The organism is Allocoprobacillus halotolerans (assembly GCF_024399475.1).
In the GTDB taxonomy this organism is placed as follows: domain Bacteria; phylum Bacillota_I; class Bacilli_A; order Erysipelotrichales; family Coprobacillaceae; genus Allocoprobacillus; species Allocoprobacillus halotolerans.
Map to the genome: position 1 here is coordinate 1,724,730 of NZ_CP101620.1, position 922,746 is coordinate 2,647,475.

The window sequence follows — 922,746 nt, forward strand, 5'->3', positions numbered from 1 at the left end:
AAGTTATGAAAAAGGGAAAGTCATTACAGGTATTGATAAGGTGAGTGATGATATTATTGTTTTCCATGCTGGAACATCATTTAATGAAAATCATGAATTAATAGCAAGTGGTGGTCGTGTTTTAAATATTTGTGCTTATGGAAAATCATTAGAAGAAACAAGAGAAAAAGTTTATCAGGCTGCCCAAATCATTGATTTTGAAGGCAAATATTATCGTAAAGACATTGGATTAAATTGAGGTGAAAAGATGAGTAAAGTCTATCGTGTATATGTAGAAAAGAAAACAGCTTACGCTGTAGAAGCCAATGAATTATTAAACAATATTCAAACACAATTAAAAATGACAAATGTAACATCTGTGCGTGTTGTCAATCGTTATGATCTTCAAGGAATTCATGAAGATGTCTTAAAACAGGGGATTCCAACGATTTTAAGTGAACCAATGGTTGATGAAGTTTATTTAGAAGATTATTCTGTAGAAGATAATGCGAGAGTGTTTGCGATTGAATTCTTACCTGGTCAATATGATCAAAGAGCTGATGCTTGTGAACAATGTTTTCAAGTTTTAACTGGAGAAAAGAATGTCAAAGTCAAATGTGCAAAACTCATTGTTTTACAAGGTGTTTTGACTGATGAAGATGTAAAACGTATTCAAAACTATTTGATTAACCCTGTTGATCAACGCCAAGCTTCATTAGAAAAACCTGAACATTTAAATGATGAAGATGTGCATATTGATCCTGTACCAGTGATTGATGGATTTATGGAAATGAGTGATGAAGATTTAAAACAATATCTTCAAGATAATGGTATGGCAATGAATGAAGATGATTTAAAAGTCACTCAAGATTATTTTAAAAATGAAGAAAAACGTAATCCAACAGAAACAGAATTAAAAGTATTAGATACTTATTGGTCTGATCATTGTCGCCATACAACTTTTGCGACAATTATTACAGATTTAGATATTGAAAATGGTGCGTTTAAAGAAATCTTAGAAAAAGATGTAGAAAACTATAAAACATCACGTCATTTGGTTTATGGTGTCGATACAAAACGTCCATTGACTTTAATGGATTTAGCGACTATTTCAATGAAAGAATTAAGAAAAACAGGTTATTTAGATGATTTAGAAGTGTCAAAAGAAATCAATGCTTGTTCTGTAGAATTAACTGTTCATACCAGTGATGGTGATGAAAACTGGTTATTGATGTTTAAAAATGAAACACATAACCATCCAACTGAAATTGAACCATTTGGGGGAGCTGCTACTTGTTTAGGTGGGGCAATTCGTGACCCACTTTCAGGACGTGCTTATGTTTATCAGTCAATGCGTATTACTGGAGGCGGCTGATCCTAGAAAATCATTGGATGAAACATTAAAAGGGAAATTACCACAACGTAAAATTTGTCAAGAAGCTGCCCATGGTTTTTCAAGTTATGGAAACCAAATTGGTTTAACAACTGGTTTTGTGCATGAAGTTTATGATGATGGCTTTTTAGCAAAACGTATGGAATTAGGAGCTGTTGTTGCAGCAGCACCAAAAGATCAAGTGAAACGTCTAGAACCATTAAAAGGACATATTGTCTTATTAATTGGAGGAAGAACTGGACGTGATGGTATTGGTGGGGCAACAGGTTCATCAAAATCACATGAATTAAAAACAACGACAACAGCTGGTGCTGAAGTTCAAAAAGGAAATCCAGTGGAAGAAAGAAAAATCCAAAGATTATTTAGAAATCCAGAAGTTTCTAAACGTATTGTCCGTTGTAACGACTTTGGAGCTGGTGGTGTCTGTGTGGCTGTTGGTGAATTAGCTGATGGTTTAGAGATTAACTTAGATGCAGTACTTAAAAAATATGAAGGTTTAACAGGAACTGAATTAGCGATTTCTGAATCTCAGGAACGTATGGCGATTGTGATTGATCCAAGTGATGAAGCTTTTATCAAAGCAGCTTGTGATCAAGAAAACTTAGAAGTTGTGAAAGTGGCAACTGTTACTGATCAAAATCGTCTCACAATGACTTATATGGGTCAAACAGTGGTGGATTTAGATCGTGCCTTCTTAGATAAAAATGGGGCTTCACGTTATCAAAAAGTCCAAGTTGAATTACCTGATTTTGATAACACACCATTTGATGAAGTGAAACAATCTTCATTTGTGGAAACATCAAAAGAAGTCTTAAGTCGTTTATCAGTATGTAGTCAAAAAGGATTAATTGAAAGATTTGACTCATCTATTGGTAATGGAACTGTTTTATCACCATTTGGTGGTAAAACATTAAGAACACAAACAGAAGGTATGGCTGCTTTAATTCCTGTTTTAGGTAAAGAAACAACAACTTGTTCATTAATGAGTTATGGATATAATCCAGTGATTTCTAAATGGTCACCATATCATGGTGCTGTTTATGCAATTGTGGAATCTATTGCGAAAATTGTCGCAATGGGTGGAAATTATCAGACAATTCGTTTCTCTTTCCAAGAATATTTTGAAAAGTTATTAGATGTCCCATCAAGATGGGGAAAACCATTTGCCGCATTACTTGGTGCTTATCGTGTGCAATCTGAGATGAAATTACCTTCAATTGGTGGAAAGGATTCGATGTCAGGGTCTTTTGAAGATATACATGTTCCTCCAACACTTGTATCATTTGCGATTACAGGGGCAGAGGTTGATGATGTGATCACACCTGAGCTTAAAGCAGCTGATCATACTTTAGTTGAAGTCATGTTACCAAAAGATCAATATCATATTTATGATTTTGATGCTTTAAAAGCGCAATATGATGGTATCATGCAGTTAATGAAAAATGGTCAGGTTTATAGTGCTTATACAATCAAAGATGGTGGTGTGATTGAAGCTGTTTATAAGATGGCTTTTGGTAATAATATTGGTGTCAAATTCGCAGATGATTTAGCTTTAGAAACATTAGTTCAAAAAGATTATGGACATATCATCTTAGAAGTTGAAGATGCCAGTGTGGTGACTTTACCACATACAAGAATCATTGGACAGACAATGGCTGAATCTGTTATGATGTATCACGGTGAAACTTTATCACTAGACGTGGCTTATCAAGTTTATGAATCTGTTTTAGATGATGTCTATCCAACAACAGAAACAGCCCCAACACAGGATATGATTATCAAAGACTGTGATCAAAGAAGTGAATTAAAAGCCAAACAGACTTATGATGAAGTTAAAGTTGTCATTCCAGTATTCCCAGGAACAAACTGTGAATATGATTCTAAACGTGCTTTTGAACGTGCGGGGCAACAGTACAGCTTGTTTTAATGCGTAACAAGACAGCTCAGGAAATGAAAGATTCTGTTGATGAATTAGAAACAGCGATTAAACAATCACAAATTATGATGTTACCAGGTGGATTTAGTGCTGGAGATGAACCAGAAGGTTCTGGTAAATTTATTGCGACAGTGTTAAGAAGTCCAAAATTAAAAGCTGCGATTGAAGATTTACTAGATAATCGTGATGGTTTGATGATTGGTATTTGTAATGGATTCCAGGCTTTAGTGAAACTTGGTTTACTTCCATATGGACATATTAAAGATATGGATGAAAATGATCCAACATTAACATTCAACACGATTGGTCGCCACTTATCACAGATGGTTGATACAAGAATCGCTTCTGTGAAATCACCATGGCTTACTGGTGTCAATGTGGGAGATATTCATACAGTGCCAATTTCACATGGAGAAGGACGTTTTGTCGCTCCTAAAGAAGTCATTGAAGAACTTTTTGAAAATGGACAAGTCTTCAGTCAATATGTTGATCCACAACATACACCAACAATGGTATCACCATATAACCCTAATGGGTCAATGATGGCGATTGAAGGTATTATTTCTCGTGATGGACGTGTGTTAGGAAAAATGGCACATAGTGAACGTCAAGGTGAAAATAGAAATAAAAATATCTATGGTGAAATGGATCAGAAATTATTTGAAGCAGGTGTAAATTATTTTAAAGGTGGTAAATAAATGGAAAGACAAGTTTTTGAAAGTATGACACTTTGTCCATTAGATGGACGTTATGCTGGAGTCAAAGATGCTTTAGCTGAATATTTTAGTGAATATGCTTTAGTGAAGTATCGTGTATTTGTAGAAATTCAATGGTTGAAATTCTTAATTGAGAATGTAGATAGTGATATTTTAAAATCATTTGATCAAGCGAATATGAATCAAATTGAAGCGATTGCGAATAACTTTAATGAAGAAGCCTTTGCAAAAATTAAAGAGATTGAAGCCACAACACGTCATGATGTCAAAGCTGTGGAATATTATATCGGTCAAACTTTAAAAGACATGGGATATGATGATTTGATTAGTTTTGTTCATATTGGTTGTACTTCAGAAGATATTAATAACACATCTTATGCTTGTATGATAAAATATGGTTTAAAAGATGTATGGTTAAAAAAGCCAATGAAGTGGTGGAAGCAATGAACAAATGGGCAAATGAACATAGTGATGATGCGATGTTGGCACATACACATGGACAACCTGCCACACCAACAACAATTGGTAAAGAATTTAAAGTTTATGCTTATCGTTTTGCTTCAAGTATTGAAAATATTGAAAATATTCAGATCAAAGCAAAATTCAATGGAGCTACAGGAAACTATAGTGCTATTTTAACTGCATTTCCTAATGTGGATTGGCCTGCTATGGCAAAGAAATTTGTAGAAGAATACTTAGGTTTAACATTTAATCCACTTACAACACAAATTGAAAGTCATGATTATACTTGTCATATTTTAGATGGTATTCGTCATTTCAATAATGTTTTAATGGATTTAGATGTGGATATGTGGCTTTATATTTCAATGGAATACTTTAAACAGATTCCTGTCAAAGGAGAAGTCGGAAGTAGTACAATGCCTCACAAAGTGAATCCAATTCGTTTTGAAAATAGTGAAGCTAATGCTGATATGTCAAACAATATTTGTGTTGCATTATCAAATAAATTACCTAAATCACGTATGCAAAGAGATTTATCAGACTCTTCTAGTCAAAGAAATTTAGGTTTAGCATTTGGTTATTCTTTACAAGCTATGAATGAAACATTGAATGGTCTAGCAAAATGTGTCGTTAACACAGAAAAATTAGCCGCTGACTTAAATGAAAAATGGGAAGTTTTAGCTGAACCAATTCAAACAATGTTAAGAAAATATGGTGTTCCTGATGCTTATGATACTTTAAAAGCTCTCACAAGAGGGAAGAGTATTTCTAAAGAAGATATCTTAAAATTTGCTGAAAGTTTAGATATTCTTTCTGATGAAGATCGTGAAACTTTAGTGAATATGACACCAGCTTCTTATATTGGAAAAGCAAGTGAACTTGCCAAAATGAAATAGTTATCAAAATAAAATCCTGTCATATTAGCAGTTTCGCTTATGTATTGGCAGGATTTTTTTAATGTATTAAAATCATAAATAAACGATAACAAATTTACATATAATAGAATGTATTATGCTATTTTGATATATTGATAAATTTTTTAAATATGCTAATATAACAAATGTTAGGAGTGATAATATGAGATTTGTTATTCAGAGAATAAAATTAATGATTAATATGTATCTCAATGCGAAAGATGATAAATACAGAAAGAATGAATTATTGAAGTCATTTATGTATTTGTTTAAACATCCTTATTTATTTTTTGTTAATTACAAACAAATCGAATGTCATCATGATTCTGTTCTAAAAAATGTGAATACAATTTTTAATCGACCATATATTTTGAGTTTAAATTATGACACAATTTCATAATCAATTTGATAAAAAAGAAATGCTCAAGACATTAAAAAATTTTAGGAAACAAATTACAAAGTAGTGGAATTGACTATGAAATATATTTGTTTGGAAGTTGTCTTGGGATGTATTTACTAGATAAATAATATCACATGAGTTTAGATGTTGATTTTCAATCAAATGATGAAATAAATTCACAAGAAATAAAAGATTTTATGAATTTATTAAATATTCATGAAATTGGAGGGGTGATGAATGTTCCTCCTTTAGATGAGTTAGTTATTGTCGATGAACTTACTTTTGGTTCTTTGACTGTCAAGATTCCAAGCATTGAGAATTTTGCTTTATCTAAACTTTTATCAAATAGACCAAAAGACTATAATGATTTAAAGTCTTATCCAATATTAGATAGCTGTGATATTGGAAAATTAAGAAAATTGGTAGATGAATATGTAAAATATACTGTTTTTGAAAATAATCCAAATTATAATTATCTTGATGATCTATTGAAGGAAAGAAACCTCATATAAGTTGAAATTTAATATTAGTTGATTTTATCTACTACATGATTAAGATTATGGACTATTCATTACGAGTAGTCTTTTTTTTAAGAAAAAACGAGGAAAAGTTTATTTTCCATTCTTAGATGAAGATCCAATGAGTGCTCAAATTTTAACAAAAGTCATCATGTTTGCAAAAGATACACAAATCAAAGACCCATCCATTTTGAAGCAGATACAAACAAAATCATCTTCATATTCTTTTGAATGAAACAAAATATAGAAAACAAAGAGCTAAGAATTTGTTTTGGCATGCTGACATTTATGTTATACTTATGATATGAAAGAAGGTGAGATAATGAAAAAAGCATTACCACCTGGAATTACAGAATACAATGAATTAATACAAAATCAATATTATTTTATTGATAAAACATTAATGATTAAAGATTATTTAGAAAGAAAAAATAAAGTGACTTTAATTACACGTCCTAGACGTTTGGTAAGACACTTAACATGTCGATGATGGCAGAGTTCTTTGATATTACAAAAGATTCAAAAGAACTTTTTAAAGATACCAAGATTATGGAAACAGAATATGCTTCTTTTATAAATCAATATCCAACTCTTTTTCTATCACTTGCGAATGCGAAAGGGGATCAAATAAGTGTTGTAAGATCTATTAAACAAAGTTTAATCAAACTTTATCAATTCAATAAATATCTTTTTCAAGATTTAGATGAATTTGATACAATCCTTTATCAAGGAATAATAGAAAGTTTAAGTCAATATAATAATGGTAGTACGAATGGGATAGAGAGTGCTTTGTCTTTTTTGATGGAACAACTGGAAAGATATTATGATAAAAAAGTCATGTTTTTTTATTGATGAATATGATACCCCATTTATTGAAGCACATGTGGGTGGATTTTACCGTGAAATCAAAAACGGCCTTGCTTCAATGCTTCATAATGCTTTAAAAACATCACGTAGTTTACAGTATGCTATGTTGACAGGAATTCAAAGAGTGGCAAAAGAAAATATTTTTAGTGATTTAAATAATCTTGTTGTCTGTACTGTGAAAAATAAACAATATGATCAATACTTTGGTTTTACAGAAGAAGAAACCAAAACATTATTAGAATACTATGGCTTATCATTGAGTGAAGAAGTGAAAGCCATGTATGATGGTTATCATATAGGAAATCAGAGCATTTATAATCCATGGTCTATTATTAACTATGCTGATAATGATAGCTTACAGACTTATTGGGTTAATACGAGTGAGAATGTTAAACCGAAAACTCTACAAAATCAATTTAGATGAAAAACCGCAGATTAATATAATCAAAAGGATATAAGATTTGCCGTTAGAAACCGCAGTTCTTATATCCTTTATCTGTTTTTTGATTTATAATATTCTATGTGTTATTTATTTTGACTGATTTTTTTAATCTTAAGAAAGGAAAAAGAGAAAAGATAGGTTCAGTTTTGCAGGCTCAATCTCATCTTTTCTCCTGGGTTCATCTTTGATGAATCCACCCGCTACTATGGTACAATCATTTTCTGTTTTAATCAAGCATATTTTTCAAACTTGTCCTATTAATTTTAACCATTCTCTCTCTGCTAGTGAATTTCAGCTTCTCGAAACCTTTTTATTAAATCATCTGGAACTCTCTGCGTTTCATATCCATGATGATCATATATGTAAGTCACCTAATTTTAAATTCTTTATCTCTTATGATCGCTATTTTATTACTTTCCGTGATAATGCCGTTGTTGAGGAAACTGTTTCGATTCCCGTGCTTTACTGTGAAAACTGCAAACATTTTCATGCTGTCCTTCCTCATCTTTTCATTGTGCCTCATTGCCAATATTCTATTCCTTTTATATTATCTGTCCTTTTTGATAAATTTTATTCTTCATTGACTGTAAATGATGTTTCAAATAAATATGGAATATCTATTTCTACAATCTACAGATGGATCAAAAAATACATGTGCTATCTACGCTACTATATGCAGCTTAGAAACAGTTACCGCATGTCTTTTTTTGTTTCAATGATTTATCTTTATGAGGATGTCATGAATGATATCTACGATTTGAGTTCCCATGCTTTATTTCAATATGACCGCAAATTATTTGCTCCTTCGTGAAATGATGATCATTAGAATATAAAAATAAATAAGATGGAAATATCTTTATCATTTTCACTGTTCTATACTTTTTTGGGAGGTAAAAAGTTATGAACAAACAGAATACTGATCGTTACGAGTACAGAAAACTCGTTGCACAGGTCAAATTTTCACTTATTGCACCTGTCGTTTCGGCTACATTTACGGATATATCCGCTGAAGCCTATTTTAGGCGTGTCTCCAAGAATGAGGTCGATTGGCCCGATGGTACCAGAAGAAAGTTTTCTGCTGTAACTTTAAAGAATTGGCTTTATATTTATAGAAATTGTGGATTTGATGAACTGATGCCTAAAGATCGTCTGGATGCCGGAAGAGTCAGGAAGCTGGACAATCGCCATAAAGATTTTATTAGCGATATGATCAAGGAATTCCCTAAAATGACAGGCGTCATGATCTATGAAAGAATGATTGAAAAGGGGCTCCTCAACGTAGGTGATGTATCGGTAGATACTGTTCAGAGGTACATTAAAAATTCAGGATTGCGTCATGGGTCAAAACCTGTCACAAAAGAAAGACGTACATGGGAATTTGCTCATTCATGTGATGGATATGAAGCGGATACCTGTCATACCTTTTATATTTTTGATGAAGCCGGTGAGTACAGAAAAACTTATCTGATTGCCATCATCGATAATCATTCAAGAATGATAGTTGGTGCTGAATTCTTTTTTAATGATAATGCCGTTAATTTTCAGAAGGTATGGCATGATGCAGTACTAAGATATGGGAGAAGTAAGATGATCATCCTTGACAATGGATCAAGCTACAAAAATAAAAGCACCAAGGAGATAGAAGCAAGGCTGGGCACAAAAATCATCTACAATCCACCTTATTCACCGGAAGGAAAGGCCGTTATTGAAAGGTTCTTTTCTACCATCAAGATGAGATGGATGAATGGGGATCATGGAAGCCATTATCATTCATTGACCGAGCTCAATATGAGATTAAAAAGTTGGATTAACGAATATAACCGTACCCCTCATTCTTCACTGAAGGATGACATTCACGACAATCACACTCCATTGGAAAGATACATGTACGATATGAAGGACGTGGAGGTATGTCAGCTATCCAATAAATCATCCGTTGAATACAGAGCCTGGCTTGACGATGTGTTCATGCATGAAACGACACGTAAGGTAAATGGAGATTCAACCGTATTGATTGAAAATGTTTTATTTGATGTTCCGTCCATTTATATCGGGATGAGGGTAATCATTCGATATGATCCAAGAACTTTTGAAAATACCTATCTGTATGATATATCCGAAAAAAGAAAGTTCCAATCAGTAGGACAGATAAGGTTGAAAACGGAAGGACAAGAAGAGAGGAGATTATTTATTAATGGAAATGACAACGTATTACGGAATGGACAGAAATCCATTTACTAAAGATACAATGATTAAAACATTATATGAATCTAATGATTTTAAACAGATGACGAACCGATTGGAATTTATCATCAAATCAAGAGGAATCGGTGTATTTTTAAGCAATCCTGGGATGGGAAAGACCACATGTCTGAGAAAAACATTGGAATCTCTCAACCCCAATCGATATGTAGTAATCTATATCTGTATGACAACGATTACAGCCATAGATTTTTACAGAATGCTTAATGATGCACTGGGGCTTGAAGAGATGACAAAAAAGTCGAAGATGTTTCAAGCTATCCAGGATGAACTGAGAAGATTGACAGTAGAAAACAAAATGGAAGTCATTATAGCGATAGATGAAGCACAATTTCTCAGAAAAGAAGTGCTTAGAGAATTCATCATGCTTATGAATTTTGATTATGATTCAAAAGATTACTGTACACTGATATTCGTAGGGCAGAATGAATTTATAAGAACACTGCGACTTAAAGTCCTGGAACCATTTAGACAACGTATCAATATGAATTATACGTTTACAGGATTCAATGAAGAAGAAGTAAAAAATTATGTGGAATCACGTTTGGAATCGGTCGGTTGCCGAACAGACCTGTTTACAAAAGAAAGCTATCATACACTTTATACACTGATGAATACCTCCGTCAGGATACTCAATCAGATCATCAGTAAGAGCCTGATATTAGGAATGCATTATAAAAAGGATATCATTGATAGCGAACTGATCATGGAAGCAGGCAAGGAATTAATGATAGGATAGGAAAGATGGATTATATATATAAAGATAGAGAAAATAAAAAACAGGTTGGGGAGATCGACTGCATAGAAATTAGACCATATTATACATTTAACATAAAAACAGAAAAAAGTATATATAGGTGTCAGATGCACGCAATAGCGGGGGAATGGGAATTGTTTATACATTACTACGATAAAATCATAAGAAAAAACCAGGATAGATTTATACCACTGGCATATCCAACAGATATCATGTGGAATACGGAATCTGTGTATGATAATATAGATGATGAATTAGAAAGCAGAAGGATTGCATACGCGATAAAAAGTATATTTGAACAATATAACTATGAGGATGTATCGATATGATATATCCTTTTTTCATTGATCACTTACTATCCATCAGCAGGTAGCAAATAATCTGCGGTTAAAAATAAAAGGACGTGATAAATCAGTATAAATTAATCTGCAGTTAACATTATCGCAGAATTTGTGGTTTAACAGTGAGAATAATATGATTAAAGAAGCCATGAAAAAAGAGATGAAACTTTTGATAGAGATTATGAACAACTCATTACAACAGAGGCTGTTGAAACAACAGTTTATATGGAAACAAGTTTTTTTGAAGTAAGTAATACAGCAAGTTTATGGGGATTGTTTGTTAATGCAGGATATATGACAATTGTGGATGAAGTTTCATCAATAGATCAAATATATAAACTGAAAATACCAAATCAGGAAGTACAAGATGAATTTAAAAAGTTGACAGCCTATTATTTAAATGTCAATGCATCTAACTTGAATGTTATGTTTAATGCTTTGAAACTAGCAAAAATGGATGATTTTAGAGATAAATATCAAGCGATGCTTTTACAGCTTCCATTCTATCATGACTTATAAAATGAAAATAGCTAGCATGTTTTGTTTTTAGGTATGTGCGCATGGCTGTCTTATGATTATAAGATTATCAGTAATCGAGAAACTGGAAAAGGGAGAGCTGATATTATTTTAGAAAGTCTAGCGGATAAACCATCATATGTGATGGAATTTAAGTATACAAAAGATAAAGAGAAACTAGATACTCTTGCAAAAGAAGCTATTCAACAAATAAAAGCTCAACAGTATGATATTTCATTAAAAGGACAAGTTATATGTAGGGATAGCTCATTGTGGTAAAAACATGAAGATAGAATGGCAGAAAAAAGAGTAGACAGAGAGAAATCTCTGTTTTTATTTTAGTGATATAAAGCCATAAAGGAGGAAACTCAAAATGGCATATAGGATTTATAATAGGGGATTAGCAAAATCACAATTAAAGAAAAAAACTTGGATATGCGTTATGATATTTATGTTGGTAGTTATTATAGGGATGGGACTATTAGGTTTCTTGAAACTTGAGGGAAAGCAATTGATGATTTATTTGGGTTCTATCGGTTTTACTGGAATAATGTGTCTTTTGATATCTTTGTATGTCAAAATAAATGTGGTAGATAAAGAGTTGAAACAATTTCAAAAAGCATTAGAAAAAGGTTATCATGAAATGATTGAAAAGTTATTACAGGGATAAGTAAATTTTGATACAGATCAACTTTTTGCTTTGAAAATATTATGTGAATAACAGAAAAAAATGTCGATAGAAATGTTAAGATTACGTTAAGAATATTTACATTAAGTTAGGAATATGTTAAGTTTTATTTGTGTATAAATAGGAGGGACATGATGGAACTGACAAATATATTCTCTTTACTTGGAGGGTTAGCTTTATTCCTTTATGGGATGACAATGATGTCAAATGGTCTGGAGCTGGCTGCTGGGAATAAGATGAAGTCAATTTTGGAAAAGTTGACAACAAATCGTTTTTTAGGTGTTGGAGTAGGGGCTTTAATTACTGCGATTATTCAATCGTCATCAGCCACAACAGTGATGGTTGTAGGTTTTGTCAATGCTGGTCTTATGCAACTTAAAAATGCTGTATGGGTGATTATGGGTGCCAATATTGGAACGACCATTACAGGTCAGCTGATTGCTTTGGATATTACAGCATTAGCACCAGTTATTGCTTTTGCTGGGGTTGTCTTGATTGCTTTCTTTAAAAGCAAGAAACTTGATGCCTTTGGTGAAATCATTGCAGGTCTAGGTATTTTATTCATGGGGATGGAAATGATGTCCACAGCCATGGTTCCATTACGTGAATCAGCTGAGTTTGCAAACATTGTATCCAACTTTGAAAATCCATTGATAGGAATTCTTGTAGGTGCTGTCTTTACAGCTATCATTCAATCATCATCTGCATCAGTGGGTATCTTACAGGCATTAGCGATGAGTGGAGTCGTGACTTTACCGTCAGCCATTTATGTATTGTTTGGACAGAACATTGGAACATGTATCACATCAGTCTTGGCATCGATAGGAGCCAACCGCAATGCCAAACGAACAACAGTGATTCATTTGTCATTCAATATCATAGGAACAATTATCTTTGTGATTATTAGTATGGTGACACCATTTGCAGCGTTTATGGCATCATTGACACCAACTAATGTGGCAGCACAGATTGCCAATGTACACACAGTCTTTAATGTTGTCACAACAATTATCTTATTGCCAATTGGTGAAAAACTAGTCAATCTTTCTTATCTGATATTACCAGAGAAACCAGAACTGGAAGGAAAGATGCAGTTAAAATATTTGGACTTTAATATCTTCACAAATGATTATCATATTGGAACAAGTGCAATAGCGAATACACAATTATTCAATGAAACACAAAATATGTTGGATGTAGCGATTGATAATGTCAGAAAATCATTTGAACTGTTGATAGAGTTCAGGGAAGATAAATATGAAAAACTACAAAAGAATGAGGAATATATCAACTATCTCAATAAAAACATCGTAGAATTTACGACAAGTGCCATTTCAACAGAGTTTCCAGTAGAAGGGGCACAGCCAATAGGACTGTTCTTAAAGGTGGCAGCAGATATTGAAAGAATCGGGGATCATGCGATAAACATAGCCAATCGCGCAGAATTGCTCTATAAAGAGGATAAGCAATTCTCACATGAGGCGATGGATGAAATCGGAATCATGAGCAGTCTATGTGTAAACATTCTAGATGAATTGAAGATCATGAACTATGATGAATTCAGTGGTATTGTTGATAAAGTTGATGTGATAGAAGAAAATATTGACAAGACACACCATCAGTTCTCAGTGAATCAGCTAGTCAGATTAAAAGAGAAGAGATGTACAACAGAGAACAGTGTTGTCTATACCAAAATCTTAACAGACTTTGAAAGAATCGGAGATCATGGATTAAATATTGCACAGGCTTTCTATAAAGCTAGAGAAACTATGAAAGCTATGAAAATGGTTAAACCAGAAATGATTGAAGAAACTGAAAATAAAGAGAATTAAGAACTTTATGCAAGAACATAAGGTTCTTTTTTTGATTGAATCAATATTCATTTTTATGGACATAATTCAACAATTCTAGAGTCGTCCAACAAATTTTAGAATATATATGCGAAAATCAATCAATATTAAAAATATTATAGGCAATCCAAACAATATTTCCTGTAAATGGTGTCAAGCAATTTTGAAAATGTCCTAAAAATTTTTAAACATTAGCACCGCAATTTCGGTGCTTTTGCTTTGCAAGATACCTTAAATAAGAATCTTGTTTCCATGGATGACTCATTGGTGGAATATATTTATTTTTTCTTTCTTTGGCTTTATTTCTTCATCAAATTCTTTAGAATATGGACTGTGTTTCGGAACTTCCTGCATCAGGTAAATTTGATTAAGAATATTCACATATAATCCTCCATCAAATGATTCTATGACCATACAATCCATCTTATTTTTCATATAGCATGGGGTCCCGTTTGATGTCACCGGTATGTATATCTTATTTTTGAATTTGATACTGTGTCCTGCATCTATCTTTCTTGGTGAAAGAACCGCCAATGTATGATTAATCTTCTCCAATGATGGTTGCATTTCAAAGACCGATTTGGTACTATTGAGGTGTAGAGCAAATCTGTCATTGAATTTTTTAGGTAGGAGTTTAAAAATTCATTGGCTGACTCTATATCTTTGATATGAGCACGTTTAAGCTCGACAGGCAATCTTGATTGAAAGGTCTGATTCAATCGTTCGATTCTGCCTTTGGCTTGAGCAATGCTCGTTGTTTTAATATCAACGCCAAGATTATGACAGGCATAGGAAAACTGTGTAAAGGTGTCTTCGTCATCAAAGGCGTTGTTTTTTCTTTTATATTCAAACACAGTGCGGCGATCAGTATAGAACATGGCAGGGATTCCATAGTTAGTGAGAATTTGATAAAAGACATGATAATAGCCATTTAATGTTTCCTGATGATCAAAACAAGCCCCAACCACCTCACCGGTAGCATCATCGACAGCAAGGTGAAGATGCCAAATTTGACCAGGAATCCACTCATAGCTGGATGCATCCATTTGAATCATCTCACCCTTATATTTACATCTGGGTCTTCTAGGATGAGCATCATTTTCATCAACAGAGGCAATGACTTCTTTGATTTGATTTTGAATTTTTCTAGAAGAAGTATTATTCAATTGAGCCTTCAGTTGATTTTTAAGGATTTTTCTAGTTTTTTTGGTAGCTTTAGGAGAAATAATATTTTCCTCTCTAAGCCATTTATTCAAGGTAGTATCACTGATTTTGACATTAAGATCATCATGAACGATTTCACAGAAATGAGTAAAATTGGCATTAGAGTAATAATCGACATATAATTTAATGATCTGATTTTTAATATCAAGAGGGAAGGTAGTAGCAGGAGCTCTACCTCTATTGCCATGAACGAAACCAGCTTTTCCATAAGTTTTATATTTAATGATCAATCTATTAATGGTTCTGACAGAGCAGTTAAGTTTAACAGCAGCACGCTTTTTATTACCATTAGTTTCAACAAGTTTTTTAATAGTCAGATATTTATTTTCTTCATTCATTCTTAAAACAACCTTTCTCATAGAATAACCTCCCAACAAAAGTGAGATTATATAATAACATGAATTTTTGAATATGTCCTGCTAGCAGGACATATTCAACTTGGATACATTAAGACATTATCATATTTGAATCAGACAATCCAAACAATATTTCCTGTAAATGGTAGTTTCCCTCATAAAAATTTGTTATAATAAATAAATCAAAAATAGGAGGTAATGATAATGAAAAAAGTTGTACAGACAACAAAAGCACCAGGTGCCATTGGACCATATAGTCAAGGAATAGATATTGGAAATATGATTTTCTTTTCAGGACAAATTCCTTTAAATCCAGAAACAGGTGAAATGCCTGAAGGAATTGAAGCCCAAACAAAACAGGCTTTAGACAATGTCAAAGGTTTACTAGAAAGTCAAGGTCTTGATTTTTCCCATGTTGTAAAAACAACAGTCTTTTTAGACAATATGGATGATTTTAATACTGTTAATAGCATTTATGCTCAATATTTTGTAGAGCCTTATCCTGCCAGAAGTGCTGTTGAAGTAGGTCGTTTACCTAAGGGTGCGCTTATAGAAGTGGAAATTATTGCAGTTAAATAGAAAAGTTGTTTTAGCAGAACGTTTCCAGCATTATATACGTTTATATTATGATGATGGACATGCTGAAGTGTTGTTTGAAGATATGCAAAGCTATCTTCAACGAAAAAGAGATAAAAAGGGATATAAGAATGCTATAATGTTACATGAAAATTGGCTCTATCCGACAATGAATCAAAAAGACTCTTCATGTCATTGGGTTAATCTCCATTATTTACGTGAATATAATGTCTATTGTCGTCATCTATTAGAAAATAAGAATTTGTATCAAAAAGTCAAAGTCATGTATATGAAACAAATACAAAAGGAAATGAATACTTATCGTATCAAAGAGCTGTAACGAAATACTTTTGAAAGGTGAATTCGTTTAGCTTTTTTATTTATGGTAAAAATAGGAAATATGAATATTTATATTATTAATTATCAACAAATTAATCAAATGTGGCTATTCTTTTTTTATTTCTAAAAACAGCATAGATTTTTCAGTATCTTTTTATAACTATCGCGAACCGTCAATATATCCCTGTTTATCAGGGCTTTCTGCTCCTTTTCTTTCTCGTACAGGCAGAAGTAGACAGGGCTGTTCTTTGAACCGATATAAAAGGTCTTTGCGGTATCTCTGTCTGCTCCCGATAACTTCCCGCTGTTTATGCCCTCATATTTTCTGGAACGTTTCCATACCTTGTTGGCGTAATAGCGTTCTCTTAGGATTGCTATGTCCAGCAGTCCGCCCATGTCATTGATTGCCAAGTCCAGACGCTTAAAGATACCCTCATAGTCCATGCAACGGCTCAGAAAATTGTACCAGTTTATCCCTCTTGCCTGTAAGACGTGTTCCAAGTGCCGACAGCCCGTAATCCTCATGGATAAAGTATTCTATCTTCATAGCCAGCACGTCTTTGATAATCTCCAATGCGTCCGTTGTAGAGAAGCAGACACGCAGGTAATCAACGTTTAGCGTAAAGGGCTGTGTACAGTTGCAGTAGTCTAAATAATGCAGGAGCGTATGCTTCATTTCTTTGCTGGCTCTTGTTTTACCGTTCTCAATATCATTTAGATTTTGCTTGCTGATATGCAGTTCCTTTGCCAGCCTGCTTTGAGAATAACCACAAGCGTTCCGTTTTGTTTTCAATGCTTCGATAAATTCCATGTCGTTCATGTTCGTTCCTCCAATCAAAAAAGGCATACGCCCATAGGAGCATACACCTTGTATCATGTGTTTTCTTGTGCCAATATGCTGTTTTCGATCTGTCGGGTAGAAAAGACAGGTTGTGAAGTACAGTAAGTCCTTATAACTTTGTAGATCGTTTCATATCGGGACTTTTGTATGTGTTTTGTCTTTTGTTTTTTGTAATAGTATCCCCTGTTAGATAACGGGGGCTTTGAACGGCTCACTCCGTCGGTACAAGCAATTAGCATAACTCATATCCAGTTAAACGGGTACAATGCTTCAATAAAGAAATTCCAAAATGTTTCCCTAAAACATATCATTCTTTCATTTCTTTTTGAGAACAATGCACGTATAAAGGCAATAATAATACAAATTATAAAATAAAGCACAATTCCGACCAGAACGCTCAATATTCCTATCATCGTCTATATTATCTTTTTCTATGCAAACTGGCTGTTATATAAATCGCATAAGAACCCTTTGCCTGTAAAAGCTCTTTGTGATTTCCCTGTTCAATGATATTGCCATTTTGCATAACAAGTATCAAATCAGCGTCTACAATCGTAGAAAGCCTGTGAGCTATCACAAAACTTGTACGATTTTTCATAAGTGCTTTCATTGCCTTACCAATCGCCATTTCCGTGCGTGTATCTACGGAAGAAGTCGCTTCGTCTAATATAAGTATCGCTGGATTACAGAGTACAACACGGGCGATCGTCAATAACTGCCTTTGACCTACGGAAATATTTTCAGCGTCATTAGTAAGAACCGTGTCATATCCGTCAGGCATTGTTCTGATAAAGAAATCAGCATGAGTCACTTTCATGCTTCTATGATTTCCTCTCTTGTTGCGTCAGGCTTTCCATAAGCAATATTTTCAGCAATCGTTCCCTCAAACAGCCATGTGTCCTGTAACACCATTCCAAAATGACTTCTTAATTCCGTACGTGTCATATCTTGTGTGCAGATACCGTCTAAAATAATATGTCCTGCACTGATTTCATAAAAACGCATAAGGAGATTGATAATCGTTGTTTTTCCTGCACCAGTGCTTCCCACGATTGCAATTTTCTGTCCTGCCTTTGCACGAAAGCTAATATCCTGCATTAAAATTTTATCCTGCGAATAGCCAAAGCGTACATTCTGAAAACCAACATTGCCTTTTACATCTGTTAAGGTCATTTTATTTTCAATATCTGATACAAGTTCTTTTTCGTCTAAAAATTCATATACGCGTTCCACAGACGCCAGTGCTGACTGCATGGAATTAATCATATAAGACATTTCCGTAATCGGTTCGCCAACCTGATTGACATATTGGAAAAATGCCTGAAAAACACCTGGCGTCATTTTTCCCTCAATCAGCATAAGCCCACCGAATACAGCAATCAGTATTTGCCCCAAACGATTGACAAGTCGAATCAGTGGATTGATTGCGTTCATGATGAAATCTGTCTTTCTTGTAGCTTTTGCCAGTTCTTCCGTAGCGTCATGTATCATTTTTGAGCTTTCTTTTTCATGATTGAACGCTTTGATGATAACACGTCCGCTGTATGCTTCCTCTATCACACCTGTGAGATTGCCTGTGCAACGTTGTCTTTCCGTTGCATACTGTAATGTCTTTTTCGCAACAATATTCGTTAAAAATAAGGAAATAGCTAAAAAGCCAAGAAATATCAAAGTTAGGCGGATACTAAATGAAAACATCATTACTAGCGAACCGATAACTGTTCCCATCGCAGTCAAAAAGCGAAGTAACCCACTTTGCAAAGCTTCTGACATTTTATCAAGGTCATTCGTTGCACGGCTCATCATCTCGCCAGTTTTATGATTGTCAAAATAAGCAAGCGGCAAGCGGTTTATTTTACTACTGATTTCTTTTCGCAACTGTAAATTCAGCTTTTCTGAAAAACTTGCCATTAAGAAGTTTTGCAAAGCATAAAAACCAGCACTTGCTAAATAAATGAGAAGAAGTATGGTCATCTGCATACCGCCAGCCTGCCATGTGATACGGAAAGCATATTCCTGACTCAAAGCCTGTTGAATGTTGCTCCAAATCAAATCAACGACCTTAGCACTGTACAAAGGTGCTATGATGGTAAAAAGCGTATAAAATATAACGGATACCAAAACGACGATTAACCGTATCTTTTGTTTCATCATCGTGCCTAAGAAACGCCACATTGTATGTTTGGCATTTTTCATTTCATAGGCTTCTTCAAATAGTTCTTGATTATTGTCCATTCTTAACACCGCCTTTCATCTGTGAATTTGCTATATCACGATATACAGAGCAATGCTCCATAAGGTCATCGTGTGTACCTATTCCTACAATTTTTCCGTCATCAAGTACGACAATCTGTTCTGCGTGAAGAATCGTGCTGATTCTTTGTGCGATAATCAGAACCGCAGCATTTTTTGTTTCTTCTTCGAGAGCTTTTCTAAGAGCGGCGTCTGTCTTAAAATCCAGTGCCGAAAAACTGTCGTCAAAAATATATAAATCTGCCTTTTTCATCAAAGCACGGGCAATAGATAAACGCTGCTTTTGTCCTCCTGAAAAATTTGTGCCGCCTTGTGCCACATGAGAGAAAATACCGTCAGGCAGTGTGAAAACAAAATCAGATTGTGCAACCTTTAAGGTGTGCAACATTTCTTCCTGTGTGGCATTCTCGTTTCCATATCGAAGATTATCTGCAATCGTTCCAGAGAACAGCCATGCCTTTTGTGGTACATAAGAAATGTGACCTCGTAATTCCTGCTGTGTCATATCCCGAATATCACAACCTTTTAACATGATTTTTCCTGCCGTAACATCATGATAACGCAACAATAATTTCGCAATCGTTGTTTTTCCACTTCCTGTTCCGCCAATAACAGCAGTTGTCTGTCCTTTTCGGCAAACAAAGTTCATTTTTGACAAGGTATCTTCGTCAGCGTCGCCAAAACGAAAGGTTGCATTTTCAAAGCGTACCATTTCATCTGTTGTTTCATCAAACGTTGTTTGTTCCTGCCCGTCTGCTATTTCGGGAGTATAGTTGATAATTTCGCCGATACGATTTAAACATACCTTTGCCCTCGGAAGCAATACCATGACCATTTGTGCCATGATGATATAAAACAAAGTCAAAATAGCATATTCTGTCAATGCTGTAATATCGCCTATATTCATTGTACCGTCCGCGACAAAATTACCGCCAAAATAAAGAATGAGAACGATACAGATATTGATAGCGAACAAAGCTCAGCTATCCAAAAGCGAAAAAAGCTGGTTTGCTTTAATCGAAGCCTTTGCATAATCTTCAAAGGATTTGTTCATACGCTCTTGTTCATGCGGCTCTTTATTAAATGCTCTTATCACACGGACTCCCGTGATATTTTCACGCAAAACAACGTTCATTCTGTCAAGAAATTTCTGTAATTTTGAAAATATGACAGAGGCTTTTTTAATAATGAACGAGGCAACTAGTACAACAAGAAACATTGCTCCTAAAACAAGAACCCCCATATCTTTGTTGATATTAAATGCAAAAACAATACCCATGATACACATGAACGGTACAGGGACAATCATCTGTATGCCGATCACAAATGCCTGCTGAATGATATTTGTATCATTTAAAGTTCTGGTAATCATAGAGCCTGTTCCAAAGCGTTCAAAGTCAGAGGACGAAAAGGCAAGGGATTTATCGTAAACTTCATCACGGATATCTTTGCCGATTCTTGAGGATAGTTCCGCACAGAGCCAGCTTCCAAGCAATGCTCCTAAACCTGATAACACAGTAACCAATAACATAAACAATCCTTTTTGTATCATCTGTTCAATCGTTCCGCCATTGACACCAATGTTTATCATATCAGCAGTAATCGTCGGTATCATCAAAGCACCGACCACATCAAAAATAACAACAATTAAAGTAATTAAGCTCATTTTCCAGTAAGGCTTTAAAAAATGTAAAAAAACTTTCATATATCTTCATAAGCTCCTTTATTCGGTTCGGTTTCGTTTCTTGTATGCTTCTTCAAAATATTGAGCATAGCGTTCATACGCAAGGATAAAATCCTCAGAAAATTCTTCAATCACTTTTTTCATAACATCATTTTCTATTTCATAGACTGGCTTTAAAACTTTTTCTGCAAATTCTTTCCCTTTTTTGGTAAGAGAAATAGTCTTTTCTTTTGAGTGTTGTTGATTTGATAAAATAATATATCCGTCATTGATACATTCTTTGACAACCGTATTAAGGGTTGTTCTGGGCATAAGCCATTCTTCGCAGATTTGTTTTTGAGAGTGTTCTTTTTCATCGCCTAGCACATACAATAACCATAGCGTATTTTCCTTTATGTGCGTGTTTTTAGCAATTTGATAATAAAGCTCATCACACTTGTTCATCGCAAGACATAACCTATAATTTGCTTCTCTGTAATTCTTCATTGAAAATCCTCCTTATTACGAATTCGTATCAAAATTATAATACGAATTCGTAATAAGGTCAAGAGAGATTTTATACTTTTTGAATTTGTTGTATAAGACCTTACCCAAAATATATGTAAATAACAGTCTTTTTCTCTAATAAGAAAAAGACGCTCTGTTTCAAGCGTCGTTTTTCCATAACTCTGTATTTCTCTTTATCAGTCGTTACACAAGGCTCTTTCATTTGTTGTAATTTTCCTTATTTTCTTTTTGCTACTTTGCTGATAGACACTGTATTTATACAGATTTCCTCATTTCTTATCCGATTTTCATATAACCTGACTTTGGTATCCAACATTAAAATATAGTGAGAGTTTTATTAAAAGAAAGTGTTTATCTTTTAAATGATTTCTACTGGCTTTTATATTTTATAATTGAATATTTGACTTATTTATCTTTCTATCAGGTAATAATTTGCTAATGATAATTTTGCCATCTTCTCAAAAATCTTTGATGAATTGACTTGATGTCTAGACGTTAATATATTGGCTTTCCAAGATTCAACAGAAGTAAGAGATTTAAAAGTATGATGTGCACCACAACGTTTTTGAGGGGAATAATCACTTTCAATGATTGATGAATAAGTATGCTCTTTATTATGGTTTTTTTAAGAAAATAAGCCATAATGCATCTCCAGAGTATATATCACTAGTATCACTATATAAAATACAATGCAAAAAAATAAACAAAAAAATAGAGAAGAAAGAAAAAAACTGATAAAATCAGCATAATTTGATATTATATAAAAAGGTATTCCTAAAAAATATAGTGAGAACTTCTAAAGACGGGTTTTTCCATAACTCTGTATTTCTCTTTATCAGTCGTTACACAAGGCTCTTTCATTTGTTGTAATTTTCCTTATTTTCTTTTTGCTACTTTGCTGATAGACACTGTATTTATACAGATTTCCTCATTTCTTATCCGATTTTCATATAAATAAAGAAAGTTTATTTGACTATCTTAAAAAATTGTCTTTATTTGGCAAGAAAGCATGTTATACTTATATAAAAAGGAAGTGAAAATGATGCTTTGTTACTATGTGGAATTTCCAACAAAACACTTAACGCAAGATATACTTATTCATATGTTATTGGATTGGTTAGAACATTCTAAAAATAAAATGGAAGGTCTAAGTTATGATGGACGTATACCTTTTCAATATCAACTTGATCAAAAATTATTAAATATTGAAATTTTTGAGCAACAGTATTTGACTTTATTTTTTTCAACAAAAGATAATCATAAAAATACACATTTTATTGTAGAAGTTATTTATGATTTTGTGAATGAAAAAATACATTTACGTTTTTTTAAAGAAACATTTAATGAATCACGTTATATATCAGCTGTTTCCATTCCATCTTTATTTAAAACCATTATCACATCTCCTTATATACAAAGTGATGTTTATCCTTTTCAAGCAAAAGCCCATCGTTTAAAAGACATTGATATAATAAAAGAAATCAAAACACAGACACCGCTTATTTATATGCGTACTAAATTTATAGATGCGAATCAATTAGCTAGAGAAGTTTTAGGATTGGCACATGTTTGTTATTGTCCACGACAAAAGGAAGAAGGCTGTATAGAGATTATTGATGAACATGGTAGTCGTTTTTATCCATTAAATAAAAAGATTGCTTACATTCATCAAATACATGAAATCAATGAATTATTGAGAAATGCTATGATTGAACGTTATAAAGATACGATGCCTTCATATGAAACATTATATCAAAACTGGGTTTATCACCAACAAAATTCAGCTATTAAAAACAGTCAGGAATATCAAGAAGAATTTAAAGAAGAAATTAAACGTCGTCAACAAGAAATACTTGAGTTGAAAGAAATTTATAATATGTTATTACAAGATATTGAAGAATTGAAAGTAAAGAATTCTAAATTATCTCAGATTCATTATCATCAAGAGTCTTCATTGTTATGTATTGATGATATTGATAAAGTTTCAAAATATCAAAAGAGTCTTTTACAATATATTCAAAACAAAGCACATAATTTAGAAACGACACATGAAATTTATCGTCGTTTAGATATTTTACATGCGTTAATTAAAAAGAATGGAGGGAAGTTATGAAATCATTTTCTACTTATTTAAGGTTGCGGAAAAATGGAGCATCTCTCAATTTGTCAAATCTTTATTTCAAGTTTACGATATCCCGTATGAAGATATCGATTTTCATCAAAAAAAGATTGAAGAACGTGATTTTGATATTTATCAATATCCTCAAGATCATAGTGTTGTTGTGCATTTGTATCATCGTATGGAGTATATCTATAACGAACAAGAAGGTGGATTGTGTATTCATAATGATGGATATCAAAAGGGATATCGCTATATTGATGAATTGTTAAGGTGCCATTTGATTAAAGATGATGGTATACCACTTACAAATCAGCCTATTATGATTAGTCAAGACAATTACCAGCAAGTTATAAATTGGTTAGAAATAAATAAACTATTACCTGTTTTATATATTAATTATGAACAAGTTGTTGATCCTATTTATTTGGCAAATCAACTAAGGGGTATTGCTTATGTGATGTATGAAGAAAATAAAGACATCAATCAACGGATGAAAAAACAATGTCAAAATATACCACTTCATGGACGTATTATGATTGATTATTTAAATCATGATTATAAGGCTTATCGTCTTTCTAAAAAAGAATCACAAGATCAGTTACAACAACGTATTTTGCATAAAATGAGTCTGTTTTTAAAACAAAGACGTTATGGTAATCGTTATGATTTTCATTATTTACAAAAAAGTTATTTAGATAGTTTAAAAAGTTTGGCTCAGGATTATGAAAAACAAACCATTGATGAGTTGGGAAAGGAAATTGATAAATTAGAAGAAGAAAAGAGAAAATATTGTGATTTGATTCGTCAATTGGAAAAAGAGTCAAGTTTATTACAGACACAAAATGATATTTTAGAAGAAGAACTTTCTTTTCAGGAATGTTATACTATTTTAGATAAAGGGGATATCAAAGAATATTACCAAGCAGAACAAAAAGATGTCCTTTTAGATATGTTAGAGGATGATGTGAAAAAGAAAAATGTTGGGGATGTGGATATAAATATATTGGAAGATATTTTAAAGCAGAATCCAAAAGATGGAACAAGGGATGAATATTTAGAGAAGATTTTTAGAGTTTTGATTAGTAGCTATGATATTCATAGATTAAAGAAATATGGGATTTATATAAAAGGTGATAAAAGCAAACATCCTATTGCTGTGTTTTTTGATGATCCTAGATATCAATCAACGATTTCTTCTACACCAAGTGATCAAAATGCTTGTCGCCAGATTTATAGACAGTTTAGAAAATTTTTCTTTTAAATAAAAAGAAGGGAGTATGGTGATAATTGAAAATTAATTATACTTATCAATATTTTATAAAACATGCTGAAACACTGAATTGAATATATTTATTTTTATGAAATTTGTAACATGCTATTTTTTAGTCAGAAAAAGATTATGTTTAAAAGTTTAAAATAGCTTATAGCTCAATTGAAATGGATTTCATGACATGATTCAAAAATTAAATAAGTATCGAGCTATTTAATATAAAGATCATTTGAAATAGTGATTGCCTATTGCTTTAACATAAAAATCATATATGTATTAATTTAGTGAATATGCCAAATTTAGTATAGTTAAAAAACATGATTGTTTATATTTTTATTCTTTGAAAGTGACAATTAAACAAAAGCTAGGAAAAAGTTTGTAGAAAATAAATGTAAAGATTTATATAAAATCCTTTTAATATAATGGGATATATAAATTCTTCTTTATTCTGTTAGATAATTTATATTATAATTATTTATAATTGTGAGGGGGATAACTAATGGATAATAGAACAAAAGTAAAGTATCTACGTATAGGCATGATAGTTGGATATGCATTATTTGCAATATTATTTATTTTTTATATGCTATGATAGCAGGACGTATAACAGCACCTCTTGGTACAGATGAGTGGAGGGAACAATTTAATTATAGACATCAATTGAATGTTAATATGCCTATATTTTTTGCTATAGGTTGCGTAGGGTGTATTATAGGAAATTTATGTTATAGACCATATAAAAAGTTAAAAAGTGGAATACAGGGCGAAGAAAGAACTCTTAACATTTTGAAAAATCTTCCAATAAACTATACTGTTCTATCAAATGTTCAAATTGAATATGATGGGAAAAGAAGTGAAATTGATAATTTGATTATTAGCACAAGAGGATTAATTATTGTTGAAACTAAAAATTATAAAGGTACGACAACTGGAAAGGAAAATGATTCAGAGTGGATAATTAGCAAAACTTCATCAAAGGGAAATACATTTCAAGATTCTATCAAAAACCCAATAAAACAAGTCAAAAGACAAACTTATATTCTTTCTCAAATACTAAAGGAAAATAGCATTTATTGTTGGATTGATGGATATGTATATATGGCGGGAGGACAATGTCATACTGATTCCGATAAAGTATATACTGAGGAAAGAAAACTTCTTCAAATCATTATTGATTCAGGAAGAGATAATGCATTGAGTGATGAGGATATGAGAAGAATTCAACAAGTGTTAAAATTATAAGGAAACTATGCATAAATGATATAACGACCTCCAAGTAGACTACGTAAAAATTAAATGTTGATATAGGAGATAATATGAAGTGACCTCCTACTTGCCAAAACGTGGATTACGATTCATAATATAAATGCAAAAAACAAATTATGAAAGTCGATACCATAACGACAATAGGAGGTCACTTATGAATAGTATAGTTTATATTGGAATGGATGTCCATAAAAATTCTTATAGTTTATGTGCAGTAGATGGAGAAACTGGTGAAATTTTAGGAGAAACTAAGATTTCTCCCGATGTTGATCTTATTATCAAATTTATCAATAACGCCAAGAAAAAGCAAACGAACCTGATGCAGATGTTCTTGCTGGTTATGAAGCAGGATGTTTAGGATACTCATTATACTGGCAATTACAAGCAAAAGGTATCAATTGTGATATATTGGCACCAACAACCATGCAGCGTTCAGCCAAGAACAAGGTTGTCAAAAATGATAGAAGAGATGCTAGAAACATTGCGACAAATTTAAACAATGGAACATATAAAGCTGTGTATGTTCCACAGGATCAGGATGTAGAAATCAAAGAATATATAAGAATGATTGATGATTTTAAAGATGAAACCAAGAGAATCAAATAGCATATCAATGCATATGTATTGAGATTAGGACATCGATATGAGGGGAAATCACATTGGATTCCCACACACATCAAATGGTTGAAAGAGCTAGAGCTAAAGGATATGTATAGAGAGATATTAGATGAGTATCTTTCACATCTAGAAGATCTCGAAGCAAGAATCGAAAGATTTCAATCTAAACTAGAAGAATTATCTCATGAAGAAGCATATGAAGATAAGATAGGGCAATTGCGCTGCTTAAAGGGTGTAGATACCTCATCAGCGATGATCTTTCATGTAGAAGTATCAGATTTCAATAGATTTCCAAATGCCAAAGCCTTTGCATCATTTTGTGGATTGACACCATCTGAGGATTCAAGTGGAGACAAGACAAAGAGATTAAGTATTACCAAACAGGGAAATACACATTTAAGAAAAACGTTGATTGAGTGTTCGCAGGTGCTTGTAAGAGGCACAGTTGGAAAAAAAGGGAAAAAATTGAAATCAAAGCAGAATGGTCAGGATGTAAAGGTCATAGATTATGCAGACAAGGCAGTACTAAGATTGCAGAAGAAATATCATAGAATGATATTGAGAGGCGTTAATAGAAATATAGCGATAACAGCAGTAGCAAGAGAGCTTGCATGCTTCATATGGGGAATTGAAACAGGACATATAGCATGAAGCTAATCATGTTTGTTTTATTCCTGAAATATATTTTATAAAAGAGGAAAGGAGGAGTTGTGGAGTAGACAAAAATCAAGACAGCATCAAAGGCATAGATGGATCCCAAAATAGCAGACAGGTTCAACTATCTAAGAAAAGCCTCTTATGGCAGTCATAATATATATAAAAAGTCGCGAGTTTATATATATACCAATATGACTGATCCACGCAAGGAGATTATAGAGTTATGCGACGAACCATTAACCTTTTGGTACCCAATCCACGAATAACAGACTGGTTAACTGTCGCTAGAACACTATTATGGGGTCTTTGTATGCCTTTGATGAAACAATTTAATAAAAATATTATGAATTGTGAATTTATGTCTTGACAAAAGTCACTTCATAACAGGTTTTTATAATTAGAAGAATCAGTTCTTATTTTAACTAAAGACATAGATTGCGTTAAATCAGTTATATTGAGATAAAAAATATCAGATATGTGGTGATTTTGAACATAATATATAACTCGTTTACAACTTTTTTCGTAGCATGTAAATTTTACAGTGAGGTTATAGTTATGTCCATTTTTATAAAATAGAGATATTTAGATTTAATGATGTATATTTAAACTTTATTTTTCTGTGGAAAAATATTTAGAGTTCATGATAATCAAGAATGGTATCCAAATATTTCTATTAGGAGTTATCTTGCTACAAATATAATAAGATGCGATTTTTTTGTTTTTTGTTATAATGTAATCAGAAATATTAAGAAAGGGGCAAGGATAATATCAGATTATCCATTCTATTTAATATGGATAAAAAAGCATTAACAAATTATTATAAGTCAAAAATAGATGAGGAAATTATCAATCGATTAAGAAATCAAAACGAAAGGATTCTAAATATTCAATATGATAATTGTTTCAAATTAATTTTAAATTTTAAATTTGAATTATTAAATACTTTAAAATATCAAATTATTAATTTTGATGAATTAATTGATAATACCAGTACTCATAATGATAAACCACTCCCAATTATGCAAGAATTATTTTCTAAATTATGTTCTTGGTATTTTTCATCGTTAATAGGTTCTTTGTATTTAGGAGCTGATCTTTTACTAGAATTAGCTTATACATTATTCAAATATAAGCTTTCTCAAAGAGAAACAGAATTGATATTGGGAAATTTGAAACCATACCATAAAAAACATAAAGAATATAAAAAAGTAAAAAAATTATTATTGTAAGAGATATTAACGCTCTAAATGATGACCAAACAAATTTATTGAATTTTATTGAATACTTAATTCATGAAAAATATATATGTAATGCCCTTTTGATAAAAACATCTTCACTGCCATTTGAAGATATAAACTATAAATTTATATTAGACCTTAATGAAATCAGAACCGTTTTTAAATTCACTTTAATAAACAAAAATAATATCGAAATATTTAAAAATTTAGATATTGATTTTTTTCCAATGTTTTATTCGTGTTTACAAAATAATAAAGATTTATCAAATGAAGAGCTCTTTAAAAAAATAATTTTTAATATTATTACTAACTCAAAAACAAAGATTGCAAAACAAGATTTATATAATTTTTTTAAATTATGCTCTTATTTGTTTCCGTTTTTTAGTCAACGTGATTTAGAAAATAACTTTAATAAATTATTGAGTAATATTGTTTTATATTTAAATGATGGTAAAAAAGCAAATATTTTAGAATCTACTGATAAGGGCTATTATTTTACAGAAATTTATATCAGAAATTTCTTTTTAAATGGTGTTCCCAATATGTTAGATTCTACTCAAAAAGATAATCTATATAAGTATTTACAAACTACATATCCAACGCAATATTTCAATTTAGCTATTGCTTCAATTAAACTTAATCAACCAACATCAGAAATATATTCACGTATTCTCATTGCATATTATTACAAAGATGAATTAGCAAATGATGAAAAAAGCATATTAATAAAACAAATTAACAAAGAATACAATACAAATTTATTTACATATATTAACAATATTGAAAAAAATATAAATATAAATCTAAACATCAGATTATTACTGATTTCTAATGATTATTCTTGCTTAACTATTGCAGGAAAACTTTCGTGCTTGGGGATAATTTTACCAAAAGCATACGAATTTTTTGGTGAAGAAAATATTAATATTTTTAATCAATATGAAGAAATTTTAAATTCTACAAAACTTTTTTCTAACCTGAACAATCATTTTTATCCTTATATAATTGATTTTATTATTTTATCAACCGCTATAGAATTGGATCAAAGACAAAGTAACATTATTAATAGACTTACTGCATTGATAGAATCTAATCAAGAGGAAATATCTAAAAAATACAAACTTAAGTTCTTAAGACTATCAAATTTAATCTCTTCTGATCCTGAAAAATTATTGAAATATGCCTTTGATATTACAATCAACAATAAAATTGAACATGAAATTTTTAGAACTAATTACTCCGTAAGTTTGCTCTTTTCTTCAAAATATGAGAAAGCTTTATCTTTATTCGAAGATAAAGATAAAATTTTAATGAAATCAATAAACGAAGACATTTATATTAGTTTGGAAAACAATAAATATGTTACTAAAAGCTTATTATATCAAACAAAAAGAAATCCATTTAAAAGAATTTTAAAACAGATTTCTATTAATAATCAAAATAGTGATTGGTTTATTATAAAAAATAATCAAATAGCTCATGATATTCTATTAGGTAATAAAAACCTTGAAAAAAACATAAAATTAATTAATGAAATAGAACAATCTCAAGACTGTTTTCATATTTTTTCTTACAATATAATTTATTAACACACGCATATATTAATAAAAATATAGATTTGTTTGATGAGTTATATCAAAAGATTAAGGTACCAACATTGTTAAAAGATTATAAAGATTATTTTGCTGATAGATTGAATAAATTAAATTCATTGAAAGAAAAGAAAATCTTTATGAATACTCATGCTTTAAAAAAGAATTTGAATTGATTGATGAGAGATACGAGACTTTACGTATTGGTCACTTTAAGGAAATTGTTTTATTTGGATTGATTGAAAGATGGTATGAATAATCCTAATCCAATAAGCTTAACATAAATTAATAATTCATATACACAACTAGATTCTGCTGATAACTTATCACAGAAGATCATATTAACTCCATTTGTTTCTGAAATTGTGGGATTAGCCCCGATATCTTCAATATATATTTGATTGTTTGATATTCGAAAATCAATTCGTGATATACCCTCAAAATTTAAAGACTTAGCTACCTCTATTGAAACGTCTATTAATTGTTCTTTTAGTTCTCCCTCATATTCTTTGAAAGAATATCCTTCTAACATAACAGTATCATAATCAAGATAGTTTTGTTGATTATGAAAAATAACTTCACTAATACCTGGACAATAATATTCCTCGTTAAATTTTAATAAAGGTACTGCCACCTCTTGTCCATCTATAAATTTCTGAATTGAAAATATAGGATATTTATTCTGATACCTATGTATGTAGTCTTCAATTTCCTGTTTTGATTTTGCTGAGAAATCTATTACATGAACACCTATGCTTGCAGATTCATCATTGGGTTTGATAACCCACTTACCATTGCTTAGCATTTTACATATCTCTTCAAAATCATTTTTTTCAACGTGATATTTTGTGATTGGAAAATACTTAGCAAGATTTTGTGATAAAATATTAAACATTAATAGTTTGTTATCGCTAAATGTTGATGCCATGAAATCAGCACTAATATTAATTAAATTATAGTAGTCACACAATAAAGGAATGAGACATCTTCTTCCAATTCCATCAATATTTTGTGCCATTGAATAAACAAGAACATACTTATGTTTTTTCCTTATTGATTCAATTTTATTGATAAATGATTCTTCTCCATCTATTGTGTATACATATTCAAATACTTTTCTAAAAGATGACTCAATCATATTTTTTTCTGCTGGTAAAACACATTCAGATAAATGTTCTTTATCTCTGACTGTTTTATCACTATTATAAACAAATATCATCCCATATTCTTTATTAAGTTTACTTTGTTTTTTTATTAAATGATAAAGTTTGATAATTACATTGAAGTCCATCATATTAATTACAGATAATCTGATATTATCTACTATTAAGAAAATAATCAAAGATATTATATGAAAAAATGCTATTGTATTTTGTTGATTGGAAAGAAAAAATGGTATATTAGTAAAAAGAGGAAGAGAGATGGAGATTGAAAAGTGTGGAGATTTTGTTGAAATATGACATGATATTAGCTATAATGACATTGATAGTTAAAATTTATATTTTATTATGGTAAAATATGATTTGGGAGAGAGATATATATGTTACATGTTTTTTTAAAAATGATATTTATAGAAAACACAGAGAAAAATTATTGCTTGTTTTAGATTTGCTCATTGTACTATTGTCTTATTTAATAGCATATTGGTCTAAAAATGATTTTCAATTAAGAACAGTACAATGGGATTTGACAGGAAATGAAGTGGCGATTGGATGTTGTATATTATTGATTGTCTATACACTTTGTTTTGCGTTTTTTAAAGTTTATAAAAGTTTATGGAAATATATTGGTGTCGATGAACTTCTTCGTTTAACAGCTTCTAATATATTAGCCATGATTATTGTGATGTTTTTATCACAATTATATTTTGGAATGTTTTCTTTAATTAGTTTGGAATTGATTGCTGGTGTTTATGCACTCATTATTATGTCTGGTGTTCGTGTATTATATCGTTTGTTAAGACGCTATAGTATTAATAGAGATGCTAAAGAAGTGAAAACAATTGTGATTGGTGCAGGGGATGCTGGTAACTTATTATTAAGAGAATTAAGACAAAATGATAGCTTAAATTATAAAATTGTTGGATTTATTGATGATTTTAAGAAAGATTTAATGATTGGTGGGTATCCTATTTTAGGAACAACTGAAGATTTAAAAGTAATTAAAGAAAAATATGATGTAGAAAGTGCATTAATTGCGATTTCACATGTTAATCAAAGAGATTTAAGAAGAATTTATGATGAATGTGTGAATAATGGCTTAGATACAAAAATCATGAATTTTCAGTTTAAGAATGATACAAAGAATAACAGTGTTGTTGCAGATATAAAGATTGAAGATTTGTTAGGACGAGGAGAAATCCATTTAGAACAAAATGAGATTAGTTCTTATTTAACAGATCAGGTTGTTGTTGTAACTGGTGCTGGAGGAAGTATTGGTTCTGAATTATGTAGACAGATTTCTAAATTTCAACCTAGAAAATTGATTATGATTGATATTAATGAAAATAGTTTATATATGCTAGAACAAGAATTTAAAAGAGATATTGAACATGGAAAGATGAGTCAAAATATTGATTTAAAATCATTGATTGCATCTATTAGAGATAAGAAAGCTATTGATGAAATATTTGATAGATATCATCCAGATGTTGTTTATCATGCGGCTGCACATAAACATGTGCCATTGATGGAAACAAGACCAATGGAAGCTATCAAAAATAATGTCTTTGGAACAAATAATGTGATTCATTCATGTATTGAACATAAAGTGAAAAGATTTATTATGATTAGTACAGATAAAGCAGTTAATCCTACTAATGTTATGGGAGCTACCAAACGTATGACAGAAATGATTTTACAATCACATGGTCATAATGGTGTGACAAAGATGGCTGCTGTAAGGTTTGGAAATGTATTGGGATCTAACGGTTCGGTTATTCCTATTTTTAAAGCACAGATTGCTGAAGGTGGACCTGTTACATTAACAAGTAAAGAAATTATTCGTTATTTTATGACAATTCCTGAAGCTGCACAGCTTGTTTTACAAGCAGGATATTATGCTGATCAGGGTGATATATTTGTATTGGATATGGGAGAACCAGTAAGAATCTTAGATTTAGCAGAAAAAATGATTAGATTGGCTGGATTAAAACCATATGAGGATATAGAAATTAAAGAAATTGGTTTAAGACCAGGAGAAAAAATGTTTGAGGAGTTACGTTTAGACGGTGAAGATACAACACGTACAAAGAATGATTTGATTTATAAAAATGCACCAATGAATATTACAGTGGAAGATATTGATGCAAGATTAAGTCAATTACATAATGTACTTTATAAAGAAGATGTGACTCCATCAGAAATAAAAGAAACGATTTTAAATCTTATTATTTCTGATAAGAATTCATAAGACTGACATTACATTTTTAGGCACTTGCAATCTTAATGAATTTGTAGTATTATGTCTTTGGTTTTATTAAAGGATAATAGAGAGTTATCCGTGAAAAGGAATGCTGTAAAGGGAAATCGTTGCCGTGTCACGTTTGTCTTGAGGTATGGTCATAGATGTGATGGCTGGATGTCATTTGATGATGTCTGGCAGGCGAAGCCTACCCTTTTTCAAGGAGGTCAGGAACATGGAATGGTATGTCATGCAGGTCAGGAGCGGACAGGAAAGGAAGATTGCCGATAGATGCAGGTTTCTCATCCCATCGGAAATCCTTCATGAGTGCTTCATTCCCGAGTTTGTCGCAAGGAAGAAGTTTCGAGGCGTCTGGAAGGATGTCAGATGCGTGCTCTTTACGGGATATGTCTTCATGATCACCGAACGCATAGAGGAGCTCTATGTGGAGCTCAAGAAGATACCAGACCTGACGAAGATCATCGGGAAGAAGAAGGATGTCATCTATCCGCTCAAGGATGGAGAGGTGGAATTCCTGAAGAGGTTTACAGGAGACGACCATCTTGTGGACATGTCGACAGGCTTCATAGAGGGAGAGAATATTCACATCAGCGAGGGACCATTACAGGGGCATGAAGGAATGATAACGAAGATAGACAGGCACAAGCGCATGGCGTACATCAGCCTGCATATCTTTGGCAGTGATACAACAGCAAAGGTAGGATTAGAGATCATAAGCAAGAATTAGGCAATTCTTGTTTTTTTATTGGGAGGAAAGAGATTTGGAAAAGTTCAAGAATAAAGTATGGCTATCCAGTCCAACCATGCATGGCGATGAGCTGAAGTATATCACTGAAGCCTATGAAACAAATTGGATGTCTACTGTTGGTGAAAATATTAATGAAATTGAAAAACAGATCAGTCAAAAGGTAGGTTGCAAATATGCTGTTGCATTGTCATCTGGAACTGCAACTTTGCATCTTGCTGTGAAACTCGCTGGCATCAAGCCAGGCGATCATGTCTTCTGTTCAGATATGACATTTGGAGCAACTGTCAATCCCGTTGTCTATGAAGGAGGAATACCTGTTTTCATTGATACGGAATATGATACATGGAATATGGATCCTGCTGCATTGGAGAAGGCATTTGAAATGTATCCTGATGTCAAGGTCGTTGTCCTTGTCCATCTTTACGGAACGCCAGCCAAGATTGATGAAATCAAAGCAATATGTCAAAAACATAATGCCATCATCATTGAAGATGCAGCTGAATCCTTAGGAGCAACCTATAAGGGTGCTCAGACGGGTACATTTGGACAATACAATGCCATTTCATTCAATGGAAATAAAATAATTACTGGATCAAGTGGTGGTATGTTTTTGACAGATGATCTTGAGGCAGCAAACAAGGTCAGAAAATGGTCAACACAGTCAAGAGAGAATGCTCCATGGTATCAGCATGAGGAAGTTGGCTACAATTACAGAATGTCAAATGTCATTGCAGGTGTTGTCAGAGGCCAGATTCCCTATCTTGAAGAGCATATCGCCAAGAAAAAGCCATCTATGAAAGATACAAAGAAGGATTCAAGGGATTGCCAGTCATGATGAATCCTTATGATGAAGAAAACAGTGAACCTAACTTCTGGCTTTCATGCATGATCATTGATAAGGATGCAATGTGTAAACAGGTACGTGGAGAAAATGAACCGTTATATATCAGTGAACCTGGCAAATCATGTCCAACAGAAATATTGGAAACGTTAGCACAGTATAACGCAGAAGGACGACCAATATGGAAACCGATGCATATGCAGCCAATCTATAGAATGAACCCATTCATTACCAGAGAAGGCAATGGACGTGCTAGAACAAATGCGTATATAGAGGGAACAGCAACTGATATAGGAATGGATATATTCAACAGAGGATTATGCTTGCCAAGTGACAACAAGATGACAGAAGAACAGCAGGATCAGATCATTGAAATCATCAAGGGGTGTTTTCATTAATGTATAAACGATTCTTTAAGAGGTTTCTTGATTTCATTCTGTCATTAGTAGCCATTATCATATTGAGTCCAGTTTATATCATCGTAGCCTTGCTCGTAAGAACAAAACTGGGAAGTCCAGTCATCTTTAAACAGGAAAGGCCTGGGAAGGATGAAAAGATATTCAAAATGTATAAGTTTAGAACAATGACTGATGAAAGAGACAAAGAAGGTAATCTGCTTCCCGACGATGTAAGACTGACATCATTTGGAAAGAAACTTAGATCAACATCATTGGATGAACTTCCTGAACTGTTCAATATCCTTAAAGGTGATATGAGCATCGTTGGGCCTAGGCCCCAATTGGTAAAAGATATGATTTTTATGACAGAAGAACAACGAAAACGTCATACAGTCAGACAAGGACTTACTGGATGGGCACAAGTCAATGGAAGAAATGCAATCAGCTGGGAAGATAAAATCAATTATGATTTGCAATATATACAAGATATTACTTTTATAAATGATTTAAAAATAATCTTTCAGACATTGGTAAAAGTATTCAAAAAGGAAGATATATCAACTGAAGGTATGGAAACAGCTGAGGACTTAGGCGATTATTTATTAAGAACTCATCAGATTAGTCAACAAGAATATGATAAAGTAATAAGGACGACGCAAACTCTATGAAAGAATTAGTAAGCATTATAACACCTTCATATAATACAGCCAATTTTATATCCCAGACTATAGAAAGTGTATTGAATCAAACCTATACTAATTGGGAAATGATTATTATAGATGATTGTTCAACAGACAATACTAAAGAAGTAGTAGCAAAATATAAAGATTCAAGAATCACGTATATTGAAAATGAAAAGAATTTAGGAGCAGCTATTTCGAGAAATAGAGCATTAAAAATCGCTAAGGGAGAATGGATCGCATTTTTAGATAGTGATGACTTATGGGATAAAAGCAAATTAGAAAAACAGTTGAAATTCATGAGAACTCATAACTGTTTTTTTCGTATACTAATTATCGTGAAATCAATGAAGATAATGATGTCATTAATCAATGTATATCTGGACCAAATTATATAAATAAAAGAAAAATGTATCAATATTGTTGGCCAGGGTGTTTAACAGTAATGTATAACGCTAAAAAGATAGGTATTATCCAAATAGGAAATCTAAAAAAATAACGATTATGCCATATGGTTAAAGGCTATAAGAAAAGCCGATTGTTTACTTTTAAATGAAACTTTGGCAAGTTATCGAAAAAGAAATGGATCTATATCTAATCAATCTTTTTATAAACTAATCAAACACCACTATTATCTTTTCAAATTAGGTGAGCATAAAAATATTTTTATTTCTTTATTGTATACATTACAGAATCTATGTTATGGATTTATAAAGAAAATAAAATATAAATGAGGAGGCATATTTGATGAAAATAGCAGTTGCAGGAACAGGATATGTAGGATTGAGCATCGCTACATTGCTGGCACAACATCATGAAGTTGTTGCTTTGGATATTATTGAAGAAAAAGTTGATATGATTAATAATCATATCTCTCCTATTCAGGATAAGGAAATTGAAGAATTTTTAAAAAACAGAAATTTGAATCTAAAAGCAACTCTTGATAAGGAAGTTGCTTTTAAAAATGCTGATTTTGTGGTTATCAGTACTCCTACCAACTATGATGAAAAGAAAAACTATTTCGATACTTCAAGTGTTGAAGAAACAATTGAATCAGTTATGGAGATTAATCCTGATGCAGTCATGGTTATCAAATCAACAATACCTGTTGGTTTTACCAGATCTATGAAAGAAAAGTATAACATCGACAATCTTATCTTTTCACCTGAGTTCTTAAGAGAAGGAAAGGCATTATATGATAATCTTTATCCTTCAAGAATTGTTGTTGGAGAAAAGAGTGAAAGAGCTGAAGTTTTTGCTGATCTACTTAAAGAAGGAGCCATCAAGGAAGATATTCCGACATTGTTTACAGACAGCACAGAAGCAGAAGCCATCAAGCTATTTGCCAATACCTATCTAGCTTTAAGAGTATCGTATTTCAATGAACTCGATACATATGCAGAAATGAAGGGACTGAATACAAAGGAAATCATAGAAGGAGTCTGCCTTGATCCAAGAATTGGCAATCATTATAACAATCCATCATTTGGATATGGCGGATACTGTTTGCCAAAGGACACAAAACAGTTGAAAGCTAACTATAAAGATGTTCCAGAAAATCTAATCAGTGCAATCGTACAGTCTAATACAACAAGAAAGGATCATATTGCACAGATGATTATAGACAGAAATCCAAAAATTGTAGGTATCTATAGATTGACAATGAAGAGCGGATCAGACAATTTCAGAGCAAGTGCAATACAAGGAATCATGAAGAGAATCAAGGCTAAGGGAATAGAAGTCGTTGTATATGAACCAGCGTTGAAAGAAGATAATTTCTTTAATAGCAAAGTTATTAATGATTTAGAAGAATTCAAACGAATCAGTGATGTCATTGTAGTAAACAGAGTAAATGAAGAATTAAATGAAGTTAAGGAAAAGGTATATACAAGAGATTTATATGAAAGGGATTAATCAGAAAAGAAATAGTGTAGAAGTTCTTATAACAACAGTTAACTGTAATGATTATATTCGATTATTAAACAAAATGAATATTCAAACGGATGCAATGATAGGTAATCAAACTTCTTATAACAAAATAGACAAATTTAATTACAATTCTTTAAATATAGCAACTTATGCCTTTAATGAACGCGTGTTGGATTAAATAGAAATAATTTGCTTATGAGAAGTAAAGCAGATTATTGCTTATTTGGAGATGATGATCTTATCTATGTAGATGGATATGAAAGCATTGTGCAAGACTATTTTGATAAATATCCTGATGCAGATGTTATTATTTTCAATCTCGATGAAAAAAGAAAACGAGATTTGTTACTAAAAAAGATTTTAAAGTTAACTATTTTAATTTTATGCGTTTTGGTGCTGCAAGAATAGCAGTACGAAGAAAAAGCATTTTGTTGAATGGTATCAGTTTTAATACTTGTTTTGGAGGAGGGACTGACCATAGTCATGGTGAAGATACATTATTTTTATCAAGCTGTCTAAAACAAAAATTAAAGATATATGCAGTATCAAAAACAATTGCCTATCTTCCTGATAATCGAGAATCAACATGGTTTGAAGGATACACAGATAAATACTTTAATGATAAAGGTGTTTTATATTTTATTATGTCTAAAAGATTTTATAAGTTATTGTGTTTACAAGACGCTATTAGACATTGTAAACGTTATGGAAAAAAACCTAAATATATTTTAAAAATGATGTTTAAGGGAGTAAAAGATGAATCTAAAATATAGCATAATTGTTCCTGTATATAATACAGAGCAATATATAAAGAAATGTATTGATAGTTTAGTAAACCAAACATATAAAAATATAGAAATTATTATTATAGATGACGGTTCTACTGATAGATCAAAATTAATCTACTCAAGTTATTCTGATACAAGAATCAAATTATTTTATAAAGAAAATTCAGGATTATCTGATACAAGAAATTTTGGATTATCAAAGGCTTCTGGCAATTATATTTTGTTTTTAGACTCAGATGATTATTATGATATTGATGCTATAGATCGCTTAAATTACGTTATTAGTAATAATAACGAACTTCCTGAAATAATTAGTATTTCATTAAAAAAAGTATTACCTAATGAAGAAATATTTGATACTTTGACCCATACCAATCAATCACATATAAATATAAAAGGTATAGACTTTTTAAAAAATGAAATGTTAAATGGAACAATGCACATGGCAGCTGTTATGAAAGTATATAGTCGTACTTTTTTAATTGAAAAAAATATTCTTTAAATCTAGGATTTTGCACGAAGATGAAGAATTTACTCCACGAGCTTTATTAGTTGCTGAAAAAATTTTACCTACATCTTTGGATTTTTACAATTATGTTATACATGAAAATTCTATTACTACCAGTAAAGCTTCTTTAAAAAATTTTACTGATTTATTTAATACTTTATCTGAATTAGAAATATTATATAAAAAAATCGATGACAATGAAACAAAAAAAATTTTTATGAATAATTTATTGGAAAAATATTTATATATGTATGCGAAAGCTAATATTTATAAAAAAGAATATATTACATTTCAGCATAAGGAGTTTGTTCATAAAAAAGCAAACAATTTAAAAAACAAAATGAAAGTATTGCTTTTTTCTATCAGTGATAGCTTATATTGCTATATTTATAGAAAAAAGGAAAACAAAAGGAGTTGATAAAATGCTAATGGAATTTAATTATAAGAAAATTTTATTTTTTCTCTTGTGCTGTTTAAATTTCTATAGTGTTATTTTTGAAGATATCAAATTTTTAGGTTATATATTTTATTATATTATACCTGTTATTTTTTGTGCATTTAACTATAAAATACTTTTAACTATTTTAAAACAAATTATCCAAACTCCTTTCATACATTTTTTTATCACATGTATTCTAATAGGTATTTTAAGCATAATTATTCCAATTGCATATGGCACATTTGATTTTTCATACTTTACAATAAGAGTAATGCAAATTACAAAAGAGTTAGTAAAAATGATTTTTTTGCTAGTGTTTTTTATAAAATATATCTCACCTAATTATGATTACAAACTCTTTATGAAATATTATGTTATCTCTACATGCACTTATGTTATGTTTACAATATTGACAATTGCTTTTCCAACATTAAGAGAATTGATTATCGATCATTTAGAGGTTTCAGCAAATACTATAAGATTATTCCATCAAGAAAATTATTTTACACGTTTTGGATGGTGTGGATTTTCAGGTTTTACCTTTACACTAAAAGCCTCATTATCAGTTATTTTTTCTTTATATTTTATTGTTATTAATCCCAATAAACATCTCGTTGAAAATTTGATTATGTTACTAGTTTCTTTTTGGGAAATCTCTTTTATGGAAGAATTGGCCTGATTGTTTCTGGAATAATGATTTTGATTACACTATTTTGCTTATATAAAAATAACAAAATGCTTGTAAAAAAATAATTCTTATTTTTACATATTCGTTTTTTGTTTTAATACTTTTTTCGTTTTATAATGAGAGATTACAAATGTGGTTTAATTGGACATTCCAAAATTTCATTAATTTCTTTACCACTGGTTCTTTTTCAACAACTTCAACAGAAGCTTTAGAAAATATGTATGTTCTTCCTTCATTAAAAACCTTTTTTATTGGAGATGGATACTATTCAACAAGTTCAGGTTACTATATGAATATTGACATTGGTTTATTGCGTCCAATATATTTTGCAGGGATTTTCTTTCAGTTACTGAGATACTATACATTATATATTCCCTTAAAACTTATACATATTTCTAAAATCAAATACGCACGATATTTCAGTTTTTGTTTATTAATATTATTTATTATATTTGAATTGAAGGGAGAAAGTATTTTTCCTGTAATAAACCTAATTCTCATAATTTCAATTATTATAACATTAAATAAAAATAAGGTGAAAATAAATGATTAGTATTATAATTCCAGTATATAATATGGAAGATTATTTAGAGCAATGTTTATCTTCTATTATTTGTCAAAAAAAGAATAATATTCAAGTAATTATCGTTGACGATGGTAGTACTGATGATTCTCAAATAATTATAAAGAAGTTTTGTGATAAATTTCCTAATATTTTTGAATATCATTATAAAGATAACGGGGGATTAAGTGATGCAAGAAACTTTGGAGTTCAATTTGTTAAAGGAGAATATATTTGGTTTGTTGATAGTGATGATTATATAGATTCCCAAGCTTTATTTCATATTAGTTCATGTATTGAAGAATATAAACCTGATCTTATTATTATGGACTATTTTGATTTATGTAAAGATGTAATATCGTCTAAAACAATCTTATCTGAAGATGCTGGTTTTTTATCTAAACAGCAATACTTGTTGTCTGTACCTTGTGCATGGAATAAAGTAATAAATGCAAAAAAATATATTGAATCCAGAGTATCTTTTCCATTAAATATTTGGTACGAAGACAGAGCTACTACTGGTCAGTATTTGAATTTTTGTAATTCCATTTTTTATTTAAAAAAAAGTTTATATTTTTATAGACAACGCTCAAATTCAATTATGAATCAAATAAAATATAATCCTAAGATGATGGATATTATAAAATCAGTAAATTTAATGCATCAAACAATTTCATCCGATAAATATTATGATGAATTAGAATATATTTCTATTACTAACCTCATTTATCAATCCGGAATAAGATTATTAAATTTTAAAAAATATAAAGAAATTGGTGAATGTATTTCATATTGTAATCAACTATATCCTAATTGGAAAAGAAATAAATTTTTTTAAAAAGAAGTTTAATATATAAATTGTTTTGTTATAGTATTTCAAAAAAATTATATATGATTGCAAGATTAATTATGTTTATTTATTCAAGACTATAATAAAAGAAAAGAGTTGAAAACGTGAAAAAAAATTATGTAATTGATGATGTTTATAGAAACTCAAAACAAAATAATGCAGGATATAAAGCTAGAGATGATATTAATGATATTCTAAAAGAAGAGTTTGAAATAACTTATTTTTTGAAAGGAAACAATAAAATTTCTAGATTAATAAATTATTTAAAAATTATATGGAATATTAAATTACATTCAAATATAGTTTTAGTTCAATATCCTTTTTACATAAAAAAATATATGTTCAATTGCTAAAACATTGGTTACCTCGAGGCAGTATTTTATTGATACATGATATAGATTCATTAAGAAATCAATGGTCTATGAAAGATATAGATAGAGAAATTGAAATTTTTAATTTGTTTGATTATGTTATTTCTCATAACACTAAAATGACATCTTGGTTAGAAAAAAATGGATGTAAATCGAAAATTGTTAATTTGGAAATATTTGATTATCTTTCATTAAATAAAATAGATATTACGAAAAAAAGAGAAAATGCGATTGCCTTTGCTGGGAATCTTTCCCAAGATAAGAGTGGTTTTCTATATCAAAGCACTTTAAATCATATAAACTTAAATGTCTATGGATCAAATTTTAAAGATTTATCTTTACAACATATAAATTATAAAGGTTCATTCCCAGCGGAACTACTTCCAGAAATTCTTAATGAAAAATATGGACTGATATGGGATGGAAAATCTATTGAAAATTGTGATGGATTATTTGGAGAATATTTAAAATATAATAATCCCCATAAAACATCATTATATTTAGCATCAGGATTACCTGTAATTGTATGGAATAAAGCTGCAATAGCCTCATTTATTGAAAAAAACGGTTTAGGTTTCTCAATTCAATCAATAAATGAAATTGAAGAAAAACTAAAAAACATTTCAAAAGAAGATTATCTAATTATGTTAAACAATGTTTATAAAATATCCGAAAAGTTGCAGCAAGGATATTTTTTGAAAAAGGCACTGAATAAATGTAGGGAGGAAAAATATGAGGTATGATTATTTAATAGTAGGTAGTGGATTGTTTGGGAGTATCTTTGCTTATGAAGCAAACAAAAAAGGAAAGAAATGTTTAGTGATAGATAAAAGAAATCATATAGGTGGAAATATCTATACAGAAAAAGCAGAAGGAATAAATGTACATAAGTATGGTGCACATATTTTTCATACTTCCAACAAAAAAGTATGGGATTATATTCAACAATTTGCTCAGTTTAATAGATATACAAATTCACCTATTGCTAATTACAAAGGTGAAATCTACAACATGCCCTTTAATATGAATACTTTTAATAAATTATGGGGTGTTGTTACACCTGAAGAAGCCAAAGCAAAAATTAATGAACAGATTAAAGAATCAGGAATTACTGAACCTCATAATCTTGAAGAGCAAGCCATTTCTTTAGTTGGAAAAGACATCTATGAAAAACTTGTTAAAGGATATACGCAAAAACAATGGGGTCGACCATGTCATGAACTCCCAGCATTCATTATTAAACGATTGCCAGTAAGATTTACATATGACAACAACTATTTTAATGATTTATATCAAGGAATACCAATAGGTGGATATACACAAATCATTGAAAAAATGCTTAGTGGTATTGAAGTGAGATTAAATTGTGATTTCTTTGAACATCGAAAGGAATTGGAAAATATTGCAGATAAAATTATTTTTACAGGAATGATTGACCAGTATTATGATTACTGCTATGGAGAACTAGAATACCGTAGTTTGAAATTCGAGGAAGAAATCTTAGATACAGAAAATTATCAGGGAAATGCTGTTGTTAATTACAATGAGTATGAAGTGCCATATACAAGAATTATTGAACATAAGCATTTTGAATATGGACCACAGCCAAAGACAGTTATTACAAGAGAGTATCCAGCCACATGGCAAAAGGGAGACGAACCATACTATCCAATGAATGATGAAAAGAATAATGCATTATATAGCAAATATAAAGCATTAGCAGATAAAGAAGATAAAGTCATTTTTGGTGGAAGATTAGGTATGTATAAATACTTTGACATGCATCATGTTATTGAAGAAGCATTGAAATGTGTAACTAAGGAATTATAATTTAGGAGGCTGTATGGAAAAAATAAAATCAGTAAAATTTAATTTCATCATGAATTTTATTTTAACAGCTTCCAATTTTATTTTTCCATTAATTACTTTTCCATATGTTTCTAGAATCCTTTTAGCAAGTGGTAATGGAAAAATTGCATTTGTCACATCTGTTGCAAATTATTTTAGTATGGTAGCTTCTTTAGGAATACCTACCTATGGAATTCGAGCCTGTGCTTCAATTAGAGATGACAAAAAAAGTTATCAAAAACTGTACATGAATTAATATTTATTCACTCTTTTATAACTATTATTTCATTATTTTTTTATTTTATATCTATTTGTTTTATAGATAAATTTTATGCTGAAAAAGAATTAATGTTCATTAATGGAATTGGGCTGTTTCTAAATGTTTTGGGTGTAAACTGGTTATATAATGCTTTAGAGCAATATAGTTATATTACTATTAGAACAATTGCTTTTAAAATCATTTCTGTTATTCTTATGTTTATACTCGTACATCAAAAACATGATTATATTATATATGGGGCTATTTCTGTTTTTGCAGCTGCAGGATCCAATATATTGAATTTTTTAATATGCGTAAATTTATTTGTTTAAAAAGATATGATAATTATGATTTAAAAAGGCATATTAAACCAATACTTGTTTTTTTGCACAAACAGTAGCTATTACTGTTTATACAAATTTGGATAATGTTATGTTAGGATTTATGAAAAATGATACTCAAGTTGGTTTGTATTCAGCAGCTGTCAGAGTCAAAACCATGCTTGTATCTTTAGTAACATCGTTAGGCACTGTTTTAATGCCTAGGTTATCATATTATGTTCAACAAAACAAAAATAATGAATTCAATATCTTGATAAAAAAATCTGTTAACTTTGTTTTGGTTATCAGTACATCGTTAACTGCTTTTTTTGTTATTATGGCAAGGCCTAGTATCTTATTGTTATCAGGAAATAGCTATATTGAAGCTACTTTAGCTATGCAAATAATTATGCCTTCTATTATTTTTATTGGATTGTCGAATATAACAGGAATGCAAATATTAACACCCAAAGGCAAGGAAAATATAGTATTAATTTCTGTTATTGTTGGTGCATTAGTAGACTTAATTTTAAATTTAATGTTTATCCCTAATTTAGGATCAGCAGGAGCATCGTTAGGAACTTTAATAGCTGAACTTTCTGTATTAATAGTTCAAGTACTATATTTAAAATCTACTGAAATTAGTATCTTTAATAAAAAGAATTTGATGAAAATAATATTTTCAACAGTGATTTCTAGCGGACTATTAATTATGATGATAGACCTAACTAATCTTTCAGTTTTTATGCAATTATTTTGTGGAGCTATTGTTTTTTTTGGAATCGAAATTATTCTTTTGATGTTTTTAAAAGAAGACTTTATTAGTTCCCAAATGAAAAGTATTTTTAGTAAATATAAATAAAATTATGTATTAAAAAGGGGGAGGCTTATAAATAAAATGCTCATAAAGTACTTCCATCGTTTTATTAATTTTAGCCCATTTAAATTATCCTTAAGTATTAATTTGTTTTTCTTAATTACTTACCTATTATTTGGCCATATAAAATATGAGGTTTCTGATGATTTTATAATGCAACTTCTCGTTTCAGGTGGATATACAGGGACTCCATCTCCTGAAATTGTATTTATGAATATTTTAATTGGATATTTTTTATCTTTTCTTTATACATATCTACCTCATATTAATTGGTTTTTTTGGATGCATATATTTGTTATCTTTATTTCGTGTTTTAGTATATGCTATATTATTTTAAAAATAAAAAACACAGCAATTATAAAATTTTTAATCGTTGTTTTTTTATGCTTTTTTAGTCCGGATTTATATCTGCTAATACAGTTCACAAAGACTTCAACCGTAGCTTTGTTAGCCTCAGCTATGTTTTTTTTGTATTGGCTAATTTATAGTACACAATTACATTATTTGATTTTTGCTTCAATGATGTCTTTTATAGGTTTAGCAATTAGGGATAAATGTATTAATATTATACTACCATATTTTATATTAATTGTTTTTTTCTATTTAATTATTAATAGAAATATTATAACTAAAAAAAGATTCTTAATATATTAATTATCTTTTCTATTAGTTTTGGTAATTTGACACTTCTAAATATTATAAATAGATATTATGAAGATAATCATGCAAATTATAAATCGTATATTCAATATAACTCCATTAGAGCTTCAGTTTTGGATTATCCATATTATGATTATTCAAAATTGCAAGAGCCACTTCAAGAGATTGGAATAAATGAAAATGATTATTTGAATCTTACCCATTGGAATTTTATTGATACGGATTTTTTTGATTATGAGAAATTGAATAACATATATGATGTTTTAAATGATTATCGTGATGAGCATCCTTTAGGAATAAAAGCAAGTATATTACAATTGATGAATCAAAATTATTATAAATATGTAAGTGTTATGGGATGTTTAAGTATTTTTTTTATTGGAATTCTTATTTGTAAAAAATATTTTGTTTATTCTTCAATAGCAATTTTAGGAACTGGTATAGTTCTTTTTTTATACGCTTATATTGGAAGGTTGATGTACAGGGTCGAATACTCGACGTTTTTAGCACTGTCTATTTATTTGATAGTTTTACAATTGTTTTTAAATCAAAGAAAATTTAAATATAAAAAAACTTTAATTATTGCTTGTTGTTTTCTTATTTTAGGAAGAACTCCTTTATATATTGGCGAAACATCTTATGCTTATCATAATTTGTTTTTTTCTATGATTAATGTTGTTGGTAAATATAGAAGTCAATTTAATCAAGAAAATCGTCATAATAATTTAATAAAGGAGTTTAAAAATAATCCTAATAATTTATATTTATTGGGCTTTCAAACGATGACACAAACTTATTATTTAAATTATAGTCCTTTTACTTCAGGGTGCTTTTTAGATTTTCAAAATACTATATATATAAGTGGAGTGGAAACTAATCATCCCGAATGGAAAGAAGCATTGATGAAATGGAAAATTAATAATCCTGCATTAGGATTATTAGAAAAAATGTATATTTGGTTGAGAATGTTGATCAAGAGAATATATTTCAATATTTAAAGATACATTTTACTGATGAAGTGAAGATAGTACTTTATAAAGAATTAGATGGTTTTAAGATTTGGAAATTTTATATATAAGGAGAAAAATAATGAAAATATTAGTAACAGGTGGAGCAGGATTTATTGGTGGAAATTTTGTTCATTATATGGTGAACAAATATCCTGAAGATATGATTGTGAATTTAGATTTATTAACTTATGCAGGGAACTTAGAAACTTGTAAACTCGTAGAAGGAAAACCTAACTACAAATTCGTTAAAGGTGATATTGCAGACAGAAAGTTTATCTTTAATTTATTTGAAAAAGAAAAATTTGATGTTGTGGTTAACTTTGCAGCCGAATCACATGTTGATAGAAGTATTGAAGATCCTGAAAGTTTTGTCAGAACAAATGTCATGGGAACAACAACATTACTAGATGCATGTAATCAGTTTGGAATCAAAAGATACCATCAGGTATCTACTGATGAAGTCTATGGCGATTTACCATTAGATCGACCAGATTTATTCTTTACAGAAGAAACACCATTACATACATCAAGTCCATATAGTTCATCTAAGGCAGCAGCTGATTTGTTTGTATTAGCATATCATAGAACATATGGTTTACCAGTAACAATTAGTCGATGTTCAAATAACTATGGGCCATATCATTTTCCTGAAAAACTTATTCCATTAATGATTTCAAGAGCATTAGCAGATGAATCATTACCTGTTTATGGTACAGGAGAAAATGTCAGAGATTGGTTACATGTTTATGATCATTGTGTTGCCATTGACTTGATTATCAGAAATGGAAAAGTTGGAGAAGTCTATAATGTTGGTGGACATAATGAAAGAACAAATCTTCAGGTTGTACAGACAATCTTAAAGGCACTAGATAAACCTGAATCATTGATTAAATATGTGGAAGACAGAAAAGGACATGATTTAAGATACGCTATTGATCCAACAAAATTAGAAACAGAACTAGGATGGAAACCAAAATATAACTTTGATACAGGAATCCAACAAACAATTCAATGGTATCTTGATAACAAAGAATGGTGGCAAAATATTCTTTCAGGAGAATATCAAAACTATTTTGAAAAAATGTATAGTAATAGATTAAAGGGAGAAAAAAATGAAGGGAATTATTTTAGCTGGAGGATCAGGAACAAGATTATATCCTCTTACAAAATCAGTTTCAAAACAAATTTTACCTGTATATGATAAACCGATGATATATTATCCATTATCAACCTTAATGTTAGCAGGTATTAAAGAAATTTTAATTATCTCTACTCCAAGAGATGTTGTAGTATTTGAAGAATTATTAGGTGATGGGAGTCAATTAGGAATATATATAGAATATGCAATTCAAGAACATCCCCGAGGACTAGCAGAAGCTTTTATTATTGGAGAAGAATTTATAGAAGATGATAGTGTGTGTTTAATATTGGGAGATAACATCTTTTATGGGGCAAACTTTACTGAAACATTACAAAGAGCAAGTCAACTAACAGATGGTGCTTTAATCTTTGGTTATTATGTAAATGATCCAAGAGAATATGGAGTTGTATCATTTGATACACATAATAATGTTATATCAATAGAAGAAAAACCACAACATCCTAAATCGAATTATGCTGTGCCAGGACTATATTTTTATGATAACGATGTTGTTGAGATTGCTAAGACGATTAAACCTTCAGATAGAGGTGAACTAGAAATTACTTCTGTTAATAATGAATATCTTAAAAGAAAACAATTAAAAGTTGAGCTTTTAAGTAGAGGCACAGCATGGTTAGATACAGGAAATCATGACAATTTGCTTGAGGCTTCACAGTATGTAGCTAGCATTCAAAAAAGACAAGGTTTATATATTTCATGTATTGAAGAAATTGCATTTGCAAAAAAATATATCAATAAAGAACAACTTTTAAAATTAGCTGAAAAACAATCAAAAACTGAATATGGAAAATATTTAAAAAGAATTTCTATTGAAAATACAATTAATGAAGACAAAGTTAAAGCAAAACAATAAGGAGATATTTTTAAAATGGAAGAAGTATATGAAAAAGCTTTAAAATTACATAAAGAATATAATGGGAAAATCGAAATCGGATTGAAAAAGGATTTTAATGAAGATGAATTAAAACTTGTTTATACTCCTGGAGTTGCGCAACCTTGTAAAGAAATTGTAAATGACAAAAAAAATATATATAAATATACTATGAAATCAAATACAATTGCAGTAATAACTGATGGAAGTGCTGTTCTTGGGTTAGGTGATATTGGTCCAGAAGCAGCTTTACCAGTAATGGAAGGTAAATGTGCTTTATTTAAAAAATTTGGAGATGTTAATGCATTTCCTATATGTTTAAATGCACATGAAGTTGATGAAATAGTAAATATTATTAAAAAAATATCAGTTGGTTTGGGAGGAATTAATCTTGAAGATATATCAGCTCCTAGATGTTTTGAAATTGAAGAAAAATTAAAAAGAGAATTAAATATACCAATTTTTCATGATGATCAACATGGTACAGCAATTGTTGTTTTAGCTTTCCTTATCAATGCTTTAAGATTAACAAAACAAGAAAAAAGTAATTTAAAAATAGTTGTAAATGGTGCTGGAGCTGCAGGCATAGCAATTGTGCAACTATTATTTGAATATGGTTTTAAGAATATAGTTGTATGTGATTCAAAAGGAACAATTAATTCAAAAAGAAACGATTTAAATAAATATAAACAAAAATTATTAAGTTATACAAATAAAGAAGATATTCATGGTAATTTAAAAGATGCTATAAAAAAAGCAGATATTTTTATAGGTGTTTCTAAAGGCAATATTGTTACAAAAGAGATGGTTGAATCAATGAATGCAAACCCAATTATTTTAGCTATGGCCAACCCTATTCCGGAAATTTTCCCAGAAGAAGCTAAAAAAGCTGGGGCATACATAGTAGGAACCGGACGTTCTGATTTTGATAACCAGATAAATAATGTTCTTGTTTTCCCTGCTTTATTTAGTGCTATATTAGAATTAGGCATTACTAATATAGATGACAGTATTAAAATCAAAGCAGCAGAAGCTATTTCATCTATTATTAGTGATGAGGAATTAAGTACAAAATATTTATTGCCTAATGCCTTTGATAAGCGTATAAGAGAAACTATATTAAAAAAATTATAATAATTGAAAATCATTTAAATTAAAAAAGTTAAATTGTTTCGCTCTTTCTAATAAATTTATTGCTGAAAATATAACAAATTAATTTTAACGCCGTTTTTTTAATATTAAAACGTTGTTTCTCTAATCATTATTATTAGTGAAAAAAGTTATTGATTTCTCATAAGTACAAAAGACATCAGCATTTAAGAATGAATTTGTATTGGCAATACTAATGCCCATATCTCTTAAAGAAGTATATTATGAATATCGTTATGATATCTTTGCAGAATAGTCACTTTAGCAACATTTTTCTTAAAAAGAGCGAATTGTTTTAATGATTTAAACAAAAACGAATCAACAAATTGAAAGAATAACACAAAAATCATATAGAAATATGTTTCTATACAGTTGAAATATCAATTTAAAATGAAAGTGTTAAATCAAATCAGTCTAAGAAGAGGAGGATATATAATGACTAATGATTGGATACGATTATTATTCGATTCTTGGAAAGATCAGGAAGGCATACTTCATACAAATGAAGAAATCGACAATTGGATAAAGGAATTAAATCAAACAATTAAAGTAAAGATAACACCCAATTGTTTATCAGAAAGTACATACTGGTATTATGATAAAGAATTAGGAATTATTACGAATAAAAATAATAGTTTTTTTCAATAAAAGGAATTCAAAAAATAAAAAATGATAAAGTTATTTATGAACAACCAATAATTATACAAAATGAGATTGGGTTTCTTGGAATTATATGTTCAATTATTCAAGGGAAATTGCATTTTTTAATGCAAGCAAAAATTGAACCTGGAAATATAAATAATATCCAAATTTCTCCAACAATTCAAGCAACAAAAAGCAATTTTACACAAAAACATGGTGGGAAAAAGCCAAAATATTTAGAATATTTTTTAAATGTAAAACCCGAAGATATTATTGTTGATCAAATTCAATCTGAACAATCTTCGCGTTTTTTTCATAAAAGAAATAGAAATATTATCATTATGTCTAAATCTGATATACCTATTGAAAATAATTTCAAATGGATGACATTGGGGCAAATTAAAAGATTAATGCATTTTGATAATATTGTTAATATGGATACGAGAACTGTTATTTCTTGTTTACCTACTTATAATACAATGACTACAAAAGAAAAATTAGTCGAAATATCACGTATAAAAAATCAACCATTGGCTAAATCTATTTTAGATTTTAGTGAGTTAAAATTGACAAATGTTTTTCATGAGATAAATAATGCAAAGATGTTTGAAGAAGCAACATTAAAATTTGTACCACTTGATAAATTAGAATCATGGAATATGTCGGATAAAGAAATTTCAAATCAAAAATCAAATTTTAAAGTTATATATTGTGATATTAGTATTGAAGGTAGAGAAGTAACACATTGGACCCAACCTTTATTTAAAGCAACAGGAATAGCAATGTTTGGACTATTAACTAAAGTCATAAATGATAAAAGAATGTTTTTGATTCACATTCATCAAGAAATTGGATGTTTTGATACTGTTGAGTTAGGTCCATCTATCCAACTGGAAGCAAATGAACTGCATAAAGAATCACAAAATATAGTAGAAAAAATCTTCTTTTCATATCTAAAAAATAAAAAAATATATTAATAGATGTACTATTATCCGAGGAAGGCGGTAGATTCTATCATGAACAAAATAGAAATATTATTATTGATATAGAAGAAGACTTCAAGATTCCTAAAAATTATTTTTGGGTAGATTATGCTACTTTAAATCAAATGATACAGTTTAATAACGTTTGTAATATACAGTTGAGAAATTTGATTTCCTTACTGGAAATTTAAATGATTTATATAAAAAATGGAAAGGAAATAACTATGTATAAAATTGGAGTTTTAGGAGCAGCAGATATTGCATACAGAATGTTTATCCCTGCTTTAAAAAAAGTGTGGATTTTGAGTGTATAGGTATTGCAGAAGAATATAATACTGAAAAGTTACAGAAATTTAAAGATGATTATGGATTAAATATATTTCATTCTTTTGATGATTTGATAAATAATCCAAGTATTGATGTATTATATATTCCCTTGCCACCTGCTTTACATTACGAATATGCAAAAAAAGCTTTGTTAAATGGAAAACATGTATTTTTAGAAAAACCACTAACAACAAAGTTAGAACATACAGAGGAACTAATTAGCATAGCTAAAAGTAAAAATCTAGTTTTACAAGAAAATTATATGTTTCAATTTCATCATCAGCTAGATGTCATAAAAAATATTATTTCATCAAAAAAATTAGGAGAAATACGATTAATACGTTCATGCTTTAGTTTTCCTAAAAGAGCTCAAAATGATTTTAGATATTCAAAGAAATTAGGTGGTGGAGCATTATTAGATGCAGGTGGATATGTTATAAAATTAGGGACACTACTCTTAGGTGACGATGCCAAGATTAATGATGCTCATTTATATAGTTTTGAAGATTATGATGTCGATATATTTGGTGATTTTACTATGAGTAATGGAAAAATTACATATCAAGGTGCGTTTGGAATGGATAATGTTTATACTTGCTCTTTGGAAGTATATGGTTCAAAAGGCAAATTATATACAAATCGTATTTTTACATCACCACCAGAAAATAAGCCAATATTGATATTGATGGTAGAAAATCAAGAAGAAATTATAGTTGATGCTGATAATCATTTTTTAAAATCAATTTTAAAATTTAAAAATGCATTAGAAAATGATGAGATAAGGGAAGAATTATATATAACACTTTTTAAACAAACACAAATGTTAATGGATTTAAAAGAATTGGGGGAAAGATATTTATGATTAAATTCAATAAACCAAGTATAACAGAACAAGAAGAAAAATGTATAGTAGATGCACTACATAATAGTATACTTTCTGGTGATGGAAAATATACAACAAAAGTATATGAAGAATTTGAAAAACGTTTTGGCATAAAAAATATGTTATTAACAACTTCAGGAACAACAGCTTTAGAAATGGCATCAATTTTGTCTAATTTGCAACCTGGAGATGAGGTTATTGCACCTTCGTTTACTTTTTCTTCTACAATCAATGCTTTTCTACTAAGAGGAGCAAGTGTTGTATTTTGTGATATTAGAGAAGATACATTTAATATTGATGAAAATAAAATAGAAAAATTGATTACTGATAAAACGAAGGCAATTTATGTTGTACACTATGCTGGTTTTCCTTGTGAAATGGATAAAATTATTGAGATTGGAAATAAGTACAATTTGTTTGTTATTGAAGATGCTGCTCAAGCAGTTGGTTCCACATATAAAGGAAAAGTAGCTGGAACAATGACTGAATTTGGTTGCTATAGTTTCCATGAAACAAAAAATTATGCTATGGGCGAAGGTGGAGCTATCATAGTTAATGAGCAAAAATATATGGAACGTGCTGAAATTATTAGGGAGAAAGGAACAAATAGAAGAAATGTTTTACGTGGACTTGTAGACAAATATACATGGCATGATATTGGGTCATCTTTCTTACCTTCAGATTTATTAGCAGCTTTATTGTATGCTCAAATGACAAGATATGATGAAATAATGGAAAAACGTATGCTTGTTTGGAACACATACTATGATGGTTTAAAATCTATTGAAGCTCAAAATAAATTAAGATTGCCTATCATTCCAGACAATGTAACACATAATGCTCATATGTTTAATATTTTATTGCCAACGTCAAAAATACGAGATCAATTGATTAATGCACTACGTGAAAAAGGAATTATTGCATACATTTGTTATGTCCCATTACATTCTTCACCTTATGGAAAAAAATTGGGTTATAAACCTGTAGATTGCCCAATAACTGAAGATATATCTGCTAGGTTACTTAGATTGCCTCTTTATGCAGACATGACAAAAAATGATGCTCAATATGTTGTAGACACTATTAAAGAGGTGTTATAGTTCATGGATTATAACAGTAACTTTTCTATTGTGATACCATGTTATAAGTCAAGTCAAACTATTGAAACAGTAGTAAAATTAACAAGTGATGAGTTATTAAAAATAGGTATTGAACATTTTGAATTTATTTTAGTTAATGATTGTTCTCCTGATGATGGTAGAACAATGACGGTGCTTAAACAATTAACAAAAAAATATAAAAATATTACTGCAATAGATTTAGCAAAAAATGGTGGACAACATAATGCAACTATGTGTGGATTAAACTTTGCAGAAGGCGACTATATTATTTCAATGGATGATGATATGCAAACTCATCCTAGTCAACTCATAAAATTAATTTCTGCAATTGACGATCAAACTGATATCGTTTATGGATACTATCCAGACAAAAAGCATAATATTTTAAGAAATTTATTTAGTATAATAAATTATTGGAGCGTTCGTATTTTGATAGGAAAACCTAAGGAATTAAAAACAAGTAGCTTTTGGATAATTAGGAGATATGTAAGAAATTATATAGTTCAATTTAAAAATAAAGACTGTTATTTACAAGGACTTTTTTAAGAACCACAAAAAATATTAAGTCGATTCCAATAGAACACTTTGAAAGAAAAATAGGAACGTCAAATTATACATTCAAAAAACTCTTAATGTTGTATATAAAAATGTTATGCTATTCTATCATCCCAATACGTATGGCATCAATTTTTGGTTTTTTATTTTCTTTTATTGGCTTTATCGCCTCAATAATCGTATTTATTTTAAAATTAATGAACCCACAAGTTGTAAGTGGTTATACATCATTAATGTTTGCAATTTGTTTTTTTCTGGATTAATACTTTTTTTATTGGTATTATTGGAGAATATATAGCAAGAATATTTTCTTCAGAGAGTAATGATCCACAATTTGTTATTAGAAAGGTATATAAATAGTTAATATTTTAAGGAGGCTTATATGAAAAAATTAATGATTTTAGGAGCAGGAATATATCAAGTTCCACTTATAAAAAAAGCAAAAGAAATGGGAGTATATACAATAGTTGTTAGTATTCCAGGAAAATATCCTGGTTTTCAATTAGCAGATAAAGTATATTATGAAAATACAACGGATTATGATACGATTTTAAAGATAGCTAAAAAAGAAAAAATAGATGGTATTATGACTGCCGGTACAGACGTAGCTGTTATTACTATAGGTTATGTATGTGACCAATTAGGCTTAAAAGGATTATCGCGTAGTGCAGCAGAACAAGCAACAAATAAAATGTTAATGAAAAAAGTTTTGAAAAAGAAGGTGTACGTACAGCTCGTTTTAGAGAAGTACATTTTAATGAAAATGAGATTGTACATGAAACAAAAGAATTAAAATTCCCATTAATTTTTAAAGCAGTGGATACATCAGGAAGCAGAGGAATCATTAGAGTAGACAATAATAATGATTTTAAAAATGCAATGGAGTATGTTCGTGCAGCAACAAAATTAGATTACTTTATTATAGAAGAATTTCTCATAGGTGATGAATTTGGTGCACAAGCATATGTACAAGATGGGAAAGTTGAATTTATTCTACCACATGGTGACTATGTTTTTACAGGTGAAACAGGTGTTCCAGTAGGTCATTATGCACCATTTGAACTTGATGAAGTGATTATCAATGATATAAAAGAACAGTTAAAAAAAGCTGTGAAAGCTCTAGGACTTAATAACTGTGCAATTAATGCAGATTTTATGCTTGCTGATAATAAGCCATATGTATTGGAAATAGGTGGTAGATCGGGTGCTACTTGTTTAGCAGAATTAACATCTATCTATTATGACTTTGATTATTACGAAAAAATGATTAGAGTATCTTTGGGAGAAAAAGTTGATTTTTCTAGCAATAAAACAATACCAAATGCTAGTAAATTATTGATATCTAATAAAGATGGAATAATTGTTGATCAAGGTATTCAAGGCAATATAAAGAAAAATGTAGTTGAAATACAATTTGATTATAAAAAAGGTGATCATATCAAAAAATTCCAAGTTGGTCCTGATAGAATTGGACATATTATTACTAAAGGAAAAACTTTAAAGGAAACAAATCAACTATTAGAGGAAACAATTAATCAAATCTATGTTAACGTGGAATAAAATTAGAAAATATTATAAGAATCATCCTTTTATTTATGCATTTATCTTAAATGTTTTATTAGTCACTATTTTTTATATATTCAATGTGCCTTATAATCAGACAAATGATGATACAGGAATGGCTGCTATAGCTGCTAATGCATATGGTAGCTATTCCACTCATTTGGTTTTTGAAAATTTTATATATGGATATATTTTAAACTTTTTTTATAAATTAGTTCCACTTATTAATTGGTATTCTATATTTGAATTATTATTAACAATAGGCTCATTTACTGCAATATTTGGTGTATATTTTAAATCAGTGACTAAAAAAGTTCATAGAATAATAGGTATTTTAATATTGGTTTGTCTTGTTAAAGATTTTTATCTTATTTTGCAGTTTACAAAAGTCGCAAGTGTATGTGCAATTGCTGGATATGTATTATCTTTTTACTATTTGAAACACAATTGTGATATAAAATACTATCCAATATCAATCTTATTTTTATTAATGAGTTGTTTTTTAAGATATAAATGTTTTTTTATTGCCACTGTATTTGCTGGGATTTATGGATTGGTTTTTATATTAATTCCTAATATAAAAAATAGAGAAAAAATCTTTTTACAATTAAAGCATTATTTTATTTATTTTCCTTTAATGTTTATTTTAATGTTTACATTTATAATTGCTGACAATATGTATTATCAAAGCAATGAAGAATGGGCAAAATATACGGAGTTTAATAGACTTAGAGCTAATTTATTAGATTATGGATGGGATGAACCATTTCCTAATTATGAAGAAAATAAGGAAGCATATGATGCATTAGACATAAATGCTAATGATGTGGAATTTTATTCAATGGGTTGTTTATCAGATGAGCAAAATCTTACAATAACAAAATTAAATGATCTCAAAGAATTAAAGAATGAAATAACATATAAAAATTTTAATGTATTTCAAGCTGGAAAAAGTTTTATAAAGAGTATATTTGATGCACCACTTATTCTTTTGTTATTAATTTTGTTTATTGATTACATTGTTGAATATCGTTTAGATAATAATTCTTTATATTCGATTCTTATATTATTAGGATATTTTGCATTTTATATGTATATGTTCATGTTAAATAGAATTGTAAATTGGCTACTTGTTTCTATTACATTAATGGCATTAATATCACTATTGATGATTTATCCAAAAATGAAAAGAAAACAAAATTTTTATCATAAAGAATGGATATTAGTTGCATGTTGTATATGTTTCTTTGTATTGACTTTTAATAAAATGACATATAATCAATTAAAGAATGATCGATATGAAGCAACAAGGCTTTATGAATATATGGAGAGTAATAATGAAAACATTTTAGTTGCTGACAGAAATGTTTTTAGATGGAATTATAAATACTTTTCAGCATTTAAACATATTGGTGAAGATTTTTATACGCATCAAGTTGACTTAGGTGGTTGGCTTGCACGAACACCATTTATGCACAAAATAATGAAAGATAACAATATATCTAATATATATACTGCATTATATGAAAATGATAATGTGTTTTTTTATACATCAGCGAGTGACCAACTTTTATTACAATATCTTCATGACCATTACAATGAAAATGTAAGTATGTCTATTGTTAGACAATTTGATGGCGTTAAACTCATTAAATATTCTACGTATCAGAAAAAAGGAAGTAAAAAGAAAGAAAAATTCAGAGTTGAAAAGATTATAACTGATACAAATTATGAATACTATAATGAAATCCAAGTATCAGTACCAATGGAAGGTATTAAAAACATTAAAGATGTATATCTAAATGTAATAGATGGTAAAAATAAACAATCTTATATGGCTTATAATACTTATTTTAGTCTAGGTGATAGAACTTATATAAGCTTTTTTATTAGAAAAGAGATATTTGAAGAACATAATTTTAATGAATGTGAATTATTGCTTATTATAGACGATCAAAATTCATATCTAAAAAAGGAGGCATTGTAAAATGAAAACAAGGAATTTGAATAATTTTTTTAAAATTCAATTTATTGTTTTTATATATTCATTAGTAAGCCTATTTTCTAAAATTTCATCTAATTTTATGGGTGAGTATGGAATTTTTTCTTTTCAATTTTTTTTATCGGTAAGTTTTATGCTACTGATGCTAGCAATATATGCTTTATTATGGCAAGGTATACTAAAAAAATCCGCTTTCTTTTGCATACATAAATAAAGGCACTCAACTAATATGGTCAATATTTTGGTCATTGATAGTATTCAAAGAAGGCATAACAATATTCAATGTTTTGGGAACTGCTATTGTATTAGTGGGAATATATATGGTGAATAAAAAATGAAAGAACTCATTAGCAATCCTAGTTTTTGGATAATGCTAGCTTCAGCATTTTTAGCTGCTTTATCACAAATATTATTGAAATTGAGTGCGAATAAAAAATATAAAAATAAACTATATGAAATTCTTAACCCATTAGTATTGAGTGGTTATGTAATATTATTATGTACAATGTTTATGAATATTATTGCTTATAGAGGGTTGGACTATAAAATTGGTCCTATATTAAATTCTACAACGTATATTTTTGTTATCTTATTAAGTCTTATGATATTAAAAGAAAAGATAGCAAAAAATAAATTTATGGGAATTATGCTTATTATTTTAGGTTTAATTGTATTTAATATGTAAAAAATCGAAAAATAGTTATTTACATTATACTATGTCAATAATTGGTTTTTTAATCTTATTGTTATATAAAGTGTTACAATTTATAATAAAATATATAAATGATATATACCAAAAATGATATTATTTTCTATACAATAGAAAAATTTACAGTATTGGTATCTATGATTATGGGAGGAAAAAATGAAACTTAAATTATTTTTTTAGTATCCATGTTATTTTGTTTAAGCATCATTGGTTATTATACAATTGTAAGTGCAAAAAGTAATGATGTTATAAATAATGTAATAAGCATAACTAGTAAATCAATTACGTACGAAATTGTAGAAACAGAAAATGGCAGATATTATTATAAAGATGGTAAACTTATAAAAGGATACATTGAAACAGATGATGGAAAAATTTATTATGCTGATGAAGAAACTGGAAAACTTTTAACTGGTATGCAAACAACCAAAAAAGGAACATACTATTTTTGTAGTGATGGAACGGTTTTAAAAGGAAAAGTTGCTAAAGTTAATGGAAAAAGATATTTGTTCTCTGAAACAGATGGAAAATTACGCAAGGGATATTCTGCTTTATCAGACGGAAGAAAATACTACTCTGATAAAACTACTGGAGAATTGCAAATAGGAATGATTTCTATTAATGATACGACAACATATTATTTTTTAGCTGATGGAACTGCGGCTAAGAATTCTATAAGAACTATAAATAACCGTAAGTATTATTTTGGTGATACCGGAAACATAAAAAAGGTTACATTCAAACATCAAATGGTGAAATTTATTGTGGAGATGCGACAGATGGGCATTTTGTTACAGGTATGCAAACAACAGCAGCTGGAACATATTATTTTTGTAATAATGGTACTGTTATGAAAGGAAAAGTTACCAATATTAATGGGAAAAGATATTTATTTTCTGAAACCGATGGTAAATTACGTAAAGGATATACTGATATGTCTGATGGTAGAAAATATTACTCAGATAAAACTACAGGAATATTACAAACTGGAATGATTGCTATTAATAGCACTACAACATATTATTTCCAAGCTGACGGAACAATAATGAAAAGTAAAGTTTATAAAACCGCTGATGGGAAAAGGTATTTATTTTCTGATACAGGAAATCTCCAAAGAGGTTATACACAACTTAAAGATGGTCGTTATTATTATGGTGATAAAGAAACCGGTGAACTGCAGACTGGTATGATACAGATTAATGATGAAACCACATATTATTTTAAATCTAATGGAACAATTATGAAATCTACTGTTTACAAAAGATCAAGCGATGGAAAACGTTTTTTATTTGCTGATAACGGCAATCTGCAAAGAGGATATACACAGCTTAAAGATGGTCGTTATTATTACGGTGATAAAATAACAGGTGTATTAAAAACTGGAATGATTGCAATAAACAGTGAAACTACTTATTATTTTAGAATAAATGGCTCTATTATGAAATCCACAGTGTACGCATCTGGAAACAAACGTTACTTGTTTAATGATACAGGCAATTTGCAAAGAGGCTATACACAGCTTAAAGATGGTCGTTATTATTATGGGGATAAAGAAACAGGTGAATTACAAACAGGAAAAATTGCAATAAATGAAGAAACAACGTACTACTTTAACAAAGATGGAACTTTAAAATCAGGACTTATTACAATAGACAACAATGAGTACTATTTTTCACCTGAAACTAAAAACATGCAGACTGGTATGCAAATTATCAATGATAAAAGATACTGGTTTAATAGAGAAAATGGTAAGGCAGAAATTGGAGTTATTTATGTTGATACTATTGATAGAAATTATTATTTTGATTATACACAACAAAGTGGTTTACGTTATGGAATCCAAAAATACAATGGAAAAACGTACTATTTTGACGATGAATATGGAATAGGTTTAAAAAATCTTCAATATGTGAAGGAAACAGAACATTTAAATGAAGGTTATGATGGCCTTTATTATTTTAATCCAGAAACATACGAAATGGAATTTAATAAAATAATAAATATTTCAGAATTAAATAAAAATGATACATTAAGTAATATAGATTTTAATGCAGGTAATGATGGTAAAGTCACAATTTCTTCGAGTGTTCCATTTTCTTCTTTAAATAAAAGAAGTCAATTTGTTTATAGTGCACTACAATGTGTTGGTGAAAAGTACGCATATACTGATTCAGAACAAGGTTATAATTGCTCATCACTTGTTTTTGATGCTACAAGGAAAGCTGCTATAAATGTTTTTGGAAATCAAGATGATATTTCCGATATGTGGAAAAGCAAAGATCAAGCAAAATATGTTTTAGAAAATAATATGACATACACAGATGAAACATTATTAAAACCTGGTGATTTAATATTTTTTAATCAAGAAGCATGTGGAAACAAAAATGTCGATGAAAATGGTCATTGTATTCATATATTTAACTATAATGGTGTAAGATATCATCCACATCATGTAGGAATATATTTAGGTAATGGGCAAGTTGTTGAAGCATATGAACCAAGGGGTGGTGTTGTTATTCAAAATATGCATTTATTAACTGAAGAAGACAATAATAACTATTATTATATTTTTTGTGCGAATATTTTTAATGACTAATATGATTTTTTTAGTTGTAATAGTAAATTTTGGACTATCAATATTGTGACAAATATTAGTATAAAAATTAGTTTTATTTGGTTATAATAATTTTTGCAATTAATTTATACTATCACTAGATGTATTTAGTGATAGTATTTTTGGTAAACAGGAAGTTTTATCTATAGTATATTCTTCCTGCTTTCTTGTAATATTATTTATTATTTTATTTATAACCGCTTATCACTTTTCTTTATGTAACAATTATTTCCATAATTTGTGTTATATGATAACTAAGAATTTTAAATTAATGCTAGATTTAATTGCTAGAAGACAAAATGATTTATCGTGGTATCTGATATAATTTAGTAATATATTACTGAAAATCGGCTATCTTTTATTTGTTGATTATTTCGTGTGTTCTGGATTCATCCTCATCTTGTGAACTTAGTGGTTGATTAACGTGAAATAATCATTGTTGCTTATTTCACTAAAAAGATAACATTATGTCATTTATTTGATGATAAAATAGAACAAGTAATACAATTCAATTTTCAAAATGAAATATTTATTTATGAAATAATATGGTGCATAAATATTTTCCCATCAACTGTATTATTAATTTAAGTATTCAAAGACTATGTAGTTAAAATATAATTTTAAAATATACTTTATAATAGCTCATTATATTAGAGTTTGGTGAAAGGAGGTTGTTATGGAAATATTAAAAAGACAAATAATTGCATTTATTTTAATGATTTCTATAATTTGTATGTCTGTATTTTATTTTACTTATCAAAAGGATGAAGTATTAATTGTTTATTTTTCTCCTGGAGAAAATAGTAAAGTAGATATAGCTTCATCTTGTAGCGTTACACAAATAAACGATAAAAATATTGGTACAATTCGTTATCTGACAGATAAAATCAATACATTTGTTAAAGGAGATGTATTTCCTATAAAAACTTCAGAAAAATATTCTGGCAATATTAACAAAGTTGTTGAAAAGGCCAAAAAAGAACAAGAAAAAAATGTCTATCCTGTGATTTCTAACAAAATTGATAATTTAGATAAATATAATATTATTTTTGTTGGATATCCCATATGGTGGAGTGATATGCCGCAAGTCATGTATTCTTTTTTTGATGAATATGATTTTTCAGAGAAAGTCATTATTCCATATTCAACAAGTAAATCAGGTAGAGGAGCACAAATAGAATCAAAGATAAAAGAACTAGAACCCAATGCCACAGTAAAACCATCTTTAAATATATTAAGTAATCATGTTAAAGATAGTGACGATGCAATACAAAAATGGTTAAAAAAATAGAATTTTAAAACGATAAATTAAAATCAAGGTGGAAAGATAACAATGAAAAAATATTTAAAGTACATCAAAACTTCTGTAATTGGTAAAGTGACATTTGTTTTGTTAATATTTATAATGTTTTTAGGAATGTATTGCTTTTCCCAAATCTCTATCTATGTGCCAACAGATATTTTTATGATATCTTTGATAGTTTTTACTATTATTATTGTTTTATTAGTATTTTCTCATTATAAAATTCCTAAAATAGCAATTGTTTTGGAAATTATTGTTTGCATATGTTTGAGTATTTGTGTGCTTGGAGTACAAAAAGTAAATACTTTTACAGACAAAGTAACAGAAATTGAAGAATTTGAATCAGTGCAAATTGTTACATTGAAAGATTCTAATATCACAAAAGAACAGTCCTTTTCTGATTTGATATTGGCGTATAGTCAAGATGATAATCAATCATATATCAAATCATCAGAAATATTAAAAGAAAATAAAAAAAGTATTAAAATTGAAAAACCTTATGAGAACATGGAAGACGCATATAATGATTTAAAAAATAAAAAAATAGATTTACTAGTTTTAACAAATATTGGAAAAAGCGATTTATCGATTATTGATGAAAATTATACAGATAAAATCAAAATTATTCTATCAAAAAATTATAGAATCGAAAGTGCCTCTACAAAAAATGTGGATATTTCTCAAAATCCATTTACTATATATTTTCAAGGAACTGATTTATCTTCAAAAAACAATATTAATTCCACAGGGAGAGGTGATGTTAATATTTTATTAACAGTTAATCCAAAAACAAAAAAGTAAACCTTCAAGTTATTCCTAGAGATTTATTTGTCTATATACCCTGCAAAAATGCCAATAGTAAATTATCTTATAGTGGATGGTGGGGAGGAGTTCAATCCTCTATTGCAAGCATTGAAGATAAATTAGATATTGAAATTAATTATTATGCTAAAATAAATTTTGATGGATTAATTGATTTAGTTGATGCTTTAGATGGTGTTAAAGTATATAGTCATTATACATACGATGCCGAAGGTTATCATTTTACAAAAGGATATAATGAAGTTGATGGAGAAAAAGCTTTAATATTTGCCAGAGCAAGAAAAATGCTTCCTTTAAATGAAAGATCAAGAGGATACCAGCAAATGGAATTGATTAAAGGGATTTTTAGTAAATTTTCCCAAGAACCTACATATAGTTATGCGCTAAATATTATTGATACATTAGAAAATAATTTTACTACAAATCTACCAAAAAAAGATTTTATTAAAGCATATCAATTAGTGGTAGACTTGTTGCCTGAACTTCAAACAATGGAAAATCATTCTATTGAAGGAGTATATAAATGGCATTATGATGAAGTGAGAACCAATTATTATCAATATTATTTTTATCCTGATAGTGGTGAATTAGAAGATGTAAAAGAAAGAATTCAATGTATTTTGGACGGTAAATAACACTATGTTATATTCTTTTTCAAAAACTAAACTATTAGTCATGATTAAATACTTTATAAAATCAAAAAGAGCTAGAATAAGAATATTAAATTCTTTTTCTAGCTCTTTTGCATTTACAAAATAAAACAGGTAAGTCCTCTATAATTCACACACTACAAAACCTCGTTTCCTTGTAAGCGTCAAATGAAATAGCACTGATATTTATAAAACAAATCATATAAAATGTAACTACCAATTGAAAAGGAGGTTTAGCTACATGAAATATGATTGGAAAAAGATCATTGATGATCAGCTGAACAGTGGACTCACTGTTAATAAATACTGTGATGAACATCATCTTGCTCTCAGCTCTTTCTATAAAAATAAAAGGAAGATTCAAAAGGATTCGGTTTCTACTGATATCTTTCTGCCTGTTGGAGTTATTGATGACATGCCAGCTCTTGTATCGATGAATATTGATGGTCATACTGTTGAATTTGATTCTTCATTGCTTGATAAAGTCATTGGTGCATTAAAATGATCATTAACACCGATGAAATCAAGAATATATATGTTTCAAGCCATTATGTTGATATGCGAAAGTCGATTGATGGTTTGACACAGATCGTGAATCTTCACTTTCAGATGAATGTTCTTGATCATAGTTTGTTTATCTTTACAAACAAAGCCAGAAACAGGATCAAGATACTCTATTATGAATCCAATGGTTTCTGGCTGTTCATCAAAAGACTTGAACATGGCAGGTTCAAGATTGAAGAACATGATGATTCCAATACAAGAAAAATAACTTCCACTCAGCTCAACTGGCTTTTGGAAGGCCTTGAATTTGAAGAAAAATTCAAAGAAAAACAGCTTCTCATCTAATAATTCATATTGAAGTATGGTACAATACTATTCGTTGAATTATTAAGATATGGAGTGAATTATACAATGGATCTGAGAAATCTAAGTCAGGAAGAACTAATCAAAAAAATCAATATGCTTGAAGAAAGAATCAAAAGACAGGATAACGAGATCAATGTTTTAAGTGAACAGTTAAACTGGTACAGTCAGCAGATCAGACTTCAGCAGAAGAAGCTTTTGGTTCATCATCAGAAAAAACTGTTCTTCCTGACCAGATTTCTCTTTTTGATGAAATTGAAATTGAATCAACTCCAATCAAAGCAGAACCAAAACTTGAAGAAGTGACATATAAACGAAAAAAGAAAAACAATAAACGTGGCATTGATATTTCATCATTACCCGCTGTAACAAAGATTTATGATCTAGAAAACAAGAACTGTCCTGACTGTGGTGAGCCATTAAGAAAGATTGGTGAAAACATCAGAAAAGAACTTGTCTATTATCCTGCAAGGTATGAGGTTATTGAGCATGTTCAATATGTCTATACCTGTGACAGATGTGAGGAAGATTCATTAAAATCAAAAATATTCAAGGCAGATATGAAAGCTTCTGTTATCTATAAGAGTTTTGCATCACCATCACTTTTATCATATATTATTGATAATAAATTCAATAAGGCATTGCCTTTATACAGACAGGAAGTGATGTTCAATCAGATTGGATTGAAACTATCAAGACAGACAATGGCCAACTGGATGATCAAGCTTCATGATGAATATTTCAAAAGAATGACTGATTATATGCATAAGACACTTCTTCAAAGTGAATATCTGCATGCGGATGAAACAACAAATCAGGTTTTGAATGTTCCAGACCAGAAACCAACAACAAAATCCTATATGTGGGTATACAAGACAGGACGAAGTGAAGACAAGCAAATTGTTCATTTCATTTATGAAAACACAAGAGGTCATGAACATGCAAAGAAACATCTTGAAGGATATCATAATATACTTCAGACAGATGGATATCAGGCCTATGACAAACTTGATGATATCAGACACATGGGATGCTGGGCACATTGTCGTCGAAAGTATTTAGAAGCACTTGATGGTGCACCATCTGATACAGATCTAAAAGGTACTGCAAGTTACAGACTTCTTCATAAGATCAATAAGCTTTTTACGCTTGAAAAGAAATTAAAAGGCAAAAGCTATGAAGAGATCAAAGACACAAGGCAAGAAGAAGCAAAGCCAATCATTGATGATTTCTTCAAGGATGTCAAGGAATGTGCAAAAGTAGCAGTTGAAAAGACCAAACTCAGCCAAGCCTTAACATACAGCATCAACCAGGAAGAAAACTTAAGATTGTATCTTGAAGAAGGTCGTATTGAAATATCCAACAATCGAGCAGAAAATTCAATTCGTCCATTCTGCGTAGGTCGTCGCAACTGGCTGTTTTCAAACACAGTTAAAGGAGCAGAAGCAAGTGCAGCAATCTATTCGCTCCTTGAAACAGCAAAACTTAATAATCTCAAGCCATATGATTATTTTGAATATCTTTTAACAGCATTAACTGAAATAGATATTAATGATGACAAGGAACTAGAAAAGATCATGCCATGGTCAAAATCATTACCAGAAAACATATATCTGACTAAAAAATCGTAGAAATACGATCTTTTAGTCGTTAAATGAAATCCAATAAATAATTACAGTCCTATTATAGTGTTTCTTCAGCATTATTTATAGGGCTTTATTATTTGACGCTTACAGATAATGAAACTATTGAGACATTAAAAGAACTAGGTTATCAGCAAATTATTAAATTTAAAAATATGAGTAGATCACGTTATATTTATCCATTTTAATACATAAGAAAATATAGGTAAAATAGTATATCTTTTATCAGTAAATAGATGTATTTCATTTTTAAAAATATTTCTTCTTTACTCATAAAAGATAACAATTTAAATCTATGCAATCAAAATTGAATAAATATGTAAAAAATTTGTATACCATATAAAATTAGAATATTCATAATTTAGATTTTTTAGATAGAAAAGACATGATACTTTAATGACTAGAGTTATTGTAAACAAAAAAAAACAATATAAAAGTATTAATATTTATTTTAAGTTTATTAAAAACATATCCAGTCAATATATATTCCAGCAAATCCACCAATGAATGATAAATCTAAATTAACTGATTTGAGAATACTATCTGGAAAATGGGCACTTATAAGTATATTTATTGTTGGATTTAAAAAATAAGCAATAACTCCTAAACATATGGGTATAAAAATAATTTTGTTGTTTGCGTATTTTTGAATTCCTATCTTTATAAATGGTATAAATAAATATACTCCTAGAATAAGAGGCATGTAGCACATTTGTTTCATTTTTAATGGTTCTAGAAATAACATTTGATAAAACATGCTTGTTATATCCAAATTTATTTGAAAAATAAAATTTTCAAATAGATTATTTATAACTATCCATATCTCAGTTATTATAAAAAGTGGAACTAAATATTTTTTATAAAATATAGCAATATCCATTTCACTATTATTCATCATAAGAATACCAGTTATCATTAAAAAGATCGGTACTCCCAATCGTGATAGAAGATATAGTAAACTTTGAATATAAAAAGATATATTTGAAGATGGTAATGCATTGCTATAAGATGATGGATAAAATAGCTCAATTGCATGGCAAAGAACAACTAATATAATAGCTAATGTTCTTAGAATATCTAAATATAATAATCTCTCTTTTTTCATATGCATCCTTTCTTATTCGTTATTTGATTAACTTTTATAATAAATGAGACACAATAAAATTATTGTGCCTCTATTCATTAATTTGTTGGACCAGTCTTTTTAGAAGAAAAATATGCATTCATATCTACTCTTCCTTTAATACCATTAATAGAACCTGAAGAAGTATATTGCCACATTCTATATGTCCCTTTATAAGTACAATGTTTGATAATAGGTTGGCTACTATGTCCATATTGAGCTACCCATTTTTCATATTTATTTAAGGAACTATCATATAGTTTATTATTCCAGTAATTTAAGTTAGCATAAATTCCTGGAGTATAACCAGCATCTCCAATAATATGACAATATGTATTTGCCATATCTGTATATGTACTAGCAGAAATATTTCCAACATTATCTGTATACTCTAAATCGTAATAAACTGGTAAAGATAATTTTCTACCTTTTATTAAATCTAAGGTTGCATAAGCCTCTTTTTTTGCTCCTTCAACATTAGTTGCATAACTAAAGAAATATACACCATAAGGAATATTTAATCTTTCTAGAGCTTGAGCATTTTTTAAAAATTGGGGATCAATAACAACATTATCATTGGTATGACTGTAATATCCACAACGTAAAATAACTTTATCTACCATTCCTTCTTTTTTTATAGTATCCCAATCAATATTACCATTCCATTTAGAAATATCAATGACAAGTGCATCAGCACCTTCAATAAGTTCTCCATAACTGTTATAAAGTTTCTTTTGACCGTTTTGTTTAACCCAACCTATTGAACACACACCTCTATCATCAAAATGATATGTTGTTCCTTCTATTGTTTTTGTTCCTACAACCATACTACCATCTGAATCAAAATAATGCATACCATCTTCATTTTGATACCAGCCAGTTTTCATAATTCCATCATTAGAAAAATAATAAGTTTTTCCATTTATAGATTGCCAAGCTTTTAGTGTGTTTCCATTCTTAAAATATCTAACACCATCAGTTGAAGAACACCAGCCATCTTGCTGAATTCCATTAGTACCAAAATTATATTCTTTTCCATTTATAATTTGGTAGCCAGTTAACATATGCCCTTCATTATTAAAATAATACTTTTTGCCATTTTGATTCATCCAGCCTTTAGTAATGATACCACGACTATTGAAATAATACCTTTTTCCATTGACAGTCTGCCAACCTACCAGCATATGACCTTCTTCATTGAAATAATGATAGCCTTCATCATTATAGTACCAGCCAATTGTATATCCACCATCACTATTGAATAAATAAGTATATCCATTTAATGATTGCCAACCATTCAATGTGTTTCCATTTCGATCAAAATATTTCCAACCGGTCTCTGTCCATTGCCATCCTAGCCCAAGTTCTCCATTTGATTTAAAGTATCTTATTTTTCCATCAATAGTATGCGTACCTGCCAACATATGTCCTTCATTATTAAAATAATATTTTTTTCCATTTTGATTCAACCACCTTTTAGTGATGATACCTCGACTATTAAAATAGTATCTTTTTCCATTGACAGTCTGCCAACCTACCAGCATATGACCTTCTTCATTGAAATAATGATAGCCTTCATCATTATAGTACCAGCCAATTGTATATCCACCATCACTATTGAATAAATAAGTATATCCATTTAATGATTGCCAACCATTCAATGTGTTTCCATTTCGATCAAAATATTTCCAACCGGTCTCTGTCCATTGCCATCCTAGCCCAAGTTCTCCATTTGATTTAAAGTATCTTATTTTTCCATCAATAGTATGCGTACCTGCCAACATATGTCCTTCATTATTAAAATAATATTTTTTTCCATTTTGATTCAACCACCCTTTAGTGATGATACCTCGACTATTAAAATAGTATCTTTTTCCATTGACAGTCTGCCAACCAACTAGCATATGGCCTTCTTCATTGAAATAATGATAGCCTTCATCATTATAGTACCAGCCAATTGTATATCCACCATCACTATTGAATAAATAAGTATATCCATTTAATGATTGCCAACCATTCAATGTGTTTCCATTTCGATCAAAATATTTCCAACCGGTCTCTGTCCATTGCCATCCTAGCCCAAGTTCTCCATTTGATTTAAAGTATCTTATTTTTCCATCAATAGTATGCGTACCTGCCAACATATGTCCTTCATTATTAAAATAATATTTTTTTCCATTTTGATTCAACCACCCTTTAGTGATGATACCTCGACTATTAAAATAGTATCTTTTTCCATTGACAGTCTGCCAACCTACCAGCATATGACCTTCTTCATTGAAATAATGATAGCCTTCATCATTATAGTACCAGCCAATTGTATATCCTCCATCTTCATTGAATAGATATGTATGTCCATTAAGATATTGCCAACCTTTTAAAGTATGACCATTTTCATCATAATACTTCCAACCTGATTCTGTCCAAGCCCAATATCCACTTTGACTATCACTGGCATAAACATCGTAGGTAGATAAAATTCCTACAAAACAGAAAATAAAGAAAATTTTAAGTATTTTTTTCATGTTAATATTTTTCCCTCCCATCATATATCTTACTTGTTTATAATAATAAAATATGTAAATTCCATTTTGCTTTCTCAATCATTAACTTTTTTAAATAGACGCAATATTTTTTAGGGTTTAAAGTTTATATCATAAAATTTCTTTTTAAGATCAATTTTGTTGCTTTTTATATTAAGTTTAATTATGTCTATCATTCTTTGACTTGTTTTTCCAAATCCATATGGGCTAGACATATCTACTAATTTGTTTCTAAATTGTTGAGAAAGTCCCAATTTCATCGCCTCATAGATTTCTCTTTTTATTGGTTTACAATTAATAATACTTATGGCTTGTTTTCTTCCTTTTTGTCTATCTCCTATATTTATGGTTGGAACTTTAAAAGAAGGACTTTCGATAATACCACTAGAAGAGTTACCAATGACCAAATCAGCATATTTCATCGAACTCAAATATCTAATCATTCCTAGACTAAATTCACTATAAAATTTATTTGGATATTCACAACAATACTGATCTATTATTTTGTTTATAATTTTACCACCTGCATCAGCATTAGATTTTGTAATGATAAATTTTAAGTCATCAAATAATAAAAATGCTTCTAACATTTCTTTTAATTGATGTTCAGCAGTATTTTTTTCCAAAGTTACAGGATGAAAAGTAACTAAAGCATATTTTCCTTTTGTAAAAAAAATATCATTTCCCAATTCTTCTCTTGATAAAAGTTTTTGTGTTAAAATATTTTCAACACCTAATGCACCAACATTAAAAACAAAATTTGGATTTTCTCCCAATTGTATGACACGTTTATAATATTCATCACAACTTGTAAAATGAAGATGACTAAATTTTGTAATTGAATGACGAATCGATTCATCGATAGCACCTTCTGTAGTCTCTCCTCCATGTATATGTGCTATGGGAATACAATGATGTCCTGCTGCAATGACTGTTCCCAAAGCTTCATATCTATCACCCAACACAATTAGTAAATCAATAGAATAATTTGAAAAAAATCATCTGCTTTCATAATCATCTTTGCTATAGAATAGTTAACGTTTTCATTCTCATCCAATATAGAAATTTTATAATAATTTTTAAATCCATCCTTGTCTATGTATTGATATGTGTTACCATACAAAGAAGATAAATGTGATCCTGTTACCATAAGCAACAAATTAAGTTCAGGATCTTGATCTATTTTTTTAATAAAGGGTAAAGAAGGTGATAATCAGCACGTGAACCCGTTAAAACTGCTATATTATATTTCTTCATAATCTAATTCCTCAGCTAAAATTAATTGATCTTCATCATAATTAAAATGTGATTTCTTACCTAGTATATTAAACCATTTTAAGGGTGAGATACCATTTCCTGGCCTTTTTACAGTTAGATTTTCTTCAGTAAAGACATCGCCCTCTCTAATACTTTTTTTGCAACAATACTTTTTCTTGCTATGCACTTATTTTTATTCTCTGATTGAGATACTTTTTTCTCTTCTAAACCTAAAGCTTTTTCAATATTTCTAATTGATGTAACCATTTCTTTCAGTTCATTTGGTTCAAGACTTGCTTTATGATCTGGTCCCTCCATATGACGACTCAATGTAAAATGTTTTTCTATAACCTTTGCACCTAAAGCGACTGCAGCTATTGGCACTTCAATTCCTTTTGTATGGTCAGAATATCCTACTCGAACATTAAATTTATCTTTCATTGTATTCATAGCTTTTAAATTAACATCTTCAAAGGGAGTAGGATACTCTGTATTACAATGAAGAAGAGTTAACTCTTGATTGTTGTATTTTCTAATTATTTTAACAATAAATTCAATTTCTTCCATTGTACACATACCTGTTGACATAATCATGGGTTCATTATATTTGGCAATTTTAATAATATATGGAAGATTTGTTACTTCTCCAGAAGGAATTTTCCAAAATGGCATATGGAGCTTAGCTAAAAATTCAGTACTTTCAATATCAAAAGAAGTTGAACAAAAATCTAATCCTTTCATTTCAGAATAATTTTTCAATTCATAGAAATCATCAAACGATAACTCCAATTTTTTCAACATATCAAATTGAGTCTCATTTTTTATATCAGTCTTTTTTTGATATTCAGCTTTTTGAGCATATTTCGATACTAATTGAGAGGTTTTAAAAGTTTGAAATTTTATGCAATTCACTCTAGCTTCAGCAGCAGCATCAATAAGTTGTCGAGCTAAATTAATATCACCATTATGATTTACACCAGCTTCTGCAATAATATATGTTTTATCCATTATTTATCTTCTCCTTAAAAAAGTTGCAGGATTTCCAGCAACATACTCATTTTGACCTATATTTTTAATAACACAACTTCCCATACCTACGATTGCATAATCTTTTATTTTGAGTCCATTCCTGATTGTGCTATTTGCCCCTATAAAAACACTATCTCCTATTTCTACGTTCCCACACAGTACACTTCCAACTGAAACATGCGAAAAGTGTCCAATAGTACATTCGTGTTCAATGATGGCACCGGTGTTTATTATGCACATATTGCCTAAAGATACATCAGCATTAATTACAACTTTTTTCCTATAAAAACACCTTCACCAATTTGTATATCATTTGCAAGTATTGAGCTTCGATCAATTACATTAATAAGTTGATATCTATACATCGTTAATTTTTTATATAATTGTTCTCTTATTGTTGTATTTTTTATACTTCCAACAGTTATAAATGCATAATGATATCCTTGAGAATATAATGCTTCTAAATAATCATCATTACCTACAACAGGTATCCCCAAAACCTCTTTCAGATGTGGAAAAGCTGGATCAAGAATAACAATGTCATCGAATTTCTTTTTATCCAAAGCGTCTATTACGCTTTTGCAGTGACCACCACCGCCTACTAATACCAGTTTTTTCATAATTTTTTTCGAAATCCATAATTAATTGAGCTACTCTTCTTACATCTTCCTGTGTTAAATTACTACTACAAGGAATATTAATGGCACTATCATAAAAAAATTGAGCTTCTTTACCACCACACATCTTATAATTTAGAAATGGTTTTTGAGTATGATTTAATTTCCAAATCGGTCTTGTTTGAACATCATTATCTTTAAAATATTGTATTAACTGATCTCTAAGAATAGCATTTGGTTTTTTTAGCATAAATGTATAAAACCAATAATTAGGTCTTATAGAAGAATTGAAATCTAATATATATCCTAGATTACTTTCTTTTAATAAATCCTTATATAATAAATAATTTTCTTTCTTTATTTGGATAAATTGTTCTAATTGCTCTAATTGTCCTAAACCAAGAGCAGCTTGTACGTTTGTCAAACGATAATTGAACCCAATTTCATTATGGATAAAATAAACCGTATCATCTTTAGCTTGTGTTGAAAGGTATCTGATTTTATCTATCAATTTCTTATTATTAGAAACAACCATACCACCACCACCAGTAGTAATAATTTTATTACCATTAAAAGAGAATACACCTACATCTCCTATAGTTCCTGCATATTTTCCACAAAAAGGTCCGTTAGTATAATATGAACCTAATGCCTCAGTAGAATCTTCAATGACATAAAGATTATATTTTTTTGCTATTTTCATAATCTCTTCCATATAGCAAATATTACCAAAAACATGGACAGGCATAATAGCTTTAATTCTTTTCCCACTTTTTGTTTCTATAACCTGATTATTTTTAATAGTACATTCATTTTCTAAATATTTTGTAATTTCTGTAGTGTTAATTCCTAGTTCTTTATCACAATCAAAAAAACTGGAGTCGCTTTTTGATACATAATTGAATTAATAGTTGCAATAAATGTTAATGATGGTACCAGTACTATATCATCTTTTTCAATGCCTAAAGCTACTAAACATAAATGAAGACCTGCTGTTCCTGATTGACAGGCACAAGCATAATCAACATCTAGATAGTTTGCAAAATTATCTTCAAATGTTTTAATATGAGGACCACCTGAAGATACCCATTCAGTATCTAGTGCTTCATTTACATATTTTTTTCATTTCCTTTAATATTTGGAACTGATAAGGGTATAAAATGATTCATAATTATTCCTCCTTTTCAATAGATTGAGCTAAAGTTAATACTTCATTTGCTTCTAAAATACTATTTGTATTGACTATTTTTTGTTCATACATTTTTAAAAAAGTTCTCATTTCTAAAATGTATTTATCATTTGTTTCTTCTTGAAATTCTATAGTTTTATTGTCTTTTAAAAATTTGATATTTTGATTTATAATATCTCCAATAATGATATTATCATTTGTGATAATTTCAACTTGTCTTCTAGGATATCTACCAAAATAATCTAAATGTAGTTCTACTAAAGAATGTTCATATTTAGCAATATAAACTGCTATATCTTCACTATCTATTTCTAAATTAGATAAACGATTATAATATCCCTTTAGTTCTTTTGGAAATCCCATAATATATGTTATATAATCAAGTTCATGAATCAAATCAATAATAACTCCTCCCCTAAATCTTTATGAGCACTATAAACTTTACGGTAGTCTACTGTAGGACGCCAATCTGGTAAATAGCTAGAGCTTATTGATCTTAAAGATAATATTTCAATTGGAGAAATATTGGTTTTAATATATTGAATAACCTTTGTATAACGTAAAGGACATGCTATATAATATTGATTAGTATTTTTAATAAATTCTAACGATTTTTGAGAAAAACCTTTATCAAAAATTGGTTTTTCAACAAAATACATTTTTGCCTTACCAATAGTATTTTTTATTGTTTCAAAATGCATTGATGTGGGATTACAAATAAAAATTATATCATAGTTAGAAGGTAATTCTTGATAGTCATAGTATACATGGTTAATTTCATGATATATTCTATTCTTATTTGAGCTTAAAACATCAACCAACAATGAGTATTTTTTTCTTTACATATTAATTTGAGATTGTTTAAATGTCTCGTTCCTATAGAGCCTAATCCAATAAAACATACTTTCAAATCCATCATATTCACCTTCAATCATCTTTTTCAATTTTATTAATAATATCTATAATATCTTTATCCTTTGAAAAAGTGTATTTTGGAATTTCCATATTTAAAATACAATTAATATAGTTTTCTAACTCTTCTTGATATGCATTTTCTATGATATTTTTAGCATATCTTTTGTCTTGATTGATATTGTTATATGTTAATATATTGACCATTTCCATACTTTTAAAATCTAATTGGTATAAAGAATCTGGTGTCCCATTCCACGCTAAATGAATATTTTCTCCATAAACACAGAGTTCTCTTTTGGCAATTCTAGAAACAATATCAACATTTATGGTTCCAATTGTTCCATTCTCATGTTTTATTATTCCTACATATGTATCATCATAATCGATTTCTAAATTTGTAGATTTCCTTTTAAAAAAGTAAAAATCTTTAATTTCACCAAATACATTTACAATCCATGGAAGTTCAATAGCAAATAATTCTCTACACCCATTTGTTCTTTTATCTCCCACAAAAAAATCTTTATAACTTTCCCAAGGATGCCAATCAGGTAAGTATTGACCAACATGATATTTGTAATTTACAATTTCATGTGAAATAACTTCTTTAATATATTTAATTTCATTTCTATATAAAAATGTTGAAGATAAAAATAAAATTTTATTCTTTTTTTGTGAAAGATTTATTATGTTCTCATAATTATCATTAATCAAATTGATTTCAGTGAAAACATGAAGATTATTTTCTAATGCCTCTTTAATGATTTTGGAGTGAGTTAATGGAGGTGTTGAAATAACAACACCATCAACATGTTTTTTTTGTAAAACTTCGAATAATGAATTATAGCAATTAATATTTAATTCATCATGTGTATGTTGTCTTCTTTCTTTTTGCGAATCCACACCATAAATATTATTAACTTTATCAATATTTTTAAGTAAGCGAATTCTTCTTTTCCCCATACTTCCTAATCCAATCACACAAATATCCATATACACTTCTCCTATAAATTATAAATATCAACTTTATATTTTTCTAAATTGTCTTTAAAGAATTTAATAGTTTCTGTAAGCCCTTCTTCAAATGTGTATTGCGGTTCCCAATCTGTTAATTGTTTAATTTTTTGATTTGCACCTAGTAAACGATTGACTTCTGACTTTTCAGGTCTTAGCCTTTCTTCTTCGCAAACAATCTTTGCTTTTGGGTTAATTTGATTAATCAATTCTTGTGCTAATTCACCAATAGATATTTCATGTTGTGTAGCAATGTTTATTTCTTCACCAATTGTCTTATCAGATTCTGCAATTGCAATAAATCCATCAGCAGTATCTTTTACAAAATTAAAATCTCTTGTTGGAGTCAAAGAGCCTAATTTAATTTCAGTTTTACCTGCAAGTAATTGTGTAATGATAGTAGGTATAACTGCTCGAGCTGACTGTCTAGGTCCATATGTATTAAATGGTCTAACAATTGTTACTGGTAAATTAAACGATCTATAAAATGATTCTGCAATACGATCGGCACCTATTTTGGTTGCACTATATGGTGATTGTCCTTGATATGGATGTTTCTCATCAATAGGTACATACTGTGCTGTCCCATAAACTTCTGATGTTGAAGTCACTAAAATTCTTTTAGTACCTAAATCACGTGCTGCTTGTAATACATTTAGTGTTCCCTTGATATTCGTATCAACATATGAATCAGGAGAGTGGTAGCTAAAAGGAATAGCAATTAAAGCTGCTAAATGAAAGACAATATCTATTCCTTTCATAGCTTCTTTAACACCATTAGGATCACGAATATCACCTGCAAATATTTCTATTTTATCTATTTTTTCTTTTGGTAATGTATCTAACCATCCCCAATTGTTGAAAGAATTATAATATACGAAAGCTCGTACATCATACCCTCTTTCTAAAAGTCTTTCTGTCAAATGAGAACCAATGAAACCATCAGCTCCAGTTACTAATACTTTAGTCATTTATATTTCCTCCTTTATAACGACTCTTTTAACATTTTCAAAATTAAAATAATGTTTTGGTGAATGAATCTCTCTTGGAAAAAAGATTATAAATTCACCTTTTTGAAATAGTAATTTACTATATTTTTTGATTCGAATAACTGATAATCATCTTTATAATTAATTTCAGATATTGCTTTTATGAATGAAGAATTTGTATAATACATATATTCGCTACCATCCATCATTATCTGGCAATCAATGTGACGATAATGACATTCGAAAATAGGATTATTGATTGTATCTTCAATGTTATATTCAAATATTGAAATGTTTAAATCATCATGATGAAGTTTACCATTGTAAACATCCTTGATAGTTTGTATCATTTTTCTACCTAATATTTTTTCATACTTATCTATGTTAATTATTTGATCGTATATCATTAGATTTCCTCATTTCGTTATAACTAAAAATAAATAATAATAAACAACATATAGTTACAGTTGTCATTGATATTGTATATGTTAGTGCTGCCCCTGTAATATTGAATAGTGATACTAACTTATTTGATAAAAAATAGACTAGAATTGAAACAAGAATATAAATTCCAATCAAGGTATTTTGTTTACGAATAGTTGTTAAAACAATAATGAGAAAGTTAGATAATGCATACATGCCACCACCCAATAATAAAATCATTAAGTCCATTTTATATGCTGTTAAATCACTTTTATATAAAACTGAAAGGATAGGTATACCTAATAAAAAACCACCAATTAGAACAATAATTGTAAGTAATAAAACATATTCAATTTGTTTAATGATTTCTTTGATAAACATTGTATAGTTTTTTTGATTTATAAAATCTGCAATTTTAGTTAAAACTGGTTGATATATAAAATTACTTAATAAGCTTATGACAAAAACAGGCATAGCAATAAAACTATAATATGCCTGTTGTTCTTGTGATAATAATGCATCAATTGCATACTTAGGTGCATTATTCAAATAAAATAATAAAAAAAGACTTATAAAAATTGGAAAACATGATTGAATAAGACTTCTCTGATTATGAAAATTAAGAGCTATTTTTTTCTTGGTCACCAAGGAATAAGAGATTTTAATAAAAAAGCCATAGTAATAATTGAGATAATTAATGTAAGTATAGTTGCTATTAAAAGATTTTTAAATATGATTAAAAAACAACTATAAAAAAATATAGTTATAATATACCTGAGACATTGACATTTTGCACCGATATCCAATCTCTCTAAATTTTGATAATAACCATAAAAAACATCTTCTATGCTATCTATTCCTTTTATCAAACACATCAAAATAATGATGCTTACTCTATCCAATTCAAATGATAAACCATAAGAAAAGAAAACAAAGATAAAAGCACTTATAATCATTAAAGAATATGTTATGATTCGTAAAGAAAAGTATTGATTAAAAGAATAAATATGTTCTCGATCAGTGACTTGATAACTTCTTACTCCAAAATTCGCAATTAATAATAACAGACTGGCATTTGAAAAGGAAAAAGAAAAAATACCTGCTTCTCTCACTGTACATGTTCTCATAATAATCATCAGTAATACAACTGATTGAAAAGCATTGAACATACCAGCCAATGTATTCCATATATAGCTATTCTGTTTTCTTTTTCTTCAGTTCCATCAATGAAATGAACAAATTTATTGTATATCATACATTAACTCTTTTAATTCTTCTTCTGAAATAAATGGATACATATCGTGTAACTGAGGTGTTTCAAATTCACCTTTATCATTAATTCTAGACATCAACTTAGGTGTTAATGGATCATCTAATCTTTGATCTATTTCTAATATGGCTTGACCATCAATTGCAAATAACCATTCAAGGCTTTTCTCTACTTCTTTATTATTGTAACAATGATGAAATTTAAAACCAAACGTATCAGCGACTTTTTTAAATGAAGGAAAACCAACTCCAGTATTGAAATCGCAACCAACATAGAAATTATTAAAAAAGTTTTTACATGTTTGCCTAAAAGCATTATATCCATCATTAGCAAAAATAACTATCTTAATTGGAAGATTATAATGTTTTATAGTCTGTAATTCTTGAATATTCATCATAATACTTCCATCACCAGTCACACAAATAATTGGTTGTTTAGAAGCAACGGCTGCACCTATTGCAGCAGGTAAATCATACCCCATTGATCCACAATTATCATTCGTCATTGTTCTTTGTCTTTCTTTTAATACACCTATTTGTACTTTAGCACTAATACCTGTATTGTTTCCCAAAATAGAAATATTGTCATTAGGTGCAATTTCATCATATTTTTTCCAAAAATAATATGAACATACTCTATCGTTATCATCCAAATTATATGTAGCTTCAAAAATATCAAATTTATTTCTTACCTTATTACAATACTCTTTCCAATCAGAATCAACATCTATCTTATAACATATATCTTTCCACACATTAAAGAAATCATTAACGTCTGCATGAATAAATTTATCTATTTTCAATCCGGGTTTTAATGGTTCATTTTCATCTGCATCAATCATATATATTTTAGCGTTAGGAGCAAAATATTCTTGTGCATAACCAGTAGTTTTAAATCCCAAACTTGATCCTATAGATAAGATAAAATCAGCATTCTGTAAAATAAAGTTAGATGCTCTCCAACCTATTATACCAGCAATTCCATAATAATTATCATCTTCTCTATATCCTACATCTGATGCTTGTGCTGCTGCTAAATAAGGAATACCTAAGATTTTAGATATTGCTCTAAAAGAAGGAATAGCTCCGGAATTTCCCACTCCATTTCCAACTAATAAAATTGGTCTTTTGGCTTCTTTCAAATTTTCTAATATATCTACTATATCATTTTGATACTCATTGTTAACACTTTTAATCTCTTCTGGATATAAATCATCAATTTCTACTTCAGCCATTTGAACATCCAAAGGTATATCTAACCAAACTGGTCCTCTTCGACCTGTTGTAGCTAATTTGATGGCCTTTAACAATTCTTGTTTAATTGATAGTGGATCAATAATCATCTTAGAATATTTTGTCATTGTTTTCACAGTATCAACAATATTAAATTCTTGGCCTCCTCTGAATCTTAAATTCAAACCAGTTTTTGCTACGGTCAAATCATAACGTACTTGACCTGAGAGAACTAACATTGGTAAACTGTCAACCCATGCACCCATCACACCAGTCAAAGTATTAGTAGCACCTGGCCCACTTGTTACTAATACTAATGGAATTTTGCCTTCTATTTTTGCATATGCTTCTGCAGCCATAGCACACGCTTGTTCATGATGGTTAAATATTTTATGAATCTCTTCTTTTTTGCCTAAAGCATTATCCAAATGCATTGAACCTCCACCAACAACGGCAAAACTATCTGTAATACCTTCTTCAACTAATATATCCATAATAATATCAGCAACTCTTTTTTCATGTTTTAATATTTCCTCCTCATAAGGTATAATGGTTCTAATACCATCTTCTAAACTTTTGAATTCGTAATTACCCATTTCATCTAATAAACGGTTAATACATGGTGTATATTCCTTATTTAATCCTTCAGATAAAACCACTATTTTTCTATCACTTTTCATTACTTTCAATACGTTTTGAGCAATTTCAATTAATGAATATCGACTTCCACTAGCTATATTATAATCATGATATTTCGGATCATGTTCAATAAAAAATGAAATAATATTTGCTAAATCATCTGTATGAATATAATCAAAATAACAATTTTGTCTAATCGTTATATCTTGATTTCTTAAAACACATCTTATGCAATGAGAAATAAATTTTGATTCATGATCAGTAGGACCATAACAAGCAAATAATCTTAAATTATAAACATTATTGGTACATTGGATTATATAATTCATTATATATTTACTAAATCCATAAACATCATGTGGTATACTTCTTCCAAATTCTTCTTCATGAATTTGGAACATATTCTTTGATTTATCCAATTCGGCTCCAGACCCTAAATAGAGAATTTTATGAACATATTTTCTACAAGAAAATATGTTCATAAATATTCTCATACTATCTTCAAACATTTTATCTTGTACATCTTGTTTATTTTTTGTTGGATTAGGATTGGCAGAATGAATAATAATATCTATTTTGTTTCCTTGTATAAAATTCTCAATATCTTTATTATTCATTAGATTTAGTTCATTTCGCTTTGGTGCATAAATATCATATTTTTTTCTAGTATAGGAACAACATTTTTTCCTACTAATCCTGTTCCTCCTGTAAATAGTATTTTAATTTTCATCATTATACTCCAATCTATAAATTCCCATATTTCTTTTTGAACCTAGAGCTAGAAAATTTCTTCTTGCTTCGAATATTTTTTCAATATGATCAATTTGAAAACGTTCTTTTATTACATCATCTATATCATAATAATCAAAATACAAAATATTTTCTTTCGTTTGCAAATAATCATTATATTTATCTTGCGTATTTAACAATGGCTTAACATCATTATATAATGTAAATCCATTAATGTATTCACCTAAAATTATTTCATTATTATATTTTGATAAAGCAATCATACAATCTTTTTCATAAAAAGTAACGTTTTTAAAGCAATATCTATATATATATGTAACATTCACTATAGTGAAAAATAAGAATGCTGCAACTATTAATTGTTTTTTATTTTTATAAAACAATAATGGTAAAGCTATTGCACTAATCATTAATAAGAAAATTAATATTTTATCATTTTGATTAAAATCTAAGTTAGTTAAATCGTTAATTAGATGTAGTCTAAAAAAGGTATAAATATTGCCAAGATAATAGAGACTAAATTAGCAATATATGATAATTCTAAATTACGATTTCTATTTATTAAACAATAATAGATTAATGTAAAATAAAAAGGTGAAATTATTATTGATTTTCTAACAACATAATCCTCACTAAACAAAGTTTGCATTAAAAATGAAAAGATTCCCAAACAACAGAAAATCAGTATATCTTTATTTTTGGTTCCTTTGATAATAGTTTTAAAATTTAAGAGAACAAAAGATAACAAGGGTAATGTATATAAAAATAAATTTGAGGTTAAAAATTTAAATAATCTTGTAATATAAACTTGTATATTAATGTGATTCACAGCATATGTTTGATCATATTGAAAAGAACTAATTTGTTCAAATGTATTTGTTATCAAATCTGTATTCCATACAGTTTCATAATAAATTTGAGAAATGATCAATCCTATAATTATACCTATACATCCAAATATAAATAGTGTTTTTACATCTTGATAATTTTTATTTTTTAATTGATATATTAAAAAAAGGAAAACCGTCAAATATAAAAAAATATTTGTTATATAAACCATAAAACAAGAAATTGTAATAAATAAACCAATCAAAAAACCTAGTATTCTTTTATCTAAATTCTTCATAGATATTAAAAATAATATAATCGATATGAAAAATAATCTTACAACGCTTGGTTCAATAACTCTTGAAGAAATATATAATTGAAATGAGCATAATAGAACCATCATCATTATTAAAATATTTTTAGATTTTTTAATTTTATACCAAGAAAAAAGCATTAGCACACATGATAAAAGCATAAATATGTAAGACGACAATCTAAAACCAAAATAGTTATCTCCAAATAATATCAAGCATACATATGTTACAATATTGCCAATAATATTTGTAATAACATGCCCTTGCATCAAATATGCATTAAAACCATAATAATTATTTGGATTTATATTTCCAAAATTAACCATATTTAAAGCCATATTTCCATATATTCCTTCATCAACAGGCTGGTAATTAATAACTCCCCAAGATGGTAAATCTGCATCAATATTAATTAAACGTATAATAAATAATAAGCAAAATAGTAAAATTAAGTAAATAAAGATCTTTTTATTCATTTGTATTGTTTTTAACCAATTAGTAATCATAAAATGTTCCCCTAATCAATATTAAATTTTTCCTTAACTTCAACTAAGGGATATCCCTTTTGATATTCCAAAATTGAATATATATATTCCCCGATTAATCCAACGCAAGCAATTAAAAAACTTATTAAAATAAGCAGTATTGATAATAAAAGATGTAAGGAATTAAAAATATTAAAAAATAATAAGCATATTAAGATATACATAAATAAAATAACAGAACAAAACATCAAAAGTAAACCAGTGTACAATACAATTTGTATAGGTTTGTTTGTATTATTTACCAATGAGTTAATTGCTAGATTTAAATAAGAAAAAAATTATAACTAGATTTACCTTCTAATCGTTTAGGTTGATTGTATTCTATGAAAGTTCTTTGAAATCCTAATTCAGACAATAAAAATCTGAAATTTGGTGATGGCTGAGGAATCTTTTTCATTTTTTCTATTATTTCTCTATCATATAATCCATAACCGGTTATTTGGTTTAATCCATCATCTTTAATAAATAAAGAAATTATTTTATAATAAAGTTTTCTGAAAAAAACATCAGTCTTTTTTCCTCGCTTGAAACTTTTCGACCTAATATTAGTTTATTTCCTTCTTCCCATTTTTTTATAAAAGAACTAATTAATTCAGGAGGATCTTGTAAATCACATGCCATAGTAATCACAGCATCTCCAGGGGTATTGTAAAACCCGAATGCTCCTGACCTTGCTGGTCCAAAGTTTTTAGTATTAAAAATAATTTTTACATTTTTATCATCCTTAGCTAAATCTTTAAGAATATCTCTTGTTTTATCAGTAGAGTAGTTATCAATAAATAAATATATAAATTCATAATCATTAAATTTATATGTGTTTTCTTTTATTGCATTATACAATTTTAATATATTTTTTTCCTCATTATAACAAGGAATGCAAAATCCTATGGTTTTTTTCATTTGATATTTCCTCCTATATTTCCACAGAAAAGTAATTTTGTGCCATACATTTTTCTTTATATCTTTTTTTATAACACTTTTACCGTCTAAACAAATAACAATAGTGTCAGAAAGAACACTTTCGTTATAAATTAATGCATTAACACCAATAGATACTCTATCACCTATCGTTTTATTTCCTATAATTTTTGCTCCTGCTGCCAAAAAGCATCCTTTTCCTATTTTTGGTACTAATTCTCCGTTTACACTGTTCCCAGTATTAATGGTGACATTCTGAAAAACCACTAAAAAATCAGAATAGTCAGCATTACCTATTACACTACCTACAGCATGATAAAATATAAAAATATCTGGTAATTTACATTTGTATGATACAAACATTCCAGAAATATATCTAATTAAATTCATTAGTTTTTGGCTAAATGTTTCATCTAAACCATTTTTCCAAGCTGTATTTGCAAAGAAATATAAAAATTGTGTATATTGATCAGAATGTAGATGTGAAAAAAATACTTCTCCATTTAAATGATATCCAGAGATAGTAACATATTGGAAACATTTTTCTAATCGTTTTAACGATTCTATCATAGACGGTAAAAAAACTTTTTTGTTATAAGAATTACAATCTGGGAAAAAATATTTATTTGATTAAAAACATAATCTAACAATTCTTCCTCTGTAAGGGTCATTATCATAGTAAATCCACCTTCTTTTTTATATTTATTAAAAAATGACTTGATTAGTAAAAATTAATGTAGATTTGATCAAGTATAACATTTATTGTTCTTTCAAATTTCTTAATCTCTCTTTAGATTCATTCAATTCTTCTATTTGCCCCATGTCTAACCATTTATCTTCAGTAATAGGATATACACCAACTTTTAGATTAGCTTCTTTTACTCGCTCTATTATATTTGGAAAATCAATGACTTCTTCTTCGTCAATAAAATCGAAAATCTTTGGTTCCACAATATATACTCCTGTGTTTACAAGAATCATGTATGTAGGTTTTTCCTTAGAACCTATAATATTTTGGTTCTCATCTGTTAAAATAACTCCATATGGTACATGTATTGATTTTAAAGACACAATCATTGTAATAATATTATCTGCAGTTTTATGATATTCATATATTTCATCATAATTTTCTAAAGTCAATATATCACAATTAGTTAGAAAAAAGTTTCTTTTATTTTATCTTTTACATAAAATAATCCTCCACCAGTTCCCAATTGTTTAATTTCTTCCCCATAATAAACATTATAATCATGCTTATTATCTTGGAAATAACTTTTTATCATTTCTTTTTTGTGATTAACAATCAAATAAAAATCATTACTACCAAAATTATAAAAAGAATCCATAATCATTTCAACCATTGGTTTACCATCAATAATTGGAACCAAAGGTTTAGGTAATACTTTTGTATATGGGTATAATCTTGTTCCTAAACCACCAGCCATGACTACTACAGGACATTTTATTTGATTTTCCAATGATAATTTTTTAGGAGGAAAAAAATATCTAATAATTGTTTGTTTTCATTAATTACAGGTATTATAGAATGACAAGACGTTAAAGATTTATCATTAATAGTATTTATTGAGTAATCGTATGTAGTATTTACAAAGGGTTTCAAACTTACATCTTTTATACCAAAAACATGAGAGCAATTTACTAAATCTCTGCGTGTAAAAACACCATATACTTTGCCATTTTCCAAAACCACTAAACCCTTAATCACATTTTTAGTCATTTGTGCAACAGCTTCTGATAAAGGAATATTTACATCAACAATATAATTATTTATATCCATATCATTGTTCCTCCAAAAATTTATTAATTTGATTTCTCATAATTGCATTGTAGTCATTATTAGCAATATATGCTTTAGACCATTCAACAGTCATTTCAATTGCATTTTTTACGTTCGTTTTAGGTTTCCAATTAAAAGTTAATTTTAATTTGGTACAATCTAATTTTAAAAAATTTGCTTCATGAGGACCGTTAATTTGTTTTGTAGTCCAATTTGCACCATCTCCCCAATATTTGCAAAATAAAGTAGCAAGCATACCTGTATTTATACAATCATCATCATCTGGACCAATATTATAATTACCAGCATACTGATAATCTTGATATTGTTTCATAGCAATCATCATATAGGCATATAACGGTTCTAAAACATGTTGATAAGGACGAATTGAATTAGGATTTCTAACTAATATTTTTTTATCTTTTTCCATTGCTCGAATACAATCTGGTACAATACGGTTAGGAGAAAAATCACCACCACCAATCACATTTCCTGCTCGACAAGTAGATACAGGTACTTTTAATTCATTAAGAAATGATTTGATATATGATGAAGTTACTAATTCACTACATGATTTACTGTTTGAATATGGGTCATATCCATTAAGCTCATCATTTTCTCTATATCCGTAAATCCATTCATTGTTTAGATAAACTTTATCAGTTGTAATATTAACAATGGATTTTACACTTGAAGATAATCTACAACATTCAAGTAAATTGACTGTTCCCATAACATTTGTTTCATATGTGTAAACAGGATTTTTATATGATTCTAATACAATAGGTTGTGCTGCTAAATGAAAAACAATTTCTGGTTTTTCTTCATTAAAAACATCTTTTAGTTGTTTTATATCTCTAATATCTGCAATATATGAAGTTATTTTATTTTCTAATTTTACCAAATTAAAAAGAGCTGGTTCTGTAGCTGGTTCTAATGCATAACCTATTACATTTGCTCCCATCTCTAATAACATTTGACACAACCAAGTTCCTTTAAAACCTGTATGACCTGTTACTAAAACAGTCTTTCCTTTATAAAAGTTTTTCATTCTTTATCCCACACTTTCCATAATGCTTGATTTTTCTCTAATAGATCTTCTAAATAATTTTTATCTCGTAATGTATCCATACATTGCCAGAAACCTCTATGCATATAAGCATCAAGTTCTCCCATTTTTGCAACTGTTTCTAAAGGATATTTTTCAAATACAGTAGTATCATCTTTGATATATTTAAAAATTTCTGGTTCCAATACCATAAATCCACCATTTATCCATCCGCCATCTTCTTTATTTTTTCTCTGAAAAAATTAATTTGATTATTGGAAGCAATATCTAATACACCAAAACGTCCTCCTGGTTGAACAGCAGTTAGTGTAGCAATATGCCCCTGTTGTTTATGATATTTGACTAATTCGTTAATATTAATATCTGAAACACCATCACCATATGTTAGTAGAAAAGTTTCATCACCAATATAATCCTTTACTCTTTTGATTCTTCCTCCCGTCATAGTATTTAAACCTGTGTCTACAATAGTCACACTCCAAGGTTCAGATACATTATTATGTACCTGCATCTGATTATTTTCCCTTAGATTAAATGTAATATCAGATCTATGAAGAGCATAATTATAAAAATATTCTTTTATAATATGTTGTTTATACCCAGCACAAATTATAAAATCATTAAATCCATAATAACTATACAATTTCATTATATGCCATAATATAGGTTGATCTCCTATTTCAATCATTGGTTTAGGCTTTAAATGTGATTGTTCACTTATTCTTGTTCCAAAACCACCTGCTAAAATTACTACTTTCATCTTTTACTTCTCCCTTATTTCCCAAAATATTTACCAAATAATGAATTATAATATGAAGTTGCAATAAAATTGTCTCCATGATCTTCTATTGAAATATTTTCTGCAACCAAATTAATTTTATGTTGAGTTCTTACTTCATGATATCCTCGATAAAATTCAATTAGAGGTGTCACAGAACCCATAACTAAACAAAAAGATAATAAAATACCTTTTACAGAAAATATTATTTTTCTTTTTTTATAATAATGTCTTCTGTCATTTGTTTGATAACAAACATCATTAAACAAAATAGAAAAGGTATTGAAGCTCGCATTTCAAAATCATTTGTTGTACCAAATCTAAATGCAGCAATAAAAGGTAAACATATTAAAATAGCCCATAAAATATAGTTGTGTTTATATGTTTTAAAAATAAAACCTACATATATTCCATATTCGACAAAAATAAATATCGCTAACATAAATAGATTATAAAAATTAATATCTCCAATATTCATATTAAACAATAGTCCATTGTTACCACCTGATTTACCATTACTAAATACAAAAGTAACTAACGTAGGAAAAAGAAATACTAATGATAAAATATTTTGCTGCGAAAAAAAATCCTGAAAAAAATTTTTAATATTTACTTTTTTGAAATAATTAAAAACAACTTTAAAAATACAAATTAAAAAACATCCTATTAATGGAAGTGGGCTAAATAACAATAATAAAACGCCAAAAAAATATCATTTCTGATACTATCTAAAGATATTAACAATAAAATTCCAATCCATGCTGGTATAGCTTGATTAAACACCCAAAAAAGTTGTGTCGTTTGTGAGCTAAATTGAAAATATACGTTCCACATTTCAATATGTTCAGAAAAGTTGCCATTTCTAATTAATAGTCCAACAACATCTAAGCCACTAAAAAAATAAAAATAAATAGAGCTATCATTATCTTCCAAATTTTATTAAGCTTTAATATAGCTATCATAAATAGAAAAGATAAAATGATTCCTATTGATGTCCAGGCTAATAAAAAAATATTTCCAATTTTCCATACAATACTTGAAGAGACACCAATAAATAGCATTATTTTTGATAAAACCATAGGTACAATCCAATGACCAAAATAATAACATAGAAAACTATCATTTCCAAAAGTAAAAGGAATATCTTTCATTACCATGTTTTTATAAATATCATTGCGTGCCCACCAATCTCCCGATTGATAATATAAATTTCCTTGTCCTCCAAGGATACACCATAGAAGAATAATTCCAACAATGATAAAAAAATATTTATAAGGTATTTTTATTTCAGTTTGAAATGTTTCTTTATGTATGTATCTTATGTATATATATGTTATTGATAATATACCAAAAAGAGCAAAATACCATTTGCACCATAATAGAAAAAAATTGATATAGGCAAAGCTAAATATAAAACACATAATTTAAATAGAAGATTTTGTTTTAATGTAATCATATCTTCCTCCTAGTCCAAATTATTCTGCACACATTTCAATGCTTCTTCAATAACATGATGCATATCAAAGTATTTATACATACCTAATCTTCCACCAAAAATGACTTTATCTTCTTTATCTGCTAATGCTTTATATTTGCTATATAATGCATTATTCTTTTCATCATTCATTGGATAGTATGGTTCGTCTCCCTTTTGCCATGTGGCTGGATACTCTCTTGTAATAACTGTCTTTGGCTGTGTTCCATATTCAAAATGCTTATGTTCAATAATTCTTGTATATGGCACTTCATACTCATTGTAATTAACAACAGCATTTCCCTGATAATTTTCTGTATCTAAGATTTCTTCCTCGAATTTCAAACTACGGTATTCTAGTTCTCCATAGCAGTAATCATAATACTGGTCAATCATTCCTGTAAAAATAATTTTATCTGCAATATTTTCCAATTCCTTTCGATGTTCAAAGAAATCACAATTTAATCTCACTTCAATACCACTAAGCATTTTTTCAATGATTTGTGTATATCCACCTATTGGTATTCCTTGATATAAATCATTAAAATAGTTGTTGTCATATGTAAATCTTACTGGCAATCGTTTAATAATGAATGCTGGGAGTTCATGACATGGTCGACCCCATTGTTTTTGCGTATATCCTTTAACAAGTTTTTCATAGATGTCTTTTCCAACTAAAGAAATGGCTTGCTCTTCAAGATTATGAGGTTCAGTAATTCCTGATTCTTTAATCTGTTCATTAATTTTTGCTTTGGCTTCTTCAGGTGTAACAACACCCCATAATTTATTAAAAGTATTCATATTAAAGGGCATGTTGTAGATTTCGCCTTTGTAATTAGCAATAGGTGAATTTGTATATCTATTAAACTGAGCAAATTGTTGAATATACTCCCATACTTTTTTGTTAGAAGTATGAAAAATATGTGCACCATACTTATGTACATTTATTCCTTCTACTTCTTCAGTATAGATATTTCCACCTATATGATTTCTTTTATCTATCACTAAACATTTCTTTCCTTTTTTATTAGCTTCATAAGCAAAAATAGATCCAAATAATCCAGATCCAACTATCAAATAATTATATTTCATTCATGACACCTCCTTCCAAATTTTGAAACAATCTATCTACTATTTTTGAATCTTTACGATAATCAAATTTGCGTATAAAAAAAGAAGAATGTATATTTATGATTTCTTCATAATCTTCTTCTAGAAAAGTATAAGGATTTCCTCTTTGCCAATCGACATATCTTCCTAATTGAATTTTTCTTTCTTCTTTTGGCAAATCATAATAATTGTTTTTTGAAAACTTTGAATTATATAATAAAGTTTGTAAAAACAATTCATCCCCACAACAAGAATGCTTAAAATATTTTTCAATCCATTTTTGCAATTCTATCACATATTTAGCAAAGTCATGTGTAATATCAAACCAATTAGAACCATATTTGAATTGTTGATTACCAATTCTATTAACGTTTAAAACTTTTTGAAATTTTAAAAAAGTCTCCCTCATAAAAGTTTGAGGTTTTCTTAAAATTGTATGAGTGTTACGAATAGAATTCATGAATATGTAATAATATTTAACGCGATCAATGACTTTATTTTCTATCGCAACTTCTTCTGGTGAGAACTCTACAAATTCCATTCCCTTATTATCTTCAAAAAAGTTTAAAAAATCTTTTTTGGTAAATAAGGGAATATCGCAACCGGAAATCAAATGATAATAATCATATTCTTTTTTTGTGGCTTCACGCAACAAAACCAATTCTGATTCAATTTGACTATATGTACCCCAATATATCTTTAATGCATCTATAAAATAAACATGAGATTTATGGCACACATTCATTATAAGATCATGCTTATAATGAACAGCTTTTTTATCAACGTGGATATAGAAGTCAATATTCTCATCATCATATGCTTTTAAGAGCTGTTGTGTAATTTCTTCATTGTTGTGTGTTGTGATCAATATTGCATGTTTCATTTTAATTTCTCCTTAAAATTATGAATTGTCTCAAAAATTAATTTATCTTTTATTAGAAATAACAAGCCAAAATATATACAAATACCTACTAATATAAGAATTAACGTCATTGTTATAGAAGACTCCAATTGAAAAGACAAAGCAAATATTAAAATAAACATGATAAATGAAGAGAACATATAATTTTTAGATTGTTTGATAACTCTCATAATATTTATTTCTTTATGGATACTACATAACTGAACGATGACTACACCTAATTCAGCAATAACTGAAGCAATTGCTGCACCAGTAGATAAAAAGATTGGTATAAAAATACAATTAAGTACTAAATTGATGCATGAGCCAACTATTGTAGAAATAGTATAAATCGCCTGACGTTGGGTAGGAATAAGATATTGAAATCCAATTATATTGCTAATACCAATGAATACAACTATTGGTGAAGTCAAAATGAGTATGTTTGCCGACTCTAGAAACTCTGGCCCTAAAAACCAAGGAATCAAATTAAACGAAATTCCAATTAATCCAAACATTATAGGAAAAGCAATTAAAAATGTATAAATTAATGAATTTTCTGTATAATGAATAATTTTTTTGATCCTCTTGAACATATAAATTTGCTATTCTTGGCAACATAACAGTGCTTAATGACGTAACAAGAGTCAAAGCGAGTTTAACGATTTTCTGTGCTTGTTCATAATATCCTATTTGAGTCGTATTGTTAGTAATCAAACCTATCATAAATCGATCTAAAACTGTATAGATTGAAATAGCGATTTGTGGAAAAAATAAAATCAACGTAGGCTTTATGTGTTTTTTTATTTGCAGAGAATGTAACGGAACACTGCATATATATTTATGTATTGTGACCCACATTGATAAGTTCCCTAGTAATAAGGAAAGTGAATATATGAATGCATACAAAGGCAAATCACTTTTCTCTTTTACAAACAAAAAAATACAAATAATTCCTAATATTTTCACAAATACATTTCTAATGACAATTTTTTTAAAGTCCTCAATTCCTTGATAAAAATATGTAATATCTAACATATTTGCAAACAAATCAATGACCTGAATATAAAATAAGATTTTATATTTATCCATTATTTGAATCGTCATTATAAAGACTATAATACTGATAGTCATAGTACACATTTTTAACAATAGAATTTCAAAAAAAGCACGACTTCTTTTTTCTTTATCATTTTGATAATAAGCAATTTCACGTTGCCCGTATAAATTTAATCCAATACATCCAAAAAGAATAAAATAAGTCACAATAGAGGTTATATAACTATATGTACCGATTCCGTCAGGGCCTAAAATACGAGATACATATGGAGTTGTTATTAATGGAAGAATAATAACAAGTATCTGATAGGAAAGATTAAAGATATAATTTACAGTTATTTTTTTCTTCATTAATTTCAACTCCTTTATTGATCAATATATTCTATTTTGGGTTTAAACTTACGTCCATCTCTTATACCCTTAAGAATAATTTTTATTTTTTTCCATTTTCCATTCTGTTTACTTTTGAGTATTTTTTTAATATCTAAAAAAATGCCATAATAGTATAAGAGCATTGATAATTTATTTCCTTGCTTTTTATTAACATAATACATATTTCTATATGAAAACTTATATCTAAAAAGTCTATCTGGAGAATCTTGTGATATATCAGTTGGAATATTGCTATTCATTTTATGGATAACTATACTTTTAGAAACAAAATATGATTTTTTTGCTTCACTGATTCTCTTTGTATATTCAGCATCATCTCCCCAAACAAAAAATTCCTTGAATGGTAATCCAATTTGTTTGACTATTTTTGATGAGAAAAAGCAAGAAACAAATGAACATTGGGATACATTTAATAAACCATATGAAAGGTATTGTGTATTTGAAATCCAATCATTTGAAATATTAGGAACATTCATTGCACAAGGATCTCCATCAATCCATTTGACATCACTACATAAAAAACCATAATCTTTTAAAATGTTGTCTGCTTTCATAAGCTCTTCCAAAGCAGTAGGAGTAGGAATTGTATCATCATCCATAATCCAAATTTTTTCGTAGTTATGTTCTACTGCTTTTTTAATTCCATAATGGAAACCACCTGCACCTCCTAAATTTTCACCTGTATTCATATAGTAAATATTTTGAAATTGATTGATTTTATCTTGAATATAATCAAAAGTTCCATCTGTACTCGCATTATCAATAATATAAATATCAAACTGATTAAAAGTTTGATTTAATAAAGCTGTGATTGATTCACTCAATAAAACTTTACGGTTATATGTTACAATTATAGCTACAATTTTGTTCATTAGTTTCAACCTTTCATTTTCATATCTATCAAAATTTTAGATAAACGATAACATTTCATACTTATGAGATAACAAAGAATCTTGTACCCTTTAGATTGTTGTTTAAAATATTTATTTTTCTTCCAATTTGGATACTGCTCCTTTAATATCAAATAACATTTTTTCATCTCTTTTATTCGCATAAAAGGAATGAGCCTTAAAGAATTTTGAAAAAGCAGATTACTTATAAATAAGTACTCTTTTTCGTCTTTAAAATATGTATCAGAAACTTGTTTATCAAAATTCTCCATTGCAGTAATTATATCTAACATTTTAGGATTATAATTATTTTGTTTCATAATTGAATTTTGCCTTTGTCTATAGTAATACAATGGTGTATGTAAATAATAGATAGATTGACAATAATTGATATAATTACCTGTTGTGGCTCTATCTTCATACCATAATCCTTTTGGGAAATACATATGATGAGATTTTACAATTTCAGCTCTAATAATTTTATTCCATGCTGCAGGATTCATTAATAAATAATCTTTTTTGCTAATGAAACCACTGTTTTGATCTGAAAGATGGACAATTTCACTTTTATCTTCCCATTTATTAAAATAATCGAATATTAATAGATCAGGATGTTTTTCATTTATGATTTTTTCTAATTCAGCAAGACTATCTTTTGTAATGGCATCATCACTATCAATAAAAAATAAGTACTCATTTTTCGCAAATGGTATAGCATAATTTCGAGCATCACTCAAGCCACCATTTTCTTTTCTAAAATATTTGAAAATATGAGGATATCTGTGTGCGTAATTTTGAGCTATTTGACTTGAACAATCTGTTGATCCGTCATCTATTAATAATACCTCTATATTTAATTTATCCTGACATAGAAGGGACTCTAAACACTCTTTTAAATAGTCTTGTACATTGTATATAGGTATAACTATTGAAAACATGATTAACTCCTTTTCAATAAATAATCTTTGAAAAATAATAACCATCTGGCAAGTGTAAACTTTCTTTTAGATAAAAGATAGCAAAACAGTTTATATAACTTCGGCTTTGCTAAATAGTACTTATTTTGATTCCAATGATCATAGAACTTTTTATGATTACATAAACACTTGTCTAATTCTTTATATCTTTTTAATGGTAATAACTTTAAAGCAGATCCATAGAAGAGATGCTGTAAAGATAAATATTCTAGTTCTTCTAAAAAGCAATTATTGAAATGCTTTCTTAAGTTATCAATTGCATCTATCATATCCAAAATTTTTGGATTATATTTATTTTGATTCATAATAGAGTTATTTCTAAATTGATAAAAATAAATACCTTCATTTATATATCCAATTTTATTTGTATATTGAGCTAGACTTGGAATAATTGCTAGATCTTCATACCAAATTCTTGTCGGAAACATAATGTTATTATCTAAAAACAACAATCTTTTAAATATTTTATTACAAGCATTAGGTGTTGATAGAATATAATCAGTTAATGAAATATCATTCATACTTTTTTCATGAATAAATTTCTTATCGTCATATACCTTGATAAAATCAAATACTAAAATATCTAAATCTTTTTCCTTCATTAAAGAAATTAATTTTTTGAGACTATATTCTTTTATATAATCATCACTGTCCACAAACATAAGATATTGCCCTTTAGCATATGGAATCGCATAATTTCTAGTATCACCTAATCCACCATTCTCTTTAATATAACCTTTGACTATATTTGGATATTTTTTTACATATTCATCTATAATTGTTTGAGAATTATCTGGTGACGAATCATTAATTAGTAAAATTTCATAATTATTTATATCTTGATTCAACAATGAATCAACACACTTTTTAAATATTTTTCTGTATTATATATTGGAACAATAATACTTACTTCAACCATTTTAATTCTCCTTTTTTATATTTTTGAGATAAAAACTTAAAAAAGACGATTAGTAATATCGCAAAACCACAATGCCATATATATTCACGATATATTGCACCAAAGTATCCTCTAATCCAGAAAAACAAAAGAGGGGTTATATACGCAAATAATAAATAAAGAAAATATTGTTTATTTTTTCGAGATACAACCATTCCATAATAAATAAAACCTAGCAAAAGACCTAATATAAATGCAAAAAGAAAACCACCCCAATGGAAGGAATAAAATAATTCACCTATATATGAACCTCCGATAGGTTGATTAAAAGTTTTGATGTGGTTCGTATATATCATTTGATTAACGACATTAGCATTGAATCCTCCTATGTTAGGTAAAACCAAGATAATTGGTAGAATATAATTCAAACCAAAAGTTGGCCCTGGGTTTGAAGCGACAGTAAAACAGGCTGTTGAAAATGTTGATCCAAATTCCGATAGAGCCATGGCAATTTGATTATTAGTTAACGAATATACAAAAACATTGATAATTTCATTTAGAGAAAATGTTGATATGTTTCTTGCGTTTGCTATAAAATTTAATAAAACCAGTCCAAAATATCCTAATAAAATTAAATAAATAATTTGTTTTCCCGTTAACTGATAAACCATGTTTTCCCAAACAATAAATAACCCAACTAAAAATACAATAGATTCACCTCGTCCACCACTAGACATCATAAGTACTTTATATATGATAGTTGAGAAAAAGATAGTATTAGCAATTCTCTTGTTATTGGAAAAACCTATAATGAAAGCAAAAATTGAAAAATTAAAAAAGTTAGCAATGACTTCTACAAAATCATGAACATTTAAATTAAAGGTATTTGTATACCCACCTTGAAAAAATAATATTAAACGTGATATATCAATATATAATGTAGGAAGAATTCCAATCAAAAAACATACGATTCCAATGATTTTTATTTTTTTAAAGACACATTAAATATTGTCTTATTCGTATAGCAATTAGAATATTTTTTAATCATATATTTATAGAAAAAAACAATCCTATAAAAAGCATAGTTTGCGATAACAATGTAAATATAGCTGTTTCTTTATAAACATCAAAACTAATATACCATAAAGGAAAAAGCACATTACTTCCAAAATCTATATTAAAAGCTTTAATTGGAATATGACCATAATTAAAGATATAACTTAAAATAAAAAATATAATTGGAAATGTCATAAGTTTTTCTTCTAATTGAAAAAAAGAACTAATATGAATAATAAGTTGAAGCAGAGTAATGAGGAAGAAAATAATAAACCATGTTTGTTGATGAGAAATCAACAATGTTCCCCAACCTAATAAGCATAAAATGATTTCAATGCTTAACAAACTTTTATATTTTAAAATATTTTCTTTTTGATTTCTTAAAAACTTTTTCATTTCAAATCTTCCTTTTATATATATTCATTATTCTCATTGGTATTAAACCAACAAATAATGGTTTTATCGCATAAAGATAATGATGAATAGAAACTTTTTCTTTTCTCATCCAATAAAATTTTAATTTTGCTTCTTGTAATCTGTATTTATACTTTCTCTTTTTTATAGAAAAAAAACTTTCTCTGTAATAGAGAAGAGGAATATCTAAATTATATATTTTAAAATTTTTTGATAAAAGTTTACACCATAAATCATAATCTTCAGCTCTTTGAGTCAGATGATTGACTGTATAACTATTCACGGTCAATAATGCTTCTTTTTTCATAAGTACAGTAGGGTGAATAACTTGAGTTTTTTTATGGCATCCAATAAATGGACTTCATTAGAATGAATTGAAAATTCTTTACAGGGTTCATCGTTCTCATTAATTGTTATGCTTTTTGATCCAACAACATCATACTCCTGATGTTCCATCAAGAAATTGTATTCAACCTCTAGTCTATTTTTAAAACTTATATCATCACTATCCATCCTTGCAATATATTGTCCTAATGATATCTCTATACATTTATTTAATGATGCGGCTAAACCTAAATTAGTTGAGTTATTAATAATTTTAATTCTTGAATCTAATTTTTGAAATTCTTGGATTATTGACAAACTAGAATCAGTTGAACAGTCATTACATATAATAAATTCAAAATCCTTAAAAGTCTGATTTAAAATTGATTGAATAGACTTTTCAAGATATTTCGCATCGTTGTATACGCTCATGATTACAGAAATCATTACCATTCATTAAAACTCCAATCCATAGATTTTATTCATTTCTTTTAAAATAGTCTGTAAACTATAAACTTCCATTGATTTTAAGCTGTTATTAATAATATTTGGAAAATTGTTGCACTGTTTTAAAACAATATTTATTACATCTTCTTGAAATGTTGATAAATCTAAAATATATCCATCTTTCTGATGTTTGATGAGATCTGTATTTCCCCTAATACGACTGGCAATACAAACCATTCCACAAGCTTTAGCTTCCATTAAAGCGACAGATAGTCCTTCTCTTTTAGATGGAAACAAAAAGATATCACATGATTTCATGATTTCAAGGATATCATGTCTATATCCTAATAAATGTAACCTATTAGAAACTTGAAGTTGCTTTGCTAATTGTTCATAATTTTCTTTCATATTGCCAATACCACAAATAAGATAGTGAAAATTATCTGGTAAATGAGGAAGACATTCTATAACAATTTTATGATTTTTATTTTCATTGAGCTCACCTACAGATAAAAGTAAAATTGAATTGGTAGGTATCTGTAAGCTATCACATAGTTTTCTTTTTTGTCCTTGAATAGAATTTATTTTATCCATATCAATTCCCACACCTGGCACAAATTCTACTTTTCCATCTTGTTTCAATTTAAATTTCTGGGCAATCTTATAATCTTCTTTATTGATAGTTATAAGAATATCTGTATAATGAGCACACAATTTTTCAATTGGATAATAAATTGTCCAGTTTTTCAATGGAGCGCCTTTAAAAAAATGGAAACCATGAGCTGTATAAATCATTTTTGTATTTTTGTAATTTTTACTCATTCTATTTGCAATACGAGCAATAACACCTCCAACAGGTGTATGACAATGAATAATATCAAAATTATACTCATCAATGATTTCTTTTAATTCTCGTAAAGCTTTTAAATTATGTGGAGCAAAGGGATTTCTTTCAAAAGGCAAATTATGTTTGACATCACAAAATTCAAAAATACTGTCTCCGTGGGAAGCTACATGAACTTCATATCCATTATCATGAAACATTTTTAAGAATGGAATATGAAAAGCGTATATATGACTGTCTACATGTGCAACAAATAAGACCTTTTTATTTTCCATATTTTAAATCTCCAAAACATTTTGTTATTAATCCAACTTTTCCAATTAAGAAGCGAATCATTGGATTGAATATTGACAGATAAATGACTTTTACATTTTCCTTTTTCATTTGGTTCTTGACTATGTCAACTGTGCACAGATATTCATCATTCTGAGGTAAAAATAAACCTGTTGCTTCTTCATCAATGTATTTTTTGATATACTCACATAGTTTTTCTACTGTAATAGAACTTCTTTCGTTTCTGAGTGTTGGAAAGATATGAAACTTTCTTACTGCCTGAAAGAGCCTACCTAGATTTCCTGGTGCTCCTTGTCCATAAACCATTGGTGGTCGTACTATGCAGACATGAAAAGAATCATCTTTCAGTTCCTTTATCATCTGTTCTGCTTCATATTTGCTTTTTCCATAATATGTATTTGGATGACATTCAGTTTTCTCATCAATAAATATGTTTGAATGAATCAATCCATAAACACTCATTGAACTCATGAAAATGAATTGTTTTACTTTTGAGTCCTTTGTCTTTTTTGCTATATTGACAGCTAAATCTCTATTGACTTTATAATAAAGATTTTCATTTTCGCTGACTTCCTTGATATGTGCAATGCCTGCTACATGATAGACAGCATCATATGCAGAAAAGTCAAACCCCTTCCAGCTGTCATCCCTTACATCCAGTTCCTTTACATAATAGTCATTTGGATACTGTTCAAGATATTTCATGAAGTTCGTTCCTATATAGCTGTCCTTTCCCGTTATCAGTATCCTTTTCATGCCTCTTCCTCCTTGTGGAGTTCTCCTGTTCCTCCTTCAACCACTCCTTCATGTTTAAGAACTGAAGTGATCGTTCCAAAGAAGCATCTGATGTCAAACAGTAATGACATCCTCTTGACATATTCTCCATCAAGTCCAGCCTTGACATCTATCTCTAGCTCATCTCTTCCGTTGATCTGTGCCCAGCCTGTCAGTCCTGGCTTGATGTCATTGGCTCCATATCTGTCCCTTTCAGCTATCAGGTCATCCTGATTCCATAATGCTGGTCTTGGTCCTATGATGGACATCTCACCTTTAAGGATGTTGATGATCTGTGGCAGTTCATCAAGCGATGTCTTTCTTAGAAACTTTCCTGCCTTTGTGATATACTGGTCTGGATTGGAAAGCATATGTGTTGGCATGTCCTTTGGCGTATCAATATACATCGTTCTGAACTTCAGTATATTGAAGTAGCTCTTGTTCTTTCCAACTCTTTTCTGTTTGAAGAATACTGGTCCCTTGCTGTCAAGTTTGATCCAGATGCACAGAATAATAAAAACTGGACTTAATATGATAAGTCCAATGAATGAAAGCGTAAAATCTATAATTCTTTTCATGAAGCGCTTATACACTTGTTTCCCCTCCAATATCCTTCTTTTGATTCATAATTAAAAAAACAAGAATCGTCTAATTCTTGCTTATGATTTCTAGTCCTACCTTTGCTGTTGTATCACTGCCAAAGATATGCAGGCTGATGTACGCCATGCGCTTGTGCCTGTCTATCTTCGTTATCATTCCTTCATGCCCCTGTAATGGTCCCTCGCTGATGTGAATCTTCTCTCCCTCTATGAAGCCTGTCGACATGTCCACAAGATGGTCGTCTCCTGCAAACCTCTTCAGGAATTCCACCTCTCCATCCTTGAGCGGATAGATGACATCCTTCTTCTTCCCGATGATCTTCGTCAGGTCTGGTATCTTCTTGAGCTCCACATAGAGTTCCTCTATGCGTTCGGTGATCATGAAGACATATCCCGTAAAGAGCACGCATCTGACATCCTTCCAGACGCCTCGAAACTTCTTCCTTGCGACAAACTCGGGAATGAAGCACTCATGAAGGATTTCCGATGGGATGAGAAACCTGCATCTGTCGGCAATCTTTCTTTCCTGTCCGCTCCTGACCTGCATGACATACCATTCCATGTTCCTGACCTCCTTGAAAAGGGTAGGCTTCGCCTGCCAGACATCATCAATTGACATCCAGCCATCACATCTATGACCATACCTCAAGACAAACGTGACACGGCAACGATTTCCCTTTACAGCATTCCTTTTCACGGATAACTCTCTATTATCTTTTATGTCTGTAAATGGGAAATTATTTTGTATTTTGTCGTATTTAATATATAATAATGTATATAGATAAGATAATATACATGTTTAAGAGAAAATCATTATATTCATGTAAAAAGAAGATAACTTTAAAATATTTTTTGATGGGAGATGAACGAATAAGTAAAGTTATGGTTCTTCTTTATGAGAGTTTTATAAAATGCTAAATTAAAAGGAGTGAAAATTTGATTATAATGAGATATTTAAAAACAGTATTAGAGCAATTATTGAAAATAGTAAAATCACAATCACTAATAAAAGAAAAATTACGAATAAACAAAATAGATAGATTGATAATGGGATATCTTTTATTTAGTTTGATTGCTTTTGATTTCTTTTTTTGATTAGAGACATAACATGGTTTATTTTATCTATTTTTCATTGTTGGTATTTATACTGTTAGCAACTGGAAAAAAGCGTAAATTAAAATTTTATATTATAATGATAAATATTGCTAAATATATATTGATTTTAAGTGCTATATTATTCATTGTAGGCATTATAAATTGGTTGGACTTCGAATTTATAAAGACTAATATAAATCTGTATATCCAAATTCTTTTAATATTTCTAATGTTATATATTTTGAGTTGGTTTGTTATACAAACTAGTGAAATGGTTAGATCTATATTATTAGAATGTGAAATAGCTTATTTTACTAAAACAAAAATTTTTGGTGTTTATTTTATAAGTCTCATAATTATTAATTTAGATACATATGTAATTGATGCTTGTAGTAGTATAACAAATACTATAGTAAATATGCTGATAAATATTGTAATAAATATTCTGGCATTTGTCATTTTAGGTTGTTGCTTTATATCTATTTTTATATTTATGTTGAAATATCATTTTTTACAGCAAAAAAAACAAAAATTTTACAATTCAACCGTAAAAATTGCTTCTTGATTATTTAGTTTGATAATTGTATTGTGAATGGAGATATGATCATGTCACAATATAATTAAGGGTTGAGTTAATTGTGTAGAGAAAACGAATTTAAATCATTGAGAAAGAAATACAAATGTTCACAAAAGACATTTGCCACACTACTAGGTATTAGCGAAAGAACGTTAAGAAAATATGAAAAAGATGAAATTGAGCCAAGCGAATCAGTCAAATTAAAGCTTTTTGAACTAAAAGATTAACTCAGAAAGAAAGTTGACGAAAATGCTATCTACTTCCATATTTTTCATGATGGATTTTCGTATGGTGGAGACACTTATTGGTTAGGATATGTAGATGAATTAACAGGTAATTTCACTGAAATAAGATTGCTAAAGGAAATAACCGCTAAAAAAGTATCAGAATATATAAGAGATGATGAAATCGTTATGAATAATTTGGAAGATATCCAGGAGTATCTTACTAATTATAAATGGGGATTCATAAAAAAATTTATGCGAATAGTTGCTTGATTGGTATTGGGATCCTTATTTTGTCACAACATGGGAACAAAGACAAAAATATCAAGACATATTTAAATAAATGCCATTTAAAAGAAATTTTTATAATTCTTGATGTTCTTGAAAAATACACATGGTTATGGTACTATGGTAACGATTAAGAAAAGAGGGATTTCATGTCAAAAACAAATAGTATTATAAAGAAAATTATTGATTGGAAAGTCATTTTAGGTATACAAGCCATCGCTTCATTAGCATTAATTGGTATTATCTTTAAATTAGGTGCTCTACCAATGCAATATGCTTTGATTGTGATTGCTGTGGTTGCCTTATTATGTGTTGGAACATTTTTCTTGATGAAACCATCAAAGAAAAAAGGACAAGGAAAAATACGTAATATAATTGGTAAATTAGTAAGTGTTTTACTAAGTGTAGCCTTGTTATTTGGAACTTTATCAATTGCTCAAGGAACATCGGTTTTGGATGCGATTACTGGTGCTAATATACAAACACAACGTTATACTGTTGTTGTTTTGGAAGAAAGTTCTTATAAACAGTTATCTGATTTAAAGAATGAAACAATTGAAACAGTTTCTTCAGTAGATGAAGAAAATGCAAAAAAAGTGATTGCGGCTATGCAAAAAGAAGAATCATCTATTAAAACAAAAGATATTGATAGTTATACAACAATCGCTAATGATTTATATGACAAAAAAACAAATGCAATTTTAGTGAATGAATCATACTATGCAATTATTGAAGCAGAGCATGAAGATTTCCAAAATGAAACACGTGCCATCTGGTCATATGAAATTGAAGAAGAAATTAAAGATATTTCTAAAAAGGTTGATGTAGATGAAGAACCATTTATCGTATATATTAGTGGTATTGATACATCAGGTCCAGTATCAACAGTATCTCGTTCAGATGTTAATATGATTGTGACAGTTAATCCTAAGACAAAACAAATCTTATTAACAAGTATTCCTAGAGATTATTATGTCACTCTTGCTAATAAAGGGAAGAAAGATAAATTAACACATTCTGGTTTAGCTGGTATTGATAATACTGTTGCAACAATGGAAAATTTCTTAGGTATCGATATTAACTATTATGCCAGAGTGAACTTTACATCATTAATTAAGATGGTTGATGCTTTAGGTGGTATCACAATTAATAATGATGTGGCGTTCACAGGATTTAATGGAACTTATTTTGCAAAAGGAAATATTTCTATTGATGGTGATGAGGCATTAGAATATTCAAGAGAAAGACATGCATTTGGTGCTGGAGATAATGAACGTGTTTTCCATCAACAAATTGTTATTATGGGAATGTTGAATAAAATGATGTCGCCATCTGTTATTACAAATTATTCAAGTGTTTTAAATGCTATTGAAGGATGCTTTGAAACAAATATGTCATCTAGTGAAATTACAAGTTTAATTCAAATGCAAATTAATGATATGTCATCATGGAATATGGTACAAAAACAGTTCTCTGGTCATGGTGTCTTACAAACTGGTGGAGCTTATATGCCAAGTTCAAAATTATATTATATGATTCCTGATGACAATAGCGTTGCTGAAAATGTAGCAGCAATTAAGAGTGTCTTAAATGGTGAAACAGTAGAATAAAAAAGTGGAAGGGAACTTCCACTTTTATGCATAAAGGGGTAGGTTATGATTGATAAAATATTAGTTGATAGAAAATATTTTAAATTATTGTTTATCTTATATGTATTTACAAATACTTTAGCATTAGGATATTTTGGGATTAATTTTAATCCATTATCTGTTATAGTTTTTATATATGGTTGTGCTATGATTTTCTATAGTATCATAAAAAAAGAATTCTTCTATTCAAAAAATCATTTATTGTTAATTGGATTATATGGTGCTTTACTTTTGATTGCAACTTTTCTCAATAAAGATTATTCCACAAAGAATTCTTTAGTAATAGCAAGTATGCAATTGCTTATTTTTACATTGATATTTGCTCAACCAAAATCAATGACTTTAAAAAACTCAAACAAGAATTACATAGTATTATTCCTTTGACATGTTTTTTAGTAGGAAGTGCTTCGCTCATTTCATTGTTTATGTATTTTTTAAATATTTCAGGCAGTCAAAATGGATGGTATATTGGTCTTGTAGGAAATCGTTTATTTGGTGTTTACTTTAACTGTAACCCAGCATCTTTTTTAGCCATTATTGTTATTTTAATGTCAATGATTGCAATTAAAAACCATTATGAATATAGTTTTCTTTACATTGTGAATATAGGTATTCAGTTATCCTATATTATTTTGACACAATGCCGAGCCGCAATTATTATTCTTGCTGTTATTTTAACAGCAGTTGCTTATTATCGCTTTTTTAGAGCCAAAGAACTTTCAACAATGAAAAGAATTGGTTTAAATATAGGTATGTGTTTATGTATGCTTTTAGGAACAAAAGTTGTACAAGAAGTTGCTTTCATTATCCCTCAAATTCAAGGTGCTAAAGAAGAATCAGACAGTCGTTTTCAATTAGAAAAAATTAAAGATATCATATCCTTAACAATGACTGGAGAACTTCAAAACATTCCTAAAATTATTGATTTAGCAGATGAAGTCAGCAGTGGTAGAATCACGCTTGCAAAAGATTCCCTAAAGGTTTGGCAACAAAGTCCAATTCAAGGAATAGGGGCTGGTAATTTTAGAAATATGCTTGTTGATGTAAGTCAAAGTGATGATTGGGGACAACAGATTCTCCATAGCCATAATGTCTTTATGGAATCATTAATTACAGCTGGTATATTTGGATGCTTATTATTTATCCTCTTTTTTATAAAAACACTCTTTATTTCAAGAGATATCTTGTTAAAATATCGTAATAAAAAATCATATTTCATTATTTTATTATTTATTATGATCGTTGTGAGTGAATTTATTGGTGGGTTCTTTGATTTTGGTGTTTTCTATGTTTATTCCTTATCGGCGACTTTAGCGTGGTTATTTTTAGGATATATTTACTGGTTAAATGATCAAAGTGATATGTCATTAGTTGATCAAAGTGATGTTGCTGTTTTTAATAAATATGAATTATTGTCTATTATTTATCATAAAGAAGATATTGATGTTTTAAAACCAGAATTTGAGATTTTAGATAGCCATTATCAAGATGACGATTATGTAATGAAAGTTCAATACTATTTAGGACAATCTTCATTTACATATGATATTTATTATACTTTATATGATAAGCAGGAGCATATCAATAAAAAACTGGCGAGAGATTTCTATTCATTAATTGAAGATGAGATTAAAGGTATTTATAATCAATCACAGATTAAGTAAAAGATAATCAAATAAATCATTTCATATGGCAAGAAAAGCTTATTTTCTTGCCATATTTTTTGTATGCCGGGCATGGCATATATCTAGGTGGTGAAAGTCCACTGTGGGGGGCGATGTCGCAACTGCCAACCACTAGCCAATATCAAGGGTGTCTATCGTGAGATGGAATCTGAAAGAAGATGGAGGCAAAGTCCTGGTCCGAGGAACACGAATCACATCAGGCATATAATAGGGACGAGTGTGCAAAACAACACGAAGTCATAAGAGGTTGCGGAATAGGACTATTATATGTAAATGTGGCGGATATATGGGAGGAAAGAGATATGACCTTATCCCGGGAGGTCTCACTAGCGATACAGCAGTAACAACGAATAGTGAGAAGTCAGCAGAAGTCGTAGTAGTAAGGAAGTGACTGTAATGGTCATGGAGCGAAGGACTGAATAAATCTATCAGTTATTGAATTTTGAATTGATTTCATTATACGAAACCGTGGAGATAGACGAGTACACTAGAAGACCCGAAAGAAGAATGTAGGGAAGGTGAGTATAATGGATAGCGAAAGAAATGGAGGTAACGAAAATATGAAAACTGATAACACATTGCTTGAGGAAATGCTTAGTGATACTAATCTAGAACTAGCATTTACACAAGTCAAACGAAACAAAGGTGCAAGTGGAGTAGATGGAATGGAAGTAGCTGAACTTAAAGACTATTTAGATAAACATCTAGAAGAAATTAAGGACAGTATACGAAACAAGACATATAAGCCACAACCTGTGAGAAGAGTAGAAATACCCAAACCCGATGGCGGAATACGAAATCTAGGAGTGCCAACAGTACTTGATAGATTTGTCCAACAAGCCATAGCCCAAGTGTTAATACCTATCTATGAACCAATATTCAGTGACAATAGTTTTGGATTTAGACCAAATAGATGTTGCGAAATGGCAATCATCAAAGCATTGGAATATATGAATGAAGGCTATCAGTGGATAGTAGATATAGACCTAGAAAAGTTCTTTGATACAGTTAATCATGATAAACTTATTTCACTTGTCATGAAAGATGTAAAGAGTGGAGAAATAGTATCCCTAATTAGGAAATATCTAGTAAGCGGGATTATGATTGATAATGAATATAAAGAGTCAGTCGTAGGAACACCACAAGGTGGAAATCTAAGTCCGCTACTCAGTAACATAGTTCTCAATGAACTAGATAAGGAAATGGAAGCACGAGGACTAAGATTCACACGATATGCAGATGATTGTATTATATTAGTGGGTAGCAGTAAAGCCGCCGATAGAGTAATGGAAAACATTAGTAAATTCATAGAAAAGAAACTAGGACTTAAAGTAAATATGACTAAAAGTAAAGTTTCCAAACCTAATGATATTAAATATCTAGGATTTGGATTCTATTATGACTCTTTTTCATCTATGTGGAAAGCAAAACCACATGAGAAATCTATCGCAACACTGCAAACAAAACTAAGGAGACTAACAAATAGAAGTTGGTCAGTATCGTGGGAATATAGAATACTTAAGATAAGACAACTTGTAAATGGGTGGATTAACTATTACCGTATTGGAAATTTTATAAAAGTCTGTAGAAAACTAGATGCACAAATAAGATTTAGGATACGTATGTACTTATGGAAGAAATGGAAAACCATAGGAAATAGAGAAAAGCAACTAAGAAAGTTAGGGGCATTACCATGGCAAGCTAAAACTTGGGCAAACAGTCGAAAATCATATGCAAGATGTGCAAGTACATTTCTTCAAACAAGAATAACTAATGATTTATTATATAGAAAAGGACTACCATCAATGGTAGCCCAATATCAGTTAAAACATATTTCAGTATAGATTTAAACCGCCGTATGCCGAACGGCACGTACGGTGGTGTGAGAGGTCGAAAATAAATATAAAATTATTTATTTTCTCCTACTCGATTATTTCACTATTTTGATAAAGATTAAAAACGATTAATATTATTCAATTCTCAACAAATACAGTTATATCAATATAAATGATATTTGTTGAACTCATATTCAATATGAATTTATATTAAACAATGAGACTTCTTAATATTTTGGTTTTTTTGTTTTATAGATGAAAATAAATGACGCTATATTATTCATATCAAAATGTTGTAAACTTATATGAGAAAAGAAAATTTCATAATGTGGATGGAATTTGTAAAATAGTGAAAAAATATGCAAAATAATAATAAACACAACTATTCATGACAAAAATCATGTAAATAAAATATATATCTAAGGATATAAGGAGTGTTTATGAAAATAAGAATAGAAGAAGATTGTGGTATGAATCATCATCAAATGAAATTAGTTATTCATCCACAAATTAGACATATTGCTGAAAAAGTTATTGAAACAATGTCTGCTTCATTAGAAAGTATACATGGTTACGATGAATATAATAATATGTATTTTATCCCAATTGTTTCTATTGTATATATTGAAACAATAGATCATAAATTATATGCTTATACAAAAAATCAAGTTTATTATCTACATTTTTATTCATTAAAAGAATTAATGCGTAAAAAATTCTTACCACAATTTTGTCAGATTAATGCCCAAACTCTTGTTAATACAGATTATGTATGTGCTTATCGTATAGATGAAAATAGCCGTAGAAAAATTATTTTAGAAAATGGAGAAATACTGATTGTCAATAGAAGTTATAAAAATAGATTTGAAAATGTCATGAATATAAAAAATAAAGTTGTAAAATAGTAAAAATATTTGAAAGAAAAGATATTTTTAAGATAATGTTTTTAAAATCATTTATAATGAAAGTATGATGAAATAACGTTATTTTGTTGAAGAGAAAAGGAGGAAGAAAACATGGCAATAGGAAGTCAATTTACAGGTTTAGATATGAAAGAATTAATTGGTGGCCCATTAAGTGCTGCAGCTGACGCAAGTGTACAACTTGCTCAAAGTACAGCTGAGTTCATTAATGAGGTTGGATTTGATGAACAAAAGAAAGTCAGAAATGTTCAATTTGGTTATACAAAAAAGAATGAGAATCCAGATGGAACAATCAGTAATGATGATATGAATGTGAATGTTCCATTACTTGCGATTGTTCCTATTCCTAACTTACAAATTGATGAAGTAAACATCTTGTTTGATATGGAAGTCAAAGAGAGTCAAAAGAGTGAATCATCTAAAGATTATGGTGGAAGTTTTACAGGAACAGCTAATTTTGGAATATTTAAAGCAACTGTTTCAGGTAGTGTTTCTGCTCATGAATCTAATACAAGAAGCAGTGACAATTCTGCAAAATATCATGTTGATGTGCGAGCAACCAATCATGGTACTCCAGAAGGATTATCCGCGTTTTAGATATGATGTCTGCATGCATTGCACCAGAACTTCTTGGAAGTACGATTGTAGGAGAAGATGGAAAAGCATTAGAAGGTCAGCGTAAAGAACGTGCACAAAAATTAAAACAATTACAAGCAGAAATTATGGTGTGTAATAAAAAAACAAATGCTGCGAAGGATTCAATGGCTATTGCTTTAGAAAGATTAAAAAAGAAAGCTACAAGCTGTGAAAATCAATATCTTGCGAATCTTTCTGTACTGATGAGTAAACTTGATGACAGTGAAGAATCAAAAGGGAAGTTAGAAAATTATCAACAAATGCAAAACCAAGTTTCAATAGAATGGGGAGATTTTATTCAAAATACACAAGATCGTGTTGATATGATTGAAAGTTTGAATCTTGAACAAGAAGATGATATTTTCACACAACATATTTTATTAACTTGTATTAATAGTGAAGGGAATACAGAAGTTGTCAATCAGGAATTTAAAAATTATTTCCATCTTGCTATAGAAGCTAAAAAACAAGTGACATTATGTCAAGAAGATACAGACAACAAACAAGAAGAATATAATCGCATGATGTATGGTGGATAATGATGGCGAAAAATAGAAAAAAGAAGATATTAATGAATTTGAAAATAACACAACAACTGAAAACAAATTTACAAATTTAAAAGATCTTGTTGAAGCCCCTTTATTAGCTATTGCGGATCAAACGTGACACTTGGCAAATCCATTGTAGATTATATTCAAACATCTGGAACACCAACGACAATTTATAATGAAAAAGTGACTGTGCTTGAAAACATTAATCTTGGATATCAGCAAGTCAAACAGGGAGATAATCATACACAAGTCATAGAAGACATGGCTTTGCAGATTCCACTATTATCAATCATGCCAATTTCTAATTTACAAATAAAAAAAGCAAAAGTGGATTTTAATGCAGAAGTGCGTGGCGTTGAGGATGAAAATCATAATATCTATTATCAGGCCAGAGTCTGTGCTCCAGAAAGTCGATCTACAGATTATCTATCTAAAATTCATTTTGAAATTGAGGTAGAATCTTCTGAAATGAGTGAGGGTATGGCAAGATGTATGGATGTTTTGAATTTACATCAAATTCCTAAAAAGATAGATACACGTCCAACTGATGCGACAGGAAATGTTTTGGATGCAAAAAGACAAGAAAGTTTTGAAAAGAAAAATCAATTAATGAAAGAAATTAATGATACACATCTTGCTATTAAAAAATTAGAAGATTTTATACATAATCAAATTATTCAATTTGATTCAGCTTTAAAAAATATTGAAGAATTAAAAGATAACAATTATGAAAGTTTTATAACAAACAATAGACAAAAAGATATTAAACAATTACTTCAAAAAGAGAAAACAAATGAAAATCTTTTAACAATTCAAACTCTTTATCAAGATATTCAAAACAATGTTGTACAAAAAGAACAACTTCAACAGCAAGCAAAACAATTAGAACAAGAGCTTCTCAATATAGATATCCAAAAAGTATTAAATACATGAAAAACACAGATTTAGAAATTCAAGATATTGCTTATGTTCATATTGTAACTATAGGAAGTATCAATCCTAATCATCCGCTATCAGATCAAGAAAGACAAAAACAGGTTGATCATTTAAATCGATGCTTAAATGAATCACCTAAGGGTCGTATTATAGCATTTGATAGAAGTGTGGGACAATTTGCTGTTGGACAACATGAGTTTATTATGGAAAAGATTACTTATCATGTTGGATTTAAAAGAAAACCTTATTGGATTAAATGAAAAACCATTATTAGAAGAGATTGTTGTAAAAGGATTAAAGATCACTTCATTTGCATACGCTTGGGAAATTTGTTTAACGAATTGTATTGTCAAAATTTATGTGAAAGAGAGGTGAGATTGATGCAAATAAAAGAGCATTTAATATCAAAAACAAAATATAAAATCAAATGTCCCAATTTAATGACAGTCAAATGGATTGTTATTCATAATACAGCTAATGATGCTTCAGCTCAAAATGAAGTCAATTATATGCAATCAAATAATAATCAAATATCATATCATTTTGCTGTTGATGATAAAGAAATTATTCAGGCATTACCCTTGAATCGTAATGGTTGGCATGCTGGTGATGGATATAAAGAAAATGGAGGAAATAAATGTGGGATTGCTATTGAAATCTGTTATTCAAAAAGTGGTGGAGACAGATTTCTACAAGCAGAGAAAAATGCCGCTTGGTTAGCAGCAAAGTTATTAAAAGACTATGAATTTGATATAACACATTTAAAAAAGCATCAGGATTTTGCTAATAAATATTGCCCTCATCGTACTATGGATTTAGGATGGTCAAGATTTGTAGATATGGTAAAAAAACAATTACAAACAATGAAACCATCATCACAATCTGGAAATAAACAAATTTCTGTAAGTTATTATCCTCAATATAAGGGTACATCTTTATCATTTGTTGATGCTTTAAATACATTACATATTGATAGTTCTAAAACATCACGACAACAAATTGCGCTGAATAATGGGATTATTGGATATAGTGGAACTGCAAAACAAAATCAGCAATTATTCCAATTATTAAAACAGGGAAAATTGAAAAAGGAGAAATGAAAAAATGAATAGAAATATTATGACTTGGAATGTACGTGGCGCTGGTCGATATGGTGAGCATAAACTAAGGATATTATCTGAATGTATAGAACATTATAATCCAATCATTATTTTGTTACAGGATGCAGGATGTGAAGATGATAATGTTTATATCAAGACTTTACTTCACAAATCTTATGAAGTTTATGATGTTGTAGCAGGAAATACAGAAAGATATCGTTTGATAACTGCAGTGAAAGTACCTGATATATCGGTGATGACAAATCATGGTAGAATTGAATATGATTCTACTTATAGAAATGATCCGGGAGCAAGACGACCTTTACTATTAGACTGCCTTTATAATCAAGTTCGCTTTCATTTATATAATGTTTATAATATAACAAATCAACAAAAATCAAAACAAGAAATTATAGATTTGTATACATATGTTCAACATGATGGAGCAGCAAACAGAATAGTAGCTGGGGATTTTAATCTGACTTCAACATTACTAAGTTTAAATATTCAAGGATATGAAACGAAAAGGAATAATTTGGATTATGTGACTTCAACATTTACTTTACAAAATTCCCATCATATTCTATCTCCAAGTGACCATGAGATATTAATATGTGAAGTTGATTTTCGATAAAAATAATGACTATTAAAATGAGGATAGATATCCTGCTTTTAATAGTCCTTTTTTATTGTATATCTTTTACTTATCTAAATGAAAAAGAATTTTGAGTTTCGGTAAAAAAATAAAAAACAGGTAAAAAGTTATTCACAAATTGCCTGTTTTGCTTTATTTATAAGGAAAATCAGCCTCTTAAATGTTATAATAATTTTAGATCAATAAACAAAATTTAGGAGGGATTTTCCATGAGTTATTTTACCACAGATCTATATGAAACGAAAAGAGAAATTGTCAATTTTTCTAATAAATTATCAGACAGTCTTGATAAACCTGCTGCCAAGTTTGTCATGGACATGATGTTTGGTCTTGCAAGAAGTCAAAGTGTTCTACTTAGCGATATTGCCAGAGCTCTTGATGAAAATATCAAGCTCAATTATACAATTGACAGATTATCCAATCATTTGGCTCAATTTGATGATGAAGCAATGAACCAAATGAAATCCAATTATAATGATATGGTTATCAAGCATCTTAGCGAAGACAGGATCATTTTACTTGATAACAGTGAAATCATCAAAAAATATGGAAGAAAATTTGAAGATCTTTGTATGGTCAGGGATGCTTCCTCACTTAAGGATGACATTTATCCTGGATACCATGTATGTGAGGCAACTGCCCTCACACAGGATCAACATCATCCAATATCTTTGTATAGCCATATCTATTCAACTGAAAGTGAAGGATTCAGGTCAATGAACGATGAAACAATAAAGAGCATAAAATATGTCAAATCTCTCATTCCTGAAAGATGTACATTTGTATGTGACAGGGGATATGATGCCAATGTATTTTATGATTACTTCATAGATGAAAATCATAATGCAGATGATTTCATCATCAGACTCAAAGAAAATAGAACATTATTGTTTAAAGGGAAGCCAAAGAAAGTAGGAGAAATCGCCAAAAGAAGAAAAGGCAAGATTAAGATGAACATGTATTTTTCTAAGGAAGATAGTGAAGTCTATGTATCACATACGAGAGTGGAACTGCCATCACAAAAGGGAAGGATATTAAATCTAGTCATTGTGTATGGATTAAGTGAAGAAAAACCGATGATGCTTTTAACGAATAGAGAGATCAGGAATAAAAGAGATGTGCATAAGATAGTGAGGGCATATATGTCAAGGTGGCGAATCGAGGAGAAATTCAGATTCAAAAAGAATCAGTACGGTTTTGAAAATATAAGAGTAAGGACAATGAAATCAATAAATGTATTGAATACGATATTGATGATGCATATAGGGCATATAACACTGTTGGCAGAGAAAGTAGACAAGAAATTACTGGTCATAAAGATGATAGAGAGAAGCAAATCGCTTAAAGGAAAGAGATATTACTGGTGCTATCAGATCAGTAAAGGGATACAGGAAATATTAAAATATGCACAAAAGGGAATCAAGGAGTTTCAAAATATAAGAGAGAAGCAGGAATACAGGCAGCTACAACTGAAACTATAAAATGAACATATAGTAAATAATAAAAAAGGTCATGAAAATGACACTTTTTCAGCTACAATAAAAAGAGAACAAAAACAAAAAAGATGATATAGATAAGAAAACAAGGGTTATGACAATAAACAACAAGACATACCCTTCAAAAAAGAATGCAAAAAACCGAAAGTCAAAAAAAGAATATGTTGTTATATGGGGAATAAATTGGTATAATTGAATTTAGATAAAATTAAGGAGTTGAAAATAATGAATAATGTAACACTTGTTGTCATGGCAGCAGGAATAGGAAGTCGCTTTGGTGGTGGTATTAAACAGCTAGAACCAGTAGGACCAAATGGTGAAATCATTATGGATTATTCTATCTATGATGCTTTAGCAGCTGGATTTAATAAAGTTGTTTTTGTTATTAGAAAAGATTTAGAAAAAGACTTTGATGAAATCATTGGACAAAGAATGAAAAAGAAAATCCAAGTTGAATATGCTTTCCAGGAAGTTGGTAATATTCCTGAACAATATAAAGAGAAATTTAAAGGACGTACAAAACCTTGGGGAACAGGACAAGCTATTTTATCATGTAAAGGTTTAGTCAATGAACCATTCCTTGTGATTAATGCTGATGATTATTATGGAAGAGAAGCTTATGAAGAAGCTTATCGTTATTTAACACAAGAACATCCAAAAACACCAATGCCAGTATGTATGGTTGGTTTTATCTTAAAGAATACATTAAGTGATAATGGTGGAGTCACAAGAGGTGTTTGTCAAATTCAAGATAATCAGCTAATTGATATTGTTGAAACACATAATATAGAAAAAATTGATGGAAAAGCTGTTGTTGATGGAAAAGAAATTGATTTAGATTCAGCAGTATCTATGAATATGTGGGGATTATATCCTGAATTTATAGATGTTTTAGAACAAGGATTCCAAACATTCTTAGAAGAAACACCATCAGATAATCTTAAAGCGGAATACTTATTACCAACAATCATTGGAGATTTATTACATAGTCAACAAGCTGTTGTTACAGCATTGAAATCAAATGATGAATGGTTTGGTGTGACATATAAAGAAGATAAAGATTTTGTAAAGGAAAACATTCAAGCATTAGTAAAAAAAGGAATGTATCCTGAAGTGTTATAAAACAAGCATTATGAATATTTAAGGAGCTGCTTTGACAGCTCTTTTCTTATTTTTTCATATTGAAAAACATCAAACCTACACATTTGACAAAATTCGTAGTAAAATAAGAATATATAACGAAGGAGGAATTGTTATGAATAATTTTAGTGAAGATTTAAAGAAGGTTTTATTAGCTGGTATTGGAGCTGTGGCAGTCACAGCTGAAAAATCTAAAGAAGTGGTAGAAGACCTTGTTAAAAAAGGAGAAATTACAGTTGAACAAGGAAAAGTCTTAAATGAAGAATTAAAACATAGCGTTGCTGAAAAATTAAGAAAACCAGTTAGTGTAGAAACTGTTGAAAAAGATTTACAGAACATGGACGTAGAAGACTTAGAAGCTTTAAAAGCAAAAATTGAAGAATTACAAAAAGCAAAGAATGAAACAAAAGAATAGTTTAAGTACCAAACGTCGTCTTGCTCAAATTCTTGCAATACTAAGAAAACATCATTTAACAAAAGGGATTGATCCTGTTAAGTTCAGGATGATTTTAGAAGATTTAGGACCAACCTTTGTCAAGATTGGTCAAATCATGGCCTCTCGACAAGATATGTTTTCTAAACGTTATTGTCGAGAATTGGTCAAATTAAGAGATAATGTTGCTCCTATGAGTATGGAAACGATACGCCATGTGATTGAAACTGAATATCAAGAAAAACTAAATGATGTTTTCTTGGATTTTGATCATACACCATTAGGCAGTGCTTCCATTGCTCAAGTACATAAAGCAACATTAAAGGATGGACGACAAATCGTTGTGAAAGTTCAACGTCCTGATATTTATGAAATGATGGAAAGAGATATTTCATTAATTCGTAAAGCTGTAAAAATTTTAAAATTAAATGATGTTTTAGGAAGTGTTGTAGATTTAAATATTGTTTTAGATGAATTCTGGCATACTGCAAAAGAAGAAATGGATTTTTTAAACGAAGCGCGTTTTGCTAGAAAATTTGCTTATTTACATCAAGATATTCAATATATTAGTGCACCAGTTATTATTGATGAATATAGTACCAGTAAAGTGCTTGTTATGGAATATATAGAAGGATATGAAATTGATGATCGTATCAGTTTGAAAGAGGCTGGCTATGATTTAAAGGAAATTGCTGCAAAGCTGGCAGAAAATTATATTAAACAGATTGTTGATGATGGCTTTTTTCATGCCGATCCTCATCCTGGTAATTTAAGGGTACGTGATGGCAAGATTGTCTGGATTGATTTTGGAATGATGGGTATTTTGAATCGTACTGATAAAGATTTAATGAAAGAAGCTGTATTAGCGATTGGTCAAAATGATACGCAAAAGCTTGTTGATGTTATTTTAACCTTGGGAGAACATGATAATCGTATTGATTATGCTTTGTTTTATGATAATATTGAAACTTTTATGAAACACTATGTGACTGTTGATTTAACAGATATTAATTTAGGGGATGTTGTCCAGGAAATCTTTGTGATTGCCCATAAACATCGTATCTCTATGCCAAAAGGTGTCAGTATGTTGGCAAGAGGTTTAGTAACAATTGAAAGTACCGTGATGCTTATTGACCCACATATTAGTATTATAGAGATTGCCGCTAATCATGTGGCGAATCATCTTTCTAAACATTTTGATTATAAAAAAGAATTAACGAACTCAGCCAAAAAATTATATGATGCTTCGCAAAATATGCTTCATCTTCCAATTCAATTATCAGAAGTCATGCGTATGATTATGAAAGGAAGATTAAAAATCAATCTTGATATGATGGAATCAAGTGTCCCAATGAACGCTATTAATCATATGGTGAATAAGCTTGTTGTTGGAATTGTCAGTGCTGGTTTGTTAATGGCAAGTAGTTTATTATGTACAACGCAAATGACACCCAAAGTGTTTGGAATTCCTGCTTTAGGTTTTATTGGTTATATGACTGCTGTGGGACTAGGAATTTGGTTGTTGTTAACAGTTCTTAAAGAAAGAAAACAGAAAAAATAAAGCTGTATTTATTGATGTAAAAATGCATACAGCTTATTTTTGTCTTTAATCACAATGGTTTTATATTGTAATAAAATCATTTTTTCTTTTTCAAATTCATTTAAAACTTTGGTCACAGTTACACGTGATAAACCAAGCAATGAGGCTATTTCTTCATGCGTATAAGAAATTTCATGATGCTTTTGGTCCATTTGATCTAATAAGAATGCTGCGACTTTTTCATAACGATTATAAGTATATGATCTTTTGATTATCGATGTTAAATAATTACAAGTCTGCGACATGGATTGCATAATGGAAATCATCAAATCTGGAGATTGCAGACAATAAGAATAAAGAGCCTCAGGATAACAGGCAATCACTTCAACGTCATTAATCGCATTAACCGTTGTAGGACGTACAGAATGTTGAATAAAAGCTGATTCACCAAATATCTGGCCACGCTGCAAGATATCCATTGTGACTTCTTTGCCATTGCTATTCATCACATAAACTCTGACTTTCCCTTTTACAATCAAAAATACCAAATCGCGTCATCTTCTTGCATATAGATAATGTCTGAGGGCTGATAGACTTGTCTTTGTCCAGCTTTTTCAAAGTATTGAAAACATTCTTTTTTGATTTTCATAAAACTTCACCACTTTTCTTTTTAATTGTAACATAGATTACATTTTATAAAAAGTATATATGATAAAGTCTTGGGCGAGGTGAGGAAATATGAAACAAAAAGTCTTAAATTTGGTTTACATTATTGTTGGAAACATTTTTATTGCTTTAGCAATCAATACATTAATCTTAGAAAATCATATTATTGTTGGTGGAACTTCTGGAATAGGAAATGTTTTAAATCATTATTTTGATATTCCTGTTTCATTAAGTGTTGGATGTTTAAATATCTGTTTATTTTTAATTGGTTTATTTTTCATTGGGAAAAGATTTGCCATGACAACGTTAATTTCAACATTCTTATTCCCAATTGTTTTACAATTCTTTGAAACTCAACCCATGTTTCATCATTATTTAGATGATCCATTATTAGCTGCGATTTTAGCTGCCTGTCTTGTTGGTGTAGGAATTGGGTTAATTCTAAAAGCCAATGCTTCAACGGGTGGAGTTGATATTTTAGCCATTCTTTTGAATAAAAAATTTGGTTTCCCAGTCCATATTGTTTTAAACTGTATTGATTTATGTATTCTTGTTTTACAGTTTACATTCAATGATACAACCCATGTCATTTATGGAATTATGATTGTTATGATTACATCAGTTGTGTTAAATAAAACATTAACACAAGGAACAAGTTTAGTTCAGTTAACAGTTATAAGTGATTATTATGAAGAAATGAAACAAACAATTTTACATGACTTTGATGCAGGTGTGACTTTATTAGCAAGTGAAAAAGGATATACAGAAGAAAAATCTAAACTTCTTTTATCTGTTTTACCTTATCGTAAACTCCCTGCTATTAAAGCAAAAATTCATGAAATTGATCCTTTGGCTTTTGTGATTGTTTCCCATGTTGAAGAAGTAGGGGGAAAAGGTTTTACATTAGAAAAATCGTAATATTTAAAGCTCATCAAGAGCTTTATTTTGATAATCTAGAATAACGTATACTCATCAATTATTTGGTTTAGGTTATCATGAGGTAAATAACACCCCAAACAATCAAACAAGTTATGATGGTGGATAATTCTTTCTGGGATACCCACTTTTATTTTATAGAATCTTATTTCATTTTGATCATAATAACTTCGATAAAAGGCACTTTTTTGATTATAGGGTTATATAAATTTGAAAAGTGCTAAGGTTGTAGATGTATTCAAGTTATAAAAAATTTATCTTTTTCTTGAATAGGATAAGAAAATCTATGTATAATATAAGTGTAAAAAAATACACTTTAATATATTGTTTGTGTAATAAATTTACAGATGGGAGATTGTGTATGTTAAAAAAGTTGTCATAAAAAATTATAAATCTTTTAAAAATGAAACAGTTATTGATTTAAAAGCAACGAAGTATAATTTTTGGAAGAAACAAATGTTGCAAATGGAATTGTAAAAGGATTGGTGTTTGTTGGTCCAAACTCTTCTGGAAAGTCTAATGCTATTCATGCTATATCAGTTTTATTAGATTTGTTATTTATAGAAAGTGAAATTTCTATTCCTTTACAAATGTGCTTCTATACTGGTGATAATTTAGAATTAAGTTATTTATTCGAAATTGATCAACACGACATATTATATGAATTTAGTTTTAACCGTAGTGGAAATGTGGTTGATGAAAAGTTGTATTTAGATAATAAAAAGTTGTTAACACGTTTGGGACAAGAGGCTGAAACTGAATTAAGTGAAACAACTCATTATCATAGTGACTCTATTGCAAAAAATGTGTTATTTTTAAGAACAATATATTTCAATACACATTTTGCAAAATTTCCAATATTAAAGAAATGGTTTACTTTTTTACAAAATTCGGTTTATTGTGATTTTTCTAATAATTTAAATATTGCTTTTAGTCCTAAAACTTTAAATAAATTACAAGAACATATTACAGAAGAAACAGTTGATAAGATGAATCAATTTCTTAAAGAATCTAAAATTGGATATAGTGTAAAATACACAAATGAATCAAAAATTAGTGAATTTTCAAATATTAATCTTGGTGATAAAAAAGAGTTTTTTGTGAAAAAGGAAGATTGTGATTATTGGATGCCATTGCATTTAGAATCGCAAGGAAATAAAGAATTCATTCCTTTAATACCTGCGATTCTTCATATTATAAATAATGATGGTATGTTCATCATTGATGAATTCAATGCGGCTTCATTTCATAATGAATTAGAAGAACTTATTATAAAATATATTTTAAAAAATTCAAAACAATCTCAATTAATCATCGCAACACATTCAACAAATGTTTTAAAAACATCACTGTTTAGACCTGATCAAATTTATTCTGTAGATTTTATTGGTAATGAAGGAAGCGTTATTAAAAGAATCTCTTCAGAAAGTCCAAGACAATCACAAAATTTAGAAAAAATGTATTTATCTGGAATCTTTGATGGTATTCCAAATTATCGAAATAAATAATCATGAATATTGTTCTTAATAAAAACAAAAAGATTGGGCAGGTTGTTTATATTGTTGAAGGTGAAAGAAAGGAATTTACTCTTTTAAATCAAATATTTACAAATATTTTAGATTATAGTTTTATTGAAGCAAAAAGTGTTGAAAATGTAAAATATACTTATAGAAGTAAAAGTGATAGAAATTCTAATGTTTGTGTTATTAAATCGATGTCTTCAAATATAAGTTCAATTGAAGATGTTACTCTATATATAGAAAACATTTATGGATTGCTTATCAGTGAATATGACATCGATATTGAAAATGCTGCAATATTTTATATATTTGATAGAGATCGTCAATCAAACAAAAATAAAGGTTTAATAAAAGACTTATTATCTCGTTTTTCTCATTCAAGAGATGATAATAATGAATTTTTAGGAAATGGATTATTATTGTTAAGTTATCCATCATTAGAAACATATATTATTTCATGTTTTGAAAAAGGGAGTCAAATAATATACAAACAATCAAACGAGTTAAAAGGATATTTAGATAAAAAACAATATCATCAAAATAAGATTACAGAAAAACATTTATTATTTGCAGCAAAAAATATGATTATGAATTTATATGAATTATGTCATTATAAATTTGATGTCAATGATCTTGATAATTTTGGAAAGATGAATGTCCAAATACTTGGCGCAGAGGAAAAATATTATCGCACAAACGGAATGGACAAATTATTAAGTTTGCTTAGTTTATCATTTTTTGATTTAGGCATATTTTGTGTTGAATAAAGATAGTAACTGCAAAGTAAAATAGTGAATTTTTAAGCAATGATTCCAATTGATTGTTGATATTTGTTAATACTTTGGAATGAACTTTATTATATAAGTTTTGAGATACAAAAAGTTAACCACCTAAATTTTATATTCAAATTTAGGTGGCCACATTATAGATAATATTTTATTTAGAATTGGTAAAGACAACCACACTATGTATAGATATAAAAGTATCTTATGGTATTGTCTTTTTTGCTTTATTTAAAATTTTGAGTGCATATGGTTTGTACTTTTGAAGTAAGTGTGTTAAACTGCATATAGTTAGTTAAAGCTAACTAATAATGAATCGTATAAAAAAGATAAAAATGTTTACAATACAATAAGGAGGTATAAACGATGTCATTAATTGGAAAAGAAATTAAAGAATTTAAAGCACAAGCTTATCAAAATGGAGAATTTAAAGAAATTACAAAAGAAGATTTATTAGGAAAATGGAATGTCTTTTTCTTCTATCCAGCAGACTTTACATTTGTTTGCCCAACTGAATTAGAAGATTTAGCAGACAAATATGAAGAATTTAAGAAAATCAACTGTGAAATCTATTCAGTATCATGTGATACACATTTCGTGCATAAAGCATGGCATGATGCTTCTCAAAGAATTCAAAAGATTCAATATCCTATGTTAGCTGATCCAACTGCTGCGATTGCGAAAGATTTAGATGTTTATATTGAAACAGATGGTTTGGCTGAAAGAGGAACATTTATTATCAATCCAGAAGGAAAAGTTGTGGCTTATGAAGTCATTGCAGGAAATGTAGGACGTAATAGCGAAGAATTATTAAGACGTGTTCAAGCTTCACAATTTGTAGCTGAACATGGTGATGAAGTGTGTCCAGCAAAATGGAAACCAGGTGAAGAAACACTAAAACCATCACTTGACTTAGTTGGAATGTTATAATGTCAAAGGTCTATGATGCAATTATCGTTGGTGGAGGCCCTGCGGGCTTTCTGCTGCGATTTATCTTGCAAGAGCAAAATACAGTATTCTGGTTTTAGAAAAAGAAAAATTTGGTGGACAGATTACAATCACATCAGATATTGTGAATTATCCTGGAGTTTTAGAAGACTCTGGTGAAGGCTTAACACAAAAGATGCGTCAACAAGCAGAAAGATTTGGTGCCACTTTTCAAAAAGCAGAAGTTAAAAAATTAAAGTTAGATCAACCTATTAAAAAAATAGAAACAAGTCAAGGCACATTAGAAAGTATTGGTCTTGTTTTAGCAACCGGTGCGCATCCTCGAAAATTAGGTTTCCCGGGTGAAAAAGAATATCAGGGTAGAGGTATTGCCTATTGTGCAACATGTGATGGAGAGTTTTTGAAGGTTGTCAATTGTTTGTGATTGGTGGTGGATTTGCAGCCTGTGAAGAGGCTATTTTCTTAACACAATATGCTTCCAAAGTGACAATGATTGTCAGAGAAGAAGATTTTACATGTGCGAAAACAATTGCTGATGAAGTTCGTGCTCATGAAAAAATTGAAATTATTTTTGAAACAGAAATCATTGAGGCTGGTGGTCATGAAACTTTAGAATATGCCGTTTTTAGAAACAATAAAGATCAATCTTCATGGCGTTATGATGCCAAAGAACAAGGTCGTTTTGGAATCTTTGTTTTTGCTGGATATGTTCCAGAAAATGAACTGTTTAAAGACCAACTTACAACCAATCTCCAAGGCTATTTATTAACAGATCGTCACCAAAAAACAAATATGGATGGTGTCTATGGAGCAGGAGATATTTGTGAAAAAGATTTGCGTCAGGTTGTCACAGCAGTCAGTGATGGTGCCATTGCTGCGACATCTTTAGAAAAATACATTACTGCAACAAAAGAAAAACATCATATTGAAACAGTTGTTTATCAAAACCAAACAGTTTCAAAAGAATCTTCACAAACAAATGATTCACAAATGTTTATTAGCGATGATATTCGTGAACAGTTAAAACCAATATTTGAAAGATTAACACAAGATGTTTATTTGATTGGGCAACTTGATCAAGATCGTTTTTCTTTAGAAATGAAAAATTTTATGGAAGAATTGGCTTCTTTAAGTTATCATATTCATCTTGATTATCAACCATTAGAAAAAGAAGTACAAATGAAAATCTGTGATGCCTCAAAGCATGATTTAGGTGTGCATTATCATATGGTGCCTGGAGGTCATGAATTTAATTCGTTTATTTTGGCTATTTATAATGCTGGAAGTGCTGGTCAACCAATCGATCAAGATATACTAGCAAAAATAAATGCTTTAACTCCTCATCAAATCCAAGTGTTTGTATCATTATCATGTACAATGTGTCCTGAAGTTGTACAAGCAACACAACGCATTGCTTTATTGAATCAAGATATTCAAACTTCTATTTATGATTTATCTCACTTCCCTGAATATAAAGATCAATATCATATTATGAGCGTACCATGTATGGTGATAGATCAACAACATGTTCTTTTTGGAAAGAAAAATCTTGAGGAAATGGTACAAGTATTAGAAAATATTTCTAAATAAAATCAAATTGAAAAAGACAATGAACCTGATTATATATATAACCATTGTCTTTTTTTATTTGTTATCAATTGTTATTTGTTTTATGCTATTTTTATAAATATAAATAATATAAAAATATGTTATTGTATTGCTTTTGAAGATACATTTGCATATAATATATGAAGAAGAAACTATGAAAGGAGTTTTTATAATGGCTACAAAATCATCTAGTTTTTATGCAAGGATTGATCCGGATATAAAGTTACAAGCAGAAAATATTTTATCGGGTTTGGGTATTTCTACATCCTGTGCAATAGATATTTTCTTTAGACAGATTGTATTGCACAAAGGTTTACCTTTTGAAGTCAAATTTCCATATGAAAAACCAATAATAGTCAGTTCGTTAACTCCAGAAGAACTTAATACAGAAATTCAAAAAGGATATGAAGATATATTAGCAGGGCGTACGAAAATGATTGATGAAGCCATAACTGATATGCAAAAAGATTTTCAATTATGATAAATTATCAAATTGTACTTTCTCAAGAAGCTGATAAAAATCTAAGAAATATCTTTTTGAATATTGCAAGCAACTTGCATTCTCCTGAAAATGCGAGAAGATTATGGAAAGAAATGAAATCACTTCTATTGATGTAAATGATAGGTATATATAATAAAAAGATGGGTAAAATCATCTTTTGACACTGATTTTAAAATTTATTTTATATTGATATATTTTTGTTTATTCACCCAGACATTTGAAAATCTTAAACATAGATTATATTGAGGTGAATAAAATTGGATTTTAATCAAAATGAATATGATATGTATGATTTTTATAATCAAAATCAACAACGCACTATCTTTCAGCCTTGGTTATGGTGGTTCTTTTTCCCACCACATATGATGCCACCTATTTTTCCGCCAAGGCCACCACAACCACCTAGACCGCCAAGACCTCCTGGACCTCCAAAACCACCGGGGCCACCAGGTCCACCATGGACACCTGGACCACCACCTCCTCGTCCAAGAGAATATATGTAAAAAGGCACTTTTTATGTGCCTTTTTAGATATTTTTTGTTTTTTTCTAATTTTTTATATTCAATACAAGCAACACCAATTGCTCCAGCTAAATCTAACATTAAATCTTTCATTGTATCGTTGAGTGCTTCATGTCCTTGCAAAGGAATATCATCCTCATCATAAAGAGTTGAACGGGTTGACTCCATATATTGTTGGTTATTGGTATCAAAAATATCATCAACTGTATATTCGCCAATTTCCCAGACTGCTCCAATCGCTAAAGCCACACACACGACAATTAAACTCATAAACAGTGGAGATACGGATAAAGGAATGGTGTATTCTTGATCGAGATATTCAATGACGATAAAGCCAACATATGCAATCACGACACCAGAAAAAGTATGTAAAATAGAGTCCCAGTAGGGGATACGTCCATAAAAATTCAAAACATCTCCTAAAATAAAACCACCAAATGCAAAGCTGATTAAGACAAAATCTAATAGATGTGGGATTTCAAAATGGTATAAGTCTTGAATAAATTTGGGAATACGCAAGACAAAAAGCATAGCGACTAACTGCACAATTGTAAATATTAAGCGTCCTTTATTTCCGTTTTGACGTGTGAATAATAAATAAATCGCAATCATCAACATCAAAACAACACTCCAAAAATAAACTTTCTAGCAATAATTAAATAATAAGGTTTTCTTTCTTTTAACTTCGTTTTCATAACTCCTCCATAATGTTTTCAATCATATCTTATGATTATGAACTTTCTATAAATTCATGACATATTTTTTGCCATTCTTTTAATAATTGTTCTAAAGAATAAGCAGCATTGGCAGGAGAAGTTGAAGGCAAACAATAATCTTTAATTCGTGTCATAGGATAACAATATTTCATATAGAGTTGATGCGCTTTTTTACCATTGGTATAAATATGTGTGATTTTTGTTTGTTTGAGTAAACTATTCAAATCATTGACTTGAACATTTTGAATCGAACTATCACTAGAACCTTGAATATCACAACTTTCAATGACATCCCATAAAGCAATATGATTAGCTAATAAAAAAGCTTTCTTTTCTTCAATGGAATTCAAAGATTGATGATGATACAACAAAACTAAGACTTTCCAAAAACGATTTTGCGATGATGATAAAAAAACATCGCTTCTCGTGATTTAACAGAAGGGAAAGAACCTAAAATAAGAATTTGAGAATCTTGATTATAAACAGGTTGAATATTATGTTTGGCTAACATATCCCCACACTCCTTTCTTTATCTTTTTTTATTATGAATCAAAATGAATGATTTCACAACAAAATTGCCTATTTTCTTAGGATTATGATAATCTTTATTTACAAAGGTTCAAAAAAGGTATATGATTAAAAACATAGATGATGTCAATTCTATAACCGGTTTTCAAAACTGAATAACGTCTTTGTGGCAGGGTGTAAGTCCCTACCGATGGTGATAGTCCATGACTCGCTTAACAGCGACTGATCTGGTGAAATTCCAGAACCGACGGTATAGTCCGGATGAGAAAAGACAAATTCTATGCGACTTAGACATTTTTTATGTTTAAGTTTTTTTTAGAAAAAGGAGATAGAAGAAAATGAAAACAAAAAAATGAATGTGAAAACAATGGCTCTAATTGGTATTTTAGGAGCGCTTGGTGGGATTTTGATGTTGTTGAAAACACCATTACCATTTATGCCACCATTTATGGACTTTGATTTAGCGGCATTGCCTGAAATTATAGGTGGTTTTGCTTTAGGTCCAATTGCAGCAGTTTTGATTATTATTGTTAAATTACTTGTAAAACTAGTTATTTTAGGAACAAGTACCGCATTTGTTGGTGAAATTTCTAATTTTATTGTTAGTTGTGCCTATGTTCTACCAGCCATTTTGATTTATGATCATCAAAAATCAAAAAAATCTGCTTTAACGGGAATGATTATTGGAACACTTGTTTGTACATTGGCTGCAGTCATTTCCAATGTCTATATGATTATTCCTTTCTATACCCATATGATGAATTTGTCTTTAGAAGCCATCATTGAAATGTGTCATGCAGTTTGTCCACTTGTTAATAATATTTGGACATTGGCATTATTTGGAGTTGTCCCTTTTAATCTGATAAAATGTGGTGTCACTTCCATTATCACTTTTATTGTTTATAAAAAAATCAGTGTCCCATTAAAGAAATTTGCTGGTAATTAAAGGGGAAAAAGAAAATGAAAGTCAAACAATTAGCAACCATAGGTATTCTTTGTGCTTTAGCCATGATTTTAAACTTATTTGCATTTATTCCACTTGTTCCAACAGTCAGTTGGTTAACATATGATCCTAAAGATATCGTTATTGTTATTGGGGGATTTATCTATGGTCCAATGACAGCCTTTTTGATGAGTGGTATTTGTTCTGTATTAGAAATTATGATAAAAGGTGGAAGCATCATAGATGTGATTATGAATATGATTTCCACTTGTTCATTTGCCTGTGTTGCTGCAACAATCTATAAACATCAACATACGAAAAAAGGAGCGATGATTGGTTTATTAGCTGGGGTTGTTTTAACAGTCATTAATATGACAATTTGGAATTATATTGTTACACCAATCTATTATGGTATGCCTCGAGAAGCTATTGTTGCCTTACTGTTACCGGGAATTATTCCTTTTAACTTATTAAAAGCAGGACTCAATGCAGGAATTACATTATTTTTATATAAGAGTATTGTTACAATTTTAAGACAGACTCATTTTGTAGAAGACACACATCAAACTTCACAAAAAAATATGTCTTTAGCTTTGATTGGTTTATTTATTACTATTTCAATGATTTGTATCATTTTAGCAATTCAAAATATTATTTAGGAGGACGAAAAGATGAATTTTATTGAAGCCAAACAGTATTTATTTGAAAAATTAGCACCATCAAAAATTATGGCCTTAGCATCAAGTGTCAATAATCATGTGATGGTTAGAAATGTCAGTTGTTTGATTTATGATGATGCAATTTATTTTAAAACTGATAAAAACTTTAGAAAAACAAAACAATTATATGAAAATCCACAAGTGGCTTTATGTTTTAGTGGTATTCAGGTGGAAGGAAAAGTTCAGATTTTAGGTTTAGTTGTGGATGAACCAGATCGTAAATTTGAAAAACTTTATCAAAAATATTTATGGGGAAGCTATAATGCTTATAGTCATGAAGAAGATGAAATTCTTGTCAGAGTAGAACCTTCTTTTGTAGAAATCTGGGATACTGATGAAAAAAATCAAGCTTTTCAAATCTTTATTGACTTTGAAAAAGAATCTGTGGAATATCGTCAATATGATGATAAAAAATAAAAATTTTGAAGAAACTTATTGAATTTTCTTTTTTTCATAAAAAATACACACGTATTTTCTATAATGAATATGCACTTTTGATTTGTAATTAGTGAAATAGTGTGTATAATGTTAATATTAGAATTGAAGAAGAAAGAGGGATTCAATGAAAAAGCTTATCAAAATATTACTTTCAAGAAGATTATTATTGATTATCACACTCATTGCAGCTTGTGTCTTTACTTTTGTTGCATTTGAGTTAAGTATACTTCCATTAAAATATTTTATACCACTGATTGTTGTGATTTTTCTTGGGGCATTTTTGTTATATCGTTTATCAAGAGATAAAAATGATCGTCATCCAGTTAAAGTTGCGATTGTGAAGTTAGTCAATGTGATTTTAGCTATTGTTTTAATTATTGCTTCATGGTCTTTGATGAAAGGTTCAAACTTTATTTCTTCAATTACCGGTGGCGGTGAAGAAATCATTGAAATGGATGTTGTGGTTTTAAAAGATTCTTTATATGATACAATTGATGATTTAAAAGGACAATCTTTTGGTGCCTTACATGGTGATGCTGTGAATATCAATAAAACTGAAACCATGATTGAAGATGATATTGGTGATATTACTGTTACTAATTATGCAAGTAATAATGAATTGATTCAATCTTTAATGACACAGGAAATGAGTGCCATTATTGTGAAAAATGTGGATTTAGAATCATTTGACTCGATTGAAGAAAATTTTAATGATAAGATTAGAATTATTCAAAAATATGAAATCAAATTACCAAAAGTGACAGCTGATAGTGCAAAAGTAACACAGGAACCATTTATTGTCTTTATTAGTGGGCGTGATAAAAAAGGACCAATTAATACCTTCTCATTATCTGATGTCAATATGATTGCGACAATCAATCCAACCACAAAACAAATTTTACTTGTAAGTATTCCTCGTGATTATTATGTGGATATTCAAGGTATTGATGGAGTGAGCGGGAAGGATAAATTGACGCATAGTGCTAAAGGTGGGATTGATGCGACAATTCAAACTGTTGAAAATTTGATGGACATTAATATGAACTACTATGCAAAATTTAATTTTACTTCATTTTTAAATGTCATTGATGCTTTAGGTGGCATTGAAATAGATGTTCCTAAATATGATGTGATTGGTAGAGATGATGGTGTCTTTGTGACACGTTTAGATAAGTATACGATTAAACCTGGAAAACAGACATTTGATTCAAAACATGCCTTATCATTTGTACGTGAAAGATATGCTTTTGTTGATGGGGATGAAATTCGTGGTAAAAATCAGATGTTGATGATTAAAGCAATTGTAAAAAAATGCTGTTCACCAAGTTTAATTACAAGTATGGATAGTGTATTTGAATCATTATCTGATAGTTTTGAAACCAATTTAAGTGCTAGTGATATTAAATCATTGATTAATATGCAAATTAATGATATGGCTCCATGGGATGTGCAATCATTCCGTTTAACGGGAGATGCCTCTCAAAGAACATTGGAACTAGCAACAGTAGGTGATGTCACATCAGTGAATCCTCATGGTGTTTTTGTCACACAACCTGATGAACAAGCTATTGCACAAGCAAAAGAATATATTCAACAGGTTATGAATGGTGAGATTGTAAAAGTGGAAGATGATTCAAATGATGATGTAACAGATCAAACATCAACGAATACAACAAATTAGTAGCTTTATGATTCAAAATATGGTATGATATAAAAAATACAATGAAAAGAAAGAGTAAATGGAAAGTCTTAGACGTAGAGAGTTCTTGGCTGGTGAAAAAGAAATCAAGGCACCATTGAATACATCTTGGAGTAGGTGGCTGAAAGTAGTAGGCTAACACGGGAATGCCCGTTACAGCATCAGAGTATGAACCTGATTGTCAGGCGTACTTGCTAAGGCTTATATAGTGATATATAGGTAAATTAAGGTGGTAACACGATGGGTTTCTCTCGTCCTTATGGATGGAGAAACCTTTTTGAATATAAGGAGGAAAAAAGATATGATAATTGTATTAAAACCAAAAATAAGTGAAAATGATGTTCAAGAATTAGTGAACAAAGTAGAAAGTTTTGGATTAACCGCACATGTTTCTAAAGGAGCAGAAACAACGATTATTGGAATGGTTGGAGATGTCACAAAAGTTGATCCAAAACAATTAGAAGTCTCTCCAGTCGTTGAAAGAGTAATGCATGTCAGTGAACCTTATAAATTAGCCAATCGTGCTTTCCATCCAGAAGACTCCATCATTGATGTTGATGGTGTCAAGGTTGGTGGTGATCATTTGGCCTTGATTGCTGGACCATGTTCTGTGGAATCAAAGGAACAAGTTATTGCAATCGCTAAAGAGGCTAAAGCAGCAGGAGCGAATATGCTAAGAGGTGGCGCATTCAAACCAAGAACATCACCTTATGCTTTCCAGGGAATGGGAACAGAAGGATTGGATATTCTTGTCGCAGCGAAAAAAGAAACAGGACTTCCAATAGTCTCTGAATTGATGAGTGCAGACTATATTGAAGAATTTAATGAAAAGGTTGATTTGGTACAGATTGGTGCCAGAAATATGCAAAACTTTGACTTGTTAAAAGAAGTTGGAAAGAGATGTACAAAACCAGTCTTACTAAAAAGAGGATTAAGTGCAACCTATGAAGAATGGATCATGAGTGCTGAATACATCATGGCTAGTGGAAATCCAAATGTCATCTTATGTGAAAGAGGAGTTAGAACATATGAAACATACACAAGAAATACATTGGACTTACAGGCTATTCCAGTGATTAAAAGATTGACACACTTGCCAATCATCATTGATCCATCACATGCCGGAGGAAAATGGTGGTTAGTAGAACCAATGGCCAAGGCAGCAGTAGCGGCAGGATGCGATGGTTTGATGATAGAAGTGCATAATGATCCAGAACATGCTTTATGTGATGGACCACAATCATTGAAACCTGCAAAATATACAGAGTTATTAAAACAAGTTGGCGCTATTGGTGAAATTGTTGGAAAGTCTTTGTGATAAAATAATGATTAATACCATCAAAGCCTTAACTTAATCATATTGGTTTAGATTCTTCTTTTGTTCATTTTAAAATAAGGGTATAATAAGAATGATTCATACTGAAAGGAGTATTTGATTGTGGAAAATAATATACTAAACAATGAAGCCTTAGTAGATGAAATTGCTAGAATTATTACAAATGCTAGAAATAATGTTATTAAAAATGTTAATAATGAGTTAATTCATGCGTATTGGAATATAGGACGTATTATAGTTGAGGATGAGTTGAAATCAAAGCGTGGCGAATATGGAAAAAAACAATTGTTGACACTATCGAAGACTCTTACCAAAAAATTTGGTAAAGGATTTTCTCGAGCAAATCTTCAAAATATGAGATTACTTTATTTGAAATATCCAAATTACCAGACACTGTCTAGCAAATTAAGTTGGTCACATTATTGTGAGTTATTATATATATCAGATGATGATAAACGTCATTTTTATGAAAAGGAAGCAATAAATGCCAATTGGTCTGTAAGAGAGCTAAAAAGACAAATTAGTACTTCATTATTTGAAAGATTGTTATTATCAGATGGTGAAGCTAATAAAAAGAAAGTTCTTGAATTAGCGTTAAAAGGAAATGAAATTGCAAAACCAGAAGATATAGTAAAAGACCCTTATGTTTTTGAATTTCTTGGATTACCAGAAAATAAGCCGATGATGGAATCTGATTTAGAAGAAGCACTTGTCAGACAAATTGAAAAGTTTCTTTTGGAACTTGGAAAAGGATTTATGTTTGTAGGAACACAACAAAGGGTAACATTTGGGAATACTCATTATTATGTTGATATGGTTTTCTATAATAAGATTTTAAGGTCTTATGTATTGATAGAATTAAAAACTATTAAATTGATGCCTGAAGCCGTTGGACAACTTAATATGTATTTGAATTATTATGAAGCAGAAATTAATGATGAAAATGATAATCCACCAATTGGTTTGATTTTATGTACTGATAAAGGTAATGTTGATATGCAATATGCAATAGGTGGTTTGAGTAATAAAATCTTTGCTTCTAAATATATAACATATATGCCTGATAAAGAACAATTAATTGCTCAGGTTGAAGCCGTATTATTGGCTAATGATCAGGCTCAATAGATGGATAATAAGTAATAAAATTTACTTTTACAATTAAGCCTATTGTAAAAAAATTATGGAAATTTATAAAAATGATTGACTTTTTTGTATTTATCGCATAATATATTAACATATTAAAACTACTGTTATAAATACTGTGAAAAGAAAGAGTAGATGAATGAGCTTGTGCAGAGAGTTCTTGGCTGGTGAAAAAGAATCGAGTGAACTCATTGAATTCCTCTTGGAGTAGGTGGCTGAAACAAAAGTAGGCTAACACGGGAATGCCCGTTACAGCATCAGAGTATGAACCTGATTGTCAGGCGTACTTGCTAAGGCTTATATAGTGATATATAGGTAAATTAAGGTGGTAACACGGAAGTAATATCTCTCGTCCTTATAGGGTGAGAGATTTTTTGTTTATACAGTAGCAGAAAGGGGATATGAAAAATGATTATTGTATTTAAACCAAAAACAAAAGATGAAGATGTTCAAAAAATTGTAAAACAAGTTAAAAACAAAGGATTAACAACACATATTGTTGTGGGTACAGAAACAACAATTTGTGGGGTTATTGGAGATGTCACAAAAGTTGATCCAAAACAATTAGAAGTATCACCAGTTGTTGAAAGAGTAATGCATGTCAGTGAACCTTATAAATTAGCCAATCGTGCTTTCCATCCAGAAGATTCCATCATTGATGTTGATGGTGTCAAGGTTGGTGGTGATCATTTGGCCTTGATTGCTGGACCATGTTCTGTGGAATCAAAGGAACAAGTTATTGCAATCGCTAAAGAGGCTAAAGCAGCAGGAGCGAATATGCTAAGAGGTGGCGCATTCAAACCAAGAACATCACCTTATGCTTTCCAGGGAATGGGAACAGAAGGATTGGATATTCTTGTCGCAGCGAAAAAAGAAACAGGACTTCCAATAGTCTCTGAATTGATGAGTGCAGACTATATTGAAGAATTTAATGAAAAGGTTGATTTGGTACAGATTGGTGCCAGAAATATGCAAAACTTTGACTTGTTAAAAGAAGTTGGAAAGAGATGTACAAAACCAGTCTTACTAAAAAGAGGATTAAGTGCAACCTATGAAGAATGGATCATGAGTGCTGAATACATCATGGCTAGTGGCAATCCAAATGTCATCTTATGTGAAAGAGGAGTCAGAACATATGAAATATATACAAGAAATACATTGGACTTACAGGCTATTCCAGTGATTAAAAGATTGACACACTTGCCAATCATCATTGATCCATCACATGCCGGAGGAAAATGGTGGTTAGTAGAACCAATGGCCAAGGCAGCAGTAGCGGCAGGATGCGATGGTTTGATGATAGAAGTGCATAATGATCCAGAACATGCTTTATGTGATGGACCACAATCATTGAAACCTGCAAAATATACAGAGTTATTAAAACAAGTTGGCGCTATTGGTGAAATTGTTGGGAAAAAGATTTAGGAGTTAGAAAATGGATTTAAGAGTTAATTTAGGAAAAGACAGTTACAATATATATATACAACAAGGTTTATTAGATCATCTTTTAGAATATCTTTTACCATTATGTCAAGGAAAACAGATTATGATTATTTCTGATGATCAAGTGTTTTCATACTATGGACAAAAAATAGAGGAACAACTTCAATCCCATTATCGTGTAGGTCATGTCATTCTTCCTCATGGTGAACAGTCCAAACGTTTTGATATTTTACCTGAGATTTATCATCAACTCCTTTCTTTCCACTTAACGAGAACCGATGCAATCATTGCTTTAGGTGGTGGTGTGATTGGTGATTTGGCTGGATTTGTCGCAAGTACCTTTTTAAGAGGAATTCAATTGATTCAAATTCCAACTTCTTTGTTAGCGCAAGTTGATTCCAGTGTTGGAGGAAAAGTGGCTGTTGATTTACCTGAAGGAAAAAATCTTGTCGGTGCTTTTAAGCATCCTGCCTGTGTCTTTATTGATCCTTTGACATTAAAAACTTTGGATCAAAGATATATTAATGATGGAATGGGTGAAGTGATTAAATATGGTTGTATTTTTGATAAAGATTTATTTCAAAAATTAATTTCTTATCAGTCATTTGAAGATTTATATCAGGATATTGATGAAATTATTTATCGCTGTGTAGATTTAAAACGTATTGTGGTTGAAAAAGATTTACTTGATTTTGGTGATCGTTTGGCACTGAATTTTGGACATACATTAGGACATGCGATTGAACAATATTATCATTATGAAACGTATTCACATGGTGAAGCTGTTAGTATCGGCATGTATCAGCTCAGTTTAATCAGTGAGGCTAAAGGTTTAACCCAAAAAGGGACAGCCAATCAAATCAAAAAAGCTTTAGATTTATATCATTTACCAAGTGCTAGTCATGTACCTACACAGGAATTAAAAAAAGCAATGGCTTTAGATAAAAAGAATATTCATCAAAAATTAAATTTTGTCTTATTAAAAGAGATTGGTGATTGCTTTATTTATCCAAGTGATTTATCATTTATAGATGAAAGTCAGGAGGTTTAATATGGCATTAAAAATAACACCACATACTTTATCAGGAGGGGTTAAAGTCCCTCCTTCAAAGAGTTTAGCACATCGTGCAATTATTTGCGCAGCTTTAGCACGAGGAAAAAGTGTGATTACCAATATTGAGTATTCTAAGGATATTCAAGCAACGATTGGGGCTATGAAAAGTTTAGGAACCATGATTTTTGAACATGAAGATTATCTTGAAATTGATGGTACAACAACTTTTATGAAAAATCAATGTGAAATCAATTGTTTTGAATCAGGTTCAACTCTTCGTTTTATGGTGCCTATTGCACTTATTTGTGAAAATAATCTTCATTTTATTGGGGAAGGAAGACTAGGAAAAAGACCATTACAAGTTTATTATGATATTTTTGAAAAGCAGGGTATTTCTTATTTGTATCGTGAAAATGTTTTGGATTTGTATGTCAGAGGAAGAATGCATGGTGGTGAATTCGCAATACCTGGTGATGTATCTTCACAATTTTTCAGTGGTTTATTGTTTGCTTTGCCATTGATGGATGAAGATTCACGTATTGTGGTGACTTCACCGATGCAATCTAAAGGATATATTGATTTAACTTTACAGATGTTAGAAAAATTTGGAATTCAGATTGAAAATCATGATTATCAGGAATTTATCATTCGTGGAGGTCAACAGTATTGTCCATGTGATTATCATGTAGAAGCAGATTTTTCACAGGCAGCTTTTTTCTTGGTTGCTGGTGCTTTGCATAATCAAGTTGATTTACAAGATTTAAATATTGATTCTTATCAAGGGGATAAGGTTGTGATAGATTTATTGCAGCAGATGGGATGTCAGTTTGGAAGAACAGTGAGTGGCGATCGCATGATTTGCAATCATTTAAAAGCCATCCATATTGACGGTTCACAATGTCCTGATATTATTCCTATTATGGCTTTAGCTTGTGCTTTAAGTTCAGGAACTTCTTATATAAATAATATTGGACGTTTACGTATCAAAGAATGTGATCGTTTAAGTGCAACCGTTGAAGTTATTAATCAATTGGGTGGTCAGGCTCGTGAAATGGAAGATGCGATGGAAATATATGGAGTTAAAAAACTTCAAGGTGGACATGTTTCTTCTTATCATGATCATCGTATGGCAATGATGGAAGCCATTGCTTCAACTGTATGCTCACGACCAGTCATTATTGATGATGAACAATGTGTTGAAAAATCTTATCCACGTTTCTGGAATGATTTTCAACAGTTAGGAGGTGTTATTGATGAGTGCGAATTGGGGGAATAATATTGAATTATCGCTATTTGGTGAAAGTCATGGTGAAGCGATAGGAATTGTCATTGGTCATTTACCTGCTGGCGTGCGTTTAGATATGGAACAGATTCATTGGCATATGAAACGTCGTGCACCAGGACAAAATAAAATGTCAACACCACGTCAAGAAAAAGATGAAGTGCATATTGTCAGTGGTATACAAGATGGTATCACAACTGGTGCCCCAATATGTGCCATGATTTATAACAGTAATTCACATTCTAAAGATTATAGTGAACTCAAGGTAAATATGCGACCTGGTCATAGTGATTATCCGGCTTATGTGAAATATCATGGCTATAATGATGTGCGTGGTGGAGGTCATTTTTCAGGACGCTTAACGGCACCTCTTGTTTTTGCAGGAAGTATTGCTCGACAAATTTTATTGCAAAAAGGGATTAGAATTGGAGCTCATATTAAAAGTATTCATGATATTCAAGATACATCGTTTTCCGTTGATATTGATGAATCACTCTTAAACCAATTATCATCAAAGATGTATCCAACCCTTGATGAACAGGCTTTTATAAAGATGCAGGATGAAATAGAAAAAGCTCGTATGGCTCAGGATTCTGTAGGTGGGATGATTGAATGTGCAATCATCAATATGCCTGCTGGCATTGGTAATCCTTTCTTTGATTCTGTAGAAGCTCATTTATCACCATTATTATTTAGTATTCCAGCAGTAAAAAGTGTGAGTTTTGGCAGTGGTGAAAAAATAACGCAAATGTATGGACATGAGGCTAATGATGCTTATTATTATCAAGGTGAACATGTGAAAACGAAAACCAATCATAATGGTGGGATAACTGGTGGTATTACGAATGGAATGCCTATTGTTTTTCAGGTTGGTATTAAACCTACACCATCTATTTCTAAGCTTCAAGATACCATCAATGTTCAAACAAAAACAAATACGCAAATTCAAGTGAAAGGGAGACATGATCCATGTATTGTGCCTAGAGCTGTTGTGGTGGTGGAATCTATGGCGGCTTTAGCTATTTTGGATATGTTAGGTTAATATGAAAGATTTAAAACAATGTCGTTATGAAATAGATGAAATAGATGAACAGTTAATGGCTTTATTTGAAAAAAGAATGCAGGTTGCTAGAGATGTCGTGAATTATAAAATGGCTCATGATATGGAAATTTTTCAAAGTGCTAGAGAAATAGAAGTTATTGAAAAAAATATATCACGTATTCAACATAATGATTTAAAACCTTATGCGAAACACTTTTTAACATCAATGATGAATATTTCTAAAACTTATCAGTCAACTTTTTTATCTTTTGATAAAAATTTAGAATTTTATACACCAAGAATGGAAAATATTACGGTTGGTTTTCAAGGTGTGCCTGGTGCTTTTTCTCAAAAAGCTTTAGATACTTATTTTGGTCCACATACCAAAAAACAACATTATGACCATTTTAAAGATGTCTTTGAAGCTTTAAAAAATGATGAAATTGATTATGGGATTGTCCCTTTAGAAAATTCATCCACAGGGGCTATTAATGATAATTATGATGCCATGAGAGATTATGACTTTTATATTGTGGGGGAACAAAGTCTTTCTGTTTCTCAGCATTTACTAGGAATCAAGGGAACACATCTTGAGAATATTCAAGAAGTTTATTCCCATCCTCAAGGCTTATTACAAACATCTTTATTTTTAGAAAAACATCATATTCAACCTCATACTTATGAAAATACCGCAATGGCAGCAAAATTTGTAGCATCTTTAAACAATCCTCATATTGGAGCTATTGCATCTTCGCAGGCAGCGAAACTTTATAATTTAGATATTCTTCAAGAAAATGTTCAAAATGTTTCCAACAACGCAACCAGATTTATTATCTTTGGAAAACGTTTAGAGATTTCAGATGATGCATCATGTATCAGCATTGTGTTTACATTACCACATCAAGTCGGTGCTTTATATCAAATTACTAAAATTATTAATGATTACGCAATTAATATGTTACGTATTGAATCAAGACCTTTATTAGAAACACCATGGGAATATTATTTCTATGTTGATTTAGAAGGAAGTTTAAAAAATCCTTCTATGATACAAGCTTTACAAGATATCAAAGCTCATACCCAGACCATGAGAGTGTTAGGAAATTATGCCAAAAGATAGTCGTAATATTGTCTTGATTGGCATGATGGGATGTGGCAAAACGACGATTGCTCAGTTATTGAAAGTTCGTCTTGGGAAACAATGGATTGATATGGATATGTATATTGAAGAAAAATATCAAATGCGTATTTCTGATATGTTTGATATTTCTGAACAATATTTTAGAGAAAGAGAAACAGCATGTTGTCTAGAAATTGCGAAAATGGAAAATATGATTATTTCAACTGGTGGTGGTGTGATTAAAAATCCCCAAAATATCGAAGCATTACATCAACATAGTTGTATCATTTATATAGATAGACCAATTCCTTTAATATTAGAAGATGTAGAAACAGCTTCACGTCCATTATTAAAAGAGGGTGCACAAAAATTATATGAATTATATGATCAAAGACACCCTTTGTATTTAGAAGCGTGTGATTATCATCTTCAAAATGATGGGACATTAGAGGATATTTGTCTCAAAATTATAAATATATTAAAAGAGCTATAATGGAACTATTCTATTATGGTTTTTTTATAAGTTTAAAGATAGATATATTTTCTTATCTATAAAATATAAAAGAAATGGTCATCACAAAATCATAGCGAGTTTTTAATCGTTTTGCACAAAATCATGTTTTTTCATGAAATACTGTCATTTTTAAGCGATTTCAAATTATCTGTTCACAGAGCAGTTTGTTTGATGATATAATATGAAAAGAGATGGAAAGAAAAGGGTGAAGATTATGAAAAAATATTTATGTGTGGATGTTGGTGGAACATCAATGAAAATGGCTGTTTTAGATGAAGAAGGTCAGATTCATGAAACAAAGAAAGCGAATGTACCACCAACAATGGAAGATATGTATCAGGTAATTGTAGATACATTTAAAAGCTATCAAGGGTTAGAAGGTGTGGCTTTAAGTATGCCTGGTGCGGTTGATAGTGAAAAAGGAATTATTGGTGGTTCAAGTGCGATTGATTATATTCATGGACCGCATATCAAAGAAGATTTAGAAAATCGTTTGCATGTTCGTGTAGAAATGGAAAATGATGCTAACTGTGCTGCATTAGCTGAAGTTTGGAAAGGAGCTGCCAGTGATGTGCAAGATTGTTGTTTTATTGTTAGTGGAACAGGTATTGGCGGGGCTGTGGTCAAAGATCGCCGTATTCATAAAGGGGAACATTTACATGGTGGAGAATTTGGTTATATGATTGCTGAATTTGATTTTGATACGCATCTTATGAAAACATGGTCAGATGTTGGTTCAACAATGGCTGTTGTTCGAAGTGTTGCAAAAGAAAAGGGTGTGGATGTTTCTTCATTAGATGGTAAAGATATTTTTGATCATTATCATGATGATCCTATTTATGAAAAATACGTGGATAAATATTATTATGTATTAGCTAATGGTATTTATAATTTACAATATGCTTATGATCCACAAAAAATAGTGATTGGTGGAGGAATTAGTGTTAGAGATGATTTATTAGATGAAATCAATCAACGTTTAGATGTGATTTTTCAAACATTTACACATGCAAAAATACGTCCAGTTGTTTTGACTTGTCAATATCATAATGATGCGAATTTATTAGGGGCACTCTATCATTTCTTCACAGTCAATTCATAAAAATAAGATATAATTTCATAGAGGTGATGATAAATGGAAAAAGTGACACCTAGAGTGGATTCAAAATTAAGACATATTGTAGAAGTACCAAAGTGCATTTACGATGTTTCAGGTATAACAATTAATGGAAAAAGAGTGAAATCTTTGGTTTTTTCAACAGATGTTGCAATTATTGCAAATTGTAATGCAGATGCAGTAATTGCGGTCTATCCTTTTACACCAACCATGCAAATTACAAATGCCATTATTGAAGTGGCCCAAAAACCAGTGTTTGCAGGAGTAGGAGGAGGAACAACTGCTGGTCCCAGAGTTCATAAAATAGCGTTGGATGCTGAATTACATGGAGCCACAGCCGTTGTCTTAAATGCACCAACGAAAACAAAGTTTGTGCAGGATTTGGCATCTATTATTGATATTCCCATTGTTTTAACAGTTGTTTCTACTGATGAGCCATTAGAAGAAAGAATGCTTCATTCTGGCGCAAGTATTATCAATGTATCTGGTGGCAAAAAGACAGTCGAAATTATTAAAGCGTTACGTGAAATTGATAAAGATTTTCCAATTATTGCGACTGGTGGTCCAAATGAAGAAACCATTCAAGAAGTCATTAAAGCTGGTGCCAATGCAGTGACTTATACACCACCAACAAATGGGGAAATATTTAAAGAAATGATGGAACGTTATCGTATTCAATGTTCTCATCATGAAGAATAATAGATAATTGAATAGTTATGTAAAGGAGTCTATGTTTGAAGGAACTCCTTTTTTATTTTAAGAACAATTCTTATTGAAATGATAAAAATAATGACTTTTTGAATGTTATTCGTTATAATAAGCGAGAGGTGAAAAAAGTGAAACAATATTTAGATATGTGTCAATATATATTAGAACATGGAGAAGATCGTGAAGATCGTACAGGAACGGGAACACGCAGTGTTTTTGGCTATCAGACACGTTATGATTTACGTGAGGGTTTTCCCTTACTTACAACGAAAAAAATGTTTTTAAGACCGATTGCTGAAGAATTATTATGGTTTATTAAAGGTGATACCAATATTAAATATCTTGTTGATAGAAATGTGAAAATATGGAATGAATGGCCTTATGAAAACTTTAAAAAATCACCTGATTTCCATGGTGAAAGTTTAGAAGAATTTATTAGTAAGATCAAAACATTACCTGCAGATGATCCTTTTGTATTAAAGTATGGAGAACTTGGGCCAGTCTATGGTAGACAATGGCGTAATTTTAATGAACAAGGTGTTGATCAGTTACAAAATCTCATTGATTCATTAAAAAACAATCCTTTTTCAAGAAGACATATTGTTAGTGCATGGAATCCTGTGGAAGTTGATCAAATGGCTTTACCACCATGTCATGCTTTCTTACAGTTTTATGTGTCAGCTGATCAAAAGTATTTATCTTGTCAATTGTATCAAAGAAGTGCTGATACATTCTTAGGTGTGCCTTTTAATATTGCTTCCTATGCATTGATGACAGCTATGTTAGCTCAGGTTTGTGGATATGAACCTAAAGAATTTGTGCATACAATTGGTGATGCACATATTTATAAAGATCATTTCGATGTTGTCAAAGAACAAATTTCAAGAGAACCTTTACCACTCTGTCAATTAAAATTAAACCCAGAAATCAAATCATTATTTGATTTTACAATTGATGATATTCATATTGAAAATTATCAAGGTCATGGAAGATTATATGGAAAGGTGAGTGTCTAATGATTAGTATTATTGTGGCTATGGATGATGATCGTTTAATTGGTAAAAAAGATTCATCAAATGGAATGCCTTGGCATAATCCAGAAGACTTAAAACATTTTAAAGAAACAACAATCCATCAAACGATTTTAATGGGTTATACAACTTATCAGGCGATTGGTAGACCATTACCTAATCGTCATACAATCATTGTTAGTTTTGAACCTTTTGAAGACAAGCGTGTGGAAGTCAGAACATCTTTAGAAGAAGTGATTCAAGAATATCAAGCAAGTGGAAAAGATTTATATATTTCAGGGGAGCTTCTATTTATAAACAGTCATTACCATTTGTCGATCAATTATTGATTTCTAGAATTAAAGGAAGTCATGAAGGAGAAACTTATTTTCCTGATTTTGAAGACTATGGCTTTGTTTTAAAAGAAGTGAAACCATTTGAAACATTTGATTTAGAAATATATCAAAGAGGTGTCCAATGAAAAGAATTATATTTTTAGTCATTAGATTAATATATAGAATACCAGGATGGCTAATGACAATACATCGTTATAATAAACATAAAGAAGAAGTGAGTTTTGAAGAAAGATTTGATTTTACACAAAGATTAATTAGAAAAGTGAATGAAAAATCAAGAGTCAATATTCATTGTTATGGTCAGGAGAATTTGCCTGAAGAACAAGGCTATTTAATGGCGCCTAATCATCAAGGATTATTTGATGCCTTGATTTTAATTGGAACACATGATCGACCATTTCGTTTTGTAATTAAAAAAGAATTAATGAATGTTTTTGTATTAAAAGATGTCTTACGTATGATTGATGCTTTAGCCATTGATCGTGAAAATATCAGAGCATCAGTGAAAGTTATTAGACAAGTTTCTAAAGATATGAAAAGTGGTATCAGTTATGTCATTTTTCCTGAAGGAACAAGATGCCGTCAACAAAACAAAATGCTAGAATTTAAGGGTGGAACATTTAAATCTGTCATGGATGCGAAAAAACCAATTGTTCCAGTGGCATTGATTGATTGTTATAAGGTGTTTGATAATAATTCTATCGAAAAGGTAGATGCTCAAATTCATTATTTGCCACCTATCTTTTATGAAGAATATCAAGATATGAGCAGTATGGAAGTGGCTCGTCTTGTTCAATCAAAAGTAGAACAATGTATTTTAGAAAATGAGAATAAATTTTAAAAAAGCGACATTATAAAATATGATGAGGGTTCGATATGTAAATTTCGAATCCTTTTTAAAATTGAATAAGGATAAATATTTGTGCATTATATATTAAACATGTCAATTGCATCATCAAAATTAAAGGGATGAATCAAGGTTTTTATTAATAATTATTGATTATCGAATAATATTTTCAAAGATATCTTTCTCTTGTCAGATTTTATAATACTCAAAAATATAAGTAAAAAAGATTTTTTTGAAGATAGCTAAAATAAGTAGAACTTTGTAAAGCATAAGAAAAATGATACAAATGATAATAAATAAAAGATATAATAGTATTTGAAAAATAAAGGAGGCTTACTGAATGGATAATATTTCAAAAATGATTATTTATACAACCGAAGATGGATTAGTGAAAATAGAAACAACATTTAATGCTGAAACAGTTTGGTTATCATTAGATCAAATGTCATCTTTGTTTCAAAGAGATAAATCCACTATATCAAGGCATATTAAAAAAATTTTTGATGAAGGTGAATTAGTTCGTGAAGCAACTGTTGCAAATTTTGCAACAGTTCAAAATGAGGGAAATAGACAAGTAGAAAGAAATATAGAATATTATAATCTTGATGTTATTATTTCAGTGGGCTATCGTGTGAAATCAAAACGAGGAGTGCAATTTAGAATATGGGCAACTAATCTTATTAAAGAATATATGAGAAAAGGATTTGTGCTTGATGATGATCGTTTAAAAGAATTGGGTGGTGGAGGATATTTCAAGGAGTTGCTTGAAAGAATACGTGATATTCGTGCATCTGAAAAAGTGTTTTATAGACAGATACTAGAAATATATGCAACAAGTATTGATTATGATCCAACTGCTGATGTTTCTATCCAATTTTTAAAAAAGTACAAAATAAGGTTCATTATGCTATTCATGGTGAAACTGCAGCTGAAACTATCTATCATAGAGCAGATGCCAAAAAAGAATTTATGGGACTAACGACTTTTATGGGTAATCAGCCAACATTAAAGGAAGCAAAAATAGCAAAGAACTATCTCAATGAAAAGGAGTTAAAAGCAATGGGGCAACTTGTTTCAGGATATCTTGATTTTGCTGAAAGACAAGCACAGCGTGAACAAGCTATGACAATGGAAGATTGGGCAAAGCACCTAGATAATATTCTCACAGCGACTGGAGAACAATTGTTGGTTGGTAATGGTTCAATTTCTCATCAAAAGGCTATGGAGAAAGATGAAACAGAGTATAAAAAATATAAAGCAAGAACATTAAGTGACGTAGAAAAAGATTATTTAGATGCGATTAAGGAGTTAGAAAATTTGAAGGATAACGATAAGTTTTGAGAAATGTCCTTTGATTGTATTTGTATTGAAAGATAATGAATGGCAAGTATGAATAGATATTATTAAAAATATTCTTATATTCGTGAAAATTATCATATAGATAAGATGATGTGGTATTGACCGCTAGAAATTTAATACAATAAATAGTATTTATTCTTTGTAGTATAAGTATGATAAATTATGAAAATTATAAGATGGCTAGTGAAAAATAGTAAGGTTATAGTAAATAAATTAAAAAAGCGTTATAAAATATGATGAGGATTCGATATGAAAAATTCGAATCCTTTTTCAAATGTTATAAAGAAAAATGTTTGTATATTATACATTAAGCATGTCAAGTACATCATCATGATAAAAGGTATGAATTAAATTTTTTTATCCATAACACTAAATAGCTAAACAGTAAAATTATACGGATTATATATAGTATATTTGTTTAATAGTAAAAAAGAGACATTTCCATATATTTGATTTTATAATACTAAAAAAATTTTCTTACGAATTTTTTCACAAAAGCATTGATAAATTCAAAATAATTTGTATTTGCATCCATGTTTAAAAGAAAAAACTACACGCAAAAGGTAGAAAAAAACTTGATATATAAACGCTTTCAAGCTATAATATATGTAGTTCAAAAAAGGAATGGGAAGGAGATTTTTTATGAACAAATTATTAAAAGTTTTAGCTGCATCTGCTTTAGTAGCAACTGTATTAGTTGGATGTGGTAAGAAAGGTGAAACAGGCGGAGATGCAACAACTGCTGCAAAATATGCAAAAGCAGGTTTAGGAGTTGTTAGTAGCTATTCTGAAGATGGTCAAGTAAATACAACAATGGCTGCAGTAGGATTAGATGCTGACGGTAAAGTTCAATACATTGATATTGATGTTGCACAATCAACACCAGGTGGTGGAGATAAAGAAAAAACTCAAACTAAAAAAGAATTAAAAGAAAAATACGGTATGAAATCAGTTTCTGCTAGCATGGGTGTTATCAAAGATGGTGGAGAATGGTATGAACAAGCTGAATATCTTGAAAATTACTGTAAAGGTAAAACAGCTGAAGAAATCGCTAACATTGAAACTGAAAAACGTGATGAAGAACATACTTCAGTACCAAAATCTGGTTCTGATTTAACTGCTGGATGTACAATGGATATTGGAACATTTAAAGAAGCAATCGCAAAAGCTATCGCTAATGCTCAAGATGCTAATGCTGAAAAAATTGGTATTGGTGAAGTTATGTCAAATGGTGATGCTCAATTAGATACAACTATCGCTTTAGTAGCTACTGATGCCGATGGTAAAGTTGTTTATTCAAAAATTGATGTTGCACAAATCAATAAAGATGTTACAGCTACTAAATCTGAAAGAAAAGATGATTATGGAATGAAATCAGTATCTGCAAGCATGGGTGCTATCGAAGGTGGAGCTGAATGGTATCAACAAGCTGAAGCGTTCGAAAAATACTGTAAAGGTAAAACAGCTGATGAAATTGCTAAAACTGCAACTGAAAAACGTGATGAAGAACATACTTCAGTACCAAAATCTGGTTCTGATTTAGCTGCAGGATGTACTATGGATATTGGTGCTTTCTTAGAAGCTATGTCTGAAGCATTTTCTAGTGCTAAATAATTTAACAACGTGATAAGAAAACCATGAAAAAATTCATGGTTTTTTTCATATTTATTGATATAATGGATAACGGTGATGAAATTGAAAAAAGGAATTTTAGGTTTACTTGCTTTATCAATGTTAAGTTTAACTGTTGGATGTCAAAAGAAATATGAATTAATGAGTCATAATTTTATGGGACCATTTGATACAGTTACGACATATATGTCTTATGCTAATAATGAAGATGATTTTAATGAACAATGTGATTATATTGATGAACAATTAAATTATTATGATCATTTGTTTGATAAATATAGTACATATGATGGTATGAATAATTTAAAAACAATTAATGATAATGCAGGAAAAAAGCTGTTGAAGTTGATCAGACATTAATTGATTTATTAAATGTGAGTATTGAACGTTATCAAACAATTTCTTCTAAAGTGAATATTGCTTTTGGAAGTGTGATTAGTATTTGGCATGATTATCGTGAAGAAGCAGAGGCAAATGGTGGCGTTGGTACAATACCAAGTGATGTAGCACTTGAAAAAGCCAATCAGCATACTAATATACAAAGTATTCAAATTGATGAACAAAAGAAAACAGTGTATATTGATGATGCTTTGGTTTCTATCGATGTAGGAGCAACTGCCAAAGGTTATGCGATTGAACTGATTAAAGATGGTTTAATTGAAAAAGGTGTGGATAATTTCTTGTTAAGTGGTGGTGGTAATGTTGCCAGTCATGGAGAAAGAAAGATTGTTAAAGAAGGAGATTTTTACCTTGATGAATGTGCCAATAAATTCTGTGTTGGTATTGAATCACCTCAAGATGGAAATTATTCAGCAAGTGCAGATGATCCAGATAGTGAAAATGAAGCTGTTTTGGTTGTACAAGGTGAATCCATTGTCACAAGCGGTGACTATCAACGTTTTTATCAAGATATTAATGGTGTGAAATATCATCACTTGATTGATCCTGATACATTATATCCAGCTGTTCATTTTAGAAGTGTCAGCATTATTACTGAAGATAGTGGGTTAGCTGATTTTTTAAGTTCAGCAGTCTTTTTAATGGAATATGAAGAAGGATTAGAATTAATTCATTCATTAGATGGGGTTGAGGCTATTTGGCTATTGGAAGATGGAAAAATCAAAATGTCGGATGGTTTAAAGGATAATGACAATATTTATGTCATTGAAAAATCAAGATTAGAATAGGAGGAATGAAGGATGCAAAGTTATAAAACAAAAGGAACATGTTCATCACGTATTGATTTTGATGTTGTGGATGGAAAAGTGACAGGTGTGAGATTTATTGGAGGATGTGCTGGTAATACGCAAGGTGTGGCACGACTTGTTGAAGGTATGAGTAAGGAAGAAGTGATTGCAAGACTAGAAGGTATTCGCTGTGGAGCGAAACCAACGTCTTGTCCTGATCAATTAGCACAAGCTTTAAAACAAGCTCAATAAATAATATGTATAGAGTACCTTTGATTGAGGTACTCTTTTATATGTTTTGATACTTTTTTATACATTTTTTTCATATGATAAATTAGGTGATAGTTATGATGATACGTAGAATGAAAAAAATGCAGCTATTATGTGGAGTCTTTTTGATATTGCAGTTACTTTGTTTTCAATGGATTATTCCTTTTCATTTATTAGCTGTTTTAGTTAGTTTGATTATTATTTTGAATCAAAGATGGTTTAGAGTCATTCAATTACAATATCATTTTTATTTAATTTTATTATATTTTTATCGTTTGTGGATTTTGAGTATTGAAGGCTTTTATTTTTTAGATTTGATTTATGTGGTGTTTTGTTTATATATTGCGATTATGTTAATTCTTTTCTCTTTTCATTGTATCTTATAATGAATTTTTTTGTTATAATGTAGCATAAAGGAGGCGATAGGATGTTTGGACATTTGCAGATTTATAGTGGTTATAGTTTTCAACAAAGTACAATTTTAATTAAAGACTTGGTTTTTGCTGCAAAGGAAAAACATTTGGATGCCTTAGCTTTAACGGATAAAAATAATATGTTTGCAGCAATGGAATTTAGTGAAGCATGTTTAAAAAATAATATAAAACCTATTTTTGGCATGGAAGCAAGTGTTTTGATTGAAGGCAATATTTATCCATTTATTATTTTAGCTATTGATGATCAAGGATATTTTGATTTGGTGCATATCTGTTGTGAAATTAACTTGAGTCCTGATCGTGCGATTGCGTTAGATAAATTAGCAAAGTATTATCAACATCTTTATATAATTTCAGGATTAGAAGATGGGATTGTGGAACGCCACGTGGCTAAAGAGATGGAAGATGAAGCGATAAAATATATGCGTTTATTTCAAGAACTTTTTCATGATCATTATTATATCATGTTGCAAAATCATCATTTGAAATTACAGGAAAAACTCAATGAACGCATCATGTCTTTAGCGCGTTATGTCAAAGTTAAAGTGATTTGTTCTAATGAAGTACGTTATTTAAAAAAACAAGATGCTTTAGCAGTTGATTTAATGCAGGCATCATTAAGTGGAATGGTGTTAGAAGCCAATTATGAACCATTAACACAGGAAAAATATTTAAAAGATGAACAAGAAATGAAACAATTGTTTTCTCAAGAAATTATTGAAGAAACAAGACATGTTTTATCAACTTGTAAAGCAACCATTCCTTTAAATGAAAAATATTTACCGACTTATCCTGTGCCTCATTCTGGTAAAGCCGTGGATTATTTAAGAAGTTTATGTCATGTGGGATTAAAAAAACGTTTTCAAAATCAACAGATTCCTACATCGTATAAACAACGTCTACAATATGAACTTCAAATTATTCATGATATGGGATTTGATGATTATTTTTTGATTGTCTGGGATTATGTGCGTTGGGCAAAAGTCCAAAAGATACAAGTTGGACCAGGAAGAGGAAGTGCTGCGGAAGTCTGGTGGCCTATGTTTTAGGTATTACGAATATTGATCCACTTCATTATGACTTGTTTTTTGAACGTTTCTTAAATCCTGGACGTGTATCCATGCCTGATATTGATATTGATTTTCAGGATAATCGACGTGATGATGTGATTCGTTATGTTATTGAAAAATATGGACAGGAACATGCTGCTCAAATCGTCACTTTTAATACATATGGGCCTCGAGTTGCTATTAAGGAAATGGGAAAAGTCATGGGTGTTCCTTTACCAAGATTAGAATTAATTGCCAAAATGATACCGACTTCTCCTAAAAATAAAAAAACTATTACACAAATGTATCAATCTTCAGCTCAGTTTCAATCGCTTATTAATCAAGATCAGCGTTTAAAGAAAATTATTGGTGCAACAAGTGTGATTGAACATTTACCACGTAATATTTCGACTCATGCGGCAGGTATTATTTTATCAAAACGTGTTTTAAATGAAGTTGTGCCTTTAGTGATTGGTCCAACTTCAACCTTAATGAGTCAGTATTCTAAAGATTATATTGAAAAAGCTGGATTTTTAAAGATGGACTTTCTAGCTTTAAAAAATTTAACAATGTTAGATTATATTTGTAAAGATATTGAACAGAATCAAAACAAAAGAATTGTTTTAAATGATATTCCTCTTGATGATGAAAAAACATATCGTCTAATTTCAAGAGCAGATACTTTTGGTATTTTCCAGTTAGAATCTTATGGGATGCGTCGTTTATTAAGACAAATGAAACCATATTGTTTTGATGATATTGTGGCTGCGATTGCTCTGTTTAGACCAGGACCAATGGAAAATATTCCAACTTATCTCAAGCGTCGTAGTCATCAAGAAAAAATCGTATATCCTTTAAAAGAACTTGAACCGATTTTAAAATCAACTTATGGAATTATGGTTTATCAAGAACAAATGATGCAAGTTGCCCAAAAAATGGCAGGTTTTTCACTCGCAAAAGCTGATACACTAAGAAAGGCAACTTCTAAAAAGAAACTACCTTGATGTTATCAATGAAAGAAGAATTTATTAAAGGTTGCTTGCAAAATGGTTTTTCTCAAGACAAAGCTGAGGAAGTTTTTGGATTGATTGAAAAGTTTGCGGATTATGGTTTTAATAAATCGCATAGTGTGGCTTATAGCTATGTAGCTTATCAGTTAGCTTATTTAAAAGCCAATTATCCACTTTATTTCTTTGCCTCTATTTTATCTAATGAATTATCAAGTGAAAATACCAAAGTTCATTGTATTCAAGAATGTAAAGCATATCACTTGAAAATATTACCACCATCAGTGAATCATTCCCATGCGCGTTTTATGGTCGAGAATGGCCAGATTCGTTATTCTTTATTAGCAATTAAAAATGTTGGTTATGCAGGCTATAAAGCAATTATTGAAGAACGTCAAAAGGGAATGTTTAAAGATATTTATGATTTTATGATGCGTATGGAACATTCTCATCTTTCTAAAAAAATGTTGGAATCATTGGTGGATGCAGGCGCTTTAGATGAATTTGATATGTCACGTCAGACAATTCTTAAAAATTTAGATGCGATTAGGGATTATGGGCATTTAAAAGAAAATCTAGGGATTGAAGAAAAACCGGTTTTAACGATTTATAAAGATAATCAAGAAGAAAAATTAATGCGAGAAAAGGCTGTTTTGGGTGTGTATTTATCCATGCATCCTCTTGAATTAAAGAAACAAAAAATTAATGTAGCTTATGTGGATGTCTCACGTTTAGATGAATATGTTCAAAAGACAGTGAATGTTGTTATTCAGTTACAACGTGTAAAGAATATTACTGACCGTAAAGGTCAAGAAATGTGTTTTATTGAAGCAATGGATGAAACGGGAAGTTTAGATGGTGTTGTGTTTGCTTCAAGGTACAAAAATATAGGAATGATGTTAAAGAAAGGAAATATTTGTCTTGTTCAGGGAAAAGTAGATATGAAAGATAAATTATCTTTGATAGTGGATAAGGCAAGGGTGATTGAATAGATATGGAAGAATTAGTTTTGATTGATGGAAATTCATTGTTGTTTAAAGCCTATTATGCGACTGCTTCAATGGGAAATTTAATGGTCAACAAAGATGGTATTCCAACCAATGCAGTGTTTGGCTTTGCCAATATGTTACAAAAAATATTAGAACGAGAAAGTGCTTATGTCGTTGTGGCTTTTGATTATGGGAAAAAGACGTTTAGAAATGATTTATTGGATCAATATAAAGCAACCAGAAAAGAAACACCAGATGAATTAAAATGTCAATTTGCGATGGTTCGTGAATTTTTAGATGCCTATCAGATACCTTATTATGAAATGGAAGGATATGAAGGGGATGATTTGATAGGAACATTGTCTAAGTTAGGTGAACAACAAGGATTAAGTGTATCTATCTTTACGGGAGATAAAGATGCTTTCCAACTTGTTTCTAGTCAGACAACAGTTTATCGTACAGTGAAAGGTGTGACACAGCTTGATATTTATACACCTGACACTTTACAGGAAAAATATGGTTTAGCACCTGATCAAATTCGTGATTTTTTAGGATTGATGGGTGATAGTGCTGATAATATTCCAGGTATTAAAGGTGTCGGTGAAAAGACAGCTTTAAAACTACTTCATGAATATGGCTCAATTGAAAACTTAAAGGAACATATGCATGAAATCAAAGGAAAAATGGGTGAAAAAATTCGTGAGAATATTGATTTAGGTCTTCAGTCTAAAAAAATTGCAACGATTTTAAGAGATATTCCGATGACTTTAGATTTAAATCAAGCACGTTATGATGGTTATGATTTTGAAAAATTAAAAGCTTTCTATACGCATTATGATATGAATTCATTATTGAAAAAGATTTCAGTTGAATCACGTGTGGTTCAAAAAGCAGATTTTCATTATGAAATTGTCAAAGAAATGCCACCTATCCAAACCAATAGTAGTATTTTAGGGGCTATCTATGACCAAAATTATCATAAATCCATTGTTTTAGGTTATGCATTATATAATGAAAAACAAGCTTACTTTATCACTTTTGAAGATGCTTTAAAAGATCAGATGTTTTTAGCTTATTTAAAAGATCCACACTATCATAAATACAGTTATAATATCAAAGCTCAACTTTTATCTGCCAAATGGAATGGTATTGATATTCAAGGTATGGATTTTGATTTACAGTTAGCCTCTTACATATTAAACCCAAGTTTAAAAGATGAAATGAAGTATATTGGAGATTATTATGGTTATACGTCTTTACAATATGAAGAAGAGGTTTTTGGTAAAAATGCGAAAAAGCATATTCCTGAATTAGACTTATTAGCCAAACATACAGTTTCTAAAGCCAAAGCTATCTATGATTTAAAAGATCAAGTGATTGAAAAATTAAAACAGGAAGAACAGTATGATTTATACCAAAACTTAGAACTACCTATCACTTATATTTTAGCTGATATGGAATATGTAGGGGCAAAAATTGATGTTGATGTTCTTAAAAAATTGGAACAGACTTTTGACGTACAAATTAAAGATATTGAAGAAGATATTTATACTTTGGCCGATGAAAAGTTTAATATTGCCTCTCCTAAACAATTGGGTGATATCTTATTTGGTAAATTAGGTTTACCAAATGGGAAAAAGACAAAGAGTGGTTATTCAACATCACAGGATATATTAGAAAAAATTGAAGATTTACATCCTATTGTACCATTGATTCAACAATATCGTATGTTGACAAAACTCTCATCAACTTATGTTAAAGGTTTACAAGAACAAGTATTTCCTGATGGCAAGATTCATACCATCTTTAATCAAGCTTTAACACAGACAGGACGTTTATCTTCGATTGATCCTAACTTACAAAATATTCCTGTTCGTCAAGAAGAAGGAAAACTAATTCGTCAAGCTTTTGTAGCGAGTCATGATTATTTGATTTCTTTTGACTATTCTCAGATTGAATTACGTATTTTGGCTCACTTAGCTAAAGTCAAATCATTGATTGATGCTTTCCATCAAAATAAAGATATCCATACTCATACGGCTGCGTTGGTGTTTAAAGTTAAAGATGAAGATGTGACACCACAAATGCGACGTCAAGCAAAAGCAGTCAATTTTGGTATTATTTATGGCATGGGTGAATTTAGATTATCTAAACAAATTGGTGTGAGTTTATCAGAAGCTAGAGAATTTATTCGTCGTTATTTTGAAGAATATCCTGAAATTAAAAAATATATGGAAAATGTGGTTGAGGATTGTAAACGTGATGGCTATGTATCCACTGTTTTAAATCGTAAACGTTATATTCCAACGATTCATGATAAAAACTTTATGGTGCGTGAACAAGCCAAACGTTTTGCGATGAATTCCCCAATTCAAGGAAGTGGTGCGGATATATTGAAACTGGCAATGATTCAAGTGGATCGTTTAATGAAAGAAAAACATTTAAAATCACAAATGATTTTACAAGTCCACGATGAATTGATTTTTGATGTATATAAAGAAGAATTAGATGAGATGATGACCATTATTAAATCTGCGATGGAAAATGCTTTCCAGATGGAAGTGCCATTAAAAGTAGATGGAACTTATGCAACCAACTGGTATGATTTAAAATAGGTGCTATATGCCAGAATTACCAGAAGTCGAAACGGTCAGAAGAACATTAAAAAACTTTATTTTAGACCGTCCTATCTTAGGTATTGATGTCTATTATAATCGTATCATTCAAGGTGACGTTTCACAGTTTATAGAGACTTTTACTGGTGAAGTGTTCTGTGATATTGATCGCGTTGGAAAATATTTGATTTTTAAATGTCAGCATCATGCCTTTGTGTCACATTTACGTATGGAAGGAAAGTTTCATATTGTTGATTGTGACGAACCAGTAACGAAACATACCCATGTTGTGTTTCATATGGATCATCATCAAGATTTAAGATATATTGATACAAGGAAATTTGGGCGCATGGAAATGGTCGATCTTCATGATTATCGTCATCAATTGCCCTTAAAGAAACTAGGGCCTGAACCCTTTGATATCACAAGTGAAACGTTGTATAAACGTCTGCATCATTGTTCATTACCGATTAAAACAGCATTGTTAGATCAAAGTATCATGTGTGGTATTGGTAACATTTATGCTAATGAAATCTGTTTTTATATGCATATCGATCCCCGTACCAGAGCTTCACGTTTATCCAAAAAAGAGTGGATGAATTAAGGCAAGTGGCGATAGATGTTTTAAATTCAGCCATTGAACAAGGTGGAACAACGATTCATTCCTTTGATGCAAATGGGATTCATGGATTATTTCAGGTCAAACTTAAAGTACATGGGCAAAAAGAATGCCCTGATTGTCATCATGAGATTAAAAAAATCATGGTGCATCAGCGTGGGACTTATTTTTGTCCACAATGTCAAAAGAAACGTTATTAGAGGTGTTGAATATGAGTCGAGTGATTGGAATTACTGGATCAATTGCAGTTGGAAAAAGCACAGTTACCAATTATTTAAGAACACATGGTTATTGTGTTTTGGATGCTGATGAGATTTCTCATCAAGCTTTAGAAAAAGAAAGTGACTGTTATCAAAAGATTATTGAGAGTTTTGATTGTTTAGATGATAATCAAAATATTTCTCGTCAAAAACTGGGTCAGATTGTTTTTCGTGATGCCAACAAGAAAGCTTTATTAGAAAGTATTATTCATCCTTTTGTGAAAAAGATGTTAGAAAAAGGCATACAGGAATGCCAAGAACCATTGATTTTTTTGGATGTTCCATTATTATATGAATCCCATATGGATGAAATGTGTGATGATGTGATGGTTGTGTATGTGGATGAAAAAACACAGTTACAACGTTTAATGAAACGTAATCATATGGATGAAAAACAAGCAAGATTGTTGATAAATCAACAATTGTCAATAGAAAAGAAAAAAGCATGGGCAGATTATATTATTGATAATTGTCAAAACTTTGAAGATTTATATCAAAATATAGAAAGGGTATTGAAGGTTTTAAAAGATGAAATTGTATGTCACTGATCTCTATCGTGTTGAAATACGTTATCCATTGGATGAAATTCAAATGGATACGCTTTATTATCTCTATCAGCCATTGATTGGTTCATCAGCTCTGCAGCTTTATATGATGTTGATGATGGAAGGAAAGCGTATGCGACGTTTTATTGCTCCATGTGCTCTGTCACGTTTACAGTCTTTTTTATCCATGAATATGATGGATTTAGAAAAAGCATTACGTAGTCTAGAGGCCATTGGATTATTAAAAAGCTATGTCAAACATGAAAATGATATCACTCAATATATTTATCGTGTCTATGCACCTTTATCATTAAAAGCTTTCTTTAAAAATCAAATTTTATCATCATTATTACAATTATCATTGTCACAAGAAGATTTTCAAAAGACTTTACAGTATTTTAAAATCTCTTTAGAAAATTTAGAAGGTTATGAAGAAGTGACTGCTAAGTTCCAAGATGTCTTTACCATTCAGCATCCTCGTACAAGTACCCGTCTTTTAAAATATCAGGAAGATTTTGTTCATCAGGAATCACAAAATATTTCTATTTCGTATGATCGTGATTTGCTTTATCAAAGTTTAGCAGATTATCAGGTCAATCGCTCTCTTTTAAGTCAAGAAGATTTAGCCTATGCAATGGAACTGGGGTATGTTTATCAAGTGGATGCATTAACACTGGCAGGATTTATTAAAGATGCGATGGAATCACAGGGACTCAATCGTTCCTGTATCAAACAGGCTATTCAAAAATATTTTGATGTACAACAATCATCCAAATTAGAAGAAGTCTATCATAAACAACCCATCCAGTATCAAACTCAAGATTCCAATAGTTCACCCCTTGTTTTACATATGAAATATTTAGATTCTTTAACACCATATGAATTGTTGAAAGAAAAACAAGGTGGTAAAGAACCGGTTTATCATGATTTAATGATTGTGGAAACTTTGATGGTACAACTAGGATTAAAACCAGCCGTGGTCAATGTTTTGATTGAGTATGTGTTAGGTAAAAATGATAATCGTTTATCGAAACGTTATTGTGAAGCGATTGGGGCATCGTGGGCACGTAAAAAGATTATAACAGCAATGGATGCTTATCGTGAATTGATGAATCCAGGAAACGAAGAAAAAGAAGAAGACGTTCAAGAAGATGTCAAAGTTCAACCTGTACAAGAAACTTCATCTCAAGAATTACAAGACTTATTGAATCAATTGAAGGAGGGACAATTATGAAAAGAGTATCGGATATGATTTTTCAAAATGAAAATATCGAAAAAATAAAGTCAGAAAGCCAATATGCCCTGCTGAAAGAAAAGACTATTCAAGATTTTTTAAAACAACATCATTTGGATGCATCCATAATGGAAGATTATTGGGTTGAGTTTTTAGATTATAATGATGATTTTCATATTTGTCAGTCTTGTCAAGGATTAGCACATTGTCCAAAGGATACAGTAGGGATGCAAAAAGTATTACGTTATTATGATGGACAGGTTGTTTTAGAATTACAAAGCTGTCCATTTGGAAAAGCACTTGAAGAAAAAAGACAGCTATTGGATCATTTTATAATGAGTAATGTGAGTGAAGAATTGATGTTGACAGATCTATCGTCTTTAGAAATGATTCGAAATCCTGAAGGTCTATCACCACTTCGTCAACAGGCATTGGTTCAAATTTTAAAGTATTCGCAATCACCTTCAACGCAGGGTTTGTTTTTACATGGTCCAATGGGGGTAGGCAAAACAACATTGCTTGCAGGACTGATGAATAGTTTAGCTAAAAAAGATAAGCAGATTGGGTTTATTCATTTTCCAACTTACTTGATAGATCTAAAAGCTAGTTTTTCTTCAGGAGATAATGAATATGCGATGGATCGTCTTTTAAAAGTAGACTATTTATTTTTAGATGAACTTGGTGAAGAAAATATCACAGCCTGGTCTAGAGATGAAATTTTACTGACGATTTTATCATATCGTTTATTGAATCATTTACCTACTTTTTTACAAGTATGTATGGTTATAATGAATTGAAAAAGGTGTATACTTTAAAGAAAGGTGATGAAATTCGTACAAATACAATTATTTCAAAATTGAAAGCGTTAAGCATTGAAATAATGCTTGACTGAACGAATTTGAAGATATAGAATGTAGTCGAAAGTGTAGAACATAACGTCATTTTATGATAAAATAATAAGTAATAAAGCGAGAGGAGAGTAGTTATGGTTAAATGTATTGGAGTTTTAACTTCTGGTGGAGATGCACCGGGAATGAATGCGGCGATTCGTGCTGTTACAAGAACTTGTTTAAATAAAGGAATTAAAATTTATGGGGTAAGATTAGGATATAAAGGACTTCATGACGGAGAGTTTATTGAATTTGATAGCCATAGTACACGTAACATTATTAATATTGGTGGAACATTCTTAAAATCTGCACGTTTCCCTGAATTTAAAGACCCTGAAGTGAGAAAAGAAGCCATTAAACAAATGCAAAAAGTTGGTATGGAAGCTTTGGTCGTTATTGGGGGAGATGGAAGCTATAATGGTGCTTTAAAATTAACAGAAATGGGAATTAACTGTATTGGTATTCCTGGAACAATAGATAATGATATTCCTGATACAGATTTTACAATCGGTTTTGATACAGCGTTAAACACAATTGTAGATGCTTTAGATAAATTAAGAGATACATCAAGTTCTCATCAAAGATGTACAATTCTTGAAGTTATGGGAAGAAGATGTGGAGATTTAGCTGTTCATGCTGGTTTGGCTGATGGTGCTGAAATGATTATTACAAGTGAAACTGGTTTTAATGAAGAAGAAGTCATTGAAACATTAAAACGTTCAAAAGCAACTGATAAAAAACATGCTTTGGTTGTTATTACTGAACATATTACAGATGTTCATCAACTTGCTAAACGTGTTGAAGAAGCCACTGGTTTTGAAACACGTGCCAATGTTTTAGGACATATGCAAAGAGGTGGACGCCCATCTGCAAAAGATCGTGTTTTAGCAACTCGTATGGGAATTAAAGCTGTAGAATTACTTGAAGAAGGTAAAGGTGGACTTTGCATTAGTGAAGTCAAAGGAGAAATCGTTGGATTACCAATCCAAGAAGTTTTAGGACACAAACGTGAAGTTGATAAAGGTATTTACGAAGATGTATTGAAACTTCGTTAAATATAGAAACTAAATTATAGGAGATTAATTGAGAATGAAAGATAAAATGAAGAAAACAAAGATTATTTGTACAATTGGGCCTGCTTCAGAAGATCCAAAAATGTTAAAAAAATTAGTTTTAGCAGGTATGAATGTTATGCGTTGTAATTTCTCTCATGGTGATTATGAAGAACATGGGAGAAAGATGCAAACAATGCGTGAAGTGAATGCTGAACTTGGAACAAATTGTGCCATCTTATTAGACACAAAAGGTCCAGAAATTAGAACTGGTGATTTTGAAGGTGGAGCCACTGAGTTTAAAAAAGGGCAAGTTTCTACAATTTGTGTAGAAGATATCGTAGGAACTGCAGATCGTTTTACAATCACTTATAAAGATTTATATAAAGATGTAAAACCTGGTGGATTTATTTTAGTGAATGATGGTCAAGTTGAATTATTAGTTGACCATGTTGAAGGTACTGACATTGTTTGTGTTTGTGCAAATGATGGTAAAGTAAAAAACAAACGTGGTATCAATGTGCCAGGTATCGAACTAGGATTTGATTTCATTTCTGAAAAAGATAGAGCAGATATCGAATTTGGATGTCAACAAGATGTTGATTACATCGCAGCATCATTTGTACGTCGTCCTCAAGACGTTTTAGATGTAAAAAAGTTTTAGTTGAAAACGGAAAACCTGAAATTCAAATTATCGCTAAAATTGAAAATAGCGAAGGTGTTGAAAAAATGGATGATATCATCAAAGTAGCTGATGGAATCATGGTTGCACGTGGAGATTTAGGTGTTGAAGTTCCTGCTGAAGATGTTCCTTTAATTCAAAAAGAATTAATTAGAAAATGTAAAGCAGCTGGAAAAGTAGTTATTACTGCAACTCAAATGCTTGAATCTATGCAAGAAAATCCAAGACCAACACGTGCTGAAGTGAGTGACGTTGCTAATGCGATTTATGATGGAACTGATGCAATTATGTTATCAGGTGAATCTGCACAAGGAAAATATCCTGAAGAAGCTGTTATGGTGATGAATAAAATTGCGATTAAAACAGAATCAACACTAGACTATGCTTCATTACATAGAAAAGCTGTTAGAACTGCATCTAATGATACTTCTGAAGCTATCTGTATGTCAGTTGCTGAAATTGCAACTAAATTCAATGTGGCAGCTATCGTTGCTTTCACTGAATCAGGATTTACAGCAAAGAAAATGTCTAGATATAGACCAGAATGTCCAATCATTGCTGCAACTCCAAATGCTAAAACAACTAAGAAATTAGCAATTAACTGGGGTGTAAAATCAGTAACATGTAAACACATGGATACAACTGAAGGTTTATTAAACTTAGCTGAAGTTATCGCAAAAGAAAATGGTGTTAATGCTGGTGAAACAATCCTTGTCACTGGAGGAACTCCTGGTGTTGAAGGAACAACAAGTTATTTACAATTAATCACTGTTAAATAAGTTTTCAATCAATTTCTATTTATGAAAGTATTACTCAAAGAGTAGTACTTTTTTTCAAAAAATAAAAAAAGTCATAATTTATACACAACGATATGCTATTTTAAATGTAGAGAAGAAAAAATATTTTCTTTTTATGAAAAAAGTAATTATAAAATGAAAAGAAAGGTATGATAATTATGTTTCATCATGTTGGAGAAAAATTGCAAGTTTTTGCATTTATATATATGATTCTTTATACATTTAAATCTGTTTGTATTCAATTTCATCATATTTTTTCATGGAATACTCTTTTTATATTGATTTATGATTTGATTTTTGCTTTATTAATTTCGTTGATGATTTATGGTAGTGGATACATTGTAAAATTGTATGAAAATAAAAAAGTTTGATAAAATGGTCAAAAAATGACGGGGGGGTAAAAACCGTGACTTGTAAAATATCAAGAGTTTTGAAAATCTGTGCTTATATCTTTTTGATTGGAAGTATACTTCGTCAAGGATATTCGATAGCTGCTAGTACTTCTTATTTAAATACAGGACAATTGATGGGAGTAGAATCTATGTTGATGATGTTGTGGTCTTGTTTTATCTCCTTTCTTCTTTCATTTGTTATTTATGGATTTGGTGAAATTGTAGAATATTATGAACTCAATAAAACAAAAAGAACAGATGTCTTGACAAATATGAATAATGATGTAAAATAACTTTACAAGCAATGATTTAGGATATGTTTTTATAAGTGATTGTTTAGAGAAAAGATGGTTGGTGAAAATCTTTGATAGCTTATAAAGATACTCCCTAATAAGCTACACTCGAAAGAGATTGTCGTAAAACTGCGTTAAAGTTTTTGAGGTTATCTAACGATAATGAATAAAGGTGGTACCACGAGATTTCGTCCTTTGGATGAAATCTCTTTTTTGTAAGGAGGCGGTGAGTGATGAAAAAGGGATATTTAAAATTTCCTGAACTCCAAGATGAAGAATCTATGAAGATGTTGATTCAGACCATGAAAGATGAAAATAATCCTTTTGGAATCAATGGTGCAGGTGCTTATGAAAGTTGTGATACTTATCAACAATGGCTAACAAGGGAGAAAAAGAATCATCTTGGTATTGAATTAAAAGATGGTTTCGTGCCAAGTACAGAATTGTTATATATATTCAATAACAAGGTGATTGGTTGTATCAATATTCGTCATTGTTTAAACGATGCACTTTTACGTCATGGTGGACATATTGGCTATTCTATTCATCCTGATTATCGTCGACAGGGTCATGCGACTGCAATGGTGCAAGAAGCTTTGAAATTTTGTCAACAATGGGAAATTAATCCTGTTTTGATCACCTGTCACAAAGACAATGTAGCTTCTAGAAAAACGATTGAAAAATGTGGTGGACAATTCGATAGTCAATGTGATGATATTTTAAGATTTTGGATAGGAGGAAAAGAAAAATGAGAGATTTTAAAAACGAAGAAGCTTTAAATACTTTAAATCATTCTTGTGCTCATGTGATGGCACAAGCTGTTAAACATTTATATCCACAAGCTAAATTCTGGGTAGGTCCAGTTGTCAGTGAAGGATTTTATTATGATATTGATTTAGGAGATCAAGTAATTACTGATGATGATTTACCTAAAATTGAAAAAGAAATGAAGAAAATCTGTAAAGATGGGAAAAGAATTATAAGAGAAGAAATTTCTAAAGAAGAGGCTTTAGAAATGTTTAAAGATGATCCTTATAAATTAGATCTCATTCAAGGTTTAGAAGATGGACAAATTACTTGTTATCGTCAAGGTGATTTTGTTGATTTATGCCGTGGACCTCATGTGGAAACAGTAAAACTTTGTAAGAACTTCAAGTTATTAAAACATTCTGGTGCTTATTGGAAAGGTGATAAAAACAATAAAGTATTGCAAAGAATTTATGGTGTTTGTTTCCCAACAGCTGAAGAATTACAGGAACATCTAGATTTTCTTGAAGAAGCTAAGAAAAGAGATCATAAGAAATTAGGAAAAGAACTTGATATATTTATGATGAGTGAATATGCTCCTGGTATGCCATTTTTCTTACCACATGGTATGTTATTAAGAAATACATTAGAACAATACTGGTATGAAGAACATGCAAAAGAAGGATACCAATTCATTAAAACACCAATTATGATGTCAAGAGAATTATGGGAAGTTTCAGGACATTGGGATAATTATAAAGAAAATATGTATACAAGTGAAGTAGATGAACGTGAATTTGCAATTAAACCAATGAATTGTCCAGGAAGTATGCTTGTTTATAAAAATGGTTTACATTCTTATAAAGACTTACCATTACGTATGGGAGAACTTGGACAAGTTCATCGTCATGAAGCCAGTGGTGCTTTAAATGGTTTATTTAGAGTACGTACATTTACACAAGATGATGCGCATATCTTTATGACACCAGATCAAATTGAAAGTGAAGTTGTCCGTTTGATTTCATTTATTGATCGTGTTTATTCTAATTTAGGTTTACCTTATGATATTGAATTATCAACACGTCCAGAAGAAAAATATATTGGTGATTTAGAAATCTGGGAAAAGAGTGAAGCTGCTTTAGCTGCCGCTTGTAAGGCAGCTGGTAAAAACTTTAAAGTCAATCCAGGAGATGGTGCTTTCTATGGACCAAAATTAGATTTCCATGTGAGAGATTCTTTAGGTAGAGTATGGCAATGTGGAACAATTCAATTAGATATGAATTTACCTGAAAGATTTGATTTAACTTATGTTGATCATAATGGTGAAAAAGTAAGACCAGTGATGTTACATCGTGTTATCTTTGGTTCTATTGAAAGATTTATTGGTATTTTAATTGAACACTTTGCCGGAGCTTTCCCATTATGGTTAGCACCAACACAAGTTAAAGTGATTCCAGTTAAAAATGAATATCATTTAGACTATTCAAAAGAAGTTTTCCAATTATTAGAAGATAAAGGTATTCGTGTAGAACTAGATGATCGTGAAGAAAAATTAGGTTATCGTATTCGTGAGGCACAAATGAAAAAATTCCTTATCAGTTAGTATTAGGTGATAAGGAAAGAGATGAAAGAACTGTGACTTATCGTCAATATGGTGAACAAAAACAAATTACTGTATCATTAGATGAATTTGTAGATATGGTTTTAAAACAAATTGCAGAAAAGACAAGATAAAAGAAACCCGCTAAGGGTTTCTTTTATTCATATAAATCCGTTGATAAATAACGATCTCCACCATCAGGAAGTAAAACCACAATGTTTTTATCCTTGTTTTCAGGTTTTTTTGCCAAAATTTTTGCAATGGCTAAAGCACCACCAGAAGAAATACCTACTAATATACCTTCTTTTTGTGCTAATTGACGTGCAGCTTCGTAGGCTTGTTGTGTAGAGACAGTCATCACACAATCATAAAGTGATGTGTCTAGGATTTCAGGAATAAAATTGGCACCAATGCCTTGAATTTGATGAGGACCAGCTTGACCTTTTGAAAGTAATGGGGAATCTGCTGGTTCAACAGCGACAATTTGAATATCAGGATGTTTTTCTTTAAGATAGCGTCCTGTTCCAGTGATTGTACCACCTGTTCCAACACCAGCAACAAAAATATCAATTTGACCATCCATTTGTTCATCAATTTCAGGACCTGTTGTGATATAATGAGCTTCTGGATTACTTGGATTGGTAAATTGGCTTGGAATGAAGCTTTCAGGAATCTCTTTAGCGAGTTGCTCAGCTTTTTCAATCGCTCCACTCATTCCTTGTTTACCAGGAGTTAAAACTAACTTGGCTCCAAAAGCAGTCATTAATTTTCTTCTTTCTTGACTCATAGTATCAGGCATAACAATAATGACTTCAAAGCCCATGGCTTTTCCAATCGCACATAGACCAATTCCTGTATTTCCACTTGTTGGTTCAATAATGGTTGCTCCAGATTTTAACTTACCATTCTCTAATGCATCCAATAACATTTTTTTAGCGACACGATCTTTCACACTTCCAGCTGGATTATAATATTCTAATTTGGCAAATAAATGTGCCTGTAATAGTTCTTGTTTTTCAATGTGATGTAATTGTAAAATCGGTGTTTGTCCGACTAATTCTTGAATACTATGATAAACTTTCATATCATCAACTCCTTTTTGTTTTACTCATTATAAAAATTATAATGAAAAAAAGCAAAGAATATGATAAAAGTTTTCAAAGCTCTTGTCAGAAAATCTTAATATTCTTTACCAAATTATCATATTCTATGTTATAATGAAAAAACATAAAGGGAGGAATAAAAATGATTTATTATGATAAAAATGATATAAGAGATTTAAAAAATCATGAAGATAAATACTATATGCCAAGTGCATTATTTGATACTATGCAATATAAACTTGTACGTTTAGAAGTGAAATGGGCTTATGTTGCTTGTTTAAATGTGATGTTAGAAAGTGCATTATATGATAATGATGGAAAGGCATATATTAAAGATGATCATCCTCAAGTCATTGAAGTGTTAAAAGATCTAGCACATAAAAAAGTTGATCAGGAAAAGATTGATGGTTATCTTCAAGAATTAGAAGATTGTGGATTGGTTCAAAAAGAAGGAAAAAACATTTATTTGAAAAAAATATCAAATATTTTCTAGGAGGCTTTTATGTTTCAGTTGATTGTGAAAAAGACAATTTCAAATTATCAAGCTGCACATTTGCCAGAAGTGAGAGAAAAATATGGAACACTATGTAGTGTTCTTTCTATTATATGTAACTGTATAATGGTTGTCTTTAAATTATTATTTGGTTTTATGACACATTCTGTGGCTATTCAGGCTGATGGTTTAAACAACCTTTCTGATATGGGTAGCAATTTAGCAACTTTATTTGGTTTTAAATTAGCTGGCAAGCATCCTGACAGTGATCATCCCTATGGTCATGGACGTTATGAATATATTGCTGGTTTAATCATTTCTTTTTTGATTTTATTAGTGGCTTTTTCATCTTTTAAAGAATCACTGATGAAAATCATTGAACCTGAAAAGTTATCTTTTACATGGGGTGCAGTGATTGTTTTAATAGTATCAATATTGATTAAATTATGGATGGCATCTTTTAATAAAAAAACAGGGAATTTCATTGATTCAACATCCTTAAAAGCGGCATCACAAGATAGTTTAAATGATGTTTGTGCTACTTTTGCTACACTTGTTTCATTATGTTTAAGCCTTGTGACAAGTTTTCCAGTGGATGGTATCATTGGGGTTATTGTATCCATTGTTGTTTTCAAATCGGGAATTGATATTTTTAAAGATACGGTTGATCCATTATTAGGAAAAGCACCGGATAAAGATTTGGTAGAAGATATTTATCAATATGTTTTATCTTTTGATAAGGTTTTGGGTATTCATGATTTTATGTTGCATGATTATGGACCTGGTCGTCAGTATATGACTTTTCATGCGGAAGTGGATTGTGATGAAGATATGATGGAAATTCATGATCAGATTGATAATATTGAAAGAAATTTATTAGATAAATACAATATTTTAACAACGATTCATATGGATCCTATTGATACAAAAGATGAATTAACAAATGATTTAAAACAACAAATAGAAAGCATAGTCAAAGGTATTCATGAAGAATATAGTATTCATGATTTTCGTCTGATCAAAGGACCAACGCATACAAATCTCATTTTTGATGTTTTATTACCAGCTGATGATGAAATTTCCCATCATGAATTAAAACAACAAATTGCCCAGGAAGTTCAAAAAATCAATACCCATTATTTCTGTGTCATTCAGATAGATCATGCATTTTTATAAAAAGTGTTTGACAAATGTTTATAGACACGATAATATATTATTAACAACAGTGAAGAGAAGAGTAGTTTATGATGATTTGATAGAGAGTTCTTGGTTGGTGGAAAAGAATATTGAGTCATAAATGAAGATGGTCTTGGAGTTTCATTAGTGAATGATTAGCTAATGGCGGGTGTACCCGTTATCGTACTAGAGTATGTTGGTACTCGAAGAGGTTGTTATAGTGATATAACAATAAATTAAGGTGGTAACACGGGTGATAACTCGTCCTTAGGGGGACGAGTTTTTTTATTTGTAAGGAGGGATAAGATGATTGAATTAAAACATATTCAAAAAGTTTTCCATACACCTAAAGGTGATATTCATGCTTGTCAGGATGTCTCTTTAACGATTCGAAATGGGGAAATCTTTGGTGTTATTGGTTATAGTGGTGCTGGAAAATCAACATTGGTACGTATTATAAATCAGCTTGAACCACAAACAAATGGTGAAGTCATTATTGATGGTGAAGATATTTCTTTGTTGAATCCTAAAGATTTAAGAAAGAAAAGAACAAAGATTGGGATGATCTTTCAACATTTTAATTTGTTGTGGTCAAGAACAGTTCAAAAAAATATTGAGCTTCCATTAGAGATTGCAGGAGTAGATAAAGCCAAACGCAGTCAAAAAGCAAAACAACTCATTGAGTTAGTTGGTTTACAGGGACGTGAAAATGCCTATCCAAGTGAATTATCAGGTGGACAAAAACAACGTGTAGGAATTGCACGTGCTTTAGCCAATGATCCAAGTATTCTTTTATGTGATGAAGCAACAAGTGCTTTGGATCCTGATACAACTGAACAAATCTTAGATTTACTCAAAGATATTAATCGTCAATTAGGAATTACGATTGTGATGATTACCCATCAAATGGAAGTTGTTCAAAAAATATGTCATCGTGTCGCAGTCATGAGTGAAGGACGTGTTGTTGAAGAAGGACGTGTCAAAGATATTTTTGAACATCCTCAACACACAGTGACAAAACGTTTTGTCAGAGATATTGCTAGTAAAATTGATGATGATAAACAAAATGAAAATCTAAAACAGATTTATCCAGATGGAATTTTATTAAGACTCACTTTTGATGAAGATATATCTCGTCAACCGATTGTTTCTCGTGTCATGAAAGAAACAGAATTAGATATCAGCATTGTATCTGGAAATCTAACCAATACAATTGATAGTTCTTTTGGAGTCTTGATTGTCAATGTTTTAGGTGGAAGTGCACAAGATTATGAACAGATTATTCAAAAATTTAAAAACTATCAAGTCATTGTGGAGGTGATATAGGATGAATGAATTTTTAAGCCAGATTGATTGGGATGCGATGTGGGTAGCCATTCAGGAAACATTTATCATGACAATCATTTCATTAGTGATTGCTGTGGTTGTTGGATTTGTTTTAGGCATTATTCTTTATATTACCAAAGAAGATGGACTTTATCCTCAAAGAATTGTGCATCGTATTTTAGATTTTATTGTCAACCTCTTTAGAGCGATTCCCTTTATTATTTTGATTTTCTTACTTTTAGAAATCACAATGGCATTAATGGGAACAATGCTAGGTGTGAAAGGGGCTTTACCAGCACTGATTGTATCAAGTGCACCATTCTATGCACGTATGTGTATGATTGCCTTGAGTGAAATTGATAAAGGAACGATTGAAGCCAGCAAAGCAATGGGTGCAAGTTCATGGCAGATTATTACAAAGGTTTTGATTCCTGAAGCTAAACCAGCTCTTATTTCAAGTATTACAGTAATGGGTATTTCGTTAGTCGGTTATACCGCTATGGCGGGATGCATTGGTGCTGGTGGTTTAGGAAACCTGGCTTATATGTATGGTTATGTCAGACAAAATATGCCAGTAATGTATACCGCAACATTCTTTGTATTGGTGATTGTCTTTATTATCCAAGGTATTGGAGATTTGATTGTCAAAAAAATTGATAAAAGATAGGGGAGGAAAAAGAAAGATGAAAAAATTATTGATTGGTGTTTTAGCATTATTTTTAGCAGTAGGACTTACAGGATGTGGAAGTGGAGGTAACAGTGATGCGAAAACTTTAACTGTTTCAGCAACTTTAGATCCACATTCTAAAATCTTAGAGGAAGCCAAACCAATTTTAAAAGAAAAATATGATATTGATTTAAATATTAAGGTATTAGATGATTACTATATCTTTAACAAAGCTTTAGATGCCGGAGAAGTCGATGCCAATTATTTCCAACATCGTCCATTCTTTGAAGGAGAAGTTGAAGAACATGGTTATAAGATTGTTGAAGCAGCTGGTATTCACTTAGAACCATTTGGTTTCTATTCTCAAACAATTAAAAATATTCAAGATATTCCTAATGGTGCAGAAGTGATTATTTCTAACTCTATTGCGGATCATGGACGTATTTTAGGAATCTTAGCTGATGCTGATATCATTGAATTAAGTGATGATGTTGAAACACTTGATGCCACAGTAAAAGATATTGTGTCAAATCCTAAAAACTTAAAATTTACTGAAATTAAACCTGAATTATTAGCGACTTCTTATCAAAATGGTGAAGGTGATTTGGTTGCGATTAATGGAAATTATGCATTACAAGCAGATTTAAATCCAACACAGGATGCTTTAATTATTGAAACAGTGGATGAAGATAATCCATATATTAATATTGTGGCAGTCAAAAAAGGTAATGAAAATGATGAAAGAATTCAAGCTTTAATTGATGTCTTAAAATCAGATGAAATCAAAACATTTGTTGAAAAAGAATATAAAGGTGCTGTTTTAATGGTAGATTAGATAAGAGAAATCTTATTTAAAGCATGAACTTAAGATGAATTGATCTTAGGTTTATGCTTTTTTAATCTTTTCTTTTTTGACTTCATTGTATTATTTAGATATAATATGATTAGAATTTGAGTATAATTTTAATATAATATATAAGGAGACGTTGTTATGATTATTAAACCATCCGCAGCAATTAGACAAAATTACAATGAAATTGCAGATTTGTGTCGTGAAGCGAAAGAACCTATTTTTTTGACAAAGAATGGCGAAGGTGACTTGGTTGTCATGGATATTGACACTTTCAACAGAAGAGAGAAGATGTTAAAACTTCGTGAAGAACTTCTTGTGGTTGAAGAAGCAAGAGCAATGGAGGAGAAAGGATATTCAATTGATGAAGTTGTTAATATGATGAAAAAATCAGTGGATGGAGTAGGAAATGGGAAGTAAATATCATGTGATTATTTCCTCAAGAGCTACTCAAATGCTTGTTTCTTATGCGACGTATATTTCTCAATATGATAGTGCTGCAGCTAATAAATTCATAGAAGAATTTGAAAAGGCATCGCAGTCATTAGAGGAATTTCCTAGAAGATGTCAATGGCTTGAAGGGGATTATATTCCAGCTAAGACATATAGGTATCGCATATTTCATAAGCATTATATGCTTATATTCAAAATTGAAGATGATAGCGTTTATGTTGATTATGTAATCAATTGCAGATAGGATTATCAGTGGTTGATTAGATAATTTAAAAAATATTGGAAATGATGAAACGATAAAGTATAATAACGAAACATTAAGAAATTGAGCGCTTCGTTTATGTTTTTGGTTGAATGAGTTCAAAATCAAAAACATCATGTTTTTCAAACAATCTTTTGTTGAAAAGAATATAAAGCTGCTGTTTTTGAAATCTGTATTCTTAAAATTTTAGCAAAGAAAAAAGTCAAAGTCACGGGAATTTAAGATAGAGCGTGTAAGATAAATATTGAGGGATAGGATATGAATAAGACGATTCTAGAAATGGCTTATCGCCATATCAAACATCATCAACGTCAATATTTATTTCTATGTGCTTTTATCTTTATTATGTCTTTTAGCTTTTTTTATGTATATTCTCTGTATGCGCTCCCATGATCAAATGCAAAAATATGCCTATGAATTAGAGTATGGTTCATGGTATGAAGATTATCATGATGAAGATATGGAAGCAACCAAAGAACAATTGTCACATACAAAGAATATTGAATATCACTTTTTGTATCAAATGGCTTATGACAAGAATAATATGACAGTTGGGTTTGGAGATGAAGGATTCTATGACTTTTGTCAAGTGACACTGACAGATGGTCGTTTTCCTGAAAGTGATAATGAAGTTGTTGTGAGTGATGAATTTTCTTATGAAATAGGACAGCATATTTATATTGCTATATCTGACCAGCTTCAGGAAATGGAAATTGTCGGTGTTGTCCATAATTCACAACCGATTTTCTATGATATATATGTTGCAAGCCAACAACATTATGATGATGCATATTTTTATAGTGATACAGCTCTTTTACCAGGCGTTGCTTTTTCTCTATCTGATGAAAATCAATATGGTTATGATCATAATCCAGCATGGGTTGGTTTTTATACAATTGTTAGTTGTGTTGTTGTTATGATACAGGCAAGTTGTTTAATGGCATTGGCTTTGATTTTATTATCGACAACACTTTTGAAAAAAGTGTCAGAGAATTTGCCTTATTGCGTGCCATTGGCATGACCACTAAACAATTATTTTTAATGATTCTCTATGAAATGATTTTTTGTAGTCTGATTTCTGTTTTCTTAGCTGCAATTCTTGCTCCCTTATTAAGTTATCCTATTATTTATTATATATCATTATCATTAGGTCTTTATGAATATGTTTTTTATTTACTAGCTTATTGTTTTTATATTTTTATGCTTTTATTGAGTATTTTGATTTTTCTTTACTTATCCGGCTATTCGCTCATCTTCTCAAGCATTAAGTGGTGCCTTTGATGGAAAACAATTCTATTATTTTGATATCAGAGCGAAAACTTTAAAGTATCTTTATAAATGGCGAATTGCATGGCGTGAATGGAAAAGCTATAAGAAAATGAATATCATTTTTGTGATTTGTCTGTGTCTATGTTCGGTGCCTTATTTAGCGAATCAAATTATTGATTATCATAATGAATATATAGGATCAAAGCGTATTTTAACATACGACAGAAAAGATACGTATTTTATTGAGGCAAATGGTTCAAAAGACATGTTAAATCTGATTTTAAATATGGATTTACCGGATGTGGACAGTTATGAATATAAAAGTACTCCCTTTGTATCATCTTTAGGTTCTGGAACATCTTCACGTATCTGTCAGCTTAATGAAACATTGCTTAGAAATGTTGAAATTGAGGGTATGATTCCACAAAATGATTATGAAGTATTAATTGATGCTGATTATGGAAATATTGGCGAACAGGTCATTGTAGAAAATCAGGAATTTATTGTTTCATGTATTATTCATGATAAAGTAGCAGAACTAGAAGATTTGGATTTTCCTTATTGTCCAATTCGTACAACGTTTGTCATGTGTCCTCAGCCATTTGAAAAACTTGCAGATGATGCTCATACGATTTTATGTATCTGGTATGAAGATATCAACCAAAGAGATGAATGGATGCATGATATCAATGTAGAAACGAAAGGAAATATTGATTTGGAAGATTGTGGATTGATGATTATAGAGTTATATAAAGGTGGACATGAACGTATTCCACTTATGGTAGATAATGAATTATTGATGGTAGGCATTGTATTGATTTTCTTTGTTTGTTATTTCTTGAATAAAAATTATATCATAAATCATCAAAGAGATTATCAAATGTTAAGATGGATTGGTATGACAAAAAAGATATGCTGATTAAAGAAATTTATAAAGCATTATTTTCATTTTTATTTATTGCATTATTGAATGGCATCATTCCTTTGATGGAAAAACAATATTTAAGTGTCAGTTATTTTCCATATGTGAAATATGGTATTGTGAATATTATTTGCTTATTCGTCTGTTTGATTATTTATGTGTGTCCAATATTGAGATTGTGGAAAGCTTTTATGGTTATAGATTATGGAGGCGAGAATGTATGATTATTTTGGAAGGAAAACATTTGACAAAAACTTATGGCTATAATGAAAATAAGGTGATTGCGTTAAATGATGTTTCACTAGAAATTGAAGAAGGTTCATTTATGGCTGTTGTTGGAACAAGTGTCAGTGGAAAAAGTACTTTATTAGATGTTTTAGCGGGATTGGTGAAACCAGACAAAGGAATGGTCTATTTACAAGGAAAATTACTTTATGATATGAATAATGATCGTTTAACACATTTAAGACGAAGAAAAATGGGTTTTGTGTTTCAGTTCTTTAACTTGATTTCAACACATAACGTGATTGAAAATATTGTTTTACCTATCCATTTGGATAATCGACAGGTTGATGAAGAATATGTCCATGATATTGTAGAAACACTGGGCTTAACAGAGAAAAAATATGCCTTTATTCATGAATTGTCAGATGGTGGACAACAACGTGTCGCTATAGCAAGAGCATTAGCTTCTAAACCAGCTATCATATTTGCGGATGAAACAACAGGAAATCTAGATGCAAAAAGTTCTCAAGAAGTGATTCAATTGTTAAGTATGGCACAAAGAAAATATCATGAAACAGTGATTATGGTGACACATGATGAAATGATTGCCCAGGTGGTTGATAGAATTTTACGTATAGAAGACGGTAAAATCATACAAGATACAAAAAATGACGAATGATTAATTTCATTCGTCATTGTCTTTGTATGCCGGGCATGGCATATATCTAGGTGGTGAAAGTCCACTGTGGGGGGCGATGTCGCAACTGCCAACCACTAGCCAATATCAAGGGTGTCTATCGTGAGATGGAATCTGAAAGAAGATGGAGGCAAAGTCCTGGTCCGAGGAACACGAATCACATCAGGCATATAATAGGGACGAGTGTGCAAAACAACACGAAGTCATAAGAGGTTGCGGAATAGGACTATTATATGTAAATGTGGCGGATATATGGGAGGAAAGAGATATGACCTTATCCCGGGAGGTCTCACTAGCGATACAGCAGTAACAACGAATAGTGAGAAGTCAGCAGAAGTCGTAGTAGTAAGGAAGTGACTGTAATGGTCATGGAGCGAAGGACTGAATAAATCTATCAGTTATTGAATTTTGAATTGATTTCATTATACGAAACCGTGGAGATAGACGAGTACACTAGAAGACCCGAAAGAAGAATGTAGGGAAGGTGAGTATAATGGATAGCGAAAGAAATGGAGGTAACGAAAATATGAAAACTGATAACACATTGCTTGAGGAAATGCTTAGTGATACTAATCTAGAACTAGCATTTACACAAGTCAAACGAAACAAAGGTGCAAGTGGAGTAGATGGAATGGAAGTAGCTGAACTTAAAGACTATTTAGATAAACATCTAGAAGAAATTAAGGACAGTATACGAAACAAGACATATAAGCCACAACCTGTGAGAAGAGTAGAAATACCCAAACCCGATGGCGGAATACGAAATCTAGGAGTGCCAACAGTACTTGATAGATTTGTCCAACAAGCCATAGCCCAAGTGTTAATACCTATCTATGAACCAATATTCAGTGACAATAGTTTTGGATTTAGACCAAATAGATGTTGCGAAATGGCAATCATCAAAGCATTGGAATATATGAATGAAGGCTATCAGTGGATAGTAGATATAGACCTAGAAAAGTTCTTTGATACAGTTAATCATGATAAACTTATTTCACTTGTCATGAAAGATGTAAAGAGTGGAGAAATAGTATCCCTAATTAGGAAGTTTCTAGTAAGCGGGATTATGATTGATAATGAATATAAAGAGTCAGTCGTAGGAACACCACAAGGTGGAAATCTAAGTCCGCTACTCAGTAACATAGTTCTCAATGAACTAGATAAGGAAATGGAAGCACGAGGACTAAGATTCACACGATATGCAGATGATTGTATTATATTAGTGGGTAGCAGTAAAGCCGCCGATAGAGTAATGGAGAACATTAGTAAATTCATAGAAAAGAAACTAGGACTTAAAGTAAATATGACTAAAAGTAAAGTTTCCAAACCTAATGATATTAAATATCTAGGATTTGGATTCTATTATGACTCTTTTTCATCTATGTGGAAAGCAAAACCACATGAGAAATCTATCGCAACACTGCAAACAAAACTAAAGAAACTAACAAATAGAAGTTGGTCAGTATCGTGGGAATATAGAATACTTAAGATAAGACAACTTGTAAATGGGTGGATTAACTATTACCGTATTGGAAATTTTATAAAAGTCTGTAGAAAACTAGATGCACAAATAAGATTTAGGATACGTATGTACTTATGGAAGAAATGGAAAACCATAGGAAATAGAGAAAAGCAACTAAGAAAGTTAGGGGCATTACCATGGCAAGCTAAAACTTGGGCAAACAGTCGAAAATCATATGCAAGATGTGCAAGTACATTTCTTCAAACAAGAATAACTAATGATTTATTATATAGAAAAGGACTACCATCAATGGTAGCCCAATATCAGTTAAAACATATTTCAGTATAGATTTAAACCGCCGTATGCCGAACGGCACGTACGGTGGTGTGAGAGGTCGAAAATAAATATAAAATTATTTATTTTCTCCTACTCGATTATTGAATTGGTTCAAAATCAGCTGCGCCATGTTTACATAAAGGACAGATAAAGTCATCAGGTAAAGTATCTCCCTCATAAACATAACCACAGATTTTACATACATATCCTTTTTTACCTTCTGTTTGAGGTTTTGGTTTGACATTGTTTTGATAATATGTATAAGTCATTGTATCTAAATCAGAAATGACACGTGCTTCAGTCACTTTACAAATAAACATGCCATGTGTATTTAAATCAACATAACTTTCTACTTCTAATGACATAAAAGCATTAATATAACGTGGTAAGAAAGCTAAACCATTATCAGAATGAAGAGGTTCAAAACCTCCAAATTTATTTACTGTACGTCCACTCTGGAAACCAAATCTTTCGAAGATACTAAATGGAGCATCTACAGATAAACAATTGACATTTAATTTTCCTGTCTGTTTAATGACATGATGTGAATAATTTTGTTTATTAATATTGACAGCAATACGATTAGGAGTATCACTGACTTGTGTAACAGTATTAACAATCAATCCATTATCTTGTTTACCATCATGACTTGTCACAACATATAAACCATAACCAATTTTAAATAAAGCACTCATATCATGTTTATTGGCTTTTTCATTAGACTGGGCAATATAATCACGACATAATTCATCAGCTAATTTTTCAATCGCCTCTTGACTATCACTATTCAGTGCTGATTTGATTGTGACATTGTTTTCAGTATAAGTTAAATCTTTACTATTTTCAAGCATTCCTTTCATGACTTTTATAGCCATTGGTGCCCATGAACCATTTTCCATAAAAGCCACAGTACGTTTTTGGAAATTTCTTTCTGTTAAGTGATGAATAAATTCTTTCATGAATGGGAAAATATCAGCGTTATAAGTCACAGATGCCAATACAATTTTGCTGTATTGGAAAGCATCAGCTACACATAAAGCCATATCATCACGTGCTAAATCATGAATAACGACTTTTGGACAACCTTTTTCAGTTAATTTGGCTCCTAATAACTCAATCGCTTTTTGAGTATGTCCATAAATAGAATTATAAGCAATGACAACACCATCTTTTTCTATATTATAAGATGACCATGTCTGATAAAGATCAAGATAGTGATCAATATTCTCTTTTAAAATAGGACCATGTAATGGACAGATTGTTTGAATATCTAAAGCACTCGCTTTTTTAAGGACTGCCTGTACTTGTGCTCCGTATTTTCCAACAATGCCCATATAATAGCGACGGGCTTCATCATCCCAATCTTCTTCAACGTCATTGGCACCAAATTTACCAAAAGCATCAGCTGAAAATAAGATATGATCTTTTTGATCATAAGTCATCATGACTTCAGGCCAGTGAACCATTGGTGCAAACACAAATGATAATGTATGCTTTCCTAAACATAATTCTTCACCATTTTTCACAACCAATCTTTGATAACTTGCATCAAGTGAGAAGAATTGTTCCATCATCATAAATGTTTTCGCATTACCAACGAGTGTTGTTTGAGGATAAACTTTCATAAAATTCAAAATATTTGCTGAATGATCAGGTTCCATATGCTGGATGATTAAATAATCAGGAGTTCTACCATCCAATGCATCCGCAATATGATCAAGCCATTCATGTGTAAAATGAATATCAACTGTATCCATAACAGCGACCTTTTCATCTAAAATCACATAAGAATTATAAGCCATTCCATGAGGGACATGATATTGTCCTTCAAATAAATCAATATGATGGTCATTGACACCAACATATTTTATATCTTCTGTTACTAACATACTTTTTATTCCTCCATTTCTTCTTTCATTATAGTCATATTGATACAAAAAATCAATCTTGATACCCAAAACATAAAATTGTTTATTTTGAATTTAAAAAAGTGTAAAATAAATATATAAAGCTGACGTAAAGAAAATCTTAAGTTTTTGTAAATTCATGAAAATGGTCTTGATTATATGATAAAGACATATTATTTTTTTAGTGATAAATAAAGGAGGATATTATGAAAGGTTGTAGAGAAAATAGAGAATTATCGTGGTTGAAATTTAATGACCGTGTTTTAATGCAGGCAAAGGATAAAGAAGTGCCTTTAGGAGAACAGTTAAACTTTGTGTCTATCTTTCAATCAAATATGGATGAATTTTTTATGGTGCGTATAGGAACATTATATGATCAAATGTTATTTTACCCATCATCTAAAGATAATAAAACACAAATGACAGCAGAAGAACAATTAAAAGCATGTTTAATGAGAGTTGGTTTTTTAAATCGTAAAAAAAATCGTATTTATACACGTATTATGAATGATTTAAAAGAATATGGTTGGGGTATTTTAAAATATCACCAATTAAAAAATAAAGAAGATCGTAAGTATTTTGAAAAGTATTTTGATTCAGAGATTTTACCTTTGATTTCACCACAAGTGGTGTCTAAAAGACAACCATTTCCTTTTTGAATAATAAGGAATTATATATTATTGTACAATTGGAATCTAAAAAAGGAAAACGTAAAATGGGAATTGTATCTTGTGGTAATGCGATAGATGAAAGAATGTTGGCTGTTCCAAGTATGCAAGGACAATTTATTTTGGTAGAAGATATTATTTTGCATTTTGTTTCTAAAGTCTTTAGTAAATATACAATTAAAAATAAAGGTTTTATTCGTGTGACAAGAAGTGCTGATATTGATGAAGATGATCATTCTTTAGAAGGACATGATGATTATCGTGAAATGATGGAAACATTGATTAAACAACGTCGTAAATTATGTCCAATTCGTTTGGAAATCTCTGAAGGTTTGGAAGAATTAGAAATCATGATGTTGATGAATTTCTTGAATTTAAAGAAAAATCAGGTGTTTTTATCACAAGTACCATTGGATTTAGGCTTTATTGGAACATTGCGTGATCATTTACGTATGTTGCATCCTCAGTTGTTCTATAAACGTTTAGAGCCTAGAAACAGTCCAATGGTTGAAAATGCGGTTCCAATGATGAAACAAATTGGGAAGAAAGATATTTTATTGGCATATCCATTTGAATCGATGTCACCATTTTTGAGATTGCTTGATGAAGCCAGTCGTGATCCACAGGTTGCTAGTATCAAGATGACACTTTATCGTGTGGCTAAAAATTCAAAGATTGTTAAATCTTTAATAAGAGCAGCTGATAATGGCAAAGAAGTTGTTGTTTTGGTGGAATTAAGAGCACGTTTTGATGAAGAAAATAATATTGACTGGTCAAAACGTCTAGAGGCTGCTGGTTGTCGTGTGATTTATGGTTTAGATGGTTATAAAGTGCATTCTAAATTATGTTTGATTACTTATAAAAATAGTCAAGGTGTTCAATATGTTTCACAGATTGGTACAGGTAACTATAATGAAAATACCGCTAAACTTTATACTGATTTAGCTTTAATGACACATAATCATGAATTAGGGGAAGAAATTAATGATGTTTTTAATCATTTGAGTTTAGGAGAAACAATGAGTGAAACACAACATTTGATGGTTGCACCTCATTGTATGTTATCTAAGATTTGTGAATATATTGATGAACAAATTGCTTTGGCTAAAGAAGGTCAAGAGGCTTATGTTGGTTTTAAATGTAATTCAGTAACTTCAAGAGTCATGATTAACAAATTGATTGAAGCCAGTCGAGCAGGCGTTAAGATTGATATGATTGTCAGAGGTATTTGTTGTATTATTCCTCATGTGGAAGGTTATACTGATAATATTCGTGTAATTTCTATTGTGGGACGTTATTTAGAACATTCACGTATTTATATTTTTGGTGTTGGGGATAATCGTAAAGTTTATATTTCTTCAGCGGATTTAATGACAAGAAATCTAGAAAGACGTGTAGAAGTTGCAACACCAATTTATGATAAGAAAATTCAAAGAATTATTTGTGCAATGTTTACAACAATGTTGAAGGATAATGTCAAAGCTTGTGAATTATTAGGTGATGGAAGTTATAAGCGTATTAAAAATAAACAGGCAAGTATGAATAGTCAGGAGTATTTCTTTAAAAAAGGTATTGATGTAAAGGAGTGAGATGATGAGGGTTGGTCTTTTAACGAGTGGAGGTGATTGTCAGGCTTTAAATGCGACAATGCGTGGGCTTGTCAAAACACTCTATCAACAAAGAAAAGATATTGAGATTATTGGTTTTCTAGATGGTTATAAAGGTTTGATGTATGAAAATTATCAAATTATGCAACCTCAAGATTTTGAGGATATTTTAAATAAAGGTGGAACGATTTTAGGATCTTCTAGATGTCCATTTAAAAAAATGCGTGTGATTGAAAATGGTTTTGATAAAGTGGCAGCCATGAAAAAAACATATCAAAAGTTAAAATTAGATTGCTTAGCTGTTTTAGGTGGTAATGGTTCATTAAAGACTGCGAATTTATTATCACAAGAAGGGTTAAATGTTATTGGTTTACCTAAAACAATAGATAATGATACATGGGGAACTGATTATACTTTTGGTTTTCAATCAGCCGTTGATATTGCTTCAAGATATTTAGATGAAATTCAAACAACAGCTTCAAGTCATAGTCGTGTCTTTATTGTTGAAATTATGGGACATAAAGTGGGGCATTTGTGTTTGTCGGCAGGTTTGGCTTCAGGGGCAGATATGATTTTGTTGCCTGAAATTCCTTATGATATAGAAGTGGTTGCCAGAGATATTGAAAAAAGAATCAAGACAGGTAGAAGATCGATTCTCATTGCTTGTGCTGAAGGTGCTATTTCTAAAGAAGAATCGATGCTTTCTAAAAAACATTATAAGTTAAAAGTTGCAAGTCGTGAAGGTCAATCTGTGGTTTATGAGATTGCTGAAAAATTATCTCATTATATAGAGAAAGAAATTCGTGTGTCTTGTGTTGGACATGCTCAGCGTGGTGGACAACCTTGTGCTTATGATCGTGAAATGGCGACATTGATGGGTGTCGAAGGAGCAAAATTGATTCTCAATAAAAATTATGGACAATTGGTTGTTTTGGTTGATCATCATTTGACATCTATTCCTTTATTGGAAACAGCTGGACAATTAAAATATGTAGATATTGAAGGAAGTGCTGTGCAAAATGCACGTTTAATGGGTATTTCTTTTGGTGATGTATAAAGAATCTCTTGAGATTGATTTCTCAAGAGATTTTTGTTAGGCTTCAATTAATCCAAAATGAACAAAAGCATTATAGAGTCCATCTTGATCGACATCATCAGTGACATAGTCAGCCATGGCTTTGATTTCGTCACCACCACGACCCATCGCAACACCTACCTGGCAGTATTCAAGCATAGGAATATCAATTTTAACATCTCCAAAAGCAAATGTATCTTCGATGCTGGCATCAAGATATTTCAATAATTTATCAATCGTATGAGCTTTGGTAATGTTTTTACTCCTAAATCACCAAATAAAGCAATTTCACCTTTGCCACTCCAAGTTCCTGGTTTCAAATCTGGGAATTCTCCAATAGAATCTAAATGATCTTGATAGCTTTCTAAGATAAAGCTAACCTTATGTAAATCATCACGATATAATTCAACACCATAGATCATTTCAGGGAAAATATCACGTACTGTCATTTCTTCAGCATGATCTTTTCCTTTTCTTTTACAATATTCTTTAATAACAGGGTTTCCTCTTTCTTCAAAGTTTTCACTGGCAAATAAACCATTATTACTTTCAAGATAAAATTCTAAATGTCTAGATTTAACCAATCTACAATATGACGACATTGTTCTTTGGTAATCAATTGCTGCATCACAATATGATCTTGATGTTCTACATAACTTCCGTTTCCACCAATCATACCATCCAATCCAATATCCCAGATATAATCATAAACTTCGGCTTTACTTCTTCCTGTACAAATATAAACTTTGTGTCTATTGGCATGGGCTTTTTGAATCGCTAACGCAGCTGATTCAGGTAATTTGTTTTCATAGTCTAATAATGTTCCATCAACATCAATAAATATAATTTTACTCTTGATTTCCACTCCTTTACTTGTTTTCATTATAAAAGAAAATCAAAAACAAAACATGGATTTAAAGAGAAATGTAAAGAATATGCAAAAAAAGAGAAAAAAATATTATCATTTCTTTAATGTTTGCGAAAGGAATAGATTTATTTTAAAATAATATAAAGGTGGTATATATGTATATTGAAACAAAACAACAGTATTCGCAATTTCAAGGAGATGAATTAACTGATTTACTTGGCAAAATGACTTTTCAGATTAATAATTTTGGTTTATGGCAAAGTGATGAAGATACCAAAGCCAGTTATATATCCAATGATATAGAAATTGTCTATTATAAAGATGGAGGTTCTACAACGATTATTGGTGATAAACAATATGAATGTCCAGTTGGCAGTTTTTTAATTTTAGAACCTTTTCAGTTAAATACGTCTATTAATCATGGGCATGATCATTATGCTTATTATTATTTTCATTTTGAAATTGAACCAATATATTTAAAAACACAGTTTTTATCCATGTTGACGTATCATGGACATTTGATTTATCCTGATGAAGTGCGTGATTTTCAAGAAATGTTGGAGCGATTGTTGATTGAAGCGCGTGAAAAGGAAATTGGTTATTCCAGTGTTATTACTTCAGCATTAATAAGAATTATTGTTGATATTATGAGGGCTCAAATCAAAAGAGGGAATGATTTACAGATTGAAGTCAGTCAATCTTCTTATGCTGGATTAATTAATGAAAGTGTGAAATATATCCAAAAACATCTTTATGAACCGATTCGTTTACAGGTTATGGCACAATCTTTAGGCGTATCCACAAGTGTTTTGTATAAAGCTTTTATCAATGTTTTACATACTTCACCTGCTTTCTATATCCAACAACAAAAGATTGCCTATGTCCAAAAACAGCTTTTGCTTGGAAAAAATGTGAATACCTTATCGCAGGAACTTGGTTATTCATCAGCCTATCATTTATCAAAGGCTTTTAAAAAGATCGTGGGGATGAGTCCTCGTGATTATAAAAAGCAAATGACATTCAAGAAAACTTTGTGAAATAAAAAACATATATGAAAAAGTATATGTTTTTTAGCTAAAAGCGTATGTTTTATATATTTGTAAGTGCTATCATAGGTGTGATAAAAACAAGGAGGAAAAAAGAATGAATTTATTAGAACCTATTCAAGTAGGAAAAATCACATTAAAAAATAGAATTATGTTTCCACCGATGACAACAGGATATGAAGAAAGAGATGGAAGCATTGGAACACAAAGTTTTAATTTTTATAAAAGATTGGCTGAAGGTGGTGTCGCTTATATTGTATTAGGTGATGTTGCACCCGTGAATACTGTATCTCCAACACCAAAGCTTTTCCATGATGGACAGATTGAAGCTTATCAAAAATTAGCTGATGCTTTACATGTATATGATTGTAAATTAGGGATTCAATTATTCCATCCAGAATATGATGTAGATGCTTTAGCTGAACTCTTTAGAAAAGGAGATATGCAGGCTGCACGTGCAAAATTACATCATGATATGTTACATTATATTGATGAAGTGACAGAAGAACAATTAAATACAATTTTAGAAAAAATGGGTGATTGCGTGAAACGTGCTTATCAGGCAGGTGTTGATGTGATTGAAGTCCATGGAGATCGTTTAGTAGGTTCTTTATGTTCAACAATCTTAAATCACCGCAATGATCAATATGGTGGGGTTTTTGAAAATAGAATTCGTTTTGCATTAGATGTTGTGAAAACTATTAAAGAATATGCACCAGATATTTGTATTGATTATAAATTACCAGTTGTCACAGTGAACCCAGATGGAACGCTGAGAGGAAAAGGTGGTTTATTAATTGAAGAAGCAGTGAAGTTTGCGAAAATCTTAGAAGAAGCTGGCGTTGATATGATTCATGTTGGTCAAGCCAATCATACTGGAAATATGAATGATACAATTCCTGCAATGGGAACAACACCATATAGTTTTATGGCATCTTATACAAAACAAATTAAAGAAGCTGTAGCTATTCCAGTTTCTGCTGTTGGACGTATTATCACACCAGAAAACGGTGAAGCATTAATTGAAAATGGTGTTTGTGATATAATTGGATTAGGTCGTTCTTTATTGGCTGATCCTGATTATGTTAAAAAATTAGAAGCCGGTGAAGGTACACGTATTCGTCATTGTATGATGTGTAATAAAGGATGTACAGATTCTATTCAAAACAGAAAATTCTTAAGCTGTGTTTTAAATGCTGAAAATGGATATGAATATGATCGTGTTATTACACCAGCAACTGATAAGAAAAAGTTGTTGTTGTGGGTGGTGGACCAGCAGGTATGGAAGCTGCCAGAGTGGCCAAAACAAAAGGACATGATGTCGTTTTATTTGAAAAAGAAACAACTTTAGGTGGACAATTAAATATTGCGGCTGTGCCACCTAGAAAATATGAAATGAATCGTGGTATTCATTATTTAACAAATGAAATGAAAGCATTAGATATTGATTTAAGATTAGGACAAGCAGTGTGCGCTAAATGTGTCCTTGATGAAAATCCAGATGCAGTGATTGTCGCTGTTGGAGCATTTAATGTCATTCCAAATATTCCAGGTTGTGATTTACCACATGTTTATGATGCATGGAAAGTGCTTAACCATGAACAATTACCAAGTGGAAAAGTTGTTGTTATTGGTGGTGGATTAGTTGGTGCTGAAACAGCTGAATTATTAGCTCAAATGGGAGCTGAAGTCACAATCGTTGAAATGATGGATACAATCGCTAAAGAAGAATCTACAACAGTTCGTCCAACAATGATGGCTGATTTTGAAAAACATGGTGTGAAACAATATGTCAATACAAAAGTGACAGCTATTACACCAACAAGTCTAGAAGCCCAAAATGAAGAAGGTCAGTTATCTATTGACTGTGATTATGTTGTCTTAGCTGTAGGTGCAAAACCAAATACTTTTGATACATCATTATTAGAAGAAAAAGGTATCAAAGTTTATGTTGTCGGTGATTGCCATGACAAAGCAGCAGATATTAATCATGCCATTGAAGAAGGATATTTAGCTGCTAATGGTATTTAAGGAAGTGAATACAATGAATCAATTTCCACATTTATTTGAACCTATTCAAATAGGAAATCAGATAGTTAAAAATAGAATTTTTATGCCTCCTTTATCAACCAATTTAGGAAATAAAGGTTATGTGACAGATGAACTTGTAGAACATTATAAAGCACGTGCAAAAGGTGGCGTTGGATTGTTTGTGACAGAAGTGGTGACAGTGGAACCAACTTATGTCTATCTACCTGGTGATATGTCTATTTATGATGATTCTTTCATTGAAGGATGGAAAAAATTAGTTGATGGTGTCCATGAATATGGAGCAAAGATCTTACCACAGCTTTTCCATCCTGCCTATATGGCATTTCCTATTCCAGGAACACCACAATTGATTGCACCATCACATGTTGGTCCTTATTATGCTAAAGAAGCACCTCGTCCTATCACAAAAGAAGAATTGAAAGTTATTATTCAACAATTTGCCCACGCAGCTTTAAGAGTCAAAAAAGCTGGTGGTGATGGAGTTGAAGTGCATGCAGCACACGCCCATGGATTGTTAGGTGGATTTTTATCACCACTTTATAATAAACGTACAGATGAATATGGTGGTAATATTGATGCCCGTTTAAAATTGACTTTAGAAGTCATTGAAGCGATTAGAGAAACATGTGGATCTGATTTTATTATTGATGTGCGTATTTCGGGAGATGAATATAGCGATGGTGGTTTGAATATCAATGATATGATTTATGTTGCTAAAAAATTGGAAGCACATGGTGTGGATATGTTGCATGTTTCTGGTGGAACAACGATTGCTAGAGGAAGTTCTATTCCTGCACCTGGAACACCAATGGGAAGTCATGCAGCTTTATCTGCTGAAATTAAGAAGTATGTATCTATTCCAGTTGCTACAGTTGGTCGTATTGTTGAACCTTGGGTAGCTGAAGAATTAATCGCTAATGGTAAGGCTGATGCTTGTATGATGGGACGTGCCAACCTTTGTGATCCAGAATTTGCAAATAAGGCGAAAGCTGGAGAAGTGGAAGATATTCGCCCATGTATTGGCTGTCTACGTTGTTTAAATGGCATTATGTTTGGTAAACCAGTTGCCTGTACAATGAATCCATCATTTGCTTTAGAAAACGAAGATACCATTCAACCATCTTCAGCGAAAAAGAAAGTGCTTGTGATTGGTGGTGGACCTGCTGGTATGGAAGCTGCGTTTATTGCGAAAAAACGTGGTCATGAAGTTGTCTTATGCGAAAAAGAAGATGAACTTGGTGGCGCATTAAAAATAGCTTCTGTTCCAATTGGTAAACAAGACTTATGTCAAGTGATTAAATGGATGAAACGTCGACTTGTTCAATCAGGTGTTGATATTCGTATGCATACACCAGTGACTTTGGATATGTTACAAAACGAATTTCATGATTATGAGGTTATTGCTGCACCAGGAGCGAAACCGCTTATCATTCAACCTTTTACAACATTTAAACAATGGATGACTGGTGATGATATATTATCTGGACGTGCTTTTCCAGGTCGTAAGCTTGTCATTATTGGTGGAGGTTCAGTGGGTTGTGAACTAGCAGATTATTTAGCGCCATTAGTCAATGACCGTTTTCCTAGAAATCGTGATATTACGATTATTGAAATGGGTCAAGAAGTGATGTTGAAAGAGTCTGGGCCAGGTCGTTCTTTACTTGTTCAAAGATTAATGAAAAAAGGTGTCAAGATGATTGTCAATGCGAAAGTTGAAAGCGTAACAGACAATCAAATTACATATATCCAAAATCAACAATCTTATACGATTGATGATGCTGATACGTTAGTTCTGGCCTGTGGTTATCAACCAGACGTTACTGTTGAAGAAATGTTGAAATCTGCGAATGTATCTTATCATTTGATTGGTGATGGACATCAGGTAGGAAATATTAAAGATGCAGTGAGTGAGGGTTATGAAATTGCACGACATATATAGAAACTGTTTTATAGCAGTTTCTTTTTTCGGACATAGAATGCATTTTCAGGTGTTTATATATAAAATCCTTTTGACCCATGAAAACATTCGTTTTCTGATATGTTTTGTTGTATAATAGAAAAAAGGGGTGAAACGATGGAAATATTAATATCACGTATTTTAAAGTATTTGAATGGTTGTTTAAATGATGATTATATGTATCGTATTGGAAGTTTTGTCGTCAAACATTATCATCAAATTTGTCATTATGATTTTCAAAAGTTTATTGATGAAGTTAAATGTAGTCAAGAAGATGCTATGTCATTTTTCAAGCATCTAGGATTACATTCCTATGAAGAATTTCATCAACAGATGAATTTAGATAAACAGCTTCGTTTAGATCAAATAGAAGCCAGAATGTTACAGACTGATGTAGAAAAGTTTTTATCTCATTTACAAATTAAAGTGGAGAAAGAGAAATTTTTAAATAATATTGATGAGATTTGTAATTTGATTTTTGAGAAAAAAGAGTAGTGATTGTTGGAGCATTATATCCTAGCTGTATTGCAGTTGATTTTCAGACGGATTTAATTACTTTAGGAAAAGAAGTTATTGAATATCATCATTTTGATGAAGAATTTGAATTTTCTGATGATGATGTCGTATTGTTTATTACAGCAACTGGACGTACGATGGAAGAAAATGCTAAAAAAATGGTGAAACAGAATTTATGTGAAGCTTATGTTGTTTTAGTGACACAAAATAAAAAGTATATTCAATTTGAAGATGTTTGCCCTGATTATGTTGTTCATGTTTCAGGAACATTTGATGGATTAGAATTTAATTATCAAACAATGATAATTTTTGATTTATTAAGAATTCGTTATTATAAAAAATTTTATATAGAAGATGAATCATAGGTGGTATTTATGAAGAAAGGAATACAATATTTATTGGTGATATGTTTTACATTGATGTTGATAGGATGTCAAAGTGAAAAGCCACAAGTAACACAAAATGAAGAAGAAAAAGTAGAAACGAAAGAACCTGAAGTGAAAAAGACAGAAATCACTTTATCTTTTGTGGGTGATATAACTTTAGGAAATTATGCTGGTCAAGGTTATGATGGGTCTTTTGATCAGGAATATGAAAAACAAGGTAAAGATTGTACATATTTTTTAAAGAATGTCAAATCTGTTTTTGAAGCTGATGATTTAACGATTGCCAATTTAGAAGGCCCATTAACAACAAGTCAAGATTATGCCCAAAAGACTTTTGCGTTTCAAGGGAAACCAGAATATGTTAATATTTTAACTGAGGGTGATATTGAAGCTGTCACATTAGCCAATAATCATTCAAAAGATCATTTTGAACAAGGGATGCAAGATACGAAAGATATTTTAGATGAAAAAGAGATTGCACATTTTGGTTATGATGAAAGTTCTGTAATAGATGTCAAAGGGATTCAAGTTGGACTTTTAGGTTATGCTTTTCCTAGTGAGGTCACTACTGATATGAAAAAGGCGATTACAGAATTAAAGGAAAAATGTGATTTGGTTATTGTTTATTTTCATTGGGGAATTGAACGTGATAAGGCACCAATGGAATCACAGCGCAGTCTTGCAAAACAGACAATAGATGCTGGAGCTGATTTGATCATTGGTTCACATCCTCATGTTTTACAGGGTATTGAAACATATAAAGGGAAAAAGATTGTTTATAGTTTAGGTAATTTCTGTTTTGGTGGAAATAAAAATCCAAGTGATAAAGATACCATGATTTATCAACATACTTTTTCATTTGAAAATGATGAATTGGTTAAAGAAGAAAGTAAAGTCATTCCTTGTATGATTTCTTCTACATCTTCACGTAATAATTATCAGCCTACAATTGTAGAGGGTGATGATGCATCACGTGTTTTAAAGAAAGTCAATGACATAAAATAGCATGTTTATGCTATTTTTGTTTTGGAGATTTATTTGATGTTTTGATATCTCAATGATACAATAAAGATAAAGAAAAAGTGAGGAAAGCTTATGGATATGAAAAAAACAGAATTATCTTTTGATTTTCAAGCATGGATTCAAAAACATCATAGTGATGATTATCGAATTATTGTGGATAATGATAAACTGATTCGATTAGTAACTGATTATGGAGAAGCTTCTATTCGTTTTACAATGATTGAGGACAGTACGATTGTTGAATTTTCGATTGTGTCTCAAAAAGATGATGAAGTCAAATTTTATTTGCATTTTGAATTGAATGATGAAGAACATGCTAAACAATTATATGATGAAATGGTAGAAACACTCATTGGATTAAAAGATAAAAAGACTTTACAAGTTTTATTATCATGTTCTGCAGGTTTGACAACGTCAATGTTTGCTGAGAATTTAAACGAAGTTGCGAAAATGTTAGGGTTGGATTATCATTTTGATGCAGTGTCTTATTTGAGTATTTATGAAGAAGTGGAAAAATATGATGTGGTCTTGATTGCACCACAAATTGGTTATATGTTGAATCGTTTAAAAGAAAGTTTAACAGATAAACTTGTTTTACAGATTCCTACCTCTGTTTTTGCGACTTATGATGCATCAGGAGCCTTAAGATATATTCAAAATGAAGTCGAACAATATTATGCAAGTAAAGCCAAAACAACTCAGAAACATCATAGTCATTGCACGGAATATGAAAATCGTATTTTATCTATTGTGATTTCAAACAATAAAGCACAAACACGTATTTATTATCGTTTGAGTGATAAATGTGAAATTATTGATCATAATATGATTATTAAGCCATCTTTGAATATTTATGATCTTTATGATATTATTGATACAGTTTTATTAAAACATCAATATGTCGATATAATTGGAATTGCGACGCCAGGAGTCGTTAAAGATGATCAACAGTTAAGAAATTCCATAGATGAGAAGATTTTAGATATCAAAAATGACTTTGAAAAGAAATATGGTGTCAAAGTATTGGTTTGTAATAATGCCAATGCAGCGGTCATGGGCTTTGCTTTGGAACATCCAGAATACCAAAATATTGTCTTCCACTCTCAGCCATTTGGCTTTGCGATAGGTGGTCAAGGTGTGATTTTTCATGGAGAGATTGTTCATGGACGTAATGGAGTGGCAGGTGAAGTGAGATATTTTCTGCGTCGTATGCAATTCTCCGATGACTGTTCAAAGTTAGCATGGACACAAGCAGGTGTTTTAGAACTCGTTACAAAATCATTGTTACCAACACTATGCATTATGGGACCAGAAGCTGTGGCACTTTATTCTCCAATGGTACAGGATATGCATGAAGTCAAAAATAAACTCTTATCATTTTTACCTGAAGATTTTATGCCAGAATTTTATTCAATTAAAGAAGTCAGTCCTTACATGTTAGATGGTTTAACAAAGCTTTGTGTTGATGTTTTAGAAAGCAAAAATAATGAGGATTAAAAGAAATATAAAAGGAGTTCAATGTTATGAAAGAAAGAATTGTATTTATGGGAACAGCTTCTTTTTCATTAGCTGTTTTGAAAATGTTGATAGATAATGATTATCATATTGTAGGGGTTGTCACACAACCAGATCGTTATGTGGGAAGAAAAAAGTTTTAACAATGCCCGATGTGAAGGTAGAAGCTTTAAAATATGATATTCCAGTTATTCAACCAGCACGTATCAAAGAAGATTATCAGGCAATTATTGATTTACAACCAGATTTGATTATTACTGCAGCTTATGGACAAATTATTCCCCAAGCACTTTTAGATACGCCACGTTTAGGGTGTATCAATGTCCATGCGTCTTTATTGCCATTGTATCGTGGTGGTGCGCCAGTTCACCAGGCCATCATTGATGGACAAGACAAAACAGGTGTGACGATTATGTATATGGTGAAAAAGATGGATGCAGGAGATATGATTGCTCAAAAAGAAACACCTATTAATGATGAAGATACAGTGGGGGTATTGTATGATCGTTTAAGTGATTTAGGTGCTCAGTTGTTAAAAGAAACATTACCAGATGTATTGAATGGAACAAATGCGCGTATTCCTCAAGATGAAAGTAAAGTGACTTATGCACCAACACTTTCAAGAGAAGATGAACGTATTGATTGGAACTTATCTGCCAAACAAGTTTATAATAAAGTTCGTGGAACAAATCCATGGCCAGGGAGTTATACAACTTATCAGGGAAAGACTGTTAAAATTTGGGCAGGACAAGTCCATCATTGTGAAAATGCTATGAAACACCATGCCCATCAAGATAATGGAACAATTGTTAAAATTTTTAAAGATGCCATTGGTGTCAAAGTTAACGATGGTGTGTATTTAATTACAGAATTACAATTAGAAGGTAAAAAAAGAATGTCTGTGAAAGATTATTTGAATGGGCATTGTATTTTTGAAGTGGATACAAAGTTTGAATAAAACTTTGTATTTTTTTGGAGGAGAAAAACAATGAAAACAATATTAGTAACCGGTAGTACAGTTTTTGTCAGTCGCTTTGTCAGTGAGTATTTTGTGAAAATGGGATACAAAGTCTATGTTTTGAATTGTGGCACAAAATCACAACCTTAAGGCGTTCATTGGATTCAAGCAGATAGACATCATCTACAAAATCAGCTTCAATCCATTGATTTTGATGTTGTGGTAAATGTATGTGCCTATGATGAACAAGATATTTTAGATTTGCTTCAAGCATTAGGACATTTCCAACAATATATCATGATCAGTTCAAGTGCCGTTTATCCAGAGCGTGCAAAACAGCCATTTGATGAAAAGACACCACTTAGCTTGAATCGTTATTAGCAAGATTATGGCATCAACAAAATATCTGCTGAAAAAACTTTGCTTCAATATGTACCAAATGCTTATATCATCAGACCATCGTATCTTTATGGACCGATGAACAATGTTTATCGTGAAGCCTTTGTTTTTGAATGTGCCAATTTGAATCGCCCTTTTTATATCCCTAAAGATGGTTCTATGAAATTACAGTTTTTCTATATCGAAGATTTGAGTCATTTTCTATATCATCTGATGATTGATTCATCATTTGAACACATCTTTAATGTTGGCAATCCTCAATCTGTAACGATTAAAGACTGGGTAGAATTATGTTATGAAACTTGTCATCAAAAACCAAACTTCATTCATGTGGATTCGACCATTGAACAAAGACAATATTTTCCATTCTATAACTATGAGTATGCTTTAGATGTTCAAAAACAGAAATTAATCTTAACAACAACAAAGTCACTTGATAAAGGATTACAAGAGTCTTATGATTGGTATCAAAATCATAGTCAGCTTGTTATGCGTAAACCATTGATAGAATTTATTGATAAACATTAAAAAAATGATAGATTTTCCCATGAATTTATGGAATTCTACTTTTACGGGGCGTTCCTCTTTTGATAAAAAGATATAATAGAAGTAGGAGGAATCATTATGGATCAAAAGAAAATAGGATTAACCCAAAAACAATTGGTTCAACAACTATCAGTGACAGATAAATCTGTATCCAAAAGGGAAAAGGGAGTTTCCCGAACAAAAGGATATTAAGGAATAACCTGTGTTTACCTGCTTGCGAATAAAAGAATAATACTATTAAGTTAGAAATACTGCATAAATGTGCTGGTATCTCTTTTTCGTTGGCTTGAAACAACAGACTATTTCATTTCTGCTTAATTACTTTAAACTTATCAGGATATGATTTGTCAAGGGCTTGTTGCGTAAGCAATGCTGAACAGCACCCTTAACAAATCATAGACGGATAAGTAACCTTTTTGTACAAGAAAAAATAGTAATCTTAAGATTTTGAAATATTGTAGCAGATAGTGGAAAATGGTATAATGTAAATACAGAGAAACATATAAATTGGAATTTAAGGAGAATTATTAGATGAATATATCAGAAAATAAAAAGAAATTACCGCAAGGTATCCATCAGAGTATATTTATATAATGGTTGGTCTTATTGGTATAGGATTTTTCTGTTTGCTTATTTGTTCCCTCATTGCACCGCCAGAACAAAAGGAAGAAATCATTTCGTTAATTTTAGGAATTTTAGTTCTTTTATTGATATTGAGCATTGGATTTAAACGATATAAAATAATCCTTAGCAGAGATGAAATTATTGAAGTACCTATTCTTGGTAAAAAGAAACAGATACAATTTAAAGAAATCGAAAGTGTCAAAATTAGACGGTCTAAAGCAATTTCTATCTTTGGTAAAAAGAAAAAATATATATAGACCCTGCTGTAACAGAATATAAGCAAATTTTTTTATTTTATCTGACAAAGGATTTATCCAATCTGTGTTACCTCATTTATAAATTTCAGGTTGTAGAGGTGATTAGAATGAAGAAACTATATTGCATGAACTGTGGTACTGAAATAAAAGGCGGAATACCTAACAAATGTTCTTGTGGAGCTGAATTTGATTTAGCAGATACAAAAAAACATAAAAAAATAATTACAAGCATTATATTCTTTGTAATATTAATGTCTCCACTGATTATTCTTATTCACTTTGGCAGACAATATTTACAAGCGTCAATTATTTTATATGCTTTACTTCTGATTCTAGGTATTTTTTGGTATCGTATCGTACAAACTATTTTAGTTCGTCTTGGGTTAGTAACTATGACGAACATTGAAATTAAATAACAACAACATCTTCGCAACTCTACTGAGCAGGAAATCTGAAAAGGTCTCCTGTTTAAAATAAAAAAAGGCAATTCTTTTTTATTTTCCGATAAAAAAGATTAAAAATCTGATTATCTGCATAAACACAAGTACTTTAAGTAATAAGAATGAAAATACAAAAGAAATTTACCACAAATTCACTACGATTGAAAGAACCTTGATACGACAAAGAAAAATTGCATAAAAAAGAAAACAGGCATTTCATACAAGATATGAGATGTCTTTTTGTTGCTGTAACACAGCATAATTTGTTCTTTTTTCTGCTTGATTATCTATCATTTTTTAGAGCATGAATTGTCAAGAGCTTGTTGCGTAAGCAATGCTTGCACTCTTGATAAGGCATGGGATAAAAAATATTCTGACAGATAGCAGAAAAATAATGACTGTTTAAATTCGTGATGATATAATTATAAAAAATATTTTTTATCAAAGGAGAAGATTGAATGGAAAGGAAAATCATAAGAAATAAAAAATATGTGAAAATTATAGGTATTATAACTACTGTTGTATTTTCAATGATGAGTATATTTTTTGGCATAGTAGCAGGTATGATTGCTTCAATATGTTTTTTGCCATTTGTAGCACTTGGAATAATTCTACTGATAGGATATGAAAGAGAAAAAATTATCATAGAAGAAGATACACTGACTTTTTGCTATCCATTGAAGAAAACACGTGTAATAAAATATCATGATATTCATTGTTTGCTTTTTGTTCCATTGGGCAATAAGACATCAATGGTCTTAATTGATAATAATTACAACAGATTAAACGAATTGGACTCTACGCTGGACAACCTAGATGTTTTATTTGAGATGCTTGCAGAAAAAGGTGTCTCGATTATTGATTTTGAGGAACTTGTTGAACAAAATAAGAATGTATCAAAATATATTTCTGCTTTGAACTGGATAGAAAAAAATTATTATAAATCTATATTTGATGAAAAGGATACGACTGAGAAACTGCAAAGAACAGTAGAAAAAGATAAAATTGAAAAAGTAAGACAAAGACTAAAGATTTTCGGCTGGGGATTCATAATCGCTGATGCTTTGGCATTTTTGTTCGGTGGCAAATCAATGTATATTATCTATATCCTTGTTATCCTATCCACCTATGCATTATATGTATGGTATTACCCATATATTTATTTTGAAACCAAGAGTAAAAAAGTTGAAGATGTCATACTGCAATTACCTTTATTCGGTGCACTTATAGCGTCACTATTCTGTATGTTTGTTTTTCAGATATGTGACTGTGACTTTTATGATTTATTGAAATTTATTTTTATCAGTGCGGTTATCCTATCTATCCCTTTTATCTTCAAATCTTTAAAACTCAAGATACATCAAAGAAAAGCACGAATAATATCAGTATTATTCGCAACATTGTATATATCATTTATCATTGCCATGCCTGTCAATATTTTATTGACATTTGATAGAGCAACACATGAAGAAATCGTCGTTATTGATAAAGATATAGATACAGGAAGCAGTCTTACAGACTATGAACTGATAGCAAATTGGCGTGGAGAAAAACAGAGCTTCAATGTGTCAAAAAACGAATATTTGAAAACATCTGAGGGAGATACACGTAGGGTTTGCGTTCGTAAAAGTTTATTTGGCTTAGAGTATTATACTGTTCACGAATAGATTGTGTGTTTGTAATAAATTCATGTTTGAATTATGCAGACGGAGTGATCCAGACACGGTGGCAGGAAAATCTCTCGGATTTTTCTGCCATGTCTTGCAAGTGGCTGGTTCACTTCGTCTGTGAGCGAGCCATGGCGAGCGAAGATTAAGCCCCGTTATCTAACAAGGGGCGGAAAAAACAAAAGATAATGGGCATTTACAAACGTAAAACGTTGTATTTACAAGGTAAAACTGCATTTTACATGATGTGATATAAAAAGTATCTATTTCACATGGCAAATATATATAAACTTATCAAGGAGGATTATATAAATGAATATTGCAATGATTTTAATAGGTGTTCTTATTTTTCTTTCTTTTCCATTTATTGTTTTGCAAAAAATCAAAAAAACGAAACAAGAAGATACAGACGAGGCAAAGAAAAAATTAAATTTATTTCTTATTTGCACAATTCCAGTTCCAGTAGTTGCTATTATACTTTTCTTAATGGGATTGAAAGCATTATTATAACTGAAAATCAATGATTTTTATAAATAGTGAAAACGGAATGCTTGAAAGAAATTTAATGAATGGGGGATAAAGATGTTAATATCAAAATTTAACAATGAAGATATTGAGAATGCTATTCAAGAAATAGAAAATCGTTATGGTTTTATTTTTCCTACGGAATATCGAATATTTTTACAAAAATATAATGGTGGAAAAACTCCTAACACAACCTTTCATCTTCAAGGAATTTCATCAGATATTCAAGCGTTTTATGGTCTTGGTAAAGCAGATATGAATTATAATATTTCAATGCTTGAAAATACACTATTGTTTTCAGATATGATTGATAACAACCTGTTTCCTATTGCAATCAATTCATTTGGAGATTATCTTTTAATCGGATTATGTGGAGATAATACAGGGAAAATATATTTTTGTTACCATGATATGTCAAAAAATGATATTGAATTATCATCAAGTTTATCTGCCTTTTTCTCCTGTTGCAGAAGTCAAAAAATCGGGCATATCCGAACCGTAGAAGAACGAATTACTGATATGAAACGATTGGGAAAAGGACATAAAATTACAGAAGAAAAATTGAAATGCTGGCAAAAAGAAATTGATGAGTATTCAAAAATCAAACAAGAGAAAGTTACTTTTGAAATTTAGATGTTATGTAATATCAAGGAAAGTGAAGTATCTGTAAATCTCATATTCATACGCATAAGCAGTTAGTCTTAGGATTGACTGCTTTTTCTATACAGATTTTTATTAACAGGCAATTATCAGTAAATGGTAGTTGTCTTTTTTGATTGGAGGAATTTTAGAATGAATGATAAAAACTTTATTGAAGAATTAAGGAAAAAACGTGAAAAATACGGTGTAACACAAACAAGGCTTGCGGTTGCCTGTGGTATCAGCCGTGAGTATTACAACCGCATTGAAAAAGGCAAACAGCCATTGAATGATGAATTAAAGGAAATCATAGAAAAACAGATTGAGCGTTTCAATCCACGAGAGCCGTTATTTTTACTAATTGATTACTTTCGTGTCCGCTTCCTACTACGGACGCATTAAAGATTATTCGTGATGTATTGCAACTGAAAGCAGATTATATGCTGTATGAAGATTATGGAAAATACGGGTATGAAAGCAAATATGTGCTTGGCGACATCAATGTCATGTGTTCCATGCAGTAACATTTAGGTGTTCTATTGGAACTAAAAGGCAAAGGCTGTCGGCAACTGGAAAGTTATCTGCTGGCACAGGAACGCTCATGGTATGATTTTATGCATGATTGTATGACGGCTGGCGGTGTGATGAAACGGCTTGATTTGGCTATCAATGACCGAGCAGGAATATTAGATATTCCAAAGTTAAAGGAAAAATATATGGCTGGGGAATGTGTTTCCTATTTCCGTAAACAGAAAAATTATGGCAGTACAGAAAAATGCGGTGATGATATGCCAAAGAACACAGGCGAAACTTTATATCTTGGCTCAACAAGTAGCAAACTATATATGTGTGCTTATCAAAAGAACTATGAGCAGTATGTCAAGAATGGCACAGAAGTTGAAGATACCGAGATTAAGAACCGTTTTGAAATACGCATGAAGAATGAGCGAGCCTATTATGCGGTTGTAGATTTACTGACTTATCGGGACGCTGAACGTACTGCTTTTTCTATCATCAATCATTATGTCCGTTTTGTAGATAGAGAGGAAGATAAACCGAAAAGTCAATGGAAAATGAATGAAAATTGGGCGTGGTTTGTAGGGGATAACAGAGAAACGATACGCTTAACTACAAAGCCAGAGCCTTACACCTTGCAAAAGGCATTACATTGGCTACAAAGGCAGGTTGCACCGACCATAAAAATGATACAGGCATTAGACAGAGAAAATCATACAACGATACTGAAAGATATGATTGAGCAGGCAGAACTCAAAGATAAGCATAAACACTTATTACAATTAGAAAAATCAACCATAGAAGAACGTATAGATACCGCTATTCCACAAGAGAATGACGGTATTTTTTAATTTCTTCAAAAAATCTGCAACAAAACAAGGTGTTTATTCCCTATATGAAGTGGAAGTTGAGAAAATCTAAACTTTTTTTGAGAAATATGACGGAAATTCATGATTAGTGGACAGTGTTATGCGAAAAGAAGAAAATCTTTTCATTCTCAACTTAACATTTGGTAGTTGCCGTTCCCTATATGGAGCAAAGAAAATCTTTCATTCCACAGTTGGCAGTTACGGCGTTGCATGGGTAGTTAGGGTGTGAAAAGAAAATCGGATTTTTTCATCATCAACTTAGCAGAATGACACTTTCTTTCCCTATATGGTACAGGATAAGAAAAAAGTTTTGAAGATTGGCTACGCTTCTGCTCTTTTCCAATGCGGTATATAGGAAAGACGATTTTCTTCTTTCGTGTTCTTTGACAACTGAATAAAGCAGTTCAATACGTTTGACAGACAGCGAGCCGTCGAAACAGATACGCCATGACCTTTCCCCTGCAAAAGCGAGCGACAACCTATCTGTGTTCCTGTAAAAGATTTGTTCTCTTTTATCGCCATGACCTGTCCTGTCTGATAATGATACTCCCGTACAGCCACAGCTTGAGCGTTCAGAGCGTCGCACGCAATGGGTACGGCTACATAAGAACTATGCAGAGGTGGAACTCCTGTAGGCTATGACAAAAGCCGTTGAATTACTTAGAAAAGATTTTTACAGAAAGGGGGTATGTGTTATTGCTGATATTGTAAAAACAAGGTAGGAAAAGACAAATAATAAGCGTGGCATTGGCAACAGAGGAAAAACAAAGATTGTTGTAAAAGAGCATTTTTCCGAAAAGGGAAAGACAATGGAAGAACTTCTGACGGATGTTATGCTGGAAAAAGCAAAGCAGACAATCGCATAAAATCGGTGCAGTTGTAAGAAATAGATTGAATGACAAAAAGTACCCATGTTATACTTTACTTGCAAGCAGGTATTGTAAACACGGGTTAGTTATAAAGGAGGATAACTGACAATGAAACAACAGATTTACAATACTGCACTTTATCTTAGGTTAAGCCGAGATGATGAATTACAGGGCGAAAGTTCCAGCATTACCACACAAAGAAGTATGTTGTGTCTATATGCAAAAGAACATCATTTGAATGTGATTGATGAATATATTGATGACGGCTGGTCGGGAACAAATTTTGAAAGACCGTGTTTCCAGAGAATGATTGAAGATATAGAGGCAGGAAAAATCAACTGTGTTGTAACGAAAGATCTTTCCCGACTTGGCAGAAATTATATTATGACAGGACAATATACAGAATTGTATTTTCCCAGCCATAATGTCCGTTACATAGCGATTGACGACGGTGTAGACAGCGAAAAAGGCGAAAGTGAGATTGCACCATTTAAAAATATTATCAATGAATGGGTGGCAAGAGATACAAGCCGTAAAGTGAAATCGGCATTCAAGACAAAATTTGCAGAGGGTGCATATTATGAGGCTTATGCTCCGTTAGGATATAAGAAACACCCCGACATCAAAGGAAAACTGCTGGTTGATGAGGAAACAAAATGGATTGTTGAAAAAATCTTCTCCTAGCCTATCAAGGTTATGGTAGTGCCAAAATCACAAAGGTACTGCGAGAAGAAAAAGTTCCGACAGCGTCTTGGCTGAATTTCACAAGGTACGGTACTTTTGCACATATCTTTGAGGGAAAGCCCGACAGCAAGCGTTATGAGTGGACGATTGCTCATGTTAAGGCAATTTTAAAAAGTGAAGTCTATATCGGAAACAGCGTTCATAATCGACAATCAACAGTTTCATTCAAGAGCAAGAAAAAAGTGCGTAAGCTCGAAAGTGAATGGTTTCGAGTAGAAAATACCCACGAACCGATTATTGACAAAGAAGTGTTCTATCGTGTGCCGGAACAGATAAAATCAAGGCGTAGACAGACAAAGAAAAAAGCAACGCCAATATTTGCAGGGCTTGTCAAGTGTGCGGATTGTGGCTGGTCTATGCGGTTTGCGACAAATAAGGCAAATAAAACACCATACAGTTATTATGCTTGCAGTTACTACGGGCAGTTTGGCAAAAGTACTTGTTCTATGCACTATATCTGTTATGATGTGTTGTATCAAGCCGTATTGGAACGATTGCAGTATTGGGCTAAGGCAGTACAGCAGGACGAAGAAAAGGTGCTGAATAAGATACAAAAGGCTGGGAATGCAGAGCGAATACGAGAAAAGAAGAAAAAGGCAAGTGCTTTGAAGAAAGCCGAGAACCGTCAAAATGAGATTGACCGCTTGTTTGCGAAAATGTACGAAGATAGAGCCTGTGAGAAGATAACGGAACGAAATTTCATCATGCTGTCGGGAAAATATCAGAAAGAACAGATAGAACTGGAACAGCAGATAACCGACCTAAGAGAAGAATTAAGTAAAATGGAACAGGATATGATAGGTGCTGAAAAGTGGATTGAGTTAATCAAGGAGTATTCCGTACCAAAGGAACTGACAGCACCGTTATTAAATGCAATGATAGAAAAAATCCTTATTCACGAAGCAACAACGAATGAGGACAATAAAAGAATACAGGAAATAGAGATATACTACCGATTTATTGGAAAAGTAGACTGATAATGAGGGTTCATATCTTTAACTAAGGGAAAAGGGTATTCATTTACCTGATGCTTCCTTGTATATGCCTTTGTGTGAAATATTGGGGATTAGACTTAATGAATTTTTTTATAGGAGAATATGAACAACATCATGAAGACATCGTGCCAGAAATATTAAAAGAAAATTATCATCATATGTTGAAAATAGAAAGATGGAATTTCATTATCTTTATTGTTGCCATGTTAAGTGTTTTTTGGACCTCTTTTGTCTGGGCTGTGCATTTAGGTTGGTTGATATTAGAACCAGATTTAAAACCTTATAGTCATTTATATTATTTATCTTATGGTTATTGGCTGGCTTACTTTCTTATTTTTAAAAAAGTGAAATTAGGTTATCTTTTGATGTGGATTATTTATTTTATAATGGTTAGTGGTATTATTGCTTTCTTTGGTTATCAATTTAATCGTATGTTACTTCATCTTGATTTTTGGATAAATAGTGCATTAACGCTTTGGGGAGTGTATAATAGAGATATAAGATTTCGTAATCTTTTAAATCGAAATGAAAAGTGAGGACAAAACAATGCGAATGGTTGATTTAATTGAAAAGAAAAAAGAAGGTAAAAAACATACTCCGGAAGAAATTCATTTTATTATACAAGGCTATACCCATAATGATATTCCTGATTATCAGATGAGTGCATGGCTGATGGCTGTTTGTTTTCAAGGATTAGATAAAGAAGAAACAGCCATTTTAACAAAAGAAATGATGCATAGTGGTGATGTGATTGATTTAAGTCGTATTCAAGGTATTAAAGTCGATAAGCATAGTACGGGTGGTGTTGGTGATAAAACATCAATGGTTTTAGGACCAATTGTTGCTGCTTGTGGTGTACCCGTTGCAAAAATGAGTGGTAGAGGACTGGGACATACAGGAGGAACATTGGATAAACTAGAATCTATACCAGGACTTCATATTATGATTGATGAAGATGATTTTGTAAAACAAGTCAATGACTGTGGTCTAGCAATTATTGGGCAAAGTGGACATTTAGATCCAGCGGATAAAAAAATGTATGCCCTACGTGATGTCACAGCAACTGTTTCTTGTATTCCTTTGATTGCTTCCTCCATTATGTCTAAAAAACTAGCGGCTGGTAGTGATGCAATTTTATTGGATGTCAAATATGGTGATGGTGCTTTTATGAAAACTAAAGAAGAAGCAAAAGAATTAGCCCGTACAATGATTGAGATTGGTGATTCTTTAGGTAAAGATACGCGTGCTACGATTTCTAATATGAGTCAGCCTTTAGGTTATGCGATTGGCAATATTCTAGAAGTTAAAGAAGCAGTGGATACACTAAATGGACATGGACCAGAAGATTTGTTGGAACTCTGTTTACAAGCAGGTAGTCATATGTTGCTTCAAGCCAAAAAAACGGATTCATTAATAACAGCCAGAAAAATGTTGCAAGATGTCATTGAGAGTAAACAGGCATTAAGAACTTTTTGTGCGATGGTCAAAGCACAAGGAGGTGACGAGGCTTATATTCGTCATCCTGAAATGTTTCCAAAAGCAAAAGATGTTATTCCTGTATACAGTTTAAAGACAGGTTATATCAAAGATTTAAAAGCCAAACCTTTAGGAATTGTCAGTATGAAATTAGGTGGGGGACGTGAAACAACTGAGGATGAGATTGATTATAGTGTAGGTTTAGTCCTTCATAAAAAAATTGGTGACTTTGTGAAAAAAGGTGAAGTGTTAGTAGAGGTGCATACTAACAATGGACTTTCCCAAGAATTAGAACAAGATATTTTAAATGCTTATGAATTAACTGATGAATTTGTGAAAAAACCATTATTGATTGAGGAAGTTTTATCATGATTATTTTCAAAAAATGATAATTTTATACCAGAGTTAAAAAAACATGTATAATAAAAGTCGGTGGTGAAAATAATGGGAAAATTTTTATTTTTTGATATTGATGGGACATTAGTTGGAAAGTCTAAAATGGTGACTGAAAAAACAAAACAGGCGATTCAACAAGCAAGACAAAATGGGCATCGCGCCTTTTTATGTACTGGACGTGCACCAACTTCACTTGTTGGTGATATTCGTGAAATTGCTTTTGATGGAGCAATTTGCTCTGCTGGTGGATTTGTGATTGTTGATGGTGAGTATATCTTTGAAAACTTTATGAATCAATATATTTTATCAGAAGTGATGACTTTATTTATCAATAATCATATTTTGTTTACATTAGAAACTAAAGAAGCGCTCTATCAGACACCTGGTGTTAATGAATTTTTTGATCAAAAACATCAAAAAGACTGTGAAAACAATTTAGAATTAATGCGTTTTTTCCAGTTAAGACGTATGGGAGAAAATCGTTTACCAATTAAAGATTTTGATATTTTAAAAACAGGTGTCACTAAAGTTTGTTTTATTGCACCGAATAAACAAAGTTTTTATGATTGTGTTCCTTTTTTAGAAGAGTTCTTTAATATTGTGACTTTCTCTAAGGAAGAAGATGATTTTATTAATGGTGAAATTATTTTAAAATATTGTACCAAAGCAGATGGTATTTTAAAAGTTGTCAATCATTTTAAAGGACAAATGAAAGATACAATTGGTTTTGGGGATAGTATGAATGATTATCAAATGCTTCAAGAAGTGGAAACTGGTGTGGTCTATGAAGGTGCATCAGATAATTTAAAGGCATTAGGAAAATATTTCTTTACTGATCCAGATCAAGATGGTATTTATAAAGTGATGAAAGAAATGGGATTAATTGATTAAAATATTGAAAGATTATTTTCAATATTTTTTTCATTTAGAAATAAATACGAGAATATTGTTTCATTTTAAGAAAGTTTGCTTTTTTTATTTGTGTTTTTGTTATGATATGGTTGGTAAGTATCTATTTGAGAAAAAACATTGTTTTGAATCAAAAAGAACTATAATAAAATTATGAGGTAAGGAGGATGAGTTATGGATATTGTTTTATCAAGAATTTTAAAGTATTTAAATGGCTGTTTAGATGATGATCATATGTATCGTATTGGTTTGTTTGTTGTTCATCATTATGTTGAAATGGAAGATTATTCTTTGCAAAGAGTGATGGATGAAGGAAACTTTACAAAAGATGATATTTTAGATTTTTGTAAGCATTTAGGATTTGATACTTATGAAGAGTTTCAAAGTGAATTGGTTGGGGATTATATGCTTCGTGTGTCTCAGATTCGTGCAAGGATGCTTGGTGTTTCAGCCTCACAATTGATTGAACAATTAGATTCTTCTTATGATAAAGAAGCTTTTGTCAAAGAGTTGGAATTGATTTGTGAATTGATTTTCAAAAATAAACGTGTAATTGTGATAGGAGCGTTGTATCCAACAAGTATTGCAGTGGAATTTCAGACAGATTTCATTACTTTTGGCAAAGAAGTTATTCAATATCATCATTTTGAAAAAGATTTTCAATTTAAAAAAGATGATGTCGTTATTTTCATGAGTGCAACCGGAAGAACTTTAAATGATTATCTCAAAGAAAGTGCTGACCAGAATATTCATAGTGCTAATATTGTATTAATGACACAAAATGTAAAATATAAAAAGAATAATGATTTAGGTGCCAATTATGTCCTTCAAGTACCAGGACGTTTTGATGGTATTCAGTTCAATTATCAGATAATGATGATTTTTGATATTTTACGTATCTATTATTATACAAAATATTATATTTAGGGAGAATAAAGATGGATGTAAAAGCAATTATGTGTGATGTGGATGGAACTCTTCTAACAAGTGAAGGAATTGTTTCACCAATGACTGTAGAAATGATTAAAAAAGCAAGAGAAAAAGGTATTTTATTTGGTTTATCAACTGGACGTGATGTGCATAGTGTCAAAACACTTTTAAAAACATGGGGTATTGATGGTTTGGTTGATGCGATTGTTGGAACGGGTGGTGCTGAGATTTATGATTATACCCTTCAGGTAGAAAAATCAAGCTATCCATTAGCTGGTGAATTAATCCAAGATGTAATGCGTCATTTTGAAGATATGGATGTCAATTTTGCAATTCCTTATCAAGGTATTTTATATGCACCAAAAGATGATGAACATATTCAAATGTTATCAGTGGCTGATAAAGTACCTTATAAAGTTGTGGATTTTGATGAATTTTTAAAAGAATCACGACCAAAATTAATTATTATTTGTCATCCTGAAGAAATGGATCAAGTCGTTGCCAGAAGTCAGACTTTCTCAAATGATCAATATAAATCAGCTTCTTTAAAAACAGCGAGTGAATTATTTGAATATATGGATCCAAGAGTGACAAAAACGCACGGCTTACAGGAAGTCATGGCTATGCATGGCATTGACATGCAACAGCTTTGTACATTTGGTGATGCTGATAATGATTATGATATGACTCTTCATGCTGGTGTAGGTGTTGTTATGGCTAATGGAAGTGAGAAAACAAAAAGTGTTGCTGATTATATCACTGATGATCATAATCATGATGGAATAGGTCAATTTATAAAAAAATATATTTTATAAGCTTTCATTTTGATGAAGGCTTTTTTCATGTATAATAGAATTAAGAGATAATATGAATATAGCATTCATTGCACATGATCGAAAAAAGGATGAAATGATTACATTTGTTAAAGAGTATGAAGAGTTTTTAAAACATCATCAGCTTTATGCAACAGGCACAACAGGACTTAAGATTATGGAAAATACTGGATTAAAAGTTCAATGCTTTTTATCTGGTCGTTATGGCGGCACTATACAAATGGAAGGATAAGTTGCTGAAGGAAAAATAGACATTGTTATTTTCTTCAGGGATCCTTTGACGGCTCAATCCCATGAACATGAATGCATTAATGCGTGTTTGTGATATTCACTAAATCCCTTTGGCCTCGCATATTCAAACAGCAAGGCTTATTTTAAAATCTTTTATGCAGGAGGAAAATCAAGATGAAGTATGAAATTCAAGGAACACCTTTCCCAGTTGTGATTTGTTATTTAGAAAAAGGTGAAAAAATGATTAGTGATAGTGGAGCTATGGCTTGGATGGATCCATGTATGAAAATGGAAACATCAAGTGGTGGTATTGGTAAAGCCTTTGGAAGAATGTTTTCAGGAGAAACAATGTTTTTAAATATTTATGAAGCAACGGAAGCTGGAAAGATTGCTTTTGGTTCATCTTTTCCAGGGGAAATTAAAAAGTATGATATAGCCCCTGGACAAGAAATCGTTGTGCAAAAATCTTCAGTGCTTGTATGCGAGGAATCAGTAGAAAGAAGTGTTTTCTTTAATAAAAAAGTATCAACAGGACTTTTTGGTGGTGAAGGTTTTGTCATGAGTCGTTTATCAGGGCAAGGAGTTGCTTTTATTGAAATAGATGGTGCAACAATAGAATATCAGTTAAATCCAGGTGAGCAGATTATTGTCGATTCTGGTAATTTAGCTTTGATGGATGCCACTTGTCAATTAGCAACACAAAGTGTACCAGGAATGAAAAATAAGTTATTAGGTGGTGAAGGATTCTTCAATACTGTCATTACCGGTCCAGGACGTGTTGTTTTACAAACAATGCCAATATCTACAGTTGCGAAAAGTATTATTCCTTTTATTCCAACTGGAAAATAAATATGATTTTAAATATCAGTGGTCGCAGTGACATTGTTGCTTTTTATAGCGATTGGTTATTTCAACGCATTAAAGAAGGATATGTTTATGTTAGGAATCCTTATTATCCAACACAAGTTTCTAAATATCTGATTAATCAAGATATCATAGATGGTATTGTTTTTTGTACGAAAAACCCTCATCCACTTTTGACACGTTTAGAAGAACTTTCGTCTTATCCTTCTTTCTTCTATATAACAATCACACCTTATGATCAGTGTATTGAGCCATTTGTTCCTCATTACGATCAAGTTATTCAAGATGTTCAACAATTATCCTTAAAAGTCGGACATCAGGCAATTGGTATTCGTTATGATCCAATCTTTTTAAATGAGGACTATACGATTGAAAAGCACATATTTTATTTTGAAGATATTTTATCAAAGTTACAAGGATATAGTCATCGCTGTGTTTTAAGTTTTATTGATTTATATCAAAAAACAAAAAGAAACTTCCCTGGGATTCAGGAAGTTTCTTTCAAAGATCAACAAATCATTATCAAAGCATTTGTAGAAATTGCGAAAAAATATCAGTTTGAACTACAAATGTGCGGGGAACCTTATGATTTTTCTAAGTATGGTGTTATTAATCGAAGTTGTTTAACCCCACAGCTTTTAAAAGAAATAATTGGCTATGATATGGTTATACCATCATCCAAATCATTAAGAAAGTATTGCCATTGTTATCCAAGTCGTGATATTGGTGAATATAATACATGTCCACATGGATGTTTATATTGTTATGCTAATGAAAATAAGCAGCAAGTATGGCAGAATTATCGTCGCCATGATCCTTTTTCCCCATTATTGATTGGACATGTCCATCATGATGATGTGGTTAAACAAGCAAAACAAAAAAGTGATAAAAATATACAGTTATCATTGGATTTATAAGCAAAACACTTTTATGGATGTCGATAAAAGTGTTTTTATTTATCTTAAGGTATGCTTTTTAGCTATGGGAAATGATATTATATAAGTATTAGACATTTTTAGTGATGCGTTATATAAATATATTGAGAGGAGTGGATCAATTGAAAAATGGACGAAAGATTTTTATAGTTACAGCAATATTTATACTTTTGATAACAACTTATTTGATTATTGTAAATCATCAAAAAGTCAATAAACAAGAAGAAATACAAGATATACATAAGGAGGATACTCACAATATGAAAAGACAAATTTCAATAATAAATCATCATATTACAATTCTTTTTGAATTAAATGACAGCCAGGCATCACAAGATTTATACAATCAATTACCATTAGAAGTCAATGTAGAAAATTTTAGTGATAATGAAAAGATGTTTTATCCTGAAAAATTGAATACGACGAATACGCCACTTGCTGATGCGAAAAAAGGAACACTTTGTTATTATGTACCATGGGGTGATGTCGTTATGTTTTATAAAGATTATGGAATGGGAAGTCAGTTGTATGAACTGGGAGAATGTATTTCTGGTAAAGATGATATTGAAAAATTATCAGGTGTTATCAAAGTAGAAAAAGCAGATTAAAAATAAAAATTGAAATGAAACACCTTTTTATTCATATAATGAATAGCATAAAAAAGATTTATTAAGGAGTATAGGCATTGTTCTAAAACAAGCTATATCATAAATATTAATATAAAAAGACAGATATTTAGTTATCTTTTGAATATGATTTTAAGTTATTGGAAACAATATATAAATGTGCATACAATATATAAAAACAGGAATAAAAATTATTGTTTTCTCCCTGTTTTGGGTATACGTACAATTGTTTTTCTTTGAAACTTTTAATATTGATTATCATGATAATATCTTCTTTTATCATGTAATAAAGATTGTATTTTATTGACATCATTTCTATCTTATAAATTTTATTTTCATAATCGTAAAGATTGAACATCTTTGGATTGTCTTTTTAATAATGTCTTTATATAAGTAAGTTCATCATAAAATAATTTTATAAAATGATTATTACCAAATTTTTCAAACTAGTAATCAGCAATTGAATAGATTTTTTCTTCTGTATAATCTGAAATTCTAATTTTATAATCCATATCTTTTTTGAACCTTTCCTCAAATGTATCAAATGAAATAGAGGTGGATTCTACATCGTTAAAGATTCGTTTACTCTCATTTTTAAAAAATTCTATATGTTTAATTTTTTCAAGTTCTTCATCAGTAATGAGATTATATGTTATACCATCAACAATCATTTTTTTATAATCCATATAGCTAACCTCCTTTATCATAGGGTAGTGTCAAAAGTTGCTATATGACAACACAAATGCACTACTCTTGATTTGTTTTATTTGTTCTATTTTAATAATAATTTGTATTCTTATTTTTTTACTATTTCTCTAAAATTTGTATTAAAAAAGTGAAATATCCATGTTATAGTATTCTTTACACAAAATCTAACGAAAGGATATTTCACATGAATACTATAACACATATCTTAAATAATTTAAATTCTTTTTCTAAATCTAACTTTAAGTTTTCCAAATATATTGATTTCTTTCAGTTGATAAAGTCTATCCCCGTCTTTAGGAGTTCTCACTATATTTTTTAGTAATCCTTTTTCATCAAATATCATATTACGCCGATTTTATCGGCTTTTTTTGTTTTTTATCTTTTTTTTATTTATTTTTTATGTTATAATTTATATAGTGATACTAGTGATATCTATTATGGAGGTTATTTATGGCTTATTTTCTTAAAAAAACTCATCGTAATGGGCGTACTTATCTTTCTATCGTGGAAAGTTACTATTCCCCTCAAAAACGCTGCGGAGCTCATCGCACCTTTAAATCTCTCGCTTCTGTCGAATCTTGGAAAGCCAAAGGAATCGAGGATCCTATCGCTCATTTCCAAAAAGAAGTCGATGCTCTTAATGATGAAATTTCTAACAGTCAGGCTCTCAAAATTTCTGAATCATCTCCTGAACTTTATTTAGGATATTTTCCTTTTGTTTCTTTATTGAATAAAATGAACATCAAAAAGTTTGTTGACTATTTCAATATTTCCAATTCCTTTGAATTCGATCTGTATGAATTGCTTTCCTCTCTTGTTTTTGCCCGACTTGTGAATCCCTGCAGTAAGCATAAGACTTTTCACGAGGTTCTTCCCCAGCTGAAGGATCCTGTCCATTTTTCTTATGACCAACTTTTAGACGGTCTTGCCTTCATGGGCAATGATTACGGCAAGTTCATCGAGATTTTTAATGAGCAGATGAAGAAAGTCTATCATATCAATACTTCAAAGACTTATTTTGATTGTACCAATTTCTATTTTGAAATCGACAAGGAAGATGATTTTAGAAGAAAGGGGCCATCAAAAGAAAACAGAAAAGACCCTATTGTGAGTTTGGGGCTATTGCTCGATGCCAATCAAATCCCTATTGGCATGAAGCTGTTTCCTGGTAATGAAAGTGAAAAGCCAGTCTTAAGAGATGTGATTCATGATCTTAAAAAGAAAAACCAAATTTCAGGAAAAACTATACATGTAGCTGACAAGGGATTGAACTGCACTCAAAACATTGCTTTTTCTAAAGAAAATGGAGATGGCTATTTATTCTCCAAATCTGTCAAGACTCTCCCTGAAAAAGAAAAGATATGGGTATTGTTGAATAATGAAGACTGGAAAGAAATAAAAAATGATAATGGTACATTATTATACAGATATAAGTCATGCATTGACAAATTTCCTTATCATATAGAAATTGATGGGAAAAAGAAGACTATATATTTTACTGAGAAACGAGTAGTGACTTATAATCCAAAGCTTGCATCTAAAAAAAGATATGAAATCAGCAAACAGGTTGAAAAGGCAAGAAGCCTATGTTACAGTCAGGCAAAAAGAGCCGAATATGGAGATCTAGGAAAATACGTTAATTTCACTAATGAAAATGGAGAAAAAGCAAAGGCAACAATCAATGAAGACATCATAGAAAAAGAACTTGAACTGGCAGGTTATAATTTATTGATCACATCAGAAACAAATATGAAGTCAACAGACATCTACAATACCTATCACAATTTATGGAGGATAGAAGAATCATTTAGAATAATGAAATCCGATTTGGATGCCAGACCAGTATTCCTTCAAAAAGAAAACAGTATAAAGGGACATTTTTTGATATGTTACCTGGCAGTATTATTGGAAAGAATATTCCAATTCAAAATCTTGAACAATAAATATAGTACACAGGAAATTATGAAATTTGTAAAAAGTTTTAAGATAGTCAAGGGAGAAAGTAAATATATCAACGTAACAACATCAAGCAAGTTCATAAAAGACTTTGAGCAAATGACAAAATTACCGTTAACAAATTATTACTTGACAGAAAGGCAAGTAAAACAAATATTCAGGTACAAAATATAAAAAAGCAGTAGCAATCACTTAAAAGATTACTACTGTTTTTCAATGAAAGTCTCACTATATTTTAATGTTGGATACCAAAGTCAGGTACTATAACACATATCTTAAATAATTTAAATTCTTTTTCTAAATCTAACTTTAAGTTTTCCAAATATATTGATTTCTTTCAGTTGATAAAGTCTATCCCTCATTCTGTTGAGTATCATCTTAATTCCTCTGATTTTATTTATCACCTTGAGCAGGTGACAATCCATCTCGACTGGATGATTGATTTCTTTGATAAATACATCAATCCCACTCTTAAAAAAGAGTTTAAGAAATTAAAGAAATCCAATAAGAATGATCATACCATTCCTTATGCCGACTTTAAAATTGACGAGCCTCCTGTCTTCAAAAAGGAAGCACCTGTTCAGCTGAGTTTTGAAGATATTCTTAGAAATGCATTAAAGGATGGTCGTCCTATCAAGCCTGTCAACAGAAGAAACAATAATTTTGACTTTAAGGGTGTCTGCCCTTTTTGTGGTGCTCCTCATGAATATATCTATGACAACAATAGTCGCGGTCAATTCATGTGCAAGGTATGCTGCCAGACATTTTCCCTGAAGATCTCTCTTTCCGGTGAAACGGGCATCTTCTGTCCTCATTGTGGCAAAAAGCTTGATATGAAGCACGACCGCCAGGGATATCTTGTTTTTGTATGCCCAAGCATGAAATGCCCCTATTACATCAAAAACAAAAAGCTTGTCGATGAAGGAAAGGGAGAACACCTTCTGACTTCAAGCAATCAGTACAGGCTTCGCTATCACTATCGTGACTTCAAGTTCAATCTTGACAGTCTTAAAAAGGCTGAAGAAAACATCACAACTCCTGTCAATCTTTCAAGAATTCATTTTGATCACAGAATCCTTGGATTGGCATTGACCTATTACGTCAACTATGGTCTTTCTTCAAGAAAGACTGCACTGATCATCAGGGAAGTCCATGGCTTTAAAATATCACACCAGACAGTCATCAACTATGCGACAACTGTATCACGTCTGGTCAAGCCTCTTGTTGACAGGTATCCATACAGGCTTGGCTCCATATTGTTCGGCGATGAAACCTATATTAAGATAAGAGGCAAGAATCATTACGTGTTCTTCTGGTCTGATCCCAAGACAAAGATCATCACTTCTTACACAATTTATCCCGTAAGAGATACAAAATGTGCCTGTACATCTATTTATGAGTGTCTAAGTCATTACAGTGAAATCCCAGATGACATGACTCTTATAACAGATGGGAATCCAATCTATAATGCAGCACAGGTTTTCTTTGAAATCAATGGAATCAAGTTTGACTTGCATCAGGTCATCGGTGTAAAGAATCTTGATGAGGAATCACAGAAATACAGACCTTTCAAGCAGATTGAGGAGCGCCTCAACAGGACATACAAGCAAAACTATCAGGGAACAAATGGCTATGACAGGCTTGAATGTGCAAATAGTTATATGGTCCTGTTTGTATGCTTCTTCAATTTCTTAAGAAGGCATTCAGCACTGAACTATAAGACGCCTGTTGATGACGGTCTGTTCAAAAAGGATATGCTTATGCCTGACAGATGGCTGCAACTTATCGAGTACAGCTCACAATATCACGCAGCATAGAAAGTTCACCATTTTTAAAAAAATGACGTGAGAAACGATACCCTCATTGCGCCCAAAAATGGGCTTTTTTATTGGAAAGATGGCAGTCCGTAAATTTTGGAAAAAGACAAAGAAAGATTTTCAAATAAATGCATCCTGCCAGAGTCATCGTACACTTTGTAAAGTTGCAAAGAGTAAAACTTTCATAGATTTTTGACTCTACCTATCATAGTATATCATTTTTTGATTTTTTATCTATAAAATAATTTTGACTTTCGGTTTTTTGCATTCTTTTTTGAAGGGTATGTCTTGTTGTTTATTGTCATAACCCTTGTTTTCTTATCTATATCATCTTTTTTGTTTTTGTTCTCTTTTTATTGTAGCTGAAAAAGTGTCATTTTCATGACCTTTTTTATTATTTACTATATGTTCATTTTATAGTTTCAGTTGTAGCTGCCTGTATTCCTGCTTCTCTCTTATATTTTGAAACTCCTTGATTCCCTTTTGTGCATATTTTAATATTTCCTGTATCCCTTTACTGATCTGATAGCACCAGTAATATCTCTTTCCTTTAAGCGATTTGCTTCTCTCTATCATCTTTATGACCAGTAATTTCTTGTCTACTTTCTCTGCCAACAGTGTTATATGCCCTATATGCATCATCAATATCGTATTCAATACATTTATTGATTTCATTGTCCTTACTCTTATATTTTCAAAACCATACTGATTCTTTTTGAATCTGAATTTCTCCTCGATTCGCCACCTTGACATATATGCCCTCACTATCTTATGCACATCTCTTTTATTCCTGATCTCTCTATTCGTTAAAAGCATCATCGGTTTTTCTTCACTTAATCCATACACAATGACTAGATTTAATATCCTTCCCTTTTGTGATGGCAGTTCCACTCTCGTATGTGATACATAGACTTCACTGTCTTCCTTAGAAAAATACATGTTCATCTTAATCTTGCCTTTTCTTCTTTTGGCGATTTCTCCTACTTTCTTTGGCTTCCCTTTAAACAATAATGTTCTATTTTCTTTGAGTCTGATGATGAAATCATCTGCATTATGATTTTCATCTATGAAGTAATCATAAAATACATTGGCATCATATCCTCTGTCACATACAAATGTACATCTTTCAGGAATGAGAGATTTGACATATTTTATGCTCTTTATTGTTTCATCGTTCATTGACTTGAATCCTTCACTTTCAGTTGAATAGATATGGCTATACAAAGATATTGGATGATGTTGATCCTGTGTGAGGGCAGTTGCCTCACATACATGGTATCCAGGATAAATGTCATCCTTAAGTGAGGAAGCATCCCTGACCATACAAAGATCTTCAAATTTTCTTCCATATTTTTTGATGATTTCACTGTTATCAAGTAAAATGATCCTGTCTTCGCTAAGATGCTTGATAACCATATCATTATAATTGGATTTCATTTGGTTCATTGCTTCATCATCAAATTGAGCCAAATGATTGGATAATCTGTCAATTGTATAATTGAGCTTGATATTTTCATCAAGAGCTCTGGCAATATCGCTAAGTAGAACACTTTGACTTCTTGCAAGACCAAACATCATGTCCATGACAAACTTGGCAGCAGGTTTATCAAGACTGTCTGATAATTTATTAGAAAAATTGACAATTTCTCTTTTCGTTTCATATAGATCTGTGGTAAAATAACTCATGGAAAATCCCTCCTAAATTTTGTTTATTGATCTAAAATTATTATAACATTTAAGAGGCTGATTTTCCTTATAAATAAAGCAAAACAGGCAATTTGTGAATAACTTTTTACCTGTTTTTTATTTTTTTACCGAAACTCAAAAAAATAATTATTGAATCAAAGTATGTATAAAATGAAAAGATATTTTTATTTTACAATGAAATATCTTTATAAAGAAAATGATTTGAATGAGAGAATGAAATAAAAAAAGATGATATTGAAAAATGATCAGGTGTTTTCAGAGTAGAAAAAGCAGATTAAAAACGAATGAAAATTGGACTGAATCATTTTTTTATTCATATAATGAATAGAGGTGTTTTGATGATAAAAAAATGGTTCATTTGTTTATGTGTTTGTTTATTATGTATTTCTATTTCACCAGTTTATGCAACTGAACTTCAACTTGCACCTAATGCTTCAGCCTCGCTCTTGATGGAATCCTCGTCTAGACAAGTTCTTTATGCAAACAATGAAAAAACAAAATTATTTCCTGCTTCTACAACAAAAATTATGACAATGATTTTATTATTTGAAGCGATTGAAAAAGGGAGTTTAAAATGGGATGAGGAATTAACATGTAGTGCTTATGCTGCCAGTATGGGAGGAAGTCAGATTTATCTTGAAGAAGGCGAAAAAATGAATGTTGAAGATTTGTTTAAAGCCATTAGCATAGCTTCGGCTAATGATGCTTGTGTCATGGTGGGAGAACGCATTGCGGGAACGAATGATAACTTTGTCAAGATGATGAATGAAAAAGCGAAAGAACTCAAACTTGTGAATACGCATTTTGTGAATTCAACAGGTTTACATGATGATGAACATTATACCTGCGCTTTAGATTTAGGTACAATGGCAGCTTATTTGATTGAAATAGGTGGGGAGCGTTTATTTCAGACGACATCATTATATGATAGCTATATTCGTGAAGATACAGCTCATCAATTCTGGCTTGTCAATACGAATAAATTATTAAAATCTTATCAAGGTGCAGATGGACTCAAAACTGGTTATACCAAAGAGGCAGGATATTGTATTGTATCCACAGCAAAACGTAATGGTTTAAGATTGATTGGGATTGTTTTAAAAGAAAGTGATCCAAAAGTCAGAAACCAAGAAGTTTCTCAACTATTAGATTATGGATTCTCATTATATGAAAATAAGATCTTATTTCAAAAAAATGATGTTATTGAAAAAATCAAAATTGACCATGCAAAAGTACCTGAAGTTGAAGTCATTGTCAAAGAAGATGTTCAATATATTCAAGATAAAAATGATACAACAAAGGTGACTTATCAAATCAATTATACCAATCTTGTTCCACCACTTAAAAAAGGAGAAATAATCGGACATTTATTATTAATGCGAGGAAGTGTTAATATTGGTTCATTTGATGTGACAGTTAAAACCGATGTTGAAGCTTTGTCTTTTGGGGAGAAAGTTGTACAACAATTAAAAGAATTTATTTAAAAATCTATCTTGGGATGGATTTTTTTATTTTGCATAAAAATTCTAGTTTTGTTGAATAAGTTCTAGTTTTAGCGAAACGATTTTTTTCATTATGAATTGGTATATGATACCTACGAAGGAGGAAGAGAAATGGATAATTATATAGAAATTGAAAAGACTAATCATCTGCTTATTGTTCATTTTTATGGTGAAATTGATAGTGTCATGGCACCTGTTTATCGTGGACAATTAAGTGATTTGATTGATGAGAGTGAAGAAGATGTGATTTTTGATTTTACGAAAACGTCTTTTATAGATAGTTCAGGCATTGGGCTGGTTTTAGGTCGTTATAATCAATTGAAGTTCGAGCATCGTACTTTAATTTTAACAGGCTTAAATCCCGTTGCTTATCGTTTATTTGAATTAACAGGTATGTTTCAAATTATGCCTTATTATGAATCAATAGAAAGTTTAAAGGAGGGGACACTATGAATCAAATGGAAGTCAGTTTCAGTGCCATATTGGATAATGAAAACTTCGCAAGAACAACTGTAGCGACCTTTTTAACACCTTTAAACCCAACAATTGATGAAATTATTGAATGGAAAACAATTGTTTCAGAAGCTGTCAGTAATGCGATTATTCACGGATATAATCAAAATAGTGAATGTTTTGTCGTTATAAAAATGAAAATAGAAGGACGACAGATTCAATTGACTGTTCAAGATTATGGTAAGGGGATTGAAAATTTAGAAGAGGTGAAAACACCTTTTTATACAACTGCAAAAGACCTTGAACATGCAGGAATGGGATTAACAATTATCGAGACATTAGCTGATCGTCTAGAGATAGAAAGTGTTATCAATATAGGAACAAAACTTATCATCACAAAGAATCTCAAAGATCATGACACAATCTAAAACATTAGATCTTTTAGAAAAAGTCCGTTTAGGGGATGAACAGGCAAAAGAACAAGTTGTAAAAGATAACTTAGGTTTGGTATGGTCGATTGTGCATAGATTTAAGAATAGTTATTATGATAAAGAGGATTTATTTCAAATTGGTTGTATTGGTTTGATGAAAGCTATTAATCATTTTGATACATCTTATCAGGTACAGTTTTCAACATATGCGGTACCAATTATCATGGGTGAAATTAAACGTTATTTTAGAGATGATGGCACAATCAAAGTTTCCCGTTCTTTAAAAGAATTGAATATCAAGATTACTAAAGCTAAAGATTATCTTCAAACCCAGAATAATCAAGAACCAACGATAGAAGATGTCGCAACATATCTTGGTGTTGAACCACAAGAAGTTGTTGAAGCTATTGATGCATCTTACTATCCTACATCATTAAATGAACCAATTTATGAAAAAGATGGTTCAACTATCAGTGTTGAAGATCGTCTGGTTGATAAAAGTGATGATATGTGGTTTGAAAAAATTGCTTTAGAAATGGAAATGGAAAAACTGGATGATAAAGAAAAAATGATTATATATATGCGTTATCAGCTTGATTATAATCAAGATAAAATCGCTAGGTATTTAGGCATTTCACAGGTTCAGGTATCACGATTAGAAAAGAAAATTGTGACAAAATTAAGAACACGCTTAAAAGATGGAAAATAGTATGCTATAATACATCAGAGGCGAGAAAAATGGAAAAAAACGATTTTAAAAAATCTTTATTTGAATATATCAAAGTCATTATTATAACAGTCGTGTTAACACTGGGGGTTCTTTATTTTATACAAATTTCTAGAGTTGTTGGTTCTTCTATGGAACCAACCTACCATAATGGTAATATCATTCTGGTTGATAAATTCTTTTATAAACGAGGTAGTCCTTCTTATAATGATATTGTTGTTGTGAAATATCATGTAGCCAAAGGTGAAGATCAGATTATTAAACGCATTGTGGGATTGCCTGGTGATCATCTGGAAATGAAAGATAACCAGCTTTATCGTAATGGTCAATTATTGGATGAAGATTATATTCAGGAACCGATGTTACAAAATGAGGATTTTTCTTATGATATTCCTGAAGGAAAGGTATTTGTCATGGGAGATAATCGTAATCATAGTGTTGATTCACGAAATATTGGATATATTGATTTTGATGATCAAGTTGTTGGTCGTGTCTTTTTTAAGGTCTTTTGATAAGACCTTTTTTATTTGATGGAGGGATTATGAAAAAATTAAGATATAAACGTGTTATTATGGTTATTGTTGTTTTCTTATTGATTGTTGGAATCATTAGTTATATGTATGCAAAAAGAAGTCGTTATTATGAATATCAAGGAACAGTCACAACCTATATTGGAACCTATCAACAAGATGAAAAGATTTATACTTTTGATTTAAAAGGGTTTCAAATAGATGAGCAATATTATTTATCTTTAAATGATTTATATAATTGGTTTGTTATTCAAGATGAAGATGCAAAAGTCTATGTTGATTATGGCAAGCATACGATGGTTTATCAATTCAATCAAGAAATTTATTATATTGATTTTGGTAGGGATGAAATTAAATATAATAATGATTGTATAAATGTTAATAAAAACAATCAACATATTTATGTTTCTCATAAAAATATATATCTTTCTGTATCTTTTATAGAAAAAATATTGTTAAAAAGTGAAAATAATATAAAAATAGAAAATAAAAACGCTATCATTTCATAAATTTTATGATTTTTGTAGTCAAGATGGGATTTTTTGATAGAATTGTTTCATATTTGAAAGATGGAAAGCATCTCTCAAAGGAAAGGGTGAAAATATGGCATATAAATTTAATATTACACGAGGTAATGCAATTTTAAATTTTTCTGAAGAATTTTGTCAAAGCCGTTGTCAATTAATAGAAAGTGAGTCTTTTGCGAAAGTTTTAGAAAAATATATTAAACATATAAAAAGAACGGATACAACAGTATACGAATATCTTCATGCTATTCAAGATGATGATGTAGACTTATTAAAAGATTTAAGAGATGTTTTTAAATTATTATTAGTCATGTCAGTAGAAGAAGTCTGTGCAATGCGTTCTCAAATGAAAGCTTATTTTAAAGATTGTGATATGTTTATTGCTTTAGTGGAAGATGTCTATTTATATTGGCGTCGTTTACAAAGATATGCAATTGTTTTTAATGAAACAAAAAGAGCAGGTTATCAAAATGTGCAATTTGCTGATGCACAAACTGAATTTGAAGAATTGGTGTTAGAAGTTTATCGTTCTATTCAATCAGCGGTTGGAAAGAAAGATAAAGTTTTACGTCAGATTACAGCTGGTGTCAATGCTGGTTTAGCTGTGACTCATATGCGTCCATTTTTACCATATGAATATCGTAATCTTGATGAAATTCCATTTATTGAATCTGTTGTTATTCATCCACCATTTATTGCTTATTCTAAGCGTAATAAACGTGATGGTGTTTTCCCAGAAATTAAAACAAATCCAATTGAAGATAAGAAATTTGATGCTGATTCATGGTTATGTTATCCAGCTAAAGTTGGAGATTTGTTATGTTTTGTATACTTTAATACCAAATTCATGGCACAAGGTGTGACTTTATGTAACTTATTTGATTTAGCTGATGAAACAGAATATCGTAATCGTAAACCTGATTTGATTTATGTTTATGGATATGAAGATGGTGAAATGAATCAGGCTTTCTATCAAGATGAATCAAATGATATGATTGTGGCTTTATTATCAGCAAGTGATGATTTTGATTATTTTGGATATATGAAAAAAATGTGTTTAACTTTGCATAATGTACAAAAGATTAATCACAGAGAATTGCCAGTTCATGGAGCTATGGTGAAAATGACACTTCGTAATGGCGAAACAAAGAATATCGTTGTTATGGGAGATAGTGGTGCTGGAAAGAGTGAAACGATTGAACAAATTAAAGTTCTTGGAGAAGCTTATATTACTGATTTAAAGACTATTTATGATGATATGGGATTATTGTCTTTAGGTGATAAAGGCAAAGTGAAAACGTCAGGAACTGAAATTGGGGCTTTCGTGAGATTGGATGACTTGGATGCTGGATATAGCTTTAAGGAATTAGATAGATCTGTCTTTATGAATCCTGATAAAGTCAATGCACGTATTGTTATTCCAATTACAGATTATAAAGATGTTGTTGCAAAACATGATGTTGATTTATTCTTATATGCGAATAACTATGATGAAGAAGGTGAAGCCTTAAGTTTCTTTGAAACACCTGATGAAGCTTTAAAAGTCTTTAGAGCGGGAAATCGTATGGCGAAAGGAACAACAACAGAATATGGTTTAGTTGGAAGTTATTTTGCTAATCCATTTGGTCCGGTTCAAAGAAGAGAACAGACAGAACCTATTTTACAAGATTATTTTAAAAGAATGTTTAAACAAGGTGTCAAAGTAGGTCAATTACGTACACGTCTTGGTATTAAAGGAAATGAACACCAAGGACCTAAAGATGCTGCTATGGCAATCTTAAAATATGTGACTGGTGAAGAAACATTAAAAGAATTACCAGTTGAAGAATAAAGAGCATAAAAATGCTCTTTTTTGACCATCAAAATAGATGATGGATATGAATTGTTCCTTTAGATAGAATATATGACTAATGTTATATCAAAAATAATCATTCAACAATAAAATCGATGGACAGTATTCATAAAAACAAATTATGACAAATGATATTGAAAAAGATGATTTATCAATATTATTGATTTTATCCAAAATTTATTTATATAAATAGGTTCATTACGAATTTAGGGACAATTTACCCTTTTTTCGTAATAGAAATGTCTTATTGATTTAAAGGACTATGTTTAGTGTATATTATTAAAGAGTGATGAATAATAAAAAAGGTTGTTAGATTTAATCATCCAACAACCTTTATTTTGTATTAATAGATTCCTTGAGAAATCATTGCAGCTACAACTTTTTCAAATCCAGCAATATTTGCCCCTTTGATTAAGTCATAACCTAAACCATATTTTTCAGCCGCTTTGACTGAAGAATTATGAATATCTACCATAATATCATGTAATTTTTGATCAACTTCTTCAGCTGTCCAGCTATAACGCATAGAGTTTTGAGCCATTTCTAATGCAGATACAGCAACTCCACCAGCATTAGCTGCTTTAGCAGGTCCTAATGTTCCACCATTTTCTAAGAAATAAGCGATAGCTTCAGGTGTTGTAGGCATATTTGCACCTTCAATAATATATTTGACACCATTAGCCACTAATTGTTTAGCTTCTTCTAAACCAATTTCATTTTGTGTTGCACATGGGAATGCCATATCAACTTTTAATCCCCATGGTTTTTCACCAGCATGGAATTCACAACCGAATTTTTCAGCATAATCTTTCAATTTAACATCATTTGATCCTCTGATTTGTAATAAGAAATCAATCTTTTCATCAGTTGTAATACCTTCAGAATCATAAACATAACCATCTCTACCAGAAATAGATACAACTTTTGCGCCATATTCTCTTGCTTTTAAGCATACACCCCAAGCAACGTTTCCATATCCAGAACAAGCAATTGTTTTTCCTTCATAAGAATCATTGAAATGACTTAATACTTCTTTACCATAATAAACGGCACCAAATCCAGTTGCTTCAGGTCTAATTAATGAACCACCATAAGGCAATGGTTTACCAGTTAAGACACCATTTTCATAAGCACCTCTGATTCTTTTGTATTGTCCATACATATATCCAATTTCTCTTGCACCTGTACCAATATCACCAGCAGGAACGTCTACATCAGGTCCAATATGACGATATAATTCAGTCATAAATGATTGGCAGAAACGCATAATTTCATTGTCTGATTTTCCTTGTGGATCAAAATCAGAACCACCTTTTGCACCACCGATTGGTAAAGTTGTTAATGAATTCTTAAAGATTTGTTCAAAACCTAAGAATTTAATAATTCCTAAGTTAACAGATGGGTGTAATCTTAAACCACCTTTGTAAGGTCCAATTGCATTTGAGAATTGAACACGATATCCTCTGTTCACATGAACTTTTCCTTGGTCATCTTGCCAAGGCACTTTAAACATAATTGCTCTATCAGGTTCTACTAATCTTTCTAAAATTGCCATATCCTCATATTCAGGATGCGCTTCAATTACAGGTTCTAAGCTTTCTAAAACTTCTTCGACAGCTTGAATAAATTCAGGCTGATCAGCATTTTTTGCTTTTACATCTTCTAATACTCTATCAATATATTTCATAGTTTGAATCCTCCTTGAAACTTATTATATACAATGATAAATAAAAAACAAGCATTTTAATAAAAAATTATTATAATTTTTGAAATTTAGATAATAAATTCTTGTTTTTTTAGCTTAATTAGAATTAAAAGGTTATATTTCTTAAGAATTAATAAATTTTTATAATCTTTTGTTTAAAGTTTTCATTCTTTATAAAATATGATAAACTACTAATGGTGATGAAAATAATGAAAAAATTTAAAGAGTATAGAACATTTTTATTGTGTCTTGTGTTATTTATTTTATTTATTGGGATTGGTTTTTATGCCTATATGCAAAAGGCTTATGCGCAGTCTATTGGTTGTTTTTTACTGGGCTTGATTGCTTTGGTATTAATGAGTGCTAGATATAAGATTATATTGTTTGATGATGAAATGATGATTTATGAATGGAAGATTGCTGCTTTTTTACCTGTTTTAATTCCTTATCAAAATATTCAATCTATTCAAACAAAATCAAAGCATCATGTCGTGATTCAACATCAAAAAACAAGTCATGTTTATGTTTTTAATAGTGAAGCGTTTATCAATGCTTATCAGGAGTTTAAACAATCTGTATGAATTTAGTTGTGATGTCACTTTTAGATTGGATGGCACATCCACAAATATCATCTGTTGACAAAATAATTGTGAAATATATATTAGAAAATGATGAGAAAGTCCAAGATATGACGATTGTTGATATGGCTGATACATTACATGTTTCATGTTCACAAATCAGTCGTTTTGTTCGTCATATTGGTTTTTCATCTTTTTCTACTTTTAAAGAATCTTTATCTTATCATGGCAATCCTCAAAGACATTCAATGGTACAAAGAAGAGTTGAACAACGTTTTTTTCAACAATATCTTCATGAAGATATTGATTATTTTTAAACTCATTTTGACTATCAACAAGGTGAGTGTTTGATTGATATTATTCAAAATCATGAAGTTGCCCTCTTTGGAATTTTTAATAGTGAAAATTATGCGAGAGAACTTCAATATAATTTAGCGTTTCATCAAAAAATATGTTTCACTTTTTTAGATATTCATAAACAGATTGAATATCTACGTGAAAGTCAAGGCTGGGTTATTATTTATTCAATGTCTGGAGAATATGTTTTAGATAATGGTTATTCACGATATTATGGGATTTTAAAAGCTTTAAAAGAAAGTCAGGCACATATTGTTGTCATAACTTGTCAGCCAAAAGTAGCGACTTTGGATTACATTGATGAAGTCGTTATGATTCATTCGAAGCATGGTTATCATTCTTATTTGGTTCATTGTTTAAATGATTGGATTCTTGCAAGCTACATAAAAAGAAATAAACAATTTCCAAAAGTTGGAAATAAAAACTGAGAGAGAATCAATATGTTATCCTAAGTAAGGAAGGTGATCAGCTATATGAAAATGAATAAACAATGTTTACCATGTTTGATGAATCAAGTCGTCAAAATGGCAAAAATGACAAACTGTCTCAATCAGGATGCATTATTTCATCAAGTCTTTCAATATATGAGTCAAGTTGATTTTGATAAAACAAATCCTGAGATTATTGGTGAAGTTTTTGCGATAGTGAAAGAGTATACACATCATGATGATCCTTATCAGTCATTAAGAACTTATTATAATCAGTTGTTTTTAAAACAGTTGCCTCAAATAGAAAAGCAAATTCATTCTTTTGAAGAGGCAATAATTTCTGCGATTGTGGGCAATATTATAGATTTTAGTCCTATGCATCAAAATGTTGAGCAGGATATCACAACATATTTTCAAAATGTTCATCAGTTATCGCTTGCTATTAATCATGTAGAAAGATTGAAAGATGATTTAAAGAACAGTTCTTCTTTATTGTATTTAGGAGATAATTGTGGTGAGATTTGTATGGATTTACTTTTTATCAAAACAATCAAAGCTTTCTATCCACAATTACATATTTATTTTGCGACTAGAGGAAAACCCGTTGTTAATGATTCGATATTAGAAGATGCATATTTTGTAGGTATGGATCAATATGCAACGATTATTTCTAATGGAGATGGCTCATTAGGAACGGTTTTATCACGTGTCAGTCAAGAATTTCTAGATATTTATCAACAGGTGGATATTGTCATAGCAAAAGGGCAAGCGAATTTTGAAAGCTTGAGTGAAGAAAAACACAACATTTATTTTTTGTTAATGGTCAAATGTGAAGTCATTAGTCAATATATAGGTGTTCCACAAAAGTCATTGGTATGTATGTCTAATCTCAATAAGGAGTTAGAAAATGAAAATAACAATTAAAAGAATAATGGATTCATCATTGTGGCAAAAAGAACTTCAAAATACAAAAAAGAGTATATTTTTAATAGTATCAGACTGTTTGATGGTTGTGGGATATCATTATAATATTTTGACTTTCGGTTTTTTGCATTCTTTTTTGAAGGGTATGTCTTGTTGTTTATTGTCATAACCCTTGTTTTCTTATCTATATCATCTTTTTTGTTTTTGTTCTCTTTTTATTGTAGCTGAAAAAGTGTCATTTTCATGACCTTTTTTATTATTTACTATATGTTCATTTTATAGTTTCAGTTGCAGCTGCCTGTATTCCTGCTTCTCTCTTATATTTTGAAACTCCTTGATTCCCTTTTGTGCATATTTTAATATTTCCTGTATCCCTTTACTGATCTGATAGCACCAGTAATATCTCTTTCCTTTAAGCGATTTGCTTCTCTCTATCATCTTTATGACCAGTAATTTCTTGTCTACTTTCTCTGCCAACAGTGTTATATGCCCTATATGCATCATCAATATCGTATTCAATACATTTATTGATTTCATCGTCCTTACTCTTATATTTTCAAAACCATACTGATTCTTTTTGAATCTGAATTTCTCCTCGATTCGCCACCTTGACATATATGCCCTCACTATCTTATGCACATCTCTTTTATTCCTGATCTCTCTATTCGTTAAAAGCATCATCGGTTTTTCTTCACTTAATCCATACACAATGACTAGATTTAATATCCTTCCCTTTTGTGATGGCAGTTCCACTCTCGTATGTGATACATAGACTTCACTGTCTTCCTTAGAAAAATACATGTTCATCTTAATCTTGCCTTTTCTTCTTTTGGCGATTTCTCCTACTTTCTTTGGCTTCCCTTTAAACAATAATGTTCTATTTTCTTTGAGTCTGATGATGAAATCATCTGCATTATGATTTTCATCTATGAAGTAATCATAAAATACATTGGCATCATATCCTCTGTCACATACAAATGTACATCTTTCAGGAATGAGAGATTTGACATATTTTATGCTCTTTATTGTTTCATCGTTCATTGACTTGAATCCTTCACTTTCAGTTGAATAGATATGGCTATACAAAGATATTGGATGATGTTGATCCTGTGTGAGGGCAGTTGCCTCACATACATGGTATCCAGGATAAATGTCATCCTTAAGTGAGGAAGCATCCCTGACCATACAAAGATCTTCAAATTTTCTTCCATATTTTTTGATGATTTCACTGTTATCAAGTAAAATGATCCTGTCTTCGCTAAGATGCTTGATAACCATATCATTATAATTGGATTTCATTTGGTTCATTGCTTCATCATCAAATTGAGCCAAATGATTGGATAATCTGTCAATTGTATAATTGAGCTTGATATTTTCATCAAGAGCTCTGGCAATATCGCTAAGTAGAACACTTTGACTTCTTGCAAGACCAAACATCATGTCCATGACAAACTTGGCAGCAGGTTTATCAAGACTGTCTGATAATTTATTAGAAAAATTGACAATTTCTCTTTTCGTTTCATATAGATCTGTGGTAAAATAACTCATGGAAAATCCCTCCTAAATTTTGTTTATTGAGATAAAATTATTATAACATTTTAGAGGCTGATTTTCCTTATAAATAAAGCAAAACAGGCAATTTGTGAATAACTTTTTACCTGTTTTTTATTTTTTTACCGAAACTCAAATATAATATAACACTGGCTGGTTCAGGAATGCTCTGTTTTTTTGGCGCTCTCATTTTTATAGTGACGCAACTGATTATAAAACAAATTCATTTTTTATGCATAAAAGGACAAACTATAGAGATTCATCAAAATCAAGATTTTATTTATCATAATAAGACTTTCCAAGATAATCAACTCAAACGTATTTATTTTTTCCTTTAATATTGGATATTTAGAATTTAAAAATGAAGTTTTATCTTTTCAAAGTTCTCGTCAAATCAAAAATCAACTGAGATTATTTTATCCAAAACAGTTTCAAGCAGGAGAATTATTATATAACGAAAGACTGATAACACAATTGACATATATTCTATTATTTTATGGAATGGTTATTTTATTAAATAATGTGGCTGGTATTTTTTATTGTCTACAAAAGAATACAATGTTGATTGATATCAGTCAGTTGTTAGGTGACTTGTTCATTTTAATAATGATAAGTGTGAGTCTGATGCTTTTTAAAAAGTTTAAAAAACAGCGTTGGACAATTGGATGGTCAATTCTCTTTTTAGCTGTATTTATATCTATTTTTCAACTGGTCATATCAAGAAAATTATTGTGAATCAAAAAATGATAGGATATTGTCAAGTTGAAGAGGGTATTCAAATTTATCGTGATGTTGCTTATGTTTATGGAAAAAAGAAACAATCATTCCTTTAGAACAATTGAATGATATTTATGCTTTTCAAAATCTTATTTGTATTGAACATGATGATCAGTATACTTTTTATAGCTTGCAGTCAATCACACAATCATTAGACGATATTTATGAAAAATATGATGGATATACATATAAAAATCAAACAAGTCGAATCAGTATTCAAGATAAAGTGATGAAGATCAATGATATAGAATGTCCAGTGAAAGTTGTCGGAGAAAATATTTTGTATACAGATGCTTTACAAACACCATTACTGATATACTTGAATCATGAAAAAACAGATTTAAATGTAGGAAAATGTGAGCTTTTTGATTTGAATACTCAATCATCAAAAACTCTATATAAAAGTTATAACACATCTATTCAAATGCCAAAACAAGATCAGGAAACTTCTGATCAAGATGAAGTGATCAATGAACAGCCTGAAGTCAAAGAAGATGAAGTTGTAGAACCTGAAGTTGATCCTTATATGGAAAAAATAGAGAAAGAAAAAGCCCAAAAAGACCAAAACAATTATCAGGCTTATCAGGAAGTCATCAAAAAACAAGATATATCATCATTTGAGTCTAATCAAAATGTTGTGAAAATCCATAATGAAAGTGATGATATTTATCAAGTGATTAAAGCATTGGATAGAGAATATACACGTATCAATAATGATAAGGATACGATTTTAGATGTCCAAATCTTATCCATGTTGATTTATTCACAGTATGACAATCAGTATGGGATTTATATAAATAGAAGAGTTGATTCTTCAACATCGGAAAGTCAAACTTTCAGTGAAGTGATTGTGATGAAAAAATATGGCAATGATTATGTAGGTACGAGATTTTATGATAGTCAATATATGCCAATGGATCATCCAACTAATAATGGAAGTTATAAAACACGACAGACCACAGAATATCTCTATCGTATTGAAGGGAATCGGGTTGGAGAAAATGCGTGGTGAAATGATATGAATATTGAAAAAGAATTTGAAAAAATTCTTTTTTTATTGATTGAAATATGGTATAATGATAAAAAATGAGGTGATATTTATGAAAAAGACAATTTTAAACAAACAATTTCATCACCATCATCATTGGAACACTTAGGGTTATATCTATGAAAGATACAGCCCATTTTACATATAGTTTATAAATGGGTGTATCTAATGACTTAATATTTGATGGACGAGTCATTAAGACTCGTCTTTTTTGTTGAAGGGGGATTAAGATGGAAGAATTTAAGTATTTGATACCAGAAGAAAGTATTGATGCGATTATGGATAACGTATCGAAGTTAAGAGAGATTGAAAAAGATTTAAGAGCTATTTTTGTAGAACATGGTTATTTAGAAGTGTTAATGCCTTCTTTTGAATATGTTGATTTGTATAATGATATGGATATTGGCATAGATGAAGAAAAGATGTTTCAATATGTCAATTATGAAGGAAAGCGTGTTGCATTAAGAGTTGATTATACAGTGCCTTTAGCGAGATTGTATTGTTCACAAGATGAAAATGGTGAAAAAAGATATTGTTATTTTGGGAAAGTTTATCGTAAAGAAAAAGACATAAAGGTAGAAGCAGTGAGTTTTTTCAGGCTGGAATTGAATTGATTGGGAAATCTGGAATGTTTGGTGATTTAGAATGTTTGGAACTTGTTTTACAGACAATGAAATGTTTAAAGTTACAAAATATTCGTATTGAAATGGGTTCAGCCAAATTTTATAACCGTTTGGTAGAGATTGTTGATGATGAGCAATTTGTAGATATTTTAAAAAGACGTGATTTAAGTGCCATGAAAATATTTGTTGAAAGTCATGATTTTGATAAGAGTTTGCAAACTTTGCTTATGCATTTACCTCAGGCATTTGGTGATGTACAAGTTTTATATGATGTCAAAAATCAAATTCAAGATCAATTATTAAAAGAGGCCATTGAAGATATGATTCAATTATATGAAAAAATACCTGCCAAAGAGCTTTTGACTTTTGATTTGGCGATGACACCGATGATGAAATATTATACGGGTATCATGTTGAAAGGTTATTCTCCATATAGTGCGCAACCCATTATGAATGGTGGACGTTATGATCATTTGATGAATCGTTTTCATCGTAAAGTGCCAGCAATTGGGTTTAGTTATGATTTAAGTCATATTTTAAAAGCGTTAGAAAAAGAGGAGGAAGAGTCATGATTAAAATAGCCATTACAAAAGGACGTATTGAAAAACAAGTCTGTCAACTCTTATCAAAACAAGGTTTTGATATGGAACCCGTTATTCATAAAGATCGCGAGTTAATGATTGAAACCCAAGATGGTCTTTCAATGATTTTTGCGAAAGCTAATGATGTTTTAACCTTTTTAGAACACGGGATTGTTGATGTTGGTTTTGTTGGTAAAGATACTTTAGAAGATAGTGATTTTCAAGATTATTATGAAATGCTGGATTTAAATATTGGGAAATGTTATTTTGCGTTAGCCGCTTATCCTGAATATCGTGATAAAGTTTTTAAACGTCGTCAACGAATTGCTTCTAAATATACAAAAGTGGCGAAAGATTATTTTCATCAAAAACAACAGGATGTCGAAATTATTAAATTAGAAGGTTCGGTGGAACTTGGACCAGTTGTTGGGTTAAGTGATGCGATTGTGGATATTGTGGAAACTGGTTCAACCCTTAAAGCTAATGGTCTTGAAATTATTGAAAAGATTAGTGATGTATCAACGAAGATGATTGTTAATAAAGTGAGTTTAAAATTTAAAAAAGATGAGATATTTCATTTGATTCAAATGTTGAAGGAGGAAGAAGAATGTTAAAGGTATATGATGTACAAGGACAATTAAAAGATGTTGTGAAAAAGTTTTCAACACGTAAAACAGAGATTTCTAAACAAGTCAATGATACAGTGATGGAAATGATTGATAATGTTGAGAAAAATGGAGATCAGGCCATTATGAAATATTGTCGTCAATTAGATGGCTTTATGATTGAAAATCCACAAGACTTACTTGTTTCTAAACAAGAAATTTTAGATGGTGTGACAGCTGTTGGTAAAGATTTTATGCGTATTTTAGAACGTACCAAAGAACAGTTGACAGATTTCCACCAACATCAAGTTGATCGTTCATGGTCTATCTATAAAGAAAATGGTGTGATGATGGGGCAGGTTGTACGTGGTTTGGAAAAGGTGGCTTTATATGTACCAGGTGGTACAGCAACATATCCATCAACAGTTATGATGAACGCTATTCCAGCAAAATTGGCTGGTGTAAAAGAATTAATCATCATTACACCAGTGAAAGCCGATGGAAAAGTCAATCCTTCAATTTTGGCAGCGGCTTATGTCTGTGGTATTGAACGTATTTATAAAGTAGGAGGAGCTCATGGTGTAGCTGGTGTTGCGATAGGAACAAACACCTTACCAAAAGTCGATAAGATTGTTGGACCAGGAAATATTTACGTTGCGACGGCGAAAAAATGTTGTTATGGACGTGTGGATATTGATATGATTGCAGGACCAAGCGAAATCTTGATTGTTGCTGATGAAAAAGCCAATCCAAAATATATTGCGGCTGATTTAATGAGTCAGGCTGAACATGATGCTTTAGCCAGTGCGATTCTTGTTACAACATCTTTGTCTTTAGTCAAAAAAGTTAATGAAGAACTCAAAAGACAGATTCAAACATTATCAAGAGCGAAAATGATTGAAGAATCACTAACAAATTATGGTGGAGCTTTTTTAGTGAGTTCTATTGAAGAAGCTTTTCAAGTATCCAATGAATTTGCACCAGAACATTTAGAAGTGCTGGTAGATAATCCAATGAATACTTTGCCATTGATTTATAATGCGGGTTCTATCTTTTTAGGGGAATATACACCTGAACCATTGGGTGATTATATGTCAGGCACAAACCATGTGTTACCAACTGGTGGAACAGCTAAGTTTTATAGTGCTTTAGGGGTTTATGATTTTGTGAAATATTCATCTTATAGTTATTATCCAAAACAAGTTTTAAAGACTTTTAAAGATGATGTGATGACATTTGCGAAAAAAGAAGGATTAGATGCACATGCTAATAGTATTGGTGTGCGTTTTGAGGAGGAAGAATAATGCGACAGAGTCAAATCAAACGTCAAACGAATGAAACAACAATAGAAATGTCCATCAATCTTGATGGACAAGGACAAGCAACCATTGATACTGGTGTTGGTTTCATGGATCATATGTTAGAATTATTTGCTTTTCATAGTGGTATTGATTGTACCATTACGTGTATAGGTGATTTAAAAGTAGATAGTCATCATACTGTTGAAGATTTAGGAATTGTTTTAGGTGAATGTTTAAAAGAAGCATTGGGTGATAAAAAAGGTATTTATCGTTATGGACAAATGGCAATTCCAATGGATGAAACATTAGTCACCACAACCTTGGATTTGAGCGGGCGACCTTATCTTGTTTATCAGGCCAATTTACCTTGTCAGCAGTTAGGTAATTATGAAACAGAAATGACCAAAGAGTTTTTTAAGGCTGTTAGTGATCACGCATTGATGACTCTACATATCCAACAAAACTATGGTGAAAACACACATCATATTATTGAAGCTATGTTTAAAAGTTTTGCCAGAGCTTTAAAACAAGCTATTCGTATTGATGAAAACCATAAGGAACAGATTGTTTCTTCTAAAGGGGTTTTATAATATGATTGTGATTATTGATTATCATGTAGGGAATTTGATGAGTGTCCAAAATGCTTTGATGAAACTTAACATGGATGTTATCGTGAGTCGTGATCATGATGTTATTCGCCAAGCCAAAGGGATTGTTTTACCAGGTGTAGGAACTTTTCCGGTCGCTATGGAACATTTAAAACGATATGATTTGATTGATATTTTAAAAGAAAGACAACAGGCTGGGATTCCGATTTTAGGTATTTGTTTAGGAATGCAAATTCTATTTGAAAAAGGATATGAAGTCTATCCTACAAAAGGCTTAGGTTTTTTAAAGGGTGAAGTCAAACGTATGGAAGTTCAAGCAAAAATTCGCATATGGGATGGAATGAATTAAACATCACAACACAATATCCTTTAATGAAATATATTCATAACGGCGATTATGTGTATTTTGTCCATTCTTTTATGGCATATCCTAGTGATGATGAACTGATAGCCTATTGTGAGTATGGGCAAGAAAAAATTACCGCTGTTGTTGCGAAAGACAATGTCATGGGCTGTCAGTTTCATCCTGAAAAAAGTGGAGCCATTGGCAAGAAAATTTTATTAGCGTTTAAGGAGATGGTGCAATGATTATAATTCCAGCAATTGATTTAAAAAACGGTGAAGCTGTCCGTTTATATAAAGGTGATTACAAACAAAAAACAGTTTATAGTAGAACTCCAGAAACATTAGCTTTACAATTTCAAGACATGGGAGCTAAATATTTACATGTTGTGGATTTAGATGGAGCCAAAGAAGGTAACACAACCAATTTACAGACAATTCAAAAAATCCGTCAGACAATTACCATCCCTATGGAAGTTGGTGGTGGGATTCGTGATGAGAAAACTGTGTCATTATATCTTGATGAAATAGGTGTTAATCGTGTGATTTTAGGAACAGCAGCCATTGAAAATCCTGATTTTTTACAAGCTATGTTAAAACGATATGGATCAGAAAAGATTGTGGTTGGGGTGGATATTCAAAATGAATATGTGGCTACATCTGGATGGTTAGTGACAACCAAAGTGCATTACTTAGATTTTTTAAAAACACTAGAAACAATGGGTGTTCGTTATATTATTTGTACGGATATTTCTAAAGATGGCACATTACAGGGACCAACATTTTCCATTTATCAAAAGATTCAAGAAACAACATCTTTACAATGTATTGTATCAGGTGGTGTCAAAGATCAAGATGATATTCTAGAAGCTGCAAAACAAGGCTATCATGGATGTATTGTTGGAAAAGCTTATTATGAAGGAAAAGTGGATTTAAAAGAGGTGATAGGATGCTTGCCAAAAGAATCATCCCTTGTTTAGATATTAAAGATGGAAAAGTCGTTAAGGGTGTAAATTTTGTAGGATTAAAAGATGTTGGTGATCCTATTGAAATCGCTAAAAGATATGATGAACAATGTGCTGATGAAGTGGTTTTTTGGACATTACTGCCACTTATGAAAATCGTGATATTATTAAAGATTTAATTCAAAGAGCAGCCAGTGAACTTTCCATTCCTTTAACAGTTGGTGGTGGCATTCGTACACTTGATGATTTTCGTATGATTTTATCAAGTGGTGCTGATAAAGTTTCTGTTAACTCGGCTGCCATTCAAAATCCACAGTTAATTCAACAGGCATCGGATGAATTTGGAGTTCAATGTGTTGTTGTGGCTATAGACGCTAAAAAACGTGAAGACAATTCAGGTTATGATGTCTATATTGCTGGTGGTAGAAAAAATACGGGATTAGATTTGATTGAATGGGTCAAACAATGTGAAAGTTTAGGTGCTGGAGAAATTTTACTCACTTCAATGGATAAAGATGGCACAAGAGATGGCTTTGATATTGATATGTTAAATGCAGTGCTTGATGTTGTGTCGATTCCAGTCATTGCCAGTGGTGGCTGTGGAGATCAAAATGATATTGTTGAAGTTTTTGAAAAAACAAATTGTGATGGCGCATTAGCAGCTTCCTTGTTTCATTATCAGGAAGCCACGATAGATGATGTCAAAGCCTTATGTGCCAAACATCATATACCAGTAAGGAGGAACATATGAAACCAGATTTTCAAAAAGGAAATGGCTTAGTTCCAGCAATTGTCCAAGATTATCAGACAAATGCTGTATTAATGTTGGCTTATGTCAATGAAGAAGCCTATGAAAAGATGTTAGAAACGAAGGAAACTTATTTTTATTCACGATCACGTCAAGAATTATGGCATAAAGGAGAAACATCAGGTCATTTTCAATATATTCAAGGAATGTATTTAGATTGTGACAAAGATACTTTATTAATTATTGTTAAACAAATTGGGGTGGCTTGTCATACCGGTGCTTATTCATGTTTCTTTCATGAAATCATGCCTTATGTGACTTCTCGCAATATTTTCCATGAAGTCTATGATGTCATTGCTGATCGAAAGGAACATCCTGTTGAAAAATCATATACCAATTATTTATTAGATCAAGGTGTTGATAAGATTTGTAAAAAAGTTGGTGAAGAAGCCAGTGAAACAATTATTGCAGCAAAAAATCAAGATAAAGAAGAATTAATTGGTGAAATCAGTGATTTATTTTATCATGTACTTGTTTTGATGTATCAACAAGGAATTCAAGTAGAAGATATTGAAAGAAAGCTACAAGATAGACACCAAGTGACGGGAAATAAAAAAGATTTTCATCAACGTGGAGATTATTAGAATTTCTAATAATCTTTTTTTATTTATAAAGTAAATAAAAAGAGTGATATAAATGTAAAGAGTCTAAATCTTAATACAAAAAGAAAATGCAGATGTGATACTTATGATATAGCAAGAAATTGTTTTTTCATTAAATTTTTTATATTGTTAATAATTGTATATGCTGTTTCTTTTGATTCGAATGTGTTAGATCGATAGTGTTTAGTTTTTGAGTTTCGGTAAAAAAATAAAAAACAGGTAAAAAGTTATTCACAAATTGCCTGTTTTGCTTTATTTATAAGGAAAATCAGCCTCTTAAATGTTATAATAATTTTAGATCAATAAACAAAATTTAGGAGGGATTTTCCATGAGTTATTTTACCACAGATCTATATGAAACGAAAAGAGAAATTGTCAATTTTTCTAATAAATTATCAGACAGTCTTGATAAACCTGCTGCCAAGTTTGTCATGGACATGATGTTTGGTCTTGCAAGAAGTCAAAGTGTTCTACTTAGCGATATTGCCAGAGCTCTTGATGAAAATATCAAGCTCAATTATACAATTGACAGATTATCCAATCATTTGGCTCAATTTGATGATGAAGCAATGAACCAAATGAAATCCAATTATAATGATATGGTTATCAAGCATCTTAGCGAAGACAGGATCATTTTACTTGATAACAGTGAAATCATCAAAAAATATGGAAGAAAATTTGAAGATCTTTGTATGGTCAGGGATGCTTCCTCACTTAAGGATGACATTTATCCTGGATACCATGTATGTGAGGCAACTGCCCTCACACAGGATCAACATCATCCAATATCTTTGTATAGCCATATCTATTCAACTGAAAGTGAAGGATTCAGGTCAATGAACGATGAAACAATAAAGAGCATAAAATATGTCAAATCTCTCATTCCTGAAAGATGTACATTTGTATGTGACAGAGGATATGATGCCAATGTATTTTATGATTACTTCATAGATGAAAATCATAATGCAGATGATTTCATCATCAGACTCAAAGAAAATAGAACATTATTGTTTAAAGGGAAGCCAAAGAAAGTAGGAGAAATCGCCAAAAGAAGAAAAGGCAAGATTAAGATGAACATGTATTTTTCTAAGGAAGATAGTGAAGTCTATGTATCACATACGAGAGTGGAACTGCCATCACAAAAGGGAAGGATATTAAATCTAGTCATTGTGTATGGATTAAGTGAAGAAAAACCGATGATGCTTTTAACGAATAGAGAGATCAGGAATAAAAGAGATGTGCATAAGATAGTGAGGGCATATATGTCAAGGTGGCGAATCGAGGAGAAATTCAGATTCAAAAAGAATCAGTATGGTTTTGAAAATATAAGAGTAAGGACAATGAAATCAATAAATGTATTGAATACGATATTGATGATGCATATAGGGCATATAACACTGTTGGCAGAGAAAGTAGACAAGAAATTACTGGTCATAAAGATGATAGAGAGAAGCAAATCGCTTAAAGGAAAGAGATATTACTGGTGCTATCAGATCAGTAAAGGGATACAGGAAATATTAAAATATGCACAAAAGGGAATCAAGGAGTTTCAAAATATAAGAGAGAAGCAGGAATACAGGCAGCTACAACTGAAACTATAAAATGAACATATAGTAAATAATAAAAAAGGTCATGAAAATGACACTTTTTCAGCTACAATAAAAAGAGAACAAAAACAAAAAAGATGATATAGATAAGAAAACAAGGGTTATGACAATAAACAACAAGACATACCCTTCAAAAAAGAATGCAAAAAACCGAAAGTCAAAGTTTAGTTATATTGAAAAAAACAAAAAATATGTTACAATTCAGTTGCAAGTAAATATATATCATGAGTACCATAATATATTATGGAGGTGATAATTATGGCTACTGAAAGTTTTGAAAAAACTTTTATTGTCAATCATGAATCTGAAGAGTGCATGGAAAGAATTTTAAAAGAAACAAACCCTTTGATAATTAACAGAAAAAAAGTTGTAAACAAATTTCAAATGAAGAATTAATTGAGTTATTTAGGAAATGATAAAATTAGAGAAAACTGATTTTATTAAATTTAGCTTGAGTGATTTTTTGAATAAAATCGGAGAAGATGCTTTTAAAGAGCTTGTCTCCGATTTTTCTTGCCCATATGATAAGGATATTGAAGATTTTTTAATTCATAAAGCAATTCCATTTGAAAAAGCAGAATATCAGTCAAGTAGAACGTATTTAGTTGGGTTTGCTAATGATCAACAGCAATTTTCATTGTGTGGATATTATACTTTAAGCAATAAACCTTTTATTTTATCTGAAGAGTTAAGCAAATCGAAAAGAAAGAGTTTAACTGGAGGAAAGACAAATCAGGATGCGATTTCGGTTGTTTTAATTGGTCAATTATCTAAAAATTATAATAAAGCATTAAATTATACAATAGAGGGTTCTGATTTATTGGCTTTTGCATTAGAAACGATTTTTTAGGTATATAATTCAGTTGGCTTAGACTTGGTTTATCTTGAATGTAAAGATGCTCTTGCATTAAGAGATTTTTACAGTCGTAATCATTTTGAATTATATGTTAATTCAAAAAATGAGCCAATATATACTGGAAAGAATAGCAATCTTTTATGTTATATTGCTAAGTATAAAAACATAAAAATTTTTGAATAAAGATGACTCAAAATTATCTTGAGTCGTCTTTTTTATCTCATTTAAGAATTGATGATTTTGGTGAAATCAGTGATTTATTTTATCATGTACTTGTTTTGATGTATCAACAAGGAATTCAAGTAGAAGATATTGAAAGAAAGCTACAAGATAGACACCAAGTGACGGGAAATAAAAAAGACTTTCATCAACGTGGAGATTATTAGAATTTCTAATAATCTTTTTTGTAAAGAAATAAATTTCAAGCGCTTTCAAATTATGTTATAATATCTCTATAAAGATGAAAGGAGTATGTGTATGGGTGGTTTAAAACAAGAGTATTTAGATAAGATTGATGCGATTGTTGATAAGCATAAAGATCAAAGAGGTCCCATGAAATTAATGCTTCATGATATTCAAGATGAACTTGGATATATTCCTTTTGAAGCGATGCAAAAAATAGCAGAAACATTAAATGTTCCCGTTTCTAAGGTTTATGGTGTTGTGACTTTTTATTCACAGTTTACAACTGAACCTAAAGGAAAACATGTCATTTCTGTATGTTTAGGAACAGCTTGCTATGTTAACGGGGCACAAACAGTATTAGACTTACTTTGTGAAATGACGGAATGTGAAGTCAATTCAACAAGTGAAGATGGTCTATTTTCCATTGATGCGACACGTTGTGTAGGCGCTTGTGGGTTGGCACCAGTTGTGAGTGTGGATGGAACTGTTTTTGGCTGCAATAAGCAATTGGAAGATTTGAAAATGTTGATTCTTGATTATTTAAAGGAAGAGAGTCATGCTAGTTAAAGAAATTGTGGAAATTTTAAATGCAAAAGAAGTTTATATTGCTAATCAGGATATTTATGAAAAAAATTATGATAAGGCTTTTGCAACAGATTTGATGTCAGATGCTCTTGCTATGTTGAAAGATGAAGTTGAAGATCTTCTTTTTTAACTGGATTAGCTAATGTGCAATCTTTAAGAACAGCAGAAGTGTTAGATTTAGATACTATTTTTTTGGTCAGAGGAAAACCTATTGACATGAATATCATAGAAACTGCCAAAGAATTGCATATTAATCTTTTTCAAACAAATCAAACAATGTTTGAAGCTTGTGGAAAGCTTTATGGTAGAGGAATGAGAGAATGAAAAAAGTCTATCAAGTTGAAAAGGATAATTTTGAAGATGCAGGTAAGGCATCTACAGATATCAAGAGAACTTTAAAATCAATTGGGATTGATCGTAAAGTGTTAAAAGCAGTGGCAATTGCCTGTTATGAAGCCGAGATGAATATTGTGATTCATTCTGATGGTGGAACAGTGACATTTGATATTGATGATAATGGTGTGATTTCTTTAGCATTTGATGATGTTGGACCTGGTATTGAAGACCTTGAATTAGCACAGACACCAGGATATTCCACAGCTTCTCCTAAAGCACGTTCCTTAGGTTTTGGTGCAGGAATGGGTTTATATAATATGAAAAGTGTGTCATCTTCTTTTGACATTCATTCATCCCATGAAGGGACACATATTTATATGACATTTCAATGAAACCAGTCATTCATTTTTTAGGAGAAAACTGTAAAAACTGTATCAAATGTGTGAAATCATGTCCCACTGAAGCTATTTCTCTGATTAACGGAAAAGTTATGATAGATGATGCTCATTGTATCAATTGTCATGTCTGTGTTCAGTCCTGTGATTATAAACAGCTCAAAATTAGAGAAGTGAATCTGGAAAAAGCTTTTCAGGAGCATGAATATAATATTGCATTAATTCCCACATCTATATTGTCAGATTTTAAAGAGTTTAATGAATTAAAAGAATTTGTTTATGCGATTAAAAAGTTTCATTTTGATGAAGTCGTTCAATACAGTGATATAGAAGGAGAGCTTTATCATCAGGCAATGATTGATAGTTTGAAAGCTGATAAGGTGATGTTGACATCTTTTTGTCCAACTATTAATCGTCTGATTAAACGTGAATATCCAACTCTTTTGGATCATTTATTGCCTTATGATTATCCTGTTGAGATTGCTGCAAAACGTTTAAGAAAAAGTATCAGGACAAGGATATTGGTATTTTTTCACTTTGTGAATGTGTTGGAAAACTCACTCTAGCCAAAGAGCCTTTAGGGAAAATAGATTCACAAATTGATTATGCTTTAAGTATTTCACGTATGTTTCCACATTTTAATAAAAGAAAAGGGAAAGAAAAAGAGGAAATGGTTATCAATCGTGATGGTGTAAAAAGTAATGTGAGTGATTTGTTTGGTGATCATCAATTATCTATTATGAGTGTGGAAGGATTATCACAAATTCGAATGGTATTAGATTTAATTGAATTTGATCAATTAAAACATATTCGTTTAATTGCTTTATATCATTGTTATCAGGGGTGTATTGGTGGTTATTATCTATGGAACAATCCCTTTGAAGGACGTTATCATATTGAAAGTATGTTAGATCATTGTGAGGGAGAGCGTGTTCCCTTAGAATTAGAAGAATATTATAAAAAACGTCATATCAATGAACAGAAACAAACGTTTAAAGAACGTATGGCATGGTTTCAAAAAGTCAATGCGATTTTAGAAACATTACCACAATATGATTGTGGCAGCTGCGGTTTTGCTAATTGTCGAGGTTTAGCAATGCGTATTGCCAGTGGTGAAGTCGATGATTCATTGTGTCGTATTAAAAGAAGGTGAAAACATGAAATGCCAAGATTTATTAACATTATCCTTAAAACAAGTGAATGATGTTACATTGGATGGAGACATTGAAGATGTTTATATTGGTGATTTATTGAGTGAAGTCATGGCAAGTGGACAAGAAGGGATGTTGTGGTTGACGGTACAAAAGCATTTAAATGTGATTGCGATTGCTCATTTACATGATTTTGCTGGTATTGTTTTTGTACAGGACCATTATCCTGACGGAGATGCTATTGATAAAGCGACTGATTTACAAATCCCTTTATTTGTCAGTGATAAGGATGCCTTTACTTTAGCTAAAGAGCTTATCACTTTGGGGTTATAAAATGTTTTATGATTTGCATATTCACTCGGCTTTATCGCCTTGTGGTGATGATACCATGACCATTTATAATATATTCAACATGGCTTATATTAAAGGTTTAGATTTGATTGCGATTACTGATCATAATTCTTTGAAACAACAATATCATTTAGAAAAAGTCATTCAAAGTCCAATATTACAAGGCAAGATTAATTTTTTACATGGTGTAGAGTTACAGACATGTGAAAATATCCATGTTTTGGCTTATTTTCAAAGAGGAACAGATTTAAAACCTATTCAACAATGGATTGATAAACATCTTATCAAAAAAGTCAATGATTCTTTGTATTATGGTCATCAGTATATATTTGATGATAATGATGAAATTGTTGATGAAGAACCACATCTTTTATTAAGTTCTTTAGATGTTGATGTCTATGAAGTTGTTAATATGATACATCATTTTCAGGGACTTGCTGTTTTGGCTCATGTGTTTGCGAAAAAATATAGCATTTATGCTTTCTATCATGATATTCCTGACAATTTAGATTATGATGGTCTAGAAGTAGGCAGTATCAAAGAACAGCGTGAATTAAAAATAAGATGTCCCCATGCTAGAGATGAATTTGTTTTGATTAATAGTGATGCACATCAATTAGAAGATATTAATGAACCTGTTTATCAAATTCAACAGGCTCAATTCAATCAATTATGGAGAAAACGATTATGCAGGAAATTGCAATGACAATTTTAGATATTGTTCAAAATGCAATACGAGCCAAAGCCACTTTGATTCGTATTCATATTATAGATAGTTTTCAAAACAATAAAATTCATATTGAAATTAGTGATAATGGTTGTGGAATGAGTCAGGAAATGTTAGAGAAAGTGATTAATCCTTTCTTTACAACTCGTACAACACGTCCCATTGGATTAGGTATTCCAATGTTTAAAGAAAGTGTGGAAGCTACGGGTGGTACATTTTCCATTCATTCTCAAGAAGGATTGGGTACCACAATTATTGGTGTTTATACTAAAGATCATTTAGATACGCCACCTATGGGAAATCTGGTGGAAACAATGATTACACTGATTCAATATGATGAACATATTCGATATGTATTCAAATATCAGGAAAATGATTTTGAATTTGATTTGGATACATTAGAGATTCAAGACATTCTTGATGATGTTCCTATCAATCAACCAGAAATTATACTATGGTTAAAAGATTATATAAAGGAGGGTATGCGTAAATGAAATCATTAGATGAATTAAAAAAGATTAGATATCAAGCCAAAGAAAGAATGGCTATGCGTGGTCAAGAAGACCAGGATTATCGTGTTGTTGTTGGTATGGCCACTTGCGGCATTGCAGCGGAGCTAGACCAGTTTTAAATACATTGGTTGAAGAAGTTGCCAAAGCACATTTAGCTGTGACAGTGATGCAGACTGGATGTATTGGAATGTGTGCTTTAGAACCTATTGTGGAAGTTTTTGATAAAGATAATCAAAAGACAACTTATGTATTGATGGATGAAAAGAAAGCAAAAGATGTTGTCTTACGTCATTTGATACATGGTGAAGTGATAGAAGAATATACTGTTGGACAATATCAGAAATAGGAGGGTAGACGATGCCGTATAAAAGAACACAAGTATTGGTTTGTGCAGGAACAGGCTGTACAATTGGAAATTCTGGCGAATTAATTGAAGAATTTGAAAAAGAAATCAAGTCAATGGGACTTGATAAAGAAATTGAAGTTTTAAGAACGGGATGTTTGGGTTTATGTGGAGCTGGTCCTAATATTTCTATTTATCCTGATAACATTATTTATAAAGGAGTCAAAAAAGAAGATGTTAAAGAGATTGTAATGGAACATTTTTATAAAGGACGACCTGTTCAACATTTGATGTTAAATGAAGCCGATCAAGAAACAAAGGAAATCCATGATATTAATCATACCCGTTTCTATGAAAAACAAAAACGTGTTGCGTTGCATAATTGTGGTGTGATTGATCCTGAAAATATTGAAGAATATATTGGTCAAGATGGTTATTTTGCATTGGGACAAGTTTTATCACAGATGACACCTCAAGAAGTTGTTGATGTCATTAAGGCAAGTGGTTTAAGAGGTCGTGGTGGAGGAGGTTTCCCAACTGGACTCAAGTGGCAATTTGCATTGGATGAACCTGGTGATGAAAAATATGTGATTTGTAATGCTGATGAAGGAGATCCTGGTGCCTTTATGGACCGTTCAATTCTTGAAGGAAATCCTCATAGTGTTATTGAAGCCATGATTATTGCTGGTTATGCCATTGGGGCACATCATGGATATATTTATATTCGTGCTGAATATCCAATTGCCGTAGAACGTTTGAAAACAGCGATTTCACAAGCTAAAGAACTTGGATTATTAGGTGAAAATATTTTTGATTCAGGTTTTGATTTTGATTTAGAAATTCGTTTAGGTGCGGGAGCCTTTGTCTGTGGTGAAGAAACAGCGTTAATTCAATCTATTGAAGGTGAACGTGGTATGCCTATCTCTAAACCACCATTCCCTGCCCAACGTGGAGTATGGGGAAAACCAACCATTATTAATAATGTTGAAACATATGCCAATATTGCGCAAATTATATTAAATGGTGCTGATTGGTTCCGTTCAATTGGAACAGAATCGTCACCAGGAACAAAAGTCTTTGCATTGGGTGGAAAAATTACCAATACTGGATTAGTTGAAGTTCCAATGGGAACAACATTACGTGAAGTTATTTATGAAATTGGTGGCGGTTGTCCTAATCATAAACGTTTTAAAGCGGTTCAAACCGGTGGACCATCTGGTGGATGTTTAACAGAAGAACAATTGGATACACCGATTGGTTTTGATGAACTTGTCAAACTTGGTTCGATGATGGGATCAGGTGGAATGATTGTTTTAGATGAAGATAACTGTATGGTTGATGTAGCACGTTTCTATATGGACTTTATTGTTGATGAATCATGTGGAAAGTGTACACCATGTCGTGTGGGAACAAAGCGTATGTTAGAATTGCTTGAACAGATTTGTGATGGTGAAGGGACAATGGAAACATTGGATGAACTTGAAACTTTAGCTATGACAATTAAAGATACGGCATTATGTGGTTTAGGTCAATCAGCGCCAAATCCTGTTCTTTCAACAATTCATCAATTTAGAGATGAATATTTGGCACATATTGTTGATAAACGCTGTCCTGCAGGTGTTTGTAAGAAGTTATTACGTTATGAAATTAATAAAGACGAATGTCGTAAATGTGGTCTTTGTGCAAGACAATGTCCAGTTGGAGCTATTAGTGGAAAAATTGGTAAAGAAGCCTTTGAAATTGATCCAGAAAAATGTATCCGCTGTGGTTTATGTATGAAAGCTTGTCACTTTAAGGTTATAGAAAGAAAGTAGGTGTAAAATATGTCAAAAATAAAAATAACTATTAATAATAGAGAAGTTGAAGCTTATGAAGGACAAACAATCCTTGAAGCTGCCAAAAACAATGGCATTCATATTCCTACTTTATGTTACTTTAAAGATATCACTGGAGCAGGTGCTTGTCGTGTGTGTCAAGTTGAAGTAGAGGTGCCAAAACATTATGTGCTGCTTGTGTTTATCCCGTTAGAGCAGGCATGGTGATTAAAACCAATTCACAACGTGCATTAGATGCCAGAAGACGTGTTGTTGAATTAATTGTTTCTAATCATTCAAAAGACTGTCTTTCTTGTATTCGTAATACCAACTGTGAATTACAACGTTTATGTCAAGAATTAGGTGTACGTGAAGATGCGTTTGCAGGTGAAAAGAGCGAACCAACATTTGATACCGTTTCACCAGGAATTGTTCGTAATACATCAAAATGTGTTTTATGTGGACGTTGTGTGGAAACATGTACAAAAGTACAGGGATTAGGTATTCTTGGTTATATGAATCGTGGTTTTAAAACGAAAGTTGCACCAATTTATGATAAAAGTTTTGCTGATGTGAACTGTATGCAATGTGGTCAATGTATCAATGTTTGTCCAGTTGGAGCATTACATGAAAAAGAAGAAATTCATTATGTGATTGAAGCTTTGAATGATCCTCAAAAACATGTTGTGGTGCAAACAGCACCAGCTGTTCGTGCTGCATTAGGTGAAGAATTTGGGATGAGTATTGGGACAAGAGTCACAGGTAAAATGGTTCATGCCTTAAAACTTGTTGGTTTTGATAAAGTTTATGATACAAACTTTGGAGCTGATTTAACAATTATGGAAGAAGGTTATGAATTTTTAGGACGTTTGAAAAATCAAGGAACTTTACCAATGATTACATCATGTAGTCCAGGTTGGGTAAATTATGTTGAACATGAATATCCAGATTTATTAGACCATCTTTCAACTTGTAAATCTCCACATATGATGCTTGGAGCAATGGTAAAATCAGTCTATGCTCAAAAAAATGGAATTGATCCACGTGATATTTTTGTTGTATCAATCATGCCATGTGTTGCTAAAAAAGGTGAAAAAATACGTCCCGAAAATAAAACGGCTGAATATCAAGATGTTGATGCTGTTTTGACAACACGAGAACTTGCCAAATTGATTAAAATGTTTGGTATTAATTTTAGAGATTTAAAAGATGATGACTTTGATCAGGATCTTTTTGGAGAATATAGTGGAGCTGGTGTTATCTTTGGTGCCAGTGGTGGTGTTATGGAAGCTGCTTTAAGAACAGTGGCTGATGTGATGGCACATGAAGATTTATCTATGATTGATTATTATGCTGTAAGAGGTGTTGAAGGTGTCAAAGAATCAACAATTAAAATTGGTGATCAAACATTAAAAGTAGCGGTTGTACAAAGCATGTCATTAGCTAAACCTCTATTAGATGATATTAGAGCCGGTGTTTCTCCTTATCATTTTATTGAAATTATGGGATGCCCAGGTGGGTGTATTAATGGTGGTGGACAACCATATGTCAATGCTACCATTAGAAATAATGGCTTTGATTTTAAACAGGCAAGAGCAAAAGCTTTATATGAAGAAGATGTTGCTTTACCAGTTCGTAAATCTCATAAAAACTCACAAATACAAGAGTTATACAAAAGCTATTTAGGTGAACCAAATAGCGAAAAAGCTCACCATTTACTTCATACACATTATTCTAAAAAAGCTAAGTTTAAATAGCTTTTGGAGGTTTTTATGAAAAAGTTTTTAAAAATAAGTTTATGTATTTTGATGAGTTTACTCATCACAGGATGTCAACAAGAATCATCAGTGCATATTTTATGTCCAACAGGTGCTCCCGCTTTAGCCCTTGTTGGAGAATATGAAAAAATAGTTGAAAATGGACAAATTCAATTGGTCGATGGAACAGATCAGTTGATTGCTGAATTAGCCAAAGCTGATAGTGAATATGAAATCATTATTGCACCTATTAATGTAGGCGCAAAATTAATCGCAAGTGGACAGACTGAATATCGTTTACAAAGTGTATTAACATGGGGTAATTTATATTATGTGGGAACATCTAAAGAAGCTTTGACACATTCAGGTGAATTGGCTTTATTTGGTGAAGGGGCTGTGCCTCAAAAGATTGTTGAAACAGTCAATATGGAAACCAATCTTGAACCACATTACTATTCTTCAGCAACCCTTGTTCAACAACAGTTATTATCAGGTAAAGTGGAAGTTGGATTGTTGGCAGAACCACTTGCTAGTGCAACAATCGCAAAAGCGAAACAAAATAATTTAAAATTATCAATTGTTGCTGATTTACAAACAGAATATGGCAAATCTGGTTATCCACAAGCAGCTATGTTTGTAAAAAAAGACTATCAAAATGATGATTTGTTTCAAGCTATTGAGGATTTTACAGAAAACAATTATCCTGATTTAAAAGAAAAATTAGAAAGCATTGGGATTGAACAATTAGGTTTACCAAGTGTTGATATAACTATTGCATCAATTGAACGTCAAAATGTTCACTATGTTCCAGCCAGTCAATGCGAAGATAACATTAAAGATTTTCTTCAATTATTTAACATCACTTATGATTCAAGTATGTTAGCATCATGAAAAGAAAATTGATTCTCTTTCTTATTGTTTTAACCATATGGCAGATGGCTTCTTTAATGATTCAAAAAGAAGTCATCTTACCATATCCAAGTGATGTTTTTATGCGTATGATGAGTGATTTTACGCAGAAAGATTTTTATATCGCTATTTTTTATACAGTTATACGCATTATGATAAGTTTTTTCTCGCCATGATCATAGGTGTATTTTTAGGCATTATGAGTGGAATTTCACATCGCTTATGTCAATATATAGAACCTGTCATGACCTTTTTACAAACCATTCCTCAAATTGGCTATATTTTGATTTTACTTGTTTGGTTTCATAGTACAACAGCTTTGATATTGATTGTCTTTTTGATGTTAGTACCAGTCTTTTATTTTAATGCTTTCCAAGGAATTTTGCATATAGATAGTGATTTGCAGGATATTATTCAATTATATCATCACTCTTTTTTCTATAATTTGCGTTATGCTTATTTACCTTTGATTCAAGGATATATTCAATCTGCCATTCAAACAACATTACCATTAAGTTTTAAAGCAGGTGTCATGGCAGAAATTTTTGTATCTACTCAATATGGCATTGGAAAAAAATTATATTATGCTAGAGTTCAAATTGATATGGTTGGTATCTTTGCATGGATTCTTTGGATGGTGATTATTGTTTTTGTGATGACAAAATTATCTGATTTATGGATTCATTATTTACAAAGGAAAAAACATTCTCTTTAAAAAAGAAGAATGTTTTTTGATGATTACGTCCATACTCTTAACGAGGTGAGAATATGGACTTTCGTAATAGTCAAACAAAAGATAATTTAATGAGAGCCTTTGCAGGTGAATCACAAGCGAGAAATCGTTATACTTTTGCTGGTGCTTTAGCAGCTAAAAAAGGTCATCATATGTTAGCTGATGTATTTTATTTTACAGCCAATCAGGAAAAGGAACATGCTGAAATTTTTTACAATCATTTAAAGGAATTAACTGGTGAAACGATTGTTATTGATGGTGGTTATCCAGTAGATACTTATGATGATGTTTTATCATTATTAAAGAGTGCCAGACACAATGAGTATGAAGAATACGAAGATGTCTATCAAAATTTTGGTGAGATTGCTAAAGAAGAAGGATTTCATAAGGTTGCACAAGATTTTTTCAATATTGCAGAAATTGAAAAAACTCATGGTGATCGTTTTGAAAAGATGGCAACTCTTTTGGAAAATGGACAACTCTATGCATCTGATCAACCTTGTTATTGGATGTGCTTGAATTGTGGTTTTATTTTTGAAGGTACACGTGCACCACAGCTTTGTCCAGTATGTTCACATGATCAAGGATATTTTGTTAGATTAAAAGATGCACCATTTACTTGTGAACCGTCTCAATGATAACGATTGATTATTTTACTATGATGAAAAAAGAGTTCATGAAGAAAAAACTATTGATTGTTAACTGATAAACTTGAAGAATATGTTTTCACAAATGATTTTGATAAATGTTGTAAACAGGTATCAAAATCATTTTCAATGTTATGGAATAAGATTAAAAACAGATTCACAAAATTTAATGTCTTTGATCAATCAATGGAATGTGAGTCATCTTTATATTCATGAATAAATTTTTGTTAAAGAGCTTCTTTAAATATAAAGAACTCTTTTTGAGTTAGCACAGTTAGGCTATACGTATCTTAAAATTTAGTATATAATAGTAGTAATACTGTATGAAAAGGAGGCCTATATGAAACTTATATTACATTATTTAAAAAGATATAAAAAGTTGTTAGTGTTGAATATTGTATCTGTCTTTGGTTTTGCCCTTGTTGAACTAGGTCTACCAACGATTATTGCAGATATGGTTGATAATGGAGTAACAATGCAAAATGAGAGTTATCTTTATTCCATGTGGTTTTTAGCCATTGTAATTTCTATTTTAGGTGTAGCTGGAACGATTATTTTAGGGTATTGTTGCGCTAAAATTTCGACATCCATTACAAGAGATATGCGTAATGATATTTTTAGCCATATTCAAAGTTTTTCACCACATGAATTTAATCATTTTGGAATCTCATCATTAATTACACGTACCAACAATGATGCTTTTCAAATTCAATTGTTTGTTAATGTTCTTTTAAGAACGGCATTATTAACACCGATTATGGTCATTATCAGTGTTTTTATGACCATGCGTACTTCATTAGAATTGTCGTTGATTATTGCTGCGACTTTACCGGTGATTGTGATAGGCGTTATTGTTGTTGCAAAGATTTCTGAACCTTTATCACAAAAACAACAATTATCTTTAGACCGTTTAAATCGTATTACAAGAGAAAATTTATCAGGATTAAAAATTATTAGAGCATTTAATAATGATGACTATGAACAATCACGTTTTAATTCAACAAATGATGAATTTACAGGATATACAAGAAAGATTTTTAAATTAATGTTATTAACGCAACCGATTTTTTATTTCTTAATGAATTTAGTGACATTAGTGATTTTTTATGTAGCGAGTCATATGATTGATATGGGAACATTACAAGTTGGAAAGTTAATAGCCTTTCAGGAATATCTTTTCCATGCGATGTTTTCGATGATGTTATTTTGTAATGTTTTTGTAATGTATCCTCGTGCGGCTGTTTCAGCAAAACGTATTATGGATGTTCTGTCTACAAAAAGTGTCGTTGAAGATCAAGGAACGAAAGGACAAGTAGTTTCTCATGGTGAACATCATCTTTCTTTTGAAAATGTGACTTTTGCATATCCAGATGGTGAAGAAGCAGTTTTAAAAAATATTTCTTTTGAAGCCCATGAAGGTGAAACCATTGCGTTTATTGGAAGTACTGGATCAGGTAAGAGTACATTGATTAATCTGATACCACGTTTCTATGATATAAGTAGTGGAAAAATTCAAATTGATGGTTTGGATATACAGAACTATCATATTGATGATTTAAGAAATAAAATAGGATTTATTCCTCAAAAAGCCATGTTGTTTACTGGAACGATTGGAGAAAATATAAAATATGGAAAAGCTGATGCGTCTTTAGAAGAATTGGAACATGCAGCGAAAGTTTCACAAAGCTATGATTTTATTATGGAAAAACCACTCGGTTTTGATGAAATGATTACCGAAAGTGCAACCAATGTTTCTGGTGGACAAAGACAACGTTTAAGTATTGCTAGAGCGTTAATTAGAAAACCGGAAATTTATATTTTTGATGATTCTTTTTCAGCTTTGGATTACAAAACTGATGCTGTTTTAAGACAAGCTTTAAAAGCGTAAACGAAACATTCTATTGTTTTGATTGTGGCTCAAAGAATTTCTACTATTAAAGATGCTGATCAGATTATTGTTTTAGATGAAGGACGTATTGTTGGACATGGGAAACATCATGAGCTTTTAAAGAATTGTTCTATTTATCATGAAATTGCTTTATCACAGTTAAGTGAGGAGGAATTGAATTATGAATAAGAAATGGCAAACATTAAAAAAATCAATCCAACAGATTTCTCCTTTTTTAGCACCTTATAAATGGGGATTTATCATTGCAATTATGATGATTGTTGTGACATGTTTTTCATTATCTACATCACCTATGATTGAAGGGATGATGACATCATTATTGATGGAAAATGCGATGGATATGATGCAAGGGATACCGGGTGCTCATGTAGAATATGATCGTGTTATTGAAATTATTATCATGTTGTTAGGAATATATTTATTAAAAACTTTTTCACAATCTATTACGATTGTCACATTAACAAATTCTATTCAAAAAACAATGCATGATTTAAGAAATGCTTTGCAAGATAAGATTAGAAAATTACCTGTGAGTTATTTTGACCAACATAAATATGGGGATGTTTTAAGTCGTATTACAAATGATGTTGATACATTGTCTAATGCTTTGCAACAGACTTTAACAGAAATGATTAGAGGCATTTTGATGATGATTTTAGCTATTGTTATGATGATGCGTATCAATATCACGATGACTTGTATTGTCTTATTGATTATTCCTGCGGCTTTATTGATTACAAGATTTATTGTCAAGCGTTCCCAAAAGAAATTCCAGGCTCAACAAGATGCATTAGGAAATTTAAATGGAGCCATTACTGAAATGTATAGTGGTTATCGTGAAATTCTATTGTTTAATAAGCAAAAAGATGCGATTGAAAAATTTAAAGGTATTAATCAAACATTATATCGCAATGCTTTTCAGGCACAATTTATGTCTTCTATTATTTCGCCATGTATATCATTAGTCACTTATATCATTATTGGTACAATTGGTTTTGTGGGAAGTTTATCTGTCTTAAATGGGACATTGCTAGTAGGAGAATTGCAGGCTTTTGTACGTTATATTTGGCAAGTCAATGATCCGGTTTCTCAAGTCAGTAACTTATCTTCACAAATTCAATCAGCTTTTGCAGCCTTACATAGAATTTCTGAAGTCTTGAATGAACCTGAAGAAAAACCAATAGATAATCCTCAATCTCTTACAAACACAAAAGGTCATGTCACGTTTGATCATCTTTGTTTTGGTTATCATGAAAAAGAAGTTCTTCATGATATTGATGTTGATATTCAAAGTGGACAGATGGTCGCTATTGTAGGACCAACTGGTTCTGGAAAAACAACGTTAATCAGTTTATTGTTACGTTTTTATGATGTGACATCAGGAAGTATTCGTATTGATGGTGTGGATATTAGACAAATTCCTAGAGAACAATTGCGTTCTATGTTTGGAATGGTTTTACAGGATACATGGTTATTTCATGGAACGATTTATGAAAATATTCATTATGGACGTTTGGATGCAAGAAAGGATGAAGTGATTGAAGCAGCTAGACAAGCTAATGTTGATCATTTTATTAGAACGTTACCAGATGGATATGACATGATTGTTAATGAAGAAGCTAATAATATTTCACAAGGTGAAAAGCAGTTATTAACGATTGCAAGAGCAATGTTAAAAAATCCTCAAATTATGATTTTAGATGAAGCCACTTCATCAGTTGATACACGATTAGAGAAACGTTTGCAAGATGCGATGCAAAAAGTTATGAAAGGACGTACTAGTTTTGTCATTGCACATCGTTTATCAACGATTAGAAATGCTGATTTAATTCTTGTAATTAAAGATGGTTATCTTGTAGAACAAGGGAAACATGAAGATTTATTAGCAAAGAATGGTTTTTATAGTCAGTTGTATAATGCCCAGTTCCAAGAAACAGCGTAATATGTGAAAATATGTGAAATGAAAACAAAAAAAGAAAAATGCCCTCTTACTTTCGTATATAAAAAGTAGGAGGGTTATTTTATGTTAAAGGAAAAAAGAAGAATTGAAGATTTTAAGAATGATGTTTTGTTTAAATTTACTTTAAGGGATGATCAGGACCCCGACTGCCTTTATCTTTTAAAATTGATTATTGAAAATATTGCAGGAATTGAATGTTGTTCATTGAAAGTGCAAAATCCTGAATTGAATCCCCAGCATGTTGAAGATAAGGATATGATTCTTGATGTAAGAGTTACAAATGAAAAAGATGAAATCTGTGATGTAGAAATGCAAAATTCATCACTGGACCAGGAACAATATCAAAGATTTCAAATCTATGGAGCCAGATTGCTAGTTGAACAGCAAAAGCGAGGACAGGATTATGTGTCCAATATTCATCATGTATTTCAATTGATTTTTATCGATGATCTAGATAAGGATAATCTTGTTTTGATAGACAGATATGTGAGCAAAAATGAAGAAGGGCATATAGAAAAATATCATTTAATAACAAGAATCTACATATATTTACCATATATCAATCTTTTGAAAAAAGAAAAGGGATTGGATAAATTTAATGAATTGGAAATCGCCATCTACATATTCAAAAATGGGATTGATGATGATATAATGAAAACGAAGAAAAAGGTGGTGGAGATCATGGAAAAGAAAGTAGAAAAGTTTAATGAAGATATTATTTTGCAGGATATGGCATTCAATCGTGACTTGAACAGAAGGGCGAGAAAGGCAAAGGAGAAAAGAGAACACGAGGAAGGATTGCGTATTGGAAAAGAAGAAGGGAGAAAAGAAACCTTAAAGTATAATGTCGTTAAATTATTTATGAAAATGAATCCTAATCATGAAACAGATTTCCTTGATCACTTGTCATTAGAACAATATGAAAAGATATTTGACCTTTTGCTTGAAGAAGCAAGTTTAGAAGATATTTATAAAATAGCACAAAAAAAGCTTGATTAAGGTGTTATGTTAAATTTGTTTTATTAAAATGATTTTAATTTTAAGATTACTGATAATAAATGGAATGAACGAGGGCTAAATAATTATGAAAACACAAATAGAACAAATTGATGAAGATATATTCCAGTTCTTTTTTCGTGGTATGAGCTTGTATCCTTGCCATCTTCAAGGTCCAGATAGGCATGTAAGATTGGATGGGAAGGAAATATATTATATTCAATAGATAAAGTGAAATAAATTCTTAAAGTTGCTGATTTTCTATAGTTTGGAATGGATTTTAAAGAGATTTCTTAAATGACAGATATAGTCGTTTATGAAATCTTTTTATTTTAAATATTGTATTAAGTTTTTTTATCTTTTACTTTTAAGAATAACTTGTGTATAATGTTTTCAACGAGGAGATTAATATATGAATATTCAAGAGATTAAACAACAATCAAATCAACTCTATCTTCGCTATCGACATCAGATTATACCAGAATTCTTTTATGTAGGATATGTGGGTATTTTGGCTCAATATTTACAAAGTGGTATTTTTTCTTTCTTTGTATCACTCTTTTTATGTCCTATTAGTCATGGATATGTTAAATGTGCAATGAAGTTAGTGGATACAAAGCAACCAATATTAGATTATCATGATTCATTGGATGGCATTTTTAGCTTTGTTAAAGTAGCACCAGCATATTTAATGAGAAAGGCGATTATTTTGATGTGTATTTTGATTTGTTTAATCCCGTCTTTTTTGACAATTCAAAATTTAATTCCAGAATTTTCTATTGAATGGTTTTCATCATTAGGAAATGCTTTAATTCAAACAGAATATTTTATACCACAATTTGAATATATATCTTTAATTTTAGAAAATACATTTTTAGTTGTGAATATAATTGTGTGCATTTTTATTTATCTTTTTTTAACAACATTATTTATACCTGTTCCTTATGTAATGGAATTAGAAGAATTTTCTTGGACAGAATGTATCACTTATTCTATTCGTTTGATGAAAAAATATTTTTTTCAATTTATTTACTTATATATTTTATATATGCCACGCCATATATTGTATTGGATGGTAACGGGGTGTATTGTTTTATGGATTGGTCATTTGAATGAATTTTTAATGCTATTTTGTATTGTTTCATCTTTATTTTTTTATATAGAAGTTTTTAAAGGAAGATTTGAAATTGCAAAATATTTGTTTTATCAAAAGATGAGAGGGGAATATCATGAGGAAGACGAAAAATATCAAGAGAGTGATTATTAAAGTAGGATCATCATCTTTATGTCATCAAGATGGCTATATTGATCAACAAAAAATATTATATTTAGTTATGCAGGTTGCCAAGTTAATTGAACAAGGAATGACGGTTGTCATCGTTTCATCAGGGGCGATTAGTGCTGGAATGGGAGCGATGGAATTGCCACGTAAACCAGAAACATTGCCTCAAAAACAGGCTTTAGCGGCGATTGGACAAGCTAAATTGATGCAGATTTATGAAGAAATCTTTCAATTATTTCATTTAAAATGTTCACAAGTTTTATTGAATCATGGAGATTTTGATGATCGTCAAAGACTTTTAAATTTATCTCATACAATGAATGCTTTAATTGATTATGGGGTTATTCCTATTGTCAATGAAAATGATGCTTTAGCAGTGGAAGAAATTAGAGTAGGGGATAATGATACTTTGTCAGCTTTACTTGTTCCTGTGATTGATGCTGACTTATTAATATTAGTGAGTGATATTGATGGGTTATATACTGATAATCCACATGTCAATCCTCAAGCGAAACTTTTAAAATATGTTGAACATATTGATGAAAAGATTGAAAAGATGGCATCTGGTTCGACTTCAAAGTTAGGAACGGGTGGTATGGCAACTAAAATTAAAGCTGCTAAGATTGTCAATGATTATGGAAAAGATATGGTTATTGTGAATGGGCAAAAAGCCAATAGTATTTTACATGTTTTTGATGAACATGAATCAGGAACATGGTTCAATGGTGGTAGTGGACAAAATCTGAAAGCTAAGGCACATTGGTTAACTTATCGTAGTCATTCAAAGGGTAAAATTATCGTTGATGATGGCGCTTGTCTGGCTTTAAAAGCACATAAAAGTTTGTTGCCCTCTGGCATTGTTGATGTCAAAGGACAATTTTTAGCGGGACAAGTTGTGGATGTTGTCAGTCAAAAAGGACAAAGAATCGCAAAAGGGATTGTGCAATATTCAAGTTTAGAAATTATAATGATTAAAGGACATCAAAGCTATGAGATTAAGCATATATTAGATCGTCATGATTATGATGAGGTTATACATGTCAATAATATGGTGATTTTAGGAGGGGATACCAATGAATGAAAAACTTTTAGAACAGCTTCATCAAGCAAAGAACGCAGCACGTCAAATGATGAATATGTCTACAGAAATAAAAAATCAAGCATTAAGAAATATAGCTGAAACATTACAAAAACATGTTTTGGATATTATCAAAGAAAATCAAAAAGATATTGAAAATGCAAAAGCATCAGGAATGTCAGAAGCAATGATTGATCGTCTTTTGTTGAATGAAGAACGCATTATATCCATGTCACAAGATGTTTTAAAACTGATTGATTTAAGTGACCCAGTGGGAGAAATAATCAGAGAAATCAAAAGGCCTAATGGTTTACTCATTCGTCAAGTCCGTATACCGATTGGAGTGTTTGGTATTATTTATGAGTCACGTCCTAATGTGACAGTTGATATAGCAAGTTTATGCATCAAATCTGGAAATGTCTGTATTTTAAAAGGTGGAAAAGAAGCTATTCATTCCAATCTCTTTTTAACTCGTTTGATGCAAGAAGCTATTGATGGAATTCTCCCTGTTGAATGTGTTCAATTGATTGATTATGGAGGACGAGAAATGGTGGATGAATTGATTCATGCCTATGGTTATGTGGATGTCGTTGTGCCTCGAGGAGGAGCAGGATTAATTCAACATGTCGTTTGCAATGCAACTGTTCCAGTTATTGAAACAGGTGCAGGAAACTGTCATTTATATATTGATAAAGAAGCCAATATGAAAAAGGCTATTGATATTACGATTAATGCCAAAATACAAAGACCATCAGTTTGTAATGCGATTGAAACGATTTTGGTTCATCGAGATATTGCTGATGTTTATTTGCCTTTGTTATATCAACATTTTCAAGAACGTGTAGAAATACGTGGTGATGCTTCTGTTCAAAAAATCATTCCATGTCAACCAGTGACAGATAAAGATTATGCAACTGAATATGATGATTATATTGTGGCAGTTCATGTTGTCAAAGATGTACAGGAAGCGATTGAACATATTTATCAATATTCAACAAAACATTCAGAAGCTATCGTGACTGAAAATTTAGAAACAGCATGTTTATTTTTAAAAACAGTGGATTCGGCTTGTGTTTACCATAATGCTTCTACTCGTTTTAGTGATGGAGGACAATTTGGTTTTGGGGCAGAACTAGGCATCAGTACCCAGAAATTACATGCCAGAGGTCCACTAGGACTTTTGGAAATGACATCTTATCAATACCAGATTCATGGCCAAGGTCAAGTTCGTGAGTAGGGAGGAAAAAGATGATTTTAATACTTGCGCCAATTATAATCATTGTGTTGTTGATTGCTGCGATTGGGTTTAACAAACAATTTTTGATGCTGTTATCATTAGCATTACTGATGGTTTTCCTTATATTTTATGGTGATATAATTGAACAATATTAGCAAATTTTTTAGAACGTTGTTTGTTTTGGGTTATTGGAGCATTGATTTTATCATTGCTTATCAGTTTTCGCTGGCAGATGGTGCCTCGTTTAATCTTTTGTTGTGTTGTATGTGTCATAGGATGTGCGATTCCAATTATCCTTTCAAATCATTATATAACATTAACATTTGTCGTTGAGCTTCAGGATATTCAGGAAGTGAATGTGTATCGTTCACAAAGAGATAGTGTGACACTCAATGAAACGCAAATTGAAGAAATGACAACGATGTTTGAAAATTTAGATGTCAAAGAAGATATCATGGAAAAAAGTTTAAATATGGTTTTAAATAATTAGCATAGCTAGTCTTATGCGACTATCAATTTCTCTAATGGTGAAACGATGCGTATTGTTTTCTTTTCACAAAATGATGATCAGCCTGATCTTATACGTGTAGAAGTTGATGATAAAAGAGATGTTATGTTGCCAGTCAGAATAATGTGGGTTCTGTAAAAACATGGATTAATCAGCAAGTCAATCAAGCCTTAAGAGATACGACAAAAAATCAATATGGAAGTGCATTAACATCATTAAAGAAAAGTTTTACAATCAATGGAACAAATTGTTCATTTGTTGTTCCAACTGGCTTACCAGATGATTTAGAAATCACAATTGTAGGATTGCCTGATGAAAAAATACAGTTGTTTATTTTTTAGATGAAAATAACGAAGAACATACATGGAAAGCAAAACAAACTTATCGTTTTGATATTTCTCAATATCAATCTTATCGTTATCCTTATCTAGCAGTTAAAATCAATGGTCAAGGCTTTGATTTGGTTAATATTTTTGATATGTTACCAGATAATACGCAAAGCCGAAATCCTCAAAATCGTTTCTTTGATTCAGGATTTTAATAAAAAATAAAATCATAAAGTATAAAGGGTATCCTAAAATGGGTACCTTTTTAGTATGAAATCTATTTCTAATGACCAAAAATGAATTTTTTCAATTTTAGTCAATAGGTTTAGCAAGTTAATATCAGGTAACAAGATTTGTGTTTATTGCTGTTTTGATTCTAATTGCTTGAAATCATAATGCTAAAAACATTAAATAATATGTGGAAAGAGCATAAATATGCTAAATTTTAAATAAAATCAATTAATGAATTGTAGTAGGTTATAGATTGGGTTATACAATAATCATATTAATTATCTAATGCAAAATGACATATTTAGAGCTGTTTGTAAAAAATTATAAATTGGTATGCTCTATTATAGATGAAAAGAAGATTTACACGAACATTTGTCAATTCATAAAGAGATAAACATGAAAGAGTGAGGAGTTGAATAACTCCTCATAATTATTTTTGGAAAGGTTCTATATCAAAAATAATGATTCTCATGAGTTCCTTAAAGCTATACCATAAAAAATTCTAGAGCCTTTATTGATGCTTAATATAAAATATCGTTCTTTTATATTGACAATAGTTAGTCGACTAAGTATAATGGTTAGTGCGCTAAGTAATAGGAGGAAAGAATATGGAATATGAAAATTTTGGTCAATTGATGGAAGAAATGAGAGATATTCATAAATTGCTTCAAAAATTGACTTCACAAAAATGTCATCATTTGACAATGGAACAGGTGAAATTGATTTTTTTAATAGCACAAAATCAAATGAATCAAAAGGAAATTGCTCAAAGACTTCGTATTACTGAGGCAACTCTTTCAGTAAGGATTAAACGTTTAGTGGATATGGGACTTATTGAAAGAAAAATGAATGAAGATGATAAACGTTATTATCAGATTATTTTATCTTCCAAAGGGAAAGCTGTTATTGGTGAAATGAAAAATGATTTTCATCATGTTCATGATGTTGTCTGTAAAGATTTAACAGAAGAGGATTATCAGGCTGTTTTAAAAGTGATTAAAAAGATTAAAAGAAATTTAAAGGAGGAAATGCAGTGATAAAATTACGCAAGTTTGCCTATAAATTTTGGTTACCTATTCTTTTGTGTATTGGATGTGTTTTTATTCAATCACAATCAGAATTAGCCTTACCGGATTATATGAGTGATATTGTCACAAATGGGATTCAGGCAGGTGGATTTGATACATCTATTGGAGATGTTTATAGTCCAGAAACTTTTGAACATTTATTGCTTTTTGCTGATGAAAAGCAACAAGAAACAATTCAATCAAGTTATACTTTGACATCTTATGAAGACTTATCACAAGATTTAAAAGATACGTTTCCAAAATTAGAAGATGCTTATGTTTTAAATGATTTGTCAACAAAACAGACAGAAGAATTAGAAAGTGCATTGATTAAACCAATGTTGATGGTTTCTTCTATTGATGCGATGGATCCTGAATCTACTCAGTATCAACAGATGTTTCAAAATATACCAGAAGGTATGGATATTTATCAGGTTTTTGAAATGATGGATGAACAAACCAAAAATCAGATGACTGCTGATATTGATGCTCAAATTGATACAATGGGTGAATCAACAATGTTAGTGGCTGCTGGAAATGGTGTCAAAAGTGAATATATAGCACTAGGTGCTGATGTCGATCAAATGCAAACAGAATATATTTTCTTTGCTGGTTTTAAAATGTTAGGTATTGCATTATTAGGTTCATTAGCGGCGATGGCTTCAGCATTTTTATCATCAAGAGTTGGATCAGGTTTTGCCAGAAATTTAAGAAAAGCTGTATTTAAGAAAGTTGAAAGTTTTTCTAACAGTGAATTTAATAAATTTTCTACTGCTTCATTAATTACCCGTACAACAAATGATATTACCCAAGTACAGATGTTGATGATTATGTTATTGCGTATTGTTTTATTTGCACCAATGATGGGGGTAGGGGCTTTAATTAAAGCTTTTACACATTCTTCATCTATGACATGGATAATATTGATGATTTTAATTGTCATTACAGTTGTCATTGGTGTATTGATGAAAGTTGTTTTACCAAAATTTAAAATCATTCAATCATTAATTGATAAATTAAACTTAACAATGCGTGAAAATTTAACAGGGGTTCTTGTTATTAGAGCTTTTGGTAATGAAAAACATAGTGAAGAACGTTTTGATAAAGCCAATAACGATTTAACAACTGTCAATTTATTTGTCAATCGTGCAATGGCAACATTAATGCCAATTATGATGTTTATTATGAACTTTGCAACTGTTTTAGTTGTTTGGGTGGGTTCACAACAATTAGATTTAGGAAATATTGCGATTGGTGAAATGATGGCATTTATTCAATATGCAATGCAAATTATTATGTCATTTTTATTCATTGCGATGATTTTCATTATGATACCTCGTGCCAGTGTCGCTGCTGATCGTGTTTATGAAGTATTATCAACAGATTTAACAATTCAAGATCCTAAGCAACCTGTTGATTTTGATGACAGTCAAAGAGGTGTTGTGGAATTTAAAGATGTGTCTTTCCAATATCCAGGAGCGCATGAAGCTGTTTTAAGTCATATTAGCTTTCAAGCAAAACCTGGTCAAACGACAGCCTTTATTGGGTCAACGGGTTCAGGAAAAAGTACATTGATTAACTTGATTCCAAGATTCTATGATGTCAGTGAAGGTGAAGTGCTGGTAGATGGTGTCAATGTCAAAGATGTTGTGCAACATGATTTAAGAGAACGTATTGGTGTTGTTCCTCAAAAAGGTGTTTTATTTTCAGGAACCATTCGTTCAAATTTAAAATATGGGGCACATGATGCAACTGATGAAGAATTAGATGAAGTGATTCGTGTAGCACAGGCTAAGGAATTCGTAGATGAAAAACCACAGGGATTGGACGAACCAATTTCGCAAGGTGGAACGAATGTGTCTGGTGGACAAAAACAGCGTTTAGCAATTGCCAGAGCGTTAGCCAAAAATCCTGAAATCTTAATTTTTGATGATAGTTTTTCAGCATTGGATTTTAAAACCGATGCGACTTTAAGAAAAGAATTAAGTCAGTTAATGGAAAAGAATAATAATACTGTTTTAATTGTTGGACAAAGAATTGCTTCTATCATGGATGCAGATCAAATTATTGTTTTAGATGATGGAAAAATTGTTGGAAAAGGAACACATGATGAATTGATGAAAACTTGTCAAGTTTATCAGGAAATTGCTTATTCACAACTTTCAAAGGAGGAATTAGCCAATGCCTAGAGGACATATGGGTGGTAGACAGATGTCTAATGAAAAAGCTAAGGACTTTAAAGGAACAATGAAAAAATTGTTTGCTCATTTACAACCCTATTATATTAAATTTATATTTATTTTTATCTTTGCTGGTGGTTCAACAGTCTTTTCAATCTTTGGACCAAAGGTTTTAGCTAAAGCAACAGATAAATTAAGTGAAGGAATTATGGCGAAAGTCACACATACCGGTGGGATTGATTTTGATGCAATCTTTGAGATTTTGTTTTTCTTGGTTTGTATTTATTTATTAAGTGCTTTATTGAATTATGTCCAAGGATTTTTAACTTCAGGCATTTCTCAAAAAGTAGCTTATGATTTTAGAAAAGAAATTTCAGAAAAAATGGATCGTTTACCACTCAGTTATTTTGATACTCATTCCAGTGGTGATACTTTATCGCGTGTGACAAATGATGTGGATTTGATTGCACAATCATTAAATCAAAGTTTAACGCAGATTGTCACTTCTACTGTGACTGTTATTGGTATCTTTATTATGATGTTGACCATCAGTGTACCAATGACATTATTGGCCTTATGTGTTTTACCTATTTCTATGTTTTTAATGTCTAAGATTATGAAAAGAACACAGAAGTATTTTATTTCACAACAAACTAATTTAGGAAATGTTAATGGACACATTGAAGAAATGTATGGGGCTCATCAAGTGGTGAAAGCTTTTAATGGAGAAGAAGATTCCATAACAAAGTTTGAACAATATAATGATGAATTATATAATTCAGCATGGAAATCACAGTTCTTTTCAGGATTAATGCAACCATTAACAACTTTTGTAGGAAACATTGGTTATGTTGGTGTCTGTTTATTAGGTGGTTTTTTAGCAAGTGGTGAAATGATTTCGATTGGTGATATTCAAGCGTTTATTCAATATGTCCGTCAATTTAATCAACCGATTACACAATTGGCACAAATTATGAATCAGCTTCAATCAACGGCAGCGGCTGCTGAACGTGTCTTTGAATTCTTAGATGAACCAGAAATGGAAAAAGAACAGGCACTAGTAACCACTGAACAAGTTCAACAAATGCAAGGAAGCGTAACATTTAACCATGTGAATTTTGGTTATACACCAGATAAAACAATTATTTATGATTTTTCAATGCATGTTCATGCAGGACAGAGTGTTGCGATTGTAGGACCAACGGGTGCTGGAAAAACAACTATCGTGAAGTTGTTAATGCGTTTCTATGAATTAAATGGTGGTCATATCTTAGTTGATGGTGAAGATATTACTCATTTATCAAGAAGTGATTTAAGAAGTTTATTTGGTATGGTTTTACAGGATACTTGGTTATTTGGTGGCACAATTCGTGAAAACTTGAAATATGGAAAACTAGATGCAACGGATGAAGAAATGTATGAAGCTTGTCGTTTGGCTTATGCCGATCATTTTATTAATACATTAGAAGATGGTTATGATACTATCATTAATGAAGAATCTAGTAATATTTCACAAGGACAAAAACAATTGTTGACAATTGCTAGAGCTTTTTAGCCAATCCAAAAATCTTGATTTTAGATGAAGCAACATCTTCTGTTGATACAAGAACGGAAGTGCTCATTCAACGTGGAATGGATAAATTGATGGAAGGCAGAACATGTTTTATCATTGCACATCGTCTTTCAACAATTAAAGATGCCAATACGATTATTGTGATGAAAGATGGAGATATTGTCGAATTAGGAAATCATGAATCTTTATTAGCTAAAGCTGGATTCTATGCTGATCTTTATCAATCACAATTTGAATCTAGTCATGAGTAAGAAAGATGGAATGATCTAAAATACTGATAAAATCAAATAAATTTTATTATTAATTGTATAAAGCAATAAAAACAAGGTGAAAAACCTTGTTTTTATTTACTTTAAAAAATTTATATAAAAAATTTTAAATAAATTAATAAAAACCTATTTACAAATCATAAAAAGAGGTGTATAGTAACATTACTTCAAAAATTTGAAGTAAGAATATAAAAATTTTTAACTAAATACAGGAGGACATATCATGTTTGAACAAGTAAAAGATGCATTAGTAGAATCTTTAAATATTGATGGAGAAGGAATTACATTAGAATCTAAATTAAAAGAAGATTTAGATATTGATTCTTTAGCAGCTGTTGAATTGTCTTTAGATTTAGAAACAGAGTTTGATGTTGAAATTTCTGATGAAGAATTAGCTGCATTAGTTACTGTTGAAGATATCGTGAAATTAATTGAATCTAAACAATAAGCTAAGGTTTCACTTAGCTTATTTTTCTAAGGAGGAATAGATATGGATACGGAAAAAATTAAATCAATTATGAAGATGTTTGAAGAAAGTCAAATATCAAAGATGGATTTAACTGATGGTGATTTACATATCACATTAGAAAAAGATATAGAAGTGAAGCAGGTTGTGGCACCTGTAAATATAGAAACACCTGTTCAAGAGCAAGAAGAAAAAGCTGGAACACCTATAAAAAGTCCAATTGTTGGAACATATTATCAATCAAGTGGGGCTGAAAAAGAACCTTTTGTTAAAGTGGGAGATATGATTCAAGAAGGAGATACGATTTGTATCATTGAAGCAATGAAAGTGATGAATGAAATCAAAGCAACTGTTTCTGGAAAAGTTTTATCTATTGAAGTTCAAGATGGTGAAACTGTTGAATATGATCAAACTTTAATGATGATAGGGTAAGGTGATAGCGTGATTGAAAAATTATTAATTGCCAATCGTGGTGAGATTGCAGTCAGAATTATTCGTACATGTAAAGAAATGGGAATTCAAACAGTGGCTGTTTATTCGACTGCTGATCGACAATCTTTACATGTGCAATTGGCTGATGAATCAGTGTGTATTGGTGGACCACTCGCCAATGATTCTTATTTAAATATGAATGCGATTATTCAAGCTGCATGTAATATAGGCTGTGATGCGATTCATCCAGGTTTTGGGTTCTTAAGTGAAAATAGCCAATTTGCTAGATTAGTTATCCAATGTGGGTTGATTTGGGTTGGACCATCACCAGAAATTATCGATATGCTAGGAAATAAGTCGGCGGCTAGAAAAATGATGAAAGAGGCTGGTGTTCCAGTAATCCCAGGTTCTAAAGAAGTTGTTGAAACTGTAGAACATGGAAAAGAGATTGCCAGTCGCATTGGTTATCCAGTCATGATTAAAGCCAGCAATGGTGGCGGTGGACGTGGTATGCGTGTTGTAAGTCATGAAGATGAATTTGAAACACAGTATCAAAATGCCAAAGCAGAAGCTAAAGCATGCTTTGGGGATGATGATGTTTATTTAGAGAAGTTGATTGAAAATCCTAAACACATTGAAGTTCAGGTGATTGGAGATCAACATGGTAATGTTATTCATTTATTTGAAAGAGATTGCTCATTCCAAAGACGTCATCAAAAAATGATTGAAGAAGCACCATGTCATATCTTAAAGAAAGATGTACGTCAAAAGTTATTTGAAGATGCTTTGAAAGCTTGTCGTCATGTTGGCTATAACAGTGTGGGAACAATTGAGTTTTTATTAGATAAACATGGAAATTATTATTTCGTGGAAATGAACACACGTATTCAAGTTGAACATCCAATTACAGAAATGATTTGTGGTGTTGATTTGATTAAATTACAGTTAAAAGTGGCTGGTGGGTTGAAGTTACCTTATAAACAAGAAGATATTCAACAAAATGGTTATGCTTTAGAATGTCGTATTAATGCTGAGGATATGAATCGTGATTTTGCACCAACACCAGGAAAAATTACATTTATGCATTTGCCAGGTGGACGTGGTGTCCGTGTGGATAGTGCTATGTATAGTGGTTGTGAAATATCGCCTTATTATGATTCAATGATTTTGAAATTAATCACTTTTGCCCCAACACGTTTAGAATGTATTAAAAAAATGCGTGCAGCTTTAAGTGAAGTGATTATTGATGGTATTTCTACCAATACAAAATTTCATTACTATGTGCTTCATTCTAAAGAATTTATTGAAGGAAGTTATGATACAAGTTTTTGTGAAGCGTTTATAAAGGAGTTGAAAGAGAATGGATCAATTGTTTAAAAAACGAAATGAAGAATTAAAAGAATTCTCATCTTGGTTAAAAAGACATAAGGTCAAAGAAAAAAGAAATTCCAGAAAATATTTTTAAGCAATGTGATCATTGTCATGAATCTATTCCTTATTTTTCATTGATTGAAAATGATTATGTTTGTCCAAAATGTGGTCATCATATGAAAATTAGTGCCAGACAACGTATTCGTGACTTCATTGATGAAGGGTCTTGGCGTGAATATTTTGAAAAAGATATAACAAAGAATATTGAAAATTTTCCAGGATATGATAGTAAATTAAAAAAAGCTCAAATGTCAACAGGTATGAATGAAGCTGTGATTTGTGGAATTGGTAAAATCAATCAAAGTGGTGTTGTTTTATGTGTCATGGACTCTCGTTTTATGATGGGGAGTATGGGAAAAGTTGTTGGTGAAAAGATTTGTAAAGGTGTTGAACTTGCATCACGTAAAAAGTTGCCATTAATCATCAGTTGTACAAGTGGTGGAGCCAGAATGCAAGAGGGTATAGACTCATTGATGCAAATGGCAAAAATCAGTGCTGCTTTAAAACGCTTTTCTAATCAAGGTGGTTTATATATTGCTTTATTAACACATCCAACAACAGGTGGAGTCAGTGCCAGCTTTGCCATGTTAGGTGATATTATTATTGCAGAACCACAAGCTATGATTGGTTTTGCTGGAAAACGTGTGATTCAAGATACAATTAAACAAGAATTACCTGAAGGTTTTCAAACAGCTGAGTTTTTACTCGAAAAAGGTTTTATTGATATGATTGTTCAAAGACATGATTTGAAAAATGTTATTTCAGATTTATTAAAGTTACATGGAGGAAAATTATGAGCCTCATAGATAATGAAAAGAAGATAAAAGAGTTACAGGCCAAAAGAGCCTTAACGCAAGATCAAAAAGAATTTGATGAATTATCTTTACAAATAGATAATTTAACAAAAGAAACATATCAGAATTTAACGGCTTGGGATCGTGTGTCTATTGCTAGACATCCATCACGACCTAAAGCCAGTGATTTTATTGAGGGATTGTTTGATCATTTCTATGAATTGCATGGGGATAGACGTTATGGAGATGATCAGGCCATTATTGGGGGAATTGGTTGTTTTCATTCAATGGCAGTGACAGTGATTGCACAGGCCAAAGGAAAGACTTTGGAAGAAAATTTAAATAGACATTTTGGAATGTGTAATCCAGAAGGTTATCGTAAGGCTTTAAGACTTGCGAAACAAGCTGAAAAGTTTCATCGACCAATTATTACTTTTGTCGATACAGCTGGAGCTTATCCTGGTATTGAAGCTGAGGAGAGAGGTCAGGCACAGGCCATTGCTGAAAGCTTATATGTTTTCTCTGATTTAAAAACACCAGTGATTTGTGTGGTTTTATCAGAAGGCGAAAGCGGTGGGGCTTTGGCTTTAAGTGTTGCCGATCGTATTTGTATGTTAGAAAATGCCATTTATTCAGTGTTATCACCTGAAGGTTTTGCAAGTATTTTATGGAAAGATGATAGTCGTGTTCAAGAAGCAGCTGAAGTCATGAAATTAACATCTTATGATCTTTATGAAAAAGGGATTGTTGATCATTTGGTGAAAGAACCAACAGGTGGTATGCAAAATGATTTAAAACTTGTATTAGATAATATAGATCAGTATTTACAAAAAGAATTAGATATTTTAACACACACAAAAGAAAAAGATTTATTGGAAAAACGTTATCATAAATTCCGTAAAATGGGATTGATGTCATGAATTCAATTGAAATCTTAGGAACAGGGTTTGTCAGAGCCCAAAAGAAAATATCTAATTTAGATTTAGAAAAAGAGTGGACACAAGTGATAAATGGATTATACAAAGAACGGGTATTTCATCACGTTATGTCAGTGAAACTGAAAATACAAGTGATTTAGCCTATCAAGCAAGTTTACAGGCGATTGAAGATGCGAATATTCAAAGAGAAGATATTGATGTGATTATTGTTGCGACAATGACACCGGATTGTATGACACCTTCAACAGCTTGTCTTGTCCAAGCGAAGCTTGGTTTAAATGATTGTCCAATTTTTGCATTTGATATTAACGGAGCTTGCAGTGGCTTTTTATATGCTTTCCAGATTGCCAGTGATTTATTAAGCAGATATGAACATATTCTGGTGATTGGAAGTGAAACAATTAGTAAAATGATTGATTGGAATGATCGTTCAACTTGTGTTCTATTTGGGGATGGAGCCGGTGCGATGATTCTTGGTCGTGGAGCAACTCAGTTATATCACTATGCTAATAGTGAAGGAGATACTCAGCAAGTATTACAAGCTGATGGTTTATCATTGGTTCAAGATTTACAAAACAATGAACCATCAACACATTATTTAAATATGAAAGGTAATGATGTGTTTAGATTTGCAGTGAAGGTTTTAAAAGAATCGATTGAACATGTTTTGGCACAGTCTAATCTAACAATGGATGATATTGATTTGGTCATTCCACATCAAGCTAATTATCGTATTATCAGTCATGTTGCGAAAAAGATGAAAGTTGATCTTTCCAAATTTTATATGAATCTTCAAGAGTTTGGAAATACTTCAGCAGCAAGTATTCCAATTGCCTATGCCATGGCACAAAGAGAAGGAAAAATACCAGCCAATGGACGTGTGATTCTGGTTGGTTTTGGAGCTGGATTAACTTATGGTGCAACTCTTATTGACAATAGAGGAGGACAATAAAGTGTTATTAAATCAATTATTAAATATTAAATATCCAATTATTCAAGGAGCGATGTCAAACATTGCAATCGCATCTTTTGCGGCTTGTGTTTCTAATAGTGGTGGTTTAGGAATTATTGCGACAGGATCAATGGATGCCAAACAAACACGAGAAGAAATTCGTAAATGTAAAGCATTAACAACACAACCTTTTGGTGTCAATGTGATGTTGATGAATCCTTATGCTAGTGACATTATTGATGTCATTGTTGAAGAAGGTGTGTCAGTGGTTACAACAGGAGCAGGGAATCCTGGGCCTTACATGGCTAAATTAAAAGAAGCTGGGATTAAAGTCTTTCCAGTTGTGCCAAGTGTTGGTCTTGCCAAACGTATGGAAAGAGCTGGGGCTGATGCTTTAATTGTTGAAGGTGGTGAATCAGGAGGTCATGTTGGTGAAATGACAACAATGGCTTTGGTGCCACAAGTTGTTGATGCAGTCAATATTCCGGTTGTTGCTGCTGGTGGAATTGCCGATGGACGTGGGATGATGGCGGCTTTAAGTTTAGGTGCCATTGGTGTTCAGATTGGAACTTGTTTATTAGTGGCTGATGAATGTCCAATTCATGAAAACTACAAAGAAGCTGTCATGAAAGCTAAAGATACGGATACTGTTGTAACAGGAAGAAGTGTCAATACGCCAGTGCGTATCTTAAAAAATCAAATGGCTAGAGAATATTTGAAATTAGAAGGTCATTTTGAAAGTCGTGAAGAATTAGAAAAATTAACATTGGGTGCTTTAAGAAAAGCTGTTCAAGATGGTGATGTCAAAACTGGATCTGTCATGATGGGACAAATTGCTGGAATGGTCAAAGAGAAAAACCATTAAAACAGATTCTTGATGAAATGATGACTTCTACAAAAACTGTTTATCACAACTTACAGAAAGTCATGGAGGAAATGGAATGATTCAAATACAAGAACGTTTGATGAAACTTCCCATTATTCAAGGTGGTATGGGTGTTGGTATTTCTTTATCATCACTAGCTGGACACGTGGCGAAATGTGGAGCAATGGGTGTGATTAGTGCCGCTCATCCTGGTTATAACTATGAAGGATTTAGAAAAGACCCTGTAGGTGTGAATTGTCAAGCATTAAAAGATCATATTCATCATGCCAAAGAAATTGCCAAAGGCAATGGTTTGATTGGTGTCAATATTATGGTAGCCAGTCAAAATTATGAAGCTTTTGTGAAAGCTTCAATTGAAGGTGGTTGTGATGCGATTATATCAGGTGCAGGATTACCTTTAGATTTACCTAAACATGCCAAAGGAAAAGCTTTGCTAGCACCGATTGTATCAAGTGGTAAAGCGATAAAACTGATCGCGAGAGTTTGGGATAAACGTTATCAGTATACACCTGATTTTGTAGTGATTGAAGGCAGTGAAGCTGGTGGACATCTTGGTTTTAAAAAAGAAGATTTATTAGCGAAAACATATCAAAAACTAAGTGATATTTTATCAGATGTGAAAAAAGAATTAAAAGTCTGGGAAGAAAAATATAAAAAGACAATTCCTGTCTTTGTGGCAGGTGGTATTGATTCAGGTAAAAAAATGGCTGAATTCATTAAACTTGGTGCTACCGGTGTTCAAATAGCTACACCATTTATTGCCACATACGAATGTGATGCTTCGCAACCATTTAAAGATATGATTATTCAATGTAGTGAAGAAGATATCGAACTTGTTTCTAGTCCAGCTGGACTTCCTGGTCGTGCGATTGTCAATGACTTTGTGAAAAAAACAAGACAAACGGGCGATATTTGTATGAAAAACTGTTTACATTGTATGATTCCTTGTACGCCTGAAAAGACACCTTATTGTATCAGTGAGGCTTTAATTCAAAGTGTCAAAGGAAATGTGCAACAAGGACTTGTCTTTGTGGGAAGTCAGGCAGCACGTATTCATGAAATGAAACATGTTGATCAAGTGATTCAAGAATATATGGATGAAATGGAGGAAAATCTATGAAAATAGGAATGATTTTTGCCGGACAAGGCAGTCAATATGTTGGTATGGCCCACGAATTCTATGATGCTTTTCCAGAAGCAAAAGATGTTTTTGATCAAGTTAACATCGATATTGATGTGAAAAAAGTATGTTTTGAAGGACCAGAAGATGTTTTGAATGAAACATCATATGCACAACCATGTATTTTAACAACATCTTTAGCAATTGCGAAAGTCATTGAAGCACATGGTATTCGTCCAGATTATGTAGCTGGTTTATCTTTGGGTGAATATTCAGCTTTAGCTTATGCAGGAGCTTTTGATATTCAAGATGCGATTTCAATCGTTAGACGTCGTGGACAAATCATGAGTGAAGCCTTACTGGCAGGAACAACATCAATGGCAGCTGTTTTAGCCATGGATGCTTTGAAGATTCAAGAAGTGATTGAACCTATTGATGGTGTGACTATTGCGAATTACAATTGTCCAGGACAAATTGTCATTACAGGGACAAAGGAAGCTGTTGAATTAGCTTCAGAAAAATTAAAAGAAGTTGGAGCAAAACGTGTTATTCCATTAAAAGTATCTGGTGCATTCCATTCTCCATTATTAGAAGAAGCTTCTCATCAATTAAAAGATGAATTAGAAAAATATGAGATTCATCAGCCAAATATTCCAGTGATTTATAATGTATCTGGAAAAGAAGAAGATCGTGATTTAATTGAGATTTTAACTCAACAAATCAAATCAAGTGTTTATTTTTATCAATCTATTCAATATATGATTGAAAATGGAGTAGAAGCTTTTGTAGAAATTGGACCAGGAAAAGCATTGAGTGCATTTGTGAAAAAGACAGATAGAAGTGTTCCAGTTTATAGTGTTGATAGTATTGAAGGATTAAATCAAATGTTGGGAGCGTTAAAAAATGGGTAAAGTTGCATTAATTACAGGAGCTAGTCGTGGAATTGGAAAAGCCATCGCTTTAAAATTTGCAAATGAAGGTTATGATATAGCGATTAATTATATTGGAAATCCAGATGAAGCTTTAGAAGTCCAAAAAGAATGTCAAGCTTTTGGGGTACAGGCCATCATTCATGAAGGTGATGTTACTGATTATGAAGCAATGGATGAAATGATGAAAACAGTTTTAGAAAAATTAGGGTCTATTGATGTTTTGGTTAATAATTCAGGGATTACAAAAGATCAATTATTATTAAAAATGAATACACAATCATTTATGGATGTTATTGATGTGAACTTAAAAGGAACTTTTAATGCGATTAAAGCTGTTTCACGTATTATGATGAAACAAAGATCTGGTGTTATTATCAATATGGCAAGTGTGATTGGTATTATTGGAAATGTTGGTCAAGCCAACTATGCAGCTAGTAAAGCAGGTGTTATTGCTTTAACAAAATCAGTGGCTAAAGAATTGGCTCCTCGTCATATTCGTGCCAATGCGATTGCACCAGGGTTTATTGCGACAAAAATGACAGATGTTTTAAGTGATGATACAAAAACAGCAATTTTAAATAATATTCCTTTACAACATATGGGTGAACCTGAAGATGTTGCCAATGTCGTATACTTTTTAGCAAGTGATCAGGCAAAATATATTACTGGTCAAGTCATCAATGTGGATGGCGGAATGGTCATGTAAGGAGGATCAATGATGAAAAGAAGAGTTGTCGTTACAGGTATGGGTGCTGTGTCACCTATTGGAAATACTGTTGATGAAACATGGAATGGAATTTTAAATCAAGTATGTGGAATAGATGAAATTACACATTTTGATACAAGTGATTATAAAGTCAAATTAGCAGGAGAAGTCAAAGGTTTAGATTTTGAAAGCTATTTTACAAAAAGAGAATTAAAGTTTAATGATCGTTTTACACAATTTGCTAGAATTGTTGCGAAACAAGCCATAGCTGATGCGAAGTTAGATTTAGAATCAATCAATCGTCAACGTTTTGGTGTCATAATTGGTAGTGGTATTGGTGGTGTGGAATCTATTGAAAAAGCCGAGCAAAATTTATTAAATAGAGGATCATCAAAAGTTTCACCATACTTTATTCCAATGACTTTAATTAATTTGGCAGCTGGTAGTGTTGCGATTGATTTAGGAGCTAAGGGTTATGTATCTTCTGTTGTTACAGCATGTGCTGCTGGAACAAATGCGATTGGAGAAGCTTTCCATAAAATTAGAGATGGCTATGAAGATGTTATGGTAGCAGGTGGAAGTGAAGCTTCGATTACACCATTATCTGTAGCTGGATTTGCTTCAATGAAAGCATTACACACAGGTGATGATAAAGAACGTGCTTCTATTCCATTTGATAAAGATCGTAGTGGTTTTGTCATGGGTGAAGGGGCTGCTGTTCTTGTGTTAGAAGAATTACAACATGCATTAGATAGAAATGCAACAATCTATGGTGAAGTTGTAGGTTATGGAGCAACTTGTGATGCGTATCATATTACAGCTCCATTAGCTGATGGAACAGGTGGTGGCGAAGCGATAAAACAAGCTTTAAATGATGCCTCTTTACAACCATCTGATATTGATTATATTAATGCGCATGGAACTTCTACACCATTAAATGATAAAACAGAAACAACTGCTGTCAAATATGCTTTTGGTGAAGATGCATATCATCTTGCAATGTCTTCAACAAAATCATATACAGGACATTTATTAGGTGCCAGTGGTGCTTTAGAATCAGTGATTTGTGTCAAAGCTTTACAGGATGGATATATTCCAGCAACGATTCATTATCAAAATAAAGATGAAGATTGTGATTTGGATATTGTCGCTAATGAAGGTAGACAACAAGATATTCATTATGCAATGAATAACTCTTTAGGATTTGGTGGACATAATGCTTCATTAATCTTTAAAAAATGGGAGGATTAAAGATGTTATATAATTCTAATGATATTCAAAAAATTATTCCCCATCGTTATCCATTTTTACTTGTTGATTGTATTGAAAGCATTAGTGAAGATGGAAAAACAATTGTTGGGAAAAAATGTGTCACAGCAAACGAAATGCAGTTTTTAGGGCATTTCCCTGAAAAACACGTGATGCCTGGTGTTTTAATTATTGAAGCATTGGCTCAAACAGGATGTGTATTGTTGCTTTCTAAAGAAGAAAACAAAGGTAAAATTGGATTCTTTGCAGGAATTAATAAAGCACGTTTTAAAAGACAAGTGATTCCTGGTGATGTCTTAACAATGACTGTCACTTTAACTAAGGAAAAAGGTGGTATTTACTTTGCATCTGTTCAAGCAAAAGTTGAAGATGAAGTCACTGTAACAGGTGAAATTATGTGTGCTGTTGGTGAATAGCCAAAATAAAATAATCAAAATCATGAGAAGATATTCTGGTGAATGTATCAGGTTTCTTCTTTTTTATATAAATCATTATTTTATTCATATATGTAAAAGTTGAATTTTATATGTATAATTGAGGAAGAAAATACGCAAGATGGAGGCGATTCTATGAGTGAATATAAACCATCTTTTACGTTGTCAAATGAGATACTTTTATATGTATCATCTATTAGCGAAAAAATTGGACGTATAACAGCTATCAATCATTTGAAATTGAAACCACATTTGAGAAAAAATAATCGCATAAGATCGATTCGTTCATCTTTGAAAATTGAAGCAAATTCGCTTTCTTTTAATCAAGTGAGAGATGTTATTAAGGGCAAAATTGTATTAGGTGAACAAAAAGAAATACAAGAAGTTAAAAATGCTTATAAAGCTTATGAACGCATTTTAGAAATTGATCCTTACAACATTGAGCATTTAAAAATGTTTCATGAGATTATGACAAAATATGTTGTAGAAGATTCGGGTGATTTTCGTAAAGGAGAAGATGGTAATGGACGAATGGCAAGATTGTGGCATACGGCTATTCTTTCTCCGTGGAAACCCATATTTGAATATATTCCTATTGAAAGTCAGATTGAAAAATTTCAGGAAGACTACTATGATGCCATTGCAAAGTGCCATGAGGCAAGAGAATCAACGATTTTTATTGAATTTATGTTGTCACAAATTGATAAAATTTTAGATGATATTGCTATTCAGTTTCATGATGAAAATGAATATTTGCCTGAATCAATTAAAATGTTGCTTTCTGTAATGGAATATGATGTTCCATATACGAGTAAAGCATTAATGGAAAAGCTGGGATTGAAATCAAGAGAAGGGTTTAGGAGAAATTACTTGCAACCGGCAATTGAACGAAATCTTGTTTATATGACAATTCCAGATAAACCAAATAGTAAAAATCAAAGATATGTAAAAGTTTGATGATAAAATTACAGTTCTATTTTTAGGCAATACTAAGTTATCATATTATAAAGTCGCAAGTTAGTCGCAAGTTAGTCGTGAGTTCGTTAATAAAGTTTTATAGAGAAGAATCAATTTATTGCAATGATGATAATGATAAAAAATCAAACAGGCAATAAGCCTGTTTGATATAATAGAAATTGTTTTCTATGACTCATCTAAATATTTTTTAATTCTTGGACAAGTTCATGGACTTTTGTACCTGGATCATATTCAGATGGTTTGTCAATACCTTCACGAAATGAAGCCATTCGTCTTTTGGCATTTTTGATAGCATTGTTGACACCGTCAAAAGTATTGACAAGATCATATATGTTTTCTTCATTTTTTCTATAAGTGCAATTACCCAAATGATATTCTTTAAAAATTTCATCTAACTTATTGGTCCAAATATCTCTATGAAGTGCAGAATCACTATATTGAAAATGAAGATATAGCCAATATTCAAATGACTGATTGCTCCATGCTATGTTATAGCCTTTGTTTTTACCTTTATAAATTGCTTGATCAAAATCATGAAAATCATCTTTATCAAAGACAAGCCATATGTTTTGATAAATGAGTTTAGCATTTTTGATGATTTGATCAGCAATATCTATAAGTTTTTCTGTTGAACTCCCACTCCCACAAATATTAATAAGAGGTGCTTCTACAATATCTACATGTCCACCTATTTTCTTTTCGATTTGCTTTTTCAGTCCTTTGAAATATAGTGGTTCAGTGCATTCACCTTCAGTGACAATTAACAAAGAATTGATTTTAGGTTGTTTATAATCATGTTTTCTTTTCTTTCGTTCTTGTCTTCTTTTTTAAATAAATCGTCAGAACCCATATTTATTCACCAACTTCCATATCAAATTCTTCAAAAGTTGGAATGCCTCCATATACACCAGCGAGATAATCCTTTTCAAATGATGCATCTGATCTCACTTTGAAATCAGCTAATGATGATAATTGTGAATAGCCATATTCATCTTTTTGTACAAACCAAATTTGATCACGTCTAAAAAATCTTTTATCCATTAATGTTGTATCATGTGTTGTATAAATAAGTTGAGCTTGAGATTCTTCATTATAAAATAAGTCAATAAAGAATTTTAACATTAATGGATGTAATTTGACATTGAGTTCATCAATGAATAGCGTTTTGTGAGAAGTGAATGTAATTTTTGCATAAATAAATAAAAGAATACTTTTTATTGTTCCTTGTGATTCATTGTATAGATTTAATGGATATTTTTTTGGTCTTTTCCTTGATGGGATGTGATAAAGATAATATTGTTTTGAGTATCAATATAGTCAATATCTTTAATACCTGTATCAATTGCAGTCAAATATTCAATTAATTCATCTTTATTTGAATCGATTATTTTAGGGAGAAGTTTTTCTAATAATTGTGTATCTTCACAAAAGTCGCTAGGAACAATCAAAATATCCATGATACCAGAATATACAATTTTAAATTGATTGTTTGTTAGATTTAATCTATTAAAAAATGACAGGACAAGAGTGTCTTGGGGAATTTGATCTTTATATAAATCACATTCTTTTCTAATGGAAGCACCAAAGTCAATATTTTTGGTTGATCTTTCTAAAAGTGTTATTGTTCTATTTGTTGTTAAATTTTTACGATATAACCATTCCATAACAATATGATGAGAATTGTATTCAAATCCATATTTATATTCGTCATTATTTAATAATAAAATGATTTCAAATTCAGAATTTTCCATTTTTTCTTCAAAAGAAAAGGGATTATAATATTTTTCTAAGACAGTATGATCATTATCGTTTGTATTATTGAATGATTCCTTAACGATATTTTGAAAATACTTCATAGCATAGTATAAGTTGGATTTACCACTAGCATTAGCCCCATAAATAGAAGCGACTTTTACTAGATTTTCATGATTTTTTGTTTGAATTAAATTGCAAGGATATTCTTTATAAGCATGAATTGCTGTCATATCAAAGACTGTTTCCTCTTTAAAAGATAAAATATTTTTTAACATGAATTGTATAAGCATTGTCATCATCTCCTATAATTATTATACCATTGATAAAATCTATATCAATATTTTTGTGAAAAATTCACAATTTTATACGTTTTATATTAAAAATAATACTTTTTTCGTGATTATAAAAGCTATTGATAATATATTGAAGTATATCACCAATAGCTTTTATTAACGTTTTTTAAACTTGTAAATAATCCTGCTGGCATATGGAATAGAAGAGAGTTCCTCAGGATGATCTGAATAGAAATAGAAGATAATCACAAAGTATATAATGACTCCCACAATAACAGCGAGAACTAACGGAATGAAAACTTTTCTTGTTAAAGCAAAGATGCCGTAATAAACAATAGCCACAACAATTCCCATTAATAGAGAAGAAATAATAGGAATGAGATAAGTTTTCTTGATTTCTTGTCTATACTTAGTCATTTTGCGTAACATTTTTTGATTTAAATAACAAACTTGTAAACCATAGAAACAGTTAGCAATCATTAAAGAATACAATCCTAATGGTGTAAACTTCAATAAAACAATAGCAATCACAATATGATAAATCAAAGCAATTGCAGCATTTTTTAAAGGCGCATTGACTTTACCTAAGGCTTGTAAAATACCGTTTGTTAAAGTTGATAAACCAAAGAACACAATACCAGGTGTTCCTAAAGCTAACATCATTGTTGAAACAGCAACAGTTTCTTCTTGTGGGAAAAGAATACCAATGATAGGATGGGCTAAGACACTCATTCCAACAGATGCAGGAATTAAAAGCATCATTGTCACACGAATACCTGAACGAATATGTTCTCTTGTTTCACGATAATTTTTTAATGACCATGATGAAGAAATGGCTGGAATAGAAGCTGTGGACATTGCTGAGGCTAAAGCTACTGGTACATTTTGTAAAACAATATATTGTCCTGAATAAACGCCATACATCGCAGCAGCATGAGGATCAGTTCCAATAATGAAAGAATAAATATATTGATCAACAACAGTAATCAAATTATAAACACATGTAGCAAAGATAATTGGGGTAACGATATGCATAATCATTTTAAAGATATCTTGATAAGAATCTTCATAATCATCCGGTGTGTCTTTAATAATTAAATGATTGTGATTCTTTAAATACATAATCGCCATAAAAATCAAACCAACTAGAACACCAACACCTGGTCCAACAGCACCACCAGCAGCACCAGCGGCAGCCATTTCACTACCACCAGTTTCCATTAAAGGACGAACAAACAAATAAGCACATCCAATTGCAACAATAGCATTGAAGATTTGTTCAACGATTTGTGATACAGAAGTATAAAAAGTTGTCTGATGAGCCTGGAAATAACCTCTAAATACACCTAACAAGCCTGATAAAAAGATGGTTGGACAAAGGATTCTTAAAGGTAATACAGCATGTCCAGTTACCAAGTATGGTGCTAGAATATAAGCAATAAGAGAAGCACTTCCACCTATAATACAAATATAGATAAATGAACATTTTAGAATTTTTTGAACATTATTATATTGATGAATGGCTAGTTTTTCAGCAATCAGTTTTGAAATCGCTGTTGGAATACTATATGAAGACAAAAGTAAAATCAAAGCATAAATATTATATGCCATTGAATAATATCCAATCCCTTCAGCTGTAATTAAAGCTGTTAATGGACTTTTATATAAAGCACCAATAATTCTGACTAATATGCCTGCCACAGCAAGTATGGATGCCTGTTTAACAATTGAACGTGACATTGATAGACCCCACTTTCGAATATTTCTTTGTTTATTATAACATTAATTCCAATAATTGCAAAAAAACTTATGGTTTTATACCGAAAATGACTTTTTTCATAGGTTTTACACATGATTATGGCAAAATGTTTGATAGAAAAATAGTGAAAGTGCAGGTATATATATGAAAATAAAAAAACATAAAATTTTTACGCATACAATGATTGTGGCTTTATGTATAGGTGGTTTATTTTATTTTAATCGTCCAAAAAATAAAGTAGCTTTTAAAATTGAAGAATCACCAATTCAAGAAAATAATCAATCTGAACAAAAACCAATTATACAAGATCAAAGACGAAAGCTTTCATTGCTTTCCATTGGTAATAGTGACTTATATAGTGGACTCAATCCCATGCAATTGTGGCATGATTATGGTATCACAGCTTTTAATATTTCTGCTCCCATGCAAAATATGAAATTATCTTATTATATGTTAAAGTATGCTTTGATGGTTCAAAAACCAAAATGCTTGCTGATAGAAGTTGACCAGTTTTTGAAGAAAGAGAGGCTCTTGAATATGATGGTTATGAATATACAGCATTAAGTTGTTGTTATCCATTATATCGAGGAAGTAAACAATGGGATAAAATAAAAACTGAAAAATTCATCAAAGAAGAAAATTCTACGCATCGTATTAATTATCTAGGATTTTATGACAATCGTGAAATTAAAAAATATCGTGGTGGCTTTGATTATATGAAAAAAACGAATAAACGAGAAAAGTTACCCTCACTTACCAAAGAATATTTACCACAAATTATATCACTAGCTAAACAAAATGATTGTCAAGTTCTATTTGTGCAATTTCCATCTCAATCTTCTTGGAACTGGGCAAAATATAATACCGTTAAAGATATAGCGCAAGAATATCAGATTTCTTATTTGGATTTTAATGTTTCACAGTATAATACTGGTTTTAGCTGGTTGACTGACTCACGTGATGGTGGGAATCATTTGAATTATTATGGTGCTCAAAAGATGACAAAATATATCGGAGAGTATTTAAAAGAGTATTATACGTTGGAAGATGATCGTCACAATCCTGAATATCAAGATTATGAGGAAATTTATAAAAAATATCAGCAAAATTTTATGAAATGAGCTGAATTGTAAACAAATGTGAATTTGTTTATAGATTTTTAATAATTTGTGCTATAATATATAAAAATATGTCTTGGAGGAAGGTTATGAGCGAAAGTAGAATTTGTATTGCTTTAGATTTTCAAACAAAACAGGATGTAAAAGATTTCCTAGATAAGTTTGAAAATGAAAAATTGTATGTCAAAATAGGAATGGAATTATTTTATGGTGAAGGAATAGAAATGATTAAAATGATTAAAGAAAAGGGACACAAAATATTTCTTGATTTGAAATTACATGATATTCCTAATACTGTAAAAAGTGCTATGAAACAATTAGCAAAATTAGATGTTGATATGGTTAATGTTCATGCATCTGGAAGTATTGCTATGATGAAAGCAGCTATTGAAGGATTAAATGAAGGTGCACAAGGTGGAAAACGTCCTTTATGTATTGCTGTGACATGTTTAACATCATTAGATCAAAAAGTTTTAGATGATGAGTTATTAATTCATGAACCATTAGAAAACGTTGTTTTAAAATGGGCACAAAATGCTAAAGAAGCTGGTTTAGATGGTGTTGTCTGTTCACCATTAGAATCAAAAATTATTCATGAAAATTTAGGAATGGACTTTTTAACAGTGACACCAGGAATTCGTTTAGCAAGTGATAGTGTCAATGATCAAAAACGTGTGACAACACCAGCTATGGCTAAAGAATTAACATCAAGTTATATTGTTGTCGGAAGAACAATCACAAATGCTGATGATCCAGTTGCAACATATAAAGAAGTCTATAAACAATTTCAAGGAGAGTAAGAACATGGAAAAAACAATCGCAAAAGATTTATTAAGTATTAAAGCAGTCTTTTTAAGACCAAATGAACCATTTACTTGGGCATCAGGTATTAAATCACCTATTTATTGTGATAATCGTTTAACATTATCATACCCTGAAGTGAGAAAAGATATTGAACAAGGATTAGCACAGTTAGTTAAAGAAAACTATCCAACATGTGAATGTTTAATGGGGACTGCCACAGCTGGAATTGCTCATGCTGCTTTAGCAGCTGATATTTTGGATTTACCAATGGGTTATGTTCGTGGTGGAGCTAAATCTCATGGTAGAAATAATCGTATTGAAGGATTAGTCAAACCAGGAATGAAAGTTGTTGTTGTGGAAGATTTGATTTCAACAGGTGGTTCATCTTTAGAATGTGTTGATGCTTTAAGAGAAGCAGGATGTGAAGTTTTAGGTATGGTTGCTATCTTTACATATGGATTAGAAGATGCATTGAAAAACTTTGGTACTAAAGAATGTAGTTTTCATACATTAACAAATTATGATACTTTAATTCAAGTGGCTGTTGATCATGAATATATTGAAGCAGCTGATTTAGAAAAATTAAAAGCTTGGAAAAAAGATCCTCATGATGAGTCTTGGATGAATAAGTAAATAAAGATGCTATATTGGGCATAAATATAAGGGGAAAATGCTTAATGAAGTTGCATTTTTCTTTTTTTCGTGTATAACAGTAAAGAGTTATATCATCTTTGAGGAGGATAGCTATGTTTAAGAGTATAAAATATGTGTTACAAGAGAATTTTCATAACTTATTTAGAATTTATTCTATCTCTAAATATGAACTTCTTGGTGATATGAGAGATTCTAAATTAGGACTGTTTTGGAATTTTGCACATCCATTAATTCAAGTCTTAACATATTGGTTTGCATTTGGTATTGTTTTTGAAAAAAAGCAGTAACTTCCTATGGAGTTACAGTTCCTTATATTTTTTGGATGATGGGTGGAATGGTTGTCTGGTTTTTTATTTCACCATGTATTACGAATGGTTGTAATGCTGTTTTTTCAAAAGTCAATGTCATTACAAAAATGAAATTTCCAGTAAGTATTTTACCTGCTACTGTTGTATTAAAAGAATTATTTAATCATTTTTGTTTGATGGTTATTTTACTTATTATCTTTTTATTTGGTGGCATTTATCCAACATGGCATTGGATAGGTTTAATCTATTATGCACTATGTGCTATTATTTTTTCAATTTCATTATCAATGACAACATCAGTTTTAAATATGTTAGCAAGAGATACAAGAAAACTCGTTTTAGCGTGTATGCGTTTATTATTATATTTAACACCCATTTTATGGGATATTAAACAATTAACACATATGCCAAAAATTGTTGGATTAGTTATGAAAGCCAATCCTATTTATTATGTTGTACAAGGATATAGAGATTGTTTCTTTTATCATAAAGGAATTTTATTTTATTCTCATTCAATGATTGCTTTTTGGGTCATTACATTGATATTGTTTGTTTTTGGAAGTTATATGATGTATAAATTTAAACATAAGTTTATTGATTTGATTTAAGAGAGGTAAATCATGGAAAAAGAATATGCAATAGAATTTAAACATGTTTCTAAAATATACAGTTTAAAATCAAAAAATAAAAAGAATTCAAACGATAAAAGATTTTATGCCTTAAAAGATATTAATTTTAAAATTCCTAAAGGTGAAGTCGTAGGAATTTTAGGAACGAATGGATCTGGAAAATCAACAATGTCAGTCATTTTGGCAGGTATTAGCGAAGTTGATGAAGGAGAAATGATTGTTAATGGAGAACAGGCATTAATAGCGATTAATACTGGTTTAAATCAACAGTTAACGGGTTTAGAAAACATTGAATTAAAAGGTGCTTTATTAGGTTTAAGTAAAAAGAGAATACAAGAAATTACAGCAGGAGTTATTGAGTTTGCAGAAATTGGAGATTTCTTATACCAACCAGTTAAAAAATATTCTAGTGGTATGAAATCAAGATTGGGATTTTCTATTAATTTATGTCTAGATCCTGATATTTTAATTGTTGATGAAGCTTTATCAGTAGGTGATAAAGGTTTTGCACAAAAATGTATTAATAAAATGAAAGAATTAAAAGCACAGGGAAAAACAATTGTTTTTATTTCACACTCTTTGCCACAAGTGAGAGATTTTTGTGATACAGCGATGTGGATTGAGGGTGGAATGTTAAAAGAATATGGAGATATTGATGAAGTATGTGATCATTATGCAGAATATGTTGATTATTATAATTCATTAAGTAATGCTGATAAGAAAAAAGAACGTGATGAGAAATTTAATAAAAGAATCATTCCTCATACAAAAAGAAAAGGTTTTTTTGATAGAATATTTGGATAGAAAAGAGGTATATCTAAAATGAAGAAAGTTATTACATATGGAACATTTGATTTATTTCATGTTGGTCATCTTAATATTTTAAAACGTGCAAAAGCATTAGGAGATTATCTTGTTGTGGCTGTATCAAGTGATGCTTTTAATGCTATTAAAGGGAAAAAATGTGCGATTCCTGATACAGAAAGAATGCAAATTGTAGAAGCCATTAAATATGTTGATGAAGTCATTCCTGAAAATTCTTGGGATCAAAAAATAGATGATATAAAAAATCATGATATTGATGTATTTGTCATGGGGGATGATTGGACAGGAAAGTTTGATTATCTTAACGATTATTGTGAAGTTGTTTATTTACCAAGAACACCTGATATTTCTACAACGCAGATTAAACATGAGTTGAAGTTGAAGTGATTTGAAATAATCTATATTTGGAGGTCATGAAAATGAGTAATATAAAAGTTTCTGTTATAGTTCCAATTTATAATGTAGAGGAATATTTAGAAGAATGTTTAATGTCATTGGTAAAACAAACATTAGAAGGCATAGAAGTATTAATGATAGATGATGGTTCTACAGATCATTCTGCTTTTATAGCTAAAAGATTTGAAGAAAAATATTCTAATTTCCATTATTTTTATAAAGAAAATGGCGGTTTGGGAAATGCAAGAAATTATGCTATTCCTTATGTTAAGGGAGAATATTTAATTTTTTTAGATTCAGATGATGTTGTTCCTGAATATGCTTATGAAAAAATGTACAATTTAGCAATCAAAACAGGAAATGATATGATTATAGGAAATGTTAAAAGATTTAATTCGACAAAAGTTTGGGATTCAGGACTTCATAAAAAGGTTTTTGATGATGCTTATGAACATACACACATACTTGAGAAGCCTGAATTGGTGTATGATACCACTTCTTGGAATAAACTTTTTAAAACAAGTTTCTATAAAAAAATAATTTTCAGTTTCCTGAAAAAATTCTTTACGAAGATATTCCGGTAACTATACCTGCGCATTTTAAGGCTAATTCAGTAGGTATTATAACAGATATATGTTATTTATGGAGAACAAGAGATGGAGTTAGTAAATCTATTACTCAGAATAGAACAGAAGTGAAAAATTTTACTGATCGTATTAAAATCATGGATATGGTTAATAGCTTTTATGATAAAAATGTAACAGATAGAACTGCTTTATTAATGAAAGATTATAAATGGCTTGATGTCGATTTGAAATTATATGTAAACCAGTTTCCAGATGCAAGTGATGAATATAGAAAAATTGCTACTAAAGAAATTCAAAGGTACTTAGACTCTATAAATCCTGATGCTTTTCAAATGTTAAGAAGTATTGATAAAATGAAATACTATTACATTAATAAAAATAAGATAGATAGATTATTAGATTTATTGGAATATCAAAAGACTACATTTAAATCATTATCAATTCACAAAAAACAAAACTCATATATTGGAAATTTTCCAATGAAAGATATTCCTGATGATTTGAAAAATATGACAAAGGAATTAGAATTTTATCCACCTGTTGAAGCTGTTAGAAAGATTGAATTTTCTCAAAATACCCTTAAAATCCAATGTGTTTTTTATATATCAAGATTAAAAAAACAGGATGATTTCGAAGCTAAAGCATATTTATATAATAAAAAAAGGAATCAAAAAATACCTTTAAATATCATTAGAAAGTCATCTAAAGATTTGACAAATAAAAGAGGATACCGTTTTTGCAGGAAACCAATAAGAGTTGTTAAATATGATTACTCTCATTGTGCATATGAAATTATGATAGATTTAAATAATGAAAAAGTTATTGATTTATTGAAAGAAAGTTGCTTTATTCAAATAAATTATACTAATGGGATTATCAATCAAACATTTCTTTTAGGCAAGTCCGATTCAGAGAGTATGAATTTAATACAACATTATGGATTGGATTGTAGCATAATAAAAACTCATTTGATGAATAATGGGAATTTACAGATACAAAAAGAAGAGAATATATTATACGTTGATAAATATAATATTGAAAAAGGAAATGTTGTTTTTGAAAATATTCAGTCTCTAAATTTATATCATAATTATTTGAATATAGAGTGTAATAGTATGATACCTCTTAAAGATTTGGATTGTGGAACGTACGATGTTTTAGCAGATTCAAAGTTTATATCTATAAAATGTCAATCACAACAATTCAAAGATGAAAATAATATATATTTTATTGAAAATGGCTTGAATGGAAATTTACAAATTAAAAAGTACGTCTCACAAATTTTAGTTGACGACATTCAATTTCAGAACAATAAGATAATTTTTGATCTTCAATATTCTAATTACTTATTTGATGAAATACCAAGTTTAGTTCTGTCTAATAAAAAATATAATTATGATATATATATCGAACCTAAAGAATATGATAAATTTAAGGCAAAATTTTTAATACAATTAGATGATTCTGCTTTTATATCACAATTGGCTAATGGTGAATATACTTTTACTCTTCACAATAAATTTAAGAATGTTTATCCGTTGAAAGTATTATTGAAAGATAATGTATATAAATATAAGATATTTGATAGAATATTATATTTCTCTTTTAGTAATAATGAAATAAATTTAAAAGTGGACCATGAATGGAAAGCATATGAAAATACGAGAAAAAAGAGAAGAATATTGAAGAAATACATCTATCCTTTATTAAGACTATTGCCACTTAATAAAAAAACAATTATATTTGAAGGATGGTGGGGTGCCAAGTATCATTGTAATCCAAAATATTTATATGAGTATATAAATAAGCACTATCCTAAATATAGGTGTATTTGGTTCTTAAATGATAACTATATTCCTATTCATGGAAATGCAAAAAGAGTTCGTAGAAAATCATTACAGTATTATTATTATTTATCAGTTGGAAAGTATTTTGTAAATAATGTTAACTTCCATGATGAATATGTAAAAAGAAAAGGTCAAATAGAGATTCAAACTATGCATGGAACACCTTTAAAAACACTTGGGTTGGATGTTCCAGGTGAGTTAGATGATCCTCAAGATAGAGAGAGATTTTTACGTAGACGTGCTAGATGGGATTATTTAGTAGTTCAAAGTCATAGAGCTTCACAAATTACATCAAGTTGTTATGCGTATAATAAAGAATTTTTACGTACGGGGTACCCAAGAAATGATATTTTATTTGAAAAGAATAACTTAAATGATATTAATAAGATTAAAGAAAAAATGGGAATACCTCTAGATAAAAAAGTTTTAATGTATGCACCAACATGGCGAAAACGAAATTTTTTTGATATGCATATGAATATTGAAGATATGAAAAAAGCTTTAGGTGATAAGTATATTCTTATATTAAGAATACATCCTTTTGCCTATAAAGGATTTGATGAAACTATCTTAAATGATTTTGTTTATAATTTTTCTACATATGAAAGTGTTGAGGAATTATATTTAGTATCTGATATAGTAATTACTGATTATTCATCGGTTATGTTTGATTATACTATATTAAATAGACCAATATTATTTTATACATATGATTTAAAAGAGTATCGTGATTATTTGAGAGGATTTAACTTTGATTTTGAAAAAGAAGCTCCTGGTCCATTGATAGAAAATTATGAAGAATTAAAACAAGCTATCTTGGATATTGAGAATGTTTCAAAGAAATATGATAATGCTTTACAGAAGTTTAGAAAAACATTCAATGAATATGAAAAAGGGACTGCTTCTGAACAGATATTTAAAAAAGTTTTTGAAAAATAGAAGTACATTTATAGTACTTCTGTTTTTCCATATTTTAAGATATATTTTTAACCAATTATGGAGGAATTATGAGTCATCAAAGAATAAAATATATTGATATCGCAAAAGGGATAGCAACGTTGTTAGTGATTATAGGACATCTTTCTTATACACCACCAGGAATCAAGGCATGGTTATATACATTTCATATTCCGTTATTCTTTTTTTATCAGGTTTTGTACTGAATTGTAATTTTCCTAAATTACTAGATTTTTTAAAACTCAAGATAAAAAGGATTTTGCTACCTTATTTATGGTTATCAATAATTACATGGATTTTTGTAGAATGTATCTATCAATCTGTACTCAATTTAGATTACCATTCTTTTCAAAAAATTTTAGGGATTTTTATATGTGCTAAAAGTACACCATATTATTTAACTTTATGGTTTATTATAAGTTTATTTTTTGCGCAAATAATAATATATTTATTGAGTAGGCTAAAAAACAAAAAAATAATATTAATGTTTTTAGCTATGTTGTTTTTGTTAGGGATATATATATCTAGTATCTATGAACCAGGTTGGATTTTAGTAAGTGATACAATTCCTATGGCTTCTTTTTTTGTTGGGTTAGGTTTTTCTCTAGGCAATATTATGATATAATCAAAAATTTTTTTAATATACCTTGTTTGATAATTTGTACTTGTATAAATTATATGGCAGGTATGGTGAATTTGAATTATGTATCACGAGTCGATTTGTTTTATCAGGATTTAGGTAACCCAATTTTATTTTTGAGCTCTGCTATTAGTGGTATTTATATGATTATTATTTTTTCTAAATTTATTCAAAATTTTAAACCGATTCAATATGTTGGTAAGAATAGCCTTTTATTTTATGCTTTTCATAGTCCTATATTTATCCCTATAGCTGATAAAATTGTAGAGATACTAATTATACAAAATATTCCTTTAATATGTTATGATACTATAAAGATGTTTATTGCTTTGTTTACTGTGTGTATTGGAATGGTTATTGTATGTGAGATTGTTAACCGATATTTTTCATTCGTTTTAGGAAAAAAGAAATTAGTTTAAAAAGTACTATAAGTATATAAATGATTTAAAAGTACATCATAAATGAGGTGAGATAATGTTTATTTTAAGGAAAATAAAAAAATTAGCAGGAAAGATTATTAGAATATTATATAAATTGACTTATAGATTTATTTCTATTGATGATAAATTAGTTATATTTATATCTTTTCATGGTAGAGGATATTCTGATAATCCAAGAGCTATTTATGAACAAATGAAAAAGGATGAAAGATTTAAGGATTATAGATTTATTTGGTTTATTAAAAATCATAAAAAGAAAGATATACAGATTGATGGGGCAGAAATTAAAGAATATTTTAGTTTACCTTACTTTTATTATATGTCTAAAGCAAAGTATTGGATTATTAATTGTAAAATGCCTACATATATATGTAAAAAAGAAAATCAAGTTTATTTACAAACTTGGCATGGGACACCTTTAAAAAGATTAGCACACGATATAATTGCACCGGAAGATGCTACATTTTATAGATCAGGTGTGTCATTTGAACAAATGACAAGATCATATGATATAGATGTTGAAAGATACAATTATATGATTTCTCCTAATGCTTTTTGTACAGAAGTCTTTCAAACGTCATTTAGAATTAATCGCAAACGTTTAATTGAAACAGGTTATCCAAGAAATGATTTTATTACGAACGCAACTGAAGATGATATTAGAAATCTAAAATTAAAATACAATTTACCATTAGATAAAAAAATTGTTTTATACGCTCCAACATGGCGTGATAACTCATACGTGGCTTCTGGCTATACTTTTGAATTAGAAGCAGATTTCCATAAATGGAAAGAAATACTTGGAGATGACTATATTGTTGTTTTTAAACCACATTATTTGATTATTAATAAATATGAGAATGATGATTCTTTAACAGGTTTTTTATATTCTATGAAAGCTGAAGCAGAAATTAATGAATTATATGTTTTAAGTGATATTTTAATTACTGATTACTCTAGTGTATTCTTTGATTATGCAGTTTTAAATAGACCAATTTATTTTTATATGTATGATTTAGAACAGTATAAAGGTGAATTGAGAGGTTTTTATTTAGATATATATACTGAATTGCCTGGTAAGATTTATGAAGATGAATCAAATTTATTATTAGATATTAAAAATCAAGTCTATGATTATTCTCATTTAGAAACTTTTAATCAAAGATTTAGTGCATGGCAAACAGGTGACTGTGCGAAGAAAGTCATTGATATTGTATTTAAAGAATGTTTATAAATAAATCTAAATGCGATGGATAAGAATAAATGAACTATTCTTATCTTTTCGCTCTTTTTAATAAATTTATTGTTGAAAATATAACAAATTAATTTTAACGCCGTTTTTTTAATATTAAAACGTTGTTTCTCTAATCATTATTATTAGTGAAAAAAGTTATTGATTTCTCATAAGTACAAAAGACATCAGCATTTAAGAATGAATTTGTCTTGGCAATACTAATGCCCATATCTTTTAAAGAAGTATATTATGAATATCGTTATGGTATCTTTGCAGAATAGTCATTTTAGCAACATTTTTCTTAAAAAGAGCGTATCTTTTTTTATTCTCAAAGAATATTAGAATTTTTAATTTGTACACAAATTTTACAAATCTTCTGTGTATACTTACTTTGGAAGTGTTTTAAGGAGAGTTATTATGATAAAGAATTTTTCAAAATTAAAGATAAAAAATATATTGATTACCTTCTTTATTGTTTTGAGTGTCATATGTTGTATTTTTGTTCTATTTAAAAGTGTTAATCGTTTTTTTCTTTGAATCATCTTAAGATAGAATTGAAATCCACAAATTTAGATTTGTATGAGCAAGATGTTGGAAAGTTGGATGTAGAATTATCAGATAATCAATTTATAGATAATTTAAAATATACGGTTGATGATAACGAAATACTTCAAATAGATAATCAAGGAAATTATAAGGCATTAAAAGCTGGTACGACACATATAAGTGTTCAGGTAGAAGGGACAAATCAAAAAGTGGATTGTTATGTTCATATTTTTCCTTTTATTAAAATACAAGATATTCAATTAAAAGATGTACCGCAATATGATTTATATCCAGGTATGAAATTTTCTTTAAAATTTAATATTTTACCTGAAGGAGCAACTCAAAAGGATATACATATAGTTTCCTCTAATTCTGATATTTTTGAGGTAAATAATCAGGGAAATATTGAAGTTAAAGGAATTGGAGAAGCCACAATAAAAATTTCTGTTAATAAGACATCTGTTAGTAAAGAAGTTAAGCTAAAATCAATTGAAAAGCCTAAAGTTGATGAAACATTATATTGTCGTCATAATGACGAATTAAAAATAGAAACTCATAAAGGTTATCAGCTATCTTATAGTCATATAGAAAAAAATAAAGATATAATTTATGAGTCAGAAAATAATGATATAGCAAGTGTGTCACCAGAAGGTTTATTATATGCAAAAAGGCCAGGTTATACTGTTATTAAATGGAGAGTAGGTAACAAAACATATAGATGCCAATTGATTGTAAAATGTGACAATGGGCTGATTAATCTTTCTGATTTATCTCAGGCTGGCATTAACGAATCTCATAAACTTATGATTGTAGCTCATCCTGATGATGAAACGTTATGGGGTGGAGGACATCTTTTAGATGGAGGATGGTTTGTTGTTGTATTAACAAATGGATATAACAATCAAAGAGTTAAGGAATTAACAAATGCTCTATCAATAAGTCATACTCATTTCATTATTCTTAATTATCCTGATTTAAAAAGTAAAAAAGTCAAAGATGATTGGAATTATGTTCAAAAAGGAATGAGTAAAGATATTGAAACTCTTTTAAAATATAAGCAATGGGATCAAGTTGTTACTCATAATCCTAAAGGAGAATATGGACATATACACCATAAAATGACAAATCAACTAGTAAAAAAATTAGCTATAAATTTAAAAATTTATGATAAACTTTATTATTTTGGGAAGTTTTATAGTAATGATGGTAAATTTTATGGAAATCCAAAGATGCCCGATGGGTTGAAATCGACCTATAGTGGTGAAAAATTAAAAATGAAAAATATGATGATTGATAAATTTACTTCACAAAAAAAGCTATTCAAAAATATTGGGAACAAATGATTCCGTTTGAAGAATGGATAAAAGCATCAAGATGGGAGAATAACTAATCATGATAGAGAAAATAGAAAAAATAAGTATGAGTAAAAAAACAGAAATTATAAGATATGTTATTGTTGGAGGATGCACTACATTAGTTAATGTAATGATGTTTGCATTTATGTGCAAGGTTTTATATATTGATGTAACGATAAGTAATTTTATTTCTGTAATGATTGCTATTTTGTTTGCCTATATTACAAATAAAATATTTGTATTTCAAGCAAAATGTAGTAATTTTAAAGAATTATTGAATGAAGCTTCAAAGTTTATTGGAGCAAGGTTATTAACGATGATTATAGAAGTTGGAGGAGTTTTTTTACTTGTCAATATTATAGGACAAGATGAACTTCTAGGAAAATTAGAAACACAAATTATTGTACTTATTTCAAATTATCTCATAAGCAAATATTTAGTCTTTAAATAGCGAGGAGGATGTACATGAAATTATCAGTTATAGTACCATGTTATAATGAAGAAAATAATGTAGTACCATTTTATAATGCTGTAATGAAAGAACTAAAAAACATTGATTTAGAAATTTTATTTATTAACGATGGAAGTAGAGATCAAACCTTTAATAAGCTTAAAAGTTTATTTTTGAAAGATAATGAACATGTGAGAATTGTTGATTTTTCTCGTAATTTTGGTAAAGAAGCAGCATTGTTAGCAGGACTTAAAGAATCTAAAGGAGATTTTGTTAGTATCATAGATGCTGATTTACAACAAAATCCAAAATATATTATTGACATGCTAAAAATTTTAGAAAATAATCCCGATTATGATTGTGTGGCCGCATATCAAAATGTGCGTAAAGAAGGAAAAATATTAACTTTTTTTAAAGATTGTTTTTACAAACTTATTAATCGTATGACAGAAATTGAAATTGTTAGATCTGCGAGTGATTTTAGAACCTTAAAAAGGTGTATGGTAGATGCAATTCTTTCATTACCAGAACAGTGTCGATTTTCTAAAGGAATTTTTTCGTGGGTTGGTTTTAATACATATTATATGCCTTATACAGTAGAAGAAAGAGCGAGTGGAGAATCAAAATGGTCTTTTTGGAAACTATTTAGATACGCTATAGATGGTATTGTAGCTTTTTCAACGACACCACTAGTTATATCTTCTATCATTGGAATTATTCTATGCTTTGTGTCATTTATTTTTATAGCTATAATTGTTATAAAGACACTGTGTTTTGGTGATCCAGTAGCTGGTTTTCCAACTTTAGCAACTATTATTTTATTGTTCTCAGGATTGCAATTGTTTTTTATAGGCGTGTTAGGACAATATTTAGCGAAAACATATACCGAAAGTAAGCATAGGCCTGTTTATATTGTGAAAAATATATTAGAAAAGGAAAGTTTTAAAGATGAGTAATTATTTATTAAAATGGAATGAATATAAAGAAAAACGTCCATTCAAAGCATATTTTATAATGTTTACTCTTTTGTTTTTTATAACTATTTTTCTGTTTTATGCATCATTTATTTTTAATGAGAAATCATTTATTTGGAAAGGCTCAACAAAAGATGGATTAGTTCAGCACTATAATGCTTTAATGTATTTTGGAAGGTATCTTCGATCAATTTTATACAATTTATTTGTTAATCATCAGTTTGATATTCCTTTATATGACTTTAGTATTGGCTATGGTTCTGATATTTTGACGTCTTTACATTATTATGTAATGGGTGATCCGTTGAATCTTTTATCAGTATTTGTTAGTTCAAAATACACTGAATATTTATATGCTTTTTTAGTTGTTTTACGCTTATATCTATCAGGATTATCTTTTTCGTATTATTGTTTTCAATTAAAAAAAGATAGTAAGTCAACTTTAGTGGGTGCATTAACATACATTTTTTGTGGATATGTAATTTTTGCAAGTGTAAGACATCCTTATTTTATTAATCCAATGATTTATTTACCTTTATTGTTATTGGGAACTGAAAGAATATTACATAATCGATCTCCAAAATTGTTTATAATTGTATTGACAATATCAGCAATTAGTAATTTTTATTTTTTGTATATGTTATGTTTAGTGGTGTTTATATATGCTGTGATACGTTTCTTATTTATTTATCATTTTAAAGTTAAGCTTGGTATAAAATATTTTTTTAAATTTGTAACGAATGGAGTTATTGCTTTATGTATGTCAGCATTCATTTTGTTGCCTGTAATATATTTTTTCTTTCAAACAGCAAGAAGTGAGTATAAAATAGCTTTTGATAGCTTTTATAGTTTATCTTACTATTTATCATGTTTTTTAAATTTTAATTCATACAATTTTGCTGAATATTGGACGATATTTGGTTATAATTCTTTAAGTTTATTATGTGTATTTATACTTTTTATAAGAAAAGGAAATTATTCTTTAAAAATAGGGTTTATTATATCAACGTTATTTATATGTTTACCATATGCTGGATATGTGTTTAATGGTTTTTCTTATGTGAGTAATAGATGGGAATTTGCATATTCATTTGTGATTGCTTTGATTACTTGTTCTATGTTTCAACGTCTTTTTACAATGGAAAAGAAGGAATGTATATTAACAGGACTTTTTGTTTTCATCTATATTTTTATAGCCGGTTTATTTTCGGAAACAAGAAATTTTAATTTTATAATATCTGCTATTATTTTGATTATGACATACATTATACTACTTATTAGAAATAGATTATGGTTTAATCAGAAAATAGGTTTATCTTTAAATCGTATATCTTTGATCTGTATTATTGCTTTATTAATATCAAATGTTTCTGTTAATGCTTATTATAAATATTCACCACAACATTTAAATTATATAAAGGAATTTGTTGATGCGAAGAAGGGATTTTCAAATCTCACAAAGACAAGAGCTCAGGTTATTAAGAAACTTAATGACTCTACTTTTTATAGGTATGATGAAACGAATTTTGGTAAATATTATTTAACAAATACTTCGTTACAGCAAAGACAAAAATCTATATCCTTTTTTTATAGTTTAGGAAGTGGATATATTACAGATTATTTTATGGAAATGCAAAATATAAATGCGTTGAGTTCAATATATACAGGAGTGAACTATCGTGCTTATTTAGATGCATTAGCATCTGTAAAATATTTTGCTGCAGAAAAAAATCAAGAACAGTATAGACCTTATGGTTTTGATAAGAAAGTTTATGATTCAGAGAAATTTTCTGTTTTTCAAAGTGATTTATATTTACCATTAGGCTATACATATAATCAACAAATTTCACAAAAAGATTTTAATAATGCTTCAGCTATAGAAAAACAGCAGATGCTTATGCAAGGTGTCTATATTGATGATGATATTCAGTCATTTCAGTTAAATAATGCTCAAGTGTCTTTAGCTAATCAACAAGTTCCTTATCAAATTGTACATAGTGATGGTATTAGAAAAACAACGCAAGGTTTTGATGTTATAAAAAAGAATGCTAAATTAACAATACGTTTTAATCCTGTTGTAGAAAGTGAACTTTATTTATTATTCCATGATTTATCATTTTTGCCTTATAAGAACGAAAAAGAAAAATATGTAAATCAAGCTAAAATAAGTATTTCGTCACATAATATCAAGGATACGATTATACTGAAGAATAAATATCATACATATTATAATGGAACGGAAAATTTTTTAATGAATTTAGGATATTCAAGAGAGAATAGGAATGAGATAACTATTGAGTTTAAGACTATAGGAAGTTATATTTGTAAAGATATGAGTGTAGAAACTTTACCAATGAAACAGTTTGATTATCAAGTCAAAGAATTAAAAGAAAATTGTTTAGAAAATGTAGAGATGGGCGTAAATACCGTTTCAGGTACTATTCATACAGAGGAAAATAAATTTCTTTGTTTTTCTATACCTTATAGTGATGGCTGGAAAGCATATGTTAATGGCAAAGAAGTTGAATTATATCGAGCAAATATAATGTACATGGGATTACCATTAGAAAAAGGTAAACATACGATTCAATTAGTCTATTCTACTCCTTATTTAAAACAGGGAGTTATTATAAGTGGTATAGGTATTATAAGTTTTCTTGGAATAATTTATTATGAAAGAAAAAAGAAAATTATTCGTATTTGTTAAATGTATGGGTTATTCATAAAAAGTTTTTGATAACAATTTTTGAATAAGGATATTGTATGAGAATCCTTTTTATTCAGAAATCTTATAAAATATTTCATGTAAAATTTAATTGATAATCAGCCAATATATACTAAAGAGATAAGAAATTATACTTTTCTTGTCTTTTTATTTTCTAGTGTAGCTATGATATTTTATATGAATTGTTTATTTTATTTAGCATATGTTTTAAGAAGAGTCATAGGAAATCATGTGAATTCATAATAAGTTCTTTTTTAATCATTCAAAAGATGTTAAAATAGATATAAAGTTATAGGAGATTGAATATGGGATTACAGAAAATCATATTAAATATTGTTTTAAAAATCGAAGCTTTTTTTATTTCTTTTTTAAGATAAAAAATAATAGAATAACATTCATTTCTTTAGAAGCAGATCACCTGGTATCTGACTTTTTAAAAATTTATCAACAATTACCTCAAGAAGATTATGATATACGTTTATGTTTGATTCATTATCATAAGAATTTATGGGGACAGTTTTTATATTTTATAAATTGTATGAAACAATTATATTATGTTTATACTTCAAGAATTATCTTTTTACATGACAATAACTATGTTGTTTCACACTTTAAAAGAGAAGGCGTTCAAGTCATTCAAGTATGGCATGCCTGTGGTGCTATTAAAAAGTTTGGAAATGTCATTGAAAGACAATACCCAATTCGTAACTATGATTATGTTTTAGCAACGTCATTATTTTGGAAAGAGCCTTATCACCAAGCTTTTTCTGTTGATGCTAATCATGTTTTACCTATTGGATTACCAAGAACAGATGAATTATTCGACCAAGAATGGATAGAAAAGAAAAAGCTTGAATTGTATCACAAATATCCATCTTTGAAAAATAAGAAAGTTATTTTATATGCACCAACATTTAGGGGAAACATATATAAAGGTTTTTCTGCTATTGAATTTGATGCCAAAAAAATAATGGATTGTTTAGGTCATGACTATGTCCTTATCTATAAATTTCATCCTTTAATGGGAAATTATATGTTAGGGGATGGAGATTCAATTATCAATATGAATCATGAAGATACTCATGAATTGTTTTGTATCAGTGATTATTTGATTTCTGATTATTCGTCTATTGTTTTTGATTTTATGATTTTAGAAAAACCAATTCTTTTCTATGTCCCAGATTTAGAACAATATTCAAAGGATTTAGGTGTTTTTGTAGATATTAGAGAATTGGGGTATCCAGTTTGTTATAGTGAAAAAGAGGCTGTTCAAGCCATTCAATCAAACTGGCAAGATACACATATATTAAAAACAATGAAAAATCGATTTTTTGATATTCAAGATGGTAAAAGTACATTACGTGTTAAACAATTGGTAGAAAAATTATGTGGAATGGAGAATGATGAAAATGAGTAAAGTAGCAATCATTGGGACAGGCACTTGGGGTATAGCTCTCGCAAATATGTTAAGTGAAAATCACCAAGTGAAAGCATGGTCAGCAATTCCAGAAGAAATTGAATATATTCAAAAATATCACAAACATCCTAAATTGAAAGATGTTCATATTTTTGAAAGTATTGAACTTTCTTTAGATTTATCTCAAACATTGGATGATGTTGAGGTCATTGTTATGGCTGTTCCTTCTGTATTTGTAAGACAAACAACTCAAAAAATTGTACCTTATTTGAAAAAAGAACACATTATTGTAGATGTCGCTAAAGGAATGGAAGCTAAGACATTGATGACAATGTCAGAAATTATATACTCTGAAATATCTAGTCAAATGGAGTTTGAGTATGGACATATTGTTGCTTTATCAGGACCAACTCATGCTGAGGAAGTTTCAATAGGGTTACCATCCACAATTGTATCGGCTTCAACTAATGAAAATATCGCCAAAAGAGTACAAGATATTTTTACAACGCCTTATATGCGTGTTTATACGAATCAAGATATTAAAGGTGTAGAAGTTTGTGGCTCTATGAAAAATATTATCGCATTGGCAGCCGGAATTTCACATGGCTTGGGTTATGGTGATAATGCTATTGCAGCATTAGTGACAAGAGGTATTCATGAGATTTCACGTTTAGGAATTGCCATGGGTTGTTCGATTCACACGTTTTATGGCTTGGCAGGATTAGGTGATTTGGTTGTTACTTGTACCAGCAAAAATAGTCGTAATAATCAATGTGGAACATTTATTGGACAGGGATATGAAGTGAGTGAAGCCATACAAAAAGTTGGGATGGTTGTAGAAGGGATTAATGCTTTAGATGCAGCTGAACTTTTAAGTGTTCGCTATCATGTGGAATTACCTATTATTCGAGCAGTTTATGATGTTGTTAAATTTGGATTGAATCCAAAAGTTTCAGTACAAAGATTGTTCCAACGTAGAAGTAAATCTGAAATTCCATTTTCTATTTTGGAACTTGTTCATGAAAATATGGAAATGAAAAATAAAAGAGGTGTAAAAATGAAAAGAGTGATTACATATGGAACATTTGATCTTTTGCATTATGGACATATCAATTTATTAAGACGTGCGAAAGCTTTAGGAGATTATTTAATCGTTGCTTTATCAACAGATGAATTTGTCAAACTCCAAAAATATAAAGATTGTTATTTTAGTTATGCTGAAAGAAAATCTTTATTAGAAGCGATGAGGTATGTTGATTTAGTTATTCCAGAAGAAAATTGGGATCAGAAAAAGAAGATTGTCAACAATATCATATTGATGTTTTTGTGATGGGAGATGACTGGCAAGGACAGTTTGATTATTTACAAGATCAAGGCGTTGAAGTTATTTATCTGCCAAGAACACCAGAAATATCAACAACACGTATTAAAAACGACTTACATGAATAAAGACTTTTCGAAGTCTTTTTTATATACAGATAATTATTCATTGTGTTCTATTTTTTGCAATTCTTCATATACTATTTGTATGACAGGAGGACATTATGAATAGGGGAGAAATATATTATGCAGATTTATCACCAGTAATAGGCAGTGAGCAAGGTGGATATAGACCAGTTTTGATACTGCAAAACAATAAAGGAAATAAATATTCTACAACTGTTATCGTGGCACCCATTTCTTCAAGAATGACCAAAAATGATTTACCAACACATGTTATTATTGAAACACCTTTTTTAGAGAAAAAATCAGTCATTCTTTTAGAACAAATTCGTACTATTGATAAAAAAAGAATAGATGAACGTTTAGGCATATTATCAGAATCATTCATGGAAAAGGTTAATCAGGCTATTAAAACAAGTTTAGACATTAAATAGCAGATATGCTATAATGTTAGAAATACGAGGAGTGATAAAATGAATATACAAAAAATAAAAGCAAGAGCCGGGCAAATTCAAAATCTCAATAGAGCTCAATATATGCGTATTCTCTTAATGCTTGTCTTACTTGAGTTAATACCTAATTTATTTGATATAGGAGAAGATATTTTATCTCGCTTGCTTTATCTTATAATCAGCATTGCTTTTATAGCAGTGGCTCATGGTTATGTTATAAGTTCACTAAAGATGGTTAGAAATCAATCACAGATGTTAGCAGATGATGATGCTTTTGTAGGATTCAAACGTTTTAAAGAATTGTTTTCTACATATTTATTAACAAATATCGTTACAATTGTATTAGGAATGGTTGCGATGTTTATTTTAACAGTTTTTTTAGGTATCATTATAGGTTCTACTGCAGGATTACCTAGTGAAGCTGTTCTTTTGAATGATTATACACAGATTGTTTCTTATTTAACAAATTTACCTGTTTCAATTTTAGCAACTTTTATGCTATTTTACTTGTTGTTAATTGTTATTGTTTTTGTCATATCTTCATATATGTTTGCAGTTCCATATTTATTAGAAAGATATCATATGACAAACTTAAATGCGATTAAAGAATCATTCCGTTTGATGAAAGGTCATATTTTAGATTTCATTAAATTGAATCTTTCATTTTTAGGATGGATGGTATTGATTATCTTGGTTCAAAGTTTCATAGGAGGATTTTTAGCTTTCTTGCCTGTTTTAGGTTCACTTATAGCAGCTATTATCGCAGGTGTCATCAGTGTTTATACTTATATGCCACGTTATCAGTTATCTAGAGCTATTTTCTTTGAAGAATTAGCATATTATCGTTATGAACAAAATCAGTCATATGATGGAGATGAACAACATGTTTAATAAAAATTTTAGTAGAAGGGTTCCTTCACAAGCCAAATGGATGTTTATTCTTGTTATTTTACCTCTTTATGTTTATTGTGGTTCACTGATTTTAAGTGCTTTGTTTAAATTCTTGATTATACAATTTCATTTTGAATATGATTATAACCAGATTAATGCTTATCTAAATCTTGTTTTTGATCTTATTTTGCTGCTTTTAGCAGGATGGCTACTTAAAGATAGTATGATAGCACAATGGAAGGACTTTAAGAAAAATATTAAGAATAATTTACTTCAAGGCTGTGTTATAGGTGTTTTACTGATTTATGCTTGTCAAATTATTGGAGGATTATTAACACTGGCATTAGGTGGAAATCAATCAAGTGAGAATCAAGAACTGATTGAATCTATCACAGCATCTTATCCTATTTTAATGATTTTTGTATCGTGTGTTTTAGCACCAATTGTAGAAGAAATGTTATTTAGAGGTATTGTTTTTGGTTGGATTTATGAATGGAATCCTCAAATAGCCCATTTCATTTCGTCATTTATATTTGGATTTATTCATATTATGGCAGCTGTATTGACTGGAGATATGTCTGAGTGGGTACAGATTTTCTCTTATTGTTTTATGGGATTTGTATTAAGTTATTTATATGAAAAGAATAATAATATTTATGTCCCTATATTATCTCATATGATGAATAATATCATTTCTATGTGCATTGTTTTACTTTAGAAGATAAGGTTTTTGAATTATATCAAAAGCCTTTTATTATATCTAAAAAAAGAAACCAGCAAGGTTTCTAAATACAATAAATAATGATACCAATACTGATACCTAAAATCATTCCACAAATAACATCACTTAAAAAATGAACAAATAAATAAATTCTTGAAAGACCAGTTAAAAAAGCAAAGAGATAAGCAAAAATACCTAAAGTAGGAAAGAAGAGAAAAAGAACTGTACTACAAGCAAAAGCTGAAGTTGTATGACTGGAAGGAAATGAAGTGTCATGAGGTGTTGGGATAAGTAATTGGATATCTGGATAAAGATGACAAGGACGTTTTCTTTGAATCAGTGATTTGATTGTGATTTGCCCTATCAGTGCAGAGGCTATTAGAGCCATTAATATATGAATAGCCATGGAACGCATAGCAGGATTCAAAAAAGAGATGCCCGTTACAATCAACCATATAATACCAAAATTTCCACAAGAACTAATAAATTTCATGGTATTATTTAAAATAGAATGCTGGTATAAATGGGTCATATAAAATGATAAACGAAGATCAAGGCGATGGATATTATGAAGTATGGTTTTCATTGTCAGAATCTCTCCTTAAGATATAAATGATGATTTTAATAAAGCTAATAAGAATAATTTGGAAGATAAAGATGTTAAAGAGTTGAACACCATCTAAAGAAAACATTTGATTATGGATTAGATAATTCTGATAATCTGGAATCATAGGAATTAATGTATGTAAACTATTGAAAAAGACTCTAAAACAAGATTCAACCATAGCATAATAACCTTGAAAAATCAAAGTGAGAATATGGAAAATATGTTCTTGGTTTTCAAATTGTGGAATAAAGGCAATATAAACAATAATACCTATAAAAATGATTAAAAAAGAAGTTGCTATAATATAAATCAAATTAAAAATAATATCAAGCCATGAAAAAGATGATTCTTCATCCCATTCTTCTTCATCTTCACTTAAATTAGTGAATTCCTCATCTTCTGTTTCAATAACAGGAGGTGATTTTTTCTTATAATTAATCTGTGATAATAGAGCTGTTAATTCCTCTTCTTCTTGAGCATTTAAAGCAGAAAAAGTTTTGGTTTTCATAGGTTCATCAGGCTTTTCATTGCTAGTTGTTTCTTGTGTTTGAATAGAAATTTCAGGCTCTTGTTCAACTTCCTCATCATCAAAATGAAAAGTTTTTCGAGGATGTGTTTTTTGCATATAAACACTTCCATCTTTAACAACAGGTTCATTTAAATGTGATAAATGATAAGCATAAGTTTGATGAACAATCTGATTTAATTGAGAATCATCAGGATAATCATTCTCCCATTTATCTTTGACTTGATCTAATTCTTTTTTAGACATATGTTTATTCATTCCTAAAAGCGCTGAATACATATCTATTTCATTATATCGGTCAAACAACAAAGTATTAAAAACTTCAAAAAAATTATGACAAGTCTGATAAGATGTTTCTTTTTCATATGTACCCGCTGACTTTAAATCCTCACAGAAAATAACATTCATATGTAATCGATTGCTAGCTTTATTTAAAGCTTCAAATGAAGAAATAACTAAAGTGTTTTCAGGTTTTATTTGAAAATGTTCTATAACATTTTCAAGTATTTCAGTACTTGGAAGAGGCATACTAATCATGTCACTTCCAATAATATAGTCAACTTTACGCACGATATTCGCCATTGATAAATATTTTTTGGCATCTTTACTACGATGGGTTGAGATAATTGCCACAGGAATATTTTTTTGATGAAGATATTCAACCAGCTCCAAGAATCCTTCTTTAGGTTTCAATCCTTTATATGTTAAATATTGCAACATTTCTCTTTCTATTTTCGCATTAAAGAGTCCTTCGCTCATGACTTGTTGGATAGGAGTGTTATGATACATATCATACATATTTGAAAGATGATGATAGAAATCATCAAGGGAATATTGAAGTTTATGACTTTCACAAAAATGGTGTGTGTAATTATATCTATATCTATTTAAATCAAAAATAGTACCATCCAATGGAATAATCACCAATTGAATATTTTCAATAGATTGCTTATACATCATCTCACCACCTTTATGTGTAACATTATATCAAATATTATATAAATATTCCATTTAAATATCTTGATTTTTAATGAAGTTTAGTGTATTATATATTCGTTAATCATCTCTCCGTAGCTCAGCTGGCAGAGCATCTGACTCTTAATCAGAGGGTCCACGGTTCGATCCCGTGCGGGGAGACCAGTAAACAAATACCGAAAAACATTGTTTATATCAGTGCTTTTCGGTTTTTATTTGCTTAAACATAACACGTGAAGTAGACTAAAGTTTATGAAAACTTGCTATTTTTTAGCTATTTTCCTTAAATGTTTTCTTATTTTTATAGAAATAATTTGAAATAAACAATAAGTAATGAATCTTAGATATTTACATAATCTTAATATAAAATTTATAAAAAATCGCTTTATATAAAATCTAGTTTTGTTAGAATAAATATGGCTATTGTTAATCATCTTTTGTCAGTTCTATTTTACAATAGCCTTTAATCAAGAGAATACAGATTCTCACTATCTCATGTTGTCAAAATCAATCTCTTAACACACATTAGGCAACCTTTAAAAAATCAGATAATTCTGATTTTTTATTTTTTTATACGAATTTATTTACAACTATGAAAAAGAAGTTTAAACTATAAGTTAGCAATATTTAACTAAAAGAAAGAAGGATTATATGAAAAAATTAAGTCATGATGAATGTTGGTGTGGGAGTCATAAAAAATATAAAAAATGTCATGAAAAATTTGATAAAAGATTACGTTATTTCAAAAAACAGGGATATGTGATTCCTAGTCATGCGATGATTAAAAATGAGAAACAGATTGAAGGCATTAAACAGGCCGCATTGATTAATAATGGTTTATTAGATTATATAGAAAGTCATATTTGTGCAGGAATGTCAACTTTACAAATAGATGATATGACAGTAGAGTATTTAAAGGCGCATGATGCGACTTCTGCTGATCTTCATTATCAAGGTTATCCCAAAAGTATATGTACTTCAGTCAATGATGAAGTTTGTCATGGGATTCCTAGTGAGGATGTGATTTTAAAATCAGGAGATATTATCAATGTGGATGCAACATCTTGTTATAAGGGATATTATGCAGATGCATCGCGTATGTTTATGATCGGTGAAGTGAGTGAAGAAGCGAGAAAACTTGTCGCTGTAACAAGAGAATGTTTATACAAAGGAATAGAAGCTGTGCGTCCATTTAAAAGTACGATTAGCGATATTGGTAAGGCCATTGAAACACATGCCCATCAACATGGTTTTTCTGTTGTAAGAGAATTTTGTGGACATGGTGTAGGTTTATCCATGCATGAAGATCCCTATGTTTTACATTATGATCCTCATTATCCAACAACGTTGCTTGTTCCGGGCATGGTTATCACTATCGAACCGATGATTAATGCTGGAAAACGTTATGTTCATATAGGACCAAATGGTTGGTCAGCTTTTACGGATGATGGTTCATTATCAGCTCAATGGGAACACACTATCCTTGTCACTGAAACAGGTGTAGAAATATTATCTATGTAAAGTACCGAAATGATTCGGTATTTTCTTTTTATGAAATTATTTTCATCCTAATGAAAAAAGAGTACAATAGATAATAGTTAAGGAGGTAGAGAAAATGAGTTTTCCTAAAAATTTCTTATGGGGAGGAGCTATTGCTGCTAACCAATGTGAAGGAGCGTGGCTAGAAGATGGAAAAGCTCCTAATGTCACTGATATTATGGTTGGAATTATGTCTAAAGAACCAGGTTTAAAATGGAATCAAGAAACAAAAAATATGAAATGTGTCTTGATCCACATAAAGCTTATTTAAGTCATGAGGCCATTGATTTTTATCATCGTTATGAAGAAGATTTAGAATTAATGGCAGGAATGGGATTCAATTGTTTTAGAACATCTATTGCTTGGGGAAGAATTTTTCCTAATGGAGATGAAACAGAACCTAATGAAAAAGGATTAGAGTTTTATGATCGTTTAATTGATAAAATGATTGAATTACATATGGAGCCAGTGATTACATTAAGTCATTATGAAACACCTTTACATTTAGTAACAGAATATGGTGGTTGGAGTCATCATCGTTTAATTGATGATTGGAAACGATATGTGACGACTGTTTTTAATCGTTATAAGGGGAAAGTCAAATATTGGTTGACTTTTAACGAAGTTAATAATTTATTAAGAAATCCATTAGTTGCTGGTGGTGTTTTAACATTAAATCCTGAAAATCCTGATGATCCTATTGGTTCAACAACTTTTGAAGATAAATGGCAGGCTTATTATCATATTTGTGTAGCGAATGCATGGACTGTAAAACTTTGTCGTGAAATTGATCCTCAAGCCAAGGTAGGATGCATGATGACATCTTCTTCAGTCGCAACCTATCCATATAATTGTGATCCGGATAATGTCTGGGGTGCTTATGATACAGTCAGAATGTCAAATTTCTATTTTGCTGATGCTTTTTGTTTTGGTGAAATTCCTGGTTATGTTAAACGTGTTTGGAAAGAACATGATTTTCAACCAGTCATGGACAAACAAGAACTTGAATTGATAAAAGAATATACTGTAGACTTTTTCTCATTGAGTTATTATCGTTCATCAACATATGATAAAGAAAGTGTGATGTCAGGAGATACAGGTGGTATTTTGGGAAAAGAAAATCCTTATCTTGAAGGATGTTCCCCAGAACCTTGGTGCTGGCCTATTGATTCTAAAGGAATCCGTTATGTCTTGAATGTTTTATATGATCGTTATCATTTACCTTTATTTATTGTTGAAAATGGGATTGGCTTAGATGAAAATATTGATGAAAATGGACAAATTGATGATGCTTTTAGAATGACTTATGTAGAAGATCATTTGAAATATGTTCATGAAGCCATTCAGGATGGTGTTGAAGTGATGGGATATCTTTATTGGGGACCTATTGATATTGTTTCGGCTGGAACGGGAGAAATGAAGAAGCGCTATGGTTTTGTCTATGTTGATCGTTTTAATGATGGACATGGTACATTAGAACGTCATATTAAAAATTCATATTATCGTTATAAGGAAATTATAGAAAGCAATGGTGAAATTCTTTTATAATAAAAAAGTTTTAGGCGAACCTAAAACTTTTTTATTCAAATAAAGTAAATCCTAGATAATACACAAGTTCATGAAACATTTTGGTATTAAAACCATAACAAATGCAATCATCTGGTTCACCATCCCAATCGTTATTTAATTGATCTAATAAAGGTTGTACCTGTTCAGGTGTTATATCTCCTGTCGCATAAAATTCACTATGATCTTTCATTCCAGCATATTCTCTAGCTGGAGAAATAGATAAATCTGGTTTGATTTGATACAGTAAATCTTTAATCAATTTTTCATCTTTTGCATCTTCACTTGAAATAATCACATGAAGTCTTAAAAACATAATATCCCTTCTTTCATCCCTATTTTATCATATTTTTAACACATGAAAAGATGTATTTGATAAAAAAATAGTGTATAATATTTTTTCAAGATAGGAGGTCCATATGAAGAAAATTGTTATTGGTATATTAGCTCATGTTGATGCGGGAAAAACAACACTTTGTGAGAGTATATTGTATCATTCAGGACAGATTCGACAATTCGGGCGTGTTGATCATCAAGATACTTTTTTAGATTATGATAGGCAAGAACGTTCACGTGGTATTACGATTTTTTCTAAACAAGCTTATTTTCAATGGAAAAATACACAGTTTATTTTAATGGATACACCGGGTCATGCTGATTTTTCGGCTGAAATGGAAAGGACATTACAAGTTCTTGATTATGCGATTATTGTGATTAATGGCATGGATGGTGTACAAGCTCATAGTGAAACAATTTGGCATTTACTTGGGCATTATCATATTCCTACTTTTATCTTTGTCAATAAAATGGATCAGACAACTTATCATCAAGATGAACTTCTTTTCAATTTAACACAAAAATATAATGATCATTGTTTCGATTTTACTTTACCTATCAGTCAGCTTTATGAAAACTTGGCTTTGGTTGATGATGCATTGTTAGAAGAGTATATGGAAACACAAAAGATTTCTTTAGAACATATTCAAATAGCAATCCAACAACGACAGCTTTTTCCAGTGTTTTTTGGCTCAGCTTTAAAAAATCAAGGGATAGAAACTTTTCTTGATACCTTAGACACATATACTATAGAGTCTACATATCCACAAGATTTAGATGGTTTTGTCTTTAAAGTGACTCATGAACAAGGAAGTCGTTTGACGCATGTTAAATTAACTGGTGGTGCATTGCATGTCAAAGATATGATTGGTGATGAAAAAGTGGATCAGATTCGTTTTTATAATGGTTTGAAATATACTTTGGTGTCAAGTGCTAAAGCAGGTGATGTTGTGGCTTTAAAAGGATTAAAAAATTTTTTACCAGGAATGTCTTTAATGAATCAAACATCAATCAAACCGGTTATGATTCCATATATGAATTATCGGATTGTTTTATCTCCTCAATGTGATCAGCATCAAATGTTGAAAAAATTACAAATGTTAGCTCAAGAAGATCCAACTTTACAAATTTCCTATATGCCTGAAACTCAGGATATTTATGTTCAATTGATGGGTGAAATTCAAATTGAAATCTTACAAAATATCATTCGTGAAAGATTTCAAGAAGAAGTGCATTTTGATCATGGTGAGATTTTATATAAGGAAACTTTAGCAAAACCAGTTGAGGGAGTCGGACATTTTGAACCACTGCGTCATTATGCTGAAGTCCATGTTTTATTAGAACCACTAGAAAGCGGCAGTGGTTTGGTATATGAAAGTCAATGTTCAACAGATATATTACCACTCAATTATCAGCGTTTAATTGTGACTCATTTTCAAGAAATTGAGCATCGTGGTGTTTTGACAGGTGCACCAATTACTGATATGAAAATAACCTTATTAACAGGAAAAGCCCATCAAAAACATACGGAGGGTGGAGATTTTCGTGAAGCGACTTATCGTGCGATACGTCATGGTTTAAAACGTGGAGAATCTATTCTATTAGAACCCTATTATGATATTCAGATGCGTATTCCTCAAGAATCCTTGAGTCGTGTGCTTTATGATATGGAAAAAAGGCATACAAAAGTGACGATGGAAGACAAACAAGGCATGGTGAATCTATATGGTGAAGGACCAGTTTCTTGTTTACAAGATTATCAACAAGAAATTATTGCATTGACAAAAGGTAAAGGCTATATGTCTTGTTCATTAAAAGGCTATTTCCCTTGTCATAATCAAGAAGAAGTGATTCTACAAAAACACTATGATAGTGAAGTTGATCAAGAATATCCTACCGGTTCTGTATTTTGTCAACATGGTGCAGGATTCTATGTGAAATGGCAGGATGTAGAAAAATATATGCATATTCCCTATCAATATAACAAACATAAAAAACGTGAAAATATATCTCAAGAAATGAAATCTTATCAAAATGAAGATGAAGAACTGGATGCTATTTTTCAACGCACCTATGGGCTAGTCAAACGTCGCTTGGCAGATGATTATTATCGTCCTCAACCTAAACAGGAATCTATGCAAGTTCAAGTGAAACCAGAATGCCTTTTGATTGATGGATATAATGTGATTCATTCTTGGTCGACATTAAAAGAAATCGCCCACGAGAATTTGGCTGTTGCTCGTGATCGCTTGATTGATATTTTAGGTAATTATCAAGGATATAAACAATGTCTTATGATTATTGTTTTTGATGCCTATAAAGTTAAACAAAATCCAGGGCATCAAGAACGATTACATAATGTTTATGTTGTTTATACTAAAGAAGCACAGACAGCAGATATGTACATCGAGCGTGTGACACATCAGTTAGCAAGTGAATATCGTGTCGTTGTTGCGACTTCTGATGCATTGGAACAATCCATTGTGATTGGAAGAGGGGCACGTCGTATGTCATCAAGAGAACTAGCTTTAGAAGTAGAAGCTGTCAGTCGTGAACATTTTCAGGAGTTTCAAAGAAAACAACCAAAACATCATGAATTTTTATTAGAGGATGTTAAAAATTATAAAAAATAAAAACGCATAGTGCTATGAAGAATAAAGTTTTCTTATAGCATTTTGCGTTTTTTTAAAAGATTTGTAAAAGAATACCCATTAGTGAAGCACTGATAAACATAATAAACATGATTCTTAAAATATCTTTTTTATTATCATACATACGTAACAATACAAGTAATCCTAAACCAGCACTTGTCATTAATCCAGCAAATAAAGTTCCAAAACTTAAAACACCATCAAGATAAAGTTGAGAAAGAATGACGCTGGCAGCACAGTTTGGAATAAAGCCAGTGATAGCACCCAAAATAGGTTGTAATAATGAACCATGAACAAAAATATAGTTAAGAGTCTGTGTACCAATTTCCTCCATGAGCCATGTTAAAGCAAAATTAACAATGAAAATAAAGATAAAGATTTTTAAGGTATGCAACAAAGCTAGATAGACAATTCCATGACCATGTTCTTCTTCCTGACAATGTTCATGGATATCATGTAAACTATGGTTTTGATGAAGATGATGCGATTGGATTAAAGCATCCACAAGATATCCAACACTTATCGCTACAATTATTTTTAAAAGAATAATCAAGAATAATGTTTGTGATTGTTGTGGTTGAGCAATCAAAATAGGAATAGCGTCATCACTTGTCGCAATAAAAACTGATAATAATGTTCCTAAACTAATACTTTGATTCATATATAAGCCACTGGCAATGACAGAAAATCCACATTGTGGAATAATACCTAAAAAACTACCAATCAAAGGACCAAGTCTTTGTGCTGATGCAAGAAAGGTTTGAAATCTTTGATTATTTTTATGTTCAATGTATTCCATTAATAAATATGTGAAAAATAAAAAAGGAACCATTGGGATTAAATCATGTAAAGAATGTTCTAATATATGTATCATATTGACCTCCAATAGGCTACTATCTTAGCATAATTTTAAAGAAAATGCTAATGATATGATGTTCAAATTTTTATGGGCATATCAGTGGTCAAATGAATTTTTGATATGATAGAATGCATTCAAGGATGTGAAATAAATGAATACAAATAAAGAAATGATAGATGCTTTTTTAAAAGTCTTTCATCATCAAAAATTTGCTTGTGTTTTGAATAAAGTTAATCAGGACTTTTGTCAAAACAATGATTATTTACAACGTTTATATCAAAGGTGGCATCATTTTTATCATGTTTCCATGACAGAACATGATGCTTTGACAGCTTTGATTCAAGTGAGTTTAGAAATGATCAGTGTTGAAGAACCACAATGGGAAATGATAGCAGCAAGATTTTTAGCTTATGATATTCATCAACAAGTGGCAAAACAGATGAAATTACGACAAATTTCTTCTTTTTATCAGAAAATAAAATATTTAACACAGGAAGGATATTATGGCAGCTATATTTTAGAACATTATACTTTACAAGATATTGAGGTATTGGAAAATTATTTACAAAATGAACGTGATGAATTATTTAATTATAGTGGACTTGATTTATTATACAAACGTTATTTAATTCACGATTATTCTCATCAGGTGTTAGAAACGCCACAAGAAATGTTTATGGGAATGGCAATGCATCTGGCAATGAAAGAAAAACAACGTGTGTTTTGGGCAAAACAGTTTTATGATATTTTCAGTACTTTAAAAGTTACGATGGCAACACCAACCATGGCTAATGCCAGAAAACCATTTCATCAAATGAGTTCATGTTTTATAGATGTTGTGGATGATTCTTTGCAAGGTATTTATCAAAGTTTAGATAATTTTGCACAGGTTTCTAAGTATGGTGGTGGTATGGGATTATATTTTGGTAAAGTCCGTGCCAATGGAAGTTCTATTCGTGGATATAAAGGGGCAGCAGGTGGTGTCATACGTTGGCTCAAACTCGTTAATGATACTGCCGTTGCGGTTGATCAGTTAGGTGTGCGCCAAGGTGCAGCAGCGGTTTATTTGGATGTATGGCATAAAGATTTACCAGAATTTTTACAAATTAGAACAAATAATGGTGATGATCGTATGAAAGCACATGATATTTTTCCAGCCGTTTGTTATCCTCGTTTATTTTGGAAACTTGCTAAGGAAAACCTTGATGCACCATGGTATATGATGTGTCCTCATGAAATTTATGAAGTCAAAGGCTATCATTTGGAAGATAGTTATGGGGATGAGTGGCAACGACGCTATCAAGAATGTATTGAGGATGAACGTATCTCTAAAAGAGTCATGAGTGTTAAAGAAGTTGTGAGATTGATTATTCGTTCACTTGTGGAAACAGGAACACCATTTGCCTTTAATCGTGATGAAGTGAATGAAATGAATCCTAATCATCATCAGGGTATGATTTATTGTAGTAATCTATGTAGTGAAATTGCTCAAAATATGCGAGCTATGACTTTTTGGGCCAAGAAGTCATAGAAATTGATCATGAAAGCATTGTCGTAGAAAAAACAAAACCTGGGGATTTTGTAGTCTGTAATTTAGCTTCATTAACACTAGGAAGAATTCAGGTTGATGACGAAAATGAACTTCAACACATTATTCAAACAACAATACGTGCTTTAGATAATGTTATAGATTTAAATTATTATCCTTTACCTTATGCGAAAATAACCAATCAAAAGTATCGTGCTGTTGGTTTAGGAACAAGTGGTTATCATCATTTGTTATGCCAACAAGGAATTCCTTTTGAAAGTGAACAACATTTACAATTTGTTGATCAATTATATGAAAAAATCAATTATTATGCTTTAAAAGCATCTTGTGCTTTAGCCAAAGAAAAAGGAAGTTATGCTTATTTTTCAAAAAGTGATTATGATACAGGTGATTATTTTCAAAAACGTCATTATCAATCTACAAAATGGCAAGAATTACAGAAACAAATTCATCAATATGGTTTACGCAATGGTTATTTAATGGCGATTGCACCAACATCATCAACATCTATTATAGCAGGAACAACAGCGTCCATTGATCCTATCATGAAAAAGTTTTTTATTGAAGAAAAGAAAGGAACGATGATGCGACGTGTTGCACCGGATTTAAATCCTCAAACTTTTTGGCTTTATAAAAATGCTCATTATATAGATCAAAGCTGGGTTATTCAAGCTGCAGGAATACGTCAACGTCATCTTGACCAATCGCAATCCGTCAATATTTATATGACTCAAGAATTTACTTTTAGAAAGTTATTGGATCTCTATATTTTGGCTAGTGAATGTCATGTGAAGACACTTTATTATGTGAGAAGTCAATCTTTAGAGGTTGAAGAGTGCGAATCGTGCAGTGCATAAAGGAGGATATATGGAATTAAAAACAAAAGCATTATTTAATGAAAAAGGTGATATAGATGTTAGAAAACGTCGTATGATTAATGGGAATACAACCAATTTAAATGATTTTAATCATATGAAATATCAATGGGTTCATGACTGGTATCGACAGGCTATGAATAATTTCTGGATTCCAGAAGAAATTAATCTTTCACAAGATATCAAAGATTATCGTTTATTAAAAGAAGAAGAAAGACAGGCCTATGATAAAATTCTTTCTTTTCTTGTTTTTTTAGATTCCTTACAAACAGCAAATTTACCCCATATTGGTGAATATATAACAGCTAATGAAATTAATCTTTGTTTAACCATCCAAGCATTTCAAGAAGCTGTTCATTCACAAAGCTATAGTTATATGTTAGATACGATTTGTTCTCCAGCTAAACGAGATGAAATTCTTTATCAATGGAAATATGATAAGCATTTATTAAAACGTAATCAGTTTATTGGTGAACAGTATAATGCATTTATTCAGCAATCTGATGCTTTTACATTGATGAAAACAATCATGGCAAACTATATATTGGAAGGTATTTATTTTTATAGTGGTTTTATGTTTTTTTATAATTTGGGTCGTATGGGAAAAATGCCGGGATCAGCACAAGAAATTCGTTATATTAATCGTGATGAAAATACACATCTATGGTTATTTAGAAATATGATTATTGAATTACAAAAAGAAGAGCCACAACTTTTTGATAAAGACAAAATAGAAGTTTATCGTGATATGCTTAAACGTGGTGTAACAGAGGAAATTGCTTGGGCACAATATGTATTAGGGGATCGAATTGAAGGACTTACGCTTTCTATGATTAGTGATTATATTCATTATTTAGGTAATTTACGTGCGACATCATTAAATTTTGAACCTCTTTTTGAAGGATATGATCAAGAACCAGAAACGATGCAATGGGTTCATCAATACAGTCAGGCGAATTTGATTAAAACAGATTTCTTTGAAGCAAAGTCAACAGCTTATGCTAAAGCAACTGCAATTGAAGATGATTTGTAATGAAAAAAGGGCAGCTTATTGCCCTTTCTTGATTTTCTTCGCTTCTAACCAAAGCATATGTAAAACTTCTAATAACATATTACGTGTTTTAGGTTTTAATAAAGTAATTTCTTTAATGGCAGTCATAATATGTTTATAAGAAATATGTGATAAATCAGAAAAATTATATATATTTAAACTATCAAATAATGAAAACATAGCTTCCACAAATTGATGTTTTTCTTCATGGCTTAGTTTTTCTAAAAAAGAATGACTTTAATCGCAAATTGAACACTTTCATAAGAAAGTTCATCCTGTTCAAAATGCTGGGCATTGATTTGCCATGAAAATGCATTGTGTTGCATCATACCAACTTCTTGACTTTGGACAACGGTATAATTTTCTTCATGACCTAAAACGATACCAAAGAAAGAATAATGTGGAATATAGCTGTGTATACGTGGGAGCATTGTTTGATAGGCGGTTGATTGTAAAATCTCGTCTTGAAAGCCTGGACCATCAAAATTATCAATCTGTTGAATGCGATTTTGGATGGTTTGATGACAAAAACATCCAGCAAAAATAGCGAGATTTCCACCTTTAGAATGACCCACAAGCCATAGGGGACGGTGCTGCTTGTATTCAAAATGTTTTTTGAAACGTTGCCATATAGAAGAAGATAAAAAAGGATTTTTTAAATCTTGAATGAGTGAAAAAGAAAGTGGTAGTTGCGCAACATGTTCTAAAAAGCGAACCGAAGATTCTTGGGCAGGAACAGTTTTTTCACAAAGCATTAAAAAATCTTCATGCCAGCCTATCAAAGAATCATCTGTTCCACGATATGTAATCACAATACGACCATCTTCTAATAATAAAGCCATTGCAGCAAATTGTTTGACCAGTTCTTTATTGACATCATTGACATAAGCAAGAATTTGAATGTTTTGATAACGAGGACTTTGTGCCATCTTTTCAAAGAGTTCATGACTTGGAATTTGAATTTTTGAAAGTTCTTCAACAGAAAGCGTTTGATTTCTTTGGTGATATTGATCATAGACTTCTTGTAAAGTTGGATAATCTAAATGATTGATAAGATCATCTAAATAAACATAGGCGAGTTCACTAAAAATTAATGCATCAATTTCATTGTATGGAAATTGATTGGCTAAAAGATCGCCACGTAAATCTACATAATTTAAAATTGTATTGACGTTCATTTTATCACCCTTTTCTTTATGTAGGTGATTATTTTACATGATTTTTATGATAAATGCAAATGACAATGATATAATAATTCATTGCGAAAGATGTCGAAATATGATACGCTAACAAAAAGGATGTGGCATTATGCAAAAAATAGATAATAAATATTTACGTCGTATTGTATATAGTATTCAATTTTTAATGTCTATTGTTTTACTAGCAACAATGTATTTTATTCAATTTGTGCCTATGAAATATTTCATAAGTGCTGTTGTTGTTTTACTCGTATTTATGGTTGGAGAGTATTTCTTAATTTTTTATAAGAAAAAGGAAGCAAACGCTCATTATTAACACAATTGTTAAGTCTTTTATTGAGTTGTTTCATGGCAGTAGGTTCATTTTATATTTATAAAACTGGACAGGTTGTTGATTTATTAGCTGATGAACAATTTCAGACACGTGCTATTTCTGTCGTTGTTTTAAAAGATTCAACGATAAAAAATGAACATCAATTACCTAAACATTTGCTTTCACATGTTTCTTATGTTGATGAATCGACTATGGATTATACAATTGCACAGATTGAAAAAGAAGTAGGAAAGATTTCTTTAGAAGATTCTTCAGATTTTCATCAGTTAGTTACTAAGCTTTATCAAAAAGATGTGGATGCGATTATTTTAGATGAAGCTTTTAGAAGTCTTGTGGAACAGGAAAAAGAAAACTTTAGTCAGGAAACACGTGTTATTTATCAAGTGAAGCGTGATGAAGCAGCTGTCAATGCTAAAAATGTTGATGTAACACAAAAGCCATTTCTTATTTATATGAGTGGAAATGATGAATATGGCGATTTAACGGCAGTATCACGTAGTGATGTTAATATGTTAGTCGGAATTAATCCTGTAACAAAGCAGATTTTGTTAATTAGTATTCCACGAGATACGTATTATCCACTTCATCGTAATGGACAATATGATAAATTTACACATACAGGTATGTATGGTTTACAAGAAAGTATTGATACTTTAACGGATATTATTCATCAAGATATTAATTATTATGTTCGTATGAATTTTACTTCTTTTATGGATATTGTTGATGCTTTAGGCGATATTACTGTTAATTCAGCTGATGAGTTTACAACGAAGATAGGTGGGTATCATATTCAAAAAGGAGAAAATCATTTGAATGCAAAACAGGCGTTAGCCTTTGTAAGAGAAAGAAAATCATTTTTAGATGGAGATTTTGCAAGAGGAAGAAATCAACAACGTATGATTTCTGCCATTGTGAAAAAAATGTGTTCACCAGCGATTTTAACATCTTTTTCTGATGTTTTAGATACAGTGAGTCAAAGTATTGAAACAAATATGTCAAGCGAGGAAATGAATGCTTTGGTTCAAATGCAATTGGCCGATATGCCTCAATGGGATATTCAGTCTTATCAGATTACTGGTGATAGTGCTTCTATGCCTTGTTATTCATTAGGGATGAATGCATCTGTTATTATTCCTCATGAGTTATCAATACAACAGGCAAGTGAGTATATTGATCAATTCATGGCTAATGAAAAAATAGAAACACAATTAGGAGATTTACAACAATAAAAGAAAGGATTTTATAATGAAAGATACGATTTTGGTTTATTGTTTACCACAGGATATAAAGACAAAAATAGAAATGATTGGAAAAGATTTAAATATTTCTGTTAGTGAAATAGCAAGAGAAGATGTCAATCAGACAATGGGATATTTACTTCAAATGGATGGTTATTCTTTTCAAGAAGGAGCAACACCATCCATGAAGATGGAAGACCCTTTTGTATTCTTTGCCTTAAACAATGATGAACAACTTGATTTATTATTACAAATGTTTCGTATGAAAGGAATTCCATTTATTCCTTATAAAGCTGTTTTAACACAACACAATGTTCATTATCGTTTTGTTCAATTATATCAAAGTGTTGCTGAAGAATATTTATATATGACAAATCAGAAACCTCAATAGCAGGTTTCTTTTTTATAAAGAAAATCCTAAGCACTGGCATGCTTAGGATCACAAGTTAAGTTCATTTTTAATTTTCTTAATGTTTCATTATCTTTATTGCTTAAAATAACTGTTGAATGAATTTCGCAATCTTTTAATAATGTTAGAGCTTCAAGACATTTTTTAGCATTTTGATCATGTGCAGAAGCAATTGTTAGTGTTAGTAAGACTTCATCAATATCTAATAATGGGGTTTTCATATTTAAATAATCATTTTTTAGTGAAAGAATAGAATGTAACATTGTTGGTGAAATCAATTCAATATCTTGTTCAATACCTGCTAAATATTTTAGCGCATTTAACATAGCTGCACTAGATGCACGTAATAATGATGATGTTTTACCACTGATTAAATGACCATCATTTAATTCAATCGCACAAACAGGACCTTGACGTGTTTTCGCAACTTCTCTGGCAACAATGGCACATTTACGATTTTTAGCGTCAACACCAGCTTGAGATAAAAGCATTTGCATTTTTTCTAAAGATTGATCATTGATTTTTCCCATTAAATAATCAACTTGTGCATGGTAGTAACGGCGTACAATTTCACGGCAGCTTGCATCTTTTGCAGCTTCATTATCAATAATTGCGTAACCTGCCATATTGACTCCCATATCTGTTGGAGAAGCATAAGGTGATTCACCAAAAATCTTTTTGAACATTGTATTCAAGACAGGAAAAATTTCAATATCACGATTATAATTGACAGTTGTTTCACCATATTTTTCAAGATGAAATGGATCAATCATATTGACATCATTTAAATCAATAGTTGCAGCCTCATAAGCCAAGTTAACAGGATGCTTTAATGGTAAATTCCAAATAGGAAAAGTTTCAAATTTCGCATAACCAGCACGAATACCATGTAAATGCTCATGATATAACTGTGATAAACAAGTGGCCATTTTTCCTGAACCAGGACCAGGAGCTGTAACAACAACTAATGGTTTCGTTGTGATAATATAATCATTCTTTCCAAATCCTTCAGGTGAAATAATGTGGTCAACATTATGAGGATATCCTTCAATAGGATATTGCATAAAGACTTTGATACCACGTTTTTCTAATTTTGTTTTAAAAGTATCAGCAGAATTTTGATGTTGATATTGCGTGATTGTAACACTTCCAACATATAATCCTACATGTTCATATTCATTAATTAATCTTAAGACTTCATCATCATAAGAGATTCCTAAATCTCTTCTCATCTTGTGTCTTTCTAAATCTTTAGCACATACAGCAATAATGACTTCAACTTTATCTTTTAAAGTCAATAACATTTTCAGTTTACTATCAGGTTCAAAACCAGGTAAAACACGAGAGGCATGGGTATCATCAAAAAGTTTTCCTCCAAATTCCAAATAAAGTTTATTGTCAAATTGGGCAATTCTTTCTTGAATGTGTTTAGATTGTAATTCTACATATAATTCATTACTAAATGCTTTTTTCATTTTCTTCTCACTCCTAGTCAACATTATATAGAAAATGAATTGAAGATAAAGAAAATAATAAAAAAATATTATGTCGATAAATAATGGTAATTATTCAATAAAGATGAGCTTTTTTGATTGTTGTTATTGTGTAAAAAATATGATATATTGTAAAAAGATAAAAGAGGTAAAGGAGTCTTATTATGTTTAATATGGTCTTTTTAAAAATTGTTTTGAATTTTTTAGTGGGATTTATTCTTGTTTTAGCAGTGATGCCTAAAGCGATAAGTTATTTAAAAAAACTAAAATTTGGGCAAGTAGAAAGAGAAGAGGGTTTACAGTCGCATAAAGCAAAAGGTGGAACACCAACGATGGGGGAACAGTTTTTATTTTATGTGCGATTGTTGTTGTGTATATTTTAAATTTTACTTCATTCAATAATCCTTATATTCATTTATTAACATTTGCATTTTTAGGTTTTGGTTTGGTAGGATTCATTGATGATTATTTAATTGTTGTAAGAAAAACAAATGAAGGATTAAAGCCTTTATATAAATATGCTTTACAGTCTGTTGTCGCAATTGCTTTTTATGTTTTAGCAAAGATTTTTATACCACAGTTTGATACAGCAATTTCTATTCCTTTATTACATATGGAAGTGGATATTGGATGGCTTTATCCAATTCTGGTTTATTTTATGTTTACAGCTGGCAGTAATGCAGTTAATTTAACAGATGGTTTAGATGGTTTAGCAACTGGTTTATCAATGATTGCTATTTCTGTATTTGTTATTTTTGCGATTATGAATAAAAATTATGAAATTGCAATTTATGCAATGGCGGTTATTGGAACATTGCTTGGATTTATGTGCTTTAATTATCATCCAGCACGTATTTTTATGGGTGATACAGGATCGCTGGCCTTAGGTGGATTATTAGCAGCTTTAGCGGTTTTAACACGTCAAGAATTATTATTTATTTTAATTGGCGGGGTTTTCTTGGTAGAAACATTATCTGTCATTATTCAAGTTGTGTCTTTTAAAACAAGAGGAAAACGTGTGTTTAAGATGGCACCGATTCATCATCATTTTGAAATGCTTGGATGGACTGAACAACAAGTTGTTATTTCATTCTGGTTTTTAGGATTTATTTGTGGAATTATTGGAATTGTTTTAGGAGTCATGTAATATGTTGAAAGGAAAAAAGTTTTAGTTTTAGGACTAGCAAAAAGTGGTAAGGCGGCAGTTGAGCTTTTAGATGCTTTACATGCTTCAATTACTGTTAATGAATTTGCTAAAAAAGAAAAAATTGATTGTTATGATGAATATGTTAGTCGAGGTATAGAAATGATTGTTGGGGGGCACCCCGATGAATTATTTGAAAGAAATTTTGATTTTGTTGTAAAGAATCCTGGTATTAATTATCATAAACCTTTTATTTTAAGATTAAAGGAAAGAGGAATTCCTGTATATACCGAGATTGAATTAGCATATCAAGTTGCGAAGATGCAAAATTATATTGCGGTTACAGGAACGAATGGAAAAACAACAACAGTCACTTTAATTGATACAATTTTAAGACAAGCTAATCATCAAGTTTGTTTGGCTGGAAATGTGGGAACACCTTATGCTTCGCTTGTTTTAGAAAATGATTTAATCAATGAAGAAGGCTATGATGTTGTTTTGGAAATGTCAAACTTCCAATTGTTGGATATTGATAAGTTCCATCCTCATATTTCTACAATTATCAATTTAACACCAGATCATTTAGATTATATGGCTTCGTTAGATGAATATTATGCATCGAAAACGCGCATTTATATGAATCAGGATAGTCAAGATTATTTTATTGAGAATTTAGATGATCCTATTTTACAGGATTATTTAAAACGATACCCTGTAAAAGCTCAACGTGTGACTTTCTCATTGTCTCAAGAGGCTGATTGTATGATTCAAAATCAGGCTATCTATTATAAAGGAAAACATGTGATTGATTTAGATGAAATCAAAATTGTTGGTCAACATAATGTTCAAAATATGATGATTGCGATTATTGCCTGTGCTTTAAGTGGTGTTTCACTTGCCAGTATTCATCAATCATTAGTTTCTTTTCAAGGTGTGGAACATCGTATTGAGTTTGTTAGAGAATATCAAGGTGTTAAATATTATAACGATTCTAAAGCAACCAATACTGATGCAGCTATCATTGCTTTAAAAGCTTTCCAACAACCTGTTATTTTGTTAATGGGTGGACATGAAAAAGGATTGGATTTATCTGAAATGGCGACATATCAATCGCAGATTTCAGCATTGATTTGTTTTGGTGAAGCCAAAGAGAGATTTGCAAAAGAAATGCATTGTCCTCATACTTATGTTGTGGAACATATGAAAGATGCCATTATGAAAGCAAAAGAAATTGCTCATGAGGGAGATATTGTTTTACTATCACCTTCAACAAGTTCATTTGATGAATTTAGTGGCTATGAAGAAAGAGGAAGAGTTTTTAAAGAAATTGTTTATCATTTTTAATGATGAAAAGAATCTGAAAGCGTTGACAAGAAAATTGAATAATGCTATGATTATGTTGTAATTTATGGATAGTCATTGCATAGATAAGGCAACACTAAACCTGTTTACAGATATTTTTTCTGTGGCAGGTTTTTTCTATTTTAGAGAGGTGATGGGTATGATTATAAAAAAGATTTTAAATAATAATGTTGTTGTGACGACAAATCAGCAAAAAGAAGAGATTATTGTTATGGGGAAAGGTTTAGCATATGGTAAACGTACAGGAGATAATATTGATGTAGATAAAATTAATAAAACTTTTGAAGTGTGTTTGAAGCCTAATCAAAAGAAGATGATGAATATGCTGAAAGATATTCCAATTGAATATATGGAAATATCAGATTTTGTTATTCAAAAAGCAAAACAGGATCTAAAAGTGGATGACTCTCTTTATATTAGTTTAACAGATCATATTCATACCAGTATTGAACGTTATAAGGAAGGAATACCTTTAAAGAATCATATGCTTTTTGATATTAAACATTTTTATCCTAAGGAGTTTGAATTGGGATTGTTGACTTTAAAATTGATTGAAGAAAAATATCATATTTGTATGGAAGAAGATGAAGCAGCTTTTTTAGCATTACATATTGTCAGTAGTGAAGTCGGTAAAAATATTAGTGATGTATACGAAATTACAAATTTTATTTTGGAAATTGTAGACATTGTAAAGAAATATTCTCAATTGGAATTGGATGAAGATTCATTGTCTTATCAACGATTTGTAACTCATCTTAAATTCTTTGGGTTACGTATTTTTAATAAAACAAAATTGGATGATGATGCATCTTTGAATAATGATTTATTAGAAATTATGAAAGAAAAATATGTAGATCCTTATCTATGTGCATCTCAAATACAGGCCCATATCGAAAAGACTTATCATTATGAATTGGATGATGAAGAAGTATTATTTTTAACGATTCATGTTGCTAAAATTATTTCTAAGAAATAATTTGCAAATATATTGGATGGTAACATTAAGTTGGCCAAACCTTCACATTTTGAAGTTTTCAAAGGAATGGAGGAAAAGAAAATGAAATATGAAAAACTTTCAAAAGACATTATTAAAGCTGTGGGAGGAAAGGAGAACATTGTATCTTTACAGCATTGTATGACACGTTTGAGATTTGCTTTAAAAGATGAGTCAAAAGCAAATGATCAACAAATAGAAGCGATTGATGGCGTGCTTTCTTTGATTAAAAAAGGAGGACAATATCAAATTGTTATTGGAACACATGTTCATGATGTTTATCTTGATGTTTGTCAGTTGGCAGATATTCAAGAAGATGGCAATGATGGTACAGAAAAAGAAAAGAAAGGCATTTTTAATGCAATATTTTCAACGATTATTGGGTGTATAGGGCCTATTATTCCTATTTTAGTAGGAACGGGACTAGGTAAATGTATTTTGCTATTTGTTTCTATGATGGGTTGGGCAGATGCTGAATCATCAATGACATATTATGTTTTTAATTTTGTGTTTGATTCAGGAATTACATTCTTACCTGTTTTTACAGCAGTTGCTGCAGCTAGACATTTTAAATGTAATATGTATATGGCAGCTGTACTTGGTTGTGCTTTAGTTCATCCAAACTGGAATGCGATTGTTTCGGCTACTGACCCAAAGTTTATCGGTGATATGTTTGGCTTTTTACCATTGTATGGCATGCCTTATACATCAACACTCATTCCATCTATTTTGATTGTTTATGTGATGAGTAAATTAGAATTTGGTTTAAATAAAGTTTTGCCTGAATTAGTGAAAGGTATGTTAACACCATTATTAACTTTACTTATTATGACACCAATTGCATTTATTGTATTAGCACCAGCAATGGGAATTATTTCTATTTATTTAGGAGAAGCTTTATTATGGGTTTATAATACTTTTGGAATGTTTGCGATTGCGATTATGTGTATTGTCTATCCATGGATGGTTGCTACAGGTATGCATGCAACTTTAGCGATTGCAGGTATTCAAATTTTATCTCAATCAGGTTATGATCCATTTTCAAGAACATTGACACTAACAGCGAATATGGCTCAAGGCGCTGCAGCATTTGCTTGTGCCGTGAAAACCAAAAATAGTGATTTTAGAAACACATGTCTTTCAGCCGGATTTACAGCATTCTTTGCAGGAATTACTGAACCTTGTATTTATGGTGTCACAGTTCGTCTAAAAAAACCAATGTATGCAGTTATGATTGGATGTTTTGCAGGTGGTTTATATGCCGGATTTTGTGGATTAAAAGCTTTTGCGTTTATGACACCAAGTATTGTGAATTTTCCAATGTGGATTGGTGGAGATAATCCAAACAACTTAATGAATGCTATTATTACAATGATTATTTCTGCTGTTGTGACTTTTATTACGACTTTACTCATTGGTTTTGATGATATTGAAGAAGAGCATCAAAAAATTGAAAATAAATTCAATCAGGTCAATTGTCCTGTCAAAGGAAAAATTATTTCTTTAGAAGAAGTTCATGATGAAATGTTTTCTAAAGAAGTTTTAGGAAAAGGTGTTGCTATTATTCCATCAGAAGGAAAAATTTATGCACCTGCAAATGGTGTAATTAGTGCCACATTTGAAACAAAACATGCGATAGGAATGACAACGGATAATGGAACTGATATACTTATTCATGTCGGAATAGATACAGTTAAGTTAGAAGGAAAACCTTTTGTTCAACATGTTGAAAAAGGTGAATATGTCAAAGCAGGAACTTTACTATTGGAATTTGATATGAAAGCTATTGAACAAGCAGGGTTTGATTCTACAACAATGGTTGTGGTGACAAATTCTCAAGATTATTTGGAGGTGATTCCTACAAAATTAGAGAAAATAAATAAAAATGATCCAATTTTAACAATTATTTAAGAGGAAGTGAGATTATGGTCTGGGCAGATTTACATGTTCATACAGCTTATAGTGATGGTGTTCATTCTATTGAAGAAACCGTCCGCTTTGCAAAGACACAAGGAATTCAAGCCATTGCCATTACTGATCATGATACTGTTTTTCATTATGAAAAAGTCAAAGCAGTATGTAAGCAGTATGGTTTAGAAACAATTCGTGGTGTAGAGATGAGTTGTTATGATTGCGATGTTCATAAAAAAGTTCATATTGTTGGTTTATGGCTTGATGAGTATCCTCAATATGTAGAAAAATTATGTCAAAATACGTTGCAATGTAGAGATTGTTATCATCATGAAATGATTCAAAAGTTAAATCAAAAGGGATTAGATATAACATATGAAGAAGCTAAACAGTATGCTCCTTATAACATTGTCTTTAAAATGCATCTTTTTATGGCTATTGTTCATAAGTATCCTGAATATAATAACCTTCAAAAATATCGTGAATTATTTATGGAAGAAACTTCTCAGGACATAGATGCAAAAATGGGGTATATTGATGTTAAAGAAGGTATTGAAGCGATTCGCCAAGATGGTGGCATAGCGATTATTGCGCATCCATGTGAATATCATAATTATGATGAAATAGAAAAGTATGTCAGTTATGGTTTGCAGGGAATTGAAATATCACATCCTAGTATGGAAGAGGAAGATTATGATTTAACACAATCATTTGCTCGAAAGTATAATCTTTTGAAAAGTGGTGGTAGTGATTTTCACAATATTCAACTAACACCAATCGGTCATCATGGATTAACAAAACAACAATTTATGGAATTAAAAAGGCAGGTTAATAGATAGTATGAAGAATTTAAATGTGAAAAACTTCAGAGATATTAAAGGTTATGTTAATCATGAAGGACTTGTCATGAAAGCTCGTATGATTTATAGAGGTGGACCACTTAATGGATTAAGTGAAAAAGAAAAGAAATTGATAGAAAAAGATTTGAATATAAAATACATTCTTGATTTTCGAGATGAACAAGAAGCACAACTCATGCCTGATTGTTCTTTTGATAATATTGTTTATGAACGTATTGGAGCCTTAATTGGGTCATTCAAACATCAAGGGTTTGATTTTGGAAACTTGTTACAAGGAAAAATGACTGAAGATAAATTACATTTTTTATTGGATTATATTAAAGATGGTTATAAACATATGGCATTTGATAATCCGGCTTATCATCGTTTGTTTGTTTTGTTATTAAAAAATGATGGCGGTGTTTATTTCCATTGTAGTGCTGGTAAAGATAGAACAGGAGTGGCTGCGTTCTTGATTATGATGGCTTTGGATATGAATGAAGAAGATGCTATTCAAGAATATTTATTATCTAATGAATATTTAAAAGAAAGTAATGACACTCTATGTGAACAATTACAAATACCTTTTGAACTCAGAAAAAATGTGAACCTTTACTCTATGTTCAAAAAGAGTTTATTGATTTGACGATTGAATCTATTAAAGAAAAATATCAAAATTATCATGAATTCTTTTTACAGGAATATCATTTAGATTCAGGAAAGAGAGAAAAATTAAAAGAAATATATTGTGGTTAGGTGGTGATGGATTTGCCATTGACTATTAAGGATTTATTTGTACATGGTCTATGGGTTATCAGATTAATTGTGGCGATATTATGTGGATGTTTAATTGGATATGAGCGAAGTAATCGAAACAAAGGTGCAGGTGTACGTACACATGCTATATTGGCACTTGGCTCTGCGTTGGTGATGCTCATTTCTAAATATGGTTTTTTAGATGTTGGAAATATTGATGGCTCTCGTATCGCTGCTCAAATTGTTAGTGGTGTTGGCTTTTTGGGTGCTGGTGTTATTTTTGTGAGAAATGGAAATGTTTCAGGATTGACGACAGCAGCGGGTTTATGGGCTACCTCAGGAGTTGGTATGTGTATTGGGGCAGGAATGTATGATATGGGAATTACAACAACTTTACTTTTAATTGGACTTCAAATTTTATTTCACAAAGGTTTCTTTTTGAAATTAACACAAAACAGTCAAAGTATGCATATGGAAATTTATTATGAAGAATATGCTTTAAAAGATATTCATTTTGTTTTTAAAAAATGTGGTATTGATATTTATTCTATGAAAATAGAAAATTTAAAAAATAAGTATATGTATATTGAAATGGAAATATCAGCAAGTCAAAATTTTCAAAAAGAATGTCTATTAAATGAGATGATGAAAAAAACATATTTTAAAAAACTGAATTATTGTTAAAGTGACTAATGAAGGACTTGACGAATATATAGAATATGTTAGAATAGTGGTGCTTGCTCGGAGGGTGAGTCATTCATTGGAAATGGCGAACTGGATAAGGCTACAAGTTGAAATACTTGTGACTTATCCAGTTTTTTGTTTCATGTCAAAAAGGAGGTTGAATATATGGATTTTATCAAAGGAAATATGAAAAGTATTTATTTGAAATATTTAGGTGCAGCTTTTGGTAGTGCCCTAATTACTTCGATTTATTCTATTGTAGATATGGCGATGGTTGGACAGTATCAAGGACCAGATGGAACTGCAGCATTGGCAGTTGTTGCACCGATATGGAATATTATTTATAGTTTGGGATTATTAATGGGGATTGGAGGAGCAGTTATTTTTAGTACGCTCAAAGGACAAGATGGTCATAAAGCATATGAAGCTCAGGAAGTCTTTACCGTTTCATTGATAGGTTCAGTTGTGTTGGCTATGATTTCATGGATAGTAATTATTGTTTTTGATCAGCAATTATTAATGTTATTTGGAGCACGGGAAAGCTTATTGCCATTAGGTTTAGAGTATTTAAAGCCAATTCAATATGTCATTCCTTGTTTTTTAATCAATCAAATGTTAGCGTCATATTTGCGCAATGATAACGCTCCTACTCTAGCAACCATCGGTGTTCTTTTAGGTGGTGTCTTTAATATTTTTGGTGACTACTTTTTTGTGTTTGTGATGGATATGGGAATTGCGGGAGCTGGTTTAGCAACCGCTATGGGTGCCGTGATTTCGACAATAGTTATGTTGATCCATTTTGTTAAAAAGGAAAATTCATTAAAAATTGTACCACCAAAACATTTTTTTGAAAATCTTCAAAAAATCACAGTGACAGGTTTTTCAACATTTTTCATTGATGTTGCAATGGGTATTTTAACAATCTTTTTTAATCGCCAAATTATGAAATATTTAGGAACGGAAGCTTTATCTGTATATGGAATTATTGTCAATATATCAACTTTTGTACAATGTTGTGCTTATAGTGTTGGACAAGCCTCACAGCCTATTATTTCTGTTAATTATGGAGCACATCAAGTGAGTCGTATTCAACTTGTCTTAAAATATGCTTTATTGACAGTTGCTTTCTTTAGTTTGTTGTGGACATTATTATCATTATTGACACCCATGTTATTGGTTTCTATTTTTATGACACCAACACCTGAAATAACTACCCTTGCTCCACAAATTATTCGTTGTTATGGTTTATCATTTTTGTTGTTGCCATTTAATATTTTTTCAACTTATTATTTTCAGGCTTTATTACAGCCAAAAGTTTCATTTATTGTGGCTGTTTCAAGAGGATTAGTAGTCAGTGGCATTCTCATTTATATTTTGCCATTGATTCGTCCAGATATGTTGTGGTGGACCATGGTTGTGACTGAAATCGTTGTTGCTTTTTATGCAGGATTGCATATGTTTCAATATACAAGACAATTATCTGTTGAAAGTTAAAAAATGAAATTTTTATCAGAAGGTACTATAAGGTATCTTCTTTTTTTGAGTTTTTTCATATAGTAAAATGATGGAGGTGCCAAGATGAAAACAAAAAAGATAGTCATACTTACAATTATTATTGTTATTTTTGGATTAATGAGTGTTTATAGTTCTTCTCATATTTGGGCACTTTATAAATATAATGATGCTTTTTATTATATTAAAAGACAAGTGATTTTTGCTTGTTTGGGTTTGATTGCTATGTATGTGACATCGCATATTGACTATCATTTATATAAGAAATATTATAAATTGATTTTAATGGTATGTTTTTTACTTTTGATTCTTGTTTTAATACCTGGATTAGGTGTTGTTCGAGGCGGAGTCGCAGTTGGTTTAATTTTGGTGTTTTTGCTTTACAACCAAGTGAATTATTTAAAATTGGAATAATTATTTTTACGGCTGTTTATACTGAAAAAAATTATTATCATATGAAAAAAATCAAATATAGTTTGCCTATTTTATTAATGATGGGATTAGGTTTTCTTTTGATTATGTTACAACCTGATTTTGGAAGTGGTGTGGTTATGGCGTGTAGTATCATTGTGATGATGATTGTTTCGCCGTTTCCGTTTCGTTATTTTGTGGGATTAGGAATTATTGGCGTTATAGGGATTGTTATCATGATATTGTCAGCACCTTATCGTATGGAACGTATTCTATCATTTTTAGATCCGTTTCAAGATCCTCTGGGCAGTGGGTTTCAAGCTATCCAGGCTTTGTATGCAATTGGACCAGGAGGACTTCTAGGTGTAGGATTTGATCAAAGTATTCAAAAACATTTTTATTTACCTGAGCCTCAAACTGATTTTATTTTTGCTATTATTGCTGAAGAATTAGGGTTTATTGGTGGTGTGATATTGATTGGTTTATATATGAGTCTATTTAAAACTGTTTTAAAAGTCAGCCAGAATGCTCCTGATTTGTTTGGTAGTTTTTTAATGATTGGTATTATTTCAATGATTGGAATTCAAACATTGATTAATTTAGGTGTGGTCGTAGGATTGTTTCCTGTTACCGGTGTAACCTTACCATTGATGTCATATGGTGGAACCAGCTTGGTTATTACATTAATGAGTATAGGAATTTTAATTAATATATCAAAATATTGTCGGGATGTGTTATAATGAACACTAGGAGTGATGAAAGATGAAAATTATTGTAAGTGCAGGGGGAACAGGTGGACATTTATATCCTGCCTTGGCCCTTGTTGAATATATAAAAACACAAGATAAAGAAGCTGAATTTTTGTTTGTGGGGACAACCGATCGTTTAGAATCACAGGTTGTACCTCAATTAGGATATGCGTATCGTGGCTTGGCGGTTAAAGGACTTGTTGGCAACCCCATTCAAAAATTGAAAAATGCTTTGATTTTTATAAAATCATTAAAGAAATCAAAACAGATTTTAAAAGAATTTCAACCAGATATTGTCATTGGATTTGGTGGTTATCCAAGTGCTTCCATTGTGATGGGGGCTTCTCAATTAAAAATACCAACAATGATTCATGAACAAAATTCAATTATTGGTTTAACTAATAAAGTTTTAATAAAAAAAGTAAATAAGATTGTATGTTGTTATGAAAAAGCGTATAATGAATTCCCAAGCAATAAAACTGTTTTGTTAGGAAATCCAAGAGCGAGTGTTGTGGCTCATCAGGAATTGAAAAATATTCATGATTTATACCATATTCCTGCGAGCCGTCAAACAGTTGTTATCGTGATGGGAAGTTTAGGTTCATCATCAGTGAATCGTGTTATGAAAGAAGCATTACGTCAAATGCAATATGATGACTATGATGTAATTTATGTAACTGGAAAGAATTATTATGAAGACATGCAAAAAGAGTTGGGTGATCTTCAAGATTCTATTCATCTGGTTCCTTATATTGATGATATGCCTAGTTTGATTTCGAGTTGTGATGTGATTGTTTCACGTGCTGGAGCGACAACTTTAGCTGAGATTACAGCGCTAGGGGCGGCAGCTATTATTATTCCAAGTCCTTATGTTGTGGCAAACCATCAAGAATATAATGCGATGGAACTTGTACGTGCCAAAGCAGCTCGTATGATTTTGGAAAAAGATTTGAATGCTGATGCTTTTGTAAGTGAAATTAGACATTTATTAAAAGATCAGACGTTATTACAATCATTAAAGGCTCATGCATGTCAATTAGGAAAACCACATGCTTGTGAAGATATATATCAAGAAATCTTAAAAACATTAGAAAGGAAATAAGCATGGATTTTGAAAATATATTTTATGATTTAGTTGATTTACAGTTAGGTGAAATTTTAGAAAATGAACCTTTATATAAACATACAACATTTAAAGTTGGAGGACCTGCTAGACTCTTTGTATATATTAAAGATGTTGAAGCATTAAAAAGAGGTGTTCAATATTGTCGTCAAAACCAGGTTAAACATATGATTATTGGAAAAGGTTCTGATTTATTATTCTCTGATAAAGAATATGAAGGTGTTATCTTTTCTTTGAAAAAATTAAATAAAGTTCATTTTAATGGTGTTGAAATACGCGCTCAAGCTGGTGTCAGTATGATTTATTTGGCTTATGAATCAGCCAAAGTTGGATTATCTGGTTTTGAATTTATGGGAGGTATTCCAGGAACAATTGGTGGCGGTGTTTATATGAATGCTGGTGCCTATAAATATTGTGTCAGTGATGTTTTTACATCGGCTTTGGTATTGAATGAAAATGGTGATTTGATAACTTTAGATCGTGAACAGATGCAGTTTGATTATCGTCAGTCTATCTTACAAAAACACAAAGACTGGGTACTCGTAGAGGCAACTTTTACAATGACATCACGTGATCCTAAAGATATTATGCAAGTTTTAGATAAACGTAAGGAAAAACGTATGGCAACCCAACCATGGAATTTTGCTAGTGCTGGAAGTATTTTTAGGAATCCTGATGAAAAACCAGCTTGGCAGTATATTGATGAAAGTGATTTAAGAGGTTATGAAATAGGTGGTGCTCAAGTGTCACCAAAGCATTCTAATTTTATTGTCAATAATGGTTATGCTAGTGCGAGAGATATATTAGATTTGATTTTATTGGTTGAAAAGACGGTGTTTCATCGTTTTGGTGTAGAATTAGAAAAAGAGGTTATTTTGATTAACTGGGAGTAGGTGATTCATGTGGCTAAAAGTCAATATTATTTTAATGAGCATGATGAAAATCAGACACAGCTCCTTAGAAAAAAAGAAAGAAAAAAATTAAAACGTAAAATGAAGATTGTTTTTGTTCTTTTTGTTTTATTATTAATTGTAGGATATTTTGTGAGTGATTTTTCGCGTATCCAAACAATTGAGATAGAAGGACAACAGGAAATTTCTAAAGAAGAAATATTAGAAACGATTTCTGTACATAAAGGTGATATTATTTTCTTGGTCAATACAGGTCATATAGAAGATGAGGTGGCAAAAATGCCATTTATCAAGAAAGTTAAGGTCACTAAATCTGTGCTTGGTCACGTCTATATCGAAATTGAAGAAGCTCAAAAAGTTGCTTATTGTGTGATTGATAAAACCACATATGTGATTGATGAATTAGGAAATGTTAGTGAAACAACTGATAAAAATCTTATTGCGTCATTGCAAGCAACACCACGTATTACAAATTTTAAAGATTTAGATTTATTGAAAGAATTTGCTAAGGAATATGTTAAAATTCCTGAGATTGTAAAAAGTCAAACAAGTGATATTTTATATGATCCTCAAAAAGCGGATGAAACACGTTTAAAATTTCTTATGGATGATGGTAAAATTTTATATTTGCGTATTGAAGATATGGCTGATCAGTTAAATAATAGATATGATTATGAAGCGAATAAAGAAGTATATAAGGATAAATGTGAATTTAGCTTTGAAGGAAATCATGTTTATATGAAAGATTGTAAATAATGCATTTTGAAAATGCATTATTTTTTTGTCATGATGACTCTTTTTTCATCATTTATATATTTTCTTATGGCTAAAATTATGCTACAATAATAAAGAAGTATTTTTGAAGGAGAATCGTATATGAAGAATATCTATGCTGTATTAGATATAGGAAGTGCAACGGTTAAATTGCTTGTGGGTGAGGTTGTGAGTGCAAATATTAATGTGCTTTTTGCCAAGAAAATAACAAGCCATGGCATTCGTAAAGGTCAAATTGAAAATATGCCTGTTGTGGTAAGTGAAATTAAACAACTTGTAGATGAAGCTTCTAAAGCATTAGGGGCAATGATTTCAAAAGTGGCTTTATGTATACCGTCTTTTCATGCCCATATCTATCAAAGTGATGGGATTACAAAAGTTAATTCTCCTTTGGATCAGATTACAAGTGAAGACATTGTTCGTGCATTAAAACTTTCCAGACGTTTTACTTTAAAAGAGGATGAAGAAGTTATTTCTGTTATCCCGGCAATGTTTTATTTAGATACGAAATCAATGAAAGATATTCCAATTGGTGAAAAATCGGCATCATTAAAAGTAGAATCGTTAATTATCACTTCAAAAAGAAGTTGTTATATGGTTATATTAATGCTGCTGAAAAAGCCGGAGTGGAAGTTTTGGATATTACAATTAATGCTTATGCTTGTGCCAAAGAGGCGTTTGATGCAGTCTATCTTCAAGAAGGTGCGATTTTGATTGATATTGGTTATCGCAGTTCAACTGTGGCTTTCTTTGAAGATGGCTATTTGAAATATATTGCTCAAGCGCATGTTGGGGGTTATGATTTAACAAGAAAAATTGCGACATCATGGCAGATTCCAATGGATAAAGCAGAGTTATATAAAGTGAAATATGGAACATGTGATCTTCGTATTGGAGATGAAGATGTCATACATACGACGAGTCAAAATGATGTAGAAAAACATTTTACTCAAAAAGATTTAGCTCAGGTTTTAACTGATGGTGTTAAAGAAATTATGGAAATCATTAAAACGAAAATAGAGGTCATTAATGATGGAAGAAGTTATGAAACTGTGATTGTCGGTGGTGGTGGAGAATTACCAGCAATTGATGAGGTTGCAACACAGGTATTGAATAGTGCGGTAAGAACGTATCGCCCTGATACGATAGGCGCACGTGATATGTCATTTGTTTCTTGTCTTGGTATGATGTATTATCTGAATGATCGTTTGAAGATTTTTGGTCAAATGGATTCATCTCTTGTTTTACCTGATATTTCGAATACAATGAGTATTCGTTTTAAGGGGTTAACAAAGACAAAAACGGCTTATAATTCAGATACAAAGAAAAAAGGAAAATTGACAAAAGTAATTGAAAATTTATTTAGTGAAGAAGATTAATATAAAAGTGAGGATAGAAATATGGATGGGAATTTAGATTTTGTTCAAGTTGCAAAAATTAAAGTCATTGGTGTCGGTGGAGGTGGTTGCAACGCTGTAGCTAGAATGGCTAAAGATGGTGTCAAAGGCGTTGATTTCTATGTTGCAAACACTGATGCACAAATTCTAAAAGGAATTGATATTGAAAATAAGATTATTTTGGGTAAAGAATTAACACATGGTTTAGGAGCTGGTGGTAATCCAGAAGTAGGACGTAAAGCAGCTTTGGAAACTGAAGAAGAAATTAAGGCAGCTTTATCTGGAGCCAATATGGTCTTTATCGCTGCTGGTATGGGTGGTGGAACTGGAACCGGAGCTGCTCCTGTTGTTGCTAAAATATCACGTGAATTAGGTGCTTTGACTGTTGGTGTTGTGACTTCACCTTTTACATTTGAAGGACCAAAGGTTTTAAGACAAGCTAAAAGTGGTTTGGCAGAATTAAGAGAAAATGTGGATTCTATCATTATTGTTTCTAATGATCGTTTACTAGAAGCTATTGGACGTAAACCAATGGGAGAAGCGTTTAGAGAAGCAGATAATGTATTAAGACAAGGGGTACAGACAATTACTGATTTGATTGCTATCCCAGCATTTATTAATCTTGACTTTGCTGATGTTTCTTCAGTTATGAAAGATAGAGGTTCTGCTTTAATTGGTATTGGTATGAGTGATGGAGAAAATAAAGCTGAAGAAGCTGCAATGCGTGCGATTTCATCACCATTATTAGATGTTTCTATTGCAGGAGCAAAAGATGCTATTGTGAATGTAACAGGTGGAACAAATATTACTTTATATGATGCTAATACTGCTTTAGCAACAATTAGAGAAGCTGTTGGAAATGATGTGAATACTGTTTTAGGTGTAGCTATTAATGAGCAATTAGATGATCAGGTTATTGTAACTGTTATTGCAACTGGTTTTGAAGATGAAGAAGAACCAGTTGCACCTGTGAAACAGACTTCATCATTTGAATCAGTTGTCAAACCATCTATGTATGAAGATGAAGATGATGACGATGATGTTCCAGCATTTTTAAGAAATAGAAAATTATAAGCTAACACTTTTGTTAGCTTTTCTTTGTATGGAGGTTAAGATGAAAAAGATTGGATTTATTGGCTTTGGAAATATGGCAGGAGCCATTGCCCAAGGAATTATCACATCAGGTTTTTTAATGGCTGATAACTTAATAGGATATGATATTGATAAGCGTATGATTGATAAAATGAAATCATTGGGTATAGAAACTGCGAGTGATATAACGAATCTTATTGAAAAAAGTGAATATGTTTTTATTGGAGTGAAACCACAAGTTGTGGAATCAGTTTTGCAACCTTATGTTAATTGTTTAAAAAATAAGGCGATTATATCTATTGTTTTAGGGTATGATTTTGAAAAATATCAAGGTCTATTAGATAGTTCTACACGTCATATCTTTGTAATGCCTAATACGCCAGCACGTGTTTTACAAGGAATGTCGTTGATTGAAAAAACACATTCTTTAACAGAAACAGAATTCAATTTTGTGAAAAAAATGTTTGAATCTATAGGTTGTGTTGAAGTTGTTCCATCACATTTAATGGGAGTAGCAGGAACACTTAGTGGCTGTGGACCGGCATTTGTTTATATGATGATTGAAGCTTTGGCAGATGGTGCAGTAAAAGAAGGAGTGCCTAGAGAAATGGCCTATAAATTGGCATCGCAAACTTTACAAGGAGCGGCTAGGATGCAAATGCAGACACAATTGCATCCTGGTGTTCTAAAAGATCAGGTGTGCTCGCCAGGTGGTTCAACAATTTGTGGAGTTGAAGCATTAGAAAAAGGAAATTTACGTGCAACTTTAATGTCTGCTATTTTTGCTGCAGCACATTATAATAAAGGAAAATAATCTGTGAATGAACCTCTATTTTATATTAGGGGCTCTTTTTTTAAAAAAATATAATGCAAAAAAAGTCGATGAAAAGGGAGAAAAAAGGAAAGTAAAGAAAAAAGTGAAAAAAATTAAAAAAAAGACTTGCAAAGGGGAGATAGAGATGGTATTATAGATGGGCACTCGAGAGAGGGCGACAGGGACATTGAAAACTGAACAGTAAACACGTCAATAGAAGATAAAGAAAAGAAAGAAGAGTCAAGAAGACAGGAAGTTGTCTTTAGATAGAGACAATGGAGAGTTTGATCCTGGCTCAGGATGAACGCTGGCGGCGTGCCTAATACATGCAAGTCGGACGCAGTGCCAAGAGCACTGAGTGGCGAACGGGTGAGTAAGACATAAGCAACCTGCCCCTGTGAGGGGGATAACTGCTGGAAACGGCAGCTAAGACCGCATAGGCATCGAGGTCGCATGACCATGATGTTAAATGTCCCACGGGACAGCACGGGGATGGGCTTATGACGCATTAGCTAGTTGGCGGGGCAGCGGCCCACCAAGGCGACGATGCGTAGCCGGCCTGAGAGGGTGGACGGCCACACTGGGACTGAGACACGGCCCAGACTCCTACGGGAGGCAGCAGTAGGGAATTTTCGGCAATGGGCGAAAGCCTGACCGAGCAACGCCGCGTGAAGGAAGAAGTCATTCGTGATGTAAACTTCTGTTATGAAGGAAGAACGCTGGATGGAGGGAATGCCATGCAGGTGACGGTACTTCATGAGGAAGCCACGGCTAACTACGTGCCAGCAGTAGCGGTAATACGTAGGTGGCGAGCGTTATCCGGAATCATTGGGCGTAAAGAGGGAGCAGGCGGCAGTGCAGGTCTGCGGTGAAAGACCGGAGCTAAACTTCGGTAAGCCGTGGAAACCGCACAGCTAGAGAGCATCAGAGGATCGCGGAATTCCATGTGTAGCGGTGAAATGCGTAGATATATGGAGGAACACCAGTGGCGAAGGCGGCGGTCTGGGGTGCAGCTGACGCTCAGTCCCGAAAGCGTGGGGAGCAAATAGGATTAGATACCCTAGTAGTCCACGCCGTAAACGATGAGTGCTAAGTGTTGGGGGTCAGACCTCAGTGCTGGAGTTAACGCAATAAGCACTCGCCTGAGTAGTACGTTCGCAAGAATGAAACTCAAAGGAATTGACGGGGGCCGCACAAGCGGTGGAGCATGTGGTTTAATTCGAAGCAACGCGAAGAACCTTACCAGGTCTTGACATGCCGTCAAAGGCTCCAGAGATGGAGAGATAGTCATGGCGGACACAGGTGGTGCATGGTTGTCGTCAGCTCGTGTCGTGAGATGTTGGGTTAAGTCCCGCAACGAGCGCAACCCCTGTTGCCAGTTGCCAGCATTAGGTTGGGGACTCTGGCGAGACTGCCTCTGCAAGGAGGAGGAAGGCGGGGATGACGTCAAATCATCATGCCCCTTATGACCTGGGCTACACACGTGCTACAATGGACGGATCAGAGGGCAGCGAAGCCGCGAGGCGGAGCGAAACCCAGAAACCCGTTCACAGTTCGGACTGCAGTCTGCAACTCGACTGCACGAAGCTGGAATCGCTAGTAATCGCGAATCAGCATGTCGCGGTGAATACGTTCTCGGGCCTTGTACACACCGCCCGTCACACCATGAGAGTTGGTAACACCCGAAGCCGGTGGCCCAACCGCAAGGAGGAGCTGTCTAAGGTGGGACTGATGATTGGGGTGAAGTCGTAACAAGGTATCCCTACGGGAACGTGGGGATGGATCACCTCCTTTCTAGGGAGAAGAGAGAAGATGTGGATACTGTTTGGTTTTGAGTGTATCTGTAAAGATGCATTCAAGGCAGGAACATTGAAAACTGAACAGCAAACTTTCTACAAAGAAAGCGAAGAAACGAAAGATGAAAGAGATCAGGAAAGAAAAGAAGAAGGTCGAAATCATCTAGTTGCAAACTAAGAAAGCACGAAAGAGAACTTGAACACTTTAGGTTAAGCGAAGAAGAGCGTATGGCGGATGCCTGGCCACCAGGAGGCGAAGAAGGACGCAGCAAACGGCGAAACGCGACGGCGAGCAGTAAGCATGCTAAGACCCGTCGATATCCGAATGGGGGAACCCGTCATCCAAGGGGATGACATCGACAGAAGTCGAGGCGATACGCAGGGAACTGAAACATCTCAGTACCTGCAGGAAAGGAAAGTAAGAACGATTCCGTGAGTAGTGGCGAGCGAAAGTGAGGAGCCCAAACCATCAGATGATGGGGTTATAGGGGTGCCGATAAAGCCAATGTGACATGACAGGAGAAGCGCAGGGGAAGGCGCAGCGAAGAGGGTGAAACTCCCGTATCCGAAGTCGTGGAGCGAGGCGAGGCAGGCCCTGAGTACGTCGGGACACGAGGAATCCTGACGGAAGGATCGAGGACCATCTCGAAAGGCTAAATACTCCCTGGTGAGCGATAGTGGACCAGTACCGTGAGGGAAAGGTGAAAAGAACCCCGGGAGGGGAGTGAAAGAGAACCTGAAACCATATGCTTACAAGAAGTCAGAGCCCGTTAAGGGGTGATGGCGTGCCTTTTGTAGAATGAGCCGGCGAGTTATGATATGGAGCGAGGTTAAGCAGGAGATGCGGAGCCGAAGCGAAAGCGAGTCTGAAGAGGGCGACAGTTGCATGTCATAGACCCGAAACCGGGTGATCTAGCCATGATCAGGTTGAAGTCGGGGTAAGACCCGATGGAGGACCGAACCGACCCCCGTTGAAACGTTGGCGGATGAATTGTGGCTAGGGGTGAAATTCCAAACGAACCCGGAGATAGCTGGTTCTCCCCGAAATAGCTTTAGGGCTAGCGTCGCGAGGAAGTCGCATGAAGGTAGAGCACTGAATATGTGATGGCCTCATCTCGAGGTACTGAGCATAATCAAACTCCGAATGTCATGAGGACATGCGCGGCAGTCAGACCATGGGTGATAAGGTCCATGGTCAAGAGGGAAACAGCCCAGACCATCAGCTAAGGTCCCCAAATGCATGCTAAGTGGAAAAGGATGTGGAGATGTACAGACAACCAGGAGGTTGGCTCAGAAGCAGCCATCCTTGAAAGAGTGCGTAACAGCTCACTGGTCGAATGACTCTGCGCCGAAAATTTACCGGGGCTAAGCATGATACCGAAGCTATGGATTTACGGAAGTAAGTGGTAGGGGAGCGTTCCAGACAGCGATGAAGCGGCATCGGAAGGAGCCGTGGAGCGTGTGGAAGAGAGAATGCCGGTGTGAGTAGCGGCACGTGGGTGAGAATCCCACGCACCGGAGACCCAAGGTTTCCAGAGGAAGGTTCGTCCGCTCTGGGTAAGTCGGGACCTAAGGCGAGGCCGAAAGGCGTAGTCGATGGACAACGGGTGGAGAGTCCCGTACCGGAGTGCAGGCGAGGGAGTGACGGAGACGGCTAGGCTGACCAGCTGCTGGAAAAGCTGGGGCAAGCGAGGTAGGGGCCATCCAGGCAAATCCGGATGGCATAACCCGAAGGCGTGATGCGGATGGAACATTGCGATAAGTACAGAAGATGCCAAAGCCGGCTTCCAAGAAAAGCTTCTAGCATAACTGCACTCTGCCCGTACCGAAAATGGACACACATGGGTAAGGAGAGAATCCTAAGGTGAGCGAGAGAACTATAGCCAAGGAACTCTGCAAAATGACTCCGTAACCTAGGGAGAAGGAGTGCTCAGTGAAAGCTGAGCCGCAGTAAAACGGCCCAAGCGACTGTTTACCAAAAACACAGCTCTCTGCGAAGACGCAAGTCGAAGTATAGGGGGTGACGCCTGCCCGGTGCTGGAAGGTTAAGGGGAGTGGTCAGCGCAAGCGAAGCCATGAACCGAAGCCCCAGTAAACGGCGGCCGTAACTATAACGGTCCTAAGGTAGCGAAATTCCTTGTCAGGTAAGTTCTGACCCGCACGAAAGGCGTAACGATTTGGGCGCTGTCTCGGCTGTAGACTCGGTGAAGTCTTAGTACCTGTGAAGATGCAGGTTACCCGCGACTAGACGGAAAGACCCCATGGAGCTTTACTGTAGCCTGATATTGGACTCTGATGCATGATGTACAGGATAGGTAGGAGGCAGTGAGACGGATACGCCAGTATTCGAGGAGCCGACGTTGGGATACTACCCTTGATGCATTGGAGTTCTAACCGGGCCTCATGGAGCTGAGGACGGGACAGTGTCAGGTGGGCAGTTTGACTGGGGCGGTCGCCTCCCAAAGAGTAACGGAGGCGCCCAAAGATACCCTCAGCATGGATGGAAACCATGCGCAGAGTGCAAAGGCAAAAGGGTGTTTGACTGCGAGACAGACGAGTCGAGCAGGGACGAAAGTCGGGCTTAGTGATCCGGCGGCACCGAATGGAAGGGCCGTCGCTCAACGGATAAAAGCTACCCTGGGGATAACAGGCTGATCTCCCCCAAGAGTTCACATCGACGGGGAGGTTTGGCACCTCGATGTCGGCTCATCGCATCCTGGAGCTGAAGTCGGTTCCAAGGGTTGGGCTGTTCGCCCATTAAAGCGGTACGCGAGCTGGGTTCAGAACGTCGTGAGACAGTTCGGTCCCTATCTGTCGTGGGCGCAGGAAGTTTGAGGAGAGCTGCCCTCAGTACGAGAGGACCGGGGTGGACGGACCGATGGTGCACCAGTTGTCACGCCAGTGGCACAGCTGGGTAGCCAAGTCCGGAAGGGATAAACGCTGAAGGCATCTAAGCGTGAAGCCCCTCCAAGATGAGACTTCCCATTCGTAAGAAGGAAGGTCCCTCCAAGACGAGGAGGTAGATAGGTCATGGGTGCAAGCATGGCGACATGCTGAGCTGAATGATACTAATAGACCGAGAGCTTAGCCAGGGAAGTGTGAAAGGAAAAGCTGTTCAGTTTTGAGCGTTCGTGCTCTAAGGGGATCTGGTGGCGAAGGCATGATGGACACACCTGTAACCATGCCGAACACAGAAGTTAAGCATCATAGCGGCGAAGATAGTGGGCAACTGCGACAATAGCACGCTGCCAGTCCATTCGGGAAGGTTCAGTTCTTCTGTTTCCTTCCCTTTTTTATTCTCTTTTTCTCCCTTTTGTAGTAAAATGATTATAGGAAATATATCCTTGATTCTTTATGGTAATATAGAAAATAAATAAGAAGGGAGGATTTAATAATTGCTTGCAATTATTAGCAAATATGATGAATGGAAAGAAAAAATATCTTTTAAATATCGCCATAATATTAATTATTGGAGGAACGGTTATTTATGTATCTATTGGCGATCAATGGCAACAAGTTATTGATTCATTTGCCCATGCTAAGCTTTTTTGGATTATTTTAATGGCTATAATTATGTTTTTATATTATGTTTTTGATGCTTTTTCTTTGTTATATTTTGGAAGGACATATAAAAAGGATTATACTTATAAACAGTCTTTTGTAAATGCTATTAGTGGAACTTTTTTTAATGGTATCACTCCTTTTGCTAGCGGAGGACAATTTGCTCAGGTTTATATTTTTAATAAGCAAGGGATTCCACCAACTTATTCAGCAAGTATTCTTTTGATGTGTTTTATTTGTTATCAAAGTGTACTTGTCATTTATACAGGTGTTGTGTTAATATTTAAATATCAGTATTTTATAAGTCAACCAGCTATTTTTAGTTTAGTTATGCTTGGGTTTCTTATTAATTTTGTTGTTATTGTCGCTTTATTTGGAGGAGCAAAATCACGCATTCTTCAAAATTTTTTAACGCATACGGTGCTTAAACTTTTGTATAAAATTCATATAGTTAAAGATTATGAATCAACTTGTTTTAAAATTAAAAATTACTTGGCTGATTTTAGAAATCAATTAAATTTCTTACAAAAAAACAAACCGGTTTTAATAAGGTCATGCGTTTGTAATTTTATTAAATTGACGATTATATATAGTATGCCTTTCTTTACTGCTAAAGCTTTAAATTTAAATGTAACAATGGCAGATTTTTTAGATTTTATTGGACTTTGCTCATGCATATATTTGATTAATGCTTTTTTGCCTATTCCAGGTGCAAGTGGTGGAAGTGAAGGTGTTTATCTATTATTATTTAGTTTTTTAGGACCTGTTGGTGTTTCATCATCGATGTTTTTATGGCGTTTTATGTCTTATTATATGGGTCTTATTATAGGAGCGTTAGTCTTTTCATTTAATAAAGAAATTAATCAAACAAGATTGGAGTAATGATATGAACATAGCTTTATTTAGTGATACGTACTTACCTGATATTAATGGTGTAGCAACATCTACACATATTTTGAAAAAGAATTAAAAAAACATGGTCATCATGTTTTAGTTGTGACAACTATTTTACCACATCATAGTGACTATATTGATGAAGATCAAGATGTTTTGCGTTTACCAGGTATTGATTTAAAGAAATTGTATGGGTACCGTGCTTCCAATATATATTCATTTAAAGGAATGAAAGAACTAAAAGAATTTCAACCTGACATTATTCATATTCAAACTGAATTTGGTATTGGTATTTTTGGCAAAATCGCAGGTGAAATTTTAAATATACCAGTATGTTATACTTATCATACTATGTGGGCTGATTATTCACATTATATTACACCTGGTAATTTAAAGGCTGTCGATCAGGCTGCCAAAAAGATTATTGAAAAGATTTCTAAAATATATGGAAACAGTTGTTCTGAATTAATTGTGCCTTCTCAAAAAACAGCTGATGCACTTATAAATTATGGGATATCTAATTCCATTCATGTCATTCCAACAGGATTGGAATTAGAATCATTTGCTACTGAAAACAAAAATGATCAACTGATTAATGAAATTATTCAACAGTATCATTTACAAGATAAGTTTGTTGTTATTTTTTAGGTAGAATTGCTCCTGAAAAAAGTATCGAAATATTAATTGAAGCGATGCAAGACGTCACTAAAATAAATGATCAAATATGTTTAATGATTGTTGGTGGTGGACCACAATTAACTGAATTACAAGAAATTGTTCAACACAAGAATTTACAAAACTATATCTTTTTTACAGGTCCAAAAGAAAGTGAATATGTTCCTTCTTTTTATCATGCGGCTGATCTTTTTGTTTCTGCTTCAATCACAGAAACGCAAGGCTTGACATTTATTGAAGCAATGGCCAGTGGTTTGCCAGTTTTAGCGCGTTATGATAAAAATTTGGATGGAGTTATTTTAGATGGGAAAAATGGATATTTTTTCGAAGATCGAAAAGATCTTGTGGAAAAGATTTTACATCTTTCTCAAACAGACTTAAGTATACTTTCACAGCAGGCTAAACAAGAGGCACAAAAATATAGCAGTGAGAATTTTTATCAGAAAATTCTCAAAACTTATGAGCAGGCACTTTCAAAACATCATTATTGTTATAGGGTGGTATCTATTAGCCCTGAAAATCAACAACAATATACTGTTGCATTTCAATTTGATCATCATCAAATTTTATTAACTCTTTCTGGACAAGTGATTGAGCGCTATGGCTTGTCTGTTGGACAAGTTGTTGATAGAGAAGAGTTAGATGCTTTAAAGGATCAGGAGCAAGTTTCTAAAGCTTATAAATTAGCGTTAAAGTATTTAACTTACAAGGATTATACTTATGCAAAAATGCAACAAAAATTAATAGACAAAGGCGATTTTGATGATATTCAAGTCGAAATGACAATGGATTTACTTATGCAAAAAAACTTAATAGATGATGTAGAATATACACAAAGTTATTTTCAAAAAGCGACACGCTTAGGAATGGGAATGAATAAGATTATTCATCATTTGAAAAAAGAAGGTGTTTCTCCTTTTATCATTGATGCATTTTTAGAAGAGTATTCTCAAGATTTAGAATATGATAAAGCCATTGAACTTGTTCAAAAACTTTATAATGAAAACACAACAAGACCTCAATACGCTTTGATTCAAAATATTAGAAATAAATTATTTAATAAAGGATTTTCACAAGATGTTGTGGATAAGGCTATTGAAAACTTTGATTTTTCAATACCTAAAGAACATACGATGAATTTATTAACAAAGGAATATCATCGTGTTTATAATCGTTATAAAAATAGATATCAATCACATATTCTTAAAAGTAAGATTATAACTTTCTTAGTACAAAAAGGATATGAATATGATGATGTTCTAGAAATTATAGAACAATTATGGGAGGACACAAATGATCAAAATTAAAGATATGAAATGTGGTGATGACAATGTGGAATTTACAGCTATGATTTCACATATCACTTTAGGAAAAACAAATGGATCACATAAAAGTAATTATTTAAGTATTACTTTTCAAGATGAAACTGGGACGATAGATGCTAAATTATGGAATGCTAGTCAAGAACATATTGATTCATTAAAAGCCGGAGCAGTTGTCAGAGCAAAAGGTGATATCATTAAATACAGTGATAATCGTCAAATGAAGATTATCTCAATTGATGATGTTTCCTATCAACATTCACAACAACTTCAATTTTTAGCGAAAGCTCCAATTGATCATGATGTGATGATGAAAGAACTCAAACAATATATTCAACGTATATCCAATACAAAACTTTATGTTATTACAAAACATTTATTTGAAAAAAACTTTGAGAAATTAAAAGTTTATCCAGCTGCTAGTAAAAATCATCATGAATTTGCATCAGGATTAGCTTTTCATACCTTATCTATGTTGAAGGTAGCAGATGCTTTAATGACAGTCTATCCAGAGCTAAATGCTGATTTATTATATGCTGGTATCTTACTTCATGATATAGGAAAGACAGTAGAATTAAGTGGTCCTGTTGTTCCAACATATACTTTTGAAGGACAAATGCTAGGACATATTTCGATTGCACAATCCATGGTCTATGCCTCAGCACAAGAGTTAAATATTGAAGGTGAAGAAGTCACTTTATTACAGCATATGATTTTATCTCATCATGGTAAAAATGAATACGGTTCACCTGTTTTGCCACAGATTAGAGAAGCTGAAATGTTGCATATGATTGATAATATGGATGCAAGAATGAATATGTTTAATAAAGCTTTAGAAACATTGGAAGTTGGTGAAACTTCAAAACGTGTTTTCTCACTTGAAAATAGAACAGTTTATAAACCTAAAATGTATGAATAAAAAAGCTTTTATAAGTGAATTGATGACTTATAAAAGCTTTTTCTTATTTATCAGCAATCTTTAAATAAAAATCTTTCCACATTTCTTTGACATGTTCTTTAGAATAATATTGACTTATTTCAAAAGATGCATTTTGATATTTTTGATAGAATGATTGATCATTTTTTAATTTTTGGATCATTTCAGCAAATCCTTCATTATTATTGGCAACTAGATATTTTTTAAATAAAATATCTTCGTAAAGCTCTAAATCCCTTAATAAGAGAGGCTTTTGACTATTGATAGCCTCTAATATAGACATTGGAAAAAGTTCATTATATGATGGCATAAAAAGCATGTCAGCCATATTATAAATATCATTCATCGTTTCACGAGGAATAATTCCAATAAAATGAACATTATGTGGTGGGTTTTCATATAATTGTTTAAGTTCTTCATAACCGTCAGTGATTTTTCCAAAAGAGAATCCACCCGCCCAAACAAAAGTAACATCAGGTAGCATTTTCGCAACTTCAATAAAATCTTTGACCCCTTTGCGTGTTTGGACTTGTCCAACCCCTAAAACAACAAAATCTGTAGGTTGAATTTGATATTGTTTTTTTGTTTGAATAACTTTTTCATTTTCCTGTTTATAAAAAGTTTCTTTGGAAACAAAATTAGGAATATATTTAATTTTATTTTCATCAATCCCAAAATGAACCAAATCTTTAATGAAAATAGGATTAACAACAATTAAATAATCAGCAGTATTATAAAAATGTGTAATATATTTTTTAAATACAGTTAAAGCTGAACTAGGCAATTGAATACTGCCATCTAAAGTATCAGGTAAAAAATGAACATATGCCACATTAACACCTTTGTTTCTTTTCATTTTCATTAAATATTGTGGCAAGATAGTATGACAATGAATAATATCAGCAGGTTTAGAGTCATTAATCACAACATCAAAAAACTCATTGAGTTCATTTTTAATTAAAGCTACTTGTTCTAGATAAGCACTACCGACACCTTGACCATGAACCTTATCAGCATTTGATAACATATTAATTCTTATTTTATGCATAATCTTCTCCTTTTTGATGGGGTATAAAGTACAAAACAAGAGTTATAACACTCTTGCTTACTTCAATCCTGTTATCTTGTGGTAAATATCATCTAAATTGACATCTTGACTACGATCTTGATAATGTGCTTGATATCCATCTTGATCACTATAACGAGGGATGATATGAATATGGAAATGATGAACTGTTTGACCAGCAATTTCATTCATATTTGTAAGAACATTGAATCCTTTTGCATGAAGTTGTTTTTCGATTTGTAAAGCGACCTTTTGCACAACTTCCATCATATGTGCTAAAGTTTGACTATCGACTTCTAAAATATGAGCAAAGTGTTTTTTAGGAATGACAAGCGTATGTCCATCAGTTGTTTGGCTTAAATCAAGAAAGGCCATACAAATATCATCTTCATAAATGATTTTGCCAGGAATTTCATGATTGGCAATTTTACAAAAAATACAGCTATCCATTTTATATACCTCCTATTTTTTATATTTTACAATAAAAAAAGAATAAGGGAAAGCCTTATTCTAAATAATTATCAGAAATATCTTGGATTTCTGTTTTTAATAAATCATCATAAACATCAAAATGATATTGTTTTAGATAAGCTCCTTCAACTTTTTCTTGGACTTCACCATCACTAGCAAGTGAAGAAATGATACCATCAGTATTTTTATGAGCTGTATCATAAAGATAAATAACTGCATAATTATCATCACTGAGTTTAATAGCTTTGTCATAAATACCATCTTTTTCAACTTGACTGAGATCAGATAACTTGTCTTTTAAATTATCATCTAAAGTAGAGTCCCGTCTTTAGGAGTTCTCACTATATTTTTTAGTAATCCTTTTTCATCAAATATCATATTACGCCGATTTTATCGGCTTTTTTTGTTTTTTATCTTTTTTTATTTATTTTTTATGTTATAATTTATATAGTGATACTAGTGATATCTATTATGGAGGTTATTTATGGCTTATTTTCTTAAAAAAACTCATCGTAATGGGCGTACTTATCTTTCTATCGTGGAAAGTTACTATTCCCCTCAAAAACGCTGCGGAGCTCATCGCACCTTTAAATCTCTCGCTTCTGTCGAATCTTGGAAAGCCAAAGGAATCGAGGATCCTATCGCTCATTTCCAAAAAGAAGTCGATGCTCTTAATGATGAAATTTCTAACAGTCAGGCTCTCAAAATTTCTGAATCATCTCCTGAACTTTATTTAGGATATTTTCCTTTTGTTTCTTTATTGAATAAAATGAACATCAAAAAGTTTGTTGACTATTTCAATATTTCCAATTCCTTTGAATTCGATCTGTATGAATTGCTTTCCTCTCTTGTTTTTGCCCGACTTGTGAATCCCTGCAGTAAGCATAAGACTTTTCACGAGGTTCTTCCCCAGCTGAAGGATCCTGTCCATTTTTCTTATGACCAACTTTTAGACGGTCTTGCCTTCATGGGCAATGATTACGGCAAGTTCATCGAGATTTTTAATGAGCAGATGAAGAAAGTCTATCATATCAATACTTCAAAGACTTATTTTGATTGTACCAATTTCTATTTTGAAATCGACAAGGAAGATGATTTTAGAAGAAAGGGGCCATCAAAAGAAAATAGAAAAGACCCTATTGTGAGTTTGGGGCTATTGCTCGATGCCAATCAAATCCCTATTGGCATGAAGCTGTTTCCTGGTAATGAAAGTGAAAAGCCAGTCTTAAGAGATGTGATTCATGATCTTAAAAAGAAAAACCAAATTTCAGGAAAAACTATACATGTAGCTGACAAGGGATTGAACTGCACTCAAAACATTGCTTTTTCTAAAGAAAATGGAGATGGCTATTTATTCTCCAAATCTGTCAAGACTCTCCCTGAAAAAGAAAAGATATGGGTATTGTTGAATAATGAAGACTGGAAAGAAATAAAAAATGATAATGGTACATTATTATACAGATATAAGTCATGCATTGACAAATTTCCTTATCATATAGAAATTGATGGGAAAAAGAAGACTATATATTTTACTGAGAAACGAGTAGTGACTTATAATCCAAAGCTTGCATCTAAAAAAAGATATGAAATCAGCAAACAGGTTGAAAAGGCAAGAAGCCTATGTTACAGTCAGGCAAAAAGAGCCGAATATGGAGATCTAGGAAAATACGTTAATTTCACTAATGAAAATGGAGAAAAAGCAAAGGCAACAATCAATGAAGACATCATAGAAAAAGAACTTGAACTGGCAGGTTATAATTTATTGATCACATCAGAAACAAATATGAAGTCAACAGACATCTACAATACCTATCACAATTTATGGAGGATAGAAGAATCATTTAGAATAATGAAATCCGATTTGGATGCCAGACCAGTATTCCTTCAAAAAGAAAACAGTATAAAGGGACATTTTTTGATATGTTACCTGGCAGTATTATTGGAAAGAATATTCCAATTCAAAATCTTGAACAATAAATATAGTACACAGGAAATTATGAAATTTGTAAAAAGTTTTAAGATAGTCAAGGGAGAAAGTAAATATATCAACGTAACAACATCAAGCAAGTTCATAAAAGACTTTGAGCAAATGACAAAATTACCGTTAACAAATTATTACTTGACAGAAAGGCAAGTAAAACAAATATTCAGGTACAAAATATAAAAAAGCAGTAGCAATCACTTAAAAGATTACTACTGTTTTTCAATGAAAGTCTCACTATATTTTAATGTTGGATACCAAAGTCAGGTTTTACAATAAAAAAAGAATAAGGGAAAGCCTTATTCTAAATAATTATCAGAAATATCTTGGATTTCTGTTTTTAATAAATCATCATAAACATCAAAATGATATTGTTTTAAATAAGCTCCTTCAACTTTTTCTTGGACTTCACCATCACTGGTAAGTGAAGAGATGATACCATCAGTATTTTTATGAGCTGTATCATAAAGATAAATAACTGCATAATTATCATCACTGAGTTTAATAGCTTTGTCATAAATACCATCTTTTTCAACTTGACTGAGATCTGATAACTTGTCTTTTAAATTATCATCTAAAGTAGAATTTGTTGTAACAACACCGGCATCTTCTGCGTCACTTCCATAGTCTTTCATCAATTGATCAAAAGTCTCTTCATCAGTTGCTTTTTCAATAATATCCAAAGCTTCAGATTCTTTTTCTACAACAATTTTTTTGAAACTACAAACATGATATTCTTTAATCAAATCATTTAAATGTTCTTCAATATATTTTTCACGTAATAACTCTTGTTTAACTTCAGGAATTAAAGCTTCATTTAAGTAATCTTCTTTTGATTCATAACCAAGATTTTTGGCATACTGATCTAAATTCCCGTCAGCATACTGAGCATATTCTTCTTCTCTTTCTTTAACCAGTTGATCAATTTTATCTTGATCAGTAATTTCTTTATCAGCAATTTCATCAAGTAAAGTAGAGACGATTGTTTGCGCACCATAGTATTGAAGTAAATATTCAAAATAATCTTGTTTCGTAATATTTAATTCACTTCCAGTGACTAAAGCATCTTGACTATCAGAAACTTTAACACTGTATTTTGTAGAAGAACAACCATATAATAAGCTACTACATAAAAGGAACATCACAATTTTTTTCATTATGCGTTCTCCTTTCTTAAATCATCACGAATCTTTAAATTTTCATCAACGATATCTTGAATGGTTTGTTTGATTGTATCGTCATGATATTCAATTTCATAAGTTTGAAAAGCCAAGTAAACCATGTAATCATCATAAGTTAATAGTGGGGAATCTACATCGACTGTTTTCAGTTCTTTTTTTATCGTTTCCTGACTTGTACTTGTGCATTTCAAGAAATAGTTTCCATCACTTCCTTGAACCATTTCACTTACTTCACCCTCTTTGAGTGTTAAAGCCATTGTTTGCACTTCTTTACCATAAGTGCTAGATAAATCTGTAGAAGTATCAACAATGCCTAAATTTCCTTTAGCACTTTTGGTATTGTCATCATCAGAATAATCATATGCAATTTCATCAAAACTTTTATTTGTTTTTAATAATGACTGTACCTCTTTAAGTTTCTCACTTTCTTGATCAGTTGGATTTTCTGAATCACTTATTGAAACTTTAATTAAAGAAATAGTACGTGGAGTAGCCTGTTGGTAATAATCCTCAAAGACTTCATCAAAATGATCATTAACATATTTCTTTAAAAATTCAGCATATTGTAAGGATTGAATTAAAGAATCTCTATACTCAGCCATATTTTTAACACCAGCTGATTCTAAAGCACTTTGTAATTCTTCTTCGGCACTATCTCCATATTGATTTTGAAAATTTGTTTCAATATTTTCAACTAATTCATCAGCATTTTCTTCCATATCATCAGTTGCTGGAAAGTTTTGACGAATTAACTGGTCTAAGACATAAGAAAATAAAGCTTGTTTTCCCTGTGTAGATGAAGCTAAATCTTGATATAAATCATCTGCTAAAAGATTTGATTCATCAATTGAAGCAACAACATCTTTACCATCTTCTTGAACTGTTTTTGAACTACAGCCACTTAATAACAGAAGGCTTGCAAGAGCCAAACTCATAAGCTTTTTTTGTTTCATAAGAACCTCCTTGATATAAACAATATTATTATACACAATCTTTAGATTTTTTCAACTTTTGTAGGCAAGAACACAAAATTTACGATGATTTTACCATAATATATAGTGTGCATAGGAGGAATGATGATGAAAGAGCATTTGAATGATTTCTCCATGGAAATCATTTTAGTTTTATTTATTTTATTGATTATTTTATTTTTTATGAATGTGAAGGGGGAATGGATATGTTAGCACATCAAGGATCATTTACACTTATTTTAGTCTTGTTTATTCTTTTGGTTATTATTTGTGGGATTTGTTAAGACTGAAAGACAGCAAACTTTTGCTGTCTTTTTTAGGAAAGTTTTTGAGGAAAAAAGGATATAATAAATTTAATTATCGTATTGCTTGACTGAATGAGTAAATTACGTAAAATATATCTTCGAAAGGGGCGATTTTATGTCGACTTTAAAAATAGAAAATTTACACGTTGAAGTAGGAGAAAAAGAAATTTTAAAAGGATTGAATTTAGAAATTCATACAGGTGAAATTCATGCGATTATGGGTCCTAATGGTAATGGAAAGTCTACATTGCTTTCGACTATTATGGGACACCCTAAATATAAGGTTACTCAAGGAAGTATTACATTTGATGGACAAGATGTACTAGCCATGAGCGTTGATGAACGTGCCAGAGCTGGTTTGTTTTTAGGAATGCAGTATCCTCAAGAAATTCCAGGGATTACAAATTCTGATTTTTTAAGAGCAGCTATCAATGCCAAAAGAGAAGAACCTATCTCATTATTTAAGTTTATTAGAATGCTTGATCAAAATATTGAAGAGTTAGGAATGGATGAAAATTTAGCTCATCGTTATTTAAATGAAGGTTTCTCTGGTGGTGAAAAGAAACGTAATGAAATCTTACAGATGAAACTTTTACAACCACGTTTTGCTTTGTTGGACGAAATTGATTCTGGCTTGGATGTTGATGCTTTAAGAGTGGTAGCCAATGCAATTAACTCTATGCGTAGTGATGATTTTGGTTGTATTATGGTTTCACATTATGAAAGAATGTTTGAACTTGTTCAACCAACACATGTTCATGTTTTGGTGCAAGGACAGATTGTCATGAGTGGTGGATATGAATTGGTTGAAAAGATTGATCAAGAAGGTTATGAATGGGTCAAAGAATTAGGTTATGAGATTGAACAAAATGAAAGACAACCGATTATTTTAGAGGCTTGTGGAAAAAAGGACAATAAGATGATTTCTGAACAATTATTAGCGAAGATAAAACCCATGATTGATCTTCAACAAACACAGTCTTATTATTTGATTCTTTCATCAAAAACATCAAGTATGCATTTACCTCAAGATGTCTTTTATGATGATGGTATTTTAACTTTTCAAAATAAACAGCCATTAACATTTTATATCATCTATGATGGTCAAGATGATTTACATATAGAAATGCATTTTCAAGCTTATTGTCAGGTTGATTTAATTGAAGTAAAACTGCTTGATACAGATTGCAAACTTCATAAAGTGATGCATCTTAACGAAGGAGCAACTCTTCATGTTTTTAGTGAAAATCTTTCTCAATCTGCCAAAAGTCAGGAAGATGTTTATTTGCAGTCTTATGCAAATTTACAATATGGTTATTCAGAATTATCTGATGATGCTTTTGAAGGTATATATCATTTTTATTTAGAAGGTGAACAAGCATCAGCTAAAGTCAGAACAGCGATTCTTTCTAAAAATCAGGAAAAGAAACATTATGAGATTTTAATTCAACACAATCGACCTATGACTTATGGACAAATGGATAATTATGGTGTCGTCAAAGACCAAGGACGACTTGTGATTGATGGTATTGGGACAATTACAAAAGGTCAACACGGTTCGGCTGCTCATCAGACTAATAAAATTATGATGTTTGATGAATCTTGTCAGGCTTGTGCCAATCCATATTTATATATTGATGATTATGATGTACAGGCATCACATGCAGCAGCAGTAGGAAAAATGGATGAGGAACATCTATATTACTTACAAAGCCGTGGTTTAAGTAAAAAACAAGCGATGCATTTAATTACTTATGGTTATTTAATGCCAGTTGTTGAAGTGATTGATAATGAAATGATTAAAAAACATTTTGAACAGTCCTTATCAAAGGTAGGTGCTTAAAATGTTAGATGTGAATCAGATTCGTAAAGATTTTCCTATGTTAAATGGAAAAACTATGCAAGGACATCCACTCATCTATTTAGATAACGGTGCAACCACTTTAAAACCACAGGTTGTGATTGATAGCGTTTGTGATTATCTTTCTCATTATTCAGGCAATGCTCATCGAGGAGATTATGATTTATCTCATGAAGTCGATGTTCATTATGAAAACAGTCGTGAGATTGTACGCCAGTTTATCAATGCCAGATGTAAAGAAGAAATTGTTTTTACTTCTGGTTCAACTGATTCATTAAATATGATTGCTTATGGATATGGGTTAACACATTTAGAAGCCAATGACGAGATTTTAATCACAGTTGCTGAACATGCTTCTAATACTTTGCCTTGGTTTGATGTGGCGCGTATCACAGGAGCTGTTGTTAATTATATTGAATTAGATGAAACAGGACGTTTAACTTTAGAAAATGTGAAAAAAGCGGTAACGGATCAAACAAAAATTATCGCAGTAGCTGAAGTGACAAATGTTTTAGGATATCAGGCACCAATGACAGAAATTTGTCAGTTTGCTCATGAACGTGGCATCGTTGTCGTCGTCGATGGAGCACAAAGTGTACCGCACCAAGTTACAGATGTTCAAAAATCTGATATCGATTTTTTAGCTTTTTCAGGACACAAAATGTGTGGCCCAACAGGGATTGGTGTTATGTATGGAAAATATGAACTTTTAAAAGAAATGCAACCAACACGTTTAGGTGGTGGTTCTAATTCACGTTATAACAGTTGCGGTGTCGTTACTTTAAAAAATCCACCTTATCGTTTTGAGGCTGGAACACCTCATATTGAAGGAGCAATTGGTTTGGCAGCTGCTATGCAATATTTAATGCATATCGGTATGGAAAACATTCACCAATATGAACAGGAATTAAGACAATATTGCATTGATCAAATGTTGAAACTTGATAATATAGAAATATATAATCCAGATTCAAAAGGTGCTATCGCATTTAATATTAAAGGTGTTTTTTCACAAGATGGAGCAAGTTTATTTAATAGTTATGGCATTGCGATTAGAGCAGGACAACATTGTGCTAAAATTTTAGATGAATTTTTAAAAGTAACAAATACATTACGTGCTTCGTTTTATTTTTATAATACGAAAGAAGAAATTGATGCTTTTATTGAAGTATGCAAAAAAGGAGATGACTTTTTAGATGCGTTCTTTAAATGATCCTCAACTATTGAGAGAAATTATTATGGATCATTATGAACATCCACGTAATCGTGGTTTGGTTGATGATGATTCTTACCATAAAATCAATATGAACTCTGAAACATGTATTGATAATTTAGATATTCAAGTTAAATTTGATGGTGATAAAATTGCTGATGTCCGTTATGATGGTGAGGCATGTGCCATTTGTACGTCATCAACATCTATTATGAGTGAGCTTGTGAAAGGAAAAACAAAACAAGAAGCTCAAGAAATCATTGATAACTATATGAATATGATTTATGAAAAGGACTATGATCCTGATATTTTAGAAGAAGCGATTGCTTTTCAAAATACGCATAAACAAGCCAATCGTATTAAATGTGCAACACTTGGCTGGAGTGGACTTGTCGCATTGATGAAAGAAAGTGAGGAATAGCTATGGCAACAGTAGATATTGATATTCCTACAATCAATAACGAATATGATTTTAAAGATGAAGATGTTTCTGTTTTTAAAACACCTAAAGGTTTAAATGAAGATATTGTCAGAGAAATTTCGGCAATAAAAAAGAACCAGAATGGATGTTGGAATATCGTTTAAAATCTTTAAAATGTTTTTTAGAAAAACCTATGCCAACATGGGGTGTAGATTTAAGTCAAATGAATTTTGATGAATATACATATTATAATCGTCCTAGTGATCATTTATCTGATAAATGGGATGAAGTTCCTGAAACGATTAAAAATACTTTTAATAAATTAGGAATTCCAGAGGCTGAACAAAAGTTTTTAGCTGGTGCCTCAGCCCAATATGAATCAGAAGTTGTTTATCATAATATGTTAGAAGAAGTCAAAGAAAAAGGGGTTATTTTCTTAGATATTGATAGTGGTTTAAGAGAATACCCAGAAATCTTTAGAAAATATTTTGATACTGTTATTCCTTATAACGATAACAAGTTTTCAGCATTAAATGGAGCTGTATGGTCTGGAGGATCTTTTATCTATGTTCCTCCTGGAGTGAAACTTGATAAGCCTTTACAGTCTTATTTTAGAATTAATAGTGAAAGAATGGCTCAGTTTGAAAGAACTTTGATTATTGTTGATAAGGGTTCTGATATTCATTATGTTGAAGGATGTACCGCACCATCTTATTCTAAAGATTCTTTACATGCTGGGGTTGTAGAAATCGTTGTTTTAGAAGGTGCAAAATGTCGTTATACAACCATTCAAAACTGGTCTAAAAATATTTATAACCTTGTTACACAACGTGCCAAAGTGTTTAAAAATGGATCAATGGAATGGGTTGATGGAAATATTGGTTCAGCTGTCACAATGAAATATCCAACATGTGTTTTAGCTGGTGAAGGAGCGAAAGGGACATGTATTACAATTGCGGTTGCAGATAGTCATCAGATATTAGATTCTGGCGCAAAAATGATTCATTTAGCACCTCATACATCAAGTCAGATTATTTCTAAATCGATTTCTCGTCATGGTGGTAAAGTGAACTATCGTGGACTTGTTAGACACCAAAAAAATGCTATAAATGCAAAAAGTAAAGTAGAATGCGATACTTTGATTTTAGATGATCAATCAACCAGTGATACGGTTCCAACGAATATGATGATGAATAATGAATCCATCATCGAACATGAGGCAACAGTATCCAAAGTTTCAGAAGATCAATTATTCTATTTGATGAGTCGTGGTTTAACAAAACAACAGGCAACTGAAATGATTGTGATGGGCTTTATTGAGCCATTTTCAAGAGAATTACCAATGGAATATGCGGTCGAACTCAACCAGTTGATTAAACTAGATATGGGAGAAAATAGTATTGGATAAACACTATTTACGCTCTTTAATGAAAGAAAAACGTCTTGCTTTAACACCACAGACGTTTTCTTTATATAATCAAAAGATTCTGTCAAAAGTTTTATTGCATCCGCAAATTCAAAAAGCTCAGACGATTGGTTGTTATGTTTCTTTGCCTCAAGAAGTCGATACTTTCAAGATTATTCAAGCTTTACTGCCATCAAAACAAATTTGTGTACCTAAAGTTAGAGGAGAAGACATGGAATTTTATGTGATTCATTCTCTTGATGAACTCCAGCCTGGGTGTTTCCATGTTTTAGAACCAGTCACATCTCAGTTGATTCAACCCCATCAAATTGATTGTATGCTTGTTCCATTATTAGCCTATGATCATCAAAATTATCGTGTTGGTTATGGTAAAGGTTATTATGATCGTTATTTTCAACATCATTTTAATGGATATAAAATAGGATTAGCATTTTCTTTTCAATATGTTGACCGCATTGATTATGATCAATATGATCAGCCTTTAAATGAAGTTATTCATGAAATGTCATAGAAATATGACATTTTTTAATTTGTGAAACATATAATATTTTGGTGAAATATGATGAAAAAATGGATAATCATTGCCATATGTATCAGTGTGCTTTTGATGGTTGCTTTTGGAATTATTTATGTTCAAATGATTCCTTTATTAAAAGAATATGGAAAACTAGAAATAGAACGTTTTAATCAATTGGTTATTACACATAGTTATTTTACTGATCAAAAACAATATGATGATTTGGTCATTATTGAAAGAAATGAAAATAATGAGATTGAACTTATTGATTTTGATATGATTCAAGTCAATCAACTAGCCAGTGCCATTGTTTTAGATATTGAAAATACGTATGCCAAAATAGAAGAGGGGAGTTATCAAGCCAAAGATGAGAGTTCTTATCAAAGACGCTTAGAAGAAGTTAGCCAAACAGGTATTGTGGCTACACTTTCACTTAATACGCTTTTTCATCTTCCTTCATTTCTATTGCTGCCAAGTATTCCATTAGCTTATAAACATCTTTCCAGTGTAGGAAGTTCAGTTGTGAAAAAGGTTGAGAATTATGGGGTCAATCATGTCATGATTGAATTATCTATTGAAATTAAAATGAACATTGCGATGGTTTATCCATTTTTTGAACAATATCATACTCAAGTCATCTCTATTCCTATTTTATTAGAAATTTTTCAGGGACAAGTACCGCTATTTTATTCCTCATAGAAAGAAGAGTGTGCATGCAAGATTTTTTAAAAATGTATTATCATATAGATTGTTATTTAGAAACCACAGGTTATTTTTATGTCGGTCAACAGCTTTATTACTTATCACGTATTCAAGATCCACAAGAATTTTTTAATCGTTATCATTATTATCGTTATTTAATGCATCAATGTGGTATACGTGGATATGAAATTGTTAAAAATATTTATCAAGAGTTATTAACACAAGATTATGTTTTATTACTTTATCAAAAAGATAATTTCTCACGAGAACAATACATTCATCAAACCATGGTCATCTATCCTTTTCCCAAATTAAAAGTTCAACAAATTAAGGAACAATGGATTTGTAAAATTGATCAGGCAAGAGAAAAAGTTAAAGATTATGCTTATAGTTTTAAACATGATCAGGATATTTTATCATTAATTTATTATTATTGTGGATTAGCTGAAAATAGTATTAACATCTTAAATTATTTATTGCAAGTTGATAATCAAGCATCACTACCAGTATCTCTATCTTTATCACAACCAGTTTTTGAATATGTATATGAGCTTTTAAATCCCTGTTCCTATATTTTTTCAACCCGTATGAGACATCTTTCTTGTTTAATGAAAAGCCAGTTATTAACATATGATCAATTACAAAATTTATTAGAAACACATTATTTTGATGTTTATGAAATTATATATTTTTATGCTCGTATGTTGTATCCTTCTTATTTTTTTGAATGTTTATTTCAAGAAAGTCTTGATGAAAAAATAATAAACTTTTTTATCAGCAATTGAAACAGGAACGCGATATGTCTTGTCAAATTTATCATATTTTATCTTTTTATGTGACACTACCTAAAATAAGTTGGATAAATCGCTGAAATATGGTATAATATTGCACAGTGAATTGAGAGGGTTGTCGTATGGATTTAATAAATAGTATGAAAAGAAATGAAAGTATTAGAGAATCATTGATTCGTTTAAAAGCATTAGCTCAATGTGACTCTTTACTTCAAAAAGATCAACAATTTAAACAAAAATTAATTGAATTTTTATCACATGAAGATCCAAAAGTTCGTAAAAACAGTGCTATTTTATTAGGAAAATATGCAAATACTGTTGATATATTATTAGATGCCTATGATCAAGAACAAACAGAATATGTCAAAGAAGCCTATTTAACAGGAATATCTCAACACGATTGCCGTGCTTATATTCAAAGACTCAAAGATATTCAAAATCAATTGATCCAGGCACCAGAAATGACGAAACATATTCAGGCACAATTAAAAATACTCAATCCCCTGATTTTAAAAAATCAGGTACATAAACGTAAAATTATTAAATTAAAACATGAACCAGTGGATGTTGTTTTGACATCTTTACCTTATTATCAGTTTGTTTTATTTGAATCAGTTTTACATTTAAAATATAAACCTGTGACACAAGGCGTTTTGGTACGCAGTGATTCTTTATATGATTTATTAAATATTAGAACCTATCGTGATATGTTGATTCCTTTGGCTGGAGCAACGGGTTTAAGTATTGATTTAGAAAGTATTATAGAAGGATTTCAAAGATGTCATTTGGAAAATATTTTAGATAAACTTTATGATGATCAATCTGTTTTTTATTTTAGAGTTGCAGATGAAACGCGAGAAAAGCATCCGGTTCTAATCAAAAAAATCTCACAAAAGATATTTGAACTTTATCCTCATCGCTTATTAAATACAACAGATAGTTATGATATTGAAATTGTATTGAAAGAGATGAAAAAAGATAAGGTTAATGCTTATTTACGTTTAACACATTTAAAAAGTTCTCGTTTTGAATATCGTCGTGAAGTGATTTCTAATTCTATGCAGCCTTATATTGCAGCTACGCTTGTTCAACTTGCGAAACCTTATATGAAAGAACAAGGCAAAGTATTGGATCCTTTTGTGGGTTGTGGAACATTATTGATTGAAAAGAATTATATCGTTCCATCAAAGTTTTCAATGGGAATCGATGTCTTTGGAAAGGGTATTGAAGCAGCTAGAAAGAATAGTAAAGCAGCAGGACAAAATATTTATTTTGTTCATAAAGATGCTTTGCGTTTTGTCAATAATGAAATGTTTGATGAAATCATTACAGATATGCCTACATTACATCAAATGAATGATGCAAAACAACTTCAGGAACTTTATGATCGCTTTTTTGAACGTATTCACCGTTTAGTAAAACCTAAAGGGTATGTGTTCCTTTATACAAGTGAAATTTCATTAGTACGTAAAAATTTAAGATTACAAGAAGGATATTTAGCACTTGTTGAACATTATGAAATTCCCCGTGGAAAAAATATGTTTTATTTCTTTATTATGCAGTTGAAGTAACCTACATCAAGTAGGTTATTTTCCATATTCAAGGAAAGGAAAAAAGAAATGTTTATATTATTCTTTTTAATTATGATACCACTTATTATTTATTTTACATTTTATTTTCAAAGAATTATTTTATATTTTTATCCATACCAAAAGCTATGGGTACGCTTGATCAGTTTTGCTATAGCTATTTTATTTGTTTTACCCGCTTATAATCTTTTTGGATTTTGGGCCGTGGTTGTTTTACATTTGTTTGCTTTTGCCCTTATAGTAGATTTGATTTTATGGTTGTTTTCTCAAAAAATATCCCTTCATTAATCAAAACAGCACAACGTTTAGGGGTCATTCCAATCCTATGTTTATTGATACTTTTGGGGTATGGTTATATGCATATGAAGGATGTCAATCCTATTTATTATACTGTCACAACACAAAAGCAGTTATCTCAGGATTATAAGGTGGCTTTTATAAGTGATTTGCATTTTCCAAATACAATGAATGAAAAGGAATTACAGAGCTATTGTCAAGATATATCTAGGGAGAATCTAGATATTGTTTTATTGGGTGGGGATATCGTAGATGAAAGAACATCATTAAAAGATATGCAACATACTTTTGAGATTCTTTCTACGATTGAAAATCAATATGGTATCTATTATGTTTATGGTAATCATGATCAGGCTTTATATGCCAGTCAACCAGCATTTACACCAGAACAATTGCAACAGACAATAGAAAAAAATCATATTCATGTTTTATGTGATGAAAAAACTTTTATTAATGATGATATTGTTTTAATAGGACGTGATGATCGTAGTCATCCACGTGATTCCTTACAAAATATTATGCAAGGAACATCTTCAACAGATTTCTTATTGGTAATGGATCATCAACCAGTGGATTTAGAAAAAATAATCAATTACAGGTAGATTTGCAAGTATCAGGACATACACATGGTGGTCAAATGTTTCCAGTGGGTATTTTAAGTCAATGGCTTGGATTTGGTGAAATGAATTATGGCTATTGTCAACTTTCTCATATGCAAGTGGTAGTATCGTCAGGTATTGCTGGTTGGGGTTATCCTTTAAGAACGGGTTCTCAATCAGAGTATTTAATATTGACTATTCAAAATGAACATTGATGAAAAAACATAAGTCATGATTGTCTCATTTTAAAACGCAACTTCAACAAATAATATATATCAAAAAATGATATGTTATAATAAAGGTAGGAAGATAACTAGGGACCATTCAATTTGCCTTATCATAAAGATTATAGAATTGATAAGAAATAAAGGGAAAGTGAGGAATGTACAATGAGCGAAAAGGTTATTCATAGGGTTGAAGTTGTTACTAATGATGAAAATGAAAATATAGGAACAGCAGGGCGATTATTATTTTCTAATGGAAAAATCATATATGGCGATCAGTGTTTTCAAAGTAAAGATATTGATGAAATAGAGCTTTCTATGTGTAGTATGGCATCGAGTATAAAACTACAGGTGCTTTACTTTGTAGATTTGAATATCACAGCTCATCGACAAAAACACTATTTTCAAATAGATAATACATCTATGATTCTTGATGTTATTGAGTGGATAAAAAAGGACCATATTTCCTATACAGATGTTTTAGAAGTTGAAAATATTTTTAAACAATATCCAGATGAACTTGCACGTTGGAAATATATTAATAGACATTTTCATCAATGGGCTAAACAATATCATTTAGATAATCCTAGAGATAATTATTTTAAAAATTATTACAATGAGATTGTAGAGGTTATTAATGATTTTATTGAGACATATAAAAAGTAATTGTGTGCACCGCCAATAGTTATCAGTTTATATGTGAAATTGTATGAAATGGGAAGAATCGTTAAGATTCTTCTTTTTGATTATTATTCAGGGAGTTGAGTATTTTCATGAGAATGATTAATATCTTCATTGTTATTGTCTGGATTTTGAGAATTTTCTGGGAGTTGTTCATTATCCAAAGGAGGTGTTATAGGCTGTTGATTTTGATTTTTAGTTTCTTCATTGTCTTTTTGAGGCGTTTGAATGGATTGATTTTGTGAAGATTGCTCATCAAGTTGTTTTTGTAAATCTTCAATTTGATTTTGTTGTTGGAGATAATAGCGATATCCTACATATCCTGCCAGACATAAAGCCGTTGTTATAAGAATAATAAATAAAATAAGAAAGATATTTTTGAAAAAAGAATGTTTTTTCTTTTCTTTGATAACTCTTGTATGATGTTTTGTTTTTCTTTTGACTTTCGTTTTCACTTTTGTTTTTGGTTTGATGTTTTTTGTTGAAAATGATTGTATTGATTGATTTTGTAATCTGTTAGCCAAGTTTTTATCTTCTAATAAATCATCATTTTCATCATCAAATGTAAATTTTTTTACCATGTCTATCACCTGTATATAGTATGAACAGAAATTATGACTTTTATATTCACTCATCTATTGAAAATGTTATTATTATGTATTAATATATATTTAGTAATACTAAATAAAAAAGAAGTGATTGAATGAATGAAAGATATGAAAGACAATTAAAGAAGGGGATTTTAGAAATTTTAGTTTTACAGCTTCTTTCAAAAGAAAAAATGTATGGCTATCAAATGATTTTATGTATGAAAGAGAAAAGTCATGGGATGTTTGAAATGAAAGAAGGAACTCTTTATCCTATTTTATATCGCTTGGAAGAAGACGAATGTGTTCAAAGTCAATGGAGTCCACCACAGAATAAAGAAGTTTCAAGAAAATATTATTGCATCACTGAAAAGGGACTGACACAATTAGATGTATTAAAAAAATTGTGGAAAAGATATGTTGATGTCGTGGATGAAATATTGGAGGAAAATGAATATGAATAGAAATCAATATATTAAACAAGTTTTAAAATTATTGGGATGTTCTAAAGAGCAGAAAAAGAAGATTCGATTAGATTTAGAAAATGATATTGATATAGCATTAAAAAATCATGAAAGTTTTGATGAAATCATAAAAAGAATGGGTGCACCTGAAGAATTGGCGTGTGAATTTAATGAGAATATGGGTGTCACACCACCTCGTTCTCATAAAAAAATGATTTTGATTATTGTTGGAATTGTGTTGATTATCATTCTGGCAGCTTATTTGTTTGTGCTTTCTTTGATGCCTTAATATCAAAATCTTCAAGATTCAAAAGTTTTTCAACAGGCTAAAGTAGAAGAAATAATGGAAGATGTTATTTTAGATGTTTTTCCTTTAGATGAGCAGGGAATTATCCAACGTTGTGATGAAAAAATGGCTCAATCTTTAAAAGAAAATTCATTAAGTGATGCTTTAAAACAATTAGGTGAACTAGGAGATTTTCAACGTATAACAAGTGAAAGATATGTTGAAGTTAAACAAAATGGAACGATTTGTGTCGTTGGAGAAATTGTCGCACTCTATCAAAATAGAAGTGTAACATATACTATTACTTTGGATGAAAATTATCAATTAGCTGGTCTCTATATGAAATAAAAAATGAAAGCGAGAAAATCAAATGTTGTGGTTTATTATTAGTGTTTTTCTTGTAATTTCAATCGTTTTATTAATGGGAAAAGGAGCATTTTTCATTGCTGGTTATAATACTGCTAGTGATGAAGAAAAGGCACAATATCATGAAAAAAGCTATGCCGCACCATCGGATTAGGATTTTTGATTATCACTTTAGGTTTATGGTCTTTGGTATTTAATGAATCATGGGGATTGTATATAATGATAGCTTCAATCATGATTGGACTTGTTGTTATTTTAGTAGGAAGTGAGATGGCTAGAGTCTCTTATCGTTTCAACCAAAACAAACGTTCACTTGTTGTCAGGATTGTCTTATCACTAGCAATGGGAGGATTCATTTACTGCATTATGTTTAGTGGTAATATTCATATTGAATTTCAAAAGTCATCTTTAGCTTTATCAGGCTCATTTGTTTCATCTTCACTGATTGATTATCAAGATATCATTCAAATTGAATATCGTGAAGATTTGAAGATAGGAAAAAAGAAAAATGGTATTAATAATGCCAAAATTGAAGCTGGACGTTATCATAATGATGAATTTGGAAATTATCGTCTTTATAGTTATACAAATAGCTTATCATATGTTGTTATTGAAACGGAAAATGACCTGTTTGTTGTGAGTGGATCAACCAAGCAACAGACACGGGATATTTATCGAAAATTAAATGCTTTACAAAATAAATAACGTGGCTAGGCCACGTTATTTAACTTTTATTATTTGTAGAAGAAAGGGAAAAACTTAGAGAAACTAGCACAGTTAAAATAATGTTCACATTTTACCCAAGAAGGGCAAGTTGTAGGTTGTTGTGCTAATGAAAAATAAGCAAAAGAAACGTTCATGATTTTACCTCCTCTTTGATAATGGCTTTTTATTTACACTTTTATTATATGATTTTTTAAGCAAAAGAAAAGGAGCCGAGAATATAAATATGAATATCGATTTTTGTGCAAATTGCACAAAAGAAAGTGTATAATAACAATAGGTAGGTGAGAATATGGGATTTACTATCGAAGATGCATTGAATGAAACTCAAAGTTTATATCAATTAACTTTATTGTGTGGTAAAAATGGCTGTGCAAACGCGATGAGTTGGGTTCATTTGATAGAAGATACAACCACAATTCAGCAATTATGGGGAAAAGAATTGATTGTGACAAGTGGTTTAGGATTTCAAAAAGAAGGTGCTTTATTAAAGCTTGTTGAGTATTTAGTCAAATATCATAGTGTGGGTTTAATTATTAATACTGGAAAATATATTTTTGATGTGCCTCGGGATGTTCTTGATTACTGTGAGGCGAATGATTTTCCATTGCTTGTCTCTCCTTGGCATATACATATGGTCGATTTAATAAAAGATTTTTGTATGCGTTGTTTATTCTCACAAAGAGAGGATTATCAAATTACGCAGTATTTTCAAAATATTTTTAGTGATCCCCGAACAATAGAAGAAAACAGAATTGAATTAATGCGTAGTTTTGATGTAGATGGCGATTTTCAAGTTTTGTTGGTAGATATTGAAGATGCCAGTCAATATAGTGAAATTGAAAGAAGAAGATTGTCCATGCAATTGCAATTATATTTTGAAAAAATAGAGTGTCCGTATAGTTTTTTTGGTATGATGGTTATTATGTATTGATTGTAAATAATTTGTTAGAAGATGTCTTTTTGAAACTTGTTCATTCGATGTATCGTCGAGCTAAAGGAAGAATGAAAGTCAAATCGTTGTTTGTAGGTATTGGAACGAAAATGAAAGATATTCGAGAACTTCATTTAAGTTATCAAAGAGCATTGTCAGCTGTATCTCTAGCAAGAATGTTTCATCAAAATATTATGTGTTTTGATGATATGGGAATCTATCAGATTTTATTTTCAATTCAAGATAAAAAAATACTATCAGATATGTATCATCGTTTATTGGATTGTCTTATTCAATATGATAAAAAACATCATGGAGAATTGGAAAAAACATTTTATTATTATTTAAAATATGATGGCAGTCCTCAAAAAATAGCAAAGGTGACATATACGCATCGTAATACGGTTAATTATCGTATAGATAAAATAAAAAAACTTTTAAATAATGATTTGGCAACTTTTGAAGATAAGTTTCCATATATGATGGCTTTCTATATAGCGAAAATGATGGAATAAATGAAAAACAGAAATTTTGAACAAATGAAATTTCTGTTTTTTATTTTCATTTTTTCTTGACGAGGGTATGGTCGTATGCTATTATAAGAGGGCACTAGAAAATGGAGGTTTAGCTCAGTTGGGAGAGCATCTGCCTTACAAGCAGAGGGTCAGCGGTTCGAGCCCGTTAACCTCCACCATTTGCCGGCTTAGCTCAATTGGTAGAGCAACTGACTTGTAATCAGTAGGTTGAGGGTTCAAGTCCTTTAGCCGGCACCATATACGGGGAGGTAGCGAAGTGGCTAAACGCGGCTGACTGTAACTCAGTTCCTTTCGGTTCGGTGGTTCGAATCGCCCCTCCCCACCATCTTTGTTGGGATATAGCCAAGCGGTAAGGCAACAGACTTTGACTCTGTCATTGCGCTGGTTCGAATCCAGCTATCCCAGCCATTATTTGACCCGCTAGCTCAGTAGGTAGAGCATCTGACTTTTAATCAGAGGGTCAGGCGTTCGAGTCGCCTGCGGGTCACCATTTCTTTGCGGTGTAGTTCAATGGTAGAACTTCAGCCTTCCAAGCTGACTACGTGGGTTCGATTCCCATCACCCGCTCCAATGAATTTAGCGCATAAAATCAATCTATTTGGATTGATTTTTTTGTTTTCAATATTATAAAAAAGAAGTGATTTCTCACTTCTAAGCACCTGGTTTTCCAAGTAATTTAAACATATTTTTCTTATAAACTTCAACACCTGGTTGGTTAAATGGATTAACACCTAATAAATAAACTGATAATGCACAAGCTTTTTCAAAGAAGTATACCATGTATCCAAATGAATATGGAGTTAATTCATCAAGTGTAATTTGAATGTTTGGTACATTTCCAGTATTGACATGAGCATCAATTGTTCCTTCGCATGCTTTTTTGTTAACATAATCCACAGTTTTACCAGCAAGATAGTTTAAATTATCTAAGTTATCTGGATCACTAGGGATTTCAAGATCAGCAATTGGATTTTCGATTTTTAAAACAGTTTCATATAAAACTTTGCTTCCTTCTTGAATGAATTGTCCAAGTGAATGTAAATCAGTTGAGAAAGTTGCACTTGTAGGTAAGATACCTTTGCCTTCTTTTCCTTCAGATTCACCAAATAATTGTTTCCACCATTCAGCAGTTTGAGCTAATTGTAATTCATAAGTCACAAACATTTCAGCAGGGTAACCTTGTTTTGATAACATTTGTCTAGCGACACCATATTGATAAGCATTGTTTTCATCTAAGTTAGGATTGTTGTATTCTTTTCTGGCATCAGCTGCACCTTGCATCATGGCATCAATATCAATCCCTGCCATAGCGATAGGGAATAAACCAACAGCTGTTAAAACAGAATAACGACCACCAACATCATCAGGAACGACAAATGTTGTATAACCTTCATTTGTTGCTAGAGTTTTTAAGGCACCTTTTTCTTTATCAGTTGTTGCCACAATTCTTTTTCTAGCCACTTCTTTACCTTTTGTTGACTCAAGTAATTCTTTGAAAATTCTAAAAGCAATAGAAGTTTCAGTTGTTGTTCCAGATTTAGAAATAACATTGATTGCAAATTCTTTATCTTTTACATATTCTTTGATTTGAGCTAAATAATTTGATGAGAATGTATTTCCAATGTAAATAATTTGGATAGGGTGAGCAGAATATAAACCATTTAATGCTTCAATTGCAGCTCTGGCTCCTAAATAAGAACCTCCAATACCACAAACTAATAAAACATCAATTTCATCTTTTAATTCGTTGACTTTTGCTTTAATTGCTTCAACTTCGTCTTTATCATAATCAACTGGTAAGTCAACCCATCCTAAAAAGTCACTTCCTTGACCAGTTTTGTTATGAATCATATCATGAATTTGAGCAACTTGTTCTTTGTATGAATCCATACTTTCAGCTAATTTTGCTTTTGATAAATCAACTTTAATCATCATTCTTCCTCCTTGATTACGCCTAGCTTTATCCACTCAGGCAATTTTTCTTTTAATGGATTAAATCCTAAAGGTGTTTCTTGTATCTTTTCTCGCTGGTTCTTATATGCTCTTTTATACTTTCTTTTGGCTAAATGAACAGCTTTTAAAGACAGTTTTGCTTGATGTGTCTGATGATCAATATCAATCACTTTCACACGAATCACTTCACCGACATGCACAAAATTTTCCACATTTCTAACAAATTTATCAGAGATTTCAGAAATATGAATCAAACCAGAAGATTGATCGGGTAAAGATGCAAATGCACCATAAGGTTGAATTCCCGTAATGGTTACATCAATTATATCACCGGTTTTGACACGATGTTCCATTGACAGCCCTCCAATCGCCCTTATTATATCATAAACTCAAATAGGTGGAAAGCAAAATCAAAATCATGATACTTTTATTTATGAAAATTTATGGTATAATAAGTAAAGGTTTAAAAAAGGAGGCAAAAATCATGGATCAAGAAGCAGAAATCAAAAAGGTTATACATAAATTAAGACCCTATTTACAAAGAGATGGTGGGGACATCGAATTTGTTAAATTTGAAGATGGGATTGTTTATGTGCAAATGCATGGTGCATGTGCAGGATGTATGATGTTGGATGCAACCTTAAAAGATGGTGTCGAACAAATTTTAATTGAAGAAGTTCCAGGTGTTCTGGAAGTTCAGGCGATTTAAGCAAATTTGAGAAAAAATTGAGAAAAAATGAAGAAAAACGTGCTATAATCATATTATGTGATAATATCACTTGATTTATAACAACTATTCATATATACTATGAAAAGTCTTGTTTTGTAGAATAATGTCTATTGATTCCGGTTAAAATAAGACTGGTGATAAAAGTGGACAGAAAACAAGAACAATTCAAAATCGCATCTATTCTTTATGATTTAGGTTTGGAAATGGAACTGATTGAGGCTATGACATCTTTAAGTCATGAAGAATTAAAAAAATTATATCAATAATAGAAGCTCTTATTAAGAACCACGAGATGAGGATCGATGAAGTGGTGGCAACCCTTGTTTTGAGAAGGTGCCTTACCTAGCAAGTTTAACTTGAACAATAAGAGGAAAGGAAAGCTTTCCTCTTGAAAGCTTTTTTATTGGGAATATGGGAGGAAAGAAAATGGAAAGAATTTTATTTACATCTGAATCCGTTTCAGAAGGACATCCTGATAAGATTTGTGATCAGATCAGTGATGCTATTTTGGATGCCTGTTTAGCACAGGATCCTTATTCACGTGTGGCTTGTGAATGTTTTATTACAACAAATTTATTAGTCATTGGTGGTGAAATTACAACACAGGCTGTTGTTGATTATGAAGGTATTGCTCGTGATGTTTTGAAAAGAATTGGTTATACAAGCAGCGATATTGGGATTGACGCACAAAACTGTGAAATTAGAAATGTGATTGGTGTTCAATCAAGTGATATTGCTTTAGGAACAAACAAAGAAGTAGGTGGAGCAGGGGATCAGGGAATCATGTTTGGATATGCTTCTCGTGAAACTGAAGGTTATATGCCTTTACCTGTTTCTATTGCCCATCATTTAGTCCGTTATGCGACAGAAAAACGTCATCAAGGTGAGTTTCAATGGGCAAGACCGGATATGAAATCACAGGTAACTATTGATTATACGGATGCATCTCATCCACGTATTGATACGATTTTAATGTCCATTCAACATGATGATGACTTTGATGAAAAAGTATTTAAAGATTATATTCAAGATGTCATTATGAAAGATGTTGTGAAAAAATATGGTATGAATACAGATTATAAAGTATTTATTAATCCAACTGGACGTTTTGTGATTGGTGGACCACATGGTGATACTGGTTTAACAGGTCGTAAAATCATTGTTGATACATATGGAGGAAGTGCACGTCATGGTGGTGGAGCTTTCTCTGGAAAAGACCCATCTAAAGTCGATCGTAGTGGAGCCTATATGGCAAGATACATGGCAAAAAATATTGTTGCTGCTGGACTTTGTGATTGCATCGAAATTCAGTTATCATATGCAATAGGTGTTAAAGAACCAACAAGTGTCTATATCGAAACTTATGGAACTGAAAAAGTTTCTCGTGACGTGATTTTGAAAGCGATTAACAATGAATTTCATTTAACACCTCAAGGTATTATTGATACTTTACAATTGTTACGTCCAATCTATCAAAAAACTGCTGTTTATGGTCATTTTGGTAGAGGAGATATTAATCTTCCTTGGGAAAAATTAGATCGTGTAGACAGTTTGAAAAAATATTTATAAGCTCCCATCGGAGCTTTTTTAATTTTTGAATGAAATCAGTGTTTTTTATAAATGAAAAATGGTATAATAATATTAACGAAGGAGGAATATTTATGAAAGTCAGTATAAGAGGAAAAAATATTGCACTAACTGAAGGGATTGAAACAAAAATCAGCAAAAAGCTCAATTTATTAGACAAGTATTTTATTATGAGTGAAAATGTTGAAGCCAAAGTTTTAATTAGAACTTATCCAGTTGGTCAAAAAATTGAAGTGACTATTCCAACAGAATATGTATTATTAAGAGCGGAGGTTGTTGATAATGATCTTTATAATGCGATTGATTTAGTTATCGACAAGCTAGAAGGACAAATTAGAAAGTATAAAACGAGATTAAGTCGTAAATCAAAAGATAATAAACTCGCATTGAACGTTGCTTCTATTGAACCTTTAGAACACGAGGAAGAAGATGTTATTGTCAAAACAAAATCAATCAGTCCAAAACCTATGGATATGGAAGAAGCGATTATGCAAATGGAATTGATTGGACATTCATTCTTTGTTTATCGTGATGTAGAAACAAATGAAATCAGTGTTGTTTATAAAAGACATAACGGTGGTTATGGATTAATTGAAACACAATAAAAAAGCTCACTAAGAGCTTTCAAGAAGATACCCTTGATGGGTATCTTTTTCTTTCATTAACTTATCGATATCATTGAGTATTGTCACTTTTTTGATAGACCATAATGGGGCAACTAAATCAGCAATAGGCCCATCACCTGTTAGTCTTTCAATCACAACATGAGGTGGAATGTATTGCAGTTGATCAACAACCAAAGAAATGTATTGTTCACGTGTTAACATATCAAATGGTTGTCGGAGATACATACGATGCAAGGCTGTATTTTTTAACATATAGAGATTATGAATCTTTAATCCCTGAATATCAAGTTGACCTACCTGTTTGGCTGTTTCTAGCATCATATCATAAGTTTCGTAAGGTAGACCATTGATAATATGAACACAAACATCAAGATGTCGTTGTCTTAAACGTTGTAGGCCCTCTAAAAAGTCTGATAATCATGACCACGATTGATGAGTTTTGCTGTTTGATCATGAATCGTTTGAAGTCCCAGCTCAATATATAAATCACAGCGATGAGATAATTGTTCTAAATAATCACAAATGTCTTCACTTAAGCAATCAGGACGTGTTGCTATTGCAATGCCAACAACATCTTTTTTATTGGCAAATGGTTCAAATCTTTCTTTTAATTGTTCAACTGTACCATAGGTATTGGTATTTGCTTGAAAATAAGCAATAAACTGACAGTCAGGCCATTTTTGGCGCATAATGGAAGAAATATCTTCGAATTGTTTTTGCAAGGAATCTTTCACATGACCAGCAAAATCACCAGAACCTGATTCGGAACAGAAAATGCAGCCACCTTTGCCACAAGTACCATCACGGTTAGGACAGGTGAACCCAGCATTTAAAGACACTTTAGCGACTTTACCATGATATTTTGTTTTTAAAAAGTAATTATAAGTATGATAACGCTTGTTATCAAATGTATATGGAAATTTATTCATGACATCACCTGCCAAGATTATAACATAAAGGAGAATACAATGTTAGCGTTAAAAAATATTTCTAAACAATATAATCAAACAAAAGTTCTTGATGATATTTCTATTTGTTTTCCAGATACGGGATTGATTGGGATTCAAGGACAAAGTGGCTGTGGGAAAAGTACACTTTTATATATTATGGGTATGCTAGATGATGATTATCAGGGTGAAATTTTTTATAATGGTGATAAAATTATGAATTCGCAACAATTTATTTGTGAACATGTTTCATTTATGATGCAAAATAAAGATTTTATTTCCGCTCTAACAATCAAAGAAAATATGATTTTACCTTGTCATATTAGTCACCTTCATTACAATGTGTCTTTTTTACAAAAGATTGTGACCCAATTGGATATTCAAGATTTATTGTCACGCTATCCCCGTCAACTCTCTGGTGGACAGATGAAAAGAGCTTCACTTGCTAAAGCACTACTGAAACAATCAGATATTATACTTTGTGATGAACCAACTGGCGCTTTATATCATCAACAGGCTCAAGATGTCATGAAATATTTAAAAAAGATTTCAAAAAATGTTTTAGTTATTATTGTATCCCATGATCCTCAATTATTAAAGACTTATTGTGATGATGTTTTAACATTATTTCAGGGAAAATTACAAGGAGAAATTAAAAAACAGAAAACATCATCTATTCAGGTAGCACCAGCACATCAACGTCATACACTATGGTTTTATCCGATTCGTCAGATTATTCATCAAAGAAACAAATTGATGTTTCTTTTTTATTTCAATGGATTGTTATTGTGGCTTTCTTTTTGATTGTGACGGCTATTTTTGGCGCTTTTGATGCGACTTTACAAAGTCAACAACAGGCTGTATTAAAAAATATCATCAATGTGGAAAAGAAAGATGGAACACCTTTTGAAAGTCTGCTGACAAATGAAAATATAGCTTACATAGATTATGGTTATCATTTAGAACAATGCCAACTTCAAGCAGCTAATCAGGATATTGAAGCAACAAAATATTTTTTACCTCAACACAATAATCATGTATCTTTAATACAAGGACGTATGCCTCAAAATGATATGGAAATTCTTGTCAGTCAACCCTTTTATCAAAAATATCATAATCAAAATCTCACTTTAACCTATCAACAAAAAACTTTTTCATTGGTGATTGTTGGGGTTCTTCCACAAGATTTTTTAGTCAAGATGAAATTTATTTATCCAATACTTTTAAAAATAATATTCCAGAACTTGTCAATCATCATGAATGTATTGTTGAAACCAAAGCAACACAAAATAAATCCGTTTATCAAACATTATCACATGATTATATTGTTTATAATGAAATACAAGAACGTGTCAATAGTTATCAATCTTTACTTTCATTAGCTCAAATTGTTGCAGGTGTTTTTATTGGTATGAGTTTATTGATTTCGTTATTATTGTTGGGGATTGTTGAATCTATCATTTATTATGAAAGAAAGCATGATATGGCTTATTTATTGTCGCTTGGATTATCATCTTCAAGATTATTCTTCTTATCACTTTGTGAAGCTATTTTGTTAGGTAGCATAATAGCATTAGGAGGTTGTTTATTATCCATGATCGCTTATGAATATGTGAATCATGTTTTATGCATTCAAGATTATTTTTCGTTTTCACTATTGTTAAAACCTATTTTCTTTTCACGCTATGATTTATATATTATTATTTTCTTTATTTATCTTGTTATGAGTGTTTTGTCTGTTTTAAGACCGATTCAAAAAATGATGAAGATTACAAAAACAGATGTTTTAAGGGAGGAATAGGATGCTTGAAGTTCAACATATTTCCAAACGTTATCATTATCAAAAGGTGTTAAATGATATTTCTTTATGTTTTCCAAAAGCAGGTATCGTCGCAATCGTTGGACCAAGTGGTTGTGGGAAAACAACATTATTACATATTTTGGGTGGTATTGATCGTGATTTTCAAGGTGAACTGTTGTGGAATGGACGTTCAGTGAAACATCGTTTGACACGTTATCGTCGTCGCCACATCAGTTTTATTTTTCAACAATTTCATTTGATTATGTGGCTATCATTAAAACAAAATATCAGTTTGCCTCGTTTTTTTCATAAACAGGAAAAGGCCGATTTCGCTTTAGAAATGGATGCATTGAAACAACAATCATTAACTTCACTTTCAATGGGACAAAGACAACGCTTGGCTTATTTACGAAGTCATTACCATCATAGTGATATTCTTTTGTGTGATGAACCAACCGGTTCACTTGATCCTCAATATGCCAAAGCAGTGATGGAATTGTTGAAGAATGAAGCCAAACATCGTCTTGTCATTTTGGTATCTCATGATGAAAAATTAGTGAAAGAATATAGTGATGAAATTTATTATATGCAAGATGGTGAAATTATCAATCATGATATTTTATCATCACAAAAACGTATCGAACATTTTCCTACAATTCATCATCAATATGTCTTTTCTCATATGCGCTTGGCATTTGCTTCCTTATGGTCCCATAAAGGGCGTTCTTTACAACTTATCATGGGTTTGCTTTTGTCTTTGTTATGTATTGTGACGGCTCTGACTTTAACACGCCATCTTGAAGAACAGTTTCATCAATATATTTATTCACTTGTACCAGCATCTGGAATTAGTTTTCAATCTCGTTATCAACAATCACTCTCATTGGAATTGTTAGATCAAATGCAAAATCAAGCAGGTATTATCAAAAGTGAAATGTTTTTAGATGATTATGAATGTTTAGGTATTGGTTTTGAATCTGATCATTATGAACAATCTCAAACACTATTTATTGGTGATGATACATCGCCCTATACTTATCTCTCATTACAATATGGACAATATCCTCAAGCCAATAATGAGATTCTTTTATCATTATCAACAGCTAGACATCTTTATGGTGAGCAGGATGTATCGTCTTTAATTGGACAAAATGTTTATGCCTGGTATCAACATGACTGGGAAGTGAAAGGTATCTGTTATAAAATTGTTGGTATTACCAATCAAACAACCACATTAGATACACTTTATCAGATGAATCATGCCTATATTCATCTTTTAAAAGATGTCTATACTTATGATGTGAATCAGGTTACTTCACATCTAGGAATTCTCTATGTCCATCCAGATTATCAAAGAGAAGATGTCATCAAACAACTACAAAAACAATATCCTGATTATGAGTTTATGGAAATTGGAAAATCAACAACCCAGAATGTTTCAAAGACTCTTGAACAGGTAAATATGATTTTAGCTATTTTTTCTTTATTGGCTATTTTATCTTCTTTATTTTTGATAGGTGAAGTAATGTTTTTGAATGTTGTACAAAAGAAAAAGGATTTAGCAATTATGAAATGTTTTGGAGCCAGTTCTTTGGACATTATGAAAATTGTTTTTTATGAATCTTTACAGATTTTGTTTATCGCACAAAGCTCATGTCTGATTTTATATTATCAGATTATTCAAATTTTGAATACTTTTATGAAAGATGTCTTTGGAAGTGAAATGTTTTCTTTGCAGATGGATATGTATGTTGTAGGGGTCGTTTTTGTGTTATGTGCCTTATTGGTTTTTATCAGTCAATGCCCACCGCTCTTTTATATTTTAAAAATGAATACCGTACAAGCTTTAAAAGAATAAAGAAAAACTTGTTTTTCATCAAAAAGTTAGTTATAATATTACCGTTAATACGATGAAAAGGACAAGTAGGTAAAGAATTTGTATCAGAGAGGAAAACAAAGGCTGGAAGTTTTCTTACAATGCATTTATTGAATTCACCTTGGAGTGCGACTAATCATCGCCGTAGAGCAACGTTACTGCTTTAAAGGGCATAACTTATTAAGTTATGAATTAGGATGGTACCGCGATATAATCGTTCCTATGTGGAACGGTTTTTTTATTTTAAGGAGGATATTATGGACGAATTATTAAAGATTAAAGAAGAAGCTTTATTGAAGATTCATGATTGTTCATCGTTGAAAGCATTGAATGATTTGAGAGTTTTCTATTTAGGGAAAAAAGGACCAATGCAATCAGCTATGAAATCAATGAAAGATATGACAAAAGAAGAGCGTGCCTCTTTTGGACAGGTTTCTAATAAAGTCAAACAAGAAATGACACAAGCGATTGAAGAAAAGAAAAAGTTTTAGAAGAAGCAGAGATGCTTGAAAAAATTCAAAATGAAAAAATTGATATTAGTTTACCAGGAAGTCAGTTACCACTTGGAACAATTCACCCATTAACAATGATTAGAGAAGAATTAGAAGATTTATTTATTGGAATGGGTTATAGTGTTGCGAAGGACCAGAAGTGGAAACAGATCATTTTAACTTTGAATTAATGAATTTACCAAAAGATCATCCTGCTAGAGATATGCAGGACACTTTCTATATTGATGAAAATACATTATTAAGAACACATACATCACCAGTACAGGCTCATGTTATGTTAGCAGCCAATGGACAAGGACCAATCAAGGTTATTTGTCCGGGAAAAACATATCGTCGTGATGATGATGATGCGACACATTCACATCAATTTAGTCAATGTGAAGGTTTGGTTATTGATAAAAATATTACTATGGCTGATTTAAAAGGAACATTAGAATTATTTGCGAAGAAGATGTTTGGTGAAAAACGTGAAATTCGTTTAAGACCATCTTATTTCCCATTTACTGAACCAAGTGTAGAAGTTGATATTTCTTGTTATAACTGTAATGGGAAAGGTTGTGCAATGTGTAAACAGACTGGATGGATTGAAATTTTAGGAGCAGGTATGGTCAATCCTAAAGTTTTAGAAATGTGTGGTTTTGACAGTCAAGTTTATCAAGGATTTGCCTTTGGAATTGGCTTAGAACGTGTGGCCATGTTGAAATATGGTATTGACAATATTAGAGATTTTTATAGTGGTGATTTAAGATTCTTAAATCAATTTGTAAGAAAGGATTAGGCATATGGAAGCAAGTTTAAAATTATTAAATCAATATGTAAAAGTCGATGATTTTTCGGCACAGGAAATTGCTGATCAATTAACATCTATTGGTCATGAAGTAGAAGGAATGCATACTTTTGCAAGAGGAGATAAACTTGTTGTAGGGTATGTCAAAGAAAAAGTTCCTCATCCTGATAGTGATCATTTAAATGTTTGTCAGGTAGAAGTTGGAAATGGCGTGGTTCAACAGATTGTTTGTGGAGCACCGAATGTTGATGCTGGACAAAAAGTCATTGTGGCATTGCCAGGATGTGATTTAGGTGAAGGTTTTAAGATTAAAGAGGCAAAGATTCGTGGTGTTGAATCAAATGGTATGATTTGTTCAATTGCTGAACTCGGTATTGATCAAAGATTATTAAGAGAAGAAGATAAAGCAGGTATTCATGTTTTAGATAAAGATGCTCCAGTAGGTGAAGAAGCTTTAAAATACATGGGATATGATGATACAGTTTTAGAAATTGGATTAACACCAAATCGTGCTGACTGTATGGCTATGATTGCCTTGGCTTATGAGGTAGGTGCTTTATTAAAGCGTGACGTTCATGTTCCTGCCATGAAAACATTGAATGAATTAGAGAGTGATATTGAAGTTGATGCTCAAACTGATTTATGCCCATTATTTGGTGCAAAATTAGTCAAAGGGGTACAAACAAAAGAATCACCTGAATGGTTAAGAACATTCTTGATGGCAAGTGGTATTAAACCAATCAATAATATTGTTGATATTTCTAACTTTGTGATGTTAGAAACAGGTCAACCTATTCATATGTATGATTATGATAAATTAAAAGAAAAACGTTTTGTCATTAAAACTGGATTCCATCAAAAAGCCACTTTATTAGATGGTAAAGAATATGATATTTTGCCTGAAGATATTATTGTTTCAACTGATGATGGTATCGGATGTATTGCAGGTGTCATGGGTAGCGATGATACGAAGATTGATGAAAATACTGTTAATATTGTGATTGAAGCAGCGACTTTCCATGGAGCGACTTTACGAAACACAGCACGTCGTTTGAATTTATTAACAGATGCCTCACAGCATTATATTAAAGGTGCTATTGATACAGCGAATACAGCAAGAGTTTTGAATCGTTGCGCTGCTTTACTTGAAGAATTAGCTGACGCCAAAGAAATTTATAAAAGTGTATTGACTGATTATGAAGTTGAAGAAAAAGTGATTACACTCACAACAACACGTGTGAATGGTTTATTAGGAACAACAATTTCTACGGAAGCTATTGAAGATATTTTAACAAGTTTGCATTTTACATACACATTAGAAGGAGAAACATTTACAATTCAAGTACCAACTTATCGTAATGATATGTCTATGGATGCTGATGTGATTGAAGAAATTGCCAGAATGTATGGCTATAATCATATTCCATCAACATTACCATTCATGGAAATGACAAAAGGTGCTTATACACCAGTTCAAAGTTGTGTGAAAATGATTAGACATTTATTAACAGATTTAGGTTTACATGAAGTGATGACTTATACTTTAACATCACCAGCAATGGTTGATGATTTCAATCTTTTCCATCATCAAGATAATGTATCTTTAATGTTACCGATTGGTGAAGAAAGAAGTGTAACAAGAAAATCATTGATTCCATCTTTGTTGCAGGCTATTAATTATAACCATGCTCATGCTCAAAAAGACGTCATGATTTATGAAATTTCACATACTTATTCAAAAGATACAGAAATTCAAAATTTAGCGATTGCATGTTCTGGAATGTATCAAAATGTTGCATGGCAACAACTCCAACAAAAAGCTGATTTCTATTTATTAAAAGGTTTTGTAGAAACAATTTTTGAAAAATTAGGTATTAAAGAATCACGTTATACATTAAAACCAGTAGAAGCCAATAATTCTGATTTCCATCCTGGTAGAAGTGGATATATTATGATGGGAAAAGATATTGTTGGTGTGATTGGTGAAATTCATCCTCGTCAAGCGAAAAAATATGATGTGAAAGATGTTTATGTGGCTGAATTGAATTTATCTGTTTTATTAAATTTAAAGAAACCAGCGATTAAATTTACAGATATTCCACAATATCCATCAGTAACAAGAGATATTGCTTTGGTTATGGATAAAGATATTCCAGTTCATGATGTAGTACGTTCTATTTGTAAAGCTGGTCAACGTTTAATTGTTGATACACAGATTTTTGATATATATGAAGGGGAACATATCGAAAGTGGTAAAAAGTCAGTGGCTATCGCTTTAACATTCCAGGATGCTTCAAAAACATTGGATGATGCTTCAATCAATGCAACAATGGAACAGATTTTAAATGCTGTATCAAAAGATTATGGAGCGCATTTAAGAGTTTAATATGGCAAGAAAACTTTCAAAAAAACGTGTTGGAATCGCTGTGTTTGGGGTTGTTCTTCTCTTTATTGCAGTCTATATTGTGATATGGAGAATAGAGTTAAAGTTGGCAGATGGCGGAGATATCACTTTAGAAGTTGGGGAAGAACTGAGTCATGATGTCGCAGATTATTTGAATTTAACTTGGTATCTACCTTCAGAACGTGAAGATATTATTGAAAATTGTCAATTATCATTAGAAGATATTAAATATCTGGATGAAAAGGAACAATATCCTGAAATTGGTGAATATCATGGAACAGTTACTTATGATGATGAAACTTATGCGATTCATATTGAAGTTGTTGATGAAACAGCACCAACTATTGAATGTCAGGAAACAGTCGCTTATGGAACTGAAAATTTTCAACTTTCAGATATTATTACCGTCAGTGATAATTCACAAGATGATTGTGATGTTCAAATTGAAGGAAAAGTGGATGTTTCTAAAATGGGAACTTACAGCGTTGAAGTTAAAGCCACCGATCCTTCACAAAATGTGGTTGAAAAGTCATTTGAAGTGCAGGTTGCAGACTTAACAGCTCCTGAATTGACAATCAAACCAATGATTGCTTATTTGAATGAAAAATTCGATCCATTAAAAAATGTTGAAGCACAAGATAATGTGGATGGTGATTGTACAGCTTCTATTCAAGTATCAGGTGAAGTAGATACCCAAAAAGCAGGGACATATACTTTAACTTATGCAGCCAAAGATCAGGCAGGTAACGAAACAAAAGTTGAACGAGAAGTTGTGGTCAAAGAAAAAGAAACATCTTATCGTATTTCTAATGTTCCAATGGTTTTACAATTACCAGATTATCATAATGGTTGTGAATCAGCATCTTCAACGATGTTGTTACAATATTATGGATATGATGTAACTATGCCAGAAGTCATTAAAAAAGTTCCAATTGTACCACTTGAGTATAAAGATGGACGTTTATATGGCGCAGATCCACATGTTGCTTTTACAGGTAGTATGTCTTCTCGTGGCTATGGTATTTATGTTGAACCAATGGTTGATGTTTTAGAAACAATCATTAAAGAACAAAATGGAAAACATCAAGTCAAAAATTTAACAGGTTCATCGTTAGAAGATTTATTAACTTATGTAGAAATGGGACATCCTATTCAAATATGGGCAACGGCTTCTTTACAAACATATGAACAATCAGGAAAACAACAATGGTATATTAAGACATTGGATGGAAAGTATACGGATGAAAAAGTCACTTTCCCAGTTAGTGAACATTGTCTTGTTTTGATTGGTTTTGATGAAGATCGTGTTGTTTTAAATAATCCTTTACAAGGATTAACAATTTGGGATAAAGATGCTTTTGAAAAAGCTTATGAAGGTATGGGCTCACAAGCAATTATGATTGAAGAATAAAAAAAGAGAAGTGAATGTTATCATTTTAACATTTCACTTCTCTTTTTTATCCCATATCAACAAAATTTCTAGTTTTGATACGTTTATATATTTGGAAAGTTGTTGATGAAATTAAAATCGCTAAAGCGAGTGATAGACTTGTTCCTAATGTTGATAAAAAACTTTCCATAAACAAATCATTCATACCTTGCACAGCATAAAGCATGGTATAATAGATTCCACTACCAGGTACCAAAGGAAAGCAACCAATAATGATAAAAATTGTTGCAGGTGCTTTAAAGAAACGAGCAAAGAACTCGGCTAATAAGGAAACACAAAGCATGGCGATAAAACTTTGTAAGAAAATATTATTTAAAGAATCAGAAATTAAATAAATAAACCAACCTAAAGCTCCAATCAATGAACCGATGATTGAAAAACAAATATTTTTTGAATTCTAAATATAAATGTAAAACCAAAGCAGCCTATAAAAGCGGCTAAACATTGTATCAAACTTTCCATACTAAACTCCTTGTAAAATCATCATCATAATACCCACTCCAATAGCGATGCTGGCAGCAATTAAAATGGCTTCAATCATACGTGACAGCCCAGAAACAAAGTCACCACCAATAATATCTCTTAAGCTATTTGTAATCGCAATACCTGGCACAAGAATCATTAAAGTTCCAGTGATGACAGATTGTTGATTAGAAATGATATTCATTTTTTGTGCAATAATGGCAATACTTGCTAAAACCATGCTAGAAAGAATTGTACGCACGATACCATTGACATCCAATCTCTCTAGTAAATATATAAAGTAATAAAGAATCAAACCAATAAAAGCGTAAACAATCATTTCAGGGATATGTCCACCAAAAAAGACACAGAACATCGCAGCCGATACAATATACCCCATCAAAATCAAATGATAATTGAGTTTTTGACTTTCAATATTTTGAATTTTTTCTTTGATTTCATCTAAAGATAGTTCTTGATTGCTGATTTGACGGACTAAACAATTCAGTTCATAGAGATGGTCTAAATGTGTTCGATTACTGCGAGAACGCTTAGAAGACTGATAAGGTGTTCCATCATGTAAAGTTAAAGATAAGGTAAAATATGTTGGAATCGCAAAAACTTCTATATTTGTAAAACCAAAGCCTTCACACATTCTTTTTAAAGATTCTTCAACACGATAGATTTCTGCCCCATGTTTTAAAAGCAATTGTCCAATTTTATTGATCTGTTGTAAAACATCTAAATCATTCATATTTTCACCCCACAGATAAATGTTATATCATAAATCAGATATTTGAATCAATGGAATATGTGAAAATTCTTCTTGAATTAATTTTTGAGGAGAAGAAGATAATAAGGAAAGTAGACGTGAGGCTTTGAGTTCCATATCTAAGGCAGGATGGTGATATTTAGAAAAGTTCGTGACAAGTGCATAAGGACATGTTTTTTGATTAGTGATAAATATTCTCGTCCTTTTTCATTCATTGCCAGAATACGTATATAATCTAAATTCATTGCTTTTTGTATATCTTCTTTGGTATTTTTCATTAATATATGAATAAGCATACGAGAAATACGAGGACGGGTATAACGTTTGGATGATAGTTGTTCAATGAATTCTTCCATTGTCTGACATTGATTGATGGTTTTATATAAAGTGTTTTCTAACCCCTCATCCACCATATGATAATTTTTCAGTTCTTCAGGTGTTGATGTATAGATTTGATAACGAAGATAAGGAAAGAAATCTTCCATGAAATAAAGTTCATCTTTATATAGATTTTCATAAGGCAAGGTATGTGAAAAGTCCTGTTGATTTTTTATAGCATATCTAATCGCTGAGGCACTGGCAATATGTTTTAAATCTAAACCATGATAAGTGTTTGTTCTTAAAAAACAATGGGGTGTGATAGAATATTGATGTGCAATGATTTCTTTGACATAACTTAAACCCAGTAAATCATTGGGGGTTTTAACTTCTTTATGCATGATTTTTTGTAATGCCTGATTGCATGCATCCGCATAGCGTAACCCTTTTTCATTGCTTGTTGAACATAGTCATCATAACTTTCCTGATGTTCAAAAAGAGTTTGAGCAATTTCAATAAAAGTTGAAATCTCACCATTTTCACTTCCAAAACAAATGTCAGTTACACCTATTTTTGCAAGCAGTTCAATTGCTCCTTTGGCAAAGTAATCAGCACTTTGACAAGCATAAACAAAAGGTAATTCAATCACAAGATCAATACCATATTCAATCGCTATCTGACTACGTTTCCATTTATCAATGATAGCGGGTTCGCCTCTTTGTACAAATGAAGAAGACATAATCGCAATTGTATAATCAAATTGATCAAGGGATTGAGCTTTTTGAATATGATAGATATGTCCATTATGAAATGGGTTATATTCAACAATTAATCCAAGTATTTTCATAGTTTTTACCTCCATTGGATAGTGGTAGTGTCAAAAGTTGCTATATGACAACACAAATGCACTACTCTTGATTTGTTTTATTTGTTCTATTTTAATAATAATTTGTATTCTTATTTTTTTACTATTTCTCTAAAATTTGTATTAAAAAAGTGAAATATCCATGTTATAGTATTCTTTACACAAAATCTAACGAAAGGATATTTCACATGAATACTATAACACATATCTTAAATAATTTAAATTCTTTTTCTAAATCTAACTTTAAGTTTTCCAAATATATTGATTTCTTTCAGTTGATAAAGTCTATCCCTCATTCTGTTGAGTATCATCTTAATTCCTCTGATTTTATTTATCACCTTGAGCAGGTGACAATCCATCTCGACTGGATGATTGATTTCTTTGATAAACACATCAATCCCTCTCTTAAAAAAGAGTTTAAGAAATTAAAGAAATCCAATAAGAATGATCATACCATTCCTTATGCCGACTTTAAAATTGACGAGCCTCCTGTCTTCAAAAAGGAAGCACCTGTTCAGCTGAGTTTTGAAGATATTCTTAGAAATGCATTAAAGGATGGTCGTCCTATCAAGCCTGTCAACAGAAGAAACAATAATTTTGACTTTAAGGGTGTCTGCCCTTTTTGTGGTGCTCCTCATGAATATATCTATGACAACAATGGTCGCGGTCAATTCATGTGCAAGGTATGCTGCCAGACATTCTCCCTGAAGATCTCTCTTTCCGGTGAAACGGGCATCTTCTGTCCTCATTGTGGCAAAAAGCTTGATATGAAGAACGACCGCCAGGGATATCTTGTTTTTGTATGCCCAAGCATGAAATGCCCCTATTACATCAAAAACAAAAAGCTTGTCGATGAAGGAAAGGGAGAACACCTTCTGACTTCAAGCAATCAGTACAGGCTTCGCTATCACTATCGTGACTTCAAGTTCAATCTTGACAGTCTTAAAAAGGCTGAAGAAAACATCACAACTCCTGTCAATCTTTCAAGAATTCATTTTGATCACAGAATCCTTGGATTGGCATTGACCTATTACGTCAACTATGGTCTTTCTTCAAGAAAGACTGCACTGATCATCAGGGAAGTCCATGGCTTTAAAATATCACACCAGACAGTCATCAACTATGCGACAACTGTATCACGTCTGGTCAAGCCTCTTGTTGACAGGTATCCATACAGGCTTGGCTCCATATTGTCCGGCGATGAAACCTATATTAAGATAAGAGGCAAGAATCATTACGTGTTCTTCTGGTCTGATCCCAAGACAAAGATCATCACTTCTTACACAATTTATCCCGTAAGAGATACAAAATGTGCCTGTACATCTATTTATGAGTGTCTAAGTCATTACAGTGAAATCCCAGATGACATGACTCTTATAACAGATGGGAATCCAATCTATAATGCAGCACAGGTTTTCTTTGAAATCAATGGAATCAAGTTTGACCTGCATCAGGTCATCGGTGTAAAGAATCTTGATGAGGAATCACAGAAATACAGACCTTTCAAGCAGATTGAGGAGCGCCTCAACAGGACATACAAGCAAAACTATCAGGGAACAAATGGCTATGACAGGCTTGAATGTGCAAATAGTTATATGGTCCTGTTTGTATGCTTCTTCAATTTCTTAAGAAGGCATTCAGCACTGAACTATAAGACGCCTGTTGATGACGGTCTGTTCAAAAAGGATATGCTTATGCCTGACAGATGGCTGCAACTTATCGAGTACAGCTCACAATATCACGCAGCATAGAAAGTTCACCATTTTTAAAAAAATGACGTGAGAAACGATACCCTCATTGCGCCCAAAAATGGGCTTTTTTTATTGGAAAGATGGCAGTCCGTAAATTTTGGAAAAAGACAAAGAAAGATTTTCAAATAAATGCATCCTGCCAGAGTCATCGTACACTTTGTAAAGTTGCAAAGAGTAAAACTTTCATAGATTTTTTACTCTACCTGGATAGTTTAACATAGTTTGAGAAATAAACATAGTTTTACTTAAAAATAGAGGAAATATTCAATGAAATATTGAAATTTAGATTGACATATTTCTTAGTTTTATATATAATTGGCTATGCGATGTAAAGGGTGATTTTTTTGAAATGGAATTTACAATGGATTATTAAACAAAAAGATGGACGTTTTCACTTCGATGAAACGTTAAGTTTTCCACCTGAAATGTTCCATAATTTATCCCAAATTAATGGATTAAAGGACGTTCATGTTCAAGGACAGGGACGTTTGGATACAAAAAATCATCAATTATACGTTGATTTCCAAATAGATGGTGAAATGATTCTACCATGTGCAATATCATTGGAAGATGTGGATTATCCATTCCATATTGAATCAAATGCTATTTTTGCCTTTTATAAACCTTCAGAAGATGAAGAAGTTATAGAAGTCAAAAGAAATACAGTTGATTTAACACCTGTGATTTTTCAGGAAATTATGATGGAAGTTCCAATGAGAGTGGTTAAAGAAGGTGCTTCTTTAAAAACACATGGTCAAGGTTGGAAAGTATTAAGTGAGAAAGACGAATGTGAAGATGAGGACTATATTGATCCTCGTTTAGCGAAGCTTAAAGATTATTTTAAGGATAGGGAATAAGGAGGTGTACCTATGGCAGTACCACAAAGACGAGTTTCAAAAACAAGAAGAAACAAAAGAAGAACACATGACAAGTTAACAGTACCAAGTGTCGTAGTTTGCCCAGAATGTGGAGAATATAAATTATCTCATAGAGTATGCAAACATTGCGGAACTTACAACGGACAAAAAGTGTTATAAAAACTGCCCCTTATTTCAAGGGCTTTTTTTATTTTTATAAATATTATAACTTTTATTTTTATTGAATTAAAAGTATAAGACAAAAACCATCTTTGAAATAAAGATGGTCTGCTTATTTTTTCTTCTACGATTTTTTCTTGTTGCTTGACGTCCTTCTACTCGTTCATGATAATTTAGAAAACTTCCTAAGTCATAAACATTATAATTAAGTTTCATTAATTTTTTACATCCCTTTTCACTAATTGCTTTATTGAAAGAATAAAGATAATACTTCATATCTTTATTAGGATAGGCTTCTTCAAATTTATCTAATAAGCGAAATGGAAAACATTGTGCATCAGCAACATGCAATTCATCATAATCTTTTAATTCGTCAAGACAGATAATTGTGATTTGATCAGGATTTTTTTCATATTGACGAAATCCTTCATTAATATCTAAACTCTTAATTATTTTTTCTTTTTAAAACCAAACATTTTATTTCCTCCAATACTTATCTATAATATCACTATTTCTTTATTTTTTCTATTGCTTTTCTATATTTTATGTGCTATTATTACAAAGCAACATTACTTGGCCTGTTGGAGAAACGGTTAACTCACATGCCTTTCACGCATGCATTCACGGGTTCGAATCCCGTACAGGTCACCATAGGGGCGTGGTTCAATGGTAGAGCATCGGTCTCCAAAACCGTGGACGCGGTTCGATTCCTGCCGCCCCTGCCATGAGCAAACTAAGAGTCATAATGACTCTTTTTTTCTAAAATATAATTAATTTATATTTGATTTCTAAAATTTGATATAATGAGAAATGAGAGAATGACTACATTATTAAATATATGAAAAATCATAAAAATTGATATTGAATTATTCAAAGATGATAAGGGGTGATATTGTAATGGAAAGTTTTTCAGAAAAGAGTTTACAAGCACTAGGAGATTACTATGTTTATGGATTAATTGATCCAAGAAACAATGAAATATTTTATATTGGTAAAGGAAGTGGAAATCGTGTTTTTGAATATGGAAAAGAAAGTTTATTAAGTCCAAATAGAGAAAAATTGAAACTTAAAATAATAAGCCAAATAAAGGAAATGCATTTAGAAGTTAAAAAATTAATTATTATAAGCAATCTATCAGAAAGTGAGCTTTTGCGGCTGAAGCTGCTCTAATTAATATATTTCAATTTATTGATAAATTCAAACTAACGAATATAGTAGCTGGTCATCATTCAAAAGAAGCGTTAACTGTTGAGGAATTTGAAAAAGTTTATGGGGCTCAAGAACTATGTGAAAATGATATTCATCACAAAATTTTAATTATTAAAATTAATAAATTGTATCTTAGGAATATGTCTAAAGATGAACTTTACGATGCAATGAGAGGTGTTTGGAGAGTATCAAGAAAGAAACTACAAGAGATTGAATATGTATTTGGTGTATATAACTCATTAATTGTTGCAGTCTATAAACCAACAAATTGGTATATTTGTAAAGAGGCACAAAATAGGTTACCTAGACAAGATGCTATATTAACACCACGAACAGAAAATCGCTTGTTTTTTGTTGATGAAAATTTTGAAAATGGTTTGTTTACTGATGTGAATCAGAAATATTACTATGGAAAATCACGAGTCATGTGTTATACTTTAATAAGTATATTAAATTCTTAAAATTTATTATAATGTGTATATAAGAAGGGGTGGGATTATGGGTGAATCTAAAGGTTTTGGATATTGTGGTTTGGCTTGCGATTATTGTCAGGATAATGAAGATTGTGTAGGTTGTAAACAAGGTGGATGTTCCGAAAAAGATGTATGTAAAAACTATCAATGTTGTGTATCTCAAAATTATAAGTATTGTTTTGAATGTCATGATTTTCCATGTAATGATAGTATCTTACATAAGTTAAGAATACGAACATTTTGTCAGTATATTCAAAAATATGGGGAAGAAGATTTAACAAAAAGATTAAAAGAAAATCAAGATAAAGGGATTCAATATCATTATAAAAATCAACATATTGGAGATTATGATCAATTTGAAACAGAAGATGAAATTATTGAATTCATTCTAAATGGAATCAAGTAAGTTATAAAAAAGTCATAAAATCATATGTATACCATATGAATGTTTATGACTTTTTGTTTAATAATTCATTTTTTCAGGAATAACACCTCTTACACCACCTTTAGGATGTGCTGTGTCACCATGATAGCGAGGAATAAGATGAATATGTAGATGCATGATGGATTGTCCTGCATCTTGACCACAATTCATACCAATGTTGTAACCTGTTGGATGATATTTTTCATCTAATAATTGTTTAGCTTGATCTATTAATGCAAATAAATACGTTCTTAATTCTTGGTCTGCTTCAAAAAAATGTGAAACATGTTTTTTAGGAATAATCAACATATGTCCTTGACTCACAGGAAATTCATCAAAGATAGCATAAGCATAATCATTCTCTAAAATATAATCTTTCTTTTGACAAAATAAACATTCTTTCATTTGAATACCTCTTTTATGACTTTTTCTTTTTTTCAAACATAGGTTCTTTTAAAGCTTTTTTAATAACACTCCAACCAAAGAAATCTTTCTTCTTTGAATTTTTTTCATTATTTTCTTGATGACAGTAGTTTAAAAAAGAATCTCGGGGATTATCAAGATGATATATTTTTGCCCATTCTTTAAAATGATGATGAATATAATTATATAAAGCGACAGGATCTCTTTTTTTATGATAAAGCTTTATAAGTTTTAATGGATCATCAACGATAATTTGGTGATTTAAAAAATAATCAAACATATGACAAACAGAATCGTTATTAAGAATAGAAAAGGAATATGTATCTTGGTATGTGATGATATCTATATCAACATAATATTGAAAATAAACACTACCCATGCCAAATGCTCCGGCACCAGCATGAAGTATTCCTGTTGCACTATACATAGAAATCTGAATTATTTTGATTTGAGATAGTTCAATCATGATTTCGTTATATTTTATATGATGATTATTAAAATAAAGAGTATCATATCCTTTCCATTGATCAATCATTCTATCATCAAAGGAAACTTTGACTTTTCTTCTTTTGATGTAGTCGTTAATTCTTTGATCTATTCTTTCTAACTTTTTTGTGAATCATGAATAAAATCCTTTTTTTGTTCTAAAACATTTCTAATAGATAATTGATTATTCAAGATAAGCTTAATTTCATCTATTGTTACTTCCATAGAACGCAACAATAAAATTAGTTTCAAAAGATCAATATCTTTTTGTGTATAATCACGATAATTGTTTTCTTGACGTAAAGGATGAATCAATCCTTCTTTTTCATAATAAATTAATGATTGTTTTGTGATACCTAGCATTTCTTCAACTTCATGTGTCTTCATAATCTTACCTCCTACCGGTATTTTAGACTATATGCTAAGAATACAGTCAAGTCTTTAAAGATTATTTATTTAAAATAATATTATTATAGTAATTCTCTACGTTGAAATTCTTCAATGAGTAAAGGTTGAATCAAAGGATAAGTCCAATTTTCAGGTAAATTGTCTAATAAAACAATTTTTTCCATTTCACTATGTAATTCATTATCAAGTTTTTGGATACAAGCATAATACAACATTCCAAAAGATTCTTCACTTGTCTGATTTACTCTGTTTTTACCAATCACTGAATAAACACAGATAGGTTCGATAGAAAAATCTAAAGCTCCTGTTTCTTCATACAATTCTCTTTTAGCACAATCTAAAATACTTTCATGTGATTCTCTATGTCCACCAGGAATCTCAAAAGTTTGTCTTTGTTTATGTTTACAAAACACCCATTTATCATGATATTTAGCAATAATCACTGCAAATTTTAATAAATCATCATTGACACTTTCATAAAACTGTACTTTCATTTCTAATATCCCTCCTGAATATATAATTATTCTATCATAAATATCTATTTTGATAAAATAAAGAATATCTAGCATTTTGATAAGTTCATTGTATAAGTCATAATAGATAGAACAGAAATCCCGTCTTTAGGAGTTCTCACTATATTTTTTAGTAATCCTTTTTCATCAAATATCATATTACGCCGATTTTATCGGCTTTTTTTGTTTTTTATCTTTTTTTATTTATTTTTTATGTTATAATTTATATAGTGATACTAGTGATATCTATTATGGAGGTTATTTATGGCTTATTTTCTTAAAAAAACTCATCGTAATGGGCGTACTTATCTTTCTATCGTGGAAAGTTACTATTCCCCTCAAAAACGCTGCGGAGCTCATCGCACCTTTAAATCTCTCGCTTCTGTCGAATCTTGGAAAGCCAAAGGAATCGAGGATCCTATCGCTCATTTCCAAAAAGAAGTCGATGCTCTTAATGATGAAATTTCTAACAGTCAGGCTCTCAAAATTTCTGAATCATCTCCTGAACTTTATTTAGGATATTTTCCTTTTGTTTCTTTATTGAATAAAATGAACATCAAAAAGTTTGTTGACTATTTCAATATTTCCAATTCCTTTGAATTCGATCTGTATGAATTGCTTTCCTCTCTTGTTTTTGCCCGACTTGTGAATCCCTGCAGTAAGCATAAGACTTTTCACGAGGTTCTTCCCCAGCTGAAGGATCCTGTCCATTTTTCTTATGACCAACTTTTAGACGGTCTTGCCTTCATGGGCAATGATTACGGCAAGTTCATCGAGATTTTTAATGAGCAGATGAAGAAAGTCTATCATATCAATACTTCAAAGACTTATTTTGATTGTACCAATTTCTATTTTGAAATCGACAAGGAAGATGATTTTAGAAGAAAGGGGCCATCAAAAGAAAACAGAAAAGACCCTATTGTGAGTTTGGGGCTATTGCTCGATGCCAATCAAATCCCTATTGGCATGAAGCTGTTTCCTGGTAATGAAAGTGAAAAGCCAGTCTTAAGAGATGTGATTCATGATCTTAAAAAGAAAAACCAAATTTCAGGAAAAACTATACATGTAGCTGACAAGGGATTGAACTGCACTCAAAACATTGCTTTTTCTAAAGAAAATGGAGATGGCTATTTATTCTCCAAATCTGTCAAGACTCTCCCTGAAAAAGAAAAGATATGGGTATTGTTGAATAATGAAGACTGGAAAGAAATAAAAAATGATAATGGTACATTATTATACAGATATAAGTCATGCATTGACAAATTTCCTTATCATATAGAAATTGATGGGAAAAAGAAGACTATATATTTTACTGAGAAACGAGTAGTGACTTATAATCCAAAGCTTGCATCTAAAAAAAGATATGAAATCAGCAAACAGGTTGAAAAGGCAAGAAGCCTATGTTACAGTCAGGCAAAAAGAGCCGAATATGGAGATCTAGGAAAATACGTTAATTTCACTAATGAAAATGGAGAAAAAGCAAAGGCAACAATCAATGAAGACATCATAGAAAAAGAACTTGAACTGGCAGGTTATAATTTATTGATCACATCAGAAACAAATATGAAGTCAACAGACATCTACAATACCTATCACAATTTATGGAGGATAGAAGAATCATTTAGAATAATGAAATCCGATTTGGATGCCAGACCAGTATTCCTTCAAAAAGAAAACAGTATAAAGGGACATTTTTTGATATGTTACCTGGCAGTATTATTGGAAAGAATATTCCAATTCAAAATCTTGAACAATAAATATAGTACACAGGAAATTATGAAATTTGTAAAAAGTTTTAAGATAGTCAAGGGAGAAAGTAAATATATCAACGTAACAACATCAAGCAAGTTCATAAAAGACTTTGAGCAAATGACAAAATTACCGTTAACAAATTATTACTTGACAGAAAGGCAAGTAAAACAAATATTCAGGTACAAAATATAAAAAAGCAGTAGCAATCACTTAAAAGATTACTACTGTTTTTCAATGAAAGTCTCACTATATTTTAATGTTGGATACCAAAGTCAGGTATCATAAATATCTATTTTGATAAAATAAAGAATATCTAGCATTTTGATAAGTTCATTGTATAAGTCATAATAGATAGAACAGAAATGCTTTTTTAAATGATGTAAAGGGAACATTTAGTTTATCAATAACAGCGTTTAGAAAATCAATAATTTTAATTTAGAAAGTCATATTTTTTCAAATATCCCATATCTTTATGTTATAATAAAAATATAAGTAAAGGAGGAATCATATATGGCTCAAAGTTTAAAATTTACTGTTACAGACCCGGTTGGACTTTATGCGACTCCTACTACCGAATTAGTCGATACAGTCAAACAATTTTGTTGTCATGTGACATTAAATTACGGAAATAAAAGTGTTAATTTAAAAAGCATGATGGGAGTTTTATCTTTAGGTATTCCTACGAAAGCTCAAATTGAAATTATAGCTGATGGAGAAGATGAGAAAAAGGCAATTGAAATGATTAAAGATAAAATTAATGAATTAGGTATTTCAACAATTGAATAATCATATTGGGTATTCTTCGGAATACCTTTTTACAGCAATCATTCAAATGATTTGAGAAAGATTTCTAGATATGAGATACTTAGAAAAAGGGGTTTGATTCATGATTGAATATATTAGAAAAAGAGATGGACGAATGGATCAATTTGATGTTAATAAAATTGCAGGGGCAATATATAAAGCTTTTCAGGCAACAGAAGCCAAATATGGTTTAGATGCAGCCATTGATTTAGCTCATGTCGTTGAACACAAATTAGAAGATCGTCATACTGAACTTCCAACAGTAGAACTTGTTCAAGATACAGTGGAAGAAACTTTAATAGAAAAAGGATATGTGCGTATTGCGAAAGCCTATATTTTATATCGTGCTGAACGTACACGTTCAAGAGATCGTAAATCTCGATTAATGAAAACACTTGAGGAAATTACTTTTCAGGATGCTAAAGATAGTGATTTAAAAAGAGAAAATGCCAATGTTAATGCTGATGCACCAATGGGAACAATGTTGAAATACGGAGCTGAAGCAGCAAAACAGTTTAATGAAATGTTTGTTTTAAATCCTTTGCATAGTGCAGCACATCGTTCAGGAGATATTCATATACATGATATGGATTTTTTAACATTGACCACAACATGTACACAAATTGATATTATTGATTTATTTAAAGGTGGCTTTTCAACGGGACATGGTGTATTACGTGAACCTAACAGTATTACAACTTATTCTGCTTTAACATGTATTGCGATTCAATCTAATCAAAATGACCAACATGGTGGACAGGCGATTGTTAATTTTGATTATGGAATGGCTGAGGGAATTAAAAAATCTTACAGCAAGTGGTATTATAAGGCTATTGATAAAGCTTTGAAATTATTAACGAATATAGATACGAAAACTGTTTTAGAACAATTAAAAGCTTTATCAGTCAAACCATCTTTAAGTAATGAAGATTATTTCAAACAGGAAAAAACAATACTCCAAGACAATGATTTATCATTAGAAACAATTGAGCGTATTCAAAAATTTGCCAAAGATGAAGCCTATCAGGATACGGATAAAGAAACATATCAGGCAATGGAAGCCTTGATTCATAATTTAAATACAATGAATTCCCGTGCAGGAGCACAAGTGCCATTTAGTTCATTAAATTATGGGATGGATACATCAGTAGAAGGGCGAATGGCCATTCGCAATGTTTTACTAGCAACAGAAGCTGGTCTTGGTGGTGGCGAAACACCTATTTTCCCCATTCAGATATTTAGAGTCAAAGAAGGTATTAACTATCAAAAAGGAGAACCTAACTATGATTTGTTCCAATTAGCTTGTCGTGTATCTGCTAAACGTTTATTTCCAAACTTCTCTTTTGTTGATTCATCATTCAACAAGCAATATTATAAAGGAACGCCTGAAACAGAAATTGCTTATATGGGATGCCGTACCAGAGTTATGTCAAATGTATATGATCCAACGCGAGAAGTTTCGCCAAGACGTGGAAATTTAAGTTTTACATCTATTAATCTTCCTCGTTTAGCTATTAAGTCTAAAGGAGATATTGATGAATTTTTTACAAAACTTGATCAACTTATTGATTTATGTATTAATCAGTTATTAGAAAGATTTGAAATTCAATGTAAAAGAAGAGTTATGAATTATCCGTTTTTAATGGGACAAGGAATCTGGATGGATTCTGAAAAATTAAAACCAACAGATGAAGTAAGAGAAGTTTTAAAACATGGAACATTAACGATAGGTTTTATTGGTTTGGCTGAAACATTGAAGTCATTGATTGGATATCATCATGGAGAAAGTGAAAAAGCTCAAATTTTAGGTTTACAGATTGTAGCACATATGCGTCGACGTGTTGATGAAACAACTCAAAAATACCATTTGAATTTTTCTTTAATTGCGACACCGGCTGAAGGATTATCAGGACGTTTTGTGAAATTAGATCGTAAACTTTATGGAAATATTGAAGGTGTAACGGATCGTGAATATTATACAAACAGTTTTCATGTGCCTGTTTATTATCCAATGACGGCTTTTGAAAAGATTCAAATTGAAGGACCTTATCATGCTTTGACAAATGGAGGACATATTAGCTATATTGAAATGGATGGAGATCCAACAAAGAATTTACCAGCATTTGAAAAAATCGTTAGAGCTATGCATGATGCCAATATGGGGTATGGAGCAATCAATCATCCAGTTGATCGTGATCCTGTCTGTGGTTACAATGGAATTATTAATGATGTTTGTCCAAAATGTGGACGTACAGAAACAGCACATGAAGGTTTTGAAAGAATTAGACGTATTACCGGTTATCTTGTTGGTACATTAGACCGTTTTAATGATGCCAAAAGAGATGAAGAAAAAGACCGTGTTAAACATGATGCCAACAAAGATTAGGCTCTATGGTGTTGTCAATGATTCCATAGTTGATGGACCAGGTTTACGTTATACCATTTTTACGCAAGGTTGTCCTCATCATTGTCCAAGTTGTCATAATCCTCAAAGCTGGGATGAAAAAGGTGGCTATGAAGAAGATATTGAAAAAATAGTTCAAGAGATTATCAATAATTCCTTGTTGGACGGTGTCACTTTATCAGGTGGTGAACCTTTTATGCAATGTTTACCTTTAATCACATTACTTAAGCAATTAAAACAACAAACCTCTTTACATATCATGATTTATAGTGGTTATACTTATGAAGAAATATTACAATTAGGAGAATTAGCACTAACGCTTTTATCATTATGTGATACCTTGGTTGATGGTCGTTTTATTCAATCTTTAAAAAGCCTAGAATTACTTTATAAAGGTTCATCTAATCAAAGAATCATAGATGTTCAAAAGAGTTTAAAAAATGGTTATGTATGTAAGCAAAAAGTGAGTGAGTATGGAGAATTTGTGGAATAAGCAATTTCTCTTCTTTATATATGAAATGAATTTTTGTATAATAAAAAAGACGAGGAGGCTGAATAATGAAACCTTTATTATGTTTTGATGTTGATGGAACATTAAGAGATAATGTCCATCATCAAGTTTGTCAATCGACTCAAAAAGCATTGCGTTTATTAAAGAAGAAAGGTTATCATATGATTATTTCTTCAGGACGAGGAATAGATTCATTAACCAAGACGGGGCTTATGGAAATGTTTGAATGGGATGGCTTTGTCTGTAATAATGGACAACGTGTTTTAGATGCCAAAAGAAATGTTATTTTTCATGCGACAATGGAACCACAGGCTGTTTTAGAAGTTTTAGAAATTGCCAAATCATATGATTATGCAGTGACCTTAAAATCAAAACAGCGTGTCATTACCAAAGAACCGGATGCCTATGTTTTACAGACGCAACAATATTTTCAAAATATGATTCCACCAGTCGGTACATATCATGGTCAAGAAATAGAAGCAATGATCATCTATGGACCAATGGGTTATGATTATGCACCGTTTCAAAAAGTAGCAGGGGTTCAAGTCTTACCTGGTGAATCGACATATGCAGATGTTACGATTGCTGGATTGTCTAAGGCTACAGGAATTCAAAAATTAATGCATTTATTGGGAAATGATGAATATATTGCTTTTGGAGATTCATTAAATGATGTTGATATGTTTGCTCATGCGAGTCAAAGCGTGGCAATGGGACAAGGAAATGAAAAATTAAAAGCAATGGCTACGTTTGTCACAAAACCCATAGATGAAGATGGCATTTATCATGCCTGTGTTTATTTGGGATTGATTCAGGAAGGAGAAGGACAATGACGAAAGATGAAGCAATAAAAAAGCCCATAGGATGGGGGCTTACATGGAAAGTGAACAAGCTGATGAAAAGACACATGATTTTGATGATCTCTGGCAAAGTCTTTATGATGTCTGTCAATTAGCGACTTATGGAATTGTTGAATTGACACAAGAAGAAATAGATGAAGCCATCGCATGGTTAAAGCAAACACAACCTTTAACTAAGCAGTATCAGGAAACAGATATTTATTTTTCATAGGAGGTTTGATGATGAAAGTTGTAGATATGCATTGTGATACAATTTCAGCGATATATCTTCAAAGAAAAGAAGGTCAAGATGTATCTTTAAAACAAAATCAGCTTCATATCAGTTTGGATAAGATGCAAAAAGGGGATTATCTCTTACAAAATTTTGCAATGTTTACACCTTTAAGCATGACCGATAATCCTTGGCAATATGCCCATGATTTGATTGATACATTCTATCAGGAAATGAATCAGTTCTCTGATTTAATAGGAGTTGTCAAAAATTATCAGGATATGATGGATAATATGAAACACCATCGCATGAGTGCGTTGTTGACATTGGAAGAGGGCGCTGTGATCCAAGGTGATCTCAAAAATTTACAACATTATTATGATTTGGGCGTTCGTATGATAACACTCACATGGAATTTTCCCAATGGCATTGGTTATCCCAATTTTTCTATGGATGACGACCAGCATGGCTATCATACTTGTGATACCATTCATGGTTTAACAGATTTTGGCAAAGCTTATGTCAAAGAATGTGAACGTTTAGGCATCATCATTGATGTTTCACATCTAAGTGATGCAGGGTTTGAAGATGTTTATCAGTTAACGACTAAACCTTTTGTGGCTTCTCATTCTAATGCGCGAAGTGTATGCCCTCATGCTAGAAATATGACAGATGAAATGATTTTAAAATTAGCCAGTCGTGGTGGTGTGATGGGAATCAATTATGCAGCTGATTTTTGTGTGAAAATCATCAAGAACATGCGCTTTCTAAAATTGAAGATATTGTCAAGCATATCCTTTATATTAAAAAATTGGCAGGAATTGATTGTATTGGTTTGGGTAGTGATTTTGATGGTATACCACCTTACTTAGAATTAAAAGATGCTTCGTATTTATCTTTATTGGAAAAAGCATTAAAACAAGCTGGTTTATCATCATTGGAGATAGAAAAGATTTTTTATAAAAATGTTTTAAGAGTATATCAAAACATTTTGAAATCATAAAAAAACAGATGGGTGGGAGACTCATCTGTTTTTTTGATATCAGTTTGGGAAAGGATATCATGAAGTAGTCAAATTTGAAGGGAAAACAAATTATTTTTGACTACACTTATAATCTAACAGATTAATTTGTTTAAAATTCCATGTAATTGTCAAAAAATATGTGATTGAAACTTATTGTTGAAGAATGGGACTATATTTCATAGTGTGTTTTGTGCTATAATCATATAAAGTCGAATTATGGAGGACAAAAGCTTTATGAAAAAGTTTGGAATGTTATTAATATGTACATTATTGTTGATGGGATGTCGTTATCAGGTTTCTCAATCTGCATCTGTGCAAAAATATAAAGAACCACAAATAAAAACTATTTATCAATATCAAGATTTCTTATTATATATTGTTGAAGATCAACAAAAAAGTGATGGTTTTTCATTTCAAATTGAACTCAATGGAACCGGAATAGGAGATTATGCAAAATATACAGATGCATCGCATCATCAAGCAGCATGTACTCTTTCTATGCAACCAGATTGTCAATTGACATTTACTTTTGAAAAGAATGAAATTATTGTCAAAGCTACAGAGGAAGATAACTTTTTAGGAACTGATTTATCAGGACATTATGTTTTACAGGAGGATTTATCGTGAAGAATTTGTTTTATAGATTGATTATCTTTTTAGATACTGCCCAAGAAACAGATACGAATTATAATATTGCATGGTTTATGGCTAATAATTTTTATCGTATTGCCAATATGCGTATTAGTGAACTGGCCGCAGAATGTTTTGTATCTCCAGCCACGATTTCTCGTTTTTGCAGAGCCTTAGGCTATGAGAATTTTGCCCATTTGAAGCAGGAATGTTACACATTTCATTCACACGATAAAAAATTTAATAATTTGATTAACATTCCTTTAGAAACAATGAAAGATTATCCTCAACAAGCAACGCGACAATATATTCAACAGGTCATTCAATATATTTCAGATTTGCCAGAATTTTTAGATTGGAATGAAGTTGATGCGATTTTAAAATTGATTCATGATAGTGATTCTGTTGCTTTCTTTGGAACGCAGTTTTCACAAAGTGCGGCTTTACATTTACAGACAGATTTATTAATGTTAGAAAAGTTTACAATGGCTTATATGGATTCTTCGCGACAATTAGAATGTGCGAAACAATTAGATGAAAAGAGTGTAGCTATTATTATGACAGTTAATGGTTATTTTACAAACAGTCATTCTAAGTTACTACAATATATAAAAAAATCAGGCTGTCAGGTGGTTTTAATAACTTGTCATCCTCATTTGGATTTAAAAATACCAATCCATCATCAATTGGTTTTGGGACGTTCTAAAAATAGAAAAACAGGAAAACATAGTTTATTGACAGCTGTAGAGTTAATGTCATTAAGATATTATTGTTTATATTATCCTTCACTTCAAGAATTAAAGGGACATCTTCTTTAATTCTTTTTTCTTGTGATAGCTTCGAAAATTATATATAATAAACATAATAAAAGAGGGTGGTACAATGAAGGAAATCAAACAAGAAGAAATTATTCAAGCAGTCAAGACATTATGCAAAGAAGCCAACTATCAATTGCCTGAAGATGTTCAAAAAGCATTACACCAGGCAAAACAAGTGGAAGATAGTCTTTTGGGGCAACAGACATTATCAATATTAGAGAAAAATGCTAATATGGCTCAAACATCTTGTATGCCCATTTGCCAAGATACAGGAATGGCTTGCTTGTTTGTTGAAATAGGTCAGGAAGTCCATGTGCAGGGATCTTTAGAAAAAGCTTTACATGAAGGCGTTCGTCAAGGTTATCAGGAGGGATATTTAAGAAAAAGCGTTGTTGATGATCCCGTTTTTGAACGTCGCAATACGCAAGACAATACACCGGCTTTGATTCATTATGAAATCGTTGAAGGAGATCAGTTGAAAATAACAGTGGCTCCCAAAGGTTTTGGTAGTGAAAATATGAGTCAGGTAAAAATGTTGAAGCCAAGTGATGGAATAGAAGGTATCAAAAACTTTGTTTTAAAAGTTGTTGAAGAAGCTGGACCTAATGCTTGTCCACCAATGGTGATTGGTGTAGGAATTGGTGGTTCTTTCGATTATGTAACTTATCTGGCAAAAAAGCAATGTTGAGAGAAATTGGAACACATCATCAAGATGAAAAATTTCAACAATTAGAAGAAGAATTATTAGAAAAAATCAATCAACTTGGAATTGGACCAGCTGGTTATGGAGGAAAAACAACAGCTCTATCATTAAATATTGAAACTTATCCAACGCATATTGCTGGTATGCCAGTGGCTGTTTCTATTTGCTGCCATGTTGCCAGACATAAGGAGGTTATTTTATAATGAAACAAATCATAACACCTTTAACAGTTGAACAGGTTCAAAGTTTACATGCAGGTGATCAGGTTTTGCTTTCAGGAGTGATTTATACAGCACGTGATGCGGCTCATAAACGTTTAGTTGCATTGGTTGAAAAAGGTGAAGCTTTACCTTTTGATGTGCAAGATCAAGTTATTTATTATGTGGGGCCAACACCAGCTAAACCAGGACAAGTTTTTGGCAGTGGGGGACCAACAACAGCGGGACGTATGGATGCATATGCTCCAACATTAATGCAATTAGGATTACGTGGCATGATTGGAAAAGGGTATCGTCAACCTGTTGTAAAAGAAGCTATTCAAAAATATCAATGTGTTTATTTTGGAGCTATTGGTGGAGCTGGAGCTTATATTTCACAATGTGTTGAATCAAGTGAAGTCATAGCGTTTGAAGATTTGGGACCAGAAGCAATTCGCCGTCTGGTTGTGAAAGACTTGCCACTAACAGTGATTATTGATAGTCAAGGAAATGATTTATATGAAATAGGAAGAAAACAATATTTAAAGGAGCATAGTGATGCCAATTCATGATTATAATGAAGTCGATATTTTATATACATTGATGTCTTATGTGAATGTATCTTCACCACAGGATATGTATTATTCTATCGCTCATACGATTTTAACGCATATAGATCAAATTCCAAGTATCAGCATTAATGATTTAGCTGATCTTTGTTATACTTCACCAGCAACTATTTCACGTTTTTGTAAAGATATGAATTGTAAAAGCTTTGTGAATTTTAAAAATGAAATTGCAATAGCTTTAGAAATTGCGAGAAATGAAATTCATTTATCGCCATCAGATAATCAAAATGTTTTAGAAAATCCTGAATATTTAAAGAAAAAATGTATCAAGAAGCGATTGAATCTTTAGAACTTGTTCAAAATTCTCTTTCTATGAATGATATTGACCGTATTTGTGATATGATTTATCAGGCCAAAAAAGTTCATATGTTAGGGTATCAATTTAATAAAATTATCTCTAATGATTTTCAAATGAAAATGTTGAAACATCGTAAGTTTGTTTATGCCTTTGTAGAACGTGGCGATGAAATTCAAAGGTTAGATATGATTGATGAAGAAAGTCTGGTTATTATTATAACTGTTCGTGCCAGAGAGCAGTTAATGAATGCATTGATTAATAAGATTAAGGAGCATCATCCTAAAATTCTTTTATTAACAATGAGCCAAACTTATCAAAATGACGATGTTGACTGGATTTATCGTATTGATGGAACAGAAAGTCAATATAGTGAATCATCATTACAAGGAACAATGAACTTTTTAAGTTTATTAAATTTAATATATGTACGATATGGATTGTTGTATCGAGAATAGGAGGCAGTATGTATAGTTTTTTAAACGATTATAGTGAAGGCGCACATCCACGCATTTTAGAAGCTTTAAATAGTACAAATACAATACAGACAGTTGGCTATGGTGAAGATGAATATTGTCGTCAAGCTAAAGCTATGATTCAAAAAAGATTGGTCATCCTCAAGCTGATATCCATTTTTTAGTAGGTGGAACGCAAACGAATATGCTTGTGATTTCTTATGCTTTAAAACATTATCAGGCAGTGATTGCCTGTGATGAAGGACATATTCATGTTCATGAAACAGGAGCAGTGGAAGGAGCAGGTCATAAAATACTCATACGTCCTCATGTGCATGGTAAAGTGACTTGTCAAATGATTGAAGAGATATGTCAACAACATCAGGATGAACATATGGTACAACCACGTATGGTTTATATCTCACAAACAACAGAATTAGGAACTTATTATACACGTGATGAATTAAAAGCTCTCTATCAAATGACACGTCGCTATGGGTTATATCTTTTTATGGATGGTGCACGTTTAGGTAGTGCATTGGCTTTACCAGATGCACCAACATTACAAGAAATTGCCCAAAATGTTGATGTTTTCTATATTGGTGGAACAAAAATGGGAGCCTTATTTGGTGAAGCTTTAGTGATTATGCATGATGATTTGAAACCACAATTTCGTTATCATATGAAAAATAAAGGAGCCATGCTAGCAAAAGGACGTCTTTTAGGTATTCAATTCTATGAATTTTTTAAAGATAATCTTTATGAAGACATTGGACGTTATGAAAATGATATGGCTGACCAGATTCGACAAGCTTTGATTCAAAAAGGTTTTTCAATTTATGAACCTTCTTCAACAAATCAGATTTTTGTAGATTTTCCACAAGAAGTTCTTGAAAAAATCGAAAAAGAATTTATGGTAACACATATGGGACGCATTGGAGACAAAGAAAGAGTCCGAATTGTGACATCATGGGCAACTGCTCGAAAAGCTGTAACATCATTTATTCAGTTGATTGAAAATCTTTAGAATAAACCTACTGTACAAGCGGTAAGAGTTGTATTATAATAGGTTCTAGGGAATAACCCTAATATACATAGAAATGGAGATTATAGTATGAATAAAAATGAATTATTGGAAAAAGTTTCTCAAGCATCTGGTTTGACAAAAAAAGAATCTGAAGCTGCAATTAATGCTTTTTAGAAACTTTAACTGATGTTTTAAAAGCAGGAGATAAAATTTCTTTAAAAGGTTTTGGAACTTTTGAAGTACGTACAAGAGATGCTAGAACTGGACGTAATCCAAGAACTGGAGAAACAATGGAAATTCCTGCAAGTAAAGTACCTGCTTTCAAAGCAAGTTCATCTTTAAAAAATATTGTTAATGGAAAATAATGGAAAAGCCGTGAAATTCACGGTTTTTTAAATTATGTTTAGATGAATATAATTTAAATACAAAAAAACCTATAAAGTTGAATTCTTTATAGGTTTCTTTTTTATTTAATGATTGTTCCTTCAGATGGTGCACCTGCAGCATTTGATTCATCAGTGTCAATATGCATAGCTAATGCATAGCTATCACTTACACGACAAACAACATCTCCAAAGACTAAAGAACGATCAGCTGATTTTACTTCAACACTAACAACATCTTTATCTTGCACACCAAATTCTTTTGCATCAGCAGGTGTCATATGAATATGACGTTTTGCAGCAATCACACCACAAGTGATTTCTACTTCCCCAGCTGGTCCGATTAATTTACATCCAGCAGTACCTTCAATATCTCCAGATTCTCTAATCAATGCTTTGATTCCTAATGATCTGGCATCAGTTAAAGAAACTTCAACTTGTGTTTGAGCACGTGTTGGACCTAAGATAGACATTTTTGTTTCACCTTTTGGACCTACAACAGTCACTTTTTCCTGACAAGCAAATTGCCCAGGTTGTGATAAATCTTTTTTGTTTGTTAAAACATATCCTTTACCAAATAAAGTTTCTAAATCTGTTTGTGATAAATGAACATGTCTTGCAGAAGTTTCGACTAAAATTGTTTTTCCCATAAATTATCCTCCTATACCATACATATATTACAACTTTTTTACATATTTGCAAAGGAATTTATTTCTTTTTATTGAAAAACAAGTTGTTATCTTTTCATGATGAGATATTTTCAGGAAATGAAAGAGGTAACGTTTTACTTTTGATAGAAAACTGATATAATAAAAAAGAAATGTAGGTGATAGAGATTGAGTCTTAGTATTGTGGTTAACTTTATAAGATCAGCGATAGATTTAATTGCCGTATGGTTTATTCTATATTACTTAATTTCAATGTTTAAGACAAATATGAAAACCATGCAGCTTTTTAAAGGTGTCCTTTTCATTTTAATCGTTAAAATTTTAACGAGTTTATTAGGGTTGACGACATTAAATTATCTTGTTGATAGTATTATCAATTGGGGTGTTTTAGCTATTATTATTATTTTTCAGCCAGAGATTCGTATCCTGTTAGAAAAAATGGGACAAACAAAAATGAGTGTAAAAAAAGAAATCAGTAATGATGAAAAAGAAAGATTAATGGATGAATTGGTAGATGCAATATCAACGTTAGCCAAAGAACAGACAGGCGCTTTGATTACTTTTGAAAGAACACAATCCATGATAGATTATATTAATACTGGAACCAAGATTAATGCAGATATTCGTAGTGAACTCTTTTTAACGATTTTTTGGGAAGGAACACCATTGCATGATGGGGCAACAATTATTCAAGGGGATCGTGTGGCATGTGCTGCAGCTTTTTACCCACCAACGAATAAAGAATTGAGCCCTAAATATGGAGCACGACATCGTGCGGCTATTGGAATTAGTGAAATCACTGATTCTTTAACAGTGGTTGTGAGTGAAGAAACAGGAACAATTTCATTTGCGACAAACGGTGAATTGAAAAAATCCCACTGAAAGAATTAAGAGCATCATTGGTTAATGAATTACAATGGTATAAATCTAGCGATGAAGGAGGTCAGGCTCATGAGTCCTAGAAATCAAAAAAATAACAAGCCGTTAAAAGATACAACAACAGATTTCTTTTTAAAAATTGTTGAAAAAGAAAAAGAAAAATCAACAAAAGAATCAACCAATAAAGAAATTGTCAGTGAAAAAAAGTCAAAGCTATTGATACGGGTGCACGCTTTTATAACTATATGAATCAGATTTTAGATAAAATCCTTTCTAATAAAGTTTCTATTATGATTTTATCTTTTATGATGGCAGCTGTATTGTTTTATAGCGTTTCTGGTAAAGATATTTTAACCAGTCCAACTTCAGGAGCAACTTTGGAAAATGTTCCTGTCAATGTTGAAAATCTAGATGATTCTCTAGAAGCTTCAGGAATTCCGGAAAATGTTTCGGTTGTATTGGTTGGGCCATCTTTAGATATTTATAAAACAAATTTTTCTAAAGATTATGAAGTCTATCTGGATTTACAGGATTTAAATACCGGAGATTATGTTTTAAATTTACGAACACGTCATTTTCCAGAGTCATTACAAGTTGTTTCTATTCCAAGTTCAATTAAAGTGACATTAGCTAAAAAAGTGACACGTACATTTGATTTGGGTTATCGTTTTATAAATGAAGATGAACTTGATAGCAAATATTCTATCAGTGTCAATCAAATGGATTTGGATACAGTTGATATTCGTGCGAGTGAGGAAACTCTATCCAAAATTGATAAAGTTGATGCTTGTATCGATGTTTCTAATCAAACAGAAGATTTTGAACAAAACGCAAAAATTAGAGCGTATGACAGTAATGGAAAAGAACTGGATGTAGATATCAAACCAACAAATGTTCACGTGATATGTCAGGTTTCATCTTATAGTAAAACTGTGCCGATTCATGTGAATTTTGTAGGTAATCTACCAACGGGTTATCAAGTTTCTGGATATACATTATCACAAAATGAAGTGACTATTTTTGGATTGGAAGATCAATTAAATCAAATCCAACAAATCGAGGTTGATGTTGATGTGAGCGATTTGAAATCAAGTACAACCATTAATAATCTAACTTTAAAAAGAGTAACGGGTATTAACAAATTTTCGCAGGATACAGTAGATGTCAGTGTGGAAATAGAAAAAGTGATTACTAAAAAATTCGATAACATTCCTATTAAGGTTTTGAATAATTCTAAAAATTATCAAGTGTCATTTGCTGGGCAAGGACAATATGCATCCGTTTCAGTAACTGGAACTGAGGAAAAAATCAATACTTTAAAAGATGATAACATTCAGGCAACAATTGATATTGATGGCTTGAAGGTTGGAACACATCAGGTGAATGTTAGAATAGCAGGCGATGATGAAACATTAATTATGAAATTATTATCGTCATCAAAAGTAACAATTAATATAGAAAGGAATTAAAAACAATGGGAAAATATTTTGGAACAGATGGATTTAGAGGAGAAGCAAATATTGATTTGACAGTAGAACATGCCTATCAGGTAGGTAGATATTTAGGATGGTATTTTTCACGTTCACATCGTGCAAGAATCGTAATTGGAAAGGATACAAGAAGAAGTTCATACATGTTCGAATATGCACTTGTTGCTGGTTTAACTGCTAGTGGTGCAGATGCTTATTTATTACATGTGACGACAACACCTTCAGTATCTTATGTAGTAAGAAGTGAAGAATTTGATTGTGGTATTATGATTTCAGCATCACATAATCCTTATTATGATAATGGGATTAAAATTATTAATGGAAAAGGACAAAAATTGGAGGCAACAATTGAAACATTGATTGAACAATATATTGATGGTTTAACTGATCCAATTCCATATGCTACAAAAGATAAGATTGGAAGAACAATTGATTATTCAATGGGTAGAAATCGTTATATTGGTTATTTAATGAGTATTCCAACACGTGCTTTTAAAGATATTAAAGTAGGACTTGATTGTGCTAACGGTGCATCTAGTGCTATCGCAAAAAGCGTTTTTGATGCTTTAGGGGCACAGACACATGTTATTAATAATCAACCTGATGGTTTGAATATTAATACAAACTGTGGTTCTACACATATTGAAGTATTACAGAAGTATGTGGTTGAAAACGGATTAGATGTTGGTTTTGCTTATGATGGAGATGCTGATCGTTGTATTGCAGTAGATGAATTTGGTCGTGTTGTTAATGGTGATTTAATTCTTTATGTTTGTGGATTAGAAATGAAACAAAAAGGTGAACTTTTAAATAATACGATTGTCACAACTGTTATGAGTAATTTTGGTTTATATAAATCATTGGATAAAGTAGGTATTCAATATGAAAAAACAGCAGTTGGTGATAAATATGTTTATGAAAATATGGTGAAAAATGGTCATTGTATTGGGGGAGAACAATCTGGACATATTATCTTTTCTAAACATGCTACAACAGGTGATGGTATTTTAACATCATTGAAGATTATGGAAACAATGGTTGAAAATAAAAAAACCTTAGCTCAATTAACAGAACAAGTAGAAATTTATCCTCAGTTATTAATTAATGTTCGTGTGAGTGATAAAGCTTTAGCTCAAAATGATCCTGATGTTCAAAAAGCTGTTAAAGAAGTGGAAGAGGCATTAGGAGATGAAGGACGTATTCTTGTTCGTGAAAGTGGAACTGAACCAGTTGTGCGTGTTATGGTTGAAGCACAAAGTGATGAAATTTGTCATGAATATGTTTTAAAAGTTGTTAATACAATCAAAGAAAAAGGATATGCTGTAGAAAAATAATACAATTTCACATATTATCACAAAATATTGCCATTTTATATGGCAATATTTTGTATATAATGAAAGAAGAGGTGAGTGAATGTGAAATACCGTATAAATATTATTGATGATGAAAAAAATTTAAATGATCTTGTCAGAACTTATTTGGAAAAAGAAGGATATATTGTTTATTCTTTTTATACTTATGAAGAAGCCTTTTTACATAAGGATGATGATGTACATTTATGGATTGTTGACATTATGCTTGATAAAAACAGTGGATTTGATTTGTTGAATGAAATCAAAGAATGTAAACCTGATATGCCAATTGTTTTTATGAGTGCTAGAGATCAAGAATTTGATCGTATTATTGGTTTGGAAAAGGGTTGTGATGAATATATTACAAAACCATTCAATATTAAAGAATTGATTTTAAGAATTCATAATGTTTTAAAGCGTGTCTATAAAGATGATCCAGCACTTATTAATATTGATGGTTACGCTATTGATGAAGAAAAGAGAAAAGTTTTATTCCAAAATAATGAAATAGAATTAACAACAAAAGAATATGATTTACTGCTTTATTTTATTAAAAATAAAGGATTGGCTATTTCCCGTGATCAAGTATTATCTAAAGTGTGGGATGAAAATTATTTTGGCAGTGATCGTGTTGTTGATGATACATTACGTCGTTTAAGAAAGAAAATGCCTGATTTAAATATTAAAACAATATATGGATTTGGATATCGATTAGATTAATATGGAAAAAATAAAATCACGTTTATCTTTTTTTAAGAAATTATCATTAGTACAACAATTGATTGTTGTCCTATGTTTGATTGGTTTATTATTGGTTGCGGTTGTTATGCCAATTATTGATTATAATTTATCTTCAATTGTTGATAAACAGATGTATGAGCGTTTAACAATATCACAATATTCAATCGTTTATAGTAATGTTATGCCTTATAAACAAGAAAAAGAAGTTTATCATATTATTTATGAAAGTACAGAAAATACTTTTATAGATACCAATATTAATAATAATCAAGTTGTTTATGATTTTTATTCTTTTCTTTTTAGAGAGGACTTATCAAAAGCTGTTAATACCAATCAAGATGTTATTAAAAATAAAGGGCAGTATAATGGTAATACGTATTATTATATGATTACAAAAATTAATAATACATCGCAATATTTGATTTCATTAGTAGATAGTGATTATTCTGTTTCATTAGTGACTTCTTTACGTAATCAAATTATTTATATTCAATATGGGTTCTTTGTTGTTTTTGCTTTGGTTATGATTTTATGGGTTTTGACATTAATCAGTCCATTGAAAAAGATAAAAAATTATATTGATAATATCAAAGATAGAAAAGATAGTGAATTAAGTATTCAACGAGAAGATGAAATAGGTATTGTTTTTAAAGCATTGGTAGCTATGAAAGAAGATTTAGAAAAACAAGAGAGTATTAAAGAAGAAATGATTCATAATATTTCTCATGATTTAAAAACACCTATTGCTTTAATTCAAACCTATGCTCAAAGTATTAAAGATGATGTTTATCCTTATGGCGATAAAGAGAGTTCTATTGATATTATTTTAGAAAATGCTGATCGTTTAGAACATAAAGTGAAATCATTCTTGTATTTGAATCGTTTAGATTATTTACAAGGCGAGGATAATGAACTCGCTACTTTTGCAATTAAAGAGTTAATAGAAAAAATAGTATCACAAATGGATTTATTAAAACCAAATATTCACTTAGAAACAGAATTAGAAGATGTAACCTTTGTTGGGGATGAAGAGCATTGGCGTGTAGCTATTGAAAATATTATTGAGAATGCTTCACGTTATGCCAAGACACTTATCAAAATTACATTAAAAAAAGGTTATTTAGAAATTTATAACGATGGGGAAAAGATAGATGAAGCCACTTTACCATATTTGTTTGATCCATATGTTAAAGGTGTAAAGGGACAGTTTGGTCTAGGGTTATCCATTGTTAGTAAGATTGCTACTATGTTTCAATATCATGTTGAAGCACGTAATCAGGATGTGGGTGTCAGTTTTATTTTTGAAAAGAAAAAATAATAAAAAGCATTTCAGCGATTTGAAATGCTTTTTTTGGCGATTAAATATATTTATGATAGAGGTAATAGCTTTTCTTCGATTAAATCAACTAATATACAATCAATTCTTTGAGAATCATTATGGTATAAATAGTTTATAATGTTATAGTTATCTAAAAAAACAATTCCCTCATCTTTTAAAACTTCATAGGCTTGTAAAAAATCTTGTTTAGATGCATCTATATTTCCATGCATAAAATATTTTTAACCAGAATTTGTATGAACTACCAATACAAGTTCACTATCAATTCCCCAAATTGTTTTATCGCTTGCATTATAAGTAATATCAATATGCTTAATATCTGAAAATGGTATTTTTATATGCTTCAATTTATTTTGAATTACATTTTCATAGAAACTGTTAAGAAAATTGATTATGAGAGATTTCTCTTCTAAATCAATAATATATCCATTTCTTTTTGATCCTACAATGATTGTATTACTCATAGATTATTGGGGACCTTTCGTTAATTATGTTCTTTTTTAGGATCTTTAATAATTTCAGCAATTGATGTCACAGCACCAGCGATTCCTTGTAAATCAGTAGGAATAATGATTTTTGTGGCATCACCTTTTGCAAGATTTTCTAAAGCTTTGAATCCTTCTAGTGTAATATAAGGTTGCTGAGGTTGAGAATTGTTAATGTATTCAATACCTTTTGCTTGTGCTTCATAAACTAATCTTAAGGCTTCTGCTTCACCTTCAGCACGAGCAATCTGTGCTTCTTTTTCAGCAGTAGCTTCAAGAATCATAGATTCTTTTTTACCTTCAGCCGTTAAGATAGCGGCTGTTTTCTTACCTTCAGCTTGTAAGATAGCTTCACGTCTTTCACGTTCAGCACGCATTTGTTTTTCCATAGCTTCTTGAATATCGCGAGGTGGAATAATATTTTTAACTTCTACACGATGAATTTTAATTCCCCAAGGATCAGTTGCTTCATCTAAGATGGAACGCATTCTTGAATTGATGATATCTCTAGAAGTTAATGTTTCATCAAGTTCAAGATCCCCAATAATATTACGTAAAGTTGTTGCAGTTAATGTTTCAATTGCATTTAATGGTCTGACAACACCATAAGTAAATAATTTAGGGTCAGTTATTTGGAAATAAACAACTGTATCAATTTGCATTGTGACGTTATCTTTTGTGATAACAGGCTGTGGAGCAAAATCTAAGACTTGTTCCTTTAAAGATACTTTATTTGCAATTCTATCCAACAAAGGAATCATAATATGCAAACCAACAGTGCAAGTACGATTATAAGCGCCAATTCTTTCAACAACATAAGCATATGATTGAGGAATAATACGAATTGTTTTTGCAATAATGATAATAATTAAGATCAAAAGCAATATAATCCATAAATAATTAAAAATATTGTCTAACATGAAATATCATCTCCTTTATCCATTTTTTTAACGACAACATGTGAACCTTCAATAGAAACAATTTCAGCATATTCACCAGCTGGAATTATGACATTATTAAGACTCGTAGCTGACCACAAATTTCCCATGACTTTGACTTCACCTTTTTGATCAGCAGTAATCATTTCTGTGACAAGACAGTGTTTTCCAATCATTCTGTCAAGATTTGTTTTAACTGTATTTCCACGTAGGTATTTTTTAGCAAGTGGTCTTGTAATAAGAATACATACAACCGATATAACAGCAAAAACAATAACTTGAACAATTTCATGCATTCCTAAAAATCACAAATAAGAGCCCCAATGGCACCAATTCCAAACCAGATGCTAACTAAATCAATCGTTATAGCTTCTACAATTATTGCAATCACAAGAATAATCGTCCAGATAAGATTTGTTGACATGGTTTTGTTCCCCTTTCCATTATAATTGAATAATCATTATAGAATGCACAATATCATAGGTCGCTTTATACTTATAACATTGTTGCTTTGAAAAATCTAAATCAAATTCTACACTGAGGTCTAATACAAATGATTTATTAGAAATTCTTCCATAGCTTTTCCCAAGTGAAATACGATGCAATTGACTTTTAGGATAAATATTTTCATCAATTTCCTGTTTGGATACAGGTTTAATTCCTATTTGTTGTGTTGCTCTATCAATCCCTAAAAGAACATAATTTACGTCTTCGAAATGAACACATGCTGCTTTGTTTAAAGTTAAATTTGTTTCATAAATGGTAACAGTCATTGTGGCTATATCATTTGTTGACCATTCAAAGTTCATTCATATCCTCCTCCTTAACTCTATTATATTATTAAAATTATTTTTTTCAATAAAATTAATGAAAAGTTTTTAAATCAGTCAGTATACAATCTCACACGAATAGTTTATAATACAAATGAAGGAGAAAAGAATGAAAAAGAAAATATTATTTATATTATCAATGATGTTGTTATGGGGTTGTCAAAATGACAGGACTTCGATAGAAAAAATAACATTATCCAAACCTGTGACAATGCTTTATTTTTATATTGAAACTTGTTCAGAATGTCAAGCCTTTAAAGAAACAGCTATTCCTTATTTAGAAGAAACATTCGGTGATTCTCTGACAATCCAGCAATATGATCTAGATGATGATTCTACTCAAGCTGTTTATGAAGATGTGATTGTCAAATTAGATCAATTTGATCAATCTCTTTATGGCATGGGACCAATGTATGCGATAGAAGGATATTATGCAAAAGTTGGTTATACTTCAGGCGATGAAGAATACATTGTTCAAGATATTCAAAATGCAGTTGAACAAAAGACATTGAGTGATGAGTTAAGTGGATTACGTTTTACATATCAATAAAATGAAAAAAATATTATTAGTTTTATTGATGTTTATCAGTGGTTGTCAAGTGAAACCACAATATTATTTATATGTTTATTATGCGAAAACTTGTCCTCATTGTCGTTCATTTATGCAAGTTGTGATTCCAAAATTGGAAACAGAGTATGGAAGTCAAATGGAAATTATCAAGCTGGATATTGATGAAGAATCATCAATAGAATCCTATGCCAAAACATGTCATCTATTAGAAGACTATGTTGTCAATGATCAATCAGGAAGTGTTCCGTTTATTGTTTTAGATGGCTATTTTGCATGGGTTGGATATCAGATGGGAGAAGATCAGTCATTTTTAGAAATGGTTCACCAGGCGATTGCTGGTGAAGATGTAGCGGTTGATAATCATGAAATATATTTTTTAAAGAGGGTCAGACATTTCACGAAGGAGGATGATTATTATGTCAACACCACATAATCAAGCACAAAAAGGAGAAATTGCTAAAACTGTTTTAATGCCAGGAGATCCTTTACGTGCAAAATTTTTAGCAGAACATTATTTAGAAGATGTTCATCAATTCAACACTGTGAGAAATATGTTTGGATATACAGGCTATTATCATGGTAAACAAGTTTCTATTATGGGTTCTGGAATGGGACAACCATCAATTGGTATTTATTCACATGAACTTTATACACAATATGATGTTGAAGCTATCATTCGTATTGGGTCTTGTGGTTCTTTACAAAAAGATGTCCATTTAAGAGATATCATTATTGCACAAGGATCTTGTACAGATAGTAATTTTGCACATCAGTTTGAACTTCCTGGAACATATTCAGCAATTAGTTCTTATGATTTACTAGAAAAAGCTGTAGAACAGGCAAAATTAAAAAATGCAAGTTATCATGTAGGAAATGTCATTGCTTCAGATATTTTCTATCATGCTGATAAAGATGCAGGCAAGAAATGGGCATCAATGGGATGTCTTGGTGTCGAAATGGAATCTTATGCTTTATTTGCGACTGCTGCTTATTTAGGGAAAAAAGCATTAACATTATTAACAGTTTCTGATTCACTCGTTACCCAAGAAGAAACAACTGCTCAAGAAAGAGAACAAACATTTACAACCATGATGGAAATTGCATTGGAGATTGCTTAATGTTACAACGTGTTGCTTTATATGATTTTGATAACACCATAGCTTCAGGTGATTCCATTGCACGATTATTGGCTTATGATTTAAAGAAATATCCTTATCACTTTTTCTATTTCTTTAAAGTTGCTTTCTATTATGTTTTATACTTATTACATTTAGGAAGTTTTGAAAAAGCAAAATCAGCTTTATTGTTTCCTTTAAATCATATGGATAATGATCAACTCAAAGCTTTTTATCAACAAGAAATTGAACCAACATATTATTCTCATATTGTCAAACAAATGGAACAGGAAAAGCATCAAGGTTATCTCGTTATTATTTGTACGGCTTCATGTGAGGCTTATATGCAATTTCAACAGTTGCCTTGTGATTGTTTATTGGGAACAAGAACAATAGAGAAAAATCACCAACCAACTAGCCAGGTGATTGGTAAAAACTGTAAAGGTCAAGAGAAAGTGCCACGTATTCAAGAATATTTAAAATCAAAAGATATAGAAATTGATTATGAACATTCCGTTGCTTATTCTGATTCATCATCAGATATACCAATGTTATCATTAGTCAAAAATCGTAAAAGAATTGCCTTGAAAACTGGTCAAATCAGTGATTTTGAAATAAAATAAAAAAAGATTGTCCGTCTGAAATAGTGGATACTATTCATTCGTGACAATCTTTTTTTATTGATCTAAATCAGTAAATAATAACATAATATTAATAATACCAGCAATACCAACAATCATATAAATAATGGCACTTAAAAGGGCATAGCCAAAAATAGCTTCTACAAGATTAAAATTAAAGAGGCCAATGAGTCCCCAGTTGATTGCACCAATGATGGTAAAAACTAAAGCAATTTTCTGTATCATATTCATTTTTTCTATCCTCCTAATGATATTATAACCAAAGCAATAATCTTTATTCATAAAAAAATTGACAAATCATAAAATGTGATGAGGAGGAAGAATCATGAATAAAAAAATCATTGCAATAGCAGTGAGTGTGATTGTTGTTATTGTAATAGCAGTTAGCTTTTTTCTTTAAATCATCATCATTGGATGATTTGATTAAGGAGGCCAATGAATGTCAAAGTTATCAATTGGTTGGAAATATGGAAATGTTGGAAAATGATGAATTAAAATCTTATCAGGTTACATCGACTTATGCACGTCTTGATAAGAAAGATTATTATAAAGTAGAACTTTATGATAAATCTTTAAATCAATCACAAGTCATTGTTAAAAATGATGAAGGTGTATTTGTATTGACGCCATCTTTAAATCAAGCTTTCCAATTCCAAAGTGAATGGCCGAATAATTCACCAAAACCATACATCTATCAATCTTTAATTTCATTTTTAAAAGAAAATCAATCAGAAAAAATTAAGGATGGATATTTAGTGCAAGGAGAAATGGCTTATGAAAATGATGAACGTGTCAAAAGTCAGGAAATTAAATTTGATAAAGATTTAAAGCCAGTGTATATTAGTGTTTTTGATCAGGATGGAACTGAAATCATTAAAGTTGAAGTGACATCTTTTACTATGAATGAAACGATGAAGAAAGATGACTTTTTACAAAAAAATATCATCAAAACAACAAAAACACAATATACTGATAGTGTGGCAGCATCTTTACCACTTTATCCAGTGTCTTTGATGGGATCAACTTTAGAAAATGAAAAAGTTTCAACAATTGATGATGAAATTAATCATATTTTAAAATTTACTGGTGAAAAATCTTTTACGATTGTTGAAAAAACATCTAAAGATAATGAAGAGTTAAAAATGGAAACTATTGATGGATATATGATTGATATGATTGATGGTGTTGCTTTTGAAAATGATCAACAGATGACCTATATTTCTTCTGGTATTGTGTGTTCACTTTATTCCAATGATTTAACAACCCAAGAAAAGTTAGCGGCTTTATCAAGTATGCAATCATCTCAAGTGAAATAGGGGAAAACCCTATTTTTCTTGAAAAAAGGATATGATGGATTATACTAAAACATTGAAAAGGGGTGAAAATGTGACACATTATCGTAATACTTATGCTTGTATTCGTTTAGATTATTTACAAGATAATGTTGAAACATTATATCAAAAAGTACGTAAACCATTTATGGCGATTATTAAAGCAAATGCTTATGGACATGGTTACCAGCAGGTGGCTAATGTTTTAAAGGATAATCCACATATTTCAATGTTTGGTGTCGCAACATTAAAAGAAGCGATTGATTTAAGAAATATAGGAATTCAACAGGATATATTGGTTTTGGGAGCTATTCCCATTGAAGATTTAGATTTAGTGATTCACTATGATATTACTTTATCATTATTTTCAAAAGATTATATGAATGAAATCAAAAAACTATACCATCATCAAAAAACAGTGAAAGTGCATATAAAAATTGATACTGGAATGAATCGTATTGGTATAAAATCACAAGAGGAATTTGAAGATATTTTGACTCATTGTCAAAATTCTATTTTTCAAGTTGATGGTGTTTTTACACATTTTGCAACAGCTGATGATCCTTTGCAAAAAGAGGCTTATCAAAGCCAAATTGACATGTTCTATGATATCATTGGTCAGCATTCTTTCAAATATATTCACTGTCAAAATTCAGCAGCTATGATGTATCATCATGATGAGCGTTCTAATTTAGGACGTATTGGTATTGCTATGTATGGTATTGATCCTGCTGGTGAAGAATGTAAAGAATTAAAACAGGTGATGTCTTTATATACACGTGTGGCGATGATTAAGAAAGTAAAAAAGGTGAACGTATAGGATATGGTTTGACTTATACAGCTTTAAAAGATGAATATATTGCAACTTTGCCAATTGGCTATGCTGATGGCTTAATTCGTGCTAACCAAGGTAGACAAGTGTATATTCAAGGACATTATTATCCAATTGTCGGAAGAGTTTGTATGGATCAGATGATGGTAAAAATTGATGAAAATGTTCATTTACATGATCGTGTTGAAATCTTTGGTGAACATATATCACTTGCTCGTATGGCGAAAGAGTTATCAACCATTCCTTATGAAATTGTATGTTTAGTGAGTGAACGTGTAGAAAGAATTTATCAAAAATAAAAAATCCCATTTGGGATTTTTTATTTGAAGTTTTCTTTAATGAAATCATATAAAGAATAGTATTGGCTATAACCTTCTTTTTTTGCAGTGACTTTTCCATCTTTAATAATAAATGTAATTGGATAAGTGACATTCGTATCAAAAGTCTTTTCAACATAGCTATCAATATCTTCTATTTCAGAAGTATCTAAATAATAGAAAGGTGTTGAACGATTCTTAGTTGTGTATTTTGTCATCACTTCTTGATAACTTGTCATTGTAGAGTTTGTAGAATCACCTAATACCACAACGAAATCTTCTTGATCTTCTACCATTTGTGTTAATTGACTTTGTGAAATCGTTTTATAATCTTTAAATGTTGCCTGACGATATATAAAGAGTCCTAAGAATATCAAAAGCACTAATCCAAAGACGCTAATTTCTTTTGCAAATTTCTTTATAAAATTCATATTTTATGCCTCCTAATGCTCATATTCTAACAAATTTCAAAACATATGACAATAAGAATATTGTGTGAATGTTTGGGCTTGTTTCAAGATAATGTTTCTTTTATAATAAAAATGAGGTGGAATTCATGAACGAACACGATTCAACACGATATCTTTTTGCACAAAGTATTAAAGATTTAATGGCAAAACAATCATTAGATAAAATGACAGTTACAGATATTGTCAAACATAGTGGTATGACAAGACAAACTTTTTATCGTTATTTTAAGGACAAATATGATTTGGTCAATTGGTATTTTGAAAAACTGGCAGATAAGTCTTTTCGTCAAATTGGAAATTCTTCAACTTTACGTGAAGGATTGATTAAAAAGTTTACTTTTTTATTAAATGATAAAATCTTTTTTATGCAGGCTTTTCAATCTAAAGATTATAATAATGTTGAAAACTACGATTATCAATGTATTTTAGAGTTTTATCAAAATATTATTCATAAAAAGATAGGAGAGATTCCAACAGATATTATGTTTCTATTAGAAATGTATTGTCATGGTTCAATTACAATGACTGTGGAATGGGCAATATCAGGAATGACAAAGACACCTGAAGAAATGGCAGATTTGTTGATTGCAGCCTTGCCGCCTAAGTTAGAACAACTTTTATCTGATTTGTAACAGGCATGATGCCTGTTTTTATATAGAATATATTGAATTAATTATTTTGATATATTTACTTTTTCAATAATGCATTTGATAAATTGCTAGCCATATAGTAAAATATTATTTGGGAGTGAGAGTATGAATGTTTTAATGTTAGCACCTTTAAGAGAAGAAAATTTTCGTAAAATTGAAGAAGCTTTTCCAGATTTTCATTTTACTTACAGCAAGAGGATAGATGTTACACAAGAAATGATTGATAATAATGATATTATTGTTGGAAATCCACCATTTTTTGTTGATTTCAATAAAAGCCATCTTAAAGCTATTCTTTTAAATAGTGCTGGTAGTGATGAATATGTGAGAAAGGGATTGTTACATCCTCAAACGATCCTTGTTAATGCTAGTGGAACATATGGTAAAGCTATTGCTGAACATACGATTGGTATGATTTTAGCACTAAATAAGAATATAAAAACATATGTTAAACAGATGAATGAACATTTATGGCAAGTTGTACCTACGGGTAAAGAAATCTATCAAAGCTGTGTCGTTATTGTTGGTTTAGGGGATTTAGGTTATGAATTAGCAAAAAGATTAAAAGCTTTTGAATGTCATATCATTGGTATAAAGAGGACAAAATCTGATTTATTACCTTGTGTTGATGAAATATATACAACTGAATACTTGGATAAAGTATTACCACAAGCTGATTTTGTGATATCAACATTACCTCAAACAAAAGAAACGATTCATTTATTTAATAAAGAAAAGTTTTTAAAAATGAAGAAAGATGCTGTATTTGTAAATGTAGGAAGAGGAAGTGCAGTTGATACAAATGATTTAATGGAAGTCTTGGATCAAGGACATTTGTATGGTGTTGCATTAGATGTTTTAGAACAGGAACCATTATCTTTATATCATCATTTATGGGATTATGGCAATGTTATTATTACTCCACATGCTTCTGGTGGTTATGTATGGGAAAGTACAAGACAATATTATACTGATTTAGTTATAAGAAATATCAAACATTTATTAAATAATGAAGAATTAGAAAATGAAGTTGATTTTGAAACAGGTTATCGAAAAAAGTAGTAAAAAAATGACAAGTGACCATGCTTGTCATTTTTCTTTGTATGCCGGGCATGGCATATATCTAGGTGGTGAAAGTCCACTGTGGGGGCGATGTCGCAACTGCCAACCACTAGCCAATATCAAGGGTGTCTATCGTGAGATGGAATCTGAAAGAAGATGGAGGCAAAGTCCTGGTCCGAGGAACACGAATCACATCAGGCATATAATAGGGACGAGTGTGCAAAACAACACGAAGTCATAAGAGGTTGCGGAATAGGACTATTATATGTAAATGTGGCGGATATATGGGAGGAAAGAGATATGACCTTATCCCGGGAGGTCTCACTAGCGATACAGCAGTAACAACGAATAGTGAGAAGTCAGCAGAAGTCGTAGTAGTAAGGAAGTGACTGTAATGGTCATGGAGCGAAGGACTGAATAAATCTATCAGTTATTGAATTTTGAATTGATTTCATTATACGAAACCGTGGAGATAGACGAGTACACTAGAAGACCCGAAAGAAGAATGTAGGGAAGGTGAGTATAATGGATAGCGAAAGAAATGGAGGTAACGAAAATATGAAAACTGATAACACATTGCTTGAGGAAATGCTTAGTGATACTAATCTAGAACTAGCATTTACACAAGTCAAACGAAACAAAGGTGCAAGTGGAGTAGATGGAATGGAAGTAGCTGAACTTAAAGACTATTTAGATAAACATCTAGAAGAAATTAAGGACAGTATACGAAACAAGACATATAAGCCACAACCTGTGAGAAGAGTAGAAATACCCAAACCCGATGGCGGAATACGAAATCTAGGAGTGCCAACAGTACTTGATAGATTTGTCCAACAAGCCATAGCCCAAGTGTTAATACCTATCTATGAACCAATATTCAGTGACAATAGTTTTGGATTTAGACCAAATAGATGTTGCGAAATGGCAATCATCAAAGCATTGGAATATATGAATGAAGGCTATCAGTGGATAGTAGATATAGACCTAGAAAAGTTCTTTGATACAGTTAATCATGATAAACTTATTTCACTTGTCATGAAAGATGTAAAGAGTGGAGAAATAGTATCCCTAATTAGGAAATATCTAGTAAGCGGGATTATGATTGATAATGAATATAAAGAGTCAGTCGTAGGAACACCACAAGGTGGAAATCTAAGTCCGCTACTCAGTAACATAGTTCTCAATGAACTAGATAAGGAAATGGAAGCACGAGGACTAAGATTCACACGATATGCAGATGATTGTATTATATTAGTGGGTAGCAGTAAAGCCGCCGATAGAGTAATGGAAAACATTAGTAAATTCATAGAAAAGAAACTAGGACTTAAAGTAAATATGACTAAAAGTAAAGTTTCCAAACCTAATGATATTAAATATCTAGGATTTGGATTCTATTATGACTCTTTTTCATCTATGTGGAAAGCAAAACCACATGAGAAATCTATCGCAACACTGCAAACAAAACTAAGGAGACTAACAAATAGAAGTTGGTCAGTATCGTGGGAATATAGAATACTTAAGATAAGACAACTTGTAAATGGGTGGATTAACTATTACCGTATTGGAAATTTTATAAAAGTCTGTAGAAAACTAGATGCACAAATAAGATTTAGGATACGTATGTACTTATGGAAGAAATGGAAAACCATAGGAAATAGAGAAAAGCAACTAAGAAAGTTAGGGGCATTACCATGGCAAGCTAAAACTTGGGCAAACAGTCGAAAATCATATGCAAGATGTGCAAGTACATTTCTTCAAACAAGAATAACTAATGATTTATTATATAGAAAAGGACTACCATCAATGGTAGCCCAATATCAGTTAAAACATATTTCAGTATAGATTTAAACCGCCGTATGCCGAACGGCACGTACGGTGGTGTGAGAGGTCGAAAATAAATATAAAATTATTTATTTTCTCCTACTCGATTTCATACCTATTGTAATATTCTAAAGCAATCATATTTGATAGTAACTGGAATAAGATGGTTGAGGAAGAATAGTTGTAATTTGTATCTAATATAATATTTTTATAAACAAATTTACTCTTTTTTAATTGATTCGTAGTTACAAAATATATTTTAGGATAATGGTTTTTATCTAGGATCCTGATTCTTGGTAAGATGATATCAAAAAAGTATCCTCTAGCTGAAAAGATGATGATCAGATCATTTTCATTAGCATTAACGATCGTATCTTTGATTTGAACTGCATCTGTTGTACAATAGACAAATTTACGTAAAGATGCGAGATCATCTTGAAGATTCATTAAGATATGTCCTGATTGCATCATACCTAAAAATGAAACTTTTTCATATCTATGAATGTCATGGACTAATTCTAGGATGATCTTTATATCAATATTTTGATTAAATTGATTGATTTTATCTGTAACACTTTTAACATAGTCACGAAGATCATGACTATTTTGATGTTGATAGTGAAATTTATGTTCTGTTAATGAAACATAACTCTTTATTAAAATTTGTAAATCTAAAAAATCTTGTAAACCAATACATCTACAAAAACGACTTACTGATGCTTTGGATACATTACATGCTTTTGCAATTGAAGTCACAGAAAAGTTTTCACGTGACCCTAGATGGTTAAGAATGTAATGAGCAATAATATAATTAGTACTTCCTTTTTTTCTTTGTCTATAACCGCAAATAACAGCATTAATATATATCCCATTGTTGTTCCTCTCTTATTATAAATTGATTCCTATATTATATTATAGCGTCTTATTATTTTTTGTATCAATGTTTCATAAATTGAAACGATAACACTACTTATGAAATAAACAAATATATTCAATAGAATCATTTATAATGGGGGTCAGAAAGGAGGAACTTATGTTTAATAATCAAAAATTTCCTCAAGATTTACTCTGGGGAGGAGCGAGTGCGATTTTCAATATGAAGGAGGTTTTAATGAAGGAGGTAGAGGTTTATCAACTCAAGATTTTGTGACTAATGGAACAAAAGATTCGCCACGATTAATAACTTATATTTCTAAAGATGGAATTGAAGAATCTATGCCAATTAGAATTTCAATGCCAGAAGGAGCTGTACCTTCATTACAGGATCAATATTATTATCCAAGTCATAAAGCATCAGATTTCTATCATCATTATTTAGAGGATATTCATTTGTATGCTCAAATGGGTGCGACAACAATGCGTTTTTCAATTTGTTGGAGTCGTATTTTTCCTAAAGAGGGAGAAGTCAATGAAGAAGGTTTAAGATTTTATGACAGTATTATTGATGAATGTTTAAAGTATCATATTCAACCATTAGTAACGATCTGTCATGATGAATTACCAGCTGTTTTAGCAAACCAATATCAAGGATGGTTAAATCGTCATGTCATTGATTGTTATTTAGATTTGTGTAAAGTTCTTTTTGAAAGATATAAGGGTAAAGTCAAGTATTGGTTAACATTTAATGAAATCAATGTATTATCTGGATATTATCAGTTAGGTGCTATGCAATGTGATGATCAAACGTTGTATCAGTGTTTTCATCATATCTTTATTGCAAGTGCTTTAGCTGTCAAGTTAGGTAAATCTATTAATAAAGACTTCATGATTGGTTGTATGTATGCTTCATCACCTGGTTATCCAGCAACTTGTGCACCTAAAGATATTTGGGCACATATGTGTCAGGAAAGAAATGTATATTATTTTTCTGATGTTATGATGAGAGGATATTATCCAAGTTTTGCTTATCAAATGTGGAAAGAAAAAGGTATTCATTTAGATATCCTTGAAGGTGATGAGGATATTTTAAGGAATGGTGTATTAGATTTTTATGCTTTTAGTTGTTATCGTTCTTCTATTGTTTCTAGTGAATCAAAGATCTATGCGGTATGAGCTTTGAAACAAATCCTTATTTAAAGACAACGTCATGGGGATGGGCAATAGATCCTTTTAGTATTCGCTATGTCTTGAATAAAGTCTATGATCGTTATCAAAAGCCTTTATTTATTGTAGAAAATGGTTTGGGTGAAATTGATAAAGCTGATGAGAATGGTTATGTTGAAGATGATTATCGTATTGAATATCTTCAAACACATTTTGCAGAGATAAAAAAGCAGTAGAAATTGATAAGATACCAGTTATTGGTTATACGATGTGGGGTGGTGTTGATCTTGTTTCTTTATCAACAGGAGAAATGAAAAAAGATATGGATGGATCTATGTTGATTTTAATGATCTTGGTCAAGGAACAGGAAAAAGGACACCAAAGAAATCATATTATTGGATGAAAGAATTTTTACAAACAAATGGAGAAAATATAAAATAGAAGGGAAATATGAGAATGGAAAAATTTACAGAAATTTTTACAAAAATAGCTGCTAAGATTTCTACTAATAAATATTTAGTTGCTATTAGAGATGGTTTGATGGCTTTAATGCCTATGTTGATCGTTGGTTCTATTGGAACATTACTTGGTTCGGTTGTTTTTTCAACAAATGGTCTAGCTCAAATCAAGGGGTTAGAATTTTTACAAAATTATTCACAGGTTTTCTTGAAACTAGCAAATAGTACAACTGATATTTTAGCTTTACTTGCAGCTTTTTCTATAGGTAGAGCTTATGCAAAGAACTTTAAATCTGAAGGATTTTTAGAAGGGGTTCTTGCGGTTGTATGTTTCTTGATCGTTTCACCAAATACATTAAATGTTGTTGTCGATGATAAGAGTCAAGTTGTTGCTGGAGTTTTATCAACGAATGTTATTAATTCTAGAGGATTGTTTGTAGCAATGATCGCAAGTGTTGCCTGCGTAGCAGCTTATAGTCATCTTGTGAAAATTGATAAATTAAAAATCAAATTACCTGATAGTGTTCCACCAAACGTAGCAGGAGCATTTACAGTTATTATTCCTACTTCAATCGTATGTATCGCAACAACTTTATTTGCAGCTATTTTTGAAGGATTAGTAGGTTCTAATATGGCTGATTTTATTTATAGTGTATTACAAGCTCCTATTCAAGCAGCTTTCCAACATCCACTTGGAATTTTGATCGTAGTATTCTTTGCAGGATTATTCTGGTTCTTAGGTGTTCATGGTTCTTCATTAGCAATGACGATCGTTGGTCCTATTATGTACGCTTCTTTACAAGTCAATATGAGTGCATTTGCGAATGGTCAACCAGTTACTGAGATTGTTACTTACCCATTCTGGAATTTATTTGCAACAATGGGTGGATTTGGATGTACTTTGGGATTGATTGCAGCAATCTTTATTGTTGGTAAAAAAGAAGAAGATAAAGCTATTGCTAAGTTATCATTGCCTGCAGGTATTTTTGGAATCAATGAACCTATGATTTTTGGATTGCCAATTGTTATGAACCCTATTATTGCAATACCATTTATCTTAACACCAATTGTAACATGTATTATTGGATACTTAGCAATGTATTTAGGAATATGTTCTAAGTTTGTATCAGCAGTTCCATGGGTCGTACCTCCTTGTCTTAATGGTTTTATAGCAACCGGTGGAGATATAAGGATGGCTCTTGTTCAAGCAGTTTGTTTAGTTGTATCAACATTGATTTATATCCCATTTGTAAAAATTAGAAATAATGTTGATAAGTAGAGGATGAGAATTCATCCTTTTTTTGCATATATGTTCACTTAAAGCTGAAATAAAGTATAATAGATATATACTCCATAGGGGTGGGAAGTGTATATGTGAAAAAGAAATTTGATGTTATTGGCATGACTTGTAGTGCTCATGTTGATAAAGCAGTGAGAGGATTAGATGGAGTTCTTATTAGGAAACTAACATACATAATGATAGGAATTAGTGGATTGCTTAATCTTATTTAAATGAAAAGACATCTTTCTTATTATATAAGAAATGATGTTTTTTCATTATTATGTTTGAGACTACTATAGTAATGATTAAAATATGATGAATAAGTATGGATGATTTCATATATCTATATATTGTTGATTTTTAAATATTATAGAAATTGTAAATGTTATTTTGAAATTAATGCTATTAATATATATTTTTTGTAAATAGCATAATAGATTGTTGGGATAATATTTAACTTTTAAATAAACATGATAGACTTTACTTAAATTATAAGGGGTAGAGTAAAAAATCTATGAAAGTTTTACTCTTTGCAACTTTACAAAGTGTACGATGACTCTGGCAGGATGCATTTATTTGAAAATCTTTCTTTGTCTTTTTCCAAAATTTACGGACTGCCATCTTTCCAATAAAAAAGCCCATTTTTGGGCGCAATGAGGGTATCGTTTCTCACGTCATTTTTTTAAAAATGGTGAACTTTCTATGCTGCGTGATATTGTGAGCTGTACTCGATAAGTTGCAGCCATCTGTCAGGCATAAGCATATCCTTTTTGAACAGACCGTCATCAACAGGCGTCTTATAGTTCAGTGCTGAATGCCTTCTTAAGAAATTGAAGAAGCATACAAACAGGACCATATAACTATTTGCACATTCAAGCCTGTCATAGCCATTTGTTCCCTGATAGTTTTGCTTGTATGTCCTGTTGAGGCGCTCCTCAATCTGCTTGAAAGGTCTGTATTTCTGTGATTCCTCATCAAGATTCTTTACACCGATGACCTGATGCAGGTCAAACTTGATTCCATTGATTTCAAAGAAAACCTGTGCTGCATTATAGATTGGATTCCCATCTGTTATAAGAGTCATGTCATCTGGGATTTCACTGTAATGACTTAGACACTCATAAATAGATGTACAGGCACATTTTGTATCTCTTACGGGATAAATTGTGTAAGAAGTGATGATCTTTGTCTTGGGATCAGACCAGAAGAACACGTAATGATTCTTGCCTCTTATCTTAATATAGGTTTCATCGCCGGACAATATGGAGCCAAGCCTGTATGGATACCTGTCAACAAGAGGCTTGACCAGACGTGATACATGGTACTATGTCAAGATTTCGGACAACTTAAATTGCAGAATTTGTAATAAAAGTTGTTTGATTTTTGTTAGTCACTGCTAACATATAGTTTTTCTCGTATTCGTTGGGTGACTGATACCCACAATGTGAATGAATCCTTATTGTATTGTAGAATCCCTCTATGTATTCAAATACAAGTTGATATGCTTCTTCATAATTCATTATCTTATAAAAATTCAACCACTCCCTTTTGATTAATGCATGAAATGATTCTATACAGGCATTATCCCATGGTGTTCCTTTTCTTGAGTAACTTGTTACAAATCCTTCTGTCATCTCCTGATATTTAGTTGATGTGAACTGCACGCCCCTGTCACTTTGCACCACTAATGGTTTTTCTACCTTCCTTCTTTCCTTTGCCTTTTCAATACTTTTTAGAACTTCATCTGTTTCCATCGTTTTTGTCAGCACCCATGATATGATTTTTCTTGAGTATAGGTCCATGACGCTTGTCAAATAGACAAAGCCTTCATCAACTGTTCTTATATAAGTTATATCTGTACACCAGGCACAATCAGGTCTTGATGGATTAAAATGTCTATTGAGCAGATTTTTAAGCCTTGAAGAGAAATCCTCACTTATTGTTGTTTGAACGTATGGCTTTACATATCTAGCCTTCCAGCTGTTTTCTCTCATGATGGAATAAATGTATCTTTGACTGACTTTTTCACCATTTTGATTGAGCATCTCTGTTATTTTTGGTGAGCCATATATTTCATGAGAATTTCTATAAATTTCCTCAACTTTCTTTGTAATTTTTCTCTTCTTTGTTTTGTATAGCTTGGCTTTCTATTAATGTAATCATAATAACCTGATTTGCTGACATCTAACTGTTTTAGCACACTGGAAATCGAAATTGTTGAATCTTTCTTTTTTGATTCTTTAACACTTTCGTAGATGTCCTTTTGGTTTATTTTCCCAGTATGCCAATAGCCTTTTTTAGGATTTCTAATGCATCCTTTGTATCTTTAAGTTCTTTTCTTAATTTGGCTATTTCCTTAGCTTCATCACTTGAATAATTTCCACTTCCTCTTATAATCACTTCATCATTATTTTTCTTGTAACTTTTCATCCATCCACCAATCGTCGTATCATGAATTCCAAATCTTTTTGATACACTTACATATGATTCATCTGGATGATCTAAACAGTACTGAATCACTCCTTCTCTAAAATCTTTATCATAAGTATGTTTTGCCATATGTTTCTTCCTCTCATTCTGTTTGTTTTATAATTCATATGACATTGTACCATCAATGATTTTCTCTGTCATTTACCTTGTACAGTTTTTATTCTACCATCAACAGTTGTCGCATAGTTGATGACTGTCTGGTGTGATATTTTAAAGCCATGGACTTCCCTGATGATCAGTGCAGTCTTTCTTGAAGAAAGACCATAGTTGACGTAATAGGTCAATGCCAATCCAAGGATTCTGTGATCAAAATGAATTCTTGAAAGATTGATAGGAGTTGTGATGTTTTCTTCAGCCTTTTTAAGATTGTCAAGATTGAACTTGAAGTCACGATAGTGATAGCGAAGCCTGTACTGATTGCTTGAAGTCAGAAGGTGTTCTCCCTTTCCTTCATCGACAAGCTTTTTGTTTTTGATGTAATAGGGGCATTTCATGCTTGGGCATACAAAAACAAGATATCCCTGGCGGTCGTGCTTCATATCAAGCTTTTTGCCACAATGAGGACAGAAGATGCCCGTTTCACCGGAAAGAGAGATCTTCAGGGAAAATGTCTGGCAGCATACCTTGCACATGAATTGACCGCGACCATTGTTGTCATAGATATATTCATGAGGAGCACCACAAAAAGGGCAGACACCCTTAAAGTCAAAATTATTGTTTCTTCTGTTGACAGGCTTGATAGGACGACCATCCTTTAATGCATTTCTAAGAATATCTTCAAAACTCAGCTGAACAGGTGCTTCCTTTTTGAAGACAGGAGGCTCGTCAATTTTAAAGTCGGCATAAGGAATGGTATGATCATTCTTATTGGATTTCTTTAATTTCTTAAACTCTTTTTTAAGAGTGGGATTGATGTATTTATCAAAGAAATCAATCATCCAGTCGAGATGGATTGTCACCTGCTCAAGGTGATAAATAAAATCAGAGGAATTAAGATGATACTCAACAGAATGAGGGATAGACTTTATCAACTGAAAGAAATCAATATATTTGGAAAACTTAAAGTTAGATTTAGAAAAAGAATTTAAATTATTTAAGATATGTGTTATAGTATTCATGTGAAATATCCTTTCGTTAGATTTTGTGTAAAGAATACTATAACATGGATATTTCACTTTTTTAATACAAATTTTAGAGAAATAGTAAAAAAATAAGAATACAAATTATTATTAAAATAGAACAAATAAAACAAATCAAGAGTAGTGCATTTGTGTTGTCATATAGCAACTTTTGACACTACCTTATAAGGAAAGGGGAGATAGTTATGGAACTAAGAAAAGATTTTTTGGGGGTGGCGCTACGGCTGCTAACCAATATGAAGGCGGATATTTAGAAGGTGGTAAAGGTTTAAGTATTGCTGATGTAGAAAGAGGAGCAAGACATGGCATCAAATACTCTAAAAATATTATTATGTTGTACGTCAGGATTAACAACTTCTTATTTTGCATATTTAATGCAGGAAGCATTAAATCAAACTCATCATTGTGTAGATGTTGATGCTATTAATTATTTAGAATTGGATGCTATTCAAAATCAATATGACTGTATATTATTAGCACCTCAAATTGATTATCATTATTGAGAATTAAGACAAAAATATGGTGAGAAGGTCATGATGATTGATACGATTGATTTTGCAAGCGGAAATGTAAATAGACTATTAAAACAATTGATTTAATATTTAAAAGATGAAATTTAAAATTTATCTTTAAGCATGATATTATCAGTAATCTGAAATTCGTCAATTAAAGAATTCATTTATTTAATAATGATTTATCTTTATTAGTGATGATAATGGATTGCTTTTTTAGTTGTAGTTGTGTCTTCAATATCATCAAATGTAAATAAAAAATATTATCTAATAAAACGTCTGAATTTTTAACTAATGTTATCTGATTTACTATATTGTGTATTTTATTTGCGATACTTGTATTACTTCACATAGAGGTATCCATAACATATATTGTTTTAGCTAGTTTATTTTTATGTGAATTTGTTTATATTTTGAAAAAACAATAGAATATTTTAAATATTAGTCATTTTTCTTTCTTTGTTAGATATGACTTTTGAAATTTGTTTAGGTACATAATTGTTATATAGACGTCAATCATATAAATGAAGTTTGTATATAACTTCTTCTCGTATAATATGTATAGAAGTTTGAATTAAGGATTTCTCTTTTTAAACAACTGAGATATCTCAGTTGTTTAAAAAATCCTTGCTTCTACACTCTCTTTTAAGATAATAGTTTCGTTTTGAATCAAGGTTTTATTCTTTTCTCCTGCGGCCATCTTGTTATGTTCCACTTCTAAAAGACTTAATCCTCTGTTCAAGGCGTACTTTATACCCGAATGAGTTTGTTGCAGCAGTGTATTCTCACTTGTCTCCGCATTTACGAGGTTGCGTTTGTCTTGATTTAGAGGTGCAATTCAAAACCATTTACATACTTTAGAAAGAAGGTCATTTTTTATGAAAAATTACAATTACAATCTTTATGTTGGCATTGATGTCTCTAAAGGCAAGGCTGATGCTGCTGTTCTGGCTGTCCCTGAATTAAGATCGGTCAAACCTCATTTCCTTAGAAAAAAATTATCTTTTAAGTTTATTAAATCTGAAGTTGTTGAGTTTTTAAATACTGTTAGAAAGTATTCCAGTGATCAGTACTGTCTCCACACTTATTTTGCTTTGGAAGTCACTGGCATATATTCTACTAATATCTACACCTTTATTAAACAAAACTGTAATAGCGATGAAGAAATCCATCAGCTTAATACGGATTTCGTTAATAAATGGAGAGAAAGCCATAATATATCTAAATCTGATCCTTTGGATGCTCAAACCATCTGTTCCATTATCGGTACTGATGATCAGGTCAAATATGTTTCAGATTCTGTTTTTGAAAACAAAAACGGATATCAAGATCTTAAGGCTCTCGTTCACAGACACTATCAGATTAAAAAACTCTATTCTCAGGAAACTAACCGTCTCATTGCCCTTTGTGATTGTTATTTCCCTGAACTTCAGTATGTTTTTGAACCTAAATCAGCTGCTTTCCTGGCTGTCTTATCTCAATATCCTACTTCGCATGATATCATAAATGCTTCCAAAAATGAAGTGTTTCATCTTGTTTACGAAGCAACTAAACATCGCTGCAGTATGGATAAGATTGATAAGCTTTTCAATTATGCTCAGGATACACTGGTTCCACATGTATCCGATCATATGAGATATGTTATTTCCAACACTGTTGAAAGCATCATCCATATTCGTACACAATTGAAACTGATTGAAAAAGATATCAGAAAGCTTGCTGCCACTTTTAATGTTTACAGTCTGCTGTTGACCATCACTGGCTGTGGTCCTTTGACTGCCGCTGTTATCATCGCTGAAACCGGAGACATCTTCAGATTCAAAAATGCTGATCATTATGTCTCTTACAGTGGTTCATCACCACGTAACAAGCGTTCTGGCAAGTCTGTGGAAATCATGGGCAAGATTTCCAAGAAAGGCTCAAAATACCTGAGACACGCTCTTTACATGATTGCCGAATTTGCCAGACGACATAATCCTGTTCTTAAACACTTATTTGAAAGAGTGAAGAACGGAAATAAAAAGCGTCATAAATTAGCGGTCATTGCAGTTGCCAATCGCATTGCCAGATATATCTATTCAATCATGAAAAACGAAAGCAGTTTTATAATCATGCATGAAAATATCATGCGATTACCAGAAGAAACCCGAAATACGTTCTTCAATTCAATATCTTTAGATTTTCCAAAGAATACCAGAAAACAGATTTATCAGTATTCTGATATCAATGGTGAAATCCATCGCTTTGTTTATAGGAACGAAGCAACGGAATCAGTAGCTTAAAAACAAAGAAAACCTAAAATGTAAGAGCTTTCAAACACTGGGTTTTGAGAAGTTGTTTTTAGTGCACCCAAAAATCCACTAAAAACATCAAAGAACATCGGATTGCTCCTCTAAATCAGGACAAACACTATTAAAATCATTTTTTTAAATTAATTATTGACATTTAATAGTTTGTCTTTTTATTGATGACAATTTTAAACAAATAATTACATAATATGTCTTATATCGAATAAAAATGATTATTTTTTGAAAAAAATCTACAAGAATATTATCATTTATCAAGCTATATTTATAGTTCGACAAATTAAACATAAAGAATATTGTAAGTTTATATCCTATATTAAATATTTTAGGAGAAGTGTGTCTATGAACAATATTCGTTTACCTCCTTATTTTTCTTTTTTGGAAAATATACCAGGAAAAATATGAACTATAAAATTTATGATTATGCAAAGAATGATTTTAAAAGGCAATTAGACGACAGGGGAAATTTGAAATATTACATAAGAGTCAATAAAAAATTTATTGAGGTTACAAGATAACAATATTTAGTTTGTTTTCGAAGCTATATGAAAATTAAATATGACAGAAAGAGGGAAGTAGCAAGATCAGTCCAATATTTTGGAGATATTGATCAGGCTACTTCCTTTATTTTGTCCAAGACTACAACTTATTGTATAAATCAAATATACATAAAAGATTTAGTAAATCTTGCAATTCAAGAGATACATAAACTGCCTGATAAATATAAAGATATAGCAATCTGTATATTTCTGAATGAAATGACTATTGCTGAAACATCTTTGAAATTAAGAATACCAAAATCTGCAATTTATGACAGAAAAATAAAAATACAAAAAATATTACAAGAAATTTTAAAAAAATTCGGATAAATATTTTCAAGTTTCTGCGGCAAAGGGTGAAGGGACATTTCCATTAAGGAGCTAACTGAAATGAAAGAATTAAAAGCATTTATTTATTGTAGAGTATTAGATGAAAAAGCAAGAAGTTTGCTTGACTATCAGGAAAAGAAATTAACTGAGTTATCACAATATCTTGATATGAAAGTCATAGCATGTGCCAAAGAAGTAGGTAGTTGGAAATATTTTGGTACTTTTGCTATACAAAAACTTATTCATCATATAGTTGTTGGAAAGATTGATGTTGTTCTCGTTTATGATGAAACGAGATTAGCTATTTATGATGATTTCTATGCGAATTTCAAATGATATGTGATCAACATGATGTTGATATTCTTACAATCAATGATTTAAAATCAATGATTTTTGCAAATTCAATATTAAAATGCCATGACTAACAATCATGGCTTTTTGCGTTGCTATTGTAGAAGTCCACCATGATCTTCTTTTTCGAAGAAAAGGAGGTAAAAAATGAGCTACAATTATGCAAAAGAATTAGCAAAATGGACAAAGTGGAAAGAACAGGAAGAACAATTATTAAGGTCATTGAATGTTGAAAAAATATAATCAGTCAATTACATGAATATGATTGGGAAGCATTTAAAACAGACAGAAGAATAAGAAGAAAACAAAATGTAACATTAGACAGTTTGTTTTACAGTATTCCCTGTTATGACAAAAAAGATATTTTAACAGTTGAAGATTTATTAGATGAAATAGAAAATGAGGCATTGCTTCATTACTTATCTCAAACAGATTAAACAACTTTAAATATTATTTTGATGAAGATGTTAGGTTATTCAACTAGAGAAATATCAGAAATATTGAAAATAAGTTCTTCAGCAATTTATGTTCGTATACATCGTTTGAAAAATAATTTAAAAAAATTACAAGATGATGTAAGAAAATAATGATTGAAATGGACTATATAGTGTAAGGTTCAAAAAGACACCTAAAAAAGTACCTTGATAACTGAATAACAGCCATTGGATACGTTCCTGTTAAATGAGCCTTTCAACAAATACGCCATGACTATTAGACAATCTAGTAAGAGCGATGAAATATTGAGTTGTAAAAATAGATCAGCACCTATTTGGCAATGATACTTAACAGCAATAATGATACTCCTGTTAATTCATAGTCCGAGCGTTAGAAGCGTCGCAGGCATTGATAGCAGTTGCATGAGAACCATGCGAGGGTGAGATTCCCGTGAGAACTTTGCTAGAATTCGTCTAAATGGTATCCCTTGTTTTTTGGGTGGTCAGCGACAAATAAAAAAACAATAACTGAGTGTAGAAGAAATATGCTCAGTTTTACATAATGAATTTGATAAAATGTTACAAACACTTTCATCTGTAACTTGTTTTTATTTTCACATGAATGATAAAATAGAAACAGTTAAAAAAGGAGATAGATAAAAATGGCAAACAGATTTGTATTAAATGAAACAAGTTATCATGGAAAAGGAGCAATCAATGAAATCCCTAATGAAGCTAAAGCAAGAGGATTCAAAAAAGCATTAGTTTGTTCAGATCCAGACTTGATTAAATTTGATGTAACTAAAAAAGTTACAGATTTATTAGATGAAGCAGGATTAGCTTATGAAGTTTATTCAGATATCAAACCTAATCCAACTATTGAAAATGTTCAACATGGTGTTGAAGCATTACATGCAGCTGAAGCTGATTATATTATTGCAATTGGAGGAGGATCATCAATGGATACAGCTAAAGCAGTTGGTATTATTGATAGAAACCCTGAATTTGCAGATGTAAGAAGTCTTGAAGGTGTCGCTGATACAAAGAATCCTTGTACACCAATTTTTGCTGTACCTACAACAGCTGGAACAGCTGCTGAAGTGACAATTAACTATGTTATTACTGATGCTCAAAAAGATAGAAAAATGGTATGTGTAGATGTTCATGATATTCCAGTTGTTGCATTTGTTGATCCTGATATGATGGCTTCAATGCCAAAAGGTTTAACAGCTGCAACTGGTATGGATGCTTTAACACATGCAATTGAAGGTTATATCACAAAAGGTGCATGGGAAATGAGTGATATGTTCCATTTAAAAGCTATTGAAATCATTGCAAAAAATTTAAGAGGAGCTGTTGACAATACACCTGAAGGTAGAGAAGGTATGGCTTTAGGTCAATATATCGCAGGTATGGGATTCTCTAATGTTGGTTTAGGATTAGTTCATAGTATGGCTCATCCTTTAGGGGCATTATATGATACACCTCATGGTGTTGCTAATGCAATTATCTTACCAACAGTTATGGCATACAATGCACCATATACTGGTAAAAAATATAAAGATATTGCTGAGGCTATGGGTGTTGATACAACAGGTATGACGCAAGATGAATATCGTCAGGCAGCCATTGATGCAGTGAAACAATTATCTACAGATGTTGGTATTCCAGCAGATTTAAAAGAAATTGTCAAAGTAGAAGATTTAGATTTCTTAAGTGAAAGTGCATTGGCTGATGCTTGTTGTCCTGGTAATCCTCGAGATACAACTGTGGAAGAAATCAAAGCATTATATCAATCTTTATTATAATAATGAATCAGTACATCTATCATGGATGTACTTTTTTTGTTATAATGATTATGGAGTGTGAATAACTATGGTTATAATTAATCAAACTTTGATCATGTCATTTTTAGGTATTATTGCGACAAGTAGTATTGTTTTTCCTGTTTTATTTCTTGTTCAAAGAAAAAAACATCATCGTGAATGGATGGAATTGATCAAAAATAAAGAGAATCATCAATCTAAATAAAGAAATCTATTAATGAATAGAGTGGTTGTTTGACAATTCACTTATTTTATAGTAATATTTAGGAAATTTATGTGATAAAAAGGAGATATGTATTAAAATGGACTCGAGTCATATAGTCATGATTTTTGCTTTTATTGCGCTTATTTCTTTATCGGCTCTTTTTTCAATGAGTGAAACAGCGTTTATGTCTATTAATAAAATAAGAATAAAAACTTTGGCAGAAGAAAATAACAAGAAAGCCATTCTTATTCGATCATTACTGGATGATCAGACACGTTTATTAAGTTCAGTCTTAGTGGGGAATAACTTAGTGAATATCGCTGCATCTTCATTAACGACATCTTTTGTGATTAGTCTTTTAGGAAATGAGGGAACAGGTGTTGCTATAGCAACTGGAGTTGTAACATTAATTATTTTGATTTTTGGTGAAATTACACCTAAATCTTTAGCTACTCAAAATGCGGAATCTATTGCATTTGGAGTTTGTCGTTTTATTAAACTTATTACAATTATCTTTACCCCAGTCGTTACGATATTAAACATTGTTTCAGGGCTTTTTATTCGCTTGTTTGGTGGAGATGCCAACAATGGTCCAACAATGACAGAAGAAGACTTAAAAACAATTGTGACGGTATCTCATGAAGAAGGCGTATTAGAAGATGAAGAAAAAGAAATGATTCATAATGTCTTTGAATTTGGTGATACTGAAATTAAGGAAGTCATGACACCAAGAATCCATGTTGAAAGTATTTCTACAGATACAACATATGATGAAGTGATTGAAGTTTTTAGGGAATCTCAATTTTCTAGATTACCTGTACATAATGATTCATATGATGAAATTGTAGGTGTTCTTTATATTAAGGATTTATTTATGTATGATGTCAATCGTGATGATTTTGATGTCACCAAAATCATGCGTGAAACATATTTCGTTTATGAATTTAATCAAATTTCTGATGTTTTTGAAGCTATGCGTAAAGATCATGTTTCATTAGCTGTTGTTTTAGATGAATATGGTGTGATGAGTGGAATTGTAACATTGGAAGATATTGTTGAGGAAATTGTTGGTGAAATTGATGATGAATATGATGAAATTTTACAGTCTATTGTAGATTTAGGACATGGTGAATATTTAATAGATGGAAGTTTAAATATTGATGAAGTCAATGATGTTTGTGATACAACTTTTGATTCTGAAGATTTTGAATCAATTGGTGGACTTGTTTTGGGACAATGTAATGGAAGTCCTGAAATGAATCAGGTTATAGTCATTGATGGAATTGAGTTTACAATTAAAGAAATTGATAAAAATAGGATTGTATTGTTGCATTTGAAAAAGGTTTTAGAAGATGAAGAAGAGAAAGGAGAGGAAAAACAGGATTAATTTTTTCCTCTCTTATTGGTGGAGAATATGATGAGAGAATTCTATGAGCGCTGTACAATTATATACGATGATTATCGCACTGCTATACCACCATATGCTGCAGCGGCATTATCGTTTTATCTGTTGTTGTTGCTGATTCCAGCTTTTACATTAATTGCAATTGGAACTTCACTTTTTAACATTGATATGACGGTTTTACAAAATATTATTGAACAATTTGTTGTCAAAGAATATGCTTTGATGTTAATTGATATATTGCAATCCCGTTCTTTTAATACTGTTGCCTTTGTTACAATTATTGTTTCTGTCTATACGGTATCACGAGGAATTGGTAATATTTATGAAATTAGTAAGCGTATGTATCAACCTGAAACAGAAGAAAGTATTTTAGGTTTTTATATCTATACGATTAAAATTACGATTTATTTACTGTTATTATTGATAGGTGTGATTGCGATTACTGCGATTGGACCATTGGCTTATATATTTAACTTTTTATATTCATATGCAGGCATTCGTCATATTTTATTATACGCTTTGATTTGTTTTTGTTTGACAGGTATATATATGATTGTTCCTAGAATGAAAATTCATTACAGTGATGCTTTTCAAGGAGCTTTGATTGCTAGTGTTTTATTGTTGATATTGTATTATGCTTTAAGTTTTTATTTACAGATTGCTGATTATCAGTCTGTATATGGACCTTTAGCGTCTATTGTCATTGTTTTGTTTGTGTTTAATTGGACTGCCGAATTTTTCTATATCGGCATGTATATTACAAATATATTATATTTCAGGAGGATCTCTGATGAGAAAAGAAAGAGTAGAAATAAAGAAATTGGGAATTAATGGTGAAGGAATTGGATATATTCATAAAAAAATATGTTTTGTTCAAGATGCTTTACCAGGGGAAATTGTGGATGTAGAAATTATTCAAGAAACACGTCAATTTTTAAAAGGAAAAGTGATGAACTTTATTGAAAAATCTCAATATCGTCAATCTTCATTTTGTAAAGAATCTAAAAACTGTCAAGGTTGCGCCTTAACAACTCTTGAATATAGTCAACATCTGACATTTAAAAAAGGATTATTAAAAGATGCTTTGAAAAAATATACGCATTTTGATGTAGAACGTTTACCTATTCAAAAAACTGTAAAAGCACCATTGACTGAACATTATCGTCAAGTTGTTTCTTTACCAATGACTTATTTTAAAGGAAAGGTTTATGCAGGTATTTTTCAACGTGAAACAAAATATCTCACTTTAATGGATCAATGTCCAATGCAAAATCAATTCATCAATGAATGTATTCAAAAGGTTGAAGAGATTTTAAATGCTTATCATGTCAGAGATTATAATGATAAAGTTAAAAAAGGATTACGTTTTATGCGTATGCGTCTTATTGATGGACAAATTCAAATTTTATTTGTAACGGGACAGGATGGGATGAAACAAGAAGTGATAGATGCGATTAGTCAAATCCCAGCAGTTAAAAGTATTTGGTATACAATTAATACAACACGTTATCAGCAATTTGAAATGCAGGGATATAAGAAAGTTTATGGACAATCTTATTTACCATTTGAATGTTTTGGTCAAAAATATTTATATTCGGTTAAATCAGAGTTTCCAGTTTATCCAGAAATGGAAAAAGAAAGCTTGAACTTATTCGTTCATTATTATCTGATCATTCCAACATTTTATCATTGAATTGTGGAATTGGTTTATTAGAACTTTCACTTGATCAAGATATTGTTGCGATTGATGAAAAGAATTATCATATTAAAGATGCTAAGGATAATGCCAAGTTTTTAGGTAAGAATAATGTGCAATGGATTTGTCAAAATGTTGATGAAGCAACAATTTTACAATGTAAAAAGAAACGTTTTGATGAAGTTATCGTGAGAAGTTCTGAGTTGAGCGATGCGATGAAACAAAGCTTTATTTTATCTAAAGTCAAACATATTATTTATGTTAGTGATCATCCTTCATCTTTAGCAAAAGATTTAGAACAATTGGATAAGTATTATCGTATTGATAAAATGATTCCAATGGATACTTTTCCATATTCTGCCAAATTTGATACGATTGTAAGTCTTATTAGAAAATAGTTCTCAAAAAGAGAACTTTTTTGTGTATTTTTTGTGAACAGAACAGATAATAGTGTTTCCAAATGTCAAAAAAAATGCTATACTATATAAGTATTTTAAAGATATGGAGGGATATAATGTCAATTTTATCTGGAAAAGGAAAAGTTAAATTAGATGGACAAAAAGGTTTAACAAAAGATAAACCTATTTTGACTATCGAAACACCTGACGTTATTTATGTTCCCCTTGTTTTAGGAGTTGCGACAGACTTTGATGTTCATGTCAAAGAAGGAGATCATGTTTGTATTGGAACAAAACTTGCGACACGTAAGAGTATGTATGTTCCAATTTATTCTCCTGTGTCTGGAACAGTAAAGGGGATAGAAAAACGTATGCATGCTTCTAAGCGTTTGCAAAATCATATTGTGATTGAAAATGATCATAAAGATGAAAAAGTAAAAGCTTATGAAGTGAGTGATCCTGATCATATGAGTCAGGAAGATATTATTAAAGCCATTAAAGAATTGGGAATTGTTGGATTAGGTGGTTCAGGATTTCCAACATATGTGAAATATGAAAATGTTAAAAATATTGAAACAATTTTGATTAATGGTGTAGAATGTGAACCATTCTTAACAAGCGATCATGTGGCTATGAAACGTGATATTAAAGCTTTGTTTGATGGTGTTCATTATATGATTCAAGCTGCTGGAGCTAAAAATGCAATTATTGCGATTAAAGAACATAAACCTGATTTAATGGAGTTATTAGTCGAAGAAGCGAAGAATTATGACAATATTAAACCACGCGAAGTTCCTGACCGTTATCCAATGGGATGGGAAAGAGTCTTGATTCGTACTGTCTTCAAAAAGAATATGATCGTTTACCAGCAGAAATAGGAGTTATTGTCAATAACTCATCAACTGCGATTGCACTTTCAAAAGGAATCCGTAATGGAGAAGCAATTACACGTCGTGTTGTTACATTCTCTGGAAATGGATTGAAAGAACCACAAAACGTTGATGTGGCAATTGGAACACCAGTGAATTATATTGTTGAAAAAATTGGTGGATACATTGATGATGATTGTGATGGTTTCTTAGTTGGTGGTGGACCAATGATGGGAAAATCTATAGTCAATGATACTTTCGTGATTTATTCTCATAACAATGCAATTACAGTTATGAAAAAAGAAAACATTCAACCATTACCATGTTTAAAATGTGGTGAATGTACTTTACATTGTCCAATGCATTTACAACCAGTTCGTATTATGCAGGCAGAAAAAGCAGCCAATGTGGAATTGATTGAAAAATTAGATACTGATCGTTGTGTTGAATGTGGTATGTGTACATATATTTGTCCAAGTAAAATTGAAGTGACAGATATGGTAGCAAAAGCAAAACGTCGTATGCAATTAGCTCAAAGAAAGAAAAATGCGTAGGGAGGTTGAAAACTGATGAAAATTACTTTACAAAGAACATCACCAAATTATCGCCAAAAACTCTCTACACATCGTATTATGAGAGAATTAACAATTGGTTTATTGGTGCTTGTTGCTTATTCTTTATATTTTTATTACTATAACTATACAACAAATGATGCCTTAATCCATGTGGCATTAATGTATGTTGTATCTGTTGTTGTTGCTTTAGCAACAGAAGTTGTATGGGCACTTGTCCATAAAGAAAATGTCTTAAATTATTTAAAAAATAGCTTTGCATGGGTAACAGCGATTATCTTTACATTAACATTACCTGCTGGAACTCCATTATATGTAACTGCTATTGGTTCATTTATTGCGATTTTCTTTGGAAAATTAGTATATGGTGGTTTTGGACACAATATCTTTAACCCAGCGTTAGTAGGGCGTGTGGTTGTACATTTAGCGTATGGAGCACAGCTTGTAGCGACTATTCCTGATAGTATTGATATAGTTTCTTCAGCGACTCCAACAACAATGTTAGCAGGAACTTCATGGTTAGGTGGAGATGCTTTCTCTTATACTTTAATGGATTTATTTTTAGGAAATCATACAGGAGCATTAGGAGAAACTTGTATCGCATTAATCCTTGTGGTTGGTGTTATCCTTGCCTTAAGACGTGTGTTTGATGCGAGAATTCCAGTGGCTTATATGGGTACAATTCTTGTCTTAAGTGAAGTCTTTGCTTTAGTGAATGGTTTAGATCCAATTACTTATCCAATTATTCATTTATGTTTAGGTGGAGCTATGTTTGGTGCTGTCTTTATGGCAACAGATCCAGTGACATCACCTTCAAGTCCATTAGGAAAAATTATTTATGGTATTTGTTTAGGATTTTTAACAATGATTATTCGTTTAAAAGCGAATTATCCTGAAGGTGTTTTATTCTCAATTTTAATGATGAATATGTTAACACCATTAATTGATTCATTTGTTTTAGGTAGAACAGACCAAAACGTTGGTAAACAATGGGCTTCTATTGGTGTGAGTTTAGTAGTGGCTATTGCTTGTGTCTTTGGTATTAGTACAGGTATTAAAAATGATATTGCTGCAGCTGAGCAAGAAGCTATTGAAGCACAAAAAGAAAAAGAAGAAGCTGAAAAGAAAAAGCTGAAGAAGAGGCTAATAAAGTGCAATGGACATATCTTGAAACAACAGATGATGGATATGTAATGCAAGTGAGTGGATTTGGTGGAACAGCAAATCCTATGAAAGTGGCAGTTAAAATTGATGGAGATACTGTATCTTCTGTAAAAGTTCTTGAATATGCAGGAGAAACTGCTGGATATGGTAAAGACTTGATTGAAGCGGGAACAGGTGGCGTTTTAAATGACAAAGCTAAAGCTTTCTATGATCAAATCTTAAATGGAAGTTTTGCCACAAGTGATGTGGATGGTATTGATACATCTACTGGAGCAACAATGACGACTAAAGGTATTGTCAATGCTATTAAAGGAGCTATTGAACAAGCTCAAAAAGCACCTGTTGTTGATGGGGATACTTACACTTATACTTTAACTGCGAGTGGATTTGGTGGAGAAGCTAATCCAATGAAAATCAAAGTTTCAGTTGATAAAGCTAAACAAACTGTAACAAAAGTGGAAATTGAAGAATATGCAGGAGAAACTGCTGGATATGGTAAAGATTTAATTGAAGCGGGAACAGGTGGCGTTTTAAATGATAAAGCCAAAACATTCCATGATAATGTTTTAAATGGTGAAACAAAATGGGATGATGTTTCTGGTATTGATACATCAACAGGAGCAACAATGACTTCTAAAGGTATTGTAAGTGCTATTCAAGAAGCCATTGATCAAACAAAGTAGGAGGAGAATAAGATGAAGAAAATTTTACAATTAACTGTTTTCCTTGCAATTGTTGCTGGCCTAGCTGGTGGAGCTTTATCATTTGTAAATGGCATGACTGATCCAATTATTCAAGAACAGAAAATTGCCAGTGTTAAGGAAAACTTAGTCAAAATTTATTCTGGTGGAGAAGAATTTAAGGCTTTAGAGGTTTCATTGAGTGATTATCCTGCTTTGGTTTCTGTATATGAAGCTGATAAAGGTGGTAGTGCCGTTGGTTATATTTATGAAACATCTGCACAAGGATATGGTGGTGCAGTGAAAGCTTTAATTGCTTTAGATAAAGATGGAACATATAAAGGATTACAGATTATCGATTGTACATCTGAAACAAAAGGTATCGGTGATCAAATTACTGGTGAATCATTTATTAATAGTGTTGTAGGAAAGAATATTGGTGATTCTGTTGATACAATTTCTGGAGCAACTTATTCTTCAAAAGCTGTTATTGAAGGAATTGATCAAGCTACACAACATTATAATGAAAACTATAAATAAGGAGGGAACATAGATGAAGAAATTTGATGTATTTAAAAAAGGATTATTTGCTGAAAATCCAATCTTTGTTTTATTGTTAGGTCTATGTTCATCCCTAGCAATTACAACTTCATTAACAAATGCGATTGGTATGGGAATGGCTGTTATTTGTGTTTTGTTGATGAGTAACTTTATTATTTCTTTATTAAGAAAAATCATTCCTAATGAAATTAGAATTCCAGTATTTATTGTTATTATTGCAACACTTGTTAAATGTGTGCAAATGATTATGAATGCTTATACACCTGCATTGTATGAATCTTTAGGTGTTTTCATTCCATTGATTGTTGTTAACTGTATTATTTTAGGAAGAGCTGAAAGTTTCGCTTCTAAAAATGGTGTAGTTGATTCAATTTTAGATGCTTTAGGAATGGGAATTGGATATACATTTGCAGTTGTCATTATTTCATTCTTTAGAGAATTGATTGGTACAGGTGGTTTATCATTATACAACCCATTTGATGCAAGTCAAATTATTTTCCAATTCAATTTCTTTGGTGATTATGCAGTTAGCTTGTTTACACAACCAGCTGGAGCTTTCATCACTTTGGGTACAATTCTAGCCTTTATTCAATTCTTAAAAGTAAGAAAAGCAAAGAAAGTGAGGTCAAATAGTTTATGGAATTAGTGAGTTTATTTATTGGATTAACGTTTGTTAATAACGTTGTATTAAGTAAGTTTTATGCTATTTGTCCATTGTTAGGTGTTTCTAAAAAACCTAAGAATGCTTTGAATATGGGATATGCTGTGACATTTGTTATTTTCTTAGCATCTATTATCACATATCTTATCTATTATCATGTATTAGTACCATTAAAAATTACTTATTTAGATTTAATTACATTTATTTTAGTCATTGCGTCTTTGGTACAATTTGTTGAAATGTTCTTAAAGAAAACAAGTCCAGAAATCTATAAATCTATGGGTGTTTATTTACCATTAATTACAACAAACTGTGCTGTACTTGGAGTTGCATTAGATAATATCAGTGCCGGATATACACTCATTGAAGCAATGGTAGCTGGTCTTGCTGTGCCAATTGGATTTACAATTGTTATTTATGTATTTGCGACAATTCGTGAAAGATTGGATATTGCCAATGTACCAGAAAGCTTTAAGGGAACACCAATTGCTTTAATTACAGCTGGTATTATGGCATGTGCTATTGCCGGAATCGCAGGTCTTGTTTAATGTCGATTTGGGCAATTATATGGCTAGTTATTTTAATAGCCATCTTTATTGGAACTTATTTATTAAATAAGCATACCCCTAAACCTGAGGGATGTGAAGATATGAGTGAATGTACAGGCTGCAATAATATTGCATGTTCTCATCATAATGCTCATCATAAGGAGGAAGTAAAAGATGCAAATTAGTGCTATATTCGCATTGCTTGTCATTGGTGCTGTACTTGGATGTGTTTTAGGTATTGCTAATCAATACTTGCGTGTAGAAGAAGATAATCGCATTGGTGATGTGACAGAAATGTTACCAGGTGCCAATTGTGGTGGATGTGGTTATCCAGGTTGTGCAGGTTTTGCTGGTGCTTTGGTTGAAGGAAACGCTCCAAAAGTCTCTGCGTGCGTTGTCAGCAATCAGGAAACAAGAGAAAAATTGCACAATATTTAAATGAAACACCTGGTCCAGATGGACAAACTGTAAAGGTTTCAATTTAATAAGTAGAAGGAATTGGCTTATAGTCAGTTCCTTTTTTGATAAAAATATTTTCTTTTTATTATCTCTTTACATTAAAAAAAATGTGTATTATAATACTGTTCGTAACCGAACAATAAGGAGGTGGTCATGTGTTTAGAGATCCTTTGGGATATCGTTTGAAAACATTAAGTAATCTGATGAAGAAAAATATGGATAAACATTTTGGTCCTCAACATGACCGTGCGACCATGATGCAAACATGGATTATTGGATTTGTTCAATTAAGAGATAGCGAAGGCAAAGACACATTTCAAAAAGATATTGAAGAAGAATTTTCTATTAATCGTTCAACAACTTCTGAAATGTTAACTTTGATGAGTAAAAGAAAACTAATTGAACGTGTTCCAGTTGATTATGATGGACGTTTAAAGAAGATTGTTCTGACACAAAAGAGTTTAGAAATTCATGAATGGATTAATCAGACAATGAAACAGGTTCATGAAAAATTGACTGAAGGTTTATCATCTGAGGAAATTGAAACTTTTATTCGTATTTCTGATAAGATGATTCACAATTTATCCAAAGATGATGTGAATCAAGAGGATAAAAATTGACTTGGTTACAAAATGTTTAGAAAAGGAGTGGTTAAATGGTTATTAAAACATTGATGAAACAAATTAAACAATATAAAAAGGATTCTTTTTTAACAATCTTTTTTGCTATTGTGGAAGTTATTTTAGAAATTTTGATTCCTTTAATGATGGCAAGAATTATTGATTTAGGAATTGAAGCGGAAATATCAATGCTGTGTATAAATACGGTTTGATCATGTTTGTGATTGCAATAGGAACATTATCAACAGGTTTCTTAGCTGGAAAATATGCTGCGAAAGCTTCAACAGGGTTTGCAGCTAATATAAGAGATGGAATGTATACGAATATTCAATCTTTTTCATTCTCTAATATTGATAAGTACAGTACAGCGGGGCTTGTGACACGTTTAACAACGGATATTACAAACGTTCAAATGGCTTATCAAATGATCATTCGTATGTGTATTCGTGCACCAATGAACTTAATCTGTGCTTTAACAATGGCTTTTATGATTAACCATGAATTAAGTTTAATCTTTGTAGGAGCTATGGGATTCTTGATTATTGTTTTAGGTTTTATTATGATTACAGCAACACGTTATTTTAATCAAGTTTTCCCTAAATATGATGATTTAAACGAAAGTGTTCAAGAAAATGTTGTCGCTATTCGTGTTGTCAAATCTTTTGTCAGAGAAAAATATGAAGATGAAAAATTTAAAAAAGCAGCGCAAAATATTTATCGTTTATTTGTAAAAGCAGAATCTATTCTGGCTTTAAATAACCCTGCTATGATGAGTGCGGTTTATGGATGTATTTTACTTTTATCATGGCTTGGAGCAAAAACAGTTGTTGGTGGAACACTTACAACTGGAGAATTAACAACACTATTTAGTTATATTATGAATATTTTGATGGCTTTAATGATGTTGTCTATGGCTTTTGTTATGATTACAATGTCATTTGCATCAGCAAGACGTATTGCTGAAGTATTGAATGAAAAATCAGATTTAGTTTCTCCTGAAAATGCTTTAAAAACAGTCAAAAGTGGTTCTGTTACATTTGATCATGTGACTTTTTCATATAAACATGGAACAGGTGAACCCGTTTTAAGAGATATTGATATTCATATTCACTCTGGTGAAACAATTGGTATTATAGGTGGAACTGGAAGTGCTAAAAGTACGCTTGTTAGCTTGATTAGTCGTCTTTATGACGTTGATCGAGGAAGTGTTATTGTTGGTGGAGAAGATGTTAGAAATTACGATTTGGAAGTTTTAAGAAATGAAGTTGCAGTGGTTTTACAAAACAATGTTTTATTCAGTGGAACAATCTTACAGAATTTAAAATGGGGTAATGAAAATGCGACTTTAGAAGAATGTCAGGAAGCTTGTCGTTTGGCATGTGCTGATGACTTTATTCAAGATTTCCCTGATAAATATAATACTTATATTGAACAAGGTGGTACGAATGTATCTGGTGGCCAAAAGCAACGTTTATGTATTGCAAGAGCCTTGTTAAAGAAACCAAAGATCTTAATCTTAGATGACTCAACAAGTGCTGTTGATACTGCAACGGATGCAAGTATTCAAAAATCATTTGATGAACGTATCCCTGATACAACGAAGATTATTATTTCGCAACGTGTTTCAAGTGTACAAAATGCTGATCGTATTATTGTTTTAAATGATGGTATCATTGATGATTTTGATTCACATGAAAACTTATTAAAAACAAGCGAAATTTATCGTACAATCTATGAAACACAAACAAAAGGGAAGGAGGAAGCATAATGAAAAAACAAAGTATCATGTTTCGTCTTTTAAAAGAAATATTTAAGCGTTATGGTGTGGCCATTGTGATTGTTTTGGTATGTATTATTGGACAATCTATCTGTACTGTGCAAGGAACAATGTTTATGCAAAGATTGATTGATGATTATATCATGCCATTAATTGGACAACCATCACCTGATTTCTCTGGATTATTTTCAGCTCTTAGTGTTATGGCTTGTTTCTTTGTTGCTGGAATTATCTTTGCTTATACTTATAACCGTATCATGGTAACTGTGACACAAGGGTTCTTACGTGATTTACGTGTAGATATGTTTGAACATATGGAATCATTACCAATTCGTTATTTTGATAGAACGACACATGGTGATATTATGTCAGTCTATACAAATGATATTGATACATTAAGACAATTGATTAGTCAGTCTATTCCGCAATTAACATCAAGTGCTATTACAATTGTGACAGTCTTTATTTCAATGTTAACACTAAATGTGACATTAACAGCTCTTAGTGTTGTGATGGTTTGTGTGATTCTTTTCATTTCTCGTTCAATTGGTAGTCGCTCAGCCAAATACTTTGTTAGACAACAGGAAACATTAGGAAAAGTCAATGGTTATATTGAAGAAATGATTTCAGGACAAAAAGTAGTTAAAGTCTTTAACCATGAAGAAAAAGCTATAGAAGGCTTTAGAAAAATTAATGAAGAATTAAGAGAAAGCTCATATCAGGCTAATAAATTTGCCAATGTGTTAATGCCTGTCACGATTCAGACAGGAAATATGTCTTATATTCTTTGCGCTGTTATTGGTGCAATTTTAGCCCTTAGTGGTTTTGATTCATCATTGACGATTGGAACACTTGTAGCATTTATGACTTTAAATAAAAGTTTTAACCAACCGATTGGACAAGTTTCTATGCAAATTAACTCTATTGCGATGGCACAAGCCGGAGCGAAACGTATCTTTGATTTATTAGATCAGGAAAGTGAGGTTGATGAAGGTTTTGTCACTTTATGTCGTGTGGAATTTGTTGATGGTCAAATGGTAGAAACAGATAAACGTACTGGACATTGGGCATGGCGTCATCCTCGACCAAATGGAGAAATTGAACTTGTGGAAATGAAGGGTGATTTAAAATTAGAAAATGTGGATTTCGGTTATTTTGATGATCATATGGTTTTACATGATATCAGTGTATTTGCAAATCCTGGTGAAAAGATTGCCTTTGTTGGAGCAACCGGAGCTGGTAAAACAACAATTACAAACCTTATTAATCGTTTCTATGATATTCAAAGTGGAACAATTACTTATGATGGTATAGATATTAAATTAATTAAGAAAGATGATTTGCGTCGTTCTTTAGGTGTTGTTTTACAAGATACACATCTATTTACAGGGACAGTTATGGATAACATTCGTTATGGACGTTTGGATGCAACGGATGAAGAATGCATTGAAGCTGCTAAATTAGCGAATGCTGATGCTTTCATTAAACACTTACCAAATGGTTATGAAACAATGTTGACAGGGGATGGAGCAAATCTTTCTCAAGGTCAACGTCAGTTAATTGCGATTGCGCGTGCTGCTGTTGCCAATCCTCCAGCATTAATCTTGGATGAAGCAACTTCATCTATTGATACAAGAACTGAAACACTTGTACAAAAAGGTATGGATGGATTAATGGAAGGTAGAACAACACTTGTTATTGCACATAGATTATCTACAATTAAAAACAGTGATTGTATTATGGTTCTTGAACATGGTCATATTATTGAAAGAGGAAATCATGAAACATTAATGCAACAAAAAGGAAAATACTATCAGTTATATACTGGTGCTATTGAAATGGATTAAGGTCAAAAGATCTTTCAGGTTGTTGACAAAGTTGGTTTTTCAAACTGACTTTGTTATACAACCTTTTATATTTCTTACAAAATTAAAAAAGAGTGATTTTAGGGATTTAATATCTAAAATCACTCATATTTTTAAATTTTCAAAATAAGTCGTTTTTCTTTATGTCTTATTTTTCTCAAACAAAGAAAACATTTCTACAATAAAGTCGTTATCATACATTTTTTGTTCAACATAATGATAAAAATTATCTTGATTCACAATATCATTGGTTTTGATTATTTCATAATCAGGATAATTTTCTTCTATGACTTGTCTTGTTATTTTATAATGACTGCCACTAAATTGGAAATCAATATATTCAAGATTATCAATAAGTGTAAACATCGACACAGCATTATAGACAAGTGATTTTTCAATGTAAAGATTTTGATTGTCATACCAATCTGTAAAATGATAGCTGATGATAATTCCATAATTTTGAGAATCAATTTCAAAGACATATCCATGTTCAGAAAGTGGTAAATGATCAATCAATGCTCCTGCATTACTGTTGTTTCCAATATAATGATTTTGATAATTGATGATATTGTCTATACCACTTTTTTCTCTATTAAATGGACTAATAGGAACGGTATCAATGGTATATTGTTTTTTTGTATCAATCACAAAATATTCATTAGGTGTATCTGCATTGATTTGATAGACATGATAAAATGGATTTTTATAGACGATGATTTTTGCGTTGTCCATAAATGTTGTTTCTGTAAAACATCTATAAATAGGTGGTCTTTTTGATGTTGATACACCCATAAAATCTATGATAAAAAAGTTGATAATGTAGCGAAAAATAAACAAATACAAATAAGTAATCTTCTTTTTAAAGATGATATTTTTAATTCTCTAAAGATACCAATGATAACGAATACCAGACCAATAATAGAATAAACAGCACCCCAGTTACTTTCCGGTTGACTGATTCTAAGTGCTAAAAAGCATAAATAAAGTCCTATCGCTATCATAAAAATAGAAATTTTTTTATGTTCATTTTGAATCTTTTTGGTACTATAATCTAGCGTATTGATAATGTTTTTTTCAGAATATTCAATAACTTTTTCTTGCTCAACAAACTCTCCAGCGAGCAGTTCATTAAGTGTAATATCTAATTCCTTGCTTAATGGTTCTAACATGGAAAGGTCGGGCATGTAATTTCCATTCTCCCAACGTGAGATGGTTTTATTGCTGACACCTAATTTAGCTCCTAGCTGTTCTTGCGTTAATCCCTTTTTCTTACGATTCAAAGCAATAAACGCACCAATTTTTTTGCTATTCATATTTATCATTCCTTTCACTCTTATATTAACGATTTTATATTTAAATGAACACCCCACAAATAGCAAATGTTAGTTTTTTTATGATATAAACAGATTTTTTATAAAAAAATAGTGAACATGATGTACCATGCTCACTATTTCATTGACTTTCAAATGGTGCCTGAGGTCGGACTCGAACCGACATGACAGAGGTCGCAGCATTTTGAGTGCTGTGCGTATACCAGTTTCGCCACTCAGGCAAATCAAATTGCTTATTTATTATATTATATATTTTTTAAAAATCAATAAAAATCGCAATTTATTTCATGATCATAAAAATCGCAATTTATTTCATGATCATTGTAAATACCGATAGCTTGTAAATAACTATATATAATTGTTGGTCCTACAAAACGGAAACCATGCTTCTTTAAATCTTTAGATATTTGGGTAGATAATTCATCAAAAGCGGGAATATCTTGAGATGATTGATAGTGATGTAAAACAGGTTTATGATGGACATAAGACCATATAAAATAATCAAAACTCCCATATTGTTTTTGAATATCAAGAAAAGCTTTGGCATTTGTAATAATGGCTTGCATCTTTAAATGATTTTTAATCAATCCTTCTGTATGCATAAGTTCATTGTATTTATTTTGATCATATAAAGCAATCAGATGATAATCAAAATGGTCTAATGCCTGTTCATAAAGGGGTTCTTTTTTAAAATAATATCCCAACTCAGTCCTGCCTGTAATCCTTCAAGTATTAGCATTTTATATAATTGTCTTTCATCATGTTCAGGTTTACCCCAGACATGATCATGATATTCTCTTAATCGTTCATTATAAGCCCATTGACATCTTTTCATAATCTCACCATTTTCTATTTTAACATATGATTTCTGGTTTACACAAACATTTTTCACTTGTATAATAAAAATGGTGAAAAAAATGAATGAAATATTTGAAAAAGAAATGCAAACAATTTTAAAAGATGAATATCAGGATTTTATGAAAGCTTTACAGCTTCCACCTGTCAAAGCCTTTTATCTTAATCCATTGAAGAAAAATGGTTTGAATTATTTCAATCAACAATATATTCAACCCCATCCTGTTGTAGATGGAGGCTATTATTTTGATTATGAAAAATATCCATTAGGGAAATCTCCGTTCTTTTCTTGTGGACTTTACTATATTCAAGAACCAAGTGCAATGTTAGTCGCTGATTTCTTGGATGTGCAAGCAGATGATTATGTTTTAGATATGTGCGGGGCACCTGGAGGAAAAAGTTGTGCTATAGCCAGTCGTTTATCTAATCAAGGCTTAATGATTACTAATGATATCAATACTTTACGTGCGAAAATTTTATCTGAAAATATTGAAAGATTTGGGTTAAAAAATACCATTGTGACAAATAGTGATCCTGTTCAATTCACGAAAATATTACCTGAATTTTTTGATAAAATTATTTTAGATGCACCATGTAGTGGGGAAGGGATGTTTCGTAAAGATGATCAAGCAATTGAAACATGGTCGCCACAAAAAGTACAAGAGTGTGCTTATATCCAAAGACAACTACTTGATTATGCAATGGGGTTATTAAAACCTGGTGGAACATTAATTTATTCAACATGTACATATAATACTGTTGAAAATGAAAATCAGATTCATTATCTTTTAAGCCATTATGATTGTCATTTAAAGCCACTACCAAGAAGTCACGGGATGGCAAATGGAATCGGTTTAGATGGTGTAATTCGCTTATATCCACATCGTTATCATGGGGAAGGGCATTTTATTGCTTGTATTCAAAAAAATGGTCAACCTGAAAAAAGAAAATATAAACCTATGAAATCCCGTATTTCAAAACAGAATCAAAAACTTGTAGATGATTTTTATAAACAATATTTGAATATTCCAACACCTCATTATTTATATGATAATCAAAATCATATATATGCCCTGCTACCTCAGTTTCCTGAACTTCAAGGTATTCGTGTGTTAAGAAATGGATTATATTTAGGAGAATGTAAAAAGAATCGCTTTGAGCCAAGTTTAGCATTAGCTTTAACACTTACAATACCTGATGTGAAACAATATTATCGTTATCATGAAAAAGATAGTGAAGTCAAAAAGTATTTACATGGTGAAGCCATTCCAGGAGGTCATCAAAAAGGATATGGTGTTATTTTTGTAGAAGATTATCCTTTGTCTTTTTATAAAGAGAGTCAAGGTTTGGCTAAGAATTTATATCCAAAGGGGTTAAGAAGATGAATCGTTATGAAAATTTAAAAGATTATTTCTTTATGCAAATAGATGAAAAATGTCATGGTATGTATAAACAAAGAGCCTTGTTGCATAGTATTCAAGTCAGTACGTTATGTCAAAAACTAGCTTTAGAAAAACATCTTAATGTTGAATTGGCTGGGATCATGGGATTATTTCATGATTATATTCAATTTACACAACATTCTTCTTTTCAACATGGCGTTCGTTGTAAAGAATGGATTGAAAATATTTTAGATGATTTTTCTCAGGAAGAAAAACAAATTATCCAACAAGCTATTGGACATCATAGTGAAAAAGACAAACTCCATGATTTATATAGCGAAATATTAAAAGATGCTGATGTTTTGGCACAGTATTTTGCTGAAATGGATATGGTGTTATCAGATACAAATCAAAAAAGAATAAAAAAATATCTCCCAGATGATTCAATCTAGGAGATTTTCTTTATTTTAACATACTTTCTAAAGTGTCATAAGGCACAAAACCAAGTTGACGATTAACAGCTTGTCCGTTTTTGAAAACAATAAGTGTTGGAATAGATTGAACACCAAATTGCATTGCAAGTGATGCTTCTTGATCAACATCTACCTTCACAACTTTTGCTTCTGGGTGTTCACTTGCTAATTTATCAATACTTGGAGCTAACATTTTGCATGGACCACACCAGTTAGCAAAGAAATCAACAAGGACTAAATCATTTTGTGCAACAACATCTTGAAATTCTTGACTATTAACATGTAAAACTTTTGACATATCTTTACGCCTCCTCTATTTTATTATAGTATTCTTTTTTGATTACATACAGAGTTTAACATATGAATTACACTTTTACAATTTATATGCTTATGTAAAATACAAAACAGAAAGAGTTTATTAAACTTTGGTGAATGATTTTCAATCATTTAGAAGTTTTCTATCACGTTCATATATACAAAAGTATTGTTTATTGCTCAATGACATTTACATTTTTTTGAATCTTTCTTGGTAGTCAATAAGAATTCTTATTCACTAAAAATATGAAAATTATTGATGTTTAACAGATTTAAAATTGATGTTATCCTCATTTATGCATTGATAACAAATTGATAATGCTTTTCAAAAGTATAGGCATGAATAGATTTTCTTCTTTTATAGAAATATTGATTGAAAATTTGATGAATTGTGATAAATTTTGACAGATATCAACAAATCATGATTTAAGAAATTGACGAATAAATAAAAAAATGAGATAAAATTATACAAAATTCTATCATTATTTTAGAATTACTGTAAAATGTAAGCAGGAGGTGTAGAAATATGTTGATGGAACGTGTTTTTCAATGTGTGGATGATATTTATGATGATATCATGAAAGAAGGGTCACAAGACTTAAAACAGAAAATACAGGAATTAGAAAATGTTGTTGGTACAAATCATCCTGAAATTTTGAAGAAAGGAATTATGCTTTCAATGACATTTTGCTTGAATCAACTTCAATTCCATGATGAATTATTTGAAGCGTTATTGATAGATAACATAGATTATATGATTGAAAATATTCCAGATATGAAAAAATCAATTCAATTACAAGTTTCTTTAAGAGGTTTAGAACAGCATGTTCATCGTCAAATTGTTTTACCATATTATATGACACTAGCTGATATGGCTTATGCTATTTTGGCGATTTTTCAGGCTGATGGAAGTCATTTGTTTTCTATTGAATGCCAACAAGGAAGATTTGGCTGTGAACAATGTGATGAGGAAATGATTGATGATTATGCAGCCAATGTTTTCTTGAATGATTTGCAGTTGAAAAAAGGAAGTCAATTGTCTTTATGGTATGATTTTGGTGATGATTATTTCTTTGATATTCAAGTCATTCATATTCAAACAGAATCAGATTTAAATGAGATAGGGGATGGTCAAATTCTTTCTGGTCAAGGCTATGGTATTTGGGAAGATGAACATGCTTTATTAGAAATGTATTATAAGGATTATGATGAATTTATTGAAAAGATTCATGATTTTGGATTAGATGAAGATGATTTTATATTTGATGATTTTGATGTAGACGTTGCTAATGAAATGTTTTTAGAAGATTTTGAATTTTTAAGACGTAATTATGAGGATAGTGAATCAATATGATAGAAAAATTGCATATACAGTTTGAGGCGATGAACAGTTTACGTACAATTCATGTATATTTACCACCATTTTATCATGAAAGTCAGGAACGTTATCCTGTTATATATATGTATGATGGACATAATTTATTTCATGATGAGAATGCCACTTATGGTTATTCATGGCATATGGAAGAATTTTTAGACCAATATGATAAACCATTTATCGTTGTTGGCATTGAATGTCCACATGAGGGAAATCAGCGTTTAGAGGAATATTGCCCTTATGATGTAGAAAATAGCTTTTTAGGAACGATTCATGGTTATGGACAGCTTTTTATGGATTTTGTGGTAGAGGTTGTCAAACCTTATATAGATAACCATTATCGTACCATTCCATTTCGTGAATGTACGATGATTGGTGGGAGTTCAATGGGTGGTTTAATGTCCTTATATACAATCATTGCTTATAATCAGTATTTTTCTAAAGCAGCTTGTTTATCTAGTTCAATTGGTATATGTATGGATGCTTTAACTAATGAAATGAATCAACATGATTTAAATGTCGATACACGTGTTTATTTAAGTTGGGGTAGTGAAGAAAGTAGAAACAAACGTGGTTTAGCCTATGCATCAATGCATAATCTTGAAATATCCCATTTATTGAATCAAAAACATATCATGACTTATCCTTATTTACAGGTCAATGGTCGTCATAGTGAACAGTCATGGCAACAGCAAATTCCTATATTTATGGATTATTTGTGGAAATCAAAGTAAAAAATTTGTGGAAATCAAAGTAAAAAATGTTTGACAATATCAAAGAAATTGCTATAATGTACTAGTGCAATAAATGATAGCAGCACATAGAGGGTTAGCCCATGCGTTTGTGACAATGGGATGTAGAGTATCTTGCTGCAAAGAGAAATACTTAATGCAAACACACCCTAACTGATCTATGCATGTTATTGTTTTATGCCAAATAAAACAATAGGAGGAAAGAAAATGTCACGTTATACTGGACCACAATGGAAAAAATCTAGACGTTTAGGTTTTTCTACATTAGAAACTGGTAAAGAATTATCAAGAAGACCATATGCACCTGGTCAACATGGTCAAAAAAGAAAAAAATTAACAGAATATGGATTACAATTAGCTGAAAAACAAAAAGTAAGACATATGTATGGAGTGAATGAAAAACAATTCCATAATACTTTTAAAAGAGCAGGAAAAATGGAAGGAGTTACAGGTTACAATTTCTTCTGTTTATTAGAATCAAGATTAGACAATATGGTTTATAGATTAGGTTTTGCAACAACAAGAAGACAAGCAAGACAATTAGTAAACCATGGTCATATCTTATTAAATGGAGTGAAAACTGATATTGCTTCATGTCAAGTAAAAGTTGGAGATGTTATTTCTGTAAAAGAACGTTCTCGTTCATTAGAAATCATCAAAAATGCTTTAGCATCTCAAACTCATGTACCAGGATTTGTTGAAGTTGATGCTGATAAAATGGAAGGTAAATATTTAAGATTACCTGAAAGATCAGAATTAAATCAAGAAATCAATGAATCATTAATCGTAGAATACTACAACCGTTTAGGATAAGAGATTCACATCAAAAGTGTTGGACTTATGTTCAATGCTTTTTTTGTTTTATTTGCAATCGTCAATATAAATAACATTATTTAACAATAACTTCTTGTTTGTATAATATAACTATCCAATTATATTAATCTGCGGTTTTTCATCTAAATTGATTTTGTAGGGTTTTCGGTTTAACAACATGAACTGCCTTATAGGAATTGTGCATTAAATTTGTCGCAATATTAAAGGCATCCATTTTGTCATTTTTGATCTTTTTGTTCTTGACTGATCCATGCATGGTTGAAGGTGCAAGGCTGACACATGGAATATCATGAAAGTTAAGATCATGATATAAGGAAAATCCCAAGCATCTAGCTTCATATCCTGCTAGGATTTTAGTATCTTCCCCGATTCCTGATTTTTCCTTGACAGATTCAATGAATCTCAATACATTTTTAATGTTAGCTTCACATTTTGCTTGACCTAATATTTCTCCTGTTGAATTGAAAATTGCACATAAACTGTATGTATTTTTATGGACAGCCATCCCAATATAGATTATACTTTTCATAGTGATCTCCTATTACCGTTGTGGCATCGAATTTCATAATTTTTTTCCACAAATCTTATTATGAATCGTAATCCACGTTTTGGCAAGTAGGAGGTCACTTCATATTATCTGTAAATTTATCGCATATAGAATACTACAATGGCTATATTAAATAAAATGATTGATTTTTAATCACGATATTTGACATAGCTGTTTTAATTAATTTGAATAATTTTATTATTTTTTGAATCAAATAATTGATTGGAGTCATATTTATAAAAATCTGTTTTTATCAACAAATGTTTAATTCAAATATTTTTGATAAATTGGATATGGTACTCATACATTACTCATCATTATTACTCTTAAATATATTAAATACTTTTAATTTAAACGATAAAGTGATATAATTTAAATAGATAAATCAACGTGTTTTAATTATTAGCAAGGCATAGCTAATATTTGATTTTATGCTATATCAAACAAATAATAATAAAAATAATTTTAATAACTTTTTTAATCTTGATACTTTGAGCTATAGATAAAAGGATTTTTAATTTATGGAGGTGAGATTTATAATAGAAAAGATTTAGATTGTAGATTTAATATTTAATATAAATGCTCTTTTTGAACAAAACTGTCTAACAGCTGAAAATTCGATTATGTATAGCAGAAATAAAGACTTTATCGGTATTTATGTAAATGACATATTAAAAAATAATTAACTATATATTTAAGAGACTGGATTTTAGCAAAATAAATATTAAACTAGTTATAATATGTTTTGAATTTATATAATGTATATTCGGCAGTTGGAAGGTTACTAAAATTTCTAAATAAACATTGCATCCAATTTATCTATTTCTTAAATGAGTTATATTCATTAAAATTTAAAGAAACAAGTATATTATGTGCTTCAAAAAAATTATAAGATTTGAATTTATTTTGAATATTAAAATTTTAATAAAAGGAAGTGATTATTATGATTAGAAATAAATTGTTTAAATTGGGTGTGTCCATTTTTACTGTATGTTCTTTGTTGTTGAGTTTTTACATTAATCCTGTTGTTGCTGGTGATGTAAAGACTATTGAACCAAGAGCTGTTGAAAGATATACTAAAAGTGTGAATGTTGCTTGTCATGATCCTAGTTGGGGATATTTTACTGTCACTGCTACAATTTCTCACAATATGACAACTGGACGTTTTACTCTTGATTCGGCAAAGGCAACGAGTCATTTTAATTTGTCATGGCCTGGAGTAACATACAAAAGTTTTTCTACAAGTCCGGCAGTAGGAAGCATTATTAATGGTTCATCTATTAAAGTTACAGTTTATTATACAAATATTTTTGACCTTAGTAGTACAACTTATAGTGCTTCTGATTATATTTATTTATAGAAGAAAAGCAGTAGTGATTTTTCATCACTACTGTTTTCATAAGAGAGGTGAATGGATGTGTTAAAGATTGATAAATTAAATATTGTTTATAATAATCACAAAAAGATTTATGAAGATGTTTCTGTTGAAATTCCTCATTCTTCTTTCGTTTCACTCACAGGAGTCAGTGGCTCAGGTAAGACAACATTTCTTAAATTTATTCTTGGTGAAATTAAAGATGCAAGTGGTTTGTTTATTTATGATGATCAAATTATTGATGAATCAAATAAAGATAGTTTCATTTTTAACGAAGTGAGTTATATAGATCAAGAAGGTCATTTCTTTGAAAATATGAGTATAAAAGATTATTTTGAATTTGAATGTCAAATTCATGGTGTGACTTTTTCTAAAGAAGAAATGATAAAATGTCTTGAACAGGTACAATTAAAAAATATAGTGTATCATAAATCACCAAAACTATTATCTACCGGAGAAAGAAAAAGATTTTTTATATCTGTAGCACTTATGATTAAGAAAAATATTTTGCTTATAGATGAACCAACGGCATCCCTTGATTATCATCATAAAACCATTTTGTTAGATATTCTTCAAAAATTATCTCATCAAGGTATGACTGTTATTGTGACAACGCATGATGAAGATGTTCTTGAGGCGGCTCAATTTATTTATGAAATTCAAGATTATAAATTGATTGAGAAGAAATCACAAAATATTGTAGAGAAACCGATCCATAAAAAATGAAGATACCACAATTTATCAATTATGTTAAATATAAATCATTGAAACTTAAACTTTTATTTATCATCTGTATATGTATTGGTGGTGCTTCAATAGGATTTATTTCTCAAAATATAGCGACCTTCATATTATTAAATACAACAACGCAAATGAGTGAAGTTTTAGAAGATACTAATTTGTTTTTAGTCAAAAAATTAGAACCTAGGTATATTCTTGAAAATTCAAATATTTTTGATTATCATCCTTTTTCAGAAGAAATAGATTACATTTCAAAAGACGAATTGACAAAAATTCAAAATATTCCAGGAGTAAAAAATATCTTACCATGCATAGACGTACGAAAGGCTGATCAAATGGTTCCCTTTAGTCTTTATCAAAATAATCAATTTGTTAAATTAATTGAGCCTATTGCTACAACATCCCAGACATATCAACGTTATATTTATTTATCAGTTTATTATCCTGAGGAACATATTTTAAACAATGGGGATAATATGGAAGGAATCTATATTAATAATATTTTATACAATATGATGGAAACACAAGTTGATTCATTAAGTTCTATGGATCAGCTCTCTATTGGTTTGAATGTTCTGATGATAGAAGATTATGAAAGATCAATGACTGAAGAAAAAATGTTACAAATGAATCCCATAATAAACAAAAAACAGATTACTGTTCCTATTGATGTTCATAAAATTCTTGATGCTACAAATGTATTAGATACAAGACATCAAGAAGAAGGATGTATTTATATTCCTATAGATATGTTTGAGGCAATGTATAATGATGGAAAAGAGTATCCAACAAGACAATATCAAATTATTTGTGAAGCAGGTAAAGAGGAAGATATTAAAATGGAAATTGAAAATATGGATAATCTTTATTATGCATCCAATTTAGCATTATCTAATCATGAATACGTTCAGTTTTTTCAAAAACATAATCAAACAAATCAATCTCTAACTTTGGTTATCTCTTTGATTTTATGCTTAGCTTTATTTATGTTAATTTATGCATATTGTCAAATCAGAAAAAAGAGATTTCTTTATTAAAAAGAGAAGGAATTCATCAAAAAACTATCAAAAAATATTTAAGTAGAGATTTTCTTTATATGTCTATTGGATGGTTGATATTGGCCATTGGATGGATTGGTATTTATGGTTTTTACTTTTTATCATTAATGTATATGTCTATTTCATTGTCTTTATATATTGCTATTGCAATTATTATCGCTTTATCTGTGATAGGTTTTGTCTATATGTTATCTTCACTAATGATAAGAAAGAATATAAAGGATGTGAGTTAAATGATTCATATCAAAAATATACAACTTTCATTTCCTTCAAAAGTACTAATAGAATCAGGAAATATGGAAATTCCATATGGACAAATTACAGGAATTATAGGTGAAAGTGGTACAGGGAAAACAGCGTTATTACAAGAAATAGGGCTTTTAAAAAAGGACTGTTCATTTGATTATGTTTTTGATGATATGCATCTTCATGAATATGATGATAATCAACGTGCTATGGTTAGATGTCAAAATATATCATTCATATATCAGGAAGTTTGTTTCTTTCAAAAAATGAGTCTAAGAGAGAATATTGAGTTTTTTGCAATGCTTGCTCATAAATCATTAACTGAGGAAGACATTTACAAATTATTAGATATGGTTCATTTGGACTTCGATCTTTCAACATCTATTGAAACACTTTCTGGAGGAGAAAAACAGCGATTAGCCATTTTATGTGGACTGATTAGAGAAGCAGATTTGTTTATTTTTGATGAACCAACTTCTTATTTGGATGCTACAAATACAGCAATTATTATAGAGCTTCTTAAAGATTTAGCTTATCAAAAGAAAAAATGATTTTGGTAGCAACACATGATCAACGTATTATTAATATTTTTGATAATATTTATCAAATTGATTTTTTGAAATTAAATCTTTTAAAAAAAGCAGAAGATAATCATATAAAACATACTCACTCGTCTTTTAGAGTACCTTTTAAGATTTTAAAAAATATCTTTATTTAACTTATTTTAGATATAAATCAAAATTTATAATGATTTTTTTAACAACGAGTATAATTTGCACATTGCTTTCTCTTATATTAACATATTCAAAAAATTATCAATCCATTATGGGTGCTCCTTTACTGGATATTTTACATCATGAAGTGACTATCATAAAAAATGAATATCAAATGATAACCCCTTATGAACAGGCACTTATTGAAAGAAATCTTATAGATTATGAAGTTTATAATGGATATATTTATAATGTATCCATTGGTTCTACAAATGTATCTTTAAAAGCATATTATCCTCATGAAAAAGAAACTCTTCCTACAATAAAAGAAGAATTTTTCACGGCTTCTTTTTACAATAAGCAAGTAGAAGATATTTATTTGAGTTATGAACTTTATCATACCCTTTTAAATAATTTTGATTCTTTGATATTGACAAATCAACAACACCAAAATATTGAAATTCAACCAAATAAAGTTTTGAATCCACACTTTGATTTATCTTTAAGTATATATCTTCCTTATGAAAATTTTATGGAATATCTTTATGCAACTGATGTGGATTTATCTCAGGAAAATGTGCAATCTATTTATGTTCATATACAAAATCTTTCAGATATTCAAGATATTCAAAAAAGACTTCCTGAAGATTATGAAATCCTTAATGAAAATAATTTGATGTTTCATATTAATTCTGCAAAACTTTTTGATTCAAATTATATTTTGATGATAGCTATTGTTGTATTCATTGCGTTTGTTATTTATAAAATATATAGATTAATGCGGGAACAACGAAATATAGCATTATTTTCATCGTTAGGTATAAGCTATTCACAATTGATAAAAATGCTTGTCTATAAAGAAGGTATTAATTTTCTCTTTTCTTTCATTTTCAGTTGTATTATGAGTTTTCTTGTATTGTTTTTGCTTGATTTATTGTCATTTCATACATGGGGTTATATGCTTTTGATGTCTGCCTTTTGTTTGATAATGATATTCATGATTATTGTCATTTCATTTTGTATTCTATTGAAACTGATTCCTCTATATAAACTATTAAAATAGCAATTATAATAATGAGTATAAAATTCATTTTATAATATATTCAAACATTATTTTTCTTGCTTTATAACAACATTGTATAGAAATTGAATTTTTAGTTGCCATCATGTAGTATTTTGGAAAAAGATGATGAAATAGCTTTCTATTTATGATAAAATATAACCTAGGAAAAGAGAGGAATTTTAAGTTATGGATAATGTCATGAGATATATAGAACAAATTGGTATACGTAATCTCATTTTTATAGGTATGGGTCTGGTTGTATTTATTGTTCTTATGCTATTTTGCAGGGGAATGAGATTAAGGAAATATAGAAAATTGATTGTAGATGTAGAAAATCGTATGAATGGGATTAAATCTTTACCTTTACAGTATCGTTTAGGAAGAGTGCATAGTATTTCTAAGAATATGCCTGAAGTGTTGGAAAAGTATGAGGAATATGCTCAAGAGTTTGAACGTATCTCTGATTACCAGAAAAATGAGTTAGGTGTTTTAGTTAATGAAGTTGATGAACAACTTTTTTATGGTAAACTAAGAAAGATTTCTTCAAAAATGAAGGAATTAGAAAATATGTTAAAGATTTATGAAGATGATTCACAGGCTTTATTGGAAAAGATTGAAAAAATTACGGAAATTGAAAATATTCAAAGAATTGAAATTATTCGTGTCAAAGAAAAGTATCGTCAACTCATAGATCGTTATGAAACTATTCGCTTTAAAGTAGAAGATTTTGTCAAAGGAATAAAAAATATTTTCAACAATTTAGATGATTCCTTTGTTAAATTAGAAGATATGATGAATAATCAAAGATTTGAAGATGCGAAAACTTTAACGCAGGACATTGATAAAAAAGTTGACTGGTTAACAGAACGTTTACAGGAATTACCGGATTATATTGCGATTGTCAGACAATATATTCCTAAGAAAATACATCATCTTGATATGTTGATTAAAGATATGTCAAATGGTGAATTTTCATTAGATCAATTAAATGTTTCTGATCGTTATCAGGCAATTCAATCAACTTTAGAAACAACGACACAGCATATTCAACAATTACAATTAGAAAATGTTGGAGAAGTCTTGCAGAAACTGGTTGATGATATTGATGTTCTCATGAAAGATTTAGAAGTAGAAAAGCAATCTTATGAAGAATTTAAAACAAAATGGGAAGATGCTTATACAAAAATTACACATATTTATGATCAATATAAGCAAGCTCTTATTGATCAAAATCGTATTGAAAATTTATATTTAATTAATGAAGATTATGTGGATATTCAAGAAAAATATAAAGATTTTGATCAAATTTTAAGAACTTCTTATGAATTAGAAGAAGAAATGAATGTTGGGAATTTCTCTTATTTACAAATGATTGACAAAGTGGAAAAAGTGAAAAATGAAGCTTTGTCCCATCAAGATGATTTGAATTCTTTCTTTGCTTTTAGAGATCATTTATATTTACAGGAACAACGCGCTATTGATGAATTAGAAAATATTAATATTGTTTTATTAGAAATTAAATCAGAAATCAAGAATAAACATTTACCGATGATTAATGAATCTTATAAAGATTATATTCAGGATTCTTATGATAAAGCTGCTCAAATTCAAGCTTATCGTATGCATCGTCCTGTTGAATTATCAGAGCTTTCTAAACGTGTAGATAGTGCTAGAGATATCATTTATAAATTATATGATAATGTACATAATTTGATTGTGACTGCTGAAATGGTAGAAGAAGCGATTGTTTTTGGAAATCGTTATCGTTCTAGCTTTTTGGAAGTGAATACTGAACTCACAAAAGCAGAAGTTTTGTTTAGAAATGGTGAATATACAAAGGCTTTATCGACAGCGGTGGATATTATTGAAAAGATTAAGCCTGGTTCTTATGAAAATTTAATTAAAAAACAAGTGAAAAGTCCTAATTTGGACTTTTTTAGTGGCTTTTTCTTAATAAAAATGGTATATATACATATAATGAACTATGGAGGAAAGATATGATTTATTTAGATTATGTATCAACAACACCTTTAAATCAAGAAGTGAATCATATGTATCAATCACTTTTAAATGATTATTTTGCGAATGCAGATTCATTATATTCTTTAGGATTAAAAACCAGTGCCTTGATGGAAAAATCAAGAGAATTGACTGCTCAAATGTTGAAAGTTCTACCTGAAGAAATTATTTTTACAAGTGGTGCCAGTGAATCAAATAGTACGGCGATTAAAGGATGTGCTTTTCAATATCAAAATCGTGGAAAACATATTATCACGACGGCTGTGGAACATTCCAGTGTTTATCAGTCATGCATACAGTTACGAGATGTTTTTGGGTTTGAAGTTGATTTTATATCAGTGAATCAAAATGGTGAATTTAATTTAAAAGAATTGGAAGAAAAAATAAGAGATGATACGATTTTAGTGACACTGATGTATGTCAATAATGAAGTAGGAATGATTTTTCCTATTCAAAAAGTTTATCAAATTATTCAAAAGAAGAATCCAAAAGTCAAATTACATGTTGATATGGTTCAAGCTTTGGGAAAATTGCCTATTGATTTGAGCTATGTTGATCTTGCAAGTTTTTCAGCTCATAAGATTTATGGATTAAAAGGAAGTGGTGTCTTATATAAAAAAGCTTCGACTTCACTTGTTCCTTTAATCAATGGCGGTCAACAGGAACAACAATTACGTGGTGGCACATCTAACACTGCAACGCATACAATGTTTGCGAAAACATTAAGGTTAGCTTTAGAAAATTTAGATCAAAATTATCGTTATGTGACTTCGTTGAATCAATATGTCAGAAATCAACTTGATCAAATACCTGATATTGTCATCAATACACCTACCCAAAATGTATCTCCTTATATTTTAAATTTTTCATGTGTGGGATATAAACCAGAAGTTATTTTACATGCTTTAGAAATGCATGAATGTTATGTATCAACCAAAAGTACATGTGCTTCACATAAAAATGATGTTTCTCGTACTTTACAGATGATGGGCATTGATGAAAAGATTGCGAAAAGTGCAATTCGTATAAGTTTTTCGCATCAGACAACACAGGAAGAAATTGATGAATTTTTATTTTATTTAAAACAAGTTTTAAAAACAATTAAGAAACAGAGGTAGTTATTCATGGAATGTAATCATATTTTAGTAAGATTTGGAGAATTGACAACCAAAGGAAAAAATCGTAAAATTTTTATTCGTAAATTGACTCAAAATACAAAAGAGATATTAAAAGATTTTACTCATTTGAGATATGAGATGTCATTTGATCGTCTATATATTTTGTTGAATGGTGAAAATCCAGAGGCTGTATGTCAAAAGTTACAGACAGTCTTTGGAATTCATTCATTTTCGTTGTGTTATAAAGTAGAAAGTGATATAGAAAAGATTAAAGATGTTTGTTTAGATATTATTGAAAAAAATGAGGGAAAAACTTTTAAGATTCAAACGAAACGTAATGATAAAGATTTTCCACTTCACTCCCATGATGTGAATACCACAATTGCTGGACATATCTTTCATCATACGACAAAAGATTTAAAGGTTGATGTTCATCATCCAGATATTTTGATTAAAGTGGAATTACGTAAAGAATGTACATATGTGATGGATAATGTGATCAAAGGTGCTGGAGGTTATCCGGTAGGCATTGGTGGTAAAGCCTTATTGATGTTATCAGGTGGGATTGATTCACCAGTTGCTGGATATCTAACAATGAAACGTGGGGTTGATATTGAATGTATTCATTATGCCTCACCACCTTATACAAATGCACTGGCAAGAGAAAAGGTGCTGGATCTTGTGGATGTATTAAGACGTTATACACATGGCAAAATCACTGTTCATATTATCCCTTTTACTGATTTACAATTAGCTGTTTATGATCACTGTGATGAAAGTTATGCGATGACAATTATGCGACGTATGATGTATCGTATTGCAGAAGGTGTGGCTCAAAAAAATCAATGTTTAGCGCTTGTGAATGGGGAGAGTATTGGACAGGTGGCCTCACAAACATTAGAAAGTATGTCAGTTATTAATGAAGTTATTCGTATGCCGGTAATTAGACCAGTGGCTTGCATGGATAAATTAGAAATTATTGATATTGCTGAAAAAATTGGAACTTATGATATTTCGATAAGACCTCATGAAGATTGTTGTACAATTTTCACTCCTAAACAACCTGCAACAAAACCAAAAAGTTATAAGGCTGAAGCTTTGGAAGAAATTTGGGATTTTCAATCAATGGTTGAAACATGTATTGAACAATGTGAAACTATTGTGATTGATGATCATTATCAAGAAGTTGATGATTTATTTTAGAAGGTGCAACAAATTTGATTTTTATAAAATAAAAAAATTTGAAAATTAATGAATAATTTTGTCATCCTGACACAAACTAATTGTGTCAGGAGGTGAAAGCAATGAACTCAAAAAATTCAAGCAAAAACAGATTAGTTGTTCCTGGTGCTCAAAATGCAATTGATCAAATGAAATACGAAATCGCTAATGAATTTGGTGTCAATCTTGGACCTGATGCAACAGCTCGTGCAAACGGATCTGTTGGTGGTGAAATCACTAAGAGATTAGTTGAAATGGGACAAAATCAGATGGCAGGTAGACAATCTCAAAGTCGTTAAGCTATGATAAAAAATCCTAGTCATAATGAATATTATGAGTAGGGTTTTTTTATATTTTAAGCAATCTTTCATGAAATGTGTATTCGCTTTCAAATTTTTGTTGTGTTTATTCTACAATTTATGTAAAATAGATATATGCTAGTATTGTAGGAGGAAAAATATATGACAAAAATTATGGCAGTAAATGCTGGAAGTTCATCATTAAAATTTCAATTATTTGAGATGCCAGAAGAAACAGTCATTACATCTGGGATTGTTGAAAGAATTGGGATGGATGATGGTATTTTTACAATAAAATATAATGGAGAAAAAAGACAACAACTTGTCCAATTCCTGATCATCAGGTTGCTGTTGAAATGTTATTGAAGGCATTGGTTGATGAAGGTGTTGTAAAAGAATTAAAAGAAATTGATGCAGTAGGACATCGTATTGTTCATGGTGGAGAATATTTCAGTGATAGTGCAGTGGTTGATGACGATGTTGTTGCTAAGGTTGAAGAACTTTGTGAATTGGCACCATTGCATAATCCAGCACATTTGATTGGTTATCGTGCGTTTAAAGCTGAATTGCCTGAAGTGAAACATGTCTTTACTTTTGATACAGCTTTCCATCAAACTTTAGATAAAGAAAGATATTTATATCCACTACCATTAGAATATTATACAGATTTAAAAGTGAGACGTTATGGTGCTCATGGAACAAGTCATAAATATGTATCAGAACAAGTGATGGATATGTTAGGAAATCCAACAGATTCACGTATTATTGTTTGTCATTTAGGAAATGGAGCTAGTATTTCGGCTGTTTTAAATGGTGAATGTATTGATACATCAATGGGATTTACACCTCTTGCTGGAGTTATGATGGGAACACGTTGTGGTGATGTTGATCCATCTATTATGCCTTATTTATGTAAGAAATTAAATAAAACAGCTGATGAAGTTTTAGAAATCTACAATAAAAAATCAGGAATGCTTGGTATTTCTGGTATTTCATCTGATTCACGTGATATTGAAAATGCTTTATTTAATGATGGTGATGATCGTGCTTTATTAACAAGTTTATTATATGCACGTATTGTTTCTAAATATATTGGTGCATACTATGCTGAATTAGGTGGTTGTGATGCGATTGCCTTTACAGCGGGTGTTGGAGAAAATGCTGCTTATTTAAGAAGACTTATTATTGATGATGTATCAAAAGCCTTTGGTGTTTTCCTTGATGAAAAGTTAAATGCGATAAGAAGTGATGAAAATAGAGTGATTTCTCACCAGTTCTCACAAATTAAAGTTATGGTGATTCCAACAAATGAAGAAGTGATGATTGCTAGAGATACAGTCAGATTATTAGAATTATAGGAGTTGAGTTCATTCAACTCTTTTTTATTAACAGAAATATAGCTAAGAATTAGTTTTTTATAAGTTCATATTTATATGATAATATGGTATTATGATAGACAAAGGTGATGGAAAGATGGAAAAAATATTAAGAATTAGAAAAGAATATGATCAAATTATTATATATCGACATGTTAATCCGGACTTGGATGCATTTGGTTCACAGTTTGGTATGTATTGGACTTTAAAGGCTTTATATCCTCAAAAGAATATTGTATTGGCAGGGCAAATGGAAAGTGATTTATTAAAATACTATCCAGCTTTTAATAGAGGAGAAGTACAAAAAGGATATACATTAGGTATTGTTTTAGATACTGCGAATCGTGAACGTATTGATGGTGATATCACTTTATGTGATCAAATTTTAAAAATTGATCATCACATTGTTGTGGATTCTTATGGTGATGTGAATATTGAAGATGAAAAAGCATCTTCATGTAGTGAAATTGTGACTTTGTTATTGAAACAGGCGCAAGTTAGGATACCTATAGAGGCAGCTAATGCTTTGTATTTAGGAATTATTGGAGATAGTAATCGTTTTTTATATCAATCAACATCACAAAAGACATTTGAAGCAGCCTCTTATCTTTTGGATATGAAAATCAACATTGAAGATTTATATCAACAATTATATATGCGTACAAAAAAAGATTTAGAAATTACAAAATTTATTTATAATCATTATCAAGAAGATGGAGCGATTGCCTGGTATTATTTAAGTGATGAAGATTTACAATCTTTACAGATGAGTCGTGAACAAGGTTCATCTTATGTTAATACATTAGCTAATTTTGAAGAATATCAAATATGGTTAGCTGTTACTCAAAATAAAAAAGACAATAACTATCGTGTCAGTATGCGTAGTCGCAAAATTCCTGTTAATGAAGTGGCGGCATTGTTTCATGGGGGTGGACATGCATATGCCTCAGGAGCCACTTTAGAATCTTTAGATGAACTTAATCAACTTATAGAAAAATTAAAGGAGAAAATCAATGGAAAACATATTTGAAAAATTTTTTACAAGAATGACAGAAAATAGACAACGTCAGTTTTTTCATCAACGTCAACCTCAAAAAGGAGGCACATTAAAAGCGTTGATTATTGTTTTTGTGGTCTTTTTAATCGTGGAATATTTTGTATTGATTCCTATTAATTTAAGATCACCAGATTTTATTTTCTTTTTAAGTATTGAAATGGTTATATTTATTGCTTTAAGATCTTTGTTTCAGGCTTCATTTGATAAAATAAACAAAATCTTAAGTGCTATCGTTGCATTATTGTTGGTTTATGTATTTGCGGGACAATTAATCAGTTCACCTGTCTTTTTTGCATCAAGTTATCAACAACAATTAAATGTTGATAAAAATGCAGATTTTTATCAAGATAATCCTAAAGTTAATTTTCAATCGATTCCTGTTGTAGATAAAGAAAGTGCTCAACGTTTAGGAGATCGTAAAATGGGTGAAATTGTGGATTATGTTTCACAATTTGAAGTTGACAATGATTATGTTCAAATTAATTATCAAGATAAACCTTTTAGAGTGACAACTATATCATATAGTGATTTGATTAAATGGTTTACCAATCATAGTGAGGGTTTACCTGCTTATATTCGTGTGGATATGGTAACACAGGAAAGTGAAGTCGTACGTTTAGAAGAAGGTATCAAATATTCACATTCAGATTTATTCTTTAGAAATATTGATCGTCATTTACGTATTCATTATCCAACGAAGATGTTTGAAACGCCTTCTTTTGAAATTGATGATGATGGTCATCCTTATTGGGTAGCACCAACTTATACTTATAAAATTGGACTGTTTGGTGGAAAAGACATTACTGGTGCTGTTTTAGTTGATGCTATTAGTGGAGAGTGTCAATATTATGATATTCAAGATGTTCCAACATGGATTGATCGCGTTTATCCTTCTGAACTATTACTAGAACAATTAAATAACTGGGGAAAATATACACATGGTTTCTTTAATACTATTTTTTCTCAAAAGGGTGTGTTAAAACCAACGGATGGTTACAATTATATTGCTTTAAATGATGATGTCTATTTATATACTGGTTTAACTTCAGTTTCTAATGATGCTTCGAATGTTGGGTTTGCATTGATCAATATGCGTACCAAAGAAGCTAAATATTATGCGATTAGTGGGGCTGAAGAATTCTCTGCTATGTCGTCTGCTGAAGGAAAAGTCACAGATTTAAAATATACAGCGACTTTCCCTATCTTGATTAATGCAGGTGGCGAACCAACTTATTTTATGTCTTTAAAAGATAGTGCCGGATTGGTTAAAAAATATGCTTTTGTGAGTGTTGGTAATTATCAGATTGTTTCAGTAGGAGATAGTGTTGCTGAGGCTGAAAAAGAATATTATACATTATTAAAAGATAATGGAAAAACACAGGTGGAATTTGAAAATAGTGAGTTAACATCACAAATCACTGCGATTCAAGAGGTTGTGGTGAATGGAAATTCTCAATATTATTTCCAACTTCAAGATTCTCAGCAGATTTATATAGCACCAGTATCACTCAATGCACAGTTACCATTTTTAAAGGTTGGTGATACGGTTACGATTGAATATGTTAATGATGAGTCAACTTCACAAACTGTGTCTTCCATTACAGTGAAATAGGAGGGGGATAATATGGAGGAGTTATTGAAACGTTTAAAGTTGTATGAGCCTCTTTTTGGAAAATGGAAAGTTGATTTTGTCGCAATGGATTATCCTGATATGGCATGGGTTTATTTGAAAGATGATTATGGTCAGGATGCTTTAATGAAAGTTAAAACATTGTTTTGTGAAGAAGGAGAAGTTGAAAATGCCGTATATGATTTAATGAATCAATATGATATTTACAGTTTTCCTGATTTAAGTCAGTCACCTTATTTACAAGAAGAACATTATTATATTGAAGATAATCATGTTGTTAAAGGTGTGGATGTCTGTTTATTATCAGCTTATCCTTTAGAGGAAGATAATGAATTTATGTTGTCAGATGAAGAATTGTTTCGTCTTGGCTTGCAATATATGAATGGACAGGAAAAAGTTCAGGATGAATATCGTGCCTATCAATTGTTTACCAAGGCAGCTTATCACTTGCATGCTAAAGCAATTTGTTCATTAGGATATATGAATGAGATAGGTTTAGGTGTTGAAAAAAATCAGCAGCAGGCTGTCATCTATTATCGTCAAGCAGCTGATTTAGGTGATAGTCTATCCGCTTGTAACTTTGCCTATTGTTGTTTAGTAGGAATTGGATGCCCAAAAGATGAAGTGTTAGCTTTTGAATATTTTGATAAGTCAGCTCAAGATCGGTATCCTCGTGCTTTATATTATTTAGGTGAATGTTATTGTTATGGATATGGGACAGAAAAAGATGAAGTCAAAGCCATGACATATTATAAACAGGCAGCTGATTTGGGTTATACGCAAGCGAAATATAGTATTGGCTATTGCTATGAAATGGGCATGGGTGTACCTAAAGATTATGTTCAGGCGGCTTCATGGTATTTGGATGCTGCCAAAGAAGGTTTAGCAGTCGCACAGCTCCAACTGGGTTATTTTTACGAGGTTGGAGAAGGTGTTGACAAAGACCCAGAACAAGCTGTTTACTGGTATCAACAGGCATCTGAGCAAAACTATGCTCCAGCACATTGTTATCTTGCTTATTGTTATGAAATGGGAATTGGTGTTGAAGTTGATTTGAATCGTGCCAAAGAATTGTATTTGCAAAGTGCTCATATGGGTTATCCACGTGCTATGATGGCTTATGGACATATGATTGAAAATGAACAACCACTTTTGGCATTAGAATATTTAAAACGCAGTGCTGATTTGGGTTACCCTTATGCAATGAATAAATATGCTTATTATTTAGAAAATGGAATAGATGTTGAAAAAAATGAAAAACTCGCTTTTGAATATGTGCAAAAAGCTGCTGATATGGATGATCCACAAGCATTATGTACACTTGGTTATTACTATGAGATGGGGATTGGCGTTGATAAGGATGAAAACAAGGCTTTTGCATATTATCAACAATCTGCTCAGGCTGGTAATTTGCGTGGTATGACGAATTGGGGTTATTGTTTTGAAGCAGGTATTGGTACAAAACAAAATTTGACAAAAGCTGTTGAAATTTATCAACAGGCAGCTGATTTGAACTATGATGTCGCTTTATGCAATTTAGGATATTGTTATGAAATGGGAATCGGTGTTGAAAAGAATCTTCAAATATCAGAGGAATATTATTTAAAATCTGCTGATCAAGGTAATTTAAGAGCTATGTGTAATTTGGGTTATTTGTATGAACAAGGCATTGAAGACAAGCCTGATTATCATCAAGCTGTTCAATGGTATGAAAAAGCTGCTTCTTATGAATATCCTCGTGCTCTTTGTTGTTTAGGATATATTTATCAAGAAGGATTACTGGATGGTCAGGTAGATGAGAAAAAAGCTTTTCATTATTACCAAAAAGCAGCCTTGTTGAAAGATGGGGCAGCGATATGTACACTTGGTTATTATTATGAAAATGGATTTGGTTGTGTGAAAGATGAGTTAAAGGCAGTTGAATGTTATCAAAAATCAAGTGAATACGGCAGCTTGCGAGGTTTAACAAATCTAGGGTGCTGTTATGAATTGGGAATTGGTGTAGAGATAGATTTAACAAAAGCCATTGCTTGTTATCAACAAGCTGGTGATGCAGGTTTTGATGTGGCTTTATGGCGTTTAGGTTATTGTTATGAAGATGGGATTGGCGTTGAACAGGATTATCAAGCAGCATTGCATTATTATGAACTAGCAAGTCAACAAAATAATCCACGTGCTTTATGTTCGCTCGGCTTGATGTATGAAGAAGGACGTGGTGTTTTAGAAGATCCTTTCAAAGCTTTTGATTATTATTTAGCCGGAGCTAATCAAGACGATGAAGTGTGTCAATGTAATTTGGCATTCTGCTATGAACAGGGCATTGGTGTTGATCAGGACTTTGAACAAGCTAAACATTATTATGAGTTGGCTGCCCAAAAAAATTATCCTCGTGCTTTATCTAATTTAGGAATTCTTTATGAAGAAGGACGTGGCTGTCCAAAAGATACTAAGAAAGCTTTTCAGTTATATGAATTAGCTAGTTATTCTCGATATTGGCCAGCTTATTGTAATTTGGGTTCTTGTTATGAATATGGAATTGGTACAGAAATTAATTTATTATTAGCTTTTGAAAAATATAATGAGGCAGCTCAAGGTCAATGGCCTCGAGGATTGTATCATGTGGGACGTTGTTATGATGAAGGATTGGGTGTTGAACAAGATGTTCAAAAGGCTTTTGATTATTATTTGGCAGCTGGTAAAAAAGGTGTTGCTGATGGATATATTGAAATTGGAAAGATGTATGAGTGGGGTGTTTTAGAACAATCTTATAGTGAAGCCCTAGCTTATTATCAAAAAGCCTTAGAATTGCAGTCACCAAGAGCTTATTATGCACTTGGAAATCTTTATAAAGAAGGAAAAGGTGTTGATCAAAGCTATCAAAAAGCGATTGATTATTTTCAACAGGGTGCAGATATGAATCATCCTTCTTCAATCTATAATTTAGCTGTTTTATATGATTTTGAAGCTGGCGAAAAATGGCAGAATAAAGAAAAAGCGATTTATTATTATCAAAAGGCTATCAAATATGGACATGCTGGAGCTATGAATAATTTAGGTGTTTGTTATAAAGAGGGCGATGGTGTTGACAAAGATTTTAAGAAAGCCTTTGAACTATTCTTAGAAGCTGCTAAACTTGATAATGATAATGCTTATTTGAATCTTGCTAGAGCCTATGTTTATGGACAAGGCACAAAGGTGTCACTTCAAGACGCTAAATACTGGTGTCAAAAAGCATTGGATGCACATGTTGATGGTGCTAAAGAATTGATGAAAGTGATGAAAAGAAAATCATTTTTTAGACCATTTCAAAAGAAATAAGAACAACACGCTTGTGTTGTTTTTGTTTTGGAAACAAAGTGTGGTATATTTGTCAATGAATGACAATAAATATAGGAATTCACTGATAATTATGATATAATTACAAAATGAATTGAGGTGGAAAGATTATGAAATCAAAAATTTTAATTGTTGATGATGAAGAACATATTAGAGAATTAATACGTTTTTATTTGGATAAAGAAGGTTTTTCAGTAGTTCAGGCTGCAAGTGGAGAGGAAGCTTTGGAAATTTTAGAAAATGAATATATTGATTTGGCTATTGTGGATATTATGATGCCAGTGATGGATGGGTTCCAACTTGTTGAAGAAATGAAGGAAATGAAAGATATTCCTGTGATTATGTTGACAGCTAAATCACAATCAGCTGATAAATTAAGAGGATTTTCATTAGGTATTGATGATTATGTGACAAAACCATTTGATCCTGATGAGTTATTAGCGAGAGTTAAAACAATTTTAAAAAGATATAGTATTAATAGTCAAAACATAGTTACATTGCGTGATGTGATTTTTGATGGTGATAAATATGAAATTCGTTACAAAGATCAAACAATTCATTTACCTTTGAAACAGTTTGAATTGGCTTTTGAATTAGCTAAAAATCCAAATCAGATTTTTACCCGTGAACAATTGATTGAGAAAATATGGGGAATGGATTATGATGGCTTTGATCGTACAGTTGATGTTCATATTAAACGTATTCGTGAGAATTTGGGGCATTTACCTGGATTTAAAGTTGTGACAGTGAGAGGAATAGGTTATAAGATTGAGGTTGAGTCATGAAATCCATTTATGGAAAATTAATCATTGGATTTTTAGTCAGTATTTTATTTAGTTTTTCAATTGCAGGATATTTTTCATTGCGTAAAAATGCAAATGAACTGGGATTGTTAGCAGTTGAAGAATTAAAGAATTCTACGGAATTAATTGAAGATTTTTTGAGTATGATTGATGAAAACGATCTTGATAAGATCTTGCAAGGTTATGCGGCAACATCTGAAGTGAGTTTTTATATTGAAACAGACAATCAAAAATATGTTTATGGAAATATAAAAGGACAGCATTTATCAACACAAGATACACAGTTTCTTGAAAATAATAATGGGGAAAGTTTGATATTAAAAGATTCATCTATTCGTATTTATGCAAAATCTTTTGAAATGAATAATCAAAAATATATTATTTATGTTCAAAAAGATATGAGTAAAAGAGAAATGATTTTTTTAGATTCAGCATTGATTGCAGTCTTTTGTATGTTGATTGCTGGTAGTATTACTTTTTTAGTGATTGCTGATATTATTGTTAAACCGATTTCGCGTTTGATTAAAGCGACGAATGAACTTTCAAAAGGAAACTATCGTGTTCGTGTTAATTATACTGGAAAAGATGAGATTGCCCGATTAAATCGTAGTTTTAATCAGATGGCACAACAATTGGCTAAACAGGATGAAACACGTCAACAATTTATTTCTGATGTTTCTCATGAGTTTCAGACGCCTTTAACAGCTATTCAAGGTTTTGCAACTATTTTAAAAAATGAACAGTTAAGTGATGAACAACGTCAAAAATATGCGGATATTATATTGTTCCACAGCAAACGTTTATCTACTCTCTCTAAAAATATGTTACAGCTTACTTTATTAGAGGGTGAAGATGTCAAACTGGAAACAAGTGAATTTTCATTAATTGAACAGTTAAATCGTGTTGTGGAAACACAGGATAATTTTGCGTTAAGTAAAAATATTGAGATTGAATTTGAAGTGCCTAAAAATGATATTCGTATTGTGGGTGATGAATCACGTTTAGAACAAGTATGGATTAATCTCATTAATAATGCAATCAAATATACACAAGATAATGGGGTTGTTATGATTCATGTCAAAAAAACATCTAGAGAGATAGAAGTGAGTATTGAAGATACGGGTGTTGGTATGAGTAAAGAGGCTATTTCACATATTTTTGAACGTTTTTATCGTCAGGATAAATCAAGAAGTGTTGAAGGGAATGGCTTAGGATTATCCATTGTTAAAAGAATTGTTGATTTACATCATGGACGCATTGATGTTGTATCACGTGAAGAGGGTGGAAGTCGTTTTACAATTTATTTACCTCAAAATAAAACATTTTATATTAGTGAAAAGCTCATGAAAAAAGAGAATCATTCTTAGAAAGGAATTTATCTATGTATTTAAAAAGAATTGAATTACATGGTTTTAAATCATTTGCAGATAAATCAGTTATTGAATTTCAACCTGGTATTACTGGTATTGTTGGACCAAATGGTTGTGGAAAATCAAATATTAGTGATGCAGTAAGATGGGTTTTGGGAGAACAATCCGTGAAATCACTTCGTGGTTCGAATATGGCAGATGTTATTTTTAACGGAAGTGAGGATCGTAAAGCCCAAAATGTGGCAGAAGTCACACTGGTTTTTGATAATGAAGATCGTTTTATGAATGTGGATTATAATGAAGTGGAAATTACGAGACGTTTATATCGTCAAAATAATGAAGGGGAATATTTGATCAATAAAGAGCCATGTCGTTTAAAGGATATTGTTGATTTAATTATGGATACGGGTTTAGGAAGAGATTCTCTTTCGATTATTTCACAAGGGAATATTTCAACCTTTGCTGACAGTAAGCCAGAAGAAAGACGTGGGATGTTTGAAGAAGCAGCAGGTGTAGCGAAATATAGGAAAAGAAAACTAGAGTCTATTAGAAAACTTGAACGTACGAAAGATAATTTGGATCGTGTTGAAGATATTTGTTTAGAACTTGAAAAACAAATTACACCTTTAAAACGTCAAAAAGAAAAAGCTGAAATTTATGTTGATTTAAAAGATCAGTTACAATCTATTGAAGTGAATGTGCTTGTTAAAGGAATTGAAAGTTTATCTGATTCATTAAATGAATTAAATCAATCTTTAGATTTATTAGATAAAGAAAAAGTAACGATTGAAGGACAAATCTTAATCAATGAACAACAAAATGAAAGTTTAAAGAAAAAGATGTTTGATTTAGATCAGGAAGTCAATGGTTTACAAGGACAGCTTTTAACAGCAATGAATAATGTCAATCAATTAGAAACACAAAAAGTTGAAATTGATGCCAATCGTAAACATATTTTAGAGACAACGAATAAAGAAGATTTAGAGGCACGAATGGAACAGCTCAAAGCTATTTTACAGGATGCTATTAGTGAATATAATGATCGTGTGAATCGTTATAATGAAACAAAAGAAGAAAAATTGACTTTAGAGGCTTTTCAAGAAAAAATCGTGCTGAAATGAATAATTTAAGACAGAATATTGAAAATTTAAATTTAAAGTTACATAATGATCGTCATCGTAAGGAACAGCTTGTAGATTTGGTCGAAAATAAATCGGGATATAGTTATGGTGTTCGTTCGATTTTAAAAGCTAAAGATTCTTTACCTGGCATTGTGGGTGTTTTAGGAGATTTATTAGAAACAGCGCCTGAATATGAAACAGCTTTAGCTGTAGCATTAGGAAATGCAATGCAGTTTATTGTCACTGATCATGATGAAGATGCAAGAAATGCAATTCATTTTTAAAAAATAATAAATCAGGTCGTGCTACTTTTTTACCAATAATAACAATGAAAGAGCGTCAGTTACGTGAAGAACATCAATTGGTTTGTCAAAATACGCAAGGTTATCTTGGGGTGATGAGTGATTTTGTTCAATATCCTCAAAAGATTCAACGTATTGTATCAAATCAATTAGGACATGTGATTTTAGCTGATACTTTAGAAAATGCTTCGTTGTTGTCGAAAGCCACTTTTGCAAGATATAAAGTTGTGACATTAGGTGGTGAAGTTATTAATGTTGGCGGTTCATTAACTGGTGGGAGTTTTAAACAATCCTCTTCCATGTTAACCAATAAAAGAGAATTGGAACTTTTAGAAAAAATATTCGTCAAAGTGAAAAAGATATGACAATGAAAAAAGCGAAACTTAATGAACTTGATAATCAGGCTAGAGAGATTTCACATAACTTACTACAAAAACAAATGTCTTTTGCTAAATTGGAACTTGTTGTTACAAATAAAAAAGTGAATTACAGATTGCTAAAAGTGAGTATGAAAGTTTAACACATCAAAGTGTTGAATTATCAGAAATAGAAAAAGGAACACAGGATAATCAATTACTTCAGGAACTCAATGAAGCAAAGAAATTAAGAGATCGTTTAACGGAAAGCATTCAGGCTAAACGAGAATTACGTATGAGTTTTGTCAATGAAAATGATCAGTTAGAAGATGTCTTGAAAATGACACGCCAGCATTTAAGACAGATTCAAAGTGATATGACACAAAAACAAGTGGATAAAGCTAAACAAGAAACAGAACTCAATAATCATTTACAGTGTTTAAATGAAGAATATAAAATGACCTATGAATTTGCTAAAGAAGAATATTCACAAGATATTGATATGCAAAAAGCCAAAGAAGAAGTCCGTTTGTTAAGACATCAGATTGATTCTTTAGGACATGTCAATTTACAGGCGATTGAAGATTATGAAGAAGTGTCAACACGTTATGAAACTTTAAATCATCAACGTTTAGATTTGATTCATGCACAAGATAGTATTTTAAAAGCCATAGATGAAATGGATGAAATTATGGTTTCACGTTTTAGTGAAACGTTTGAAAAAATCAATCATGAATTTAATATTGTCTTTAGAAACTTGTTTGGTGGTGGAAAAGCTGAGCTAAAATATAGTGATCCCGATAATATTTTAGAAACGGGTATTGATATTGATGTGCAGCCACCAGGAAAAGCTGTCCAAAATATTACGCTTTTTTCAGGTGGAGAAAAAGCATTGATTGCGATTTCATGTTTGTTTGCGATTTTACGTGTGAGACCAGTACCAATGTGTATCTTGGATGAGGTTGAAGCTGCATTGGATGTTGCCAATGTTGAACGTTTTGCAAAATATTTACGAGAGTTTTCAGGACAAACACAATTTATTGTTGTGACACATCGTGAAGGAACAATGGAAGAATGTGATTTACTTTATGGAGCAACAATGCAACAAAAAGGTGTTACAAAATTAGTGAGTGTCAAATTAAAGGATGCCATTGATTTAGCGTCAAGTGCATCGTAAAAAATATTGACATATCATCAAGAAGTGTTATCTTTATGATATGTCAATAAGTTTGAGGAGGGTGTTTATGGGCTTTTTTAGTAAAATTAAAGAAACATTAGTGGGAAAGTCTGCGAAACAAAATGATAAGTATGTTGCTGGATTAGATAAATCTAATACATCTTTATCATCAAAAATTAATGAATTAGCAGCCCGATATCGTGAAATAGATGATGATTATTTTGAAGAATTAGAAAATATTTTGATTATGAGTGATGTTGGTGTCAATATGGTGATGACCATCGTAGATGAAATCAAAAAAGAAGTTCGTCTACAAAATATTAGAGATCCTAAAGAAATTAATGAAATCATTATTGATAAAATGTTTGTCATTTATGCCAATGATTCTTATATGACAACAAAGATAAATTATGATAATGAAGACTTGACAGTGATTTTAATGATTGGTGTCAATGGTGCTGGAAAAACAACAACGATTGCCAAACTTGCTCATATGATGTTAAATGAAGGCAAAACTGTTATGGTAGCTGCTGGTGATACATTTAGAGCAGGAGCGATTGATCAGTTAGATGTTTGGGCGAAACGTTTAGGGATTGAATGTGTCAAAGGAAAAGAGGGTGGCGATCCATCATCAGTTGTTTTTGATGCTTTAAAACGTGCCAAAGAACAAAATGTTGATGTCTTGATTTGTGATACTGCAGGTCGTTTACAAAATAAGGTTAATTTAATGAATGAGCTAGAAAAAATGAATCGTATTATCAAACGTGTTGTGCCACAAGGACCACAGGAAACATTGTTGGTTATTGATGCAACAACTGGTCAAAATGGTGTTTCACAAGCGCAAGAATTTTCTAAGATTACAGATATTACTGGCTTGGTTTTAACAAAAATGGATGGAACAGCCAAAGGTGGTATTGTTTTATCTATTAAAGATGCTTTGAATATTCCTGTCAAATTTGTTGGTTTAGGGGAACAAATGGATGATTTACAGGAATTTGATCTTGAACAATATATCTATGGTTTATGTAAAGGATTGTTGGAGAAATAACATGGCATCAGATTTAGAAAAAACCCAAAAAGTTAATCTGTTAATGGATTGTTATGAAGATTTGTTGACAGAAAAACAAAGACAGTATTTGTCTTTATATTATGAAGAAGATTTGTCGTTATCAGAAATTGCTGAAGATTTTAATGTTTCTCGTAATGCTGTTTATGATCAAATTAAAAGAGCAGTGGCAAGTTTAGAAGAATATGAAACAAAGCTACATTTAATGGAGAAACATATACAGCGTTTGCATTTGATTGAAAAAATTGAAAATCAGTCCATTGGAAATCAACAAATGCAGGATTATTTAGAAATGTTAAAGAAGATATAGGAGGATGAAATATGGCTTTTGAATCTCTATCAGAAAGATTGCAGGAGAGTTTAAAAAAGATTAGAGGGCAAGCAACTTTAACAGAAGAAAACATGGATGAGATGCTTCGAGAAATTCGTTTAGCTTTACTTGAAGCAGATGTCAATTTTCAAGTTGTCAAAGAATTTATTGCCAATACAAAACAAAAAGCTTTAGGACAGGATGTTTTAGGTTCTTTAAAACCAGGACAAGTTGTTGTCAAAATTGTCCATGATGAATTGGTGGAATTATTAGGAACAACTGTCAGTGAATTAGATTTGTCTCGTAAACCGACAGTGATTATGATGGTTGGTTTGCAAGGTTCAGGGAAAACCACAACATCTGGAAAGATTGCTAAATTATTAGCCAATAAATACAGTAAAAAACCATTACTTGTCGCAGCAGATATTTATCGTCCTGCTGCCGTTGATCAGTTAAAAACATTGGGAGAACAATTAAATATTCCTGTTTTTGAAAAAGGAACAGATGTCAAAGCTGAACAAATTGTGACAGAAGCAATGGATTATGTTTCTCAAAATCACCATGATGTGATTTTAATAGATACAGCTGGGCGTTTACATATAGATGAACCTTTAATGAATGAGTTACAGAATATTAAAGATATTGTTCATCCAAGTGAAATTTTATTAGTTGTTGATGCTTTAACAGGACAAGATATTGTCAATGTAGCTCAATCATTCCATGATCATTTACAAATTACAGGTGCTGTTTTAACAAAATTAGATGGTGATTCACGTGGTGGGGGAGCTTTATCTATTCGCCATATTACACATGTTCCTATTAAATTCATAGGGACTGGTGAAAAATTAGATGCTATTGATTTATTCTATCCTGACCGTATGGCTGATCGTATCTTGGGAATGGGAGATGTTGTTTCATTAGTTGAAAAAGTTCAAGATGTTTATGATGAAAAAGAAACAATGAAAACTTTTGAACGTATGAAACGTGGAACATTTGGTTTAGATGATATGCTTGAACAGATGCATCAGGTTAAAAAACTAGGACCTTTATCAGGAATTTTAAAAATGATTCCTGGTATGCCTCAAATGCCACAAATTAATGATGAAGATACGGATAAGAAATTAAAATTAACTGAATCTATCATTTATTCTATGACATTGCAAGAAAGACGTGATCCATCTATTTTGAATGCGAAACGTAAAGAAAGAATTGCAAAAGGATGTGGGCGAAGTGTTGCTGATGTTAATCGTTTATTGAAACAGTTTGAGGCTTCTAAACAGATGATGAAACAAATGGGAAATATCGATCCAACAACAGGTATGCCAACCCAAAAACCACAAAAACGTATGCCTATTAATCCAAATCGTAAAAAAGAAAGACATAAGAAGAAAAAGAAAAGATAGTTAATGGTAAAAGACAATGAAAATCTTTTGATAAACATTGTCTTTTTTATCTTTCATATCATGCATTTCATGTTCTTATGCAATAAATCAAGGAACGATATTATCCTTAATAAATGATTTATCTTGTTAAAAATAGGCATTTTAAGTCGTTAAACAAAAATATAACTTGTGATTAGGGTTATATTTTATTATAATAGTGAGTAAACTGTAAAGGAGAATATAAAAATGTTAAAGAATATTATTGGTGGTATTGCAATTGGTATTGCTAATGTGATTCCAGGTGTGAGTGGAGGAACTATGATGGTTATTCTAGGAATCTTTAATCGCATGATGGATGCTATTAGTGGTGTCTTTAAAAAAGAAAATTCTCATCGTAAAGATGATATTATTTTTATTTTACAAGTGTTAGTTGGAGCGGCAATTGGAATTATTGGCTTTGCTAAAATTCTAGAAGTTTTATTTGAATATTATCCAACACAAACGATTTATTGGTTTATTGGTTTGATTGCCTTTAGTATCCCTTTATTTATTAAAAATGAAATGAAAGGGGAACGTTTAGCCATTATTCCATTTATAGCTGGTTTGGTGATTGTCTTTGGTTTAGAATATTTAAATCCAGGTGAAGGAAAAACGATTGTTAATCCTGATTTTCCTGCTTTAAGCAGTAACTTATTTATAAAAATGATGGTTATGGGAGCAATTAGTGGGGCTACAATGATTATGCCAGGTGTGAGTGGCAGCATGGTGCTATTGATTTTAGGTGAATATTATTTATTTAAATCATATTTAGCAAATGTAACGAGTTTTCGATTAGATGTTATTATGCCTTTAGGTTTTATGGCCATTGGTATTGCTCTAGGTATTGTCGTTAGTGCTAAATTATGTCAATATTTTACAAAGACACATAAAGCTGGTTTTTTAAGTTTGATTTTAGGTTTAGTCATTGCCTCATCTTTAGTATTGATTCCTTTTGATGTAAGCTATGATGTGGGATTAGTAATGACATCTTTAGTCGCAGTTCTTTTTGGTGGTGCGATTGTTTATGGGTTGTCAAAACTGCAATAGTTAAAGAAACTATTTTTTAAGTTGTTTCATGCTTGATGTGTTATCTAAACAAATCAAATCTTGGAAGGATTGTTTCTCATATAGACAATCCTTTTTATAATACAAATTTTGACATTTTGATGAAAAACATGATGATTTAAGCTAGCATATTATTATTTATGTAAGACAAATGAAAATTTACATAAACAAAAGATAATCTTAACAAAATCTTAAGATAAAAATAATAGTCAAATGAAATGATAGGTGCTATAATCAAAAAAATATTTTGTATATGAATATAAATTTTGGAAATGAATGGAGATTTAATCATGGAACAAAATCAAAAGTATGGTTTGACACAACAAGAAGTTTTACAACGCCAAGAAAATGGTGAAGTTAATCAACAACAAAAAACAATTAGTAAAAGCTATTCACAGATTTTTCGTGAAAATATATGTACATTATTTAATTTATTAAATGTTTTGATTGCGATTGCTTTAGCGCTCGTTGGAGCATGGACGAATCTTGTTTTTATTGTCATTATTATAACCAATATATGTATTGGGATTATTCAAGAGATTCATGCTAAAAAATTAGTTGATGAATTATCATTATTGATGATTCCTCATGTAAAAGTTTTAAGAGATGGTCATGAACAGACGATTAGTGTTGATAAGGTTGTTTTAGATGATGTCATGATTTTAGAGGCAGGAGATCAAATCTGCTGCGATAGTGTGGTTTTAGATGGTGAAATTGAAGCCAATGAATCATTATTAACAGGAGAATCTGATGCGATTCATAAAATATCTCAAAGTGCTTTGCTTTCAGGAAGTAGTGTTATAAGTGGAAAATGTTATGCTCAGGTCATTCATGTTGGAAATGATAACTATACTTCTCGTTTGACAAGTGAAGTCAAAAAAGCCAAAGAATTGCAATCAGAACTGCTGAATTCTATGCGTCAAGTGACAAAAGTAACGAGTTTTATGATTGTTCCTTTAGGAATTATTTTATTTTTAGAAGCTTATTTTTTAAGACAGGATATTTTATTTGATGCTGTTGTTGGTAGTGCAGCAGGGTTACTAGGAATGTTACCAAAGGGTCTGGTTTTATTGATGAGTGTGAGTCTGGCAGCTGGAGTCACAAAACTTGCAAAACAGAAAATTTTGATTCAAGATATCTATTCTTTAGAAACATTGGCACATGTTGATACATTGTGTTTAGATAAAACAGGGACAATTACCAATGGAAAGATGAAGGTTGAAAAAGTAGAAACTTTATCAACGAAGCATTTAGAACAATTTCAAAGCTATTTTGGTTCTTATTTACATTACAGTGATGATAATAATGCCACTTATCAAGCGATATGTGAACATTTTACACTCAATGATAGGCATCAGCCCAATCAAAAAATAGCTTTTTCATCTCAAAGAAAATGGAGTGCTATGACCTTTGATGGTTTTGGAAGTATTGTGATGGGAGCACCTGAACGTTTAATGAAAACTTTGCCTGATTCACTTTTAAAAGAAATAGAATCAGGGAAACGTGTGATTATTATTGCTTATACAAATCATGATATTGATGCCAAAAAAACATTACCTGAAGTGACACCCATATTAGCGATTGTTTTAACAGATATGATTCGTAAAGATGTAGAAAAAACATTGCAGTATTTTGATAGTCAAGGTGTGGATGTGAAAGTTATCTCTGGTGACCATGTGTTGGCTGTTTCTAAAATTGCTCAAATGGCAGGGCTTAAAAACTATGATCGTTATATTGATATGAGTGAATTTCATAATGCGAAAAATCATATGGATGAACTGGTTAATCAGTATTCTGTCTTTGGACGTGTGACACCCCAACAAAAAAGTGGCTAGTTGAAGCCTTAAAAAGGCAAGGGCATATTGTGGCAATGACGGGTGATGGTGTCAATGATATGTTAGCACTCAAAGAAGCAGATTGTAGTATTGCAATTGCTGAAGGAAGTGAAGCTGTCAAACAGCTATCACAGATTGTTTTATTGAATTCAGAATTTTCATGTTTACCTGATGTTGTTTTAGAAGGGCGACGTGTTGTTAATAACTTAACACGTGTGGCAAGTGTTTTCTTTATCAAAACGATTTATTCGCTAGTTTTAACAATTGCTTGTGCCATTTGCAACATTCCATTCCCGTTTATTCCGATACAAATTACTTTGATCGACTTAGCAATTGAAGCTTATCCATCATTTCTTACTTTATTAGAACCACAAACAGAGAAAATTAAAGGAAAATTCTTACCAACAGTTTTTAAAAATACACTCCCACATGCTTGTGGTGTGTTATTGTGTTTCTTATTGGTGTATACTGGCTCTCCATTATTTCATATTTCAATGGAACAAAGTGTTACAATGATGTATTTTGCCTTGGCTTGTATCAGTATGCAAGCTGTTATTGTTGCTAGCTTTCCAATGACAAAATTACGTTTGTTTGTTTGTGTGACAATGGTTTTAGGGTTTGTTTTAGCAGTTGTTTTATTCCATCAGTTATTACATTTAACAATGTTAACTTATTCTCAATTTATTTTAACAATGATTATTACATGTATTGGTTTGTTATTGAAAGAAGTTATTAAACATATGCTTTCATTAAAAATAAAAGATGTTAAGTAAAAATACTTGACACATTATGAAAATATGCTATACTAGGATAGCAAAATCAATAAATGGAGGAAAGATTATGGCAGTAAAAATTAGATTAAAAAGAATGGGTGCCAAAAAAGCACCATATTATAGAATTGTAGCAGCAGATTCAAGAATGCCTAGAGATGGACGTTTCTTAGAACAATTAGGAACTTATGATCCTAGACAAAATCCTGCAGCCGTTACAATCAAAGAAGAAGAAACTTTAGCATGGTTAAGCAAAGGTGCACAACCATCTGATACAGTAAGAAACTTATTAAGCCAAAAAGGTATTATGAAAAAATTTGCTGATTCAAAAGCAAAAAAATAAGCTGGTGATATAAAGTGGATTACGTCAAAACTTTACAAGACCTTGCAAGAGAACTTGTTGTTGAAAAAGATAAATTAGAAGTAAGACAAATGCCTTCTTTAGATGAAGATACAATTGTTTTATATGTTTATGCATCAAAAAGTGATATTGCAAGACTTATTGGTAGAAAAGGTATGATGGCTAATTCTATTCGTCAATTTATGTCAGTAAGTGGACGTTTAAATCATCAAAAATTAGACATCAAATTTGAATCTTATGGAGAATAGATGTGGTTCCACATCTATTTTTTATTAAAGGAGGATATTATGGAGCAGGTTATTGTTGGAAAGATTGTCAATACACATGGTATCAAAGGTGAATTAAAAGTCAAATCATCAACTGATTTTGTAGAAGAAAGATTTGCAAAAGGTGCCAAACTTTTGATTGCTTATCAAGGTCAGGAAATCGAGGTAACAGTCGCAACACATCGTTTTCACAAAGGACATGTTTTAGTGACTTTTGAAGGTTATCATGATATTAATTTGGTAGAAAAATATAAAGGTTGTCTACTTTATGGATATAAAGATGAGAGTCTGTTAGATGAGGATGAATACTATATCAGTGATATTATTGGTTGTGAAGTTTATAATGATGGAAAATTGATTGGGCGTGTTCAAGATGTGCAATTATATGATCATCATGATATTTTGGTTGTCCAAGGTTCACAAAAGATTATGATTCCTTATGTAGATGCTTTTGTCAAGGAAGAAGATATTGAAAATAAGCGTATTGATGTTCATTTAATAGAGGGATTCTATGATGAAGATTGATATTTTATCATTGTTTCCAGAAATGTTTGATGGATTTTTAAAGACTTCAATTATTAAAAGGGCAATTGAATCAGAGGTTGTAGATGTTCGTATTCATGATTTTAGAGAATTTGCTGATAATAAACATAAAAAAGTAGATGATTATCCTTATGGTGGGGGGCAGGGAATGGTATTAATGTGCCAACCGATTATTGATTGTTTAAAGTCTTTAACGACACCGGATAGTTTAGTCATTTTGATGTCTCCACAGGGTCAGACCTTTCATCAAGAATTAAGTTATCAGTTGTCTTTAGAAAAACATTTGATTTTTATTTGTGGACATTATGAAGGTTTTGATGAACGTATTCGTGATTATGTAGATATGGAATTGTCAATAGGAGATTATGTTTTAACGGGTGGAGAACTTGCCAGCATGGTGTGTTGTGATGCAATTATTCGTTTATTGGAAGGAGCCATTCGTGAAGCCTCTCATGAAGATGATTCATTTAGTCAAGGATTGTTGGAATACCCACAATATACTCGTCCTTACGAATATGATGGCAATTGTGTACCCGATGTTTTGATGAGTGGACATCATGAGCATATTCGTCAATGGCGTTTAGAACAATCTTTAAAGAAGACATATTTAAAACGCCCTGATTTATTGAAAAATAGAAATTTTAGTGATGAAGAATTAAAAATGTTAGAAAAAATCACAAAAAAAGATTGATTTTTATAATAAAAAATGGTAGTATTTCTTAGTCTTTGGACGCAGAAGCTCCGCTGGTTAGAAAACGTATGAACTTCGTAGATAAATATTGTGAAGGAGGAAGTCATATTATGAATATGCAATTAGTACAAGAAATTACAAAAAAACAATTAAGAAATGACATTCCAGATTTTAAACCTGGAGATACTTTAAAAGTTTATGTTAAAATTCAAGAAGGTGACAAAACACGTACTCAGTTATTTGAAGGTGTTTGTATCGCTAGAAAAGGTGGAGGAATTTCTGAAACTTTCACAGTTAGAAAAATCTCTTACCAAGTTGGTGTAGAAAGAGTTTTCCCACTTCATTCACCAATCATTGATAGAATTGAAGTTGCTAAAATTGGTAAAGTACGTAGAGCTAAATTACATTACTTACGTGGATTATCAGGAAAAGCTGCAAGAATTAAAGAAATTCGTAAATAAGAGTATGGGATTTTCCCATACTTTTTTCTAGCCTTTTTTATATTTTAAAGCTATAATAAAAAAGAATTGAGAAATGATGAGGAGCGATAGCTATGAATAAAAAGAAAATTTATATTTCCATTATTGAGATTATCGTTGTCATTGCACTAACAATTGGTATTTTTAAGTTTGTTGTCATACCAGTTAGAATTGAAGGGGTATCGATGGAAAATACCTTACATAATCATAGTATAGCAATGATTAATGCTACAGGAATTAAAGAGGATCATATTCAAAGATTTGACATTGTTGTGTTAGAAAGTCAACAACTCAATGAAAAAATTATTAAACGTGTGATTGGACTTCCTAATGAGACAGTGAAATTTTTAAATGATGAGTTATATATTAATGGAGAACATATTGAACAGGATTTTTTGGATGATGATTTTGTAGAAAAGTCTAAAATCACTTATAATGTTGAACAGTTTACAGATGATTTTGAAGTGACTTTACAAGATGGTGAATTTTTTGTGATGGGTGATAATCGTTTGCGTTCAACGGATTCAAGAGATTTAGGTCCTTTTACTTTGGATGATATTGTGGGTATGAAAGGTTTAGTGATTTATCCGTTTTCGGATATTCAATGGATTGATTAAAGGTGGTGAAAATATGGCTAATCAAAATGCAAAAATGAATATCCATTGGTTTCCTGGACATATGGCTAAAGCCAGAAGAGAAATCAGTGAAAAAATCAAGGTCATTGATATTGTGATTGAACTTGTTGATGCACGTGCGCCTTATTCATCTAAAAATCCAATGATTAATGAGATTACCAAAAACAAACCACGTCTGATTGTTTTAACAAAAAAAGATATGGCTGATGATCGTTATACAAAGCAGTGGGTTCAATATTATGAACAATGTGGTTATCAGGCTATGAGTGTCAATTTAAAGAATTTTAATGAATATCAAAAAGTCATTGAAAAATGTCGTCATGTTTTAAAGGAAAAAATGGAAAAAGAAAAAGCACGAGGTTTAAAACCAAGAGCTATTCGTGCTATGGTTTTAGGTATTCCTAATGTAGGAAAATCAACTTTTATTAATAAATTGGCGAATCGTAAAGCAACTGTAACGGGTAATAAACCAGGTGTCACAAAAGCGCAGCAGATTATTAGAATTGCGAAAGATTTTGAATTATTTGATACACCGGGTGTATTATGGCCAAAATTAGATGATGAACATGTGGCTAAAAATATTGCGTTGTTGGGTTCGATTAAACAAAGTATTTTGCCGTTGGATGATTTATTTATTGCAGCGATGCGTTACTTGACTGAAAATTATCCGCAGTTATTAAAAGAACGCTATCAATTAGAAATAGATTTAGATGATGATAATTGGATTGTTGAGACTTTTGATCATATTGCAAAAGTTAGAAAAATTAAACCTTTAAGAGGTGAAACCGATTATGATCGTGTCATGGAACTTTTCTTTAGTGAAATTAATGATGGCAGCATTGGTCAAATAACATGGGAGAGTCCAACATGTGTGAACGTTTAAAATTTGAACAAGAAGCTTACGCATTAGGTAAGAAATATATTGTTGGTTTGGATGAAGCAGGACGAGGCCCTATGGCAGGACCATTGGTCGTTGGTGCCGTTATCTTTCCTCAAGGTTATTATAATGAAAAGATTAATGATTCTAAAAAATTAACAGAGAAAAAACGTGAAGCTCTATATGATGTGATTATTCAAGATGCTTTAGCATATCAAATTGAAATCATTGACGTAGAAATGGTTGATCGTTTGAATGTCTATCAAGCAAGTAAAAAAGGGATGCTTGATGCGATTCAACATCTTTCTATTCAACCTGATTATGCTTTAACGGATGCTATGCCTTTAGGTGATGTGATTGAACATCAATCCATTATTAAAGGGGATGGAAAGTCATTAAGCATTGGGGCAGCGAGTATTCTTGCGAAAGTAACACGTGATCGCATTATGAATGAATATGCTCAGATTTATCCTGAATATGGTTTTGAAAAACATAAAGGTTATCCAACCAAACAACACAAAGTTGCTTTAAAAAGATATGGAGTGACACCTATTCATAGACGTTCATTTCAACCAGTTATAGATGTTTTGAATCAACAATTAAGTTTATTTGATGATGAAATCTAATGTTTTGAGGCGATAGTAAAAAAGCAATTCATGGAATATGAGTTGTTTTTTTAATTTTTTGAAAAAATTTCATTGAAAAAAAGAAAAATGAAAAATTTTTGCGTATATAAATAATAGGAGGATAATTATATGGAAGAATTAGTATTATATTTTTCTTTAAAGTATGATGGGGATTTTCAAAAAATCTATAATGCTTTAATGAATAAAGAAAGAGTTAATGAAAATTTAAAAGTAGAATTGATGAAAGGAATGAAGTGTCAGTACATAACCATCTTTAGTGATGCGTATCCTGAATTATTGAAACAGATAAACTGTCCACCATTTGTTTTATATTATTATGGTGATTTATCATTGTTGAATACCAAAACAATTGGTGTTGTAGGAATGCGTCAAATGAGTGAGTATGGTAAACGTGCAACGCATATATTTGTGAAAGATTTAGTACAAAACGGGTATACCATTGTCAGTGGGATGGCAAGAGGCATTGATACTGTTGCACATCAAAATGCGATTGCTTATGGTGGCAAAACAATTGCGGTTTTAGGAACGGGAATTGAATATTGCTATCCTAAGGAGAATAGATTATTATATGAAGAGCTTAAAGAACATCAACTTGTCTTAAGTGAATATCCGTTTTTTACAGCTCCTCAAAAACGTTTATTTCCATTTCGTAATCGTATTATTGCCGGTTTATCTCATAGCATATTAATTAGTGAGGCTAAACAAAAAAGTGGTACGATGATTACTGCTGGCTATGCTTTAGAACAAGGCAAGGACATATTTTGTATACCGGGACGTTTTGATGATTATGAAGGTTGTAATGAATTGATTAAACAGGGTGCTAAACTTGTCATGAATGTAGCTGATATTGTGGAAGATGAAGATTATGGTTGACAAATTCAAAAAAGACTTAATAATAGAGAACACGTAGGAGGTAATATGATGGGTAAGAATTTAGTGATTGTCGAATCGCCTTCAAAATCAAAAACAATTCAAAAATATTTGGGGGCAGATTTTGAAGTGACTTCATCAAAAGGACATATTAGGGACTTGGCAACCACTGGAAAAGGTGGACTAGGAGTCGATGTAGAAAATGATTTTAAACCTAACTATGTCATTAATAAAGATAAGAAAGATGTCGTTAAAGAATTAAAGAAATGTGTCAAAGAAGCTGATTATGTTTATTTGGCTACCGACCCTGATCGTGAGGGGAAGCAATTTCTTGGCATCTTGCGGAAGTCTTAGGATTGGATGAAAGTTTAACGAATCGTATAGTTTTTAATGAAATTACACATGACGCTGTCATTAATGCTTTAAAAAATCCTCGTACAATTGATCAAAACCTTGTGAAATCTCAAGAAACAAGAAGAGTTTTAGATCGTATTATTGGATTTAAACTTTCTAAGCTTTTACAAAAGAAAATTAAATCTAAGTCAGCTGGGCGTGTACAATCCGTCGCATTAAGATTGATTTGTGAAAGAGAAAAAGAAATTGAAGCTTTTATTCCTGAAGAATATTGGAAAGTGAAAGCTGTTTTTGAAAAAGATGATATTTTGTTTGAAGCCCAGCTTGCAAAACATGCAGGGCGTAAGATAGAACTTCATAATGAAACTGAAACAAATGCAGTTTATGAAGCATTAAATAAAGAATTTATTGTTGGTGATGTTAAAAAATCAAAAAAGAAACGTGCATCAAAACCACCTTTTATCACATCAACGTTACAACAGGAAGCATCTTCAAAATTGAATTTTAAAGCGAAACGTACAATGATGATTGCCCAAAAATTATATGAAGGTGTAGATATTGGTCATGAAACAGTTGGTTTGATTACGTATATGAGAACCGATTCAATTCGTTTGTCAGAAAGTTTTATTAATGAAACAAAACAGTATATCGGTGAAAAATACGGAAAAGACTATGTGGGAAGTGTGAAAGTATCTAAGAAAAAGATAATGTACAGGATGCCCATGAAGGGATACGTCCAACAAGTATTATGCGTACACCTGAAAGTGTGAAAGAATATTTGAATCGTGATGAGTATAAATTATATTCTTTAATTTATGCAAGAGCGATGGCTTCATTAATGGCACCAGCACTGTTGAATGCGACAACTCTTTCGTTAGAAAATAATGGTTATGAATTTAAAGCCAGTGGTTCAGTGATTCAATTTGATGGTTATTTAAGAGTTTATGGGGCTTATGAAAAACAAAATGATGAACTTCTTCCTGAAGTTGTTGTTGATGAAAAACTTTTAAGTCAGGATATTAAAAAATCTCAACATTTTACGAAACCACCAGCTCGTTATACTGAAGCAAAGTTAATTAAAGAACTTGAAGATTTAGGAATTGGGCGTCCAAGTACTTATGCAAGTATTATTGATACGATTGTTACAAGACAATATGTAGAAATGGTGGATAAGGCTTTTAAACCAACGGAATCAGGAGTGCTTACAAATGAGAAACTTGTAGAATTCTTTGATAGTATTATTAATGTTGAATATACAGCTCAAATGGAACAAGAACTTGATGAGATTGCTGAAGGACATGATAATTATGTTCATGCTTTGACAGCATTTGAAGATAAATTTGAACCTTTATTAGAAAATGCTTATGAAAAGATGGAACAAATTCAACCACAAAAGACAGGTGAAACTTGTCCAGAATGTGGTGGTGATCTTGTGATTCGTAAAGGACGCTATGGTACATTTGTGGCTTGTTCGAATTATCCGACATGTAAATATATCAAAAAAGAACCTGAAACAGTTGAGTATACAGGTGAGAATTGTCCAAAATGTGGGAGTCCAATGGTCTATAAAACAGGTCGTTATGGTAAGTTTGAGGCTTGTTCAAATTATCCTGAATGTAAGTATATTAAAAACGAAAAGAAAAAAGCTGAACCTGTAATGACGGATGAAGTTTGTCCCAACTGTGGGAGTCCAATCGTGATTAAAAAAGGACGTTTTGGAGAATTTAAAGCTTGTTCAGCTTATCCTAAGTGTAAAACAATCATTAAATAAAAGTCCCGTAAGGGACTTTTTAGAAAGGAAATGAAAATGAAAAGAGTCAATATTATTGGTGGTGGTTTAGCGGGAGTAGAAGCAGCGAATCAACTTGTTTCACGTCAAATTCCTGTACGTTTATATGAAATGCGTCCACATCAGACAACAGGAGCACATAAAACAGCTGATTTTGCTGAGCTTGTTTGTTCTAACTCGTTAAGAGCTGATGGGTTGAATAATGCAGTTGGGGTGCTCAAAAAGAAATGGAAATGAATGAAAGTGTGATAATCAAATTTGCTAGAGCACATCAAGTACCAGCTGGTGGATCTTTAGCGGTGGATCGTGAAGGTTTTTCTAAAGCAATTACTGAATATATTGAATCACAACCTTTGATTGAAGTTATTCGTGAAGAAGTGACAGAGATTCTAGAAGGACCTACAATTATTGCATCTGGCCCTTTAACAAGTGCAGCTTTATCTAAGCAAATTCAACAGTTATTGCAGGAAGATTATTTCTATTTTTACGATGCTGCTGCACCAATCATTGAAAAAGACAGTGTTGATTTTTCGATTGCTTATATGAAATCAAGATATGATAAAGGTGAAGCTGAATATATTAACTGTCCAATGACAAAAGAACAATTTGAAGCTTTCTATGATACATTAATTCATGCTGAAGTCGTGAAACCAAAAGATTTTGAAGAAAAGTTTTTTGAAGGTTGTATGCCATTTGAAGAAATTGCCAGACGTGGTCAACAAACATTGTTGTTTGGACCAATGAAACCAGTGGGATTAGAGAAAGAAGGTCAAAGACCTTACGCAGTTGTACAATTAAGACAAGATAATGCTGTGGGAACGCTCTATAATATTGTTGGCTTTCAAACGCATTTAAAATGGGGTGAACAGGAGCGTATTATCCATATGATACCAGGCTTAGAAAATGCGAAAATTGTTCGTTATGGGGTTATGCATCGTAATTGTTTCATCTGCTCACCACGTTATTTAAAACCAACGTATCAATTTATTGGTCGTGATGATCTGTTTTTGCAGGACAAATGACGGGTGTAGAAGGCTATGTTGAGTCTGCTCAAAGTGGTATGGTCGCAGGTATGAATATGGCTAGATATTTACAAAATCAAGAATTACTTGTTTTTAGCGTGAAACAGTCATGGGGGCATTGGCTTATTATATTACCCATGGTGATGAAAATAATTTCCAACCCATGAAAGCCAATTTCGGTATTTTGCCAGAACTAAAAACACGTGTGAAGAAAAAGGAACGAAAAGAAGCTTATGCTAAACGTGCTTTAGAAACAATGGAGAATTTTTTAAGTCATGTCTGATTTTCATAAGATGATTAAAGATTATTTGCATTATCTTCAATATCTTAAAAATTATTCTGATTTAACCATCAAGGGTTATCAAAGAGATATTGATGAATTTGTTGAGTATTGTAAACGTGAAGGTATTGAAAATTTTGAAACAGTCAAATATTCTTTTTAAGAGGTTATCTGGCTTATTTACATACTAAGAGCTTATCACCTAAGACGATTAATCATAAAATGAGTAGTTTAAGGGGACTTTATCGTTATTTACAAAAAGAAGAACTGGTAGATGATAATCCTTTTCTTTTGGTGGAATCTTTAAAAGAGCCACAACGTCAGCCTGATTTTCTTTATATGGATGAAATGTTGGATTTATTAGATAGCATTGATACCCATACACCACTTGGACGACGTAATAAAGCAATGCTGGAATTAATGTATGCATCTGGTTTGCGTTGTTCTGAAGTCGTAGAATTACAAATATCACAGATTGATTTTTCTAGACAACTGTTATTTATTCATGGAAAAGGTGGGAAAGATCGTTATGTTCCTTTTCATGATTATGCAAGTGATTTATTAGAAGATTATATAGAGAGTGATCGTCAAGATATCATGATGAAATCACAACAGGAACATGATTATGTTTTTGTAAATAAATTTGGAAAACCTTTAACCAATCGTGGTGTCGAAGATATTGTCAATCGTATTGTTAGAGATTACGATCCAACGAAAAAGATTCATCCTCATACGATTCGTCATTCTTTTGCGACTCATTTATTAGAACAGGGTATTGATATTCGTGTGGTTCAAGAGTTACTGGGACATTCCAATTTATCTACAACACAAGTTTATACACATATTACCAAACAACATTTGAAAGAGGTTTATGATCATTCCCATCCTCGAAATCAACAAAATCATTGAGGAAATGAGAATAATTAAAAAAAGATTGACGATAGGGAGATAAAATGATAATATACCTATGTTGTAGACCTCTAGCTACAACCGCACATACAAGGTATTAAAGCAACGCTGCCTTGGTTGGCGAGTCTGAGATTATATAAAAAGAAGGAGGTACATCATGTACGCAATTATTGAAACTGGTGGAAAACAATTAAAAGTTGAAGTTGGAGATACTATTTTTGTTGAAAAATTAGATGTTGCTGAAGGAGAAGAAGTTGTTTTAGACAAAGTTTTATTTATTGGGGATAAAACAAGCAAAATCGGGAATCCTTATATCAAAGGGGCAACTGTAACTGCTCAAGTTGAAAAACATGGAAAAGAAAAGAAAGTATTAATTTATAAATACAATCCTAAGAAACATTATCACAAAAAACAAGGTCATAGACAACCTTATACAAAATTAGTTATCAAAGATATTAAAAAAACTGCTAGAAAAGCAAAACAAGAAGCTACTGAAGCTGCTGAATAATGATTAAAGCTGTTATTAAAAAGTATAATCAATCCATTTTACAGATAACAGTTTCCGGTCATGCACAAAGTGCTGAATATGGAAAAGATTTGGTATGTGCTGGTGTCAGTACAGCGTGTATTGGTATTGCAAATGCATTAGTACATTATCAGTTTTTATCAAAGAATTTAGGAACTATTGAGATAAAAGATGGATTTATTGATATTAAGGTTCATCAGGACAATGATCAGATTCAAGTGGTGCTAGGGACATTTGAAGTGATGTTGAAAACTGTTGAAGAATCTTATTCAAAATACATGAAAATTGAAAAGATGGAGGTATGAAACCATGATGTTTAAATTAGATTTACAATTATTCGCTTCTAAAAAAGGTGTTGGATCAACAAAAAATGGTCGTGATTCTAAATCAAAAAGATTAGGAGCTAAATTATCTGATGGGCAATTCTGTACTGCTGGTTCTATCATTTACAGACAAAGAGGAACTAAGATTCATCCAGGTGTAAATGTTGGAAAAGGTGGAGATGACACTTTATTTGCAAAAGTAGATGGTGTTGTTAAATTCGAAAGAGAAGGAAGATCAAGAAAGAAAGTTTCTGTTTACCCAGCTGCTTAATAGGAACCCCTTATGGAGGGGTTCTTTTTTTGAAAAATAGAAAGAAGGTGAAAGAATGAAATTTATTGATAAAGTTCATATCTATGTAGAAGCTGGAAAAGGTGGCGACGGTGTTGTCGCATTTCGTCGTGAAGCCTATGTTCCTAAAGGAGGACCTGCTGGTGGTGATGGTGGAAAAGGTGGAAGTATTATTTTTGAGGCCACAACTTCATTATCAACATTATTAGATTTTAGATATCATCGTGAATATAAAGCTAAAAATGGTGGACAGGGAATGGCTAAAAAGATGCATGGAGCCGATGGTGCTGATATGATTTTAAAAGTCCCTGTAGGAACTGTGATTTATGATGAGGATAGTGGTCGTGTTTTAGCGGATTTAACTCATGATAAGCAAAGAGCAGTGATTGCTAAAGGAGGACGTGGTGGACGAGGAAATGCGCGTTTTGCAACAAGTCGTAATCCTGCTCCAACTATTTGTGAACATGGGGAACCTGGTGAAAAATATAATTTAATTTGTGAGCTAAAATTACTTGCTGATGTAGGATTAGTAGGTTTTCCATCAGTAGGGAAATCTACATTATTATCTGTTGTATCACGTGCTAGACCAGAAATTGCTGATTATCATTTTACTACAATTGTTCCTAATTTGGGGGTTGCGCAATCTAAAGATGGGCGTTCTTTTGTGATGGCGGATTTACCAGGATTAATTGAAGGAGCAAGTCAAGGAAAAGGATTAGGACATCAATTTTTACGTCATATTGAAAGATGTCGTGTGATTGTTCATGTGATTGATATGGGCGGTACTGAAGGACGTGATCCTTATGAAGATTATCTAGCAATCAATAAGGAATTAGGTGAATATAAGTATCGTTTGTTAGAAAGACCACAAATTATTGTCGCTAATAAAATGGATGAACCTGAAGCTGAAAATAATTTAAAACGTTTTAAAGAACAGCTAGGTGAAGATATACCTGTTTTTCCTGTGATTGCATTAATTCAAGAAGGTGTGGATATGGTATTATATGCGATTGCTGATTTATTAGATCGTACACCATCATTTGCAACTGAGGAAGAAGAAACGGAAAACAGTGTGCTTTATACATATCAAAAACCAGATGAAATTGGCTTTGAAATTCATAATATGGGTAATGGTCAATGGCATGTCACTGGTGAGCGTGTAGAAAAAATTGTTCAAATGGCATCACTTGGCAGTGATGATGGTGTTAAACGTTTTGCCCAAAAAATGCGTAATATTGGTTTAGATGATGCTTTGCGTGTGGCAGGGGTACAAGCTGGCGATACTGTTTCTATTTTAGATTTTGAATTTGAATTCTATGAATAAATCTTTTATACAAAAAAATGAGAAAATTGCTTCTCATTTTTTTATTTATTTTAAAAGTATGTTATAATGATAGGGATATTATGAAATAGGAGTTGTGACATGTATAGTTATATTAAAGGTATGATTGTCGATATGTCTAAAGATCATATCGTGGTAGATAATCAGGGAATTGGATATTTGATTTATGTTTCCAATCCTTATCAATTTAAGCGTGGACAGGAAACGCAGGTTTATGTTTATCAGCAGGTTAAAGAAGATGGCATTGCATTATTTGGTTTTTTAACACCGGAAGAAAAAGATTTGTTTTTAAAATTGATTCTTGTTAAAGGGATTGGTTGTAAGACAGCGATTGGTATTTTAGCTACTGGAGATGTGGAGGCTATTATCACAGCTATTGAGTCAAAGAATATTGCTTATTTAAGAAAAATCCCTGGTATTGGGCCTAAAGCAGCTCAACAGATTGTTTTAGATTTGCAGGGTAAATTCCAAAATACAACTTCACCAATCGTTTTAACTTCGGTTGAATTTGATGAGGCGATAGAAGTTTTAATTGCTTTAGGATATAAAAAACAAGATGTTGATCGTGTCATGAATACACTTACTCATGAAACATTGGATACGAATGGCTATGTCAAAAAAGCACTTGGTTTATTAGTCAAATTATAGGAGGATGATTATGGATTTAAATCATGATATTTTAGATACAAAGGAACATGTAGAAGATGAAGAAAATCAATTAAGACCTCAATCTTTTGATGAATATATCGGACAAACAGACTTAAAAAAGAATTTAAAAGTATTTGTTGGTGCAGCAAAATTAAGAAATGAAACTTTAGATCATGTTTTATTATATGGACCACCAGGTTTAGGAAAAACAACGATGTCCATGATTATTGCCAATGAAATGGGAACACATTTAAAAGCAACAACCGGACCAAGCATTGAAAAAACAGGTGATTTGGTTGCCATACTGACATCATTAGAACCAGGGGATGTTTTGTTTATTGATGAAATTCATCGCTTAAATAAAGTTGTTGAAGAAATTTTATATCCAGCTATGGAAGATTTTTATGTTGATGTGGTGATTGGTAAAGAAGCCTCAACACGTTCTATTCGTATTGATTTACCACCTTTTACATTAGTTGGGGCCACAACAAGAGCGGGTGATTTATCTGCACCATTAAGAGATCGTTTTGGGATTGTTTCTAAATTAGAATATTATAATGAAACAGAATTAACAGCCATTATTGACCGTACAAGTCAGGTTTATCGTATTGATATGGATGATGAGGCTAAAGTGGAACTAGCCAGACGTTCTCGAGGAACACCAAGAATTGCTAATCGTTTGTTTAGACGTGTCAGAGATTTTGCACAATATAATGGAGATGACATCATTACCAAGTCAAGAACAATTGAGGCTCTGCAATCTCTAAAAGTTGATGAATTAGGTTTAGATGATGTTGATCATAAATATTTATTAGGGATTATTCAACGTTTCCGTGGTGGACCAGTTGGTTTAGAAGCAATTGCTGCAAGTATCGGGGAAGAACCTTTAACTTTAGAAGATGTGTATGAACCTTATTTATTACAGACTGGATTAATTAAAAGAACACCAAGAGGACGTGTGGTGACAGAACTTGCTTATCAGCATTTTCATATTTCAAAAGAATCTTAGGATTCTTTTTTTATTTGAAGGAGGTTATGATGAAAAAGAAGTATCAGATAATTGGACTGCTTGTTTTAATGGTATGTTCCATTATTTATGATTTTCAAAAACCAGAAGTTCAAGAAAAAGAAGTGATTTCATTATCATATGTGATTTTAGAAGGCGAATTTTTAACGAATGGAAAATATGAATTTGAGGGTCAAAAAACAATCCAAGATTTAATTGATGAAATTGGTGTATCTTCAAAAGCCAATTTACAATCTTTAAATACTGATAAAATCGTTGAAGATGAAAGTCGTATTTATTTACCACCCATTAATGATCATGCGATATCTTTAAATCATGCGACTAAAGAAGAATTGATGACTTTACAGGGCATTGGTGAAAAAACAGCATTAAAAATCATGGACTATCGTAGTCAACAACCTTTTGAATCCATTGAAGATATTATGAATGTGAGTGGTATTGGTGAAAAAACATATTTGCGATTGAGGGAAAATTTATGTTTATAAGATATCATCTTTTTTATTATGCATTAGGATTGTTATGCTTTGTTTTGGCCCGATTTTTACATCCTCTTTTTTATTTGGTTTATCTTTGTTATGGTGTTTTTATTTATCATAGATTATCTTTATCACATTTGATAATCTTGATTGTTCTTTGTTTGTGTTTATGGATGCGCCCCATGTCTATCAATGCTTTACCTTCTCATCTTGAAGGAAGTGTGAGTAAAGTTGGAGAAAATTATTGTTATTTAAAAACAGATGCAGGAACTGTTAAACTTTATCATGATAACATTGATATAGAGTATGGGGATTTATTAAAGGTTGAAGTTAAGGAATTAGAACTCTATGAAAACAGTAATGATAATGCTTTTTGTGAAAAAGATTATCTTTATGGTCAAAAAATATTTCATAAAGCATATGTTGAAAAACTCATTTCCCAACAAAAACAACCTACTTTTTATCGTTGGCTAGAACAACGTTTTTCTACCAATCAGGATATTCAGGATTATCAACGATTATTTATTTTAGGACAAAAAAGTGCAACAATTGGTGAAGATTATCAGTTATTAACGGATCTTTCTCTTGTGCATATGTTTGCTTTATCAGGAATGCATATCCATATTTTATATGCTTTTATCAAAAATAGCTTGTCTTTATTTTTACCACGTCATGTCGCCAAGCTCATTACTTTTTTGATGATTGGTTTTTATATTTTCTCGATTCCAATGCTTGTGTCTTTATATCGTGCTTTTTTTGTTTTACTGCTATATGAAATCTTTAAAAAATGGTTTCATCAGTTAGATATTTTTGCATTTCTTTTGATTTGTTCTTTGTTTTATAATCCCTATATCATTTATAATATTTCTTTTGTTTTTTCATATTTTATCTATTTTATTGTTTTAATCACAAAACATTTATGTTATTCATCTTTTTGGATTTATTTATCATCATTACCTATTATTTTAACTTTGAATGCCCAAATTCCTTTGATTACTTTTGCAGTCAGTGATATTTTAAATGCTTTTATTGAATGGTTTTATAGTTTGTCTGTTCTTTCTGTATTTTTTCCAGTGTTAGAAATGGTATTAAAATATATGGTTATGATTTTTCAAAACATTCTTTCTTTTTTAACGTCATTGAATAATTTTATTGTTTTTTCAAAACCAACTCTAGCCTGGTTGGTTCTTTTTTATTTTTTCTATTTTCGTATCATCATTCTTCAGGAATTGAAACGTTCCTATCGAAAAGAAATCTTAGCATTATTTTCATTAATGATTGTTTTGCAAGTATGGAGTCAATATAAGATTTATGGAGAAGTGACCATGATTGATGTGGGACAGGGTGATTGTACGTTGATTCGCTTACCCATGAATCAAGGGAATATTTTAATTGATACGGGTGGCACACAGGATTATGATTTAGCAACCAAAACCATTATTCCTTATCTAAAATCAGTGGGTATTTCCCATTTGGACTATATTTATATTTCTCACGATGATTTTGATCATTGTGGCGCTTTAACATCTTTGTTAGAGCATTTTTCAGTTGGTGAGGTCATTGATTCCTTTGAAGAAAGTCGACAAATTGGCTGTGCCACAATACAAATGATTAAAAGTGACAAAGTTTACAGTGATTCTAATGATCAATCTTTAATTATGTATGTATCTTTACCATCGATGAATATTTTGTTTACTGGTGATGCTTCTAGCGTTGTTGAAAAAGATATATTGGAACAGTTACGGACATTGGATGTCGATGTTTTAAAAGTTTCACATCATGGAAGTGCGACTGCGACTTCTCCAGCATTTTTATCAACTGTGCATCCTGATATTGCGATGATAGGAGTCAAAAAGAATAATATGTATCATCATCCTTCTACGCAGGTTATTGAACGTTTAGAAAGAAAAGGCATAACGATTTTAAGAACGGATCAAGATGGGATGTTTCACATTCGATTTTATGGAAAAGAACGTTACATTTTGCGTTGATTCATGTATAATGGTAAACGTGAGGTGATGTTATGAATTTTGTCATCTATGGTGAAGATAAATTATTAATGGAGCAAAGATTAAAGACATTAAAAAAGAAATATCATATTCAAGAAGAAGATATGAATATGGTGACATATTGGTGTCAGGAAACAAGTATGGCAACCATTATTGAAGATGCTTTAACACCACCATTTTTAACAGAATATAAGATGATTGTTTTAAAGAATCCCCTCTTTTTAACAACTCAAAAACAAAAAACAATGAGTGAAGAAGATATTCAAAAATTTATGGATTATTTAAAGCTGGATAATCCCACAACTGTGTTTGTTATTTATCATGATCAACGTAATTTTGATGAACGAAAAAAGGTTGTCAAATCATTACGTAAATTGGCTCATTTTTATGAAATTGAAAAGATGGATGAGCATCAGTTATATAAAGCAACACATCAGGCGATTAAAAGTCGAGGATGTGAGATTGAAGAAGATGCATTGAGATTATTTTTATCACGTATGCCTTCAAATCTTTTAGAAATTTCACAGGAAGTTAATAAACTTTGTTTATATACAAAACATATTACAGTAGAAACAATAGATTTATTAGTGACAAAACAGGTTGAAGAAAATGTTTTTGAACTCAGTCAGGCAATATTAAATAAAGAAACAGCTCGTAGTTTTCGTATTTATAAAGATTTAATTGTCAATAATGAGGAACCGATTAAATTGATTGTTTTGATAGGTAATGCAATGCGTTTGTTATATCAAGTGAAATTATTAGATAGAAAAGGTTATAATGATAGAGAAATTGCGCAAATTTTATCTATGAATCCTTATCGTTTAAAATATATTAGACGTGATGGACAAGATTTTGATTTAAAAGAATTATTAGCACATATTGATGAATTATCGCAGTTGGATATTGCGATTAAAACAGGAAAAATAGATAAATATAAAGGTTTAGAACTTTTTTAATGCGAATGGGAGGAAATGAATCATGGAATCAATGAGAGAATTATTTAAAATCGGGTTTGGCCCTTCATCATCACATACAATGGGACCACAAAGAGCAGCCTTAAAAATTAAAGAAATGTATCCTGAAGCAACACATTTTCATGTTGACTTACATGGATCATTGGCACTTACAGGAAAAGGCCATTTAACAGATTATATTATTGAAAAAACATTGGCTCCTAAGCCGGTGGAATTTTCTTTTAAAAGTGATGAATTACCCGAACATCCTAATGGAATGTTAGTACATGTTTTTCAAGATGATCAGGAATTAAAGGTCATAGAGGTGTATTCTATTGGTGGAGGATCTATTTTATTTAAAGGAGATTTGGCACAAGAACCTGTACAAGTTTATCAACAAAAAACAATGAAAGAGATTTTACATTATGTTGATGTTCATGGTATTTCTTTATATGATTATGTTTTAGAAAATGAAGGTGATGATTTTGATCATTTTCTTTCTGATATTTTAGAAGCAATGTTTGAAAGTGTTGAAAATGGCTTGAAAAAAGAAGGTGTGATTCAAGGGCGACTCAAATTAAAAAGAGTTGCGAAATCTATGTATCAACAAGCTCAAAATACGCGTCGTGAGGCTGATCGTGAAAGATTATTTATTTCTAGTTATGCTTATGCTGTTTCAGAAGAGAATGCCGATGGTGGAAAAATTGTGACAGCTCCAACTTGTGGAGCGAGTGGCATTTTACCAGCTGTATTATATTATTGTTATAAGCAATTACATATTGAAAAGAAGGATTTAATTAAAGCCTTAGCTATTGGGGGACTATTTGGCAATGTTGTCAAAACCAATGGTACAATTTCAGGAGCTGATGGTGGTTGCCAGGCAGAGGTTGGAACAGCTTGTGCAATGGTAGCTGCCACAATGGCATGGATATATGAACTAAATAATTCTTTAATTGAATATGCTGCTGAAATGGGGTTGGAACATAATTTAGGATTAACTTGTGATCCGGTTGGAGGTTATGTCCAAATTCCATGTATTGAACGTAATGGTTATGGGTCTTTACGTGCCTTAGATGCCGCTATGTTAGCTAAACAACTTGGTTATTTAAGAAAAAATAAAGTGTCTTTTGATACCATTGTGAAAGTGATGAAAGAAACTGGAAAAGATTTATCAAGTGATTATAAAGAAACATCATTAGGTGGATTAGCGAAAGAATTTGGTTTATCATGAGTTCTTTATATGTACATATTCCTTTTTGTAAGCATATATGTAGTTATTGTGATTTTTGTAAGGTTTTCTATCATGAAAAGTGGGCGTGGCAATATTTAGAAGCATTGGCCTATGAAATACAACAAAAGGATTTAAAACAAGATTATCAGACAATTTATATTGGAGGAGGAACACCTACTACTTTAACATATGAACAGCTCCAATATCTCTTTGATTTGTTGAAACCATTTGCTTATCAAGTTCAGGAATATAGTATTGAAATAAATCCAGAAACAATGGATCATGAGAAGTTAGCGTTATGTTTGCAAAATGGTGTCAATCGTTTGAGCATTGGTGTTCAAACCTTTCAAGATGATTTACTCAAAAAAATAGGGCGTGTGCATACATCGAGTCAAGCTAAAGCATTTATTCAAGAGGCTCAAAATATGGACTTTCAAGATATAAATATTGATTTGATGTATGGTTTGCCTGATCAAACATTAGAAGATGTTTATCAAGATATGGAAACTCTCAATCAATTAAATGTGGGACATGTTTCCTATTATTCATTAATTTTAGAGGATCATACAATTTTAAAGAATATCAATTATCAGCCTTTAGATGATGAAGAAGATGCCAAATGGTATGAAATTATTCGCCAGCAAATACAGCAATATGGTTACAAGCAATATGAAGTGAGTAATTTTTATCGTTTCAAACCTTCCTTGCATAATTTAGTTTATTGGCATTATCAAGATTATGATGGGATAGGGGTATCTGCACATTCTTTAAAAAATGGTCATCGCTTGGAAAATACAAAATCATTAACGCGATATCTTAAACATGATTTTTTAGCAAGTGATATTTCATTGACATTACAAGATCAATTGTTTGAAAAAATCATGATGGGATTACGTTTGAATCAAGGTCTATCCATTGAAGAAATGAACCAGCTTTACCGAATAGATTTTTTGAATCAATATCAAAAAGTGATTACAAAATATCAACAAATGGGTTTTTTAGAAATCGTTGATGGTTATTTAAAAACAACATTTTCTGGAATCAATTATTTAAATAATATTTTAATAGATTTTTTGGATGAATAAATGAAATGTATTAATTTCTACTGAAAGTAATTATTTTATATGAAAATGCATTTCTAAAAACGACTGTGTATCATAATAGTTGTATATAAATAAAGTATAATATAGATGAGGTGAAAGTGATGGAAAATATTATCATTAGACCAATATCTGATTTACGTACAAAATTATCAGAGATTTCAAAAACGGTACATGAAAATAAACAGCCTATTTTTTAACAAAAAATGGATATGATGATATGGTTATTATGAGTATGACGGTATATCAAAATATGCTTAAAGAAAATGAAATATATTTAAAAATGAAAGAAGCTGAAATATATGCTGAACTCTATAGTCACCGATTGGAGCAGTCTGATGTCTTTGATGATTTGCATAACATGATTGATAACATTGAATGAATCATTATAAAATGGAATATTTACAAACCTTTAAAAATGATTTAAAGGAGATTGTTAGATATATTTCAGTAGAATTTGATAATAAAATAGCAGCTCATCAGTTATTGAATAGTTTAGAAAAAAGATTGAACTATTAAAAACAAATCTTGAAATTTTTCAATTTTATGATTTTGTAAAACCTCTAAAAAGAAAGTATAGATATTTTGTGATAGGGAATCATATTACATTTTATTATGTAGACGTGAAAACAAAAATTGTGGTTATATATAGAATCATATACAGAAAAAGAAATATGTCTTATATATAAAATATCTGAGGATATTGTTTAGAAATCAATTGTTTAAATAATATTTTAATAGATTTTTTGGGTGAACAGACTTAGGTCTGTTTTTTCTTTGATTTTTAGCACAAAAGTGTTGACAGTGCTAAAAAGATGAGTATAATGTAATTAGCACAAAGGGAAAAGGAGTGCTAAAGGAGGTTGAGATATGCTGACAGCTAGACAATTACTGATTTTAAAATGTATAGTTGAAGAATTCGTGGAAACGGCTGAACCAGTAGGATCAAAAACCTTGATGACAAAATATCAGCTTCCTTATTCAAGTGCGACAATTAGAAATGAAATGTCATTCCTTGAAGAACATGGATATCTTGAAAAAACACATACATCATCAGGACGTGTTCCTTCCACAGATGGGTATCGCTTCTATGTTGATACATTAATGCAACCCAATGTAGATGATGAAGTGAAGAATCAAGTGTCAATGATTTTAGGCAATCGACATCGTTCACTTAATGAGATTATTAAAGAAAGCTGTCAAATTTTAAGTCAGCTCACTCATTTAACAACTGTGGCATTGGGGCCTAACGCGATTTATGAACATTTACAGAATATTACACTTGTTCCATTGTCTGAACATACTGTAACAGCAATTATTGTGACAGATAAAGGGCATGTTGAAAATCGTAATTTCAATATTAAAAATAATGCCTATATGGAAGACTTGACAAGTTGTGTCAATGTAATGAATGAATTGTTAGATGGGACTCCAATTAATCAGGTTGCCTTTCGTTTAGAAAGAGATGTCAAACCAATATTGAGTGCACGCATTAAGGAGCATGAGGTTTTGTTTAATGCTTTTTTAGAGGCATTTATGAAGTTTGCGAACAATAATGTTTACTTCTCAGGTAAGGAAAACTTATTGTATCAACCAGAATATGATGATGTGAATAAATTACGTCGTTTGGTTAGTGCCTTTGAAAATTCGCAATCTTGGAAAAGTTTAGAACCGATTGCTTTGGAAGATGGTGTGACAGTAAGAATTGGGAATGATTCCCCAATTCAGGATTTAAATGATGTGTCCGTTATTTCGGCTTCATTTAAAACAGGGAATAAGTCTAAAGGATCTATTTCAGTCATTGGGCCGACACGTATGCCTTATGAAAGAGTTGTTTCTTTAGTTGAGTATATTTCAAAGAGCTTAGAAGAAGTTCTTGTTGATTACGATGATAAAGATGATGAATAGAGGTGAAATAATGGCAAAAGAAAAAGAAACTGCACAAGAAGAAATGAAAGAAGAAGTTGTTGAAGAAACAACAGAAGATGTTGAAGTGCAAAAAGAAGAAAATTTACAACAACAAATGAAAAAATTGGAAGAAGAAGTTAATAACTGGAAAACGGATTACTACAAAGTTTTTGCAGATATGGAAAACTTAAAAAGACGTTTAGAAAAAGAGCATCAAAATTCATTGAAGTTCATGATGCAATCGTTTATTGAAGAATTGCTTCCAGTTGTGGATAATTTTGAACGTTCATTGAATGTTCAAAATCCAAGTGATGAAATTCAAACTTTCTTGAAAGGTTATCAAATGATTTTTGATCAATTGATGGCTATTTTAAAGAAAAATGGTGTAGAAGTGATTGAGGCACAAGGTCAAGAGTTTGATCCAAATCTACATCAGGCAGTGATGACAACACAGGATGAAAATTATGATCATAATGTAGTTGTTGAAGAACTTCAAAAAGGTTACAAATTGAAAGATCGCGTTATTCGTGCATCTTTAGTCAAAGTGAATGAATAAAATTTAGGAGGATGATTATTATGGGTAATAAAATTATTGGTATTGATTTAGGAACAACAAATTCATGTGTCAGTGTCATGGAAAATGGAGAAGCAAAAGTTATTGCGAACCCTGAAGGTTCAAGAACTACTCCATCTGTTGTTGCCTTTAAAAATGGAGAAATTATTGTTGGTGAAGCTGCAAAACGTCAAGCAGTTACTAACAAAGAAACTGTTATGTCTATTAAAAGACATATGGGTACAGGTTACAAAGAACAGGTGAATGGTAAAGAATATACACCTCAAGAAATTTCAGCAATGATTTTACAAAATTTAAAAGCAACAGCTGAAGCTTATTTAGGTGAATCTGTGAATCGTGCCGTTATTACTGTTCCTGCATATTTCAATGATGCACAACGTCAAGCAACAAAAGATGCAGGTAAAATTGCAGGGTTAGAAGTTGAACGTATTATTAACGAACCAACTGCTGCTGCTTTAGCATTTGGTGTTGATAAATTAGATAAAGAACAAAAAGTATTGGTCTATGACTTAGGTGGAGGAACATTTGACGTTTCTATCCTTGACTTAGCTGATGGTATGTTTGAAGTTTTAGCAACTGCAGGAGATAACCATTTAGGTGGAGATGACTTTGACCAAGCTATTATGAACTGGGTTGTTGCTGAATTCAAAAAAGAACAAGGTGTTGATTTAAGTGCTGATAAAATGGCTATGCAACGTGTTAAAGAAGCAGCTGAAAAAGCGAAAAAAGATGTTTCTGGTATGATGCAAACACAAATTTCATTACCATTTATTTCAGCAGGCCCAGCAGGTCCATTACATCTTGAATTAACATTAACAAGAGCTAAATTTGATGAATTAACACATGATTTAGTTATGCGTACAGAAGGTCCAGTAAGACAAGCATTAAGTGATGCAGGTATGTCACCAAATGACATTGATCAAGTCTTATTGGTTGGTGGTTCTACACGTATTGTTGCAGTTCAAGATTCAGTGAAAAGATTACTTGGAAAAGAACCAAATAAATCTGTAAACCCTGATGAAGTTGTATCTATGGGTGCAGCTATTCAAGGTGGAGTTATTGCTGGAGATGTGAAAGATATTGTCTTATTAGACGTTACACCATTATCATTAGGTATTGAAACAATGGGTGGAGTAATGACAGTCTTAATTGAAAGAAATACAACAATTCCAACAACAAAATCACAAATCTTCTCTACTGCTGCTGATAATCAGCCAGCTGTTGATATCAACGTTTTACAAGGTGAAAGAACAATGGCCAAAGATAATAAACAATTAGGTTTATTTAAATTAGATGGTATTGAACCTGCACCTAGAGGAGTACCTCAAATTGAAGTTACTTTCAGCATTGATGTTAATGGTATTGTTAATGTTAAAGCAAAAGATATGAAGACTCAAAAAGAACAATCTATCACAATTCAAAACTCAACTGGTTTAAGTGATGAAGAAATTGATAGAATGGTCAAAGAAGCTGAAGCAAATAAAGCTGATGATGAAAAGAAACGTAAAGATATTGAAACAAGAAATAAAGCTGAACAAATGATTAATGAAATTGATAAAGCCTTAGCTGAACAAGGAGATAAGATTGATGCTAATCAAAAATCTCAGGCAACAGCTTTAAGAGATGAATTAAAGAAAGCTTTAGATGATAATGATATGGCTACACTTGAAGCAAAAATGACTGAATTAGAACAAGTTGCACAACAAATGGCAGCGTATCAATATCAACAATCACAAGGAGCTAATCCAACAGGTGATGCTTCAAATACAGCAACTAACGATGATGACGTTGTTGATGCAGACTTTACAGAAAAGAATTAACATAAAATAAGGCCAAGGCTTTGCCTTGGTTTTATCTAGTCGAGAGGTGAAATTATGGCTGAAAAAAGAGATTATTATGAAGTGCTTGGTGTATCAAAGAGTGCCAGTGCTGATGAAATAAAAAGAGCTTATCGTAAAATGGCTAAAAAATATCACCCTGATGTCAATAAGGATCCTGGTGCTGAAGAAAAATTTAAAGAAGTTCAGGAAGCTTATGATGTTTTATCTGATGAAAATAAAAAAGCTGCCTATGATCGTTATGGTCACGCTGCATTTGATCAAGCTGGTGGATTCGGTGGTGGTGCCGGAGGCTTTGGAGGATTCGGTGGCTTTGAAGATGTTGACTTAGGAGATATTTTTGGTTCATTCTTTGGTGGTGGCGGATCACGTCAAAGAAAAAGTGGTCCAATGCGTGGAGAAGATCGTTTTGTTCAATTAGAAATTGATTTCATGGATGCTATTAAAGGAAAGAAAACAGAAATTAAAATCAATTATGATGAACAATGTTCTCATTGTCATGGAACAGGTGCAAAAACACCTAATGATTATCAGACGTGTTCTCGTTGTGGTGGAACAGGTACAATTCGTACCCAACAACGTTCTCCATTTGGAACATTTGTGAATCAGACAACATGTCCAGATTGCCATGGAACAGGTAAAGTTGTGAAAGAAAAATGTTCACATTGTCATGGAAATGGATATGTTAATAAAAATATTACAGTAGAACTAAATATACCTGCTGGTATTAATACACATCAACAGTTACGTGTGCAAGGTAAAGGACATCGTGGTACAAATGGTGGACCTAATGGTGATTTATATGTGGAAATTTATGTGAAACCACATCAACACTTCCAACGTGATGGCAAAAACATTTATATTTCTATTCCAATTTCAGCAGTTGATGCCACACTAGGTTGTGAAGTTGATGTACCAACTGTTTATGGTGATGTGACATTAAAAGTTCCTGAAGGAACTCAACCAGGAACAACATTACGTTTAAAAGGTAAAGGTGTAAAAGATTTACGTAGTGATAATTATGGGGATCAGTTTGTAAAAATTGATGTTAAAATTCCTACAAAATTATCTCGTGAAGAAAAAGATCTTTATCATAAACTTAAAAAAGCCACAAAAAAAGAATCGATCTTTGATCAATTCAAAAAGGTTTTAGAAGATAACAATTGTTATCTTCTTTTTTTGCATAAAAGGGCAAAATAAACATAAAATAAAGAGTATAAAAAAAGCATCCAGATGGATGCAATCTTTATCATTAAGCACTCTTTCTAAGACTTCTTAATTCTCTTGCTGAAATTTTTACTTTTTTTGGTTTACCATTGACTAAAATAGTAGCTTTTTGTAAGTTAACATTCCATTTTCTCTTAGTTGCATTTAATGCATGAGAACGAGAATTACCAGACATAGGTCCTTTTCCGCTCACTTCACATTTTCTAGCCATTATATTCACCATCCTTTACAAAGTGTCATTCACATACCTAAGTATAATATCATTAATAAAAAGAAAATGCAAATACTTTTTCATATAAATATAAAAAATAGTTGTATTTGAACGTTAATATAATATATGAAAAGAACGAATATTTCAATATTTTTTTAAATTTTATTTACAAGATATTATAAGTGGGTTATAATGCGTATGCATTGTTATGAAATAATTGTCAATAATTTAAAAATAAGATATAATATAGGTAACTATTTATAAATTTATGATAAGAACGGAGGAATAGTTATGATAACAAAAACAACTGATTTAGGAGATATACATCTTTCATTAGATGTTGTTGCAAGTATTACTGGAGGTGCTGCAACAGAATGCTATGGTGTTGTTGGAATGGCAAGCCAAAAGATTATGAAGGATGGATTTTATGATCTTTTAGGTAAGGATAATTATGCTAAAGGGATTGTCGTAGAAGATGGGGAAACAGGAATCATTTTAAATGTGTATATTATCGTTGGATATGGAGTTAAAATTTCTGAGGTTGTTTATGAAGTACAAAAGAAAGTGAAATATGTTTTAGAAACAACTTTAGATATTGATATTGAAGCTGTGAATGTTTTTGTACAAAGCATTCGTGTAACAGATTAGTGGAGGGTTAACATGAAAATCATTGATGGTAAACTGTTTAAAGAGATGGTTATAACAGGTGCAACTGTTTTGCATAATAATCATCCTGAAATTGATGCATTAAATGTCTTTCCTGTGCCAGATGGGGATACAGGAACAAATATGTCTTTGACATTTAGTTCTGGCGCAAGTGAAATTGAAAAATTAGATTCTAACGATATATATGAAATTTCTAAAAAGTTATCTAAAGGATTATTGATGGGGGCAAGAGGAAATTCTGGGGTTATCTTGTCACAAATCTTTAGAGGAATTTCGATGGCTTTTGAAGGGAAAAAACAAGTTGATGCAGTTGAATTAGCACAAGCTTTACAAAATGGTGCAAAAATTGCTTATAAAGCTGTTATGCGTCCAGTTGAAGGGACAATTTTAACAGTTATTAGAGAATCAAGTGAAGCTGTTGTTCAATATGCCAAACCAGGAATGGAAATTGAAGATGTCTTTTCTTATTTTGTTAAAGAAGCTGAAGAATCATTAGAAAGAACACCTGAACTTTTACCAGTTTTAAAAGAAGTTGGGGTTGTAGATAGTGGTGGAGCTGGTTTATTATTAATCATGACTGGATTTATGGCAGCTCTTGCTGGTGAAGAAATTGAACGTGTTGATATTAAAGGTGAGGCTGCTAAAGAGGCACTTGTTGATGTAGAATCAGATAGTGAAGATGCATATGGTTATTGTACTGAATTTATCTTTAGATTAGATCCTGGAAAGATGAAAGTCTTTAAAGAAGAAAATTTAAGAAATGAATTAGAAAGATTACCAGGAAATAGTATTGTTGTTGTACAAGATGAAGATATTGTCAAAGTCCATGTGCATACATTAAAACCAGGTAATGCTTTAAATACAGCTCAAAGATATGGTGAGTTTATTAAATTAAAGATTGAAAATATGCAAGAACAACACAATTCTATTTTAGAAGCTAACAGTACACCAGCAGCGAATGCAAAAGCAACATTAACAGCTCCTAAAGAAGAACCAAAAGAAGTTTCTATTATTAGTGTAGCAGCTGGTGATGGTATTAAAGATATGTTCTTGGAGTTACATTGTGACTATGTTGTCAGTGGTGGACAAACAATGAACCCATCTGCTGAAGATATTGTTCAAGCGATTAGAGATGTTAATGCGAAACATGTGATTATCTTACCAAATAACTCTAATATCGTGATGACAGCACAACAAGCAGCTATTATTTTAGAAGATGAAGTTGATGTTCAAGTGATTCCATCTAAAACAATACCTCAAGGTTTATCAGCATGTATTATGTTCAATCCTGAAGTATCTTTAGAAGATAATTTATCAGAAATGAATGAAGCAATTGCATGTGTCAAAACAGGGCAAGTGACTTTCGCAATTAAAGATACAAATATTGATGGTGTAGATATTAAAGCTAATCAATATATGGCATTATGCGAAAAAGATATTATTGCTTGTGTTCCAGATAAAGTTGATGCTTTAAAAGAAACTTTAAAAGGTTTGGTTGATGAAGATTCAGAAATCATTACTTTAATCTATGGTGAAGATGTGACTGAAGATGAAGTTCAAGACATTGAAGATTATGTAGAAGAAAATTTTGAAGCTGAAATCGAATGTGTGAATGGAAAACAACCTGTATATTCATTTATTGTTGGTGTTGAATAATAAAGCTATTGAAAAAGCGCCCTATTTATCGGCGCTTTTTGCATGTTGGTAAATTTTTGGTGTTTATTTGGTGTTTAAAATCGCTGAACCCAACTAAATGTCAGTAAATTCCAGGTCATATATACTAGATTTCAAGGTTAAATTCAATCAGTTGTGCTACCATCTGTTGTTGAGATTTTAAGACATCAATATAGATGTTAGCAGTGGTTTGAATATCATTATGCCCTAGATGTGCTGATACAATTTTTAAATCAATACCATTTAAAAGAAGTAAAGTTGCATTTGAATGGACTAAGGAATGAACGGTGATGTCTTCATAGTTTGTTCCTTTTTATAATGGGTTTAAGCGATTGTTAATGTTTGCTTTTTGAATGTAACCACCAGTATCTTGAGTAAATACTAAATTTAAATTTTGCCAAACATCTTTTAAATCGTCTTTCATCTTATTTTGATAATCTTTTACTTGGCTAAGAAGTTTATAAACAGTTTCATTCATTCCTAACACTCTGTAACTGTTCTCTGTTTTAGGTGGACCAATTTTAAATTCACCTTTCACAAAATTTACTGTTTTATTGATATGGATAAGACGTTGGCTGAAATCGATGTCATCCCATGTAAGTGCAAGCGTTTCCCCAATTCGCATTCCAGTGTATAGTTGAAAATGAATAACAGCATTATAGGTATTGAAATCTTCACTTCGTTTTAATAAATCTTTAATTTGATCAATTTCTAAAGGTTTAATCTTTTTAGGTTTATTTCGTTTAGGTTTAATAGCATTAGTACAGGTGTTGTCTTTTATGCAGCCTTGTTTAACAGCAGCATCAAAAAGTGTGTGCAACTTTGAAAATATCAATTGAGTATATGAATCTTTATAGTATTTAGTAGGTTTTATAGGATTGCCATCTTTGTCTTTGTATACTGCTGCATCATAAAGAAACATGGTAATTCTATTCGGTGAGAAGTCATCAAGTTTTATATGTCCAATGTCAGGAAGAATTTTTGCTTCTACAATGCTTTGCATGGTTTAGATGGTAGATTCTCTAAGATAGTTTGGTGGATAGTATTTTTCAAACCAATTCCATACTTCACTTAATCTCATATTGATTCCACTAGCTTGATGTTTTTATATTGATCACAAAAGTCTAAATCCATTTGTTGTGCAATTTTTCTTGCCTGACGCAATGGCATATCTTTTGGAGGTTTATAGGTCATAGTTTTTCTTACTTGTTTATATTCACCGTTTTTATCAGGTTTATATCCATCATAGGCAGAATTCTAAAATTAATTCCATATTTAGATTTTCGTTCTTGTATTGACATATTATTCTTCACTCCTTGTCATGCTGTTTTGTATAAATTTTTTGAGTATGGTATTGATTGATGTATGTTCTAAATTAGATTTCAAAATTGAAATTGATTTTTCATTTAATCCTAATTCAGATATTGTAAAATCTTCATTAAGTAAATAGTCTAATGAAACATGATAAAGTTTAGGCAGGGAATATAAAACCATGTTACTAGGAATTCTCTTTCCTTGTTCATAAAGAGATAATGCTTGAAAACTTAGAAAATCAAGAATACGTGATACATCTCTTTGAGAATAACCAGCATTTATACGTGCGACTTTAAAGCGATTATTGGTTGTCTTTATTTTCATAAATTTTGATCTCCTTTAGCAATTGATGTTGAATGAAATCATTTAATTTCATATTTAATTCTTGATGGGTAGAAAGTTCTAGTAACAACTGTATAGTTTCATCATCTAACCCGAGTTCATTTTTTGTATAATCTATATGTGTTAGATAATCATCTAAGCACAGCAAATAATCTAAGGATACTTGGAAGATGTTTTTCATTTTAATTAAGGTTGCTACATTCGCAATGTCATTAAGTTAAAGGATAGTATGCAATCATAACGATTAAGTTAAGGTATCAATTCAATTGAGAGTTGGTACCTTTTAGAATATTTCGAAACTATAAACTTATTTTATCTATTTCATGCGCACTCGAAAAGAACTAAACATTTAGCTCAAAAAATTTCTTGTTATTCTAAAATAACGTGCTATAATGAATCATGTCAGGACGTTCTATTATTAAACGGTTTGACTGATTTCGGTTTTATAGAACGTTTATATGATCTTTCTGGTCGTTCAGGGACCAGAAATTTTTTTATTCTTGAAACAAGAACATCTTCTTCCAATAGATCCCTGAGATACAATCGTATGTTTGTCACTGCATTGGCAAAATTCGCCTTGTAGCGGTATCTGCAGTTCTGTTTCATCTCGATATTATTGATGATGATTTCAGAAACATTATACATCAGGAATGTTGCATTGATTTCCTGCTGGATCAGCTGTCTTTTTCTTGCATGGAAATAAATCATTCCAAGTGTATTCTTTACCTTATTGAAGGCTGTTTCCTCATTCCAGCGAAAGTGGTACAGCTCCCTGAAGTCATCAAGCGAAAATTCATCTTCGCTAAGGTTCGTGATGATTGTCACATAGTTGTTTTCAGTGGCTTCGAAACGTACGATGCGAAGTGTCATTTCATAATAATCCTGAGTTGGACCCAAAAATCAAATTTGGATGTAGAAGGAACAAAGACATATTTTTCCTTGTTGGCTTTTATTTCCTTTGTCTGAAGTCTTGTCAATGTGCGTGTGACAGTCATGTCAAAAGAGCCTTCAGGTGTAGATATGTTTGTCATGATGCCACTTTTTGTATTGATATCCTTGACACGAATGGCGAACTTGAGATTGTTTTCAATGAAATGGGCAAACAGATTGTAATTCTCATAGCCACGATCAGCAGTAAATATAGCATTTCTAGGATAATGCCCATTATTGATGATGGAGATGAGGGCGTCGCATTCCTGCTTTTTCGTTGCCGAATCAATACTCCAGTCGAGAAAGACGTGATTCAGGCAGTCATATAGAGCGTTGATATGATACTGACAGCAGGGGCTGCCAAGAGAGTTATAAAGAATTTTGGTATCATCATCCTCAAAAGGGATGTTGATGTCAGAACCATCCTGAGCCAGTATGCGATAGCCATTGATGGTGGCATAATTATCAAAACTTGACAGAAACAGCTGATTGATACGCTTAAAGATGACAGGATCCAGCAAACTTCTTCGCTGACAGAGAGCGGAAGGAGAAGGCATATCCTTAATGTCATAAAAGAAGTTTGACATTTCACAGACAGTGGAATGACTGGAGAAGTTCATAATGCATTCGATTAGTGTTCTGGCAGTAATCTTGCGATTGCGGTAAAATTGGAAACGGGATCAGGGCAGTAGTTTTGGATGCCCTCAAGAGTAAAATCAATGGATTTGTCCAAGTTGTTTTTGATAATACTTGGTGAATAGTAGATGTTAGATTTTGATTGATTCAACATGATAAGTACCTCCTAAAAAACACATCTACTAAAAAGGGCTAAAAATTATAGAACATTATAATTTTTAGCCCCACAAACCTTTCAGTTTGTCAATAGAAAAATAAAAAAGAGCCTCAATATTTTAGAAATATCAATATTGAGGTTCTTTAGGCTTAACTTAATGACATTGGAAAAAAGGTAGACATTTTATTCCATTAAAATGAGAAGTTTTTCTAAATGGAATAGCTATAAAACTTCTGTTTTTCTTCATATTTTAAGAAGTAAAATACAAAAACATTTCATATTATCTCAATTCTTGATTTTATCACTACTGGTAACAAAAGTCTGCTTTTCTTACCATTTCATGTATCTCTTAATTTACATTTGGTTAAAAAAGATAGATAAGGAGGAAAAAGGGTGAATTTAACAAAGAAGATCGTTGCTTGTTTTCTTGTATTAGTTATGGCGTTGGGATTGATAAAACAGACTATATATGCTGTAGAGATTGAAAACTCTCCTCTACAAAAAGAGATCTTACAAAATGAAGATTTGTATGATAAAAAAATAACAGCTGATATTACAAATATCAGTAATCCAACAGAGGTGTTCCAAGGTGATAACACAGAGATTGAATTTAGCTTTGTGATCAATGCCTCATTAGGAACATCGTTCGTTATAGGGGAAAAAATAGAAATTCCTACAAATGTAGGCGATTTATTTGATGCTAAATGGAATGAGGTGAATGCTCAAGAAATTAAAGATAGTGAAGGTAATATTTTAGCAACAGGACTGATCACGAAAGATAAAGTAATTTTTGAGATCAAAGAAGATTCTAATGGAAACAACGAATTATCTGGAATGATAAATTTTGCTACCCATTTCGTTGCTAAAGATGTTGGTGCATCAAAAGATAAAGATGTTGTAAAAGAATTGGTGATTGGTAATGCTAAAAAAAGTGTAACTTTTAAGTATAAGAATGAGGATAAACCTACTGTTCAACCGGGATCTGTTGATATTGATACTTTCTGGAAAATAGGATGGTCAATGAATGATTATAAGGGTGCAGGAATTGGACTTGAAGTAAATCCGATTGGTTCTATGGACTTATATGGATCCACTTCATATAATGATAGAAAACCCAAGATACATGATACATTTTTTGTCAAAGATATAATTCCAGAAAATGGATTTATCAATCCAAGCAGTATGAAAATATATGCAGCAGTTCCCAGATTAGTTAAAAGTACAAGTGATACTAAATTTAATGGCTGGTACGACGTTCCTGAAGGAACATACTATGCAGGGAGACAAGGTACGCAAAGATATCTCATAAATGAGCGTATGCAGCGTTTATATCAGCAAGAAAATGAAACATATGAGGATTTTGAAGCCAGGGTGAAAAACATCTCACTTAGCTGGGGGATTTATGAAGATTCAGATAAGATTCAAACGTTTATTTGTAATTTTGGACGTATAGGCGATCCTAATAATAATAACGGCATTATGTATAAAGATTTCGGTGTAGATAAATGGCCGGAGGCTGACCAAGTTAATATTTGGTCTGAAACAGGAGCTTCTGGAGGTAATGTAGTTAGTTATTATATTGAATTTGATACTTATTATCCGGATGTTGAATGGAAGAAAGAAGTTACCAATTATGCTAGTAGAACATCTTATGAAAACAACTCTTCTAAACCTAGCTCTAACGGAAACAGTGTTACCTATATAATAAACAATGGAGGGGGTATAGGAACTGTTAGAAAAAATGAGCTTACTATACAGCTGTTAGATGAAACTACAAAACAGCCGATTGAAAAAGCTGATTTTAAACTTCAGCAATCAGTTGATAACCAGTGGATAGACACTGCTCTTAATGGTACCACAGATACAAATGGTAAACTAACATTTGGCCCATTAAGTGATGGTAAATACAAGGTAGTGCAGACGAGTACAGCAGATGGATATTTGTTTGATAATACTACTTATAGAGATAGCGACAATGATTTAGTAGGGAAACTTTCAAATACTGGAGAATTTACAGTTAGTGCCAGTGATAGGTTTGGATATGGAGCTATTGTAACTAATAAGAAACTGGATACCTATCATGTACTATATAAGTTTGTGAGCGGGAATGAAGGTAAAGGACTTCCAAAAGAAATTACAGATCAGTTACCAGAAGCAGGAAATGTTGAGCACGGAAAAACAGCCAAACCATCAATAGAAACATTTACAAATGTAAAAGTAACAGATGGTGTATGGAAGTTCAAAGGCTGGACACCTGCTGAGTACGAAAATGTAACAGAAGATGTAGAATTTGTTGGGACATGGAAATTTGAGAAAAATGCAAGTATCATCAATAATATTCCGGCGATCAATGCGAATAATAAGACATTGACGGTTGGAGATGAATTTGATCCATATAAAGATGTAATGGCAACGGATAAAGAAGATGGAGATATTACAAAGAAAATTGAAATCTTAAAAAATGAAGTTAATACAGGCAAAGCCGGAGTATATGAAGTTACATATAAAGTAACAGACAGTCAGGGTGTTTCTTCAACTAAGACAGTCTGTGTAACAGTTAATCCAAAAATGGAAGACCTGAATGAAATTCCTGCAATCAGTGCAGATGATAAGACATTGACGGTTGGGGATGAATTTGACCCGTTAGAAGATGTAACAGCAACGGACAAAGAAGATGGAGATATTACAAAGAAAATTGAAATCTTAAAAAATGAAGTTAATACAGGTAAAGCCGGAGTATATGAAGTTGCATATAAAGTAACAGATAGCAAGAGCGCTTCATCGGTTAAAACGGTTAAGGTTACTGTTATAGAAAAAGATACACCAGCAGTTCCAAATGAACCAACTAAGCCCAATGATACTGGAAGTGTAGACACAGGTGATAAAACAAATATGAAATTATGGACATTACTGTTGACTGTATCATGCATTGGAGCTATCGGTGTATATCGAAAAAAACGAAAAACAAATTAATATTTATAAACGGTTTAAGTCATCTTTTAAATAGAAAGTTGAAAAAATGCATATTTAACACTTTAAGGTGAAAGTTCTTTATGTGGTTTTTCATTTTATGATATTTATGCTTTTATTACTACAAGTAAATTTATAATTCCTCCTATAAAGTTAATATATAGGAGGAATTATTATGATAAATAAATATGCATATATTCGAGTTTCAAGTAAAGATCAGAATATTGATAGACAGGTAGAAGCAATGCGAGGAATAGGGATTCTAGATAAAAACATGTATATTGACAGGCAATCAGGTAAAAATTTTGACCGCAAGCAGTATCAATCATTATTAAAACAATTAAAATCAAATGATGAAATATATATCAAGTCGATAGATCGCTTAGGGAGAGATTATGATGAGATTCAGGAACAATGGCGATATCTTACAAAAATAAGAAACATTGATGTTATTGTTCTGGATTTGCCATTGTTAGATACAAGAAATCAGGTAAATGGAATTACAGGCAAGTTTATTGCGGATTTAGTGTTGCAGATACTTTCTTATGTGGCGCAGGTAGAACGCGAAAATATAAAACAACGACAAGCTGAAGGGATAAGAATAGCAAAAGAAAAAGGAGTTCGGCTTGGTCGACCACCCCTTCCTGTTCCAAAAGAATTTGATGAAATTTATAAATTATGGAAAGAAAATAAAATTAGTAAACGTGAAGGTGCAAAAATGTTGCATACAAATCATAATACATTAACTAATTGGATAAAAAAACATGAAAGTTGACATAATTTAATACGATTTCTGTAAAAAAAGTACACTTTTCTTACCATGTTTTTTAAGACATAAATAAACGACTTGTTAATTCTTTTAATATGATATTACATAATTTTCCAAAAATCAATAGTCTGGTAATTTGACTTTCGGTTTTTTGCATTCTTTTTTGAAGGGTATGTCTTGTTGTTTATTGTCATAACCCTTGTTTTCTTATCTATATCATCTTTTTTGTTTTTGTTCTCTTTTTATTGTAGCTGAAAAAGTGTCATTTTCATGACCTTTTTTATTATTTACTATATGTTCATTTTATAGTTTCAGTTGCAGCTGCCTGTATTCCTGCTTCTCTCTTATATTTTGAAACTCCTTGATTCCCTTTTGTGCATATTTTAATATTTCCTGTATCCCTTTACTGATCTGATAGCACCAGTAATATCTCTTTCCTTTAAGTGTTAAACCACAAATTCTGCGATAATGTTAACTGCAGATTAATTTATACTGATTTATCACGTCCTTTTATTTTTAACCGCAGATTATTTGCTACCTGCTGATGGATAGTAAGTGATCAATGAAAAAAGGATATATCATATCGATACATCCTCATAGTTATATTGTTCAAATATACTTTTTATCGCGTATGCAATCCTTCTGCTTTCTAATTCATCATCTATATTATCATACACAGATTCCGTATTCCACATGATATCTGTTGGATATGCCAGTGGTATAAATCTATCCTGGTTTTTTCTTATGATTTTATCGTAGTAATGTATAAACAATTCCCATTCCCCCGCTATTACGTGCATCTGACACCTATATATACTTTTTTCTGTTTTTATGTTAAATGTATAATATGGTCTGATTTCTATGCAGTCGATCTCCCCAACCTGTTTTTTATTTTCTCTATCTTTATATATATAATCCATCTTTCCTATCCTATCATTAATTCCTTGCCTGCTTCCATGATCAGTTCGCTATCAATGATATCCTTTTTATAATGCATTCCTAATATCAGGCTCTTACTGATGATCTGATTGAGTATCCTGACGGAGGTATTCATCAGTGTATAAAGTGTATGATAGCTTTCTTTTGTAAACAGGTCTGTTCGGCAACCGACCGATTCCAAACGTGATTCCACATAATTTTTTACTTCTTCTTCATTGAATCCTGTAAACGTATAATTCATATTGATACGTTGTCTAAATGGTTCCAGGACTTTAAGTCGCAGTGTTCTTATAAATTCATTCTGCCCTACGAATATCAGTGTACAGTAATCTTTTGAATCATAATCAAAATTCATAAGCATGATGAATTCTCTAAGCACTTCTTTTCTGAGAAATTGTGCTTCATCTATCGCTATAATGACTTCCATTTTGTTTTCTACTGTCAATCTTCTCAGTTCATCCTGGATAGCTTGAAACATCTTCGACTTTTTTGTCATCTCTTCAAGCCCCAGTGCATCATTAAGCATTCTGTAAAAATCTATGGCTGTAATCGTTGTCATACAGATATAGATTACTACATATCGATTGGGGTTGAGAGATTCCAATGTTTTTCTCAGACATGTGGTCTTTCCCATCCCAGGATTGCTTAAAAATACACCGATTCCTCTTGATTTGATGATAAATTCCAATCGGTTCGTCATCTGTTTAAAATCATTAGATTCATATAATGTTTTAATCATTGTATCTTTAGTAAATGGATTTCTGTCCATTCCGTAATACGTTGTCATTTCCATTAATAAATAATCTCCTCTCTTCTTGTCCTTCCGTTTTCAACCTTATCTGTCCTACTGATTGGAACTTTCTTTTTTCGGATATATCATACAGATAGGTATTTTCAAAAGTTCTTGGATCATATCGAATGATTACCCTCATCCCGATATAAATGGACGGAACATCAAATAAAACATTTTCAATCAATACGGTTGAATCTCCATTTACCTTACGTGTCGTTTCATGCATGAACACATCGTCAAGCCAGGCTCTGTATTCAACGGATGATTTATTGGATAGCTGACATACCTCCACGTCCTTCATATCGTACATGTATCTTTCCAATGGAGTGTGATTGTCGTGAATGTCATCCTTCAGTGAAGAATGAGGGGTACGGTTATATTCGTTAATCCAACTTTTTAATCTCATATTGAGCTCGGTCAATGAATGATAATGGCTTCCATGATCCCCATTCATCCATCTCATCTTGATGGTAGAAAAGAACCTTTCAATAACGGCCTTTCCTTCCGGTGAATAAGGTGGATTGTAGATGATTTTTGTGCCCAGCCTTGCTTCTATCTCCTTGGTGCTTTTATTTTTGTAGCTTGATCCATTGTCAAGGATGATCATCTTACTTCTCCCATATCTTAGTACTGCATCATGCCATACCTTCTGAAAATTAACGGCATTATCATTAAAAAAGAATTCAGCACCAACTATCATTCTTGAATGATTATCGATGATGGCAATCAGATAAGTTTTTCTGTACTCACCGGCTTCATCAAAAATATAAAAGGTATGACAGGTATCCGCTTCATATCCATCACATGAATGAGCAAATTCCCATGTACGTCTTTCTTTTGTGACAGGTTTTGACCCATGACGCAATCCTGAATTTTTAATGTACCTCTGAACAGTATCTACCGATACATCACCTACGTTGAGGAGCCCCTTTTCAATCATTCTTTCATAGATCATGACGCCTGTCACTTTAGGGAATTCCTTGATCATATCGCTAATAAAATCTTTATGGCGATTGTCCAGCTTCCTGACTCTTCCGGCATCCAGACGATCTTTAGGCATCAGTTCATCAAATCCACAATTTCTATAAATATAAAGCCAATTCTTTAAAGTTACAGCAGAAAACTTTCTTCTGGTACCATCGGGCCAATCGACCTCATTCTTGGAAACACGCCTAAAATAGGCTTCAGCGGATATATCCGTAAATGTAGCCGAAACGACAGGTGCAATAAGTGAAAATTTGACCTGTGCAACGAGTTTTCTGTACTCGTAACGATCAGTATTCTGTTTGTTCATAACTTTTTACCTCCCAAAAAAGTATAGAACAGTGAAAATGATAAAGATATTTCCATCTTATTTATTTTTATATTCTAATGATCATCATTTCACGAAGGAGCAAATAATTTGCGGTCATATTGAAATAAAGCATGGGAACTCAAATCGTAGATATCATTCATGACATCCTCATAAAGATAAATCATTGAAACAAAAAAAGACATGCGGTAACTGTTTCTAAGCTGCATATAGTAGCGTAGATAGCACATGTATTTTTTGATCCATCTGTAGATTGTAGAAATAGATATTCCATATTTATTTGAAACATCATTTACAGTCAATGAAGAATAAAATTTATCAAAAAGGACAGATAATATAAAAGGAATAGAATATTGGCAATGAGGCACAATGAAAAGATGAGGAAGGACAGCATGAAAATGTTTGCAGTTTTCACAGTAAAGCACGGGAATCGAAACAGTTTCCTCAACAACGGCATTATCACGGAAAGTAATAAAATAGCGATCATAAGAGATAAAGAATTTAAAATTAGGTGACTTACATATATGATCATCATGGATATGAAACGCAGAGAGTTCCAGATGATTTAATAAAAAGGTTTCGAGAAGCTGAAATTCACTAGCAGAGAGAGAATGGTTAAAATTAATAGGACAAGTTTGAAAAATATGCTTGATTAAAACAGAAAATGATTGTACCATAGTAGCGGGTGGATTCATCAAAGATGAACCCAGGAGAAAAGATGAGATTGAGCCTGCAAAACTGAACCTATCTTTTCTCTTTTTCCTTTCTTAAGATTAAAAAAATCAGTCAAAATAAATAACACATAGAATATTATAAATCAAAAAACAGATAAAGGATATAAGAACTGCGGTTTCTAACGGCAAATCTTATATCCTTTTGATTATATTAATCTGCGGTTTTTCATCTAAATTGATTTTGTAGAGTTTTCGGTTTAACACTTTAAGCGATTTGCTTCTCTCTATCATCTTTATGACCAGTAATTTCTTGTCTACTTTCTCTGCCAACAGTGTTATATGCCCTATATGCATCATCAATATCGTATTCAATACATTTATTGATTTCATTGTCCTTACTCTTATATTTTCAAAACCGTACTGATTCTTTTTGAATCTGAATTTCTCCTCGATTCGCCACCTTGACATATATGCCCTCACTATCTTATGCACATCTCTTTTATTCCTGATCTCCCTATTCGTTAAAAGCATCATCGGTTTTTCTTCACTTAATCCATACACAATGACTAGATTTAATATCCTTCCCTTTTGTGATGGCAGTTCCACTCTCGTATGTGATACATAGACTTCACTATCTTCCTTAGAAAAATACATGTTCATCTTAATCTTGCCTTTTCTTCTTTTGGCGATTTCTCCTACTTTCTTTGGCTTCCCTTTAAACAATAATGTTCTATTTTCTTTGAGTCTGATGATGAAATCATCTGCATTATGATTTTCATCTATGAAGTAATCATAAAATACATTGGCATCATATCCTCTGTCACATACAAATGTACATCTTTCAGGAATGAGAGATTTGACATATTTTATGCTCTTTATTGTTTCATCGTTCATTGACCTGAATCCTTCACTTTCAGTTGAATAGATATGGCTATACAAAGATATTGGATGATGTTGATCCTGTGTGAGGGCAGTTGCCTCACATACATGGTATCCAGGATAAATGTCATCCTTAAGTGAGGAAGCATCCCTGACCATACAAAGATCTTCAAATTTTCTTCCATATTTTTTGATGATTTCACTGTTATCAAGTAAAATGATCCTGTCTTCGCTAAGATGCTTGATAACCATATCATTATAATTGGATTTCATTTGGTTCATTGCTTCATCATCAAATTGAGCCAAATGATTGGATAATCTGTCAATTGTATAATTGAGCTTGATATTTTCATCAAGAGCTCTGGCAATATCGCTAAGTAGAACACTTTGACTTCTTGCAAGACCAAACATCATGTCCATGACAAACTTGGCAGCAGGTTTATCAAGACTGTCTGATAATTTATTAGAAAAATTGACAATTTCTCTTTTCGTTTCATATAGATCTGTGGTAAAATAACTCATGGAAAATCCCTCCTAAATTTTGTTTATTGATCTAAAATTATTATAACATTTAAGAGGTTGATTTTCCTTATAAATAAAGCAAAACAGGCAATTTGTGAATAACTTTTTACCTGTTTTTTATTTTTTTACCGAAACTCAAATCTGGTAAGAAAAGTGTACTTTATAAACCATTAAATAAAAATATAAAAAGTTCTTTTATTTTTCACGGAATATATACCATGACTTGTCAGGCTATAAAATATGGGAGGAATTATATGCAACTAAACATGACAACAGACTACGCGATTAGGATTGTTTTATATCTATCTAGATCAGAAGGGAAATTAACATCAAAAGAGCTATCAGAAAATTTGTGTATCCCTCAGCATTATATATTAAAAGTAACTAAAAAATTAGAAAATGGAAAATTGATAAATGCATATAATGGAAAAAATGGAGGTTTTTCCATTGCGAAAGACAAAGCACAGATTAGTTTATTAGATATTATAAAGTTGACGGAACCTACCATCAAGATAAACCGATGTTTAGAATTAGATAAGTATTGCAATAGATGTGCAACAGAATATTGTTCTGTTAGAAAAACTTATTGTTTTCTTCAAAAAAATATGGAGGAAAGATTATCTTCAATTACTATTGAAGAAATATTGAATCAATAGGTCTTTATAAGGGGAATTAAGAGATGAAAAAGAGAAAAGTGAAAGATTTATTATTATTGTTGTTATGTTTAGCAATAACATTCTCTTCAGTTACAGTATATGGATTTTCAGAAACAAATATATATGCTGAAGTAAATGAGGGTGAAGATCATATTGTTCCAGTTGAACTATCTAAGGACTATTCACATTTATATAAGGACGAAGCAATTCATATTTATAATCTTGAACAATTAAAAGCTGTAGGTACGAATCAAAAAGTAAAAGATTTAGATGAGACAAAAGATGGTTTTGGTTTGGGAAAAGATATTGTTGTTGCTAATCAAACAATCACATATGCATTAGACGCAACTTATATATTAGAAAATGATATTGCATTAAATGGAGAAAAATGGAATTTGCCAGAAGGGTTTAATGGTTCTTTTATTCATAAACAGGAAAGTGAATCTCCTCAATTATATGATGAAGATACAGATACTATTTACCTATATAATTCCTACCAATTAGATTTGATAGAAAGTGATAAAGCTTCCTTGGAGCCTATATTATCATTCGATTATGATGTAACTCAATTTGGAAAAGGACAATTGATTTATCCGAATGATTCACAAGAGTATCTAACATATAGCAATGAACATAATTATGTTCTTTCAAAAAACTTCACTGCTTTACGTCCTGCCACTGAGGCAATCAAAGTACAAAAAGAACAAGAAGAAAAGAAACAAGAAATAGAGACTCTGCAAAATAGTAAATGGGGAAATGCAGAGTTATCCGGTAGAGATTATATAGGACAGGTTTATAAAGAGTTAAACGGCGTTAAATATATTCTTGTAGGAAACAAACAACAGTTGGCTGCTATCGGATCAAATAAACAGGTGACACCAACATTGGTTCTCGCAAAAAACCTGGTCTTTTAAATCCCACGAACAAATACACACCTCTTTATCCGGGAGATGCGATTTCAAAACGGATATAACGTTGAAATTGGATAAATCGGATAGTATAAATTTTAAATACTTTGAAGGAAATATAACCGAATTGATGAATGTAGATTTCTTAAACGAAAACGGTTTACTAGGTAGTGTTAACGATATTTTAGGAGGCTTGTTAGGGAGCTTATTGGGAGGAGATCATGAAATTTTAGGTTATGATAGTCAAAATGGAACATATATTTCAGAATCAACTTTAAAATCAGAATATTCAGGTTTAAAGTATTCTAGTGATGCGAATTATATTATTTTTAGAGATATTGACTTGAATAATGTTGATTGGAAGCCGTTGATGTTTAGTGGCACAATGGTCGGTGCTGTTTCTGAAGATAGCAATGCTGAAAGTACTTTATGGAAGGATGGCGGAATCGTAAATACAAGTCAGCCTGTCATTTCTAATATTACAGTGAATCAAACTTCTCCGATTGACATAAAAAAACAATCAGGAGTGGGCTTTTTGGAAGTATCATGTCAAAGTCTACGAAAACAATGGGTGTCGCTGGTCATCATGTTTCTGTAAAGAATATAAAACTTCAAAATATTTCCGTGACAAATGCAACTAGTGATATTGTGGATCATAGAGGATTGATACAAGGACTTTTAGATATTTTGAAGCCAATTTTAGGCGGTTTGTTAGGAAATCTTGGAGATGTGTTAGGAAATTTACTAAATCCTAATGGCGATGGAGATCCAAGCGTTTTTGCGACCGGTTCATTTGCAGGTAGAATTAGTGGTGATGTATCTGTTGAAGATTGTGTTGTAGAAAATGTAATAAAGATAAGTAATGTAAATGACTTAACCGGTGGCTTTGTAGGGCATGTTGAAGGAATTACGGAATATGGAAATTTACAGGATGCTTTAGGGGATGTAACAACTATTTTAGAAAAACTCTTAAATATTATTCCATTTGTAGATTTAGGTACATTGATTGAGGTACTTTTAGATGGAAACATTATTGATTTAAGTAAGCTTATCCCGACAGGCTATAAAAGTCCAATCATTTCAAATTCTCACCTTGATAACAGTGGTAAAGATTTATCCGTTGGAAATACAGCATATAATTTTCAAGGTGGTTTTGTTGGAAAAGCAGTTGGAACACAAATCAAAAATTCTTCAATCAAAGCAAACAGCTTAGCTGTAGCAGGAAAGAATATGGCAGGTGGATTTGCAGGATATAGTGCAAATGCCGAATTGGTGGGTGTATTAAATGGTTTAGGTATAGAATTGTTTAATGCATTCCAGCTGAATACATTCTTATTAAATTGTCGTGTAGAAACCAAGAACTTAAATGTTCAGGCAAATGAAAGCTATAGTGGCGGTATCAGCGGTGCATTGGCAAACAGCTTTATTGTTGATGGTACTGTATCTGGAACAATCAATATTACAGCTCATTCTTATGCTGGTGGAATAAGTGGGATTGCGGCTTTAGGGCAATCTATTGCGTTAAAAGATTTTTATACCGGTAGAAAAGACTTAACGGGATTATTGGGGAATTTACTAAGTGGACTATTAACGCAAGATCAAGAAAACGTACTACTGTCTTTAACAGGTATTAGTCCAAGTGTTTTAGCTGGAAATGAAATAACAGGTTCGTTAACGGTGAAAGCAAAAGATAAGTATGCCGGAGGTATGGTTGGTCAAGGCGATGGAGTTAAAATTATTTCTTCTTCTGACTTAGAAACAAAATCCTATGTTTGGAAAAATCTTATCGATAAATTAAATTACACAGTATTAGGAAGAAAAAATACAATATCTAATTTAAAAGAAATTTCCGTTCAAGCTTGTAGTGGTGGAGTCATTGGAGAAGCAAAAACAGCAAGTGCCGGGGGACTCTTAAATACAACTTTAGGAATCGGAAATTTCTTAGGATTTGAAATTGAAAATATAACAGTATCGAGCATTGATACACCGGGAATTATTCATGCAACCCAGGATTATGCCGGTGGTTTTGCAGGTAAAGCGATGGGTGGAAAAGTTTCGAATGTGCAGATCAGTGAACTTCAAAAAGTGGAAGCAAACAATTATGCCGGAGGATTTGTAGGCTATGGTGGAACCGGAAGTTTAGCTGAAACCGGGGCATTGAATATACTTGGTTTAGTTAAAATATCAAACCTGCTGAATCTAGCACAAGGACTTGTATTAGATATTAACGAATGTAATGTAAAAGGAACACTAAACGGATTTACAGTGAAGGCATTAGGAAGACGGACATCGGATGCTGATGTAACAAAACATTATGTTGGTGGGTTTATCGGAAAATCAACAAGTGTACACATTCGCAATTCTCACGTAAAAACATTAAAAAATGTAACAGCTGATGAGATAAGCGGATATGCCGGTGGTTTTGCAGGTGCAACGGAAACCGGAGGCTTAGCCGATGCTGCTAATAAGGATACAGAGGCATTAAAGCTTTTAGGAATCGATGGCTTATTGAATGCTGTTCCATATCTGGTATCTGATTTTAAAAACACAACAGTGGAGTATCAGCCGGAATCTGAAGAGGCTGTACAGGTACGTGCAGCGTATGCCGGTGGCTTTATTGGAGAAATGCAAAGTGGAAATATAAATAACAAAGATTTAGAGAATCCATATGCAGTATCGAATATATTCCATGTCCAAGGTACATATTATGCCGGTGGATTTGGTGGAAAGATCTATTCAGGTGGGTTAGCGACAGCCGGTGATTTATCCATTTTAAATGGACTCTTAAATATTAATGCCAGTAACCTGTTAAGTGTTTTAAATGTTTATATCCCAATCATTCATTCAGCAGGCGTTTCTTCAAAAGGACTTATTGTTGAAGTAACCGCAATAAATAAAGATGACAGCAATTCCGGTAGTGCCGGAGGTTATGTCGGATATGGAAGCGATTGAAAATCAGCAACTCGCATGTTGAGAAGTTAAAACATACAACGGTCAAAGCACCAAGTGATTTAAATAGCAGTGATGGTTCTTCCTATTTTTCTGATCAATCAAAGTATGCAATCAAAGGATTGCGATATGCCGGAGGGTATGTTGGTAAATTAGATATAGGAAGCTCAGCTGCGTTAGGCTCGGGATTAGGTGTTCTTGGAGATATTTTAGGTTTAAATGATGTAACGCAAGCGTTGGATGTTGTAGCATCTCAAATTGAACATTCGAATGTTTCAGGTGCAGTTGGGGGATATTCCGTACTTGCGAACTTCAAAGATGGCAATGATTTACAAGGTCATGCCGGAGGATATGCCGGAGCGATTGATGGTTCATCACTTCAGGATTGCAATGCTTATAATTTCGAATATATTATCGGTCAAGAAACAGCCGGTGGATATGTTGGAAGAATGCAACCGGGAGATGTGGCAAGCGTTGTAGGAGATGCCAAAATATTAGGTGGATTGTTAAATGTTGAAGGAAATCTGTTGTCCGTTCTTCAATCGTTTATTCCGATGATATACAATTCAGAAACAACATCTGTTCCATGTGGTGGTGCAGTTCGTGCTGATGCTGCTAGTGATGGAATACGTGAAAGAGGATTGGCTGGTGGGTATGTTGGACATAACCTAGGTGGAAGAATCGAAGGAATGTCTGACAGAGAATGGAATAACGAGAAACCTACGGCTTTAAAAGAAAATGCAGCAGTACGTATTCGAAATGTTTATGGATATGAATTCGCCGGTGGTTTCAGCGGTCGAACAGAAAATACAAATGTTGCAGATACCGGAAATCTGAATGTATTATTTGGTATTATCAATATCAGCAATCCACTGTCTGCACTTGGGGCTGTTTATTCTGCGGAAACAAACACAGCAGTATATGGTCCATTAAGAAAATTAACCGTTGATGTATGGAATGCTTGGGTTGGAGCAGTCGGAATCAATGGAGCATACGGTCAACAACTACAAGAGATAGGTAAAGTAGATACGCAAGAACAGTTAAATGAAATTATTGAAAAATATGCTTATGGATATGATGTTAAGGCTGCTAGAGAAGTCGTTGGTACATTGGCAACCCAAGGTGGCAGTGCCGGTGGCTATGTTGGAAGAATGGACGGAGGAGTTGTAACTTCTGGACATGCACATGATATAAAATTAGTTACTGCTTATCGAAGCAGTGGTGGATTTGTCGGTGAGATGTCAAGTGCCGGTGTAGCCAATGTCGGTGGCATTCAAATAGGAGATCTTGATGTTGTAGGCTCCTTACCGGTGTTGCAGACATTCGTACCGGTAATCAATACTTCCTCTGCTTATGGCTATCGTTCAGGAGCAACGATTCTTGCGAACGGAACGGATTTAAATAACCAGCAAGGTCATGCCGGTGGATTCGCAGGAATTATCATTGGTGGTCAAATTAAAGGAGAGATAGATGATTTCTGTTCCATTGAGAAATTAAAAACAGTCAAGGGAACAAATACAATCGGTGGATTTGCCGGAAGTATCCTTTCAGGAAGTGCTGCTGAAGTAAATGTTGGATCAAGCAGTGGTTTGCTTCCAATATTATTAAAGCCTATTTTAGGAAATCCGGATAAGTTAGCTTCTTTATTAAATGCAACGGTATCTACAATAAAATATGCGAAAGTAGATGCATGGGATCCTTGGGGTATTACTATTGATGGAAGATACCAAGAAGGTAACGATCCAAACACACAATATACCTATGCAAGTGGCGGTTTTGCAGGAAATATAAGTGGAGCGGTAGTAGGAGATAAAGATAGCAATCAAGATTCATTGATTGTAAACAACGTAAGAAAAGTAATCGGCGGGGAACATGTCGGAGGTTTCTTTGGACTAGCAGATGTGGCAGCCGTCGCTGAAGTAGGAGACAATGCATCAAATGGTATTTTAGGTCTCATTAAGCTTGGTGAGTTGGATGTACTGGATGCTTTCCGAACGTATATTTATCATGCATCAGTGCGTGGTTCAACGGAGAATGGACTAAGCGTTAATGCCAATACCCAAAACGAAGCAGGAGCATTTGAAAACATAGTACAAACAGGAAATGCCGGTGGTTTTGGCGAAGCTTATTAAATGGGTCTGTAAAAAATGCAAGCGTTACGAATCTGAATCAAGTGAATGCATTGAATTATACCGGTGGTTTCATCGGGCATCTTGGAAAAAGCGGTGTTGTTGATTTAGATAAAGCAAGCACCGGAGGAGCACTTAGTGGCTTATTAAATGCCACAGCTGGTGTGTTGGATAACTTTGGTTCACATTGCGATCATTGTAAGGTTGAAGGAATACAAGCAGGCTTTATTGTCAATTCAAAAAATGGAAAAGAAAGCATTGCCGGAGGATTTACAGGACTTGCGGATCTTGCAAAAATAGATGATAGCCATGTTACAAATATCAAGAAAGTAAGTAGTGATCAAATTGCCGGTGGATTTGTTGGAAGAACGACATTCTCTTACCTAGCAGATATTGATGCAGGTTCCAACACATTGCTAGATCCCGTTTTGAGTATTGTAAATAAATTATTGGATTATTTATATATTGATAATTTAGAAAACTTAGGTGCAATTGATATAGGATTGGGAAAACTTTTAGAAGTCAAGTTGCTAAGTGATGGCAAAACACTTTCTGTAACTCTTCTAGGATTACCGATTTCGGTTGCTTTAGTAAAAAATAACGGAGATGGAACAAGTGATCTAGCCCAAATTCACATTGGAGACAGTTATATTGAGGTGCCTTGTACCAATACAGAGGGAAATCATATAAGCGAGGAAGATAAGAAAAATATCAATATTAGTCTAATTAAATCCAATCGTACAAGTATTAAACATTCTTCAGTTACAGGAATTTCAATTGGCTATGATGTTTTTGGTGGTGGTGCAAATGATGAAAAAGACGGTACACATGAAAAAGGTCATGCCGGTGGGTTTGTAGGATATAACGATGAAGGATTGTTTGAAAATAATCAAATGTATTATGCAGATACCATTCGTGGTATTCGAGATAAGGTCGGTCCGTTCGCTGGTAAAACTTCTTTAGATTCAGCATACGATTTTAATACAGTTGAAAATATCGAAGGAAATCAGAATGGATATCGTGTTTATCGTAATCATAATGACTTAACTTCTCTTATAGTCGATAGTAAAACGATAACTGCAGAATTATCCAATAAGAATTGGAATGAGTTTGTAATCTCACATATTAAAGATATAGATATATATGATAAGTTCAAAAATGCTATTCTTTCTAGCGTTGATATAACAGAAGATGCAGGGGTTTATGTTTCATCAGCGAAAGCAGTATTGATGGAAGATAAAAAAACATCAGAGAATGAGGAAAATTTATCCCCACCTCCATCTGATATGCAAGATCCTTGCGATGAGTTAATCAATTTAACAATCAACAAGATTTGGAAAGATTTTGGCAATTTTGAAAATATTCGCCCAGCTCAAATCGAACTTCTTTTAACAAGAACATACAAAGAAAATGGTTCAGAGATTAAAGATGCACAATTTGAACAGACGATTATAGTAACACCATCAGATGATATGCAAAATATATGGCGAGAGACTGTGAAAGGATTAGAAGCCTATAAAGTATTAGATGATGGTACGCAAGCTTATTATACCTATCAATTAACTGAAAAAGCGGTAGATGGCTATTCGACAACAATCGAGAGTTCAGAAGATGGATTCACTATTACGATTACCAATTCACATATTCCGTTTTTACCGGATACAGGTGGGATAGGAACATTAGCATTTACCCTTATAGGAATGATAGGTATAGGAGCAGTATTGTATAGTTTAAGGAAAGGAAGAAAGAAAAATGAAAAATATGCTTAAAAAATTAGGAACAATTGCGTTTACATTTTTTGTTATGTTTTCAATGGCAACAAATGTATTCGTGCGCAACACAAGGAACAATCACCCTACACACAGGAAAACACAATGTTAACGGAGTAACATTTAAAGTTTATAAGATGATGGATGCCACTGTTACAGCAGATGGAACAGCAGCAGCGTATACAATCGGTAGTGATTTTAAAGATTTCTTTGTAACAAATGCCAATCTAGGTAGCAATGTTACTGATGAACAGGCATATAACTACATTAGAGATAATGTAAAGAATGCAGAATTTCAAACGAAAGTGAAGGAATATGTTAAAACTAAATCATTATCACCTGTTGCAACATTAACTGGAAAAGAAGGAACGAAAACATATACTACAAGTGCATTAGATACAGGTTATTATGTTATTATTCCAAGTGATGAAAGCTTTACTCCAATGTTTACAACCGTAGCAAAAGCAAACCAAGACGTTTATCTAAAAGGAAAAAACCTGATGTAGATAAAACCGTTAATGGAAATGATTGGACTTCTGCACAGGTGGGAGATACTATTCGATTCAAGGTGGAATCTATGGTTCCAAATATGACAGGATATACTGAGTACCACTTCCAATTAACAGATACAATGAGTTCAGGGTTAACCGTATCAGCAGATACATTGAACGAAAAAGTTACGATTGGTAATCAAGTACTTACAAAAGATACTAATTATACAGTAGAAATTGCAGATCAAACAATTACCATTAAAATCAAGGATTTTATTAAGTATCAAGCTCAAGCAAATGAAGCTATCGTATTCGAATATAGTGCAGTGTTAAATGAAAAAGCAGTTGAAAAGGATAAAGAAACCAATACTGCAAATGTCGAATATGGAAATGATCCAAATCAGTTAGATAAGGGAACTCCTGATACAGTCATTGTAAGAACACATAAGTTAACTATTACAAAGACAAATCAAGATGGTAGTGAAAAACTAGCAGGAGCACAATTTAAATTGTATAAAGGAGATGCTGCGAGCGGTGATCCAATTAAATTTGTGAAACTTGGAGATGGAAAATATAGAGTAGCTATTAAAAATGCTCTAAATGCTACAGATACACTGGAGTCACCGAATGGTAATGATGGTGTTAAAGGTATCATTACTATTTCCGGTTTAGATGCTGGAACTTATACATTGGTCGAAACCAAAGCACCTGATGGATATAACAAATTAGATAATCCTACAACAATCACGATTCAAGCAACGTCTAATAATAACGGAACTGATGTTACCGTAAGTGGAAATGAAGTGACTGTAAAGAACAATAAAGGTTCTTTATTACCGGAAACCGGTGGAATGGGTACTGTGTTATTTACCGTTGTTGGTGTAGGTGGAATCTTAGCAGTAGGATATTCATTTATGAAGTCAAATAAAAAGAATAGATTACATGAAAAGAAATAACCTATACTTATGAGTAGGAAAAAGAGAATTTTTGATGGAATTAGGATCATAGCATTATTGTTTTTTGTTGGTGTATTGCTCTATCCCACAGTTAGTGATTATTTGTCAAGAATTCATAGCTCCAAAGTTATTCAATCGTATGAAAAATCTATTGTAGGATTGGATCAAGAGACAAAAAATAAAATGCTTCAAGAAGCACAAGCATACAATTCCTCTTTGATAGGAAAAGAGGAATTGTATGATCCTTTTATGAGTATTGAAAAAGTAGATAAGTATTATATGAGTTTGCTAAATTCTAATGGTGATGGAGTCATGGGATATATTCAGATTCCTAGAATTGACGTTAAATTACCAATCTACCATACTACTTCAGACAAGGTCTTACAAAAAGGAGTCGGACATTTACAAGGAACTTCTTTACCGGTTGGGGGTAAGAGTACCCATGTGGCTTTATCAGGTCATAGAGGCTTGCCAAGCTCCAGTTTGTTTACGGATTTAGATTTGTTAGAAATCGGAGATATTTTCTATATGGAAGTGCTGGGAAATACAAGTGCTTATAAAATTGATCAAATCAAGATCGTTTTACCAACAGAAACAAAAGATCTTGAAATTGTAGATGGAAAAGACTATGTAACATTGATTACTTGTACTCCTTATTCTGTCAATACTCATCGATTGTTAGTTAGAGGAACAAGGATTGATTATCAAAAAGCGATTAAAGAACAAGTCAATGAAGTTAATAACGGAATTCATATACCGTTTGAAATTCAAATTCTTCTCATTGGGTTTACAGTTTTAGCACTAATCTTTTTATTATGGAAGGTAAGGAGGAAAAAACATGAAGTGGTTAGTAAATAAAAATCATTTAAAAATCATAATCATTTGTATGTTATTTATCTTTTTGCCTACAAGAACAGTTTTTGCTAAAGAAAATATAGGCTCCATTTCTCTGTGTGCTCATTATCTTGATGATGGTAAAGTTATTGAACTTAGTGATGTGCCATTTCAGATTGTTAAAGTTGCGGATGTTGTTAGCGGAGAAGTTGTCAATGTTGGTGATTTTAAATATTTTAAGAAGATTTCGACAAATATGAATGCATCACAGATGAAAGAAGTGAGTTATGAATTACAAGCATATATGAAAAGTAAGAATATTTCGTTTACTGATGAAAAAAGTACGAATAAGAATGGAATCGTTCAATTTTCTAATTTAAATTTAGGTTTATATTTCGTTTCTCAAAAAGAAAAAGAGGATAGTAAATATTATTCGGAACCGTTTTTACTATCCGTACCTATGGTTGAGGATAGTGATGAAGTATTTAATGTCTATTCTAAGCCAAAATTTATTGAGAAAGATGATAATGAGATTCCTATTTCTCCTAATATTCCAGATAGTTCGGTAAGAACAGGCGATAATACAAATGTAATATTATGGACAGTATTATTGTTAGTTTCAGGATTAGCTATGTTAAGTGTTACAAGAAAACGAAAAAAATAATTGTTTTAATCAAGGGTAGTTGCTTCATAATAGCATTACCCTTTTTTAGTTAATACTGCTATATATGGAGATATTTTATAAAGACATTATTCTTTGGGTAATAGATAAAGTGTAGAAAACATTTTTAGAATTACCATGATTAGACACAGTCTATCCCATAAGTATCTTTCTAATTATGTGGGGCTATAAAAGTCTCTAGAATTAAATAGCGAATTCATAACTATAAGGGAGAGAAAAGTTATGAACAATAATCGTGCTCCTCCTTTTTCAATTTTTATCAATTAAATATGAGGAGGAAATTATTTAGGGACCTATGCAGTCATCAAGTGAATGAACTAAAAGTCTCTGCTATTCAAAATCATATGATCACTGTTAGTGCAAAAAGATTTTTAAAGAGGAAATGGACGGATTCATTTAAAATGAGTAGATTTATGACTTCTATCATAGAAAAAGAAACCACAGTTTTTTTTGTAAATTACTCTACTAGAATTTCAGTATTTCCAGATACTTATGATGAATTAGACAATTATTGTTATGCTCATGATGTAATTATTTTGAAAGTATAATATGGAGTTTAAAATTAGATGTCGCAGTCCTCCTATTCTAAATAGTTTATCTTTTACGTAAATGGAGGATTATCATATGGATTACGATTATAAAAAAGAGTACATGCGTTGGAAAGAATGGAAAGATGAAGAGGAAAAGCTTTTAAGACAGCATCATTTCAACGAACAAAAAATAGAAGAATTACATGAATTTGATTTGAAACAGTTTAATGCAGAGCGAAGATTTAGACGAAATCAAAATGTTACAAAAGATATTTTTTGATATGCAGCCAGTGCATGACAGAAAAATCTTTATTCAATAGAAGAGGTATTAGATCAGTTAGAAAATGAAACATTATTTGAATATTTAAAACATGCCGATCCAATTGTATCAAATATTATTTTATTAAAGCAACAAGGCTATAACGTTCGAGAAATTTCACAAATTCTAGGTATTTCTATGAGTTCAATCTACCGTAAAATAAAAAAAGTAAAAAAACTTTTAAAAATGTGAAAAAAAGATGTTTTCATGGCATATATAGTGAAGCCAATTGATGAAATGGTTTCAGACAGTTCCTTGAAAACAAAATAACAACTATTAGATACGTTCCTATTAAATGAGCCTTTCAGTCAATACGCCATGACCAGTGATATGAGAGCGAATAAGATTGAACTGTAAAAACATCTAGCAATTGTTTGGCAATGAAATTTATTAGGTATAATGATACTCCTGTAATGAAGTTGTGTGAGATACCACACAAAGGTGAAATTCCTGTGAAAGCAGTGCTAATGCTTGTCTAATAGTATCCTTAATGTTTTCGGGTATTCAGGGAAAAATAGAAAACAATGATTCATATGATAAATAACCAGATTCAATTTTGAGTCTGGTTTTACATAGGAGGTAAAAAATGAAAATTAAAAGAGGGCAGATTTATCTAGCTGATTTAAGTGAAAGTTATGGTTCTGAACAAGCTGGTGTTAGACCAGTATTAGTAATACAAAATAATAAAGGAAATAAATATAGTCCAACAGTTATTGTTGCTTGCATCACAAGTCGTTATCAATATAAGCACCACTTACCTACCCATTACTATATTCCTGATTCAGCTGGTCTTAGATATCGTTCTATCGTTATGATGGAGCAAATCAAAGTCATAGATAAAACTAGACTAATTAAGCATATAGGAAGTGTATCACCAAGATTTATGAAAATACTAGATAAGCGTATATTGATCAGTTTAGGTATTCCTAAAAAATGATTTTAATGAATTAATGATAATAGCAGATACATAAAGAAAGTAGGTGAAGAGGATATGCTAAGAATTAAGAAAATAGAATTAAAGCAAGAAGAAAATTTAATAAACGAATTAAAAAAATATCGTAGTTTATAATGAGGATATAGATATTGTTTTAATTCCCCTATAGATGAAACGAATTAATTTAAAATACCTATATCCTGATACTTATCAAGAAGATATATTAGTTGAAGTTGAGGATAATGTATATAAAGTATTGCGAAAAAGGAAAGAAATATGTTAATTAATTTGGATTGTACTAGCAACGAACAAGCAAATTATGAAAGTCTACTTAATTTAATACATTTAAAGGATATGAAAGAAATTATATTTTTAGCATTAAATCAGTTACCATTGCGACAAAGTAACAGAATATTTTGAGTTTCGGTAAAAAAATAAAAAACAGGTAAAAAGTTATTCACAAATTGCCTGTTTTGCTTTATTTATAAGGAAAATCAACCTCTTAAATGTTATAATAATTTTAGATCAATAAACAAAATTTAGGAGGGATTTTCCATGAGTTATTTTACCACAGATCTATATGAAACGAAAAGAGAAATTGTCAATTTTTCTAATAAATTATCAGACAGTCTTGATAAACCTGCTGCCAAGTTTGTCATGGACATGATGTTTGGTCTTGCAAGAAGTCAAAGTGTTCTACTTAGCGATATTGCCAGAGCTCTTGATGAAAATATCAAGCTCAATTATACAATTGACAGATTATCCAATCATTTGGCTCAATTTGATGATGAAGCAATGAACCAAATGAAATCCAATTATAATGATATGGTTATCAAGCATCTTAGCGAAGACAGGATCATTTTACTTGATAACAGTGAAATCATCAAAAAATATGGAAGAAAATTTGAAGATCTTTGTATGGTCAGGGATGCTTCCTCACTTAAGGATGACATTTATCCTGGATACCATGTATGTGAGGCAACTGCCCTCACACAGGATCAACATCATCCAATATCTTTGTATAGCCATATCTATTCAACTGAAAGTGAAGGATTCAGGTCAATGAACGATGAAACAATAAAGAGCATAAAATATGTCAAATCTCTCATTACTGAAAGATGTACATTTGTATGTGACAGAGGATATGATGCCAATGTATTTTATGATTACTTCATAGATGAAAATCATAATGCAGATGATTTCATCATCAGACTCAAAGAAAATAGAACATTATTGTTTAAAGGGAAGCCAAAGAAAGTAGGAGAAATCGCCAAAAGAAGAAAAGGCAAGATTAAGATGAACATGTATTTTTCTAAGGAAGACAGTGAAGTCTATGTATCACATACGAGAGTGGAACTGCCATCACAAAAGGGAAGGATATTAAATCTAGTCATTGTGTATGGATTAAGTGAAGAAAAACCGATGATGCTTTTAACGAATAGAGAGATCAGGAATAAAAGAGATGTGCATAAGATAGTGAGGGCATATATGTCAAGGTGGCGAATCGAGGAGAAATTCAGATTCAAAAAGAATCAGTATGGTTTTGAAAATATAAGAGTAAGGACAATGAAATCAATAAATGTATTGAATACGATATTGATGATGCATATAGGGCATATAACACTGTTGGCAGAGAAAGTAGACAAGAAATTACTGGTCATAAAGATGATAGAGAGAAGCAAATCGCTTAAAGGAAAGAGATATTACTGGTGCTATCAGATTAGTAAAGGAATACAGGAAATATTAAAATATGCACAAAAGGGAATCAAGGAGTTTCAAAATATAAGAGAGAAGCAGGAATACAGGCAGCTGCAACTGAAACTATAAAATGAACATATAGTAAATAATAAAAAAGGTCATGAAAATGACACTTTTTCAGCTACAATAAAAAGAGAATAAAAACAAAAAAGATGATATAGATAAGAAAACAAGGGTTATGACAATAAACAACAAGACATACCCTTCAAAAAAGAATGCAAAAAACCGAAAGTCAAAAGAATATATCTTGTATATTTTTTAGGTTTTTCTAAAGCAGAGCTAGCACGTATTGAGGGTTGTACTGAAGGTGCAATTAGAAAATCAATTAAACGTAGACTCATACAGTTAAAAAGAATGCTTAGAAAATATTATGAATGATGTATTTACAAATTATGATTATGATATAAAGGAGTGATGACACTATGGAAGATAATGACAAGAATATTCTTGCTATAAAACAATTTAGTTCTAGAACTGGATTGAGCATTAAAGTTGTGAGAAGATTAATCAAAGAGAAGAAACTTGTATTTTTTATGAGTGGGAAACGAGCCTATATCAATTATCAACTTTCGGTAAAAAGATTATTGGCAAGTGAGAATAAGTAGTATGCGAAGTTTAACATTTTTGTGTTAAGAAAATTAAATCTCTCAAGAGCTAAAATAAAGGTAAGGATATATTCATAGAGTACGATAATTCTATTAAAATATTAGCGTGTAAAATTGAAAATCATTGACTTAAATATCAATCAATACTCATTAAAATGAAATTGAAGGATATAGATGAATATTTATTTATATCTGGACATACTATTAAATGAAAAGTGATGTTCAAATATTTTCCGCTAGCTAGCTTGCGGATATAAAAGGCCAGTGTTCAAATATTATCCGTTAATTCGTGTACGGGATATAAAAGACGAATGTACAAATTGCCCCTAATTGGGGCATTTTATTTAGGAGTATAATTTTATGGTTCAATTAGGAAATTTATATTTTATAAAACAATCGTTTTTTAATTTGGTTCAAGACAATAATTTGTCTATCAATAAACCAGACGATGAAAATGGAAAGCATGGGCGTCCTGCTTTTTGTGTTATCAAGATTGATCAAAGTAACTACTACTGGGTAATACCATTTTCTCATCAAATAGAAAAGTACCAGAAAATATATGATAAGAACATTCAAAAATATGGTGGTTGTGATACTATCGAATTTGGATATGTTTTAGGAGAAAAGAAGGCTTTATTGTTACAAAATATGTTTCCAGTTACTGAACAATATTTTGAAAAAGTATATATAGATAAAAATACAAAAAAGCCCATTGAATTATCAAATAAGTTAAAACATAATTTTAATAAAATAATATCTTTATATAGTAGAAAAGGGGTAAAACTAATATTTACTGATATAAATAAGATACTGCAAACATTAAACATTATTTAGATTGTTTGATCCTATAAATTTTTGAATTTCTTGTTTTATCTGGATCTTAAACTTTCAAAAACTACTCAAATACAGTAAATTATAGGCAATACAAATATTCAAAGCAGTTAGTATTTATCGACGAAAATTAAAATCACTTAATTCTAGAATAAGAGTTATAAAATGGGGATAGAGTAAAATAATATATGATACAATTGAAGATTAAAAGTTTGATTTTTTTGTTTAGGCTTTTTTATTATTCAATATTTTAAATATCGAAAATTTCTGACAATGAATATGATATGTTTGAAAATTATGTTTTAATGATTTTTATTTGGGTTTAATGGAAGAAGAAAATGTTGTTTTAAAAAATGCTTAAACAAACATCAATGATTGATGAAAAATCAATGAGATAAAATGAATGGTTTTCATAAAGTTAAAAAAGCAGAATTCTTAAAAATGCTTGAAATTTATATATATTTTCATAGAAATATGTTATGATAAAAATAGCTTTCGATAAGACTTGACGAAAGAATAGAAAAGAGTGATAATTTGTCAAAAGTGAATGATTTAAAGTACATGAATATTCAAAAAATAAGGAAGTGTTTTTATCAGGGAAAAGTTTGGACAAAGAATGAACTTGCGAAAGCAACACATTTATCGTTAGCCTCTACAACAAATATTTTGCAAGAATTATTAAAGAATGAAGAAATATTTTTTATTGGTGAAAATGATTCAACAGGTGGAAGAAAATCTAAACAATATGTTTTAAATAAAGATTACCATCATATTTTAAAAGTCATATTAAAAAGACAAGAAGATTGTTATGAATTTATTTGTCAAGATGTTAACTTATTAAATCAAATTATTATGACACAATCTTTATCTTCTTTACAGGGAACAAAAGAAGAATTAATGATATTATTAAAAGATATTTTAAATAAAGATAAGTGCATTAAGATGATGAGTTTAAGTATTCCAGGTGTTTGTTATCAAGGAAAGATTGGTGTCTGTGATTTTGAACAGTTTGAAAATTTTGATTTTAAAAAGTCTATTCAGACTTTTTACCAACATCAAATGATTTTAGAAAATGATGTCAATATTGCAAGTATTGGTTTTTCTTGTCATTATCCAGAATGTTCTCATATGATTCTTGTTTATCAGCCGTTAGTAGAATATATTGGTTGTGGAATTATTGTTAATGGTAAGCTTTATAATGGATTTACGCATTTTGCAGGAGAACTGAGATTCTTGCCATTTTACACACCACAAATGCAGGATGAAATGTTAAAAAAGAATCCAGCTGAATTATTAGAAAAACAATTATCAACACTTTGTTGTGTGTTAAATCCTGAAATGATAGGTGTTTGTAGTGATGCAATCGATGATATTAAAAAGATTCATTTATCCACAATCCCAACAATGCATCAACCACGAATGATTCATGTCAAAGATTTATATCCACTTATAGAAGATGGACTTTATCAAATGAGTATAAAAGGAATATTGGAGGAAGAAAGATAATGAAGAAAAGTTACATTGATTTACACATGCATAGTTTTTATAGTGATGATGGAGAATTTACACCGATTGAACTTGTTGATATGTGCCATGAGGCTGGTATTCAAATCATGGCTATCGCTGATCATAACTGGGTAAAAGCAAACAAGGAGGCAGCTAAACATGCCAAAGCATTAAACATGACGTATATTCCAGCTATTGAAATTGATTGTACATATAAAGGTGTGAATTTACATGTGTTAGGTTATGGCATTGATAATGATGTGTGTTTTAATCAGCTAGGGGAAAACATTGAAAAACAAGAACTTACTTGCAGTATGAAAAAGTTAGAACTCACAAATGCTTTAGGTTTTGATTTAAAAAAGAACAACTTGATGCACTTTCTAGCAATGGTGTTTATACCGGTGAAATGTTTGGAGAAGCTTTGCTTAATGATTCAAGATATACTGATCATGAATTATTAAAACCTTATCGTGAAGGTGGAGCGCGCAGTGATAACCCTTATGTTAATTTTTATTGGGATTATTATGCACAAGGAAAACCATGTTATACAGAAATTCATTTTCCAACTTTAGAAAAAACGATTGCCTTAATTCAACAACATGGAGGCGTTGCAGTTTTAGCACATCCAGGTAATAATTTAAAAGGAAAATATGAATTGTTTGATGAAATGGTGGCTTTAGGTTTACAAGGAGTGGAATGTTTCTCAAGTTATCATGTACCTGAAACCAATGAATATTTCTACAATAAAGCCAAAGAGCTTAAGCTTTTATATACTTGTGGAAGTGATTTTCATGGTAAAACAAAACCAGCTATCCATTTAGGAAAAAATGGTTGTCAAGATCCTCAAGAGATTGAAAAACTTTTAAAAGATTATCATCTTATTTAGTAATACACCCTTTGGGTTGTATTATTTTTTAAACCTCTACTTTTTATTTGAACGCTTACATAAAAGTGATAAAATAAAAATATGTAGGTAGGAGGAAAATTATGTTAAAGAATTATAAATTTGAACAAATTGAAATTGCACCCGATATTGAAGAATGTTTAGAAAATGCAAAACTTGAACTTTCAAAAAAACAGATGTTATTAAAAGAAAAGAAATTACCTGTTGTTGTTTTATTTGAAGGATGGGGAGCATCAGGAATTGGAACAACACTTGGAAAAGTGATTCAAAACATGGATCCTCGTTTTTATAATGTTGAAACAATGAATAAAATCAGTGAGGATGAAAGTCGTAGACCATTTTTATATCGTTATTTTTTACGTATTCCTGAAAATGGAATGGCAACTTTTTATGATCATGGTTGGATGAATGATCTTACAAAACAATATATGCATCAAACAATTTCTAAAAAGACATATCATCAACGTGTTGAAAGTATTCAAAAATTTGAAAGAAGTTTGGTTGATAATGGTTATATTGTGATTAAATTCTTTTTTCATATTTCTAGATATGAACAAGCTGAGCGTATGCGTAAATTATTGAAAAACAAAAATACTAAGTGGCGTATCAGTGATGAAGATTTATGGCAAAATAAACATTATGAAGAATATTTGGAATTATATGATGATTATATGAATGATACCAATGCTAGCTATGCACCGTGGTATGTTATTGATGCAACAAATAAAAAATTGGCACAATTACAAGTTCTAGAGACATTAATGAGCTGCATTCAAGAACGTTTGGATCATGAAAAACAAGATGCTCCATTGATTGAAAATGTTTTTGAAATGAGAGAAATGATTCATTTGGATGATTATGATTTAAGTGTAGGCATCAGTGATGAAACATATCGTAAAGAATTGAAGAAATGTCGTAAAAAATTAATGAAATTGCATAATAAATTATATCGTAAAAAAATCCCAGTTGTGATTGCTTATGAAGGATGGGATGCAGCTGGAAAAGGTGGTAATATTAAACGTGTGGCTTCTGGACTTGATCCAAGAGGTTATACAGTTTATCCAATTGCTGCTCCTGATAAAAGTGAATTAAATAGACATTATTTATGGCGTTTTTATAAACGTTTGCCAAAAGATGGTCATATTGCGATTTTTGATAGAACATGGTATGGACGTGTCATGGTAGAAAGACTAGAAGGGTTCTGTAGTGAAAATGATTGGCAAAGAGCTTATAATGAAATGAATGAATTTGAAAAAGAATTACATGATTGGGGTGCTATTGTTATTAAATTTTGGGTACAGATTGATAATCAGACACAATTAGATCGTTTTACAGAACGTCAAAATACACCAGAAAAACAATGGAAGATTACTGAAGAAGATTGGCGTAATCGTGAAAAATGGGATTTATATGAAAATGCAATTACGGAAATGCTGCAAAAAACAAATACGATTTTTGCCCCTTGGTATGTCCTAGAATCTGTTGATAAAAAATACGCTCGTATTAAAGCGATGAAAATTGTGATTCGTGAGATTGAAAAAAGACTTGGATAAAAAATAAGAATAAGGTTTGTTGCCTTATTCTTATTTTTATAACAATTGAAAATGTTTACAAGCTTTATAAATACTATCATGATCAACATCGTCTGTCACATAATCTACAATAGCTTTGACTTTATCATTCGCATTTTTCATTGCAATGCTTAAAGCAACATGTTTTAGCATGGGTATATCATTGCCACCATCACCAAAAGCCATGGTATGAGCTAAATCAATGTGATAATATTTTAAAAATTGATCAATGCCATGTTGTTTAGATCCACCTAATGGGGAAATATCACAAAAAGTTGGATACCATCTTGAAGCATGACAATGAGGCATCACTTTCAATACTTCTATTTCTTCTTTTTCATCTACAAAACACATACATTGATATATTTTTTGTTGAGCAACATCACGACAATCTCTAGCTGGATGATTATCATTATGAGTGATTTCATGGATTTCATCAACTAGATGATTACGCATATTAAAATATTTTGTATGTTCTTCAGTGAATCCACAAGGAAAAGGTTTCTTGTCTAAATAATTTAATAAATTCTGAATATCTTGTGAATCAATTGTATTTTCATAGATGACTTCTTCATCGGTAAAGCAATACTGACCATTTAAAGTGATGTAGCCATCAAAAGGGAAACCTTGTAAAATGTCCAATCCATCTTTGCCACGACCAGTTGCGATAAATAATTTGATTCCGTTATTTTTAAGTGTTTTTAAAGTTTCAAATGTAGATAAGGGGATTTGATGCGTCTGAAAACTTGCAAGAGTCCCATCAATATCAAAAAAATTGCCTGAATCATAATTGCCTCCTTCATTCTTTTTTTATTATAGCAGTCATTTCTATAAATACAAAAATTTTTTTCATATTTTGCTTGTTTTTTCTTTTTTATACAAGACATGTTATAATGCATAGAGAAGGAGAGGACCAAACATGTTTGACGTTTTTATAACATCTTTAACTTTTGTTTTGATTATTGTTATTGCCTATACACTTAAAAAGTTAAAAGTCTTAAAAAGAGTGATGCGAATATTCTTGCAACTATTATTATGAATGTGACTTTACCCTGTGCCCTTTTAACAAGTGCCAATGGTATATCTTTAGATGCAACGATTCTTATCTTGATTGCAGTAGGGATTCTTTCTAATGTATTGATGATTTGTGTAGGATATTTTGCTGCTTTTAAGGAACGTCCAATCTTAAAAGGAACATATATGATTAATGTTTCAGGGTATAATATTGGAAATTTTGTTTTACCTTTTGTGCAAGCCTTTTTTCCAGGCATGGGTGTTGTTTATTTATGTTCATTTGATATTGGAAATGCATTAATGGGACTAGGAATCACTTATGCAGTGGCTGATCATGTTGCCAGTGGTGAAAATTCATTTTCACTTCTGGAAGTGTTTAAAAAACTTTTTTCATCTATTCCTTTTGATGTTTATTTGTTGATTTTTATCATGGCTATTTTTCATATTCAATTTCCATCGTTTCTTTTGTCTATGGCTACTACGATTGGGGCTGGCAATAGCTTTTTAGCAATGATGATGATTGGATTGATGCTTGAAATTAAAGTTTCACCAAGTGAAGCTTATCATGTTATCAAAATTATGATTTTAAGAATTGTTGGAACTATACTTGTGGCAGGATTGATTTTTGTAGCATTGCCATTACCAATACTTGCTAAGCAAATCTTAATCATGGCCTGTTGTGCCCCTTTATCCACAGTATCAGCTGTTTTTAGCCAAAGAATAGGATATAGTGGTGATATGCCTGCAACAACTAATTCTTTAAGCATTATAGTTTCCATTGTTTGTATGGTTATTTTGTTATTGATTTTTATTTAATGAAGATATTCTTATTGAGAGAGTATCTTTTTTCAAAATTATGATACAATAGACCTCAGGTGGTGCGAAAATGACAGATATTCGATTATTAAAGACAACAGCCAAACGTATAGAACTTTTAGAACAAATGAATATTCATACTTTAGAAGATTTGATTACCCAATATCCCTATCGTTATGAAATTATTGAAGAACAATATCCAACTGAAGAAGATGACCATATCATCATTGAAGCAAACGTCATTTCACCAGTAAAAATCTTTTTAAAGGAAGAATGTCAAGAATGACTTTTGAGGTTGAAGATCGTTATTTACAACATTTTCAAGTAACAATCTTTAATCGTCATTATTTAAGGCAATATTTAAAAATAGATACAACGATTACAATCATTGGAAAATGTCAACATCACCGTATTACGGCTTCAGATATTAAAATTAAGTCATTGAAGGATATGGGAGGTATTTATCCTGTTTATTCATTAAAAGAAGGATTAACTCAAAAATCTTATCGGCAATATATAAAAAAAGCACTCCATCTTTTACATCAACAAATTGAGGAATTTATTCCAGAAAAATATTTAATTCAACACCATCTAATACGTAAAGAAAATGCATTGTATTGTATTCATTTTCCAGAAAATAAAAAAGATATTCAAGAAGCTTTGAAATATTTAAAATATGAAGAATTTTTAAGGTTTCAATTAACGATGCAGCTGATTAAGCAACAACGTATTCAAGAAATTGGCATAGCCAAAGTTTTTGATATTGAAAAATTTCAAAACTGGATACTTTCCTTGCCTTTTGCTTTAACACAAGATCAACAAACATCTATTAAAGAAATCGTTGAAGATTTAAAGAGTCCTCATATGATGTATCGTTTTTTACAAGGTGATGTTGGTAGTGGTAAAACAGTTGTCAGCTCAGCAGCTTTGTATGCCAACTATTTAGCAGGTTTTCAAGGGGCTTTAATGGCACCAACAGAAATTCTAGCAACCCAGCATTATCAGACTTTGATACAGTTTTTTGAAAATACAGATGTTCATATTGAATTGTTGACAGGATCTTTATCAGTCAAAGAAAAAGAGGAAGTTTATCAAAAAATCATCAGTGGTGAGGCTGATATGATTGTAGGAACCCATGCTTTGTTTCAAGAAAAAGTAGTTTATGGTAATTTAGGTCTGGTGATTACAGATGAACAGCATCGTTTTGGGGTTATGCAAAGAAAAGCGTTGAAAAATAAAGGACAACAAGTCGATTTTCTGATTATGAGCGCTACACCAATTCGCGTACTTTGGCCATTTCGATGTATGGGGATATGGATGTATCTACGATTAAAACAATGCCTCAAGGACGTTTGCCCGTCATTACACGTTATATTTCTTCTTCATCAATGAAACCAATATTAAAAGATTTAAAAGAATATCTATCACGTGGTGGACAATGTTATGTGATTTGTCCATTGGTTGAAGAAAGTGAGAATTTACAAGCCAAAAGTGCTATCCAAATTGCTGGAGCAATGCAAAAATATTTTCAATCGCAATATCAGGTTGGTCTTTTACATGGACAAATGAAAGAAGAAGATAAAGAAAAAGTTATGACTGGTTTTTTAAACAATACAATTCAAATTTTAGTTTCGACAACTGTAGTAGAAGTTGGTGTTGATGTTAAAAATGCGAATATGATGGTGATTTATAATGCTGAACGTTTTGGGATGAGTCAACTTCATCAATTACGTGGACGTATTGGACGTGGAAAAGAACAAGCCTATTGTTATTTGATGAGCTCATCTACAACATCAGAGGCTAAAGAACGTTTGAGATATTTAGAAAAAAGTCATGATGGTTTTGAAATTTCATTATATGATTTAAAATTAAGAGGACCTGGAGAAGTTTTAGGACATCGTCAAAGTGGTTTGCCAACTTTTTTGGTGGCTGATTTGATGAAAGACTTTCCCATCTTGTCTATTGCCAGAAAAGACGCTGATAAGATTATTCAAGACTATGTTCAAAAACATGAATATCAAGGGATTATTTGTAAGATTCAAGAGAAATTGAAAGTGAATAATGAATATGTTGATTAAATATGTTATACTTACAGACGGGGAGTGAATGAAACATGTATAAATTATCAATAGATGCAATGAGTGGTGATTTAGGAAGTTCAATTGTTGTAGAAGCTTGTGAAATGTTTATGAAAAAACATCAAGATGTAGAACTTTATGTCACTGGAAAAAAGAAGAATTAGAAAAATTATCTAAATATGCCAATATTCATATTGTGGATGCCAGAGATATTGTGAAAATGGATGATGGCATTATGTCAGTTCGTCGTAAAAAAGAATCAAGTATGGTTAAAGCTGTCATGATGGCAAGAGAAGGTGTTGTGGATGGTGTGGTTTCATGTGGTTCCACAGGTGCATTCTATACGAGTGCCATGCTATTTTTAAAACGTATTGAAGGGGTAGAAAAATCATGTTTAATGGTCATGATGCCAACTTATAATGGGAAAGGAATGGCGATGCTTGATGTTGGAGCTAATGCTGAAAATACTGCCCAGCAACTTTATGACTTTGCAATTATGGGAAATATTTATGCGAAAAATATCAGAGGAATCGCAAAACCACGAGTTGCTTTATTAAATATTGGAACAGAGTCTAAAAAAGGTGATGAAGCCCATCAACAAGCCTTTCAATTATTAGAACAAAGTGATCGTTTGCATTTTGTGGGAAATGTTGAAGGACGAGATATCATTAGTGGTGATTATGATGTTGTGGTCACTGATGGTTTTAGCGGGAATATTGCTTTAAAAACATGTGAAGGTGTTGCAGCAACTTTAATGAAAATGATTAAAGAAAGTATGATGTCATCATTAAAGGGAAAACTAGGAGCATTATTAGCGAAATCTTCATTATATAGTTTAAAAGAAAAATTTGATTATAAATCTGTAGGTGGCGCTTTAATGATGGGGTTTGAAAAAGCTGTTGTCAAAGCTCATGGTGCCAGTGATGCTAAAGCTTTCTCTAATGCAATGGAGTTAGCATACCAGATGGTTAAATTAGATGTTGTGGGACAAATGAAAGAAGGATTAAGTCAAAAATGAAAATATTAGATTTTTTACAGAAAGAAAAGATACCATTTCAAAATATAGCACTTTATAAAGAAGCTTTTACCCATGCTTCTTATGCAAATGAATCGCATTTTGTACATAAAGATTATGAACGCTTAGAATTTATGGGTGATGCTGTTTTACAATTATTTGTATCAGAATTTTTATTTCAACTTTTCCTTGATGTTCCTGAAGGAACATTAACGACTTTACGAAGTAAATTAGTTCGTGAAGAATCTTTAGCTCGTTTTTCCAAAGAATTAGGTTTAGGTGAATTGCTTTATTTAGGAGTTGGAGAAGAAAAAGTGGAGGACGCACACGTGAAAGTGTTTTAGCTAATATTTTTGAATCTTTTATTGGTGCATTGTATTTAGATTGTGGAAAAGATGAAGTTTTAAAGATTTTAGAACAAACTATTTTTAAACATGTCAATGATTTAGATTATGATGATATTACTGATTATAAAACAACTTTACAAGAATTAATACAAGCTGATCAGCGTCGTACAGTTACATATGAATTATTAGAGACATCTGGTCCATCCAATGCTCCTGAGTTTAAAGTGGCTGTCATGATGGATGACATGTGTTTAGGTGTAGGAAAAGGAACAAGCAAAAAACGAGCTGAACAACAAGCTGCAAAAGATGCTTTAAATAAATTAGCAACAAAATAAAAATACTGAGGATTATGCCTAGACATTTTTGTGAGAATACACATACATTATCTTGGGAGTGATAATGATGTATAATCCATATATGTATGATGATGAAAGAATTGTGAATCCACGTGTTGGAGAAATTGTTTTGTATACGGTTCATAAAGGAGATAATGTTTATCGTATTGCAAAAACTTTAAATAGTGAGGTGGCATGGATTCAAGCAATGAATCAATTGGATGATGATTTGTTAATTCATCCTCACCAGCAATTGTTGATTCCAATTGTTTTTCAAAAAGTTCCACCAATACCACAACCTTATCAAAGAGAAACCTATGATTTATATTTTTAAAAAATGCATAAGATTTGAAATTAAGCAAAAACTATAAATAGGAGGTTTGGAAAATGAAAAAAATAATCATCCTATTTATGGTTGCTTTGTTGTATGGATGCTCAAATGAAAAGCCAACAGAAGAAAAGAAAACCCAATATAAAGATGGCACTTATACAACAACGGCGATGGGATATGGTGGCGAATTTGAAGTTGAAACAACATTAAAAGATGATAAAATTCAAGATATTGTTATTAAAGAACATAATGAAACACCTTCTATTGGTGGTGTAGCTTTAGAACAAATGATTGAAACAATGAAAGAAAAAATCATTATGATGTGGATACAATTTCTGGGGCAACCAAATCATCACAGGCGTTGAAAGAAGCTGTTGCGAAAGCTTATGAAAAAGCCAAAAATGAATCTTGATATTCTTTATTTGTCGAAAGTAGTTACAAAAAAATGTAGCTACTTTTTTTATCTAGGAAGAATAAGTCTTTATTTTTTATAAAAAATGGTATATGATAATGAAAATGATAGGGGGCTAAATAATGGAAGAAAACTATGTTGGTCGTGAAAGAAATATTACTTTAATTATGGATTTTTATGAATTGACGATGTCATATAATTATTTTAAATTAGGAAAACAGAATGAAATTGTTTATTTTGATATGTTTTATCGTAAAAATCCTGATCAAGGTGGATTTGTGATTTTTGCTGGTTTACAGCAATTGATTGAAGCTATTGAAAATATGCATTTTAGTGATGGAGATATTGAATATTTAAGATCTTTAAATGTTTTTGATGAGGATTTTTTCACTTATTTAAAAAATTTCCGTTTTACTGGAACGATTTATTCAGTCAAAGAGGGAACACCTGTATTTCCTTATGAACCATTAATTACTGTGAAGGCAAAATTAATTGAAGCACAATTAATAGAGACATTTTTGTTAGTAACAATTAATCATCAATCTTTAATTGCAACAAAAGCAAGACGTATTGTTCAAGAGGCCAAGGGACGTGCTGTCATGGAATTTGGTGCTAGACGTGCACAAGGTTATGATGGGGCTCATTACGGAGCAAGAGCAGCTTATATTGGCGGTGTTGTTGGAAGTGCTACAGTATCAGCTGGAAAAGATTTTCATATGCCGGTTTTAGGAACAATGGCTCATTCATTTGTCCAATCTTTTGATTCTGAATATGAGGCTTTTAAAGCTTATGCTACAACATATCCCGATAATTGTGTTTTATTAGTAGATACATATGATACTTTAAAGAGTGGTGTTCCTCACGCTATTCGTGTCGCTGAAGAAGTTTTAGCACCAATGGGGAAAAGATTAAAAGGAATTCGTTTAGATAGTGGGGATATTGCCTATTTAACAAAGAAAGCTAGAATGATGTTGGATGTAGCAGGGTTACATGATTGTCAGATTACTGTTTCTAATTCATTAGATGAATATTTAATTCGTTCAATATTGGAACAAGGCGCTCAAATTGATTCTTTTGGTGTCGGTGAAAACATGATTGTCTCTAAATCTTCACCAGTTTTTGGAGGCGTTTATAAATTAGCTGCTGTTGAAAAAGATGGAGAGATTATTCCTAAAATTAAAATTTCTGAAAATACTGAAAAAATTACGAATCCAGGATTTAAGAAAGTCTATCGTCTAATCGAAAAAGAAACAAATAAAGCCATTGCTGATATTATTGCTTTCCATGATGAAATATTGGATGAAAATCAAGATTTAACGATTTATCATCAATTAGATTCTTGGAAACATAAAACACTTTTTGCTGGTACATATGAGATTCATCCTTTACAGACACTTGTTTTTGATGAAGGAAAGAATGTCTATCCGCATTATTCATTAGATGAAATTAGAAAGTATTCTGAGCAACAGAAACGTCTATTATGGGATGAAATCTTCCGTTTAGAATATCCTCATATGTATTATGTTGATTTGACACAAAAATTATTAGATTATAAGCTAAAAATGTTAGCGAAAGGAAAAAAGGACATTAGTCCTTTCTTTTTAAAGGATTTGTTTTATGATAATTACAGTTGTTGGTTTAGGTGTTATAGGTGGTAGCTTTGTAAAAGCGTTGAAAGGCAAAGGATATGATGTATATGGTGTGGATTGTGATTTAAAGACTTTAGAAATGGCAAAGGCTGAGGGGTGTATTATAGAAGGATACCAAGATGGACATGAGATTATTGCTCGAAGTGATTTAACGATTATTTGTTTGTATCCTTCTAAAGTTTTAGAATTTATTGCTAATCATCAATTTAAAAAAGGTAGTATTGTGACAGACGTGGTTGGAATTAAATCTTATTTTTGAAACAGGCATTGGCTATTATAGATAAAGATGTCGAGTATATCAGTGGTCATCCAATGGCTGGACGTGAGAAAAAGGATATCTTTATGCCAGTCAAGAAGTGTTTTATAATGCCAATTATATTGTCATTCAACATGAATTCAATCAATTAGATAAAATTGAATGGATGCGTCAATTTGTTGGAAAGTTAGGTTTTAAAAGTGTCAAAATTATGAGTCCCTATGATCATGATGAAATCATTTCATTTACTTCTCAGTTACCACATACATTGGCAGTTGCTTTAATGAATAGTAATGATGAAAAATATGAAACTGGAAAGTATATTGGAGATTCTTTTCGTGATTTAACAAGAATTGCTAATATTAATGCAGACTTGTGGTCAGAACTTTTCTTCCACAATAAAGAATATCTATTGGCATCAATGGAACGATTTGAAAAAGAGTTTGATCAGTTAAAACAAGCTATTGCTAATGGTGATGAAAAAACTTTAAAAGCTAAGTTTTTAGAATCCTCTAGACGACGAGAGAAATTAGAAAAATAGAAAGAAGAGACTTCATTGCATGAATAATCTTCTTTTTTGTATGCCGGGCATGGCATATATCTAGGTGGTGAAAGTCCACTGTGGGGGGCGATGTCGCAACTGCCAACCACTAGCCAATATCAAGGGTGTCTATCGTGAGATGGAATCTGAAAGAAGATGGAGGCAAAGTCCTGGTCCGAGGAACACGAATCACATCAGGCATATAATAGGGACGAGTGTGCAAAACAACACGAAGTCATAAGAGGTTGCGGAATAGGACTATTATATGTAAATGTGGCGGATATATGGGAGGAAAGAGATATGACCTTATCCCGGGAGGTCTCACTAGCGATACAGCAGTAACAACGAATAGTGAGAAGTCAGCAGAAGTCGTAGTAGTAAGGAAGTGACTGTAATGGTCATGGAGCGAAGGACTGAATAAATCTATCAGTTATTGAATTTTGAATTGATTTCATTATACGAAACCGTGGAGATAGACGAGTACACTAGAAGACCCGAAAGAAGAATGTAGGGAAGGTGAGTATAATGGATAGCGAAAGAAATGGAGGTAACGAAAATATGAAAACTGATAACACATTGCTTGAGGAAATGCTTAGTGATACTAATCTAGAACTAGCATTTACACAAGTCAAACGAAACAAAGGTGCAAGTGGAGTAGATGGAATGGAAGTAGCTGAACTTAAAGACTATTTAGATAAACATCTAGAAGAAATTAAGGACAGTATACGAAACAAGACATATAAGCCACAACCTGTGAGAAGAGTAGAAATACCCAAACCCGATGGCGGAATACGAAATCTAGGAGTGCCAACAGTACTTGATAGATTTGTCCAACAAGCCATAGCCCAAGTGTTAATACCTATCTATGAACCAATATTCAGTGACAATAGTTTTGGATTTAGACCAAATAGATGTTGCGAAATGGCAATCATCAAAGCATTGGAATATATGAATGAAGGCTATCAGTGGATAGTAGATATAGACCTAGAAAAGTTCTTTGATACAGTTAATCATGATAAACTTATTTCACTTGTCATGAAAGATGTAAAGAGTGGAGAAATAGTATCCCTAATTAGGAAATATCTAGTAAGCGGGATTATGATTGATAATGAATATAAAGAGTCAGTCGTAGGAACACCACAAGGTGGAAATCTAAGTCCGCTACTCAGTAACATAGTTCTCAATGAACTAGATAAGGAAATGGAAGCACGAGGACTAAGATTCACACGATATGCAGATGATTGTATTATATTAGTGGGTAGCAGTAAAGCCGCCGATAGAGTAATGGAAAACATTAGTAAATTCATAGAAAAGAAACTAGGACTTAAAGTAAATATGACTAAAAGTAAAGTTTCCAAACCTAATGATATTAAATATCTAGGATTTGGATTCTATTATGACTCTTTTTCATCTATGTGGAAAGCAAAACCACATGAGAAATCTATCGCAACACTGCAAACAAAACTAAGGAGACTAACAAATAGAAGTTGGTCAGTATCGTGGGAATATAGAATACTTAAGATAAGACAACTTGTAAATGGGTGGATTAACTATTACCGTATTGGAAATTTTATAAAAGTCTGTAGAAAACTAGATGCACAAATAAGATTTAGGATACGTATGTACTTATGGAAGAAATGGAAAACCATAGGAAATAGAGAAAAGCAACTAAGAAAGTTAGGGGCATTACCATGGCAAGCTAAAACTTGGGCAAACAGTCGAAAATCATATGCAAGATGTGCAAGTACATTTCTTCAAACAAGAATAACTAATGATTTATTATATAGAAAAGGACTACCATCAATGGTAGCCCAATATCAGTTAAAACATATTTCAGTATAGATTTAAACCGCCGTATGCCGAACGGCACGTACGGTGGTGTGAGAGGTCGAAAATAAATATAAAATTATTTATTTTCTCCTACTCGATTATATTTATGGAAAGAAAAGTGAAAAAATATGATTTTTTATAAAACGAAAAAACATTGAATTAAAGAAGAAAAAATAATTTATAGTATGAGATGTAGTAAGGGAATTATAAAAAAAACAAAAAAAGGTATTGCATAAATGTGGAAAATATTATATACTATTTGAGCAACGAGTTAAGGAAGTTGGTTCCATAGCCAAGTTGGTAAGGCTACAGACTGCAACTCTGTCATCGTCGGTTCGAGTCCGGCTGGAACCTCCATCGTTGCCCAGGTGGCGAAATTGGTAGACGCACAGGACTTAAAATCCTGCGGACCTTAAAATCCGTGCCGGTTCGACTCCGGCCCTGGGCACCAGTTATAAAAATCGGCTCTGAAAAGAGTTGAAAAAAATAAAAAAAGTGTTGCAATTGAATATGAAATGTGATACTATTGAATGGCACTGTTAAGAGGCGCTAGTAGCTCAACTGGATAGAGTGCTTGACTACGGATCAAGAGGTTGTGGGTTCGATTCCTGCCTAGCGCGCCAATCAATTATGTTAACGGGAAGTAGCACAGCTTGGTAGTGCACCTGGTTTGGGACCAGGGGGTCGCAGGTTCGAATCCTGTCTTCCCGACCATTGTAATGGGGCTTTAGCTCAGCTGGGAGAGCGCCTGCTTTGCAAGCAGGAGGTCAGCGGTTCGATCCCGCTAAGCTCCACCATTATGTTGCGAGGTTTACCCAAGTCCGGCTGAAGGGATCGGTCTTGAAAACCGACAGGGGATGAAAGTCCCGCGGGGTTCGAATCCCTCAACCTCCGCCATTTTATTTAATTTCATATCGCGGGATGGAGCAGTCTGGTAGCTCGTCGGGCTCATAACCCGAAGGTCGTTGGTTCAAATCCTTCTCCCGCAACCAAATGGTCTGGTAGTTCAGTTGGTTAGAATGCCGCCCTGTCACGGCGGAGGTCGCGGTTCGAGCCCCGTCCAGACCGCCATTATGGTTCCGTAGCTCAGTCGGTAGAGCAGAGGACTGAAAATCCTCGTGTCGCTGGTTCGATTCCGGCCGGAACCACCATTCATTTAAAAACGATTCACTACATGGCGGGGTAGCTCAGTTGGCTAGAGCAATCGGTTCATACCCGGTGGGTCGGGGGTTCGAATCCCTTCCCCGCTACCATTAAGTATCGTAGTGGTGAATACCACTTTTTATTTTATACGGACCCTTAGCTCAGTTGGTTAGAGCTATCGGCTCATAACCGATCGGTCGAAGGTTCGAGTCCTTCAGGGTCCACCAATTGTCATTAACCTCAATTCTTGAGGTTTTTATTTTTTATAGTCTTATTTATGTTATAATGGTTTTGTTAATATTCATATATATTTCATAACAATATGATATATTCAGTGAGAAGTAGGTGATAGAATGGATAATATAAAATTAATGGGATTAACTCATCAACAAGTTGAACAACGTGTACAACAGGGATTGATGAATATATCCCATGACAATATTTCAAAAACAAAAAAACAAATTATATTAGAACATACTCTTACATATTTTAACTGTTTAAATCTCTTTTTAGCAGCTATTATTATTTCAACAGGACGTTGGACGAATTTAACATTTATGGTTGTTATTTTTATTAATGCTTTTATTGGTATATATCAAGAATTAAAAGTAAAAAAGATTATAGATCAGTTAACAGTTGTTACAGTTAAAAAAGTAAAAGTTATCCGTGATCAACAAGAAATGATTATTCCGACTGAAGAACTTGTAAAAGATGATATCGTTTTTTAGAAACTGGCAATCAAATAGGAAGTGACTGTATTGTTTTAGATTCACATGGGATGGAAGTCAATGAAGCTTTATTGACAGGTGAATCAGAACCAGTTAAAAAAATCTAAATGATGAACTTTTATCAGGAAGTTTTGTGGTTGCTGGAAGTGCCTATGCAAAAGTTATTCGTGTGGGTAATGAGAATTATTCTACAAAACTTGTTCATAAAGCAAAAAATAAAAATAATGCTTCTTCAGAAATGAAAGATTCTATTGAAAAAGTTATTAAAATATTAAGTGTTGTTATTATACCTGTTGGATTGGTTTTATATTTTTCACAACGTAGTGCTTTTCCTAATGATTTAGCAAGCGCTATTGTTAAAACAGTAGCTGGTGTTATTGGAATGATTCCCGAAGGACTTGTTTTATTGACAAGTTTGTCATTTATTATTGGAGTGGGAAAGTTAGCACGTAAGAAAGCTTTGATACAGGAGATGGAAGCCATCGAAGCTTTAGCAAGAGTTGATGTTTTGTGTCTTGATAAAACAGGAACTATCACAACTGGAGAATTAAAAGTTGAAAATGTTTTACCAATTAATTCTCATACTCTTCAAGATATTGAATTTATAATGGGGGTTATGGCTCATGAATGTGATGATGTCAATGCAACGCAGTTAGCACTCCAAAATTATTTTTCTAAGCAGTATCATGTCAAGATTGATAACTCTATTCCATTTTCATCACAACGTAAAATGCGTGCTTTAACGATTGTGGGAAGAGGTAACTATGTTTTAGGGGCACCTGATTTCTTACTGATGCCTGATGATGAATTTTTGATAGAGGCTGAAAAGTATGCTAGTAAAGGATATCGTGTTTTATTATTAGGACAAACGGATTCCATTGATGTTTCACAGTCACAAATTGGTGCAGTGAAAGCTATGGCTTTGATTGTTATTTATGATTGTATTCGTCCTGAAGCCAAAGAAACATTACGTTTCTTTGAAAATGCTCATGTTGATATTCGTATTTTATCAGGTGATAATCCAACTACAGTTGCGCGTGTGGCACAATTAGCGGGTTTAAAAGATGGACATCTTTATATTGATGCTTCAACATTACCTGAAGATGATTTGGAAATGGAAAAAATTGTTTCACATTATCATGTTTTTGGACGTGTCAAACCAGAACAAAAACAACGTATTATAAAAGCATTACAAGCCAATGGACATGTTGTAGGGATGGTTGGAGATGGAGTCAATGATGTTTTGGCTTTGAAAGATGCTGATTGTGGTATTGCGATGGCGGCTGGTAGTGATGCTGCTAAACAAGCTGCTCATATTGTATTATTGGATTCTTCATTTGCCTCAATGGTTGATATTGTTAAAGAGGGAGAGCGATTATTGCAGATATTGAAAGAGTCAGCTCACTTTATCTTACAAAAACAATTTATTCTACAGTTCTTTGTCTTGTCTTTGCTGGATTACAAATGAGTTATCCTTTTACCCCTTTACAATTAAGTTTAATCAGTGGATTAGCTATTGGTTTACCAAGCTTTTTATTGACTTTAGAACGTTCTTCATCATTATCATCACAAGGTTTTTTAAAGCATGTTATTTCAACAGCATTACCATGTGCTTTAACAATGATTATTTATATGCTTTTGATTACTTTTATTGGATATCAGTTTCATTTTAGTGATCGTCTATTATCAACATATTATTATCTTGTGGCTGGTTTTATTAGTTTTCTTGTTGTTTTTGTTGTATGTCTGCCTTGGAATCGCTTAAGAGTTATTGTCGCTAGTGTGATTACTGTTGTTTTCTACTTGATTTTAATGGTTATGCATGATTTCTTTGAAATCAATTCTTTATTTTCTGTGTCGATGCTTTTTATCATTCCTATTTGTGCAACAACACCTTTTGTTTTGTTTGCATTGAAACGAGGTATTGTTCATATTTATAAATATCTAGGAAAACATTAACGTAATAGCTTTAAATTATAAACGGAAATATGCGTATTGGTTTTAGAAAGAATTTGTTGGCATTGTTCCTTTGAAAGATCAAAGAGTTTATAAGGATGAATATTAATGGTGGATACATAAGCACCACATTTGATTTGAAATGAACATTTCTTATGTAAATAATCAAAAGTTTTATCTTGTAGATAATGATAAAGATCAATGAATGCTATTTCAATCAAATCTTCGTTCGTATTAAACATGACCATAAAGAAAAAATTAGATCTTTCATAATAAAGACTAACATCTCCGAAATCAAAATACTCTTTCATTTTTTCCATGAGATGCTTAGAAACATGAAAATAGAGTTGAGGATATTCTTCAATCAGGTAAGGTATAATTTGAAATTCAATATAAATACCTGTTAAAAAGCGAACGGATTGGGGAATGTGGAGTTGTTTAAAAAAAGGATAAAGATTTTTTTGATAATCTATATGTTGATAGGAAAAATCTGGATCTAAGATTGGAAATTGATATTGATTATGTGTTATATCATATATGTACATTATTACTCACCATATTTATTCTAACATCATGAAAATAAGAAAAATGTCGATTTATGTCATCATTTGTATAAATAAGTCTGAAAGGACTTATTTTTTGTTTTTTAACATATATATGATTAGGTGAGTCTATGAATCGAAAGAAATATATTGTGATTGGATGTAGTTTATGTCTTTATATCATTATTCTAAAATATATGTTTTCATTGTTTTTTCCTTTTATTTTAGCGATTCTTTGCTTTTTTATATTGAAACCGATTGTTGATCGTATTCAACAGAACATACCCCTTCAAAAAAGTGCTATCGGTATTTCGTTATTATTATTTATTTATCTTCTGTTTGCCTTTTTATTGGCTTTATGTATAACCGCTTTATTTTGTTTATGTATGCATTTTTTTCAAATGCTACCAGTCTATTATGATTCTATTTTTTTACCATTTATTTATAAAACGACAAAACTTTTTCAACAAATATTTTCTTTTCTGCCACAAGATTTCGTTATCATTTTTCAAAACTGGATTCATCAAAATATGTTAGATCTCATTGCCTTTGCCTCAACATTTATTAAATCCATACCATCTTTTTTATTTTCCTTTTTTATGTTTGTGATTTCAACTTTCTTTTTGATGTTAGATTATGAAGATATGAAAGATTGTTTCTTTAAATTAGTTCAAAAAAAGACCTGTTATCAATTGGCACAACTCAAAAATAAGGTTTTAAAAAGTCTATGGATTTATATCAAATGCCAACTTATTTTAATGATGATTACGTTTTTTATATTACTCATTGCATTTTTTATTCTAAAAATAGAGCCAGCATTTCTTTATGCTTTCGCTATTTGTCTATTAGATAGTCTTCCTTTTATTGGTGTTGGGATCATCTTAATTCCTATGATCATTCTTTATATTTTTCAAGGTATTTATATAAAAGCCATTTATTTACTTTGTTTATATGTCATCATTAATATGATTCGTAGCTTTTTAGAACCCCATATCATGAATAAAGAAATGAAAGTTCCAGCTTTTTTATTGCTTGTTTCGATGGTTTTGCATATACATTTTTTTGGTATTGTGGGAATTGTCCTTTCGCCTTTGCATATGAGTTTTTTATATCAGTATTTTCATAAAAGTGGAGATTTGATATAATAAAGCAAGGGAGGAAGATAATGATGCATAAAAAGTATTTTTTCTTTGATATAGATGGAACATTGACTCATAAACAAACAGGAGAATTAATAGAAAGCGCTAAAATAACGATTCAAAAATTGCAAGAACAAGGGCATTTTGTTTGTATTGCGACAGGAAGAGCTTATTATAAAACAAAAGAATTTGCAAAAAAAGCTGGTTTTCATCATATTGTCAGTAATGGTGGAGCAGCAATTACTATTCATGATCAATTGATTGAAAATAGACCACTTGATCGTCAAAAAGCCATTGCCTTATGCCAGGAGGCGCATCAAAAAGGTTTTGGTTTATTAATTTCACCCAATGATAACATTGATGTTATTATGAATGATGAACTATTTATTCAACAGGTTGGTTATCGTCAAGAACCAACACGTTATTTTTATGATTCATCTTTACAATATCAAGATATTAAGGATTACTACAAAATATATATTGCGATTGAACAAGAACGTGAACAGGAATTGACACTATTGAATTCTTTAGGACATATTCGTTTTATGAAAGAATATTTAACATATCAACATGATGCTAAAGATGAAGGTATTTTACGAATGTTGGAGTATGTCGGTGGACAAAAAGAAGACGTAGTGGTATTTGGTGATGACTATAATGATTTGATTATGTTTAAGCCAGAATGGACATGTATAGCTATGGGAAATGCCTGTGATGCTTTAAAAGAAAAAGCAACTTTTGTAACGAAGGCAAGTTATGATGATGGAATTGAATACGCTTGTCAGTATTTTGGATGGATTTAAATAAGAAATAATTGTATACAATTATACAAAAATATGATATACTATTAGTTATACAGAAAAAGGGGTGAATAGCATGGATAATCAAATTCAAGATTTTTTTGATAAATCATTAATAGAAAATCAAATTGATAATGAATTATATCAGACTTATTCCGTAAAAAAGGTTTACGTAATGAAGATGGTACAGGAGTTTTAGTGGGTTTGACAAAAATATCTGATGTTGTGGGATATAAAAAGGAAAATGGTGAAAAAAGGATGACTATGGAAGTCTTTATTATCGTGGAATAAATGTAGAAGATATTATTCGTTATCCTCAAAAAGAAAAGCGATATTTATTTGAAGAAATTTGTTTTTTAATTCTTTTTGGTTATTTACCATCACAGGAAGAATTTGAAAGATTTAAAAATATTTTAAGTGAACAGTATACATTACCAACTCATTATTTGGAAGCCAATATTCTCGGTTTTCCAGCAAAAAATCTGATGAATAAACTCCAACAAGAAGTTTTGATGTTGTATAGTTATGATGATGATCCTGATAATGTAGAAATTATTGAAACATTAAATAAAGGTATTAATTTATTAGCTAAAATTCCAAGTATTGTTTGTTATACATATCAAACAAAAATTCATTACTTTGATGAACAGAGTTTGGTTATTCATCATGTTCAAAAAGATTTAAGTATTGCTGAAATGATTTTATCATTACTACGACCTGATGGGCAATTTACAGCTCAAGAAGCCCAAACGTTGGATATTGCATTAGCTTTACATGCTGATCATGGGGGAGGAAATAATTCAACTTTTACTAATGTTGTCATTTCTTCAACAGGAACAGATATTTATTCAGCGGTAGCGGGAGCTATTGGTTCTTTAAAAGGTCCACGTCATGGTGGTGCTAATTTAGCCGTTAAACAGCAAATGGAAAAAGTTATTGAAGAAATTTCAGTTCATGCTTCAAATGAAGAGATAGAGCGAATTGTTTGTCGTATTTTAGATAAAGATTTTAATGATAACAGTGGTTTGATTTATGGTATTGGTCATGCTGTATATACGCTCAGTGATCCTCGTAGTGAAATTTTAAGTGAAAAATGTAAAGAGTTGTCTATTGAAAAAGGCCGTTATGATGAATATATGTTATATAAACGCTTTGGTGAAATAGCTGTGCAAGAAATATATCGTCGCAAAGGTATTCATGTTTGTACCAATGTTGATTTTTATAGTGGTCTTGTTTATAATATGTTAAATATTCCTAGTGATCTCTATACTTTATTATTTGTTGTTGCAAGAACAGTGGGTTGGATTGCTCATAATATTGAAAACAAACTGTATTCTAATCGTATTATTCGTCCCGCAACAAAATATGTTGGGGAATTAAAAGAATATCAACCAATTGAAAAACGTTCATAAAAAGCTATCTTTAGATAGTTTTTTTATGAAAAAATAATCCAGAATAATCTGGATTATTTAACCATTTTTGTCCAATGATATTTATCTTCTAATTTACCCCATTGAATACCTGTTAATGTATCATAAAGTTTTTGGGTTAATGTTCCTGTCTTGAAATCATTAATTGTAATCATTTCACCTTTATAACAAAGTTCTCCAATTGGTGAAATAACAGCAGCAGTTCCTGTTCCCCAAGCTTCTTTTAATTGTCCAGTGCGACCAGCTTCCATTAGTTCATCAATACTTAAGTCACGTTCTTCAACTTTATATCCCATGTCTTTTAAAATATGAATAATAGAATCTCTTGTTACACCTGGTAATACAGATCCCTCTAAAGCAGCAGTAACAACCGTATCATTAATGAGGAACATAACATTCATTGTACCCACTTCTTCGACATAACGACGATGAACGCCATCTAACCATAGTACTTGTGTATAGCCGTTTTCTTCAGCTTTTACCTGAGCAGCAATGCTGGCAGCATAATTTCCACCACATTTTGTAAATCCAGTGCCACCTTTGACAGCTCGTACATATTCATCTTCAACCCAGATTTTGACAGGATTTACACCTTCAGGATAATAAGCACCAACAGGTGAAAGAATAATAATAAAACGATAACTGTTTGCTGGATGAACACCAACACCTGGCTGAGAGGCATATATGAATGGACGAATGTATAATGATGTATCTGGAGCAGTTGGAATCCAGTCTTGTTCATATTTTACTAAAGCTTCAACTGCTTCTACAAACATGTCTTCAGGCAATTCCGCCATGCAAATACGTTTATTTGAGTTAATCATACGTCGAGCATTCATTTCTGGTCTAAATAGTAAGACATCTCCTTGAGGATTACGATAGGCTTTTAATCCTTCAAAAGTTTCTTGGGCATAATGTAAAACCATTGTTGCTGGATCCATTGCAATTGGACCATAAGGAACAATACGAGCATCATGCCACCCAATGTCTTTATCCCAATCCATCATAAACATGTGGTCAGTAAAATACTTACCAAATCCTAAATGATTTTGATCAGGCTTTTCTTTTAATGTTTTTGCTCTTTCGATTTTGATTTCCATAAAAATCCCCCTTTTTATAATTAATGAAATTATACTCTTTTTTAATCTTGTATACAATATCTTTTTGAGAATACTCATAAAATTTTCATTATATTTTATGAAAATACAAATATTATCAAAAATAATTTTATAAAAAAGACAAAAGTTTCTAACTTTTTATGGTTTGTATAGGTGCTTTGTTGCAACAAAATTCATTTTCATATATAATAGTGGATATTAGATTATGGGAAATGGATTTGCAGCTTTTTCAGTTATAACAGTGGGAATTGGGATTCCTTTCTTGATTGCACAAGGGGCTAATCCTGTTGTTGTCGGTGCTTTAGGTTTAACAGCTGGATATTGTGGCACACTTATGACACCAATGGCTGCAAACTTTAATATCATGCCAGCAGCATTATTGGAAACAAAAATAAATACGCAATTATTAAATCACAAGTCCCTGTAGCAATTGTGATGTTGATAATTCATATTGTTTTAATGTATGCTTTAGCATTTTAATGAAAGGATGATGTGAAATGAAAATTTTGGTTACAGGTTTTGATCCTTTTGGAGGAGAAAAAATTAATCCGGCGATTGAATCAGTTAAGAAATTGCCTGATGAAATTGCAGGGGCAGAAATTGTAAAATTGGAAATACCAACGGTTTGTCATCAGTCTTTAAAGGTCATAGATGCAGCTATTGCTCAATATGATCCAGATGTGATTTTATCAATTGGACAAGCTGGAGGACGCAGTGATATTACTGTTGAAAGAATTGGAATTAATATTGATGATTGTCGTATTCCTGATAATGCAGGTCAACAGATTATTGATGAACCTATCTATCCAGATGGACCAGCAGCATATTTTTCTAATTTACCAATTAAAGCAATGGTAGCAAAAATTCAGGAATTACATATTCCGGCATCTGTATCTCATACAGCTGGTACATTTGTATGTAATCATGTTTTATATGGTGTCAGACATATGATTGAAACAAAATATCAAGGAAAAAGAAGTGGTTTTATTCATATTCCGTTTTTACCTGAACAGGTCGTTGATAAAAAGAATATGCCAAGTATGAGTTTGGATACAATTGTACAAGCACTTATTGGGGCGATTGAAGTCATTGCTACAACACAGGATGATTTAAAAGTAACAGGTGGTGCAACACATTAATGATACGTGTCTTTGTATATGGTTCTTTAAGAAAAGGTATGTATAACTATGATATTTATTTAAAAAATCAAAGTGTATATTGTGGTAATGGATACATTCAAGGAAGTTTAATGACAATTACTGGTGTGATATATCCAGCGTTTTTACAAGAAGGACAGGACTTGGTTTTGGGTGAATTGTATGATGTCGATGAACAGACTTTTAAACGTTTGGATGAGCTAGAAAGCTACTATGGTGAACATTGTCAGGATAATGAATATAATAGAGTTTGTCTGGATATTTTGGATAAAGATGGTAAAAAAATAGATCAAGCCTATGTCTATGAATATAACATGGATAATCCACATAATGTTACTGTTTTAGGTGAAGATATTTTGGAATTAGATTATGTTCAATATATTCAAAAACAAAAATTAAGAACACAAAGTGTGTTTGATGATGATATGATTCTTTTTTAAAGATAAGAGTTTTAAACATTACGTTTAAAACTCTTTTTCATATTTTCATTGTTAAAAAAATGCGTTATAATGGATAAGTAATGAGGTGAGGGTATGACTTTAGATGAAATGAGTCCACAGACATTGGTACAGATAGTTGCAGTCAATGGGAAAGGACTTTTAAGGAGACGATTATTAGAAATGGGGCTAACACCCCATACTTTGGTTAAAATTAGAAAAGTAGCACCAATGGGTGATCCAATAGAAGTCTATTTAAGAAGTTATGTATTGACTTTAAGAAAAGAAGATGCTTCTTTGATTGAAGTAAAGGCGGTGGAACATGAGTAAAAAAATTGCTTTGATTGGAAATCAAAATTGTGGAAAAACAACATTATTTAATGCCTTAACAGGTTCATCACAACATGTTGGAAATTTTCCAGGGGTAACTGTAGAGAAAAAACAGGATTCATTAAAAAGCATAAAGATGAATTGGAATTGATAGATTTACCGGGTATTTATTCATTATCTCCCTATACTTCAGAAGAAATTGTATCTATTCGTTATTTATTGGAAGAAAAACCATGTTTAATTATCAATATCATAGATGCAACGAATATGGAAAGAAATCTTTATTTAACAACTCAATTGTTGGAATTAAATATTCCTATGATTTTAGTATTAAATATGATGGATGAAGTTATAGTTAGTGGTAACAGTATTGATATTGATGGTTTAAAAGAATGTTTAGAAATGGATGTTGTGCCTATTTCAGCAAGTAAAAATGAAGGAATTGAAGATGTCATTACAGCTATTGAAAATAATTTAAATAAACCATCACATCATATTGATATTTGTCATGGTGTTGTGCATAAGGCCATTCATTCTATTTCTCATATTGTGGAACAAAGTGTACAATCTTCACATTTACCATTACGCTATTGTGTGACCAAAATAATTGAAGGTGACGAAGATATGTTTGATCAGTTACGTATTGATCAAGGAGATCGTCATATTATTGAGCATATTTTAGAAAAAATGGAGGAAGAAGCAAAAACAGATCGTGAAGCGGCTTTGGTTGATATGCGTTATTCTTTTATAGAAGATGTTTGCCAACATACTGTTTTTATTGAAAGTGAAACCAAGGAGCAAATTCGTTCTGAAAAAATTGATCAGTTGTTAACGCATAAATACTTAGGAATTCCTATTTTTATCTTTATTATGTTATTGATTTTCTATTTAACTTTTTCATTAATAGGAGCGCCTTTACAGGATTTGATGGATATGCTTATCAGTCAATTTTCTGATATGATCATTCGACTTTTAGAAAAGAATGATGTTGCTTTTTGGTTGCGTTCTTTAGTCGGTGATGGTATTCTTGCCGGTGTTGGAAGTGTTTTATCTTTTTTACCAGTCATTGTCATTTTATTTTTCTTTTTATCAATGTTAGAAGATAGTGGTTATATGGCAAGGGTGGCTTTTGTTATGGATAAGGCATTAAGAAAAATTGGACTTTCTGGTCGTTCGTTTGTTCCTATGTTGATTGGATTTGGATGTAGTGTACCAGCGATAATGGCCACACGTACTTTGTCCAGTGATAGAGATCGTAAGATGACTATTATTTTAACACCTTTTATGTCCTGTAGTGCTAAATTGCCAATATATGGAATGATTATTGCTGCTTTTTTCCTCATAAGGCAGCGCTTGTAATGATAACAATATATTGTATTGGTATATTGGTTGCGATTGTTTCGGCCATATTGCTTAAAAGTACTATTTTTATAGGAGAACCAGTACCCTTTGTTTTGGAGTTACCAGCTTATCGTATACCAACTCTTAAAAATGTTTATTTAAATGTTTTAGATAAAGCCAAAGATTTTATTCATAAAGCTTTTACTATTATATTTATGGCATCCATTGTGATTTGGTTTTTACAAAGTTTTAATTTTACATTTGATTTTGTATCTGATAGTTCACAAAGTATGTTAGCAACCATAGGATCTTTTGTCTCACCTATTTTTGCTCCACTGGGATTTAATGATTGGCGTGCTTCAACGGCTCTTATGACTGGTATTACAGCAAAAGAATCAGTTGTTTCTACTTTAACTGTTTTAACACAGTCTTCATCTACAGCAGCTTTCAATCAAGCTTTGGTTGGTATTTTTACACCTTTATCTTCTTTTACATTTTTAGTTTTTACAGTTTTATATATGCCTTGTATTGCCGCTTTTGCTGCAACGAGACGTGAACTTCATTCGTGGGTGCAGGCAATTTTAACAGTATTGTTTCAAACTGGAATGGCTTATCTGGTAGCGTTGCTTATTTATCAGATTGGACATTTTCTCATTTAGGGGGATTAAAATGGATAAAAATTATGAAACATTATTGCATATCAAAGAAAATCAGTTAATCAAAGCATTTGAAAAAAATAATATGAGTTGTATGGTTGTTAAAAATAAAGAAGAACTGCATCATTATTTAAAAAATATTTTAATAGCACAAAAGAAAGTAGCAGTGGGTGGAAGTGTAACCCTTACTAAGTTAGGTGTCCTTGATTTGATTCAAGAAAGTGATGTTCAGTTTATTGATCGCTATGAAGAAGGATTATCTGATGAACAAGTTTATGAGAGATTACGTGAAGGGTTATTATCTGACATTTTTATCACAAGCACGAATGCTTTAACGATGGATGGATGTCTCTATAATGTTGATGGTAGAGGAAATCGTGTATCTGCAATGATTTTTGGGCCACGTGAAGTTTATGTGATTGCAGGATTGAATAAAATTTTTAATAATGAACAAGAAGCGATGACACATATTCGTGAGTATAGTGCTCCAGCTAATGCGTTGCGTTTAAATAAGAAAACACCATGTACAAAACTTGGTAGCTGTCAGGATTGTTTCAGTGAAGGACGAATTTGTTCAAGTTATGTTAAACTTGGTTATCAAGGTCAAAAGAATCGTATACACATTATCATTATTGAAGAAAATATTGGATATTAGGTGAAAATTATGAAAAAAACAGGAATACTTTTTCCTATTTCAGCTTTGCCAAGTGCATATGGAGTAGGGGATTTTGGAAAAAATGCATATCAATTTATTGATAAAATTGCTCAAGCAAGAATAAAGATATGGCAAATCTTACCCTTGAATCCATTAGGTTATGGTAATTCTCCATATCAACCGTTATCAAGTCACGCAGGAGATGAATTGTATCTTGATCTTGATACTTTTATTCAAAATGGTTTGTTGAAGGAAGAGGAAGTAAAAAAGAAATATCACAAAATTTATATGTTGACTACACAAAAATCAGAAAACAAAAACAAGAATACTATCAATTAGCTTTCTCGCGTTTTGTGCCTGATGATGATTATTATGCTTTTGTTGAAAAAAACAAGTCATGGCTCTATGCATATGCAGTTTTTAGAGTCTTTAAAACATATCATCATGAACGTTCATGGATAGAGTGGGAAGAAGAATATAAAAATTTTCAGCAAGATCAAACATTTTCCTTATTACCATTTACAAAAGATATGGATTATCATATGTTTTTACAATATTTCTTTTTCTTACAATGGCAACAATTAAGAAATTATGCCCATCAAAAAAATATTGAAATTATTGGTGATATGCCTATTTATGTTGGCTTGGATTCAGCGGATGTTTGGCAGAATCGTGAAAGTTTCTTATTAGAAGAAGATGGAACACCATCTTTTGTGGCGGGTGTACCACCAGATTATTTTAGTAAATTTGGTCAAAGATGGGGAAATCCTCTTTATGATTGGGAATATTTAAAAAAACATGATTATACTTTCTGGGTGGAACGTATGAAAGCATCGCAACAAATGTATGATTGCGTACGCATTGATCATTTTAGAGCTTTTGATACTTATTGGGAAATTCCAGCTAGTGAACCAACTGCGGTTATTGGAAAATGGATTGAAGGACCTGCTTATGATTTGTTTGATGCTTTATATGCCAAAGTTCAGAATTTATCTATTTTAGCTGAGGATTTAGGTGATTTAAGAAGTGAAGTTTATCAATTAAGAGATTATTATCATTTAAAAGGAATGTATGTTTTTCAATTCCATTATGCCTCAGATTTTGATTTTTCTAAGGTCGTTGTTTATAGTGGAACTCACGATAATGATACATTAAATGGCTGGTTAAAAACACTTAAGAAAGCAGAATATAAAAAGTTAGAAACATTATTAAAAGATTATTCAGAAACATGGATGTATCAAAAAATCTTGCATTATTGTTTGGATTTAGAGGCTCAAGAAGTCATTATTCCAGTGTGGGATATCATGGGAAAAGACAGTGATTGTCGTTTTAATGTTCCTGGGCAAATTGGATCACCTAACTGGGAATACCACTTAACGGATTTTAAAGAATTTGATGTCTATTTAGAACAGTTCTCTCATATGATAAAAGAGAGTCAAAGGGGTGATGAATCATGAAAAGAGCGATTGTTTTAGCTGGTGGAGGAGCGAAAGGAGCTTATGAAGCTGGTTTTATCAAGGCTATTCATGAAGCCAAAATGGATTATCAGATTGTGACAGGAACATCTATAGGTGCTTTAAATGCCTGTTTATTAGCACAAAAGGATATAGATGTTCTTTTGCATTTATGGGAAAGTATAGATGAAAAAGATGTTTTTGCTGGTGGATTACCTAATTTGGCTGGTGATTTGGAGCATATGTTAGATCAATCTCATCTTGCTGTATCATTTTTTAAAGCTTATGTGAAAGAAAAAGGTGCAGATATTAGTCCATTGAAACAATTGATAAGAGATTTACTAAACGAAGATAAATTATTGAAATCACCGATTGATTTTGGTTTATGTACAGTTCATTATCCTTCATTAAAACCATTATATATCACTAAAGAAGAAATGCCACGTCAACATATCTACGATTATTTATTAGCCAGTGCCTCATGTTTTCCTTTATTCCCGATTCATCATTTTGCGAATCAATCTTTTATTGATGGAGGCTATTATGATAATGTTCCTATTGATTTGGCTTTTGCAATGGGAGCAGATGAAGTGTTAGTTATAGATATGGCTTATCCTGTTAAGCATCCCTATTATCTTCATCGCCCAAATATTCACTATACTTATCCACCCGTTCCATTGAATGGTTTTATGGATTTTTCAAGGGATTCTCTTGATTGTTTGATGCGCTTAGGCTATCTTCAAGGTCAAAAAACTATGCAGAAATATGTTGGGAATCGTTATACTTTTTTACCTTTTCAAACTTCATTGTTTGAAACAGTTTATCAAAATGTCTTATATACGGAAAGAAGAATAAGAGAATATACAAGTAATAGCAGTAAAGATCATCTTTATCAACAATTTCTTGAAAGCCATTTTCAACAGCCGCTCTCTAAACAGGATTATTTATATGTTCTATTAGATTGGATTTGTGAACTGTTAGACAGAGATATTAGTTATGCTTATCATTTTGATATGTTAGTTGATGATATTATAGAGGATTTTCAGGAGTATCAAAAGAGTGATTTTTCAGGAATTCTTAATGGTGATTTGCATATTTTAGAACATTTGCATAATCGTGGTATTGTGGGAATGCTTTTACATTTTTTGTTTTATCCTGAACATGATAAGATTGGTATGGATAGATTAATGAGTTTATTTGATAAACAATATATGATGGCATTATTTATAAAAATGTTGTATTTAAAAAAACAAAGTCTGTTATAGACCTTGTTTTTCATATAAGTTTCTTTTTGTTTTATCATAAATAATTTTTAATCCTTTAAAAGTGAGATCAGCATCATAAATATCAATCATATCTGTTTCTTGAGCAATCATTCTACCTAATCCACCAGTTGAAATGACTTTCATATCTTGTTGATATTCTTTTTTGATTTGTTTAATTAAATACTCTGTCTGTCCAATATATCCAAAAAAACACCAGCTTGCATACTTTTAATTGTATTTTTAGCAATAATACGATCAGGTTTTTTGATTTCAATTTCTGGAAGTTTGGCTGCGTGTGAAGATAAAGCATTGGCACAAATACCAATTCCAGGAGCAGTCGCTCCACCTAAGAATTCACCTTTATGACTGACAACATCATAAGTTGTTGCTGTGCCAAAATCAATCACTAAACATGGACCACCATAAGTATAGTAGGCACCAGCCGCATCAACTAAACGGTCAGCCCCCAGTGTTGAAGGATTATCAATACGAATATCAATGCCAGTTTTCACACCAGGACCAATAAAAATTGGATTTTTGTGTAAATATTTTTTAATACAGTTTGTAAAAGAATAATTGATTTTGGGAACAACGCTGCTAATGATGATATCTTCAATATCTTGAGTCGATATTGAAGAGGCATTTAAGAAGGATAATAACATAAAACCGTATTCATCAGATGTTCTTTGAAATTTCGTAGTTAAGCGATAAGTCCCAATTAATGCATCTTGATGATAGATTCCCATTGTAATATTTGTATTTCCAATATCAATAACAATTAACATTTTTCATCCTCCCATTGTTTCATTTGATTTAAAATTAAAACAGACAATTCATTTTTAGACATCAATTCATAATGTTGAATATCATCTGGAGTTAAAATACTGACAACATTTGTATCTCCTTGAAAACCAGCACCTTTTGTTTTTAAATGATTGGCAACAATCATATCACAATTTTTCTTTTTTAATTTTTGTTTAGCATTTTGAATTAAATCTTGAGTTTCCATCGCAAAACCACAAATAACTTGATGAGAACTTCTTTGTTGACCGATTTTGTAGAGTATATCCTGATTTTTTTGTAATTGTAAAGTGAGTGTATCATCACTCTTTTTTATTTTTTCTTGGGCAATTGTTTGACAACTATAGTCACCCACAGTCGCTGCCATAATAATATAATCATAATCATGAACACGTTGCATGATTTCATCGTGCATTTCTTTTGCACTGACAACATCAATCACTTCCACACCATAAGGTTTGGCTAATGATGTTGGACCACTGATTAATGTGACTTGTGCTCCCAATAAAAAGGCATGACGCGCTAAAGCATAGCCCATCTTTCCACTTGAATGATTGGTAATAAAACGAACAGGATCAATGCTTTCCTGCGTTGGGCCGGCACTCACTAAGATCTTTTTGTTTTGTAATGTTTTAGGCATCAACATATATTCAATCATTTCTAATAGAACAGATTCATCAGCCAACTTTCCTTTTCCTACATCACCACAGGCAAGAAGTCCAGCTATTGGTTCAACAAAAACAACCCCTGTATCTTTTAGAATTTGCATATTTTTTTGTGTTATTGCATTTTCATACATATGAACATTCATAGCAGGAGCTATTAATTTAGGACAAGTTGCAGCTAGAAAAGCACTTGTCAACATATTGTCAGCCATCCCATAAGCCATCTTAGCAATCGTATGAGCACTCGCTGGAACAACCATAAATAAATCTGCATCTTTGACGATATCTATATGAGTAATAATGGCAGGATTTTCATCATCGAATGTATCAACATAAACTTTACGTTTTGTTAATGATTGAATACAAACAGGTGTAATAAAACGCGTGGCACTCTCACTCATCATAACTTCAACCAGATATCCTTTTTTTACTAAATCACTAATCAACTGAACACTTTTAAAGGCAGCAATGCTACCAGTTATACCAATAATTATTTTTTTAGACATTTGATCACCTTATTTCTTAATTTGAATTAGAATACGTGAAACAATAACCGCAATAATTGTTCCAACAATGGCTTCTAATAAACTTGTTGTCGCAATAAGCGTTAAAAGGTAGGGGAGTAGTTTTGAAAAGGTCATACCAAGTGCACTAGCATATTGATGACCAAAGAACAGATAAATCCCACCTAAAACAAGAATTGTATTTGTCATTGCTCCTAAAAAGCACCTAGCCCCATTGCGATGATTGTGTGCTTTTTCAATTTTTCATAAATAAAACCTGCAACATATCCAATGCATACTCTTGGAATAATTGCAACGACCATACTCCAGAAAGAACCACTGATAAAAGGAGAAAAGACAAAAGATGTAATAGTAGGCTGAATAGTATTGATAACTAAGCTAGATAAGCCAAAAACCAGACCAATCATTGCACCTTGTTTTTTTCCTAGAACGATTCCTGCAATAATAACGGGAATATGCAAAGTAGTAGCACGTAACGGGCCAATTGGAATAAATCCTAAAAAGGGAATCATAACCATTAAAATCTCAATGGCTATAAAAAGCGACATCAATGCTAAATTCTTTGTTTTTTGTTTATTCATTTGTACCTCCACTGTCATTTCGTTACCGAATACGACGTTTCTTTATTTTGTAAAAAAGAATAGTTAGTGCTATAAAAGTCACTACTTTCAGCATTCTTTTTTTCATTTCACATTATACATGGTTATATAGACAAAAGCAATCATAGAATATTATCAATAATGATTACTATTATTGAAAAGTTATTGAATTAATTTTTAAAGGGTGTATAATGAAAGTAGATGAATAAGGAGGAAAAAAATTATGGCAAAATGGGTTTGTATAATTTGTGGGTATGTTCATGAAGGAGATGTAGCTCCAGAACAATGTCCTATTTGTAAAGCTCCAGCTAGTCAATTTGAAAAAGTAGAAGAAAAGAAATCTAAATATGCTGGAACAAAAACTGAAAAGAATTTAATGGAAGCTTTTGCAGGAGAATCTCAAGCAAGAAATAAATATACTTACTTTGCAGAAATGGCAAGAAAAGAAGGTTTAGAACAAATTGCTGCGATTTTTGAAGAAACAGCGAATCAAGAAAAACAACATGCGAAAATGTGGTTTGCTGAATTTCATGGGATTGGGGCAACTGATGAAAACTTAGAAGTTGCTGCTGCTGGTGAAAATGAAGAATGGACTGATATGTATAAACGTATGGCTGAAGAAGCAAGAGAAGAAGGATTTGAAGAATTAGCTATTAAGTTTGAAAATGTTGGTAAAGTAGAAAAATCACATGAAGCACGTTATTTAAGATTATTGAAAAACTATAAAGAGGGAAAAACATTTAAAGGAGATGCACCAAAAGGATGGAAATGTAGACAATGTGGTTTCATCTATGAAGGTGAAGAAGCTCCTGAAAGATGTCCAACTTGTGGCTATCCAAAAGCTTATTTTGAAAGAATGGCTGAAAATTATTAATCTAGATGACAAAATGGTGAGGGAACTCACCATTTTTATTTGTTGACACATAATACTATGTAATATATAATATAATGCATAAGGAGGTTTTGCAATGGATCCGCAGCTAAAGAAAGGTTTTTTAGAATTTTGTGTTTTAGCCAGTCTGGTTCAAAAAGATTCTTATGGTTATCAAATTGTAAAAGATGTGAGTGAGTGTATAGAAATTTCAGAATCAACTTTATATCCTATTTTAAAAAGATTGGAATCAAAACAATTGGTCACAACATATAGTATTGAACACAATCATCGTTTACGTCGATATTATCAAATGACGGAACTGGGAAAACGCCGATTATTAGAATTTATGGAACAATGGCAGGATATAGAAAAAATTTATCATTATATTGAAGGAGAGTTGAAACATGACTAAACAAGAATTTATCGCTTTGCTAACACAAGCATTAAAAGAAGAAAGCTATGAAACAGTTGTGCAATCAGTATCTTATTATGAAGAAATGATTGATGATTTAATGGAAAATGGTTATAGTGAAAAAGAAGCTATTCATAAGTTGGGAAAATTAGAAGATATAGTTGCCCAAATGAAAGAAAGCGATGAAATCATTGAAATGAAACCGATTCAAAAAAGTCATTCGATTGTTTTGATTATCGCTTTGGTTTTGACATTTCCATTATGGGGTAGTCTATTAGCGACTTTTCTCATTTTACTTTTATGTGCATATATGTGTATATGGTTGATTCCATTTGTTGCCATTATCTTAACAGTCATGGGAGTTATTTGTTTTATCATTGGGATTTTTGGAACATTTCCACTTTTTGTTAAGAGTATGGCACTCGGTATAACTCAATTAGGTGTCAGTGCTATTTTTGGTGGTATTGGGATGCTGGGAATCTGGCTTACGATGAAAACATATCATGTTATTACACAAAAATCTATTCAACTTGCAAAATGGACAAAAAATATCTTTATTTTAATGTTAAGAAAGGTTGGTTACGTATGTTAAAAAATGAATTCATCAGTCGTATTTTATTAATAGCATTTGGTTTTTTGATGACAATGGGTATTGTTTTAAGTGGTATTGGTTTTGCTATGGGTGGAGGCATTGATTATTTAAAAGAAGAAGATCATCAATGGTATCAGCTTGTATCTGTTCAGGATGATTCTATTTATATTGGTCTTTCTTTTAGTGAAGATATGATTATTGGTGGTATTAATATTCCTTTGCCTTAATTTATTTTTATTAAATTCATTAATATTGAGCGTGAGATAAGTAAATATATTAAGACATTTGTTTAATCAATGATGATAAAGTAAAGTGGTGATAGATTTCATCACCTTTTTTGTTTTCTTTTAATTGGAAACAGTGTAAAATAAATCTATGTGGAGGAAGAACGATTTATGGAAAGGGAAAAATTTTCATCACGTTTTGGATTTATTTTAATTTCTGCTGGCTGTGCTATTGGACTAGGAAATGTCTGGCGTTTTCCTTATATCGTAGGAGAATATGGTGGAGCCATTTTTGTTTTGATTTATTTATTGTTTTTGGTGATATTGGGTGCACCAATTATGACAATGGAATTTGCGGTAGGTAGGGCCAGTCAAAAAAGTGCTGTGAAAGCTTTTGAAACCTTGACCCCTGAACGTAAATGGTGGCGATGGTTTGGTTATTTTCAATCATTGGATAATTATGTCTTAATGATGTTTTATACAACTGTAGGTGGTTGGATGATTTCTTATTTTGTAAAAATGTTCAAAGGGGAGTTTCAAGGTGTTTCTCCAACATCGGTAGCACAAATCTTTGATCAGTCTTTACAAGATCCTTTTTTACAAGTCTTTTGGATGTTTTTTGTTGTTCTATTGGGATTTGGTATTTGTTCAATGGGTCTTCAAAAAGGTGTTGAAAAAATGACAAAAATCATGATGTCAGCATTATTTTTGTTTTGGTTATTCGTGCAATCACATTATCAGGTGGAAGCAAGGGGTTGGCATTTTATTTAATACCACAAATTGAGATGATTCAAAAACATGGATTATTAGAAGTGATTTTTGCTGCTATGGGACAAGCCTTTTTTACTTTGAGTTTAGGTATTGGTGCCATAGCCATCTTTGGTAGTTATATTGGTAAAGAAAGACGTTTATTTGGAGAAACGCTTAGTGTTTGTACACTTGATACACTTGTTGCATTTTGTTCTGGGTTAATTATCTTTCCAGTATGTTTTGCTTCGGTGTAAATCCAGAAAGTGGTCCTAAACTTGTCTTTGTCACTTTACCAAGTGTTTTTAATGAGATGTGGTTAGGACAGTTCTGGGGATGTTTGTTTTTCTTGTTTATGGCTTTTGCAGCCTTATCAACAATTATTGCTGTATTTGAGAATTTGATTTGTTTTGGTATTGATCTTTTTGGCTGGACTAGAAAAAAATCTGTAAGTATTCATTTGATTGTTATTCTTGTTTTATCTTTACCTTGTGCTTTAGGATATAATATCTTTGCTGATTTTAATCCTTTTGGGCCAGGAACTTTTGTACAAGATTTAGAAGATTTTTTAGTCACTTATAATTTCTTGCCTTTAGGTTCATTAGCTTATCTTATTTTTTGTACATCAAGATATGGCTGGGGATTTGATGCCTTTTTAGAAGAAGCAAATGCAGGTAAGGGGATTGTTTTTCCAAGATGGTCACGCATTTATCTTAAATATATCTTACCAGTGATTATTGTTGTGATTGTTATACAAGGTTATTGGACAATTTTTAGTTAGATGTTTTCTAAAGAAAGGATGGGAATATGACACCAAAAATGCATACATATACAGGTTTGCAAATTGATCCGTTAAAAATTTGTGAAACAGATATAAATATTAAAGATATCGCACACGCTTTGAGTTTATTATGCCGTGGCGGTGGACATTTGAATACTTTTTACTCTGTTGCACAACATAGTATCAACTGTGCCAAAGAAGCAATGAGTCGAGGGTATCGTCACGATATTGTTTTAGGCTGTTTATTACATGATGCCAGTGAAGCCTATCTTTGTGATATTATTCGTCCTGTTAAACAGTATCTTGATTTGTATTTACAAATTGAAACACAAATCATGAATGTGATTTTTCAAAAATATAATCTTTATCTTTTATTTGATGATTTACAGATAATCAAAAGAATTGATGATGAAATGCTTCAACATGAATTATATGAATTGATGAACAATCAAACAAAACCTGTTGATACATTAAAGATACAACCAGATTTAAAAGAAAAAGATTATCGAGAAGTTGAAAAAAATTTTTAGAATTATTTCATCAGTTAGAATATGAAAAAAGCTAATTTTGTGCATTAGCTTTTTTCATATGATTTAATAAGTGGTCTTTTTGATAAACCGACTTTCTTTCTTAATGTTAAAAACATGACTAGAAAACCTATTAGTGTCATCGTACCAGCAAAAATTAGCATACTACTTAACCCAAATGTATCTTGTAAAACACCGCCAAAAATATTACCGACGGCAGAACCTAAACCAGTAGACATCATACCAATCAATGTTTGTCCCATCATCTGATCACTTTCTTTTAAATAATCATTTACATAATAAGTGATTGTAGCTGTAAAAAGACCATAAGAGAATCCTTGAAACATCATTCCAATCAGTAAGATTGGTAAAGATGGTGCAAGACAGATAGTGAAATTCCTTATTAAATAAAATCCTGCACTCACTAAAATAAGTGTTTCAGCACGATATTTTTTTAATAATCTATAGGTTATAGACATGACTGGCATTTCACTGGCAGCCATACAAAAGACAGCAATCCCATATAATGATGTACTTCCACCTAAGTTTTTAACAATATTAATTAAATAAGTTGATAAAGTTGTAGAGGCTGCTAACATAAAAGCAAAAGCAACGAGAATCATAAAGAAAATACGATAATTTTTGATGATTGTAAAGGCAGAAGATTGATGTTCTTGTTGATTTTGTTCTTGTATTTGATAAGGAGGCATTGAAAATAAAACCACTAACAATAAAAAACCTGATAATAAATGGGTATAAATAATGACGGTTGGATTTAACCATTCAATCAATCGACTCACAACAACAGCTCCAATAGCATAAGAAATAGAGCCTAATCCTCGTGATATACCAAAATTAATATATTGTCCATCTTTTAAATAATCCATACAAATCATTGATAAAAATGGAACGATAGAAACAACCAAACTCAATAATAAAATATAAAATAACATAATAATAACCAAAGGACTCGTTATAAAATATAAACTGATAAACATGAAAAACATAATGATATATAAAATAAGAATTAATTTTCTAATACTTAAATTTGGAATTTTTGTAAGCAAAGATGAAATAAATGGTGACAAAAAGATGGATAAAATAGCACCTCCACCACTGACAATACCAATATCAGTATTGCTTAAGCCACGATACTGTAAGAAAATTGCAATATAGCCATAAATAGATAAATAAGATACCCAAAAAAGAATATGTAAAAAGTTATATTTCATTTGTAAAGATTTCATTGCTGTTTCCTCCTTATATAGCGATTTTATCATATCAAAAAATAAAGTATACAAGATTTTTTTCATATTGTGAAACTATTTTCTTTCATCACTGACAGGACTAGATAATGGATGTCTGGAATCATTCTTTTTATCATGATCAACTTTATTTTGGATGTTTTGTTCATAATCTTTTTGAAAGATGCATGAAAAAATAATATTTAATAAATATTCAATAGAAATTTGTGATGCAAAAGGGGCAATCTTTGTAAAGATTTTTTCTCTTGAACCAATATTTAAAATATAATTGGCATAATGAGATAAACGATTATCACCAATTGAGGTTAAAACAATAATAGGTGTGCCTTTTTCTTTAAGTGTTTTAGCAATTTTAATATTTTCATTAGTTTCTCCTGAGTAAGAAATAATCATCGCAATATGATCTGTATTGGAATTATAGGATTGAAAAATCTGTTCTCCATGTAAGATCTTTAAGTTCACATTTCGAGAAATACGCATCATTTTATGTTGAAAACTCATTGCTGCTAAAAGGGAGTTTCCAGAACCATAAATATCAATATGATTATTATGATAAAGCAATTCAACAATCTTTTCTAACATCGAAAAATCAATCAATTTAATCGTATCAGCTATCACTTCCTGATATAAAGAAGAAAGTTTATGACAAATCATTGGATAACTATCATTTTGCTGGAAAGGAAAATTCACATCAATACGATTAGTATGATGCAAATCATATTGTAATTCAGCCGAATATTTAATTTTAAAGTCATTATATCCTTCTAATCCTAATTTTTTACAGAGTCTTACAATAGTAGCAGGAGAGGCGTATGTCTGTTTGGCTAAATCTTTCACCGACATACTTAAAACATCATCACCATGATTTAAAATATATCTGGCAATTTGTTTTTCTGATTGGGAAAACTCTAATTCAAATTCTAATTGTGTCATTATACTCATTCTTATCACCAAAACTATTATATCATGAAACAAAGTTTCATAGAAGTTTACATTTTAAAGTTTTATATGAAGCTATAAATATGGTAAAATAAATAAGAACAAAAAAGGAGAAAGTATTTATGGATTTAAAAGAAGTAATCAAACAAAGACATAGTGTTCGTCAATATTTAGATCAACCTTTGGCTATAGAAGATATAAAAGCATTGAAAGAAAAAATTCAGGAGTGTAATCAAAAAGTGGTTTACATATTCAATTCATAACAAATGAACCTAAAGCTTTTCAGAGTCAAATGGCTCATTATGGAAAGTTTGAAGGCGTTAAAAACTATATTGCCTTAGTGGGAAAGAAAAGCAAAGATTTAGAAGAAAAATGTGGTTATTATGGTGAACAACTTGTTTTATTTGCACAACAGCTTGGATTCAATACATGTTGGGTAGTTCTCACATATAAGAAAATGCGTTCTCGTATGCAAATAGAACCAGATGAAAAGTTAGTGGCTGTGATTACAATTGGTTATGGCGCCAATCAAGGAAAACCACATCGTAGTAAAACTATTCAGGATGTTGTGAAAAGTGATGAAGAGTTGCCTGATTGGTTTTGCAATGGGGTGACTTATGCCCTTTTAGCACCAACTGCTTTAAATCAACAAAAATTTGAATTGTCTTACAATCATCATAAAGTCTTTTTAAAAGCTAAGCGTGGTTTTTATACACGTATTGATTTAGGAATAGTAAAATATCATTTTGAAATTGGAGCAGGACAAGAACATTTTGAGTGGGATGAATGAAAAAGAGGTGAATATAATGAATGAAAAAATACTTGTTGTTGATGATGAAAAGGAAATTGCTGATTTATTAGAATTTTATCTAACCAATGAAGGCTTTGAAGTTTATAAATTGAATAATGGACAAGATGCTTTATCATGCATTGATAATCATCCCATCGACATGGCTATTTTAGATATTATGCTCCCTGATATTGATGGTTTCCAGATTTGTCAAAAAATAAGAGAACATTATTTCTTTCCCGTTATGATGTTAACCGCAAAAATTGAAGATTTGGATAAAATTATGGGATTGACACTAGGAGCTGATGATTATATTACAAAACCATTTAATCCATTAGAAGTTGTAGCAAGGGTTAAAACGCAGCTGAGACGTTATAAAAAATATAATACAATGACAAAGACAAAAGAAACTACGGAATATGATATTCGAGGTTTAAGCATTAATAAGGAAACACATAAATGTTATTTATATGGACAGCTCATAGATTTAACACCGATTGAATTTGATGTTTTATGGTATTTATGTTCTAAGCAGGGAAAAGTTGTTTCAAGTGAAGAGCTATTTGAAGCTGTGTGGAAAGAAAAGTATATTGATAATAATAATACAGTTATGGCACATATTGCTCGTTTAAGAGAAAAATTAAATGAATCAACAAAAAAACCAAAATTTATTAAAACAGTATGGGGAGTGGGGTATCAAATTGAATAAATCAAAACAATTATTAAGAAAAGCTATGATACGTATTATTATTTATGCTTTTATCTATACTTTTGGATTATTAGGTGTGATTGTGATTGGGTGGCAATTGGCATCTCGAATAACATGGTATAATAGTAATCCAATTTATGAGTTCCTGATATTGATTCAAAATGGTTTGATTATTTTATTACCCGTTTTATTAATATGTGGTTATCTTGTGATTGTCTTTTTTGAATTAAGAAAACCCTATACCTATTTAGATGAACTGGCTTATGGTATTCAAGAAATCAATAATCGTTCAACATATGCCATTCGTTTAGAAGATGATGAATTAAAAGAATTGAATGATTTATTGAATCAAATCAAATCTGAAATTGAATTTAATGAACAGGCAGCAAAAGTTGCTGAACAAAAAAAGAATGATTTAATTGTTTATTTAGCACATGATTTAAAAACACCTTTAACATCAATGATTGGATATTTGATGATTCTTAAAGATGAAAAAGAACTTCCTCAAAAATCTCATGATCATTATGTAGAAATAGCCTTGGATAAAGCACAAAGATTAGAAGATTTAATCAATGAGTTCTTTGAAATCACACGTTTTAATTTAACACAACAAGCTTTAGAAATTTCTCAAATTGATCTTGTGAGAATGTTGGAACAACTCATTTATGAATTTAAACCAATGTTTCAAGAGAAGAATCTCAACTGTGAATTACAAGCACCAAAATCATTGGCTATCAAATGTGATGTACAAAAAATGCAACGTGTTTTTGATAATCTATTGAAAAATGCTGTAAACTATTGTTTTGAAAATAGTACAATCCATATTCAATTGACAGAAGAAAAACAAGGTTATCATATTGTTTTTGAAAATAGTGGCTATACGATTCCACAAGCAAAGCTTGATCATATTTTTGAACAGTTTTTTCGATTGGATCAATCACGTGGAACGAAAACAGGTGGAGCAGGGCTAGGGCTTTCTATTTCTAAAGCAATCATTGAACAGCATCAAGGAACAATTCAAGTTCAAAGTTATGATGAAAAGATTATTTTTGATGTCTTTTTACCTCAGTTGTAAGAAAATTTTAAGAATTTATTAATGAAATCGTAAGTGGAAGATAGGGAAATATTTAAAAAGAAGATTTTCTATTTTGATAGAATGAATTTATCAAAATAGAAAATTTTTTATTTATGGAGGATAAAAAGATGAAAAAGAAAATTGCAGTCATTTTTGGAGGTCAATCAAGTGAATACAGTGTGTCATTAGAATCAGCCTATTCTGTTTTATCGCATATTGATCAAGAAAAATTTGATGTTTATATGATTGGGATTACATCACAAGGTGAATGGAAACATTTTGAGGGTGATATAACCTTGATAAGAGATAATCAATGGAATAATGCGGCTTTAAAAGAAGTTATTTTTTCTAAAAATTGTGTATTAGAAATTAAAAATCAAAATATTCAGAAAGTCAAAATAGATGCTGTGTTTCCTATATTACATGGAAAAAATGGGGAAGATGGTTCGATTCAAGGGGTGATTCAGTTGTCAGGTATACCTTTGATTGGCTGTGATGTTTTATCATCAGCTTTATGTATGGATAAGTATCGTGCACATGAACTTGTAAAAGGGGCAGGTATTCGTGTTCCCAAAAGTGTTTATATAGATGGATGGCAAGAATATGTTTTTAAAAAAATCAGATTCTTCAATTACAATTACCTATTTATGTTAAACCCGTTAGGTCTGGATCATCTTTAGGTATTTGTCGTTTAGAAAGTTTTGAGCAGTTAGATAAAGCGATTCAAAAAGCTTTCTTACATGATTTACATGTCTTGATTGAAGAAGAAGTGAAAGGTTTTGAAATTGGTTGTGCTGTGATGGGCAATGATACGCTTTTGACAGGACGTGTAGATGAAATTGAATTAAGTTCAGGATTCTTTGATTTTGATGAAAAATATACCTTGGAAACATCAAAAATTCATGTACCTGCTCGTATTAGTCCGGCCTTAGAAAACCAAGCACAACAACTGGCTCAAAATATTTATCGTATTTTAGGTTGTCGTGTGTTTGCTAGAGTGGATATGTTTTTAACAAATGACCAGCAATTTGTTTTTAATGAAGTCAATACAATACCAGGTTTTACGGCTCATAGCCGTTATCCAATGATGATGGAAAAACAGGGGATTTCTTTTCAAGAATTATTAACACAATTGATAGAAATGGGGATGCAAAATGCAAATCAAAGAACTATATAAAAAAGATATTTATCGGGGAAATTTGATTCTTGTTAATGATCAATATCCAGTGCGTTTACCAGTTATTCAATTAGAATCATGGATGGATTCAACATATCAGAATCAAAAAACAGTCAGTTATTTATTGAAACAATGTTTTTGTAAATTAGGATTAAAAGATGAAATTGTGTTGACAAGTGCTTATCGTACTTTTCAAGAACAACAACAGCTTTACGAAGGATCTTGTAAAGAAAATGGTAGAGTATGGACCAAACAATATGTCGCGAAAGCTGGACATAGTGAACATGAAACAGGATTGGCTATTGATTTATCTATTCGTCATGATCAACAAAATATGATTTGTCCTGATTTTCCATATGATGGAATTGCTAAAAAATTTCGTGATATTTGCAAGGATTATGGTTTTATTGAAAGATATCCTCAAGATAAAGAAAAGCATACGCATATAGCTAGAGAATCATGGCATTTTCGTTATGTTGGTTTTCCTCACTCATATATTATGCAAAAAGAGAATTTATGTCTGGAAGAATATCATCAATTTTTGAAACAATATTCTCTTTATCAACCATATATTTATGTGATTAAAAATAAATTATTTGAAATTTTTTATGTACCAATGATCCAAGAGAAAACTGTTATAGCTTTAAAAAATGAAGCACTCTATCAAGTGTCTGGAAATAATCATGATGGATTTATTGTGACAGTCTGGAGGAAACAAGTGTGAAAAAAGGTTATCCAGTGATAGATTTTTTAAGAGTGATAGCAGCTATTTTTGTTATCGCTATTCATATTTATCCATTTGCCTCGATTTCACCTTTTTTAGATTTTATATGTACACGGGTTGTGGGTAGGATCGCGGCTCCATTCTTTTTTATGGTGATATCATTTTTCTTGTTTCAATATGGTTATCCTACTTATAAGCATATCAAAAAAACAATTCTTTCTTTATTGAAATGGTATGGCTATGCCATTATGATTTATATTCCTTTAATGCTTTATAATCATTATTTCACGCAACCACATTTATACTTAGAAGTCATAAAAGATTTATTCATTGATGGTACATTTTACCATTTATGGTATTTTCCAGCAGTTATAGTAGGACTGATCATTGTTCTTCTCTTGAAAAAAGGGCTAGTACTACTAGCATGGGGAATTGTTGTGATTTTATATATAGTTGGATTAATGGGTGATAGTTATTATGGCATGATTGTTCATATACCAGCTTTACAAACCTTTTATGATTATTTATTTGTATATATGGATTATACCAGAAATGGTTTGTTTTTTGCGCCTATGTTTTTAATGCTGGGAAGTGTTATAAGTGAAGAATACTCTATTCATCAAAAGACATTTATTTTTACGGGTTGTATAAGTTTTGTATGTATGTTTATCGAATCTTTGTTATTGCATACAATGACTTCAATAAGACATGATGCGATGTATGTATTTTTACCTGTTGTTTGTTTTTGTCTATTTTATTTATGTATTCAATATCAGGGCAACAGACATCCGCTTTGTCAAAAATTATCCCTATATGTTTATATCTTTCATCCATTGATGATTGTTGTGGTAAGGATGATAGGAAAGTTTACACATCTCATGGTCTTTGTAGATAATAATTTTATTCAATTTTTACTTGTTGTTTGTGGTTCATTTGGTGTGGCTTACATGATTGTTTATTTATTGGAAAGGAAAAATGGATATGGTAGAAAAGTATAGCGATAGTCATAGAAGTTGGATTGAGATTGACCTATCAGCGTTAAGATATAATGTAAAACAATTATGTCGTTTTCTTGACACTCAGGAACAATTTATGGCTGTTGTGAAAGCAAATGCTTATGGTCATGGAATGATACGTATTTGTCAGGAATTAAATGCTATAGGTATAAAACAGTTTGCAGTAGCAACACTAGGAGAAGCCATTATATTAAGAAAACATCATATTGAGGGTGAAATATTGATATTGGGATATACAGATCCACAAAATATTGAAGAGATTAGACATTATCATTTAACACAGACATTGATTGATGATCATTATGCCTATCTTTTAGAACAACAACATGTCCACATTCAAGTTCATCTTGCCATTGATACAGGCATGCATCGTCTAGGTGTAGAAAGTTTAGAAACTCTCAAGAGGATTTTTGAATATTCCTATTTACATATCACAGGAGTATTTTCACATTTATGTGTTTGTGATGAAATCACTCCAGAACGTCAAGATTATACATATCAACAAATTGAATCTTTTCTACATAATATTCAACAACTTCAAAAAGCAGGTTATGACATTGGTAAAGCACATCTTTTAAGTAGTTATGGTTTATTACATTATCCTCAATATTGTTTTGACAATGTCAGAATGGGAATTTTAATGTATGGGGTAGATTCGTCATTTCCTAAACAAACTATTTGTTCTTTAAAACCAGTTCTTTCATTAAAATCAAAGATTGTGTTGATACGAGAAATTAAGAAAAATGAAACTGTTGGTTATGGTCGTAGCTTTCAAGCTCAACATGATATGAAAATAGCTGTTGTGCCAATCGGTTATGGTGATGGTTTACCACGTCTGCTTTCTAATCAGGGACATGTGATAGTCAATGGACAGTATGCTCCTATTATAGGACGTATTTGTATGGATCAGATGATGATAGATGTCAGTGATATAACTGATATACAAGTAGAAGATATAGTGACTGTTATTGGAGAAGATAAAATCAGACAAGATGTTGAAACATTAGCCAAACAGACTCAAACGATTTCTAATGAAATTTTATGTTGTTTAAGTCCTCGTTTGCCAAGAATTTATAAATATTAATATTTTATGAAACATAGTTTCATATTAATGATGCATTTTATATAAATTATGAAACTATTTTATAAAGTAACAAAAAGATATTTACTCTATAGTCAATATCTTTTAAAATGCAATTGTAAAAGAAATGGAGGACTTATCAATGATGAAATTACCTAAAGATTTTTTCTTTGGTGCAGCAATGTCTGGACCACAAACAGAAGGAAGTTATAATGTAGGAGGAAGACTTCGTTCTTATTGGGATATGTATTCTGATATGGAAATTAATGCTTTCCATAATAATGTCGGTTCTTATGTAGGAAATGATATGTATCACAAATATGAAGATGATATCAAGTTATTAAAAAGTATGAACTTTGAATCATTTAGAACATCAATGCAATGGACTAGATTATTAGATCAAGATGGAAATATTAATCCAGAAGGAGCAAAATGGTATCATCAATTAATTGATTGTGCGAATGAAAATGGTATTGATATTTTTATGAATATGTATCATTTTGATATGCCTGAATATTTAGTAAAACGTGGTGGATGGCAAAATCGTGAAGTTGTTGAAGCCTATGCAAATTTTGTAAAAAAAGCAATGGAAGAATTTGGTGATAAGATTAAATATTGGTTTACATTTAATGAACCAATTGTTGAACCTGAACAACAATTTTTACATGGTGTATGGTATCCATATCAAAAAGATTTTAAACAATCTATTAATGTACAGTACAATATTACTTTAGCTCACTGTTTAGCTGTGATGAATTTTAGAAAACTTCAAAAAGAAGGAAAAGTAAGAGCGGATGCTAAAATTGGTATGATTAACTGTTTTGCACCACCTTATACAAAAGAAAATCCGACTCCAGAAGATTTGGAAGCAGTGAGAATGACAGATGGTTTACACAATCGTTGGTGGTTAGATGTTGTGGCTCATGGTCATTTACCTGAAGATGTTTTAGATACTGTTGAAAATGATTGGAAAGTAGAATTGAATCGTCGTGTTGGAGATGAAGCCATTTTAGCACAGGGAAAAGTAGATTGGTTAGGATTTAACTATTATCAACCAACACGTGTTCAAGCACCTGATTCAAAATTTGATGAAAATGGTTTACCATGTATTTCAAAACCATATATCTGGCCAGAAAGAAAAATGAATGTTCATCGTGGATGGGAAATTTATCCTAAAGGAATCTATGATTTTGGTATGAAAATTAAAAAAGAATGTCCTGATTTACCTTTCTTTATTTCTGAAAATGGTATGGGTGTTGAAGGTGAAGAAAAATTCATGGATGAAAATGGTGTGATTCAAGATGATTATCGTATTGAATTTGTTAGAGATCATTTGGAATGGATTGCAAAAGCTATTGAAGATGGAGCTAACTGTTTAGGTTATCATTATTGGGGAGCTATTGATAACTGGTCTTGGTGTAATGCCTTTAAAAACCGTTATGGATTTGTTAGAGTTTGTCTTGATGATGGATATAAACGTAAAGAAAAGAAATCAGCAAACTGGATCAGAGAAGTTGCTCGTACAAAAGAATTTGAATAATAGATTAAGATTGTCTTAACGGACAATCTTTTTTATGAAACATTGTTTCATATTATATGAATAAAAAGTGAGTTTTATGAAACTTCATTATAAATTAAGTAGACTTCATTTACTCTTAAAACGATTTGTTATAAAATAAAAGATAGAGGAAAAAGGAGGAAATTATAGTGGAAAAGAAAATGCCAAAAGGTTTTTATTGGGGTGGTTCAGTATCATCATTCCAAACTGAAGGAGCAAGAAATGAAGGAGGAAAAGGTGTTTGTATTTATGATGTGAGACCTATGAATCCTGAATTTTCTGATTGGAATGTAGCAATTGATGAATATCATCGCTATGATGAAGATATTGCATTAATGAAAGAAATGGGATTTAATTTTTATCGTTTTTCAATCTGTTGGTCAAGAATTATTCCTAATGGAACTTTGGATGAACCTGTTAATGAAGAAGGTGTGAAATTTTATAATGAATTAATTGATAAATTATTGGCTGCTGGTATTGAACCAATGATTACTTTAGTTCATTTTGATATGCCTTATCATTTGGTTAAAAATTATAATGGGTTTGCATCTCGTTATGTTGTGGACTGCTTTGAAAGATATGCGAGAGTTTGTATTGAAAGATTTGGAGATCGTGTGAAACATTGGATGAGTTTCAATGAACAAAATTTACATGGCATGATGTTAAGAGTTTCTAATGCTGAAGAAATTCCTGAAGGTGTCAGTGAAGCAAAACATTTATATCAAGTGAATCATAATGTTTTCATTGCTCACTGTAAAGCTGTGAAAGCTTTAAGAGAATTACAACCTGATGCTAAGTTCTGTGGTATGGCTGCTGTAACAAATATTTATCCATACACAAATACACCTAAAAATAATTTATTTGCATGGCAAGCTTATCAATATATGAATGGTTTCCATGTTGATGTTTTTGCGAAAGGTAAATACCCTGATTATATGGTGGCATATCTTGAAAATAGAGGATGGATGCCTCATTTTGAAGAAGAAGATGAAGAATTATTAAAATATACAGTAGATTATATTGCATTTAGTTATTATCGTTCTAATACAATTACTGAAGGTGAATTTGATTTAGATAGACCATATCATGAAGTTGTCAATGAACATATTATTAAAAATCCTCATTGTGAAGCTAATGAATGGGGATGGGAAATTGATCCAATTGGATTTAGATGGACATTAAATGATTTACACAATCGTTCTAATTTACCTGTCTTTGTCTTAGAAAATGGTGTAGGTTGGCGTGAAGATATGACTCAAGAAGAAGTTGATGCCATGTTAGCTGCTGGAAAAACAATTGAAGATGACTATCGTATTAACTATCATAGAGATCATATTAGAGAAATGGAAAATGCGATGTTTGAAGAAGGTGTACCATGTTTAGGATATATTACATGGGGACCAATTGATATTCTAGCAAGTATGTGTAATATGGATAAACGTTATGGTTTTGTTTATGTTAATAGAACAAATAAAGATATTAGAGATTTAAAACGTATTCCTAAAAAATCATTCTATTGGGTTTCTAAAGTCTTTAAATCTAATGGAGAAGATTTAGATTAAATATTTTAAGTAAAAAGATTCGTTATCATTTATAGCGAATCTTTTGTTATGGCTATATCTTTTTGAAGATGGTTAAATATAATTTGCAAAGCAGAATCAATAGAAATATTTTTATCAAATATATATTCATTTATTTGGGAAAGTAAATCTTTTCCTATTCACCATCTACGCATTTCCTTTTCTCCAAACTCCAATTTTTTATCCCTTGTTTGATGATGTTTTAAAGTTTCATCAAAAGAAAGATCATAATAATAGGCCAAAATATCTGATTGATAAAGTTGTAAAGCTATTTGAAATAATGGTTCATACCAGTTACTATTGAAAATACCTTCAAAAATAGTATATTCACAATGCTAAAAACCATATTGAATCAATTCAGTAAGGAGAGGGATGGATAAATTATTCTTACCATCTCCAACCCATAACATTTCATGTCTAACCATATCTTGAGAAATAAGTAAAGTGTTTCTTCCTAATTTTTTTGTAATAGTTTTGCTAGAGTGGATTTTCCATTTCCAGAATTACCACGCATAATAATAAGAGTAGGCATATAGAAATATCCTTTTTCTTTTATTTTACATTCAATGATAGATAAAGTAAAATGTTTATAATGAATGATAGAATAAAGATAGGGAATGATAAAAGATAAATGAAAGAAAGTAGACTTTTTAAAATACTATATTATTTATTGGCACATAAACAAGCAACAGCTGTTGAATTAGCACAAGAATTTGAAGTATCAGTGAGAACGATTTATCGTGATATTGATAATTTGAGTGGTGCGGGTATTCCTGTTTATGCATTGCAAGGTAAAGGTGATTATTTATTAGTAGAAACATCACTCCCACATAATCACGTTCTTTATTCTTATATATTATCTTTTGGTGAGCATGTGGAAATTATCAAACCACAAGAAATAAGAGAAGAAATGCATAACCATTTAAAAAAATTACAAGAAAAATATAACACATGACATATGGTGTCAAGTTCTGTTTTGTATAATTGTCTTGAAAGGAAGATGATATATGAAATATGAGTGGAGAAAACATGAAAAAGAAGTATATGGAATGAAACAAACACCAATGGTGATAGAAGTGCCTGCTCAACAATTTATTATGATTGATGGTATTAGTAATCCTAATCATCAAGCATTTTCTGATCAAGTGTCAGCGTTATTTTCATTGGCTTATGCTATAAAAATGGGGTATAAAAATATTCAAGATTATACCGTTTATCCTTTAGAGGGAATATGGCGACAAACACAAGATAACGAGAAATTGGATAAAAATTTATTAGAATATACATTAATGATTCGTCAACCTGATTTTATAACACAGGATATGTTTTTTGAATCTTTAGAAAGAGTCAAAAGAAAAAGCCTAATCCTTTATACAATGTCATTAAGTTAAGCTTAAAGAACCTCAATATTGATATTTCTAAAATATTGAGGCTCTTTTTTTATTTTTCTATTGACAAACTGTAAGGTTTGTGGGGCTAAAAATTATAATGTTCTATAATTTTTAGCCCTTTTTAGTAGATGTGTTTTTTAGGAGGTACTTATCATGTTGAATCAATCAAAATCTAACATCTACTATTCACCAAGTATTATCAAAAACAACTTGGACAAATCCATTGATTTTACTCTTGAGGGCATCCAAAACTACTGCCCTGATCCCGTTTCCAATTTTACCGCAATCGCAAGATTACTGCCAGAACACTAATCGAATGCATTATGAACTTCTCCAGTCATTCCACTGTCTGTGAAATGTCAAACTTCTTTTATGACATTAAGGATATGCCTTCTCCTTCCGCTCTCTGTCAGCGAAGAAGTTTGCTGGATCCTGTCATCTTTAAGCGTATCAATCAGCTGTTTCTGTCAAGTTTTGATAATTATGCCACCATCAATGGCTATCGCATACTGGCTCAGGATGGTTCTGACATCAACATCCCTTTTGAGGATGATGATACCAAAATTCTTTATAACTCTCTTGGCAGCCCCTGCTGTCAGTATCATATCAACGCTCTATATGACTGCCTGAATCACGTCTTTCTCGACTGGAGTATTGATTCGGCAACGAAAAAGCAGGAATGCGACGCCCTCATCTCCATCATCAATAATGGGCATTATCCTAGAAATGCTATATTTACTGCTGATCGTGGCTATGAGAATTACAATCTGTTTGCCCATTTCATTGAAAACAATCTCAAGTTCGCCATTCGTGTCAAGGATATCAATACAAAAAGTGGCATCATGACAAACATATCTACACCTGAAGGCTCTTTTGACATGACTGTCACACGCACATTGACAAGACTTCAGACAAAGGAAATAAAAGCCAACAAGGAAAAATATGTCTTTGTTCCTTCTACATCCAAATTTGATTTTTGGGTCCAACTCAGGATTATTATGAAATGACACTTCGCATCGTACGTTTCGAAGCCACTGAAAACAACTATGTGACAATCATCACGAACCTTAGCGAAGATGAATTTTCGCTTGATGACTTCAGGGAGCTGTACCACTTTCGCTGGAATGAGGAAACAGCCTTCAATAAGGTAAAGAATACACTTGGAATGATTTATTTCCATGCAAGAAAAAGACAGCTGATCCAGCAGGAAATCAATGCAACATTCCTGATGTATAATGTTTCTGAAATCATCATCAATAATATTGAGATGAAACAGAACTGCAGATACCGCTACAAGGCGAATTTTGCCAATGCAGTGACAAACATACGATTGTATCTCAGGGATCTATTGGAAGAAGATGTTCTTGTTTCAAGAATAAAAAAATTTCTGGTCCCTGAACGACCAGAAAGATCATATAAACGTTCTATAAAACCGAAATCAGTCAAACCGTTTAATAATAGAACGTCCTGACATGATTCATTATAGCACGTTATTTTAGAATAACAAGAAATTTTTTGAGCTAAATGTTTAGTTCTTTTCGAGTGCGCATGAAATAGATAAAATAAGTTTATAGTTTCGAAATATTCTAAAAGGTACCAACTCTCAATTGAATTGATACCTTAACTTAATCGTTATGATTGCATACTATCCTTTAACTTAATGACATTGTCCTTTATATGAAAATATTCATTTTGAAAAAGTACATGATGGTAAATGTATCCAAATATTACATATTGGTAGTTTTGATGATGAACCAGTATCTTTTCAAAAAATGGATTTATATATAAAGGAAAATGGGGTGAAACGTATTGGTGATTTACATAGAGAAATATATTTAAGTCATCCTCAACGCGTTCAAAAAGAACGTTTCAAAACAATTTTACGTTATTTTGTAGACTAAAAATTCCCCTTATTTTGATTGATGAGGAGAAATATTATTTTATATAGGTTTGAATAAATTGAGATATATTTTTATTTTTTAAAGAAACTGCTTTTAGAAATGTTTGCGTATCTTTTGTTGTGATACGATCAAATGTTTGTAAAAGTATTTTTATATTGTCAATACTAAATTTTTGATAAATCTGATAATAAATGTTTGTACCTGTTTCATGAACATCAGCTGGTCTATGACCATCAAGAGGCTTTAATGATGGAGGCAATGAATGGGTAAGAAAACGAGAAATAGACTTTTGAAATAATTCAGGTTCATTTTCTAATTCATATAATAATGCTGACCATTCAGCATGTGTTTTATTTAACTAATCTTCCCATGATTGCGTATTTGCTCCACAAGCATAAGCGTGAGCCATTTCATGGGCTAAACGATGAAGTTCTTCATCAATGTTTTGAGAAAGTTCGCTAAATACAATCAGATGATCACGTTTGTATCCACCGATTTGATATTTTTCTGGTAAAAAGACGATTGTTGTATCTTCAATTGCGTTTCTTGAATAAAGTTGAAGATAATATTGTCTGATAGCTGCATATTTTTGAATGAATTTTTCCATTTTAACTTGATAATGTGGTTCAAAATAATAAAGTTGAATTCCATCGTTTTCAATATGATATGTATCTTGACAAACCAAAATGATATTACAATCTTTAAAGGTTTTTGATGTTTGGTCATGTAATACCGGCATTTTTGATCAGGCATATAAGTTCCATTAATAAGTTGATAAGTATCATCATGATAAAGAAAAATATCATAATCTTCAAGAATATCAAAATCAGTAGGATACCAGCCGTTATAATAACTAAAATGATAAATGTTTTCTTGCATAAATAAAAAATAGCCATCTAATGATCCATGATAATGAAAGGAAAGATGCCATCTGTTAAATGATGAAATTGATACTTTGTCATTGCTGGATGAAATAATAATAAGCATTGTTCCTCAATTTCTGGTGTTATGATTTTCTCATTGTTTTTAAATTGTGTGATTGAAAGAGAAGATGCTAAAGCAAATGAAAAATCAGCTTTTTGAACATGAATTTGACAAGTGACATTAATTTTTTGATTGATAATTTGTATATGAAGTTCCATAATAACACAATCCTTTCTATATTTTCATTATTATATAATTTTATGGTGTGAAAGTAAAATAAAAACTTTAGCACATTCCTCTTGACAGTGCTAAAAGATAGGTGTAATATACTATTAGCACAAAAAACACGAGAGTGCTAATGAAGGAGATGTAATTATGGCAGAAAAGAAACAGTTTAAAGCTGAGTCACAAAGATTATTGGATTTAATGATTAATTCTATTTATACACATAAGGAAATCTTTTTAAGAGAATTGATTTCTAATGCAAGTGATGCTTCTGATAAATTATATTATAAAGCACTAACTGAAAATTTAAATGGTATCTCAAGAGAAGATTTATCTATTCAAATCGTGATAAATAAAGATCATCGTATGTTATCTATTATTGATCAGGGAATTGGAATGAACGAAGAAGAATTAGAAGAACATTTAGGAACAATTGCTAATAGTGGTTCTTTTGAATTTAAAAAAGCTTTAGAAAAAGGACAAGATGATGTTGATATTATTGGACAATTTGGTGTTGGTTTCTATTCAGCATTTATGGTTGCTCATAAAGTAGAAGTCATTTCTAAAAAATATGGTGAAGATCAGGCATATATCTGGGAATCTGATACAAGTGATGGTTATACAATTAAACCTATAGATTACCCAAATTATGGAACTAGAATCAATTTATATTTAAAAGATAATACGGATGATGAAAACTATGATCAATACTTAGATGAATATGAAGTTCAAAGATTAGTTAAGAAATATTCAGATTATGTGCATTATCCAATTCAAATGGATATGACAACTTCTAAGAAAAAAGAAGATAGTGATGAATATGAACAAGTCATTGAGCATAGAACATTAAATTCAATGGTTCCATTATGGAAAAGACCAAAGAAAGAAATTACACAAGAAGATTATAATGAATTCTATAAAGATAAATTTAATGATTTCAGTGATCCAATGTGTGTTATGCATAACAGTGTAGAAGGAACAATCTCTTATGATTCACTATTATTTATTCCTTCAAAGCCACCAATGAATTATTATTCACAAGATTATGAAAAAGGTTTACAACTTTATTCACGTGGTGTCTTTATTATGGATAAAGCCAGTGATTTAGTGCCTGAACATTTTAGATTTGTCAAAGGATTAGTTGATTCACAAGATTTATCATTAAATATTTCTCGTGAAATGTTACAACATGATCGTCAATTAAAAGTTATTGCTGATAAAATTGAAAAACGTATTCAAAGTGAACTTGAAAAGATGTTAAAGAATGATCGTGAAAAATATGAAGAATTCTTTAAGAGCTTTGGATTACAATTAAAATTTGGTATTTATAACAGCTATGGTATGTTGAAAGATAAGTTACAAGATTTATTGCTTTATTATAGTGCTAACCAAAAGAAAATGATTACTTTTTCAGAATATGTTGAAAACATGAAAGAAAATCAAAAGGAAATCTATTTTGCTAGTGGTGAAAGCTATGATAAGATTGATTTATTACCAACTGTTGAAATGGTGAAAGATAAAGGGTTTGATATTCTTTATATGATTGATAATGTTGATGAATTCTGTATTCAAATGTTAAGAGATTATAAAGAAAAACCATTTAAAAATATTAATCAAGGTGATTTAGATATTGATAGTGAAGAAGAAAAGAAAGAATTAGAAAAGTCAATGAAGATAACAAGGATTTATTATCTTCATTAAAAGAAATCTTAAAAGATAAAGTTCAAGATGTTAAAGTATCTTCACGTTTAAAAACGCATCCAGTATGTTTAGTCAGTGGTGAAGGTGTTTCTTTTGAAATGGAAAAAGTTTTGAATCAAATGCCTGATGGACAAAATATTAAAGCTGGAAGAATTTTAGAAATCAATCCAAATCATGCAATTTTTACAGCGTTGCAATCTTTATATGAAAAAGATCAAGATAAGATTAAAGATTATGCATCGTTATTATATGATCAAGCTTTATTGATTGAAGGATTTACAATTGAAGATCCAGTTGCATTCTCTAATAAAGTTTGTCAATTAATGGTAGATGCTAATAAATAATTATGAAAGGAACAGTTTTATGTGAACTGTTTCTTTTTTTACGATATAATAACAACAAAGGGGATGAATGACATGAAAAAAGAATTTTCATTTTGATAGCGATATCTTTTACAATGTTATTATCAGCTTGTCAAAAATAAGACAATACACCAAAAGAAGATGTGACTTTATATCGCTTTGCTGATTATTATTCATGGTTTTTAGGACAGGAATATTATCAAGATGTTATGAGTTATAGGAACAATGATAAAACAATTGAAATCAATTCTAAGTATGGTAACTCAGCTTATCGTATGGAAGTGAATGAGGATTATTCAACGATAACAATTCAAATCAGTGATAAACATTTTCAAGATGTTTTGATAAAACAAACTTTTGAATATGGTGGCAATCTTTTAGGAGTAATCAGCATTGTTAATGCCAATCGTGTATTAGTGACAAAAGATTGTAACAGTGCGGTTGATATTCATATTGTGAATGCCAATCGTTAACATCAAGTTGCACAGGCATTGTTTCCTTATGAATCTATTCAAATCACATCTCAAGACTGGCAAAGAAGTTTGATGGAGGATGTAGAAATATCATCACAAAAGGAAGGCTATTCAAGAGTTTTGGCTCAAATCGTTGAAATCAATGATCAACGGATTCTTTTTAGACCATTAGAAAATAATCTTTATACTGATGAACAACTATGTTTATGTTTAGAAAGTAATTATGCCAAAGATGTGCATTTGGCTTATCAGTTTCAAAAGGGTGATGAGGTTTATTTGACTCTAAATGGAAAATATGTTTTGCATGATGATGGGGATAATATCAATGATATTGCACCACTATCCATTATTTCAACTCAATATATCAATGAATAATGGCTTTACAAATAACAATCGTTCAGTTTATAATAGAAATAGGTGATAAAATATGGAGTTACAAGACGTTTTAGAAAAAAGGAAAAGTATCAGAAGACATTATCTTAACAAAAATATTGATGAAGATGTATTAGAACAGTTAATTGGGGCAGCTATTTTAGCGCCTTCATGGAAGAATTCACAAGTGACACGTTATTATATTGCTAAAAGTGAAGAAGCAAGAAAAGCAGTGAAAGATGCATTGCCTGAATTTAATCAGGAAAATGTGGGAGATGCGCCTGTGTTTATCGTTTCAGCGATTATTTTAAATCGTTCTGGCTATAATAGAGATGGAACACCAACTAATGAATTAGGAAATGGATGGGGTTATTATGATTGTGGTTTACACAATATGAATCTTTTATTAAAAGCCACTGAACTTGGTTTATCAAGTCTTGTTATGGGCATTCGTGATGAAAAAGCAATTCAAACATTTTTTGAAATTCCTGATAATCAATCAGTTGTCAGTGTTATTGCTTTAGGCTATGATGATGGTCAAAAAGTAGAAAGACCACAACGTAAGACTTTTGAAGATATTGTTGTAATGAAATGAGGATGAATATGATAATTTTATATATTATAGGTGGATTCTTAGGGTTAATTGTAGCTATATATTTGCTTGATCGTAGAGAAAAGATGTCAGCAAAAATTAAAGAAATCAAAGAACAAAAAAAGGAAATTGAGGCTATAAATCAGCAATTAGATGAACTTCAATATCAATTAGATGTGATGGAAGAACCCATTCAAAAAGCGAATCAAATCAGTTCACAGATATTATTTTATATGAAAAAATAGTGTAAGAATAAAAAAGTATTGACATGTTTATGCAAATGCATATAATAAAAGCATATAAAAAATTCGATGAAAAAGAGAGTAGTTTAAACAAATATCAAGCGAGCTGATGTTGGTGTAAGATCAGTATAGGCGTTTAAATGAACCGCACTTTGGAGAACGATATCTGAAATTAAGTAGGGTATTGAGTGAATCTGCTTTAAGGATAGAGGTGGATATATCTTAGATATATCAAAAAGAGTGGTACCGCTGAAACATTTCGTCTCTTAGTTTGACTAAGAGGCGTTTTTTTATAGGGAGGGGATATTATTTGATAAGGATGATTTTACGGTAGGATTAATAAAAAAATAAGAATAAAAATGAAATAAAAATAAAAAGAAAGAAGAGGGAAAAAGATGAAAAAATTATTTAAAGGATTATTAGTTGCCGCTATGGCATTAACAGTTACAGCTTGTGGAGGAAATGATAATGGTGCTGACAATACAGCTGATTCAAAAAAGAAGTGAAAGAAATTAATATTGCGGTTTCTCCAGATTATGCACCATATGAATCATTAGATACAGAAGGAAATATTGTGGGATTTGATCCAGATATGATTGCATTATTTCCAAGTTATTTAAATGATGAAAATACTGAATACAAATTTACATGGCATCAAATGTCATTTGAAAATATTGTGACTCAAGTTCAAAGTGGACAAGTTGATTTAGGAGTTTCAGGTTTTACTTATGATGAAGAGAGAAAAGTAGAATGGTCTAAGCCATATACTGCAACTGCTCAAGTTGCTGTTGTTAATAAAAATTCTGATATTAAAACAGTTGATGATTTAGAAGGAAAAGTTATTGCAGCACAAAGTGGTGCTACAGGTGAAGATGCGGCTAAAAGTATTAAAAATGCAAAAGTTGTTTCAGTTTCTAATGTTCAAGAAATCTTTAGTGCATTAACAAGTCAACAATATGATGCTGTTGTTGTGGATTTAGCTGTTGCTCAAAATTATGTTAAAGAACAAGGTTTTGTTATGTTAGAAGAATCATTACTTGATGAAAAGAATTATATTATTGCTAAAGAAGGAAATACTGAAATGATTAACATGGTTAATGGATGTTTAGATAAATTCTTAGCGAGTGATGATTATTCAAAATTATGCGAAAAATATGGTTTAAAACAATTAGAAGAATAAAAAAGAAAGGGGATAGATCATGTTTACTGCATTTTGGGATATAATGACCATCGAGAACTTTATATATCTTTTTAAAGGGGCAATGGTGTCATTAAGTATGGCAGCTCTATCCCTTTTTATAGGTTTGATTTTTGGTGTGCTGGGGGCTTCTGCAAAAATATCAAAAAATAAATTTTTAAGAATTCTTGGTAATATTTATGTAGAAGTGATTCGTGGAACACCGATGTTATTACAGATTTTATTGATTTTTAATGTTGTGCCAATCATTATTACACAAATAACAGGTAATGTTTTTAGGATGGATTATTTCTTGATTGGTGTTGTTGCGATGAGTATTAATAGTGGTGCTTATACAACAGAATTGATTAGAAGTGGTATTAATGGTGTGGATAAAGGACAATGGGAGGCTTGTGAAACTTTAGGGTTATCTCGTTGGCAAACCATGCGTTTGGTTATTTTACCTCAAGCATTTAAAAGAATTGTCCCTCCATTAATTAGTGAGTTTATTACTTTAATTAAAGATTCTTCTTTAGTCAGTGTAATTGGAGCTGTTGAATTATTGAATTCGGCAAAAGTTTTAGGAAATCAATATTACGAATTTATGTCACCATATTGTATTGCTGGGGTTTATTATTTAGTGATGACATTAACGATTTCATATATAGCAAAGAGATTAGAAAGGAAGTTGGCACTCAGTGATTAAGGTTGAAAATATCGTCAAACAATTTAATAAATTAAAAGCTGTTGATGGCGTTTCTTTGGAAATCAAAAAAGGTGAAATCGTTTGTTTGATTGGTCCATCTGGCTCAGGAAAAAGTACAGTTTTAAGATGTATCAATGGCTTAGAAAAACCAGAAAGTGGACAGATTTATATTCAAGATGAATTACTTGATGAAAAGAATAAAGAGTCATATAAGAACTTAAGAAGTTTAATGGGATTTGTTTTCCAGCATTTCAATCTTTTCCCTAATATGACAGTTTTAGAAAACTTAACTTTAGCACCTATTCAAGTGATGAATAAAAGTAAAGAAGAAGCACAGGAAATTGCCTGTAAATATTTAGAAAGAGTTGGACTTTTGGATAAGAAAGATGAATATCCAAATAAATTATCTGGAGGGCAAAAACAAAGAGTTGCTATTGCTAGAAGTTTGTGTATGAATCCTCAGATTATGTTGTTTGATGAACCAACAAGTGCATTGGATCCAGAAATGGTTATTGAAGTGCTTGAAGTTATGCAAGAATTAGCTAATGAAGGAATGACAATGGTTGTTGTGACACATGAAATGGGATTTGCGCGTACAGTTGCTGATCGTGTGATTTTTTTAGAAGATGGAAAAATTGTTGAAGAAAATAATGCTGAGGAATTCTTTAAACATCCTAATACACAAAGGGCTCAAGAGTTCTTGAATAAGGTTATGCATTAATGAAAATTAATGAATTTAAAGTAGAAACGTGGATGACTGATCATGAAAATGACTGTCAATATAATTTGACAGAAACATGTGTGTCATCCTTATCTTTATCAGATCTTCAACAATTCGTCAGTGAAAATATTGTCGAGTCAATGATGTCTATGAAAATGGACTATGGACCAATTGTTGGTTCTAAGCGTTTAAAAAAGCCATTTTATCATTATATGAACAAGGTGATTTAGAGAATATTACGATAACACATGGGGCAATTAATGCCAATGAATTGGTATTAATGAGTTTATTAGAGGCTGGTGATCATATTGTCAGTTTATTTCCAACCTATCAACAGATGTATGATTTCCCATTATCTTTAGGTTGTGAAGTTTCTTTGATTCATTTAAAGGAAGAAAAGAACTGGTTACCAGATATTGAAGATTTTCGTTCTTGTATGCAAAAGAATACCAAAATGATTTGTTTAAATTCACCTAACAATCCAACTGGAACAACTATTCCAATACCATTAATGAAAGAAGTCATTGCTCTTGCAAAAGCATATGATTGTTATATCTTGTGTGATGAGATTTATCGTGGTGTTGATACTGAAAACCAAGAATTATATCCATCATGGAGTGATTATTATGATAAAGCGATTGTAACACAGAGTTTGTCTAAAGTCTTTTCTTTTGCTGGATTAAGACTGGGATGGGTTAAAGGGCCTAAAGATGTGATTGATTTGATTAATTATCGTCGTGATTATCATATTATCAGTTCTGGGCCATTGGATGATTATTTGGCTTGTCTTGTTTTGGAAAATAAAGATGTGATTTTAAAACGTAGTATTGCTATTTGTCAAAGAAATAAAGATATTTTAAAACAATGGTTAGCACAAGAGCCACTTGTATCATGTGTTATTCCAAGACATGGAACGGTTTGTTTTTTACATTATCATTTGGATATCCCATCTGCTTATTTCTGTGAAAAATTACAAGAAGAAACAGGGGTATTCTTTGTACCAGGCAGTGCCTTTGATAAAGAATATCATTTAAGATTTGGATTTACACAAGATGAAAAAACAATGAAAGAAGGTTTAATGACTTTCTCACATTGGTTAAGACAGTTTGATCAAAAGCCTATTGAAGTAATTTTATAGGCTTTTTTTCTTTTTATAGACAAGTTGATAAACAAAGTAGAAAGAGAAAACAAGTGTTGAAAACAAACCAATTAACATAACTATTGCAACACTTTCAACCTGAAATCGAGGGATTAAAATAATCAAACAAACAAGTTCAATCAAAACTTCAAAAGTACTCATCATAAACATTTCTTTATTTTTATTAAATGCTTGAAGGGTTGCGCTTAAAGGTGTTTGTAAATAAATAATAGTAAAAGGAATACACATATACTGGAGGTATTGATAACCATTTGGGGTATTGTACATAATCTGTAGGCAAATATCACCATAAAAATAAAATAATAGAGTAAATGGTAAACTGATGAGAAAGCAGATAAGAATACCATAGAAAACATGTTTTTTTAGAGCTGTTGTACGTTGATAGGCAATATCTTTATTTAAAATAGGGAGTAGTAATCTTAAAACAACATTATTGAAAAAAGTAGGAGTGACTAATAATGAAATCACATATCCATTGATGATGGCATATTGAAGATGAATTTGATTTTCATTGATATGCAGTTTTGTGAGAATAGAAACCAGTAAAATAGGTTCTAAAAAGTTATAACACACATGTAAGAGCCTTGAACCTGTTAAAGGCAATGCAATATTCATCATATCCTTAAAAATAAAATGTTCTTGAAAATAAGCGATGGGATGATAATGCCAATTGACTCTTCTTTTAAGACGAAACATTAAAAAAAGAATGGAAGTGAATTCTCCAATACTCATTGCAAGAATTGCGATAGCAACAAGATAAGTCATGGCTAAATGAGAAAAATAACGAATGACAAAATAAGTAAAGAGGATACGTGCCAGTTCTTCTAAAAATTGTGCCAATGATAGATTCCATACATCTTCCTTACCTAAATAATAATTTTTGATAATACCACTGATTCCTACTAAAGGAATAAAGGGGAGCATACAAAGTAGAGGTAAATACGCTTGACTTTGTTTTAGAAAATATACAGCAATAATTTTTGAAAAACATAAAAGTGTACCCATGATACATAAACAAGTTACAAAGCAGATACATATGGCTGAAATGATGACTTTTTTATTGTCGTAACGAGGATGTGAGACAAGGCGAAAGACGGCTGAAGGTACAGAAAATTGTGCTAAGGTAATACATAAAGATAATGTTGGAATAACCAAAATATAGAGAGCCATTCCATTTTCATCTAAAAGGCGAGATAAAAGCATGCGATTGAGTAAAGAAAAGACTTTTGTGATAAGAGTACTGCTGGTTAATATGAGAAATGAATTAATCAATTTTCTTTTCATAAAATACTTCCTTTATTGTCGAATTTCCTTTATAATAAATATGTTGAAGATTTAAAAAATATGTTAGGAAGTGCAGTCAATGGAAATCAATATGAAGAATAACTTGCCATTAGATATTCTTTTTTTAATTCGTATAAAAGCTAATGAATTTAAAAATGAAGGTGTTCATGAAATTAATAGCTATGATATTAAAGATTATCTTTATTCTATTAAATGGAAAGATGTGGAGACAAAAGCTATGTGTGATGTTATAGATGATATTATGTCATTACGTTTTTCTGAGGTTTTTGATTATTTAAAAATGAAAGTCATTAAAGAGGCTTCAACAATGAATATTGATGATTTTAGTGACTTAATTGCCAAATAATATAACCATGATGAAATCCTCTAACTTTGATTGTTGTTAGCAGGACTTTTTTATTTTTAATGGGTATGGGCTTGATAGGCAGAATATTTGAAATTAAAAATAAGTATATGTTATAATTAATCCATATGATTTAAAGGAGATAGATGTTAGTTATGAAATATAAAATCATAGAGCCACTGCATTATCAACAGATTCAGGCTCAATATCATGTCAATTCTTTATTGGCAAAAGTCATTGAAAGTCGTCATTATGATGAAAAAACACTTAAAGATATGATGAATCCACGTTTGATTTATCACGATTTTTCATTATTTGAAGAAGCTGATATGACTTTAGAAAGAATTCATGAAGCCATTGAACAACAAGAAAAAATTTGTGTTTATGGTGATTATGACTGTGATGGTATTTTAGCCACAGTCATTCTGGTACAAGCTTTTTGGAATTGGGAGTTGAAGTGGGATATCATATTCCCCATCGTTTTGATGATGGCTATGGTTTGAATGTTAAGCGTGTGGAACAAATGGCTCAAAAAGGTTATTCTTTAATTATTACAGTTGATAATGGTGTGAAAGCTTTTGATGCTGTGGAAAGAGCAAACGAATTAGGGATAGATGTTATTATTACTGATCATCATCAATTTGATCAAGACTTACCTGATGCTTGTACATTTATTCATACAAAATTATCTCCTGATTATCCTTTTAAAGAAATTTCAGGTGGTTTTGTAGCATATAAATTAGCGAGTGCCCTGTTAGGACATCAAGACAAATATTTGTTTTGTTTGGCAGCTATTACAGCTATTTCAGATATGATGCCATTGTTGGATGAGAATCGTTCTTTAGTCAAAAGAGCTTTGATGTTTATGAAGGAAGCTAAATACCCTTCTTTAGAATTATTATTAGGGGATCAACAAACTTATTCCACACAAAGTATTGGTTTTGTGATTGCACCTAAAATCAACTCTTTTGGTCGCTTACCTGAACTATGTTCACCGAATGTTCTGGTTAAATATTTCTTAAAAAATGCGCCACGTGAATATATGATGAAAGTGGCTCAAATGGCCTCGTCTTTAAATACCAAAAGACAAACCTTGACTAATCAACAATATGAATTAGCTAAAAAAGAAATGAATGATGATTTTTTGTGTTGGGCAAGTGATCAAGTTCATGAAGGAATCATGGGATTGATTGCTGGGAAATATACACGTGAATATGAAAGACCAAGTTTTGTAATGAATTATGATCGTCAAAAGGGAATATATAAAGGCAGTGCAAGAAGTGTTGAAGGTTTTTCTTTGCATCAGTTTTTTACAGAGCATCAAGACCAGTTTGTTGTATGTGGAGGACATGCTTTGGCTGGAGGATTTACAGTGGATGAGGCTCATTATGATTCGTTTTGTCAATGTGTTAGTGCGGCTTTGCAAGGACATCATTTACAACCAACGACTTCTGTGTTACAGATTGATGAAAATGATATTCATTTATCAAGTGTTGAATCTCTTTCATTACTTGAACCTTTTGGTATGAAAAATGAAGAACCACTCTATTTATTAAAAAATGTTCCTGTTGCTAAGGTGCAACAATTAGGGCAAGGAAAACATTTAAAAATGGAAAGTCAATTTCCACATAGTAAAATGTCTATGCTATATTTTCAACATGGTGATTTATATGGCGAATTAAAAAATATAAAAACAGTGAACGTGATTGGAACACTTCAAATCAATGAATATCGTCATCAAAAAAGTTTGAATTTTATTATTAAAGATATCGTATAATATCTTTATAAAAATGATAGATTTTGTTATAATAGACAAATAAGGAGGGCTTTTAAGCTATGGATTTAAAAAAGTATATTAAAGATATTCCTGATTTTCCAGAACAAGGTGTAATCTTTAGAGATGTGACACCACTCTTGGCTGATAAAGATGCTTATCAAGAATCTATTCGTTTATTATGTGAGTTTGTAAAAGAGAAAAAGTGGATGTAATTGTTGGACCTGAGGCAAGAGGTTTCTTGTTTGGATGCCCAGTTGCTTTAGCATTAAACTGTGGATTTGTTCCAGTGAGAAAACCAGGTAAATTACCTCGTGAGGTGATTAGCCAATCATATGATTTGGAATATGGTTCAAATGAAATCCAAATGCATAGTGACAGTATTCAGCCAGGTCAAAATGTTTTGATTGTGGATGATTTATTAGCTACAGGAGGAACTGTTGAAGCTGCCATATCTTTAATTGAAAAAATGGGTGGAAACGTTGTAGGAGCTGCTTTTTTGATTGAACTTGAAGCTTTAAAAGGGAGAGAACTTTTAAAAGAATATGACGTTTATTCAGTCTTAAAGTATTAAAAGGGACGCAGTCTCTTTTTTTACATAGTAAAGGAGGAAAGATATATGAAATATAAAGGTGCACATGATCAAGTAACGTTTGATGATGTATTAGAAAGTTGTTCGACTTACATTACCAAAAAAGAAAGTATTGATTTGATTCAAAAAGCTTATGATTTTATCATGGTGAAACATGAGGGACAAAAGCGTAAAAGTGGAGAACCTTATACCATTCATTTGATCTGGGTTGCATATATTTTGACGACTTTACAAACCGGACCAACAACGATTGCAGCAGGGCTTTTACATGATGTTATGGAAGACTGCGATGTGCCTCATGATGAAATGGTAGAACGATTTGGTGAGGAAATTACAAGTCTTGTTGAAGGCGTAACAAAAATTAATAAAATGCCTTTTAAAGATGAAGCCGATGTCTATGCTGAAAATCATCGTAAGATTTATATTGCTATGGCAAAAGATATTCGTGTCATTTTAATTAAGTTGGCTGATCGTTTGCATAATATGCGTACTTTACAATATATGCCACCAGCTAAACAACAGCGTATTTCCAGAGAAACATTGGAAGTCTATGCACCGATTGCTCATCGTTTAGGGATTAATGATATTCGTATTGAGTTAGAAGATTTATGTTTACATTATTTAGATCCAAAAGCCTATCTTGAAATATCTGAGTTATTAGAACAAAAACGTAGTGAACGTCGTGAATCGGTTGAAAAAATGATGAAATCTGTAGAAACATTATTGGATGAAAATCATATTGAATATCGTATTAAAGGACGTGCTAAACATATTTATAGTATCTATAAAAAAATGGTTATTAAACATAAACGTTTTGATGAACTTTATGATTTAAATGCATTGCGTATTATTTTAAAAGATAAAATGAAATGTTATGAAGTTTTAGGAATTATTCATGATCATTATCGTCCGTTACCAGGACGTTTTAAAGATTATATAGCGATGCCTAAGCCTAATATGTATCAATCTTTGCATACTGCTGTGATTGGTGAAGATGGGCATATTTTTGAAATTCAGATTCGTACTGAAGAAATGGATGAATTGGCTGAACGTGGGATTGCCTCACATTGGCGATATAAAGAAGGCAAAGACTATTCATCGAAACTAGAACAAAAAGATATTGTTGAAAAATTACAGTGGTTAGGAGATTTTATCACTTTAAGTGATGAAATTAAAGATGGAGATGCTAAAGAATATTATGATTCTTTAAAACGTGATATTTTTGAAGCCAATGTCTACGTCATGACACCACAAGGAAAAATTGTTGAATTGCCTAATGGGGCGACACCAATTGATTTTGCTTATCGTATTCATACAGAAGTTGGACATCATGCCGTTGGAGCGATTGTCAATAATGTGATGGTTCCTATTAATACCAAATTAAAAACTGGTGATGTTTGTGAAATAAAAACAAATAAGAATTCTGGGCCAAGTGAAGACTGGTTAAAATTTGTCAGAACTGCTGGTGCCAGAAATAAAATTAGACAGTATATCTCAAAGAAAGATGCTGAAACACAAAAAGAAGCGATTGAAGAAGGGAAAAAATTATTAAAAGAAGAAATTCGTAAGCGTGATTTGGATGAAAAGAAATTTATGGATCCAGAAACTTATAAAGCTTATTTTGGTTCTTTTGGTGCTAGAAATTTCGATGATTTAATGTTGGTTATTGGTAAAAAACAAGCAATGGCTTCAACGCTTATTGATAAAGTTTTACCAGCAAAAACTGGTTTCTTTGATAACCTTTCTAAAATTCTCAAGAAAAACAACAATGCTTTAAAAAATCAAAAGAAAAGCAGTTTAGGAATCAGTGTCAAAGGTGTGGATGGATTAAAGGTTCAATTATCTAAATGTTGTAATCCAATACCAGGTGATGATATTGTTGGTTATGTTTCTAAAGGTCAGGGAATTAAAGTCCATCGTGCAGATTGCCCAAACCTAAAAGGAGTGGAACAGGGACGTTTGATTGATGTTTATTGGGATTATACCAATATCATGCAAAAACGTTTTGAAGTAGATATTGATATTCGTGGTTTAGATCGTCCAAATATGTTGAATGATATTATTACCGTATTAGGACAAGTGAAGGTCAACATTTTAAATATTAATGCTGGTGTTGAAGATACTGAAGCACGAATTCAGTTGAAACTTTCTGTTGAAAATGCAGAACTATTACAATTAACTATTGATAACTTAAATAAAATACAAGGTGTTTATAGTATCACAAGAGTGATTCATTAATTCATAAATGGAAATTTCCATTTATGAATTTTTGGAGATATAAAGGGGGGATATGGATGAAATTATCAGAAAAAGCAATTATGATAGCTATTGTAACATTTGTTGTTTTTATTCTTGGAACAATGTTATTAGGAAATCTACTAGGAATTATCTTTTCTGGTGGGGAAGATGCTATTAATTCTTTTTTTATTTTTTACTAGCAGGGGAAGCCTTATTGGCTTCATTACTTGTAGGATGTACTTATTATATGGTAAAAAAGAAATGATTTAATCAATTTTAATGGATTGAGAAGATTTGCATTTATCATCTATAAAAAATTAAAAAATCATGATAAAAAGAAGATAAATTTTAAAAAAATATTTTCATAATACGAAAATGAAAAGGCTTCCAATTTTATAAAAAATGTGTTATTATATAGATGAAGAAAAGGAAAGGAAATGAAAGGAGGTCTTAAAGATGATGAAAGAAAAATTAGAAATGAAAACTTTATATTTAGGACCTAAGTTCATGGAAAATCTAAATCTTCCAAAAGAATATAGATTAGAAAGAGATCTTCTACCCCCTAACATATGTTAGGCCTGGTAAAGATAGGCCATAGATATAAAAAAGTTCATGATATAATAAAGAATGATTTCAATGGGTGAATGAGAAAGGTTGATAATTATTTGATTCATTAATTTAAATTATATGAAATTGATGATAAATAATGAATTGAAGATATTTGATATAAAAAAGTATGAAATATAAATTATCAAGGAGTAAAAAAAGACATAGAAATATCGCTTTATCGAAAATATGGAAACATTAGTCATGAGATTATCAATATGGAAATAAGTTTTATTGAATATTTCTAATGATATGTATGAAATAAGTTGTAGAAAAAGAAATAAAGCAATAAGACAAGTGGAAGTAATGATAAGAAAATAGATAATTGAGTGTCATCGTTATTTATAATATTCATATAAATGAATCACATTGAAGATAATATTTCTTCTTTAAATAATAGATAGAAATCAAGAATTATCTTGATTTCTATTTTTATTGTTGTGTTTTTTCCAAAAATAACATAAACTTTGTCAAATATGTCATTAAATTGATATATAAGCAAAAAATAGTTAGAATAAAAAACTAGGGTGATATATATGCTGAGATTAGCTGTCTTTGATGATCAAGAGGAACATTTGAATTATATTGTAGAAGTATTATCCAATGCTTTGGATAATACAAATTTAACTTTTGAAATAAAAACAATGATTCAGTGTGATTCTTTATATGCGCTTCTAGACTTAGAGACAATTCCTTTTGATTTCCTTTTTATAGATATTTGTACACAAGAAGGGACAACTTTAGATTTTACAAGAACGATGTATCAAAAATATCCAGATATCCAAATTGTTTATATAACGAACTATGATAATTACTATAAAGATATTTTTTATTCATCTGTATTTTATTATGTTGAAAAGAAAGATTTGTCTTTAAAGATTGATCAAATTATTGAGAAAATATTAGATTATTATGCATCAAAAAAGTTCATGATTCATACAAAAAATAAAGATATTTATTTTCAACAATCGCAAATTATGTATTTAGAAAGAAAATTAAGAATGACTTATATTGAAGATTGTTATGGTGAAATTTATACATGTAACGAAAAATTATCTGATTTGGCTTTGCGTTTAAATCATCGCTTTATTAGAGTTCATGAAAGTTATATTGTCAATTCTGATTATATTGCTGTGATGAAAAGAACATCTATTGAACTAACAAATGGTAAAGAGATTCCTGTCAGCCGTAAATATCATAATCTCTTAAAAGAAAGGCTGTTCTTATGAAAAAAGACATTTATTTGCATCTAAAAAATTAAGATATTACTATTTTACTTTGTGCCTTATGTTTTTTGTTTTTGGTGTTATGAATTATATCATCATGTTTTATTTTAAATATATATATAACATGTTTGATCCTAATATTTTTACTTTTATTACCTCGCTCGTATCTATTATAGTAGGATTCATTTTTATTTTCGTTATTTATCGTATAGGACAATACTATCGAAATCTTTATGATTTTTTCTTTCGTCAAATCATCAATCTTATTTACAGGAACAAACAGATTTACAAGATAATTTTCAATATATAGAAAAACAGTATTATGAAAATATCTATCAGGAATTAAAAAGGCTGGAAAAGGATGATTTTCATCAAAGAATGTTATCTTTAGAAGAAGTCATTCAAACATATAAAAATACCTATTCTCGAAATATGATTATTAATAGTTTGTTGTCCTATAAATTTCAAACACCTCAATATCAACATATATCTATTTATACAAATATTCATGTGCCATCAAAGTCTTTTGTATCAGATATTGATTTATCAGCATTATTATTTAATTTAGTAGATAATGCTTTAAAAGGCGCAAGCCAAACAACGCAACCAGAAATCTATTTATCTATGGAAGAAAAATATCGTTGTTTAAAAATTCATATTCATAATAGTTATATTAAAAATCAAACGGTTTTACCTCGTCATCATGGATATGGTATAAAAATTATGAAAGATATTGTTGAAAAATATCATGGTGAGATGATTATAACGAAAAATCATCATTTTGATGTGATGATTTATCTATATGAGGAGGATGGTTTATGATTTTTGTCTATTCTTTAATTATGTGGTTCGATTTTTCTTTTTGTTTGGTATATTATACAAAATCTTTTTTTCAACCAAAATATAATTTGATGAAATCATTTCTTATATCCCTTATTATCCATTTGCCTTATTCCATTCTTTCATGGTATGGGACATATTTAAGTTATTATCATTCATCACAGGAAATCTTATTAACAATCGTTGGATTTATAGCGTTAATCTTTTTGTATGTTTCAAGACAGATATATCTTTGTTTTTTAACAGACGCCCATTTTAAAGGGGGACTTATTTTTCAATTTATATATCTTTTTATGAATATTATACGTTTAGGATTTGAAGATTTGACAATGTTTATAGGTGGAATTTTCTTACAGTCACATCAGCTTGTCTATTTAGATTTGATTTATAAAATCATTTCTTTAATTGCCTTGTATTATTTTACAGGTGTGTTATATCAAAAGGTCAATATTATTTTCTTTAAAATGAAAACTGTTTTTGTCTTTGTTTTAGAGTTCTTTTTTATACAATGTTTGGGTGCGTTTGAATCTGTTTTGATAAATTTACTTGCTTTTGTTTTGAATATGATTTTGTTGTCTGTTTTATTAAAAGAGATTGACCGTGATTATGGATTAAAAACATATCGTGAAGCGATTGATTATCAAAATCAAAGAATTTCATCCATGTTAGAAAAGCAGAGTCAATATAATGAAATCTTGTCTAAAATCAGACATGATGAAAATAATCATTTATTAACATTACGTTTGTTGTATCAACAAGATCCAAGTCAGGCCAAATCTTATCTCCAACAATGGCAAAAAGATATTGAAGAAAAGAGAAATGCAAATCTTTATCAAGAAAAACAGGATTGAACTTGATTTTTATGAATGAATCTTTTATAATGATGTCAATCCGTTGAAGAAGATTAAATAGTGATAATCTTGTAGAGAGTCTGTGGGTGGTGAAAACAGATAGAGGAAGCTATGGGACACTTTGGAGGAAGTTATGAAAGTAACCGTCAGTCGCGTTAAGACATAAGAGGGCATACAATGTATGAACTAAGGTGGTATCACGTTTTGAACGTCCTTAGAGAGGACGTTTTTTTATTTATAAGGAGGGAATAAAGATGGCATATAAAGCACCAAGAGGAACAGTAGATATTTTACCTGCGCAATCAGGAAAATGGCAGGAATTAGAACAATTGTTAAGAACAATTTGTGCAAATTATAATGTAAAAGAAATGAGAACACCGGTATTTGAACATACAGAGTTATTTAACCGTGCAGTTGGAGATACAACGGATGTTGTATCTAAAGAAATGTATACTTTTGAAGATAAAAAAGGGCGTTCAATGACATTAAGACCTGAAGGAACAGCCGGAATTGTCAGAGCTTATGTTGAAAATAAGTTATATGGGTTACCAGAAAAGTTACAGAAGATTTATTATATGGGACCAATGTTTCGCTATGAAAGACCACAAAATGGTAGACAAAGACAATTTCATCAATTTGGTGTAGAAATGTTAGGTGTGGAATCACCTTATGTTGATGTTGAATGTATGTTGATGGCTATTACAGTTGTTGAGGCATTAGGTTTAAAAAATATTCAATTACATCTCAATTCATTAGGTGATCAAGAATCACGTGATGCTTATCGTGAAGCTTTAAGATTACATTTTAAACCAGCTTTAAATGAATTGTGTCATGACTGTCAAATGCGTTATGAAAAAATCCTTTACGTATTTTAGATTGCAAAGTGGATAAAGTACATCCATTAATGGAAACTGCACCACGTACAATTGATTATTTAAGTGAAAGTGCGAAAGCTCATTTTGATAAAGTCTGTGCTTTATTAGATGATTTAGAAGTGGATTATGTTGTAGATACAAACTTAGTGAGAGGTTTGGATTATTACTCACACACAGTTTTTGAAATTATTTCTGATGATCCAAAACTAGGTGCTGGTTCAACTGTTGGTGGTGGAGGTCGTTATAACGGTCTTGTTGAAGAATTAGGTGGACCACAAACACCAGGTGTTGGTTTTGCATTTGGAATGGAAAGATTAATGATTGCTTTAGGTAATGAACCACAAGAGGAAGAAGGTATTGATGTATATATTATGCCTTTAGGTAGTGAAGCCAAAGATTTAGCTATGCAGATTATTACAATGCTTCGTGCCAATGGTTTTACTTGTGATATGGATCAATGTGATCGTGGTTTAAAAGGACAATTTAAATCTGCAGATCGTTATCACGCTCATTTTTCAATGATTATTGGTGATGAAGAAGTGCAAAAAGAAGTTGTCAATATGAAATGTAATCATTCTAAAGAACAAGTGGAAGTTCCATTAGAAAATATTGTTGAATTTATTGAAAATCATTTTGAAGGAGAACACACACATGAATAGAACACATAATAATGGTGAATTACGTATAGAAAATGTTGGTGAACAGGTTGAATTAATTGGTTGGGTAGCAAAAAGAGAAATTTAGGTGCTTTGGTTTTTATTGATTTAAGAGATCGCTATGGGATTACACAGGTGATTTTTGATGAATCATTTGAAGAACAAGTCAAAGAAGTCAAAAATGAATATATTTTATCAGTACGTGGGACTGTCATTGAAAGATCATCAAAAAATCCTAAATTGCCTACTGGAGATATTGAAATTCAAGTATCAGATTTTACAATTGTGAATACTGCTAAATTAACACCAATGATTGTTAGTGATGAAACAGATGCCTTAGAAGAAAAAAGAATGCAATATCGTTATTTGGATTTAAGACGTCCTATCATGCAAAAAAATATCATGACAAGACATCGTATTACAAAAAGTATCCGTGATTATTTAGATGGTTTAGATTTTGTGGATATTGAAACACCTTACTTAAATCGTTCAACACCTGAAGGAGCAAGAGATTTCTTAGTACCATCACGTGTGCATAAAGGATCATTTTATGCATTACCACAATCACCACAATTATTTAAACAATTGTTGATGGTAGCTGGCTTTGAAAGATATTATCAAATTGCACGTTGTTTTAGAGATGAAGATTTACGTGCAGATCGTCAAATCGAATTTACACAGGTTGACGTAGAAATGAGTTTTATGTCAACAGACCAGATTCTTGAAATTGGTGAAGGTATGATTCAAAAATTAATGAAAGATGTCAAAGGTATTGATGTAGAATTACCTTTAAGACGTTTAACATGGCATGAAGCGATGGAAAGATATGGAATTGATAAACCAGATACACGTTTTGGTTTAGAATTAGTGAATTTAAATGAAGTTGTCAATGATGTGGATTTTGCAGTGTTTAAAAATGCATTAGAAGCAGGTGGACATGTTAAAGGGATTAATGTTGTAGGGGAAGCTGCACAGTTCTCTCGTAAAAAGATTGATCAGTTAACAGAATTAGCCAAAACATATAAAGCCAAAGGTTTAGCGTGGTTAAAAGTTAATGATGATGGTGTTCAAGGACCTATCGCAAAATTCTTTAATGAAGAACAGCTTACAAGATTATTAAAGGCAATGGATGCTCAAAGCCAAGATTTACTTTTATTTGTTGGTGATGTGAAATATGAAGTTGTTTGTGATGCTTTAGCTGCTATTCGTAATTATTTAGGAAAAGAATTGAAATTATATGATCCAAGTACATTTGACTTCTTATGGGTTGTTGATTTCCCAATGTTTGAATATGATGATGAAACACAAAGATATTATGCTAAACATCATCCATTTACAAAACCTAAAGATGAAGATTTAGATAAATTAGAAAGTGATCCAGAACATTGTTTAGCTGACGCTTATGATATTGTCTTAAATGGATTTGAATTAGGTGGGGGATCACAAAGAATCTATGATCAAAGTGTTCAAGAAAGAGCTTTTAAAGCTTTAGGATTTACACAAGAACAAATTGATGCTCAATTTGGATGGTTTGTAGAAGGATTGCAATATGGAACACCTCCTCATGGTGGATTTGCATTAGGATTAGATAGACTTGCCATGTTATTATGTGGTTGTGATTCATTAAGAGATGTGATTGCTTTCCCTAAAAATACAAGTGCAACTTGTCCAATGTCAAAAGCACCAACACCTGTTGCAGACAGTCAATTAGATGAATTAGGAATAGGGGTGAATGACAATGAATCAAACGAGAATTAATCGTGTTTTAAAACAAATGGAAGAAAGAGGGATGGATCATTTGATTATCAGCGATCCTAGCTCTATTGATTATTTAATTGGTTATGATAATCATCCAGGTGAAAGAATGTATGCTTTGTTGTTATCATTAGATGGTAATCATACACTTTTCTTAAATCGTTTATTTTATTTGGACCAAGAATTAGATTTAGATATTGTCTGGTATGCTGATATAGAAGATGGACCAGCCAAGATTGCTGAAAAATTGCAAAATGGACATGTTGTGGGAGTTGATAAAAATTGGGAAGCCAAATTCTTAATGCGTGTGATGGAACTTGCAAGTGAAGAATGTTGTTTTGAATTGGGTTCTATCTGTGTGGATTATGTCCGTATGCATAAAGATGAACATGAAATTGAATTAATGAGAAAATCAAGTTTACTTAATGACCAGGCCATTGATCAGGTGATTCAATTATGTGCGAAAGGAATGTTAACTGAAAAACAAATTGGTTTACAACTTGATGGTATTTTCCAATCATTAGGTTGCAGTGGTATTTCATTTGAACCCATTATTGGATATGGTCCTAATGGTGCTGATGGACATCATGGTTGTGATGATTCGACTTTAAAACCAGGAGATAGCATTGTTATTGATATGGGTGGTTTATATCAAGGATATTGTAGTGATATGACAAGAACAGTATTTTATAAAGAGGTTTCTGAGAAACAAAGAGAAGTTTATGAATTGGTTAAAAAAGCTAATGAAACAGCAGAAACGATGATAAAACCAGGTGTGAGATTATGTGATATTGATAAAGCAGCTAGAGATGTGATTAGTAAAGCGGGTTATGGACCAAACTTCAATCACCGCTTAGGACATTTTATTGGTAAAGATGTTCATGAATACGGTGATGTATCTGCATCTTTTGATATGGAAGTACAACCAGGTATGATTTTTTCTATTGAACCAGGTATCTATATTCAAGGGGAATTCGGTGTCAGAATTGAAGATTTGGTTTTAGTCACAGAAGATGGTTGTGAAGTTTTAAATCAGTATTCAAAAGACTTAATGATTATTGGTTAGAGTGAAAAGCTCTAGCCTTTTTAAAACAAAAAAGCTATGAAATGCAAATGACATTCCATAGCCTGATTGATTATTCTTGAGCATTTGAATTTTCTTTGTATTTTTCACTCAATAATCCATCTTCACCACTATAACTCGCTTGTTGATTTTGGTTATATCCTTTGTATTGGTTTTGTTTTTGTTTGTTTTTAGATTTCTTGTGACTCATAAATTTCTTTCCTTTCTTTCTATTGACATTATTAGTTTGTGTCAAATTGCAAAAAATATAAAAAAATAAAAGGATAGAGGATACTTTTTTTAAAATTTATGCTAGAATAAAAGACGAGGTGAATAAGATTATGTATTATTTTATTGGTATAAAAGGATCTGGTATGGCATCACTTGCAACAATTTTATTTGATTTAGGATATGAGGTTGCTGGAAGTGATATTGATAAATATATTTTTATTGAAGAAGATTTAAGAAAAAGAGGAATTCCTATTTACTCTTTTGATAAAAATAATATTAAAGATGGTTATGATGTAATTATTGGAAATGCTTTTGATGAATCTAATGAAGAAGTGAAAGCAGCATTGGATAATCCACAAGTTAAAACACATACGTATTATGATTTTTTAGGAAATTTAATGGATCAATATATTTCTATTGGTATTGCAGGAACGCATGGAAAAACAACGACAACAGGAATGGCTTATCATTTGTTTAAGGATTTTGATAAAACATCAGTTTTAATTGGTGATGGAACAGGTCATGCTGTAGAAGATAGCAAGTATTTTATTGCTGAAACATGTGAGTATCAAGATCATTTCTTACATTATTATCCAACTTATGCAATTATTAATAATATTGAAATGGATCATGTGGATTATTTCCATTCAATGGAACAATATGAAAAATCTTTTGAACAGTATGCTAATCAAGTTAAAGATACGGTAATTATTTGGGGTGATGATCCACATTTACCACATCTTCATTATCAAAAACGTGTTTTAAAATTTGGAATAGGTGAAAAAAATGATGTGATTGCAAAAAATATTATTAATAATGATCATGGTTTATCATTTGATGTTTATATTCATCAAGAATTGTTTGGACATTTTGCATTGCCATTTTATGGAATGCATATGTTATATGATTCTTTAGCTGTCATTACTTTAGGGTATTTGGAAAATATGAGTGCTGAATATATTCAAGAACGTCTTTCTACATTCGATGGTGTAAAACGTCGTTATACAGTGAAGACAGTTGGGAATAATGTGTATGTGGATGATTATGCACATCATCCAACAGCGATTCGTTATGTCATTGAAGCAACACGTTCTCGTTATCCACATAAAAAGATTGTGGCGATTTTCCAGCCTGATCGTTTTTCAAGAGGACTAAGATTTGCAAAAGAGTTTGCTGAGGCAATGGATTTAGCCGATTATCCATTCTTTGTCCATTTTCCAGAAAACGCCAAGAAAGAACCTGATATTGATATTGATATTTATGATATTGCTAAATACAATCCACGTGCAAAAGTCATTCACGAAGATGAAGCGGCAGTTCAAGAATTAGGTCAATATGAAAATGTTGTGTATCTTTTTATGAGTAGTAAAGATATTTATAAACTTGAAGATCAAGTGATTGCTTATAAGGAATCTCAATAGGGTTATCTTTCAATAACGTGTAATTTATGGTATAATATGGAAAATTGACAGAAAGGAGTATTTATGGATGCAAAATTAATATGCTATTGCATTTTGATATTATCAGGGGCTTTTGCTTTATTGAGTTTAGGTCTATTACTGATAAGAATGTCTTTAGCTGTCAAAGAAACAACTGTTTTAATGACAATGTTAGAAACAACCATTCAAAAAGTTGATCATATTTTAGATGATATCAATAATAAAATGGAGATGCTAAACGCACCTGTTGAATTAGTGAGTGGAATATTTTCTAGAGGTGGCATGAAATCTGGTTTATTTGGTGTTTTAGGATTTTTAACTTCATTTTTTAGAAGAAAAAATAGAAAAGAAAGGTGAGAAAAATGAAATTAGGAAAGTTTTTAGTTGGTTTAGGTATTGGGGCTGTTGCTGGATTATTGTTAGCTCCTAAAAAAGGGAGTGAATTAAGAGAAGATATCAAACGTGAATCTTTAAAGGCTTATGATAATTTAAAAAACATGACAAAAGAAGATGTAGAAGCTTTATTAGGTCAAACAATTGAAACTGTCAAAAAATCAGTAGATGAATTTGATATGGATACTTTTAAAGCAACAACAAAAGACAAATTATATGAATTAGAAGCAAAATTAGAAGATTTTGCTCAAAAGGTTAAAGATAGTGATCAATATCTAACAATTCGTGAAGGTGTTGTTGATCTTACAAAAAAAGTCAATGATAAAATTGAAGAAGTAAAAACAAAGGTTTTAGATTCATCATTAGATGATCAATACTTTGAAGCTTTTGAAGATGAAATCGAAAATGTTGAAGAAAAATTAGATGAAATGATTGAAGAAATCAAAGATTAATTTATGGGAAAGAATGTAACGATTTATGATGTTGCTAGAGAGGCAGGGGTTTCTCTAGCAACAGTTTCACGTGTTATCAATGGTTCAAGTGTTGTGAAACCTAAAACACGTGATAAAGTTCTTGAAGCAATTCAACGTTTAGATTTCAAACCTAATCAAATTGCAAGAGGTCTTGCAACAAGCAAGACGACAACAATTGCCATTGTTTTTCCACAATCTCTATTTGCTCATGTTAAGGATATGATTGGAGGCATTGGTGATACAAGTCGTCGTTTAGATTATAGTGTCAGCATTTATACAACGGATGAAATAGGTGATGGAAATCCTATTGAAACAGTCATCGAAAAAGTTGTGAAATCACGTGCTGATGGTGTTATACTTTTTAATAATGAAGAAATTGAAAAAGAAATTACTTTAGTTAATAAATATAAAATACCAGCAGTTGTCATTGGAACACGTGTGACTGGTGACTATATGGGATCAATTTTTGCTGATGCGAAGAAGATTGCCTATGAGGTGGTTGATCGTTATTTGGCTCAAGATAAAAGTGATATTTTATTTGTTTCACCAAAACAGAATTTAATTAATGTTGAAGAAATGATTGTAGGTATTCAAGAAGCTTATCAAAAATATCATATGAATTTTGATGCTACAAAACAGGTTGTTAGAACATCATCACATTATGAAAAAAGTTATCCGCAATTTTTAGAATATTTTAAAAATCATAAACATGATCTTGTTTTTACAAGTTATGATAAAGAAGCTGTGGCTGTTGTCAATGCTGCCATTGATAATGGTATTCAAGTGCCAGATGAAATGGATGTTATTGGTATGATGAATACAAGTTATGCTTTAATTTGTCGTCCATCTTTAACTTCTATTCATGTTCCAGTTTATGATATGGGCGCTTTAGCAGTACGTTTATTAACAAAGATTTTAAATGAAGAAGAAATTGAAGATAAGGCAGTTGTCATTCAACATTTATTAATGCCACGTGACACAACAAAGAAAGACTTCTAATTGATTTAGAAGTTTTTTTCAAAGGGGAGTATTTATGTATGTTAAACAATTTTTTATGGATTTGAAATTCAATATATGTTTTGTCTTAAAATGGGTTTTGATTGCGTTGTTTTTAGGAATAACTTGTGGGGTTGTTGGCGCTTTGTTTCATATTTCTATTGATTATGTGACAGAGTTTCGTTTGTTCCACTCATGGATGGTTTGGGGATTACCGATTGGTGGCTTGTGTATTGTTTATTTGTATCGTTTGGTTCATTTAACGAATGAACCAGGAACCAATACGATTATTCAATCCGTCCGCCAACAAGACCATGTTCCAGTATTATTAGCTCCAGCTATTTTTCTAGCAACGGTGATTACACATTTGTTTGGTGGTTCAAGTGGGCGAGAAGGTGCAGCTTTGCAGATTGGCGGTTCATTAGCAACTTCCTTTGGTAAGCTAATCCATGCAGATCAACGTGAAATGTCAATGTTGATTATGTGTGGGATGAGCGCTGTCTTTTCCGCACTATTTGGCACACCATTAACCGCGACCTTGTTTTCCATGGAGGTCGTTAGTGTAGGCGTCTTTTATTATGCGGCTTTAGTCCCTTGTTTATGTAGCAGTTTGATTTCATTTGGGATTGCACAATGTTTTGGCTGTCAACCAACTTTTTATGCTTTGTCCATTCCTTTTCAATTAACGCCGTTATTCGCTTTTCAACTGGTTATCTTTGCTTTGTTGATTGCTACAGTATCTATTCTTTTTGTCTTGATGATGCATTATAGCCATAAATGGTTTCATTACTATTTTGATAATCCTTATTTACGAGTTGTTGTTGGGTCTGGATTCTTAATGATTCTTGTTTTGTTTTTTCATAATCGTTATTTAGGGGCGGTATGGATGTTGTTGAGTCTGCTTTATATGATCAGGTTTTACCCTATGACTTTTTCTTAAAAGCGCTTTTTACAGCTATTACAATTGGTTGTGGTTTTAAAGGTGGAGAGATTGTTCCAACATTTGTGATTGGTTCAACATTAGGATATGTCTTAGCTATGTTGCTTAGTTTTGATCCTCATTTAGGAGCAGCTATTGGAATCGTCGGGATGTTTTGCTGTGTCATTAATTCTCCTTTGACAAGTCTAATGCTGGGCGCAGAAATGTTTGGCATTGAATATTTAACTGCTATGGCGATTGTTGTAGCGTTTTGTTATGTGCTATCTGGTTACTTTAGCTTATATCAGGCACAAAAGATTGTTTATTCTAAAACATCAGTGGAATTTATTAATCAAAACGCAAAGTAAAAATTTAAGTTGACTTCAATTTGAAAATCTAATATTATATACATAAGCGTTGAAGAAGACAAGTAATTATAAATGCATGTAATAGAGAGTCTATGGCTGGTGGAAATAGATCAGAGTTTATAATGAATACACTTTGGAGCAGCTAAATGCAAAGTTTAGCCGGTGGCAACATCGTTATCAATCAAGAGTGTATGCGTAAGCATAAATAAAGGTGGTACCGCGAGAATTCGTCCTTTGTGATGGATTCTTTTTTTAATAAAAGGAGGATATTTATGAAAATTTATGATGAATTGGTATGGCGTGGTTTAATTAAAGATGTCAGTTCACCTGATATTGAAGAAAAATTAAATGAAGGAGGAATGACATTTTATATTGGAACGGATCCAACTGGTGACAGTTTACATATTGGACATTTTTCATCTTTCTTAATTAGTAAAAGATTAAAAGAGGCTGGTCATCATCCTATTTTATTAGTTGGAGGAGCAACAGGGTTGATTGGTGATCCTAAACCTGATACAGAACGTCCAATGATTACTAAAGAAGAGGTTCAACACAATTTTAATTGTCTGAAAAAACAAGCACAAGATTTATTTGGTTTTGAAGTTGTTAATAATTATGACTGGTCAAAAGACTTAAACTTTATTGACTTTTTAAGAGATTATGGAAAATACTTCAACGTTAACTATATGTTAAATAAAGATATTGTCAAAAGAAGATTGGACTTAGGAATTACATATACAGAGTTTTCATATATGATTATGCAGGCTATGGATTTTTATTGGTTATATGAAAATAAAGGTTGTCATATGCAAGTGGCAGGACAAGATCAATGGGGAAATATTACAGCTGGTATTGAATTGATTCGTAAAAAGACTGGAAAAGAAGCTTATGGATTTACAATGCCATTACTCACAAAATCTGATGGGACAAAATTTGGAAAAACAAATGGACAGGCCATCTGGTTAGATCGTAAAAAAACATCACCATATGAAATGTATCAATTCTTTATTAATTCAGAAGATGATAAAGTTATTGATTACTTGAAATTCTTAACTTTCTTATCTAAAGAAGAAATTGAAGAATTAGCAGAAAAGAATCGTACACAACCTCATTTAAGAGAAGCACATAAAGCACTTGCAAAAGAAGTTATTACTTTTATTCATGGAGCAGATGCTTATCAGGAAGCTTTGGATATTAGCCAAATGTTGTTTTCTGGAAAAATCCAAGATTTAACATTAGAACAAGTGCAATCATGTTTCCATGGTGTTCCAAGTATTGACATGGAAGAAGATACACAGATTTTAAATGCTTTGGTTCAAGTAGGTGCTGCCTCTTCAAATCGTGAAGCTCGTCAATTTGTAACAGGTGGCTCAGTACTTGTGAATGGAGAAAAGATTACGGACGTTGGTTTTGTTGTGAAAAAAGATAATGCTTTTGGAAAACAAGCAACAGTTATTAGACGTGGTAAGAAAAACTATTATGTAATTAACCATAAATAGGAGGGTATATGAAAAAACTATTTGTAAGTTTATGTGTTGTATCATTATTATTTGGATGTAGTTCACAAGAAACAAAACAAGAAACAAAGACACCAACACAGGAAGGTGTGGCACAAAATGGTGATTATGTGAATATTGATTTTGTAGGAAAAGTAGACGGAGAAGAATTTGAAGGTGGAAGCACTGAAGATTATGATGATGGTTATGAATTGAAATTGGGTTCAAATACAATGATTGATGGTTTTGAAGATGGCATTGTCGGTATGAAACTTGGAGAAGAAAAAACAATTACAGTGACATTTCCAGACAATTACTATGAAGAACTAGCTGGTAAAGAAGCGACTTTTGATATTACATTAAATAAGATTTATCGTGAAATTCAATAAAACTGAGTCTTTAGACTCAGTTTATCTCATTATAATGAAGGAGGTTTGAAGATGGATGGAATCTTATTAATCAATAAACCTGCCGGTATGACAAGTCATGATGTCGTGAATCAAGTCAGAAAAATCTTGCATACAAAAAAGTTGGACATTGTGGAACATTGGATCCTGATGCGACTGGCGTGCTAATTTTATGTATTGGTAAAGCAACAAAAGCTTTACAATTTTTGATGAGTGAATCAAAAGTTTATCAGGCTACTTTAGCTTTGGGACAGGCAACAGATACATATGATAGCAGTGGACAAGTGGTGGAGGAAAAAGTTTTTCAAGGTGTTGAAAATGTGACTGAAGTTTTGCAGTCTTTTATTGGTCCTCAACAACAAATCCCACCCATTTATTCCGCTATTAAAGTGAATGGAAAGAAATTGTATGAATATGCCAGAAACCAAGAAAAAGTTGACATTGAACCAAGAGATATTATTATTCATGATATCAGTTTATTACAACAACAAGATCAATTCATATCTTTTCGTGTCCATTGTTCTAAAGGAACTTATATTCGTTCATTGTGCGTGGATATTGGTCGAAAACTTGGCTATCCAGCACATATGACACAATTGATACGTTTGGCTTCTGGAGATTTTCATTTGGAAGATTGTTTTAGCTTGGAAGATATTAAACAGGGGCATTTTCAATTAATGAGTCTGGAAGAGGCTTTTAAACATTTTGAACATTATGTTGTAGAAGATGAAAACATTGTTTATCATGGTAAAAAAATTAAAAGTGATATTGATCATCAGGTTGTGGTATGTAATCAACAGGGGCAGGTCTTGGCTGTCTATGGACCGGACGGTAATGGTTATTTAAAAAGTATAAGAGGGTTATTTTAATGGAAGTCATTTATTTAAAAGAAGGCGAACAATTTTATCAAGATCAACCTGTTGTAGGTGCCATTGGCTTTTTTGATGGTTTACATGTCGGTCATATGGCATTGGTTCAAGAAGTTGAACGTGTTGCTAAAGAAAAAAATATCGTAAAGCACTCATTACTTTTGATCATTATCCTTTATATGTCTTAGGACGTTTGAAAGAAGAAAAATGTTTAACAACAATTGATGATCGTCAAGCTATTTTACAACAAAGAGATTTTGATTATTTGTTTGTGATTGAATTCACGAAAACAGTAGCGGCTTTATCACCACAAGAGTTTATTCAAAAATATCTCGTACGTTGTGGGATTCGACATGTGGTTTGTGGTTTTGATTTTCGTTTTGGAAGTCGTAATCAAGGCAATAGTCAAACTTTAATGGATTGTCCTTATTTTGATGTCAGTGTGATTGATGAAGTGATTTATAAAGGTGAAAAGATTTCATCATCACGTATTCGTCAACATCTTCAAAATGGACAAATGCAAGATTTGAATGAATTATTAGGACGACATTATCGTATTCATGGACAGGTTATTCATGGTAGACATATTGGACATACGATTGGTTTTCCCACGGCGAATATAGATTATAATGCTTATTTTTTACCATGTGGTGGTGTTTATGTTGTGAAAGTTTATATCAATCAACAAGATTACATGGGTATGTGTAATATTGGTTATAATCCTACTTTTGATGTATTAGAGAAGGCCTCTTTAGAAGTTTATATTTTAGATTTTGATCAAGATATTTATGGTCAAGATGTATCAGTTGAATTTTATGAATTAATTCGTAAAGAAAAAACATTTCAATCAAAAGAAGAACTGATTCAACAGTTGACACATGATCAACAATATGTAAGAGATTATTTTAAAGGATAGAAAAAGAAGATTTCAGCAATCTTCTTTTTTAGTGAAATGAAAATATAAAGCTCCTAGTAAATTAGCAACGTTATGAAATTGACAGGCTTTAATAACCGGTGTATGTTCATCTTCTTGGTATTGTTCTCTTAAGAAATGGAATTGTTTTTGAACGGTTTGAATCAATAGCGGTTGTTGACTCATACCACCACCAATAGTAACCACATCTAAATCTAATAAATAATCTAAATTATAAATCATCACAGCCAATTGATGACAATATTTTTCAAAGTATTGTAAAGCTTGAGAAGATGAGGGAGCTGTTGAAAAACAGTGACACCATCATTCTCACATTTTAAGATTTGGCTTAAATCAAAGATAAGCTTGACAGCGTTATATTCTCTTCCAAAATTAGAATAGCCGTCTGTTTGAGCAACTAAAAAAGAACCCACTTCACCGGCTTTATGATGTTTTGTTTCTAATATCTTTCCATGCAGTAAACAAGTACCACCAATTCCAGTTCCTAAAACAAGCATAAAACCATTATCAACATCTTGTAAACTGCCTTTCCACATTTCTCCTAAAGTCGCACATTTAGCATCATTTTGAATAGTGATAGGAAGATGAACATATTCATAAAACTCTTGACAAAAAGCTGTTTGATTAAAAAAGGTAAAAGTGTAATTGCGTGGATATAACCTTTTTGACTATCAATTAATCCTGGCATACTGATGGCGATGCCTTCAACATCATCTTTGACAAGTTTTTGTAAACAACGATAAAAATCTTCTTTATTTGTTTTGATGGTAGGCATTTTATCCTGATTTATACAAGTTCCATCTTTTTGATAATAACCATATTTCATATATGTCCCACCAATATCTATAACCAAATACATTCTAACCACCTCATTATCATTATTTCATTGATTCAAAAACAATTCAATCTTTATCGTTGTTTTTCATTCTTTTTTGATGAATTATGATATAATGAATAAACTGAAAGGATGTGGTATGATGGATTTAGATAAATTATTGAACCCAAAGCAAAAAGAGGCAGCAACTTATCTTGATTCTCATTTGCGTATTATTGCTGGAGCTGGAAGTGGGAAAACACGTGTTTTAACGTATCGTATTGCTTATTTGATTGAAGAAGTTGGGATAGAACCACGTCATATTCTAGCGATTACATTCACTAATAAGGCGGCTAATGAAATGCGTGAAAGAGTTGTGAATCTCTTAGGTGAATATGCATCAGGTGCTCTGTTATGTACAATTCATTCTTTATGTGTCCGTATTTTAAGACAACATATTCATGCTTTAAATTATCCACATCATTTTGTGATTATGGATGAAGAAGATCAAAAATCTTTATTAAAGAAGATTTTAAAAGATAAAAATGTGGATACCAAAGCTATCAGTGTCAAAAGCTGTATTCATTATATTTCAGCTTGTAAAATGGCTGAAGTTTCACCAGAAAAAGCTTATCAGCTGGCAGGTGATTTTGTCGGTGAAGAAAAGAAAGCTTTGGCTTATCAGGAATATGAAAAATATAAAGAAGAACATTTTATGTTAGATTTTGATGATTTGTTGTTGAAAACAGTCGAACTTTTTGAAAAGTTTCCAGAGATTTTACAAAAATGGCAACATAAATTTCAATATATTCATGTAGATGAGTTTCAGGACGTGGGGAATATTGATTATAAATTGATTCATATGTTATCGAGGGAATCTATTCTTTGTGTTGTTGGTGATCCTGATCAAACAATTTATTCATTTAGAGGTTCTGATGTTAATTATATTATGAATTTTGATAAGGATTATCCTCACGTTAAAACGGTGATTCTTGATCAGAACTATCGTTCAACCAAAACAATTTTGGATATTTCCAATAACTTGATTAGAAAAAATAAAAATCGTTTAGAAAAAGATTTGTTTACTGAATTAGAAAACGGTGATAAGGTTGTTCATTATTCAGCTATTGATGAAGAGGCTGAAGCTGAATTTGTTTGCCAAACGATTGAAGATATTATTCATAATATTGAGGGTGTGAATTATCATGATTTTGCGATTTTATATCGTGCTAATTATTTATCACGTCCTTTTGAACAAAAACTTATTCAACGTCAAATTGATTATAAAATATTTGGTGGTTTAAAGTTCTTTAATCGAAAAGAAATTAAAGATGCTTTAAGTTATTTGCGTTTAATGGTTTTTATGGATGATCTATCTTTTGAGCGTATTATTAATGTGCCTAGTCGTGGGATTGGACAAAAGACGATTGAAAAAATTCAATTAAAAGCCATTGAATATGGACTGAGCTGTTATGAGGCTGTATGTTTATATAGCGATGAAATTGGTTTAAAAGGTAAAGTCAAAAAAGCAATCAGTGAATTTGTTCAAGCTATTGAAAAGGCCAAACAATCACGTGCTCCTTTGGCAGAAGTCTTTGAACAGCTTTTAAAAGATATGAGCTATTTTCAGATGTTAAGAAATGATGAAGATGAAAATCGTATTCAAAATATCATGGAGCTAAAAAATTCAATTGCAGGATATATGAATACCCATCCTGATAGTGCGACTTTTGAAAGTTATTTACAAGATATTGCCTTATATACATCACAGGATGATATGAGTCATGATGAATATGTTTCTTTGATGAGTATTCATATGGCTAAAGGATTAGAGTTTAATTATGTGTTTGTTGTTGGATTATCACAGGATGTTTTCCCGAGTTTTAGAAGCGTTTCTGAAGAAGGGGAAGAAGGTATGGAAGAAGAACGTCGATTGGCTTATGTTGCCTTTACACGTGCGAAAAAAGATTATATTTGACAGATAGTCAAGGTTTTAATTATATGACCAATTCGCCAAAGATGGCATCACAGTTTGTTGATGAAATTGGTAGTGATCATGTTGAACATGTAGGCAAACCTTCACCATTTAAAACAAAACAGTTTATTCATTTAGGACCAACAGTTGATGAGATGATAGGTGATAATGATATTCATGACTGGAAGAAAGGTGATTTTGTTGAACATGATGTTTTTGGAAAAGGGGTTATTGTCAAGGTAAATGGCAATACTTTAGATATAGCCTTTTCAATGCCTTATGGTCTCAAAACATTAATGGCACAACATAAAGCATTAAGACGTTTATCATCATAAAAATGATGGGAAAATAAGGCTAAATTTGGGTGATGAATTTGATTGTTTTTATTTGATTCATCATCTTTTTTTGATATAATGAGCAAGTGAATGGAGTGTGCAAAAATGACATTGGAAAGATTGAATGAAATCAAAAAGTTATTAAATGAATATAATTATCAATATTATGTTTTAGATAATCCAACGGTTTCCGATCAGGAATATGACCGTTTAATGCAGGAATTGCAAAGTATTGAAGCCAAACATCCCGAATGGATCACAGCTGATTCACCAAGTCAACGTGTAGGTGGAGAAGTCTTAGATGGTTTTCAAAAAGTGACACATCAAAGAATGATGTTGTCACTTGGTAATATTTTTAATGAAGATGAATTAAGAGAATTTGATGATCGTATTCGTGAAATCTATCCACAAGTGGAATATGTCTGTGAACTCAAAATAGATGGTTTAGCTGTTTCCTTAGTCTATGCCAATGGACAGTTAAGCTATGGGGCAACACGTGGTGATGGAACGATAGGTGAAGATATTACCCATAATGTGAAAACTATTAAATCAATTCCTTTGGCTATTGATTATCAAGGTGATTTTGAAGTGCGTGGAGAAATCTATATGCCTAAAAAGTCTTTTGAACAATTAAATGAACAAAGACAAAAGGCTGGTGAACCTTTATTTGCCAATCCTCGTAATGCAGCTGCTGGAAGTGTGAGACAATTGGATTCACGTATTGCGGCAAAACGAGGTTTAGATGCCTTTTTATACATGGTACCAACTGCTAGTGATGTTGGTTGTCAAACCCATAAAGAAGCATTGGATTATATTAGCAAATTAGGTTTTAAAACTAATCCAATGACACGTGTCTGTGCCAATATTCAAGAAGTTTGGCAGTTTATTATGGAAATGACGGAAAAAAGACAATCATTACCTTATGAAATTGATGGTATTGTGATTAAAGTCAATCGTTTAGATTGGCAGGAACGACTTGGTTATACAGCAAAAGTTCCAAAATGGGCTATTGCCTATAAATTTCCAGCTGAAGAAGTTATAACAAAACTCAAAGATATTATTTTTACGATTGGAAGAACTGGACAAATTACACCCAATGCGGTTTTAGAACCTGTGCGTGTAGCAGGAAGTACAGTTCAACGTGCGACTTTACATAATGAAGATAATGTGGTATCTAAAGATATTCGTGTTGGGGATTATGTTGTGATTCGTAAAGCTGGTGATGTTATTCCTGAAGTTGTTCGCTCATTAAAAGAACGTCGTGATGGCAGTGAACAGGCATTCAAGATGATTGACGTTTGTCCATATTGTGGAACAGCATTAGTAAGAAAAGATAATGAAGCAGCATATTATTGTATGAATGAACATTGTGATTCTAAAAAGATTGAACGTATTATTCATTTTGCATCACGTGATGCGATGAATATTGAAGGTTTAGGTGAAAGAATCATTGAACAGTTCTATAACTTAGGTTTTGTTCGTTCGATTGAAGATATTTATAGCTTATCAAAACATGAACAGGAAATTATTGATATTGAGGGTTTTGGTCGTAAATCAATGGATAATTTATTAGAAGCGATTGAAAAAAGTAAAGGCAATTCAATGGAAAAATTACTGTTTGGTTTAGGAATTAAGGGTATTGGTGCGAAGATGGCTGATAATTTATCTAAGGAATTTAAAACGATGGATGCTTTGTTGAATGCATCCACAGCAAAATTGCTTTCGATTCGTGATGTGGGAGATACACTTGTCCAATCATTAAATCGTTTTAGAAGTCAACCTCAATCTATGGCTTTATTAGAACATCTAAAAGAGATTGGTTTAAATATGACTTATTTAAAAGAAACATCATTATTACAGGAAAGTATTTTTAATGGCAAAACAGTTTGCGTGACAGGAACATTAGAATTGATGACGCGTAAAGAAATTAAAGAATATTTAGCTAGACTTGGAGCTAATGTGACAGGTAGTGTTTCAAAGAAAACAGATTATTTGATTTGTGGAAGTGATGCTGGAAGTAAATTAGAAAAAGCTAGAAATTTAGGTGTCACTGTTTTAACTGAAGCCCAATTTAAAGAGGAGGTGGACTTATGAGAAAATTAGCATGTGCCCTATTAGCATTATTATTGCTTGTCGGTTGTCGTTCTTCAAAAGAGACAGTGGAGGAAGAAACAACAAACAATACAGCCTCAATGGATTCTTTTGATGATACATATTATAATATTGTCAAGTTTGAAGATAGTCAGTTAAGAGAAGACTTTTATTTGGACTATGGTTCAACATCTGATTTTACATCAGTAGGACGTGGCTTACAGATTTTATCTTCTCAATATTTTTCAACTTCAGACTATTATATGAGTGAAGGACAATATTTAAAATTGGCTTTAAAACAAGAAATGGTTGCACGTAGTAGTGACTATTCTTTGCAACCTGCTGCTGGTACAGAAATTGGTGGTGTTCAAGATCCGACGATGGTTCAAAGCATTCTAGAACAGGATTTTTGGGAAAAATCTGGTGATAAATATACTTTGGCTGGGGCATCTTTTGTAGTCGTTCTTGATCCACGTGATAAGACAAATACACGTTTAGAAACACCTATGGATGATCAGTCTATTTTGAATTATGGATATAGCTGTACAGAAACTTTATACAATATTATTCAATCACATGAAGATTTTGAAAAATTAAAAGATTTACCAGTATTAATTACGATTTATCAGGCTACAGATTTAACAGAAAGTACAGTAGATGGACATTATATTTTAAAGAATTACTGTGATGAATCTTATGGAAAAAATGAAACTGTTGATTTTGAAACAGTCCTTTTTACAAGTGCTAGAGCAAAGGAAATAGATGCCACAACCTCTAATGAATTTGATATTATTAAAGCTAATCTAAAAGAAGGAGCAACAGAAGCTGCAGGACTTGTAGGAACAGCCAGATATCAGGATGGAAAAATTCAATCAATGGTGATTGAAGCTCATTTAAATGTGAAAACAGCAACTGAATTGATGTATTTATCTTCGATTTTAGCGGATGGAATTGATACCCGTTTTTCATCAGAATTTGATATTAAAGTCCTTGTTTATTCACAAGATGAACTAATGACTGTGATTATAAAAGATGCAGGACAAGAAGTGAAGAGTTCTTATTTATATTAGAGGATGCATATGGAAGAAAGAGAATTATTAAAACAATTGGCTAAAGATGTGAAATTATCTATCGATGATGAAGAAATGGAATCTTTATGTAGTAGGTATCATGCATTTATAAAACAGGTTGAAAGCTTAGAAAACATACAAACTGAAGGTGTAGAGCCTTTGGTTTTTCCTTTTGATAGAGAGATAACGGATTTAAGGGAAGATGACATAGAAGAAGTTGAAAGTGCTGATGATTTATTAAAAAATGCGAAAAAAACAAAAAATCAACAAGTTTTGATTCCAAAGGTGGTGGAATCATGAAAGTTTACAGTATTGAAGAATTGCATCTAGGATTCATTGATCAGACGATTGATATATCTTCTTATTATCAAGAACTCTATCAAGAAACCATTTTTCAACAAAATCGATGTCATGCATTTGTAACAATCACCAATCAAATTGAAAAAAGAAATTTCTCGAGATTTATTACTAGATGGTATTCCTTATGTTTTAAAAGACAATATCAGTACTCACAATATATATACGACAGCCTCTAGTAGGATGTTGCAAGATTACTTACCTCTTTATGATGCACATGTTGTTCAATTATTGAAACAATCTGGCGCTTGTTTGATTGGTAAAGCATCAATGGATGAATTAGGAATGGGTTCGACGAATATGACGGCATTGACAGGTCCAGTTTATAATCCTTGGGATATACGTCGTATTGCGGGAGGGTCATCAGGTGGATGTGCAGCCATTGTTGCCAGTGGTTTGGTTCCTTTTGCGATAGGAAGTGATACGGGTGATTCTATTCGTCGTCCTGCTGGTTTTTGTGGTATTGTTGGAATGAAACCAACATGGGGACGTATTTCACGATATGGATTGATTCCTTATGCCACAAGTTTAGATACATTAGGTGCAATGACAAGAAGTGTTAAAGATATGGCAATTGTTTTAGAAAAAATAGCTGGTCACGACCAACATGATATGACTTCTAGCCGTGTCGAAGTCCCTCAATATAAACAATGTCTATCTTTAGATATTTCCAATTTAAAAATCGCAGTTATTCGAAATGTATATGAAAGATTAGAAGATACTAGAATTAAGGATATTTTTAAAAGCTGTGTCTCATTGTTGAAAAAATCAGGAGCTACAATCTATGAGATTGATTTTCCTGAAAACTATCTTCAAGTTCTTTATCCAGTTTATCATATTATCGCTAATGGTGAAGCCACAAGTCATCATGCTTGTTTAGATGGAATAAAATATGGTTTTCAAGATAAGGGAAAAACAATAGAAGAACTGATTGTCAATACACGAACACATGGTTTTCATCCTCATACAAAACAACGTTTTATCTTAGGTGCTTTGGCTTTAAAACAGGAAAATCAGAATAAAATGTTTAGAAAAGCACAAAAAGTTCGTCGTTTAATTGTAGAAGAAGTTCAAAAAATATTTCGTGATTATGATATTATCATAGTTCCTAATGGTGAAGGGATTGCTCCATTGGTAGATGAAGCTCAAGATTTATCGCATACAATTGTTGATGATTTTTTGATAATGGCTAATCTAGCAGGTATTCCCAGTTTAACATTACCTTGTGGTTTTGTAGATGGGATGCCTGTTGCGATTGGGATAATGGGACGTTGTTTTGATGAACAGACTGTTTTGAATTGCGCTTACGCCTTAGAAAGTCAAATGCCTTATCGTCATCAATATGCTAAAGGAGAATCAACGTATGTTTGAGGCTGTTATTGGAATAGAAGTTCATTGTGAATTGAAAACAAAGACAAAAATGTTTTCTGGTGCACCAGTTACTTTTGGAAATCCACCTAATACACAAGTTCATGTGATTGATATGGCTATGCCTGGAACTTTACCTTCAGTGAATAAAAAGGGTGTAGAAATGGCAATACGTGTCTGTCGTGCTTTACATATGAAAATTGATGACTTATTACGTTTTGATCGTAAAAATTATTATTATGCTGATTTGCCTAAAGGCTTTCAAATAACACAATATTTTCATCCTATTGGACAACATGGCTATCTTGATATTGAGGTTAATCAACAACTTTTACGAATTGATATTGAACGTTTGCATATCGAAGAAGATACAGCAAAAATGACACATTATGATGATTGTACATTGATTGATTATAATCGCTCAGGAATCCCTTTGATTGAAATTGTAACATTACCACAAATGCACAATAGTCAACAAGTATGTGCTTATTTAGAGGCATTAAGAATGATTTTAATTTATACAGATGTCAGTGATGCGATTATGGCTGAAGGATCGATGCGTGTCGATGTCAATATTTCTTTAAGACCACAAGGTAGCCATACACTTGGTGAAAAAGTAGAAATTAAAAATCTCAATGCATTATCCAATGTTCAAAAAGCTATTGATTATGAGATTCAAAGGCAAACGTATTTATTAGAACAGCATCGTCCTGTTTTAAGACAGACACGTCGTTTCGATGAAAAAAGTCAAACGACTGTTTTGATGAGGGAGAAAGAATCATTATTAGATTATCGTTATTATCCCGAACCTAATATTTTACCCGTTCGTCTTGATAATCGCTGGATTGAAAATATAAAGCAACAATTACCTTTGTTACCAAACCAGAAAAAATCACTTTATCAAGAAACATATGGTTTATCATCACAAGATACAAAGATTCTTTTATCACATAAAGATATCTCTTTATTTTATGATCAAGTGATATCTATTTATCCATACTATCACACATGTTGCCATTGGCTCATAGGGGATGTGATGGCTTATATTCGCCAGCATAAAAAGCATATTAATGATTTATTGACAGTTCAGGATTTTGCTGAATTAATGAATATGTTAAAACAAGAGAAGGTTTCATCTAAGCAGGCAAAACAAATTTTAGAGTTCATGATTTTAGAAAAGAAAAGCCCATTGATAGTCATGAAAGAACATCATATGCAATCATTAAATGATGAGAATATGCTGAGGTCTTTGATTGAAGAAGTGCTTGATGAATATCCTCAATTGGTATATGATTATCATTGTGGCAAAACAAATGTCTGTGGTTTTTTTGTAGGACAAGTCATGAAAAAAACATCTGGTCAGGCACATCCTCAAAAAACAAATGAACTTTTAAGACAAATGCTAGAAAAAAGAAAAATATAATCTTCTATACATTAGTCATGAATTTTGATACAATAGAAAAAAGTAGGTGAATAATGATGGCAAAACAGTTTCATTTTGATGATGAAGACGATATTCAAGAAGATTATCAATCATCATATCTAGATGAATTAGAAAACAAAAAAGAAAATGCGCCTTATATTTCAATAGATGAAGAAGATGATAACGAGGAAGAGGAACCAATGAAGAAAAAGAAAAAAGGTTTTGTAATGAAATGGTGGCATTATGTATTGATATTATTTGGTGTGCTGGCGATTGCTTTTATTGTCTATATTGCGGTTTTATCATTGCATGATGGACCAGTATATGGAAATCGTTGTGAAGGCATGGTCAGTATTTCTAAAGATGCACGAGATTCTACCATTTCAACAATAGAGGAAAAGTATGATGAAATTGAGTCTATGACAGTTTCAACGGAATGTCGTCAATTAAAAGTAGATATTATTTTTAAAGCAAAGATGGATACTGATAAAGCTAAGAAAATTGCTGAAGAAACCGTTCAGACACTTGATGAAATTGTTGGTAGAGAAAAAGCAGATGGTAAGACATATAGTGATTTGTTTGGAATAATTGATGGTGTTACTCAATATGAAGTGAATGTCTTTATGATGTCATCTGATAGTAAGGATTTTCCAATCTATGGAACAAAAAATGTTCAAAATGATGAGTTTTCATATACTTTAGCATCTGTTAAGGATGAAGAAAGTGCTAAGAAAGCACAAGAAACTTTAACGGACGAATAAACGAGCTAGGCTCGTTTTTTTATAGGAGGATTAACTATGCAAAAAAATGAGTATATTATCGCTCAGTGTGTTGATTACACACATGATGGTTTAGGAATTGTGAAATATCAAGGATTGCCTGTTTTTGTGAAAAATATGCTGATTGATGAAGTAGGTAAAGTAAAGATTATTAAAGTGTTGAAAAAATATGCTGTAGGTCGTTTGATTGAATTGCATGAAATGAGTCCTTTCAGACAAGAACCAAGATGTCCATTGTTTAAACAATGTGGTGGTTGTCATTTACAGCATCTTCAGCCAATTGCTCAACAACAATTTAAAACAAAAAGAGTGCAAGATACATTATCAAAGATTGGTCATTGTCATGTACCAGTTGAACCTTGTTTAATGATGGATGATCCTTGGTTTTATCGTAACAAAGTGCAAGTGCCAGTAGGCATGCATCAAGGACATTTGATCAGTGGTTTTTATAAGCAACATAGTAATGATATTGTAGCAATGGATCAATGTTTTATTCAAAATGAATTTTCAAATCGCGTGATTCCTTATGTAAGAGAGTTATTAGAAAAAGTAGGAGAAAAACCTTTTGATAAAATCACACATCAAGGAAATATCAAGCATATTCTTGTTAAATATGGTTATCACAGTCATCAGGCTATGCTTGTATTGATTACATATCAACGTACACTTCGAAAAAAGATATGCTTGTCAAAATGGTAAAAGAACAATTTCCTGAATTAAAGACAATTGTTCAAAATTATAATCCACGTCATGATAATGTGATTTTAGGAGATGAAGAGATAGTATTAGATGGTGATGGTTATATCGAAGATCAGTTATTAGGCAATACTTATCGTATTTCTTTGAAATCTTTTTATCAGATTAATCCTTTTCAAGTCGAAGTCCTTTATCAAAAAGCCATTGAATATGCAAAACTGAAACCAACAGATGTTGTGATTGATGCTTATTGTGGCATAGGGACGATTTCTTTATCACTTGCTAAACATGTTCAAAAAGTTTATGGTGTAGAAATTGTTGAACAGGCGATTTTGGATGCAAAAGAAAATGCCATAAGAAATCAGATTGATAATGTTGAATTTTATTGTCAGGATGCTGGTGAATTTATGGTAGAGTTTGCAAAAAAGAATAAACCTATTGATGCAGTTATTGTTGATCCACCTAGAAAAGGATGTTCATCATTGTTTTTGAATCAACTTTTACAATTATCACCAAAAAAATTGTCTATATATCATGTGATGTGGCAACTCAGGCAAGGGATATTGATATTTTACAACAACATGGTTATCAAGCAGTGAAATGTCAACCTGTTGATATGTTCCCACAAAGTTATCATATTGAAAATATTGTTCTGCTGACAAAATGAGAGAAAACATAGTGTATATGTTGACAAAAAAGTTTAGTGTGCTACAATTGAGTTCGAATAAGTGGTGGAGTCTGTCATAAAGCTATTATGCTTTATTTATTCGATGTGTTTTATTTTATGAGTATAAAATAATCTATCCGACAGATTCTTTGAAGAATCTGTTTTTTAAACAGATTTGAAAGGAGTTGTCTGCAAGGAAAGTTATGATTTTATAGTGAAAGAGAAAAATGAATTTTATAAAAAATATATATTGAAATATGTGGAGGGAAATATGGAAACGGTAGATTTTCATAAGTCGAAGAAAAAGAGAGTCTTTTCACCTATGCGACGTATTGCCTTTAGTTTCTTTATGGTTATATTGGTAGGTTCTTTCTTATTAGCTTGTCCATTTTCAAATCATGGAGTTGCTCCTTATATTGATCATTTATTTGTTGCAACTTCAGCAACTTGTGTGACAGGGCTAGTTCCCTTTGTTGTTGCAGATCAATATACTTTCATTGGACAGTTGGTTATTATATTACTCATTCAAATAGGTGGTTTAGGTTTTTTAACATTATTAAATATGTTTATCTATGCCTTGAGAAAGAAATTAACATATACAAATAAAATTATTATGCAAGAAGCATTAAATCAAAATTCTATGGCATCTATTGGAATTTATATTAAAAGAGTTATTAAATATACAGCTTTCTTTGAGCTTGTTGGAGCATTATTATTGAGTATTGTTTTTGTGCCAGAGTATGGAGTGCTAAAAGGCCTTTATTATGGATTATGGCATTCTATTTCAGCATTCTGTAATGCTGGATTTGATATTTTGGGAGCAAATTCTTTGATTCCTTATCAAACCCATATACTGATGAATTTCACTATTGCAGGATTGATTATTGCTGGTGGTCTTGGATTTGTTGTTTGGATTGATTTAAGAATGTCATGGCAACACTATAAAGAAAATTTTAAATTCTTTAAACTCAAAACATTTTTTGCCTCATTGTCATTGCATACAAAAATTGTTTTGTTTTCAACTATATTGTTGCTTTTGAGTGGGACACTGGTTATTCTATTTTTAGAATATAATAATCCTGGAACATTAGGTCCGTTATCTTTAGGAGATAAGATTCTAGCTAGTTTTTTCCAATCAACAACAACGAGAACTGCAGGTTTTGCATCTGTCAATATGGTCGCTTTACATGATTCAACAAAATTATTTATGTCCATTTTGATGTTTATAGGTGGATCGCCAGCAGGAACAGCTGGAGGTATTAAAACAGTCACATTGGTTATTGCTTTAATGTATATCTACTCATTACAAAATGGTAATGAAAATGTGACAATGTTTAAACGTCGTATTGATAATCAGGTTGTCAAACGTTCATTAACGATTGCTATTTTGAGTTTCTTTATTTGTTCACTCGGATTATTTATCTTATCAATGAATGAAGGTGCTGATTTTATAGATTTAATTTTTGAAGTCTTTTCAGCCTTTGGAACAGTTGGGCTTTCAGCATCATTAACACCGACATTAACGGTATTAGGAAAGATTGTGATTATTATATTAATGTTTATTGGACGTATTGGTCCATTAACAATGGTATTCGTTTTTGCTAAGAAATATAAACAAAAGAAAGGACAGGACATCATGTATCCAGTTGGTGATGTCCTCATAGGATAAAAGAAAATGCAAAATAAACAGGTAGTAGTTTTAGGATTAGGTGTTTTTGGTTCGACTATAACCAAAACATTATCACAATATGGTTGTGAAGTTGTTGCAGTTGATAAAGATCAGGAATGTGTACAGAGAGTTTCAGAATTTGCTACTAAAGCTGTTATTGGTGACATTACTGATAAACAATTTTTAATTGATTTAGGTATTGAAGAATTTGATGTTGGTATTGTTGCGATTGGGAATCATTTGGAAGAAAGTCTTTTAGGCGTTTTGAATCTTAAAGAAATAGGAATTCCACACATTATTGCCAAAGCGAAAAATAAACGTTTTAAAACGATTCTAGAAAAAATTGGAGCAGATCGTATTATCCGTCCTGAAAAGGAAATGGGTGAAAGATTGGCACGTGTCTTACTTAGAAAAAATATTACTGATTTAGTAGAACTTGATGAAAATTATAGTCTTGTGGAAATGAAAGTACCTCAAGCTTGGGTAGGGCATACGTTAGCTTCATTGGACTTAAGAAAAAATATGGAATCAATATTTTAGGTCAGCGTGATATGGAAACACAAAAAATTGAATTATCGGTTAGTCCTGAATATATGTTATGTATGAATGATCATTTTTTGCTGGTTGCAGAAACTGAAAAGATTGAAAAATTTGATTATTTGATAGTTTAAGGTATTGCTTATGTCTATTGATGTGAAAAAAATATTGGGTAAGGCTTTACTAGAACTTTGTCATAAGCAGTCTTTACAATCTATAACAATATCACAACTTCTTAAAGAAACGGGTGTTAGTCGTCAAACTTTTTATAATCACTTTAAAGATAAGAATGATTTGATTTGTTATATTTATGATACTTTTATTGTACCTGATTTTCATGATGATAATATGCGTATGAATTTTTCTGATTCATTATTACAAACATTTGAAAATATTCAAAAATATCATGTTTTTATGAAACAGGCTTGTCAAATGGAAGGTCAAAACTGTTTGAAAGATTATATAATAGAGCATTGCCAGCATTTTGATTTAAAATGGCACCAAGATCTCTATGGATCAAAACCTATGCCAGATGAATTGAAATTTGCGACAATTTATCATGCGCATGCTTCAAGCAGTATGACTTTATCATGGATTCTTTCAGATATGCCAGTTCCCTGTGTTGAAATTGTAGATATGATTGTACAAATGCGTGGTTTAGGAATGGATAAATTATTTGAAGGTAGTGAAAATAAAATTCAACCTTACCATAAATAGACAAATATTTAAAAATGTCCATATATGGACATTATCAATAAATCATAAATAGAAATCTCCTCTTTTTTACGATAAGATATAAGTAGAAAAGAAAGGAGTTTTTTTGATGCGAGAAATTATAATGAATGAAAAAGGGCAAGCTGTTGCGCCAAAAAGTATTCCTATGACAAATCAAGCTTTTATGGTAGATGAACAAACAAGAATTTATTGGCTAGGTGGGGCTGGTGTTATGATTCATAGCCATCATACCAATATTATGATTGATCCTGTATTGGAAGGTTTTGATATTCCTTTATTATATCAAGTTCCACTTTTATCACAGGATGTTGTTGATTTAGATGGTTTATTAATTACACATATTGATAACGATCATTTTTCAAGACCAACATGTAAACATGTTCAAGATGTTTGTCAAAAATATTATGCACCAAATTATGTGGCTGATGTGATGAATGAAGAAGGATTTGATACAAAGAAATGTGATATTGGAGATTCTTTTGATATTCATGATATAACAGTTCAATTAACACCAGCTCAACATAATTGGCAAAATAGTTCAAAAAAATGGCAATATCGTTATTGGGAAGAAAAGGATTATTGTGGCTATTGGATGGAAACGAAAGAAGGAACAATCTGGTTGCCAGGTGATTCACGTTTATTAGATGAACATTTAAATATGCCAGAACCTGATGTGATTTTATTTGATTTTGCAGATAATGATTGGCATATTACATTAGATGGTGCCATTCAATTAGCGAATACTTATCCTAATGCAGATTTGATTTGTATTCATTGGGGAAGTGTAGATGCTCCAAATATGACACCATTTAATGGAAACCCTGAATCATTGTATAATACTGTTATCAATCCTGAAAGAATTTGTGTATTGGCTCCTGGTGAAACATATGTATTAAAAGGAACAAACAAATGAAAACATTATATTTAATGAGGCATGGTGAAACACTTTTTAATGCTTTACATAAGATTCAGGGATGGTGTGATTCACTTTTGACAGAAAAAGGAATTAAACAAGCTTTAAAAGCAAAACAGTGGTTTGAAAGTCAAGGAATTACTTTTGATCATGCTTATAGTTCGACAAGTGAAAGATGTTGCGATACATTAGAGCTGATAATTTCACAACCTTATCAAAGATGCAAAGGCTTAAAAGAAAATAATTATGGTTTGTTAGAAGGGGAACCGGATTATTTAGCAGAAAATGATCCTCAAAAATGTGCTACTTATTATTTGCAGTTTGGTGGTGAATCTAATGAAACCTTGAAAGAACGTATGGTCAAAACATTAACAGAAATCATGGATAAAGATGATCATCAATCTGTCTTAGCAGTGAGTCATGGTGGTGCTTGTTTTAATTTTTTAAGAGCATGGCAAGATCCACAAGAAGAATTAAAAAAGGATTTGGAAATTGTTGTATATTTATTTACGAATATGAAAACGATTGTTTTTATTTAAAAGATGTAATCAGACAGGAGAACATAAAATGAAATATATCCAATTAGGGACAAGTGATTTAATGGTATCAAAAGTATGTCTTGGATGTATGGGATTTGGCGATGCGACGAAGGGTAAGCATTCTTGGACATTACCTTATGAAGATTCAAAAAAATTATACAATATGCTTTAACACAAGGCATTAATTTTTTTGATACTGCAATGGCTTATCAAGGTGGGACAAGTGAAGAATATTTAGGTCAAGCCATGCGAGAATGTGCTAAACGAGAAGATGTTATCGTTGCAACAAAATTTCATGGTCGTACATTAGCGCAAATTGAACAAGATATCAGTGCAAAACAACATATTGAAACCTGTCTTGATATGAGCTTAAAAAGATTGCAAATGGATTATGTAGATTTATATATTTTACATGCATGGGATGAACATACGCCTATTGAAGAAACATTAGAAATTTTAAATGAAATGATAAAAAAAGGAAAAGTTCGTTATATTGGTGTTTCTAATTGTTATGCATGGCAAATTGCTAAAGCAAATGAAATTGCGAAACAAAAAAATTTACAGCCTTTTATATCAGTACAAGGACATTATAATTTGATTTTTAGAGAAGAAGAAAGAGAAATGAAACCTTATTGTGATTTACATCATGTCGCAATGACACCTTATAGTGCTTTGGCATCAGGAAGATTAGCGAAACATCCTGGTGAACAATCTTTGCGTTTAGAAGAGGACAGTTATGCGAAAGGAAAATATGATCAAAGTGTCAATATAGATTTGCCAATTATTCTTCGTGTTGAAGAATTAGCCAATCGTCATCAGGTGTCTATGAGTGAAGTGGCCTTATCTTGGTTAATGCGTCAGGTAGCCACACCTATTGTAGGTGCAACCAAAATCTCTCATATTGATACTGCTGTTCGTGCTGTTGATTTTGAATTGACTCAAGATGAAATGAAATATCTTGAAGAATGTTATCAGCCACATCCTCTAGTTGGTGTGATGGCAGAAAAAAGTGATTTGGCAAAAGTCAAATCATCTTTTTTATGTGTTGAAATATATAATTATTTTGATATTTATCATGATAAATAAAGTAAGCTAGATTAATGAAAATAAGAATTGATAAAAACCATATAGCATTGAATGCAAAGAAAATATGCAATATATAAGCCAAAGCTACACCACTATGGAAACAAAAAAGAGTTCCACCAAAGAAACAACCTTTTTTTAATTTTCCTTGCTTGATTTGAGGATCTTCAATTAAAAAATACTCTGTGATTGAAAGAATTGTTTGTTTGAGATTATTTGTAGAAAAAATTGTAGAACTGGTATATCCTAATGCCCCTTTAAAAACACACCATTGAAAAGCCGTTACAAAAAAGCAAGGATATAAAGCTATAATGGGATTAACACTTTCAGGTATAATTCCTAAAACAATGATACATGCTAATTCTAAATATAAAACCAAATACTGTAGTTTCCATTTTGTACGATATGTTAAAATGGTTGCAATAATCATTGCTGAAATATAAATAAGTAAAGCACCAATTCTAATCATTGATTCAATATAATTACTGCCTAATATGTCTCGTACAAGATCTATCAAATTGGCTGTCTGTGCTGAACCAAAAACATTCATTCTTGTAAAAATAGCATAGCCACCAAAAAAACCACCAACTATCGCCATTAAATAATGAACAATGACTTCGTGATAATTATTTTCCACTTTTCATACAACTCCTTTAAATGCGCTTTTTATTATAGCACTACTCATTTTTTTGACAATCCTTGTCTATAAAAAAATAAAAAAAATAACAACTTTTTATTGTTGAAAGGGCTTTTATTTTATATAATAGTATTATGAAAAGAGGCGAGATGGGTGTATTATATTTCAACATATGCTTTATATGAGCTTGTAAAGCAATTGTTTCGTGATGTCCAAGATGTGGATGATATGACATTATATGCTTATCGAGAAAACAAATGTTGGAAAATTGGTTTTTCTAATGAACATTCAGTTCAAATTCCTGATGACTCTGTGAATCTCCGTTATGAATTTAAAGATGGCTTTTTAAAAAACAGTCCACGTCAGGCAACGGAAGCTATCATGAAAAGTATCAGACGTTATGAACAGGATATGATTTCCATATAAGCATAGTTATGAACTGGTTACAGAATTTGTAATCAGTTTTTTTCAACAAAAAATGGTAGCTATAAACAAAAAGAGCTATCACTGGATAGGTCAAAACAAAATGGTAGGGGATATAATCTTTTTTATATTATTTTTCTTTTTTGCTCATCAAAGAGCAACTCATTGCGATGAATAACCCCATGAAAATCCAAGGCAAGGCGGCTTCTATAAATAAACTGACCATATTTCATTTCCCCTTTCCTTATTATAAATTATAACATTCAAAAAGAATAGACACAATCATTTGCATATAAGTCATAATCTTTTTTTGATAGAGATTCTATCATAGAAGATTTATGAATATGAAAGAAAAGGTATAAAAATGATGATTTTTTTAGTACAATAAAATAAGGGGAAGAAAAATGGAAATAAGAGTTTTAAGATATTTTTTAACTGTAGCAAGAGAAGAGAATATTACAAGAGCAGCATCTGTTTTACATATTACTCAACCAACCTTATCAAGACAATTAATGCAATTGGAAGAAGAGTTAAATACGCAATTGTTTATCAGAGGTAAAAATAAATTAACATTGACGGATGCAGGAATGTTGTTAAGAAGACGTGCTGAAGAAATCATTGATTTGGCTGATAAAACTGAAAAAGAATTTTTAAAAGCTGATGAGTTGATTGCAGGAGAGATTTTTGTAGGTGCAGGGGAGATAAATGCAATGCATCTTTTGGGTGAATTCATGATGCAGTTTCAACGTCGTTTTCCTCAAGTTCAATATCATTTATATAGTGGAAATGCTGATGATGTCAAACAAAAAGTAGATCAAGGATTTATGGATATTGGTTTGTTGACTGAACCTGTGGATGTTGAAAGATACGATTTTGTACGTTTGGATTATAAAGAGGCTTGGGGGATTATTGCTCCAAGAGATAGTGAAATAGCAAAAAAGAGTATGTGACTCCCAAAGATCTTCAAAAACTTCCATTGCTTATTGGACATCGTTTGATTGTCCAAAATGAATTGGCACATTGGATGGGTATTGATGTGAGTGAATTGAATATTGTTGCGACTTATGATTTGATTTATAATGCGGCTATTTTGGTAGAAAAAGGACTAGGCTATGCTTTATGTTTAGATAAAATTGTGTATATGTCCAATGAATCACTGGTTCGCTTTATTCCTTTAAAGCCGGCTTATGAAACAGGAGCGATTATTGTATGGAAGAAACATCAGGTTTTCTCGGCAACTGCTACACGTTTTATCCAAGAACTTTATGATTATTTTCATCAATAAAATATGCTTTTTAAGCATTTTTGAAGATACATTATAAGTATTAGACAGTTTTTATAAATCGTTTTAAAATTGAATTATCAAGGAGGAAGAGTTATGAGAGATATACAAAAAGCAAAAACCTTATATCAACAGTTACATGATGGACATATTTGTCCAGATGATTTATCTTTTGAAGATATGATGATTCATTATATTCATGGTGATGTTTATCAACATGGTTCTTTAGATTTAGGATTAAGAGAATTAATTTTAATTGTTGTTAATACAACAAATATGACTTTGAAAGCTTTAAAAGAACATGTTTATGCTGCTTTAAAAGCTGATGTAACACCTATTAAAATTAAAGAAGCTGTTTATCAATGCACACCATATATTGGAATAGGAAAAGTGATGGAAGCATTGGATGCAGTTAATACTGTTTTTAAAGAAAATCATATTGATTTACCATTGGATGATCAATCTACAGTTCAAGAAAAAACAAGGTTTCAGGCTGGTTTTGATGTTCAATGTGCAGCTTTTGGACATGATAATATTCAAGCCAATCATGATAATGCACCAACAGATTTAAAACATATTCAAAATTACTTATCGGAATACTGTTTTGGTGATTTTTATACGCGTCAAGGACTTGATTTAAAGACTAGAGAAATATTGACTTTTGTCATGTTAGCTACTTTAGGTGGTTGTGAAAATCAGTTACGTGGACATACAGTGGCGAATTTAACGGTTGGAAATAATCGTAAAACTTTGATTGAAGTCATTACGCAATGTCAACCTTATATTGGTTTTCCAAGAACATTGAACGCTATTAACATTATTAATGAAATCACAAAAAAATAAAAGAAAATTTTCTTTTATTTTTTGTGTTGGCGTTTCCATTGTTTAATTTGTTGAAGTCGCAAAGAGACTTTTTTCATTTCCTTGTTGGGTAGGATGATAATATTCTTTATCTTGTAAGCTTTCTGGCAAACATGTCATAGTTGTTATTTTGTCTTGAAAATCATGAGCATATTGATAACCTTTTCCATAATTAAGTTCTTTCATTAAACGTGTTGGGGCATTACGTAAATGCAAAGGGACAGGTTGAGCAATGGTTTTTAAAGCATCTTTTTTGGCTGTTTCATAAGCCATATATAAAGCATTGGATTTCACTGAAAGTGATAGGTAAGTGACAACATGTGTTAAATGAACGCTGCATTCAGGCATACCAATAAAATGACATGCTTGATAACCTGCTACAGCAATTTCTAAAGCACGACTATCAGCCATACCAATATCTTCACTCGCAAAGCGGACGAGTCTTCTTGCGATGTATAAAGGATTTTCACCTGCTTCTAACATCCTGGCTAACCAATAGATGGCTGCATCAACATCACTATTGCGCATAGATTTATGTAAAGCAGAAATAAGGTTGTAATGTTCTTCACCATTTTTATCATAAAGTAATGATTTTTGACTTGTGATTTGTTCAACAATATCAGTTGTGATTGTTATTGTCTGGTCATCATGCGAAGCATTATATACTGCCATTTCTAATGTGTTTAATGCAATACGTGCATCACCATTTGCAAAATGAGCTATCATTGAAAGTGCAGCAGGTTCAATATTGATATTGAAATGACCAAAACCTCGTGAATCATCAATGGCGTGATGTAAAAGTTCTAAAATATCATCTACATTTAAAGCATGTAATACAAAAACTTTACAACGTGATAAGAGGGCTGAATTAATTTCAAAAGAGGGGTTTTCAGTGGTTGCCCCAATAAGAGTGATGCTACCTTGTTCAACATAAGGTAAGAAAGCATCTTGTTGCGCTTTATTAAAACGATGAATTTCATCTATAAAGACAATAGTTTTGATGCCTTCAAGCTGTGTTTGCATAGCTTCTTGCATGACTTTTTTGATTTCTTTAATACCACTATTCACTGCACTAAAATCAATAAAATGAGCTTGCGTTGTTTTGGCTATAATTCTTGCAAGTGTTGTTTTTCCTACTCCTGGTGGTCCCCAGAAAATCATAGAGGGAATCTGATCATTTTGAATAAAATGCCATAAAACTTTACCTTTTCCAACCAGATGTTTTTGTCCAACATATTCATCCAAGGTTGTAGGTCTTAAACGATTAGCTAAAGGTTCTATGAGAGTATGATCTTTTTGGTTTACCATATTTTCACCTGCTTTCTTTTTTTATTTTAACATTTTTAAATGAAAGTTTCTATAAGTTCATGTTTCGTTCATATCTTCATTTTATACTAAGCGTGATTTATTGAAATGGGGAGATTATCATGTTTGGATATATAGTCATCAATAAACCTGAAATGAAGTTTAAAGATTTTGATATTTATCAGTCATATTACTGTGGTTTATGTCGCACAATGCATGATATATATGGTTTGAAAGGACGTGTGGCTTTAAATTATGATATGACCTTTTTAGCTATATTATTTTCTGGTTTATATGAACCAGAAAATCATCAAACAATGCGTAGATGTTTTTTACATCCAGTCAAAAAACATTTAGAAGTTCATAATCAATATGTTGATTATGCAGCCAAAATGACCATTGCTTTAACTTATCTAAAGTGTGATGATGATTGGATTGATGATCATAAAATAGGACAAGAAGTTTATAAAAAAATCTTAAGTCGTAGCTATCATAGTGTAAAGCAGGAATATCCACAAAAACTTCAAATTATTGAAGAACAGTTGGCTTTAATACATCAATATGAACAAAGAGATGATGTGCATATTGATGAAATTTCGGGATGTTTTGGAAAAGTGATGGCTGAAATATGTTGTTATCAAGATGATGTATGGAAGGATTATTTATGGGAATTTGGTTTTTTCTTAGGTAAGTTTATTTATTTATTGGATGCTTATGATGATATTGAAAAAGATATAAAACATCATAGTTATAATCCTTTTATGAAAGATTTTGGTAATCATGATTTTGAAGAGAAATGTTATGATTTATTGGAAATGATGATTTCAAGAGCTGCAGAGGCTTTTGAATATCTCCCAATTGAGGAAAATATTGAAATTTTAAGAAATATCATATATAGTGGTGTTTGGAGTCAATATGAATTACGTAATCAAAAAAGAATGGAGGATAAGAAGTAAATGGATCCATATCAGATATTAGGGATTTCTCCAAATGCATCGGATGACGAAGTCAAGCATGCCTATCGTACTTTAAGTAAAAAATACCATCCTGATGCGAATATTAATAGTGCCCATCAGGCAGAATATACAGAAAAATTTAAACAAGTTCAAAATGCTTATAAAACGATTATGGATAATCGTAAAAAAGGTTTCACAAATCAAACATATGGGCAACAAAGTTCGCAGTCAACTTATCAGTATCAAGGTAATGATCAGGCAGCGTTTCAAGATGTTGCTGCTTACATTCAGGCAGGGCGTTATCAGGATGCTTTGTCAATTCTTGATCAAATTCGTACTCGCTCAGCACTTTGGTTTTATTATAGTGCGATTGCTATGAATGGGATAGGAAATAATGCGACAGCCCTAGAATATGCTAGAACAGCTGCACAAATGGAACCAGGCAATTTACAATATCTTTTCTTGGTTCAACAGTTGCAGGCGGGCAGTGGCCAATATCGTCAGACACAACAAACTTATACATCACCATATGCTAATATGGCAAACTGTTGCTATTCATTATTATTGTTTAATATTTTTATGAATTGTTGTTGTAGATGTTATTAAAGGAGAATGATTTATGAGTAAAATTATTGGTATTGATTTAGGAACAACAAATAGTTGTATGTCTTTTATTGAAAATGGAAAAACATCCATTATTCCTAATAGTGAAGGAGCCAAGACAACACCAAGTATTGTTGCTTTTACAAATGATGGTCAAAGACTTGTTGGAGAAAGTGCCAAAAGACAAGCAGTGACGAATCCAATGGGAACTATTTCATCTATTAAACGTGAAATGGGAACAAATTATAAAAAGAAGATTGGTCAACGCGAATATACACCTCAAGAAATTTCAGCGATGATTTTACAGAAATTAAAAATAGATGCTGAAATCTATTTAGGAGAATCTGTTAAGCAGGCCGTTATTACAGTTCCAGCTTATTTTAATGATGCACAACGTCAAGCAACGAAAGATGCCGGGAGAATTGCAGGTTTAGAGGTTTTAAGAATTATTAATGAGCCAACAGCTGCAGCATTGGCATATGGCTTAGAAAATAGTTATGGACAGAAGATGATGGTCTTTGATTTAGGTGGAGGTACATTTGATGTTTCTATTATTGAGATTGGTAATGGTGTCATTGAAGTTCTTTCCACTTCTGGGGATAATCATCTTGGCGGTGATGATTTTAATGAAGCATTAGCTCAATATATTTTGACTGAATTTCAAAAAAGTTCAGGAATTTCATTAAAAAATGATTTAATGGCGATGCAACGTGTTAAAGAAGCTGCTGAAAAAGCTAAGATTGAATTATCATCAATGGTTTCAACAGTTGTATTACTACCATTTATTACGACAACTGCTGCTGGACCACAGAACTTAGAAATGACAATTACAAGAGATGTTTTTAATCGTATCACTAAAGATCTAGTAGAAAGAACAATCTTACCAATGCAAAATGCTTTGAATGATGCACGTCTATTACCAGCTGAATTAAATAAGATTATTTTGGTTGGAGGTTCTTCACGTATTCCTGCTGTTCAAGATAAAATTAAAGAAGTGACAGGAATTGTTCCGAGTAAATCATTGAATCCTGATGAATGTGTAGCAATGGGTGCAGGGATTCAAGGTGGTAAATTATCAGGTGATGTCACAGCAATGGGAAATTATGATGTTTTATTGCTAGATGTTACACCATTAACATTGTCTATTGAAACAGTGGGTGGCGTTGCAACACCTTTGATTGAACGTAATACACCTATTCCTACAAGTCATAGCCAGATTTTTACAACTTCATCAAACTTTCAAACACAGGTCGAAATTAATGTTTTACAAGGAGAAAGACCTTTGGCTAAGGACAATAAGAGTCTTGGGAAATTCAAATTGAAAAAATCAAACGTGCAATGCGAGGTGTTCCACAGATTGAAGTCACTTTTGATATTGATGTCAATGGAATTGTGAGTGTTTCAGCAAAAGATTTAGCAAGTGGAAACATGCAAAGTATTACGATTGAAAATGGTTCACATATGTCAGATGCAGATATTGAAAGAGCTATTCACGAAGCCCAACAGTATGAACAACAAGATGCCAAAACAAAAGAAAGACTTGTATTTAAAAATGATTTAGAAACTTTAATGTTACGTGTTGAAAATGGGTTAGCGAAACATCATAAAGAAATAGACAAAACAGTAAAAACACAAATCAAAAATGAATTAAGTCAATTAAAGAAGATGACAAAAAAAGTTCAATTTGAAACATGTCCAGATGCCAATTTCCAAGAAATTAAAGAAGCAAAACAAAGATTAGAAGATAGTGCAGCTTTCTTATTGGCAATGGGCGAATAAAGACGTTGGTATAAAATCAATGTCTTTTTATAAGGAGAGAAATATTTATGGAAATAAGATTTGCAAGAAAAGAAGACTTAGAACAATTGGCCAAAATTGAAAAAGAGTGTTTTCCTATACAGGAAGCAGCAAATGTAACCCAGTTGATAGAACGCTTACAAGCTTTTCATCAATGTTTTTTAGTAGCTGAAATAGCAGGGAAAATCACTGGTTTTATCAATGGGGCGATGATTTCAAATCAAACAATATCAGATGAAATGTTTACAGATGTATCATTTCATCATATTCATCATCCTAATCAAAGTGTGTTTAGTTTAGCGGTTTTACCAGCTTTTAGGCATATGGGTATTGCTCAAAAATTAATGCAAGCTTTTATTGATTTAGCTATGACTCGTCAAAAAAAGGCAATAGTCTTAACTTGTAAAGAAAATCTCATTTCTTTTTATCAACAATTTGGATATATAAGCCTAGGAATTTCAAATTCTACACATGGCGGGGCTATATGGTATGATATGATTTTAAAATTAGATCAGAAATACCATACCTTTATTCCTATGCAATTTTATCATTTAAACGATTGCGTACGCTTGTTTCAGCAATGTTTTGAAAAGGAACCGTGGCATGAAAAATGGACATACGAACAATCCTTTCAACGTTTAAAAGAAATGATTGTTGCACCATATGTTTTTTCATATGTTCTTTATCAAGATGGACAATTAGCAGGAATGATTATAGGACGTCAAATGACCTATATGGAAAGAAAAGAATTATGGATTGATGAAGTTTGTATTTCACCACAATTTCAAGGACACCATTTAGGAAATAATTTACTTGATTTCGTAAAAGAAGAATGTAAAAAAAGAAATATAAAAACTTTAGTATTACAAACTATACGTGGTTTTTTAAGTGATCATTTCTATAGTCAAAATGGTTTTCATATACAAGAACATTTAGTAAGCATGAAATGTGATATATAAAAATTCTCATATCAAATATGAGAATTTTTTAAAAATATGTTTTTGTATAAACAACTTTTCCAATAATGTGAACTGGTAAAGTAGCGACTTCTTCATTTGAGAAATATCGATTTTCAACAAGTGGATTGGTTGCTTCTAAAATGAGCATATCTGGCTTTTTGATAATACGTTTTACTGTGACTTCTTCGCCACCAATCATAACTACAGCAATATCACCAGTTGAGGCATATGAGCACTGTTTGATAAGAGCCAAATCACCATCCATGATACCTGATCCTGTCATTGAATCACCTTGGATTTGTAAAAAGTAATCACCTTTATAAAAATCTTCCTCAGTAACTTCTTCTTCACCCATATAATTATTTTCACCATACATATCATAGCCTGCTTTTGCATAACCTAAAATAGGACGCTTCAAATGCATTGAAGTCCCTTTGATAATGGGTTCTACATCATATCCTAAAAGTTCATTTAAACGCTTTAAAGTATCATCTTGAATTCTTTTGACATCACCACTAATCCAACGACTTACAGTTGATTTAGTCACACCAAGTTTTTGAGCAATTTCATCATTTGTCAACTGAAATCTATATTTGTAATCTTTTATAATATCTTTTAGCTCCATAGTATACCTCCTATATGCATATTATAATATAAAATACATCAAAAATAAATAAAAAATAAAAAAATATAAAATAAGTTGCATAAAATAGTTGAAATATGCAACATTATCCTTTATAATAGAAAACGAGGAGTGAGAGCTATGTTAAAAACATTCATTGGTTATATTTGTTTGGAAGATGTGATTTGTCAATTAGAGGAGAAAAGAAATCAATATTTAAAAAAGAGATTTCATCAACAGCAACTTAACAGTTTTTATGATTGTTATGAAGGTGATTTTTACAAAGAAAAAATAAAAAATATTTTATTCGAATATTGTAATGATATCTTTGAAGAAAACACATATGATATTTTCTTTGATTTAACAAAATCTCAATATTTTTTAGATGAAGATTGTTTACAATTGATGAAAACAATTGAAAAAAGAATTGCTGATGAATGTCGTATGGAAATTCATATAGCAATGAGTTTTCATAAAGATTTTGCAAAATGGATTTATCATCATGGTTGTGATCAACATCGTATTTTAAGTTATCAACAAGCTAAAAAGATATTTGGAAAGAATTTTTGTCAGGAAAAATTAAAAGAAACAACTTTGCCTGTAAAAGAGAAAATGACCCTTCCTCAATTATATGGTCAAGTTTCACAAACTGAATTTACGCATTTTCGTGAGGCGTGTTCTATTGCTGAAAAGTTAACATTGGACTTGGTAACACAGCTCAAAGATAAAGACTATGGAATTCGTCATATTCAGATAATTTTACTTGATTCAAAACTCCATTTTTATAAAAAGGAAGAAATATTAAGAAATTATACTAATATATATAGTAATATTTATCATACAGTTGTTAAACTTTTACAAACTATCTCTTATCAGAATCAATATTTAGAAATGAAAATATTATTATGCGACTTTAAAGATTATCAAGAGGAAACATCATTATTATATAAAGATAAAAATACGCGTTTTGATAAATGGAAATTTTTGAAACCTCACTATCATTATTCGTTAGAAAATCATTCATTACTTGGAAAAACAGTTTAGTTCTTGATGATTTCTCAGTAAGGAGAAAAGAACTATGTGTGATATGGATAATGTTTTAAAAGATATATATACTTCTGATACGATTTTAAGTCATGATGAAGAAATGATGCTTGAACAAGTGCATATTCGTTATTTTGATTTTATGGATCGTCTACATGAACATGTCGTTAATGGACAAGTCACTTTAAATGAAGAAGAAATTGACGATTTGGAAGATTGTGTAAATGAATTTATATTTGAATATGGTTTTATTCAGTTTAAGCGTGGAATTCATTTAGCAACAGCCATTGAACATGCATAAATAGGGAAAAAGGAATATTGATTGAATATTCCTTTTTTTATATAATGTAAATAAAAGGGGGATGAATATGTTTTGTGATTATCATGTGCATAGTGAATTTAGTGATGATTCCACACGTCTAGTTGAAGATATTGTTTTAGATGCAATAAAAATGAATATGCAGGAAATTTGCTTTACGGATCATGTTGATTATGGCATTAAACCTGATCATTGTGAGTTTCTTGATGCTTGGGAGGATATTGATTTAACAATTTCTATGAATGTCAATTATCCAGTTTATTTTCAATCATTAAACGAATTGAAAGAGAAGTATAAAAATGAAATCAGTATTAAACAGGGATTGGAATTTGGGATTCAATCACATAGATTAAAAAGCTATGAGAAGTTATATCAACAATATAAAGATAATCTTGATTTTGTGATTTTATCTATTCATCAGGTCAATGATCTTGAATTTTGGAATTATGATTTTCAAAATGGAAAAACGGAACATCAACATTATCAGGCTTATTATCAAGAGATGTACCAATGTGTTCAAAATTTCCATCATTATAGTGTTTTAGGACATATGGATATGTTGAAACGTTATGATGATCGTGAAGATTATGATGCTTTTAAACAAAATAAAGAGATTATTACAGATATTTTAAGATATATTATTGCTGATGGAAAAGGAATTGAATTAAATACATCTTCTGTAAAATATGGTTTAGATGATACAATGCCATCTCAAAATATTTTAAAATTGTATTATGATTTAGGTGGTAGAATTTTAACAATTGGCAGTGATTGTCATAATAAAGGTGAATTAGGTGCGCATATTGAAGAAATGAAAACATTATTAAAAAATATTGGTTTTAAAGAATTTTGTACTTTTGAAAAAATGCAACCTATTTTTCACTCGTTGTAAAAAGAAAGAAAATGAGGTTAATTCACTTCATTTCCTATTTTTATATTTTTATAAACTTTTTGATAAAGAATAAATGCGATTATAGTTGCGATAAGTTCAGACAGTGGGAAAGTTAACCAAATACCTGTTAAGCCCATTGATGGTAATAACATAAATGATAAAGGTATAATGATGATGAATTGTCTTGTAAGTGTGATAATTAATGAAACAGAGCCTTTGCCTAAAGATTCAAATACACCAGACATCACAATCGCAAATGTTGAAAAGATAAAGCTTAGTGATAAAATACGCAACCCACTTGTACCAATAGATAACATATCCTGGTTGGCATTAAAAAGTTGTAAAATAGGAGCCGGGAAGATAAAGAATAAACATGTTCCAAGCAATAGAATAGTTCCAATCGTTAAAGTTGCCATTTTTAGTGTTTGATTCATACGTTCTTTTTGATGAGCACCATAATTATAACTCATAATAGGACGCATACCTTGAATAACACCTGTTGTCGGCATATTAACAAAAGTTTGAAGTTTATAATAGACACCAAAAAAAGCTACTGCAGTTTGAGAAACAGATGCAAGAATGCCATTAAGGACTGAAACCAATATAGAAGGTAAACACATCATAACACCTGAAGGGATAGCTATAGAATAGAGATGTTTGAATGTTGTCCAGTGGAAGCGAAAATGACGGAAAGAAATATGAATATGGGAATTATAGCGTGAAAATAAATAAATAGATAAAAAGCATGCACTGAATTGTCCAATAATAGTTGCAAGAGCAGCACCGCTAACTCCTAAAGCTGGTAATCCAAAATAACCAAAAATCAAAATAGGATCTAAAATGATATTAACAATTGCACCAACCATTTGCATAATCATAGGAATAATCATGTTTCCACAGGCTTGAAACATTTTTTCAATGGCTAAATGAATGAAAGTTGAAAAAGTGAATGTAATAACAATCATACCATATTCTTGTCCATAACGCATAACATCAGCATTTTGAGTAAAAAGACTTAAGAACGGTTGAATAAAAAATAGTCCCAATACAATAAACAATAAAGAGTGTAAAAGTGTCATCACAATACCTTGACTCGCAACAAATGAAGCTTCTTTGTCGTTATGTGCTCCTAAATGTCTAGCAATAATAGCGTTCATTGCAATTCCCACACCACAAGAAAAAGCTAATGATAGATTTTGTAAAGGATAGATAAGTGAAACAGCAGTTAAAGGAGCTTCACCTAACTGTGCAACAAAAATACTATCAATGATATTGTATAATGATTGAATAAGCATTGAAATCATAGGCGGAAATGCCATTGACATCAAAAGGGGAAGAATGGGTTTATAACCCATTGGATTTCTTTTTTCATAAATAAATTCTCCTTCCATAAAAAAAGCTATAGATCTTTCTATTTATAAATCAGAAATAGAGAAATCTATAGCTTTTCAGCATAAAATATTTTATAGAAAAAATGAAAAATGTCAAATACTTTTTGTTGGAAAAGAGATGTTTTTATGGTAAAATAATGTCGAAATATGAAACAAAACCAACTATAAAAATATCGATGAAAGGGGTAATGAAGATGTTTTTATATGTGTGGTTTTTTATTTTAGGAACGATTATAGGAAGTTTTTTCAGCTATGTAAAGATCGTTTGCCTTTAGGGTTGGATATTATAAAGGGTAGAAGTTTTTGCTTTGAATGTTTAATGCCTTTAAAATGGATGGACTTAATACCAATAGTTAGTTATTTTATGTTAAAAGGAAGATGCCGTTATTGTCAACGTCGTATATCACTGTGGTATCCACTTTTTGAAACATTTAGTGGCTGTTTGCTTGTATTTATGATTGTCAATGAAAAACAAGTATTGAAAGCTTTATTGATTTATTTATTGATTATGGATTTTATTACGGTGTCTTTGATAGATCTACAATGGCAGATTATTCCAGATGAAACCATCCTATTAGAAATCATTTTAGTGATTTTGTTGTCATTTTATATAAAGATTCCATTGCTTGATAGAATCATTGGGATGCTTGCTGTAAGTATACCAATGCTTTTGATGAATCATTGTATTTCAGAGAGTTTTGGTGGTGGTGATATCAAACTGATGATTGTTAGTGGTTATTTACTTGGTTGGAAACAGATTGTTTTGGCTTTTATTATTGCTGTTTTAACTGGTGGTCTTTATGCGAGTTATTTACTTTTATGTAAAAAGGTTCAACGTCAAAGTCATATGGCATTTGGTGGTTTCCTTTGTTTTGGTGTTCTCATTTCGTTGTTTTGGGGACGACAGCTTTTAAGAATATATGGATTATGATTTTGTTTATTCCAAAGAATATTTTAAATCATTTATTTTTATACTAAATATATTGACATATTTTAAAGATTATGATAAGTTATAAAAAAGAAACCAATGAGTGGGAGATAAAACTTAAAGATGTACTTCAAGAGAGTCTAGGATGGTGGAAGCTAGATAGTGGCAGTTAGGTAAATGGACCCACGAGGGCAAAGGGGAAAGGTAACGAGTATCCTGCGACGTGAGCTTACGTTACAAAGCAAAAATGTGTTGGCATTTTAGTGAGTGGGTTATTTTATATAACCAATAAAGGTGGTACCGCAGATGATAACATCTGTCCTTTGATGGACAGGTGTTTTTTGTTTATATGCCAATCGGAAAGGAGAATGATTATGTTATTGAAACGATGGTGTCCTTCTTTTTTATAATCATTGAATAGAATATAAATAAGGAGAGATAGGACTATGAAAAAATTATTTAAATATTTATTAATAGCATTATGTGTAGTTTCATTAATGACAGGTTGTCAAAATACAAATTCTAAAATTAAAAAAGTAGCAATTGTTCAATATATAGAACATACATCATTAGATACAATAAAAGCTGCTTTTGATCAACAAATGGAAGATTTGGGATATGAAGATGGTGAAAATGTTGAGTACATTTTTAAAAACGCTCAAGGTGATAACAATATTGCAGCAAGCATTACCCAAACATTTCAATCTGAAGATCCAGATGTTGTGGTAGCAATCGCAACACCTGTTGCCCAATCTGTTGCATCACTTTCAAAAACGACTCCGATTGTTTTTGCAGCAGTCAGTGATCCAGTGGGTGCAAAATTGACATCATCTTTAGAAAAACCAGATAAAAATATAACAGGAACAAGTGATGAAATCCAAGTTGATTTGATTTTAGATAAAGCTTTAGAAGTGAATCCTGATTTAAAAACTTTAGGTGTGATTTATAATAAAGGTGAAGCAAATTCAGTAACCAATATTCAAAAAGCTAAAGATTATGCAAAGAAACATGATTTAACAATCAAAGAAGCAACAATTACAAATGTGAATGAAGTTCAAAGTGCTATTGATGTTTTAGCAAGTCAATGTGATGCTGTCTTTGCACCTAATGATAATACTGTAGCCAGTGCTATGAATGTTGTTAGTCATGCTTGTATTGAGGCTAAAGTTCCACTTTATGTAGGAGCTGATTCAATGGTTCAAGACGGAGGTTTTTTAAGTGTTGGTATTAATTATGAAGAATTAGGAAAAGAAACAGCCAATATGGTTGATCAAGTATTAAAAGGAACAAATGTGAGTGATATACCAGTGAAAGTGTTTAAAGAAAATTTAAATATTTATGTTAATGATGATGTAATGAATCAAATAGGTATTTCATTACCAGAAAGTATTTTACAAGACGAAGCATTACAAATGATGTAGAGGTGATACATTTATGAATCAGATTGTTATTATAGGAGCATTAGAGTTAGGTGGTATCTTTGCAATCATGTCACTTGGCTTATATATAAGTTATAAAGTTTTAAACCTTCCAGATTTAACTGTTGATGGAAGTTTTACTCTAGGTTGTGCAGTCAGTGCTGTATTGACTTTATCAGGTCATCCATTTTTAGGATTATTATTAGCTTTTGTATCTGGTATGATGGCTGGACTTATCACAGGACTTTTAACAACCAAGTTAAAAATCGCATCATTGTTAGCCGGTATTCTAACTATGACAGGGCTGTATTCTATTAATTTAAAAATCATGAATGATTCACCTAATATTTCATTGTTTGATTGTTCAACTATTTTTACTTCTTTTTCATTCTTTAAAGATTATACACAACTGATTTTAATTGTCATTTTTGTTTTCATTATTTTTCTTTGTCTTAACTATTTTTTAAAAACGCAGTTTGGACTGGCCTTACGTGCTTGTGGGGATAATGAAGATATGGTCAAAGCGTCATCTATTGATGCTGATTTGATGAAAATCATTGGACTTACACTTGCAAATGGTTTAGTTGCATTATCAGGAGCTATCTATGCTCAACATCAATCATTTGCTGATAGTCAAAGTGGAACAGGCATGATGGTTATTGGATTAGCAAGTATCATTATTGGAATGGCGTTTATTAAAAAAGATCAGATTTTTTATCAGTTATTAGCAGTCATATTAGGTGCTGTGATTTATCGAGGAATATTGACAATTGCTTTACAAATAGGAGTTCCTTCAACAGATTTAAAATTACTGTCAGCACTTTTGGTTGTGGTCGCTTTGATTTTCACAAAATTGAAAAAGGGGAGGGTTAAATAATGTTAGAACTACAAGATATTTCTGTTGTTTTTAATCCTGATACGATTCATGAAAAAGTTGCTTTATCACATATTCATCTGCAAATACAAAAAGGTGATTTTGTCACAATTATTGGAAGTAATGGTGCAGGAAAATCTACGTTGTTTCAAACAATCTGTGGCGCAATTACTCCCCAACAGGGACGCATTTATCTTGAACATCAAGACATTACATCTTTAAAAGAACATAAGCGTTCACGTTTTATTGGTCGCCTTTTTCAAGATCCTCTAAAGGGAACAGCTCCTTCAATGACAATTGCAGAGAATTTATCACTGGCAAGTTGTCATGGACATTATTTTCGTTTAACTCCTATTTCATTAAAACAACGTCATCTGATGCAAGAAGCCTTAAAAGAATTGGATCTTGGATTGGAAGAACGTATGGATACAAAAGTGGGTGTTCTTTCAGGAGGACAACGTCAGGCTTTATCGTTATTGATGGCAACTTATGGGAAACCACAACTTTTATTGTTAGATGAGCATACGGCTGCATTAGACCCTCAAACTGCTCAAAAAGTTTTAGATTTAACAGCAAAGATTGTGAAAAAAGAAAAAATGACAACATTAATGATCACACATAATATGGAAGATGCTTTAAAGTATGGTCAAAAGATATTGATTATGAAAGATGGAAAAATCATAGATTTCATTGATGAAAAACGTAAACAGGATTTAACAGTTGACAAACTGATTCATTTGTATTCATCTAAAACACATGATTATAATGATCGTTTATTATTATAAGATAAAAAGGTATAACTGATAAAAGTTATACCTTTTTTGCAAAAAAGACTGTTATATATAACAATCTTTAAAGATAATACTGTTGGAAATAGTGTAAACGAATCAAATCACAAATTGTCATAATTTGATAATTGAAATTAATACTATCAAACTTACCAGGAACATAAATGACTTTACAATTAGGTGATGTTTCAGATTTTAAATATTTCTTATTTTGTGTAATTAAAATTTGTTGTGATTTATCAATATGAACATCAGCTTTTGATTTTTTGAATCCTTCAAGATAACGACCTGTTGCACTAATAACGATAGCGACATCATGTTCGTCCATCACAATAGGATCATAGTTATGATATTGGATAAATGGTTTACCAAAGGTAATCATATCAGTTTGTAATTCAATTGCAATAGAAATAGGATATAAGGCACCAAAAACAACAATTCTTTTAGCGCGATATAATTTTTGACAAATATCACTAATGATTTTCTGCATTTCATCATCACTACAATCTTTATCCATTTTTTCAATGAATTCACGACTATCGACACCAATCATTCTGACACGAATTTGATTTAAACGTGTCTGATGATGATTGACGAGAGTTTCTCTAAATTCTTCGTATTCATAAAAACCTAATAAAGCAATAAATGCATATAATTCTTCTTTTTTAAAGCATCCTTTTTTTAAAAATTCTTCTTCGCTCATATCTTCCATTTCTAAATAATGAAAAATAATAAATGTACAGATTTTATAATTATAGTCATGGAATAATGTTCCATTTAAATAAGTTAAAATACGGCTTAATAATATGTTCATAGAATACCTCCTTATACATCATTATAACATGTTTAAAAAGAAATACATAAAGATTTTGCTTTTTTGAAAAAAATGATATAATCAATAAAAATATAAGGAGATGGTTGTATGCGTATAAATAAAATTGATATTGCTGATATTCATTTTGATTATCAAAAATATCCACAAACACTTTATCAATCGATACTAAGAATTGGTTTTTCATTTCCCATAACAATTAATCAAGAAGAACAATATTATGAATGTATTGATGGACATAAACGTTTATCAGTTTTGCATGATATTTTAAAAGATAATCCCCAATATAAGCGTGGTTCACTTGTGCCGGTGATTATTAAAAATAATGGTAATGTTCGTTCTAATGATTGTTGGAAAGGAAGAAATAGTCATTAAACATTTATATCTTGTGCTAATGAAAAATCAGCTTGGCAATGTGAAAGTATGTAAAAATTTGATTAAAAAGGGATTTGTTCAAGTCAATGGACAATGTATCAAAGATTTTCGTTATCTTGTACAAAAAGATGATGATATTATCGTGAATGGTCAAAAAATAAGCGCATCACCATTTGTTTATTACATGATGAATAAACCAGCAGGTTATATTTGTGCTTCGCGTGATGAACATACTCCTTGTTTATTAGATTTCATTGATGAAAAAGATTGTTATTGTGTGGGAAGGTTGGATAAAGATACAACAGGTTTTATATTGATCACAAATGATAAATCGTTATCAAAAAAACTTTTGTTACCTCAAAATCATGTAGAAAAAATGTATGAAGTCAAAACAAAATATCCCATAGGATTAGAATATGTTGAAAGCTTTCAAGCAGGAATCATAATTGATCAAAATATTCAATGTTTACCTGCGCATTTAGAAATTATAGATGAATATCATTGTCGAGTGACATTGAAAGAAGGCAAGTATCATCAAATAAAAAAATGTTTTTATCCATGTCTAATCAAGTTGTTTCTTTAAAACGTATTTCCTTTGCAAATATTTCTTTAGATTCAACTCTTGAATATGGACAATATCGTGCATTAAATGATCAGGAAAAGGATATTTTATCACAGGCTTTAAGATAGACATAAGAAATGAAAATTGATATAATTGTAGCAGAAATTGGAGGAAGAAATATGACTGTATTAGATACAAATAAACTTATATATCGTTATTTTGAAGAGATTTCACAAATACCACATGGTTCTTATCATGAAGAAAAATTGGCTGATTATATTGTTGATTTAGCCAAAAAACATCATTTACGTTATCAACGTGATGAAATGCATAATGTGATTGTTTTTAAAGAGGCTTCAAAAGGTTATGAAGATCATGAACCTGTGATGTTGCAGGCACATATTGATATGGTGAATGAAAAAACAAAGAAAGCGACCATGATTTTGATAATGATCCATTGCAATTATATGTGGAAGATGGTTTTTTACATGCATTTCAAACAACTCTAGGAGCAGATGATGGTTGTGGTGTTTGCTATATGTTAGCATTACTCACTGATGAAACATTATCACATCCAGCTTTAGAATGTGTATTTACTGTACAAGAAGAAATTGGGCTTTGTGGGGCAATGGAATTAGACACAAGTTCATTAAAAGCTAAACGTTTGATTAATTTGGATAATGAAGCTGAAGGAGAAACATGTGTTTCATCATCAGGTGGAAATGACTTGTTGATTACAAAAGAAATTATGGGTGAAGATAATCAAACACCTGTTTATGTTTTAGAAATCAAGGGATTACTAGGTGGGCATTCTGGAGGATGCATTCATTTAGGACGTGGAAATGCCAATAAAATTGCTGGACGTATTTTGTTTCATTTATTAAAAGCAGGTATGGATATTCGTTTAGTTGATATTACTGGAGGATTAAAAAATAATGCGATTCCTCGTGAATGTACAGTTGCTTTTGCTAGTGTTCAATCTTATGATGAGTTAGCTTATCATATAGGACAAATGGAAGAAACAATCAAAAAAGAATTAGAAATCACTGATTCAGGATTCTATGTTGATTTGCATCAAGATGAATGTGATGTCTGTGTGACAGCCAAAGATAGTGAGGCTATGATTTCTATCATGTATTTATGTCAAAATGGGATGTTAGAAATGTCACCAGTCATCGAAAAATTACCAACTTTATCATTAAATATGGGTATTATTCGTACACATGAGAATAGTTTTACAATTGATTACTCATTACGTTCTCCAGTAAAAAGTTTACGTGATGAATTAAGTATGCAATTAGAAACGATTGCTCATTTATACGGGGCTTCTGTTCAAATTTCTAATGAATATCCCGGATGGGATTATGATCCTCATTCACGTTTAAGAGAACAATTTCAAACATTCTATCAACAATATGCACATCAACCATTAAAAGAAGTGGCAACACATGGTGGATTAGAAACAGGTGTCTTTAAACAAAAAATTCCTGATTTAGATATTATTACTTATGGTCCAAATATGGAAAATGTACATACACCTGATGAAAAATTAGATTTAGCGTCTTATTTAAGAAGTTATGAATGTCTTGTGGCATTTTTAGAAACATTATAGAGGTGAATATGGATTGTCCAATCAAGAAACAATGTGGTAGTTGTCAATATATTGGAATGGATTATGCTAAACAATTGTTGTTAAAAAAGAAAAATGTCAAAAGTTATTTCCTCATCTTTATGTTCATGATGTGGCAGGAATGAAAGAGCCTTATTATTATCGTAATAAAGTGATTGTGGCCTTTAATCAAAAATATGAATATGGCCTATATGAAGAAACATCCCATCGTATTGTACCAATGAAATCCTGTTTGTTGCATGATGAAGTGACACATCAGGTTTTGTTGCAGATTCAAAAGATATTAAAGAAATATCGTGTTTCCATATATGATGAAAAGAAAAATAAAGGTTTTTTAAAACATGTTTTTATTCGTCGTGCTATTTCAACCAATCAGACACTTGTTGTATTGGTTGCCAGAGAACCAGTCATGAAAGGCAGTAAAAACTTTTGCCAGGAACTGATTAAAGCATGTCCAACTGTAAAATCTGTTGTTCTTAATATTAATAGTAGACAAACGAGTGTTGTTTTATCTAAACAGGAAAAAGTTTTATATGGAAAAGGTTTTATTGTGGATGAATTATGTGGATTGACTTTTAAAATATCAGCACAATCTTTTTATCAAGTGAATCATGAACAATGTACTTATTTATATCATAAACTTTTATCTTTGTTAGACTTACATAAAAATGATGTCATTTTAGATACTTATTGTGGTATTGGTACAATTGGTATGTTTTTAGCTCAATACGTAGATACTGTGATAGGTGTTGAATTAAATAAAGAGGCTTATAAAGATGCTCTTAACAATGCCAAGATGAATAAGATTGAAAACATTCATTTTGTTAATGATGATGCATCGCATTTTATGCATGAATTATCAAAACAAAAGCAAAAGATAGATTGTGTTGTGATGGACCCACCACGTGCTGGGAGTACAAAAACATTTATTGAGGCAATCAAGGTATTACAGCCTCGTCAAGTGATTTATGTATCTTGTGATCCAACTACACAAGCACGTGATTTAAAGATGTTTGAAAAGATTGGTTATAAAGGAAAAGATGTATATCCTGTTGATATGTTTCCTCACACAAATCATGTGGAGACTTGTATGTTGCTACAAAGACGAACTATGTAGAAATCCTTAATTTTAGGCACTTTTTCAAGCATATCGTCTTTACGAGCGAGGGCGATAAAATCAGAAATAAAGAGATAAAAAACTATATCAATGTTTCAGTAGTTGTTGATATAGAGTGTGGGAACACAAACAATTAAATACTAAACTTTAGGGGTACTTGTTAAAAAAGTATCCCTTTTCAATGTAAAACGTTCAGAAATGAGCGTCTATTTTTTTACCCAAAATGAAAGGAGCATTAGATTTATGAAAAAGATGTTAAAACGATTGTGTACGGGCTTCTTAGCTCTTGCAACTGTCGTTACTGCTTTACTGAGGACACCCGTTCATGCAGAAAGCAAGCAATACTGGACGGAGTCAAAAGAGCGTGTCGGTATCGTTGAAAAAGTAATGAATGACGGTTCGATTGGTTCTACTTTTAACGAGGGACATTTGACCGTTGAGGGCGAGGACGCTTACTGTATCGACATTAATACAGATTTTAGGAACGGCTACAAGACCAGAGCTGACGCAAGCACCCGTATGAGTGCCGACCAGATAAGCGACGTTGCGCTATCTATCGAATATGTAAAACAGTACACAGACAGCCACAGCGGAATAAGCAACAATCACGCCTACCTTTTAAGACAGCTTGTTGTCTGGCAGAGATTGAGCGTACATCTTGGCTGGCAATGTGATAACGTGCGAGCTTCTTATGATGAAATTCCAAAGGCAACGCAGGACGAAGTTTTCTCTGGTGCGAAAGCCTTTGTCAAAGAAAATAAAGGACGCTATGAATGTGGCGGTTATATCTACTCTGGCGAGGGGCAGGAATTGGGACAATTCTGGGCAAAGCTGAATGTCGGAAATGCGAAACTTAAAAGGTTTCCAGTAATACAAGCATTACAGACGGTAACGGGAATTACTCTATTGCTGGTGCAACCTATGGTGTCTTTTCTGATAAGGACTGCACGAAACAGCTTGCCACCCTTACGACTGATGAAAACGGAAATACAGATGTTGTAGAGGTAAAAGCAGGAACAGTCTATATCAAGGAACTATCCGCACCAGCAGGATATAAAGTGGATAAAACAGTTTATCCATTAACAATCATAGCTGGCGAAACAGCAACTTTGAATGTATCTGATACACCAAAGGTAATAGACACTTTGATTGAACTTTTCAAGATTGATATGGAAACACAGAAAGACAATCCGCAGGGGAACGCTTCTTTAGCAGGAGTAGAATTTACATGGAAGTATTATGCAGGCTTCTACAAGAAAGACAATCTCCCTGATGAAGCTACTCGTACATGGGTTACAAAAACAATCGCTGAAACAGACAGCAATGGGAGAACCCACTACATCACAAAATTAGCGGACGCATACAAGGTGTTAAACCGAAAACTTTACAAAATCAATTTAGATGAAAAACCGCAGATTAATATAATCAAAAGGATATAAGATTTGCCGTTAGAAACCGCAGTTCTCAAAATATGCTAAAACCAACACTCTGAAACAGAGAGTGGAACGCCATACCTGTGAACTTTGTAGAAAGGATTGCAGAAATCTAGAAATCCATCAAGTAAAGAAACTAAAGGACTTAAAGGGCAATGCGGAGTGGGTACTCCTTATGCGCAAAAGGAGACGGAAAACTCTTGTGGTATGCCCCGAATGTCATAAACTGATTCATTCTTAATACCGCAAATATAATAAGCGGAAAGCCGTATACATCGAGAGGTGTACGTGTGATTTGGGAGGAAGGGGATGCAAGTCCTGCAAAGGATGAGCTGAACCTTACCTCATGATAGTACTTTGTTTTTAGGTGGTAAAGAAAAAACTACACTTAAAGAATTATCAGAAACACTAGGGAAAGAAACGATTGATTTATATAACACTTCTGAAACAAGATCGAATGCTAATAGCTATGGATTGAATTATCAAAAGACAGGTAAGGACTTGATGAGCCAAGATGAAATCACAGTTATGGATGGAAGCAAATGTATCTTTCAGCTAAGAGGAGTTAGACCGTTTTTATCCGAGAAGTTTGATATGACTAAGCATAAGAATTACAAGCTACTTGAAGATTTTGATAATAAAAATGCTTTTAATATCGAAGATTATATAAGTTGAAAAGCTAAATAAGAATAGTATTGTTACTAGGCTGTAATAAAAGTATGTAATAAAGATTTTTATGCTTTCATAATTTGTCTGTTTGAAGTTTTATAATCCATAAAATTTATAATTTCTTTTATAACTAAACTTTTAGGAGGAATTATAATGAAAAAATATGCTTATATTCGTGTTTCAAGTAAAGATCAAAATATTGCAAGACAAGTAGAGGCAATGGAAGGTATAGGTATTTTAGAACAGAATATGTTCATAGATAAGCAATCTGGTAAAAATTTTTATCGTGAACAATATCAATTATTATTAAAACAATTACAACCAGGTGATGAACTTTATATTAAATCAATTGACCGTTTGGGGCGAGATTATGATGATATACAAGAACAGTGGCGTTATCTCACAAAAAAGATTAACATTGACATTATCGTATTAGATTTTCCGCTTTTAGATACTAGAAATCAAGTAAATGGGATTACAGGGAAATTTATTGCAGATTTAGTTTTACAGATACTCTCTTATGTGGCGCAGATAGAACGAGAAAATACTAAACAGCGACAATCAGAAGGTATACGGATTGCTAAAGAAAAAGGAATCAAATTTGGAAGACCGCCTATACCTATTCCAAAAGAATTTGAAGAAATCTATAAATTATGGAAAGTAAATAAAATTAGTAAACGCAAGGCAGCAAAGATGTTAAATACAAATCATAATACTTTTTCTAATTGGATAAAGAGATATGAAAAAAATGATGAAACTACTAGGCTTTCGTGCAATAAAAAGTAGACATTTTATTCCATTAAAATGAGAAGTTTTTCTAAATGGAATAGCCATAAAACTTCTATTTTTCTTTATATTTTAAGCAGTAAAATACAAAAACATTTCATATTATCTCAATTCTTGATTTTATCACTACTGGTAACAAAAGTCTGCTTTTCTTACCATTTCATGTATCTCTTAACATACATTCGGTTCAAAAGATAGATAGAAGGAGGGAATAAGAATGAGCCTAACAAAGAGAGTGACTACATGGTTTCTTACGTTGGTTATGGCACTGGGATTGGTACCACAGACTGTATTTGCAGAAGAAACAGACGCTTCTTCATTTCAAACTTCTTCGCTTCAATATGAAGTCTTACAAGAAGTAAATGAAGATAAAACAGAAGCAACAATCTCTATAAAATTTACAGAAACAGAAACGATTCAGTTAGAAAAAGAAACATTACCAGATGGCACTGAAAAAGTAGAGGATTTATCGAGCGTTACTTATGTAGTAACTGAAAATGGAAACTATGATTTCAAGGTGAATTATTCGCTAGAAGGAACGCCAAAGGAAGAAACAATTCCTGTTGAGGTATCTAGATTAGAAGAAAAAGGCAATATTGCTTCTAATGAAAATAATGAAGATCCAAAGCAAAAAACAGACAGTAAAAATTCTAATGAAGTAAGTCCTAAAAATGTAAAGCATATACATTTAAATAGTCATGATGGAAATGATCAAAATGATGGACTTACAGAAGAATCGAGTGTTAAAACATTTGCAAAAGCGAAATCGTTAATTCAAGATGGAGATATTATTTTACTTGATAGTTATGTAGAGGTCACTAATGATGAAACATGGACTTTGTCAGAATTTCCAAATTCTAAATTGCAAAGAAACGCAGGTGGAGATATGATAGTAGTCAATCCAAAGGCTACTTTAACTCTGCAAAATATTGTAATAGATGGAACACATTATAGCGATGAATCCGTAGATATTCATTCAATTGTTAAGTTAGGTAAACTAGCAGGAAATGAAGCAGATGGTTCAAATTTAATTTTGCAATCTGGTGCTATCTTGGAAAACAATTGTAACAATAGAGGCATGGGTGGAGCTGTTAGTGGTTTTAGTTATGATACAATCACAATGGAAGACGGAGCTATTATTCGAAATAATGGTACTTTAGATAAGACTGCTCAATTCGGTGGTGCGATACATTTAGAAAATCATGGTACATTTACAATGAATGGTGGATTAATCAAAAATAATCATGCTGTTCGTGGCGGTGGGGTATGTTTAATTGCCTCATCAATGGTTATGAATGATGGAAAGATTATAAACAATTCTGCAAATAGTAAAGATAGTTATGCAGGTCATTATGGTGGTGGAATTTATGTTGCGAATTTCCAAGATTGGCCGGCTGTAGGAGGAGATTACTCTCGTGAAATTGCAGGAAAAGCAAGTTTTACAATGAATGGTGGTACAATCTCAGGAAATGAAGCAACTTATCGTGGTTCTAACAGAGATAAGGGATTAGGTGGTGCTATTGCAACTTATCCGGCTTTTTATGCACAATATGAAAAGGAGCCTGCTATTACTATTACCATTAATAAAGGTGATATTACCCAAAATAAAGCAATCAATGGTGGTGCAATTTCTGCATACTTTGAAGCTACAGATGTAATACTTTCAAATACAAACATTTCTAACAACGAAGCGAAATCTCAAGGTGGAGCTATTTACGGAGTGTTTAATTCAAAAATAAATCTAGAAAATACTGTTATTTCACAAAACAAAGCATCAATAGGTGCAGGAGTATATTTACATTCTTCAGAAATGCAGATGAATTCTGGAGAATTGAAAGAAAATACGGCTACTTCAGCAGGTGGTGGTATCTACATTGATGCTAGTTCTTGGAATAATAAAACTGCAAAATGTACGATACTAGGTGGTACAGTTAGTGGAAATAAAGCTAAGGCAGGTAAAGGTAGTGATGGTATCTATCAAAATAGTAAATTAAATATCGGTGAAAAAGCCTTAATTGATAAAAATAACGATGTATATCTTCCAAGCAATCGTGTAATTGATGTTATAAAACCATTAGAGAATATCACGCAAGAAAATAGTGTTTCTATCACAAGTAAAGATTGCGTTGTAGAAGATGAACAAACAAAAGGAACTCGTTTAGTTAATTATTATGATGAAGCTGGTGGAATAAAAGCTGCTGAAAATGCTGAATATCAACAATTATATATTCCAAGTAATTATATGCAAGAAGGTTTAGTTATTGGTAAGAGCCAAGCAACCGATCAATTAAATTACATGACTTATATACAAAAGGAAAAATATCCTGTTGTTTATGAGTTTATCAATGGAACAGATGAACAAAAACTTCCAAAAAAGTAACTGATTTACTTCCTACAGACGATAAGAAATATCTTGAGGGAGTAACAATCAGTGTAATTCAACCAAATAAAACAGAAGTTATTGTATCAGATGGCGTTTGGTTATTTAAGGGATATGATGCTAACAATAAATTATCAAGTGCAGACAATCTAAACGAAGATGGATATATCCAGTTTACAGGAACATGGGAATTTAAGAAAAACGCAAGTATTATCAATCAAATTCCAGTTATTAACGCAGAAGATAAAACGATATATGTTGGAGATGAATTTGATCCATTAAAGGATGTCACTGCGACAGATAAGGAAGATGGAAATATTACATTGACAATTGAAAATGTCATCAAAAATGAAGTAGACAATACGAAAGTCGGTGTTTATGAAGTCACATATAAAGTGACGGATAGCCAAGGTGCTTCTACAGTTAAAACAATCAAAGTTACAGTAAAAGCCAAAAATGGACCAGTAGTTCCAAGCGAACCTAATAAACCTAATACACCAAATGATTCAAATAAGCCAATTATTGTACCAGACACATCAATAAATGATAAAAATTCTCAAACAGGAGATAGTACAAACATGACACTTTGGTCATTACTATTCATCGCTTCTAGTGTTGGTTTAGTTGGTATATATCGTAAAAAAGAAAAACGGATCAATAAATTTCTCAAAGCTAGGAGGAATGATTTATGGAACGAGATATTTTCGAAGACATGAGAGCTAAAGTTAGTTGTATGTAATATTTCGGATTTATCATCTTCAAAAGACCAAGTGTAAAAAGAACTATTTAATTTATCGTTAGATCAATATTCAGAAAAACAAGTCTTTTGTGAATATGTTTATGGTAAAAATAATTTAGTTTATAAGTCTTTAAAAGATAAAACAAATAAATAAATTATTATATTGGTAGCACATATAACGATGTCAACGATATGATAAACATAGTTTTAAGGGTAGTAATCAAACATGAGAACTGCCCTTTTTTCGTATTCAAAGAGATTGAAGGTAATGGGAGATAGACTATGAACGATGGTTATGTTCCAATTCCCAAAGATTTAAAAAAGGTAAAAACAAAGGTCGCATTTAATCTTACTAGAAGGCAGCTTATAGGATTTACACTTGCAGTATTTGTTGGAATACCAGTGTATTTATTTATGAGAAAGTTTGTGCCTAATGATATCGCTATCTTCTTTCTCATCATTTCAACACTTTCTATCTTCTTTGTAACTTTATTTGAAAAAGATGGACTTACCTTTGAAAAGTATTTTAAATACATCTATTTGCACAAGTTTTATCAGCCACCAACAAGGGTGAGAAAGGAGGTTTGCCTTGAACAGAAAAAGAGAAATGCAAAAGCAGAAGCCAGAAGAAAATCAAAAGATACTAAAGGAAAACAAAAAGCATTTAAAGAAGGAAAAGAAACCAAAGATTAATCATGGCTCACTATTAGATTTAATATTAAAAACAGAGCCTAAAAAATATACAGTTGAAGATACAAGTCCCTATCTTAGAATGTTAAAAAGTGGTGTTTGTCAGCTAGATGAAAAGTACTTTAATAAATGTATCTTATTTCAAGATATTAATTATCAACTTGCAGTAAAAGAAGATAAAGATTTGATTTTCAATCAGTTTGCTAATTTCTTAAATTCATTTGATCCAAGTGTTGATGTAGAGTTTTCATACATTAATCAGCTGGGAAGAAATAGTGTTCATAATTTTATTGCGCAGTTATAATTGACTTTAATAAAGAGGTTTGCTAGAATATAATAGACGTTGATAAGGAGGAGTACATTTTGTATTCTTATAGAGAGTCTCTGGTAGGTGGAAAGGGATAGAAGAAGAAATGGAAGGTAGCCTTGGAGTTTGTTTTCTGAACATGAAAGTAGGTAAACACGTAGAACTGCGTTAAAGTTTTGAGGTATACGGTTAGTATATAAATTAAGGTGGTACCACGAACATTCGTCCTTATGCGAGTGTTCTTTTTTATTGAAGGAGGAGAAAAAATGGCTAATTATATTGTATGGGGATTATTTATTGCAGCATTGCTTTTTTTAGGTTTTTTCTTTATGAAAAGGATTAATGAAGGTAAGGCACAACGTCAAAAAGCAATGTTGGAATATGAAGAAAAGAAAGAAAGATATTCTTATTTAAGACCAGGAGTGTTAGATGTCTGTCCAAGAGAAGATGTGACAGCAGCGGCTTTATTTCATTGTATGAGAAAGGAAAATGATGATTTTGATCATTATTTTGAAAATATGAATGAAAGTGAAAAAACAGTTTATGGAATTTATATGTTGACGACATCTTTAGAAGGACGTAATCCTTCATTGCATAGTTTCTTTTTAAGTCCAGCCACTCAACCATATGTTCCAATAGTTGTTGATATTTTCGAAAGAGTTGGATCACATGAATTGGCAGATTTAATGAAAGCCGCAAAACGTTTTGCTGAAATTATTGAAAACGATGAAGATGATGATGAAGATGATCCGGAAATGGGAGATTATGCACGTTATAATTTTTCTGATTTTACAAATGAATTTATCACACTTGTGAGCACAACAAATCTTAATGAGAAATTAACACAATATGTTTTAGAACACAAAGAAGATTTTTATGATAATGATATTCCTGAACAGGAATCAATTGAGGGAGATGAAGATAATGAAGAAAGAGTTAGCGACGAAATATAACCACAAAACGGTTGAGGAAGGAAAATATCGTACATGGTTAGATCATCATTATTTTGAAGCTGGTGATACTTCTAAAAAACCATATAGTATTGTTATTCCACCACCTAATGTTACTGGAAAACTTCATTTAGGTCACGCTTGGGATACGACTTTACAAGATATGATTATTCGTTATAAAAGAATGCAAGGTTATGATGCTTTATGGTTACCAGGAATGGATCATGCTGGTATCGCAACGCAGGCAAAAGTTGAAGCGCGTTTAAGAGAAGATGGAATCTCTCGTTATGATTTAGGACGTGAAAAATTTCTTGAAAAAGCATGGTCTTGGAAAGAAGAATATGCGTCTATCATTCGCAGTCAATGGGAAAAATTAGGACTTTCGCTTGATTATACAAAAGAGCGTTTTACATTGGATGAAGGATTAAGTGAGGCTGTTAAAACTGTTTTTGTTATACTTTATGAAAAAGGTTATATTTATCAAGGTGAACGTATTATTAACTGGGACCCAGTGCAACGTACAGCATTATCGAATATTGAAGTTATCCATAAAGAAATTGAAGGACATATGTATTATTTTAATTATGAAGTTGTTGAAACTGGCGAAAATTTGATTATCGCAACAACACGTCCTGAAACAATGTTTGCTGATCAGGCTATCTTTGTCCATCCTGATGATGAAAGATATCAACATTTGGTTGGTAAACATGCGATTAATCCGGCTAATGGAGAATCTTTGCCAATTATGGCTGATAGCTACATTGATATGAGTTTTGGGACAGCAGTTATGAAATGTACACCTGCTCATGATCCAAATGACTTTGCCTTAGCTAAAAAATATCATTTAGCAATGCCAAAATGTATGAATGATGATGGAACAATGAATGAAATGGCAGGACCATATCAAGGTATGGATCGTTTTGAATGTCGTGAGGCTTTGGTTAACGATTTTAGACAAAGAGGTGTTGTTGATCATATTGAAAAACATATGCATCAAGTTGGACATTCTGAAAGAAGTAATGCGATTGTTGAACCATATTTATCTAAACAATGGTTTGTAAAAATGAAACCACTAGCAAATGCTGCATTAGAAAATCAAATGAAGGATTCTAAGGTTTCTTTTGTTCCGCCACGTTTTGAAAAAACGTTTAAACAATGGATGGAAAATATTGAAGATTGGTGTATTTCTCGTCAGTTATGGTGGGGTCATCAAATTCCAGCATGGTATCATAAAGAAACCGGAGAAATCTATGTTGGAAAAAATCCACCAGCAGATATTGAAAACTGGAAACAAGATGAAGATGTTCTTGATACATGGTTTTCAAGTGCTTTATGGCCATTTTCAACAATGGGTTGGCCTAACACTGAAAGTGAACTTTATAAGCGTTATTTCCCAACGAATACATTAGTTACTGGATATGATATTATTTTCTTCTGGGTATCACGTATGATTTTCCAATCATTAGAATTTACTGGACAAAGACCTTTCCAGAATGTTCTCATTCATGGTTTGATTCGTGATGAACAAGGAAGAAAAATGTCTAAATCATTAGGAAATGGTGTTGATCCAATGGATGTTATTGAACAATATGGTGCGGACACTTTACGTTTCTTTTTAACAACCAACTCAGCGCCAGGAATGGATTTAAGATATATTCCTGAAAAATTAGATGCATCATGGAATTTTATTAATAAGATTTGGAACAGTGCTCGTTTTGTTTTGATGAATATTGATGATGATATGTCATATCAAGATTTATCATTTGAACACTTAAATTTAGCAGACCAATGGATCTTAAATCGTTTAAATGAAGTCATTACTTCAGTTGATGAAAACATGGACAAATTTGAATTTGTGAATGTTGGAAGTGAATTATATAACTTTATTTGGGATGATTTCTGTTCATGGTACATTGAATTATCTAAGGTTCATTTAAACAGTGAAGATATGAATGAAAAACAGGCAACGCAAAATACTTTGGTTTATGTCTTGAATGCAATTGTCAGATTATTGCATCCATTTATGCCGTTTGTGACAGAAGAAATTTATCAGTCAATTCCACATTTAGAATCATCTATCTGTATTGCAAAATGGCCTACAGTAAATCAAGCGTTTAATAATACAATGATTCAAGATCAATTTGTTTATTTGATTGATATCATTAAAGGAATTAGAAATCTAAGAGCGCAATATGTTATAAAAAATGCGATTGAAATTACGTATTCTATTCAAACACAAGATGGACAGCTTGAAAGTTTATTAGAAAATCTTTCTCCATATATTTATAAACTCTGTCATGCGCGATGCTTTGGCTATAATGTAGAAACATCATCTAATGTTGCGACAGAAATGATTAAGGGTGGAAATGCCTTGATTATTGAATTGGGTGATTATATTGATTTAGAGGCTGAAAAGAAAAAGATGGAAGATGAAATTCAAAAATTAGCAAGTGAAATTAAACGTTGTGAATCTATGCTTTCTAATCCAAACTTCGTTTCAAAGGCACCGGCGCAAAAAGTTGAACAAGAAAGAAAAAAATTAGCGGATTATCAATCAAAATACAATACAATGAAAGAAAAATTAGAACTTATGTAAAGTGAAATTAAAAAAATTTCACTTTTTTTCATTTTTTAAAAGAAAAATGCGAAAAAAATGTATATATAATAAATAGGGGGCTACTGATGAAAGGAAGGGTCAACATGAAAGAATTAACAGTACAACAACAATGTGAAATTCAAGGTGGAGGTTTAATCGCTACGGCATTGCTTTATTTGATTTTAGGAGCAGCTGCTTATAAGATTATCAAATCCAAAAAGGGAAGAATTTCAATACCTAGACTTATCAGTATCGAATGGCGCGATTGATAATATGAAAGGCATTTTGCCTTTCATATTTTTATCTATCAAAGCATAGAATAGAAGGGGTGATGAAAATGAAATTTGAATTGAAGGTTGTTATGATGGCTATCATTTGTTCTTTGGCTTTTATGTTAGTATTTACATATGGATGTTCATTAGGACAAAAGACATTATATGCTTATCAAGTTGGCATTTATAAGGAAGAAAGTAATAAAGAACAAAAATTATCTGAACTTAAAGAAATGGGAATTGAAGGATATACTTATACAAAAAATAATCAATATTATGTTTTATCTATGATTAGTGAGCAAAAAGATGAAGTTGAAAAACACGCTACAAAAGTAAAGGGAATTATGAAAACATATATTGTTCCAAGTGCTACAACCAAAGAAATGCTTTTAGAAACATTGTCAAAAGGGGATGCTCTATGATTAAAACGTTACCATTAGAAGAAAATCCACGTGAAAAAGCATTGACTTATGGCATTGAAACATTAAGTAATATTGAATTATTGGCTTTGATTTTAAGAACGGGTCATAAAAGTGAATCTGTTATTCAACTCTCACAACGATTATTAAAAGAAATAGGAGGTTTTGCTCAATTGACAAATGTTACTTATAGTCAATTAACGGCATTAAAAGGAATTAAACAAGCAAAAGCTATTGAAATTTTAAGTATTATCGAAATTGCAAAAAGACTCAAAGATGTTTCTTCAATAGAGAAACCTCTTTTAAATCCTTATGATATTTTTGAAAGAGTGCATAATCAATTAATGTTTTTAAAACAAGAACATTTTTTATTGTTATGCTTAGATAATAAAAATAAAGTTATAAAAGAAAAAACAATTTTTATAGGTTCTTTAAATATGAGTGTTGTCACACCTAGAGAAGTCTTTAAAGAAGCTATAGCTGTTAATAGTGCTAAAATTATATTGGTACATAATCATCCTAGTGGTGATGCTTTGCCAAGTAAAGAAGATTTATTGTTAACGGAGCAATTCCAAAAGTTAGGGCAAATGATGTCTATTGAAGTGGTGGACCATATTATTGTTGGATGGAATCAGTTTTATAGTATTCAAGCAAAACAAATTTTTTTATGAATAATGATGTGAAAATATAGAGATTTGATAAAACATTTTTTATGAATTGCTTTTTTATATTGAGATATTATAATGTATGAATGATAAGAGGTGATATCTTTGTATAGAAAAGGCAATAAATGGACAAAACAAAAAAGAAGAATCGTTATTATAACAGTGATACTTGTTTTATTTTCTGTATTGACACTTGTAACGAGTCGTTCAGCTTCAAATATAGAAATTATTTTTAAAGATACTATCGCAAATCTTGAATATTATATTATTAAAGCACCTATTCAATATGTGACAGGATTATTTGAAGAATATAATGACTTAAAAGATGTCTATGAAGAAAATGCTAAACTCAAAGAACAATTAGACAATTTAGCACGCGAAAGTGCGATGAATGAAGTTTTAACAAATGAATTAAATGATTTAAAAGAGATTATGGATATTGATCACTTACCAACAGAATATCAAGTGAAATATACAAATGTCATTGCTAGAGATGCCCAAAATTGGAATAATCAGGTTACAATTAATCTTGGTAAACTTTCAGGTGTACAGGAAGGAATGGCTGTTGTGAACGCTCAAGGAATGATTGGTACAGTCACGAATGTGAGTGAAATTTCTTCAACTGTTTCTTTACTATCGAGCGAATCAGCAAAATCACAATTACCGGTGATGATTTTAAGTGGTGAAGAACAATATTATGGCTTATTAAATCATTATGATATTAATACACATAAGTATTCAATTACTTTATTAAGTGATGTTGAAAAAATTGAAAAGGATGCAAAAGTTGTAACAAGCGGGTTAGGTGGTGTAGGAAAAAGTCCTAAAGGTATTTTAATAGGAACTGTGGAAAGCTATACCAGTGGTGATGATGCAACAGAATCAGTCTGTGATGTTACACCAAGCGTTGATTTCAATTCATTAAATGATGTTGCAGTTGTTCAAAGGGTGAATGAACAATGAGAAGACGTGTTCAAGATAGTTATTTAGTTAAATGTTTTTTAATTGTTTTTCTTTGTTTTGTTGTTGATAGTACAATACATTATTTTTTACCATATAATTTTACAAAGACAGGTATAACAATCATTCCTTGTTTAGGATTAATGATGTTTGCTTTACTTGTTAGAACAATTGAAGCTGGAGCAGAACGATATTTTTTTGCAACTTTATGCAGTGTCTATTATTCGATTGTTTATGCTAATTCTTTAGCCATATATATTCTTATTTATTGTTTAATCGCCTTTGTTCGTTCTTATCTTTTTAAATTAGACACACTAAATATCGTTGAATCTATGTTATTTTGTATTTTGACAATATTCGCTCAAGAATCTATTGTATATTGGTTAATGTGGATTACCAATATGACAAGATATCCTATGGTTTCATTTGTTGTGATGCAATTGTTACCGACATTATTGTTTAATGGAATTTTATCAATTGGAATTTATTGGATCTACAATAAAGTTAAAATTGAGGTGGAATAATGAATATTGAGGTCAAAGGAATTAATGGTATACTTGTGATGAAGGTTCAAGAAAATTGTTCTTTTCATCAATTTTTAGAAGATTTAAATCAGCTTTTGGGTCAATCTCTGTTTTTACAGGAGGGATATTATCCAAGAGCTTTTTTGATTTTGGTTGTCGAGTTCTGTCTGATGATGAAATGGAGCAATTTTTATTTTTATTAACAAATAAAGAAAGAATCCTATTTGATGGAATGACACTTCCTCAACAACCCCATCACATTCATATGAGAAAAGAACAATTACATAATGGTGAAGAGATTTTTATTGATCAAGAAACTTTGTTTCTAGGTATTGTCAATCCGGGAAGTTATGTTTATTGTTATCAAAATGTCTATTTTCTCAATACTGTGAAGGGAACAATTATCGCTATGAATGAAGATGTTAAAATTTTCGGACATGATTTTCAAAATGCCCAAATTATAATAAATCAACAGACATTACATGATTTGACAACTTCTGCGCTTACAAGCGTCTATTATAAAGATAACCAGATTATTTTGGCGAAGGAGGAAAAATATGTGTCGAACTATTGTGATTACGTCGGGTAAAGGAGGCGTAGGAAAAAGCAGTATGACGATTAATTTAGGTTATGCTTTAGCAAATACCAATAAAAAAGTTTGTTTAATAGATGCTGATTTTGGATTAAAAAATTTGGATGTCATGCTAGGTTTAGAAAATCGTGTAATTTATGATTTGAAGGATGTGATTTCTAATAAATGTTCTTTACAACAAATACTCGTTAAAGATAAACGTATGCAATCGCTTTATCTTTTACCGGCATGTAAATCATTATCTTTTGAAAACTTGAATTTAGATTATATGATGAATATGGTTGAACAATTAAAAAAAGATTTCGATTATATTTTAATTGATAGTCCAGCGGGAATTGAAAAGGGATTTCAATATGCTAGTGGTTTATCTAAAGAAGCTATTGTTGTTGTGAATTTGGATACAGTTTCATTAAGAGATGGCGATCGTGTGGTGGGATTACTTTTAAAACAAGGTGTGGATCAGCTACATATGTTAGTTAATAAATACAATGAATCAGATGTTTTAAAAGGGCGTTGCCCTTCTTTGAAAGAGGCGTATGATATATTGTCGATTCCCTTAATTGGCATTGTTTATGATGAACATGATATGATTGAAGCCAATAATAAAGGTATGCCTATTTATATGAATAAAAAAGAAAATCTTTATCGTTGTTTTGATCGTATTGTCAAAAGATTAGAAGGACAAGAAGTTCCTTTTCAAAAAAATAAAAGAAAAGCTTTATTTGAACGTTTTTTGGATAATATTTTTATCATTTTATTCATAAGTTAAAATGAGGTGAAAACTTGTGAATGATATTGATGAAATTAGAAAGCGAATGGAAAAAAGAAGGGTCCATCGTCATCCTGTCTTAACTGATCGTCATTTTAGTAAAATTTATAATGGAATGATTAAAGCGATGGTAGCTTTGCTAGTTGGCATAGCTATTTGTGCATATGTAAAAGCCAGTCCAAATGGTGATTATATTAAAGATTATGTTTTAAATGATTTACAGTTTTCAAAGGTCACAAAATGGATCAATCAACAGTTCCTATATTTTCAAAATCAAGATGAAGCAGCAACAGTTTCTTCAAAAGTCAGTTATACGCATGTCAAAGATAACTATTATACGAATCAGTCTAATGAAGTCTTAAATTTTGGCAAGGGGCGTGTTATCTATGTGGGTAAACAAAATCTACTAGGAAACTATGTCACAATCCTTTTAGAAAACAATGTCGAAGTGACTTTTGGTAATATGCAAGACATCTTTGTAGGACTTTATGATCAAGTTGAGGAATCGACTATTTTAGGAACATATGAAAATCAAGTATTAATTGTTTTTACACAAGGTGAACAGGAAATTGATTATTCAACATTTGAAGAAATTATATCTTAAAATATCCATTCATCCTATAACGCTCCTATATTTTCTTTTTTCTTGGTTAGGAGGATATTTAAAATGGTATCTTTCAACATTGTGTATTGTGTGTTTACATGAATTATGCCATCTTTTGATGGCATATTATTTTCATTTTCAAGTTTATAAGATTGAAATCCTGCCTTTTGGTGCTTATTTATCATTAGAAGATTTTTATTTCCAACCAATCTGGAAAGAAATGTGTGTTGTTTTAGCTGGTCCTAGCAGTCATCTTTTTATATATATAGGAATCTGTTTATTAACCAAGGGTGTTTATCAAGACTATCTACTAACGATGAATATGTTTGTTTTCTGGTTTAATTTATTACCTCTTTATCCAATGGACGGAGGACGTTTTTTTAGTTTACTTTTACAAAGTATTATGGATTTAAAAAAGCTTTAATATTGACATTGAAGTTTTCTGTTTTTGTATATTGCCTATTATTTCTCTTTTATTTACAAACCAATACATTTGTTATATTGAGTTATCTTTTTTATCAATTAGTCTGTTTTTATCAATTTATTTATATTTATTTAAGAACATACTATAGTAAAATACCTTCTTTTTCTATATATCGTCCACCAATTGTTCATCAACAATTATGTTATCGTAGAGGTTATCATAATTATTATTTAATCAATTGGATTTTAAAAGATGAAAAAGAAATGGTAAGTATTCTTTTAAAAAGTATAAAAAAATAGGAAATCATCTTGTATTTTTTTGATGTTATGGTATTATACTACGGGTATTAAAAATACACACATTGTGAATTCATAAACCGAGTGCCGCAAGGTGGGTTATGTTAGAAGCAATGGAGGAAAAAACGAAAAGGAGGAAGTTACAATGGCAGTAATTTCAATGAAAAAATTATTAGAAGTTGGTGTTCATTTTGGACATCAGACAAAAAGATGGAATCCAAAAATGGCTCCATACATTTTCACAGCTAGAAATGGTATCTATATCATTGATTTAAAGAAATCATCTGATAAAATTGATGAAGCTTATGCAGCTTTAATGGATATCGTTGCTAAAGGTGGAAAAGTTTTATTTGTAGGAACTAAGAAACAAGCTCAAGAAGCTGTTCAAACTGAAGCTGAAAGATCAGGAAGTTTCTATGTGAATTCTCGTTGGTTAGGTGGAACTTTAACAAACTTCAAAACTATCCAAAAGAGAATTAGAAGATTAAAAGAATTAGAAAAAATGGAAGAAGATGGAACTTTAGAATTATTTACTAAAAAAGAAGCAGTTCTTCTTATGAAAGAAAAGGCTAAGTTAGAAAAGAACTTAGGTGGTATCAAAGAAATGAGAAGATTACCAAATGCTTTATTCGTTGTTGATCCTAAAGTTGAACATAATGCAGTTGCAGAAGCAAGAATCTTAGGAATTCCAGTATTTGGTATCGTTGATACAAACTGTGATCCTGATGAAGTTGATTATGTTATCCCAGCAAATGATGATGCAATTAGAGCTGTTAAATTAATCGTTGCTGCAATGGCTGATGCTGTATGTGAAGCAAAAGGTGAACCAGTGACTGTTGCATACGTTAAAGATGAAGATGACAAAGAAGTATCTATGAATGATGCTGTTGCTTCTGTAGAAGAAAATAAACAAAAAGGACCTAGATATAAAAATGCTGGACGTCCTAGAAATAACAGAAATGCTGAAGTAAGCAAACCAGCTGAAGTTAAAGAAGAAAAAACTGAAGCATAATTAATAAGAGGGAAGCTTATGCTTTCCTTTTTTATAAAAAAGATGGAGGAGAAAAAAATGGCTATTAGTGCAAAATTAGTAAAAGAATTACGTGAAAAAACTGGTGCTGGAATGATGGATTGTAAAAAAGCACTTGAAGCTTGTAATGGTGATTTAGAAGCTTCTTTTGACTGGTTAAGAGAAAAAGGAATTGCTAAAGCAGCTAAAAAGGCTGATCGTATTGCTGCTGAAGGTTTAACAGCTTTCGTTGTTGATGGAAATTCTGCTGCAATCGTTGAAGTTAACTCTGAAACAGATTTCGTTGCTAAAAACGCTGAATTCCAAGAATTAGTTGCTTTAACAGCAAAAGTAATTGTTGAATCAAAACCTCAAGATGTTGATGCTGCATTACAATTAGATGTTGAGGGTAAAGATTTAGGAACAGTTATTGCTGAAAAAAGTGGTAAAATTGGTGAAAAATTAAGCTTAAGAAGATTTACAGTTATGACTAAAAATGATGATGAAATCTTTGGTGCTTATTCACACATGGGTGGAAAAATGTGTGCTTTAGTTAAAGCTTCTGGTGTTGATGAAGTGAAAGCTAAAGATATTGCTATGCAAGTTGCTGCAATTGCTCCACAATATATTGATAGAACTGCTATTCCTGCTGAAATTTTAGAACATGAAAAATCTGTTTTAAAAGCTCAAGCTATGGAAGAAAATGCAAACAGTGCAAAACCAAAACCAGAAAATATTATTGAAAAAATGGTTGAAGGTCGTTTAAATAAAAACTTAAAAGAAATGTGCTTAGTAGATCAAGCATTCATTAAAGATTCTGATCAAACAGTAGCTCAATATTTAGGTAACGGTAAAGTATTAGAAATGGTACGTTTTGAAGTTGGTGAAGGAATGGAAAAACGTGAAGAAAACTTTGCTGAAGAAGTTGCTGCTCAAATGAGAGGATAATTTTAATAATTAGAGAGGACACACTTTTTGTGCCCTTTTCTTGTAAAATGGAGGAGAGATCATATGAAGTACAAAAGAGTTTTATTGAAGTTAAGTGGTGAAGCTTTAGCTGGAGAACAAGGTTTTGGAATCAATCCAGTTGTTGTAGCTGATGTTGCAAGACAAATTAAAGATGCGAAAGATTTAGGTGTAGAAATTGCAATTGTTTGTGGTGGTGGAAATATCTGGCGTGGAAAAACAGGTAGCGACATGGGTATGGAAAGAGCTGCTGCTGACTATATGGGTATGTTAGCGACTGTTATGAATGGTATGGCTTTACAAAATGCTTTAGAAGCCATTGGATTAGATACGAGATTATTATCAGCAATTGATATGAAAGAAGTGGCTGAACCTTATATCAGAAGAAGAGCTGTTCGTCATTTGGAAAAAAATCGTATTGTTATTTTTGGAGCTGGTACCGGAAGTCCATTCTTTACGACAGATACAACGGCTGCATTACGTGCTGCTGAAATGAATGCTGATGTGATTTTAATGGCAAAAAATGGAGTTGATGGGGTTTATTCTGCTGATCCTAAAGTTGATCCAAATGCAAAGAAATATGATCATATCACTTATTTAGACGTTTTAAATGAAGATTTACATATTATGGACCAAACAGCTATTACATTATGTAAAGATAATGGAATTGATCTTTGTGTATTTAATATGCAAGAAGATGGAAATATTGCACGTGCATGTAATGGCGAATCAATAGGTACAATTATTTCGAAAGGAGGAAAAGAATAATGTTAGATCTAATTTTAGAAGAAACAAAAGAAAAGATGGAAAAATCTATCGAAGCTTTTAAACATGAACTTTCTTCTGTAAGAACGGGTCGTGCGAATCCAACAATGCTTGATAGAGTTAAAGTGAACTATTGGGGTGAAATGACACCTTTAAATCAAACAGCAGGAATTTCTGTTGTTGAAGGGCGTCAATTAGTTGTAAAACCTTATGATAAAAATATCTTAAAAGATATTGAACATGCTATCTATGAAGCTAATCTAGGATTAACACCACAAAATGATGGTGAAATTATTCGTATTAATGTTCCAGCACTTACTGAAGAAACAAGAAAAGAATATGTTAAACAAGCTAAAAAATATGCTGAGGAAGCAAAAGTGGCTTTACGTAATATTCGTAGAAGTGCTAATGATGATGTTGAAAAAGCTGATTTATCTGAAGATGAAGTGAAATTAGGTAAAGAAAAAGTTCAAAAATTAACTGATCAATTTGTAAAAACAATCGATCAGCTTACAAAAGAAAAAGAAACAGATTTAATGACTGTTTAATTTCTTTAGACTCTTGCATAAGTGCAGGAGTTTTTTTATACATGAAAAAATATAATAAAATCAAATTGCTATATTTTTAGTAATATATTTATTAAAAAGAAAGTAGTGTTATGTTATAATAATGAAAGAGATACTCAGTGAAAACAAAGAAGTTATAAAATATCAAAATCAATATCTTGATATCTTTTTATATTAAAAGATATTACGATTAAGAAAATATTAGTAGAATAAACAAAATTTTATTTCTTGTTTTCCATTTTACAAATGAGAATAGGAGGTATATGAAATGAAAAAGTTTGCTGTTTTATTATATCCAGACTTTTCTTTACAAGAAATTACATGTTTGACATCCTCACTAACGCTTTGGTTTGGTGAGAAGATTGATTATATTGCGAGTGAAAATAAAGAATATGTTAGTGAAGATGGATTACATGTCATTCCTGATAAGATAACGACAGAAATAGAAATAACAGATTATGATTGTGTTATTCTGCCAGGAACGATTAATCCTTTACCAGCATTATTTGATGATAAACTCATTGAATTTCTTAAAAATGGAATGAATTCAAATATTCTTTTTGCAGCTATTTCATCATCTCCTATTTTACTTTCTAAATCAGGGATACTTGATGGTAAAAAATTTACAGCTGGCTATTTTATGCAAATGACTGAAATTTTTCCGTTTATTGAGAAAGAAAATTTTATACATAAAGGAATAGTGGAAGATGACAATGTCATAACAGGAATAGGTATGTTTTTTAGAGAATTTGCGGCAACGGTATTACGTAGGCTAGGTTATGATATTGGTCATAATTTTATGAGAAAACAATCTGATGATTATGCACAAGATGAACTCACTTTTTATTGGTCTGATGAAGATTACAAAGAATTTTTAGAGGAGCTAAAAGGATATAATGACAAAGAGGATAAAACTAATAATAAATTAAAATTTGCCGAATTAAATATAAGAAATATGAGAAATTTTGATATAGAAAAAGAAATGTATAGACTGGCTGTTGAATTGATTGAAAAACGTTATCCTGTTGGATGGGGTGGCGCAGGGGTTATACATACAGCTAAGGGACATTATTTTACAAGTGTAAGTCTAGATAGTGCTAATGCTTCTGCTGTCTTATGTATTGAAACAGGTGCAATGATAGAAGCTCATAAATTTAATGAAGAGGTAACTCATTGCATGTGCCTTGTTCGTGAGGATGAAAATGCTCCTTATCAAGTTCTATCTCCTTGTGGAATATGTCAAGAGCGTCTTGCGTTTTGGGGTAGAGATGTACAAGTAGCCGTGACCACCGAAGATAATTCGTTACTTTTTGTGCCATTGAGTGAATTGCAACCTTATCATTGGTCTAATGCTTATTTAGATGATGAGTTAGAACATTTCAAAGATTAAATTTAATTGATTATCTATAATTGATGAAATAAAAAATATTCCAAGTAAGGGTTATGGCTGAACGAAAGGATAATTATTTAGATATATGTATGATATAAGATTAACAAACATCTATCATTGATTCTATCAACCTACTTTGTTGTATTGATAAAAAAATGAAATTCTTATCTGACTTACTGATATATCTTTAAAATTTAATATCTTTTAACAATTTGTCAAACTTTAAGGAATTCTACTATATCTTGTATTTGTTAATCTTTTTGCAAAAATTAAAAGATTATCATACTTTTCTTTAATGAAATGGAGAATTGTTTTTATCTTGTTTCTTATTGAAACTCATACATGTTTAGAGAGTGTCAATATATTATAAAGAAATCGTTATTATACCAATGGTTAAAGTTGATTCAATGTTATATCATTGTTTTTAAAATTAATGTCATAATGCTCCTTTGGTTTTTCATAAAGTCAAAGACCGAAGCGTGATAAACTTATTACATAATCATACCATTATCATCGAATAATGAAAATATGAAAATCATGTTATAACCTATCTGTTGATGGGTTATTTTTATTTTGAATAACTAATTTATAAAATAGATGTCTATTTTATAGAATATTTTTTGATAAGAGTTCGCATGTTGAGTGCTTTTATGTTATAATACAAAAAGGTTATGAGGTGACAGTATGCTTTTTAAGAAAAAAGAGAAATCTATTACGATTTAGATATGAATAACATTCCTAAACATATTGCTTTTATTATGGATGGGAATGGACGTTGGGCTAAAAAGAGAAAAATGCCACGTACTTATGGGCATCATGAAGGTACAAAAACGATTCGTACGCTAGCGTTAGAGGCCAATCGTTTAGGTATTAAAGCAATGACTGTATATGCTTTTTCAACTGAAAACTTTAAAAGAGAAACGAGTGAAGTGGAATATATTTTTAAACTTCCTAAAGAGTTTTTTAATTTGTATTTAAAAGAGTTAATGGATAACAATGTTCAAATTCGATATATTGGACATTTGGAAATGGCTCCTTTAGAAACAAGACAAATAATTGAAGAAGCTGTACTACAAACATCAAAAAATAACGGCTTGATTTTAACATTTGCATTTATTTATGGTGGACGTGATGAAATTATTGAAGCAACCAAAACAATATGCGAGCAATACAAAAATGGAGATATTACATTAGATGATATTTCTGAAGATTATTTTGAAAAGCATTTAATGACAAAAGATTTACCACCAGTGGATTTAATGGTAAGAAGTAGTGGCGAATATCGCTTATCTAATTTTTGCTTTGGCAATTGGCATATGCTGAATTTGTTTTTGATGAAACGTTATGGCCTGATTTTGATGAAGAAAGATTACATCGTGCTATAGCTATTTATCAAGGCAGAGAACGAAGATTTGGAGGTGTCATCAAATGAAAACACGTATTATTACAGGAATCATTCTTTTAGTTGTTATTTTGCCATGTGTTATTTTTGGTGACCTTCCATTTAAGATTTTACTAGGCATTGTTGCAGGAATAGCAGTTTTTGAAATGCTTTCTATCTGTAATCGCCCTAAAGCCAATTTTTATCTTTATCCAATTGTTGCTTTATTTGTTTTTTATTCATTATTTTTTAATCAGTCATTATTAATTTCTAGTGAAATCATCATTTTATATATGATTATTTTAATGGCTTGCAGTATGTTTGATGATGGTATGAATTTTTTAAGACTCTGTTATTATTTTACGGCTGGTGTTTTAATTGCAATGGGATTGCATATGCTTTATCAATTACGATTGACATATGGCTTTGATTATATTTTGATATTAGCTTTAGCTACTTTTGGAACGGATACAGGCGCTTATTTTACTGGTATGTGTTTTGGTAAACATAAGTTGAATCCTCGTCTTTCTCCTAAAAAAACAATTGAAGGATCAATTGGTGGAATCATTTTAGGAACAGTTCTTTCTGCTGGTTATGGTGCATATATTCAAATAGATATGCCTATAATCTGGTTTGTTTTTATGTGTTTTGTTTTAACAATCACGAGTCAAATTGGAGATTTAACTTTTAGTAGCATGAAAAGAACATTTGAAGTCAAAGACTTTTCTCAACTATTACCCGGACATGGTGGTATTTTAGATCGTTTTGATTCAATCTTATTTAATGCAATGGTGTTTGGCATTTTTATTCATTTTATAACAATGGTGGTGGCTTAATATGAAAAAAATATGTGTTTTAGGAGTGACTGGATCGATTGGTCAACAGACTGTTGATGTTGTGAAACATCATTGCGATGAATTTGAAATTGTCGCAATGAGTGCTGGAAAGAATATAGATTTATTAGAAAAAATAATGACTGTTATACATGCTAAACATATTTGTGTACAAACTCAGGAAGATCAAGAATATCTTCAAAGAAAGTACAAAGATATTCATTTTTATTGGGGGCAAGAAGGATTAATTCAAATTGCAACTTTACAGCAAGTAGATATCGTTTTAAATGCAATTGTAGGATTTGCTGGGCTTATGCCTACAATGAAAGCTATACAAGCACATAAAGATATCGCTCTAGCAAATAAAGAAACATTAGTGGTTGCAGGACATTTAATTATTCCTCTTGTAAAAGAATATGGTGTTAAACTATTACCTGTTGATAGTGAACATTCTGCCATTTTTCAATGTTTAAATGGAGAATATCATGGTGAAATTCATAAAATTATTTTAACCGCAAGTGGAGGAAGTTTTCGCCAAAAATCAAGACAAGAACTAGAACATGTTACTGTTGAAGATGCACTTAAACATCCTAACTGGTCAATGGGTGCGAAAATCACTATTGATAGTGCGACACTTTTTAATAAAGGTTTGGAAGTTATGGAAGCTAGGTGGCTCTTTGATGTGCATTATGATGATATCGAAGTTTTAATTCATCCTGAAAGCATTATTCATTCAATGGTTGAATATGAGGATACAGCAGTTATTGCTCAACTTGGTACACCTGATATGCGTTTACCAATACAATATGCCTTGACTTATCCTCATCGTTTCCCACTTCTTGGTGGAAAACGCTTATCATTAAGTGATATTGGAACTTTACACTTTGAAAAACCTGATTTTCATCGTTTCCATGCTTTAGCATTAGCTTATGAAGCAGGACGTAAAGGTGGTTCTATGCCATGTGTTTTAAATGGAGCAAATGAACAAGCCAATGCTTTATTTTTAGCCAAAAAAATTTCTTTTTTGGATATTGAAAAATATGTTGAAGAAGCTATGCGTGCACATCACTGGATTGACCATCCTTCTTTAGCTCAGCTTATTGAAATTGATCAATGGGCAAGAAATTTTGTACTAGAAAGAGTAGGAGAAATATAGATGCAGACAATTATTACAGTCATAGTCTTTTTATTAATTCTGGGTTCAATTATCATTATTCATGAATTTGGACATTTTATTGCAACAAAAATTTTTGGTGTTTATTGCGCTCATTTTTCGATTGGGTTTGGACCTAAAATATGGTCGAAAAAAGGAAAAGAGACAGAATATGAAATTCGTGCTTTACCATTCGGGGGATTTGTTTCAATGGCTGGTGAAGAACAAAATGATGATGAAGAATTTAAAGATGTTCCCATTGAACGTACATTAAAAGGTATTAAAACATATCAAAAAGTTATCATTTTTCTAGCTGGAGTTTTTATGAACTTTGTATTGGCAGTTGTTGTCACTTTTGGTGTCAATGTTTTTAGTGGTCAATTACCTGTTCAAAACGCTCAAATTGGACAAGTTATGGAAAACTCTGCAGCCAAGCAAGCTGGTTTAAAAAGTGGTGATATTATTCAAGAAATGACAGTTCAAGAAACTGGACAAGTTATTCTTGTTTCTAGCTATGATGATATTCAATTAACCCCAAGTCATCTTCAAACAACCGCATCCACAATACATGTACAAATAAAAGTTCAACGTGATCAACAGATTGAAACAGTTGATGCAACATTACAGCTTGATGAAACTTCACAAGCATATAAATTAGGAATTTATCAAGCAACACGTTCGATGAATATAGCAGAAGCTATTCAATATACTTTTATTTCTATTGGTGAAATGAGCGTTGCTATTTTTGCGGCTTTAAGCAAACTTATTACACGATTTAGTGAAACAGTTACTCAATTATCCGGACCAGTGGGTATTTATCAAGTGACATCACAAGTCACTGAAACAGGTCAAATTAGTTATATTTTAAATTTATTAGCTTTACTTTCTGTAAATGTTGGAATTTTTAATCTATTACCTATTCCTGGATTAGATGGATGCCAAGTTATTTTTGCATTAGTTGAAAAGATTATTGGTCGCGAATTACCTGAAAAAGTAAAAATGGCTTTGCAACTCTGTGGTTTAGGATTAGTAATGTTATTGATGATTTTTGTCACATATCAAGATGTTTTAAGAATATTTCAGTAAAAGGGATTTTCATCCCTTTTTGATATAGGAGGTTTTTTTATGGATAAAATGCTTATATTGTTGAAACAACTTCATCTTGAAGATGATGTTTCAGCTTTAAAACGTGCATATATTGAACGTGTTATTGTGCATAAAGATAATGCTTATACATTTTATATTGGTTCCTCACACATTGTTCCTCTAACAGAAATTCGTTTATTATTTGCGGCTAAAAAGGAATTTCCTTATCCATGTGAATTCCTTTTTAACTGGGCTTCTTCCTATACAGCTCAAGATGTGATTGAATATGCTTTGTTTATCTTTGATGGTTTGAAACAACGCTTTCCACAAATTGATTTCATTGATAAGGAATTATTGACATTTGAAAATAATACATTACAAATTGAAGTTGTCAATGAAATACAGTTTCAACAATTAGAAAAGCTATATAAAATTTTTGATAAGTATTTTAATAAATTTGGTATGCAAATTGGTTTTCGTGCTTATATTGATCAAAATAATCAAACTTATCAATCGATTCAAGAAGAAATGGATGCTTTAAATGAGGTTAAAGTAGATATGAAAACTTTTGATCAGGTTGAATCAACTCCCAAAAAGGAAAACAAACCCAAATATCAATCTTATAAAAAAGATTATTTTTCATTATCTATAGATGAAATTGATGATACTGTTAAAGAAGTTATGATTCAAGGTTATATTTTTAAAGAGGATTCTAAAAAAGTCAAATCAGGAAAAACAATTCAATCTTTATATGTAACAGATTATACAAACAGTATTGTTGTAAAACGCTTTGAAAACAAAGGTGGAAATAGTCTTGAAGAAATGAATAAGGTGAAAAAGGGTGATAAATGGGTACGTGTGAAAGGGACTGTAGAATATGATACATATATGAAAGATACGGTCATTATTGCTAGAGAAGTAGAAGTCATTCCATCACCTAAAATTCGTCAAGATCAAGCTGAAAAGAAACGTGTTGAATTGCATGTTCATTCAAAAATGTCTGCTATGGATGGTATTGGAAGTATTTCTGAATATATCGAAAGAGCGGCTTATTGGGGACATCAAGCTATCGCAGTGACAGATCATGGGAATGTACAGTCTTTTCCTGAGGCACAAATGGCGAGTATCAAAAATAAGATAAAAATGATCTATGGTGTAGAAATGTATATGATTGATCCTTCTTTTACAGTTGTTTATAATGAGAAAAAAGTATCTTTGAAAGATTTGACATTTGTTTCATTTGACCTTGAAACGACAGGATTATCAGTCATGGATGATGATATTACAGAATTTGGTGCTGTTAAAATTAAAAATGGGCAAGAAATTGATCGTATTCAAAGCTTAATTAAGCCTAAGAAGCGTATTTCTCAAAAGATTACAAATTTAACACATATAACGAATGAAGATGTTAAAAATGCACCTACAATAGAAGAATTTATTCCTCGTATTTTGGAATTTTTAAAGATGATGTGATTGTTGCACACAATGCTACCTTTGATGTCGGTTTTTTAAATGAAATCTTAGTACGCTATGGATATCAAAAATTCACAAATCCAGCGATTGATTCATTAACTCTTGCATGGAAACTTCTACCTGATTTAAAAGGTTATCGTTTAGGAAATGTTGCGAGACATTATCGTATTCCTTATGATGGCGATGATGCCCATAGAGCTGATTATGATGCAGAAGTTTTAGCTGGTGTCTTTAATATGATGTTGCATGATTTAATGCAACAGGGATATTATGACTTGATTGATATGAATGCAATGGAATGTCCACAAGCCTATAAAATTGTGCGACCAAAACATATGTGTGTACTTGCTAAAAATAAAACTGGGTTAAAGAATATGTTTAAACTTGTTTCTGAAGCAAATACAACATATTTTGAGAAAGTTTCACGTATTCCACGTGAGCGTCTTGAATTTTATCGTGAAGGATTACTATTTGGAAGTGGATGTTATAACTCTGAAATATTTGATTTGGCGATGACAAGAAGTCTTGATGAATTAAAACAAGCCATGGCATTTTATGATTATATTGAAATTATGCCATTAGATATATGTCAATATTTTGTTGAAAGAGGGCGTATTGATACTCAAGAAGATTTAATTCGTATTTTACGTCGTATTGTTGATACTGCTAAAGATATGGGAAAAATGATTGTTGCGACGGGTGATGTTCATTATTTAGATCAAAAAGATAAAATATTTAGAGATGTATTTACTTGTAATCCAAAGATTGGTTTGGGTGGAGCTTTACATCCTTTAACGGATAGAAATAATCCAATGGCTTGGACACCGGATGAGTATTTCAGAACAACTCAGGAAATGATGGATAGTTTATCTTATTTAAATGAAAGTGAAAAATATGAATATGTTGTTGAAAATACAAATAAAATTGCTGATATGATTGATGGAACATTTCATGTTGTTCATGATAAATTATTTACACCTCATATTGATAATGCTGATGAAAATTTACGTCAGTTATGTTTTGATAATGCACATAAGCAATATGGTGAGGTTTTACCTGAAATTGTTGAAAAGCGTTTAACCAAAGAGTTGGACAATATTATTAAACATGGATTTGGTGTTATTTATTATATTGCTCATAAGCTTGTTAAAAAATCTAATGAAGCCGGATATCTTGTTGGAAGTCGAGGTTCTGTAGGATCATCCTTTGTTGCGACAATGGCGAATATTTCTGAAGTTAATCCATTGCCACCGCATTATTATTGTCCTCATTGTCAATATAATGAGTTTATGCCAGAAGGATATATTGCTAATGGATATGATTTGCCTAATAAAACATGTCCAAAATGTGGACAACCATTAAAAGGTGATGGTCATAATATTCCATTTGAAACTTTCTTGGGATTTAATGCTGATAAGGTTCCAGATATTGATTTGAACTTTTCTGGCGATTATCAACCAACAGCTCATGCCTATACAAAAGAAATATTTGGTGAAAGTCATGTTTATCGTGCCGGTACGATTTCGACTGTTGCTGAAAAAACAGCTTATGGATATGCGAAAGGATATGCCGAATTAATGGGCAAAGAAAATAGTATCAGTCAAGCTGAATTAGAAAGAATTGCTAAAGGATGTACGGGTGTTAAGCGTACAACAGGACAACATCCTGGTGGTATTATTGTTATTCCTGAAAGTATGGATGTCTTTGATTTTACACCTTATCAATATCCTGCTGATGATTTGAGTGCTGAGTGGAAGACAACGCATTTCGACTTCCATGCTATTCATGATAATGTCTTGAAATTTGATATCTTAGGTCATGTTGATCCAACTGTTATTAGAATGTTACAGGATTTAACGGGAGTCAATCCAAAAGATATTCCAACAAATGATCCTCAAGTCATGAGTTTATTTAACTCTACTGAGGCTTTAGGCATTGATTTGAGTTTTCTTAATTGTAAAACTGGTGCATTAGGATTGCCTGAATTTGGTACTAAATTTGTGCGTGGGATGTTAGAACAGACGCACCCAACATCATTTAGTGATTTAGTTATTTTATCAGGTCTTTCTCATGGGACAGATGTTTATTTAGGAAATGCTGAAACGTTGATTAGTTCGGGAACTTGTACACTACAAGAAGTTATTGGTTGTCGTGATGATATTATGGTTTATTTGATTGAAAAAGGATTACCAAATAAAGATGCTTTTGATATTATGGAGTGTGTTCGTAAAGGAAAATCTCCTGCAGTCTTCCCAGAAAAAAATATGAAGAACTAATGCGCAAATATGATGTTCCAACATGGTATATTGAATCATGTAAAAAAATTAAATACATGTTCCCAAAAGCTCATGCTGCAGCCTATGTTTTAAGTGCTGTCCGTGTGGCCTGGTGGAAACTTTATTATCCAAGAGAATACTATGCTGTTTATTTTACAACACGTTGCGATGCCTATGACATTGAAACTATGATTCAAGGACGTGATGTTGTTTATAACAAATATCAAAGTATTTTAAATGATAAACAAAATGGTGTTAAAATTTCCAATAAAGAAGAAGCTTTAATTTCAGTTTTTGAAATTGCTTTAGAAATGTTTGAACGTGGTTATCATTTTAGTAATATTTCTTTAGAAAAATCTGATTCTCAAAATTTTATTATGGATCCTGATGATGATATGGCTTTATTGCCTCCATTTGTATCTATTGATGGTTTAGGAACATCGGTAGGTGATAGTGTTGTTGAAGCACGTCAGAAAAATAAATTTTTATCTAAAGAAGATGTTATGAAACGTACTAAACTAACAAATAATCAAATTGAATTTTTAACGAAACTTGGAGCTTTTGAAAATATGTCTGAAGAAAATCAATTATCATTATTTGATTTATAGTAAAAATAGTGATGAAAGCATTGTTTTTTATGATTGATTATGTTATATTATAGAAGTAATCAGTGATTTACGAGAGGGGTAACCCTCTCGTTTATATTTGTAAATGGAGGATTATATGCTAGAAAAAATCAAACAACTTATTCAACCCATACTTGATGAACATGATGTTTACCTTGATGATATTGAATACGTCAAAGAAAAAAATGAGTGGTATTTGCGTATCTTCATTGAAAAAAATAATGGTCATCTTGATATGGACACATGTGTGGCTGTAAGTGAAGCAATTAGTGAAATGTTAGATAGAGAAGATTTGATTGATGAAGAGTATTATTTAGAAGTCTCTTCTCCAGGTGCTGAAAAACCTTTAAAAACATTGGAAAAGGTACAAGAAGCAACAGGGGAATATGTGTATATTCAATTCAAGAATCCTACTCAAGGCATGAATGAGGTTTATGGAACAATCAACAGTGTTGAAGACACGCGTATTGAATTGCAATATATGGTTAAAAATATTAAGAAAAAATGCGTCATTGATTACAATGATATTGCATTTATTAGGTTAGCTGTTAAATTTTAAGGAGGATAATAAAAAATGGCTAGTAAAAAATTTATTCAGGCACTTGATCTATTAGAAAGTGAAAAAGGAATCAAGAAAGAAGTTGTTCTTGATGCTTTAAAGGAAGCTTTAGAAAAATCATATAAAAAGAATTATGGTGGTCCTGAATCTATTATTCGTGTTGAGATTAATGAAGTTACTGGAAAAATTCGTTTATATGAAATCAAACATGTTGTTGATGATGTGAATGATGAAGATTATGAATTATCTTTAGAAGAAGCGCAAATGATTAATCCTAAATATCAAATTGGTGATGATGTTGTGACTGAAGTTGATCCTGAAGTTTTTGGACGATTGGCTGCTATTCAAACAAAACAGTTGTTAAAGCAAAAAATTCGTGAGGCTGAAAAGGAAACTTTATACAATGAATATATTGATAAAAAAGATGATATTATTAATGGAACTGTTGATCGTGTAGAAGAACGTTTTGCAATTATCAACATTGGTAGAACTGGAGCTTTATTACCATTAAATCAACAAATTCCAGGTGAAAAAATCTATGAAGGTCAACGTATCAAAGTTTATGTCAGTGATGTTGAACGTAATACCAAAGGTACCCATATTGGTGTTTCTAGAACTGAACCCGGATTAGTAAAAAGATTATTTGAAATGGAAGTTCCTGAAATTTATGATGGAACTGTTGAAATCAAATCAGTCTCACGTGAGGCTGGAGATCGTAGTAAAATTGCTGTTTACACAAGTCATGAAAACATCGATCCAATTGGTGCTTGCGTAGGTCCAAAAGGTGCGCGTGTACGTAATGTTGTTAATGAATTGAATGGTGAAATGATTGACATTATTGAATGGAGTGAAGATCCTGTTGTTTATATCTCACATGCTTTATCTCCATCTGATGTTGAATATGTAGATGTAGATGAAGAAAAACATAGTGCTTTGGTTATTGTGCCAGATAATCAATTGTCTTTAGCTATTGGAAAAAGAGGTCAAAATGCACGTTTAGCTGTTCGTTTGACAGGATGGAAAATTGATATTAAATCAGTGACTGAAGCTGCAAATGAAGGAATTGTTTATGGTGAAGATGCTGAATTTGAAAAATCATTTGAAGCTCAAATGACACAAGAAGAACCACTTGTTGAAGATGATTTTGAAGAAGAAATTTTTGATTTTGAAGAAGAAACTCCAGAAATGGTTACTGATCATGAAGAAAGTGATATAATAGAAGAAGATAGTCAAGCTATGGCTGAACAAGATAATCAAGATTTCGAAGAATTTGATGATTACGATGAGGATTATGATGATGAGTATGAAGATTATGATTATGATCCAAAATATGATGAAGATATTGACTATGATGAATTTGATAAGTATTATGATGAAAAATAGGGGTGATTTTGAATGCGAAAGATACCTTTAAGAAAATGTGTAGCAACACAAGAACAACTCCCTAAAAAAGAACTTATTCGTGTTGTGAGAAATAAAGAAGGTGAAGTGTTTGTTGATCCAACTGGAAAGATGAACGGACGTGGAGCTTATTTGAAAAGAAGTTTAGAAGCTATTGATTTAGCTAAGAAAAAGGGCGTTTTAAAGAAATCATTGGAAGTGGATATCCCTGATGATATTTATGAGGAATTAAAGAAGTATGTTGGATAAAAATAAGGCATCTTTATTAGGATTGGCAATGCGTGCCAGAAAAATTGTGACGGGAGATGTTTTATTGAAAAACATTCGTCAAAAAAAGTTTATTATGTAATGATTGCAGAAGATGCAAGTGAGAATACTAAGAAAAAGTATGTTGACAAATGTACTTATTATCATGTTGATTATCAGATTCTAGGAAAGGTTGAAGAGATTTCTCAAGCTATTGGAAAGGACAATCGTGTTGCTTTAGGTATATTGGATAAAGGTTTTGCAAATAAAATCAAATCAAAATGAGGAGGTTGATATTATGGCAAAAAAGAATACATCAGCAAAAAAGAAAGGAAACCATCATAAAAAGAAATTAATTTCTAATATTCCTCAAAAAAAGGAAGAAAAGAAATTAGGGGATGGAATTGTTGAATATGAAGAAGGAATTACAGTTGGTGAATTAGCTGAAATGATTGGACAGACACCAGCCAATGTTATTAAAGTTTTATTTATGCTTGGTACAATGGTGACAATCAATTCATCACTCAGTGATGAACAAGTTGAATTGATCTGTCTTGAATATGGCTATGAAGTGAAAAAGAAAGTCATTGTCAGTGAAATTAATTTTGAAGATATTGAAATTGTTGATGATGAAGCTGATTTGGTCGGGCGTCCACCTGTTGTTACAATTATGGGGCATGTTGACCATGGAAAAACAACATTGCTTGATTATATTAGAAAATCAAGAGTAGCTGAAGGTGAATTTGGTGGAATTACGCAACATATTGGTGCTTATCAGGTTGAAGTGAGTGGTAAAAAAATCACATTCCTTGATACACCTGGTCATGAAGCTTTTACAGCTATGCGAGCTCGTGGAGCACAATTAACAGATATTGTTATTATTGTTGTAGCTGCAGATGATGGTGTGATGCCACAAACAAAAGAAGCTGTTGATCATGCTTTAGCGGCTGGTGTGCCAATCGTTGTTGCAATTAACAAAATTGATAAAGATGGTGCTGATCCTGAACGTATTAAAGGAGAAATGAGTGAACTTGGACTTATGCCTGAAGAATGGGGAGGAGAAACAGTTTACTGTAATATTTCTGCAAAAAAGGAATTGGTATTGAAGAATTGTTAGAGACTTTAACTGTCGTTGCTGAATTAGCGGACTTAAAAGCGAATCCAAAACGTTATGCTTATGGAAGTGTCGTTGAAGGACGCTTAGATAAAGGACGTGGACCTGTTGCTACTTTACTTGTTCAAAATGGAACATTAAGAGCTGGAGATCCAATTGTTGTTGGAACAGCTTTTGGTCGTGTTCGTCAGATGCTTGGTGATAATGGTAAAGAATTAAAAGAAGCTGGACCATCAACACCAGTTGAAATTACCGGTTTAAATGATGTTCCTGTTGCCGGAGATAAATTTATGGCATTTGAAACTGAAAAAATGGCACGTCATGTTGGTGAAGAAAGACAAAAAGCAAAACAAGAACAAGATCGTGGTATAAGTTCTGCAATGAGTTTAGATGATTTATTTAATCAAATTAAAGAAGGACAAGTTGCTGATTTGAATATTATTGTCAAAGCTGATGTAAACGGAACAGCTGAAGCTGTCAAAGGTTCATTAGAAAAGATTGATATTGATGGTGTCCGTGTCAATGTCATTCGTTCAACTGTTGGAGCTATTAGTGAATCTGATGTTTTATTAGCAAGTGCTTCTAAGGCTATCATTTATGGATTTAATGTGCGTCCAGATGCTAATGTAAGACGAAAAGCTGAAGAAGAGGGTGTTGAAATCAGACTTCATAACATCATTTATAAAATGGTTGAAGAAATTGAAGCAGCAATGCGTGGTATGTTAGCTCCTGAACTTGAAGAAGTTGTTACTGGTCAAGCTGAGATTAGACAAGTTATTAAAGTTTCTAAAGTTGGAAATATTGCTGGTTCATATGTAACAGATGGTTATATTCGTAGAGACTGTGGTATTCGTTTGATTCGTGAAGGTGTTGTCATTTATGAAGGAAAATTAGCTTCATTAAAACGTTTTAAAGATGATGCTAAGGAAGTATCGACAGGATATGAATGTGGTATGACAATTGAAAACTATAACGATATTAAAGAAGGAGATATCATTGAAGGTTTCATTATGGAAGAAGTCGAAAGAAAATAGGAGATGATCTTTTATGGTATTGAAAAAGAAAAATTAAATAATATTATTCAAAGAGAATTATCCGATATTATTCAGATGGAAGTTAAAGATCCAGCCATTGGTTTTTGTACGATTACCGGTGTTGAAGTGACAAATGATTTATCAATTGCGAAAGTTTATGTTTCCTTTTTGAATAAAAATTCTCAAAAAAGAATGGATGCATTACAACATTCTAAAGGTTTTATTCGTAGTCTTTTAGCCAAACGATTAACAATTCGTAAATGTCCTGAACTTCATTTTGTAATGGATACATCTTTAGAATATGGTAATAAAATTGAAAGTATTATTGAAAAATTAAATGATCAAAAAAAGGTTTCTAATGATTAGAAATCTTTTTTATATATTATTTGAAGATTATCAATAATAAGCATATAATAAAGAAAGGAGGACATAAAAATGAAAAAATGTATTGTAAACGGGAAAGTTATTCTACATGATGAAATTGTAGAAAAAAATGTATTTATTGATGATGATAAAATTATAGAAATCAGTCATCGTCAGCCAGAAGATGAAGAAATTATTGATGCAAAAGGATACTATGTGAGTCCAGGATTTATTGACGTACATACACATGGACGTGGTGGTAGTGATACGATGTATGCAACTTTTGAAGATTTAAATACCATTTCAAAAGCAACCCTTCAAACAGGCGTAACATCTTTTTTACCAACGACAATGACAATGCCTGTTGATGACATTGCAAAAGCTATTGATAATATAGCAACTTATAAAGATAAAGTAGAAGGTGCTCAGGTTTTGGGAACACATTTGGAAGGACCATTCTTCAATAAGAAATACAAAGGAGCACAACCAGAAGAATGTATGATCTTACCAACAGTTGAGAATTATTTATCATTTGTGAAAAATCATCAGGATGTTGTTAGAAAAATCTCAATTGCGCCTGAATTAGAGCATTCATTAGAATTGATTCAATATTTGCAAGATAAAAATACGGTTGTTTCATTAGGACATACGAATGCAACATATGAACAAGCGCAAGCTGCTATTGATGCTGGAGCTACTTCAGGAACACATACTTATAATGCGATGACACCTTTAACACATCGTGCCCCTGGTGTTGTTGGCGCAGTGATGATTAATGATACTGTTTATGCTGAATTGATTTTAGATGGTGTTCATGTTAATTATGCAGCTGCGAAAGCATTATTACGTACAAAAGGTAAAGATAAATTAATTTTAATTACTGATTCTTTAGAAGCTGCTGGTTTGGAAAATGGAAAATATCTTTTAGGAAATCAGGATGTTTATGTGAAAGATGGAGAAGCAAGATTGATTGATGGTACACTTGCTGGAAGTATTGTTTCAATGAATGTTGCTGTAAAAAATGCATATGAACATCTTGGACTTAGTTTAAATGAGGCTGTTAATCTTGCAAGCTATAATCCTGCACAAAGTTTAAATGAACCATTATTAGGTGAAATAAAAGTTGGCAATTATGCTGATATTATTTTCTTTGATGATCAGATTCAAATTCAACAAACATTGATTAAAGGACAAATGAAATAGGTGGGTAAAAATATGGTGATTTTAAAAAATAGTGAATTAGAAGTAGAATTAAATGCTAAGGGTGCAGAAATTATTAAAATAATTGGTCAACATGATCATATTAATTATATGTGGAAAAGAGATCCAGCTTTGTGGGCAAGTAGTGCACCTATTCTTTTCCCTATTATTGGTGCGTTACATAATGATGAGTGCCAAATTGAAGGAAAAACATATCATATGACACAACATGGATTTTCAAGACATAATGAGTATTTGGTTCATCAATTATCTGATACATGTGTAGAATTTGAGTTGACACCAAATGAAGATATTTTAAAACAATATCCTTATTTGTTTAATTTAAAAGTTATTTATACATTAAATGACAATAAACTAGCATGCCAATGTGTTGTTAAAAATACTGATCAAAAAACAATATATTTCCAAATTGGTGGGCATCCTGCTTTTGCTTGTCCATTTATGGAAAATGAATCAAGTAATGATTATTATGTAGAATTTGAAAAAGAAGAAACACTTCATCAAAAAGTAATTGATGTTGCTCATCGTGCTATGTCGCGTACAACAAAGCCTTTCTTTGATCATGAAAAACGTTTCTTTGTTAGACAAGCTTTATTGGATAATGATGCAATTGTTTTTAAAGATTTCCAATCTCACTATGTGGCTTTAAAATCAATTAATCATCAAAAAGCCATTTATTTCCATATGGAAAATTATCCTCATTTAGGTATTTGGGCAAGTAAACATGTTGGTGGTTTATTAGCCTTAGAACCATGGAATGGACATGGTGATTATATCGACTTTAATGGTGAATTTAAGGATAAAGAAGGTATGATTGCTTTAGCACCAGACCAAGAATTTTCTTGTCAATTTACTATTGAAATTCGTCAATAGATGACAATGTTTTCATGAAGATGATGTTATGATATTGATATGAAAATAAAAATTATAGAAAAAAGTCATGAATTGGATTTAGAGGATGCTTTAAATGAATTTATTGAAAAAGAAAATCCTAAAATTCAAGACATTCAATATCAGGTTGCTTTAACATCTTGTCATGGAAATCTTGAATACAGTTTTAGCTGTCTTATTGTATATTCATAAAAAAATAAGGCATAATAATATATGGAGGTGAAACTATGGCTAAAGATGTCAAATGTAGCGTAGATAACTGTAAATATTATTGTGATGGGTGTTGTGAGGCAAACTGTATTCATGTAGGAAATTGTCATTGTGTGGAAGCAAAGAAAACTGCCGAAACAGCTTGTGACACATTTGAGTGTCGTCAATAACAGAACAATATAACATGAAATAAAGGTGTTGTTATGGAAACATAATGATACCTTTTTTTGATATAGCTATCTTTACATAAATTTGTTATAATAGAAATGGTGATGATATGAAAAAAATATTAATATGTATAATGATTTCATTATTTTGTGTAGCATGTCAATCATCATCTTCAAATGAACAATTTCAAGAATATTATCAAGTGAAAGAACAACTTGTCACTCATCAAAATTTTGATCAGGATTATCCTTTTCATGTTAAAGTTGTTTTTAATCATATAGAAGAAACTTATCGCTATGATGTGATTATAGATCAACCAGAGGTTGATATGTATTATATTGAAGCTATGGCTTATGCTCATGAAGATGATCGTACGATGTGTCCTGTTCTAGGAATTGTTGATGATTCAATCAGTCATTTAAAAGTTGATTATGTAGATAAAACACAACACTTTTATAAAGGGGTTCAACTTTCTGGAGAGACTGAAGAAGTTCAAAATATCAAGCTATATATAAGTTATTATTTAGATGAAGAAAAAAACGAAAAAGTTGAAAAATATATTGAGGTGAAACCATGAGATTAGATAAATTATTAGCCCATTGTGGTTTTGGGACACGTAAAGAAGTCAAGCAATTAATCAAAAATGGATATGTAAAAGTAAATGGCGAAATCATCAAAAAAGACAAACATCATGTTGATCCAGTTGGTGATAAGGTTTATGTTGATGATGAAGAAATTTTTTATCAAGAATATGTCTATTATATGTTAAATAAGCCTGCGGGTTATGTCAGTGCTACTGAAGATAATCTTTATCCTACTGTCATTGATTTGATTGAAGACAACTATCGTCAAGATTTGTTTCCAGTAGGTAGATTAGATATTGATACTGAGGGGTTGCTTTTAATTACAAATGATGGTGTTTTAGCTCATCAATTATTATCACCTAAAAAGCATTGCCCTAAGGTTTATTATGCTAAAATTCGTGGTGTAGTAACAAATGATGATGTACAGACTTTCTTATCCGGTGTTATCATTGATCAAGAATATCAATGTCAAAGTGCTCATTTGAAAATTTTATCAACCATAGAAAATGAAAGTGAAATTGAAGTGGAAATTTATGAAGGAAAATTTCATCAAGTTAAAAAGATGTTTCAAGCTGTTGGCAAAGAAGTTCTCTATCTCAAAAGAATACGTATGAAAAACTTAATTTTAGATGAAAATTTACAATTAGGGGCATATCGTCCTTTAACGGATGAAGAATTAGATAGATTAAAAAGTGAAACTGTGCTACAATAGATAAAAATATAGGAGGAGTATATGCGTTTAAGAAACAATCCTAAAGCGAATGATATTTTAGCCGACCATAGTGATATTGTTGTATTAGATGGAAAGCAATATAAAAATCAATGGGATAAGCTTTTTGGAAATCAAAATCCCATTTATATAGAAATTGGAATGGGTAAGGGTGATTTCATTATTGAAAATGCCTTACGTCATCCTGATATTAATTTTATTGGTATTGAAAAATTTCCTAGTGTTATGGTAGGAGCAATTAAAAAGTTGGATCAACTTGAAAAAGTTTTGCCGAATTTGAAATTACTTAAAGAAGATGCTATTTTTTAAGAGATATTTTTGCCTTTCAAGAAGTTAGTCGCATTTATTTGAATTTTAGTGATCCATGGCCTAAAAAGCGTCATGCAAAAAGACGTTTAACGTCACCAGCATTCTTAGCGGTTTTTCAAGATATTTTAGTTTGTAATGGTGAATTAATTTTAAAAACAGATAATCGTTCATTGTTTGAATATTCTTTAGTTTCTTTTCAAAATTATGGACTTCATTTTGAAGATGTCTGTTTGGATTTACACCATAGTGAGGGATATGAAGATAATATTCAAACTGAATATGAAAGAAAATTCTCTCCTTATGGTCCAATTTATCAAGTAAAAACAAGATTTAAAGGAGATAAAAAAATGGATAATTTAGTAAAAATTAGCGATTTAGAATCATTTGAACAAGCAATACAAGGAAATAATGCGATGTTTGTTTTTTCAACAACATGGTGTCCTGATTGTCATTTCTTAAAAACATTTATTGATGATTTAGTAGCTCAAAATCCAAATTGGACTTTCTATTATATTGATAGAGATGAAATGGTTGATTTATGTATTGATCTTGATATTATGGGTATTCCTTCATTTGTGGCTTATCGTCATGGCCAAGAAGTTGGACGTTATGTTGATAAATTAAGAAAAACACAACAACAAATTCAAGCATTTATTGATCAAATTTCATAATTTTGGAAATAGAAAGAGTTTGTAAGGAGGAAAGTAAGATGTTTAAAAAATTTTTCAAAAAAGAAGAGGAAGAAGAATTATTTGAAAAAGTTGATCCTGTTTTAGAACAAAGACGTAAAGAAAAATTTAGTACACCTCTTATCTATAATGATGATGAAGAGAGTCAAACAAAACAAGAAACAAAAAAAGAAGAACCAAAGAAAAACGAACCTAAAAAAATACAGTTGTTGAAACAAATTATCGTATGAGTGAAATCATTTCACCTATGACAGGATTAAAGGAAGCCAAGAAACCTGAAGTCAAAAAAGCAGTTAAACCAAAGGTCAAAAAAATAAAAAAAGATTCAGATGAATTGATTCCTATTATTAGTCCGTTTTATGGTCCTTTTGATCATGTAGAAGAAAAAACAAAAGAAACTGTGAAAGTGGTTGAACAAGAACCAAGTGTTGAACAGAATCTCAGAAATATTGCAAATATTGTCGAAGAAGAACAAGATCAATTAAAAATTATTGAAGAACGTACTGGAGAATTTAAATTAGATTTTCAAAATAAAGATGAGGATTCTTTTATTGACGAAATTGATGATTCTATGAGTTTAGATGAATTAATGAGTCTTTATGAAAAGAAGTTTAAAGATTAATGAAGGGAATAGGTGTTGATATTGTTGATCTTGAACGTTTAGATATAGATAATGAACGTTTTATCAAACATATCTTATCTTCTCGTGAATATCAGTTATTTACTGAAATGAAATCAGCTAGAAGAAAGCTTGAATTTCTTGGTGGACGCTTTGCTGGAAAAGAAGCTTATATGAAGGCTTGTCATGTTGGGATTGGTGCGATTTCTTTTCAAGATATTGAAATTCTCAATGATGAAAGTGGAGCACCTTATTTACATGATCCTCAAGCTCAAATTTCTATTTCACATGAAAAAAATATGCAGTTGCATTTGTATTGATTGAAAAGTAAAGATTTTCTTTACTTTTTTCTTATTATGTTTTATCTAAAATATATAAATTGGCTACGATTTTAATATGTATCTTTAAGATTTTAATCATAAATGAGTTTTTTACTTTCCAAAATGTAAAAAAATAGCACAAAATAATGTAAAATAGACAATTTTGGTTATTTTTGTATTTTCATATATACTCTCATTGAGGAGGAAAATATAAAAAATGTTTAACGAAATTATTTTGATAGGCAGATTAGCCGAGAATCCAAAAATCAAGGAAACGCCAACAGGTGTCAAATTAGCAACACTCATTCTTGATGTTGAACGTCCATATCGTAACAATCTGGGAATCAGAGATCATGATTATATCAGTTGTGTACTTTGGAAGGGTATCGCTCAAGAAGTCATGGATTGTTGTGAGGCTGGGAGTTTTTTAGGTATTAAAGGTCGATTGCAATCGAAGACTTTTGAATCAGCTGAGCATCTTTCAACAACAATCATGGAAGTTAAGGTTGAACATGTTGAATTTTTGGATAAGTATTTTTGAAAAAATAGTCATTTGACTATTTTTTTGTTTTCATTTAAGATAGAATTGTGTAAAATAGATAAGAATAGAAAGGGGAGATAACAATGAGTATTGATCAGTCACATATTAGAAATTTTTCTATTATCGCTCATATTGATCATGGAAAATCGACTCTTGCAGATAGAATATTACAACTGACCGGAGCAGTAAGTGACCGAGATATGAAAGACCAATTACTTGATAGTATGGATTTAGAAAGAGAAAGAGGAATTACTATTAAGTTGAATGCTGTTCAGTTAAACTATACTGCTAAAAATGGTGAAACTTATCTATTACATTTGATAGATACACCGGGTCATGTTGACTTTACATATGAAGTTTCACGTTCTTTAGCTGCCTGTGAAGGTGCTGTTTTAGTTGTTGATGCTGCTCAAGGAGTAGAAGCACAAACTTTAGCAAATGTTTTTTAGCTTTGGATAACGATTTGGAAATTTTGCCAGTTATTAATAAAATTGATTTACCAAGTGCCGATCCACAACGTGTTATTCATGAAGTGGAAGATATCATTGGTTTACCAGCGGATGAGGCACCTTTAATTTCTGCCAAAACCGGATTAAATGTAGGAGATGTTTTAGAAGATATTGTTAAAAATGTTCCTGCTCCTCGTGGAGATGTTGAACATCCTACACAAGCTTTAATTTTTGATTCGTATTATGATAGTTATCGTGGCGTGATTGTTTTTGTATGTATCAAAGAAGGACGTATTCGTGTGGGCGACCATATTCGCTTTATGGCCACAGATGCTGCCTATGAAGTTCTTGAAGTAGGAGTGAGAACTCCAAAAGAAGTAAAAAAGAAGAACTTGTAACAGGGGAAGTTGGTTGGATTGCGGCCTCAATCAAATCAATTAGTGATGTCCATGTTGGTGATACCATCACAACTTTAGAACAACCCGCACAAACACAATTACCTGGATATCGTCAATTAAATCCGATGGTTTATTGTGGTTTATATCCTGTTGATAATGCTAAATATAAAGATTTGCGAGAAGCATTAGAAAAAATGAAACTTAGTGATTCATCTCTCGTCTTTGAACCAGAAACTTCACAAGCTTTAGGCTTTGGGTTCCGTTGTGGTTTTTTAGGTCTTTTACATATGGATGTGATTGAAGAACGTCTAGAAAGAGAGTTTGATCTGGAATTAATTGCAACTGCACCATCTGTTATTTATCATTGTTATTTAACTGATGGCACAATGATTGAGATAGATAATCCATCAGCTTTACCAGGTCCTCAACGCATTGATCACATTGAAGAACCATATGTGAAAGCATCTATTATGACACCTAATGAATATGTTGGACCAATTATGGAATTATGCCAGTCAAAACGTGGTGAATATCAGGATATTGAATATATTGATGACTTACGAAGAAATGTGATTTATTTGATTCCATTAAGTGAAATTGTTTATGATTTCTTTGATAAGTTAAAATCTTGTACAAAAGGTTATGCGTCATTTGATTATGAATTAGATGGTTATCGAGAAAGTCGTTTAACACGTATGGATATTTTATTAAACGGCGATGTTGTTGATGCATTGTCTACTATTGTTCATAAAGACTTCGCATATAATCGAGGACGTATTATTTGTGAAAAATTAAAAGAAATTATTCCAAAACAAATGTTTGAAGTGCCTATTCAAGCAGCAATTCAAGGAAAAGTCATTGCCCGTACAAATATTAAAGCAATGCGTAAAAATGTTTTAGCTAAATGTTATGGTGGTGACATTTCGCGTAAGAAGAAACTCTTGGAAAAACAAAAGAAGGAAAAAAACGTATGAAAGCTGTAGGAAGTGTAGAAATACCTCAAGAAGCTTTTATGGCTATTCTATCTGTTGATGATGATTAAGAGAATTTGTGAAATTCTCTTTTTCTTATGGGTTGATTTACTTTCAAGATTGTATATAATATAATAAGTCGAGGAGGTGCATTGATATTGAATTTATTTAAAAAAATCCTATCAGATTTGAAGGTCAAAAAGAAATTGAAACTCAAATCAAAAATCAAACTGATAATGTCATCTCAAGAAGATTTAAAATATTAATGGGTGCTATCGGTGTGATTGGTATCATTTTGTTGATTCGTTTGTTTATAACACAGATTTCTCAACAAGAATATTATGTCACAAAATTAGCACAGTATAATACAAGTCTTTTTACGGCAGATACATTTCGTGGAAATATTTATGATCGTAATTATAAAAGATTGTCATATAATAAAAATATAAATTGTGCGACTTATTATGCTGTACAAAATATTACTGAAGATGATATCAAAATGATTGCTAATTTTTTAGTTAAAAATGTTAATGTTGATATTGAAAAAGTGACAGAAAGAGATAAAAAAGATTATTTAATCATGAAAAATAAAAAACTTGTTAATAGTTTAATTAGCGAGGAAGAAAAATCTACATATAGTAGTGATGAACAATATCAATTACAGTTAAAACGTATAACAAGTGAAATGCTTAAAGAAAATTTATCTGATGATGATATTAGATATTATATGCTTTATGCGAAAATTCAAAATTGTACAAGTGGTTCTGTTGTGTTATTAGAAGGTTTAACAATCAAAGAAGCCAGTTTGATTGGTGAAAATTCGGATATTTTACGTGGTGTGAAAGTGACTAATGACTGGTCTCGAGAAACAACATATGGGACTGATTTTAAATCTGTGTTAGGTAAAGTGACAACGAAGAAGGAAGGATTACCTGCCAGTACAAAAGATATTCTTTTATCAAAAGATTACAACAATGATTCACGTGTTGGAATCAGTGGGTTAGAAAAACAATATGAGGATATTTTAGCAGGAACACCAGCCACTTATTCATTAAGTTATGATGAAGAAGGCAATCCTGTTGTTGATACAGTAACAAGTGGTACAAAAGGCGATAATATTCGTTTAACAATTGATTGGGACTTGCAATCAGGTATTACAGAACAGATTATCAATACAATGAAATCACATAGTTCCTCTATTTATCGTTATGCTAATAACATATATCTTGTTTTGATTGATCCTAATACCGGGGCTATTTATGCGATGGCAGGAGCTCAAAGAGATAGTAAAGGAGAAATATATGAATTAGCTGGTGGAGCTGTGCAAAACGCCTTTGAAATTGGTTCGGCTTTTAAAGGTGGAACGATTTATGCCGGTATTAAGCATGGAGTTATTAATCAATATACTGAATTTAATGACACAAGTGCAGGTTTTAAAATTGCTGGAACAGCACCAAAGTATTCTTGGAACAGAGGTGGATTAGGACGTTTAAATGCCGCTGAAGCATTATCACAATCATCTAACATCTATATGTTCTATACAGCCACATTGCTTGGTGGAGGGACTTATGAATACAATCAGCCTTTATCTATTAAGGATTCTGCCTTTGACCAAATGCGTTTGGATGTGGGTGAATTGGGTCTAGGTGTGAAAACAGGTATAGATTTACCTAGTGAAGCCTTGGGTTATCGTGGTAAAGTGACTCAGCGTCAACCAGGTAACTTTTTAGACTTTTCGATTGGACAATATGATACTTATACGCCTATTCAGATGGCTCAATATGTTTCATCTTTAGCCAATGGTGGTAAAAGAATTCAACCTCATTTATTTATGGAATCTTTTACAGAAGATGAGGATGGTACAAAGATTTCATTATTACAACATCAAATCAAAGTGCTTGATGATGTTTCAAGCTATAAGTTGGCTTTTCAGACAATCCAAACAGGGTTTAGAATGGGGTGTGTTTCTGGACTGGCGAAGAGAGTCAATGGTGACTATGAGGCTGCTGGAAAAACGGGTACAGCTCAACGTAATTTAGAGGGAACAAGTGATGTTTGGGCAAACCGTGCTTTTATTGGATATGCGCCTTATGATGATCCAGAGATTGCGGTAGCCTGCATTGCTGAAGCATTACCTGATGCAGCTGGAAATACATGTCAAACGCTGTCTAAATATGCATTTGAAAAGTATTTTGAAAAATATGGATAAAAAGTGAAAAATTTATGGTAATTTTGAATTGTTTATGCTATTATATTATGGCAAAGTCGTGATGGAGGTGTAAAAATGAGAGAAAACATCATTTTAAAATGTACTGAATGTGGTGAAGAAAACTACATTAATACAAAAAATAAAAGAAATCATCCAGAAAGAATGGAAGTCAAAAAGTACTGTCCTAGATGTAATAAAAAAACTACTCATAAAGAAAAGAAATAAGCCTTTTGGCTTTTTTCTTTATACGAAAGGAAATGAATATGATAAAAAAATTAATATTAGGGACAATGCAAACCAATTGTTATGTTGTTTATAATGAACAACATGAATGTTTTTTGATTGACCCAGGTGCACAAGGTCAAAAAATTGTTCGTTTTTTAGAAGAAAAAGAATTAAAGCTTAAAGCTATTTTATTAACGCATGGTCATTTTGATCATATTGGAGCTGTAGATTATCTATATGATAGATTTCATTGTCCAATTTATACTCAAAAGGAATCTTTTGAAATTATCCAACAGCCTCAAATGAACCTTTCTGCCATGATGGGAGAACCTTTTGTTCTTAAGTCACCTATTATGGCGTCACAACCAACAATGCAGATTGCTGGTATGACAATTCAATGGTTGTTGTTAGAAGGACATTGCTATGGAAGCAGTATGATTTATGTTCCTCAAGAAAATGCATTATTTAGTGGCGATGTTTTATTTGCTGGATCAATTGGACGTTATGATTTTCCGACATCATCCCATTTGACTACAAAAGAAAGTTTAAAAAAGATTAAAACATTACAATTTGATGCGCGTTTATTACCGGGACATGGTGTGGAAAGTTCTTTAAAATATGAACAAATGCATAACCCATTTTTAAGATCATAAAAAAATATGATCTTTTTTTGTTAAAAAAAGAAAAATTGAAAAATAATGCGTATATATATAATAGGAGGGTTATTATGAACGAATTATTTGAGAAGATGATTTATCGTGCGCTCAATCAAAATGCAACTGATATTCACATGTTATTAAAAGAAGATTTGAAAATTCAATTTCGTATTTTTGGTGTATTAAAGAACTATGAGGTTATGGAAAGTGAGAAGGGTTATAAGCTTATGAATTTTATTAAATATCAGTCCATGATACATACAAATTATCGTTTGATGCCACAGACTGGTAATATTTCCATTGAAATGAACCAAAAAACATATTTTTTAAGAATTTCATATTTACCATCACTAGAATTTGAAAGTATTGTCATTAGAATTCTAAACAACCATGAATTACGTTCGATTCAAGAATTAACGTATCAAAAAGAAATTCAAGATTATCTCTATTGGTTATCACGTCAAAACAATGGCTTGTTTTTAATTAGTGGCGCAACTGGATCAGGAAAGTCAACAACACTCTACACTCTTTTAAAACAGATTTTATCTGATTCTCGTAAAAATATTATCACAATTGAAGATCCTATTGAAATTCATTTGGATGGATGTTTACAAATAGAGTTAAATGAGAAAATCGGTATTACATATCATGATACTTTAAAACAAATTTTAAGACATGATCCAGATGTGATTATGATAGGTGAGATTCGTGATGAAGAAACTGCGAAAATCGCTTTGACTTGTGCTTTAACGGGGCATTTGGTATTAACAACAATTCATGCGAGTAATGCACCATTATCTATTAAAAGATTTATGAACTTAGGCATTCATGAAGCTGATATTTTAGATGTCGTAGTTGGGGTCATTTCACAACGTATGAAATATGATATCCAAAACAAAAAAGCCGTTGTTCTTTCTGAATTAATGAAGAAAAAGAAATCGAACATTATCTTTTACAAGAAAACTATTCATATTTATCTTTTCGAAAGGGCGCTTTGCAATTAGTAGACCAAGGGTTTTCAGTGAATTTGTTTCAAGAGGAGTTAAGCGATGAATAAAGATTATCTTTTATTAAAAAATCTCTATAGTTTATTGGAATCAGGATATAGTATTGAAGAAACACTTTGTTTATGTCAACAAATGATCCATCATCCTGTTGTTGATGATATGTTGAAACAGTTAAATCAAGGTGAAGCAGTTGAAACTATTTTACTACAATCTTCATTACCTGATTTATTTCAAGAATATTTTCGTTTCTTTCAAAATAAGAATTGTTTATCAGAAGCAATTAAAAAAAGTTTAGATATTTGCATGATGAAAGAAGATTATCAAAAGAAATTAAAGTCGCGATTAACATACCCTTCTATATTAATGACATTTTTATTTCTCTTTTCTTTATTTGTTGTTTTTGTTTTATTGCCTAATGTCAATCAACTTTTTATATCATTTCAGATTGAAAAATCTCTATTGATTCAAGTTTTATTTGCTTTCTTTTACATAATGCCTTGCTTTATTATTGTTTTTGTTTTTTTGGCTCTATATCTTATTATAAGGCTCGTTTATGGATTAAAGCATAAATTATATAGAGTTATTGAACTTTATCTAAAATGGCCTGTATTTAAAACAATTTTACAAAAGTATTTCTCATTAAAATTTGCTTTATATTTTCATGAATTATTAAATGAAGATATGGATAGTACAAGTGTTATTAAAGTTTTAAATGAACAAATGACGAATAGTGATTTAAAAATAGTCTTATATGAAATGAATAATCGTTTATATGGAGGTGAAAATCTAGAAGAAATTTTGGAAGATTTTGAATACTTTGATGGTTTATTTATTTCTTTTTTCAAATGTATATGAAAAATCCTCAACAAAAACATTCTTTATCTTATTACATTCAAGTGACTTTTGAATATCTGGATTATTGGATAGAAAAATTTTTAAAATATCTTATTCCAGCTATTTATTGTTTTGTCGCTATATTTGTTATTACGATTTATATCGCTATTATTATTCCAATGATGAATTCTATATCAAATATATAACAGAAAGGACAATAATTATGTTAAATAAAAAAGGATTTACTTTAATAGAAATGATCTTCTGTATTAGTGTTATTCTCATTATTTTATTACTTGTTATTCCCAATGTGACATCCAAAAATACTGTCGTCAAAAATAAAGGCTGTGATGCTCAAATTGAGGTTGTTAACTCACAGATACTTCTTTATGAAATAGAAAATGGAAAATTACCAACTAAGATTTCTGATCTTACCAGTGGCACACAGCCATATCTTACAGAAAAGCAAGGTATTTGTCCTAATGGTAAAAAGATTGCTATTAAAAATGGGCAAGCCTATGTTAAATAAATCTGGTTTTACAATGATTGAAACGCTTTTTGTTTTGATGATTATGTGCATGTTATTTTGTTTATCTATGAATATTCATATTCCACAGAAAAGTCATACCAAAAAGATTGAAGAAATAACACATTTTCTATATCAGGCTAAATTGTCAGCTATGTCACAAAAACATACTGTGACTGTAACCTTTTCTTCAAATGATATTTCTTTTGAATCAAATGATGTTTCTCACTCTTTTTGCTTGACGATAATGATTCATTTGAAGAATATCAATTGAGTTTTAATTTAAATGGAAATATTTCAGGGGCAAAAACATTAACTTATCATTGTGGGAATCAGACATATGAGTTTGTTTATCAGATTGGAAGTGGAACATTTTATGTGCGATAAAAAAGGGTCAACTCTTATAGAAAGTTTATTTGCATTTGAAATTTTTATCACTGTTATTATTCTTTTTGTTGGTTTGTTTTCAGGACTTTATGAAAAAGAAAGCACAATTCAAAAGAATTATCAGATGCTTTTAGAAAAGGAGCGTGAGTTCACATATTCACAAGATTACATAGATATCATCGAGATGGCTTTACATTAATTGAAGTCTTACTATCGCTATCCATTACACTTATAATTGTTTTAACACTTACGAGTTTATTTCATCTGATCCAATATGGATATGGTTCACATGATCAAAATAATGAAGATATTTATATTGCTGCTAAACAATGTAGTCAATACACGATTGGTACGACTTATATAGAAGCAGGCGATGTATTACGTTATAGAAATTTTGAAGGAGAAGAAACAACTTTAGAATGGAATCAACAAAGACTTGTTAAAAAACCTGGATATGAAATATTATTGTTTGATATTGATGATGTTTCATTTTCTATTGAAAATGATTTTATTTATATGCATGTTATTAGAAATCGTCAAAATTATACGTTTTTATTGACATATGCCTCATTGTGGCAGGAAGAAGGGGATAATAATGAAACTTTACCATCAGATATTCAAGAATAAACAGGGCTCTGTTTTACAAATTGTTTTAATTCTTTTTATGATTTTAACTTTATCATTATCTATGACAACTTTTTCACTGCTTCAATCTGCCCGACAATTACAAACAATTGATATTTTAATGAAACAAAAAAGATTGGAGATATCACTTGTGAAGTATTATAGTGATTGTGTACAAACAGATCTTTTACTAAGTGACAGCTATGATTTTCAAAATTATCAAATTGAAACCACTGTTGATGATTTAGGGGATTATTATGAAGTGACGACAAATATTGAAGCGCCTACGTTTCAATATTCATTCTTAACAAAAATAGAAGTACAAACCGGTGTTATTTTAAATTTTGAATATATTTAAGGAGGTCTATATGATTTATTATATTGTTTTTGGTATTTTACTACTTTGTTTTTTATTAACTTGTTATCGTGACAAAGCACCTATTGATGAAAACAAGAAATCTAAACTTAAAATTTTAACTTATAGCTTATTAGGTATTGACTTTTTAATTATTCTTTTGTTTTAAATGATATGAAAGCATGATTTGTTTTACAAGATGAAATTATTTTGCTATAATTCAAAAGAAATAATAGCAAAGGAGAGAAAATTATGGCTGTTAATATCAAAGAATTAAAAGCAGGAAATGCATATACTGAAAACAATGATTTATTTTTATGTATTTCTAACGAGCAAAACAAACAAGGTCGTTTATCAGGAAAATATATGGTAAAGAGAAAAAACATGAGAACAAGTGCGATTACTGAAGTTTCTTATAATCCAACTGCAAAAGTTGATATTGCTTTAATTGAAAAAGAAAAATGCAATATTTATATGATTCAGGAGATATGCTTGTTTTCATGGATAATGAAACATATGAACAAATAGAAATTCCTGGTAGTCGCCTTGAATGGGAAAAGAACTTTTTAAAACCATCCGATGAAGTGGAAGTGACAAGCTATCAAAGCGAAGTTTTAGGTGTTCAATTACCAATTAACGTTGCTTTCCAAATCACAGAAACAGAACCTGCAGTGAAAGGAGATACTGCTACTGGTGCTACAAAGAATGCAATCATTGAAACTGGATATCAAATCAAAGTTCCTTTATTTATCAATGAAGGAGAAATTGTTCTTGTCAATACAGTAGATGGTAAATATCAAGGAAGAGCGTAAGCTCTTTTTTCATAATTAAGCCTGTTGAATCATATAGTATATAGAAAAAGGAGAATGAATATGAATAAACAGGCTTTTACATTTTTAACATTATTTAGTCTTATCCTTGTATTATCCATCTATTATATTATGTTGCCCCCAACAGCCCAAAATGAAGTTGTCCAAAATGATATGTCTACAATTGAACAATTACAAAATCAGTTAGATAAAAAAAGAGAAGATATTATCACTAAGAACAATGAAATCATTGCAAAAGAGTCCAGTACATCCGAATCCATCAATGAAGCTTTAGAAACAATTAGTGAAACAAAGAATGTAACAGAAAAAGAAAAGTCAATTGTTACAAAACTTAATGAAATGGGATATCAAGAAAGTTATGTGGAGATTGATAATCAAACTGTGAAAATAACGATTTTAAAAAAGGAAGCAACACAAAGCGATGCATCTCAAGTGATTAAGGAAGTTTTAAATTTAGTGGGTGATTCTTATCAAGTAGAAGTTAAATTTATTGAAGAATAAAACTTGTATTTTTGTCACTTTTTATATACAATAGTAGATAGAAGAGAGGTAATGTTATGGCACATAATGAATACTATACTTATACGCAAGGTCGTGTGAATGGAAAAATTCTCATGAATGTCCAAGTGTTTGATGAAATTACAAAAAGAACTGTTAATGAAATGAAAAATGTTTCTTTAGATACATCTAAGGGAATTCAAATTCCTGGAACAAAGAAGGTTGTTAACTGTACTATCAAAGATAATGAAGTTTATATTTGTATCCATGTTCGCATTAAATATGGTGTTAATATTTCATCAATAACAAAAGAAATTCAAGAAAAAATTGCAGTAGCAGTCAAACAGATGACGGATGTTGATGTAAAACACATTAATATTGAAGTCGATAATATTGAATTCGATTAAACAAGTAAGAAATAATTTTCTTACTTTTCTTTTGTTTATTTTTAGATGTATTTGTGGTAGAATGTAATATATTTGAAAATTGTGGAGGCAACTTATTGATATGGAAAAAACACATCGAAAAACAGCAAGAGAAATTGCTACAATTTGTATTTATCAAAATTTATTAGTTGAGGCATCTCTTGATGATATGCATACTTATATATCAGAAAATGAAAAACTGGCATCAAGCGAAGATTCATTGAAATTTGCAACATGGTTAGTAGAAACAACTTTGCAAAATAAATCGTCTTATCAGGAGTTATTAGAAAAATATTTAAAGAAGGGTTGGACTTTTGAACGTTTAAGTGTCATGGAAAGAGCTATTTTACTCATTGCAACATGTGAACTCTTAGAATCAGATCTTCCTAAGACAATTGTTATTAACGAAGCAGTTGTAAATGCTAAAAAGTTCTGTGATGATGATTCTTATAAATTTATTAATGGAATTTTAGGACATATTGGATAATGGATACTCAAAAATATATCAGTGTCCAAACCTTAAATAAATATATTAAAGCTAAATTTGATCAGGATGCGTCGTTACGAAATATCTATATTACAGGAGAAATTTCAAATTTTAGACCACATCCAAGTGGTCATCTTTATTTCACTTTAAAAGATGATCATGCAAAGATTTCAGCAATTATGTTTTATTCAAATGCTAAAAAGCTTTCTTTTCAGATTGCAAATGGCATGAAAGTTTATATTCGTGCCTTTGTTTCTGTTTATGAACCAAACGGTGAATATCAGTTATATGTGCAATCTTTAGAACAAGATGGATTAGGGAAATTATTTATAGAGTTTGAAAACTTAAAAAAGAAGTTATCTAACGAGGGATTGTTTGATCAAAAACATAAAAAACCAATTCCTAAATATCCTAAATCCATAGCAGTGCTAGCAGCAAAAAACGGGGATGCAGTTCATGACTTTATCAAAATTGCTCATGATCGTTTTCCTTTTGCAAGAATTATTTTATTTCCAATTCCAGTGCAAGGAAAAAATGCATATTTAAAAATTATAGAAGCACTCAAGAGGGTTGACCAACTTGGATTTGATATTGTAGTGATAACACGTGGTGGTGGTAATATAGAAGAATTATGGAATTTTAACGAAGAGGCATTGGCACGTCAAATTTTTCAATGTCAAACTCCTATTATGAGTGCTGTAGGCCATGAAATGAATTTTACAATCTGTGATTTTGTTAGTGATATGCGTGCTGCAACTCCTTCAGAAGCAGCATTGTTTGCAACCCCTGATCAAAATGAATTAAAAAAACATTTAGATGGATTGCAACAACAACTCAAATATCGCATAAATCAGTATTTAAAGATTCAGCAACAAAAATTAGTGAGATTAAAACATTCATATTTTTTAAATACACCAGAAGCACTTTATTCACATGAAATTTTACGTGTTACACATCTTAAAGATCAATTATTTTATCATTTCAAAATGTTTGATATGAAGGTATATCAACAACTTTTACAATATCAAGAACTTTTAAAACAACGTATGGATCAAAATATCCAAAAGCAAAACTATAAAACACAACATTTGATTGTTCAACTTGATGCATTAAGTCCTTTAAAAATTATGCAAAGAGGTTATACTTTAATTAAAAAGGATGAACAACTAATGAAATCTAAAGACGATGTTAAAACTGATGATATTATTGATATTCAGTTTTATGATGGTATTAAAAAAGCACAAATAAAGTAGGTGAGAAAATGGAAAAAATGACATATGAACAGGCTATTCAACGTTTGGAGGAAATTGTTAATTCACTTGAGAATAATGAAATTGCTTTGGAAGATAGCATTGCTTTATTTCAAGAAGGTATTGCTTTATCACAGTATTGTGATAGTAAATTGAAAAATATTCAAGAAAAAGTCGCTCAAATCTACGAAGATGGTCAACTTAAAGAATTTAAAGATGGAGAATAATCGTGATGGAAAGAATGAAAGATGAAATTAATCAGCGTTTACTACAATTATGTGAACCTTTAAAAGCAGGTAAAGTTAAAGAAGCTATGATTTATTCATTATTGGCTCCAGGAAAACGTTTAAGACCTCTTTTGTTTTTGACAGTTCTTAAATCTTATCAGCTTGATTATCATCCATACATGGATATAGCATGTGCTATCGAAATGATTCATACCTATTCACTTATTCATGATGATTTACCAGGTATGGATAATGATGATTTAAGAAGGGGAAGAAAAACATGTCATAAACAATTTGATGAGGCAACTGCGATTCTTGCTGGTGATGCTTTATTAAATTTAGGTGTAAATATCATCTTAGAAACATCACTTAACGATGCTTTAAAGCTTCAACTTGCTTATTTGCTTTATCAAGCTAGTGGAGTTAATGGCATGATTTATGGGCAACAACAAGATTTATATTTTGAAAATCATAAAGCGTCTTTAGAACAATTACAAGATATACATAAACATAAAACTGGTGAACTGATTTCGGTAAGTTTACAAATGGCTGCTTGTATTGCAAAAACAAGTGATATCGAGCATTGGAAACAAATAGGGTATGATTTAGGATTAGCATTTCAAATCCAAGATGATATATTAGACGTGACTGCATCAACAGAACAATTAGGGAAAAATGCAGGTAGTGATTATGAAAATCATAAATCTACTTATGTTACGCTTCTAGGAATTGATGAATCACAAAATAAAGTAGAAGAATTATTTGAAAAATGTTATGAACGTATTTATGCTATGCAAATTAATCATGGATTGATTTTAGAATTATTCATAAAAATTTTGAAAAGGGTGAGTTAAATGAAGCTTGAACAAATCAAAGATCCTCAATTTTTAAAACAATTGAATATTGAAGAACTTGAAGATCTGGCACAAGATATCAGAACCTTTATTATTCAACATGTTTCTCAAACAGGAGGGCATTTTTCTAGTAATTTGGGGATCGTTGAGTTGACAATTGCTTTACATTATATTTTTGATTCACCAACCGATAAAATCATTTTTGATGTTGGACATCAATCCTATGTCCATAAAATTTTAACAGGACGTGCTAATCAATTTACGACATTGCGACAATTTCATGGTTTAAGTGGATTTCAAAAACGCAAAGAAAGTCAACATGATGTTTGGGAAGCCGGTCATTCATCAACTGCTTTATCAGCCTCTGTGGGGATGGCTATTGCTAGAGATTTAAATCATGAAAAAGGAGAAATTATTTGTGTTGTTGGTGATGCCGCTTTAATGAGTGGAGAATCTTTTGAGGCGCTTAATTATCTAGGATCTGTTGATTCTAAAGTTATTATTATATTAAACGATAATAATATGTCTATTTCAAAAAATGTTGGTGGATTAAGTAACTTTTTCTCTGATGTTCGTATGTCTACTCAATATAAAAATGCACGTAATAATTATATTTCTTTTCTAAATAAATCTAATTTAGGAAAACATGTTTATAAACTAACTAAAAAAATTAAAGATCAAATTAAAAATAACGTTATTAATGATCATATTTTTGGTGAATTTGGCTTAGATTACATCGGTCCTATTAATGGTCATGATTTTCATGATCTTTTCAATGCTTTCATTTTGGCAGCAGAAATGGATCATAGTGTTGTCGTTCATGTTCATACCATTAAAGGAAAAGGTTATCCATTGGCAGAAAATGATCATTATGGGCTCTATCATGGTGTTGCTCCTTTTGATTATCGTCAAGGTATATGCAAACAAGAGAGTAAGACTATTAGCTGGAGTGAAGTGATTGCACGCCAAGTTGAAAAATGGATGTATCAAGATCAAGATATTGTGACGATTACTCCTGCGATGATTTCTGGTAGTTGTTTACGCCATATTTTTGAAACATTCCCTCAACGTGCTTTTGATGTGGGAATTGCTGAAGAACATGCTATGACATTTGCGGCTGGGTTATCTAACGCGCATAAAAAACCATTTATAACAATTTATTCATCTTTTTTACAGCGCTGTTATGACCAAATTAACCATGATATAGCAAGAATGCAGTTGCCATGTTTAATTGGTGTGGATCGCTGTGGTTTAGTTGGTGCCGATGGAGAGACACATCATGGTGTTTTTGATATTGGGATTTTATCAGCTATTCCTCATATCATCATGATGACTCCCAAAGATGCACAAGAATTGAAAAAAATGGTTAATACTGTTTTTCATCATTTTGACCATCCTTATATTTTAAGATTTCCTAAAGGTACAATTGAAGATATTGATGTCGATCTTCATGAAGAAATTGAATTGGGAACATGGGAAAAAGTCATTTTCAACCCAGACAATACTCTTACTATTTTAACATATGATAGCAAAGTCAACACTGTTGCGAATTATCTTATTAAAGAGCAATTACCAGTTAATTTAATTAATGCTAGATTTATTAAACCAATGGATGAAAAAATGTTGGATGAATTATCACAATGCCAACAACGTTTACTTATTTATGAAACAGATCTCATGACAGGGTCACTAGGAAGTTTAATTGCTCATTATTATTCTCAAAAGCATATATCTATGGATATTGATTATATGGGAATTGATGATCGTTATACACCTCAAGGAAGTTTAGATGAATTATTAAGACTTGAACACATTCATTTAGATGATTTAAAACAAAAAGTAAAGGAGATACTTAATGAAAAAAGAAAGAGTTGATGTTCTTTGTGTTGAACAAGGTTTGTTTGATTCACGTGAGAAAGCCAAACGAGCAATTATGGCGGGCATTGTCCGTGATGATTATGATTATATTGATAAACCTGGAACAAAGATACCTATTGATTCTCATTTGTATATTAAAGGTGAAAAACTTCCTTATGTATCACGTGGTGGTTTAAAATTAGAAAAAGCTATTAAAATATTTGATTTAAATTTGGATGGACTTTTGATGTTGGATATTGGTTCATCAACAGGTGGCTTTACGGATTGTGCCTTACAACATGGTGCTAGAGAAGTCTATGCTTTAGATGTAGGGACGAATCAACTCGTTTGGAAACTCAGAAACGATTCACGTGTTCATGTCTTAGAACAAACTAATTTTAGATATGCAACATTAGATTTATTTCAATATGGACAACCTGAATTTGCGAGTATTGATGTTTCTTTTATCTCCTTAAAGCATATTTTTCCACCTTTATCAAAAATTTTAAAAAAGATGCATATTGTGTAGCACTTATTAAGCCGCAATTTGAAGCAGGTAGAGAAGATGTAGGAAAACATGGCATTGTTTCTCAGCCTGAAATTCATCATCGTGTTATTCAAGAAGTTATAGAATATGCGCATGAACAAGGATTTTCTTTACAAGGCTTAACTTACTCGCCTATTACAGGTGGGGAAGGAAATATTGAATTTTTAGGTTGTTTCCTTTATCAAGATAAAAAAGATATAGAAATTGATATTCATCAAGTTGTTGAAGAGGCACATAGCCATTTTAAAGGGTAGGTGAAAAACATGTTAAAAAGTTTATATGTTTCATCATTTGTAATTATTGATCAAATAAAAATTGATTTTTTAGAAGGAATGAGTGTATTAACCGGTGAGACTGGTGCAGGAAAATCAATTATTATAGATGCTATTGGTCAATTGTGTGGAAATCGTTCTTCTGCATCTTTTGTAAAAAAAGGATGTCGTGAAGCAGTGATTGAAGGTGTTTTTGAGGTAGATATAACACCTCAATTAGAAGCTATATGTCAACAATTACATATTGATATAGAGAATGAATTTATTATCACAAAACATATTCAAAGTAATGGAAAAAGTCAGGTAAAGATTAATTACCAGACTTCAACTCATAATGCCTTAAAATTACTGATGCCCTTTTTTATTGATATCCATTCTCAATTTGAAACTCAAAAACTTTTTGAAGAAAAAAGCATATTCATCTTTTAGATGAATATGCTAAAAACAGTTTACAAACACTTTTCAATGATTATCAAAAGGAATATCAACAATATAAAGATATTCAACATCAATTAAACCAAACTATTCAAGAAGATATGTCAGATGAACAACTCGATTTTTTAAAGAGTCAATTACAGGAAATAGATACATGTTCTTATACTGATGAAGAAGTTGATCAATTAGAAGAAGAATTAAAAGTTTTACAAAATTTTGAAAAAATGAACGAACATATTCAAAACTTTGAACAATTAATGAATAATCATCAAGGTGTTTTGCCAAAATTAAAAGAAGCTACTTTTGAAATACAAACACTATCAACATATCATGAATTTGAAAAAACTATTGAACACATTCATAATATTTATTATAACTTACTAGATGAAGTAGAAACTATCCTTGATACTTATCGTTCTTTTCAATTTGATGAATATCGTTTTAATGAACTCCAAGATATTTTATTTCAAGTCAATCGTTTAAAAAGAAAATATGGTTTTACAATGAAAAGTATCCAAGACTATCGAGAAGATTTAGTTCAGAAAATCACAGCTATAGAAAATCGTGAAGAACATATTTTTCAATTACGACAACAACTTTCTACACAAGAAAAGAAAACGAAAGAATTGGCACTTCAATTACATCAAGTAAGACAAGAATATGCAAAAAAATTTGAATCTGAAATTCAAAAAGAGTTAAAAGACCTTTATTTAGATAAAGCTATTTTTAAAGTTCAAATCAATGAAACAGATTTACAACCATTTGGATGCAGTGATGTTAAATTGATGGTTGCGATTAATCAAGGACAGGATTTAAGTTTAATGAATGAAACAGCAAGTGGTGGGGAAATCTCTCGTTTAATGCTTGCGATTAAAACAACTATTTTAGAATATAATAGTATTGATACGATTATATTTGATGAAATAGATACTGGAGTGAGTGGTAAAGTCGCAACTAAAATAGGTGAAAAAATGAAAAAAACGGCTATGAAAAAGCAGGTGATTTGTATTACTCATTTACCTCAAGTTGCAGCCTTAGCGAATTATCATTATTGTATTGAAAAGCAATCTCATGATGATGAAACAGTCACTTCAATACATCTTTTAAATCATGAACAAAGAATAACAGAAATTGCAAAAATGTTGTCAGGTGAAGTCATGACACTGGAAGCAGTTGCTAATGCTAAAAAATTATTAAATGTATAAAATCAAGCATATATGCCAAAATAAAATGTAATCACTATGATTACAGGGAGGTGTATATGCTTTGCTTTTGAAAAAGTTGAGTATATCACTCATCACAGTCGTTTCATTATTATTGCCATCCTTTCAAGTCTTTGGAGCAGATGTCATTCTTGGTGGACAGTCGATTGGCATTGAACTTGATTATGAAGGTGTTATGATAACTGGTACTTATGAAATTTCTATTGACAATCATACATATGATCCTGCCAGTGATGGTTATATGACAGGAGATTTAATCACTCATGTCAATCATCAAAAAGTTGAGTCTATCAGTGAACTCATGCAAGCTGTTAAAACAAATGTAGAAAGTAATCAAGACATTATTTTAACATTAAAGCGTGATCAGCAGACCATTGAAAAAGGATTAAAATTTCAAACAAAAGATAACCAATTTACCACTGGTTTATACGTTCAAGATGGCTTAACTGGAATTGGGACTATGACATACTATAATCCTGAAAATCATCATTTTGGAGCTTTAGGACATATGATGTATGATACTTCATTATCTAGTCAAATGGTTATTAAAAATGGAACTATCTATAATTCTTATGTTAAAAAAATCAAACCTTCTCAAAATGGAAATCCAGGAGAAAAAATTGCTGATATTGGTTCTATTGAAATAGGAACATTATTTGATAATAACAACTATGGAATATATGGACAATATACTGATATTACTGAACAATTGCAAACGATTTCCACTGCTTCGATGGATGAAGTAGAACTTGGAGAAGCATATTTTTTAACGGTTTTAGATGGCCATCAGGTAAGTCGCTGTTCTATACGTATCACAAATTTAAAAAAACAAAATGAACCTGCTGTAAAAGGAATAACTTTTGAAATAACAGATAAAAAAGTTCTGTCATTAACAAATGGTATTGTTCAAGGAATGAGTGGTTCGCCTATTATTCAAAACAATAAACTCGTTGGGTGTGTAACCCATGTTGACATGAACAATGTTCATCAAGGTTATGGATTATACATTGATTGGATGCTCAAAAACGACAAATAGAAAGAGAATCCTGCTAGATTCTCTTTTTCTTATTTCAACATAATTAGACTTTTAAACTATCTTTCTGTCGAAAAAAGCAGTGAAAATTTTGACGAATTGATTTAAATTCATTTTTTCACATTTATTTTTTGTAGAAAGACTAGGAATCTGTTTTTGACACATATATAATAAAATTGCTGATGGGAATAAATCAAAAGGGAAAATTGGAAATTATGAAAACATTTATAGCCATTGATCAACCAGAATTATTGGAAAATATAAAATTTAATTTAGAAAAAACAAATAAATTTACAATTGTAGGATCTGCACATAATGGTATAGATTGTTTGAATTTCTTTAACCAAAAAAACTGTGATTTATTAATACTTGATTTGATGTTGTCTGAAATTGATGGGATTGGAGTTCTCAAAAAACTCAAAGAAATGAATAAACAAACATATCATAAGGTTGTATGTATCACACAATTTACTAATCAGACAATTTGTAATATGCTTGAAGAATTAGGTGTTACATATTGTTTTAAATATCCTTTTGATATTCAACATTTCATTCAATCAACATTATATATCACAGCTTCTGAATTTCAAAAGCAAGAATTAATGGATCAGGATGAATCAGAAAAATATAAAAAAGTTAAAATTGAAAATGAAATTACTGAAATCTTACATGAGGTAGGGATTCCTGCTCATATAAAAGGATATATGTATCTCAGAACTGCAATTTTAACAACTTATTATAACATTGAAATTCTTGGACAAGTTACAAAAGTTTTATATCCTGATATTGCTAGAATGTACAATACAACATCATCACGTGTAGAAAGAGCCATTCGTCATGCTATTGAAGTTGCATGGAATAGGGGAAATACAGATGCTATTGATGATATTTTTGGATATACAGTTTCAGCTGTGAAAGCAAAACCAACAAACTCAGAATTCATTGCTATGATTGCTGATAAACTGAGATTAGCTCATAAAACTGATAATGTTAAAAAAGAAAGTCTTTATAATTATAAAAACTATATGTTAAAATAGTGATGAAAGTTGAGGTGATTTCTTTGCAGATTATTTTTCATATAGATTTAAATGCTTTTTATGCAAGTGCAGAAATCTCTCAAAATCCTCATCTTATGGGCAAACCAATTGTTATTTGCCGTGAATCACGTCGTAGTATTATTACGACTGCTTCTTATGAAGCCAGAAAGTATGGAATTCATTCAGCTATGCCATTATTTCAAGCTAAAGAGCTATGTCCTCAGTTGATTATCATTCCGCCCCATTTTGCATTATACAAAACACTTTCTCAAGCATTTTTTCAAGTCATATCTTCATTTTCTCAAAAGTTAGAAGTTGCCAGTATTGATGAATGCTATGTGGATATGACTGAATATATTCAAAAACATCACATGCATCCTTATCAAACAGCTAAAAACATTCAAGAAACTGTTTATAAAACATTAAAGCTACAATGTTCAATAGGTATTGCTCCCAATAAGTTTTTAGCTAAAATGGCAAGTGATATGAAAAAACCAATGGGAATAACAATGATTACAAATAGAAATTTTAAAGATAAACTTTGGGCTTTACCAGTAGGAGATATGCATGGTATTGGTAAAAAAACTGTTCCAAAGCTCCAACAATTAGGTATTTACACTATTGGTGATTTAGCAAAATATGAGAATTATGAAAAAATAAGGTCAATTTTTCAAAAAAATACATTTGTTGTTTATCAAAGAGCTAATGGCAAAGATTTTTCAAAGATTAATTATGAAAGAAATGAATTAAAATCGGTTGGTAATTCCACGACTTTTGAAAAAGATAGTCACGATGAAGAATTTATTAAATCTGTTTTTCGTTCTTTGTCTCATGAAGTCTCATCAAGAGCTAAAAAAAGAGATCTTGTTTCTAATTCTATTTCAATCACATTAAAATATACACGTGAAAAATCTAAAACAAAGCAAACCATTATTGATCAATATACAAATGATTTTGATGTTATTTATGCAACAGCATTATTGTTGTTTGAAAGCATATATAATGGTGAAAATTTAAGATTAGTGGGTGTGAGTTTGAACAACGTTGTCCATCTTGAAGATATAAATATTCAATTATCTTTATTTAATCAAACTCATACACAGCATAATATTCAAAATCAAACTGACGAATTGATTCATCAACTTAATGAAAACTTTCCTGACATGAAAGTTATGAAAGCATCATCGCTTATCAAAGATAAAGAAATCCAAAAAAATATCTTAAAAATAATGAATAATTTTAAAGAACGCTCATAGACTTTATAGAGGTGATAACATGAGTGTTTTTTTACAGCGTTTTATTCAAGATAAAAGATATATATTAATATTAATAACGGTAACAAGCTTTATAGGTTTTTTATTTGGGTTTTATCAATATTCTCATACGCAACCTGTCATTCAAGAATTTTTTCATTTTTTATTTTATTTGAATATTGAAAATTATCAAAATCATTATCAGTTATATTTAATACAAAGTGGTTTACTTATTTTTATATGTACATATTTAAGTACAAGTTATATTGGACAAATCGGTTTATTGTTTATAACCTTCTTAAAAGGTTTACAAATTTCATTTTCTATTCAATATACTTTAGCAACCGTCCAATTTAATTTTATTATTATTCTTTTAATGTTTTTTGAAATTATTTTAGAACTTCTCATTGTTTTTATTATTGTTTATATTGGTTTATATATTTCTAGCTATGTGTCTTTAGTTAATTTTTATATTGAACAAAATTTTAATATAAAAAGTATTTTAAATTATCGTTTAAATTTTATTATTGCTTCTCTTATTGTTTTGACAATTTCATTGGCTTTTCGTCTTTATATTGTCCCACTATTTTAATAAGTACTTTTGTAGTTTTTTGTACCAAAAATTGTTATAATAGTAGTGGTGATGTATTTTGAAATGCAAAGATGCAATGAGAGAATATCGTGAATATATGATTGTTGAAAAAATTATAGTCAACATACTGTTGAAGCCTATCAAAGAGATATTGAACAATTTCTTGATTTTACTTTCCAAACATTTCAAGTTCAGCAAATCGAAGATGTGACAAAAGATCATGTTCATGCTTATTTAAAAAAGAACGTCAAAAACTCAGTGATACAACTATTGATCGCCATATGATTTCATTAAGACAGTTTTATCAATTCTTAATGAAAGAAAGATTTGTAACACAAAATATAATGAGTTCATTTGATATGCCTAAACGTAAAAAAATTTGCCACAGGTCTTAAGTGAACAGGAAATCATAACATTATTAGAATCAATTGAAGTCAAAGATGCTATTTCTTCACGCAATCGTTGTATGGTAGAAATTTTATATGGCTGTGGTTTGCGAGTTAGTGAAATGTGCCATTTGACAATTCAAAACATTAATATTCATAAAGGATTTGTAAGATGTATAGGAAAAGGTAATAAAGAAAGAATTGTTCCTATGAATGATAACTGTGGGTTCTTATTAAAGGAGTATGTTGAAACTTATCGTGATGAATTATGTTTAAGTGGTGCAACACCATATTTATTTGTAACACAAAAAGGAAAACAGATGACAAGAGATGATTTTTATCATATTCTTCAAAAAATTGTAAAAAAAGTCATTTATCCAAACACATAAGTCCACATACATTACGCCATACTTTTGCAACACATTTATTAGAGCATGATGCTGATTTGCGATCTATTCAGGAAATGTTAGGGCATAGTGATATTTCAACAACAACAATATATACACATGTTTCTCAAAGTAAAGCCATACAAGATTATCGTCAATTACATCCTAGAATGCAAGAAAGGAATAAGAAAAATGGAAAAATATAAACGTGTATTTTTAATAGTTTTAGATTCATTAGGAATAGGAGAGGCACATGATGCTGAAAAATTTGATGATTTAGGAGCAAATACATTAGCTCATATTTGTGAAAAAGTAGGGGGATTGGATGTTCCATGTATGGAAGGCATGGGATTAGGTAATATTGGCCAATTTCAAGGCATTCATGCTTTAAAAAAGCAACTTGCTTATACAGCTCGACTTGAAGAAGTTTCTAATGGAAAAGATACAATGACAGGTCATTGGGAAATGATGGGATTACATATCACAAAACCTTTTAAAACATTTACTGATACAGGTTTCCCTCAAGAATTCATTGATTTATTTGAAGCAAAAACAGGACGTAAATGTGTTGGAAATTATGCAGAAAGTGGAACTAAAATCTTAGATGACTGGGGAGAACATCAAATTAAGACAGGAGATTGGATTGTCTATACTTCAGCTGATTCTGTATTCCAAATTGCTGCTAATGAAGAAGTGATACCATTAGAAGAACTCTATAAAGCTTGTGAAATAGCAAGAGAAATTGCAATGGATGATAGATGGAAAGTTGGACGTATTATTGCTAGACCATATATTGGAAAAAAGAAAGGTGAATTTGTAAGAACTGCCAATCGTCATGATTTAGCTTTAAAACCGTTTGGAAAAACAGTTTTGGATAGTTTAAAAGAAAATAAAATTGAAGTCATTGGTATTGGTAAAATACCTGATATTTTTGTAGATCAAGGAATAACACGTAAAGTGAAAACTGTTTCTAATCATGATGGTATGGAAAAGACTATTGAAATTGCTAAAGAAGAATTTACTGGTTTAGCTTTCTTAAATTTAGTAGATTTCGATGCGGTTTATGGACATAGAAGAAATCCCGAAGGATATGGACAAGCAATCGTTGAATTTGATCAACAGCTTGAACAATTATTATATCATTTAAATAGTGATGATTTACTTATGATTACAGCAGACCATGGAAATGATCCTACATATAAAGGAACTGATCATACTCGTGAAAATGTACCATTAATTATTTATAGCAAATCATTACAAATGCCAAAACATTTGGGATTACAAAAAAGCTATGCAGTAATTGGTGCAACAATCGCAGATAATTTTGGTGTAGAAAATCCAGGTATTGGAACTTCATTATTAGATAAAATTATCTAGGAGAAGGATCTCATGGAATTTCAAGAAATAAGACGTGCCATCATGATGACTCTTGGTGGCACTTTGATTGGTGCATTACTCTATATTTTTAGCATATCTCTCGCTAACCAAGGAATAATTATCACACATTATTTGATTGCAATGATTTTATATATTTGTTCATTTTTAGCAGCTTTTCGTCAATCTAAAAAAGCTAACACTTATATTTTTACATATATTTTCATTCTTATCGCTATAATAGCCTTTATAACTACGTATTCATTTATTACAATATGTCTATAAAAATCACATAATATATATTATACGAAGTTAATGATATATTTAGTTTTAATGATGAAGTGATAATATGTTTAAAAAAGACTATAGCTATTGCATTGGTAATTATAACTATAATTATTTTAGGTTCAGCATTATTTATATCTTCTCTTTTTGTCAATGTTAATGATATTCATAATTATGATAATGTCACAACTTTTGAGAGATATGCAAATATACCCTATTACGAGTTATATGACTTTGATTCATACATGAATGATAAACAAAAAAATTATTGTTGAATCAAAATGATAAATTTGTCCTTCATTATGTCGATACAATTCCCTATGAATACTATTATCAAGAAGAGGATTGTTATACAACATATTTAGTAACTTATGCTACACCTAATCATTCTTAAACGTAGATGTAAGTTCGTGTACACAAATTGGCAAGTCCTATCTTTCTTACTATCTTGATGAAGATATTGACGAATTGCAATTCACGGTCTATGTTGATCAGCTAAAATATCGTATTGTATTTCAAAATAGTCATAACTGAACAGAAGAAGAACTTTTTCAAATTGTAAAAGAATATGTCCAATTAAATAATACTTTACACTAAAGGCTGTAACATTACAGTCTCTTTTTATTTATTCAAGTCATTGATATCCCTCTACTATCACTGTATTTAAGATAACGTTTTTAAATTCTTAATAAAACAAGAAGCATGATGCTTCTTGTTTAATAAACTTCATTAATATATTTTGCAGGTTCTATACAATCTTGAGTAAGTTGATTATTCATCATTGTAATAACATTTTGAGATTCAGAGTTAAAATGAACAGTCATATCACATTCTAGTATAATTTTTTTAGAAATATTCTTAAAATAAGATAACATTTGTAAAAGAGCCTCTTTTTTAAATAAATAACCTCGTTTATAAAAATACTGTCTTCATCTTCGTGATATATCAAATAGCCTAAATCTTCAAATATAACAATTTGATCATCAAAACTTTCACATCGTTTTAATAATAAATCCCAATAAGAAAGTGAACGTATACGATATTCATCAAAATTTTTAACAAATTCATTATAATATATTTCCAACAGATTCAAATCATGACTTATTTTTAAATCAGGACAATCCTTAAGCATCTCTTGATGAATAGGCATAACTTGATGATAATGTGAAGCATAGAAGCCAAAAGGACGATAAATTTCAGGATGATAAGCCTGTAAATATATATTTTGCCCTTCATATTCATTTAAAACGAATTGTAGTAGTTTTTTCATCATTCCCTGTTTTTGACAATATGGATGTGTACAAACGCCTAATATAAAATAACAATCTTCAACAATGCTGTTTTTCATGATAGACATTGGAACAATTTGCAAAGCTGAAATGATTTGAGAATTATTTTTTAAAACATAGGTATTCTCTTTTTGATATAATTCTTGAAAATAGAAATGAGTTGATTTCTCTGTTTCATCTTGAAAACATGTTTTCCATAAATCAATAATTTGTTGTTGGTCTTCAGCTTCAGCCTTTTGAATCATTGTTTGATTTTCATAAATACGATATTTATAAATCATCTTAACAGGGTGCAGTGATTGTTTAGAACGACGTAAGTTTTCTAATCCCATATCTTCTTCTCTATTCACCCATTTTTCATCATGATAATGATGATCAAGAAATTCTTTTAAAATAGCTGGATAAAGACCTCTAATATCTTTGTTCGCTTTTTCCACGTGGATTTGAATAGTCGAATGATTTAATTGCGATGCTATAATAAAGGCTTCTAATTGATCATGAATAAAAATACCTCCGATATGAAATGGTAAAAGATTTTGAGATGATAATAATGACATAATACCTCTGACTTCACTTATCATAGATTCACTCATTTCATCTTTATCCCCTTCCCACTTATTTAAACAAGTGAGAATAGTGTCAAAATCCTTGATTAAATCTAAATCACGATACTGGTAATCAGGATAGTTTTTGATAAATGCATTGTAATGATTACGTCTTTTTTGCATTTTCTTACCTGAAAGTGTTTGAAGCATATTTTTATCATAAATATAATCATCATTATAAGGTGTTCTTTCAAATAAATATTGGTTTGAAAAATCACTTTTTTAATATTTGCAACAAAATCTTCTACAGCACAATCAATCATAAATGGAAAATTATGTTCATGACTATATTGTTTCATATACATCAATGCTTCTTTGTAATGTTCAGGAGTTGTAAAAGGCATAGCCCAAAAATATATATTTTTATAGCAATGTAACATGATAAGAAAATTTTCATGGATTTCATATTGAATATGATATTCATGGTTCCACATCATCATTGTCACAAAATTTGAATTATAGCCTTCATAATTGGCTTTTTCTAAATAAGGTTGAATAATTGAATAATCTTCTAATGTTAATTGTTTCATGATTGTTGAGAAAGCAGCATATGAATAAACTGTTTTGCTGTTCTTCCTGAAAAACCTCCATTTCTTATTTCCCATTGTAATGCTAATTCATGTAACTGATCAATAGGCATTTCTAAATGATAACTTTTAGCTAAAGCATCAATAATATCCAAATAATGTTGTTTATTAGGATGAATATACATGATTTGAACTCCAAAGCGAGAAACTAATGATAGTTTTTCTTGCATTGCATCATTGTTATTAATTTCTTGATCATGATTACGATCATTCCATGTTTCTTTGATTAAATGTCTTCGATTGCTTGTTGCATAGATAAGAATATTATCAGGTTTCTTTTCCAATCCACCCTCAATAACTGCTTTCAAATACTTGTATTCGACTTCAAATTCTTCAAATGATAAATCATCCATAAAAATAATAAAGCGATAATGCCTATTTTGCAGTTCATTGATAATTTGTGGTAATGATATAAATTGATGCTTATAAACTTCCACCATTCTTAGTCCATCTTTGTAATAGCGATTCAAAAGTGCTTTAATACTACTTGATTTTCCAGTCCCACTATCACCATATAATAAAACATTATTGGCTTTCTGTCCTTTTAAAAACGCTTCTGTATTGGTCATCAAACGTTCTTTTTGACTTTCATAACCTATTAATTGTTCTAAAGTATTATTACCAATATGATCAATTTGTATAATTTGATTATTTAAATAACGGAAAGCTTTATTTAAACCATATTTTCCTACACCATATTGATAATAATGATTATATAATATTTGATAGAATTCTTCCACTGAAGTGCTTTGTGAAAGTCTAATTTGTAAATTTGTTAATAAATCAAAAATTTCTTGATTAATAATTGTTGAACTATTAGTAAAATCATAAAATAAATCATTATATAATGAATGGAGAGATGAAAAATCATGATGATAAATATGATAAAGATATTCAAAATCATGGCAGACAACCTTTTTTAATGAAACAGAAATGTCCTTTTTTCTTTCCAATGCTAAAGTAAAAGTATTTTCATGATAAGCTAATAAATACGTTAATAAACTTTGAAATAATTGTCCATGTAATTCATATTTTTCAGCTAGAATTAATAAATCAGATATAAATTCAGATTCATCAATAAGTGATTCATCTTCTACAAAAGATAAACATTTTAAAACAATTGGATCTTTTGAAATATTTTTATAAATAATAAGTTGATCATTTAACATCATTATTCTCCCTTGTAAAAAAAGACGAATATATCGTCTTTTTGTTAATTTTTAAAACTATGGATAGGCGCAGGAATACGTCCACCTCGATCAATAAATTCGTCACATGAAAATGGATTGACAGGCATAATAGGTGCGTACCCCAATAGACCACCAAATTCGACTCTTTCCCCTACATCTTTTCCAATGACTGGAATAATACGTACAGCTGTTGTTTTTTGATTAATCATACCAATAGCCATTTCATCAGCAATAATACCAGCGATTGTTTTCTTTGATGTCTTTCCTGGAATAGCAATCATATCTAAACCAACTGAACAAACACAAGTCATAGCTTCTAACTTTTCTAATGTTAAAGCACCTGCTTCCACAGCATCAATCATTCCTTGATCTTCACTCACTGGAATAAATGCTCCTGAAAGTCCTCCAACATAAGAGGAAGCCATAACTCCACCCTTTTTCACTTGGTCATTTAAAATAGCTAAAGCAGCTGTTGTACCTGGCGCACCAACTCTTTCTAGTCCCATTTCAGTTAAGCAATCAGCAATACTATCTCCTACAGCAGGTGTAGGTGCTAAAGAGAGGTCAATAATCCCAAATGGAATATTTAATGCTGCCGCAGCTTCTCTAGCAACAAGTTGTCCAACTCTTGTAATTTTGAATGCCGTCTTTTTCACAATTTCACATAACTCACCAAAGTCTTTTCCTTTTGCTGTTTGAATTGCTTTTCTGACAACGCCTGGGCCACTAACACCCACATTAATAATAGCATCCGTTTCACTGACACCATGGAAAGCACCAGCCATAAAAGGATTATCATCAGGTGCATTACAAAATACTACAAATTTTGCACAACCAATGGAATCTTGCTCTTGTGTAAGCAAAGCAGTTTCTTTAATAATTTCTCCAACTAATTTTACTGCATCCATATTAATTCCTGTTTTTGTTGAACCAACATTTACAGAACTACATACTAATTCTGTTTCTTTCATCGCTTGAGGAATAGATTGAATTAATAATTTTTCGGCAGCTGTCATTCCTTTTGAAACAATAGCACTATATCCTCCTATAAAATTCACACCAACAGTATGTGCACAACGATCTAAAGTTTTAGCAATCTTGACAAAATCATCTGTTGTATGGCATGCAGCCGCACCTATAAGTCCAATTGGTGTGACAGAAATTCTTTTATTGACAATAGGAATACCATATTTTTTTCAATACTTTCTCCTGTTTTAACCAGATCAGCTGCAACGCTTGTAATTTTTTGATAAATATTTTGACATAAAACATCTATATCGGCATCGATACAATCAATCAGACTAATTCCAATCGTGATGGTACGCACATCTAAGTTTTCTTGTTCAATCATCTTATTTGTTTCATTAACTTCAAATAAATTAATCATTCTATGCCTCCTTAGATTCTATGCATTTTATTAAAAATATCTTCATGCTGTAATTTAATATAAACGCCAATATGTTGACCTAGCGTTTCTAATTGATCACTCACATCAGCAAATGATTCTTTTGACGAAGACATATCAACAATCATCATCATATTAAAATATCCATCTAATATTGTTTGTGAAATATCTAATATATTAATATTTGTTTTTGCTAAAGCTTGACAGACTTGAGCAATAATTCCTACCTGATCTTTTCCCACAACTGTTATAATTGCTTTTTCCATTTTTCATCCTCCTGATTTTTTTAACATTATAACAAACAATATATAAAAAAGAAAGAAAAAAGGAGCCTAAGCTCCTTTAAGGGATTATTTTAATAAAGATAAAGCTTTTTCGAATACGGCTTTACCGTTCATTGTTCCATAATCTCTCATATCGATGACATCTACAGGAATTGCACCAGCTTTTCTACCAGCAGCTAATTTTTCAATAGCAGCTTTTTGGAATCTAACTTGTGGGCCAAGTAAGATGACATCAACTTCTTCTAATACTCTAGGTGCATCAGAGAATGGTAATGCAAAGATTTTGCATTCAACACCAGCATCTTTAGCAGCAGCTTCCATTTTAGTAACTAATAAACTTGTAGACATTCCTGCAGAACATACTAATAAAATAGTTTTCATATTTCTTACTCCCTTTCTTATTATTACAATATATATTGTAACAATTTTTACGGGAATTGTAAACACTTACGGGCAAAAATTTTCTATTTGAGAAAATCATTTGATTTCATCAATATAAAAATGATTTTATGAAACAAATATGATAAAATATTGATAAAGAAAAGAGATGATAAAGTGAAATTATTAGTTATAAGTGATAGTCATTTATATGGAAACCATTTACAGCGAGTTGTTGATCAATATCAATCACAAGTAGATTATATGATTCATTGTGGAGACTCATCATTACCTATGGATGATCCCTATATTCAAAAGTTTGATATTGTTGTAAGAGGAAATCATGATGATGCTCCCTATCCTATTTATCAAACATTTCAAAACATTTGTGTCACACATGGTCATTTTTATGGTGTTTATTTTGGATATGATCAATTGATTCAATTATGCCAACAAGAACATTGCTATCTTTGTTTACATGGTCATACACATGTTCCAACATATCAAAAACATCAAGATATCCTATTTGTAAATCCTGGTAGCTTAATGATGAATCGTGGCAGCTACGGCTATGGTACATATGCTTTAATTGATATGCACGAAAAAAATATTCAAGTAGAATTCCATCATTGTCAAACTGATGATTTGTGTAAACAGGATATCATAAATGAAGGACTTGAACTTTTAGAAGAATTTAAAGAATTATTAAAATAAAAAGAAATTAGTATTTTCGCTAATTTCTTTTTATTCTAATATTCATACTAGTATGAATATATTGACATTAGTTAGTTGAGCGTACAAAGTATACGAAATAAAAAACCATCTGCTATGAGGGTGGAGCTATAAAAAGTTATACAAAAATATCACCTTTCCATTATAATGATAGCTTTAACACTTTCATTTTAATGGAAAGGTGATAAAGTATGGCTCAAAAAACAAATTCTTTAGCATGTACGAAGTGGATGTGCAAATATCACATCGTCTTCACTCCAAAGTATAGACGAAAAGTGATTTATAATCAACTAAGAAATGACATAGGATAGATATTAAATAGAAGACATCTTGAGGGATAGTGAGAGTCAAAAGCGATAGCTTGAACGAAGTGAAAGCAGCGTCTTTAGACGCGAGCAAGTAACAAAGGCTTATAGTCGCAGAGAAAACCACGCCTAAAAGGCGTGGTTTTTATTGATGATTTTTATTTTTTCTTCAACCCTTTTACGTTTATACTCAATGATAAACATAACTTCTTTTAAGTCATCATCAGGTAATTCAGTAAGTAAACGTGCAATATTTGCAATATTATAATAATCATATTTTTTTCCACTCATAATTTCTTCCACACTTCTTCCATAAAGATGTGAAAGAATTTTTAATTCACTGACAGTGACATCTCTTTTTCCGTTTTCAATATCTGAAATAGCAGAATGAGGTACATTCAAATGGGAAGCCACTTCTTTTTGAGTGAGATGTTTAAAATTACGATAAACCTTCAATCTTTTTGCCAAATCCATATCTATTGCCATAAAGTCACCTCCATGTTTTTATTATATCATGAATAAAAAACGATAGCAATTTAGAATATGAAAAAAATATTTTTATGAAAGACATAAATAGAACCTTTTCAACATTATTCTTTAAAATATCCAAAAGTGAATTTTATTTTTTGTCGAATATTGTCTAATGATTGATAATTCATAAAATTATCCATAATCCATTTTACCCTTTGTTTATCTTCATTAGTAAATTGAATAAAATATCCTCCCACTGATAGCTGTTTCCAATGTTCATAATACAAAGTATGTGCATTTAATAAATGCATACGACACTGTTCATCAACCATGATATCAAAAATTTCTCTTTTACGATCTTTTAAAGCAAATGATCCCTGTTTACACATTTGGCAATTTTTATTTTGATATCCAAAATAATATTGTGAAATAGGACAATATTCACTGATCATATTTGTTGTTTTACCAAATATTTCAACTATGCAATGAGATAAATCTGTTTTCAATTGTTTCATTTCTTGTGATGACATTTCTAAAGAAACAAGAAATGGATGTTGATAGTGGTTTGTGGCATATGAATTATAGATATTGAGTCCATGTCCAGCTATTAAATTTTTATCATGAAAGGCTTGATATGCACCATAATCATTAACAATAATTGTTTGTATTTGAGAATAAATATCTGATTTCAAGATAGTTTGAATATCATTATCCTTCATAACTTGTGAAGTCATCATTATTAATGTTTTATGATGTTTTAAACAGACATCATAGGCTTTATCAATATCTTTTTGATAGGGATAAACAATATTATCAATAGGATATTCAATAACAACTTCTAATTGTTCAAGAGAATGAACAGCTACATAGAATTGAGGTTGATTGAAAGACCCATGATATGATAATTGTGGTGTGTTTTGAATGGAATGATGATGAATTTTTTGAGTGGAAAGCTGATTTATTAATAAATCACAAGCATTTCTACGCATTTCGTTCAATTCTTTAATTGGCATTGATAAGCCTTCATCACAATCACTATAAAAACTGTTAAGTTCAAAAGGAGTTGATCCAAGTTTAGATAATTGTTGATAAATACGTTGTTGATCTAATGGTGTTTGTTTCGCTTTTTCAACATTTTGTGTTGATTTCACAATAACATGATGGTTATCTTTTTCTATAGTGAGTTTAGCAAGCTCACCTATCTTCGCTTCAAAATTCATCGTTACAGGAATTTTACGCATTGCTTTTTGATAAGTCTTTTGCATTCTTTCCATAACAATTTTATCTAATGTCTTTCTAACAAGTCCCTTATCAACATAATAATCAAATTCAATTTCAATAACCTCATCTGGATTCGCTTCTTTTACTAATTGATTTTTTAAATATATTTTATTGACTGGACGTCCCTTATCAATGTTTTCAAAGACAATGCTATCACCTTGTAGAAGTGATTTGTACAAACGAATTCCTACTCTTTTTTGTTTTTTATGGTAATATAAAACTTCCCCGATAACATAACCTTTATGTCCAGAATAATCACCATCAACAATCTTTACATCATGTTGTAAATATCCTGAAGTATAATTACGATTAAACATGGCTTGCATATCTTGAATATAGGGTTGGAAATCAATTTTTTCTTTTGATAATATGCATCGATAGCTTGACGATATGCTCTTGTCACACTAGCAACGTATTCTGGTCTTTTCATTCGCCCCTCAATTTTTAAAGATGATACACACGCTTCAATCAATGAATCAATATGTTCAATCGTCATCATATCTTTTGGTGATAATAAAAATGGGTATCGTTCTGGTAAAGTTTTTCCATCTTTTAATAATTGATATTGCAAACGACAAGGTTGTGCACATTGTCCCCTATTGCCACTACGCTTTCCAATCATACTACTCATTAAACATTGTCCTGAATAGCAAACACACATTGCTCCATGGACAAAAACTTCAATTTCAATATCGGTTTGACGACATATTCTTTGTATTTCTTCAATAGTATTTTCACGTGCCAAAACAACACGACTAGCCCCACATTTTTCAAAATAATGAACACCATAACTATTCATAATAGATGCCTGTGTACTCATATGAATTTCAAAATCAGGAAATAAGGAACGTACTAAATCAAACAGACCTATGTCTTGAATAATGAGCGCATCAACTTGATAATCATATAGCTTTTTTAGATAAGATATTAAAGCATCCATCTCACTATCTTTGTACAATGTATTCATTGTTACATAGATTTTTACACCATATAAATGAGCATAGGAAACAGCCCATTGTAATTGTGCATCATCAAAGTTTTTCGCATAAGCTCGCGCACTAAATAATGTTCCACCCAAATAAATAGCATCAGCACCATTTTGTACTGCCGCTATCAACGATTCCTGATCACCTGCAGGAGCTAATAATTCAATCTTTTTCATGACTTCTCCTCCTTAAAAAAGCAATAACCATGGTTATTGCATCCATACTGAAACAAGACGATAACACATTTTTGCTGAAGCTTGACTTGCTTTTTTCAAATATTCATCAAATTGAATGTGATTATCACCTTTTTGAAAAATATCACTTAAAGATCGTGTAATAATAAATGGTATTTTGAAAACATGACAAACCTGAGCGATTGAAGCAGCTTCCATTTCTGCACACATAGCATCAGGGAAATGTTTTTGAATCGTCAAAACCTGATCTTCACGACAAATAAACTGATCTCCAGAAACAATGAGTCCTAGATGATAAGGTTGTTGAGAATTTTGTAAAATCATTTCTACTTGTTTTAAAGCACCTTTATCTGGTTGAAAAACACATGGCATACCTGGTACTTCTCCTAATGTTCGTCCAAACGCTGTAATATCAACATCATGATGCAAAACACCAGTTGATACCACCACATCACCAACATTTTGATTCAACTTAAGTCCTCCTGCTGAACCAATATTAATCACAAAATGAATATCATATTGTGATAATAATAGAGTTGTTGAAACAGCGGCATTAACTTTACCAATACCACCTTGAACAAGAACCACAGGTTTTTCATTCATTGTTCCTTCATAAAAAGTATAGCCTTGATTAACTTGCGTTTGAGAGACTTGCATAAGTTCTAAAATAGCTGCAACTTCTTCTTCCATCGCACCAATTATTCCAATCATTTCTCATTCCCCTTTCGACACACAAAAATGATTCTTTCACAATCATCATGATAGCTTGAAAAATCACTAAAATATTCAACTGCTTTAAAACCAACCTCATTTAACCAATATAAATATTGAGAAACTGGATATGTTTTTTGATAATGATCTTCATCAACAATATCTCCATTCAATTTATCTTCGATATAAACATGATGATGAACATAACCATCATCAATTTTTTCAACTTTCCATTCAAATACAAATTCTTCATCTTCTTCTTTTTCATGATAATCTTTTAAAATAACATTCATTTTATATAAACTATCAATATCAAAAATAAACGTTCCCTGATTATTTAAAGACTGAAATACATTTTGAAATGTTTGAATAATCTGTTGTGGTTCTAACAAATAATTCATCGAATCACATAGACATAAAATCAAATCAACGGGACGAGATAAAGTGAAATCAGACATATCTACCCTTTGTAAAACAAGATTAACATTTTGTTCAATGGCTTTTTGCTTAGCCACTTCCAACATATCACTAGACAAATCAGAAGCATAAACAGTTTTGTGATTTTTAGCTAGACGAATGGCCATTTCTCCTGTTCCACAACCTAATTCAAAAACCTCTTCAAACTGGCATTGTTGTAATATAAACTGGTAGTAATCCTCGTAAAACTGGTCATCCATTAAACTATCATAATAATAGGCAAAATTTTCATAACTCATTTTGCTAACATTCCTTCAACATTAATACGTGGCATATCGCCCCATAATTTTTCTAGATTATAGCTTTCTCTTTCAGAACCTTCAAATATATGACAAACAATATCTCCTAAATCAATCAAAATCCATTTTGAATTTCTTAAACCTTCAATACTCTTGACTTCATAGTTATGCTTTGCACATTCCTCTTTAATATTTTCTGTAATAGCCTGCATTAAACGTTCATTGCTGGCAGTACATAGAACAAAAGTATCAAACATAGGACTCACATCACGCATATCAATCGCTGTGATATGCGTTGCTAGTTTATCATCCATCGCTTTAACAACACATTCTAATTTTGTCATTTATTTTTCCCCTTTCGCAACATAAAAATCGTAAATTTCATAAAAACATTCATCAATCTCTCTGTTCTTCTTTTTGAGAATTCATAAAAATCAATTAAAGAATTTCTAAATCCTTGATGAATATCATGAAGACATATTTCAATTTGTTTAGATGAATCATATCCTCTTAATGGATCTAATTTATCAGCAACATATAAGCATTTCCCAATTGGTGATATGCCTATAGAAGCAGTTGTATGATCTTCAATTGCTTTTAAAACAACTGCATCATCTATCAAAAATTCATGTTCACTGACATAACGTGACAACCATTGATGCCAGATAGGATAAGGTTTGGCTAAATATTCAGAAAAATGCTTTTCCATTATTTTTTGTGCCATATCTTTATCCATTTCTTTAGCTACATCATGCATTATACCAGCAATATAGGCTTGCCTTGAATCCAAATGATTAGCCTTAGCAATCTTTTTTGCCAACTTTGCAACACTACATGTATGTTTCCAACGTTTTTCTTTCATTCGTGAACTGACCATTGTTTCCAAATATAAACCATGATAAGAAATATAACGTAATACATTGCTGTCGAGCATTTCGATATGTCCATTTCTAACATCACTGCTTGAAGCATACACAGGTTGATTCTCTAATAACTGAAAATGATATTTATTTATAATATCTAAATGAGGTTGATATCCTCCTCTTTGAAATGCTATAAGATGAACAAGTTGAGATATTCTTTTGGCTTTTTTCCATTGATCAAAGGCATTCGCTTGATCCATCCCCATAATATAGTAATATTGAACATCAGGATGCTGGTGAATTAATTTTTCAATTGTATGAATTGTATAATTTTTATCTTCTCCCCCATCTTCTATTTCAATTGTATTGATTGTTAGAGAGGGATAATCTTGAATCGCTATACGAATCATTTCTATTCTATCTTGAGCACTTGCACAGCTTTGATTCTTCCATGGATTATGACGAGTTGGAATCAATTGGACTTCATCTAAATGAAGTTGTTCAATCGCACACATAGCAATTTCTACATGAGCTTTATGAATGGGATCAAAACTCCCACCAAACAATCCTATTCTTTTCATGGCAAACGATAAATTCTTTCATCACTTTGTTTATATAAAACGATTGTACGACCAATAATTTGAACAACTTCAGCTTTTGTATGCATACTTAATTCTAACGCTACATTATGAACATCCTCTGGACAATTATCTAATATTTTTACTTTCAATAATTCATGTGTTTCTAAAGCTGCTAAAATTCCTTTTATTTGATTTTCAGAAACACCATCTTTTCCAACTTGAAAAATAGCTTTTAAATGATGGGCTTCGTTTCTTAAATATCTTTTTTGCTTACCTGTTAACATATCTCTCTTTCCTTTCTTTATATAATTGCTTCTCTTATTGTCACTAGAATCTGAGGTGGAACATGTACTTTCACTTTTCCACCTTGTGAACTGATTGTGATAAATCCTAAACCTGAAATCACAATATCACATTTTCCAGGTTTCAAGCTAAAATCATATGTTTTCATATCTTTTATTGTTTTCATGCCATCAAGCTCTAGCGTAAAAGTCTTATGTCGATCATATAACGCATCAGCATTGATTGTTTTCGTACGATGAATTTTCAGTTGACGAGAAAAATATGTAATAAAACTTGCCTGGGCACCACTTATATAATCTATTCTTCCCAATCCATCAAAATAAATCGTTTGTTTTTCTTGTAATTGGAAACCTATTGGTCTTAATTCACTTTGTGGCATCATTTTCTTTAAATCTTCAGGTTCTATAAAATGCGTCATTTGATTTTCATTGATAATACCTGGTGTATCATATAAACAAGAATTTTCATCCAATGGTATTTCAATAAAATCAAGAGTTGTTCCTGGAAATTCTGAAACAGTAATTAAATTTTGATCTTCTACTTGTGCATAATGTTTCAATAAAGCATTAATAAAAGTTGATTTTCCAACATTTGTAACACCCACCACATAAATATCACGATGCTTACGATATGCCATCATAGCATCATAAATCTTATCCATATTCATGTTTTTCTTAGCACTGGTAATGATGACATCAACAGGTTTAATCCCCTCTTCTTTTAATTGTCTTCTTACCCAGTGTTCAAGCTTACGTTCTTTGACTGATTTAGGTAAAAGATCGCGTTTATTTGCTAAAACGAGGACATCATTATAACCAATATGTCGAAGTAATCCTGGTATACGACTACCTTCAAAATCAAATAAGTCAATCATATAAACAACTAGACAATCTTTTTCACCAATATGATCTAATAAATTTAAAAAATCATCTTTTGTGAGTGTTGTTGTCTGTAACTTATGATAATTCTTTAATTGAAAACATCTTTGACATAAAATATGTTCTCTTTGTGATGCATTTTTAGGAACATAACCAATATGTTTTTCATTATCACTTTGAATAATGGCTCCACAACCATAACATTTTTTTATTTCTTCCATATATACCTTCCTTCTTGATTATTGTATACCATTTCCTTTTTTATGAAAAGAGATAAACATAAACATCGACAAATTTCATATAATATTGTGAGGTGACTTATGTTTACGACCATTTTTGCATTACTTCAACAATTTTTCTTTGTATCCTTTATTAAAACACAGGCTTTTAAACCTCAATTAACTCCCCAGCAAGAAAATGAATTATTAGAAAAATATTTTCAAGGTGACCAGAATGCTAGAAATGCATTGATTGAACACAATCTCAGACTAGTTGCACATATTGCGAAAAAATACGAAAGTTCTAAAGATTTACAGGAAGATTTAATCAGTATTGGTACAATTGGACTGATTAAAGCAGTAGACAGTTATAATGCAAGTAAATCTACAAAACTGGGAACCTATGCTGCAAAATGCATTGAAAATGAAATTCTAATGCATTTACGTCATCATAAAAAAACAGCACTTGATGTTTCACTTAATGAAGTTTTAGGCGTAGATAAAGATGGTGGTGAAATGACCTTGCTTGATATTATTCCTGCTAAGGAAAAAGATATTGTTGATCAGATTCAAACAAATGAACAGATTCAAAAACTACAAGATTATTTCACCTTACTGACTCCACGTGAACAAGAAATCCTAATTTATCGTTATGGCCTTAATCATCAACGTATTTATACCCAAAAAGAGATTGCAGCCAAAATGAATATTTCACGTTCCTATGTATCACGTTTAGAAAAACGTGCATTAATCAAGTTATTAAAAGCCTACATTCATGCCAATTAGAAATCATCTTTAAATAAGTCATCAAAAGAAATAGGTTCAAAATGTTTATCTTGTTGTGGGTTTTTCTCTAAAGGTTGATGCTTATCAACCTTTTCTTTATTTTGATTATTTTCAATTTTATCTTGATATAAGTTTGTAGTGAGAACAAAATCACGATAAACATCTGTTATTATTTCATTTTTTAAAGACTGAATCACACTTGGTTTTTGTCCAATTTGAGATATCGAGAAATCTTTAACTATCATAACTTCTTTTTTCTGCTGTGTTGTTATTACAAACTTATCTTGTATGTCTAATACATAAGATATCACTGCATGAATTGGATGAGTTTTCGGTGATTTAAAAATTAAAGTTCCTTTTGTTGCACGATTACAGCTAGGTATATCAGAAACTCGCATACGCTTGATTCCTGGCTGATCACTGACTAATACATATGAATAAGAATAAGTTGGATCAAAGGTATTCATTGAAACCAAAACATCTTCTTTTAAATTCATAGCTTTAATACCAGCAGCTTTAAGTCCTAGAATAGAAATTTCCTGTTCACTATATAATGAAACATAACCTAAAGACGATGTTAAAACAATGGCTTGATGATCATTTGTAAGTGAAACTTGTAATAATTGGTCATCCTTTTTTAAATTCATACATTTAAGAGGTTTACTATAACGAGCCACTTCAAAATCTTTTAAAGCAACACGTTTAATTTGTCCTAAACGCGTCACCAGTAAAACATAATAAGGAAGTTCAAATGATTTAATAAGGATTGAACCAATCATTTTCTCTTCTGGTGAAACCTTAATGAAATAACTAATATGTTTTCCTAGTTCCTTCCATTTAAATTCTTCTAACTTATGAATTGGAATAAACAAATAATTTCCTTTATCCGTAAAAATCAATAATTTATCTAAAGTACTTGCAAAATGTAAATCCAACAAAACATCTTCATCTTTCTTACCAAATGCAATATTTTCACTGGCTTTATAAGATCTTTGAGAAATTCTTTTTACATAGCCATCACGCGTAATAGAAACATAAATATCTTCAGGTAGAATCATTGCTTCTTCATCAATCACAATTTCTTGTATTTCATCTTTTATTTCAGTTAAACGTGGACTTGGATATTGTTTTTGAATTTGTTTTAATTCATCAACAATCACTTTTCTTAAAACCTTATCACTTTCTAAAATATCATTTAATGTTTGAATCAATACTTCAAGTTCACTTTTTCTTTTTCTAAAGAAACAATATCTGTGTTTGTTAAACGATATAACTGTAACATCACTATAGCTTCTGCCTGATTTTGTGTAAAATGATATTTTGATTGAAGATTATTTTTTGCATCTTGTTTATCACGTGAATGACGAATGGTATGAACAACTTCATCTAATATAGAAATGGCTTTTATCAAACCATCAACAATATGTTTACGTTCCTGTGCCTTATTTAAGTCATATAAAGAACGTTTTGTAATGACTTCAATTTGATGATCAATATAACCATCCAAGATTTCAACAATCCCCATACAGATTGGTCTTTTATTTTTAATAGCCACCATATTATAATTATAATTCTTTTGTAAATCCGTATTTTTATAGAAATAATTAAGCGTATTTTGCACGTCAACATCTTTCTTTAAATCAATAACAATACTTAATCCATTACGATCAGATTCATCACGCACTTCAATAATACCATCAATATTTTTTTGAAAACGTATTTCATCTAATTTTCTCACTAATTCAGCTTTATTCACTTCATAAGGAATTTCTGTGACAACTATCTTATTGATATTTTTTCTTCAATAATTTTTGTCTTTGAACGAACAACAACTTTTCCTTTACCAGTTTCAAATGCTTTTTTAATACCATTTAACCCTTCTACAATGGCTCCGGTTGGAAAGTCTGGACCTTTGATAAATTTCATTAAATCATCTAAAGTACAATGAGGATGTAATATTCTATAAATTGTTGCATCAATAACTTCTTTTAAGTTATGCGGTGGAATATCAGTTGCATATCCAGCTGAAATTCCAGTCGCTCCATTAACAAGAAGATTAGGAAATTTAGCTGGTAAAACAGTTGGTTCATATTCAGTATCATCAAAGTTTAATGCCATTTGAACAGTTTCTTTATCTATATCTTTTAATAATTCTGAAGCAACGGATGACAATCTCGCTTCAGTGTAACGCATCGCAGCTGCAGGATCATTATCAATCGAACCATTATTTCCTTGCATATCAATAAGAGGGATACGCATTTTCCATTCTTGTGATAAACGAACCATTGCCTCATAGACAGATGTATCTCCATGAGGATGATAATTTCCAATAACATTACCCACTGTTTTAGCAGATTTACGATATGGTTTTTGATAAGTATTACCATCTTTATACATAGCATAAAGAATTCTACGTTGAACAGGCTTTAATCCATCTCTTACATCAGGCAATGCACGATCTTGAATAATATATTTTGAATATTTTCCAAAACGATCACCCATAATCTCATCTAATGATTGTGTTATGATTTTTTCTTTCATGATTAACCCCCTTATTGATTAATAAAGAATGAATCTTCTAATGAGAATTGTACATTATCTTCAATCCATTCACGTCTTGGTTCTACTTTATCACCCATTAAAACGGATACACGACGTTCTACCAAAGCAGCATCTTCAATAGATACTTGAATTAATGTTCTTGTTTCAGGGTTCATTGTTGTTTCCCATAGCTGATCAGCATTCATTTCACCTAAACCTTTATAACGTTGTACGGCATAACCGCGACCGATTTGCTTTTTGGCTTCTTCTAATTCATCATCATCCCATGCATAAACAGCATCTTCATGTTTACCATTTTTCTTAGAAACTTTATACAATGGTGGTAAAGCAATATAAACTTTCCCAGCTTGAATCAAACCACGCATATATCGATAAAAGAAAGTTAAAAGCAAAACCTGAATATGCGCCCCATCCGTATCTGCATCGGTCATAATAATAACTTTAGAATAATTAGAATCATCAGCATTAAAATCTGCTCCTACACCAGCACCAACAGTATTAATGATGGTACTGATTTCTTCATTCTTCAAAATATCATTCATAGCTGCTTTTTCAGTATTGATGACTTTTCCTCGCAAAGGCAAAATTGCCTGATATTTACGATCTCTTCCTTGTTTTGCACTACCACCAGCAGAATCCCCTTCGACAAGATAAAGCTCTTTTCTTTTCTTATCTTTGGATTGGGCTGGAGCTAGTTTCCCACTTAATATTTTCTCAGCTTTTTGCCCTTTTCCTTTACGTGCTTCTTCACGTGCTTTTCTAGCCGCATTTCTAGCTTGCGATGCTTTGATCATCTTTTTCACTAACTCATTAGCTGTTTCTTTATTTTCTTCTAGAAAATAGTTCACTTGTTCATAAACAACATTTTCAACAATATTTCTTGCTTCTGGCGTTCCTAATTTTGATTTTGTTTGACCTTCAAACTGCAATAAAGATTCAGGTATTTTCACAGAAATAATGGCTGTTAAGCCTTCTCTAACATCACTACCTTCAAGATTTTTATCTTTAGATTTTAATAAACCATATTTTCTTGCATATTCATTAAAAACTTTAGTAAAACCAGAACGAAAACCCGTTTCATGCGTCCCACCATCGCCTGTTCTTACTAAATTGACAAAAGAAATCAGATTTTCCTGATAGCCATCAGTAATTTGAAAAGAAACTTCAACTTCGATAGGATTAGAAACATCATCAAATGAAACTGTTGTATGTAATGTTTTTTTATCATAATTCAAATATTCAATAAAAGCTTCTAATCCATTTTCATATTGAAAAGATTCCTGTTTTCCACTTCTTTCATCTATAACATTCATTTCAATTCCTTTTAATAAAAAGGCACTTTCTCTTAGTCTTTCACAAATAGTTGAATAGTTAAACTCAATTGTAGAAAAAATATGAGAATTCGGTTTGAAATGAATAATTGTTCCTGTTTTAGATGTTTTTCCTAATTTTTTTAAAGGGGAGATAATTTTTGCACCATCTTCAAAACGTTGTTGATGAATATAACCATCACGATAAACAGTGACTTCTAGCCACTCACTTAAAGCATTCACGACAGATGAACCAACTCCATGTAAACCTCCTGATGTTTTATATCCACCATCTTCACTAAATTTACCTCCAGCATGAAGAATAGTTAAAATAACTTCAGTTGTAGGTTTTCCAGAGGCATGCATACCCGTTGGCATCCCACGTCCTTCATCTTCCACACGAATGCTATTGTCCTTTCCAATGGTAACTGTAATCTTTTTACCAAATCCAGCTAACGCTTCATCAATCGCATTATCGACAATTTCCCATACAAGATGATGAAGTCCTCTGGCATCAGTTGAACCGATGTACATTCCAGGACGTTTTCTAACTGCCTCCAACCCTTCAAGTATTTGAATATTAGACTCATCATAATGATTTGTTTTCATATCTGATTTCCTCCTTTTCAACTTTTTCAATTATAACAAAAACATTGATGTATTGCTAGAGAATTCATATCATAGCAAATTTCTTAAATTTTCGCAAATCTTTTAAAAAAATTGATTTTTCTTCTTTTTTATGTATAATTAGTGGCGGGGAAGTGAGAAAATGGATATATTGGTATATTTATTATTAATCATTATGGGATATTTATATGGTTCTATTCCTTTTGCTTTAGTCATTGGAAAACTTTTTTATCATACTGATGTAAGAAATAGTGGCTCAGGAAATTTAGGAGGAACCAACGCCGGAAGAGTTCTAGGCAAAAAAGCTGGTTTAAGTGTGATTATTTTAGATACCTCAAAATGTTGCATTTCTATTTTTATTGCTGGATTGGTAGCAAATGCATGCAACCTCAATCACAATATTGTTTATTTATGTGCGCTGGCTTGTGTCATTGGACATTGTTATCCAATATTTGCTGGATTTAGAGGTGGAAAAGCTGTATCAGTTGCCCTTGGATATGCCTTAATGACAAACATTTATGCATTTTTGATTGCTTTAGTCATTTTCTTAATCACATTAAAGCTTTCTAAATATGTATCATTAGCGTCTATCCTGGCTTCTATTTCAATTGTCGTGATATCACCATTTCTTGGCTACAGTACAGTTGGAATTATCACAAATATATGCATTGTTGCTTTACTTGTCTATAAACATCTAAGCAATATTCAAAGAATAAAAGATGGTACAGAAAATAAAATTACATGGATGTAAAAACCTGAATGTCAAAAACACTCAGGTTTTTATTTTGCAAAGCTAGCATGCATAACATGGGGTAAAAACTGATGCTCATTATAATAAATAACTTGATATGAACCATTTTTTTCTTCAATACATGTTAAAGAACACCCTTCTACTATTTGTTGATTAATCTGAACTAAATCTTTTTTAGATATATGCAAAAAGATAGACATAAAAATCACAAAACACATCCCATGAGTTACAACCATCACTTGACTATCATGAGGTAATTGTTTTAAATCATCTAAAAAACTTTGAACCCTAGCTATGACTTCTTCATAACTTTCACCATGAGGAATACGTTCAAAACATTCAGGGTGATTCCATAATTGATCATAAAGTTCATAATGATTTTCTAATAAATCAGATATTTTTTGACCTTCAAAATCACCAAAATTCATTTCCATGAGACGTTTGTCTAATGTTATTGATTGCTGATCAAATAATAAATGAGCTGTTTGATTGGCACGAGGAATGGGACTTGAAAACACATAATCAAATTGCAACGAATTATCTTGAAGATATTGTTTTAAAGCAAGTGCATTTTCAATGCCTTCTTGTGACAAAGGCGAATCCAAACGTCCCTGCAATCTTTTTTCTTCATTCCAAAGTGTTTTAGAATGACGCGTTATATATATCTTCATATATGAAAAAATAAGGGATATCCCTTATTTATATTGGTCATTAATGCTTTTCATAATTCGTTTGATTTGAGTTTCGTTTGGTTTACGTCCCATTTCCATAAACATAGCACGAATCATTTTTTCATTAATTGGTGGATTCTTCTTTAAGTTTTTCTTGAATAAATAACGAGCAACAAAGAATCCTATAACAAGACCTATTAAAAGTCCTAAAACGCCATACAACATCTTTCTATCCTCCATTCAACTACCATAATATTATAGCATAGTCTCATCTCTTTTGCAAAATTATTTCGTTATCATATAAAAGTTTTTAGAAAAAGACGATATAATATCATAAAGACAATGATTATTTCCCTCTTCTTCAACATCTAAATCATATTCATTCATAACCATTGTCATCTTTTGACAAGTAATTGGATTTAATAATTGATGTGTCCCATGATAATAAGAATAATCCTCACGAGATTGAATATGATGAAGTAGCTTTTCCTTTTCAGCTGACATACTTGAAAAAATCAATTCAATTTGCTTTGTTTTATACATATTATCCTGCTTTTGATAAATTTGTTTTAAAAACACTGGATATTTTTTTACCAATTCAACATAGCGTTCTTTAACACAAACTATTTTATATTTCATATTCATCACCAATGTTATTATACTTCTATATAAACAAAAAATATGTCAAAAAAAGAACCTTTTAACAGGTTCTTAAAGTGATAAATATGTTTGAACAATATGATCAACAGTAAATCCATATTTTTCAATAATAACGGATGCTGGTGCACTCGCTCCAAATTGATTAACAGAAATAACCTTTCCATCTAAACCAACATATTTATGCCATCCAAAATCACAAGCCATTTCTACAGCGACACGTTTTCTGGCATGAGTTGGTAAAATCATTTCTTTATATGATGCATTTTGACAATCAAATAATTCCATAGAAGGCATTGATACAACACGTACATCATGCCCTTGTTCTAATAAAACTTTTTGTGCTTGTACAGCTAATTCTACTTCACTACCTGTAGCAATCAAAATACCGTCTAAATGCTCCTTTTCTTTGGATACAATATAAGCTCCATGACAAACATCATCATAAGTTGCATGAGTAAAGTTTGTGACATTTTGTCTTGTTAAAATTAAAGCTGTTGGACGATCATTTGTTTCAATAGCTTTTTTCCATGCCGCACACATTTCATAAGCATCAGCAGATCTAATGACTTGTATATTTGGCAAAGAACGCAACATTGCTAATTGTTCAATAGGTTGATGTGTAGGCCCATCTTCTCCTACTGCGATAGAATCATGTGAAAGTGGTAAAATAATTGGTAATTTCATTAAACATGCCATTCTTAAAGCTGCCTTAAAGTAATCACTGAAAACCATAAATCCTCCAGCAGCAACTTTAATTCCTTTATGCAATGTCATTCCGTTCATAATGGCTACCATTGCAAATTCACGAATACCAAAGAATAAATTACGTCCACCATAATTTTCACAACTGAAACGTTCTGCATTTTTTATAATTGTTTTTGTTGAAGATGCTAAATCAGCTGTTCCTGATAAGAATGTAGGATTTTGCGCAGCAATAGCGTTAATTAATTTTTCACTTGTTACACGTGTTGCTTCACTTAGCCCTTCCTGATATGCTTGCATAAATGTTTCTTCGTCAAAAGCATATTCATCATTCATATTTTGGAATAATTCCTGATATAATTCAGGATATTCTTCTTTATATGAATCCATCATTTTATTCCATTTATTGTAAGCACGTTTTCCTCGATTAAAAACATTTTTCTTAAAATCATCATAAACTTCTTCTGGCACAAAGAAATTATCATATTCAAAACCATATTGCTTTTTAGCATATTGTCCATCTTCCTCACCAAGAGGCGCACCATGAACTTTACTTGTTCCTTGATTTTGAGAACCAAATCCAATAATTGTATTAACAATGATTAATGATGGTTTATAAATTTCTTTTTTAGCCTTTTTAATAGCTTTCGCAATAGCTTCATAGTCGTTACCATCTTGAACGCAAATAACTTGCCAGTTCATCGCTTCATAACGTTTTTTTACATCTTCACTAAATGAATAATTCAATGGTCCATCTAATGTTACATTATTTGAATCATAAAGAACAACTAACTTTCCTAAACAAAGATGTCCAGCAAGAGATGCAGCTTCATAAGTAACCCCTTCTTGCATATCTCCATCACCACATAATACATAAGTGTGATGATTTATCACTTCATAATCTTTTTGATTATATCGAGACGCTAAATAAACTTCAGCCATTGCCATTCCTACTGCCATTGGAATTCCTTGACCTAAAGGCCCGCTTGAAGCATCAACACCATCAGTCAATTCAACTTCAGGATGACCAGGTGTACAACTTCCCCATTGTCTAAACTGTTTTAAATCATCCATTGTTAATTGAAACCCTGATAGATGTAATAAACTATATAATAATGAAGATGCATGTCCACTTGCTAAAACAAAACGATCACGATTTAACCACTGTGAATGTGCTGGAAAAACTTTTAACTCTTTTGTAAATAAAGAATATAAAGCCGGTGCAGAACCTAACACCATCCCTGGATGTCCTGAGTTTGCTTTATTAATCATATCTATTCCTAGTGATCTAATCGCAGCAATTGATAATTCAGATTGATTCATTATCTCATTCTTCCTCCTTATAACACATTAACATTATACACAAAAACACATGAATATCAAACAAGATTTGACATAATCTAGCATTTCTTTATGTTTTTATGCTTTGATGGTGTCACATCTTGTCCTTTTGAATCTACTACTTTGATATTTTGAAGTTGTTGTTTAAACCCTTTTCTAAACAAACGCAAATACTCTTGTCTCAGTTCTTGTTGTCTTTTTTCTCTTTTTCAGTTAAACCTTCTGTTTTGCTTTTTCTTGCAAGCTCATTGATTTCATGAATCATCTCATCTGTTATTTTTTCCATGTTTCCTCCTCAAAAAGAAAAACCTAAGAGTTTTTTAGATTAATCCCTGGTATATGCAGGTGGGTATCTTGTGCTCGATTTTAGGATCCCTATTCATGACAGGTTTTCAACACCACCAAGCAACAATCAGATTCCCTTATCTATCGTGTAGGAAATACATATATCTCTTAGGTCACTCACATTATAACATAAAATTGAAATGTGTAAATAGTGAAATCTTTCATTCTATAAAATGTCTTTTGTTTCTTTAATTTGTTTTTGGTAAAATTGTAAAAGAAGTTGTATATTGAATATCAAATAAGTGCTTTAATTCATTTAAATCTTCAATAGTTAAAGTATTTAAATAATCAATCAAATCAAAAATCATAATTCCTTCAAAATAATAACGACTAAACATATTCGCAATACTTTCAGGACTATTAAAAACAGAAATAAGAATTCCCATTGTTTTTTTCTTCAAACGTGAAAAACTTTCTAAGTCAATGGCATAATCTTGCATATGTTCAATAAAATCAAAGATTCTTGCTTTAAGCTTTTCTGGATAAAGTGTATCACCACCAATTTGAAGAAAACAATAATCCCTTTCTTGAGTAAACTGAGCACTAAAACTATCATTGATGATTTCTTCTTTTAACCATTGTTCATAAAGCGATGAACTTTTCGCAAAGAAAATGTCAAGTAATAAATTCATGCCTAGCTCTCTTTTTAAACGTTCTTGTGGATTTGTCAAAATCTCATTAATTTTTAAAGAAACAATAATCTTTGGCATTGTGACATCCATGTGTAAAGTTGCATCCTTTTGAGCTACATCCTTTGGTTCTTCAACAATTTCTCTTTGAATAGACTTTTCATTAGAAAACTCTTTTTGCTGCTGATTTTCTCTAATCAAAGCCATTGTTTGTTTTGGATCAATATTGCCTACTACAAACAACATCATATTACTTGGATGATAAAAAGTATGATAACATTTTTCTAAAGTTTCTTTATCAATAGACCTAACTGTTTCAACAGTTCCTGCTATATCAATTTTGACTGGATGTTTCTGATATAAATTTTGAATACTTCCAAAATAGCAACGCCAGTCTGGGTCATCGTCATACATTCCAATTTCCTGATTGATAATTCCCTTTTCTTTTTCAACATTTTCATCTGTCAAATAAATATCTTGTACAAAATCAAGTAATAATTGAATACATTCTTTTTCATGACTTGTGGTACTAAATAAATAAGCTGTACGCGACGATGAAGTAAAAGCATTGCTGCTTGCTCCTAACTTTGCAAAAGCCTCACTTGCATCGCCCTCTTCCATTTCAAACATCTTATGTTCCAAAAAATGTGCGATACCATCAGGAACTTTTAACATTTGTGTTTCATGTAAAGGGACAAAAGTAGTATCTATAGAACCAAAACGCGTGGAAAATAAACCATAAGTTTTAGAAAAACCGATTTTTGGTAAAAGATAAACTTTTAAACCATTTGACATTTCTTCAAAATATATTGTTTCTTGAAGAGTTGGATAATTAATTACTTTCATGGAACTCCTTTCCTGTAAGGAAGTAAATTGTATCAAGCTTTACCTTTTTAGTAACTTCTACAATTTCTTCTAAAGTTACATTCATTAATTTTTCAATATATTCTTCATTTGTTTCTTGCTTATGTGTAATATCACGATTATATGCTAAAGCAATCATACTTCCTGCTTCATCATTTGTTTTCTTCAATGCATTGACAAGCATCATTTTCGCAAGATGAATTTCATCTTCAAGAAGATGTCCATTTTGAATATCTGATAATTGCTGTTGAATGAGATCTAAAGCTTTTTGATAATCTTTTGCTTCTATCCCCGCATTGACAATCATCATACCATTAAAAGCATCATAACTAGAAGAAACATAATAACATAAACTATTTTCTTCTCTTACAACTTTAAAGAGACGTGATTGTGAAAAACCACCAAATATTGCATTAAAAACAGTAAATGCATAATGTGACGGTGATTGAAAATCACATTGAATTTGATAACCTAAATTTAATTTTGATTGAGTAATATCTTGTTTCTCAATTACTTCTAAAACCTCAGGTCGTGGACTTTCAAACATATAAGAAGATGCATAATCATGATGTCCATCTGGGAACTTTAAAAGACGATCAAAAACATCAACGATATTTTCTGGAATATCTCCAACGATATATACATGTTTTTCATCTTCTTCAATACATTTTTTCATATATTGATAAAGTTGTTGAGGCGTAATATCTTGAATTTCTTCTTCATATCCTGTACTTGGAATTCCCAACACCTGATTTCTTCCCATATACTCAAATAATTTATCTAAAGAGTATGAGAATTTATCATCTTTATGTGCTTGTATTTTTTCTTTAAATTCTTTCTTTTTTAATTGTACGATTGTTTCATCAAAACCATCCTGATGAATACAAGGACGATAAAACAAATCACTTATAAGTTGCAATTGTTTTTCAAGTAAATGTTCAGGTGATGGCAAATAAGTATCATTAATAAAACTTGTCGTCACATTCATAATATGTGACTGCCCTTTTGTTGTAATATGTGTTGATAAACTGGCACCATAATTTTCATCAAGATAGGTTGCTAATGTTTTTGTTGATGGATACTCTTGTGTAGCAGCTACCAAAACAAATGTTAATAAAGTTCTAATTGTTGTTGTTTCTTTCAACAATGGACTTTGTAATCTTAAAGAAATTGTCATTGTTTTAAATTTCTTTGTTGGAATAAGATGTAATGTATATCCCGACATTTGATAGACGTTTTCCATAAATGACCTCCAATTCTTATACACATATATTATACTCATTTTTCTACAAATTAAAATAAAAAAAGACCAAGAGTTCTCTTGATCTAACGTTTTCCTTTATCAAACGGTTCTCCTTCTGCACGAGGTGCAGCAGAATTTTTAGATGTAAAGGCTAAAACAATAAGTGTTGCAACATATGGTGTAATTTTATAGAAATAATTTGGAATAGATAATGAAGCTAAGAATGGTAACCCAGCTGAAGCGATTGTTTTCATAAATCCAAAGAAGAATGCAGCACCAGCAATATGCCATGGTTTCCATTGACCAAAAATCAAAACAGCCAATGCCAAGAACCCGTATCCAGCAACATCTGCATTAAAGTTTGTACTTGTTGGAACAACGAAAATTAATCCACCAATACCAGCTAAAAAACCTGAAATAAGTGTTCCTGAATAACGAATCTTATAAACATTAATTCCAGCACTATCTGCAGCTTGTGGTAATTCACCACAAGAACGCAATCTTAATCCAAAACGTGTCTTATATAAAATCAACCATGATAAAACCAAAATCAAAATACCTAAAAAATTTGTAATATACGTATTTTGGAAAAGAAAATCTCCAATGATAGGAATATCACCTAATACAGGAACTTTCGTAATTCTAAATGTATTTGAAAATTCCACTTGTTGTGTTTGTTGTACTAATCTGGCAACGAATATACAAAATGCAGGAGCAAACATATTTAATGCTGTACCACTAATTGTCTGATCAGCTTTCATATTAATAGAAGCAATGGCATGGAATAAGGCAAACAAAGTCCCAGCCAAACCTGCTATGAGAATAGCAATCAATAAGCAAATTTGCGGATTCATTGATTGTTGGAAAAAATGGATGAAAAAAATACCTGCAAAAGCTCCAACAATCATCATTCCTTCCAAAGCGATATTGATAATACCACTACGCTCTGAAAATAACCCACCTAATGCTACAATTAAAAGTGGAATAAAGAAGAACATTGTCTGTTGAAACAAGAATAAAACATCACTCATTTTATTGTCCCTCCTTTATCTTAGACTTCTTTTTAAAAGAAATACCATTTGCTATAATGCCTTTAACCATAAGTGCAAAGGCAGAGAAATAAATAATAATAGCTACAATAATATCAACAATTTGTGGAATAAAGCCATAAATTTGCATTAAAGAACCACCAATAGTTAAATGTGCAATAAATAGCCCTGCAGCTAATATCCCAAAAGGACTTGAAAGACCTAATAATGCAACTGCAATTCCATTAAATCCTTCAGGAGCCAATGTATCAACAACAGCTAAACACTTACCAGTTCCGCCCAAATAAACTAATGCACCACCAATACCAGCTAAGGCACCAGCAATCATCATAGAGCAAACAACTTTTTGTTTAGAATTAATACCTGCATATTTACTTGCATCTTGATTAAAACCACAAGCTTTTAACTCATAACCAAGAACCGATTTATTAAGAATAACATGCATAACAATAACAAGAATAATAGCAATAACTATACCACCATTAACATTAGGAATCAAATGCTCAATCCCAAATTGTGGAATCTCTGCACTTGAAGCAACCGGTAATGTTTCATTCTTATTAATATTAAATACAGTCAAAGGAATGATATAATTAATTGTATACATTCCAATATAATTCATAATAATAGAAGCAATAACTTCGTTGACATTCAAATAAGCCTTCATTATACCTGGCACACATCCCCATATAGCTCCTGCTAAAGCAGCAAATAGAATAGCTACAAGCCAATGAATCGCACCTGGAAGGAATGTCCATTCAACCCCAATATAAATTGCAACAAATGCACCCACAACAAATTGACCAGGAGTACCAATGTTGAATAGACCTGTCTTAAAGGCAAATCCAACCGATAAACCAGTTAAGATAATTGGAGTTGCATTGTTTAAAACCTGCCCGATTCCACGTGTTCCATTGCTGAAACCACCTTGAATTAATGTCAAATACCCATTAAGCGCATTAGATGGATTGGCAATAATAATAACAATTAAACCGATAATCAAACCAGCAATAATAGCAGTAACAGAAGAAGCAAAATTAAGTGATGCTTCAGAATTAAATATCTTTTTCATTTGTATCACCTCGCTTACTTCCTGCCATATAAAGTCCTAATTCCTGAACAGTAATTTCTTTAGGATTTAATTCTCCTACAATTTCTCCTTCATATATAACTAAGATTCTATCTGATAAATTCATAACTTCATCTAATTCTAGTGAAATAAGCAAGACTGCTTTTCCCTCATCTCTTTCACGAATAATTTGTTTATGAATATATTCAATCGCACCAACATCTAAACCACGTGTTGGTTGTACAGCAATCAGACATTCAGGATTTTTATCTATTTCTCTTGCGATAATTGCTTTTTGTTGATTACCTCCAGACATACTTCTCGCTATAGTCTTTGAACCTTGTCCACTTCTTATATCATATTGTTCAATAAGTTTTTCTGAATATTTTTCAATTTCATCAAATTTTAAAAAGCCATTCTTTGAAAATTGTGGTTCAAAATATCTTTGTAAAACCAAGTTATATGATAATGGATAATCTAAAACCAAACCATGCTTATGACGATCTTCTGGAATATGTGATATCCCACTTATATTACGTTGACGTATTGAAGCATGTGTAATATCTTTTCCATTTAATGATACTGTTCCGTTTAAAACAGGCATTAATCCTGTAATCGCTTGTACAAGTTCAGTTTGTCCATTACCATCAATCCCTGCAATACAAACAATTTCACCCTTACGCACAGAAAAACTCACATTATTGACAGGATTTTTATGTCCTTTTTTACCAACTGATAAGTTTTTCACAACCAAGATATCATCAGTTGGATGAGCCTCAGTTTTTTCAGTTTGTAAATTAATTTTTCGCCCAACCATCATTTCAGACATTTCTTCTTTTGTCGTTGATGCTACATCAATTGTTCCAATATACTTCCCTTTTCTTAATACTGAACAACGATCAGCAACTTCCTTAATCTCATTAAGTTTATGTGTGATAAACAGAATAGATTTTCCTTCTTTTGCTAAATCTTTCATAATCTGCATTAATTCATCTATTTCTTGAGGTGTTAAAACAGCCGTCGGTTCATCAAAGATTAAAACTTCGTTATCACGATATAGCATCTTGATAATTTCTACACGTTGTTGCATTCCTACAGTAATATCACTAATCAATGCATCACAATCAACTTTTAAATTATATTGACGAGAAATCTCTTCTACTTTTTGACGAGCTTTTTTCATATAAAGAAAACCATTTTTTGTATCTTCAGCTCCCAAAACGATATTCTCTAATACTGTAAAATTATGAACTAATTTAAAATGTTGATGAACCATTCCAATTCCTAAACTATTTGCATCATTAGGATTATTAATTTTAACGACTTGACCATTTTTTAAAATTTCTCCTTTTTCAGGTTGATATAACCCAAATAAGACACTCATTAAAGTAGATTTTCCTGCACCATTTTCCCCTAACAATGCATGAATTTCACCTTTTTTTAATTCAATAGTCACGTCATCATTAGCTATAATTCCCGGAAAAACTTTCGTAATATGTCGCATCTCGATAACGTTTTCCATTTTCTTCCTCCTTCTACAATTTATTTACACTATTTATTATAACTTAAATTTCAAGAAAATCACAACTGAAAATATTTTTATTTGAAAAATAAGGCTTGAAAACATTTATCAAGCCTTGTTCATGTGTGCCATGCATGGCATAAAACTTGGTGGTGAAAGTCCACTGTGGGGGTTTCGTACTACCAACCACTAGTCAAAGACAAGGTATCCATCGTAAGGTGAGAACTGAAGGAAGTCGGAGACAAAATCCTGACCCAAGGAATACGAACTATTTAAGGCATATGCTTATTGGATGAGATTGCATGACAAATCAAAGTCCAATAGTACGACGGAATAAGCGGTGTAAAGATAGTGGGTACATGGGATGAAAGTGTTATGTCTTACCGTGGGAGGTCCTAGGGACATGATGAAAATGTAATCATGGTGGAAATGTTTGTCCTAGGAAGTCAGCCGAGGTCATAGTAGTGATGATGATAACTGTAATGGTTATCTAGCGAAGGACCGAACATAAGGAGGTGAACTGGAAATGAAAGATACTCAGGATAAAATTGGATACTGTCAACTATCATTAGGCTTACTCTATGAAGATAGTACGGAATACGACAATAATGGAGAAGTGTATCCTATATCAAAACAAGAGATATCGCATACGAAGAACACCAATAGATTTGTAATACATGAGAAGTTACTTGAAACAATCGTAGAAGATGCCAATATAGAAAAGGCAATCCAAAGGGTTGTGAGCAATAAGGGAAGTGGTGGTGTAGATAAAATGCAAGTCGCAGAAGTTCGTACGCATTTCGCACAGCACTGGTCTTATCTAAAGAAACTCATCATGGAGGGACACTATAGTCCACAAGCCGTTAAAAGAGTAGAAATACCAAAAGATAATGGAAAGAAAAGAGGACTAGGAATTCCAACTGTGACTGACAGGGTCATTCAACAAGCGATAGTGCAAATACTTACGCCTATCTTTGAGCCACTATTCAGTGAAAACAGTTATGGATTTAGACCTCGAAGAAATGCTCATCAAGCAGTAAGAAGAGTCGTAGACTATGCCAATGAAGGATATCGATACACAGTAGACTTGGACTTGGAGAAATACTTTGATACAGTCAATCATTCAAGGCTTATACAGATACTGTCACAAACGATTAAGGATGGAAGAGTCATATCACTCATACATAAATATCTCAATGCAGGAGTCGTAGTAAAGCATAAATTCGAAGAAACGACTAAAGGCGTACCTCAAGGAGGACCACTAAGTCCATTACTATCAAATGTCTATCTTAATGAACTTGATAAAGAAATGGAAAGAAGAGGCAATAGATATGTAAGATATGCAGATGACTGTGTCATACTATTCAAAAGTAAAAGAAGTGCAATGAGAGTCAAGGAAACAGTGAGGAGGTATCTTGAAGAGAAGTTATTGGTTAAAGTCAACCAGGAGAAAACAAAAGTAGCCTATATTACTGATATAAAATTTCTAGGATTTGGATTTTATATAGAGAAGAGTGGTAACGTACGAATCACTGTTCATAAGAAATCAAGAGAAAAGATGAAAAGAAGAATCAAGGAAATCACAAAAAGAAACAGACCTGTCAGTAGTAAACAATTAGGCCAAGAATTAAAACTCTATATGACGGGATGGATAAACTATTACAGGGTAGCCGATATGAAAGTGTATCTTGGTAAAGTTGACTCATGGTTAAGACGAAGAATACGAATGATATACTGGAAGAGATGGAAACTGGTAAGGACGAGATATAAAAATCTACAAAAGTTAGGAATAAACAGGAAAAAGGCATGGGAATGGGCAAATACAAGAAAAGGCTACTGGCATATAGCCAATAGCTTTATACTCTCTAGAACACTGACAAACGAAAGACTGAAAAGCTTTGGGTTTATCAGTGCACTAGACTATTACAATTCTATAAACTTATGAAACGCCGTGTAGGGGACCCTATGCATGGTGTTGTGAAAGGGGCGAAAGATATTAATTCTTAGCCCCTATTCGATTTCCATTAATTTTCAACTGTTAATTCCACATTTTCACATTTTAAATCAGCAGGAGATTTAGCTGCTTTATTGTTTTTAATTTCAACAGTTTCATTTACAATTTTATCGTAAATTGCATTATAATCTGCTTCAGTGAATTTTTCAAATTTAGAAGTTTCTAATGGTAAACCAACATCACCATCTTTAGCACCTAAAACAATGTTTTGTTCACCTCTAAATTGTATGCTTCCATCATCAGTTTTATCAAAATCACCACTATAAATAGAAGCTAATGCTTTTTGAACAGCATCTCCTAATTTTTTGTATGCTGAAGTGATAACTGTATTAGATTCAGAAGATTGATCGACGTCAACACCAATCACTTTACCAACAGGGTCGCTTGCTTCAGCCGCAGCCATAACTGAGTTACCTACTGAACCACCACATCCAAATACAACTGTAACTCCATCTTTATACCAAGAAGAAGCTTTTGTTTGAATCTCTGGAGTTGCACTAAATCCACCAGTATAATGATACTTCATTTTCACTGTAATTCCTAATTCTTTAGCTGCATCATTTGCTCCTTGAACATATCCATATCCAAAGTTCATAACAGCTGGAACAGCTTGTCCACCCATGAAACCTAAGCTTGTATTTCCATCTTTAACAGCAGCATATCCTGCAAGATAGCCAGATTGTTCTTCTTGGAAAGTAATACCGATAGTATTCTTTTCAGTTTTATAAGTTTTATAACTTGCATCATGAGGATTACCATCAATTAAAACAAATTTAACATCAGGGTATTCAGTTTGTTTTTCATAAATTGCTTCTTCAAACAAATATCCTGGACAAACAACAACTTTTGCCCCTTGTCTTACAGCCTGATCAATAGAGTTTTTATACTCATCAGTTGTCGCATCAACAGGTTTAATGTATGTACATTCAATGTTATTTTCCTTAGCATATGCTTGTACACCTTCATATGTACCCTGATTGAAAGACTTGTCATCAATTGTTCCTTTGTCAGTTAACATAACGATTTCAGGATTTTTTGATTCTTCTTTAGAACCATCACCACTACCACATCCAACTAGCACCATTGATAATGCTAATAAAGACGCAAACATTTTTTTCATATTTTGTTTTCCTCCTTTAACATTCTAACAACATTTTAACATCATTTTCACAAAATAAAAAGAGAAAACGTCAAATATCTTCACATTCATCATTTTCTCTTTTATATAATTTTAAAATAATATTGATATATTCAATATTTTATAAATCTTCCTCATGATATTGTCGAATATAAACTTCACGTGGTTTACTACCAAGTTGTGGTCCAATAACACCATCTTCTTCTAATCGGTCTATAATGCGAGCCGCTTTATTATAACCAATTCTAAACTTTCTTTGTAATAAAGATGTTGATGCTTTTTGAGCTTGAATCACAAATTCACGACACATTTCATATTCTTCGTCTTCCTCATCAAAACTATCATTTGACTGAGATGAAGAAATAGATTTCACATTCACATATTTATCTTCATAAATAGCTTCCTGTTGCGATGAAACATAATGTACAATAGAAGCCACCTCATCATCAGTCACAAAGCATCCTTGAACTCTCGTTGGCGATGATGATCCCATTGGCGAAAACAGCATATCACCTTTGCCAAGTAATTTCTCAGCTCCAGAAGTATCTAAAATTGTTCTTGAATCAATACTTGATGATACAGCAAAAGCAATACGTGAAGGAATATTGGCTTTGATAACTCCTGTAATAATGTCTGTTGATGGTCTTTGAGTAGCAACAATTAAATGAATCCCAGCTGCACGTGCCATCTGAGAAATACGCATAATACAATCTTCTACATCTTTGCTGGCAACCATCATTAAGTCTGCAACTTCATCTAAAATAATGACATGATAGGGTAATATTTCTTTTGGTTCATCTCCATGTTTATCATTATATTTTTTAACAAATTCATTATATGTTTCAATATTTCTTGCACTTACACTTGCAAATAAATCATAACGTCTTTCCATCTCTGACACAACTTCTCTAAGAACAGCTGCCGCTTTTTTGGGATCAGTAACAACTGGTGCCAATAAATGAGGAATTCCATTATAAACAGACAATTCTACTTTTTTGGGGTCGACCAAAATCAATTTGACTTCATCAGGTCTAGCACGCATTAACAATGAAGAAATAATTGTATTCACACATACTGATTTCCCAGATCCTGTAGCTCCAGCAATTAATAAATGGGGCATTTTATCCAATTGAGCAAAAACTGGTTTTCCTGAAACATCTTTACCTAATGCGACAACAAGAGGATTATTTTGAAATTTAGATTGAGATAATAAATTTTTTAAAACATCTTTAAAACCAACGACAGCTCCACTTTGATTAGGCACTTCTATTCCAACATAAGGCTTACCAGGTATTGGTGCTTCAATTCTAATATCAGCAGTTGCTAGTGCTAATTTGATATCATCTTGTAACTGTAAAATTTTATTAACCCTTGTTCCAATTTCTAATTTTAATTCATATTTTGTAATAGTCGGACCAATGAAAGCATTTTCAATTGTTGCATTAACACCAAATTGTTTTAAAACTGTTGTTAATCTTGTTGCATTTTTTGAGTCGCACTTCTTTCTTTAGAAGCGTTCTGTGTTGATTTTGTTGATAGCAATGAAAGTGGTGGTAATTGATAATGCGATAAATCTGTTTGTATAGGTGTTTCAATAATTGTTTCTTCTTTGATTTCTTCTTTCTTTTCTTTTTTCTTTTTTAAAGGTTGTTTCTCTTTAATATCTATTTTCATATGCTCTTGATCAAACTCAAACGCACTTGTTATTTCAGGATCCATTTTTTCTTCAACATCATCAAAAGCCGAATCAGGGAAAAGTGGAATTTCTTTATCTTTAGATAAGAAATCAAAGAAATGTGATTTTTTCTTTAAAACAATAGTTTGAACTGGTGGTTCTTCTTGTTTTTTTATTTTTGTTTTCTTTTTGTTGTTTTTTTGATATTGTAAATAAACTTTACTTGTAACCAATGCAAAACCAATAATCAAAATAACAATTGATAAAATCAAAGCGCCTAAACTTTCAAATAAAGCACTAAATAAACCATAAAGAGTGACACCTATCAAACCACCTTTGTTCATTTGTTGACTTTGAATATATGTGGAAATAACTCCTAATCCACTCGTTTGAGGTTGACCAGGAATAGATGCAATCGTTAAAACACTCATAAAAATAGCATATAATCCAATAGCTTCTGGTCCATTAAAACGTGGAAACTGAGCTTTCCATAAAATATAAAGACATAACAACAATAAAGTTAAATAAACAACTCCATATAAATTTCCTGTTAAAAAAGCCACACAATTATGTATTCCTTGTCCAATAAATCCCAAACGCAAAGCTGATACAATAATAGCAAAAATAATCAATAACACAATAATTCTTAAACGCAGTTTCTCTTCTAAAATCTGATTCTTAGATTTTTTTGAACGTTTTGTTTTCGCCATTACGCTCACCTTCTTTCAATTTTTCATTATAACAAAATCTCACATTAATGAAAAGAAAAAGCAAGATTTCTCTCGCTTATATTTCGACAACAACACCAATAAATACAGGTTTCTTGCCAGTTTCTTTCACAATATATTTCATTGATTGATCTTTCATCATACTTCTTATTTCAGCAATTTCCATTTCAGGATTCTCTTTTAACTGACCAACAACTTTTTCACAAATTTCAATAACATGTTTAATCACATATTCAGAATCTTTCAAATAGACAAAACCGCGTGTTTGACAATCTGTTTGTGCGACAATTTCTTTGGTTTCTCTAGATATTGTTAGACCAACAATAACGACACCATCGTTAGCAAGTTGGATACGATCATCAATAACTTTTTCTCCAACATCACCAATCCCAATACCATCAATCATCACATCATCAATTTCAAAAACATCACGTGTATCTAAAAGCTTTCCTTTTTCAAAAGTTATACGTTCGCCATTATCAATAATGATAATATGATCATTTGGAATATCCATGTCTTGAGCAATTTGTTGATTAAAAATAAAATGTTGATATTCGCCTTTCATTGGAATATAGTATTGAGGTTTAAAAATTTGAATAATAACTTTAATATCTTCTTTTGAAGCATGCATTGAAAATAAATCTTTATTTTTTAATAAATGCACATGGGCATCTGTTTTATATAATCCATTATGTGCTTTATTGGCAATCTTTTCAGTTCCAGGTAAAACTGGAGATGCTACAATAAAAGTATCACCTTTTCTAAGTTTCAACAAATCATCCCCACCATCAATAATATCACAAATATCATGATAGATACGTTGAGGACTTCCACTCAATAAAATAACATAATTACTATCATATTGAGGATTACCAATTTTTTCTTTATCTCCTAGCAAATGCTCTGGAACATTTAAAACCGGTTTTTTTGATCTTTGTGCTATTCTTAATAATGTATTGGTATTATCATATTTATCACGGCCATAAAAAACAATTTGTCTTTTATACTTCTTTGTTAATTCTATAATTTCTTGTGTTCTAAAAACATTTTGGGCATAGCTTGAAATAATAATTCTTTCATAGCTATCTTCAAAAATATGATCAATTTTATTCGTTAATTTATGATTTGGTGAAGTATATCCATCATGTTTAGCACCTGAAGATTCAACTAACAAAGCCAAAACACCTTTTTTACCAATTTCCATCATTTTTTGAATATCACATTGAAATTCTTTAGGAGCTCCAAAATCAATAATAAATTCACCACTATAGACAAGATAACCATAACTTGTCCATAACGCCACACCCACACTTCCTGGAATAGAATGAGTTACTGGGAAAAATTCAACTGGTACGCCTTCAATATCAATTGAAGCATTACGATTTACAGGATGCAAATCTAAATTAATCTTGACGCGATTATGACGTTGGAAACGTTCCACCATTTGTTTAATTAAAAGTGCCGTTAATTTTGGTGCATAGACTGGTGCATGAATCGTCTGTAATAAGTAAGGTAATGCAGCCATCGCATCATCATGACCATGTGTAATAATAATCGCTGCAACTTGATCTGCCCTTTCTTCTAAATATGTAAAACTAGGAATGATGATGTCAACACCTAGTTTATCGGAATCAGGGAAACGGAAACCTGAATCTATTATAAAAATCTTATCATTAATTTCAAAACAATACATACTTTTACCCATTTCTGCTTGTCCACCCATGGGTATTAGTTTTATAACATCATTTTTCATTCTTTCACCCTTTCTTTTATATTGACTCTTTAATATCATTATACATTTGTTTTTTCATTGTGTATAGATTTTTTCAAAAGTATGATTATCATATCATATTCTGTTTAATGCTTCAAATCATTTTGCTTATATTTTTCAATAAGTGGTACTAATTCTTTTTCTAATTGTAAACTTACTGATGTTAATGGTGGTCTTAATATATTTTGAATATAGCCCATTTGACTTAAAATATACTTTATGGGAGCTGGATTAGATTCCTTAAATAAAAATTGACTTAAAACTTTTAAACACCAATCATCAAAAGTCTGTTCTTGTTGTATGATTTTTTCAATCAACGGATAATCAATATGACTAGCTACAGAAATTAAACCATCTATTTGCATTTTTAATCCTTCTAATAAAAGATGGTCATCTCCTAAATAGATTTTAAACAGTGGTAAAACTGTTTTTATAGCTGCAATATCTTCTAATGGACCACATTGTTTCATTCCAATAATATGTGAATGCTTTTTGGCTAAACGAATCACAGTTTCTGGTGTAATAGCAACACCACAACGACTAGGAATATTATAAATCAATAACTTCTTATCAGTTGAAGAAGCAATCATATCAAAATGTTTATATATGCCTTCTTGACTAGGTTTGATATAGTATGGAACAATAATCAAAAAGGCATATATAGCTGGATTGTCATGATACATCTGAATATGACGGATGACTTCAGCTGTATTATTGGAACAGATACCTACAATAACACGTATACGTGGATATTTATTTAAAACTCTTTCAACAAGAACTCGTCTTTCATCTAATTTTAATGTTGATGTTTCACCTGTAGTTCCACATAAAACAAAAGATTTATTACCTTCATGAATTAATTTATCTAAGACACGATATAGTCCAGGATAATCAATGGATAGATCTTGATTAAACGGTGTCATTAATGCTGTATAAATATCTTTCATTTAAATCTTCCTATATCCTAATAGAAATGGTTGGTATTGTTGATGTTGAAGAGCTACTTTTAAGGTATCCAAAACTTTATCTTTTTTAGCAATCATACTATGTGGTTTACGTTGATAATCATCCTGAAACATGGGCACAAAATAATAATTTTTCTTATTGAATAATGATAAGAGATGAACACCACTGTTTGATAAGACATCGTTTGAATAAACACCTAAAACAATAGGAATTTGATTACGTACACAAGATTTCACTAACATAGTCACACAATTATCATTAATTCCTAAATCAATCTTATTGAGCGTTGAGGCATCACATGGATAAACAACAACAGCGTCTAATTGTGGATGTGGTCCATATACTTCAGCTTCTTGAATGCTTGTATGAATATCTTTATGTGTTATTTCTTTGATTTTTGTTGCTAATTCTAAATGCGAATAAAAACGTGTATCCATATCACGTACATGTGGTGTCATAAACACTTCCACTTCACAATCTTGGCAAAGAAGTTTTAAAACTTCCAACATATCATCCATGCTGCAAAAAGAACCCGTTATAGCAAAACCAATTTTATTCATTGTTTATTTTCCTTTCCATTATATCTGCCATCATTTTTCCTGCAAAACCATATGCATATTTACTAGGAATTGATGGTAAAATAATACTATTAAAACCTTTGGATAATGCATAATGATGATCAACACCATAAGGATATGATGCAATATCTAAAATCATCATATGGGCATTAGCATGATCCAAATGCGTCGATGACACAATCTGAGATGGGACTGTATTAATTAAAATATCACAAGCAGATAAATCCATATCAGCCATTATATAACCTTTTGCTCCTTGATCATTTATCTCATCTAAAATTATAGGATTTCTTATTCCCACATAAACATCAGCCTGTAAAGCCACTAAATCCCTAACAATTATTTTTCCACAATGACCATACCCTAAAACATGAATTTGACTTCGATAAATTGGAAAACGACGATGTCCAATCAAATAAGCCAAAACACCTTCAGCAGTTAAAATACTATTTTTACATACAAAATCCTCATCATCCAAAAAGCAAAATACTCGAATCCATATTGTTTTGACAAAGCTTCTAAGTAATCATTATGCACTATCGTAAAAATTTTCGTATGGGGTTGTAATTGTTTCCATACTTGATCTTCAACAACAATCGTATCATGATGTAAAAACAAACGATTTTTTCGGTCAATTCCTTTCATCCCTAAATAAATCATTTGACAATAACGCAAATCACTCCATTCATCAGTTACATAAAAACCTTTCCTAGTCATTTCTTCCATGACTTCTTGTCCACGTAAATCATCATGATTAACAAAAATCAGCATTCCTCGTCACCTCATCTTAAAATATGAATTTTTTTCTATTTGGTGACATCTTTTATGAACAAAAAATATTCTCTTGTTTTTCAATCTGTTCATCCAATATTTGAATAAACAAATACATTTGTGGCAAAATAAAATCAGCTGCCTGTTGTACCATTTCATCTATATCCATATTTTCATCTTTTGTTTCAATACCAAAAAAAGCAATCACTAAATAATTATAATCTTCTTCATCAACACCTACTTTCGCTTCAACAATGATTTCCTTAATATTCGTCACTGTCGTTGGTTCAACATAACAAGTCATAAATGTTTTTTTAGATTGAACCTCTCTGTTTTTTGTTTCAATATGCATTTCTTTTAAATAAGCTTTCATTTTTCTACCCTCCTATTATTTATATATACATTTTTTGGATTTTTTCTTTTTATTTTTAAAAAAAAGTATATAATTTTTCAAGAGGTGTCCATATGTCTTATTTTTTTATTCTATTTTTCACAATTTATGTTGCTACTAGAAAAGATATTATATATGAAAATATTACAGGTGTCTCAACCGCACCAGAATATCGAATACTTGTTATTATTTATACTCTTATATGTGCTATTTATTTTGCTTATCAGATGAATCGTCACTTTCATTATTTAAATCGATATCCAAGATACATTCCAACCTTGATTTTTCTAGCGGCACTTTTCATGTCTATTGGTGCTTTTTGTCCTTATTCCAAAGACAATTCATGGTTATCGTCTATTCATGTCTATGCTTCAATGACTGCATCACTTTTATTTATTATTATCTTACAAATTTATACCCACCAGCTTTCTATTCAGTGTCCTGCTATTTATTTCCAAACCCATTGGCTTTTTCATTTAGGATTACAAATTCTTGTTGTTATCTTTTTTGTAAGTGGAGCAATTAATGGTATTATTGAAATCTTATATGTTTTATTTATTTGTTTTTATCTTTTTTCTATTGATCGTCAAATGAAAAAAGTAAGTCGCATGACTTACTTAACTAAAAATTTTAGGAATAAATATTATCAAACCTATAATTACAGAGGCTATAGCACTTACAAGCACAGCTCCAGCAGCTGTGTCTTTTGCTATTTTTGCAAGAGGATGAATCTCCTGAGTGCATAAATCAACCACTGCTTCAATAGCTGTATTAATAAGTTCCAAAGAAATAACAAATGCAAACAATAAAATACAAATAAACCATTCTATGACAGATAAACGAAAAAGAAAACCACATATAATAACAAGAATCATAAAGACAAGATGGATTTTGATATTTCGCTCTTTATGAATACATTGTATAATACCTGATAAGGCATAGCCTAAGCTTTTATAAAATGGATCTTTTTTCATATTAACCGACTCCTTTATAAAATTATAACATAGAATAATCTATGACTCTAGTCGTTTGATTGAATTTATATAACCTAAAAAATGTAATATTTTCTAATGTTAAATTCCTATATTTGTAAAACAATGACTTTTCAATTTCGTGCCTATATGTGGTCAAAAGTACTTTTGCAAAATAAAAACCCTGATAAAATCAGGGTATTTTTCAAATGGCGTCCACGGAGGGATTCGAACGCATGACTGCACGCTTAGAAGGCGTGTGCTCTATCCAGCTGAGCTACGTAGACATCTATTTTTCAACTGCCCATATATAATAGCATAACATTTTATAACATGCAAGAGTTTTTTTATATTTTTATCAAATTTTATTATTCTTATAAAAGCAGCTAATCATTAAAAAATTAACTGCTTTTATTTCATTCAAACTATATATATTTCTTTTAGCTTTTATTAGCAAATTTTTTAACAAGTTTATCCATTACACTTTTAGAAATGCCTAAACGCTCACATAATAAATCCTCAATTTCATCCATTGATTTTCCTGCCAAATCACTTTCATTGATGCCTAATTGTGACATCATTGATTGAACTTGATCATACATTTGTGTATTGCCTTGACTATATTGATTCATCATATCATCATAAAATCTTTTCGCATCTTCTATTTTCTGTTCTGCAATATTATCTGATTGCTCAAATGCCTCTTGTATTTTATATAATTCGTCTATTTCTTCACTATCCAAACCTAATTCATCAAAGAAAGTCATTACTCGAGGATATATTTTTTCTAATTCATAACAATAATTTTCTTCATCTAAATCTTCAATAATTTCAAGTTCCTGATTGAATTCCTTTATCAAAGTCAATTGTTTTTCAGTTAATTCAATATCTTCATAAGCATCATCTTGGAGATCTTGAAGAATAATTGGTACATAATAAGCCACTTTTTCATGAGTTGTCATTATCATTTCGATATTTAAACCAGTTATCTCAGACAAAAGTAAAACCAACACTTCTGGATTAATAGTCTTATTACTTAATGCATAATTTCCACTTTTGGTTCTAATAACTGTTTTAACTAGTGGATCATGATGATGTTTTTGTAAAGATAAGCTTGTTACTTCATCATAACGAATACATCCTGCTTGTCCAAATTGGAAATATATTGCCTGAGGTGTGATAATCATCCCTTTGCTGCCATCTTCTTCATCACTCGCATCAATAAACGCAATAATCTCAAAAATATCACGGTTTCCAAATTGATAAATCGCATTGCTTATTTGACTAGGTAAGTGATTTTGGTCGTAGAAATTTCCTTTTATCACTAACTTTTCACTGATATCCATCCATTCTTTATTTTCTATCATGATTTTCCTCCTCATTTTCTATTTTTGATATATCACAGTATGTTTGAACAACACGACTGATTTCTTTCATCCTATCCTGAAAATCAAGATGCTTTTTTATCCAACCACGATTTAAAGGTGAAGGATGTGGTAAAACAAATGTACGTTTTCCATGAATCATTTGATCATTAAAAACTAAATCATCTAATGTTTGATCAGGGAAAAACACTTTCGCCGCATAGCTACCAATAATAATATAGATTTGATTATGAACAGAGTCCATTTCTTTAAACAACCATTTTTCATAACAAATATGAGGTGGTTTTTTATCTCCTCCATATTGAGATTTGCCTGGATAACAATGCGCTAAAGATGTTATATAAAAATTATCTTGATTATAAAATGTTGTTTCATCTATCTGATACCATTCTCTTAATTTTTTACCACTTTGATCACTAAAAGGTCTCCCAATCTGATGAACTTTTAAAGAAGGCGCTTGACTGATTTGCATAATTTTAGCATTCTGATGCCCCCAAACAATAGGAACAACATCATGTTCAAAAACAGATTGACATTCACGGCAATGTTTAATCTCTTTCATCAATGCTTTAAATGTATCCATACTACACCCCTATTCATCTTTTTTAACATATCTTATAACTAAAATGTTTTTTTTGTCAATATTTATCACACAAAAAAAGATACATTTTATTTGTGTATCTCTTTAAGACAAAAATCTAATTTTCCAGCATCAATAAACAAAACAGCGTAACTTCTTGCACTACCCCTCGTGGTAAAGTTGTAGAGCCTGGATTGATATAATAAAATGATCCATCTTTTTCAAACATAGGCATATGTGTATGTCCTGAAATTAATACTTGGCATTCATTTCTTGTAAGTAAATCATTCATCGCTAATTCTCTATTAAAGTAGCCAAAATATTGTCCATGAGTAATTAAAATAGGTACACCCTCTACATTTAACTTTGCCTCCTTAGGCAAATTTAATGACCAGTCATTATTTCCTTTGACACAAATAAACCCTTCTAATACTCTTACATCATAGGCTTCACTATCCCCACAATGAATATAATAATCAGCTCTAGGCTCCTGCTGTTTTACATACTCAATCATAGATTGATCTCCATGATTATCTGACATAATTACAATTTTTTTCATCTTCATCACCTGAACACTATTATACCAAAAATTTTCACATTTTAATATAATTATAATGAATTTGTGATGTTTCTTGACTTCTTACATTTTCGCTATTAATCAATAATTCTACATCTTCTACCCCATCCAATGACTTTAATGATAAAATGATTAATTCTTCTAACGTACGATCGATTGTTTCATTATCCAATAAGACATTATCATCTAGTTCCAATGTTAAAACTTGGTCTTTAAGCGATGCCTTCAATAAATGTATTTTACTATTAATATGACTTAAAATGGTTTGAACTTGTTCATTTAAATCATCATTTTCATTTATCCTTAATGTTGTTGGAACATAATAAAGATAATCAGCTATAGTTTTTTCCTGATAAATCATGACAGGTATACTTTGATGTAAAAAAGTAGAAGCTTCTTCAAAATTATTAAGCCCTAACTTTTTTGTAAGATGGTTTAAAGGAATCGTACTATTAGGCAAATGACTCACTTCTTTTCCATCAATTTGTAAGTTTAATTGTTCAACTTCATCATAATCAGTCAAAACATATGTCAATGCCTCTAATATATTTAAAGCATCTTGATTAGAATAAAGATTATCATTAAAACTTACTGTTAAAGTTTGATCGTTAAGTTCAATAGATTGAATTTCTAATTGAGGATCAATCACTGGGTATAAACCATATGTCTGCAATTGAGAAGACTGCATCAAATCAATTTTATTTCTAATATCAGTTTCCATTTCCATTTGATTATGCACATTCAAACTCACTGGCACTAAATCATGATCCTGATCTTGAAAGATAACAGTTTGTATATATGTTTCTTTCAAGTCCTGAGATTCATCATTTTTCAAATATGCCAATGAAACAAAAGTTAAACAAACAATAAATATAGCTATGATTACAATCTTCTTATTCATGTTTCCACCTCATCATAAGATATGTACATGATATAAAATTATGACAAAACAAAAAAAGATTCATGACGAATCTTTTATAAATCAAGATGCTCAACAGATAAATTTTGAAAATCAAAAAAGCCTTGAGATGATTGAAAGAAAACTTGAGGTTGTCCAGTCGTATAGATTTTAATATTTCCAGCTGTTAATTGCGTATTCTCCATTTGATGATTTTTTAAATATGAAGCCACTTCATGACATATTGAAGCACTACTTGAAATATAATCAATATCTTTAAGAACATCCTGAATTTGTTTAAGTAAAACAGGATAATGTGTACACCCTAAAATAATAGCATCAACTTTCTTTTGATAATCTAATAAATATTGGCGAATTAAATCATGAACACCTGCTTTGTATTCACCAGATTCAATCACTGGAACGAGTTGTGGTGTTGCAAGTTCATGCACAGTTATATCAGGATTATATTGTAATATCATTTGACGATATTTATGAGATTGAATCGTAGCATTTGTTGCAATCACTAAAACGCTTTGATGATGACGAGCCAAAAACTCATGAACAGTTGAATGGATGACACCAACTATAGGTATATCTGGATAAGATTGCTGTAATTCTTCTAAAACATTCGCACTTGTTGTATTACAAGCCAAAACAATCATCTTTACATTTTGACTTACAAAATAATCACAAATCTTACGAGTGTACTCTAAAAGCTGTGTCTTTGTTTTATCGCCATAAGGACAATGTGCATTATCACCAATATAAATCATATTTTCCTGAGGACATTGTTGACGCATATAGTCTAAAACGGTCAATCCTCCTACTCCGGAATCAAAAACACCTATGGGATTATTCATATTTACTCTCCTTCATTTTGTAATTGATATTCTTCTAATGTTAACTCAGAATCATGTAAAGATTTTGCTAGAGATTTTCCTACATACCTATAGATATGAGCATCATAAGCATGATTTGTTATAGAGGCTTTACGCTGTGGATATCTTAAAATAAAACCATATTCATAAGCATGTTCTTCTAGCCATTGAGACATCTCAGTATTCGTAAACTGTTGGTAAGGCAATTCAGTCTGTGTCACGACAATAGTTAAACCTAACTGACTTTCATTATAGCCCACTTCATCTTCAGCCAATGTCTGAGGTGCCTGATAAGCACCGCGCAACAAGAAACCTTTATACTCTTGACTCAAATCATTGTATAGTTTTAAAAGGGCATTATAAGCATCCTTTTGTAAATACATTGTATAATTAATTCTAGGAATATCTTGCACAAGAAGTAATTCTTTAGGTTCATATTGTCCAATATAGTTTTGAGCATTAACCAAAGTATCTAATTCATAAGGATTAAAAACAATGTTTACATCAGCCGGTAATGAAACAGTTAATAAATTCATTAACGTCTCTTGATTATAGGCTTGTGTCAACATTTGCATAATCTGACTGATTTGTTGTAAATCTTGATAACCTCTAGCCTGCAAGTTTAAAATGTATTGTTCACTATCTTGAACAAAGGAATAATCATGTTCTTGATATAATGTTTTAACAGAAACATAAACATCAATATAATCAAAATTAAAATTCTCTGTATTTAAAAAGCTTCTTCTAAGGCATTATGTACTAATATTTTTGCCTGATCATAGGCTTGTTGATGGTAAAGATAGGCTAAGCGTGTGGATAGCGAATTACCAGTTTCTAATATATCCTCAATCTTGTTATAACGATTTGTTCCTTTTAATAAATTATAATATTGATAATTAACCAATTGAAAATCATCATATTCAATATAATCAATAAATAAATCAAGAGATACTTGATTATCTATTAAATATTCCTGTTCATCATCACTTAAATATTTTTCAATCAAAGCACGATTATCATTATTTACACCATTAACACGATAGAATTTATCAAAGTGTAAATTAACAACATAAAAAGAACAACCAAATAAAATAATAATTACAAGAAATAAGTGCCATGTTTTTAATTTCATGCCATCACCCTTTCTCGACTATTATAATACATATCTTATGATTTTTAAAGAAAAGAAATTGATTTCTAATAATCAATTTCTTTCATTTTCATCAATTCCAAAACTGCTTGAATACGTGATTCCACTCCCAACTTTTGAATCACATTTGAAATATGATTGCGTACAGTCTTTTCACTAATATATAATTTTTTAGCTATATCTTTTGTTGTATAAGATTGTATTAAGAGTGTAAAAATCTCTTTTTCACGTTTTGTTAATAAGGAATGCATCATATCCCTCCCACATTAATATATGAGAGAAGTTTAAGAGCTGTGCTCATTTGTATGTAAAGATTCAAAAAGTTCTTTAGCTACCTTTTCTGGCAATACTTCCATTAATTGTTCTAAGGTTGCTTCTTTCATACGTTTGACACTTTTAAAATGATATAATAATTGTTGCTTACGTTTTGGCCCAATGCCTTCTATATCATCCAAAGTTGAAGCAAATAAAGATTTTGAACGAACGTTTTTATGAAAACTAATCGCATAACGATGAACTTCATCTTGCATGCGTGTCAATAAGAAAAAGAGTTCACTTTTAGGATGAATGGAAATAGGATGACCTTCTCCATCCAACAACATGGCTGTTGAGTGTTTATCATCTTTAGCTAAGCCATATACAGGTATATTCATTGCTAAGGACTCGATAACCTCCTTAGCTACATGAATTTGTCCAAGTCCACCATCCACAATAATCATGTCAGGAGGTGTAAGATTTTCCATTAAAACACGATAATAACGACGATAAATCACTTCACGCATACTACCATAATCATCAGGACCATCAACCGTTTTAATTTTAAATTTACGATAATCTTTTTTGAAGGCACACCATCTTTAAAACAAACCATTCCAGCCACAGCATAAGCACCTTGAATATTAGAGTTATCAAACAACTCAATAACATATGGTGGATGATCCATATGCAATAATTCTCCTAATTGCTTAATAGCACCTAAAGTCGCAGCCTCATTTTTTTCCATTAACTGAAATTTCTTTTCTAAAGATTCTTTCGCATTTTCAATAGCCATTTGAACAAGTGAGGCTTTATTACCCTTTTGAGGTTTTAATATTTTACATTCAATAATTTGTGAAACCAAATCAATATCCATATCCAAAGGTACAAGTATTTCTTTCGGTAATGTATTATTTTGATAAAATGAAACCATAAATTGTTGTAAGCTTTCTTGGACTTGTTCTTCAATTGGAATCAAATTCAAATCACGTGATAATAACTTTCCACTACGCATAAAAAACAATTGAATACTTAAATATCCATGATCAACATAATAACCCAATATATCACGATCAATCTGATCATTGAATTGAACATGTTGCTTTGCTGTGACATAACGAATATGTGAAATTAAATCACGATATTCTTTCGCTTGTTCAAAATTTAATTGTTCACTGGCTTGCATCATTTTTTCCGTTAACTCATTGACTTTATCTTTAATATCGCCATTTAAAAGTTTAGTAATTGATTTTTTGATATCATTATAAACATTTTCATCAACATCTTGAATGCATGGAGCCAAACATTGACCCAAAGAATAATAAAGACAAGGCTTTTTGGGAATATGATTGCATTTACGTAAAGGATACAGACGATTCAGCAATTTATAAGTTTCTCTTGCTGCTGTCGCATCAGGAAATGGTCCAAAATGCTTTGCTTTTCTTTCTTTTGCATGGCGAACAATTCTTAATCTTGGATGTGTTTCATTTGTCATTTGAATATAGAGATAATATGTATTATCCATAAACATAATATTATATTGTGGAGAATAGTCTTTAATTAAATTAATTTCCAATAATAAAGCTTCTTTTTCACTATCTGTCACAATATATTCAAAATCTTCAATTTCACTCACCAATTTTGTTGTTTTGTAATTATGCGCACCAACAAAATAAGAATGAACACGATTTTTTAATTTTTTTGCTTTTCCAACATAAATCACTTTTCCCTCTTTATTTTTCATAAGATAACATCCTGGCGAAGATGGCAATAAAGAGAGTTTATTTTTAATCAAATCATTCATTATTCAAAATACACCAATGTTGCACCTAATCCGCCTTCATTAGGTCCACCATCTCGATAGGACACAACTTGTTTGTTTTTTTCCAAAAGTTTTCTTACGCCTTTACGAAGTACTCCTGTACCCATTCCATGAATAATACGAACATGGGGATATCCTAAAACCAAAGCATCATCTAAAAACTTATCAACCATTGCCATGGCTTCTTCATATCTTTTCCCAATAATATTAAGTTCATATGTTCCCGTTTTAGAAACAGTTGATTTTTTAATTTTTGCTTTCTCAACTTTTTTAATCTTCGTTTTGGGATGTAAATAAAACACTTCATCTTCATGTAATTTAACATTCAATCCAGATAAAGACACCATAATCGTATGATTCTTTAATATTTCAACAATGTCCCCTTCTCTATTCATTTTGATCACACGAACATGATCACCAACTTGTAAATGATGTTCCTGTTTATGAACAACTTCCTGCTCAATATATTTTAAATGATCTAAATCATGCTTTGTTTGAAGTAATTCATGTTGTTTCATTGTTGATTGTTTGACTGTGTCTAAAATTTCTTGTACTTGAACTTTTGCTTTTTCAACAATTTCATTTGCTTCATTTTTAGCTTTTTGAAGCATTTGATCTTTTTGATGATCTAATTGATGTAACATTTTTTCATATTTTTTTGTAAATGCGTTGCCTCTTCCATCATCTTTTGCATATCTTTTTCTTGTTGTTCTAAAAGTTCTTCTTTTCCCTGTAGAACTTCCATTAATTTTTCATGTTCACTCATGGATGCATCTTTGATTTGTCTTGCTTTTTGAACAATGTTTTTATCCAAACCTAAAAGTTGTGCAATTTCAATCGCATAAGATTGTCCAACACTATCTAATTTCAAATGATACGTTGGTTGCATAGCCTCTAAATCAAAAGCCACAGACGCCATTAAAATTTGGTCATGCTCACTAGCAAATGTCTTTAAGCGACCATAATGTGTTGAAGTCAACACAAAAGAATGTAAATCAATAAATCGTGACAATATCGCCTCTGCTAAACTTTCTCCTTCTTGTGGATCTGTTCCTGAACCAATCTCATCTAAAATAACTAAACTTGAAGATGAGGCATGATTAAGGATATCAATAATTTTCATCATATGACTAGAGAAAGTAGAAAGAGATTGTTCAATCGATTGTTCATCACCTAAATCTACATAAATTTGATCAAACAAAGGAATGGTCGCTTCACGAGCCGGTACTGGCAAACCACATAATGCCATAAAAGAAAGCAGTCCAGCTGTTTTTAAAGTCACAGTTTTCCCACCTGTATTACTTCCCGTAATTAATAAAACACGATGTTTATTTAAAATTATATCATTTGCAACAACCTTTTCTTGATCAATACAAGGATGTCTGGCTTCTAAAAGAACAAGCTGACTTCCATTTTTTTGAACAACTGGACTAACACAATGATATAGAACACCAAACTGCGCTTTTGCAAAAATAAAATCCAATTCCGTTAATAATTCTAAATTAAAATGAAAATGATAGTAATGATTTTTAACAAGTTGTGAAAGCTGATATAAAATACGTTCTATTTCTTCTTTTTCCTGCGATTCAAATAAACTGATTTGATTATTCATTCCAACTACTTCAGCTGGTTCAATATAAATCGTCTGCCCTGTTGCACTTTGAGCATGAATGAGACCTTGAATTTGATTTTTATGATGAGATTGCACTGGCAAAACAAGACGATTATTACGTGTTGTCATTTGATTAATAGACAAATAATCATGACTTTCTTTTACAAGATGATCCATCTTTGTTCGCATCTGAGCTTGAAGATTTTTAATTTGACGACGAATATGGGCTAACTGTGGACTCGCATGATCATTGATATTTCCATCTAAAGCAATACATCTTATGATTTCTTCTAACAAGTAAGGTTGTGGAACTAAACCATCACAAAGTTCTTGAAGATAATGTAAAGTCATTTCACTATGATGAAAATAATTTTGAACATGAACAACACATTCAAGATGAGCTTGAATACGCAATAATTCCTCTCCTGTTAAAGCACCATCACGATTTGCTTTTTTAAACTCAATGAAATATCACTTAAACCACCCAAGGGAATACGACCTTGACGTTCAATAAACTGCATACCTTCTTCAACTTTATTTAAAGCCTCTTGAAGATCATCTTCATCATCAAACATCTCTAATGTTTGGATTTTCTCTTTTCCTAATGACGAAGCACAGAAATGAATCAATTGGTCTTGAATGCGATTCATTTCTAATGTTTCATAGATTGTTTTCATCAAATCACTCCTTTATCTGAGATATAAAATCTTGAATTTGTTGTTTAGAATATTGTGAATTTTCAAGTAATGCTTGCAATTGTTCTAATTGAGAAGGACTTAATTCAATAGATTGTAAATCATTTTGATTCAAAATATTTTCCTCAAATATCTTTAAAGCATCTTCATGATTAATCAACCCCGATTGTAAAGCCTGTAATGTTAATCTTGTGAGCATATCTTGAGAATAACCTTCCATACTTTGATTCTGTTTGAATAGACTTGTCATATCCAGCACCGATTGACTTACATCAGGAATAAAATTCACGATTGTATGTGCAATATATGATTTTTCTATCATTTGTCTCCCTTGGTCAAAGAAAGGAATAAACAAAAAAACCAAGACAAGATAGATTGTGAAAAAACCTTCTAAAACATGTATGATTAAACCAAGTATACTATCTACAAAAGAAGTCGTTTCAAAGGAATGCATGAATCCTTTTAAAACTGGTTTTACAAATAAGCCAATAATTTTTTTAATAATCATAAGTCCAATAAATAATAAAAGTCCAACCAATAAGCGATTAATCATAGAACCAACCATTGATGCAATATAATCCGTCGCATCATAAGGATAAACCATCCATAGCGAAGCTAATGGTTCACTTAACCAATATACTAAAAACAAAACCAATAGAAAACTTGCAATATCATAAAGCTGTCCAACAAAGCCTTTTTTATAGCCAATTATCGCAGTTATTATTAAAAATACGACACAAATGATATCTATAATTAAAAAATTCAAGAAAAACCCTCCTTATAAACGCCGATATTATAACATTTGAAAAATGTTCTGTCAAAATTCACAAAATTATGTTAAAATAATAATGAGGTGATTAACGTGGAGCCAATTATACTAAAAGTTGAAGAAAATACATTGGAAAAAATGAAAAAATATTATGATAGTCAAATGGTTCCAGTTGATGACACAGACCTTGTATTTAAAGCCCATGCTATTGGTTGCGAAATTATCGCAAAAGATAATCAAACTGTTGAGTTTTCAGGTTCTAATGCTTATCAAGAGGCCAAACATTGGTCTAAGAAGATTGCCAAGAAATTAGCCAATATGACAACAGACATAGAAGATGTTTTCCCATATCATCATATTGGATGTGCTGAAACCGGCTCAACTGATTATTTAGGTCCAATATGTGTTGTATCTTGCTATGTTCAAGAAAAAGATATAGAACTATTAAAAGAATTGAATATTGATGATATAACAGCTTTAAGTAATCGTGAAATTATTCAATGTGCTAAACTTATAAAAGATAAACTTGTTTATAGTTTATTAATTTTAGATAATTCACATTATAATAAAATGGTTAATGATGGTTTTAATCAGGCTAATATTAAATCTAAACTCTACAATCAGGCAACTGTCAATGTCATGCAAAAAGTGAAACAAAATGTAAAAGTAAAAGTTATTAATCAATTTGTTTCTCCAAAAACATATTTTAATTATCTGAAAAACGAAGTTATTGTTGTCAAAGACTTAATGTTTGTCACTGAGGCTGAAAAAAATACATGGCAGTGTTGGCAGCTGAAATTTTATCACGATATGCCTATTTACAATATTTTGCCAATATGACGAAAAGTTTAAAAATGAATTTGATGCGTGGGACAAGTTCACAAGTTGATGTTGTTGCTGCAAAAATTGCATCAAAATATGGTCAAAACATTTTAACAAAAGTCGTAAAACTGAATTTTACAAATACAAAACGAGTCAAAGCCCTATTGAAAGAACAGTAAGAATGGATTAACCATTCTTTTTTTATTATAGACAAAGTCCGTTTAAGATATAAAAAAAGCTATTTACGAAATAGCTTTATCTTCTCTATTTGATGTCAATATCAAATGGAGACATTTTTTGATAAACGACACCAGCTGCATCAAGCATACGTTTAGCAGCACGATCACTTGGTGTATCATTATATTTATCATCTTCATATATAATTTTTTGAATACCACTTTGAATAATGGCTTTCACACATTCATGACATGGAAATAATGAGACATAAATACGACATCCTTTTAAATTTTGAATACTGTTTAAAATAGCATTCAATTCGGCATGAACAACATATGGGTATTTTGTATCATACATGTCCCCTTCACGACTATCCCAGGGAAATTCAGTATCTTCACATCCCCAAGGTAATCCATTATAACCGACACCAACAATTTTATTTTCTTCATTTACAATACATGCTCCAACTTGCGTATTAGGATCTTTAGAACGATAAGCTGATAACTTGGCAATTCCCATAAAATATTGATCCCAGCTAATTACTTTTGGCATTTTTTAACCCTCCATTTCTTGTCGTAACTGTGTTAATTTTTCTAAAAAATAATCTGGTAATTCACTTTCAAAATACATTTCTTCCTGTGTTCTTGGGTGAACAAATCCTAAGATTTTCGCATGAAGATATTGTCCATGTGATGTATCATCACGTCTTAATCCATACTGTGGATCCCCATAAACAGGATGTCCAATATATTGCATATGCACACGAATTTGATGTGTACGTCCAGTTTCTAGACGACATTCTACTAGACTCATATTCTTAAAACGTTCAATTACCTTAAAATTTGTAATTGCTTCTTTAGCATTTTTATCCGTACATGTCATTTTTTGACGGTCACGTGGATCTCTTCCAATGGGTGCTTCAATGCGTCCATATTCATGAGGAATTAAACCATGTACTAAAGCCAGATAACGTCTGATAACTGTATGTTCCTGCAATTGTTCACTTAAACTTTGGTGTGCTAAATCATTTTTAGCAACCATTAATAAACCACTGGTTTCCTTATCAATACGATGAACGATACCTGGACGCATCACTCCATTGATACCAGATAAATCTTGACAATGATATAATAAGGCATTAACCAATGTTCCTGAATAAATACCTGCTGAAGGATGAACAATCATCCCACTTGGCTTATTGACCACAATAACATCGCCATCTTCATAAACGATATCTAAAGGAATATCTTCAGGTAAAATATCAGTATTTTCAGGCTCTGGTATAAAAACTTCACACACATCTTCTGTTTCAACTTTATAACTAGATTTAATCTTTTGTCCATTGACTTGAACATGTTCTTGGCGAATCAACTGCTGAATTTGTGTCCTAGACATATTGTCTAAATAAATCATTAATAACTTATCAATTCTTTGACCATGTTCATTTTCATTTACTGTGATTTTGACAGTTTCCATGCTTTATACTCCTCTATACTTATTTCTAAAATAATCAAAGCCATACCAATGGTAATAGCCATATCTGCAACATTGAAAACAGGAAAATTATATCCAAAAATAATAAAATCAATAAAATCTCTTACATAACCAAAAACAACACGATCAATTAAGTTTCCAATCAGTCCACCAAAAACCAAAATCAAACCAAAACGTGTTAATTTTTGATAAGGTTCACATTTGATAAAATAATAAACAATTCCTACACTTGCCACTAAGGCAACAATAAAAAACAAACTCATTTTACCAGATAACATGCCCCATGCAGCTCCAGTATTATGAACATAAGTAAAATAAAAGAAATTATCAATAATGGAATAACTAGCTCCTAATGACAATGTATGATTGACAATAATCTTCGTGACTTGATCACCTATCACAATAACTAGAAACGTGATAATGTATAAGATTAAAGCCTGATATGTTAATTTTAATTTTTTCATCCTTTATCACCATCCCTATTATAAGCAAAATTGCAACATAAAGCAAAGAAAAAAGCATGGATATGCTTTTTATAGAATAAAAATAACAATTGCTAAATAATGAAAGACAGAACCCATGATCACAAAGATATGAAAAAGTTCATGAAAACCAAAATCTTTTGTGAAATTTGGTTTTTTAAAAATATAAATAAATGCCCCAATGGAATAAGCAATCCCACCACACGCTATCAACATGAAACAAGGCATTGTAATGCATTGAAATGATTGAAAATCAAATACAATAGACCATCCTAAAATCAAATATATTGCTGTCGCAATCGCACGTGGAGCATTTAGCCAACAAATCTTTAAAACAATACCTAAAATCGCTACACTCCATAAAATTGCTAAAAAATAATAAGCATGAGGCACAGGCATACATGACATAACAACAGGTGTATAAGTTCCTACAATCAAAACATAAATCATAGAATGATCAAGTTTTCTTAACATTGTCTTGACCTTATCACTTCCACTAAAGTAATGATAAATTGAACTCGCACTATACAAGGCAATTAATGATAGTCCAAAAACAATAGCTGCCCATAATATAGATGGTGACGTTTCCTTTTGAATACCAATAAAAATCATAATTAATAAACCTATCAATGAAAGACAAGCGCCTATAAAATGCGTTTCACTACTAATTGGATCCATAGCTTTTCTAAACAATTTATTCATAATGTCCACTCCTTTATATATAGTATTGAATACTATTTTATATATTTATTATATTTTATTTTGCTCATTTGTCAACGAGATATTGTCATTTTATATAAATTATTGTATATTATTTATGAGGTGATCTTATGAATAATGAAAAACTAGATACGATTTTAAATCAAATTGAAAATATGAGTCATTTAAAATCAGAAGAAATACCTTCTTTAGATTTATATATGGATCAAATTATGACTTTATTCGATGTTAATCTTGCTGATAATAAACGTCATGAAGATGATAAATTATTAACGAAAACAATGATTAACAATTATTCTAAAGAAGGATTACTTAAACCTATTAAAGGAAAAAATATTCTAAAAATCATATTTTACAGATGTTATTGATTTATTCTTTAAAAAATACAATTTCTATTCAAGAAATCAAAAAAATATTACAACCATTTCATGATCATATGGAAGAAATTGAACCAATATATAATGATTATCTTCAAATTACAGAAGAATTATTTCATGATGTAACACTTTCTACTGAAAAGCTTATTGAAAAATATCAGATGAATTTAGATGATTCTCATCATCTGGTTTTATTACTATTGTTGATTTGTTCATTAAGCAATCAGTATAAAATGATTGCAGAAAGAATGCTAGATACTTTTTATTGTGAAGATGAAGAAAAATAAACCCATAGTGAGCGTAAAACTCTATTATGGGTTTTTACATAAGAAAAACGATCGCAATAAAATGGAAAATACTAGCACAATTGATGAAAAGATGCCAAATAAAATGAAAGAACTTTTTATGTTTGGCATAGAAAAAAACACCTACTGAATACATGACACCACCAAGCACAATGAAAAATAAAAACCAAAACGATGAATGGATAAGAAATGGAATAAAGATAATAGCAATCCATCCCATGACTAGATAAATCGTTGTTGATAAAACTGGAAATGATCTTTTAGAAATAGCTTTCAATAATATACCAGCTAAAACTGCAGACCATTGAATAACCAAAATGATGATACCTACCCACCCTTTGACAACACATAAAGCAACTGGTGTATAACTACCTGCAATTGCTAGATAAATACAAATATGATCCAGTTTTCTAAATACATATTTTTGCTTCGAATCATAGGCCATGCTGTGATAAATGGTAGATATCAAAAACATTAAAAATAAACAAATGATAAAAATTGAAACCCCAACACTACGAACAACTCCGCCTTTGATATATGAATAGACAGATACAAATGGCAAAACAAATAAGCACAATATGGCCATAACACCATGACTGATGGCATTCCCTACTTCTTCACCAAAGGTTAATTTAAACATGTCTTTCATTGTTTTTTCTTTCATACATATCACTCCCCTTTAATCAATAATTCCTACTTGTTTCAATAAAAATTGTCCATTGCTTGACTGTGATATTCCTTTTTTATCTTATAATCAAAATATATGTGTTCATCCTGATAGTATTCATCAAAATGATAATTCTGTTTTTTGAGTTGTCCAAGTTCTAAATCGTGCGTTGTTAAAAAGGTATAGGCATACGGTAAAGATAATTTTTCAATGGTTGCTTTTGCACCAGCAATTCGATCTAATGAATTGGTTCCTTTAAAAATTTCATCAATCAAACAAATCATGGGTTGATGATTTTTAGAAAACGTAATCATAGCTTTAATACGCAACAATTCACCATAAAAAGTAGAGACACCTTCTTCAACATTATCTTTAATACGCATAGATGTCATAATATGCATAGGTGTACATGTCATTGACTTGGCAAAAACAAATCCTCCAGCATATGCTAAAACAAGATTCAAACCAATACTACGCATAAATGTTGTTTTTCCAGACATATTTGAACCGGTAATTACACATAAAGGCTCATTCATTGAAAAATCATTACCGACAACTTGCTGTGGAGCAATGAGTGGATGTCGTAAATCTTCAAAATCAAGTACTTTTTGATCTTGAATATGTGGTAATACAACATCAAATTGGTCAATCTTTAGTACTGATAAACTCATTAAAGATTCAAATTTTGCTAAAACATCAAACCACTCAGGTACAATTTCTTGATATTGTTTTAACCAATGAGCATATTGAAAATGAATATAAAAATCAAATAAACCTAACCCATTTAAAACAATAAAAGCAAAAATATTATGACGATAAATGACTTTTTGAGAAATTCTGGAAAGTTGGCGAATCGCCAAAACAACATCTTCTTGTTTAATAAGTTGTTGTTGTAAATTTTTTAAATAATCTGAAGTAAAGGAGTTATTCACAATTTGTGCATAACTATGTGCATAACTCTCTAATCCTGTGGATAAGTAAGAAATAGGTTCAAATATTTTTTGATGTTTTCCATAAAATAGAAAAGCTAAACAAAGCTGAAATACTACTCCTATTTCTAATATCACTTGACTATAAGGCATAAACCAATGAAAACAAACACCAAGAAGACTCAGGCATATAACCACTGGTAAAATAAAAATTAACGGGGAAATAGACGTTATTGATAGTGTTTGAAGACTCTCAAGCCAATGGTCAATTCCATTCTTTTTTGATGCGGAATAAGTAAGCCAGATGTTTCTAATTGAACAACAAACTCAGGCATATTCGCAAGTTCTTGAACGGCTTTTTGACGTTTTTTCATATTTTCATAGGTCTGATCTAAAATTAAATCTTTCGCCAATTGTTTCTTCCCTTTAGATGTAAACGCAACGCATATCATCTGATACAAAGAATTCTTTCCTAAAATATCTAAGTCAAGACTTTTATAATCATGTTCTTCTAAAAATTCATCACCACATTCTAAAAATCTTTCCATTCATCCTTTTGACGCTGAAGATGTTTGAAATAAGTCTGTAATAATGCTTGTATATAAATATCTTGTTTTTTATAATCACTATGTTTTTTCACAATAATAACAAAGAGAACTAGGCTTATTCCTGATAAAACATAACATCCATTTATCCAAAAATACCCTAACAGTAAAAATATAATCATCAAGCTAAACAATAGAAAACGCATCATAGCTAAAACATTACAGCGTTGATGAATGTGAATACTTTCATTTTTTGTTGTTTCATATTTTGTTTGAAAATCAATTGTACTCATAAAATCTCCTTTGTCTGTTTTTCAAATATTACAACTTCTTCATGACCCGAATATGAACGTGCTATTTCTTGAAAACCCATCGCCTGCCAAAAGGTTATACCATTTTTATTTTGAACCAGACACGCTAACTGGATGGTATAGTCTTGATATTGTTGACATAATTTTGAAATAATTCTTTTTCCATAATGTTGCTGCCATAAACTTTCTTCTACTAGAAACAAACCAATCCATAAATAATGTGAGTCATGTTGCATCGAAAAACGATAGCCTAATATATAATCAAGATAGGCAACCATTTGATTATGTTCATAAATTTTATAATGATAATGCTGCTTTTCATCAAAGCCAGCAGGTCCAAGCATATCTTCTTGAATAGATTGATAAGTGATTTCTTGTGGAATCAATGAAAAATAAGTTTTTTGACGTAAATAAAACTGATAAAGTTCTTCATCACATTGTTTAATCAATTGATATTTCATATAATCCTCCCAAAAGAAAAAACACGATAGACATCGTGTTATCCTAAAAATAGAAAATATAATAAAACAATAATACCTAAAACAATACGATACCATCCAAACACTTTAAAATCATGTTTTTTAATATAATCCATTAAAAATTTAATTACAAAAATTGAAACAATAAAGGCAACAACCATACCAACAAGTAAGATAATTACTTCTTGTGTTGTAAATGCAAAACCAAACTTAACAATCTTCAACAAAGAAGCTCCAAACATAACAGGGATGGCTAAAAAGAATGTAAACTCTGCCGCAACTGTTCTTGAAACGCCTAATAATAATGCTCCTACAATTGTTGCTCCTGAACGTGAAGTACCAGGGAATATTGCCGCTATTAATTGAAAGACTCCAATGAGTAAAGCTGTTTGAATTGTAATATTGCGTAAAGAATGAATACGACTACGCTGATGTGCATTACGATTTTCAATGACAATAAAGGCAATACCAAACACTATCAATGAAATTGCAACTGTTTGATAATTATAGAAGATTGCTTCTAACTGTTCATCAAAAAGTATTCCTACGACTGCAGCTGGTATACAAGCCACAAGGATTTTAATCCACAAGACAATCTTATCTATTTTGACATAAGACAAGATACCATCTTTTGCTAGAGGATAATGATTATCCTTTTTACCAAACGGAAAGAAATCATTCCAAAACAAAATGACAACTGCTAGGATTGCTCCAAGTTGGATTACAACTTGAAACATACTATAAAATTCTGGTGTAACATCTAATTTAATAAACTCATCCAATAAAATCATATGTCCAGTACTGCTGATAGGCAACCATTCTGTAATTCCTTCAACAATTCCAAACAATATCGCTTTTAATATTTCAATCATTTTTAAACCTCCTGATTGATTTTCTATACTTGTATTACTATATATGAAATCTTTACTTTTGTATATGTTTTTTTTAAAATTTATGAAAATTACGTACTTTTTTTATAATTTTATACTCTTATTTATACTTATTTCAGTTATTAAACATAAATATCCAAAAGCCCTTGATATTTTAACTTTTGGATATTTTTATGAACATTTTGATATACTGAACTTTCGAAAATCTTTTTTTATTATTGTTAATAAATAATCTCTAAAAGTTTTTATCTCATCTCTATTAAGTGTTATTGACAAATAATTGTCCGTAATACCTTCATTCCAAAAGGCCATCGCTTCCGTCGATGATGCTACCGGTGAGGTGGTTGGGGCTTGTTTTGATCATCAGGAAACATTAAATGGCTATTATCATGTCTTTTATCAAATTCTCACTAACTATGGAATCCCTGCCATGTTCTATACTGATCGCCGCACTGTGTTTGAATATAAAAGAAAAACAACGCCTTTGATGACGAAGACACCTTTACACAGTTTTCCTATGCCTGTCATAATCTTGGCGTTGATATTAAAACAACGAGCATTGCTCAAGCCAAAGGCAGAATCGAACGATTGAATCAGACCTTTCAATCAAGATTGCCTGTCGAGCTTAAACGTGCTCATATCAAAGATATAGAGTCAGCCAATGAATTTTTAAACTCCTACCTAAAAAATTCAATGACAGATTTGCTCTACACCTCAATAGTACCAAATCGGTCTTTGAAAAGCAACCATCAATGGAAAAAATTAATTCTACACTGGCTGTTCTTTCGCCAGGGAAGATTGATTCTGGTCACTGCATCAGATACAAGAATAAGTTCTATATACCCGTTTCTGATAGAGGAGTGCCATACTATCTGAAAAAGAAAACAGACTGCATGGTCATCGAGTCATTTGATGGTGAGCTATATGTCAATGTATTGGACGAACTATTCATCATGAAGGAGATACCACAGCATGAAAGGCATTCCAGGGAGTTTGATGGCAAAATCAAAGAAAGAAAGCCAAAAAAGCAATATATTCCTCCAATGGAACATCCTTGGAGAAATGATGACTTTCTTGGCTTTCTGGCAAGACAGAAGCATCGTACAAACGGTGCTAATATTTAACTTTTTAGGACATTTTCAAAATTGCTTGACATTATAACTGAGCTATAAAGTTATGAATAGAATCTAAATAATATAATAAACGTGATAGTTTAATAATATTGTCAATTTCATCATGTTCTAATTGTATAACCGGTACAATATTCATCAAACAACATAAAAGTAATTTTTCTTCTTCACGTAAGGCAAATTTTTTTAAATAAGATTGACTTAAACAATCTAAATCAAACAGAATATCTGGTATTTTTTGATACATATCAAATATATCATAAATTGGCAAATCCATTTCCAGATAATCTAATGAAATCAGACATTTCGCTTTTAATGAAATATGTTGATAATCAAAGTTTTTATAAGTGATACATATACGTATAGAACGACATTCTTTAATACAGCTCATATACTGTGATAAATACTGTCCAGCCAAACAAAGAGCATCATGTATACGATAATAATTCATGACTAGCATCCATTGACTGGGTGAACGATAGACTTCATTTTCATAATTTTCTATCATTTTTTCATAATATCTCATGCGCTCATGAATCACTTTTAAAACATCTTTTTCAAGCGTTTGGAAATATTGCTGATTTACTTTCATATCATAAAAACTATGGCTATGCAAATAAGCTAATGTTTCAAAATAAAATTGAATTTTCATTTCCTTTAAGTGATGTGAACCACTTTCAATAAAAGGCATTAAATAAATATACTGTCGCTGATACAACGTTAAATACTCATGGTGGTTATTAGGTATAATATGAACAAAACATGATAAACTTAATGTTTCTATTGAGTCATACATATTTTGTAAAGATTTCTGTGATGTGATTTTTGCCACATAATAACCTTCTTGACACTTTAGCTTAAAAACATGACTACTGAGCTTTATTTCTCCAATAACATGAAATCCATAGTTTTTTAAAATAACTTCTTTCATATCACATAAGGTATAATAACGATTGTTCCTGGTGTTAAAGAACGTTCATGATTATACGTTTTTAATGCATATTCATCCATTCGATAATGTCTGGCAATGGTTTCATAACTATCACCATCTTGTACAACATAAAAATAATATGTGCCTAAATCCTCATCAATATCATCAATATCCTGTACTACAACTTCTTCTGGTTTTGTTTCTTGTTCTATCACCTGTTGTTTAACAGCAGTTTTTTCATTTTGAACAACATCTGTAATCTTTTCTTCTTCACGCAATAACTTTTCAATTTCTTCAGCCGGATCCATACTTTCCCTTTGTTCAATTGTATCAACAACTCGATCTTCATCATCTAAAACACCATATACATATGCTTGTATAACAAGTGATAAATCTCCATCAACAAGATGATAATCAAAATCTTCTACTTTGACATGAAAATCTCTTTTATCCGTAATTTTTTCAAACAAAGCAAAAATATCCAAATCTATTGTTTCATGAAACTGATGTTTTTCTTGAGTATCCTTGTACTCACCATTAATCATAATACTTCCAATGGCTCTCATTCCATTTGTTTCCATCTTATAACGAATAGATTCATCAACAGATATAGAAATCAACTCATGAAGTTGATGATTTAAATCAACCTTTTTTTAAAATATATCTTTTGCATACAATCCCTCCTAACAAACTGTATGCTTTTATCGAAAGAATATGAGTATAAAAATCTTATCTCAACAAAAAAGTAGAACTGAGAAGTCTACTTTCTACTTTTGGATTAGCTGAATTGCCTGTTTTAAAACAGATTTTCCATTCATCATTCCATAATCTTTCATATCTATATGCGCAACTGGTATTCCAGGTGCTTCAGATTCAATTTTACGTTGTGCATAACGAACTTGAGGACCTAATAAAATCACATCTGCCTTATCAGCATTTGCTTTCACTTCATTTGCTCCAACTGCCCAAATTTCAGCATCAATCCCTTGTTCAGCTGCTGCCTTAAGCATTTTTTCAACCAATAAACTTGTTGACATACCAGAAGCACAACATAACATAATATGTACCATCTTTTTCCCTCCTTGAAAATCATTATACATAAAATTTTGCCATTTGTTAAGAAATTTTCTTATACATGATATGAGCTCAATATGAATCAGATGATTTTTTAACGAGTTTTTATTAAATGAGCTGTAATAATTGTATAGCTATGTGCGTTAACAGTGATTTTGATATTGTCTAATTCACAATACCAGTTTTTCCCTTGTTTATAAATTTGACAATCTTTATTTAAAATTATCTTTTTACAGTAATCAACAACATCATCATTCGTTAATTTCAAATTTCTTATAATTCTTTCTTGCCCCAACTTTGTTGTATGTAATTGTTCAATATGAGTGAATAAAATATCTGGATTATCCATGTAAATTCTCCTTAGTCATAATAGAATATTTCCATTACTTATCCGTTGGTAAGTGACAAAGTTTTAAGATGTCTTGCCATAGCTCTTCAATACCTACTTTATTTAAACTTGAAAAACGAACAAACATATCTCCTTTTTGAAAATCTAAAGTTTCTTTAATACGCTTTTCATTTTTATTTAAATCATTGCGTTTTAATTTATCTTCTTTGGTTGCTACAACAATAACTGGAATTTGATAATATTTTGCATATTGATACATTTGAATATCATCATGAGTTGGTTTATGACGATAATCAACAATCAAAATCAAGCCTCTCATTAATTCTCGATCTCTTAAGTATGTATCAATCATATCAGCAAAGCTTTCTTTTATCGCATCGCTGACTTTTGCATAACCATAACCTGGCACATCAACTAAACAGATTTCATCGTTAATATTAAAGAAATTTAATGTACGTGTTTTACCAGGTGTTCCAGATACTTTGGCTAATTTTTGATGGTTTGTTAATGTATTAATTAAACTTGATTTCCCAACATTACTACGACCAGCCAAACAAATCTCAGGTAATTGATGATTTGGCCATTGTGATTTCCAAGCCGCACAAAGTAGAAATTGGGCTTTATTGACCTTATACATATTTTCTCCTTTCAAAAAAAGCTACTGAATAAATCAGCAGCTTTATTGTTTCACTAAAGCATTTTCTAAAACAGTATCAATGTTATCTGCTAATATAATATTTAAGTCTTTTTGGACTGACTGTGGAATGTCTTCAATATCTTTTTCATTATCCTTAGGAATAATAATTGTACGAATACCACTACGATGAGCAGAAATTGATTTTTCTTTAAGACCACCAATTGGTAAAACTTGACCTCTTAAAGTGATTTCCCCAGTCATAGCAACATCATCACGAACTGGACGATTGCTAAAAGCTGATAAAATTGCAGTTGTAAGAGTCACTCCAGCACTTGGACCATCTTTCTTTACAGCACCTTCAGGAACATGAATATGAATATCCTGTTTATCAAAAGCTACATTTTCTAAGCCGTATTTTTGAGAATTAGCTTTCATATAGTCCAAAGCTATAGATGCAGATTCTTTCATAACATCACCAAGCTGTCCAGTAATAATAAATTTACCACTTCCGGCAAAATGATTGACCTCAATTGGTAAAATATCTCCACCATATTGGGTATAGGCCATTCCTGTTACAACACCAACTTGTGGTTTATCCATTTTCTTTGTATGTTCAAATGGAGCTTTACCTAAGTACTCTTCTAAATCTGATACATTTAATGAAAGTACTAATGATGGATCTTTTAAAATCTTTAATACAGCTTTACGACAGATTTTCGCAATTAATCTTTCTAACTGTCTCACACCTGCTTCTCTCGTATAATGACGAATCACAAACATCAATGTTTCATCTGTTATTTGTAATTGTTCAGATTTCAAACCATGCGCTTCAAGTTCTTTTTTAACAAATGTCTTTTTGCAATTTCTAATTTTTCTTGTTCAGTATATGAAGAAATTTCAATAATTTCAAGACGATCTCTCAATGGTCCCGGAATACTTCCAAGATCATTAGCTGTTGCAATAAATAAGACTTTTGATAAATCATATGGTTCTTCTAAATAGTTATCAGAGAAAAATTGATTTTGTTCTGGATCAAGAACTTCAAGCATCGCACTTGTTGGATCACCTTTATAATCACTTGACATTTTGTCAATTTCATCCAATAAGAAGACAGGATTAATAACACCTGCTTTTTTCATACCTTGAATGATACGCCCTGGCATAGAACCAAGATATGTGCGACGATGTCCTCTGATTTCTGCTTCATCTTTAACACCACCTAATGAAGCTTTTACAAACTTTCTACCCAACGCTCTCGCGATTGATTTAGAAATAGAAGTTTTTCCAACTCCTGGTGGACCAACTAAACAGATAATTGGAGCATTTAATGATTGTGTCATTTGTTTAACTGCCAAATGTTCAACAATTCTTTCTTTAGGTTTTTCTAACCCAAAATGATCTTCATCTAAAATTCTTTCTACTTCATTAATATCTTGAGTATCTTCTGTTTCTTGATACCAAGGTGTTTTCATGACCCAATCAATATATGTTCTCACAACATTGGCTTCTGATGAAGCCGCTGGCATCATATCATAACGCTTTAATTCCTCTTCAACCTTATCTTTAATATGTTGTGGATATGGTTTTGATTGGATTTCTTCACGAATATAATCTGTATCATCTTCTTTGTTTGGAGTATCACCAAGTTCTTCTTTAATAGCACGAAGTTTTTCTCTTAAATAATACTCTTTTTGATTTTCATCAATGCTTTCTTTTACTTTAATGTTGATTTTTTCTTCAATTTCATTAATTGTTTTTTCTTCTTCCATGCTGGCAAGCACTAATAAAAGACGTTTATTAATATCACACTCAGCTAAAAGTTGTTGTTTTGTTTTTAACTCTACATTGATGTATTGCCCAATTGTATCAGCTAATGCACTGGCACTCATTCCTTGAGATAAGCTGGCAAAAACTTCACGTGGGAAAACTTGAAGATTTTTATGCATTGTTTGCATCTGATCAGTAATTTTTCTTACTAACGCAATTTCTTCTGTACGATCTCCATGAATATCTTCAAGATATTTTGTTTTCGCAAAAAGACAACCATTTCTTTCTTCAAGATTTAAGATTTCAATTCTTTTTTGACCTTCAACAGTCAATTTAATTGTGCCATGGTTATCTCTTTTAATTCTTCTTTTGATTTTACACAATGTTCCATAGTGGTAAACATGATCAAAATCAGTATTTTCATCAAGTGGATTCTTTTGTGAAATAAAAACCACATTTTCATCAAATTCATTAACACTTAATTCTATCGCCTTAAGACTAAAACTTCTTCCTACATCTAAAGAAATTTCATGTGATGGAAAAACAACCATCCCTCTGGTACAAATGACAGGTAAATCAACGACAATATCTAATTCATCCATAATTTCATGACCTCCTTTGTATTTTCATTATTATATATAATAATGAGTCACTTGTCTATTCATTTGTCTTAATAAAACAAGACGCTTGAAGCGTCTTATTTTACATTATCTTTAATCAATTGAACAGCTTTACGAGTTGCTAAATCAGCTTTAATTTGTCCTAACTGTCCTTCAAATAGTTTCTTCACTTCATCAAATTCTCTACCATAATAAGTGGCAATTTCTTTGACTTCTTCATCAACTTCTTCGTCACTTACTTCGATATTTTCTACTTTTACGATTTCAGATAAAATCAAATTAAATTTCACACGCTTTTCAGCTTGTTCACTCATTTCAGCTTTCATGTCATCTTGAGTTTTACCAGTTAACTGTTGGAATAAATCCATTGTTAAACCTTGTTGAGATAAGTTTTGTTCAACTTCTCTAAGCATTTGTTGAAGTTCTGTTTCTACCATTGCATCAGGAACTTCAAGTGGTGTATTTTCAATCACTGCATTGAAAATATCATCACTGAATTTTTGTTCAGCTTCATTTTGTTTTCTGTTTTTAATTTGTTCTTTTGTATAAGTTTCTAAATCAGCTAATGTTTCAATACCATCGATATTAACATCTTTTGCTAATTCATCATCAATTTCAGGTAAAACTTTTGATTTAATTTCATGAACTTTTACTTTGAATGTTGCTTTTTGACCAGCTAAATCAGCTGCTTGATAATTTTCAGGGAAAGTCACTTCGATCTCTTTTTCTTGACCAACACTCATTCCAATTAATTGTTCTTCAAAACCAGGAATAAATGATCCTGAACCAATTTCTAATGGATGGTTTTCACCTTTTCCACCTTCAAAAGCAACACCATCTTTAAATCCTTCAAAGTCGATAACAGCTGTATCTCCGTTTTCTACTTGACCTTCTTCTTTAATCACTAATTCAGCAAATTGATTTTGATAATTTTTTAATTCTGCTTCAATTTCTTTCTTTGTCACTTTGACTTGTGTTTTTTTCACTTCTAAACCTTTATATTGACCTAAATTCACTTCAGGAGCAACTGGTGCAGTTACTGTTAATTTTAAAACTTCATCAGTGATTTCATCAATTTTTACTTCAGGTTGTCCAACTGGATGAATATCATTATCCAATAAAATACCTGAATAATTTTGTTGTAAAATCATATCAGTTGCTTCTTCTAAAATTGCACCTTTTCCAAGTCTAGCTTTAATCATTTGTTTTGGGACATGCCCTTTTCTAAACCCATCAATTTTCACTTGTTTTGCTAATTTGTCTAATGCTTTTTCTTGTGCTTTTTTCCATTCTTCAGTTGTGAAAGTAACTTTCACTTCCATCATTGATTTCTCAAGTTTATTACAAACTGTTTCCATTTATACTTCCTCCATTATTTCAACACGCTTATTATACATGAAGCAATCTTATAATGCAACAGTTTTTAACACTCAACTTGCTTAAGTGCTAAAATTTGTTCTTCGATAGCTTCTAAATCACAATAATATAAAATTTCTAACTCAGACAAGTCAACATCTATTGAGAGTAATGTTGCTACATAATAGTGTATAGCAGCTGCCCAGACATTAAAATCCATCTCGTCAATTTCTTGAGGATAAAAAGAATATAATAGATATTCTAAATACTCTTGACATTGTTCAAACAGTGATGGGTTTTCACTTTCTAAAGCATTTTCAAGATATTTGAGTATTCCATTATATGCAAGCTGTTCTAAAACAAGCGGCATATAACTTGGATTAAAAATGTAAGATTGTCCAAACTTCTCAACATCCATATCTTCATCAACCTGTTGGTCAATTAAGATTTCCATTAATAAAGTTTTCGCAAAGAAATGCTTTGTGGAATCAGCTAAGTATTCCTTGATTGTTGGAATAATCATACGAACATTTAATTGCTGTAATTGATCGATAGCCATATATAACAAATCTTCATTACAATCTTTTTTATTTAATAACTGATTGATTTCTTCAATTGAGAAGATTTGATTTTTACTTTCTACTTCATATCTTGCATCTTTCTTCTCTAATAAGATTTCATCATAAGCTGTATTAAACAAATTTTCATACTGATAAGGAATATAAGGCATTGATAATTCTTCAATTAAAATATCAATTGCTTCTTCATATTCTCCCAGTTCTTTTAATGCCATAATATACATAGATACAACATCATAATAAGTTTCCTTGGCTAGCCCCTTAGCATGACGTCCTTCCTGCTTTGCTTTTGCAAATTCACCTAAGCCAGTTAAGCAGACAAGTCTTAAATATCTTGTTTTTTCATCATTCATATCACGAAGAAAATTCAAAGCTTCAAGGTACTCACCATTTTCAATTAATTCTTCAACCATTTTTTCTCACCTCTTTTGACTTGTATGTGATATTCTACCAAAGTTCTGGTATTTAAGCAAATCATTTTTTATTCCTTGTTATAATCTTTTGATAAAAAACTGTTATACATGTTCCTGTATAACAGCTCCTTTTTATTCATCTCCGAAGCAAACACCAATAGCTTTGGCTGCACGAACCAATTCACCATTAGGATCAACACGTTTTTGTTTTCCAAACTTCGCATCACCAATAACTTCTTCTAATGAAGTATAATCCATTTGTTCACCATGTAATGTTACAACATTTCCAAATAATCCTTCATCAATCAATTCACAAGCTTTCACACCAAAACGAATTGATAAAATACGATCATAAGGACTGATATCTCCACCACGGATAATATGTCCTGGATTGACAGAACGAACTTCATGATTTGGAATCACTTTTTCCAAATCATCAGCCACTTTAGCAGCTAAACCACTGTAACGAACTGGATCTGGTGAATCTTCAACAATTTTTCCAATGACCTTTGTACCATCAGCATATTTTGCACCTTCTGCAACAGCAATCACAGTATAAGGTAAACCTTGTTCATCACGTTTAGCAACATGTTTAGCAATATTTTCAATAGTAAATGGAATTTCTGGAATCAAGCAAACACCAGCATTTCCAGCTAACCCTGAATATAAAGCAATCCATCCAGCATCTCTACCCATCAATTCACAGCAAATAACACGATGATGAGATTTAGCTGTTGTTTGTAAACGATCAATAAATTCAGTTCCAACGCTCATAGCACTAATAAAACCATATGTTAAATCAGTACTAGATAAGTCATTATCCATTGTTTTAGGCACACCAATCACTTGAACACCTTTTCTTGAGAAATCTCTCGCACTTGTTAAAGTTCCATCTCCACCTAAAACGACAAGAACATCGACACCAGCTTTTTTCAAGTTTTCAACACCTACATCGCTGACATCTTGTTTGACTTTTCCACCTTTTCCATCATCTACTAAATAATCAAAAAGGTTATCTTTATTAGAACTATATAAAATAGTTCCTCCTTCTTTATAAATTGCTTCTACTTTTTCCTCAGTTAATTCAATATAGTTATTGTTATATAAACCACGATATCCGTAAACATATCCAATAACTTCCCAACCATATTTACGAATAGCTGTTTTTGTAATTGTTCTAATCACAGCATTTAATCCTGGACAGTCACCACCACCAGAAAGTAATGCAATTCTTTTCACTTTCTTTTCCATATCAATATCCTCCACTTTTATTTTCCATTCTTCATTATAATAAAAATCAACACAGAAAACAACAAAAAATGAATACGTTTACAAACTTTTCTTAAAAAGAAAAGCTAAAAATGCTATTTTTTCAATAAACATTCTTTAACTTTTGTTATGGGTAACCCAATCACATTATCCAAATCGCCAACAATATGATCAATAAATACACCTGCTTTTCCCTGAATACCATAAGCCCCTGCTTTACCAACCCATTCATTTGAATCAAGATATTCCTGAATCATTGGCTTTATATCTTTAAAATAAACTTCAGTCTTTTCACAAAAAGTTTGCAAGTCTTGTCCCTTATAAATCGCAACACCTGTATAAACAAGATGTTTTTGATCAGAAAGACGTTCAAGGATGGCTCTGGCTTCTTGGCAATCTGTGGCTTTACCAATGACTTGATTATCAAAATAAACAATCGTATCTGCTCCAATCACAATATCATCAGGATATTTTCGATGAATAGGATCTGCTTTTCGTCTAGCTAAGTCACAAAGTCTATCTTCAATAGACAAAGAAACATCCAATGTTTCATCAATAAAAGAAGCATCGACAAAAAAGTCAATGCCTTCTCTTTGTAGCAATTCTTTTCTTCTTGGAGAAGTACTTGCTAAAATAATCTTTTTATTCATGTTCCTTATCTTTTTTCTTCTTTATGTATTGGTTTAGGTAATAATGCTTTTCTTGAAACATTAACACCTTTATCAGTGATCTTTGTGACTTTAACTTTAATAATATCACCAAGTTTTAAAACATCAGAAGCCTTATTCACACGTTCATAAGCAATATCTCCAACATGTAAGAAACCGTTTGTTCCTTCAAATAATTCTACAAAAGCAAATTTATCTTCTACACGTACAACTTTACCATCATAAATTTCACCAACAGCAGCACGTCTAACAATATTTTCAATTAATTTTGCAGCTGTTTCAATAGCTTCTTGATCATAATGATAAATTGTCACACGACCATCTTGTTCAATATCAATCTTGACATCATTTGATTTTTCGATGATTTCATTAATTGTCTTACCACCTGTCCCAATGACATCTTTAATTTGATCTGGTTCAATTTTCATCATATATACTTTTGGTGCATATGGGCTTAAATGATCTCTTGGCTCATCAATTGCTCCCATCATACAATCCATAATTTGTTGACGTCCAACTTTTGCTTGAGCTAATGCTTCTTCTAAAATTTCTTTTGTGATTCCATCAATTTTTATATCCATTTGTAAAGCACAAATTCCATTTTTTGTTCCAGCTACTTTAAAATCCATATCTCCTAGATGATCTTCCATACCTTGAATATCTGTTAAAATTGTATAATCATCACCTTTTTTAACAAGACCCATTGCTACACCACTAACTAGATTACTGATAGGCACACCAGCTGCCATTAAAGCCATCGATGATGCACAAATAGAAGCTTGTGAAGATGAACCATTAGATTCTAAAACTTCTGAAACAACTCGAATTGTATATGGAAATTCTTCTTCACTTGGAATAACTTGAGCCAACGCTCTTTCACCTAAAGCACCATGTCCAATTTCACGACGACCAGGAGCTCCCATTCTTCCTGTTTCCCCTACTGAATAAGGTGGGAAATTATAATGATGCATAAAACGTTTTTGATCTTCCAATCCTAGTCCATCAATTTTTTGATGTTCACCTAATGCCCCTAATGTACAAACAGATAATACCTGTGTTTCACCACGTGTAAACAAAGCTGAACCATGAACTCTTGGTAATAAATCAACCTGCGCATTTAAAGGACGCACTTCATCAATACGACGACCATCTGGACGAACTTTATCTTCTGTAATTAATCTTCTTACTTCATCTTTTTCTAAATCATGTAAAACAATTTTCACTTGTTTAATAACAAATTCTTGTTCTTTCAAATCTGTATAATCTCTATTTTCAAATATAGAAACAACTTCATCATTAATTTGATCAATCGCTCCATATCTTTCCAATTTACCAGGAATAGAAACTGCCTGAATCATTCTTTCTTTTGCTAAAGATTCAACTTCTTCAACAATATTTTGATCTAATTCAAATAATGGAATTTCAATTTTTTCTTTACCATATAAAGCAACAATTTCTTCTTCAAAGGCAATTAACTGTTTAATCGCTTCATGACCAAACAACAAAGCATTTAACATAGTTTCTTCATCAACTTCTTTGGCATCAGCTTCAACCATATTAATCGCATCTTTAGTTCCAGCCACTTCAAGATTAATTAAACTTCTTTCCATATCTTCTGGACCAGCATTAATTGTGAATTCACCATCAATCAAACCAACATTCACACCAGCGATAGGCCCATTAAACGGAATATCAGATAAGCATAATGCAAGTGATGCACCTAACATTGCTGCCATTTCTGGAGAAGCATTTTGATCAACTGATAAAACAGTATTAACAACTTGCACTTCATTTCTAAATCCATCAGCAAACAATGGACGAATTGGTCTATCTATCATACGTGCCGTTAATGTTCCATGTTCACTTGGACGTCCTTCACGTTTTAAAAATCCCCCTGGAATTTTTCCAACTGAATATAATTTTTCTTCATACGTTACAGTTAAAGGAAAGAAATCAACATCTTTAGGTTCTTTTCCGCTACTGCAGTAGATAAAATCACTGTATCATCATATCTTACCAAAACTGAACCATTCGCTTGTTTTGCAAGTTCCCCTGTTTCTACAGTGATTGTTTTTCCATAAAAATCTAAACTCATTACATGTTTCGACATATTATCTTTTCACCTCATTTATTATCTTTGTCATTATAGCATATTTTTATTTAATAACAAAACATTTCTTCACGATATTTTCACATATATTCCTAAAAATTGAGTTCTTTATTACAAAAAGAAAAGATATTCAAAGTGAATATCCTTATCTTCTTAATCCTAATTTGTCAACTAATGCTGTATATCTATCAAGATCTTTATTTTTTAGGTATTTTAATAAATCTCTTCTTCTACCGATTTTCTTTAAAAGACCTCTATTTGAATGATAGTCTTTTTTATGAACTTTGAAATGTTCATTTAATTTGTTGATATCAGCAGTTAAAACAGCGATTTGTACTTCTGGAGAACCTGTATCTCCTTCTTTAGTTGCATATTCTTTCATAATAGCAGTTTTTTCTTCTTTAGTTAACATTGTTATTCCTCCTTGTATTAAAACTTAGCCATGTCCAAGAAATAGGTCGAGGACTCTTATATCCTAGATATAGCCGCATTTGTAATTATAAAGTACCAACTAGAAAAGTCAAGGACTTTTTAAGAAAAAATAAAAATACTCCAATAATTCATTTTAATCAAGACTAACATGACCATTATCAAAAATAAAACAGCTATTTTGAAAACTTAAAAACTAATCTATTTTCTTTTTTCTTATAGTGATTAAAGCAATAATCAATAATAAGAAACTTATAAAATGCAGAAAATCAAAAGACTCATCTAAAAATATCAATGATTCAAAATACGTAAAAAGAGGATTCAAACTTAAAAAGAAACTTGTTTGAATGGCTCCAATTTGACGAATAGCTTTCATATATATCACTTGAATATAAGCAAATCCAATTCCTGAAATGACTATAAACAAAAACCATTGCCAAGCATTCAAGGCTAAAAGTTTATCAAATTCAAATTGTCCATCTATTAAACAATGAATCAATAGAAAAATAGATCCATATAACAATTCATAAAAAGTAAAACAAATACTATGTTGAATTTGCCATTTTTGAATTATAATATTTCCTGATATATATAAAATCATACCTAACAACAAATACAAGAAACCTATTTGAATGGAAAAAATCTGAAAACGAATAGATAATAAAAAAGCAAAAGAAGATAAAAATAATCCTATCCATTCACGAACGGATAAATGATGTTTCAAAAACACAAAAGACAATAAAAATGTAATAGTTGGTGATAAGGCGTTCATGAGCGCATTATCAATACCCTTCACTTCATTCATACCAATAAAAGTAAAAAAGAAATTAAGATAAATAGATAAAAGAGAAATAATGATTAATTTCTTTTTTCAGGGCAAGGATTTGGAATATGGCGAAAATAAATATAGATTCCAAGACATAAAAAAGATAAAAAAACACGTAAAAACGCTAAAAATAAAAAAGGAATATGAGGAAGTAATGATTTCATCACAATAATATTACTTCCCCAAAAGAAACTTGCTAAAAAAAGTTGAAAATAAATGGACATACGATTCACCCTATCTAGTATGTCCATTTTTTATCTCTCAATTCAATTATTTATATTGATGTGATTTACCAATGATTTCATGAATATCTACAATACCCATTTCATCTAAAATTTCATTCATTTCTTCAATGATTTTTGGGCAGGCATAAGGATCAACAAGATTTTGGCAACCCACAGCTACTGCACTGGCTCCTGCAATCATCATTTCAATAGCATCTTTTCCACTAGATATACCACCCATTCCAATAATTGGAATCGAAACAGCTTGACTCACTTGATAAACCATTCTTAAAGCAACCGGGAAAATAGCTGGTCCACTATATCCACCAGTTTTATTTGTTATAATTGGTTTTCCAGTTTTTATATCAAAACGCATTCCAATTAAAGTATTAATCATTGTGATACCATCAGCTCCTGCTGATTCCACAGCTTTTGCCATCGCAACAATATCCGTTACATTCGGCGATAATTTGACATAGACTGGTTTTTGACTCACAGCTTTGACTGCTTTGGTCACTTGAGCAGCCATTTCAGGATTTGTTCCAAATTGAATTCCACCGGCATGAACATTTGGACAAGAAATATTTAATTCTAATGCTCCTACCATATCATGGGATGATAAACGTTTGGCTGTTTCAACATAGTCATCAATGGCACTTCCACCAATATTAGCAATGACTTTATCTGTATATAATGGTCTTAATTTTTCTAATTCTTCATTCATGACTGCATCAACGCCTGGATTTTGTAAACCAATCGCATTCAACATACCACTCGGCCCTTCAGCAATTCGTGGCAAAGGATTCCCATAACGTGGTTCAAGCGTTGTTCCTTTCAACATCATAGAACCTAAACAATTAATATCATAAAATTTTGCAAATTCATAACCAAAACCAAATGTACCACTGGCTGGAATAACAGGGTTCTTCATATCTAAACCTGGTAATTGAACTCTTAAATTAGCCATTAACAATCACCTCACTTGACATTAAAACTGGACCTTCTACACAAATACGTTTGTATGGTTTAGTTTTGACTTTGCATGAACATCCCATACATGCTCCAAAACCACAACCCATTCTGGCTTCAAAAGATAAATAACCATTATCTGGATAAGCCACCACACAGGCATCCAACATTTTTTCAGGACCGCAGGCATAATATTTATCAAATGTAATTTGATGATATTTTAATGCATCTAAAACAGTTCCTTTGACACCTACACTACCATCCATTGTTGCGATATATGTTGGACAAATTTCTGTAAATTCTTTTTGATAAAACACATCACTTTGACTATTGAAACCTAAAACCGCCTCTACTTCAATTCCTTTTGCTTTTAACTCTTTCGCCAATTTATACATAGGTGGAACACCTAATCCACCTCCAATAACAACAGCTTTCTTAGCCTCTAAATCAACAAAACCATTTCCTAACCCTGTTAAACAATCTAATGTATCACCAACATTTTTTTGTGATAATATTTTTGTTCCTTCACCAACAACTTTAAATATCATAGTGATATGATTTTCATCATAATCACAAATACTCATCGGTCTTCTTAAATAAGGCTGTAGAGAGTCATTAATTTTAATATTAATAAATTGTCCAGGTGCCTGAATAAAATGTGTTGCTTCACCTTCTAAAACCATTTCATAGACATCTTTTACCAGCTCTTTTTTTGAAACAATCGTCATCATTCCTTGAAAATTTCTCATCTATTTTTCCTCCAAATTGATATATTCACCATTGATAATATTAGCCAATATACGTCCATAACATTTTGCACCTAGAAAGGGTGTATTGGCTGATTTAGATTTTAAATCTTTTTCTTCTATTTCAAACTGTTCCTCTAAATCAAAAATACATAAATTTGCTAAAATTCCTTCCTGCACAAGACAATCCAAATGTAAAACCTGTGCAGGTCCAATTGTTAAAGCATCTAAAATTGTTTCTAAAGACACAAGATTCTTTTTCACTAAATATGTATATAACAATGGAAAAGCATGTTGTAAACCAATAATACCAAAAGGTGCTTTTTGAATCGTTGTCTTTTTTCTTCTCTTGCATGTGGGGCATGATCAGTAGCTATAACAGTAATTGTTTTATCATTTAGTCCCTGTATTAAAGCTTGATGATCTTCTTGACTTCTAAGTGGTGGATTCATCTTATATTGTGGTGAACAATCCTGAATATTATCTTCTGTCAAAATCAAATGATGAGGAGAAGCCTCACCTGATACTGATAATCCCTCAGCTTTCGCCTGTTTCAATAAAGCTACCGTTTCTTTTGTAGAAATATGACAGACATGATAACGATTATGATATTGCCTAACAATATCTAAATCTCTAGCTACCTGTTTATATTCAGAAGCATTGTTGATCCCAATCAATCCATGTTCCTTAGCATATCGTCCTTCATGAATGCAGCCGCCATGCAATTCACTTTCATCTTCACAATGTGCTACAATAATAGAATCCAAATTACTTACCAATTGCATTGCTAGATCCATTATTTCATCACTTTGGACACCTTTCCCGTCATCAGAAAAACCTAATACAATATCTTCCTCAACTAAACGTGCCATATCCACAAGTTTTTTCCTTTTAACTCTTCAGTAATCGCACTATAGGTATAAACATTAACACAAGCATTATCAACAACTCTTTGTTGAAAATCTTCCACCGTCTCCATATCATCCATACATGGCAATGTATTTGCCATCGCTACGATTGTCCCATATCCTCCATATAAAGCACTTAAACTACCTGTACGAATCGTTTCTTTATGTTCATATCCCGGTTCTCTTAAATGTGTATGTATATCTATAAAGTTATGCGAAACAAGTTTTCCCTGTAAATCAATAACAGGTACATCTGCTTGAATATTGGTATCTATTTTTTGAATATAACCATTTTCAATCAATATATCGTTTTTTTGAAAAATACCTTGATGATATAAATTTGCATTTTTTAATAAACAACTATTCATCTTCTAATACCTTATGAAGCATTGCCATTCTTACAAAAACACCATTTTGCATTTGTGTAAAAATACGACTCTTCTCACTTTCTACCAATTCATCTTTAATTTCTACATCACGATTTATCGGTGCAGGATGCATAATAATAGCATGTTCTTTCATACGCTGATATCTCTCTAAAGAAAGACCATAAATTTGATGATATTTATCTTTTGAGAAATTTTCATCACCTGCATGTCTTTCATGCTGTACTCTAAGTAGCATCACAACATCCATATCTTCAATGACATCATCAAAATCAACATAATGGTAACCATCCTGTTTATATTCCAAAGGTCCTGAAGTATAGACATTCATCCCCAATCTTCGCATCACATGATAATTAGAATGAGCAACACGAGAATGAAAAATATCTCCTACAATAACAACATTTAAACCTTCAAAATATCCAAATTCCTCTTTAATTGTCATTAAATCCAACAATGATTGAGAAGGATGATTTCCTCTTCCATCACCAGCATTTAAAATAGGTACATTCAATTTTTCTAATTGCTTGAAATAATCTTCTTCAGGATGACGAATAACCAAAGCATCACAACCAATACTCTCAAATAATTTACATGTATCGTATAATGTTTCACCTTTTTTCAAACTTGAATTACTTGCTTCAAAATTTTGGGTACGACATCCTAAATTTCCAGCTGCCATATCGAAACTATAATGCGTTCTTGTTGATGGTTCAAAGAAAAGATTAGCAACAACTTTTTTTGATGATAATCAACAATTTTACCATTTTTAAAAGCAATGGCTTCATCAAGGATGTCTTGAATTTGTGCTAAAGACAAATCATTTAAATCAACTATTTTTTTCATAGAGCCTCCTTATTTATTTCAAATTTTTTTGTAAAGCTGTTTCAACAACCGGAGGAACAAGCCCCGTTACAAGATGATGATGAGAAGCCATTTCTTTAACTGACGAAGAGGATATAAATGAATGATTTGGTCTTGTCATAAAGAAAACCATATCTACACTATCATCCAAGTATTGATTAGAAAAAGCCATCTGCAATTCATATTCAAAATCCATTGTTGCACGTAATCCTCTTACTAATATAGGTGCATTCATTTTTTTAGCATAAGATACCGCCAAATCATTACTAAAATCGACACGCACATTACCCAAAGATTGTGTAACTTCTTTTAATAAAGCAATACGTTCTTCTAAAGAAAACAAAGTTGTTTTTTGTGGATTCACAAAGATAGTAACATATAAAATATCATACATTTTACTGGCACGTTCAATAATATCTAAATGACCACTTGTGACTGGATCAAAAGTTCCCGCATAAACTGCATTCATGATTCTTTCTCCTTATAAATTAATATTTGCAAAGATGTTATTCCATAATTTTGTTGTTTTTTTAAAACAAAAGGTTCTTTTACTTCAATCGCTTCCTCTTTTAAATCTTCAATAACAATCATACATTGATCATCAAGCATATGATGTTCAACCATAAAATCTAATATTTTCTGATGAACTTTCATACGATAAGGTGGATCTAGTAAAACCAAATCAAAGCGAATATTTTCCTGCGATAATTTCAATAAAGCCTTACTATAATCCATCTTATAAATATGAACGCTATCTTCAATGTGTAATGCTTTGACATTTTCCTGAATAGTCAAAAAAGCACGATATTGTTTATCGATACTATATAGTTCATCCATTCCTCGACTCATAGCCTCAATACCTAAACCACCACTTCCAGCAAACAAATCTAGACATATTCCTCCATCAAAATAAGGACCAATCATATTAAATAAATTTTCTTTATTTTTATCTGTTGTTGGTCTAGTCAGTTTAGAATCAACACTTTTAAGTTGACGGCTTTTAAATTTTCCTGCAATGACTCTCATTTTTCTACCTCATAACCGAAAACGTTCTAATTTCAAATCACAACTGATATTTTCAAAAACAGTTTGTGTAACTTCTTCTAATAAATCATTAAATTGATAATAAGCCTGATAATAACATTGAATATCAGGATGCTGGTTTATTTCACGTTGAATATTTTGTATTTGTTTTTTCAATGTTTTTTGTCCCACATCCATTGTATAATCTCTAATTTTTAAATAATCTTCCATTAAACTTTGATACTTTGATAATAACGCCATTGTCTCACTTTGATATAATTGGCATTGAGCTTGATGGTAATTTATAAACTCCTCACTCTTCAAAATAGCTGCAATCAATTCATCAATCTTTTCGTACATAATTTCACCTATAATAACATATCTAACATCTGTAATAACGTCCCGACTCTTTCAATACGATCTGCAAAAGTCATTTTATTTTCAACTTTATATTGCTGAATAAGTGCTGGAAACTCCTGCGGATAACGTGATAAAATCAAATACCATTTAGGATGCAATCTTAAGTATTGACGTAATTCATCATTAATCATCATACCACTGACGATTCTGTGATTGAGTTTGATCTTTTACCACAAATGTACTGACAAGATCTAATATTTTCTGTAAACCCTCAAAACTTTTTGATAAAGCATCTAAATCAATATTTTTTAAAATATCAAGCATCCCTGTTAAATCAGTTTTACTTTTTTATAAGGTTCCCACATTGGGTCATCTTTACCATATAAAACATAAAATTCATAAAGTTGTTGCCATGTATAACGTCCATTGACAACTTCTTCTCTAATTGCCGGAATTGTTTTAACAAAAGTTTTAAACTCATCTATTTGCATAATCTCACCATTAATAAGATATGCAATTTTACTCTAATTGTTCTTTTAAAAGATCACGATTATATTTTGCAATTAAAGATTGTGCAACACCTAGTCCCATCATAGCCGCTAAAGTGGATGAACCACCTGAAGAAATCAACAGCAATGGAACACCAGTCATCGGAATCAATCCAGATATTCCACCAACATTAACAAGTAAATGAGTAAAGAAATATAGACCGACTCCATAAAGAATCAATTTACTTTTAGTATCTTTTATTCTTAAACCATAATGAAACATCTTATAAATAATAATGACATAAGGAATTAAAAACAATAAAAAACCTGCTAAACCTAATTCTTCATAAATAATTGCCACAATAAAATCGTTATGTGATTCAGGAATATAACCATATTTTTGTGTAGAAGCACCAAAACCTTTACCAAATAAACCACCTGAAGTAAAAGCAACCAATGAATTAATTAATTGCCAACCATCACCTTCAATATCTCCTAAAGGATTCAACCATGTATAAATACGTCCTAATTGGTAAGGTTTTAATATGAGTGTTGCTGTCAATAAAATAAAAACAATCACTACTACTAATAAAATCAATGCAAGTTTTTTATACTTTGAATAATAAGGACGAGGTGTAATAAAAAACAACATCATACATATAAATGCAAGTATCAATGAACTTCCCATATCTTTTTGCAAGAAAACACCCACAAAAAAGACGACAAAAATAGCTAATATGGGTCTAAATATACAATACCATGCCTTACGTTTTTGAAGTTCTTCTCGTTTACGACGACTGATATTTCGGGGAATCTGACAATACTCTTCGATTTCTCCAAAATGAAATGAAAGAAAGAGAATCATGATAATTTTCATTATTTCAGCAGGTTGCAATGAAAATGGACCTAAACGAATCCAAGCATGTGAACCTTTTCCATCTTCAAAGAATAAACACACTAACATCAAAACTAAGCCTATACCATAATAAACCCATGTCGAATTGGCTTCAACCCAACTCTTTTTAAAGCAACGGGTCAAAAAAATCATGATGCAAAATCCTATCAAAACAAAAACAGCTTGTTTAATCATATTCATTGAAGCATATGTTGGTCCCATTTTAGCAGATTGCCCTACCGAAGCACTTCCAATCATGACAATTCCATAAATAGATAAAATCACAACACAAAAATAAACAGTCTTATCAACTCCACGTCTTTTAAAAATTCTTTTTAATAAACTAATCATCGCATGTCAATCCAATCACGATCTTTCGCTTTTTGAAAAACTTGATATATAGAATAATGCGAAACTTTTTGAAAAGCAGCATCAATTTGTTTTTGTTCACTTTTAGAATCAACAACTTTTGTATATTGACGATAACATTTCATAAACTCATCTTTAGAGATGCCTTCTTCATATGCCTTTTCAACAGCGTTGTATAAAGCCATAACATCAATAATATCCTGAGTATCCCAAAATGGACTTAATGGATAATCGTACATTTTCTTCACTTCCTATCTTTTTTCATATTATACATGATATGGATTAAAAATAAAATAAGAATTGGGTAGAAACACTAGCAAATTTGTAAATAAAGAATAGTTTAAAGTGAAAGGAGGTAGTTCAATGAACTCTTGTTATAATTATGGAGGGTGTGGATGCAATAGCTTTATGCCAACATTTGGATGTAATCCATTTGGTTGTAGTGGATGTTGCAGCTGTAATAGCTTCCCAGTCATGACAACAAACTGTGGTGGCTTTGGTTATGGTAATGGATGTACTTGGTTTGCTATTGTGTTAGTTGTCTTTTTATTGCTCATTATCTGTGGTTGCACAAAAATCTGTTAATCTAAAAAATATGCTAGATTTCTAGCATATTTTTTTAGTTTATGATACAATACATGGCGAGGTGATTAACAACATGATTTTAATGAAAGATATTATTGACGATCACCATCCTTTGATTCGTGAAATTTCTCAACCTGTCACTATGCCTTTAAGTCAGGAAGATGAACAATTATTACTTGATATGCATGAATTCCTAGTTAATTCACAGGATGAAGAAATTTCTGAAAAATATCAATTGCGCCCTGCAGTTGGGATAGCTGCTGTCCAACTTGGTATTTTAAAAAGAATGTGTGCAATTCATGTGCTCACATATGATCAGGATGGAAATATAAAAAAAGCTGATGACTATGCTCTTGTTAATCCTAAAATTGTATCTTACACTGAAAAACAATCTTATTTAAAAGATGGTGAAGGATGTTTAAGTGTTAATGAAGAAAGAGATGGCTATGTTCCTAGACATGCCAAAGTCACAGTCAAAGGTTATGATGTTTTAACACATCAAGATGTCACAATTGTTGCTAGAGGTTTTTTATCAATTTGCCTCCAGCATGAGCTTGATCATTTTGATGGTGTTCTCTTCTATGACCATATTAATCAAGACAATCCAAAAGCACCTATTATGAATGCAATGATTGTAGAATAAAAAAATCATATCACAACGATATGATTTTTTTATTTATCCAATTTGTGCAAATGCCTGATTCAAATCATCAATTAAATCATCAACATTTTCTAAACCAACTGAAATACGAATTGTTCCTTGCTGAACGCCTCCAGCCAATCTTTCTTCTTCACTCATTTGAGCATGTGTTGTAGATGCTGGATGTGTTAATAAACTTCTTGAATCAGCAAAATTAGTGACATGTGTAAATAGTTGAATGTGATTAATAACAGATTTTCCAGCTTCTAAACCACCTTTTACTCCAAAAGTGAATAATCCACCAAATCCTTTTGGAAAATATTTTTGGCATAATTCATATGATGCATGTCCTTCTAATTCAGCATAACTTACCCACTCTACTTTTTCATGATTTTGTAAGAATTGAGCAATCTTACGTGAATTTTCAACATGTTTTTCCATACGTAAAGATAATGTTTCTAGTCCAAGCAAAGTCATATATGCATTAAATGGTGACATACATCCACCTAAATCTCGCAATGTTTTTGCAACAGCTTTTGTACAAAATGCACTCTGACCTAAATTAGCATAAACAATATCATGATATGCTTTATCAGGAGTTGTCATCAATGGATATCTTTCATTATGCCAATCAAAATTTCCACTATCAACAATAATCCCCCCATAACATTACCATGTCCAGCAATGTATTTTGTTGTTGAATAAACAACTAAATCAGCACCATGTTCGATTGGTTTAAACAAATATGGCGTAGGTGTTGTGTTATCAACCACAAATAATAAGTGATGGCGATGACAGATTTCACTAATCGCATCAAAATCCAACATATCTCCATTAGGATTACCAACAGATTCAACAAAAATCATTTTTGTCTTATCATTAATCAATGCTTCCATTGTATCTAAATCACGTGGATCTACAAAATGAGAAATAAATCCCATACCTTGCATTGTACCAGATAATGAGCCAATTGTTCCCCCATAAAGATTATTAGCAGCGATAATTTCATCACCACTTTGACAAACTGTCATAATTAACCCCATAATTGCAGCAGTTCCTGAAGCAAAAGCAACGGCCCCTACTCCTCCATCTAAGGCAGCCATTCTTTGTTGAAGAACATCAACAGTGGGATTAGATAAACGTGAATAAAAATATCCACTTTCTTCTAAGGCAAAAATATTTTTAGCCTGGTCGGCATCATCAAAAGTAAAGGCATTAGATAAATAAAGTGGAACACCCGTTGCTTTTGTAATAGGATCAGGCTTTTGTCCAGCATGTATTTGTAAAGTTTCAAATTGATATTGTTTTGACATTTCTGTCCCCTCCTTTTATGAGGATTATTGTAACACAAATTAAATACAAAAAAAGCTATTCATTCTTAATAGCTCAATAATAGTGATTACATATGTTCACCATATCCTCGATATAAACACGTCCCCCAGAAAGGATATCATCATCCAAACAATGTTTTGTTTTCAATGATTTTTTACATGAATAAGTTTCTCGCATCAATGGTAAATCCTGTTTTAAACAAAGTTGAATGACTTTTTCCATTTGCTTACTTTTAAAACAAAAAAGATTAAATAATGCTAAATTATGAATATGATGACGTGACAACTGGCAAATGAAATTCTCTAATTCCTTATCTTTTATACATGGATATTCTTCAAATCCAATAACCAACAAATCAATATCTTCTTGAAAAGAAAAATCTGTTATTGGTTTTGCATAAGTTCTAGCATATCTTGCCATATCTTCAGCAAGAAGTTTTGCATCTTTACAATGAGATGTATAAACAACCTGAACTTTCATATAACCAGCCACCTTTCTTTTCTATTATAAAAATAAAATGTGAACTGAAAATAAACATGTGTCCTTATCATTTCATAAATAAATTCATAAGTTATGATGGAAGGAGGTTATTATGAGTATTTTCCAAGAAGATAAAAATTATTTTTCACCTTTCTATATGCCTAGTCAATCTCGACAATGTCAACCCGTTCTTTTTGATCCTCAAGAGGCCATTTCATTAGGTAACTTGTTTAAAGACCTTTATATGTCTTATCAGGGATTTTCTAATTATTGTTTACAACCTGAAAATGCCAGACAACAAGCTTTATTAGAAGTACAAATGTATTATTTTGTAGCTCATGAAATCAATCTATACTTAGATACACATCCTAACGATGAAAAAATGATTCAGCTTTATCAAGACTATATCCAAAAAGCCAAACAAGCCCAAATGGCATTTGAAAAGAGATATGGACCATTAGAGGTCCAAAACAGTGAAAATAAAGTCCCATTTGAATGGATACAAGGTCCTTGGCCTTGGGAATATCAAACAGATTAAGGAGGTTAAAAAATGTGGATTTATAGTAAAAAATTACAATATCCTATTTCAATAAAAAATAAAGATTTGTCTATGGCAAAGTTTATTATTACGCAATTTGGTGGACCTAATGGAGAACTTGCTGCTTCAACACGTTATATTACACAACGTTATACAATGCCTGATGAAAAAGGAAAAGCCTTATTAACAGATATCGGCACTGAAGAACTTGGTCATATGGAAATGGTGTCAACTATGGTTTATCAGTTAACACAAGGAGCGACAATGGAAGAAATCAAAGCCGCTGGTTTACAAAGTTATTATACTGAACATGGTTGTGCTCTCTTTCCAAATGATGCGAATGGTGTTCCATTTAGCGCAATGGTTTTTGCCTCAACTGGTAATCCCGTTGCTGATTTAGCTGAAGATTGTGCTGCCGAACAAAAAGCCAGAGCAGTCTATGAAAACTTAATGAATCAGACTCAAGATCCTGATTTACTTGCTCCTCTATCTTTCTTACGTCAACGCGAAATCGTTCACTACGAAAGATTTAGAGAACTTTATGAAGAATATGTTCAAAAATACTATCAACCTGATTTTCCATCAAAATGTTAAAAACCCGAGAAATCGGGTTTTTATTTTGCATTAGCATAAGCGATAAGTAAACCAATAATAGCAACAAGAGTTGTAAACAAATCACCTGTTAGTAAAGTTTTAATACTTAAAGTAAACACATCAAAGAATGGAACAGATTGCATACTAACACCTAATTCATGTAAAGGTAGATAGATCATTGTCATTTCTCCAATCAAATAACATACGACAGTTAAGATAACACTTAAAATAGCCATTTGTTGGGAGTGAATTTGAGATATTTTTGTAACTGTAGTAGATACAACCAAAGCACAAATCACATAAAATAATGATGATGTAATCTGTAAAGAATAAATCACAAGACCTAAAACTGCACCAGCTACTATTGCAGCAACCAAACCAAAGCCAATAACTTTGCTCCACTGAGCTGAATTTAAAAATTGATCATTGTTTGAACGAAAATATTTTTTTGCTTCTTGCTTTTCTTTATACTCTTTATATTTATCTTGAAACGACATAAGTAACTACCTCCTATTAATGTATAAGACGTTTTTGATGTTTAAACATCAATAATAAATATGTACAAACAAAACCACCAATTAAACCAGATAAATGACCAGATAGAGAAATAGATGGAACAAGAAATGAAATGACTAACATCAATACGATATTAGGAGCCAATTGTTTAAAAATATCCATATAAACATATCGATAATGAAGCGCTAATGCCCCTAAAGCTCCAATCAAGCCAAATATCACTCCACTAATTCCACCACTAACAACATTCGCTCCCTGCCCTGTTAACATGTAGAAAAGATATGGCAATCCTGTAGTTGATAAAGCACTCACAGCAATTAAAATTAAGTATTTTTGAATACCCAATGATTTTTCAATAAACATTCCCAAGCCATATAAAGAATAACAGTTCATGGCAAGATGAAGAAAACCAAAGTGAATAAAATTAGCTGTGATAAAACGATAATATTCATGTGTGATAACCATATAAATAGGATTAAATCCACCAAAATATAAACCTTCTAATGCATCCATTTCTTCACCAAATAAAAAGAAACTAATCAAATAAACAATCACACATATAACAATTAATGAAATTGTTATCGGATATTTTTTATATTTCCATAAAAAGCGATTTAACATATTACTCATCCAAGAATTCATAGATAGACATTTGATCTATCAGAACTTCTTCTACCTCCTTAACCACTTCATTTTTTTCAATAATCTGATCAAGCGTCAACAATGATAAAATATCATCATAATTCATTTTAATAGCTCCCATTTCTAACAAACGAATATTTCCACCATAGCGGCTATCATCCAAAACCATTTGTTTAGTCCAATGATAATGGAAATTTTGAATCGTTGTAAACCAAACAGCCCCACTATTAATATGTGTTGCTGTAATAATTTGAACATCACTTAAGCCACAAACATAAATATTACGATCCAAAGCATTTGTAACATTAAAATACGCAAAAGGATCAACAGCACTTAACAATAACATACGTCCATCCTTAATATACTTAGAAAAAGATTTTTTCTTATCAAACATATGATCACTTACAAAACAAACGGCCTGACCTCCTAAATTTAAAAACGTTTTTAAAGCATAGGCATCTGTTCCTTTGGTTCCATTAGCAACCAGTACTTTTTCTTCATCATAAATCTTTGTGACTATATTTTTTGTATATGTGTTTAATCTTTTTTCAAGTTCTTGTGGTCCCACAACCGAAACCATATGATGCTCAGTCAACGACATATTCCCAACATAATATAAATATAAAGGCGCACGTTTTTTCAAGGTTGTAGCCAAAACTTTTGGATAATTTTCTTCATATTTAGTTGTGATAAAAATACCTTCATTTTCCAAATTAGCCAACGCAAATAACAAGTCATTAAGAGTTGTTAAACGTGCTATCATTTTATAAGCAATATATTCTTCTATTCCTAATATATCAATTAATGTATCTTTATTCATTCCAAATAATTTAGACGGCGTTTTTTTTGATGAACTCCTTAATTTGCGTTCAACATTATACCATTCATCTTGTGAAAGAGGTGCCGTATTATCTACAACTAAATCACCACAAAATAAAAGAACAGCTAAGCTATCTAAATTCAACTGTATTTTCATCAATACCACCTGCACTTTGAAATTATTATATCATAGTTAGTGTGATACGTCGATAATCGAGTAGGAGAAAATAAATAATTTTATATTTATTTTCGACCTCTCACACCACCGTACGTGCCGTTCGGCATACGGCGGCTTAAATCTATACTGAAATATGTTTTAACTGATATTGGGCTACCATTGATGGTAGTCCTTTTCTATATAATAAATCATTAGTTATTCTTGTTTGAAGAAATGTACTTGCACATCTTGCATATGATTTTCGACTGTTTGCCCAAGTTTTAGCTTGCCATGGTAATGCCCCTAACTTTCTTAGTTGCTTTTCTCTATTCCCTATGGTTTTCCATTTCTTCCATAAGTACATACGTATCCTAAATCTTATTTGTGCATCTAGTTTTCTACAGACTTTTATAAAATTTCCAATACGGTAATAGTTAATCCACCCATTTACAAGTTGTCTTATCTTAAGTATTCTATATTCCCACGATACTGACCAACTTCTATTTGTTAGTTTCTTTAGTTTTGTTTGCAGTGTTGCGATAGATTTCTCATGTGGTTTTGCTTTCCACATAGATGAAAAAGAGTCATAATAGAATCCAAATCCTAGATATTTAATATCATTAGGTTTGGAAACTTTACTTTTAGTCATATTTACTTTAAGTCCTAGTTTCTTTTCTATGAATTTACTAATGTTTTCCATTACTCTATCGGCGGCTTTACTGCTACCCACTAATATAATACAATCATCTGCATATCGTGTGAATCTTAGTCCTCGTGCTTCCATTTCCTTATCTAGTTCATTGAGAACTATGTTACTGAGTAGCGGACTTAGATTTCCACCTTGTGGTGTTCCTACGACTGACTCTTTATATTCATTATCAATCATAATCCCGCTTACTAGATATTTCCTAATTAGGGATACTATTTCTCCACTCTTTACATCTTTCATGACAAGTGAAATAAGTTTATCATGATTAACTGTATCAAAGAACTTTTCTAGGTCTATATCTACTATCCACTGATAGCCTTCATTCATATATTCCAATGCTTTGATGATTGCCATTTCGCAACATCTATTTGGTCTAAATCCAAAACTATTGTCACTGAATATTGGTTCATAGATAGGTATTAACACTTGGGCTATGGCTTGTTGGACAAATCTATCAAGTACTGTTGGCACTCCTAGATTTCGTATTCCGCCATCGGGTTTGGGTATTTCTACTCTTCTCACAGGTTGTGGCTTATATGTCTTGTTTCGTATACTGTCCTTAATTTCTTCTAGATGTTTATCTAAATAGTCTTTAAGTTCAGCTACTTCCATTCCATCTACTCCACTTGCACCTTTGTTTCGTTTGACTTGTGTAAATGCTAGTTCTAGATTAGTATCACTAAGCATTTCCTCAAGCAATGTGTTATCAGTTTTCATATTTTCGTTACCTCCATTTCTTTCGCTATCCATTATACTCACCTTCCCTACATTCTTCTTTCGGGTCTTCTAGTGTACTCGTCTATCTCCACGGTTTCGTATAATGAAATCAATTCAAAATTCAATAACTGATAGATTTATTCAGTCCTTCGCTCCATGACCATTACAGTCACTTCCTTACTACTACGACTTCTGCTGACTTCTCACTATTCGTTGTTACTGCTGTATCGCTAGTGAGACCTCCCGGGATAAGGTCATATCTCTTTCCTCCCATATATCCGCCACATTTACATATAATAGTCCTATTCCGCAACCTCTTATGACTTCGTGTTGTTTTGCACACTTGTCCCTATTATATGCCTGATGTGATTCGTGTTCCTCGGACCAGGACTTTGCCTCCATCTTCTTTCAGATTCCATCTCACGATAGACACCCTTGATATTGGCTAGTGGTTGGCAGTTGCGACATCGCCCCCACAGTGGACTTTCACCACCTAGATATATGCCATGCCCGGCATACAAAAAAGGTATGATAATCATCATACCTTTATTGCAAATTATTCAATTCCCATTTTTTCTTTAACAGCAGCTTGAGCAGCAGCTAAACGTGCTAATGGCACACGGAATGGAGAACATGAAACATAAGTTAATCCTAATTTATGGCAGAATTCAACAGTTGAAGCTTCTCCACCATGTTCACCACAGATACCAAGCTTGATGTCTGGACGAGTTTTACGACCTTTTTCAATGGCAATTTTCATTAATTCACCAACACCTTCTTGGTCAACTTTAGCAAATGGATCAGATTCGAAAATTTGTTTACTATAATAATCACCTAAGAATTTAGCTGCATCATCACGGCTGAATCCATAAGTCATTTGAGTTAAGTCGTTTGTTCCAAAGCTAAAGAATTCAGCTTCTTCAGCAATTTTATCAGCAGTTAATGCAGCTCTAGGAATTTCAATCATTGTACCAACTTTATATGGTAATTCAACACCAGCTTCTGCAATAATCTTATCTGCTGTATCACATACAACTTTCTTTACATATTTTAATTCATGAATATCTCCTACAAGAGGAATCATGATTTCTGGAACAACATTTTGTCCTTCTTTATTAACAGCAATTGCAGCTTCAATAACAGCTCTTGTTTGCATTTCAGCAATTTCAGGATATGTTACAGCTAAACGGCAACCTCTATGACCCATCATTGGGTTAAATTCTTTTAATGATTCAACACGTGCTTTTAAAGCATCGAAAGTCATTCCTAAGCTTTCAGCAAGTGGTTTAATTTCTTCATCAGTATGTGGTAAGAATTCATGTAAAGGTGGATCCAAGAAACGAATTGTTACTGGATAGATTTCCATAGCTTTAAATAATTCTTTAAAGTCACTTCTTTGATAAGGTAAAATCTTTTCAAGTGCTTCTCTTCTTGCTTCTTCTGTTTCAGCAGTAATCATACGTCTAAAGTTGAAAATTCTTTCTTCTTCAAAGAACATATGTTCTGTTCTACAAAGACCAATACCTTCAGCCCCGAATTTACGAGCTTGTAAAGCATCTCTAGGTGTATCAGCATTTGTACGTACTTGTAATTTACGTGCTTCATCAGCCCATTCCATAAATGTTTCAAAGTCACCACTAATTTCAGGTTCAACAGTTTTGATTTGTTCACCATAAACATTACCAGTGCTTCCATCTAATGACATATAGTCACCTTCATGATATTGTTTACCATCAGGTGTAGTTAAAATTTTGTTTTCTTCATCAATTTTTAATGAACCGCATCCACATACGCAGCAAGTTCCCATACCTCTAGCAACAACCGCAGCATGTGATGTCATACCACCACGAATAGTTAAGATGCCATGTGCAATGTTCATACCTTCAATATCTTCTGGTGAAGTTTCAAGACGAACCAACAAGATATCTTGAACACCATTTTTAGATGCTTCAATAACATCTTCAGCAGTAAAGTAAATACGTCCAGTTGCAGCACCAGGTGAAGCAGCTAAACCAGTTGCTACGACATGTGCACAACGTAATGATACATCATCAAAGTTAGGATGTAATAATTGATCTAATTGTTTTGGTTCAACTTTTAATAATGCTTCTTCTTTTGAAATCATTCCTTCGTTAACTAAATCAACAGCAATCTTTAATGCTGCAGCAGCAGTTCTTTTTCCGTTACGAGTTTGAAGCATGAATAATTTACCATCTTCAATTGTAAATTCCATATCTTGCATATCTTTATAATGATCTTCAAGAATTTTATTGATTTTTACGAATTGATCATAACAATCAGGCATAACGTCTTTTAATGTATCAATTGTTTGAGGTGTACGAATACCAGCAACAACGTCTTCACCTTGAGCGTTCATTAAGTATTCACCATATAATTTATTTTCACCAGTAGCTGGGTTTCTTGTAAAGGCAACACCTGTACCAGAAGTTTCACCACGGTTACCATAAACCATTTCCTGAACGTTAACAGCTGTTCCCCAGCTTCCAGGAATATCATTTAAACGTCTATAAGTAATCGCACGATCATTATTCCATGATCTAAATACAGCTTTGATAGCTTCCATCATTTGAACTTTAGGATCTTGAGGGAAATCTACACCAGCGTGTTTTTTATATTCCCCTTTATAAATTTCAACAACTTCTTGTAAATCTTCAGCTGTTAAATCAGTATCAAATTCAACACCTTTTTCTTCTTTAACTTTATCAAACATACGTTCAAATGAGCTTTTTGGGAACCCCATAACAACATCAGCAAACATTTGAATAAAACGACGATAACTGTCATAAACAAAACGAGGGTTTTGAGTAGCTTCAGTAAATCCTTTAGCCACTTCATCATTCATCCCTAAATTTAAAACTGTATCCATCATACCAGGCATTGAAGCTCTTGCTCCAGAACGTACAGAAACAAGTAATGGATTTTGAGCATCACCCATTGTCTTTCCTGTGATCTTTTCTAATTCAGCAAGTTTTTCATAAACTTGGTCTTCAATTTCTTTACTAATCATTTTTCCGTCTTCATAATATTTAGTACAAGCTTCAGTTGTAACAGTAAAACCTTGAGGTACTGGTAAACCAATATGTGTCATTTCTGCTAAGTTAGCCCCTTTACCACCAAGTAAGTTACGCATGTCTTTATTACCTTCACTAAATAAATAGACATATTTTTTCATATAACTTCCTCCTTTGTTAATACTTCACATATTATACACTATGTGAGTGCTTACATTCAATAAAAAAATGAAGAAATTCAAAAAAGTGATATTGCCTTCTTTTATGCAATATCACCCTTTTTTGTATTTTAATTGATTTATTCATCATTTTTTATTCTTCTTGAGCCAATTCCAAACGTACACGTCTTCCTTTTATTTTTTGATTATAACAATAATCAAGCACTTGTTTGGCAGCAGTAGGCGTTAAATTAACAAACGTAAACTTTCTTTTAATTGTAATATCTCCAATATCTTTTTTAGAAATTTGAGCATAGCGAATAAAAAACTCAATAATATCTTTAACATTCACTTTATCCATTGAGCCCACACTCATAAATAAACGTTGTTCTGTTTTATTTATATCATCCATTTCCTGATAATCATAACCAATACGCTGTGAATAGCACATCGCAAGTAAAGCAGCTAAAGCATCATTTTTCATATGCGAAGGAATATCTTTAGCAATCTTTTGAAAAGGCTCCAGATGTCCTTTCAACATTTTCTCTTGCACATCAAATAAAAGTTCTTTCATTTTTTGATTAAAAATATCCTCAATGGCTGGAATATCTAATTTTTCAATATGACTATGTGTATGCTTTTCAATGGCTTTTAAGAAATTCTTTTCACGAGGTGTGATAATTGAATAAGCTTCCCTTTTTTGTTAGCACGTCCAGTTCTTCCAATACGATGAATGTAAAGTTCTTCCTCTTGAGGTAATTCATAGTTAATGACATGAGAAATATTATCAACATCAATCCCTCTCGCTGCCACATCAGTCGCTACTAAATATTGAATCTGTCCTTTTTTAAATCTTTTTAATGTGTTCATTCTTTGATTCTGTGATAAATCACCATGCATTGCTTCAACATTATAATGTTTTTGTTGCATAGCAGCCACCACTTCATCTACAGAACGTTTTGTTTTACAGAAAATAATCGCATTATCCATTTCACGTGAATCCAAAATACGACACAACACTTCAAAACGACGATTGAGTTTGGTTTCAAAATAATATTGTGAAACAGTCGAAGCAGTCATTGTTTTAGCTTTAATTTGAATATGCTGATAATCTTCCTGCATATAAAAACTAGCAATCTTTTTAATATCATTTGGCATTGTTGCTGAAAACAAAACAGTGTGTCTTTGCTCAGGAACAGTTTGCAATATAGTTTCAATATCATCAATGAATCCCATATTCAACATTTCGTCAGCCTCATCTAAAACAAGCCATTCAACACAATCTAACTTTAATACTTTACGACGCATTAAATCTAAAACACGTCCTGGTGTTCCAACCACGATATTTGCACCTTTTTTAAGGTACGAATCTGTTTTTCAATTTCACTTCCACCATAAACACTCACAATTGATAAATTCGTATATTTTCCAATACGTCTTAATTCCTCATCAATCTGCAAAGCCAATTCACGTGTTGGTGATAAAATTAAAGCTTGAACATCTTTATTATGCTTTTCAATGCATGAAAGCAAAACACTTCCAAATGCTAATGTTTTTCCCGTACCTGTTTGTGCCTGACCAATAATATCATGTCCTTCTAATAAAACTGGAATAGCTTTTTCTTGAATAGGTGAAGGAATAACATAACCCATCATTTCAATTCCCTGTAAGACTTGTTTTGATAAACCTAAATCATAAAAAGTTTTTTGTTGCATATAAACCTCTCTTTCATCTACTCTTCATTACATTCACCTTCATTCGACAAAATCAAGGCAAACGTCATGCAAACTTTCAAAAGAAAAGTCAGGAAAAGATTTTCCCGACTGACTTTTCTAAAGGATAATACCATACTCTTGTCAAAAACACAACTTTTTTATTTTATTTTCTTTGCATATTGTAAAATATAGGGCCTCACTTGTGCTAAAAAATAAAGTGAGCCTGTTATAAAAACAACACCTTGATGCAAAAAAGCCTCGTCAATCGCTTGATGCCAATCTTTTTGAAGTTTAACCGGAAAATCTTCTGCCAGTTTTTCAACTGTCTGAGCACGGTAAAAATCAAACTCACAGACAGTAATATCATCCGTTAACTTTAATAATAATTCCATCATCGCATGAGTATCTTTATCTTTTAAAGCACTAAAAATAATCTTAATATTTGAATACTTACGTGCTGATTGATAAAAAGCTTCCATGCCTTCTTTATTATGGGCACCGTCAATAATCATCAATGGCTGTTTACAAACAATCTCAAAACGTCCAGCCCACATTGCCTCCTTCAAGCCATCTAATAATTGCTTATCACTAAAAGTCAAATAATCATATTCTTTTAAATACTCTAATATTTCTACTGCCAATGCACTGTTTTGACATTGATAAATAGCACTTGTCTGTAGAGTAATATGATGTCCTCGGTAATCATAAGTTAAAAAACCATCATGATTTTCAATATTTTGAATTTCTTGCACTTGTATCAATGGACTATGGTGCTGCTGACAAATATCTTCAAAGACATCTAGGCAAACTTGTTTTTTTCACCAGTTACAAAAGGTATCCCTTCTTTTACAATCCCTGCTTTTGTTCGTGCTATTTTTTCATATGTATCTCCTAAATAGTCAATATGATCCAATCCAATGTTAGTATTCGCACAAATCAAAGGAGAAACAATATTAGTTGCATCTAATTCGCCTCCCAATCCTACTTCAAAGATCGCAAAATCAACACGATGTTTTATAAAGAACATAATTGCAATAAAAACTTCTATTTCAAACATAGATAATTCATATTCCAACCATAAATCCATATATCTATTTGCATAAGTAATAATTTCATCTTCTTGAATATGTTGATCATTGATACGCATAATTTCTAAACGTGTGACAAGAACCGGCGAAGTAAATGTAGCAACTTTATATCCTGCTTTTTGTAAAACAGATCGCATATAATTTGTTGTTGATCCTTTTCCATTTGTTCCACCAATATGAATCGTCTTCAATAAAATTTGAGGAGTGCCCATATCTTGCATAAAATGTCGAAAATTATCCAAAGCATAAACACGCTGTTTTTGACTTGCAATAAAGTCATGGACTTGTTTATATTCAGTAAAACGTTTCATAATCTTATGATGATAAACAAGTTGATTATCTCTATCTGTCCTTTGAAAACCTAAAGATAGACATAACTCTTTCCACTGTACAAATGATTCAATATACAAATCATCCTGTGTTAATGTTATTGCCATATTTATCAATTGTCTGGCAATATCAACTCGTTGATTTTGTATCCAGAAATAAACAATCTTTTTAAAATCATAAATTCCGATGGCTCCAACAAGTTTTTGATCAAAAGCCCCAATAAACAATATATCTTTATGATAAGAAGCCATCATGATGTCCATTGAAAACTTTTGGTCATCATTAAATAACTGAGCAAATTCTTTGATTTCATGCCCTCTTAATACTCTTAATTCCACACTATTCTCCTTTACAAAGAAAAAACAGCCAAAGCTGTTTTTTAAATTTTTCAAAACGGTCGACATCAACAACAAAAACAGTTGCTCCACCAACCAATACATCTACCATGATCGGAGTAAAAAATTCTCCCATTTCAGTAGGTGGAACTGTAGGTTCCTTTTCTACACGTTTTCTTGCATGAGCCTTGATAATTTCAAGGGCTGGATCTACCTTATCATCGTTTGTTCCAATAAAAAAGTCGTATTTCCTTTCTTTAAAAAACCACCAGATGTTGCTAACTTCGTTACAAAGAAACCACCTTCAGTTAATGCTGTTTGAACTGAATTACTATCATCATTGTTTACAATTGCAATTATGAGTTTCATAGTCTTGCTCCTTTCTTTCTTCTATCTTATCACTTTTTTAAGATAAGTACAATTTTTTTAATAGTCTTCAATCATTTCACCATGTTGTCGTGGTAAAAAACGTTCTTCATAAAAACGCAAGGCATAACTGTCCGTCATACCTGAAAGATAATCACTGACAATTAATTCAATAGGAGTTTGTTGATAAACGGCACTCATTTTTTGTACATGAGCACAAATTCCCTTTTGAGGATAATGTTGATATTTTAAATCATCATATAAAACATTGTATAATTCCTTGACCATACGGGTTAATTTTTCATTTTCCTTTAATAATGTAGGATGATGATGAATATGTGTAGAAATAAAAGTAAATAAAACTTCTAATGCCTGAAAGACTTCTTTGGAAAACTCAAGATAAGGTTTATGATAACTATGAATGACCAAATCTCCAATCAAGCGATTAATAATAGCTTTATTATCTTTACCTAGCACCCTGATCACTTCTAATGGTAAATCTTCACTTGAAATAATCCCTACTTTTATAGCATCTTCAATATCTTTACCAACATAGGAAATAACATCAGAAATACGCACCACACAACCTTCTAATGTCATTGGTAGAATTTTCAAAGAATAATCTTTTTCATGCCAGCATTTTTCATATTCATTCCAAAATTGTTCAACTGTTTTTTGACAATCAGGACGATAAACTGGTGATAATATTTCTCCATTATGACATAAAATACCATCAATAACTTGTAAAGATACATTATATCCCATTCCATTTCTTTCAATAAAAAGCAAATTTCTAACACTATTAGCATTATGTGTAAAATAACCAAATTGTCTTTCAACAAGACAATCATTAATAGCTTTTTCACCAACATGCCCGTAAGGTGCATGTCCTAAATCATGTCCTAAAGCAATGGCTTCAATTAAATCAAGATTTAAATTCAAACCTCTACCAATTTGTCTGGCAATACGAGAAACCCATTGAACATGTAAAGAACGTTTCGTAATATAAACATTACTAAAAAATGATAAAGCTTGTGTTTTATCAACATAACGACTATAACTTTTAGAATATAAAACACGATCAATATCTTCTTCATAAGGCCATCGAATATCAAATTCTGTCCTTTCTTTCTTAGTATTTTTGACTTTAATACATTCACTGTTACGTGTTGCATAAGGTGATAACCTTTCATCAGCACGTTTTGTTTCCTTTAAAGAATCATGAATAATACGATCTTCAGCTTTCATTTATAAACACATCCTTTTTCTTTTTACATTTTTTATAGTATAATACAAGCGGTGATTTGATGCAAAACAATATACAAAACAATTTAATTTCATGGTACAACCAAAATCATCGTCATTTTCCATGGCGAGAAACAAATAATCCTTATTACATCTGGATTAGTGAAATCATGTTACAACAAACAACAACCGAGGCGGTCATTCCCTACTATATACGTTTTATTGAAACATTTGATACCATTGATAAACTTGCACAGGCTCCATTAGAAGAAGTTTATAAATTATGGGAAGGACTAGGATATTATCGTCGTGCCAAACATATTCATGAAACAGCAAAATTTATTGTAGAAAACTATCATGGGCAATTTCCAACAACCTATCAGGAAATTTTAAAATTAAAGGGAATTGGTCCTTATACTGCTGGAGCCATTTGTTCCATTGCATATGGTTTTTCAACACCTGCCATAGATGGTAATGTGTTAAGAATTATTTCGCGTCTATATGCCTTAACAGACAATATCGCTCTTAGTAAAACTCAAAAGAAGATTTCTCAAATTGTCAGCGAACTATTAACAGGATATGATGCATCAGCGTTTAATCAGGGATTAATGGATTTAGGAGCAACTATCTGTCGTCCTTTAAACCCACAATGCCAACAATGTCCAATCGCCTCTTTTTGTAAAGCAAAACAAACTGGACAAGAGAAAGTATTGCCCATTTCTATTAAAAATATAAAACATAAAGAACTGCAATATATTACAGGAATTATTACTTATCAAAATCAATATTTTATGGTTCAAAATCCTGCTGGATTATTAGAAAATCTCTATGGTTTTGTCCAATATGAAATAGAAAGTCCTTATCGTTTCATAGAAGAATTTGAGAAAGAATATGATATTCCCTTATCTTTGATTTCCTATCACGGACAAGTAAAACATGTTTTTACACATCGCACATGGCACATGCATATTTATCATTTTACACTTTCTCAACCATTACTTTCCATGTATGAATTAGATGATATTGCTAAAATTCCTGTTTCTACTGCTCATTTAAAAGTTTTAAAACAATATCTTAAACAGATTTAAAAAGTGGTTATTTTCATTTAAAATGGTACCTATAGAAAGGACAGTATGTTAACAGTACTGGCACCATCTATAGGTGCTTTTTTATTATCAACATTACTGATAGGTGCAACAATTATGGCAAAAGTATTTTCACAGGAAGAAATTGATATTTTAAACAAATCTCTTTTCATACTTTATAAAATAAAAACTGCTGAACAACGTCAACAGTTTACATATCATCATTTCTTTCATCATTTTCATAACATTCAATAATTCTTTGTACAACTGGATGTCTAACGACATCTAAAGCAGTTAAATGTACAAAACGAATACCTTTCACATCTTTTAAAATATGCATAGCTTTCTTTAAGCCACTACCTACACCTTTAGGTAAATCAATTTGTGTAATATCACCAGTAATAATCATTTTAGAATGAAAACCAAGTCTTGTTAAAAACATTTTCATTTGAGCATCTGTTGTATTTTGCGCTTCATCCAAAATAACATAAGCATCTTCTAGTGTACGTCCACGCATATAAGCCAGTGGTGCAATCTCAATAATACCTTTTTCAATATAACGTTCTGTTTTCTCTTGTCCTAACATATCATACAAAGCATCATAAAGTGGTCTTAAATAAGGGTCAACCTTTTCTTTTAAATCACCTGGTAAAAAGCCCAAACTTTCTCCAGCCTCAACAGCGGGTCTTGTCAAAACAATTTTTGGACTTCGTTATTCTTTAAAGCCTGAACTGCAAAAACAACTGCTAAATATGTTTTTCCTGTTCCTGCTGGTCCAATCCCAAACACAACATCATTGCGTTTCAATGCCTGATAATATTCTTTTTGTCCTAAGGTTTTAGGATAAATCAGTTTTCCATTAGAAGTACGTGCAATTTTAATTTGATACAGTTCATCAATCTTATCTAATTGATGATGTTTTGCTAGATTTAAAGAATAAATAATATCTCTTTGAGAAATTGTTTTACCCTGTTTAACAAGTGTCAATAAAGTACGAATCATATCTTCTACTTGTTGATTTTTTCTTCTGTATCATCCAATACAATTTCATCCCCACGAACAATCAGCTCGCATTGCATGGCTTCTTCTAATAAATGTATATTTTCTTCCTGACGACCAAATAATCTTGATATTTCATCCATCGTGCATGTTTGTAGTTTTAAGATTTTCTTCATTCTTTTCTCCTTTGACTGCAATATCTTCAATAAGAGTATAATGCATCTTTAACGTTATTTTACTACGACTCCTTGTCATTTGTAAAACATTTTCTTTATCAATAATAGCTCCTATAGGAATTTGACTTCGTATTTTTAATAAAAGCTGATAAAAGGCTTCAGCTCTATCTTGTTTAACATCACTCATACTTGCTTCATATTGATGAAAAGTATAAGCATAGACATGTCCTTCAACTGGAATAATCTTGGTTTTATTTTGTGTAGAAATAATCGTATTTTCAACTAATAAATCACCTTTTTTAACATAATCATTCTTTTTAACCACAACATTTCCACTTTTAACATCTAAAGATTGAATCATGCCATCTTGATTAGCATATAAATTACGATAATCATCTTTTTTAACACTTTCTTGTTTACGTTTTGTATATTCAACGTGAAAAACACTCCCCGTTTGATAAACATTTATATATTCAACCTTATTTTTATATATATCCTTTAATTGTAATAATAAATCATTTAATTCTTGATAATTTTGAAGTGGTTTAAAAAAAGTAATATTTTCTTTTTGTAATGTCTTTTGAATATCATGATTAAGTTCAGGTAAAGTTCCATCTATTTGTATATCAAAAATAAGATATGAAGATAGAAAAAGACTGATGAAGAAAAAAGCACACCAATAAAATTTAAGTGCTGTCTTGATAAGAAAAAAACATATTTCAATAATCCTACAGTTTTGATATATTGATAAGGATATTCCCATTTTCTTAAACTATATCTTTGATAGACGGGTAAATAAAAGAAAAAATGTGTATCATGTTTTTGCAAATGTAATAATTTCAGTTTCTTCTTTTTAACAAATATTAATAAAGCATAGATAAATGTTTCATCAACACTATAATAATCATACCCTATTTTCATCATACTCAATCACTTTCACATGTCCATGCAAACGGATTTCTTTTTGATCATAGTATTCCATCTGTAAATGATGTCCTCTAATAATCAAAGTATAATCACGCATTTGAATTTTAAAAACATGACTATCCATCAAGAAAACCTCAAGAAAATCATATATACATAAACTTTCCTTATCAACAATGAGCACAATACCACCTCAGTGGAATATATGATAAAAAACAAAAAAGAAGAACCAAAAGTTCTTCTTATCTTTGTTTACCTTTATTTTTTCTAGCAGCTTCTGATTTCATTTTACGTTTTAAACCAGGCTTAACATAAAATTCTCTTTTACGAGCTTCTGCAAGGGTACCTGTTCTAGAAACTTGTCTTTTAAAACGACGTAATGCATCATCTAATGATTCATTTTCTCTTACTACAGTTTTTGCCATATTGAACTTCCCCCTTTACTGACACGAAATACAAGCGTTATTATACCTTGATACTCACAGAAAATCAAGTTTTTTTATATATTTCACGCTTGATATTTTCATTTTTTTGCTTTATTCATGATTCATCAATGAAATCCCTGATGAAGTTCCAATACGTGTCGCACCAGCTTCGACCATAGCTTCCATATCAGCAAATGTTTTTACACCACCACTTGCTTTGACTTCACATTGATCTCCTACTGTTTTTTTCATTAAAGCAACATCATAAACAGTGGCACCACCTGTTGAAAAACCAGTTGATGTTTTTACAAAAGCCGCATGTGCTTTCATTGCTTGTTTACAAGCTATGACTTTTTCTTCATCTGTTAATAAGCATGTTTCAATAATCACTTTCACACAATGCCCTTGACTCGCATCAACAACATCTTGAATATCTTGATAAACCATTTCAATATCACCAGCTTTTAAAGCACCAATATTAATAACCATATCTACTTCATCAGCACCTTCTTCAATAGCTTTTTGAGTTTCAAATGCTTTCACAGTAGAAGTATTGGCTCCTAATGGGAATCCAATCACTGTACACACTTTGACATCGCTATCTTTTAAATATTCTGCACAATAGTTAACCCATGTTGGATTTACACAAACAGATGCAAAATCATATTGCTTTGCTTCTTCACATAATTTTGTAATATCATCTTTTGTTGCGTTTGCTTTTAAAACTGTGTGATCAATAAATTTGTTCCATTTCTTTTCCATCATCATCTTCTCCTTTAAAAATTTTATAAATTGCTTCTAAAGCAACATATTTATCTCCAGGATAAGGATCATTTCCAATGGCAGATGCCATAAACTGTTCATGTCCTTTCCCAAGAATCAAAATAATATCATTGCGATTAGCTATTTCAATAGCCTGTTCAATCGCAATACGACGATCTTCTATAATAACACTTACAGGTTTTTCAATATATTTTTGAATATCTAAACAAATATCTTGAATATCTTCATCTCGATTATCTTCAGCCGTTAAAATGACCTGATCACAATACTGATTTGCTAATTTACCAATCTTTTGTCGTTTATTGTAATTCTTTTTACCCGGTGCCCCAAATACAGCAATAATACGACCATCTTTTTTTACTTTTTGGGCAAATTGAAAGACTTTTTCAAAGCTTTTAGCATGTTGACAATAATCAACAATCACATGAAATGGATAAGGATGTTTTAAAAGTTCCATACGTCCATCTACACCTTGAACATTTTCAACCATATTAATGATTTGAGCTATTGGTATTTCTAACGCTAATAAAGCAGTAATGACAGCTAACACATTGGAAATATTGAATCGGCCCAAAATAGGTACAGAAACATGTCTCATTTCTTCATTAACCTGTAAATCAAATTCAGTATGATCAATAAAAATCTCAATATTTCTTGCCATGACATCTGCCCTATGTTCTATTCCATAAGTCAAAATATGACATTTTACTTCATCTTTAACCAGATTATAAAAACGTACTTCATCCGTATTTAAAATAGCATATCCTTTTTCATCAAGTAATGAAAATAATTTAGCTTTAGAAGCCATTAGATTTTCCATAGTTCCATGAAAATCAAGATGTTCTTCATAAACATTTGTAAAAATACCTATATCAAAATGAACACTATCAACTCTTTTTAATGCTAAACCATGACTGGAAACTTCCAATGTTACACCTTTCACATCTTTTTTAACCATATCATTTAAATGTCTTTGAAGGAAAATTGTTTCAGGTGTTGTATAAGGGCATTGTTCAATAATGCCAGCATATTCAATATTGTTAGTTCCAATATAGCCCATTTTTAAATATTTTGATAACGCATTTTTAATCATTAAAGCCACGATTGTTTTGCCACTGGAGCCAGTCACACCAATCATTGTCATCTTGTAACTAGGATGATCATAAAATAAATCGCAACCCTATTCAATTCATCTAAAACATTATCAACTTTAATATACAAAACATCTTTATGCTTAAATGTGAGAGGTTTAGAATAAACAATACATTTGGCACCTTGAAAAATAGCATCTTCAATATATTTATGTCCATCAACACTTAAACCATCAATACAAAAGAATATCGAATCTTTTCCAACATAACGTGAATCACTATAAATGGATTGAATTTTAAAATCAGCATCAACTGCAAATAATTCATTAATTTTCTTCACTCACAACACTTCCTATCAATATCGTATCTTGACATTCTTCAATCAACACACGATAAATATGCCCTACTGAATCTTTTGATAATTTTGTTTTCACTTTTAAATAATTCGATGCATGACCAATCATTGCATCACCATCAGGTTCTTCAATTAAGACTTCTAAAGTTTTTCCAATTTGCTTATAAGCAAAATCATGTTGTAATTGATGTGATAACTCCATCAATGTTTTCACTCTTTGATGTTTGGTTTTTCCATCTACCTGTTCTTTCATTCTAGCAGCTGGTGTGCCTTTTCGTGGTGAGTATGGAAAAACATGTAATTGGTTAAAATGCATCTCTTCAATCCATTTATATGTAGATTGAAAATCTTCATCTGTTTCACCAGGGAAACCAACAATCACATCAGTTGTAATAGATAAACTTGGTAACTTAACTTTAAGTTCCTGAATTTTTTGAGCGAATTCTTTCGTTGTATAATGACGATTCATCTTCTTTAAGATTTTATCACATCCTGATTGAATAGGAATATGTAAATGATCAACAATGATTGGAGATGTCGCAATTAAATCAATGATTTCATGAGTGATTTGACTCATTTCAATAGATGAAATTCTCAGTCTTTTTAACCCTTTAACTTGTGTAGTTAAATCAACCAATAAATCATAAAAACTATAATCATCAAAATCTTGACCATAGCCAGCTGTATGAATACCTGTTAAAACAATTTCAACAAAACCATGTTCCACTAATTTTTGAGCTTGTTTTAAAACACTATCTTTATCTCTTGAACGAATTCTCCCCTTGCATAAGGAATAATACAATACGTACAAAAGTTATTGCAACCATCTTGAATCTTTAAAAAGGCTCGTGTATTTCTTGTAAATTCATCAATATCTAAATCTTCAAAACGTGATAGTTTCATCACATCTGCCACATGAATAACAGTTTGTTTCGTACGTCTATATTCTTCGACAAATTCCACAATACGATTTCTAAACTGCGTTCCTAAAACAACGCCAACTCCTTCAATTTGAGCGACCTCTTCACTGGCTACTTGACTATAACATCCCACAACACATACTGTCGCTTGAGGGTTTTGTCGAATCGCTTTACGAATCATTTGACGTGATTTAGAATCACCCGTATTGGTTACAGTACATGTATTTATCACATACACATCAGCCAATTCTTTAAAATCAACACTCTCATATCCGGCATCATGAAAAAGCTTCAGCATTGCTTCCGATTCATACGTATTGACTTTACAACCCAATGTTAAAAATGCAACTTTTTTCATAAAAATCCTTTCTACTTATATTTCTTAATAATTTTCTTATAATTTTTTAAAGATATATATTCTAAATCTTTCAATTTTTCTAAACAATCACGATATAAATAATTTTCAATATCATAAGCAATCTGTTTCACATCATCTAATAATACATCACATTTAGCTTTATCATCTTGAATAATCACTTTATTTAAAAATTCATGATTATCTTTTTTAAAGATATAAATTGTTTTTAACGGATCAAAATACATACAAATATGACGTTCATCTTCATAAACATTTTGCAAAGATGTAAAACCTGTTCGAAAAATACCATAACCATACATATCAATAGGTGTTTGCAGATTAACTTGAAAATTTTGAACATATTCACGATGTTGTTTTAATAATAACATTTGATAATCATGTGTATATCGTTGATTGACAAAAGGTTCAAGATATGGAATATAAATCGTTACTTGACTTTCTTGATCAACAAAATGTGGTGCTGTTTCTAGTAATTTAGCAATATCATTATTAAACATTTTTCGTTTTTCATCATAATTTAAATAATCTAATAAATCATAATGTTGATTTAAAAAAGCTTCATATATATTTTCAATTTGATTTTGTGTTAATAAACCACGATAAATAATTTCATATGAAAATAAATCAAATGCAGATTTGATCTTAGAAGATAAACCCATCTTTTCTAGAAAAGAACGATGATTTTCTATATCTTGATATAATTGTGTTTGAGAAAGTAATATCAACTCCTATCTTATTCAAACTTTCTATAAATCCCATGATGACATCAACTCCCTACTAAATCCTATGACACTTAACATGTATAACGGCGCTGTTTCACTGCGTAAAATTCTTTTTCCTAATGCACAGCTTTCAAAACCATAATCCTTCATTTTTACAATTTCACTTTCATCAAAGCCACCCTCAGGCCCAATCACAATGGTGATAGATTGATAATTCTTTTGCAATGCTTTTTCAAAGGTCGTTTTTTCACCTTGACGACTTTCTTCTTCATAAGCGACTAGATTCACATCACTTAAATAATCTTTTAATTGTGATAGTTTCGCTAATGATGTTAATTCAGGTATTCTTTGACGACAAGATTGTTCACTCGCTTCTTTTAAAATACGTAAATAACGTTCACGCTTTTTTCAAAGTTTTTTTCATCTGTTTTAATAACACTACGCTTTGATAAAAATGGAACAATTCTTGAAACACCTAATTCTGTAGCTTTTTGTAATACCCATTCAAATTTATCATTTTTAGGTAAGCCATAGATTAAAGTCACTTCAACATCTAATTCGTTATTCTCTATTAATTCTTCTTTTTGTTGGAGAATACCTTTTTCTATATCCATAATTTCATATATGTAAACATGCTGATCAGGTAAAATACAAATCACTTGATCACCTTGACGATAACGCATGACACGTTGCATATGTTTATGATTATAAGGGTCAATATGAATCAATGTTCCCTCTATATTTTTATCATCTATAAAATATCTTTGCATAACTTCCTCCTTTGGCTATTTTAACATATTTTATAAGATATAAAAAGGAAAAAGAAATGCTCTTTTTCTATGAATCGACCTTTTCTTCATATGAAACTTTTATTGAATATTATTTTTCTGTATTTTTGGAATATTCAATACATTTTTGTTCTAATAACTTTAAATCACAACATCTGTTTTTTATTCTTCGTGGTAGTGTATCATTTATTCTATTTTCATAGAGTTTCTTTGCTTTATATCTTAGATTCACACCATGACGATTCAACCAATGTAATTGATTTCTTAATAAAATTCTATACTTTCTCTCATGTGTCATCAATATGAATATTTGCATACTTATACTCACCATCGATTACAGGTATCATATTATTGAGATTAATAGCTCCAAGTTTACCACGATCAATCTTATAAAAATCTATTTGATTTTTCATAAGCATATGTTTTGCCTTAGGAGATGAAAGAGGCGCAAAATATTTACATGAATTGATTTCAAACAAAACACCCACAAAACGTCTCAATTTTTTTGTACCTAAATTATAACTCACTCTATAATCAAATTGTCTTAAATAGTCACAATATTGACTACTACTAACCTATACATTTCATTATTTTTGCTCATACTGTTTTTCCTAATAAATAAGGACTAGAGTTTATTTCTCTAGTCCAACTTTTTTGTTCCCTCTTTATGATGGTGGGGATCACCGCTTTTTTGATACATTTTGTATCTTTTTTAGAACTGTTTTTAATTGGAACAGAAAAACCAATTTTGATACATTCCAATACCTCTATCAGTATACCCATAATACTACAAAATTTCTCAGAATTCAAAGATCTATATTTTAAATTCATTATAATATTTTAAGCCAAATAAAATGTTACCACAAATTTTATCAATTCTTTCAACATACATAATATCATAAATAATCAATATTATTATTCAATTTCAATAATAGTTGATAACAAATTTTGTATTTTATGAACTTATAAAATAAAGGTTAGTAAAATCATCTTCTACTAACCTGTTTATCTTATACCTTTTGAATCACAAATTGTTGATTTTGATAATCAATCATAATGTTATCATCTTTTTGAATTGTTCCTTTAATCATTTCTTTTGCGACTAATGTTTCAATATGACTTTGAATAAAACGTTTTAAAGGTCTTGCACCAAATGTTGGATCAAATCCTTCTAATGCAATTTCTTCTTTCGCTGCCTGAGAAACTTGAACAGAAATATTTTGTTGTTCTAGACGAGAAGAAAGTTGCCCAATAAACTTATCAATAATCTTATAAACAATTTGATGATCTAATGAGTTAAACATAACAATTTCATCTATACGATTTAAAAATTCTGGTTTAAAATGGGCTTTTAATTCCATTTCCACTTGTTTTCTTGTTTCTTCATTATTACCTTGTAACAAATATTGAGAACCAATATTAGAAGTCATAATGATAATGGTATTCTTGAAGCTAACAACATTTCCTTTAGAATCAGTTATACGACCATCATCTAAAACTTGTAATAAAACATTAAAGACTTCAGGATGAGCTTTTTCAATTTCATCCAATAAAACAATACTATATGGTGCACGTCGAACAGCTTCTGTTAACTGTCCGCCTTCTTCATAACCAACATATCCTGGAGGTGCTCCTAATAAACGAGATACACTAAACTTTTCCATATACTCACTCATATCAATACGGACTATATTTTTCTCACTATCAAATAATTGTTCAGCTAAACTCTTTGCGACTTCAGTTTTTCCCACTCCTGTTGGACCTAAGAACATGAATGAACCAATTGGTCGATTTTCATCATTAATACCAGCACGTGATCTTAAAATCGCATCACAGATTTTTTCAATCGCTTCATCTTGTCCAATGACTCTTTTTCTTAATGTATCATCAAGATGTAATAATTTTTCTCTTTCGGATTCCATTAATTTTTGAATAGGAATACCTGTCCATCTGGCAATCACTTCACTAACTGTATCAACACTGACTTTTTCTTGTAACAAGGCATCATCTGATTCTTGAGATTGATAATCAGCAATTTCTTTATTAATACGAGGTAATGTTTCGTATTTGATTTTTGAAGCTTCTTCTAAATTACCTTCCGTTTCATATTTATCCTTTAAAGCTTCATATCTGACTTTTTGATCTTTTAATTCTTTAATATGATCCAAAGCCTTCTTTTCGTCTTTCCATTTGTCTGTTAATCCTGTCACCTGTTCATCTAAAGATGCAATACGACTTTTAATTTCATCTAAACGTTTTTCATTATCTGCATTTTTATCTTCTTTTTCAATGGAAATACGTTCCATTTCCAAACGATTCTTTTCTCTTGTAATAACATCTAATTCTTCAGGTAAAGAATCAATTTCCATACGTACAGAAGCACAAGCTTCATCAATCAAATCAATCGCTTTATCTGGTAAAAAACGATCAGTAATATAACGTTCACTCATATTCACAGCTGCCACAATAGCACTATCTGTAATTTGTACACCATGATGAGATTCAAAACTATCTTTTAATCCACGTAATATTGCGATTGTATCATCACTATCAGGTTCATCAACTTGAACTTTTTGGAAACGTCTTTCTAAAGCAGCATCTTTTTCAATATACATACGATATTCATCTAAAGTTGTGGCTCCAATACAATGCAATTCTCCACGTGCTAACATTGGTTTTAATAAGTTTGCTGCATCCATAGCACCATCTGTTTTTCCAGCACCAACCAATTGATGAATTTCATCAATAAATAAGATGATATTTCCTTCAGATTTTTTAATTTCATTTAAAACTGCTTTTAATCTTTCTTCAAATTCACCACGATATTTTGCTCCAGCGACTAATGCGCCTAAATCAAGTTCATACAATGTTTTATTTTGTAAGCTGACAGGCACATCATTTTTAAAGATACGCCATGCCAAACCTTCAACAATAGCTGTTTTCCCTACACCTGGTTCACCGATTAAAATAGGATTGTTTTTTGTTTTACGTGAAAGAATTTGAATGACACGTCTAATTTCTTCATCACGTCCAATAACTGGATCTAATTTTCCATCTTTTACATCTTGAATTAGATCTCTACCATATTTTGTTAAAACTTCATATTGATTTTCTGGTTGTGGATTATCGACCATATTGCCACCTCGCATTTCTTTAATAATCTTTTCAATTTCTTTTTTATTTAAATGATATTGGCGAATCATATCTTGAATAAAACTTGATTGCACTTCAAACATTGCCATAATCAAATGTTCAACACTTGTATATTCATCTTTATAGTCACTCATCACTTTTTGAGCTTTGATGAATAATTGATTTAAATCATATGAAATTCTCATTTGACTTTCATCAATACCATTGACTCTTGATTTTTGTTGTTGTTTATTTCTTAAAAATGTTGTTAACTGCTGAATATTTACATTTGCTTTAGAAAGTACACGATAGAAGATACCACTTGTATCTTCTAATAAAGCCAAAAGAAAATCTTCCACATCAACAACTTGACAAGACATACCTAAAGCTTGTTGCATTGCCTTTTGCATAGCTTCTTGCATGGCTGTTGTCCATTTTTCAATATTCATATCGATCACTCCTTTAGCACTCTTTATACTCAAGTGCTAACTATAGTATAGCACGTTTTTTAGCACTGTCAACAATAAAGTGCTAAAATTATATTTCTTTTTTAGCTTGTTTCGTTTTTTGAAAACTATACAAAAAATCTTTAGGAATTATTCCTAAAGATCATATTTTTTAATATACCGACTCCAATTGGATAAGGTCCAGTATGCACACCAATGGTAGCACCAATTTGTTGAATCAAAATAGGCACATCATAATCAGGAAAAGCTTGCAATAAAGCTGTCTGTAACTTTTCTTTGAATACTTCTCCTTCTACACGATCATAACCATAGCCAACACAAAAACGATAATCACAAGGAGAAAGTTGATTGTCTTTAAAATATTGAATTGTTTTTTCTAATACTTTCTGTTTAGATTTTTCTCGACCACGTGTGACACCCACCGCAAAGATTTCACCATCATGAAGAACAATCAAGGGACGAATGCCCAATGTTTTTGCTGCTACACCTGCAACTTTTCCAATTCTACCACCATGAATCAAATATTCAAAATTACCTACAGTAAAGAAAATACGTCCTGTTGTTTTGATTTCTTCGATTTTTTGTATAACTTCATCATAAACAAGACCGTTTTCTTTCATTTTAGCAGCTTCAATCACTAATAATCCTTGTAAAACAGTATTTACAGTTGCATCGATAATTGTGATACGACGTTCTGGGTATTTGTCTTCTAGCATCATTTTGGCATTCATGGCACTATTATATGAACCAGAAAATTTTGTTGTAATACAAATGCAAATAATATCTTCTTGTTGATCTAAAATTTTAGTAAATGTCTGTATGTAATCTTCAATGGAAGGCATGGATGTTTTAGGAAAGACATCTTTATGATCAACCATGTATTGATAAAAAGCATGCACTTCAATATCTTTTTTCTTTTTGATGGTGAACACCATCAACCGTAATATAAAATGGTACAACCTGAATATGATATTTTTCAACAAGTGATTGTTCTAAATCACATGAACCATCTGAAACTATTTGATACATATTTCCTTCCTCCTTTATGATCGAGATTGAATGAAAAGTATGGTTTGACTATTTTCAATATAAGCATATTCGCCATTCATTTGATTAGATACACATAGTGGATCATTTCTTTTTAAATGATAGTGCTGTAATGGATAATGACAATCAGTTAAAGTTATAACACTTTCATCAAAGGCAAAGATAGAAAAATAATAATACTGTTCCTTAAAAATTTGATGCTTACCAGGTTTTAAAACAAAGATTTTATTCCATTCATCATAAACAGTTATTGCTATATCCTGATATTTTTCTAATAGACATAAAACAGCCATAAAATGATCCATTCTTTGATGTGTAACACCATATAAATCAATACAATCATAACCATGATCAATAGCATATTGAATAGCTAAAGCTGTATCTGTGTCATCTTTAATGCTGGAATAACGTCGAATCTGAAGATGATTTAAAATATTATCATCTTCAATTGAATCCATATCTCCAATAGCAATGATTGGTGTAATACCTTGATGATAAAGATGGTAGACACCTTGATCAACCCCAATATAATCAATTGTATCATCATGAACACAACCAACATTCATGCTACCATAAATTCCTATTTTCATTTTAATGAATCAATTGCAGCCTTTCGATTTTCAGCATGAAAAACATAACTTCCAGCTACTAAAACATCTGCTCCAGCTTGTTTACATAATAACCCTGTAGAATCATTGATACCACCATCCACTTCAATCAAAAAGGAATGATTTTGACGCAACTTGCAAAGTTGTTGAATCTTGGCTAATGCCTGTTCTTGAAATTTCTGTCCACCAAAACCTGGTTCTACACTCATAACCAAAATCAAATCCAACATATCTAAATACGGAAGCAGTGATTCAACTGGTGTAGCCGGTTTGATACTTAAACCAACATCAATACCTTGCAAATGTACATGTTGAATAAACGCTTTGACTTCTTCTTCACTATCAAATGCTTCTATGTGGGCTGTTATTAATGATGCATGAGCTTGAATAAATTCATCAACATATTTCATTGGCTTTTCAATCATTAAATGAACATCAAGATATAAATCTGTCACTTTTGAAATATCATTTAAAATACTATATCCAAAAGAAATATTAGGAACAAAATGTCCATCCATGACATCATAATGGATCCAATCAGCTCCACATTCTTTGATAGAGTCTAAATTTTTTTTAACTCAGCAAAATTTGCCGATAAAACTGAAGGTGCTACCTTAACCATATTTTTTCTCCTTTAATAACTTACTTTCTTTTAAGAATGTTAAATAGTGTTCATATCTTGAAGCAGCAATCTCACCATTTTCAACTGCTTCTTTAACAGCACAATGAGGTTCGCTTTCATGTAAACATCCTCGAAACTTACACTGTTTTGAAAGTTTAGCAAAATCATGATAACTTTGGGCTAATTCAGTTGGTTCAATCTTTAATTCCAATGATGAAAAACCAGGTGTATCAGCCACATAACCATCATACATCGCAATTAATTCCACATGTCTAGTCGTATGTTTCCCTCGACCTAAAGCTTTAGAAATCTCATTGGTATCAATCTGTAAATGAATATCTAAAGCATTCAGTAAACTTGATTTTCCAACTCCACTTTGCCCCGTAATCACTGTTATTCGATCTTTAAAAATCTTTTTCACTTCTTCTATTCCTTGTTTTTCCTTAGAACTCACATAAATAACATGATATCCAGCCTCTTCATAAGGCTTCATTAAACTATGAATATGACTTTCATCAACCAAATCCATTTTGGATATACAAATCACTGGTTGAATTTGAAGATGCTCAATTAAAATCAAGAAACGATCCAACAACAAAAGATTCATATCTGGCTCTTTTGCTGAAAAAACAAGTAAAGCTTGATCAACATTACAGATAGGTGGACGAATCAAACTATTTTGACGTGGCAACAGACGTAAAATATAGCCCTCAGTTTCATTTTCAATTGAGAATTCACAATAATCTCCAACTAACGGTTTTAATGCATCTTTTCTAAATTTCCCACGTGCTTTACATTGATAGACCTGTCCATTAGATTCTACATAATAAAATCCTGCAAGTGCTTTAATAATTTGTCCTTTTTGCATTTATCTCCCTCATTGTCCTGTTGTTGTTTGTTCACCTGCTGGCTGCGTATTAGCAGGTGTATCTGTACTTGGTGTCGTTGTATTGTTATTGTTGTTATTATCTGTTGGTGTTTCAGGTATTTCAGGTTTCGTATTATAATAATACAGTGTAATCTTTTCACCTTTTTTATATACCGTTGTAAAAGCATCTAAAGATTGTCTTTCAACAACATTTAATTTCATGGTTTTGATAACTTCCACTGAAGTTGGAGGATCTAATACACTTAAGTTCACCACAAAACCAGCATCTTCTAAAATGCTTTTAGCTTTTTGAATATCTTGCCCATAAACATTAGGAACGACTGCACTATATCCTTTTGACACAACAAAAGATATGGTTTTATTTTGACTATTTGGATCTATTTTTTCGCCTACTTCAAGCGATTGCTCTAGGATTGTTCCCTTAGTTTGTTCGTCTATTCTTTCTTCTTTCTTAACATCAAAACCAAGCTCTTTTAATTCCTCAGCTACTGTATCATAATTTTTCCCAACATAATTACCAATAACAACATATTGTCCTGATGATACAACCAAACTGATTTCGTCACCTTTTTTCACTTGTGTTTTAGCGATAGGATCACTGGAAATAACTTTTCCTTCTTCTACATCATCGCTTAATTCATAAGTAATATTTTTATCCACTTGGAGTTCTTTTTGTTCTAATAAAGTGATAGCTTCCTGTTCAGTTAAATTCAAAACATCAGGCATTTCAAAAGATTGAGATGGCTGCATAAATAAGAAATATACAGCTAATAAAATAGCCAAAACCCCAATAACACTCGCTCCAATAATCATTATCATTTTCTTATGAGAACGTTTTGGTGCCTTTTCTTCATCTTCTTCAATAGGAAGATGTGTATGTGACTGTGTTTGAGTGAAAAAATCTTTATCTTCAGCCACAATTGTTGCTAATTCCTGATCTTCTTCATAATCAAACGATATTTTTTCGTCATTAATATGTTCAGCCTCTAAACAATGAACTAAGTCTTCTAACATCTGTGAAGCACTATAATAACGATCTTTTATATTTTTGGCTGTTGCCTTAATAATAATATTTTCTACTGATTGAGGAATTGATGGATTAAAAGCACGTACAGACGGCATATCATCGCGCATATGTTTTAAGGCAATATTGACGGGTGATTCACCATTAAAAGGAACTTCACCTCTTAATAACTCATAAAATACAATTCCTAAAGCATAGATATCGCTTTGTGCTGTTGCTTTTTCCCCACGTGCAATTTCTGGAGCCAAGTAATGAAGCGAACCCATAATCGTATCAGTTTGTGTTACTTGAGATAATGATTGAATAGAAGCAATTCCAAAATCACCAATTTTTACAACCCCACTATCTGTTACCATGATATTTTGAGGTTTTAAATCACGATGAATAATTCCTGTAGAATGAGCTTTTGCTGTCGCACTGACAACCTGTTTCATAATATCAACAGCCTCAACATAATGCAAAGCCCCACGCTTATGAATCAATTCTTTTAACGTTTGCCCAGGTACATATTCCATAACAATATAATAATCGTCTTTTTCATCACCGACATCATAAATTTCAACAATATTTTTATGTGATAAAGCGGCAGCTGCACTCGCTTCACGATGGAAACGTGTCACATAAACAGGATCTCCAGTTAGAGAAGAACGCATAATTTTAACAGCTACTGTTCTTTGTAGAATCATATCCTCAGCCTCGTAGACATCTGCCATTCCACCTTGTCCAATGAGTCTTTTTAATTGATAACGTCCAGCTATTTTTTTATTGACTAAACTCATAAATCAACAACTCCTTTTGTGATAATAAGTGCAAAACTGATATTGTCCTGACCTCCATATGTATTAGCTGTATCAATTAATTGACAAGCTTTTGTTTCAAGATCGTCAGGCAAATGTAAAATATCTAAAATTTGTATATCACTTAATGAATTATACAAACCATCAGAACAAATCAATAACATACCCTGATTCATTTGTTTTGTTATGAATGAAGGATTTAAAGCATCACTGACACCTACTGCTTGTAATAATATATTCTTTTGTGGATGAACTTTTGCTTCAGCTTGCGAAATAGTTCCTGAATCAACAAGTACATTGACAAGCGTATCATCTTTCGTTAACTGGATTAATTCATCACTAACCTGATAGACACGTGAATCTCCAACATGAGAAATATAAACCTGATCATCAACGCATAAAACCAAAGCAATCGTTGTTCCCATACCTTCATAGGCAGGTGATTCATGACTTTTGGTTGCTACCATATGATGAGCATGATAAATAGCTGATAACATCCAGTCATGAATATGCTGTTCATCTGTAAGCAGCTCATGATTACGATAATTGTCAATAATATCATCACATACCATTTGCGATGCAATCTCACCAGCATTATGCCCACCCATACCATCACATAAAACAATCAAGCATTCATGATCATTTTTTTGATAAAAACGGACATCATCCTGATTGACTTTTCTGACACGTCCAATATCACTTTTAACGATGATTTGCATTTTGTTCACCTACTTTCATGGCACGTAACTGTCCACATGCTCCATCTATATCACTACCATGTTCTTTGCGTAATGTCACATTGATTTTTAAACGTAACAATTCACTTTTAAACGCTTCTACATCCTGAGGTCGAGATTGTTGATAACCATGCTCATCCACTGCATTATAAGGAATCAAATTGACATAGGCATTGAGTCCTCTGATATAGTGTGCCAATTGTCTGGCATGTTTCAATTCATCATTAACCCCTCTTAAAAGAATATATTCAAAAGTCACACGTCGATTCGTTTTTTTAATATAATCATCGATTGCTTTTCTTAAAACATCCATTGGATAGCGTTTATTGATTGGCATTAACTGATCCCTAATTTCATCATTAGGGGCATGTAAAGAAATCGCTAAATTGGTTTGAATGCCTTCATGACTATAACGTTCAATAGCTTCACATAAACCACAAGTTGAAATCGTAATATGTCTAGCCCCAATCGCTAATCCTTTGGGATGATTGATAATACGTACAAAATCCATCACAGCATCATAGTTATCAAAAGGTTCCCCCGTTCCCATAACAACCACATGACTGACTCTTTCATTCGTATCTAGCATCACAGTTAAAACCTGATTAACCATTTCACCTGCAGTTAAATTTCTTTGTTTCTTCAACAAACCACTGGCACAAAAACGACATCCCATATTACAGCCTAATTGACTAGTAACACAAAGACTTCTACCATAATCATGAATCATCAAAACTGTTTCAATCAATCCTCCATCACTTAATTCCAGAAGATATTTGATTGTCCCATCTTTTGAAACCTGTTTTTCAACAATCTTAAAAGGTCCAATACAATAAGTTTGAGATAATTTATCTCTTAAACTTAAAGACAAATTATTCATTTGTTCAAAAGATTGTACATTTTGACGATATAGCCATTCAAAGACTTGAGTCGCTCTAAATTTCTTTTCACCTAATTCTTGAAAAGCATCAATCATTTGTTCTTGGGTATAATCATAAATCAATTTCATATTTTCATTCCTTTTCTAATAAACACATATAAAAACCATCACTATGATACTTATATGGTAAAATCGTTAATTCTTTTCTTTTTTCATATCAGGATACTTTATCATGAATTTTTCTATTTGTTTTTCATTTTCTTTTTTATTGATTGTACAGGTACTATATACAATATTACCACCTTTTTCAATAAAAAATATGCATTTTCCAATAATTTTTCTTGAATCGCCATAATTTCATCCATAGCACTGCTGTCATGATACTTAATTTCTGGTTTTCTAGCTAAAACACCAAGTCCACTACATGGTGCATCACATAAAATTTTATCAAATGTTTGTGCTGGATAAATCTCTTTTAACATTGTTGCATCCCCAACATGTGTTTTCACATTTATCACATGTAGACGTTCCATTTGTTGTTTGATTAATTCTATTTTATGTTCGTATAAATCATAGGCTTCAATACATCCCTGGTTTTGCATTAACATCGCTAAATGTGATGTCTTACTCCCTGGTGCCGCACACATATCCAAAACATAATCCTCAGCGTTAGGATTTAACAACCTGGCAACAAGTTGACTTGATTCATCTTGAATCGTCACATAGCCTTTTACAAAAGCTTCTGTTGAGGCAATATGATGTTCCCTGTAATAAAGACCATCCGGTGATAATTTGGCTTTTTGCCATTTATCATCTTGTAACATTTCAACTTGTGAAGTTAAAAGTGTATTGACTCTAGCACAATGGCCTGGCACATCTAAAAATGCTTGGCAGATACGCACTGTTTCCTCATAGCCATATTGTTTATTCAACATCTTTACAAGCCATAGAGGATGACTTGTTTCAATGGATAATCTTTCTAATGGTGGTAAATCATCCAATTGATAAGACGATTGAAAAACATTTTGTAGAATCGCATGAATAAAACGTGCTGTTTTCATTCCTTTTTCTTTTTCGCAAGTTCGACAGCTTCATTGATAATTGCATAATCAGGAATATTATCCATCATTTCATGTTGATAAATGCTCATTAATAAAAGCATTTTTTCAAAAGCTTTGACACGCATATGTAAATGTGGTTTTAAAATATATTCCAACAACAACATATTTTGAACTGTTCCATAGACAACTCTTGTTATAAAATCTTTTTGTTGGCGTGTTAATGAATAACGTTTAAAATACTGATTAATCGTTAAATTCAAATAACTTTGTTCTTGTTTGAATTTTAATAATATTTCTAATACTAATTGTCTTTCCATAATTATATTTGTGAATAAGGGTTAAAATCACACACAACCCTAACCTTTCCTTTTTGTTGTTTATTATAATAATCATTAACAGCATTTAATGCCTCATAAATATCTTGTAAGTGTAAAAACTTAACTAATATACGTTCACGATAAATATCCTGCATTTTATAGATTGTACTTTTGGCTGGACCTAGGATAATTGTTTGTTGACTATGACTCTGTAAATAATTTTTCACATCCATTGCTACTTGATGAATCCATTTTTCTTGTTTCGACTGAATTAAAATACTGACCATATGACAATATGGAGGGTATTTTGCTTTTTGACGATATTTCATTTCCTGATGAAAGAAAGATACATAGTCATGTTTGGCTGCACAGGTTAAAGCGTAATGGTCAGGATTATAGGTTTGAATAATCACATGTCCCTGTTTTTGCCCTCGACCACTTCTGCCAGAAACCTGGCATAACAATTGAAATGTTCTTTCACTGGCACGAAAATCAGGAATATTCAAACTTAAATCAGCGTTCAAAACACCAACAAAAGTGACATCTTCAAAATCTAATCCCTTCGCAATCATCTGCGTACCTAGTAAAATATTCGCTTCTTTATTTCTGAATTTTTCTAATAATTTTAAATGACCATTTTTTTGACGAGTCGTATCCACATCATAACGAATCACACTGGCACCATGAAACATCTTTTCAATTTCTTCTTCAATCTTTTGCGTTCCATAACCAACACTTTTTAAATGTGTAGAACCACAATGAGGACAAATATCAGGATAATCCATCATATACTCACAATAATGACATTTCAATTTATGTTCACTACGATGATCTGTCAATGTCACATCACAATGAGGACATTTTAAAACCTCACCACAATCTTGACATTGAACATAGGTTGCATAGCCTCTTTTATTCAATAAAAGAATGACTTGTTCCCCTTTATCAATCGTTTGTTGAATACTTTGTTGCATCTTTTTTGAAAATAAAGAATAGTTACGTTGACGGGTTTCTTGAATCATATCAACAATTTCCACCTGTGGTAATGGTTTTTGATTAATACGTTCAGGTAACTCATATAAATCATAAACACCTTTTAAAGCTCTCGCGTAGCTTTCAAGAGAAGGTGTTGCACTTCCTAAAACAACACTGGCATGATGTGTCTTCGCACGTATTTTTGCTAATTGAGATGTTAAATAACGTGGTTTACTTTCTTGTTTATAACTTGAATCATGTTCCTCATCTAAAATAATGATACCAATATTTTCTAATGGCGCAAATATAGCGGATCTCGCCCCCACCACAACGCCAACTTCCTGACGCTTAATACGACGGTATTCATCATATTTTTCACCTTGTGATAATCGCGAATGCAAAATAGCGACCTGATTACCAAAACGCTCTCTAAAAACTTCTACCATCATCGGTGTTAAAGAGATTTCTGGCACCAACATCATCACAGTTTGATTTTGTTTTAAATAATGAGCAGCTAATGTTAAATAAACTTCTGTTTTTCCTGACCCAGTAACACCATGCAATAAAGCCACTCTTCCTTGATGTGCAATAATACCATCTACGACTTTTTGTTGTTGTGGAGTGAGTTGAATATGTTTGGCTTGATGTTTGATGGAAAAAGGTTGGCGATAAACTTCTTTTTCAATGATTTGAATACAGCCTTGTTTTTCTAAATTCTTTAATAAAGCTCGACTATAAGGTACTTCTTTTAAAGGAATATCAGAATGTTCTTTTAAATAAGTCATACACTCTTGTTGTTTGGGTGTCTTTGCAACTTTATCTATAATAACTTGAACACATAGCTGAGTTTTAACGCCAACAGATTGATGTGTCGCTGGTTTTAACTGCGTCGGCAACATCGCCTGTAAACATGAAATACGTGGTGATAAGGTCATACGTGATAATTGGTAGGCTAGTGCCTGTAATTCATCATTTAATAATGGTTCTTCGTCAATCACTTCTAAAATATATTGATAGCGAAAACCAGATTGCGTTTCTAATTCTTCTTTAGACAATTTTGTTTCTTCAATACTTTCCACATATCCCATAATCTTTTGATAACCAAAACGAATCCATACACGAATACCTTTTAATAATGGTTCATGACTTAAATAATCAAATGTCGTATCTAAAGAATGTACAGGATGTTCAACCAATACTTTCACAATATACATAGCCTCACCCACCTATTGCCCTATTCTATCATAAATTCACTCTTTTTAAAATATTTCCTGATATTTTCATATAAAAAAACAGACTTCATGTCTGTTTAATATTATTGATTTTGATATTTCTCTTCACCCCACCATAATGGTATCAGTTCTTTTAATGTCACAATTTGACGTGTCTGATAATCCACCATAATTTCCATATCCTGTTTTTTTCATTTAACTGCATAAAGAACTCTCGACAAGCACCACAAGGCATACCACTGCCTTCTCCATAAGGAGGCTTATCACGAAAAGCAATCATTCTTTTGACAACGGTCTGACCACTTTGCATATACATATTAAGTCCTGCAACCCTTTCAGCACATAAATCCATCACACCAGAACAACTTTCAATACAAAACCCAGTATAAATATCACCATTTTCACTTTGTAAAGCACATACAACATGATGGGCATAAAGAAATGGTGACACAACTTCTGGATGATATTGTTCCTTTGCTTTTAAATATAATTCTTCCTATATATCCATATCAGTCACTCCCCTTACATTTTTTAAATCATTTTCAACAACATAAGATTCTATATAGCCACAATCCTGACAAATATATTTATCCACATCCACAGTATGATAACCACTTGTAATCCGATGATAACTATTACGTTTCCATAATCCCTTATTATGAACATGTAAAATATGTTGACTACCACATTTTGGACAAAGACCAGTTTTTTTCATGGCATTGACTCCTTAAATATCCATTTTTTATAAATCATTCCACTCATCATTCCTACACCAAACGCAATCAAATGGATAACTAATGTCGACATATTCATAACATAAATAGGAACTTAACAAAAAACAATATAAACAATAAGCCACAAGCTATACTTTGATGAAATCTGAAAAACAGGTAATCTAGAATACATGATACAAATCAATCCTAATAAAACAAAAATAGCTGGTGAACCGCCAACGCTTGTCATTTCAGGATAAATATAGCTAAATATAAAATTCGTTATTATGCCACCAATAAAAGAAATAATAAACAAATGCCATGCCTTGATATAATGATCAATATAAATATCAAGATAAGTCATAGTTATCGCATTGAGGAACATATGAAAAATATTGACATGAAAAAAAGACTTGTCACGAAACGATAATATTCTCCATTGATGAGATGCAATCCTTTATTACTTAATAAATCTACCCAAGGATCATTCATCAAACACACTAAAAGTAAACACCAGATAACAATCCATAAATAACTCATTTTCATTTTCATCAGCTTCACCCACCCTATGATTAGGGGGACATAAATCTTATAAATTTGTTAATTCATTCATAAAAAAACACCAGTAAGGTGTCTTATAAATTCTCTTGAATGATTTGAGCAATTTTTTCTTTGGCTGCCACAACATCATCATTTTCTACAACATATTTATATTCGTCTTTTGTTGCAATTTCTTTTCTTGCCTTTGCAAGTCTTTCCTGTACAATACTTTCTTCTTCAGTACGACGACCACGAATACGACGTTCTAATTCTTCTAGTGATGGAGGTACTAAAAAAATCGTTAAAGCATGTGGGCATTTTGCCATAACTTGCAATGCTCCTTGCACTTCAATCTCTAAAACGACATTTTTACCTTCATCTAATAATTTTTCAACATAAAATTGCGGTGTTCCATAATAATTCCCTACAAACTGGGCATATTCCAATAATTCACCTTTTTCAATCTTATCCTTAAATTCTTCTTCACTAACAAAAAAATAATCAATTCCCTCTTTTTCAGTTGGACGAGGTTTTCTTGTTGTCATTGAAATAGAATAAGCTAAATTTAAACTTTCATCTTTAAAAAGTTCCTGACGCACTGTTCCTTTCCCAACACCACTTGGTCCACTTAAAATAATCAAAAGTCCCTTTTTCAATCTCTCCACCACCTTTTGAAACAATGTTACATGAATGTAACTTTAATGTCAATTCTTTTTGAAATATGTTATACTATTTATCGGTGATGAAAGATGGCTTATGATGGAATGATGTTATCTCGTGTTGTAGAACAACTACAAAACCAACTGACACGAGGAAGAATTAATAAAATATATCAAATTTCACAATATGAACTATTGTTTCATATTCGTTCACAAAGGGAGAATTATAAATTATTGATTTCCATTCATCCTGTTTATGCAAGAATTCAATTAACACAATTAACTTATCCAACACCAGCTACCCCAAATGCTTTAACGATGTTATTAAGAAAACATTTAGAAGGTGCTTATATTGAAAAGATTTCACAGGTACAGTTAGATCGTATTGTGGATATTGAACTGATAGGAATGAATGAACTCAAAGATACAGTCAAATACCATATTTATTTAGAAATCATGGGAAAACATTCTAATGCAATTTTAACCCATGACAACAATAAAATCATTGACTGTTTAAAACGCGTTTCTCCTTCTATGAGTACACGTATTTTACAACCAGGAGCAACTTATCAAAAACCTCCGTTAATTGATAAATATAATCCTTATACAAGTGGTTGGATTGAAACTGATAATTTAACCAAAACTTATCAGGGATTTTCTCCCGAATTATCCAAAGAAGTTTTATATCGCCTTCATCAAGGTGAAGATTTTCAGGAAATTATGAACTTATGCAAACATTCTCAAACACTTTATATTCATAAATATCAAGATAAAGAATATTTTCATATAATTCCTTTAACTCATTTACAATGCGATTATACAACTTATCCATTGTTTGAAGGTTTAGATCAGCATTATGATTTAATTGATGAAAAAGATCGTATTAAACAACAAACTTCTGATTTAGCAAAATTTATTCAAAATGAATATCAAAGAAATATTAATAAATTGAATAAACTTCAACAAACATTGTTTGAATCACAAAATAGTGATGATTTACGTATTAAAGGAGATTTATTATTTGCTAATCTACACTTAATTTCTAAAGGACAAAAAGAAGTAATAGTTGAAAATTATTATGATGGAACAATGATGACTATTGAATTAGATGAAAGATATGATGGAAAAACAAATGCCAATAAATATTATGCGAAATATCAAAAAGCGAAAAAAGCTTTATCACATCTTCAAGAGCAAATCAATATTACAGAAAATGAAATTCGTTATTTTGACACTTTAATAACATTGATGGATAATGCCTCTTATTATGATGCTTTAGAAATGAAAGAAGAATTAGAAAACTTAGGTTATTTAAAGAAGAAAAAATCAAAGCAAGTCCATCGTCCTAAAAAACTACATGTAGAAACCTATATCACAAAAGATCAGATTCCTATTTATGTAGGTAAGAATAATCTACAAAATGATTATCTTACCTTTAAGATGGCTTCCAAAAATGATATGTGGTTTCATGTCAAAGACATGCCTGGAAGCCATGTCGTTGTGCATAGTCAAAATTTAGATGAATATACAATTCGTCTTGCTAGTCAAATGGCAGCATATTTTTCTAAAGGAAAACATAGTTCTTCAGTACCAGTCAATTATACTTTAGTCAAAACCTTAAAGAAACCACAAGGTGGTAAACCTGGTCAAGTAATATTGTCACATTATTCAACAATATATATTGATCCTGATGAAAGTCTTTTTAACGACATCCAAAAGACGAATTCATAGGGGTATTGACAAAAGTTTGTTCATAAACAGGATAAAATACTGGATAATGCATACAGTGATTAACACGACGACATTCGATTGGACAAATAATTGGTTGTGGAACTGGTGTGATTTGATTTGTTACGCAAACTCTTTTAGGTGCAACTAAAGGTTGTGGACGAGGACAACCATTCACGTTTCCAAAATTCATTTGTTGTGCTTGGTATGAACATCCGTTCATATTTCGACAACCGCAAGATTGACAACCACAAGATTGTTGAAACATCATTAATCCCTCCTTCAATACTTAATGTATGTAAAAATCAAAAAAAGGTAGGGCATATGAAAGGAGTTATATTATGAAATTAATAGAATGGAAATGTTTTGATGAAATAGAAGCTTATACAACTTGCAGTTATGATGATAAGTATCTTATGAATATGAGTTTTAATGGCATTGATGATCAACAAGTTTTAAAAAATCGTCAACAACTCGCAAAAACTTTAAATACAGATTTATCTCAAATGGTAGCAACTTTACAACAACATACAACCCATTTTATTGAAGTACATTCCAATGATGGAGGTAGAGGCATGTTCAGTCGTGATGATGCCTTGATTGGCTATGATGCTATGTATACAAGAGATCGTCATTTATGGTTATGGACATTTCATGCTGATTGTTGTCCTGTTTTACTTTATTGTCGTGATCAAAAAATTGTTGCTGCTATTCATTCTGGTTGGAAAGGAACGGTTGGTGAAATTGTTAAAAAAGTTGCTCAGCATTTGATTGAGAATGAACATTGTCATCCTCAATATATGTATGCATATATTGGACCATCCATTGAACAAAGAAATTTTGAAGCCAAAGATGATATTATTGATTTGGTCAAAAAAATGTCTTTTGATACTCGTGATTTTTATATTCAAAAAGAAGATGGAACTTATTTATTAAACAGTAAAGGACTTATTCAACAACAATTATTAGAATTACAAGTCCCCAAACAAAACATAACAATATCACCCTATTGTACAATTGAAAATGAGGACCTTTTTTCTCATATCGTAGAAATAAAAGTCCTCATCGTAATATTACATTGATTTCGTTAAAGTAACTTTCGGGTTACTTTTTATAATCTTATTCATTGTATTAGGAAGATATTCAATTAAGCGAGATGGAATCACAGTATAATCATTTTCAGCCAATATATCACCTGTATAGCCATGAATAAATACACCTAACATAGCAGCCTGCAACGCACTGTATCCTTGTCCTAAAAAACTAACAATAATACCTGCCAAGACATCCCCCATACCACCTGTCGCCATAGCCTTATTACCCGCCATAATACGATAGGATTCTTGGCCATTTGTGACAATTGTATAAGGACCTTTTAAAACCAATGTGAGATGGTATGCTCTTGCAAAGCTTTGAGCCACTTCTAACATATCATCCTGATCATCAAAAGCACATAGACGTTTAAATTCACCTAAATGTGGTGTCAAAATAATATCTCGTTTTTGTTGTTTCAACAAATCAATATGTGCTGATAAAATTGTTAAAGCATCACCATCAATAACCAATGGTTGATTTGTTTTTTCTAATACATCAATCACACAACGATAACTATCTAAACTTTGTCCTAACCCACACCCAATCAATAAAGCATGATAACGTGAAAAATCTTCTTTTTGTACAATCGGTGGCCTTAATACCGTTGTTGCTTCTGGACAATAATGCGATAAAGCCTGAATGACACTTTCTTCACTCATCACAGTTGTAATGCCACTACCACTATATACACAACTTTTCGCACTTAACAATGCCGCTCCTTTATACTCCTGGCATCCTGTTATTAAACAAGTATAACCATAAGTTCCTTTATATCCATCAAACACCCTTTCCTTCAATAATGGAAATATAACTGTCTGATCTGCCATCTGATATAAACCAGCATCCACACTCACATCTTTAGCCTCTAATTTTTCAAGTATTATTTCACCTGTAAAAAAACGACTATCTGGATTTAAAAAGCCATTTTTCAAAGCACTTAAAGTAATAGTTTTTGTAGCATAAACAACACTTTGATAAGGTTTTCCAGTATTACAGTGTAAACCAGTTGGAATATCTACTGCGATGACTTCTTTGTCATATAATTGATTCATGACTTCAATAACACTTTGATAGATACCTCTTGGTGAGCTATTCAATCCAAATCCAAAAATCGCATCAACAATTGTATCACATGACTCCATATACTGCATCATTTCATCCAAGTTTTCCTGTTTAAATAAATGTACGCAAAGAGATAAATCATAGCATTTCTGTAAATAATAAGCATTGGCTTTAGAAAGATGTTGACTATTTTCAAAAATAAAAACATGAACATTTTTTTCTTGTTGATAAAGTTTAATGGCTAACGATAAACCATCGGCACCATTATTACCCGGACCACAAACAATCGCAAAAGCATTTCCTTGCATATGTTTTAATAAACAGTCACTAGCTTTATCAACCAGTTCTTCTATGGCATAACCTTGTTTCAATAAACATTCATCGTATTTTTTCATTAAAAATTGACTTCCAATATACATATATCTCACCTCTTTTGCTTATATTATAACAAAATAAAAACTGTAATGAAATCATTCATTACAGCTTTTATTCATTAATATCTTACGCCACAAGTGAATCCACTTAAACTTGTATAGCTAACAACAGCTCCACTATGAGGTGCGTGAATAACTCTTCCACCACCTACGTAGATTCCTACGTGACCTGGTCTCCATACAATATCACCTGGTTTAACACTAGATAGAGAAATTCTTGTTCCTCCACTCTTTTGAGCTCCAGATGTACGTGGGATACTCTTACCATTTTTACGATATACCCATTGAGTAAATCCTGAACAGTCAAATGAACTTGGTCCAGTCGCACCCCATTTATATGGACAACCTAATCGTGATTTAGCAGTAGCTACCATTCCCTGATTAGGAGCGATATCATCCGGATTAACAACTGTGACTTTCAAAGATTTAGAAGTTGAATTTCCAGCTTTGTCAGATACACTATATGTGACTGTATATTTACCAGCTTTTTTCGTGTTAACTGAACTACTGATTTTGACTTGAGAAGCCAGATTTCCATCTTTGTTGTCAGTTGCGCTTTCTAGATAATTCTTCGCATCAAAGCTCTTACCTTTAGTAATTTGCACTGAAGATTTAGATAAACTAATCTTTGGTGCACTTAAGTCTCCAACTTTAACTGTTAATGATTTTTCAGATGTATTACCTGATGAATCCTTAGCAGTGATTTTTAAAGTTGTTTCACCATCTTTTTTCGTATTCACTGTACCATCTACATCAATAGATTTTACAGTCTTATCAAAGTTATCAGTAACTTTGATATAATCTGAATAGTCAAACTGAGAACCATAGTCTACTGTAACTGTAGATCCCTTCTTGTAACTAATAGTAGGTGCAGTCGTATCAGAAACATAGAATTCATATGTTTGCTCTGTTGTATTTCCAGCATTGTCAGAAACACTCAATGCAATCATTTGTGATCCTAGTTTTGATGTGTCAAGTTTCTTGTTAGATTCAATGAACGCTGTGACATCTCCATCAACATTATCAGATGCACTGACATATTGAGTAATGTTTTGACTTCCATTTGCTTCTACATCAATCACATAACCTTGACCTTCTCCTACTGGCTTCAATTCAGGAGCTGTTTTATCAACAACTTCTACTTGAACAACCTTGGTATTTAAATTTGAAAACATATCGGTTGCAGTTACTTCGACGTTATATATACCTAATTGATATGCATCATATGATGTATCATCAATCTTAACATCCATAGCGTCTAGGGAATCACGATTATCAGAAATAGCGAACATCGTTTTGTCTAGCTTTGTCCCATAAAGAACTTCAATCTTATTTGCTTCGATTGTCGGTTTTTCTTTATCGACAGCTGCATAACCAACTAAACCAAATGTTGAAATACATAACATCGGAATGAACATAGCTTTACGTTTTAAAACATGTTCTTGCATGATTTCTAATAAATTCGTCTTAATATTACTATCCATTCGTTGCCTCCTTTCAATAATATACCCATTTAGAATTATAAAACAATGTTCACAAAAAGTCCACAACTTTCTTAAGAAATTCTTAAGAAATTAAAATTATGTTGATTATATCAGTGTTTTTTTAATTAAGTTTTTTTGATGTTTTTTTATTTTCTCCCAGTTTCCATACAAATTATGGACTTTTTAGTTATTGTTTAGACATATTTTTACATCTCTTTTCATAAAATAAAAACACCAAAGGAGAATGTCATGATCATTGTTTATTTTTCAATTTATTGTTTTTTAGGTTATTGGATTGAATCTTTTTATATTTCATTGTTCAAGAAAAGATGGTTTTCATCAGGTTTATTAAAAGGTCCATTTATACCCCTCTATGGTTTTGGTGCTTGTCTTTTAATACTGAGTCAACCTTTCCTTATCAAACTACACCCTCTTTTTTCAAGTCTTCTAGGTGGCTTACTTATGACGCTTTTAGAATTATTGAGCAGTTATTATATTGAAAGATTTTTTCATACCCATTGTTGGGACTATTCACATCATCATTTACACTATCAAGGAAGAATTTGTTTAGTATATTTTTTATTATGGTGTTTATTAAGTGGGGTATTTTTATATTTTATTCACCTCTTCATCCTTTCCCTTCATTTCCCTCGTGATGCTTGTTATTTAATAAGTCTTATTTATATTTCTTTTATATTAAAGGCTTATAGTGAACGCCTTTTTGCCAATCAGCAAGACGGTGTGAAAATTCATTAAAAAAAGAAGATTTTTCAATCTTCTCTAACCTAAATAAGCTTCTTTTACTTTTGGGTTATCAGCGACTTCTTTTGCTTGACCAGATACGATAACATTTCCTGTTTCTAACACATAAGCACGATCTGCAATAGAGAGTGCTTTATTTGCATTTTGTTCAACCAAAAGCACAGTGACACCATCTTTATTAATACTTTTGATAATATCAAAAATTTCATTGACCAAGATAGGTGATAATCCCATTGATGGCTCATCCAATAATAATAATGATGGCTTAGACATTAAAGCACGCCCCATCGCTAACATCTGTTGTTCACCACCAGATAATGTTCCAGCAAGTTGATTTTTACGTTCTTCCAAACGTGAAAAGCGTTTAAAAACTTTTTCCAAATCTTTTTGAATATTTTCTTTATCTTTTCTTAAATAAGCACCCATTTCCAAATTTTCAAGAACTGTCATTTCCGTGAATACATGACGGCCTTCAGGAACTTGAACCAAGCCCAGTCCAGGAATTTTATGCGATGCAACTTTAGAAATATCTTTTCCATCAAAATGAATAGATCCACTACGAGAACGAATCAAACCACTGATTGTATGCATAATAGAAGTTTTACCTGCCCCATTGGCTCCTATCAAAGCCACAATTTCTCCTTGATTAACTTCAAAAGAAACATTCTTAATAGCATGAATCACACCATAATAAACATTAATATCTTTAACTTCTAATAACATATTATTCCCCCTCATCGCTACCTAAATATGCAGCAATAACTTCTGGATTATTTTTGATTTCATCAGGTGTTCCAGTTGCTAAAACCTGTCCAAAATTTAATACTGTAATTTTTTCACATATACCCATGACAAATTTCATATCATGTTCAATTAATAAAATAGCTAAAGAAAATTTGTCTCTAACAATTTTAATTGTTTCCATTAATTCAGCAGTTTCAGTTGGATTCATTCCTGCTGCTGGTTCATCTAACAATAAGAGTTTAGGATGCGTTCCTAAAGCACGAGCAATCTCCAATTGTCTTTGCTTTCCATAAGGTAAATTACTAGCCTTGACATTGGCAAACTGATCAAGACCAAAAACACGTAATAAACTCATTGCCATTTCTTCAATTGCTTTTTCTCCATTACGGAACTTAGGAAGTTTTAAAATACTATCCAACAAGTTATAGCGAACAGAATCATGCAAAGCCACTTTAACATTATCTATAACTGTTAAATCCTTAAATAAACGAATATTTTGAAAAGTTCTGGCAATTCCTAAACGATTCACAGACACAATAGATTCTTTTGTAATATCTTGTCCATTAAGATAAATATGGCCATGAGTTGGTTCATATACTTTCGTCAACAAATTGAAAACAGTTGTTTTTCCAGCCCCATTGGGACCAATTAAACCATATATTTGCTGTGGTTTCATTTCAATATCAAAATCTTTAACAGCAGTTAGACCACCAAATTCAATACCAAGATTCTCTGTTTTTAATATTAATTTTTCATTAGTCATTGTCCAACTCCCCTTTTATTTTATTCTTTTTGAATATTTTCTTTATGAATTGGCTAATTGTTGGATTGTTTGTTACAATCATGATAACAATTAAAACAATAGCATAAATTAACATACGATAATCTGCCATAAATCTTAAAAGTTCTGGAAGTAAAACAAGAATAAATGTTGAAATAATTGTTCCCAACATATTTCCTAGTCCACCTAAAACAACATAGACGAGAATTAAAATAGATTGGTTAAAATCAAATTTAGCAGGAACCAAAGTAGAAAAGTTCAAACCATAAAGAACGCCAGCCGCTCCAGCAATACCTGCTGATAATACAAAAGCAATTGTCTTGGTTTTGACAATGTTGATACCTACAGATTCAGCTGCAATACGATCATCTCTTGCCGCCATAACATTACGACCATAACGACTATTAATAAAATGGAAAATAACAAATAGTGTAATAATTAACATAATCACACCCACTGTAAAAGTTGAGATACGATCAGTGGCAGTAGCACCAATTGGGCCATTAATTAACATTTTTCCACCTGGTGCTAAATCAACTGTATTAGTAATAAAACTAAAATGGAATCCAGCTGAATCAAATCCTAAAAAGTATTATTAATTAAACTTTTAATAATTTGACCAAATGCTAATGTAACAATCGCAAGATAGTCTCCTTGTAGTTTTAAAACTGGGATACTGATTAAAAAGCCAAAGAAAGCAGCCACAATCGCTCCCATAATAATAGAAACAACAAGTCTTAAAATATCATTAGGAATAATATTAGCCATAACATTAGATACAATAACACCTGTAAAAGCACCAATACTCATAAAGCCAGCATGACCTAAACTTAATTCTCCAGAAACACCGACAACTAAGTTCAAAGCTAAAGCAACAATAATATAACTTGTAACAGGAACTAATAAATTAATAAATAAACTTTTTAAAGACCCTGTGTACATTAATATTTCTATAATAATGTAAGCAAGCAAAACAACGCCTACACAAATATGACATTTTTTATTCTGACCAAGAAAGGCAGTTTTTATTTTCTCCATAAGATTCCACCTACACTTTCTCACTTATTTTTTTACCTAATAAACCAGTTGGTTTAATCAATAAAACAATAATCAATACTAAAAAAACAATCGCATCAGACATTTGTGAAGAGATATAAGCTTTTGCAAGGGTTTCTAAAATTCCCAATAACAACCCACCAATAAAAGCACCAGGAATAGATCCAATCCCTCCAAACACAGCCGCTGTAAAGGCCTTAATACCAGGCATTGATCCTAAAGTCGGATTAACCGCTGGGTATGTAGCACACAATAAAACAGAGGCAATGGCAGCTAATCCAGAACCAATTGCAAATGTAATAGATATTGTTGTATCAACATTAATACCCATTAATTGAGCTGTTGGTTTATCTTCTGAGCAGGCACGCATCGCTTTTCCAACCTTTGATTTATTAATAAATAAAGTTAAAACAATCATAATAACAATACAAATCAATATGGTAATAATTGTTAAAATAGAAATTTGTAATTGATTATTAAACAAGCTCAAATTACCAAAATTAAACTTTGCAGGAAAAATCTTTGTATCAGTTCCCCATAAAATCTGTGCCGCATTCTGTAAAAAATAACTAACACCAATAGCCGTAATCAATACTGATAAAGCAGAGGCTTTACGCAATGGTTTATAAGCCATTCTTTCAATCAATACACCTAAAGCTGTACATACAAAAACCGACATTAAAACTGCAACAAGAGCCGGCATATTATATTTTCCAACTGCAAAAAAAGCAACATAGGCACCAACCATAATGACATCACCATGTGCAAAATTCAGCATTTTCGCAATTCCATAAACCATTGTGTACCCTAACGCAATAATCGCATAGACACTTCCCAGTCCTAAACCTGTAATTAGAAACGATAGAAAGTCCATCATCTATTTCCCCCTTCACATAAAATTCTTCTTTTTCAGCCTTAAAATTTGATAAAAGAAGAGGTTAACAATTTTCATGCTAACCTCTTTTCATACTATAGATTAGTCTTCTACACCTACATATACACCATCTTTAATCATAACAGCTTTTGGTGATTTGCTGACTTCACCATTTTCAGACCATGTTACATTATTACCTGTAATTCCATCAAAAGTCATTGTTGTAAACTGTTTGATTAAAATATCAGCAAGTTCAGAATTTGTCATATCTGGTGTTGCTTTTCCAGCTTCTAATGCATTATAGATTGCATAAATACTATCATAAGCGTCAGCAGCAAATTGATTAGGTGTTTCTCCATACTTTTCTTTATAATTCTTAACAAAATTAGCAGTTAATTCATCAGTAGCATCTGCAGAGAAAGGAGTTAATAAATAAACACCTTCAGCTAATTTTGTATCAAAACCATCTAATGTTAAAATACCATCCATACCATCAACACCAAAGAATGTTGGTTGGTATCCCATTTGGTTCGCTTGTGTTAAGATTAATGAAGCTGGTTGATAATAAATTGGTAAATAAACAATGTCAGCTCCTTTTGATTGTGCATCTTTTAATTGAACATTGAAATCAGTTGCACTTGAGTTATCAAAAGATGTTTCAGAAACAACATCCAAACCAACTTTTTTAGCCTCAGAAACAAATTTTTGATAAATACCTGTTGAATAGTTATCATCACTCTTATAAATAACAGCTACTTTTGTTCCTAATTCAGTATGTTCTTTTAAATAATCAGCTGAAGCAAGTCCTTGGTTAGGATCAGTAAAACACATTTGATAAACATATTTATATGATTGTGTATTGTCAGCATCACTATAAATAACTGTTGTAGATGAAGATGATGGTGTTAAAGCAAATGTTTCATCATCTGTATAGTTTTGAGATACCGCTGCACCAGCACCTGAAGTTACAGTTGCTAAACCAATTTGCATACCCCAATCTTTTAATGTTCCATAAGCTGTTGGTGCTTTTTCTGGATCAGCCTGATCATCTTCCATTTTAAATTCTAGTTTGATATCACCTTTTGCATTGACTTCTTCAACGGCTAATTCAACTGCATTTTTAACAGCGTTCCCATAAACAGCGTTATCTCCTGTTAATGGACCAGAAGTCCCAATTTTAAATGATGTATTTCCACTTGATGTATCATTACCACCACAAGCAACGAGCATACTTGCAACAGCAAGTGTGGAAAAAATCTTTTTTAAATTCATATTTCTCTCCCCTTTTTTTAAATATATTCAATATTATACTTAACATTTTATACAAGTCAATAAAAAAATAACATTATTTTTTAAATATTCTAAAAATCATAAAAATATTTATCTATTTAATAAATATATAGATTTTTTATATAAAAAGAGTGATTTATACCACTCCTTTTACTATTCAATACTCTTTAATGATTCAACCATATCTACTTTATTTAAAACATGACGCATTGTCAAATTAATAAAATAAGTAAAACCTAGAGTAATGAAAACAGCATATATATAACTGCTTATATTCAATTGTCTTACAAACATTGTCATATCCAATTCAACAGTCATAATAATAAATTTGTGTAAGAAATACCCAAACACTATACCTACTAGTGAACCAATGATTGACAATAAGACGTTTTCTCTAAAAATATAATCATAGACTTCTTTACGCCTAAAGCCTAGCACCTTAATTGTTGCAATTTCACTTTTACGTTCCTGTATATTAATGTTTGTTAAATTATAAAGGACAATAAAATTTAAAGCACCTGCACAAACAATCAAAATCACTACAACCAAATTCACACTTTGAACCTGTTTATCAAATTCTTCACCAATCGTAGATACATTTGAAATATTGCCATACCCTTTATCCTTCATATAATTTTCCAAAGTTTTTAGGCTAGACTGATCATCATCTTGCAAAATCATAAAGGCATTATTGACTTCTAAATCCTGTAATGTTATAGATTCATAAAGCGTTTGTGACATATAAATATAATTCATAAAGTAATTTTCAGTAATTCCTGAAACTTTCACATTATATTTCGTTTCATCCAATTCAATATCAATCGTGTCGTTTTCTTCAACTCCTAAGAGTTCGGCTGCCTTTGCAGTCAAAATAACACTTTCATCATCCAAGACTAAATCTTTATAAGTTTGATAATTTCTAAACTGCACAAAGTTTTTCATATTATCCATAGATTGATAAACAATCAATGAACCATATAAATCTTCTTTATCTTTTAAAAGATTGACACTTTTATTGAAAACATATTCCACCTTAGCCACTTCACTACGATTAAGCAGATCATTTTGATAGTCTTGAGCGGTATTCGTTGATACACTTTCTTCCATACGAACAAGGAGATCATATGTGAAAACATCCTGATATTGTTTATCCACAACTTGTGATACTGATGACTTCACACCAAACCCCGTAATAATCAAAGCTGTACATCCAGCAATACCAATGACAGACATAAAGAAACGTTTCTTATATCTAAAAATATTACGCATTGTCACTTTTTGATTAAATGATAATCGTTTCCAAAGCCAAGTTATTCTTTCTAAAAGAATACGTTTTCCAATCTTAGGAGCCTTTGGTCGCATTAAAACAGCTGGCATTAAATTCAATTCACTCATACAAACAAATAATGTCACTGCCAAAATAACAATAACTGAAATAAAGACTGTTTCAAATGAAATCCACAAACTGGAATATATCAAAATTGGAGCCTCTACAGAAAACAACATCAAATTATATAAATAATAAATAATTCGTGGAAAAAACTGTGTCCCAGAAACAATTCCTAAAAGCGAGGCAAAGAAAGTAGCAAAAGTCACATAAACAATATATTGTTTCACAACATCCCATTTAGAATAACCTAAAGCACGTAAAGTCCCACTTTGACTTCTTTGTTCTTCGACCATTCTTGTCATTGTTGTTAAAGAAACAAGGGCAGAAACAAGGAAAAACATCAATGGGAAGATATCTGCTATTGAAGCAATAGAATCTTTATTAGAATCAAAATTAACCAATCCAGCATTTTCATGACGTGTCAAAGTATAGAGTCTGCCTTTAGGAATCTGATTCACTTGTTCTCTGGCATCATTTAATTGCCCTTTAGCATCATCTAGCTGTGTTTGTGCTTTTTCTAGCTCGTTATTTGTTTTCAATTCTTCTAAAGTTAATTTGTTTTCCTGTTGTTGAATTTCTAACTTTGCTTTTTCAATCGCAATAGAAGCTTCATTTAATTGTGATAAACCATCTAATGAAGTTGAAGCATTCTGTAATATATTCCCCATCTTTTCAAGACTTTCAATAGATTTTTGAACTTCAGGAGAAATGGTTTCAGTATTATCGTTTTGATAATTTTCAAGTTCCTTTTGTAAACTTTCTAAATTCCCTTTTAATTCTTGACTTGTACTTTCAATTGTTCCAAGCATTTCTTGAATTTGTGAAGATGCAGTTGATTGCGCTTTAAGATATTCTGATTCTTTAGTAGCCAGTGTTATTTTCGCATTTGTTAACTGAATTTTCGCTTCTAAAATCTTTTCATCAAATAAATTCTTAGAATCATTATATGTTTTATATCCTTCATCATATTCTTTTTGGGCTTTATCTAGCTTTGCTTTTGCATCACTTGTTAAATCTTCGTATAAACGACTCATTTTTAAAGATAAAGTACTTTTTATTTTTGTATTAACATCTTCAATATAATCATCATATTCCTCACTAAAAACATTGTATGACTGTGCACCTTTGACACAAACAGAAATCTGATTATATAAAACATCTTCCTCACGTAAATCATATAAATCTTCAGGCATCGCTAAAAATGCATTGTTTTCATTTAAAATTTCAATATACCCTGAATTTGTTCCATCCCCAAGAGAATTCGTTCCACGATCAGTCACCGCAATATAACGCACATCATTAACAATTCCTACGATTTGAAAACTTTTTTCTCCCTGATCATTATGAATCAAAATTTTATCACCTATTTGGTAATCTTCAGCCAACATTTCCTCATCTATCACACATTCATCATCTTTTTGTGGATAACGTCCCTCAACAAGATAAGGCTGATTAATCATATCCTCACTATATTGTTGACTGGCATAAACCGTTACACCAGAAAGCGAATCATTATGATTTATTAAAGCATCAAACTGATAACCATATTGAATATTTTCAACATCTTCTATATTTTGGATTTCCTTTATATCATCTTCAGCAAATCCTAACGAAGCCATATAAGTCAAATCAGCATAGTGATATTTATCTAAATAATGATCCATCGATTTTGTCATTGTACCAGGAGTATTCCTTAAACCTGCAAAAAAGGCTGCACCTAAAAACACAATCGCAAAAATAGAGAAAAATCTCGCTTTAGAGGCAATAATGGACTTTCTGAGATTTTTCCAATATGCTTTTTTCTTTCTTTTTACCATTCAATTTCCTCGATTGGTTGAGGATTTTCATTTAATTCAATGCCATTCACTTTACCATTTTTTAAGTGAATCACACGATCTGCCATAGGTGCCAAAGCAGAATTGTGTGTAATAACGATAACTGTCATTTGATACGTCAAACACATTTCTCTTAATAACGCTAAAATAGCTTTTCCGGTCTGATAATCCAACGCTCCAGTAGGTTCATCACATAATAAAAGTTTTGGATTTTTTGCAATCGCTCTGGCAATGGCTACCCTTTGTTGTTCACCACCAGAAAGTTGTGCTGGAAAGTTCATCATACGCTCAGATAAACCCACTCTTTCTAAAACATGTCGTGCATCTAATGGATTTTGAGAAATCTGTGATGCCAGTTCGACATTTTCTAAAGCGGTTAGATTTTGAACAAGGTTATAAAATTGAAAGACAAAACCAATATCATTACGACGATATTCAGTTAATTTCTTTTCATCATATAGTGCTATATTTTCACCATCAACAAGAATTGAGCCACTGGTTGGTGAATCCATACCACCTAATAAATTTAAAATTGTCGTTTTCCCGGCCCCAGAAGCACCAACAATCACGACAAATTCCCCTTTATTCACAACAAAATTAACACCATTGCTAGCATTAATTGTTATATCCCCCATTGTATAGCTTTTCACTATATTTTTAAACTCAATTAAAGCACTCATATTCATACCACCTTTCTATAAGTTTAACACATTTTTTGCTAAAAAAAACAATGACACAAGAATAACGTAAATTTCCATAAAAAAGAAACTGCCCAGTGACAGTTTCTTACTTTGATATTATAAAATGGACAATGATATCAATCAATTTATACATTACATTTTTCAAATAACATTATCATCCATTTATTTTTTATATTCTTAAAAATTACAATTAAATATCCAATCATAATCTAAACATGATGATAAAAATCATTATGACAATATATTTTATTCATTTTTCTATTTGTTAGATTGAATAACTTCTAAAACTCGATCTGTACTAGCATCATCATAATATAGCACAAGATAACGCTCTTGATTCATACGGACATAAATGTAAGTATCATCATCTTGATTGACATAAACATCTCTATTCATATATCCTAAATCATAGGTTGATAAATCAGGATAATCGTCTTTCATTGAAAAATCTACATATTCGTTGATTGTTCCATAATATGTAAAGTTTTTTCAACCTGATGGACTTCATCTTCTTCTCTATCATAGCGTGTATAATAACCATGATTCAGTACATAGCATGCTGGAATTGGTAAGCCAGCTTCTGACTCTTCCTCTTTTTCGTTTGTTGGATTCAAGAAAAGATAAATCATACCTCCTGATAAAATCATCAACCATATCAATATCACTATTATCACTTTTTTCATATATCTTTTATCCTCCCATTTTCATTAAATACACTATAGACACCTTTACTTAAAACAACAATTATTTTTTTGTTACTATTATATAGCTATTTTGATTTTAATAAATTTATCAATTCCCTCTTTTCATTGTCTTTTCATATAATTGATTAAAGCCAAAACATTTGTCTTTTATCATTAATTTAAGTATAACATATTATTTCTTAAATAAAAAAGAAACTGCCTAGTGACAGTTCCTTATTTTTTCCATAATGAACGAGAAAAGAACATCAACAATGGGAAAATTTCTAAACGTCCAGCTAACATATCAAGTGATAATACAACCTTAGATAAATCAGTTAAACTTGAAAAATTACCCACTGGACCAACAATTCCTAATCCTGGACCTACATTGTTAAAACAAGTCGCAACAGCACTAAAAGCTGAAATAAAATCAATATTTTGTAAAGATACAAATAAAAATGATAATCCAAACAATAAAAAGTATAAAACCCAATAAACATGAATATTGCTTAATGTATTAGAAGATAAATACTTATCTTCAAATTTTACAGAAACAACACTATGAGGATGAATCATACGTTTCATTTCAGCCATAGCACTTTTGACACCAATAATAATACGTGAAACCTTCATCCCACCACCAGTAGAACCGGCACTAGCACCAATAAACATCAATAAAACAAGAATTGTTTGTGAAAATAATGGCCATTGTCCATAATCAGCAGTCACATAACCAGTTGTGGTAATGATTGAACCTACCTGAAAAATCGCATAACGGAAAGCTTCAAAGATAGAGTTATATAACGGTAAAATATTGAATGAAATAGCAAATGCTGCCGCAAAGATAATGATTAAATACCAGCGTAATTCTTCACTTTTTAATGCTGCTTTGAATTTTTTTATCGCAAAGAAATAAATCAAATTGAAATTAATACCAAATAAAATCATAAAGAATGTAATGATACCATCACAATAAGCACTGTTATAATAGGCTATGGAAGTATTTTTAATTGCAAAGCCACCTGTTCCAGCAGTTCCAAAACTATTTAATAAACTATCAAAAAATGGCATACCACCTAACATTAATAAAACCACTTCAATAATTGTGAGAACCGTATAAATTTGATAAAGAATACGTGATGAAACAGTAATTTTAGATACCAGTTTTCCAACAATTGGACCTGGCATTTCAGCTTTTAAAATATGTAAAGTGGAACCACTAGCATCAGGCAAAAAGGCAACAACAAAGACCAAAATTCCCATTCCACCAATCCAATGTGAAAAACTTCGCCAGAAAAGACTTGCATGGGATAAAGATTCAACATCTGTTAATATGGATGACCCCGTTGTCGTAAAACCTGAAACAGCTTCAAACAAAGCATCAATATAAGATGGAATTTCTCCTGTCATACAAAAAGGAATAGCACCAAAGACAGATAGAAAAATCCAAGCTGCTGCAACAACAACAAAGCCTTCTTTTGCATAAATGATTTTATTGTGTGGCTTACGTAAACTCATCAGATGTCCTAATACCAAAAGCATCATCGCAACAATCAAATAAATCCAACATTCTTGTTCCTGATAAATCACTCCTGTTAAAAATGGTAAAAGCATTAACAATCCCTCAATCATTAACATTTTTCCAAGAGTGTATAAAATCATTAACCTATTCATGCGTATTCTTCCTCAAAAATATCATTAATATCTTTAAGAGGGGTATGATAAGCAATTACAATAATACGATCTCCCCTACGTAAAACATCCTGACCTTTAGGAATAATCGTTTGATTTTGACGAATAATACTACCAATCAATAAATCTTTTTTTGTATTCACATTAGCTAATGGAATATCACAATATTTTGTCTTTTCATCAACAATAAATTCTACAGCTTCCACTTCCTCATTAACAATCTTATATAATGTTTGAATACTTGTAGAACGATTATCATTTTCTTTGACACGAATATAACGAATAATCTGCGATGTAACTAATGCTTTAGGTTCAACAATACTATCAACATCAAGATGGTCAATAATGCCATTAAGATTCATACGATTCACTTTAGCGATAGATTTTTTGACACCTAACTGTTTCGCTGCCAAGACTAAAACAATATTTTCTTCATCTATTCCTGTCAAACCAACTAAAGCATCACTTTTATGAATACCTTCTTCTTTTAAAATATTTTCATCACTACCATCACCTTCAATAATGATTGAATAAGGTAAAAGTTCTGATAATTGAACACAACGTTCATGATTTTTTTCGATAATTTTTGTTTTAATACCGTGAACAGATAATTGTCTAGCCAAATAATAAGCAATTTTACTACCACCAATAATCATGACGTTTTTAATTTTCTGTGATGCAAAACCAGTTTCTAAACAAAATTTTGTTAAATCCTTATGTGAACCAATAACACAAATATGATCTTGAGCCTTTAAAATGAAATCTCCATCAGGAATAAAAACTTTATCTTCTCGCTTGACAGCACAAATTAAAACTTGTGAATGACACACACTTGAAAGTTGATTTAAAACCAATGAATCTAAAGGCATCCCATTAGCAATACGCAATTCAACAATTTCTACCCTACCTTTATCAAACGTATCAATACGCATTGCTGATGAAAACATAATTGTTCTTCTAATATCATTCGCCGCCTCTAATTCAGGATTAATTAACATTGAAAAACCTAACTGTTCTTTTAAAATTTGACTCTGTAAAGAATAATCTGGATTTCTAACACGAGCAATGATATGTTTCGCTCCAAGTTGTTTGGCTAACAGACAAGAAAGTATATTCAATTCATCAGAAGTTGTCACTGAAATCACAACATCTGCCTGCTCAACACCAGCTTCCTGTAAGACATGGAAATTGGCACCATTTCCACTAATACCTAAAACATCGTCCTGATTCACAACATTTTCTACTTTTTGATTATTTTGATCAATAACGACAACATTATGCCCTTCATTAGATAAATAACGCGTTAACATCTGGCCAACTTTCCCCAGACCAATAATAACAATATTCATAATTTCTCCACCTATTTATAGCTTTTTAAAATATTTTCAGCACACATAATACCATCAATCGCTGATGACATAATACCACCAGCATACCCAGCACCTTCGCCAATAGGATATAATCCTTTGAACGTAGATTGATAATTTTCATTTCTTAAAATACGAACAGGTGCACTACTTCTCGTTTCAATACCCGTTATAATAGTATCTTCATCAATAAAACCAGGCATTTTTTGATTCATTAATTGTAAACCAGTATGCAAAGCCTGATTGATAAACTCAGGAAAAAGTGCATTCAAATCACAAATTTGATAACCGGGCTGATAAGTCGGTTTAATTTTCCCCAATGGCTGTACTTCATGATGAAAATAATCGACAACTCTTTGCACAGGAGCTTGATAGTTGCCACCACCTAGCAAGAAAGCTTTATGCTCCAATTCTCTTTGAAATTCAATACCGGCTAAAGGATGATCACTTGCAAAATCATCAGTTGAAATAGTAACCAAAATAGCACTATTAGCATTTTGACCATCACGTGCATAATAACTCATTCCATTAACACAGATTGTTTTGTCTTCATGATGTGATGGAACTACCACACCACCAGGACACATACAGAAAGTATAAACACCTCTTTTACCACTTTGAACAGCCAGTTTATAACTAGCCGCCTTTAAATAAGGTGATGAAGCACTTTTCTTATATTGAATCTGATTGATTTTTTGTTGTGACTGTTCAATACGAACACCTATCGCAAAAGCTTTTTGGTCTAAAGGAACACCTTTTTGATACAACATTTCATAAGTATCTCTAGCACTATGACCAATCGCAAGAACAAGCAAATCTGTATCCAATTTTTGAATGTGTTGATGCTGTGAAACTGTCACTTGATAGCCTGAATCTAAGACTTCAAAATCAACCATTTTGGTTTCAAATAGAAAAGTGACACCCTTTGAAACCAAAAATTGACGCATGTTTTGTATCACTTGACGTAAATAATCTGTTCCAATATGTGGTTTATTTAAATACAAAATATCTTTTGGTGCACCAAATTGTACAAATGTTTCTAAAATATAGCGAATACGCTCATTTTTAACACCAGTTGTCAATTTACCATCAGAAAATGTTCCAGCGCCTCCTTCCCCAAAAGCAATATTACTCTCATTATGCAAAATTCCATGTTCCAGTAAATCATTAATAGCTTTTTCACGTTGATGAATTACCTGTCCTCTTTCAATCACTGTTACTTTTTGACCACTCATTGCCAGCACATAGGCACAAAAAAGACCAGCCGGGCCACTTCCAACAATCAAAACGCTTTGATTATTGGATGGCAAATATTGATAATGATAAGGTATGACTTTTTGTAGTTGTGGAAATTTTCTTAAAAAGCCTCTTCATCTTTCACTGTGAAATCAAAACTACAAATCAAATGTACATTTTGTCGTCTTGCATCAATAGATTGTTTGACTAATGCCACGTTTTGAATTTCTTTTTCACGCACATTTAAACTCTGTGATATGATTTTAGCATAGCGTTGTTCACCAAGTTTAACTTTGATATTATGAATTCTTAACATACTTTTCCCTCTCTATCGCTTCTACAACATGACAAGCACTTGCTAAAGCAAAATGTAAATTATAACCGCCACACATTCCTGCAACATTTAATATTTCCCCTATTGCATAAATATGTGGATATTGTTTTAACTCTAAATCTTCTGTCACATTATCCAAAGATAATCCACCTTTCATAACTTGAGCATAACTTGCCTCTCTCACGCCTTGAATATTTAATGGATAATGTTTTAATAAAGAAGCCAGTTTTTCAATAGAAAGATGCTGATATTTTTGAAAGTACACAGCAAGTTTATGATTGATAAGTCCCTCTAAAAATAAAGAAGTTTGATTGGATAATAACTGACATAATTGATTGTGACTGATTTCGTCAAAAAAATCAATATATAATTGATAATTATGATGTTTTTTATAAAAAGATGATAATTGCATAACGGCAATTCCACTAACCCCATAGTCTGTAAATAATAATTCTCCTTTTTCCTTATGAATACATTGTTGATTTTCGATAAGTGAAAACGTTCCTTTGACCCTGACTCCTTTTAAAGATTTTATCGCAGGAGAAGTATAGAACTGGACAAGTGATGGCATGGGTTCAATAATCTTTAATTGAAGTTGCTTTAAAAGATCATAACGTGAGTGATTCATGCCAGATAATTTACCAGCTTCACTTCCCATAGCTAAAACAATAGCATCAGCTAAAATTTGTTGAGATGTTGTCGTTATCAAATATTGGTGTTTGTGTTTTTGAATTTGAGTAACCTCTTGGTCATAGGCAAAAATAACACCCTTTTCTTCACTACGTTGCATGAAAACATTTTTAACGGTTAAAGCTTGTTCACTTTTAGGATAAAGTAAATCTCCTTGATATGTACAATAAAGACCTATTTTTTGCATTTGTTGAACCATATCAAAGTCTTGAATAATAGATTGTACAAGTTCTTGATTATCGCTTTGGTAATATTTTGAATTCATCTTTTGATTTGATAAATTACAACGCCCATTACCAGTTGCAAGTAACTTTTTTAAAGGCGCTTTATTTTGTTCTAAAACAATAACTTCATAACAAGGATTTTTTTGTTTTAATAAAATAGATAGATAAACACCTGAAGCCCCAGCTCCAATAATGACTATTTTCTTCATGTTTTCTCCCTTCTTCAATTTCTTTATGATGAAATATAGTGATTATACCATTTTTTATTGAAAAATCACTAAAAAATGTTTATAATACAAAAGGAATTTTCAAAGGAGGAGTTTTATCATGGGTAGAGCACATGAAGTGCGTAAAGTCGCTATGGCAAAAACAGCGGCAAAAAAAGCAAAATTATATTCTCGATATGGAAAAGAAATTTATTTAACAGCGAAAGCTGGTGGACCTGAATTAGATGGAAACTTAGCATTAAGACGTTTAGTTGATAAAGCAAAAAAGGAACAAGTTCCTGCAGATGTTATTAAACGTGCTATTGATAAAGTCAAAAGTGGTGTCACTGAAAACTATGAACCTATTCAATTTGAAGGTTTTGGTCCTGGTAATTCAACATTAATCGTTAAATGTTTAACTGATAATATCAATCGTACAATTTCTCAAGTTCGTCCTGCTTTTACAAAATCAAAATCTAAATTAGGTGCTGAAGGTTCTGTTGCTTATTTATATAATGTAGAAAGTACTGTTATTTTAAATGGTATGAGTGAAGATGAAGTGTTAGAAGCTTTAGTAATGGGTGATGTTGATGCTAAAGACATTACAACATTAGAAGATGGACGTATTAAAATCACTGGTGAACCAACTGATTTAAATAAAATCAAAACAGCTATTGAAACCATGAAAGAAGATATTGAATTTGACGTAGATGATATTACAACAACACCTCAAGAATATGTTGAACTGAATGATGAAGATATGGCAATGTTTGAAAGATTAATGGGATTATTAAATGATTGTGATGATGTTGATGATATTTACCACAATGTTTCAAATTATGATGATGGAGAAGAAGAATAACATGTAATCATGTTATCTCTTTTTTATATGAAAGTTACACATTTGTATCATAGTGGCTGTCTTATTGAATTAGAATATCATCAACTTCTCTTTGATTACTATCAAGGAGAACTTCATCTTAACAATGACAAACCACTCTATGTCTTTGTTTCCCATCGTCATTATGATCACTACAATCCTGAAATTTTTCAATTCAATCATCCTCAAATCACTTATATTTTATCCAATACATTACGTCATAAACATGATGCTTATTATGTTGATGTGCATCAAACATATCAAATTGATGATTTATCTATTTCAACATTATTATCGACCGATGAAGGTTGTGCTTTTCTAGTGCACGTAGAAAATCAGACTATTTATCATGCTGGTGATTTAAATTGGTGGCATTGGCAAGGTGAACCACAAGCTGATAATGACTATCAACGTAACACCTACCTTCAAGAAATTCAATCTATCAATGAACCCATTGATTTAGCCTGTGTCGTTGTAGATATTCGTCAAGAAAAAGATTATCTTTTGGGATTATCAGCTTTTTTAAAGCATGTACAAACAAAGTATATTTTACCAATTCATTATTTTGACCGTTATGAAACAACCCAACTTTTATTAAAAGAAACTTTAGATAATCCTTATCATGCAAAAATATTACCTGTCATACAACAAAATCAAAGCTTTGAAATTGAATAAATTATTAAAAAATGGTGTCAAAAAATAAAAAAGGCTGAAAAAATCAGTCTTTTTATTTCTTTGGTACAATTTCAATCCAATAGTCATCAGGATCATGAATGAAATATAATCCCATTGCTTCGTTTTCAAAACAAATACAATCCATTTGTTGATGCAATTGATGATAAGCCTCATAATCATCTACAACAAAACATATATGGCTTTCATTTTCACCTAAGTCATAAGGCTGAGGATGATCTTTAAGCCATGTTAATTCGATTTGAAATGGTGAAATTCCATCTCCTAAATAAACAAGTTTAAAACTACCATCACTCGCCTCTTTCTCTCTAACAATTTGCATACCTAATGCTTCTTTATAAAAAGCGATACTCTTTGATAAATCAGTGATATTAATATTACAATGATTTAATACTGCTTTCATAGAATCCTCCTATTCATCATCTGGAAACACTGTTGTAATGACTGGTTTCCCTTCTCTATCAACAAGTACTGTCAATCCTGACCCAACTGAATTACTGTGAAAAAAATAATTCACACCAGTCTCTTTATCAACCCATATTTCAGAAATTTGAAAAAATTTATCTGAACCATAAGTTTTTATAAATCGTTCATCTTTTTTTGCCATAACATTTCTCCTCGTATAATATGTATAGAAGTTTGAATTAAGGATTTCTCTTTTTAAACAACTGAGATATCTCAGTTGTTTAAAAAATCCTTGCTTCTACACTCTCTTTTAAGATAATAGTTTCGTTTTGAATCAAGGTTTTATTCTTTTCTCCTGCGGCCATCTTGTTATGTTCGCTTCTAAAAGACTTAATCCTCTGTTCAAGGCGTACTTTATACCCGAATGAGTTTGTTGCAGCAGTGTATTCTCACTTGTCTCCGCATTTACGAGGTTGCGTTTGTCTTGATTTAGAGGTGCAATTCAAAACCATTTACATACTTTAGAAAGAAGGTCATTTTTTATGAAAAATTACAATTACAATCTTTATGTTGGCATTGATGTCTCTAAAGGCAAGGCTGATGCTGCTGTTCTGGCTGTCCCTGAATTAAGATCGGTCAAACCTCATTTCCTTAGAAAAAAATTATCTTTTAAGTTTATTAAATCTGAAGTTGTTGAGTTTTTAAATACTGTTAGAAAGTATTCCAGTGATCAGTACTGTCTCCACACTTATTTTGCTTTGGAAGTCACTGGCATATATTCTACTAATATCTACACCTTTATTAAACAAAACTGTAATAGCGATGAAGAAATCCATCAGCTTAATACGGATTTCGTTAATAAATGGAGAGAAAGCCATAATATATCTAAATCTGATCCTTTGGATGCTCAAACCATCTGTTCCATTATCGGTACTGATGATCAGGTCAAATATGTTTCAGATTCTGTTTTTGAAAACAAAAACGGATATCAAGATCTTAAGGCTCTCGTTCACAGACACTATCAGATTAAAAAACTCTATTCTCAGGAAACTAACCGTCTCATTGCCCTTTGTGATTGTTATTTCCCTGAACTTCAGTATGTTTTTGAACCTAAATCAGCTGCTTTCCTGGCTGTCTTATCTCAATATCCTACTTCGCATGATATCATAAATGCTTCCAAAAATGAAGTGTTTCATCTTGTTTACGAAGCAACTAAACATCGCTGCAGTATGGATAAGATTGATAAGCTTTTCAATTATGCTCAGGATACACTGGTTCCACATGTATCCGATCATATGAGATATGTTATTTCCAACACTGTTGAAAGCATCATCCATATTCGTACACAATTGAAACTGATTGAAAAAGATATCAGAAAGCTTGCTGCCACTTTTAATGTTTACAGTCTGCTGTTGACCATCACTGGCTGTGGTCCTTTGACTGCCGCTGTTATCATCGCTGAAACCGGAGACATCTTCAGATTCAAAAATGCTGATCATTATGTCTCTTACAGTGGTTCATCACCACGTAACAAGCGTTCTGGCAAGTCTGTGGAAATCATGGGCAAGATTTCCAAGAAAGGCTCAAAATACCTGAGACACGCTCTTTACATGATTGCCGAATTTGCCAGACGACATAATCCTGTTCTTAAACACTTATTTGAAAGAGTGAAGAACGGAAATAAAAAGCGTCATAAATTAGCGGTCATTGCAGTTGCCAATCGCATTGCCAGATATATCTATTCAATCATGAAAAACGAAAGCAGTTTTATAATCATGCATGAAAATATCATGCGATTACCAGAAGAAACCCGAAATACGTTCTTCAATTCAATATCTTTAGATTTTCCAAAGAATACCAGAAAACAGATTTATCAGTATTCTGATATCAATGGTGAAATCCATCGCTTTGTTTATAGGAACGAAGCAACGGAATCAGTAGCTTAAAAACAAAGAAAACCTAAAATGTAAGAGCTTTCAAACACTGAGTTTTGAGAAGTTGTTTTTAGTGCACCCAAAAATCCACTAAAAACATCAAAGAACATCGGATTGCTCCTCTAAATCAGGACAAACACTATTAAAATCATTTTTTTAAATTAATTATTGACATTTAATAGTTTGTCTTTATGAATCAATTATAACAAAAAGAAGTCTAAACAAAAATGATTTTCATATAATTTAATGATTTTAGCACTACATTTATAAAAGTGCTAAAAGTTCATAATGAGTTCATATATCAGGTTATAATAGAAGTTGTTAGCAAACAAGATATATGAGTGCTAAAATAAGGAGGAATATAAATGTTAAAACCATTACATGATTATGTGATATTAAAAAAGAAAAAGCTGAAACACAAACAGCAAGTGGTATTATTTTAACGAGTCCAAAGGAACAAGCCAGTAATCAAGCAACTGTTGTATCTGTTGGACCTAAATGTGATGATCATTTAAAAGCAGGCATGACAGTTATTTTTAAAGAATACTCTGGAACAAAATTTAAAGATAATGATGATGAATATATGATCTTAGAAGAAGAAGATATTTTAGCTATTGTTGAATAGGAGGAATAAAAAATGAGTAAAGAAATTCGTTTTTCTAAAGATGTCAGAGATGCAATGTTAAGTGGTGTCAATACCCTTGCAGATGCAGTGAAAGTAACAATTGGTCCTAAAGGACGTAATGTTGTATTGGATAAAGGTTATGGTTCACCTTTAATTACAAATGATGGTGTATCTATTGCTAAAGAGATCGAATTAGAAGATGCTTTTGAAAATATGGGAGCTAAACTTGTGTATGAAGTTGCCAACAAAACAAATGATGTTGCAGGTGATGGAACAACAACAGCTACAATCTTAGCTCAAAGCATGATTCAAAACGGTTTAAAAGCTGTTGAAAAAGGTGCAAACCCAGTTTTAATGCGTGAAGGTATTGATTATGCAAGCAAAGAAGTTGCAAAATATATTTTAGATAAATCTCATAAAGTAGAAACAAGCAATGATATTGAAAGTGTTGCAACGATTTCTTCTGGAGATAAAGAAATTGGTCAATATATCGCTCAAGCAATGGAAAAAGTGGGTAGAGATGGTGTCATCAGTGTTGATGAATCAAATAGCTTTGATACAGAATTAGAAGTTGCTGAAGGTATGCAATATGATAAAGGTTATGTTTCTCCATATATGGTTTCAGATAGAGAAAAAATGACAATTGACATGGATAATCCATTAATTATGGTAACAGATCAAAAAATCAATACAATTCAAGAAATATTACCAATTCTTGAACAAGTGATGCAATCAAATAAACCATTATTGTTAATTGCTGAAGATTTTGAACAAGAAGTCATTTCAACATTAGTTGTTAATAAATTAAGAGGAACATTTAATGTTGTTGCTACAAAAGCGCCTGGTTTTGGTGACAATCAAAAAGAAGTTTTACAAGATATTGCCATTTTAACAAATGCCAAATTCTTTAGTAAAGATTTAAATATGAACTTAAAAGATATGCAAATGACAGATTTAGGTTCTGCTAAAAAAGTGCATATTACAAAAGACCATACAACAATGATTGGTGGTGCAGGTGATAAAGCAACCATTGATCAACGTGTGAAAGAAATTACTGAACAAATGAATAATTCTAAGAGTGATTATGATAAGAAGAATTATGCAGAAAGATTAGGTAAATTAAGTAACGGTGTTGCTATCATTAAAGTTGGTGGTGCTACTGAATCTGAATTAAAAGAAAAGAAATTAAGAATTGAAGATGCTTTAAATGCGACTAAAGCTGCTGTTAGCGAAGGTATCGTTATGGGTGGTGGTGTCACATTAGTGAACGCTTATGTTACCCTTAAAGATCAATTAAAAGATGAAAACGTAGATAAACAAAAAGGTATCAAAGTTGTCTTAGATGCATTACTTGCTCCAATGGGACAAATCGCTGAAAATGCTGGTTTCAACAGTGATGAAATTGTTGAACAACAAATGAAAATTGCCGATGGACAAGGTTTCGATGCCAAAGATGGTGTATGGGTAGATATGTTTGATAAAGGTATCATTGACCCTACAAAAGTCACTCGTAGTGCTTTATTAAATGCTGCAAGTATTTCTGCATTATTTATTACAACAGAAGCTGGTGTAGCTCCAATTAAAGAAGATAATCCTGCACCTGCTCCAATGGCACCTGGTGGAATGTATTAATTTTATAAAAAACACAAAGGATGTATTAATGTCCTTTGTGTTTTTCTTTTTTCTTTTGCTGTTTTTGTTGATAATGTCTTTCTTTTAACTCTGCTTTCACTTGATGTTTACAATGTTTTTGCATCTTTTTTGTCTGTTCATATTGCAAAGTCAAAGCCATCTGTGATTTTGTAGACATACGAATTTGAGAAACTTCCTGATGAATCATTCTTTGTCTTTTTTAGGATTCACTTTACAACTCTTAACAGCATAATCAATGGATGGACTAAAAGCAAAAGATTGATAATGTTTTAAAATCATTTGATAAATATCTTGATCTTGTGGTTCTAATCCAAAAGTGATTTTGTAGACAGAAAGTTGTTGATTTTCTATTCTTTCAAAAACACCTACCCAAAAAGGTTCTTCATAATAAACCTTTAAAGTTATAGAAATAGAATCCATTGATACCCTCCTTTCTTTCAATAAACAAAGAACGGACGACCAAAGGAGGAAGGTTACTGATAAGTTGAAAACTTACGTTTGGACTACCAACCAAACTGTGTTTTTATCTTTGCCAAATCATCATAATATAATTAAAAAAGGCTGTCAATAGCCTTTTATAAGTGTTTCATCTTCATATTCCTTTTCTTTTTTAGAATATTGAAACAAAACGTAACATAGCCAAATTGTCACAAATATATGAAATAAAGTAATGATAATTTTCATATATTGAATAATGAGCCAATAAGTAGGAAATACAACTAAAGTTATAGAAATAACTTGCATTGTTCTTAAAATCAAAAAACGTTTGGCAAAGTCATCATGGTGATGGAAAGAGGCAATTTGAGAAATATTCGTTAATAACTGAAATTGAAAATAAATAGAAATAATCGCAATGAATATTTGTAATAATGTCATTGATTCTAAAGATATGCCAATAATCTGTAAAAGCCATGCAATCCCTTCATATACACCTAATATAAGTGCAAAAGGTCTTAATAAACTTGCACTTTTTTCATATTTTTCAATGACGAAAATGGCTTGATAGTAAAGATAATAACCAATCCAATCAGGTAGAAGATTGATTGTATTTATATTGAGATGAAACAAAATAATAAGTTGAGCCAAAGCAATTTTTTCAATAGTAGCTGATAAATTCATTTGTTTCATACCATTCACCATCCTCCACATTGATTTTGATAATTTCTTTCTTTCCATTGATGATGATTTGTAAAGCGTAGGCTCCAGGTAAATTAATTTTGTAAGTATCATCATAAGCAGAAATATGCTGTAATGTCATCTCTTCTTCATATTTTAGACTTTCTGATCCTATCAAGACATGACTTTCTTCATTACTACTTCCACCACTTCTTCCATAATGATATTCTGTATCATCAAAAGGGGAAATTCCACTTTATCATCCATATCATCTAAATTTTGAATACACATATAAATATATTTGTTTTTTTCTTGAGATGTATAAAATTCTTCATTTTCATAAGTCACTTCAATATATTGATAACCACTATTAAACTGTGCACGTGGGTTTAATTCATAAGCATGATAAGAAGGCATATCATCAACGCTATCAATATTGTTCACTTGATAACCGTTTCTTATTGTCATATTGATTTGTCCATCATGATAAGGAAAAGACATTGTTTGATAAATAGGTATTTCATAAACTTCACTATTCATAAATGTTTGGATGTAATTCGCATCACCTTTTAAAATATCACCTATTTGTTGCACTTTCCAGTCGCGCTCTTTTATAATTTGAATAGGAATAATTGTATAATGAGCAATCACACGTTCATTTTCTACATCAAAATGATCACTTTTATCATAAAAACATAATTTTGCCTGATATTCATCTTTACTGATTTTTTCTAAATGTGTTACATCATATAAATAGCCTGGTTGATTAGAAACAATCCCATCCGGTCTTTGACTTAAGACTGTTTGATAATTGACATAATATTTTTGTGGCATAACTGATAATAAAAACTGTTCATCATTGGAGAGAATTCCTTTGGCATAAGCGTCAATAGCTCCGGCTACTGTTGGATATTCTACTATTCTTGCTGAGGCAAGAGAAAGCTGATAAGAAAAATTATCATATTCATAGGGATTACCTATTAAGCTATAAGAATGAAAATATCCTATTGATAAAGGTGCTAATAAAACACATATACACACTGAAACAATAGCCATGCCTTGAGGATATTTTTTAAATCTAGCAATCGCTTCAATACGTTTTTTTATATTTTGTGCACCATTAGAAAGAGAAGTTGTTCCAAAAGCATGAGGATATTTTTCATTTGTCATTTGCAGCAAGATCTTACCATATTCTCTTCTTTGTACTCCTTCTAGTCTTTCTAAAACTCTTTGATCACATAGACTTTCCATATCATTATTAATTTGATCAAAAACATATTGTAAAAAAGGATTACACCAATGTAGACATCTCAAACAAGACCACATCACACAATGAAATGAATCTTTATATTTCAAATGCAATAATTCATGTAAAATAATTTTATCATCTAATAATGTTTGACTAGGTAAAACAAGAACTGGTTTAAAAATACCAAATACAAAAGCTGATGGTATGCCTTCTAAAACAATTGCTTGACATGGTGAAAAATGATATTGTCTGATGACTTGTTCTATTTGTGTCATTAGGTGATTACTTGGTTTTTGACCATATTGTAATATTAATTTTTTTAGTTGGAAATACTGAATCAAATATCTGCCTATCCAAAAGATAACACCACAGACATAAACAACAAATAAAACATCTGTTACACTGCTAGGTATATCTTTAATCAATGGGAAAAAGGTATAATTTTGAATAGGAAGATATATGTCTGTATAAGATGATTGCCACATTTTTTCAACAATTGTCTTGATTGCTTCAATAAAAACACGTAAGGAAGGAAAAAGCGTATAAGCCAGTAAACCTGTTGGTATCAATAATGAGAAAAGAAAAACAATCCAAACGCCATATTGCCATCTTGGTGATAATTTGTCTTGAAATAATCTTTTTAAAATTAATAAAACAACCGCAATAAGAGATACTTCTATTGTTTGAACAAGAAAGCCCCAAATATTTATCATAATTAGACCTCCATTTCATCAAGAATTTGATTCAATTGTTCTTTTTCTTCTGGTGTTATTTTTGAATCCTTTAAAAAAGCACTCATTAAATCAGTGACTGATCCTTGATAGACCTTATTTAATAAACGACTTCTTTCTTCTTTTTGATAATCTTCTAGAGTCAAAGCATAACGATAGCGATGAGGTTCGAGATTTCTATCAATCTTGACTAAGTTTTTCTTTTCCATCCTCGTTAAATAAGTATGAACAGTATTACGACTCCAATGATTCTTAGCTTTTAAAGCATCAACAAGTTCTCCTAAAACAAAGTCATCACCACTCCATAAAACTTCCATCACTGATAATTCAGCATCAGATAACTTTTGCATACTTTCATCTCCTACACTTGTAGTCTTTCTATTATTATACTACAGCTGTAGTCATTGTTTGTCAATAAAATATGCGATAACAAAATTATTTTTAAAAAGAAAAAAGGCTTTAAGCCTTTATTTTGCAAGTCCTTCTTCCTTTGCTTTTTGTGCCACAGCTTTTGCGACCACTTCGCTAACACGTGGATCTAAAGCATGAGGAATGACATAAGTTGGTGATAATTCTTTTTCATCAACAAGTGAAGCCAAACCATAAGCTGCAGCTAATTTCATGCCTTCACTGATTTTTCTTGCTTTGACATTCAAAGCACCTCTAAACAATCCAGGAAAAGCCAAAACGTTATTAATTTGATTTGGATAATCAGAACGTCCAGTTCCCATGACTGCCACTCCAGCATCAATAGCATCTTGATAAGGAATTTCAGGTTCTGGATTTGCCATTGCAAAAACAATTGGATTTTCTTTCATACTACGAATCATGTCAGGTATTAAAACACCTGGTGCAGACACACCAATAAAGACATCTGCTTCTTTCATAGCTTCAGCCATTGTCATGCGTTTGGCCTGAGAATTTGTAATTTCTGTTAATTCTTGTGTTAAAAAATCATACTGATCATAATCTTCTTTTGTGACAATACCATTGATATTGAAACCATAGATTTCTTTAACGCCTAAAGCATGAATCATCTTAATAATTGAACTTCCAGCTGCCCCTGTTCCACTCACAACAACAGTAATATCTTCAATTTTTTTGTTGACAACTTTTAAGGCATTGAGTAAACCTGCTGTAACAACAATTGCTGTTCCATGCTGATCGTCATGGAATACAGGAATATCAAGTTCATCAATTAATGTTCTTTCAATTTCCACACAACGTGGTGCACTAATATCCTCTAAATTAATACCACCAAACGATGGTGCAATCGCTTTAACAATGCGGATGATTTCTTGAGGATCTTTCGTATCTAAACAAATCGGAACTGCATCTATTTGCCCAAACTTTTTAAACAAAATAGATTTTCCTTCCATAACTGGCATGGCTGCTTCAGGACCAATATCACCTAAACCTAAAACGGCAGTCCCATCACTAACAACAGCAACACTGTTTTGTTTCCATGTATATTGATAAACAGCATCCTTATTTTTCGCAATCTGACGACATGGTTCAGCCACACCTGGTGTATAAGCCAATGATAAATCATGGCTTTCGTTTAATGGTACTTTTAATTGAACTTCTAATTTTCCTTTTGCTTTTTCATGCATTTCTAATGCTTCTTGATATATATCTTTCATCTTTTTCCCTCTTTCCCTATTTATTATGACATAATTATGAACAAATGAAAAGCAGATGTTTCCATCTGCCCTGTTTTTATAGTGTTGTAATCATAACAGTCATGACACCATCATACGTTACTTCTTTTTGATCGCTACATACAATAAAATGATCACCTTTTTTAACTTCCATATCTTCAAGTGTTCCTTCTCCTTCTAAAACACTGACTAATTGGAAAGGTTTATCATTTGCAATTGTATTTACCCCTTCCATTCTATAACAATCTACTGTAAAGAATTCACTTTCTACATATCTTGTTTTAGAACCATGATCCAAATGACTATTTGTAAATAATTTGTTTGTTGTTAAATCTGCAGGTACATTTGTCACATCAATAGACTGTTGAACATGTAACTGTCTTTCATTTCCATCTTTATCTTTACGATGGTAATCATATACACGATAAGTAATATCAGATGATTGTTGTGCTTCATATATCAATGAACCACTACAAATCGCATGTAAAGTTCCTGAAGGAATATAGAAAAAATCTCCTTTATTGATTTCAAAAGAATTTAACAATTGATCATAATCATCATTTTCAATTGCTTGAATAAATTCTTCTTTTGTTTTGGCATGATGTCCCATTACCATTTTTGTTCCTTCATCAGCTTGTAAAACATACCAACATTCTGTTTTTCCTAATGAATTTTCATGTTTTGCAGCATATTCATCATTAGGATGAACTTGTACAGATAAATCATTTTTCGCATCAATAATTTTAACTAATAGAGGGAACTGATCCCCTTGAATATCACCAAAAAGTTCACGATGGTTTTGCCATAATGATGAAACAGTTTGTCCTTGATATTCACCATTTGCAATCATACAATCACCATTTTGATGACCTGAAATAGCCCAGCATTCTCCAGTCTGATCACTAGGAATATCATATCCATAAACATCTCTGAGTTTATGTCCACCCCAAATCATTTCTTTAAATACCGGTTGAATCTTTAAAATATGTCCCATAATCATCATCCTTTCCTATATATTTTAAGAATTCTTCTATCTGATTTTCATGAAAAAGTTGAATGCCGTGTTCTTGACACATTTTCGCAAAAACACCTTGTCCTTCAATGAGACGATGTTGAAAAGTGCCATCATAAACACCATCACAGCCACAGCTTGGACTTCTAAACTTCAACAATGCGACTGTTATATCATTTTGAATAAATATATCTAAAGCTTTTTTAGCTCCTGTCAAATATTCCTGAGTCACATCCTGATGATGAATAGTTTTGACAATCAATGGATCATTGGATTGAATCTCTGCTGGATCACGTGGGATAGGAAGTCCCCCTAATACCTCTGGACATACAGGTATCACTTGATTATTTTTATTCATTTCAATGATGACATGAACAGGATGACTTTTTCCATTATATGTACATTGTACACCTAATAAACATTGACTGACACCAATCTTCATTTTTCGATAATCTCCATAATTTGTTTAGGTTCATCAACAATATAATCAGCACCTGCTGCTTCTAATTCCTGACGACCACGAAAGCCCCATGTTACACCTACAGAATCCATACCGCAAAATATCCAGTATCAATATCAACTTGACTATCACCAATAAATAAACAATCTTTTTTATCTAGTTTCATAGCCATTAATGCATAATATGTTGATTGTGGATCAGGTTTAACAGGATACAGTTCTTGTTGCCCACATATAGCAACAAATGTATCAGGAAACAATGTTTCAACGATTTCGATTGCTAAAGCATGTGGTTTATTTGTCACAACAGCCATTTTTATCTCTTTTGTTTTTAAATTTTCAATCAATTCTTTCATTCCTGGGTAAGGACATGTATGATCTAAACAATGTTGACGATATATTTGTTGAAATTCTTCAAGACATTCATCAAGCAAATGTAAATGATCTTGCCCTAATGCTCTTTCCATTAATTTTTTAACACCATTTCCAACAAACATACGATATTTAGAAATATCATGCATTGGTAAATGATGTAATTTTAAAACTTCATTTGTTGAAAATGCTAAATCTTCTATAGAATTTACTAAAGTTCCATCTAAATCAAATAAACAACCTTTTTTCATAGAAACCCCCTTGATATTATAACAGTATTGAAAAAATAATAAAAGATGTTATAATGATTTTATGTCAAATGGGGTGAATTTATGCAAAATAATCAATCAAGAAAATATACTGATATTTTTACATTTATTGGTTATACATTAGGCTTTTTATGTATTATCTGGTATTTTGTAGCTGGTGGAAGTCCATTCTTACCACTAATTGGTGTCATTATTATTTTTATTGGACGTTTTATTGGTTATGGAATTGATCGTATGATTGATTTAAAACAAAAAAATAAAGTGATAGATTCTTATGAACCTATCACATTTTTATTTTTGACTTCTTTTTCTTTTCACAACTACAAGTACTGTTATCATTCCACCCACAATCACAACAATACTACCATAATAAGCTACTCTTTCTAACATGGAAAATGACAAATCTTGTGATAAATGCATATCAAAAGTATAGAGTAATTGTTGGTTATCATAAATTGAAATAGTTCCAATCTTCTCTCCTTTTTCCATTGGTGCAATCAAATAAGAAGATGTATCTATCTCAAATTGAAGATCATTGACAGAAAGATTTTTATCAACAATCAGTGAAATCGTTTCAGGTATCTGATACTGATAATGAAATTGAAAGGATTGGAAAACCCAGTAATCAGCAATATCTTCATCTTTTTTATAAACAATCACCTCATGATAATTGTCATGAAGATACTGACAAACAGTAATCGCATCACGAACATGATTTTGAGTATACTGCCCTTTTGCATATGCTGTAACTAAAATAAACTGATGTCCATCAACTGTCATTGAACTTGCCAGTGTTAATTGGGCTTCATCAGTAAACCCACTTTTTGCGCCATCAATTTGTGAAATATCAAGATTATAACTGTTTTTTCCTCTCTGCAGCGAAGATGCCCATGTGTGATTTTCCATCGAACTTGTATAAGTACGGGCATTAAAAACTTCTTCAAAAACTTGATTTTCTAAAGCATGATGTAAAATCATAGCCATATCATAAGCAGTTGTATAATGATTATCATCATGAAGTCCAGTTACATTTGTAAAATGTGAGTTTTCCAGTTCCAATTGATTGACTAATTGATTCATCGCTGTGACAAGACCATCAGTTGAACCATATGTCAAACGCGCTAAAGCATTACAGGCATCAGCCCCTGATGGAAGTAATGCCCCATATAATAAATCTTCATATGTAACCTGTTCGCCTGCATAAAACCCCGCTACAGAAGCTCCAGCTTCATATAATCCTTTTAAATCTTCATCACTGATACGTACTTTTTCATGCACATCTTCAATCTGATCAAGTGCCAAACTCACGGTTAAAATCTTTGTCATACTGGCCGGATATATTTTTTCTTGACTGCCTTGATCTAAATAGACAATCTGTGTTGCTTGATCATATAAATAAGCATAGTTTGAATGTAAGGACAACTGTATATCATCACTGGCAGATACAGGAACAATCTGTATCGCAAACAGAAAGGCAACAAGAATACCTATGATTTTCTTCATTTCACAATTCCTTTCTTTAAAAAACTCAATTTCGTTTCAGAAATAATAATCGCTACAAAAATCAAGATAAAGCCTAGTAAAATTTTAAATGTTAAAACTTCACCATAAAAAGCGATTGAAAAAGCGACACCAAAGACAGATTCTAATGATAAAATAAGTGATGCATTACATTCACTTGTATATTTTTGTCCAGTCGTTTGACAAAACATTGTTAATGCCGTTGCAAACACAACAAGATAAAGAATCTGTAGATAAATAGATGGTTGAATATTTGAAATAATACCAATGTTTTCTGTTGTTAAAGCTAAAATCAAAGCGACTATTGCTCCACCAATAAACTGTAATGAAGTAAAAGCACCCCCATCAATACCTTCTGAAAACTTTTTAATCAATAAAATATGTCCAGCGTATAATAGTCCTCCACATAAGGTTAGAAAATCACCAATATTCATTGTTAAATTGCCATCTAAAGATACACAGCCAATTCCTAAAATACAAATAAAGGCAGCTATAAAATTATAAATATCAGGTCGTTTATGGTAAAACAACCAGACAAGAAAAGGAACGATTGCGCAATAAACAGCTGTTAAAAAAGCATTTTTACCAGGCGTTGTATAATTCAATCCCCATGTTTGGACATAATAAGCTCCAAACAAACAACTTCCAGTGATTAAACCACCTTTGATTTGTTGAAAATTTAATGTTTTTATCTTTTTGATAAATAGAAGTGATAATAAGATGGCAGCTAAAGAAAATCTTAAGAAAAGTAAAACTGCAGGTGTTAAAAAATCAACAGCACTTTTCATAACAATAAAAGAACTTCCCCAGATTAAAGCTGCTAAAAGTAATAATAAACTTCCTTGAATATTTTTTCCCATTTCAATCTCCTTTCAAAAAGAAATGGTACAAATTGTACCATTCTTTATTTATCATTAATCACATCATGGCAGCGATGGCATAATTCGCCTTCCATTTGAGATTCTTCATAATAATTCCAGCATCTTGGACATTGTACACCATTGAATTTTTCACTATGGATATATGCTGTTTCATATTCTTCAAGGTTTGTTGTATCATTGACAAGAACAACCTTTGCAACAATAAATAATTGTTTTAAAACATCTTTTAATGCATCCATATCTTGATATGATTCTTTTAAACAAATTGTCACTTTAGCTTCCATATTTGATTTGATGACTTTTTCATTTCTTAATTCTTCTAATGATTTTAAGACATCTTTTCTTAATAATAAGAAACGATCATAATATGCTTTGATTTCTGTTTCATTTTCAATTGGCAATAATTCAGGTTTTGCTTCTAAGAAAATAGATTCAGCTTTGTTATCATCACAATGGAAATGATCATGTAATTCTTCACTTGTAAAGACAAGAATTGGTGATAATAATTTCATCATTGTTTTGGCATAGTGATAAAGCACCGTCTGAACTTGTCTTCTTCTTAAGCTATCAGCTTTTTCAATATAAAGAATATCTTTTGTAAAGTCCATATAGAAAGCACTTAATGTATTTGTAAAGCAATTTAAAATCAATTGGTTAGCTTCTGAAAAATCATAACGATTCATCGCTTCTTCATAAGCTTTCATCAAACGATTTAACTCAACTAACATATATTGGTCTACACCTTCAAGTTTTGATACTTCTACAACATTACTTGCTTTAAAATCAGCAAGATTTCCTAATACGAAACGCATTGTATTTCTAATCTTACGATAGTTTTCAGCAATCTGTTTCATGATTTCATCAGAAATACGGACATCTGACTGATAAGCCACAGATGTTGCCCAAAGTCTTAAAATATCTGCCCCATATTGATTCACAAGTTTAATTGGATCAACTGTATTTCCTAAAGATTTAGACATCTTGTTTCCTTTACCATCTAAAACAAAACCATGTGATAAAACTGTTTTATATGGCGCTTTGTCATAAACAGCTGTTCCAATAATCAATGATGAGTTGAACCATCCACGATATTGGTCACTACCTTCAAAGTATAAATCAACAGGATAACGATAACCTCTTTCTCCCATACATCCTGTATGTGATGATCCTGAATCAAACCAAACATCCATAATATCTTTTTCTTTCTTAAAGATACCATTTGGTGAATGTTCATTTGTATATCCTTCAGGTAATAAGAATGTTTCATCTTTTTCAAACCAGATATTTGAACCATATTGTCTAAATAAATCAGAAATATGTTTAAAGACTTTTTCTTCCATAATTGGAGTTCCATCTTCACAATAGATAATAGGAATTGGGACACCCCAACTTCTTTGACGTGAAATACACCAGTCACCACGATCTTTAATCATATTATAGATTCTAATATGACCCCATTCATTTAACCATTCGACTTGATCAATTTCATCTAATAATTTTTGTCTGATTTTATCAATTGAACAGAACCATTGATCAGTAGCTCTAAAGATAATTGGTTTCTTTGTACGCCAATCATGAGGATAGCTATGTGTAATAAATTCAAGTTTTAATAAAACACCTAATTCATCAAGTTTTAATGTCACTGTTTTATTCGCATCATCAACATATTGACCAGCTAACCAGTCTCCACAATCTTCCATCATACATCCATGTTCATCTACATTACAATAAATATCTAAACCATATTTTTGTCCGACAATAAAGTCATCCATCCCAAATCCAGGTGCTGTATGAACGCATCCTGTTCCGGCTTCAGCTGTAACGTGATCACCTAAAATAACTAATGATTCACGATCATATAATGGATGCTTACAAGTGATCATTTCTAATTCTTGACCTTTAAATCTTTGTAAGATTTCTTTTTCTTGTAATTCAAATTTTTCCCATAAAGTATCAACTAATTCTTCTAAAACAATTAATTTTCCTTTTTCACTTTGTACCAAAGCATAAGTGTAATCAGCATTTAAACAGATTGCTAAGTTTGCTGGAATTGTCCAAGGTGTTGTTGTCCAAATGACAAAACTTGTATCTGTATCTAAGATACCTTTACCATCTTTAACTTGGAATTTTACAAAGATAGTTGGACTCTTGACATCATGATATTCTACTTCAGCTTCTGCTAAAGCTGATTCACTTGATGGTGACCAATAAACAGGTTTTAACCCTTTATAAATTAAACCATCCATTGCCATTTTAGCAAATACATCAATTTGATTGGCTTCAAATTCAGGTAAAAGAGTTAAATAAGGATGATCATAATCAGCAAATGTTCCAACACGAATACATTGTTCTTTTTGTTTGGCAACTTGTTCTAAAGCATATTCATAACATTTCTTTCTAAATTCTGCCGTACTTAATTCTTTACGATTGACACCTAATTTTTGAATAGCATTTTCAATTGGTAAACCATGTGTATCCCATCCAGGTACATAAGGTGTATAGAATCCCTGTAAATTTTTGTAACGACAAATCACATCTTTAATAATTTTGTTTAACATATGTCCAACATGCATATTTCCATTAGCATATGGCGGACCATCATGGAAAACAAAATCATCATGTCCTTGATTTTGTGCAACAACTTTTTCATACATTTTGTTATCTTGCCATCTTTGAACATAACCTGGTTCCTTTTTAGGAAGATTTCCACGCATTTCAAAATCTGTTTTTGGCATTAATAATGTGTCTTTATAATTCATTTTATTCCTTCCTTTCTCAAATAAAAAACGTCCTGTTAAAGGACGTGATGACATGATACCACCTTTATTCATATCACATGATATGCTCTCTATATCTTAACGCGATGAACGTCTTATCCTACTCATTTCAGATAAGCTACTCTCAGGATGATTCATTATAAGTTCCACTTATTTGCTTTTCACCAACCGCAAACTCTCTACAAGCTTTCCTTATAAACTGTCCTTGTCATTGTATTTGTTTTCTTGTTCCTCTTTAATTAAACTGAAAATTTCTGATTTGTCAATAGTTTCTAACATTTCTTTACTCATTTTCACAACATTTGTTCTAAAATCAATGGCTTCTTGCTTAAATGTATCCATATCTTTAGACAAACCACGAACATATTCCATAGATTCTTTTAAAATCATGTTAGCATTTCTTTTCGCTTTTTCTATCAATTCACTTGCCTCTTTTAAAGCAAGTCTTGCAATTTCTTCATTCGTTTTTTCATGAACTGATATTTGCTTTGTAAGTAAAGTGTTTTGTTCTTTTAAATCAGTCATTTCTTCTTTCATAGACTGAATCAATGCTTTTTGTTTATCAATTTCTTGTTTCAATTCTTGAATACGATCATCTACTTCAGCCTTGTTATAACCTCGAAATTGTTTATCAAATTGTTCCAATCCTTCCACCTCACTTATAAAAATATCCACTCACCACATAATTTCCTTGCCTTGTTTGTCGATTTTCATCAACAATTTTGACACGACCATGATGTTTAAAAGATATCATATCACTATTATGACACAAATAACTGACTTCTTCAACAATTTTATAATTGACTTTCACATGACCACTACGAATTGCATCACTAGCTAATTGACGTGAAACTTTAAACATAGCTGATACAATTTTATCCAAACGCATACTTGATAAAATAAATGAACGTGATGTAAAATCATGTACAATTTCAATATCCTCATGACATTCAACCAAGCGTACTTTTGCTTTTTTAATTTGTTTTAACGTTTGAATGATATAGGGATATGTTTGTTGAGTACAGGCAAAAAAGCAACGCTCACCATCATCAATATCGCCAATACACTCTCTTTTAATACCTAAATTCATTAAAGCACCTAAAATATCTTTATGTTTAATTCGACCAAATTGTTGATGGTATACAATTTCTACAACCTTTATTTCGAAATCCTCTTTATCAATCATATAAAAATCAGGACAGATAATCATTCGTTGACTTTCAGCATTCACAAAGCCACCAAAACTTTCTACTTTTAATTCTTTCCCTATCACACTTTTAACAATATCTTGTTCATGAGGATTATAGAAAGGTGTTAAAATCATACGCTGATGATGTAATGCCTGAAATTGATAATCTAAAATTTTCTTAACAAAAACTTCGTCGCCTTTAAAATGTTCTAACATCATTCAAAAAGAAAGTATTAGCAAGTCAATACTTACTAATACTTGTTTATTCTTCGCCTTCAGATTCATCCATTGTAATATTGCCAGATACGCCAATATTTTTAGGAGTACATAAGAAAATTTTAGGTCCGATTTGTTGAATATCTCCTTCAATCGCAAAAATCACACCACTTAAGAAATCAATAACACGTTTAGATTGTTCTTTTTGTAAACGATGTAAATTGACAACTGCTGCTCTTTTTTGTTTTAAATAAGTTGCAATTTCCTGTGTTTCACTATATGCACGAGGTTCAAATAAAATCAAATGACTATCTTTATTTGCACTCAATGCTTTCATTGCATCAGTTGTTTTTGTAGATTTTGCTTTTTCAAACAAACTTGTAGATTTTACATCTTCTTCAGCATCTATTTCTTCATTTTCATAAACGTCTTCATCGTCTTCTTCAAAAACCATTTTTTTACTTTTTCACCGTATCCCATGAGGTAACCTCCTTACATCTATACATCATTATACCATATAATGTGTATGAAAAAAAGAGAAAAATAAGCGAAATATCATGTTGTCAACAGCTTTTAATGACATTCGACATGAACAAGAATCACATCCTCGCCTATTGTAATGATATGTTGAATAGGAATAATGATAGCTGGTGGACCTTTAAAAAAGCAGATGAATTTAAAAGCAGAAAAACGTTCAACAATTAATGCCTGTATGCATTGACAGAGTGTATCAATTTCTAAATCAACAACATAACCAATTTTACATCCTGACGAGGCATCAATAACATCTTTACTTTGCAACGCTAAAAAACGCATTCTATCACCCCCTACAATATATGCTTTTATCCGCTCATATATTTCTTTAATTGGGATAAAGCTTGTTTTTCAATACGTGAAACCTGTGCCTGTGAAATCATTAAATCCTTGGCTATTTCACGTTGTGTCAAGCCTTTAAAATAGTGTTCATGAATAATCTGCATTTCTTTTTGATCTAAATAGCGCATCGCTTTTTGTAAATCAATCGATTTTTGAATATCCATCATCTCACTACGGCGATCAGGTATTTGACTTTCTAAATCTATTGGACCGTTTCCATCATTTTGTACTTCTTGAGATAGAGATGTCACATTATGCGTTGACGACAAAGCTTCAACCAATGTGTATTCATCAATATCAAGAGATTTTGACAATTCTTTAAAAGTCGCTTCACGATTATATTTTTTCATATACTCTTCATTCATCAACAAAGCCTTATATGCAATATCACGCAAAGAACGTGGAATACGCAAGGGAGAACTTTCTCTTAAATAACGTTTTATTTCTCCTGATATCAAAGGAACAGCGTATGTTGAAAAACGCACATCTAAAGATGTATCAAAGTGATCAATAGCTTTCATTAAACCTATGACTCCAACTTGAAATAAGTCATCTAAATTATTGACACGTTGTTGATATTTTTGTACAAGCGATAAAACGAGTTTTAAATTCGAAAGGACTAATCTTTCTTTTATCTTTAAATCATGATTTTGTTGATATAATTCCAATAATTCCATTGTTTGTTGATGAGATAATTTCTCATATTCTTCAATGTTATTTCCATTTAATTCTACTTTATATTTTGACATGGATTCAACTCCTCATATCAGAGTTTCTCCATTTTATTTGACATTATTCATCATCTTTCAATTTATTTCTTAATTTTCTAATAATCTTTTTTCTAATCTGGAAATATAAGATTGTGATATACCTAATATTTCCGCAACATCTTTTTGTGTCAATTCATCATGACCAATCAAACCATATCGCATCATTAAAATCTGTTGTTCTCTTGGATTTAAATAATGCAGGGCACGATAAAACTTTTCTTTTTGATCATTATGTTCAATTTCATCCTGAACAATATCTTTATCCGTTCCAATAATATCTGACAACAACAACTCATTACCATCATAATCAACATTTAATGGTTCATCCAATGAGATTTCTTGTCTCAATTTATTGTTTTTTCTTAAAAACATTAAAATTTCATTTTCAATACAACGTGAAGCATAAGTTGCAAGTTTAATATTTTTATCCATATTAAAAGTATTGACAGCTTTCACAAGTCCAATCGTTCCAATACTAATCAAATCTTCAATACTGCCATTTTGCATAGAATCATATTTTTTCGCAACATATACAACCAATCTTAAATTATGTTCAATTAATAAATCTTTAGCTTTTTCATCACCATTTTGTAATTGGATCAAGGCTTCTTTTTCCTCTTTCCCTTTTAAAGGCGCTTTTAAGACATCATGCCTACCAATATAAAAAAGAGATTTCTTTTTCCATAACCATTCTTTAATTGTTAATAAAATCATAATAATCCTCCCATTAACTGTTGATTTAAAATACAATCATATTGTGTTGAAGTGATAATACCTACATAAACATCATGTAATTGATAATGATGAATTGTTATATCTGGTAAAAGAATTAAATCAATTCTTTCTTGTTGACTGGCTGTTTCAATCCATATCTGATCAATCACTGGATAATCTTTCACTAATTTTTGATTCAAAAAATAACTGGATAACCATGATAAGTCACTTGATTGCCATTATCAATAAACCCATAACATGATTTATCTTCAAAACTCACTTTTACCATTGAATGGTGAATACGACGACGACAGAGCTCAATATAAAAATAACTTATCACAATAGTGAATATGGCTATGAGTAGTAACGAGTGTAAATGGTACCCTTCTATCAATAAAACACCCTGAAAAATAATTGATGAAGGCAATAGCCATTGTATAAAAGAAAGAATTGAAAAATAAATAAAAAGAAAAACAGGATAATAAATATAAATCAGTCGTCTAAAATAAAAAAGCGTTAAAACAAAATCATATAAAAAAAGAAATCCAATAAACAAATCAACAAATAAAAAAACAATCGAAATATTATATGTGAAAACATATAAAAATAATTTTCTCTTTGTCATTTGAATATTTAATAAAAACGATAGTATTTCAAAACTAAATAATAAAATAAATGCATTCATCACATATGTGATTTCAATATAGACTTTCATTATTTTTCCACCCTCTTTCATTATAGAGAAGTTAGAATAAAAATGATGTCAAAAAAAGATCGAAAGCGCATCACTTTCAATCTTTCATTTTCATTATTCACTTGCCATGACATCAAGACGACGACGACGTTTCATCGCATCTTTTTCACATTTATCCATTAATCCTTCAGCATGTTCTGGATTGACTTTAGATAATTGTGCGAATCTGTTTTCACTCAATAAGAAATCTTTGAATTTTGTGAAATCAGGTTCTTTAGAATCAACTTGTAATGGATTCTTTCCTTGTTCTTCTAAACGAGGATCATATCTTAATAAGTTGAAGTATCCACATTCAACAGCACGTTTTTGTTGTTGTTGATGATTTGCTAAACCACCTTTAATACCATGTTCCATACATGGAGAATAAGCAATAATTAATGATGGTCCATCATAAGCTTCAGCCTCTTTAAATGCTTTAATTGTTTGCATTGGATTAGCCCCCATTGCTACTTGTGCAACGTAAACATGACCATATGCCATCGCAATTTGTGCTAAATCTTTTTTCGCTACTGTTTTACCACCAGCTGTAAATTTAGCGATAGATCCAGCTTGTGAAGATTTAGAAGATTGTCCACCAGTATTTGAATAAACTTCTGTATCAAGAACTAAGATATTGACATTTTGATCATTCGCAAGAACATGGTCAACACCACCGTAACCGATATCATAAGCCCATCCATCACCACCAATGATCCATTGTGATTTTGTCACAAGCTCACCTTTCATATCTAATAATTCTTTAATACCTTCACATGTTGAAGCTTCAACTAATGATACTAATTGATCATATAATTTTCTTTCTTCAACTCTTTGTCCTTTCACAGAAGCATATTGTTCTAAGACAGTTTGAAGTTCAGGTTCACAATCAGCTTTATTCGCTTCAATGATTTCTAAGATACGTTTTGCCATATAGTTTTCAGCTAATTTCATACCAAAACCATATTCAGCATTATCTTCAAATAATGAGTTAGCCCATGCAGGTCCTTGTCCATTTTCATCAATTGTACATGGCGTTGAAGGTGTAGAAGCACTATAAATAGAACTACATCCAGTCGCATTAGCAATTCTCATATCAGCTCCAAATAACTGAGAAGCTAAACGATAATATGGTGTTTCACCACATCCACCACAAGCTCCAGATACTTCAAAATATGGACGCATAAATCCAACACCTTTAACTGTTGTTGTAGGATAACGATCAGCTTTATATGAAACTTTTGAATACATATGATCAGCTAAAGAAGCATGTGGTAATTCTTCTTTAACAGGTACCATAGATAATGCTTTTTTACCAGCTTTACCTGGACATTCAGTCACACATAATCCACAACCAACACAGTTGTCAGGAGAAACTTGGATACGATAAACTAATCCATCAACATTTCTACCAATTGGTTTTAATACATCATTAGAAATGTCTTCTGGCATAGCTTTCATTTCTTCTTCGTCAATTAAGAAAGCACGAATTGTCGCATGAGGACATACCATCACACAGTTATTACATTGAATACAGTTTTCTTTTTCCCAACGTGGTACATCAATTGCAATCGCACGTTTTTCTTTAATAGCTACACCTGATTTCATAGAACCATCAAGTTTATCCATGAAAGCAGAAACAGGTAAGTCATATCCATCTAAAGCATTGATTGGTGCGACAAAATTATCGAAGTAATCATCACCAGTTCTTGTTCTTGTACTTGTCACAGTTAAATCAGACCAGCTTGCATCAACTGGAACTTCAACAATCGCATCTTTACCAGCATCAATAGCTTTATAGTTCATTTCAACAACAGCGTCACCTTTTTTACCATAAGTTTTCTTAGCCATTGCTTTCATGTATTCAACCGCTTTATCAACTGGTAAAATTTGTGGGTTTAAGGCAAAGAATGCAGATTGAAGAATTGTATTTGTATGTCTTCCCATACCAATTTCACTGGCAATCTTTGTCGCATTGATAATATAGAATTTTGCGTTTTTATCAGCTAATTGTTTCTTTAATTTATTTGGTAAATAATCAATAACTTCTTTTTCATCAAACTCTGTATTTAATAAGAATGTTCCACCATTCTTTAAGTTTTTCAACATATCATATTTTAAAACATAGTTATCTAATGAACATGAAATAAAATCAGCATTATTGACATAATATGTTGCACGAATTGGTGTATGACCAAATCTTAAATTAGAACGAGTCGCTCCACCAGCTTTTTTACTATCATAAGCAAAATAAGCTTGTGAATATAAATCAGTATGATCTCCAATAATTTTAATAGATGATTTATTGGCAGAAACTGTACCATCTGATCCTAAACCATAGAATAAGCAAGATGTATAATCAGCATCAACATTGAAGTTTTCATCTTCTTTTAATGATAAATGAGTCACATCATCATTGATACCAATTGTAAATGATGTAAATGGATCATCTTCTAATAAATGATCGTAAACAGCTTTGATTTGACGTGGAGTTGTATCTTTAGAACCCATACCATAACGTCCGCCAATCACTTTGATGTCAGTTTCTTTTAAGACTGAACATACATCTAAGTATAAAGGTTCACCAGTTGCACCCATTTCTTTTGTACGATCTAAAACAGCCACTTTTTTCACTGTTTCTGGTAATACTTCTAATAAGTATTTTGGTGAGAATGGACGATATAAATGAACTTTAACCAAACCAACATGTTCACCATGTTTATTCATTTCATCAATTGTTTCTTTAATTGTTTCTGTTACAGAACCCATAGCGATAATCACACGTGTAGCATCGCTTGCTCCATAATATGTAAATGGTGCATAATGACGACCTGTAATTTTTGAAATCTTTTTCATGTAATCAGCGACAACTTCCACAACAGCTTCATAATGTTTATTTTGTGCTTCTCTACCTTGGAAATAGATATCATCGTTTTCTGCTCCACCACGTTCAATTGGATTAATATGTGGATTTAATGCTTGAGTTTTAAATTTCTTTAATGCTTCTTTATCTAATAAGCTTTCTAATACATCATAATCCATCACTTCTACTTTTTGAATTTCATGAGAAGTTCTAAATCCATCGAAGAAATGAATAACAGGAACACTTGCTTTAATAGCTGTTAAATGAGCAATCCCTCCTAAATCCATAACTTCTTGAACACTATGGGAACAAATCATAGGTGCTCCTACTTGACGACATGCATAGATATCTTGATGATCACCAAAAATATTTAAGGCACGTGTTGCTAAAGCTCTGGCAGCAACGTGGAATACACCAGGTAATAATTCACCTTGTATTTTATACAAGTTTGGTATCATCAATAATAAACCTTGTGACGCCGTAAATGTTGTTGCTAATGCACCACCTTGTAAAGCACCATGAACAGCTCCAGCAGCTCCAGCTTCTGATTGCATTTCAATCACATTGACTGCAGAACCAAAGATATTTTTCTTTCCTTGTGCAGCCCATGTTTCAGCATTTTCAGCCATTGGAGAAGATGGTGTAATTGGATAGATACTTGCAACTTCACTAAACGCATAAGCGACATGTGCAGCAGCTGTATTTCCATCCATTGATAAATACTTTTTAGACATAATTTTCTTTCCTCCTATATCATATAGTATACTCTTATTGATAAGAAATTTCCATATGAAAAATTTATTTTCATTATAAACAATAGAAAACTTCAATATTTTCTATTTCTTCTAAAATCCACTTTTTTTAACTATAAAAAATGATAGAATAGTGTCGAAAAACGAAAGGAGAAACACATGAAAAAAGAAACTGTTTTATTGGTCAATCTGGTGGTCCAACGGTTGCGATTAATGCATCACTAGCTGGTATTATTCATGAATGTATTGAAACAAAACAATACGAACATGTTTATGGAATGATAAATGGTGTTATGGGATTATTGGAAAGCCGTTATATAGATTTATTGGAACTTTTTAGTGAACAGGAGGCTTTAAATCAATTAAAACATTCTCCTGCCATGTATTTAGGATCATGTCGTTATAAATTACCTGATGTTCAAGATGATCCACAAACTTATGAAAGATTGTTTCATACTTTTGAACAACTTCAAATCACTGATTTTTATTATATTGGTGGTAATGATTCAATGGATACAGTTGCCAAATTATCGTCGTATGCACGTTCAATTTCATCTTCTATTCGCTTTATTGGTATTCCTAAAACAATTGATAACGATTTAATGGGAACAGATCATACCCCTGGCTTTGGTTCAGCTGCTAAATATGTTGCGACATCAATGCTAGAAATCGCTTATGATAGTTCTATTTATAAATTAAACGCAGTCACAATTGTTGAAATCATGGGAAGAAATGCAGGTTGGTTAACAGCTGCCAGTGCGCTTGCAAGAACACAATGCAATGAAGCTCCAGACTTAATTTATCTACCTGAAGTGCCATTTTCAACTGAAAAATTTTTAGAAGATATTCGTCAAGTTTTCCGTCATAAGAAAAATATTATTATTGCTGTAAGTGAAGGGATTAAAAATGAAAATGGAGATTATTTAGATTCTGATTCTAAATATACAAAACGTGATGCTTTTGGTCACATTCTCCATTCAGGAACCGGAAAAGTGCTTGAGACTTTGGTTTATCAGGAATTTAAATGTAAAGTCCGCAGTATTGAATTAAATGTTTTACAAAGATGTGCTATGCATATTGCTTCAAAAGTTGATTTGGATGAATCTTTCCAAATTGGACAGGCCGCTGTCCAAGCAGCATTGTCAAATCATACGGGTGTTATGATGACTTTTAAACGTAAACAAAATTATCCTTATCAAATTGAATGTACATATAAAGATGTCAGTGAAATTGCTAACTTGGAACAACGCATTCCAGTTGAATGGATCAATAAAGATCATAATGATATTACCCAAGAACTATATGATTATTTAATTCCTTTGATTCAAGGCGAAGTCACTATTCAATATGAAAATGGTATTCCATGTTATAGCAATATTTCTCATTTACGTTATAAATAGGCAAAGAGATTGAGATTCATTGAATCTTCAATCTCTTTTTATTTGTACCCTAAAACATATCTAAAAATGAGTTTTTGATACCATTTTAAACTTCGATCATATTCTTGAATCCATTGTTGATACAACTCATAAAAACGTAGCCATTCTTCATCACTGATTTTATGTGATGAATATTTTGCTTTATAAGCAATAGCTTTGCATTCATCATCTATTTGATGTTGTGGTGTTAATTTCCATCTTTGTTGATAATAAGTTAAAACTTTTTGATTATTATTCATACACCTTGTTTTCAACATCAACCAATGAGTTGTTATATAACGATAAACAATGATAAAAATCAAAATAACAGCTACTTGTACAATGATTTCAATATATGGATATGATGATGTTGATTCTTGTGGTATAAAAGGATTATCTGTTGTATTTTGTGGTATTTCTTGATCAGATTGAATCGTTGGTGTTTGGCTATTATTTGAAGTTTGTTGATTTTGACTTACAGTATCATCAAGTAACGTGCTAATACCTTCAATGTTGCCCGTTAGTGTCATTTCATAAGGTATCCATCCTTTCCCTTCTTCATAAACCTCTATCCAGGCATGTGAGCGATATTGTGGTATCTTGGCTACACCGTTATCAAAATCACTAGCCAACATTGTATAACCACGTACAAAACGTGTTGGAATACCTAACTCCCTTAACAACAAAGCTCCAGCTGTCGCAAAATGCGTACAGCTTCCTTTACGATTTTCAAATAGAAAATATTCTACAAAATCTTTATCATTGGGTAGTGTACCGGCATTTAAATCATATTCCGCTTGACTTGCTAAAAGATTGCGTATACTTTCGACTGCGCTCAGCGCATCAAAACGAATGGAATCATCAATACCATTGTCGGCTAAAAAATCAGATAACTGTATGCTTAATTCCTCAGGAACATCTAAATAATGACGTTTCACATATTCTTCATAGTCATCATCATAACCAACAAAATAATAGCCATCGCCATAATAATATACATTTTGATAAATAACTTCCAAGGGATAATTTGTGTGTTCTATATAGGAATCATAAAGAACAGGATATTGTTGTTCTCGATCCATCAAATAATAAGGAACAAATTGAAAATCATACTGACGTTGAGTTGTGATTTCTACATTTTGAGTTGGAAGTGAAGAATTCAATCTTAAAAATTCACTGTATATTGTAAGTGAATGACTATTTTCATAGTTTTCAGTCACTTCATGCCATTCATTATCACTATAATTAGCTAGTGAATAAGCTCTTAAATAAGAAGAAAATGGAATATCTGCTTTCACTGTCACTGCCAAACTACGACTTAATTGTATGTTACCCGTTGGCAATGATCCATCAACATCCCCACTCATTCCAGTTCGCAAAAAGTTTCCAAAAGGATTCCCCTTTCCATGAGAAAACCAGTCTGTAATCTGTGAAAGAACAGAAGACGTTTCTTGTTGAAAAATGGGATTACCTTCCATATAACTAGAAGCCAATAAAGACATAACACATAATAGTGATAAAATCATTCCTTTGAAAGTATAAGTATAGGTATATTTTAAAGCAACTGTAAATAAAAATTGAAAACAGATAAAAATAATAAAACAATAACTATTCAAAGACGTTAATTCATGTCTAATAAAGATAGGAAACATAAATAGAAAAATCATACTTAATATTTTCATAAATGAAAAACGCATTGAACAGATGGATGATACAATCAAATAAACAATTGGTAAACCAATGAATAAGAAAACCATTTGAAAGAATAAAGAACGACTGTACATATCAGTTGGCAATAATTCATCAAAATTTAAAAAATAATCTCTTTCAATAACTGTTTGAAGTGCGTCTATAAAATAAGTCAATTCATTTTGAAATAATAAGATCATCCCTAATAATAAAACAATTATAATAATCATTGCTAGTTTTTTAGGCATGATTTGATATTTAACAAAATAACAATAAAAGCCAATACCCATCATACATAAAATAAATAAACTTATCAAAACAGATTCAGGAAAACCAAGGGAATGATAATAATTTCCAACAAGTCCCAAACTTCCTAAAATAATCATTATGATATTGATAATATGTCCACTATAATTTTTCAAAAAGTGTAAATTTCTTTTCATGAATGAGACACCTCCAAATTCTGACCGTGAATTTGATAAAAACTCTTCGGCATCAAAGTACTATTGAAAGTCTGAATAGGATTTTTCATAAGCCATCTGGTTGTTGTTATGACTTCTTCAAGAGAATGAATAGATTCTATATGTAATTGTTGTAAATCGCATACTGTCACAACATCAAAAACAATATTTTTCTTAACCAATAATAAACACAATGAATAGAAACAATCAAACTGCAAATCATAAAAAGCATTGTTTGTTTTATATTCCATTGCTAAAACAAGTTTATGTTGAATAGGTTGACTTCCTACTTTCACAAAAAGATCCTGAAACTTCGATGATACATTCCAATGAATATGTTTTAACGCATCTCCCTCACGATAAGATCTAATTTCAAAAACTTCACTATAGTCATCACCTTTTTGATTTGCTAAATAGCTCTGTCCCTCTTCATCAAATTGATAAGCCTGTTCAACAGAAGTTTCCATCTCTTGATAATGAGGCATAACATCAAATGCTTGTTCTAAAGTAATAGATTGAGAAAAAGAGAAACATTGTAATAAATCATAACATTTTATTTTTTGAACTTGAATGATATAATGACCACAATGTGAACAAGGAATTTGAATTTCTACTTGTTGTTCTAACAAACATACACTTTGGCTCAATACCATATGTGAAAAAACATCCATCACCTGATATTCGATCACAATTTGACCACATGGAATATACGTTAAGTTTTGTCGAGAAAAAGTGACTAATATTGTGTCATCACGTGTACAATAATCTTGAGAAAGCGACATGGATACAGTTGTTTTTCGCATGGAAATAACACTTAATAAAAAACATATCACAATTAAACAAAAAAACATAAAGAATAATAAAAATGAAAAGTATCCTAAAACGATATACCAAAGTCCATATAAAAATGCCAAAAAAGCTATGTATTTGAATAAATTTTTCATACTTTTAATTGAGGTTCCCCAACTGTTTCTAAAATTTCATCAACCAGCTGATATGGAGAAATTTTATCCATTTTGGCGTCATATGTCAAAATAAAACGGTGAGCTAAGATCATTGGGGCAACATATTGGACATCTTGAGGAATTACATAATCTCGTTCATTTAAGAAAGCATAGGCTTTGGCTGTTTTCATAAGGGCTAGAGAACCACGTGGTGATGCACCTTGTTCAATATGAGGATGCTCTCTAGTAGCGGTAATGATTTGCATAATATAATCATAAATATCATCATGTACATAAACTTGATCAATCTTTTTTGAAATTCTAAAATCATCTCTGGTGATAATATAGCTTGTATTTCATCTAATGGATTAGATGTTTGACGTTTTTTCATTATTTCAATTTCTTCATGAAATTGAGGATAACCTAAGCTTAAACAGCTCATAAAACGATCCATTTGAGAATCAGGTAATAATTGAGTTCCAGCTGAACCAAATGGATTTTGAGTAGCAATGACACAAAAAGGCTGTGGTAAAATATATGTTTTACCATCTACTGTCATTTGTCCTTCCTCCATTAATTCTAATAAAGCTGACTGTGTTTTGCTTGAAGTACGATTCATTTCATCGGCTAATAAAAGATGACAAAAGGCTATTCCTTCTTTATATTCAAATTTTTGTGTTTGAGGATTATACATGGTAAACCCAATAATATCACTAGGCATAATATCCGGTGTCAACTGAATACGATGATAGTCAAGCTGTAAGCTTCTTGATAAAGCTAAAGCCAGATTAGTTTTTCCAACACCAGGAATATCTTCTAATAATATATGTCCTCTAGAAAGAAGAGTCACTAATATTTTTGTAATGACTTCATCCTTTCCAATAACTGCTTTTTTGATTTCATTGATTGTCTGTTTGATTTCTTGATTCATTTCTTCCACCTCATTCTTTCTTTTAGTATAACAGATATACAGTTATTTCAAAATAGACAATAAAAAAAGGAATCTATTTTTCATAGATTTCCTTTTGATAACCAATAAAAATATGTTCTTCATCAATAAGTAATGGACGTTTAATCAGCATTCCATTTTGTGACAACAATAAAGCCGCTTCATTTTCATTCATGTCTTGAATTTTATCTTTTAAATTCATTTCACGATAAAGTTTTCCTGATGTATTGAAAAAAGGTTTAATGCCTTTTCCATTCTTTTGAATCCAATGAAGTAATTCTGCTTGCGTTGGTGTATCTTTGACAATATCTCTTAATTGAACTTCTATACCCTGTTCTTTTAATTTTTTTAATGCTTTTAAACACGTACTACAACGTGGATAATAAATAAATTCCATTAAGCCACCTCCAGCAAAGATAAAGCAACTCTTTTTTCTTTAAATCAATATCATAAACATAAACATCTAAAATATCTCCAACATTACATACATCCAAAGCGTGTTTAACTTTATGAGTAGACATTTTAGAAATATGCACAAGCCCATCATTTTTTAATCCAATGTCAACAAATGCACCAAAGTCAACAACATTTCTAACAACACCTTGTAATTTCATTCCCTTTTTCAAATCTTCAATTTTTAAGACATCTTTTCTTAAAACAGGAACGTTATATTCATCACGTGGTGAACGATGCGGAGAAACAAAAGCTTGTATTAAATCATCAACAAGATATGAATCTAAATGTAAATCATCTTGAATCTGGCTTGATGGTGTTTCTTCAATGACATCTCGAGCCTGTTTTGAACCTATATCTTCTTTATGTAAATGTAAATATTCTAAAAGATTCATAGCATCCTGATAATTATCAGGGTGAATACTTGTTTCATCTAATTTTTCATTTCCTGATAAGATTCTTAAGAATCCTACTGCCAATTCATAAGTCTTATCACCTAATTTTTTGACATTTTTAATTTGTTCACGAGAAGTGAATTTTCCATGTTCCTCACGATATTGTACAATGTTTTTGGCTGTCGCCATAGAAAGACCTGAAACATATTGTAATAAGGATGGTGAAGCCGTATTGATATTCACCCCTACTTGATTGACAACTTTTTCTACAACAAAGTCTAATTGTTCAGTGAGTTTCTTTTGATTCATATCATGTTGATATTGTCCTACAGATATCGCCTTTGGTTCAATTTTAACAAGTTCAGCTAATGGATCTTGTAAACGTCTGGCAATAGATACAGCAGATCTTTCTTCTACCTGATAATCAGGAAATTCTTCTTTAGCAATTGAACTTGCTGAATAAACACTAGCACCAGCTTCAGATACAATAACATATTGTACATCTAATTGATATTTCTTAATCATTTCAGCAATAAAGTTTTCGGTTTCACGACTAGCTGTTCCATTGCCAATCGCAATAATTTCAATTTGATATTTTTGAATCATTGATAATAAGACTTTTTCATCTTTTGTATAATCTTTTTTAGGAATTGTGATAAAGACTTTATCAATATCTAATACCTTTCCTGTTGGATCAATAGCGGCTAATTTACATCCTGTTCTAAAAGCGGATCAACACCTAAGACAAATTTATCTTTCATAGGTGCTTGTAATAAAAGACTTTCTAAATTGATAGAAAAGACTTTTAATGCCTGTTCTTGCGCTTTTTCAGTTAATTCATGACGGACTTCTCTTTCTACTGAAGGGAAAATCAAACGTTTAAATGCATCTTTAACTGTTTCTTCAATAAAAGGTCCTAATGATGATTCACGTCTATGCATCACACCATTATAGATATATTGAATAAAACGATCTGTATCAATGTCAATGGAAACAGTTAAAACTTTTTCTTTTTCAGCACGATTGATTGCTAAAATACGATGTGAAGCAATATACTGTACTTTTTCTTGATAATCATAATACATTTCGTAAATACCATCTTCTTCATCTGGATTATTTTTCTTGACATGTGATGATACCATTCCTGTTTTATAAATCATATCTTTTGTATATTTACGATAACGTGGTTCATCACTGACTTGTTCAGCAATAATATCTCTTGCACCACTGATAGCTTCTTCAATGGTTAAAACTTGCTCATTTAAATATTTTTGAGCCTCTTTTTTAAATCAAAAGTTTTAGGTAATTTTAAAATAGCTTGTGCCAAAGGTTCTAATCCTTTTGCCTTTGCCATTGAAGCTTTGGTTTTCTTCTTCTCTTTAAATGGTCTATAATAATCTTCTACTTCACTTAATTGAGAAGCTTTTAAAATGTTTTGTTTTAATTCTTCTGTTAATAATCCCTTTTCATCAATTAAACGAATAACATCTTCTTTACGTTGTTGAAGATTTAATTGATATTCATAAACTTTTGAAATTTCTCTAATCTGATCTTCATTTAATCCACTTGTTTTTTCTTTACGATAACGAGCAATAAAAGGAACTGTTGCCCCTTCTTCTAATAAAGTTAATACATTTTGAATTTGTTGATTTGAAATAGACAATTCTTCTGTCATTTTTTGTATAATTTCCTGATTCATAAAATCCTCCAATAATAAAAAACACATTGATAAACAATGCATAAAATTGGTGCATCTGATGAGACTCGAACTCACACGGAAATACTTCCACTACCGCCTGAAGATAGCGTGTCTACCAATTCCACCACAGATGCATCAAAATAAAAATAGTGTTGGTAATAAAATGTAAACCAAACACTTCGTTTTTTCAAATAACCATGCATAAATCTTTGCACAAAATATTCTAGCATAATTCTTATCAAATAGCAAATCATTTAAAACTAAAGGTCATAAATAGTTATATCATCTATGACCTATACATCAAAGTTATAGTATATTCATGTAGGATTGTAATGAACCATCTCCTAGAACACGTACTCTTTTTAATTTGGTCGGATCATCACCCTTTTTCACTTTACCATATTGAGTTGTAAAGGCACATAAGATATTAGCTTTTTTGATAGCAACTTGTGCCTGTGATGTGACATCTCCATAAGGATATGCAAAAGCCTCACTATTTTGAACAATTTTTTGAGCTTTCAATAAATCCTCTGTAATTTGTTCAGTATTTAATGCACTGATAATACCTCCATGTCCGATTGTTCCACCTCCTTTATGCATATCATAGGAATGTGATTGAAAACTAATATATTCACTCGCATATCTTAATATTGTTTTATCTCCATCTTTTGAAGAAATAAGAAAGGATGTTGCTGGAATTTGATATTTTTCTAATAAAGGAATTCCATACTCTAAGAAACCTTTTTGTCCATCATCAAAAGTCAAGATAACACTTTTTTGAGGAAGATCTATTTTTCCATGAATATAAGCAGAAAGTTCTTGATAAGATGGGAAGTAATAATTTTCTTGTTTTAAATATTTTAATTGCTCTTCTAATTTGGTATCTTCAATATAATTTGTATTTAATTGCTTAGGAAGATCATTTTTTGTATAAACATAATGATACATCAAAACAGGTATTCCTTTTGTATTAGGTATAAAATCCTTCTCACCTACAACATGAACTATTCGTTTTTTGGCACATATGATATGATTCTTATTTTCAACAGTATATATAATTTCATAATCACCAATTTTCGATGTGTCTACTTCTCCTTTTATTTGCACCTCTTTTGTCAAGTCTCCATCATCTTGATCAATGACATGACATCCTGATTCAATATAAGGTTGTCCTTGTTTAACATATGTATTTTGATCACCATTTAAATTCATCACTATTTGTTGATTATCCAAAACTTCCACTTCACGTACTACATTTTGATGTTGATATGTATAATGTATTTGATATTGACCAGCCTTATTTGTATTAACCTCACCTTCTATTTTTACATCTTTGATATTCGTCCCATATTCAATATAAGGCGAATGCAACATGAGGGTCATTTTTTGATCTCCTAATATTTCTAATTTTTCTTGAAAAATAAAGGATATACCTTTATAAACACAGATGAATAGAGCAATTAATATAGCTAATGTTATAATACAATGTTTCTTATTGATTTTTCTTTTTTCTTCATATGTCTCCCCTTCAAACCCTAATTATTACCATAAAACAAAAATCATTTATATCACTAATAAAAAATGCCCTGTTAAAATACAGGGTTGATTTCATTTGGTGCAGGCGATGAGATTTGAACTCACACGGAAACACTTCCACTACCCCTCAAGATAGCGTGTCTACCATTCCACCACGCCTGCAACTAGCTAATATATTATAACAAAAATCACATTTGTATGCAATAAGGAATAGAGAATTCACTCTATTCCTTAATTAGATCGTAAAGTGCTTTTGCATAGATTGCTGTTGCTTTCATTAAATCATCAATAGATATTTCTTCATTGTTTTGATGTATTTTATTATCACCACCAGGAAATTCCACACCAAAGGCAACACAATTTGGCATTGTTTTAGCATAAGTTCCTCCCCCAATAGCTTGTGGCTGATGAACATTATCACTAGTAAATTCTACATAGGCATTGTGTAATTTTTGAATTAATTCACTTTGTGGATCAACGTATAATGCCTTACCTAATTCATGTGTTTCTTTTAATTGATAGAAATCAAGGCTTTGATGCATTTTCTTAGTTAATTGCTCATCAGTCACTTCATGAGGAACACGCATATCAACAATCATACTGACATTTCCATTTTTATAATTTAAGACACCCAGATTAACAGTGAGTTGACCCATTAATCCTGTATAAGCAATCCCAAGTTTTTCTCCATAGCAATCATTATAAAAATACTTATCAATAAATTCAACCAATTGATTTTGGGAAACAGTTCTTAAATAATGACACATATAAACTGCACCATTGATACCTAATTCCGGTGTAGATGCATGTGCTGATTTTCCAATTAAAACAAGTTTTGTATGATTGCCTTCTTCTTCCACATGTCCTTCTAAATGATGTTTCGATAAATAAGCTAAAAACGATTCTCTATATTGTTTATATGAACCAGTTAAATAAGCTTCACAAACCTCAGGAACAATATTAGCTCTTGTCCCAGAGTATAAACCTATCAAATTATCATTATCTACTGTTCCCGTAATTTTAAAATTCACACCGGCTTTTTCTCCATAAACAACTGGAAATTCTGCATCAGGAGTAAATCCCATTGCTGGATATGGTTTTTTTGTGAAATAATACTGCATACATTTTGAGCCATTTTCCTCATTGCATCCAAAAATAATTCTTGTTTTCATTCGAACTGGTAAATTTAATTCATGAATAATTTTAGCAGCATAATATCCAGCAATCAAAGGTCCCTTATCATCAGCTACACCACGCCCATATAGTTTTCCGTTTTCTAAAGTTGCTCCATAAGGTTCAGTATTCCATCCACTTGCATTGCAAGGTACAACATCTAAATGTCCCAAGATACCAAAAGTTTCTTCATGATCACCTATATCAATATGTCCAGCATATCCATCTACATTTTCACAAACAAAACCATCTCTTTTGCCAATCTCTAACATTGCTTCTAGAGCTTCACGACATTTTATACCAAAAGGTTGTCCTTCATTAGTCGTTGTTTCATCTAAAACTGAAGGTATTTGGCATAATGTTTGAATATCCTCAATCATTTCATTTTTTCTTTTATAAACCTCTTCTAAAAAATCAATCATAGTTAATCACCTCGTAAAAATATTATAACAAACATTTTCAATATTACGATACTTTTTATAAAAAAATGATATGATATATAAAATGGAGGAAATAAATATATGGAAAATATCAGATTTCATATTACTGTTAAAGCAATTGTTATTTATCGTCAAAAAATACTTATTCTTAAAAGAGTACGCCCTTCAAGCGATGGTCTAGGTTATTGGGAACTTCCTGGCGGTGGATTGGAATATGGGGAAACACCACATGAAGCGCTTATTAGAGAACTCAAAGAAGAAACTAATTTAGACATTAAAATTATTAAACCTATCTATACTTTTACGGCTATTCGACCTGACTATCAAACTGTTGGTATTGGATTCTTAACAATTCCAACAAATGATCATGTGAAATTATCTGAAGAACACACTGATTATCAATTTGTATCAAGCGATAATTTATTGAATTATGTTGATCAAAAAATTTATGATGATATTATTACAACTCTTAAAGAATATGAATCAATGAATATTGAGGACTAAGCAAAAAAATCAAGGTTACCCTTGATTTTTTCTTTCATAATAATCTTTAATTGCTGAAATTGACTTTTTCTTAAAACTTAAGTATAAATATCCCATAACTGCTGTTGATACAACAAATACAGCAGTTGTACCTATAAATACATAAGTTAATGTATTATCTCTTTTTCTTCAACTGGTGTATATTTTTGTAATGTACCTTCAGTATCTTCATAAGTGTATAAACCTGATTCACCTACATCATTCATTAAATAAACAAGTGAATAATGAGATAATGCTTCATTTTCAAATTGCCATCCACTTAACTCAATATCGCCAATCTTAATTGTGCTTGATTTTAAATCTTCAACACCTTTTAATGAATCAGGAGCATTAACAATAACATATGTTTTCCCATTAACAGTCAAAGTTTGATATTTGCTAATAACTTTTTCATCAGATACTATATAAAAATCTTCATTTCCTTTATCATCAGTTAAATACACTAATGATAAATTTAAATCTTTATTAATAAAAGCATCCACTTCTTGACCATCTAATTTTGTTGTTCCTTTTTCAAAATTTTTAGGCGCTTTAACATCATCTAAAATCCTAACAACACCTAAACTCACATCATTATATTCTGTATATATAAGTGGTGTTTCATCGACATGAAAAGTTAAAGTATAAGTTTTCGTGCTTCCATTTTCAGCAGTACAAACCACTTTATATGTAGTATCGCCTACTTTTACACTTTTCGTTCCAGTACCAGACACTTTTGCTTTACTATCATTTGCTTTTGCACTAATCTTTACCTCAGTTACTGTTCCTGATAAATCAATGTCATATTTAGTTTTACTTGAACTAAATTTTGGAGATAATGTTCCTTCAGAAACTGATAAACTTGATAAAGTATTATCTTTCGATCTTGTATCTTCAGTAGTAGTATTCGTTTGGTTTGAATTACTACTAGAATTATTACTTGATGACGAATTACTATTTGAGGAACTGTTATTACTTGATGAAGAATTGCTTGAAGATTTAATAGTTACAGTTTTACTTACACTACTTGTAACTAAAGTTCCATCAATTGTTGCTGTATCAGTAGAAGTATCAGGTGAAACCGTTATTTTTACATTACCTGAACTTCCAGCTTTAATTGATATTGTTTGACTAGAAGATCCATTAGCAAAGAAACTACTAGGTGAACAACTACCATTTTCTACACTCACATAAAATTTTCCTCTAATATTAGCTAAACCTGTTACGGTCACATTAAAACTTGAATTTGGCGAAACTGAACTTGCACCAGAAATTCCTAATGCATCAGCATTTTTTAAATTTATACCAATTAACAAAGTGAATATAGTTATAACTAAACTAAATTTATAAATTAATTTTTTTAACATCCTATTCTCCTTTAAAACAATAATTTTCTTCCCATAATGTGATTTTCAATTGCTATATAATCTAATGTAGATACCTTGCCATCTTCATTCACATCTGCTCTTTTTAACTTATCACCTGATAATTTAGAACGTTCCATAATATGATTTTCTATTGCAATATAATCTAATGTAGATACCTTACCATCTCCATTCACATCACCTTTTTTATATGTAGGAGTCGTATTATCAGTTGTAACATCAATAGATGAAGAATTACTTCCCTTAGAAATAATAACAACATTTTTATTACTTATATAAGCATAATTCTTAGAAAATGAATATTCAGATTGTGTTACAATTCCTGTTCTATTAGCATTTATAACTGCATCACTTTGAATTTTATAAAAACCATTTGATGAAGAATTGTTTAAATTAATAAACGCATAATTTGATAATACGCCATCTTTCTCAGCTTTGTATAAAGTCGTACTACTATTACTAGAACTACTTTTTATATTAGCTTGTGTAAACTGATAATTATAAACATCTTTGATCCCAATTGTATATTTAAAAGAATCCTTATATCCAAAATATTCATCTAATTTCCATGCATAATGAGCAGCTTTTTCTCCCCAATATGGATCAGAAGCATATTTCAAATTAACACCACTTGCTTTATCACCTAAGTAATTTCCATGATATTTCCAATTAGTTGGATTAGAATACTGTTTAGACATAAAAGAACTAGTATGATAATAGATACTAAATGATGGTGTAGAATATTTGTTAGCACTTCCATTAGGATCACTATCATAAGCCTCATGTCCAAATAAATTATTTTTATTTTGGGCAATACTACTCGTTCCCCATGCACTTTCATTAATAGCTATTCCTAAAGTCATCATAGCATTTACACCATATTTATTTTGATTTTCTATTAAACTTTGACCAAGATTACGTAATTTTGAATTAGAACTAGTATTTTTGTTAATAAATTCATTAAGTTGATTAGCAGTATATACCGATTGACTTCTCTGTGGTAAATATTGATAATAATTATAATATGGATTATTAGGATTTACAGAATTTTTTCTTGTATCATTTCTATAATCGTTTAACATAACAATGTATCCATTTGTATTATCATAATCATAAAAATAATGTCCATCATAGCTGTAATATTGTTTACCCTCTTTTAAATAAGATGGTTTTGGTCCTACATCTAAATTAGATGAATAATTTTTACTTGACAAATTTGTCACAATACCATGATACAATCTTCCATTTTTAACATAGTATTTACTCAATGTTTGAACAGCGGAATCACTGAAATCTAAAACTTGAACTTCACTTGCATTTACCCATCCAATCACTCCTGCAAGCATAAATTTAACTTTTGTTCTATCACTATTATGTCCTAAATAAGCCGCATCCGCAGCATATGTTCCATTTGTATAACCCTCACGACCTGTACTATCTTCAACATAAAGTGTATTAGAACCAGAAGATTTTGTTCTAAAATTAACTACTCCTCTTTCTTTTAATATATCATCTCTTGAAACAGCTGATCTAAATTTATATTTTAAAGGTTCTTCAACGATAATTCCTGATTCTTCTAATTCTTCATCATCAACGATGACAGTATTTCCATTTTCATCAATTTTTGTAAAAATTGCATTCTCAGATAACTGTTCAGTAGCGTATGTATTTTCACCCTCATCCTCAGCCTCTACCTGATTTTGATTAGATATATTTATAAATAACCCCATAACTAATGTTAAAGAGATAACTAACATGCTTAATTGAAAAAATTTTTTCCTCATTTCAACACCCCTTCTTTCATTGCATTTCATCAAAATTATATATGAAGTACATCCAAAATTCAATTCATTTTCTTCTATTTTCATACAAAAAAATGAATTTTATAACAAAATTCCCATAATATGTTATAAAATGTCATCTTTCTGTTAAATCATCCAAATTATATGGTGTTTGTTGATAAACATAGTAATTCAACCAGTTTGCAAAGATTAAATAAGCGTGTGAACGCCACTTCACTTGTATTTCATTATGAATATCATCATTTAAATAATAATTCTTAGGCATTTCACTAACAATATCCGGATTAGCTAAATCTCTTTTATATTCTTTATCCAAAGTATCAGGATCATATTCAGGGTGTCCTGTCACAAAAAATCTTGATCCATCCTTAGATGCAACAATATAAACTCCGGCATCCTGTGACTCAGCTAAAATATCTAAATCATCAATCTTTTCTATGTCTTCTCTAGAAACACTTGTATATCGTGAATGAGGAGCATAGAATTGATAGTCAAATCCTCTTAATATTTTTCTTTGCATCTTTTCTACATTGGTATGGTGTAAATATACACCCGTTAATTTATGTGGTAATAAATATTTAGAAACCCCATAAAAATAATGTAATGCTGCTTGTGCTGCCCAACATATAAAGAAAGAACTAAAGACATGGGTTTTTGACCATTCTAATAAAGTTGTCAATTCATTCCAATAATCAACATCTTGAAAATCCAACTTTTCTACTGGAGCCCCTGTAATAATCAATCCATCGTATTTATTGTCTTTAATATCATCAAATGTTTTATAAAAAGCAAGTAAATGTTCTTTTGATACATTTTTTGATTCATGACTCGCCATATGTATCCAATCGACTTCGATTTGTAGAGGAGTATTGGATAATAGTCTTAATAATTGTGTTTCAGTAACAATTTTTGTTGGCATAATATTTAAAATCAGAAGTTTTAACGGACGTATTCTTTGTGTTGTCGCACGTGTTTCATCCATAATAAATATATTTTCATCTTTTAGTATTTTTGCAGCCGGTAAATTATCAGGTATCTTTATTGGCATAATTATCCCTCATTTCATTGAACATTGTATCATATTTTGTCAAAGACTTGAATATGCTTTTAAAAAGAAATCAGTTCATTAAAAACTTGAATAATAAATGCATCACTCATACCTGCTAAATAATCTATAATACTTTTTTCTAAGGCTTGTTGATCATGATGAAAATCATAAATGATTTGATTTTTATATATATTTTGTCTAGGATATTGAGGAATATCAGCATATTTTTCTAACCAAGTTAAATAATGTCCGATTAGTTTTGGATATTGTTTTAAATCTTGTTTTAAAGCTTGGATAAAATCATCATGCTCTTTATAGTCATATAAAAATTCAAATATAGAATGTAAAATCAAGGAAACATATTTTTCATGAATCTGTACTCTTTTAATTAAATAAATGTTTTGATAATTAAATTTCATAATCACTTTCATTTTATCAAATGCTTCTTGTGATAAGCCAATCCCTTTTTCTACTGATGAATTTTCAACGACATCATGAATAAAATAATTGACAACAGATCCATTATTAATCGCATGAAACTGATAAGAACCCATTTGATTCAATTCATTTCTTAATTCATCAATTTGTGATTGAGATAATACATTTAGTCTCAAAGCATCTTCAATATCTCTAGCTAAATAAGCAATTTTATCTGCCATTTTTACAACACACCCTTCATATGTCCAAGGGTTATATTCTCCAGCATATTGATAATCATTGAGATTAATATAATTATCTCTTTTTTGAATATATTTTTGGTTCATTTCACCACAATGAGAAATAATACCATCACGTACAGCATATGTTAAATTGAGATTATGTTGATTATGATTGTTATCTTCTAATAATTCAATGTGATCAACAAAATGCAAACTATTTTTTTCATGCCAGAATTTATGTAAATGATGAGTTTTAGCTATTTCTGTTAAAATTTTTTCACCACCATGACCAAAAGGAGCATGGCCTAAATCGTGTCCTACTGCAATAGCTTTTGTTAATTCAGTATTTAATCCAAGTTGATGAGCAATTGTATAAGAAATAGATTCAACCAAATTGACATGTTCACTACGTGTACAAACATGATCATCTTCTACTGCAAAAAAACTTGTGTTTTATGTTTTAAACGTCGATATGCCTGAGAAAAAATAATACGTGTATAATCCCTAGCAAAATCACTTCTTAAATCATATCTTCTTTGATATATATCTTCATTTCGTTGAATAGCTTTTTGATAATCTGGATGTTCTTCAAACATTCCATAACCTTCAAATTTCTTTTTTCCATTTTTGTTACCTCTTATCTATGATATACTTATGTTATAATAAAAAAGAGGTGAAAGCAATGGATACACAATTATTTTTACAACAAGCTTATGAGCTTGTCAAAGATGAGGAAAATGTTGTTGCTAATTTAGCAAATATATCAGCATTTCTAAATGATATTCTTTCTGATATCAACTGGGTAGGGTTTTATTTATTAGAAGATAAAGAGCTTGTCTTAGGCCCTTTTCAAGGTAAAGTTGCTTGTTTAAGAATTCCTGTAGGTCAAGGTGTCTGTGGAAAAGCTGCTTTATTGCATCAAACGATATGTGTTGGTGATGTTCATCAGTTTAGTGGACATATTGCCTGTGATGCACGTAGTAAAAGTGAAATCGTTATTCCTATCATCGTCAATCATCAGCTCATTGGTGTTTTAGATGTTGATTCTCCCTATTTCAATCGCTTTACTGTTGATGATCAAAAGTTTTTAGAAAAAATGGCACAGATTGTTGCGAAGATATCTTCCAAAAGGTAATGCCTAAAGAAAATATACCTAAAATATAAAAAGACAATGTATCATTTCAATTTATTGAATATGTAACATTGTCTTTTCTTTGTTATGAATTTGTTATTTTTTAATCACTTTTTCAACCAATTCAACAACTTCTTCCATTGTTGTACAGTTGATTGCTTGATTAGCTAAATCAGCCATTTCTTTTTGAGATAATTCTCTAATTAATTTTCTTTGAGCTAAAATTGAAGTTGCAGACATTGAGAATTCATCTAAACCTAATCCTAATAATAATGGAGCAGCCATTGGTTCTCCTGCCATTTCTCCACACATTCCAGCCCATTTTCCTTCTTTATGAGCAGAATCAATAACATGTTTTACTAAACGTAAAATTGATGGGTTAAATGGTTGATATAAGTAAGATACACCAGAAGACATTCTGTCAGCTGCAAATGTATATTGAATTAAATCATTTGTTCCAATTGAGAAGAAGTCTACTTCTTTAGCAAACTGATCAGCTAAAACAGCAGCTGCAGGAATTTCAATCATAATACCAACTTGTAATGTATCAGATACTTCTACACCTTCAGCAATTAATTTTTCTTTTTCTTCCATTAAGATACATTTAGCTTTTCTAAATTCACCTAAAGCAGCAATCATTGGGAACATAATTCTTAAATCACCGTAAACAGATGCTCTTAATAATGCTCTTAATTGAGTTCTAAAAATATCTTCTCTTTGGAAACATAAACGAATTGCACGAACACCTAAGAATGGATTCATTTCTTTAGGTAAATCAATAGCTTCGATTTCTTTATCTCCACCAATATCTAATGTTCTTACAACAACTGGTTTACCAGCCATTCCTTCTAAGATTTCTTTATAAACTTCAAATTGTTTATCTTCACTTGGTAATTCAGCAGATTCCATATATAAGAATTCAGTTCTAAATAATCCAACACCTTCTCCACCATTTTCTTTAACACCTTCAAGGTCTTTTGGTGAACCGATATTTGCTACTAATTCAACATGATGTCCATCTGTTGATACAGTTTTTTCGTTAACTAATTTCTTTAATTCTTCTCTATAAGCAATATATTCATCGCGTTTTTGAGTATATTCTTTAATAGTTTCTTCATCAGGGTTAATCATGACAACACCTTCAATACCATCAAGGGCAATTATGTCACCATCTTTCACTTCATCAGTAATTGTTTTACAAGCAACAACAGCAGGAATTTCTAAACTTCTAGCCATAATAGCTGAATGTGAAGTTCTACCACCAATATTTGTTGCAAATCCTCTTACAAGATTTTTGTTTAATTGAGCTGTATCAGAAGGTGTTAAATCATCAGCAATAATTACAACTTCTTCATCAATTAAAGCAGGGTTAGGTAATGATTTACCTAAAAGATTTGCTAAAAGACGACGAGAAACATCTTTAATGTCAGCAGCTCTTTCTCTAAAATATTCATCACCCATTGATTCAAACATTGCAACGAAAGTATTAGCTACTTCTTCTAAAGCAGCAGCTGCATTACATTTTTCATTTTTAATTTTGTCTTCAACTTGAGTTTTTAATTCAGGATCAGATAAAACTAATGCATGTGCATCAAATACAGCAGCTTCTTCAGCAGATAAATTTTTTGAAGCAGCTTCTTTGATAGCTTCTAATTGCTTACTTGTGCAATCCATTGCATCTTCATAAGATTTAATTTCTTTTTCAACATCATCAACAGTTTCTTTTGTTACTGTTAAATCAGGCATAACTAATTTGTATGCTTTCGCAATTGCAATACCATTAGATGCCGCAATACCTTTAATCATTGTCATTTTGACCTACCTCCATATAGGTTTATTTTACCTTATTTTCCATATAAAATAAAGATTAAAGTTCTTTATTTAATAAATTTTAAATGTTGGGTTAATTGTAAAAGGAAATTATACTTTCATAAAAAAGCAGAATTTAGTCTAAAAAAAGAATTTACTTTTCAAAAACAAGTCAAATTTTCAAAATATGAAAATATAACTTTTCATTTGACAATGCATGTTATATAATAAAAGTATATTATAGGAGGGACAAAGATGAAAGTCATTATTGTAAAAGATTATGAAGAAGCAAGTCATAAAGCTTGTGAAATTATGTTGGATGTTATCAAAAACAATCCATCTGCAAATTTAGGTTTAGCTACGGGATCTACACCTATTAGGCTTTATGAATTAATGAGAGAAGACCATAAAACAAATGGAACTTCATACAAACAAATCAAATCATTTAATCTTGATGAATATTTTGGTTTGGATCAATCTCATCCACAAAGTTATCATTATTTTATGTGTCAGAATTTATTTAACGAATTAGACATAGATATGAATAATGTTCATGTACCAAAGGGAAATGGTGATATTGATGAAGAATGTAAAGCATATAACCAATTATTAGAAGAAAACCCTATTGATATTCAATTATTAGGTATTGGTTCAAACGGGCATATTGGATTTAACGAGCCAGGAACTGCTTTTGATTCTGTAACTCATAAAGTTGATTTAAAGCAATCTACTATTGAAGATAATGCACGTTTATTCTTCAACGGGAAAATTGAAGATGTACCTACTCAAGCAGTTAGCATGGGGATTGCCAATATCATGAATGCAAAAAAAGTGCTTCTTATTGCTTCAGGTGAAGGAAAAGCAAAAGCTATTCAAGCTACTGTTGAAGGACCTAAAACAACTGAAGTTCCTGCTAGTGCATTACAGGATCATCCAGATTGTATCCTTATTGTTGATGAAGCCGCTGCTACTTTGTTAAAAAAATAAAATATTTATTTGAATAAAAATGCCACCAGTTTTCTGGTGGTTTTCTTTTATAGGGAGAAAAAGAGAATAAAAAAAGGGAAGGAAACAGAAGAACTGAACCTTCCCGAATGGACTGGCAGCGTGCTATTGTCGCAGTTGCCCACTATCTTCGCCGCTATGATGCTTAACTTCTGTGTTCGGCATGGTTACAGGTGTGTCCATCATGCCTTCGCCACCAGATCCCCTTAGAGCACGAACGCTCAAAACTGAACAGCTTTTCCTTTCACACTTCCCTGGCTAAGCTCTCGGTCTATTAGTATCATTCAGCTCAGCATGTCGCCATGCTTGCACCCATGACCTATCTACCTCCTCGTCTTGGAGGGACCTTCCTTCTTACGAATGGGAAGTCTCATCTTGGAGGGGCTTCACGCTTAGATGCCTTCAGCGTTTATCCCTTCCGGACTTGGCTACCCAGCTGTGCCACTGGCGTGACAACTGGTGCACCATCGGTCCGTCCACCCCGGTCCTCTCGTACTGAGGGCAGCTCTCCTCAAACTTCCTGCGCCCACGACAGATAGGGACCGAACTGTCTCACGACGTTCTGAACCCAGCTCGCGTACCGCTTTAATGGGCGAACAGCCCAACCCTTGGAACCGACTTCAGCTCCAGGATGCGATGAGCCGACATCGAGGTGCCAAACCTCCCCGTCGATGTGAACTCTTGGGGGAGATCAGCCTGTTATCCCCAGGGTAGCTTTTATCCGTTGAGCGACGGCCCTTCCATTCGGTGCCGCCGGATCACTAAGCCCGACTTTCGTCCCTGCTCGACTCGTCTGTCTCGCAGTCAAACACCCTTTTGCCTTTGCACTCTGCGCATGGTTTCCATCCATGCTGAGGGTATCTTTGGGCGCCTCCGTTACTCTTTGGGAGGCGGCCGCCCCAGTCAAACTGCCCACCTGACACTGTCCCGTCCTCAGCTCCATGAGGCCCGGTTAGAACTCCAATGCATCAAGGGTAGTATCCCAACGTCGGCTCCTCGAATACTGGCGTATCCGTCTCACTGCCTCCTACCTATCCTGTACATCATGCATCAGAGTCCAATATCAGGCTACAGTAAAGCTCCATGGGGTCTTTCCGTCTAGTCGCGGGTAACCTGCATCTTCACAGGTACTAAGACTTCACCGAGTCTACAGCCGAGACAGCGCCCAAATCGTTACGCCTTTCGTGCGGGTCAGAACTTACCTGACAAGGAATTTCGCTACCTTAGGACCGTTATAGTTACGGCCGCCGTTTACTGGGGCTTCGGTTCATGGCTTCGCTTGCGCTGACCACTCCCCTTAACCTTCCAGCACCGGGCAGGCGTCACCCCCTATACTTCGACTTGCGTCTTCGCAGAGAGCTGTGTTTTTGGTAAACAGTCGCTTGGGCCGTTTTACTGCGGCTCAGCTTTCACTGAGCACTCCTTCTCCCTAGGTTACGGAGTCATTTTGCAGAGTTCCTTGGCTATAGTTCTCTCGCTCACCTTAGGATTCTCTCCTTACCCATGTGTGTCCATTTTCGGTACGGGCAGAGTGCAGTTATGCTAGAAGCTTTTCTTGGAAGCCGGCTTTGGCATCTTCTGTACTTATCGCAATGTTCCATCCGCATCACGCCTTCGGGTTATGCCATCCGGATTTGCCTGGATGGCCCCTACCTCGCTTGCCCCAGCTTTTCCAGCAGCTGGTCAGCCTAGCCGTCTCCGTCACTCCCTCGCCTGCACTCCGGTACGGGACTCTCCACCCGTTGTCCATCGACTACGCCTTTCGGCCTCGCCTTAGGTCCCGACTTACCCAGAGCGGACGAACCTTCCTCTGGAAACCTTGGGTCTCCGGTGCGTGGGATTCTCACCCACGTGCCGCTACTCACACCGGCATTCTCTCTTCCACACGCTCCACGGCTCCTTCCGATGCCGCTTCATCGCTGTCTGGAACGCTCCCCTACCACTTACTTCCGTAAATCCATAGCTTCGGTATCATGCTTAGCCCCGGTAAATTTTCGGCGCAGAGTCATTCGACCAGTGAGCTGTTACGCACTCTTTCAAGGATGGCTGCTTCTGAGCCAACCTCCTGGTTGTCTGTACATCTCCACATCCTTTTCCACTTAGCATGCATTTGGGGACCTTAGCTGATGGTCTGGGCTGTTTCCCTCTTGACCATGGACCTTATCACCCATGGTCTGACTGCCGCGCATGTCCTCATGACATTCGGAGTTTGATTATGCTCAGTACCTCGAGATGAGGCCATCACATATTCAGTGCTCTACCTTCATGCGACTTCCTCGCGACGCTAGCCCTAAAGCTATTTCGGGGAGAACCAGCTATCTCCGGGTTCGTTTGGAATTTCACCCCTAGCCACAATTCATCCGCCAACGTTTCAACGGGGGTCGGTTCGGTCCTCCATCGGGTCTTACCCCGACTTCAACCTGATCATGGCTAGATCACCCGGTTTCGGGTCTATGACATGCAACTGTCGCCCTCTTCAGACTCGCTTTCGCTTCGGCTCCGCATCTCCTGCTTAACCTCGCTCCATATCATAACTCGCCGGCTCATTCTACAAAAGGCACGCCATCACCCCTTAACGGGCTCTGACTTCTTGTAAGCATATGGTTTCAGGTTCTCTTTCACTCCCTCCCGGGGTTCTTTTCACCTTTCCCTCACGGTACTGGTCCACTATCGCTCACCAGGGAGTATTTAGCCTTTCGAGATGGTCCTCGATCCTTCCGTCAGGATTCCTCGTGTCCCGACGTACTCAGGGCCTGCCTCGCCTCGCTCCACGACTTCGGATACGGGAGTTTCACCCTCTTCGCTGCGCCTTCCCCTGCGCTTCTCCTGTCATGTCACATTGGCTTTATCGGCACCCCTATAACCCCATCATCTGATGGTTTGGGCTCCTCGCTTTCGCTCGCCACTACTCACGGAATCGTTCTTACTTTCCTTTCCTGCAGGTACTGAGATGTTTCAGTTCCCTGCGTATCGCCTCGACTTCTGTCGATGTCATCCCCTTGGATGACGGGTTCCCCCATTCGGATATCAACGGGTCTTAGCATGCTTACTGCTCGCCGTCGCGTTTCGCCGTTTGCTGCGTCCTTCTTCGCCTCCTGGTGGCCAGGCATCCGCCATACGCTCTTCTTCGCTTAACCTAAAGTGTTCAAGTTCTCTTTCGTGCTTTCTTAGTTTGCAACTAGATGATTTCGACCTTCTTCTTTTCTTTCCTGATCTCTTTCATCTTTCGTTTCTTCGCTTTCTTTGTAGAAAGTTTGCTGTTCAGTTTTCAATGTTCCTGCCTTGAATGCATCTTTACAGATACACTCAAAACCAAACAGTATCCACATCTTCTCTCTTCTCCCTAGAAAGGAGGTGATCCATCCCCACGTTCCCGTAGGGATACCTTGTTACGACTTCACCCCAATCATCAGTCCCACCTTAGACAGCTCCCTCCTTGCGGTTGGGCCACCGGCTTCGGGTGTTACCAACTCTCATGGTGTGACAGGCGGTGTGTACAAGGCCCGAGAACGTATTCACCGCGACATGCTGATTCGCGATTACTAGCGATTCCAGCTTCGTGCAGTCGAGTTGCAGACTGCAGTCCGAACTGTGAACGGGTTTCTGGGTTTCGCTCCGCCTCGCGGCTTCGCTGCCCTCTGATCCGTCCATTGTAGCACGTGTGTAGCCCAGGTCATAAGGGGCATGATGATTTGACGTCATCCCCGCCTTCCTCCTCCTTGCAGAGGCAGTCTCGCCAGAGTCCCCAACCTAATGCTGGCAACTGGCAACAGGGGTTGCGCTCGTTGCGGGACTTAACCCAACATCTCACGACACGAGCTGACGACAACCATGCACCACCTGTGTCCGCCATGACTATCTCTCCATCTCTGGAGCCTTTGACGGCATGTCAAGACCTGGTAAGGTTCTTCGCGTTGCTTCGAATTAAACCACATGCTCCACCGCTTGTGCGGCCCCCGTCAATTCCTTTGAGTTTCATTCTTGCGAACGTACTACTCAGGCGAGTGCTTATTGCGTTAACTCCAGCACTGAGGTCTGACCCCCAACACTTAGCACTCATCGTTTACGGCGTGGACTACTAGGGTATCTAATCCTATTTGCTCCCCACGCTTTCGGGACTGAGCGTCAGCTGCACCCCAGACCGCCGCCTTCGCCACTGGTGTTCCTCCATATATCTACGCATTTCACCGCTACACATGGAATTCCGCGATCCTCTGATGCTCTCTAGCTGTGCGGTTTCCACGGCTTACCGAAGTTTAGCTCCGGTCTTTCACCGCAGACCTGCACTGCCGCCTGCTCCCTCTTTACGCCCAATGATTCCGGATAACGCTCGCCACCTACGTATTACCGCGGCTGCTGGCACGTAGTTAGCCGTGGCTTCCTCATGAAGTACCGTCACCTGCATGGCATTCCCTCCATCCAGCGTTCTTCCTTCATAACAGAAGTTTACATCACGAATGACTTCTTCCTTCACGCGACGTTGCTCGGTCAGGCTTTCGCCCATTGCCGAAAATTCCCTACTGCTGCCTCCCGTAGGAGTCTGGGCCGTGTCTCAGTCCCAGTGTGGCCGTCCACCCTCTCAGGCCGGCTACGCATCGTCGCCTTGGTGGGCCGCTGCCCCGCCAACTAGCTAATGCGTCATAAGCCCATCCCCGTGCTGTCCCGTGGGACATTTAACATCATGGTCATGCGACCTCGATGCCTATGCGGTCTTAGCTGCCGTTTCCAGCAGTTATCCCCCTCACAGGGGCAGGTTGCTTATGTCTTACTCACCCGTTCGCCACTCAGTGCTCTTGGCACTGCGTCCGACTTGCATGTATTAGGCACGCCGCCAGCGTTCATCCTGAGCCAGGATCAAACTCTCCATTGTCTCTATCTAAAGACAACTTCCTGTCTTCTTGACTCTTCTTTCTTTTCTTTATCTTCTATTGACGTGTTTACTGTTCAGTTTTCAATGTCCCTGTCGCCCTCTCTCGAGTGCCCATCTATAATACCATCTCTATCTCCCCTTTGCAAGTCTTTTTTTAATTTTTTTAAAAAAATTTTTTTCAAAGCATAAACTTATTGCATTTCACAATAAAAACAGTCAAGATATTTATTTACAAATTTCTTGACTATCTAAAAGGATTGTGACTGGACCATCATTAACAAGTGCAACTTTCATATCTGCACCAAAAATTCCTGTCTGTAAATGAACTCCATGTTCTCTAATCTTTTCATTAAAATAATCATAAAGCGGAATCGCCAAATCAGGTTTAGCTGCACTTATAAAGCTTGGACGTCTACCTTTTATACAATCTGCGTAAAGCGTAAATTGTGAAATAGATAAAATACTTCCATTGACATCTTGTAAAGATAAATTCATTTTTCCATTTTCATCTTCAAATACACGAAGTCCTATCACCTTGTCTACCATCTTATCAACGATTTCCTTTGTATCATCTGGGCAAAAACCCACCAAGACCATAAATCCTTTTTGAATACTTCCTTGCACACAACCATCTATCGTTACAGAACTTTCACTCACTCTTTGTACAACGACTTTCATAACTTTCACCTACCCATATTCTGATAAATTTGTTATAATCATTATATCAAATTTATGAAAAAAGGAAAGATTTTATGGCAACAACATTAGCACACCGTATGCGCCCAACATGTCTAAATGAAGTTCTTGGGCAAAAACATATTATTGGAGAAAATGCTTTATTCACCCAATTCGTTAAAAAGAAGCATCCCATGTCGACCATTCTTTATGGTCCCCCTGGATGTGGAAAAACTACTTTAGCTTCTGCTTTAGCCAATGATTTACATATACCTTATAGACTCTTCAATGCCTCTACTGGAAATAAAAAAGAAATGGACATCATTATCGAAGAGGCTAAAATGTCTGGGGAACTTTTTGTCATTATTGATGAAATACATCGTTTAAATAAAGATAAGCAAGATCACTTACTACCACATATAGAAAATGGTTTAATTATTATCGCTGGATGCACAACAGCTAATCCTTATCATTCTATCAATCCAGCCATTCGTTCACGCTGTCAAATCATTGAAGTCAAACCGTTAAATCAAGAGGATATTATCAAAGGACTCCATCTTGCCTTGAATTCTCCAAATGGGTTAAATAATGAATACCAAGTTGAAGAAGGTGTCTTCCAATATATTGCTCAATTAAGTAGTGGTGATATCCGCTATGCCTACAATTGTTTAGAAGTCGCATCTATTTTGGCTCAAGATTCACTGATTACACTCAATACTATCAAGCAATCCTTACCAAAAGCAAATGTGCAATTTGATAAAGACGAAGATCAATATTATGATACTTTAAGTGGATTACAAAAATCCATTCGTGGCAGTGATCCCAATGGAGCTATGTATTATTTAGGAAAATTGATTGAGGCTAATGACCTTGAATCATTAGAACGCCGTGTCATAACAACTGCCTATGAAGATATTGGTCTAGCAAATCCCAATGCCTGTATGCGAACAGTCATAGCTTTTCAAGCTGCAAAAACAATTGGTTTTCCAGAGGCACGTATTCCTATTGCTAGTGCCATTATCGATTTATGCTTATCACCTAAATCAAAATCATCAGAAACGGCGATTGATGCAGCATTAGAATCGTTGAAAACACATCCTTATCCTGCACCTTCTTATTTAAGATTAACTCCTGTAGGATTAGAAGAAGATGAAAGATACAATTACAATCGTCCTGAACTTTGGGAATATATTCAGTATCTTCCCGATGCCATTAAAAACGAACAATTTTATATTCCGTGGATGACAAGTTCCTATGAAAAAGCTCTAGCCGAAAATTACCGACGCATTCTTAAACACGGACGTACAAATCAAATGAAAAAGTTAAATCAAAAAAGTAAAAACATTTATTCTCGTTTCTAAAGAATAAATGTTTTTTGATTTATATATTAAGACATATATTTAGCCACAATACGATTCATCTCATCCCATTTCTCTTCCATGTCTGCAACAAGTTTAAACTGTGTACGACAACGATCAAGATTATGAGTAGGATATTGCGTTTTGAAATAAGTATCTCCTTGAAGATAGTCTGTTAAAAAACGCATTCCACATTCAAATGTCATCACTTTTGCACCAATTGGTAAAGCCTTGATTTCAGCCAATGATAATTGACCCTGACATCCTTCAATAAATCCCTTCGTATAGACTTCAAAAAGATGCATATCACATGAAATTTTAGATAAATCTTTTTCGTCTTCAGCCCCTGTACTTGCTCCAAAACGAATTGAATCACCAAAATCATTTACTGCTAACCCAGGCATAACTGTATCTAAATCGATAATACATAATCCCTGATGAGTTTTATCATCAATTAAAATATTATTGAGTTTTGTATCATTATGTGTCACACGTAATGGAAGTTCTTTAGATTCTTGCATATCTGTTAAAATATTAGCTACATCTTCTCTATGTAAAACAAATTGAATTTCTTCTTGAACATCTTTGGCACGTCCCATCACATCTTCTTTCACCGCTTTTTTAAATACTTCTAAGCGTGCTTTTGTATTATGAAAATCTGGAATTGTTTCATATAAACTTTCAGCTGGGAAATCACTTAATAAACTTTGAAACCTTCCAAAAGCCAATCCACTTTGATAAAAATCTTCATCCGTTTTGACTTCATCATAGCTTGTTGCTCCAACAATAAAATGATATCCTCGCCAATAATTGCCTTCACTATCTTGGCAATAAGGTTTCCCATTTTTATTTAAAATCACAGTCAATGTTTCACGTTCAGGATTACCACCATATTGAATAATCTTTTCTCTTAAAAAAGTTGTAACATTTAAAATATTCTCCATTAACTGCTCAGGATTTTTAAAAATACTGGTATTCATACGTTGTAATATAATGGGCACAACACCCATATGTTTAATTTTAAATTCAATCAAATAAGTATCATTAATATGTCCACTTCCATATGGTCGCATTTGAACAAGAGCCCCAGCAAAATCAAACTGCTCAATGACTTCATTTAAAAGTTTATCATTATTCATCACTCTCACCCCATAACTTTGATGTATAAATACCTTGCTGTTTCATATTTTCAATAGCCTTTTCAACAACAGGTTTATCTTCTTTATATGTCACACCATACCACTTTGCAGTTGTTTTCAAAACTTGAACTGTTGCTTTTTGATGGAGTAATAACTGACTAACAACACTTGGAATAAAATATTCACATTTTAATGGATTGTCTTTAACTTGTTCATCTAAAAACAATGGGAATCCTTTGATAATTTCTTCGATAATGCCTTGACTGAATCCCCAAAGGTTCATTGACACAATTGTTCCTTTGTTGAGGGCATGCCATTGTCCATTATCTTCATAAGCAATGCCATTTTGATTTCCTTTGATTTTTGTACGTTCAGTAATATCAACCAAATATCCTTGTTCATCAACTTCACAGATACCTCTTGCTACGGTTCCATTTTCAGTTAAAGTCTTTTCAATATGATAACCAACCATTGCTAAACGATAATACTTGTCATCTTGATGCGTAGATAAATAATCATAAATCATTTGAAAGGATTCTACCCCATAGTAATCATCAGCATTAATCACGGCAAAAGGACCATGAATCCATTGACGACAACAATAAATTGCATGAGCTGTTCCCCATGGTTTTTCACGACCTTGAGGAACACTATATCCCTCTGGTAAGTCATTTAATTCTTGAAAAGCATAATGAACAGTCATAATCTTTTCAATACGTTTACCAATGACTTCTTTAAAAATCTTTTCATTTTCTTTTTTAATGACGAAAACAACTGTTTCAAAACCAGCGCGCTTAGCATCAAAGAGTGAGAAATCAATGATGATATGCCCTTCTTTGTCAACAGGATCAATTTGTTTTAAACCACCATAACGACTCCCCATACCAGCAGCCATAATAATAAGAATTGGTTTTTCCATTGTCTCCCTCCTTTTAAATTTCAACCCAACGTAATTCCATTGGTTCAAGGTCTAATGTTTCCACTTTTTGTCCTTGGATATATAAATCAGTTGATAATGAATCTGTTGTATTATTAATAACAGCAATTTTTCCAACTTTTTCAAAGGCAGCAACTTCTGTATTGACATTGCTGACATAGAATTTTTTCATTTCACTTTCTTTACCAGCTGCCCAATAAATCGTACGAAGTAAAAGACGACAATTTTGTGGTGAATATGGTAAACCTGCTAAATAAACACTACGTCCTTTGCCATAAGTATTTGTCACAAGTTGAGCATAACCATGATATTGACTCAAAATTTGATAATTCTCACCATGGGCATAAATACCATCCATTCCTTCACCAAAATCAATTGTATCTTCAATATCTTCTAATAAGAAATGTTTAGAGTTCACTTCATTATATTTATCGTGACTTAAAGTAAAGCCAATTTCTTTATCAACACCTAAAACATCACTTAATTGGAAGAACTGTCCTTGATGTTGATAAGCTGTTGGATCTCCAACACCAATAAATCCTCCACCTTGGTCTACCCATTGTCTGACTCTTGTCACAACATCTTCATCAATCCAGTTTTGAGCTCCTGACCATGATGTATATTGTGCCCCAGCATTAATAACAACTTTATACTGATCTAAAGCACCATTTTTTACATCTTCAAAATTAATGAAATCAATATCAATAGGCATCCCACTTAAACATTCAATAATTCCAACATATGAATAGATTTCACGATACCATATCGCATGATGAACTTGATTATTCATCCAACGACGATTAGCACCCCAACAGTTTAAAATAGCAACTTTAAAAGGTGAAACATAGGCCTGTGTTCCTTGAATTGTTTCATGAATATCTCTAAATTCATCAATCACATGACGAATTGTATCAATAAATCCTGGCCATTCTAAAGCTAATTTTAAATATCCACCATAGCCAATACGATCTAATGGACTCCTTAAAATCGCACGACGAGCTTTTAACCAATTGGTATGTGCCTCTCCAATAGGATCGCCTCCTTCACAGAAAACATCTGGGAAGAAATAAGGAAGTAGACGTCCTTCTGTATATTTGACACCCTTGATATCAGAAATCATACGCATAGTTACCCCATCACCAACAGAACCAACCACTGCATCTAAACCAATTGTTTCAAAATATGGTCCATAAGGTTCTGTTCCAATCCAATGATCCCCTAAAAACATCATGGCTTCTTTACCATAGCTATGCACAATATCAACAAGTTCTTTAGCTAAGTGACAAACTTCCTGTTGTTGGAAATCAATAAAATCTTTAAATTCTTTGGATGGTACTCTAAAGAGTGAGTTATGATAGCCTTGATCAACAATAAATTCAGGACGGAATTTATAACCTGCCCATTTTTCAAATTTCCTTAAAATATATGGAGAAACACTGGCGCTGTAACCAAACCACTCAACAAATTTTTCTCTTTTTCGATCATCAAATGTCAAAGTAAATTGATGGAAAAAAGTTGTAAAACGAATCACATCAACATGTGGATGTTCTTCACAGAATTTTTTTAATTTTTCTTTAACATAAGCTTGAGTTTTAGGTTGACGCACATCATATGTTAATTGATGTGGTGCATCCTTCCAGTCATTCGTAATAAAATTATACATGTGTACTGGATCCCAAATTAAAAAGGCTAAAAAGCTAACTGTATAAACATGATAAGGCATTGTCTGAATTGTGACTGTTCCTTTTTCTTCACTATAATCCCATTTATCAACAGGTACAATATCTCCCGTTGTACGGTCAATAACTTCCCACCATTCTTTTGGATCATCAATAAAATTTGGTTTTAATTGTTCAGTATGAAAACCTTTCATCAATTCAATTGTTAATGATGTTTCTCTAGCAGTATAACGATCAGTTATTAAATATTCTTGTTGTATTTCTTCTGGATTAGCCAATGCCCATTCATTATCTTTTCGAGTTGTATAATAAGTTGCATAAACTTTTGCATCTAAATTCAATAATTCTTCTGGCATTTGTGTACCATCACAATCTCTAATTGCATCTGCTCCTAAACTTTCTTTGAGTGCTATTGTTTCATCAATAACATCTAAATCAGTAGGAAGCGTGAGTCTTCCATAATTTTTCATGATTCATTTTCTCCATTTTCTAATATATTTTGTTCATTATCAATATCAAAGAAATGTGCTTTATTCATAAGATACGTAAATGAACCTACATCTCCTGAACGAAGTTCTGTACTTCCAGGTACTTTTACAACAAATGGTTGTCCATCTTTTGTCATATGCACAAAGCTTTCTGCACCCATTAATTCCACAACATCAACTGGACTTTGGAAAGAAGATTCAGGATG

972 protein-coding genes, 23 tRNA genes, 6 rRNA genes, 1 other RNA gene, 85 pseudogenes, 2 riboswitches and 12 other annotated features (2 of these 1101 running past the window's edge) are annotated in these 922,746 nt (G+C 31.4%); of the genes and pseudogenes, 739 read left to right on the forward strand and 348 right to left on the reverse strand.

What is annotated here, in order from left to right; translation table 11 throughout:
* The 16 genes and pseudogenes from purD to NMU03_RS10305 all read left to right on the forward strand — a co-directional run.
* Positions 1 to 238 carry the 3' end of a phosphoribosylamine--glycine ligase gene (purD, locus tag NMU03_RS10235; RefSeq protein ID WP_290138100.1) on the forward strand. It extends 1,019 nt beyond the left edge of the window, so only the last 238 of its 1,257 coding nucleotides appear in the window; its start codon lies beyond the left edge, outside the window; the stop codon is at positions 236 to 238.
* Positions 239 to 247: 9 nt separating this feature from the next.
* Positions 248 to 4,006, forward strand: a pseudogene (locus NMU03_RS10240) (phosphoribosylformylglycinamidine synthase).
* Positions 4,007 to 5,382 (forward strand): annotated as a pseudogene (purB, locus tag NMU03_RS10245) (adenylosuccinate lyase).
* A gap of 181 nt (positions 5,383 to 5,563) precedes the next feature.
* A complete protein-coding gene (locus NMU03_RS10250; RefSeq protein WP_290138102.1) occupies positions 5,564 to 5,800 on the forward strand; it encodes a hypothetical protein in 237 nt (78 codons plus the stop codon).
* Between the two features lie 134 nt (positions 5,801 to 5,934).
* A complete protein-coding gene (locus tag NMU03_RS10255) occupies positions 5,935 to 6,312 on the forward strand; it encodes a DUF6036 family nucleotidyltransferase (RefSeq protein ID WP_290138103.1) in 378 nt (125 codons plus the stop codon).
* A gap of 58 nt (positions 6,313 to 6,370) precedes the next feature.
* Positions 6,371 to 6,553: a DUF7737 domain-containing protein gene (locus tag NMU03_RS18045; protein ID WP_435372951.1), complete on the forward strand. Its 183-nt coding sequence runs from the start codon at positions 6,371 to 6,373 to the stop codon at positions 6,551 to 6,553.
* Between the two features lie 87 nt (positions 6,554 to 6,640).
* A pseudogene (locus NMU03_RS10260) lies at positions 6,641 to 7,170 on the forward strand (AAA family ATPase).
* Entirely contained in the window at positions 7,142 to 7,609 is a 468-nt protein-coding gene (locus NMU03_RS10265; protein ID WP_290138104.1) for an AAA family ATPase, read from the forward strand. The pseudogene NMU03_RS10260 and the gene NMU03_RS10265 overlap by 29 nt, the downstream one beginning before the upstream one ends.
* Before the next feature lie 205 nt (positions 7,610 to 7,814).
* Positions 7,815 to 8,438: a DUF6431 domain-containing protein gene (locus NMU03_RS10270; protein WP_272595462.1), complete on the forward strand. Its 624-nt coding sequence runs from the start codon at positions 7,815 to 7,817 to the stop codon at positions 8,436 to 8,438.
* Between the two features lie 89 nt (positions 8,439 to 8,527).
* The gene (locus NMU03_RS10275; RefSeq protein ID WP_290138106.1) at positions 8,528 to 9,868 is read left to right on the forward strand and encodes a TnsB C-terminal domain-containing protein; all 1,341 of its coding nucleotides are present in this window, start codon (positions 8,528 to 8,530) and stop codon (positions 9,866 to 9,868) included.
* A complete protein-coding gene (locus NMU03_RS10280; RefSeq protein WP_272595460.1) occupies positions 9,822 to 10,628 on the forward strand; it encodes an ExeA family protein in 807 nt (268 codons plus the stop codon). Before NMU03_RS10275 ends, NMU03_RS10280 begins: the two co-directional genes overlap by 47 nt.
* 5 nt (positions 10,629 to 10,633) lie before the next feature.
* Positions 10,634 to 10,975, forward strand: a complete 342-nt coding sequence (locus NMU03_RS10285) for a hypothetical protein (protein ID WP_290138108.1) — start codon at positions 10,634 to 10,636, stop codon at positions 10,973 to 10,975.
* 237 nt (positions 10,976 to 11,212) lie between these two features.
* Positions 11,213 to 11,506, forward strand: a complete 294-nt coding sequence (locus NMU03_RS10290; protein ID WP_290138109.1) for a hypothetical protein — start codon at positions 11,213 to 11,215, stop codon at positions 11,504 to 11,506.
* A 21-nt stretch (positions 11,507 to 11,527) separates the two neighbouring features.
* On the forward strand, positions 11,528 to 11,782 hold the full coding sequence (locus NMU03_RS10295) for a PD-(D/E)XK nuclease domain-containing protein (protein ID WP_290138110.1): 255 nt from the start codon (positions 11,528 to 11,530) through the stop codon (positions 11,780 to 11,782).
* A gap of 94 nt (positions 11,783 to 11,876) precedes the next feature.
* A complete protein-coding gene (locus NMU03_RS10300) occupies positions 11,877 to 12,173 on the forward strand; it encodes a hypothetical protein (RefSeq protein WP_290138111.1) in 297 nt (98 codons plus the stop codon).
* 152 nt (positions 12,174 to 12,325) lie between these two features.
* The gene (locus NMU03_RS10305) at positions 12,326 to 14,023 is read left to right on the forward strand and encodes a Na/Pi cotransporter family protein (RefSeq protein WP_290138113.1); all 1,698 of its coding nucleotides are present in this window, start codon (positions 12,326 to 12,328) and stop codon (positions 14,021 to 14,023) included.
* Positions 14,024 to 14,302: 279 nt separating this feature from the next.
* Here NMU03_RS10305 and NMU03_RS10310 read toward each other — a convergent pair whose 3' ends face one another.
* Positions 14,303 to 14,476 carry a hypothetical protein gene (locus NMU03_RS10310; RefSeq protein ID WP_290138115.1) on the reverse strand — a complete coding sequence of 58 codons (174 nt, stop codon included), beginning with the start codon at positions 14,474 to 14,476 and terminating at the stop codon, positions 14,303 to 14,305.
* A 71-nt stretch (positions 14,477 to 14,547) separates the two neighbouring features.
* Entirely contained in the window at positions 14,548 to 15,624 is a 1,077-nt protein-coding gene (locus NMU03_RS10315) for an ISNCY family transposase (protein WP_290138117.1), read from the reverse strand.
* Positions 15,625 to 15,825: 201 nt separating this feature from the next.
* Here NMU03_RS10315 and NMU03_RS10320 point away from each other — a divergent pair, with 201 nt between their 5' ends.
* Positions 15,826 to 16,200 (forward strand): RidA family protein, encoded by a 375-nt coding sequence (locus tag NMU03_RS10320; protein WP_290138119.1) that lies wholly within the window; start codon positions 15,826 to 15,828, stop codon positions 16,198 to 16,200.
* Complete coding sequence (locus NMU03_RS10325) at positions 16,187 to 16,537, forward strand: hypothetical protein (protein WP_290138122.1); 351 nt, start codon at positions 16,187 to 16,189, stop codon at positions 16,535 to 16,537. The genes NMU03_RS10320 and NMU03_RS10325 overlap by 14 nt, the downstream gene beginning before the upstream one ends.
* Before the next feature lie 122 nt (positions 16,538 to 16,659).
* On the opposite strand, the gene NMU03_RS10330 is transcribed toward NMU03_RS10325, so the two are convergent.
* The 7 genes from NMU03_RS10330 to NMU03_RS10360 all read right to left on the reverse strand — a co-directional run bounded on the left by NMU03_RS10330 (position 16,660) and on the right by NMU03_RS10360 (position 21,800).
* Positions 16,660 to 16,980, reverse strand: coding sequence for a replication initiation factor domain-containing protein (locus tag NMU03_RS10330; RefSeq protein WP_290138123.1), 321 nt, complete (start codon positions 16,978 to 16,980; stop codon positions 16,660 to 16,662).
* The gene (locus NMU03_RS10335) at positions 16,970 to 17,356 is read right to left on the reverse strand and encodes a helix-turn-helix domain-containing protein (protein WP_290138125.1); all 387 of its coding nucleotides are present in this window, start codon (positions 17,354 to 17,356) and stop codon (positions 16,970 to 16,972) included. The genes NMU03_RS10330 and NMU03_RS10335 overlap by 11 nt, the downstream gene beginning before the upstream one ends.
* Before the next feature lie 442 nt (positions 17,357 to 17,798).
* The gene (locus NMU03_RS10340) at positions 17,799 to 18,194 is read right to left on the reverse strand and encodes an ATP-binding cassette domain-containing protein (protein ID WP_290138127.1); all 396 of its coding nucleotides are present in this window, start codon (positions 18,192 to 18,194) and stop codon (positions 17,799 to 17,801) included.
* Complete coding sequence (locus NMU03_RS10345) at positions 18,191 to 19,612, reverse strand: ABC transporter ATP-binding protein (RefSeq protein ID WP_290138129.1); 1,422 nt, start codon at positions 19,610 to 19,612, stop codon at positions 18,191 to 18,193. Before NMU03_RS10345 ends, NMU03_RS10340 begins: the two co-directional genes overlap by 4 nt.
* The gene (locus NMU03_RS10350) at positions 19,602 to 20,537 is read right to left on the reverse strand and encodes an ABC transporter ATP-binding protein (protein WP_290138130.1); all 936 of its coding nucleotides are present in this window, start codon (positions 20,535 to 20,537) and stop codon (positions 19,602 to 19,604) included. The genes NMU03_RS10345 and NMU03_RS10350 overlap by 11 nt, the downstream gene beginning before the upstream one ends.
* A 72-nt stretch (positions 20,538 to 20,609) precedes the next feature.
* A complete protein-coding gene (locus tag NMU03_RS10355; RefSeq protein ID WP_290138131.1) occupies positions 20,610 to 21,335 on the reverse strand; it encodes an ABC transporter permease in 726 nt (241 codons plus the stop codon).
* A gap of 18 nt (positions 21,336 to 21,353) precedes the next feature.
* Positions 21,354 to 21,800 carry a MarR family transcriptional regulator gene (locus NMU03_RS10360; protein ID WP_290138133.1) on the reverse strand — a complete coding sequence of 149 codons (447 nt, stop codon included), beginning with the start codon at positions 21,798 to 21,800 and terminating at the stop codon, positions 21,354 to 21,356.
* 1,063 nt (positions 21,801 to 22,863) lie between these two features.
* On the opposite strand from NMU03_RS10360, the gene NMU03_RS10365 reads away from it, so the two are divergent.
* The 8 genes from NMU03_RS10365 to NMU03_RS10400 all read left to right on the forward strand — a co-directional run bounded on the left by NMU03_RS10365 (position 22,864) and on the right by NMU03_RS10400 (position 30,581).
* Complete coding sequence (locus NMU03_RS10365) at positions 22,864 to 23,934, forward strand: hypothetical protein (protein ID WP_290138135.1); 1,071 nt, start codon at positions 22,864 to 22,866, stop codon at positions 23,932 to 23,934.
* Positions 23,918 to 25,204, forward strand: a complete 1,287-nt coding sequence (locus tag NMU03_RS10370; RefSeq protein ID WP_290138137.1) for a hypothetical protein — start codon at positions 23,918 to 23,920, stop codon at positions 25,202 to 25,204. The genes NMU03_RS10365 and NMU03_RS10370 overlap by 17 nt, the downstream gene beginning before the upstream one ends.
* A gap of 597 nt (positions 25,205 to 25,801) precedes the next feature.
* On the forward strand, positions 25,802 to 26,455 hold the full coding sequence (locus NMU03_RS10375) for a nuclease-related domain-containing protein (RefSeq protein ID WP_290138139.1): 654 nt from the start codon (positions 25,802 to 25,804) through the stop codon (positions 26,453 to 26,455).
* Between the two features lie 178 nt (positions 26,456 to 26,633).
* The gene (locus tag NMU03_RS10380; RefSeq protein ID WP_290138141.1) at positions 26,634 to 26,837 is read left to right on the forward strand and encodes a hypothetical protein; all 204 of its coding nucleotides are present in this window, start codon (positions 26,634 to 26,636) and stop codon (positions 26,835 to 26,837) included.
* A 50-nt stretch (positions 26,838 to 26,887) separates the two neighbouring features.
* Complete coding sequence (locus NMU03_RS10385) at positions 26,888 to 27,085, forward strand: hypothetical protein (RefSeq protein WP_290138143.1); 198 nt, start codon at positions 26,888 to 26,890, stop codon at positions 27,083 to 27,085.
* A 102-nt stretch (positions 27,086 to 27,187) separates the two neighbouring features.
* Positions 27,188 to 27,748 (forward strand): transposase, encoded by a 561-nt coding sequence (locus NMU03_RS10390; RefSeq protein WP_290138145.1) that lies wholly within the window; start codon positions 27,188 to 27,190, stop codon positions 27,746 to 27,748.
* A gap of 797 nt (positions 27,749 to 28,545) precedes the next feature.
* Complete coding sequence (locus tag NMU03_RS10395; protein ID WP_290138146.1) at positions 28,546 to 28,983, forward strand: hypothetical protein; 438 nt, start codon at positions 28,546 to 28,548, stop codon at positions 28,981 to 28,983.
* A gap of 38 nt (positions 28,984 to 29,021) precedes the next feature.
* Positions 29,022 to 30,581 carry a hypothetical protein gene (locus NMU03_RS10400; RefSeq protein WP_290138148.1) on the forward strand — a complete coding sequence of 520 codons (1,560 nt, stop codon included), beginning with the start codon at positions 29,022 to 29,024 and terminating at the stop codon, positions 30,579 to 30,581.
* 229 nt (positions 30,582 to 30,810) lie between these two features.
* Here the strand turns inward: NMU03_RS10400 and NMU03_RS10405 are convergent, their stop codons facing one another.
* A complete protein-coding gene (locus tag NMU03_RS10405) occupies positions 30,811 to 31,878 on the reverse strand; it encodes an ATP-grasp domain-containing protein (RefSeq protein ID WP_290138150.1) in 1,068 nt (355 codons plus the stop codon).
* A 299-nt stretch (positions 31,879 to 32,177) separates the two neighbouring features.
* Here NMU03_RS10405 and NMU03_RS10410 point away from each other — a divergent pair, with 299 nt between their 5' ends.
* From NMU03_RS10410 to tnpC, 42 genes and pseudogenes are all read left to right on the forward strand, one after another.
* The gene (locus NMU03_RS10410) at positions 32,178 to 33,995 is read left to right on the forward strand and encodes a polysaccharide biosynthesis protein (RefSeq protein WP_435372899.1); all 1,818 of its coding nucleotides are present in this window, start codon (positions 32,178 to 32,180) and stop codon (positions 33,993 to 33,995) included.
* A 226-nt stretch (positions 33,996 to 34,221) separates the two neighbouring features.
* On the forward strand, positions 34,222 to 34,734 hold the full coding sequence (gene loaP, locus NMU03_RS10415; protein ID WP_290138152.1) for an antiterminator LoaP: 513 nt from the start codon (positions 34,222 to 34,224) through the stop codon (positions 34,732 to 34,734).
* A gap of 34 nt (positions 34,735 to 34,768) precedes the next feature.
* On the forward strand, positions 34,769 to 35,590 hold the full coding sequence (locus NMU03_RS10420; protein WP_290138153.1) for a DegT/DnrJ/EryC1/StrS family aminotransferase: 822 nt from the start codon (positions 34,769 to 34,771) through the stop codon (positions 35,588 to 35,590).
* Positions 35,578 to 35,994 carry an aspartate aminotransferase family protein gene (locus NMU03_RS10425; protein WP_290138155.1) on the forward strand — a complete coding sequence of 139 codons (417 nt, stop codon included), beginning with the start codon at positions 35,578 to 35,580 and terminating at the stop codon, positions 35,992 to 35,994. The genes NMU03_RS10420 and NMU03_RS10425 overlap by 13 nt, the downstream gene beginning before the upstream one ends.
* The gene (locus tag NMU03_RS10430) at positions 35,994 to 36,662 is read left to right on the forward strand and encodes a sugar transferase (protein WP_290138157.1); all 669 of its coding nucleotides are present in this window, start codon (positions 35,994 to 35,996) and stop codon (positions 36,660 to 36,662) included. Before NMU03_RS10425 ends, NMU03_RS10430 begins: the two co-directional genes overlap by 1 nt.
* Complete coding sequence (locus tag NMU03_RS10435) at positions 36,659 to 37,072, forward strand: glycosyltransferase family 2 protein (RefSeq protein WP_290138158.1); 414 nt, start codon at positions 36,659 to 36,661, stop codon at positions 37,070 to 37,072. The genes NMU03_RS10430 and NMU03_RS10435 overlap by 4 nt, the downstream gene beginning before the upstream one ends.
* A gap of 349 nt (positions 37,073 to 37,421) precedes the next feature.
* A complete protein-coding gene (locus NMU03_RS10440) occupies positions 37,422 to 38,588 on the forward strand; it encodes a nucleotide sugar dehydrogenase (RefSeq protein ID WP_290138160.1) in 1,167 nt (388 codons plus the stop codon).
* Positions 38,575 to 38,781, forward strand: coding sequence for a hypothetical protein (locus NMU03_RS10445; RefSeq protein WP_290138162.1), 207 nt, complete (start codon positions 38,575 to 38,577; stop codon positions 38,779 to 38,781). Before NMU03_RS10440 ends, NMU03_RS10445 begins: the two co-directional genes overlap by 14 nt.
* 17 nt (positions 38,782 to 38,798) lie before the next feature.
* On the forward strand, positions 38,799 to 39,011 hold the full coding sequence (locus tag NMU03_RS10450; protein WP_290138164.1) for a hypothetical protein: 213 nt from the start codon (positions 38,799 to 38,801) through the stop codon (positions 39,009 to 39,011).
* 20 nt (positions 39,012 to 39,031) lie between these two features.
* Entirely contained in the window at positions 39,032 to 39,376 is a 345-nt protein-coding gene (locus tag NMU03_RS10455) for a hypothetical protein (protein WP_290138165.1), read from the forward strand.
* Positions 39,360 to 39,893: a glycosyltransferase family A protein gene (locus NMU03_RS10460; RefSeq protein WP_290138167.1), complete on the forward strand. Its 534-nt coding sequence runs from the start codon at positions 39,360 to 39,362 to the stop codon at positions 39,891 to 39,893. Before NMU03_RS10455 ends, NMU03_RS10460 begins: the two co-directional genes overlap by 17 nt.
* A gap of 10 nt (positions 39,894 to 39,903) precedes the next feature.
* The gene (locus tag NMU03_RS10465) at positions 39,904 to 40,317 is read left to right on the forward strand and encodes a hypothetical protein (RefSeq protein WP_290138169.1); all 414 of its coding nucleotides are present in this window, start codon (positions 39,904 to 39,906) and stop codon (positions 40,315 to 40,317) included.
* Between the two features lie 10 nt (positions 40,318 to 40,327).
* Positions 40,328 to 41,017 carry a hypothetical protein gene (locus NMU03_RS10470; protein WP_290138170.1) on the forward strand — a complete coding sequence of 230 codons (690 nt, stop codon included), beginning with the start codon at positions 40,328 to 40,330 and terminating at the stop codon, positions 41,015 to 41,017.
* 554 nt (positions 41,018 to 41,571) lie between these two features.
* The gene (locus NMU03_RS10475; RefSeq protein WP_290138172.1) at positions 41,572 to 42,426 is read left to right on the forward strand and encodes a glycosyltransferase family 2 protein; all 855 of its coding nucleotides are present in this window, start codon (positions 41,572 to 41,574) and stop codon (positions 42,424 to 42,426) included.
* Between the two features lie 116 nt (positions 42,427 to 42,542).
* Positions 42,543 to 42,791: a hypothetical protein gene (locus tag NMU03_RS10480; RefSeq protein ID WP_290138174.1), complete on the forward strand. Its 249-nt coding sequence runs from the start codon at positions 42,543 to 42,545 to the stop codon at positions 42,789 to 42,791.
* 29 nt (positions 42,792 to 42,820) lie between these two features.
* A complete protein-coding gene (locus tag NMU03_RS10485) occupies positions 42,821 to 43,552 on the forward strand; it encodes a glycosyltransferase (protein ID WP_494337157.1) in 732 nt (243 codons plus the stop codon).
* Positions 43,542 to 44,639 (forward strand): UDP-galactopyranose mutase, encoded by a 1,098-nt coding sequence (gene glf, locus NMU03_RS10490; RefSeq protein ID WP_290138178.1) that lies wholly within the window; start codon positions 43,542 to 43,544, stop codon positions 44,637 to 44,639. The genes NMU03_RS10485 and glf (NMU03_RS10490) overlap by 11 nt, the downstream gene beginning before the upstream one ends.
* A gap of 13 nt (positions 44,640 to 44,652) precedes the next feature.
* Positions 44,653 to 44,913 carry an oligosaccharide flippase family protein gene (locus tag NMU03_RS10495; RefSeq protein ID WP_290138180.1) on the forward strand — a complete coding sequence of 87 codons (261 nt, stop codon included), beginning with the start codon at positions 44,653 to 44,655 and terminating at the stop codon, positions 44,911 to 44,913.
* 393 nt (positions 44,914 to 45,306) lie between these two features.
* Positions 45,307 to 46,098: pseudogene (locus NMU03_RS10500) on the forward strand (oligosaccharide flippase family protein); the annotation flags it as partial.
* A 788-nt stretch (positions 46,099 to 46,886) separates the two neighbouring features.
* Positions 46,887 to 47,771, forward strand: a complete 885-nt coding sequence (locus NMU03_RS10505) for a hypothetical protein (RefSeq protein WP_290138182.1) — start codon at positions 46,887 to 46,889, stop codon at positions 47,769 to 47,771.
* Positions 47,772 to 47,862: 91 nt separating this feature from the next.
* Positions 47,863 to 48,984 carry a dTDP-glucose 4,6-dehydratase gene (gene rfbB / locus NMU03_RS10510; protein WP_290138183.1) on the forward strand — a complete coding sequence of 374 codons (1,122 nt, stop codon included), beginning with the start codon at positions 47,863 to 47,865 and terminating at the stop codon, positions 48,982 to 48,984.
* Positions 48,896 to 49,798: a glucose-1-phosphate thymidylyltransferase RfbA gene (rfbA, locus tag NMU03_RS10515; protein ID WP_290138185.1), complete on the forward strand. Its 903-nt coding sequence runs from the start codon at positions 48,896 to 48,898 to the stop codon at positions 49,796 to 49,798. The genes rfbB and rfbA overlap by 89 nt, the downstream gene beginning before the upstream one ends.
* A gap of 15 nt (positions 49,799 to 49,813) precedes the next feature.
* On the forward strand, positions 49,814 to 50,950 hold the full coding sequence (locus NMU03_RS10520) for an NAD(P)-dependent malic enzyme (protein WP_290138187.1): 1,137 nt from the start codon (positions 49,814 to 49,816) through the stop codon (positions 50,948 to 50,950).
* A 450-nt stretch (positions 50,951 to 51,400) separates the two neighbouring features.
* The gene (locus NMU03_RS10525) at positions 51,401 to 51,613 is read left to right on the forward strand and encodes a hypothetical protein (protein ID WP_290138189.1); all 213 of its coding nucleotides are present in this window, start codon (positions 51,401 to 51,403) and stop codon (positions 51,611 to 51,613) included.
* Between the two features lie 47 nt (positions 51,614 to 51,660).
* On the forward strand, positions 51,661 to 52,584 hold the full coding sequence (locus tag NMU03_RS10530; protein WP_290142319.1) for an NDP-hexose 2,3-dehydratase family protein: 924 nt from the start codon (positions 51,661 to 51,663) through the stop codon (positions 52,582 to 52,584).
* Complete coding sequence (locus NMU03_RS10535; RefSeq protein ID WP_290142320.1) at positions 52,584 to 52,781, forward strand: NDP-hexose 2,3-dehydratase family protein; 198 nt, start codon at positions 52,584 to 52,586, stop codon at positions 52,779 to 52,781. The genes NMU03_RS10530 and NMU03_RS10535 overlap by 1 nt, the downstream gene beginning before the upstream one ends.
* Positions 52,782 to 52,885: 104 nt before the next feature.
* Positions 52,886 to 53,779, forward strand: a complete 894-nt coding sequence (locus tag NMU03_RS10540; protein ID WP_290138191.1) for a Gfo/Idh/MocA family protein — start codon at positions 52,886 to 52,888, stop codon at positions 53,777 to 53,779.
* A complete protein-coding gene (rffA, locus tag NMU03_RS10545) occupies positions 53,776 to 54,900 on the forward strand; it encodes a dTDP-4-amino-4,6-dideoxygalactose transaminase (protein ID WP_290138192.1) in 1,125 nt (374 codons plus the stop codon). The genes NMU03_RS10540 and rffA overlap by 4 nt, the downstream gene beginning before the upstream one ends.
* 3 nt (positions 54,901 to 54,903) lie before the next feature.
* Entirely contained in the window at positions 54,904 to 55,467 is a 564-nt protein-coding gene (locus NMU03_RS10550; protein WP_290138194.1) for a glycosyltransferase, read from the forward strand.
* A gap of 391 nt (positions 55,468 to 55,858) precedes the next feature.
* The gene (locus tag NMU03_RS10555; protein WP_290138195.1) at positions 55,859 to 56,269 is read left to right on the forward strand and encodes a hypothetical protein; all 411 of its coding nucleotides are present in this window, start codon (positions 55,859 to 55,861) and stop codon (positions 56,267 to 56,269) included.
* Complete coding sequence (locus tag NMU03_RS10560; RefSeq protein WP_290142321.1) at positions 56,245 to 57,036, forward strand: ATP-grasp domain-containing protein; 792 nt, start codon at positions 56,245 to 56,247, stop codon at positions 57,034 to 57,036. The genes NMU03_RS10555 and NMU03_RS10560 overlap by 25 nt, the downstream gene beginning before the upstream one ends.
* Entirely contained in the window at positions 57,020 to 59,026 is a 2,007-nt protein-coding gene (locus NMU03_RS10565; RefSeq protein ID WP_290138197.1) for a hypothetical protein, read from the forward strand. The genes NMU03_RS10560 and NMU03_RS10565 overlap by 17 nt, the downstream gene beginning before the upstream one ends.
* 349 nt (positions 59,027 to 59,375) lie before the next feature.
* Positions 59,376 to 59,726 carry an EamA family transporter gene (locus tag NMU03_RS10570; protein ID WP_290138198.1) on the forward strand — a complete coding sequence of 117 codons (351 nt, stop codon included), beginning with the start codon at positions 59,376 to 59,378 and terminating at the stop codon, positions 59,724 to 59,726.
* Positions 59,727 to 59,935: 209 nt separating this feature from the next.
* Complete coding sequence (locus NMU03_RS10575) at positions 59,936 to 60,604, forward strand: N-acetylmuramoyl-L-alanine amidase family protein (protein WP_290138200.1); 669 nt, start codon at positions 59,936 to 59,938, stop codon at positions 60,602 to 60,604.
* Entirely contained in the window at positions 60,550 to 62,346 is a 1,797-nt protein-coding gene (locus tag NMU03_RS10580; RefSeq protein WP_290138202.1) for an NlpC/P60 family protein, read from the forward strand. Before NMU03_RS10575 ends, NMU03_RS10580 begins: the two co-directional genes overlap by 55 nt.
* A gap of 694 nt (positions 62,347 to 63,040) precedes the next feature.
* The gene (locus NMU03_RS10585; RefSeq protein ID WP_290138204.1) at positions 63,041 to 63,655 is read left to right on the forward strand and encodes a flavodoxin; all 615 of its coding nucleotides are present in this window, start codon (positions 63,041 to 63,043) and stop codon (positions 63,653 to 63,655) included.
* A 42-nt stretch (positions 63,656 to 63,697) separates the two neighbouring features.
* Positions 63,698 to 64,468, forward strand: coding sequence for a hypothetical protein (locus NMU03_RS10590; RefSeq protein WP_290138206.1), 771 nt, complete (start codon positions 63,698 to 63,700; stop codon positions 64,466 to 64,468).
* A gap of 35 nt (positions 64,469 to 64,503) precedes the next feature.
* Positions 64,504 to 65,124: an LCP family protein gene (locus NMU03_RS10595; RefSeq protein WP_290142322.1), complete on the forward strand. Its 621-nt coding sequence runs from the start codon at positions 64,504 to 64,506 to the stop codon at positions 65,122 to 65,124.
* 256 nt (positions 65,125 to 65,380) lie between these two features.
* Positions 65,381 to 65,644 (forward strand): IS66 family insertion sequence element accessory protein TnpA, encoded by a 264-nt coding sequence (tnpA, locus tag NMU03_RS10600; protein ID WP_290138208.1) that lies wholly within the window; start codon positions 65,381 to 65,383, stop codon positions 65,642 to 65,644.
* Positions 65,641 to 65,988, forward strand: a complete 348-nt coding sequence (gene tnpB, locus NMU03_RS10605; RefSeq protein ID WP_290138069.1) for an IS66 family insertion sequence element accessory protein TnpB — start codon at positions 65,641 to 65,643, stop codon at positions 65,986 to 65,988. The genes tnpA and tnpB overlap by 4 nt, the downstream gene beginning before the upstream one ends.
* 66 nt (positions 65,989 to 66,054) lie before the next feature.
* Positions 66,055 to 66,312 (forward strand): hypothetical protein, encoded by a 258-nt coding sequence (locus NMU03_RS10610; RefSeq protein ID WP_290138210.1) that lies wholly within the window; start codon positions 66,055 to 66,057, stop codon positions 66,310 to 66,312.
* Positions 66,309 to 67,637, forward strand: a complete 1,329-nt coding sequence (gene tnpC / locus NMU03_RS10615; RefSeq protein WP_290138212.1) for an IS66 family transposase — start codon at positions 66,309 to 66,311, stop codon at positions 67,635 to 67,637. Before NMU03_RS10610 ends, tnpC begins: the two co-directional genes overlap by 4 nt.
* A 472-nt stretch (positions 67,638 to 68,109) precedes the next feature.
* Here tnpC and NMU03_RS10620 read toward each other — a convergent pair whose 3' ends face one another.
* From NMU03_RS10620 to loaP (NMU03_RS10810), 41 genes and pseudogenes are all read right to left on the reverse strand, one after another.
* Positions 68,110 to 68,760: an acyltransferase family protein gene (locus tag NMU03_RS10620; protein WP_353956609.1), complete on the reverse strand. Its 651-nt coding sequence runs from the start codon at positions 68,758 to 68,760 to the stop codon at positions 68,110 to 68,112.
* 71 nt (positions 68,761 to 68,831) lie between these two features.
* Entirely contained in the window at positions 68,832 to 71,297 is a 2,466-nt protein-coding gene (locus tag NMU03_RS10625; protein WP_290138214.1) for a GH25 family lysozyme, read from the reverse strand.
* Positions 71,298 to 71,407: 110 nt separating this feature from the next.
* Positions 71,408 to 72,298: pseudogene (gene neuC / locus NMU03_RS10630) on the reverse strand (UDP-N-acetylglucosamine 2-epimerase); the annotation flags it as partial.
* Between the two features lie 260 nt (positions 72,299 to 72,558).
* Complete coding sequence (locus NMU03_RS17670) at positions 72,559 to 72,759, reverse strand: SAF domain-containing protein (protein ID WP_353956610.1); 201 nt, start codon at positions 72,757 to 72,759, stop codon at positions 72,559 to 72,561.
* A complete protein-coding gene (gene neuB, locus NMU03_RS10635; RefSeq protein ID WP_290138215.1) occupies positions 72,687 to 73,580 on the reverse strand; it encodes an N-acetylneuraminate synthase in 894 nt (297 codons plus the stop codon). The genes NMU03_RS17670 and neuB overlap by 73 nt, the downstream gene beginning before the upstream one ends.
* 3 nt (positions 73,581 to 73,583) lie before the next feature.
* Positions 73,584 to 73,841, reverse strand: a complete 258-nt coding sequence (locus tag NMU03_RS10640; protein WP_290138216.1) for a DapH/DapD/GlmU-related protein — start codon at positions 73,839 to 73,841, stop codon at positions 73,584 to 73,586.
* A 26-nt stretch (positions 73,842 to 73,867) separates the two neighbouring features.
* Positions 73,868 to 74,221: a PglD-related sugar-binding protein gene (locus NMU03_RS10645; protein ID WP_290138217.1), complete on the reverse strand. Its 354-nt coding sequence runs from the start codon at positions 74,219 to 74,221 to the stop codon at positions 73,868 to 73,870.
* Positions 74,157 to 75,065 (reverse strand): DegT/DnrJ/EryC1/StrS family aminotransferase, encoded by a 909-nt coding sequence (locus tag NMU03_RS10650; RefSeq protein ID WP_353956696.1) that lies wholly within the window; start codon positions 75,063 to 75,065, stop codon positions 74,157 to 74,159. The genes NMU03_RS10645 and NMU03_RS10650 overlap by 65 nt, the downstream gene beginning before the upstream one ends.
* A 2-nt stretch (positions 75,066 to 75,067) precedes the next feature.
* Positions 75,068 to 75,325 (reverse strand): annotated as a pseudogene (locus NMU03_RS17675) (DegT/DnrJ/EryC1/StrS family aminotransferase); the annotation flags it as partial.
* 64 nt (positions 75,326 to 75,389) lie between these two features.
* On the reverse strand, positions 75,390 to 75,803 hold the full coding sequence (locus NMU03_RS10655; RefSeq protein WP_290138219.1) for a hypothetical protein: 414 nt from the start codon (positions 75,801 to 75,803) through the stop codon (positions 75,390 to 75,392).
* Positions 75,800 to 76,231, reverse strand: coding sequence for a Gfo/Idh/MocA family oxidoreductase (locus NMU03_RS10660; protein ID WP_353956611.1), 432 nt, complete (start codon positions 76,229 to 76,231; stop codon positions 75,800 to 75,802). The genes NMU03_RS10655 and NMU03_RS10660 overlap by 4 nt, the downstream gene beginning before the upstream one ends.
* 103 nt (positions 76,232 to 76,334) lie before the next feature.
* Positions 76,335 to 77,312 carry a Gfo/Idh/MocA family protein gene (locus NMU03_RS10665; RefSeq protein ID WP_290138221.1) on the reverse strand — a complete coding sequence of 326 codons (978 nt, stop codon included), beginning with the start codon at positions 77,310 to 77,312 and terminating at the stop codon, positions 76,335 to 76,337.
* A gap of 11 nt (positions 77,313 to 77,323) precedes the next feature.
* Complete coding sequence (locus NMU03_RS10670; RefSeq protein ID WP_290138223.1) at positions 77,324 to 78,304, reverse strand: NAD-dependent 4,6-dehydratase LegB; 981 nt, start codon at positions 78,302 to 78,304, stop codon at positions 77,324 to 77,326.
* An 86-nt stretch (positions 78,305 to 78,390) separates the two neighbouring features.
* Positions 78,391 to 78,729 carry a YhcH/YjgK/YiaL family protein gene (locus tag NMU03_RS10675; protein ID WP_290138225.1) on the reverse strand — a complete coding sequence of 113 codons (339 nt, stop codon included), beginning with the start codon at positions 78,727 to 78,729 and terminating at the stop codon, positions 78,391 to 78,393.
* Positions 78,707 to 79,294 (reverse strand): lipopolysaccharide biosynthesis protein, encoded by a 588-nt coding sequence (locus tag NMU03_RS10680; protein ID WP_290138227.1) that lies wholly within the window; start codon positions 79,292 to 79,294, stop codon positions 78,707 to 78,709. The genes NMU03_RS10675 and NMU03_RS10680 overlap by 23 nt, the downstream gene beginning before the upstream one ends.
* A gap of 92 nt (positions 79,295 to 79,386) precedes the next feature.
* Positions 79,387 to 79,923, reverse strand: coding sequence for a polysaccharide biosynthesis protein (locus NMU03_RS10685; protein WP_353956612.1), 537 nt, complete (start codon positions 79,921 to 79,923; stop codon positions 79,387 to 79,389).
* 63 nt (positions 79,924 to 79,986) lie between these two features.
* Entirely contained in the window at positions 79,987 to 82,599 is a 2,613-nt protein-coding gene (locus NMU03_RS10690; RefSeq protein ID WP_353956697.1) for a thiamine pyrophosphate-dependent enzyme, read from the reverse strand.
* Positions 82,600 to 82,605: 6 nt separating this feature from the next.
* On the reverse strand, positions 82,606 to 83,019 hold the full coding sequence (locus NMU03_RS10695) for a hypothetical protein (RefSeq protein ID WP_290138243.1): 414 nt from the start codon (positions 83,017 to 83,019) through the stop codon (positions 82,606 to 82,608).
* Positions 83,020 to 83,105: 86 nt separating this feature from the next.
* Positions 83,106 to 84,284, reverse strand: coding sequence for a glycosyltransferase family protein (locus tag NMU03_RS10700; protein ID WP_290138245.1), 1,179 nt, complete (start codon positions 84,282 to 84,284; stop codon positions 83,106 to 83,108).
* Positions 84,285 to 84,797: 513 nt separating this feature from the next.
* A complete protein-coding gene (locus NMU03_RS10705) occupies positions 84,798 to 85,811 on the reverse strand; it encodes a glycosyltransferase (protein WP_290138247.1) in 1,014 nt (337 codons plus the stop codon).
* A 189-nt stretch (positions 85,812 to 86,000) separates the two neighbouring features.
* A pseudogene (locus NMU03_RS10710) lies at positions 86,001 to 86,686 on the reverse strand (sugar phosphate nucleotidyltransferase).
* A gap of 17 nt (positions 86,687 to 86,703) precedes the next feature.
* Positions 86,704 to 87,039: a CBS domain-containing protein gene (locus NMU03_RS10715; protein WP_290138248.1), complete on the reverse strand. Its 336-nt coding sequence runs from the start codon at positions 87,037 to 87,039 to the stop codon at positions 86,704 to 86,706.
* 1 nt (position 87,040) lies between these two features.
* Entirely contained in the window at positions 87,041 to 88,090 is a 1,050-nt protein-coding gene (rfbG, locus tag NMU03_RS10720) for a CDP-glucose 4,6-dehydratase (protein WP_290138249.1), read from the reverse strand.
* Complete coding sequence (locus NMU03_RS10725; RefSeq protein ID WP_290138251.1) at positions 88,087 to 88,299, reverse strand: glycosyltransferase family protein; 213 nt, start codon at positions 88,297 to 88,299, stop codon at positions 88,087 to 88,089. Before NMU03_RS10725 ends, rfbG begins: the two co-directional genes overlap by 4 nt.
* A gap of 11 nt (positions 88,300 to 88,310) precedes the next feature.
* Complete coding sequence (locus NMU03_RS10730) at positions 88,311 to 88,868, reverse strand: sugar phosphate nucleotidyltransferase (RefSeq protein ID WP_290138254.1); 558 nt, start codon at positions 88,866 to 88,868, stop codon at positions 88,311 to 88,313.
* Positions 88,869 to 89,091: 223 nt separating this feature from the next.
* Complete coding sequence (locus NMU03_RS10735; protein ID WP_290138256.1) at positions 89,092 to 89,577, reverse strand: hypothetical protein; 486 nt, start codon at positions 89,575 to 89,577, stop codon at positions 89,092 to 89,094.
* Between the two features lie 774 nt (positions 89,578 to 90,351).
* A complete protein-coding gene (gene glf, locus NMU03_RS10740; protein WP_290138258.1) occupies positions 90,352 to 91,452 on the reverse strand; it encodes a UDP-galactopyranose mutase in 1,101 nt (366 codons plus the stop codon).
* Positions 91,442 to 92,353 carry a beta-1,6-N-acetylglucosaminyltransferase gene (locus NMU03_RS10745; RefSeq protein ID WP_290138260.1) on the reverse strand — a complete coding sequence of 304 codons (912 nt, stop codon included), beginning with the start codon at positions 92,351 to 92,353 and terminating at the stop codon, positions 91,442 to 91,444. Before NMU03_RS10745 ends, glf (NMU03_RS10740) begins: the two co-directional genes overlap by 11 nt.
* The gene (locus tag NMU03_RS10750; protein ID WP_290138261.1) at positions 92,350 to 92,889 is read right to left on the reverse strand and encodes a polysaccharide biosynthesis C-terminal domain-containing protein; all 540 of its coding nucleotides are present in this window, start codon (positions 92,887 to 92,889) and stop codon (positions 92,350 to 92,352) included. Before NMU03_RS10750 ends, NMU03_RS10745 begins: the two co-directional genes overlap by 4 nt.
* Positions 92,861 to 93,781, reverse strand: coding sequence for an oligosaccharide flippase family protein (locus NMU03_RS10755; protein WP_290138263.1), 921 nt, complete (start codon positions 93,779 to 93,781; stop codon positions 92,861 to 92,863). Before NMU03_RS10755 ends, NMU03_RS10750 begins: the two co-directional genes overlap by 29 nt.
* A gap of 14 nt (positions 93,782 to 93,795) precedes the next feature.
* Entirely contained in the window at positions 93,796 to 94,695 is a 900-nt protein-coding gene (locus NMU03_RS10760; RefSeq protein ID WP_290138266.1) for a glycosyltransferase family 2 protein, read from the reverse strand.
* Positions 94,696 to 94,700: 5 nt separating this feature from the next.
* Positions 94,701 to 95,651, reverse strand: coding sequence for a glycosyltransferase family 2 protein (locus NMU03_RS10765; protein ID WP_290138268.1), 951 nt, complete (start codon positions 95,649 to 95,651; stop codon positions 94,701 to 94,703).
* A 2-nt stretch (positions 95,652 to 95,653) separates the two neighbouring features.
* Positions 95,654 to 96,565: a glycosyltransferase family 2 protein gene (locus NMU03_RS10770; RefSeq protein ID WP_290142327.1), complete on the reverse strand. Its 912-nt coding sequence runs from the start codon at positions 96,563 to 96,565 to the stop codon at positions 95,654 to 95,656.
* A gap of 31 nt (positions 96,566 to 96,596) precedes the next feature.
* Positions 96,597 to 97,574, reverse strand: coding sequence for an O-antigen polysaccharide polymerase Wzy (gene wzy / locus NMU03_RS10775; protein ID WP_290142328.1), 978 nt, complete (start codon positions 97,572 to 97,574; stop codon positions 96,597 to 96,599).
* 58 nt (positions 97,575 to 97,632) lie between these two features.
* Positions 97,633 to 98,040: a hypothetical protein gene (locus tag NMU03_RS10780; protein WP_290138270.1), complete on the reverse strand. Its 408-nt coding sequence runs from the start codon at positions 98,038 to 98,040 to the stop codon at positions 97,633 to 97,635.
* 1 nt (position 98,041) lies between these two features.
* The gene (locus tag NMU03_RS10785) at positions 98,042 to 98,365 is read right to left on the reverse strand and encodes a glycosyltransferase family 2 protein (protein ID WP_290138272.1); all 324 of its coding nucleotides are present in this window, start codon (positions 98,363 to 98,365) and stop codon (positions 98,042 to 98,044) included.
* The gene (locus NMU03_RS10790) at positions 98,362 to 98,835 is read right to left on the reverse strand and encodes a glycosyltransferase family 2 protein (RefSeq protein ID WP_290138274.1); all 474 of its coding nucleotides are present in this window, start codon (positions 98,833 to 98,835) and stop codon (positions 98,362 to 98,364) included. The genes NMU03_RS10785 and NMU03_RS10790 overlap by 4 nt, the downstream gene beginning before the upstream one ends.
* Before the next feature lie 3 nt (positions 98,836 to 98,838).
* Entirely contained in the window at positions 98,839 to 99,948 is a 1,110-nt protein-coding gene (locus NMU03_RS10795) for a glycosyltransferase family 4 protein (protein WP_290138276.1), read from the reverse strand.
* Positions 99,938 to 100,723 carry an NAD-dependent epimerase/dehydratase family protein gene (locus NMU03_RS10800; protein WP_290138279.1) on the reverse strand — a complete coding sequence of 262 codons (786 nt, stop codon included), beginning with the start codon at positions 100,721 to 100,723 and terminating at the stop codon, positions 99,938 to 99,940. Before NMU03_RS10800 ends, NMU03_RS10795 begins: the two co-directional genes overlap by 11 nt.
* On the reverse strand, positions 100,720 to 101,334 hold the full coding sequence (locus NMU03_RS10805) for a sugar transferase (RefSeq protein WP_290138281.1): 615 nt from the start codon (positions 101,332 to 101,334) through the stop codon (positions 100,720 to 100,722). The genes NMU03_RS10800 and NMU03_RS10805 overlap by 4 nt, the downstream gene beginning before the upstream one ends.
* A 55-nt stretch (positions 101,335 to 101,389) precedes the next feature.
* Positions 101,390 to 101,959: an antiterminator LoaP gene (loaP, locus tag NMU03_RS10810; protein ID WP_290138283.1), complete on the reverse strand. Its 570-nt coding sequence runs from the start codon at positions 101,957 to 101,959 to the stop codon at positions 101,390 to 101,392.
* Between the two features lie 1,139 nt (positions 101,960 to 103,098).
* On the opposite strand from loaP (NMU03_RS10810), the gene NMU03_RS17680 reads away from it, so the two are divergent.
* The 16 genes from NMU03_RS17680 to NMU03_RS10885 all read left to right on the forward strand — a co-directional run bounded on the left by NMU03_RS17680 (position 103,099) and on the right by NMU03_RS10885 (position 118,124).
* Positions 103,099 to 103,239 (forward strand): helix-turn-helix domain-containing protein, encoded by a 141-nt coding sequence (locus tag NMU03_RS17680; protein WP_353956698.1) that lies wholly within the window; start codon positions 103,099 to 103,101, stop codon positions 103,237 to 103,239.
* A gap of 434 nt (positions 103,240 to 103,673) precedes the next feature.
* A complete protein-coding gene (locus NMU03_RS10815) occupies positions 103,674 to 105,134 on the forward strand; it encodes an LCP family protein (RefSeq protein WP_290138285.1) in 1,461 nt (486 codons plus the stop codon).
* A gap of 45 nt (positions 105,135 to 105,179) precedes the next feature.
* Entirely contained in the window at positions 105,180 to 105,557 is a 378-nt protein-coding gene (locus NMU03_RS10820) for a hypothetical protein (protein WP_290138287.1), read from the forward strand.
* Complete coding sequence (locus NMU03_RS10825) at positions 105,554 to 106,837, forward strand: O-antigen ligase family protein (RefSeq protein WP_290138289.1); 1,284 nt, start codon at positions 105,554 to 105,556, stop codon at positions 106,835 to 106,837. The genes NMU03_RS10820 and NMU03_RS10825 overlap by 4 nt, the downstream gene beginning before the upstream one ends.
* 548 nt (positions 106,838 to 107,385) lie before the next feature.
* Positions 107,386 to 108,702 (forward strand): group II intron reverse transcriptase/maturase, encoded by a 1,317-nt coding sequence (ltrA, locus tag NMU03_RS10830; RefSeq protein WP_290138291.1) that lies wholly within the window; start codon positions 107,386 to 107,388, stop codon positions 108,700 to 108,702.
* Between the two features lie 431 nt (positions 108,703 to 109,133).
* Positions 109,134 to 109,598 carry a LytTR family DNA-binding domain-containing protein gene (locus NMU03_RS10835; protein WP_290138295.1) on the forward strand — a complete coding sequence of 155 codons (465 nt, stop codon included), beginning with the start codon at positions 109,134 to 109,136 and terminating at the stop codon, positions 109,596 to 109,598.
* Positions 109,599 to 109,709: 111 nt separating this feature from the next.
* Positions 109,710 to 110,213, forward strand: coding sequence for a DUF2589 domain-containing protein (locus NMU03_RS10840; protein WP_290138298.1), 504 nt, complete (start codon positions 109,710 to 109,712; stop codon positions 110,211 to 110,213).
* Between the two features lie 2 nt (positions 110,214 to 110,215).
* Positions 110,216 to 110,791, forward strand: coding sequence for a hypothetical protein (locus NMU03_RS10845; RefSeq protein WP_290138299.1), 576 nt, complete (start codon positions 110,216 to 110,218; stop codon positions 110,789 to 110,791).
* Between the two features lie 123 nt (positions 110,792 to 110,914).
* Entirely contained in the window at positions 110,915 to 111,736 is an 822-nt protein-coding gene (locus tag NMU03_RS10850) for a DUF2589 domain-containing protein (RefSeq protein ID WP_290138302.1), read from the forward strand.
* A complete protein-coding gene (locus NMU03_RS10855; protein WP_290138304.1) occupies positions 111,733 to 111,999 on the forward strand; it encodes a hypothetical protein in 267 nt (88 codons plus the stop codon). The genes NMU03_RS10850 and NMU03_RS10855 overlap by 4 nt, the downstream gene beginning before the upstream one ends.
* Positions 112,000 to 112,119: 120 nt before the next feature.
* The gene (locus NMU03_RS10860) at positions 112,120 to 112,839 is read left to right on the forward strand and encodes a peptidoglycan recognition protein family protein (protein ID WP_290138306.1); all 720 of its coding nucleotides are present in this window, start codon (positions 112,120 to 112,122) and stop codon (positions 112,837 to 112,839) included.
* 4 nt (positions 112,840 to 112,843) lie between these two features.
* Positions 112,844 to 113,473, forward strand: a complete 630-nt coding sequence (locus NMU03_RS10865) for an endonuclease/exonuclease/phosphatase family protein (RefSeq protein ID WP_290138308.1) — start codon at positions 112,844 to 112,846, stop codon at positions 113,471 to 113,473.
* Between the two features lie 230 nt (positions 113,474 to 113,703).
* Positions 113,704 to 114,975 carry a transposase gene (locus NMU03_RS10870; RefSeq protein ID WP_272595458.1) on the forward strand — a complete coding sequence of 424 codons (1,272 nt, stop codon included), beginning with the start codon at positions 113,704 to 113,706 and terminating at the stop codon, positions 114,973 to 114,975.
* 240 nt (positions 114,976 to 115,215) lie between these two features.
* A complete protein-coding gene (locus tag NMU03_RS10875; protein WP_290138312.1) occupies positions 115,216 to 116,112 on the forward strand; it encodes a nucleotidyltransferase family protein in 897 nt (298 codons plus the stop codon).
* A gap of 133 nt (positions 116,113 to 116,245) precedes the next feature.
* On the forward strand, positions 116,246 to 116,545 hold the full coding sequence (locus NMU03_RS10880; RefSeq protein WP_290138314.1) for a phasin family protein: 300 nt from the start codon (positions 116,246 to 116,248) through the stop codon (positions 116,543 to 116,545).
* Positions 116,529 to 118,124, forward strand: coding sequence for an ABC1 kinase family protein (locus NMU03_RS10885; protein ID WP_290138316.1), 1,596 nt, complete (start codon positions 116,529 to 116,531; stop codon positions 118,122 to 118,124). Before NMU03_RS10880 ends, NMU03_RS10885 begins: the two co-directional genes overlap by 17 nt.
* Before the next feature lie 8 nt (positions 118,125 to 118,132).
* On the opposite strand, the gene NMU03_RS10890 is transcribed toward NMU03_RS10885, so the two are convergent.
* On the reverse strand, positions 118,133 to 118,651 hold the full coding sequence (locus NMU03_RS10890; protein ID WP_290138317.1) for a Crp/Fnr family transcriptional regulator: 519 nt from the start codon (positions 118,649 to 118,651) through the stop codon (positions 118,133 to 118,135).
* Positions 118,652 to 118,841: 190 nt separating this feature from the next.
* Here NMU03_RS10890 and NMU03_RS10895 point away from each other — a divergent pair, with 190 nt between their 5' ends.
* The 7 genes from NMU03_RS10895 (at position 118,842) to NMU03_RS10925 (ending at position 125,044) form a co-directional block, all read left to right on the forward strand.
* Complete coding sequence (locus NMU03_RS10895; protein ID WP_290138318.1) at positions 118,842 to 119,687, forward strand: YitT family protein; 846 nt, start codon at positions 118,842 to 118,844, stop codon at positions 119,685 to 119,687.
* 461 nt (positions 119,688 to 120,148) lie between these two features.
* A complete protein-coding gene (locus NMU03_RS10900) occupies positions 120,149 to 121,213 on the forward strand; it encodes an AAA family ATPase (protein WP_290138319.1) in 1,065 nt (354 codons plus the stop codon).
* A gap of 2 nt (positions 121,214 to 121,215) precedes the next feature.
* Positions 121,216 to 121,992, forward strand: a complete 777-nt coding sequence (locus NMU03_RS10905) for a hypothetical protein (protein WP_290138320.1) — start codon at positions 121,216 to 121,218, stop codon at positions 121,990 to 121,992.
* 381 nt (positions 121,993 to 122,373) lie between these two features.
* On the forward strand, positions 122,374 to 122,937 hold the full coding sequence (ahpC, locus tag NMU03_RS10910; RefSeq protein ID WP_290138322.1) for an alkyl hydroperoxide reductase subunit C: 564 nt from the start codon (positions 122,374 to 122,376) through the stop codon (positions 122,935 to 122,937).
* 88 nt (positions 122,938 to 123,025) lie between these two features.
* Entirely contained in the window at positions 123,026 to 123,379 is a 354-nt protein-coding gene (locus NMU03_RS10915; protein WP_290142329.1) for an FAD-dependent oxidoreductase, read from the forward strand.
* Positions 123,376 to 124,545 carry an FAD-dependent oxidoreductase gene (locus NMU03_RS10920; RefSeq protein ID WP_290142330.1) on the forward strand — a complete coding sequence of 390 codons (1,170 nt, stop codon included), beginning with the start codon at positions 123,376 to 123,378 and terminating at the stop codon, positions 124,543 to 124,545. Before NMU03_RS10915 ends, NMU03_RS10920 begins: the two co-directional genes overlap by 4 nt.
* A 190-nt stretch (positions 124,546 to 124,735) precedes the next feature.
* Positions 124,736 to 125,044, forward strand: coding sequence for a type II toxin-antitoxin system RelB/DinJ family antitoxin (locus NMU03_RS10925; protein WP_290138323.1), 309 nt, complete (start codon positions 124,736 to 124,738; stop codon positions 125,042 to 125,044).
* A 356-nt stretch (positions 125,045 to 125,400) separates the two neighbouring features.
* Here the strand turns inward: NMU03_RS10925 and NMU03_RS10930 are convergent, their stop codons facing one another.
* From NMU03_RS10930 to NMU03_RS17685, 3 genes are all read right to left on the reverse strand, one after another.
* Positions 125,401 to 126,204, reverse strand: coding sequence for a DUF2238 domain-containing protein (locus NMU03_RS10930; protein ID WP_494337173.1), 804 nt, complete (start codon positions 126,202 to 126,204; stop codon positions 125,401 to 125,403).
* A 112-nt stretch (positions 126,205 to 126,316) separates the two neighbouring features.
* Positions 126,317 to 126,673 carry a DNA-deoxyinosine glycosylase gene (locus tag NMU03_RS10935; RefSeq protein ID WP_353956613.1) on the reverse strand — a complete coding sequence of 119 codons (357 nt, stop codon included), beginning with the start codon at positions 126,671 to 126,673 and terminating at the stop codon, positions 126,317 to 126,319.
* 2 nt (positions 126,674 to 126,675) lie between these two features.
* Positions 126,676 to 126,813, reverse strand: a complete 138-nt coding sequence (locus tag NMU03_RS17685) for a uracil-DNA glycosylase family protein (protein WP_353956614.1) — start codon at positions 126,811 to 126,813, stop codon at positions 126,676 to 126,678.
* A 173-nt stretch (positions 126,814 to 126,986) separates the two neighbouring features.
* Positions 126,987 to 127,107: riboswitch (FMN riboswitch) on the forward strand.
* Between the two features lie 90 nt (positions 127,108 to 127,197).
* On the opposite strand from NMU03_RS17685, the gene NMU03_RS10940 reads away from it, so the two are divergent.
* From NMU03_RS10940 to thrS, 37 genes and pseudogenes are all read left to right on the forward strand, one after another.
* Positions 127,198 to 127,776, forward strand: a complete 579-nt coding sequence (locus NMU03_RS10940) for an ECF transporter S component (protein WP_290138325.1) — start codon at positions 127,198 to 127,200, stop codon at positions 127,774 to 127,776.
* A gap of 14 nt (positions 127,777 to 127,790) precedes the next feature.
* Complete coding sequence (locus NMU03_RS10945; protein ID WP_290138326.1) at positions 127,791 to 128,432, forward strand: ECF transporter S component; 642 nt, start codon at positions 127,791 to 127,793, stop codon at positions 128,430 to 128,432.
* Positions 128,433 to 128,444: 12 nt separating this feature from the next.
* Positions 128,445 to 128,909 (forward strand): pyridoxamine 5'-phosphate oxidase family protein, encoded by a 465-nt coding sequence (locus NMU03_RS10950; protein ID WP_290138329.1) that lies wholly within the window; start codon positions 128,445 to 128,447, stop codon positions 128,907 to 128,909.
* Between the two features lie 145 nt (positions 128,910 to 129,054).
* On the forward strand, positions 129,055 to 130,611 hold the full coding sequence (locus NMU03_RS10955; RefSeq protein ID WP_290138330.1) for an LCP family protein: 1,557 nt from the start codon (positions 129,055 to 129,057) through the stop codon (positions 130,609 to 130,611).
* 32 nt (positions 130,612 to 130,643) lie between these two features.
* Positions 130,644 to 130,891 (forward strand) — a binding site (T-box leader).
* 39 nt (positions 130,892 to 130,930) lie between these two features.
* Entirely contained in the window at positions 130,931 to 131,947 is a 1,017-nt protein-coding gene (aroF, locus tag NMU03_RS10960; protein ID WP_290138332.1) for a 3-deoxy-7-phosphoheptulonate synthase, read from the forward strand.
* 120 nt (positions 131,948 to 132,067) lie between these two features.
* A complete protein-coding gene (locus NMU03_RS10965) occupies positions 132,068 to 133,090 on the forward strand; it encodes a PDDEXK nuclease domain-containing protein (RefSeq protein WP_290138334.1) in 1,023 nt (340 codons plus the stop codon).
* Between the two features lie 127 nt (positions 133,091 to 133,217).
* Positions 133,218 to 133,468 (forward strand) — a binding site (T-box leader).
* A gap of 48 nt (positions 133,469 to 133,516) precedes the next feature.
* Positions 133,517 to 134,533, forward strand: a complete 1,017-nt coding sequence (gene aroF / locus NMU03_RS10970) for a 3-deoxy-7-phosphoheptulonate synthase (RefSeq protein WP_290138336.1) — start codon at positions 133,517 to 133,519, stop codon at positions 134,531 to 134,533.
* Between the two features lie 10 nt (positions 134,534 to 134,543).
* Complete coding sequence (aroB, locus tag NMU03_RS10975; protein ID WP_290138338.1) at positions 134,544 to 135,602, forward strand: 3-dehydroquinate synthase; 1,059 nt, start codon at positions 134,544 to 134,546, stop codon at positions 135,600 to 135,602.
* Position 135,603: 1 nt separating this feature from the next.
* On the forward strand, positions 135,604 to 136,881 hold the full coding sequence (gene aroA / locus NMU03_RS10980) for a 3-phosphoshikimate 1-carboxyvinyltransferase (RefSeq protein ID WP_290138340.1): 1,278 nt from the start codon (positions 135,604 to 135,606) through the stop codon (positions 136,879 to 136,881).
* Entirely contained in the window at positions 136,859 to 137,929 is a 1,071-nt protein-coding gene (gene aroC / locus NMU03_RS10985; RefSeq protein WP_290138342.1) for a chorismate synthase, read from the forward strand. Before aroA ends, aroC begins: the two co-directional genes overlap by 23 nt.
* A 1-nt stretch (position 137,930) precedes the next feature.
* A complete protein-coding gene (locus tag NMU03_RS10990; RefSeq protein WP_290138344.1) occupies positions 137,931 to 139,049 on the forward strand; it encodes a chorismate mutase in 1,119 nt (372 codons plus the stop codon).
* Positions 139,036 to 139,542 (forward strand): shikimate kinase, encoded by a 507-nt coding sequence (locus tag NMU03_RS10995; protein WP_290138345.1) that lies wholly within the window; start codon positions 139,036 to 139,038, stop codon positions 139,540 to 139,542. The genes NMU03_RS10990 and NMU03_RS10995 overlap by 14 nt, the downstream gene beginning before the upstream one ends.
* 235 nt (positions 139,543 to 139,777) lie before the next feature.
* Positions 139,778 to 140,665: an ROK family protein gene (locus NMU03_RS11000; RefSeq protein WP_290138346.1), complete on the forward strand. Its 888-nt coding sequence runs from the start codon at positions 139,778 to 139,780 to the stop codon at positions 140,663 to 140,665.
* A gap of 33 nt (positions 140,666 to 140,698) precedes the next feature.
* On the forward strand, positions 140,699 to 141,379 hold the full coding sequence (locus NMU03_RS11005) for a hydrolase (protein ID WP_290138348.1): 681 nt from the start codon (positions 140,699 to 140,701) through the stop codon (positions 141,377 to 141,379).
* Positions 141,380 to 141,516: 137 nt separating this feature from the next.
* Positions 141,517 to 142,404, forward strand: coding sequence for a thymidylate synthase (gene thyA / locus NMU03_RS11010; protein ID WP_290138350.1), 888 nt, complete (start codon positions 141,517 to 141,519; stop codon positions 142,402 to 142,404).
* Positions 142,404 to 142,748: a dihydrofolate reductase gene (locus tag NMU03_RS18050; RefSeq protein ID WP_435372900.1), complete on the forward strand. Its 345-nt coding sequence runs from the start codon at positions 142,404 to 142,406 to the stop codon at positions 142,746 to 142,748. The genes thyA and NMU03_RS18050 overlap by 1 nt, the downstream gene beginning before the upstream one ends.
* Positions 142,709 to 142,879 (forward strand): hypothetical protein, encoded by a 171-nt coding sequence (locus NMU03_RS18055; protein WP_435372952.1) that lies wholly within the window; start codon positions 142,709 to 142,711, stop codon positions 142,877 to 142,879. Before NMU03_RS18050 ends, NMU03_RS18055 begins: the two co-directional genes overlap by 40 nt.
* Positions 142,876 to 143,595 carry a lysophospholipid acyltransferase family protein gene (locus tag NMU03_RS11020; protein WP_290138352.1) on the forward strand — a complete coding sequence of 240 codons (720 nt, stop codon included), beginning with the start codon at positions 142,876 to 142,878 and terminating at the stop codon, positions 143,593 to 143,595. Before NMU03_RS18055 ends, NMU03_RS11020 begins: the two co-directional genes overlap by 4 nt.
* A gap of 448 nt (positions 143,596 to 144,043) precedes the next feature.
* A pseudogene (locus NMU03_RS11025) lies at positions 144,044 to 144,942 on the forward strand (virulence RhuM family protein).
* A gap of 660 nt (positions 144,943 to 145,602) precedes the next feature.
* On the forward strand, positions 145,603 to 146,574 hold the full coding sequence (locus NMU03_RS11030; RefSeq protein WP_290138355.1) for a hypothetical protein: 972 nt from the start codon (positions 145,603 to 145,605) through the stop codon (positions 146,572 to 146,574).
* Positions 146,575 to 146,649: 75 nt separating this feature from the next.
* The gene (locus tag NMU03_RS11035; protein ID WP_290138357.1) at positions 146,650 to 146,952 is read left to right on the forward strand and encodes a hypothetical protein; all 303 of its coding nucleotides are present in this window, start codon (positions 146,650 to 146,652) and stop codon (positions 146,950 to 146,952) included.
* 14 nt (positions 146,953 to 146,966) lie between these two features.
* A complete protein-coding gene (locus NMU03_RS11040; protein WP_290138360.1) occupies positions 146,967 to 147,779 on the forward strand; it encodes an FAD:protein FMN transferase in 813 nt (270 codons plus the stop codon).
* A gap of 12 nt (positions 147,780 to 147,791) precedes the next feature.
* Positions 147,792 to 148,031 (forward strand): TIGR03905 family TSCPD domain-containing protein, encoded by a 240-nt coding sequence (locus tag NMU03_RS11045; protein WP_290138363.1) that lies wholly within the window; start codon positions 147,792 to 147,794, stop codon positions 148,029 to 148,031.
* 95 nt (positions 148,032 to 148,126) lie between these two features.
* Positions 148,127 to 148,435 carry a hypothetical protein gene (locus NMU03_RS11050; RefSeq protein WP_290138365.1) on the forward strand — a complete coding sequence of 103 codons (309 nt, stop codon included), beginning with the start codon at positions 148,127 to 148,129 and terminating at the stop codon, positions 148,433 to 148,435.
* Between the two features lie 41 nt (positions 148,436 to 148,476).
* Positions 148,477 to 150,536: pseudogene (gene dnaE / locus NMU03_RS11055) on the forward strand (DNA polymerase III subunit alpha).
* Between the two features lie 8 nt (positions 150,537 to 150,544).
* Entirely contained in the window at positions 150,545 to 151,531 is a 987-nt protein-coding gene (locus NMU03_RS11060) for a helix-hairpin-helix domain-containing protein (protein WP_290138368.1), read from the forward strand.
* 2 nt (positions 151,532 to 151,533) lie between these two features.
* Positions 151,534 to 154,143, forward strand: a complete 2,610-nt coding sequence (gene polA / locus NMU03_RS11065) for a DNA polymerase I (RefSeq protein ID WP_290138371.1) — start codon at positions 151,534 to 151,536, stop codon at positions 154,141 to 154,143.
* A gap of 7 nt (positions 154,144 to 154,150) precedes the next feature.
* The gene (locus NMU03_RS11070) at positions 154,151 to 154,747 is read left to right on the forward strand and encodes a DNA-formamidopyrimidine glycosylase family protein (RefSeq protein ID WP_290138373.1); all 597 of its coding nucleotides are present in this window, start codon (positions 154,151 to 154,153) and stop codon (positions 154,745 to 154,747) included.
* Between the two features lie 5 nt (positions 154,748 to 154,752).
* On the forward strand, positions 154,753 to 154,962 hold the full coding sequence (locus NMU03_RS11075) for a zinc finger domain-containing protein (RefSeq protein WP_290138376.1): 210 nt from the start codon (positions 154,753 to 154,755) through the stop codon (positions 154,960 to 154,962).
* Between the two features lie 11 nt (positions 154,963 to 154,973).
* On the forward strand, positions 154,974 to 155,570 hold the full coding sequence (gene coaE, locus NMU03_RS11080; RefSeq protein WP_290138378.1) for a dephospho-CoA kinase: 597 nt from the start codon (positions 154,974 to 154,976) through the stop codon (positions 155,568 to 155,570).
* Complete coding sequence (locus NMU03_RS11085; RefSeq protein WP_290138380.1) at positions 155,551 to 156,801, forward strand: DnaD domain protein; 1,251 nt, start codon at positions 155,551 to 155,553, stop codon at positions 156,799 to 156,801. The genes coaE and NMU03_RS11085 overlap by 20 nt, the downstream gene beginning before the upstream one ends.
* Positions 156,798 to 157,598 carry an ATP-binding protein gene (locus tag NMU03_RS11090; protein WP_290138382.1) on the forward strand — a complete coding sequence of 267 codons (801 nt, stop codon included), beginning with the start codon at positions 156,798 to 156,800 and terminating at the stop codon, positions 157,596 to 157,598. Before NMU03_RS11085 ends, NMU03_RS11090 begins: the two co-directional genes overlap by 4 nt.
* A gap of 188 nt (positions 157,599 to 157,786) precedes the next feature.
* On the forward strand, positions 157,787 to 158,746 hold the full coding sequence (gene pfkA, locus NMU03_RS11095; RefSeq protein WP_290138384.1) for a 6-phosphofructokinase: 960 nt from the start codon (positions 157,787 to 157,789) through the stop codon (positions 158,744 to 158,746).
* 34 nt (positions 158,747 to 158,780) lie between these two features.
* Positions 158,781 to 160,204 (forward strand): annotated as a pseudogene (pyk, locus tag NMU03_RS11100) (pyruvate kinase).
* 424 nt (positions 160,205 to 160,628) lie between these two features.
* Positions 160,629 to 160,907 (forward strand): hypothetical protein, encoded by a 279-nt coding sequence (locus tag NMU03_RS11105; protein ID WP_290138385.1) that lies wholly within the window; start codon positions 160,629 to 160,631, stop codon positions 160,905 to 160,907.
* A 2-nt stretch (positions 160,908 to 160,909) separates the two neighbouring features.
* Positions 160,910 to 161,106 (forward strand) — a binding site (T-box leader).
* A 34-nt stretch (positions 161,107 to 161,140) separates the two neighbouring features.
* Positions 161,141 to 161,659 carry a GNAT family N-acetyltransferase gene (locus NMU03_RS11110; protein WP_290138387.1) on the forward strand — a complete coding sequence of 173 codons (519 nt, stop codon included), beginning with the start codon at positions 161,141 to 161,143 and terminating at the stop codon, positions 161,657 to 161,659.
* Positions 161,656 to 163,388 (forward strand): annotated as a pseudogene (gene thrS / locus NMU03_RS11115) (threonine--tRNA ligase). The gene NMU03_RS11110 and the pseudogene thrS overlap by 4 nt, the downstream one beginning before the upstream one ends.
* Before the next feature lie 23 nt (positions 163,389 to 163,411).
* Here the strand turns inward: thrS and cysK are convergent.
* A complete protein-coding gene (gene cysK / locus NMU03_RS11120; protein WP_290138389.1) occupies positions 163,412 to 164,338 on the reverse strand; it encodes a cysteine synthase A in 927 nt (308 codons plus the stop codon).
* A 161-nt stretch (positions 164,339 to 164,499) separates the two neighbouring features.
* Between cysK and NMU03_RS11125 the strand changes: the two genes are divergently transcribed.
* The 13 genes from NMU03_RS11125 (at position 164,500) to ltrA (NMU03_RS11180) (ending at position 174,507) form a co-directional block, all read left to right on the forward strand.
* A complete protein-coding gene (locus tag NMU03_RS11125) occupies positions 164,500 to 164,850 on the forward strand; it encodes a hypothetical protein (RefSeq protein WP_290138392.1) in 351 nt (116 codons plus the stop codon).
* Positions 164,851 to 164,859: 9 nt separating this feature from the next.
* Positions 164,860 to 166,026 carry a cation diffusion facilitator family transporter gene (locus NMU03_RS11130; RefSeq protein ID WP_290138395.1) on the forward strand — a complete coding sequence of 389 codons (1,167 nt, stop codon included), beginning with the start codon at positions 164,860 to 164,862 and terminating at the stop codon, positions 166,024 to 166,026.
* 40 nt (positions 166,027 to 166,066) lie between these two features.
* Positions 166,067 to 166,298: a binding site (T-box leader), on the forward strand.
* Positions 166,299 to 166,332: 34 nt separating this feature from the next.
* Positions 166,333 to 167,352, forward strand: coding sequence for a methionine ABC transporter ATP-binding protein (locus NMU03_RS11135; protein WP_290138396.1), 1,020 nt, complete (start codon positions 166,333 to 166,335; stop codon positions 167,350 to 167,352).
* A 1-nt stretch (position 167,353) separates the two neighbouring features.
* Entirely contained in the window at positions 167,354 to 168,019 is a 666-nt protein-coding gene (locus NMU03_RS11140; protein WP_290138397.1) for a methionine ABC transporter permease, read from the forward strand.
* A 16-nt stretch (positions 168,020 to 168,035) separates the two neighbouring features.
* Positions 168,036 to 168,854: a MetQ/NlpA family ABC transporter substrate-binding protein gene (locus NMU03_RS11145; RefSeq protein ID WP_290138398.1), complete on the forward strand. Its 819-nt coding sequence runs from the start codon at positions 168,036 to 168,038 to the stop codon at positions 168,852 to 168,854.
* A 156-nt stretch (positions 168,855 to 169,010) separates the two neighbouring features.
* The gene (locus NMU03_RS11150; protein WP_290138399.1) at positions 169,011 to 169,289 is read left to right on the forward strand and encodes a type II toxin-antitoxin system Phd/YefM family antitoxin; all 279 of its coding nucleotides are present in this window, start codon (positions 169,011 to 169,013) and stop codon (positions 169,287 to 169,289) included.
* On the forward strand, positions 169,279 to 169,566 hold the full coding sequence (locus NMU03_RS11155; RefSeq protein ID WP_290138400.1) for a type II toxin-antitoxin system RelE/ParE family toxin: 288 nt from the start codon (positions 169,279 to 169,281) through the stop codon (positions 169,564 to 169,566). The genes NMU03_RS11150 and NMU03_RS11155 overlap by 11 nt, the downstream gene beginning before the upstream one ends.
* A 397-nt stretch (positions 169,567 to 169,963) precedes the next feature.
* A complete protein-coding gene (locus tag NMU03_RS11160; RefSeq protein WP_290138401.1) occupies positions 169,964 to 170,605 on the forward strand; it encodes a hypothetical protein in 642 nt (213 codons plus the stop codon).
* Positions 170,602 to 170,865, forward strand: coding sequence for a hypothetical protein (locus tag NMU03_RS17690; RefSeq protein ID WP_353956615.1), 264 nt, complete (start codon positions 170,602 to 170,604; stop codon positions 170,863 to 170,865). Before NMU03_RS11160 ends, NMU03_RS17690 begins: the two co-directional genes overlap by 4 nt.
* 97 nt (positions 170,866 to 170,962) lie before the next feature.
* Complete coding sequence (locus tag NMU03_RS11165; RefSeq protein ID WP_290138403.1) at positions 170,963 to 171,772, forward strand: hypothetical protein; 810 nt, start codon at positions 170,963 to 170,965, stop codon at positions 171,770 to 171,772.
* Positions 171,766 to 171,999, forward strand: coding sequence for a hypothetical protein (locus NMU03_RS11170; RefSeq protein WP_290138405.1), 234 nt, complete (start codon positions 171,766 to 171,768; stop codon positions 171,997 to 171,999). The genes NMU03_RS11165 and NMU03_RS11170 overlap by 7 nt, the downstream gene beginning before the upstream one ends.
* On the forward strand, positions 171,996 to 172,679 hold the full coding sequence (locus NMU03_RS11175; RefSeq protein ID WP_290138407.1) for an ABC transporter ATP-binding protein: 684 nt from the start codon (positions 171,996 to 171,998) through the stop codon (positions 172,677 to 172,679). Before NMU03_RS11170 ends, NMU03_RS11175 begins: the two co-directional genes overlap by 4 nt.
* 511 nt (positions 172,680 to 173,190) lie before the next feature.
* Entirely contained in the window at positions 173,191 to 174,507 is a 1,317-nt protein-coding gene (gene ltrA, locus NMU03_RS11180) for a group II intron reverse transcriptase/maturase (protein ID WP_290138409.1), read from the forward strand.
* A gap of 86 nt (positions 174,508 to 174,593) precedes the next feature.
* Here ltrA (NMU03_RS11180) and NMU03_RS11185 read toward each other — a convergent pair whose 3' ends face one another.
* Positions 174,594 to 176,384 (reverse strand): flavin reductase, encoded by a 1,791-nt coding sequence (locus NMU03_RS11185; protein ID WP_290138411.1) that lies wholly within the window; start codon positions 176,382 to 176,384, stop codon positions 174,594 to 174,596.
* A gap of 224 nt (positions 176,385 to 176,608) precedes the next feature.
* Here NMU03_RS11185 and NMU03_RS11190 point away from each other — a divergent pair, with 224 nt between their 5' ends.
* Genes NMU03_RS11190 through NMU03_RS11200 form a run of 3 tightly spaced genes read left to right on the forward strand, consistent with a single transcriptional unit; the run spans position 176,609 to position 179,734 of the window.
* Complete coding sequence (locus NMU03_RS11190) at positions 176,609 to 177,061, forward strand: polyphosphate kinase (RefSeq protein WP_290138412.1); 453 nt, start codon at positions 176,609 to 176,611, stop codon at positions 177,059 to 177,061.
* A gap of 29 nt (positions 177,062 to 177,090) precedes the next feature.
* Positions 177,091 to 178,659, forward strand: coding sequence for a polyphosphate kinase 1 (gene ppk1 / locus NMU03_RS11195; RefSeq protein ID WP_290142331.1), 1,569 nt, complete (start codon positions 177,091 to 177,093; stop codon positions 178,657 to 178,659).
* Between the two features lie 4 nt (positions 178,660 to 178,663).
* Positions 178,664 to 179,734 carry a 6-phosphofructokinase gene (locus tag NMU03_RS11200; RefSeq protein ID WP_290138413.1) on the forward strand — a complete coding sequence of 357 codons (1,071 nt, stop codon included), beginning with the start codon at positions 178,664 to 178,666 and terminating at the stop codon, positions 179,732 to 179,734.
* A 36-nt stretch (positions 179,735 to 179,770) separates the two neighbouring features.
* On the opposite strand, the gene NMU03_RS11205 is transcribed toward NMU03_RS11200, so the two are convergent.
* The 3 genes from NMU03_RS11205 to NMU03_RS11215 are packed head-to-tail and all read right to left on the reverse strand — an operon-like array spanning position 179,771 to position 180,635.
* Positions 179,771 to 179,977, reverse strand: a complete 207-nt coding sequence (locus tag NMU03_RS11205) for an HAD hydrolase family protein (protein ID WP_290138415.1) — start codon at positions 179,975 to 179,977, stop codon at positions 179,771 to 179,773.
* On the reverse strand, positions 179,974 to 180,336 hold the full coding sequence (locus NMU03_RS11210) for a hypothetical protein (protein WP_290138417.1): 363 nt from the start codon (positions 180,334 to 180,336) through the stop codon (positions 179,974 to 179,976). Before NMU03_RS11210 ends, NMU03_RS11205 begins: the two co-directional genes overlap by 4 nt.
* Positions 180,315 to 180,635 carry an HAD-IIB family hydrolase gene (locus tag NMU03_RS11215; RefSeq protein ID WP_290138419.1) on the reverse strand — a complete coding sequence of 107 codons (321 nt, stop codon included), beginning with the start codon at positions 180,633 to 180,635 and terminating at the stop codon, positions 180,315 to 180,317. Before NMU03_RS11215 ends, NMU03_RS11210 begins: the two co-directional genes overlap by 22 nt.
* 140 nt (positions 180,636 to 180,775) lie before the next feature.
* On the opposite strand from NMU03_RS11215, the gene NMU03_RS11220 reads away from it, so the two are divergent.
* The 32 genes and pseudogenes from NMU03_RS11220 (at position 180,776) to NMU03_RS11360 (ending at position 206,345) form a co-directional block, all read left to right on the forward strand.
* A complete protein-coding gene (locus NMU03_RS11220; RefSeq protein WP_290138421.1) occupies positions 180,776 to 181,657 on the forward strand; it encodes a helix-turn-helix domain-containing protein in 882 nt (293 codons plus the stop codon).
* Between the two features lie 106 nt (positions 181,658 to 181,763).
* Positions 181,764 to 183,017, forward strand: coding sequence for a bilirubin reductase (gene bilR, locus NMU03_RS11225; protein WP_290138423.1), 1,254 nt, complete (start codon positions 181,764 to 181,766; stop codon positions 183,015 to 183,017).
* A complete protein-coding gene (locus NMU03_RS11230) occupies positions 182,948 to 183,697 on the forward strand; it encodes an FAD-dependent oxidoreductase (protein WP_290138425.1) in 750 nt (249 codons plus the stop codon). The genes bilR and NMU03_RS11230 overlap by 70 nt, the downstream gene beginning before the upstream one ends.
* 13 nt (positions 183,698 to 183,710) lie before the next feature.
* Entirely contained in the window at positions 183,711 to 185,657 is a 1,947-nt protein-coding gene (locus NMU03_RS11235; protein WP_290138426.1) for an oxidoreductase, read from the forward strand.
* Positions 185,658 to 185,792: 135 nt separating this feature from the next.
* Entirely contained in the window at positions 185,793 to 186,170 is a 378-nt protein-coding gene (locus NMU03_RS11240) for a hypothetical protein (RefSeq protein ID WP_290138428.1), read from the forward strand.
* A complete protein-coding gene (locus NMU03_RS11245; protein ID WP_290138429.1) occupies positions 186,170 to 186,556 on the forward strand; it encodes a hypothetical protein in 387 nt (128 codons plus the stop codon). Before NMU03_RS11240 ends, NMU03_RS11245 begins: the two co-directional genes overlap by 1 nt.
* A 9-nt stretch (positions 186,557 to 186,565) precedes the next feature.
* Positions 186,566 to 187,582, forward strand: coding sequence for a CapA family protein (locus NMU03_RS11250; RefSeq protein ID WP_290138430.1), 1,017 nt, complete (start codon positions 186,566 to 186,568; stop codon positions 187,580 to 187,582).
* Positions 187,583 to 187,672: 90 nt separating this feature from the next.
* Positions 187,673 to 189,097 (forward strand): ROK family protein, encoded by a 1,425-nt coding sequence (locus NMU03_RS11255; protein WP_290138432.1) that lies wholly within the window; start codon positions 187,673 to 187,675, stop codon positions 189,095 to 189,097.
* A gap of 26 nt (positions 189,098 to 189,123) precedes the next feature.
* Entirely contained in the window at positions 189,124 to 189,258 is a 135-nt protein-coding gene (locus tag NMU03_RS18240; RefSeq protein ID WP_290138434.1) for a hypothetical protein, read from the forward strand.
* A gap of 2 nt (positions 189,259 to 189,260) precedes the next feature.
* Entirely contained in the window at positions 189,261 to 190,073 is an 813-nt protein-coding gene (gene fmt, locus NMU03_RS11265; RefSeq protein WP_290138436.1) for a methionyl-tRNA formyltransferase, read from the forward strand.
* 219 nt (positions 190,074 to 190,292) lie between these two features.
* Positions 190,293 to 190,454, forward strand: a complete 162-nt coding sequence (locus NMU03_RS11270; RefSeq protein ID WP_290138438.1) for a hypothetical protein — start codon at positions 190,293 to 190,295, stop codon at positions 190,452 to 190,454.
* A 12-nt stretch (positions 190,455 to 190,466) separates the two neighbouring features.
* Positions 190,467 to 191,000, forward strand: a complete 534-nt coding sequence (locus NMU03_RS11275; RefSeq protein ID WP_290142332.1) for a Rossmann-fold NAD(P)-binding domain-containing protein — start codon at positions 190,467 to 190,469, stop codon at positions 190,998 to 191,000.
* Between the two features lie 602 nt (positions 191,001 to 191,602).
* A complete protein-coding gene (locus NMU03_RS11280; RefSeq protein ID WP_494337174.1) occupies positions 191,603 to 191,899 on the forward strand; it encodes an EbsA family protein in 297 nt (98 codons plus the stop codon).
* A 107-nt stretch (positions 191,900 to 192,006) separates the two neighbouring features.
* The gene (locus tag NMU03_RS11285) at positions 192,007 to 192,315 is read left to right on the forward strand and encodes a hypothetical protein (protein ID WP_290138441.1); all 309 of its coding nucleotides are present in this window, start codon (positions 192,007 to 192,009) and stop codon (positions 192,313 to 192,315) included.
* A gap of 482 nt (positions 192,316 to 192,797) precedes the next feature.
* Entirely contained in the window at positions 192,798 to 194,006 is a 1,209-nt protein-coding gene (locus tag NMU03_RS11290) for a hypothetical protein (RefSeq protein ID WP_290138443.1), read from the forward strand.
* 312 nt (positions 194,007 to 194,318) lie between these two features.
* A complete protein-coding gene (locus NMU03_RS11295) occupies positions 194,319 to 194,516 on the forward strand; it encodes a hypothetical protein (RefSeq protein WP_290138444.1) in 198 nt (65 codons plus the stop codon).
* Positions 194,517 to 194,588: 72 nt separating this feature from the next.
* The gene (locus tag NMU03_RS11300; RefSeq protein WP_290138446.1) at positions 194,589 to 195,164 is read left to right on the forward strand and encodes an SMI1/KNR4 family protein; all 576 of its coding nucleotides are present in this window, start codon (positions 194,589 to 194,591) and stop codon (positions 195,162 to 195,164) included.
* Positions 195,165 to 195,323: 159 nt separating this feature from the next.
* Complete coding sequence (locus NMU03_RS18245; protein ID WP_494337158.1) at positions 195,324 to 195,572, forward strand: helix-turn-helix domain-containing protein; 249 nt, start codon at positions 195,324 to 195,326, stop codon at positions 195,570 to 195,572.
* Positions 195,573 to 195,589: 17 nt separating this feature from the next.
* Positions 195,590 to 195,730 (forward strand): annotated as a pseudogene (locus NMU03_RS18250) (Cro/Cl family transcriptional regulator); the annotation flags it as partial.
* Between the two features lie 84 nt (positions 195,731 to 195,814).
* Entirely contained in the window at positions 195,815 to 196,537 is a 723-nt protein-coding gene (locus tag NMU03_RS18255) for a replication initiation factor domain-containing protein (protein WP_494337175.1), read from the forward strand.
* 995 nt (positions 196,538 to 197,532) lie between these two features.
* On the forward strand, positions 197,533 to 198,108 hold the full coding sequence (locus tag NMU03_RS18060; protein ID WP_435372901.1) for a recombinase family protein: 576 nt from the start codon (positions 197,533 to 197,535) through the stop codon (positions 198,106 to 198,108).
* Positions 198,109 to 198,125: 17 nt separating this feature from the next.
* A pseudogene (locus NMU03_RS18260) lies at positions 198,126 to 198,656 on the forward strand (recombinase family protein); the annotation flags it as partial.
* 48 nt (positions 198,657 to 198,704) lie between these two features.
* Positions 198,705 to 199,145: a DUF4368 domain-containing protein gene (locus NMU03_RS18265; RefSeq protein ID WP_494337176.1), complete on the forward strand. Its 441-nt coding sequence runs from the start codon at positions 198,705 to 198,707 to the stop codon at positions 199,143 to 199,145.
* 98 nt (positions 199,146 to 199,243) lie between these two features.
* The gene (locus tag NMU03_RS11320) at positions 199,244 to 199,699 is read left to right on the forward strand and encodes a hypothetical protein (RefSeq protein ID WP_290138447.1); all 456 of its coding nucleotides are present in this window, start codon (positions 199,244 to 199,246) and stop codon (positions 199,697 to 199,699) included.
* Positions 199,700 to 199,709: 10 nt separating this feature from the next.
* Positions 199,710 to 201,011 (forward strand): pyrimidine-nucleoside phosphorylase, encoded by a 1,302-nt coding sequence (locus tag NMU03_RS11325; RefSeq protein WP_290138449.1) that lies wholly within the window; start codon positions 199,710 to 199,712, stop codon positions 201,009 to 201,011.
* Positions 201,012 to 201,083: 72 nt separating this feature from the next.
* Positions 201,084 to 201,926 (forward strand): Cof-type HAD-IIB family hydrolase, encoded by an 843-nt coding sequence (locus NMU03_RS11330; protein ID WP_290138451.1) that lies wholly within the window; start codon positions 201,084 to 201,086, stop codon positions 201,924 to 201,926.
* A 192-nt stretch (positions 201,927 to 202,118) separates the two neighbouring features.
* The gene (locus tag NMU03_RS11335) at positions 202,119 to 202,871 is read left to right on the forward strand and encodes a MurR/RpiR family transcriptional regulator (protein WP_290138453.1); all 753 of its coding nucleotides are present in this window, start codon (positions 202,119 to 202,121) and stop codon (positions 202,869 to 202,871) included.
* Between the two features lie 11 nt (positions 202,872 to 202,882).
* Positions 202,883 to 203,689: an HAD family hydrolase gene (locus tag NMU03_RS11340; RefSeq protein ID WP_290138455.1), complete on the forward strand. Its 807-nt coding sequence runs from the start codon at positions 202,883 to 202,885 to the stop codon at positions 203,687 to 203,689.
* A gap of 52 nt (positions 203,690 to 203,741) precedes the next feature.
* A complete protein-coding gene (locus tag NMU03_RS11345; RefSeq protein WP_290138457.1) occupies positions 203,742 to 203,939 on the forward strand; it encodes a methylglyoxal synthase in 198 nt (65 codons plus the stop codon).
* A gap of 173 nt (positions 203,940 to 204,112) precedes the next feature.
* Positions 204,113 to 204,787, forward strand: coding sequence for an AIM24 family protein (locus tag NMU03_RS11350; RefSeq protein WP_290138459.1), 675 nt, complete (start codon positions 204,113 to 204,115; stop codon positions 204,785 to 204,787).
* Between the two features lie 2 nt (positions 204,788 to 204,789).
* Complete coding sequence (locus tag NMU03_RS11355) at positions 204,790 to 205,719, forward strand: DUF1848 domain-containing protein (protein WP_290138461.1); 930 nt, start codon at positions 204,790 to 204,792, stop codon at positions 205,717 to 205,719.
* 140 nt (positions 205,720 to 205,859) lie between these two features.
* Entirely contained in the window at positions 205,860 to 206,345 is a 486-nt protein-coding gene (locus NMU03_RS11360) for a cyclophilin-like fold protein (RefSeq protein ID WP_290138463.1), read from the forward strand.
* A 464-nt stretch (positions 206,346 to 206,809) separates the two neighbouring features.
* Here the strand turns inward: NMU03_RS11360 and NMU03_RS11365 are convergent, their stop codons facing one another.
* Positions 206,810 to 207,049 (reverse strand): hypothetical protein, encoded by a 240-nt coding sequence (locus NMU03_RS11365; protein WP_290138464.1) that lies wholly within the window; start codon positions 207,047 to 207,049, stop codon positions 206,810 to 206,812.
* Between the two features lie 472 nt (positions 207,050 to 207,521).
* Between NMU03_RS11365 and NMU03_RS11370 the strand changes: the two genes are divergently transcribed.
* Positions 207,522 to 209,201 (forward strand): IS1634 family transposase, encoded by a 1,680-nt coding sequence (locus NMU03_RS11370; protein ID WP_290138466.1) that lies wholly within the window; start codon positions 207,522 to 207,524, stop codon positions 209,199 to 209,201.
* 167 nt (positions 209,202 to 209,368) lie between these two features.
* Positions 209,369 to 210,844 carry a DDE-type integrase/transposase/recombinase gene (locus NMU03_RS11375; RefSeq protein WP_290138467.1) on the forward strand — a complete coding sequence of 492 codons (1,476 nt, stop codon included), beginning with the start codon at positions 209,369 to 209,371 and terminating at the stop codon, positions 210,842 to 210,844.
* Between the two features lie 414 nt (positions 210,845 to 211,258).
* On the opposite strand, the gene NMU03_RS11380 is transcribed toward NMU03_RS11375, so the two are convergent.
* On the reverse strand, positions 211,259 to 212,530 hold the full coding sequence (locus tag NMU03_RS11380; RefSeq protein ID WP_290138468.1) for a transposase: 1,272 nt from the start codon (positions 212,528 to 212,530) through the stop codon (positions 211,259 to 211,261).
* Positions 212,531 to 212,889: 359 nt separating this feature from the next.
* Between NMU03_RS11380 and NMU03_RS11385 the strand changes: the two genes are divergently transcribed.
* The 7 genes from NMU03_RS11385 (at position 212,890) to NMU03_RS11415 (ending at position 218,552) form a co-directional block, all read left to right on the forward strand.
* Entirely contained in the window at positions 212,890 to 214,035 is a 1,146-nt protein-coding gene (locus NMU03_RS11385) for a D-alanyl-D-alanine carboxypeptidase family protein (protein WP_290138469.1), read from the forward strand.
* A gap of 129 nt (positions 214,036 to 214,164) precedes the next feature.
* Positions 214,165 to 214,506 carry an STAS domain-containing protein gene (locus tag NMU03_RS11390; protein ID WP_290138472.1) on the forward strand — a complete coding sequence of 114 codons (342 nt, stop codon included), beginning with the start codon at positions 214,165 to 214,167 and terminating at the stop codon, positions 214,504 to 214,506.
* Complete coding sequence (gene spoIIAB / locus NMU03_RS11395; RefSeq protein ID WP_290138474.1) at positions 214,503 to 214,934, forward strand: anti-sigma F factor; 432 nt, start codon at positions 214,503 to 214,505, stop codon at positions 214,932 to 214,934. The genes NMU03_RS11390 and spoIIAB overlap by 4 nt, the downstream gene beginning before the upstream one ends.
* Positions 214,921 to 215,646: a SigB/SigF/SigG family RNA polymerase sigma factor gene (locus tag NMU03_RS11400; RefSeq protein ID WP_290138476.1), complete on the forward strand. Its 726-nt coding sequence runs from the start codon at positions 214,921 to 214,923 to the stop codon at positions 215,644 to 215,646. The genes spoIIAB and NMU03_RS11400 overlap by 14 nt, the downstream gene beginning before the upstream one ends.
* A gap of 29 nt (positions 215,647 to 215,675) precedes the next feature.
* Positions 215,676 to 216,176, forward strand: a complete 501-nt coding sequence (lepB, locus tag NMU03_RS11405; RefSeq protein WP_290138478.1) for a signal peptidase I — start codon at positions 215,676 to 215,678, stop codon at positions 216,174 to 216,176.
* A gap of 29 nt (positions 216,177 to 216,205) precedes the next feature.
* The gene (locus NMU03_RS11410) at positions 216,206 to 216,703 is read left to right on the forward strand and encodes a hypothetical protein (protein WP_290138480.1); all 498 of its coding nucleotides are present in this window, start codon (positions 216,206 to 216,208) and stop codon (positions 216,701 to 216,703) included.
* Between the two features lie 94 nt (positions 216,704 to 216,797).
* Positions 216,798 to 218,552 (forward strand): phosphoenolpyruvate carboxykinase, encoded by a 1,755-nt coding sequence (locus tag NMU03_RS11415; RefSeq protein WP_290138481.1) that lies wholly within the window; start codon positions 216,798 to 216,800, stop codon positions 218,550 to 218,552.
* A gap of 364 nt (positions 218,553 to 218,916) precedes the next feature.
* On the opposite strand, the gene gdhA is transcribed toward NMU03_RS11415, so the two are convergent.
* The gene (gene gdhA / locus NMU03_RS11420) at positions 218,917 to 220,260 is read right to left on the reverse strand and encodes an NADP-specific glutamate dehydrogenase (RefSeq protein ID WP_290138483.1); all 1,344 of its coding nucleotides are present in this window, start codon (positions 220,258 to 220,260) and stop codon (positions 218,917 to 218,919) included.
* Between the two features lie 227 nt (positions 220,261 to 220,487).
* On the opposite strand from gdhA, the gene NMU03_RS11425 reads away from it, so the two are divergent.
* From NMU03_RS11425 to NMU03_RS11440, 4 genes are read left to right on the forward strand one after another with little or no spacing between them, the layout of a single operon-like run.
* Positions 220,488 to 220,859 carry a hypothetical protein gene (locus NMU03_RS11425; protein ID WP_290138484.1) on the forward strand — a complete coding sequence of 124 codons (372 nt, stop codon included), beginning with the start codon at positions 220,488 to 220,490 and terminating at the stop codon, positions 220,857 to 220,859.
* Positions 220,856 to 221,173 carry a MurR/RpiR family transcriptional regulator gene (locus NMU03_RS11430; protein ID WP_290138485.1) on the forward strand — a complete coding sequence of 106 codons (318 nt, stop codon included), beginning with the start codon at positions 220,856 to 220,858 and terminating at the stop codon, positions 221,171 to 221,173. Before NMU03_RS11425 ends, NMU03_RS11430 begins: the two co-directional genes overlap by 4 nt.
* Positions 221,174 to 221,203: 30 nt before the next feature.
* Positions 221,204 to 221,641, forward strand: coding sequence for a phosphoheptose isomerase family protein (locus NMU03_RS11435; protein ID WP_290138488.1), 438 nt, complete (start codon positions 221,204 to 221,206; stop codon positions 221,639 to 221,641).
* Between the two features lie 45 nt (positions 221,642 to 221,686).
* On the forward strand, positions 221,687 to 222,565 hold the full coding sequence (locus tag NMU03_RS11440) for a damage-control phosphatase ARMT1 family protein (RefSeq protein ID WP_290138489.1): 879 nt from the start codon (positions 221,687 to 221,689) through the stop codon (positions 222,563 to 222,565).
* A 276-nt stretch (positions 222,566 to 222,841) separates the two neighbouring features.
* Here NMU03_RS11440 and NMU03_RS11445 read toward each other — a convergent pair whose 3' ends face one another.
* On the reverse strand, positions 222,842 to 224,113 hold the full coding sequence (locus NMU03_RS11445) for a transposase (protein ID WP_290138468.1): 1,272 nt from the start codon (positions 224,111 to 224,113) through the stop codon (positions 222,842 to 222,844).
* Between the two features lie 668 nt (positions 224,114 to 224,781).
* Here NMU03_RS11445 and NMU03_RS11450 point away from each other — a divergent pair.
* The 58 genes and pseudogenes from NMU03_RS11450 to NMU03_RS11735 all read left to right on the forward strand — a co-directional run bounded on the left by NMU03_RS11450 (position 224,782) and on the right by NMU03_RS11735 (position 271,437).
* On the forward strand, positions 224,782 to 224,949 hold the full coding sequence (locus NMU03_RS11450) for a hypothetical protein (RefSeq protein WP_290138491.1): 168 nt from the start codon (positions 224,782 to 224,784) through the stop codon (positions 224,947 to 224,949).
* Positions 224,950 to 224,954: 5 nt separating this feature from the next.
* Entirely contained in the window at positions 224,955 to 225,905 is a 951-nt protein-coding gene (locus NMU03_RS11455) for a hypothetical protein (RefSeq protein ID WP_290138493.1), read from the forward strand.
* 314 nt (positions 225,906 to 226,219) lie between these two features.
* Positions 226,220 to 227,136, forward strand: a pseudogene (locus tag NMU03_RS11460) (ATP phosphoribosyltransferase regulatory subunit).
* Positions 227,133 to 227,759, forward strand: coding sequence for an ATP phosphoribosyltransferase (hisG, locus tag NMU03_RS11465; protein WP_290138495.1), 627 nt, complete (start codon positions 227,133 to 227,135; stop codon positions 227,757 to 227,759). The pseudogene NMU03_RS11460 and the gene hisG overlap by 4 nt, the downstream one beginning before the upstream one ends.
* Positions 227,753 to 229,054 carry a histidinol dehydrogenase gene (gene hisD, locus NMU03_RS11470; protein ID WP_290138497.1) on the forward strand — a complete coding sequence of 434 codons (1,302 nt, stop codon included), beginning with the start codon at positions 227,753 to 227,755 and terminating at the stop codon, positions 229,052 to 229,054. The genes hisG and hisD overlap by 7 nt, the downstream gene beginning before the upstream one ends.
* Positions 229,054 to 229,641 carry an imidazoleglycerol-phosphate dehydratase HisB gene (gene hisB, locus NMU03_RS11475; RefSeq protein ID WP_290138499.1) on the forward strand — a complete coding sequence of 196 codons (588 nt, stop codon included), beginning with the start codon at positions 229,054 to 229,056 and terminating at the stop codon, positions 229,639 to 229,641. The genes hisD and hisB overlap by 1 nt, the downstream gene beginning before the upstream one ends.
* Position 229,642: 1 nt before the next feature.
* Positions 229,643 to 230,008, forward strand: a complete 366-nt coding sequence (hisH, locus tag NMU03_RS11480; protein WP_290138501.1) for an imidazole glycerol phosphate synthase subunit HisH — start codon at positions 229,643 to 229,645, stop codon at positions 230,006 to 230,008.
* Positions 229,990 to 230,247, forward strand: a complete 258-nt coding sequence (locus tag NMU03_RS11485) for a glutamine amidotransferase-related protein (protein ID WP_290138502.1) — start codon at positions 229,990 to 229,992, stop codon at positions 230,245 to 230,247. The genes hisH and NMU03_RS11485 overlap by 19 nt, the downstream gene beginning before the upstream one ends.
* A complete protein-coding gene (hisA, locus tag NMU03_RS11490; RefSeq protein ID WP_290138504.1) occupies positions 230,244 to 230,981 on the forward strand; it encodes a 1-(5-phosphoribosyl)-5-[(5-phosphoribosylamino)methylideneamino]imidazole-4-carboxamide isomerase in 738 nt (245 codons plus the stop codon). The genes NMU03_RS11485 and hisA overlap by 4 nt, the downstream gene beginning before the upstream one ends.
* Positions 230,951 to 231,717: pseudogene (gene hisF, locus NMU03_RS11495) on the forward strand (imidazole glycerol phosphate synthase subunit HisF). The gene hisA and the pseudogene hisF overlap by 31 nt, the downstream one beginning before the upstream one ends.
* On the forward strand, positions 231,714 to 232,358 hold the full coding sequence (hisIE, locus tag NMU03_RS11500) for a bifunctional phosphoribosyl-AMP cyclohydrolase/phosphoribosyl-ATP diphosphatase HisIE (RefSeq protein ID WP_290138506.1): 645 nt from the start codon (positions 231,714 to 231,716) through the stop codon (positions 232,356 to 232,358). The pseudogene hisF and the gene hisIE overlap by 4 nt, the downstream one beginning before the upstream one ends.
* 347 nt (positions 232,359 to 232,705) lie before the next feature.
* Positions 232,706 to 233,977, forward strand: coding sequence for a transposase (locus NMU03_RS11505; protein WP_272595458.1), 1,272 nt, complete (start codon positions 232,706 to 232,708; stop codon positions 233,975 to 233,977).
* Positions 233,978 to 234,241: 264 nt separating this feature from the next.
* Positions 234,242 to 234,379: a hypothetical protein gene (locus NMU03_RS11510; RefSeq protein ID WP_290138507.1), complete on the forward strand. Its 138-nt coding sequence runs from the start codon at positions 234,242 to 234,244 to the stop codon at positions 234,377 to 234,379.
* Between the two features lie 67 nt (positions 234,380 to 234,446).
* Positions 234,447 to 234,833, forward strand: coding sequence for a hypothetical protein (locus NMU03_RS11515; RefSeq protein WP_290138508.1), 387 nt, complete (start codon positions 234,447 to 234,449; stop codon positions 234,831 to 234,833).
* Positions 234,834 to 235,024: 191 nt separating this feature from the next.
* Positions 235,025 to 235,225, forward strand: coding sequence for a phosphoribosyl-ATP pyrophosphatase (locus tag NMU03_RS11520; RefSeq protein ID WP_290138510.1), 201 nt, complete (start codon positions 235,025 to 235,027; stop codon positions 235,223 to 235,225).
* A gap of 91 nt (positions 235,226 to 235,316) precedes the next feature.
* Entirely contained in the window at positions 235,317 to 235,811 is a 495-nt protein-coding gene (locus NMU03_RS11525) for an NADH-quinone oxidoreductase subunit NuoE family protein (RefSeq protein ID WP_290138512.1), read from the forward strand.
* Positions 235,801 to 235,959, forward strand: coding sequence for a hypothetical protein (locus NMU03_RS11530; protein ID WP_290138514.1), 159 nt, complete (start codon positions 235,801 to 235,803; stop codon positions 235,957 to 235,959). Before NMU03_RS11525 ends, NMU03_RS11530 begins: the two co-directional genes overlap by 11 nt.
* 14 nt (positions 235,960 to 235,973) lie before the next feature.
* Positions 235,974 to 236,153, forward strand: a complete 180-nt coding sequence (locus NMU03_RS11535; protein WP_290138515.1) for a hypothetical protein — start codon at positions 235,974 to 235,976, stop codon at positions 236,151 to 236,153.
* Positions 236,150 to 236,557: an ATP-binding protein gene (locus tag NMU03_RS11540; RefSeq protein WP_290138517.1), complete on the forward strand. Its 408-nt coding sequence runs from the start codon at positions 236,150 to 236,152 to the stop codon at positions 236,555 to 236,557. Before NMU03_RS11535 ends, NMU03_RS11540 begins: the two co-directional genes overlap by 4 nt.
* Positions 236,554 to 237,126, forward strand: coding sequence for a [Fe-Fe] hydrogenase large subunit C-terminal domain-containing protein (locus NMU03_RS11545; protein ID WP_290138519.1), 573 nt, complete (start codon positions 236,554 to 236,556; stop codon positions 237,124 to 237,126). The genes NMU03_RS11540 and NMU03_RS11545 overlap by 4 nt, the downstream gene beginning before the upstream one ends.
* 59 nt (positions 237,127 to 237,185) lie before the next feature.
* Entirely contained in the window at positions 237,186 to 237,713 is a 528-nt protein-coding gene (locus tag NMU03_RS11550; RefSeq protein WP_290138521.1) for a (Fe-S)-binding protein, read from the forward strand.
* Positions 237,682 to 238,044: a hypothetical protein gene (locus NMU03_RS11555; protein WP_290138523.1), complete on the forward strand. Its 363-nt coding sequence runs from the start codon at positions 237,682 to 237,684 to the stop codon at positions 238,042 to 238,044. The genes NMU03_RS11550 and NMU03_RS11555 overlap by 32 nt, the downstream gene beginning before the upstream one ends.
* Position 238,045: 1 nt before the next feature.
* The gene (locus NMU03_RS11560; protein WP_290138525.1) at positions 238,046 to 238,768 is read left to right on the forward strand and encodes a PHP domain-containing protein; all 723 of its coding nucleotides are present in this window, start codon (positions 238,046 to 238,048) and stop codon (positions 238,766 to 238,768) included.
* Positions 238,750 to 239,283: an ATP-binding protein gene (locus tag NMU03_RS11565; RefSeq protein WP_290138527.1), complete on the forward strand. Its 534-nt coding sequence runs from the start codon at positions 238,750 to 238,752 to the stop codon at positions 239,281 to 239,283. The genes NMU03_RS11560 and NMU03_RS11565 overlap by 19 nt, the downstream gene beginning before the upstream one ends.
* Positions 239,280 to 239,420: a hypothetical protein gene (locus NMU03_RS18070; protein WP_290138529.1), complete on the forward strand. Its 141-nt coding sequence runs from the start codon at positions 239,280 to 239,282 to the stop codon at positions 239,418 to 239,420. Before NMU03_RS11565 ends, NMU03_RS18070 begins: the two co-directional genes overlap by 4 nt.
* A gap of 5 nt (positions 239,421 to 239,425) precedes the next feature.
* Positions 239,426 to 239,647 carry a (2Fe-2S) ferredoxin domain-containing protein gene (locus NMU03_RS18075; protein ID WP_290138531.1) on the forward strand — a complete coding sequence of 74 codons (222 nt, stop codon included), beginning with the start codon at positions 239,426 to 239,428 and terminating at the stop codon, positions 239,645 to 239,647.
* Between the two features lie 11 nt (positions 239,648 to 239,658).
* Positions 239,659 to 241,458 carry an NADH-quinone oxidoreductase subunit NuoF gene (locus tag NMU03_RS11580; protein ID WP_290138534.1) on the forward strand — a complete coding sequence of 600 codons (1,800 nt, stop codon included), beginning with the start codon at positions 239,659 to 239,661 and terminating at the stop codon, positions 241,456 to 241,458.
* 9 nt (positions 241,459 to 241,467) lie between these two features.
* Positions 241,468 to 241,686 carry a 2Fe-2S iron-sulfur cluster-binding protein gene (locus NMU03_RS18080; RefSeq protein ID WP_290138536.1) on the forward strand — a complete coding sequence of 73 codons (219 nt, stop codon included), beginning with the start codon at positions 241,468 to 241,470 and terminating at the stop codon, positions 241,684 to 241,686.
* Positions 241,680 to 243,215, forward strand: a complete 1,536-nt coding sequence (locus NMU03_RS11590) for an NADH-dependent [FeFe] hydrogenase, group A6 (protein WP_290138538.1) — start codon at positions 241,680 to 241,682, stop codon at positions 243,213 to 243,215. Before NMU03_RS18080 ends, NMU03_RS11590 begins: the two co-directional genes overlap by 7 nt.
* 15 nt (positions 243,216 to 243,230) lie before the next feature.
* Positions 243,231 to 244,106 (forward strand): hypothetical protein, encoded by an 876-nt coding sequence (locus NMU03_RS11595; protein ID WP_290138539.1) that lies wholly within the window; start codon positions 243,231 to 243,233, stop codon positions 244,104 to 244,106.
* Positions 244,103 to 244,300, forward strand: a complete 198-nt coding sequence (locus NMU03_RS11600; protein WP_290138540.1) for an ABC transporter permease family protein — start codon at positions 244,103 to 244,105, stop codon at positions 244,298 to 244,300. Before NMU03_RS11595 ends, NMU03_RS11600 begins: the two co-directional genes overlap by 4 nt.
* Before the next feature lie 23 nt (positions 244,301 to 244,323).
* Positions 244,324 to 244,839: an ABC transporter permease gene (locus tag NMU03_RS11605; RefSeq protein ID WP_290138541.1), complete on the forward strand. Its 516-nt coding sequence runs from the start codon at positions 244,324 to 244,326 to the stop codon at positions 244,837 to 244,839.
* A 53-nt stretch (positions 244,840 to 244,892) separates the two neighbouring features.
* The gene (gene rbr / locus NMU03_RS11610; protein WP_290138542.1) at positions 244,893 to 245,495 is read left to right on the forward strand and encodes a rubrerythrin; all 603 of its coding nucleotides are present in this window, start codon (positions 244,893 to 244,895) and stop codon (positions 245,493 to 245,495) included.
* Between the two features lie 349 nt (positions 245,496 to 245,844).
* Positions 245,845 to 247,581, forward strand: a pseudogene (locus tag NMU03_RS11615) (ABC transporter ATP-binding protein).
* The gene (locus NMU03_RS11620; protein ID WP_290138543.1) at positions 247,574 to 249,355 is read left to right on the forward strand and encodes an ABC transporter ATP-binding protein; all 1,782 of its coding nucleotides are present in this window, start codon (positions 247,574 to 247,576) and stop codon (positions 249,353 to 249,355) included. The pseudogene NMU03_RS11615 and the gene NMU03_RS11620 overlap by 8 nt, the downstream one beginning before the upstream one ends.
* Positions 249,356 to 249,436: 81 nt before the next feature.
* On the forward strand, positions 249,437 to 250,372 hold the full coding sequence (locus tag NMU03_RS11625) for a PD-(D/E)XK nuclease family transposase (RefSeq protein WP_290138544.1): 936 nt from the start codon (positions 249,437 to 249,439) through the stop codon (positions 250,370 to 250,372).
* Between the two features lie 409 nt (positions 250,373 to 250,781).
* Positions 250,782 to 251,636 carry a hypothetical protein gene (locus tag NMU03_RS11630; protein WP_290138545.1) on the forward strand — a complete coding sequence of 285 codons (855 nt, stop codon included), beginning with the start codon at positions 250,782 to 250,784 and terminating at the stop codon, positions 251,634 to 251,636.
* Positions 251,599 to 252,732, forward strand: coding sequence for a glutamate 5-kinase (proB, locus tag NMU03_RS11635; RefSeq protein WP_290138547.1), 1,134 nt, complete (start codon positions 251,599 to 251,601; stop codon positions 252,730 to 252,732). The genes NMU03_RS11630 and proB overlap by 38 nt, the downstream gene beginning before the upstream one ends.
* A complete protein-coding gene (locus tag NMU03_RS11640; RefSeq protein ID WP_290138549.1) occupies positions 252,725 to 253,966 on the forward strand; it encodes a glutamate-5-semialdehyde dehydrogenase in 1,242 nt (413 codons plus the stop codon). Before proB ends, NMU03_RS11640 begins: the two co-directional genes overlap by 8 nt.
* 11 nt (positions 253,967 to 253,977) lie before the next feature.
* On the forward strand, positions 253,978 to 254,121 hold the full coding sequence (locus tag NMU03_RS11645) for a hypothetical protein (RefSeq protein WP_290138551.1): 144 nt from the start codon (positions 253,978 to 253,980) through the stop codon (positions 254,119 to 254,121).
* 20 nt (positions 254,122 to 254,141) lie between these two features.
* Complete coding sequence (locus tag NMU03_RS11650; RefSeq protein ID WP_290138552.1) at positions 254,142 to 254,456, forward strand: hypothetical protein; 315 nt, start codon at positions 254,142 to 254,144, stop codon at positions 254,454 to 254,456.
* A 143-nt stretch (positions 254,457 to 254,599) separates the two neighbouring features.
* On the forward strand, positions 254,600 to 254,815 hold the full coding sequence (locus tag NMU03_RS11655) for a hypothetical protein (RefSeq protein WP_290138553.1): 216 nt from the start codon (positions 254,600 to 254,602) through the stop codon (positions 254,813 to 254,815).
* A gap of 824 nt (positions 254,816 to 255,639) precedes the next feature.
* Positions 255,640 to 256,068, forward strand: a complete 429-nt coding sequence (locus tag NMU03_RS11660; RefSeq protein WP_290138554.1) for a MarR family winged helix-turn-helix transcriptional regulator — start codon at positions 255,640 to 255,642, stop codon at positions 256,066 to 256,068.
* A complete protein-coding gene (locus tag NMU03_RS11665; RefSeq protein ID WP_290138555.1) occupies positions 256,065 to 258,287 on the forward strand; it encodes an ABC transporter ATP-binding protein in 2,223 nt (740 codons plus the stop codon). The genes NMU03_RS11660 and NMU03_RS11665 overlap by 4 nt, the downstream gene beginning before the upstream one ends.
* A pseudogene (locus NMU03_RS11670) lies at positions 258,280 to 260,102 on the forward strand (ABC transporter ATP-binding protein). Before NMU03_RS11665 ends, NMU03_RS11670 begins: the two are co-directional and overlap by 8 nt.
* A 241-nt stretch (positions 260,103 to 260,343) precedes the next feature.
* Positions 260,344 to 260,568, forward strand: a complete 225-nt coding sequence (locus NMU03_RS11675) for an acyl carrier protein (RefSeq protein WP_290138556.1) — start codon at positions 260,344 to 260,346, stop codon at positions 260,566 to 260,568.
* Positions 260,569 to 260,610: 42 nt separating this feature from the next.
* A complete protein-coding gene (locus tag NMU03_RS11680) occupies positions 260,611 to 261,018 on the forward strand; it encodes an acetyl-CoA carboxylase biotin carboxyl carrier protein (protein WP_290138557.1) in 408 nt (135 codons plus the stop codon).
* A 9-nt stretch (positions 261,019 to 261,027) separates the two neighbouring features.
* Positions 261,028 to 262,395: an acetyl-CoA carboxylase biotin carboxylase subunit gene (gene accC, locus NMU03_RS11685; RefSeq protein ID WP_290138558.1), complete on the forward strand. Its 1,368-nt coding sequence runs from the start codon at positions 261,028 to 261,030 to the stop codon at positions 262,393 to 262,395.
* Between the two features lie 68 nt (positions 262,396 to 262,463).
* A complete protein-coding gene (accD, locus tag NMU03_RS11690) occupies positions 262,464 to 263,246 on the forward strand; it encodes an acetyl-CoA carboxylase, carboxyltransferase subunit beta (RefSeq protein ID WP_290142333.1) in 783 nt (260 codons plus the stop codon).
* Positions 263,243 to 264,163 carry an acetyl-CoA carboxylase carboxyltransferase subunit alpha gene (locus tag NMU03_RS11695; protein WP_290138559.1) on the forward strand — a complete coding sequence of 307 codons (921 nt, stop codon included), beginning with the start codon at positions 263,243 to 263,245 and terminating at the stop codon, positions 264,161 to 264,163. Before accD ends, NMU03_RS11695 begins: the two co-directional genes overlap by 4 nt.
* A gap of 73 nt (positions 264,164 to 264,236) precedes the next feature.
* Entirely contained in the window at positions 264,237 to 265,133 is an 897-nt protein-coding gene (locus tag NMU03_RS11700; RefSeq protein WP_290138560.1) for a beta-ketoacyl-ACP synthase III, read from the forward strand.
* Between the two features lies 1 nt (position 265,134).
* Positions 265,135 to 266,078, forward strand: a pseudogene (locus NMU03_RS11705) (nitronate monooxygenase).
* Complete coding sequence (locus tag NMU03_RS11710) at positions 266,075 to 267,139, forward strand: NAD(P)H-dependent flavin oxidoreductase (protein ID WP_290138561.1); 1,065 nt, start codon at positions 266,075 to 266,077, stop codon at positions 267,137 to 267,139. The pseudogene NMU03_RS11705 and the gene NMU03_RS11710 overlap by 4 nt, the downstream one beginning before the upstream one ends.
* Complete coding sequence (gene fabD / locus NMU03_RS11715; RefSeq protein WP_290138562.1) at positions 267,136 to 268,050, forward strand: ACP S-malonyltransferase; 915 nt, start codon at positions 267,136 to 267,138, stop codon at positions 268,048 to 268,050. The genes NMU03_RS11710 and fabD overlap by 4 nt, the downstream gene beginning before the upstream one ends.
* The gene (fabG, locus tag NMU03_RS11720; RefSeq protein WP_290138563.1) at positions 268,043 to 268,777 is read left to right on the forward strand and encodes a 3-oxoacyl-[acyl-carrier-protein] reductase; all 735 of its coding nucleotides are present in this window, start codon (positions 268,043 to 268,045) and stop codon (positions 268,775 to 268,777) included. Before fabD ends, fabG begins: the two co-directional genes overlap by 8 nt.
* Positions 268,778 to 268,786: 9 nt before the next feature.
* Entirely contained in the window at positions 268,787 to 270,028 is a 1,242-nt protein-coding gene (gene fabF, locus NMU03_RS11725; RefSeq protein WP_435372902.1) for a beta-ketoacyl-ACP synthase II, read from the forward strand.
* A gap of 2 nt (positions 270,029 to 270,030) precedes the next feature.
* Positions 270,031 to 270,462: a 3-hydroxyacyl-ACP dehydratase FabZ gene (gene fabZ / locus NMU03_RS11730; RefSeq protein WP_290138565.1), complete on the forward strand. Its 432-nt coding sequence runs from the start codon at positions 270,031 to 270,033 to the stop codon at positions 270,460 to 270,462.
* 153 nt (positions 270,463 to 270,615) lie between these two features.
* A complete protein-coding gene (locus NMU03_RS11735; RefSeq protein WP_290138566.1) occupies positions 270,616 to 271,437 on the forward strand; it encodes a Fic family protein in 822 nt (273 codons plus the stop codon).
* Between the two features lie 197 nt (positions 271,438 to 271,634).
* Here the strand turns inward: NMU03_RS11735 and NMU03_RS11740 are convergent, their stop codons facing one another.
* From NMU03_RS11740 to NMU03_RS11755, 4 genes are all read right to left on the reverse strand, one after another.
* Positions 271,635 to 272,225, reverse strand: coding sequence for an RloB family protein (locus NMU03_RS11740; protein WP_290138567.1), 591 nt, complete (start codon positions 272,223 to 272,225; stop codon positions 271,635 to 271,637).
* 85 nt (positions 272,226 to 272,310) lie between these two features.
* Positions 272,311 to 272,739 carry an AAA family ATPase gene (locus tag NMU03_RS11745; RefSeq protein ID WP_290142334.1) on the reverse strand — a complete coding sequence of 143 codons (429 nt, stop codon included), beginning with the start codon at positions 272,737 to 272,739 and terminating at the stop codon, positions 272,311 to 272,313.
* Positions 272,703 to 273,503 (reverse strand): AAA family ATPase, encoded by an 801-nt coding sequence (locus NMU03_RS11750; RefSeq protein WP_290138568.1) that lies wholly within the window; start codon positions 273,501 to 273,503, stop codon positions 272,703 to 272,705. The genes NMU03_RS11745 and NMU03_RS11750 overlap by 37 nt, the downstream gene beginning before the upstream one ends.
* 159 nt (positions 273,504 to 273,662) lie before the next feature.
* On the reverse strand, positions 273,663 to 275,246 hold the full coding sequence (locus NMU03_RS11755; protein ID WP_290138569.1) for a putative polysaccharide biosynthesis protein: 1,584 nt from the start codon (positions 275,244 to 275,246) through the stop codon (positions 273,663 to 273,665).
* Positions 275,247 to 275,409: 163 nt separating this feature from the next.
* Between NMU03_RS11755 and NMU03_RS11760 the strand changes: the two genes are divergently transcribed.
* The 23 genes and pseudogenes from NMU03_RS11760 (at position 275,410) to NMU03_RS11870 (ending at position 296,676) form a co-directional block, all read left to right on the forward strand.
* A complete protein-coding gene (locus NMU03_RS11760; protein WP_290138570.1) occupies positions 275,410 to 275,829 on the forward strand; it encodes a hypothetical protein in 420 nt (139 codons plus the stop codon).
* Between the two features lie 152 nt (positions 275,830 to 275,981).
* The gene (locus NMU03_RS11765) at positions 275,982 to 276,386 is read left to right on the forward strand and encodes an SGNH/GDSL hydrolase family protein (protein WP_290138571.1); all 405 of its coding nucleotides are present in this window, start codon (positions 275,982 to 275,984) and stop codon (positions 276,384 to 276,386) included.
* 86 nt (positions 276,387 to 276,472) lie between these two features.
* Positions 276,473 to 277,183 carry an orotidine-5'-phosphate decarboxylase gene (gene pyrF / locus NMU03_RS11770; protein ID WP_290138572.1) on the forward strand — a complete coding sequence of 237 codons (711 nt, stop codon included), beginning with the start codon at positions 276,473 to 276,475 and terminating at the stop codon, positions 277,181 to 277,183.
* A gap of 4 nt (positions 277,184 to 277,187) precedes the next feature.
* Positions 277,188 to 277,820 carry an orotate phosphoribosyltransferase gene (pyrE, locus tag NMU03_RS11775; protein ID WP_290138573.1) on the forward strand — a complete coding sequence of 211 codons (633 nt, stop codon included), beginning with the start codon at positions 277,188 to 277,190 and terminating at the stop codon, positions 277,818 to 277,820.
* A 113-nt stretch (positions 277,821 to 277,933) separates the two neighbouring features.
* Positions 277,934 to 278,757, forward strand: a pseudogene (locus NMU03_RS11785) (ABC transporter permease).
* A 12-nt stretch (positions 278,758 to 278,769) separates the two neighbouring features.
* A complete protein-coding gene (locus NMU03_RS11790) occupies positions 278,770 to 279,582 on the forward strand; it encodes an ABC transporter ATP-binding protein (protein ID WP_290138576.1) in 813 nt (270 codons plus the stop codon).
* An 18-nt stretch (positions 279,583 to 279,600) separates the two neighbouring features.
* Complete coding sequence (gene tagD / locus NMU03_RS11795) at positions 279,601 to 279,990, forward strand: glycerol-3-phosphate cytidylyltransferase (protein ID WP_290138578.1); 390 nt, start codon at positions 279,601 to 279,603, stop codon at positions 279,988 to 279,990.
* A 32-nt stretch (positions 279,991 to 280,022) separates the two neighbouring features.
* The gene (locus NMU03_RS11800) at positions 280,023 to 280,583 is read left to right on the forward strand and encodes a glycosyltransferase family 2 protein (protein ID WP_290138580.1); all 561 of its coding nucleotides are present in this window, start codon (positions 280,023 to 280,025) and stop codon (positions 280,581 to 280,583) included.
* 110 nt (positions 280,584 to 280,693) lie between these two features.
* Complete coding sequence (locus NMU03_RS11805) at positions 280,694 to 283,372, forward strand: CDP-glycerol glycerophosphotransferase family protein (RefSeq protein WP_290138582.1); 2,679 nt, start codon at positions 280,694 to 280,696, stop codon at positions 283,370 to 283,372.
* A gap of 68 nt (positions 283,373 to 283,440) precedes the next feature.
* Positions 283,441 to 283,596: a hypothetical protein gene (locus NMU03_RS11810; RefSeq protein WP_290138584.1), complete on the forward strand. Its 156-nt coding sequence runs from the start codon at positions 283,441 to 283,443 to the stop codon at positions 283,594 to 283,596.
* Positions 283,542 to 284,015: an acyltransferase family protein gene (locus NMU03_RS17700; RefSeq protein ID WP_353956617.1), complete on the forward strand. Its 474-nt coding sequence runs from the start codon at positions 283,542 to 283,544 to the stop codon at positions 284,013 to 284,015. The genes NMU03_RS11810 and NMU03_RS17700 overlap by 55 nt, the downstream gene beginning before the upstream one ends.
* Before the next feature lie 62 nt (positions 284,016 to 284,077).
* Positions 284,078 to 284,449: a hypothetical protein gene (locus NMU03_RS11815; protein WP_290138586.1), complete on the forward strand. Its 372-nt coding sequence runs from the start codon at positions 284,078 to 284,080 to the stop codon at positions 284,447 to 284,449.
* Between the two features lie 55 nt (positions 284,450 to 284,504).
* A complete protein-coding gene (locus tag NMU03_RS11820; protein WP_290138587.1) occupies positions 284,505 to 285,704 on the forward strand; it encodes a CDP-glycerol glycerophosphotransferase family protein in 1,200 nt (399 codons plus the stop codon).
* Positions 285,705 to 286,258: 554 nt separating this feature from the next.
* The gene (locus NMU03_RS11825) at positions 286,259 to 287,593 is read left to right on the forward strand and encodes a PIG-L family deacetylase (protein WP_290138589.1); all 1,335 of its coding nucleotides are present in this window, start codon (positions 286,259 to 286,261) and stop codon (positions 287,591 to 287,593) included.
* A 76-nt stretch (positions 287,594 to 287,669) separates the two neighbouring features.
* The gene (locus tag NMU03_RS11830; protein ID WP_290138591.1) at positions 287,670 to 288,056 is read left to right on the forward strand and encodes a GtrA family protein; all 387 of its coding nucleotides are present in this window, start codon (positions 287,670 to 287,672) and stop codon (positions 288,054 to 288,056) included.
* A gap of 14 nt (positions 288,057 to 288,070) precedes the next feature.
* The gene (locus tag NMU03_RS11835) at positions 288,071 to 289,012 is read left to right on the forward strand and encodes a glycosyltransferase family 2 protein (RefSeq protein ID WP_290138592.1); all 942 of its coding nucleotides are present in this window, start codon (positions 288,071 to 288,073) and stop codon (positions 289,010 to 289,012) included.
* The gene (locus NMU03_RS11840; protein ID WP_290138594.1) at positions 289,005 to 291,737 is read left to right on the forward strand and encodes a YfhO family protein; all 2,733 of its coding nucleotides are present in this window, start codon (positions 289,005 to 289,007) and stop codon (positions 291,735 to 291,737) included. Before NMU03_RS11835 ends, NMU03_RS11840 begins: the two co-directional genes overlap by 8 nt.
* 436 nt (positions 291,738 to 292,173) lie before the next feature.
* Positions 292,174 to 293,172: a CDP-glycerol glycerophosphotransferase family protein gene (locus tag NMU03_RS11845; protein ID WP_290142335.1), complete on the forward strand. Its 999-nt coding sequence runs from the start codon at positions 292,174 to 292,176 to the stop codon at positions 293,170 to 293,172.
* Positions 293,165 to 294,502 carry an NAD(P)H-dependent glycerol-3-phosphate dehydrogenase gene (locus NMU03_RS11850; RefSeq protein ID WP_435372903.1) on the forward strand — a complete coding sequence of 446 codons (1,338 nt, stop codon included), beginning with the start codon at positions 293,165 to 293,167 and terminating at the stop codon, positions 294,500 to 294,502. Before NMU03_RS11845 ends, NMU03_RS11850 begins: the two co-directional genes overlap by 8 nt.
* Positions 294,451 to 294,621: a hypothetical protein gene (locus NMU03_RS18085; RefSeq protein WP_435372904.1), complete on the forward strand. Its 171-nt coding sequence runs from the start codon at positions 294,451 to 294,453 to the stop codon at positions 294,619 to 294,621. The genes NMU03_RS11850 and NMU03_RS18085 overlap by 52 nt, the downstream gene beginning before the upstream one ends.
* Positions 294,622 to 294,716: 95 nt before the next feature.
* On the forward strand, positions 294,717 to 295,049 hold the full coding sequence (locus NMU03_RS11860) for a type II toxin-antitoxin system PemK/MazF family toxin (RefSeq protein ID WP_435372905.1): 333 nt from the start codon (positions 294,717 to 294,719) through the stop codon (positions 295,047 to 295,049).
* 39 nt (positions 295,050 to 295,088) lie between these two features.
* A complete protein-coding gene (locus tag NMU03_RS11865; RefSeq protein ID WP_290138596.1) occupies positions 295,089 to 295,958 on the forward strand; it encodes a DUF975 family protein in 870 nt (289 codons plus the stop codon).
* Positions 295,951 to 296,676 carry a CPBP family intramembrane glutamic endopeptidase gene (locus NMU03_RS11870; RefSeq protein WP_290138598.1) on the forward strand — a complete coding sequence of 242 codons (726 nt, stop codon included), beginning with the start codon at positions 295,951 to 295,953 and terminating at the stop codon, positions 296,674 to 296,676. The genes NMU03_RS11865 and NMU03_RS11870 overlap by 8 nt, the downstream gene beginning before the upstream one ends.
* Positions 296,677 to 296,743: 67 nt before the next feature.
* Here NMU03_RS11870 and NMU03_RS11875 read toward each other — a convergent pair whose 3' ends face one another.
* Positions 296,744 to 297,265, reverse strand: coding sequence for a phosphatase PAP2 family protein (locus NMU03_RS11875; RefSeq protein WP_290138600.1), 522 nt, complete (start codon positions 297,263 to 297,265; stop codon positions 296,744 to 296,746).
* Positions 297,246 to 298,769, reverse strand: a complete 1,524-nt coding sequence (locus NMU03_RS11880) for an HAD hydrolase-like protein (RefSeq protein WP_290138602.1) — start codon at positions 298,767 to 298,769, stop codon at positions 297,246 to 297,248. Before NMU03_RS11880 ends, NMU03_RS11875 begins: the two co-directional genes overlap by 20 nt.
* A 107-nt stretch (positions 298,770 to 298,876) precedes the next feature.
* Between NMU03_RS11880 and NMU03_RS11885 the strand changes: the two genes are divergently transcribed.
* The 4 genes from NMU03_RS11885 (at position 298,877) to NMU03_RS11900 (ending at position 301,874) form a co-directional block, all read left to right on the forward strand.
* Positions 298,877 to 298,952, forward strand: a tRNA-Lys gene (locus NMU03_RS11885).
* 486 nt (positions 298,953 to 299,438) lie between these two features.
* Positions 299,439 to 300,308: a type I methionyl aminopeptidase gene (gene map, locus NMU03_RS11890; protein WP_290138604.1), complete on the forward strand. Its 870-nt coding sequence runs from the start codon at positions 299,439 to 299,441 to the stop codon at positions 300,306 to 300,308.
* Between the two features lie 94 nt (positions 300,309 to 300,402).
* Positions 300,403 to 300,597 (forward strand): family 1 glycosylhydrolase, encoded by a 195-nt coding sequence (locus NMU03_RS11895; protein ID WP_290138605.1) that lies wholly within the window; start codon positions 300,403 to 300,405, stop codon positions 300,595 to 300,597.
* On the forward strand, positions 300,540 to 301,874 hold the full coding sequence (locus tag NMU03_RS11900) for a glycoside hydrolase family 1 protein (RefSeq protein WP_435372906.1): 1,335 nt from the start codon (positions 300,540 to 300,542) through the stop codon (positions 301,872 to 301,874). The genes NMU03_RS11895 and NMU03_RS11900 overlap by 58 nt, the downstream gene beginning before the upstream one ends.
* Before the next feature lie 31 nt (positions 301,875 to 301,905).
* Here NMU03_RS11900 and NMU03_RS11905 read toward each other — a convergent pair whose 3' ends face one another.
* Positions 301,906 to 302,208, reverse strand: coding sequence for a hypothetical protein (locus NMU03_RS11905; protein WP_290138606.1), 303 nt, complete (start codon positions 302,206 to 302,208; stop codon positions 301,906 to 301,908).
* 103 nt (positions 302,209 to 302,311) lie between these two features.
* Here NMU03_RS11905 and NMU03_RS11910 point away from each other — a divergent pair, with 103 nt between their 5' ends.
* Positions 302,312 to 304,861 (forward strand): translation factor GTPase family protein, encoded by a 2,550-nt coding sequence (locus NMU03_RS11910; protein WP_290138607.1) that lies wholly within the window; start codon positions 302,312 to 302,314, stop codon positions 304,859 to 304,861.
* Positions 304,862 to 304,913: 52 nt separating this feature from the next.
* On the opposite strand, the gene NMU03_RS11915 is transcribed toward NMU03_RS11910, so the two are convergent.
* Positions 304,914 to 305,753, reverse strand: coding sequence for a putative manganese transporter (locus NMU03_RS11915; protein WP_290138609.1), 840 nt, complete (start codon positions 305,751 to 305,753; stop codon positions 304,914 to 304,916).
* Between the two features lie 154 nt (positions 305,754 to 305,907).
* On the opposite strand from NMU03_RS11915, the pseudogene NMU03_RS11920 reads away from it, so the two are divergent.
* A pseudogene (locus NMU03_RS11920) lies at positions 305,908 to 308,144 on the forward strand (ribonucleoside-diphosphate reductase subunit alpha); the annotation flags it as partial.
* A gap of 10 nt (positions 308,145 to 308,154) precedes the next feature.
* Entirely contained in the window at positions 308,155 to 309,195 is a 1,041-nt protein-coding gene (locus NMU03_RS11925; protein ID WP_290138611.1) for a ribonucleotide-diphosphate reductase subunit beta, read from the forward strand.
* A gap of 15 nt (positions 309,196 to 309,210) precedes the next feature.
* On the opposite strand, the gene NMU03_RS11930 is transcribed toward NMU03_RS11925, so the two are convergent.
* Positions 309,211 to 309,393, reverse strand: coding sequence for a hypothetical protein (locus NMU03_RS11930; protein ID WP_290138612.1), 183 nt, complete (start codon positions 309,391 to 309,393; stop codon positions 309,211 to 309,213).
* Between the two features lie 41 nt (positions 309,394 to 309,434).
* Entirely contained in the window at positions 309,435 to 310,391 is a 957-nt protein-coding gene (locus tag NMU03_RS11935) for an Mbeg1-like protein (RefSeq protein ID WP_290138614.1), read from the reverse strand.
* Positions 310,392 to 310,521: 130 nt separating this feature from the next.
* Between NMU03_RS11935 and NMU03_RS11940 the strand changes: the two genes are divergently transcribed.
* The 3 genes from NMU03_RS11940 to NMU03_RS11950 are packed head-to-tail and all read left to right on the forward strand — an operon-like array spanning position 310,522 to position 312,378.
* Complete coding sequence (locus NMU03_RS11940; protein ID WP_290138616.1) at positions 310,522 to 310,728, forward strand: hypothetical protein; 207 nt, start codon at positions 310,522 to 310,524, stop codon at positions 310,726 to 310,728.
* Between the two features lie 32 nt (positions 310,729 to 310,760).
* Positions 310,761 to 311,978 carry an LCP family protein gene (locus tag NMU03_RS11945; RefSeq protein WP_290138617.1) on the forward strand — a complete coding sequence of 406 codons (1,218 nt, stop codon included), beginning with the start codon at positions 310,761 to 310,763 and terminating at the stop codon, positions 311,976 to 311,978.
* A gap of 16 nt (positions 311,979 to 311,994) precedes the next feature.
* Positions 311,995 to 312,378 (forward strand): DUF3783 domain-containing protein, encoded by a 384-nt coding sequence (locus tag NMU03_RS11950; protein WP_290138619.1) that lies wholly within the window; start codon positions 311,995 to 311,997, stop codon positions 312,376 to 312,378.
* Between the two features lie 26 nt (positions 312,379 to 312,404).
* Here the strand turns inward: NMU03_RS11950 and NMU03_RS11955 are convergent, their stop codons facing one another.
* The gene (locus NMU03_RS11955) at positions 312,405 to 313,871 is read right to left on the reverse strand and encodes a DUF1846 domain-containing protein (protein WP_290138621.1); all 1,467 of its coding nucleotides are present in this window, start codon (positions 313,869 to 313,871) and stop codon (positions 312,405 to 312,407) included.
* Between the two features lie 182 nt (positions 313,872 to 314,053).
* Here NMU03_RS11955 and mraY point away from each other — a divergent pair.
* The 25 genes and pseudogenes from mraY to NMU03_RS12080 all read left to right on the forward strand — a co-directional run bounded on the left by mraY (position 314,054) and on the right by NMU03_RS12080 (position 339,529).
* A pseudogene (mraY, locus tag NMU03_RS11960) lies at positions 314,054 to 315,036 on the forward strand (phospho-N-acetylmuramoyl-pentapeptide-transferase).
* A gap of 12 nt (positions 315,037 to 315,048) precedes the next feature.
* Positions 315,049 to 316,377 (forward strand): annotated as a pseudogene (murD, locus tag NMU03_RS11965) (UDP-N-acetylmuramoyl-L-alanine--D-glutamate ligase); the annotation flags it as partial.
* 157 nt (positions 316,378 to 316,534) lie between these two features.
* The gene (gene licT, locus NMU03_RS11970; protein ID WP_290138622.1) at positions 316,535 to 317,371 is read left to right on the forward strand and encodes a BglG family transcription antiterminator LicT; all 837 of its coding nucleotides are present in this window, start codon (positions 316,535 to 316,537) and stop codon (positions 317,369 to 317,371) included.
* An 81-nt stretch (positions 317,372 to 317,452) separates the two neighbouring features.
* Positions 317,453 to 319,300 (forward strand): beta-glucoside-specific PTS transporter subunit IIABC, encoded by a 1,848-nt coding sequence (locus tag NMU03_RS11975; protein WP_290138624.1) that lies wholly within the window; start codon positions 317,453 to 317,455, stop codon positions 319,298 to 319,300.
* Positions 319,301 to 319,314: 14 nt separating this feature from the next.
* Positions 319,315 to 320,139 carry a PHP domain-containing protein gene (locus NMU03_RS11980; protein WP_290138626.1) on the forward strand — a complete coding sequence of 275 codons (825 nt, stop codon included), beginning with the start codon at positions 319,315 to 319,317 and terminating at the stop codon, positions 320,137 to 320,139.
* A 1-nt stretch (position 320,140) separates the two neighbouring features.
* Positions 320,141 to 320,785 carry a tyrosine-protein phosphatase gene (locus NMU03_RS11985; RefSeq protein ID WP_290138628.1) on the forward strand — a complete coding sequence of 215 codons (645 nt, stop codon included), beginning with the start codon at positions 320,141 to 320,143 and terminating at the stop codon, positions 320,783 to 320,785.
* Entirely contained in the window at positions 320,782 to 320,895 is a 114-nt protein-coding gene (locus tag NMU03_RS11990) for a hypothetical protein (protein ID WP_290138629.1), read from the forward strand. The genes NMU03_RS11985 and NMU03_RS11990 overlap by 4 nt, the downstream gene beginning before the upstream one ends.
* Before the next feature lie 6 nt (positions 320,896 to 320,901).
* A complete protein-coding gene (locus NMU03_RS11995) occupies positions 320,902 to 321,579 on the forward strand; it encodes an MgtC/SapB family protein (protein WP_435372907.1) in 678 nt (225 codons plus the stop codon).
* Positions 321,580 to 321,744: 165 nt separating this feature from the next.
* Positions 321,745 to 323,073, forward strand: coding sequence for an MATE family efflux transporter (locus NMU03_RS12000; RefSeq protein WP_290138633.1), 1,329 nt, complete (start codon positions 321,745 to 321,747; stop codon positions 323,071 to 323,073).
* A gap of 84 nt (positions 323,074 to 323,157) precedes the next feature.
* Positions 323,158 to 324,242, forward strand: a pseudogene (gene ftsW, locus NMU03_RS12005) (putative lipid II flippase FtsW).
* 22 nt (positions 324,243 to 324,264) lie between these two features.
* A complete protein-coding gene (murG, locus tag NMU03_RS12010; protein WP_290138635.1) occupies positions 324,265 to 325,353 on the forward strand; it encodes an undecaprenyldiphospho-muramoylpentapeptide beta-N-acetylglucosaminyltransferase in 1,089 nt (362 codons plus the stop codon).
* 2 nt (positions 325,354 to 325,355) lie between these two features.
* Complete coding sequence (murB, locus tag NMU03_RS12015) at positions 325,356 to 326,267, forward strand: UDP-N-acetylmuramate dehydrogenase (protein ID WP_290138637.1); 912 nt, start codon at positions 325,356 to 325,358, stop codon at positions 326,265 to 326,267.
* A gap of 9 nt (positions 326,268 to 326,276) precedes the next feature.
* Positions 326,277 to 327,041 (forward strand): cell division protein FtsQ/DivIB, encoded by a 765-nt coding sequence (locus NMU03_RS12020; protein ID WP_290138639.1) that lies wholly within the window; start codon positions 326,277 to 326,279, stop codon positions 327,039 to 327,041.
* Positions 327,042 to 327,161: 120 nt separating this feature from the next.
* Positions 327,162 to 327,773: a cell division protein FtsA gene (locus NMU03_RS12025; protein WP_290138641.1), complete on the forward strand. Its 612-nt coding sequence runs from the start codon at positions 327,162 to 327,164 to the stop codon at positions 327,771 to 327,773.
* Positions 327,695 to 328,438 (forward strand): cell division protein FtsA, encoded by a 744-nt coding sequence (locus tag NMU03_RS12030; protein WP_290138643.1) that lies wholly within the window; start codon positions 327,695 to 327,697, stop codon positions 328,436 to 328,438. Before NMU03_RS12025 ends, NMU03_RS12030 begins: the two co-directional genes overlap by 79 nt.
* Before the next feature lie 21 nt (positions 328,439 to 328,459).
* On the forward strand, positions 328,460 to 329,530 hold the full coding sequence (gene ftsZ / locus NMU03_RS12035) for a cell division protein FtsZ (RefSeq protein ID WP_290138645.1): 1,071 nt from the start codon (positions 328,460 to 328,462) through the stop codon (positions 329,528 to 329,530).
* Positions 329,531 to 329,570: 40 nt separating this feature from the next.
* Entirely contained in the window at positions 329,571 to 330,362 is a 792-nt protein-coding gene (proC, locus tag NMU03_RS12040) for a pyrroline-5-carboxylate reductase (protein WP_290138646.1), read from the forward strand.
* A gap of 272 nt (positions 330,363 to 330,634) precedes the next feature.
* Positions 330,635 to 332,156: ribosomal RNA gene (locus NMU03_RS12045) — 16S ribosomal RNA — on the forward strand.
* An 18-nt stretch (positions 332,157 to 332,174) separates the two neighbouring features.
* Positions 332,175 to 332,336: a hypothetical protein gene (locus NMU03_RS12050; RefSeq protein ID WP_290137913.1), complete on the forward strand. Its 162-nt coding sequence runs from the start codon at positions 332,175 to 332,177 to the stop codon at positions 332,334 to 332,336.
* A 30-nt stretch (positions 332,337 to 332,366) separates the two neighbouring features.
* Positions 332,367 to 335,250 (forward strand): 23S ribosomal RNA (locus tag NMU03_RS12055).
* A 53-nt stretch (positions 335,251 to 335,303) separates the two neighbouring features.
* Positions 335,304 to 335,412, forward strand: a 5S ribosomal RNA gene (gene rrf, locus NMU03_RS12060).
* A 145-nt stretch (positions 335,413 to 335,557) separates the two neighbouring features.
* A complete protein-coding gene (locus NMU03_RS12065) occupies positions 335,558 to 336,601 on the forward strand; it encodes a lysylphosphatidylglycerol synthase transmembrane domain-containing protein (RefSeq protein WP_290138648.1) in 1,044 nt (347 codons plus the stop codon).
* Between the two features lie 114 nt (positions 336,602 to 336,715).
* Entirely contained in the window at positions 336,716 to 337,261 is a 546-nt protein-coding gene (locus tag NMU03_RS12070) for a glycosyltransferase (RefSeq protein WP_290138650.1), read from the forward strand.
* A 44-nt stretch (positions 337,262 to 337,305) separates the two neighbouring features.
* Complete coding sequence (locus NMU03_RS12075) at positions 337,306 to 338,595, forward strand: glycosyltransferase (protein WP_290138652.1); 1,290 nt, start codon at positions 337,306 to 337,308, stop codon at positions 338,593 to 338,595.
* Complete coding sequence (locus NMU03_RS12080; RefSeq protein ID WP_290138653.1) at positions 338,582 to 339,529, forward strand: 3'-5' exoribonuclease YhaM family protein; 948 nt, start codon at positions 338,582 to 338,584, stop codon at positions 339,527 to 339,529. The genes NMU03_RS12075 and NMU03_RS12080 overlap by 14 nt, the downstream gene beginning before the upstream one ends.
* A 43-nt stretch (positions 339,530 to 339,572) precedes the next feature.
* Here the strand turns inward: NMU03_RS12080 and NMU03_RS12085 are convergent, their stop codons facing one another.
* Both NMU03_RS12085 and NMU03_RS12090 read right to left on the reverse strand, forming a co-directional pair.
* A complete protein-coding gene (locus NMU03_RS12085) occupies positions 339,573 to 340,595 on the reverse strand; it encodes a glycosyltransferase family 4 protein (RefSeq protein ID WP_290138654.1) in 1,023 nt (340 codons plus the stop codon).
* A 57-nt stretch (positions 340,596 to 340,652) separates the two neighbouring features.
* On the reverse strand, positions 340,653 to 341,063 hold the full coding sequence (locus NMU03_RS12090; protein ID WP_290138655.1) for an HIT family protein: 411 nt from the start codon (positions 341,061 to 341,063) through the stop codon (positions 340,653 to 340,655).
* Between the two features lie 505 nt (positions 341,064 to 341,568).
* Between NMU03_RS12090 and NMU03_RS12095 the strand changes: the two genes are divergently transcribed.
* Positions 341,569 to 343,248 carry an IS1634 family transposase gene (locus tag NMU03_RS12095; RefSeq protein ID WP_290138466.1) on the forward strand — a complete coding sequence of 560 codons (1,680 nt, stop codon included), beginning with the start codon at positions 341,569 to 341,571 and terminating at the stop codon, positions 343,246 to 343,248.
* A gap of 116 nt (positions 343,249 to 343,364) precedes the next feature.
* Here NMU03_RS12095 and NMU03_RS12100 read toward each other — a convergent pair whose 3' ends face one another.
* Positions 343,365 to 344,222, reverse strand: a complete 858-nt coding sequence (locus NMU03_RS12100) for a peptidylprolyl isomerase (protein ID WP_290138657.1) — start codon at positions 344,220 to 344,222, stop codon at positions 343,365 to 343,367.
* Positions 344,222 to 345,199 carry a peptidylprolyl isomerase gene (locus tag NMU03_RS12105; protein ID WP_290138658.1) on the reverse strand — a complete coding sequence of 326 codons (978 nt, stop codon included), beginning with the start codon at positions 345,197 to 345,199 and terminating at the stop codon, positions 344,222 to 344,224. The genes NMU03_RS12100 and NMU03_RS12105 overlap by 1 nt, the downstream gene beginning before the upstream one ends.
* 224 nt (positions 345,200 to 345,423) lie before the next feature.
* On the opposite strand from NMU03_RS12105, the gene NMU03_RS17705 reads away from it, so the two are divergent.
* From NMU03_RS17705 to NMU03_RS12165, 13 genes and pseudogenes are all read left to right on the forward strand, one after another.
* On the forward strand, positions 345,424 to 345,501 hold the full coding sequence (locus NMU03_RS17705; protein ID WP_081652836.1) for a YjcZ family sporulation protein: 78 nt from the start codon (positions 345,424 to 345,426) through the stop codon (positions 345,499 to 345,501).
* Positions 345,502 to 345,637: 136 nt separating this feature from the next.
* Positions 345,638 to 346,435, forward strand: a pseudogene (sufC, locus tag NMU03_RS12110) (Fe-S cluster assembly ATPase SufC); the annotation flags it as partial.
* A 291-nt stretch (positions 346,436 to 346,726) separates the two neighbouring features.
* A complete protein-coding gene (locus NMU03_RS12115) occupies positions 346,727 to 347,365 on the forward strand; it encodes a SufB/SufD family protein (RefSeq protein WP_435372954.1) in 639 nt (212 codons plus the stop codon).
* Position 347,366: 1 nt separating this feature from the next.
* A complete protein-coding gene (locus NMU03_RS12120) occupies positions 347,367 to 348,596 on the forward strand; it encodes an aminotransferase class V-fold PLP-dependent enzyme (protein WP_290138660.1) in 1,230 nt (409 codons plus the stop codon).
* Positions 348,580 to 349,017, forward strand: a complete 438-nt coding sequence (gene sufU / locus NMU03_RS12125; RefSeq protein ID WP_290138661.1) for a Fe-S cluster assembly sulfur transfer protein SufU — start codon at positions 348,580 to 348,582, stop codon at positions 349,015 to 349,017. The genes NMU03_RS12120 and sufU overlap by 17 nt, the downstream gene beginning before the upstream one ends.
* 2 nt (positions 349,018 to 349,019) lie before the next feature.
* Positions 349,020 to 350,425 (forward strand): annotated as a pseudogene (gene sufB / locus NMU03_RS12130) (Fe-S cluster assembly protein SufB).
* The gene (locus NMU03_RS12135) at positions 350,418 to 350,954 is read left to right on the forward strand and encodes a 5-formyltetrahydrofolate cyclo-ligase (protein WP_290138663.1); all 537 of its coding nucleotides are present in this window, start codon (positions 350,418 to 350,420) and stop codon (positions 350,952 to 350,954) included. The pseudogene sufB and the gene NMU03_RS12135 overlap by 8 nt, the downstream one beginning before the upstream one ends.
* A gap of 51 nt (positions 350,955 to 351,005) precedes the next feature.
* Complete coding sequence (locus NMU03_RS12140) at positions 351,006 to 351,659, forward strand: sporulation protein YunB (protein WP_290138664.1); 654 nt, start codon at positions 351,006 to 351,008, stop codon at positions 351,657 to 351,659.
* Between the two features lie 14 nt (positions 351,660 to 351,673).
* Positions 351,674 to 352,447 (forward strand): hypothetical protein, encoded by a 774-nt coding sequence (locus tag NMU03_RS12145; protein ID WP_290138666.1) that lies wholly within the window; start codon positions 351,674 to 351,676, stop codon positions 352,445 to 352,447.
* 128 nt (positions 352,448 to 352,575) lie between these two features.
* Positions 352,576 to 354,024, forward strand: a complete 1,449-nt coding sequence (locus NMU03_RS12150; RefSeq protein ID WP_290138668.1) for a methyltransferase domain-containing protein — start codon at positions 352,576 to 352,578, stop codon at positions 354,022 to 354,024.
* Positions 354,025 to 354,296: 272 nt separating this feature from the next.
* Positions 354,297 to 354,941 (forward strand): metallophosphoesterase, encoded by a 645-nt coding sequence (locus NMU03_RS12155; RefSeq protein WP_290138670.1) that lies wholly within the window; start codon positions 354,297 to 354,299, stop codon positions 354,939 to 354,941.
* 2 nt (positions 354,942 to 354,943) lie between these two features.
* On the forward strand, positions 354,944 to 355,153 hold the full coding sequence (locus NMU03_RS12160) for a metallophosphoesterase family protein (protein WP_290138672.1): 210 nt from the start codon (positions 354,944 to 354,946) through the stop codon (positions 355,151 to 355,153).
* A 174-nt stretch (positions 355,154 to 355,327) separates the two neighbouring features.
* The gene (locus NMU03_RS12165) at positions 355,328 to 355,828 is read left to right on the forward strand and encodes a hypothetical protein (protein WP_290138673.1); all 501 of its coding nucleotides are present in this window, start codon (positions 355,328 to 355,330) and stop codon (positions 355,826 to 355,828) included.
* A gap of 83 nt (positions 355,829 to 355,911) precedes the next feature.
* Here the strand turns inward: NMU03_RS12165 and NMU03_RS12170 are convergent, their stop codons facing one another.
* Positions 355,912 to 356,424: a hypothetical protein gene (locus NMU03_RS12170; protein ID WP_290138675.1), complete on the reverse strand. Its 513-nt coding sequence runs from the start codon at positions 356,422 to 356,424 to the stop codon at positions 355,912 to 355,914.
* A gap of 122 nt (positions 356,425 to 356,546) precedes the next feature.
* On the opposite strand from NMU03_RS12170, the gene NMU03_RS12175 reads away from it, so the two are divergent.
* From NMU03_RS12175 to NMU03_RS12235, 13 genes are all read left to right on the forward strand, one after another.
* Positions 356,547 to 356,894 (forward strand): PadR family transcriptional regulator, encoded by a 348-nt coding sequence (locus NMU03_RS12175; RefSeq protein ID WP_290138677.1) that lies wholly within the window; start codon positions 356,547 to 356,549, stop codon positions 356,892 to 356,894.
* On the forward strand, positions 356,887 to 357,183 hold the full coding sequence (locus tag NMU03_RS12180) for an HAAS signaling domain-containing protein (protein ID WP_290138679.1): 297 nt from the start codon (positions 356,887 to 356,889) through the stop codon (positions 357,181 to 357,183). Before NMU03_RS12175 ends, NMU03_RS12180 begins: the two co-directional genes overlap by 8 nt.
* Positions 357,184 to 357,237: 54 nt before the next feature.
* Positions 357,238 to 357,528 carry a DUF3887 domain-containing protein gene (locus NMU03_RS12185; RefSeq protein WP_290138680.1) on the forward strand — a complete coding sequence of 97 codons (291 nt, stop codon included), beginning with the start codon at positions 357,238 to 357,240 and terminating at the stop codon, positions 357,526 to 357,528.
* Positions 357,529 to 357,550: 22 nt separating this feature from the next.
* Positions 357,551 to 357,700, forward strand: coding sequence for a DUF3784 domain-containing protein (locus tag NMU03_RS12190; RefSeq protein WP_290138682.1), 150 nt, complete (start codon positions 357,551 to 357,553; stop codon positions 357,698 to 357,700).
* 65 nt (positions 357,701 to 357,765) lie between these two features.
* Positions 357,766 to 358,251: a hypothetical protein gene (locus NMU03_RS12195; protein WP_290138683.1), complete on the forward strand. Its 486-nt coding sequence runs from the start codon at positions 357,766 to 357,768 to the stop codon at positions 358,249 to 358,251.
* A gap of 310 nt (positions 358,252 to 358,561) precedes the next feature.
* Entirely contained in the window at positions 358,562 to 359,203 is a 642-nt protein-coding gene (locus tag NMU03_RS12200) for a PucR family transcriptional regulator ligand-binding domain-containing protein (protein WP_290138684.1), read from the forward strand.
* The gene (locus NMU03_RS12205; RefSeq protein WP_290138686.1) at positions 359,200 to 359,718 is read left to right on the forward strand and encodes a PucR family transcriptional regulator; all 519 of its coding nucleotides are present in this window, start codon (positions 359,200 to 359,202) and stop codon (positions 359,716 to 359,718) included. Before NMU03_RS12200 ends, NMU03_RS12205 begins: the two co-directional genes overlap by 4 nt.
* A 103-nt stretch (positions 359,719 to 359,821) precedes the next feature.
* A tRNA-Val gene (locus NMU03_RS12210) sits at positions 359,822 to 359,897 on the forward strand.
* Positions 359,898 to 359,900: 3 nt separating this feature from the next.
* Positions 359,901 to 359,976: transfer RNA gene (locus NMU03_RS12215), tRNA-Thr, on the forward strand.
* 5 nt (positions 359,977 to 359,981) lie between these two features.
* Positions 359,982 to 360,064: transfer RNA gene (locus NMU03_RS12220), tRNA-Tyr, on the forward strand.
* 7 nt (positions 360,065 to 360,071) lie between these two features.
* A tRNA-Gln gene (locus tag NMU03_RS12225) sits at positions 360,072 to 360,147 on the forward strand.
* 6 nt (positions 360,148 to 360,153) lie between these two features.
* Positions 360,154 to 360,229, forward strand: a tRNA-Lys gene (locus NMU03_RS12230).
* 7 nt (positions 360,230 to 360,236) lie between these two features.
* A tRNA-Gly gene (locus tag NMU03_RS12235) sits at positions 360,237 to 360,309 on the forward strand.
* An 81-nt stretch (positions 360,310 to 360,390) separates the two neighbouring features.
* Here the strand turns inward: NMU03_RS12235 and NMU03_RS12240 are convergent.
* Together NMU03_RS12240 and NMU03_RS12245 are read right to left on the reverse strand one after the other, a co-directional pair.
* The gene (locus NMU03_RS12240) at positions 360,391 to 361,671 is read right to left on the reverse strand and encodes a glucose-6-phosphate isomerase (RefSeq protein WP_290138688.1); all 1,281 of its coding nucleotides are present in this window, start codon (positions 361,669 to 361,671) and stop codon (positions 360,391 to 360,393) included.
* On the reverse strand, positions 361,671 to 362,045 hold the full coding sequence (locus NMU03_RS12245; RefSeq protein ID WP_290138689.1) for a CvfD/Ygs/GSP13 family RNA-binding post-transcriptional regulator: 375 nt from the start codon (positions 362,043 to 362,045) through the stop codon (positions 361,671 to 361,673). Before NMU03_RS12245 ends, NMU03_RS12240 begins: the two co-directional genes overlap by 1 nt.
* A gap of 131 nt (positions 362,046 to 362,176) precedes the next feature.
* Between NMU03_RS12245 and NMU03_RS12250 the strand changes: the two genes are divergently transcribed.
* From NMU03_RS12250 to hpf, 4 genes are all read left to right on the forward strand, one after another.
* Positions 362,177 to 362,401, forward strand: a complete 225-nt coding sequence (locus NMU03_RS12250) for a NifU family protein (protein ID WP_087243082.1) — start codon at positions 362,177 to 362,179, stop codon at positions 362,399 to 362,401.
* A gap of 164 nt (positions 362,402 to 362,565) precedes the next feature.
* On the forward strand, positions 362,566 to 362,688 hold the full coding sequence (locus NMU03_RS12255) for a hypothetical protein (RefSeq protein WP_290138694.1): 123 nt from the start codon (positions 362,566 to 362,568) through the stop codon (positions 362,686 to 362,688).
* A gap of 6 nt (positions 362,689 to 362,694) precedes the next feature.
* Positions 362,695 to 362,792: riboswitch (SAM riboswitch) on the forward strand.
* A gap of 56 nt (positions 362,793 to 362,848) precedes the next feature.
* Entirely contained in the window at positions 362,849 to 363,991 is a 1,143-nt protein-coding gene (metK, locus tag NMU03_RS12260) for a methionine adenosyltransferase (RefSeq protein WP_290138696.1), read from the forward strand.
* Between the two features lie 92 nt (positions 363,992 to 364,083).
* Positions 364,084 to 364,614, forward strand: a complete 531-nt coding sequence (gene hpf / locus NMU03_RS12265) for a ribosome hibernation-promoting factor, HPF/YfiA family (protein ID WP_290138698.1) — start codon at positions 364,084 to 364,086, stop codon at positions 364,612 to 364,614.
* A 9-nt stretch (positions 364,615 to 364,623) separates the two neighbouring features.
* Here hpf and mnmL read toward each other — a convergent pair.
* A pseudogene (gene mnmL, locus NMU03_RS12270) lies at positions 364,624 to 365,564 on the reverse strand (tRNA modification radical SAM protein MnmL/YtqA).
* Positions 365,565 to 365,603: 39 nt separating this feature from the next.
* Here mnmL and NMU03_RS12275 point away from each other — a divergent pair.
* From NMU03_RS12275 to NMU03_RS12305, 7 genes and pseudogenes are all read left to right on the forward strand, one after another.
* On the forward strand, positions 365,604 to 366,386 hold the full coding sequence (locus NMU03_RS12275; RefSeq protein WP_290138700.1) for an ABC transporter ATP-binding protein: 783 nt from the start codon (positions 365,604 to 365,606) through the stop codon (positions 366,384 to 366,386).
* Complete coding sequence (locus NMU03_RS12280; RefSeq protein ID WP_290138702.1) at positions 366,383 to 366,964, forward strand: hypothetical protein; 582 nt, start codon at positions 366,383 to 366,385, stop codon at positions 366,962 to 366,964. Before NMU03_RS12275 ends, NMU03_RS12280 begins: the two co-directional genes overlap by 4 nt.
* A gap of 29 nt (positions 366,965 to 366,993) precedes the next feature.
* The gene (locus NMU03_RS12285; protein ID WP_290138703.1) at positions 366,994 to 367,383 is read left to right on the forward strand and encodes an FtsX-like permease family protein; all 390 of its coding nucleotides are present in this window, start codon (positions 366,994 to 366,996) and stop codon (positions 367,381 to 367,383) included.
* Between the two features lies 1 nt (position 367,384).
* Entirely contained in the window at positions 367,385 to 369,241 is a 1,857-nt protein-coding gene (locus tag NMU03_RS12290; RefSeq protein ID WP_290138705.1) for an ABC transporter ATP-binding protein/permease, read from the forward strand.
* 43 nt (positions 369,242 to 369,284) lie between these two features.
* Positions 369,285 to 369,484 (forward strand) — a binding site (T-box leader).
* A gap of 32 nt (positions 369,485 to 369,516) precedes the next feature.
* Positions 369,517 to 370,549, forward strand: a pseudogene (gene pheS / locus NMU03_RS12295) (phenylalanine--tRNA ligase subunit alpha).
* Positions 370,550 to 370,553: 4 nt separating this feature from the next.
* On the forward strand, positions 370,554 to 372,944 hold the full coding sequence (gene pheT / locus NMU03_RS12300; RefSeq protein ID WP_290138707.1) for a phenylalanine--tRNA ligase subunit beta: 2,391 nt from the start codon (positions 370,554 to 370,556) through the stop codon (positions 372,942 to 372,944).
* Between the two features lies 1 nt (position 372,945).
* Entirely contained in the window at positions 372,946 to 374,373 is a 1,428-nt protein-coding gene (locus NMU03_RS12305; RefSeq protein ID WP_290138709.1) for an immunoglobulin-like domain-containing protein, read from the forward strand.
* Between the two features lie 46 nt (positions 374,374 to 374,419).
* Here the strand turns inward: NMU03_RS12305 and NMU03_RS12310 are convergent, their stop codons facing one another.
* The 4 genes from NMU03_RS12310 to NMU03_RS18095 form a co-directional block, all read right to left on the reverse strand.
* Positions 374,420 to 374,773 (reverse strand): threonine/serine exporter family protein, encoded by a 354-nt coding sequence (locus tag NMU03_RS12310; protein WP_290138710.1) that lies wholly within the window; start codon positions 374,771 to 374,773, stop codon positions 374,420 to 374,422.
* Between the two features lie 102 nt (positions 374,774 to 374,875).
* A complete protein-coding gene (locus NMU03_RS12315; RefSeq protein WP_290138712.1) occupies positions 374,876 to 375,628 on the reverse strand; it encodes a threonine/serine exporter family protein in 753 nt (250 codons plus the stop codon).
* A gap of 137 nt (positions 375,629 to 375,765) precedes the next feature.
* Positions 375,766 to 376,365: a nucleotidyltransferase family protein gene (locus NMU03_RS18090; protein WP_290138713.1), complete on the reverse strand. Its 600-nt coding sequence runs from the start codon at positions 376,363 to 376,365 to the stop codon at positions 375,766 to 375,768.
* A complete protein-coding gene (locus tag NMU03_RS18095; RefSeq protein ID WP_290138715.1) occupies positions 376,323 to 376,811 on the reverse strand; it encodes a nucleotidyltransferase family protein in 489 nt (162 codons plus the stop codon). Before NMU03_RS18095 ends, NMU03_RS18090 begins: the two co-directional genes overlap by 43 nt.
* 206 nt (positions 376,812 to 377,017) lie before the next feature.
* Between NMU03_RS18095 and NMU03_RS12330 the strand changes: the two genes are divergently transcribed.
* From NMU03_RS12330 to rpmF, 3 genes are all read left to right on the forward strand, one after another.
* Entirely contained in the window at positions 377,018 to 378,580 is a 1,563-nt protein-coding gene (locus tag NMU03_RS12330) for a DDE-type integrase/transposase/recombinase (RefSeq protein ID WP_290138717.1), read from the forward strand.
* Between the two features lie 335 nt (positions 378,581 to 378,915).
* A complete protein-coding gene (locus NMU03_RS12335) occupies positions 378,916 to 379,437 on the forward strand; it encodes a YceD family protein (protein WP_290138719.1) in 522 nt (173 codons plus the stop codon).
* A 12-nt stretch (positions 379,438 to 379,449) separates the two neighbouring features.
* Complete coding sequence (gene rpmF / locus NMU03_RS12340) at positions 379,450 to 379,617, forward strand: 50S ribosomal protein L32 (protein WP_087243058.1); 168 nt, start codon at positions 379,450 to 379,452, stop codon at positions 379,615 to 379,617.
* A 66-nt stretch (positions 379,618 to 379,683) separates the two neighbouring features.
* On the opposite strand, the gene NMU03_RS12345 is transcribed toward rpmF, so the two are convergent.
* Positions 379,684 to 379,968 carry a hypothetical protein gene (locus NMU03_RS12345; protein WP_290138721.1) on the reverse strand — a complete coding sequence of 95 codons (285 nt, stop codon included), beginning with the start codon at positions 379,966 to 379,968 and terminating at the stop codon, positions 379,684 to 379,686.
* A gap of 224 nt (positions 379,969 to 380,192) precedes the next feature.
* On the opposite strand from NMU03_RS12345, the gene NMU03_RS12350 reads away from it, so the two are divergent.
* From NMU03_RS12350 to NMU03_RS12370, 5 genes are all read left to right on the forward strand, one after another.
* Positions 380,193 to 380,268 (forward strand) — tRNA-Glu (locus NMU03_RS12350).
* Between the two features lies 1 nt (position 380,269).
* Positions 380,270 to 380,342 (forward strand) — tRNA-Trp (locus NMU03_RS12355).
* Between the two features lie 172 nt (positions 380,343 to 380,514).
* The gene (locus tag NMU03_RS12360) at positions 380,515 to 380,787 is read left to right on the forward strand and encodes a GIY-YIG nuclease family protein (protein ID WP_290138723.1); all 273 of its coding nucleotides are present in this window, start codon (positions 380,515 to 380,517) and stop codon (positions 380,785 to 380,787) included.
* 179 nt (positions 380,788 to 380,966) lie between these two features.
* Complete coding sequence (locus tag NMU03_RS12365; RefSeq protein WP_290138724.1) at positions 380,967 to 381,287, forward strand: hypothetical protein; 321 nt, start codon at positions 380,967 to 380,969, stop codon at positions 381,285 to 381,287.
* A 37-nt stretch (positions 381,288 to 381,324) separates the two neighbouring features.
* Entirely contained in the window at positions 381,325 to 381,705 is a 381-nt protein-coding gene (locus NMU03_RS12370) for a DUF3795 domain-containing protein (RefSeq protein WP_290138726.1), read from the forward strand.
* Between the two features lie 57 nt (positions 381,706 to 381,762).
* On the opposite strand, the gene NMU03_RS12375 is transcribed toward NMU03_RS12370, so the two are convergent.
* The 4 genes from NMU03_RS12375 to NMU03_RS12390 all read right to left on the reverse strand — a co-directional run bounded on the left by NMU03_RS12375 (position 381,763) and on the right by NMU03_RS12390 (position 383,534).
* The gene (locus NMU03_RS12375; protein WP_290138728.1) at positions 381,763 to 382,128 is read right to left on the reverse strand and encodes an HIT family protein; all 366 of its coding nucleotides are present in this window, start codon (positions 382,126 to 382,128) and stop codon (positions 381,763 to 381,765) included.
* A 13-nt stretch (positions 382,129 to 382,141) separates the two neighbouring features.
* Positions 382,142 to 382,681, reverse strand: a complete 540-nt coding sequence (locus tag NMU03_RS12380) for a hypothetical protein (RefSeq protein WP_290138730.1) — start codon at positions 382,679 to 382,681, stop codon at positions 382,142 to 382,144.
* A gap of 68 nt (positions 382,682 to 382,749) precedes the next feature.
* Positions 382,750 to 383,019, reverse strand: a complete 270-nt coding sequence (locus NMU03_RS12385; RefSeq protein WP_290138733.1) for a MerR family transcriptional regulator — start codon at positions 383,017 to 383,019, stop codon at positions 382,750 to 382,752.
* Positions 383,020 to 383,102: 83 nt separating this feature from the next.
* Entirely contained in the window at positions 383,103 to 383,534 is a 432-nt protein-coding gene (locus tag NMU03_RS12390) for an NUDIX hydrolase (RefSeq protein WP_290138734.1), read from the reverse strand.
* Between the two features lie 282 nt (positions 383,535 to 383,816).
* On the opposite strand from NMU03_RS12390, the gene NMU03_RS12395 reads away from it, so the two are divergent.
* From NMU03_RS12395 to NMU03_RS18100, 17 genes and pseudogenes are all read left to right on the forward strand, one after another.
* On the forward strand, positions 383,817 to 385,496 hold the full coding sequence (locus NMU03_RS12395) for an IS1634 family transposase (protein WP_290138466.1): 1,680 nt from the start codon (positions 383,817 to 383,819) through the stop codon (positions 385,494 to 385,496).
* 318 nt (positions 385,497 to 385,814) lie between these two features.
* Complete coding sequence (locus tag NMU03_RS12400) at positions 385,815 to 386,090, forward strand: HPr family phosphocarrier protein (protein WP_290138736.1); 276 nt, start codon at positions 385,815 to 385,817, stop codon at positions 386,088 to 386,090.
* Between the two features lie 100 nt (positions 386,091 to 386,190).
* Positions 386,191 to 388,494 carry an anaerobic ribonucleoside triphosphate reductase gene (locus tag NMU03_RS12405; protein WP_290138737.1) on the forward strand — a complete coding sequence of 768 codons (2,304 nt, stop codon included), beginning with the start codon at positions 386,191 to 386,193 and terminating at the stop codon, positions 388,492 to 388,494.
* Positions 388,475 to 389,005, forward strand: coding sequence for an anaerobic ribonucleoside-triphosphate reductase activating protein (gene nrdG / locus NMU03_RS12410; RefSeq protein WP_290142339.1), 531 nt, complete (start codon positions 388,475 to 388,477; stop codon positions 389,003 to 389,005). Before NMU03_RS12405 ends, nrdG begins: the two co-directional genes overlap by 20 nt.
* 65 nt (positions 389,006 to 389,070) lie before the next feature.
* A complete protein-coding gene (locus NMU03_RS12415; protein WP_290138738.1) occupies positions 389,071 to 389,856 on the forward strand; it encodes an HAD family hydrolase in 786 nt (261 codons plus the stop codon).
* Between the two features lie 43 nt (positions 389,857 to 389,899).
* Positions 389,900 to 390,094, forward strand: a complete 195-nt coding sequence (locus NMU03_RS12420; protein WP_290138740.1) for a hypothetical protein — start codon at positions 389,900 to 389,902, stop codon at positions 390,092 to 390,094.
* 11 nt (positions 390,095 to 390,105) lie between these two features.
* Positions 390,106 to 390,966 (forward strand): dipeptidase, encoded by an 861-nt coding sequence (locus tag NMU03_RS12425; RefSeq protein WP_353956618.1) that lies wholly within the window; start codon positions 390,106 to 390,108, stop codon positions 390,964 to 390,966.
* On the forward strand, positions 390,906 to 391,097 hold the full coding sequence (locus NMU03_RS17715; protein WP_353956619.1) for a membrane dipeptidase: 192 nt from the start codon (positions 390,906 to 390,908) through the stop codon (positions 391,095 to 391,097). The genes NMU03_RS12425 and NMU03_RS17715 overlap by 61 nt, the downstream gene beginning before the upstream one ends.
* 255 nt (positions 391,098 to 391,352) lie before the next feature.
* Entirely contained in the window at positions 391,353 to 391,745 is a 393-nt protein-coding gene (locus tag NMU03_RS12430) for a hypothetical protein (protein WP_290138742.1), read from the forward strand.
* Entirely contained in the window at positions 391,742 to 392,566 is an 825-nt protein-coding gene (locus NMU03_RS12435) for a MurR/RpiR family transcriptional regulator (protein WP_290138744.1), read from the forward strand. Before NMU03_RS12430 ends, NMU03_RS12435 begins: the two co-directional genes overlap by 4 nt.
* Before the next feature lie 64 nt (positions 392,567 to 392,630).
* A pseudogene (locus NMU03_RS12440) lies at positions 392,631 to 393,472 on the forward strand (fumarate hydratase).
* Positions 393,472 to 394,038, forward strand: coding sequence for a Fe-S-containing hydro-lyase (locus tag NMU03_RS12445; RefSeq protein ID WP_290138746.1), 567 nt, complete (start codon positions 393,472 to 393,474; stop codon positions 394,036 to 394,038). The pseudogene NMU03_RS12440 and the gene NMU03_RS12445 overlap by 1 nt, the downstream one beginning before the upstream one ends.
* Positions 394,025 to 394,384 (forward strand): MurR/RpiR family transcriptional regulator, encoded by a 360-nt coding sequence (locus tag NMU03_RS12450; RefSeq protein WP_290138748.1) that lies wholly within the window; start codon positions 394,025 to 394,027, stop codon positions 394,382 to 394,384. Before NMU03_RS12445 ends, NMU03_RS12450 begins: the two co-directional genes overlap by 14 nt.
* Positions 394,357 to 394,848, forward strand: a complete 492-nt coding sequence (locus tag NMU03_RS12455) for a MurR/RpiR family transcriptional regulator (protein WP_290138749.1) — start codon at positions 394,357 to 394,359, stop codon at positions 394,846 to 394,848. The genes NMU03_RS12450 and NMU03_RS12455 overlap by 28 nt, the downstream gene beginning before the upstream one ends.
* Before the next feature lie 8 nt (positions 394,849 to 394,856).
* Positions 394,857 to 395,030 carry a hypothetical protein gene (locus NMU03_RS12460; RefSeq protein ID WP_290138751.1) on the forward strand — a complete coding sequence of 58 codons (174 nt, stop codon included), beginning with the start codon at positions 394,857 to 394,859 and terminating at the stop codon, positions 395,028 to 395,030.
* Positions 395,031 to 395,050: 20 nt separating this feature from the next.
* Positions 395,051 to 395,872 carry a threonine aldolase family protein gene (locus NMU03_RS12465; protein ID WP_290138753.1) on the forward strand — a complete coding sequence of 274 codons (822 nt, stop codon included), beginning with the start codon at positions 395,051 to 395,053 and terminating at the stop codon, positions 395,870 to 395,872.
* 209 nt (positions 395,873 to 396,081) lie between these two features.
* On the forward strand, positions 396,082 to 396,237 hold the full coding sequence (locus NMU03_RS18100; RefSeq protein ID WP_435372955.1) for an HU family DNA-binding protein: 156 nt from the start codon (positions 396,082 to 396,084) through the stop codon (positions 396,235 to 396,237).
* A 101-nt stretch (positions 396,238 to 396,338) separates the two neighbouring features.
* Here the strand turns inward: NMU03_RS18100 and pduL are convergent, their stop codons facing one another.
* Positions 396,339 to 396,905 (reverse strand): phosphate propanoyltransferase, encoded by a 567-nt coding sequence (gene pduL, locus NMU03_RS12475; protein WP_290138754.1) that lies wholly within the window; start codon positions 396,903 to 396,905, stop codon positions 396,339 to 396,341.
* A 186-nt stretch (positions 396,906 to 397,091) separates the two neighbouring features.
* Here pduL and cdaA point away from each other — a divergent pair, with 186 nt between their 5' ends.
* The 6 genes from cdaA (at position 397,092) to NMU03_RS12505 (ending at position 402,703) form a co-directional block, all read left to right on the forward strand.
* The gene (cdaA, locus tag NMU03_RS12480) at positions 397,092 to 397,805 is read left to right on the forward strand and encodes a diadenylate cyclase CdaA (protein ID WP_290138755.1); all 714 of its coding nucleotides are present in this window, start codon (positions 397,092 to 397,094) and stop codon (positions 397,803 to 397,805) included.
* A 69-nt stretch (positions 397,806 to 397,874) separates the two neighbouring features.
* Positions 397,875 to 398,051 (forward strand): hypothetical protein, encoded by a 177-nt coding sequence (locus NMU03_RS12485; protein ID WP_290138757.1) that lies wholly within the window; start codon positions 397,875 to 397,877, stop codon positions 398,049 to 398,051.
* Positions 398,048 to 399,271, forward strand: a complete 1,224-nt coding sequence (locus NMU03_RS12490; RefSeq protein ID WP_290138758.1) for a CdaR family protein — start codon at positions 398,048 to 398,050, stop codon at positions 399,269 to 399,271. Before NMU03_RS12485 ends, NMU03_RS12490 begins: the two co-directional genes overlap by 4 nt.
* A gap of 5 nt (positions 399,272 to 399,276) precedes the next feature.
* Positions 399,277 to 400,626, forward strand: a complete 1,350-nt coding sequence (gene glmM, locus NMU03_RS12495; protein ID WP_290138759.1) for a phosphoglucosamine mutase — start codon at positions 399,277 to 399,279, stop codon at positions 400,624 to 400,626.
* An 81-nt stretch (positions 400,627 to 400,707) separates the two neighbouring features.
* A complete protein-coding gene (locus NMU03_RS12500; RefSeq protein ID WP_290138761.1) occupies positions 400,708 to 401,364 on the forward strand; it encodes a response regulator transcription factor in 657 nt (218 codons plus the stop codon).
* 1 nt (position 401,365) lies between these two features.
* A complete protein-coding gene (locus NMU03_RS12505; RefSeq protein ID WP_290138762.1) occupies positions 401,366 to 402,703 on the forward strand; it encodes a HAMP domain-containing sensor histidine kinase in 1,338 nt (445 codons plus the stop codon).
* A 50-nt stretch (positions 402,704 to 402,753) separates the two neighbouring features.
* On the opposite strand, the gene NMU03_RS12510 is transcribed toward NMU03_RS12505, so the two are convergent.
* Genes NMU03_RS12510 through NMU03_RS12535 form a run of 6 tightly spaced genes read right to left on the reverse strand, consistent with a single transcriptional unit; the run spans position 402,754 to position 404,956 of the window.
* A complete protein-coding gene (locus tag NMU03_RS12510; protein WP_290138764.1) occupies positions 402,754 to 402,936 on the reverse strand; it encodes a hypothetical protein in 183 nt (60 codons plus the stop codon).
* Between the two features lie 9 nt (positions 402,937 to 402,945).
* Positions 402,946 to 403,188, reverse strand: coding sequence for a hypothetical protein (locus NMU03_RS12515; RefSeq protein WP_290138765.1), 243 nt, complete (start codon positions 403,186 to 403,188; stop codon positions 402,946 to 402,948).
* A 20-nt stretch (positions 403,189 to 403,208) separates the two neighbouring features.
* Entirely contained in the window at positions 403,209 to 404,129 is a 921-nt protein-coding gene (locus NMU03_RS12520; protein ID WP_290138767.1) for an SPFH domain-containing protein, read from the reverse strand.
* Positions 404,123 to 404,443, reverse strand: a complete 321-nt coding sequence (locus NMU03_RS12525) for an NfeD family protein (RefSeq protein WP_290138769.1) — start codon at positions 404,441 to 404,443, stop codon at positions 404,123 to 404,125. The genes NMU03_RS12520 and NMU03_RS12525 overlap by 7 nt, the downstream gene beginning before the upstream one ends.
* Before the next feature lie 2 nt (positions 404,444 to 404,445).
* Positions 404,446 to 404,571, reverse strand: a complete 126-nt coding sequence (locus tag NMU03_RS12530) for a hypothetical protein (protein WP_290138770.1) — start codon at positions 404,569 to 404,571, stop codon at positions 404,446 to 404,448.
* Positions 404,572 to 404,590: 19 nt separating this feature from the next.
* Positions 404,591 to 404,956, reverse strand: a complete 366-nt coding sequence (locus tag NMU03_RS12535) for a hypothetical protein (protein WP_290138771.1) — start codon at positions 404,954 to 404,956, stop codon at positions 404,591 to 404,593.
* Positions 404,957 to 405,086: 130 nt separating this feature from the next.
* Between NMU03_RS12535 and NMU03_RS12540 the strand changes: the two genes are divergently transcribed.
* From NMU03_RS12540 to NMU03_RS12555, 4 genes are read left to right on the forward strand one after another with little or no spacing between them, the layout of a single operon-like run.
* The gene (locus tag NMU03_RS12540; protein ID WP_290138773.1) at positions 405,087 to 405,527 is read left to right on the forward strand and encodes a hypothetical protein; all 441 of its coding nucleotides are present in this window, start codon (positions 405,087 to 405,089) and stop codon (positions 405,525 to 405,527) included.
* A complete protein-coding gene (locus tag NMU03_RS12545; protein ID WP_290138775.1) occupies positions 405,502 to 405,981 on the forward strand; it encodes a thioredoxin domain-containing protein in 480 nt (159 codons plus the stop codon). Before NMU03_RS12540 ends, NMU03_RS12545 begins: the two co-directional genes overlap by 26 nt.
* The gene (deoD, locus tag NMU03_RS12550) at positions 405,965 to 406,666 is read left to right on the forward strand and encodes a purine-nucleoside phosphorylase (RefSeq protein ID WP_290138777.1); all 702 of its coding nucleotides are present in this window, start codon (positions 405,965 to 405,967) and stop codon (positions 406,664 to 406,666) included. Before NMU03_RS12545 ends, deoD begins: the two co-directional genes overlap by 17 nt.
* The gene (locus NMU03_RS12555; protein ID WP_290138779.1) at positions 406,666 to 407,286 is read left to right on the forward strand and encodes an HAD family hydrolase; all 621 of its coding nucleotides are present in this window, start codon (positions 406,666 to 406,668) and stop codon (positions 407,284 to 407,286) included. The genes deoD and NMU03_RS12555 overlap by 1 nt, the downstream gene beginning before the upstream one ends.
* Positions 407,287 to 407,340: 54 nt before the next feature.
* On the opposite strand, the gene NMU03_RS12560 is transcribed toward NMU03_RS12555, so the two are convergent.
* Positions 407,341 to 407,535, reverse strand: a complete 195-nt coding sequence (locus tag NMU03_RS12560) for a DUF378 domain-containing protein (RefSeq protein WP_290138781.1) — start codon at positions 407,533 to 407,535, stop codon at positions 407,341 to 407,343.
* 188 nt (positions 407,536 to 407,723) lie between these two features.
* On the opposite strand from NMU03_RS12560, the gene NMU03_RS12565 reads away from it, so the two are divergent.
* Genes NMU03_RS12565 through NMU03_RS12575 form a run of 3 tightly spaced genes read left to right on the forward strand, consistent with a single transcriptional unit; the run spans position 407,724 to position 409,766 of the window.
* Positions 407,724 to 408,620, forward strand: coding sequence for a LolA family protein (locus NMU03_RS12565; RefSeq protein ID WP_290138782.1), 897 nt, complete (start codon positions 407,724 to 407,726; stop codon positions 408,618 to 408,620).
* 34 nt (positions 408,621 to 408,654) lie between these two features.
* Positions 408,655 to 409,455, forward strand: a complete 801-nt coding sequence (gene alr, locus NMU03_RS12570) for an alanine racemase (RefSeq protein WP_290138784.1) — start codon at positions 408,655 to 408,657, stop codon at positions 409,453 to 409,455.
* A gap of 8 nt (positions 409,456 to 409,463) precedes the next feature.
* Positions 409,464 to 409,766, forward strand: a complete 303-nt coding sequence (locus tag NMU03_RS12575; RefSeq protein WP_290138785.1) for an alanine racemase — start codon at positions 409,464 to 409,466, stop codon at positions 409,764 to 409,766.
* A 20-nt stretch (positions 409,767 to 409,786) separates the two neighbouring features.
* Here NMU03_RS12575 and NMU03_RS12580 read toward each other — a convergent pair whose 3' ends face one another.
* Entirely contained in the window at positions 409,787 to 410,215 is a 429-nt protein-coding gene (locus NMU03_RS12580; RefSeq protein ID WP_290138787.1) for a monothiol bacilliredoxin BrxC family protein, read from the reverse strand.
* 125 nt (positions 410,216 to 410,340) lie between these two features.
* On the opposite strand from NMU03_RS12580, the gene NMU03_RS12585 reads away from it, so the two are divergent.
* The 3 genes from NMU03_RS12585 to ltrA (NMU03_RS12595) all read left to right on the forward strand — a co-directional run bounded on the left by NMU03_RS12585 (position 410,341) and on the right by ltrA (NMU03_RS12595) (position 413,808).
* Positions 410,341 to 410,886, forward strand: a complete 546-nt coding sequence (locus NMU03_RS12585; protein ID WP_290138788.1) for a TetR/AcrR family transcriptional regulator C-terminal domain-containing protein — start codon at positions 410,341 to 410,343, stop codon at positions 410,884 to 410,886.
* A 123-nt stretch (positions 410,887 to 411,009) separates the two neighbouring features.
* Entirely contained in the window at positions 411,010 to 411,966 is a 957-nt protein-coding gene (locus NMU03_RS12590; RefSeq protein ID WP_290138790.1) for a D-2-hydroxyacid dehydrogenase, read from the forward strand.
* A gap of 525 nt (positions 411,967 to 412,491) precedes the next feature.
* Entirely contained in the window at positions 412,492 to 413,808 is a 1,317-nt protein-coding gene (gene ltrA, locus NMU03_RS12595) for a group II intron reverse transcriptase/maturase (protein WP_290138291.1), read from the forward strand.
* Between the two features lie 78 nt (positions 413,809 to 413,886).
* Here the strand turns inward: ltrA (NMU03_RS12595) and NMU03_RS12600 are convergent, their stop codons facing one another.
* On the reverse strand, positions 413,887 to 414,654 hold the full coding sequence (locus tag NMU03_RS12600; protein ID WP_353956699.1) for a MurR/RpiR family transcriptional regulator: 768 nt from the start codon (positions 414,652 to 414,654) through the stop codon (positions 413,887 to 413,889).
* Between the two features lie 166 nt (positions 414,655 to 414,820).
* Here NMU03_RS12600 and NMU03_RS18105 point away from each other — a divergent pair.
* The 3 genes and pseudogenes from NMU03_RS18105 to NMU03_RS12615 all read left to right on the forward strand — a co-directional run bounded on the left by NMU03_RS18105 (position 414,821) and on the right by NMU03_RS12615 (position 417,800).
* A pseudogene (locus NMU03_RS18105) lies at positions 414,821 to 416,271 on the forward strand (glycoside hydrolase family 1 protein).
* A gap of 15 nt (positions 416,272 to 416,286) precedes the next feature.
* Positions 416,287 to 417,567: a PTS sugar transporter subunit IIC gene (locus NMU03_RS12610; RefSeq protein WP_290138792.1), complete on the forward strand. Its 1,281-nt coding sequence runs from the start codon at positions 416,287 to 416,289 to the stop codon at positions 417,565 to 417,567.
* Positions 417,568 to 417,662: 95 nt separating this feature from the next.
* Positions 417,663 to 417,800 (forward strand): hypothetical protein, encoded by a 138-nt coding sequence (locus tag NMU03_RS12615; RefSeq protein ID WP_290138793.1) that lies wholly within the window; start codon positions 417,663 to 417,665, stop codon positions 417,798 to 417,800.
* 470 nt (positions 417,801 to 418,270) lie between these two features.
* On the opposite strand, the gene NMU03_RS12620 is transcribed toward NMU03_RS12615, so the two are convergent.
* The 4 genes and pseudogenes from NMU03_RS12620 to NMU03_RS12635 form a co-directional block, all read right to left on the reverse strand.
* Positions 418,271 to 418,831 carry a DDE-type integrase/transposase/recombinase gene (locus NMU03_RS12620; RefSeq protein ID WP_290138794.1) on the reverse strand — a complete coding sequence of 187 codons (561 nt, stop codon included), beginning with the start codon at positions 418,829 to 418,831 and terminating at the stop codon, positions 418,271 to 418,273.
* A gap of 85 nt (positions 418,832 to 418,916) precedes the next feature.
* Positions 418,917 to 419,687 (reverse strand): annotated as a pseudogene (locus NMU03_RS12625) (IS3 family transposase); the annotation flags it as partial.
* 151 nt (positions 419,688 to 419,838) lie between these two features.
* Entirely contained in the window at positions 419,839 to 420,129 is a 291-nt protein-coding gene (locus NMU03_RS12630) for a transposase (protein ID WP_290137672.1), read from the reverse strand.
* Between the two features lie 68 nt (positions 420,130 to 420,197).
* Positions 420,198 to 421,178 (reverse strand): hypothetical protein, encoded by a 981-nt coding sequence (locus tag NMU03_RS12635; protein WP_290138795.1) that lies wholly within the window; start codon positions 421,176 to 421,178, stop codon positions 420,198 to 420,200.
* 172 nt (positions 421,179 to 421,350) lie between these two features.
* Here NMU03_RS12635 and NMU03_RS17735 point away from each other — a divergent pair.
* The 24 genes and pseudogenes from NMU03_RS17735 to NMU03_RS12750 all read left to right on the forward strand — a co-directional run.
* A pseudogene (locus NMU03_RS17735) lies at positions 421,351 to 421,506 on the forward strand (family 1 glycosylhydrolase); the annotation flags it as partial.
* Positions 421,502 to 421,702: a PTS sugar transporter subunit IIB gene (locus NMU03_RS12640; RefSeq protein WP_290138797.1), complete on the forward strand. Its 201-nt coding sequence runs from the start codon at positions 421,502 to 421,504 to the stop codon at positions 421,700 to 421,702. The pseudogene NMU03_RS17735 and the gene NMU03_RS12640, both read left to right, overlap by 5 nt.
* An 887-nt stretch (positions 421,703 to 422,589) precedes the next feature.
* Complete coding sequence (locus NMU03_RS12645; protein ID WP_290137985.1) at positions 422,590 to 423,993, forward strand: IS110 family RNA-guided transposase; 1,404 nt, start codon at positions 422,590 to 422,592, stop codon at positions 423,991 to 423,993.
* A gap of 569 nt (positions 423,994 to 424,562) precedes the next feature.
* The gene (locus NMU03_RS12650) at positions 424,563 to 424,886 is read left to right on the forward strand and encodes a sigma-70 RNA polymerase sigma factor region 4 domain-containing protein (protein ID WP_290138798.1); all 324 of its coding nucleotides are present in this window, start codon (positions 424,563 to 424,565) and stop codon (positions 424,884 to 424,886) included.
* Positions 424,887 to 424,946: 60 nt separating this feature from the next.
* Positions 424,947 to 425,222 (forward strand): recombinase family protein, encoded by a 276-nt coding sequence (locus NMU03_RS12655; RefSeq protein ID WP_290138800.1) that lies wholly within the window; start codon positions 424,947 to 424,949, stop codon positions 425,220 to 425,222.
* 479 nt (positions 425,223 to 425,701) lie between these two features.
* Positions 425,702 to 425,824, forward strand: a complete 123-nt coding sequence (locus NMU03_RS12660) for a sigma factor-like helix-turn-helix DNA-binding protein (protein ID WP_290142341.1) — start codon at positions 425,702 to 425,704, stop codon at positions 425,822 to 425,824.
* A gap of 509 nt (positions 425,825 to 426,333) precedes the next feature.
* Complete coding sequence (gene fucO / locus NMU03_RS12665; protein WP_290138801.1) at positions 426,334 to 427,479, forward strand: lactaldehyde reductase; 1,146 nt, start codon at positions 426,334 to 426,336, stop codon at positions 427,477 to 427,479.
* 67 nt (positions 427,480 to 427,546) lie between these two features.
* Positions 427,547 to 427,702 carry a hypothetical protein gene (locus NMU03_RS12670; protein WP_290138802.1) on the forward strand — a complete coding sequence of 52 codons (156 nt, stop codon included), beginning with the start codon at positions 427,547 to 427,549 and terminating at the stop codon, positions 427,700 to 427,702.
* 97 nt (positions 427,703 to 427,799) lie between these two features.
* Entirely contained in the window at positions 427,800 to 429,089 is a 1,290-nt protein-coding gene (locus NMU03_RS12675; protein WP_290138803.1) for an HlyC/CorC family transporter, read from the forward strand.
* Between the two features lie 30 nt (positions 429,090 to 429,119).
* Positions 429,120 to 429,938, forward strand: coding sequence for a YihY/virulence factor BrkB family protein (locus NMU03_RS12680; protein WP_290138804.1), 819 nt, complete (start codon positions 429,120 to 429,122; stop codon positions 429,936 to 429,938).
* Complete coding sequence (locus NMU03_RS12685) at positions 429,898 to 430,800, forward strand: TRAM domain-containing protein (RefSeq protein ID WP_290138805.1); 903 nt, start codon at positions 429,898 to 429,900, stop codon at positions 430,798 to 430,800. The genes NMU03_RS12680 and NMU03_RS12685 overlap by 41 nt, the downstream gene beginning before the upstream one ends.
* A complete protein-coding gene (locus tag NMU03_RS12690) occupies positions 430,797 to 431,201 on the forward strand; it encodes a class I SAM-dependent RNA methyltransferase (RefSeq protein ID WP_290138806.1) in 405 nt (134 codons plus the stop codon). The genes NMU03_RS12685 and NMU03_RS12690 overlap by 4 nt, the downstream gene beginning before the upstream one ends.
* A gap of 116 nt (positions 431,202 to 431,317) precedes the next feature.
* Positions 431,318 to 432,079 carry a hypothetical protein gene (locus NMU03_RS12695; RefSeq protein ID WP_290138807.1) on the forward strand — a complete coding sequence of 254 codons (762 nt, stop codon included), beginning with the start codon at positions 431,318 to 431,320 and terminating at the stop codon, positions 432,077 to 432,079.
* Entirely contained in the window at positions 432,016 to 432,624 is a 609-nt protein-coding gene (locus NMU03_RS12700; RefSeq protein WP_290138808.1) for a 4Fe-4S dicluster domain-containing protein, read from the forward strand. The genes NMU03_RS12695 and NMU03_RS12700 overlap by 64 nt, the downstream gene beginning before the upstream one ends.
* Before the next feature lie 15 nt (positions 432,625 to 432,639).
* Positions 432,640 to 433,836 (forward strand): RnfABCDGE type electron transport complex subunit D, encoded by a 1,197-nt coding sequence (locus NMU03_RS12705; RefSeq protein WP_290138811.1) that lies wholly within the window; start codon positions 432,640 to 432,642, stop codon positions 433,834 to 433,836.
* Positions 433,794 to 434,489, forward strand: coding sequence for an FMN-binding protein (locus tag NMU03_RS12710; protein ID WP_290138813.1), 696 nt, complete (start codon positions 433,794 to 433,796; stop codon positions 434,487 to 434,489). Before NMU03_RS12705 ends, NMU03_RS12710 begins: the two co-directional genes overlap by 43 nt.
* A gap of 12 nt (positions 434,490 to 434,501) precedes the next feature.
* On the forward strand, positions 434,502 to 435,026 hold the full coding sequence (locus NMU03_RS12715) for an RnfABCDGE type electron transport complex subunit G (RefSeq protein ID WP_290138814.1): 525 nt from the start codon (positions 434,502 to 434,504) through the stop codon (positions 435,024 to 435,026).
* A gap of 13 nt (positions 435,027 to 435,039) precedes the next feature.
* A complete protein-coding gene (gene rsxE / locus NMU03_RS12720; protein ID WP_290138815.1) occupies positions 435,040 to 435,693 on the forward strand; it encodes an electron transport complex subunit RsxE in 654 nt (217 codons plus the stop codon).
* Complete coding sequence (locus NMU03_RS12725; protein WP_290138816.1) at positions 435,684 to 436,256, forward strand: electron transport complex protein RnfA; 573 nt, start codon at positions 435,684 to 435,686, stop codon at positions 436,254 to 436,256. Before rsxE ends, NMU03_RS12725 begins: the two co-directional genes overlap by 10 nt.
* A complete protein-coding gene (locus NMU03_RS12730) occupies positions 436,256 to 436,441 on the forward strand; it encodes a hypothetical protein (protein ID WP_290138818.1) in 186 nt (61 codons plus the stop codon). Before NMU03_RS12725 ends, NMU03_RS12730 begins: the two co-directional genes overlap by 1 nt.
* Positions 436,431 to 436,694: a (Fe-S)-binding protein gene (locus tag NMU03_RS12735; RefSeq protein ID WP_290138820.1), complete on the forward strand. Its 264-nt coding sequence runs from the start codon at positions 436,431 to 436,433 to the stop codon at positions 436,692 to 436,694. Before NMU03_RS12730 ends, NMU03_RS12735 begins: the two co-directional genes overlap by 11 nt.
* 176 nt (positions 436,695 to 436,870) lie before the next feature.
* The gene (locus tag NMU03_RS12740; protein WP_290138821.1) at positions 436,871 to 437,335 is read left to right on the forward strand and encodes a MarR family winged helix-turn-helix transcriptional regulator; all 465 of its coding nucleotides are present in this window, start codon (positions 436,871 to 436,873) and stop codon (positions 437,333 to 437,335) included.
* A gap of 35 nt (positions 437,336 to 437,370) precedes the next feature.
* Positions 437,371 to 439,103: pseudogene (locus NMU03_RS12745) on the forward strand (ABC transporter ATP-binding protein).
* On the forward strand, positions 439,103 to 440,959 hold the full coding sequence (locus NMU03_RS12750; RefSeq protein WP_435372908.1) for an ABC transporter ATP-binding protein: 1,857 nt from the start codon (positions 439,103 to 439,105) through the stop codon (positions 440,957 to 440,959). The pseudogene NMU03_RS12745 and the gene NMU03_RS12750 overlap by 1 nt, the downstream one beginning before the upstream one ends.
* A 159-nt stretch (positions 440,960 to 441,118) precedes the next feature.
* On the opposite strand, the gene NMU03_RS12755 is transcribed toward NMU03_RS12750, so the two are convergent.
* The 4 genes and pseudogenes from NMU03_RS12755 to NMU03_RS12770 all read right to left on the reverse strand — a co-directional run bounded on the left by NMU03_RS12755 (position 441,119) and on the right by NMU03_RS12770 (position 443,143).
* A complete protein-coding gene (locus NMU03_RS12755) occupies positions 441,119 to 441,820 on the reverse strand; it encodes a DUF4825 domain-containing protein (protein ID WP_290138823.1) in 702 nt (233 codons plus the stop codon).
* The gene (locus NMU03_RS12760) at positions 441,775 to 442,290 is read right to left on the reverse strand and encodes a helix-turn-helix domain-containing protein (protein ID WP_290138824.1); all 516 of its coding nucleotides are present in this window, start codon (positions 442,288 to 442,290) and stop codon (positions 441,775 to 441,777) included. The genes NMU03_RS12755 and NMU03_RS12760 overlap by 46 nt, the downstream gene beginning before the upstream one ends.
* 154 nt (positions 442,291 to 442,444) lie before the next feature.
* Positions 442,445 to 442,529 (reverse strand) — tRNA-Leu (locus tag NMU03_RS12765).
* A gap of 42 nt (positions 442,530 to 442,571) precedes the next feature.
* Positions 442,572 to 443,143, reverse strand: a pseudogene (locus tag NMU03_RS12770) (DNA-3-methyladenine glycosylase I).
* A gap of 82 nt (positions 443,144 to 443,225) precedes the next feature.
* On the opposite strand from NMU03_RS12770, the gene NMU03_RS12780 reads away from it, so the two are divergent.
* Together NMU03_RS12780 and NMU03_RS12785 are read left to right on the forward strand one after the other, a co-directional pair.
* Positions 443,226 to 444,548 carry an RsmF rRNA methyltransferase first C-terminal domain-containing protein gene (locus tag NMU03_RS12780; RefSeq protein WP_290138830.1) on the forward strand — a complete coding sequence of 441 codons (1,323 nt, stop codon included), beginning with the start codon at positions 443,226 to 443,228 and terminating at the stop codon, positions 444,546 to 444,548.
* Positions 444,545 to 444,997 carry an HD domain-containing protein gene (locus tag NMU03_RS12785; protein ID WP_290138832.1) on the forward strand — a complete coding sequence of 151 codons (453 nt, stop codon included), beginning with the start codon at positions 444,545 to 444,547 and terminating at the stop codon, positions 444,995 to 444,997. Before NMU03_RS12780 ends, NMU03_RS12785 begins: the two co-directional genes overlap by 4 nt.
* A 10-nt stretch (positions 444,998 to 445,007) precedes the next feature.
* Here the strand turns inward: NMU03_RS12785 and trxA are convergent, their stop codons facing one another.
* Positions 445,008 to 445,316 (reverse strand): thioredoxin, encoded by a 309-nt coding sequence (gene trxA / locus NMU03_RS12790; RefSeq protein ID WP_290138834.1) that lies wholly within the window; start codon positions 445,314 to 445,316, stop codon positions 445,008 to 445,010.
* A 543-nt stretch (positions 445,317 to 445,859) separates the two neighbouring features.
* Between trxA and NMU03_RS12795 the strand changes: the two genes are divergently transcribed.
* The 3 genes from NMU03_RS12795 to rpsD all read left to right on the forward strand — a co-directional run bounded on the left by NMU03_RS12795 (position 445,860) and on the right by rpsD (position 448,276).
* Entirely contained in the window at positions 445,860 to 446,687 is an 828-nt protein-coding gene (locus tag NMU03_RS12795) for an IS1096 element passenger TnpR family protein (protein WP_290138835.1), read from the forward strand.
* A complete protein-coding gene (locus NMU03_RS12800; RefSeq protein WP_290138837.1) occupies positions 446,684 to 447,445 on the forward strand; it encodes an alpha/beta hydrolase in 762 nt (253 codons plus the stop codon). Before NMU03_RS12795 ends, NMU03_RS12800 begins: the two co-directional genes overlap by 4 nt.
* Before the next feature lie 225 nt (positions 447,446 to 447,670).
* A complete protein-coding gene (rpsD, locus tag NMU03_RS12805; RefSeq protein ID WP_290138839.1) occupies positions 447,671 to 448,276 on the forward strand; it encodes a 30S ribosomal protein S4 in 606 nt (201 codons plus the stop codon).
* A gap of 139 nt (positions 448,277 to 448,415) precedes the next feature.
* On the opposite strand, the gene NMU03_RS12810 is transcribed toward rpsD, so the two are convergent.
* Positions 448,416 to 448,826, reverse strand: coding sequence for an IS110 family transposase (locus NMU03_RS12810; protein ID WP_290138840.1), 411 nt, complete (start codon positions 448,824 to 448,826; stop codon positions 448,416 to 448,418).
* A gap of 961 nt (positions 448,827 to 449,787) precedes the next feature.
* On the opposite strand from NMU03_RS12810, the gene NMU03_RS12815 reads away from it, so the two are divergent.
* The 55 genes and pseudogenes from NMU03_RS12815 (at position 449,788) to dnaJ (ending at position 502,859) form a co-directional block, all read left to right on the forward strand.
* Positions 449,788 to 450,204, forward strand: a complete 417-nt coding sequence (locus tag NMU03_RS12815; protein WP_290138842.1) for a hypothetical protein — start codon at positions 449,788 to 449,790, stop codon at positions 450,202 to 450,204.
* A 57-nt stretch (positions 450,205 to 450,261) separates the two neighbouring features.
* Positions 450,262 to 450,945: an ATP-binding cassette domain-containing protein gene (locus NMU03_RS12820; protein ID WP_290138843.1), complete on the forward strand. Its 684-nt coding sequence runs from the start codon at positions 450,262 to 450,264 to the stop codon at positions 450,943 to 450,945.
* The gene (locus tag NMU03_RS12825; RefSeq protein ID WP_290138845.1) at positions 450,942 to 451,997 is read left to right on the forward strand and encodes a hypothetical protein; all 1,056 of its coding nucleotides are present in this window, start codon (positions 450,942 to 450,944) and stop codon (positions 451,995 to 451,997) included. Before NMU03_RS12820 ends, NMU03_RS12825 begins: the two co-directional genes overlap by 4 nt.
* Before the next feature lie 59 nt (positions 451,998 to 452,056).
* Entirely contained in the window at positions 452,057 to 452,251 is a 195-nt protein-coding gene (locus NMU03_RS12830; RefSeq protein ID WP_290138846.1) for a hypothetical protein, read from the forward strand.
* On the forward strand, positions 452,252 to 452,815 hold the full coding sequence (locus NMU03_RS12835) for an ATP-binding cassette domain-containing protein (RefSeq protein WP_290138848.1): 564 nt from the start codon (positions 452,252 to 452,254) through the stop codon (positions 452,813 to 452,815). It begins immediately after the preceding gene.
* A 229-nt stretch (positions 452,816 to 453,044) separates the two neighbouring features.
* Positions 453,045 to 454,040, forward strand: a complete 996-nt coding sequence (locus tag NMU03_RS12840; RefSeq protein WP_290138849.1) for an ABC transporter permease family protein — start codon at positions 453,045 to 453,047, stop codon at positions 454,038 to 454,040.
* Between the two features lie 186 nt (positions 454,041 to 454,226).
* Positions 454,227 to 456,041 carry a septation ring formation regulator EzrA gene (locus NMU03_RS12845; protein WP_290138851.1) on the forward strand — a complete coding sequence of 605 codons (1,815 nt, stop codon included), beginning with the start codon at positions 454,227 to 454,229 and terminating at the stop codon, positions 456,039 to 456,041.
* The gene (locus NMU03_RS12850; protein WP_290138853.1) at positions 456,038 to 457,177 is read left to right on the forward strand and encodes a cysteine desulfurase family protein; all 1,140 of its coding nucleotides are present in this window, start codon (positions 456,038 to 456,040) and stop codon (positions 457,175 to 457,177) included. The genes NMU03_RS12845 and NMU03_RS12850 overlap by 4 nt, the downstream gene beginning before the upstream one ends.
* A gap of 6 nt (positions 457,178 to 457,183) precedes the next feature.
* A complete protein-coding gene (gene thiI, locus NMU03_RS12855) occupies positions 457,184 to 458,380 on the forward strand; it encodes a tRNA uracil 4-sulfurtransferase ThiI (protein ID WP_290138855.1) in 1,197 nt (398 codons plus the stop codon).
* A 101-nt stretch (positions 458,381 to 458,481) separates the two neighbouring features.
* Positions 458,482 to 458,697, forward strand: a complete 216-nt coding sequence (locus tag NMU03_RS12860; protein WP_290138857.1) for an alpha/beta-type small acid-soluble spore protein — start codon at positions 458,482 to 458,484, stop codon at positions 458,695 to 458,697.
* Between the two features lie 162 nt (positions 458,698 to 458,859).
* Positions 458,860 to 460,055 (forward strand): annotated as a pseudogene (locus NMU03_RS12865) (acetate/propionate family kinase).
* A gap of 115 nt (positions 460,056 to 460,170) precedes the next feature.
* Positions 460,171 to 461,103, forward strand: a complete 933-nt coding sequence (locus NMU03_RS12870) for a DHH family phosphoesterase (protein ID WP_290138858.1) — start codon at positions 460,171 to 460,173, stop codon at positions 461,101 to 461,103.
* Positions 461,087 to 462,742, forward strand: coding sequence for a CvpA family protein (locus tag NMU03_RS12875; RefSeq protein WP_290138860.1), 1,656 nt, complete (start codon positions 461,087 to 461,089; stop codon positions 462,740 to 462,742). The genes NMU03_RS12870 and NMU03_RS12875 overlap by 17 nt, the downstream gene beginning before the upstream one ends.
* Positions 462,743 to 462,754: 12 nt before the next feature.
* A complete protein-coding gene (locus tag NMU03_RS12880) occupies positions 462,755 to 466,078 on the forward strand; it encodes an SEL1-like repeat protein (protein WP_290138862.1) in 3,324 nt (1,107 codons plus the stop codon).
* A 128-nt stretch (positions 466,079 to 466,206) separates the two neighbouring features.
* Entirely contained in the window at positions 466,207 to 466,881 is a 675-nt protein-coding gene (locus tag NMU03_RS12885; RefSeq protein ID WP_290138863.1) for a response regulator transcription factor, read from the forward strand.
* Positions 466,878 to 468,266, forward strand: coding sequence for a sensor histidine kinase (locus tag NMU03_RS12890; RefSeq protein WP_290138865.1), 1,389 nt, complete (start codon positions 466,878 to 466,880; stop codon positions 468,264 to 468,266). Before NMU03_RS12885 ends, NMU03_RS12890 begins: the two co-directional genes overlap by 4 nt.
* A gap of 14 nt (positions 468,267 to 468,280) precedes the next feature.
* A complete protein-coding gene (locus tag NMU03_RS12895) occupies positions 468,281 to 469,390 on the forward strand; it encodes a chromosome segregation SMC family protein (protein ID WP_290138867.1) in 1,110 nt (369 codons plus the stop codon).
* Positions 469,387 to 470,057: pseudogene (locus NMU03_RS12900) on the forward strand (hypothetical protein). Before NMU03_RS12895 ends, NMU03_RS12900 begins: the two are co-directional and overlap by 4 nt.
* The gene (locus tag NMU03_RS12905) at positions 470,054 to 470,212 is read left to right on the forward strand and encodes a hypothetical protein (RefSeq protein WP_290138869.1); all 159 of its coding nucleotides are present in this window, start codon (positions 470,054 to 470,056) and stop codon (positions 470,210 to 470,212) included. Before NMU03_RS12900 ends, NMU03_RS12905 begins: the two are co-directional and overlap by 4 nt.
* A gap of 131 nt (positions 470,213 to 470,343) precedes the next feature.
* Entirely contained in the window at positions 470,344 to 471,225 is an 882-nt protein-coding gene (locus NMU03_RS12910; RefSeq protein ID WP_290138872.1) for an AAA family ATPase, read from the forward strand.
* Between the two features lie 67 nt (positions 471,226 to 471,292).
* Positions 471,293 to 472,273, forward strand: a complete 981-nt coding sequence (gene ftsY, locus NMU03_RS12915; RefSeq protein ID WP_290138873.1) for a signal recognition particle-docking protein FtsY — start codon at positions 471,293 to 471,295, stop codon at positions 472,271 to 472,273.
* A gap of 1 nt (position 472,274) precedes the next feature.
* Positions 472,275 to 472,601 (forward strand): YlxM family DNA-binding protein, encoded by a 327-nt coding sequence (ylxM, locus tag NMU03_RS12920; protein ID WP_290138874.1) that lies wholly within the window; start codon positions 472,275 to 472,277, stop codon positions 472,599 to 472,601.
* An 11-nt stretch (positions 472,602 to 472,612) separates the two neighbouring features.
* Entirely contained in the window at positions 472,613 to 474,004 is a 1,392-nt protein-coding gene (ffh, locus tag NMU03_RS12925) for a signal recognition particle protein (protein WP_290138876.1), read from the forward strand.
* A 225-nt stretch (positions 474,005 to 474,229) separates the two neighbouring features.
* Positions 474,230 to 475,069 carry a DUF368 domain-containing protein gene (locus tag NMU03_RS12930; protein WP_290138878.1) on the forward strand — a complete coding sequence of 280 codons (840 nt, stop codon included), beginning with the start codon at positions 474,230 to 474,232 and terminating at the stop codon, positions 475,067 to 475,069.
* Between the two features lie 308 nt (positions 475,070 to 475,377).
* On the forward strand, positions 475,378 to 476,922 hold the full coding sequence (locus NMU03_RS12935; protein WP_290138879.1) for an HAD-IC family P-type ATPase: 1,545 nt from the start codon (positions 475,378 to 475,380) through the stop codon (positions 476,920 to 476,922).
* Positions 476,923 to 476,957: 35 nt separating this feature from the next.
* Positions 476,958 to 477,695, forward strand: a complete 738-nt coding sequence (locus tag NMU03_RS12940; RefSeq protein ID WP_290142343.1) for a hypothetical protein — start codon at positions 476,958 to 476,960, stop codon at positions 477,693 to 477,695.
* Positions 477,696 to 477,762: 67 nt separating this feature from the next.
* A complete protein-coding gene (gene rpsP, locus NMU03_RS12945; RefSeq protein WP_290138881.1) occupies positions 477,763 to 478,035 on the forward strand; it encodes a 30S ribosomal protein S16 in 273 nt (90 codons plus the stop codon).
* Between the two features lie 14 nt (positions 478,036 to 478,049).
* A complete protein-coding gene (locus NMU03_RS12950) occupies positions 478,050 to 478,301 on the forward strand; it encodes a KH domain-containing protein (protein WP_087357373.1) in 252 nt (83 codons plus the stop codon).
* Positions 478,302 to 478,340: 39 nt separating this feature from the next.
* A complete protein-coding gene (gene rimM, locus NMU03_RS12955; protein WP_290138886.1) occupies positions 478,341 to 478,844 on the forward strand; it encodes a ribosome maturation factor RimM in 504 nt (167 codons plus the stop codon).
* Positions 478,834 to 479,553, forward strand: coding sequence for a tRNA (guanosine(37)-N1)-methyltransferase TrmD (trmD, locus tag NMU03_RS12960; protein WP_290138888.1), 720 nt, complete (start codon positions 478,834 to 478,836; stop codon positions 479,551 to 479,553). Before rimM ends, trmD begins: the two co-directional genes overlap by 11 nt.
* Before the next feature lie 110 nt (positions 479,554 to 479,663).
* On the forward strand, positions 479,664 to 480,014 hold the full coding sequence (rplS, locus tag NMU03_RS12965; RefSeq protein WP_087242903.1) for a 50S ribosomal protein L19: 351 nt from the start codon (positions 479,664 to 479,666) through the stop codon (positions 480,012 to 480,014).
* 92 nt (positions 480,015 to 480,106) lie between these two features.
* Complete coding sequence (gene lepB, locus NMU03_RS12970; RefSeq protein ID WP_290138892.1) at positions 480,107 to 480,649, forward strand: signal peptidase I; 543 nt, start codon at positions 480,107 to 480,109, stop codon at positions 480,647 to 480,649.
* A gap of 13 nt (positions 480,650 to 480,662) precedes the next feature.
* Positions 480,663 to 481,550, forward strand: a complete 888-nt coding sequence (gene ylqF, locus NMU03_RS12975) for a ribosome biogenesis GTPase YlqF (protein ID WP_290138893.1) — start codon at positions 480,663 to 480,665, stop codon at positions 481,548 to 481,550.
* Complete coding sequence (gene rnhB / locus NMU03_RS12980) at positions 481,535 to 482,170, forward strand: ribonuclease HII (RefSeq protein ID WP_290138895.1); 636 nt, start codon at positions 481,535 to 481,537, stop codon at positions 482,168 to 482,170. The genes ylqF and rnhB overlap by 16 nt, the downstream gene beginning before the upstream one ends.
* Positions 482,171 to 482,299: 129 nt before the next feature.
* Positions 482,300 to 483,064: a DNA-processing protein DprA gene (dprA, locus tag NMU03_RS12985; RefSeq protein ID WP_290138896.1), complete on the forward strand. Its 765-nt coding sequence runs from the start codon at positions 482,300 to 482,302 to the stop codon at positions 483,062 to 483,064.
* A gap of 48 nt (positions 483,065 to 483,112) precedes the next feature.
* Positions 483,113 to 485,186: pseudogene (gene topA / locus NMU03_RS12990) on the forward strand (type I DNA topoisomerase).
* Between the two features lie 36 nt (positions 485,187 to 485,222).
* Positions 485,223 to 486,509 (forward strand): annotated as a pseudogene (trmFO, locus tag NMU03_RS12995) (methylenetetrahydrofolate--tRNA-(uracil(54)-C(5))-methyltransferase (FADH(2)-oxidizing) TrmFO).
* Positions 486,502 to 487,415 (forward strand): annotated as a pseudogene (gene xerC, locus NMU03_RS13005) (tyrosine recombinase XerC). The pseudogenes trmFO and xerC overlap by 8 nt, the downstream one beginning before the upstream one ends.
* A gap of 69 nt (positions 487,416 to 487,484) precedes the next feature.
* Positions 487,485 to 487,553 (forward strand) — a sequence feature (ribosomal protein L21 leader region).
* A gap of 19 nt (positions 487,554 to 487,572) precedes the next feature.
* Entirely contained in the window at positions 487,573 to 487,923 is a 351-nt protein-coding gene (gene rplU / locus NMU03_RS13010) for a 50S ribosomal protein L21 (protein ID WP_290138902.1), read from the forward strand.
* Positions 487,923 to 488,246 carry a ribosomal-processing cysteine protease Prp gene (locus NMU03_RS13015; protein ID WP_290138904.1) on the forward strand — a complete coding sequence of 108 codons (324 nt, stop codon included), beginning with the start codon at positions 487,923 to 487,925 and terminating at the stop codon, positions 488,244 to 488,246. Before rplU ends, NMU03_RS13015 begins: the two co-directional genes overlap by 1 nt.
* Before the next feature lie 4 nt (positions 488,247 to 488,250).
* A complete protein-coding gene (gene rpmA, locus NMU03_RS13020) occupies positions 488,251 to 488,535 on the forward strand; it encodes a 50S ribosomal protein L27 (RefSeq protein WP_290138906.1) in 285 nt (94 codons plus the stop codon).
* 55 nt (positions 488,536 to 488,590) lie between these two features.
* Positions 488,591 to 489,877, forward strand: a complete 1,287-nt coding sequence (gene obgE / locus NMU03_RS13025) for a GTPase ObgE (RefSeq protein WP_290138908.1) — start codon at positions 488,591 to 488,593, stop codon at positions 489,875 to 489,877.
* A 99-nt stretch (positions 489,878 to 489,976) separates the two neighbouring features.
* The gene (ruvA, locus tag NMU03_RS13030; RefSeq protein ID WP_290138910.1) at positions 489,977 to 490,543 is read left to right on the forward strand and encodes a Holliday junction branch migration protein RuvA; all 567 of its coding nucleotides are present in this window, start codon (positions 489,977 to 489,979) and stop codon (positions 490,541 to 490,543) included.
* Positions 490,544 to 490,553: 10 nt separating this feature from the next.
* Entirely contained in the window at positions 490,554 to 491,552 is a 999-nt protein-coding gene (gene ruvB, locus NMU03_RS13035) for a Holliday junction branch migration DNA helicase RuvB (RefSeq protein ID WP_290138911.1), read from the forward strand.
* Between the two features lie 29 nt (positions 491,553 to 491,581).
* On the forward strand, positions 491,582 to 492,055 hold the full coding sequence (locus NMU03_RS13040) for a ComEA family DNA-binding protein (RefSeq protein WP_290138913.1): 474 nt from the start codon (positions 491,582 to 491,584) through the stop codon (positions 492,053 to 492,055).
* A gap of 173 nt (positions 492,056 to 492,228) precedes the next feature.
* On the forward strand, positions 492,229 to 494,037 hold the full coding sequence (locus NMU03_RS13045) for a ComEC/Rec2 family competence protein (RefSeq protein WP_290138914.1): 1,809 nt from the start codon (positions 492,229 to 492,231) through the stop codon (positions 494,035 to 494,037).
* 32 nt (positions 494,038 to 494,069) lie between these two features.
* Positions 494,070 to 495,011 (forward strand): DNA polymerase III subunit delta, encoded by a 942-nt coding sequence (gene holA / locus NMU03_RS13050; RefSeq protein WP_290138915.1) that lies wholly within the window; start codon positions 494,070 to 494,072, stop codon positions 495,009 to 495,011.
* Between the two features lie 22 nt (positions 495,012 to 495,033).
* Positions 495,034 to 496,239: an L-serine ammonia-lyase, iron-sulfur-dependent, subunit alpha gene (locus NMU03_RS13055; protein WP_290138917.1), complete on the forward strand. Its 1,206-nt coding sequence runs from the start codon at positions 495,034 to 495,036 to the stop codon at positions 496,237 to 496,239.
* Complete coding sequence (gene hemW / locus NMU03_RS13060; protein ID WP_290138918.1) at positions 496,236 to 497,324, forward strand: radical SAM family heme chaperone HemW; 1,089 nt, start codon at positions 496,236 to 496,238, stop codon at positions 497,322 to 497,324. The genes NMU03_RS13055 and hemW overlap by 4 nt, the downstream gene beginning before the upstream one ends.
* Before the next feature lie 244 nt (positions 497,325 to 497,568).
* Complete coding sequence (locus tag NMU03_RS13065; protein ID WP_290138919.1) at positions 497,569 to 497,721, forward strand: hypothetical protein; 153 nt, start codon at positions 497,569 to 497,571, stop codon at positions 497,719 to 497,721.
* The gene (locus tag NMU03_RS13070; RefSeq protein ID WP_290138921.1) at positions 497,718 to 497,858 is read left to right on the forward strand and encodes a type II toxin-antitoxin system RelE/ParE family toxin; all 141 of its coding nucleotides are present in this window, start codon (positions 497,718 to 497,720) and stop codon (positions 497,856 to 497,858) included. The genes NMU03_RS13065 and NMU03_RS13070 overlap by 4 nt, the downstream gene beginning before the upstream one ends.
* Positions 497,859 to 498,209: 351 nt before the next feature.
* The gene (gene hrcA, locus NMU03_RS13075) at positions 498,210 to 499,247 is read left to right on the forward strand and encodes a heat-inducible transcriptional repressor HrcA (RefSeq protein WP_290138923.1); all 1,038 of its coding nucleotides are present in this window, start codon (positions 498,210 to 498,212) and stop codon (positions 499,245 to 499,247) included.
* Between the two features lie 10 nt (positions 499,248 to 499,257).
* Complete coding sequence (gene grpE / locus NMU03_RS13080; protein WP_435372909.1) at positions 499,258 to 499,803, forward strand: nucleotide exchange factor GrpE; 546 nt, start codon at positions 499,258 to 499,260, stop codon at positions 499,801 to 499,803.
* A 20-nt stretch (positions 499,804 to 499,823) separates the two neighbouring features.
* A complete protein-coding gene (gene dnaK, locus NMU03_RS13085; RefSeq protein ID WP_290138925.1) occupies positions 499,824 to 501,641 on the forward strand; it encodes a molecular chaperone DnaK in 1,818 nt (605 codons plus the stop codon).
* 54 nt (positions 501,642 to 501,695) lie between these two features.
* On the forward strand, positions 501,696 to 502,859 hold the full coding sequence (dnaJ, locus tag NMU03_RS13090; protein ID WP_290138927.1) for a molecular chaperone DnaJ: 1,164 nt from the start codon (positions 501,696 to 501,698) through the stop codon (positions 502,857 to 502,859).
* A gap of 52 nt (positions 502,860 to 502,911) precedes the next feature.
* Here dnaJ and rpmB read toward each other — a convergent pair whose 3' ends face one another.
* Positions 502,912 to 503,097 (reverse strand): 50S ribosomal protein L28, encoded by a 186-nt coding sequence (gene rpmB / locus NMU03_RS13095; protein ID WP_087357353.1) that lies wholly within the window; start codon positions 503,095 to 503,097, stop codon positions 502,912 to 502,914.
* Between the two features lie 291 nt (positions 503,098 to 503,388).
* Between rpmB and NMU03_RS13100 the strand changes: the two genes are divergently transcribed.
* Both NMU03_RS13100 and NMU03_RS13105 read left to right on the forward strand, forming a co-directional pair.
* Positions 503,389 to 503,745 carry an Asp23/Gls24 family envelope stress response protein gene (locus NMU03_RS13100; RefSeq protein WP_087242856.1) on the forward strand — a complete coding sequence of 119 codons (357 nt, stop codon included), beginning with the start codon at positions 503,389 to 503,391 and terminating at the stop codon, positions 503,743 to 503,745.
* A 12-nt stretch (positions 503,746 to 503,757) separates the two neighbouring features.
* The gene (locus NMU03_RS13105) at positions 503,758 to 505,419 is read left to right on the forward strand and encodes a DAK2 domain-containing protein (RefSeq protein WP_290138931.1); all 1,662 of its coding nucleotides are present in this window, start codon (positions 503,758 to 503,760) and stop codon (positions 505,417 to 505,419) included.
* A 124-nt stretch (positions 505,420 to 505,543) separates the two neighbouring features.
* Here NMU03_RS13105 and NMU03_RS17740 read toward each other — a convergent pair whose 3' ends face one another.
* From NMU03_RS17740 to NMU03_RS13135, 7 genes are all read right to left on the reverse strand, one after another.
* Complete coding sequence (locus NMU03_RS17740) at positions 505,544 to 505,729, reverse strand: tyrosine-type recombinase/integrase (RefSeq protein ID WP_353956701.1); 186 nt, start codon at positions 505,727 to 505,729, stop codon at positions 505,544 to 505,546.
* A gap of 21 nt (positions 505,730 to 505,750) precedes the next feature.
* Positions 505,751 to 506,440, reverse strand: coding sequence for a tyrosine-type recombinase/integrase (locus NMU03_RS13110; RefSeq protein ID WP_290138933.1), 690 nt, complete (start codon positions 506,438 to 506,440; stop codon positions 505,751 to 505,753).
* A gap of 299 nt (positions 506,441 to 506,739) precedes the next feature.
* On the reverse strand, positions 506,740 to 507,075 hold the full coding sequence (locus tag NMU03_RS13115) for a helix-turn-helix domain-containing protein (protein ID WP_290138934.1): 336 nt from the start codon (positions 507,073 to 507,075) through the stop codon (positions 506,740 to 506,742).
* Positions 507,053 to 507,274, reverse strand: coding sequence for a hypothetical protein (locus tag NMU03_RS13120; RefSeq protein WP_290138936.1), 222 nt, complete (start codon positions 507,272 to 507,274; stop codon positions 507,053 to 507,055). The genes NMU03_RS13115 and NMU03_RS13120 overlap by 23 nt, the downstream gene beginning before the upstream one ends.
* A 221-nt stretch (positions 507,275 to 507,495) precedes the next feature.
* A complete protein-coding gene (locus NMU03_RS13125; protein ID WP_290138938.1) occupies positions 507,496 to 507,963 on the reverse strand; it encodes a transposase in 468 nt (155 codons plus the stop codon).
* Positions 507,960 to 508,544, reverse strand: a complete 585-nt coding sequence (locus tag NMU03_RS13130) for a transposase (RefSeq protein WP_290138940.1) — start codon at positions 508,542 to 508,544, stop codon at positions 507,960 to 507,962. Before NMU03_RS13130 ends, NMU03_RS13125 begins: the two co-directional genes overlap by 4 nt.
* 110 nt (positions 508,545 to 508,654) lie before the next feature.
* Complete coding sequence (locus NMU03_RS13135) at positions 508,655 to 508,813, reverse strand: hypothetical protein (protein WP_290138942.1); 159 nt, start codon at positions 508,811 to 508,813, stop codon at positions 508,655 to 508,657.
* Between the two features lie 396 nt (positions 508,814 to 509,209).
* On the opposite strand from NMU03_RS13135, the gene NMU03_RS13140 reads away from it, so the two are divergent.
* Together NMU03_RS13140 and NMU03_RS13145 are read left to right on the forward strand one after the other, a co-directional pair.
* On the forward strand, positions 509,210 to 511,789 hold the full coding sequence (locus NMU03_RS13140) for an immunoglobulin-like domain-containing protein (RefSeq protein WP_290138944.1): 2,580 nt from the start codon (positions 509,210 to 509,212) through the stop codon (positions 511,787 to 511,789).
* Between the two features lie 175 nt (positions 511,790 to 511,964).
* The gene (locus NMU03_RS13145; RefSeq protein WP_290142345.1) at positions 511,965 to 512,561 is read left to right on the forward strand and encodes a recombinase family protein; all 597 of its coding nucleotides are present in this window, start codon (positions 511,965 to 511,967) and stop codon (positions 512,559 to 512,561) included.
* 572 nt (positions 512,562 to 513,133) lie between these two features.
* Here the strand turns inward: NMU03_RS13145 and NMU03_RS13150 are convergent.
* The 5 genes from NMU03_RS13150 to NMU03_RS13170 all read right to left on the reverse strand — a co-directional run bounded on the left by NMU03_RS13150 (position 513,134) and on the right by NMU03_RS13170 (position 517,674).
* On the reverse strand, positions 513,134 to 513,475 hold the full coding sequence (locus NMU03_RS13150; protein ID WP_272595459.1) for a DUF6618 family protein: 342 nt from the start codon (positions 513,473 to 513,475) through the stop codon (positions 513,134 to 513,136).
* Positions 513,476 to 513,480: 5 nt separating this feature from the next.
* A complete protein-coding gene (locus tag NMU03_RS13155) occupies positions 513,481 to 514,287 on the reverse strand; it encodes an ExeA family protein (protein WP_272595460.1) in 807 nt (268 codons plus the stop codon).
* Entirely contained in the window at positions 514,241 to 515,581 is a 1,341-nt protein-coding gene (locus NMU03_RS13160; protein WP_290137768.1) for a TnsB C-terminal domain-containing protein, read from the reverse strand. The genes NMU03_RS13155 and NMU03_RS13160 overlap by 47 nt, the downstream gene beginning before the upstream one ends.
* Positions 515,582 to 515,670: 89 nt before the next feature.
* Positions 515,671 to 516,294, reverse strand: coding sequence for a DUF6431 domain-containing protein (locus NMU03_RS13165; RefSeq protein ID WP_272595462.1), 624 nt, complete (start codon positions 516,292 to 516,294; stop codon positions 515,671 to 515,673).
* Between the two features lie 171 nt (positions 516,295 to 516,465).
* Positions 516,466 to 517,674 (reverse strand): transposase, encoded by a 1,209-nt coding sequence (locus tag NMU03_RS13170; RefSeq protein WP_290138945.1) that lies wholly within the window; start codon positions 517,672 to 517,674, stop codon positions 516,466 to 516,468.
* Positions 517,675 to 517,928: 254 nt separating this feature from the next.
* Between NMU03_RS13170 and NMU03_RS13175 the strand changes: the two genes are divergently transcribed.
* The 20 genes from NMU03_RS13175 to pap all read left to right on the forward strand — a co-directional run bounded on the left by NMU03_RS13175 (position 517,929) and on the right by pap (position 537,988).
* Entirely contained in the window at positions 517,929 to 518,330 is a 402-nt protein-coding gene (locus NMU03_RS13175) for an RrF2 family transcriptional regulator (protein WP_290138947.1), read from the forward strand.
* 23 nt (positions 518,331 to 518,353) lie between these two features.
* A complete protein-coding gene (locus NMU03_RS13180) occupies positions 518,354 to 519,244 on the forward strand; it encodes a hypothetical protein (RefSeq protein WP_290138949.1) in 891 nt (296 codons plus the stop codon).
* A gap of 187 nt (positions 519,245 to 519,431) precedes the next feature.
* Positions 519,432 to 519,836 (forward strand): hypothetical protein, encoded by a 405-nt coding sequence (locus NMU03_RS13185; RefSeq protein ID WP_290138951.1) that lies wholly within the window; start codon positions 519,432 to 519,434, stop codon positions 519,834 to 519,836.
* Entirely contained in the window at positions 519,785 to 522,190 is a 2,406-nt protein-coding gene (locus NMU03_RS13190) for a hypothetical protein (RefSeq protein ID WP_290138952.1), read from the forward strand. Before NMU03_RS13185 ends, NMU03_RS13190 begins: the two co-directional genes overlap by 52 nt.
* Positions 522,187 to 524,319: a hypothetical protein gene (locus NMU03_RS13195; RefSeq protein WP_290138954.1), complete on the forward strand. Its 2,133-nt coding sequence runs from the start codon at positions 522,187 to 522,189 to the stop codon at positions 524,317 to 524,319. Before NMU03_RS13190 ends, NMU03_RS13195 begins: the two co-directional genes overlap by 4 nt.
* A gap of 50 nt (positions 524,320 to 524,369) precedes the next feature.
* On the forward strand, positions 524,370 to 526,085 hold the full coding sequence (locus tag NMU03_RS13200) for a Cna B-type domain-containing protein (protein WP_290138956.1): 1,716 nt from the start codon (positions 524,370 to 524,372) through the stop codon (positions 526,083 to 526,085).
* A gap of 14 nt (positions 526,086 to 526,099) precedes the next feature.
* Entirely contained in the window at positions 526,100 to 526,591 is a 492-nt protein-coding gene (locus NMU03_RS13205; protein ID WP_290138959.1) for a hypothetical protein, read from the forward strand.
* A gap of 38 nt (positions 526,592 to 526,629) precedes the next feature.
* Positions 526,630 to 527,532, forward strand: coding sequence for a SpaH/EbpB family LPXTG-anchored major pilin (locus NMU03_RS13210; protein ID WP_290138961.1), 903 nt, complete (start codon positions 526,630 to 526,632; stop codon positions 527,530 to 527,532).
* A gap of 9 nt (positions 527,533 to 527,541) precedes the next feature.
* Positions 527,542 to 528,390, forward strand: a complete 849-nt coding sequence (locus NMU03_RS13215; protein WP_290138963.1) for a class C sortase — start codon at positions 527,542 to 527,544, stop codon at positions 528,388 to 528,390.
* Complete coding sequence (locus NMU03_RS13220; RefSeq protein ID WP_290138965.1) at positions 528,371 to 529,030, forward strand: pilin N-terminal domain-containing protein; 660 nt, start codon at positions 528,371 to 528,373, stop codon at positions 529,028 to 529,030. Before NMU03_RS13215 ends, NMU03_RS13220 begins: the two co-directional genes overlap by 20 nt.
* Before the next feature lie 642 nt (positions 529,031 to 529,672).
* Complete coding sequence (locus NMU03_RS13225; protein WP_290138966.1) at positions 529,673 to 529,858, forward strand: hypothetical protein; 186 nt, start codon at positions 529,673 to 529,675, stop codon at positions 529,856 to 529,858.
* A gap of 36 nt (positions 529,859 to 529,894) precedes the next feature.
* Complete coding sequence (locus NMU03_RS17745) at positions 529,895 to 530,089, forward strand: helix-turn-helix domain-containing protein (RefSeq protein WP_353956702.1); 195 nt, start codon at positions 529,895 to 529,897, stop codon at positions 530,087 to 530,089.
* A 394-nt stretch (positions 530,090 to 530,483) separates the two neighbouring features.
* Complete coding sequence (locus NMU03_RS13230) at positions 530,484 to 530,834, forward strand: type II toxin-antitoxin system PemK/MazF family toxin (protein ID WP_290138968.1); 351 nt, start codon at positions 530,484 to 530,486, stop codon at positions 530,832 to 530,834.
* A 552-nt stretch (positions 530,835 to 531,386) separates the two neighbouring features.
* On the forward strand, positions 531,387 to 532,658 hold the full coding sequence (locus NMU03_RS13235) for a transposase (RefSeq protein ID WP_290137744.1): 1,272 nt from the start codon (positions 531,387 to 531,389) through the stop codon (positions 532,656 to 532,658).
* A 353-nt stretch (positions 532,659 to 533,011) separates the two neighbouring features.
* On the forward strand, positions 533,012 to 533,194 hold the full coding sequence (locus NMU03_RS13240) for a hypothetical protein (protein ID WP_290138970.1): 183 nt from the start codon (positions 533,012 to 533,014) through the stop codon (positions 533,192 to 533,194).
* A gap of 360 nt (positions 533,195 to 533,554) precedes the next feature.
* Positions 533,555 to 534,028, forward strand: coding sequence for a type III toxin-antitoxin system CptIN family toxin (gene cptIN, locus NMU03_RS13245; RefSeq protein ID WP_290138971.1), 474 nt, complete (start codon positions 533,555 to 533,557; stop codon positions 534,026 to 534,028).
* A 540-nt stretch (positions 534,029 to 534,568) separates the two neighbouring features.
* Positions 534,569 to 535,531: an ROK family protein gene (locus tag NMU03_RS13250; RefSeq protein WP_290142346.1), complete on the forward strand. Its 963-nt coding sequence runs from the start codon at positions 534,569 to 534,571 to the stop codon at positions 535,529 to 535,531.
* On the forward strand, positions 535,531 to 535,992 hold the full coding sequence (locus NMU03_RS13255; protein WP_290138973.1) for a PHP domain-containing protein: 462 nt from the start codon (positions 535,531 to 535,533) through the stop codon (positions 535,990 to 535,992). The genes NMU03_RS13250 and NMU03_RS13255 overlap by 1 nt, the downstream gene beginning before the upstream one ends.
* Complete coding sequence (locus NMU03_RS13260) at positions 535,938 to 536,417, forward strand: PHP domain-containing protein (protein WP_290138974.1); 480 nt, start codon at positions 535,938 to 535,940, stop codon at positions 536,415 to 536,417. The genes NMU03_RS13255 and NMU03_RS13260 overlap by 55 nt, the downstream gene beginning before the upstream one ends.
* 101 nt (positions 536,418 to 536,518) lie before the next feature.
* The gene (gene pap, locus NMU03_RS13265; RefSeq protein ID WP_290138976.1) at positions 536,519 to 537,988 is read left to right on the forward strand and encodes a polyphosphate:AMP phosphotransferase; all 1,470 of its coding nucleotides are present in this window, start codon (positions 536,519 to 536,521) and stop codon (positions 537,986 to 537,988) included.
* A 36-nt stretch (positions 537,989 to 538,024) separates the two neighbouring features.
* On the opposite strand, the gene NMU03_RS13270 is transcribed toward pap, so the two are convergent.
* Positions 538,025 to 538,771: a Cof-type HAD-IIB family hydrolase gene (locus tag NMU03_RS13270; RefSeq protein ID WP_290142347.1), complete on the reverse strand. Its 747-nt coding sequence runs from the start codon at positions 538,769 to 538,771 to the stop codon at positions 538,025 to 538,027.
* A 270-nt stretch (positions 538,772 to 539,041) separates the two neighbouring features.
* Here NMU03_RS13270 and NMU03_RS13275 point away from each other — a divergent pair, with 270 nt between their 5' ends.
* From NMU03_RS13275 to NMU03_RS13410, 28 genes and pseudogenes are all read left to right on the forward strand, one after another.
* Positions 539,042 to 539,836, forward strand: coding sequence for an AEC family transporter (locus tag NMU03_RS13275; RefSeq protein WP_290138978.1), 795 nt, complete (start codon positions 539,042 to 539,044; stop codon positions 539,834 to 539,836).
* A 70-nt stretch (positions 539,837 to 539,906) separates the two neighbouring features.
* The gene (locus NMU03_RS13280; RefSeq protein WP_290138980.1) at positions 539,907 to 540,122 is read left to right on the forward strand and encodes a hypothetical protein; all 216 of its coding nucleotides are present in this window, start codon (positions 539,907 to 539,909) and stop codon (positions 540,120 to 540,122) included.
* Positions 540,110 to 541,228: a DEAD/DEAH box helicase gene (locus NMU03_RS13285; protein WP_290138982.1), complete on the forward strand. Its 1,119-nt coding sequence runs from the start codon at positions 540,110 to 540,112 to the stop codon at positions 541,226 to 541,228. Before NMU03_RS13280 ends, NMU03_RS13285 begins: the two co-directional genes overlap by 13 nt.
* Positions 541,189 to 541,914, forward strand: a complete 726-nt coding sequence (locus NMU03_RS13290) for a helicase-related protein (protein ID WP_290138984.1) — start codon at positions 541,189 to 541,191, stop codon at positions 541,912 to 541,914. Before NMU03_RS13285 ends, NMU03_RS13290 begins: the two co-directional genes overlap by 40 nt.
* Positions 541,915 to 541,949: 35 nt before the next feature.
* The gene (locus NMU03_RS13295; protein WP_290138986.1) at positions 541,950 to 542,078 is read left to right on the forward strand and encodes a hypothetical protein; all 129 of its coding nucleotides are present in this window, start codon (positions 541,950 to 541,952) and stop codon (positions 542,076 to 542,078) included.
* Between the two features lie 56 nt (positions 542,079 to 542,134).
* Positions 542,135 to 542,932 carry a phosphate acyltransferase PlsX gene (gene plsX, locus NMU03_RS13300; protein ID WP_290142348.1) on the forward strand — a complete coding sequence of 266 codons (798 nt, stop codon included), beginning with the start codon at positions 542,135 to 542,137 and terminating at the stop codon, positions 542,930 to 542,932.
* A pseudogene (gene rnc, locus NMU03_RS13305) lies at positions 542,929 to 543,611 on the forward strand (ribonuclease III). The gene plsX and the pseudogene rnc overlap by 4 nt, the downstream one beginning before the upstream one ends.
* 67 nt (positions 543,612 to 543,678) lie before the next feature.
* Positions 543,679 to 543,945: a LysM peptidoglycan-binding domain-containing protein gene (locus NMU03_RS13310; protein WP_290138988.1), complete on the forward strand. Its 267-nt coding sequence runs from the start codon at positions 543,679 to 543,681 to the stop codon at positions 543,943 to 543,945.
* Positions 543,946 to 543,998: 53 nt separating this feature from the next.
* A complete protein-coding gene (locus NMU03_RS13315; RefSeq protein ID WP_290138990.1) occupies positions 543,999 to 544,307 on the forward strand; it encodes an FMN-binding protein in 309 nt (102 codons plus the stop codon).
* Entirely contained in the window at positions 544,274 to 544,354 is an 81-nt protein-coding gene (locus NMU03_RS13320) for a hypothetical protein (protein WP_290142349.1), read from the forward strand. The genes NMU03_RS13315 and NMU03_RS13320 overlap by 34 nt, the downstream gene beginning before the upstream one ends.
* 122 nt (positions 544,355 to 544,476) lie before the next feature.
* The gene (locus NMU03_RS13325; protein WP_290138992.1) at positions 544,477 to 546,012 is read left to right on the forward strand and encodes a nicotinate phosphoribosyltransferase; all 1,536 of its coding nucleotides are present in this window, start codon (positions 544,477 to 544,479) and stop codon (positions 546,010 to 546,012) included.
* Positions 545,972 to 546,262 (forward strand): NAD(P)-binding domain-containing protein, encoded by a 291-nt coding sequence (locus tag NMU03_RS13330; RefSeq protein ID WP_290138994.1) that lies wholly within the window; start codon positions 545,972 to 545,974, stop codon positions 546,260 to 546,262. The genes NMU03_RS13325 and NMU03_RS13330 overlap by 41 nt, the downstream gene beginning before the upstream one ends.
* Positions 546,263 to 546,359: 97 nt before the next feature.
* Positions 546,360 to 546,800 (forward strand): prephenate dehydrogenase, encoded by a 441-nt coding sequence (locus NMU03_RS13335; protein WP_290138996.1) that lies wholly within the window; start codon positions 546,360 to 546,362, stop codon positions 546,798 to 546,800.
* A gap of 525 nt (positions 546,801 to 547,325) precedes the next feature.
* Positions 547,326 to 548,642 (forward strand): group II intron reverse transcriptase/maturase, encoded by a 1,317-nt coding sequence (gene ltrA, locus NMU03_RS13340; RefSeq protein WP_290138291.1) that lies wholly within the window; start codon positions 547,326 to 547,328, stop codon positions 548,640 to 548,642.
* Between the two features lie 270 nt (positions 548,643 to 548,912).
* Positions 548,913 to 548,987 (forward strand) — tRNA-Cys (locus NMU03_RS13345).
* 5 nt (positions 548,988 to 548,992) lie between these two features.
* A tRNA-Leu gene (locus NMU03_RS13350) sits at positions 548,993 to 549,081 on the forward strand.
* A gap of 95 nt (positions 549,082 to 549,176) precedes the next feature.
* Positions 549,177 to 549,253: transfer RNA gene (locus tag NMU03_RS13355), tRNA-Arg, on the forward strand.
* A 14-nt stretch (positions 549,254 to 549,267) separates the two neighbouring features.
* Positions 549,268 to 549,344, forward strand: a tRNA-Pro gene (locus NMU03_RS13360).
* A 7-nt stretch (positions 549,345 to 549,351) separates the two neighbouring features.
* Positions 549,352 to 549,427 (forward strand) — tRNA-Ala (locus NMU03_RS13365).
* A 118-nt stretch (positions 549,428 to 549,545) separates the two neighbouring features.
* Positions 549,546 to 549,622 (forward strand) — tRNA-Met (locus NMU03_RS13370).
* Positions 549,623 to 549,625: 3 nt separating this feature from the next.
* Positions 549,626 to 549,701: transfer RNA gene (locus tag NMU03_RS13375), tRNA-Asp, on the forward strand.
* A gap of 4 nt (positions 549,702 to 549,705) precedes the next feature.
* Positions 549,706 to 549,781: transfer RNA gene (locus tag NMU03_RS13380), tRNA-Phe, on the forward strand.
* A gap of 25 nt (positions 549,782 to 549,806) precedes the next feature.
* Positions 549,807 to 549,883: transfer RNA gene (locus NMU03_RS13385), tRNA-Met, on the forward strand.
* Between the two features lie 40 nt (positions 549,884 to 549,923).
* A tRNA-Ile gene (locus NMU03_RS13390) sits at positions 549,924 to 550,000 on the forward strand.
* A 126-nt stretch (positions 550,001 to 550,126) separates the two neighbouring features.
* The gene (locus tag NMU03_RS13395; RefSeq protein ID WP_290138998.1) at positions 550,127 to 550,501 is read left to right on the forward strand and encodes a hypothetical protein; all 375 of its coding nucleotides are present in this window, start codon (positions 550,127 to 550,129) and stop codon (positions 550,499 to 550,501) included.
* A 29-nt stretch (positions 550,502 to 550,530) separates the two neighbouring features.
* A complete protein-coding gene (locus tag NMU03_RS13400; protein WP_290142350.1) occupies positions 550,531 to 550,608 on the forward strand; it encodes a hypothetical protein in 78 nt (25 codons plus the stop codon).
* A gap of 26 nt (positions 550,609 to 550,634) precedes the next feature.
* Entirely contained in the window at positions 550,635 to 551,969 is a 1,335-nt protein-coding gene (locus NMU03_RS13405) for an HAD-IC family P-type ATPase (protein WP_290139000.1), read from the forward strand.
* The gene (locus NMU03_RS13410; protein ID WP_290139002.1) at positions 551,966 to 552,460 is read left to right on the forward strand and encodes a hypothetical protein; all 495 of its coding nucleotides are present in this window, start codon (positions 551,966 to 551,968) and stop codon (positions 552,458 to 552,460) included. Before NMU03_RS13405 ends, NMU03_RS13410 begins: the two co-directional genes overlap by 4 nt.
* On the opposite strand, the gene NMU03_RS13415 is transcribed toward NMU03_RS13410, so the two are convergent.
* Positions 552,457 to 553,002, reverse strand: coding sequence for a hypothetical protein (locus NMU03_RS13415; protein WP_290139004.1), 546 nt, complete (start codon positions 553,000 to 553,002; stop codon positions 552,457 to 552,459). The two genes, NMU03_RS13410 and NMU03_RS13415, sit on opposite strands and share 4 nt — an antisense overlap.
* Positions 553,003 to 553,130: 128 nt before the next feature.
* Here NMU03_RS13415 and NMU03_RS13420 point away from each other — a divergent pair, with 128 nt between their 5' ends.
* The 3 genes and pseudogenes from NMU03_RS13420 to NMU03_RS13430 all read left to right on the forward strand — a co-directional run bounded on the left by NMU03_RS13420 (position 553,131) and on the right by NMU03_RS13430 (position 556,350).
* A complete protein-coding gene (locus NMU03_RS13420; RefSeq protein ID WP_290139005.1) occupies positions 553,131 to 554,144 on the forward strand; it encodes an AI-2E family transporter in 1,014 nt (337 codons plus the stop codon).
* Between the two features lie 23 nt (positions 554,145 to 554,167).
* Positions 554,168 to 554,941 carry an HAD-IIB family hydrolase gene (locus NMU03_RS13425; protein WP_290139007.1) on the forward strand — a complete coding sequence of 258 codons (774 nt, stop codon included), beginning with the start codon at positions 554,168 to 554,170 and terminating at the stop codon, positions 554,939 to 554,941.
* A 73-nt stretch (positions 554,942 to 555,014) separates the two neighbouring features.
* Positions 555,015 to 556,350 (forward strand): annotated as a pseudogene (locus NMU03_RS13430) (citrate synthase).
* Between the two features lie 53 nt (positions 556,351 to 556,403).
* On the opposite strand, the gene NMU03_RS13435 reads toward NMU03_RS13430, so the two are convergent.
* Positions 556,404 to 557,468, reverse strand: a complete 1,065-nt coding sequence (locus tag NMU03_RS13435; protein WP_290139009.1) for a branched-chain amino acid aminotransferase — start codon at positions 557,466 to 557,468, stop codon at positions 556,404 to 556,406.
* Between the two features lie 220 nt (positions 557,469 to 557,688).
* Here NMU03_RS13435 and NMU03_RS13440 point away from each other — a divergent pair.
* From NMU03_RS13440 to NMU03_RS13485, 10 genes and pseudogenes are all read left to right on the forward strand, one after another.
* Positions 557,689 to 557,966 (forward strand): annotated as a pseudogene (locus NMU03_RS13440) (5-oxoproline transporter, DUF979 family subunit); the annotation flags it as partial.
* Between the two features lie 17 nt (positions 557,967 to 557,983).
* Positions 557,984 to 558,625, forward strand: coding sequence for a pyroglutamyl-peptidase I (pcp, locus tag NMU03_RS13445; RefSeq protein ID WP_290139011.1), 642 nt, complete (start codon positions 557,984 to 557,986; stop codon positions 558,623 to 558,625).
* Positions 558,625 to 559,083, forward strand: a complete 459-nt coding sequence (locus NMU03_RS13450; RefSeq protein WP_290139012.1) for a gamma-glutamylcyclotransferase family protein — start codon at positions 558,625 to 558,627, stop codon at positions 559,081 to 559,083. The genes pcp and NMU03_RS13450 overlap by 1 nt, the downstream gene beginning before the upstream one ends.
* Positions 559,084 to 559,176: 93 nt before the next feature.
* Positions 559,177 to 559,410 (forward strand): FeoA family protein, encoded by a 234-nt coding sequence (locus tag NMU03_RS13455; RefSeq protein ID WP_290139014.1) that lies wholly within the window; start codon positions 559,177 to 559,179, stop codon positions 559,408 to 559,410.
* Positions 559,403 to 560,769 (forward strand): annotated as a pseudogene (gene feoB, locus NMU03_RS13460) (ferrous iron transport protein B). Before NMU03_RS13455 ends, feoB begins: the two are co-directional and overlap by 8 nt.
* Complete coding sequence (locus tag NMU03_RS13465; protein ID WP_290139016.1) at positions 560,769 to 561,410, forward strand: nucleoside recognition domain-containing protein; 642 nt, start codon at positions 560,769 to 560,771, stop codon at positions 561,408 to 561,410. The pseudogene feoB and the gene NMU03_RS13465 overlap by 1 nt, the downstream one beginning before the upstream one ends.
* A gap of 10 nt (positions 561,411 to 561,420) precedes the next feature.
* Positions 561,421 to 562,062: a lactate utilization protein gene (locus tag NMU03_RS13470; RefSeq protein ID WP_290139017.1), complete on the forward strand. Its 642-nt coding sequence runs from the start codon at positions 561,421 to 561,423 to the stop codon at positions 562,060 to 562,062.
* A 9-nt stretch (positions 562,063 to 562,071) separates the two neighbouring features.
* Positions 562,072 to 562,401, forward strand: coding sequence for a 4-alpha-glucanotransferase (locus tag NMU03_RS13475; RefSeq protein ID WP_290139019.1), 330 nt, complete (start codon positions 562,072 to 562,074; stop codon positions 562,399 to 562,401).
* Positions 562,368 to 563,519: a 4-alpha-glucanotransferase gene (gene malQ / locus NMU03_RS13480; protein WP_290142351.1), complete on the forward strand. Its 1,152-nt coding sequence runs from the start codon at positions 562,368 to 562,370 to the stop codon at positions 563,517 to 563,519. The genes NMU03_RS13475 and malQ overlap by 34 nt, the downstream gene beginning before the upstream one ends.
* Positions 563,516 to 564,781 carry a patatin-like phospholipase family protein gene (locus NMU03_RS13485; protein ID WP_290139021.1) on the forward strand — a complete coding sequence of 422 codons (1,266 nt, stop codon included), beginning with the start codon at positions 563,516 to 563,518 and terminating at the stop codon, positions 564,779 to 564,781. Before malQ ends, NMU03_RS13485 begins: the two co-directional genes overlap by 4 nt.
* Here NMU03_RS13485 and NMU03_RS13490 read toward each other — a convergent pair.
* The 4 genes and pseudogenes from NMU03_RS13490 to NMU03_RS13500 form a co-directional block, all read right to left on the reverse strand.
* Positions 564,776 to 565,566 (reverse strand): annotated as a pseudogene (locus tag NMU03_RS13490) (type III pantothenate kinase). The gene NMU03_RS13485 and the pseudogene NMU03_RS13490 sit on opposite strands and share 6 nt — an antisense overlap.
* The gene (coaBC, locus tag NMU03_RS13495; RefSeq protein ID WP_290139022.1) at positions 565,560 to 566,753 is read right to left on the reverse strand and encodes a bifunctional phosphopantothenoylcysteine decarboxylase/phosphopantothenate--cysteine ligase CoaBC; all 1,194 of its coding nucleotides are present in this window, start codon (positions 566,751 to 566,753) and stop codon (positions 565,560 to 565,562) included. The pseudogene NMU03_RS13490 and the gene coaBC overlap by 7 nt, the downstream one beginning before the upstream one ends.
* Before the next feature lie 9 nt (positions 566,754 to 566,762).
* Positions 566,763 to 566,960: a hypothetical protein gene (locus tag NMU03_RS17750; protein WP_353956622.1), complete on the reverse strand. Its 198-nt coding sequence runs from the start codon at positions 566,958 to 566,960 to the stop codon at positions 566,763 to 566,765.
* Positions 566,961 to 566,965: 5 nt separating this feature from the next.
* Positions 566,966 to 567,352: an ECF transporter S component gene (locus NMU03_RS13500; RefSeq protein ID WP_353956623.1), complete on the reverse strand. Its 387-nt coding sequence runs from the start codon at positions 567,350 to 567,352 to the stop codon at positions 566,966 to 566,968.
* A 241-nt stretch (positions 567,353 to 567,593) separates the two neighbouring features.
* Here NMU03_RS13500 and rbr (NMU03_RS13505) point away from each other — a divergent pair, with 241 nt between their 5' ends.
* The 6 genes and pseudogenes from rbr (NMU03_RS13505) (at position 567,594) to NMU03_RS13530 (ending at position 571,530) form a co-directional block, all read left to right on the forward strand.
* Entirely contained in the window at positions 567,594 to 568,244 is a 651-nt protein-coding gene (gene rbr, locus NMU03_RS13505; RefSeq protein WP_290139023.1) for a rubrerythrin, read from the forward strand.
* A gap of 94 nt (positions 568,245 to 568,338) precedes the next feature.
* Positions 568,339 to 568,656, forward strand: a complete 318-nt coding sequence (locus NMU03_RS13510; RefSeq protein ID WP_290139025.1) for a PadR family transcriptional regulator — start codon at positions 568,339 to 568,341, stop codon at positions 568,654 to 568,656.
* The gene (locus NMU03_RS13515) at positions 568,649 to 569,248 is read left to right on the forward strand and encodes a DUF1700 domain-containing protein (RefSeq protein ID WP_290139026.1); all 600 of its coding nucleotides are present in this window, start codon (positions 568,649 to 568,651) and stop codon (positions 569,246 to 569,248) included. Before NMU03_RS13510 ends, NMU03_RS13515 begins: the two co-directional genes overlap by 8 nt.
* Positions 569,242 to 569,475, forward strand: a complete 234-nt coding sequence (locus NMU03_RS13520) for a hypothetical protein (RefSeq protein WP_290139027.1) — start codon at positions 569,242 to 569,244, stop codon at positions 569,473 to 569,475. Before NMU03_RS13515 ends, NMU03_RS13520 begins: the two co-directional genes overlap by 7 nt.
* Positions 569,476 to 569,643: 168 nt before the next feature.
* Positions 569,644 to 571,000 (forward strand): annotated as a pseudogene (locus NMU03_RS13525) (sodium-dependent transporter).
* A gap of 26 nt (positions 571,001 to 571,026) precedes the next feature.
* On the forward strand, positions 571,027 to 571,530 hold the full coding sequence (locus NMU03_RS13530; protein ID WP_290139029.1) for a phosphohydrolase: 504 nt from the start codon (positions 571,027 to 571,029) through the stop codon (positions 571,528 to 571,530).
* A 44-nt stretch (positions 571,531 to 571,574) separates the two neighbouring features.
* On the opposite strand, the gene NMU03_RS13535 is transcribed toward NMU03_RS13530, so the two are convergent.
* Complete coding sequence (locus NMU03_RS13535; protein WP_290139031.1) at positions 571,575 to 572,774, reverse strand: MFS transporter; 1,200 nt, start codon at positions 572,772 to 572,774, stop codon at positions 571,575 to 571,577.
* A gap of 75 nt (positions 572,775 to 572,849) precedes the next feature.
* Positions 572,850 to 573,734, reverse strand: a complete 885-nt coding sequence (locus NMU03_RS13540; RefSeq protein WP_290139032.1) for a MurR/RpiR family transcriptional regulator — start codon at positions 573,732 to 573,734, stop codon at positions 572,850 to 572,852.
* Positions 573,735 to 573,853: 119 nt separating this feature from the next.
* Between NMU03_RS13540 and NMU03_RS13545 the strand changes: the two are divergent.
* The 15 genes and pseudogenes from NMU03_RS13545 to NMU03_RS13615 all read left to right on the forward strand — a co-directional run bounded on the left by NMU03_RS13545 (position 573,854) and on the right by NMU03_RS13615 (position 586,733).
* Positions 573,854 to 574,521, forward strand: a pseudogene (locus NMU03_RS13545) (nitroreductase family protein).
* 16 nt (positions 574,522 to 574,537) lie between these two features.
* Positions 574,538 to 575,230, forward strand: a complete 693-nt coding sequence (gene vanR, locus NMU03_RS13550) for a VanR-ABDEGLN family response regulator transcription factor (protein WP_290139033.1) — start codon at positions 574,538 to 574,540, stop codon at positions 575,228 to 575,230.
* Positions 575,166 to 576,305, forward strand: a complete 1,140-nt coding sequence (locus NMU03_RS13555; RefSeq protein ID WP_290139034.1) for a sensor histidine kinase — start codon at positions 575,166 to 575,168, stop codon at positions 576,303 to 576,305. The genes vanR and NMU03_RS13555 overlap by 65 nt, the downstream gene beginning before the upstream one ends.
* Before the next feature lie 128 nt (positions 576,306 to 576,433).
* A pseudogene (gene vanG, locus NMU03_RS13560) lies at positions 576,434 to 577,482 on the forward strand (D-alanine--D-serine ligase VanG).
* A complete protein-coding gene (locus NMU03_RS13565) occupies positions 577,460 to 578,206 on the forward strand; it encodes a D-alanyl-D-alanine carboxypeptidase family protein (protein ID WP_290139036.1) in 747 nt (248 codons plus the stop codon). Before vanG ends, NMU03_RS13565 begins: the two are co-directional and overlap by 23 nt.
* Positions 578,203 to 579,204 carry an acyltransferase family protein gene (locus NMU03_RS13570; protein WP_290139038.1) on the forward strand — a complete coding sequence of 334 codons (1,002 nt, stop codon included), beginning with the start codon at positions 578,203 to 578,205 and terminating at the stop codon, positions 579,202 to 579,204. The genes NMU03_RS13565 and NMU03_RS13570 overlap by 4 nt, the downstream gene beginning before the upstream one ends.
* Positions 579,188 to 580,306 (forward strand): serine racemase VanT catalytic subunit, encoded by a 1,119-nt coding sequence (vanT, locus tag NMU03_RS13575; protein WP_290139040.1) that lies wholly within the window; start codon positions 579,188 to 579,190, stop codon positions 580,304 to 580,306. The genes NMU03_RS13570 and vanT overlap by 17 nt, the downstream gene beginning before the upstream one ends.
* Positions 580,307 to 580,445: 139 nt before the next feature.
* Positions 580,446 to 581,843 carry a glycoside hydrolase family 1 protein gene (locus NMU03_RS13580; RefSeq protein ID WP_290139042.1) on the forward strand — a complete coding sequence of 466 codons (1,398 nt, stop codon included), beginning with the start codon at positions 580,446 to 580,448 and terminating at the stop codon, positions 581,841 to 581,843.
* Positions 581,844 to 582,010: 167 nt separating this feature from the next.
* The gene (locus NMU03_RS13585) at positions 582,011 to 583,423 is read left to right on the forward strand and encodes a glycoside hydrolase family 1 protein (RefSeq protein ID WP_290139044.1); all 1,413 of its coding nucleotides are present in this window, start codon (positions 582,011 to 582,013) and stop codon (positions 583,421 to 583,423) included.
* Between the two features lie 649 nt (positions 583,424 to 584,072).
* Positions 584,073 to 584,396 (forward strand): WYL domain-containing transcriptional regulator, encoded by a 324-nt coding sequence (locus NMU03_RS13590; protein WP_290139045.1) that lies wholly within the window; start codon positions 584,073 to 584,075, stop codon positions 584,394 to 584,396.
* Between the two features lie 52 nt (positions 584,397 to 584,448).
* Positions 584,449 to 584,832: a GyrI-like domain-containing protein gene (locus NMU03_RS13595; RefSeq protein WP_290139046.1), complete on the forward strand. Its 384-nt coding sequence runs from the start codon at positions 584,449 to 584,451 to the stop codon at positions 584,830 to 584,832.
* 153 nt (positions 584,833 to 584,985) lie between these two features.
* A complete protein-coding gene (locus tag NMU03_RS13600; protein ID WP_290138942.1) occupies positions 584,986 to 585,144 on the forward strand; it encodes a hypothetical protein in 159 nt (52 codons plus the stop codon).
* Positions 585,145 to 585,254: 110 nt separating this feature from the next.
* Positions 585,255 to 585,839 (forward strand): transposase, encoded by a 585-nt coding sequence (locus tag NMU03_RS13605; protein ID WP_290138940.1) that lies wholly within the window; start codon positions 585,255 to 585,257, stop codon positions 585,837 to 585,839.
* Entirely contained in the window at positions 585,836 to 586,303 is a 468-nt protein-coding gene (locus tag NMU03_RS13610; RefSeq protein WP_290138938.1) for a transposase, read from the forward strand. The genes NMU03_RS13605 and NMU03_RS13610 overlap by 4 nt, the downstream gene beginning before the upstream one ends.
* Before the next feature lie 214 nt (positions 586,304 to 586,517).
* Complete coding sequence (locus NMU03_RS13615) at positions 586,518 to 586,733, forward strand: GyrI-like domain-containing protein (RefSeq protein ID WP_290142352.1); 216 nt, start codon at positions 586,518 to 586,520, stop codon at positions 586,731 to 586,733.
* Between the two features lie 34 nt (positions 586,734 to 586,767).
* Here NMU03_RS13615 and NMU03_RS13620 read toward each other — a convergent pair whose 3' ends face one another.
* From NMU03_RS13620 to NMU03_RS13630, 3 genes are all read right to left on the reverse strand, one after another.
* Complete coding sequence (locus NMU03_RS13620) at positions 586,768 to 586,992, reverse strand: hypothetical protein (protein WP_290139048.1); 225 nt, start codon at positions 586,990 to 586,992, stop codon at positions 586,768 to 586,770.
* Between the two features lie 99 nt (positions 586,993 to 587,091).
* The gene (locus tag NMU03_RS13625) at positions 587,092 to 587,472 is read right to left on the reverse strand and encodes a SprT family zinc-dependent metalloprotease (protein ID WP_290139050.1); all 381 of its coding nucleotides are present in this window, start codon (positions 587,470 to 587,472) and stop codon (positions 587,092 to 587,094) included.
* Positions 587,473 to 587,629: 157 nt separating this feature from the next.
* Positions 587,630 to 587,875: a hypothetical protein gene (locus tag NMU03_RS13630; protein WP_290139051.1), complete on the reverse strand. Its 246-nt coding sequence runs from the start codon at positions 587,873 to 587,875 to the stop codon at positions 587,630 to 587,632.
* A gap of 208 nt (positions 587,876 to 588,083) precedes the next feature.
* Between NMU03_RS13630 and htpG the strand changes: the two are divergent.
* From htpG to NMU03_RS13680, 10 genes and pseudogenes are all read left to right on the forward strand, one after another.
* A pseudogene (gene htpG, locus NMU03_RS13635) lies at positions 588,084 to 589,927 on the forward strand (molecular chaperone HtpG).
* Positions 589,928 to 590,088: 161 nt separating this feature from the next.
* Positions 590,089 to 590,418: a hypothetical protein gene (locus tag NMU03_RS13640; RefSeq protein WP_290139053.1), complete on the forward strand. Its 330-nt coding sequence runs from the start codon at positions 590,089 to 590,091 to the stop codon at positions 590,416 to 590,418.
* Between the two features lie 18 nt (positions 590,419 to 590,436).
* Positions 590,437 to 590,793, forward strand: coding sequence for a hypothetical protein (locus NMU03_RS13645; RefSeq protein WP_290139055.1), 357 nt, complete (start codon positions 590,437 to 590,439; stop codon positions 590,791 to 590,793).
* A 52-nt stretch (positions 590,794 to 590,845) separates the two neighbouring features.
* Positions 590,846 to 591,385 carry a nitroreductase family protein gene (locus NMU03_RS13650; protein WP_290139056.1) on the forward strand — a complete coding sequence of 180 codons (540 nt, stop codon included), beginning with the start codon at positions 590,846 to 590,848 and terminating at the stop codon, positions 591,383 to 591,385.
* A gap of 8 nt (positions 591,386 to 591,393) precedes the next feature.
* The gene (locus NMU03_RS13655) at positions 591,394 to 591,627 is read left to right on the forward strand and encodes a hypothetical protein (RefSeq protein WP_290139058.1); all 234 of its coding nucleotides are present in this window, start codon (positions 591,394 to 591,396) and stop codon (positions 591,625 to 591,627) included.
* 57 nt (positions 591,628 to 591,684) lie between these two features.
* Positions 591,685 to 591,894 (forward strand) — a binding site (T-box leader).
* 232 nt (positions 591,895 to 592,126) lie between these two features.
* On the forward strand, positions 592,127 to 592,804 hold the full coding sequence (locus NMU03_RS13660) for a substrate-binding periplasmic protein (protein WP_290139060.1): 678 nt from the start codon (positions 592,127 to 592,129) through the stop codon (positions 592,802 to 592,804).
* A gap of 19 nt (positions 592,805 to 592,823) precedes the next feature.
* A complete protein-coding gene (locus tag NMU03_RS13665) occupies positions 592,824 to 593,507 on the forward strand; it encodes an amino acid ABC transporter permease (protein WP_290139061.1) in 684 nt (227 codons plus the stop codon).
* Complete coding sequence (locus tag NMU03_RS13670; RefSeq protein WP_290139063.1) at positions 593,500 to 594,228, forward strand: amino acid ABC transporter ATP-binding protein; 729 nt, start codon at positions 593,500 to 593,502, stop codon at positions 594,226 to 594,228. The genes NMU03_RS13665 and NMU03_RS13670 overlap by 8 nt, the downstream gene beginning before the upstream one ends.
* Positions 594,228 to 594,458, forward strand: a complete 231-nt coding sequence (locus tag NMU03_RS13675; protein WP_290139065.1) for a hypothetical protein — start codon at positions 594,228 to 594,230, stop codon at positions 594,456 to 594,458. Before NMU03_RS13670 ends, NMU03_RS13675 begins: the two co-directional genes overlap by 1 nt.
* Before the next feature lie 11 nt (positions 594,459 to 594,469).
* On the forward strand, positions 594,470 to 595,366 hold the full coding sequence (locus NMU03_RS13680) for an aminotransferase class I/II-fold pyridoxal phosphate-dependent enzyme (protein ID WP_290142353.1): 897 nt from the start codon (positions 594,470 to 594,472) through the stop codon (positions 595,364 to 595,366).
* Here NMU03_RS13680 and NMU03_RS13685 read toward each other — a convergent pair.
* Complete coding sequence (locus NMU03_RS13685; RefSeq protein ID WP_290139067.1) at positions 595,361 to 596,671, reverse strand: oligosaccharide flippase family protein; 1,311 nt, start codon at positions 596,669 to 596,671, stop codon at positions 595,361 to 595,363. The two genes, NMU03_RS13680 and NMU03_RS13685, sit on opposite strands and share 6 nt — an antisense overlap.
* A 79-nt stretch (positions 596,672 to 596,750) precedes the next feature.
* Between NMU03_RS13685 and NMU03_RS13690 the strand changes: the two genes are divergently transcribed.
* From NMU03_RS13690 to NMU03_RS13745, 12 genes and pseudogenes are all read left to right on the forward strand, one after another.
* Positions 596,751 to 597,038, forward strand: a complete 288-nt coding sequence (locus NMU03_RS13690) for a post-transcriptional regulator (protein WP_290139069.1) — start codon at positions 596,751 to 596,753, stop codon at positions 597,036 to 597,038.
* A gap of 152 nt (positions 597,039 to 597,190) precedes the next feature.
* Positions 597,191 to 597,538 carry a hypothetical protein gene (locus NMU03_RS13695; RefSeq protein ID WP_290139071.1) on the forward strand — a complete coding sequence of 116 codons (348 nt, stop codon included), beginning with the start codon at positions 597,191 to 597,193 and terminating at the stop codon, positions 597,536 to 597,538.
* Positions 597,493 to 598,812 (forward strand): single-stranded-DNA-specific exonuclease RecJ, encoded by a 1,320-nt coding sequence (locus NMU03_RS13700; protein WP_290139073.1) that lies wholly within the window; start codon positions 597,493 to 597,495, stop codon positions 598,810 to 598,812. Before NMU03_RS13695 ends, NMU03_RS13700 begins: the two co-directional genes overlap by 46 nt.
* 59 nt (positions 598,813 to 598,871) lie before the next feature.
* Positions 598,872 to 599,383 (forward strand): annotated as a pseudogene (locus NMU03_RS13705) (adenine phosphoribosyltransferase).
* Positions 599,384 to 599,428: 45 nt separating this feature from the next.
* Positions 599,429 to 601,639 carry a RelA/SpoT family protein gene (locus NMU03_RS13710; protein WP_290139074.1) on the forward strand — a complete coding sequence of 737 codons (2,211 nt, stop codon included), beginning with the start codon at positions 599,429 to 599,431 and terminating at the stop codon, positions 601,637 to 601,639.
* Positions 601,640 to 601,695: 56 nt separating this feature from the next.
* Entirely contained in the window at positions 601,696 to 601,839 is a 144-nt protein-coding gene (locus NMU03_RS13715) for a hypothetical protein (RefSeq protein WP_290139076.1), read from the forward strand.
* A gap of 942 nt (positions 601,840 to 602,781) precedes the next feature.
* Positions 602,782 to 603,474 carry a LytR/AlgR family response regulator transcription factor gene (locus tag NMU03_RS13720; RefSeq protein ID WP_290139078.1) on the forward strand — a complete coding sequence of 231 codons (693 nt, stop codon included), beginning with the start codon at positions 602,782 to 602,784 and terminating at the stop codon, positions 603,472 to 603,474.
* 375 nt (positions 603,475 to 603,849) lie between these two features.
* Positions 603,850 to 604,293 carry a GHKL domain-containing protein gene (locus NMU03_RS13725; protein WP_290139079.1) on the forward strand — a complete coding sequence of 148 codons (444 nt, stop codon included), beginning with the start codon at positions 603,850 to 603,852 and terminating at the stop codon, positions 604,291 to 604,293.
* Positions 604,290 to 605,162 carry a hypothetical protein gene (locus NMU03_RS13730; protein ID WP_290139080.1) on the forward strand — a complete coding sequence of 291 codons (873 nt, stop codon included), beginning with the start codon at positions 604,290 to 604,292 and terminating at the stop codon, positions 605,160 to 605,162. The genes NMU03_RS13725 and NMU03_RS13730 overlap by 4 nt, the downstream gene beginning before the upstream one ends.
* Positions 605,163 to 605,196: 34 nt before the next feature.
* Positions 605,197 to 605,381, forward strand: a binding site (T-box leader).
* Between the two features lie 35 nt (positions 605,382 to 605,416).
* Positions 605,417 to 606,696 (forward strand): annotated as a pseudogene (gene hisS, locus NMU03_RS13735) (histidine--tRNA ligase).
* Positions 606,689 to 608,451 (forward strand): annotated as a pseudogene (gene aspS, locus NMU03_RS13740) (aspartate--tRNA ligase). Before hisS ends, aspS begins: the two co-directional pseudogenes overlap by 8 nt.
* Positions 608,432 to 609,514 carry a M24 family metallopeptidase gene (locus tag NMU03_RS13745; protein WP_290139081.1) on the forward strand — a complete coding sequence of 361 codons (1,083 nt, stop codon included), beginning with the start codon at positions 608,432 to 608,434 and terminating at the stop codon, positions 609,512 to 609,514. Before aspS ends, NMU03_RS13745 begins: the two are co-directional and overlap by 20 nt.
* A gap of 70 nt (positions 609,515 to 609,584) precedes the next feature.
* On the opposite strand, the gene NMU03_RS13750 is transcribed toward NMU03_RS13745, so the two are convergent.
* Positions 609,585 to 609,722 carry a hypothetical protein gene (locus NMU03_RS13750; protein ID WP_290139082.1) on the reverse strand — a complete coding sequence of 46 codons (138 nt, stop codon included), beginning with the start codon at positions 609,720 to 609,722 and terminating at the stop codon, positions 609,585 to 609,587.
* A gap of 130 nt (positions 609,723 to 609,852) precedes the next feature.
* On the opposite strand from NMU03_RS13750, the gene murC reads away from it, so the two are divergent.
* From murC to NMU03_RS13800, 10 genes and pseudogenes are all read left to right on the forward strand, one after another.
* A complete protein-coding gene (gene murC, locus NMU03_RS13755) occupies positions 609,853 to 611,163 on the forward strand; it encodes a UDP-N-acetylmuramate--L-alanine ligase (RefSeq protein WP_290139084.1) in 1,311 nt (436 codons plus the stop codon).
* A 63-nt stretch (positions 611,164 to 611,226) separates the two neighbouring features.
* Positions 611,227 to 611,538: a hypothetical protein gene (locus tag NMU03_RS13760; RefSeq protein WP_290139086.1), complete on the forward strand. Its 312-nt coding sequence runs from the start codon at positions 611,227 to 611,229 to the stop codon at positions 611,536 to 611,538.
* 5 nt (positions 611,539 to 611,543) lie between these two features.
* The gene (locus NMU03_RS13765; RefSeq protein ID WP_290139088.1) at positions 611,544 to 612,026 is read left to right on the forward strand and encodes a YtxH domain-containing protein; all 483 of its coding nucleotides are present in this window, start codon (positions 611,544 to 611,546) and stop codon (positions 612,024 to 612,026) included.
* 3 nt (positions 612,027 to 612,029) lie between these two features.
* A complete protein-coding gene (locus NMU03_RS13770; RefSeq protein ID WP_290139090.1) occupies positions 612,030 to 613,046 on the forward strand; it encodes a LacI family DNA-binding transcriptional regulator in 1,017 nt (338 codons plus the stop codon).
* Between the two features lie 196 nt (positions 613,047 to 613,242).
* Positions 613,243 to 614,330 (forward strand): annotated as a pseudogene (locus NMU03_RS17755) (chloride channel protein).
* A gap of 40 nt (positions 614,331 to 614,370) precedes the next feature.
* Positions 614,371 to 614,568, forward strand: a binding site (T-box leader).
* Positions 614,569 to 614,602: 34 nt separating this feature from the next.
* Positions 614,603 to 615,829 carry a tyrosine--tRNA ligase gene (gene tyrS / locus NMU03_RS13785; protein WP_290139094.1) on the forward strand — a complete coding sequence of 409 codons (1,227 nt, stop codon included), beginning with the start codon at positions 614,603 to 614,605 and terminating at the stop codon, positions 615,827 to 615,829.
* Between the two features lie 8 nt (positions 615,830 to 615,837).
* The gene (locus tag NMU03_RS13790) at positions 615,838 to 616,215 is read left to right on the forward strand and encodes an FKBP-type peptidyl-prolyl cis-trans isomerase (protein WP_290139096.1); all 378 of its coding nucleotides are present in this window, start codon (positions 615,838 to 615,840) and stop codon (positions 616,213 to 616,215) included.
* Positions 616,216 to 616,266: 51 nt separating this feature from the next.
* A complete protein-coding gene (locus tag NMU03_RS17760) occupies positions 616,267 to 616,401 on the forward strand; it encodes a hypothetical protein (RefSeq protein WP_353956624.1) in 135 nt (44 codons plus the stop codon).
* Entirely contained in the window at positions 616,374 to 617,102 is a 729-nt protein-coding gene (gene truB, locus NMU03_RS13795) for a tRNA pseudouridine(55) synthase TruB (RefSeq protein WP_353956625.1), read from the forward strand. Before NMU03_RS17760 ends, truB begins: the two co-directional genes overlap by 28 nt.
* Positions 617,103 to 617,197: 95 nt before the next feature.
* Positions 617,198 to 618,018 (forward strand): annotated as a pseudogene (locus NMU03_RS13800) (bifunctional riboflavin kinase/FAD synthetase).
* Positions 618,019 to 618,030: 12 nt separating this feature from the next.
* Here NMU03_RS13800 and NMU03_RS13805 read toward each other — a convergent pair.
* From NMU03_RS13805 to NMU03_RS13815, 3 genes are read right to left on the reverse strand one after another with little or no spacing between them, the layout of a single operon-like run.
* On the reverse strand, positions 618,031 to 618,258 hold the full coding sequence (locus NMU03_RS13805; protein ID WP_290139098.1) for an acetate and sugar kinases/Hsc70/actin family protein: 228 nt from the start codon (positions 618,256 to 618,258) through the stop codon (positions 618,031 to 618,033).
* Positions 618,258 to 618,614, reverse strand: a complete 357-nt coding sequence (locus NMU03_RS13810; protein WP_353956703.1) for an ROK family protein — start codon at positions 618,612 to 618,614, stop codon at positions 618,258 to 618,260. The genes NMU03_RS13805 and NMU03_RS13810 overlap by 1 nt, the downstream gene beginning before the upstream one ends.
* On the reverse strand, positions 618,578 to 618,895 hold the full coding sequence (locus NMU03_RS13815; RefSeq protein ID WP_290139100.1) for an ROK family protein: 318 nt from the start codon (positions 618,893 to 618,895) through the stop codon (positions 618,578 to 618,580). Before NMU03_RS13815 ends, NMU03_RS13810 begins: the two co-directional genes overlap by 37 nt.
* 118 nt (positions 618,896 to 619,013) lie before the next feature.
* Here NMU03_RS13815 and NMU03_RS13820 point away from each other — a divergent pair, with 118 nt between their 5' ends.
* From NMU03_RS13820 to NMU03_RS13905, 18 genes are all read left to right on the forward strand, one after another.
* Complete coding sequence (locus NMU03_RS13820; RefSeq protein ID WP_290139102.1) at positions 619,014 to 620,828, forward strand: ATP-dependent helicase; 1,815 nt, start codon at positions 619,014 to 619,016, stop codon at positions 620,826 to 620,828.
* Positions 620,825 to 621,160: a hypothetical protein gene (locus NMU03_RS13825; protein ID WP_290139103.1), complete on the forward strand. Its 336-nt coding sequence runs from the start codon at positions 620,825 to 620,827 to the stop codon at positions 621,158 to 621,160. Before NMU03_RS13820 ends, NMU03_RS13825 begins: the two co-directional genes overlap by 4 nt.
* Positions 621,161 to 621,265: 105 nt before the next feature.
* Positions 621,266 to 623,254, forward strand: a complete 1,989-nt coding sequence (ligA, locus tag NMU03_RS13830; protein WP_290142355.1) for an NAD-dependent DNA ligase LigA — start codon at positions 621,266 to 621,268, stop codon at positions 623,252 to 623,254.
* Entirely contained in the window at positions 623,251 to 624,321 is a 1,071-nt protein-coding gene (locus tag NMU03_RS13835; RefSeq protein ID WP_290139105.1) for a CamS family sex pheromone protein, read from the forward strand. Before ligA ends, NMU03_RS13835 begins: the two co-directional genes overlap by 4 nt.
* 9 nt (positions 624,322 to 624,330) lie before the next feature.
* Entirely contained in the window at positions 624,331 to 624,621 is a 291-nt protein-coding gene (gene gatC / locus NMU03_RS13840; RefSeq protein ID WP_290139107.1) for an Asp-tRNA(Asn)/Glu-tRNA(Gln) amidotransferase subunit GatC, read from the forward strand.
* Complete coding sequence (locus tag NMU03_RS13845; RefSeq protein ID WP_290142407.1) at positions 624,618 to 624,857, forward strand: hypothetical protein; 240 nt, start codon at positions 624,618 to 624,620, stop codon at positions 624,855 to 624,857. The genes gatC and NMU03_RS13845 overlap by 4 nt, the downstream gene beginning before the upstream one ends.
* Positions 624,760 to 626,049 (forward strand): amidase family protein, encoded by a 1,290-nt coding sequence (locus NMU03_RS13850; RefSeq protein ID WP_290139109.1) that lies wholly within the window; start codon positions 624,760 to 624,762, stop codon positions 626,047 to 626,049. Before NMU03_RS13845 ends, NMU03_RS13850 begins: the two co-directional genes overlap by 98 nt.
* Entirely contained in the window at positions 626,042 to 627,469 is a 1,428-nt protein-coding gene (gene gatB / locus NMU03_RS13855; protein WP_290139111.1) for an Asp-tRNA(Asn)/Glu-tRNA(Gln) amidotransferase subunit GatB, read from the forward strand. Before NMU03_RS13850 ends, gatB begins: the two co-directional genes overlap by 8 nt.
* A gap of 56 nt (positions 627,470 to 627,525) precedes the next feature.
* A complete protein-coding gene (locus tag NMU03_RS13860) occupies positions 627,526 to 628,230 on the forward strand; it encodes an Asp23/Gls24 family envelope stress response protein (protein WP_290139112.1) in 705 nt (234 codons plus the stop codon).
* Between the two features lie 36 nt (positions 628,231 to 628,266).
* Entirely contained in the window at positions 628,267 to 628,947 is a 681-nt protein-coding gene (locus NMU03_RS13865) for a class I SAM-dependent RNA methyltransferase (protein WP_290139114.1), read from the forward strand.
* On the forward strand, positions 628,929 to 629,543 hold the full coding sequence (gene rlmD, locus NMU03_RS13870; protein WP_290139115.1) for a 23S rRNA (uracil(1939)-C(5))-methyltransferase RlmD: 615 nt from the start codon (positions 628,929 to 628,931) through the stop codon (positions 629,541 to 629,543). Before NMU03_RS13865 ends, rlmD (NMU03_RS13870) begins: the two co-directional genes overlap by 19 nt.
* A 339-nt stretch (positions 629,544 to 629,882) precedes the next feature.
* Positions 629,883 to 631,280 (forward strand): TrkH family potassium uptake protein, encoded by a 1,398-nt coding sequence (locus tag NMU03_RS13875; RefSeq protein WP_290139117.1) that lies wholly within the window; start codon positions 629,883 to 629,885, stop codon positions 631,278 to 631,280.
* Between the two features lie 6 nt (positions 631,281 to 631,286).
* Positions 631,287 to 631,820: a potassium channel family protein gene (locus tag NMU03_RS13880; protein ID WP_290139118.1), complete on the forward strand. Its 534-nt coding sequence runs from the start codon at positions 631,287 to 631,289 to the stop codon at positions 631,818 to 631,820.
* Positions 631,821 to 631,961: 141 nt separating this feature from the next.
* The gene (locus tag NMU03_RS13885; RefSeq protein WP_290139119.1) at positions 631,962 to 632,534 is read left to right on the forward strand and encodes a TetR/AcrR family transcriptional regulator C-terminal domain-containing protein; all 573 of its coding nucleotides are present in this window, start codon (positions 631,962 to 631,964) and stop codon (positions 632,532 to 632,534) included.
* Between the two features lie 106 nt (positions 632,535 to 632,640).
* The gene (locus tag NMU03_RS13890; protein WP_290139121.1) at positions 632,641 to 633,465 is read left to right on the forward strand and encodes an MBL fold metallo-hydrolase; all 825 of its coding nucleotides are present in this window, start codon (positions 632,641 to 632,643) and stop codon (positions 633,463 to 633,465) included.
* The gene (locus NMU03_RS13895) at positions 633,462 to 634,004 is read left to right on the forward strand and encodes a histidine phosphatase family protein (protein WP_353956626.1); all 543 of its coding nucleotides are present in this window, start codon (positions 633,462 to 633,464) and stop codon (positions 634,002 to 634,004) included. The genes NMU03_RS13890 and NMU03_RS13895 overlap by 4 nt, the downstream gene beginning before the upstream one ends.
* A 28-nt stretch (positions 634,005 to 634,032) precedes the next feature.
* Entirely contained in the window at positions 634,033 to 634,176 is a 144-nt protein-coding gene (locus tag NMU03_RS13900) for a hypothetical protein (protein WP_290139123.1), read from the forward strand.
* A 29-nt stretch (positions 634,177 to 634,205) separates the two neighbouring features.
* Positions 634,206 to 635,090, forward strand: a complete 885-nt coding sequence (locus tag NMU03_RS13905; protein ID WP_290139125.1) for an aldo/keto reductase — start codon at positions 634,206 to 634,208, stop codon at positions 635,088 to 635,090.
* On the opposite strand, the gene NMU03_RS13910 is transcribed toward NMU03_RS13905, so the two are convergent.
* On the reverse strand, positions 635,029 to 635,724 hold the full coding sequence (locus tag NMU03_RS13910; RefSeq protein ID WP_290139127.1) for a YoaK family protein: 696 nt from the start codon (positions 635,722 to 635,724) through the stop codon (positions 635,029 to 635,031). The genes NMU03_RS13905 and NMU03_RS13910 overlap by 62 nt on opposite strands.
* Positions 635,725 to 635,877: 153 nt before the next feature.
* Between NMU03_RS13910 and NMU03_RS13915 the strand changes: the two genes are divergently transcribed.
* From NMU03_RS13915 to NMU03_RS13930, 3 genes and pseudogenes are all read left to right on the forward strand, one after another.
* Positions 635,878 to 636,150 (forward strand): hypothetical protein, encoded by a 273-nt coding sequence (locus NMU03_RS13915; RefSeq protein ID WP_290139129.1) that lies wholly within the window; start codon positions 635,878 to 635,880, stop codon positions 636,148 to 636,150.
* A 401-nt stretch (positions 636,151 to 636,551) separates the two neighbouring features.
* A pseudogene (locus NMU03_RS17765) lies at positions 636,552 to 637,432 on the forward strand (LysR family transcriptional regulator).
* Positions 637,433 to 637,525: 93 nt separating this feature from the next.
* On the forward strand, positions 637,526 to 638,272 hold the full coding sequence (locus NMU03_RS13930) for a carboxymuconolactone decarboxylase family protein (protein WP_290139134.1): 747 nt from the start codon (positions 637,526 to 637,528) through the stop codon (positions 638,270 to 638,272).
* Positions 638,273 to 638,286: 14 nt separating this feature from the next.
* Here NMU03_RS13930 and NMU03_RS13935 read toward each other — a convergent pair.
* Positions 638,287 to 639,598 (reverse strand): annotated as a pseudogene (locus NMU03_RS13935) (replication-associated recombination protein A).
* Between the two features lie 119 nt (positions 639,599 to 639,717).
* On the opposite strand from NMU03_RS13935, the gene NMU03_RS13940 reads away from it, so the two are divergent.
* From NMU03_RS13940 to NMU03_RS13955, 4 genes and pseudogenes are all read left to right on the forward strand, one after another.
* Complete coding sequence (locus NMU03_RS13940) at positions 639,718 to 640,551, forward strand: DUF5685 family protein (protein WP_290139136.1); 834 nt, start codon at positions 639,718 to 639,720, stop codon at positions 640,549 to 640,551.
* Positions 640,552 to 641,157, forward strand: coding sequence for a J domain-containing protein (locus NMU03_RS13945; protein WP_290139138.1), 606 nt, complete (start codon positions 640,552 to 640,554; stop codon positions 641,155 to 641,157). It begins immediately after the preceding gene.
* 58 nt (positions 641,158 to 641,215) lie between these two features.
* Positions 641,216 to 642,933, forward strand: a pseudogene (gene dnaK, locus NMU03_RS13950) (molecular chaperone DnaK).
* Between the two features lie 47 nt (positions 642,934 to 642,980).
* Positions 642,981 to 643,910: a GNAT family N-acetyltransferase gene (locus tag NMU03_RS13955; protein WP_290139140.1), complete on the forward strand. Its 930-nt coding sequence runs from the start codon at positions 642,981 to 642,983 to the stop codon at positions 643,908 to 643,910.
* A gap of 28 nt (positions 643,911 to 643,938) precedes the next feature.
* Here the strand turns inward: NMU03_RS13955 and NMU03_RS13960 are convergent, their stop codons facing one another.
* Complete coding sequence (locus tag NMU03_RS13960; protein WP_290139142.1) at positions 643,939 to 644,535, reverse strand: LexA family protein; 597 nt, start codon at positions 644,533 to 644,535, stop codon at positions 643,939 to 643,941.
* Between the two features lie 138 nt (positions 644,536 to 644,673).
* On the opposite strand from NMU03_RS13960, the gene NMU03_RS13965 reads away from it, so the two are divergent.
* The 3 genes from NMU03_RS13965 to NMU03_RS13975 all read left to right on the forward strand — a co-directional run bounded on the left by NMU03_RS13965 (position 644,674) and on the right by NMU03_RS13975 (position 646,787).
* Complete coding sequence (locus tag NMU03_RS13965) at positions 644,674 to 645,576, forward strand: hypothetical protein (protein WP_290139143.1); 903 nt, start codon at positions 644,674 to 644,676, stop codon at positions 645,574 to 645,576.
* A 34-nt stretch (positions 645,577 to 645,610) separates the two neighbouring features.
* Positions 645,611 to 645,877, forward strand: coding sequence for a hypothetical protein (locus NMU03_RS13970; protein ID WP_290139145.1), 267 nt, complete (start codon positions 645,611 to 645,613; stop codon positions 645,875 to 645,877).
* A gap of 67 nt (positions 645,878 to 645,944) precedes the next feature.
* Positions 645,945 to 646,787: a histidinol-phosphatase HisJ family protein gene (locus tag NMU03_RS13975; protein WP_290139147.1), complete on the forward strand. Its 843-nt coding sequence runs from the start codon at positions 645,945 to 645,947 to the stop codon at positions 646,785 to 646,787.
* A 17-nt stretch (positions 646,788 to 646,804) separates the two neighbouring features.
* On the opposite strand, the gene NMU03_RS13980 is transcribed toward NMU03_RS13975, so the two are convergent.
* On the reverse strand, positions 646,805 to 648,178 hold the full coding sequence (locus tag NMU03_RS13980; protein WP_290139149.1) for an MATE family efflux transporter: 1,374 nt from the start codon (positions 648,176 to 648,178) through the stop codon (positions 646,805 to 646,807).
* A 208-nt stretch (positions 648,179 to 648,386) separates the two neighbouring features.
* Between NMU03_RS13980 and NMU03_RS13985 the strand changes: the two genes are divergently transcribed.
* The 4 genes from NMU03_RS13985 to NMU03_RS14000 all read left to right on the forward strand — a co-directional run bounded on the left by NMU03_RS13985 (position 648,387) and on the right by NMU03_RS14000 (position 652,183).
* Positions 648,387 to 649,109, forward strand: a complete 723-nt coding sequence (locus tag NMU03_RS13985; protein WP_290139151.1) for a prepilin peptidase — start codon at positions 648,387 to 648,389, stop codon at positions 649,107 to 649,109.
* A gap of 87 nt (positions 649,110 to 649,196) precedes the next feature.
* Positions 649,197 to 649,433 (forward strand) — a binding site (T-box leader).
* Between the two features lie 119 nt (positions 649,434 to 649,552).
* The gene (locus tag NMU03_RS13990; protein WP_290139153.1) at positions 649,553 to 650,527 is read left to right on the forward strand and encodes an ABC transporter substrate-binding protein; all 975 of its coding nucleotides are present in this window, start codon (positions 649,553 to 649,555) and stop codon (positions 650,525 to 650,527) included.
* A 13-nt stretch (positions 650,528 to 650,540) separates the two neighbouring features.
* Positions 650,541 to 651,401: an ABC transporter permease gene (locus tag NMU03_RS13995; protein WP_290139155.1), complete on the forward strand. Its 861-nt coding sequence runs from the start codon at positions 650,541 to 650,543 to the stop codon at positions 651,399 to 651,401.
* Positions 651,401 to 652,183 carry an ABC transporter ATP-binding protein gene (locus NMU03_RS14000; RefSeq protein WP_290139157.1) on the forward strand — a complete coding sequence of 261 codons (783 nt, stop codon included), beginning with the start codon at positions 651,401 to 651,403 and terminating at the stop codon, positions 652,181 to 652,183. Before NMU03_RS13995 ends, NMU03_RS14000 begins: the two co-directional genes overlap by 1 nt.
* A gap of 67 nt (positions 652,184 to 652,250) precedes the next feature.
* Here the strand turns inward: NMU03_RS14000 and NMU03_RS14005 are convergent, their stop codons facing one another.
* The gene (locus NMU03_RS14005; RefSeq protein WP_290139159.1) at positions 652,251 to 653,000 is read right to left on the reverse strand and encodes a MurR/RpiR family transcriptional regulator; all 750 of its coding nucleotides are present in this window, start codon (positions 652,998 to 653,000) and stop codon (positions 652,251 to 652,253) included.
* Positions 653,001 to 653,108: 108 nt separating this feature from the next.
* Here NMU03_RS14005 and NMU03_RS14010 point away from each other — a divergent pair, with 108 nt between their 5' ends.
* The 89 genes and pseudogenes from NMU03_RS14010 to NMU03_RS14440 all read left to right on the forward strand — a co-directional run bounded on the left by NMU03_RS14010 (position 653,109) and on the right by NMU03_RS14440 (position 721,192).
* Positions 653,109 to 653,393, forward strand: coding sequence for a ParB N-terminal domain-containing protein (locus NMU03_RS14010; RefSeq protein WP_290139161.1), 285 nt, complete (start codon positions 653,109 to 653,111; stop codon positions 653,391 to 653,393).
* Positions 653,362 to 653,976, forward strand: coding sequence for a pseudouridine synthase (locus NMU03_RS14015; RefSeq protein ID WP_290139162.1), 615 nt, complete (start codon positions 653,362 to 653,364; stop codon positions 653,974 to 653,976). Before NMU03_RS14010 ends, NMU03_RS14015 begins: the two co-directional genes overlap by 32 nt.
* Entirely contained in the window at positions 653,952 to 654,083 is a 132-nt protein-coding gene (locus tag NMU03_RS14020) for a hypothetical protein (RefSeq protein WP_290139164.1), read from the forward strand. The genes NMU03_RS14015 and NMU03_RS14020 overlap by 25 nt, the downstream gene beginning before the upstream one ends.
* A gap of 9 nt (positions 654,084 to 654,092) precedes the next feature.
* Complete coding sequence (locus NMU03_RS14025; protein WP_290139166.1) at positions 654,093 to 654,464, forward strand: hypothetical protein; 372 nt, start codon at positions 654,093 to 654,095, stop codon at positions 654,462 to 654,464.
* The gene (gene pepD, locus NMU03_RS14030; protein WP_290139168.1) at positions 654,413 to 655,567 is read left to right on the forward strand and encodes a beta-Ala-His dipeptidase; all 1,155 of its coding nucleotides are present in this window, start codon (positions 654,413 to 654,415) and stop codon (positions 655,565 to 655,567) included. The genes NMU03_RS14025 and pepD overlap by 52 nt, the downstream gene beginning before the upstream one ends.
* A gap of 8 nt (positions 655,568 to 655,575) precedes the next feature.
* Positions 655,576 to 655,710 carry a hypothetical protein gene (locus NMU03_RS14035; protein ID WP_290139169.1) on the forward strand — a complete coding sequence of 45 codons (135 nt, stop codon included), beginning with the start codon at positions 655,576 to 655,578 and terminating at the stop codon, positions 655,708 to 655,710.
* Positions 655,707 to 656,702 (forward strand): 23S rRNA (uracil(1939)-C(5))-methyltransferase RlmD, encoded by a 996-nt coding sequence (gene rlmD / locus NMU03_RS14040; protein ID WP_290139171.1) that lies wholly within the window; start codon positions 655,707 to 655,709, stop codon positions 656,700 to 656,702. Before NMU03_RS14035 ends, rlmD (NMU03_RS14040) begins: the two co-directional genes overlap by 4 nt.
* A gap of 243 nt (positions 656,703 to 656,945) precedes the next feature.
* A pseudogene (locus NMU03_RS14045) lies at positions 656,946 to 658,090 on the forward strand (SrtB-anchored collagen-binding adhesin); the annotation flags it as partial.
* Positions 658,091 to 658,202: 112 nt separating this feature from the next.
* Positions 658,203 to 658,376 carry an HNH endonuclease gene (locus NMU03_RS17770; RefSeq protein WP_353956627.1) on the forward strand — a complete coding sequence of 58 codons (174 nt, stop codon included), beginning with the start codon at positions 658,203 to 658,205 and terminating at the stop codon, positions 658,374 to 658,376.
* A 107-nt stretch (positions 658,377 to 658,483) separates the two neighbouring features.
* A pseudogene (locus NMU03_RS14050) lies at positions 658,484 to 658,804 on the forward strand (TraM recognition domain-containing protein); the annotation flags it as partial.
* A 153-nt stretch (positions 658,805 to 658,957) separates the two neighbouring features.
* On the forward strand, positions 658,958 to 659,590 hold the full coding sequence (locus NMU03_RS14055; RefSeq protein WP_290139172.1) for a recombinase family protein: 633 nt from the start codon (positions 658,958 to 658,960) through the stop codon (positions 659,588 to 659,590).
* A 217-nt stretch (positions 659,591 to 659,807) separates the two neighbouring features.
* On the forward strand, positions 659,808 to 661,970 hold the full coding sequence (locus NMU03_RS14060) for a hypothetical protein (protein WP_290139173.1): 2,163 nt from the start codon (positions 659,808 to 659,810) through the stop codon (positions 661,968 to 661,970).
* 47 nt (positions 661,971 to 662,017) lie between these two features.
* Positions 662,018 to 662,686 (forward strand): immunoglobulin-like domain-containing protein, encoded by a 669-nt coding sequence (locus NMU03_RS14065; RefSeq protein WP_353956704.1) that lies wholly within the window; start codon positions 662,018 to 662,020, stop codon positions 662,684 to 662,686.
* 305 nt (positions 662,687 to 662,991) lie between these two features.
* On the forward strand, positions 662,992 to 663,402 hold the full coding sequence (locus NMU03_RS14070) for a PrgI family protein (RefSeq protein ID WP_290139176.1): 411 nt from the start codon (positions 662,992 to 662,994) through the stop codon (positions 663,400 to 663,402).
* Entirely contained in the window at positions 663,299 to 663,703 is a 405-nt protein-coding gene (locus tag NMU03_RS14075; RefSeq protein WP_435372960.1) for a hypothetical protein, read from the forward strand. Before NMU03_RS14070 ends, NMU03_RS14075 begins: the two co-directional genes overlap by 104 nt.
* Before the next feature lie 30 nt (positions 663,704 to 663,733).
* Positions 663,734 to 663,939 (forward strand) — a binding site (T-box leader).
* A 33-nt stretch (positions 663,940 to 663,972) separates the two neighbouring features.
* Positions 663,973 to 664,659 (forward strand): DMP19 family protein, encoded by a 687-nt coding sequence (locus NMU03_RS14080; RefSeq protein WP_290139178.1) that lies wholly within the window; start codon positions 663,973 to 663,975, stop codon positions 664,657 to 664,659.
* Entirely contained in the window at positions 664,631 to 667,252 is a 2,622-nt protein-coding gene (locus NMU03_RS14085) for a valine--tRNA ligase (protein WP_290139181.1), read from the forward strand. Before NMU03_RS14080 ends, NMU03_RS14085 begins: the two co-directional genes overlap by 29 nt.
* A gap of 86 nt (positions 667,253 to 667,338) precedes the next feature.
* A complete protein-coding gene (locus NMU03_RS14090; RefSeq protein WP_290139183.1) occupies positions 667,339 to 667,521 on the forward strand; it encodes a hypothetical protein in 183 nt (60 codons plus the stop codon).
* A 68-nt stretch (positions 667,522 to 667,589) separates the two neighbouring features.
* Positions 667,590 to 667,946 (forward strand): SPOR domain-containing protein, encoded by a 357-nt coding sequence (locus tag NMU03_RS14095; RefSeq protein ID WP_290139184.1) that lies wholly within the window; start codon positions 667,590 to 667,592, stop codon positions 667,944 to 667,946.
* On the forward strand, positions 667,943 to 668,614 hold the full coding sequence (gene radC / locus NMU03_RS14100) for a RadC family protein (RefSeq protein ID WP_290139187.1): 672 nt from the start codon (positions 667,943 to 667,945) through the stop codon (positions 668,612 to 668,614). The genes NMU03_RS14095 and radC overlap by 4 nt, the downstream gene beginning before the upstream one ends.
* A 90-nt stretch (positions 668,615 to 668,704) precedes the next feature.
* Positions 668,705 to 669,571, forward strand: a complete 867-nt coding sequence (gene mreC / locus NMU03_RS14105; protein WP_290139189.1) for a rod shape-determining protein MreC — start codon at positions 668,705 to 668,707, stop codon at positions 669,569 to 669,571.
* Positions 669,568 to 670,092, forward strand: coding sequence for a hypothetical protein (locus NMU03_RS14110; RefSeq protein WP_290139191.1), 525 nt, complete (start codon positions 669,568 to 669,570; stop codon positions 670,090 to 670,092). Before mreC ends, NMU03_RS14110 begins: the two co-directional genes overlap by 4 nt.
* Positions 670,092 to 670,295 carry a hypothetical protein gene (locus tag NMU03_RS14115; protein WP_290139193.1) on the forward strand — a complete coding sequence of 68 codons (204 nt, stop codon included), beginning with the start codon at positions 670,092 to 670,094 and terminating at the stop codon, positions 670,293 to 670,295. Before NMU03_RS14110 ends, NMU03_RS14115 begins: the two co-directional genes overlap by 1 nt.
* Positions 670,271 to 670,681 (forward strand): septum site-determining protein MinC, encoded by a 411-nt coding sequence (locus NMU03_RS14120; RefSeq protein WP_290139196.1) that lies wholly within the window; start codon positions 670,271 to 670,273, stop codon positions 670,679 to 670,681. The genes NMU03_RS14115 and NMU03_RS14120 overlap by 25 nt, the downstream gene beginning before the upstream one ends.
* Entirely contained in the window at positions 670,650 to 671,453 is an 804-nt protein-coding gene (gene minD, locus NMU03_RS14125; RefSeq protein WP_290139197.1) for a septum site-determining protein MinD, read from the forward strand. The genes NMU03_RS14120 and minD overlap by 32 nt, the downstream gene beginning before the upstream one ends.
* A gap of 16 nt (positions 671,454 to 671,469) precedes the next feature.
* Positions 671,470 to 672,057: a M23 family metallopeptidase gene (locus NMU03_RS14130; RefSeq protein ID WP_290139200.1), complete on the forward strand. Its 588-nt coding sequence runs from the start codon at positions 671,470 to 671,472 to the stop codon at positions 672,055 to 672,057.
* Complete coding sequence (locus NMU03_RS14135) at positions 672,023 to 672,481, forward strand: site-2 protease family protein (protein WP_290139202.1); 459 nt, start codon at positions 672,023 to 672,025, stop codon at positions 672,479 to 672,481. Before NMU03_RS14130 ends, NMU03_RS14135 begins: the two co-directional genes overlap by 35 nt.
* 441 nt (positions 672,482 to 672,922) lie before the next feature.
* On the forward strand, positions 672,923 to 673,789 hold the full coding sequence (gene rpsB, locus NMU03_RS14140; RefSeq protein ID WP_290139204.1) for a 30S ribosomal protein S2: 867 nt from the start codon (positions 672,923 to 672,925) through the stop codon (positions 673,787 to 673,789).
* A gap of 57 nt (positions 673,790 to 673,846) precedes the next feature.
* Positions 673,847 to 674,734, forward strand: coding sequence for a translation elongation factor Ts (gene tsf / locus NMU03_RS14145; protein ID WP_290139207.1), 888 nt, complete (start codon positions 673,847 to 673,849; stop codon positions 674,732 to 674,734).
* A 63-nt stretch (positions 674,735 to 674,797) separates the two neighbouring features.
* Positions 674,798 to 675,520, forward strand: a complete 723-nt coding sequence (gene pyrH, locus NMU03_RS14150) for a UMP kinase (protein ID WP_290139208.1) — start codon at positions 674,798 to 674,800, stop codon at positions 675,518 to 675,520.
* The gene (frr, locus tag NMU03_RS14155; RefSeq protein ID WP_290139209.1) at positions 675,520 to 676,065 is read left to right on the forward strand and encodes a ribosome recycling factor; all 546 of its coding nucleotides are present in this window, start codon (positions 675,520 to 675,522) and stop codon (positions 676,063 to 676,065) included. Before pyrH ends, frr begins: the two co-directional genes overlap by 1 nt.
* A 286-nt stretch (positions 676,066 to 676,351) precedes the next feature.
* Positions 676,352 to 677,473 carry a cytidine deaminase gene (locus NMU03_RS14160; RefSeq protein WP_290139211.1) on the forward strand — a complete coding sequence of 374 codons (1,122 nt, stop codon included), beginning with the start codon at positions 676,352 to 676,354 and terminating at the stop codon, positions 677,471 to 677,473.
* Positions 677,474 to 678,198: 725 nt separating this feature from the next.
* Positions 678,199 to 678,905: pseudogene (uppS, locus tag NMU03_RS14165) on the forward strand (undecaprenyl pyrophosphate synthase).
* Positions 678,902 to 679,690 carry a phosphatidate cytidylyltransferase gene (locus tag NMU03_RS14170; protein WP_290139214.1) on the forward strand — a complete coding sequence of 263 codons (789 nt, stop codon included), beginning with the start codon at positions 678,902 to 678,904 and terminating at the stop codon, positions 679,688 to 679,690. Before uppS ends, NMU03_RS14170 begins: the two are co-directional and overlap by 4 nt.
* A gap of 1 nt (position 679,691) precedes the next feature.
* Entirely contained in the window at positions 679,692 to 680,843 is a 1,152-nt protein-coding gene (locus NMU03_RS14175; RefSeq protein ID WP_290139216.1) for a 1-deoxy-D-xylulose-5-phosphate reductoisomerase, read from the forward strand.
* Complete coding sequence (rseP, locus tag NMU03_RS14180; RefSeq protein WP_290139218.1) at positions 680,844 to 681,926, forward strand: RIP metalloprotease RseP; 1,083 nt, start codon at positions 680,844 to 680,846, stop codon at positions 681,924 to 681,926.
* Between the two features lie 48 nt (positions 681,927 to 681,974).
* Positions 681,975 to 685,675: pseudogene (locus tag NMU03_RS14185) on the forward strand (PolC-type DNA polymerase III).
* Positions 685,675 to 686,283: a helix-hairpin-helix domain-containing protein gene (locus NMU03_RS14190; protein WP_290139220.1), complete on the forward strand. Its 609-nt coding sequence runs from the start codon at positions 685,675 to 685,677 to the stop codon at positions 686,281 to 686,283. Before NMU03_RS14185 ends, NMU03_RS14190 begins: the two are co-directional and overlap by 1 nt.
* Before the next feature lie 115 nt (positions 686,284 to 686,398).
* On the forward strand, positions 686,399 to 686,860 hold the full coding sequence (gene rimP, locus NMU03_RS14195) for a ribosome maturation factor RimP (protein ID WP_290139222.1): 462 nt from the start codon (positions 686,399 to 686,401) through the stop codon (positions 686,858 to 686,860).
* A 15-nt stretch (positions 686,861 to 686,875) separates the two neighbouring features.
* Positions 686,876 to 688,243 carry a transcription termination factor NusA gene (nusA, locus tag NMU03_RS14200; protein WP_290139224.1) on the forward strand — a complete coding sequence of 456 codons (1,368 nt, stop codon included), beginning with the start codon at positions 686,876 to 686,878 and terminating at the stop codon, positions 688,241 to 688,243.
* A 12-nt stretch (positions 688,244 to 688,255) separates the two neighbouring features.
* On the forward strand, positions 688,256 to 688,510 hold the full coding sequence (gene rnpM / locus NMU03_RS14205; protein ID WP_290139226.1) for an RNase P modulator RnpM: 255 nt from the start codon (positions 688,256 to 688,258) through the stop codon (positions 688,508 to 688,510).
* A gap of 99 nt (positions 688,511 to 688,609) precedes the next feature.
* A complete protein-coding gene (locus NMU03_RS14210) occupies positions 688,610 to 688,792 on the forward strand; it encodes a L7Ae/L30e/S12e/Gadd45 family ribosomal protein (protein ID WP_290139227.1) in 183 nt (60 codons plus the stop codon).
* Positions 688,793 to 688,805: 13 nt separating this feature from the next.
* Positions 688,806 to 690,655 (forward strand): annotated as a pseudogene (infB, locus tag NMU03_RS14215) (translation initiation factor IF-2).
* Between the two features lie 3 nt (positions 690,656 to 690,658).
* Positions 690,659 to 691,021, forward strand: coding sequence for a 30S ribosome-binding factor RbfA (gene rbfA, locus NMU03_RS14220; RefSeq protein WP_290139229.1), 363 nt, complete (start codon positions 690,659 to 690,661; stop codon positions 691,019 to 691,021).
* Between the two features lie 69 nt (positions 691,022 to 691,090).
* The gene (nagA, locus tag NMU03_RS14225; RefSeq protein WP_290139232.1) at positions 691,091 to 692,221 is read left to right on the forward strand and encodes an N-acetylglucosamine-6-phosphate deacetylase; all 1,131 of its coding nucleotides are present in this window, start codon (positions 691,091 to 691,093) and stop codon (positions 692,219 to 692,221) included.
* 12 nt (positions 692,222 to 692,233) lie between these two features.
* A complete protein-coding gene (locus NMU03_RS14230) occupies positions 692,234 to 693,112 on the forward strand; it encodes an aldose 1-epimerase family protein (protein WP_290139235.1) in 879 nt (292 codons plus the stop codon).
* Positions 693,113 to 693,151: 39 nt separating this feature from the next.
* On the forward strand, positions 693,152 to 693,322 hold the full coding sequence (locus tag NMU03_RS14235) for a sporulation protein Cse60 (RefSeq protein WP_290139237.1): 171 nt from the start codon (positions 693,152 to 693,154) through the stop codon (positions 693,320 to 693,322).
* A gap of 35 nt (positions 693,323 to 693,357) precedes the next feature.
* Positions 693,358 to 693,510: a DUF1540 domain-containing protein gene (locus NMU03_RS14240; protein WP_290139239.1), complete on the forward strand. Its 153-nt coding sequence runs from the start codon at positions 693,358 to 693,360 to the stop codon at positions 693,508 to 693,510.
* A 107-nt stretch (positions 693,511 to 693,617) separates the two neighbouring features.
* On the forward strand, positions 693,618 to 694,085 hold the full coding sequence (locus NMU03_RS14245) for a hypothetical protein (RefSeq protein WP_290139242.1): 468 nt from the start codon (positions 693,618 to 693,620) through the stop codon (positions 694,083 to 694,085).
* Positions 694,082 to 694,804 carry a pseudouridine synthase gene (locus NMU03_RS14250; RefSeq protein WP_290139244.1) on the forward strand — a complete coding sequence of 241 codons (723 nt, stop codon included), beginning with the start codon at positions 694,082 to 694,084 and terminating at the stop codon, positions 694,802 to 694,804. Before NMU03_RS14245 ends, NMU03_RS14250 begins: the two co-directional genes overlap by 4 nt.
* A 159-nt stretch (positions 694,805 to 694,963) precedes the next feature.
* Positions 694,964 to 695,367 (forward strand): annotated as a pseudogene (gene trmB, locus NMU03_RS14255) (tRNA (guanosine(46)-N7)-methyltransferase TrmB); the annotation flags it as partial.
* 111 nt (positions 695,368 to 695,478) lie between these two features.
* On the forward strand, positions 695,479 to 695,802 hold the full coding sequence (locus NMU03_RS14260) for a thioredoxin family protein (RefSeq protein WP_290142357.1): 324 nt from the start codon (positions 695,479 to 695,481) through the stop codon (positions 695,800 to 695,802).
* Positions 695,803 to 695,840: 38 nt separating this feature from the next.
* The gene (locus NMU03_RS14265) at positions 695,841 to 696,050 is read left to right on the forward strand and encodes a hypothetical protein (RefSeq protein ID WP_290139246.1); all 210 of its coding nucleotides are present in this window, start codon (positions 695,841 to 695,843) and stop codon (positions 696,048 to 696,050) included.
* On the forward strand, positions 696,047 to 696,442 hold the full coding sequence (locus tag NMU03_RS14270; protein WP_290139248.1) for a hypothetical protein: 396 nt from the start codon (positions 696,047 to 696,049) through the stop codon (positions 696,440 to 696,442). Before NMU03_RS14265 ends, NMU03_RS14270 begins: the two co-directional genes overlap by 4 nt.
* On the forward strand, positions 696,442 to 696,759 hold the full coding sequence (gene acpS, locus NMU03_RS14275) for a holo-ACP synthase (RefSeq protein WP_290139250.1): 318 nt from the start codon (positions 696,442 to 696,444) through the stop codon (positions 696,757 to 696,759). The genes NMU03_RS14270 and acpS overlap by 1 nt, the downstream gene beginning before the upstream one ends.
* Positions 696,760 to 696,976: 217 nt before the next feature.
* Positions 696,977 to 697,300, forward strand: a complete 324-nt coding sequence (locus NMU03_RS14280) for a single-stranded DNA-binding protein (RefSeq protein WP_290139253.1) — start codon at positions 696,977 to 696,979, stop codon at positions 697,298 to 697,300.
* An 83-nt stretch (positions 697,301 to 697,383) separates the two neighbouring features.
* Positions 697,384 to 699,189 (forward strand): annotated as a pseudogene (gene lepA / locus NMU03_RS14285) (translation elongation factor 4).
* A 209-nt stretch (positions 699,190 to 699,398) separates the two neighbouring features.
* Positions 699,399 to 701,327 carry a peptidoglycan D,D-transpeptidase FtsI family protein gene (locus NMU03_RS14290; protein WP_290139255.1) on the forward strand — a complete coding sequence of 643 codons (1,929 nt, stop codon included), beginning with the start codon at positions 699,399 to 699,401 and terminating at the stop codon, positions 701,325 to 701,327.
* Positions 701,328 to 701,402: 75 nt separating this feature from the next.
* Positions 701,403 to 701,552 (forward strand): 50S ribosomal protein L33, encoded by a 150-nt coding sequence (gene rpmG / locus NMU03_RS14295; protein ID WP_066443283.1) that lies wholly within the window; start codon positions 701,403 to 701,405, stop codon positions 701,550 to 701,552.
* A gap of 38 nt (positions 701,553 to 701,590) precedes the next feature.
* A complete protein-coding gene (locus tag NMU03_RS14300) occupies positions 701,591 to 702,205 on the forward strand; it encodes an MBL fold metallo-hydrolase (RefSeq protein ID WP_290139263.1) in 615 nt (204 codons plus the stop codon).
* A 74-nt stretch (positions 702,206 to 702,279) separates the two neighbouring features.
* Complete coding sequence (locus tag NMU03_RS14305) at positions 702,280 to 703,212, forward strand: ATPase, T2SS/T4P/T4SS family (protein WP_290139266.1); 933 nt, start codon at positions 702,280 to 702,282, stop codon at positions 703,210 to 703,212.
* A gap of 45 nt (positions 703,213 to 703,257) precedes the next feature.
* A complete protein-coding gene (locus tag NMU03_RS14310) occupies positions 703,258 to 704,070 on the forward strand; it encodes a type II secretion system F family protein (RefSeq protein ID WP_290139269.1) in 813 nt (270 codons plus the stop codon).
* Positions 704,067 to 704,255, forward strand: a complete 189-nt coding sequence (locus tag NMU03_RS14315; protein WP_290139271.1) for a hypothetical protein — start codon at positions 704,067 to 704,069, stop codon at positions 704,253 to 704,255. The genes NMU03_RS14310 and NMU03_RS14315 overlap by 4 nt, the downstream gene beginning before the upstream one ends.
* Positions 704,256 to 704,272: 17 nt before the next feature.
* Positions 704,273 to 704,578, forward strand: coding sequence for a competence type IV pilus major pilin ComGC (gene comGC, locus NMU03_RS14320; RefSeq protein WP_290139273.1), 306 nt, complete (start codon positions 704,273 to 704,275; stop codon positions 704,576 to 704,578).
* The gene (locus NMU03_RS14325; protein ID WP_290139276.1) at positions 704,568 to 704,849 is read left to right on the forward strand and encodes a prepilin-type N-terminal cleavage/methylation domain-containing protein; all 282 of its coding nucleotides are present in this window, start codon (positions 704,568 to 704,570) and stop codon (positions 704,847 to 704,849) included. Before comGC ends, NMU03_RS14325 begins: the two co-directional genes overlap by 11 nt.
* A gap of 102 nt (positions 704,850 to 704,951) precedes the next feature.
* Positions 704,952 to 705,161: a hypothetical protein gene (locus NMU03_RS14330; protein ID WP_290139278.1), complete on the forward strand. Its 210-nt coding sequence runs from the start codon at positions 704,952 to 704,954 to the stop codon at positions 705,159 to 705,161.
* Positions 705,161 to 705,589 carry a ComGF family competence protein gene (locus tag NMU03_RS14335; RefSeq protein WP_353956705.1) on the forward strand — a complete coding sequence of 143 codons (429 nt, stop codon included), beginning with the start codon at positions 705,161 to 705,163 and terminating at the stop codon, positions 705,587 to 705,589. Before NMU03_RS14330 ends, NMU03_RS14335 begins: the two co-directional genes overlap by 1 nt.
* Positions 705,558 to 705,944, forward strand: coding sequence for a hypothetical protein (locus tag NMU03_RS14340; protein WP_290139281.1), 387 nt, complete (start codon positions 705,558 to 705,560; stop codon positions 705,942 to 705,944). Before NMU03_RS14335 ends, NMU03_RS14340 begins: the two co-directional genes overlap by 32 nt.
* A 10-nt stretch (positions 705,945 to 705,954) precedes the next feature.
* Positions 705,955 to 706,110 (forward strand): hypothetical protein, encoded by a 156-nt coding sequence (locus NMU03_RS14345; RefSeq protein ID WP_290139282.1) that lies wholly within the window; start codon positions 705,955 to 705,957, stop codon positions 706,108 to 706,110.
* An 83-nt stretch (positions 706,111 to 706,193) separates the two neighbouring features.
* Positions 706,194 to 706,753: pseudogene (efp, locus tag NMU03_RS14350) on the forward strand (elongation factor P).
* 60 nt (positions 706,754 to 706,813) lie between these two features.
* Positions 706,814 to 707,272 carry a SpoIIIAH-like family protein gene (locus NMU03_RS14355; protein WP_290139285.1) on the forward strand — a complete coding sequence of 153 codons (459 nt, stop codon included), beginning with the start codon at positions 706,814 to 706,816 and terminating at the stop codon, positions 707,270 to 707,272.
* Positions 707,273 to 707,328: 56 nt separating this feature from the next.
* Positions 707,329 to 707,676 carry an Asp23/Gls24 family envelope stress response protein gene (locus NMU03_RS14360; RefSeq protein ID WP_290139287.1) on the forward strand — a complete coding sequence of 116 codons (348 nt, stop codon included), beginning with the start codon at positions 707,329 to 707,331 and terminating at the stop codon, positions 707,674 to 707,676.
* A gap of 100 nt (positions 707,677 to 707,776) precedes the next feature.
* Complete coding sequence (gene nusB, locus NMU03_RS14365) at positions 707,777 to 708,181, forward strand: transcription antitermination factor NusB (protein WP_290139290.1); 405 nt, start codon at positions 707,777 to 707,779, stop codon at positions 708,179 to 708,181.
* On the forward strand, positions 708,181 to 709,434 hold the full coding sequence (gene xseA / locus NMU03_RS14370) for an exodeoxyribonuclease VII large subunit (RefSeq protein ID WP_290139292.1): 1,254 nt from the start codon (positions 708,181 to 708,183) through the stop codon (positions 709,432 to 709,434). The genes nusB and xseA overlap by 1 nt, the downstream gene beginning before the upstream one ends.
* An 8-nt stretch (positions 709,435 to 709,442) precedes the next feature.
* Positions 709,443 to 709,658: an exodeoxyribonuclease VII small subunit gene (gene xseB, locus NMU03_RS14375; RefSeq protein ID WP_290139295.1), complete on the forward strand. Its 216-nt coding sequence runs from the start codon at positions 709,443 to 709,445 to the stop codon at positions 709,656 to 709,658.
* Between the two features lie 5 nt (positions 709,659 to 709,663).
* Complete coding sequence (locus tag NMU03_RS14380) at positions 709,664 to 710,512, forward strand: polyprenyl synthetase family protein (RefSeq protein WP_290139297.1); 849 nt, start codon at positions 709,664 to 709,666, stop codon at positions 710,510 to 710,512.
* Positions 710,513 to 712,387, forward strand: coding sequence for a 1-deoxy-D-xylulose-5-phosphate synthase (gene dxs / locus NMU03_RS14385; protein WP_290139299.1), 1,875 nt, complete (start codon positions 710,513 to 710,515; stop codon positions 712,385 to 712,387). It begins immediately after the preceding gene.
* Positions 712,368 to 712,898, forward strand: a complete 531-nt coding sequence (locus tag NMU03_RS14390) for a TlyA family RNA methyltransferase (RefSeq protein ID WP_290139302.1) — start codon at positions 712,368 to 712,370, stop codon at positions 712,896 to 712,898. Before dxs ends, NMU03_RS14390 begins: the two co-directional genes overlap by 20 nt.
* A 5-nt stretch (positions 712,899 to 712,903) precedes the next feature.
* The gene (locus NMU03_RS18110) at positions 712,904 to 713,170 is read left to right on the forward strand and encodes an SAM-dependent methyltransferase (RefSeq protein WP_435372956.1); all 267 of its coding nucleotides are present in this window, start codon (positions 712,904 to 712,906) and stop codon (positions 713,168 to 713,170) included.
* 9 nt (positions 713,171 to 713,179) lie between these two features.
* Positions 713,180 to 713,617 (forward strand): AAA family ATPase, encoded by a 438-nt coding sequence (locus tag NMU03_RS14395; protein WP_290139305.1) that lies wholly within the window; start codon positions 713,180 to 713,182, stop codon positions 713,615 to 713,617.
* A 107-nt stretch (positions 713,618 to 713,724) separates the two neighbouring features.
* The gene (locus NMU03_RS14400; RefSeq protein ID WP_290139307.1) at positions 713,725 to 714,828 is read left to right on the forward strand and encodes a DNA repair protein RecN; all 1,104 of its coding nucleotides are present in this window, start codon (positions 713,725 to 713,727) and stop codon (positions 714,826 to 714,828) included.
* Positions 714,829 to 714,889: 61 nt separating this feature from the next.
* Positions 714,890 to 715,882 carry a SpoIVB peptidase S55 domain-containing protein gene (locus NMU03_RS14405; RefSeq protein ID WP_290139309.1) on the forward strand — a complete coding sequence of 331 codons (993 nt, stop codon included), beginning with the start codon at positions 714,890 to 714,892 and terminating at the stop codon, positions 715,880 to 715,882.
* A 212-nt stretch (positions 715,883 to 716,094) separates the two neighbouring features.
* Positions 716,095 to 716,916 carry a sporulation transcription factor Spo0A gene (gene spo0A / locus NMU03_RS14410; RefSeq protein WP_290139312.1) on the forward strand — a complete coding sequence of 274 codons (822 nt, stop codon included), beginning with the start codon at positions 716,095 to 716,097 and terminating at the stop codon, positions 716,914 to 716,916.
* 14 nt (positions 716,917 to 716,930) lie between these two features.
* Complete coding sequence (locus NMU03_RS14415; protein ID WP_290142359.1) at positions 716,931 to 718,172, forward strand: DNA polymerase IV; 1,242 nt, start codon at positions 716,931 to 716,933, stop codon at positions 718,170 to 718,172.
* A 19-nt stretch (positions 718,173 to 718,191) separates the two neighbouring features.
* A complete protein-coding gene (locus tag NMU03_RS14420; RefSeq protein ID WP_290139314.1) occupies positions 718,192 to 718,761 on the forward strand; it encodes a hypothetical protein in 570 nt (189 codons plus the stop codon).
* Between the two features lie 150 nt (positions 718,762 to 718,911).
* A pseudogene (locus NMU03_RS17775) lies at positions 718,912 to 719,156 on the forward strand (site-specific integrase).
* A pseudogene (locus NMU03_RS14430) lies at positions 719,141 to 719,739 on the forward strand (tyrosine-type recombinase/integrase). Before NMU03_RS17775 ends, NMU03_RS14430 begins: the two co-directional pseudogenes overlap by 16 nt.
* Positions 719,726 to 720,910, forward strand: coding sequence for a phosphopentomutase (locus tag NMU03_RS14435; RefSeq protein WP_290139317.1), 1,185 nt, complete (start codon positions 719,726 to 719,728; stop codon positions 720,908 to 720,910). Before NMU03_RS14430 ends, NMU03_RS14435 begins: the two are co-directional and overlap by 14 nt.
* Before the next feature lie 12 nt (positions 720,911 to 720,922).
* Positions 720,923 to 721,192 carry a hypothetical protein gene (locus NMU03_RS14440; protein ID WP_290139320.1) on the forward strand — a complete coding sequence of 90 codons (270 nt, stop codon included), beginning with the start codon at positions 720,923 to 720,925 and terminating at the stop codon, positions 721,190 to 721,192.
* An 832-nt stretch (positions 721,193 to 722,024) separates the two neighbouring features.
* Here NMU03_RS14440 and NMU03_RS14445 read toward each other — a convergent pair.
* The 6 genes and pseudogenes from NMU03_RS14445 to NMU03_RS14470 form a co-directional block, all read right to left on the reverse strand.
* Positions 722,025 to 723,236: a GNAT family N-acetyltransferase gene (locus tag NMU03_RS14445; protein ID WP_290139324.1), complete on the reverse strand. Its 1,212-nt coding sequence runs from the start codon at positions 723,234 to 723,236 to the stop codon at positions 722,025 to 722,027.
* Positions 723,140 to 723,616: a hypothetical protein gene (locus NMU03_RS14450; RefSeq protein WP_290139327.1), complete on the reverse strand. Its 477-nt coding sequence runs from the start codon at positions 723,614 to 723,616 to the stop codon at positions 723,140 to 723,142. Before NMU03_RS14450 ends, NMU03_RS14445 begins: the two co-directional genes overlap by 97 nt.
* The gene (locus NMU03_RS14455) at positions 723,613 to 724,842 is read right to left on the reverse strand and encodes an ATP-binding protein (protein WP_290139329.1); all 1,230 of its coding nucleotides are present in this window, start codon (positions 724,840 to 724,842) and stop codon (positions 723,613 to 723,615) included. The genes NMU03_RS14450 and NMU03_RS14455 overlap by 4 nt, the downstream gene beginning before the upstream one ends.
* Before the next feature lie 44 nt (positions 724,843 to 724,886).
* Positions 724,887 to 726,250 (reverse strand): annotated as a pseudogene (locus tag NMU03_RS14460) (PFL family protein).
* Positions 726,251 to 726,261: 11 nt separating this feature from the next.
* Positions 726,262 to 726,534 carry an ACT domain-containing protein gene (locus NMU03_RS14465; protein ID WP_290139332.1) on the reverse strand — a complete coding sequence of 91 codons (273 nt, stop codon included), beginning with the start codon at positions 726,532 to 726,534 and terminating at the stop codon, positions 726,262 to 726,264.
* 84 nt (positions 726,535 to 726,618) lie between these two features.
* Positions 726,619 to 726,933 (reverse strand): PTS sugar transporter subunit IIB, encoded by a 315-nt coding sequence (locus tag NMU03_RS14470; RefSeq protein ID WP_290139334.1) that lies wholly within the window; start codon positions 726,931 to 726,933, stop codon positions 726,619 to 726,621.
* 174 nt (positions 726,934 to 727,107) lie between these two features.
* On the opposite strand from NMU03_RS14470, the gene NMU03_RS14475 reads away from it, so the two are divergent.
* Together NMU03_RS14475 and NMU03_RS14480 are read left to right on the forward strand one after the other, a co-directional pair.
* Positions 727,108 to 727,644: a metallophosphoesterase gene (locus tag NMU03_RS14475; RefSeq protein ID WP_290139336.1), complete on the forward strand. Its 537-nt coding sequence runs from the start codon at positions 727,108 to 727,110 to the stop codon at positions 727,642 to 727,644.
* Positions 727,645 to 727,853: 209 nt separating this feature from the next.
* Positions 727,854 to 727,970 (forward strand): annotated as a pseudogene (locus NMU03_RS14480) (transposase); the annotation flags it as partial.
* A gap of 126 nt (positions 727,971 to 728,096) precedes the next feature.
* On the opposite strand, the gene NMU03_RS14485 reads toward NMU03_RS14480, so the two are convergent.
* The 9 genes from NMU03_RS14485 to yqeH all read right to left on the reverse strand — a co-directional run bounded on the left by NMU03_RS14485 (position 728,097) and on the right by yqeH (position 735,172).
* Positions 728,097 to 728,453, reverse strand: coding sequence for a helix-turn-helix transcriptional regulator (locus NMU03_RS14485; protein ID WP_290139339.1), 357 nt, complete (start codon positions 728,451 to 728,453; stop codon positions 728,097 to 728,099).
* Between the two features lie 104 nt (positions 728,454 to 728,557).
* Positions 728,558 to 730,036: a DUF3656 domain-containing protein gene (locus NMU03_RS14490; RefSeq protein WP_290139342.1), complete on the reverse strand. Its 1,479-nt coding sequence runs from the start codon at positions 730,034 to 730,036 to the stop codon at positions 728,558 to 728,560.
* Positions 729,991 to 730,881, reverse strand: coding sequence for a peptidase U32 family protein (locus NMU03_RS14495; protein ID WP_290139345.1), 891 nt, complete (start codon positions 730,879 to 730,881; stop codon positions 729,991 to 729,993). The genes NMU03_RS14490 and NMU03_RS14495 overlap by 46 nt, the downstream gene beginning before the upstream one ends.
* A 33-nt stretch (positions 730,882 to 730,914) precedes the next feature.
* On the reverse strand, positions 730,915 to 731,610 hold the full coding sequence (locus NMU03_RS14500; RefSeq protein ID WP_290139347.1) for a 5'-methylthioadenosine/adenosylhomocysteine nucleosidase: 696 nt from the start codon (positions 731,608 to 731,610) through the stop codon (positions 730,915 to 730,917).
* A complete protein-coding gene (locus NMU03_RS14505) occupies positions 731,607 to 732,326 on the reverse strand; it encodes a class I SAM-dependent DNA methyltransferase (RefSeq protein WP_290139350.1) in 720 nt (239 codons plus the stop codon). Before NMU03_RS14505 ends, NMU03_RS14500 begins: the two co-directional genes overlap by 4 nt.
* Positions 732,323 to 732,670 (reverse strand): ribosome silencing factor, encoded by a 348-nt coding sequence (rsfS, locus tag NMU03_RS14510; RefSeq protein ID WP_290139352.1) that lies wholly within the window; start codon positions 732,668 to 732,670, stop codon positions 732,323 to 732,325. Before rsfS ends, NMU03_RS14505 begins: the two co-directional genes overlap by 4 nt.
* Positions 732,667 to 733,770, reverse strand: coding sequence for a nicotinate (nicotinamide) nucleotide adenylyltransferase (gene nadD / locus NMU03_RS14515; protein ID WP_290139355.1), 1,104 nt, complete (start codon positions 733,768 to 733,770; stop codon positions 732,667 to 732,669). The genes rsfS and nadD overlap by 4 nt, the downstream gene beginning before the upstream one ends.
* Positions 733,767 to 734,054, reverse strand: a complete 288-nt coding sequence (gene yhbY, locus NMU03_RS14520; protein ID WP_290139358.1) for a ribosome assembly RNA-binding protein YhbY — start codon at positions 734,052 to 734,054, stop codon at positions 733,767 to 733,769. The genes nadD and yhbY overlap by 4 nt, the downstream gene beginning before the upstream one ends.
* A gap of 17 nt (positions 734,055 to 734,071) precedes the next feature.
* The gene (yqeH, locus tag NMU03_RS14525; protein ID WP_290139361.1) at positions 734,072 to 735,172 is read right to left on the reverse strand and encodes a ribosome biogenesis GTPase YqeH; all 1,101 of its coding nucleotides are present in this window, start codon (positions 735,170 to 735,172) and stop codon (positions 734,072 to 734,074) included.
* 99 nt (positions 735,173 to 735,271) lie between these two features.
* On the opposite strand from yqeH, the gene sigK (NMU03_RS14530) reads away from it, so the two are divergent.
* Positions 735,272 to 735,955, forward strand: a complete 684-nt coding sequence (sigK, locus tag NMU03_RS14530; RefSeq protein WP_290139364.1) for an RNA polymerase sporulation sigma factor SigK — start codon at positions 735,272 to 735,274, stop codon at positions 735,953 to 735,955.
* Here sigK (NMU03_RS14530) and parC read toward each other — a convergent pair.
* A pseudogene (gene parC, locus NMU03_RS18115) lies at positions 735,952 to 738,496 on the reverse strand (DNA topoisomerase IV subunit A). The gene sigK (NMU03_RS14530) and the pseudogene parC sit on opposite strands and share 4 nt — an antisense overlap.
* A gap of 11 nt (positions 738,497 to 738,507) precedes the next feature.
* On the reverse strand, positions 738,508 to 740,436 hold the full coding sequence (gene parE / locus NMU03_RS14540; protein ID WP_290139367.1) for a DNA topoisomerase IV subunit B: 1,929 nt from the start codon (positions 740,434 to 740,436) through the stop codon (positions 738,508 to 738,510).
* Between the two features lie 160 nt (positions 740,437 to 740,596).
* Here parE and plsY point away from each other — a divergent pair, with 160 nt between their 5' ends.
* Entirely contained in the window at positions 740,597 to 741,205 is a 609-nt protein-coding gene (gene plsY / locus NMU03_RS14545) for a glycerol-3-phosphate 1-O-acyltransferase PlsY (protein WP_290139370.1), read from the forward strand.
* Positions 741,206 to 741,234: 29 nt separating this feature from the next.
* On the opposite strand, the gene NMU03_RS14550 is transcribed toward plsY, so the two are convergent.
* From NMU03_RS14550 to NMU03_RS14605, 11 genes and pseudogenes are all read right to left on the reverse strand, one after another.
* On the reverse strand, positions 741,235 to 741,876 hold the full coding sequence (locus NMU03_RS14550) for a histidine phosphatase family protein (RefSeq protein WP_290139372.1): 642 nt from the start codon (positions 741,874 to 741,876) through the stop codon (positions 741,235 to 741,237).
* 24 nt (positions 741,877 to 741,900) lie between these two features.
* Complete coding sequence (locus NMU03_RS14555; protein ID WP_290139375.1) at positions 741,901 to 742,101, reverse strand: YneF family protein; 201 nt, start codon at positions 742,099 to 742,101, stop codon at positions 741,901 to 741,903.
* A gap of 60 nt (positions 742,102 to 742,161) precedes the next feature.
* A complete protein-coding gene (locus NMU03_RS14560; RefSeq protein WP_290139378.1) occupies positions 742,162 to 742,515 on the reverse strand; it encodes a hypothetical protein in 354 nt (117 codons plus the stop codon).
* A gap of 72 nt (positions 742,516 to 742,587) precedes the next feature.
* Complete coding sequence (tkt, locus tag NMU03_RS14565; protein ID WP_290139381.1) at positions 742,588 to 744,561, reverse strand: transketolase; 1,974 nt, start codon at positions 744,559 to 744,561, stop codon at positions 742,588 to 742,590.
* Between the two features lie 77 nt (positions 744,562 to 744,638).
* A pseudogene (locus tag NMU03_RS17795) lies at positions 744,639 to 744,865 on the reverse strand (DUF896 domain-containing protein).
* 16 nt (positions 744,866 to 744,881) lie between these two features.
* Positions 744,882 to 745,042: non-coding RNA, 6S RNA (gene ssrS / locus NMU03_RS14580), on the reverse strand.
* 70 nt (positions 745,043 to 745,112) lie between these two features.
* Complete coding sequence (gene yfmH / locus NMU03_RS14585; protein WP_290139388.1) at positions 745,113 to 746,399, reverse strand: EF-P 5-aminopentanol modification-associated protein YfmH; 1,287 nt, start codon at positions 746,397 to 746,399, stop codon at positions 745,113 to 745,115.
* Positions 746,386 to 747,660 carry an EF-P 5-aminopentanol modification-associated protein YfmF gene (yfmF, locus tag NMU03_RS14590; protein WP_290139391.1) on the reverse strand — a complete coding sequence of 425 codons (1,275 nt, stop codon included), beginning with the start codon at positions 747,658 to 747,660 and terminating at the stop codon, positions 746,386 to 746,388. The genes yfmH and yfmF overlap by 14 nt, the downstream gene beginning before the upstream one ends.
* Positions 747,661 to 747,743: 83 nt before the next feature.
* Positions 747,744 to 748,691: an ABC transporter permease gene (locus NMU03_RS14595; RefSeq protein ID WP_290139392.1), complete on the reverse strand. Its 948-nt coding sequence runs from the start codon at positions 748,689 to 748,691 to the stop codon at positions 747,744 to 747,746.
* Between the two features lies 1 nt (position 748,692).
* Positions 748,693 to 749,781, reverse strand: a complete 1,089-nt coding sequence (locus tag NMU03_RS14600) for an ABC transporter permease (protein ID WP_290139394.1) — start codon at positions 749,779 to 749,781, stop codon at positions 748,693 to 748,695.
* Positions 749,765 to 751,300, reverse strand: coding sequence for an ABC transporter ATP-binding protein (locus NMU03_RS14605; protein ID WP_290139396.1), 1,536 nt, complete (start codon positions 751,298 to 751,300; stop codon positions 749,765 to 749,767). The genes NMU03_RS14600 and NMU03_RS14605 overlap by 17 nt, the downstream gene beginning before the upstream one ends.
* Before the next feature lie 526 nt (positions 751,301 to 751,826).
* Between NMU03_RS14605 and ltrA (NMU03_RS14610) the strand changes: the two genes are divergently transcribed.
* On the forward strand, positions 751,827 to 753,245 hold the full coding sequence (ltrA, locus tag NMU03_RS14610) for a group II intron reverse transcriptase/maturase (protein ID WP_290139398.1): 1,419 nt from the start codon (positions 751,827 to 751,829) through the stop codon (positions 753,243 to 753,245).
* A 79-nt stretch (positions 753,246 to 753,324) separates the two neighbouring features.
* Here ltrA (NMU03_RS14610) and NMU03_RS14615 read toward each other — a convergent pair whose 3' ends face one another.
* The 25 genes and pseudogenes from NMU03_RS14615 to NMU03_RS14735 all read right to left on the reverse strand — a co-directional run bounded on the left by NMU03_RS14615 (position 753,325) and on the right by NMU03_RS14735 (position 772,924).
* Entirely contained in the window at positions 753,325 to 754,434 is a 1,110-nt protein-coding gene (locus tag NMU03_RS14615) for a BMP family lipoprotein (protein WP_290139400.1), read from the reverse strand.
* A 139-nt stretch (positions 754,435 to 754,573) separates the two neighbouring features.
* On the reverse strand, positions 754,574 to 755,716 hold the full coding sequence (locus tag NMU03_RS14620) for a DNA translocase FtsK (RefSeq protein WP_290139402.1): 1,143 nt from the start codon (positions 755,714 to 755,716) through the stop codon (positions 754,574 to 754,576).
* 51 nt (positions 755,717 to 755,767) lie between these two features.
* Positions 755,768 to 755,887 (reverse strand): annotated as a pseudogene (locus tag NMU03_RS14625) (DNA translocase FtsK); the annotation flags it as partial.
* A 35-nt stretch (positions 755,888 to 755,922) separates the two neighbouring features.
* On the reverse strand, positions 755,923 to 756,837 hold the full coding sequence (locus NMU03_RS14630; RefSeq protein WP_290139405.1) for a DNA translocase FtsK 4TM domain-containing protein: 915 nt from the start codon (positions 756,835 to 756,837) through the stop codon (positions 755,923 to 755,925).
* 76 nt (positions 756,838 to 756,913) lie between these two features.
* Positions 756,914 to 758,608 (reverse strand): ribonuclease J, encoded by a 1,695-nt coding sequence (locus NMU03_RS14635; protein WP_290139407.1) that lies wholly within the window; start codon positions 758,606 to 758,608, stop codon positions 756,914 to 756,916.
* A gap of 104 nt (positions 758,609 to 758,712) precedes the next feature.
* Positions 758,713 to 759,573 carry a 4-hydroxy-tetrahydrodipicolinate synthase gene (dapA, locus tag NMU03_RS14640; RefSeq protein ID WP_290139410.1) on the reverse strand — a complete coding sequence of 287 codons (861 nt, stop codon included), beginning with the start codon at positions 759,571 to 759,573 and terminating at the stop codon, positions 758,713 to 758,715.
* Positions 759,574 to 760,152 carry a dipicolinate synthase subunit B gene (locus NMU03_RS14645; protein WP_290139413.1) on the reverse strand — a complete coding sequence of 193 codons (579 nt, stop codon included), beginning with the start codon at positions 760,150 to 760,152 and terminating at the stop codon, positions 759,574 to 759,576. It abuts the gene before it with no gap.
* Positions 760,145 to 760,648: a hypothetical protein gene (locus NMU03_RS14650; RefSeq protein ID WP_290139416.1), complete on the reverse strand. Its 504-nt coding sequence runs from the start codon at positions 760,646 to 760,648 to the stop codon at positions 760,145 to 760,147. Before NMU03_RS14650 ends, NMU03_RS14645 begins: the two co-directional genes overlap by 8 nt.
* Positions 760,609 to 760,941, reverse strand: coding sequence for a hypothetical protein (locus tag NMU03_RS14655; protein ID WP_290139419.1), 333 nt, complete (start codon positions 760,939 to 760,941; stop codon positions 760,609 to 760,611). The genes NMU03_RS14650 and NMU03_RS14655 overlap by 40 nt, the downstream gene beginning before the upstream one ends.
* 52 nt (positions 760,942 to 760,993) lie before the next feature.
* On the reverse strand, positions 760,994 to 761,314 hold the full coding sequence (locus tag NMU03_RS14660) for a hypothetical protein (protein WP_290139420.1): 321 nt from the start codon (positions 761,312 to 761,314) through the stop codon (positions 760,994 to 760,996).
* A 635-nt stretch (positions 761,315 to 761,949) separates the two neighbouring features.
* Positions 761,950 to 762,306: a diacylglycerol kinase family protein gene (locus NMU03_RS14665; RefSeq protein WP_290139423.1), complete on the reverse strand. Its 357-nt coding sequence runs from the start codon at positions 762,304 to 762,306 to the stop codon at positions 761,950 to 761,952.
* Positions 762,307 to 762,513: 207 nt separating this feature from the next.
* Positions 762,514 to 762,590: transfer RNA gene (locus NMU03_RS14670), tRNA-Arg, on the reverse strand.
* A 153-nt stretch (positions 762,591 to 762,743) separates the two neighbouring features.
* Positions 762,744 to 763,670, reverse strand: a complete 927-nt coding sequence (locus tag NMU03_RS14675; protein WP_290139426.1) for a hypothetical protein — start codon at positions 763,668 to 763,670, stop codon at positions 762,744 to 762,746.
* Positions 763,657 to 764,271, reverse strand: coding sequence for a uracil-DNA glycosylase family protein (locus NMU03_RS14680; protein WP_290139428.1), 615 nt, complete (start codon positions 764,269 to 764,271; stop codon positions 763,657 to 763,659). The genes NMU03_RS14675 and NMU03_RS14680 overlap by 14 nt, the downstream gene beginning before the upstream one ends.
* Positions 764,272 to 764,386: 115 nt before the next feature.
* The gene (locus NMU03_RS14685; RefSeq protein WP_290139431.1) at positions 764,387 to 764,827 is read right to left on the reverse strand and encodes a metallophosphoesterase family protein; all 441 of its coding nucleotides are present in this window, start codon (positions 764,825 to 764,827) and stop codon (positions 764,387 to 764,389) included.
* 34 nt (positions 764,828 to 764,861) lie between these two features.
* Positions 764,862 to 765,746 carry a GerMN domain-containing protein gene (locus tag NMU03_RS14690; RefSeq protein ID WP_290139433.1) on the reverse strand — a complete coding sequence of 295 codons (885 nt, stop codon included), beginning with the start codon at positions 765,744 to 765,746 and terminating at the stop codon, positions 764,862 to 764,864.
* A 74-nt stretch (positions 765,747 to 765,820) separates the two neighbouring features.
* Complete coding sequence (gene murI / locus NMU03_RS14695) at positions 765,821 to 766,606, reverse strand: glutamate racemase (RefSeq protein ID WP_290139435.1); 786 nt, start codon at positions 766,604 to 766,606, stop codon at positions 765,821 to 765,823.
* 2 nt (positions 766,607 to 766,608) lie between these two features.
* The gene (locus NMU03_RS14700; protein ID WP_290139437.1) at positions 766,609 to 767,244 is read right to left on the reverse strand and encodes a M15 family metallopeptidase; all 636 of its coding nucleotides are present in this window, start codon (positions 767,242 to 767,244) and stop codon (positions 766,609 to 766,611) included.
* A 110-nt stretch (positions 767,245 to 767,354) separates the two neighbouring features.
* Positions 767,355 to 767,756 carry a hypothetical protein gene (locus NMU03_RS14705; RefSeq protein WP_290139438.1) on the reverse strand — a complete coding sequence of 134 codons (402 nt, stop codon included), beginning with the start codon at positions 767,754 to 767,756 and terminating at the stop codon, positions 767,355 to 767,357.
* Between the two features lie 65 nt (positions 767,757 to 767,821).
* Complete coding sequence (locus NMU03_RS14710; protein ID WP_290139439.1) at positions 767,822 to 768,025, reverse strand: helix-turn-helix domain-containing protein; 204 nt, start codon at positions 768,023 to 768,025, stop codon at positions 767,822 to 767,824.
* A gap of 33 nt (positions 768,026 to 768,058) precedes the next feature.
* Positions 768,059 to 769,833 (reverse strand): annotated as a pseudogene (gene uvrC / locus NMU03_RS14715) (excinuclease ABC subunit UvrC).
* Positions 769,833 to 770,495, reverse strand: coding sequence for a Smr/MutS family protein (locus tag NMU03_RS14720; RefSeq protein ID WP_290139441.1), 663 nt, complete (start codon positions 770,493 to 770,495; stop codon positions 769,833 to 769,835). Before NMU03_RS14720 ends, uvrC begins: the two are co-directional and overlap by 1 nt.
* Positions 770,480 to 771,877: an endonuclease MutS2 gene (locus tag NMU03_RS14725; protein ID WP_290139442.1), complete on the reverse strand. Its 1,398-nt coding sequence runs from the start codon at positions 771,875 to 771,877 to the stop codon at positions 770,480 to 770,482. The genes NMU03_RS14720 and NMU03_RS14725 overlap by 16 nt, the downstream gene beginning before the upstream one ends.
* Positions 771,878 to 771,891: 14 nt before the next feature.
* Positions 771,892 to 772,140 (reverse strand): hypothetical protein, encoded by a 249-nt coding sequence (locus NMU03_RS14730; protein WP_290139444.1) that lies wholly within the window; start codon positions 772,138 to 772,140, stop codon positions 771,892 to 771,894.
* 4 nt (positions 772,141 to 772,144) lie between these two features.
* A complete protein-coding gene (locus tag NMU03_RS14735; protein ID WP_290139446.1) occupies positions 772,145 to 772,924 on the reverse strand; it encodes a CvpA family protein in 780 nt (259 codons plus the stop codon).
* A gap of 96 nt (positions 772,925 to 773,020) precedes the next feature.
* Here NMU03_RS14735 and NMU03_RS14740 point away from each other — a divergent pair, with 96 nt between their 5' ends.
* Positions 773,021 to 773,767 (forward strand): DUF3378 domain-containing protein, encoded by a 747-nt coding sequence (locus NMU03_RS14740; RefSeq protein WP_290139448.1) that lies wholly within the window; start codon positions 773,021 to 773,023, stop codon positions 773,765 to 773,767.
* Positions 773,768 to 773,781: 14 nt separating this feature from the next.
* Entirely contained in the window at positions 773,782 to 773,928 is a 147-nt protein-coding gene (locus tag NMU03_RS14745) for a hypothetical protein (protein ID WP_290139449.1), read from the forward strand.
* Between the two features lie 85 nt (positions 773,929 to 774,013).
* Here NMU03_RS14745 and NMU03_RS14750 read toward each other — a convergent pair whose 3' ends face one another.
* The 4 genes from NMU03_RS14750 to trhA (NMU03_RS14765) all read right to left on the reverse strand — a co-directional run bounded on the left by NMU03_RS14750 (position 774,014) and on the right by trhA (NMU03_RS14765) (position 776,604).
* Positions 774,014 to 774,478 (reverse strand): deoxycytidylate deaminase, encoded by a 465-nt coding sequence (locus NMU03_RS14750; protein WP_290139451.1) that lies wholly within the window; start codon positions 774,476 to 774,478, stop codon positions 774,014 to 774,016.
* A gap of 3 nt (positions 774,479 to 774,481) precedes the next feature.
* Positions 774,482 to 775,402 (reverse strand): RluA family pseudouridine synthase, encoded by a 921-nt coding sequence (locus NMU03_RS14755; RefSeq protein ID WP_290139453.1) that lies wholly within the window; start codon positions 775,400 to 775,402, stop codon positions 774,482 to 774,484.
* Entirely contained in the window at positions 775,378 to 775,884 is a 507-nt protein-coding gene (gene lspA / locus NMU03_RS14760) for a signal peptidase II (protein WP_290139454.1), read from the reverse strand. Before lspA ends, NMU03_RS14755 begins: the two co-directional genes overlap by 25 nt.
* 69 nt (positions 775,885 to 775,953) lie before the next feature.
* Positions 775,954 to 776,604 carry a PAQR family membrane homeostasis protein TrhA gene (gene trhA, locus NMU03_RS14765; RefSeq protein ID WP_290139456.1) on the reverse strand — a complete coding sequence of 217 codons (651 nt, stop codon included), beginning with the start codon at positions 776,602 to 776,604 and terminating at the stop codon, positions 775,954 to 775,956.
* Between the two features lie 230 nt (positions 776,605 to 776,834).
* On the opposite strand from trhA (NMU03_RS14765), the pseudogene NMU03_RS14770 reads away from it, so the two are divergent.
* Positions 776,835 to 777,286: pseudogene (locus NMU03_RS14770) on the forward strand (DUF1836 domain-containing protein).
* Positions 777,287 to 777,320: 34 nt separating this feature from the next.
* Here the strand turns inward: NMU03_RS14770 and trhA (NMU03_RS14775) are convergent.
* The 6 genes from trhA (NMU03_RS14775) to NMU03_RS14800 all read right to left on the reverse strand — a co-directional run bounded on the left by trhA (NMU03_RS14775) (position 777,321) and on the right by NMU03_RS14800 (position 781,107).
* The gene (gene trhA / locus NMU03_RS14775; protein ID WP_290139457.1) at positions 777,321 to 777,968 is read right to left on the reverse strand and encodes a PAQR family membrane homeostasis protein TrhA; all 648 of its coding nucleotides are present in this window, start codon (positions 777,966 to 777,968) and stop codon (positions 777,321 to 777,323) included.
* 38 nt (positions 777,969 to 778,006) lie between these two features.
* Positions 778,007 to 779,053 (reverse strand): MutS-related protein, encoded by a 1,047-nt coding sequence (locus tag NMU03_RS14780; protein WP_290139459.1) that lies wholly within the window; start codon positions 779,051 to 779,053, stop codon positions 778,007 to 778,009.
* A 77-nt stretch (positions 779,054 to 779,130) separates the two neighbouring features.
* Positions 779,131 to 779,448: a hypothetical protein gene (locus NMU03_RS14785; protein ID WP_290139460.1), complete on the reverse strand. Its 318-nt coding sequence runs from the start codon at positions 779,446 to 779,448 to the stop codon at positions 779,131 to 779,133.
* Positions 779,433 to 779,738 (reverse strand): hypothetical protein, encoded by a 306-nt coding sequence (locus NMU03_RS14790; protein WP_290139462.1) that lies wholly within the window; start codon positions 779,736 to 779,738, stop codon positions 779,433 to 779,435. The genes NMU03_RS14785 and NMU03_RS14790 overlap by 16 nt, the downstream gene beginning before the upstream one ends.
* A complete protein-coding gene (locus NMU03_RS14795) occupies positions 779,735 to 780,217 on the reverse strand; it encodes a GNAT family N-acetyltransferase (RefSeq protein WP_290139464.1) in 483 nt (160 codons plus the stop codon). Before NMU03_RS14795 ends, NMU03_RS14790 begins: the two co-directional genes overlap by 4 nt.
* A gap of 38 nt (positions 780,218 to 780,255) precedes the next feature.
* A complete protein-coding gene (locus tag NMU03_RS14800) occupies positions 780,256 to 781,107 on the reverse strand; it encodes an undecaprenyl-diphosphate phosphatase (protein WP_290139466.1) in 852 nt (283 codons plus the stop codon).
* A gap of 358 nt (positions 781,108 to 781,465) precedes the next feature.
* Between NMU03_RS14800 and NMU03_RS14805 the strand changes: the two genes are divergently transcribed.
* Positions 781,466 to 781,717, forward strand: a complete 252-nt coding sequence (locus NMU03_RS14805; RefSeq protein WP_290139467.1) for a hypothetical protein — start codon at positions 781,466 to 781,468, stop codon at positions 781,715 to 781,717.
* Positions 781,718 to 781,877: 160 nt separating this feature from the next.
* Positions 781,878 to 782,249 carry a hypothetical protein gene (locus NMU03_RS14810; RefSeq protein WP_290139469.1) on the forward strand — a complete coding sequence of 124 codons (372 nt, stop codon included), beginning with the start codon at positions 781,878 to 781,880 and terminating at the stop codon, positions 782,247 to 782,249.
* A 31-nt stretch (positions 782,250 to 782,280) separates the two neighbouring features.
* Here the strand turns inward: NMU03_RS14810 and NMU03_RS14815 are convergent, their stop codons facing one another.
* The 27 genes and pseudogenes from NMU03_RS14815 to NMU03_RS14955 all read right to left on the reverse strand — a co-directional run bounded on the left by NMU03_RS14815 (position 782,281) and on the right by NMU03_RS14955 (position 802,753).
* Positions 782,281 to 783,186, reverse strand: coding sequence for a hypothetical protein (locus tag NMU03_RS14815; protein WP_290139471.1), 906 nt, complete (start codon positions 783,184 to 783,186; stop codon positions 782,281 to 782,283).
* The gene (locus tag NMU03_RS14820) at positions 783,183 to 783,806 is read right to left on the reverse strand and encodes a LysM peptidoglycan-binding domain-containing protein (RefSeq protein ID WP_290139473.1); all 624 of its coding nucleotides are present in this window, start codon (positions 783,804 to 783,806) and stop codon (positions 783,183 to 783,185) included. Before NMU03_RS14820 ends, NMU03_RS14815 begins: the two co-directional genes overlap by 4 nt.
* A gap of 147 nt (positions 783,807 to 783,953) precedes the next feature.
* A complete protein-coding gene (locus NMU03_RS14825) occupies positions 783,954 to 784,256 on the reverse strand; it encodes a PTS sugar transporter subunit IIB (protein WP_290139475.1) in 303 nt (100 codons plus the stop codon).
* Positions 784,257 to 784,354: 98 nt separating this feature from the next.
* Positions 784,355 to 784,609 carry a DUF3781 domain-containing protein gene (locus NMU03_RS14830; protein ID WP_290139477.1) on the reverse strand — a complete coding sequence of 85 codons (255 nt, stop codon included), beginning with the start codon at positions 784,607 to 784,609 and terminating at the stop codon, positions 784,355 to 784,357.
* A gap of 34 nt (positions 784,610 to 784,643) precedes the next feature.
* Positions 784,644 to 785,246 (reverse strand): ribosome biogenesis GTP-binding protein YihA/YsxC, encoded by a 603-nt coding sequence (yihA, locus tag NMU03_RS14835; protein WP_290139479.1) that lies wholly within the window; start codon positions 785,244 to 785,246, stop codon positions 784,644 to 784,646.
* A gap of 42 nt (positions 785,247 to 785,288) precedes the next feature.
* Positions 785,289 to 787,615 (reverse strand): annotated as a pseudogene (lon, locus tag NMU03_RS14840) (endopeptidase La).
* Between the two features lie 95 nt (positions 787,616 to 787,710).
* Complete coding sequence (gene tig, locus NMU03_RS14845; protein ID WP_290139480.1) at positions 787,711 to 788,991, reverse strand: trigger factor; 1,281 nt, start codon at positions 788,989 to 788,991, stop codon at positions 787,711 to 787,713.
* Between the two features lie 65 nt (positions 788,992 to 789,056).
* On the reverse strand, positions 789,057 to 789,980 hold the full coding sequence (locus NMU03_RS14850; protein WP_290139482.1) for a DUF3196 family protein: 924 nt from the start codon (positions 789,978 to 789,980) through the stop codon (positions 789,057 to 789,059).
* A 132-nt stretch (positions 789,981 to 790,112) separates the two neighbouring features.
* Positions 790,113 to 791,231: a 6-phosphofructokinase gene (locus NMU03_RS14855; RefSeq protein ID WP_290139483.1), complete on the reverse strand. Its 1,119-nt coding sequence runs from the start codon at positions 791,229 to 791,231 to the stop codon at positions 790,113 to 790,115.
* Positions 791,232 to 791,344: 113 nt separating this feature from the next.
* Entirely contained in the window at positions 791,345 to 791,899 is a 555-nt protein-coding gene (locus tag NMU03_RS14860) for a Maf family protein (protein ID WP_290139484.1), read from the reverse strand.
* Positions 791,900 to 791,904: 5 nt separating this feature from the next.
* A pseudogene (gene pnp, locus NMU03_RS14865) lies at positions 791,905 to 794,027 on the reverse strand (polyribonucleotide nucleotidyltransferase).
* 145 nt (positions 794,028 to 794,172) lie between these two features.
* Positions 794,173 to 794,439 (reverse strand): 30S ribosomal protein S15, encoded by a 267-nt coding sequence (rpsO, locus tag NMU03_RS14870; protein WP_087245886.1) that lies wholly within the window; start codon positions 794,437 to 794,439, stop codon positions 794,173 to 794,175.
* 213 nt (positions 794,440 to 794,652) lie between these two features.
* Positions 794,653 to 795,261, reverse strand: coding sequence for a DMT family transporter (locus NMU03_RS14875; protein ID WP_290139486.1), 609 nt, complete (start codon positions 795,259 to 795,261; stop codon positions 794,653 to 794,655).
* A 53-nt stretch (positions 795,262 to 795,314) separates the two neighbouring features.
* Positions 795,315 to 795,533, reverse strand: coding sequence for an EamA family transporter (locus NMU03_RS14880; RefSeq protein ID WP_290139488.1), 219 nt, complete (start codon positions 795,531 to 795,533; stop codon positions 795,315 to 795,317).
* Positions 795,534 to 795,552: 19 nt separating this feature from the next.
* Entirely contained in the window at positions 795,553 to 796,473 is a 921-nt protein-coding gene (locus NMU03_RS14885; RefSeq protein WP_290139489.1) for a dihydroorotate dehydrogenase, read from the reverse strand.
* On the reverse strand, positions 796,466 to 797,224 hold the full coding sequence (locus tag NMU03_RS14890) for a dihydroorotate dehydrogenase electron transfer subunit (protein WP_290139491.1): 759 nt from the start codon (positions 797,222 to 797,224) through the stop codon (positions 796,466 to 796,468). Before NMU03_RS14890 ends, NMU03_RS14885 begins: the two co-directional genes overlap by 8 nt.
* The gene (locus tag NMU03_RS14895; protein WP_290139492.1) at positions 797,225 to 797,503 is read right to left on the reverse strand and encodes an amidohydrolase family protein; all 279 of its coding nucleotides are present in this window, start codon (positions 797,501 to 797,503) and stop codon (positions 797,225 to 797,227) included.
* A pseudogene (locus NMU03_RS18270) lies at positions 797,485 to 798,497 on the reverse strand (dihydroorotase). The gene NMU03_RS14895 and the pseudogene NMU03_RS18270 overlap by 19 nt, the downstream one beginning before the upstream one ends.
* Positions 798,490 to 799,361: pseudogene (locus NMU03_RS14910) on the reverse strand (aspartate carbamoyltransferase catalytic subunit). Before NMU03_RS14910 ends, NMU03_RS18270 begins: the two co-directional pseudogenes overlap by 8 nt.
* 13 nt (positions 799,362 to 799,374) lie before the next feature.
* Positions 799,375 to 799,848 (reverse strand): pantetheine-phosphate adenylyltransferase, encoded by a 474-nt coding sequence (coaD, locus tag NMU03_RS14920; RefSeq protein WP_290139499.1) that lies wholly within the window; start codon positions 799,846 to 799,848, stop codon positions 799,375 to 799,377.
* Positions 799,845 to 800,405 carry a 16S rRNA (guanine(966)-N(2))-methyltransferase RsmD gene (gene rsmD, locus NMU03_RS14925; protein ID WP_290139500.1) on the reverse strand — a complete coding sequence of 187 codons (561 nt, stop codon included), beginning with the start codon at positions 800,403 to 800,405 and terminating at the stop codon, positions 799,845 to 799,847. Before rsmD ends, coaD begins: the two co-directional genes overlap by 4 nt.
* A gap of 9 nt (positions 800,406 to 800,414) precedes the next feature.
* Positions 800,415 to 800,762 (reverse strand): YlbF/YmcA family competence regulator, encoded by a 348-nt coding sequence (locus NMU03_RS14930; protein ID WP_290139502.1) that lies wholly within the window; start codon positions 800,760 to 800,762, stop codon positions 800,415 to 800,417.
* An 8-nt stretch (positions 800,763 to 800,770) separates the two neighbouring features.
* Positions 800,771 to 800,956 (reverse strand): YlbE-like family protein, encoded by a 186-nt coding sequence (locus NMU03_RS14935; protein ID WP_290139504.1) that lies wholly within the window; start codon positions 800,954 to 800,956, stop codon positions 800,771 to 800,773.
* A complete protein-coding gene (locus tag NMU03_RS14940; protein WP_290139505.1) occupies positions 800,946 to 801,086 on the reverse strand; it encodes a hypothetical protein in 141 nt (46 codons plus the stop codon). The genes NMU03_RS14935 and NMU03_RS14940 overlap by 11 nt, the downstream gene beginning before the upstream one ends.
* Before the next feature lie 5 nt (positions 801,087 to 801,091).
* Entirely contained in the window at positions 801,092 to 801,253 is a 162-nt protein-coding gene (gene ylbD / locus NMU03_RS14945; RefSeq protein WP_290139506.1) for a spore coat protein YlbD, read from the reverse strand.
* Positions 801,254 to 801,281: 28 nt separating this feature from the next.
* Positions 801,282 to 802,496, reverse strand: coding sequence for an FtsW/RodA/SpoVE family cell cycle protein (locus NMU03_RS14950; RefSeq protein ID WP_290139508.1), 1,215 nt, complete (start codon positions 802,494 to 802,496; stop codon positions 801,282 to 801,284).
* Positions 802,493 to 802,753 (reverse strand): UPF0223 family protein, encoded by a 261-nt coding sequence (locus tag NMU03_RS14955; protein ID WP_290139509.1) that lies wholly within the window; start codon positions 802,751 to 802,753, stop codon positions 802,493 to 802,495. Before NMU03_RS14955 ends, NMU03_RS14950 begins: the two co-directional genes overlap by 4 nt.
* A gap of 124 nt (positions 802,754 to 802,877) precedes the next feature.
* Between NMU03_RS14955 and NMU03_RS14960 the strand changes: the two genes are divergently transcribed.
* Together NMU03_RS14960 and def are read left to right on the forward strand one after the other, a co-directional pair.
* Positions 802,878 to 803,099 (forward strand): hypothetical protein, encoded by a 222-nt coding sequence (locus tag NMU03_RS14960; RefSeq protein WP_290139510.1) that lies wholly within the window; start codon positions 802,878 to 802,880, stop codon positions 803,097 to 803,099.
* A gap of 73 nt (positions 803,100 to 803,172) precedes the next feature.
* Positions 803,173 to 803,742, forward strand: a complete 570-nt coding sequence (def, locus tag NMU03_RS14965) for a peptide deformylase (protein ID WP_290139512.1) — start codon at positions 803,173 to 803,175, stop codon at positions 803,740 to 803,742.
* A gap of 33 nt (positions 803,743 to 803,775) precedes the next feature.
* On the opposite strand, the pseudogene NMU03_RS17800 reads toward def, so the two are convergent.
* Both NMU03_RS17800 and NMU03_RS14980 read right to left on the reverse strand, forming a co-directional pair.
* Positions 803,776 to 805,052 (reverse strand): annotated as a pseudogene (locus NMU03_RS17800) (O-acetylhomoserine aminocarboxypropyltransferase/cysteine synthase family protein).
* A gap of 73 nt (positions 805,053 to 805,125) precedes the next feature.
* Positions 805,126 to 805,551: a hypothetical protein gene (locus NMU03_RS14980; RefSeq protein ID WP_290139518.1), complete on the reverse strand. Its 426-nt coding sequence runs from the start codon at positions 805,549 to 805,551 to the stop codon at positions 805,126 to 805,128.
* A 112-nt stretch (positions 805,552 to 805,663) separates the two neighbouring features.
* Here NMU03_RS14980 and NMU03_RS14985 point away from each other — a divergent pair, with 112 nt between their 5' ends.
* Together NMU03_RS14985 and NMU03_RS14990 are read left to right on the forward strand one after the other, a co-directional pair.
* Positions 805,664 to 806,089, forward strand: coding sequence for a spore coat protein CotJB (locus tag NMU03_RS14985; protein WP_290139519.1), 426 nt, complete (start codon positions 805,664 to 805,666; stop codon positions 806,087 to 806,089).
* A gap of 12 nt (positions 806,090 to 806,101) precedes the next feature.
* The gene (locus NMU03_RS14990; protein ID WP_290139521.1) at positions 806,102 to 806,683 is read left to right on the forward strand and encodes a manganese catalase family protein; all 582 of its coding nucleotides are present in this window, start codon (positions 806,102 to 806,104) and stop codon (positions 806,681 to 806,683) included.
* 20 nt (positions 806,684 to 806,703) lie between these two features.
* Here the strand turns inward: NMU03_RS14990 and NMU03_RS14995 are convergent, their stop codons facing one another.
* The 12 genes and pseudogenes from NMU03_RS14995 to NMU03_RS15055 all read right to left on the reverse strand — a co-directional run bounded on the left by NMU03_RS14995 (position 806,704) and on the right by NMU03_RS15055 (position 818,515).
* The gene (locus NMU03_RS14995; protein WP_290139523.1) at positions 806,704 to 807,180 is read right to left on the reverse strand and encodes a hypothetical protein; all 477 of its coding nucleotides are present in this window, start codon (positions 807,178 to 807,180) and stop codon (positions 806,704 to 806,706) included.
* A gap of 16 nt (positions 807,181 to 807,196) precedes the next feature.
* Positions 807,197 to 807,820 carry a rhomboid family intramembrane serine protease gene (locus NMU03_RS15000; protein WP_290139525.1) on the reverse strand — a complete coding sequence of 208 codons (624 nt, stop codon included), beginning with the start codon at positions 807,818 to 807,820 and terminating at the stop codon, positions 807,197 to 807,199.
* A 1-nt stretch (position 807,821) separates the two neighbouring features.
* Complete coding sequence (locus tag NMU03_RS15005) at positions 807,822 to 808,817, reverse strand: DNA-processing protein DprA (RefSeq protein WP_290139526.1); 996 nt, start codon at positions 808,815 to 808,817, stop codon at positions 807,822 to 807,824.
* Positions 808,818 to 808,959: 142 nt separating this feature from the next.
* Positions 808,960 to 810,276, reverse strand: coding sequence for a group II intron reverse transcriptase/maturase (ltrA, locus tag NMU03_RS15010; RefSeq protein WP_290139528.1), 1,317 nt, complete (start codon positions 810,274 to 810,276; stop codon positions 808,960 to 808,962).
* A 523-nt stretch (positions 810,277 to 810,799) separates the two neighbouring features.
* A complete protein-coding gene (gene ppdK, locus NMU03_RS15015; protein WP_290139530.1) occupies positions 810,800 to 813,436 on the reverse strand; it encodes a pyruvate, phosphate dikinase in 2,637 nt (878 codons plus the stop codon).
* Positions 813,437 to 813,587: 151 nt separating this feature from the next.
* Complete coding sequence (locus NMU03_RS15020; RefSeq protein ID WP_290139531.1) at positions 813,588 to 814,007, reverse strand: DbpA RNA binding domain-containing protein; 420 nt, start codon at positions 814,005 to 814,007, stop codon at positions 813,588 to 813,590.
* Positions 814,008 to 814,084: 77 nt separating this feature from the next.
* Positions 814,085 to 814,591: a helicase-related protein gene (locus NMU03_RS15025; RefSeq protein WP_353956706.1), complete on the reverse strand. Its 507-nt coding sequence runs from the start codon at positions 814,589 to 814,591 to the stop codon at positions 814,085 to 814,087.
* Between the two features lie 39 nt (positions 814,592 to 814,630).
* Positions 814,631 to 815,148 (reverse strand): annotated as a pseudogene (locus NMU03_RS15030) (DEAD/DEAH box helicase); the annotation flags it as partial.
* A 158-nt stretch (positions 815,149 to 815,306) separates the two neighbouring features.
* Entirely contained in the window at positions 815,307 to 815,900 is a 594-nt protein-coding gene (locus NMU03_RS15035) for a glutamate ligase domain-containing protein (protein WP_290142361.1), read from the reverse strand.
* Positions 815,901 to 815,947: 47 nt separating this feature from the next.
* Complete coding sequence (locus NMU03_RS15040; protein ID WP_290139536.1) at positions 815,948 to 816,904, reverse strand: bifunctional folylpolyglutamate synthase/dihydrofolate synthase; 957 nt, start codon at positions 816,902 to 816,904, stop codon at positions 815,948 to 815,950.
* 1 nt (position 816,905) lies between these two features.
* Positions 816,906 to 817,270: pseudogene (locus NMU03_RS17805) on the reverse strand (cyclic-di-AMP receptor).
* A gap of 57 nt (positions 817,271 to 817,327) precedes the next feature.
* The gene (locus NMU03_RS15055) at positions 817,328 to 818,515 is read right to left on the reverse strand and encodes a deoxyguanosinetriphosphate triphosphohydrolase family protein (protein ID WP_290139538.1); all 1,188 of its coding nucleotides are present in this window, start codon (positions 818,513 to 818,515) and stop codon (positions 817,328 to 817,330) included.
* A 59-nt stretch (positions 818,516 to 818,574) separates the two neighbouring features.
* Here NMU03_RS15055 and mutY point away from each other — a divergent pair, with 59 nt between their 5' ends.
* Positions 818,575 to 819,600, forward strand: a complete 1,026-nt coding sequence (gene mutY / locus NMU03_RS15060; protein WP_290139540.1) for an A/G-specific adenine glycosylase — start codon at positions 818,575 to 818,577, stop codon at positions 819,598 to 819,600.
* A 45-nt stretch (positions 819,601 to 819,645) separates the two neighbouring features.
* Entirely contained in the window at positions 819,646 to 819,852 is a 207-nt protein-coding gene (locus tag NMU03_RS15065; protein WP_290139542.1) for a hypothetical protein, read from the forward strand.
* On the opposite strand, the pseudogene NMU03_RS17810 reads toward NMU03_RS15065, so the two are convergent.
* The 28 genes and pseudogenes from NMU03_RS17810 to gmk form a co-directional block, all read right to left on the reverse strand.
* Positions 819,809 to 820,772, reverse strand: a pseudogene (locus tag NMU03_RS17810) (PhoH family protein). The gene NMU03_RS15065 and the pseudogene NMU03_RS17810 sit on opposite strands and share 44 nt — an antisense overlap.
* A complete protein-coding gene (locus NMU03_RS15085; protein ID WP_290139549.1) occupies positions 820,732 to 821,535 on the reverse strand; it encodes a sporulation protein YqfD in 804 nt (267 codons plus the stop codon). Before NMU03_RS15085 ends, NMU03_RS17810 begins: the two are co-directional and overlap by 41 nt.
* Before the next feature lie 141 nt (positions 821,536 to 821,676).
* On the reverse strand, positions 821,677 to 821,880 hold the full coding sequence (locus tag NMU03_RS15090) for a YabP/YqfC family sporulation protein (protein WP_290139551.1): 204 nt from the start codon (positions 821,878 to 821,880) through the stop codon (positions 821,677 to 821,679).
* Between the two features lie 58 nt (positions 821,881 to 821,938).
* Positions 821,939 to 822,121: a 30S ribosomal protein S21 gene (rpsU, locus tag NMU03_RS15095; protein ID WP_087245930.1), complete on the reverse strand. Its 183-nt coding sequence runs from the start codon at positions 822,119 to 822,121 to the stop codon at positions 821,939 to 821,941.
* Positions 822,122 to 822,232: 111 nt separating this feature from the next.
* The gene (deoC, locus tag NMU03_RS15100; RefSeq protein WP_290139554.1) at positions 822,233 to 822,883 is read right to left on the reverse strand and encodes a deoxyribose-phosphate aldolase; all 651 of its coding nucleotides are present in this window, start codon (positions 822,881 to 822,883) and stop codon (positions 822,233 to 822,235) included.
* Entirely contained in the window at positions 822,855 to 824,042 is a 1,188-nt protein-coding gene (locus NMU03_RS15105; protein ID WP_290139555.1) for a Mur ligase family protein, read from the reverse strand. The genes deoC and NMU03_RS15105 overlap by 29 nt, the downstream gene beginning before the upstream one ends.
* 2 nt (positions 824,043 to 824,044) lie before the next feature.
* The gene (locus NMU03_RS15110; RefSeq protein ID WP_290139557.1) at positions 824,045 to 824,335 is read right to left on the reverse strand and encodes a Mur ligase domain-containing protein; all 291 of its coding nucleotides are present in this window, start codon (positions 824,333 to 824,335) and stop codon (positions 824,045 to 824,047) included.
* Positions 824,322 to 825,628, reverse strand: a pseudogene (mtaB, locus tag NMU03_RS18120) (tRNA (N(6)-L-threonylcarbamoyladenosine(37)-C(2))-methylthiotransferase MtaB). The gene NMU03_RS15110 and the pseudogene mtaB overlap by 14 nt, the downstream one beginning before the upstream one ends.
* Before the next feature lie 11 nt (positions 825,629 to 825,639).
* The gene (locus NMU03_RS15125) at positions 825,640 to 826,374 is read right to left on the reverse strand and encodes a hypothetical protein (protein ID WP_290139562.1); all 735 of its coding nucleotides are present in this window, start codon (positions 826,372 to 826,374) and stop codon (positions 825,640 to 825,642) included.
* Between the two features lie 116 nt (positions 826,375 to 826,490).
* Positions 826,491 to 827,141 (reverse strand): annotated as a pseudogene (locus tag NMU03_RS17815) (RsmE family RNA methyltransferase); the annotation flags it as partial.
* A 109-nt stretch (positions 827,142 to 827,250) separates the two neighbouring features.
* Positions 827,251 to 827,475, reverse strand: a complete 225-nt coding sequence (locus NMU03_RS15140) for a type III toxin-antitoxin system ToxN/AbiQ family toxin (protein WP_290139565.1) — start codon at positions 827,473 to 827,475, stop codon at positions 827,251 to 827,253.
* Positions 827,447 to 827,686 carry a type III toxin-antitoxin system ToxN/AbiQ family toxin gene (locus NMU03_RS15145; protein WP_290139567.1) on the reverse strand — a complete coding sequence of 80 codons (240 nt, stop codon included), beginning with the start codon at positions 827,684 to 827,686 and terminating at the stop codon, positions 827,447 to 827,449. Before NMU03_RS15145 ends, NMU03_RS15140 begins: the two co-directional genes overlap by 29 nt.
* A gap of 483 nt (positions 827,687 to 828,169) precedes the next feature.
* Positions 828,170 to 830,740, reverse strand: a complete 2,571-nt coding sequence (locus NMU03_RS15150) for an ATP-dependent Clp protease ATP-binding subunit (RefSeq protein ID WP_290139569.1) — start codon at positions 830,738 to 830,740, stop codon at positions 828,170 to 828,172.
* Between the two features lie 140 nt (positions 830,741 to 830,880).
* Positions 830,881 to 831,657: a DegV family protein gene (locus NMU03_RS15155; protein ID WP_290139570.1), complete on the reverse strand. Its 777-nt coding sequence runs from the start codon at positions 831,655 to 831,657 to the stop codon at positions 830,881 to 830,883.
* A 1-nt stretch (position 831,658) separates the two neighbouring features.
* On the reverse strand, positions 831,659 to 831,787 hold the full coding sequence (locus NMU03_RS15160; protein WP_290139572.1) for a DegV family protein: 129 nt from the start codon (positions 831,785 to 831,787) through the stop codon (positions 831,659 to 831,661).
* 14 nt (positions 831,788 to 831,801) lie between these two features.
* Positions 831,802 to 832,395 (reverse strand): thiamine diphosphokinase, encoded by a 594-nt coding sequence (locus tag NMU03_RS15165; protein WP_290139574.1) that lies wholly within the window; start codon positions 832,393 to 832,395, stop codon positions 831,802 to 831,804.
* A complete protein-coding gene (locus NMU03_RS15170; protein ID WP_435372910.1) occupies positions 832,392 to 832,931 on the reverse strand; it encodes a ribulose-phosphate 3-epimerase in 540 nt (179 codons plus the stop codon). Before NMU03_RS15170 ends, NMU03_RS15165 begins: the two co-directional genes overlap by 4 nt.
* Positions 832,932 to 833,027: 96 nt before the next feature.
* Complete coding sequence (gene rsgA / locus NMU03_RS15175) at positions 833,028 to 833,903, reverse strand: ribosome small subunit-dependent GTPase A (protein ID WP_290139576.1); 876 nt, start codon at positions 833,901 to 833,903, stop codon at positions 833,028 to 833,030.
* 9 nt (positions 833,904 to 833,912) lie between these two features.
* On the reverse strand, positions 833,913 to 835,727 hold the full coding sequence (gene pknB, locus NMU03_RS15180) for a Stk1 family PASTA domain-containing Ser/Thr kinase (protein ID WP_290139578.1): 1,815 nt from the start codon (positions 835,725 to 835,727) through the stop codon (positions 833,913 to 833,915).
* Positions 835,724 to 836,464 (reverse strand): Stp1/IreP family PP2C-type Ser/Thr phosphatase, encoded by a 741-nt coding sequence (locus tag NMU03_RS15185; RefSeq protein WP_290139579.1) that lies wholly within the window; start codon positions 836,462 to 836,464, stop codon positions 835,724 to 835,726. The genes pknB and NMU03_RS15185 overlap by 4 nt, the downstream gene beginning before the upstream one ends.
* A complete protein-coding gene (gene rlmN, locus NMU03_RS15190) occupies positions 836,448 to 837,491 on the reverse strand; it encodes a dual-specificity RNA methyltransferase RlmN (RefSeq protein ID WP_290139580.1) in 1,044 nt (347 codons plus the stop codon). The genes NMU03_RS15185 and rlmN overlap by 17 nt, the downstream gene beginning before the upstream one ends.
* 66 nt (positions 837,492 to 837,557) lie before the next feature.
* Positions 837,558 to 838,423: pseudogene (gene rsmB, locus NMU03_RS17820) on the reverse strand (16S rRNA (cytosine(967)-C(5))-methyltransferase RsmB).
* Positions 838,420 to 838,740 carry a transcription antitermination factor NusB gene (locus NMU03_RS15205; RefSeq protein WP_290139582.1) on the reverse strand — a complete coding sequence of 107 codons (321 nt, stop codon included), beginning with the start codon at positions 838,738 to 838,740 and terminating at the stop codon, positions 838,420 to 838,422. Before NMU03_RS15205 ends, rsmB begins: the two are co-directional and overlap by 4 nt.
* A gap of 2 nt (positions 838,741 to 838,742) precedes the next feature.
* Positions 838,743 to 840,929: a replication restart helicase PriA gene (gene priA / locus NMU03_RS15210; protein WP_290139583.1), complete on the reverse strand. Its 2,187-nt coding sequence runs from the start codon at positions 840,927 to 840,929 to the stop codon at positions 838,743 to 838,745.
* A gap of 157 nt (positions 840,930 to 841,086) precedes the next feature.
* A complete protein-coding gene (locus NMU03_RS15215; protein ID WP_290139585.1) occupies positions 841,087 to 841,398 on the reverse strand; it encodes a hypothetical protein in 312 nt (103 codons plus the stop codon).
* 45 nt (positions 841,399 to 841,443) lie between these two features.
* On the reverse strand, positions 841,444 to 841,662 hold the full coding sequence (locus NMU03_RS15220) for a hypothetical protein (protein WP_290139587.1): 219 nt from the start codon (positions 841,660 to 841,662) through the stop codon (positions 841,444 to 841,446).
* 113 nt (positions 841,663 to 841,775) lie between these two features.
* The gene (locus NMU03_RS15225) at positions 841,776 to 842,114 is read right to left on the reverse strand and encodes a rhomboid family intramembrane serine protease (RefSeq protein WP_353956707.1); all 339 of its coding nucleotides are present in this window, start codon (positions 842,112 to 842,114) and stop codon (positions 841,776 to 841,778) included.
* 181 nt (positions 842,115 to 842,295) lie between these two features.
* Complete coding sequence (gmk, locus tag NMU03_RS15230; RefSeq protein WP_290139588.1) at positions 842,296 to 842,856, reverse strand: guanylate kinase; 561 nt, start codon at positions 842,854 to 842,856, stop codon at positions 842,296 to 842,298.
* Between the two features lie 93 nt (positions 842,857 to 842,949).
* Here gmk and NMU03_RS15235 point away from each other — a divergent pair, with 93 nt between their 5' ends.
* The gene (locus NMU03_RS15235) at positions 842,950 to 844,590 is read left to right on the forward strand and encodes an Rqc2 family fibronectin-binding protein (protein WP_290139590.1); all 1,641 of its coding nucleotides are present in this window, start codon (positions 842,950 to 842,952) and stop codon (positions 844,588 to 844,590) included.
* Here NMU03_RS15235 and NMU03_RS15240 read toward each other — a convergent pair.
* Positions 844,562 to 844,855 carry a hypothetical protein gene (locus NMU03_RS15240; protein ID WP_290139592.1) on the reverse strand — a complete coding sequence of 98 codons (294 nt, stop codon included), beginning with the start codon at positions 844,853 to 844,855 and terminating at the stop codon, positions 844,562 to 844,564. The genes NMU03_RS15235 and NMU03_RS15240 overlap by 29 nt on opposite strands.
* A gap of 73 nt (positions 844,856 to 844,928) precedes the next feature.
* On the opposite strand from NMU03_RS15240, the gene NMU03_RS15245 reads away from it, so the two are divergent.
* Entirely contained in the window at positions 844,929 to 845,669 is a 741-nt protein-coding gene (locus NMU03_RS15245; RefSeq protein WP_290139594.1) for a purine nucleoside phosphorylase YfiH/LACC1 family protein, read from the forward strand.
* On the opposite strand, the gene NMU03_RS15250 is transcribed toward NMU03_RS15245, so the two are convergent.
* Both NMU03_RS15250 and NMU03_RS15255 read right to left on the reverse strand, forming a co-directional pair.
* Positions 845,661 to 847,163 carry an NAD(P)H-hydrate dehydratase gene (locus tag NMU03_RS15250; protein ID WP_290139596.1) on the reverse strand — a complete coding sequence of 501 codons (1,503 nt, stop codon included), beginning with the start codon at positions 847,161 to 847,163 and terminating at the stop codon, positions 845,661 to 845,663. The genes NMU03_RS15245 and NMU03_RS15250 overlap by 9 nt on opposite strands.
* A gap of 74 nt (positions 847,164 to 847,237) precedes the next feature.
* Complete coding sequence (locus NMU03_RS15255; protein WP_290139598.1) at positions 847,238 to 848,662, reverse strand: C40 family peptidase; 1,425 nt, start codon at positions 848,660 to 848,662, stop codon at positions 847,238 to 847,240.
* 249 nt (positions 848,663 to 848,911) lie between these two features.
* On the opposite strand from NMU03_RS15255, the gene NMU03_RS15260 reads away from it, so the two are divergent.
* Positions 848,912 to 849,418 carry a putative ABC transporter permease gene (locus tag NMU03_RS15260; RefSeq protein WP_290139600.1) on the forward strand — a complete coding sequence of 169 codons (507 nt, stop codon included), beginning with the start codon at positions 848,912 to 848,914 and terminating at the stop codon, positions 849,416 to 849,418.
* Between the two features lie 24 nt (positions 849,419 to 849,442).
* On the opposite strand, the gene NMU03_RS15265 is transcribed toward NMU03_RS15260, so the two are convergent.
* The 15 genes from NMU03_RS15265 to NMU03_RS15335 form a co-directional block, all read right to left on the reverse strand.
* On the reverse strand, positions 849,443 to 850,147 hold the full coding sequence (locus tag NMU03_RS15265) for an ABC transporter ATP-binding protein (protein WP_290139601.1): 705 nt from the start codon (positions 850,145 to 850,147) through the stop codon (positions 849,443 to 849,445).
* A gap of 1 nt (position 850,148) precedes the next feature.
* Positions 850,149 to 850,931: an ABC transporter ATP-binding protein gene (locus NMU03_RS15270; RefSeq protein WP_290139603.1), complete on the reverse strand. Its 783-nt coding sequence runs from the start codon at positions 850,929 to 850,931 to the stop codon at positions 850,149 to 850,151.
* Positions 850,924 to 851,463, reverse strand: coding sequence for a branched-chain amino acid ABC transporter permease (locus NMU03_RS15275; protein WP_290139605.1), 540 nt, complete (start codon positions 851,461 to 851,463; stop codon positions 850,924 to 850,926). Before NMU03_RS15275 ends, NMU03_RS15270 begins: the two co-directional genes overlap by 8 nt.
* A gap of 68 nt (positions 851,464 to 851,531) precedes the next feature.
* Positions 851,532 to 851,921, reverse strand: coding sequence for an ABC transporter permease subunit (locus NMU03_RS15280; protein WP_290139606.1), 390 nt, complete (start codon positions 851,919 to 851,921; stop codon positions 851,532 to 851,534).
* Positions 851,922 to 851,997: 76 nt separating this feature from the next.
* Positions 851,998 to 852,882, reverse strand: coding sequence for a branched-chain amino acid ABC transporter permease (locus tag NMU03_RS15285; RefSeq protein ID WP_290139608.1), 885 nt, complete (start codon positions 852,880 to 852,882; stop codon positions 851,998 to 852,000).
* 99 nt (positions 852,883 to 852,981) lie between these two features.
* The gene (locus NMU03_RS15290; protein ID WP_290139610.1) at positions 852,982 to 854,151 is read right to left on the reverse strand and encodes an ABC transporter substrate-binding protein; all 1,170 of its coding nucleotides are present in this window, start codon (positions 854,149 to 854,151) and stop codon (positions 852,982 to 852,984) included.
* A gap of 171 nt (positions 854,152 to 854,322) precedes the next feature.
* Entirely contained in the window at positions 854,323 to 857,376 is a 3,054-nt protein-coding gene (locus NMU03_RS15295) for an ABC transporter permease (RefSeq protein WP_290139611.1), read from the reverse strand.
* The gene (locus NMU03_RS15300) at positions 857,370 to 858,074 is read right to left on the reverse strand and encodes an ABC transporter ATP-binding protein (RefSeq protein ID WP_290139613.1); all 705 of its coding nucleotides are present in this window, start codon (positions 858,072 to 858,074) and stop codon (positions 857,370 to 857,372) included. The genes NMU03_RS15295 and NMU03_RS15300 overlap by 7 nt, the downstream gene beginning before the upstream one ends.
* 279 nt (positions 858,075 to 858,353) lie before the next feature.
* Positions 858,354 to 858,536, reverse strand: a complete 183-nt coding sequence (locus NMU03_RS15305; protein ID WP_290139615.1) for a hypothetical protein — start codon at positions 858,534 to 858,536, stop codon at positions 858,354 to 858,356.
* Positions 858,537 to 858,544: 8 nt separating this feature from the next.
* A complete protein-coding gene (locus NMU03_RS15310; protein WP_290139617.1) occupies positions 858,545 to 858,778 on the reverse strand; it encodes a hypothetical protein in 234 nt (77 codons plus the stop codon).
* Positions 858,779 to 859,012: 234 nt separating this feature from the next.
* The gene (locus tag NMU03_RS15315) at positions 859,013 to 860,452 is read right to left on the reverse strand and encodes a TrkH family potassium uptake protein (RefSeq protein WP_290139619.1); all 1,440 of its coding nucleotides are present in this window, start codon (positions 860,450 to 860,452) and stop codon (positions 859,013 to 859,015) included.
* Positions 860,449 to 861,819 carry a Trk system potassium transporter TrkA gene (gene trkA, locus NMU03_RS15320; RefSeq protein ID WP_290139621.1) on the reverse strand — a complete coding sequence of 457 codons (1,371 nt, stop codon included), beginning with the start codon at positions 861,817 to 861,819 and terminating at the stop codon, positions 860,449 to 860,451. The genes NMU03_RS15315 and trkA overlap by 4 nt, the downstream gene beginning before the upstream one ends.
* An 11-nt stretch (positions 861,820 to 861,830) precedes the next feature.
* Positions 861,831 to 863,072: an NAD(P)/FAD-dependent oxidoreductase gene (locus NMU03_RS15325; RefSeq protein ID WP_290142366.1), complete on the reverse strand. Its 1,242-nt coding sequence runs from the start codon at positions 863,070 to 863,072 to the stop codon at positions 861,831 to 861,833.
* Positions 863,073 to 863,194: 122 nt separating this feature from the next.
* A complete protein-coding gene (locus NMU03_RS15330; RefSeq protein ID WP_290139623.1) occupies positions 863,195 to 863,389 on the reverse strand; it encodes a hypothetical protein in 195 nt (64 codons plus the stop codon).
* The gene (locus NMU03_RS15335; RefSeq protein WP_290139625.1) at positions 863,373 to 864,530 is read right to left on the reverse strand and encodes an aminoacetone oxidase family FAD-binding enzyme; all 1,158 of its coding nucleotides are present in this window, start codon (positions 864,528 to 864,530) and stop codon (positions 863,373 to 863,375) included. The genes NMU03_RS15330 and NMU03_RS15335 overlap by 17 nt, the downstream gene beginning before the upstream one ends.
* 118 nt (positions 864,531 to 864,648) lie before the next feature.
* Here NMU03_RS15335 and NMU03_RS15340 point away from each other — a divergent pair, with 118 nt between their 5' ends.
* A complete protein-coding gene (locus NMU03_RS15340; protein ID WP_290139627.1) occupies positions 864,649 to 865,389 on the forward strand; it encodes a YebC/PmpR family DNA-binding transcriptional regulator in 741 nt (246 codons plus the stop codon).
* Positions 865,390 to 865,398: 9 nt separating this feature from the next.
* Entirely contained in the window at positions 865,399 to 866,082 is a 684-nt protein-coding gene (locus tag NMU03_RS15345; RefSeq protein ID WP_290139629.1) for an MBL fold metallo-hydrolase, read from the forward strand.
* 52 nt (positions 866,083 to 866,134) lie between these two features.
* Here NMU03_RS15345 and NMU03_RS15350 read toward each other — a convergent pair whose 3' ends face one another.
* Together NMU03_RS15350 and NMU03_RS15355 are read right to left on the reverse strand one after the other, a co-directional pair.
* A complete protein-coding gene (locus NMU03_RS15350; RefSeq protein WP_290139631.1) occupies positions 866,135 to 866,503 on the reverse strand; it encodes a VOC family protein in 369 nt (122 codons plus the stop codon).
* 9 nt (positions 866,504 to 866,512) lie between these two features.
* A complete protein-coding gene (locus tag NMU03_RS15355) occupies positions 866,513 to 866,707 on the reverse strand; it encodes a DUF6440 family protein (protein ID WP_290139633.1) in 195 nt (64 codons plus the stop codon).
* 340 nt (positions 866,708 to 867,047) lie between these two features.
* On the opposite strand from NMU03_RS15355, the gene NMU03_RS15360 reads away from it, so the two are divergent.
* The 3 genes from NMU03_RS15360 to groL all read left to right on the forward strand — a co-directional run bounded on the left by NMU03_RS15360 (position 867,048) and on the right by groL (position 870,696).
* Positions 867,048 to 868,451 (forward strand): IS110 family RNA-guided transposase, encoded by a 1,404-nt coding sequence (locus tag NMU03_RS15360; protein WP_290137985.1) that lies wholly within the window; start codon positions 867,048 to 867,050, stop codon positions 868,449 to 868,451.
* Between the two features lie 424 nt (positions 868,452 to 868,875).
* Positions 868,876 to 869,064: a co-chaperone GroES gene (locus tag NMU03_RS15365; RefSeq protein WP_290142367.1), complete on the forward strand. Its 189-nt coding sequence runs from the start codon at positions 868,876 to 868,878 to the stop codon at positions 869,062 to 869,064.
* A 12-nt stretch (positions 869,065 to 869,076) separates the two neighbouring features.
* A complete protein-coding gene (gene groL, locus NMU03_RS15370; protein ID WP_290139635.1) occupies positions 869,077 to 870,696 on the forward strand; it encodes a chaperonin GroEL in 1,620 nt (539 codons plus the stop codon).
* A 25-nt stretch (positions 870,697 to 870,721) separates the two neighbouring features.
* On the opposite strand, the pseudogene NMU03_RS17830 reads toward groL, so the two are convergent.
* The 22 genes and pseudogenes from NMU03_RS17830 to nifJ form a co-directional block, all read right to left on the reverse strand.
* A pseudogene (locus NMU03_RS17830) lies at positions 870,722 to 871,137 on the reverse strand (YjdF family protein).
* A 144-nt stretch (positions 871,138 to 871,281) separates the two neighbouring features.
* Positions 871,282 to 871,845: a hypothetical protein gene (locus tag NMU03_RS15385; RefSeq protein ID WP_290139641.1), complete on the reverse strand. Its 564-nt coding sequence runs from the start codon at positions 871,843 to 871,845 to the stop codon at positions 871,282 to 871,284.
* Positions 871,814 to 872,011 carry a hypothetical protein gene (locus NMU03_RS15390; RefSeq protein ID WP_290139643.1) on the reverse strand — a complete coding sequence of 66 codons (198 nt, stop codon included), beginning with the start codon at positions 872,009 to 872,011 and terminating at the stop codon, positions 871,814 to 871,816. The genes NMU03_RS15385 and NMU03_RS15390 overlap by 32 nt, the downstream gene beginning before the upstream one ends.
* Positions 872,008 to 873,795, reverse strand: a complete 1,788-nt coding sequence (locus NMU03_RS15395; protein ID WP_290139645.1) for a M56 family metallopeptidase — start codon at positions 873,793 to 873,795, stop codon at positions 872,008 to 872,010. The genes NMU03_RS15390 and NMU03_RS15395 overlap by 4 nt, the downstream gene beginning before the upstream one ends.
* Before the next feature lie 2 nt (positions 873,796 to 873,797).
* Positions 873,798 to 874,163, reverse strand: a complete 366-nt coding sequence (locus NMU03_RS15400; protein ID WP_290139647.1) for a BlaI/MecI/CopY family transcriptional regulator — start codon at positions 874,161 to 874,163, stop codon at positions 873,798 to 873,800.
* 117 nt (positions 874,164 to 874,280) lie between these two features.
* Complete coding sequence (locus NMU03_RS15405) at positions 874,281 to 875,456, reverse strand: NAD(P)-dependent malic enzyme (protein WP_290139649.1); 1,176 nt, start codon at positions 875,454 to 875,456, stop codon at positions 874,281 to 874,283.
* A 76-nt stretch (positions 875,457 to 875,532) separates the two neighbouring features.
* Entirely contained in the window at positions 875,533 to 876,468 is a 936-nt protein-coding gene (locus NMU03_RS15410; RefSeq protein WP_290139651.1) for a type I phosphomannose isomerase catalytic subunit, read from the reverse strand.
* Positions 876,434 to 876,928: a 2-thiouracil desulfurase family protein gene (locus NMU03_RS15415; protein ID WP_290139653.1), complete on the reverse strand. Its 495-nt coding sequence runs from the start codon at positions 876,926 to 876,928 to the stop codon at positions 876,434 to 876,436. Before NMU03_RS15415 ends, NMU03_RS15410 begins: the two co-directional genes overlap by 35 nt.
* Positions 876,925 to 877,038 carry an HAD family hydrolase gene (locus NMU03_RS18125; RefSeq protein ID WP_435372911.1) on the reverse strand — a complete coding sequence of 38 codons (114 nt, stop codon included), beginning with the start codon at positions 877,036 to 877,038 and terminating at the stop codon, positions 876,925 to 876,927. Before NMU03_RS18125 ends, NMU03_RS15415 begins: the two co-directional genes overlap by 4 nt.
* Positions 877,026 to 877,568 (reverse strand): HAD family hydrolase, encoded by a 543-nt coding sequence (locus NMU03_RS15420; RefSeq protein ID WP_290139655.1) that lies wholly within the window; start codon positions 877,566 to 877,568, stop codon positions 877,026 to 877,028. The genes NMU03_RS18125 and NMU03_RS15420 overlap by 13 nt, the downstream gene beginning before the upstream one ends.
* Positions 877,569 to 877,877: 309 nt before the next feature.
* Positions 877,878 to 879,089: a D-alanyl-D-alanine carboxypeptidase family protein gene (locus NMU03_RS15425; protein WP_290139657.1), complete on the reverse strand. Its 1,212-nt coding sequence runs from the start codon at positions 879,087 to 879,089 to the stop codon at positions 877,878 to 877,880.
* Positions 879,086 to 879,967, reverse strand: a complete 882-nt coding sequence (locus tag NMU03_RS15430) for a DMT family transporter (protein WP_290139659.1) — start codon at positions 879,965 to 879,967, stop codon at positions 879,086 to 879,088. Before NMU03_RS15430 ends, NMU03_RS15425 begins: the two co-directional genes overlap by 4 nt.
* A 44-nt stretch (positions 879,968 to 880,011) precedes the next feature.
* Complete coding sequence (gene ileS / locus NMU03_RS15435; RefSeq protein ID WP_290139661.1) at positions 880,012 to 882,747, reverse strand: isoleucine--tRNA ligase; 2,736 nt, start codon at positions 882,745 to 882,747, stop codon at positions 880,012 to 880,014.
* Between the two features lie 35 nt (positions 882,748 to 882,782).
* Positions 882,783 to 882,986, reverse strand: a binding site (T-box leader).
* Positions 882,958 to 883,410, reverse strand: a complete 453-nt coding sequence (locus NMU03_RS15440; RefSeq protein WP_290139663.1) for a DivIVA domain-containing protein — start codon at positions 883,408 to 883,410, stop codon at positions 882,958 to 882,960. It overlaps the preceding feature by 29 nt.
* Before the next feature lie 10 nt (positions 883,411 to 883,420).
* Positions 883,421 to 884,170: a YlmH family RNA-binding protein gene (locus NMU03_RS15445; RefSeq protein ID WP_290139665.1), complete on the reverse strand. Its 750-nt coding sequence runs from the start codon at positions 884,168 to 884,170 to the stop codon at positions 883,421 to 883,423.
* Positions 884,171 to 884,216: 46 nt separating this feature from the next.
* Entirely contained in the window at positions 884,217 to 884,624 is a 408-nt protein-coding gene (locus NMU03_RS15450; protein WP_290139667.1) for a cell division protein SepF, read from the reverse strand.
* A gap of 119 nt (positions 884,625 to 884,743) precedes the next feature.
* Positions 884,744 to 884,986 carry a YlmC/YmxH family sporulation protein gene (locus NMU03_RS15455; RefSeq protein WP_290139669.1) on the reverse strand — a complete coding sequence of 81 codons (243 nt, stop codon included), beginning with the start codon at positions 884,984 to 884,986 and terminating at the stop codon, positions 884,744 to 884,746.
* Between the two features lie 26 nt (positions 884,987 to 885,012).
* Positions 885,013 to 885,795 (reverse strand): sigma-70 family RNA polymerase sigma factor, encoded by a 783-nt coding sequence (locus NMU03_RS15460; protein ID WP_290139671.1) that lies wholly within the window; start codon positions 885,793 to 885,795, stop codon positions 885,013 to 885,015.
* Between the two features lie 69 nt (positions 885,796 to 885,864).
* Positions 885,865 to 886,530, reverse strand: a complete 666-nt coding sequence (sigK, locus tag NMU03_RS15465) for an RNA polymerase sporulation sigma factor SigK (protein WP_290139673.1) — start codon at positions 886,528 to 886,530, stop codon at positions 885,865 to 885,867.
* Positions 886,527 to 886,730: a hypothetical protein gene (locus NMU03_RS15470; protein WP_290139675.1), complete on the reverse strand. Its 204-nt coding sequence runs from the start codon at positions 886,728 to 886,730 to the stop codon at positions 886,527 to 886,529. The genes sigK (NMU03_RS15465) and NMU03_RS15470 overlap by 4 nt, the downstream gene beginning before the upstream one ends.
* Entirely contained in the window at positions 886,727 to 887,245 is a 519-nt protein-coding gene (locus NMU03_RS15475) for a hypothetical protein (protein ID WP_290139676.1), read from the reverse strand. Before NMU03_RS15475 ends, NMU03_RS15470 begins: the two co-directional genes overlap by 4 nt.
* 93 nt (positions 887,246 to 887,338) lie before the next feature.
* Positions 887,339 to 890,857: a pyruvate:ferredoxin (flavodoxin) oxidoreductase gene (gene nifJ / locus NMU03_RS15480; protein ID WP_290139678.1), complete on the reverse strand. Its 3,519-nt coding sequence runs from the start codon at positions 890,855 to 890,857 to the stop codon at positions 887,339 to 887,341.
* Between the two features lie 179 nt (positions 890,858 to 891,036).
* On the opposite strand from nifJ, the pseudogene NMU03_RS15485 reads away from it, so the two are divergent.
* Positions 891,037 to 892,275, forward strand: a pseudogene (locus NMU03_RS15485) (6-phosphofructokinase); the annotation flags it as partial.
* 38 nt (positions 892,276 to 892,313) lie between these two features.
* Here the strand turns inward: NMU03_RS15485 and NMU03_RS15490 are convergent.
* From NMU03_RS15490 to pepV, 12 genes are all read right to left on the reverse strand, one after another.
* Positions 892,314 to 894,425 carry a transglutaminase-like domain-containing protein gene (locus NMU03_RS15490; protein ID WP_290139680.1) on the reverse strand — a complete coding sequence of 704 codons (2,112 nt, stop codon included), beginning with the start codon at positions 894,423 to 894,425 and terminating at the stop codon, positions 892,314 to 892,316.
* Positions 894,422 to 895,246 (reverse strand): DUF58 domain-containing protein, encoded by an 825-nt coding sequence (locus tag NMU03_RS15495; protein WP_290139683.1) that lies wholly within the window; start codon positions 895,244 to 895,246, stop codon positions 894,422 to 894,424. The genes NMU03_RS15490 and NMU03_RS15495 overlap by 4 nt, the downstream gene beginning before the upstream one ends.
* A 137-nt stretch (positions 895,247 to 895,383) precedes the next feature.
* A complete protein-coding gene (locus NMU03_RS15500) occupies positions 895,384 to 895,578 on the reverse strand; it encodes a hypothetical protein (protein WP_290139685.1) in 195 nt (64 codons plus the stop codon).
* Positions 895,579 to 895,583: 5 nt separating this feature from the next.
* A complete protein-coding gene (locus tag NMU03_RS15505; RefSeq protein ID WP_290139687.1) occupies positions 895,584 to 896,318 on the reverse strand; it encodes an AAA family ATPase in 735 nt (244 codons plus the stop codon).
* Positions 896,319 to 896,391: 73 nt separating this feature from the next.
* On the reverse strand, positions 896,392 to 896,733 hold the full coding sequence (locus tag NMU03_RS15510) for an arsenate reductase family protein (RefSeq protein ID WP_290139689.1): 342 nt from the start codon (positions 896,731 to 896,733) through the stop codon (positions 896,392 to 896,394).
* Entirely contained in the window at positions 896,705 to 897,883 is a 1,179-nt protein-coding gene (locus NMU03_RS17835) for a helix-hairpin-helix domain-containing protein (protein ID WP_353956709.1), read from the reverse strand. Before NMU03_RS17835 ends, NMU03_RS15510 begins: the two co-directional genes overlap by 29 nt.
* A gap of 5 nt (positions 897,884 to 897,888) precedes the next feature.
* Positions 897,889 to 898,428: a Tex family protein gene (locus NMU03_RS17840; protein WP_435372957.1), complete on the reverse strand. Its 540-nt coding sequence runs from the start codon at positions 898,426 to 898,428 to the stop codon at positions 897,889 to 897,891.
* A gap of 17 nt (positions 898,429 to 898,445) precedes the next feature.
* Positions 898,446 to 898,883, reverse strand: a complete 438-nt coding sequence (locus NMU03_RS17850; protein WP_353956632.1) for a Tex-like N-terminal domain-containing protein — start codon at positions 898,881 to 898,883, stop codon at positions 898,446 to 898,448.
* A gap of 47 nt (positions 898,884 to 898,930) precedes the next feature.
* A tRNA-Leu gene (locus tag NMU03_RS15520) sits at positions 898,931 to 899,017 on the reverse strand.
* A 172-nt stretch (positions 899,018 to 899,189) separates the two neighbouring features.
* Positions 899,190 to 900,383: an immunoglobulin-like domain-containing protein gene (locus NMU03_RS15525; protein WP_353956710.1), complete on the reverse strand. Its 1,194-nt coding sequence runs from the start codon at positions 900,381 to 900,383 to the stop codon at positions 899,190 to 899,192.
* A gap of 113 nt (positions 900,384 to 900,496) precedes the next feature.
* A tRNA-OTHER gene (locus NMU03_RS15530) sits at positions 900,497 to 900,581 on the reverse strand.
* Between the two features lie 62 nt (positions 900,582 to 900,643).
* Positions 900,644 to 902,014, reverse strand: coding sequence for a dipeptidase PepV (gene pepV / locus NMU03_RS15535; RefSeq protein WP_290139693.1), 1,371 nt, complete (start codon positions 902,012 to 902,014; stop codon positions 900,644 to 900,646).
* Between the two features lie 99 nt (positions 902,015 to 902,113).
* Here pepV and NMU03_RS15540 point away from each other — a divergent pair, with 99 nt between their 5' ends.
* Entirely contained in the window at positions 902,114 to 902,536 is a 423-nt protein-coding gene (locus NMU03_RS15540) for an NUDIX hydrolase (protein ID WP_290139695.1), read from the forward strand.
* 146 nt (positions 902,537 to 902,682) lie between these two features.
* On the opposite strand, the gene NMU03_RS15545 is transcribed toward NMU03_RS15540, so the two are convergent.
* The 5 genes from NMU03_RS15545 to NMU03_RS15565 form a co-directional block, all read right to left on the reverse strand.
* Complete coding sequence (locus NMU03_RS15545) at positions 902,683 to 903,921, reverse strand: cadherin-like beta sandwich domain-containing protein (protein ID WP_290139697.1); 1,239 nt, start codon at positions 903,919 to 903,921, stop codon at positions 902,683 to 902,685.
* A gap of 11 nt (positions 903,922 to 903,932) precedes the next feature.
* A complete protein-coding gene (locus NMU03_RS15550; protein WP_290139698.1) occupies positions 903,933 to 905,723 on the reverse strand; it encodes a glucosaminidase domain-containing protein in 1,791 nt (596 codons plus the stop codon).
* A 133-nt stretch (positions 905,724 to 905,856) separates the two neighbouring features.
* The gene (gene metA / locus NMU03_RS15555; protein ID WP_290139700.1) at positions 905,857 to 906,789 is read right to left on the reverse strand and encodes a homoserine O-acetyltransferase MetA; all 933 of its coding nucleotides are present in this window, start codon (positions 906,787 to 906,789) and stop codon (positions 905,857 to 905,859) included.
* Between the two features lie 59 nt (positions 906,790 to 906,848).
* Entirely contained in the window at positions 906,849 to 907,841 is a 993-nt protein-coding gene (locus NMU03_RS15560) for an HD domain-containing protein (protein WP_290139702.1), read from the reverse strand.
* 38 nt (positions 907,842 to 907,879) lie between these two features.
* Positions 907,880 to 908,044, reverse strand: coding sequence for a hypothetical protein (locus NMU03_RS15565; protein ID WP_290139704.1), 165 nt, complete (start codon positions 908,042 to 908,044; stop codon positions 907,880 to 907,882).
* 86 nt (positions 908,045 to 908,130) lie between these two features.
* Here NMU03_RS15565 and NMU03_RS15570 point away from each other — a divergent pair, with 86 nt between their 5' ends.
* Positions 908,131 to 908,583 (forward strand): GAF domain-containing protein, encoded by a 453-nt coding sequence (locus NMU03_RS15570; RefSeq protein ID WP_290139705.1) that lies wholly within the window; start codon positions 908,131 to 908,133, stop codon positions 908,581 to 908,583.
* A 93-nt stretch (positions 908,584 to 908,676) separates the two neighbouring features.
* Here the strand turns inward: NMU03_RS15570 and ptsP are convergent, their stop codons facing one another.
* Positions 908,677 to 910,386, reverse strand: a complete 1,710-nt coding sequence (gene ptsP / locus NMU03_RS15575) for a phosphoenolpyruvate--protein phosphotransferase (protein WP_290142368.1) — start codon at positions 910,384 to 910,386, stop codon at positions 908,677 to 908,679.
* A 258-nt stretch (positions 910,387 to 910,644) separates the two neighbouring features.
* On the opposite strand from ptsP, the gene nagB reads away from it, so the two are divergent.
* Positions 910,645 to 911,376 (forward strand): glucosamine-6-phosphate deaminase, encoded by a 732-nt coding sequence (gene nagB, locus NMU03_RS15580; RefSeq protein WP_290139707.1) that lies wholly within the window; start codon positions 910,645 to 910,647, stop codon positions 911,374 to 911,376.
* Between the two features lie 110 nt (positions 911,377 to 911,486).
* Here the strand turns inward: nagB and rrf (NMU03_RS15585) are convergent.
* From rrf (NMU03_RS15585) to dtd, 5 genes are all read right to left on the reverse strand, one after another.
* A 5S ribosomal RNA gene (gene rrf, locus NMU03_RS15585) occupies positions 911,487 to 911,595 on the reverse strand.
* 53 nt (positions 911,596 to 911,648) lie between these two features.
* A 23S ribosomal RNA gene (locus NMU03_RS15590) occupies positions 911,649 to 914,531 on the reverse strand.
* Between the two features lie 30 nt (positions 914,532 to 914,561).
* Entirely contained in the window at positions 914,562 to 914,723 is a 162-nt protein-coding gene (locus NMU03_RS15595) for a hypothetical protein (protein WP_290137913.1), read from the reverse strand.
* Between the two features lie 18 nt (positions 914,724 to 914,741).
* Positions 914,742 to 916,264: ribosomal RNA gene (locus NMU03_RS15600) — 16S ribosomal RNA — on the reverse strand.
* Positions 916,265 to 916,489: 225 nt separating this feature from the next.
* On the reverse strand, positions 916,490 to 916,942 hold the full coding sequence (gene dtd, locus NMU03_RS15605; protein WP_290139708.1) for a D-aminoacyl-tRNA deacylase: 453 nt from the start codon (positions 916,940 to 916,942) through the stop codon (positions 916,490 to 916,492).
* A gap of 74 nt (positions 916,943 to 917,016) precedes the next feature.
* Between dtd and NMU03_RS15610 the strand changes: the two genes are divergently transcribed.
* Positions 917,017 to 918,300, forward strand: coding sequence for a replication-associated recombination protein A (locus NMU03_RS15610; RefSeq protein ID WP_290139710.1), 1,284 nt, complete (start codon positions 917,017 to 917,019; stop codon positions 918,298 to 918,300).
* Between the two features lie 26 nt (positions 918,301 to 918,326).
* On the opposite strand, the gene NMU03_RS15615 is transcribed toward NMU03_RS15610, so the two are convergent.
* The 4 genes in view from NMU03_RS15615 to NMU03_RS15630 are tightly spaced (at most 13 nt apart) and all read right to left on the reverse strand, a layout consistent with a single transcriptional unit that may run on beyond the window.
* Positions 918,327 to 919,436: a phosphotransferase enzyme family protein gene (locus tag NMU03_RS15615; protein WP_290139712.1), complete on the reverse strand. Its 1,110-nt coding sequence runs from the start codon at positions 919,434 to 919,436 to the stop codon at positions 918,327 to 918,329.
* Positions 919,429 to 920,355 carry a nucleotidyltransferase family protein gene (locus NMU03_RS15620; protein WP_290139713.1) on the reverse strand — a complete coding sequence of 309 codons (927 nt, stop codon included), beginning with the start codon at positions 920,353 to 920,355 and terminating at the stop codon, positions 919,429 to 919,431. The genes NMU03_RS15615 and NMU03_RS15620 overlap by 8 nt, the downstream gene beginning before the upstream one ends.
* 13 nt (positions 920,356 to 920,368) lie before the next feature.
* Positions 920,369 to 922,522: a 1,3-beta-galactosyl-N-acetylhexosamine phosphorylase gene (gene gnpA / locus NMU03_RS15625; protein WP_290139715.1), complete on the reverse strand. Its 2,154-nt coding sequence runs from the start codon at positions 922,520 to 922,522 to the stop codon at positions 920,369 to 920,371.
* Positions 922,519 to 922,746 carry the final stretch of an ABC transporter ATP-binding protein gene (locus tag NMU03_RS15630; RefSeq protein ID WP_290139716.1) on the reverse strand. Its footprint extends 903 nt past the window's final position, so only the last 228 of its 1,131 coding nucleotides appear in the window; its start codon lies off the right edge, out of view — the gene reads right to left on this strand; it ends in the stop codon at positions 922,519 to 922,521. The genes gnpA and NMU03_RS15630 overlap by 4 nt, the downstream gene beginning before the upstream one ends.

Bases quoted from the DNA above. Each gene is read 5' to 3' on its own strand.
- NMU03_RS12800 (WP_290138837.1), top strand. From the start codon at position 446,684: ATGATAGAAAAATTGCATATACAGTTTGAGGCGATGAACAGTTTACGT.
- NMU03_RS14035 (WP_290139169.1), top strand. From the start codon at position 655,576: ATGGATTGTCCAATCAAGAAACAATGTGGTAGTTGTCAATATATTGGA.
- NMU03_RS13135 (WP_290138942.1), bottom strand. From the start codon at position 508,813: ATGTTGAATCAATCAAAATCTAACATCTACTATTCACCAAGTATTATC.
- NMU03_RS13580 (WP_290139042.1), top strand. From the start codon at position 580,446: ATGATGAAATTACCTAAAGATTTTTTCTTTGGTGCAGCAATGTCTGGA.
- NMU03_RS13160 (WP_290137768.1), bottom strand. From the start codon at position 515,581: ATGAACAAACAGAATACTGATCGTTACGAGTACAGAAAACTCGTTGCA.
- NMU03_RS14605 (WP_290139396.1), bottom strand. From the start codon at position 751,300: ATGGAAAACGTTATCGAGATGCGACATATTACGAAAGTTTTTCCGGGA.
- NMU03_RS11545 (WP_290138519.1), top strand. From the start codon at position 236,554: ATGAAACCAGTCATTCATTTTTTAGGAGAAAACTGTAAAAACTGTATC.
- NMU03_RS12000 (WP_290138633.1), top strand. From the start codon at position 321,745: ATGGATTTTATCAAAGGAAATATGAAAAGTATTTATTTGAAATATTTA.
- NMU03_RS12675 (WP_290138803.1), top strand. From the start codon at position 427,800: ATGGACTCGAGTCATATAGTCATGATTTTTGCTTTTATTGCGCTTATT.
- NMU03_RS13730 (WP_290139080.1), top strand. From the start codon at position 604,290: ATGATTTTTGTCTATTCTTTAATTATGTGGTTCGATTTTTCTTTTTGT.
- fabG (WP_290138563.1), top strand. From the start codon at position 268,043: ATGGGTAAAGTTGCATTAATTACAGGAGCTAGTCGTGGAATTGGAAAA.
- NMU03_RS14665 (WP_290139423.1), bottom strand. From the start codon at position 762,306: ATGAAAAAAGATCCATTTTATAAAAGCTTAGGCTATGCCTTATCAGGT.
- NMU03_RS14055 (WP_290139172.1), top strand. From the start codon at position 658,958: ATGAAAAAATATGCTTATATTCGTGTTTCAAGTAAAGATCAAAATATT.
- NMU03_RS14060 (WP_290139173.1), top strand. From the start codon at position 659,808: ATGAGCCTAACAAAGAGAGTGACTACATGGTTTCTTACGTTGGTTATG.
- NMU03_RS14950 (WP_290139508.1), bottom strand. From the start codon at position 802,496: ATGATTAGTTTATTAAAAAGAATTTTTAAAAGACGTGGAGTTGATAAG.
- NMU03_RS13555 (WP_290139034.1), top strand. From the start codon at position 575,166: ATGAATCAACAAAAAAACCAAAATTTATTAAAACAGTATGGGGAGTGG.
- hisH (WP_290138501.1), top strand. From the start codon at position 229,643: ATGATTGTGATTATTGATTATCATGTAGGGAATTTGATGAGTGTCCAA.
- NMU03_RS15495 (WP_290139683.1), bottom strand. From the start codon at position 895,246: ATGCGAAAAACAACTGTATCCATGTCGCTTTCTCAAGATTATTGTACA.
- NMU03_RS14880 (WP_290139488.1), bottom strand. From the start codon at position 795,533: ATGGACATACTAGATAGGGTGAATCGTATGTCCATTTATTTTCAACTT.
- NMU03_RS11410 (WP_290138480.1), top strand. From the start codon at position 216,206: ATGAAAAAATTAAGATATAAACGTGTTATTATGGTTATTGTTGTTTTC.
- NMU03_RS11150 (WP_290138399.1), top strand. From the start codon at position 169,011: ATGATTATTAAACCATCCGCAGCAATTAGACAAAATTACAATGAAATT.
- NMU03_RS13760 (WP_290139086.1), top strand. From the start codon at position 611,227: ATGGATGCAAAATTAATATGCTATTGCATTTTGATATTATCAGGGGCT.
- NMU03_RS11335 (WP_290138453.1), top strand. From the start codon at position 202,119: ATGGATATTGTTTTATCAAGAATTTTAAAGTATTTAAATGGCTGTTTA.
- NMU03_RS12290 (WP_290138705.1), top strand. From the start codon at position 367,385: ATGCTTGAAGTTCAACATATTTCCAAACGTTATCATTATCAAAAGGTG.
- NMU03_RS13625 (WP_290139050.1), bottom strand. From the start codon at position 587,472: ATGCCGGTATTACATGACCAAACATCAAAAACCTTTAAAGATTGTAAT.
- NMU03_RS13725 (WP_290139079.1), top strand. From the start codon at position 603,850: ATGTTATCTTTAGAAGAAGTCATTCAAACATATAAAAATACCTATTCT.
- NMU03_RS12560 (WP_290138781.1), bottom strand. From the start codon at position 407,535: ATGAATATGATACAGAAAATTGCTTTAGTTTTTACCATCATTGGTGCA.
- rfbB (WP_290138183.1), top strand. From the start codon at position 47,863: ATGAAAATATTAGTAACAGGTGGAGCAGGATTTATTGGTGGAAATTTT.
- NMU03_RS11330 (WP_290138451.1), top strand. From the start codon at position 201,084: ATGGGAAAATTTTTATTTTTTGATATTGATGGGACATTAGTTGGAAAG.
- NMU03_RS17690 (WP_353956615.1), top strand. From the start codon at position 170,602: ATGACCACTAAACAATTATTTTTAATGATTCTCTATGAAATGATTTTT.
- NMU03_RS13055 (WP_290138917.1), top strand. From the start codon at position 495,034: ATGGAATCAATGAGAGAATTATTTAAAATCGGGTTTGGCCCTTCATCA.
- NMU03_RS11240 (WP_290138428.1), top strand. From the start codon at position 185,793: ATGGAAATATTAATATCACGTATTTTAAAGTATTTGAATGGTTGTTTA.
- NMU03_RS12910 (WP_290138872.1), top strand. From the start codon at position 470,344: ATGAGTTTTGTCAATGAAAATGATCAGTTAGAAGATGTCTTGAAAATG.
- rpmB (WP_087357353.1), bottom strand. From the start codon at position 503,097: ATGGCTAGAAAATGTGAAGTGAGCGGAAAAGGACCTATGTCTGGTAAT.
- NMU03_RS14635 (WP_290139407.1), bottom strand. From the start codon at position 758,608: ATGAAAAATGATGTTATAAAACTAATACCCATGGGTGGACAAGCAGAA.
- NMU03_RS11380 (WP_290138468.1), bottom strand. From the start codon at position 212,530: ATGAGTTATTTTACCACAGATCTATATGAAACGAAAAGAGAAATTGTC.
- NMU03_RS14655 (WP_290139419.1), bottom strand. From the start codon at position 760,941: ATGCTGATTTTTGTTAATCATGATGATTTACGTGGACAAGAAGTCATG.
- NMU03_RS11870 (WP_290138598.1), top strand. From the start codon at position 295,951: ATGTTTAATAAAAATTTTAGTAGAAGGGTTCCTTCACAAGCCAAATGG.
- NMU03_RS18090 (WP_290138713.1), bottom strand. From the start codon at position 376,365: ATGCATAAAGAAGTTAAAACCCCCAATGATTTACTGGGTTTAAGTTAT.
- NMU03_RS12845 (WP_290138851.1), top strand. From the start codon at position 454,227: ATGGATAATGTCATGAGATATATAGAACAAATTGGTATACGTAATCTC.
- NMU03_RS12590 (WP_290138790.1), top strand. From the start codon at position 411,010: ATGAATGTTTTAATGTTAGCACCTTTAAGAGAAGAAAATTTTCGTAAA.
- nadD (WP_290139355.1), bottom strand. From the start codon at position 733,770: ATGAAAAGAATAGGATTGTTTGGTGGGAGTTTTGATCCCATTCATAAA.
- NMU03_RS14505 (WP_290139350.1), bottom strand. From the start codon at position 732,326: ATGAGTTATGAAAATTTTGCCTATTATTATGATAGTTTAATGGATGAC.
- ftsY (WP_290138873.1), top strand. From the start codon at position 471,293: ATGGGCTTTTTTAGTAAAATTAAAGAAACATTAGTGGGAAAGTCTGCG.
- coaD (WP_290139499.1), bottom strand. From the start codon at position 799,848: ATGAATGCAGTTTATGCGGGAACTTTTGATCCAGTCACAAGTGGTCAT.
- NMU03_RS13230 (WP_290138968.1), top strand. From the start codon at position 530,484: ATGAAAATTAAAAGAGGGCAGATTTATCTAGCTGATTTAAGTGAAAGT.
- NMU03_RS13960 (WP_290139142.1), bottom strand. From the start codon at position 644,535: ATGGAGCTAAAAGATATTATAAAAGATTACAAATATAGATTTCAGTTG.
- NMU03_RS11295 (WP_290138444.1), top strand. From the start codon at position 194,319: ATGAATATTGCAATGATTTTAATAGGTGTTCTTATTTTTCTTTCTTTT.
- NMU03_RS10610 (WP_290138210.1), top strand. From the start codon at position 66,055: ATGGATCTGAGAAATCTAAGTCAGGAAGAACTAATCAAAAAAATCAAT.
- NMU03_RS12870 (WP_290138858.1), top strand. From the start codon at position 460,171: ATGGAAAAAATATTAAGAATTAGAAAAGAATATGATCAAATTATTATA.
- NMU03_RS14315 (WP_290139271.1), top strand. From the start codon at position 704,067: ATGAAAAATCCTCAACAAAAACATTCTTTATCTTATTACATTCAAGTG.
- NMU03_RS11840 (WP_290138594.1), top strand. From the start codon at position 289,005: ATGAGTAATTATTTATTAAAATGGAATGAATATAAAGAAAAACGTCCA.
- NMU03_RS11680 (WP_290138557.1), top strand. From the start codon at position 260,611: ATGGATACGGAAAAAATTAAATCAATTATGAAGATGTTTGAAGAAAGT.
- aroF (WP_290138336.1), top strand. From the start codon at position 133,517: ATGATTATTGTATTTAAACCAAAAACAAAAGATGAAGATGTTCAAAAA.
- NMU03_RS11540 (WP_290138517.1), top strand. From the start codon at position 236,150: ATGAAAAAAGTCTATCAAGTTGAAAAGGATAATTTTGAAGATGCAGGT.
- NMU03_RS12305 (WP_290138709.1), top strand. From the start codon at position 372,946: ATGGCAAGAAAACTTTCAAAAAAACGTGTTGGAATCGCTGTGTTTGGG.
- NMU03_RS11035 (WP_290138357.1), top strand. From the start codon at position 146,650: ATGAAATTGAAAAAAGGAATTTTAGGTTTACTTGCTTTATCAATGTTA.
- NMU03_RS12085 (WP_290138654.1), bottom strand. From the start codon at position 340,595: ATGCATAAAATAAGAATTAATATGTTATCAAATGCTGATAAGGTTCAT.
- NMU03_RS11400 (WP_290138476.1), top strand. From the start codon at position 214,921: ATGACACAATCTAAAACATTAGATCTTTTAGAAAAAGTCCGTTTAGGG.
- ltrA (WP_290139398.1), top strand. From the start codon at position 751,827: ATGAAAGATACTCAGGATAAAATTGGATACTGTCAACTATCATTAGGC.
- spoIIAB (WP_290138474.1), top strand. From the start codon at position 214,503: ATGAATCAAATGGAAGTCAGTTTCAGTGCCATATTGGATAATGAAAAC.
- NMU03_RS10780 (WP_290138270.1), bottom strand. From the start codon at position 98,040: ATGAAAAAGTTTTTAAGAAATCAAAAAGAAAATATTTTAAAATATAAA.
- NMU03_RS10405 (WP_290138150.1), bottom strand. From the start codon at position 31,878: ATGATGGACTTCAATGTAATTATCAAACTTTATCATTTAATAAAAAAA.
- NMU03_RS11815 (WP_290138586.1), top strand. From the start codon at position 284,078: ATGGTGAATTTGAATTATGTATCACGAGTCGATTTGTTTTATCAGGAT.
- ylxM (WP_290138874.1), top strand. From the start codon at position 472,275: ATGGCATCAGATTTAGAAAAAACCCAAAAAGTTAATCTGTTAATGGAT.
- NMU03_RS11860 (WP_435372905.1), top strand. From the start codon at position 294,717: ATGAATAGGGGAGAAATATATTATGCAGATTTATCACCAGTAATAGGC.
- NMU03_RS14005 (WP_290139159.1), bottom strand. From the start codon at position 653,000: ATGAACATATTATTAAGCCGTATTTTAACTTATTTAAATGGAACATTA.
- hisG (WP_290138495.1), top strand. From the start codon at position 227,133: ATGATTAAAATAGCCATTACAAAAGGACGTATTGAAAAACAAGTCTGT.
- NMU03_RS12155 (WP_290138670.1), top strand. From the start codon at position 354,297: ATGGTTGTTTTCTCAAAAAATATCCCTTCATTAATCAAAACAGCACAA.
- NMU03_RS13330 (WP_290138994.1), top strand. From the start codon at position 545,972: ATGATAATTACAGTTGTTGGTTTAGGTGTTATAGGTGGTAGCTTTGTA.
- NMU03_RS12555 (WP_290138779.1), top strand. From the start codon at position 406,666: ATGTTACAACGTGTTGCTTTATATGATTTTGATAACACCATAGCTTCA.
- NMU03_RS10380 (WP_290138141.1), top strand. From the start codon at position 26,634: ATGAATAGTATAGTTTATATTGGAATGGATGTCCATAAAAATTCTTAT.
- NMU03_RS10315 (WP_290138117.1), bottom strand. From the start codon at position 15,624: ATGAGAAAGGTTGTTTTAAGAATGAATGAAGAAAATAAATATCTGACT.
- NMU03_RS11030 (WP_290138355.1), top strand. From the start codon at position 145,603: ATGAACAAATTATTAAAAGTTTTAGCTGCATCTGCTTTAGTAGCAACT.
- NMU03_RS15425 (WP_290139657.1), bottom strand. From the start codon at position 879,089: ATGAAGAAAATCATAGGTATTCTTGTTGCCTTTCTGTTTGCGATACAG.
- NMU03_RS14555 (WP_290139375.1), bottom strand. From the start codon at position 742,101: ATGTTGTATGGCGTTTTAGGACTTTTAATAGGTCTTGTTATAGGATTC.
- NMU03_RS15255 (WP_290139598.1), bottom strand. From the start codon at position 848,662: ATGGATAGTAATATTAAGACGAATTTATTAGAAATCATGCAAGAACAT.
- NMU03_RS12360 (WP_290138723.1), top strand. From the start codon at position 380,515: ATGGAAAGTTTTTCAGAAAAGAGTTTACAAGCACTAGGAGATTACTAT.
- gdhA (WP_290138483.1), bottom strand. From the start codon at position 220,260: ATGAAATATATTGATAGAGTATTAGAAGATGTAAAAGCAAAAAATGCT.
- NMU03_RS14300 (WP_290139263.1), top strand. From the start codon at position 701,591: ATGATAAAAAAATTAATATTAGGGACAATGCAAACCAATTGTTATGTT.
- NMU03_RS10730 (WP_290138254.1), bottom strand. From the start codon at position 88,868: ATGAAAGTAGTAATTTTAGCAGGTGGTTTTGGAACAAGAATAAGTGAA.
- NMU03_RS13175 (WP_290138947.1), top strand. From the start codon at position 517,929: ATGCAACTAAACATGACAACAGACTACGCGATTAGGATTGTTTTATAT.
- NMU03_RS15340 (WP_290139627.1), top strand. From the start codon at position 864,649: ATGGGTAGAGCACATGAAGTGCGTAAAGTCGCTATGGCAAAAACAGCG.
- ltrA (WP_290138291.1), top strand. From the start codon at position 412,492: ATGGATAGCGAAAGAAATGGAGGTAACGAAAATATGAAAACTGATAAC.
- NMU03_RS14730 (WP_290139444.1), bottom strand. From the start codon at position 772,140: ATGAAAACAATCTATGAAACATTAGAAATGAATCGCATTCAAGACCAA.
- NMU03_RS10940 (WP_290138325.1), top strand. From the start codon at position 127,198: ATGGCTCTAATTGGTATTTTAGGAGCGCTTGGTGGGATTTTGATGTTG.
- rplU (WP_290138902.1), top strand. From the start codon at position 487,573: ATGTACGCAATTATTGAAACTGGTGGAAAACAATTAAAAGTTGAAGTT.
- NMU03_RS12640 (WP_290138797.1), top strand. From the start codon at position 421,502: ATGGCATCAAATACTCTAAAAATATTATTATGTTGTACGTCAGGATTA.
- NMU03_RS11750 (WP_290138568.1), bottom strand. From the start codon at position 273,503: ATGCTTATACAATTCATGTTAAAAAATATTTTATCTTTTAAAGAGGAA.
- sufU (WP_290138661.1), top strand. From the start codon at position 348,580: ATGCGTTCTTTAAATGATCCTCAACTATTGAGAGAAATTATTATGGAT.
- NMU03_RS12195 (WP_290138683.1), top strand. From the start codon at position 357,766: ATGATAGCTTCAATCATGATTGGACTTGTTGTTATTTTAGTAGGAAGT.
- NMU03_RS11230 (WP_290138425.1), top strand. From the start codon at position 182,948: ATGGAAGCTGCCAGAGTGGCCAAAACAAAAGGACATGATGTCGTTTTA.
- NMU03_RS11505 (WP_272595458.1), top strand. From the start codon at position 232,706: ATGAGTTATTTTACCACAGATCTATATGAAACGAAAAGAGAAATTGTC.
- NMU03_RS14500 (WP_290139347.1), bottom strand. From the start codon at position 731,610: ATGATTGGAATAATTGGTGCGATGGAAGAAGAAGTTGCAGCTATTTTA.
- NMU03_RS18050 (WP_435372900.1), top strand. From the start codon at position 142,404: ATGATTAGTATTATTGTGGCTATGGATGATGATCGTTTAATTGGTAAA.
- NMU03_RS14015 (WP_290139162.1), top strand. From the start codon at position 653,362: ATGATTGTTGGAAAGGAAGAAATAGTCATTAAACATTTATATCTTGTG.
- NMU03_RS10955 (WP_290138330.1), top strand. From the start codon at position 129,055: ATGAAAAAGCTTATCAAAATATTACTTTCAAGAAGATTATTATTGATT.
- NMU03_RS14230 (WP_290139235.1), top strand. From the start codon at position 692,234: ATGGTGATTTTAAAAAATAGTGAATTAGAAGTAGAATTAAATGCTAAG.
- NMU03_RS15310 (WP_290139617.1), bottom strand. From the start codon at position 858,778: ATGAAAAAAGTGATAATAGTGATATTGATATGGTTGATGATTTTATCA.
- aroF (WP_290138332.1), top strand. From the start codon at position 130,931: ATGATAATTGTATTAAAACCAAAAATAAGTGAAAATGATGTTCAAGAA.
- trxA (WP_290138834.1), bottom strand. From the start codon at position 445,316: ATGTCAAAAGTTTTACATGTTAATAGTCAAGAATTTCAAGATGTTGTT.
- NMU03_RS11900 (WP_435372906.1), top strand. From the start codon at position 300,540: ATGGAATCAAGAAACAAAAAATATGAAATGTGTCTTGATCCACATAAA.
- NMU03_RS11325 (WP_290138449.1), top strand. From the start codon at position 199,710: ATGCGAATGGTTGATTTAATTGAAAAGAAAAAAGAAGGTAAAAAACAT.
- NMU03_RS14705 (WP_290139438.1), bottom strand. From the start codon at position 767,756: ATGAAATTAAAAACATGGCACTTATTTCTTGTAATTATTATTTTATTT.
- vanT (WP_290139040.1), top strand. From the start codon at position 579,188: ATGGTAGAAAAGTATAGCGATAGTCATAGAAGTTGGATTGAGATTGAC.
- NMU03_RS11905 (WP_290138606.1), bottom strand. From the start codon at position 302,208: ATGTTTTTAAGACTTCATGTGATTATTTCAAGTGAAGATGCAAAAGAT.
- NMU03_RS12095 (WP_290138466.1), top strand. From the start codon at position 341,569: ATGGCTTATTTTCTTAAAAAAACTCATCGTAATGGGCGTACTTATCTT.
- NMU03_RS13940 (WP_290139136.1), top strand. From the start codon at position 639,718: ATGTTTGGATATATAGTCATCAATAAACCTGAAATGAAGTTTAAAGAT.
- NMU03_RS12380 (WP_290138730.1), bottom strand. From the start codon at position 382,681: ATGATTGATCAATGGAAAGGATATGATACTCTTTATTTTAATAATCAT.
- yqeH (WP_290139361.1), bottom strand. From the start codon at position 735,172: ATGGAAGAAATAAAAAAATGTTATGGTTGTGGAGCCATTATTCAAAGT.
- NMU03_RS11530 (WP_290138514.1), top strand. From the start codon at position 235,801: ATGCTAGTTAAAGAAATTGTGGAAATTTTAAATGCAAAAGAAGTTTAT.
- NMU03_RS11200 (WP_290138413.1), top strand. From the start codon at position 178,664: ATGAGGGTTGGTCTTTTAACGAGTGGAGGTGATTGTCAGGCTTTAAAT.
- NMU03_RS15315 (WP_290139619.1), bottom strand. From the start codon at position 860,452: ATGAATAGGTTAATGATTTTATACACTCTTGGAAAAATGTTAATGATT.
- NMU03_RS12090 (WP_290138655.1), bottom strand. From the start codon at position 341,063: ATGGATAGCTGTATTTTTTGTAAAATTGCCAATCATGAAATTCCTGGC.
- NMU03_RS15025 (WP_353956706.1), bottom strand. From the start codon at position 814,591: ATGCCAAATGATATTAAAAAGATTGCTAGTTTTTATATGCAGGAAGAT.
- nusB (WP_290139290.1), top strand. From the start codon at position 707,777: ATGGAAAAAACACATCGAAAAACAGCAAGAGAAATTGCTACAATTTGT.
- NMU03_RS14265 (WP_290139246.1), top strand. From the start codon at position 695,841: ATGTTTAAAAAATTTTTCAAAAAAGAAGAGGAAGAAGAATTATTTGAA.
- NMU03_RS11345 (WP_290138457.1), top strand. From the start codon at position 203,742: ATGAATATAGCATTCATTGCACATGATCGAAAAAAGGATGAAATGATT.
- NMU03_RS14445 (WP_290139324.1), bottom strand. From the start codon at position 723,236: ATGCTTCAAACACTTTCAGGTAAGAAAATGCAAAAAAGACGTAATCAT.
- priA (WP_290139583.1), bottom strand. From the start codon at position 840,929: ATGTATATTGTGAAAGTATTGGTTGAACATCCTGTACATTCTTTAGAT.
- NMU03_RS18095 (WP_290138715.1), bottom strand. From the start codon at position 376,811: ATGAAAATACTTGGATTAATTGTTGAATATAACCCATTTCATAATGGA.
- NMU03_RS10845 (WP_290138299.1), top strand. From the start codon at position 110,216: ATGATGTCTGCATGCATTGCACCAGAACTTCTTGGAAGTACGATTGTA.
- NMU03_RS12180 (WP_290138679.1), top strand. From the start codon at position 356,887: ATGAATAGAAATCAATATATTAAACAAGTTTTAAAATTATTGGGATGT.
- NMU03_RS15295 (WP_290139611.1), bottom strand. From the start codon at position 857,376: ATGGTAAAAAGAAAGAAAAAAGCATATTGGAAAAATCTCAGAAAGTCC.
- NMU03_RS13665 (WP_290139061.1), top strand. From the start codon at position 592,824: ATGTTTACTGCATTTTGGGATATAATGACCATCGAGAACTTTATATAT.
- ltrA (WP_290138409.1), top strand. From the start codon at position 173,191: ATGGATAGCGAAAGAAATGGAGGTAACGAAAATATGAAAACTGATAAC.
- NMU03_RS14800 (WP_290139466.1), bottom strand. From the start codon at position 781,107: ATGATTGAAATATTAAAAGCGATATTGTTTGGAATTGTTGAAGGAATT.
- ahpC (WP_290138322.1), top strand. From the start codon at position 122,374: ATGTCATTAATTGGAAAAGAAATTAAAGAATTTAAAGCACAAGCTTAT.
- NMU03_RS11525 (WP_290138512.1), top strand. From the start codon at position 235,317: ATGGGTGGTTTAAAACAAGAGTATTTAGATAAGATTGATGCGATTGTT.
- ftsZ (WP_290138645.1), top strand. From the start codon at position 328,460: ATGGATGGGAATTTAGATTTTGTTCAAGTTGCAAAAATTAAAGTCATT.
- NMU03_RS14825 (WP_290139475.1), bottom strand. From the start codon at position 784,256: ATGGTACATATTATGTTATGTTGTGCTTCTGGTATGTCAACAAGTTTA.
- NMU03_RS13070 (WP_290138921.1), top strand. From the start codon at position 497,718: ATGAATCATTATAAAATGGAATATTTACAAACCTTTAAAAATGATTTA.
- dprA (WP_290138896.1), top strand. From the start codon at position 482,300: ATGGAAGAATTAGTATTATATTTTTCTTTAAAGTATGATGGGGATTTT.
- NMU03_RS12050 (WP_290137913.1), top strand. From the start codon at position 332,175: ATGTGGATACTGTTTGGTTTTGAGTGTATCTGTAAAGATGCATTCAAG.
- NMU03_RS14355 (WP_290139285.1), top strand. From the start codon at position 706,814: ATGAATAAACAGGCTTTTACATTTTTAACATTATTTAGTCTTATCCTT.
- NMU03_RS13995 (WP_290139155.1), top strand. From the start codon at position 650,541: ATGAATCAGATTGTTATTATAGGAGCATTAGAGTTAGGTGGTATCTTT.
- NMU03_RS12860 (WP_290138857.1), top strand. From the start codon at position 458,482: ATGAACTCAAAAAATTCAAGCAAAAACAGATTAGTTGTTCCTGGTGCT.
- NMU03_RS14710 (WP_290139439.1), bottom strand. From the start codon at position 768,025: ATGCATTCCTTATTAACAAAACGTGAAAAAGAGATTTTTACACTCTTA.
- NMU03_RS10785 (WP_290138272.1), bottom strand. From the start codon at position 98,365: ATGAAAAAAGAAGCATTATTGACCGTGAATAGTTATACAGTCAATCAT.
- NMU03_RS15400 (WP_290139647.1), bottom strand. From the start codon at position 874,163: ATGCAAAAGTTATCTGATGCTGAATTATCAGTGATGGAAGTTTTATGG.
- tnpA (WP_290138208.1), top strand. From the start codon at position 65,381: ATGAAATATGATTGGAAAAAGATCATTGATGATCAGCTGAACAGTGGA.
- NMU03_RS10760 (WP_290138266.1), bottom strand. From the start codon at position 94,695: ATGAACAAAATTGTAGCTATAATTGTAACATATAACCGTAAAGTTTTA.
- NMU03_RS12810 (WP_290138840.1), bottom strand. From the start codon at position 448,826: ATGAAAAGTATAATCTATATTGGGATGGCTGTCCATAAAAATACATAC.
- NMU03_RS14240 (WP_290139239.1), top strand. From the start codon at position 693,358: ATGGCTAAAGATGTCAAATGTAGCGTAGATAACTGTAAATATTATTGT.
- fmt (WP_290138436.1), top strand. From the start codon at position 189,261: ATGCCCGATGTGAAGGTAGAAGCTTTAAAATATGATATTCCAGTTATT.
- NMU03_RS14340 (WP_290139281.1), top strand. From the start codon at position 705,558: ATGAAACTTTACCATCAGATATTCAAGAATAAACAGGGCTCTGTTTTA.
- NMU03_RS11385 (WP_290138469.1), top strand. From the start codon at position 212,890: ATGATAAAAAAATGGTTCATTTGTTTATGTGTTTGTTTATTATGTATT.
- NMU03_RS12880 (WP_290138862.1), top strand. From the start codon at position 462,755: ATGGAGGAGTTATTGAAACGTTTAAAGTTGTATGAGCCTCTTTTTGGA.
- NMU03_RS13770 (WP_290139090.1), top strand. From the start codon at position 612,030: ATGGGAAAGAATGTAACGATTTATGATGTTGCTAGAGAGGCAGGGGTT.
- NMU03_RS11625 (WP_290138544.1), top strand. From the start codon at position 249,437: ATGTTAAAGGAAAAAAGAAGAATTGAAGATTTTAAGAATGATGTTTTG.
- NMU03_RS10670 (WP_290138223.1), bottom strand. From the start codon at position 78,304: ATGACTAAAGTATTAGTAACTGGAGCTGATGGTTTCATTGGTTCTCAT.
- NMU03_RS13930 (WP_290139134.1), top strand. From the start codon at position 637,526: ATGAGAGATATACAAAAAGCAAAAACCTTATATCAACAGTTACATGAT.
- NMU03_RS15245 (WP_290139594.1), top strand. From the start codon at position 844,929: ATGAAATTAATAGAATGGAAATGTTTTGATGAAATAGAAGCTTATACA.
- pyrH (WP_290139208.1), top strand. From the start codon at position 674,798: ATGAAGTACAAAAGAGTTTTATTGAAGTTAAGTGGTGAAGCTTTAGCT.
- NMU03_RS14465 (WP_290139332.1), bottom strand. From the start codon at position 726,534: ATGGAAAAAGCAATTATAACAGTTGTGGGAAAAGATCAGGTAGGAATT.
- NMU03_RS10470 (WP_290138170.1), top strand. From the start codon at position 40,328: ATGGAATTTAATTATAAGAAAATTTTATTTTTTCTCTTGTGCTGTTTA.
- NMU03_RS10930 (WP_494337173.1), bottom strand. From the start codon at position 126,204: ATGTTGATGATTGCGATTTATTTATTATTCACACGTCAAAACGGAAAT.
- NMU03_RS13905 (WP_290139125.1), top strand. From the start codon at position 634,206: ATGGCTTATCAAGGTGGGACAAGTGAAGAATATTTAGGTCAAGCCATG.
- NMU03_RS11555 (WP_290138523.1), top strand. From the start codon at position 237,682: ATGATTCATTGTGTCGTATTAAAAGAAGGTGAAAACATGAAATGCCAA.
- neuB (WP_290138215.1), bottom strand. From the start codon at position 73,580: ATGGATAAAACATATATTATTGCAGAAGCTGGTGTAAATCATAATGGT.
- NMU03_RS14960 (WP_290139510.1), top strand. From the start codon at position 802,878: ATGAACTCTTGTTATAATTATGGAGGGTGTGGATGCAATAGCTTTATG.
- NMU03_RS10525 (WP_290138189.1), top strand. From the start codon at position 51,401: ATGACTAATGATTGGATACGATTATTATTCGATTCTTGGAAAGATCAG.
- pknB (WP_290139578.1), bottom strand. From the start codon at position 835,727: ATGAGTTTAGTCAATAAAAAAATAGCTGGACGTTATCAATTAAAAAGA.
- NMU03_RS13110 (WP_290138933.1), bottom strand. From the start codon at position 506,440: ATGCAAAGCATTGTAGAAGCAAAAATTCTTCCTGACATTGGACATATA.
- NMU03_RS10370 (WP_290138137.1), top strand. From the start codon at position 23,918: ATGGAGGGAAGTTATGAAATCATTTTCTACTTATTTAAGGTTGCGGAA.
- NMU03_RS10665 (WP_290138221.1), bottom strand. From the start codon at position 77,312: ATGGATATTTGTGTGATTGGATTAGGAAGTATGGGGAAAAGAAGAATT.
- NMU03_RS10460 (WP_290138167.1), top strand. From the start codon at position 39,360: ATGAATCTAAAATATAGCATAATTGTTCCTGTATATAATACAGAGCAA.
- NMU03_RS10865 (WP_290138308.1), top strand. From the start codon at position 112,844: ATGAATAGAAATATTATGACTTGGAATGTACGTGGCGCTGGTCGATAT.
- NMU03_RS14815 (WP_290139471.1), bottom strand. From the start codon at position 783,186: ATGAAAGAAGTTATTTTAAAAAACTATGGATTTCATGTTATTGGAGAA.
- NMU03_RS13115 (WP_290138934.1), bottom strand. From the start codon at position 507,075: ATGAAAATAAAGACAACCAATAATCGCTTTAAAGTCGCACGTATAAAT.
- NMU03_RS10950 (WP_290138329.1), top strand. From the start codon at position 128,445: ATGAATTTTATTGAAGCCAAACAGTATTTATTTGAAAAATTAGCACCA.
- rnpM (WP_290139226.1), top strand. From the start codon at position 688,256: ATGCGAAAGATACCTTTAAGAAAATGTGTAGCAACACAAGAACAACTC.
- NMU03_RS12830 (WP_290138846.1), top strand. From the start codon at position 452,057: ATGTCTATTGGATGGTTGATATTGGCCATTGGATGGATTGGTATTTAT.
- rsgA (WP_290139576.1), bottom strand. From the start codon at position 833,903: ATGCAAAAAGGACAAATTATTAAAGCACTTGCAGGATTTTATTATGTA.
- NMU03_RS14090 (WP_290139183.1), top strand. From the start codon at position 667,339: ATGAAAGGAAGGGTCAACATGAAAGAATTAACAGTACAACAACAATGT.
- NMU03_RS11415 (WP_290138481.1), top strand. From the start codon at position 216,798: ATGGCATATAAATTTAATATTACACGAGGTAATGCAATTTTAAATTTT.
- NMU03_RS15005 (WP_290139526.1), bottom strand. From the start codon at position 808,817: ATGAAAATACAGTTGAATTTAGATAGCTTAGCTGTTCTTTTATTTTGT.
- NMU03_RS12390 (WP_290138734.1), bottom strand. From the start codon at position 383,534: ATGAAAGTACAGTTTTATGAAAGTGTCAATGATGATTTATTAAAATTT.
- NMU03_RS14685 (WP_290139431.1), bottom strand. From the start codon at position 764,827: ATGAAAAAAATTGTAATTATGTCAGATAATCATGGAGATCAATCTATG.
- NMU03_RS14990 (WP_290139521.1), top strand. From the start codon at position 806,102: ATGTGGATTTATAGTAAAAAATTACAATATCCTATTTCAATAAAAAAT.
- NMU03_RS13875 (WP_290139117.1), top strand. From the start codon at position 629,883: ATGGAAACGGTAGATTTTCATAAGTCGAAGAAAAAGAGAGTCTTTTCA.
- NMU03_RS14795 (WP_290139464.1), bottom strand. From the start codon at position 780,217: ATGAAATATCAATTGATTAAACAATGTGATGAAGAACTTTATCAGTTT.
- NMU03_RS14985 (WP_290139519.1), top strand. From the start codon at position 805,664: ATGAGTATTTTCCAAGAAGATAAAAATTATTTTTCACCTTTCTATATG.
- rbfA (WP_290139229.1), top strand. From the start codon at position 690,659: ATGATCTTTTATGGTATTGAAAAAGAAAAATTAAATAATATTATTCAA.
- tagD (WP_290138578.1), top strand. From the start codon at position 279,601: ATGAAGAAAGTTATTACATATGGAACATTTGATTTATTTCATGTTGGT.
- NMU03_RS12670 (WP_290138802.1), top strand. From the start codon at position 427,547: ATGGTTATAATTAATCAAACTTTGATCATGTCATTTTTAGGTATTATT.
- NMU03_RS13815 (WP_290139100.1), bottom strand. From the start codon at position 618,895: ATGTATTTGGTTATAGATATTGGTGGGACATATATGAAATATGGTTAT.
- NMU03_RS12285 (WP_290138703.1), top strand. From the start codon at position 366,994: ATGAGTTTATTGATTTCGTTATTATTGTTGGGGATTGTTGAATCTATC.
- NMU03_RS15330 (WP_290139623.1), bottom strand. From the start codon at position 863,389: ATGTTAAGAATTCATAATATCAAAGTTAAACTTGGTGAACAACGCTAT.
- NMU03_RS10905 (WP_290138320.1), top strand. From the start codon at position 121,216: ATGAATATTGTTCTTAATAAAAACAAAAAGATTGGGCAGGTTGTTTAT.
- NMU03_RS10585 (WP_290138204.1), top strand. From the start codon at position 63,041: ATGGAAATATTAAAAAGACAAATAATTGCATTTATTTTAATGATTTCT.
- nrdG (WP_290142339.1), top strand. From the start codon at position 388,475: ATGATGCCAACAAAGATTAGGCTCTATGGTGTTGTCAATGATTCCATA.
- rnhB (WP_290138895.1), top strand. From the start codon at position 481,535: ATGTGTGAACGTTTAAAATTTGAACAAGAAGCTTACGCATTAGGTAAG.
- NMU03_RS13045 (WP_290138914.1), top strand. From the start codon at position 492,229: ATGTCTATCAATGCTTTACCTTCTCATCTTGAAGGAAGTGTGAGTAAA.
- NMU03_RS10550 (WP_290138194.1), top strand. From the start codon at position 54,904: ATGGATTATAACAGTAACTTTTCTATTGTGATACCATGTTATAAGTCA.
- NMU03_RS11070 (WP_290138373.1), top strand. From the start codon at position 154,151: ATGCCAGAATTACCAGAAGTCGAAACGGTCAGAAGAACATTAAAAAAC.
- NMU03_RS14885 (WP_290139489.1), bottom strand. From the start codon at position 796,473: ATGGCTAATTTAAGAGTTCAATTACCAGGTTTAGATATGAAGAACCCT.
- NMU03_RS12750 (WP_435372908.1), top strand. From the start codon at position 439,103: ATGAAAAAACAAAGTATCATGTTTCGTCTTTTAAAAGAAATATTTAAG.
- NMU03_RS11520 (WP_290138510.1), top strand. From the start codon at position 235,025: ATGACTCAAAATTATCTTGAGTCGTCTTTTTTATCTCATTTAAGAATT.
- NMU03_RS10520 (WP_290138187.1), top strand. From the start codon at position 49,814: ATGGAAGAAGTATATGAAAAAGCTTTAAAATTACATAAAGAATATAAT.
- NMU03_RS13845 (WP_290142407.1), top strand. From the start codon at position 624,618: ATGAAAGTTTACAGTATTGAAGAATTGCATCTAGGATTCATTGATCAG.
- trhA (WP_290139457.1), bottom strand. From the start codon at position 777,968: ATGAAAGAAAAAACAATGAAAGACATGTTTAAATTAACCTTTGGTGAA.
- NMU03_RS12630 (WP_290137672.1), bottom strand. From the start codon at position 420,129: ATGGCAAAACATACTTATGATAAAGATTTTAGAGAAGGAGTGATTCAG.
- murB (WP_290138637.1), top strand. From the start codon at position 325,356: ATGGATTTTGAAAATATATTTTATGATTTAGTTGATTTACAGTTAGGT.
- NMU03_RS11790 (WP_290138576.1), top strand. From the start codon at position 278,770: ATGGAAAAAGAATATGCAATAGAATTTAAACATGTTTCTAAAATATAC.
- gnpA (WP_290139715.1), bottom strand. From the start codon at position 922,522: ATGAAAAATTATGGAAGACTCACGCTTCCTACTGATTTAGATGTTATT.
- NMU03_RS13865 (WP_290139114.1), top strand. From the start codon at position 628,267: ATGCAAAAAAATGAGTATATTATCGCTCAGTGTGTTGATTACACACAT.
- NMU03_RS12610 (WP_290138792.1), top strand. From the start codon at position 416,287: ATGGAAAAATTTACAGAAATTTTTACAAAAATAGCTGCTAAGATTTCT.
- NMU03_RS12525 (WP_290138769.1), bottom strand. From the start codon at position 404,443: ATGCATGAAATTGTTCAAGTTATTGTTTTTGCTGTTATATCGGTTGTA.
- NMU03_RS11875 (WP_290138600.1), bottom strand. From the start codon at position 297,265: ATGAAAACCATACTTCATAATATCCATCGCCTTGATCTTCGTTTATCA.
- ylbD (WP_290139506.1), bottom strand. From the start codon at position 801,253: ATGCAAATAGATGAGTTTAAAACTTTTGTTAAAACAATTCCGGCAATT.
- NMU03_RS12140 (WP_290138664.1), top strand. From the start codon at position 351,006: ATGAAAAAATGGATAATCATTGCCATATGTATCAGTGTGCTTTTGATG.
- NMU03_RS12395 (WP_290138466.1), top strand. From the start codon at position 383,817: ATGGCTTATTTTCTTAAAAAAACTCATCGTAATGGGCGTACTTATCTT.
- NMU03_RS11580 (WP_290138534.1), top strand. From the start codon at position 239,659: ATGCCGTATAAAAGAACACAAGTATTGGTTTGTGCAGGAACAGGCTGT.
- rpsP (WP_290138881.1), top strand. From the start codon at position 477,763: ATGGCAGTAAAAATTAGATTAAAAAGAATGGGTGCCAAAAAAGCACCA.
- NMU03_RS14330 (WP_290139278.1), top strand. From the start codon at position 704,952: ATGTGCGATAAAAAAGGGTCAACTCTTATAGAAAGTTTATTTGCATTT.
- NMU03_RS12530 (WP_290138770.1), bottom strand. From the start codon at position 404,571: ATGTCAACAAATCTTATCTGGACGATTATTCTTGTGATTGCAATAATT.
- NMU03_RS13150 (WP_272595459.1), bottom strand. From the start codon at position 513,475: ATGGATTATATATATAAAGATAGAGAAAATAAAAAACAGGTTGGGGAG.
- NMU03_RS14890 (WP_290139491.1), bottom strand. From the start codon at position 797,224: ATGAGAAATTTTCAAGGAATGATGACGATTGTTTCAAAAAAAGAGCTG.
- NMU03_RS12485 (WP_290138757.1), top strand. From the start codon at position 397,875: ATGAGTCCTAGAAATCAAAAAAATAACAAGCCGTTAAAAGATACAACA.
- lepB (WP_290138892.1), top strand. From the start codon at position 480,107: ATGAATAAAAAGAAAATTTATATTTCCATTATTGAGATTATCGTTGTC.
- NMU03_RS14395 (WP_290139305.1), top strand. From the start codon at position 713,180: ATGTTAAAAAGTTTATATGTTTCATCATTTGTAATTATTGATCAAATA.
- NMU03_RS12400 (WP_290138736.1), top strand. From the start codon at position 385,815: ATGGCTCAAAGTTTAAAATTTACTGTTACAGACCCGGTTGGACTTTAT.
- NMU03_RS10745 (WP_290138260.1), bottom strand. From the start codon at position 92,353: ATGAAACATGCAATATTGATCACAACACACAACAATGAAGAAATTACA.
- nagB (WP_290139707.1), top strand. From the start codon at position 910,645: ATGAAAGTCATTATTGTAAAAGATTATGAAGAAGCAAGTCATAAAGCT.
- NMU03_RS14830 (WP_290139477.1), bottom strand. From the start codon at position 784,609: ATGGATAATCCAGATATTTTATTCACTCATATTGAACAATTACATACA.
- glmM (WP_290138759.1), top strand. From the start codon at position 399,277: ATGGGAAAATATTTTGGAACAGATGGATTTAGAGGAGAAGCAAATATT.
- rpsU (WP_087245930.1), bottom strand. From the start codon at position 822,121: ATGGCAAAAACTGTAGTAAGAGAAAATGAATCATTAGATGATGCATTA.
- obgE (WP_290138908.1), top strand. From the start codon at position 488,591: ATGAAATTTATTGATAAAGTTCATATCTATGTAGAAGCTGGAAAAGGT.
- spo0A (WP_290139312.1), top strand. From the start codon at position 716,095: ATGAAAACATTTATAGCCATTGATCAACCAGAATTATTGGAAAATATA.
- NMU03_RS11370 (WP_290138466.1), top strand. From the start codon at position 207,522: ATGGCTTATTTTCTTAAAAAAACTCATCGTAATGGGCGTACTTATCTT.
- NMU03_RS13750 (WP_290139082.1), bottom strand. From the start codon at position 609,722: ATGAGTCACAAGAAATCTAAAAACAAACAAAAACAAAACCAATACAAA.
- loaP (WP_290138152.1), top strand. From the start codon at position 34,222: ATGGAATGGTATGTCATGCAGGTCAGGAGCGGACAGGAAAGGAAGATT.
- NMU03_RS14080 (WP_290139178.1), top strand. From the start codon at position 663,973: ATGGCTAATTATATTGTATGGGGATTATTTATTGCAGCATTGCTTTTT.
- NMU03_RS13610 (WP_290138938.1), top strand. From the start codon at position 585,836: ATGACACTTCGCATCGTACGTTTCGAAGCCACTGAAAACAACTATGTG.
- NMU03_RS11220 (WP_290138421.1), top strand. From the start codon at position 180,776: ATGTATATTGAAACAAAACAACAGTATTCGCAATTTCAAGGAGATGAA.
- tig (WP_290139480.1), bottom strand. From the start codon at position 788,991: ATGGAAACAGTTTGTAATAAACTTGAGAAATCAATGATGGAAGTGAAA.
- NMU03_RS14305 (WP_290139266.1), top strand. From the start codon at position 702,280: ATGAACGAATTATTTGAGAAGATGATTTATCGTGCGCTCAATCAAAAT.
- NMU03_RS14190 (WP_290139220.1), top strand. From the start codon at position 685,675: ATGCGCAAATATGATGTTCCAACATGGTATATTGAATCATGTAAAAAA.
- NMU03_RS12815 (WP_290138842.1), top strand. From the start codon at position 449,788: ATGATTAGAAATAAATTGTTTAAATTGGGTGTGTCCATTTTTACTGTA.
- NMU03_RS15565 (WP_290139704.1), bottom strand. From the start codon at position 908,044: ATGTTTGAAGAACATCCAGATTATCAAAAAGCTATTCAACGAAATGAA.
- glf (WP_290138258.1), bottom strand. From the start codon at position 91,452: ATGAAATATAATTATTTGATAGTTGGATCTGGATTATTTGGATCTATT.
- NMU03_RS13655 (WP_290139058.1), top strand. From the start codon at position 591,394: ATGATAATTTTATATATTATAGGTGGATTCTTAGGGTTAATTGTAGCT.
- loaP (WP_290138283.1), bottom strand. From the start codon at position 101,959: ATGTCAATTGATGATGTCTGGCAGGCGAAGCCTACCCTTTTCAAGGAG.
- NMU03_RS15265 (WP_290139601.1), bottom strand. From the start codon at position 850,147: ATGTTATTAGAAGTTAAAGATATTAATGTTTATTATGGTGTGATTCAT.
- NMU03_RS15300 (WP_290139613.1), bottom strand. From the start codon at position 858,074: ATGAGTGCTTTAATTGAGTTTAAAAATATAGTGAAAAGCTATACAATG.
- NMU03_RS12100 (WP_290138657.1), bottom strand. From the start codon at position 344,222: ATGAAAAAAATTGTGATGTTCCTTTTATGTAGTAGCTTATTATATGGT.
- NMU03_RS11510 (WP_290138507.1), top strand. From the start codon at position 234,242: ATGGCTACTGAAAGTTTTGAAAAAACTTTTATTGTCAATCATGAATCT.
- NMU03_RS15540 (WP_290139695.1), top strand. From the start codon at position 902,114: ATGGAAAATATCAGATTTCATATTACTGTTAAAGCAATTGTTATTTAT.
- hisA (WP_290138504.1), top strand. From the start codon at position 230,244: ATGATTATAATTCCAGCAATTGATTTAAAAAACGGTGAAGCTGTCCGT.
- rpsB (WP_290139204.1), top strand. From the start codon at position 672,923: ATGGCAGTAATTTCAATGAAAAAATTATTAGAAGTTGGTGTTCATTTT.
- NMU03_RS12170 (WP_290138675.1), bottom strand. From the start codon at position 356,424: ATGGTAAAAAAATTTACATTTGATGATGAAAATGATGATTTATTAGAA.
- NMU03_RS13220 (WP_290138965.1), top strand. From the start codon at position 528,371: ATGAAGTGGTTAGTAAATAAAAATCATTTAAAAATCATAATCATTTGT.
- groL (WP_290139635.1), top strand. From the start codon at position 869,077: ATGAGTAAAGAAATTCGTTTTTCTAAAGATGTCAGAGATGCAATGTTA.
- NMU03_RS13240 (WP_290138970.1), top strand. From the start codon at position 533,012: ATGGAAGATAATGACAAGAATATTCTTGCTATAAAACAATTTAGTTCT.
- NMU03_RS14440 (WP_290139320.1), top strand. From the start codon at position 720,923: ATGGAATTTCAAGAAATAAGACGTGCCATCATGATGACTCTTGGTGGC.
- NMU03_RS10645 (WP_290138217.1), bottom strand. From the start codon at position 74,221: ATGAAAAAACTGGTATTAGTAGGCGGTGGTGGTCACTGCAAAAGCGTA.
- NMU03_RS10820 (WP_290138287.1), top strand. From the start codon at position 105,180: ATGATTGATAAAATATTAGTTGATAGAAAATATTTTAAATTATTGTTT.
- NMU03_RS15385 (WP_290139641.1), bottom strand. From the start codon at position 871,845: ATGAAACAAATGAATTTATCAGCTACTATTGAAAAAATTGCTTTGGCT.
- cysK (WP_290138389.1), bottom strand. From the start codon at position 164,338: ATGAAAGTTTATCATAGTATTCAAGAATTAGTCGGACAAACACCGATT.
- NMU03_RS10450 (WP_290138164.1), top strand. From the start codon at position 38,799: ATGAGAAGTAAAGCAGATTATTGCTTATTTGGAGATGATGATCTTATC.
- NMU03_RS12425 (WP_353956618.1), top strand. From the start codon at position 390,106: ATGAAAGTTGTAGATATGCATTGTGATACAATTTCAGCGATATATCTT.
- NMU03_RS10440 (WP_290138160.1), top strand. From the start codon at position 37,422: ATGAAAATAGCAGTTGCAGGAACAGGATATGTAGGATTGAGCATCGCT.
- NMU03_RS14175 (WP_290139216.1), top strand. From the start codon at position 679,692: ATGAAAAAAATATGTGTTTTAGGAGTGACTGGATCGATTGGTCAACAG.
- NMU03_RS10355 (WP_290138131.1), bottom strand. From the start codon at position 21,335: ATGAAAGTTTTTTTACATTTTTTAAAGCCTTACTGGAAAATGAGCTTA.
- NMU03_RS15460 (WP_290139671.1), bottom strand. From the start codon at position 885,795: ATGTCAAAATATAAAGTAGAATTAAATGGAAATAACATTGAAGAATAT.
- acpS (WP_290139250.1), top strand. From the start codon at position 696,442: ATGAAGGGAATAGGTGTTGATATTGTTGATCTTGAACGTTTAGATATA.
- NMU03_RS12510 (WP_290138764.1), bottom strand. From the start codon at position 402,936: ATGCATGGAAATATAGATGCATCTAAACAAGATTTTTTACAAGCCTAT.
- NMU03_RS13190 (WP_290138952.1), top strand. From the start codon at position 519,785: ATGTCAAAGTCTACGAAAACAATGGGTGTCGCTGGTCATCATGTTTCT.
- rbr (WP_290139023.1), top strand. From the start codon at position 567,594: ATGGCAAAATGGGTTTGTATAATTTGTGGGTATGTTCATGAAGGAGAT.
- NMU03_RS14025 (WP_290139166.1), top strand. From the start codon at position 654,093: ATGAAAATTGATATAATTGTAGCAGAAATTGGAGGAAGAAATATGACT.
- NMU03_RS11980 (WP_290138626.1), top strand. From the start codon at position 319,315: ATGGTCTGGGCAGATTTACATGTTCATACAGCTTATAGTGATGGTGTT.
- NMU03_RS10855 (WP_290138304.1), top strand. From the start codon at position 111,733: ATGAAAAACACAGATTTAGAAATTCAAGATATTGCTTATGTTCATATT.
- NMU03_RS11390 (WP_290138472.1), top strand. From the start codon at position 214,165: ATGGATAATTATATAGAAATTGAAAAGACTAATCATCTGCTTATTGTT.
- NMU03_RS13165 (WP_272595462.1), bottom strand. From the start codon at position 516,294: ATGAATCCACCCGCTACTATGGTACAATCATTTTCTGTTTTAATCAAG.
- NMU03_RS11045 (WP_290138363.1), top strand. From the start codon at position 147,792: ATGCAAAGTTATAAAACAAAAGGAACATGTTCATCACGTATTGATTTT.
- NMU03_RS11170 (WP_290138405.1), top strand. From the start codon at position 171,766: ATGCTGATTAAAGAAATTTATAAAGCATTATTTTCATTTTTATTTATT.
- NMU03_RS11895 (WP_290138605.1), top strand. From the start codon at position 300,403: ATGAGTTTTCCTAAAAATTTCTTATGGGGAGGAGCTATTGCTGCTAAC.
- NMU03_RS10990 (WP_290138344.1), top strand. From the start codon at position 137,931: ATGAAAGATTTAAAACAATGTCGTTATGAAATAGATGAAATAGATGAA.
- NMU03_RS14690 (WP_290139433.1), bottom strand. From the start codon at position 765,746: ATGAATAAGAAGATTGTAATCATAGCTATATTTATTGTTTGTTTAACT.
- NMU03_RS14170 (WP_290139214.1), top strand. From the start codon at position 678,902: ATGAAAACACGTATTATTACAGGAATCATTCTTTTAGTTGTTATTTTG.
- NMU03_RS17685 (WP_353956614.1), bottom strand. From the start codon at position 126,813: ATGTTAGCCAAACATAATATTCAACCTGTTTATAATCAAGATTCTCAA.
- NMU03_RS14810 (WP_290139469.1), top strand. From the start codon at position 781,878: ATGGAAAAAATTAATTCTACACTGGCTGTTCTTTCGCCAGGGAAGATT.
- NMU03_RS12365 (WP_290138724.1), top strand. From the start codon at position 380,967: ATGTCTAAAGATGAACTTTACGATGCAATGAGAGGTGTTTGGAGAGTA.
- NMU03_RS11865 (WP_290138596.1), top strand. From the start codon at position 295,089: ATGAATATACAAAAAATAAAAGCAAGAGCCGGGCAAATTCAAAATCTC.
- NMU03_RS12660 (WP_290142341.1), top strand. From the start codon at position 425,702: ATGTTAGGTTATTCAACTAGAGAAATATCAGAAATATTGAAAATAAGT.
- NMU03_RS13885 (WP_290139119.1), top strand. From the start codon at position 631,962: ATGTCTATTGATGTGAAAAAAATATTGGGTAAGGCTTTACTAGAACTT.
- pheT (WP_290138707.1), top strand. From the start codon at position 370,554: ATGGAAGCAAGTTTAAAATTATTAAATCAATATGTAAAAGTCGATGAT.
- NMU03_RS14270 (WP_290139248.1), top strand. From the start codon at position 696,047: ATGAGTGAAATCATTTCACCTATGACAGGATTAAAGGAAGCCAAGAAA.
- NMU03_RS15020 (WP_290139531.1), bottom strand. From the start codon at position 814,007: ATGAAAGAACTTTTATTTGATGTGCAAGAGAAAATGTTGAAAGGACAT.
- rpmG (WP_066443283.1), top strand. From the start codon at position 701,403: ATGAGAGAAAACATCATTTTAAAATGTACTGAATGTGGTGAAGAAAAC.
- NMU03_RS12760 (WP_290138824.1), bottom strand. From the start codon at position 442,290: ATGAATAGCAAAAAAATTGGTGCGTTTATTGCTTTGAATCGTAAGAAA.
- gatC (WP_290139107.1), top strand. From the start codon at position 624,331: ATGGAAGAAAGAGAATTATTAAAACAATTGGCTAAAGATGTGAAATTA.
- NMU03_RS15250 (WP_290139596.1), bottom strand. From the start codon at position 847,163: ATGTATATTGGAAGTCAATTTTTAATGAAAAAATACGATGAATGTTTA.
- murI (WP_290139435.1), bottom strand. From the start codon at position 766,606: ATGAATAATCCCATAGGTGTTTTTGATTCCGGAGTAGGAGGATTGACC.
- rseP (WP_290139218.1), top strand. From the start codon at position 680,844: ATGCAGACAATTATTACAGTCATAGTCTTTTTATTAATTCTGGGTTCA.
- grpE (WP_435372909.1), top strand. From the start codon at position 499,258: ATGGCAAAAGAAAAAGAAACTGCACAAGAAGAAATGAAAGAAGAAGTT.
- lspA (WP_290139454.1), bottom strand. From the start codon at position 775,884: ATGAAAAAATTAAAATTAACATATCAGGCTTTAATCTTATACATTATC.
- NMU03_RS11910 (WP_290138607.1), top strand. From the start codon at position 302,312: ATGAAGAAAATTGTTATTGGTATATTAGCTCATGTTGATGCGGGAAAA.
- NMU03_RS15505 (WP_290139687.1), bottom strand. From the start codon at position 896,318: ATGAATCAAGAAATCAAACAGACAATCAATGAAATCAAAAAAGCAGTT.
- NMU03_RS11155 (WP_290138400.1), top strand. From the start codon at position 169,279: ATGGGAAGTAAATATCATGTGATTATTTCCTCAAGAGCTACTCAAATG.
- NMU03_RS10430 (WP_290138157.1), top strand. From the start codon at position 35,994: ATGTATAAACGATTCTTTAAGAGGTTTCTTGATTTCATTCTGTCATTA.
- NMU03_RS13500 (WP_353956623.1), bottom strand. From the start codon at position 567,352: ATGAATAAACAAAAAACAAAGAATTTAGCATTGATGTCGCTTTTTATA.
- polA (WP_290138371.1), top strand. From the start codon at position 151,534: ATGGAAGAATTAGTTTTGATTGATGGAAATTCATTGTTGTTTAAAGCC.
- NMU03_RS13225 (WP_290138966.1), top strand. From the start codon at position 529,673: ATGGATTACGATTATAAAAAAGAGTACATGCGTTGGAAAGAATGGAAA.
- NMU03_RS12145 (WP_290138666.1), top strand. From the start codon at position 351,674: ATGCAAGATTTTTTAAAAATGTATTATCATATAGATTGTTATTTAGAA.
- holA (WP_290138915.1), top strand. From the start codon at position 494,070: ATGAATTTTGTCATCTATGGTGAAGATAAATTATTAATGGAGCAAAGA.
- NMU03_RS10395 (WP_290138146.1), top strand. From the start codon at position 28,546: ATGGATAAAAAAGCATTAACAAATTATTATAAGTCAAAAATAGATGAG.
- murG (WP_290138635.1), top strand. From the start codon at position 324,265: ATGAAAATTATTGTAAGTGCAGGGGGAACAGGTGGACATTTATATCCT.
- NMU03_RS13410 (WP_290139002.1), top strand. From the start codon at position 551,966: ATGAGTTATCCTTTTACCCCTTTACAATTAAGTTTAATCAGTGGATTA.
- trkA (WP_290139621.1), bottom strand. From the start codon at position 861,819: ATGAATATTGTTATTATTGGTCTGGGGAAAGTTGGCCAGATGTTAACG.
- NMU03_RS15205 (WP_290139582.1), bottom strand. From the start codon at position 838,740: ATGGAAAGACAATTAGTATTAGAAATATTATTAAAATTCAAACAAGAA.
- rsfS (WP_290139352.1), bottom strand. From the start codon at position 732,670: ATGACAAAATTAGAATGTGTTGTTAAAGCGATGGATGATAAACTAGCA.
- NMU03_RS12885 (WP_290138863.1), top strand. From the start codon at position 466,207: ATGAAATCAAAAATTTTAATTGTTGATGATGAAGAACATATTAGAGAA.
- NMU03_RS14095 (WP_290139184.1), top strand. From the start codon at position 667,590: ATGAAATTTGAATTGAAGGTTGTTATGATGGCTATCATTTGTTCTTTG.
- NMU03_RS11285 (WP_290138441.1), top strand. From the start codon at position 192,007: ATGAAGAAACTATATTGCATGAACTGTGGTACTGAAATAAAAGGCGGA.
- NMU03_RS15595 (WP_290137913.1), bottom strand. From the start codon at position 914,723: ATGTGGATACTGTTTGGTTTTGAGTGTATCTGTAAAGATGCATTCAAG.
- NMU03_RS12780 (WP_290138830.1), top strand. From the start codon at position 443,226: ATGAATGAAATATTTGAAAAAGAAATGCAAACAATTTTAAAAGATGAA.
- NMU03_RS11350 (WP_290138459.1), top strand. From the start codon at position 204,113: ATGAAGTATGAAATTCAAGGAACACCTTTCCCAGTTGTGATTTGTTAT.
- NMU03_RS13280 (WP_290138980.1), top strand. From the start codon at position 539,907: ATGACAGATATTCGATTATTAAAGACAACAGCCAAACGTATAGAACTT.
- ppdK (WP_290139530.1), bottom strand. From the start codon at position 813,436: ATGAAAAAATATGTCTATTTATTTAGTGAAGGTAATAAAGACATGCGT.
- NMU03_RS11630 (WP_290138545.1), top strand. From the start codon at position 250,782: ATGAATATTCAAGAGATTAAACAACAATCAAATCAACTCTATCTTCGC.
- NMU03_RS11925 (WP_290138611.1), top strand. From the start codon at position 308,155: ATGGAATTAAAAACAAAAGCATTATTTAATGAAAAAGGTGATATAGAT.
- ruvB (WP_290138911.1), top strand. From the start codon at position 490,554: ATGGATTTAAATCATGATATTTTAGATACAAAGGAACATGTAGAAGAT.
- xseB (WP_290139295.1), top strand. From the start codon at position 709,443: ATGGAAAAAATGACATATGAACAGGCTATTCAACGTTTGGAGGAAATT.
- NMU03_RS13685 (WP_290139067.1), bottom strand. From the start codon at position 596,671: ATGAAAAGAAAATTGATTAATTCATTTCTCATATTAACCAGCAGTACT.
- NMU03_RS13745 (WP_290139081.1), top strand. From the start codon at position 608,432: ATGAATCAAACGAGAATTAATCGTGTTTTAAAACAAATGGAAGAAAGA.
- fabF (WP_435372902.1), top strand. From the start codon at position 268,787: ATGATGAAAAGAAGAGTTGTCGTTACAGGTATGGGTGCTGTGTCACCT.
- NMU03_RS12460 (WP_290138751.1), top strand. From the start codon at position 394,857: ATGTATAGTTTTTTAAACGATTATAGTGAAGGCGCACATCCACGCATT.
- rpmA (WP_290138906.1), top strand. From the start codon at position 488,251: ATGATGTTTAAATTAGATTTACAATTATTCGCTTCTAAAAAAGGTGTT.
- NMU03_RS10925 (WP_290138323.1), top strand. From the start codon at position 124,736: ATGGCTACAAAATCATCTAGTTTTTATGCAAGGATTGATCCGGATATA.
- NMU03_RS15415 (WP_290139653.1), bottom strand. From the start codon at position 876,928: ATGAAGATTGGTGTCAGTCAATGTTTATTAGGTGTACAATGTACATAT.
- NMU03_RS12080 (WP_290138653.1), top strand. From the start codon at position 338,582: ATGATCAAAATTAAAGATATGAAATGTGGTGATGACAATGTGGAATTT.
- NMU03_RS13125 (WP_290138938.1), bottom strand. From the start codon at position 507,963: ATGACACTTCGCATCGTACGTTTCGAAGCCACTGAAAACAACTATGTG.
- NMU03_RS14390 (WP_290139302.1), top strand. From the start codon at position 712,368: ATGAAAAAAGAAAGAGTTGATGTTCTTTGTGTTGAACAAGGTTTGTTT.
- tsf (WP_290139207.1), top strand. From the start codon at position 673,847: ATGGCTATTAGTGCAAAATTAGTAAAAGAATTACGTGAAAAAACTGGT.
- rpsD (WP_290138839.1), top strand. From the start codon at position 447,671: ATGTCACGTTATACTGGACCACAATGGAAAAAATCTAGACGTTTAGGT.
- NMU03_RS15055 (WP_290139538.1), bottom strand. From the start codon at position 818,515: ATGAAAGCTGAAGATCGTATTATTCATGATTCTTTAAAGGAAACAAAA.
- NMU03_RS14660 (WP_290139420.1), bottom strand. From the start codon at position 761,314: ATGAAAGCTTATTTAAAAGAAATGCATATTGAAACAAAAAACAGAGAG.
- NMU03_RS13710 (WP_290139074.1), top strand. From the start codon at position 599,429: ATGAAATATAAAGGTGCACATGATCAAGTAACGTTTGATGATGTATTA.
- NMU03_RS13835 (WP_290139105.1), top strand. From the start codon at position 623,251: ATGAGAAAATTAGCATGTGCCCTATTAGCATTATTATTGCTTGTCGGT.
- NMU03_RS12585 (WP_290138788.1), top strand. From the start codon at position 410,341: ATGAACGAACACGATTCAACACGATATCTTTTTGCACAAAGTATTAAA.
- NMU03_RS10860 (WP_290138306.1), top strand. From the start codon at position 112,120: ATGCAAATAAAAGAGCATTTAATATCAAAAACAAAATATAAAATCAAA.
- NMU03_RS13965 (WP_290139143.1), top strand. From the start codon at position 644,674: ATGTTAAAAACATTCATTGGTTATATTTGTTTGGAAGATGTGATTTGT.
- NMU03_RS10870 (WP_272595458.1), top strand. From the start codon at position 113,704: ATGAGTTATTTTACCACAGATCTATATGAAACGAAAAGAGAAATTGTC.
- NMU03_RS15615 (WP_290139712.1), bottom strand. From the start codon at position 919,436: ATGAATAATGATAAACTTTTAAATGAAGTCATTGAGCAGTTTGATTTT.
- NMU03_RS11760 (WP_290138570.1), top strand. From the start codon at position 275,410: ATGAAAATAAAAAAACATAAAATTTTTACGCATACAATGATTGTGGCT.
- NMU03_RS15000 (WP_290139525.1), bottom strand. From the start codon at position 807,820: ATGTTAAATCGCTTTTTATGGAAATATAAAAAATATCCGATAACAATT.
- aroC (WP_290138342.1), top strand. From the start codon at position 136,859: ATGAGTGCGAATTGGGGGAATAATATTGAATTATCGCTATTTGGTGAA.
- rpmF (WP_087243058.1), top strand. From the start codon at position 379,450: ATGGCAGTACCACAAAGACGAGTTTCAAAAACAAGAAGAAACAAAAGA.
- NMU03_RS12650 (WP_290138798.1), top strand. From the start codon at position 424,563: ATGAAAATTAAATATGACAGAAAGAGGGAAGTAGCAAGATCAGTCCAA.
- NMU03_RS10625 (WP_290138214.1), bottom strand. From the start codon at position 71,297: ATGAAAAAAATACTTAAAATTTTCTTTATTTTCTGTTTTGTAGGAATT.
- NMU03_RS14780 (WP_290139459.1), bottom strand. From the start codon at position 779,053: ATGCCTTATAGTCAAGTGATATTAGAAATAGGAGTAGTATTTCAGCTT.
- NMU03_RS10275 (WP_290138106.1), top strand. From the start codon at position 8,528: ATGAACAAACAGAATACTGATCGTTACGAGTACAGAAAACTCGTTGCA.
- trmD (WP_290138888.1), top strand. From the start codon at position 478,834: ATGAAGATTGATATTTTATCATTGTTTCCAGAAATGTTTGATGGATTT.
- NMU03_RS10705 (WP_290138247.1), bottom strand. From the start codon at position 85,811: ATGATAGAATCGTTAAAACGATTAGAAAAATGTTTCCAATATGTTACT.
- NMU03_RS14940 (WP_290139505.1), bottom strand. From the start codon at position 801,086: ATGCTTGATATTTTAAAAAATATTGATTTAGATGCTTTATCAAAAAGT.
- NMU03_RS18125 (WP_435372911.1), bottom strand. From the start codon at position 877,038: ATGGATTCTGTAGGTGTAACATGGGGCTTTCGTGGTCGTCAGGAATTA.
- NMU03_RS12420 (WP_290138740.1), top strand. From the start codon at position 389,900: ATGGAAAGTGAACAAGCTGATGAAAAGACACATGATTTTGATGATCTC.
- NMU03_RS13260 (WP_290138974.1), top strand. From the start codon at position 535,938: ATGTTTGGAGAAGCTTTGCTTAATGATTCAAGATATACTGATCATGAA.
- NMU03_RS12535 (WP_290138771.1), bottom strand. From the start codon at position 404,956: ATGAACTTTGAATGGTCAACAAATGATATAGCCACAATGACTGTTACC.
- NMU03_RS10675 (WP_290138225.1), bottom strand. From the start codon at position 78,729: ATGATATACGATCAAATAATTAACATAGATAAGTATGAAAAAATATTA.
- ptsP (WP_290142368.1), bottom strand. From the start codon at position 910,386: ATGATTAAAGGTATTGCGGCATCTAATGGTATTGCAATTGCGAAAGCA.
- NMU03_RS13455 (WP_290139014.1), top strand. From the start codon at position 559,177: ATGACTTTAGATGAAATGAGTCCACAGACATTGGTACAGATAGTTGCA.
- NMU03_RS13215 (WP_290138963.1), top strand. From the start codon at position 527,542: ATGAGTAGGAAAAAGAGAATTTTTGATGGAATTAGGATCATAGCATTA.
- NMU03_RS13310 (WP_290138988.1), top strand. From the start codon at position 543,679: ATGTATAATCCATATATGTATGATGATGAAAGAATTGTGAATCCACGT.
- pduL (WP_290138754.1), bottom strand. From the start codon at position 396,905: ATGGGAAAAACAATTTTAGTCGAAACTTCTGCAAGACATGTTCATTTA.
- NMU03_RS13040 (WP_290138913.1), top strand. From the start codon at position 491,582: ATGAAAAAGAAGTATCAGATAATTGGACTGCTTGTTTTAATGGTATGT.
- NMU03_RS12330 (WP_290138717.1), top strand. From the start codon at position 377,018: ATGAATACTATAACACATATCTTAAATAATTTAAATTCTTTTTCTAAA.
- NMU03_RS14360 (WP_290139287.1), top strand. From the start codon at position 707,329: ATGGCACATAATGAATACTATACTTATACGCAAGGTCGTGTGAATGGA.
- NMU03_RS11425 (WP_290138484.1), top strand. From the start codon at position 220,488: ATGAAAAAATTTAAAGAGTATAGAACATTTTTATTGTGTCTTGTGTTA.
- tkt (WP_290139381.1), bottom strand. From the start codon at position 744,561: ATGAATCAATCTGAATTATCAATTGCTGCGATTAGATCACTAGGAATA.
- NMU03_RS12895 (WP_290138867.1), top strand. From the start codon at position 468,281: ATGTATTTAAAAAGAATTGAATTACATGGTTTTAAATCATTTGCAGAT.
- NMU03_RS11660 (WP_290138554.1), top strand. From the start codon at position 255,640: ATGGAATATGAAAATTTTGGTCAATTGATGGAAGAAATGAGAGATATT.
- rfbA (WP_290138185.1), top strand. From the start codon at position 48,896: ATGAAGGGAATTATTTTAGCTGGAGGATCAGGAACAAGATTATATCCT.
- deoC (WP_290139554.1), bottom strand. From the start codon at position 822,883: ATGGAAAAGAAATGGAACAAATTTATTGATCACACAGTTTTAAAAGCA.
- NMU03_RS14875 (WP_290139486.1), bottom strand. From the start codon at position 795,261: ATGAATGAAGTGAAGGGTATTGATAATGCGCTCATGAACGCCTTATCA.
- trhA (WP_290139456.1), bottom strand. From the start codon at position 776,604: ATGAATAAATTGTTTAGAAAAGCTATGGATCCAATTAGTAGTGAAACG.
- NMU03_RS12655 (WP_290138800.1), top strand. From the start codon at position 424,947: ATGAAAGAATTAAAAGCATTTATTTATTGTAGAGTATTAGATGAAAAA.
- NMU03_RS12490 (WP_290138758.1), top strand. From the start codon at position 398,048: ATGAATCAGATTTTAGATAAAATCCTTTCTAATAAAGTTTCTATTATG.
- NMU03_RS13600 (WP_290138942.1), top strand. From the start codon at position 584,986: ATGTTGAATCAATCAAAATCTAACATCTACTATTCACCAAGTATTATC.
- bilR (WP_290138423.1), top strand. From the start codon at position 181,764: ATGAATTTATTAGAACCTATTCAAGTAGGAAAAATCACATTAAAAAAT.
- rsmD (WP_290139500.1), bottom strand. From the start codon at position 800,405: ATGAGAGTCATTGCAGGAAAATTTAAAAGCCGTCAACTTAAAAGTGTT.
- NMU03_RS15430 (WP_290139659.1), bottom strand. From the start codon at position 879,967: ATGGGAAAAAATATTCAAGGAAGTTTATTATTACTTTTAGCAGCTTTA.
- NMU03_RS15395 (WP_290139645.1), bottom strand. From the start codon at position 873,795: ATGATAAATATTTGGGGCTTTCTTGTTCAAACAATAGAAGTATCTCTT.
- NMU03_RS13015 (WP_290138904.1), top strand. From the start codon at position 487,923: ATGATTAAAGCTGTTATTAAAAAGTATAATCAATCCATTTTACAGATA.
- NMU03_RS14020 (WP_290139164.1), top strand. From the start codon at position 653,952: ATGTCTAATCAAGTTGTTTCTTTAAAACGTATTTCCTTTGCAAATATT.
- NMU03_RS12370 (WP_290138726.1), top strand. From the start codon at position 381,325: ATGGGTGAATCTAAAGGTTTTGGATATTGTGGTTTGGCTTGCGATTAT.
- NMU03_RS10750 (WP_290138261.1), bottom strand. From the start codon at position 92,889: ATGTTTGGATTAATTGGAATTTCGTTTAATTTGATTCCTTGGTTTTTA.
- NMU03_RS14010 (WP_290139161.1), top strand. From the start codon at position 653,109: ATGCGTATAAATAAAATTGATATTGCTGATATTCATTTTGATTATCAA.
- NMU03_RS17760 (WP_353956624.1), top strand. From the start codon at position 616,267: ATGGATGGAATCTTATTAATCAATAAACCTGCCGGTATGACAAGTCAT.
- NMU03_RS11135 (WP_290138396.1), top strand. From the start codon at position 166,333: ATGATTGAATTAAAACATATTCAAAAAGTTTTCCATACACCTAAAGGT.
- NMU03_RS17850 (WP_353956632.1), bottom strand. From the start codon at position 898,883: ATGAATCAGGAAATTATACAAAAAATGACAGAAGAATTGTCTATTTCA.
- NMU03_RS12645 (WP_290137985.1), top strand. From the start codon at position 422,590: ATGAAAAATTACAATTACAATCTTTATGTTGGCATTGATGTCTCTAAA.
- NMU03_RS13675 (WP_290139065.1), top strand. From the start codon at position 594,228: ATGAAAATTAATGAATTTAAAGTAGAAACGTGGATGACTGATCATGAA.
- NMU03_RS15065 (WP_290139542.1), top strand. From the start codon at position 819,646: ATGTTAACAGTACTGGCACCATCTATAGGTGCTTTTTTATTATCAACA.
- rfbG (WP_290138249.1), bottom strand. From the start codon at position 88,090: ATGAAAAACTTTTATAAAGGAAAGACTGTTTTAGTAACAGGTCATACA.
- NMU03_RS10835 (WP_290138295.1), top strand. From the start codon at position 109,134: ATGAAAATAAGAATAGAAGAAGATTGTGGTATGAATCATCATCAAATG.
- NMU03_RS12515 (WP_290138765.1), bottom strand. From the start codon at position 403,188: ATGAGTAATACAATCATTGTAGGATCAAAAAGAAATGGATATATTATT.
- NMU03_RS10570 (WP_290138198.1), top strand. From the start codon at position 59,376: ATGAAAGAACTCATTAGCAATCCTAGTTTTTGGATAATGCTAGCTTCA.
- NMU03_RS11430 (WP_290138485.1), top strand. From the start codon at position 220,856: ATGAATTTAGTTGTGATGTCACTTTTAGATTGGATGGCACATCCACAA.
- NMU03_RS12695 (WP_290138807.1), top strand. From the start codon at position 431,318: ATGTCAATTTTATCTGGAAAAGGAAAAGTTAAATTAGATGGACAAAAA.
- radC (WP_290139187.1), top strand. From the start codon at position 667,943: ATGATTAAAACGTTACCATTAGAAGAAAATCCACGTGAAAAAGCATTG.
- NMU03_RS11235 (WP_290138426.1), top strand. From the start codon at position 183,711: ATGAATCAATTTCCACATTTATTTGAACCTATTCAAATAGGAAATCAG.
- hpf (WP_290138698.1), top strand. From the start codon at position 364,084: ATGAAAGTCAGTATAAGAGGAAAAAATATTGCACTAACTGAAGGGATT.
- NMU03_RS12185 (WP_290138680.1), top strand. From the start codon at position 357,238: ATGGAAGATGTTATTTTAGATGTTTTTCCTTTAGATGAGCAGGGAATT.
- NMU03_RS10575 (WP_290138200.1), top strand. From the start codon at position 59,936: ATGTTATTTTGTTTAAGCATCATTGGTTATTATACAATTGTAAGTGCA.
- NMU03_RS11165 (WP_290138403.1), top strand. From the start codon at position 170,963: ATGAATATCATTTTTGTGATTTGTCTGTGTCTATGTTCGGTGCCTTAT.
- NMU03_RS12700 (WP_290138808.1), top strand. From the start codon at position 432,016: ATGGGAAAGAGTCTTGATTCGTACTGTCTTCAAAAAGAATATGATCGT.
- NMU03_RS15240 (WP_290139592.1), bottom strand. From the start codon at position 844,855: ATGTTTCAACAATCTTGTGGTTGTCAATCTTGCGGTTGTCGAAATATG.
- NMU03_RS14235 (WP_290139237.1), top strand. From the start codon at position 693,152: ATGAAAATAAAAATTATAGAAAAAAGTCATGAATTGGATTTAGAGGAT.
- NMU03_RS10310 (WP_290138115.1), bottom strand. From the start codon at position 14,476: ATGAAAAATAAGATGGATTGTATGGTCATAGAATCATTTGATGGAGGA.
- pyrF (WP_290138572.1), top strand. From the start codon at position 276,473: ATGAGCGAAAGTAGAATTTGTATTGCTTTAGATTTTCAAACAAAACAG.
- NMU03_RS10640 (WP_290138216.1), bottom strand. From the start codon at position 73,841: ATGTGCATAATAAACACCGGTGCCATCATTGAACACGAATGTACTATT.
- NMU03_RS12735 (WP_290138820.1), top strand. From the start codon at position 436,431: ATGCAAATTAGTGCTATATTCGCATTGCTTGTCATTGGTGCTGTACTT.
- NMU03_RS12315 (WP_290138712.1), bottom strand. From the start codon at position 375,628: ATGAATGATTTAGATGTTTTACAACAGATCAATAAAATTGGACAATTG.
- hisB (WP_290138499.1), top strand. From the start codon at position 229,054: ATGCGACAGAGTCAAATCAAACGTCAAACGAATGAAACAACAATAGAA.
- NMU03_RS13470 (WP_290139017.1), top strand. From the start codon at position 561,421: ATGGATAAAAATTATGAAACATTATTGCATATCAAAGAAAATCAGTTA.
- NMU03_RS13955 (WP_290139140.1), top strand. From the start codon at position 642,981: ATGGAAATAAGATTTGCAAGAAAAGAAGACTTAGAACAATTGGCCAAA.
- NMU03_RS13065 (WP_290138919.1), top strand. From the start codon at position 497,569: ATGAGTATGACGGTATATCAAAATATGCTTAAAGAAAATGAAATATAT.
- NMU03_RS12415 (WP_290138738.1), top strand. From the start codon at position 389,071: ATGAAACCTTTATTATGTTTTGATGTTGATGGAACATTAAGAGATAAT.
- minD (WP_290139197.1), top strand. From the start codon at position 670,650: ATGTGTCGAACTATTGTGATTACGTCGGGTAAAGGAGGCGTAGGAAAA.
- NMU03_RS11090 (WP_290138382.1), top strand. From the start codon at position 156,798: ATGAAAAGAGTATCGGATATGATTTTTCAAAATGAAAATATCGAAAAA.
- NMU03_RS11755 (WP_290138569.1), bottom strand. From the start codon at position 275,246: ATGTCACGTTCAATTGTTAAACAGGCATCCATACTTGCTGTGGCAGGC.
- ylqF (WP_290138893.1), top strand. From the start codon at position 480,663: ATGGCTAATCAAAATGCAAAAATGAATATCCATTGGTTTCCTGGACAT.
- proC (WP_290138646.1), top strand. From the start codon at position 329,571: ATGAAAAAGATTGGATTTATTGGCTTTGGAAATATGGCAGGAGCCATT.
- deoD (WP_290138777.1), top strand. From the start codon at position 405,965: ATGTCAACACCACATAATCAAGCACAAAAAGGAGAAATTGCTAAAACT.
- NMU03_RS11880 (WP_290138602.1), bottom strand. From the start codon at position 298,769: ATGTATAAGCAATCTATTGAAAATATTCAATTGGTGATTATTCCATTG.
- NMU03_RS13520 (WP_290139027.1), top strand. From the start codon at position 569,242: ATGTTAAAAAATGAATTCATCAGTCGTATTTTATTAATAGCATTTGGT.
- NMU03_RS10250 (WP_290138102.1), top strand. From the start codon at position 5,564: ATGAGATTTGTTATTCAGAGAATAAAATTAATGATTAATATGTATCTC.
- NMU03_RS10265 (WP_290138104.1), top strand. From the start codon at position 7,142: ATGATAAAAAAGTCATGTTTTTTTATTGATGAATATGATACCCCATTT.
- NMU03_RS12115 (WP_435372954.1), top strand. From the start codon at position 346,727: ATGCATCTTAACGAAGGAGCAACTCTTCATGTTTTTAGTGAAAATCTT.
- NMU03_RS10340 (WP_290138127.1), bottom strand. From the start codon at position 18,194: ATGAAAGTGACTCATGCTGATTTCTTTATCAGAACAATGCCTGACGGA.
- NMU03_RS13895 (WP_353956626.1), top strand. From the start codon at position 633,462: ATGAAAACATTATATTTAATGAGGCATGGTGAAACACTTTTTAATGCT.
- NMU03_RS13630 (WP_290139051.1), bottom strand. From the start codon at position 587,875: ATGGAACTTCATATACAAATTATCAATCAAAAAATTAATGTCACTTGT.
- NMU03_RS11935 (WP_290138614.1), bottom strand. From the start codon at position 310,391: ATGAACGTCAATACAATTTTAAATTATGTAGATTTACGTGGCGATCTT.
- NMU03_RS12635 (WP_290138795.1), bottom strand. From the start codon at position 421,178: ATGAATACTATAACACATATCTTAAATAATTTAAATTCTTTTTCTAAA.
- NMU03_RS13450 (WP_290139012.1), top strand. From the start codon at position 558,625: ATGATACGTGTCTTTGTATATGGTTCTTTAAGAAAAGGTATGTATAAC.
- NMU03_RS13535 (WP_290139031.1), bottom strand. From the start codon at position 572,774: ATGAAATCTTTACAAATGAAATATAACTTTTTACATATTCTTTTTTGG.
- NMU03_RS11945 (WP_290138617.1), top strand. From the start codon at position 310,761: ATGGCAGTAGGTTCATTTTATATTTATAAAACTGGACAGGTTGTTGAT.
- NMU03_RS14750 (WP_290139451.1), bottom strand. From the start codon at position 774,478: ATGCCAAAAGTAATTAGCTGGGATCAATATTTTATGGGAATTGCCAAG.
- NMU03_RS14470 (WP_290139334.1), bottom strand. From the start codon at position 726,933: ATGAAAACTATTTTATTAGTATGTTCTGCAGGAATGTCTACAAGTTTA.
- NMU03_RS11765 (WP_290138571.1), top strand. From the start codon at position 275,982: ATGAAAAAAACGAATAAACGAGAAAAGTTACCCTCACTTACCAAAGAA.
- NMU03_RS13475 (WP_290139019.1), top strand. From the start codon at position 562,072: ATGAAAAAAACAGGAATACTTTTTCCTATTTCAGCTTTGCCAAGTGCA.
- ruvA (WP_290138910.1), top strand. From the start codon at position 489,977: ATGTATAGTTATATTAAAGGTATGATTGTCGATATGTCTAAAGATCAT.
- NMU03_RS17705 (WP_081652836.1), top strand. From the start codon at position 345,424: ATGTTAGCACATCAAGGATCATTTACACTTATTTTAGTCTTGTTTATT.
- NMU03_RS10280 (WP_272595460.1), top strand. From the start codon at position 9,822: ATGGAAATGACAACGTATTACGGAATGGACAGAAATCCATTTACTAAA.
- NMU03_RS10815 (WP_290138285.1), top strand. From the start codon at position 103,674: ATGTCAAAAACAAATAGTATTATAAAGAAAATTATTGATTGGAAAGTC.
- NMU03_RS11485 (WP_290138502.1), top strand. From the start codon at position 229,990: ATGGGATGGAATGAATTAAACATCACAACACAATATCCTTTAATGAAA.
- NMU03_RS12905 (WP_290138869.1), top strand. From the start codon at position 470,054: ATGACAATGAAAAAAGCGAAACTTAATGAACTTGATAATCAGGCTAGA.
- proB (WP_290138547.1), top strand. From the start codon at position 251,599: ATGAGGAAGACGAAAAATATCAAGAGAGTGATTATTAAAGTAGGATCA.
- NMU03_RS12940 (WP_290142343.1), top strand. From the start codon at position 476,958: ATGACGGGTGATGGTGTCAATGATATGTTAGCACTCAAAGAAGCAGAT.
- NMU03_RS15360 (WP_290137985.1), top strand. From the start codon at position 867,048: ATGAAAAATTACAATTACAATCTTTATGTTGGCATTGATGTCTCTAAA.
- NMU03_RS11190 (WP_290138412.1), top strand. From the start codon at position 176,609: ATGAAAGGTTGTAGAGAAAATAGAGAATTATCGTGGTTGAAATTTAAT.
- NMU03_RS12825 (WP_290138845.1), top strand. From the start codon at position 450,942: ATGAAGATACCACAATTTATCAATTATGTTAAATATAAATCATTGAAA.
- yfmH (WP_290139388.1), bottom strand. From the start codon at position 746,399: ATGAAAGTAATTAATTATCCAACTCTTCAAGAAACAATATATTTTGAA.
- NMU03_RS14325 (WP_290139276.1), top strand. From the start codon at position 704,568: ATGTTAAATAAATCTGGTTTTACAATGATTGAAACGCTTTTTGTTTTG.
- NMU03_RS14675 (WP_290139426.1), bottom strand. From the start codon at position 763,670: ATGATAGAAAATAAAGAATGGATGGATATCAGTGAAAAGTTAGTGATA.
- pcp (WP_290139011.1), top strand. From the start codon at position 557,984: ATGAAAATTTTGGTTACAGGTTTTGATCCTTTTGGAGGAGAAAAAATT.
- NMU03_RS11050 (WP_290138365.1), top strand. From the start codon at position 148,127: ATGATGATACGTAGAATGAAAAAAATGCAGCTATTATGTGGAGTCTTT.
- rbr (WP_290138542.1), top strand. From the start codon at position 244,893: ATGGACTTTCGTAATAGTCAAACAAAAGATAATTTAATGAGAGCCTTT.
- NMU03_RS14260 (WP_290142357.1), top strand. From the start codon at position 695,479: ATGGATAATTTAGTAAAAATTAGCGATTTAGAATCATTTGAACAAGCA.
- NMU03_RS14995 (WP_290139523.1), bottom strand. From the start codon at position 807,180: ATGTCGTTTCAAGATAAATATAAAGAGTATAAAGAAAAGCAAGAAGCA.
- NMU03_RS18060 (WP_435372901.1), top strand. From the start codon at position 197,533: ATGAAACAACAGATTTACAATACTGCACTTTATCTTAGGTTAAGCCGA.
- NMU03_RS11450 (WP_290138491.1), top strand. From the start codon at position 224,782: ATGGTCAATTCTCTTTTTAGCTGTATTTATATCTATTTTTCAACTGGT.
- NMU03_RS13435 (WP_290139009.1), bottom strand. From the start codon at position 557,468: ATGGAAATCAAAATCGAAAGAGCAAAAACATTAAAAGAAAAGCCTGAT.
- NMU03_RS14645 (WP_290139413.1), bottom strand. From the start codon at position 760,152: ATGAATAAAATTGGTTTTGCTATAACGGGTTCTTTTTGCAGCATGGAT.
- NMU03_RS10715 (WP_290138248.1), bottom strand. From the start codon at position 87,039: ATGGATATAAATAATTATATTGTTGATGTAAATATTCCTTTATCAGAA.
- NMU03_RS15545 (WP_290139697.1), bottom strand. From the start codon at position 903,921: ATGTTAAAAAAATTAATTTATAAATTTAGTTTAGTTATAACTATATTC.
- NMU03_RS14850 (WP_290139482.1), bottom strand. From the start codon at position 789,980: ATGGTTGAAGAATTAATTGAAAATGGTGAGTACCTTGAAGCTTTGAAT.
- frr (WP_290139209.1), top strand. From the start codon at position 675,520: ATGTTAGATCTAATTTTAGAAGAAACAAAAGAAAAGATGGAAAAATCT.
- NMU03_RS12835 (WP_290138848.1), top strand. From the start codon at position 452,252: ATGATTCATATCAAAAATATACAACTTTCATTTCCTTCAAAAGTACTA.
- NMU03_RS14955 (WP_290139509.1), bottom strand. From the start codon at position 802,753: ATGTACGATTATCCATTAAGTCCATTTTGGGATACTCAGGATATTATT.
- NMU03_RS11820 (WP_290138587.1), top strand. From the start codon at position 284,505: ATGTTTATTTTAAGGAAAATAAAAAAATTAGCAGGAAAGATTATTAGA.
- NMU03_RS13120 (WP_290138936.1), bottom strand. From the start codon at position 507,274: ATGAAAAACATCTTCCAAGTATCCTTAGATTATTTGCTGTGCTTAGAT.
- NMU03_RS14450 (WP_290139327.1), bottom strand. From the start codon at position 723,616: ATGAAACAATTAACATTAGAAGATTATTCAATTATTCAACCTTATTTA.
- NMU03_RS14935 (WP_290139504.1), bottom strand. From the start codon at position 800,956: ATGATGATTAATGATGAATTACGTCAATACTTAAGATTGCATCCTAAA.
- NMU03_RS13105 (WP_290138931.1), top strand. From the start codon at position 503,758: ATGAAAATCATTGATGGTAAACTGTTTAAAGAGATGGTTATAACAGGT.
- NMU03_RS11550 (WP_290138521.1), top strand. From the start codon at position 237,186: ATGTTTCCACATTTTAATAAAAGAAAAGGGAAAGAAAAAGAGGAAATG.
- NMU03_RS15500 (WP_290139685.1), bottom strand. From the start codon at position 895,578: ATGAAAACAGCCAAAGCCTATGCTTTCTTAAATGAACGAGATTATGTA.
- NMU03_RS14280 (WP_290139253.1), top strand. From the start codon at position 696,977: ATGTTTAACGAAATTATTTTGATAGGCAGATTAGCCGAGAATCCAAAA.
- NMU03_RS11810 (WP_290138584.1), top strand. From the start codon at position 283,441: ATGAGTCATCAAAGAATAAAATATATTGATATCGCAAAAGGGATAGCA.
- NMU03_RS14560 (WP_290139378.1), bottom strand. From the start codon at position 742,515: ATGAAATATAAAATAGTTTGTGTTAAAGAACGCTATGTTGAATTGGTA.
- NMU03_RS11355 (WP_290138461.1), top strand. From the start codon at position 204,790: ATGATTTTAAATATCAGTGGTCGCAGTGACATTGTTGCTTTTTATAGC.
- NMU03_RS14070 (WP_290139176.1), top strand. From the start codon at position 662,992: ATGAACGATGGTTATGTTCCAATTCCCAAAGATTTAAAAAAGGTAAAA.
- dxs (WP_290139299.1), top strand. From the start codon at position 710,513: ATGAAGCTTGAACAAATCAAAGATCCTCAATTTTTAAAACAATTGAAT.
- def (WP_290139512.1), top strand. From the start codon at position 803,173: ATGATTTTAATGAAAGATATTATTGACGATCACCATCCTTTGATTCGT.
- yhbY (WP_290139358.1), bottom strand. From the start codon at position 734,054: ATGTTAACAGGTAAGCAAAAAAGATATTTAAGAAACGAAGCCCATCAT.
- NMU03_RS15220 (WP_290139587.1), bottom strand. From the start codon at position 841,662: ATGAAAAAAACTGGTCTTTGTCCAAAATGTGGTAGTCAACATATTTTA.
- NMU03_RS12105 (WP_290138658.1), bottom strand. From the start codon at position 345,199: ATGAAACAAAAAAAGCTTATGAGTTTGGCTCTTGCAAGCCTTCTGTTA.
- NMU03_RS14630 (WP_290139405.1), bottom strand. From the start codon at position 756,837: ATGGCGAAAACAAAACGTTCAAAAAAATCTAAGAATCAGATTTTAGAA.
- NMU03_RS15165 (WP_290139574.1), bottom strand. From the start codon at position 832,395: ATGAAAATAGGAATTTATGGTAGCATGAATGTTGGTTGTGTTCATGAT.
- NMU03_RS12725 (WP_290138816.1), top strand. From the start codon at position 435,684: ATGGAATTAGTGAGTTTATTTATTGGATTAACGTTTGTTAATAACGTT.
- NMU03_RS18255 (WP_494337175.1), top strand. From the start codon at position 195,815: ATGAAACGGCTTGATTTGGCTATCAATGACCGAGCAGGAATATTAGAT.
- tyrS (WP_290139094.1), top strand. From the start codon at position 614,603: ATGAAAATTTATGATGAATTGGTATGGCGTGGTTTAATTAAAGATGTC.
- NMU03_RS17700 (WP_353956617.1), top strand. From the start codon at position 283,542: ATGGTTATATACATTTCATATTCCGTTATTCTTTTTTTATCAGGTTTT.
- ffh (WP_290138876.1), top strand. From the start codon at position 472,613: ATGGCTTTTGAATCTCTATCAGAAAGATTGCAGGAGAGTTTAAAAAAG.
- NMU03_RS15450 (WP_290139667.1), bottom strand. From the start codon at position 884,624: ATGGTTTTTGAAGAAGACGATGAAGACGTTTATGAAAATGAAGAAATA.
- NMU03_RS15260 (WP_290139600.1), top strand. From the start codon at position 848,912: ATGATCATTGTTTATTTTTCAATTTATTGTTTTTTAGGTTATTGGATT.
- cptIN (WP_290138971.1), top strand. From the start codon at position 533,555: ATGGTTCAATTAGGAAATTTATATTTTATAAAACAATCGTTTTTTAAT.
- gatB (WP_290139111.1), top strand. From the start codon at position 626,042: ATGTTTGAGGCTGTTATTGGAATAGAAGTTCATTGTGAATTGAAAACA.
- NMU03_RS10590 (WP_290138206.1), top strand. From the start codon at position 63,698: ATGAAAAAATATTTAAAGTACATCAAAACTTCTGTAATTGGTAAAGTG.
- NMU03_RS15325 (WP_290142366.1), bottom strand. From the start codon at position 863,072: ATGAGTGGTCAAAAAGTAACAGTGATTGAAAGAGGACAGGTAATTCAT.
- NMU03_RS17750 (WP_353956622.1), bottom strand. From the start codon at position 566,960: ATGACAAATACAATTCTTGTTTTAGGTGGGATTTATCTGTTCTTTGGT.
- NMU03_RS11290 (WP_290138443.1), top strand. From the start codon at position 192,798: ATGGAAAGGAAAATCATAAGAAATAAAAAATATGTGAAAATTATAGGT.
- NMU03_RS12520 (WP_290138767.1), bottom strand. From the start codon at position 404,129: ATGTTAGACAATATTTTTAATTATTTATGGATTATATTGCTTTTGATC.
- dnaK (WP_290138925.1), top strand. From the start codon at position 499,824: ATGGGTAATAAAATTATTGGTATTGATTTAGGAACAACAAATTCATGT.
- NMU03_RS11950 (WP_290138619.1), top strand. From the start codon at position 311,995: ATGAAAGATACGATTTTGGTTTATTGTTTACCACAGGATATAAAGACA.
- NMU03_RS12850 (WP_290138853.1), top strand. From the start codon at position 456,038: ATGATTTATTTAGATTATGTATCAACAACACCTTTAAATCAAGAAGTG.
- hemW (WP_290138918.1), top strand. From the start codon at position 496,236: ATGAGTTCTTTATATGTACATATTCCTTTTTGTAAGCATATATGTAGT.
- NMU03_RS14600 (WP_290139394.1), bottom strand. From the start codon at position 749,781: ATGAAAAAGATATTTAATTCTGAAGCATCACTTAATTTTGCTTCTTCT.
- sigK (WP_290139673.1), bottom strand. From the start codon at position 886,530: ATGATTTTATTAACAATTAAAGAATGGTTATGGAAAAAGAAATCTCTT.
- NMU03_RS14380 (WP_290139297.1), top strand. From the start codon at position 709,664: ATGGAAAGAATGAAAGATGAAATTAATCAGCGTTTACTACAATTATGT.
- NMU03_RS14680 (WP_290139428.1), bottom strand. From the start codon at position 764,271: ATGGATACATTTAAAGCATTGATGAAAGAGATTAAACATTGCCGTGAA.
- NMU03_RS14485 (WP_290139339.1), bottom strand. From the start codon at position 728,453: ATGGCAATAGATATGGATTTGGCAAAAAGATTGAAGGTTTATCGTAAT.
- NMU03_RS13465 (WP_290139016.1), top strand. From the start codon at position 560,769: ATGATAACAATATATTGTATTGGTATATTGGTTGCGATTGTTTCGGCC.
- NMU03_RS15350 (WP_290139631.1), bottom strand. From the start codon at position 866,503: ATGAAAGCAGTATTAAATCATTGTAATATTAATATCACTGATTTATCA.
- NMU03_RS12245 (WP_290138689.1), bottom strand. From the start codon at position 362,045: ATGGAACATCGTGTCAAAACCGGTGATATAATTGATGTAACCATTACG.
- NMU03_RS12200 (WP_290138684.1), top strand. From the start codon at position 358,562: ATGGGATTTACTATCGAAGATGCATTGAATGAAACTCAAAGTTTATAT.
- NMU03_RS14930 (WP_290139502.1), bottom strand. From the start codon at position 800,762: ATGTACGAAAAGATTGATGAATTGATTGCAGCTATTTTGAAGAGTGAG.
- NMU03_RS11300 (WP_290138446.1), top strand. From the start codon at position 194,589: ATGTTAATATCAAAATTTAACAATGAAGATATTGAGAATGCTATTCAA.
- yfmF (WP_290139391.1), bottom strand. From the start codon at position 747,660: ATGGAAAACGTCTATCAAATGTCGGGATATACATTACATCTTATTCCA.
- NMU03_RS14085 (WP_290139181.1), top strand. From the start codon at position 664,631: ATGAAGAAAGAGTTAGCGACGAAATATAACCACAAAACGGTTGAGGAA.
- NMU03_RS12430 (WP_290138742.1), top strand. From the start codon at position 391,353: ATGAAAAAGTTTGGAATGTTATTAATATGTACATTATTGTTGATGGGA.
- NMU03_RS13565 (WP_290139036.1), top strand. From the start codon at position 577,460: ATGCAAATCAAAGAACTATATAAAAAAGATATTTATCGGGGAAATTTG.
- NMU03_RS13315 (WP_290138990.1), top strand. From the start codon at position 543,999: ATGAAAAAAATAATCATCCTATTTATGGTTGCTTTGTTGTATGGATGC.
- NMU03_RS15085 (WP_290139549.1), bottom strand. From the start codon at position 821,535: ATGGGAATATCCTTATCAATATATCAAAACTGTAGGATTATTGAAATA.
- NMU03_RS13530 (WP_290139029.1), top strand. From the start codon at position 571,027: ATGACACCAAAAATGCATACATATACAGGTTTGCAAATTGATCCGTTA.
- NMU03_RS10475 (WP_290138172.1), top strand. From the start codon at position 41,572: ATGATTAGTATTATAATTCCAGTATATAATATGGAAGATTATTTAGAG.
- NMU03_RS11140 (WP_290138397.1), top strand. From the start codon at position 167,354: ATGAATGAATTTTTAAGCCAGATTGATTGGGATGCGATGTGGGTAGCC.
- ileS (WP_290139661.1), bottom strand. From the start codon at position 882,747: ATGAATTATAAAGACACATTATTAATGCCAAAAACAGATTTTGAAATG.
- NMU03_RS11930 (WP_290138612.1), bottom strand. From the start codon at position 309,393: ATGTTTTCATTATTTGATAGTTTAAATATATATAATTTTTCTGATTTA.
- NMU03_RS14615 (WP_290139400.1), bottom strand. From the start codon at position 754,434: ATGAAAAAAATGTTTGCGTCTTTATTAGCATTATCAATGGTGCTAGTT.
- NMU03_RS12455 (WP_290138749.1), top strand. From the start codon at position 394,357: ATGTATCAAGAAGCGATTGAATCTTTAGAACTTGTTCAAAATTCTCTT.
- NMU03_RS11985 (WP_290138628.1), top strand. From the start codon at position 320,141: ATGAAGAATTTAAATGTGAAAAACTTCAGAGATATTAAAGGTTATGTT.
- NMU03_RS14550 (WP_290139372.1), bottom strand. From the start codon at position 741,876: ATGAAGATATATATAACGCGTCATTCTAAAACACTTTGGAATGAAGAA.
- glf (WP_290138178.1), top strand. From the start codon at position 43,542: ATGAGGTATGATTATTTAATAGTAGGTAGTGGATTGTTTGGGAGTATC.
- NMU03_RS15235 (WP_290139590.1), top strand. From the start codon at position 842,950: ATGGCTTATGATGGAATGATGTTATCTCGTGTTGTAGAACAACTACAA.
- NMU03_RS15445 (WP_290139665.1), bottom strand. From the start codon at position 884,170: ATGTTAGAACATTTTAAAGGCGACGAAGTTTTTGTTAAGAAAATTTTA.
- NMU03_RS13975 (WP_290139147.1), top strand. From the start codon at position 645,945: ATGTTTTGTGATTATCATGTGCATAGTGAATTTAGTGATGATTCCACA.
- NMU03_RS10350 (WP_290138130.1), bottom strand. From the start codon at position 20,537: ATGAATATAGGCGATATTACAGCATTGACAGAATATGCTATTTTGACT.
- NMU03_RS14755 (WP_290139453.1), bottom strand. From the start codon at position 775,402: ATGGAAACTGTCAAAATCACAGTAAATGAAAATGAACATGGTCAAAGA.
- NMU03_RS13945 (WP_290139138.1), top strand. From the start codon at position 640,552: ATGGATCCATATCAGATATTAGGGATTTCTCCAAATGCATCGGATGAC.
- licT (WP_290138622.1), top strand. From the start codon at position 316,535: ATGATTATAAAAAAGATTTTAAATAATAATGTTGTTGTGACGACAAAT.
- NMU03_RS15490 (WP_290139680.1), bottom strand. From the start codon at position 894,425: ATGAAAAGAAATTTACACTTTTTGAAAAATTATAGTGGACATATTATC.
- NMU03_RS14490 (WP_290139342.1), bottom strand. From the start codon at position 730,036: ATGTTTAATCGTAATTATACTTCAGGATATTTACAACATGATGTAAAG.
- plsX (WP_290142348.1), top strand. From the start codon at position 542,135: ATGGATGATGGCATTATGTCAGTTCGTCGTAAAAAAGAATCAAGTATG.
- NMU03_RS15270 (WP_290139603.1), bottom strand. From the start codon at position 850,931: ATGACTAATGAAAAATTAATATTAAAAACAGAGAATCTTGGTATTGAA.
- NMU03_RS14345 (WP_290139282.1), top strand. From the start codon at position 705,955: ATGATTTATTATATTGTTTTTGGTATTTTACTACTTTGTTTTTTATTA.
- metA (WP_290139700.1), bottom strand. From the start codon at position 906,789: ATGCCAATAAAGATACCTGATAATTTACCGGCTGCAAAAATACTAAAA.
- NMU03_RS11565 (WP_290138527.1), top strand. From the start codon at position 238,750: ATGCAGGAAATTGCAATGACAATTTTAGATATTGTTCAAAATGCAATA.
- NMU03_RS15185 (WP_290139579.1), bottom strand. From the start codon at position 836,464: ATGCAAATCATCGTTAAAAGTGATATTGGACGTGTCAGAAAAGTCAAT.
- NMU03_RS11365 (WP_290138464.1), bottom strand. From the start codon at position 207,049: ATGGATTATAAAAAAATGATTGTTGATGGTATAACATATAATCTCATT.
- NMU03_RS10285 (WP_290138108.1), top strand. From the start codon at position 10,634: ATGGATTATATATATAAAGATAGAGAAAATAAAAAACAGGTTGGGGAG.
- NMU03_RS12540 (WP_290138773.1), top strand. From the start codon at position 405,087: ATGAAAAAGAAAATATTATTTATATTATCAATGATGTTGTTATGGGGT.
- NMU03_RS12025 (WP_290138641.1), top strand. From the start codon at position 327,162: ATGAAGAATATCTATGCTGTATTAGATATAGGAAGTGCAACGGTTAAA.
- murC (WP_290139084.1), top strand. From the start codon at position 609,853: ATGTATTATTTTATTGGTATAAAAGGATCTGGTATGGCATCACTTGCA.
- NMU03_RS11640 (WP_290138549.1), top strand. From the start codon at position 252,725: ATGAATGAAAAACTTTTAGAACAGCTTCATCAAGCAAAGAACGCAGCA.
- NMU03_RS12150 (WP_290138668.1), top strand. From the start codon at position 352,576: ATGGATTTAATAAATAGTATGAAAAGAAATGAAAGTATTAGAGAATCA.
- NMU03_RS12785 (WP_290138832.1), top strand. From the start codon at position 444,545: ATGAATCGTTATGAAAATTTAAAAGATTATTTCTTTATGCAAATAGAT.
- rlmD (WP_290139115.1), top strand. From the start codon at position 628,929: ATGCTTGTCAAAATGGTAAAAGAACAATTTCCTGAATTAAAGACAATT.
- NMU03_RS14980 (WP_290139518.1), bottom strand. From the start codon at position 805,551: ATGAAAGTTCAGGTTGTTTATACATCTCATTGTAAAGATGCAAAACTT.
- NMU03_RS10795 (WP_290138276.1), bottom strand. From the start codon at position 99,948: ATGGAAAATAAAAAGGTCTTATTTGTTGCACATGTAGACAGTCATATA.
- NMU03_RS14000 (WP_290139157.1), top strand. From the start codon at position 651,401: ATGTTAGAACTACAAGATATTTCTGTTGTTTTTAATCCTGATACGATT.
- NMU03_RS13285 (WP_290138982.1), top strand. From the start codon at position 540,110: ATGTCAAGAATGACTTTTGAGGTTGAAGATCGTTATTTACAACATTTT.
- NMU03_RS18080 (WP_290138536.1), top strand. From the start codon at position 241,468: ATGTCAAAAATAAAAATAACTATTAATAATAGAGAAGTTGAAGCTTAT.
- NMU03_RS15355 (WP_290139633.1), bottom strand. From the start codon at position 866,707: ATGGCAAAAAAAGATGAACGATTTATAAAAACTTATGGTTCAGATAAA.
- map (WP_290138604.1), top strand. From the start codon at position 299,439: ATGAAAAAATTAAGTCATGATGAATGTTGGTGTGGGAGTCATAAAAAA.
- hisIE (WP_290138506.1), top strand. From the start codon at position 231,714: ATGAAACCAGATTTTCAAAAAGGAAATGGCTTAGTTCCAGCAATTGTC.
- NMU03_RS14855 (WP_290139483.1), bottom strand. From the start codon at position 791,231: ATGGAAAAGAAAGTGAAAAGAATTGCATTACTTTCTGGTGGTGGTGAC.
- vanR (WP_290139033.1), top strand. From the start codon at position 574,538: ATGAATGAAAAAATACTTGTTGTTGATGATGAAAAGGAAATTGCTGAT.
- fabD (WP_290138562.1), top strand. From the start codon at position 267,136: ATGAAAATAGGAATGATTTTTGCCGGACAAGGCAGTCAATATGTTGGT.
- NMU03_RS12165 (WP_290138673.1), top strand. From the start codon at position 355,328: ATGAGCGAAAAGGTTATTCATAGGGTTGAAGTTGTTACTAATGATGAA.
- NMU03_RS11110 (WP_290138387.1), top strand. From the start codon at position 161,141: ATGAAAAAGGGATATTTAAAATTTCCTGAACTCCAAGATGAAGAATCT.
- NMU03_RS15550 (WP_290139698.1), bottom strand. From the start codon at position 905,723: ATGAGGAAAAAATTTTTTCAATTAAGCATGTTAGTTATCTCTTTAACA.
- NMU03_RS15140 (WP_290139565.1), bottom strand. From the start codon at position 827,475: ATGCAAATATTCATATTGATGACACATGAGAGAAAGTATAGAATTTTA.
- NMU03_RS13860 (WP_290139112.1), top strand. From the start codon at position 627,526: ATGGCAAAACAGTTTCATTTTGATGATGAAGACGATATTCAAGAAGAT.
- NMU03_RS11605 (WP_290138541.1), top strand. From the start codon at position 244,324: ATGAGTGGAATTTCACATCGCTTATGTCAATATATAGAACCTGTCATG.
- NMU03_RS10580 (WP_290138202.1), top strand. From the start codon at position 60,550: ATGCAAACAACAGCAGCTGGAACATATTATTTTTGTAATAATGGTACT.
- rimM (WP_290138886.1), top strand. From the start codon at position 478,341: ATGGAGCAGGTTATTGTTGGAAAGATTGTCAATACACATGGTATCAAA.
- NMU03_RS12450 (WP_290138748.1), top strand. From the start codon at position 394,025: ATGCCAATTCATGATTATAATGAAGTCGATATTTTATATACATTGATG.
- xseA (WP_290139292.1), top strand. From the start codon at position 708,181: ATGGATACTCAAAAATATATCAGTGTCCAAACCTTAAATAAATATATT.
- lepB (WP_290138478.1), top strand. From the start codon at position 215,676: ATGGAAAAAAACGATTTTAAAAAATCTTTATTTGAATATATCAAAGTC.
- NMU03_RS14790 (WP_290139462.1), bottom strand. From the start codon at position 779,738: ATGAGTACAATTGATTTTCAAACAAAATATGAAACAACAAAAAATGAA.
- nagA (WP_290139232.1), top strand. From the start codon at position 691,091: ATGAAAAAATGTATTGTAAACGGGAAAGTTATTCTACATGATGAAATT.
- NMU03_RS14420 (WP_290139314.1), top strand. From the start codon at position 718,192: ATGAGTGTTTTTTTACAGCGTTTTATTCAAGATAAAAGATATATATTA.
- NMU03_RS11695 (WP_290138559.1), top strand. From the start codon at position 263,243: ATGAGCCTCATAGATAATGAAAAGAAGATAAAAGAGTTACAGGCCAAA.
- NMU03_RS13990 (WP_290139153.1), top strand. From the start codon at position 649,553: ATGAAAAAATTATTTAAATATTTATTAATAGCATTATGTGTAGTTTCA.
- NMU03_RS11940 (WP_290138616.1), top strand. From the start codon at position 310,522: ATGCAAAAAATAGATAATAAATATTTACGTCGTATTGTATATAGTATT.
- NMU03_RS13515 (WP_290139026.1), top strand. From the start codon at position 568,649: ATGACTAAACAAGAATTTATCGCTTTGCTAACACAAGCATTAAAAGAA.
- NMU03_RS10565 (WP_290138197.1), top strand. From the start codon at position 57,020: ATGTTAACGTGGAATAAAATTAGAAAATATTATAAGAATCATCCTTTT.
- NMU03_RS10895 (WP_290138318.1), top strand. From the start codon at position 118,842: ATGAAACAAAAAGTCTTAAATTTGGTTTACATTATTGTTGGAAACATT.
- NMU03_RS10995 (WP_290138345.1), top strand. From the start codon at position 139,036: ATGCCAAAAGATAGTCGTAATATTGTCTTGATTGGCATGATGGGATGT.
- NMU03_RS11185 (WP_290138411.1), bottom strand. From the start codon at position 176,384: ATGTTAGTAACAGAAGATATAAAATATGTTGGTGTCAATGACCATCAT.
- NMU03_RS13295 (WP_290138986.1), top strand. From the start codon at position 541,950: ATGTATAAATTATCAATAGATGCAATGAGTGGTGATTTAGGAAGTTCA.
- hisD (WP_290138497.1), top strand. From the start codon at position 227,753: ATGTTAAAGGTATATGATGTACAAGGACAATTAAAAGATGTTGTGAAA.
- NMU03_RS13180 (WP_290138949.1), top strand. From the start codon at position 518,354: ATGAAAAAGAGAAAAGTGAAAGATTTATTATTATTGTTGTTATGTTTA.
- NMU03_RS15305 (WP_290139615.1), bottom strand. From the start codon at position 858,536: ATGAAAGACGATTATCCTGATTTATCAACCTATGATTTAGGATATATG.
- NMU03_RS13510 (WP_290139025.1), top strand. From the start codon at position 568,339: ATGGATCCGCAGCTAAAGAAAGGTTTTTTAGAATTTTGTGTTTTAGCC.
- NMU03_RS13155 (WP_272595460.1), bottom strand. From the start codon at position 514,287: ATGGAAATGACAACGTATTACGGAATGGACAGAAATCCATTTACTAAA.
- NMU03_RS14745 (WP_290139449.1), top strand. From the start codon at position 773,782: ATGAATTTGATGCGTGGGACAAGTTCACAAGTTGATGTTGTTGCTGCA.
- NMU03_RS11675 (WP_290138556.1), top strand. From the start codon at position 260,344: ATGTTTGAACAAGTAAAAGATGCATTAGTAGAATCTTTAAATATTGAT.
- NMU03_RS14120 (WP_290139196.1), top strand. From the start codon at position 670,271: ATGGAGCAATTTTTATTTTTATTAACAAATAAAGAAAGAATCCTATTT.
- NMU03_RS11160 (WP_290138401.1), top strand. From the start codon at position 169,964: ATGCGCTCCCATGATCAAATGCAAAAATATGCCTATGAATTAGAGTAT.
- NMU03_RS10305 (WP_290138113.1), top strand. From the start codon at position 12,326: ATGGAACTGACAAATATATTCTCTTTACTTGGAGGGTTAGCTTTATTC.
- ltrA (WP_290138291.1), top strand. From the start codon at position 107,386: ATGGATAGCGAAAGAAATGGAGGTAACGAAAATATGAAAACTGATAAC.
- thiI (WP_290138855.1), top strand. From the start codon at position 457,184: ATGGAATGTAATCATATTTTAGTAAGATTTGGAGAATTGACAACCAAA.
- NMU03_RS12375 (WP_290138728.1), bottom strand. From the start codon at position 382,128: ATGAAAGAATGTTTATTTTGTCAAAAGAAAGATTATATTTTAGAGAAT.
- NMU03_RS12875 (WP_290138860.1), top strand. From the start codon at position 461,087: ATGGAAAACATATTTGAAAAATTTTTTACAAGAATGACAGAAAATAGA.
- plsY (WP_290139370.1), top strand. From the start codon at position 740,597: ATGGATATATTGGTATATTTATTATTAATCATTATGGGATATTTATAT.
- dnaJ (WP_290138927.1), top strand. From the start codon at position 501,696: ATGGCTGAAAAAAGAGATTATTATGAAGTGCTTGGTGTATCAAAGAGT.
- pyrE (WP_290138573.1), top strand. From the start codon at position 277,188: ATGGAAAAAACAATCGCAAAAGATTTATTAAGTATTAAAGCAGTCTTT.
- NMU03_RS12445 (WP_290138746.1), top strand. From the start codon at position 393,472: ATGAAACAAATCATAACACCTTTAACAGTTGAACAGGTTCAAAGTTTA.
- NMU03_RS12935 (WP_290138879.1), top strand. From the start codon at position 475,378: ATGGAACAAAATCAAAAGTATGGTTTGACACAACAAGAAGTTTTACAA.
- NMU03_RS15570 (WP_290139705.1), top strand. From the start codon at position 908,131: ATGGATACACAATTATTTTTACAACAAGCTTATGAGCTTGTCAAAGAT.
- NMU03_RS10435 (WP_290138158.1), top strand. From the start codon at position 36,659: ATGAAAGAATTAGTAAGCATTATAACACCTTCATATAATACAGCCAAT.
- NMU03_RS13650 (WP_290139056.1), top strand. From the start codon at position 590,846: ATGGAGTTACAAGACGTTTTAGAAAAAAGGAAAAGTATCAGAAGACAT.
- NMU03_RS10840 (WP_290138298.1), top strand. From the start codon at position 109,710: ATGGCAATAGGAAGTCAATTTACAGGTTTAGATATGAAAGAATTAATT.
- NMU03_RS10875 (WP_290138312.1), top strand. From the start codon at position 115,216: ATGAATAATGTAACACTTGTTGTCATGGCAGCAGGAATAGGAAGTCGC.
- NMU03_RS10360 (WP_290138133.1), bottom strand. From the start codon at position 21,800: ATGAAGAATTACAGAGAAGCAAATTATAGGTTATGTCTTGCGATGAAC.
- NMU03_RS13170 (WP_290138945.1), bottom strand. From the start codon at position 517,674: ATGAGTTATTTTACCACAGATCTATATGAAACGAAAAGAGAAATTGTC.
- rimP (WP_290139222.1), top strand. From the start codon at position 686,399: ATGCTAGAAAAAATCAAACAACTTATTCAACCCATACTTGATGAACAT.
- NMU03_RS12505 (WP_290138762.1), top strand. From the start codon at position 401,366: ATGGAAAAAATAAAATCACGTTTATCTTTTTTTAAGAAATTATCATTA.
- NMU03_RS11145 (WP_290138398.1), top strand. From the start codon at position 168,036: ATGAAAAAATTATTGATTGGTGTTTTAGCATTATTTTTAGCAGTAGGA.
- NMU03_RS13820 (WP_290139102.1), top strand. From the start codon at position 619,014: ATGGATTTAGATAAATTATTGAACCCAAAGCAAAAAGAGGCAGCAACT.
- NMU03_RS11560 (WP_290138525.1), top strand. From the start codon at position 238,046: ATGTTTTATGATTTGCATATTCACTCGGCTTTATCGCCTTGTGGTGAT.
- NMU03_RS12240 (WP_290138688.1), bottom strand. From the start codon at position 361,671: ATGATTAAAGTTGATTTATCAAAAGCAAAATTAGCTGAAAGTATGGAT.
- aroB (WP_290138338.1), top strand. From the start codon at position 134,544: ATGGATTTAAGAGTTAATTTAGGAAAAGACAGTTACAATATATATATA.
- NMU03_RS11710 (WP_290138561.1), top strand. From the start codon at position 266,075: ATGATTCAAATACAAGAACGTTTGATGAAACTTCCCATTATTCAAGGT.
- NMU03_RS11645 (WP_290138551.1), top strand. From the start codon at position 253,978: ATGATTTTAATACTTGCGCCAATTATAATCATTGTGTTGTTGATTGCT.
- NMU03_RS10755 (WP_290138263.1), bottom strand. From the start codon at position 93,781: ATGAAGAAAAAAATAACTGTAAATTATATCTTTAATCTTTCCTATCAG.
- NMU03_RS10700 (WP_290138245.1), bottom strand. From the start codon at position 84,284: ATGATTACTAATTGGTTAAAAACAATACAAATGAATAAAAAGATCTTT.
- NMU03_RS11175 (WP_290138407.1), top strand. From the start codon at position 171,996: ATGATTATTTTGGAAGGAAAACATTTGACAAAAACTTATGGCTATAAT.
- NMU03_RS15170 (WP_435372910.1), bottom strand. From the start codon at position 832,931: ATGGATGGACATTTTGTTCCTAATATTTCTTTTGGATATAGTATTTTA.
- dtd (WP_290139708.1), bottom strand. From the start codon at position 916,942: ATGAAAGTCGTTGTACAAAGAGTGAGTGAAAGTTCTGTAACGATAGAT.
- NMU03_RS13540 (WP_290139032.1), bottom strand. From the start codon at position 573,734: ATGAGTATAATGACACAATTAGAATTTGAATTAGAGTTTTCCCAATCA.
- comGC (WP_290139273.1), top strand. From the start codon at position 704,273: ATGTTAAATAAAAAAGGATTTACTTTAATAGAAATGATCTTCTGTATT.
- NMU03_RS10445 (WP_290138162.1), top strand. From the start codon at position 38,575: ATGAAAGGGATTAATCAGAAAAGAAATAGTGTAGAAGTTCTTATAACA.
- coaBC (WP_290139022.1), bottom strand. From the start codon at position 566,753: ATGTCTAAAAAAATAATTATTGGTATAACTGGTAGCATTGCTGCCTTT.
- tnpB (WP_290138069.1), top strand. From the start codon at position 65,641: ATGATCATTAACACCGATGAAATCAAGAATATATATGTTTCAAGCCAT.
- parE (WP_290139367.1), bottom strand. From the start codon at position 740,436: ATGAAAACAAATCATTATGATGAGTCTAATATTCAAATACTTGAAGGG.
- NMU03_RS10885 (WP_290138316.1), top strand. From the start codon at position 116,529: ATGAAACAAAAGAATAGTTTAAGTACCAAACGTCGTCTTGCTCAAATT.
- NMU03_RS10555 (WP_290138195.1), top strand. From the start codon at position 55,859: ATGAAAAAATTAATGATTTTAGGAGCAGGAATATATCAAGTTCCACTT.
- NMU03_RS12930 (WP_290138878.1), top strand. From the start codon at position 474,230: ATGTTAAAGAATATTATTGGTGGTATTGCAATTGGTATTGCTAATGTG.
- NMU03_RS14495 (WP_290139345.1), bottom strand. From the start codon at position 730,881: ATGAAAAAGATTGAATTATTAGCTCCTGCAGGTGATCAGGAATCGTTG.
- NMU03_RS11915 (WP_290138609.1), bottom strand. From the start codon at position 305,753: ATGATACATATATTAGAACATTCTTTACATGATTTAATCCCAATGGTT.
- NMU03_RS11800 (WP_290138580.1), top strand. From the start codon at position 280,023: ATGAGTAATATAAAAGTTTCTGTTATAGTTCCAATTTATAATGTAGAG.
- NMU03_RS11340 (WP_290138455.1), top strand. From the start codon at position 202,883: ATGGATGTAAAAGCAATTATGTGTGATGTGGATGGAACTCTTCTAACA.
- NMU03_RS14455 (WP_290139329.1), bottom strand. From the start codon at position 724,842: ATGTTAAATGATCAACTTATTATTTATAAAAATATTTCAAAAGATCCA.
- fabZ (WP_290138565.1), top strand. From the start codon at position 270,031: ATGTTATATAATTCTAATGATATTCAAAAAATTATTCCCCATCGTTAT.
- fucO (WP_290138801.1), top strand. From the start codon at position 426,334: ATGGCAAACAGATTTGTATTAAATGAAACAAGTTATCATGGAAAAGGA.
- NMU03_RS14720 (WP_290139441.1), bottom strand. From the start codon at position 770,495: ATGTTACATCAATTAGATCATCAAAAAGATCAAATGCTTCAAAAAGCT.
- NMU03_RS10375 (WP_290138139.1), top strand. From the start codon at position 25,802: ATGATAGCAGGACGTATAACAGCACCTCTTGGTACAGATGAGTGGAGG.
- NMU03_RS10495 (WP_290138180.1), top strand. From the start codon at position 44,653: ATGGAAAAAATAAAATCAGTAAAATTTAATTTCATCATGAATTTTATT.
- NMU03_RS14595 (WP_290139392.1), bottom strand. From the start codon at position 748,691: ATGAGTGATGTTTTATTCTTGTTTCAACAGACAATGTTCTTCTTTATT.
- NMU03_RS12685 (WP_290138805.1), top strand. From the start codon at position 429,898: ATGAGAAAAGAAAGAGTAGAAATAAAGAAATTGGGAATTAATGGTGAA.
- NMU03_RS11255 (WP_290138432.1), top strand. From the start codon at position 187,673: ATGGATATGAAAAAAACAGAATTATCTTTTGATTTTCAAGCATGGATT.
- NMU03_RS11005 (WP_290138348.1), top strand. From the start codon at position 140,699: ATGGAAAAAGTGACACCTAGAGTGGATTCAAAATTAAGACATATTGTA.
- NMU03_RS15105 (WP_290139555.1), bottom strand. From the start codon at position 824,042: ATGATTGGTGTGACTGGCTCCAGTGGCAAAACAATCGTGGCTTTAATG.
- NMU03_RS12405 (WP_290138737.1), top strand. From the start codon at position 386,191: ATGATTGAATATATTAGAAAAAGAGATGGACGAATGGATCAATTTGAT.
- NMU03_RS13890 (WP_290139121.1), top strand. From the start codon at position 632,641: ATGCGAGAAATTATAATGAATGAAAAAGGGCAAGCTGTTGCGCCAAAA.
- NMU03_RS13720 (WP_290139078.1), top strand. From the start codon at position 602,782: ATGCTGAGATTAGCTGTCTTTGATGATCAAGAGGAACATTTGAATTAT.
- NMU03_RS10390 (WP_290138145.1), top strand. From the start codon at position 27,188: ATGTATAGAGAGATATTAGATGAGTATCTTTCACATCTAGAAGATCTC.
- NMU03_RS15610 (WP_290139710.1), top strand. From the start codon at position 917,017: ATGGCAACAACATTAGCACACCGTATGCGCCCAACATGTCTAAATGAA.
- NMU03_RS15475 (WP_290139676.1), bottom strand. From the start codon at position 887,245: ATGAAAGTCTATATTGAAATCACATATGTGATGAATGCATTTATTTTA.
- dapA (WP_290139410.1), bottom strand. From the start codon at position 759,573: ATGAAAGATATTTATACAGCATTAATGACACCGTTTAATCAAGATCTA.
- NMU03_RS13900 (WP_290139123.1), top strand. From the start codon at position 634,033: ATGAAATATATCCAATTAGGGACAAGTGATTTAATGGTATCAAAAGTA.
- NMU03_RS13970 (WP_290139145.1), top strand. From the start codon at position 645,611: ATGTGTGATATGGATAATGTTTTAAAAGATATATATACTTCTGATACG.
- NMU03_RS12250 (WP_087243082.1), top strand. From the start codon at position 362,177: ATGGATCAAGAAGCAGAAATCAAAAAGGTTATACATAAATTAAGACCC.
- NMU03_RS10320 (WP_290138119.1), top strand. From the start codon at position 15,826: ATGAAAAAAGTTGTACAGACAACAAAAGCACCAGGTGCCATTGGACCA.
- ltrA (WP_290139528.1), bottom strand. From the start codon at position 810,276: ATGGATAGCGAAAGAAATGGAGGTAACGAAAATATGAAAACTGATAAC.
- NMU03_RS12890 (WP_290138865.1), top strand. From the start codon at position 466,878: ATGAAATCCATTTATGGAAAATTAATCATTGGATTTTTAGTCAGTATT.
- NMU03_RS15405 (WP_290139649.1), bottom strand. From the start codon at position 875,456: ATGAAAGATATATATCAAGAAGCATTAGAAATGCATGAAAAAGCAAAA.
- NMU03_RS11215 (WP_290138419.1), bottom strand. From the start codon at position 180,635: ATGAAAACAAGTAAAGGAGTGGAAATCAAGAGTAAAATTATATTTATT.
- NMU03_RS12680 (WP_290138804.1), top strand. From the start codon at position 429,120: ATGAGAGAATTCTATGAGCGCTGTACAATTATATACGATGATTATCGC.
- nifJ (WP_290139678.1), bottom strand. From the start codon at position 890,857: ATGTCTAAAAAGTATTTATCAATGGATGGAAATACAGCTGCTGCACAT.
- NMU03_RS12175 (WP_290138677.1), top strand. From the start codon at position 356,547: ATGAATGAAAGATATGAAAGACAATTAAAGAAGGGGATTTTAGAAATT.
- NMU03_RS15285 (WP_290139608.1), bottom strand. From the start codon at position 852,882: ATGATGGACTTTCTATCGTTTCTAATTACAGGTTTAGGACTGGGAAGT.
- hrcA (WP_290138923.1), top strand. From the start codon at position 498,210: ATGCTGACAGCTAGACAATTACTGATTTTAAAATGTATAGTTGAAGAA.
- mutY (WP_290139540.1), top strand. From the start codon at position 818,575: ATGCAAAACAATATACAAAACAATTTAATTTCATGGTACAACCAAAAT.
- NMU03_RS15420 (WP_290139655.1), bottom strand. From the start codon at position 877,568: ATGAAAAAAGGTTGTTTATTTGATTTAGATGGAACTTTAGTAAATTCT.
- ltrA (WP_290138291.1), top strand. From the start codon at position 547,326: ATGGATAGCGAAAGAAATGGAGGTAACGAAAATATGAAAACTGATAAC.
- NMU03_RS10365 (WP_290138135.1), top strand. From the start codon at position 22,864: ATGCTTTGTTACTATGTGGAATTTCCAACAAAACACTTAACGCAAGAT.
- NMU03_RS11735 (WP_290138566.1), top strand. From the start codon at position 270,616: ATGAGTGAATATAAACCATCTTTTACGTTGTCAAATGAGATACTTTTA.
- NMU03_RS10765 (WP_290138268.1), bottom strand. From the start codon at position 95,651: ATGTTTTCAATAGTTATACCTATATACAATGTACAAGACTATTTAAAA.
- sigK (WP_290139364.1), top strand. From the start codon at position 735,272: ATGTTTACGACCATTTTTGCATTACTTCAACAATTTTTCTTTGTATCC.
- NMU03_RS11085 (WP_290138380.1), top strand. From the start codon at position 155,551: ATGAAATTGTATGTCACTGATCTCTATCGTGTTGAAATACGTTATCCA.
- NMU03_RS13485 (WP_290139021.1), top strand. From the start codon at position 563,516: ATGAAAAGAGCGATTGTTTTAGCTGGTGGAGGAGCGAAAGGAGCTTAT.
- NMU03_RS13805 (WP_290139098.1), bottom strand. From the start codon at position 618,258: ATGATTTATAATTTAGATTATTTATTAGATTTAGATGTGGTTACTATT.
- NMU03_RS11995 (WP_435372907.1), top strand. From the start codon at position 320,902: ATGGATTTGCCATTGACTATTAAGGATTTATTTGTACATGGTCTATGG.
- NMU03_RS14400 (WP_290139307.1), top strand. From the start codon at position 713,725: ATGTCAGATGAACAACTCGATTTTTTAAAGAGTCAATTACAGGAAATA.
- pap (WP_290138976.1), top strand. From the start codon at position 536,519: ATGTTAAAGAATTATAAATTTGAACAAATTGAAATTGCACCCGATATT.
- NMU03_RS12465 (WP_290138753.1), top strand. From the start codon at position 395,051: ATGCTTGTGATTTCTTATGCTTTAAAACATTATCAGGCAGTGATTGCC.
- rplS (WP_087242903.1), top strand. From the start codon at position 479,664: ATGAATATGCAATTAGTACAAGAAATTACAAAAAAACAATTAAGAAAT.
- NMU03_RS10300 (WP_290138111.1), top strand. From the start codon at position 11,877: ATGGCATATAGGATTTATAATAGGGGATTAGCAAAATCACAATTAAAG.
- NMU03_RS11975 (WP_290138624.1), top strand. From the start codon at position 317,453: ATGAAATATGAAAAACTTTCAAAAGACATTATTAAAGCTGTGGGAGGA.
- NMU03_RS10290 (WP_290138109.1), top strand. From the start codon at position 11,213: ATGGAAACAAGTTTTTTTGAAGTAAGTAATACAGCAAGTTTATGGGGA.
- nusA (WP_290139224.1), top strand. From the start codon at position 686,876: ATGGCTAGTAAAAAATTTATTCAGGCACTTGATCTATTAGAAAGTGAA.
- NMU03_RS11955 (WP_290138621.1), bottom strand. From the start codon at position 313,871: ATGAAAAAAGCATTTAGTAATGAATTATATGTAGAATTACAATCTAAA.
- NMU03_RS14210 (WP_290139227.1), top strand. From the start codon at position 688,610: ATGATTGCAGAAGATGCAAGTGAGAATACTAAGAAAAAGTATGTTGAC.
- NMU03_RS13695 (WP_290139071.1), top strand. From the start codon at position 597,191: ATGAAATATAAAATCATAGAGCCACTGCATTATCAACAGATTCAGGCT.
- NMU03_RS11440 (WP_290138489.1), top strand. From the start codon at position 221,687: ATGAAAATGAATAAACAATGTTTACCATGTTTGATGAATCAAGTCGTC.
- NMU03_RS11835 (WP_290138592.1), top strand. From the start codon at position 288,071: ATGAAATTATCAGTTATAGTACCATGTTATAATGAAGAAAATAATGTA.
- NMU03_RS14860 (WP_290139484.1), bottom strand. From the start codon at position 791,899: ATGAATAAAAAGATTATTTTAGCAAGTACTTCTCCAAGAAGAAAAGAA.
- NMU03_RS13595 (WP_290139046.1), top strand. From the start codon at position 584,449: ATGAAATATGAGTGGAGAAAACATGAAAAAGAAGTATATGGAATGAAA.
- NMU03_RS12120 (WP_290138660.1), top strand. From the start codon at position 347,367: ATGTTAGATGTGAATCAGATTCGTAAAGATTTTCCTATGTTAAATGGA.
- NMU03_RS11250 (WP_290138430.1), top strand. From the start codon at position 186,566: ATGAAGAAAGGAATACAATATTTATTGGTGATATGTTTTACATTGATG.
- NMU03_RS14435 (WP_290139317.1), top strand. From the start codon at position 719,726: ATGGAAAAATATAAACGTGTATTTTTAATAGTTTTAGATTCATTAGGA.
- NMU03_RS15345 (WP_290139629.1), top strand. From the start codon at position 865,399: ATGTTATCTCTTTTTTATATGAAAGTTACACATTTGTATCATAGTGGC.
- NMU03_RS12385 (WP_290138733.1), bottom strand. From the start codon at position 383,019: ATGAAGACACATGAAGTTGAAGAAATGCTAGGTATCACAAAACAATCA.
- NMU03_RS10620 (WP_353956609.1), bottom strand. From the start codon at position 68,760: ATGCATATGAAAAAAGAGAGATTATTATATTTAGATATTCTAAGAACA.
- NMU03_RS13715 (WP_290139076.1), top strand. From the start codon at position 601,696: ATGAAATTATCAGAAAAAGCAATTATGATAGCTATTGTAACATTTGTT.
- NMU03_RS11830 (WP_290138591.1), top strand. From the start codon at position 287,670: ATGAGTAAAAAAACAGAAATTATAAGATATGTTATTGTTGGAGGATGC.
- NMU03_RS10255 (WP_290138103.1), top strand. From the start codon at position 5,935: ATGAGTTTAGATGTTGATTTTCAATCAAATGATGAAATAAATTCACAA.
- NMU03_RS11320 (WP_290138447.1), top strand. From the start codon at position 199,244: ATGAATTTTTTTATAGGAGAATATGAACAACATCATGAAGACATCGTG.
- NMU03_RS12730 (WP_290138818.1), top strand. From the start codon at position 436,256: ATGTCGATTTGGGCAATTATATGGCTAGTTATTTTAATAGCCATCTTT.
- NMU03_RS10800 (WP_290138279.1), bottom strand. From the start codon at position 100,723: ATGAAAAGGATACTGATAACGGGAAAGGACAGCTATATAGGAACGAAC.
- NMU03_RS13100 (WP_087242856.1), top strand. From the start codon at position 503,389: ATGATAACAAAAACAACTGATTTAGGAGATATACATCTTTCATTAGAT.
- NMU03_RS15290 (WP_290139610.1), bottom strand. From the start codon at position 854,151: ATGAATTTAAAAAAGATTTTTTCCACACTTGCTGTTGCAAGTATGCTC.
- NMU03_RS13425 (WP_290139007.1), top strand. From the start codon at position 554,168: ATGCATAAAAAGTATTTTTTCTTTGATATAGATGGAACATTGACTCAT.
- NMU03_RS15150 (WP_290139569.1), bottom strand. From the start codon at position 830,740: ATGAATATTGAAAAATGGACAACAGCCATGCAAGAAGCTATGCAAAAG.
- rlmD (WP_290139171.1), top strand. From the start codon at position 655,707: ATGAAAGAGCCTTATTATTATCGTAATAAAGTGATTGTGGCCTTTAAT.
- NMU03_RS13980 (WP_290139149.1), bottom strand. From the start codon at position 648,178: ATGGAAGGAGAATTTATTTATGAAAAAAGAAATCCAATGGGTTATAAA.
- pepV (WP_290139693.1), bottom strand. From the start codon at position 902,014: ATGATTGATTTTTTAGAAGAGGTTTATAAAAGAAAAAATGAAATGATT.
- NMU03_RS15160 (WP_290139572.1), bottom strand. From the start codon at position 831,787: ATGTATCAAATAGTTTCAGATGGTTCATGTGATTTAGAACAATCACTT.
- NMU03_RS11125 (WP_290138392.1), top strand. From the start codon at position 164,500: ATGATTTATTATGATAAAAATGATATAAGAGATTTAAAAAATCATGAA.
- NMU03_RS15410 (WP_290139651.1), bottom strand. From the start codon at position 876,468: ATGGGACATATTTTAAAGATTCAACCGGTATTTAAAGAAATGATTTGG.
- NMU03_RS13790 (WP_290139096.1), top strand. From the start codon at position 615,838: ATGAAAAAACTATTTGTAAGTTTATGTGTTGTATCATTATTATTTGGA.
- metK (WP_290138696.1), top strand. From the start codon at position 362,849: ATGGAAAGAATTTTATTTACATCTGAATCCGTTTCAGAAGGACATCCT.
- NMU03_RS12715 (WP_290138814.1), top strand. From the start codon at position 434,502: ATGAAGAAAATTTTACAATTAACTGTTTTCCTTGCAATTGTTGCTGGC.
- NMU03_RS12190 (WP_290138682.1), top strand. From the start codon at position 357,551: ATGTTGTGGTTTATTATTAGTGTTTTTCTTGTAATTTCAATCGTTTTA.
- NMU03_RS11445 (WP_290138468.1), bottom strand. From the start codon at position 224,113: ATGAGTTATTTTACCACAGATCTATATGAAACGAAAAGAGAAATTGTC.
- NMU03_RS10330 (WP_290138123.1), bottom strand. From the start codon at position 16,980: ATGGACTATGAGGGTATCTTTAAGCGTCTGGACTTGGCAATCAATGAC.
- pfkA (WP_290138384.1), top strand. From the start codon at position 157,787: ATGGTTAAATGTATTGGAGTTTTAACTTCTGGTGGAGATGCACCGGGA.
- NMU03_RS14310 (WP_290139269.1), top strand. From the start codon at position 703,258: ATGAATAAAGATTATCTTTTATTAAAAAATCTCTATAGTTTATTGGAA.
- ligA (WP_290142355.1), top strand. From the start codon at position 621,266: ATGACATTGGAAAGATTGAATGAAATCAAAAAGTTATTAAATGAATAT.
- NMU03_RS10790 (WP_290138274.1), bottom strand. From the start codon at position 98,835: ATGGTAATGATTTCTGTAATCATGAGCGTATACAACGATGCGAAATAT.
- NMU03_RS13395 (WP_290138998.1), top strand. From the start codon at position 550,127: ATGGATAATATAAAATTAATGGGATTAACTCATCAACAAGTTGAACAA.
- NMU03_RS13590 (WP_290139045.1), top strand. From the start codon at position 584,073: ATGAAAGAAAGTAGACTTTTTAAAATACTATATTATTTATTGGCACAT.
- NMU03_RS15275 (WP_290139605.1), bottom strand. From the start codon at position 851,463: ATGTTAATTAATGGCCCAATTGGTGCTACTGCCACTGATCGTATCTCA.
- NMU03_RS14110 (WP_290139191.1), top strand. From the start codon at position 669,568: ATGAGAAGACGTGTTCAAGATAGTTATTTAGTTAAATGTTTTTTAATT.
- rsxE (WP_290138815.1), top strand. From the start codon at position 435,040: ATGAAGAAATTTGATGTATTTAAAAAAGGATTATTTGCTGAAAATCCA.
- aroA (WP_290138340.1), top strand. From the start codon at position 135,604: ATGGCATTAAAAATAACACCACATACTTTATCAGGAGGGGTTAAAGTC.
- NMU03_RS11060 (WP_290138368.1), top strand. From the start codon at position 150,545: ATGAAAGAAGAATTTATTAAAGGTTGCTTGCAAAATGGTTTTTCTCAA.
- NMU03_RS13420 (WP_290139005.1), top strand. From the start codon at position 553,131: ATGAATCGAAAGAAATATATTGTGATTGGATGTAGTTTATGTCTTTAT.
- NMU03_RS10945 (WP_290138326.1), top strand. From the start codon at position 127,791: ATGAAAGTCAAACAATTAGCAACCATAGGTATTCTTTGTGCTTTAGCC.
- NMU03_RS12795 (WP_290138835.1), top strand. From the start codon at position 445,860: ATGTTGATGGAACGTGTTTTTCAATGTGTGGATGATATTTATGATGAT.
- NMU03_RS11130 (WP_290138395.1), top strand. From the start codon at position 164,860: ATGTTTCAGTTGATTGTGAAAAAGACAATTTCAAATTATCAAGCTGCA.
- NMU03_RS11020 (WP_290138352.1), top strand. From the start codon at position 142,876: ATGAAAAGAATTATATTTTTAGTCATTAGATTAATATATAGAATACCA.
- NMU03_RS18240 (WP_290138434.1), top strand. From the start codon at position 189,124: ATGAAAGAAAGAATTGTATTTATGGGAACAGCTTCTTTTTCATTAGCT.
- NMU03_RS13415 (WP_290139004.1), bottom strand. From the start codon at position 553,002: ATGTACATATATGATATAACACATAATCAATATCAATTTCCAATCTTA.
- NMU03_RS15510 (WP_290139689.1), bottom strand. From the start codon at position 896,733: ATGGAATTTATTTATTATCCACGTTGTAGTACGTGTTTAAAAGCATTA.
- NMU03_RS14245 (WP_290139242.1), top strand. From the start codon at position 693,618: ATGAAAAAAATATTAATATGTATAATGATTTCATTATTTTGTGTAGCA.
- NMU03_RS13765 (WP_290139088.1), top strand. From the start codon at position 611,544: ATGAAATTAGGAAAGTTTTTAGTTGGTTTAGGTATTGGGGCTGTTGCT.
- NMU03_RS13690 (WP_290139069.1), top strand. From the start codon at position 596,751: ATGGAAATCAATATGAAGAATAACTTGCCATTAGATATTCTTTTTTTA.
- NMU03_RS14115 (WP_290139193.1), top strand. From the start codon at position 670,092: ATGAATATTGAGGTCAAAGGAATTAATGGTATACTTGTGATGAAGGTT.
- NMU03_RS10270 (WP_272595462.1), top strand. From the start codon at position 7,815: ATGAATCCACCCGCTACTATGGTACAATCATTTTCTGTTTTAATCAAG.
- NMU03_RS14250 (WP_290139244.1), top strand. From the start codon at position 694,082: ATGAGATTAGATAAATTATTAGCCCATTGTGGTTTTGGGACACGTAAA.
- rpsO (WP_087245886.1), bottom strand. From the start codon at position 794,439: ATGTTAACTAAAGAAGAAAAAACTGCTATTATGAAAGAATATGCAACT.
- NMU03_RS15455 (WP_290139669.1), bottom strand. From the start codon at position 884,986: ATGCGTTTTTTAGCGTTGCAAAGTAAAGATGTTATTGATGCCTCGTCA.
- NMU03_RS13235 (WP_290137744.1), top strand. From the start codon at position 531,387: ATGAGTTATTTTACCACAGATCTATATGAAACGAAAAGAGAAATTGTC.
- rlmN (WP_290139580.1), bottom strand. From the start codon at position 837,491: ATGAAATTGATTTATGATTATACCCAAGAACAAATGATTGATGCTTTT.
- NMU03_RS10880 (WP_290138314.1), top strand. From the start codon at position 116,246: ATGAATAATTTTAGTGAAGATTTAAAGAAGGTTTTATTAGCTGGTATT.
- NMU03_RS11850 (WP_435372903.1), top strand. From the start codon at position 293,165: ATGAGTAAAGTAGCAATCATTGGGACAGGCACTTGGGGTATAGCTCTC.
- rffA (WP_290138192.1), top strand. From the start codon at position 53,776: ATGATTAAATTCAATAAACCAAGTATAACAGAACAAGAAGAAAAATGT.
- coaE (WP_290138378.1), top strand. From the start codon at position 154,974: ATGAGTCGAGTGATTGGAATTACTGGATCAATTGCAGTTGGAAAAAGC.
- NMU03_RS11600 (WP_290138540.1), top strand. From the start codon at position 244,103: ATGAAAAGAAAATTGATTCTCTTTCTTATTGTTTTAACCATATGGCAG.
- NMU03_RS11620 (WP_290138543.1), top strand. From the start codon at position 247,574: ATGAATAAGAAATGGCAAACATTAAAAAAATCAATCCAACAGATTTCT.
- NMU03_RS12580 (WP_290138787.1), bottom strand. From the start codon at position 410,215: ATGAATTTTATAAAGAAATTTGCAAAAGAAATTAGCGTCTTTGGATTA.
- NMU03_RS11000 (WP_290138346.1), top strand. From the start codon at position 139,778: ATGAAAAAATATTTATGTGTGGATGTTGGTGGAACATCAATGAAAATG.
- NMU03_RS11590 (WP_290138538.1), top strand. From the start codon at position 241,680: ATGGTGATTAAAACCAATTCACAACGTGCATTAGATGCCAGAAGACGT.
- yihA (WP_290139479.1), bottom strand. From the start codon at position 785,246: ATGTATAAGGTCAATAAAGCCCAATTTCTACTTTGTGCGGCTTGGAAA.
- NMU03_RS13275 (WP_290138978.1), top strand. From the start codon at position 539,042: ATGAATGTGACTTTACCCTGTGCCCTTTTAACAAGTGCCAATGGTATA.
- NMU03_RS11595 (WP_290138539.1), top strand. From the start codon at position 243,231: ATGAAAAAGTTTTTAAAAATAAGTTTATGTATTTTGATGAGTTTACTC.
- NMU03_RS15335 (WP_290139625.1), bottom strand. From the start codon at position 864,530: ATGAAGAAAATAGTCATTATTGGAGCTGGGGCTTCAGGTGTTTATCTA.
- NMU03_RS14785 (WP_290139460.1), bottom strand. From the start codon at position 779,448: ATGGAAAGATTTTTAGAATGTGGTGATGAATTTTTAGAAGAACATGAT.
- alr (WP_290138784.1), top strand. From the start codon at position 408,655: ATGGATTATACTAAAACATTGAAAAGGGGTGAAAATGTGACACATTAT.
- NMU03_RS10345 (WP_290138129.1), bottom strand. From the start codon at position 19,612: ATGGACAATAATCAAGAACTATTTGAAGAAGCCTATGAAATGAAAAAT.
- NMU03_RS13255 (WP_290138973.1), top strand. From the start codon at position 535,531: ATGAAGAAAAGTTACATTGATTTACACATGCATAGTTTTTATAGTGAT.
- NMU03_RS14160 (WP_290139211.1), top strand. From the start codon at position 676,352: ATGAAAAAGTTTGCTGTTTTATTATATCCAGACTTTTCTTTACAAGAA.
- NMU03_RS18070 (WP_290138529.1), top strand. From the start codon at position 239,280: ATGAAATCATTAGATGAATTAAAAAAGATTAGATATCAAGCCAAAGAA.
- NMU03_RS12705 (WP_290138811.1), top strand. From the start codon at position 432,640: ATGAAAATTACTTTACAAAGAACATCACCAAATTATCGCCAAAAACTC.
- NMU03_RS10725 (WP_290138251.1), bottom strand. From the start codon at position 88,299: ATGGTATTGGAACCAGAAATTTTTAAATATATCAAAGATGATACTACT.
- NMU03_RS13325 (WP_290138992.1), top strand. From the start codon at position 544,477: ATGGAAGAAAACTATGTTGGTCGTGAAAGAAATATTACTTTAATTATG.
- NMU03_RS12075 (WP_290138652.1), top strand. From the start codon at position 337,306: ATGCAAGACGTCACTAAAATAAATGATCAAATATGTTTAATGATTGTT.
- NMU03_RS10335 (WP_290138125.1), bottom strand. From the start codon at position 17,356: ATGAACGACATGGAATTTATCGAAGCATTGAAAACAAAACGGAACGCT.
- NMU03_RS18245 (WP_494337158.1), top strand. From the start codon at position 195,324: ATGAATGATAAAAACTTTATTGAAGAATTAAGGAAAAAACGTGAAAAA.
- NMU03_RS15620 (WP_290139713.1), bottom strand. From the start codon at position 920,355: ATGGAAAAACCAATTCTTATTATTATGGCTGCTGGTATGGGGAGTCGT.
- NMU03_RS12275 (WP_290138700.1), top strand. From the start codon at position 365,604: ATGTTAGCGTTAAAAAATATTTCTAAACAATATAATCAAACAAAAGTT.
- NMU03_RS13880 (WP_290139118.1), top strand. From the start codon at position 631,287: ATGCAAAATAAACAGGTAGTAGTTTTAGGATTAGGTGTTTTTGGTTCG.